The organism is Allobosea sp. NPDC055594, from assembly GCF_053618995.1.
The window spans coordinates 1-677,318 of record NZ_JBSHIO010000002.1 but is presented as its reverse complement, the minus strand read 5'-3'; the positions used below and the strand labels follow the sequence as shown (position 1 = coordinate 677,318).

Genomic DNA, 677,318 nt, shown 5'->3' with positions numbered 1-677,318 from the left:
GCCGTTAAACTCCTCAGCGCTGATGGTACTGTGTCTCAAGACCCGGGAGAGTAGGTCGTCGCCGGGCCTGTCAAGGATATCCCTCTAAACAATGACATTCTAAAAAAGCGCCGCCGCTGATCTCCATGGGATCAGCGGCGGCGCTTTTTGTTGTTTGGCTGCGACAGCCTTTCCGATCAGACCATGACCGTCATGACGGTTTCGAGGACCCGCGCCAGGTTCGGTGCGCGATCGCTCAACGGGAAGGAGTCCTCGGCATATTCGGTCTCGATCCCGAAGAGCACGGCGATCATCGCCAGCAGTGAGAGCAGCGGCCGGCCTGCGCGAATGTCTTTTGCCGCCGGCGCACCGGTTCGCGCCGCCTCTTGCCGTTCCGCCTGCCTGGCCGCGACCGGGAATGCAACTGCGGCAGCCGGTGCTGGACTGCGTGCCACGAGCCCGAAATCGAGCACGCGCTGCATCTTGATCAGATGACGATACCAGGCCACGGTCCGCGTCACGAGCCCGCGCTCGACCTGCCCGGCCTGCAAGGCCCTGCTGATCTCCCGCACGCCGAGCGAAACGTCCGCGCAGGCCGAAAAGCCCAGAAGCTTCCGCGCCTTGTCGAATTTCACGCTGTAGTCGCGCTTGTCCGCATCACCGGGCGCGAACTGCACCTTGACCGGCGTCGGCATCGCTCGCTCGACCTCCCGGCTCAGCTCGATCATCCGGAAATTGGCCAGGCCGATGTTGAAGACCTCGCCGCCGGTGATGGCGGGATCTGCCTCCAGCGCCTGCAGGAAGGCGCGCGCGACGTCCTGGACATGCACGATCGGCCGGCGCTGCGAGCCGCCGCCCGTCACCACGATCTCGCCGCGCTCGAAGGCACTCAGGGTCATCACGTTGACGACCAGATCGAAGCGCATGCGCGGCGACAGGCCGAACACGGTCGCATTGCGCAGGGCGACGGTGGTGAAGCCCGGCCGGTTCATCGCCCTGATCGCCGCTTCCGCCTTCGCCGCGGCCTGGGCATAGGCCGTCAGCGGGTTGAGTTCGCTGTCTTCGCCGAGTTCCTCGTCCCCGCCAGCGCCGTAGACCGAGCAGGACCCCGAGAAGACATAGCGTTCGACCCCCGCCTTCTGGGCGCTGCGGGCAAGCTCGATCCGGCCCTTCTCGTTGATCTCCCAGGTCAGACGCAGATCGACCTCGGCCGAGGGATCATTCGACAGGCCGGAGAGATCGATGACGCCCCAGCAGCCTTCCAGCTCGCGCGGGGTCAGGTCGCGGATGTCGATCGTCCTGGTCTCGAGCGCCGGGCGATCGGCATAGTGATCGAGCGTATTCGCGCCGAAATAGAAGCGGTCCAGCGCCCGAACCCGATAGCCCGCGTCGAGCAGGCGCCCGACCAGAACCGAGCCGATGTAGCCGCCGGCACCGGTTACGGCAATGATCTTGCTCATAGTGCAGCCACTCCTCTCTCTTCGATCATCCGGGAATCAAGGGACGGCAAAACCTCGTCGTGCAGGATGTTAAGGACGTGGTCCTGCTCGTCCTGGCGCAAGGTCGGGAACAGCGGCAGGCACAATGTGCCTTCGCCCCAGTCGAGCGAGACCGGGAAGCCGTTGCGCGGAACCGCGGGATCGTTGCGGTACAGGCTGAGCTCGGGCACGCTGCGGTAATTGACCGTCGCCCCGATGCCGTGATCGTTCAGCACCCGCATCACCCGGTCGCGCTGGCCGCCGGGGACATGGATCGGGAACAGGTGCCGGGCCGAGACGGCCTCGGCCTCGATCGCCGGAAAGCCGAGCGGCGTCCCCGCCAGGCTCTCCTCATAACGTCGGGCGAGACGCTCGCGCTGCGCGAGACGCGCATCGACACTGTCCAGCTGCGTCTCCAGCAACACGGCCAGAAGATCCGGAAGATTGGCTTTCGTCCCGAGCCGCGCCACATCCCAATGCTGGTAGCGCCCACCCGAGAAGCGTTGCGCCGCAGCGGCCGACATGCCGTGCAGCACCGCCTCCTTGAGGTTTGCGGCGAGCGCGCCATCCTGCGTGATCACGGCGCCGCCTTCGCCGCAGGTGACGTTCTTGGTCGCGTAGAACGAGAAGATCGCGGCGTCGCTGTCCTGGCCGGGGCGACGCCCTCCGCGCCGGCCTTCGAAGCAGTGGGCGGCATCCTCGATGATCCGGATTCCTGCGGGCAGCGCGGCGCGCAGGGCTGGGATGTCGACCATCTGGCCATAGAGATGGACCGGGATCACGGCCCTGGTCCGCGACGTGACTGCGGCCCTGACCGATGCGATGTCGATCAGCAGTGTCGAGGGCTCGACATCGACGAAGACCGGCGTCGCGCCGACCTGTTTGACGACATTCGCCGTCGCCACGAAGGTCATCGCCGGCACGATCACCTCATCGCCCGGCCCGATTCCGAGGGCGAGCAGGACGGCCACCGCGCCTTGCGTCCAGCTGCTGGTCAACTTGGCGTGGGAAACCCCGAAAATGGCGCCGAGCTTGTCCTCGACCCGGGAGCAATACTGTCCGCTTGTCAGAAATCCGCTTTCGATGACTTCCGCCACCAGTGTCGCACTGCTCGCCGGCAATGAATGACGGTAAAACGGCACCCGCATGCTCGCCTCCCGACCGAGATTTTTAATTTTGAAGAGCGATGATCGAAATTTTAATCTGAAAGGTGCATGCGAAATAGGGTCATGGAAAATTGTAGAGATCAATCAAATAGATTTGATTTCTAACAACTCACAAGGATTATCTCGTAAATACATTTATGAATGGGGGAGTAACTCCTTTTTCCCATATTGGTCGGTGTGCCCGGCACGCTCTGGCGCACGATCCGTCATCGGCAGGCCGCGATAGAGCTCGCGCAGCGAGGCGGCGATCCCGGTCCAGTCGCCTATGGCCAGGGCGACACGATAGGCGTTTTCCGACAGGCGGCGCCATTGCGCCGGATCGATCGTCTCCGCGGCGTGCATCGCCTCCGCGACAGATTCGGCGCTGAGGCCTGCGATCGCAAACCCGGCGCCGCCCGCCTCGACCTGGCCGAGGAGCCCGGTTCCTTCCGAGAGGATGAGCGGCAGGCCCATGAGCCCGGCTTCCATCAGCGCCAGCGGCATATGGTCGAAACGCGACGGCGCGACGTAGAAATCCCATCGGCTGGCCGCCTCGACCTTGTCCTGCCCGAAGCGTGGCCCCTCGATCGTGCAGACGTCGTCGATACCGAGCGCGGCGCACATCTCGGTCAGTTGTTGATGTGTCTGTCCGCTGCCGAACAGCGCGAGCCTGCCCTTGCCGCCGGTATGGCGATAGCGCGCGAACCCGGCGATCAGCAGGTCGAGACCCTTGTGCTCGATCGCCAGGCGGCCGAAGAAGCCGAAGGTCGGGAAGGTGGCGGACGGGCTGCGATGGCGCGGCGCCTGCGGGATCCCGTCCAGGCGGCTCGAATAGACCGCATTGGGCAGCAGCGCGACCTTGGCGCCGGGCACCAGCCAGCGCACGACGTCGGCCTCGTGCGGGGTCAGGGCATGGATGAAGCGCGCCGCGTTCAGCGCAAAACGCTCGAGAAGCTTGATGTAGAGGACCGCCCTGGGGCGCTCCAGCTTGCCGTCCAGGCTGTAGATGTGGCCGAAGCGGCTATGGGCGGTGATGCCGAAAGGTAGACCACGCCGGCGCATGGCGCGCGAGATCGGCAGGAGCAGCGGCTGCCTGACGCCGTGTATGTGATAGACGGTCGACGGGCCGCTATCGGCGAGGATCGCCTCCAGCACGTCGCGGTCCAGCCCGATATGGCGCCCCAGTACCTGCCGGCCCCGCAAGGGTAGAATCTGCGCCGGGATGCCTGACGGGATGTCCGGTGTCCGTCCCGGTGCGGTCAGGAAGATCAGACGCGAACGATCTCCGGCATGGATCTGCTCGAGCGCGAGCTGTCGCGCGACCTGATGCAGCCCGTTTGCTGCCGATGGATGATCGTCCGCTTCGTCGAAGATCAGATGTCGAATGTCGAGGGGGCGATCCTGCAGATCACGTTCCGAAAACCCGCCATCCGAGCTCATTGCCACACCTGTTCTTGTCTGATCCCACGAATGGCGCCGCAAACCGTTGGAAGGCCGCGCCGGTTGAAGTCAGCCGCAATCGTCGGTGTTCGCGAGGCGCGGAGATAGTGCGCGGAAGGGGTAGTCAGAGTGGCGAGTATGCGTGCTGCGGCATCGTTCGCCCTGGAGGTGGGAGCGCCTATCGGCTACCGGGCCGTCATGTCCAGGCGCGCGCCGATCCATCGTCCCGCCCGTTCCAGTGCCGCGAGGTCGACGCCGGTCGAGATACCTTTCGCTTCGAAATGCGCGACGAGGTGTTCGGTCGCCAGATTCCCGGCCGCGCCCGGTGCGTAGGGGCAGCCGCCGGAGCCGCCGACCGCGCCGTCGAAGATCTGCAGGCCGAGCCGCCAGGCCACCTCGACATTGGCGATCGCCTGGCCCGAAGTGTCGTGGAAATGCCCGGCGAGCATAGCCGCCGGAGCGCGCCTCAGCGTTGCCTCGACCATCGCCTGCGTCCGCTCCGGCGTGCCGCGCCCCAGCGTGTCGGAGAGTGCGATCTCGCTGCAGCCGAGCGCCAGAAGCTCGGCCGAGACGGTTGCGACCGCCTCTGGCGCGATCTCTCCCTCATAGGGGCAATCCAGCGCGCAGGAGACATAGCCGCGGACCGGCACTCCGGCGCGTTCCGCCAGCCTCATCACAGGCCGGAAGCGCGCAATGCTCTCGGCGATCGAGCAATTGGTGTTCTTCCGGCAGAAGCTTTCCGAGGCCGCCGTGAACACGGCGAGCGCCTGCGCGCCCGCGGCGAGCGCGGCCTCGGCTCCCTTCTCGTTCGGGACCAGGGCCGAATAGACGACGCCCGGCTGGCGGGTGATGCCACGCATCACCGCCTCATGGTCGGCCATTTGCGGCACCCAGCGCGGCGAGACGAAGGCCGTCGCCTCGATGCGGGAGAGGCCGGCCTCCGCCAGCCTGCCGATCAAGGCGAGCTTGTCGGCGGTCGTGATCGGTGTCGTCTCGTTCTGCAGGCCGTCGCGCGGACCGACTTCGACGATGACGACCTCGCGCCCCGCCATTTCAGGCTCCGAGATAGGCCGAGCGGACGCGCTCGTCGCGCAGCAGCTCGGCGCCGGTGCCCTCCAGCGTGATCGTGCCGGTCTCGATGACATAGGCCCGGTCGGAGACGGCGAGCGCCTGATTGGCCATCTGCTCGACCAGGAGGATGGTCATCCCTTCCTCGCGCAGCCGGCGGATCACGGAAAAGACCTCGCGCACGATCAGCGGCGCGAGACCGAGCGAGGGTTCGTCGAGCAGAAGCAGCTTCGGCCGCGCCATCAGCGCGCGCGCGATCGCCAGCATCTGCTGTTCGCCGCCCGACAGCGTGCCGGCGAGCTGGTCCTGCCGCTCGGCGAGGCGCGGGAAGATGCCGAAATAGCGTTCGATGTCCGCGGCGATGCCGTCCTCGTCGCGGCGCGCATAGGCGCCGAGCACGAGATTGTCGCGCACGTTCTGGTCACCGAAGACCATGCGTCCTTCCGGCGAATGGCCGATGCCGAGCCGGACGCATTCATGGCCCCTGATACCGGCGATGTCGCGCCCTTCGAAGCGGATCGCACCGCCTGCGACCTTCACCAGCCCGCCGATCGCCCGCATCAGCGTCGACTTGCCGGCGCCGTTGCCGCCGATCAGCGTCACGACCTCGCCTTGCCCGACGGAAAGCGAGATGCCCTTCAGCGCCTCGACCGCGCCATAGCGGACCTTCAGCCCCTCGATCGCGAGCATGCTCATGCGGCCTCGTCCTCTTCGGCGCCGAGATAGGCGGCGACGACCTTGGGATCCCGGCGGATCGCCTCTGGCCGCCCCTCGGCGATCAGCGCGCCATAGTCGAGAACCAGCACATGCTGCGAGATGCCCATGACGAGATCCATGTGGTGCTCGATCAGCAGCACGGTGACGCCGGCCTGCTGGATGCGGCGGATGACCTCGCCGAGCTCATGCGTCTCCTGCGGGTTGAGCCCGGCCGCCGGCTCGTCGAGCAGGAGGAGTTTTGGCTGCGAGGCGAGGGCGCGGGCGATCTCGAGCCGCCGCTGCAGGCCATAGGGCAGGCTCTTCGCCGGCTCATGGGCGCGCTCGCCGAGACCGAGATCGGTCAGCAGCGCCAGGGCATCGGCCCGCGCCTTGGCCTCCGTCCGGCGGCTCGAGGGCAAGCCGAGCAGCGAGGCGGCAAAGCCGGTCTCGATGTGCAGATGCGCGCCGAGCAGGACGTTGTCGAGCGCCGAGAGTTCGCCGAACAGCTTCAGGTTCTGGAAGGTCCGCGCGATGCCGAGCCCGGCGACGCGGTGCGCGGCGAAGCCGACCGTCTCGCGCCCCTCGAAGCGGATCGAGCCGCCATCGGGCGCGACATGCCCGGAAAGCAGGTTGAGCAGGGTCGTCTTGCCGGCCCCGTTCGGGCCGATCAGCGCATGGACCTTGCCGGCGCTGATCGCGAAGGAGACATTGCGGACCGGCACGATGCCGCCATAGGCCTTGTAGAGATCCTTCACGACGAGAATCTCGCCGCTTGCCGGTGCTGACGAGGCTGCCGCCAGCGCACTGTGTCCGGAGTCCTCGGGCCTGGTCTCGGCGGGCTTCCGCCACCGTGCCGCGAGCCCGGAGACGGCGCCCGCGATGCCGTTCGGCATCAGATAGAGCGAGAACAGCAGCAGCGCGCCATAGGTGAAGTGCTGGAGTGCCGGCCAGCGCGCCAGCCAGGCGTCGAGCAGGGTCAGGATCACCGCGCCGAAGATCGGTCCGTAGAGCGAGCCCGAGCCGCCGAAGATCACCACCACCAGGAGCAGGATCGACAGGTTGAAGGTGATGAAGTCGGAGTTGAAATACTGGTTCTGCTGGGCGACCACGGCGCCGGCGAGCGCGCAGGTCACAGCCGAGATCACGAAGGCCAGCGTCTTGGCCCGCACCACCGAGATGCCGACCGATTGCGCCGCCGGCTCCGCCATCTGTACCGCCAGGAAGGCCCGGCCATAGCGGCCGGCGAGCAGCGAGCGCAGCATCAGATGCGTCGCGATGCACAGCGCCCCGACGAACCAGACCCAGTGCAGATTGGTGAAGCTGACTCCGCCGAGCGAGGGCGGGCTGATGCCGTAGAAGCCGGCCTGGCCCTTGAAGATGTCGGTCCACTCAGTGACGATCTTCTCGACGACGATGCCGAAGCCGATCGTCACCATGGCGAGGCTCGGGCCCGAGACGCGTACCGAGGGCATCGCGATGACGAGGCCGAAGATCGCCCCGAAGACGCAGGCCAGCACCAGCGACAGCCAGGGATTCATGCCCCATTCGATATTGGCGATCGCCGCCGTATAGGCGCCGACCGCGAAGAGTCCGGCATGCCCGAGCGATTTCTGCCCGGCATCGCCGACGAGCACGTTGAGGCCCGCGGCAGCGAGATAGTTCACCCCGATCGTGAACAGGATCTGCAGGTAGAAATCGTTGAGTGAGAGATAGGGAACGAGCGCCAGCGCTGCCGCGAGCGCCGCCACCCCGATGGCGTGGCCGAGCGCCGGCATCAGATCTTCTCCACGCTGCGCGCGCCCATCAGCCCGCTCGGGCGGACGACCAGCACGATGATGATCAGCAGGAAGATGGTGATCTCGCGCATCTCGGCGCGCCAGAGCCCGACCAGTGCCTCGACCACGCCGAGCAGGAAGCCGCCGAGCATGCAGCCGCGCGGGCTGGTCAGCCCGCCGACGATCGCAGCCGAGAACGCCTTCAGCGCGACGCCGAGCCCGATGAAAACCGAGGCGGTGGTGATCGGCGCGATCAGGATGCCGGCGAGCCCGGCCAGCGCCGAGGAGATCACGAAGGCGAGGATGACGATCGTCTCGACATTGATGCCGACGATCGCGGCCGCCTGCGGATTGAAGGCGACGGCCCGCAATGCCTTGCCGAAGCGCGTCTTGCGCAGGACGATGTCGAGCCCGACCATGACCGCGACCGCGACGACCGCGATCAGCACCTCCTGCGGCCGGATGCCGGCGCCGGCGATGCGCCAGACATCGCTGCCGAGCGGCGAGGGCACCGCGATCGAGGCCGGGCCCCAGATCGCCAATGCTGTGTTCTGCATGATGACGCCGAAGCCGATCGTGCTCAGCACCCAGTTCAGGCCGCCGGCCCCGACGAAGGGCTTGATCGCGCAGTAATAGAGCGCGACGCCGATGGCGCCGACCACGACGACGCTGGCGATGGTCGCCAGCACATAGGCCGTCATCGTCATCTCGGCCTGGGTGAGGTTGCCGAAATGCGGCTTGCCTGCCGCCAGCAGCAGGAGCGAGACGCCGACCAGGCTGCCCGGCACTAGGAAGGCGCCCTGGCCGAAATTGAAGGTCTTGGTCGTGGCGTAGGTGATGTTGAAGCCGAGCGCGATCAATCCGTAGATCGCGCCCAGCGCCAGACCGCTGGCCAGAGCCTGAAGGAATGCCGTCATCGTCTCTCCGCCACGACTCAGGTCGTTTGCGCCATCATTTTGAGCGGCCAGCGCCTGGAGTCGCCACCAGCCAATCCGTTTCCACTCGCACGCCGTCATGCTCGCCCCTGTGGCGAGCATCCACGTCTTGAACACCGCATGTGATCAGTGAAGCGAAGACGTGGATGGTCGGGACAAGCCCGACCATGACGGAGGAGGCCTTCTGGAGCGGCTCAGCGCTTCAGATCAGCCGCCGTCAGCCCCTTGACCACCGGATCGTCGAGCTTGACGACACGGCCATCCTTCCACTGCGCGAGATGGAAGTCGGCGACGCCGAGCGCCTCGTGCTGCTCCTTGCTGAAGGGCTTCTCGTATTTCTTGATGATGCCCTGGACCGCGCCGAGGTTTTCGAGCGCCTGCTGGACCTTCGGCCCGTCGGTGCCGCCGGCCTGCTTGATCGCGGCGGCGATCAGCATCACCGCGTCATAGCCCTGCGCGGCCGAAACGAAGGCCGGCATGTTCGGGTGCTTGGCCATCAGGCGCTTGTGCAGTGCCGCGGCGCGGTCGCTGGCGTCCTCGGTGGTCGACGCCGCGAAGATCGTCTTCTCGGCGAGCTTGGGGCCGGCGATGTTGATCAGCGGCGTGTTGATCGAGCCCCAGGTCGAGAGCAGGCCAGGGTAGTAGTCCATCTTCTCCATGCTCTTCAGCACCTGCGCGGTCGCGTCGGCGAGCGAGCCGGTGATGATCATGTCCGCGCCGGCCGCCTTCAGCTTGGCGAGCTGCGAGGTCATGTCGGTGTCCTTCGGCCCGAACTTCTCGATGCCGACCGGCTTGATGCCATGCAGGGCGAGAATCTCCTGCAAGTCCTTGGTCGCCGCCTGGCCGTAGCCGGTGGTGTCGGCGATGATCGCGACGTTCTTGGTCTTAGAGGCCTTGACCGCATAGGCGGCGAGCAGAGCGAGCTGCTCGCGGTCGACCATCGAGACGCGGAAGATGTAGTTCTGCGGCTCCTTGGCGTAGCGGGCGGTGATGTCGGTCGCGGTCGCGACATGCGACACCACCGGCACTTTCTTCTGCTGCGGGATGTGCAGCCAAGCGAGCGCGTTGCCGGAGTTGGTCGGGCCGACCACGGCCGCGACCTTCTCGTTGTCGATCAGCTCGTTCATGTTCTGGATCGACTTCGGCGGCGCACCGGCATCGTCGCGGACGACGCCGACGACCTTGCGGCCGAGCACGCCGCCTTGGGCGTTCAGATCCTCGATCGCCGCCTGGAAGCCGTAGAGGCCGGAGAGTCCGAGCTCGGCGGCGCCGGAGGCCGACTGGTCGGCATTGTAGCCGATCTTGATCTCGTTCTGCGCGAAGGCCGGCAGCGACAGCGCCATGCCGGTCGAAACCAGCAGGGCGCCCAGCGCGCGGCGCGAAATCAGGGTGTTCATCAGCGTTCCTCCGGTTGTCGTCCGCTTTATGCGGTTCTGTGGTGAGAGTTGAAGGGAATAGGGCGCAGGATCAGCCGCCCTTGCGCCGCTCGGCGAGCAGCTCGCGTGCCCGGTCGACGCGGACGTCGTGGCTGCGGGCGAGTTCGGCTGCGATCGCCTCGATCTCGGCGCCCTCGGCTCCGGCGACGATCGCGATGTTGCGGGCGTGCAGTGCCATATGGCCGCGCTGGATGCCCTCGGTGGCCAGCGCCCGGAGCGCCGCCATGTTCTGGGCGAGGCCGACCGCGACGGTGACCTCCGCCAGTTCCTGTGCCGACTGGACGCCGAGCAGGCGCAGAGACCATTGCGCCAGCGGATGCGTCTTGGTGGCGCCGCCGACCAGGCCGAGCGCCATCGGCATCTCGATCGAGCCGACGAGATTGCCGTCCTTGTCTTCCTCCCAGGTGGTCAGCGAGGTGTAGCGGCCGCTGCGGGCGGCATAGGCATGGGCACCGGCCTCGATGGCGCGCCAGTCATTGCCGGTCGCGACAACCACGGGGTCGATGCCGTTCATGATGCCCTTGTTGTGGGTGGTGGCGCGGTAGGGGTCGATCGCGGCGAAGGTGTAGGCGTCGAGCATGCCGTCGATCATCCGCCGGCCGGAGAACTCCTTGGTCGCGAGCGCCGCCTCGGGAATGGTGACGGTGGCCCGCGCGAGCCGGAGATCGGCGAGGTTCGACAGGATGCGCAGGCGCACCGTGCCGCCGGTGATGCGCTCGACGATCGGCGCCACCGTCTCGGCCATGGTGTTGACGGTGTTGGCGCCCATCGCGTCGCGGACATCGACGAGCAGGTGCATCACCACGATCGGGCCGCGCGGCGTCTGGGGGAAGACATGGACCTCGATGCCCTGGCAGCCGCCGCCGAGCGAGACCAGCACCTTGTCCTTGGCGTTGGCGGCGGCGACGATCTCGGCCTGCGCCGCCAGCAGCTTGTGGCGCGCGCCTTCGGGATCGCCGATGCCGAGCAACTGGACCTGCGCCCGCATGATCGGCCGGTCGCTGGAGGTCCGGAAACCGCCAGAGCCGCGCGCGATCCGCGCCATATAGGAGGCGGCGGCGACGACGGAGGGTTCCTCCACCGCCATAGGGATCAGATAATCCTTGCCGTTGACGATGAAGTTGGTGGCGACGCCGAGCGGCAATTCGAAGGTGCCGACGACGTTCTCGATCATGCCATTGGCGAGATTGAGCGGCAGCCCGCCGGGCTGTGCCAGCAAGGCGCGGTCGGCATCGGCGAGGCCGGCGGCAGCGACGGCCTCGGACAGTCGCTCGGCGCAGCTCAGATTGCGGTAGTTCTCGATGCGCGAATTCACTGCGCGCGCGGCGTCGCCGCGTGCCTGGGCCGTCGTCATATCGTTTCCTCCCCAGCCGGGGTTTTTGCTGCGCCGCGTTGGAGATCGACGCTTCTTCGATTGACAAGCTCGGACAATCGCGGAAGAGCGGCAAGGCACAATTTGTGCAATGTCCCATTCTCTGTACCAGTCGATTTGCTGGTACAGGTGCGAGGTCCGATGGACGAGCAGGCCGAAGGCAACCGCACCGGCGCGATCGTCGCGCGCATCGGCCGGATGATCGACGAGGGGCTGCTCCAGCCCGGGCGGCGCATGGCCTCGCTGCGGAGCGCCGCGGGCGAATACGGCGTCTCGAAGAACACCATGGTCGAGGTTTATGACCGGCTCGTCGCCAGCGGCCGGCTCGAGGCGCGGCGCGGCGCCGGCTTCTACGTCCGCGCACCCGGTCACCGTCCCAGCGACGCGCCTCCGCCGCACATGACCGAGGCGATCGACATCGTCTCGCTGCTGCGCGAGCAACTCTGTCAGGTCCATCCCGTCCGTGTCGGCGACGGGCGCCCGCCATCCTCCTGGATGGAGGATTCCGAACTCGGCCGGCACTTGCGCCTGCGCGGCGGCAAGGACGATCTGCCGGTCAAGCACGGCTATGGCGATCCGGTCGGCTATGGTCCGCTGCGGGCCCAGATCGGGCTGATGCTGGCCGAGCGCTCGATCCAGGCCTCGCCGGCGCAGATCCTGATGACCTTCGGAGTTAACCACGCGCTCGATCTGATCATCCGCCATCTACTACAGCCCGGCGACACCGTGCTGGTCGACAGCCCCGGCTATTACCCGCTCTTCGGCAAGCTGAAGCTCGGGCGCATCGAGATCGCCGGCGTGCGGCGCCTTGCCGACGGGCCGGATCTCGACGATCTTTCAGCCCAGATCGCGCGGCACCGGCCGAAAATCTTCTTCACCCAGTCGCTGGCGCATAATCCGACCGGCGGCTCGATCGCGCTGCCGGTCGCCCATCGCCTGCTCCAGATCGCAGCTCATCACGACCTGATCATCGTCGAGGACGATCCCTTCGCGGATGTGATGCCAGCGAGCGCGCCGCGGCTCGCCGCGCTCGACCAGCTTGAGCGCGTCATCTATGTCGGCACCTTCTCCAAGACGCTCTCGGCCAGCCTGCGCATCGGCTACATCGCCGCGAGCCCGGCGCTCTCCCGCTCGCTCGGCGACATGAAGATGCTGACCGTGGTCAACTCGTCCGGCTATCTGGAGCGGCTGATCAGCGACCTGATCGCCAGCGGCCAGTACCGCCACCACCTCAAGCGCCTGGGCGAGCGGATCGGCAAGGCGACGCGCAGCGCTTTTGCCAGCCTCGACCGTCTCGGCCTGCCGATTTTCGCGCGCCAGGGTGGCGGCTATTATCTCTGGGTCGGCCTGCCCGCGCAGCTGGACGATCTCGCGCTGGCGCGCCGGGCCTCGGAGCAGGGCATCTTCATCGCGCCCGGCACGGTCTTCCTGCCCGACAGGCGGTCGGGCGAACTCGATGCCGGCCTGGGCGGCATGCGCGTCAATGTCGCCTATGCCGACGATCCCGCCTTCGTCGCCTTCCTCCAGAAGGAGCTGGGTGACTTTGCCGCGGCCGGTGTCGGCTTGGCTGAGCGGTCGTAAGGCGCACCAACTCTACAAGCCCGACGCGCTTTCCGTGCTCGGCGACAAGCTGCCGGCGTCGGCAGCGCGCGCCCCGGTCGAGCATGGCCGCAGAGCCGAGCATGCATGCGATTGCGGCCGGGCCATTCAAGCGGGCCCGGCCAGCGCTCTTCGTCTAGTCGACGAATGCGTAGCGGGCTTCGAGTTCCTTGTAGAAATCGTGCTGCACCATCGCTTGCCGCTCGCGGAACGAGGCGACCATATGCTCCAGCCCGGCGGCGCTGCCGCTTTCGTGGAGCGCGGTCAGGACGTCGCGCATCGCTTTGACGGCGGCCTGCAAGGGCGCATTCGCATAGATGATGCCGGCGAAGCCCATCTCCTGCAGGCGCTCGCGCGGCAGGATCGGGGTCTTGCCGCCGATCACGAGATTGCAGATCTGCGGGCCGGGACATTCCGCGCCGATCCGCGCGAGGTCGGCCTCCGCCTGCGGAGCCTCGACGAAGAGCATATCGGCGCCGGCCTCGTGGAACAGATGTGCCCGCTCGATCGCCGCTTCGATCCCGTCGGTCGCGATCGCATCGGTCCGGGCAAGGATCAGCGTGTCCTCTGATTTGCGGGCATCGACCGCCGCCTTGATCTTTCCGACCATCTCGCCGGCCGGGACCACCGCCTTGCCGTCGAAATGGCCGCAGCGTTTCGGGAAGACCTGGTCCTCCAGTTGGATCGCAGAGGCGCCCGCGCGCTCGAACATCTGCACCGTGCGGTAGACGTTGACCCCGTTGCCGAAGCCGGTGTCCGCATCGGCGATGAGCGCGATCTCCACGGCGTCGCGAATGGCCCAGACATGGTCGGCCATCTCCTTCACGCAGATCAGGCCGACATCCGGCTTGCCCAGATGGGTGTTCGTTACGCCGGCTCCCGTCACCAACAGAACCCGATAGCCGGTTTCCTCGATCACCCGCGCGGTCAACGCATTCGCGGCGCCGGGAATGAGCTCCGCCGCGGCGGGAACGAGAATCGACTTCAGGGGTGGGCGCATCGATCGCTCCTTTGGAAAGCAAGATATACCAGATCGCTCTTATTGCATACAATAAGGTTTAAACAAGGTGGATCCATAAGAGTTGACGGGTCTCAAATCTCAAAGTTACATACAATTCAAATGGGAGGAGACATGACGACGACGGCACCGCGATGGCCGTGCGGTCTGTCGGTCGAGGGTGAGAGAATGGGCCTGCACAGCAACCAGCTAGAAACGTTGAACAGCGTTGTCCGCACGCTCCGGGTTTCCGGGCGCGACTATCGCTATGTGTCGCTTGCAGCGCTTCAGGAGATCATGCCGACGGCACGCATCGCGCAATTGCCAGTGTCGCTGAAGGTGCTGCTGGAAAACCTCCTGCGCAATATGCCGCGCGGCAGCGTGTTGATCGAGGATGTTGCGGCAGTGGCTCGCGGCGAAGAGGCCGGGAAGCGCGAGATCTGTTTCCATCCCGTGCGTGTGCTGATGCCGGATTCCTCGGGCATTCCCCTTCTCGCCGATCTCACGGCGATGCGGGAGGCCATGGTGCGGGCGGGGCGCAGCGGAGCCGGCGTCAATCCGATGATCCCGGTCGACATCGTCGTCGATCACTCGGCGACTGCGGAATTCGCCCGCAGCAGCACCGCCTTCGCTCGCAATCTGGAGCTCGAATACCGGCTGAACGACGAGCGCTACAAGTTCCTGAAATGGGCGGCGACCGCCTATGAGAACTTCCGCGTCCTGCCTCCGGGCAGCGGCATCGTGCATCAGGTCAACCTGGAGTTCCTGGCGCGCCCGATCTGGAGCGAAGAGGCCGACGGCATTCTCTGGGCCTATCCCGACACGCTGGTCGGCATGGACAGTCATACCCCGATGATCAACGGCATCGGCGTGCTGGGCTGGGGCGTCGGCGGCATCGAGGCCGGCTCGGCGATGCTGGCAGAGCCGATCACCATGCAACTGCCGGAGGTCGTGGGCTGCCGTTTGACAGGTGCTCTGCGCGAGGGCGTCACCAGCACCGATCTGGTGCTGACCGTCACGGAGCGCCTGCGCAAGGTCGGGGTCGTCGGCCGCCTTGTCGAGTTCACCGGTCCCGGCCTGACCGCATTGTCCGTTCCGGACCGCGCGACGCTCGCAAACATGGCGCCGGAATACGGGGCGACGATGGGCTTCAGCCCGATCGACGCCGAGACCATTCGCTATCTGCGCGAAAGCGGCAGGGCCGAAGCCGACATCGCCCTGGCCGAAGCCTATGCCAAGGAGCAGGGGATGTGGGGGGGCGAGGATGCTCGCCGCGTCTACAGCCAGGTCATCGACATCGACCTCGCCGAGATCGAAACCTCGGTCTCCGGCCCCCGCCGTCCGCAGGATCGCCGGCGCCTTGCCGACGTTCCCGCGAGCTTCGGAGAGTTCTTCGATAGGCGGACGCGACCAGCCGCGCCCGCTCCCTCCGGCGGGGAAAAGCGGCCGCTCGCCGAAGGAGACGTGGTGATCGCCTCGATCACCTCCTGCACCAACACCTCGAATCCGTCCTTGCTGATTGCCGCCGGGCTTCTGGCGCGCAAGGCGAGGGCGCTCGGGCTCGAAGCCAAGCCCTGGGTCAAGACCTCACTCTCGCCCGGCTCCCGCATCGTCGCGGATTACCTCGCAGCTTCGGAGCTGCAGCTGGACCTCGATGCGATCGGTTTCAACATTGTCGGCTTCGGCTGCATGACCTGCGCCGGCGGGTCGGGCTCTCTGGCGCCCGAGATCGAAGCCGAGATCCGCGAGCGCAATCTCGTGGTCGCGGCCGTGCTTTCGGCCAACCGGAACTTCGAGGGGCGCACCCATCCGCTGGCACGCGCCGGCTATCTCTGCTCGCCGCCGCTCACCATCGCCTACGCGCTGGCCGGCAATGTCCTGGTCGACTTCGAGAAGGAGCCGCTGGGCCTCGGCACGGGCGGGCGCGAAATCTATCTGCGGGACATCTGGCCGGACGCACGGGAGGTCGCGGACATCGTGTCCCGCCATGTCACCCCCGATCTGTTCGCGGCCCGCAAGGCACGCCTGTTCGAGGGAGACGAATACTGGTCCCGGCTGGAGGCGCCGACGGAAGAGCTGTTCCGGTGGGCGTCCGGAAGCACCTATCTGCGCCGGCCGCCCTTTTTCGATCCGGAGTTCGTGGACCGTCCCCGTGGAACGCCTGACATCCCGGGAGCGCGAGCCCTTCTGGTCCTGGGCGACAGCATCACGACCGACCACATCTCGCCGGGTTCGGCGATCCCGGAGGACAGCGAGGCTGGACGCTATCTCAAATCCTGCGGCGTCGAGCCCCGGGACTTCAGCTCCTACATTGCGAGGCGCGTGAACCATGAAGTGATGATGCGCGGCACCTTCGCCAACCTGCGTCTCGTCAACGAGATGGCGCCGGGCCGCACCGGCGGGTTCACCCGCCTGCAGCCCAGCGGCGAGGAGATGTCCGTATTCGAAGCCTCGCGCCGCTATCGCGAAGCCGGCACGCCGCTGATCGTTGTCGCGGGCAGGGAATACGGCACCGGCTCCTCCCGCGACTGGGCCGCAAAGGGCACCCGGCTCCTGGGCGTGAACGCCGTTCTGGCCGAGAGCTTCGAACGCATTCATCGCTCCAACCTGGTGGGTATGGGCGTGCTGCCACTGGAATTCCGCTCTGGCGAAAGCCGCCATAGCTGGCAGCTGGACGGGACAGAAACCTACGACATGCGAGCCCTCGCAGAAGGGCTCAGGCCCAAGGCCGAGCTCCACATCACGGTTCACAGGACAGGTCGCCAGAGCGTCGAGGTGCCGGTGATCTGCCGCATCGATACCGACCGCGAGCTCGAATGGTACCGCAATGGTGGCGTGTTGCAGCACGTCTTCCGGACGATCCGCAACTGAGCCCGCGGCTGAAATCACCGCGAAAAATTCATTCGGGAGGAAACCAATGACAGAGAACGGGACCAAGCGGCCGCTGCAGCGCCGCAGCTTCATGATCGGTGCCGCCGCGACCGGCGCCAGCGTTGCCATGCCCTCGCTGGTCCGCGCCGCCCGTTGGCCGGAAAGACCTCTCACGATGATCGTGCCGTCGGATGCTGGCGGCAGCATCGACCGCGCGATCCGAGGCCTTTCCACGGTGATGCAGAAGCATATCGGCCAGCCGATCCAGGTCGAGAACCGCCCCGGTGGCTCCTTCATGCTCGGGGTGCGGTATTTTCTGCAGCAGCCTCAGGATGGAAACGTGATTCTGGCGCATGCCCTCTCGCCCTATATCGCCTCCTCGATCCTGTTCCATCAGGCGCCCTACAAGATCGAGGATTTCGCGTTCATGAACGCCTTCTGGTCGGATTGGGACGTCATCGCCGCCTACAAGGATGCTCCGTACCGGACGCTTCCCGATCTGCTGAAGGCGATCAAGGAAAACCCCAAAAAGGTGCGCGCGAGTGTCGTGACCGGCTCGAGCGGTCATCTTACGACGCTGCTGATGCTGCAGCGGGCGGGTATTCCGATTGGCAACTTGAACCTCGTCACGTTCCAGGGCGGCGGGCAAGCGCGGCAAGCCATTGCGGGCGGTCAGGTCGACTTCATCGTCATCGCGGGCAGCGGCAGCGAGGGCGTGCGCGAATTCGTCAAGCCGCTTGCCGTCGTTCGGGACACGCCACATCCCGACTGGGACGCGCCCGTCCTGGCCGAGGCGACTAAATCCATGGGTCTGTCATTGCCCGTGCTGCCCGGGTCGATGCGCGGACTGGCGATGTCGGCGCGGTTCCGCGCCGAGCATCCGGACCGCTGGGACATCATCCAGGCAGCCCACAAGGCCACCTTGCAGGATCCCGATTTCATCAAGTTCGCCGAAAGCAACGCGATGGGACACGACTGGTTGGGCCCTGAGAAAACCACCGAGAAGGTGAAGGCCGTCCACGACATCTTCGCCGAATTCAAACCTCTGCTCCAGCGCTGACGTCGCCACGTCATGAAGCGCTTCCTGGAAAAATCCGGCGACCTGCTCGTCGTCTCGGCCTGCGCGGCGGCAACGATCGCCTATGTCGTCGATGCGCAGGCCAAGTCGCGCTCGGTCGAAAACCTTGCCTTCATTGTCCCGCTCGCCATTGCGATTCTCGGGCTCTGCCTGCTGGTCGCCGTCACGCGGCGGCGGCCGGCCGGCGCTGCCGGGGAAGCGGAAGCTACGACGCGATCCGAAGGAGGCGCGGCCAATGCCGCGCTTCCCTTCTACTGTTTCGGGTTGCTCGTCGCCTATGTCCTGTCGATCCCGCATATCGGGTTCGACCTGGCCAATATGGTCTTCGTCGCCCTGTTCGTCTGGCTGCAGGCGGCACGTCAGCCGCTGCACGCCCTGCTGTTCGGAGCCTTGTTCGGCCTCGGAGCGGCATGGGCCTTCCAAATGATCCTTCCGTACCGACTTCCGATGACCCTGCTCTAGGAGCGCCCGCCATGTGGATCGACTTTTCGGCGCTCGATGGAGCCCTGTCCCTTCTCGGCGGTTCCTGGATGGCCTGGGCCGTCGTGCCCTTGGGCCTGATGATCGGCCTGATCTTCGGCGCCATTCCGGGCATGCAGACCTCGATGGCGATGGCCATCTTTCTGCCTGCGACGCTGTACATGGACTTCCTGTCGGCGATGCTGTTTCTGACCGCGATCTTCACGGGGGGAGGCTTCGGCGGCGGAATCTCGTCGATCCTGATCGGCATACCCGGCACGTCGACGGCGGTCGCCACCACATTCGACGGCTATCCCATGACCCGCAAGGGTCAGCACAACGAGGCGCTGGGCGCTGCCCTTTTCTCCTCCTGTGTCGGGATGCTCTTCTCCTACGTCATCCTGTTCCTGACGATCGGTTTCCTGGCGAGTTTCGTCCTCAATTTCGGCCCCCTCGAAATGCTGATGGTGGCCCTCTGGGGCGTGACATTGATCGGGATTCTGGGCGGCAAGAGCTTCTCGAAAGGGCTTCTCGCCGGGTTGTTCGGCCTGCTTTTGGGAACCATCGGCACCAGTCCCATCGGCGTGACGCGCGGCACCTTCGGGATTCCGGATCTGCTCGACGGCATACCGGTCGTCCCGGCGATGCTGGGCTTGTTCGCGGTCTCCGAGCTGATCAGCCTGACGCAGCGCGACTATATCGTCGGCTCCGAAGATTCCCGCCGCCTGAATTTCGGCCGCATCATCGCCGGTTTCGGCATGGCCATGCGATATCCCGGCACCTTGCTCCAGGGCAGCGTGATGGGCGCGCTGATCGGCGCCATACCCGGGGTCGGCTCATCCGTGTCGAATCTCGCCTCCTATGCCGAGGCGCGGCGTCGCGACCCGAATCCCGAGAGCTTCGGGCAGGGCAATCCGAAAGGTGTCGTTGCTGCCGAATCGGCGAATTCCAGCTCGGAAGGTGGCTCGATGGTGACACTGCTGGCGCTGGGCCTGCCGGGCGGCGGCGGTACGGCGGTCATGCTGGCGGCCTTCGCCGCCCATAACATCACCGGCGGCCCCAAATTCATTCGCGACCAGACCGACATTGTCTGCGCGATCATTCTGGGAAACATGGCGCAGGCCTTCCTCCTCCTGCTCCTTGGCCTGTTCACGATCCATTTCATCAGCGCACTGGTCAAAGTGCCGATCCGCTACCTGACGGCCGCCGTTCTGGTGATGTCGGTCACTGGAGCCTATGCCCTGACCGGCAACATGCTCGGCCCCTATGTGCTGATCGCATTCGGCGCGCTCGGTTGGCTGATGCGCCGCTTCAACTATTCCATTGCGGCGATGGTGGTCGGGCTGCTGATGGGGAGCCTTTGCGACACCAATCTGGTGTATGTTTATCAGATCAGCGGTGGAGACTGGCAGTACCTGTTCGAACGGCCTCTTGCATTGGCCTTGGCACTTCTGCTGGTAGTTTGCGTGGCGGTCGTTCCAATGCTGCGATGGTATAGGGGCCTCTCCGCCGCAACGGCACAAGCAGGGCGGAAACCGGCATGACGGCGAGGGTGGAGTCCGGTTCGCTCGTGGACCTCGTCGTCGAGCGGATCGAGAAGGCGATATTGCTGGGCGAGTATCCGGCGGGGATGAAGCTCTCGGAGCAGTCGCTCGCCACCGAGCTCGGGGTCAGCAGAAGCCCCATGCGCGAGGCTTTTCGTCGCCTCGAGGGCAAGAAGCTCGTCGTGCGCCGGCACAATGCCGGCGCAAGGGTGGCCGAGCATTCGGCGAAGGAATTGCGCGAGGTCCTCGAGATCCGCGAAGCGCTGGAAAGCTATGCCGCGCGCAAGGCGGCGGAGAACATGACGGCAGAGGAGAAGGAGGCGCTCCTGCAATTGGTGGAGCGGCAGAGGGAATATGAGCGTCAGGGCCTGACCGCCGACCGCAACCAGTCCCCCGAGCAGGATTTCCATCTCTTCGTGATCCGCGGCAGCAAGAACGACCGCCTGTCCGACATGCTCTACGGAGACCTCTACTACGCCCTGCGCGTTCTTCGCTATCGCTCGAGCTCCCATGCCGGGCGCAACCGGCTGGCGATCGAAGAGCACGCAGTCGTCGCGGCCGCGATCGCAGCAGGCCAGCCCGAGGTCGCCGAACAGGCCATGCGCGTTCACCTGCGCCGTTCGCACGAGAACATGCTGCACGCCGAGCGCGGCAAAGCCTGAGCATCGCGTTGCCCTGGCGCTCCGAGCCATCGTGGCCTTGCCGCAAGGCCGTCTCGGCCATGCCCGGGCAGTTGATCGGTCCCTGCTCCATGCCCTGCCCGAAGGCTTCTACCGTATCCGCCATTACGGCCGGCGCGCCGGAACCATCGCTCGTATCAGGCAGATCATTGCGGCGGCGATCCTGGCGGCTGCGCCCAAGGAACACGACGCAAGCGGCTGTGCTCAGACGGAGGCGCAGCGCGATGACCATCGCCCGCAAGGCCCGAACAGCGCGGCCGCATGATCCTCGTCGAGCGCTTCGCGCCGGCGCCACGCCGCGCGGCGAAATCTCCATAGCCCACAGCCCCGGGGCCGCGGCTTCCTCCTCTGGAGGCTTTCGGACGCCTGTCCTAAGCCCGGTCCGAACCCGCGAGCACGGGCCAGCATCCAAAACCCTTCACAGGAGCGGAAGTTGGCCTGCTGCCTGGAAGCGGTCGCTGATGCCAAGATAGGCGACGCGGGGCGGCGCTTCGGTGACGTCTATCATGGCGGGTCCCGTTACTCGCTGACCAGCCTGCGCGCCTTCAACAGGGCGAGCAGGCCCTCGTCGCGCCGCGCCTCGAGCTCGGCGATCGAGCGGCCGCCCGCTTCCTCCGCCACGCCTGCGATGATCTTCGTCTGGACATCGGTGTCGAGCGAGGGACTGCCGAGCGACTGCCAGCGCCGCACCTGGCTCGGTCCGAGATGGGCGAGGTAGCCGGCGATGCCGCCTTCGCCCCCGCCGAGGTGATAGGTCATGTGCGGTCCCATCAGGGCCCAGCGCAGGCCTGGGCCGTTGCAGAGTGCGGCATCGATATCGGCGACGCTGGCGACGCCCTGTTCGACCAGATGCACCGCCTCGCGATAAAGCGCCGAGGCGAGGCGGTTGGCGATATGGCCGGGCATTTCGCGGTTGAGGATGACCGGACGTCGTCCGAGCCCGCGATAGAATGCGGCCGCACGGGCGACGATCAGGGGATCGGCTCCGACGATCTCGACCAGCGGCACGAAATGCGGCGGGTTGAACGGATGCGCCACGATGATCCGCTCGGGCTGCGCACAATCGGCAACGATGGCGCTGCGGACCAGAGCCGATGTCGAACTGGCGATGACGACCTCGGACGGAAGCAGGTCGTCGATTTCGGCGAGCAGCCCGCGCTTGACCGCCTCGTTCTCCGGGCCGTTCTCCTGAACGAAACCGGCGCCTTCAAGCGAATCCGCAAGATTGCCCGAGAAGCTGACAGCGCCGGAGCCGGCCAATCCGAGTTCCGCCAATTGCGTCCGTGCCCGCTCGACATAGCTCAGGAAGCGCGCCTCGGCCTCGAGATTGGGGTCGTAGGCGGAGACGCTGATCCCATGGGCGCTGGCGAGGGCTGCCCAGCTGGCGCCGATCATGCCGGCCCCGACGATCGCGAGGCGCTTGACGGTTTCGCTCATCGGTTGCGCCCCGCGCGCGTCATTCGGGCTTGATGCCGCTTGCCTTGATGAGCTCGGCCCATTTCGTGCTCTCGCTTTCGATCAGCTTCGTCGCCTCGCTCGGCGTGCTCGGCTTCGGGTCGACGCCCTGCAGCGCGAGCGCTTCCTTCACCTTCGTGCTCTGCAGCGCCTTGTTCAACTCGGCGTTCAACTTGTCCAGAACCGGTTGCGGCGTGCCTGTCGGGGCGAGCAGGCCGAACCAGGACGAGACTTCGAAGCCGTCCAGCCCCTGCGAGATCGCGGTCGGCGTCTCCGGCATGAAGGGCGAAGCCTCCCGGCCGGTGGTCGCGATGGCGCGCAGCGAGCCCGCTTTCACATGCTGGAGGACGGCAGGGATGGTATCGAACATGATCTTGACCTGGCCGCCGACCATATCGGTCATCGCCGGCCCAGAGCCGCGATAGGGCACGACCGGCATCTTGGTGCCCGCCTTCAGGTTGAAGAGTTCGCCCGAAAGATGCTGAGGCGAACCCTGGCCCGAAGAGGCGTAGGAGAAATCGGACGGGTTGGCTTTGATGAGCGCGACCAGTTCGGGCACGGTCTTGGCCTGCACCGAAGGATGGACGACCAAAGCGAGCCCGACATTGCCGGCAAGTCCGACGGGCACGAAATCCTTCTTCAGGTCGAAGCCCGGCTTGGCCTGGAAACTCATATTGATCGAGTGGCTGGTCAGCGCACCGAGCATCAGGGTGTAGCCATCGGGCGTCGCACGCGCGGCGGCCTGTGCACCGACGCTGCCGCCCGCGCCTGCCCGGTTTTCCACGACGACGCGCTGGCCGAGGCCGTTCGACAGTTCCTCGGCGACGACGCGGCCGATGATGTCGGTGGCGCCGCCAGGCGCATAGGGCACGATCAGGGTGATCGGCTTCTGCGGGTAGGCCTGCGCGAAGGCCGTAACGGGAAGAGCCAGCGAAAGGCCGGCGAGCGCGCCGATCAGGTGGCGACGGTCGAGCATGGGGTTATCCTCCGGAAGTGATCGCGCGGGCCGGTTGGCTCCAGCCTCGTCGGGAACTTTTGGGCCGAGGCGGCCGATCAGCAGAAATCGAAATCGCAGCCCTCGTCGGCCTGCAGGACGGTCGTCAGATAGAGGTGACGATAGCCGCGCGTGGCCTCGGAGAGATGCGCCGGCGGCTGCCACTCGGCCTTGCGCCGCTCGAGTTCGGCATCCTCGACCAGGAGCGCGATCTCGCGAGCCTCGACGTCGAGGCGGATCATGTCGCCATCGCGGACGAGCCCAAGCGGGCCGCCGACGGCCGATTCCGGCGTGATATGCAGCACGATCGTGCCGAAGGCGGTGCCGCTCATCCGGGCATCGGAGATCCGGACCATGTCCTTGACGCCGGCCTGGGCCAGCTTCTTGGGGATCGGGATATAGCCCGCTTCCGGCATGCCGGGCGCGCCCTTCGGACCGGCATTGGTCAACACCAGGACGTCGTCGGCCTTCACGTCGAGGTCAGGATCGTCCATCCGCCGGACCATGTCTTCGACCGAGGCGAAGACGACCGCGCGCCCGGTGTGTTTCAGCAGCGCAGGAGAGGCTGCGGAGTGCTTGATCACCGCGCCGCCGGGCGCGAGATTGCCGCGGAGCACGGCCATGCCGCCGGTCGGCTTCACAGGGCTCGCGGCGGTGCGGATGATGCTCTGGTTCGGCACGTCCTCGGCTGCGTCGGCGACTTCGCCGATGGTGCGTCCGTCGATGGTGGGCGCGGAGCGGTCGAGATGCTCACCGAGTTCCTTCATCAGCTTCGGCACGCCGCCGGCCCAATGGAAGTGCTCCATATAGTGGTCGCCGGAGGGCTTGAGATCGATCAGCACCGGAACCTTGCGGCCGATCGCATCGAATTCCTCGAGGTCGATCGAGAGGCCCGCGCGCCGCGCGATCGCGGCCAGGTGCACGAGGCCGTTGGTCGAGCCGCCGATCGCCTGAAGCACGGTCAGCGCATTTCGGAAGGCGGTTTCGGTCAGGATATCGCTCGGCTTCGGCCCGCCCTTGGCAAGCCTGACCGCCTCGCGCCCGCTGGCTTCGGCGGCGCGGATACGGTCGGCATGGGTGGCAGGGATGGTGCCGGAGCCCGGCAGCGCGATACCAAGCGCCTCGACGAGGCAGCCCATGGTGCTGGCCGTGCCCATGACCATGCACGTGCCCTGCGTCGGCGCGAGCCGTCCGCTCAGCACTTCGATTTCGGCCTCGTCGATCTGGCCGGCCCGATGCTGGCCCCAGAGGCGGCGGCAATCGGTGCAGGCGCCGAGCACCTCGCCCTTGTGATGGCCAACGAGCATCGGGCCGGTGATCAGCTGGATCGCCGGGATGTCGGCGCTGACGGCGCCCATCAGCTGGGCCGGCACCGTCTTGTCGCAGCCACCGATCAGCACGACGGAGTCGCAGGGCTGCGCCCGGATCATCTCCTCGGTGTCGATGGCCATGAGGTTGCGCAGGAACATCGAGGTCGGGTTGGCGAAGGATTCGTGGATGGAGATCGTCGGGAACTCCATCGGCAGGCCACCCGCCAGCATCACGCCGCGCTTCACGGCCTCGATCAGCCGCGGCACGTTGCCATGACAGGGATTGAAGTCGCTGAAGGTGTTGGTGATCCCGATGATCGGCCGGTCGAGCGCATCGTCCGAGAAGCCCGCGGCCTTGATGAAGGCCTTGCGCAGGAACAGCGAGAAGCCGGGGTCGCCATAGGTCGCAAGATTGCGGCGCATGCCACGTGCCGCGGGCTTCGATGATCGGGTATCGTTCTCGGACGCGCTCATGGCGCCAGCAGAATGTTCGGCAACAGGATTGTCAACAATTATGTCGAGACGTTATAAACTGGCATGGCCGTGACCGCCCTGAAAGCCCAGACCGCCGAGCGCGTTCGCGGCGTTGCCGCGACGCTCGAGGAGGAAATCGTTCTCGGCTGGCTCTTGCCGCGCGAGCGCCTGATAGAGGAGGAACTGGCCGAACGGCTCGACGTAAAGCGGCATGTGGTCCGCGAGGCGTTGGCAGAGCTGGAGCGCGTAGGCCTCGTTGAACGCGTCCCGAACCGCGGCGCCTTCGTAAAACTGCTCGATCCGGTCGAGGTGCGGCAGATCTATCTGGTGCGCGAGGCACTCGAAACGCTCGCGGCCGAGCAGATACCCTTGTCGGCGCCGGATGGGCTGCTGTCGCAGCTGGAGAAAATCCAGGGCGTTCACAGTGCCGCCGTTGCGTCGGGCGATGCGCGTGCTGCCTTCCGCGCCAACATGATCTTCCACGAGGCCTTGTTCGCCGCTTGCGGCAATCCTCATCTCGTCGAACTGATCCAGACCATGGCTCAGAAGGTTCACGGCGCGCGTTCGATCACCGCTGCCAGCGCGGAGCACCTGGCGCTCGCGCGCGACGAGCACCTTGGAATGATCGAAGCGATCAAGGCTGGAGATAGGGTCCGTCTGGTTGCTCTTTGCCGCAAGCACCTCGGACCTTCACGAGATGCTTACATTGCAGCGGCCGAGGCGCGTGTGGCGCGCTCGAAGCCTATCACCCGATAACTGCCTCCAGGAATGGTCAGGCCCTCTATGGCCTCGACGATCGCAAGGGCCGCTTGGTCGCGTCGGGCAAACGCATCGCGATAGGCTTCGGCCTCATCGGCGACGGCATCGTCATGGTCGATTTCGTGAACGGCCTGCTTGCAGATCTCGCAGGCGAGGGCCCGCACATCGGCTCGGCCCAGGGGCGGCTGGCTCAGCGATTCGAAGCAGGTGCGAGAACGCTTAGCGCGAGCTTGAACCGCTCCTTGGCGACCTTCGCCTCTTTGGTCCTGAGCGAAAAGACGACATTGCGGCGGCTGACGACGGATCGATGTCCATCGATCGCGGGCGAACCGGCCCGATACCCTTGCTGTTCGGGTAAAGGCCAGTGCTCGCTTCGCATGCAAAAATAAAAACCCGTCTTGGTAGTGACGGGTCGTGGCATCTGAAGATCCATTCAACACGACCGCAAGACTAATGCGGCGTCGATCGGTTCTTCTCGATACGGAACTCTTTCTCTTGCTTGAAGAGAAGGAGTGGTGCCCAGGAGAGGACTCGAACCTCCACGCCCTTGCGAGCGCCAGCACCTGAAGCTGGTGCGTCTACCAATTCCGCCACCTGGGCAACGAGGGTCCGTTTAGGGGGGGCGGACGCGCCTGTCAACGGCCTAGCCGACGAAATTATCAGGCGGCTGTGCAGAGTACTCTGCAGCGGGCGGCGAGGCGTTGCGCCGCCTTCACAGTTGGGATGCGATGAACTAGGACAGGCGCGAGAGAAACCGCTTCCAGCGCTTCAAAATCGGAGCTCGCGTGACCATGGCGAACCTGCCTCCCGCTCAGCAACTCGTCACCGTCTTCGGCGGCTCGGGCTTCCTCGGGCGGCATGTCGTGCGGGCGCTCGCCCGGCGCGGCTATCGCGTCCGGGTCGCCGTGCGCCGGCCTGATCTCGCGAATTTCCTGCAGCCGCTCGGCATTGTCGGCCAGATCCATGCCGTGCAGGCCAATCTGCGCTACCCCGATTCGGTCGCTGCCGCGGTGCGGGGCTCGGATGCAGTGATCAATCTGGTCGGTATCCTCAGCGAGAGCGGCCGGCAGAATTTCTCCAACGTCCAGGCTCAGGGTGCGCGCACCGTCGCACATGCCTGTGCCAGCCTCGGCATCGAGCGTCTCGTCCAGATCTCGGCGCTCGGCGCCGACGCCGATTCGAAATCGCGCTATGCCAGTACCAAGGCGCAGGGCGAGGCGGCGGTGTTGGAACAGGTCGAGAGCGCGGTCGTGCTGCGCCCCTCGATCATGTTCGGGCCGGAGGATACCTTCTTCAATCGTTTCGCCTCGCTGGCCCGCATGCTGCCGGTTTTGCCGCTGGTCGGCGGCGGCGAGACGAAGTTCCAGCCGGTCTTCGTCGGCGATGTCGCCAGGGCGGTCGCGCTCGCGATCGAGGGCAAGGTCGCGGGCGGCAAGGTCTATGAGCTCGGCGGCCCGGAGGTGAAGAGCTTCCGCGAGCTGGTCGAATATGTCTGCGAGGTCACCGGCCGCCGGCGCTTCATCGCTTCGCTGCCGGTCCCGCTGGCACGCTTCCAGGCCCGGATCCTCGAGATCGTCAACACGCTCTCGCTCGGTCTGCTGCCGGACGAGTTCCTGCTGACCCGGGACCAGGTCACCCTGCTGCAGAGCGACAATGTCGTCTCCGAAGCCGCCCGCAAGGACGGCCGTACATTCGCCGGCATCGGCATCGCGCCGGTCTCCTTCGAGGCGGAGGTGCCGTCCTATCTCTGGCGCTTCCGCAAGGCTGGGCAGTTCGCCACCTCGCGCGGCGGCTGAAGGTTGGCTCCGGGGCAGGGCCCCCGGAGCGCGCAGCGTTCCCAGGGACCCGGCATGTCCGCGCGCGCTGTCGATCTGACTGCGCGCTCGACGGAGTGCTTCGTCGGAATGGATCCTTAAGCTTCTGGGCAGGCCTTCAGGCTGCGCTCAGAGCATGCTCGGCAGCACGCGATCCGGCGGCTTGTGCCCGTCCATGAAGGTCTTGATGTTAACGATGACCTTCTCGCCCATATCGGCGCGGCCCTCATGCGTGGCCGAGCCCATATGCGGCAGCACCACGACCCGGTGCTGGCGAGCGAGCTTGAGCAGGCGCGGATTGACCGCCGGCTCGTGCTCGAACACATCGAGCCCGGCACCGGCGAGTTCGCCGGCCTCGAGCATGCGGGCGAGCGCCGTCTCGTCGACGATCTCGCCGCGCGCCGTGTTCACCAGGATCGCATCCGGCTTCATCAGCTTCAGCCGGCGGGCCGAGAGCAGGTGATAGGTCGCCGGCGTATGCGGGCAGTTGACCGAGACGACGTCCATCCGCGCCAGCATCTGGTCGAGCGAATCCCAATAGGTGGCGTTGAGCGCCTCCTCGGCCCGCAGGTCGATGCGGCGGCGGTTGTGGTAGTGGATCGACAGGCCGAAGGCGGCGGCGCGGCGCGCCAGGGCCTGGCCGATGCGGCCCATGCCGACGATGCCGAGGCGCTTGCCGGTGATCCGGCGTCCGAGCATCCAGGTCGGCGACCAGCCGCCCCATTCGTCATCGGTGATGACGCGCGCGCCTTCGGCGATGCGCCTAGCGACGGCGAGGATCAGCGCCATCGTCATGTCGGCGGTGTCGTCGGTGAGCACGCCCGGCGTGTTGGTGACGGTGATGCCGCGCTGCACGGCGCTGGCGACGTCGATATTGTCGACGCCGTTGCCGAAATTGGCGATCAGCCGCAGCTGTTCGCCGGCCTGGGCGATCAGGCCGGCATCGAGCTTATCGGTCACGGTCGGGACCAACACGTCGGCGGTCTTCAGCGCCTCGACCAGCGCCGCCTGGCTCATCGGCGTATCGTCAAGATTAAGCCTTGCGTCGAACAACTCGCGCATCCGTGTCTCGACGACAGCGGGCAGCTTGCGCGTAACGACGACCAGAGGCTTCTTCTTCGACATAAGCGGCTCCTCCGGGGCGCTCGGCGCAGGCGCTGCGCCTGATCGCCGACTGCTCCCAACACACGGGCGCCGCCCGTCTCGTTTCCGCCTCAACCCGCCATTAACCGAGGCGCTTCAGGAATGGGGCGAGTGGCGTTTCGACGACCGGCAGCCGATCTGTTGTCTAGAGCAGGATGCGGCAAAGTGGAAACCGGATTTTCGTGCGAGATCGCCGCCGGGCTCGGTCGCCTGTCGAGGCGCACGGCCCGACGCCGCGCCGTGGCGGCGCCCGGCAGGCATGAAGGAGTTTGAAAGGATGGCGGCTAGCATGAGGGGTGCACTCGCCTGCCTGGCGCTGGCATTGATGGCGGGGCTTGCTCTGACATCGCCGCGTGCGGTCGCACAGGAGCTGGCCGTCGGCCAGGTCAGCGGCCTGCCGGTGCCGCGCTATGTCAGCCTGAAGTCGGACCGCGTCAATCTGCGCGAGGGGCCGTCGAAGGAGCATCGCACCAGCTGGGTCTTCCAGCGCGCCGGCCTGCCTGTCGAGATCACGGCCGAGTTCGAGACCTGGCGGCGCGTGCGCGATGCCGATGGCACCGAGGGCTGGGTGCTGCACAGCCTGTTGTCCGGGCGCCGCACGGTGCTGGTCGCGCCCTGGTCCAAGGTGAAGGGCGAGACGTTCGCCCTGCGCGACTCGGCCAGCGACAACGCCGCGATCCTCGCCAGCCTCGAGCCGGGCGTGATCGCCAATGTCCATTCCTGCCCCGGCGGCGGCTGGTGCAATGTCACGGTCAACAAGATCAACGGCTATCTGCGCCAGGACCGTCTCTGGGGCGTCTATCCCAACGAAAAGCTGAACTGAAACGCCGCCGCCCGCTGACGGGCGGCCGGTCACATCGCCGAGAAGGTCATCATCGGCCGGCCGCGTCCATCGAGCAGGACGAGCTTGCCGCGCGCCGGATCGGTGCGCCAGCGCCGGACCTCGCGCAATCCGGCGAAGAATTTCTGCTCCTGGTTCATCGCGGCGGGCGTGCAGGCCATCTGCGTGGCGGCGACCGGTCCGAAGCTGATTCGCGTGCCGGTGATCCTGGCCGAGCCGCTCATTCGGTTGCAGCCGCCGGAACCGCTTACCCTGCCATCGGGCGCGATTTCGAGCACGGTCTGCAGCCGGTCGATCACCCCCGCTCGCCGGATGTCCTCGAGCAGCCAGCGGCCGACGGGCGAGGCTTCGCGCTCCGGGGCAGGCGAAGGCGAGGCGGCGACACGCTCGACGCGGATATCCGTCTGCTCCGGCCCGCCATCGAAAATGCCGTGATGGCTGGTATTGATGAAGAGCAGCTGCCCGCGGTGCAGGATGCGGGCCTGCAGCGCATAGCGCCGGCGCGGCTGGATCTGCGCCCGGTCGAAGTGCAGCACATAGCGCGCGGGGTTGCGCGCGCCGCCGACCCTGGTCTCGGCGATGATGCGCGCCGGCGCATCGGCGAGCGAGACGTCCAGCAGCTTGACCTCGACGATGGCTCCAGGCGGCAACGCGATGCGCTCGCGATAGGAGACCGTCCCGCGCAGGGTCCTTGTGGTGGCGAAGGCTCCTCCTGCCGGCAGCAGCAGCCCGAGCGCCAGGGTGCCGACGAAAGCACGCCGCGATGCAGTCATGATCTGAAATCCTGTTCTTGTCGCAGCGTTCTGGCCCGTTCCGGGCGCGGAAATGCCTCAGCCGTCGATCTTGCGCAGGCGGACGACGACGTCGACGCGCGCGATCTCATAGCCTTCGGGCGGCGGCGGAAGCTCCGCGACATCGACCGCGGCGGCGGGGATGTCGATCACCTTGTCTTCGCCGTCGACGACGAAATGATGGTGGTCGCTGCTGTCGGTGTCGAAGAATGTCTTGGCGCCGTCGATCGCGAGTTCGCGCAGCAGGCCCGCCTGGGTGAACTGATGCAGCGTATTGTAGACAGTCGCGAGCGAAACCGGCACGCGCGCCTTCATCGCTTCTTCATACAGCATCTCGGCGCTGACATGCCGGTCGCCCTTGGCGAAGAGCAGCCAGCCGAGCGAGACGCGCTGCCGTGTCGGCCGCAGGCCGACGCGGCGCAGGCGCAGGCGCACGTCGTGGAACGGACATCCCTGGCGCGCGCTCGATCCGTAGCCCAGGTCTTGTGGCGTCAGATCGTTCATGCTGCGGGTCCGCCTCCAGAGTTTGCTGCCGGCAGGCGAAAGGCCTCCGGCTCCTCCTCGATTTAAGGCTTCGGTCCTCGGCCCGCAAGCGTCGCGGCACAGCGCCGCGCCTTGCATCTGCGGCGTGCCGGCTGCGGCGCGACGGCTCGGGCGCAGGCCGGGGCGCGGGGCCGGGTCATCCACGCCCTGGCGCGCTTGCGCCCTTTCGTTTCCCGGCGACACCGTGTTAGGCACGCGTCACGAGAAATGACCGCCTTGTCGGCGGCCGGAACGGAGCGGAACGGGAATGGCGCGGCAATCGTCTTTCAGCTACGAGGAGATCCTCGCTTGTGGTCGCGGGGAGCTGTTCGGGCCGGGCAATGCGCAGCTGCCGCTGCCGCCAATGCTGATGTTCGATCGCATCACCGAAATCAGCGAGGAAGGCGGCCCGCACGGCAAGGGCTTTGTCCGCGCTGAGTTCGACATCCGCCCGGATCTTTGGTTCTTCGACTGTCACTTCAAGGGCGACCCGGTGATGCCGGGCTGCCTCGGCCTCGATGCGCTCTGGCAGCTCACCGGCTTCTTCCTCGGCTGGCTCGGCCTGCCGGGCCGCGGCCGCGCGCTCGGTGTCGGCGAGGTCAAGTTCGCCGACCAGGTTCTGCCGAGCGTCAAGCAGGTGGTCTACGGCGTCGAGTTCAAGCGCGTCTTCAAGTCGAAGCTGGTGCTGGGGATCGCCGATGGCTGGCTCGAGGCCGACGGTAAGCGCATCTATACGGTCGCCGACATGCGAGTCGGTCTGTTCAAGCCGGAAGCGGCCTGAGCGGAAACAGCTCGGGCGGAGCAGGACGGGCCGGCTGCCGGCTCGTCGGACGAAACCGCTCTGAAACGCCGAAATCGATCACGTTTGTGATCTTGGACGAGAGTGATCCCGGATCATCGTGATCGAGGCGCCTTGCGTTCGCCGCCTGCGCGGTCCATTTGCGCAGGAGCTGACCTTTATGGGGTCCGGGGCTGGCTTCCCGGCCCGTCACCAAAGAGCCGGAGAAACAGCATGAGACGCGTTGTGGTCACCGGGATGGGCATCGTCTCGTCCATCGGCAACAATACGCAGGAAGTGCTGGCTTCGCTGCGCGAGGCCAAATCCGGCATCTCCTATATCCCGGATTTCGAGAAGCACGGCTTCCGCAGCCGTGTCGCCGGCGTGCCGACGCTCGTCGCCGCCGATGTCGTCGACCGCCGCGCCATGCGCTTCCATGGCGGCGGCACGGCCTGGAACCATGTCGCCATGGACCAGGCGATCCTCGATTCCGGGCTCGAGGCTGCGGAGATCAGCCATGAGCGCACCGGCATCGTCATGGGCTCCGGCGGTCCTTCCACCCGTGCCCTGATCGATGCCTATGATAAGGCGTGCGAGAGTGGCTCGTCCAAGAAGGTCGGCCCCTTCGCGGTGCCCAAGGGCATGTCCTCGACCGCGTCCGCGACGCTCGCGACCTGGTTCAAGATCAAGGGCGTGAACTATTCGATCTCCTCCGCCTGCGCGACCTCGAACCATTGCATCGGCAATGCCTACGAGCTGATCCAGTGGGGCAAGCAGGACGTCGTCTTCGCCGGCGGCTGCGAGGAGCTCGACTGGACGCTGTCGGTGCTGTTCGACGCCATGGGCGCGATGTCGTCCAATTTCAACGAGACCGCCGACCGGGCCTCGCGCGCCTATGACGTCAACCGCGACGGTTTCGTGATCGCCGGTGGTGCCGGTGTGCTGGTGCTCGAGGAACTCGAGCACGCCAAGGCCCGCGGCGCCAAGATCTATGGCGAGATCGTCGGCTATGGCGCGACCTCCGACGGCTACGACATGGTCGCCCCGTCCGGCGAGGGCGCGGTGCGCTGCATGCGCATGGCGCTGCAGGGCGTCAACGCCAAGGTCGACTACATCAACCCGCACGGCACCTCGACCCCGGTCGGCGACGGCAAGGAGATCGAGGCGATCCGCGAGGTTTTCGGCGCCGGCGAGAAGAGCCCGCCGATCTCCGCGACCAAGTCGCTGACCGGCCATTCGCTCGGCGCCACCGGCGTGCAGGAGGCGATCTACTCGCTGCTGATGCTGAACAACGACTTCATCTGCGAGAGCGCTCATATCGACGAACTCGACCCGGCCTTCGCCGACATGCCGATCGTGCGCAAGCGCATCGACAATGCCGGCCTCGGCTGCGTGCTCTCCAACTCCTTCGGCTTCGGCGGCACCAACGCCACCATCGTGATGAAGCGCCTGGAGGCCTGAGCCCGCCATGCTGTTCATGGTGATCGAGCATTTCGATCAGGGGCGCGTGAAGGATGTCTACGCTCGGTTCGCCGAGCGGGGCCGGATGGCGCCGGACGGGCTGCGCTACGCTGACAGCTGGGTCGCTGCCGATCTTTCACGTTGCTTCCAGGTCATGGAATGCGACGACATCACCTTGCTGCAGCAATGGGTGCTTGCCTGGGGCGATCTCGTCCGTTTCGAGATCGTGCCGCTCGCGACCTCGAAGGCGACCGCCGCAGCCCTGAGCGGGCAGACCTGAGCGGCGCCGCGAGGCGCCTGATCCGCTCCGGGCTTCCGGGGCGGTGAAAATGCCGCTATGAGCGGCAATTGATCGCAGCCAGACCGGAACCCCATGCTTCCCTTGATGCACAACAAGCGCGGCCTCGTCATGGGCGTCGCCAACCAGAATTCGATCGCCTGGGGCATCGCCCGCACCTTGCACGCCCATGGTGCCGAGATGGCCTTCACCTATCAGGGCGAGGCGCTGGGCAAGCGCGTCAAGCCGCTCGCCGAGAGCATCGGCTCCAAGCTGATCATTCCCTGCGATGTCGAGGACATCGCTTCGGTCGACGCGACCTTCGCGGCGCTGGACGAGGCCTGGGGCGGCGATCCCGAGCGCAACACGCTCGATTTCCTGATCCACGCCATCGGCTTCTCCGACAAGAACGAGCTCAAGGGCCTCTATGCCGACACCAGCCGCGAGAATTTCTCGCGCACCATGGTGATCTCCTGCTTCTCCTTCACGGAGGCAGCCAAGCGCGCCGCCGAGCGTATGCCGCTGGGCGGCAGCATGATCACGCTGACCTATGGCGGCTCGACCCGCGTAATGCCGAACTACAATGTCATGGGCGTCGCCAAGGCGGCGCTCGAGGCGAGCATGCGCTATCTCGCGGCCGATTACGGCCCGCGCGGCATCCGCGTCAACGCGCTCTCGCCCGGACCTGTACGCACGCTCGCCGGCGCCGGCATCTCCGACGCCCGTGCGATGTACTCCTGGCAGCGGGCCAATTCGCCCCTGCGCAAATCGGTGTCGCTCGAGGATATCGGCGGTGCCGCGCTGTATTATCTTTCCGATCTTTCGGGCGGCGTCACCGGCGACATCCATCATGTCGATGCCGGCTACAACATCACCTCGATGCCGGTGCTCGACGGGTTGCGCGCCGCCGATTCCGGCAATGGCGAATAGGTCGGGCGGCGGAGCGCGGCCCTTCCCTCGATCGGCCTGACGGCGTTATCCTCGCTCATGGTGGAACCCGACGCGGCCGCGGCGGTTCGACCTGTGAGCGATGGAGAATGCTCATGGTCATCGTCAAATACGAGGTCGTCCAGCACGATGGCGGCTGGGCCTATAAGGCAGGCGGGGCGCTCTCCGAGACGTACCGGACGCATGATGCTGCGCTGAAGGCGGCCGAGAAGGCGGCGGCGCGGCAGAAGCGGCCTGGCACCACCGACGGCATCGTCTACCAGGACGCCGATGGCCGATGGCATGAGGAACTCGCTGACGGACGCGACCGGCCGGGAACGCGCGTCGTCGACGAGCCCTGAGCCCTCTCAGTTCTGGGTGAAGAAGGTCAGCAGCACCTTGCCCTTCTCGCCGAGCAGGCAGAGGAAGCGGCGTGGCTTGTCGGAGCGATCGGTCTTCAGATAGGCCTCGCCCATGATGATGCGCGTGATCCGCGTATCCTCGACCTTGGTTTCCGAGGTCGCGATCGTCAGCCCGTCCTCATCGATCACGATGTCCTTGATCTCGGGCTCGCGCGCGGTGATCGCCACCATCGCCGTCGACTTGCAGGCCGCAAGTTCGGGCGATGCCGGCTTCTCGACCGGCGCGGGCGAGGCCGGCGAGGCGTTCTGCGCCAGGCCAGGGGCGGCGAGAGAAGCGAGCAGCGCGGTCGCGCAGGCGATGCGTCGGAGCATGTGAACCTCGGTTGCTGTCGAGGTTCAACGCGGATCGGCCTGCCAGGTTCAATTCTGCCGCGGTGCTCATCGTTCCAGGCGAGCGTCACTGCGGCCGGAATGACGGGCGCCGGCCCCGAATTCAGCCGCCCAGCGCCTGCTGGAGATCGGCGATCAGGTCGTCGGCGTGCTCGAGGCCGATCGAGAGGCGGATCAGCCCATCGCCGACCCCCATGCTGGCGCGCACTTCCGGCGTGAAGCGCTGATGCGTCGTCGTCGCCGGGTGGACGATCAGGCTCTTGGCGTCGCCGAGATTGTTGGAGATGCGGATCAGCCTGAGCCTGTTGAGGAAGCGGAAGGCGCCTTGCTTGCCGCCAGCGACCTCGAAGGCGATCAGCGTCGAGGGGCCGCTCATCTGCCGGGCGATGATCTCGGCTTGGGGATGCTCGGGGTCGCCGATGAAGGCGACATGTGGGAGTTCTTTGCGGCTCTTCAGCCATTTGGCGACCGCTGCCGCGTTCTGCGCCTGCTGGCGGATGCGCAGCGGCAGCGTCTCCAGCGCCTTCAGCATCACCCAGGCATTGAAGGGCGACAAGGCCGGGCCGGTCTGGCGCAGATAGGTCTGGATATCGCCCTCGATCAGCGCCTTCGCGCCGAGGATGAGCCCGCCCAGGCAGCGGCCCTGACCGTCGATGTGCTTGGTCGCGGAATAGACCACGAGATCCGCGCCGAGTTCGAGCGGGCGCTGGAAAAGCGGCGTGGCGAAGACATTGTCGACCACGAGGATGATGCCGGCCTCTTTAGCGATCGCGGCGACGGCGGCGATGTCGATCACCTCCAGCGTCGGATTGGCCGGGCTCTCCAGGAAGAACAGCTTGGTGTTGGGCTTGATCGCGGCACGCCAGGCGGAAGGGTCGGTGCCATCGACCAGGGTCGACTCGACGCCGTAGCGCGGCAGGTGATCCTCGATGACGTAGCGACAGGAGCCGAACAGCGCCCGCGCCGCAACGACATGGTCGCCGGCGCGCACCGGCGCCATCACGGCCGCAGTGACGGCGGCCATGCCGGTCGCGGTGGCGCGGCAGGTCTCGGCACCCTCGAAGGCGGCCATGCGCTGCTCCAGCATGGCGACGGTGGGATTGGAGAGGCGTCCGTACTGGAAGCCGGGATCGGTGTTGAGGAAGCGGCCCTCGCTCTGTTCGGCGCTGTCGTAGACATGGCCCTGCGTCAGGAACAGCGCCTCTGAGGTCTCGCCGAACTGCGAGCGCAGCGTGCCGGCATGGACCAGTCGGGTTTCAGGGTGCAGAGCTGATGTGTCCGCCGCTTCGATGCTCATGACCCGTCATCCGTTTCGTTCGTTATAACGGACGAAGCGAATATCACTGTCGATTGTGTTCGTAAAGGCGAACGTTTTTCCCTTCTAGGGACTGCCGCCGGCCGTGCTGTGTCAGGATTACGGGATGGGCTGTGCCCCGCCTCAGCGTCGCGGGCTGCTGGCGGGAACGACCAGTTCGCCATCCTCCTTGATGAACGGTCCGATCTGCGGGTTCGGCAAGATCTGCAGCACCTCTTCCGAAGGCCGGCAGAGCCTGGTTCCCTTCGGCGTCTCGACGATGGGACGGTTGATCAGGAACGGGTGCGCCAGCATGAAATCGACCAGTTCGTCATCCGTCCATTTCGCATTGCCGAGATCGAGCTCGGCATAGGGCGTGCCCTTTTCACGAAGCAGCCCCCGCGCGCCGATCCCCATGGCCTCGATCAGTTCGATGAGCCGGGCGCGATCTGGCGGTGTCTTGAGGTACTCGACGATGACGGGGTCTTCGCCGCTCTTTCGGATCATGGCGAGCGTGTTGCGGGAGGTGCCGCAAGCCGGGTTGTGGAAGATCGTGATGGTCATGGTCGTCCCTCGGCGGCTCGGATTTCGGTATTGTCTGTGCGCGCTGACAACAACCATGTCATCGCGGCCAATGCGCAGAGCGCGCCTGCCAATTCGGCCAGGATGAAGCCCGGCAGGTCGATGGCCCGGATTCCGGCGAATGTGTCGGTCAGCGATCGTGCGATCGCGACCGCCGGGTTGGCGAAGGAGGTCGAGGCGGTGAACCAGTAGGCCGCTGCGATATAGAGGCCGACCAGCCAGGGGACGGCGCTCCGTTCGAAGCGCAGCCCGGCGAGGATGGTCGCCGCGAGCCCAAAGGTTGCGAGCCCTTCTGAGAGCCATTGCTCGCCGCCGGTTCTGATCCTGGAAGAGGCGTGCAGCAACGGCAGCGCGAACATCGCATGCGCGACCAGGGTTCCGGCGATGCCGCCGACCGTCTGGACGAGCATGTAGAGCCCGGCATCCCGGCGCGGCAACTCGCCTCTGAGCGCAAGGATCAGGCTGATCGCCGGGTTGAAATGTGCGCCCGAGACCGGCCCGAGCACGGTGATGAGCACGACGAGCATCGCCCCGGTCGCCAGCGTGTTGGCGAGCAGGGTCAGCGCCGGGTCGCGGGCGAGCGTGTCCGCCATGATGCCGGAGCCGACGACGGTCGCGACCAGGAAGGCCGTGCCGATGGATTCGGCCGCGAGGCGCTGGGGCAGAGCGCTGCTCATGGCGATCCGGCCGCGCAGCAATCGGCCAGCGCGGCGACCGCTGGACCGCAGATCGCGGGATGACCCTGGCAGCAATCACGCATCAGGAAGGCGACGAGGTCCGACAGCGCCGGATAAGCCACGCTATAGATGATCGAACGCGCCTCGCGGCGCGACTGGACCAGGCCCGCCTGCTCGAGATGGCTGAGGTGGAAGGAAAGGCGCGACGAGGAGGCGCCGACCGTCTCGCCGATCGCGCCGGCGGCGAGCCCGTCTGGCCCCGCCGTAACCAGCAGTCGGATGATGCGCAGTCTGGTTTCCTGCGAGAGGGCCGAAAAGGCGGCGAGGGCTTGCGCTTCCGTCATTTTCATCTCAACATCTCAATAGAGATTGAAATGAAGGTAGCCGAAGATGCCGATCGAAGCCAGCCCCTCGCCGGTGGATTTTCAGGGCGATGCCTTGCTCGGGACGCTTCTCGATGCTCTCGAACCCTATGCGGCCCTGCCCCTGCTGTTCGACTATGCCGGGCGGACGATCCAGCCCGGCTATCACCTGACCGAGGTCAAGGCAGGGGCTTTCGTCACGCTCGACTGTGGCGGAAATCCCGACCGTTGGCAGGAGACGATCCTCCAGATCGAGGACCTGCCGGCGAGTGATGACGACGGCTGCATGCTGGTCGGAAAGTTCCGGTCGATCCTCGACCGGGTCGCGGCGCGAATCGCATTGGCGGCGGATGCCCGCCTGACTTTCGAAGTTGGCAGGCCGGACGAGCCGATGCGGATCTTCGATCTCGCTGCGCTCGCGCCGCAGCAGGGGCACGTCCTCCTGCGGCTCATGGCGCGATCGGCCATCTGCAAGCCGCGTCACCGCGCAGCGCGCCAAGTCACCAGACCGGCATGCTGTGCGCCCGCGTCACCGCAGGCGGGCTGCTGCTGATCGATTGCCCGGAGCCGGCGCCGCGGTTCTGTGCGGGGCGGGCTCAGATCGCCGCGCCGTCGCTCACCGTATCGGCTCCGAGGTCGACGCGCACCGCCCGCACGATCTCGGCTTCCGCCGCCGCGCCGCGCCGGCGCGGATGCGGCGCCGAAATCCGGTGCTCGGCGATGATCTGGCCGGGCGCGCCCGAGAGCACCACCACTCGGTCGGCGAGATAGGCGGCCTCGTCGATGTCATGGGTGACGAAGAGCACGGTCTTGCCGGTGCGCTGCCAGACGCGGATCAGCTCGTCCTGCAGCGTCTCGCGGGTCAGCGCGTCGAGCGCCGAGAAGGGCTCGTCCATCAGGAGGATTTCCGGCTCGACCGCGAGCGCCCGCGCCAGCGAGACGCGCTGGCGCTGGCCGCCGGAGAGCTGGTGCGGCCAGCGCTGGGCGAGTCCGCCGAGGCCGACGAGATCCAGCGTCTCCTGCGCCTTGGCGAGGCGCTCGCCCCGCGATGCCCGGCCTTCGAGACCGAAGCCGACATTCGAGATCACCTTGCGCCAGGGCAGCAGGCGCGAATCCTGGAAGACCAGGGCGACCGGCCGGCGCGAATTATCCTTCGCGTGGATCGTCACCTCGCCGCCGCTCGGCCTGGCGAGGCCGGCGATGACGCGTAGCAGCGTCGACTTGCCGACGCCGGAAGGGCCGACAATGGCGAGGAATTCGCCGCGCGCGACCTGAAGGTCGAGTTTGCGCAGCACCTCGGTCGCCTCGCCGTCGCGGGTGAAGGTCAGCGACAGGCCCTTGATGTCGATCACGCTTTCCAACGCAGCACCCATTTCTGGAAGGCGACGAAGGCCGTGTCGAGCAGCCCGTAAAGAGCAGCCATCGTCAGCATGTAGATCACCACGAGATCGGTCGCGAGCAGGCTCGAAGCCTGCATCATGCGCTGGCCGACCCCGGCGACGCCGAAGATCTCGGCCGCGACCACCGCCATCCAGGCCTGGCCGAGCGCGGTGCGCACGCCGACCAGGATGCCGGGCATCGCCGCCGGCAGCAGGATCTTGGCGAGCCGCTGCCACGCCGAGTGGAAGCCGAAGGCGTCGGCGACCTCGATCAGGTCGCGGTCGACGCCGCGGATCGCGCCCTGCGCCGCGAAGAACACGATCCAGAACACGCCGATCGCGATGATGAATACCGCCGCCTGCGGGTTGACGCCGAACCAGATGATCGCGAACGGGACCCAGGCGAGACCGGGGATCGGCCGCAGCAGGCGCACCACCCAGGAACTCAGCTCCTCGGCGATCTTCGACATGCCGGTCAGCACGCCGAGCGCGATGCCGAGGCCGGCGCCGGTGCCGAGCCCGATGAAATAGTGCCCGAGCGAGCCGGCGATCGCCGACAGCCAGGCCCCCGACTGGACCTCGCGCAGAAAGGCGGCCGGCAGCGCGCTCGGCCCGGGCAGGAAGGCCGGGTTGACGATGCCGAAAAAGGGGATCGCCTCCCACAGCAGCAGGAAGGCGACGAGGCCCGTCAGGGCTAGGGCCGGGGCCCGTAATGACTGCAAGATCGTTCCTATCGAGTGCTCAAGCCTCATCCTGAGGAGCCGCAAAGCGGCGTCTCGAAGGATGGTCCAGGAGGCTCGGGCGAGTTCTGGAAGATCCTTCGAGACGCGATCCGTTCGGATCGCTCCTCAGGATGAGGGCGATGCTTCAGCGCGGTAGTCTCGCAACCGCCGTCAGCCGGTCACCTTGAGGGCCCGCTCGTAGAACTGCGCCTCGAACAGGCCGTCGAAGGGCAGCTCCTTCTCCAGCGAGCCGAGCTTGACCTGATAGGCCTGCATGGCCCGCGCCGGTGCGATGATCTTGCGCGGGTCGATCTCGAACTTGCTCGCCGGGGAAACCAGCGCCTTCTGGATCAAGGCTGGGTCGACGATACCCTTGCCGAGCGCGGCGCCGACATGGGGGGCGGCCTTGTCCGGCGACTTGGCGAGCAGGTCGGCGGCGCGGACGAGGCCGTTGACCAGCTTCTGGACCGCGTCGGGGTTCTTGCTGACGAAATTGCCGGAGGCGGCGACGACCGTGCCGGGCTGACCTGGGAAGAGTTCCTCGCCGCCGGCGATCAGCTTGATGCCGGGATTGCGGGTCTGGACGATGGTTAGGGCCGGCTCGCGCACGATCGCGCCCTCGACGGCGCCGGCGAGCACCGCCTGCTGCGTCGCGTCGATACCCATCGGCACGATCTCGACATCGGCCTTGTCGGCCTTGGCGACCTCCCAGAGCCAGTATTGCAGCACGGTGTTCGGTACCGAGCCGGCCGGCTGCGTGGCGAGCCGCGCGGCCTTGCCGGTCGCGGCCTTGTGCGCCTTGAAGGCGGCCGCTGCGGCCGTGCCCGTCGTGAAGAATTTCGCCAGCGCGGGGGCCGCGACGAAGACGTTCTCACCGGTCGCGGTCGAGGCGACGACACGGATGTCGACGCCGCGCGAGCGGGCGACGGCAAGCGGCGCGACGCCGGCGACGTAGAGGTCGATCGTGCCCGAGGCGAGCGCCTGGATCATGTTCGGACCGGATTCGAACACGGTGAAGGCGGGCTCGATCCCGGCCTGTTTCAGCCAGCCCTCGCCATTGGCGACGAAGATCGGCGCGGTGCCGATGATCGGGATGTAGCCGATGCGGGCGGCAATTGGGGCCTGCGCGCGGACGCCGGTGAAAGGCGTGGCGGCGAGCAGCGAAGAGCCGGCGAGCAGGAACTGGCGGCGGTCCATGGCTTAATCCCTCGATCAGCGTGTGTATCTCAGCCTATTGACGTCTGATAAAAGGATTTTCTATCTAATGACAATAACTTGCCGGTAAAAAGAAATTCCTTCTAACGATGCCGGTTCAGAGAAATAATTCGTCTCGAAATCCAAGGATCTATGGAATGGACGCGATCGACCGGAAGATTCTCACCGTCCTGCAGGCGGACGCCAACATCTCGATCGCGGAGCTCGCCGACCGTGTCGGCCTGTCGCAGACACCGTGCTGGAAGCGCATTCAGCGCCTGGAGCAGTCCGGCGTCATCACGAAGCGCGTCGCGCTGGTGGCCCCGGAGCGGATCGGGCTCGGGCTGACCGTCTTTGTTCAGATCGAGACGGCCGACCATTCCGGCCCCTGGCTGGAGAAGTTCGCCCAGAGCGTCGCGGCGATGCCGGAGGTGATGGAGTTCTACCGCATGGCCGGCGACGTCGATTACATGCTGCGCGTCGTCGTCGCCGACATGGCAGCCTATGACGGCTTCTACAAGAAGCTGATCGAGACGATTCCGCTGAAGAACGTCACCTCGCGCTTCGCCATGGAGCGGATCAAGGCGACCACCGCCTATAAGGTGCCGGACCTGCCGAAGGCGTCGTGATCGACGCTTCGGCCCGACACTTACCCTCATCCTGAGGAGCGCTCCGCAGGAGCACGTCTCGAAGGATGTGCCAGAGAGGCTCCAGAACCAGCTGGAGCATCCTTCGAGACGCAAGCTCCGCTTGCTCCTCAGGATGAGGGCTGGGGAGAGGAGGCTTGCCGGGAATGCCGGCATTGCAGGCCGGTCCCGCCTGCGATGGGCCTTGCCGAAGCCGGCTTGCTCCCGCATGAACGCTCTGGATTTCTCGAACGAGGCGCGCCATGTCCAGCTATGTCATCGACCCGCCGAAGGTTGCCGCTGCCCCAGTCGCAGGCGGCGGGCTCTTCCCGGTGCGCCGCATCTTCTGCGTCGGGCGCAACTACGCCGAGCACACCCGCGAGATGGGCGGTGATCCCGATCGCGAGGAACCCTTCTTCTTCACCAAGCCGGCCGATGCGCTCCTGATCGCTGGCGCCGACATGCCCTATCCGACCAAGACCGCCGATCTGCACCACGAGATGGAGCTCGTCGTGGCGATCGGGAAGGGTGGCAAGGACATCGCCGAGGCCGATGCGCTCGGCCATGTCTATGGCTATGCCGCCGGCCTCGATATGACGCGTCGCGACCTGCAGGCCGCCGCCAAGAAGGCCGGCCGGCCCTGGGACATGGCCAAGGGCTTCGACCTCTCGGCGCCGATCGGCGAGATCGTGCCGGCGGCCAGGGCAGGCCATCCCGATGCCGGACTGATCGAGCTCAAGGTCAACGGCAAGGTCCGCCAGAGTTCCGATCTCGCCAAGCAGATCTGGAACGTGCCCGAGACCATCGCTTATCTCTCCGGTCTGATCGAGCTCGCGCCCGGCGATTTGATCCTGACCGGAACGCCGGAAGGCGTCGCCGCGGTGGTGAAGGGCGATCTGCTGGAAGGCTCCATCGCCGGCGTCGGCAGCGTCCGCACCCGCATCGTCTGAAGTTTCGGCCTCAGCCGGCCGCCCTTGCGGCCGCTCCGCGATTATCGTGAATAGGTAGGATCGAACATGCGTCTGACTCCCGAAGCCGGCGGCGTCTTCCCGATCGCCCCGACCCCGTTCATGCCCGACGGCACTGTCGACTGGAACTCGGCCGACAAGCTCTTCGAGTTCTATGCCGATATCGGCTCGGACGGCGTCACCGTGCTCGGCATCATGGGCGAGGCGCCCAAGCTCGAGCCGGAGGAATCGGTCGGCCTCGTCAAGCGTGCCGTCGCCAAGATGGGCGGCAAGCCGATCATCGTCGGCGTTTCGGCTCCGGGCTTCGCCGCGATGCGCTCGCTCGCCCGCCAGGTCATGGACCTCGGCGCCGGCGGCGTGATGATCGCGCCGCCGCCGAGCCTGCGCACCGATGACCAGATCACCGGCTATTACGCCCAGGCCGTCGAGGCGATCGGCGCCGACATCCCCTTCGTCATCCAGGACTATCCGCTGACGCTCTCGGTGGTGATGACGCCCGCCGTCATCCGCAAGATCATCCAGGACAACCCCTCCTGCGTGATGCTGAAGCACGAGGATTGGCCGGGGCTGGAGAAGATCTCGGCCCTGCGCAAATTCGAGGCCGAGGGCAGCCTGCGCCATGTCTCGATCGTCACCGGCAATGGCGGCATCTTTCTCGATTTCGAGATGGAGCGCGGTGTCGACGGTGCCAATACCGGCTATGCCTTCCCGGAGCTGCTGATCGACGTCGTCAGGCTGAGCAAGGCCGGCAAGCGCGACGAGGCGCATGACATCTTCGACGCGCATCTGCCGCTGATGCGCTACGAGCAGCAGCAGGGCGTCGGCCTTGCGGTGCGCAAATACACCATGATGAAGCGCGGCATCCTCGCCCATGACGCGCAGCGCAAGCCGGGTTCCGCCCTGTCCGCCGCGGCCAAGGCCGAGGTCGATTACCTGCTCGCCCGCCTCGCCAGGCACGATCCGCGCGCCGAGCTCTGAGCCTGTCCGGCAAGGCTTTCCGCGACGCAACATGGCGGCGCTCCGGTCGAAACGGGAGCACCGTTTTTGCTTGGCGCCAGCCGCGGCCGGGCGCGGATGTCTCAGTACTTGATCACGCCGAAGCGCCGGAAGGCGTCGTGGATGCGGTCGGCATAGGTGTTGAAGCTCGGGTAATCGCCGAGATGGGCCGGGCGCGGCCGCGGCAGCTCGATCTTGATCTCGTCGACGATCCGCCCCGGCGTCGGCGACATCACCAGCACCCGGTCGGAGAGGCCGATCGCCTCGTCGATCGAATGGGTGATGAAGACCACGGTCTTGGCTTGTTCCAGCCAGAGCATTTCGAGATCGTGCCGGATCTGGGTGCGGGTGATCGCGTCGAGCGCGCCGAAGGGCTCGTCCATCATCAGCACGGACGGGTCGTGGATCAGCGCCCGGGCGATCGAGACGCGCTGGCGCATCCCGCCCGAGAGCTGCTTCGGATAGCGATCGACGGCATGGCTGATGCCGAGCTTCTTGAAGAGTTCGAGCGCCCGCTCCTTCGCCGGCGCGAGCGGCAGGCCGCGGATCTCGGCCTGGAGCATGACGTTCTCCAGCGCCGTCCTGAATTCGAGCAGGAGATGATCCTGGAAGACGATGCCGATATCGGTCAGCGGCTCGCGCAGGGCCTTGCCGTTGACCAGGAGCTCGCCGCTGCTGGTCGGGATCAGCCCGGCCGCCATCAGCATGAAGGTGCTCTTGCCGCAGCCGGACGGGCCGATCAGGCTGACGAACTCGCCGCTCTTGATGTCGAGCGTCAGGCCGTCGACGGCGGTGAAGCCGCCGAAGCTCTTGACGATGCCGCGCCCCTCGATCGAGGCGGCGGCGGAAGCGGCTGTGGCGGTCATTTTTCGTTCCCAGTCGAGAACCGATCCGTCTTCCGGGCAAGCCGCGAAGCGGCGTAGACCCGGAATCCATCGAAAGGCGTCATGCTCTACGATGGATTCCGGCGCTCCGCTGCTCTGCGGCCGGAATGACGGCGCGGTTCCGGTGATGCTTCGTGCGGCCTAAGAGCAGGCCGGCGGCGAGGCCGGCAGCAGCTCGGTGGTGTAGTAGTCGGTGATCGGCTTGTCCTTGGGCAGGCCGAGATACTGGGTCAGCAGCTCGAAGCTGGTGTTCCAGTTCTTCTCCGGCACCTTGCCGAGCGCGGTCGCGCCGGGAGCGCAGAGCAGCTTGTTGACCACGTCGAACTGGGCCAGCACCTGCGCCTTCTTCACCGAGGGGAACTGGGCGACGACTGCGTCGGCGGCGGCATCGGGGTTCTTGCGGGCGGTGTCCCAGCCCTGCAGGCTCGCCTCGATGAACTTATTGTAGAGATCGCCATCGGCCTTGATCTTGTCGTCGCGCGCGATGATCGAGAGTCCGACCGTCGGCACGCCGACATCGCGGTAGAACATGTCGCGCACCTTGAAGCCGCGCTCGCGGATCTGGATCGAGTGGAAATCGGCGCCGCCCAGGATCGCGTCGACCTTCTTCTCGAGCAGCGCGCCGACGAAGGCGCCCGGATCGATGTTGATGATGTCGACCTTGCTCTTGTCGATCTGGTTCGAGGCGAGGATGGCGTCGAGCAGGATCGTCTGTGCCGTGCCGGGCTGGACCGCGAGTTTCTTGCCGACCAGGTCCTTGGGCGAGGCGATGCCGCTGTCTTCGAGCGAGATGATGGCGAAGCCATTGGTCTGCAGCACCGGGGCGACGATCTTCACCGGCGCGCCCTTGGTGCGCAGCTGCATCGCGGCTGGCGCATCGGCGAAGCCGACATCGCTCTGCCCGGTCGCGACCATCTGCGCCGTCGTGCCCGAGCCCTTGCCTTCCTCGATCGTCAGGTTGATCCCGGCCTTCTCATAGAGGCCCATCTGCTTGGCCATCATGAAGCCGGCATTCGGCGCAGCGGCGAGGAAGTTCAGCGTGATCTTCATCGGCTTGCCGCCGGCCTGGGCGAGCGCGCCTGACGAGCCGAGCGCCAGGACGGCGGCTGCGGTGAGTAAGGTCCTTCTGAGCATGATCCTGTCCTCCCTTATGGTTCCGGTTTGCCCGGCTTGATGGTCGTGTTCCTGGCCTTCAGCCCTTGCGCTGCCACGGCATCAGCAGCACTTCGAGCCCGTCGACGAGATAGCTGAACAGGATGCCGACGAAACTCAGCGCCACCAGGCAGGCGAAGATCAGCGGCATGTCGAGGAAGCTCGTCCCGCGCAGCAGGAGATAGCCGAGCCCGGCATTGGCGCCGACGAACTCGCCGACGATGGCGCCGGTCGCCGCGAACACCGCGGAGACCTTGAGGCCGGAGAAGATGTAGGTCAGCGCGGCTGGCACCCGGACATAGCGGAAGGTCTGCCAGGCCGAGGCGCCCATCGAGCGGGTCAGGTAGAGCACGCGCTCGTCCAGCGCTCTGAACCCCGTCATGCTGGCGACCAGCGTCGGGAAGAAGCAGAGCAGGAAGGTGAGCAGCACCTTCGGGAACAGGCCGAAGCCGAACCAGACCACGAAGAGCGGCGCGATCGCGATCTTCGGCACCAGCTGGAAGAAGACGATCACCGGATAGATCGCCTTCTCGAGCAGCTTCACCGAGACGATGACGTAGCCGAGCGGGATCGAGATCGCCGCCGCCATCAGGAAGCCGAGCACGATCTCGTTCGCCGTGACCAGCGTGTGCTGGAAGATCAGGGCGCGGTCGGTCCAGAGACGCTCGAAGAAGGCGCTTGGGACGGGGAGGATGTATTCCGGGATGCCGGCGGCCGGCACGAACCATTGCCAGGCGAGCAGCAGAACGGCGAAGCTCGCCAGCGGCCAGGCGATGGCGGAGGCCAGTGCGCCGGCTTTCGCGCCGCCGGTGGTGGCCGGTGCTGGGGCAGAAGTGGTGGCGGTGCTGTCCTGGCTCATGCGGCTGTTCCCGTTGCCGGTGCCGTAGCGCCCAGGCGCGGCGCCTGTGCGCCGGCCGGCGCGATCTGTCGGCGCCGCAACGGCCAGATTTCGGCCATGGCCTGGGCGGCGCGCTGCAGGGCGGCGGCGATTTCTTCGCGCCTGGCTTCGTGCATGCGCTGCAGTGGGCCGGCGACACTCAATGTCCCCGCGATGGCGACATCCGGCTCGGGGCCGGCGCGGAAGGTCACGGCCATGGCGACGGTGCCGATCTCGCCTTCCTCGACGGCGAGCGCGAAGCCGCGCCTGCGGGTCTCGTCGAGATGGGCGCGCAAGGCATCGACGTCGCCCAGCGCGTTAGGGCCGGTGCGTCCTTCCGCCTTGAAGCCGCGAGCGCAGACGATGCGCAGCGCCTCCGCCTCCGGCAGGCTGGTGAGCCAGGCTTTTCCGGTCGCGGTGGCGTGCAGCACGATGTCGGTGCCCATTGGCGGTTCATAGCGCAGGCCGGCCGTCGCGCCCTGCGCGCGGGCGATCCAGACGAGATCCTCGCCTTCGACGACGGCGAGGCGACAATATTCGCGGGTGGTGCGGGCGAGCTCGTCGAGCACCAGTTGGCCGGCGTCGGGCAGGCCGCGCAGGTCGAGATTGCGAAAGGCGAGCTGGGCCAGTTTCAGCGTCAGCCCATAGGCGCCGGAGCTGGCATCCTGCGCCACCAGGCCGCGCTCGGCGAGCGTCGCCAGCAGGCGATGCGTCGCGCTGACCGGCAGGCCAAGCCGTTCGGCGAGCAGGCTGAGATCGGCGCCCTCGGCCTCGTCGGCCAGGGCTTCCAGCATCTTCAATGCGCGCTCGACCGCAGCGATCGTCACCTGTTCCGTCCCGTTCGATGTTATAATTGGAAATGATTTCCAATTTGGATTTGATTTTCGTATACGGATGGAAGCGGGCCGAGTCAACGCGCCCGGCAGAGAGCCTGACGGAGGAAAGATGAGTCTGGCGGGTGAGGGGGCGGTCGCGATCTGGCACGACATCGCGCCGGAGGGCAGGGCGGATTTCTACGCCTGGCACGGGCAGGAGCACATGCCGGAGCGAGTCGGGATTCCCGGCTTCCTGCGCGGCCGGCGCTATGTCGCGATCGAGGCCGATCTCGAATTCTTCAACCTCTACGAGGCCCAGACCGTCGAGGTCCTGAAGGGCCAGGACTACACGGCTCGCGTCAATGCGCCCACGCCCTGGACTCTGTCGGCGGTAAAGCATTTCCGTTCGGTCGCCCGCTCGATCTGCCGTGTCGCCCACACGGCCGGGCCGGCTCAGGGCGGCCTGATCGCGACGCTGCGCTATGACGTGCCGGATGAGGCTGCCGAAAGCCACAAGGCCGCGCTGCTGCGCGGTCTCATTCCCGATCTGTTGGCCCGGCCGGGCGTCGCGGGTCTGCACCTGCTGACGGCCGATGCCCAGGCGAGCGGCGTCGCCACCGCCGAGCAGAAGGCGCGCGGCGTCGCCAATGCCGTGCCGCGCTGGGTGCTGCTGCTGGAAGGCTGGGGCGACGAGGCCGATTTCATCGCGCTGGCCAAGGCCGAGCTCGCCTCCGACCGGCTGGCGGCGCGCGGCGGTGAGGCGCCTTTCACGCTCGGCCTCTACCGCCACCAGATCACCCGCACCAAGACGCAGTGGAGTGCCGGCTGATGAGCGTGCGCTACGATCTTTCCGGCCGCTGCGCCATCGTTACCGGCGGCGCCGGTGGGCTGGGGCGAGGCATCGCCCGGGCGCTTCTCGCCGCCGGGGCGAGCGTCGAGCTCTGGGATCAGGATGCCAATGCGCTGACCGAGGCTGTCGTCGATCTCGGCCGCCGTGTGAGCCGGCGCCAGCTCGATATAAGGGTGGCCGGGGCGGTCGAGGAGGCGGCGCAAGCGGCCTTCGCCAGCCACGGCCGGATCGACATTCTCGTCAACAATGCCGGCGTGCTCGGCGAGGTGAAGCCGATCTGGGAGACGACGCCCGAGAATTTCCAGCGCGTGCTCCAGGTCAACCTGTTCGGCACCTATCTGGTGACCCGCTCGGTGGTCGGGCTGATGCGCCGTCAGGCGCCGCGCTCGCCCGATGCCGGCGGTCATCCCCTGCGCGGCCATGTTGTCAACATCGCCTCGATCCAGGGCAAGGAAGGCATGCCGATGGCCAGCGCCTATTCGGCCTCGAAGGCCGGGATGATCGCGCTGACCAAGAGCGTTGCCCGCGACACCGCGACGGACGGCATCATGGTCACGGCGGTGACGCCCTCGGCGGCCGAGACGGCGATGGCGAAGGAAATCTCCGCCGAGCGCCGGGCCGAGATCATGGCGCGCATTCCGATGGGCCGTTTCGTCGAGGTCGACGAGGTCGCCCGTATGGTGCTCTGGCTCTCCTCGGACGATTGCTCCTTCTCGACCGGCGGCATCTTCGATCTCTCGGGCGGGCGGGCGAGCTACTGAGCGCCCCGATCTGAGGCTCGCATGGCCTGGCGCATCGGCGCGGGGCCATGCGCCAGGCTGCTGCACGGCCGCGCTTTGCCGGCTACCGCAAGCCGACGGCTTCGTGCCAGCATGCCTGCGTCCGGCCCGATCCGGCGGCCGTCAAGCCATCCAGGAACCTGCCATGCTTTCGGTTCGCGATATTGCCCGCCGCGTCGCCAATGGCGAGATTTCGGCTCAGGCTGCCCTTGCCGAGAGCGAGCGCCGCATCGAGGCGCGTGATGGCGAATTGCGCGCCTTCGCCAGCCGCCCCCAGGTCTTGGTGCCGGGCGAAGGTCCGCTCGCCGGCATCGCCTGCGGCGTCAAGGACATCATCGACACCGCCGATCTGCCGACCGGAATGGGCTCGCCGATCTATGAAGGCTGGCAGCCGCGCGCCGACGCCGCGATCGTCATGGCGCTGAAGGCGGCCGGCGCGACCGTCGCCGGCAAGACCCAGACGACCGCCTTCGCCTTTCTCGATCCCGCTCCGACCCGCAATCCGCATGACCCGACGGCGAGCCCCGGCGGCTCTTCGGCCGGCTCGGCTGCGGCTGTCGCTGCCGGGCTGATCCCCCTGGCGATCGGTACCCAGACCGGCGGCTCGGTGATCCGCCCGGCCGCTTATTGCGGTGCCGCGGCAATCAAGCCCTCCTACGGCCTGCTGCCGACAGTCGGCGTGAAGCCCTATTCCTGGTCGCTCGACACACTCGGGCTGATGGCCGCCAGCGCCGACGATCTGGGCTTCGCCCTGGCGGCGCTGACCGACCGGCCGGAGCTCGACGCCGCCGAGGCTTCCTTGCAGGGCCTCCGGCTCGGCCTCAACCGCCAGGAATTCGCCGAGGCGCCGGAGCCGGCCTGCGAGCAGGCCCTGCAGCGCATCGCGGCGCTGGTGCGACAGGCCGGTGCGAGCGTCGTCGATCTGGCTGCACCGGCCGCGCTCGGCGACGCCTTCCGGGCGCATGGACCCTTGCAGGACTGGGAGGCGACCCAGGCTCTGGGCTGGGAATATGCCAATCACCGCGAGGCCTTGCCGCCCAAGCTGCGTGCCTATCTCGACGAGGCGCGCCGGACCACGCCGGGCCAGTACGACGAAGCGAGACGCGTCGCGCGGCGCGGGCGCCATCTCACCGAGGCCTGGCTTGGCGAAGTCGATGCTATGCTGACCTATGCCGCGCCGGGCGAGGCGCCGGCGACGCTGGCCTCGACCGGCGATTCCCGCTTCAACCGGCTCTGGACCCTGATGGGAACGCCATGCGTGACCGTGCCGCTGCTGCGCGGCCCGCGCGGCTTGCCGGTCTCCTTCCAGCTCATTGGTCGCTTCGGCGAGGATGCGCGGGTGATCGCCGTGGCCAAGGCACTCGAACGGCTGATCGTGGCGTCTGATTGACGGAAGGTTGGCGGGAAGGTCAGCCCGTTCCGTCTGGAACAATATTGCATCGCAATAATTTTGGCGAAATGGTGGTGTCGGCCGCGTTAGTAGAACTTGCGAATACTAATGTCCGTTGCCGAAATGGTCTTTATCTTGACTATATACAAAGCGAGATATTGCTTTAACGCTTGATTAAGGTCATTGCTCTCGGGCGGTTCGGTTTCTCGCGCCGTTTCCGCTTGCGGTGCTCCGTGATTCTGCTAGTTTCCATGTCAGGTCAGTGACAAAGGAGGGTTCTATGAGCCTCGCGCTAAGTCTCGACCGGTTGGCCATGGGAGCGGCGTTTTTGCTCGTTCTGGCGATCGTGGTCGGAGCGTTCTGACAGAAGTCAGTCTGAAGTCTGAAGACCATTGAGACGGTTAGAAAGCGTCGCCGGAAGGATCCGGCGGCGCTTTTCCTTTTTCGGCCCGCTCGCCGGCGGGAAACGCGTGCTCAGCTCTCGGGGCAGGGATTCTCGCTCACTTCCCAGGACATCATGTTGATGACCCGGCCGCACAGGGCGAGGCGACGCCCCTTGGTGGTGCGGATGCAGGCGGTCGCTCCTTCGGCGATCTTCTTGCCGTCGCTCCAGCAGAAGCAATAGGGCTCGGGCGCCTGGGCCAGCCTCGGCCGGTCGAGCGCCTCGGCGTATTCCTGCGCCCGCGCCGGCTGGAACTGCGCCTGGAGCGCCAAAAGCAGCAGCGATGTCGCGAGAGGCGCGGCGAGGCGTGACGCCGTCGCGCCGGTGCGGTGCAGCCTCCGAATGATCCGGATCATGGCCTGCTCCTTTCGTTCGCTGTCGAGGCGTAACGAAGCCGAAAGCATAGCACGGCGCGCTCGCGGCCCAAACCGGTCGCGGCGCGCGGAAACTGCGCTTTCGAGCGGGGCTCTCACCTTGCGAAAGTCGTACGACCCCTCCATATTTGCGCGAAGAGGGCCAATCCGGCCCCGGGAGGGACCATGTCTTTGATTTCGCTTGCCCGGCGTGGCCGGGCCGTCGCTCTTGTAGCTGGCGCGCTGATGCTCGTTCCGGTTCTGGCCGAGGCCCGCCCCGGTGGCGGCAAGGGCTTTGGCAGCCGCGGCTCGCGCACCACGCAGCAGGTAGCGCCGACCCAGACGGCGCCGACCGGCGCTGCGCCGATGCAGCGTACCGCGACCCCTGCGCCCAGCGCTTCGGCGGCCGCCCCCGGCGCTGCCGCCGCCCAGGCGGCGCGTCCGTCTTTCGCCCGCAACATGATGATGGGCATCGGCGCTGGTCTGCTCGGCGCCGGCCTGTTTGGCCTGCTCTCGGGCGCCGGCTTCGGCGGTCTTGCCGGCATGCTCGGCATGCTGTTCCAGGTGGCGCTGATCGGCGGCCTGATCTGGCTCGCGCTGCGCTTCTTCCGTCGTCGCGCGCAGCCCCAGCAGCAGTTCGCTGCGGCCGGCGCGCCGCTCGATCGCGCGCCCTATCAGCCCCAGCAGGAGCAGCCGCAGGCGGCCCAGCGCATGGGCGGCATGATGGGTGGCATGGGTGCGGCGACCGCTGCGGCCAAGCCCGTCGAGTTCGAGCTCGCGCCAGCCGACTACGGCAGCTTCGAGCGTCTGCTCAACGACGTCCAGATCGCCTATTCGAACGAGGATCTGGCCACGCTGCGCCAGCTCGCTACGCCTGAAATGGCCGGCTATTTCGCAGAGGACATCGCCGAGAATGCCAGCAAGGGCCTCGTCGACCGTGTCGCCGACGTCAAGCTGCTGCAGGGCGACCTCGCGGAGTCCTGGCGCGAGGCCGGCGTCGAATACGCCACCGTCGCCATGCGCTTCAGCTCGCTCAATGCGCTGGTCGAGCGCGAGGGTGGCCGCGTCGTCGAGGGCCACGCCACGATCCCGCGCGAGGTCACCGAGCTCTGGACCTTCCTGCGTCCGCGCGGCGGCCAGTGGCAGGTCTCGGCGATCCAGCCGGCCGAGTAAGGCCAGCTTCACCTCCAATCGGAGCGGCCGGGTTCGCCCGGCCGTTTTTCGTTTCGGCCGGCGCCGAAGCGGCTTATAGGCATTCGCGTCGCCCGTTCGGGCGCTGGCTTGGCTTTTCTGGAGCGTTTCATCATGAGCGATATGCGCCTCGTCGTCGTCGGCGCCGCCGGCCGGATGGGCCGCACGCTGATCAAGGCGGTCGCGGAGACGCAGGGCTGCGTGCTCAGCGCCGCGATCGAGCGTCCGGGCTCGCCTGCGATCGGTCAGGATGCAGCGGTTCTGGCCGGGCTGCCCGCCGGTGGCGTCCTCGTCACCGACGATGCCCTGCCGGCCTTCGTCGAGGCCGAGGGCGTGCTCGATTTCACCTCGCCAGAGGCCAGCGTCGCCTTTGCCGGCCTCGCCGCCCAGGCCCGCATCACCCATGTCGTCGGCACCACCGGGCTGGAGCCCGGCCATCTCGCCCGGCTCGAGGCGGCTGCCCGGCACGCCGCGATCATCCGCTCGGGGAATATGAGCCTCGGCGTCAATCTCCTGGCGGCGCTGGTGCGCAAGGTCGCCGCGACGCTCGGCACCGACTGGGACATCGAGATCGCCGAGATGCATCACCGGATGAAGGTCGATGCGCCCTCGGGCACGGCGGTGCTGCTCGGCGAGGCGGCGGCGGAAGGCCGCGGCGTCGACCTCGCCCAGGCCCGCGTCGCCGTGCGCGACGGTCAGGTCGGGGCGCGTCCGGCCGGCGCGATCGGTTTCGCCGCCTTGCGCGGCGGCACCGTGGTCGGCGACCACAAGGTGATCTTCGCCGGCGCCGGCGAGCGCCTCGAGCTCGCCCATGTCGCCGAGGATCGCAGCCTGTTCGCGCAGGGCGCGGTCAGGGCGGCGCTCTGGGGCCGCGGCCGCAAGCCCGGTCTCTATTCGATGGCCGACGTGCTCGGCCTCGACAAGTTCTGAGCCGGACGGTGCCGCTCGCGGTCGCCCCCGGCGTCACGCATTGGCCGGGGTATCTCGACGCAGGTGAGCAGGCGGCGTTGGTCGCCGAATTGCGCGAGGTTGCGCGGCAGGCGCCGTTCTTCACCCCGCGCATGCCGAAGACGGGCAAGCCCTTTTCGGTCAGGATGACGAATTGCGGCGTGCTCGGCTGGGTCTCGGACGAGGGCGGCTATCGCTACCAGCCCAACCATCCCGAAACCGGGGAGCCCTGGCCAGCCATGCCTTCGCGACTGCTGCAGGCCTGGGAGGAGCTCGCGGGCTACCCGCTTCCGCCACAGGCCTGTCTGATCAATTTCTACGAGCCGACGGCGAAGATGGGCCTGCACCAGGACCGCGACGAGGAGGATTTCGCCGCTCCGGTCCTGTCCCTGTCGCTCGGCGACACCGCGCTGTTCCGAATCGGCGGCACGGTGCGCGGCGGAAAGACCGTCTCGCTGAAGCTGGCCTCGGGCGATGCGCTCGCCTTCGGCGGCGCGGCGCGGCTGGCCTATCACGGCATCGACCGCATCCTCGCCGGTTCGTCGAGCCTTTTGCCGCAGGCCGGGCGGATCAATCTGACCCTGCGCCGGGTGACAAAGCCGCGGGTCTGATTCTCGACGGCTTGGCCAGTGGACCGATGCCGGCGAGGGCGGCGCTGTCGCTCGCCCTCGCGCCGTCGTTCAGTTGCCGGAGGCGGGCTTGTCCCCGGCTTCCGCCGCAGGGGTCTCGTTCACTGCAGGCTTCGCGCCGCCAGCGGAGACGCCGACCAGGGCCGGACGCAGCACGCGCTCGCCGATCTTGTAGCCGGTCTGCACCACCTTCGAGACCAGGCCCTTGGCGATGCTTTCGTCAGGCGCCTCGAACATCGCCTGGTGCAGGTTCGGGTCGAATTTTTCGCCCTGCGGCTCGATGCGGCGCACGCCATGGCGCTCCAGCGTCTTGAGCAGTTCGCGCTCGGTCAGTTCGACGCCTTCGACGACGGCCTTCAAGGCGGTGTCGGCGGCGGCCTCGGCCGTCGTCGGCACGCTCTCGATGGCGCGGCGGAGGTTGTCGGCCGAGCCCAGCATGTCGCGGGCGAAGCTGGTCACGGCATAGGCCTTGGCATCGGCGATCTCGCGCTCTGTGCGACGGCGCAGATTCTCCATCTCGGCGAGCGTGCGCAGCAGCTTGTCCTTGAGGTCGTCACGCTCGGCCAAGGCGGCGGCGAGCGCGTCGGGCGCCTGGCCCTCGGTCTCGACCTGGGCTTCCGTCTCGGGCTTGGGATCGTCCATCGCAGGGTTCTGCGTCATCGCGTCATCAAACTCCGGTCATGCAGACTCTCAGGAGCGGGGTTTCACCCGCCTCTGTTCGAGGCCGATATCGGATTTCGGTCGACCGAAATCAAGTTCGGGCCATCGCTTTGCTCTTCGTGGCCTTGTCATGGTCGAAGCTGAAGACAGCGAGCAGCGCCTGGCGGATGATCAGCTGGCGCGCGGTGGTGGTGATCTTCGCGCCCGTCAGATCGGTGACGTAGAAGACGTCGACGGCCTTCTCGCCGAAGGTGGCGATATGGGCCGAGGCGATGTTGAGGTTGAGCTTCGAGATCGCGGTGGTCAGGTCGTAGAGCAGGCCCGGGCGGTCGAGGCCCGAGACTTCGATCACCGTGTGGCGGGTCGAGAGCACGTTGTCGATGACGACTTCGGGCGCGACCTGGAAGGTCTGGCCGCGCGGCGGCGGGGCGCGGCGCTGCGCCACCAGATCGGCGATCTTGATCTCGCCCTTGAGCGCGCGCTCGATCGCCGCCGCGATGCGCTCGGCCCGGCGCAATTCGTCGTCGTCGCGCTCGAAGGCGCGCGAGACGAAGATCGTGTCGAGCACGAGACCGTCGCTGGTGGTGAAGATCTGGGCGTCGACGATGTTGCCGCCCGCCGCGGCGCAGGCGCCGGTGACGATGGCGAGCAGGCGCGGATGGTCAGGCGCCAGGATGGTGAGTTCGGTGACGCCACGGAAGCGATCGGTCTCGACCCGCGTCGCCGTGGTGCGGCCGGCCGCCTCGGCCGCGTGCAGAAAGCGGGCATGCTGCTCCTGCCGGTCGAGTTCGACCTTGAGCCAATAGGCCGGGTAGTGCCGGGCGAGATAGGCCTCGCGCGCCGCCGGCTCCCAGTCGGAGAGCCTTGCGGCGAGTGCGTCCTGCTTCAGCTCGACCCTGGCCTTGCGCTCGATCGCCGAATGGCCGCCGGCGAGCACCATCTCGGTCTCGTAATAGAGCGTGCGCAGGAGCTGGCCCTTCCAGCCGTTCCAGACGCCGGGGCCGACGGCCTTGATGTCGGCGACGGTGAGCACGAGCAGCAGCTTCAGCCGCTCCAGCGATTGCACGGTCGCTGCGAAGCTCTCGATCGTCTTGGGGTCGCCGAGGTCGCGGCTCTGGGCGACGGTCGACATCACCAGATGGTTCTCGATCAGCCAGACCACGGTCTCGGTCTGCGCTTCCGTCAGGCCGAAGCGCCGGCAGAGCTTGCGGGCGATGCGTGCACCGGCGATCGAATGGTCTTCGGGCCGCCCCTTGGCGATGTCGTGCAGGAACAGCGCGACATAGAGCGCGCGCCGGTTGGCGATGCTGGGGAAGATCGCATTGGCGAGCGGATGCTCGGCCTCAAGCGCTCCGGCGTCGATCTCGGCGAGGATGCCGATCGAGCGGATCAGGTGCTCGTCGACCGTGTAGTGATGATACATGTTGAACTGCATCATCGCGACGATGCGGCCGAAATCCGGGATGAAGCGGCCGAGCAGCCCGGATTCGTTCATCCGCCGCAGCACAGCCTCGGGCGAGCGCCGCGCGGTCAGTATCTCGACGAAGATGCGGTTGGCCTCGCGGTCATGGCGCAATTGCGCCGTGACCAGGCGGAGCGACTGCGTCACCAGCCGGCTGGTCGCCGGGTGGATGGCGAGGTCGTCGCGGCTGGCGATCTCGTAGAGTCGCAGCAGGTTGACCGGGTCGCGCTTGAAGGCGTCGTCGTCGACGACGCCGAGGCGCTGGCCCTTCAGGGTGAAATCCGGGTGGCCGAGCGCGCGCACGCGCTTGCGCTTGGTCAGCGAGCCGAGCAGATGCGTCAGGCTGGCGCGCGGCTTCTGCTGGCGCGCTTCGAGCGCGGCGCAGACGATGGCGGTGAGGTCGCCGACATCCTTGGCGGTGAGGAAATAGGCTTTCATGAAGCGCTCGACCGGCGCCAGTCCGCTCCGGCCGGCATAGCCGATCGCCGCCGCCACCTGGCGCTGCAGGTCGAAGGACAGGCGCTCTTCCGCCCGGCCGGTGATGAAGTGCATCCAGCAGCGCACCCGCCAGAGGAACTCCTCGGCGCGCTGGAAGATAGCGAGCTCGCGGGCGTCGAACAGGCCGGCCTCGACGAGATCAGCCGAATTATCGACGCGATAGGCGTATTTCGCGATCCAGAACAGGGTGTTGAGATCGCGCAGCCCGCCCTTGCCGTCCTTGACGTTGGGCTCGACCAGATAGCGCGAGGCGCCGGCCCGCATCACCCGCGTCTCGCGCTCGGCGAGCTTCGCCTCGGTGAAGGCGGGAGCCGTGCCCTCGACCACTTCCGCGCCGTAGCGCCGCAGCATGTCGGCGAACAGCGTCGCATCCCCGGCCACCAGCCGCGATTCCAGCAATGCCGTGCGGATCGTCATGTCGCCGCGCGCCTCGCGGATGCAGTCCTCAACCGAGCGGACGGAATGACCGATCTTCAGCTTCAGGTCCCAGAGCGGATAGAGCACTGCCTCGACCACGCTCTCGCCCCAGGCCGTCTGCTTGTCCGGGAACAGGAAGAGCAGGTCGACATCCGAGCCCGGCGCCAGCGTGCCGCGGCCATAGCCGCCAACGGCGACGACCGCCATGCGTTCGCCCGAGGACGGGTTCTGCACCGGGTAGAAATGCCGGGTCGCCGCGGCATGCAGGCTGCAGACCACGGCATCCATGCTGGCGGAGAGCCGCTTGGCGCAAGCGAGGCCGTTGCGGGTGCGGACGAGCAGTTCCTTGGCCGAGGCGCGGCCTTCCTCGAGCGTGTCGCGCAGCGCGGGGACGAGGACGGCGCGGAGCGCCTCGGGGCCGCCACGGGTCTGCCGCGCCAGCCTGGCGACGGCCGCGGCCGGGTCCTCGATCAACTCGGCCAGTTTCGGGGCAGGCTTGTCGTCGATGGGCGGCACGGTGGCGCTTTCGCGGCGGAGGATCGGGTGCGATCCCTAACACGTCGGCGCGCCATGGCGGAAATCGTTATTGAACGCATATTTTATGTGAATAATGGGTAAGCCGATTTTTGAAAGTATTGTTTGACAAAAAGAACATGTGAGCCTAAAAACCGGATACGCGCCGATTTGAGCCACCAGCTTGCGGGCGCGAAACAAGTGCAGCTAAAGCGTGGGGCGCGGGAGGCCCGGCAAGGCCTCCGATCCCTTCGCAGCCATGTGACGAAAGGGAAACGCCATGATCCGGACCTTGCTTCCGAACCGCCGCGCCGTGCTTGCCGGCCTTGCCGCTGTCACCATCACAGCCGGCGCCGCTTTGGCCCAGGCACCGAAGGAAATCCGCGTCGACTATGCGACCTACAATCCGGTCGGCCTCGTCCTGAAGGAGCGCGGCATCCTCGAGAAGGCGCTCGAGGCCGATGGCATCAAGGTCCGCTGGGTCTTCTCGGCCGGCTCCAACAAGGCGCTCGAATTCCTCAATGCCGGCTCGCTCGATTTCGGCTCGACCGCCGGCGCCGCCGCGCTGATCGGCAAGATCAACGGCAATCCGATCAAGTCGATCTATGTCTATTCGCGGCCGGAATGGACGGCGCTGGTCACCGGCGCCAAGAGTGAGATCACCAAGGTTTCCGATCTCAAGGGCAAGCGCGTCGCCGTCACCCGCGGTACCGATCCGCACATCTTCCTCGTTCGCTCGCTCGCCGATGCCGGTTTGACCGAAAAGGACGTCAAGCTCGTCCTGCTCCAGCATGCCGATGGCCGCCTCGCGCTGGAGCGCGGCGATGTCGAGGCCTGGGCGGGGCTCGACCCACTGATGGCGGCTGCCGAGATCGAGAGCGGCGCCAGGCTCTTCCACCGCAAGGCGGCCGACAACACCTGGGGCGTGCTCAATGTCCGCGAGGAATTCGCCGAAAAGAACCCGGAACTCGTCCGCAAGGTGCTGAAAGCCTATGAGGAGGCGCGCGCCATTGCTCTCGCCAACCCGGCCGAGGTCAGGAAGGCGCTGGTCGAGGCGACCAAGCTCTCCGATGCGGTGATCGAGCGCCAGCTCACCCGCACCGAGCTGACCCACAGCAATATCGGGCCGGCCCAGGCCGAAATCATCCTCGCCGCCGGCCTCGCTTTGCAGCAGGCCGGGGTGCTGCCCGCGAGCACGGATGTGAAGGCGGCGGTCGACGCGCTGCTCGACCGGCGCTTCGCCGCCACCAACTGAGCGGCGTGATCCTGCGACGATGAGCGCGATCGAGATCGGAACGGCGGCAGCGGCGCCCGAGGCCGTCCCGGCGAAGCGGGCGGGCCGGGCGCAACTGCGGCTCGCCGGGCTGGTGCTGCCGGTCGTGCTCGCCGTGATCTGGGAGGCGCTGGTCAGGGCCGGCCTGGCCAATGGCCGGCTGATGCCGCCGCCGAGCGTGGTCGGTGCGACGCTCTGGGAGCTGGCCGCCAGCGGCGAGCTCGCCACCCATGCCGCCGCGACGCTCTGGCGCGTCCTCGCCGGCTTCGGCCTCGGCGCCCTCGCCGGCACGGTGCTCGGCGCGCTGACCGGGGCGCTGCCCGTAGCGCGCGGACTGCTCGATCCGACCTTGCAGGCGCTGCGCGCCATTCCCTCGATCGCCTGGGTGCCGCTCTTCATCCTCTGGTTCGGCATTTTCGAGGCCTCGAAAGTGGCGCTGATCGCGGTCGGCGTCTTCTTCCCGATCTATCTCGGCGTCGCCGCCGCGATCCTCTCGATCGACCGCAAGATCGTCGAGGTTGGTCGCGTCTTCCGCCTCGGCAGGCTCGCCATGGTCCGGCGCGTGCTGCTGCCGGCGATCCTGCCGGACTGGTTCACGGCTTTGCGCGGTGGCCTCGGCCTCGGCTTCATGTTCGTCGTCGCCGCCGAGATCATGGGCGCGAGCGAAGGCCTCGGCTATCTCCTGGTCGATGGCCAGCAACTCGGCCGGCCCGCCACCATCATCGCTGCCATCATTTCCTTCGCCGTGCTCGGCAAGCTCGCCGACGGCGTGCTCGTCGCGCTCGCACGCCCCTTCCTGCGCTGGCAGGACACGGCCCGCGACAAGCTCTGAGGCTGTGGCGATGCTGACCTTCGACAACCTCTCCAAGACCTATGCCGACGGCACCAGGGCGCTCGCAGGCATCACCGCCGAGGTGGCGGCGGGCGAGATCCTCGCCCTCGTCGGTGGCTCCGGTTGCGGCAAGACCACCTTGCTGCGCCTCGTCGCCGGGCTCGACCGGCCGAGCGAGGGCCGGATCGTGCTGGACGGCAAGGCGATCTCCGAGCCGCGCGCCGATGTCGGCGTGATCTTTCAGGAGCCGCGACTCTTCCCCTGGCTCAGCGTCGCCGACAATGTCGGCTTCGGCCTGTCGGAGCTCGCATCCGCCGAGCGCCGGCACCGCGTTGACCATGCGCTCGAGCGCGTCGGTCTCGGCGGGTATGACAAGCGCTGGCCGCGCGAGCTCTCCGGCGGCCAGCAGCAGCGAGTCGCCATTGCACGCGCCCTGATAACCCGCCCCAAGCTCCTGCTGATGGACGAGCCCTTCTCGGCGCTCGACGCCACAACCCGTGCCAGCCTGCACGAGCATCTGCTGGCGCTCTGGCAGGAGAGCCGGCCGACCGTGGTGATGGTCACCCATGATGTCGAGGAGGCGGTGACGCTGGCCGACCGGATCATGGTGATGCAGCCGAGGCCGGGCCGTGTCTTCGACGAGCTCGAGAACCCACAGGCCCGGCCGCGTGACCACCTCTCGCCCGCCTTCGAGGCCGCCAAGCGCGAGATGCTGCGCACGCTCGACCGTTCGCTGCGCGACGATCAGCCCCGGCAGCAGAAGACGGCGGCCAATGCCGGGCTGTGGTGGTGACGTCAGGCTTGCGTGTTTGACAAAACGGACAGTGAGGCCGTAATAAAGGATACGCGCCGATTTGAGCCTCAGCTTGCGGGCGCGAAATAAATGCCGCTAAAGCGTGGGAGACGAGATGACGGCCGTGGCCGTCGCGCGCTTTCCCTCCGCCTTGCTTGGGAAGGAAACGCGCCATGTCCGCCAAATCCAATGAGTCAAAGCTCTTCGCCGCCGGTTTCGACGCGGCTGCGCTGCGCCCGGCGCCGGGGCAGGTCCTCGCCTTGCTCGGCGGGCAGGCTGAAGGCCGTAGCGCTCTGCTGCGCGCTCTGGCCGGCCTCGATGCCGAAGCCGATCCGGTGCCGACAGCCGAACTAGGGCTGCTCGCTGCCCGGCCCGGCTTCTTTCCCTGGCTGAACCTTGCCGAAAACCTCGCATTCGGCCTCGCCGGCACGACGCCCTTCGCCCGCGAGGGGCTGATCGCCAATGCCCTGGTCAGGGCCGGCCTCGGCGGGTTGGCGGATCGTCGTCCCGGCGCGCTCTCGCCGGCCGAATTGCAGGGGCTGGCGATCGCCCGGCTGTCGCTGCTGCGTCCGAAGCTGCTGCTGGTCGATGCGCCCTTCGCCGCGCTGGACGACGAGACGCAGGAGCGTCTCGCCGAGCCTCTCGCGGACCTTTGTCGGCAGGGCCGCCCGGCGGTCGCGATCGCCACGGGCTCCGTCGAGGAGGCCGTCCGTCTCGCCGATCGGGTTCTGGTCCTGCCGCAGGCGACTGGTCCGCTCGCCTTCCGGCTCGACAATCTCCTGCCGTATCCGCGCGATCCCCGTTCTGTCGGCTTCGTCGCCCTGCGGCGCGAATTGCGACACTCGCTCGAAAAGGAACGCGGTGCCGCGCTGCCGGAGCAGGCGGAAGCCGCCGCCTGACGCGGCAGCCAGAGACCCTGCCGAAAACCGCATCCACTTTCCTGCCCGATGCGGTAAATCCTGCCGGTATCCGTTTCGAACGAGGACAAGTCATCATGGACGTCACCGCGCTTCGCGCCCTCCAGGCCCCGCTCAAGGACAAGTATCGCGAAGCCCCCGAGGCGGCCGTGATCACCCTCAAGGCCAAGGGCGAGCTCGACGACCAGCATATCGCCTGCAAGGTCGAGACCGGCCGCGCCATCGCGCTCGCCGGCCTGCACCCGGCGACCGGCGGCACGGGCGCCGAGCTCTGCTCCGGCGACATGCTGCTGGAGGCGCTGGTCGCCTGTGCCGGCGTCACGCTGAAGGCGGTCGCGACCGCGCTCGAGATCGAGCTGAAGAAGGGCGTCGTCCGCGCCGAGGGCGATCTCGACTTCCGCGGTACCCTCGGCGTCGCCAGGGACGCCGCCGTGGGTTTCAAGGCGATCCGCCTGTTTTTCGACGTCGAGACCGACGCCCCGCAGGAGAAGCTCGACAGCCTGCTCAAGCTGACCGAGCGCTATTGCGTCGTCTTCCAGACGCTGAACGTCAAGCCGGAGCTGTCGGCGACATTGCAGACGGCCTGAGCCGCCGGCTCAGGCGGGTAGCGGACGCGGCGTTCCGTCTGCGTCCGTCGCTTCCGGCTCCTGCGAGATCGGCGCCGCCAGCGGGTCGATGATGGCGAAGGGCCGCTCCGCCATCTGCTCCGGCGGCGCGCGGTGCCTGATGCGCAGGCCGGCGACCGCGGCGAGCGCGACCGTCGCGGCAGCCATGAAATAGAGCAGTCCGTTGATGTCGAGCTGGCCCATCACCTGGGCGCCGAGGATCGGCCCCAGTGCCGAGCCGATGCCGCTGACCAGGATCAGCCGGCCGCTCACCGCCACGACCCGGTCCTGGGGCATGCGGTCGAGCGCGTGGGCGACGCTGACCGGGTAGAGCGTCGACATGAAGCCGCCGAGCAGGGCCGCGACCGGCAGCACGAAGGCGAGCCTCGGCGGCACGAGCTGGATCAGCAGGGCTGCGGCCGAAAAGCCGACCGCGAGCCCGGCGAGTACGACCCGCCGGTCGCCGCGGTCCGAAACCTTGCCGACCGGGACCTGGAAGGCGAAGCCGCCAAGCACCGCGACCAGCATGAACAGCGCGATTGTCTCCTGGGGAATTTCGTTGCGTGCCATCCAGGCGGGCACCAGCGCGTAGAAGGCGCTGGTGACGATCCCCGATACGACGCAGCCGAGTACCGAGACCGGCGCCTGCCGGGTCAGCTCGCCATAGGGCAGTGAAGCCTCCGCCGGGAGCGCAGGTGCCTCCGCACGCGTCGCGCTGACCATCATCAGCGCCAGCGCGAACAGCGCGATGATGATGAAGAACGGCGTCATGGAGGCGATCGGCAACGAGCCGATCAGCAATTGCCCGGCCGCCAGCGCCAGGAAGGTGCCGACCATGTAGATCGAGAAGATCCGGCCGCGCTGGTCCGGCGGAGCCTTGGCGTTGAGCCAGCTCTCCGTGGTGATGAACAGGCCGACGCAGCCGATGCCGATCGCCATTCGGCACAGGATCCAGCCGAGCGGCGAGACGAAGATCGCCATTCCGGCCGTGCCGACGACGACCATGCCGGCGAAGGCGGCATAGGCGCGGATATGTCCGATGCGCTGGATGATGCGGCCGCTGCCGACGGCGCCGACCGAGAAGCCGATGAAATAGGCGCTGAGCACGATGCCGGTGAGTGTCGGGCCGAAATTCTCGGTCGTCAGCCGCAGCGACAGGAAGGTGTTGAAGAAGCCATTGGCGAGTTGGACGACGCTGGTTGCGGCAATGAGGGTTCCGATCTGGACGAGCACGCCGGGCGATCTCCTGAGCAGCGGGGGCAGGCCGCGCAGGACTACGCGGGAATGTGATCTTCAGATGGCGGTGCGGGTTTATTCTGCGGCTTTGAGCCGGGTTTCCCGCGCGAAGGGCAGGCTCGGCTGACTGCCAGGGCCGTCGTCGAACTCCAACGCGCCGATTTTCTCGGCCCGGCCGGTGACCTTGCCGGCCGAGGTCTTGATCAGGCCGACATCCTCCTGCGCCTGACGGAAATGCGTATCGAGCTTGTCGACCCGCTCGCCGAGGCGACGGACATCGTCCAGCAGTTTGCCGACCTCGGACTGAATCACCTGCGCTTCTTCGCGCATGCGGGCGTCGCGGATGAGCGACTGCATCAGCTGGATCGCCAGCGCCAGCAGCGAGGGCGAGACGATCATCACCCTGGCCCGGTGCGCCTTCTGGATCAGATCGTCGAAATGCTCGTGCAGATCGGCATGGAGCGCTTCCGAGGGCACGAAGAGCAGCGCCATGTCCTGCGTCTCGCCGGGCAGGAAATAGCGCTCGGCAATGTCCTTGATGTGCTGGCCGACATCGCCGCGTACCCGCGCAGCCGCGGCCTTCTTCTCCTGCTCGCCGCGCGCCGCGCGCAGTTGCGTGAAGCTCTCCAGCGGGAATTTGGCGTCGATGACGAGGCCGCGCCCGTCTCCCGGCAGGGTCACCAGGCAGTCCGGCCGCCGGCCGTTGGACAGCGTCGGCTGGAACGAGAAGAACGCGGCTGGCAGCCCGTCGCGGATGATCGCTTCCATCCGGCCCTGGCCATAGGCGCCGCGCGTCTGCTTGTTCGCGAGCACCTCCTTCAGCGTCACCACCTCGCCGGTCAGCTCGGTCAGGTTCTTCTGGGCGCTGTCGATCACCGCGAGCCGCTCCTGCAGCTTGCCGAGATGCTCGGTGGTCTGGCGGACATTCTGTTCGAGCCCGCTGCCGACCTGCTGGCGCAGTCCGTCGATCCGATCGGCGACGAGTCGGGCGAGGTCGCCCTGCCGGGTCGAGAGGATCTCGGCCATGGTCTGCATGCGCCCGGTCAATTCGGCCTGCATCCGGTTCATCTCGGCGACCTTGTCGTCCATCTCGCGGGCGCGTTCGGCGGCTGCGCTGGCCTCCGCTGCGTGCCGCCTCCCGCTGCGCCAGGACGAGAGCAGCGCCAGCGACAGGAGCAGCAGGACGAGCCCGGCGAAGCCGAAAGCGGCCTCGCCCCAGCTGACGGGGTGTTCGAGCAGGAGGAAAGCGGTCTGGTTCATGCCGGCGATCCTATATCAATTCGAACAAAAGCGGAACAGTTTGACCGTTCCCGCACAAGTGCTTATGTCGCCAGAACCTTCATTATTCCTGCTCCAGAGCGCCCCATGGCCATTCGCCCCCTCGTCATCCTGCCCGACAGCCAGCTCAGGCTGGTCTCGGCACCTGTCGCTTCGGTCACGCCCGATATCCGCAAGCTCGCCGACGACATGCTCGAGACGATGTATGACGCGCCCGGAATCGGCCTTGCCGCCATCCAGATCGGCGAGCCGGTCCGCCTCGTCACCATCGACGTCTCGAAGAAGAGCGAGGAGGACGAGGAGACGCCGAAGGCGCCGATGGTCTTCATCAATCCCGAGGTCATCTGGAACTCGGAAGAGATGAACGTCTACGAGGAGGGTTGCCTGTCGATCCCCGAATATTACGAGGAGGTCGAGCGGCCGGCCCGCGTCAAGGTGCGCTACATGAATCTCGACGGCGCGACGCAGGAGATCGAGGCCGACGGCATCCTCGCTACCTGTCTCCAGCATGAGATCGACCACCTCAACGGCATTCTCTTCATCGACCATCTGTCGCGCCTGAAGCGCGAGCGCGTCACCAAGCGCTTCGCCAAGGCCGCCCGTCGCGAGAGCGCGGCCTAGGCCAGGGCGACGAAACACACCGTCATTCCGGACGAGCCGCGTGAGCGGCCCCGCTCCGGAATCCATCGTAGAATGCCGGAGACCTTCGATGGCTTCCGGGTCTTCGCTTCGCTACGCCCGGAATGCCGGGCGCGTTTGGGGTAAATTCCGCGTATGAGCTTGCGCGTCATCTTCATGGGCACGCCGGACTTCGCCGTGCCCACCCTGACCGAGATCATCGGCCAGGGCCACGAGGTCGTTTCCGTCTATACGCGCGCGCCGGCGCCGGCCGGGCGCGGCATGGAATTGAAGCCGTCGCCGGTGCAGCGCACCGCCGAGCGCTTCGGCATCCCGGTCTTCACGCCGAAGACGCTGCGGAATCCCGAGGCGGCCGAGATCATGGCCTCGCACCAGGCCGATGTCGCGGTCGTCGTCGCCTATGGCCTGATCCTGCCGAAGGCGATCCTCGAGGTTCCCGAGCTTGGCTGCCTCAACCTGCACGCCTCGCTGCTGCCGCGCTGGCGCGGCGCCGCCCCGATCCAGCGCGCGATCATGGCCGGTGACGCCGAGACCGGCGTCTGCGTGATGAAGATGGAGGAGGGGCTCGATACCGGCCCGGTCGGCATGGTCGAGCGCCTGGCCATCGACAGCGACGCTACCGCCGGTGACATGCATGACCGGCTTTCCGTGCTCGGCGCCGACCTGATGGTCAGGGCCCTGGCGGCGCTCGGCCGTGGGGGCTTGCGCTTCACGTCGCAGGCGCAGGAAGGCGTCACCTATGCCAGCAAGATCGGCAATGAGGAGGCGCGGCTGAGCTGGACCAGGCCGGCGCAGCAGGTGCACGATCTCGTGCGCGGTCTCTCGCCCTTTCCCGGCGCCTTCGTCGAGGTCGATCTCGGCAAGGGCCCGGAGAGGCTCAAGCTGCTGCGCACGGCACGCGCCGGCGGCGCCGCCGAGCCGGGCACCCTGCTCGATGACGAGGGCACTGTCGCTTGCAAGGTCGGGGCGGTGAAGTTGCTCCAGGTCCAGCGCGCCGGGCGCGCGCCGATGAGCGGCGGCGAGTTCCTGCGCGGCGCCCGGCTCAGCGCCGGTGCGAAGCTCTAGCGCGATGCCGCGTTACAAGCTCGTCATCGAATACGATGGCGGCCCGTTCTCGGGCTGGCAGCGCCAGCTCAACGGCCCCTCCGTGCAGCAGAGCGTCGAGGAGGCCGTCGAGGCCTTCTGCGGCCACCCCGTGCGGCTGCATTGCGCCGGGCGCACCGATGCCGGCGTCCATGCCACCCATCAGGTCGCCCATGTCGAACTCGAGCGCGAATGGCGCACGGATGTCGTGCGCGACGCCAGCAATGCCAGGCTGAAGCGCCTGCCGGTGGCGGTGCTGAGCGCCGAAGCGGTGCCGGACAGCTTCGACGCCCGTATCTCGGCGAAGCGCCGCTATTACATCTATCGTATCCTCGACCGCCGGGCGCAGCCCGCTCTCGATGCCGGCCGCGTCTGGCATGTTCCGGTCCGGCTCGATCACGAGGCGATGGACCGCGCCGCCAAGGCCCTGCTCGGCCATCACGACTTCACCACCTTCCGCGCCGCCGAATGCCAGGCCAACAGCCCGCTGCGCACGCTCGACCGGCTCGATTGCCGGCGCGAGGGCGCCGAGATCGTGGTCTACGCCCATGCCCGCTCCTTCCTGCACCATCAGGTCCGCTCCATGGTCGGCTGCCTGAAGATGGTCGGCATGGGGCGCTGGCCGGAGAACAAGGTCGGCAAGGTGCTGGCGGCGCGCGACCGTTCGCAATGCGCGGCGCTCGCCCCGCCCTGCGGGCTTTATCTCGACGGTGTCGACTACTGATCCGCGCTTCCGCGGCCCGAGGCTTGAGCCTCAGAACCCGGCGAGTCCGAAGGTCCTGATGATCGCGTAATCGGCGAGCAGGCTCGCGCAGGCGATCGCCCCGGCAATACGGGATTCCGCACCGAACGTGGCGCGCGCCACGCAATAGCGCAGCCGCAGGATGATCGTGCCGAAGGCGAGGGCCTGGATCACCGCGATGCCGCCATGCGACCAGCCGAGCGCGAAGACCGCGGCAGGTACCGCGATCAGCCCGGCTGACAGAATGCTCGCCCAGTTCCAGGCGATGATGAAGCCGGTGAAGCGCGGGGATTGCCGCAGCCCCGGCACGAGCAGCACGAGAAGAGCCGGCACGGTGATGACGGCCAGAAGCTGGGCTGCGATCACCGAGGCGAGCAGGAGAGGGGCGTCGAAGAGGCGGCCGGTGTTCGGCAGGCCGGCCAGCACCCGCTCGGCCGCCAGCACCGGGATGATCGCCGGAACCGTCAGGACCAGCGCCAGATAGGAGCGCCAGAATCCGTCGCGGGAAAGGTCGAGATCGGGCAGGGCCTTGGCGTCGGCCGAGAGCAGGCGCCATGAGGCCCGCAGCGAGCGCGTCACATCGTCGGCAGCAAGCCTCATGGCCAGACCCTCCGGGTTCGACGGCATTAGACTTTCGTCTAAAGCATGTCGAGCCGGGAAGGTTCCGTCAAGCCGTGGGTGCTGCGGCGAAATAGGCGCTCAGCAGGCGATGGGTGATCCGCTCCAGGGTCGCGAGATCGACGAGGGCGACGCGTTCGTCGATCTGGTGCATGGTCTGCCCGACGACGCCGTATTCGACGACCGGGCAGTAATTCTTGATGAAGCGCGCATCCGAGGTGCCGCCCGTCGTCGAGAGCGCCGGGCGCTTGCCGGTCTCGGCCTCGACCGCGTCGGCGACCATGGCGACGAACGGGCCGGGCTTGGTCAGGAAGGCGACCGCGTTGGTCGGCTCGAAGGTGATCTCGTAGCGCACCGTGTTGCCGGCTGCCTCGCGCAGCCGGCGCTCGATCTCGGCGGCGAGCGTCTCGGGCGTCCAGAGATCGTTGAAGCGGATGTTGAACACCGCCTTGGCTTGCGCCGGGATCACGTTCGATGCGGGATTGCCGACATCGAGCGTCGTTACCTCGAGATTGCTCGGGTCGAAATGCTCCGTGCCGGCGTCGAGCGGGCTCGCATCGAGCCCTGCGAGCAGGCGGACCATGCCGCGGATCGGGTTCTGCGCCAGATGCGGATAGCCGACATGGCCCTGCACGCCGGCGACCGTCAGCTTCCCGGTCAGCGAGCCGCGCCGGCCGATCTTGATCATGTCGCTCATGTTCGCCGGATTGGTCGGCTCGCCGAGCAGGCAATGGTCGAAGCGCTCGCCGCGCGCCTTCGCCCATTCCAGCAGCTTGACCGTGCCGTTGACGGCCGGGCCTTCCTCGTCGCCGGTGATGAGGAAGGCGACCGATCCGTGCGACTGCGGATTCTCGCGGCGATAGCGGATCGCCGCCGCCACCATCGCAGCGAGGCCACCCTTCATGTCGCAGGCGCCGCGGCCATAGAGGACGCCGTCGACGATCGTTGCCGCGAAAGGATCACGCGTCCAGGCGGCGAGGTCCCCGGGCGGCACGACGTCGGTATGTCCGGCGATGACGAGGACCGGTCCGTCAGCACCGATCCGGGCATAGAGATTCTCGACATCCGGCATGCCGGGCGCCGAGAACACCGGCCGGTCGACCGTGAAACCCTCCGCCGTCAGCACGGCGCCGAGCAAGGCGAGCGCGCCGCCTTCGGCAGGCGTCACCGAGGGGCAGCGTATCAGCGCCTGGGTCAGGGCTACGGGATCGGCGGCGTCGAAGGCGGGGGCGGTGCTGTTCTGGCTCATGACGCCGGTTTAGCAGCAGCCCTCTGTGCTGCAAGCTGCCGATCGGGCCTGGCGCCCGGCAGCAGGCCGAGATCGACCAGCGCGATCAGCCAGGCGATGGTCGAGATCGCATCGAGCGAGGGACGCCAAGCATAGCCGAGATGCGGCTGCAATTCGGCCGGCAGCACGATGGCGCAGACGAGAAAGATGCCGAATTGCGCCGAGCCGCCGCGGTCGATGGCGCGCTTGGCGGCCAGGGCCGCCCAGGGGAACAGCGCGAAAGCCTTGGTGAAGGCGATGATGCTCATCGCCATCGGCATCTCGACCAGGCGCGGCGCCGCCCATTGCACCAAGAGCAGGCAGAGCGCCAGCGCGATGCTGCCAAGCCAGAACTGGCGCAGGCCGATGCGGCCATCGAGATCGGTGAACAGGCGGATGACGGACATGAGTTGGGCTCCGATCACCAACCTTGGCACGTCTTGGCCGCGAAATGAAAGATATGGTGAATGAAGGGTTAATTTTCTCCGGACAGTTGCAGCGAGAAAAGGCTTGTCTGGCGCCGGTCGGCTCGCTAGCTGGCAAGGGCCGCCCGCCTGGACGGTGAGCGGCCAGTATTCGCAAGGGTTGATTCCACACCATGACCATTCGTCTGCATCGCGGCGATCTGCCGGCCGATTTCCAGCCCGGGCCGATCCTGGCGATCGACACCGAGACGCTCGGTCTCAACCCGCAGCGCGACCGGCTCTGCGTGGTGCAGCTCTCGCGCGGCGATGGTTCGGCGGATGTCGTGCAGATCCCGAAGGATGCACCGCCGCCGGCCAATCTCTGCCGCATCCTCGCCGATCCCGGCGTGCTCAAGCTCTTCCACTTCGCCCGCTTCGATATCGCCGCGCTGCAGAAGGCCTTCGGCGTCGTCACTGCGCCGGTCTACTGCACCAAGATCGCCTCGAAGCTGGTCCGCACCTATACCGATCGGCACGGGCTCAAGGATCTGGTCAGGGAGCTGCTCGGCATCGATCTGTCGAAGCAGCAGCAGTCATCCGACTGGGGCGCCGAGACACTCTCCGAATCGCAGCTGAGCTATGCTGCGGCCGACGTGCTGCATCTGCATGCATTGAAGGCTAGGCTGGATGTGATGCTCGAGCGAGAGCAGCGGGCTCATCTGGCCAGTGCCTGCTTCGACTTCCTGCCGGTCCGGGCGGAACTCGATCTCGCCGGCTGGCCTGAAACCGACATCTTCGCACATACGTAAAGTTGATGTATTCCAGCTAGGTCAATCGTCGAGCGGTCGGTCCGGTGGCCCGCGGCCTTGCAGCCGGACGGGTGGGTGCCGACATGAAAAAGCCGCCGGCGGCTGGCAATGGGCGGGGCATGACCTTGGCAATGACATCGCCTGACATGGCGTCAACACTGGCAAAGCAGGCACGGGCGCGGCAGGCGGCGTTCAAGGCGGCGCGCCGCCATTCCGGCCTGGTGCGGCTGCTGCGGCGCGCCATCCCCGTCGGTGCGGTCGTGGCCGTGCTCGGCCTGATCGTTGCTCCCTTCCTCAGCCCGCTGCGCGAGGTCGGCAATCTCTCGCTCGGCTCGATCGGGCTGTCCGGCGGCAAGGTCGTGATGGAGGCCCCCAAGCTTGCCGGCTATCGCAAGGATAACAGCCCCTACGTGGTCACGGCCGAGTCCGCCCTTCAGGACATCCGCAACCCCACCCAGATCGAGCTGGTGAAGATGACGGCGCGGGTCCAGATGAAATCCGAGGATGGCTGGGTCACGGTCAATGCGCGCAGCGGCCATTTCGACCAGCAGAAGGAGAAGCTGAAGCTGGTCGACGACGTCAAGATCCGGACGGAATCGGGCTATGACGTGCAGATGCGGACGGCGGATGTCGACTTCAAGGCCGGAACGGTGTTGTCGCGCGAGCCGGTCACGGTCAATCTCGGCACCACCACGGTCAATGCCGATACACTCGATGTTAAGGATAACGGGGGCCTGATCGTGTTCGAGGGGCGGGTGCGTGTCGTGATCGAGAACGCGCCGGCCAACAGCCTGGCCGGTCCGGAGCGCCAGGGCAGCACGCCCAATCCCGATCTGCTGCGGCCCGCCGCGGAGGCGGGGGCTGCGACCGCACCGGCGCCGCAGCGCTGAGAGGCGGGCCGAAAGTGAAGCTCAAGCGAATGACAGGTCGGCGATGAAACCTACAACCCTCCTCTTCGCAGCGATGTCCGCACTCTTCTGGCTGCCTTCGGCGGCGCAGGCTCAGCAGCAGGCCCCAGCCAGGTCCGGCGCGGCGCCGGCGCAGCCGGCCGCCAAGCCTGCGGCCGCCCCGGCCAAGGCGCGTGGCGGTGCTCCGGGCTCGCCCTTCGGCGGCATGGGCGGCGACAGCAAGGAGCCGATCAAGATCGACGCCGACAAGCTCGACGTGCTGGACAAGGACAACAAGGCGATCTTCTCCGGCAATGTCGTCGCCGTCCAGGGCGAGACCACGGTTCGCTGCTCGACCATGACGGTGTTCTATGAGGGGCGTGGCCAGAACGGCGCCGGCAAGCGCACCACGCCTGCGCCGGCCCCGGCGGCGGGCGCCGCGCCTTCCTCGAACGATGGCGCGATCAAGCGCATCGAATGCGCGGGGCCCGTGACCGTCGTGTCGAAGACTCAGGCCGCGACCTCGGACAACGCCGTCTTCGACCGTGCCAACAACAAGGTGATCATGACCGGCAATGTCGCGCTGAACGACGGCCCGAACATCACCCGCGGCGAGCGCCTCGTCTATGACACGCAGACCGGCATCGCCAATGTCGACACGAAGCCGGGCGGTCGCGTGCAGGGCTTCTTCGTGCCCAATTCGGCCGAGGCCGGCAAGGAGAAGCCGGGTGCGGCGGCCAAGCCCGCCACCCCGACGAACTGATCCCGCCGCACGGCATTTCGTGATGACGAGGGCGTTGCCAGTTTGGAACGCCTCGAATACCAGAGCACACGCCGTGCCGAAAACCAGCAGGTTACGCCCTTTCCCGTGACGATCTCCCCGCCATCGCCCGCCGAAACCGTCGCAAGCCCGCAGCGTTCGCAAGCTTCGGCCGCAGCCGTGGCGTCGCCCGGCGGCGGTGGTGTGTTCTCGCGCCTCGGTCGGCTCTTCGGCAGGAAGGGCGATGCCCGGGCGAGCGAGCCGTTCGCGGGGGCGGAGCCGGTCGCCTCCTCGATCGGCGGGCCTGGCATCCTCGCTGTCAGCGGGCTGCGCAAGAGCTATGGCGCCCGCAATGTCGTGAGCGAGGCGTCGCTCTATGTCCGCAATGGCGAGGCCGTCGGCCTGCTCGGGCCGAACGGCGCCGGAAAGACCACGATCTTCTACATGATCACCGGCCTGGTCGGGGCCGATATGGGCGTGATCTCGCTCGAAGGGAACGACATCACCAATCTGCCGATGTACCAGCGCGCCCGGCTCGGCATCGGTTATCTCCCGCAGGAAGCTTCGATCTTTCGCGGTCTCTCGGTCGAGGACAATATCCGGGCGGTGCTCGAGGTGGTCGAGCCCAACCGCAAGAAGCGCGAGCGCGAGCTCGACAAACTGCTCGACGAGTTCAATATCACCCGCCTGCGCAAGGCGCCTTCGATCGCGCTCTCCGGCGGCGAGCGCCGCCGTTGCGAGATCGCCCGCGCGCTGGCCGGCCGGCCCTCCTTCATCCTGCTCGACGAGCCTTTCGCCGGCATCGACCCGATCGCCGTCGGTGACATCCAGGAACTGGTCCGGCAGCTGACCGATCGCGGCATCGGCGTGTTGATCACCGACCACAATGTCCGCGAGACGCTGGGTCTGGTCGATCGCGCCTATATCATCCATTCCGGCCGCGTGCTGACCGAGGGCTCGCCGGCCGAGATTATCGCCAATGCGGACGTCCGCCGCGTCTATCTCGGCGAGGATTTCCGGCTCTGAAAGCCGTTTCCGGCCCGGATCGCCGGGCATCCTGTCGGATGCGGATTGGCGATCTGCCTCATCGTGAAGGCATCGGATGCGCCCGAAGAGTGGATTCCACCTCTCGGTGCGCTGCACTGGCGCCTCGCTTCAGGACGTCAGGCTGCGGCGGATCGGCCTTTGACCTCATCCGCCGAGGCGGTTAGGGTTTCGCTTCAAGCAAGAAGCGTGCCGGTGGATTGGCGTGCCGGCCGGGTCTTGCAGGAGTTGGAGTGAAGGCCGTCTATGGCGATGATGCCGCGCATGGAGTTGCGCCAGGGACAATCCCTGGTGATGACGCCGCAGCTTCTGCAGGCGATCAAGCTCCTCCAGCTTTCCCATCTCGAACTGCAGAGCTTCGTCGAGGGCGAGCTCGAGCGGAACCCGTTGCTCGAGCGCGGTGACGAAGCCGGCGAGCCGGCGCTGCCCGGTGCCGCCAACGAGGCTGTGCTGGCTGCCGACCAGGCGAGCTATGAGCGGGCCGAGAGCCTGAACACCCAGGAGGGCATCGAAGGCCGGCTCGGCACCGGGCTGGAGAACGTCTTCCAGAGCGAGCAGCCGCAGGTTGCGCGGCTCGACAGCCGTGGCGCCGACAGCCTGCCGATCACCGGCGGGGCCTATGGCGGCAATGGCGGCTCCTTCGAGGATGGCCCTGAGGGCTTCGAGTCGAGCCTGACCGCCGAGCTCTCGCTGCACGAGCATCTCGCCGCCCAGCTCGACCTTGCCGTCGCCTCGCCGGCCGAGCGCCTGATCGGGCGGCACATCATCGACGGGGTCGACGATGCCGGCTATCTCGCCGAGCCGCTGACGGAGATCGCGTCGCGGCTGGGCGTCGACGAGGCCAGGGTCGAGGCGGTGCTGCGCCTCGTCCAGGGTTTCGATCCGAGCGGTGTCGCGGCGCGCGACGTCGGCGAGTGCCTCGCCATCCAGCTGCGCGACCGCGATCGCTACGACCCCGCCATGCAGGCCCTGCTCGCCAATCTGCCGCTGCTCGCCAAACGCGATTATGCCGCGCTGAAGCGGGTCTGTGGCGTCGATGACGAGGACATCGCCGATATGGTCGCCGAGATCAGGCGCCTCGACCCGAAGCCGGGCCGGGCCTTCGGCGGTTCGGCGGCCGAGACGGTGGTGCCGGACGTCTTCATCCGTGCGGCGCCGGATGGCTCCTGGCTGATCGACCTCAATCCCGACACGCTGCCACGGGTGCTGGTCAACCAGACCTACCATGCCCGTGTCTCGCGCGCGGCGCGCAATGACGAGGACAAGGCCTTCATCGCCGAATGCCTGCAGACCGCGAACTGGCTGACCCGTTCGCTCGAGCAGCGCGCCCGCACCATCCTCAAGGTGGCCAGCGAGATCGTGCGGCAGCAGGACGGGTTCTTCGCCCATGGCGTCGAGCATTTGCGGCCGTTGAATCTCAAGACCGTCGCCGACGCGATCGGCATGCACGAATCGACGGTGTCGCGCGTGACCTCGAACAAGTATCTGGGCTGCCCGCGCGGCGTCTTCGAGATGAAGTATTTTTTCTCGGCTGCGATCGCCGCCACCGGTTATGGCGAGGCCCATTCCGCCGAGGCGGTGCGTTACCGGATCAAGCAGATGATCGACGAGGAGAGCGCGTCCGGGATCCTTTCGGATGACGCGATCGTCACCAGGCTGAAGGCGAGCGGCATCGACATCGCCCGGCGAACCGTCGCGAAATACCGCGAATCGCTGCGCATCCCATCCTCGATGGAGCGCCGTCGCGAGAAACTCGCCATGGCCGGAGGCGGGCGCTGAGAGCGGCCGCGGCCGGCCCGGAAGAGCTCTGCACGGGCGGCTGGCAGAGGCGGGAGCTTGTCCGGCCTCGGGTGCTTTCGGTGCCCTAGCGGCAGGTGTCAATTTCGGAGCAGTCCCTTCGAAGCACCCGCCTTCCGGCTCATTGACAAGCCGGCAACCCCGTCCTTACCTCCAGTAGATGGCCGACCACTGGCCATGGCGACAAGAAGGGGAAGCACTCCATGAGCTTGCGAATCTCCGGCAAGAATCTCGATGTCGGCGAGGCCCTGCGTGGCCAGGCCGAAGCGCGCGTGGCGGCAGCCCTGAGCAAGTATTACGAGGGCGGCTATCAGGGGCACGTCACCGTCGGCAAGGACGGAACGGCGTTCAAGACGGATGGTGTCCTGCATCTCTCCTCCGGCATCACGCTCGAAGCCTCGGCCGTCGCGCATGATCCCTATGCCAGCCTCGAAAAGATGGCCGAGCGGATCGAGAAGCGGCTGCGCCGCTACAAGCGCCGGTTGAAGGATCGTTCCGCGGCGATGAACGGGCGCGAGGCCGGGCTCGCCATCCCCAGCTATGTCATCGCGGCTCCCGACCAGGACGTCGAGGAACATGATGCGGATCTCGTCGGCGAAAACCCGGTGATCGTGGCCGAATCGACGAAATCCCTGCATCAGATGACGGTGGGTGATGCAGTGGCCGAGCTCGACATGACGGGCGCGCCGGTCGTCATCTTCCGCCACGCTGGCAATGGTCGCATGAACGTCGTATACCGCCGCCGCGACGGCAATATCGGCTGGATCGATCCGCCGGCTTCTCTTTCTTGAGGTTCCGCCGCCGATGAATCTGGGCGCCCTGCCGGGCTTGCCGGTAGGGACCGGACGCTAGGCACGGGACATGCATGGATTGGCCTATGACGCTGACCGATCTCCTTCGGCCCGAGGCGGTGATTTCGCCGCTGCGCGCCAACAGCAAGAAGCAGGCGCTTCAGGAACTGGCCCAGCACGCGGCTTTGCTCACCGGCCTGCCCGAGCGTGAACTCTTCGAGGCGCTGCTGCAGCGCGAGCGCCTCGGCTCGACCGGAATCGGCGATGGAATCGCCATTCCCCATGGCCGGATGCCCGGTATCGACAAGCTCGTCGGTCTGTTCGCGCGCGCCGAGAAAGCGCTCGATTTCGAGGCACTCGATGGCCAGCCCGTCGACATCATCTTCGTGCTGATCGCCCCGGAAGGGGCGGGGGCCGACCATCTCAAGGCGCTGGCGCGCGTCGCCCGCGTGCTGCGCAACCAGACTGTGCTGGAGCAGGTGCGCCATGCGCATGATCCGGCGGCGATCTATGCGATCCTGGCGGAGACCGCCGCCAAGGCGGCCTGAATTTCGCAAGGGGCTGCGAGCCCCTCGTCCGGAGGCGCCGCTGGGCGGCGGTCTCGAAGGATGCTCCGGAAGGCATCGGAATCATCTGGGGCGGCTTGCGAGACGCGAATTGCGATCGCGCCTCGGGACGAGGGTTCGTATCGCGTTTCGAGCGCCGCCACCCCCTCCCTGGAACCATCGCAATCTAGGCTTGGAGGCCTTGGCCCAAGGGGCTATGACGCGGCCGAAGCTGTGAGGTGTCGCACCAGGCGCCACCGAAATGCCGGAGTGTCGCCCGATGGCCTATACCCATGTCGATCTCTTCCCGCTCGGCGAGGACAAGACGCCCTATCGCTCGCTCGGCACGGAAGGTGTCACGGTCGAGAGGATCGGTGATCGCGAGCTCCTGACGGTTTCGCGCGAGGCGATCCGCCGGCTCTCCGAGCAGGCCTTCATCGACATCAACCATCTCCTGCGCCCGGGTCATCTCGCCCAGCTTCAGAAGATCCTCGACGATCCCGAGGCGACCTCGAACGACAAGTTCGTCGCCTATGATCTGCTCAAGAACGCCAATATCGCCGCGGGTGGCGTGCTGCCGATGTGCCAGGATACCGGCACGGCGATCATCATGGGCAAGCGCGGCCGCAAGGTCTGGACCGATGGCGACGATGAAGCCGCGCTCGGCGAAGGCGTCGCGGATGCCTATTTCAAGCGCAATCTGCGCTATTCGCAGCTCGCACCGCTCTCCATGTTCGAGGAGAAGAACACGGCGACCAATCTGCCGGCGCAGATCGACATCTATGCCGAGGGCGAGGACGCCTACAAATTCCTCTTCGTCTGCAAGGGCGGCGGCTCGGCCAACAAGACCTTCCTCTACCAGGCGACGCCCTCGCTCCTGACCAAGGACCGCATGACGGCGTTCCTGAAGGAGAAGATCCTGACGCTCGGCACAGCGGCCTGCCCGCCCTACCACCTCGCTATCGTCATCGGCGGCACCTCGGCCGAGCAGAATCTGAAGACCGTCAAGCTCGCCTCGACCCGTTATCTCGACGGCCTGCCGACCAAGGGCTCGCCCTCCGGTCACGCCTTCCGCGACATCGAGATGGAAGAGGAAATCCACAAGCTGACGCAGTCGCTCGGTGTCGGCGCGCAGTTCGGCGGCAAGTATTTCTGCCATGACGTGCGCGTCATCCGCCTGCCGCGCCACGGTGCCTCGCTGCCGATCGGGCTCGGCGTCTCCTGCTCGGCCGACCGTCAGGCCAAGGGCAAGATCACCCGCGACGGCATCTTCCTCGAGGCGCTGGAGACCAACCCGGCCAAATACCTGCCCGAGGTCGAGGACGCTTCGCTCGGCGGCGATGTCGTCAAGGTCGACCTCAACCAGCCGATGAGCGAGATTCTGGCCACCTTGACCAGGCACCCGGTCAAGACCCGCCTTTCGCTGACCGGCACGATCGTCGTCGCCCGCGACCTCGCCCATGCCAAGATTCGCGAGCGGCTCGAGAGCGGGCAGGGCATGCCCGACTATTTCAAGAACCACCCGGTTTACTACGCCGGCCCGGCCAAGACGCCGGAAGGCATGGCTTCCGGCTCCTTCGGCCCGACCACGGCCGGGCGCATGGATTCCTTCGTCGACCAGTTCCAGTCCTTTGGCGGCTCGATGGTCATGCTCGCCAAGGGCAACCGTTCCTCGGCGGTGCGCGAGGCCTGCGCCCGCCATGGCGGCTTCTATCTCGGCTCGATCGGCGGACCGGCGGCGCGGCTGGCGCAGGACTGCATCAAGAAGGTCGAGGTGCTCGAATATCCCGAGCTCGGCATGGAAGCGGTCTGGAAGGTCGAGGTCGAGGACTTCCCGGCCTTCATCGTCATCGACGACAAGGGCAACGACTTCTTCAAGGAGCTGAATCTCGGATGATTCGCCGTGCCATCCTTGGGGTGACGCTCGCGCTGCTGCCGACGCTGGCGGCGGCGCAGCCGCGCCCGGTTCCGGCGACCTGCTCGCGCGACCTGTTCCAGAATGAGGCGGCGATGCGCCAGCGGCAGTACAAGATGCAGCAGGTCGCCAATGCCGACCAGGCGACGCAATGCGCGGCCTGGCGTGAGCATGTCGCCTTCCTGCAGAAGGCCCGTTCGGTCTTCGCGACCTGCCAGAGCGGGCGCGAGCGCGAGCAGAACGTCGCCCAGATGGACGAGTCGCTCTCCGACTACCGGGTGCTGCTCGCCAATCGCTGCGGCAAGCGTTGACCGGCGCCGGCCCGACGCAGCCTAGCAAGCTCGGCCCATTTCACCGAAAGGCACCGCATGAACGACCAACCGCAGCCCCCGCTCAGCATCGCCGTCATTCCGGTGACGCCGTTTCAGCAGAACTGCTCGCTCGTCTGGTGCACCAAGACCATGGAGGCGGCGATCGTCGATCCCGGCGGCGATGTCGCCCGCATCCAGGCGGCGCTGAAGGAAACCGGCGTCAAGCCGGTGGCGATCTGGCTGACCCATGGCCATCTCGACCATGCCGGTGGCGCGACCGAGCTCGCCGAGGCGCTTTCCCTGCCGATCATCGGCCCGCACGAGGCCGACAGGCCGCTGCTCGATGCGCTGCCTGAACAGGGGCTGCGCTTCGAGATCCGCGACATGAAAGCGGTGAAGCCGACGCGCTGGCTCGCCGAGGGCGATAATGTCTCGGTCGGCGAGATCAGCTTCGCCGTCCAGCATGTGCCGGGGCATACGCCGGGCCATGTCACCTTCTTCCAGAGGGATTTGCGCTTCCTGCTCGCCGGCGACACGCTTTTTGCCGGCTCGGTCGGTCGCACCGACTTTCCCTATGGCAGTCATGAGGACCTGATTGCCGGCATCAAGGGCAAGCTCCTGCCGCTCGGCGACGACGTCCAGTTCCTGCCCGGCCACGGGCCGGCGAGCACGCTCGGCGAGGAGCGGCGCAACAATCCGTTCCTGCGCGACTGATGTGAAAAGACCCGCCGCGAGCGCTCGCGGCGGGTCTCTGATTGGCCAACGGCCATGTCCCGAACCTGTGCGCGTACATCCGGCGTCACCGGTCCAAATTCATGGCCGTCTTCAACGGCGCTGGAGGGCCGTGGAACGCCCTCGACATCGCCGTGAACCCGATATGGGTATACCCCGCCGTTGCGCAAGGGGTGAAGCGCTACGCCGGCGCGAGCGCCATTGCCGGGGCTGCCGGCCGTGCGATAGTCGGCGCCATGTGGGAGATTCTCTACGGCTACTGGCCGCATATCCTGGCCGCGCTGTCGCTTGCGATCACAGTGGTCGCCGCCAGCCACGCCGCGCTGACCAAGGACGAGGTCCGCGCCGCCATCGGCTGGGTTGGCGTCATCCTGCTCTCCCCTTTTCTGGGCGCACTGATCTATGCGGTCGCCGGCGTCAACCGCATGCGCCGGGCCTCGATCGTCTCGCAGCGAAGGCGGGAGTTCGGGGCCGGCGCGGCGGGCGAGCCCGCCGCGATCTCCGATGAAGTGGTGGCGCGCGCATTCGGCCGGCGCTTCGCCGCGCTGAAGACGCTCGGCGACAAGGTGGTACGCCGTCAGCTCAAGAGCGGCAACGCCATCGCGACCCTGCGAACCGGCGACGAGGCCTATGCCGCGATGGCGGAAGCGATCGCGAGCGCCCGCCGCGCGGTCATCCTCGAGACCTATATCTTCGACCGGGATCCGATCGGGCTGCGTCTCGCCGATGCGCTGATCGCGGCGCGCGGGCGCGGCGTCGCGGTGCGGGTTCTGATCGATGCGGTCGGCGCGCGCTATTCGGTGCCGAGCATCGTCGGCTATCTGCAGAAGGGCGGCGTGCAGGTCGACGTCTTCAACGGCAACATCATCATGGGACTGCGGCTGCCCTATGCGAACCTGCGCACGCACCGCAAGCTCCTGATCGTCGACGGGGAGATCGCCTTCGCCGGCGGCATGAACATCAGGCAGGGCTTCACCCGGGAATTCGCCGGGGACGCAACGGCGCGAGACACGCATTTCCGCATTGCCGGCCCGGTGGTCGAGGATCTGCTCGCGGTCGCCTCCGAGGACTGGCGTTTCGCCTCGGGCGAGGACCTCGCCGACGCTGCCTGGTCGGTTGCGCCGCAGCCTACCCCCGGCGAAGGCGGCGTGGTGATGCGCGCGGTCGCCTCGGGGCCGGATTCCAGCCTCGAGACCAATCACCGGCTGCTGATCGGCGCCTTTTCGGTGGCGCGCGACTCGATCCGGATCATGTCGCCCTATTTCCTGCCGGATCGCGAATTGATCAGCGCGCTCGTCACCGCCGCCCGCCGCGGGGTTACGATCGACATCGTCGTGCCCGAGGTCAACAATCTCGTCCTCGTCGACCGCGCCATGCAGGCGCAGTTCGACCAGGTGCTGAAGGATGGCTGCCGGGTCTGGCGCGCTACCGGCGCCTTCGACCATTCCAAGCTGCTCGCTATCGACGGAACCTGGGCCTATGTCGGCTCCTCCAATCTCGACCCGCGCTCGCTGCGGCTGAATTTCGAGATCGACCTCGAAGTGCTGGATGCGGATTTCGCTCGCAGCATCGAGGCGCGTATCGACGGGGTGATCGCCACGGCGCGCCCGGTCACCTTGGCGCAGTTGCGGGCCCGGCCCTTTCCGATCCGCCTGCTCGACCGCCTGCTCTGGCTCTGCTCGCCCTATCTGTGAGACGGGCCGCTGCATCCAGTGGCGTCACGGAGTGACGGAGACTCAGTCTCGTCGAAGTCCGGGCGAGCCGCTTGCCGTCATGGTCGGGCTTGTCCCGACCATCCACGTCTTCCCGTAGCGAGTGCGATGTTCAAGAGATGGATGCTCGCCCCAAGGGCGAGCATGACGACAGTCGTCCTGTCTCCGCGCTCGCGGTGGTGCGGCGCGGCTCAGGCGTCGAACACGCCCTTGAGGAAGTCCTGCTTGCCGATCGAGAAGCAGTTCTCGCGCAGGATCGCGTAGGCGGTGGTGGCGTGGAAATAGAAGTTCGGAACTGCGAAGCGCGTGAGATAATCCGCGCCCTTCATCGTCACGGTGGCGGACTGACCGCGCGGGAAGGTGACGTCCCGTTCCAGCCCGGCATCGAGCGCCGCCTTGTCGACGGATGCGAGGAAATCGAGCGTCCGGGCGATCCGCGCCTTGAGTTCCGGGAAGCTCTTCTCCTCGTCGGGGAAGCGCGGATTCTCGCCGCCGGCGAGGCGCGCCCCGGCGTTCTTGGCGAAATCCGACATCAGCTGGATCTGCCGGGTGAAGGGCAGCATGTCCGGCGCGAGGCGGCTCGACAGCAGCACTTCCGGCTGGATCTTGCGCGTCTCCGCTTCGGCCTGCGCCTTGTCGAGGATGGCGTCGAGTGCCTTCAGGGTCTGGATGAAGCCGGTGAAGGCGGCGGCATGGGCGGAAAGCGGCATGGTCTGGCTCCAGAAACGGAAACGGGCCCGGAAAGGGCCCGCTGCCTCATTCTATAGCGCATGCGCCGTCAGGCGGCGCGTCGAAGCGCGATCAATCCTTCGCGCGCTCGACATAGGAGCCGTCGGCGGTCATCACCACGATGCGGGTGCCGACGCCGATATGCGGCGGCACGGCCGAGCGCACGCCGTTCGAGAGGATCGCCGGCTTGTAGGAGGAGGAGGCCGTCTGGCCCTTGGTCACCGGCTCGGTCTCGACCACTTCGAGCGTGACGCGCTGCGGCAGCTCGATCGCCACCGCCCGGTCGTCGAACACCGAGAGGGTGACCTTCATGCCTTCCTGGAGATAGGCGGCGAGATCGCCGACCACATCGCCGTCGACCGGCAGCTGGTCATAGGTCTCGGGGTTCATGAAGACGTATTGCTCGCCGTCCTGGTAGAGATAGGTGAAGTCACGATCCTCGACATAGGCGCGCTCGACCTGCTCGGTCGTCTTGTAGCGCTGCGAGACCTTCACGCCGTCCGCGATGCGGCGCATGTCGATCTGTGTCGTCGGCGTGCCCTTGCCGGGGAAGAAGCTCTCGGCCGACAGCACCGAGCAGAGATGCCCGTCGACTTCGAGGACGTTGCCCTTGCGGACGGAGGAGGCGATGACCTTGACCACTTGAAATTCCTCGCTGGTGCGCTGCTGAGGGGCGCGCTATGCCGATTTCATCGCCGCGCAACTACCGCATTTACGCGCAAAACGAAAGCTGGCTGACGGTTTCGCCAGAGGATCCATGAACGAAAATGCCCCGCCCTTCTGGCGGCCGGACATCCATGCCGACCGGCGCCCCGCCTTGATGGCGCGCGGCCGTATCAAGGCGGCGCTGCGGCGCTGGTTCGAGGCGCGCGATTTTTTCGAGGTCGAGGCGGCACTGTTGCAGCGCTCGCCCGGCAACGAGACGCATCTGCACGGGTTCCGCACCGTCTTCGTCGACGATGGCGGCGCCGAGCACCCCTATTACCTGCATACCTCGCCGGAATTCGCCGCCAAGAAGCTGCTTGCGGCCGGCGAGCGGCGCATCTTCGATTTCGCCCGCGTCTTCCGCAACCGCGAGCGCACGGCGCTGCACCACCCCGAATTCACCATGCTGGAATGGTACCGGGTCGGCGAGCCCTATGAGGCGCTGATGGCCGATTGCGCCGAATTACTGGCGCAGGCTGCACGGGCAGCCGGTGCGGCGAGCCTGCGCTGGCGCGGCTCCGAGGTCGATCCTTTCGCCGAGCCCGAGCGACTCACCTTGCACGAAGCCTTCGCCCGCCATGCCGGCATCGACCTGATGGCGACGATCGCGGCCGATGGAGCGACCGATCGCGAGGCACTGGCCGGGCAGGCGCGGGCCGCCGGCATCAGGTTGGCCGAGGACGACAGCTGGTCCGACATCTTCAGCCGCGTCCTCGCCGAGAAGGTCGAGCCGCATCTCGGCCGCGGGCGCGCCACCATCCTGTGCGAATACCCGATCTCCGAGGCGGCGCTGGCCCGGCCGAAACCCGGCGATCCGCGCGTCGCCGAACGCTTCGAACTCTTCGCCTGCGGCGTCGAGCTGGCGAACGCCTTCGGCGAACTGACCGATCCGGCCGAGCAGCGCCGGCGTTTCGAGGCGGATATGGACGAGAAGGAGCGCATCTATGGCGAGCGCTATCCGATCGACGAGGATTTCCTCGCGGCGCTCGGCGCGATGCCCGAGGCCTCCGGCATCGCGCTCGGCTTCGACCGGCTGGTGATGCTCTGCACCGATGCGCGCCGCATCGAAGATGTGCTCTGGACGCCGGTCGCGCAACCGGACAGGGGAGGGCGATGACCAGCCATCAGCCGCCCGGCCAGCCGCTGAAGACGATCGACGCCCTCGTCGAGCGAGGCCTCGTCGCGCCCGCCCGGCGCGAGGCCTTGGGCGAGGTCGCAGCGCGCTACGCCGTTTCGGTGACCCCGGCGGTCGCGGCGCTGATCGACCCGGCCGAGGCGGCCGACCCGATCGCTCGCCAGTTCGTGCCGGATGCCGCCGAGCTCAGGACCCTGCCCGAGGAACTGGCGGATCCGATCGGCGACGAGGCGCATTCGCCGGTCGAGGGCGTGGTTCATCGCTATCCCGACCGCGCTCTGCTCAAGCTGGTCCATGCCTGCCCGGTCTATTGCCGCTTCTGCTTCCGCCGCGAGATGGTCGGCCCCGGCGGCGATGCGCTGACCGGCGAGAAGCTCGACGCGGCGCTCGCCTATCTCGCCTCTCGGCCTGAGATCTGGGAGGTGATCATGACCGGCGGCGACCCGCTGATCCTCTCCGCCCGGCGCCTGCGTGAGGTCGGCGAGCGGCTCGCCGCGATCCCGCATATCAAGGTGGCGCGCTGGCACAGCCGCGTGCCGATGGTCCAGCCGGAGCGCGTCACACAGGATTACGCCAGGGCGCTGCGTGTGCCCGGCAAGGCGAGCTATGTCGCGGTCCACGCCAATCATCCGCGCGAGTTCACGCCGGCGGCGCGCGCGGCGCTCGCCCGGCTCGCCGATGCCGGCCATGTCCTGGTCAGCCAGAGCGTGCTGCTCAAGGGCGTCAACGCCGATGTCGAGACGCTCTCGGCGCTGATGCGCGCCTTCGTCGAGAACCGGGTCAAGCCCTACTACCTGCACCATCCCGATCTCGCGCCGGGAACCTCGCATTTCCGGCTGTCGCTGGCGGAAGGGCAGGCGCTGGTCAAAAGCCTGCGCGGCAATCTTTCCGGCCTCTGCCAGCCGACCTATATCCTCGACATCCCCGGCGGCGCCGGCAAGATCCCCGTCGGCCCAGCTTTTCTCTCGGGCTGCGAGACGCCTGGCGCGCAGGGCCATGCGGAAGATCGCCATGGCGACCTCCATGCCTATCCGCCGATGTGACCGGTCTTTTGGCCGGGAGGTCGTGATGTTAAACTAAGCCCGGTGGACTAAGTTTGGATTTCTGATGAAGACGGTCAACATTCACGAGGCCAAGACCAATCTGTCCCGGCTGGTCGAGCGGGCGGCGCGAGGCGAGAGCATCGTCATCGCCCGGGCGGGCAAGCCGCTGGTCAAGCTCGTGCCGCTCGGTGAGGGCGAGCGCCTCGCGCCGCGGCGTCTCGGCTTCATGGCCGGCGAGATCAGCGTGCCCGATGATTTCGACAGCATGGGCGCCGACGGCATCGTCGAGATGTTCGAAGGCCGTTCGTGAGGCTTTTGCTTGATACCCACCTGCTGCTATGGGCAGCGGGCCGGCCGGATATGCTGTCTTTCGAGGCACGGGCGCTGATCGGGGATGCCGGAAACGAGCTCACCTTCAGTGTCGTCAGCCTGTGGGAGATCGCGATCAAGAACGGGCTGGGGCGTCGCGATTTCTCGGTGAAACTGCCGGCCCTGCGGCGTGGCCTGCTGGAGAACGGCTATCGCGAGTTGCCTGTGCTTGGCGAGCACACTCTCGCATTGGATGCCCTGCCACCCCATCATAAGGACCCGTTCGACCGTATGCTGGTCGCGCAGGCCCGTATCGAAGGCATTGCCCTTTTGACCTCGGACGCGACGCTCGCGCGCTATGGCGAGCCGGTCCGGAAAGTTTGAGCGGAGACCCCCATGCAAGACAAGCTGCCGATCGCGATCGTCTCCGATCTCGCCTGCCCCTGGTGCTTCATCGGCAAGGCGCGGCTCGAGACGGCGCTCGCCAATCACGGCCTGACCGAGCGTGTCGCCATCACCTGGCTGCCCTATGAACTCAATCCGGACATGCCGGAGGAGGGCATGGACCGTACCGCTTATCTCGATGCCAAGTTCGGGCCCGGCAAGCGCAGGGAGATCGAACTGCGCCTCTCCGAGGCGGCGCTCGAAAGCGGCGTCACCTTCAACTGGGCTGCGGTCAAGAAGAGCGTCAACACCCGCATGGCCCATATGCTCGTCGCCGCCGCCTCGACCGTACAGCGCGGCAGCGAGATGAAGGCGGCGCTGTTCAAGGCCTATTGGCAGGACGGTCGCGACATCGGCGATCTCGACACCCTGGTCGCGATCGCGGGCGAGCAGGGCTATGACGAGCGGGCGGCGCGCGACGAACTCGCCAATGACGAGTTGCGCGAGACGGTGATCGGCCTCGAGGCGCATGCGCAGCGGGTCGGCGTCACCGGCGTGCCCTTCTTCATCGTCGACGGCAAGCTCGCCGTCTCCGGCGCGCAGACGCCTGACGTCTGGGCCAAGGTCTTCGCGCAGGTGCTGAGCGGGGCGGCCTGAGGCGCCTCTTCGCCCGCGAGCAAGCAGGCAAAGGTTGCGCTCCCCGTCGAATCGTGCCCCATCGCCGCCGGGCAGCGAGGAGGACAGGGCCATGGCGCAGAAAATCAACGATCTCCGGGACCGCATGATCGTCGCGCTCGACGTTCCGACGATCTGGGACGCCTATCGCATCGTCGCGACGCTCGGCGACCAGGCGAGCTTCTACAAGATCGGCTACCGGCTCGCCTTCGCCGGCGGGCTCGACCTCGCCCGCCAGCTGATCGGCGAGGGCAAGAAGGTCTTCCTCGACCTCAAGCTGCACGATATCGGCAACACCGTCACCGAAGGGGTGGAATCGCTGACCAAACTCGGCGTCACCTTCCTCACCGTGCACGCCTATCCGCAGACCATGCGCGGCGCGGTCGAGGGGCGCGGCGATTCCGCCATGAAGCTGCTCGCCGTCACGGCGCTCACCTCCTATGACGATGGCGATCTCAAGGATGCCGGCTACGGGCTCGCCGTGCGCGATCTCGTGCGCATGCGCGCCCAGCAGGCCCGCATCGCCGGCGTCGATGGCATCGTCTGCTCCGCCGCCGAGACCGAGATCGTGCGCGGCGTCATCGGTCCGGACATGGTCATCGTCACCCCCGGCATCCGCCCGGCCGGCAGCGCCGCCGGCGACCAGAAGCGCACCTTGACGCCGGGCGAGGCCATCGCCGCCGGTGCCGACCATCTGGTGATCGGGCGTCCCGTCATCCGCGCGGCCGATCCGCGCGCGGCGGCTGCCGCGATCATGGACGAGATCGCCGGCGCCGCCTAAGCTTCGCCCCCCATCCAAACGGAAATGGAAGCCGAAATGCCCAAGGGATATGTGATCGCGCGCGCCAAGGTCTCCAACGCGACGCTGTGGGCGGCCTATGCCGCCAAGGCCTCGGAAGCGATCAAGCAGTATGGCGGCACGCCTTTGGTGCGTGGTGGCCAGATGACGGTCGGCGAGGGCGAGGGCAGGGCCCGCAACATCGTCATCGAGTTCAAGGATTTCGAAGCGGCCAAGGCCTATGTGAACTCGCCGGAATACGCCGCGGCGCGCAAGGAGCGCGAAGGCGCCGGCGAGATCGACATCGTCGTCGTCGAAGGCGTCTGATCATGGCGAAGGGCTACTGGATCGCCCGCCTCGACGTGCAGAACGAGGCTGAATACGCGACCTACCGTTCGCTCAACGCCATCGCTTTCGCGAAGTATGGCGGCAAGTTCATCGTCCGCGGCGGCGAGTACAAGCTCGCCCGCGGCGAGGGCCGCAAGCACAACGTCGTCATCGAGTTCAAGGACGAGGCGACGGCCCGTGCCTGCTATGAATCGCCGGAATATCAGGCGGCGGTGCAGCACCTCGCCAAGGTCGGCCCGGTCGATCTCGTGATCATCGGCGGCTATGACGGAGCCCAGCCGGGCGATTGAGCCCGCCTGGTGCGCAAGACTTATCTTTCCGGGGCGGCCGCAGGGCCGAGCCCGGAACCCATGAACACCACTTTTGCCGTCATGGTCGGGCTTGTCCCGACCATCCACGTCTTCCTGTTACGAGAGCGGTGTTCAAGACGTGGATGCTCGCCACAAGGGCGAGCATGACGAACTGGAACAACACCGATTATAGGGGGCTGGCTCTTCGCTCCGCGAAGTCCCCGAATGACGACGCGAACCTGGCTCAGCTTTCGAACAACTCCTTCAGCTGCCGCGGCTGGGAACGCAGATACTGCTTCGGCGCCTTGACGCTGGCGCCGAGATGGGCGGCCGCGTGCCAGGGCCAGCGCGGATCGTAGAGAATGCCGCGCGCCAGTCCGACCATGTCGGCATCGCCGCCGGCAACGATCGCCTCGGCATGCTCGTATTCGGTGATCAGCCCGACTGCGATGACCGGCAGCGCCGTCGCCGCCTTCACTGCCCGCGCCAGCGGAACCTGATAGCCCGGCCCGAGCGGGATCTTCTGCTCCGGCGAGAGGCCGCCGCTGGAGACATGGACGAAGCTGACCCCGCGTGCCTTCAGCGTCTGCGCGAAGGCGATGGTCTGCTCGATCTCCCAGCCGCCCTCGACCCAGTCCGTGCCGGAGACCCGCACGCCGACCGGGATTTCGGCCGGCACGGCGTCGCGCACCGCCTCATAGATCTCGAGCGGAAAGCGCAGCCGGTTTTCGAGCGCGCCGCCATAGGCGTCGTCGCGCCGGTTGGCGAGCGGCGAGAGGAACTGGTGTAGCAGATAGCCATGGGCGCAATGGATCTCGACCATCTGCAGGCCGAGCCGCGCCGCGCGCTTCGCCGAGGCGACGAAGGCCTCGCGCACGCGCTTCAGCCCGTCGGCATCGAGGGGCAGCGGCGGCCGATCGTTCGGGTTCATCGGCAGGGCCGAGGGCGCGAGGGTCTGCCAGCCGCGATCGTCGAGCGGCCGCTGGCGGCTGCCGTTCCAGGGTGAGTGGATCGAGGCCTTGCGTCCGGCATGGCCGAGCTGGATGCCGATCGGCATGTCGGAATGGCGCCGGACGGCGTCGAGCACGCGGCCGAGCGCGCGCTCGTTCTCATCGCTCCACAGGCCGAGATCGTCGGGGCTGATCCGGCCCTCGGGCTCGACCGCGGTCGCCTCGATGATCAGGAGGCCGGCGCCGGAGAGCGCGAGATTGCCGAGATGGATCAGGTGCCAGTCGGTGGCCGAGCCGTCTTCCGCCGAATATTGGCACATCGGCGCGATGACGATGCGGTTCGGAAGCTGGAGCCCATCGAGTGCGAGCGGGCGGAAGAGCTGGCTTGTCATGCGCTGTCCTCGAGATTGCTGGAGCAGTGGAAAGGCAGGAATTGCGACGGGCTGCGGTTCAGCCGGAGACCAGCCAGATCGCGATGGGGAAGGTCAGGGCTGCGGCGGTGGTCGAGATCACGATGGCGGCGGCCAGCGGCCGGCTGTCGGTCTCGAAGCGCTCCGAGATCACGAAGACATTGGCGGCGATCGGCAGCGCCGCATAGAGCACGCCGGCTTTGACCCAGAACGGGTCGAGTCTGAGTACGATGGCGAGCACGAACCAGGTCAGCAGCGGGTGCAGGACGAGCTTGCCGAGGACGAGCGGCAGCACGCCTTTCAGCGGCAGCCTGCCTTCCCGGCTCCACTGCCAGGCGGCGACGCCGAGCGCGAAGATGCCGACCGGGGCGGCCGAGCCGCCGAGGAAGACGAGGAAGCGGTCGATCGGCTCGGGGATGGAAAGGCCGCTGAGTGAGAGCGCGACGCCGCCCATGATCGAGAGCATGAAGGGATTGACGATGGTGCCGCGCACCAGCCTTGCCGCGATGCGCCAGGGCGAGCCCTTGCCCCGCCCGGCCTCGATCAGCCCGATCGCGAGGGGAACGACCAGTGCCGTGTCGCAGATCAGCCCGATCGCGATCGGCGCTGCCGCCCCGTCGCCGAGGAAGGCCAGCATCAGGGGAATGCCGAGGAAGGCGAAATTGCCGCCGACCAGGCTCTGGCCGCGCGAGACCGCATTGGGGAAGGGCATCCCGAAAAAGCGGCGCGCCACAAGGATGCCGAGGCCCATCCCCACGATGCCGAGCAGGGCCAGGGCGGCGAAGAACACCCCGTTCCAGAGCTCGGCGATCGGCTGGCGCGACATCACCCGGAGCACCATCGCCGGCGTCGCCACCATGAAGGCATAGGTGTTGAGCACCCGGACCGCATCGCTGCCGAACAGGCCGCGCCAGGCGGAGAGGGCACCGAGCCCGATCACGGCGAAGAAGGGCGTGCTGGTGGCGAGGAATTGCAGCATGACAGGTCCGGCGGTCCGTGCGTTGGACCTCGGGCGAGGAGCTAGCAGATTTGCGTGGGGATGACGGCCCCTGCCCATGCATGGCGCCCGGCATGTTTGCGGGGGGAGGCGGAATACCGGCGGCTGCGATGCGGATCAGGGCTGGCCGAGACGTGCGAGCGCGAGCTGGAGCGGCAGGTCGGAGACGCGGATGAAGCCGAGATAGGGGTGGTCCATGTCGATGATCAGCACCAGTGCTGCCGTCACCGACAAGGCCGAGCCTAACAGCGTCACCACGACCGTGGCATTTCCCGGGCTCAGCAGGCCGAAGGAGGCGAAGAGCAAAGCGAGCCAGAAGACGAGGATGATGATGAAGATGCCTGGGAAGCCGCCGGTCTCGGTTTCCGGCCGCTGCCACCTCATTTCCGAGATCTGTCCGCTGAGCTGGAGGGCTCGGGCCTGAAGCCAGCGCTGTCCGTCATTGGCCGGTACGAGATGCCTGAGCCCGATCTGGATGGGCTCGACGTCGAGGCCCTCATGCAGCAGCCCCTCGCGTTCATCTTTGAGCTCGTTCAGCCTCGTCTCGAGGCTCTGTCGCAGGGCGACGCGCAGCGGCTTCGTCTCCGGCCCGTATTGGGCCATCGTCCGGTCGAGGAGCACGACATGGGCCGCCGAGGTTCTGAGCTCGGTCCCGGCTTCGTCGAAGGAGCGTTTCGCCGAGGCGATCAGCAGGCCGAGCGCGATCGCGGACAGGGTTCCGATGATGGCAGTGGCGAGCTTGATCAACTCCCGGGAGTCGGGGGAGAGATGATGATCCTGCAGGCGCGCGCGCAGCAGCATTCCGCCGGCTGCTGCGCCGAACACGAAGATGAACGCGACGGCGCCGACCAGGAACGGAGTCATGCTCTTTCCCCGCATGTCTGTGGCGTGAGATTATTCGGCGAGCCAAGGGCACGGTAGTGGTCGTTTGGGTAGCGAAGTGCTGCCCGCCAGGGCTTCCGCCGGCTGGACTACTTCCTCGCCGCGGCGCCGGCGGTCTTCGCCGCCCTGCCGCGCCAGATCCTGAGGGCCGGCTCGACGACGAAATGCATGCCGACGAGGCAGAGCCCGCCGATCGCAAGCCCGAACACGGCCGAGGCGCCGGCAGTGGTCAGCCATTCCAGCAGGCCGGACGCCGCCGGGACGGCCTGCCCGACCGCCACCGCGACGCCGTGAATGGCGTGCTCGATCCCGTCGAGGCCGTAGCCGGCGAGGCCGTGGATGATGATGCCGCCGCCGACCCAGAGCATCGCGGCGGTGCCGACTGCGCTCAGCGCTTTCAGGAAATGCGGCATGCCGAGGACGAGGCCGCGGCCGATCGGCCGGATCAGCGGCTTGCCGGTGCGCGCCATCGCGGCGCCTGCATCGTCCGCCTTCACGATCAGGGCGACGGCGCCATAGACCAGCAGGGTCATGCCGAGGCCGACCACGGCAAGCACCAGGGCCTGCGTCCAGTAGGACGAGGCGGTGACGGTCGCGAGCGTGATCGCCATGATCTCGGCGGAGAGGATGAAATCGGTCTTGATCGCGCTTGAGATCTTCTGTGCCTCGAGCTGCGTGGCATCGAGGATTTCGGCCGTGGCTTCGCCCTGCACCGCCTCGTGCCCGGCATGCGGCATGACGAGCTCGTAGACCTTCGCGAAGCCCTCGAAGCAGAGATAGGCGCCGCCTGCCATCAGGAGCGGCGTGATCGCCCAGGGCGCGATGAAGCTCAGCACCAAAGCCGCCGGCAGCAGGAAGATGAGCTTGTTCTTGAGTGAGCCGAGGGCGATCTTGCCGATGATCGGCAGCTCGCGATCGGCCGAGAAGCCGACGGCATAGCGCGGCGTCACGGCCGCATCGTCGATGACGATGCCCGCAGCTTTGGCGCCCGCCTTGGTCGCCTGGCCCGCCGCATCGTCGAGCGCGGCGGCCGCGACCTTGGCGAGGCCGGCGATGTCGTCGAGAAGCGCGAACAGTCCTGAGCTCATCTCTGTCCCCGGGAAGGCGGCGGGCGTGCCTGCCTCGCAGCAAGCCGATCGGCATTTCCTTGATATGACAGAAAACCTGCGATTGGCGACAGTTCGGCCGGCTGGGAGGCGATTCCTGCCATGTCTCGCCTTTCTGGCAAGGAGCGGGCCGCATATCCGGGCTTGACTCCGGCAGAGTTTGGGAGTGGTTTTGTGTCGGAACAAATAGTGAACATTTTTCATGCCCGACATCCCTTCCTCCGCGTTGGCCAGTCTCCGGCAAAGCCTCGCTCTGGCGGGGCTGGCGCGCGAGCTCGCGCCGGTGGAGCGGGTCGGTTTCGGCATGGCGGGGCTGGATGAGCCGCTGGGCGGTGGCGTCGCCCGGGCCGCCCTGCACGAGGTCTATGCGTCCGGCGGGGCCGATCTGCCCGCCGCGACCGGCTTCGCCGCGGCGCTGGCCCTGCGGGCCGCGGGGGCGCGGCCGCTGCTCTGGGTTCGGCAGGATTTTCTGGCGGCCGAGGCCGGCCGGCTGCACCCGTCCGGCCTCGCCGAACTCGGCCTCGACCCCGCGCAGGTTCTGCTGGTGCGGGCCCGCGATGCCGAGGGCGTGTTGCGCGCCGGGGCCGAGGCGGCCCGCTGTTCGGCGCTCGGCGCGGCGCTGATCGAGCCCTGGGGCGAGCCGCGCCAGCTCGATCTGACCGCCAGCCGGCGCCTTGCTCTGGCAGCCGAGGCTTCCGGCGTCATGACCCTGCTCCTGCGGGTCTCTCCTGAGCCGGCGCCCAGCGCGGCGACGACCCGCTGGCTGGTGCGGGCCCTGCCGTCGCGGCCGCGCGAGGCCAATGCGCCGGGCGATCCGGCCTTCAGTTTGAGGCTGCTGCGCCATCGCGGCGGCCTCGGTGAGTGTGAGTGGCGTGTGGAGTGGAACCGTGAGCAACGATCTTTCCAGGAATGGAGCCGGGAGGATGGAGGCCGAAGCGATGCAGCGCCGCTATCTCGCCCTCTGGTTTCCCTTCCTGGCGAGCGACCGGCTGCATCGGCAGAGGGCGCTCCCGCCTGGCGCCGGGCTGGATGAGCGGCCGCTCGTCCTGGTCGAGAAGGAGGGCGGTGCGCTCAGGCTCGCCGATTGCGACCGGCGAGCCGTCGCGCTCGGCCTGACCCGCGGCCTGACCCTCGCCGATGCCCGCGCCCGCATTCCCGATCTCGCCATCGCCGAGGCCGATCCCGCCGCCGATGCGCGCTTTCTCGAACGCCTTGCCGGGCTTTGCGACCGTTTCACCCCGCTGGTTGCGCTCGATCCGCCGCATGGGCTGGTGCTCGACATCAGCGGCTGCGCCCATCTCTTCGGCGGCGAGGCAGCATTGCGCCAGGAGATCGGCATCCGGCTGCGCCGGCTCGGCCTCCAGCTTCGCGCCAGCATCGCCGGTACGCCCGAGGCGGCGCGCGCGCTCGCCCGCTTCGGCGATTGCGCCGTCTCCCCGCCGGGCGGCGATACGGAGCGCACCCGGCTCCTGCCGGTCGCCGCCCTGGAGGCGCCGCCCGAGGTTATTCTTGCTCTGTCACGGGCCGGGCTGAAGACGCTCGCCGATCTCACTGCCCGTCCTTCGGGCACGCTGTCCGCCCGCTTCGGCGAGGCCCTCGCCAGGCGCCTGCAACGCATCCTCGGCCATGAGGATATTCGCATCACGCCCTTGCGGCCGCCGCCCGATTGCATGGTCGAGCGGCATTTCCCCGAGCCGCTGCAGGATACCGATGGGCTGGAGGCGATCCTGCGGCATTTGCTCGACGAGGCCGCCCGCATTCTCGATCAGCGCGGCGAGGGCGGGCGCGCCTTCGAGATCAGCTTCTTCCGCAGCGACGGCGCCGTCCGGCGCATGTCCCTCGAGACCGGTCGTCCCTCGCGCGATCCCGCCGCCATATTGCGGCTCTACCGCGAACGCATCGACACGCTGGCGGACCCGCTCGATCCCGGTTTCGGCTTCGATGCGATCCGCCTCGCCGTGCCGGTTTGCGAGCCGCTCGGGACGCCGCAGGCGAGCCTTGACGGGCGCGCCGTCGAGGAGGAGGCGGTGGCCGATCTGGTCGACCGGCTCGGCGCCCGCTTCGGCCGTGACCGGGTGCTGCGCTTCGTCGCGCGCAACTCCCACCATCCCGAGCGGGAAGCGGGGATGGTCCCGGCCGTCGGCGCGCCATCCGAGATGCAGCCCTGGCCGGAGCCCGAAGCGGGCGAACCGCCGGCGCGGCCGCTCCAGCTCTTCGAGCCGCCGCAGCCGGTCGAGACGCTCGCCGAGGTGCCGGACGGCCCACCTCTGCGCTTTCGCTGGCGCCGGGTGCTGCACGAGATCGCCCGCGCCGAGGGGCCGGAGCGGATCGCGCCGGAATGGTGGCGCGACGGGCCGGACGAGCCGACGCGCGATTACTACCGCGTCGAGGATGCGCAGGGGCGCCGCTTCTGGCTGTTCCGCGCCGGGCTCTACGATCGCGAGAGCGTCCAGCCACGCTGGTTCCTGCACGGGCTGTTCGCATGACGACTTACGCCGAGCCCGTCGCCGCGACGAATTTCTCCTTCCTGCGCGGCGCCTCGCCCGGGCCGAACCTGGTCATGACCGCGCTGCTGCTCGGTCAGGCCGGCCTCGGCATCGCCGACCGGAACACCGTGGCCGGCGTGGTGCGGGCCTGGAGCGCGCTGCGCGATCTGCGCGAGACCGGCCTGCCCTCGGCGGAAAAGGTCCGTGAGGGCGGCAGCCCCGGCGAATATGTCTGGGTCGAGAATCCGGCCTTCGCCGACCTGCCCTTCACTGCGCAACAGCTGAGGGAAATGGCGCAGGCCTTCAAGCTCGTCACCGGTAGCCGGTTGGTCTTCGCCGACGGTACGCCCGATATCGTCGCCTATCCCGCCAATCGCGCGGGCTGGGGCCGGCTCTGCCGCCTGCTGACCGCTGGAAACCTGAAGACGGAAACGAAGGGCGAATGCATTCTCGTCCTCGACGATCTCCTGCGCGACGCCCGCGACCTCCTGCTGATCGTCATGCCGGAACGCCGGCTCGATGGCTTGCCAGAGCTGCTCGCCCGGCTCGATGCCGCCGCGCCCGGCGCGGTCTGGCTCGCTGCCGGCATGTCGCGCCGCGGCGATGATCGCCGCCGCCTCGCCCGGCTGAGAGGCGTCGCGGCTGCGACCCGCACCCCGCTGATCGCCACGAACGACGTGCTCTACGACGCGCCCGGACAACGCGATCTGCAGGACCTCGTGACCTGCATTCGCGAGGGCACGACGATCGCCAGGGCCGGGCGCCTGCTCGAGGCCAATGCCGAGCGCCATCTCAAGACCCCGCAGGAGATGGTCCGGCTGTTCAAGGAGGCGCCGGAGGCGATCGAGGAGACGCAGCATCTGCTCGGCCGCATCGATTTCGACCTCGATCAGCTCAGATATGAATATCCCGACGAACCGGTGCCGCCGGGCTGGACGCCGCAGGGCTGGCTGGAGGAGCTGGTGCGCCGGCGCCTGCCGATGCGCTATCCCGACGGCATCCCGCCCGCGGTCCAGAAGCAGGTCGACGACGAGCTCGTCCTGATCGGCAGGCTCGACTATGCCCGCTATTTCCTGACCATCCGCCAGATCGTCGAGTTCGCCGAAGGCGAGGGCATCCTCTGCCAGGGGCGAGGCTCGGCCGCTAATTCAGCCGTCTGCTACGCGCTCGGCATCACCGCGGTCGATCCGGCCGAGCACACCCTGCTCTTCGCGCGCTTCATCTCGGAGGAGCGGCGTGAGCCGCCCGATATCGACGTCGATTTCGAGCATGAGCGGCGTGAGGAGGTGATCCAGTGGATCTACCGGACCTATGGCCGCGAACGCGCCGGGATCGCCGCGACCGTGATCCATTACCGGCCGCGCAGCGCCATCCGCGAGGCCGGCAAGGCGCTGGGGCTGACCGAGGACGTCACCGCCCGGCTCGCCTCGACGCAATGGGGCAGCTGGGGCTCCGACATCACCCGCGAGCAGGTCCGCCAGGCCGGGCTCGATCCCGATAATCCGGTGATCGCGCAGGCCGTGCAGTTCGCCGTGCGCCTGCTCGGCTTCCCGCGTCATCTCTCGCAGCATGTCGGCGGCTTCGTGCTGATGCGCGGGCGCCTCGACGAGACCGTGCCGATAGGCAATGCCGCGATGGAGGATCGCACCTTCATCGAATGGGACAAGGACGATATCGACGCGCTGCGCCTGATGAAGGTCGACGTGCTGGCGCTGGGCATGCTGACCTGCATCCGCAAGGCATTTGATCTGCTGCGCGAGTGGGAAGGTAAGGATTACGGTCTCGCCGACATCCCGCAGGGGGATGGCAAGACCTACGCCATGCTGCAGCGGGGCGAGTCGCTCGGCGTCTTCCAGGTCGAGAGCCGGGCGCAGATGAACATGCTGCCACGGTTGAAGCCGAGAGAGTTCTACGATCTCGTCATCCAGGTCGCGATCGTCCGCCCCGGCCCGATTCAGGGCAACATGGTCCACCCTTATCTGAAGCGGCGCTCTGGCATCGAAAAAGTGGACTATCCCTCGCCCTCACCGGCTCATGGGAAGGAGGACGAACTCTATCATGTCCTGAATCGCACCCTGGGCGTGCCGCTTTTCCAGGAGCAGGCGATGCAGCTCGCCATGACGGCGGCGAAATTCACCGACCCGGAAGCCAACGGCCTGCGCCGTGCCATGGCGACCTTCCGCAATCTCGGCACCATCGGCCAATACGAGGCGCTGATGGTCGGGCGCATGGTCGAGCGCGGCTACGAGCCGGCCTTCGCCCAGCGCTGCTTCGAGCAGATCAAGGGCTTCGGCAGCTACGGTTTTCCGGAAAGCCATGCCGCCTCCTTCGCCAAGCTGGTCTATGTCTCCTCCTGGCTGAAATGCCACCATCCGGCGATCTTCGCCGCTGCGCTGCTGAACTCGCAACCCATGGGCTTCTACGCCCCGGCCCAGATCGTTCGGGAGGCGCAGGAGAATGGCGGCGTCGAGCCGCGCCCGATCGATGTGAATTCCAGCGCCTGGGACAATCTCTTGGAGCCGGCGGCGCCTGGCTGGAAAAGCCCCTGGGCCTTGCGCCTCGGCCTGTGCCAGCTCGACGGCTTCAAGAAGGAATGGGCGGAGCGCCTCATCGCGGCCCGCGGCGAGGGCTATCGCGATGTCGAGGGTCTTGCGCGCCGGGCGTGGCTCCCGGCGCGCGCCATGCGTCTGCTCGCCGATGCCGACGCCTTCCGCTCGCTTGGGCTGGACCGGCGCGAGGCGCTCTGGGCCGTGCGCCGCCTGCCGGATGACGAGGCACTGCCCTTGTTCGAGGTCGCAAAGGCCCGCGAGCTCGGGAAGGAGCCGGCTGCTGCTTTGCCAGTCATGCCGCTCGCCGAGCATGTCGTCGCCGACTACCAGACGGTGCGGCTTTCGCTGAAAGGTCATCCGATGGGCCTGCTGCGTCCACGTTTCGCCGGGGCGGGCGTCGTGACCTGTGCGGCGATCGCCGCCGGGCGCGACGGCGCCTGGGCGAATGTCGCCGGCGTCGTGCTGGTGCGTCAGCGCCCCGGCAAGGGCAATGCGGTCTTCATCACGCTCGAGGACGAGACCGGCATCGCCAACATCGTGCTCTGGGTCCGTGATTTCGTCCGCTTCCGCCGCGAGGTGATGGCGGCGCGGCTGTTGCTGGTCGAAGGCAGGGTGCAGAAGAGCCAGGAAGGCGTGGTGCATCTGATGGCGCGGCGCGTCTTCGACCGCTCGGCCGATCTGCTCAGCCTGTCCGACACTCACCGCGCCGAGATCGCGCTCAGCCGCGCCGACGAGTTCCTGCATCCGCAGCACCCGCGCGCCGGCCATCCGCGCAATGTCCGCATCCTGCCGAAGTCGCGCGATTTCCACTGAGCTTGCGCTGCTCAGAAAACGACATGATTTACGGGCAGATGAAGGCGGCCCCTGTCGGGCCTTGGTTGAAATAGGAACGGATGAACGACGGAGAACGGCTTCTTCGCCTGGCCTTCAAGCGCCTGGAACAGGAACTGCCCGAGAGGCTCGCCGCGGTGAGCCGTTGGCTCAGGCATCCCTCGTCGCGCCTCGTCCGCATTCCCGCGGCGCTTCTGCTGATCCTCGGTGGCATCTTCTCGATCCTGCCCTTTCTCGGCCTCTGGATGCTGCCACTGGGCCTGATGCTGATCGCTGCCGACATCCCCTTCCTGCGCAAGCCGATGGCGGCTTTCGCCATGCGCAGCGTCGGTCTGCTCGAGCGCTACCGTGCCTGGCGAGCGAAACGGTGAACCTCGCCGGTGTCTTGCGCTGGCCGCGGGGCGCGAGGTTCCGGCGGGAGGCGCAGCGATCCGCGCAGCCGTGAATGGGTCGGACATCGGGAAGGGCGCCGGCTCAATGAACGGCGGAGCCGGGTTCGGGCACGTAATACCCCTCCGCGACATAGGCTGCGATCTTGTTCCGCAGCGTCCTGATCGAAACGCCGAGGATATGGGCGGCATGCGTACGGTTGCCGCGCGTCTCACGCAATGTCGCGAGGATGAGGTCGCGCTCTACCTGTGCGACAGGCAGGCCGACGAGGTCATTGACCGCGGTCGCTTCTGGCCCGGCATCGCCCATGGCCTTATCCTTTTCCGGTTGCCCAGCCCCCGGTCGGATGTCTTCCAAGAGAGAGCCATAGGGTTAACAAAAGGTTGAGGCTGCGGCCGGCGCGCCTCGTGGCTGGTCGGGCAGGGCCCGAGCCGGCATGATGCTCCACGGATTCGCGGGGATGAGGTCATGGGCGAGCGCGTCGACTGGGATGCCGAGCAATATCTACGCTTCGAGGACGAGCGGACACGCCCTTCGCTCGATCTGCTCCTGCGCGTCCGCCCGGCCCAGCTGGAGCGCTGCATCGATCTCGGCTGCGGACCCGGCAACAGCACCGAGCTGGTCGCGGCGCGGTTTCCGGCAGCGCAGATCGAGGGCCTCGATTCCTCGCCCGACATGCTCGACAAGGCGCGCAGGCGGCTGCCGCAGGTCACCTTCCAACTGGCGCAGCTCGAGGAATGGTCGGCACAGAGCCGCTACGACCTGATCTTCGCGAATGCCGTTCTGCAATGGATTCCCGATCATGCCACCCTGTTCGCCCGGCTGGCGCGTGCCTTGAAGCCGGGCGGTGTGCTCGCGGTCCAGATGCCGAACAATCTGGCCGAGCCTTCGCATGTCGCGATGACAGAGGTGGCGGCCGATGGTCCTTGGGCGCAGCGACTGGCGAGCGCGCGCGAGGCGAGGGCACTGATCGGTTCGTTTTCCGACTATCGCCGCTGGCTCCAGGAGGCCGGCTGCGCCGTCGACATCTGGCAGACGACCTATGTGCATGCGCTGGCAGGGCCCGGCGCGATCGTGGAATGGTTCAAGAGCACGGGGCTCAAGCCCTTTGTCGATCTTTTGTCCGCCGAGGAGCGGACCGCCTTCCTGGACCAGTATCTGAAACGGATCGCTGCAGCCTATCCAGCCGAACCGGATGGCAAGGTGCTGCTTCGGTTCCCGCGCCTGTTCATCGTCGCGACGCGGCAGGGCGCCTAATGCATCGGCCCGAAAAGTGGGATCCACTTTTCGGGCCGATGCAATCGCAAAGAGCTGGATCGCCGATCCGCGTCCGGTCGGGACGCCCGATGACCCAGCGCATTTCCGCGGTTCGCTGAATCGCGGAAATGCTCCAAGTCTTTGTTTTATCGCATTTTCTTCACGCGAGCCGGTGCCCGATTCGCGCGAAAATGCTCTAGTTCAAGCCGCTTTCGGCCAGGAACTGGCGCGCAACCTCCTCGATCGGGGTCTTGTCGACATCGACCTTGGCGTTGAGGCCCTGCAGGACTTCGTCGGAAAGCTTGCCGGAGAGCGCATTGAGCGTCGCTTCGAGGGCCGGATTGGCCTTGAGGATCTCGGCGCGCACCACCGGGACGGCGGCATAGTTCGGGAAGAACTCCTTGTCGTCGGCGAGCACGCGGAACTTGAAGGCCTGGATGCGCCCATCGGTGGCGAAGACGAGCGCGACGTCGACCTGGGAGTCGCGGAGAGCCTGGTAGGTCAGGCCGGAATCCATCGATTTCAGATTGGCGCGCCCGGCCTTGAAGCCATAGGTCGTCTGGAGGCCCGGCAGGCCGTCGGGACGCCCGGAGAATTCGGCGTTGATGGCGATGCTCAGCGGCTTCTTGGCGTTGAAGGCGGCGGCGAGATCCGAGAGCGTCTTGACCGAAGCCGTCTTGGGATCATCGGAACGGACGGCGAGTGCATAGGTGTTGTTGGCGCTCGAAGGCTGAAGCCAGACCAGGCCGAGCTTGGCATCGAGTTCCTTGACGCGCTCATAGGTATCCTTGGCGCTCAGGCGGTCCTTGATCTTGTTGTAGGTGACGAGCGAGGTGCCGGTATACTCCCAGTAGACGTCGACCTGGCCGCTGATCTGGGCGTCGCGCAGGACTTGCGAGCCGATGCCGTCGCGCTTGTCGACCTCCAATCCCTTCTTCTTGAGCAGTTGCGTGGTGATCTCCGCGAGCAGCAATTGCTCGGTATAGTTCTTGCCACCGACGACGATGGGCTTGGCCTGCACGGGCATCGCCCAGAGGGCCGCGAGCGCGGCCATGGCGAACATGCGCGACGAAAGCTTCATGCCAGGTCTCCTTGAAGCTACTGCGGGAAAAGGCCGGAGGGTCAGCGCAGCGGGTTGACCCCTCGGGGGATGGTCCAGAACTGGAGCTGGGCCATGATGAAATCGATCAGCACCGCCAGCAGGGCGGTGGGGATAGCGCCGGCGAGCATGGTGCCGAACTCGTTGAGCGCGATGCCGGTGAAGATCAGTTCGCCGAGCCCGCCGCCGCCGATCAGGAAGGCCAGCGGCACGGTGCCGACATTGATCGCCAGCGCGGTGCGGATGCCGGTGTAGATCACGAACAGGCTGTTGGGCAGCTCGACCTGGAACAGCGTATGGCGCGCCGAAAGGCCCATGCCGCGCGCCGCCTCGAGCAGATGCGGCGGCACGGCGCGCAGGCCCGCCATCGTGTTGCTGACGATCGGCAGCAGGGAGGCGACGAACAGCGCGAAGATCGCCGAGCCGTTGCCGATGCCGAGCAGGCTCATCGCCAGGGCCAGGACGGCGAGCGTCGGAATCGTCGCCCCGACATTGAGAAGCTGAAGCGCCATGTCGCCGAGCCGGCGAAAGCGCGGCCGGGTGAGGAGAACGCCGAGCGGCACGCCGAACAGGATCGCGGCGCCGCCCGACATGGCGACCAGCTCGATATGCTGCCAGCCGAGAAAGGCGATGTCGTCCCACTTCTCGATGAGGCCCGGCAGAAGGCCGCCCGCCCAGGCCCATGCTCCGAGCAGGAAGACGGCGAGATGGACTCCATTGCGGCGCAGCCGGGTCAGCATGGGCAGCACCCCGTCAGCCATCCCGGTAAGTCTCCGAGAGCAGACGCGTCATGCCGCGCAGGGTGACATAGCCGACGAACATGCCGTCCTCGTCGACACAGGCGAGCCAGGAGACGTCATGGCGGAACATCGTCGAGACCGCGGTCCGCAGATCCTCATGCGGCCTGATCGTCGTCGGCAGGGTCTCATGGTTCTCGCCGACCATGCCGCTGGCGCCGCGCGCCGCCTGGAGCGAGACATAGCCGCGTGCCCGACCGCGCGGCCCGACCATCACGATCGCCTGGTGTCCGTGCCGCTCCATCGTCGAAGCCGCCTGGCTCAGATCGTCCGTGGCTTTGACGCGCGGCGGATCCGACAGCATGGCGTCGCGCACCGTCAGCAATTGCAGGCGCTTCAGCGTCCGGTCGCCGCCGACGAAATCGGAGACGAAGCTGCTCGCCGGATGGGCGAGGATGTTGTCCGGCGTATCGTACTGGACCAGCCTGCCATCCTTGAAGATCGCGATCCGGTCGGCCATCTTCACGGCCTCGTCGATATCGTGGCTGACGAACAGGATGGTCTTGCGGATCTGCGCCTGCATCTTCAGGAACTCGTCCTGGATGATCACGCGGTTGATCGGGTCGATGGCGCCGAAAGGCTCGTCCATCAGCAGGACCGGCGGATCGGCGGCGATGGCGCGCAGCACGCCGATGCGCTGCTGCTGGCCGCCCGAAAGCTCCCGCGGATAGCGGTGCAGGAAGGCGCCGGGCTCGAGCGCGACCATGTCGAGCAGTTCGGCCGCCCGCTCGCGCGATTTGCGTCGGTCCCAGCCGAGAATGTCGGGGACGATGCAGATATTGTCCTCGACGGTCTTGTTGGGGAACAGGCCGATCTGCTGGATGACGTAGCCGATGCTGCGCCGCAATTGCGTGACGTCGCAATCGGCCGTGCTCTTTCCGTCGATGAGGATGTCGCCGGAACTCGGCTCGATCAGCCGGTTGACCATCTTCATCGTCGTCGTCTTGCCGCAGCCCGAGGGGCCGAGCAGGACGCAGATCTCGCCCGCGGGAACCTCCAGCGAAACGCGGTCCACGGCCGGCATGGTGCTTCCGGCGAAGGTCTTGCTGACCTGGTGCAGTCTGATCATCTGGTCCTCAGTCCCGGAGAGGTGAGCTTCCGCTGCAGCCACAGCAGGGCGAGGTCGGCGACGATGGCGAGCAGGCTGACGGCGAGGGCTCCGGTGATGAGCTGGCGCGGATCGGTCTGGCTGATGCCCCGCGAAATGAAGGTTCCGAGTCCGCCGGCGCCGATATAGGCGGCGATCGCGGTCACGCCGATATTCATTACCACCGCGAGCCGCACCCCGGTCATGATCACTGGCAGTGCGAGCGGCAGCTCGACCTCCCGCAAGCGCTGGCCTCTGGTCAAGCCCATGCCTCGCGCAGCTTCTCGCAGGGCCGGATCAAGATTGCGGATCGCGGCGTATGTATTCCGGATAATCGGCAGCTGCGAGTAGAGTAATACCGCAATCACCGCCGGAAGGTAGCCGATCCCGTGGCCGACCAGCGACAGGACCGGGATCATCATCCCGAACAATGCGATCGACGGGATGGTGATCACCATCGACGCCACATAGAGCACGGCGTCCGCCACGCGTCGGTTCTGGCTGATCGCCACGCCGATCGGCACGCCGGTCAGAATGGCCAGCGCAACCGCGACCCCGACGATGGCAACGTGTTCGCCAGTCCGGGTGACGATGAGCCCCCAGTTCGAAATGATGTAATTGAGAATGTCCATTGCGTTGATGCGGCTTTTAGAGCAGGATATCCGGGCTTGGCAACCCATTTTTGAGAATTTTTTATGATAATATGACAGTTGTTCCTAATGATATCTATTCTCTGATTCTATTTAGTTTGAAATATTTATTTCTCTTATGACGAATGCATACTTTGTATATCTCAAATTAAATTTTAGAATTTAGCAAATTAACTCTTTACCGAAACCTTGTAGCTTTTCATGTGTGGCGCAATCTGGTGTCGAGCGTCGTGAAAAGCCGTGAATGAAGAGGATGTTTCATGTGTGGCTTCGTGTGCCTGTGGGAGATCGATGACCAGGACGGGACGCTGATCGAGGCAATGCTCTCGCGCCTTGGGCATCGCGGTCCCGATGCGACCGAGGTCGCCGAGCTGAGTGGGACGCCGGCCGTGATGGGCCATTGCCGGCTCTCGATCATCGGAGCCGAGAACGGCCGACAGCCCATTCGGGCCGGTGCGGAAATGCTGGTCGCCAACGGAGAAATCTATAATCATGAGGATCTGAGAGCGATCCTCGGCGCCGAGATCTTCGATACGGCAAGCGACAGCGAAACTATTCTTCACTTGTTCCGCACCGGTTCGCAGCGCTGGGTCAGCCGGCTCGACGGCATGTTCGCCTTCGTGCTGGCGACGCCGGACCGGATCATCGCGGCGCGCGATCCTCTCGGGATCAAGCCGCTCTACATGGCGCGCCGCGGCAAGGGCCTGGCGTTCGCCTCCGAACTCAAGGCCTTCGACGGCCTCGGTTTCGAGGAGATCAGCGCGCTGCCGCCCGGCGCGCTCTTCGACAGCCGCGGTGGCCTGAGGCAATGGTATCGCGTCCCGTCGGGAGCGGCAAAAGCCGAGCCGGAGCTCGACGTCGACGCGGTGGCGGGTGAATTGCGCCTAAGCCTGGAAGAGGCGGTGGCGAAATGGATGGTCGCCGATGTCGAGGTCGGCTCGTTCCTGTCCGGAGGGCTCGACAGCTCCATCATCGCGGCGCTCGCGCAGAAGGTCAGGGTCAATGCGGGGCAGGGGCCGCTCAAGACTTTCGCTGTCGGCACGGCCGGCTCCTCCGACCTGATCGCGGCGCGGCGCGTGGCGGAGCATATCGGCACGGAGCACCATGAGTTCACCTTCACGGCGCAGGACATCGCCGACAACCTGCCGCATGTGATCTATCATCTCGAAAGCGCCGATGCCGACCTCGTCCGCAGCGCCATCCCGACGCTGTTCGCGGCCAGGCTGGCGCGTGCCCATGTCAAGGCCGTGCTGACCGGCGAGGGAGCCGACGAGCTCTTCGCGGGCTACACCTACCACCATGACTATGTCGACCAGCCGCGCGCCCTCGCGGACGAGCTGACGCGCAGTCTTTGCGCCATGCACAACATCAACCTGCAGCGAGTCGATCGCATGACCATGGCGGAGTCGCTGGAAGCGCGGACCCCGTTCCTGGACCGCGAGCTGATCGCCTTCGCCCAATCCATCCCGGCACAGCTCAAGCTACGCCGGACCGATCCGGCGATTACGGAGGCGACCGGGCCGACGACCGAGAAATGGCTGCTGCGCAAGGCCTGCGCCGACCTGCTGCCGGTCGATCTCGTCTGGCGCAAGAAGGCGCAGTTCGACGAGGGCTCGGGGACCGTGGAGGCGCTGCAGCAGGCGCTGCGGATCCTGACGGGCGGCAGGGGCGAGATCGGGCGGCAGCGTGAGAGCGCATTGTATCGCGAGATCCTGCGCCGCCGCTTCAAGGATCCCGGCATGATCCTGAGCCAGGCCGGGCAATGGAACGCCAACCGCATCGCCGCCTGACCTTGGCGCCGGACGCAGGGCGGCCTTTCGAAGGCTGAGCAAGGCATCGGATCGAGCCGTTCAGCGGCAGGATCCGTGTCCGCCGCGGCACGCCGCGAAGGCGCGGCGCGGGTGGATGTTCCGCGTGGCGCCGTCGCGCGGACGACCCGGCGCAATCGCGCCATCGGGCTCCGAGATGGTTCGCCTGGCCGCTCGAGCATCGGACCGAAAAGTGGCCTCCACTTTTCGGAAAACTCCGATGCGATAGCACTGAGATAGATCACCGTGACCGCGTCCGAACGGACGCGCGGCGATCTCGAGCATTTTGGAGCGCAGCGGGTACCGGCCCACGTGAAGAAAGTGCGATGAAACAAGGAGATTGGGCATTCCCGCGATTCAGCGAACCCCGGAAATGCCCTGAGGTTTCGCGCATTGCTTGGTCTCTGCCAAAAAGCCTGAAAGATTGCATCGAATGCCGCCTGCAAAAAGGAGTTGCATTTCCTTGCAGTCCGGAAGAATGTGAGAGGGGTTGCAACTTAAGGTTGATATTCCGGCAGTAAACGCCTCTCTTGAAAAGCTTCGCCAATAATGAAGGAGCCTGCTCAAGGAACTTCGTCGCGAAGGAATGGGGTCATGGCGGCCCGGTTTGCGCGAGACGGCTCGAGACAATCAACGTTCGATCTGAAGCACTATACAGCCACCGCGTAACCGACGGCATGATCCGGGGAGATCACCGATGGAGACGAAGGATAAAGGGCGCCTCAAAGCAGCAACGGTACTTACGGATTCGGAATTCTCACGGCGCCTTTCCGCTGAAATCGGTCCGCTCGCCCCGAACCTGCTGCTGATCCCGCGCGACGGCGCGGATGTGACGAAGCTGCCGTTCGATTGGCCGAGCGCCAGAAAATACTATGCGGAATACTGTCCCCGCGGTGGCGGAAACGACTGCCCCGATCACGAATTTCCCTTGGATTGCACGCATTTCGTCGCTCACGGCCTGTCGAAGAGCAAAATCCTCGTCAACCTCCCGAGCACGACCTGCGCCAATGGTGTCTGCATACGCGTGACGGAACTTGCTGCCGCGTTCAAGAACGCCGCCGGCAAGTACTCGAACGTCAAGCCCATCACTGATCTCAGCAAAACGAAAGAAGGCGATTTCTGCTTCGTCGTCAGCTGGTTCGGCCTGTCGAAGGATCATGTGATGGTTCTGGCCGGCCCCGTCAGCGCCTCCGGCGGCAAGGTCTGGGGGCATACCAATCATCGCTGCGGAGAACCGGTCGACCTCAGCGACCAGAGCCTCGTGGTCTATCGGATCGAATAGCCGCTTCCGTGCCGAGGAAACCGGGCCGGTCCAATGCGAGGCCGCGCCACAGACATGACGTGTTGCGCCTGAGCTGAAGCAAGAGCGCCGATCCGAGCGGCGCCAGCAGAAGATGGGGGGGCTGCCTGCGATGGTTCTCGCGTTCAAACTCCATGGCGATTTCCATTGGCCGCCCACACCGGAGCCGGCGCTGCAGCCGACGACGAAACCCGGCACGATCGAGGTCCACTACGCGCAAAGGGGCGGAAACAACCTCCATGCGTTCCTGCGCTGGGTTCCGCGGGGCGTCCCGGATACGGCCGTCGAACTTCCGACGGAGAACATCTATCGCATTTCCGATGCGGCCCAATGGTTCGTCGACCACCAGGAGCAGGCCGCGTCGCTCTGGATCGATAACGAAGTATCGGCGAAGAATATCTTGAAGGTCGCGTTCCGCGGTGCCTTCCTGATCGACCAGTACGAAACAGACGCGGCAGGCAAGCCGAGGCTCGACCTGCGCTTGCCTTTGGTCACGGCCTGCGCCTATCGGAAGAACAAGACAGTCTATAGCGAACTCGTCGTCGCGCGTGTTTCGGGCAGCGCGATCTTTCGCTTCAATCTCCATCTGCCCCTGCCGGTGCGCCGCACCACTTTGCCGGCCGGCCGGAACCACAACCCCGCCTCGTTTCCCTTCTGCGTCGTCTATCCGACACGCCGGCCTGCGGAGAAAATCCTCGACTTCACCACCCTGGTCGGCGGCTGGATCGGCGCCGGCGACGGCCAAACCTCGTTCGTCTTCGATGGCAGCCATTTGCCGAAGCGGCGACGACTGGGCCAGTTCGGCTTCGCCGCCCTGGCGGCGGGCGTAGGCAAGGGCTTCGCGGCCTATGAAGGAAACCAGTATCTCGGCGGATCGAAAGTCGATCCTTTTCACTTCTGGCCGCAGCACAGCGAGGCGTTCGTTCACGACGTGCTGTCGCGCAGCGGGTTCGCCGTGCCGCCGAGCAAGGCTTGGCTCAAGGTGGCTCCCGCGAGCGCCACCGATCTCAGCCTGCGCTTTCGCGCCGAAGCCGGAGGCAAGGGCGAGCTGATCTACCGCATGCGCGTCGTCGCCGCGCCCGACCCGGACAAGCCGGAGAACGAAGACATCAGATCTTTCGGCGGGCTCGCGCTTCGCCTGGTCCCAGAGACCGGTGGCTGGCTGAGAACCGCTGACGCCGTCCATGTCGAATGCACCTTGTCCTGGGAGATTCCGGACGACGTGATCTTCAGGGACCGCGCGCGTGACTGGACGGCGTTTGCGACGGTCAAGCTACTCTGGGACGAAAGAATCGCGCCCGGCTTCGCAGCGCCGCCCCAGAAGGACGGCATTCTCTTCGCCGGCACGCTCGCACAGGCCGCGCACTCCCTCAGCGCGGCGCGCAAGGCTCTGCAGGCGACGGAGGGCGGACAGCCCCAGTCCTTCCTGCCTGACCTCGTCGCCAGGACGAGGCAGACCGTGCGGTTCGCGCTCTATGCGCCCCGCTTCACGGCGCGCTTCCTGAAGGACGGCAACTTCCTTGTCTGGGGAAGACCCGAACGGAGCGGAAAGACCCTGCCGGTCTTCCCGCGTCCGCGCATGTGGCTGAGCCTTGCGAGCGAGGCCGATCTCGTAATGGGTTACGAGACGCCAAAAAGCGTCGGACTGAAACTCGCGCTCAGCGCGGAGCAGCTGAGCTTCTTCACCGATACCGGCATGCGCTGCGACCTCATTCTGTCGCATGATGAGAGCTGGCGGCGGGAGACGGCGAAGGATGTCGCGGATGGCGATCCGTTCTTTGCCTCCTTCGCCCTCGACGTTGCCGGACAAAGGAAGTGGCAGGGGCGCCTGTCGTCGCTGCAATTCAGGCGCTCCCGGGCGGACGGGGAGGAAGGGGACGACGAGACGCCGGTGTCCTGGGTGGGCAAGGAGGCTCACTATCTTCGGGTCGCCGGTCCCGGGGCCCGGTACGGAATGGGCCATGGCGCCGCGCCGATCAGCCTGGCGGCGGGCTATGTCGCGGCCCTGCTGCGCATCATCGTTCCGCTGTCGCGAGTCGAGCCGGTCGCCGTCGACGTCGCCCGGACAGATCGCAGCGGGCGGCCGACTCCGCTTCTGATACCGCTGAACCAGAGCGCGGGCGGTGCAGGCATCGCGTTTCATCTGCAGGTGACCGAACAGATCTCACCGACGCAGGACCGCCTGCTCGAGGTCGACCTGCTGGAAGACGGGACCGATGGTGGCAGCGGCTCCTATGTGCTGCTGTCGCAGGAACCGTTCTCGTTGATGCGCTTCACCCAGCGGCCGCTCGGCGACCGTGGTGATCTCGGCAGCGCGTCGGTCGCCTTCTATTCGAGCGACACGCGCGTCTGGGAGTTCCGGCGCGTCAACGAGCTCTTTCATTACAGGATGGCCTCGCAGGTCGCCGCGGAGAGCGCCGACAAGCCGCGCCGGCTCGAGATCCACGATCTGCCCGACACTCCGCCCGGCACTCCACCCGAGATGCCGCCGCGGCCCTTCGTCAGCGATCTCGACGAAGGCACCGAAAAGCCTGCCCAGTTCCAGAGCGGGCTGAGACGCCGGGCGGTGGAGTTCCGGCTGACGCCGTCGGCCGAAATATGGATCCGTCCGAGCGATGTCGAGCGCGGCTACTTCATGCCGGAATCGTCGAGCCACGAGATCTTCCGGCAGCGCGGCGAATATGGGCTCGGCGCTCCGCTCGCCTTCATCCGGGCCGAATTCCTGTACGGGCTGTCGGTGGGTATCGACGTGGCGAAGGAACGCACCGTCGCGCGCTTCGCCAGAATCGCCGAGATCGAGGCGTTGACCGGCCGGATCGTCGGCAACGCGCGCGAAAGACATGCAGATGCTGCGCTGCGCGACCGTTGGAACGGCCTGTCGCAGGCGCTCGCGCGCCGTCCGGAACGCCTGGAAGTCTGGGCGCGCGATCCCGACGCGACCGTCGACTTCGCCCCGGCGCGCTTCTCGGACGGGGTCAACTTCGCCTTGCGCGCAACGGCGCTGCATCGCGCGCCGCTCAAGGCGCTCGAAGACGAAACGGATTATCCGGAGCTGCCCAAGGGCAGCCAGGGCAGGGCGCCGGCACCCGGCTCGCCGCGTTACCATCCGCAGGGCTTGGGCGGCGGCGCACTCTGGCCGGTCGAGTCGGTCAACCTGTTCAAAGTTCTGCTCGAGCGCCCGGAATCGCGCGGCGGCGCAATCGAGGCGCTCGCTTTCACACCGCTCGGCGGTGACGCGACGCAAAAGGCGGAGTTCCTCAACGGCATCGTCACGATATTGAGCGAGACCCGCAACGGATTCGTCGAACGGCAGAAGGTCGAGGTGCTCGGCCGCATCTGCGCGCTCTGGCACCGGGCCAAGCATGTCGTGGTCTATGAGCGCACGGTCAACGCTTCGGCACAGTTCGCGCCGAAGCGCGCGGAAGACCCGGACGGGACGAGGTCGCGCCGGCCGATCCTGCGCAAGGTCCGTGAGTATATCGAGCTGCTCGAGCCGGAGCGGGCCTATCCGGATTTCGACAATGCGGCTGCGCGCAGCGCCGGTTTCCTCGAACGGGTGCGCTTCAATTCGAGGATCATCAATGTCGACAGCGCCTGGAGCAGCGAGGTTGAGGACTATGGTTGGCAGATTCCGCTGTGGAACCGGCTGAGCGCGCGCGAACGGCCGCAGGTCTATCCGATGCCGGACATCGCTTTCGTCACGGTGGCGGAAGGCGAGGGCGAGAAGCCGGTGGCGGCACAGGAATGCCGCGATCCGGACTTCCTGTTCTTCTTCGCGGATTTCAAGGCGAACACCTCCGACACCGATGCCTGGTCTACCCGCATAGATCTCGATTTTGCCAATATCCCCGCCGCCCAGGCGATGATGAAAGCGCTCGCCCCCGCGCGCCCGCAGAACCCTGCCGATTCCGGCGGCGGCGACCCGCGGCAGGCATCCGTCAGCCGCTTCCTCCCCGGGCTGCGCCGCTTCACCTGGCGACTGGCGCCGGCGGCACAGAAGACTGCGATCAATGCCGGCCGGGCCAGCAAGCCGGTCTATGTCAGTCTCGATTCCGTCACCTTCATGCGCGCCTCGCATGTGGCGGCGAAAGAGAAACCTCTCCACGCGGATCTCGGCAAATTGCTCGCCGGCCTGGCCGAACTGACGCCGGACAAGGAGCCCCCGGCAATCAGGGAGCTGGCCTACTGGGATGCTGCGGGCAATGACAGCAGCGTGCCGGACGGCGCTGCGTTTTCGGGATTGGTCAAGGATCTGCGCGACGCGCTCGCGGCCGAGGACCCGGGCTGGACCGGCACGGCGCTGGCGGCGCTCAAGGCCGAATGGGCGCAACACCCCGGCAGCTATGCGCAGATCGTGGCGGACAATCTCAAGCCGCGCGCCAAGGATGCTCAGGGTTTTCTCGACGGGCTGAAAGGGGCGCTCGGCAGCTTCGCCGACCAGGAAAGCCCCTGCGAGAAGATGAAGTCCGATGCCGTCGGCATGATCCGGCGCAAGCAGATGCTGATTCGCAGTGCGCTCAGCGAGTGGGTGGACGATGCGCGAGCGGTGCTGCCGGACGACTTCGAGTTCACGACCAGGGCGACGCTGATCGAGTCACTGCTCGATCGCAGCACGGCCTATATCGAGCCGCACTTCCGCGAAGTGAGCCAGGATGTCGGCAAGGCCGGGGAAGGCGCCGAGAAGGCGCGCGCCATCATCAGTGATCTCGATTCCGAATTCGCGGCGATGGTCACGCGCGCCCGTCAGCGCGTCGCGGAGTTCGTCGCGGGCTATGATCGCGACAAGCCCTGGTCGGCAGGACGCATCAGGAGCCTTCACGCTGGGTTGCGCGCCTGCACCGGCAATGTCGCGGCCGACATCAGCGCGCTGATCGGCGAGGCACGGCAGCGTTTCGCCTCGGAGCTCGATGATGCGAGCCAGGCGATCGGCGGCTATTTGGCGAAGGCCCTGAGCGAAATCGCACAGCAGCGCGCAGGCGCATTGTCCGATCTCGGCTCGTTCGCCGACAAGCTTGAACTTCACACGGCGCGGGCCGCGCTGGACCGACTCGCGCCTGACGGAAACCCCGGCCAGATCGATACGGCGATCGTCAGGATCAATGACGCAATCGTCAGCGTCAACAATGAGGGCAGGATCGACGCAGCGCTGAAGGGCAAGGTCCTGGCGGCGTTGCAGGCGCTGCGGACCGCCGCGAGCGATGCCAGGACGACGGTATCGAACACGCGCCAGCAGCTCGACAAGATGGAAGCGCAGGGCGACGAGGCCCTGGACCGGGCGGCGGCCACGGTCGCCAGCCTGGCCGAGGCACTGTCATCCGTCGTCACGGCCCTGGCCGGGACGGCCGATGAGGTCATTGTCTTTGCAAAGGAGCTCTCCGATCTGGGCTTCGATGCGATCGCGAATTCGTTCAAGGCGATCTGGCCGGATGTCGAGAGCGAGATCGGCGAACTCGCCGGCTGGGTCGAGACGAGGCTTGCGCCACTCGCAAAGGAGCTGGCGGATCTCGGCAAGCTGCTCGACTTCCTGATCGCGTCGGCGCTCGCGCGCCTCGACGGCGTGCTCGAAGAGCTCCGCGGCGATGTCGACGAGGTCGAAGCCCGGATCACCGCAATCGTCGACGATGTGGCCGGTGCCCTCAAGGCGGCTCAGCTCGCGCTGGCGCCGCAGGGCCTGCTGGCGACCGTGGTGCGCGAAAAGGTGCTGCGTCCGGCGCTCGAAGAGCTGCTCAGATCGCTGACCGAAGCGGATCTCGGAAAGCCCGACGAGGCGCTCGCACGGATCCGCCAGCAGATGCGCGCCTTGGGCGAGGCGATTCAGGAGCCGATCGGCGAGCTCTCGGCCGCGACGCTCGGAGCGCTGGACGAGGTCTCGCTCGCCTGCGGGGCGGCCTTCGAAGGCGTGGACAAGGCCAGATCCTATCTCCAGGCCCTGGCGACCGATGCGGAGAAATATCTCGATACGAAGGCCGAGGAGCTGAAGGCCGCATTCGGTACGGTCACGAAGCGCATCGAGGATGCCATCGGCGGCAGTATCGAGGATTTTGGCAGGAAGGCGGACGCGCTGCTCGCCACGGTGAACGCGCTGGATCATTCGGTGCGCGGCCTGCAGAACGACCTTGCCCGCTCGACCGAAACAGCGCGCATGTATGGCGAGCGCGCCTTCGGCGCAGCGAGCCGGCTCACCACGGGCGGGCCGATGGCGGCCCCGTCCAATGTCCTGAAGCTCTATTCGGCGGTCACCTCGGCGCCCGAGCTCGCCGCCCTCAAGGCCGATATCGACCGTATCCGGTCAGGCTATGACGAGCTTTCGGACATCATCGACACCGCCGAGACGAAGGCGCTGTTCAACCGGCTCGGCGACGAGCTGAAAGCGCTCGGCCTGTCGTTGCCCTTCGACAGGATCGGCGACCGGCTGCTGCCCTCCGACCTGTCCGGGCTCGATATCGGCGCGGTGTTCCGCAATCTCGGCGGCGCCAAGCTCGACGGCCTGTTCAAGGGCTTCAAATTGCCCGCCGGCGTTCGCGAAGCGATCAAGGTCACGCACGACTTCGACAAGGCTCAGGCGCGCGCCTGGGTGCAGCTCGACATCAACGCGCCCATGCCGGGGCGCCGCAGCCTGTTCTCGGTCGGCCCGTTCAGCGCCGATTTCGTCGACATGGTGCTTACCGGCCGGGTGCGGCTGGAAGCCTCCAAGGACGAGGATCGGCCGACGGAAAGCGGCTTCGGCCGCATCGACACCAGCATCGACATCGTCGTCGGCGGCCAGTCGATGCTGCGCTTCGACAAGTTCGCGCTCGCCTTCACGCGCGAGAAGGGGCTCGAGATCGAGTTCGATCCGAAGAACATCCGGCTCAATCCGAGCTTCAAATTCATCCAGGACTTCCTCTCGACCCTCTTCCCGGATGAGATCGGTGGGCTGAAGCTCGTCAAGCGCGATGGCGTCCCGATCGGGATCGAGCACGAATTTGCGATCCCGCCGCTCGCTCTGAACTTCGGCACCAGCGGCATCTCGAACCTCTCGATCGAGAACCGCTTCAAGCTGCTCGCCTATCCGGACTTCATGCTCGCCGACCGTTTCAACCTGTCGACGGTGGAGCGGCCCTTCATCTTCTCGATCTTCATCATCGGCGGCACTGGCTACATCCAGGTCGAAGCCGAGTACCGGCCCTTCGACTCCGAGCTGATGGTCGCGGTCGAGGCCGGCGCGGGCGGGTCGGCCTCTCTCGCCTTCGCCGTCGGCCCGTTCTCCGGCCAGGTCTTCATCACGCTTTCCGGAGTGCTGAGCTACCGCAAGGTAATCGGCCGTCCCGGCGGCGGGCTCTCGATCGCCTTGGTGCTGGTGATCGCCGGCCACGTCAATGTCGCCGGCATCGCCACGGTCGGCATCGTGCTGATACTGCGGATGACCTATCGCGACTCCGGCCAGATCGACGCCGACGGCACGCTTTCCGTGACCATCCGCATTTCGAGGTTCTTCAAGATCACGGCGCGCGCCGGCGTCCGATACAAGCTGCGCGACGGCAAGGCCGAGACCGCCACGAGCCTGGAGGTCAGCGCCGCCGGGGCGGCCGCCGAACCGGGGTTCCTCAAGCAAGCCAGGAAATTGCAGGGAGCGAGGAGCTGAGCCATGGCCTTGCAAGACCCCGTCCTCCATTGCCTGCTGGATCGCGAGCCGGCCTCGTTCCACCCCGCCAGCGCCGAGAAGCCGATCGTCTTCGCGGTCAATCTCAGCCTTGAATACCCGTCTGATTCCGGAGCGGCCGCGCCGATCGATGAGGAGGAGGTCGTGGCGCGGGACCTCTTCGACAGATTTCTGCAGGCCGTGCAGCAGGTCCGGTTCCATGTCTGGAAATACGTCACCGGCCAGGGGCTGGCATGGGTCGGCAAGGTCGACGACCAGATTTCCGAGACCTCGCTCGGTGCGGCTGGGGAGCTCCTGGCATGGCTCGACAAGGAAGGGCGACCAGCCTCGACCTCCTCGTCGCGGTACTGGTCGACCAGCGCAGCCGCCAACACGCAAGAGCCGACGGAGATCACCATCCAGGCTGCCGGAGCCGCCGACCGGCTGCGGGCGGCGCAGTCGTGGAACGCGCCGATCGCCCACAAATTCGGGCTGACGCATCTGCTGCGCCCGGCGAGCAAGGGGCTCGGGCACTATCTGGTGCTGCCCTATTTCGCCGACCCGGGCGAGCATCCGGAGGTGCCGACGACCGCTGGCACCATCGCCGATCCAAACTGGGATGTCAGCTATGACCCGCTCGGCGGACTCGGCAGGGTCATTTGCAGGACCGAGCTGCTGAGCGAGGCGACCCTGCCGCTCGACCTGCCCGGGGACGTCGACGACATCATCGGCCCAGAGGGCTTTCTCAAGGTCGATTGCGACGCCGTCAATCTGTGGCGCGTCGTGCGCTGGTTCGAGGAACGGGCCGCCACGTTGCTGGCGGTCGGCCCTGCGCTGGCTTCGTCTGCCGGCGAGGTGGACAGGCCGTACGAAGCGTTGTTCGAGCCAAGTTCAGTTCCGGCCGAGCCAGGAACACCGTCGCCGATCGCCGTCTGGGCCGCCGCCGCCGGGCTCTGCGCCGCGCTCGACACCCTCCTCATCGGTCTCCTGAAACCTGCATCCGGCGGTGACAGCGAGGGGCCGATCCTCGCGCCATTGGTCACGGCGCTGCTCGAAGAGCTCGAACGGCCGGGGTTTCAAGACGCCCATAAGCTCACACCAGAGAATTTGCGCGCTCCGCTCGTGACCGGCGCGCTGCGCGATACGTTGCGGCACAGTCCGCTTGCGCAGCGCAATGCCGATCGCGCGCAGCTTGCCGCAGCCCTGCGCCATGTGCACGGCATCGGCAAGCCCGGATCCGATGCCTCGCCTGAAGCAGGCTATGTCGAGACCTTGCTGCGCATTTATGAGGGCGCGCCGGGACCGGTGCTCGACCCCGCCCGGCTCTCGGTCACCGAGGAGCAGGGGCTCGCGATGCTGATGCGGGGCCTCGCCGCTGCGGAACAGCGTCTGCAGGACGAAGCGGGGCTGGAAGCGGCGACATTGCGGCTGATCGAGACCAGTGCACCGGCGTTCAACGGACCGCCGGCGCGGCTGATCGCCGAAAACTATGCGGAGGCGATCGGGCGACCCGGCGACGAGGCACTCATCGGTGCTATCGAGAGCAATGTGGTCCCGTCGGCCTGGGCTGCCTTCCGAACCCTGCTCGACGGCGCTTTCAACGGTGCCGAGGCGGCCAGGCGTGCTGCCGGCAGCGAGTTCCTCAAACTGGTGCTGGAGCGGCTGGACGGCACGGAGCGAAGCAGATCGACGCAATTTCGCGAGCTCGCCAGGGACGCCGACTATTTCGGCAGGCGTCTGCTCGGCGAGGACGGCGTTGCGGCAGGGCTGGGATGTTTCGCCACGTTGATCGAGGCGCTGCCGACGCCGGCGTTTCCGGGAACGTCCGAGGACAGGCGGCTGGTCCACACGCATCTCGCGCGAGCCTATGCTGCGTCGATCGCGGGGCTCGACCGCCTCCTCGATCCGCTGGCGCATTTCATCCCTGAGAATGCGCCGCAGCCGCTGCCTATCCAGATTGCCGCCGATATGGACGGAGCCCGGGTCGACGTTTTCGCGCAGCATCTGAACGGCATCGGCGTCTGCCTGCGGCGCATCGACAGCCCCGATGACAGCAAGAACCCCTGGGCACATGCCAATCTGGCCGAGCTGACCTGGCCGCACGATCCTGACAAGCCCGCATCCGTCACGACCGTTGAAGCTGCGATCCATCCGATGCTGCCGGCGGTGAGCGACGGCCGGGCCCCGATGTTCATCGACTTTCAGGGCTTTCCCTTCGCCAGCAGCGAGCTCCTGGAAACGCGGCTTCCGAACGGTACCGCGGAAGGAGAACGCAGCTACACGCCGTTCTATCGCCACGGCTCCTCCACGGCGCCCGGTTTCGCCAGGGTCCCACGTCTCGCCTATGGGCGTTGGGTCGAGAGCCTGTCCTTCGTCACGACCAATGCCGGTACCTTGCCGCTCATTCTGCAGCACTCGGCCGCGCAGCCTTGGATGCCGAAGCACGAGCTGCAGGCGCCGGGCGAGACGACGCAGGGCGCGCTGATCGCACGAGTCCCTTACAGCCGTCGTACCGCGATCGGCCAGACGGCGGTGGAGGAGAGGCGCGAGAACGGAAAGCTCCTGCGCATCGGTGCTCCGCTCGCCGCGGTCGTGCCGCTCGCCGCCGACTATCCGCGCATCGGACTTTACGCCGAACAATCCGCCGATGGCGCGCGCGATCTGTTTCGCGAATCCGACGGACGCGGGGCCCTGGTGATCGGCAGCGCCATCGCCTCGCACATGACGAACAGCTGGCAGCTCGCCGATATCCGCTGGATCGGCGCGCCCTCCGCGCTCGAGTTGCGCTTCTTCGATGGCCCGGCCGCGCACCCGGACCATCCCGGCATCGCCAATGTCAGCTTCGAGCAGTTGGGCGCGGCCAATGAGGGCAAGTCGAACGCTGTCGATCTCGCAGCGGTGGACGCGATCGAGATCAGTTCCAGTGCGACGCGCAGCGACCCGTATGATGCCGCCAGCCCGCTCGACGTGGTGCTGACGGTGAGCTGCGGCGGTGTCAAGGAAAGGCGCACGTTCCAGAGCCGGTCCGACACGCTGCGGCTGCGCCTCGTGTTGAAAGCCGCCGGCGAGTCGGCCGCGATGAGCTTCACGGATACGGGGGCCCGCGCGCCGGACGGAGTGGATGCACCGCTGCTGCTTCTAGCCCCGGAAAAGGGTGGCTGGAATGGCGGGCTGAGCGACGAGGTCACCGTCACGCTGCATACGCCGCGGATCGGCTATCTCGATTTCGACCGTTGGCTCGGCAATGCCGATCTGCGCAAGCGGATCTTCAAGGATGACGCCATCGCCCGGTGCTTCGAGGGCGCGCTGCTCGCCGCCTATCTGATGCGTCACCAGGATGAGAGCCTCGCGGCCGCGCTCGACCGGCTGCCCGATCCGGCCGTGGAGCAGATGCGGATCGAGCTCGTCCTGCTCGATCAGCTCGCCGGTACGCCGGCGAAGCCCGGCAGCGTGACCTTCGACGTCTCGGCGGTGCTGGGCAGGATCGCCAAGGCGCTGAAGGACAACATGTTCTGGACGCCCGAGCGTCTGCGCTCCGAGATCTTCAACCCGATCGCGCAGGCATTCTGTTGCACGGTCACGCTCGGTCCGGGCTCTTCGCTGAGCCTTGCAGGCAAAGCCAGCGATTTCAGGGCGACCATCCCGGCCGGCCATGTCGCGCGCCTGTCTGTCGACGCGCTCGTCCCGGCCGAGCACTTCGCTGGGCAGGTCATTCATCCGCCCGTGTTCGACTCCGGCCTTCTGCAATTCACGACACGCGCCATCGCCGGCAAGTACCTCGCTTTCCCGGCCGCGGCGGTTCGGGTCGAGACGATGCTGGCCTTCACGCCCGCGCAGCAGGACAAGGAGGCTCGGAACCGGCTCGCCGCCGAGATGATCACGGTTCAGCCGATCCGCAGCTCCCGCCGCTATGAGATCGTCACCAGGGACCAACTGCCGAAAGGTCCATCGCACGCCGAGCGGACGCGCTTCTGGCGACTGATCGGCGAAATCGACGTGACGTCGCAGCGCTGGCGCCCGAGCGGGCGCCCGATCTATCATCACATCAACCCGAGAGATTTTCGCGAGGACTGCCAGAAGGTGGACGCCCCGCTCGACCCGGCCGTGGAGCTCCGGCTCGATCAGGCTGGTCGGCTGGCTCGTTTCGAGGGTGAGGCGTTTTTCGACCGCTCGAATCTCGACGCTCAGAGCGTCACCCAGAAGCTGCTGCCCTTGCCCTCGCGCACGGTGCTGCAACCGCATTTCTGGGACCAGCCTTCCGCCACCTATTTCCGTCATCGCTTCACCCTGCGCTCGCGCTATGCCGGCGCCTTGCGGGCTGGCCGCGAGCTCAGTTCCTGGTCGGCGGAGGAGGCGAGGCCGGAGACAGGCTGGACGATGCGCGTCGCAATGCTCGCCGACCAGTCGCGCATCATGCTGACCCGGCCGCAACTGCGCGCGCTGATCCCCCTGACGTCGGCGCCGGGCGGCGGGGCCGACAGGCATCCCGGGCCGCCGGTGATCGGCGTGCTGCAGGAGCCGCCTTTCGCCCGCGGCGGGCTCGCCGATCGGATCGCTTCGGAGATCAAGACCGGCTTCGGCTACGGCTTTGAAGCGCTCCCACAATCGGGCTCGGGCAAGCAGGTCGCAACCGTCGAGATCCTCGACGCGCGCAAGGAGATCGGACCGACCCCCTATCTGGACTACCGCCCCATGGACAAGACGCGGGCGCTCGGCATGACGCTGATGGCCGAAGGCCCGGTCGGCCTGACCTTCGACCATGCCAACGCCACGGCGCCGGCCTTCCCGAACAGCCTCGTCATGCTCTCGCCACGCGATATCGGCGATGCGGACTCCAACGCCGTTTCGCTCGAGGAGCACTTCCTCGGCGTTTCGCTACGCCGTCACCTCGATCCGGCATGGACGACGGAAGAGACCGTTGCGCCCATCGGCCTCGACGCCGAGCGCGGCTGGTGGATCGAGCTGGATCTGCAGAAAGGGATGCCCGAAAAGCTGCTGCGATACGGCGCCGACGGGGCCGAAGCGGATCTGCTGCTGAGCGCTGAAGCCGGTGGCGCCCTCGTCTTGCACACCCTCAAGCTCGCCGTCGACGGCCATGTCGCGGGAGCCAAGGACAAGCATGTCGACATCGCACGCTTGCCGTCGATCCAGAAGGGCTCGCCGGAGGAACGCGATTTCGCGAAGCTCGCCGTTCTGCACCAGCCGGTCTCCGCCGGACGCTATTCGCTTTCCGTATTCGCGGTTCCGACAGCGAACTGGGTCGACACAGCCGCCGGCCGCAGCAGTGCGCCGCTTATGCTGGCAAGCTTCGAATGGTCGTCGCCCGCCAAGGACAAGGGCAAGGGCAAGAAGGAGCAGCCGGTCGCCATCACTTTGACGGCAGTGGAAAGCGCTACTGCCCGTGCCGCGATGGCGAGCTTGCCGACCTTCCTGGCCTGGACACGGACCAGCCGCGATTTCGACTTCGTGCATGTCGCCGAGCAGAAGCTGCCGGGCGGTTCGGGCGATCAGAATGACTTTGCCGCGGAACCGGTGCCGACAACGGATCTCGTCGCCATGCTCACGGCGAACCACGAGAAGATCCAGCTGATGCGCAGCGGCAGCAATGGCCAGCCCGCCTGGCTGATCTCGTCAACCCTCCTCAGCCCGTTTCCGCTCCACGTCCATCGCCATCTTGCGGCGCTCACCACCCGCTATCTCGACGAGCCGGGGCGGCCGGTCGAGACTTTCTGCCGTTCGGCGCTGCTCGCTGGCGCGGCCAACGCGCTTGTCTTGCCGTCGGGCGCCATCAAATCCCCCTCTGCCGAAGACCGCGTGCGAGTCGTCGAGTTCGAGACGCCGGCCGCGATCCTGTGCGGGACCCCGTCGGGGGCGATCCCGCTGACATACCACAAGGCCTATTTCGACCTGACGGGAACCGGCCTCGACACCGACATCAACGGCATGCGGCTCCTGATACGCCTGGTTGGATCGCCAGCGCATCTGCGCCGGTTCACCAGCCTGGAGCTTGAGTTGGCCGATGCGAACAAGAATCTCCGCAAGATCGAGATCCAGCTCGACAACGGCGCGAAGAGCTTCACCAAGGCGCTCGAGCTGCGGGTGGAGGGAGAAAGGATCGTGTCCGTCCAGCAATTGCGATCCGACGGAGAGGCACGCTTGGTTCCGCATGACAACAGCGCCGGCAGCTTTGCAATGCCGACAAAGATCAGAGAGAATTCCGGCTTCTTCATCGGGGTTGAGGCGAAGGGCGGCGCAGGCGAATTCTGGGTCGACATATCGCTGCTGCATCTCCCAGAGGCGCTCTCGGGCGCTTTCGAATTCGACTGGCTGTTTGGCCGGGCGGGCGGGGATGAGCCGGCGGTCGAGGTGACGCCGCAAGCCCTGCGCCAGATGGTCGAGGCGCAGGCGCGTATCGTCGCGGTCTCGCCGCCGATCCCGATCATTTCGCATGATGGGGCGCTGAAGACATAGGCGCGGATCGCATAGGCCGACATCTCGATCGATCCGGCCATGGCGTTCGACGGGGATCGATGCCGTCAGTCCTGTCATGTGGCAGCGTAGGCTGCGGCCACGACAGCGGATGCTGATTTTTGACGAGATCGGGATCGAAAAATCGATCGAACAGTGCTTCAGGGTTTCTTCCGGCCCGCGGTGTTTCCTCGGCATCGCGGTCCTGCTGGCCGCCAAAAGACATGGCTCGGTAGGGACCAACTCAACGGAGCTCATCAGGGCGCAGTGCGAGGCCGAGAATGTCCGGCTCGCAGCAGCTCGGCTATGACGGCGCGAGATCGCCGCAAAGCGCCGCCGAACTGTACGGGTTCCTTGTCGGCGCCAAGGCATGGGCGCTCAATCCGATGCTGTTCCAGCTTGCTCATGCGGCAATCAAAGCGCGGAAGCGCACAACACTGATCAAGCGCATTGTGCATACCCCGGCAAGCAGCCTGGTATCCGCTCGGCTTTTGCTCCTGTTCCGTTCTCGTGAAGGAGGAATAGGTCATGTCGGCGAGGCTGGCCGAGATCGAAGACGATCGTGGCGCGATCGCGTGGGAACGATCGGGCCGGTTGAGAAATATGGAAGCGAGCGGCGGACGTTCCGGGGGCTGCTGCCAAAGCCGTCTCTCGCGGCTTTGTGCGTGGCGTGTTCTCAGGGGCATCGCGCGACACCGGGAGGGATCGGTGATGGCGGAGCAAGCAAAGAAAGAGCAGGCATTCAATAAAGCACCATCTGCGCCGCCTTCATGGCGATTTGAATTCAGATCGCCGCAATGACTCGCGCGTGGGCCGTTTCATTTCGCATGTTCGCGGTTTTACGGGGATTGGGGGAGGTGCGCAGAAATGAGTTCTGATGGCTATTGGGCTGGTGTGTTTATTGCAGCCATGATTCTTATTGCCAAAAATGGAATGTCAGGAATTGCATATTTACTGTTTTTAGCGCCCTTGTCGTGGTTCTACGTCATATGGGCCGTTATCGAAAGAGTGTTCCGTTAAGATGAAAATCTGGCCATATGTTCTCGCAGGCGTTTTCGGGGCGATCGTTGTTCCTTATGTTTTTAAATCAACGAGCAGCGCTTCGGCGATGCATTGCATCAATGTTTCCGATGATCGGAGCTGGAGTTTTCGGAGTTTTGAAAATAAGTGCGACCGGGCAATAACAGCCAGGTTCTGTGACAAGAGCGGTGTCGGCGAAGTCGCGCGAATATTTGGATTCCAGAATGTCGGAGATTGGCGCTGTAAGACCGGAACTTACTATCCGGGTGAGAATATCGCGACTATAAAATGGACAAATGAGCAAAGCTCAGTCGCGTCCATAGCGCTGGCATCCTCCGTATATACGATAATCGCCTGTTTCCAGACGCACAATCCGATACCGGCCGGCGAAGGAAAATTCCACTGCGAGCTATCCAAGTAAGTAAATATAGTCTTCAATAATTTCTGTTGCGGCAGAAGGATGTCGAGGCAGTTCGTCGTATTTTGCTTGGATAGAGTCCGCTGATCTTCACCGGCACGCCTCGTCTCGTCAATCGTCCTCGGCTTCAGGCGCTGTGCTGAGTTGCCGTCCGGGCCTCGATGCGAGGCTTGGCGATGGCCTTGTCGCGGGCTTCGTCATCGGTTTCGACGATCTGCGTCAGGGCTTCGACCAGGAGCGTGAAAGCGCCCGTTCTGGCTATAGGTGAGGTTCGCAAGAGAGGCATCGGAAGGTCTCTCTTGCCGTCAGCGACGATGTGACGGCAGGGCTTGGCGGTTGCGGCCGAGAATGTGCCGCCGCGGCTGCGTTCGGCCCGGCATTGTTCCGGCTGGTGCGTTGCTCGAAAAAGCTCTAGGCCTCGCGCGACATGTATTCTGGCGCCACGAAATCGTCCGGCGGCGAGGCTTGATAGCGCTCGATCACGACGTCGAAGGCCGAGCGAAGATGCTGCTCCAGCGCCTCCGCTGCGCCCGCCGCGTCCCCCGCCAGCAGCCGGCGGAACACCGCGACGTGTTCGCGCGCCATGCTGCGTATCTCTTCCACGCTGGTGCCCTTCTGGAAGGTGTAGTGCGTCGACAGCAGGGGCAGTTGCGAGCGGTAGATTGCCGAGCACATCTCGCTGTTGGGGCTCTTGAGCACCATGTCGAGATGGAGGTCCTGTTCGAGCTCGAGGATCGTCGTCGCGGCCGGGCGGGTTTCGGCATCGACATAGCGCTCGACCCTGCGCAGGGCACGCGTAACGGCGGGGCGGCCGAGGAGGGGGGCTGCGCGCATGAGGGCGGCGGGCTCGAGCAGCCAGCGCATCTCGTAGCGGTTGCGTAGATCGTCCATGGACAGCGGCCCGACATACCAGCGCGAGCCTTCGAGCCGCGCGATATCGAGCCGCTCCAATCGCACCAGGATCTCGTGCGCGATGGTCCGGCTGACGCCGTAGGCGCGCGCCAGCCCGCTCTCGTTGACGGTGAATTTGCCATAGGCGAGGCAGGCGGAAATTTCGCGCTCGACCTCCGGATAGAGCCGTGCGCGGTGGCTGCGCGAGCCGCCGGCGGTGTCGAACCCCTCCGGCAGGACGAGTCCGGCTTCGAGCAGATCGACCCGGTGCAGCTTGCCGGCTCCCTGCCCGACCTGGAAGCCGCGCCGCGCCAGACGGCTGACCAGCCCCGCTTCTTCAAGCTCCCGCAATGCCGCTGCCGCCGGCACGCGACTGGTGCCGAATGCCTTCGCGACGGAAGTCTCGTTCACCACGGTGCCGTCCGGCAGCGTGCCGTCGCGAATGTTGCTCTGGAGTGTGTCGGCGATGAGCCTGTACATCGGCAGGCCGACCAGGGGTTCGCCGACCTTGCCAGCCGGAGACGCCGAAGCTCTCGTCATGCTGCCTGCGCCTTTCAAAGCCGCTCACATCAGTCGATGCGTTCAGGCGGGCTGGGCGAACCGCCTGAACGCCTCTTCGCTTGGTGTCGAACTCGCGCCCGGCCGTTGTGGGCGCCGAAAGGCGCCGGCCTCGACCGCGGCGGGCTCTTCGAACCAGTCCTTGATCCAGGGGATATACTCCAGAATCGTCGAGGCGGGATGCCAGAAGGCGAGGTGGACGTGAACCTGGGACATGTCGCCGGCATGCGGGGCGACCGGCAGGCGCCGGGCATGGGCTGCATCCGCCACTTGAATGTACTCGGTGATGCCCCCGAGGCGGGTCACGTCCGGCTGGACATAATGGATCGCGCCGGCGTCGAGGAAGGCATTGAAGGCGTCGAGGGTGTAGAGCTGCTCGCCGAGCGCAACCGGGATCGTGGTCGCCCGGGCCAGTGCGCCGTGGGAGGCGACGTCGTCGTACCAGAGCGGCTCCTCGAACCAGAGCAAATCATAGGCCTCGGCCCGGGCGCAGAAGCGCATGCAGGTTGGGAGATCCCATTTCCCGTTGCCGTCCACCGCAATGGTAACGCTGTCGCCAACCGCCCTGCGCACCTTCTCGATGCGGGCGAGGTCGGTGTTCGGGTCGGCATGGCCGACCTTGAGCTTGATGCGCCGGAAACCGCCTTTTTCGACGGCGGCGACGCTGCCCGCGACCAATGCGTCGTCCGGAATCGAGAGCCAGCCGATGTCGGTGTTGTAGGCGTCGAGGACCGTACTGGTCGCGCCGCCGAGGACATGCCAGAGCGGCTGCTCCGCCGCCTTCGCCTTGAGATCCCAGAGCGCCACGTCGACCGCCGCAAGGGCGAGCTGGGTGATGCCGGCGCGGCCGATCCACTGCAGTGCCGGCGATCGGGCCAGACGGTGCCAGAGCCGCGTGATTTCGCCGGCGTCCTCGCCGAGCAGCAGCGGTGCATAGCAGTCGCGTATGCAGGCGGTGATCAGCCTGTCCGACGGCAGATGCGCATGAGTTCCGGTGAAACCGTAGCCGGAAAGGCCGGTCTCCGTCTCGATGCGGCAGCCGACCACGCCCCAATGCGAGATCGTATGGGTCGAATCGGAGATCTGCCCGCTCGTGACCGGGATATGCAGGATAAAGGGCTCGACCTTGATGATCTTCATGGTGTGCCTCAGGCGACGCGGAAGCGGAGTGCTTCGCCGGCGCGAAGCCTGCGGATATTCTCGCCGATCATCGCAGTGGTGCCGTCGAAGGCAATTTCTGTCACGCCGGCGATGTGCGGCGTCAGCACGATGCGCGGATGGCCGACGAGGCGGCTGCCTTCGGCCGGAGGCTCCTGGCGTACGGTGTCGAGACCGGCTGCGCGGATGCGCCCCTGATCGAGGGCGCCGATCAAGGCCTCTTCGTCGACGATCGCACCCCGGCCGACATTGATCAGGGAGGCGTTCGGCTTCATCCGGGCGAGGAAGGCGGCATCGACCAGAGCGTCCGACTGGGCGTTGTGGGGCGCCGTCACGACGATGAAGTCCGCTTCCGCGCAGAGGGCGTCGAGCCGGTCTAGCCCGCCGACCCAGGCGAAGCCGTCAGGCGTCGTCTCCGGCGCGGTCCGCTTGACGCCGACGAGCCTCATGTCGAAGGCGCGCAGCCGCTGCGCCACGGCCGAGCCGATGTTTCCGAGGCCGATCAGCCCGGCGCATTTGCCGGCCAGGCCGAGATTGAGGTGCTCGGTCCAGACCCAGCGCCGGGTCTCGATCTTCTCGGCCGACTCGGCAGGCAGGCGCGCGCAGGCCAGGACGAGCATCACTGCGTGCTCGGCCACGGAGGCGGCCATTCCCGAGAACTCCGAGGGCGCGTTGGCGACCTGCACGCCATGGCGCTTGGCGGCGGCGGTGTCGACCTTGTCGTAGCCGACGCCGAACTGGTGGACGAGCTTGATCGCGCTGCCGGCGAGCAACTCCTCGGTGACGGCCATGCCCAGCGGAATCAGCACCTCGCAAGCGCGCGCCGCGGTGTGATCGAGATGGGCGCGGTTCACGATCCGGCAGTCCGGCAGCAGCCGCTCAAGCCGATCGACCAGGGCGTCGGGCCAATCGCCGCACAGCGCGACCTTCACCTCTCGATTAGTCATTGCGCGCTCCTCCCAAAAACGCTTAATGCATACGAAGTTCATTATTCCAAGCCGGGACTCGGCGCAAGAAGTCAATGGGAGGCTGTTGCGGAATGGCTAAGATCGTCGGAGTGCAGGTGCTGCAGGCGGACCTGAAGCCCAAGGTGAAGCGGACCGATGCGGTCCAGAGCTTCGAGCTGCAGGAGACCCCGATCGTTCGTATCCGGGATGCCGACGGCGTGATCGGGACCGGCTACAGCTACACGATCGGCACCGGCGGCTCGTCGGTGATCCACATGCTGAATGACCACCTCGTCCCCGTGCTGCTCGGCCGCGAGGCCGACGACATCGAGGCGATCTGGCGCGACCTGATGTATCGCGTTCATGCAACCACCGTGGGGCCCGTGACCTCGCTCGCGCTTGCGGCAGTCGATACCGCGCTCTGGGACTTGCGCGGGCGCCGGACCGGGCTGCCATTGCACCGCCTGGCCGGCGGCGCCAAGGACCGGATCAAGCTCTACAACACCGAGAATGGCTGGCTGCATCTTGACCAGTCCGAATTGGTCGAGGAGGCGATCCGCGCCAAGGAGGACGGTTTCGGCGCTTCCAAGCTGAAGCTCGGGCGCCCGCACGCGGCCGAAGATGCGCGCCGCATCGCCGCGGTGCGCGAGGCGGTCGGAGCCGAATGGGACATCATGACCGATGCCAACCAAGGGTTCCATATGGACGAGGCGATCCGGCGGGCGAAGGCGTTTGAGCCCTTCGATATCGCTTGGTTCGAGGAGCCTATCCATGCCGATGACGTCGCCGCGCATCGCCGGCTCTGCCAGTCGACCTCGATCCCGATCGCGGTCGGCGAATCGATGTACAGCCTGTCGCAGTTCAAGGACTACATGCAGGCGGGTGCCTGTTCGATCGTGCAGACCGATGTCGCGCGTATCGGCGGCATCACGCCCTGGCTGAAGGTCGCGCATATGGCCGAGGGCTTCAACATCCCGGTTTGTCCGCACTTTCTGATGGAGATCCACCTCGGCCTGTGCTGCGCTGTGCCCAACAGCCGCTGGCTGGAGTTCATCCCGCAGCTCGATCTCGTGACCCATACCGGCATCCGTATCGAGAACGGGGTCGCCTTCCCGTCCGAGCAGCCAGGGCTGGGCATCGACTGGAACTGGGAAGCGCTTGACCGCACGGTGAGCGCAAGGCAGGCCCACGGTAACTGGTGACGATCGCGTCCTTGCGCGAACTGCAGACAATGAAGAAGGCCGGCATCATCGATGCCGGCCTTCTTCATTGGGATCCGGGATAGCCGGCGCGCCGAGCGCTCAGGCCGGCTGGCTGCGACTGCGCAGCCCGGCCACGATCGGCCACAGGATGACGGAGCCGGTCACCAGCGCGAGCGTGCCAGCGATCGGCCGGTCGACAAGGCCGACGAAGCTGCCGCCCGACATGATCATGGAGTTCACGAAGTTCTCCTCGATCATCGGCCCGAGGACGAGCCCGAGAATGGCCGGCGCGAGCGGGATGTCGTTCTCCTCCATGAAGAAGGCGAGCACGCCGAAGCCGAGCATCACCCAGATGTCGAACAGCGAGTTGTTGATCGCGTAGGCTCCCAGGATCGACAGAACCAGGATCACGGGCATGAGCAAATCGCGCGGCGCTTTGAGGATCTTCGCCGAGACCTTGATCAAGGCCCAGCCGAGCGGAAGCATGATCAGATTGGCGAGGATGAAGACGATGAACAGCGCATAGACGTTCTCCGGCGAATTGAGGAAGATCGTCGGGCCCGGATTCATATTCTTCATGAAGAGCACGCCAATGGCGATCGCGGTGATGGAGTCGCCGGGAATCCCGAAGACCAGTGCCGGGATCCAGGCGCCCGATACCGCGCTGTTGTTGGAGGCGCCGGCCTCGATCAGGCCTTCGGGATGGCCCGTGCCGAACTTCTCCGGCTCCTTCGAGAAGCGCTTGCTCATGGCATAGGACAGCCAGGCCGCCATGTCGGCTCCCGCGCCCGGCAGGATCCCGACCGCGGTGCCGAGCGTGCTGCCGCGAAGTATCTGCCAGGGATACTGCTTGGTGAGGAGCCACATGCTGGCGAAGATGCCACCGATCTTCTTCTGCACGATCTCGAGCGACCCCGAGGGGCTGATCATGTGGCGCAGCACCTCGGAGAGGGCGAACATGCCGACGATGACCGGGATCAACGAAATGCCGGCCATCAGGTCGGTGGAGCCGAAGGTCAGCCGCGGCACCGCGCCCGGATTGTTCATGCCCACCATCGCCACGATGAGGCCGAGCAAGAGCGACAGCACGCCCTTGCTCGGGCTGGACGAGCCGATGAATACGGCCGCGCTCAGGCCGAGCAGCGAAATCCAGAAGAACTCGACCGCTCCGAATTTGAGGGCGTAATCGGCGATCGCCGGCGCGGCCGCCATCAGCACGGCGCTCCCGAAGAGGCCGCCCATCACCGAGAAGACGAGGCTGATGCCGAGCGCCTTCTCCGGCTCGCCCTTCAGGCTCATCCGATAGGAATCCTCGACATAGGCCGCCGAGGCGGGCGTACCGGGGATGCGCAGCAGGCAGCCGGGTATATCGCCGGCGAAGATCGCCATCGAGGATGCGGTGACGATGGCGGCCACCGCCGGCACCGCCGGCATGAAGAACGTCAGCGGGACGAGAAGGGCGACCGCCATGGTCGCCGAGAGTCCGGGGATCGCTCCGACCAGGAGGCCATAGGCCGCCGAGGCGATGATGACGAGAAGGACGCTCGGGGCGAGCACCATCTCGAGTGCGGTGAGGTAAGCATCGAGCACGGGGTCACCAGCGGATCGGTTCGAGCAGGCCCCAGGGCAACTGCACCCTCAGGCCGAGATGGAACAGGCTGTGCATGAGCAGTGCGGCGCCGACGGCGACAGCGAGGGCCAGTTGCCAGCGCACCCCGAGCGAAAGGAACAGCGCCAGCAGCAGCAATGAGACTGTCGGCAGGAAGCCGAGCGTGCCGACGCAGAGCACATAGAAGGCCACGCCGGCCGGGATCGCGGCGAAGCGCAGCAGGAACACCGGATTGCGGGTCCAGGGCTGGAGGCTGATGAGCGGCGCCGCGCGCTGGCGGCCACCCTCGACGACCAGTGCGACTGCGGTCACGCCGAGCAGAACGGCCAGAAGCAGCGGAAAAAAGCCCGGGCCGTAGATCTGCTTGCTGGGATTGGGCAGTTGTATCCCGGCGATCCCCAGGCACAGCGCCGCAAATGCGGCGATGATTCCGAGGCCTAGATTATTCACCTTCATCGCACACTCCGCGCGGCGGCGGGCCGCGCCGGCGATCGGACCGGCGCGGCCGAGATCGGGTTCAATCGCGCTGTCGGATGCCGATCGCCTTCATGACGTCGCCGGTCTGCGTGAAGTCCTTATCGAGATAGGCGGCGAAATCGTCACCGGCGGCCCAGACCAGGCCGAAGCCGCGGCCCTTCATCGTCTTGGTGAAGTTCTCGGATTCATAGACTTTCTTCAGGCTGCTCGTCAGCCGCTCACGGACATCCGCAGGCAGCTTGGGAGGGGCGACGATGCCGCGCCAGGCGCCCGCGCTGTAATTGGCGCCGAGTGCCTCGTTCGCCGTCGGCACGTTCGGAAAGGCTGCGGTGCGCTCGTTGCCGATGGTCGCGAGCGCGCGCACTTTGCCGGCTTCGACCATCGAGGCACCCTCGGGCAGCGAGGAGGCAACGATATGGACGCCGCCGGCGGCCAGTTGCTGGAAGCCGGGCGCGGCGCCTTGCGTCGGGACGAGCGTCACCTTGTTGGGGTCGATGCCAATCGAGTGCAGCAGCCCGCCGAAGGCGAGATGGGCGGCGCCGCCGATCGGCACTCCCGACATCTTGTAGGTGCCGGGCTGGCCGGCGCGGATCGCCTCGACGACCTCCTTCGCCGCTTTCCATTGCGAGGTCGCATTCACGTGAATGGCGCTCGGGTCGAAGTTCACCAGCGCGATCGGCGTGAAATTCTTCCAGGTGATGTCGCCGGTGGCGCCCCAGTAATAGGTCGAGAGTTCGGTCGTCGCGAGACCGATGGTGTAGCCGTCCGGGGCCGCCTTCGCGATTTCGGCATGAGCGATGACGCCGCCCGCGCCGACGCGGTTGACGACGTTGACGGGCGTGCCGAGCTCCTGTTCCAGCCCTCCCGCGATCAGCCGCGCCACCGCATCGGTGCCGCCGCCCGCCGCCCAAGGCACGATCAGCGTGATCGGACGTTCCGGATATTTGGCCTGGACGGCGAGGACCGAGGCGGCGAGCGCGACGGCGGCCAGTGTCATTCGTTTGAGCATTTGTACCTCCCTGACGGCGTGATTGTTCGGGTCGGCGAGCCGCGCCCGGTTTCCGCGAAGCTACAAACGGCCCCTTGCAACGTCAATGCATATTGCATGGAGAATGCGATTAATGGCGTCGGCCGTGAGGGACTTCGCCTGGATGTCAGCTGCGGAAGCGGAGGCGCTCCGAGAGCTGGTGGCGGCCAATCGCAACGGCAAAAGGAAGCCGAGCTTGACGCTTCGATCGTGAAGCTGAGCATTGCGGCTTCAATCGAGGTTGCGATGTATGAGCGCAACCAGATCAGCGAGGTCCTGGTAGGCCACCCGGTTGAGCCATGCGCGCTTGCAGGACGATGTCATCCTGACCCTGATCAAGCCGCGCTGCGACCTCTTCGCCGCCACGAGAGCTACGGCCATCAGGCCGACTTCGGCATGGCGATAAAGCCGCTATGGCTCCAAGGGTTGGGAGGGCAGAAGTCCAGACTGCGACAGCGCTATCGCATTGCTCAGATTGTGGCTCGGCCTATGGTCGGCGAGAGACAGATCTATCTCTTGGGGCAATTGGGGGAAGCGATGACGGCGAGACAGATGCAGGGCTGGCGCGACAGGGCGGCGGTGAGTTTCACCGCGGAAAAGCAGCCGGCGCATGGCTCGCGCGGCATGGTCGTCACCAACCATCCGCTTGCCTCGGCGGCCGGTGCCGAAATGCTGGCGGCCGGCGGAAACGCCGTCGATGCGGCGATCGCGGCCCTGTTCACGCTTACGGTCGTCGAGCCGATGATGGTCGGTATTTTCGGCGGCGGTCTCTCCCATATCCGCCTGCATGACGGCACCCATGTCGTGCTTGACGGTCTGAGCGCGGCGCCGCGCGCCGCCACGCCTGATATGTATCGCCCGGTCTCGGACCGCATGCCCGCCTATATGGAAACGGTGGATCGCGAGAACACGATCGGCGCAAAGGCGGTTGCGACGCCCGGCACGCTGCGCGGTTGGTGCGACGCGAACCGGCGCTTCGGACGGCTCTCGCTTGCCGACGTCATGGAGCCGGCGATCCGCCATGCCCGGCGCGGCTTTGCCGTCACGCCCTATCTCGCCGCCTGCATCGCGGAGGCGGCCGCCGATCTGGCCGGAGACCCCGAAATTGCACGCCTGTACCTGCCAGGGGGCACGCCGCTCGCCGCCGGCCACCGCCTGGTGACGGGCGACTACGCGGACACGCTCGCCAGCATCGCTGCCGAGGGGCCGGACGCGCTCTATGGCGGCGCGCTCGGACGGCATATCAGCGATCACATGGCCAGGGCCGGCGGCCTGATTGGGCTCGACGATCTCATGGCCGTCAGGACGATCGATCGCCCTCCGGTTCACGGCAGTTATCGCGGCTTCGACATTTACGGGCCGCCGCCGCCTTCGGCCGGTGGCGTTCATGTCGCGCAGATGCTCAACATACTCGAGCACTACGACATGGCCGGTCTCGGCTTCGGGTCGGTCGAGAGCATGCATCTGCTCGGCGAGGCCCTGAAGATCGCCTTCGCCGATCGCGCCGCAGCCACTGCCGATCCCGCTTTCGTTCAGGTGCCGGTCGAGCAGCTCATGTCGAAAGCCTATGCCGGCGAGCGGCGTGGCCGCATCGACACCAAACGCACCGCCAGTTGGGCCCCCGGCGTGGTCTCATCGGAATCGGCCAATACCACGCATGTCACCGTGGCCGACGCCGAGGGTAACATCGTCGCCAGCACGCAGACGATCAACGGATTGTTCGGCGCCCGCTTCATCATTCCCGGCACCGGCATCGTGCCGAACAACTACATGGCGCTGTTCGATCCCCATCCCGGCCACGCGCTGTCGATCGCGCCGGGCAAGCGCGTCACCACCTCGATGGCGCCGACCATCGTCTTCCGCGACGGCCAACCCGCTTTCGCGCTCGGGCTGCCGGGGGGCTTGCGGATATTCGGCTCGGTGATGCAGGCCCTCGTCAACCTGATCGATCATGGCATGAGCCTGCAGGAAGCGGTCGAGGCGCCCAGACTGTGGACGCAAGGCGAGGCGCTGGAGGTGGAAGAGGCCGTCCCCGCTGCCCAGCGTGATGGGCTCGCCGTGCGCGGCTGGAACGTGCTGCCGGTCGCCCATGTCGGTGGTGGCATGACGGCCATCGCCTTCGGCCCGGGTGGCGCCACCACGGGCGCGGCCTGCTGGCGTGCGGACGGTTTGGCCATGGGCCTCGGCGGCGGCCTGGCGCGGGCCGGCACGCGCTTCTGGCCCGACGCGCCGAACGTCACGCTGGAGGCGGATTGACCTCAGGCGGCCAGTTTCAGCACCGCATTGAGCAGCACGTCCGCGCCATCCCGGCATTGCTCGGGCGTGCTGTATTCCGTCTCGTTGTGGCTGATGCCTGTATCGCTCGGGACGAAGAACAGCGCTGAAGGGCAATAATCCATCATCGGCACCGCGTCATGGCTGGCCACGGTAAGAATATCGCGCTGAGAAAAGCCCAACCCCTCGGCCGTGTCGCGGATCAGGGCGCTCATCGCCGGATCGCAATTGATCGGGCCGAACTCAAAATACTGCTCAAGATCGATCGATACGCCGCGCTCCTGCGCAATGCGGCGGCAGGCGTCGCGCAATTCCATTTCCATGGCGAGCGCCATGTCGGCATCCGGGTGGCGCACGTCGCAACTCAGCCTGACCTCTTGGGGAATGACGCCGCGTACATTGGGATAGACTTCGAGATAGGGCGCGTTCGAGCGCCCGTCACGCCCGCGCGACCGGCCGATCCGGTCGATCTCCAGCGTCAGCGCCGCCGCGCCAACCAGCGCATCATGGCGCTGCTCCATCAAAGTCGGCCCGACATGCGCCGCCTGACCCTTGATCGTCGCCACGAAATAGCGCGCCTTGAACGAGCCGGTCACCACGCCGATCTGTTCGCCGCCTTCCTTCAGCAGCGGCCCTTGCTCGACATGAACCTCGAGATAAGCCGTGAATGGCCGCCCCCCGACCGCCATGTTGCCGGCATATCCGATGCGCTTCAGCGCCTCGCCGACACTCAGGCCTGACGGATCCTGCCGCGACAGTGCGAAGTCGAGCGTCATGTCGCCGGTGAACACCGAGGAGCCCATGGTCATCGGCGAGAAGCGCGCGCCTTCCTCGTTGGTCCAGGCGATCACTTCGATCGGCAGGCGCGTCTGCAGATCCAGGTCGCGCAGCCGGCGCAGCACCTCGAGGCCAGCCATCACGCCATAGACGCCATCGAACTTTCCGCCCGTCGGCACGGTGTCGAGGTGACTGCCGATTGCCACCGGCGCGGCGGCGTGGTCCGTACCCTCGCGGCGGGCGAAGATGTTGCCGATGCCGTCCACCGTCACGGTACAGCCGGCCTCCTCCGCCCATTTGCGGAACAGGTCGCGGGCGCGCCCGTCTTCTTCCGACAATGCCAGACGGCGACATCCGCCTCCGGGCGTTCCGCCGATCTCGCCGATCTCCATCAATGCGGACCACAGCCGGTCGCCATTCACGCGCAGCATGCTCACGGCACAAACTCCCAAAGGCCTACAGGCGTTCGATTCCGCACCATTCCGCCAGGAACAGCGCCATGGTCTTGGTCACGGCCTTGACCGACTCGAGGTCGACCCGCTCATCAAAGCCATGCGGCCTTTCGCAGATCGGCCCGTAAACCAGGCCGGGCGTATTCTGGTAGAGGCCGAAGAAGCGGGCATCGGTCGCCGCCGAGGTGATCTCCTCCTGCAGGACCGCATTGAATACCGCCTGATGGGCGCGACCGAGCACGGCTTCCGGGCCCTCCGCATTCTCCAGCACATACCCTTCCGCCATATGGCCGTGATACTCGATGCGCGGCTGGTGGTTCGACAGATAGGGATCGGCCAGCGCCGCCTCGTGCACCCGCGCCTCGATCTCGCGCTGGATGTCGGAGAGCTTCACGCCTGGCAGCACGCCGACCCGGATGTTGAGCACGGCCTTGGACGGGACGCTCGAGGTCCACTCGCCGCCCGAGATCTCGCCGAGATTGACCCGGATCGGATGCGGGTGATCCTTGTAGAGCGGGTGGTGAACCTTGCGCGCGTTCCACTCATCCTCGAGCCGCTTGATCGGCGGCCACAGCAGGAGCGCCTTCTCGATGGCGTTGGAACCGACATTGTTGAAGCCCGCCGAAGCATGCTGCGGATCGCCCTCGACATGGACCCGGAACCAGATCAGGCCGACCTCGGCCCGCATCAGCTTTGGTTCCAGCGGCTCCGGCACGAAGGCGCAATCGGCGCGGTAGCCGCGTTGCAGGCAGGCAAGCGTGCCGTTGCCGGTGCATTCCTCTTCGACGACCGACTGGAAATGGATCGGCGCCGTCGGCGCAAAGCCCGCCGCGCGCACGGCATCGAACGCGAACAGCGTGCCCGCCAGGCCTGATTTCATGTCGCCGGCGCCGCGGCCATACATCCATTTGCCATCGATGCGCGGCTCGAAGGGCGGTGTCGTCCAGCGTTCCCAGGCGCCCGTCGGCACCACGTCGATATGGCCGTTGAAGATCAGCGAGCGGCCCTTGCGCTGTGCCGGACGATAGGTACCGACCACATTGTAGGCGTTCTCATAGCTTGCATCGACCACGGGCGCGAAGCCGGGCAGATCCTTGATGTCCTCGACCTTGACCTTCCAGTGGTCGACCGCCAGGCCGCGCTCGGCCATCGCGCTCGCCATCAGGTCCTGCACGGTATGCTCATGACCGCGCACCGACGGGCAGCGCACCATCTCCTGGGTGAAGCGGACCTGCTCGTCGAAACCACGATCGACTGCCGCCGTGATCGCGGCGACGATATCCTTATCCAGCATGATCGTTCCCTTTGACCTCAGGACGAGGAGCGCGACGCGAAGCGCCGCCTGAACACCGGACCGAGCGTGGTCAGTCCCTTGGGCAGGAACATCACGATGAGGATGATGATCGCGCCATAGACCAGCAGCCGGTACTGATCGAGATCGCGCAGCAGCTCGACGATGCCGGTCAGGATCAGCGCCCCGATCAGCGGGCCGCTGAAGGTGCTGAGCCCGCCGACCAGCGCCATCGCGATCACCAGGATTATCAGGTCGATGCCGACCGCCGCCGTCGGCGTGAGGATGCTGATGTAATGCGCGTAGAAGGCGCCGGAGATGCCGACCAGGAAGGCGCTGATCCCGAAGACCAGCAGCTTCTGGCGGGTGAGGTTGACGCCGAGGCTCTCCGCGGCATCCTCGGCATCGCGCATCGCGATGATCGAGAGCCCCGTCCGCGAGCGCATCAGCAGCATGATCACCGCGGTCGAGGCGATCAGCAGCAGCAGGATGAGATAGTAGTACGGTACCTTGTCGGCCGGTGAGAACACGACCTTGCCGAGCAGCGGCAGGGTGAAGCCTTCGAACGGCCGGATGCCCCACAGGCCGAGCTCGCCGCGCGTGATCGTCTGCAGGTTCGAGATCACGATGCGCACGATCTCGGCAAAGCCCAGCGTCACGATCGCGACATGCGCCATCGACCGGATCCGCAGGATCGGCAGCCCGATGAACAGGCCCGTTGCGGTCGCAGCCAGCGCGCCGAGCCAGATCGTCAGCCAGGGGCTCAGGCCCAGCTTGATGCTGAGCAGCGCCGAGACATAGGCCCCGATGCCGAAAAAGGCGTGATGGCCGAAGGTCTTCATCCCGCCAAATCCCGCCACCAGATTCCAGGCCGAGGCGAAGATGCCGAAGATCATCGACAGGATCAGCACATGCAGCAGGTAGGGATTGCGCGTGACCAGCGGCACCGCGACCATCGCCAGGATGGCGACTGCGATGATCAGCCATTGCGCCGGCTTTACCGGTTGGAACATGCGTCTCTCCAAACGGTCGGCGGGAGTGTTGGCATGGCGGTGCTGGCTCTCATGACGGCTTCTTGCCGAACAGGCCCCATGGCCGCCACCAGATCACGGCGATCATCATCGCGAAGCCGATGACGTCGCGCCATTCCGACGAGGTCAGCTGCACGCCGATCGCCTCGACGACACCGAGCAGCAGGCCGCCGGCGATCGCGCCCGGGAAACTGCCGAGCCCGCCGAGAATGACCACGACGAACCCCTTGAGTAGGATCGGCATGCCGCTCCACGGGTTGATCGCATAGATCGGCGCCAGCATGGCGGCCGCGACCGCGCCGAGCGCACCGGCGATGCCGAAGGTGATCAGGTAGATGTGCTGCGCCGGAATGCCGACGACGGCAGCCGCGTCGCGGTCCTGCGCAGTGGCGCGGATCGCCCAGCCCAGCCGCGTCTTCTTCAGGATGAAGGTCATCGCCCCGATCGTCACGATGGCGACCACGAGGATCAGCAGGCGCTGCAGCGGCAGGCGGACGCTGCCGATCTCGATCATGCCGTCGAGATAATAGGGCACGCTCTGGAACTGCTCGCCGAAGGTCAGCAATGCGGCGTTCTGCAGGAAGATCGACAGTCCCAATGTCGCTGCGATCGTCGAGAACATCCAGGCTTCCTTGCCCATCAGGTAATGGACCGTCAGGCGCTGGATCAGCATGCCGAGGATGAAGGTCGCGACGACCGCCACCGGAATGGCGAGATAGGACGGCACCCCATAGGTCACCGCCAGGAAGAACACGAAATAGCCGCCGAGCATGTAGAACTCGCCATGGGCGAGGTTCAGCACGCGCATCGTGCCGTAGACCAGCGCGATGCCGCTGCCGATCAGCGCGTACATCGAGCCGATGATCAGGCCGTTGATGATCTGTTCGAGGAAGATCGCGAAGGTCACAGGCTTCCCCTCAAACGCCGAGATAGACGCGGCGGATCACATCGGAATGGATCATCTCGTCTCCTGTCCCCGACAGCACGACGCGCCCGCCTTCGAGCAGGTAGCCATGGTTGGACAGGCCGAAGGAGAGCTGCACATTCTGCTCGTTGAAGATCACCGCGACGCCGTCCTGGTTGATGCGCTTGATGATCTCGCCGATCTGTTTGACGACCCGCGGCGAGAGGCCGAGATAAGGCTCGTCCATCAGCAGCAGACGCGGCTTCGACATCAGGCTGCGGGCGATCGCGACCATCTGCTGTTCGCCGCCGCTCATCTTGCCGGCGATCTGGTCGCGCCGCTCCGCCAGGATCGGAAACAGGCTCTCCACCCATTCGAGCCGGTTGCGCGCCTCCTTGCTGACGCTGCGGTGGTAGGCGCCCAGCAGCACGTTCTCGCGCACGGTCATCGCCGAAAACAGGCGGCGGCGCTCCAGCACCATCGCGATGCCGAGGCCCACCATCTCATGCGTCGGCACGCGGGTGATGTCCTGGCCCTCGAACATCACCTTGCCGGATTTGGCCGGCGCCAGGCCCATGATCGCCTTGAGCACGGTGCTTTTGCCCGAGCCGTTGGGGCCGAGCACGGCGACCACCTCGCTCTGGCCGACCTGCATGGAGACGTCCCAGAGGACCTGGTAGTCGCCATAAAGGACGTTGAGGCCCTCGACCGTCAGTATGGGGGTATCAGCCATGCCCGTCACCGTCGCCGAGATAGAGTTCGATGACCTCCGGATGACGCGCGATCTCGGCCGGCGTGCCCTCGGCCATGCGCACGCCGCGATTCATGAAGATCGCGCGGTCGGCAAGCTCGGTGATCACCTTCATGTTGTGCTCGATGATGATCAGCGTCAGCCCTTCGCCGCGCAGTCGCTTCACCAGTTCGATCAGCCCGGGCACGCTCGCCATGTCGACGCCGCCCGTCACCTCGTCGAGAAGCAGCAGCTTCGGTCGCGTCGCCATGGCGCGCGCCATTTCCAGCCGCTTGCGCTGGCCGGTACTCAGCCCCTTGGCGAGAATGTCGGCCCGTTCGCTCAAGCCAACCATGTCCACATAGCGCCGGGCCTCGACGCGCGCATCGGCCATGGAACGGTGATGGGCGATGGCGCCGACCATGACATTCTCGACGACGGTGAGTTCGTCGAAGGGCTGGGTGATCTGGAAGGTGCGCGCCAGGCCTGCTCGGCAGCGCCGATCGGGCCTGGTGTCCGTGATCTCGTGCCCATCGAAGGTGATCCTGCCCTTGGTCGGCGCGTGCACCCCGGCGATGACGTGGAAGGTCGTGGTCTTGCCGGCCCCGTTTGGCCCCATCAGCGCGAGGATCTCGCCAGGTTGCACGGAAAAGCTCAGATTATCGACAGCGACGATGCCGCCAAAAGCCATCGTGATGCCCTCGACCTTCAACAAGGGCGTCACGGGCGCCGGATTTTGCATAGAGTCGGACCCCGCCGCTGCCACGAAACGATCACGCAATGAAACGGCGCGCCGGGGTACCGTTGACTGGTCCCGACGCGCCTGCCGTGTCCTATTTGGCCGGCTTGAACGTGGACGTCGCAGCGGTCGAGGGCCAGATCGCGCGGCTGACGCCATCCTGGATCTGGGCGATCGGCACCGGGAAATAATCCGCGCCGGTCTTGGGCGTATGGATCTCGGTGTCATAGACCAGCCGGGCGATGACGCATTGCGAATCCGTCTTTGCGAAAGCTTCCGACAGCTTGGCGGGTTCGATCGAGCCGGCCTTCTTGATGTTGTCGAGGAGCATCGTCATCTGGCAATAGCCTTGGGCGTGGTCGCCATTGCCCTCGACCTTGGCCTCCGTCTTGAACATCTCCGCGAAGCCCTTGTGCTTCGGGTTGTTGACGGGGTCGAAGAACAGCGGCGTCCACAACAGCCCGTTGGCGGCGGCACCCGCGCCCTTCAGGAATTCCGGGCGGATCGGATAGTAGACCGCCAGGTGGAGCGATTTGAGACCCTGCTCCTTGATCTGCTTGACCAGCGCGATGCCGGAATTGACCGAGGTGAAGATCGAGATCAGCACGTCGGGCTCGTTGCCACGCAGCTTGGAGAGCTGAGGATAGAAATCGGCATAGCCGAGCGGCACGGTCTCGCTCGACGACACCGACCAGCCGTCCTTTTTGAACAGCGGCTCGGTATATTCGACGTTCGATTTGCCGTAGTCGGTGTCCTCGACGATGAAGGCGACCTTCTTCTTGTCGGCCTTGACGGCGCCCTGCTTGATCAGGTCCTGCACCGAGCTGAACAGCGCATCGGCATAGGCATCGCTGTTGAAGCTCGCCTTCCAGAAATTGCCGAACCGCGCCGGATCGCTCTTGATCTTCTTGGCGATTTCGATGGAGACGGGCTGTCCGCTCATCATGAACTTGCCGAAGCTTGGCGCGACTTCCATCAGCGCCAGCGTGACCGAGCTCGCGATCGTATCGCCGACCAGGATATCGACATTGTCGCGGGTCAGGAGCTTCTGCGCCGCGCTGACGCCGACCTCCGGACGCGAGGCACTGTCCTCGAAGATCAGCTTGATCTTGCTCTTCGCGCCGCCGATCTCGATGCCGCCGGCCTTGTTGACCTGCTCGGCCGCGACTTCATAGGCCTGCCGCATCGAAATGCCGGAATTCGCCGCCGGGCCGCTCAGGGGGCCGATCACGCCGATGGTGATGTCGCGCGCCGAAGCGCTCCCCGCCATGCCTGCGGTCGTGGCGCCGATGAGCGTTGCCGCAAACGAATAGCGGAGGATCTTGTCTGTGACTGCCATGATATTCCCCCTGTTCCTGGTTTGCTTATCGGGAGCCGCCACACGGCTGCGACGCTTCTAGGCCGGTTCGGCCAGCGGCTCGGTTCCGCACCACTCCGCGATGAACAGCGCCATGGCCTTGGTGATGCTTTTCACCGACGACAGGCTGACGCATTCGTCGAAGCCATGAATGTTTTTGGAAATCGGCCCGTAGCACAGTGACGGAATCTGATCGTACAGCGCGTAAACCCGCGTATCGAGATAGGCGGGCGTCATGAAGGTCTCGAGCGGGGCCGCGAAAACCGCTTCATGGGCCCGGCCGAGCACGGCCTCCGCATCCGAGCCCGGCTCCAGCACAGAGCCTTCGGTGTGGAAGCCGTTGAAGGTGATGCGCGGCGCGTTATTGGAGAAATACGCATCGCCTCGGGCGAAATTCTCGATCGTTTCGCGAATTTCTCTGGCGGCGTCGGCGGCGCGCACGCCAGGGTAAATCGCGATCCGGCAATCGAACACGCACCAGCAGGGCACCGAGGAGGCCCAGTCGCCGCCCTCGATCTTGCCGATGTTCAGGTTGATCGGGTGCGCCTCATTCTCGAAATGCGGATGCTGTGCCTTGCGCGTGTTCCACTCTGCTTCGAGTTGGCGCAACCGGCCGATCACCCGGTAGGCGGCGTCGATGGCATTGGCGCCCTGGCCCATCTCGCGCACATGCACCGGTACGCCGCGCACCTCGACCTGGAACCAGATCACGCCGGCATTGGCCCGGACCAGCTTGTTGTCCTCCGGCTCGGGGATCAGCACCGCATCGGCCTTGTAGCCGCGCAGATGCGTCATCAGGGCGCCGTTGCCGGTCGATTCCTCCTCGACGACCGACTGCACGTAAACCGTCGCCGCCGGCTGCAGGCCGAGACGACGCAGCGCATCGAGCGCGAAGACATTGGCGGCAGCGCCTGCCTTCATGTCGCCCGCGCCGCGGCCGAACATCCAGTCGCCCACGATTTCGCCGCCATACGGCTTGTGCTGCCACATCGCTTCGGGCCCAGGCGGCACCACGTCGAGATGCGACTGGAGGATCAGCGACCGTCCGGTTTCCTTGCGCGGATGATGGATCGCGACGACGATCGGCGCCTTCGAATGGTGTTCCGACCAGGGCGAGCCGCCGGGATGGGCTTCGATCGCCGTCCGGTCCATCGCGAAACGGTCCATGACGTAGCCGCGGCTGCTCAATTCGCGATAGGTGAAATCCTGCACGGCATGTTCTGCGCCACGCACCGAGGCAAACGAGACCAGCTTGCGAGTATAGGCGATCTGGTCGTCGAAACCCTTCTCGACCGACGCAATAATGGCGTTCTGCAGTTCGGGCGCCAGTGCCATCATCCCTCCTCGCCCTGGCAGGTTGCCCGCCTGAGCTTCCGGCGCGCTTCTTACGAGCGAGCTTCGGTTCGACGCTGCAATAGGAAAAGCACTTTGCGATGGTGTCAAGCTGTGTCACGAGGTATCATCAGGCGATACGTCGTCGTGAGCATTAGCAGGCTTGCCCGTTCGCGAAAGAGGCTGCGATGGAAGCAAGAGACGGACTGTCCAAAGTGCGTGCCGTCGAGCGGGCCATGGCGATTCTGCGCGCCTTCAGCCCTGCCGCGTCACGGCTGTCGCTTGCGGAGCTGACGCGACATACTGGCCTCGACAAGAGCACTACGCGACGGCTGCTGCAGACACTCGCCACGGCCGAGTTCATCGAGTTTGACGACAGCACCAAGACCTACGCCCTTGGGCCGGGCATTCTCCTGCTCGTTCCGGGCGTACGCTATGGCAGCGACCTGCGCGATATCGCGGCGCCGATTCTGGCCCGCCTCTCCGAACGGACCGGGGCGACCTCGTTCATCTGGACGTATTTTCGGGGCTTTGCCCTGTGCCTCGACCGTGTCAAAGGCCCCGATCTCCATATCGTCACGCCCTGGTCCGCCATCGGTACCCGCATCGCGATGAACTGCGCCGGCGGCCCACGCGTCCTGCTCGCCTTCCTGCCGCGCGAGGAGCGTGCGCATGTGTTGAGCGGGCCGCTACCGCGCCACACCGTGCATACCGTGACGGATCCGGCTGCGCTTGAGGCTGCCGCGGACGATATCAGGCAGCGCGGCTGGGAATTCGCCGTGGATGACTACACGCTCGGCCTGTCGGGCCTCGGCGCACCAGTCTTCGACCATGCAGGCGCACTCGCCGGCAGCATCAGCATCACCGCCTTGACCCCGCAATTCGCCATGCAGGATGGCAAGCCGCGCGATCTTCCGCTGGTACTGGAGGCCGCTGCCGAAATCAGCGCGCGGCTCGGGCGTTGATATTGCGTGGGTTGCCGTTTCGGGAAGGCTTGGAGCGGATCAAGGGACGATGCGGGCCGCCATAGCTGAGATGGCATGCGCGGACATTGGGCTCGGCTGCGCTGCCGAATCGCTCATTATGGTTGTCGGCTGGCTCGGCGGGCCCCGCATCCCCGGCGATCCTGAAGCGTCGGGGCTCGCGGCAGTGACGGCATGGAGTTGGCCCGCTTCCGTCGACTGTTACGGAAGCGGGCCAACTCCAATGCCATAGAGCATCGAAAAGAACGCGTACCAGACGATCGTCAGTTGCCGCGTGCAGACCCGGCCGATGCGGTCGGCGCGAGCCCCCGCGCCCCCGCCGCGGGGGAGGGGGGCGGTATCCGCTTCGCCCGTAAATGCTCTACGAATCGAGGGCTGAAAGATCCGGCGCGCAATTGTGCCATTCCGTCACCTGCTGGAAGACAGCGCCAAGGCGGGTAATGAACGCCTCCGAAGCGGGGGCCGAAAGCAGCTGGATCCCGACCGGCAGCCCGGAACCGGAAAAGCCGGCGGGAAGGGCAAGGCCCGTCGCATCGACGAAGTTTCCGGCGCGGGTGAAGACCGCGGGCGAGGAGAAGTCCTCGGCAACCTCCGATACAGGAATGGCAGGATCCGCCAGGCAGGGTGTCAGCAGTGCGTGATACTCCCTGCTCCAGCGCTGCCAGACCAGCTGCATCTCACGATGATAGCCCAGCGCGTCGAGATAGGCCGAGGCGGAGATCGTCTTGCCGCTGAGCACGCGGCTCCGGACGCCTGGCCCGAAGGGGAGCGCCTCATCCTCGATATGGTGGCGGTGATAGGCATAGGCCTCCGAGGCGATGATCACCCCGTTCGCCTGCATGAGGCGCATGAAATCGAAGGGGACGGTCGCCATCTCGATGGTGGCGCCCAGCTCGAGAAAGGTCGCGATCGCCGCTTCCGTTGCCGTTTGGACATCGTCGGCAACCGGCACGGGATAATGGCGCGGGTCCATGGTCGCGATGCGGATGCCTGCGAGCGGGCGTGCACGTTCAATCCCGGGCCAGCCGGCCTGATCTCTATGCCGGGGGGCGTCACCGACGGCCCGAGTCAGGAGAAGCGTATCTTCGGCGGTCCGGGCGAGAAACCCGATCGTGTCGAGCGTCGAGGACAACGGGACGGTGCCGGCCAGATCGATCCGGCCGCGCGAGGTCTTCAGGCCGGTCACGCCATTCGCCGCAGCCGGGATCCGCACGGACCCGCCGGTATCCGAGCCGAGCGCAGCAGGAACGAGGCCCGCGGCCACCGCGACGCCGGAGCCGCTCGACGAGCCACCTGGGATCCGCGGTTCGCTCAGATCCCACGGGTTGAGTGGCGTGCCGAGATGCGGATTAGTTCCCCAGCCGCCAAAGGCGAATTCGACCATCTGCGTCTTGCCGAGAACCACCATGCCGGCCTCGATCAGGCGCTGGACCACCGGGGCTGTCTCATCTGCGCGACGCTCGCTCCAGACACGCGAACCGGCTGTGGTGACACGTCCCTTGATGTCGCAGAGATCCTTGACCGCAATCGGCAGGCCATCCAGCGGGCCTAGCCCGTAGGCCGCGGCACGACGCCGGTCGGCTGCATCGGCCAGATCGAGCGCGGCGACTTCGTCGACCGAGGCGAAGGCGTTCAGCGCCCCATCGAACCGCCGGATGCGGTCGAGATAATATTCGGTCAGGGAGCGGCTTGAATAGGTTCCGGCTTCGAGGCCGGCGGCCAGCGTCGAAAGCGTGGCCGAGGTCAGGTCGGGCATGAATGACTCAAAAATTGGGGACCGGCTCCATCGCGGAGCCGGTCCCGTTCAGGATTAGCGCTTGTTCCAGGCCGGGATCGGGAAGACCGGCTTCACCGTGGCGACATCCTTCGGCCAGACGGTTTCGAGCCGCCCGTCGGTCTGCGCCTGGAGGACCGGGAAAGGCATCTTCAGCTGCTTGCCGGTCTCGTCGATCGCATAGGGGCCGGCGAGGACCGTCACCTTGTCGGAGAGATCGAGCGAGGCCTTCTTCAGGGCCGCCGCATCGGTGCTCCCAGCCTTCTTGATGATTTCCTCGGTCAGCACGCCCGCGCCATAGGCCAGGACGGTCTGATAGTCCGGCGCGAACTCGGCGTTCGGGAACTTAGCCTTGTAGGCGTCGGCAAATTGCTGGCGGTTGAGCCCGGCCGTGACCGGCCAGTTGATCGCCGGATGGTAGTTGGTGTGGCTGAAGATGTAGGCGCCGTCCTTGCCCACGGCAGCCGCGAATTGCGGTGTCGAGGCGTATTCCATGAACACGAACGGGAAATGGATGTTGAGCTGCTTCATCTGGCGCAGAATGCTGATCTGGTCGCCTTCATAGGCCGCCGGGAACAGCGCTTCGGCACCGCTGGCGCGGACCTTCTGCAGGATCGTGCTGAAGTCCTTCTGTCCCTTGGGGAATTTCTCGAGCAGGACGAGCTCCATGCCCGCCTCCTTGACGAGCTCACGCCCGCCTTCCGCCTCGCCAGCCGGATAGGGTTCGTCGGAGTGGATGATCGCGACCTTCTTGACGCCGAGATCCTTGGCCAGTTCCGTCGACGCCCGCAGGATGGCCGACACCGGCATCTGCGTGCCGGACACCATATATTTGAAGCCCTGGCGATAGAGATCATTGCTGGCGGCCGACCAGACCATCATGTATTTCCCGTGACGCTCGGTCACGGTTGCGGCCGCAGCGGTCAGCGTCGAGCCGAACGGCGCGAAGACGAGATCCACCTTCTCGTCGGAGATCAGGTTCTCGTAGACGCGCGTGACCATCTGCTTGTCGCTGCGGTCGTCCAGCTTGACGATCTCGACCGGGACCTTCTTCCCGCCGATCTCGATGCCGCCGCGCTTGTTGACGTCGTCCACCCAGATATCGATGCCGCGTGCGCCTGACTGCGAGGCGAGCGCGAAGCTGCCGGTCGACGAGACGGTCATGCCGACGCGGAGCTTTTCGGCGGCCTCGGCCGCGCCAGCCATGATGAGCGCGCCAAGTGCACCGACGCTCACCGTCCGAAACAGTGTTGACCTCATGAACATTCCTCCCTGCTATCGCGTGACGCCAGCGTCCGCCGGCGCGAGCCTTCATGGCTTGATCCGCAAGCTGATCCAATCCACCTATAACGTCAAGTAACAGGCGAGCGGACAATGAAGCTGAGCTTCAGGCAGACGGAAATCCTGTGGGCCATCGTCATGGCCGGGTCATCGAGCGGGGCTGCCCGGCTGCTGAATGTCAGTCAGCCCGCCGTCAGCAAGATGCTCTCGCAAATCGAGGCCCAACTCGGGGGCAGTCTGTTCGAGCGCGTGCGCGGCAAGCTGCAGCCGACCGAGCAGGTGCGGTTGCTTTTCGACGAGATCGCCAAGGCGCAGAAGATCATGCGTCGCGTCAACGATATCGCCGACAGCCTGACGAAAGAGGGTGGCGGGGCGCTGTCCCTGGCCTCGATTCCCAGCCTGGCCTACGCCATCGTTCCCGGCGCTATTGCGCGGTTCCGGCTGGAAAACCCCGATATCGTCGTGCGTTTGGAGACCGGCGCTGTGCCTGACCTCATCGAGAGTGTGCTGCAGGGCGAGGCGGAGCTCGGTCTCCTGGTCATGTTGACGGATCATCCGCTCCTGACCGTCCTGCCGCTGTTCGAGGGGCGCATGCTTGCGGCGCTTCCGCGAAGCCATGAGCTGGCTAGCAAGCCGTTGGTATCGCTCGCCGATCTCTCTCCTTATCCGCATGTTCTCGTCGGAAGCCGCATGCCGTTCGGCATGCTGACGAGCAGCGCCTTCGAGCAGGCTGGCTTGCCCTGCCGGGTCTGCGCCGACGTGCCGAATAGCCAGCAGGCCTGTGCTCTGGTCGATGCTGGCGTCGGGGTCGCGCTCGTCGACGAGTTCACGGCGCGGAACATGTCCTGGCCGAACGTCGTGACCCGGCCGCTCAAGGAAAAAATCTCGCTGCGGACCAGCATTGTCCACAGCCGGAACCGGACGCCGGGGCCGTTGGCGAAGCAGTTCATCGCCTTGCTCCGCCAGTGATTCGTCGGGCCTTTCGCGGGGCCGGCGGGTCCTCCTCGCCGGGCGTGAACGCAATTTTTGGCCGCGGCTCTGCGAAGAAAATGGACACAAGAAGTAACCTGTAGTTATGATGCCTCCGGATAAGGAGTCGGGCAGCTCGCGCCCGGCCATCAGGGAGGTGACATGCAGTCGGCGGATCACGCGGCGGCGGTCGAGGCCAGTCGCAGACAGGATGAGGGTGGCGAGCGGCTGCGCGCGCGCATGGCGGCGGCATTCTTCGCGGCGGTCATTGCGGCGCTTGCGCTCGTGCCGGTGCTGACCGGCAATACCTCCTTCGCCTTCTACCTCATGCTGTGGATCACGATGGCGAGCGCGCTCAACATCGTGGTCGGCTTCACCGGCTACCTGCCCTTTGGCTATGTCGTCTTCTACGGCGTTGGCGCCTATGCGGCCGGCATCTGCTACAAGGTTCTCGGCTGGCCGATCCCGCTGGCTCTCGTGGCATCCGGTGTCGCCGGCATCTGCCTGGCGCTTCTGCTCGCGCCGACGCTGAGGCTCAAGGGTGTCTATTTCGGCATCGTCAGCCTGGCGCTGGCCACGATCATGCGTCTGATCATCGCCAACCTGCCTTCCGACATCACCGGCGGCAGCATGGGGCTGATCCTGTCTTCCTCGAACAACCCCTTCGCCAGCTACTATGCCATGCTCCTCGTCATGGCGGCGACGCTGCTCAGCGTGCTCTGGTTGGCGCAGTCGGCGCTCGGCAAGGCGCTCAAGGCGATCCGTGACGACGATGGAGCGGCCGCCTGCATCGGCATCGACGTGCCGCGTACCCGCCTCGTGGCCTGGCTGCTTGCGGCGCTGTTCCCGGCGCTCGCCGGGGGCGTCGAGGCCTGGCACACCAATATCATCGATCCCGAATACGCCTTCCACGTGCTGATCACCGCGAAGAGCATCGTCTACGCGATGGCGGGCGGTTTCGGCACGATTATCGGCCCGGTGGTCGGCGCCGCAGTGCTGCTCGGGATCGACCATGTGATCTGGCAGAAATTCCCGCTGATCAACCTGCTCCTGCTCGGTCTCGTCATCATCGCGCTGATGCTCTTCCTGCCGCGCGGGATCGTCGGAACCGTGCTGAAGCGGCGGCCGCAGCTGCGGCGCTTCATCGCCTGAGGGGAAACATCGTGAGCGGACTTCTCCTACAAGGCATCATCAACGGCCTGATCATGGGCGTGATCTACGGTCTGATCGGTGCCGGCCTGAACATCGTGTTCGGCGTGCTGCGCGTCGTGAACTTTGCCCATGGCGAGTTCGTCATCCTGGGCGCCTATTTCGCCTGGTTCCTGTTGCAGGCGCTCGGCATCCAGCCCTTCCTGGCGATGCCTCTGACCTTCGCCGTGTTCTTCGGTGTCAGCTACCTGCTCTATTTCGTGCTGATCCCACCCTTGGCCAAGGCTGACGACCCCGAGATCTCGTCGCTTCTGCTGATGTTCGGTGTCTCGATTTCCATGGGCGCCCTGATGCTGCTCGTCTTCGACGCCGACGCCCGCTCGCTGTCCTTCGAAATGGAGCCGGTCTTCCTGACGTTCGGACCGGTCGTCGTTCCGACCGTAAGGCTGGTGGCGCTCGCCGCCGCGTTGATGATCGTCGCCGGGCTGGCCTACTTCCTGTACCGGACCCATACCGGCAAGGCTCTGCGAGCGATCATCATGAATCGCGACGCCGTGCGCATCGTCGGGATCAAGGTCGAACAGCTCTCGGCGATCGCCTTCGGCCTCGGCATCGGCCTCGCCGGCGTGACCGGTATCCTGACGGCGCTCGTCTTCCCGTCCTTCTCGCCTTTCGTCGGTGCGGACTACACGCTGATCGGCTTCGTCGTCATCGTGCTCGGCGGCCTTGGCCATCCGATCGGGGCGATGCTCGGCGCCATTCTCTTCGCCGTCACCGAGCAGGTCGCGTCGATCTATTTCAACCCGTCGATCGCGACGATCTGCGGCTTCGTGCTGATGGTCGCGACCATCTTCGTCCGCCCGACCGGCCTGCTCGGCCGGCAGGCGCTGCGCTGACCGGGGCATCGTCATGTTGAAGGTTGAAGGACTTCAGAAGCGGTTTGGCGGCGTCGCCGCGCTGCGCGGCGTCGGTTTCCATCTGCCGCGCCGCGCGATCCTGGGCGTGATCGGCATGAACGGCTCGGGCAAGACCACGATGCTGAACTGCATCAACGGCATCTACCAGCCCGATAGCGGCAGCATCCGGCTCGACGGCCAGGAGATCGGGGGCCTGCCGGTCCACACCATCGCCCGGCGAGGTATCGGGCGTACCTTCCAGGTGCCGCGCGTCTTCTCGCACCTGTCGCTGCTCGATAATCTCGATGTCGCGCAGGGCCAGATGGGCTTGAGTGCGGCGGAGCGCTACGAGGCATCCTCCTACTGGCTGAACAAGGTCCAGCTCTTCGGGCTGAGGCATAATTTCGCCGAGGAACTGTCGGGCGGACAGCAGAAATTGCTGGAGCTCGCCCGGATCATGGTCGCGAAGCCGAAGGTCATCCTGCTCGACGAGCCCTTCGCCGGCGTGAACCCCGGCCTCGCCCAGCTTCTGATCGCGATCATCGCCGAGCTGCCGCGCGAGCACGACTGCTCGGTGGTTCTGGTCTCCCACGACCTGACCTCGATCTACCAGCTTTCGGGCCATGTGATCGTACTCAACGAGGGGACCCTGCTCTGCGAGGGGGACGCCAACACGGTACGCAACGATCCTGCTGTGATCGAAGCCTATCTGGGAGCCTGACATGTCCAGCCCCACCATGGCCATCAAGGACGTCACCGTCGCCTATCACGGTGACATCACCATCCTGAACAAGGTCAGCATCGAAGCGCGGGCCGGGCAGGTCACCGGCATCATCGGCCCCAACGGCGCCGGCAAATCGACCGCGCTGAAGACCTTCTTCGGTCTGCTGCCCTTGCGCTCGGGCTCGGTCACCCTGCACGGGCGCGACATCAGCCGGCAGAAGCCGCATGACCGCGCCGGAGAAGGCGTCGCCTTCGTCCCGCAGCATCGCAGCCTGTTCGCCGATCTCTCGGTCGAGGACAATCTCGTGCTGGGCTGCTGGGTGTTCCGCCACGACAAGGCGCGCGTCCGGCGGCGTATCGATGCGATCTACGACCGTTTCCCGATCCTCAGGGACAAGCGCAACGACCCTGTTTCCAGCATGAGCGGCGGCCAGCAGCGTTTCGTCGAGTTTGGTCGCGCACTTCTGCTCGAGCCTTCCGTCATCTTACTCGACGAGCCGACGGCGATGCTGGCACCGAAGATCTCGCGTGAGTTCTACAACCTGATCCGTTCCTTTGCGGATGAGGGGATGACGGTCATCCTCGTCGACCAGAATGTGCGTCGCTGCGCCGAGATTTCCGACCACCTCTACATCCTCGAACTGGGGCGCAACAAGGCTGACGGAAGCCGCGAACAGTTCCAGGAAGGCTCCGCGCTGCGCGACATGGTCGCGGCCTGGATGGACTACAAGATCGACTGACCCGGGAGCGCGTGACAGGTGACCACCACGATCGGTTTTATCGGCCTCGGGATGATGGGACGCCCGATGGTCGAGAATCTGGCGAGCCGCGACGGGCTCGCCGTCATCGCCTTCGACCGCGCGCCCGCGGCGCTTGAGGCTCTGACAAGCCTGCCCTCATACGGCAACGCATTATCGACGAGCACCAGGCTGGAGGATCTCGCCGGCTGCGACGTCGTGATCACCATGTTGCCGAACAGCGCGATCACCTCGCGCGTGATCGAGGGCGCTGACGACGAACCCGGCCTGGTCCGGATCCTGCGGCGGGGCAGCACCATCATCGACATGGGCTCGTCCGACCCGACCGAGACCATCCGCCTGGCGCCGGTCCTGGCAGCGGCGGGCATCGGCTTCGTCGATGCCCCCGTCTCCGGCGCTGTCGCCAAGGCGCGTGCGGGAACGCTGGCGATCATGGCCGGCACCGACGAGGCGACTTTCGCGCGCATCGAGCCGATCCTGGCGCGGATGGGCGCGACATTGATCCGCACCGGCGCCATCGGCTCCGCCCATGCGATGAAAGCGCTCAACAACTATGTCTACGCCGCCGGGTTGCTCGCGGTTTCGGAAGCGCTGGCGATCGCCGAGCGCATGGAGCTCGATCCCGGCATCTTCGCGGATGTGCTGAACGCCTCGAGCGGCCGCAACGTCGCCAGCGAGACCAAGCTCAAGCAATTTATCATCCCGCGCGATTTCGCCGGTGGCTTCGCGCTCGCGCTGCAGGCCAAGGACATCGCGACCGCCGCCAAGCTGCAGGGCGTCACCGGCGTCGACGGGCGGCTGCTGCGACTGTGTGACAGCATCTGGAAAGAAGCGGTCGACGAGGCCGAGCCGGGCGCTGACAATACCAGCATCTACCGGCATGTCGCACGGCGAACCGCCGCGACCCGCTCCTGAAACGTACCGCACGACGCCAATCGGAGATAGACCATGTCGCTCATCGCCATTCGCAAGCGCAGCCTGATCGTCGAGACGATCTATCACGAGGGCGGGCCGGCCCCGGAGAAGCCGCTCAAGCTCGCCGCCGCGAGCGCGGTGATCGCCAACCCCTATGCCGGCCGCTATGAGCCGGATCTCATGCCCTTCATGGCCGAACTGCGCTCGCTCGGCACTTTGCTGGCGACCGAGCTCGTCGAGACGCTGGGCGGCAAGGAGAACATCGAGGTCTACAGCAAGGCCGCGATCGTCGGTATCGATGGCGAGATGGAGCATGGCGCGGTCTGGCACGAGGCCGGCGGCTGGGCGATGCGCACCGTCCTCGGCGAGCCCAAGGCGATGGTTCCGGCCGTCAAGGCCGTGGCCTCGGCCGGCTATCGCATGATGGTGCCGGTGCACTACATCCACGCTTCCTACGTGCGCAGCCACTTCAACAGCATCGAGATCGGCATCCAGGACGCGCCGAAGCCGCGCGAAATCCTGTTCTCTCTCGTCATGGGCACTGGTGGGCGCGTCCATTCGCGCCTTGGCGGCCTGCTCAAGGAGAAGGTCAGCGTCGGCGACGGCCAGCGCTGACACGCGCAGCGACCGGATTGCTCGGCAATCCGGTCGGGTCACGCGGCGGCTTCCGAAACCGCGTATTGGCCCGCCCTTGCCGCGGGGGCAGCGAGCTGGGCCTGCAGATCGATGCCAACCTCGCGACCGGCGCGAGCCGGTCACGGGGAGCTTGCGTGCCGCCGCGGCGCATGACTGCCGGCGCGACGCCAAATTCTCCGGCCCGTTCAAACGGCCTGCCCGTTGCCGCCTGGGCGCGGCCCGACCGCAACGCTGCTCTCGGCGGGCGCCGACCATTGCTTGGCCGGGGAAGGGGCCCCCGTGCCGGCAGCGCACATTGGCTCACCACCGAAGAACAGGCATTGGCCGCAGAAATGTATGGGGTCGCCTGAGGCACCAACGCCAATGCTCCAGGCGCCTATGCGCATGCAGGGCTCGCTATAGCCGTCCCGCCATGAAGTCGACAAAGGCTCTGATGCGCGCTGGCGTGGTGGCACCGCCGACGAACACGGCGTGGATCGCCTCCACATCGCCCGGATTGAAATCCTCCAGGATCGGGACCAGCCGCCCATCGGCGATCTCCTGCACGACGCTGAAAGCGCCCACGCGGGCGATGCCGACGCCGATCGCCGCGAGTTGGCCCAGTGTCTCGCCATTATTGGCTTCGATGCTGCCTTTCACTGTCAGGGCGAAGTCGCGGCCGGCACGAGAGAAGGGCCAGACCGGCTCGACGCGACGGAAGTTGAAGTTCAGGCAGTTGTGGTGGTGAAGGTCCTCCGGCACCTGCGGCGTGCCGAAGCGGGACAGATAATCGGGCGAGGCCACGATGACCCGCCGGGTCTCGCCCAGCTTGCGCGCCGTCAGCGCGCTGTCGGCGAGCGGTCCGAAGCGGATCGCGACATCGGCCTGGCCGGCGGCGATGTCCACCAGCGTGTCGGTCAGCGCGATGTCGACAAGGATATGCGGATAGAGCGCCGCAAACTCGCCGAGCAGCGGCACGACGCAGAGTCGCCCATGCGACAGTGCGGCGCTGACCCGCAGGCGGCCGCGCGGGGCGCCCTGATCGGCGATCTGCTGCTCGGCATCGTCGAGATCGGCGAGGATCCGCCGTGCCGCCTGCAGATAGGCCTGTCCCTCGGCGGTGATCGAGAGAGCTCGCGTCGAGCGCAGCAGGAGCCGCACGCCGAGCCGGACCTCGATGCGGTCGATTGTCCGACTCACCGCTGAAGGACTCAGGCCCAGTAGTCGCGCCGCCGCCGAAAAACTGCCCTGCTCGACCACGGCTACGAACATCGCCAACGAATGCGCCCGATCGGCGCTCGGTGGTGTCTTTGCGTCCATCGCAGATATCCTCGCCGGCCAACCCGGGTAATCCCGTGCCTGCCTCACCTCTATCTGTGCATCAACATAGCAACAGAAGAGAGAGCCATGGACTATCGTCAACTGGGTCGTCGGGGCTACGCGTTCCGGCCTTGACTTTCGGAACGGGCACGTTCGGCGGCAAAGGCCCGCTGTTCAGCGCCTGGGGACAGAGTGACATTCGCGAGGCGCGGCGGCTGATCGACATCTGCTTGGAGGCCGGCGTCACGCTGTTCGACACCGCGGACGTCTATTCAAACGGCGCCTCGGAGGAAATCCTCGGAGAGGCGGTGCGCGGCCGGCGCGGCGACGTCCTGATCTCGACCAAGACCGGACTGCCGATGGGCGACGGCCCCCAGGACTGGGGCGCGTCGCGGTCGCGGCTCGTCCGCGCGGTCGAGGCCTCGCTGAAGCGCCTCGGCACCGACCATATCGACCTGCTCCAGCTTCACGCCTTCGATTCGTCAACGCCGGTCGAGGAGCTGATGGGCACGCTCGACCGGCTGATCGTCGATGGCAAGCTGCGCTATGCCGGTGTCTCAAACTACCCCGGATGGCAGTTGATGAAGGCGCAGGCCGTCGCCGATCGCCATGGCTGGCCGCGCCTCGTCGCGCATCAGGTCTATTACTCGCTGATCGGGCGCGCCTATGAAACCGAGTTGATGCCGCTCGGCCTCGACCAGGGCATCGGAGCGCTGGTCTGGAGCCCGCTAGGGTGGGGACGCCTGACGGGCAGGATCGGGCGCGACCGGCCGGTGCCCGAAGGCAGTCGCCTGCACGAAACCGAGCAGTTCGCTCCACCCGTCGAGACCGAACTTCTCTATCGTGTCATCGACGCAATCGAGGCCGTCGCCGCCGAGACCGGCCGCACCGTGCCTCAGATCGCGCTGAACTGGCTTCTCCAGCGTCCGACCGTCGCGTCGGTGATCATCGGCGCGCGCAACGAAGAGCAATTGCGCCAGAATCTCGGCGCCATCGGCTGGTCGCTGACCGCCGATCAGGTCGCAGCGCTCGATGCCGCGAGCGAGGTACTCCCACCCTATCCTCACACGCCCTATCGGCAGCAGGAGGGCTTCGCCCGCCTGGCGCCGCGCGCTGTCTGAGGTGTCGCCATGAGCCTCAATCCCGGCTTGATCGCGCTGTCGGTAGGCGCCTTCGGCATCGGCGTCACCGAGTTCGCACCGATGGGGCTGCTCTCCGTCATCGCCAACGATCTGGGCGTTTCGATCCCCAGCGCGGGACTGCTGATCAGCGCCTATGCGCTGGGCGTGATGATCGGCGCCCCGCTGATGACCCTGACGACGGGCCGCGTGCCGCGTCGCACACTCCTGATCGGCCTTGCCGGCATCTTCACGGCCGGCAATTTGCTCGCAGCCGTCTCGGACAGCTACGGGATGCTGCTGGCCGCGCGCATCCTGACCTCCTTCAACCATGGCGCCTTCTTCGGCGTGGGCTCGATCGTCGCGGCCGGGCTTGTCCCGCCGCAGCGGCAGGCGGGCGCGGTAGCGGCAATGTTCATGGGCCTGACCATTGCCAATGTCGTCGGCGTGCCGCTAGCCAGCTGGGCCGGTGAGCATCTCGGCTGGCGTGCGGCATTCTGGGGTATCGCGGCACTGGGCGTGGCGACCATGGCGGCGCTACGGCTGACCCTGCCGCCGCTGCCGGCACCGAAGAACGCGAAGGCAATGGCGGAGTTGCGCGCGCTGACACGCGGTGCCGTGCTCGGCGCTCTGGCCCTGACGGTGATCGCGTCGAGCGCCATGTTCACCGTCTTCACCTATATCGCTCCGATCCTGCAGGAGGCGACGCAGGCCTCGTCCGCCTTCGTGACGGCGATGCTGTTCACCTATGGCGTGGGCCTCACCATCGGCAATTGGCTGGGCGGCCGCTTCGCCGACCGCTCGGTCGACCGGACGCTGATCGTGACGCTGGCGTCGCTATCGGCCGTTCTCGTCGGTTTCGCGATCCTGATGGGGCATGCGGCTGCGAGTGCCGTGCTGATCCTCCTTTGGGGCATCGCGAGCTTCGCGCTGGTCCCACCGCTGCAGGTGCGGGTGATGTCGGCGGCCTCCGACGCGCCGAACCTCGCATCGGCCGTGAACATCGGTGCCTTCAACCTCGGCAACGCATTTGGAGCTGCGCTTGGAGGCGGCGTGATTGCCGCCGGGCTTGGCTATCCGATGGTCGCGCTGGCCGGGGCCCTGACCTCGGCAGCCGGTCTGGTGGCGGTCATCATCAGCATGGGACACGCTGCGCGAAGCGATAGGCTGCGGCTCGGCACGCAAACTGGTCGGTAGGCGTCCAGGGCGCCGGGAGCAGCCGAGCTTCCGGCGCCCAACCCATCACGAATGATCGCTGTGCGCCAGGGCTGGTACTGGCTCCTTACCCGATCTCGGGCCATGCCTCAGACAAGGGCCTCCTCCTTCTTGCCGAGCAGCGTGAACAGCACGACCAGCGGCAGGAAGGTCAGCAGGATGAGCACCGTGCCCAGCGCCGATGCGACGCCGAAATTACCGTTCACGACCTCGTTGAAGATCTCGATCGCGACCGTCGTCGTCGTTCCCGACTGTAGGATCAGCGTCGCGCTGAGTTCGCGGATGGTATTCGACCAGGTCAGGAGCGCGCCCGAAAGGATCGCCGTCGCCAACAAGGGCACGGTGATCTTGGCGAAGGTCCGCCCCGGCCCCGCACCGAGATTGATCGAGGCATCCTCGGTATCGCGCGAGATCTGCTGCAGCATGCTGACCGAGGACCGGACCGAGAAGGGCAGCCGGCGGATGAAATAGGCCAGGATGATGATGGCCGCGGTGCCGGTCAGGGCGAAGGGCGGTTCATGATAGGTCACGACCAGACCGACGCCCAGCACGATCCCCGGAACCGCATAGGAGAACATCACCACGGTATCGAGCAGGCTCGAAACCGGCCCCGGCCGGCGTACGATGATGTAGGCGATCGCCGTCCCGATGATCGCGCAGAGTAGCGTCGCGACCGTGGTGTAGAACAGCGTGTTCCAGAGCGGCAGCGTGATCCGATCGAGGATGCGCGCGTAATTGTCGAGCGTGAAGCTCGCGACCAGGACCGGCCCGTTCGACTGCAGGAATGACGAGACGACGATGTTCACCAGCGGTAGGAGCGCGAAGCCGATCAGCAGGAAGACGAAGGCCGTCGCGGCGATGCGCTTGCCCAGCGGCTGTTCCTGGACCTGCAGCGGGCGGATCGCCGAGGTCGCGTAGGAAAACCGCGCCGAAAGCCAGCGTTGCAGCAGGAGCGCCCCTGTTGTGACCGACAGGAGCAGCACCGAGAGCGCGCTTGCAAGGACCGGGCGGCCACCGAACTCGTTGACGAATTCGCCATAGATCAGGACGGGCAGGACCCGGAAGCGTTCGCCGAGAATGATCGGCGTGCCGAGATCGGTGAAGGAGGCGATGAAGACCAGCAGGGCGCTCGTGGTGATCGAGGGCACCAGCAAGGGGGCGATCGCGGTACGGAAGGTGCGGAACTCGCTGGAGCCGAGATTGCGGGCGGCATCCTCGACGCTCTGGTCGATCGACTTCAGGCCCGAGGAGACGAGCAGGAAGACGAAGGGGAAGAATTGCAGCGTGAAGACGAAGATGATCCCCGAGGCCCCGTAGATCGAGGGCAGCGAGACGCCGATCGAATTGAAGAACTGGGTCAGAACGCCGCTGCGCCCGAACAGGACGACCCAGGAATAGGAACCGATGAAGGGTGGGGAGACGAAAGTCAGGACGACGGCGGCGCGCACGAAGCCGCGCCCCCAGATCTCGTAGCGATTGACGAAATAGGCGGCGGGAACGCCGAGGCAGACGGCGAAGATCATCGCCCAGATGCTGACCCAGAAGCTGTTGATCAGCGTCTGGTAGTAGAAGCGTTCGGAGAAGAAGTTGACGTAGTTCTCGAAGATGCTGCCGGTCTTGGCCCCTGCCGAGAGGCTGACGCCGACGATGTTCGCGACGGGCACCAGCAGGAGCCCGACGATGAGGACGAGGACGATGGCCGTGACCACCGGCCAGAAGCCGAAATGACGGGCGAGCCCGCCGCCGCGCCGCAGCGGGGTCTCCGTGCCGGGGACGGCGCTCATCAGGCAGCCTCGGGCGCGAACAGGGCGATGGCGGCTGGCGACACGCCGAGGCGGTGCCGGGTTCCGATCTCGGGGAGCATGACGCCGGTCCGGCTCGCCCCCGCGACCTGGACGAGATGGCCACCACCGAGATCGATGGCGTAGCGCACGGTCCCGCCGAGGAACTGAATGTCGGTCAGCGTCCCGACGAGCCCGTCACCATCGCCGTCGAGCGGGCGCAATTCGATGTCCTGCGGGCGGAAGGCGGCTTCGAGCGCGCCTTGCGGCAGCTCGCCGCGCAGCTTTGCCGTGAACTGGCCGCCCGGCAGCTCGATCCGGACGGAGCCGGCCTCGGCATTGCCGCGATGGACCGCCGGCAGGAAATTGTTCTCGCCGATGAAGCTCGCAACGAAGCGCGTGCTCGGCTTGTTGTAGATGTCGTGCGGGCTGGCGACCTGCTCCAGTCGGCCGCCGCGCATCACCGCGATCCGATCCGACATCAGCAGGGCCTCCTCCTGATCATGCGTGACATAGATCGTGGTCACGCCGATCTTGCGCTGCAGGGCGCGGATCTCGGTGCGCAGATGCATGCGCATCTCGGTGTCGAGATTGGAGAGCGGTTCGTCCATGAGCAGCACGTCGGGCTCGATCACCATGGCGCGTGCGAGCACGACGCGCTGCTGCTGTCCGCCGGAGAGTTCGCGGGGCTTGCGGTGGCCGAGATGGGAGAGACGGGTCAGCGCCAGATAGGTGTCGACCTTCTGCTTGATCTCAGCGGCCTTCAGGCCGCGGGCCCGTAAGCCGTAGGCGATGTTGTCGACGACGCTGAGATGCGGAAAGATCGCGTAGCTCTGGAACACCATGCCCGTATTGCGGTGCTGCGGCGCCAGATCGTCGATGCAGCTGTTGCCGAACAGGATGCGTCCGCTCGTCTGCTTCAGAAAGCCGGCGATAATGCGCAGCAGCGTCGTCTTCCCGCAGCCGGACGAGCCGAGCAGGGTGAAGAACTCGCCCTTGGCGATATCGAGGGAGACGCCGTCGACGGCGATGGAATCGCCATAGCGTTTCGTCACCTGATCGATATGGACGGAAGTGGAGGCCATCTGGAAATCCGGTCGGTCGCGCTTGTCACGGAGGGACGGGCGAGAGGTCGTGCTCTCGCCCGCGATCGGCTCGGCGGGAGCGCCTACTGCTGCGTCTTGACGATGATCTTCTGCATCCTGTCGAGCACTTCGGCCCGGCTGGTGGCGGCCCATTTCGCATCGTAGTCGATCAGCTTGAGCTCGCCTGCCGGCTTCATCTCTGGATGGGTCTGGACGCCCTGGCGGGTCGGCCGGCGGCCCGGGAACTTCGCGGTGAGTTCCTTCTGAGCCTCCTCGGAGAGCAGGAAGTCGGCGAACAGCTTCGAGGCCTGCGGGTTCGGCGCACCCTTGACGATGAACATGCCCTCCGGCTCCAGCAGCGTGCCGTCGGCCGGGTAGACGATGCCGGCGGTACCGGCGAGGACGTAGTTGATCGCAGCTTCCTCATAGGTGACGCCGATCGGGTATTCGCCGCGGCCGACCTGCTGGAACACCAGGCTCGATTTGAGGATGATGTTCATGTTCTTGGTCATGTTCTCGACCATCGTCCAGCCCTTGTCGTCGCGGCCGTAGATCAGCAGCCAGGTGTTGAGCGCGGCCAGCGCCGAGCTCGACTTCGACGGGTCGGCATGGACGATCTTGCCCTTCCATTCCGGCTTGGCGAGATCGGCCCAGGTTTTGGGCGCCTGGTCCGGCTTCACCTGGCTCTTATTGTACATCATCACCATGGTGCTGGCGGCGAACGGCGTGTTGTAGCCGTTGGCATCGAGCATTTTGGGCTCGACCTTGGCGAGCTCGGGCGAGCTGTACTTGTCGAAGAGATCGGGCGCCGAGGCGCCGGTATCGGAGAAGCCACCCCACATGACGTCGGCGGCCGGGCGGTTGCGCTCGGCGCGGATGCGGTTCAGCAGCTCGCCGGTGCCAGCCTTCACGGTCGTGACGCGAATGCCGTATTTGTCGCCGAACATCTTGGTGAAATGGTCGACCATTTCGGACGGGTGGGAGGCATAGACGACGAGCTTGCCCTCATGGGCCGGAGCCTGCGCGAAAGCCGCCGCTCCCAGGGCGAGCGAGGCCATGGCTCCGGTCATCAGTGATTTGAAGAGTGTCTTCATGGGTTCCCTCCGCTGCGTTCGTTCTGCGTTTTGCGCCTGCCGGCCGAACGATCCGGCGGCGCTTTCGGTCTTCGAGGCTCAGACGATGCCGCCACCGCTTCCCGTGCTGAGCGGGCGACGCGCGGCGACGCGCTTCCGGTAGCCGGACAGGCGATAGGCGCCGACCGGCTCGATCGCCCCCCCGGCCCGGCGCCGTGCCTCGGCGAGCAGCGGCGTCACATCGGTGCGGAAGGCGCGGCGCAGGGTCTCCGCGGCCATGGCGGCATCGTTGCGCGCCTGTAGCTCCGCGAGTTGCGCCCGGTCGACGAGCAGCGCCTGCGCATGGGCACGCCTGGCGGCATCTGCGCTGAGCATCAGGCTTTCGATCGGGTCGGTGAGATTATGCGACTGATCGAGCATCAACGCCGGAGCCTCGTCCCAGGCCTGGCGCTGCTCGGCATCGACCAGTTCGTTGAAGACCAGGAAGAGCCGGAACGGATCGACCGAGCCGGCATCGAGATCATCGTCGCCGAAGCGGGAATCGTTGAGATGGAAGCCGCCGAGCTTTCCGGCCGAGATCAGGCGCGCGACGATCAGCTCGATATTGGTCGAGGGGGCATGGTGGCCGAGATCGACGAGGCAACGCGCCCGGTGGCCGACGGCCTGAGCCGCCAGAAGGCAGGAGCCCCAGTCCTGCACCACCGTCGCATAGAAGGCGGGCTCGAAGTTCTTGTACTCGAGGAGCAGCCGCCAGCTTTCATCGGGCAAAGCCGCCTCGATCGCGGAGACGGATTCGACATAGCGCTCGAAGGCGCGCGCCAGATGGGACTGGCCGGCGAAGTTGCTGCCATCGGCCAGCCAGATCGTCAGCGCCCGTGCACCCAGCACCGCGCCCTTGCGGATGCAGTCGATATTATGCGCGATGGCCTGCGCCCGCACCTCGGCGTCGGCATGCGACAGGCTGCCGAACTTGTAGGAGAGCGCCTGGCCGGGCTGGTCCTGGAAGGTGTTGGAATTCACCGCATCGAAGCCGAGGCCGAGCTCCTGCCCACGCGCACTGACCGTCGCCATGTCGGCGACCTCGTCCCAGGGGAAATGCAGCGAGACGCGTGGCGTCGCCCGGCCAAGCTGCTGGATGACGGCACAATCCTCGAGCTTGTCGAAGATGTCAGCGGGCTCGCCCGGTCCCGGGAAGCGCGCGAAACGCGTGCCGCCGGTGCCGACGCCCCATGACGGGACCGCGATCTCCAGCGCCGAGACCTTGTGCAGCAGCGCTTCGCAATCGATGCCTCGTCGCGCCAGCGAGCGCGAAAGCGCCTCGTAATCCTGCGCGAGCCCGCCGGCCTCCTGCCGGTTATGCGCTTCGATGATGCCGGGATCGATCAGGAGCTCTGCCATGATCTATCTCGTGAAGGCGGGCGCGTGCCCGGCATCGACATTGAGAATGTTGCCGGTCGACTTCGCGGAGAGGTCCGAGGCGAAGAAATAGACGGCTTCGGCAATGTCCTCGGGGAAGACGTTGAGCTTCAGCATGCTGCGCTGGCGGTAGACCTCGTCCAGAGCATCGGGGGCGACATTGTAGGCCCCTGCGCGTTGCGCACGCCATTCGCCTTCCCAGATGCGCGAGCCGCGCAGCACGGCGTCGGGATTGACGACATTGGCGCGGATGCCATGCGGCGCGCCTTCCAGGGCGAGGCAGCGGGCCAGCTGGATCTCGGCAGCCTTCGCCGTGCAATAGGCCGAAGCGTTGGGCGAGGCGACCAGCGCGTTCTTCGAGGCGATGAAGACGATGGAGCCGCCACGCGCCTGCGCCTTCATCAGCCGGAAGCCTTCGCGCGAGACCAGGAAATAGCCGGTCGCGAGAATGTCGATATTGCGCTGCCAGAGTTCGAGGCTGGTTTCCTCGATCGGCGCGGCCGAGGCGATCCCGGCATTCGACACGAGGATGTCGAGCCCGCCGAAGGCGAGCGCCGCTTCGCCGAACAGGGCGACGACGGTCCGCTCGTCGGTCACGTCGACGGGGCATGCCGCAACGCGGTCACGGCCATGGCTCTTGACCAGCGCAGTCTCCGCCTCGCGCAGCGCCGCCCTGTCGATGTCGCAGATCACGACGCAGGCGCCTTCGCCGAGCAGTCTGCGGGCCGTGGCGAGGCCGATACCGCCGGCCCCGCCAGTGACCAGTGCGATCCGTCCCTCGAGCGGCTTGCCCTTCGGCAGCCGCTGCAGCTTGGCTTCCTCGAGCAGCCAGTATTCGATGTCGAAGGCTTCCTGCTCCGGCAGTCCGGCATAGGTCGAGGCCGCGCTGGCGCCCCGCATCACGTTGATGGCGTTGACGTAGAACTCGCCGGCGATCCGCGCCGTCGCCTTGTCGGCGGCGAAGGTGAACATGCCGATCCCGGGCACGAGGATGACGACAGGGTTGGTATCGCGCACAGGCGGCGAGTCCGGGCGCCTGCAGCGCTCGTAATAGCCGAGATAATCGGTGCGATAGGCCGCGATCGCCTGACGAAGCGTCGGCAGCAGCTCCTCGCCATCGAGGCGCGAGGCATCGATCTCCAGCACCAGCGGGCGGATCTTGGTGCGCAGGAAATGATCGGGACAGGAGGTTCCGAGCGGCGCCAATGCGGCGAGGTCCCGACTGCAGACGAAATCGAGCACCGCCGCCTGATCGTCGAAATGGCCGACCTTCGCGCGCCCTTCCGAGACGAGGCCGCGCAGGATCGGCATCAAGCGGGCCGCCGCCATGCGGCGCTGCTCGGGTGCCAACATGTCCACTGCCGCGCCGCCGAAAGCCGGCTTGCCAGCCTCTTGCCCGGCCAGCCAGGTGATCGCGCGATTGATCACCTCGACCGTGGTCTCATAACAGCCACGCTGGGTATCGCCCCAGGTAAAGAGCCCGTGGCTGCCGAGAATGACGCCGCGCGCGCCGGGATTGTCGCGCACGAAGCGCTCCAGCATCAGCCCGAGTTCGAAGCCCGGCCGCCGCCAGGGCAGCCAGCCGATCTCGTCGCCGTAGATCTCGCGCGCGATCGCCTCGCCATCGACCGAGGCGGCGATGGCGATGATCGCATCGGGGTGGACATGGTCGACATGCGGACGGTCAATCAGGCCGTGAAGCGGGGTGTCGATGCTGGCGGCGCGCGGGTTCAGGCCGAAGGTGCAGTGCGGATAGAGGGCGACGACATCGTCCTCCATTTCAGGACCGGTATAGGCCTGCCGGACGCTGCGAAAACGCGCCATGTCGAGCGTCGCGAAACCGTCGATCCGGATCGAGCCGAGATCGCCGCCCGAGCCCTTGACCCACATCACCTCGACCGGGGCGCCGGTCAGGGGATCGGGCATGTCGAGCTTGGAGGAGGTGTTGCCGCCGCCGAAATTTGTGATGCGCTTGTCGGCGCCGAGCAGGTTCGAGCGATAGACCAGCAGATCCTGTGGCGAGAGCGTCTCCGCCAGCCCTTCATCCCATGAGCTGGTGAGCAGACGCGACAAACCGCCCGCAATGGCGTGATCGGCCATGAGATCCTCGACTTCGGCGTTTCCGGCGAGCGGCGCGTATCGGCCGCCTTTTCATAAATTCATCGCGAACTCTCAATCATTGTCAAGTTCGATCAAGTTCTGTCATTTTCTTGCAAGCGGCATTGCGATGCGCCTGAAAAAATGAAGGATGCAGCCGGCAGCGACCGGCGCCGGGCCAAGGCGGGGAAACGGAAACAGATGCTCGAACGCGAACGGCACCGGCTGATCGTCAAGCTGACCAATGAGCGCTCGATCATCGCGCTCTCCGATCTCGTCGACATGCTGGATGCATCGGAGGCGACGATCCGGCGGGATATCGCGGCGCTCGACCGCAATGGCGAGCTGCGCCGGGTTCGCGGCGGGGCGGAGGCGCTGCGGCCGCGCCATCAGCACCAGCTCGCGGGCGTGCCCTTCGCCATGAGCCGCGACGTCAATGTCGCGCAAAAGCAGGCGATCGCGCGCGAGGCGGCCCGGCTGGTCGAGGACGGCATGAGCGTCATCCTCAATGCCGGCTCGACGACCTTCGAGCTGGCGCGCCTGCTACGCGGGCGCAACCTCGACGTCCTGACCAATTCATTCTCGATCGCAGGCGAACTGCTCTCGGTGCGCCCGGGCTGCCGCGTGACGATTCCGAGCGGGACGGTCTATCCCGAGCACAACATCATCCTGAGCTCCTTCGAGCATGACGGCACCGAGAGCTTCGCCGGCGAGGTGCTGTTCACGAGCTGCTACGGGCTTGGCCGCGCCGGAGCGACCGAGAGGGATCCGCTCATCGCCCGCGCGGCGCAGAAGCTGGCGCATCGGGCCGAGCGCGTCGTGGTGCTGGCGGATAGCGCGAAGCTCAAGGTCCGTTCTTCCATGATCGTCGCTCCGCTCGAGGAGATCGACATCATCATCACCGATAGCGGTGCCAGCGCGGCCGAGATCGAGCTGCTCCGCAGCCTTTGCCCCGATGTCCGTGTCATGGAAGCGGCGACTGCGACCAAGCCGCCGAGCCTGCGCTCAGCGTCCTGAATCCTGGGCTTCGGCGATCATCTCCCGCCAGGTGTTGCGATAGCCTTCCAGATCCAGGTCGAGCGCGGCGATCTCCTGCGCGGCGAGCGCGTAGTCCGGCAGCTGCCCGGCCTGCGACGGCCAATGCGCGAGCAGCGCCGCGCCGACGCCGGTTCCGTGCTGGTCCCGCGAGGCGAGGACGCGCACGTTCGGCAGAAGCGTGGCGAGCGCCCCGAGATAGAGCGGATTGGTGGCGAAGGGCCCGTCGACATAGAGCTTGGAAACGCGGCCGGTGAGGGCGAGGCTTTCGCAGGTCATCAAAGCGCAATAGAGCGCCGCCAGCGCCGCGTTCTGCGCTGGCCCGGATGGTGTTCCGCAAATGGCCCCGCTTCTTCCGCCGAACGGCCCGCCCGCTGCAAAGGAAGGCAGCGCGAAGATCTGCGCCGCCACGACCGCGCGCAGATCCTCGAGGTTCGCTTGCCCGCTGAACTCCGCTATTGCGGCATATTCCCGCCCGCCCATGAAACGAGCCGAGGCCACGGGGCGCCCGAGCACATCGATATTCGCCAGCGTATCGCGCTCGGCCGAAAGGCCGGGGACATTACCCTGGGTGTTGAAGCAGACGAACCAGGTGCCCGTGCTGACGAGCGCGAAGGGGTCCGGTGAGCCGGTGAGATAGCGCAGGAAGGCGGCGTTGCTGTCATGTGCGCCGGCCAGGACCCGGCATGCGGCGGGCAGGCCGAGCGCAGGCGCGGCCTTGCCGAGCACCGCCCAGGCGGGGGCGATCGGCGGCAACAGGCGGTCCCAGCCCATCGCGCTGGACAGCGAGGAGGGGCCGGCTTTCAAGGGCGCCCAGAGGTCGGTGTGGCAGCCGAGCGATGAGACTTCCGAGACCAACTCGCCGCTGAGCTTCCAGGCCCAGTACTGCGGATAGGCGATCAGCGCCCGAGCCTCGTCGAAGAGGCGCGGCATGGAACGATCGAGCGCGAAGAGCTGCCGTCCGGCATTGAGACCCAAAGGCAGATTCGGCGAAAAGCTCTCCGTGAAATCCGGCCGCAGAATGTCGTACTCGGCCGAAACGGTGTCAGGCACACGCTGTTCGTAGTCGACGATCCCATGGGCAAGCCCGCCTTCGCCCATGATGGCGAAGGCAGCTCCATGTGTGGTCGGCACGATGGCGGAAAGGTCGAAGCGCCTCGCGATCTGCTTCAGGCTGGCCAGAATGAACGTCCAGCAGCGCATCGTGTCGAGGCGCCGGCCATCACTGATGGACGCCATGCCATGAGTGGCGACGACGTTCAGATCGTGATCGACGGCGAGGATCTTGCTGTTGGTCTTGCCTATATCCAACACGGCGGTGACACCGGAAGTCATCGTCGTTCCCCCCGCGACATCGAGGCGAACATCGCACCATCCATGCTGCGAAGGCTATTCCCATAGCATCGGAGTTCTCCGAAAAGTGGATTCCGGTTTTCGGAAAACTCCGATGCGACAACAATGAGATAGATCATCGTGACCGCGTCCGAACGGGCGCGCCGCGATCTAGGGTTGAAACTTGTTAGCGAGTTTCGCCTTGGTGTCGATCGATCAGCTCGCCCGAAAACGGAGCATCCGACAGTCCGCAAAGTCGGAAACGGACGTTCATCGAAAGCGGATCTTGCCAGCCTCGATCTTGATCCGGGCCTCGAACGCCATGAAGCTCATGCCAGCAACTGCTCGCGCGAAAGACCGTTCCTTGTAAGTTCGGGCAGAATGTCGTTGTCCTGCGCTAGATCACGGCCATAGAGCCCCGAGAAGATGGCAAGCCCGGCCTCATGCAGCGGCATCGGCACGCCGGCCAGCCGTCCGAGCTCGGCGAGCGGCAAGAGCCCGAACGGGACGTCTTCCAGCGTGTAGCGTGTGTCGATGGTGGCCGGGCCGAGCGTTGTCGGCTGGGTCTCCGCCAGCATCCGCGAGGTCTCGCCGAGCGGTGCGTCCGGCACGCCATAGGTCAGCGAATAGTGCTCGCGCATCGTCCGCACCTTGAGGCCGAACGCGGCGGCCAGAGCCAGCCGCTCGGCGTCGATGGCTTCGAGCAACCGGCCGACCGCCATGGTCAGATTCTCGCTCTGCCCCCAGGCTTCGCCCTTCTCCATGCGGGTGAAGTTGGCAAGCGCCAGAGCCATGTGGCTTTGCGGGTTGACGTTGCTCAGGGAGACGGCGAGCAAGCCATCCACGGCACGGAAACGATCGCCGAACAACGTGCGGCAGAGATCTAGGCCCTGATCGGCGAGCCGTCGCGGCAAGGTGGCGATGTCGACCTTGCTGCGGATGGTTGCGATCTTGACCGTGTTCGGTCCGGTACGGCGCGAGCGCAGGATCGTCGTGCTGAGCGCGATGATCGGCACTTCCACGCCGCGCGCGGTGAGCAAACGCGACAGGTAGAAGGCACCGAGCGAGGCGTGCGAGGAGATGATGACCGGCTGCCCGGGCGACAGCAGCGGCGCCATCGCGTCCATGACATGCTTGTGCCCGTTCGCCGGTAGGGCGATCAAGACGGCGTCGGCACCAATCACAGCAGCCTCGCAGCTCGGCGCCACGTTGGGCCGGAACTCTCCTGCGATCTTGCCTTCACTGATAAGCGGGGCGCCGGCGGCAAGCGCCTCCGTGCTCTTGCCCGAGGGCGACCAGAGCACGGCCTCATGCCCGTTCTCGGCGAGAAATGCGGTGGCGGCGAAGGCGGCTGCGCCCGCGCCCATGATGGCGACACGCATCGGGGTATCCTCAGTTGAAGAAGCGGCTCGGGCGAAATTCGATAAGCTCGTCGCGCTCACGCCCATGGACGAGCTCGTCGGCGACGACCTCGCCGAGGAAGGCGCCGAGCGTGACACCGCTATGGCTGACCACGGCATAATAGCCGGACAGGCCGGGCACTGGGCCGACGGCGGAATAGGAGTCCTTCGGGATCGGCCGCGTCGCGATCCGGACTGCCTCGACCTCGACATGCTTCAGCGCGGGAACGGTCTTGATGGCGCGGCGCATCAGCTCCTGCGCCTGCGGGTGGGATGGCACGGCGCCTTCGTCGGAGGTCAGCAGGCGATCGAGCTCGTTCGAGCGCAACAGGAAGCGTCCGCCGCCATCGGGCCGCATGTTCACCAGGGGTGTGCGCAGCGCGCTCCTGAGCGGCGTGCCCGCCGGCGGGGTATAGGCGACGATGCCGAGTGTCGGTGCCAGTGGGATGCGATGCTGGGGCGTCTGGACGACGTCGTTGAGCCAGCGCCCGGCACAATTCACCACGACGTCTGCCTCGATCGTCCGGCCATCGGCCAGCACGATGCCGGTGCAGCGCTCGCCGGTCAGCACGAGGCGGTCGACGCGGGCCTCGATGACGGTTGCGTCATGCCGCTCCACGGCAGCAGCGATCAAAGCGCCGGAATAGGGAACAGGGTCGAGCCAGCCGTCCTGCGGATAGTGGATGACCGGCGCGTTCCCGATCGCGTCGGGATTGATCTCGGGTTCGAGCTTGCGGACGTCGTCGAGGCTGAGGACCTCGGCCGGATAGCCCCAGGCGATCAGCTGCTGCAGCTTGGCGAGCGGATCGGTGCCGTCGCGGCCGCCGGCTTCTGCTTCCGCGTCCTGCCATTGCAGCACGCCGGGCCGGTGGTACCAGTCCGCGCCCGGAAACTCGGCCAGGATGTCCTCATGCGCCTGGCGGCCGGCGAAGTTCAGCCGGAAATAGGCCTCCGAGGTCAGCTTCTCGCAGGCATTGACCCAGGCATAGGTCACGCTGGAGGTGCCGCCGCCCGGCCGCCTTTCCTCGACGATGGTGACCTCGGCCCCGGCCTGCGCCAGGCGATAGGCCACCGATGAGCCGACGACGCCGGCCCCCACAACGATTGCTTTCATTGTCCAATCCCCGAAAGGTCAGGATGTGCCGGCCGGGCGTTCAGCCCTTGCCGACCAGGATGCGGTCCAGCCCGTAGATGCGGTCCACGATGGCCATGAGCAGGAAGGTGAGGAGGATGACGATGGTCGAGACCGAGGCCACCAGCGGATCGATCGACTCCTCGATGTAGTGGTACATGCGTACCGGCAGCGTCATCGAGGATGGGGTCGCGACGAACACGGTCATCGTCACCTCGTCGAAGCTCTGGATGAAGGAGATGACCCAGCCGCCGGCGACGCCTGGGATCATCAGCGGGAAGAGCACGCGCCGGAACACAGTCCATTGCGAGGCTCCGAGCGAGATCGCTGCCCGCTCGATCGCCGGATCGCTCGTCGTCAGCGCCGCCAGCACCAGCCGTAGCCCATAGGGGAAGATCACCAGCACATGGGCGCCGAGCAGCCCGATGAAGGTCCCGGTCGTGCCGATCTGGGTGAAGAAGCGCAGGAACGCCACGCCGAGCACGACATGCGGGATGATCAGCGGCGACAGGAAGAGGGCGACGAAGCCGTCCCGCCCCGGGAAACGGTAGCGCGCCAAAGCGAGCGCTGCGGGCACGGCCAGTACCATCGCCAGGCTCGCCGAGAGGACGCCGAGCAGGATGCTGAACCAGAAGGCGTCGATGAACTGGCTGTGGCGCAGGATCGCCCAGAACCAGCGCAGCGAGAACGAGGTCGTCGGCAGCGACAAAAGGTTCGAGGGCGTCAGCGACATCCACATCACCACCACCAGCGGCGCCAGCATGAAGGCGACGAACAATGTGTGGAACGCGATCGCGAAGGTTCCATTCCGGCTCATTGTGCGAACCTCGCATAGCGCCGCTCGACGATACGGTTGTAGGTCAGCATGATCGCCGCGTTGACGATCAGCAGGACGATGGCGATGGCGGCGCCCAGCGGCCAGTTCAGCGTGCCCAGGAACTCGTCATAGGTCGCCGTCGCGACCACTTTGAGCTGGCGCCCGCCGATGATCGCTGGCGTCGCGAAAGCGCTGGCGGCGAGAGCGAAGACGATCAGCGAGCCCGAGAGGATGCCGGGGATGATCTGCGGCAGCACGATGCGGCGGAAGATCGTGAACTCGCTCGCTCCGAGTGAGCTCGCGGCGCGGATAACCTTGGGGTCGAGGCGCTGGAGCGCGGCCCAGACCGAGATCACCATGAACGGCACCGCGACATGGACCAGCGCGATGACGACGCCCTGGACCGTATAGAGCATCGGTATCGGGCCCGAGGCGAGGCCGAGCGCTGCCAGGACCTGGTTGATCACGCCGTTGCGGCCGAACAGCAGGGCCCAGCCCAGCGTGCGGACCACCACCGAGATCAGCAGCGGGCTCAAGGTGACGATCAGGAAGATCGAGCGCCATGGGGCGCGCATGCGCGACAGGAAATAGGCTTCCGGTGCGCCGATCAGGATGCAGATTGCCGTCGTCGCCAGCGCGATGCCGACCGTGCGCAGGAAGATCGTATGGTAGTAGGGATCGCCCAGGGTGTCGGCGTAATTGCCGAGTGTCAGGCCGCCGATCTGTCCAGTGTTCAGGTCGAAGGCCTGGAAGCTCAGACCTGCGATCATGGCGAGCGGCGTCACCAGCAGCGCTGCGAAGACGAGCAGCGCGGGCAGGCTCAACAGATAGGGAGCGCGGCGCTTGGGGCTAGCCACGGGGCGCCTCCGGAACCACGGCGGCATCCTCCGGCATCCAGGCGATCGAGACGGCGTCGCCTTCCCGGAAATGGGGTATGCCGCGATGCGGCTCGGAGACCAGCACGCTGCCGAGCTCCGTCTGGATCGAGAACAGCCAGGAACTGCCCTGAAAGACGCGCGATTGCAGACGGCCGTCGACCGCGCCCGTACCCGGAGCCCCGAGCTGAACCTTCTCCGGGCGCAGCGCGATCAGCACGGCCTGACCGACCGGCACGGGACGATGAAGCCGCCCGCCAACCTCGGCCGCGAGTCCGTCGATGCGCATGCGCGCGATCGAGCCGTCCACCGCAGTGACCGTGGCCGGCAATTGCGAGGAACGCCCGACGAAGGCCGCTGCAAACCGGCTCGCAGGGGCATCGTAAAGCGTCAGCGGGTCGGCGAGCTGCACGATGCGGCCGGCATCCATCACGGCGATCTTGTCGCAGGTCGCGAGCGCTTCCGCCTGGTCATGCGTGACCATGATCGTCGTGGTGCCGACGCGACGCTGGATCGCACGAATCTCGACCTGCATCTCCTCGCGCAGCTTGGCGTCGAGGTTCGACAAGGGTTCATCGAGCAGGAGCAGAGCGGGTTCTATGGCGAGCGCCCGCGCCAGCGCAACGCGCTGCTGCTGGCCGCCGGAGAGCTGGCGTGGATAGCGCTCGCTCATGGCCGATAGGTGCACGAGGTCCAGCGCCCGGCGGATCGTCTGATCCCGCTCGGCGCGGCCCATTCGGCGCATCTCCAGCCCAAAGGAGATGTTCTCCGCCACGGTCATGTGCGGGAAGAGCGCGTAGCTCTGGAAGACGATGCCCATGCCGCGCCGGTTCGCCGGCACACCCGCAAGGTCGCGGCCGTCGAGCAGGACGCGCCCGCCGCTCGGCTCCTCGAAGCCGGCAACGATGTTCAGAGTCGTGGTCTTGCCGCAGCCGGAGGGCCCGAGAAGCCCGACGAACTCGCCCGGCTCGATCGAAAGGTCGATGCCGGAGAGCGCCGTGAAGCTTGCGAAGCGCTTGGTCAGCGCCTCGAGCACGATTTTGGCCATTGATAGGAGAACTCGTTCGGGAGGTGTCCGGCCGGGCAAGGCCGGCCGGATCAGGATGGCTCAGCGTTCGACTTCGCGATTCCAGCGCTGCGTCCAGGCTGCACGGTTCTGGTTGACGGTCGGCCAGTCGATCCTGGCAAGCTTGCCCACAGCCTCGTCACCGACGGCGAGCCCTTCCTTCTCGGCTTCGCTCAGCTCGGTCTTTCGATTGACGGGACCATAGCCCGCCTGCGCGAAGATCTTCTGGATCTCGGGCGACAGCATGTGCTGGATGAATTTCTGCGCCTGTGCCGACACGTCGCTGTCGACGACCGGGCACATCGACACCATCAGCGCCGCCGCACCTTCCTTGGGCTCGACGGCCTGCAGCGGCAGCCCCTCCTTCTTCAGTGCGACGGCGCGCGAGCGCGCAACCACCGTCATCGCGATCTCGCCGCTCTGCAGGAGTTCCTCCAGCTTCGGTGCAGAGGGGGCGAAGGTCACGATGTTCGGGCGGATCTCGTCCTTGAAGGCCTTGAAGCCGGGGTCGATGCTGGCCTCTCCGCCGCCCTTGGCCCGCGCGACCATGATCAGTCCATGCAGACCGGTCGTGCTCGCGGCGCCCAGAAGAGCCAGCTGGCCCTTATAGGCGCTGTTGCCGAGGTCGCCCCAGGATGTCGGGACGGGCAGTCCCTTTTCCTTGAAAATCTTGGTGTTATAGACCGGCGCCGTGACACCGATGCCGAACGCCATCGCCTGATCGGCGAGTTTCGCGATCGGATAGATGTCATCCAGGACCGGCGCCTTCTGGATTGGTGCGCAGAAGCCGAACTGTACGGCCTGATACATCGGACCGTCATCGACGATCGCGACGTCGATCTCCTGCTTGCTGCGCTGAGCCTGCAACTTCGCGAGCGTCGCAGTCGACTGCCCGGCGACATATTCGATCTTGACGTTGTTGGCCTTCTCGAAAGGCGGGATCACGGAGTTCCGCATGAGGCGCTCGAACGATCCGCCATAGCCGGCGACATACATGGTGTCCTGCGCAAGGGCGCCGGGCGCCATCCAGCCCGTCGCCGACAGGGCCATGCCCAGTGCTATCGAGCAGATTCCATGATGTGGAGACTTCATGTCGGCAACCCCTCTCTTTTCCTGATTGCCGTCAGGGTTCCGATTGGAGGGGCTATCTGTCAATTGACGAAGTATGGATCGGTCGATCCGGATTTGATATGGGCGCAACTCTTCGTCCGGCGAACGTTGCCGTTCGCCGAGCGCCCTTCGATCGGACTATGAGGCGTTCCGTCCCGGAGTACTTTGATTTGTCGCAAATAGGCCACAAGCACTGGGAAGCCTTCAATGCCGTGCTGCATGTCGGCAGCTTCACGCAGGCGGCGCGGCTGCTGCGTACCTCGCAGCCCTCAATTTCCCGGCTGTTGAAGGAACTGCAGGAGCGCCTGGGCTTCGCTCTTTTCACGCGGGCCGATGGACGCAGCTGGCCGACGGCTGAAGCACTGGCCCTGCACGATGAGGTCGAGCGCAGCTTCGTCGGGCTGGAGCGCATCGCCGAGCGGGCCGCCCAGATCAAAGACCAGCGTGTTGAGCAGCTCAGGATCGTCAGCATGCCGGCGCTCGCCCACCAGTTCCTCCCGGCGGCGCTCGCTCGCTTCCTGAAGGAGCACCGCGGTGTCGCGGCCGCCCTTCAGGTCCAGCGCTCGGAGACGATCGCATCCTGGGTCTCGACCCGCCAATTCGACATCGGCTTCGCGATGCTGCCGATGGAGAAGCCGGGGGTCGAGATCGAGCTGTTCGATCCGGCGATCGGGGTTTGCGTGATGCTCCCCGACCATCCGCTTGCGGCACGCGAGGTCATCACTCCGCGAGACCTGCACGGGCTGGCCTTCGTCGGAAAGGGGCGGGACAGCTTTGCCCATCTGCCGCTGCAGCGCGCTCTGGATGATGCCGGCTCCATGCCGGACATTCGCGTCGACACTCCCATCGCCGCCGTAGCTTGCGAGTTGGTCGCCAATGGCGTCGGGGTGACGATCACCGATCGCTTCACCGCGGGTGCCTTTACTTCGCGAGGCCTCGTCTGGCGCCGTTTCGAGCCGGACGTGCCCTACAATTTCGGCGTGCTGTTTCCCTCCCACAGCCAACGGACCGAGCTCGTCGAGGGGTTCATGCACTTTCTGCGAAGCGAAAGCCTGAATTGGAGGCCCGCATAGCGCCAATAGCGGGAGCAAGGCTGCGGCCGAGAAGCAGTCACAGGCTCCCCGAGTTTGGCCCTGCGGAGTGCAAGCGCTCAGGTGCTGGTGCTGACCGACTAGCTCCCGCCAAGGGTGGCGGAGTTGCCTCTTGGGTTTTGCCGTTCGCCACGCAAACAGCGGCCATGGCGGCGCGCCATGTTGGTCGAGGCCCAGTTTCCGTCGATGAAGCCGATGAGTTCCGGATCGAGATCGGGCTGGCTCTCAAGCCAGCCCTGCCGGCGCTTCAGGATGTTGGGGCGATCCTGTTCTGGAAACTGTGCGACCTTCCTGATGAGGACATGGACAGCCTGAACTTGCGCGCTTTCGCTGCTGCGCTTGCCCGTCGGTCAGACATCACGTCCGATGATGCCTGGCCCTGCGACCTACTTCGCCCGACTGGGGTAGTGAGACGAGAGAGCGCTGGCCAGGACCACGACGGTTGGCCGGAGGGATTCCGCCTTGTCGGTCGACCAGCGCTGGGGCGTCACGACGATGTTGACGGCTGCAGTGACCTCGCCGGTTGCATCGAAGACCGGCGCCGCGACCGTGATGTCGCCGTCGAAGTTCTCGTTGACGACCAGCACTGAGCCCGAACTGCGGATCTGGTCGAGGCGGGCATGCAGAGCCTCGGCATCCATGATCGTGTTGCTGGCCCGGCGGACGAAATTCACCTGGCTGACGAGCGCTTGCCTCCGCTCATTCGGCAGATAGGCCACGATCGACTGCCCCAGACCGGATACGTGCCAGGGGAAGCTCGAGCCGAGGCCGACATTGGGACTGACCACTTCGCGGCTCGGTATGCGGGCGACGAGAATGACCTCGTCGTCGTCCAACACGCCGAGATTCACCGTCTCGCCGAGCTCCTTGTTGCAGTTCAGCATATAGGGCGTCGCGCGCTCGATCAGCGGGTTGCCGCGCAGGAAGCTCGAGCCCAGATGCAGCATCCGGGCGGTCAGGCTGTAGCGTCTGGTGACCGGATCCTTCAGCAGATAGCCCATGGCGACCAAGGTCGAGAGGAAGCGCTGGGCCGCGGTCTTCTCGATCCCGGTGCGCTCGACGAGCTGCGTCAGGCCGAGCGTCTGCTCGCCCTGATCGAACGCCGCCAGAATCAGCAAGCCTCTTTCCAGCGATGTACTGAAGAGTTTCGGACGCGTCTCAGTCATCGGCTCCTGCCTTCCGGTCTCGCACATCGCTGCTGACTGGAGCGCGGCATGCGCGTTTCTCTCGCAGGCCGCAGCCACCCTCTTCCAATGAAAAGCCCCGCCGCACGCCCCGGTGGATCTCGTCACAGGTTCGAAGCGGATTGACAACCATCATCGTCAGCGCAACAGTCTATCATCTTTCACACTTAAGTATCAATTATAGCAACATGAGCTGCAGCGCCAACCATCTTCGCGGCCCGGAAGGCGACCCGGCCCTCAACGCGATCGAGGGAGTCGTCGGTGCCGCCAACCTGCTGACTGCGCCGGAGGACATGGCGCGCTATCTCGTCGATGCTCGCGGCCGCTATCGGGGAGCGGCGCAGTGCGTGGTCCGCCCGGCCAATACGGCCGAGGTCGCTGCGACCGTCGCGATCTGCGCACGCGCCGGGATCGCGATCGTCCCGCAGGGCGGAAACACCGGCATGTGCGGTGGCGCGACGCCGGGCTCGCAGGGGCGCTCTATCGTGATCAGCCTCGAGCGGATGCGTGGCATCCGCGAGGTCGACCCGGCCAACAGCACGATGACAGTCGATGCCGGCTGCCCGCTGGCGGCGGTGCAGGAGGCGGCAAGCGCGATCGGCAAGCTCTTCCCGCTCTCGCTCGGCAGCGAAGGGACCTGCCAGATAGGCGGGAACATCGCGACCAATGCGGGCGGCACCGCCGTGCTGCGCTACGGGCCGATGCGCGATCTGGTCATGGGGATTGAGGCGGTCCTGCCGGACGGCCGGATCTGGAACGGGCTGCGCGGCTTGCGCAAGGACAATACCGGCTACGACCTGAAGCAGCTCCTCATCGGTTCGGAGGGAACGCTCGGCATCGTCACCGGCGCAGTGTTGAAGCTGTTCTCGCAACCGGCGGTGAGCGCGGTCGCCCTGGTTGCGCTACCCGATGTCCGCGCAGCGCTCTCCTTGCTGGAGCGGATTCGCCGCGACTTCGGCGAACGCGTCACCACCTTCGAAATCATGTCGGACAGCGAATACCAGCTCGTCCTGGCCTTGCGCACCGAGTTGCGCAGCCCGCTGGCCGGGCAGGCGCCCTGGTACGCGTTCATCGAGCTCACCGATGCGATCGAAACGCTCGACCTGCAGACGGCGCTGGCCGAAATACTTGGCGAGGTCATGGAAGCAGGCGGCATCACGGATGCGACGTTGGCCGAGAGTGGCGCCCAGGCGGAGAACATCTGGCACATCCGCCATTCGGTCACCGAGGCCAATCTGAAGGCCGGTGCGGCGGTGTCGCATGACACATCGGTTCCGGTTTCCCGTGTCCCGGAGTTCGTGGCCGGTGTCGAGGACGGTATCAGGACGCGGTTCCCCGATGCGAAGAGCTACTTCGTCGGCCATATCGGCGACGGCAACATCCACGCGATCGCGATCTTTCCGCGGGAGAAATTCTCAGATCCGCTGCGCTTTGCCGAGCTGGCGGGCGAGGTGAATGCGCTCGTCGATGAGGTCACCGTCTCGCTCGGCGGCAGCGTCAGCGCGGAGCACGGCATCGGTCGCAGCAACCGAGCGCGCCTGCAGCGCCACAAGGACCCGGTCGAGCTCGAATTCATGCGCCAGATCAAACGCGTCTTCGATCCCGCTGGCCTGATGAACCCTGGCGTCCTGCTCTAGCAGCGCGCCCGCGCCACCCTGCCAATTCACGACAAGGACGCCGATATGCGGCCCAACATCCTCCTGATCCATCCGACCATCCGCCCGGTCGGCGTCGACATTCTGAAAGCACGGGCTGAAATCACGCTCGCGCCGGATGGCGGCGAGGACACGCTGGTCGAGCAGCTCAACACTTCCGGCGCCGATGCGATCATCGTGCGCGTCGAAGCCGCGACGCGCCGCATGTTTGCCGAGGCGCCGGCGCTCAAGGTCGTCGGGATGCACGGCGTCGGCACGGATGCGATCGACCTGGACGCGGCGACCGAGCACGGGATCGTCGTGCTCAACACGCCCTTCGTCAATTTCAAGTCGACCTCGGAGCATGCCCTGGCGCTGCTGATGGCGGTGACCAAGAACATCATGTCGGGCGATCGCGCCGTGCGCGACGGGCGCTTCACGGAGTTCCGCAACAGCCAGTTGCCGATGGAGCTCGAGGGCCGCTCGCTCTTCGTCGTCGGCCTCGGGCGGATCGGCTCCGAGATGGCGCGCAAATGCCAGGCGGCGTTCGGCATGCGCATCATGAGTTATGATCCGGCCTATGACGAGGCCGCGATGGCGGCGCGCGGCATCGAGCGTGTCTCCTTCGAGCAGGGCCTGACCGAGGCCGATTTCGTCACCCTCCATGTGCCGCTCAAGGCCGATACGCGCGGCATGATGAACGCGGCCGCCTTCGCGCGGATGAAGCCGGGCAGCGTCTTCATCAATGCCTCGCGCGGACCCGTCGTGGTGCAGAGCGCTCTGATCGAAGCGCTGCGCTCGGGCCATCTGCTCGGGGCGGGCCTCGACGTGCTCGACCCCGAACCGGTGCCGGCGGACGACCCGATCAACACCACGCCGAACCTCGTTCTTTCACCGCACTATGCCGGCGACACGGTCGCGGCCCGGGCACGTTGCTCGGAGACGATCGCCGGCAGCGTGCTGGCGGCGCTGGCAGGCGGGGAATTGGCCGGAATCGTCAATCCGGAAGTCCTGACCCGGCCGAACTACCGGCTCGGCAAAGCCCTTTCGCAAGCCGGCTGACGGCCCGGTCAGGGCGCGAGCGACCACGGAAAATCAGCAGATGAAAAGCTACAAGAATCCTCTCCGCCGCAAGCTCGCCGAAGGCAGGACGACCTTCGGGCTCTGGGTGACGCTCGCTACGGCGACGATGACCGAGCTGGCGATCGAGGCGGGCCTCGACTGGGTGTGCATCGACATGGAGCACGGCGCGACCGACTACCGTGATGTCGTCGAGCACGCCCGGGCGGCCCGCGGCAGCGACCTCGCCGTGCTGGTGCGCGTGCCCTCGATCGCGATTGACTCGATCAAGCGCTGCCTCGACCTCGGGGCTGACGGGATCGTGGTGCCGCTCGTGCGCTCGGCGCGGGATGTCGAGGCTGCGCTGGACTTCGCCCGCTATCCCATGGCCGGCAAGCGCGGACTCGGCGGCGAGCGGGCGCAGCGCTGGGGCTTGCGCGTCGCGGACTACATCGCGACCGCCAATGAAGAGATCATGGTCATCCCGATGATCGAGACCGCCGAGGCGGCCGCAGCCATCGACGAGATCTGCGCCGTCTCCGGCCTCGAATTCGCCTTTGTCGGTCCGGGCGACCTGTCGGCCAGCCTCGGCCATATCGGAGCCTGGGAGGGACCGGGCGTCTCGGACAAGATCCGGCAGATCGTCGAAAGCGCCAGGATGGCGAACGTCACGCTCGGGACCTATGGCGTCGGGCCGGACGACGTCCGCTCGCGCAGCGAGCAGGGCTTCCGCTTCCTCGCCATCGGCTCGGACGCGGCGATGCTGGCCAACCGCATCGGCAACGAACTCGACGCCATCCACAACCTGATGCCGGCTCTCGGCCGGAAGATTGCCTGAGGTAGCGGCATGACGGACCTCACCCTGCAACAGACTGCCGGCACTCCCCCCAAGCTCGTCGTCTCGGGGCTGCGCAAGACCTATGGCACCACGGTGGCGCTGCATCCGACCGATCTGACGCTCCGCTCGGGTGAGTTCATGACGCTGCTCGGGCCTTCCGGCTCGGGCAAGACGACGCTCTTGATGATGGTCGCCGGCCTGTTGCAGGCCGATGGCGGTGAACTCGCGATCGATGGCCGCAAGGCGACCTACGCGCCGCCCTGGGAGCGCGACATCGGCATGGTCTTCCAGAACTACGCCCTGTTCCCGCATCTAACCGTGTTCGAGAACATCGCCTTCCCGCTGCGGATGCGGCGCCGGCCGGAGGCGGAGATCAAGCGCGAAGTCATGCGGGTGCTCGACATCGTGCAGCTGCCGCATACGGCGCAGCGCCTGCCCCGGGCGCTGTCGGGCGGGCAGCAGCAGCGCATCGCGCTCGCCCGCTGCTTCGTCTTCCAGCCGAGCCTGATCCTGATGGACGAGCCTCTCGGGGCGCTCGACAAGAAGCTGCGCGACCAGCTGCAGCTCGAGATCAAGCATCTGCACAAGTCGCTCGGCATCACGATCCTCTACGTCACGCACGACCAGGAGGAAGCGCTGACGATGTCGGACCGCATCTGCCTGATGAATGGCGGACGCATCGAGCAGCTCGGCACGCCCTCCGAGCTCTATTTCGAGCCGGCCACCGTCTTTGCCGCCGATTTCCTTGGCGAGTCGAACTTCCTGGACGGCACGGTCCGCTCCGCTTCGGCGGATGGACTGACGATCGATGCCGGCGGCGGCTCGATCCGCGGCGCTGGAGCCTTCGCGACGGGCACGGAGGTCAGGCTCATGGTCAGACCCGAGAGCATCAGGACCGCTCATGCCCCGAGCGAGGGCTGGAACGCCGTGCCAGGCACGGTGAGGGAGACGATCTTCGTGGGCGGTGTCACCCGCCACTATATCGACCTCGCCGCGGGGGGCAGCATCGTTGCGCTCGAGCTGACCGATCGGAAGACGCCGCCTCCCGCGCAGGGTCAGCAGGTCTTCGCGACCTGGCCGGTCCAGGCCACCGCGGTTCTCGCAGCCGGCGGAGGCAGTGCGCCATGAGCCTCGCCGTTTCCACACGGGACGCAGCCCGGCCAGGTTGGTTCCAGCGTTTCGCCGGGCGTTGGGGCAAGCTGACGCCAGCGCTCCTGTTCCTCCTGGTGCTGATCCTCTATCCCGTCGGCAAGCTGCTCTCGCTGAGCTTCCAGGGGCCAGGCGGCGTTTTCAGTCTGCAGGCCTATGAGCGCCTGTTCGCCTCATCCGTCTACGTCCAGGTCATGGTCGTGACGCTCAAGATCTCGTTCTGGACGACGCTCGCGACTGTGGCGATCAGCTATCCGGTGGCGCGCGCCATCGCGCGGCTGCCCGGTGCGACCCGCAACCGCCTGATGTTCTGGGTCCAGCTCTCGTTCTGGTGCAGCTTCCTGATCCGCACCTTTGGCTGGATGGTCCTGCTCAACCGCAACGGCTTCATCAGCCAGACCCTGCAGTATCTGCAGATCGTCGACGGGCCGATCGACCTTCTCTATTCCGCGCCCAGCGTCATCGTCGGCATGACCCATGCCATGGTGCCGCTCTGCATCCTGACCATGGTGCCGGTGATGGAGGGGATCGACGAGAACCTCTCCAAGGCCGGGATGACGCTCGGCGGCCGCCCGGGCAGCGTGTTCTGGCGCATCTATTTCCCGCTTTCGCTGCCCGGCGTGACGGCAGGAGCCTTGCTCGTCTTCATCACCTCGCTCGGCTTCTTCATCGTGCCGGCCTTCCTCGGCTCGCGCCATGAGACGATGATCACGCAGCTGATCATCGAGCAGGTGCAGGAATATCTAAACTGGGGGTTCGCCGGCGCGCTTTCGCTGCTGCTGCTCGTCGCAGCGCTGGTCATCTTCACGATCTATGACCGCTTGCTCGGCATCTCGACCCTGACCGGCAGTGTCGATCGCAGCGCGAAGGCGGGGGGCGGCCCCGGTTGGGTGGGCCTGCTCGGGCTCAAGATCTGCGCCGGGCTCGGCCATGTCTCGGATATGCTGTTCAGCGTCTTTAATCGTGTCCTGGGCAATCGCGGGACCGGGAAGCCGCTTCGCGGCGGGCGGGGGCTGGAATGGGCCGTCGTGCTCGCAATCCTGGCCTTCCTCATCCTGCCGGCGCTGATCATGGTGCCGGTCTCCTTCACCGCCGGCTCGCGGATCAACTGGCCGCCGGAGGGGTTCAGCCTGCGCTGGTACGAGAGCCTGCTGGCTTCGCCGGTCTGGCTCCAGGCCGCGACGCGCTCGGTGATCGTCGCGCTGGGCGCAGCCGCGCTGGCGATGCTGATCGGCACGCCGGCAGCTTTCGCGATCGCGCGCCAGAAGCTGCCGGGCCGTACCCTGATCCTGTCGCTGGTGCTTTCGCCGCTGATCATCCCGCGCATGGTGATCGCGGTGGCGCTGTTCTACTTCTACGCGCAGATCGGGCTGGTCGGCAGCTATGCGGGCCTGATCGTCGGCCATGCGGTGCTGGCGATCCCCTATGTCGTGATCACCGTCATGGCGGTGCTGAAGTCCTACGACACCCGCTATGACCAGGCCGCCTGGAATCTCGGGGCGCGGCCGACCCAGACGCTGCGCTTCGTCACGCTGCCGCTGATCAAGGGCGGGCTGATCTCGGCCTTCCTCTTCGCCCTGATCACCTCTTTCGACGAACTGACCATCGCACTGTTCGTGACCGGCGGGCTGACCACCACTCTGCCCAAGCAGATGTGGGACGACGCTATCAACGTTGCGACGCCGATCCTGGCGGCGGCCTCCACGCTGCTGCTCGTCTTCGTCGCGGTGATCACCCTGCTGATCCACCGCCTGCAGACCAAAGAGCAAAAATGAATCGAGGAACACTCGATCCCTGAAAGCGAACACCCACCAGAAGAACAGGACATTGGGGATATCACCATGAGCGATACGAGGAAGTCGGCCATCTCCCGCAGAACGCTGCTGATCGGCGCCAGCGCCGTCGCGGCTCCGAGCATCTGGACCAGTGCCCGCGCTCAGACCAAGCGGCTCATCGTTCGCACGCCGGGCGGCCCGACCGCCGAGGCGATGAAGAAGGCCTATTATGAGCCGTTCCAGGCCGCGACCGGCATCGAGATCGTGCCTGCGACCTCGAACAACGAGCCGGTCAGCCAGATCAAGGCCATCGTCGAGTCGAAGTCCAAGACCTGGGACATGGCGGCATCGCTGTCGCGCGCTGCCATTCGCCAGCTGCTCAAGGATGGCGACTTCCTGCTGAAGCACGGCCTCGAAAACGAGGCGGTGGTCAAGGAGATCCCGGCTTCGTTCCGCAACGAGTATGCGATCGGCCACGGCGTTTACGCGACGCCGCTGACCTATCGCAAGGACAAGTTCAAGGAACCGCCGAAGAACTGGAAGGACTTCTTCGACGTCAAGACCTTCCCGGGGCGCCGGGCGATGCGCAAGAACCCGGTCGACACCCTGGAGATCGCGCTCTTCGCCGACGGCGTCGCGCCCAAGGATCTCTATCCGCTCGATGTCGATCGCGCCTTCAAGTCCCTCGACCGGATCAAGCCGCATGTCGCCCATTGGTGGACGAGTCCGGTCCAGGCGATCCAGCTCATCACCAATGGCGAGGTCGACATGGTGCCGGTCTGGTCGAACTTCCCCACGGCCGCTGCCGAGCAGGGGGCGCCACTCGCGCTCGCCTGGCAGAATAACATCTGGGGGACGGACATGTTCACGATCCTCAAGGGCACCGACAATTTCGAAACCTGCCGGCAATTCATCCTGTTCTGTTTGCAAGGCGAGCGTCAGGCGGCAGTGGGCCGGCAGGTTGCGATCGCGCCGACCAATCCGAACGCCTTCAAGTTCATCAGCCCTGAGCGGGCCACCGTCCTCGCGACCAACCCGCCCTATCAAGCGACCGGAATCGAGATCAACGACGAGTTCTGGGCGGCCAATCGCGATGCGATCGCCGACCGCTTCAACAAGTGGTTGCTGAGCTGATGCTTCCCGCCCGCGGCGTGCTCGTGCCGCGGGCTTTTCCTGACCGGGACGATGGATATGGCTGAAGACGAGTCGATGGCGGCGATTGCGACGCCGGTGCTTTCAAACGCGGTAGAGCGCCTCGAAGGCCCCTGGTCGCCGGGTGCCCATGCCCTGCGCGGCATGTTGCCGCTACGGCGCGGCGATGCGGTACGGGGCCCGGCCTACACCATCAGGCTACGACGCGCCGCGAAGCCGGCCTCGACGAATGTCGAGGCATTGCTCAAGGCCTATGACGACGCACCCGCCGGTTCCGTCGTGGTGGTCGAGGTTGTCGACGAGGTCGGTGGCGCGGTCCTCGGCGACATCATCGCCCATCGCCTGAAGGCGATCGGCGTGGCCGGGGTCGTGGTTGCCGGACCGGTGCGGGACCTCATCGGCCTCGAGGAGTTCGGCCCGCCGATCTGGTACGCGCAGGCTACGATGCTCGGCCTCGAAATGGCGGAAACCGCCACCGAGGTGCAGATCGAGCTTTCGGTCGGCGGGACGCGCGTCGCGCCGGGCGATCTCGTCTTCGCCGATATCGATGGGGCCTTCGTCATACCGGAGGCGACGCTGGCCGCGCTTACGCCGATCGCCGCCAGCGTCGCGGCGCGTGAAGAGCAGTGGCATCGCAGCCTCGCCGAGGGCCGATCGCTCCTTGAGACCCTGCGCGCGCCCACGAACTGAACAGGCGGCTGCACCGAGCCGCTCCACATTCCCCCACAAACGAGACAGGATCCATGTCGAGCGAGAAGAATGCAGCTGCGGCGATGTCCGCGGAGATCGGCACCGCCGTGTTCTGGGATGCCGCCGAGAAGATTCACGGGCCGTGGACACTGGCCCATCGCACCGTCGAAAGCGTGCGCGCGCTGCGCCCGGACGATCATGCGATCGGCCCAGCCTATACGATCCGGCTGCGCCGGGCGAGCGACAGCTCGACCAGCAACCGCGAGGATTTCCTGCGGGCCTATGACGAGGCTCCGGAAGGCGCGGTCGTCGTGGTCGAGGTGCAGACCGACATCGGTGGCTGTGCCATGGGCGACCTGGTCGCCCATCGCCTGAGCCAGTGCAAGGTCGCCGGTGTCATCATCAACGGATCGATCCGCGACCTCGTCGGCTTGAAGCAGATCGCGCCGCCTACCTGGTATCGCGCGATCACCATGGCCGGTCCGATCTCGCGCGAGATCGCGGTCGAGATTGGGGTCGACGTCACCGTCGGTGGCGCCGTGATCCGCTCTGGCGATCTCGTCTGCGCGGATGTCGACGGCGTCTTCGTCACCCCCAAGGATGAGGCCGCGAAGATTCAAGAGAAGGCTCGCGAGATCGTCGCCAAGGAAGCGGTCATCAACGCCCGCCTCGCCGCCGGGGAGGATCTGCGGACGATCCTGCTCGGGCAAGCCGAACCGGCGCACTGACCGGGCCGCGACATGCGGTGGCGGGCCCAGGCGTCTGCGCCTCTGGGCCCGCCGAGCTTCCGGCAGAAGAGAGGACCTCCCGCCCGCCATGCCTTCCCGCATCCTGAACACCGATGAGATGCGCCTGGCGGCGCAGCGCGTCCTGCCACGCGGCATGTTCGAGTTCATTGATCGCGGCACGGAGGGGGAGCTCGCGCTGCCGGCCGCGCGGGCTGCGCTCGATGCGGTGAAGTTCAGCCCGAACGTGCTGGTCGACGTCAGCCGGCGCGACCAGAGCGTCGAACTGTTCGGCTCCAGGCTGCCCTTGCCGATTATCGCGGCACCGACGGGCCTTGCCGGGCTGATGTGGTATCGCGGCGAAATCGAACTGGCCCGGGCGGCGGCGCGGGCCGGCATCCCGTTCTGCGTCTCCACCCAGTCCATCACCTCGATCGGCGACATCGCTGCCGGCGCCGGCGGGAACCTCTGGTTCCAGCTCTACATCCTCAACGACAGGGCGATCACCGAGACCTTCGTCGACGCCGCGCGGGCGGCGGGATCCGATACGCTGATCCTGACCGTGGACACGAGCGTTTCGCCCAAGCGCGAATATAATACTCACAACGGCTTCGGCATCCCGATGGCGGCGAACTGGCGTGCTGCGCTCGATTTCGCCATGCATCCGCGCTGGTGCCTGAACGTTATGGGGCGCTATCTCGCCGGCCTCGGCATGCCGAGCTACGCACATTATCCGGACGCCTTTCGCCGCAAGATCACCCGTGCCCCGCTGGGCGACGCCCTGCGCCTGGCCGACGATGTCACCTGGACCGAGATCGCAGCGCTCCGGCGGCGCTGGCCCGGGCGGTTCATCATAAAGGGCATCCTGCGCTGCGATGATGCACAGCGGGCGCTGGATTGCGGAGCGGACGGCATCGTCGTCTCCAATCATGGCGGACGCAATCTGGATTCCGCCATCGCTCCGGCCCGCGCCCTACCGGAGATCGCTGAGCGCCTCGGCGATCGACTTGTCATCCTGGCGGATGGCAGCGTCCGGCGCGGCAGCGATGTCGTCAAGCTACTCGCCCTCGGCGCCCGGGCGGTGCTCGTCGGGCGCTCGCTTCTCTATGGCGTCGCCATGGGCGGCTGCGATGGCGCCGGCCGCGTCATCGAGATCCTGCGCGACGAGGTCGACCGCACGATGGCCTTCATGGGTTGTTCCTCGCTCGCCGCGCTGGACGGCGATGCGCTCGCAAGGGAGTCATAAGAGAGCCATAGCGTCCCCCGCCCGAAAGCAGACTTTGCAAAGATCAGCTATGGGCCATGTCCTGCCACAGCCGAGTTGCGAACCCGTCTCCGGTCCGCGGCCACTGGTATGGGCGGAAAACCCGAAACGGCGCGTCAGAGAGAAGTGCCAGGCTGGCCGAGAGTCTGGCGCGTGACCGCCGGCTGATGATCGCGTGCTATCGGAAGCAAGATTGGCAAGGGACACCGAAAGCGCGGATATTCCGCGCCATTGGAAAAAACGCTGATTATCCAAAAGATGGGCTGGTGCTGCGAGAGAGGATTGAACTCTCGACCTCTCCATTACCAATGGAGTGCTCTACCACTGAGCTACCGCAGCAGGATCGTGCCGTCTGCGCCCGGCCCTTGAAGGGCTTGCCGGCGCCGCGTCGTTCCGAAGCGGCGTCCTGATGCCACAAGCCCCGCCCCGACGCAACCTGTTCCGCGCATATCCCTGTGTCTGAATTTGAAGAGCTGTGGAATCTTGCCGGTGAGGAGGGGCTTTCTGTCCGCAGATCGCAGCGTGCCGCGCCGCCGCGCGCCTTCAATCGGGCAGCAGCAGGCGCTGGTCGATGCGGAAGAGGCGGCCATCGCCGAGGATATGGGCGCAAAGCCCGAGGCCGAACAGCGGCCGGAAGGCCGCGTCGCGGACGTTGAGGCCGCCGGCATAGGCGCCCATCGCCGGCATTACGCAGCGCGTTGCGGAGAGCACGAAGCAGCGCCGGCGCAGCGCCCGGCCGCGCATCCGGACCTTGGCGGCGGGATGCAGATGCCCGGCGATTTCCGGACGTGTCGCCGCGTGACTCGGCTCGTGCCGGAGCGCGACGCCGGAGATTTCGAGTTCGTCCAGCACCGTGCCGCCCATCGCGGCCGAGATCTGAGGATCGTGATTGCCGCTGATCCAGAGCCAGTCGCGGCCGGCCTGGAGGGCGCGCAGGCTCGCAAGGCAGCTGTCGTCGATCCGCGCTTCGGCGCCGCGATCATGGAAGCTGTCGCCGAGCGCGATCACGCGCGCCGGCTGGTAGCGCGCAATCGCCGCACCCAGCAAAGCGAGCGTCGCGGCCGAATCATAGGGCGGCAGCAGGACGCCGCGGGCGGCATAGGCCGAGCCCTTCTCCAGATGCAGGTCGGCGACGACGAGAGTGCGCTCATCCGGGAGGTAGAGCGCGCCGGAGAGATCGGGGACAAGCGCGAGCCGGCCGAGCATGGAGGCCTCGGCCGCGGCGCCCGTCATCTCTCTCGTCGCCAGGTTCACGCCATCGCCTCTTCGAGCATGCTTGCTTCCGCCTCGGCGAGGATCTCGTCGGCCGCCTCGCCACTGACCGCCTCGCGCCCGATCTCGAGCATGACCGAGACCGAGAGCGGCGAGACGTGATCGAGCGGCTGATGCACGATTCGCCCGCTGATCCGTGTCAGCATCTGACCGAGACGGCCGATATCGAGCAAGCCGGTCGCGGCGTCGGCACGCGCGGCGCGCAGCAGGACATGGTCGGGCTGGTGCCGGCGCAGCACATCATAGACCAGGTCGGTCGAGATCGTGACCTGCCGCCCGCTCTTCTCCTGGCCGGGAAAACGCCGCTCGATCAGGCCGCCGATCACGGCGCAGGAGCGGAAGGTGCGCTTCATCAGCGCCGATTCCGCCAGCCATTCCTCGAGATCGTCGCCGAGCATGTCCTGCGAAAAGAGCTCGTCCAGCGAAAGCGCTCCACGCGCGATCGCCGCCGCCATATCGCCGAGCGTCCAGACGGCGATGCCGTAGTCGTTGCAGACGAAGCCGAGCGGCCTCAGTCGCGCCCGTTCCAGCCGCCGCGTCAGCAGCATGCCGAGCGTCTGGTGGGCGAGACGGCCCTCGAAGGGATAGGCGACGAGGAAGAAGCGCCCGGCGCGCGGAAAGCTCTCGACCAGCAATTCGCCCGGCTTCGGCAGGCGCGATTTCAGGCGCTGCGCATGCAGCCAGGACGAAACCTCGTCCGGCAGCTTCGCCCACTCCTTTGGCGTGGCCAGGATGGTGCGCACGCGCGCGGCGAGGAAGGTCGAGAGCGGGAACTTGCCGCCGGCATAGGAGGGGATCTTCGGATCGGTGCCGGCGGCGGTGCGCGAGCAGACCACCTCGTTCTCGACGATCCCTTCGAAGCGCAGCACCTCGCCGGCGAAGATGAAGGTGTCGCCGGGCGTCATCGTCTCGGCGAAATACTCCTCGAGCTCGCCGAGAACGCGTCCGCCGCGGCTGAGGATCTGCTGGCCGCCGGGGCGTGCCGGGCGAGAGCGCCCGAGCCGGACCTTGAGCATGGTCGATTCGACGATGGTGCCGACATTCATCCGGTATTGCTGGATGGTCTGGGCGTTGCTCGCGCGGTAGAGCCCGTCCTTGCCGCGGCGTAGCTTGGCGAAGCGCTCATAGCTCTTCAGCGCATAGCCGCCGGTCGCGACGAAATCGACGACGGCGTCGAAATCGGCGCGGCTGAGATCTGCATAGGGCGAGGCCGTCAGGACCTCCCGATAGAGCGCGTCCGGCTCGAAGCCGTCGGAGCAGGCGACCCCGAGCACATGTTGGGCGAGCACGTCGAGCGCGCCGATGCGCGGCTCCGGCGTGTCCTGCGCCGCCTCCGCCACCGCATCGAGCGCGGCGCGGCATTCGAGCAGTTCGAAGCGGTTCGACGGCACGAGGAGCGCCTGCGAGGGCTCGTCCATGCGGTGGTTGGAGCGGCCGATACGCTGCATCAGCCGGCTCGCGCCCTTGGGCGCGCCGACATTGATGACGAGGTCGACATCGCCCCAGTCGATGCCGAGATCGAGCGTCGCCGTACAGACGACGGCTTTCAGCTTCCCGGCCGCCATCGCCGCCTCGACCTTGCGGCGCTGGCCGACATCGAGCGAGCCGTGATGCAGTGCGATCGGCAGCGTCTCCTCGTTCACGCGCCACAGCGCCTGGAACATGAATTCGGCCTGCATGCGGGTGTTGACGAAGACCAAAGTCAGCCTGTGCGCGCGGATCGCGGCATAGATGTCGTCGACGGCATGGGCGGTGATGTGGCCGGCGAGCGGTAGCCGGCGGCTGGTCGCCATGATGCCGATCTGCGCCTTCGCGCCGCCCTGGACGGTGACGAGGCCGGATGGCGTGCCCGAGCCGCCGAGATAGGCCTGGAGATCGGCGGGCTCGCGCACCGTCGCCGAGAGGCCGACCGCGCTCATCTTCGGCGCGAGGCCGCGCAGGCGGGCGAGGTCGAGCGAGAGCAGGTCGCCGCGCTTGGAGGTCACCAGCGCGTGCAGCTCGTCGAGCACGACCCGGCGTAAGGATGCGAAGAACGGTTTCGAATCGCGATGCGAGACTAGGAGCGCGAGTTGCTCCGGCGTCGTCAGCAGGATGTCGGGCGGGCGCTCGATCTGGCGGGCGCGCTTGGCGGGGGAGGTGTCGCCGGTGCGGGTCTCGACCTTGACCGCAAGCCCCATCTCGCGGATCGGCGTTTCGAGATTGCGGGCGATGTCGACGGCGAGCGCCTTCAGCGGCGAGACATAGAGCGTGTGCAGCCCCTCGCGCACGCCGCCGCGCTCGGTCAGCTCGACCAGCGAGGGCAGGAAGCCGGCGAGCGTCTTGCCGGCGCCGGTCGGTGCGACCAGCAAGGTCGAGCGCCCGGCCCGGGCCTCTTCCAGCAGCGCGATCTGATGTGGCCGCACGTTCCAGTCGCGGCTGGCGAACCAAGCCGAGAAGGCAGGGGGAAGGGGGGAGGCGACCGCGTCCATGCGCCGACAGAGATAGGCCTTGTCGAACGAAAAGGGAACGGTAGGCTCGCGTCATTCTGGGGCGACGCGCAGCGGCGGCCCGACAATCTCGCGATGACGCCGGCCTCAGCGCTCCGCGACGACGATCAGCCCCGGCACCGGTTCGTCGCGATCCATGCGGACGCTCTGCGGCTCGACCAGCATGGGTCTCAGCCGGGCCTGGCTGAGCGCTTCCCTGATCCAGCCTTCGGCATGGGCGAAACGACGATCCCGGCCGACAATGATGCCGGCGCCCTGATGACTCTGCACCGTGAAGGCAAGGAGGCCACTCGTTTTGAGCACGCGCGCGCTCTGATGGAAGCTCGGAGCAAGGTCTCCGAGATAGATGAAGACGTCGGTGGAGACGATGAGGTCGGCCGATGCGTCGGACCGACTCGCCAGGAAGGCGTTCAGGTCCGCAGTGGCGAGCTTGTCGTAGAGCGGGCTGCCATCGGCGCGCTTCTTGGCCTGCGCTTTGGCGATCATTCGGGGCGAGAGGTCGCAGCCGGCGAGGAACCCCGCCTCGGCGCGGATGGCCTCGCCCATCAGGCCGGTGCCGCAGCCGAGGTCGAGGGTGGTTCCGAACTGCAAGGGCTGGCTGGCCTGTGCGCAATGGCGCACCAGCGCCTGCTTCAGCAATGCCGGGCCCTGATATTGCAACTTGCCGACGAGGTGGCTGTCGAAGCGCTCGGCATAACCGTCGAACAGCGCGCCTGAAAAACACTCCGAGGTCGCCTGCTCGGCAGCGAGCGCGCCGATGCGAGCGAGGTCGAGCCTGGCGCCGAGACGGTCGCTCGGATCGAGGTCGAGATATTGCCGCCAGGCGGTCGCGGCCTCCTCATTGTGCCCGAGCGCCTCCTGGGCCAGGCCATAGAGATGCCAGGCAGCGGTGAAACCGTAGTTCTCGGCGAGCGTTTGATCGAGGATGTCGAGCGCCGCCTGCGGATCGCCGGCCTTCAAGGCCTTCTCGGCCCAGGCATAGCGGCGGTCGAGACGATCGTCGCCGGAACTGGCGGAGTACACGCTGCTGCCCTTTTCGATCATGCTGCGGGTTTAACGGAGGTGCATGACACAGGCCAGATGATGAAGCCTTCCGATCTGCTGATTCCGACACCGGCCGGGCTCTACTGCCCGCTGGCCGATATCCATATCGACCCCGTTCGTCCGGTGGCGCGGGCACTGATCACCCATGGCCATTCCGATCATGCGCGCGCCGGCCATGGCGCGGTCCTGGCGACATCAGAGACGTTGGCGATCATGGCGCTGCGCTATGGCGAGGCGTTCACCGGCTCGCGGCAGGTGGCGGCGCCCGGCGAAACCACTCGCATCGGGGAGGTCGATTTCCGCTTCGTCCCCGCCGGCCATGTTCTCGGCTCGGCCCAGATCGTCGTCGAGGCCAGGGGGCTGCGGATCGTCGTCTCCGGCGACTACAAGCGCGAGCGCGACCCGACCTGCGCGGCCTTCGAACCGGTCATCTGCGACATCTTCATCACCGAGGCGACCTTCGGCCTACCGGTCTTCCGCCATCCGTCGGCGAGCGCCGAGACCGCCAAGCTGCTCGATTCCGTCCGGCTCTTTCCCGAGCGCACCCATATCGTCGGGGCCTATTCGCTGGGGAAGGCGCAGCGGCTGATGGCGCTGATCCGCGAGGCCGGCTACGAGCGGCCGCTCTACATCCACGGCGCGGTCGAGAAGATCACCGAGCTCTACCAGGCCGAGGGCGTTCCGCTCGGCGAGATCCGCAAGGTCGAGCCGGGCGAACGCAAGGCCGAGGGGCGCAAGGCCGAGGGGCGCAAGGCATTGGCCGGCGAGATCGTCATCTGCCCGCCGGGTGCCATCCAGGATCTGTGGTCGCGCCGCTTCCTCGATCCGGTCACCGCCTTCGCCTCGGGCTGGATGCGGATCAGGGCCCGCGCCCGCCAGAAAGGCGTCGAGCTGCCGCTGATCATCTCCGACCATGCCGATTGGGACGATCTTCAGGCGACGATCCGGGAGGTCCAGGCCGGCGAGATCTGGATCACCCATGGCGAGGCCGAGGCGCTGGCGCATTGGTGCGGCACCGTCGGGTTCAAGGGCATGCCGCTGCATCTCGTCGGCTATGGCGACGAGGGCGAAGCCGAGGCTAGGCCGGCGGAGGCTGCTTCATGAACCGCTTCGCCTGGCTCCTCGACCGTCTCGCCTATGAGCCGCGCCGCAACGGCAAGCTCGCGCTGATCGCGGACTATCTGCGCACCACGCCCGATCCCGATCGCGGCTATGCGCTGGCGGCGATGACCGGCGGGCTGGTCTTCCAGAACGCCAAGCCCGGCCTGATCCGCGCGCTGATCGCCGAGCGCACCGATCCTGTCCTTTTCGCGCTCTCCTACGACTATGTCGGCGATCTCTCCGAGACGGTCGCGCTGATGTGGCCGGCTCGGCATGGCGCCAACGACGTGCCGCATCTGCCCGATGTCGTCGCCGGACTGCAAAAGTCCGGCAAGACCGAGATGCCGCGCCTGATCGCCTCCTGGCTCGATGCGCTCGACGAGACCGGGCGCTGGGCCCTGCTCAAGCTGATCACCGGCGCCCTGCGCATCGGCGTCTCGGCCCGCCTTGCCAAGACCGCCGCCGCGAGCCTCGGCGGCATTCCCGCCGACGAGGTCGAGCAGGTCTGGCATGGGCTGGAGCCGCCCTATACCGCGCTCTTCGCCTGGCTGGAGGGCAGGGACCCACGCCCGGAAGCGAGTGACCCCGCGCCATTCCGCCCGGTCATGCTCTCGCATGCGGTGGAGGATGGCGATTTCGACAAGCTCGATGCGGCCGAATTCGCCGCTGAATGGAAATGGGACGGCATCCGCGTCCAGGCCGTTGCCGGCACGAGACCCGATGGCGGCCGCACCGTTCGTCTCTATTCCCGCACCGGCGAGGATATCGGCGCAGCGTTCCCGGATCTCACCGAGGTGCTGACGCAGGACGGCGCGCTCGACGGCGAATTGCTAGTGATGCGCGATGGCGCCGTCCAGAGTTTCAACACCCTGCAGCAGCGGCTCAACCGCAAGCAGGTCACCGCGAAGATGCTCGCCGGGTTCCCGGCCCATATCCGCGTCTACGACCTTCTCGCCGAGGGCGATGAGGATCTGCGCGGCCTGCCCTATACGGAGCGGCGCGCCCGGCTCGAAGCCTTCCTCGGCAAGCTGGGTAGCGCGCGCTTCGATCTTTCGCCGCGCATTCCCTTCGCCAGCTGGGAAGAGCTGACGGTGGCCCGCGCCGATCCTGCTTCCGCCGGAGCTGGAGGCGATGCGGAGGCCGTCGAGGGCTGCATGCTCAAGCGGCTTGATTCGCCCTATCTGCCGGGCAGGCCGAAGGGCTACTGGTACAAGTGGAAGCGCGATGCCCGGCTAATCGACTGCGTGCTGATGTATGCCCAGCGCGGCCACGGCAAGCGCTCCTCCTTCTATTCCGACTATACTTTTGGCGTCTGGCGGGTCGGCGAGACAGGCGCGGACGAGCTCGTTCCTGTGGGAAAGGCCTATTTCGGCTTCACCGACGAGGAGCTGATCGAGATCGACCGCTATGTCCGCAAGAACACGGAGAATCGTTTCGGTCCGGTGCGCGAGGTGACCCACACCCCGTCGAGCGGCCTCGTCTTCGAAGTGGCCTTCGAAGGGCTGCAGCGCTCGACGCGGCACAAATCCGGCATCGCCATGCGCTTTCCCCGGATCAGCCGCATCCGCTGGGACAAGCCGCCGGGCGAGGCCGACCGGATCGAGACGCTGGAGGCGCTGCTGCCGGGCTAGATCGCCGCGCGTCCGTTCGAGCGCAGTCACGGTGATCTATCTCAGTGCTATCGCATCGGAGTTTTCCGAAAAGCGGAATCCACTTGTCGGTCCGATGCTATAAGTCGTCCGGAGCTTCTCCGGCGTTCCCGGGCGGCGCCAGATCGGGCCTGGAAGGCGACGAATCCGTCGAGTTTCGGGCTCCGGCCATCCTTGCTGACCATTGGCCATTGACAGCTTGGAGTTGCGGGCCTTGAACGTTCTGGGGGAATCGCGCCGGCATCTCGCCGGGCTTCGGCGCGTGGAGGGCATGATGAGCGGGCATCCGACACGGATCGTGATCGCGGACGACCACCCGCTGTTTCGCGGCGCCTTGCGCCAGGCGGTTTCGCATGCATTGGCGGGGGCCGAGGTCAGCGAGGTCGGCTCGCTCGAGGCGTTGGGCCAGGCATTGGCCGAGGCCGCCGATCTCGACCTGATCCTGCTCGACCTGACCATGCCCGGCGTGCAGGGCTTCTCCGGCCTGCTTTTCCTGCGCGCGGCTCATCCGGAGATTCCGGTCATCGTCGTCTCGGCCAATGACGATCCGGCGGTGATCCGCCGCTGCATCGAGTTCGGGGCGCTCGGCTTCCTGCCGAAGACCGCCGAGGTCGCGCAGATGGGCGAGGCGATCCGCGCCGTGCTCGATGGCGGGGTCTGGACCCCGCCGGGCGTCGATCTCTCCGCGCCGGTGGATCACGAGACCGCCGACATGGTCCGGCGCCTGGCGACGCTGACGCCGCAGCAGGTGCGCGTCCTGATGATGCTGTCCGAGGGGCTGCTCAACAAGCAGATCGCCTATGAGCTCGGGGTTTCCGAGGCAACGGTCAAGGCGCATGTCTCGGCGATCCTGACCAAGCTCGATGTCGACAGCCGCACCCAGGCGGTGATCGCGGCCGCGAAGATCGCCGGCGCCGGCTGGGCTGCCGCGGGGGCTTCGGCGACGAGCTGACGCCGCGCTTGCGGGGGACGCACGCTGTCGCTACCTGCACAGGCAGGAGAGGTGTCGTTCAGGCTTGGTTCAAGCGGTGAATGGCTGGTCTCGGCCTCACTTTTCAAGAGGATTTCGGCATGGCCAATGGCGGCATCGAGCGCTTTCTCGGCGGCTCCGTTCTCAGCGTCCTGGTGCGCCTGCTCTTCATCTCGCTCCTGGTCGGCGCGGCGATGGCCTTTCTCGGCCTGTCGCCGACCGGGCTCTATGAGAGTGCGCTGCGCTTCGTCCGCTCGCTCGGCAATCTCGGCTTCGGCGCGGTGCGCGAGGTCGGCGGCTGGGCTGTGGCCGGTGCGCTGATCGTCATACCGCTCTGGCTGATCAGCCGGCTCTTCGCCTCGCGGCGCTAGGCGAGGGTGACCGGAGGTTCTGCGGCCTCCGGTCGATCGTCGCAGGTCACGGCAGCACGGCGAGCTTTGCCGTCATGCCGGGGTGGAAGCGACAGATGATATCGACGGCGCCGGCCCTGGTGACCGTGCAGCGGCCTTCGGTACTGGCCGGAAGATCGACATCGAAGGACTTGTCGCGCGCCGTCGCTGTGTGCCGGACGGGGTCGCGATTGATCCAGGAGATGCTGTCGCCGACTCGGACCTCGCTCGGCATCGGCCCGAATTTCATCTTGTCGATCAGAACCGCGTGGCTGCGTGGCTCGGCCCGCGCCGGCCGTGCCAGTGCGATGATGGTACCGCCGATCGTCAGCAATGCGCTGCGCCGGGAAGGAAGGGGCGCCATCACTTCACCGTCTGCGCGAGATGCTCGGCATGCGTCTGATGCGCCGTGAACAGCGCCAATCCGCTTTCGAGCAGCGCCTTGAGCTCGCCATTATGCGCGCCCGGGATCAGCGCCGTTCTGAGGGCCTGGTTGACCGTGCGGTGATAGGCGATTTCGTTGGCGACATAGGCGCGATCGAAAGCCGCCCCCGAAAGCTTCCTGAGACGCTTTTCGGCCTGCGCCGCCTGCTTGGTCAGGCCCGCGCTGGTCCCATTCGCCTCCGGCTTCACATTGAGACGCTTGACTAGGGACAGGGCCTTCTCGTTGACCGCGGCATGGTCGCGGGCCATCAGCTCGGCGAAATCCCGGACTTCGGCATTTTTCGTCTTCGCCAGCGCGAGTTTGGCGGCGTCGACATCGATCTGCCCGGCCGTATAGGCGATATGGGCGATCTGGGGATCGCTGAGCTGCGAATCATGGGCGAAGGCCGCGCCGGTCGTCATCGCGAGGGCGGCGGCAAGAACGAGCAGTCTGGACATGGTGTGGCTCTCCGTGGCTTGCCGGGGCATCGATCGCCTCGGCAAGCCATTCGATGGCGCAGCGCAACCAAGGTTCCCGCAGGTGGCGCTCAGTGGTCGAGCGCCTCCAGCACCTCGCGCCGTGCCCCGGGGGCGGTGTAGAGGCCGCGGAAGGCACGGGTGACGAGCGCGCTGCCATGCTTGCGCACGCCGCGCGAGGACATGCAGGCATGGCTTGCCTGCAGCACGACGGCGACGCCTCGCGGCTCGAGTTCGGCCTCGATCGCGTCGGCGATCTCGGCCGTTAGCCGTTCCTGGATCTGCAGGCGATGCGCGAGGGCATCGACCAGCCGCGCGAGCTTGGAGATGCCGACGACGCGCTCGCGCGGCAGATAGGCGATATGCGCGACCCCGCTGGTCACCGCCATATGATGCTCGCAGACCGATTCAAGCGGGATGTCGCGCAGCAGGACCAGCTCGTCATAACCGCCGGTCTCGCCGAATGTCCGTCGTAGGATCGCGGCTGGATCCTGCGAATAGCCGGCGAACCACTCCTCATAGGCCCGCACCACGCGGGCGGGCGTTTCGAGCAGGCCTTCGCGCGCCGGATCGTCTCCGGCCCAGGAGATCAGGGTGCGTATCGCGGCTTCTGCTTCGGCGCGGGTCGCGCGCTGCGGCGAAAATCCCGGCGGCCGCGGGCAGGAGCACGCCTCCTCCGAAGCCGGAACAGGTGATAGAAGGGATCGAACGGTCACGCTTGGCTCCTCCGAATGTTTGCCGATCCCCGTTCGATGCGCCGGGGCGGAAGAAGTTCCCGGCCCGGAGCCTCGCGGGAACCTTTGCGCGCCATGCGCATCCAATCGCCGTTTGCAGGAGAACGGCTCATGCTGGAAGTTCCGAGGAGCAGGCCGTTCGCCTGCGAGGCGATGAGCGAGGCGGAACTCGTCGCCGGCGCTCGCCGGCGCGAGCGTGGCGCCTTCCGAGTCATCATGCAGCGGCACAATCAGGGCCTGTTCCGGGTTGCGCGCAGCATCGTCGCCGACGAGGCCGAGGCCGAGGATATCCTCCAGGAAAGCTATGTCCGGGCCTTCGCGGCGCTCGATGGCTTCCGCGGCGCGTCCAGCCTGCTGACCTGGCTGACGCGGATCGTCGTCAACGAGGCGCGCGGCAGGCTGCGCCGCCGCCGGCGCGCCACGGTCGAACTCGATCAGGTCGAAACAGCGCAGGCGGCGGGGGCCGCCGTCGTCGCCTTTCCCGGAGGACAAGCGATGGACGATCCGGAAGCCGCCATTGCCCGGGCTCAGATCCGCCTGCTGATCGAACGGGCGATCGACGCTCTGCCCGAGCCGTTCCGGCTCGTCTTCATCTTGCGCGAGGTGCAGGAATGCTCGGTCGAGGAGACGGCCGAGCTGACCGGAATTCGCCCCGAGACGGTCAAGACGCGACTCCATCGCGCACGCCGCCTATTGCGCCTCGCCTTGAACGAAACCCTGGCCTCGACCATGCACGAGACCTTTCCTTTTCTCGGCCGGCGCTGCGAGAGGATCACCGCCGCCGTCCTCGACAGGCTGGTGCCGCTTCAGGGCTGGGAGCCCGGGCCGGGCTGAACCCGGCCGCCTTTCAGAGCGTCTCGCCGCGTGCGATCTCGGCAGCGTCGCGCCCGACCAGCGCGCTGAGGCGCGGCAGTCCGGCCTTGCGCGCCTCCGTGGCGAGGCCCTGCTTGATCTCGCAGACCAGTCCCGGTCCCTTGAACACCATCGCCGAATAGAACTGCACCAGGCTCGCCCCGGCCCGGATCTTGGCGAAGGCGGTCCGGGCGGAATCGATGCCGCCGACGCCGATCAGCGGGAAGCGCCCCTCGACGCGCAGGAAGGTTTCGGCGAGGAGCCTTGTCGAGGGCGCATAGAGCGGCTTGCCCGAAAGCCCGCCGGTCTCGGCCTTCGCCGCGTTGCGCAGGCTGTCGGGGCGCGCCACCGTGGTGTTGGAGACGATCATGCCGTCGATGCGACGCTTCAGTGCGACGGATACCATGCCGTCGAGCTCGGGTAGGCTGAGATCGGGCGCGATCTTGAGCAGGATCGGCGTCGCCCGCCCTTGCGCACGGACTTCGTCGCGCGCCGCGAGCACGCGTGCGATCAGGTCGTCGAGCGCGCTTTCGGCCTGCAGGTCGCGCAGGCCGGGCGTGTTCGGCGAGGAGATGTTGACGGTCAGGAAATCCGCCAGCGGCGCCAGCCGGCGCGTCAGTACCGCATAGTCGGCGCTGCGGTCGGCCGAATCCTTGTTGGCGCCGAGATTGACCCCGACGATGCCGCCACGGCGCCGGCGCGCGGCCAGCCGCGCCGCCACCGCCTCCATGCCTTCGCTGTTGAGGCCGTAGCGGTTGATTACGGCCTCGTCCTCCGGCAGGCGGAAGACGCGTGGGCGGGCATTGCCCGGCTGAGGCAGCGGCGTCACGCCACCGACCTCGACGAAGCCGAAGCCGAGGCCGAGCGTGCCGTCGATCGCCTCCGCATGCTTGTCGAAGCCGGCCGCGAGTCCGACTGGGTTCGGGAAGCGCAGGCCGAAGGCATCGACCGCGAGTGCCGGATCGTCGGCGGCCGGGCGTAGCGCCGGCGCCTTGGCCAGAGCCGCTACGGCGAGCTTGTGCGCCGTCTCGGCATCGAGTTTGTGGATCAGCGGCCGCGCGAGGCCGAACAGCGTGCCGATCACCTGATATCCTCCGGAAAGAGATGGCCCGCTGCACCGAGCGGCAATGGCGCGATCCAGCGCGCCTGCTTCGGGTCGAGCATGGCATAGAGATGCGGGAACAGCGCCCCACCCCGCGAGGGCTCATAGCGCAGCCTGTCGCCGAGCCTGGCCGGGTCGACGGCGATCAGCAATAGCCCTGCCTGTCCGGCGAAATGCCTGGCGGCGGTTTCGCGCGCCTGAGCGCCGGTCGAGAAATGGATATAGCCATCGGCGAGGTCGATGGGGGCGCCAGCGAAGACACCGGCGCGTTCAGCCTCGCGCCAGAGTGCCTCGGGGCAGATCTTGTAGATCAGCGAAGGGGGGGAGAGCAGCATGCCCGAGGGCATATCCCCTGTGCTCACCCGGTAAAAGCCCAAACCGGGAGCGTCCGCAAAAACATCGCGGGTGAGTGCTGCCGGGTGGAAATCCCGATGCTCCGTCCATATCGGGCTTTGGTCGTTTCGCGACGGGCTGCGGTGCGAGGTGGCGATGAAAACGGCAAAAATCAGATTGCAGTCTTATGTGATAGGGGATATTTCCTATGATATTCCCATGCCGACCATGACGAGGCAGTTTCACCGACCCGGCCGTCGCGACCTCGTCGGATGCGGCGCCTGCCCGTCGATGCCGCCAGGAAAGTGACATTGGCCATGCTGTCCCATGACCAGATCTGGAGCGCGATCGATCAGCTCGCCCAGCGCTATGGCCTGACGCCATCGGGGCTCGCCCGCAAGGCCGGCCTCGACGCGACGACCTTCAACCGCTCCAAGCGCGTCGGTTCCGACGGGCGCGAGCGCTGGCCTTCGACCGAATCGATTGCCAAAATTCTCGCTGCGACCGGAGCGAGCTTCGATCAGTTCATGAACGCGGTCCGGCGCGGCGCGGCGCCCACCCACACCATCCCGCTGATCGGCTTCGCACAGGCCGGATCCGGCGGTTTCTTCGACGATGGCGGCTTCCCGGCCGGTACCGGATGGGACGAGGTCGCCTTTCCCGGTATCGCCGACGAGAAGGCCTATGCGCTGGAGATCGCCGGGGATTCGATGCTGCCGCTCTATCGCGACGGCGATACCATCATCGTCTCCCCGGCCGCGGCGGTCCGGCGCGGCGACCGGGTGGTGGTCAAGACCGTCGATGGCGAGGTCCTGGCCAAGCAGCTCAGGCGCCAGACGGCAAAGACGGTCGAGCTGGCCTCGCTGAACCCCGACCATCCCGACCGGGTGCTGGCGCTCTCCGAGATCGCCTTCATGGCGCGGGTTATCTGGGCGAGCCAATAGGCCGGGGCTCGGCCGGGGGCTGGCCCCGGGGGGATGTTCAGGGGCGGGCCTTGTGCCCGGGCAAGGACACCTTGAACACGGCGCCGAGCTCGGACGGCTCGAGATGGATCATGCCGCCATGCAGTCGCACGAGTTCGGCAGCGATGGCGAGGCCAAGCCCGGTGCCGCCCGGGGTGACCGAGCCGCGAAAGGCCTGGAACAGGTTCTGGCGCGCCCGTGCCGGCACGCCGGGGCCGTTATCGGCGACGCGCAGCACGAGTTCGTTGCCCTCGTAACCGCCGCTGATCACCAGCGACGGTGCCCGACCATCCTCGAACGTGCCGTCCTCCAATGCGCGGATCGCGTTGCGCATCAGGTTGGAGAGCACGCGCGCCATCTGGTCGGGGTCGACATTGGCGACGAGCTCTGCCGGCACCTGGTTGACGAACCCGATCTTGCCGTTCTCGCTCAGTCCGAGCAATTCGGCCTGTTCGGCGACGAGCTGGCGCAAGACCACCTCGCGCAACTGCGGGGTCGCCTCCGCCGCGCGGCCATAGGCCAGCGTCGCCTGGCAGAACTCGATCGCCCGGTCGAGCGTCGCGATCAGCCGAGGCGCGAAGCTGCGGATCTTGGTGTCGCGGGTTTCGGTCAGGCGGTCGGACATGAGCTGCGCCGCCGCCAGCATATTGCGCAGATCATGGTTGATCTTGCTGACCGCCAGCCCGAGCTCGGCGAGGTGCTTCTTGGCGCGCAGATCACTGGCCAGCGTCGCCTGCATGCGGGCCAGGGCCCGTTCGGCCTCGCCGACCTCGTCGACCCGGTTCGACGGGGTGATGATCCGATAGGGGTTCTCCGGATCGTTCTCGAACTCCATGACATTGGCGGCGAGATGCCGGATCGGCGTCACGATCAGCCAGTTCAGCGCGAAATAGATCACCCCGGCGCTCAGGGCCGAAATCAGCAGCGAGATCAGCAGCAGATTCCACGAGAATTTCAGCATCGCCCGGCGCAACGGCGCCTCGTCGATCACCAGCTCGACGAAATCGGCGGCGCCGACGGCCTGTCCGACCACGCGGATCGGCAGCTTATGGGCCGGCCGCAGCAGCATGGAGACCGCTTCCATGATCGAGCCCATTCGGCTCAGATTGCGCAGGTCGACAGTCTGCGCCACTTCGGGCGGCATCGCGTCGAGGCTGAGCAGGCGGCGTGCTCCGCCGACGCGCGCGGCGATCGCCCGTGCGCCGACGCCGGCGAGGAGCCGCTCCTCGCTGCCCTCCGGCAGGCCGTCATTCGGCGCGCCCTCGAGCACGAGCACGGCGATCTGCGCCGCGGCGAGCCGGTCATTCAGCCAGGAACGACGGAAGGTCGCGACGGAGGGCAGATAGATCAGCACCTCGGCCAGCATCACGAAGAGCGTCGTCAGGACCAGCAGCTTGGCCGACAGGCCGAGGCGCGTCAGTCCTCGCGGAAGGCTGATCGACAGGTTACGGTGATCGAACTCTCTCTCCGGCATATGGCGCAGTCTATCCGAAGCGCCGCAGGAAGCCGATCAGGCGGCGCAGGCCGGGCCGCGAGGCGAGGGGGGTGTGGACCGAGAGCGCGGCGCGCTTCGAGATCTCCGACAATGTCGGCGCGGGCAGGGCGAGATCGGCGACATCCCTGACGTTGAGGCGCTGGCGCACCGCCAGGCTCCAGAGACCGATCAGTTCGCCTGCCTGCGCGCCGACGATGGTCACGCCGAGAATGCGCCCCCTTCGGTCGGTCACGACCTTGATCAGCCCCTCGCTGCGGCCTTCGGCCCGCGCCCGCGCGTTCTCAGCATAGGGCCAGCGCAACACCCCGATCGTGCCCTGTCGGCGCGCCTCGGCTTCGGAAAGGCCAAGGCTCGCCAGTTCGGGCTGGCTGAGAGTCAGCCGCGGGAGAGCGGCGCGCGTGGCGTTGACCGGCAGGCGAAACAGCGCGTTGCGCACCACGAGGCCGGCATGGTGCTCGCCAGCATGCCCGCAAGGAGGTGCCCCGGCGATGCGGGCGCAGTCGCCGATGGCGAAGATGCGACGGTTGGCGGTGCGCAGGCCACGGTCGACCGGAATGCCGCTGTCGTCGGCGCGGATGCCGGCGAGGTCGAGATCGAGCCCGGCGAGCCGTGGCTTGCGGCCGCTCGCTACCAGCAGATGCGTCCCCTCCACCGCAGTTTCGGCGGCGTTCTCCTCCCGCGGCGCGAGAACGAGGCGAGGGCGGTGGCGGGCGCTCTCTGCCCGCAGCAGCCCGCGGCCCTCGTGCAGGACGACACCGTCGCGCAGCAAGGCGCGCCGGATGAGGTCACAGGCCTCCGGGTCTTCCTGCGGCAGCAGGCCCTCCGGCAGGATCAGCACGACTTCGCTGCCGAGCCGACGCATCGCCTGGGCGATCTCGACGCCCGCCGGCTCGCCGCCGAGGACGAGCAGCCTCTCCGGCCAGCGCGGCGCGGCCATGAGCGTCTCGAGGGTCAGTAAGGGCAGTTCGGCAAGGCCGGGCACGGAGGGCGCGGCCGGCTGCGCGCCGAGCGCGATGACGAAGCGCCGTGCCCTGATCCGGTGCTCGCCGGCCGCGAGGGTGTGGCGATTGAGGAAATGGGGTTCGTCCCGCAGCTGGACGATGCCAAGCGCAGCCAGGCGCTCGGCCGAGCCGTTCAGCGCTAGCGCGTCGGCGAGCCGCTCGGCATGTCCGCGCAATTGCGCCGCGTCGAGCTGCGGCTCACCGAGGGACAGGCCGAAGCGGCCGGCTTCGCGGAGCGCCGAAAGTCTCTGCGCGGCGGCCGCGAGCGCAACGCATGCGCTGGAGCCGGTGAGGGGTTGTTCGGCGCCGTCGGTCGCGGGCGGCGCCACCAGCACGACGGAGACGCCGAACAGCGCCGCGGTGGTCGCGACCGTGAGCGCCCCGGGACCGGTGCCGACGACGCAGATGTCTGGGGTCATTGGCCCGGGCCTGGCCAATGCGTGGGCGGTTTCGGTCAACGCCACCTCTCCGGGCTCGCTTTCCTGCTTCTGCTGATGCGTTGCCGGCCCAGCGGAATCAAGGCGCCACGCCGATCTCGGGCAGGAGAGGCCCGGTTGCGGCGGCGGTGGGGGCTATCTGGTCATCGCCGCGGACAACAGCAAGGGGTGCCGAGGGCAACTTGCCCTCGAGCACGGGGCCGGTCAGGTCAGGCCCGCTTGCGGGATTCACTCTTAACGAATTCCGAGACCGGCTCGGGACGGCCGAAGAGATAGCCCTGCGCCCGCTGGGCGCCGAGCAGTTGCACCGCCATGCGTTGCGCCTCGGTCTCGATGCCCTCGACCACGACGTTCATCGAAAGGCGGCGGGCCAGCTGGCAGACCGCTTCGATGATCGCCTTGGAGGCTTCGTCGGCGTTGACGTTGCGGCTGAAACTCTGGTCGATCTTCACCTGCGAGAACGGATAGGTGGAGAGATAGGCGAGCGAGGAATAGCCGGTGCCGAAATCGTCGAGCGCGAACTTGATGCCGATGGTGCGCAGTTCGTTGATCAGCTCGAGCGTCGCCTTGTTGTCCTCGATCAGCAGCGATTCTGTCACCTCCAGGGTCAACCGGCCCGGCGCGAGGCCGGCAGCGAGCAGGGCGTCCTTGACGGTCTGAACCAGGCGCACCGGCTCGCGAAACTGCAGCGGCGAGACATTGACCGAGACGCCCACGCCATCGGGCCATTTCGCCGCATCGAGGCAGGCCTGCGCGATCGCCCAGTCGCCCATCCCGGCGATCAGACCGGATTGCTCGGCTATCGGGATGAAGACGCCGGGTGGCACCATGCCGCGCGTCGGATGCGGCCAGCGCATCAGCGCCTCTCGCGTGACGACCTGCTGGGTGCGGAGGTCGATGATCGGCTGGTAGTAGAGCTGGAGCGCGCCTTCCGCGGTGGCCTGGCGCAGATCGACCTCGATCTCGTGGCGGTCGAGCATCTCCTCGGCCATGGCGGGGTCGAAGAAGGTCGCGGTGTTGCGGCCCGCCGACTTGGCTTTGTAGAGCGCGGTGTCGGCATGGCGCAGCAGGTCGGCCGGGTTCGCGCCGTCGGTCGGCGCGAGAGCGATGCCGATGCTCGCGGTGACATAGACGGTCTTGGTATCGAGTTCGAAGGCGCGCCCCATCGCCTCGATCATGCGCTGCGCGATGATGCGGACCGTGTCGACATCGGCGGCAGGCAAGATCAGCACGAATTCGTCGCCGCCGAAGCGCGCCAGCATGTCGCTCTGCCGGATTGCGGCCTTCAGCCTGGCGGCGGTCTGCACCAGCACCTTGTCGCCGATGTCGTGGCCGAGATTGTCGTTGACCTGCTTGAAGCCGTCGAGGTCGATATAGAGCAGTGCGAAGGCCTGGCCGGTCCGCTCCTGCTTCTTGAAGGCCTCGGCGAGCTGGCCATTGAACTCGAAACGATTGGCGAGGCCGGTCAGCTCGTCGAAGCGCGCCATCTGCTCGATCAGCGCCTCGGTCGCCTTCCGCTCGGTCGCATCCTCGGTCAGCATCAGCACGCCGCCTTCGGCGGCTGGCGCGATGGTGACGACCAGCATCCGGCCGTTGCGCGACTGGAACTCGTAGACAGCCGCCTGCTGCATCGCCTGGACCCGGTCCAGCGCGGCCTTGATGGCGCGGACCTGTTCGGCGCTGGCGATCTGCCGCTCGACGAGGAAACGCGCGACGGCGGTGATCGGGGTGCCCGGCAGGGTCAAGGTCTCCGGCATGCCGTAGAGGGCGGCATGCGGGGCGTTGGAGACGGCGAGCTCGAGCTTGCGATCGAACATCGCCAGCCCATGGATCATGGTGTTGAGCGCAGCGTCGAGGGTCAGGTTCTGCGAGTGCAGGGCCGTGGCCAGTGCCTTGGACTGCTTGGTCGCGTCGCTCAGTGCCAGCAGGTTGCGATGCAGCGAGTTGGTGATCGCGATGTTCGCCGCCACGTACAGGAAGGCGAAATAGCCGATATAGTGATAATAGGGATTATGCGCCTGGATCAGGCCCAGTGCCATCGGCACGCAAAAGGTCAGCAGCTGGACCGTGACGAATTTGGGGCGTCCGGCATTGCGCGCGACATAGCCGGAGGCCAGCGCGATCGTCGAGGCGACGGAGGTTATGTGCGCGGCCGGATCATCGGTGTTGGCCAGCGCCACATAGCAGCTGTAGCCGAGCACGGCGCTGAAGACGGTCGCGCCGGCGAAGTACTCGCGATCCCAGCGCCGCGTCTCCTCAAAGCTGTCCTCGGAATGGTCGAGCCTGCGGTAGCGGATCACCGTCAGGATGCGCAGCACGACAACCAGCGCGACCGACAGCGTCAGCGTCATGAAGATCTGCGCGCCGGTCGAGAGCCAGCAGAGATAGGGCGTCAGGATGCCGGCGATGCCGCCGGGAATGATCGAGCCCGGCGAGGAGAACAGTGAGGAGACCAGCAGTCTGTAGTCGGCGAGGTCGACCTCGCCGACGCCGCCATGTGCAATGGCAGGTAGCTCCGTCGTCTCGCTGCGCACTGCGATCGTGCGCTGCCGGTTCGGCGCTCCCGCCATATACTCCTGCCCTTCGACAGCCTCGGGAAGGCGGCAACAGCTCAGTCGTTCGCCCTGTATTTAAACCCGTTTAGACCGGAAAGGTAAAAGTTCCGTGAGATTTACGCGACCGAGTCGCGGGATCGGGCGGGGCCACCGTCTAGGAAGCGACCGGCCGGGCGGTCTCAGTGATGTCCGGGGCTGCGAGCCTCGGGCTCATCCTGGCGCTGATAGACCCGCGCGAGCATGCGATCCTGCGTCTGGGCGATGCGCTGCAGCTTGGAAATGGCGGCAGGGTGCAGACGCAGCATGCAGTCCGTCCAGATTTCACCGAGATGCTCGAGTTCCTCGCGCAAATCGCCGGCGCGACGGTTGAAGGCCGAGAACAGCGCCGTCTTGGCTGCATGCATCGGCAGGGAGTCGGCAGCGTATTTGCGGATCCAGTCCTCGCCGGTGCCCGTCGGCACCACCGCTTCCAGCCCGCCGGCGGCCATGAATTCCTCCGCGCTCAGCTCCTCGGCCGACAGCAGCATCCGCTCGGCGGCACGTGCGCCCATGCGGCGCGACAGGATCGCCACGGCGGTGATCGGGAAATGGTTGAACTTGATCTCGGGGTAGACGAACGAGGCCTGCTGCTCGGCGATCATGATATTGCATGAGCGCGGCGCGTCGATGCCGCCGCCGATCGCCTTGGCGTGGATCGTCGACAGCGTCACCACCAGGCCGTTGAGGCCGCTGGCGTTGCGCACGGCCCCTTCGATCGACAGCCGGGCATATTCGGCCAGCGCGGCCCGGTCGTTCTTGGCCAGGCAGTCCAGATAGAAATCGAGATCGCCGCCGAGCGTGAAGAACGGTCCGGTGCCGCGGAAGGCGAGGAAACGCACGGGCGCGGCGTGATAATCCTCCGGCGCGCCCCAGAGATCCATGATCGCCTGCTGCACCTTACCCAGGCTGTCGAGCAGTTGCAGCGTGAAGACCGGCTTCAGCTCCGGTTTGATCGTGACCCAGAGCGTCCGAATCTCCGCCTCGTAGGCCAGCTGCACCTCCGGCAGGAAGCCGGCGCGGTGCCGGATCGCCTCGATGACCTCCTTGCCTGTCAGTCCCCGAGCCGGCGCGCCGCCGATCGCCGCTGCATAGCTCTGGAACATCCCAACTCTCCTCGTCACTCAACCCGCCGAAAAGGTACGCGAAGTTAATAATGTGTAAACGCAAACTGGCAGAAATGGTTAATTTCATTAAGATTTGTGAACCCCCTAAGCAGTTCGGGCCGCCCGGCGCCGAGGCGCCGAGGAGGTCGATTGCGAATGGGTCGGAGGCTTTTCGTTCGTCGCGCCATGGTTGTGATGCCGCCGTGTTTGCTACGGCCGATTGCGCTCGGAACAGTGGGGAATGCCTTCGGTACGGCCTTCTCGGAAGGCGAGTTTTCCTGTCGCGAGGCCTGTTCGGAGAGGAAACCGCTCGGCGAAGGATTGGAGCTGCTGCCTCGCAAAGGCGGCTATTGGCTCGGCTCTCGGTGGGTTCGGCCGCAGTTGTGCCGCAATCGGTCGGCCATGACGGAGCGCGTTTGGTGCGCCGGCGGCTTGTCCGCCGTCGCCCGAGCGGCTAACCATTCACCCACCCGCCGCCTCGCCGTGACGGGGCACTTCCGACGAGCTGACGCCTTGAGCCGCCAGACCGAAGCCGACGAGCAGAAAAGGGCGCGCCTCGCCGCCGCCCTGCGCGAGAACCTGAAACGCCGCAAGGCGCAGGCGCGCGCGCGGCGGACGGCCGAGACGGAAGCGACAGACGAAACGCCGCCCGCCCAGGCCGAAACCTCACGGTCCTGACCAAATCCCTCCCGCCGGCACTCCCCTGCCGGCCGCGCCAGCAGGACGAGCCAGATGGACCGTATCCGCATCACCGGCGGTCAACGCCTCGACGGCGTCATCCCGATCTCAGGCGCCAAGAACGCGGCCCTGCCGCTGATGATCGCCAGCCTTTTGACCGACGAGACGTTGACGCTCGCCAATGTGCCGCGCCTCTCCGACGTCAGCGCGCTCTCGCGCATCCTCTCCAATCACGGTGTCGATCGCTCGATCGCCGGCAAGCGTGTCGGCCAGACCTCGGAAACCGGCCAGACCTTCGCGCTGACCGCACGCCAGATCGTCGACACCTGCGCGCCCTACGAGCTGGTCTCGACCATGCGCGCCAGCTTCTGGGTGATCGCACCGATCCTGGCGCGGATGGGCGAAGCCAAGGTCTCGCTGCCCGGCGGCTGTGCCATCGGCACGCGCCCGGTCGACCTCCTGCTGATGGCGCTTGAGCGCCTCGGCGCCAAGATCGACATCGAGAACGGCTATGCGCTGGCGCGGGCTCCGAAAGGTCTGAAGGGCGGCGACATCGTCTTTCCGAAGGTCACGGTCGGCGGCACCCACACCGCCCTGATGGCGGCCGTGCTCGCCGACGGCGTCACCACCATCGAGAACGCCGCGCGCGAGCCGGAAGTGGTCGATCTCGCCGACTGCCTCAACAAGATGGGCGCCAAGATCGAAGGCGCCGGCACCTCCACCATCACCATTCGCGGCGTCGGGCGGCTTGGCGGCACGCATCATGCCGTGCTGCCGGACCGGATCGAGACCGGGACCTACGCGATGGCGGTGGCGATGACCGGCGGCGACGTGCTGCTCGAAGGCGCCCGCGCCGACCTGCTCCAGGCCGCGCTCGACGTGATGGTCGAGGCCGGCGTCGAGGTCTCCACCAGCAATGAAGGCGTCCGCATTCGCCGCAACGGCGCGGCGCTGGAGCCGGTCGACGTCACCACCGACCCGTTCCCCGGCTTTCCGACCGACCTGCAGGCGCAGCTCATGGCGCTGATGACGCGCGCCAACGGCACCTCGCGCATTCGCGAGACGATCTTCGAGAACCGCTTCATGCACGTGCAGGAGCTCGCCCGGCTCGGCGCGAAGATCAGGCTCGACGGCGACGCAGCCTATGTCGACGGTGTCGAGAAGCTGACCGGCGCCCAGGTGATGGCGACGGATCTGCGGGCCTCGGTCTCGCTCGTGATCGGCGGGCTGGTCGCTGAGGGCGATACCATGATCAACCGCGTCTACCATCTTGATCGTGGCTTCGAGGCGCTGGAGGCCAAGCTCGGCCGCTGCGGCGCCCAGATCGAGCGCATCAGCGGTTGACGCCGGCTGGCGTCCCCGCCAGATAGGATGGATGTCCGATCCCGCCGCCGAGCCCCTGAAGTTGATCGCCCTCGACGCCGAGGATCTCGCGGTCGTCTCGGCGCATCTGCAGGATGCGGTGGTGCGCAAGGGCGACATCGCCTGGCTCCCGGCCGAGCAGCGTTTCGCGCTCGCCTTGCGCCGCTTCGACTGGGAAGGTGCTGAGCGTGGCCAGAAGCGCCGCCGCCTCGCGGCGCTGCATTTCGAGCGTGTCACCAGCGCGCGCAGCGTCAAGATCGAGCCCGGCGCCAAGGATGCCGTCTTCAGCCTGCTGGCGGTGACCTTCGCCGAGGCACAGAGCCCGGCGGGCGAGGTCACCCTGCATTTCTCTGACGGGGCCGCGATCCGGCTCGGCGTCGAATGCATTGAGGCCCAGATGAAGGATCTCGGGCCGATCTGGGAGGCCGCGGCCACCCCGGCCCATCCCGATCCGGGCTGAACTCCTCCTCCGTCCAGGACTTTCCATGCCGATCAGGCTTGATGCACGTGATGCCGGTTTCGAGCAGGGCTTTGCCGCCCTGCTGGCGACCAAGCGCGAGGTTTCCGAGGATGTCGACCAGGTCGCTGCGGCGATCATCGCCGAGGTGCGGACGCGCGGCGACGCGGCGCTGCTCGATTATACCGCACGCTTCGACAAGCTGGAGCTGACGCCGGCGACCCTGCGCGTCACCGAGGCCGAGATCGAGGCCGCTGTCGCCGCCTGCACGCCTGAGCAGCTTGCGGCGCTCGAGACGGCGCGCTCGCGCATCGAGACCTATCATCTGCGCCAGAAACCGGCCGATTCCTGGTCGCGCGACCCGCTCGGCGTCGAAAGCGGCTGGCGCTGGAGCGCGATCGAGGCCGTCGGCCTCTATGTGCCCGGCGGCACGGCGAGCTACCCGTCCTCGGTGCTGATGAATGCCGTGCCGGCCAAGGTCGCCGGTGTCGAGCGCCTGGTCATGGTCGCCCCGACCCCGCGCGGCGAGAGCAACCCGCTGGTGCTGGCTGCGGCGCGGCTCGCCGGCATTGACGAGATCTACCGCATCGGCGGGGCGCAGGCGGTGGCCGCGCTCGCCTATGGCACGCAGACCATCGCCCCCGTCGCCAAGATCGTCGGCCCCGGCAACGCCTATGTCGCGGCAGCCAAGCGCCGCGTCTTCGGTACCGTCGGCATCGACATGATCGCCGGCCCTTCCGAGGTTCTGGTCCTCGCCGATGCCAGCGCCAATCCCGACTGGATCGCGGCCGACCTGCTGGCCCAGGCGGAGCACGACACCGCCTCGCAATCGGTCCTGATCACCGACGACGCGGAACTCGCCACCGAGGTCGAGCGCGCGGTCGCAAGTCAGCTCAAGACGCTGCCGCGCGCCGAGATCGCGGCCGCGAGCTGGGCCGATTTCGGTGCCGTCATTCTGGTCGAGACATTGGAGGCGGCGATCCCGCTTGTCGACCGGCTGGCCCCGGAGCATCTCGAGATCGTCACCGACGATCCGGAGCGCCTCGCCGAACGCATCCGCAATGCCGGAGCCATCTTCCTCGGCGGTCACACGCCGGAGGCGATCGGCGACTATGTCGGCGGCTCCAACCACGTCCTGCCGACGGCGCGCTCGGCGCGCTTCTCCTCCGGGCTCGGCGTGCCGGATTTTATGAAGCGGACCTCGCTGCTGAAATGCGATGCCGGTGCCTTGCGGGCGCTCGCCGGCGCGGCGGTCGAACTCGCCGAGGCCGAGGGCTTGCAGGCCCATGGCCGTTCCGTGACGATCAGGCTGAACTGAGGCGCCGATCGCGATTGCGCAGATTCGGCGCCGGCAGGGGAGGGCACATGTCCGAAACCAACCGCCTGGTCGGCGTCACGCTCGATGAAGCTTCGCTCGGGCGTGGCGCGCCGGATCAGGAGCATGAACGCGCCATCGCGATCTACGACCTGATCGAGCGCAATAGCTTCGCCCTGCCGGAATTCGATGGCGGGCCCTATGCGGTGCATCTGGCGCTGGTCGAGCGCCGCCTCGCCTTCGAGGTGCGCAGTGCCGACGGGGCGGCGCTCGTCACCCACCATCTCTCGCTGACGCCGCTGAAGCGGCTGATCAAGGACTACGAGATGGTCTGCGAGAGCTATTATGCGGCGATACGGACTGCGACACCGGCGCAGATCGAGGCGATCGACATGGGCCGGCGCGGCCTGCATGACGAGGCCGCGGTCATCCTGGTCGAGCGTCTCGCCGGCAAGGTCGTGCTCGACCGTGAGACGGCGCGGCGCTTCTTCACCCTGATCTACGCGCTGCACTGGAAGGGCTGAACGCTTGGAGCCGGCCCCGCGCAAGCTCCAGAGCGTGCTCTTCATGTGCGCGCTGAACGCGGTCCGCTCGCCGATGGCGGAGGCGATGGCCAAGCATTTCTTCGGCAGGTCGATCTATGTCCAGTCGGCCGGAGCGAAGAAGGGCGAGACCGACCCGTTCGCGCTCGCCGTTCTCGACGAGATCGGCATCGATGCCCGCAAGCACCGGCCGAAATCGATCGAGGAGCTGGAAGAGTGGGAGGGGCTCAACTTCGACCTGATCGTCACATTGTCGCCGGAGGCCCACCACAAGGCGCTCGATCTGACCCGGACCACCGCTGCCGAAGTCGAGTACTGGCCGACGGCCGATCCCTCCGCCGTGCAGGGTTCGCGCGAGCAGGTGCTCGATGCCTATCGTGGGGTCCGCGACGGGTTGATGCGCAGGATCAAGGCGCGGTTGAAAAGCTGAAGCCGAATGCCGGCGCAGAAGCGCTGGCCATGCGGCCTGGCGGTGATCCACCGAGCGCCATGGCCGCAGCCGAGGACGGCGTCACGAATAGGTGTCCGGAACCGGGTACACGAGATTGCAGCTGGCATAAGCGCCTTCGCACGTCGCCGAATGGCTAAATGATGCAGGAGGAAATGGCGTCACAATCCATGATATTCTACAATAAGTTGTAATGTTGTGGAGTGCTAAAAACGTTTAATGATTAGTTAATGCATGAATATCATCTGCTTAATAAAAAATTAATGCAGCGCCTTCAAGTCATGCATTCGTATCTTATGCCTAGGCGCGCCGAAAGACTGCAACGATATGCGGCAGAACCCTATCCCCTCATGCACTCGATCCGAGGGGCGTGGACGACTGCGCGACGGTCTGGCGATCGCAGCCCTCATCATTTCCTCCGGCCTCATCGCCATGACCGGTCTGCCCGGACGGAGCGACACGCCTAGCCAGGAACTGGCGGCGGTGTTCCCGCCCTGGACCAGCAGCCGCGAGGCCGCGGCGCGCAGCCTCGCGGCGGGCATGCGGGTTCTGCGCAGCGGCGCCCTGCCTTTCGTGATGATCGTCGCAGCGAGCGAGCAAGAGGCCGTCAGACCGGACGGCGCCTTGCTGCTGCTGCGGCTCGAAGGGCTGGCAGGCTGTCTTTCCGGCGGAGACGCTTCATGATCCTGACCTTGCCCGGCCTGCGTGATCTGACGGCGCGCTGCCTGATCGGCCTTGCCTTCGTCCACGTGCCACTCCTGGCGGCCACGGCGATGATCCTGGGCAATCCCGCCTTCGCCCCTGGTGCCGGCGGCTTCGTGCTGGCGGCTGCCGCCCTGTTGGCCTATCGCACCCGTGGAGCCACGACGGCGACCCAGCTCGTCATTGCGACGGCGCTGATCGGGCAGGTCTCGATCTTCGTCGCGAGCTTCGCCGGCCATCCCTGGCAGCCCGACAGCCACATGTATTATTTCGCCGTGCTCGCGCTGCTGGCCGGCTTCTGCGACTGGCGACCCATCCTCATGGGCGCAGGGCTCACCGCAGCGCATCACCTGGTTCTGCAATATGTCCTGCCAGCCGCCGTGTTCTATCAGGGCGGCAGCCTGGGCCGCGTGCTGCTGCACGCCGTCATCGTCGTGGTCGAGACCACCTTCCTCACCGCCATTGCGGTGATCACCGCCCGCATCCTCGCCGAGAACGACGCCAATCTGCGCCGGGCGGAAGAACTCGTCATGCGCGAGCGCCGCGCCAGCGAGCTCGAGAAGAGGAATGCCGAAGAGATCGACGCACGCTCCCAGGCGATCCGCGAGATCGTCGGTGGCTTCCACCGCGAGATGGAGCATGCCATGGCCGTGCTCGACCGGGCAGCGGAGGCCATGCAGGTGAATGCCCGCGAGCTGACGGGCGCTTCCGAGCAGGCGCGCCAGCAGAGCAGCGTCGTCGCCCATTCCTCCGGCGAGACGACGCGCAGCATCGACCAGACCGCCACAGCAGCCCAGGAACTGGCGAGCTCGATCGCCGAGATCGGCCGCAGCGTCACGCATTCAGCCGATAGCTCGAAGGCGGCGGCGGCGCTCGCCCGCACCGCGAGCGCCGAGATCGAGGCCCTGGCCCAGACCAGCGAGAGCGTCGGGGCCGTCGTCGAGATCATCCGCGGCGTCGCGGCGCAGACCAGCATGCTCGCGCTGAATGCGACTATCGAAGCGGCTCGCGCCGGTGCGATGGGCAAGGGCTTCGCCGTCGTCGCCAGCGAGGTCAAGACCCTCTCGACTCAGACCGCCAACGCCACGGAGGAGGTGGCGCGCTCGATCGGCGCCATCCAGACCGCATCCCAGCGCTCGCTGAAGTCGATCCGCGCGATCGTCTCGGCGATCGGCGAGGTCGAGACCGTCTCGGTCTCTATTGCGCACGCGGTCGAGGAGCAGAACCGCGCCACGAACGAGATCGCCCATGAGGTGCAGATCTCCTCCGACGGGGCCAATCGCAGCGCCGAGGCGCTCGGCGGCTTCCGGACGGTGACGGCGCGCACCCATGACGCGGCCGCGGAGTTGCAGCAATCATCGGACGATCTGGCGCAGCAGGCTTCGAAGATCCGCCGCGAGGTCGCCGCGTTCTGCGAGAAGGTCGCGGCCGCCTGAGGCCGTCTGCCTACCAGCTCCGTCCAGGCCCGACGGCGCCGATGCCGAGCCAGGTGCCGAGTGTCGCGGCGATGTCGGCAAAGCTCTCACGCCGCCCGATCGGCCCGGCCGCGACGCCAGCTCCGAAGGCGAGCACAGGCACGTGCTCGCGGGTATGGTCGGTGCCCGGCCAGCTCGGATCATTGCCGTGATCGGCGGTGATCACGGCGAGGTCGTTGGGTCTCAGCTTCGCCTCGAGCCTCGGCAGGTCGCGATCGAAGGCTTCGAGCGCCGCCGCATAGCCGGGAATGTCGCGGCGGTGGCCATATTCGGTGTCGAAATCGACGAGATTGACGAAACAGAAGCCGCCATCCGGCAGCGTCTCGATCGCTTCGAGCGCGGCTGAGAACATCGCCGCATTGCCGAAGGGCTTGATCTCCAGCGCTGTGTTGCGATGAGCGAAGATGTCGCCGATCTTGCCGACGGTGACGATGGCGCGGCCCTGCTGCGCCAGCCGATCCAGAATCGTCTCGTCCGGCGGCGGTATGGCGAAGTCCTTGCGGTTTCCGGTGCGGGTGAAACCGGTCTCGGCCGTGCCGATGAAGGGGCGGGCGATGACGCGGCCGATCCTGAGCGGGTCGACCAGAACCCGGACCTTGCGGCAAAGCTCGTAGAGCCGCTCCAGCCCGAAATGCTCCTCATGCGCCGCGATCTGCAGGACGGAGTCAACCGAGGTGTAGCAGATCGGCTTGCCGGTCGAGATATGCTCCTGGGCCAGCTCGTCGATGATCGCCGTGCCCGAGGCGTGCTTGTTGCCGAGGATGCCGGGCAAGACTCCTTCGCGGATGATGGCGGCGACGAGGTCGGGCGGGAAGGAGTTCTCCAGCGCGGTGAAATAGCCCCATTCGAACGGTACGGGGCAGCCGGCGATTTCCCAGTGGCCAGACGGCGTGTCCTTGCCCTGGCTGACCTCGACGCCATAGCCGTATTGGCCCTGCGGTGCTTCCGGTCGCGCGACACCGGTCAGCGGCTTGCCGGTCGAGGCTTGGCAGGCATGGCTCAGCCCCAGTCGGGCGAGATTGGGAATAGCGAGCGGCCCGCTGCGTAGTCCTTCGCGGTCGCCGCGGCCCTCGGCACAAGCCTGGGCGATATGGCCGAGCGTGTCCGCACCGGTATCGCCATAGCGGGCCGCATCCTCCGCCCCGCCACAGCCGACGGAGTCGAGGACGATCAGGATGGCGCGCGTCATCGTCAGTCCCGCACCGCGGCCGTTTCGGCCGGTTCGAGGTTGAGGGCGGCGGCGAGCAGGGCCCTGGTATAGGGCTCGCGCGGCCGGGCGAAGACCTCCTCGGCCGGGCCGTCCTCGACGACCTTGCCGTTCTGCATGACCAGGACCCGGTGCGACAGCGCCCGCACGACCTTGAGGTCGTGGCTGATGAAGAGATAGCCGAGCTTGCGCCGTATCTGGAGTGCGCGCAGCAGCTCGACGATCTGGGCCTGCACCGACATGTCGAGCGCCGAGGTCGGCTCGTCGAGCACGACGAATTTCGGATCGAGGGCCATGGCGCGGGCGATCGCGATGCGCTGGCGCTGGCCGCCGGAGAATTCGTGCGGATAGCGGTCCATGGTCGCCGGATCGAGTCCGACATCGGCGAGCGCCTGCGCGACGATCTCGCGCTGGCGCTGATAGCTCAGCCCCTTCTGCTGAACGGTCAGCCCCTCCGCGACGATATCGGCGACCGACATGCGCGGCGAGAGCGAGCCATAGGGGTCCTGGAAGACGACCTGCAGGTCCTTGCGCTTCGGCCGGACGGCGGCGGCCTTGAGCCCGTCGATCCGGTCGCCGAGAAACAGGATCGGCCCTTCCGAGGAAATCAGCCTGAGTATGGCGAGCCCGAGCGTCGTCTTGCCCGAGCCGGACTCGCCGACGACGCCGAGCGTCTCGCCCTCGCGGACTTGCACAGAGATGCCGTCGACGGCCTTCACATGGGCGGTCGTGCGGCGCAGCAGGCCGGTCTTGATCGGGAACCAGACCTTGATCGGTCCGGCTTCGAGCAGCGTCACGGCGCCCTCCGCCACCGGCTCCGGCCGGCCCTTGGGCTCGGCTGCGAGCAGCCGCCGTGTATACTCATGCTGCGGCCGCTCGAAGATCTCCGAGACCGGGCCCTGCTCGACGATCTTGCCCTTCAGCATCACGCAGACCCGGTCTGCGATGCGCCGGACGATGCCGAGATCATGGGTGATGAACAGCACCGCCATGCCGAGCCGGGTCTGCAATTCCTTGAGCAGGGTCAGGATCTGGGCCTGCACGGTGACGTCGAGCGCCGTGGTTGGCTCGTCGGCGATCAAGAGGTCGGGCTCGTTGGCGAGCGCCATCGCGATCATCACGCGCTGGCGCTGGCCGCCGGAAAGCTGGTGCGGATAGGCGTCGAGCCGGCTTTCCGCATCGCGGATGCCGACGAGGCTGAGCAGTTCGAGCGTGCGGGCACGGGCCTTCTCGCCGCGCAGCCCCTTGTGCAGTTCGAGGATCTCGCCGATCTGCCGCGCAATGGTGTGCAGCGGGTTGAGCGAGGTCATCGGCTCCTGGAACACCATGGTGATGTCGTTGCCGCGCACCTTGCGCATCGCGTCCTCATCGGCCGCGATCAGATCCTGCCCGTTGAACAGCACCTTGCCGGAGGGGTGATGCGCTGCCGGATAGTTCAGCAGCTTCAGGATCGACAGCGCCGAGACCGATTTTCCCGAGCCGGATTCGCCGACCAGCGCCAGCGTCTCGCCCCTGGCGATCTCGAACGAGACCTTGTCGACGGCGAGCGTCTCCTGCCCGCCCTGACGGAAGGCGACGGAGAGGTCCTGGACTGAGAGGAGAGGGGCGGTCACGCGAAGGTCTTCCTGGGGTCGAAGGCATCGCGGACTGCCTCGCCGATGAAGATCAGCAGCGACAGCATCATGGCGATCACCACGAAGCCGGCGAGGCCGAGCCAGGGCGCCTGCAGGTTCGCCTTGCCCTGCGCGAGCAGTTCGCCGAGCGAGGGCGAGCCGGGCGGCAGGCCGAAGCCGAGGAAGTCGAGCGAGGTCAGGGTGGTGATCGAGCCGTTGAGGATGAAGGGCAGGAAGGTCAGGGTCGCGACCATGGCGTTCGGCAGGAGGTGCTTGACCATGATGGCACGGTCGGTGAGCCCGAGCGCCCGGGCGGCGCGGACATATTCGAAATTGCGGGCGCGCAGGAACTCGGCCCTGACCACGCCGACCAGCGCCACCCAGGAGAACAGCAGCAGGATGCCGAGCAGGACGAAGAAGCTCGGCGTGATGATCGCGGCGACGATGATCAGGAGGTAGAGCGCCGGGATCGAGGTCCAGATTTCGATGAAGCGTTGGAAGATCAGGTCGGTCCAGCCGCCGAAATAACCCTGAACCGCCCCGGCGGCGATGCCGATCACCGAGGAGACCGAGGCCAGGATCAGCCCGAACAGGATCGAGATGCGGAAGCCGTAGATCAGCCTCGCGACGACGTCGCGGCCCTGGTCGTCGGTGCCGAGCCAGTTCCATTCGAGGTCGCGGCAGGTCGCGCCGCCCGTGCGCTCGGCGATCGGGCGGCATTGCTCGTCCTTCAGCATCCAGGTTGGCGGGGCAGGGGCCGGCACCGGCAGGTCGAGATTATGCGTGCGGTAGGAATAGCGGATCGGCGGCCAGAGCGCCCAGCCATGCGCCGCGATCTCCTTGGCGATCACCGGGTCGCGGTAATCGGTGGTGGCGAGGAAGCCGCCGAACTTCTCCTCGGGATAGTTTACCGCGACCGGGAACAGCGTCTCGCCCTTGTAGCGGACGAGCAGCGGCCGGTCGTTGGCGATGAATTCGGCGAAGAGCGAAAGCACGAACAGCGTCAGGAAGATCCACAGCGACCACCAGCCGCGCTTGTTGGCCTTAAAGCTGTTGAGGCGGCGCCGGTTGATCGGCGAAAGCCTGAGCCAACCCTGGCGCGCCGCAATCGGCGCGCTTGCGGAGGGGGCGGCGCGCAGGGCCGGCGGCGGAACGTCGAGCAGGGTATCGCCCATCTCAGGCCTCCCGCGATTCGAAGTCGATGCGCGGGTCGACCCAGGCATAGGTCAGGTCGGTGATCAGGTGCACGACGAGGCCGATCAGCGAGAAGATGTAGAGATTGGCGAAGACCACCGGGTAGTCGCGATTGACGATCGCTTCGAAGGAGAGCAGCCCGAGCCCATCGAGCGAGAAGATCGTTTCGATCAGCAGGGAGCCGGCGAAGAGCGCGTGCACGAAGGCGCCGGGAAAGCCGGCGATGACGATCAGCATCGCATTGCGGAAGACATGGCCGTAGAGCACGCTGCGTTCGGACAGCCCCTTCATCCGGGCGGTCAGCACATATTGCTTCCTGATCTCGTCGAGAAAGGAGTTCTTGGTCAAAAGCGTCGAGGTCGCGAAGGCGCCGAGCGCCATCGCCGTCACCGGCAGCGCGATATGCCAGAGATAGTCGAGCACCTTGTCGAGCGGGCCGAGCTGCGACCAGTTCTCCGAGGTCAGGCCGCGCAAGGGGAAGATCTGCCAGAACGAGCCACCGGCGAAGAGCACGATCAGCAGGATCGCGAACAGGAAGCCGGGGATGGCGTAGCCGACGATGACGACCGCGCTCGTCCAGGTGTCGAAGCGCGAGCCGTCCTTGACCGCCTTGCGGATGCCGAGCGGGATCGAGATCGCATAGGAGAGCAGGGTCATCCACAGCCCGAGCGTGATCGAGACCGGCAATTTCTCCTTGATCAGTTGCAGTACAGGTGCGTCGCGGAAATAGCTGCGGCCGAAATCGAAGGTCGCATAGTCCTTCAGCATCTTCAGGAAGCGCTCATGCGCCGGCTTGTCGAAGCCGAACTGCTTCTCCAGCTCCTTGATGAAGGCCGGGTCGAGCCCTTGTGCGCCGCGATAGGCCGAGCCCGAATCCATGGACTGTGCCCCGGCATCGCCGCCTGCGCCCCCACCGACGCGGTCGGCCGCGCCACCGCTGTTCGGGTTCTGGAGCTGCGAGATCACGCGCTCGACCGGCCCGCCCGGCGCGAACTGCACGATGACGAAAGAGATCAGCAGGATACCGAATAGGGTCGGCACCATCAGCGCCAGGCGCCGGGCGATGTAGTTCAGCATCCCCGTTCAGGCCTTCCCGATCCGCTTCGCCTTTTCAGGATCGTACCACCAGATCGCCGGGGCACCGGAGGAGAATTTCGGCTTGGTCTGGGGCCGGTCGTACATGTCCCAGAAGGCCAGCCATTCGCTGGCGTTCCACCACATCGGGATCCAGTAGCGCCCGGCCCGCAGCAGCCGGTCGAGGCATTTGGCCGCGACGACGACCTTGGCGTAGCTGTCGGCCTGGCCGATCTTGTCGAGCATCGCGTCGATCGCCGGGCTCGAAATGCCGCCGACATTGCGCGAGCCGCGCGTCTTGGCCGCCTCCGAGCCGTAGACGACGCGCAGCGAGTCGCTGGGTATCGCGCTGCCGCTCATCGCGCGGCTGATGATGTCGAAGTCGAACTCGTCGAGCCGGCGCTGATATTGTGCGCCATCGACGATGCGCGAGGTCGCATTGATGCCGAGCCGCTTCAGATTGGCCTGGAAAGGCTGGGTATGTGGCTGCAGCGACGGCGTCGAATCGAGGAACTCGATCTCGAAAGGCTGGCCGTTCGGCAACTTCAGCACATTGCCGTCACGCTTGCAGCCGGCGGCGCGCAGCATCTCGTCGGCGCGGCGCAGCAAGGCGCGGTCGCTACCGGAGCCGTCCGAAACCGGCGGCAGGAAAGGCTCGCCGAAGACCTCGTCCGGAACCTTGCCGCGGAAGGGCTCGAGCAAGGCGAGCTCCTCCGGCGAGGGTATGCCCACCGCCTTCGAATCCGAATTCTCGAAATAGGAGGTCGCCCGCGAGAAGGACGAGAACATGATGTTCTTGTTGGTCCACTCGAAATCGAAGGCGAGGCCGAGCGCCTCGCGAATGCGCGGATCGGCGAATTTCTCGCGCCGGAGATTGTAGATCCAGCCCTGCGAGCCGATCGGTTCGGTCTTCGGCAGGGCTTCCTTCTTGACCTTGCCTTCCTTGATCGCCGGGAAATCATAGCCCGTCGCCCAGATCCGCGAGGTGAACTCCTCCTGGAAGGTGATTACGCCGCTCTTGAAGGCCTCGAAGGCGACCTGGCGGTCGCGGAAATACTCCCAGCGCACCCGGTCGAAATTGTTCGTGCCGATGTTCACCGGCAGATCCTTCGCCCAGTAATCGGGGACCCGGTCGAATTCGATGAAGCGGCCCTGCTCGAAGCGCCCGACCTTGTAGGCGCCGGAGCCGAGCGGCGGCTCCAGCGTCGAGGCCTCGAAATTGCGGGTCGACCAGTACTTCTCCGAGAACACCGGCAGGCCGGCGACGATCAGGTGCAGGTCGCGGCTGCGCTTTCGCGAGAGGTTGACGACGACGAAGCCGTTGCCCTCGGCGGTGGCCGATTCCATCTCGTTCAGGATCAGCCGGTAGCTCGGATGGCCCTTGGTCTTGAGGATGTTCAGGCTGAAGGCGACGTCGCTGGCGGTAACTTGCGAGCCATCGTGGAATCTCGCTTCGGGCCGCAGGCGGAAGCGGTAGGTCAGCTTGTCCTGGGAGACGGCGACGCTCTTCGCCAGCAGGCCGTAGAGCGAGCCGGGTTCGTCGCCCGAGCCGGCCATCAGGCTGTCGAAGCAGGCATCCATGCCGGCTGCGCCATCCCCCTGCAGCACATAGGTGTTGAGGGTGTTGAAGGTGTCGAAGCTCTGGTTGCCGCCAGCGCGCTTGATCTGGACGGTGATCGAGCCGCCCTTGGGCGCCTGCGGATTGACATAGGCGAAATGCGGGAAGTCGGGCGGCAGCGCCAGTTCACCGAAGGTGGAGAGGCCATGGACTTCGGCATCCTGCGCGAGGGCTAGCCCGCCCGGCAGGCCCGCGGCCCCGACCAGGGCGCCACCGGCCTCCAGCAGCCTGCGACGAGTGATCCGCACAGCCATTCCGTTCCCCTTGCGATTCGTGCCCTGAATATCCCGTCGGAGCGGGCCAAGGCCAGCACCATGCGCATAGGCCGGCATGGTGACGGCATTTGCATGGCGACCACAAGCAAAAGCCGGGCTTTTGGCCCGGCTCGTAAACTCACATCGGTGGGGCGGCGATTGCCGCGCTCACTCCTTCGGCAGTGGCTTCGGCGCGTCGGCGAGGGTGTTGAGATAGGCGATGACGTCGGCGCGCTGATCCGGCTTGCTCAGGCCGGCGAAGGCCATGATGGTGCCCGGAACGTAAGCCTTGGGGTTCTTCAGGAAGTGATCGAGCGCCTCGGCGTCCCACACCTTGTCGTTGCGCCCCTTCATCGCGGCCGAGTAGCCGAACCCTGCAACCGCGCCCTCGTTGCGGCCATAGACGTCGAACAGATGCGGGCCGACCTTGTTGGCGCCGCCCTTCTCGAAGGTGTGGCAGGCCTTGCAGGCGCCGACGGCCTTTTCGCCCTTGGCCGGATCGGCCTTGGCGAGGCGCACCGCGATCGGCTCCTCGGCCGCCGCGGCCGGGGCCGCTGCGCCGCCGGCCGCCGCCGGCTCCAGGCTCGGCAGGTCGAAGCCGGGGATGGCCGGCTTCTTCGGGGCGAAGACGATGCCGGCGCCCATGTTCAGGGCCATTACGACGAGCAGCGTCGAGAGGCCCGCGCCGGCGATCTTGTTCAGTTCGATATTCATCGTCTCGGGACTCCCGGCCTCGCCGCGCGCGAGGCAAGATAGCGCTCTGGCCGGAGGCTCGCGCACTCCGACACTCGCAGGCTGCTTAACCGCTTTGCGCGCTGCATTGCAACTCGTATAAGCACGCACCGCTTTGAGACCATTTGACGCTTCCGCCGAGCAAGCCCGCCACGATGCCAAATCCGCTGATCCTGATTCCCGCCCGCATGCAGGCGACGCGCCTTCCCGGCAAGCCGCTGGCCGACATATTGGGCGAGCCGATGATCGTCCGCGTCTGGCGCCGGGCGGTGGAATCGGGGGTTGGCGAGGTCGTGGTCGCGACCGACGAGGCCCGTATCGTCGCGGCGATCGAGCAGGCCGGCGGCCGGGCGGTGATGACCAGCCCCGCGCACCAGACCGGCTCCGATCGCATCAAGGAAGCGGCCGACATCGTCGATCCCGAGCGCCGGCACGACATCATCGTCAATGTCCAGGGCGACTTCCCGACCCTGGCGCCGACCGCCATCGCCGCGGCGGTCGAGCCGCTGGCCGATCCAGCCGTCGATATCGCGACGCTGGCCGGCGAGATCACCGATGAGGAAGAGAAGACGGCGCCGAGCGTCGTCAAGCTGATCGGCAGCGAAATCTCCCCCGGCCGCATGCGCGCGCTCTATTTCACCCGCGCGACGGCGCCCTATGGCGACGGGCCACTCTATCATCATGTCGGCCTCTACGCCTATCGCCGCGCCGCGCTCGACCGCTTCGTCAGCCTGCCGCAATCGCCGCTCGAATTGCGCGAGAAGCTCGAGCAGCTGCGGGCCCTCGAGGACGGCATGCGCATCGACGCCATGATCATCGATCACGTTCCGCGCGGCGTCGACACCCCCCCTGACCTGGATCGCGCCCGCGCGTTCCTGACCCCCCGCGCCGGAGCCTAAAGACCATGTCTGTCGTCGTATCCTACCAGGGCGAGCCCGGCGCCTTCTCGTCGCAGGCTGCCCTGCAGGCCTTCCCGGATTGCGAGCTCCTGCCGTGTCCGACCTTCGAGGACGCGCTCGCCGCCGTCTCCGAGGGCAAGGCGCGCTATGGCATGATCCCGATCGACAATTCGATCGCCGGCCGTGTCGCCGACATCCACCATCTCCTACCCCGCTCGGGGCTGCACATCATCGGCGAGCATTTCCTGCCGATCCGCTTCCACCTAATGGCGGTCGAGGGCGCGACGCTCGCGACCCTGAAGACGGTGCAGAGCCACATCCATGCGCTCGGCCAGTGCCGCAAGATCATCCGCAAGCTCGGCCTCAAGGCCGAGGTTGCAGCAGATACGGCAGGCTCGGCTAGGCAGGTCGCGGAAGCCGGTGATCTCACCCGCGCCGCGATCGCCCCGCACATCGCCGCCGATGTCTACGGCCTCAACATCCTGATGGAGGATATCGAGGACGAGAAGCACAACACCACCCGCTTCGTGATCCTCTCGAAATATCCCGAGTTCGCCCGTCACGGCTCCGGCAAGACGGTCACGACGCTGATCTTCCAGGTCCGCAACATCCCCGCAGCCCTCTACAAGGCGCTCGGCGGCTTCGCCACCAACGGCATCAACATGACCAAGCTGGAAAGCTACATGGTCGACGGCCATTTCTCGGCGACGATGTTCTACAGCGATGTCGAGGGCCATCCCGACGATCCCGAGCTGAAGCGCGCGCTCGACGAGCTCTCCTATTTCTCCAAGGAGATGAAGGTCCTCGGCGTCTACCCGGCGCATCCCTTCCGAGACACCTTCCCGGAGGCCGGAGAGTAACGCCGGCGCCCGCCCGGGCAGTCGGGACGGTGAATACGATATCCCAGCGGGTCGCGCTTGCGCCGGCCCCTGGGTCATAGCCTAGGACTTGCTGCAGGAGGCAAGTCATGGCGAAGAAGACGCAGGGCGCCGTCGAGCAGGAATGGCTCGCGGCACATGAATGTGCCAGCCGCATCGGCCTGACGGTACGGGCGCTGCGGCTCTACGAGCAGCGCGGGCTGATCCGACCGCGGCGCACGGACAAGGGCTGGCGGCTCTACGGAGCCGGGGAGATCGCCCGTCTCCACGAAATCCTGGCCCTCAAGCGGCTCGGCTTGAGTCTCAGCAGCATCGTGGCGCTGCTGCAGGGCAAGGCGATCGACCTCGAACGAATCCTGACACTGCAATCGCAGGCGCTGTCGCGGCAACGCGTCCAGGCTGAGCGCGGGCTCGCGCTCGTCGAGACCGCGCGGGCGACGCTCTCTGCCGGCCACACGCTCTCCATCGAGGATCTCATCACGCTCGCAAAGGAGACCAATATGACGGAGCTGACACCAGACAGCGTCGCGCGGCGACGCTATGAGCAGGCGAGGCCGCGCACGGCGGTCAGGCTCGATCCCGCGCTGTTCGAACGCTATGTCGGCCATTACCGGCATCCGTCGGGCGCGATCATCGCGGTCGAGAGATGCGGCGACAGCCTGTTCGGCCAGCTCACCGGCCAGCCGGCGCTCGAATTGTTCGCCGAGGCCGAGGACGCGTTCTTTCTGAAGGCCGTACCCGCTCAGATCGGCTTCGCGGCATCCCGCGGCGGGGCCGCGCCATCCCTCACTTTGAGCCAGGAGGGCTTCGACGTCGTCGCATTGCGGATCGACACCGATGAGGCCGCCGCCCAGGAGGCCGCAATCGCCGCCAGGGTCCGTAACAGGACGCCCCATCCGGGCAGCGAGGCAGCGCTGCGCGCCATCATCGTCGAGCAGCGGGAAGGGCGCACCGGCGAGGAGCGGATGAGCCGGGAACTCGCCATCGTCGTCGGCGAACAGTTCCCGTTCGTGCAGGCGGAGCTTGCCGCAAAGGGGGATCTGCGCCAGCTGGTCTTCAAGGGCGTCGAGCCGTCGGGGCCAGCCGACATCTACGAGGCGCAGTTCGCCAACGGCAAGCTGGAATGGGGCATCGGCCTGGCCGATGACGGCAAGGTCCATGCGCTCTGGCTGACGCCGTCGCGCTGACGGCGGCGCATATCGCCGTCAGGCGCTGGATGTCGGCATCTCGCCGTCGATGGCCCAGGCCTTGAGGATCGTGCTGGCGATCGCGATGTGCTGCGGGCAGCTCAGCCCGTCCGGATGCCGCCCGTCGATCATCAGCAGCGCCTCCTCACGGCTGAACCAGCGCCCGTCCTCGAGCTCGGTGCCGTCGAGCACGATGTCGTCGTTCAGCGCCTCGGCGATGCAGCCGATCATCAGCGAGCTCGGGAAGGGCCAGGGCTGCGAGGCGATGTAGCGCACCGCCCCAGTGCGCAGGCCCGCCTCTTCCCAGGTCTCGCGGCGCACCGCGTCCTCGAGCGTCTCGCCGGGCTCGAGGAAGCCGGCGATGCAGGAGTACATCTTCGGCGCGAAACGCGCCTGGCGGGCGAGCAGGCATTTGTCGCCGCGCACGGCCAGCATGATCACGACCGGGTCGGTGCGCGGAAAATGCAGCGCGCCGCATTGCGCGCATTCGCGCCGCCAGCCGCCGCTGACCATCAGCGCCGGGCCGCCGCAATTGGCGCAGAAGCGGTGCCGGGCATGCCAGTCGAGGATCGCCTTGGCTTCGCCGAGCGGCCCGACCTCCTCGGCCGGAACGAGGCGCTTCAGCGCGACGCTGCGCAGATCGCTGACCACCAGGTCCTCGCGCTCGCGCAGCGGGTCGGTGAGCTGGCGCTCGATCAGCCGCCCGAAGCAGGCCTGGCCTTCCGGATGGATGCCGAGAAAGACCTCGTCGAGCGCTTTGCCGACGCCGTCCGCCTGCGCCTCGTCGAACCAGATCGTCAGGTCTTCCGGTCCGATTCGCCGCAGGATCGGCGTCTCGCCCGCGACGATGGCATGGCGCGTGCCCGGGCTGGCGCGATAGCGCGCGACCGCATCGGGCTGGTCGCGCTGGTCGCCGCGTCGGTCGAGCGGATTGGTGGCGAAGCCGGTGAGGGCGGAGCGTTCGCGGGGGCGGAAGGCGTCGTTCATGACACCTGTCCTAGCGCGCTTTCGAATCTTCCGGAACGGCCGAAAGCGAAGAATTCGTATGCGCGCAAATGATCCCCCGGCGCGCCCTTACTTCCCCTCGCGGCCGCGCAGCAGATGGATGATGCCGGAGAAGTCGGTGCCGCCTTCGCCCCAGGCATTGTGGAGGGCGTAGAGCTGCGCCGCAGCAGCGCCCAGCGGCGTCGAGGCGCCCGCCGCCTGGGCCGCCTCCTGCGACAGCTTCAGGTCCTTCAGCATCAGCGCGGAGGCGAAGCCCGGCTTGTATTCGTTGTTGGCCGGCGAGGTCGGCACCGGGCCGGGCACCGGGCAATAGGTGGTCAGCGACCAGCACTGACCGGACGAGGTCGAGGCGACGTCGAACAGCGCCTGATGCGAGAGGCCGAGCTTCTCGGCCAGCACGAAGGCCTCCGAGACGCCGATCATCGAGATGCCGAGGATCATGTTGTTGCAGATCTTCGCCGCCTGGCCGTTGCCGGCATCGCCGCAATGCACGACGCGCCGACCCATGGCCGAGAGGATCGGCTCGCCCTTGGCGAAAGCCTCGTCGCTGCCGCCGACCATGAAGGTCAGGGTTGCGCCCTTGGCGCCGCCGACGCCGCCCGAGACCGGCGCGTCGAGCGAGAGGCAGCCGCGCTCGGCGGCGCGCGCATGCGCCTTGCGGGCGCTCTCGACGTCGATGGTCGAGGAATCGATCACCAGCGTCCCCGGTGCCACGGCGGTCAGGATGTCGGCCCAGACGCCGAGCACATGCCTGCCGGCGGGCAGCATGGTGACGACGACCTCCGCCCCTGCCACCGCATCCTTGGCAGAGGCGGCGATGCCGACTCCGAGCTCGGCGGCTGCGTCCTTGGAGGCCTGCGACAGGTCGAAAGCTTTGACCGTGTGCCCCGCCTTGACGAGGTTGCCGGCCATCGGGCCGCCCATATTGCCGAGGCCGATGAAGGCGATCGTGGTCATGGTCATTCTCTCCCTGCCTGTATTTCGGGTCGTCATCCCGGCCGCAGCGAAGCGGAGAGCCGAGATCCATGCCTGAGCCGTTCCGGAATGGATCTCGGGTCGGACTATGTCCGCCTGGGATGCCCCGGGTTTGCTAGTTCCCCTTGGCCCGTCCGACCAGCGAACGCGCCACGATCATCCGCATCACCTCATTGGTCCCCTCGAGAATCTGGTGGACCCTGAGGTCGCGCACGATCTTCTCGATGCCGTAATCGGCGAGATAGCCGTAGCCGCCATGGATCTGCAGCGCCTGGTTGGCGACCTCGAAGCCGGTATCGGTCGCGACGCGCTTGGCCATGGCGCAGAGCCTGGTCGCATCCGGCGCCTTATCGTCGAGCGCCGCGGCGGCCCGCCAGAGAAAGGTTCGGGCCGCCTCGAGCTCGGTCGCCATGTCGGCGAGCTTGAACTGCAGCGCCTGGAAGTCGGCGATGCGGGCGCCGAAGGCCTTGCGCTCCTGGGCATAGGCGAGCGCCCTGTCGAGCGCGCCCTGCGCCCCGCCGATCGAGCAGGCGCCGATATTGAGCCGCCCGCCATCGAGGCCGGCCATGGCGATCTTGAAGCCGATGCCTTCCGGACCGATCCGGTTGGCCACTGGCACGCGGCAGTTCTCGAAGATCACGGCGCGCGTCGGCTGGGCGTTCCAGCCCATCTTCTTCTCATTGGCGCCGAAGGAGAGGCCGGGCGTGTCCTTCTCGACGACGATCGTCGAGATGCCGGAGGCGCCGGCCTCACCGGTGCGCACCATCACGACATAGATGTCGGAGACGCCGGCGCCGGAGATGAACTGTTTCTGGCCGTCGAGGACGTAATGGTCGCCGTCGCGCACCGCCTTGGTCTTCAGCGCCGCGGCGTCCGAGCCGGCGCCGGGCTCGGTCAGGCAATAGCTCGCCAGATGCTCCATGCTGCAAAGCTTCGGCAGGTACTTCTGCCGCTGCTCGTCCGAGCCATAGCGGTCGATCATCCAGGCGCACATGTTGTGGATCGAGATATAGGCCGCGACCGTCGGGCAGCCCGTCGAGAGCGCCTCGAAGATCAGCGCCGCGTCGAGACGCGACAGGCCGGAGCCGCCGACATCGTCGCGAATATAGATGCCGCCCATGCCGAGCGCGGCAGCGGCACGCATCTCCTCGACCGGAAAATGCTTCTCCTCGTCCCAGCGCACGGCATGGGGGGCGAGCGTCTCGGCGGCGAAGGAGGCCGCCATGTCGCGGATCGCGATCTGGTCTTCGGTGAGGGAGAAGGCGGTCATGGCTCGTCATCCAAAATGATGACATAAGCGCCGGCGAAGTCCTCACGAGGGAGAGCTGCGCCGCGCGCGATTATGTCGAGGATGTAGTCGCTCACGCCTCTGCCCATGAGCTCGGCACGCCGGCGGAAATCCGCGATCAGCGCATCGTCGATATCAGGGATGAGGATATCGTTCGGGCCGAGCTCGATTTCGCTGAGTTTCGGCATGGCGACATCCCCTCCCTTTTGGGCGACCGTACTACCCCATGGTCGGGATGACGAAGCTGGCGCCGTCCTTGATGCCGGAAGGCCAGCGCGCCGTTACCGTCTTGGTCTTGGTGTAGAAGCGGATCGAGTCCGGGCCATGCTGGTTGAGGTCGCCGAAGGCGGAGCGCTTCCAGCCGCCGAAGGTGTAGTAGGCGAGCGGAACCGGGATCGGCACGTTGATGCCGACCATGCCGACCTGGACCTTCGAGGCGAAGTCGCGAGCGGCGTCGCCATCGCGGGTGTAGATCGCGGTGCCGTTGCCGTATTCGTGATCGTTAGTGAGCTTCAGCGCTTCGTCATAGCTCTCGGCGCGCAGCACGGAGAGGACGGGGCCGAAAATCTCCTCCTTGTAGATCCGCATGTCCTTGGTGACGCCATCGAACAGGCAGCCGCCGACATAGAAGCCGTTCTCGTAGCCCTGCATCTTGAAGTTGCGCCCGTCGACGAGGAGCTTGGCGCCTTCCTTCACGCCGATGTCGACATAGGACTTGATCTTCTCCATCGCAGCCTTGGTGACGACCGGGCCGTAATCGGCCGAGGTGTCGGTCGAGGGGCCGATCTTCAGGCTTTCCACGCGGGGGATCAGCCGCTTCACCAGCTCGTCGGCGGTCGCCTTGCCGACCGGGACGGCGACCGAGATCGCCATGCAGCGCTCGCCGGCCGAGCCGTAGCCGGCACCGATCAGCGCATCGACCGCCTGGTCCATGTCGGCGTCGGGCATGATGATCATGTGGTTCTTGGCGCCGCCGAAGCACTGCACGCGCTTACCATTGGCACAGCCACGCGAGTAGATGTACTCGGCGATCGGCGTCGAGCCGACGAAGCCGACGGCCTTGATGTCATGGTCGTCGAGGATGGCGTCGACCGCTTCCTTGTCGCCGTTGACGACGTTGAGGATGCCGGGAGGGCCGCCAGCCTCGACGAAGAGCTCGGCAAGGCGCATCGGCACGCCGGGATCGCGCTCGGACGGCTTCAGGATAAAGGCGTTGCCGCAGGCGATGGCGGGGCCGAGCTTCCAGAGCGGGATCATCGCCGGGAAGTTGAACGGGGTGATGCCGGCGACGACGCCCAGCGGCTGGCGCAGCGAATAGATGTCGATACCGGGGCCGGCGCCGTCGGTGAACTCGCCCTTCATCAGACCGGGAACGCCGAGCGAATATTCGACGACCTCGACGCCGCGCTGGATGTCGCCCTTGGCGTCGGGGATCGTCTTGCCGTGCTCGCGGGCGAGCAGCTCGGCGAGCTCGTCATTGTTCTGCGCGATCAGGTCGATGAACTTCATCAGCACGCGGGCGCGGCGCTGCGGGTTGACCGCCGCCCATTTCGGCTGCGCCTCCAGCGCGTTCTCGACCGCGGCGCGCAGCTCCTTCTGCGAGGCGAGGGCGACCTGGCCGATCACCGAGCCATCCATCGGCTGATAGATGTCGGCCGTGCGGCCAGAAGTTCCCGCGACATGCTTGCCGCCGATGAAGTGCCCGACCTGACGCATGGCGTCCTCCCGATTGTGCTGCGAAAATTCTGCTTGCGCTTACCCCTACCATTATCGTTTGCGCACGACTATAGGGAGATTAAGTCGCCTGTCGTGCACAAAAGCAGATATGGAGGGAGCGTCATGGAACGGTTCGACTGGGATGATCTGCGCTTCTTCCTCGCCGTCGCCCGCTCCGGCCGCCTGACGGCCGCCGCCCGACGGCTCGGTGCCGATCACGCCACCGTCTCGCGCCGCATCACCTCGCTGGAGGAAGCGCTCAAGGCCAAGCTGTTCGAGCGCCGGCCTCAGGGCTACGCGCTGACCGGCCATGGCGAGCAGTTGCTGGCCAAGGCCGAGAGCATGGAGACCGAGGCGCTCGCCATCCAGAGCGAGATCGGCGGTGCCGACATGGCGCTGTCCGGCACGGTCCGGATCGGCGCGCCCGACGGCTTCGGCGCCTCCTTCCTGGCGCCGCGCCTGTCGTCGCTGGCCAAGGCCTATCCGGGGCTGGAACTCCAGCTGATCGCCATGCCGCGGCTGCTCTCGCTGTCGAAGCGCGAAGCCGATGTCGCGATCACGCTGGCGCCGCCCAAGGAGGGCAAGGTCGTGGCGCGCAAGCTCTGCGACTACCGGCTCGGCCTCTACGCCTCCCGCGACTATCTCGACTCGATGCCGCCGATCACGGCGCCCGAGGATCTCTTCGCCCATCGCATCATCGGCTATATCGACGATCTGATCTTCACGCCCGAGCTCGACTATCTCGACGAGGTCGCCAAAGGCCTGCGGGCTCAGATCCAGAGCTCGAGCGTGCTCGCCCAGATGAACGCTGTCGCAGCGGGGGCGGGCATCGGCGTCATCCACCATTTCATGGTGCCGTCCGAGCCGCGCCTCGTGCCGGTTCTTCCCGAAACCGTCTCGATCACGCGCTCCTTCTGGCTGCTCGTCCATGCCGATCTGAAGGAGGTCGCCCGCGTCAGGGCGATCGTCGACTTCATCGTGCGGGAGGCGAAGGCCTCGCGCAGCCTGCTGATGGGGGAGGCGAAGCCGGAGCAGCAGCCGGCGGCGTAGTCGCCGGCTCGTCGGGGTGAGCTTCCGTCAGAACTGCATGGAGGCGCCGAGCGCCGGCCCGTGCTGCGTCACGTTCCACAGGAAGCCGCCTTCACGATAGTCCTGATACAGCGCCCGGTAGCCGGCGCGCAGCATGGTCGGCCGGCCGAACAGGGTGGTGCGGTAGCCGAGATAAGCCTGCGCGTTGTAGGTGATCCGCGAGCCGACGCCGAAGCCGCCGATATCGGCCTCGGCTGTCAGGTTCCAGCGCTCGTCGAGATCGAGTGTCGCGCGTGCGCCGACATAGGGATCGAGCCAGCTTTCGCTTTCCGACAGGCCGAAGCCGGCGACCCGGATGCTGCCGGTCAGACGCGTCCAGCGGACGCCGACGAGCGGATCGAGCGCGAACACCCGCGGTGCTCCGTGAAGCGTGCTGCCGCCCAGCGGGCTTTCGAGGATGCGGTAGAAGGCGCCTGCCGCCAATACGGTCATCCTCGAGCCGATGCCGATATCGAGCCGCCGAAAATTGTCCTGGCTCTCGATGTCGGCATATTGGCCGTTCACATAGAAGCCGAGCTTGCCGCGCTGGATCTCGACGGCTCCCATGAAGCCGAATTTGAGGTCCTTGACGGTGTCGCGGAAGGGTATGTCGACCGCGCGCTTGTGGCCGAGCACCGCGGCGTCGCCGTTGAGACTGGTCGCCCAGAGATAGGGCGAGACCGTGATCGTCCACTCCGGCGCGGCCGCCGCCGGCGCCGTTATCGTCGGTGAGGTCATGTCCGCAGCGCCGACCGCCGAGGCGGAGGGAAGCCAGGAGACGAGGCTGAGCGAGGCTGCTCCGAAGAGCCGTCCGAAGCGGCTGTGCAAGCGCGCTGATGCCATGATGTCGAGGCCCCCCGGCCAAAATAGCTTCTGGTGCGGCGGGCGGTCTGCACCGCTCCGCTGCAGGATTAAACGCCTGCCCCGTTCAGCGCTTCGGGAACGCCAGGGCGGGAGCGGCCATGCCCGGCTTGAGCTCGGCGCTGACGATGGCGTTGGCGTCGAGGTCGAAGCTCTTGAAGTCGATCGCGCGCAGGACCGGATCGGTGTAGGTCTTAACATAGAAGACGCGGTTGGTCAGATCCGCCACCGTTGACCATTGCGTGTATTCCAGCGGCTCCCCGCCTGCCTTGATCCAGCCCTTGGGGATGTCGAAATTGTTGACGATATGCTCGGCGAGTCGAACGCTCTCGATGCCGCTAGGCTTGCGTTCGACGGAGAGCGTGTAGCCGAGTGCGCGCAGGAAACGGGAAGGCGGGGTGGGGTCGCCGGGGATGCCGAGCATGCCCGAGCCCTCTCCGAGTGGCGAAAAGCTCTGCGAGCCGATCTTCAGGGGCGGCGCGTTGTGGGGCGAGAGCTTCACATAGTTGCGCAGATTGGTCAGGTGCCAGTCGAAGGGCGGCGAATTGGTCATCACGCCCAGCGGATTGTCATAGAGCTTGAGCTTCCCGTCGATCGGCTCGATCACCAGCGAGGCGCCCGAGGCATCGTGCAGCGTGTAGTGCACCGGTGGCACCATCTTCATCTGCTGCTGCTCGACGCCGATCACCGCCATGCCTTCCAGCGCGGCCTTGACCTCGGCGATGGTGGCGAAGTTCGTCAGCGCCCAGGTCAGCACATCCCAGGGCGCGAGCGACTTCGCCGGGTCGGACTTGCCCGCATCGGCATAGCCGGCAAAGCCTGGAAAGTAGAGGATTCCGCCGACGAGCCCCTTCTCGTTCATGCCGTCGACCAGCGCGGTGACGCCAAGCGCGTTCAGGCCGACGGCGGCATATTTGCTGGTCCAGCTGGCGGCCGGCTTGCCGTCAGCGCCGCTGCTGGCGAGCTTGTAATTTCGCGGGATCATCATGGCACGCGATTCGAGCTCGAAGCCGAACTCCATGGTCCGGCCATAGACGGCGCCATTATCCGAGGTCGGAATCAGGAAGCTCGTGCAGGCCGATGCGGCCTGGGAGGTGAGCATGCTGGCCGCGAGCAAGAGAGTGCCGAGGGAACGCAGCCGCTGTGCTGGTGACCGCGCCGATCTGACAGAATCTTCGATCATGGACAGCATCCCCCGAATCGTAAGCTGAGCGGAAGGTGGCATGCCGCCGCTTGCCCCGGAAGCGACGGGCGACGATGTCGGCATGCCGTCAGCGCAAGGCAGGCGCTTTCCCGGGGCTGTGGGATGAGCTTGCGAAGGGAAGGGCGGATGCTAGCCCCAGACCGGCCTGCTCCTGCCGCATGCCTCGACGGCGAGCCGCAGAAGCGAGGCGTCAGGCGGCCTGCACGCAGACCCGGTTGCGGCCTTCGCGCTTGGCGGCGTAGAGCGCGCGGTCGGCGGCAACAAGCGCCTGGTCGAAGCTGACATTCTCATCGATCTCGGCGACGCCGATCGAGGCGGTGAGGGCGACCTGATGCTCGCCGAGCGTCACCGTTTCATGGGAGACGTCGAGCCGGACATGGTCGGCCCGGCGCATCGCGGCCTTGGCGTCGAGGCCGGGAAACAGGATGGCGAATTCCTCGCCGCCAATCCGGGCGAGGAGGCTGTTGCTCCCCTCGATCGACTGCGAAAGACAGCGCGCCACGCCGGCCAGGGCGCGGTCGCCGAGGTCATGGCCGTGGCTGTCGTTCAGCTGCTTGAAGTCGTCGATGTCGAGGATGGCGACCGCACTTTTCTGCCAGCGCGCGCGCGCTTCGGCGATCAGGGCCGGCGCATGCTCGAAGAAATGGCGGCGGTTGAACAGGCCGGTCAGGGCGTCGCGTGAGGCGAGATTACGCAGTTGCTCGATCTGCTCCTGCGTCTCGGCATTGCTCGCGATCCGGCACTGCAGCTCTTCGGGCACGAAGGGCATCGAGATGAAGTCATGGGCACCGGCCTTCAGGAAGCCGACGGAGACCATGCGGTCGTTGGACGAGGAGACGCCGATCACGCGCAGGCCGCTGGCGGAGAAGCGGCGCCGGATATGGCGGGTCAACGCATACCCGTCCATGCCAGGCATGTTGTAGTCGGTGACGACGAGGCGGACATCGGGGTTGGCTTCCAGATACGCAAGCGCCTCGGCGCCGGAGCTGGCCTCGACGACGTCGTATTGCTGCACGGTCAGCATCCGGGCGAGCAGGCCGCGGGTCGCCTTGACGTCGTCGACGACCAGGATCCGGGTTCGCCGGTTGGCCAGTGCCCGCCTGACGGCGCGGACCACCGTCTCGAGGGCGAACTCGCTGTCCTTCGGGACATAGTCGATGACGTCGCGCTCCATGATGCGGTTGCGCGTCTCGAAATCGAAGCTGCCGGTGTGGACGATGGTCGGAATGCCGCGCTGGACCGTGAAGTCGATCGCCTCTCCGCGCGGTGCGTCCGGCAGGTTCAGGTCGACCACCGCCAGGGTGAAGGCGGTGCTGTTCTCGGTGACGACCTCGTGCAGCTCGTTCAGCGAGCGGCAGGCGATCAGCTCCAGCCCGATCTCGTCCCTGAGGCGGCGGCAGAGCGCCATCGAATAGGTCTTGGAATCCTCGACCACGAGAATCTTGCGATCTTCGGCGATGGGCTCCTGCGGGAGGCGGTCGGAGGCGCGGTAGGCCATTGGTCTCAAGCGTCCTTGATCGGTGCGGCCTGATGGCGCGGCGGGCCTCGATCTCTATCTTTTCTCAGGACACGCCAACTCCATCGCGGGCCAGCATCAGGTGGTTGCGTTAATTTCCGCTAAACTATCGGCCCCGCAACGCTGCCGGCAGCGGGGGAAGGCAGACCCAAAGTTCTACGCCTGGCGGCTACAGATCTGTTCGAGCATGGCTGCTCGGCTCGCGAAAAGGCAGGATGCGAATATTGCGCTGGCCCGCCGGGGCTCTCGATTGCGGGCGTTCTGCCGATCGGGCGCTGACCGGCGCGCCTATTTGACCGCGCCGGTCCGAAGGATCATGGCGAGTTCGTCTTCGACGGCTGGCGGAAACGCCAGCCTCTTGAGCTTCTCCACCGACTGCTCGACCGGGTATGCGAACGAGCGCAAGCTGAACTCGCCATCCTCCCAAACGGCGTAGCTGGCTTCCGGGGAGCCGGCCCGTGGCTGTCCGATACTACCGGGGTTCAGCACGGTCTTCGAGCCGAAGCGGCCGAGGAACGGCACATGGCTGTGGCCGACAAGCAGGACGTCGGCTTCCACGGCTTCCAGTTCTCGGGGCCAGTCCTCCGCAGCGCATTTGCCGTAGTGAGGATCGGACGGCGTTCCATGCGTCAGCTGGAAGCGCACCCCCTCCCGCTCGGCATGAGCATGGACCGGCAGATCGCGCAGATAGGCCTTTTGCTCTTCGGTGAGTGCGGCAGCCGTATGCCGACGGCTGATCTCGGACATCGTCCGATAGCGGGCGCTCCACCGACTGTCGTCGTCGTGCCCCACGGCGTGATCGTGGTTGCCCTGGACGATCAATGACGCCCGCGCGACGAGATCCTCGACAACCTCGCGCGGCTGCGGCCCGTAGTTCACGAGATCACCGAGCACCCATAGCTCGTCAAAGCTCTCGGGCAACGCGCGTAGAGCATCCAGGTTGCCGTGAATGTCGGAAATGATGACGAGCTTCATAAGACGGCCTTCGCATTCGGGATCTCACAGACCTGAATCGGTCGCCTGCCGCCCCAATCAGTAATTGCATTGCCTCACGCGAGCAGATTGAACAACGTCCCCGCCGTGATTCCGCGATCTGCCGGATACATCGAGTTCGATCGGCCCGGATCGCACAGACCCTGGTCCGGAAGGCGCGATTTCGGGTTTTCCTGAACAAGACGCCGGATCTGGCATCAGCCGGGCCGCGGCAATGCTGGAGCGTTGCTCAGATCCGCCAGGGTAGGACTTGCGACGGCAGGCGCCGTCCGGCGAGATCGAGCCCGAGCATCGCCAGGAGGATCACGGCCGAGGCGCTGATCGCAATGGCGGCGGCCTCACCGGCGAGACCCGCCTCCTTCAGGCTGAACAGCACGACGCCGAGTGTCTCCGTGCCGGACGACCAGAGCAGCGCCGAGACGGTGAGCTCGTTGAAGGCGACGAGGAAGACCATCAGCGCGCTCACCGTCGCGGCCGGTGCCAGGATCGGCGCGACGATGAAGCGCAGCATCTGCCAGGCGCTCACGCCGTCGAGTTTGGCCGCCTCCTCGTGATGGGCCTCGATCTGCGCCATCGCCGCGACCGGCGCCTTCAGCGCCAGCGGCAGGAAGCGGGCGAGATAGGCGAACAGGATGATGAAGGGCGTGGCGTAGAGGCTGAAGCCGACCAGGGGCAAAGGTCTCAGGAACAGCAGGATGCAGGCGATGGCGAGCACCACGCCGGGCAGCGCATAGGGCAGCTCGATCACCAGCTCGACGGCTCGCCTGAACCGACCGAGCCGCCGCTCGAGCGTATAGGCGAAGGCGATCGAGAGCAGCGCCAGCAGGAGCGCGGCCGTCCCGGCGAACAGGAAGGAGTTGCGGAAGGCGCGCACCGTCACATCCTGCCGCAGCAGCACCTCGGCGAATTTGTCGAAGGTCAGGCTCTGCCAGGATAGCGCGACACCGAGCGCCGGCGTCAGCGCCTCGCCGAGCAGGGCGAGCAGCGGCAGGCCGAGCTTGAGTGCGAGCAGCAGCCAGAGGCCGCCGGCGACGAAGGGGCGGGCACGGCCGAGCTGCCAGAAGGGCTGCAGCGGCCGCTCGATCTCGACCTTCCCGCCGCCCTGACGCATCGCCAGCATGCCGGCGAGGATGCCGAGCCCGGCGAGCAGCGCGACCAGGAGCGAGAGCGCTGCCGCATCCGGCAGGCCCTCCGGCCCGAAGCTAGACAGTCGGCGATAGATCAGTGTCGGCAGGGTGAGATAGTTGACCGGCAGGCCGAGCAGGGCCGGAATCCCGAAGTTCCCGATGCCGGCGACGAAGGCGAGCAGGGCGGCGGCGACGATCTGTGGCCGTAGGACCGGAATGAGGATCCGCGTCGCGATCACCCGCGAAGAGGCGCCTTCCATCTGGGCGGCCTCGACCAGCGAATGCGGCACGCTGCGCAGCCCGGTCCAGAGCGTGATCGCGACCAGCGGCGCATGGTGGAGCGCCATGACCAGGATGATGCCGCCGCGGCCGAGCAGCGGGTTCGGCGTGCCGGGCGAAGGCGACAGGCCGATGAGGGCCAGGAGCGGCGAATGCGGCGCGAGCAGGCTCAGGAAGGCGAGCGCCGCCACCTGCGGCGCGATCATCATCGAGAAGACCAGCCCGAAGGCGAGCGGGCGCTTGCCGCGCAGATCGGTGACGGCGAGCAGCAGGGCGAAGCCGCCGCCGACCAGCAGCGCGCCGAACGCCGAGAAGGCCGCCGTCTCGAGGCTGTGCAGGGTCGCATTGACCGCGGCGCGGCCGCCGATCACTTCCAGCACGGCGCCCGGCGCGAACTGGCCGCCGGGGGCGAAGGCCGCGAAGGCGAGGCGCAGGAAGGGCAGGGCGCCGAGCAGCATGGCGACCAGCGTGATCGCGGCGGGCAGGCCGAGCCCGGCCGGGAGTCGTAACCTCGGCCGGGTGAGACGCAAACGGCTCTGCCGCAGCCGGGGCCGCGGCAGAGCGGATGAAGGGGCGGCGAGCGTCATGCGCGCGCGCCCCGGCCCGTTACGCGGCAGGGCTTCACTCGAAGATCGCGCTGAACCGCTTGCGGGCGGCCGGCTCCTCGGCGAGCGCCTTGGCGGCGTCGAAGGGCATGAGCTTGATCGCATCGCGGGCGGGATAGCCGGCCGGGAGGGCAATCTGCGGATGGGCGGCGACATAGCCCTGCTTCAGTGCGAGTTCCTGCCCCTCCTTCGAGATCAGGAAGTCGACGAAGGCCTTGGCGGCGTCCGGGTTCTTGCTGGCCTTCAGGATCGCGACCGGCTCGCTCACCGCCGAGACGCCCTCCTTCGGGAAGACGAAGGCGACCGGGGCGCCCTTGGCCTTCTCGCGGATCGGCATGAAGTCGACGATCATGCCGTAGAGCTTCTCGCCGGTGGCGACCTGCCGCAGAATGTCGCCATTGGCGCCTGCCGCGAGCGCGCCGTTCTTCTGCAGGTTCTCGTAGAAGCCCCAGCCGCCGGGCAGGTTGCCGGTCAGGGTGATGGTGTGGATCATCGCCGCGCCCGAATTCAGCGGGCTCGGCATCGCCAGCAGGTTCTTCGCCTCCGGCTTGGCGAGATCGAGCCAGCTCTCCGGCTTCATCGTCGCCTTGGTGTTGTAGACGATGCCGGTGGTGATCAGCTTGGTGGCGAACCAGAACTTGGCGGGGTCGTGCATGCCGGCCGGATAGGCGGCGGTGTCGGCCTTGTCATGGGCGAGCAGCCGGCCCTCCTTCTTGAGGCCTTCCATCGTCACCGCATCGGCGATCAGCAGCAGGTCGGCCTGCGGCGCTCCGGCTTCGAACTCGGCCCGGAGCTTGGCCATGACCCGCGGCGTTCCGTCGCGCACGAAGCTGATCTCGACCTTGGGGTACTTGGCCTTGAAGGCGTCGATCGTCTGCTGCGCATCGGTGTTGGGCTGGCTGGTATAGAGCACGAGCTTGCCCTCGACGGCGCCTGCCTGCGTGGCGGGAAGGGCGAGGCCGAGCGCGAGCGCGGCGGCGAGTGCGAATGAGCGCATGGAAGTCTCCGTGGCCTTGGGAGGGAGGACCTGAGGGTGGAAGGCTTGCGTCCGCACTCCGCCTTGCGGTGTCCGAGCCTTCTTGGCCTGCCGGTTAAGCCGCTTAGACGACACATCTGTGACAATGCCGCGAGCGCCCGGGGAAGAACGGCGGGAAAGCGGCGCTGGCGAGCCGTCACGGCGGCTTCCACCTTGTCGGAAACGCGCGAATTTCACTCATCTGGACGGCTTGTTTATCGGGGGGCTTTTCGACTAGGCTCCGGCCGAAGGCGCTCATAATCGCCTAATCTAAACGTTTTAAATGGGAGGTTTCCGATGAGAACGATGCGTAATCTGGTGAGTGGAGCCGCTCTGGCCGCGCTCGCCGTCGGCTGGTCCGGAGCCGCCCTCTCGCAGGAGACGGTGACGGTCTGGTTCACCAAGGGTTTCTACAAGGGCGAGGACGACGCGCTGCTCGCCGTCGTCGACAAGTTCCAGAAGGCGACGGGCGTCAAGGTCGACCTCTCGCTCTACGCGACCGAGGATTGCGTGACCAAGTCGGTCGGCGCGGTCCAGGCCGGCACGCCGCCGGATGTCGGCTTCTGCACGACCTATGATTTCCGCACCACTGGCCAGTGGGCCTTCGAAGGCAAGCTCGAGGACGTCACCGACGTCATCGAGCCGATGAAGAAGGAATTCCAGCCGCAGGCGCTCGCCACCACCTTCCTGATGAACGGCAAGACCAACAAGAAGGCCTATTACGCCTTCCCGGTCGAGCAGCAGATGATGCACATCACCTATTGGAAGGACATGCTCGAGGAGTTCGGGTTCAAGGAAAGCGATATTCCGAAGACCTGGAACGGCTATTGGGACTTCTGGTGCGACAAGGTCCAGGGCGCGGCGCGTGCCAAGGGCAAGCGGATCTATGGCATCGGCCACCCGCTCGGCGTCGCCGCTTCCGACACCTTCTATTCCTTCCTGACCTTCGCCAACGCCTATGGCGCGCAGGTCGTCGACGAGAGCGGCAAGATCGTTCTGGACGAGCCGAAGAACCGGGCCGCGATGATCGAGGCGGTGAAGTCCTATGCCAACATCATGCAGCGCGGCTGCACGCCGCCCTCCTCGGTGAATTGGCTCGACCCGGACAACAACGTCGCCTTCCATAACCGCACGACGATCGCGACCCATAACGCGACGATCTCGATCGCCGGCAAGCATATGGACGACATGAACAATCCGGCGCTGACCCAGGAACAGCGCGACGCGGCCAAGAAGAACTATTACGACAATATCCGCACCGCCGAGTTCCCCAAGAAGCCCGACGGCAGCAACATGACCAACCTCGCGGCGGTCAAGACCGCGGTGGTCTTCGCCGATGGCAAGAACAAGAAGCGCGGCAAGGAGTTCATGGCCTTCCTGATGAAGGACGAGAATCTGCGTCCCTTCGTCGAGGGCTCGGCCGGGCGCTGGGTCTCGACCACGCTCGCCGGCATCGAGGCGCCGTTCTGGTCGGATGGCAAGGACCCGCATCGCGCGGTGGTCTACAAGCAGTACAAGGACGGCACCGTGCCGTTCCAGTTCGTCTACAACTACAAGTTCACGGCGGTGAATGCCGAGAACGTCTGGGCCAAGGCCGTCAACCGCGTGCTGGTCGACAAGGTCTCGCCCGAACAGGCCACCGACGAGATGATCGCGCGCATCAAGCAGATCGCCGGCTGAAGACTGGCCTCGCTGCCTGACAGACAAGGCATCCCGCGGCGATCAGGGCCGCGGGATGCCGACGCGTCTCAAACGGCCGGAGCGCAGAGGGAGACAAGAAGATGACCGCCGCAACGATGGCAACCTCCAGCCCGGCTTCGGCCGACGCGACCTCGGGACAGGCGCGCGACCGCGTCTTCTGGGGCGTGCTCATGCTCGCCCCCTATATCCTCGTCTTCGCCGTGATGGTGGCCTACCCGGTCGCCTACGGCCTGTGGATCGGCCTGAATTTCGAATCCTACAAGGCGCTGTTCGCCGATCCGATCTTCCTGCGGACGGTGGTCAACACCATCATCTTCCTGTTCGTGGCGGTGAACCTGAAGTTCCTGATCGCGCTGTTCCTGTCGGGCTTCTTCGTCCAGCAGCGCGCCTGGGTCCGCTTCATGCTGGTGCTCTTCATCCTGCCCTGGGCGGTGCCCTCGATTCCGACCATCCTGTCTTTCCGGGTGATGCTGAATCCCGAGAACGGCATGATCAACCAGCAGCTTTTCCAGTGGTTCGGCATCATGGAGGGGCCGGGCTGGCTGACCGATCCGACGCTAGCCTTCGCCTCGTCGATCCTCGTCCATATCTGGAAGTCGCTGCCGTTCTGGACGCTGATCCTGGTCACCGGCCGGCTCGCCATCGCGCAGGATCTCTACGAGGCCGCCAGTGTCGACGGCGCCAACAAATGGCAGCAGTTTCGCTTCATCACCTGGCCGTCGCTGGCGACGCTCTACGTCACCTCGACGCTGCTCTCGATGATCTGGACGCTGGGGGATTTCAACAGCGTCTACCTGCTCACCGGTGGCGGGCCCGGCGACCTCAACCACGTCCTGGCGACGCTCGGCATCCGCTATATGCGCAACAATAATCTCGACCTCGGCATCGCCTCGATCATCGTCGCCATGCCGCTGATCCTGCCCATGGTCTGGTTCATGGTGAAGCGTCTCTCGAAGGGAGCCGAATGATGAAAAGGCTCCTCGACGAGGGCAAGCTGATCCTGATCGCGATTCCCGTGCTGATCTGGACGCTGCTGCCGATCTACCATCTCTTCGTACTGTCGATCTCCAACCAGGAATCGATGCTGGCCGGCAAGCTCTGGCCCGACCAGCCGACGCTGCAGAACTTCCAGATCGTCTTCAAGCAGCAGCACTACTACCTGACCAATTTCTGGCTGCAGCTGTTCAACAGCTTCCTGATCGCGATCACGACCGGATTGCTCACGCTGTTCATCGCGACCTGCGCCGCCTTCGCGATCTCGCGGCTGAAGGCGCCGGGCGGCCGCTCGATCATGAATTTCGCGCTCGCGACCTATCTGATCCCGGCCGCCTTCCTCGCCATCCCGATGTACAAGGCGATGGGGACCTTCGGTCTGCTGAACACGCGCACGGCCCTGATCCTCGCCATGGTGGCGCTGGCTTCGCCCTATGCGATCTGGGTGCTGAAGCAGGCTTCCGACAAGCTGCCGAAGGAACTCGACGAAGCCGCGATCATGGACGGCGCGACCTCGCTCCAGCTCTTCCGCATGGTCTACCTGCCGCTGATGAAGCCCTCCATGGTGGTGATCGGCATCTATGCGCTGCTGCTCGCCTGGAACGAGTATCTCTACGCCTTCCTGCTGCTTTCCAGCGAGAAGGAGTTGCCGCTCGCCGTCGGCCTCGGCCTGTTCCTCTCGGCCGACGACGCGCCCTGGAATCTCCTGATGACGGCCGGCCTGATCTACGCCATCCCACCGGCGGTGATCTATTACGGCTTCCGCAACAACATGGTCTCTGGGTTGACCGCCGGGGCGGTGAAGAGCTGAGCCTTGTCCGCTCAGTGCGGGCCGACGAGACCTGCGGAGCGATCCAGCCGACCTGACGCAGGGCTGGATTGCTTCGCGTGTGCTCGCAATGACGCGCGGCAGGCGCCATATTGGCGGGGAAACCGGCCGCATATCCCGAGGTAGAGAGATGACCGCTTCCAAGCTCGAACAGCTCCGCGCCATGACCACCGTCGTCGCCGACACCGGCGACATCGAGGCCGTGCGGCGGCTGAAGCCGGTGGATTGCACCACCAATCCGACGCTGATCCTGAAGGCGGTCGAGACGCCGGCCTATGCCGGCCTCGTCGACGAGGCGATCGCCTGGGGCAAGCGGCAGGGCGGCGCCGGCGCGGTCGAGGCGGTCTGTGACCGGCTCGCCGTCACCTTCGGCGCCGAGCTGGCAAAGATCGTCCCCGGTCGCGTCTCGACCGAGGTCGACGCGGACCTCTCCTTCGACACCAAGGCGACGATCGAGAAGGCGCGCGCCATCATCGCCGCTTATCAGGAGCGCGGCGTCGGGCGCGAGCGCATCCTGATCAAGATCGCCTCGACCTGGGAAGGTATCCAGGCCGCCCGCGTGCTGCAGGCCGAGGGTATCGACTGCAACCTGACCCTGCTCTTCGCGCTGCCGCAGGCGGTCGCCTGCGCCGATGCCAAGGCCTTTCTGATCTCGCCCTTCGTCGGCCGGATCCTCGACTGGCACGTCAAGGCCGGCGGCGGCCCCTATACGGCCGAGATCGATCCGGGCGTCGTCTCCGTCCGCAGCATCTACAGCTACTACAAGGCCCACGGCATCGACACGGTGGTGATGGGCGCCTCCTTCCGCAACACCGGCGAGATCGAGGCGCTGGCTGGTTGCGATCGGCTGACCATCGGCCCCGGTCTGCTCGACGAGCTCCAGGCCGCGACCGGCGAATTGCCGCGCAAGCTCTCGCCCGAAGCCGTCGGCAAGGCGCCGGAGCGCCTCGTCCTCGACGAGAAGGCCTTCCGCTTCGCCCTGAACGAGGACGCGATGGCGACCGAGAAACTGGCCGAGGGCATTCGCGGCTTCGTCAAGGACCTGCGTGGCCTGCGTAAGCTCGTTGCGGCCAAGCTCGAACAGGCCAAGGCGGCGTGAGCGCAGAAGCTCTCGCCAAGGTCGCCGTCGTCACCGGCGGCGCCAAGGGCATCGGCCGCGCCGTCTGCGAGCGGCTCGCCGATGACGGCTTCCTGCCGGTCGTGTGGGATCTGGCGGAAGGCGAGGGCGGCCATGGCTTCGTCGCCTGCGACGTCGCCGACGAGGCGCAGGTCGCTGCCGCTCTGGCACGGACGGAAAGCGAGCATGGGCCGGTCGCCGTGCTCGTCAACAATGCCGGGCTGACCGGCCCGTCGACCACGGTGGCGCAGACGCCGCTGGCGCAATGGCAGCAGGTCCAGGCGGTCAACTTGACCGGCACCTTCCTATGTTCGCGGGCGGTTGCGGCCACGATGGCGCCGCGCGGTTACGGCCGCATCGTCAACATCGCCTCGCTCGCCGGCAAGGAGGGCACTCCGACGCTGTCCGCCTACAGCGCCGCCAAGGCCGGGGTGATCGCCCTGACCAAGGCGCAGGGCAAGGAGCTCGCCGGCAGTGGCGTGCTGGTCAATGCGGTCGCGCCGGCGGCGATCGAGACCGAGCTGCTGCAGCAGATGAGCGAAGAGACGGTCGCGACCATGATCGGCAAGAGCCCGCTCCGGCGGCTCGGCACGGTCGAGGAACTGGCCGAGCTCGTCGCCTGGCTTGCCAGCGAGAAATGCAGCTTCTCGACCGGTGCGGTCTTCGATCTGTCGGGCGGCCGCGCGACCTACTGAGCCTGCGAGATCGCGTTCTCGACATTGACCTTCTGCGCCAGCGCGGCGGGGCTGGCCGGGTCGTCATGGCGGAAATAGGCCCGCCCGCCGGCCGCTGCCGCCTGCAGCACCTGCTGCTGGGCCTTCGGCAGCCGCTTGGTGTCGCCAAGCGCCGTGAATGCTTCCGGCGAATGCTGCGATCCGCTGCGCCCGTCGAAGACGACGACGCCCGCACGCGTCACGATGATGTCGCCTTTGCGCAGCGTCGGGTCGTGCAGATACCAGTAGGGATCGGTCGCCGGATCGAGCTTGACCGCGGGTTCCGCCGGCTTGGTCGACGCCGCGGCCGCACGCGGCTTCTGCCGTTTCGGTTTCACCGTCATCTCGAAGGGATCGCCGCCGCCGATCATGGCCGGCGGCGTCGGGCGCGCCCCGAAGATGCGCGCCAGATCGTCGAAGAAGCCGGCAGCCTGTGCCTGGGGCACCATGGCAAGGCCCATGGCCCCCGCCATTCCCATCGCCAGTACCATCCGCCGTGACATTGTCGTTACTCCCTGCCTGCTCCTTGAAACGAAGTGCGAGCCGAAAGGTTCAATGGCACCGGCAGTCGCGTTTTCGCGGCGACGCTTCTGTCTGGAGATGCAGAAGCCAGATGGAGCGCCGCTGCTGCTCGCTGGCGGCCCGGTATCCGCCTGTCCGGCGGCTTGGCGATGCGGCCGATCTCCCGGAACTGTCGATTTCAACTCTTCGTGTGAGGTGGCGTCTGCCACCGCCACGCCATGTTTCGGGCAGTCCGTCGCGCAATGACCCGACTTGCTGTGTCCATGCTCGCGCTCTTGGCGGCCGGTGCGGTGGTCGCCCAGACCTCCCTGTCGCTACGGCCGGGAGCAAGCGAGGTCGGCTTCGTCGCGCGCCGTTTCGGCGTGCCGACCGCCTCGGGCCAGTTCGAGCATTATGACGGCGTCGTGGCGCTCGATTTCGCGCGGCCGGAGCGCAGCCGCATCCGCATCACCATCGAGACCGCGTCGCTGCACACCGGCACGGCCCTCGTCGACGATTTCATCAAGGGCGACAGCATGCTCGACGCCGCCCATCACCCGCTCGCCAGCTTCACCTCGGACAGCGTGACCCGGACAGGCGAGCGCAGCCTGACGATCCAGGGGCGGTTGACCATCCGCGCAGTCACCCATCCGGTCGCGGCGACCGCCGTCGCCGAGGACGATGTCGGGATGGCCGAGCGCAGCGGGCGCCTGCAGTTTCGGGCCAGCGCTGCCTTCTCGCGCTCGGCCTTCGGCATCGGCCGCGAGGTCAATGTCGTCGACGACCAGGTCGAGATCGCGATCAAGGGGCGGCTCGGGCAATGACCACGGCGGTCGCGAGGCCGCCTCGCTGGCATCCGGTTCTCGTTGTCCTGCACTGGCTAACGCTGGCGCTCATCGTGGCCCAGTATAGCCTCGCCCGCCTGATGGGCGATGAGAGCCGGGATTTGCTCGGCCGCTTCGTCCTGTATCAGTGGCATAAATCGATCGGGCTGACTGTCGCCCTGTTCGTCGTGATGCGGCTGAGCCTGCGGCTCGTCATCCCGGATCCGGAGCCGTTGCCGGCCAGCGCCTGGCTGCGCAGGGCGGCGCTGGCCGTGCATGCCGGACTCTATCTGTGCCTGTTGGTGCTGCCCGCGACCGGTCTGCTGATGGTCGCGGCTGCGCCGATCCAGATCCCGACCCTGTATTTCGGCTGGTTCGCTATCCCTCACCCCATCGGCCCGGACAAGGCGACCTATGAGCTGATGCGCAGCCTGCACGGGCTGGTTTTCGACAGCCTCGTCGTGCTGGGGCTGATCCATCTCGGCGCAGCGCTGGTCCACCAGTTCGCCTGGCGGGACCGGCTGCTGCGCCGGATGTGGTTCGGCCGGGCCGGCTCAGGCCTGCCCTGAGCCTTGCGCCGCGATCGCCTCGGCCCGGATAGTCGAGAGCGTCTTCGCCGGCGTGATCGCCTCGGGGTCGAGCAGGCAATGGATGATCGCCGGCTTGCCCGAGCTCACAGCCCGTTCGAAGGCCGGCGCGAACTGCTCGGTCGTCTCGACGCGCTCGCCATGGCCGCCGAAGGCCTTGGCATAGGCGGCGAAGTCCGGATTTTTCAGCGTCGTCGCCGAGATGCGGCCGGGATAGTGCTTTTCCTGGTGCATGCGGATCGTGCCGTACATGCCGTTGTCGACGACGATCACGATCACCGGCAGCTCGTATTGCACGGCGGTCGCGAAATCCTGGCCGTTCATCAGGAAGCAGCCATCGCCGGCGAAGGCGACGACGGTGCGCTCCGGAAAGAGCCGCTTGGCGCCGATCGCCGCCGGCACGCCATAGCCCATCGAGCCGGAGGTGGGGGCGAGCTGCGTCGCGAATTTGGTGAAGCGGTGGAAGCGGTGCACCCAGGTCGCGTAATTGCCGGCGCCATTGCACATGATCGCATCGGCCGGGAGGTTGCGGCGCAGCCAGGTCACCATCTCGCCGGGGTGGAACTTGCCCGGCACCGGCGCCGGCTGCTCGCTCCAGGCGAGATATGCTTCATGCGCTTCGGCGGCAGCACCGGCCCACGGAATCTCCTGCGGCGGGTGCACCGTCTCGAGCGCGGCGCAGAACGCGGTCGGCGTCGCATTGATCGCGAGCGACGGGCGGTAGACCCGGCCGAGCTCTTCCGGATCGGGATGGACATGGACCAGCGGCCGGCCCGGATTGGGGATGCCGAACAGGGTGTAGGACTGGCTCGGCATTTCCGAGAGGCGCCCGCCGACCAGCAGGACGAGATCGCTCTCCTGGATGCGCTTCAGCAGCTTCGGATTGGGACCGATACCGAGATCGCCGCCGAAATTCGGATGGTCGGCCGGGAACAGCATCTGCCGGCGGAAGGAGACGAAGACCGGTAGGTCGAAGCGCTCGGCGAAGCGCTGGAAGCGCTCGATCGCCTGCGGGTTCCAGCGCGAGCCGCCGAGGATCGCGACCGGCTTCTTCGCCGCCCAGAGCCGCTTCTGCAGGTCGATCGTCTGCAGCAGCGAGGGATGCGTCTCGGTGACCTGATAAGGCTCGGCATCGGCGACGTCGGCGAGGTCGGTCAGCACGTCCTCGGGCAGCGCGATCACCACCGGACCGGGCCGTCCGGAGGTCGCGACATGGAAGGCGCGGCTGATGATCTCGGGGATGCGCGCGGCATCGTCGATCTCGGTCGCCCATTTCGTCATCGTGCCGAAGACGGCGCGGTAATCGAGCTCCTGGAAGGCCTCGCGCTCGCGCATGCCGCGCTCGATCTGGCCGACGAACAGGATCATCGGCGTCGAGTCCTGGTCGGCGATATGGATGCCGGGCGAGGCATTGGTGGCGCCCGGCCCGCGCGTCACGAAGCAGATGCCGGGCTTGCCGGTCAGCTTGCCGGCGGCTTCCGCCATCATCGCCGCGCCGCCCTCGGCCCGGCAGATCGTGACCTTGAGATTGGCGTCGTGCAGCGCATCGAGCACGGCGAGATAGCTCTCGCCCGGCACGCAGAATGCGTCCGTCGCGCCATGAATCAGCAATTGATCGACGAGGATCTGCCCGCCGCTCCGTTCAGCCATGTCGTCCACTCCAGGTGGGGTCGTTGAGGATTTCGTCCTTGTGCTCGCCGAGCCGCGGGCTCGGCCGGCCGGCGACCTGTCGCACGCCGTCGATCACGATCGGCGAGGCGACGGTCGGGATCGCGCCGGCCTTGGCGGCGGCGCTCGGCAACTCGGCCTTGATGCCGCGTGCGATCACCTGCGGATCGGCGAAGACCTCGCCGATATCGTTGATCGGCCCGGCCGGGACGCCGGCGGCTTCCAGCGCCGTGAGCAGCTCGCCTTTCTGCCGCTGGGCGGTGAGCGAGGCCAGGAGCGGGATCAGCACGGCGCGGCCGGTGACGCGGCCCTTATTGTCGGCATAGGCGGGATCAGTGCCGAGATCGGCCTGCCCCAGAACCTCGCAGAGCCGGCGATATTGCCCGTCATTGCCGGTGGCGATGATGATGTGCCCATCCGCGACGGGGAAGACCTCGTAAGGCACGATATTCGGATGGGCGTTGCCGAGCCGGGCCGGCGGCTTGCCCGAGACCAGATAGTTCAGCGCCTGGTTGCCGAGCACCGCGACCTGCGTGTCCATCAGCGCAAGATCGATCGTCGCACCTTCGCCGTTCTGGTCGCGCCGGCGCAGCGCGGCGAGGATGCCGACCGTGGCGTAGAGCCCGGTGAAGATATCGGTCTTGGCGTAGCCGGCCTTTGTCGGCTGGCCATCGGGCTGGCCGGTGATCGACATCGAGCCGGCCATGCCCTGGATCAGGAAGTCGTAGCCGGCGCGCTCGGCATAGGGTCCGTCCTGGCCGAAGCCGGTGATCGAGCAATAGATCAGGCTGGGATGGAGCTTGCGCAGGCTTTCGGCATCGAGCCCGTATTTGGCGAGCCCGCCGACCTTGAAGTTCTCGATCACGATATCGGCGTGACCGGCGAGCTGGCGCACCAGGGCCCGGCCTTCCTCGCTGCGGAAATCCGCGGTGATCGAGCGCTTGCCGCGATTGCAGGAATGGAAATAGGCGGCCGAGAGATGCTCATCGCCGACGCCCTCGACGAAGGGCGGGCCCCAGCTGCGGGTGTCGTCGCCTTCCGGGCTCTCGACCTTGACGACGTCGGCGCCGAGATCGGCGAGCAGCTGGCCGATCCAGGGGCCGGCGAGGATGCGCGCGAGCTCGAGGACGCGCAGGCCGGCGAGGGGAGGGGTGTTGGACATCGCTGCCATCCTGAACGCCGTCATCCCGGGCGGCCGAAGATCGTCCCGGGATCCATCGAAGGGCGTTGCGCTCTACGATGGATCCCGGAGCTGCGCTTCGCTCCGTCCGGGATGACGGGGGAGCGTGTGGATCAGAAGAACGCCTGCAGACCGGTGACGGCCCGGCCGAGGATCAGCGCATGGACGTCATGCGTGCCCTCATAGGTGTTGACCGTCTCGAGGTTCGCCGCATGGCGCATGACATGGTACTCGATCGAGATGCCGTTGCCGCCGTGCATGTCGCGGGCCTGACGGGCGATGTCGAGCGCCTTGCCGCAATTATTGCGCTTCACCAGGGAGATCATCTCCGGCGCCATCTTGCCCTCGTCGAGCAGGCGGCCGACGCGCAAGCTGCCCTGCAGGCCGAGCGTGATCTCGGTCACCATGTCGGCGAGCTTCTTCTGGTAGAGCTGCGTCTGGGCGAGCGGCTTGTTGAACTGCTTGCGGTCGAGCCCGTATTGGCGGGCGCGCTGGAAGCAGTCTTCGGCGGCGCCCATCGCGCCCCAGGAGATGCCGTAGCGGGCGCGGTTGAGGCAGCCGAACGGCCCCTTCAGCCCCGAGACGTTCGGCAGCATGTTCTCTTCCGGCACGATCACGCCGTCCATGACGACTTCGCCGGTGATCGAGGCGCGCAAGGAAAGCTTGCCGCCGACCTTCGGGGCCGAAAGGCCCTTCATGCCCTTTTCGAGGATGAAGCCGCGGATCTGATTGTCATGCGCGGCCGACTTCGCCCAGATGACGAAGACATCGGCGATCGGCGAGTTCGAGATCCACATCTTGGAGCCCGTCAGCTTGTAGCCGTCGGGGACCTTCTCGGCCCGGGTCTTCATACCCGCCGGGTCGGAGCCGGCATCGGGCTCGGTCAGGCCGAAGCAGCCGACCCATTCGCCGGAGCCGAGCTTGGGCAGGTACTTCTTGCGCTGGTTCTCGTCGCCATAGGCGTAGATCGGGTACATCACCAGCGAGGACTGCACCGACATCATCGAGCGGTAGCCGGAGTCGACGCGCTCGACCTCGCGGGCGACGAGGCCATAGGAGACGTAGTTGGCGCCGGCGCAGCCATATTCCTCGGGAACGGTGACGCCGAGCAGGCCGAGCTCGCCCATCTCGTTGAAGATGCCGCGCTCCGTCTTCTCCTCGAGATAGGCCTCGGCGACGCGCGGCTGCAATTTCTCCTGCGCGTATTGGCGGGCCGTGTCGCGGATCAGGCGCTCATCCTCGCTGAGCTGCTCGTCGAGCAGGAAGGGGTCTTCCCAGCTGAATTGTGCGAGCTTGTGGCTTGCCATGTCTTTCTTCCTTCCCCGTCCTGTTCATACGATCGTCATGGCCGGGCTTGACCCGGCCATCTCGGACACCAGTTGGCTAGTCACGAGATTCCCGGGTCTGCGCTTGGCTTCGCCCGGAAATGACGCCTAGTCCTCACGCGTCCACGTCGAAGCTGACGCCCTGCGCCAGCGGCAAGGTGGTGCCGTAGTTCAGCGTGTTGGTGGCGCGGCGCATATAGGCCTTCCAGGCGTCCGAGCCGGCCTCGCGGCCACCGCCGGTCTCCTTCTCGCCACCGAAGGCGCCGCCGATCTCGGCGCCGGACGGGCCGATATTGACGTTGGCAATGCCGCAATCCGAGCCCTCATCGGAGACGAAGATCTCGGCCTCGCGCATGTTCAGCGTGAAGATCGAGGAGGACAGGCCGGCGCCGACCGCGTTCTGCATGGCGATCGCCTGGTCGAGGCTGCTGTACTTCATGACATAGAGGATCGGGGCGAAGGTCTCGCGCTCGACCGGGCCGGTCTGCATGGGCATCTCGACCAGCGCCGGACGGACATAGAAGCCGCCGGAGCCGACATCGACCTTGTCGCCGCCATGGACCTTGCCGCCGGCTGCCTTGGCCTCGGACAGCGCCTTCTGCATGCCCTGATAGGCAGCCTCGTCGACCAGCGGGCCGACCAGCACGCCGGCTTCGCGGGGATCGCCGATCTTCACGCTCGCGTAGACCTTGGCCAGCTTCGGGATCAGCGCGTCGTAGACGCTCTCATGCACGATCAGGCGGCGCAGCGTGGTGCAGCGCTGGCCGGCCGTGCCCATTGCCGCGAAGGCGATGCCGCGCAGCGCGATGTCGAGATCGGCCGAAGGGGCGACGATCGCGGCATTGTTGCCGCCGAGCTCGAGGATGGCACGGGCGAAGCGCGCCGCCAGCTTCTGGCCGACTTCCTTGCCCATGCGGGTCGAGCCCGTGGCGGAGACGACCGGCACGCGATGATCCTGGACCAGGATGTCGCCGATCTCGCGGCCGCCGATCAGCACCTCGGAGAGGCCGGCGGGAGCCTCGGGGCCGAAGCGCTTCATCGTCTTCTCGACGATCGCCTGCACGGCGAGCGCCGTCAGCGGGGTCTTCTCGGAGGGCTTCCAGACGACGCTGTCGCCGCAGACGAAAGCGAGCGCTGCATTCCAAGACCAGACCGCGACCGGGAAGTTGAAGGCCGAGATCACGCCGCAGACGCCGAGCGGGTGCCAAGTCTCCATCATGCGATGGTTCGGACGCTCGGTGGCGATGGTCAGGCCGTAGAGCTGGCGCGACAAGCCGACGGCGAAGTCGCAGATGTCGATCATCTCCTGGACCTCGCCGAGGCCTTCCGAGGTGACCTTGCCGGCTTCCAGCGTCACCAGCAGGCCGAGATCGGTCTTGGCAGCGCGCAGTTCCTCGCCGAGCAGGCGGACGAACTCGCCGCGTCGCGGCGCCGGCACCTTGCGCCAGGAAAGATAGGCGGCCTGGGCCCGGCCGATCGCGGCCTCGGCCTCGGCCGGAGAGGTCTCGCGCAGGGTCGCGACGGTCTCGCCGGTGATCGGCGAACGGGCCGAGAGGCCGGCGCCGGCATAGGCGGAATCGGGCACGCCGAGCCGCTGGAGGAGGGCGAGAGCGTCTTTGGGAAGGGAAGTGGTCATCTCGTACCTGTGCCTGGCGCTCCTGCCCGGCGCGGGGAGAAGCGCATGAAACGGACCGCCGTCCCGGTCCGCGTCGGCCGCGGCGGAAGGCGATCGTCGAAAAGCCTGTCGGTTCCGGCGGAGAATGCCCTCTTTCGGCGGGGCGGGGCAACCGATATGTTCTCATATCTTGATGAGGTTTTCTCATGACATCTGAGATCGTGCCCGGACGCCTTTCGGTGCCCTCCCTCTCGGCGCTCGCCGCCTTCGAGGCGGCGGCGCGTCATGGCAGCTTCACCCGTGCCGCCGAGGAGTTGAACCTGACGCAAGGGGCGGTCAGCCGTCAGGTCGCGCTGCTCGAGCAGAGCCTCGGCCTCAGTCTGTTCGAGCGTGTCAAACAGCGTGTCAGCCTGACGCCGGCCGGGGCGGCTTATGCGGCCGAGGTCCGCGACGGCCTGTCCCGGCTCGCCGCCGCGACCTTGTCGGCCATGGCCTTTCGCGGCGCGGCCGGCCTGCTGCATCTCGCCATTCTGCCGACTTTCGGCACGCGCTGGCTGATTCCGCGGCTGCCGCGCTTCACCGAGGCGCATCCCGGCGTGACCATCAATTTCTCGACGCGGATCGTGCCTTTCGACTTCGCCCATGACCCTGCCGATGCAGCGATCCATTTCGGCCATCCGGTCTGGCCGGGCGCGCGCCTGCACCGGCTGATGGGCGAGGAGGTCGTGCCGGTGGCGGCGCCGGCGCTGGTGGCGCGGGCTGGGCTGACCGAGGCGGCCGACCTGCTGCACCAGCCCTTGCTGCAGCAGTCGACGCGGCCGCGCGCCTGGGCGGATTGGCTGGAGACACAGGGCCTGCCGCCGGAGCGGGCGCTGATGGGGCCGCGCTTCGAGCAGTTCGCCATGGTCGCGCAGGCCGCTGTCGCCGGGCTCGGCATCGCCATCGTGCCGCGGCTTCTGGTCGAGGACGAGTTGCGCTCCGGTGTCCTCGTCATTCCCGTGGACCGGCCGGTGCGTGGTCCCGAGGGCTATTACCTCGTCTATCCCGAGGCCAAGGCGAGCCTGCCGACCGTGATCGCCTTCCGCGACTGGCTGCTCGGAGAATGCGAGGGGACGGGCTAGCGCCTCTCGACAAGCGCCGAGGGCCGAGCCAATCATGCGAAAAGGTCACGAACCTTTCCTCTTTCGTCGCAGGTCCTCGCATGCCCTCCGTTCCTGAAACCGCCGATGTCGTGATTGTCGGTGGCGCCGCCATCGGCTCCTCCGTCGCCTATCATCTCGCCGCCGATCCCGGCTTCAAGGGCAAGGTCGTGGTGATCGAGAAGGACCCGACCTATCGCTATTCGGCTTCGGCTCTGTCCGCAGCCTCGATCCGCCAGCAGTTCTCGAGCGCGGTCAACATCCGCATCTCGCTCTTCGGCATCGGCTTCCTGCGCGAGATCGGCATGCATCTTTCCGTCGATGGCGAGGTCCCCTCCATCGATCTGCACGAGGGCGGCTATCTCTATGTCGCCAGCGGCGAGGGCGCTCCGGTGCTCGAGGCCAATCAGCGGCTGCAGCAGGTCGAGGGCGCCGACATCGCCCTGCTTTCGGCCGAAGCGCTCGGCAGCAGGTTCGGCTGGCTCAATACCTCGGATCTCGCCTGCGGCACCTATGGCGTCAGCGGCGAGGGCTGGTTCGACGGCTGGGCCCTGCTCCAGGCCTTCCGCAGGAAGGCGCGCTCGCTCGGTGTCGAATACCGCCAGGGCGAGGTCGCCCGCTATGTCGTCGAGGGCGGGCGGATCACCGGCGTCGCGCTCGCCGATGGCAGCCACATCGCCTGCGGAGCGGTGGTCAACGCCGCCGGCTCGCATGGCGCGAGACTGGCGGAGACGGCCGGCGTCGCGATCCCGGTCGCGCCGAAGAAGCGCTATGTCTTCACCTTCACCTGCAAGGGCGAGGTCGACAATTGTCCGCTGCTGATCGACACCTCCGGTGCCTATTGCCGGCCGGAGGGCAAGCGCGGCGGCGAAGGGCAGATGTTCATCTGCGGTGCCTCGCCGGTGGACGGGCAGCATGATCCCGATTGGGACGAGAAGGCCGCCGATGTCGAGGATGTCGACTGGTCCTTCTTCGAAGAAACCGTCTGGCCGGCGCTGGCCCATCGCATCCCGGCCTTCGAGGCGATCCGGCCTGGCCGCGCCTGGGCCGGCCCCTATGACATGAACGGGCTCGACGGCAACGCCATCGTCGGACCTGCGGCCGGCCTGCCCAATCTCTACCTCGCCAACGGCTTTTCCGGTCACGGCCTGCAGCAATCGCCGGCGGTCGGGCGCGGCCTTGCCGAGCACATCGCGCATGGCCGCTATCTCAGCCTCGACCTTGCCGATCTCGGCCATGAGCGCATCGTCGCCGGCCGGCCCTTGCGCGAGGCCAACATCATCTGAGGAGTTCCGCGGTGATCGATACCGCCTATGCCGTCACCATGGCGCGCTACAACGCCTGGCAGAACGAGAATCTCTACGGCGCGGCGGCGACGCTGAGCGATGCGGCGCGCAGACAGGATCGCGGCGCCTTCTTCGGCTCGATCCACGGCACTTTCTGCCATCTGCTCTGGGGCGACCGGATGTGGCTCTCGCGTTTCGCCGGCACGCCGAAGCCGGCCGTCCCGGGCCGCGAATCCGCCCGCATGATCGCGGATTGGGACGAACTCGTTGCCGAGCGGCAGGCGAGCGATGTCCTGATCGGCGACTGGGCGGCCGGACTCTCTGCGGACTGGCTGGCCGGCGACCTGACCTGGGTGTCCGGTATCTCCGGCCGCGAGCTGACCCGGCCGAGATCCCAGCTCGTCGTCCACTTCTTCAACCACCAGACCCACCATCGCGGCCAGGTCCACGCCATGCTGACAGCTTCTGGCGCCAAGCCCGGCGATACCGACCTCGTGCTGGTCGACATGCGCGGTTGAGCAAGGGCGTTCGGCGGCAGCTGGGTGTCTGATCGTCATATCGGGCTTGCGTTCGGGTGATCTTGCGCGGGGCCGGGCGGTTTGCGCAGGATTTGCCATCCAATCCGGGGATACTTTCATGCCAGACATCTCGACCCTGCTGGCTTTCGCTTTGGTGGCGCTGGGCATGGTGCTGACGCCCGGCCCGAACATGATCTACCTGATCTCGCGCTCGATCGCGCAGGGGCCGATGGCGGGCATGGTCTCGCTCGGCGGCATCGCGCTCGGCTTCCTGTTCTATGTCTTCTGCGCCGCCTTCGGCATCACTGCGCTCGTCTTCGCGGTGCCCTATGCCTATGACGCGCTGCGGCTGCTGGGTGCCGCCTATTTGCTCTGGCTCGCCTGGCAGGCCGTCCGCCCGGGTGGACGCTCGCCCTTCCAGGTGCGCGAGCTGCCGCATGACGGGCCGCGCAAGCTCTTCATGATGGGTTTGCTGACCAGCCTGCTCAATCCGAAGATCGCGATGCTCTATCTCGCGCTGTTGCCGCAGTTCATCGATCCGGCCGCGGGCAGTGTGCTCGGCCAGTCGATCCTGCTCGGGCTGATCCAGATCGTGGTCAGCGTCAGCGTCAACACGCTGATCACCTTCGCAGCCGGCGGCATCGCCGTCTTCCTGCGCACGCGGCCGCTCTGGTCGCTGGCGCAGCGCTGGCTGATGGGCACGGTGCTGGCAGGCTTTGCCCTGCGGATGGCTTATGAAGCGAGGCGCTGAGGCGAGGTCAGCCGCAGCGCCTCATTCTCGATCGGCGGGCCGTTTTCGCGGGCCTCCGTCAGAGAGCGGCCGATCTCGGTGAGCATGCGTCCGAGCGCCTGGAAATCGCCCTTGCGCGCCGAGGTTCTGCGCCAGGCCAGGCCGATCGAGCGGCTCGGCCCGGGCGGCGCGAAGCGGTAGAGCCTGACCGGCATGTCCGGCCGGAACTCGATCGGCAGCGCCATGGCCGGTAGAAGCGTCGTGCCAAAACCGTTCGCCACCATCTGCATGATCGTCGACAGGCTGGAGGCGCCATATTGTCGGCGCGAGCCTGGTCTTGCCGGCCCGCAGAAGCTCAGTGCCTGGTCGCGCAGGCAGTGGCCCTCCTCCAGCAGCAGCAGATTCTCGCCGGCCAGCGCCGCTTCCGGCGTCAGCGCCAAGCCATCGCCGCCGGGGAGGGCGGGCAGCGCCAGAAGGAAGGCATCGTCGAACAGATGCAGGGTCTCCAGACCGGGCCGCTCGATCGGCAGAGAGAGCAGGGCGACGTCGAGCCGCCCGTCGACGAGGTCGTCGAGCAGGGTCGCGGTCTGGGTCTCGCGCAGGCCGATATCGAGCGCGGGATAGCTCTCCTGCAGGCGCGGCAGCGTCGCCGGCAGCAGATACGGCGCGATCGACGGGATGACGCCGAGTTCGAGGCGCCCGGTTAGCAGCTTCGGCCGGTGCCGGGCATGGTCGATCAGGTCGGTCGCCTCGATCAGGATGCGGTTGGCCCGCTCGGCGATGTCATGGCCGGCCTCGGTGAGGGCGATGGCGTTGCGGCGGCGCTCGATCAGCTGCGTGCCGAGGAAGCGTTCGAGCTCCTGGATCTGCAGGGAAAGCGCCGGCTGGCTGACATGGCATTCGGCCGCGGCCCGGCCGAAATGGCGATGGCGCGCCACCGCGGCGAAATAGCGAAGCTGTTTCAAGGTGAACATGACGATAGGATAAACCTATCGTGGCTTGCCGCAAACGGTATTGGACATCATCGTCGCAATGTCCTGTTAGTTCCTCCAATTCCAGCGTGCCCGCCCTTCCGGCCGGCCTGCTGGTTCTTGATGGCTGCAGGTGGAGGACAAGATGTCGAAGAACCCGATCATGCGCACGAGCGCCGGCGCGCCGATCCCGGATAACCAGAACTCGATCACGGCCGGTGAGCGCGGCCCGGTCCTGATGCAGGACTATCAGCTGATCGAGAAGCTCGCCCACCAGAACCGCGAGCGTATCCCCGAGCGCGCTGTCCACGCCAAGGGCTGGGGCGCCTACGGCACCCTCACCATCACCGGCGATATTTCCAAATACACCAAGGCCAAGGTCCTTCAGCCCGGCACCGTCACGCCGATGCTGGCGCGCTTCTCCACGGTCGCCGGTGAGCTCGGCGCCGCCGACGCCGAGCGCGATGTGCGCGGCTTCGCGTTGAAGTTCTACACCCAGGACGGCAACTGGGATCTCGTCGGCAACAACACGCCGGTCTTCTTCGTGCGCGACCCCGTGAAGTTCCCCGACTTCATCCACACCCAGAAGCGCCATCCGAAGACCAATATGCGCTCGCCGACCGCCATGTGGGATTTCTGGTCGCTTTCGCCGGAGAGTCTGCATCAGGTCACCATCCTGATGTCCGATCGCGGCCTGCCGACCGATGTGCGCCATATCAACGGCTATGGCTCGCATACCTATTCGTTCTGGAACGACAGCGGTGAGCGCTACTGGGTCAAGTTCCACTTCAAGACCATGCAGGGCCACAAGCACTGGACCAATGCAGAGGCGGAGACCGTCGTCGGCAAGACCCGCGAGTCGACGCAGGAGGACCTGTTCAACGCTCTCGAGCGTGGTGAGCATCCGCGCTGGAAGGTGCAGGTCCAGATCATGCCCGAGCTCGATGCCGAGAAGACCTCCTACAACCCGTTCGACCTGACCAAGGTCTGGCCGCATGCCGAATATCCGGTGATCGACATCGGCGTCATGGAGCTCAATCGCAATCCGGAGAACTATTTCGCGGAGATCGAGAACGCCGCCTTCTCGCCCTCGAACATCGTGCCCGGCATCGGCTTCTCGCCCGACAAGATGCTGCAGGCCCGCATCTTCTCCTATGCCGACGCCCATCGCCACCGGCTCGGGACGCATTACGAGAACATCCCGGTCAACCAGCCGAAGATCCCGGTGCACCACTATCACCGCGACGGCCAGATGAACACGTACGGTGGCATCAAGACCGGCAATCCCGACGCCTATTACGAGCCGAACTCCTTCGGCGGCCCGGTCGAGGAGCCGTCGGCCAAGGAGCCGCCGCTGCGCATCGACGGCAGTGCCGATCGCTACAACCACCGCATCGGCAATGACGACTATGTCCAGCCGCGCGCGCTGTTCAACCTGTTCGACCAGGGCCAGAAGGACCGGCTCTTCGCCAACATCGCCGCGGCGATGGGTGGCATTCCGCAGGCGATCGAGGAGCGCCAGCTGGCGCATTTCGACAAGATCCATCCGGACTACGGCAATGGTGTGCGCCGCGCGCTCGCCAAGGCCGATGGGCGCGAGCGCCCGGCGATCTCGGTGACCCCCGACACGCCGCAGCGCGCCGCCGAGTAAGGCCGGCAGGCTTCGAGGCGCCGTTAAGGCGCCTCGTCACATCCAGGGCCCGCCGGCTGTCCGGCGGGCCTTTTGTTTTCGCTTTCCGGCGCGGTGGGCTTCACAGGCTGGGCGCGATCGAAAAATCCGGGTCCGCATGGTCGGCGGCCGAGGCCTCGCGGCGCTCGATATCCGTGACCCTGGCGCCGCGCGGTCCCTTCCGCGCCTCGGCGACGAGCGCCTCCAGCGTGTCCGGCGCTCCGGCCAGCAAGGCCTCCACCGTGCCGTCGCTGCGGTTGCGCACCCAGCCGGCCACCCCGGCGAGGAGCGCCCGCTCGCGCAGCCATTGCCGGTAGCCGACCCCCTGGACCACGCCCGAAACGATGATGCGAAGCGCCGTCATCCCTGCATCCTTCGCTGTGGAATGCCGTTCTTGGCGCATGATCGGGAGCGAAGACGGCCATGAGAAGGCGAAGCGGACCGGCCGTCCTGCCAGAAAGGCGGGGCCTGTCCGGCGCGAATGCCGGTTCCCTGCGCTTGCGCCTATGCACTAGCTTCGGCTTCCCACGCATCCGGAACCACAGAGAGCCCCCGACCATGACCGACATGACGCCCGAGGAAACCAAGGTCGCTGCCTGGCTCGGCGAGCGCAAGCAGGCGATGATCGACCTGCTGCGCGAGATGGTCGACACCGATTCCGGCTCCTATGACAAGGCGGGCGTCGACCGGGCCGGCCAGGTTCTGGCCCGCTTCCACGAGAAGAACGGGCTTGCCGTCGAGGTCCTGCCCGATGCTCGCTATGGCGACGCGGTCAAGGCGCGCCTGGCCAATCCCGGCGCCAACGACCAGCGCCCGGTGCTGCTGCTCGGCCATCGCGACACCGTCTTCCCCGAGGGTGAGCCGACGCGCCGGCCCTTCACCATCCGTGACGGCCGCGCCTATGGACCGGGTGTCGCCGACATGAAGGCGGGGCTGGTCATCGAGGCCTTCGTCGCTGCCGCCTTTTCGGCCTGCGGTGGCCTGAAGGCGCCGCTGATGATGCTGACCACCAGCGACGAGGAGATCGCCTCGCCATCCTCGCGCCCGGTGATCGAGGCGGCGGCGCGCGAGTCGCGCTGCGTCTTCAATGCCGAGCCGAGCCGCCTGCCGGCCGGCACCGAGTTCGTCCGTGACCGCCGGCAGTCGGTCACCTCCGGCCGCAAGGGCGGCGTCTTCATGCGCGCCGATTTCCAGGGCAGGGCCGCCCATTCCGGCGCGAATTACGAGAAGGGCGTCTCGGCCATCGTCGATCTCGGCCACAAGATCCCGAAGATCCAGGGGCTGACCGATCTCGAAGCCGGCGTCACCGTCAATGTCGGGCTGATCGGCGGCGGCCAGACCGTCAACACCGTCGCCCCGCACGCCTGGTGCGAGATCGACCTGCGCTACCGCACCAAGGCGCAGCGCGACGCGCTGGTCGACGCGATCCGCGCCATCGTCGAGACGCCGGTGGTCGAGGGCTCCTCGGCGCAGCTCATCATCAAGGGCGAGTTCCTGCCGCTGGAGACGACGGCTGAGTCGGCCGAGCTCTACGAGGCCTATCGCGACGCGGCCGCCGGTTTCGGCATCGCCGTCACCGCCGAATACACCGGCGGCTGCGCCGATTCCGGCTTCACCGCCGCTCAGGGCTGCCCGACACTGTGCAGCGTCGGCCCGGTCGGCGGCATGGCGCACACGCCGGACGAGTTCTTGGAGGTCGAGAGCATCGTTCCGGCGGCGCAGACGCTGGCGCTCGCGGTGATGCGGACTGCGGCCAGGATGGAGTGAGGCCCGCCGCCAGTTCGGGGTGGTGACCCGGCGGCCATAGGCATGAGGCCCTTGCAGTCCGTCATGCTCGCCCTTGTGGCGAGCATCCACGTCTCGAACACCGCGCTGCCCGCAGGAAGACGTGGATGGTCGGGACGAGCCCGACCATGATGACAGTGACCAGAAAATAGGCCACGTCGCCCCGGCCGAGAGTGACGAAATGAAAAAGGGCGCCGCTTTCGCGGCGCCCTTTGTGTTGATGCGGCCGCAACTTAGTTCAGCGCAACCCCTGCCGGACGGGCTTCGCTCGCCGCGGGGAACTCGCCGAGCATCAGCCCGGCCGGCCCCACCGTCAGCGGCACGCTTTCGCCGTCGCGGACCGTGCCGGCGAGCAGCAGTTCGGCCAGTGGGTCCTGCACCGATTTCTGGATCACCCGCTTCAGCGGGCGCGCGCCATAGGCCGGGTCGTAGCCCTTGTCGGCCAGCCAGTCGCGCGCCTCGTCGGAGAGCTCGAGAGCGATCTTGCGATCGGTCAGGAGCTTGCCGAGGCGGCCCATCTGGATGTCGACGATCGCGCCCATATCCGACCGCCGCAGGCGGTGGAACAGGATGATGTCGTCGATCCGGTTCAGGAACTCCGGGCGGAAGGCATGGCGCACCACGCCCATCACCTCGTCGCGGACGGCGTCGCTGTCCTCGCCCTCGGGCTGGTTCACCAGGAACTCCGAACCGAGATTCGAGGTCATGATGATCAGGACGTTGCGGAAGTCGACCGTGCGGCCCTGGCCATCGGTCAGGCGTCCGTCGTCGAGCACCTGCAAGAGGACGTTGAACACGTCCGGATGCGCCTTCTCGACCTCGTCGAACAGCACGACCTGATAGGGCCGGCGTCTGACGGCCTCGGTCAGCGCGCCGCCTTCCTCATAGCCGACATAGCCCGGAGGGGCGCCGATCAGCCGGCTGACCGAGTGCTTCTCCATGTATTCCGACATGTCGATCCGGACCATCGCGGTCTCGTCGTCGAACAGGAAGGCGGCGAGTGCCTTGGTCAGCTCGGTCTTGCCGACGCCGGTGGGCCCCAGGAACATGAAAGAGCCGATCGGCCGGTTCGGGTCCTGCAGCCCGGCCCGGGCGCGCCTGACCGCCTTGGAGACGGCCTCGACCGCTTCCTCCTGGCCGACGACGCGTTTGGCGAGGCTCTCCTCCATGCGCAGCAGCTTGTCCTTCTCGCCTTCCAGCATCTTGTCGACGGGCACGCCGGTCCAGCGGCTGACCACCTGCGCGACATGGTCGGGCGTCACGGCTTCCTCGACCATACCGGACTGATCGCCATTCGCCTCGATCTCGGCGAGCGCCTTTTCGAGCTGCGGGATCTCGCCATAGGCGAGCTCGCCGGCGCGCTGGTACTCGCCCTTGCGCTGCGCCTGCGCCAGCTCGTTGCGGGCGTTGTCGAGCTTGGTCTTGATCTCGGCGGCCTGGCCGAGCTTGTCCTTCTCGGCCTTCCAGCGCGCGGTGATCGTGGCGGAGCGGGCCTCGAGCTCGGCGAGCTCGGCCTCGAGCCGCCGCAGCCGCTCCTGCGAGCCGGCATCGCTCTCCTTCTTCAGCGCCTCCTGCTCGATGCGCAGGCGGACGATCTCGCGATCGATCGAATCGAGCTCCTCGGGCTTGGAGTCGACTTGCATGCGCAGGCGCGCCGAAGCCTCGTCGACGAGGTCGATCGCCTTGTCGGGCAGGAAGCGGTCGGTGATGTAGCGGTTAGACAGCGTCGTCGCCGCGACCAGCGCCGAGTCGGTGATCCGGACGCGATGGTGCTGCTCGTACTTCTCCTTCAACCCGCGCAGGATCGAGATCGTGTCCTCGACCGTCGGCTCGTCGATGAAGACGGGCTGGAAGCGCCGCGCCAGCGCCGCATCCTTCTCGACATATTTGCGGTACTCGTCGAGCGTGGTCGCGCCGATGCAATGCAGCTCGCCGCGCGCCAGGGCGGGCTTCAGCAGGTTGGAGGCGTCCATCGCGCCGTCGGTCTTGCCGGCGCCGACGAGCGTGTGCATCTCGTCGATGAACAGGATGACGCCGCCCGCCGCGGCCGAGACCTCGGAGAGCACGGCCTTCAGCCGCTCCTCGAACTCGCCGCGATATTTCGCGCCGGCGATCAGCGCGCCCATGTCGAGAGCGAGCAGCTCCTTGTCCTTCAGGCTCTCGGGCACGTCGCCATTGACGATGCGCAGCGCCAGGCCCTCCGCGATCGCGGTCTTGCCGACGCCGGGCTCGCCGATCAGCACCGGATTGTTCTTGGTCCGGCGCGACAGCACCTGGATGGTGCGGCGGATCTCCTCGTCACGGCCGATGACCGGGTCGAGCTTGCCCTCGCGCGCTGCGGCCGTCAGGTCGCGCGCATATTTCTTCAGCGCGTCATAGCTCTGCTCGGCTGAAGCGGAATCGGCGGTGCGGCCCTTGCGGATCGCCTCGATCGCGGCATTCAGGCCCTGCGGCGTGACGCCGGCCTTGGCCAGCACCTTGCCGGCCTCGGTCTCCTTCTCGATCGCCAGCGCGAGCAGCAGCCGCTCGACCGTGACGAACGAGTCGCCGGCCTTGTCGGCGGCCGTCTCGGCCGTGCCGAAGACGCGTGCCAGGGCAGGCGTCAGCTGCGGCGCGCCGGCGCCGGAGCCGCTGACCTTGGGCAGCTTGGCCAGCGCCGCATCGACCATCTGCTTGGCCAGGCGCGACTGGCCGCCGCTGCGGTCGATCAGGCCGGCGGCCATGCCTTCGCCGTCGTCGAGCAGCGCCTTCAGCACATGCTCGGGCGTGAACTGGGGATGACCCTCGCGCATCGCGATGGTCTGCGCGGCCTGTAGGAAACCCTTCGCCCGATCCGTGTATTTCTCAATGTTCATCAATAAACCTCCGCCCGCCGGTCGCGCCCCGTGGCGGCGGAGCCGGCTGCCTTTCATCAGGATGGAGCCCCCTGTCGGGCGACCCCTCGTCCAGACATAGGTGTTGCATCGGGGCAACGTAAGGGGGGCGTGTCCGCTTTGGGATTGACGATCGACGCCGCCCCCGCCCAGCCTTGGGCCATGGTTGGAACCCGGCGGCAACAGGCGATTCGCAAGGCGCTCCGGGCGCTGGCGCCGGGTATCCCCTTGAGCGATGCCGAGGCGGTACTGGCGCTCGCCGGCCGCAATCAGATGAAGGCCCTGCCGCCGTCGACGGCGCTCTGGCTGGCGCTCGGCAGCCATGTCCGCCACAGCCACACCGATTACGACCGGTTGCTCGCCGAAGGCTATGAGCGCGATGCGGCCCGCTTCTTCGTCATCGAGCAGACCGACGACGTGCTCTCGGGCTGGGGCTGCCAGCGCTCCGTCGCCGATGGCGACGAGGATGGCGGTGAGGGCAACGCGTCCTGACCGGTCCGATCCGGGGATTTCATCGATCCCTGCCGGTCGCGTGCTGGATCGCTGGCCCCCGGCTATGCCAAGGTCCGGCCTCGCCGCACCACCGAGGACAAGATCATGCGCGTCGCATCGCTCTACCGCTATCCAGTCAAGGGGCTCTCGCCGGAGCCATTGACGAGCGCGGCGCTCTCGGCCGGCGGCTACTTCCCGGGCGACCGGCTCTTCGCCATCGAGAACGGGCCCTCGGGTTTCGATCCGGCCGAGCCGGTGCACCAGCCCAAGATCAAATATCTGATGCTGATGCGCAACGAGTCGCTGGCGCGGCTCAGGACACGCCATGACGATGCCGGCGGCGAACTCACGATCTCGCAGGAGGGCCGTGAGGTGCTGCGGATCTCGCCGCATAGCCCGGAGGGGCAGGACCGGCTCTCGGCCTTCTTCGAGGGCTTCATGCCGGAGGAGCTGCGTGGCCGACCGCGTCTGCTCGCGGCTCCCGAGGGCTATCGCTTCACCGATTCGCGCTCGGGCTTCGTCTCGATCATCAATCTGGCGAGTGTTGCCGATCTCGCGGCGCGGATGGGCGCGGTGATCGACCCGTTGCGCTTTCGCGGCAATGTCATGGTCGAGGACCTCCCGGCCTGGGCGGAGAATGATCTGGTCGGGTGCGAACTGGAGGGGCCGGGGGGCTTGCGCCTCTCAGTGATCAAGCGGATCGAGCGCTGCGCCGCCACCAATGTCGATCCGACGACCGGCGCCCGTGACCTGCAGATCCCGAAGGCGCTGCTACAGGGCTATGGCCATGTCGATTGCGGGATCTACTGCCGCGTGCTCGCAGGTGGCGTGATCGCGAAGGGCGCACGGCTCGAAATCGCTGCTGCGGCGCAGGTCACGCCGGCCGGCATTTCCTGACATGAAAAAGGGCCCTTCCGGGCCCTTTTTCTCAGCTTTCTGCGCGGACAGCCGCGGCTGTCCGGCTCATTCGGCGGCGCCGTCGCTCTCGGAGCCGAGCGCATCCATCACTTCCCGCGGCGAGCGGCGCCGGCGCGTGCGCTTGGGCTTCTCCTGCTCTGCGGTCTCGGCCGTTTCGGTGGAAACCGGCTCGGCGGCGGCCTCCGGGAGGGCGGCCTCGCCCTCGCTGGAGGTGATCGCGATCGGCAGGCGCGTCGGCGTCGTCAGGAAGGCCGGCAGGGCGGTTGCGACCTCCTGCTCCTCCGTCACGGCGGCGACTTCAGTCCGGCGCTGGCGCTCGCCACGCGGCTGACGCTCGGGGCGAGGCGGGCGCTCGGCCTGGATCGGTTCCGCGACATAGTCGGGCTGCTCGGCACCGGGCTGCGCTTCCGGTCGCGGTGCATGGGCCGCCGGCTGGCCGTCCTGGCGCTCGAAGCGGCGTTCACCGCGCTCCTGGCGATCATTGCGGTCGAAGCGGCGGCCGTTGCGCTCCGGGTTGCGGTCGAAATTGCGCTCGCCACGGTTCGGCCGGTCGAAGCGCTGGCCCTCGACTTGTTCGCCCTCCTGGCGCGGCGCAGCATGGCCGTTGACGCCGCCATTGCCGTTGTAGCTCTGGCGCTCGGCCGGCTGGCCACCGGGCTGGAAGCTGGCGTTCTCGTCCTCGCTCTCTTCCTCGGCCTCGTCCGGATCCTCGTTGAAGGCGCGGTTGGGCGGGAAGCTATGGCCGAATTGCTGCGCCATCTGCTCCTGGGCGGCGAGCAGGATGCGATAGTAGTGTTCGGCGTGCTGGAAATAGTTCTCTGCGGCAACCGGGTCGCCCGAAGACTGGGCGTCCCTGGCTAGCTGAAGATACTTTTCCGCGACATGCTGGGCGGTGCCCCTGACCTTGACGTCGGGACCGTTGGATTCGTAGCTCCGCTGCAACGGATTTGGAGCTTTGCGGTTGCCGCCATTGTTGTTGTTATTGTTGTTACGGCCGCGCATGCGCCGGTTCTGACCTGGTCTCATTCGCGTCAATCTCGCGTTCTGTTCATTCGAGGCAACCGTGCAAGGGCGTCACATACGAAGTGACGCGCGGCGGGTTGCGACGCCGCGCTGAGGCAATCCGACCTGGAAGGGCTCTGCGCCGATATGGATCTTCACGCGCTCTTTCCAACGGAGCTTCTTTGGCTCCAGACCGAGCGGCGCTCTCGCACGCTCGAAGTCTCGATCTCGCTGTGTCAGTTAGCGTCGGTCCTGGCAGTAATCCAAAAGCCAGACCGCTTCGCTGGTCCTCGCTAAAGGCTATGTGCTGACGACACCGTCTTCAAGACAACCCGTGCATAACCGGTTTCTGCCGCCCTTCCAAGCAAATTCGCTCGGGTGACTGTGAAAGTTCACAGTTCCGCTGTGAAGACCAGCGCGCGGACATGGCCGCCGAGATCGCGATGCGACTGCAGATGCCGCAGTCCCGCAGCCTGCATCAGCGCGCAGACATCGTCTTCCTGCCCGGCCCCGATTTCCAGGATCGCCCGGCCCTCGGGAGCCAGGCGCGCCGGCAGCAGCCCGGCGAGGGCGCGATAGGCGTCGAGCCCGTCTGCCCCGCCATCCAGTGCCAGATGTGGATCATGGTCGCGCACGGCAGGTTCGAGCAGGGCGATCTCGCGGCTGGAAATATAGGGCGGATTCGACAGGATCAGGTCGAATTTTCCGCACAGCCCCGCATCCCAGCGCGCCAGGCGGAACTCAGCCCGATCGGCGACCCCGTTGCTGACGGCGTTGCGGACGGCGGTCGCCAGCGCGTCCTCGGACAGGTCGACGCCAGTGCCGCGGGCCAACGGAAACTCGCTCAGTGCTGCGATCAGCAGGCAGCCCGTGCCGGTGCCGAGATCGAGAAAGGCGAGCGCCTCCCGGCGACGCTCGCCAAGATGCTGCAGGGCCGCCTCGATCAGCGTCTCGCTATCGGGCCGGGGTTCGAGCGTGCCGGGCGACAGGCAAAAGCTCAGCCCCCAGAATTCGCGGGCGCCGAGCACGCGCCAGAGCGGCTCGCCGGCGAGCCGTCGTGTCAGCGCCGCCTGAAGCCGGGTGGCCGAATCAATATCCAGCCGATCGCCTGCGCCGGCGAGATCCTCGATGAGGATGCGCGCTTCGAAGCTCCAGTCGGCGACCCCTGCCTGGCGCAGCGCTCTTGCGAGCACCTTGCGCGTCTCGGACACGGCTTCGCCCGCCGTGACGGGGACAGCGGGCTCAAAACCGTCGGCGGGATGGCCGGTGCGCGGCAAATCGATCCTTGGCGCCGGCCTTCGGGCCGGCTCAGTTGCCCTGCATCTGCTCCTGGACGCAGGCGTTCATCTTGGTGCGGAGCGCGGATTTGCTCTCCTTAGCGCCGCGGAACTGAAGCTGGCAATCCTGGCGTGCCTGCTTCTCGGTCTTGGCCTTCTGCAGATGCGCGGCATCGCCGCCGAACACCTTGCGTGCGGTCTGCGAACCGGTCTGGGCCTGGGCCAGGGCCGGCGTCAGGGCGATCGCTGCCGCAAGGACCATGCTGCTGAACAGGGTCTTCATCTCTATCCTCCCCTAACGACGTTACCGATAGCCAAGTAACGCACGTTCCGGCGGAAGGTTTCACGCTGCCCCTTGCTCTGCGAGCAGCTCGGCCTGGCGGGCAGCGGTGAGGGCGTCGATGATCTCGTCGAGCACCAGCCCCTGCATCATCTCGTCGAGCCTGTAGAGCGTCAGGTTGATGCGATGCTCGGTGACGCGGCCTTGCGGGAAGTTATAGGTCCGGATCCGCTCCGAGCGGTCGCCGGAGCCGATCTGAGAGCGCCGGTCGGCCGAGCGCTCCGCGTCGGCGCGGCTGCGCTCCATGTCGTAGAGCTTGGCGCGCATCAGTTCGAAGGCGCGCGCCTTGTTCTTGTGCTGCGAGCGCTCGTCCTGGACCACCACCACGATGCCGGACGGAAGATGCGTCAGGCGCACCGCCGATTCGGTCTTGTTGACGTGCTGGCCGCCCGCGCCGCCTGCGCGCATCGTGTCGATGCGCAGATCCTTTTCATCGAGCGACACGTCGACATCGCTGGCGAGCGGCAGGGTCGCGACGGTGGCGGCCGAGGTATGGATGCGCCCGCTCGCCTCGGTGTCGGGCACGCGCTGCACGCGGTGGACGCCGGATTCGAATTTCAGCCTCGCATAGACACCTTTGCCGGAGATCTCCGCGATGACCTCCTTGAAGCCGCCGACCGTGCCTTCGCTCTCGGAGAGAATGTCGAGGCTCCAGCCCTTCTGGGCGGCGTAGCGCTGATACATGCGCAGCAGGTCGCCGGCGAAAAGCGAGGCTTCGTCGCCGCCGGTTCCGGCCCGGATCTCGAGGATGACGCCGCGCTCGTCTGCGGCGTCCTTGGGGAGCAGCGCGATCAGGATCTCGCGGCTGCGTGTCTCGATCTCGGCGCGTGCAAGGTCGCGCTCCTCATAGGCGAGGTCGCGCATCTCGGCATCGGTCGCCGGATCGTCGATCATGGCGAGCGCCTCGTCGAGCCCGGCCTGCGCCTTGCGCCAGGCGGCGATGGCGGCGACCACCGGGTCGAGTTCGGCCAGCTCCTTGGCGAGCTCGACCACGCGGACCGGATCGCTCGCATGGTTGATCGCGTCGCTGGCCGCGGCATGGCGGGCGACGATGCCGTCGAGGCGGTCTTGCGGGAGGAGGAGGGACATGGCGCTGATGCGATCTTGCTGGACATAGGGGCCGGCGCGGCCGGCAAGCACGGTTAGCGGGCGTCGCTAGACCGGTACCTTCATCTCGGCGGCGAGCGCCGAAAGCAGCGGGCGCAGGCTGGCGGCGCCGTCCGACGCGGCGAGCCAGGCATCGAGACGTTGGCGCGCCTTGCCGGCATCGAGTGCCCGCAGCATCGCCTTGACCGGCCCGACCGAGGCCGCCGACATCGAGAACGAGCGGTAACCGAGCGCGATCAGCGCCAGTGCCTCGATCGGCTTGCCGCCCATCTCGCCGCAGACCGTGACCGGGCAGCTGGCCTTGTCGGCATGGTCGACGATTGCGCGCAGGGCCCGCAGCCCGGCGGCGCAGAGCGGATCGAAGCGTTCCGAGACGCGCCGGTTTTCGCGATCGGCCGCGAACAGAAACTGCATCAGGTCATTGGTACCGACCGAGAGGAAGTCCGCCTCCCGGGCGATCTCCGGCAATTCGAAGAGCAGGGAGGGCACCTCGACCATGACGCCGAGCTGGAGGCTGGACGGGGCCGGGCGGCCGTCGCGCTCCAATACGGCGAGCTCGCGGCGCACGATCAGCCGGGCCCGGAGGAACTCGTTCACGGTCGCGATCATGGGCAGCATGATCTTCATGTCGTAGCCCGCACCGGCGCGCAGCAGCGCCCGGACCTGGGCGCGCAGCAGCCGTGGCTTGTCGAGCCCGATGCGGATCGCCCGCCAGCCCAGTGCCGGGTTCTCCTCCTCGACGCGCTCCATATAGGGCAGCACCTTGTCGCCGCCGATATCGAGGGTCCGGAAGGTCACTGGCCGGCCATTGGCCGCGGCCAGCACCGCGCCGTAGAGCGTCTGCTGCTCGGCGGTGGTCGGCATGTGCTGCGCCACCATGAATTGCAGCTCGGTGCGGAACAGCCCGATGCCGCCGGCATTGGTCTCGTCCAGATTGGGCAGGTCGACGAGCAGTCCGGCATTGATCTGCAGGCTGATGCCGACACCGTCCTTGGTCACCGCCGGCTGCGTCTTGAGCTTGCGGAACTGCTCCTGCTTGCGGGCGCGCAGGCGCGCCTTGTCCTTGTAGGCGTTCTCGACATCGGGCTGTGGCCGGATCTGCACCTCGCCGGCCTGGCCGTCGACGATGACCGCGTCGCCCGCTTCGATCAGCGCCGTCGCATTGGCGATCTCGCCCACGGCCGGAATGCCGAGCGCGCGCGCCACGATCGCGATATGGCTGGTCGGACCGCCCTCCTCGAGCACGAGGCCGCGCAGATGAGCCCGGTCATAGTCGAGAAGGGCCGCCGGCCCCATCGAACGGGCGATGAGAATGGCGTTTTCCGGCAGTTGCTCGCGGGCGACGCCGTTCGGCTTGCCGACCAGCGTGCGCAGCAGCCGGTTGGCGAGGTCGTCGAGATCGTGCAGGCGCTCGCGCAGATAGGGGTCGGTCTGGCGCTGCATCTTGGCGCGCGTATCCGACTGCACGCGCTCGACCGCCGCCTCGGCGGTGAGGCCGGTCATCACCGCCTCGCGCATGCGCCGCAGCCAGCCCTGATCATGCGCGAACATGCGGAAGGTCTCGAGAACGTCGCGATGCTCGCCGGTATGGGCCACATCGCCGCGCTCGATAAGCTCGTCGATCGCCACGCGCATCTGCGCGATCGCCGCCTCCAGCCGCGAGACCTCGAAGGCAGGATCCTCGGCGATCAGGTCGGTGATCGCGACGCGAGGCTCGTGCAGCACGGCGTAGCCGAGGCCGACGCCGTCGGCCAGTGTGGTGCCAACGCCGTGGATCGGACGCTCGAGGCCGATCGCGGCGCCGGGCCGGGACAGGGCCTTCAGGCCGCCGGCCGCGATCATCTCGGCCATGATCATGGCCGTGGTCTGCAGCGATTCGGTCTCGTCCTCGCTGTAGATGCGCGAGGCGCGGTTCTGGATGACGAGCACGCCCATCACGGCGCCGCCGCGCAGGATCGGTACGCCCAGGAAGGAACGGTAGATTTCTTCGCCGGTTTCGGGGCGGTAGGAGAAGGCCGGGTGCGATTGCGCGTCCGAAAGCGCGATCGGCTCGGCCTCGCTGGCGATCAGGCCGACCAGGCCCTCGCCGGCGCGCATCGTGGTGTGGTGAACCGCCTCGCGGTTGAGGCCTTCGGTGGCATAGAGCTCGAGCGAGCCGTCTTCACGCAGGACATAGACCGAGCAGACCTCGGCCACGAGATTGCCGGCGATCAGGACGACGAGCCGGTCCAGCCGCTCTTGCGGACTGACCGGCGCTGCCATCACCTCGCGGAGACGGCGTAGCAGAACGCCCGATCCCCCGAGTGCGCCTCGCATCAAATGCCCTCCGCCCGCCTCCACAGCCTATCAGGCCGACATGTCGCTCCAGACCTGGCTCGTCCTGCCAGCGTGGCAAGAAGAAGCGATCCGTGCCTGCTTCTAGCGAGGTGAAGCGGTATTCGGCAAGAGCTTGGCGTCGTCCTCTTGCCTGAAACCGGCGCGCATTTCGCCCATTACTGCATCATTTGCTGCCGACACCGGCTTTTTGGCCGGTTTTGCCGTCGTTTTTTTTGTCGTCGGGCGGCTTGTCGCATTTGGCTCGGCTGCTGCCTGGCGGGTTCGACTCGTCCGCCGCGGCGGCTCCGGCGGCACGAGGCCGTCATCGCTGTCGGCGCCGGTCAGCGCGGCGAGATAGCGCGAGGTCCACCAGCCGATATCGCTCGCGGCGATCGTGCCGTAGAGCCGCTCGAAGCGCCGCACCCGCTCCGATTGCGGCATGGCGAGCGCGGTACGGATCGCTTCGGCGACCTCATGGGTGTCGTAGGGATTGACGATCAGCGCCTCGCGCATCTGATGTGCGGCGCCGGCGAAGCGCGACAGCACCAGCACGCCGGGATCCTCCGGATTCTGCGCCGCGATGTATTCCTTGGCGACGAGGTTCATGCCGTCGCGCATCGGCGTCACCAGCCCGACCTGGGCGCGCCGGTAGAAGCCGGCCAACGCGCTGCGTGAGTAGGCCTTCTTGACGACGCGAATCGGCGTCCAGTCGAATTCGCCGAGCGCGGCATTCAGACGTCCGGCGACCTCGTCCGATTGCCGGTCGAGCTCGGCATATTCGGGGACGTCGCTGCGCGAGGGCGGCGCGATCTGCAGCAGGCCGACATTGCCGCGATGTTCGGGATGGCTGCGCAGGAACTGGCCGAAGGCCTCGAGCCGCTGGACGATTCCCTTGGAATAGTCGAGCCGATCGACGCCGATCACCAGCTTGCGGCCGCCGAGCGGGCCGGTGGTCGCACGGATCGGTTGGGTCGCGGCGCGCACCGAGGCGACGGCGAGCTTGCGAAATGATTCGACGTCTATGCCGATCGGGAAAGCGCGGACGATGGTTTCGCGCGGCCCGGCCCTGACCCGCTCGCCGTCGCGCTGGGCGCCGCGCAGCGCGACCAGCCCGCCGATCAGATTGTCGGCGTCGGTTTGCGTCTGCATGCCGACGAGATCATAGGCCGTCATCGTGCTGATCAGGGTGGCGCTGAAGGGCAGCGCCCCGAAGACTTCGGCAGACGGCCAGGGAATGTGGTGGAAGTAGCCGATCCGGTTGGTGACGCCGCGCCGCCGCAGCTCCGCCGCCAGCGGGATCAAGTGATAGTCGTGGATCCAGATCACGTCGTCGGGCTGCAGCAGCGGCAGCAAAAGCCTGGCGAACCGGCGGTTGACCGCGAGATAGCCGGTATAGTCTGAGCGGTCGAACTCGGTGAGGCCGAGCCGGTAATGCATCAGCGGCCACAGCGCCCGGTTCGAGAAACCCAGATAGTAGCTCTGACGCTCGGCCTCGGTCAGATCGGCGATGGCATAGGAGACTTTGCCGACGCGGACCGGTTCTACGCGGGAGGACGGTTCGGCGCTCGTGCTCCCGCTCCAGCCGAACCAGAGCCCGCCATGCGCTTCCAGAGCGGAGCGGAGTGCCACCGCGAGCCCGCCGGCTGCCACTTTTTCGCCACGTTCTGGCATGGTGACGCGGTTGGAGACCACCACAAGACGCATAATGCCTCACTTTCGTTGACGAATGCCGCTTTGGCGCGGGAACAGAACGCGCCGGCAGACGTAATGTTTCGTGTGCACGCCGGCCTTCTTGGCCGGATCGCGTCGCCGCCGTGACCGGATCATGGCGACGGTGGGAAGCTGAACCCTGAATGTGGCGAGCCGACGGACGGTCGTCCTTTCGCCCGTTTCGTCCTCTAGCAAGGCCGCCATGTCGCAAACTCAGAGCCCAGAAGCTGCAGAGCTGCACGCGCCGCTCGCAGCACGTACCGCATCGATAGCATTGTTTCTTGATTTCGACGGAACCCTGGTCGAGATCGCGCCTTCGCCTGAGGACGTCCGCCTCGACCGGCGCGTGCCCGGTGCGCTGGATGCGCTGAGCCAACGCCTCGGTGGCGCGCTGGCATTGGTTTCCGGCCGTCCGGTGGCGTTTCTGGACAGGATGACGGCGCCTTTCCGCTTCGACGCCGCCGGCTTGCACGGCGCGCAGATTCGTCTCGGCGGCGAGGAGGCTCCGCTGGCGGCGCCCTCCGAGGCGCTCCGTGCCGCGACGCGGGCCATGGTGCGCTTCGCCAATGCGAATATCGGCGTCATCGTCGAGGACAAGCGCCAGTCCGTCGCGCTGCACTGGCGGCTGGCCCCGGCGCTGGCCGACGAGGCGATGGAGCTGATGGAACGCCTGGCAGCCGAGATCGGTCCCTCGATGCGGCTGCAGCACGGCAAGGCCGTCGCCGAGCTGGTTCCGGCCACAGCGAGCAAGGGCGGGGCCATTGCCTGGCTGATGCAGCAGCCCGCCTATCGCGGCCGCCTGCCCGTGTTCATCGGCGACGACATCACCGACGAGAACGGTTTCGCCACCGTCAACGATGCCGGAGGGCTATCGATTCGGATCGGGGAAGGGCAGACTTGCGCCCGACACCGGCTCGCTTCGCCGACTGCGTTGCACCGTATCCTGCTCGGCGCTGCAGATGGCGGCGAGCTCACGCTCGAAACCTTTCTCCAGAACTGAACCTTCCACCAAGACCAGCTGCATCAGGGATAGGCATGACTGTCACCACCGTCGCCCCGCCGGGCGTGGCTTCGCTCGATCTCGGCGTCATCGGCAACTGCTCCATCGCCGCGCTGATCGACCGCCAGGCCCGGATCGTCTGGGGCTGCTTCCCGCGCTTCGACCGCGATCCGGTGTTCTGCTCTCTGATCGACAACCGGATCGAGGATGGCGATGCGATGCCGGAAAAGGGCGTCTTCGCCATCGAGATGGTCGGCATGACGCGCTGCGAGCAGAGCTATCTCGACAACACCGCGATCCTCTCCTCGGTGCTCTCCGACGACCACGGCAATGCGTTGGAGATCCTCGATTTCGCGCCGCGCTTCGTCCGCTATGAGCGCTTCTTTCGGCCGCCTCAGCTCGTCCGCCGCGTCAGGCGGGTCTCCGGCCGTCCGCGCATCCGTGTCGTCGTCAAGCCGTGCCTCGGTCTCGGCGAGGTGCCAGACGAGATCACTCGCGGCTCCAACCATGTCCGCTTCGTCGGAGCCGACCAGACCATCCGCCTGACCACGGACGCGCCGATCTCCTATGTGCTGGAGAGCATACCTTTCGCTGTCGAGAAGCCGTTCTCATTCTTCATCGGCTCGGACGAGGCGCTGCGCGCCGAGATCGAGACGACCTCGCGCGAGTTCCTCGACAAGACCACCGATTACTGGCGCGACTGGGTCCGCTCGCTTTCCATCCCCTTCGAATGGCAGCGCGAGGTCATTCGCGCCGCGATCACGCTGAAGCTCTGCTCCTTCGAGGAGAGCGGGGCCATCGTCGCGGCACTGACCACCTCGATCCCCGAGGCGCCGGGCACGCAGCGCAACTGGGACTACCGCTTCTGCTGGCTGCGCGACGCCTATTTCGTCGTGCATGCGCTGAACCGCCTCGGCACGACGCGGACGATGGAGGATTATCTCGGCTTCATCACCAACATCGTCGACACTTTCTCGGAGAATGGTGCCGAGCATCTGCCGCCGCTCTATCCGATCACCCGCGGCGGCGAGCTCCGCGAATTCGAGGTGCCGAATCTCGCCGGTTATCGCGGTCACCAGCCGGTGCGTGTCGGCAATGGCGCGGCGACGCAGATCCAGAATGACGGCTATGGCGCGGTCGTGCTCGCCGCCACCCACTCCTTCTTCGACCGCCGGCTCATCCAGCCGGGCAAGGAAACGCTCTTCAGCCAGCTCGAGCGTATGGGCGACCGGGCGATCGAGCTCTTCGACAAGCCCGATGCCGGCCCCTGGGAGCTGCGCGAGAAGCAGGTCGTCCACTCCTTTTCCAGCGTGATGTGCTGGGCCGCCTGCGACCGGCTTGCCCGCATCGCCGGCACGCTCGGCCGGGCCGACCGCAAGGAGTACTGGCGCGGCGAGGCCAGGCGTCTGGAAGGCATCATTGCCGACCGGGTCTGGAACCAGGAGAAGGGTCATTTCGTCTCGACCTTCGACGGGACCGATCTCGACGCGACGCTGCTGCTTTTCGCCGAGCTCGGCTTCGTCAAGCCGGACGATCCCCGATATATCGCGACTGTCGAGGCGATCGGCCGCGAGCTCGGCCGCGGCGACCTGATCCTGCGCTACGGCACGCAGGACGATTTCGGCTTCATGCATACCGGCTTCCTGATCTGCGCCTTCTGGTATGTCGATGCGCTGCATGCGATCGGCCGCAAGGACGAAGCCAAGGAGCTGTTCGGGCGCATCCTGCAGCGCCGCAACAGCTTCGGCCTGCTCTCCGAGGACGCCGATCTCGAGACCGGCGAACTCTGGGGCAATTTCCCGCAGACCTATTCGATGGTCGGACTGATCAATTCGGCGATGCGGCTCAGCCGCAACTGGGAAGAGGCGTTCTAGCCAAGTCGTCATTCTCAGGTGGAGCGAAGCGGAAACTCGAGAATCTCCCGCGAGAGAGCGCTATCGGAACCTTCTTCGGCCTGCGATCCTCGGGGCAGGCCCGAGCATGACGCGCGGGCGCTATCCCCGCTTCAGCAGGAACACCGCCTGCGCGCCAAAGAGGTTCCAGAACCACCAGGGCGCGCTGACGCCGACCTTCCCGCCGGCGACGTCGAGCGCGACCGCCCGTTCCTTGACCGCGCCGATCGTGTCGCAGAGCACGACGAAGTCGCGGATCGTGCAGAAATGGATGTTCGGCGTGTCCCACCAGGAATAGGGCAGGGCCTCGGTCACCGGCATGCGGCCGAGGAAGAAGACCTGGCTGCGCATGCGCCAATGCCCGAAATTCGGGAAGGAGACGATGGCCCGCCGGCCGATGCGCAGCATCTGCTCCAGCACCAGCCGCGGATTGCGCGTCGCCTGGATGGTCTGCGAGAGAATGACGTAGTCGAAGGAATCGTCGGGATAGTCGGCAAGATCGGTGTCGGCGTCGCCTTGGATCACCGAGAGCCCGCGCGCCACGCAGCCGGCGACGCCTTCGCGCGACAATTCGATGCCGCGGGCGTCGACGCCGCGCGTCTCGGCGAGCAGTGCCAGCAATTCGCCGTCGCCGCAGCCGACATCGAGCACGCGCGAGCCGGGCGTCACCATCTCGGCGACGAGGCGCAGGTCGATGCGGTTGGTGTGATTGTCCGCCGCCGACATGCTCATAGCCCCCGCGCCCGTGCCGCCGCGCCGATGAAGCCGCGCGTCGTCGCGAACAGGTTCGGCTCCTCCAGCAGGAAGGCGTCGTGGCCCTTGTCGCTTTCGAGCTCGACGAAGGAGACCGAGGCGCCGGCCGCGTTCAGCGCATGCACGATGGCGCGCGAATCGCTGGTCGGGAACAGCCAGTCGGAGGTGAAGGACGCGACGCAGAAGCGTGTCTTCGTGCCGGCGAAAGCCTTGGCGAGCACGCCGTCATGGTCGGCGGCGAGGTCGAAATAGTCCATCGCCCGCGTCACGTAGAGATAGGAATTGGCGTCGAAGCGTTCGACGAAGCTGACGCCTTGATGGCGGAGGTAACTTTCAACCTGAAAATCGGCGTCGAAGGTGAAGGTCGGCGCGCTGCGCTCCTGCAGCCGGCGGCCGAATTTGCGGTGCAGTGCCGGCTCCGAGAGATAGGTGATGTGGGCGCCCATTCGCGCCACCGACAGTCCCTTGGCCGGGCGCGTATTCTCGTCGAGATAGCGCCCACCGCGCCAGTCGGGATCGGCCATCACCGCCTGGCGTCCGACCTCGTGGAAGGCGATGTTCTGGGCCGAATGCTTGGCTGCGGTCGCAAGCGGCACGGCCGAGAACACCCGCTGCGGGTAGCTCGCCGCCCATTGCAGCACCTGCATGCCGCCCATCGAGCCGCCGACGACGCTGAACAGGCTGTCGATGCCGAGCGAGTCGAGGAGATGCGCCTGTGCCCGCACCATGTCGCGGATCGTCACCATCGGGAAGGACAGGCCCCAGGGCTTGCCGGTTTCCGGATTGGTCGAGGCGGGGCCGGTGGTGCCCATGCAGCCGCCGAGCACATTGGCGCAGATCACGAAGAAGCGGTCGGTATCGACCGGCTTGCCGGGGCCGACCATCGCTGTCCACCAGCCGCCCTTGCCGGTGATCGGGTTGCGGCTGGCGACATGCTGGTCGCCGGTCAGCGCATGGCAGATCAGGACGGCATTGGAGCGGTCCGCATTCAGCTGCCCATAGGTCTGATAGGCGATCTGCCAATGCTCGAGCGCTGCGCCGGAATCGAGCTGGAGCGCCCGTTCGGGACCAAATTGCATGAGCAGGCTGGAAGGCCGGTTGGCTTCGGTCAGCGCATCGGCCAGAGCCTGGTCTTCCTGGATCGTCCGGTTTGGCATTCCGATTTGTCTTGTCGTCCGGCCTGTTCGAAATAGCGGACCTAACCGATGGCGTGCCGCTCGTGCCCTGTCAACGCGCGGATGCGCGCTGACGGCTTTGCCAAGGCGGACCGGCGCAGATATGAGACCAGTGAAACCTCAGCCCTCATCCTGAGGAGCGGATATTGGTCCGCGTCTCGAAGGCGGTTCCAGCGCGTTCTGGAGCATCCTTCGCGGCTCCTCGGGACGAGGGCTGGAGGCCGTTCCTTCTGGAGGTTGGTCGAACCCCATGGCCGAAGCCGCTCCGACGACCCTTGCCGATCTGCGCAGCGAGATCGATCGCATCGACGCTGCCATGCACGGCCTCCTGATGGAGCGCTCCTCCATCATCGAGACGCTGATCGCGATCAAGAAGACGCAGGTGTCCGGCTCCGCCTTCCGCCCCGGCCGCGAGGCCGACATGATGAAGCGCCTGGCGCTGCGCCATCAGGGACTGCTGCCGCTCGACACGGTCGAGAGCATCTGGCGCATCATCATCGCGACCTTCACCTTTGTGCAGGCGAATTACTCGGTCCATGCCGACATCTCCGGCGGCGACGCGCCGATGCGCGACAGCGCCCGCTTCCATTTCGGCTTCACCGTGCCTTACGTCCCGCATGAGGACGCCCGCGCCGTGATCCGGGCGGTGGCCGAATCGGCCGGCGATCTCGGCATCTTCCGCATGGATCTCGGCGCCAGCGCCGGCGTCTGGTGGCGCGATCTGATCGGCGAGGACAAGCCGAAGATCATCGCCCGCCTGCCCTTCATCGAGCGTCCGGACCATCCGGCGGGGACGCCGGTCTACTGCATAGCCAAGCCCCTGGCGGATGCCGCCATGCGCGAGATCGTGCTCTACGCCGCCCGCGTCGAGCGCTGGTCGGAGGCGCTGCGCACCGGCCTCGCCCAGCATCTCGCCGAGGTCTCGGCCAGCGCCGCCGACGGCTCGCATCTGGCGCTGCTCGTGGCGGCGTCCGGTGAGACCCCGGTCGGGGCGATCCGTGCCGCGCTCGAGCCGGCCGGTCTCAAGGAGCTTGCCGAGATCGGCAGCCATGCCGCCCGCTTCGCCTTCAAGTCCACGCGCTCCTGAAATGAACCCTCATCGCTGAACCCTCTTCGTCATCCCGGTCAAGCCGCATAGCGGCGCCGATCCGGGATCCATGCCTGAAGCGTCTCTGCATGGATCCCGGGTCTCCCTCCGGTCGCCCGGGATGACTTCGGTGGTTCGAACAAACGCCTGAAACCGAAAGCCCGCGCCATGACCACGCCCTCCCGTCCCGTTCCGCGTCCCGGCGTCCTCGACATCGAGGCCTATGTCCCCGGCAAGTCGTCCGCCCCGGCCGGCGTCAAGCTGCACAAGCTCTCCTCCAACGAGACCCCGCTCGGCCCGAGCCCGAAGGCGGTCGCCGCCTATGGCGCGCTCGCCGGCAAGCTCGAATTCTATCCCGACGGTTCGGCGACTAAGCTGCGCGAGGCGATCGCCGGCCGCTACGGGCTCGATCCGAACCGCCTCGTCTGCGGCACGGGATCGGACGAGCTGCTGCAGCTGATCACCAAGGTCTATCTCGGCGAGGGTGACGAGGGCGTCTTCACCGAGCACGGCTTCCTCGTCTACAAGATCGCCATCCTCGCCGCGGGCGGCAAGCCGGTCGTCGTGCCCGAGAAGGATCTGAGGACCGATGTCGATGCGATCCTGAAGGCGGTGACGCCGAAGACCAAGATCGTCTTCCTCGCCAACCCCAACAACCCGACCGGCACCTATCTGCCCTTCGACGAGGTCAAGCGCCTGCATGCGGGCCTGCCGCCGCATGTGCTGCTGGTGCTCGATGCTGCCTATTCCGAATATGTCCGCCGCAACGACTATGCCTCCGGCCTCGAACTCGTCGCCGAGAGCGAGAACGTCGTGATGACGCGCACCTTCTCGAAGATCTACGGCCTCGCCAATCTGCGCCTCGGCTGGCTCTACGGGCCGGCCGATGTCATCGATGCGCTCAACCGCACCCGCGGCCCGTTCAACGTCAACGGCGCCGCGATCGAGGCTGGCGTCGCGGCTATCGCCGACGAGGCGCATCTTGCTGCCGCGATCGCGCATAACGACAAATGGCTGGCCTGGGTCACGGCCGAGCTGGAGAAGCTCGGCCTCTCCGTCACGCCCTCGGTCGGCAATTTCATCCTGATCCATTTCCCGAAGCTCGCCGGCAAGACCGCCAAGGAGGCCGATGCCTTCCTGTCCGAACGCGGCCTGATCCTGCGCTCGGTTGCCTCCTATGGCCTGCCCGACGCGCTGCGCATGACGATCGGTAGCGAGGAGGCCAACCGCCTCGTCGTGGCGGCGCTCGCCGACTTCCTGGGCAGGGCCGCGTGAGCGCGCCCGAGAGCTTCGCGCCGCGCCGCGACGAGCCGCTCTTCGGGCGGCTCGCCATCATCGGCATCGGCCTGATCGGTTCCTCGATCGCGCATGCGGCAAAGGAGCTCAATCTCGCCCGCCACATCGTGCTGAGCGATCGTGACGCCGATGTGCGCCGGCGGGCCCGCGAGCTCGATCTCGGCCACGAGGTCGCCGAAACCGCCGTCGAGGCGGCGCGTGAGGCCGATCATGTCGTGCTCTGCGTGCCGGTCGGCGCCTGCGGCGCGGTGGCGGCGCAGATCGCCGGCGTGCTGAAGCCCGGCGCGATCCTGTCCGATGTCGGCTCCGTCAAGCATGCCGTCGTCGAGGCGGTCAGCCCTCATCTGCCCGAGGGCGTGCATTTCGTCCCGGCCCATCCGGTCGCCGGTACCGAGAATTCCGGCCCCGATGCCGGTTTCCCCAGCCTCTTCCTCAACCGCTGGTGCATCCTGACGCCGCCGCCCGGCACCGATGAAGGGGCGATCGCCCGCACCCGCCAGTTCTGGGAGGGCATGGCGGCGATCGTCGAGGTGATGGGCTCGCAGCATCACGACCTCGTCCTCGCCATCACCAGCCATCTGCCGCACCTGATCGCCTACAATATCGTCGGCACCGCCGAGGATCTGGCGGCGGTGACGCAGTCGGAGGTGATCAAGTTCTCGGCCGGCGGCTTCCGCGACTTCACCCGCATCGCGGCGTCGGACCCGACGATGTGGCGCGACGTCTTTCTCGCCAACAAGGAGGCGGTGCTGGAGATGCTCGGCCGCTTCAACGAGGACCTCGCGCTGCTCACCCGCGCCATCCGCTATGGCGACGGCGAGACGCTGCACAAGCACTTCACCCGCACGAGGGCAATCCGCCGCGGCATCGTCGCGCTCGGTCAGGAGAAGGCCGAGACGGAGAAGCTCAAAAAGGGCTGAGGATGCCCCGGGAAGGGGAGGTCAGAGCCGCTGGCGCAGACCGTTGTGCAGGCCCGGACGCCTGCCATAGTTCGGATCGGCCTGATCGTAGATCGTCGCCACCTGCTCATACATCGCCTGGAAGCTGTCGTCGAAAGTAACGTCCATGCCCGGCTTGCGGACGATTTTGCGCGTGAGCTGGGTGGCGTTGCCGTTCGGCTTGAACAGCGGCTTGCCGTAATGGTGCAGCACATAGATGTTCGAGGTCAGCGCGCAGACGGTTTCCTCCTGATAGGGCGAGATGCCCTGGACATAATCCATGTCGAGGATGGCGTGCAGGCACTCATGGATGATGGCGCCGCGGTGCCGCTGGGAGATGGCGGTCGATTTCAGCATGGATGAATGCAGGATCATGCTGTCCTTGCGCGGGTTGTAGGCTGCGTCGGCCTGGGACGAAGCCAGATAGGCATCGTCTATCTCGAAGCCGATCTCCTGCCTTCGGATGGCCGCCTTCAGCCGCGTGAAGCGCTCGGCGTAGACATCATAGCCCTCGATCCGAAAGCGGATGTTCGGAACCGCTGCGCTCGACAGGACGATCGAAACCAAGGCCCGCAACGTTGCTTCGGACATGACAGGCTCCCGGGGCTGGGCGGGCGTCTCCACGCGGCTATGGCAGCAAAGAGCTTACTCCGTTTCGCTTGCTCTGCTCAGTGCCGTTTTAGGCGGGAAGGCTTCACCCGCAGCTTGCCAAGAACCGGGTGGGCTGGTACAGCCCCGTCCGTCGCCGCAATAGCTCAGCTGGTAGAGCACCTCATTCGTAATGAGGGGGTCGGGGGTTCGAATCCCTCTTGCGGCACCATTCGCCGTCTCAGGCTGTTGATCACCTCCGTTCCACCTGTGGCTGAGCCGGCAGTTTTTGTCGGAAACCGGGGCTCCGCTGCCCTGGCGCGGCGACGACGCGCCTTTTCCCAAGCTCCCCCGGATGAGCTATATTGCGAGTGGGCAGTTTCCATCGCCAGGAGGCGGCGGAGAAATGCTCGGCCTTCCGGAAGGGGAGGACGCCATGGGACGCAAGTTCATAGATTGCCGTGCATTCCCGAGCGAGATGAAGTGCTCGATCGCGATCAGCGCCGACACGGAGAACGAGCTGTTGGAGGCCGCTGTCCAGCACGCCATTGCCGTGCATGGCCACAAGGACAGCCCCGAACTCAGAGGCCAGCTCAGGGGCGTCATCAAGGACGGCATGCCGCCTGCGGCGGCGCCGGGGCGCGCTGCCTGAGGTCCGGAGACCCTGCGAGCTTCCGTCCTTCGGGCTTGCAAGCATGACGCTGTGTAACGCGTCGCCGCCACCACCGGGCGAGAGCGTCTCGTCGCGCTGAGCTCTTGGCCCGAGGCCGTGGGCGCCGCCCAGCGTTTCCCCATGAAAGGCCGTGCGACGCGCTTGTGGTTGCCAGTGCGGGCGCGCCGCCGAATACTGCACCTCCCGGACAAGCATGGAGGCGCAAGCGATGACGCTGTCGATCAAGACCGAGAATTCCCTGCTCAAGCAGGACGAGATCGCCTTCGTCGCCGGGACGCATTACCCGGCCATCGTCGAGGCCGACGACAAGGCGCTCGCCGAGATGCGCAAGCGCATCCGCGACCTCCAGGAGAAGGAGCGGACCTTCGTCCGGCAGATGCGCCGCAGCATTCGCGGCAAGGCCGATGCGCGCGGCGGGAGCTTTCCGGGGGAGGTCGAGCGTCCGTCCCGCCGCAAGCAGGTCTGGGCCCAGGCCGCCAAGCGGCTCAACCGGGAGACGGCGCGTCGCCGGGCGATCGCAGCCCATGAGGAGATGAAGGATGCCGCCCGCCGGGCGCTCGCGCTCAAGGCCGGCAGCAAGGCCAAGGCTCAGCCGGTCGACCGCTCCGCCGACGGCGGCATGATCGCGATCGAGAGCCGCAAGCGCCGCTTCAGCGTCAACCGGGCCAAGGTCGGCAGCGTCTCGCAGGCCGGAAAGCGTGCCCAGGCCAGGCGGGACGCGAAGGGCGCCTAGATCGCCGCGCGTCCGTTCGGACGCGGTCACGGTGATCTATCTCAGTGTTATCGCATCGGAGTTTTCCGAAAACTGGAATCCACTTTTCGGTCCGATGCGATAGGCGCCATCAGGGTAGGACGGCGCCGGCTTTCGGCCGACCCCGTTCAGCTCCTCACTGGGCTGCGCTGACGGCGGCCGCGACGGCGAAGCCGCAGACGATCATCGCCGCCATCCGGTAGGAGTGCCGGCGCAGGCGTGCTGGCAGGCTCGCGCCGAGAACGGTCCAGCCGAGCCCGGCCAGGGCCGACAGCGCGACAAAGCTCAGCAGGCCGAGCGCCGGTACGTCCGGCAGCAGGGACGGGATTGAGATCGTCCCGACCAGCATCGCCTTCGGGTTCAGCAGGGTGGTGACCAGCACCCGCGCAAAGGCGCCGGAGCGTGCCGGGATCTCAGGGACGACGGGAAGAGACCAGAGCTTGCGGGCTGAAACCAGAAGCCAGATGGCGGCTATCGCCTTCATTGCCGGCAAGGCCTGCGGCGCGTCCCTGAGCAGGTTCGCGACCGAGAGGAAGAAGCCGATGGCGAGCGTATAGCCCAGCGCCTCAGCCAAAGGCAGCGCCCTGGCACCGCGCAGGCCCATCGCCGCCCCGGAGGCGGCGAGGATCGTGTTGGTCGGCCCCGGCGTCAGCAGGATCGCCGCGGAAGTCAGCAGGAAGGTTGTGATCTGCAAGGGCGGCCTCGGGATAGCGGTCGCAATCTGCTACCCCGCGGCCGCAACCGGTACTTTGACTTGCCGCAAGGCGGCTTGGCTTTCCCAGCGGAAGCTGCGGGAGCCCAGTCGTCGCGACGGGACGGCTGGGCCCGGACGGCTCAATCCTCTGCCGCCACCGCGACCTGCGCCGCCTTCGGCTCCGGCCCCGGCTTGGGCTCCTTGGGCACGAACAGCTTCATGATGAAGACGAAGAAGGCCGGCACGAAGAAGATCGCGAGCACCGTCGCCGAGATCATGCCGCCGAGCACGCCGGTGCCGATCGCGTTCTGGCTCGCGGCGCTGGCGCCCGTCGCGATGGCGAGCGGCACCACGCCGAGCGTGAAGGCGAGCGAGGTCATCAGGATCGGCCGGAAGCGCAGATGCGCCGCCTCGATCGTCGCTTCCATCAGCGGCTTGCCCTCGGCATGCAGGTCCTTGGCGAACTCGATGATCAGGATCGCGTTCTTGGCGGAGAGCCCGATGATCGCGATCAGCCCGACGAGGAAGTAGACGTCGTTGGGCATGCCGCGCAACGTCACCGCCGCGACCGAGCCGATCACGCCGAGCGGCACCACCATCATCACCGAGAGCGGGATCGACCAGCTCTCATAGAGCGCCGCCAGCAGCAGGAAGACCAGCAGGATGCTGAGTCCGATCAGCAACGGCGCCTGCGAGCCCGACTGGATCTCCTGCAGCGACTGTCCGGTCCATTCATAGCCGAAGCCCGGCGGCAGTTCGCGCGCCAGCCTTTCCATCTCGGCGATGGCCGCACCCGACGAATAGCCTGGCGCGGCCTGGCCGGCGATGCGCACCGCGGGATAGCCGTTATAGCCGACGACCTGCGAAGGGCCCTTCGACCATTCGATGCTGGCGAAGGAGGAGAACGGCACCATGCCGCCATGGGCATTGCGGACGTTCAGGCGCAAAAGGTCGGCGGTCTGCATGCGCTGGCCTTCATCGGCCTGGACCGTGACCCGCTGCATGCGCCCGGCATTCGGGAAGTCGTTGACATAGGACGAGCCGAGATTGGCCGAGATCGTGGCATTGATGTCGGCGAAGGCGACGCCGAAGGTGTTCGCCTTCTCGCGGTCGATGATCAGGTTGACCTGGGCGGCATCGGCGAGCCCCTCGACGCGAAGGCCGACGAGAACCGGGCTCTGCGCCGCCGCGGCGAGCAGTTGCGCGCGCGCCGCCGAAAGCGCCTCCTGGCCGAGGCCGGCACGGTCCTGCAGGCGGAAGGTGAAGCCGCTCGAATTGCCCAGCCCCTGGATCGGCGGCGGCGACAGTGCGAATGTCTGCGCATCCTTGATCTGGAACATCTTGCCGTTCATCCGGGCCGAGATGGCGGTAGCGGAATCGCTGGGGCCGCGCTCGCTCCAGTCCTTCAGCGTGATGAAGGCGAGCGCCGCATTCTCGCCGGCGCCGGCGAAGCTGTAGCCGGAGATGCCAACCATGCGCGAGACGGCGGGCTCGGCAAGCGCGATCTTCTCGATCTGCTTGAGCACGTCGAGCGTCCGGTTGGCACTCGCCTCCGGCGGGGCCTGCACGTCGACGATCAGATAGCCCTGGTCCTCGTTCGGCAGGAAGGCGGAGGGCAGCCGCATGAACGACCAGCCGAGCCCGGCGAGCAGGGCGAGGTAGATCAGCATGTAGCGGCCGGTGCGGCGCGTGATCCCCGAGACGATGCCGCTATAGCCATGCGACATCCGGTCGAAATTGCGGTTGAACCAGCCGAAGAAGCCCTTCTTCTCCTCGTGATGGCCCTTTGTGATCGGCTTCAGGAAGGTGGCGCAGAGCGCCGGGGTCAGGGTCAGCGCCAGGAAGCCCGAGAACAGGATCGAGACGACCATGGTCAGGCTGAACTGCTGGTAGATGATGCCGACCGCGCCGGGGAAGAAGGCCATCGGCACGAACACCGCCGTCAGCACCAGGGTGATGCCGATGATCGCGCCGGTGATCTGCGTCATCGCCTTGCGGGTCGCCTCCTTCGGCGAAAGCCCTTCCTCGGCCATGATGCGCTCGACATTCTCGACCACGACGATGGCGTCGTCGACCAGGATGCCGATCGCCAGCACCATCGCGAACATGGTCAGCACGTTGATCGAGAAGCCGGCGGCGAACATGATCGCACAGGTGCCGAGCAGCGCGACGGGCACGACCAGCGTCGGGATCACCGTGTAGCGGAAGTTCTGCAGGAACAGGAACATCACCACGAAGACCAGCGCCATGGCCTCGAGCAAGGTGTGAACCACCTTCTCGATCGAGACCTCGACGAAGGGCGAGGTGTCGTAGGGGATGTCGTATTTCAGGCCGGCCGGGAAGAAGCGCGCGAGTTCCTCCATCTTGGCCTGTACCGCCTGCGAGGTCGCGAGCGCATTGCCCGTCGGCGAGAGCTGCACGCCGATCGCGGCGCTCGGCTGGCCGTTCAGGCGCGTCGAGAAGTTGTAGGATTCGCCGCCGACCTCGATCCGGGCGACGTCGCGCAGCCGGACCGACGAGCCGTCGAGATTGGCGCGCAGCACGATCGAGCCGAACTGCTCGGGCGAGGTCAGCTGCCCCTTGACCAGCACGGTGGCGGAAAGCTGCTGGTTGATCGGGTTCGGCTGGGCGCCGATGCGGCCCGCCGCGACCTGGGCGTTTTGAGCCCGCACGGCGGCGATGACGTCGGCCGAGGTCAGCTTGAGCCCGAGCATCTTCTCCGAATCCATCCAGATCCGCATCGAGCGCTGGGTCGCGAAGAGCGTGGCGCTGCCGACGCCGGGAATGCGCCGAATCTCGCCGAGCACGTTGCGATTGAGATAGTCGCCGAGGCCGATCGCGTCGACCTTGCCGTCGGCGGAGGTCAGCGTCACCAGCATCAGGAAGCCGGTGCCGGCCTGCTCGACGCGCATGCCCTGCTGCACCACGGTCTGCGGTAGGCGCGGCTCGACCCGGCTGATCCGGTTCTGCACCTCGACCTGCGCCTCGCCGATCTTGGTCCCTGGCGCGAAGGTGACGGTCAGGTTGATCCGGCCGTTCGCCTCCGAGGTCGACTCGAAATAGAGCAGGCCCGGGACGCCGTTGAGCTCCTCCTCGATCGGCCGCGTGACGCTCTGGTAGATGTCCTCGGGCGAGGCGCCGGGATAGTTGGTGCTGATCGTGATCTGCGGAGGCGCGACATTCGGATACTGCGCGATCGGCAGCATCGGAATCGTGATGACGCCGGCGAGCATGATGAAGATCGCGACGACCCAGGCGAAGATCGGGCGGTCGATGAAGAAGCTCGGCATCGCGTTCAGCCCTGCTTTTCGGTGGCGGCGGCAGGGTCGGCGGCGGCCGGCTTCCACGGCATGCCGGTGAACTTGGCGCCGGGGCGGATCTTCTGGAAGCCTTCGACCACGACCTGATCGCCGGGCTTCAGCCCGTCCTCGATCACCTGGCGGTTGTCGAGCGTGCGCCCCGTTCTGACCGGAAGAAGCTCCAGCGTGCCGTCGGCCTTCAGGACATAGAGCTGCGCCTGGCCGCTGCCATCTCGCTGGATCGCCTGCAGCGGCACGGCGATGGCGTTGCTCTGCGCGCCCTGCTCGATGACGACGCGGACATACATGCCAGGCAGCAGATCGCCTTCAGGGTTGGGGAACTGGCCGCGTAGTGTCACCTGTCCGGTGGTGATATCCACCGTGGCCTCGGAGAACAGCAACTGGCCGCGATGCTTGTAGGTGGCGCCATTGTCGAACAGCAGCTGGACATTGGCGGCACCCGGATTGGGCCCGGTCAGCGCGCCGAGCTTGAGCGCTTGCCGCAGGGCGAGCAATTCACCGGCCGACTGGGTGAAGTCGGCATAAACCGGGTCGAGCTGCTGGATCGTCGCCAGGATATCGGCGGCGCCGGTGCCGACGAGGGCGCCTTCGGTGATCAGGGCACGCCCGATCCGGCCGCTGATCGGCGCCCGGACTTCCGAGTATTCAAGGTCGAGCTGCGCTGCGTCGAGACCGGCGCGGGCCGCGGCGACGTCGGCATCGGCCTGGGCCAGCTGCGCGACCGCCGTCTCCTGCTGCTGGGTGCTGGCGACTTTGCGTTCGAGCAGCTCGACGATCCGGTCCGAGTGCTGGCGGGCCTGAAGCTGGCTCGCCTCGGCCCGCTTCAGCGCCGCTTCGGCGCTGGCGACCCGCACACGGAACGGCGCCGGGTCGATCCGGTAGAGCACGTCGCCCTGCTTGACCATGCTGCCCTGCTGGAAGACGCGCTCGACGACGATGCCGGAGACGCGCGGGCGCACTTCGGCGATGCGCGTCGGCGCGATCCGGCCCGGCAGGTTGTTGGTCACCGGCAAGGTCTGCCGCTCGGCCGTGATGACGCCGATGGCGACCGGCGGACGCTGTGCCGCGGCGCCCTGGGCGGGCTTCTTTTCTTCGGAGCAGGCGGCAGTCAGCAGCAGCACGCCGAGCAGGAGGCCGCGGCCAAGATGCGAGATCGGGAGGGTCATGCGGGGATCCGGATGGGGGTACAAATGGAGAAGGACGGAGGTCTGGTCTGCTGCGGCCGATCCGCTGGCTAGGCCGCCGGTAAGGCCGGGGACTGGTCGACCAGCCAGCCGAGGTCCGCGACGATGCGCTCGCGCTCGTCCGCCGACCAGCTATGCAGCTCGAACCATTCCATCATCATCAGCCCCTGGGCGGCGAGGAAAGCGAGCATCGCGCCGCGCGGATGGGTGGACTGGCTGGCGATCTCGGCGATTTGGTCGCGGTTGATCGCCTGGATCGGCTCGCGCAACTCGGCATCCTGGGCCAGTGCGGCGCACAGGTTGAACGCCACGGCGCGTTCCAGGCCGGAGCGATGCCGGGCAGCGGAGGCGATCCGGCCGCGGATCAGCGCATCCGGCTCGCCTGCGAGCGCATCGACGAATGTCTGGATATAGGCGGTCTCGACGGCGACACGCCGCTCGATGACGGCCCGGATCAGGGCGCGCTTGGTCTTGTAGTCATAGAGCACGCTCGCCTTGCTGATCCCGGCTTCGGCCGCGACGGCTTCAAGCGTCAGGCGCGCTGCGCCGTCCCGGCTCACAACCTTTTCGGCTGCGTCGAGGACGGCTTCCCGATCGATGGTGCGATGGCGGCCCATGGCTCACTTTGATAATAACCGACCGGTTGGATATAAATTAGCTTTGCGCTATGTCAACCCGTGCAGCCCGGCGATGGGCCATCGTCTCCGATGGCCGAAAGCCAGGCCATGCGGCGAAATGCGAGCGGCAAGGAGCGGAATCCTGCGGTCAGGTTGCTTTCACGATGCTAAGAACGACATCCGCCTCGTCGAGGAAGCAGGGGTGCTGAGTGTCAGTCAGCACGGCCGCTCCTATCTCGCTTTGCGCTGGAAGCTGACCGAGGAGGTTGTGGCCGTGGTCCACACGGCGGTCCGCTTCGGCCTGACCAAGCTCTGGCAGGAAGGGCATCCAAGGGGGCGGCACAGCTCTCATATCAGCTTTTCGCGGACCCATGAGCCCGCTTCATGGGTGTTCGCCCTCGGCCTGGAGGCTTGTCCGCCGCGCTTGCAGAGGATCACCTTCAACAAGCGCTACCTGCCGATCTTCGAGGCCAGCCGGCTGGAATGGGCCTGCCAGAAGGGCGGCAGCCATATTTTTATCCCGCCGGGCAGCCTTGCCGAGGCGCTCGCCCTGCTCCGCGAGGGCCTGAAGCGTCCGGTGGTTCCAGGCTAGGGGGCCGCGTCCGGCGCGGCAGCTGCGACCCGGGGCGCAGTAGGGAAGGGCTCGAGACGGGGAGGCGTGCGGGCCGGCTGGTCGCTCGCATCCTGCGTCATGCCCGTTGCCTGTCACGGCTCTGCTATCGGCGCTGCCGGGGCTGCACGGTCCAAGACAAAGGCGCATGCGCAGCAAGGTCTTTTCGCACTGGCCACGCGTTGCCGCGGCGGCCGGCTCGCCCTATCCCTTGGGAAAGGGTGAGGACCAGGGCGGAAAGCGTATGGCGGGCGAAACCAGCATCGGCAGCTTCGACTATGTCATCATCGGCGCGGGCTCGGCCGGCTGCGTGCTGGCCAATCGGCTCTCCGCCGACCGCCGCAAGAATGTCCTGATCGTCGAAGCCGGCGGCAAGGACGACTGGGTCTGGTTTCACATCCCCGTCGGCTATCTCTACGCCATCGGCAATCCACGCGCCGACTGGCTGTTCCAGACCGAGCCGCAGCCCGGTCTTGGCGGCCGCTCGCTCGCCTATCCGCGCGGCCGCGTTGTCGGCGGCTGCTCGGCGATCAACGCGATGATCTACATGCGCGGCCAGGCGGCGGACTATGATGGCTGGCGCCAGCTCGGCCTCGAAGGTTGGGGTTGGGACGATGTCCTGCCGCTCTTCCTCAAGCACGAGGACCATGCCGCCCCCGATGGCCGCTTCCATCGTGCCGGCGGCGAATGGCGTGTCGAGCATCCGCGCGTGCGCTGGGACATTCTCGATGCCGTCCGCGACGCCTGCGAGGCCGCCGGCATCCGCCGCATCGACGATTTCAACACCGGCGACAATGAGGGCGTCTCCTATTTCCAGGTCAACCAGAAACGCGGCCGGCGCTGGAGTGCGGCGCGCGGCTTCCTCGAGCCGGCGCTGAACCGCGACAATCTCCGGGTCGAACTCGGCGTCACCGTCGAGCGCATCGTCGTCGAGAACGGGCGCACGACCGGCGTGGTCCTGCTGCGCGCCGGCGAGCGCTATCTCGCGGAAGTCTCGGGCGAGGTCATCCTCAGCGCCGGAGCGGTCGGCTCTCCCGCCATCCTCGAGCGCTCCGGCATCGGCGATGGCGCGCGTCTGCAGGAGCTCGGCATCGAGACCGTGCAGCATGCGCCCGGCGTCGGCGAGAACCTGCAGGATCACCTGCAGCTGCGGCCGATCTACAAGGTCGACGGCGTGCGCACCCTCAACACCGACTATGCCAAGCTCTGGCGCCGGCCGCTGATGGCGCTGGAATATGCGGCGCGCCGCACCGGGCCGCTGACCATGGCGCCATCCCAGATGGGCGCCTTCGCCAAGTCGGCGCCGCGCTACGCCACCGCCAATCTCGAATTCCACTTCCAGCCGCTCTCGCTCGACAAATGGGGCGACGGTCTGCACCCGTTCGGCGCCTTCACCGCCAGCGTTTGCAATTTGCGCCCGACCAGCCGCGGCAGCGTCCATCTCAAGAGCCCGGACCCCAACGCCGCGCCGGCAATCTCGCCGAATTACCTCGCGACCGAAGAAGACCGGCAGGTCGCGGTCGATGCGCTGAAGCTCGCCCGCCGGATCGTCGCGCAGGCACCGCTCGCCCGCTTCAATCCGCAGGAATACCTGCCCGGCCCCGGCCATGACTCGGAGGAGGCGCTGGCCGAGGCAGCCGCCCGCATCGGCACGACGATCTTCCATCCGGCGGGGACGGCCAAGATGGGCCGCGACGACGATCCGATGGCGGTGCTCGACCAGCGCCTGCGTGTGCGCGGCGTTGCGGGCCTGCGGGTGATCGACGCCTCGGTCATGCCGGCGATCACCTCCGGCAACACAGCCGCGCCGACCGTGATGATCGGCGAGAAGGGCGCGCAGATGATCCGGGAGGATGCGCGCTAGATCAGCGCGCGTCCGTTCGGACACGGTCACGGTGATCTATCTCAGTGTTACCGCATCGGAGTTTTCCGAAAAGTGGAATCCACTTTTCGGTCCGATGCAATAGGCCCACCCTTGGACCGGGGCGAGGCGCGATCGGAAGCGTTCTCAGTCTTGCGCCGGGCGGGCGCGGCACCGGCGCCGGCCGCTTGCCGCCGATCCAACCGTCACGGCGGGCCTCCGATCAGGCCGGAGTACCCATTCTTGCGAGCGAGGGCGCCTCGGCTACCCCATTCGCTCCACCGAAGAATAGAATGGCGGCTTAACAGATCTTCGGGGCCGGTTCGACCGGGAATATTTTGCGGTCCTTTGCCTGCGCGCCGTTGATGCCGTGGGCAGGAAATCTCGTCGTGCTCGCCCGCAGCTGATCGGAAGCTGCATATTTCGGCCCGATTACCTCCAATGAGGGGCTTTCGTCGAAAAATCAGGTCGTTATCGTAGATCATGGTCGAATATTCGGAGATTGTTTGGCTTTGATTTCACAAGACGGACAAGCTCGTGGCACCCCTTCCTCCTCCGCCTGGGTGCTATTCGCAACACTTGGCGAGCAAGTTCCTGCATGATCGCTTTTCGGATTGCGTCGAGACGGGAGGCTGTCGAAGAAATGGGTCCGAGGAGGAGCGCCATGGCCTTGGGTTACTCGGATTCCCGGCTACGTCGCACGTCGCTGCGGTTCCTGCTGCTGACGGGGACGGCGTTGAGCCTGGGGGCGGTGACCAGTGCCCAGGCGCAGGACGCGACCTGGCTCGCCGCGCCGGGCACGAACGAATTCTCGACCGGAACCAATTGGAGCACGAATACCGTTCCGAGCGGGACGGGCTTCTTCGACACTTCGACGGTTCTGGGTATCACCAATTCCGGCAATACCTCCCTGGGTGGCATCACTTTCAATGCCGGCGCCAGCAGCTACACCATCACAAATACGGCCACTTTCCCGAATGCGTTGACCTTCACCGGTGCCGGCATCGTCAACAATTCAGGCGTGACGCAGACCTTTATCAATCAGGGGCAGTTGGATTTCCGCGGTTCGAGCTCCGCTGGGAATGCGTTCATCACGAACACCAACAACGCCAATGTCGAGTTGGCATTCTACGATACGGCCACGGCCGGGAATGCGACGATCACGAACAACAGGGATCTCGTCTTCGTCGGTTCGAGCACGGCGGGCAATGCGACGATCACCAATAACGCCAATACCTATTTCTATTTCTCCAGCACGGCCGGCAACGCGCAGATCACCAATACCGCCACCGGGGTGATGCTGTTTCAGGACACCAGCAACGCCGGGACCGCGACCTTCACCAACGGCAACCGGCTGGAGTTCCTGGGCACGAGCTCGGCCGCCAACGCCACCATCACCAACAATCACTACCTCGCCTTCTTCACCGCCAGCACGGCGGGCAATGCGACCATTACCAATACCAATCTGGCCGAGTTCCGCGACAACAGCACGGCCGGCAACGCGGTCATCACCAACAACGCGACCCTGTCCTTCCTGCACAACAGCACGGGCGGCAACGCCACGCTGCTGACCAATGCCGGAGCGACCACCAGTTTTGCGGGCAGCACCGGGCCGAATGGCGACGGCAAGCTCAGTGCCGGCTCGATCGCCGGCGCCGGTGCCTATGTGCTCGGCGGCAACGAGCTGACGGTCGGCAGCAACAACGCTTCGACCGAGGTCAGCGGCGTGATCAGCGGGGCCGGCGGCTCCCTGGTCAAGACCGGCGCGGGAACGCTGACGCTCTCTGGCAGCAATACCTATTCTGGCGGCACCACGATTGCGGGCGGGACGGTGAGCGTCTCGGCCGAGGCCAATCTCGGCGATGTCTCGGGCGCGCTGACCCTGAATGGCGGCGTGCTCCAGGTGACCGGCACGATGCTCACGCAGCTGGCGCGCAGCCTAAATTTCGGGGCGAATGGCGGCGGTTTCGACATCGCCGCAGCCGGCAACACCTTCACGGTGGCGCAGTCCCTCACGGGCCCGGGCTCGCTGTCGAAGTTGGGAGCCGGCACGCTGCTGCTCACTGGGGCGAACAGCTATACTGGCGCGACGACGGTTGCCGGTGGGACCTTGCGGGCCGGCAGCGCCGGCGCCTTCTCCTCGGCCTCGACCTTCACGGTGCAGAGCGGCGCGACGCTCGACCTCGCCGGCTTGAACCAGACCATCGGCTCGCTCGCCGGCGCAGGCACGATCACGCTGGGCGCCGGAACCTTGACGACCGGGGCCAATGGCGGCTCGACCACCTTTTCCGGGACGATCGGCGGAACCGGAGGCCTGACCAAGACCGGAGGGGGGACCTTCACGCTCGCCGGGGTGAGCAGCTATTCCGGCGCGACGACGGTTGCCGAAGGCATGCTGCGGGCGGGCAACGCCGGCGCCTTCTCCTCGACTTCCGCCTTCACAATTGCTGGCGGCGCAATGCTCGGTCTCGGCGGGTTCAACCAGACCATCGGCTCGCTCGCCGGCGCAGGCGCGATCGATCTCGGCACGGGAACCTTGACGACCGGGGCGAACGGCGCCTCGACCAGCTTCTCCGGCTCGATCGGCGGGACCGGCAGTCTCGTCAAGAACGGCGCGGGTACCTTCACGCTGACCGGGGTCAACAGCTATACCGGCGCGACCACGGTCAATGCCGGCAAGCTTGTGGTCAACGGCGCGCTCGCGAGCACGGTGACGGTCAATGGCGGATCGCTCGGCGGTTCGGGCACCGTCGGCGGCATCGTCGCCAGCGCGGGTTCCACCATCGCGCCGGGCAACTCGATCGGCACGCTGACCGTCAACGGCAACATCTCCTTTGCCGCCGGCTCGATCTATCAGGTCGAGGTCAACGCGGCCGGTCAGGGCGACAGGATCGACGTGCTCGGCATGGCGACGCTCTCCGGCGGCACGGTCCAGGTCCTGGCCGAGAACGGTAACTACGCGGCGGCGACGCGCTATACGATCCTGACCGCCGGCGGCGGTGTCACCGGCCAGTTCTCCGGCGTCACCTCGAACCTCGCCTTCCTGACGCCGACGCTGAGCTATGGCGCGCAGAACGTCACCCTGACGCTGGTCCGCAACGAGCAGAGCTTCGGGCCGGAAGGCTCGGGCCGGCCCTATATCGCGGCGACGCGCAACCAGGGCTTCATTGCGAACGCGACAGAGCGTCTGGGAGTCGGCAATCCGATCTATGACAACCTGATCTCGGCGACCGCGGCCGAGGCACGGGCCGGCTTCGACCTGCTTTCGGGCGAGGCTCATGCCCAGGGCGTCTCGGTCGCGATCGGCGAGAGCCGGCTGGTGCGCGAGGCGGTGCTGGGGCGCCTGCGCGGCTCGCTGCTGACGCTGCCCGGCGAGTCGGTCTCGGCCGGGTTCTCCGCCGATCTGCCCACGGCCAAGGCCCCGGTGCTGATGCCGGCGCCGCGCTTCGACGACCGCTTCACCATCTGGGGCGAGGCGGTGGGCGCGCATGCCAATACGGATGCGGACGGCAATGCGGCGAGCCTGTCGCGCCGGACCGGCGGCGCCATTCTCGGTGCCGACATGAAGCTCTATGACAGCGGAGCGAGCTCGCTGCGGGTCGGCGTCGCCGGCGGCTACACCCGCTCGGATTTCGATGTCGACGCCAGGCTCTCCTCCGGCCGGCTCGAAAGCGGTCATGCCCTGATCTATGCCGGTGCGCGCTTCGGCGGCTGGCGGCTCGATGGCGGCCTCGGCTATTCCTTCGGCGAGACCAGCCTGACCCGTCAGGTCCGGATTCGCGGCTTCGGCGACACGCTGCGCTCGGAACGCGACACGGATCTGCTCCAGGCCTTCGCCGAGCTCGGCTATGCCTTCCGCTTCGAGCGTTTCGCCATCGAGCCCTTCGCACAATTGGCACTGCTGCGGGTCTCGAGCAGTTCGTCCTTTGAGCGGGGCGGACCGGCGGCGCTGCAGGTGCTCTCGGGCGAGCAGAATCTCGGCTTCACCACGCTTGGCCTGCGGGCCGAGGCGCAGCTCGGCGCGATGCCGCTCTTCGCCCGCGGCCTGCTTGGCTGGCGCTATGGCTTCGGCGAGCTCACGCCGCAGGCGACGACCGGCTTCGTCGCCGGCACCACGCCGGCCCGGGTGTTCGCGACCCAGATCGACCGCAATGCGCTGGTCGCCGAGGCCGGGCTCGACTGGCGCGTCAGCAAGGCGACGACTGTCGGTCTCGCCTATTCCGCGGCGATCGGCGAGCGTACCCGCGACCATGCGCTCAAGGGTCGTTTCGAGGTCAGGTTCTGAAAGGGCAGGGGGCGCGAACCGCGCCCCCTCTCATTCGGCTTCGAGCACCAGCTCCAGCGTCATCAGCACCGGGTTGTCGCCGCGCCTGAGCGATCCTTGCGCCATGCCGCCGGTATAGTCGACGAGCGCGATGGCGATCCCGGCTTCCGGCCTGCCATCTCGGCCCGGCGCGACGCTACCGGCGGTGATCGCGATCTCGGTGGCGAAGGGCTCGGTCGCGCCGCCGTCGATGAAGCGCGCGCCGATCGTCGAGCCGACGCCGCCATGGATCCTGGCGCGGGCGATGCCGCGTTCGGAGCAGAAGCCTTCCAGCGCCGCGAAGACATCCTGGTTCGGACACAGGCGCAAGACGAAGAAGCGGTCCTGCGGGGAGGGGACGAAGCCCGGCTGCGGCGCCGGCATGAACAGCTTGAAATTGGTCTCGGGGTCAGGCCGGGCGACGAAGCCCGCACCGTCGATCCCGACCGCCTCGACCGTGACCGGCTCGGCGAGAAAGCTCTGGTCGGGCAGGATGTGCCCGCCATTGCGGCGCCCGTCGGCCTCGCGCCAGAGCGCATGGCCGTGGAAGAAGGGCGCGCCGTCGCGCGTGCCGAAGGTCAGCGCTCCCGTCTCGATCCGCGCCACGCCTTCCGGCCGGAAGGTCTCGCTATAGAAGGCGGCGTGCTCGGATGTCTGCGACAGGGCCGGCATCACATAGGCGAAGGGTGAGAGTGCCAGCCTGGCCGGCAGACGCAGCACGCCGCTGTCGAAACCCTGCGCCGCGAAGGCCTCGCTGATCGCATCGAGCAGCAGCTGGCCGGGCTTTAGCTCAAGGGTCAGTCGCTGCCCGCGTGCCTGCGCCCATTGCACGCGCTCAGGATTAGCCGGTCCCGGCTGGGGGATCGTCCTCATGTGCCGGAGCCCGGCGCGCGCACGAAATCGAGCAGGCCGCGCTTCTCCAGCTCGTCGCGGACGAGGCGTTTCGGCACCTTGCCATAGCCGGATTTCGGCAGTTCCTCGAAGAAGAAGAAGCGCTTCGGCATCTTGTAGCGCGGGATCTTCTCGCCGAGATATTCGGCGAGCTCCGCCTCGCTCGGGCGCTCGCCGCGGGCAACGCAGACGGCGATGCCGATCTCGCCCCAGACCGCATCGGGCACGCCGAGCACGGCGGCTTCCGCGATCGCGGGGTGGGTCAGGATCTTCTCCTCGATCTCGCGCGGATAGATGTTCGAGCCGCCGGAGATATACATGTCCGAGGCCCGGCCGGTGATGTAGACGAAGCCCTCTTCGTCCATATGGCCGAGATCGCCGGTGCGGAACCAGCCGTCGCGGAACGACTTCGCATTGGCCTCGGGGTTCTCGTAATAGCCGGCGAAGACCGCCGGGCCGATCACGCAGATCTCGCCGGTCTCGAACGGCGAAAGCTCTTTGCCCTCGTCGTTCTGGATCTGGACCTGGATGCCGGTGCGCTCGACGCCGCAGCTGCCGATCCGGGCCTGCGGCCCGTCCTCGGCCTCGTGCAGATAGGGCGGCAGCACGGTGATATTGCCGGTGACCTCGCCGAGCCCGAAATACTGCACCAGTACCTTGCCGAGCTTCTTCAGCGCCGTCTTCTGGTCCTCGCGATACATCGGCGCGCCGGCATAGATGACATGGCGCAGCGAGGAGTGATCATGCTGGTCGACGGCCGGATGCTCGACCAGCATCTTCAGGATCGTCGGCACCGTGAAGATATTGGTCACCCGGTGCGTCGCGATCAGCCGGAAGGCCTCGTCGATATCGAAGCGCTCGGTCGGCAGCAGGATGCTCGGCGCGCCGCGTGCCGAGAGCACGAGCTGGTGCACGCCGGCGCCATGCGAGAGCGGCGCGACGACGAGCGAGGCGTCCGCCTCGGTCGAGCCCGGCACGAGGTCGGCGAGATGGTTGGTGATCACGAAGCCCATCTGGCCATGGGTCAGCACCGCCGCCTTGGAGCGCCCGGTGGTGCCGGAGGTGAAGAAGAACCAGCAGGGATCGTCGCGCCCGACCATGGCGTCGGCGACGTGCGCGCCCTCATGCCCCGCGATCGCCTCGCCGACCGTCGTCTCGCCGAAATCGCCGGCTCCGATCCGCCAGGTGAACTGCAGCGCCTTGCTTTCCTTGGCGACGGTCGCGGCATGCTCCGGGAAGTCGCCATGGCAGAGGAAGCCCTTGGCACCGGAGGAGGTCGCGAGATAGGCGACCTCGTCGGGCATCAGCCGGAAATTGGTCGGCACCCAGACCGCGCCGAGCCGGAAGGCCGCGAACATCGAGAAAAACATCTCGTCGCAGTTCTTCGAATGCACGAGGATGCGGTCGCCCTTGCCGATGCCGCGGGCGGATAGCGCCGCGCAGAGCGCATGCACGGCGGCGTCGATCCGGCCCCAGCTCCATTGCCGCTCACCCCAGATCAGGCCCGGCCTGTCGGCGAAGCGCTTGCCATTGCGCGTCAGGAAATGCGCGAGGTTCATCACCCGCGTCGAGACGGGCTTCAGCCCGCCGAGCGGGCCGGATGCCTCTCCGGAAGTCGTCATCAATTCGTCTCCGCTGGCTGTTTCGGGGCGCGTGCCGGCGCCTCTGGCGGCACGCGCAGGAATTGGTTCCGGCCCAGCATCGCAGCGAGGCGCTGCTCGACCTGCTTGGCCTCGTGCCGTAACTGCACGGCGAGCTCTTCCTGTCGCTGCGGCCGCATGCGCGCGTCGATCGCCGCGATGCTGAGCGCGCCGGCGACGCGCCGGTCCGGGAAGCGCACGGCGACGCCGATGCCCCAGGAGCTGGCGACGATGCGGCCGGGATTGAGAGAGAAGCCCTGCGCGCGGGCCTGCGCGACGTCGGTGCGGAGGCTCGCCGGCGTATAGCTTGGATAGCTCTCCGCCAGGATGGAGCGATTGGCCTCGATCGTCGCCTCGACCTCGTCGTCGCCAAGGGCCGCCAGCATGGCGAGCGAGCCGGCGCCGATGCCGAGCGGGTGCTGGTCGCCGGCCTGCAGCGCATGGGTGCGCACCGGCCAGGTGCCTTCCTCGCGGTGCAGGCAGACCGCGAAGCGGTCACGCCTGACCGAGAAGAAGCTGGTGTCCTGGGTCGTGTCGGAGAGCCGCCGTAGGCTCGCCATGGCGAGATCGAGCAGGCCGTGCCGGCTACCGGAGAGCAGGCCGAGCACGAAGGCTTCCTCGCCGAGATGATAGCGCCTGGTCGCATCCGCCTGCTCGACCAGCCCGGCGCGCATCAGCGCCAGCAGCAGGCGCCGCACCGTCGGCTTGCTCAGCCCGGTCTCGATGACGATCTCGCTCAATGGCAGGCCGGCTGCGCTCTCGCGACCGACGAGCGAGAGCAGGCGCAAGGCGCGGTCGACGCTTTGCGATCCCTGCAAATCTGGCGTCGGCATGGCTCCTGCTCGCATTTCCTCGCACTCACGGGTCCATTATACGGACCTTCGATTTACTCCTAAATCTGTAGTTCGACATGGTTGCGATTGCAACGACCCTCGATCTGTGTATGGTCCAGCCAGAAGCAGTGGTCCAAAAAGGCCACGATATGGACCTGAAGCCGGCGCTAGATTCGGCAGATCGGGCGGAATGGGGAGGGCGGCCTGATGGCCGATGCCAGCACGAGAGACGGCGCCGACGCCGTCCTGGACAGTCTCGATCACGAGCCGGCGCGCACCGGCTCGCCGCTGGTGCGGCCGCTCGAGATGGTCGCTGCGGCTCTGCTCGTCATCATCATCACCCTGCTGCTCGGTGGCGTCACCTCGCGCTATGTGCTGTCGATCCCGGTCGTCTGGATCGACGAGGCCGCCTCGATCTCCTTCCTCTGGCTCGCCATGCTCGGCGCCGCCATCGCCATCGACCGCAACGAGCACCTGCGCCTGACGCTGTTCGTCGGCATGCTGCCCGAGAAATGGCGCGGCCCGGTCCACGCCTTCGGCCTGCTCGTGGTCGCGACCTTCCTGCTGGTGATGACCTGGCCGGCGATCGACTATGTCATCGAGGAATCCTACGTCACCACCGCCGCGCTCAATATTCCGGCGAGCTGGCGCGTCTCGGCCATCGCCTTCGGCATCATCGCCATGCTGGCGCTGGTGCTGAGCTATGCCGTGCGGGTCTGCAGCTTCCGTGACCTCGTCATGGCGGGGCTGCTGATCGCCGCAGTCGCCGTCATCTGCTATCTGATGACGCCGGTCTTCAAGACGCTCGGCTATCTCAACATCCTGATCTTCCTGATCGGCGTCGTCGGCTTCTGCCTGGTCGCCGGCATCCCGATCGCCTTCTGCTTCGGCATGGGCGCGCTCTGCTTCCTCGCCTTCAGCACCTCCGTGCCGATCTTCGTGATGATCGGCCGGATGGACGAGGGCATGTCGAGCCTGATCCTGCTCTCGGTGCCGATCTTCGTGCTGCTCGGCTGCGTTCTCGACGCCACCGGCATGGGCAAGGCGATCGTCGATTTCCTCGCCTCGCTGCTCGGTCATATCCGCGCCGGCATGTCCTATGTGCTGCTCGGTTCGCTCTTTCTGGTCTCGGGCATTTCCGGCTCGAAGGTCTCGGACATGGCGACGGTCGCCCCGGCGCTGTTCCCGGAGATGAAGCGCCGTGGCTACCAGCCCAAGGAGCTGATCGCGCTGCTCTCGACCGGCGCCGCCATGGCCGAGACGGTGCCGCCCTCGATCGTGCTGATCGTGCTCGGCTCGGTCGCCGGCGTTTCGATCGCCGGCCTCTTCACCAACGGCCTCGTCGTCGCCACCGTGCTCCTGCTGGTGCTCGCCATCCTGGCGCGCTGGAAGGCGCGCGGCGAGGTGCTGCAAGGCGTGCGCCGGGCGCCGCTCGCCGTGATCGGCAAGACGGCGCTGATCGCGACACCCGCTCTGGTCCTGCCCTTCCTGATCCGTGGTGCGGTCGGCGGCGGCGTCGCCACCGCGACCGAGGTCTCGACCATCGCCGTTCTCTATGCGCTGATCGTCGGCGTCGTGCTCTATGGCGGCATCGGCTGGCGTAAATTCTACGGCATGCTGGTCGAGACCGCAGCGCTCTCCGGCGCGATCCTGATGATCCTCGGCACCGCATCGGCCATGGCCTGGGCTCTGACCCAGACCGGCTTCGCCCGCGATCTCGCGACGCTGATGACCGGACTGCCCGGCGGCTGGGTGACCTTCATGGCCGTCACCATCGTCGTCTTCATGATCCTCGGCTGCGTGCTCGAGGGCCTGCCGGCGATCGTCTTGATGGCGCCGCTGATGTTCCCGATCGCCAAGAATCTCGGCATCAACGACGTGCACTATTCGATGGTGGTGGTCACAGCGATGAATATCGGCCTGATGACCCCGCCGATCGGTATCGGTTTCTACATCGCCTGCAAGATCGGCAATGTGCAGCCGGACGAGGCGATGGGCGCGATCTGGCCCTATCTGCTGGCGCTGGTCGCCGGTCTGCTGATCATCGCCTATGTGCCGTCCTTCTCGACGATGTTCCTGTGATCTTGATGCTGCACGCTTCGTCATGTCGTCATTGCGAGGAAGCTCTGCCGACGAAGCAATCAGGAGGGATTGCGCGAGACCTCATGGATTGCTTGGCTTGTGTTCGCAATGATGACGAAACCTGACCGCCTACAACGACAAAAGCTTGGAGGAAACGCCAATGTCGATCTCACGCCGTACCATTCTGCAGGGCGCCACTGCCGCTGCGACGATCGGAACCTTCTCGATCGCGCGGGCGCAGACGCCCGAGTTCACCTATAAATACGCCAACAACCTGCCGCTCGCGCATCCGATGAACGTGCGCGCCAACGAGGCGATGGAGAAGATCAAGGCCGAGACCAATGGCCGCGTCGTCATCCAGATCTTCCCGAACAACCAGCTCGGTTCCGACACCGATATGCTGAACCAGGTTCGCGCCGGCGGCGTCGAGTTCTTCACGCTGTCGCCGCTGATCCTCTCGACCTTGGTGCCGAACGCCTCGGTCAGCGGCATCGGCTTCGCCTTCCCGAACTATGACGCGGTCTGGAAGGCGATGGACGGCGATCTCGGCGCCTATGTCCGCGGCCAGATCGCCAAGGCGAACCTGCATGTCATGGACAAGATCTGGGACAATGGCTTCCGCCAGATGACGTCCTCGAGGGGGCCGATCAATTCGCCGGCCGACCTCAAGGGCTTCAAGATCCGCGTGCCGGTCTCGCCGCTCTGGACCTCGATGTTCAAGGCCTTCGACTCCGCCCCGGCCAGCATCAACTTCGCCGAGGTCTACACCGCGCTGCAGACCAAGATCGTCGACGGCCAGGAGAACCCGCTCGCGATCATCGCGACCGCCAAGCTGTTCGAAGTCCAGAAATATCTCTCGCAGACCAACCATATGTGGGACGGCTTCTGGTTCCTGGCCAACCGCCGCGCCTGGGAGCGCCTGCCGCAGGATCTGCGCACGATCGTCGCCAAGCATATCGATGCCGCCGCCATGAACGAGCGTGCCGACGTCGCCAAGCTCAATGCCGGGCTGCAGGCCGAACTGACCTCGAAGGGCATGGTCATCAACGAAACCAAGCCCGACGAATTCCGTGCGGCGCTCCAGAAGGCTGGCTTCTACGCCGAATGGAAGGGCAAATACGGCGACGAGGCCTGGGCTATCCTCGAAAAGGCGGTCGGCGGCAAGCTCGCCTGAGCCTCCTGGCTCTTCCGCGGTTCCGGCTGGAGCGAAGCGGGACGCCGGAACTGCCCGGCTTCTCCACTTCTCCGGAATGGCGGTGCATCGACGTTCAGGGCGTGGCGCTTGGCGCCGCGCCCTTTTTGCTTGCGATCGCCTGCCCCTCTACTTGCTCTCCGCCCTATATCGCCCTACCGTCCGGTAGGTAGTTGAGAGCGCGATGACGGCGCCCGGGAGGATGGCGATGACGGCAGCGGAGAGCTTCGGGGCTGATGGCGCGGGGCAGCGCCGCTCGCCCTATTTCAGCGAGGAGCACGAGGCGTTGCGCGACCAGGTCCGCCGCTTCGTCGAAACCGAGGTCAAGCCGCACGGACTCGCCTGGGAAGAGGCCGGCATGGTGCCGCGCGCCGTGCTCGAACGCATGGGTGCGCTCGGCTTCTTCGGCATTCGCTACCCGGCCGAATATGGCGGGGCGGAGATGGACACGCTCGCGACCGTGATCCTCGCCGAGGAGCTCGGACGCTCGACCTTTTCCGGCTTCGCGATCACGGCGCTGGTCCATACCGACATGGCCTCGGTCCATCTCTTCAATGCCGGCAGCAAGGCGCAGCGCGACAAATGGATGCCGGATGTGGTCGCCGGCAAGGCGATCTGCGCGGTCGCCGTCACCGAGCCGGATGCCGGCTCCGATGTGAAGGGCATTCGCACCACGGCGCGGCGCGATGGCGACCACTACGTGCTGAACGGCGCCAAGATGTTCATCACCAATGGCGTCCATGGCGATCTCTATTGCGTCGCGGCCAAGACCGATGCCGCGGCGAAGCCCTCGCAATCGGTCTCGATGTTCCTCGTCGAGAAGGGCATGCCGGGCTTCCGCGTCGGCCGCGCGCTCGACAAGCATGGCTGGCGCTGTTCCGACACCGCCGAACTGATCTTCGAGGAGTGCCGCGTCCCGGCCGAAAACCTGCTCGGCGGCGAGGGGCGCGGCTTCTACGCGATCATGAGCAATTTCCAGAATGAGCGTACGGTGATCGGCGCCATGGCGATGGGGGAGGCGCAGGCCGCGATCGAATTGACGCTCGACCATGTCCGCACGCGAAAAGCCTTCGGTGCGCCGCTCTGGGAGAAGCAGGCGATCCGCCAGAAGCTCGCCATGCTGGCCGCCAAGGTCGAGGCCGGGCGCCAGCTCGTCTACCACGCCGCCTGGCTCGACGTGCAGGGCTTCGACGCGACGCGCGAGGTCTCGATGGTCAAGGCCTATTGCGGCGAGCTGGTCAACGAGGTCATGTATGCCTGCGTCCAGTTCCATGGCGGCATGGGCTTCATGCGCGAGAGCGCGATCGAGCGCATGGCGCGCGATGCCCGCGTCCAGGCGATCGGCGGCGGTGCCACCGAGGTGATGCTGGAAGAGGTGGCCAAGCGGTTGTGACGGCGCTAGCGATCCGAACAGGCCGGGCAGGGCCGGAGGGCGGCTCGCGCCGACTGATCCTCGACATGGCGGCGCGCCTGCTGCGTTCCGGCGGGTATCACCAGACGAGCTTGCGCGAGATCGCCGAGGCCGTCGGCATCCGCAAGGCGAGCCTCTATCACCACTTCGCGTCGAAGGAGGAACTCGTCGAAGCGGTGGTCAATGACGGCGTCCGCTTCGTCCATGAGGCGGTAGCCGCGGCGCTGGCAGCAGCGGCCTCGGCGGGGCCGCACCAGCGGCTCGAGGCGGCGATCGCGGCCCATCTCGCTGCGCTGCATGGCCATGGCGACTATACCAGCGCAGCGATCAAGGTCTTCACCTTCGGCAGCGGCCCGGTGCCGGAGAGCGTGCGCCTGTCGCGCCGGCTCTATGAGGATGTCTGGCGCGGCCTCCTCGCCGAATTGCGGGAGGCCGGAGCGATCGCGCCCGGCCGCTCGCCCGATGCGCTGCGCCTCTTCCTGCTCGGCGCCTTGAACGGATCGATCGACTGGTACCGGCCCGAGCGTTTCGATATCGGCGCGCTCTCTCGCGAATTCGCGGCATTGGTCGCGCCCAACGGCGTCGACACCGCGGAATAGCGTCGGTTCCTGCCATTTCCGACAGTTTTCGTTGAAGGCGTCGCCTCGCCTTAACCTTGCCTTGAGATTCGCCGACGACGATGCCGCATGGCGCGCGACAACCTGTTTCGATTCGGTGGCGAGTTTCTCGATTCCGCCCGCGAGGCGGTGTTTCGGCAGGCCCGCCTGGCGGAAACGCTGCGGCAAGGTCGTCTGATCTTTCTGGTTTCGGCGGTCCTCAACACGCTGTTCCTGGTCAGCGACTGGCGCTTCCACGGTACCTCGCATTTCTTCGTCGCGGTCCCGGCACGGCTCGTCGTGGTCGCCGCTTCGCTGCTTTGCTATGGGCTGGTGCGCAAGGCGACGCGCTTCGAGGAGGCGCAGAGGATCCTGATCGGCTGGGAGGTCGCGACCGCGCTGGCCGTGGCGCTGCTGGTCTCCTCGCGCAGCGATCTGGCGCTCTTTGTCGTGATGATGCTGCCCTCGATCTTCTATCTGGTCGCGCCAACCGCCTTTCGCTGGACGATGACGCTGGGGGTCGGCTGCAGTGCCCTGATGCTTGCCGGCTATCTCGGCCGGGGCCCGTTTCCGACGACCTTGCCGGGGCTGGTTCTCGTCCTGGTCATGCTGAATTTCGCGCTCGGGCTGGTGGTGATCCATGGCAACCGCCTGCGCCGGCTCGAATGGACGGCGACCCAGGCCGAGCGCGAGGCCAAGGATGCGCTCAGCGTCAGCCAGGCGATGATCGAGCGTCTGTTCATGGCGGTGCCGATCCCGCTGGTGGTCGCCTCCCGTGAGGACGGACGCTTCCTGCGCAGCAATGATGCGGCGAAGCGCTATTTCGGCCGTGAGCAGCTTGCCACGGCACGGGTCTCGGACATCCTGTTCGTGGAGCGCGACCGGCGCGAGATCCTGGACAGGCTGGAGCTGCAGGACCAGATCTCCGGCTACGAGGCGCAGATGCGGGACGGCGCGGGGGCCCGGCGCGATGTCCTGATCACCGCGACCGGCGTGCCGATCGATGGTGGGCTCGCCGTGGTCGCGGGCATCGTCGACATCACCGATCGCAAGGCGGCGGAGGCCCGCGCCAGGTGGCAGGCGACGCATGACGACCTGACAGGCCTGCCGAACCGCCTGCTCTTCCAGGAGCGTCTGCAGCAGGCGCTCGACATCATGGCCGAGACAGGCGGCACGGTCAGCCTGTTCCTGATCGATCTCGACGACTTCAAATCGGTCAACGATACGCTCGGCCATGATGCCGGCGACGAATTGCTCTTCCAGGCGGCGGCACGGCTCGCCGGCGCGCTCGGCCCGGCCGACATGGTCGCCCGCCTCGGTGGCGACGAATTCGTCGTACTCTCGCAGCAGACGCTTGATGTCGCCGGCGCGCACCTCAAGGCCGAGGCCCTGCTCGAGGCGCTGCGCGAGCCCTGCGAACATGCCGGGCAGATGATCAGCCCCCGCGCCAGCCTGGGCATAGCGCTCGCGCCGGAGCATGACCGCGATGGCGGGGAGCTGATGAAGGATGCCGATCTCGCACTTTATCGGGCCAAGGCCAATGGCCGCAATATCGCGGTTGTCTACGAGCCCGCGATGCGGGCTGCGATGACCCGGCGGGTCGCGATCTGCCGCGATCTGGCGCAGGCCCTCCGGGAAGACCGTATCTTGCCCTTCTACCAGCCGCAGGTAGGGCTCGCGGACGGCAAGGTCGCGGGCTTCGAGGCGCTGGCGCGCTGGCGCCACCCGCAGCGCGGCATCATCCCGGCCGCCGCCTTCCAGGAGGGCTTCCAGGATGTCGAAATCGCCGCCGGGATCGGCGATGCGATCGTCGCCGCGGTCCTGCGCGACCTGCGCGATTGGCTCGATGCCGGACTCGAGCCTGGCATCGTCTCGGTGAACCTCTCTGCCGGTATCTTCCGTGATCCGGGGCTACCGGAACGCCTGCTCGGCAAGCTCGCGGCCGCAGGCGTGCCTGCACGCTGCTTCGGCATCGAGGTCACGGAAAGCGTCTTGCTGGCCCGCAGCGCCGGCGAGGCCGAGCGCACCTTGCGAGCGCTGCGTGCCGCGGGGCTGCATGTCTCGCTCGACGATTTCGGCACCGGCTACGCCTCGCTCACCCATCTCAAGCGCTTTCCCGTCGATACGATCAAGCTCGACCGCAGCTTCGTCGGCCAGGTCGAGGAGGAGGGCGACGATGCGGCGATCGTCCGGGCGATGATCGCCCTTGCCACCGATCTCGGCCTCGGCATCGTCGCCGAAGGCGTCGAGACGGCGGGGCAGGAGGCCTTTCTGCGTCGCCATGGCTGCGCGCAGGCGCAGGGCTACCGCTATGCCCGGCCGGTCGCAGCGGCCCGGGTCCCTGCGCTCCTGCAGCAATCGAGCCTGCTTCCGAAGCTCTCCGCCATGCGTGACGACAGCGCCGCAGCCTGAGTCAGCGCGCTGGCGGCGTCGTGCTTTTCATGGCCGTATGGGGCTCGTCCGAGTTCCGAAGCGAGTCGAATCCGTATGCGCGCCTTCTATCATCCCGAGCAATCGCTCCACGATCCCCAGCAATATATGCGCTTCGGCCGTGTCGTCCCGCCGAAGGATCTGCCGGAGCGGACCGAAAAGCTGCTGGCAGCGCTGGCGCGCCACGGCGTCGCCCCGGAGACGCCGCAGCAGCACGGCACGGCACCGATCCTGGCCGTCCATGACGAAGGCTTCATCCAGTTCCTGGAGACGGCCTGGGCGCGCTGGCAGGAACTGCCGGCCGAACGCGGTCCGGAAGTCTGGCCGGCGACCTTCCCCTATTGGAGCGGCAAGCCGGACGAGGACAAGCGCCCGCCCTGCCGCCCGACCGGCTTCCTCGGCCAGCTCGGCTGGTATCTCGGCGATCTCTCGGTGCCGATCGGCGAGCATTGCTGGCTCTCGACCCTGCGCTCGACCGAGACCGCCGTGTCCGCCGCCGACGCGGTGCTCGCCGGTGAGCGTGCCGTCTATGCGCTGTGCCGCCCGTCCGGCCATCATGCCCGGGCCGACCGCTCCAGCGGCTTCTGCTACCTCAACAACTCGGCGATCGCCGCGCAGCGCCTACGCAGCCGCTTCGGCAAGGTCGCGATCCTCGATGTCGACGCCCATCATGGCGACGGCACCCAGCAGATCTTCTATCGCCGCGACGACGTGCTGACCGTCTCGATCCATGCCGACCCGTCGAACTACTACCCGTTCTTCACCGGCTATGACGATGAGCGCGGCAACGGGCCGGGCGAGGGCTTCAACCTCAACCTGCCTCTCGTCCATGGCGCCGCCGGGCCGGAAATGGAAGCTGCCATCGACCGGGCCGGGCGGGCGATCCGCGACTTCGGCGCCGAGGCGCTGGTCCTGGCACTCGGCTACGACGCCCATAAGGACGATCCGATCGGCGTGCTGAAGCTCGATGCCGCCGACTTCGGCGGCATCGGCCGCCAGGTCAAGGCGATGGGGCTGCCGACCCTGGTGGTGCAGGAGGGCGGCTATGCAATCGAGGCGATCGGCGATTGCCTTGATGCGTTTCTGGGCGGGTTCAAATAGCGGCTGCCTTCTCCCCCCTACGGGCGGAGAAGGTCCCGGCTGGGGATGAGGGCGCCCTGACCAGGTGAAACGAGAAAAGGGCCGCTTGTGCGACCCTTTTCTCATCCGTCAGCGCTAGACGCTGCCACCTTGTCCCGCCGCATGCCGGACGTTTCCGACATGCGCATCCAAAAGTGCCAATCTCGGGCGAACCCTAGATTGGTGGGGAGAAGGTCGATTTCGCTACTCCGCGGCCTCGCGGCGCGGCAGCACCCAGTCCGGCCGGACCCAGTGGCAGGTATAGCCAGCCGGGTAGCGTTCCAGATAGTCCTGATGCTCCGGCTCGGCCTCCCAGAAATCCCCTTCGGGCTTCACCTCTGTGACGACCTTGCCCGGCCAGCGGCCGGAGCTGTTGACCGCAGCGATCACCTCCTCGGCGATCTGCTTCTGCGTCTCGTCGACATAGTAGATCCCCGAGCGATAGCTGGTGCCGAGGTCGTTGCCCTGGCGGTTCAGCGTCGTCGGGTCGTGGATCTGGAAGAAGAACTCGACCAGCTGCCGGTAACCGATCCTGGCGGGGTCGAAGACGATCTCGATGCCCTCGGCATGGCTGCCGTGATTGCGATAGGTCGCATTCTTCACATCGCCGCCGGTGTAGCCGACACGGGTCGTCTCGACGCCGGGGAGCTTGCGGATCAGGTCCTGCATGCCCCAGAAGCAGCCGCCTGCGAGTACAGCACGTTCCGTCATGTCAAACCTCCTTGCTGCCGCCGAGATAAGCATCGGCAAGCGAATTCGCCATGGCGCGCGTCATGTCGCTGTCTTGGTTTTCCCATGGCAACCCTGATCGCTTGAAGAGGCCGTCGGGGGACGGCCTCTTGCATCGCGGTTGAGCCAAGGCTCTGCGGCGGCGAGGAGCCTGAGAGCTCAGATCACCGCCTCGATCAGGAACGGGCCTTTCCGCGACAATGCGCCCTTGAACAGCCTGGTGAACTCCTCGGCCGTGGTGGCGCGCCCGGCCTCGACGCCCATGCTCTTCGCCATCGCCACCCAGTCGAGCGCCGGCTGGTCGAGATTGAGCATTTGCGTGGCGTTCTTGCCGAAATCATTGACGCCGACGGCGCGCATCTCGCCATGCAGGATCGCATAGGTCCGGTTGGCGAAGATCACGGTGACGACGTCGAGATTCTCGCGGGCCTGCGTCCACAGGCCCTGGACCGTATACATCCCGGAGCCGTCGGCCTGCATGCCGATGACCTTGCGGTCCGGGCAGGCGACCGCCGCGCCGATCGCCAGCGGGATGCCTTCGCCGATGGCGCCGCCGGTGAGCTGGATATAGTCGTGCTGCGGCGCGTGATGGCACTGCGCATAGAACATCCGGCCCGACGAGATCGATTCGTCGCAGATGATGCTGTTCTCGGGCAGCAGGGTCGAGACGATGGTGCAGACCTTGTCGGCGTCGAGCGCGCCGGTCGGGAGCGCTCCGTTCGCGGCAGCCGGTTCGGCGATGAAGGCCGGCGCCACGGCGCGGGCTGATAATTCGTCAGCCAGCGCCTCGATCGCGCCGGGCAGGTCGTCGCCGGGCGCCGCCAGCGTCTCGACCGCGCAGCCGTCATGGATCAGCCGGCCCGGTTTGCCGGGATAGGCGAAGAAGCCGACCGGCACCTGCGCGCCGACCAGCACCAAAAGGTCGACGTTCTCAAGCTGCTTCAGCGCCATGTCGATCGGGTAGGGCACCTTCGGCAAAGCGACGCGGCCGGCGCCGCGCTCGATGCGCCCGTTCGACATCTGGCCGAAGACGCGCGCGCCGGTTGCGGCGCAGATCCGCGCGGCCATCTCCATCGGTCCCTCGCGCAGCGCGAGGCCGGTCATCATCAGCGCGGCGCGCGAGCCGTGCTTGCGCAGCAGCGCCGCGATCTCGCGCACCCGCGCCGGATCGGCGCTCTTCAGGGTGGGAACTTTGGTCGGCGCGAGCGTCGCCGGCTCGACGCTGCCCCAGGCGCAATCGGCCGGCAGGATCACCGTGGTGACGCCGGGCAGGGAGAGCGAGGCGGCATAGGCCTCGCCGATCGCCGGGCCGACATCCTCGGGACTCTCGATGCGCCGGACGAAATGCGACATCGGCCAGGCCAGCCCCTCTATGTCGCTGGTCAGCGGCGCGTCATGCTGGAGATGATAGGTCGCGTGGTCGCCGACGACGTTGATCATCGGGGTCCGGGCGCGCTTGGCGTTGTGCATGTTGGCGAGGGCATTCGCCATGCCCGGCCCGCAATGCAGCAGGGTCGCAGCCGGCTTGTCGGCCATGCGGGCATAGCCGTCGGCGGCGCCGGTCACCACGCCCTCGAACAGGCCGAGCACGCAGCGCATCTGCGGCTTGCGGTCGAGCGCCGCGACGAAGTGCATTTCGGAGGTGCCGGGATTGGCGAAGCAGACGTCGACGCCGTTGATGAGGAGAGTGTCGCAGAGGCGATCGGCGCCGTTCATTCGGGAAACCTCGTCCATTTGGCGCTGCGCGCCGGGGATGTGAGGGGATGAAATATCCCCCCTGCTGTCAAACAAGAGAAATTCATTGCCTCCCCCAGCGTCGTTGATGCCGGCTTGACTGATTTGCATAGGCATTTAACTTGCCTTGGAACAAAGCTTGCATCGTGCCACGACGAGGCTGTGTTCAGCTCCGCCGCGCGAGGCCGGCGCAGATAATCGGGGAAGGGTTTCGAATGACGGGTACGAAGCGTATCGGAGCGGTTGCGGGCCTCGGGCTCGCGGCGCTCCTGACGGCGGGCGGCGCCGAGGCGCAGACCAAGCTGACGATCGGCATGTCCGGCTGGACCGGTTTCGCGCCGCTGACGCTGGCCAAGGAAGCCGGCATCTTCGCGAAGAACGGCCTCGACGTGACGATCAAGAAGATCCCGCAGAAGGACCGTCACCTCGCCATCGCTTCGGGCGATATCCAGTGCGCCGCGACCACGGTCGAGACCTGGATCGTCTGGGACGCCGCCGGCATCAAGACCAAGCAGATCTTCCAGCTCGACAAGAGCTATGGCGCAGACGGCATGGCGGTGCGCTCGTCGACGGGCTCGATCAAGGATCTCAAGGGCAAGACGGTCGCCGCCTCGGCGCCGGGAACCTCGCCCTATTTCGCCCTTGCCTGGTTCCTCAAGGAGAACGGCATGTCGGTGAAGGACGTCAAGGTCGTCAACATGGAGCCGGGTCCGGCGGCCCAGGCCTTCATCGCCGGCCAGAACGACGCGGCGATGACCTATGAGCCCTATCTCTCAGCGGTACGCGAGAAGCCCGATTCCGGCAAGATCATCGCCACCACGCTCGACTACCCGATGGTGATGGACACTTTCGGCTGCACGCCGAAATTCCTGAGCGAGAACGACGCTGCCGCACAGGCGCTGACCAAGAGCTATTTCGAAGCGCTCGAGATGATCAAGGCCGAGAAGGACAAGGCTTATGGCATCATGGGCGCCGACGTGAAGCAGTCGGGTGAGCAGTTCGGCAAGTCGGCGGGCTTCCTGCGCTGGTCGGATGCCGAGGGCAACAAGAAGTTCTTCTCCGGCGACTGGCAGGCCTTCACCAACAAGGCGGCCGACCTCCTGCTCGAGATCGGCCTGATCAAGACGAAGCCCGACATCAACACGCTGGTCGAGACGAAATACGTCGCCGGCAAGTGAGCGATGAAGTCCTGCCGGATGTGCTGACTGCCGGCTTGCGTGTCGTGTTCTGCGGCACGCAGGCCGGGACGGCTTCCGCCCGGCGGGGCGCCTACTATGCCGGACCCGGCAACAAGTTCTGGAAAACCCTGTTCGAGACCGGGCTGATTCCTCAGCCGCTTGGCCCGGCGGATTTCCCGGATCTGCTGCGATACGGCATCGGCTTCACCGATGTCGTGAAGGAGACCTCCGGGCCCGACGCGGCATTGATGCGCCAGCATTTCGACATCGCCGGTTTCCTGGGCAAGCTTCGTCTGCACGCGCCGGCGGTCGTCGCTTTCAATGGCAAGCGTGCTGCTCAGGCTGCGCTGGGAGAGGAGAGGGGACTTAAGCTCGCCTATGGTCTCCAGCCATCCCTCCTTGTAGGAAGCCGCGTCTTCATTCTGCCTTCCACCTCCGGCGCTGCATCCGGCTTCTGGTCCATCGAGCCCTGGCACGAACTCGCGGCACTCGTGAAAGAAACGAACTCCTGACGATGAAACCCCTCCAGCCGGTCTCCGGCGGCGTCCGCATCGGCTACGGCGTCGCCTTCTTCGCGCTTTTCGTCGCCTTCTGGTCGGTCGCGACCTTCGGCGGCTTTGTCCAGAAGCTCTTCCTCGCCGATCCGCTGACCATGGTCGCGGAGGGCTGGAACCTGCTCACCGTCCACGGCTTCATGTTCGATATCGGCATGACGATCTGGCGCGTGCTCGGCGGCTTCGTCCTTGCCGTTCTGGTGGCGCTGCCGCTCGGCATCCTGATGGGCGCCTACAAGCCGGTCGAGGCCTTCCTCGAGCCCTTCGTTTCCTTTGCGCGCTATCTGCCGGCCTCGGCTTTCATTCCGCTGCTGATCCTCTGGGCCGGCATAGGCGAGACCCAGAAGCTGCTCGTGATCTTCATCGGCTCGGTCTTCCAGCTGATCCTGATGATTGCGGTCGCGGTCGGCGGGGTCCGGCGCGATCTGGTCGACGCCGCCTATACGCTGGGGGCCAGCGACGCCTCGGTGGTGCGCCGGGTGCTGCTGCCCAATGCCGCTCCCGAGATCGCCGAGATCTTCCGCCTCGTGCTCGGCTGGGCCTGGACCTATGTCATCGTCGCCGAGCTGATCGGCTCTTCCTCCGGCATCGGCCACATGATCGTCGACAGCCAGGCGCTGCTGAACACCGGGCAGATCATCTTCGGCATCATCGTCATCGGCCTGATCGGCCTGATCTCCGATTTCCTGTTCAAGGCGGTCAACCAGCGCCTGTTTCCGTGGGCGCAGGCATGAGCAAGCTTCTGATCGACCAGGTCGGCAAGGTCTTCCCGGCGCGCGGCAAGGGCCAGCCGACGCGCGCGCTGATGCCGACTTCGCTCACCGTCGCCGACAACGACTTCATCACCATTCTTGGCCCCTCCGGCTGCGGGAAGTCGACCCTGCTGCGTATCATCGGCGGGCTGGAGACGGCGAGCGAGGGCAAGATCCTGCTCGACGGTGCGCCGGTCACCGGGCCGGGAGCCGATCGCGGCTTCGTCTTCCAGAGCTACACGCTCTTTCCCTGGCTGACCGTGGTCGAGAACATCGCCTTCGGCCTGCGCGAGAAGGGCGTTTCCGAGCGCGAGCGCCTCGATCTGGCGCGCGGCTGGGCCGAGCGCGTCGGGCTCTCCGGCTTCGTGAACCATTTCCCGAAGCAGCTTTCCGGCGGCATGCAGCAGCGCACCGCGATCGCAAGGGCGCTGGCCAACGATCCAAAAATCCTGCTGCTCGACGAGCCCTTCGGCGCGCTCGACAACCAGACCCGCGCTTTGATGCAGGAAATGCTGCTCGGCATCTGGGAGCGCGAGCAGAAGACCGTGCTCTTCGTCACCCACGACATCGAGGAAGCGATCTTCGTCGGCTCGCGCGTGGTGGTGATGAGCGCGAGGCCCGGCCGGATCAAGGCCGACATCACCGTAGACCTGCCGCATCCGCGCCCCTACACCATCAAGACCACGCCGGACTTCGTCGCGCTCAAGGAGCGGCTGGTCGAGGAGATTCGCGTCGAGGCCGTGCTGGCTGCCGAGGGACATTGAGGCGGGCGCCGCGGCGGCACCGTCCTGCGCTTGCGGAGGCGGAGCGCCCGGCGGCTCTGGCGACAGGCGAAGTGCGCCCCCATCTTTCCTGCAAATGGGGCTGACCGCCGCGATATGCGGTCCGGGTAGAGCGGAATTGCATTGGCACATCTGCCGCAAGGCCGGGCGTCATTGCCATTCTAGGCTGCAAAGGGGCACTGCCATGAGGTGGGGCCATGCGCGCACTGATTGCAAGGATGCTGTCCCGGCTGGTCCGGGAGCCCAGGATTGACGTCGTCTTCGCCGATGGATCGCTGCATTCGGCCGGGTCGGGCCCGATCGCGGCCGTCAGGTTGCGGATCGCCGATCGCGAGACCGAATGGCGGCTCGCGCTCGATCCCGAGCTCGCCCTGGGCGAGGCGGTGATGGATGGCCGCGTCATCGTCGAGCGCGGTTCGGTCTATCAATTGCTCGAGGCTCTGGTCTGCGGGCTGTCGCGCCAGCCACCCTCGGCCTGGGCCCGGGCGCTGGGGCGGCTGCGGACCTCGGTCCGCCGCATCAAGCAGCACAACACGCCGGCCTGGGCGCGCAGCAACGTCCATCATCACTACGATCTCAAGCGCGCCTTCTTCGAGCTCTTCCTCGACGCCGATCAGCAATATTCCTGTGCCTTCTTCGAGTGGACCGATGCCACGCTGGAGGAAGCGCAAGAGGCCAAGAAGCGCCGGATCGCCGCCAAGCTCGCCTTGAAGCCCGGCCAGCGCGTCCTCGACATCGGCAGCGGCTGGGGCGGGCTTGGCCTCAGCATCGCTCGCCAGACCGGCGGCCACGTCACCGGCATCACCCTGTCGGAGGAGCAGTTCGCGCGTTCCAGTGAGCGAGCCGCCGAATCCGGCCTGCCGGTCGAGTTCCGCCTCCAGGACTATCGCGACGTGAAGGAGCGCTTCGACCGCGTCGTCTCGGTCGGCATGTTCGAGCATGTCGGTGTCGGCTACTATCGCGATTACTTCCGCAAGATTTCGGAACTGCTCGTCGATGATGGTGTCGCGCTGATCCATACGATCGGGCGCGCCACGCCGCCGGGTGCGACCAACCCCTTCATCGCCAAGCACATCTTCCCCGGCGGCTATATCCCGGCTCTGTCGGAGATATCGGCCGCCGTCGAGAAGGAAGGGCTGGTCATCACCGATGTCGAGGTGCTGCGCCTGCATTACGCCCAGACACTGAAGGCCTGGCGCGAGCGCTTTCTGGCGCGCCGCGGCGAGGCTGTCGCAATGTATGACGAGCGCTTCGCCCGGATGTGGGAGTTCTACCTCGCGGCCTCGGAGGCGAGCTTCCGCTATGACGGGCTGGTGGTCTTCCAGCTCCAGCTCGCCAAGCGCCTCGACACCCTGCCGATGACACGCGACTACATGGCGCCGGTCGCAGCGGCGGGAGCCGGGCCGACATAGCGGGCACGCGGCCGGATCAGTCTTCCGGTCTCGTTCTGCTCCAGTGCATGGGCGAGCCAGCCGGTGCAGCGGGCGGCGGCGAAGATCTGGAAGGGCGCATCCGGCCGTAGTTCGAACCGCGCGGCGAGCGCCGCCAGCGCGAAATCGATGTTCGGCTCCTCGCCCGTCAGCGCACCGATGGCGGCCTGCGCCTGCGCATAGCCCGGCGGTGCCTCGAAGGCTGCGAGCAGCGCCCGCGCTCTGGGATCGCCGTCGGAATAGAGCGGGTGGCCGAAGCCCGGCAGCCCCGCGCCGGTTTCCAGTCGCGCGGCCACGGTCGCCTCCAGCCCGTCGCGTTCAATGTCCCGCATCAGCGCCAGCACGCGCGGTGCGACGCCGCCATGCAGGGGGCCGGAGAGCGCGGCGAGACCGGCCATGGCGCAGGCGGCGAGCGAGGCGCCGGTCGAGGCGGTGACGCGGGCCGCAAAGGTCGAGGCGTTGAGCTCATGGTCGGCGAGCAGCACCAGCGCCCGCCGGATCGGCTCGGCGCCCTCCGCTTCGCAGCCCCAGGCGCGCGCCAGCCTCGCATGGATCGGCCCTGCGCCCGGCCCGCCGGCGATGGCGTCGACCAGCGCGTCGAGCACGGCGGCAGCTTCGAGATAGAGCGCCTTCTTGGCGCGGCCGGCCATCGGCCGGTCGCTCGCGGCTCGTGCGGCGATGACCGCGAAGACCCGCGCCAGCGGCTCGCCCGGCGGCACGAGCGTCGCCAAAGGGGGGAAGCGCTGCGTGCCGCAATCCCAGAGCAGGCGCGCGATATCCTCCAGCCTGGCGCTCTCGGCGAGGCGCACCGCATCCTGCCCGCGATACCAGAGCCCGCCGCGCTCGATCGTGGTGATGCCGGAGGCGAGTACCGGCTCGCCATAGGCGATCGTGTCCTCGGCGATCGCGGCCGGGCGGCGGCCGCGTGCCTTGCGGTGCTCCAGCCGGGCGATATCCTCCGCCCGGTAGAGGCTGCGGCGCGAATCTTCGCTGTCGTCGCGCGCTTCGATCAACCCGCGGCTGACATAGGCATAGAGCGTCTGTGGCTTCAGGCGCAGACGCGCCATCGCCTCCTGCGCTGTCAGCCAGTCCTGCATGCTCTGCCTCTCACCGATATATATTGATTATATTGTTCAAGATTGATTGCTGCAATGCGGGAGGCGATCTTCGCGGTTACTGTTCCCGAGGAGTTTCCGATATGTCCGATGGTCTCGATGACGTCGTCGCCGCTCATACCGTGCTCTCGGAAGTCGACGGTGCCGCCGGCCGCTTGGTGATCCGCGGCCACAGCCTCGCCGAGCTCGCCGGCCGAACCAGCTTCGAGGAAATGGCGGTGCTGATGTTCGACGGCCTGCTGCCCGGCCTGCCGCAGGGGCGCGCGCTGCCGGCGGCGCTTGGCCGTGCCCGTGTAGATCTCTTTGGCATCGTCGAGCGCACCGCGCTGTCGGAGGATCTCGGGCCGGTCGAGGCCATTCGCGCCTGGACGGCGCAGATTGCCGATGGCGAGGACGCCGAGACCGCACTGAAACTGCTCGCCGCGCCCGCCGTCTTCACCGCTGCTGCCGTGCGCAAGCAGCGTGGGCTTGCCTCGATCGCCCCTGATCCAACCTTGTCGCAGGCGGCCGACACGTTGCGCATGCTGCGCGGCGAGGTGCCGACGATGGCGCAGGCCGCGGCGCTCGACAGCTACCTCGTCACCGTCGCCGACCACGGCCTCAATGCCTCGACCTTCGCTGCGCGCGTCGTCGCCTCGACCCGGGCCGGGCTGGTCTCGGCGGTGCTGGCCGGGATCAGTGCCCTGAAGGGGCCGCTGCACGGCGGCGCGCCGGGGCCGGTGATCGAGATGCTCGACGCTATCGGCGAGCCCGCAAATGCCCGTCCCTGGCTGGAGGCAGCATTGGATCGTGGCGAGCGCCTGATGGGCTTCGGTCATCGCATCTATCGCGTCCGCGATCCGCGCGCCGATGCGCTGAAGCAGGCGATTGCCCGGCTCGGCGCCGATGCGGGACGCCTGCGCCATGCCGAGGCGGTCGAGCAGGCGGCGGTCGCCATCCTGCGCGAGCGCAAGCCGGGACGTTCGCTCGAGACCAATGTCGAGTTCTACACGGCGCTGCTGCTCGAGGCGCTCGGTTTCCCGCCGGAAGCCTTCACCTGCGTCTTCGCCCTCGGCCGCACCACAGGCTGGCTCGCCCATGCCCGCGAGCAGATCGAGACCGGCCGCCTGATCCGGCCGCAATCGGTCTATGTCGGTCCGCAGCCGAGGCAGGCGGCCTGAATGTCACGCGCGGGATCCCCTCTCCTGTAAGGAGAGGGGTAGGGGTGAGGTGTAGGCCGCCCGACCAGTTGCGTGAGCGTCGAACGCAGATAGGTTGAGGCTCGCGATATAGCTCCCGAACACCTCACCCTGCCCTCTCCTTTCAGGAGAGGGTTCCCCGCGCTTCCATCGTCAGCCAAACCGCATAAAGCTCAGCCTCGCAGCCGCTTACCGTAAGCTCGACCCGCCCCGGCGCATCCAGCACCACGCTGTCGCCAGCGGGCAGCGCCGCGCCGTTCACCTGCCAATCGCCCTTGCGCGCGATCAGCACGAGCAGGCCCTCGGCTGCGCTGAGCGAGCCTGCGCCGGACAAGCGTTCGACCCGGTGCTGCCAGCGGCCGTGCCGGCTCATCACGTTGAGATCGTCGATCGGCCCATCGACCAGCAGCCCCTCGACCGCCCGGTCGGCGGCGAAAGGGCAGGGCGCGCTGGCGCGATCGAGCCGGACACGCTCGCCATCGTCGAAGGCGAGCATGATGCCGGCCCCGGTCAGCACCGACAAGGTCCGGTCGATGCCGGGAAAGGACGAGAACGGCCCGTCCTGCCCGACATGGGCCATGCTGATACGCCAGTCGAAATCATCGAGCGAGGCGCCGTCCGGCGCCACCGCGATCTCGGTCGTCGTCCCGCCACCATTCTTCCACGGCATGACTAGGCAGTCGGCGGCGCGGATGATGCGCATGGAACGATCCTTCGAATTCAAGCGGCCACCCTTGTCATTCCGGGGCGCCCGAAGGGCGAACCCGGAACCCACGACGGGGTACGACGCCGTGTCTGGGCAACGCTCGCCGGGTCGTGGGTTCCGGGTTCTCCGCTTACGCGGAGCCCCGGAATGACAGGTGGGTTCAGCCCAGAATGCCGGGCAGCTTCAGGCCCTTCTCCCTGGCGCAGTCGAGCGCGATATCGTAGCCGGCATCGGCATGGCGCATCACGCCGGTTGCGGGGTCGTTCCAGAGCACGCGCTCCAGGCGCTTGGCCGCTTCCGGTGTGCCGTCGGCGACGATCACCACGCCCGAATGCTGCGAATAGCCCATGCCGACGCCGCCGCCATGGTGCAGCGAGACCCAGGTCGCGCCGCCGGCGGTGTTGAGCAGGGCGTTGAGCAGCGGCCAGTCGGAGACCGCGTCCGAGCCGTCCTTCATCGCCTCGGTCTCGCGGTTGGGCGAGGCGACCGAGCCGGAATCGAGATGGTCGCGGCCGATCACGACCGGGGCCTTGAGCTCGCCCTTGGCTACCATCTCGTTGAAGGCGAGACCGAGCCGGTGGCGGTCGCCGAGACCGACCCAGCAGATCCGCGCCGGCAGGCCCTGGAACTGGATGCGCTCGCGCGCCATGTCGAGCCAGTTGTGCAGGTGCTTGTCGTCCGGCAGCAGCTCCTTGACGCGCTGGTCGGTGCGGTAGATGTCCTCGGGATCGCCCGAGAGCGCGGCCCAGCGGAACGGGCCGATGCCGCGGCAGAACAGCGGGCGGATATAGGCCGGCACGAAGCCCGGGAAGTCGAAGGCGTTGTCGACGCCCATATCCTTGGCCATCTGGCGGATATTGTTGCCGTAGTCGAGCGTCGGCACGCCCATGCGCTGGAAGTCGAGCATCGCCCTGACATGCTCGGCCATCGATTTTTTCGCCGCTTCGATCGTGCCGGCCGGGTCGCGCTCCCGACGCTCTTCCCATTCTTCCAGGGTCCAGCCCGCCGGCAGATAGCCGTTGAGCGGGTCGTGGGCCGAGGTCTGGTCGGTGACGACGTCCGGGCGGATGCCGCGGCGGACCATGTCGGGGAAGATCTCGGCGGCATTGCCGAGCACGCCGACCGAGACGGCTTTGCCTTTGGCATGGGCGGCTTCGATGATCTTCAGGGCCTCGTCGACGCTGTCCGCCTTCTCGTCGAGATAGCGGGTGCGCAGGCGGAACTCGATCGAGGACGGCTTGCACTCGACGGCGATCATCGAGGCGCCGGCCATGGTCGCGGCGAGCGGCTGGGCCCCGCCCATGCCACCGAGACCGCCGGTCAGGATCCACTTGTCCTTGAGGCTGCCATTGTAGTGCTGGCGGCCGACCTCGACGAAGGTCTCGTAGGTGCCCTGAACGATGCCCTGCGTGCCGATATAGATCCAGGAGCCGGCCGTCATCTGGCCGTACATCATCAGCCCGGCCTTATCGAGATGGTGGAAATGCTCCCAGTTGGCATAGGCCGGGACGAGGTTCGAATTCGCGATCAGCACGCGCGGCGCGTCCGGATGCGTCCTGAAGATGCCGACCGGCTTGCCGGACTGGACCAGCAGGGTCTCGTCGGCCTCGAGCGAGCGCAGCGAGGCGCAGATCCGGTCGAAATCCTCCCAGGTGCGGGCGGCGCGGCCGATGCCGCCATAGACCACGAGCTCGCCCGGCTTCTCGGCGACATCCGGGTCGAGATTGTTCATCAGCATGCGCAGCGGCGCCTCGGTCAGCCAGCTCTTGGCTGAAAGCGTGCTGCCATGGGGCGAGCGGATGACGCGGCTGTTGTCGATGCGGGTCATGGCTTGGTCCGTTCGAGCTTGGTGGCGGCGGCGAGCGCCGCCTCGATCATGGCGGAGAGGGCGGATTGCAGGCTGGCGGCGCGGGCCGCATCGAAGGTCCAGGGCGGAGCTTCGTCGGCGAGGTAGGCGCTGAGCGCGATTTCCATCTGGAGCGCGTGCACATGGTCGGCCGGGTGGCCGTAATGGCGGGTGATCCAGCCGCCCTTGAAGCGGCCGTTGACGACCTGGGTGAAGGCGCTGCCGGCCATGGCCGTCACTGCGGCAGCTTCGACCGCGGCCGCGGCACTCTGGCCGGAATTGGTGCCGAGGTTCAGCGTCGGCAGCGCGCCCTCGAACAGACGCGGGATCACCGATTTGATCGAGTGGCAATCCCAGAGCAGGCAGAAGCCATATTGCGCCTTGGCGTGCTGGATCTCGGCCGCGAGCGCCGCGTGATAAGGGCGGAAATAGGCCTCGCGCCGGCGGGCGATCTCGGCCTCGTCGGGCGCGGTCGCCCAGATCGGCGCGCCGTCGAAGGTGGTGGTCGGCACGAGTTCGGTCGTCGCCTGGCCGGGATAGAGCGAGACGCCGGCCGGGTCGCGGTTGAGGTCGATGACGAAGCGCGACAGCCCGGCCTCGACGATCGTCGGCTGAAAGCGTTCGGCGAAGCCATAGAGCCGGCGCATGTGCCAGTCGGTGTCCTCGACGAGTTTTCCGCGCGCGTTGAGCTGCGCCGAGACCTCGGCCGGCAGGCCGGTGCCGGGATGCGGCATCGACAGGACGAGCGGCGACGAACCGCGTGTGACGGTGACGATGTCGGCGCTCATGCCGAGAACTCCGCAAAGCTGTCCACACCCGCGGCTTTGCCGAGCCCGCCCGAGAGCACGAGCTCCGTCGCGGCAGCAAGGTCGGGCGCGAGATAGCGGTCCTCGGTCAGAGGCGCGATCTTGGCCCGGATCAGCGCGAGCACCGGCTCAAGCCGCGGCGAGGTCTTCATCGGCCGGTGATGCTCGATCGCTTCGGCCGCGGCCATCAATTCGACCGCGACGATGCTCGCCGCGTTCTTCGCCATTTCGATCAGGCGGAAGGCGCCATGCGTCGCCATCGAGACATGGTCTTCCTGATTGGCCGAGGTGGGAATGGTGTCGACCGACGCGGGATAGGCCTTCTGCTTGTTCTCGGAGGCGAGCGCGGCGGCGGTCACCTGCGCGATCATGAAGCCGGAGTTGAGGCCGGCATCGCGGGCGAGGAAGGGCGGCAGGCCGCTCATCACCGGGTCGACGAGCAGCGCGATCCGGCGCTCGGCGAGGTTGCCGATCTCGCAGACGCCCATCGCCAGCATGTCGGCGGCGAAGGCGACCGGCTCGGCGTGGAAATTGCCGCCCGAGACAATCTCGCCGGGGCCGAGCACCAGCGGGTTGTCGGTGACGGCATTGGCCTCGATCGCGAGGGTCGCGGCGGTATTGCCGAGGAGGTCGCGCACCGCGCCCATCACCTGCGGCTGGCAGCGCAGCGAGTAGGGGTCCTGAACCTTCGAGTCGCCGAAGCGGTGGCTCTCGCGGATCTCGCTGCCGGCGACGAGGTCTAGCAGCAGGGCCGCGACCTTGATCTGGCCGGGCTGGCCGCGCAGTTGCTGGATGCGCGGGTCGAAGGGCGTGTCGGAGCCTTTGAGCGCATCGATCGAGAGCGCGCCGGCGATCAGCGCGGCATCGAAGACGCGGGCGATGCTGGCGAGCCCGGCCAGCGCCAGCGAGGCCGAGACCTGCGTGCCATTGATCAGCGCGAGGCCTTCCTTGGCGCCGAGCGCCAGCGGCGCCTGGCCGATGCGCTTCAGAGCCTCGGCGGCCGGCAGAACCTCGCCTTTCAGCCGGATTTCGCCGACACCCATCAAGGCCGCGGTGAGATGGGCGAGCGGGGCGAGGTCGCCGGAGGCGCCGACCGAGCCCTTGGCAGGCACCACCGGCAGCGCGCCGGCCTGGAGTGCGCCGACCAGCGCCTCGACCACGACGGGCCGCACGCCCGAGGCGCCGCGCGCCAGGCTCGCCGCCTTCATGGCGAGGATCAGGGCGACGACCTCGTCCGGCAAAGCGGGGCCGGTCCCGACCGCATGCGACAGGATCAGGTTGCGCTGCAAGGTCGCGAGATCGGCATCGGCGATGCGGACGCTGGCGAGCTTGCCGAAGCCGGTGTTGACGCCATAGGTCACGGTGCCCTTGGCGACGATCTCGTCGACGATCGCCTGGGCGCCGGTGATCGCGCCGGTCTCGGAAAGAGCGATGGCGGCGCCATCCAGGACATGGCGCCAGTCGGCGAGGCGAGCCGCGCCGGGAGTGAGCGAAAGCGTGGTCATTGGCCGTTCCGGATGCGGGTGTGAAGCGGGTTGAAGCCGATGCGGTAGGCGAGCTCGGCCGGGCGCTCGATCTCCCAGATCGCGAGATCGCAGGCCTTGCCGGTCTCCAGCGTACCGGTCTGGTCTTGAAGTCCTAGGGCGAGCGCCGCATTCCGGGTCATGCCGGCCAGCGCCTCCTCTGGCGTCAGCCGGAACAGGGTGCAGCCCATGTTCATGGTCATGAGCGGCGAGGTCAGCGGCGAGGTGCCGGGATTGGCGTCGGTGGCGAGCGCGATCGGTACGCCATGCTTCCTGAGCAGTTCGATCGGCGGCTTCACCGTCTCGCGCAGGAAATAGAAGGCTCCGGGCAGGATCACCGCGACGGTGCCGGTTTTCGCCATGGCGACGACTCCGGCCTCGTCGAGATGTTCGAGATGGTCGGCCGATAGCGCGCCCATGCCGGCGGCGAGCGCCGCCCCGCCGAGATTGGAGAGCTGCTCGGCATGGATCTTGATCGCCAGCCCCTTGGCCTTGGCCGCGGCGAAGACACGCGCGGTCTCGTCGGGCGAGAAGGCGATGCCCTCGCAGAACACGTCGACGGCATCGGCGAGGTCGCCGGCCGCGACGGCATCGAGCATCGGCCCGGCGACGAGGTCGATATAGTCGCCGGAACGGCCCTTGAACTCGGGCGGCACGGCATGTGCGCCGAGGAAGGTGGTGACGACCCGGACCGGGCGCTCGCGGCCGAGCCGACGGGCGACGGCGAGCACCTTCACCTCGCTTTCGGTGTCGAGCCCGTAGCCCGACTTGATCTCGACGGTGGTGACGCCCTCGGCGATCAGCGCGGCGAGGCGCTTGTCGGCACTGGCGAAGAGCTCGTCCTCGCTTGCCGCGCGCGTGGCCTTGACCGAGGAGACGATGCCGCCACCCGCGCGGGCGATCTCCTCATAGCTCGCGCCCTTGAGGCGCAATTCGAACTCATGGGCGCGGTCGCCACCATAGACGAGATGGGTGTGGCAATCGATCAGCCCGGGCGTGATCCAGCGGCCCTCGCAATCGATGGTCTCGGCCGCCGAAAAGGTCGGCGCCGTTGTGCGCGGGCCGACATGGACGATGCGCCCGTCCCGTGCTGCGATGAGCCCGTCCTCGATTGCGCCATAGGGGGCGGAGGCACCTTCGGCCATCGTCGCCACTCGCGCATTCAGCCAGAGCCGATCGCAGCTCAAAGACGTTTCCGCCACCATTGCCCGTCGCACCCTCTCGACTTCGCTTTCGTTCCGGGTAAGCTAGCCAATTGCATATGCAAAAGGCAAGCGCTTAATTGCATATGCAAATGAAGAGGTGAACGGCATGTCGACCAGGCAGGATCTGTATCTCGAAGAAGCATTGCTGCCGGAGGGGTTTGCACGCGGCGTCACGTTGCGCATCGAGGACGGTGTGATCGCCTCGGTGGCTCGTGACAGCGCGGCCCCGGCGGCAGCGACCCGTCTACCGGGCCTGACTTTGCCCGGACTGCCCAATCTGCACAGCCACACCTTCCAGCGCGGCATGGCCGGCCTGTCCGAACGGCGCGGAGCCTCGGAGGATTCGTTCTGGACCTGGCGCGAGGTGATGTATCGCTTCCTCGACCGGCTCGACCCTGAGGACGTGCAGGCCATTGCCGCCCAGGCCATGGTCGAGATGCTCGAGGGCGGCTTCACCGCGCTCGCCGAATTCCACTATCTGCATCACGACAAGGATGGTCGCGCCTACGCCGACATCGCCGCGATGGGCGAGGCGATCGCCGCGGCGGCGGGCGAGACCGGCATCGGACTGACCCTGCTGCCGGTGCTTTATCGCTACGGCAATTTCGGGGGGGCGCCGGCGGCGCCCGGCCAACGCCGCTTCCTCAACGACCGCGACGCCTATCTGCGGCTTCTCGAAGGCAGCGAGAAGGCGGTCGCATCCTTGCCGGATGCGCGCGTCGGCGTTGCGCCGCATTCGCTGCGGGCGGTGGCGCTCGACGATTTGCCCTGGATTGCGGGGCTCAGGCCCGAAACGCCGGTTCACATTCATGTCGCCGAGCAGATGCGTGAGGTCGAGGACAGCATCGCGATCACCGGCCGCCGCCCGGTCGAGCTCCTGCTGGAGAGCGTTGCGGTCGATGAGCGCTGGTGTCTGATCCATGCGACGCATCTGAGCGATGCCGAGCGCGGCGCCATGGCGCGCAGCGCTGCGGTGGCGGGCCTGTGCCCGATCACCGAGGCCAATCTCGGCGACGGCATCTTCGACGGCGTGCGTTATCGCGCCGCCGGCGGGCGCATCGGCGTCGGTAGCGACTCCAATATCGAGATCGGCTCAGGCGGCGAATTGCGGCTGCTGGAGTATTCGCAGCGCCTGCGCGACCGGCGCCGCGCGCTCTGGGCCGAAGCCGGCACCCCGGCCGGCGTCAGGCTCTGGCGGGATGCCTGTGCCGGTGGCGCTCAGGCTTGCGGCCGGGGCATTGGCTCGATTGCCGTCGGTCACCGCGCCGATCTCGTCACCCTCGACTCCGAACACCCCGCAGTCGTCGGCAAGACCGGCGATTTTGCGCTCGACAGCGCCGTCTTCGCTGCGCCCGCCCTGCCGGTCGAGAACGTGATCGTCGGTGGAAAGCCTGTGGTCAGAGACGGTCGGCACATTGACCGGGCCCGCATCGCCGCGCGCTATGGCGCAGTCGTCCGAAATCTGCTCGCCTGAGCCGGAAAAGAGTCCATGTCAGCAAGCCAGATCGACGCCGTAGCTCTCGATGGCGTCGGTCCGCTCTATGACCAGATCCGGCGCGCCATCCGCGATCTCATCCTGAACGGGGTCTGGCCGCCGGGCACCGCCGTGCCGCCCGAGCATGCCCTGATGGAGCGGCTCGGCGCTTCGCGGATGACCGTGCATCGCGCTCTGGTCCAACTCGCGCGTGAAGGGTTGATCACCCGTCGGCGCCGCTCCGGCACGATCGTCGCGAGCCCGCCGGCAAGCCACGCCATGCTCGACATCCTCTCGATTCCCGAAGAGGTGCGCGGTCTCGGCCATGCCTATGCGCTCACCGTCCTGCGGCGTCGCGACGGGCGGGCGCAGCGGCCTGTCGCGAGCCTTTTCGAGCTCGGGCGCGCGGTCGATGTCGTGCACCTCTCCGTGCTGCATTGGGCAGACGGCGTGCCGCATGTTCTGGAGGAGCGCGTCATTCACCTCGCGACTGTCCCGGCGGCCGCGCAGGAGGACTTTTCCACCATTCCGCCGGGCGACTGGCTGCTGCAGAACAGTCTCTGGTCGCAGGCCGAGCATGCGATCGGCGCCGTCGCCGCGACGGCCGAACAGGCCGAGCTTCTCGCCATCGCCGAAGGCGATCCCTGTCTGCTGGTCGAACGGCGGACCTGGAACCAGGGCGAGCCGGTCACCGCCGTCCGCCTGCTCTATCCGGGCGGCCGGCATCGCTTCGTCGGGCGTTTCGGCCCCTACGGCAAAGTCTAGCTCCTGCGGCGGCAGGCCCTTCGGAAGCGATCCGCTGGTTTCGCGCGCCTGAGCGGCTGCGGGCAGCGTTCAGGCCGCCCGCTGCGCCGCCTCTCGTTCCTTCGCTGTCCTTGCCTTCGCTGTCCTTGCCCTTGGCTCAGCAGGCGTAGCTTACGCGCCGTCCCCATTCGTCGCGGCCGACGCAAACCCGGTCGCGGGTGGTCGCATTGCCGATGATGGCACCGCCGACGCCGCCGATCGCAGCGCCCGCCGCCGCGCCTCCGGCGCGGCCGGTGGCAAGCCCGCCGATGACGGCGCCCGTGCCGGCACCGATCAGCGCGCCGGTCGCCGTGTTTTCCTCACGCGCCGTACAGGCGCCGAGGGATACAGCGGCCAAGGCGACGATGATGAGCTTTTTCATGGCTGTGGTCCTTGCTTTGAGCCGGAGGCTGGGAGGGCTGCCTCGCCTCCTCGGCTGGTGTCGTCTTTCGCCGGGGCATGCTCCGACCCGCTCCGGGCAGCCACCGCAGGAGGCGGCGACGGCCCATCACCTGCCGCATCAACGAGCCGCGCCGGCAAAGGTTCCAGGGCGCGCGGGCAGCGGCTCCCGAACTGCAATGCCGGCCTCTGAGCCTAACTGACCGTCCGGCTGGCCGATTCTTCGAATTTGTCTCTCCTGCCGTGGAACAGCGATCAGGTTGCGGCGTTGATTTGGCAGGCCGGTTCGTACGGGCCCATGAGTTCTATGGAGGGAAGAATGAGCGCAACGATGACCGCTGCGACCACCGCGAATCCGCTGATCGCCGGAGCGCGCGTCGCGGGTACGGATGTCTACAACACCGCAGGAGAGCATCTCGGCTCGATCTACGACGTCATGCTCGACAAGGCGACGGGCAAGGTCGCCTACGCGATCATGTCGTTCGGTGGCTTCCTCGGCCTCGGCGAGAAGTATCACCCGGTCCCGTGGAGCATGCTCGACTACGATGTCGATCGCGGCGGCTATGTCGTGCCGCTGACCCGCGAGAAGCTCGAGGCGGCGCCGATGTATGACAGCGACGGCGAGCCCGACTGGCACGACAAGGACTATGGCAAGCGCGTGCACGACTACTACGGCACCATGCCCTACTGGATGATGTGACGGCCGAGGTGGCCTTCGCTTCTCCAAGGCGCAGGTCGCGGCGATTGCTATCCCCCCAGCCGGATCGCCGCGACAGCGTGATGCGGGCCGAAAGGCCCGCATCTTTTTTAGGGCGATGGCCAGCGCTCGGGGCAGGCCCCCGTCGCGCTGGCCCAGCACGGCCGCAACGGCCGCCAACGGCAAAACTCAGAGCGATCGAGGAGACGGGAATGCAGATCCGCTACGGCTATCGCATCGAGATCGTCTGTGACCGGCCGACCGCGCTGGTGACCATGCTCGACATCCACCCCTCGCGGCGCCACGATCTGCTCGAGCCGGACGAGATGCGCGTGACCGCCCTGCTGGACAACGGCGCTTCATTGCCGGTCGAGCGGCATTTCGACTCGTTCGGCAATATCTGCCGCCGCATGGTCGTGCCGGCAGGCGGCGTTCGGCTCGAAGCGAACGGTTTGATCTATGATGGCGGCAGGCCAGACGTCACCGCGCCGGATGCGCGCCAGCTCTCGCCGGCCGAGATTCCCGCCGAACTGATGGGTTTCCTGCTCGGTAGCCGCTATTGCGAGACCGACAAGCTGATGGACACGGCCTGGTCCCTGTTCGGCCATCTCCAGCCGGGTTGGGGCAGGGTGCAGGCGATCGTCGATTTCGTCCACAACCACCTGACGTTCGGCTATGCCTTCGCCCGCAGCACGCGCACCGCCGCCGAGGCCTTCGAGGAGCGCATCGGCGTCTGCCGTGATTTCGCGCATCTCGCAGTTGCCTTCTGCCGCTGCCTCAACATCCCCGCGCGCTATTGCAACGGCTATCTCGGGGATATCGGCGTGCCGCCGAATCCGGCGCCGATGGATTTCAATGCCTGGTGCGAGGTCTGGCTCGGCGGGCGCTGGTACACGATCGATGCGCGGCACCACCAGCCGCGTATCGGCAGGGTGGTCATCGCCCGCGGCCGCGATGCCACCGACCTGCCGATGCTGAACTCCTTCGGCTCCCATGTCCTGCAGCGCTTCGAAGTCGTCACCGAGGAGGTCGGGGCAGGCGCTCGCCAGATCTCGGCTTCGTCGGCATCGCCCCGCCTTGTGCCCGGCGACAGGGGGGCCCATATCGCCGCCTGATCATGGAGAAACTGTCGGAACTACCGGTAGAGGCCGAAACCAAGGCGCAGCCACGCCGCTTTCGTGTCATCGGCAATGCGCGCGCCGGCTCCGTCCTGGAGGCGGGGTTGGGGAACTTCGCGCGCCGCATCGAGGCGGCTTTCGCCGCGGCGGGCTGCGATGCCGAGGTCGAGCTTTTGCCGCCGCGCGCGATCGAGGAGCGCCTGCGCGCCGCGGTCGGCGATCGAGCGGTCACGCCGGTGATCGCCGGCGGCGACGGCACCGTGAACGGCGCCTTGCCCGTGCTGCTGGAATGCCCGAGGCCGGTCGGCATCCTGCCACTCGGCACGGTCAATGTGCTCGGCCGCGATCTCGGCCTGCTCGGCACCATCGAGGAGCAGGTTTCGGCGCTGTGCCGGGGCAAGCCGGTCGCCATGGATCTCGGCAGCATCAACGGGCGCCCCTTCCATTCGATTTCCGGCATGGGCTTCTTCAGCCTGATGGCGCGCGAGCGCGAACAGGCCCGCCGGCGCTTCCCCTTCAGCCGCGCCATCGCCTTCGCCTTCGCGGCGGGGCGGTCGATCCTGTTCACCCGTCCGATCCGCATCGAGTTGGAGATCGGCGGCGTGCAGCGTCAGGTCGATGCCGACGCCGTGCTGGTCACGGTTAACCAGTTCGATGGTGCCGACTGGCGGCGCAACCGGCTCGATGGCGGCCAGCTGGAAGTCCATATCCTCGACACCGGCGGCCTGCTCTCGCGGACCAAGGCGGCGCTCTCGATGCTGACCGGTAGCTGGCGCACCTCGCATAATCTCGTCTCCCTGACCGCCGAGGCGGTGACGCTGACCCGCCGTGACAAGAGGCGTGGCCATGTCACCTTCGATGGCGAGGTCGAGCGTCGCGCCGGCTCGCTCGATTATCGGTTGCTGCCGGCCGCGTTGCAGGTCATCGCTGCGCGGCCGGCCGAAATCTGAACATGCTTTCGTCATAGGCAGCCGCCACTTCCGCCTGGATAGCTCTCGATGTTCCTCCTGCAGCCGCGTTTCCTCCTGCCGACCGCCGCGGCTTTCGGCTTCCTTGGTCTTGCGATCTTCGTCGTCGCCGGCCGCGATTTCGCCTTCGACAGCAGGCTGGTCATGCTGTTTCGCGACGCGGCCGATCCCTCGACGCCGCTTGGCCCGGCCTGGTTCCGCGAGATGATGCGCGACGTCACCGCGCTCGGTAGCTTCGTCGCGCTCGGCACCATGACGGTGGTGGCAGCCCTGACCTTGCGGCTATGCGGCCATTGGCGCCTGGCGCTCGGGCTCATCCTGACGGTGCTCTCGGCTGTCGCGGCCAGCACGCTGCTGAAGATCGGGATCGGCCGCGAGCGCCCCGACATCGTCGAGCACGCGGCCCTGACCTTCACGGCGAGCTTTCCGAGCGGGCACGCCTTCCTCTCGGCAGTGGTGCTGCTCGGCATCGCCGGCTTCGTCGGCATCGCATCGCGCCGGGCCGATATCTCGCGGCTCTGCCTCTGGATCGCCTGGACCCTGATCGTCGCGATCGGCGTCAGCCGGATCTATCTCGGCGTGCACTGGCCGAGCGACGTGCTCGGTGGCTGGTGTCTCGGTATTACCTGGTCCAGCGTCGCGGTGGCCTGGCTCGGCCGGCTCGCGGCCGGCGCCGAGGCGCGCGAGGCCGGAGCGGCCGGCATGGAGCGCGGCGTTTCCCCGGGAACCGTCGGCGAATAGGCGCGTTCCAGTCATGGCGCCGCGCGAGAGCGGCGCTTTCTCATGATTGGAGCCCTGTTTCATGACCATCTCGCGTAACCTGCTCTTCCTCCTCGTCGGCCTGCTCGTCGCCGGCCTCGCCGCGACGGGCTATGCGCTCTATCAGGAGAAGAAGCAGCCGGAAGGCGTCGAGATCTCGGTCGGCAAGAACGGGCTCTCGATCAGGGAGAAATAGCAAAAGCGGTGGGCCGCGCCAGGGAGCCCTTTCGGTCTGCTGCGGTTCAGGCCGCGACCGGCGCCGCCTCGATCACGCGATTGCGGCCTTCGCGCTTGGCGGCATAGAGAGCGTCGTCGGCCTGCTTCAGGAGACCCTGAAGCGAGGCCTGCATGGCCTTCCCACTGGCCAGGCCGATACTGGTGGTGACCTTGATCGTCCGGCCGTCGTCCAGCGTCAGCTCCAATTGATCGCAGGCTGCGCGCACCCGCTCGGCGACGCCTCTTGCATCCTCGGGAGAGATCTCCGGCAGCAGGATCGCGAACTCCTCGCCGCCCATCCGCCCGAACAGGTCCTGTGGCCGCAGCACGGCCGCGAGCTGGCGCGCGATCGCGACCAGCGCCGTATCGCCTGCCGCATGACCATGCTCGTCATTGATGCGCTTGAAGCGGTCGATGTCGAGCATCAGCAGCGAGGCCACACCGTCCCGGGCCGTGCTCTCGGCCAGAGCGGCCTCGCTGCGCTGGAGGAAGGCACGCCGCGACAGCGTCTTGGTCAGCGTGTCCTCATTGGCGGCGCGGTTCAGCTCGCGCAGCAGAACCCGGCGCCCGCTGTTGATGCTGGAGACCATGATCGGCCCGAGCGCCAGGAGCGCCAGGCTGAGGCGATGGGAGATCACGGTCGGCAGGAATTCGGCCGAGCTCGGCGGCAGGCTGGTCGCCAGCGCCGTGCTCTGCCACAGGCCGGTCGCGAAGGTGAGCAGCGCCGTCGGGAAGATGCCGTAGCTCAGCGCACACCAGAGCAGCGCCGGAACCGGGACCGACGCCGCGCCGGGGCCGCCGATCAAGGTGCCGATCCCGATCGAGGCAAGCAGGGTGGCCAGCGGCAGCAGGGCACGGGCCGAGCGCCAGATCGCGCCGACTCTCAGCCTCAGGGTCTGCAAGGGCGGAGCGGTCAGAGCCAGCGGCAGGATCATCAGATTGCTGGCGAGCTCGCTCGTCAAATAGAGCTCGATGGCGTGCCTCAGGCTGCCGCCGTAGAAGACGACGATGCTGCCGCTGCCGACGATGGCGGCTGCGACCGCCGCGGCGACACTGATCAGCAGCAGGAACAGCAGGGATTGCGGGCGCTGCAGCCGGCGGTCGACCGGACTGATGCGGCGAAAAAGCAGGAAGCCGGCAATGACGCCGGCGAGATTGGCGGCCGTCAGCCAGAGCGTCAGCAGGAAACCACCGCCCATTGAGAGATCGGCGGCGAGATAGCCACCTGCGATGGCAAGCCAGGCTGTCGGCGTGGCGAGGCGCGGATTGCGCACCAGGAGACCGATCAGGACTGCGTTGGCGATCCAGAACGAGGCGAGGAAGCCGGCCGGGCGGGTGAGATGCCCAAGGAGCGCCGAGCCGAAGGTCACCACCGCAACGAGGGCGAGCCGGCGCAAGGCGAGCAGGCGTGGCGAGGCGGTCTTGCCGGAGCCGGCGGCGTTCGCGCTGGGCGAGAGAGAAGAATCCCGGCTGGCGGTCATGGTGAGTGGGATCGTGCCCGCAAAAGGTTAAAGGCAAGCTGCCGCCTTGCGGCGAAAACTCGTCCTGACCTCGGCCGAGCATGCGCTGGCGGCGCGACCGCCGGGCATTTCGACAAGCGCTCCGGCATGGCCTTGGCCGGCCAAAGACGCTAAGACCAGCTCCTCTTCCGATCAGGCGCGAGGTTTCTCGATGAATGCTCCCTTCAAGAATTTGATCGCCGGCGAATGGGTCGGCGCGCAGAACGCCTCGCGCAACATCAACCCGTCCAACACCAATGACGTCGTCGGCGAGTACGCCCAGGCGACCGTCGAGGACGCCAACAATGCCGTCGCTGCCGCCAAGGCCGCCTTCCCGGCCTGGAGCCGCACCACGCCGCAGGAGCGCTACGAGATCCTGAAGAAGGCCTCCGACGAGATCCTCGCCCGCAAGGAAGAGCTCGGTCGCCTCTTGTCGCGCGAGGAAGGCAAGACCCTTGCCGAGGGCATCGGCGAAGCCGGCCGCGCCGGCCAGATCTTCGCCTTCTTCGCCGGTGAATGCCTGCGCCTCGGCGGCGAGAGCATCGCCTCGGTCCGTCCGGGCGTCGGCGTCGAGGTGACGCGCGAGCCGGTCGGCATCGTCGGCATGATCACGCCCTGGAATTTCCCGATCGCGATCCCCGCCTGGAAGATCGCGCCCGCCCTGGCCTATGGCAACTGCGTCGTGATCAAGCCGGCCGATCTCGTGCCCGGCTCGGCCTGGGCGCTGGTCGACATCATCCAGCGCGCCGGCCTGCCCAAGGGCGTGCTCAACCTGGTGATGGGCCGCGGCTCGGTCGTCGGCCAGGCTTTGCTCGAGCATAAGGATATCCACGCGATCAGCTTCACCGGCTCGGTCTCGACCGGCCGCAAGGTCGCTGCGGCCTGCATCGCCTCGAACCCGATGAAGAAGGTTCAGCTCGAGATGGGCGGGAAGAATCCGCTCGTCGTGCTCGACGACGCCGATCTCAAGACCGCGGTCGAGGCGGCCGTCCAGGGCGCCTTCTTCTCCACCGGCCAGCGCTGCACCGCCTCTTCGCGCCTGATCGTCCAGGCCGGCATCCATGACCGCTTCGTCGAGGCGGCGATCGAGCGTCTCAAGGGCGTGGTGGTCGACGACGCTCTCAAGGCCGGCACCCATATCGGCCCGGTCGTCGACCAGAGCCAGCTCGACCAGGATCTGAAATATATCCAGATCGCCCGCGACGAAGGCGCCAAGCTGGCCTGGGGCGGCGAATTGCTGAACCGGGAGAATCCCGGCTTCTATCTCCAGCCGGCCCTCTTCACCGAGACCACCAATGCCATGCGCATCTCGCGCGAGGAGGTCTTCGGTCCGGTCGCCAACATCATCCGCGTCAAGGATTATGACGAGGCGCTGGCGCTCGCCAACGACACCGATTTCGGTCTGTCCTCCGGCATCTGCACGACCTCGCTGAAGCATGCGACGCATTTCAAGCGCAATAGCGAGGCGGGCATGGTGATGGTCAACCTCGCCACGGCGGGCGTCGACTACCATGTGCCGTTCGGCGGCCGGAAGGGCTCGAGCTACGGCCCGCGCGAGCAGGGCGCCTATGCCCGCGAGTTCTACACCACGGTGAAGACCGGCTACACGCTCGCCTGAGCCGGGGCACCGAAAAAACAACAGGGCCGCGCCGCGAGGCGCGGCCCTTCTCATATCGAGTTGACTATCCCTTGAGGCCTGTTCTTGCGCTTGTGGACAAGCACGGGTCATCCCGGGTCTCCGCTGCGCTCCGTCCGGGATGACAGGCGATGGATCTCGAAACCTGACTTTCCCAGGTCGCGACTAATCGAACAGCGCCTGCTCCAGGTCGGCGATGCTGGGCAGGAGGAGATCGCTGAGCGGGCGTAATGTCTCGGCGCTGCCGGCCCCGGTCAGCACGGCGATGCGCAGGCCCGCCCCGGCGGCCGCCGCCATATGCATGTCATGGGCGGAATCGCCGATCACCGCGATCGCATGCGCCGGCAGCCTTGTCTTGCGGCAGAAGCCCTCGACCATGCCCGGCTCCGGCTTGGCGCCATGGCCGGAATCATAGCCGCAGAGGAAATCGAGCCGTCCCGCGATGCCGAAGCGCTCGGCCGTGGCGCAGACGGCGGCCTCGCTGTCGCTGGAGGCGATACCGAGCGCGAGACCGCGCCCCGATAAGCCGGCGAAGAGGGTGTCGAGATCACAGACCGGCACGACATCGGCGACGCCGGCCTGGAACAGGGCGTCCAGCCGGCTGGTCAGCTCGGCGACGGGGAACTGGCTGCCCGCCTCGTGCCAGGCCTGCGCGACCTCCCTTGTATTGCCGGCCGCGAGCAGGCCGTCCGAGGTCGAGAACCCGGTTGACGGGTCGACCCCGGCGAGGGCGAGAAGATGCACTTCCAGCGCCGCATCGCCCTGAGCCGCGAGCCGGCCGGCGCGCAGATTGATCGGCGCCCAGCTCGCCTGGTAATCGAGCAGCGTGCCGTCCTTGTCGAACAGGATGCCGCGTATCGCCGGGCGCGCGCTCATGAGACGGGGATCACGTCGACCTTGACGTCGAGCTTCTGGCTGCCCGGCCCGACCAGCACGCCGTCGAGCGGGGAGACATCGGCATAGTCGCGGCCGGTGGCGGTGATGATGTGGTCGTCGCCGACGATCAGGTCGTTGGTCGGGTCGAGGCCGATCCAGCCGGTCTCCGGCCCGCACCAGATCATCACCCAGGCATGAGTCGCGTCGGCGCCTTCGAGGCGGGGCTGGCCCGGCGGCGGGATGGTGCGCAGATAGCCGCTGACATAGGCCGCGGGCAGGCCGAGGCCGCGCAGCCCGGCGATCATGATGTGCGCGAAGTCCTGGCAGACGCCGTGGCGCTGGGCGAAGGCCTCGCGGATCGGTGTCGAGACCTCGGTTGCTTCGGGGTCGTAGCGGAAGTCCCGGCGGACCCGGCCCATCAGCTCGCAGGCCGCTTCGAACACCGGACGCCGGGCCGAAAAACTCCCCTGCGCATAGGTGGTGATCTCGGCCACGGTCGGCACCAGTCGGCTAGGATACAGGTATTGCGCCGGCGAATCCGGGGCGAGGCTCTGGGCCGTGAGCCCGAGCGCGGCGACCTCTTCCCAGGCGCGCGTCAGCGCCGGGAAGGGCGTCGCGGCACGGTTGACCTCGACGCGCGACATCGTCTCGATCCGCAATTCGCGATGCGGCTTGGCGATGGTCAGCGTGGTCGTACGGTTGCCGAAGAAGCAGATCCCGTCCTGGCGCTCGGCGGCGCGCGGCGTCACGCTGAGCTGGCTCACAACGACGTGCTGGCCGTCGCCCTCGCGCGGCAGCACGCGCAGGATACAGCGCGCAAAGGGCACCGGCCGTGCATAGGCATAGCTGGTGAGATGGCGGATTTCGTAGATCACCCGGCTGCCGTCACGCGAGCTGCGTCATCCGCGACCCTTCCGGATGCGCGTTCTGCAGAAAGTAGCGGTCGGCCACGGCGTTCGACAGGCCCATCAGCAATTGCTCGAACAGGAGGATGCTGGCGCGGTCGAGCCGGCTCGCCTCGGCCGTGCGGCACTCCGCGGCAAGCCTGAGCGCCAGCCGGCGCGGTTCCTCCAGCATGCCGTCGTCGCTGAGTGTCGGCAATGCCGCGATCTCCTGGTCGAGCCGCTCCACCTGGAAGGCGACCGAGCGCGGATTGTAGGGATCGAGCATGACGAGATCGAGAACCGGCTGGAGCGAGGCTCCGAGCAGATAGCGCGAGCGATAGGTGATCTGCGAATCCGTCAGGTCGAGCAGGGCATCGAGGCAGTTGCCGGGCGTGCCGCTCTCGGCGAAATGGCGGGCATAGCGGCAGGTGGTGACGCCGCGCTCGAGCCGCCGGCCGATGTCGAGGAAACGCCAGCCGGCACCGCGCACCATGTTCTCCTGCGACAGGCCGGAGAAGGCGGCAAGCGATTTCAGGGCGCTGTCGGCGACCTCGAAGGCCTCGCCCTCGCTCACCGGCTTGCGCGGCGCGGTGAGCTGGCGCTGCAGATCGCCGAACAGGCGCCAGGCATCGACCGAGAGCCGCTCGCGGATCACCGAGGCGGTCCGGCGGGCTTCGCGCACGGACGAAGCGGCGGAGCCATATTCGTCCAGCCCGTAAAGGGCGCTGGTCGCCTGGCTCGCGATCGCCCGGCCGCGACCGGCGGGCGCTGCGCCCCAGGCCACCAGAAGATTGACGAGGCGCTTGATCGTCTCGGCATGGCCGGGCGCCTGGTCGTCGGCATTGATCAGCCGGCCGAGCACGGCCCGCACCAGCCGGAGCGTCGCCTCGGTGCGCTCCAGATAGCGCCCGAGCCAGAACAGGTTGTCGGCGGCGCGGCTCGGCAGGATGCCGACGATCCGGCGAATCGCGATCTTGTCGGGGCTCGGCAGCAGCGTCATCGGCTCGACCGGTCGGTCGGAAGTCACCCAGACATCGCTGGAGCGCACGGCCGAGCGCATCGTCACGGCGCGCGCATCGGTCTCCTCGGAAATGCGGCAGAAGCCGCCCGGCATCACCTGCCAGCCATCGGGCGTCGCCGCCGCGAAGACGCGCAACGTCATCGGGCGCGGCTGCAGCCGGCCCTCGTGCAGGACCGGCATGGTCGAGAGCCGGACCACCTCCTGGCCGACATGGTCGAGGCCGCGCTGTTCGATCGCAGCGCGCAGCCGCTCGCGCTCGGTGCGGTCGAGATCGGCGACCAGCACGGGCTGGTCGTCGAGGTTGCCGCCATTGGCGCGGAAAGCCGGCGCGATGCTCATCTCGTCGAGCCGGTCGAGCACGATCTGGCGTTCGCGCGGCTGGCCGCACCACCAGGTCGCGATGTTCGGCAGGATCAGCTCCTCGCCGAGGATGTCGCGGGCCAAAGCCGGCATGAAGCCCATCAGGGCGCGGGCTTCGACCACGCCCGAGCCGAGCCCGTTGGCGACGACGACATTGTCCTGGCGGATCGCCTCGACGAGGCCGGGCACGCCGAGCGCCGAGGCGGCGTTGAGTTCGAGCGGGTCGGCGAAGTCGCCGTCGATGCGGCGCCAGATCACGTCGGCGCGCTTGAAGCCGCCGATGGTGCGCACATGCATCAGCCCGTCGCGCATCACGAGGTCGCCGCCCTCGACCAGGAGGAAGCCGAGATAGCGCGCGAGATAGGCCTGCTCGAAATAGCTTTCGTTGAGATGGCCCGGCGTCAGCAGGCAGATGCGCGGCTCGACGCGCTTGGCACGGGCGACGAGCCCGGCCCGGAAACCTTGGAAGAAGGCGGCGAGCCGCTCGACATTCATCGTCCGGAACAGATCCGGGAAGGCGCGGCCGAGCGCCAGCCGGTTTTCCAGTGCGTAACCTGCGCCCGATGGCGCCTGCGTCTTGTCGCCGAGCACCCACCAGCGGCCATCCGGCCCGCGGCCGAGATCGGCGGCGTACAGCTGCAACTGCCCGGCGCCGTTCGTTCCCTGCAGGGGGCGCAGATAATCGGGGCTGCCGGTGATCGCCGCAGCCGGCAGCGCGCCGTCGCGGACCAGCCGGCCGGGGCCGTAAATGTCGGCTAGCACGGCATCGAGCAGCTGCGCACGCTGGGCGACGCCGGCGGCGATGACCTGCCATTCGGCACCGGTGATGACCAGCGGGGCATGGTTGAGCGGCCAGGCCCGCTCGCCGGCGAGCGGGTCGTTGGCATCGACGTCGCCATGGACGCGGTAGGAGACGCCGGTGTCGCGGACATGGCGGTCGGCGAGGCCGAAGCGGCGCTGCAACTCGTCGGCGGAAAGCCCGGCCCATTCGGTCAGGAACGGTTCCCATTGCGGGCGCACGGTCCCGTCCGGAGCCATCAGCTCGTCATAGGCGCCGGGCAGCGGGCGATAGCCCGTCAGCAGCGCATTGCGCCGCTCACCCCGTGACCGCGCCGAGTTCAACCTGCCTTGCAGCGCCATGGCGGGCACTCAAATGCCGATCGGGCGACGCAAATCGAGGGTCATGGGGAACTCCGGATTGCGCGCTTCGGCGGGAATCGCCAAGGGACCGGGACTATGGCCGATCGCCTCGAAACGAGCGAGTCTTCTCGCCTCGGCCTCATAGGAATTCACCGGCGGCGTTTCGTAGTTGCGCCCGCCGGGATGGGCGACATGGTAGACGCAGCCCCCGAGCGAGCGGCCGGCCCAGCTATCGACGATGTCGAAGGTCAGCGGCGCGTGCACGGGAATCGTCGGGTGCAGGCCCGAGGCCGGCTGCCAGGCCTTGAAGCGCAGGCCGGCGATGCTGGTTCCGGCGGCGATCTCGCTCATCGGCAGCGCCCGCCCGTTGCAGGTGATGATATGCCGGCCCGGCACGAGGCCGCTTGCCTTGACCTGCAGGCGCTCGACCGAAGAGTCGACATAGCGCACCGTGCCGCCGATCGCGCCTTCCTCGCCCATGACGTGCCAGGGCTCAAGCGCCTGCCGCAGTTCGAGTTCGACGCCGCCCTGACTGACCTTGCCGAAGAACGGGAAGCGGAACTCATGCTGCGCGGCAAACCAGCCGGGATCGAAGGCGTAGCCGGCGCCGGCGAGGTCATCGAGCACCTCGCGGAAATCCTGCGCGACCATCTCCGGCAGCATGAACCGGTCGTGCAGCGCCGTGCCCCAGCGCACCAGCCTGCCGCGCTGCGGCACGCGCCAGAACCAGGAGACCAGTGCCCGGATCAGCAATTGCTGGGCGAGCGACATCCGCGCGTCCGGCGGCATTTCGAAGGAGCGGAACTCGATCAGCCCGAGCCGGCTGGTCGGCCCGTCCGGCGAATAGAGCTTGTCGATGCAGATCTCGGTGCGGTGGGTGTTGCCGGAGACGTCGACGAGCAGGTTGCGGTAGAGCCGGTCGACCAGCCAGAGCGGGATCGCCGGCTCGTTCGGTCCGGGCGTCTGCGCCAGCGCGATCTCGAGCTCGTAGAGCTGGTCGTGCCGGGCCTCGTCGATGCGCGGCGCCTGGCTCGTCGGGCCGATGAACAGGCCGGAGAACAGATAGGACAGTGACGGGTGCCGCTGCCAGTAGAGCACGATGCTCTTGAGCAGGTCCGGCCGGCGCAGGAAGGGGCTGTCGGCCGGGGTGACGCCGCCGAGCACGACATGGTTGCCGCCACCGGTGCCGGTATGGCGCCCGTCGACCATGAATTTTTCGGCGCAGAGCCGCGATTGCCTTGCCTCCTCATAGACGCCGCGGGTGATCGCGACCGCTTCCGCCCAGTTCCGCGCCGGATGGACGTTGACCTCGATCACACCGGGATCGGGTGTCACCTTGATCACATTGAGGCGTGGATCATGCGGCGGCGCATAGCCCTCGATATGCACCGGTTGGCTGCTGGCTTCGGCGACTTCCTCGATGCTGGCGATCAGGTCGAGATAATCCTCCAGCCGCTCGACCGGCGGCAGGAAGACGCAGAGCACCCCGTCGCGCACCTCTATGCTGAGCGCGGTCCGCACCGCGTCGGCTGTGAGGTCTTGCTCGACGATGTCCTGCCGGGTGGCTGCGCCTGCGCTTTCGACAGGGCGCGAGGGCTGGATCGGGCTCGCGGGAGGTGCGGCTGCGACGGCACTGATCCCTGCGGGCGGAGGCGGAGCAGCGGCCGGGGAGCCCGGCAGCGGGCCGCGCGGTTCCAGCGGGTCCTGCGGGTGGATATGCGGATAGTCGCTCTTCGGCAGATGCGGCAGCGAGCCGAGCGGCAGGCGATAGCCGACCGGAGAATCGCCTGGCACCAGGAAGAGCCTGCCGCGCCGGAGCTTCCATTTCTCCGAGCGCCAGCGCCGGTCGTCCGCCGCCGCCTGCCAGCGCTGCACCGGAATGACATAGCCGCTCGGCTTGTCGAGCCCGCGCTCGAAGACGCGGACCATGCGGGCGCGCTCCTCGGGGTCGGAGAGCTTCGGATCGAGTGGGTCGACATTGGCGGGGAGCTGTCCCTCCTTGATAAGCCAGTGCCCGGTATCCTCATAGGCCGGCAGCACATGGTCGGGGCCGATGCCGAGCCGCTCTGCGAGCCCTGCCGCGAGCGTCTCGACGGCGGCGGTCGTCGGCACGACCTCGTGCTCGCGGTCGCTGCCGGTGAGGGCGCCGGGCTCGCGGGCGATCAACGCCGCATTGCGCCAGATCGGTTCGCCGTCCTGGCGCCAGTAGAGCGCGAAGGCCCAGCGCGGCAGGCTCTCGCCCGGATACCATTTGCCCTGGCCGTAATGCAGCATGCCGCCGCGCGCGAAGCGCTCGCGCAGGCGCCGGATCAGCAGATCGGCGCGCTGGCGCTTGGTCGGCCCGACGGCGGCGGTGTTCCATTCCTCGCCCGACTGGTCGTCGATCGAGACGAAGGTCGGCTCGCCGCCCATGGTGAGGCGGGCGTCCTGGGCCTCGAGGTCGGCCTCGACCTGCTCGCCGAGCGCATCGAGCCGCGTCCAGGATTCGTCGGAGAAGGGCAGGGTGATGCGCGTCGCCTCATGGATGCGCGTCACCTCCATCTCGAAGCCGAACTGCGTCTCGGCATAGCTCGCCATGCCGCTGACCGGCGCGGCCGAGCGGTAATGCGGCGTCGCCGCCAGCGGCAGATGTCCCTCGCCGGTGAGCAGGCCCGAGGTCGGATCGAGCCCGATCCAGCCGGCGCCGGGGATATAGACCTCGGCCCAGGCGTGCAGGTCGGTGAAGTCCTTGTCCGTGCCGCGCGGTCCTTCCAGCGGGTCGATGTCCGCCTTCATCTGGATCAGGTAGCCGGAGACGAAGCGGGCAGCGAGGCCGAGCCGGCGCAGGATCTGGACGAGCAGCCAGGAGCTGTCGCGGCAGGAGCCCGCCTTCAGCGCCAGCGTCTCCTCCGGCTCCTGGACGCCGGGCTCCATGCGGATGCCATAGGCGATCAGCTGCTGAAGGCGCGCATTGAGATCGACGATGAAGTTGACGGTGTTCGTGCGTTCTCGCGGGATCGTCGCGACGAAGGCGCTCAGCAGTGGCCCGGCCGGCTCGGTGACGAGATAGGGTGCGAGCTCGTCATGCAGCTCCTCGGGATAGGCGAACGGGAAGCGTTCGGCCTCGCTGGCGACGAAGAAGTCGAACGGGTTGATGATCGAGAGCTCGGTGACGAGATCGACCTCGATGCGGAACTCGCTGACCGGCTCGGGGAAGACGTAACGCGCGAGCCAGTTGCCGTTCGGGTCCTGCTGCCAGTTCACGAAATGCTGCGCCGGCGTGACCTTGAGCGAATAGCTCTGCACCGCCGAGCGGCAATGCGGCGCTGGACGAAGCCGGATGATCTGCGGCCCGAGCGTGACCGGCCGGTCGTAGCGGTAATGGGTGACGTGATGCAGAGCAGCGATGATGGCCAAGGGCGGGCGCCTGCGTTCAGGGTTCGCCGGGCCGGGCGGCCTGACCTGTCCACGATAATCGGGGAGTGGACCGGAGCAAGCCTGCCGCTGCGCAAGAATGTGCCGGAAGCCCGATCAGTTTGCGCAAGTAGCGGGCAGTCGGGACAGGCCTATTTGATACATTGCGGGGCGCTGGACATCCGCCCCGCTCTGGCTCCACATTGCGCCCCAACGGGCGCCGGGGCGCCCGCAAAACCGCACAATGGGGATTTCCATGCGTCACGTCGCGAAACTGATGGCGGCTTCGGCCTTCGCCGTCCTGATGGCCTCGACCGCCCAGGCCCAGACGCCGAAGGACACCATCGTCATGGCCAAGCAGATCGACGACATCATCACGCTCGACCCGGCCGAGGCCTTCGAATTCTCCGGCGTCGAGGTGGTCACCAATCTCTACGACAAGCTGATCGGCGTCGACCTGAAGAACAACAATGCCCTTATCGGCGAACTCGCCCAGAGCTGGACGGTCAGCCCCGACAATCTGACCTACACCTTCAAGCTCCGCCCGGGCGTGAAGTTCCATTCCGGAAATCCGCTCACCGCCGCCGACGTGGTGTATTCCTTCCAGCGTGCGGTGACGCTCAACAAGTCGCCGGGCTTCATCCTCACCCAGTTCGGCCTGAACAAGGACACCGTGCTCGACAAGGTGAAGGCTGCCGACGACCACACCGTGGTCATCACCGTCTCCAAGCCCTTCGCGCCGAGCTTCTTTTTGAACTGCCTGACCTCGGGCGTCGCCTCGATCGTCGACGCCAAGCTGGTCAAGGCCAATGAGAAGGATGGCGACTGGGGCAATGGCTGGCTGAAGCTGGCCTCGGCCGGCTCCGGCGCCTACAAGGTCCGCGCCTATCGCCCCAACGAGCAATATGCGCTCGACGCCAATGGGGACTGGTACAAGGGCGCGCCCAAGACCAGGCGCGTCATCGTCCGCCATGTCGCCGAGCCGGCCTCGCAGCGCCTGCTGCTGGAGAAGGGCGACATCGACATCGCCCGCAATCTCTCCAAGGACCAGCTCGCCGCGGTCAAGGGCAACGCCAATGTCGAGATCGTCCAGGGCGACAAGGGCTACATCCTCTATCTCGGCCTGAACCAGAAGAACCCGAACCTCGCCAAGCCCGAGGTGCGCGAGGCGCTGAAATGGCTGGTCGACTACGACGCGATCGAGAAGAACATCGTCGAGGGCACCTATAAGGGCCACGAGGCCTTCCTGCCCAAGGGCTTCCTCGGCGCGATCGACGACAAGCCCTACAAGCTCGACGTCGCCAAGGCCAAGGAGCTGCTCGCCAAGGCCGGGCTGCCGAACGGCTTCACGGTCACGATCGACACCCGCTCGGTCAATCCGATCACCGACATCACCCAGGCGATCCAGTCGACCTGGGCCCAGGCCGGCATCAAGCTCGAGATCATTCCGGGCGACGGCAAGCAGACCCTGACCAAGTACCGTGCCCGCACCCATGACATCTATATCGGCCAGTGGGGGCCGGACTATCTCGATCCGCACACCAATGCCGAGACATTCGCGATCAACGAGAACAATGGCGAGGACGCGAAGTCGAAGACGCTGGCCTGGCGCAACGCCTGGGACATCCCGGAGATGACCAAGGTCACCCAGGCCAATGTGCTCGAGACCGATGCGGCCAAGCGCGCTGCCGTCTATGGCGATCTGCAGCGCGAACACCAGAAGGTCTCGCCCTTCGTGATCATGTTCCAGCAGGTCGAGGTCTCGGCGCAGCGCAAGAACGTCGACAACTGGGTGATCGGACCGAGCTCCGACACCAATTTCTACGCGCCGATCGCCAAGAACTGAGGCATCTGCCGCCGCCGGAACCCGCCGTAGCCCGAAACGAGGCTGCGGCGGGTTTTCTGCTTTGTCGCCGGCGGCGCCTGCGAAGCCCCAAGAACAACAAGAAGATACGGAGCCGCCAATGGCCTCGATCACCGCCTCGACCCCGTCCGCACCGCCGCGGGCCAAGAGCCGCGCCCTGCGCTGGGGCAGGATCCTCGGCCGCGAGCTGACCACGGTCGCGATCACCATTTTCGGTCTGCTGCTCGTCACCTTCCTGATCGCCCGCGTCATGCCGATCGACCCTGTCCTGGCCGTGGTCGGCGATCGGGCGCCCGCCGATGTCTACGACAAGGCGCGGCTCGAGCTCGGTCTCGACAAGCCGCTCTGGGAGCAGTTTGCGATCTATGTCGGCAAGGTCTTCCGCGGCGATCTCGGCACCTCCGTGCTGACCGCGCAGAAGGTCACGGACGACATCAAGACGGTGTTTCCGGCGACGCTGGAACTGGCGACGCTCGGCACGCTGATCGGCGTCGTGCTCGGCGTCCCGCTCGGCATCCTCGCCGCCGTCAACCAGGGCCGCTGGATCGACCAGGTCGCCCGTGTGATCGGCCTGGTCGGCTATTCGATCCCGGTCTTCTGGCTCGGCCTGATGGGACTCCTCTTGTTCTACGCCAAGCTCGGCTGGGTCGCAGGTCCTGGTCGTCTCTCGATCGCCTATCAGGATTTCGTTACGCCGGTGACCGGCCTCGTCATGCTCGATGCCGCCATGCAGGGCGAGTGGGAGGCCGTCGTCGACGCCTTCTGGCACCTCATCCTGCCGGCTTCCGTGCTCGGCCTGCTCTCGGTCGCCTATATCAGCCGCATGACCCGCAGCTTCATGATCACCGAGCTGCAGCAGCAATATGTCGTCGCGGCGCGGGTGAAGGGCCTCTCGGAATGGCGCGTGGTCTGCGGCCACGCGCTGCGCAACGCCTTTGTGCCGCTCGTCACGGTGATCGCGCTCTCCTACATGCATCTGCTCGAAGGCTCGGTGCTGACCGAGACGATCTTCGCCTGGCCGGGCCTCGGCCGCTATCTCACCAATGCGTTGCTCAACGCCGACATGAACGCGGTGCTTGGTGGCACGCTGGTGGTCGGCGCCGTCTTCATCGGCGTCAACCTGTTCTCCGACATCCTCGGCCGGCTGGCCGATCCGCGGGCACGCTGAGGAGGATGGCCATGACCGATCAGACCGCCACCTCCGCCGGCTGGCATTCCTGGCTGACCACGACCTCGCCGGAATCGCGCCGGCAGGCCCGGCTCGGCCAGCTCTACCGGCAATGGCTCGCCTTCAGGAAGAACCCGGCCGCCATGGTCGGCCTCCTGATCGTCCTCGCCTTGCTGCTCCTCGCGGCCTTCGCGCCGCTGGTCGCGCCACATGACCCGCTGGCGCAGGCGCTCGATCAGCGCCTGCTGGCGCCGTCGGCGAAGCACCTGTTCGGCACCGACGCGCTCGGCCGCGACATCTTCAGCCGCGTCGTCTACGGCACCCGCGTCACGCTGGTGATCGTCATGCTCGTCGTTATCACGGTCGGGCCGCTCGGCCTCCTGATCGGCTGCGCCGCCGGCTATTTCGGCGGCTGGGTCGACACCGTGCTGATGCGCATCACCGACGTCTTCCTCGCCTTCCCGCGCCTCGTCCTGGCGCTCGCCTTCGTCGCCGCGCTGGGGCCTGGTCTGGAGAATGCCGTCATCGCCATCGCCTTCACCGCCTGGCCGCCCTATGCTCGTGTTGCCCGGGCGGAGACGATGCTCATCCGCAATGCCGACTACATCTCGGCGATGCGCCTGCAGGGTGCGAGCCAGCTGCGGATCGTTCTGAAGCATGTCGTGCCGATGTGCGTGCCCTCGCTGATCGTGCGCACCACCTACGACATGGCCGGCATCATCATCATCGCAGCCGGCCTCGGCTTCCTCGGCCTCGGCGCCCAGCCGCCGATCCCGGAATGGGGCGCGATGATCTCGACCGGCCGCGAGCAGATCTTCGACCAGTGGTGGGTCGCGACCTTCCCGGGTCTCGCCATCTGCGTCGTGGCGCTCGGCTTCAACCTGCTCGGCGATGGCTTGCGCGACGTTCTGGATGCGAGGTGAGCGCCAAGATGAACGCAAGCTCTGATCAAATCCTGCTCGCGCTCGACGATCTGCGCGTCGACTTCCACACCCCGACCGGCATCGTCAATGCGGTGCGCGGGCTCTCCTTCACGCTCGGCCGCGAGCGGCTCGGCATCGTCGGCGAATCCGGTTCCGGCAAGTCGATGACCGGCCGTGCCATCCTCGATTTGATCCCGCATCCCGGCGTGGTCACGGCGAAGCGGATGGAATTCCGCGGCCAGGATCTGACGGCGATGGACAAGGCCAGCCGCCGCAAGCTGCGCGGCCGCCATATCTCCATGGTAATGCAGGACCCGAAGTTCTCGCTGAATCCGGTCAAGACCGTCGGCGACCAGATCGCCGAAGCCTATCGCGTCCATCACAAGGCGAGTGCGCGCGAAGCTAAGGAGCGCAGCCTCGCCATGCTCGAAGCCGTGCAGATCCGCGAGCCCGCCCGCGTCTACGGGCTCTATCCGCACGAGGTCTCGGGCGGCATGGGCCAGCGCGTGATGATCGCGATGATGCTGATCGCCGAGCCGGACATCCTGATCGCCGACGAGCCGACCTCGGCGCTCGACGTCACGGTCCAGCTCCAGATCCTCAAGATCCTCGACGATCTCGTCACCAGCCGCGGCATGGGGCTGATCTTCATCAGCCACGATCTGCATCTGGTGAAGTCGTTCTGCGACCGTGTCATCGTGATGTATGGCGGCAAGGCGATGGAGACCCTGCCGGCGAGCGAGCTCGAGCGGGCCCAGCACCCCTATACGCGCGGGCTGCTCGGCTGCCTGCCCGATCTCGACCATCCCCGCGACAAGCTCGCGACCCTCACCCGCGACCCGGCATGGCTGGCATGACCACACAACCCGCCATCACCGTCGAGAAGCTCAACGTCTCCTTCGGCGATTCCCATGTCGTGAAGGATCTCTCCTTCGCCGTCTCGCCGGGCGAGAGCTATGGCATCGTCGGCGAATCCGGCTCCGGCAAGTCGACCGTGCTGCGCGTGCTCGCCGGCCTCAACCGCGAGTGGAGCGGCGAGGTCGACATTCTCGGCAAGCGCCTGCCCAAGATCCGCGACAAGGCCTTCTACCGGGCCGTGCAGATGGTCTTCCAGGATCCTTACGGTTCGCTGCACCCGAAGAAGACCGTCGACGATACGCTGGCCGAGCCGCTCGCCATCCACGGCCTCCGCGATGCGGAGGCGAAGATCACCCGCGCCATGGCGGATGTCGGCCTGCCGGCCTCCTTCCGCTTCCGCTTCCCGCATCAGCTCTCGGGTGGACAGCGCCAGCGCGTCGCCATCGCCCGCGCTCTGGTGCTGGAACCGACGATCCTCCTGCTCGACGAGCCGACCTCGGCGCTCGACGTCTCGATCCAGGCCGAGGTGCTGAACCTGCTGCAGGCGCTGCGCCAGGAGCGCAAGCTCACCTATATCCTGGTCAGCCACGATCTCGCCGTCGTCGGCCATATGTGCGAGCGGCTGCTGGTCATGCAGTTCGGCCGCGGTGTCGAGGAGATGAGCGCCGAAATGCTCGCCGCGCGCACGCCGCAGACGGACTATGCCCGGCAATTGCTGATCGCGAGCGAGGGCTTTCGCCGGGCGGGGTAGCAGCGTCCTCCCCGTCTCCCCTTGCGGGAGAAGGGGCCCGAAGGACCGGATAGGGGGCGCTCCGACCTTTCCGCGTCATGGTCGGGCTTGTACCGACCATCCACGTCTTCGCTGGTCGCGTGTGCTGCCCAAGACGTGGATGCTCGCCAAAAGGGCGAGCATGACGGAGAGGTCGGGAGGCCCCTCGCCCTGCCCCTCTCCCGCAAGGGGAGAGGGGATAGGTCGCGGCACCCCGTCCCCCAAAGCGTTTGGCAAGCTGCGTGCTTGGTCGCATTGTCGTCGCAGGATTCGGCTCCACTGGGCCGCCCAGGAGTATGCCGTCATGGACGCCATCGCCGAACGCCTGCTGAAGCCGGAGGCTGCGCCAGAGCGCACGCCGGTGCCGCCCTTCGATCTCGTGATCTTTGGCGCCGGCGGCGACCTCGCCTTGCGCAAGCTCTTCCCGGCGCTGGCGCAGCGCAATGAGGAGGGCGTTCTGCCGGCCGAGAGCCGCATCCTCGGCATTGTCCGCAAGCAGGAGGATCTCGAAGGCATTCCGCGCGAGATCGCCGGCAAGCTTGCCGCGGCGGGCTTGTCGTCCGAGCGTATCGCCGCCTTCCAGCGTCGCCTGACCATGGTGCTGCTCGATGCGGTGAAGCCCGAGACCTATGGCGCGCTGAAGGAAGCGCTCGGTGAGTCCGAGCATGTCCGCTCCTTCTATCTCTCGACGCCGCCGGACCTGTTCATCCCGATCTGCGAGAACCTCGCGAGCTCCGGCATCCTGACGCCGACCTCGCGCGTCATCCTGGAGAAGCCGCTCGGGCGCGATCTTCACTCGGCGCGGGCCATTAACGACGCCGTCGCCCGTATCCTGCCGGAAAGCCGGACCTATCGGATCGACCATTATCTCGGCAAGGAGACGGTGCAGAACCTACTCGTCCTGCGCTTCGCCAACACGCTGTTCGAGCGCTCCTGGTCGAGCCGCGACATCGACAATGTCCAGATCACGGTGGCCGAGACGGTCGGGCTCGAATCCCGCGCCGGCTATTACGACAAGGCCGGGCATCTGCGCGATATGGTCCAGAACCATGTTCTGCAGCTGCTCTGCCTCTTCGCCATCGAGCCGCCCAACCTGCTCGAGGCCGATGCGGTGCGCGACGAGAAGGTGCGCGTGCTCAAGGCGCTCAGGCCGATCGTCGGCCCCGACGTCCAGCGCTGGACCGTGCGCGGCCAGTACGGGCCGGGCGTCATCGAGGGCCAGAGGGTCAAGGGCTACGCCGACGAGCTCGGCCATGCCAGCAACACCGAGACCTTCGTCTCGATCCGCTGCGAGCTCGACACCTGGCGCTGGGCCGGCGTGCCGATCTATCTGCGCACCGGCAAGCGCATGGCGCAGCGCTATTCCGAGATCGCCGTCACCTTCAAGCCGGTGCCGCACTCGATCTTCGGCAATCCCGGCGATTGCGGCCGCCTCGACGCCAACCGCCTCGTCATCCGCCTGCAGCCCAATGACGGCGTGCAGATGCAGTTGATGATGAAGGTGCCGGGCTCCGGCAAGCTCAAGATCGTGCCGCGCCAGCTCGATCTGCGTTACGAGACCGCCTTCGACGTGCGCACGCCCGACGCCTATGAGCGCCTGCTCACCGATGTGATCCGCGGCGACCAGACCCTGTTCATGCGCCGCGACGAGGTCGAACAGGCCTGGACCTGGATCGACCCGATCCTCGCCGGCTGGCAGGAATACTATCCCCAGCCGCATCGCTATGCCGCCGGTTCCTGGGGGCCGTCCCAGGCGATCGGGCTGATCGAGCGCGAGGGCCGTTCCTGGGCCGATCCGGAGTTCGGTGAATGAGCACTGCCGGCCCGCTGCTGCGCCACCGCTTCGAGACGCTGGCCGATGCCTCGGCGGCTTTGGCCGAGGCCGTCGCGGTCAGGCTACGCACCTGCGTCGACGAGCGGGGCAGGGCGCTTCTCGCCGTGCCCGGCGGCACGACCCCGGCGCGTTTCCTCGCCGCCCTCGCCGAGCACGAGCTGCCCTGGGAGAGTGTCACGGTTCTGCCGACCGACGAGCGCTTCGTCGCGCCGGATGACCTGGCCTCGAACGAGCGGATGATCCGCGCCGCCTTCGCTCCCTTGCGTGACGGGCGCGCCGGCTTCGTTTCCTTTCACAGTTGCGGCGACGATCTCGCCGCCGCGGCCGCGAGCCTCGACCGGCTGCTCGCCGGCCTGCCGGCGCTCGACATCGTGGTCAGCGGCATGGGGGCGGACGGCCATATCGCCTCGCTCTTTCCCGGTGACGCGCGCGGCTTGTCGGCCGGTCCGGGCGTGCACGCCGTCGCCGCGACCCCGCCCGACCTGCCGCCGCGGCTCTCGCTCTCGCCGGCGCGCTTGCGCGGCGCCGGCCATGCCTGCCTGCTGATCTCCGGCCAGGAGAAGGAGCGGGTTCTGGCTTCGGCGGTCGAACTGCCCGGCGCCTTCCCGGTCGGGCTCTTGCTCGGCCGCCCGCAGGGGCTCGACGTCTACTGGGCGAAGGCTTAAGCCGGGCTCCCAGAGAGGTTGTGAATATCCTCAGTCCCCATCCTGAGGAGCCGCGAAGCGGCGTCTCGAAGGATGAGGGCTGAGGGAGAGATCAGGAGAGATGTCGATGTCCACCGCCCCCGAGATCGCGCGCCTTGGCGCCTGCGGCGTCGTGCCGGTCGTCGTCATCGACGAGGCGGAGATCGCCGTGCCGCTCGCAGAAGCCCTGCTCGCCGGCGGCATCGACGTCATCGAGATCACCTTGCGCCGCCCGGCTGCCATGGCCGCTCTGGAGAAGGTCGCGCGCGAATTGCCGGAAATCCTGCCGGTCGCCGGTACGGTGGTGACGCCGGCCCAGGCGGCCGAGGTCAAGAATGCCGGCGCCCGCGCCGTGGTCAGCCCCGGTTTCACCGAGAGCGTCGACGAAGCCATGCGCAAGACCGGCCTGCCCTGGCTGCCCGGCGTCGCGACGGCCTCCGACTGCATGCGTGCCGTCTCGGCGGGGCGCCTGCACTGCAAGTTCTTCCCGGCCGAGCAGGCCGGCGGCGTGCCCGGCCTCAAGGCGCTCTCCGGCCCGTTCCCGCAAATGAAGTTCTGTCCGACCGGCGGCGTCTCGCTCGCTAATCTCGGCAATTACCTCGCCTTGCCGCAGGTGCTCTGCGTCGGTGGCTCCTGGCTCGTCCCGGCCGACGCCGTGAAGAACCGCGACTGGGCGCAGGTGGCGAAGCTTGCCCGCGAAGCGCGCGAGAAGGTCGCGGAGCTGCGTGGCTAGTCCGCTTCGCCGAGGCCGCTCCAGGCCAGTTCCTGCGCATAGGTCCTGATATCTGACGGCCAGCTCGCAGCCTGAGCCCTGAAGCCGGCCTCGTCACCGGCGAACAGGGCGCGCGATGCCTCCTCGAAGCCGGGCAGGTTGCCGGCCAGTGCCGACATGAAGCGATAGGCGGTTTCTCGGGCGATGCGGGCCTGCGTCTGCCCGCCATCGCCGCGTCGTGCCTCGTCGACGAGCCGGCGCAGCGCCTGCGAGGCTCCGCCCGGCTGGGCCGAAAGCCAGTCCCAATGCCGTGGCAGCAGGGTCACTTCCCGCGCCACCACGCCGAGCTTCGGCCGGCCGCGCCCGCGCGGCTCCGCGCCGCCGAGCCGCGCGACGATTTCCGCCTCGGAGCCGCGCAGATCGAGATCGACCACCCGTCCCGTCGCATCCTCGAAGGTCAGCACGCTCGCATCCGGACGCTCGGCCAGCCGGGCGCGCACGGCGAGCGCGACCGCGGCAAGTGGTCCGCGCGCCAGAAGAAACTCGCCATCGAAGGCGGTGCAGGGGCGCTCGGCAGTTTCAGTCATCATCGGGCTCCGTTGTTGCGAGCTAATTACCCGGATGAAACTCCTTGAGTCAATATTGCCCGGGTGATATTCGGTTTTCGGTCACGACAGGAGAGCTCGATGCTGAACGAGGACAAGAAGGCCGCGGTGGCGGCCTATAAGGAGCGTAAGGTCGTCGCCGGGGTCTATCTCGTGCGTTGCGGCGCGACGGGAGAGTGCTGGGCCGGGCAGGCTCCCGATCTCTCGACGATAAAGAATCGTGTCTGGTTCACGCTGCGCCATGGGAGCCACCGTCAGCGCAGCCTGCAGGCGGCCTGGAACGCGCATGGCGAGAGCGCCTTCGTTTTCGAGGAGCTTGAGCGGCTGGACGAAAAGGCGCTGGAAGCCGGCCGTGAGCGCGTCATGAAGGCGCGGCTGGCGCATTGGTGCGCGGAATTGGGTGCGCAGGGGTTGTGAGAGCCGCTCCGTCATGCTCGCCCTGGTGGCGAGCATCCACGTCTTGGACACCGCATTTGCCGAACGAAGACGTGGATGGTCGGGACAAGCCCGACCATGACGTGAACGGCGTCAGCTCGCCAGCCGCTCGACCACCATCTCGGCGATCGCCAGCGAACTCGTCAGTCCCGGGCTTTCGATGCCGAGCAGATTGACCAGCCCCGGCACGCCATGGATCGACGGTCCGTCGATGCGGAAATCCGGCATCGGCTCGCTCGGCCCGTGCAGCTTCGGCCTGATCCCGGCATAGTCGGCGACGAGCGCGCCATCGGGCAGGCCCGGCCAATAGGTCCGGATCGCCGCATAGAATTTCTCCGCTCGCGCGGGATCTACGACGAGGTCCTGGTCGTCGGCGACCCATTCGACATCGGGGCCGAACTTGACCCGGCCGGCCATGTCGATCGTCGCATGGATGCCGAGGCCGGCCGCTTCCGGAATCGGGTAGACCAGATGGCTGAAGGGCTGCTTGCCGAGCAGCGAGAAATAATTGCCCTTGGCGAAATACTGCGTCGGCACATGCTCCGCCGGGAAGCCTTCGAGCTTGCCGAGCAGGCGCGGCGCGCCATGGCCGGCCGCGTTGACCACGGTGTTCGCCGTGTATGTCGCCGGATCCTCGCCGCCGAAATCGACGCTGAAGCCATCGGCCTCGCGGCGCCAGGCCAGGATCGGCGTATTGAGCGCGAGCGAGCCGCCCGCCGCCTCGCATTCGCCGAGCAGCGAGAGCATCAGCGCATGGCTGTCGACGACGCCGGTTTCAGGCGAGAGCAGGGCGATTTCGCAGGTGACCTCGGGCTCCAGCGCCCTGGCCTCGGCGGCGTCGATCCAGCGCAGCGAGGCGACGCCGGAGGCTTCGGCGCGCGCCGCGATCGTCTCCAGCGCCGGGCGCTGGCCGGCATGGGTGCCGACGATCAGCTTGCCGCAGGCCTTGTGGGGCAGGCCGCGCTCGCGAAGGTAATCGTAGAGCAGCTTGCGGCCGTCGACGCAGACCTGCGCCTTCAGCGACCCCGGCGGGTAGTAGATCCCGGCATGGATGACCTCGCTGTTGCGGGCCGAGGTCTGGGTGCCGATGCCCTCGGCCGCCTCGGCGATCACGACCTCGCGGCCGGCGAGCGCAAGCGCGCGGGCCGTCGCGAGGCCGACGACGCCGGCCCCGATGACGAGACAGTCGATGTCGCTCATGCGATCCGTGCTCAGCCCGCCCGCTGCGGCATGGCGATCTCGACCAGGCTCGCCCAATAGGTCATGCCGACCGGCAGCGCCTTGTCGTTGAACTCATAGGCCGGGTGGTGCAGCCCGGCGGAGTCGCCATTGCCCATGAAGATATAGGCGCCGGGCCGCTCCTCGAGCATGAAGGAGAAATCCTCGGAGCCCATGGTCGGCGGCACCTCGGTGTCGATCGCCTCCTTGCCGAAGACGTTTTTCGTCGCGCTGGTGACGAAATCGGTCTGGCCGGCATGGTTGAAGGTCACCGGATAGCCGCGCTCATATTCGATCTCGAAGCTCAGGCCGAAAGCCTGGGCCGTGCCGGTGACGATCTCGCGGAAGCGCTTCTCGGCGAGGTCGCGCATCTCCGGCGAGAGCGAGCGCACCGTGCCCTTGATCACGACATGTTGCGGGATGACGTTGAAGGCCTCGCCGGCCTGCAGCGCCGTCACCGAGACGACCACGGAATCGAGCGGGTCGGCATTGCGCGAGGCGATGGTCTGCAGCGAGGAGACGAGCTGGCAGGCGCCGACCAGCGGGTCGACCGTCTCGTTCGGCTTGGCGGCATGGCCGCCGCGGCCCTCGAGCTTGAGCAGGAAGCGGTCGGCTGCGGCCATCATCGGCCCCTTGCGGATCGCGAACTGGCCGATCGGCAGGCCCGGCATGTTGTGCAGCCCGTAGACCTCCTGGACGCCGAAGCGCTCCATCAGCCCGTCCTTGCACATCTCCTTGCCGCCGCCGCCGCCTTCCTCGGCCGGCTGGAAGATCATGATGGCGGTGCCGTCGAAATCGCGGGTCTGCGCCAGGTATTTTGCGGCGCCGAGCAGCATGGCGGTATGGCCGTCATGGCCGCAGGCATGCATCTTGCCGGGCACGGTCGAGCGGTGCTCGAGATTGGTTTCCTCATGGATCGGCAGCGCATCCATGTCGGCGCGCAGGCCGATAACCTTGCCGGAGCCCTGGCCCTTGCCCTTGATCACGCCGACGACGCCGGTACGCCCGATGCCGGTGACGACCTCGTCGACCCCCCATTCCCGGAGCTTGTCGGCGACGATGCCGGCGGTGCGGTTCACATCGAAGAGCAGCTCGGGATGGCGATGGAAATCGCGACGGATCGCCGTGATCTCGGGCTCGATCGCCGCGATGAGTTCGGATTTGGGCATCGTATCCTCGGGCCGTTGGCGGCAACTTCACAGAAATCGGGTTGCCTGATGCGGCAAGCTAGCGCGAGCGGGCGCACCCTGTCCAAGCCGATTGCGGCATGAGGGGGAAGAAGCGCGCGAATGGCGCCACCACGCAATCCGCTTGATCCCGGCGGCCGTCGGTCCTTGGATGTCCGGCCTGTCGGGGCGCTCGCGAGAGGCGCCGCGAATTAGCGAGGACGTCATGGAAATCAAGCGAAGCGGATCGCAGCCCTCGGGCAAGGGGCCGGCGGAATACTTCACCGGCCAGGTCCGGATCGACCCGTTGTTCAATCCGCCGGATCCCGCGCGCATCGCCACCGCGCACGTCACCTTCGAGCCGGGCGCGCGCACGGCCTGGCACACGCACCCGCTCGGCCAGACCTTGATCGTCACCGCCGGCTGCGGCTGGGCTCAGCGCGAAGGCGGGCCGGTCGAGGAGATCAGGGCCGGCGATGTGGTCTGGTTCCCGCCCGGCGAAAGGCATTGGCACGGCGCCACTGCGGCGACCGCGATGAGCCATATCGCCCTGCAGGAGCGCCTCGACGGCGAGACCGTCAAATGGCTGGATCACGTTACGGAAGAGCAGTATCGTCGCTGAGTTCGGGGGGGCTTCCGAGCTTTCGGCAGGCGCTTTCGAGAGGATGGAACGTGCGTCGGTTTCGTGCGTTCCGGCTGAATAGCCATCGCTTTGAATGGGAGGCCGCCATGCGCCGCCTGATCGTTCTCGCCGCTTCTTTAGTGTTTTTTTCGAGCTTCATGGCCGATGACGCACCGGCACAGGCCCTGAGCGACAGGGCGGTCCATGGCGGCGGCGTGCGAGGCGGCGGTTTCGGCTATGGTGGCCGCGGCTTCGCCGGAGCGGGTTTCGGAGGTTATCGGGGGGCTGTCTATCGCGGTGGCGGCTTCTATCGGGGTGGGGTCGGCTGGGGCTATCGGCCGGCCCGCGGGTATGGCGGCGGCTATTATGGCCGGCCCGCCTATTGGCGCCGCGGCTACTACAACAATTACTGGGGCTGGGGCGCCGGGGCGCTGGCTGCCGGGGCGCTCATCGGCGCCGCCGCGACCTATCCCTATTATGGCTCGTCCTACTACTACGACACGCCCGGCTACTATGGCGGCGACTATTACGGCGGGCCCTATTATGCGCGGCCCTATTACGCTGCGCCGGTCTATGCAGCGCCGATCTCGTCAGGGATCGGCGGCTATTGCCGGACGCCGGTCCGGACCTGCCAGCTGATCAACCCAGCTGAACTCGGCGGCGGGTGCTCCTGCCGTGTCGCTGGCGGGCGGGCCCGCGGCGTCCTCGTTCCCTGACGATCGTGCAGGGAGCACGACGAGCGCCTGGGCTTTCGGCTTTCAGTCGTTTCACAGCCCGAACTGCTGGCGCCAGCTCTCGATGTCCTCCAGCGCGACATTGGAGCCGCACAGGACCAGCGCGACACGATCGCCCGGCTTGAAGCTGTCCTTGCGCGCCAGCGCCGCCGCAACCGTGCAGGAGGCGGCCGGCTCGAGCAGGACGCGGCCGTTCTGCAGCACCCAGAGCAATTCGCGCACGGCGTCGGCATCCGGCACCAGCACGATCTCCTCGAGGAAATCCCGGGCCGCGGCCATGGTCCGCTCGGTGGCGAAGGGAGCGCCGAGCGTGCGGGCGATCGAGGTCGGGCGGATCGGCACCGGCTTTCCGGCTGCGAGCGCCTGCGTCATCGTCGTCGCGCCCTCGGTTTCGACGCCGTGGATGCGCACCGCAGGGTCGAGCCCCTTCAGCGCCGCCCCGACACCGGCCGAGAAGCCGCCGCCGCCGATCGAGATGAAGACATGGTCGAGGCGGCCGCCGGCATCCGCCGCGAGTTCGAGGCCGACCGTGCCATGGCCCGCGATGATCGCAGGGTCGTCATAGGAATGGACATTGGTCATGCCCTTGGCTTCGTATTCCTCGGCCTTGGCGAAGGCGGCGATCGAATCCTCGCAGAGCTCGACCTCGCCGCCCGCTTCCTTGGTCAGGCGGATGTTCAGCGGCGCGACGTTCTTCGGCATCAGCACCAGCGCCTTGATGCCGAGCAGGCTCGACACCAGCGAGACGGCGATAGCGTGGTTGCCGCCGGAGACGGTGACGACGCCGCGGGCCTTTTCCGCCTCCGAGAGGCCGAGCAGCTTGTTGTAGCAGCCGCGCACCTTGAACGAGCCGGCGAGCTGCAGGCTCTCGACCTTGACCACGGTCTCGACGCCGAGCCGCTCGGACAGGCCGGCGCTGAGGAAGGTCGGCGTCCGCCTGACCTTGCCGGCGATGCGGCTGGCGGCGGCCTGGATGTCGGCGAGGGTGACGTCGAAGGACATGGCGGACTCACGAGAGGACGTTGCTCGGTCGGCACAACAGCGCGCCGGGCCCGGCCGGGTCAAGCGCGGAGCGCGCATGGCCATGGCATTTCGGGCGGTGCCGGAGGGCGGCCGTCATGCGTTCGCACGGGCGCCGGCGAGCCATTGCCGGCAATTGACCTTGCGCGGTGCCGGCGTAGCCTGCCTCTCAGCTCATGCCTGTCGGCCAGTCCCTGGAGAAATCTGCCCGTGCGTTACACCCCGAAGGAAATGCTGGCCAAGCTGGTCTCGTTCAACACCGAATCGCAGCGCAGCAATGTCGAACTGATCCATTTCTGCCGCGACTACCTTGCGGCCCATGGTGTCGAGAGCTCGATCGTGCCGAGCCCCGACGGCTTCAAGGCCAATCTCTACGCCACCATCGGCCCCAAGGCGGATGGCGGCGTCGTCCTTTCCGGTCATACCGATGTCGTCCCTGTCGAGGGGCAGGATTGGAGTTCGGACCCGTGGACGCTGACCGAGCGCGACGGCAAGCTCTATGGACGCGGCAGCTGCGATATGAAGGGCTTCGACGCCATCGCGCTCGCTCTGGTGCCGGAGATGCTGGCCGCCGGGCTGAAGCGGCCCGTCCATATCGCCCTGTCCTATGACGAGGAGGTCGGCTGCATCGGCGCCCGCTATCTGATCGACGCCATGGCGGCCGCCGGGGTCAAGCCTTCGGCGGTGATCGTCGGCGAGCCCTCGATGATGCAGGTCGTCACCGGCCACAAGGGTGGCACCCGGATGAAGACCACGGTGCGCGGCCATGCCGTGCATTCCAGCCGCGTCGATATCGGCGTGCCCGCCGTGATGGTCGCCGGCAAGCTGATCGCCTGGCATGACGAGGTCATGGAGGAGAACAAGGCCAAGGTGCAGCCGGGCGTTCCCTTCGAGCCGCCTTACTCGACGCTGCATGTCGGCGTCGTTGAGGGCGGCACGGCGGTCAACATCACCGCCGAGCATTGCGCCTTCAGCCACGAGGTCCGCGTCATGCCGGGCGACGACAGCGATTATGTCGCCCGCTATCGCGCGAGGATGGCCGAGCTCGAGGCGCCGATGAAGGCGATCGCGCCGGAGACCGGCATCGCCATGGAGATCACCTCCTACACGCCGCCGCTCGCGCCGGAGAAGGAGGGAGCCGCCGAAGGGCTGGCGCGTCGCCTCACCGGCGACAATGGCAGCCATGTCGTGGCCTATGGCACCGAGGGCGGGCTGTTCCAGGCGGCGGGCTGGTCGACCGTGGTCTGCGGCCCCGGCGACATCGCCCAGGCACACCAGCCGGACGAGTTCATTACCGTCGCCCAGCTCGACGCCGGAACCGCGTTCGTTCGTGCGCTGATCGCGGATCTGGCCCGCTGAGAACGCAAGGCGAGGCGCGTTTGTGCGGGAAAGTGATCGCGGGCTCGCACGAACGTGCGTTGCGAAGTTTCGTTTCGCAATAAAGTTCGATCCGGGACGAAGCGTGCGGCGCACACTGGACGCGGGCTTCGAAGCACCTCTAATCTGCCGTCTTCCTCGGATCGTCGCCAGTCTGTGCGGCGATCCGGGTCCCGCTCCTGGGGAGGAGCGGTAACAACAAATCGGGAGAACGCGCTTCATGTCCTTCAAGACCCATTGCCTGGCGGCCGTAGCGGCGCTGGCTCTGATGTGCGGTACGGCTCAGGCGCAGACGCTGCGCTATGCCAACCAGGGCGAGTTGAAGTCGCTCGACCCGTATACCGTCAACGAGACCACCACAAACGCCCATCTCGGTCACCCCTATGAAGGGCTGACGGCGCGCGGCAAGGATCTCAAGATCGAGCCCGCCCTTGCCGAAAAGTGGGAGATCTCCCCCGACGGCCTGAAGTGGCGCTTCTATCTGCGCAAGAACGTCAAGTTCCATGGCGGCGAGGATTTCACCGCCGATGACGTGATCTTCTCGGCCGAGCGCGTCCGCTCGCAGGGTTCCAACTTCACCACCCGCGTCCCGACCAGCGCCAAGTTCGTCAAGGTCGACGACCACACCGTCGACATCATCCTGACTGCGCCGAATCCGATCCTGAACGCGCAGTGGGATACCTGGTACATCATGTCGAAGAAGTGGGCGGAGGCGAACAACGCCGTCGCCCCGACGCCGGCCGCCGCGACCACGCCGAGCCATGCCTCGCTGAACGCCAACGGCACCGGCCCCTACAAGATCGAGAGCCACCAGCCGGGCGTGAAGACCGTCTTCAAGCTCAACGAGAACTACTGGAAGAAGATCGAGGGCAACATCAAGGAGATCGTCTTCACGCCGATCGCCTCGGATGCGACGCGCGTCGCGGCCCTGCTCTCCGGCGAGGTCGACGTGATCGAGCCGGTTCCGATCCAGGACATCCAGCGCGTCAACGCCTCGGGCAACGCCCAGGTCCTGACCGGGCCGGAGCTGCGCACCATCTTCCTCGGCATGGACCAGACCCGTGACGAGCTGCTGGAATCCAGCGTCAAGGGCAAGAATCCCTTCAAGGATGTCCGCGTCCGCCAGGCCTTCTTCCAGGCGATCGACATCGAGACGATCAAGAGCCGCGTCATGCGTGGTCTCTCGACGCCCTCGGCCCTGATGATCGCGCCGGAGCTGTTCCCGCATGCCGGCTTCACCCGCGCCAAGTTCGACACCGAAGCCTCGAAGAAGCTCTTGGCCGAAGCCGGCTATCCGAACGGCTTCGAGGTCGGCATGGACTGCCCGAACGACCGCTACGTCAATGACGGCCAGATCTGCCAGGCGGTAGTCGGCATGCTGGCGCGCGCCGGCATCAAGGTGAACCTGAATGCCCAGCCCAAGGGCCAGTACTTCGCCAAGGTGCTGAAGTCCGGCGGCTACAAGACCTCGTTCTACCTGCTCGGCTGGACGCCCGGCACCTTCGACAGCCACAACGTCCTGCACGACATCATCGGCTGCCGCGATGTCGCCGGCTCCTCGCGCGGCGAGTCGAATCTCGGCAATTACTGCAACAAGAAGGTCGACGAGCTGACCGACAAGATCCTTGTCGAGTCCGACACCGCCAAGCGCGATGCGATGATCAAGGAAGCCTACAAGATCTCGGTCGACGAGTTCGGCTACATCCCGCTGCACCAGCAGGCTTTGGCCTGGGGCGTGTCGAAGAAGGTGAAGCTCACCCAGCGCGCCGACAATTCGGTGCTGCTCTATTACGCCACCAAGGAGTGACGGCGCGCGGTGCGCGGCCTAGGCCGCGCACCGTTCTTCCCGTCGACTCACCCGCGCCGTCATCCGGACAAGCGGCGTAGCCGTGTAGCTCAGGGATCGATCGGGGGCGTTGCGCTCCACGATGGAGCCCGGATTGCGGCTTTGCTATTTCCGGGGTGACGACGCGTATCGGTGACGGAGAGCTATCCGGCTCGCCGGTACCGACGGGTTTCGCGTTTAAAGAACCAAGGCGATCATGCTCGCATTCATTCTGCGTCGGTTGTTCCAGTCGCTTCTCGTCATGCTGGCGGTGGCGCTGATCGCCTTCGCCATGTTCCGCTTCGTCGGCGACCCGGTGAACCAGCTCGTCTCGCTCGATACGCCCCAGGAGCAGGTCGCGCAGATCCGCAAATCGCTCGGGCTAGACGAGCCGGTCGTCGTCCAGTTCGCGCGCTATATCTACAATGCGGCGCGGCTCGAATTCGGTGTCTCCTACCAGTTCCGCCTGCCGGTGATCATGCTGCTCGGCGAGCGCGCCCCGGCGACGCTGGAGCTCGCCTTCATGTCGGCGCTGTTCTCGCTGCTCGTCGGCATACCCATGGGCGTCTACACGGCGCTGCGCCGCGACAGCTGGCTCGCCAAGCTGTTCCAGGCCGTCTCGCTCATCGGCATCAGCCTGCCGACCTTCCTGATCGGCATCCTTCTGATCTACCTGTTCTCGGTGACGCTCGGCTGGCTGCCCTCCTTCGGGCGCGGCGAGGTCGTCAAGATCGGCAACTGGTGGACCACCGGCCTGCTCACGGCCTCGGGCTGGAAGGCGCTGATCCTGCCTTCGATCACGCTCGGCCTGTTCCAGATGACGCTGATCATGCGCCTCGTCCGGGCCGAGATGCTGGAGGTGCTGCGCACCGACTACATCAAATTCGCCCGGGCGCGCGGCCTCAAGACCCGTGCCATCCATTTCGGTCACGCCCTGAAGAACACCTTGGTCCCGGTCATCACCATCGCCGGCCTTCAGCTCGGCTCGATCATCGCCTTCGCCATCATCACCGAGACGGTGTTCCAGTGGCCGGGCATGGGCTTGCTCTTCCTGAAGGCGGTTCAGCAGGTCGATATCCCGATCATGGCGGCCTACCTGATCCTGATCTCGTTCCTCTTCGTCACCATCAACCTGATCGTCGACCTGCTCTACGCCGCGGTCGACCCGCGCCTGCGCGCGACGGTCGGCGCGCATTGAAGGCGGGAGACAAAGCCATGGCCGCCCAGACTCCGTCCTCGACCCCCGCCGCCCCGTCGAGCGAGCCGCCCTCGCTCTGGGCCCGCATCCTCGACAGCGACATCCTCGCCAGCTTCCTGCGCTCCAAGGTGACGATGGTCGCCGCGGTGATCGTGCTCGTCATGTTCATCGGCGCCGCCTTCTCGCCCTGGATCGCGCCGACCAACCCCTTCGACCCGGCCACGGTCTTCCTGTCCGATGCCAATATCCCGCCGGCCTGGCAGGCCGGTGGCGATCCGAAGTTCATCTTCGGCACCGACGACCAGGGCCGGGATCTCTATTCGGCGATCCTCTACGGGCTGCGCGTCTCGCTGATCGTCGGAGGCCTCGGCGTGGCGCTGGCGGCGACGATCGGCATCACGCTCGGCCTGCTCGCCGGCTATTTCGGTGGCCGGGTCGACTCGCTGATCATGCGCATCGCCGACGTGCAGCTCACCTTCCCGGCGATCCTGATCGCCCTGTTGATCGACGGCGTCGTGCGCGGCACCTTTCAGGGCGCCAACCGCGAGGACACGGCGCTCTATGTGCTGGTGATCTCGATCGGCCTCAGCTTCTGGGTCCAGTACGCCCGGACGATCCGCGGCTCGACCCTGGTCGAACGCAACAAGGACTATGTCCAGGCGGCACGGCTGGTCGGGCTGCCGGCGCCGCTGATCATGCTGCGCCATGTCTTGCCGAACGTGATCGGCCCGGTGCTGGTCATCCTCACCATCAATCTCGCGCTTGCCGTGATCACCGAGGCCACCCTGTCCTTCCTCGGCGTCGGCCTGCCGCCGACCCAGCCCTCGCTGGGTACGCTGATCTCGATCGGCAACCGCTACCTGTTCTCGGGCGACTGGTGGATCGTCGCCTTTCCGGGCCTGACGCTGGCGATCCTGGTGCTCGCCGTGAACCTGCTCGGCGACTGGCTGCGCGATGCCCTCAATCCGAGGCTGCGATGAGGGGAAACCTCCTGCGCGCGGCAGCTGCGAGAGCAGAAAATGTCACGTTCCGCCATGTGCTACGCGCAGATTAGACCCGTGACAGACAAGGGGCTCAGCCCTAACATCTCGCCCTTCACCGGCCTTGGAGCAGGGCCGCGACCGGGAGGTTCTCTACGATGAAACCGCGTATGTTTGCCGTCGCTGCCGCACTGATCGGGGTCTCGGCGCTGGCGCTCGGTGCCGCCGAGGCGAGGCCGCTGAAATGGGCCTCGGCCGGCGATGCCCTGACCATCGATCCGCATGGCCAGAACGAGGGCCTGACCACCACGGTCAACCAGCAGATGTATGAAGGCCTGACCGAGCGCGACCATGCCGGCAAGCTGCATCCGTTGCTGGCCTCGTCCTGGAAGGTTCTGCCGGACGATCCGACGACCTGGGAGTTCAAGTTGCAGGAGGGCGTCAAGTTCCATGACGGCACGCCCTTCACCGCCGACGACGTGGTGTTCTCCTATGAGCGCGCCATGCAGCCGACCTCGGACTTCAAGGGCTACCTGACCTCAGTCGAGAAGGTCACGAAGGTCGACGACTTCACCGTCCGTATCAAGACCAAGGGGCCGAACCCGCTCCTGGTTAACAACACCTCCGCCATCCGCATCATGAGCAAGGCCTGGGCGGAGAAGAACAACGCCACCAAGGCGCAGGACTTCAAGAACAAGGAAGAGAATTACGCCGTCCGCAACGCCAACGGCACCGGCCCCTTCATCCTCGTCTCGCGTGAATCCGACGTGAAGACGGTGATGAAGCGCAACGATAATTACTGGGCCAAGGCGAAGGTGCCGCTCGAGATCACCGAGCTCACCTATGTCCCGATCAAGCAGGATGCGACGCGCATCGCGGCGCTGCTCTCGGGCGAGGTCGACCTCGTCCAGGACGTGCCGGTGCAGGACATCGCCCGGCTGAAGAGCCAGCCCAAGGTCCGCGTCACCACCGGACCCGAGAACCGCACCATCTTCTTCGGCATGGACGTCGCGTCGAAGGACCTGAAGGGCGACAATGTCGAGGGCAAGAACCCCTTCGCCGACAAGCGCGTCCGCCAGGCGATGAACATGGCGCTCAACCGCCAGGCCATCCAGCGCGTCGTGATGCGCGGTGAATCGATCCCGACCGGCATCATCCTGCCGCCCTTCGCCAATGGCTGGACCAAGGAGCTCGACGCTGCGCCGGCGACCGATGTCGCCAAGGCCAAGGCGCTGCTCGCCGAGGCCGGCTACCCCAATGGTTTCTCGGTGACGCTGCATTGCCCGAACGATCGCTACATCAATGATGAGGGCATCTGCCAGGCGGCCGTCGGCATGTTCGGCCAGATCGGCGTCAAGGTGAACCTGGTCTCGCAGTCAAAGTCGATCCACTTCAACCTGATCCAGAAGAACCCGCCGGAGACCGAGTTCTACCTCGTCGGCTGGGGCGTTCCGACCTTCGACAGCGACTATGTGTTCTCCTACATGTACCATAGCCGCACCGGCTCGCAGGGCAGCTGGAACGCGACCGGCTATTCCGACAAGGAGATCGATGCGCAGATCCAGTCGCTCTCCAAGGAGATCGACATCGCCAAGCGCGACGCCGCCATCGCCAAGATCTGGGCGAAGGTGAAGGACGAGACGATCTACCTGCCGATCCACCATCAGACGCTCAGCTACGGCATGAACTCGACGGTGGACGTGCCCGTCGACGTTCAGAACCAGCCCAAGCTGAAGATGGTCTCGTTCAAGGGCTCGTAGCGGTCTGGGAGGAGGATTTGTGAACCCTTGCCGTCGTCCCGGAGAAGCGGCGGAGCCGCGCAGCTCCGAGGTCCATCGTAGAACGGAACGCTCTATGGCGGATCTCGGCGCCTCGGCCGGGATGACGGCGCGAAACCTTGGTTTTCCTCCGGTGTTTGGAAAGTAAGGCGCTATGCTCGCCTATATCCTGCGCTCGCTGATGCAGGGGCTGGTGGTGATGGTTGCCGTCGCCTTCATCGCCTTCTCGATGTTCCGCTTCGTCGGCGACCCCGTGGTCAACATGCTCGGCCAGGAGGCGACGCTGCAGGACCGCGCCGAGCTGACGCAGCGCCTCGGCCTCAACGATCCCGTGCCCGTGCAGTTCGCCCGCTTCATCGCCGATGCGGCGCAGGGCGATTTCGGCATCTCCTATCGCCAGGGCCGCAAAGTCTCCTCGCTGATCGTCGAGCGCCTGCCGGCGACGGTCGAGCTCGCCGTGCTCTCGGCGATCTTCGCCTTCGTGGTCGGCATCGCCTTCGGCGTCTATGCCGCGATCCGCCGCGACGGCTGGATCGCCAACCTCGTCATGTCGATCTCGCTGATCGGTGTTTCCCTGCCGACCTTCCTGATCGGCATCGGCCTGATCTACATCTTCGCGGTCGAGCTGCGCTGGCTGCCCTCCTTCGGCCGTGGCGACACCGTGCAGATCGGCTGGTGGTCGACCGGGCTTCTGACCACGAGCGGCCTGAAGTCGCTGGTCATGCCGGTGCTGACGCTGGGCTTCCTGCAGCTCACCTTGATCATGCGGCTCGTCCGCTCCGAGATGCTCGAGGTGATGCGGGCGGATTTCATCCGCTTCGCCCGGGCCCGCGGCATTCCCGAACGCCGCATCGAGTTCCGCCACGCCCTGCGCAACACCATGATCCCGGTGATCACCATCGCCGGCCTCCAGCTCGGCGGGGTCATCGCCTTCGCCATCGTTACCGAGACGGTGTTCCAGTGGCCGGGGCTCGGCGCGCTCTTCGTCAACGCCGTGCAGTTCGTCGACGTGCCGGTGATGTCGGCCTATCTGCTCTTCGTCGCCTTCGTCTTCGTGGTGACTTCGCTCCTGGTCGATCTGGTCTATGTCGCCCTCGACCCGCGTCTGCGGTCGGGCTCCGCGGTTCCGTCGAAGTGAGGCGGCGATGAGCGACGAACATCTGCCAGTGATCCCGCCTAGCCGCCTCGCCCGGTTCTGGGATTCCGATCTGGCCTATTCCTTCCGCTCCTCGCCGGTCACGGTGGTGGCGAGCATCATGGCGCTCCTGCTCGTGCTGGCCGCGATCTTCGCGCCGCTGATCGCGCCTTATGATCCGTTCGATCCGGCCTCGCTCGACCTCTCCGACGGGTTCTCGCGGCCGATGCAGCCCAACGAGATCACCGGCAAGGTGTTCTGGCTCGGCTCGGACGGCCAGGGGCGCGACATCTTCTCGGCCATTCTCTATGGCTCGCGTGTTTCGCTGCTGGTCGGGGCGGCCTCGGTCGTCTTCTCGCTGATCATCGGAGTCGGCCTCGGCCTGGTCGCCGGCTATGTCGGCGGCCGCACCGAGGCGCTGATCATGCGCATCGCCGACATCCAGCTCTCCTTCCCGGCGATCCTGGTGGCATTGCTGGTCTTCGGTGTGGCACGTGGGCTGATCCCGCCGGCAGCGCAGGAACAAGCGACGCTGTTCGTCCTCGTCATCGCTATCGGTCTCGCCAACTGGGCGCAATATGCCCGCACAGTGCGCGGCTCGACTCTGGTCGAGAAGAACAAGGTCTATGTCGATGCGGCGCGCCTGATCGGGCTGAAGGCCTGGCCGGTGATGCTGAAGCACGTCCTGCCCAATGTCGCCGGCCCGGTGCTGGTCATCGCCACGATCAATCTCGCGCTCGCGGTGATCGAGGAGGCGACCCTGTCCTTCCTCGGCGTCGGCATGCCGCCGACCCAGCCCTCGCTCGGCACGCTGATCCGCTTCGGCCAGCAATTCCTGTTCTCGGGCGAGTGGTGGATCCTGCTGTTCCCCTCGCTCGTCCTGATCCTGCTCGCACTGTCGATCAACCTGTTCGGCGACTGGCTGCGCGACGCGCTCAATCCGAAGCTGAGGTAAGAGATGAACCGCCCCCCAATTCTGTCCAGGCCTTCGGAGCAGCGATGACCCAGCCCGTCATTTCGGTGAACGAACTGACCGTCGAGTTCGTGACGCGGCGCGGCACCCTGCGCGCCCTCGACAAGGTGTCGTTCGACGTCGCCCGCGGTGAGGTGCTCGGCGTGGTCGGCGAATCCGGTGCCGGCAAGTCGGTGACCGGATCGGCCATCATCGGTCTGATCGATCCGCCCGGCCGGATCGCCGGCGGACAGGTCCTGCTCTCGGGCGAGCGTGTCGACAATCTTCCGCCGGATGCTATGCGCAAGATCCGCGGCAAGCGCATCGGCATGATCTTCCAGGATCCGCTGACCAGCCTCAACCCGCTCTACCGGGTCGGCGAGCAATTGATCGAGACGATCCAGACCCATACCGATCTCAATGCCGCCGACGCCCGCAAACGCGCCATCGCCTTGCTCGACGAGGTCGGCATTCCCGCGCCCGACAAGCGCATCGACGGCTATCCGCACGAATTCTCGGGCGGCATGCGCCAGCGCGTCGTGATCGCGCTCGCCCTCTGCGCCGAACCCGAGTTCATCATCGCCGACGAGCCGACGACGGCGCTCGACGTCTCCGTCCAGGCCCAGATCATCGCCCTGATCAAGCGGCTCTGTCAGGAGCGCGGCACCTCGGTGATGCTCGTCACCCACGATATGGGCGTGATCGCCGAGACTGCCGACCGCGTGGCGGTGATGTATGCCGGCCGCGTCGCCGAGATCGGTCCGGTCCGCGACGTGGTCAAGCAGCCGCTCCACCCCTATGCCGTCGGGCTGATGGGCGCGATCCCCTCGATCGAGGGCGATGCCGAGCGGCTCGTCCAGATTCCCGGCTCGATGCCGCGCCTTTCCAACATCCCCAAGGGCTGCGCCTTCAACCCGCGCTGCTCGAAGGCCTTCGACCGCTGTTTCGTCGAGCGGCCGGAGCTGATCGATGTCGGCGGCCGTCAGGTCGCCTGCCACCTCTACGACCAGTCGAAGGCGCCGAACGGCCAGAACCCGACTGACAAAGCGGAGATCGCCGCGTGACCCAGGACGTCTCTTCGGCCCCTTATGTCCAGGTCCGTGACCTGAAGCGCGTCTTCGACGTTTCCAAACCCTGGCTCAACCGGGTGATCGAAAGCGCCCCGAAGCAATATCTCAAGGCGGTCGACGGCGTGTCCTTCGATATCCGCAAGGGCGAGACCTTCGCGCTCGTCGGCGAGTCCGGCTCGGGCAAGTCGACCGTGGCGCGCATGGTCGTCGGCCTGCTGCCGCCCTCCGGCGGCACCGTCTCGATCGACGGCGTCTCTATGACCGATCCTGCCGCCGCCCAGGAACGCCAGCGCCTGCGCCGCCGTATCCAGATGATCTTCCAGGATCCTTATGCCTCGCTGAACCCGCGCTGGCGTGTCGGCAGGATCATCGCGGAGCCGATCCGTGCCTTCGACCTGATCCAGGGGGATCGCGAGATCGAGGGCCGCGTCGGCGAGTTGCTCAGCCTGGTCGGTCTGCATCCGGACGACGGCAAGAAGTTCCCGCATGAATTCTCCGGCGGCCAGCGCCAGCGCATCGCGATCGCCCGCGCGCTCGCCTCCAATGCCGAATTCATCGTCTGCGACGAGCCGACCTCGGCACTCGACGTCTCCGTGCAGGCGCAGATCCTCAACCTGATGCGCGATCTGCAGCAGAAATTCGGGCTGACCTATCTCTTCATCTCGCACAATCTCGCCGTCGTGCGGCACATGGCGACGCGGATCGGCGTGATGTATCTCGGCCGCCTCGTCGAGGTCTCCGAGGGCAAGCAGCTCTTCACCGCACCGCGCCATCCCTACACGAAGATGCTGCTCGATGCGGTGCCGGATCTCGCCATGGTCGGCAAGCCGCGCGAAGGCGTGAAGGGCGAGATCCCGAACCCGATCAGCCCGCCTTCGGGCTGCACCTTCCACCCACGCTGCCCGCTGGTCTTCGACCGCTGCCGTATCGAGAATCCGCCGGCTATCGACGGCGTCGCCTGTCATGCGGTGAACCGGGGCCGGGAAGCGGCTTAAGGGCCTTCCGAAGACGCCGTCTTTCCGGGGCGCCGCGCAGCGGTCAGCCCGGAACCCATGAACACGCGGCTATTCGAGATGGCTCCGCGATCCCGGCGCGTTCTTCCGTGTTGCGGTGTTCCCGGGTTCCGGGCCCAGGCCTATCGGCCTGTCCCGAAATGGCGAGGCAGCTCCGGCGCTACTGCCCCGCAGGCAGTTTCGGCGCCTTCGGCCGCCGGCTGAGCGGCGCGACGGGGCGCTCGGTCCGGTACTGGCCGCGGGCGATCGCCGTGAAGAGCAGGGCGACGGCCGTCAGCGTCATCAGCCACCAGGTCTGGAACGAGGCGAAACCGAGCGCCGCCAGCGAGAAGGCGGTGGCATAGGCCGCGACGCCGCCCGCTGCGAGAGCGCCGGGCATGCGGCCCGCGGCGGTGATGGCGAAATACAGGGCGAGCGCGGCGGTGGCCGCGCCGACCAGTCCGAGCTCGTACCAGGTTTCGAACAGGATCGTGGTCGGCACTTCCAGCGGCAGCGCGCCGGTGACGCGGCCGCGCAGCACGGTGTCGAGCCCGTGCCCGGTGATCAGCTGGATCGGTCGGCTCGAGATAATATCGGCCCAGATATCGAGCCCGACGGCGACCGTGCTGAAGGCGTTCGGCGAAAGCCGCAGGATCGGCGCCAGCAGGAAGGGCAATAGAGGCGCGAGCAGCATCAGCCCCGCGACGACGCAGCCGACCAGCCTGGCTCCGACGCGCCGGTCGGCACTGACCGCGCCGAAGGCGATGGCGCCGAACAGCATGGCGGCCGCCTCGCCATCCTCGAAGCGCGTCAATGCCAGCAGGCCGACGACGAGAGCGAGGCCGAGCGCGGTCAGTCCGCGCTCACGCGACAAGAGCCAGGCCAGGGCGGGCCAGGACATGATCAGCACGACGCTGACGCCGCGCTCGACGCTGCCGGCCTCGTTGGCGGCACGCGAGCCCGCCGGGCTCAGCGCCTCGGTCAGCAGCAGGCCGAGCGCCAGCAGCGCCGCGAGCCCGGTGCCGAGGGCGGCGAGATTGAGGTTGGAGGCGCGCATCCGTTCGGGCAGGGCCGCCGCCCCCGCAAAGCCGAGCAGCACGGCAAGAAAGAGGTTGCCCGCCTTCTCGCTGGCCGAGCCCGTATAGGGGCTCCAGACCAGCGACAGCACCGCCCAGGCCACCAGCGCCAGCAATGTCAGCCCGGCGAGGCCGGATAGCGAACTCTTCAGATTGTTGCCGAATTCGGAGGGGTTCTCGATCAGCGCGGCGATGACCAGCAGAACGACCCCGATCGGCGCCAGCACCACTGCGGCGCGGCGCGAGACCAGCGATGCGAGCGGCAGGGCGAGCGCCAGCGTCGCGAAGCCGATACGGCGCAGCAGCAACGCCGCGGAGGCGGCGGGATCGAGCGGGATCTGGGCGTTCGGGCGGGTCATCGGCGGTACGCGTTCGAGCACGAGGCCGCGTCTCCGGAAGGTTCGCCGGCGCCAGCCCTTGCTACCTTAGCGTTTGTCGCCGCCGCCGACTGTAGGTGCGGTGCAACAGTGTCGCTGCATCTCGGCGGCGCAAATGCTGGCCGATGCCGCGAATGCGCACTGGCCGAAGGCCGGATTCCGTGAGATGAAAGGGCGACATGACCACTCCGCTTGCCGCGATCGTCTACGCTTCCGGCTTCCCCATCGACGAGTTGATGGCGGAGGTCGCCGCCTGCCTCAGGCAGGGCGAGGTTCGGCTCGGTGGCGTCGTCCAGCATAATCAGGACGATTGCAGCAGCGGCTGCGCCAGCATGGTGCTGGAGGATCTCGCCTCCGGCCGGATTTTCGCGATCAGCGAGGACCGCGGCGCCGGCGCGACCGGCTGCCGGCTCGATGCTGCCGGACTTGCCGCCGCCGGCGGGGCGGTCGCAAGCGCGATCGACGGCACCGTCGATCTGCTGATCATCAACAAGTTCGGCAAGCAGGAGGCGCTCGGCCAGGGCCTGAGGGCCGAGATCGCCGCCGGTTTCCTCAGCGGGCTACCGCTCCTGACCGCGGTGCGCGAGGACATGCTCGGCGCCTGGGGCGAGTTCGTCGGAGAGGCCTGGCAGCGTCTGCCGCCCGAGCGCGCCGCCATCGAAGGCTGGGCGCTGTCCTGCCTGCGCCAGCCTGCCTGACCGCCTGCGCGGAGCTTCGTGATACCTTGCCGACCGGTGGCGATTTCCTCGACGACTACCTCGTCCGCCCTGACCCCGCGGCGGCGCGACTCGGCGCCACCGTGCGCGGCATCGACCAGACCGGGGCTGCGGTCGAGACCCGGGTCGTCACCGAGCGGGCGCTGACGCTCTATCTCAACGCCCAGGAGATCGTCACCATGATGACGATCGGCGACCATCCCGACTATCTGGCGCTGGGCTATCTGCTCAACCAGAACATGCTGAAGCGTGGCGACCTCGTCGAGGCGGTCGACTATGACGAGGAGCTCGAGGTCGTGGTGGTGCGCACGCCCGAGCGCACCGATTTCGAGCAGAAGCTGAAGAAGAAGACGCTGACCTCGGGCTGCGCGCAGGGCACCGCCTTCGGCGACCTGATGGAGGCGATCGACGAGATCGAGCTGCCCGAGGCCGAGCTGCGCACCAGCTGGCTCTATGCGCTGACGCGCAAGATCAACACCACGCCCTCGCTCTATCTGGAAGCCGGCGCGATCCATGGCTGCGTGCTCTGCGAGCGCGACAAGCCCTTGGTCTATATGGAGGATGTCGGCCGCCACAATGCCGTCGACAAGGTCGCCGGCTGGCTGTTCCGCCATGATGTCGACCCCGGCAAGATGATCTTCTACACCACCGGCCGCCTGACCTCGGAAATGGTGATCAAGACGGTGCGCATGGGTATCCCGATCCTGGTCTCGCGCTCCGGCTTCACCGAATGGGGCGTCGAGCTCGCCCGCAAGGCCGGGCTGACCCTGATCGGCCGCGCACGCGGCAAGCGCTTCATCGCGCTCTCCGGCGAGGATCGCATCGTCTTCGACCAGGATCCCGAGACGGTCGAGGAGGAGGGCGGTAAGCATCGTCGCAAGGGCGCCGGCGGCGATGACTGAGCCGCACCCTCCGACGCTCGGACTCCTGCTGGCCGGCGGACTCGCCCGCCGCATGGGCGGCGGCGACAAGCCGCTGCGCACCATCGCCGGGCGCACCATCCTGGCGCATGTGATCGAGCGCTTCGGCTCGCAATGCGACGGGCTGCTGATCAACGCCAATGGCGACCCGGCGCGCTTCGCCGATTACGGCCTGCCGGTCGCCGGCGACAGCGTGCCGGATTTCGCCGGCCCGCTCGCCGGAATCCTCGCCGGTCTCGATTGGCTGGCGGAGAACCGTCCGGGCATCGACTGGATGGTCAGCGTCGCCGCCGACACGCCCTTCATCCCAAAGGACCTGGTCGCGCGGCTGCATGCGGCTCGCAGCGCCACCGGCGTACCGCTGGCCTGCGCCGCCTCGGGCGGCTGGACGCATCCGGTGATCGGGCTCTGGCCGGTTACGCTGCGCGAAGCGCTGCGCCATGCGCTGACCGTCGAGGGCGAGCGCAAGATCGACCGCTGGACCGCCCGCCACGGCGTCGCCAGCGCCGAATGGGCGAGCGAGCCGGTCGATCCCTTCTTCAATGCCAATCGCCCGGAAGACCTGGCCGAGGCGGAGCGACTCCATGCCCGGCTCGGCACTGCTTGATCGCCTTTGGCGGAGTGACTAGCTTCAACCGATAAGCTCTGCCTATTGGCATGCTCTTGTGGGGAAGCAGCATGAAGTCCTTTGTCTTCGCCGTCGTGTTCGCCGTTGCCGCCGCCTATGGCGCCAGCCTGGTGCTTGCTCACTTCCAGCGCCCGGTCGAGGTCGCCTTCGCGACGAGCGGCGTCCGGCTCTAACCCGCCAGCAAGGCCTTGAGCTTTGCGAGGTCGCGCGACACCCAGGCGGCGTCGCGCGCGAACTCGTCCTCGCTCATGCCGGGGCGCCGGTAGAGCGTGAAGACCAGCTCGCAGCCATCGCCATTTGCGAGCAGCCGCATCGGATTGTGCATCGGCTCGCCATCGTCCGGGATGACGCTGTGGTCGAGCACGCCATGATCATTGTGGGGGCTGAAGCGCAGCGTCATCGGCCCCATCGGCGTCCGGGCCCGCCAGTCGTGCCCACCGGCGGGCTCGAATCCATCGCCCAGCCCGGAAGCCCATTGCGGAAAATTGGCCGGCTCGGCCAGGAATTCATAGACTTCCGCGAAAGGGCGCTCGATTCCGATGCCGATATGGCGCGCCGGCTGCACTGCCATGGCGAGTCTCCTCCATTATCTAGAACATAGGGCGAACGGTAGTGCCTGCCGCCGGCCGGCGCCAGAGGGTGCGGGCGCTTGCAAGCCGGGCTGGAGCGTGGTCCGGTCGCTGCCGCTGGATTCGCCGCATGCGCATCGCTCGCGGGGAGCGCTGTCCTGGCCGGGATCGGCGGCATGGAAGGACAGTGGAATCTGGGTCGATGAGCGATACCGCCGAGCTTTCGAGAAAAATCGTTCGGATCACCGGCTATGGCACGGCGTTCGTCGCTGGCGTGCTGGCGGTTGCGGCCGTGACGCTCTGGCTGCTCGATCTGTTCTTTCCGGCGCCGCTGACGGCGCCGAAAGCACCGCCTGCCGCCGTGCTGCATCCGGCCGGGGAGGCGGCCCTTTCGTCTCAGCCTTCGATCGCGCGCGCCCCCGGCTCTGATCCGCGGCCGGATCAGTTGCCGCGGATCAGGGCCGAACTCGCTGCTGAGATCGCTAGCGGTGCCGTCACGGTCGATCCTTTCGGCGGCTATATCGCGATCCGTGTTGCCGCCTCCGGCAGTTTCGAGCCCGGCGGCGCCGCATTGCTGCCGGGCTTCACCGCCACCGGACGTCGGATCGCAGCGGTGGTCGAGCGGCAGCCGGGCGCGGTGCACGTCGTCGGCCACAGCGATGACCGGGCTCCGCCGAAGGGAGGCCGGTACAAGGACAATCAGGCGCTTTCGAGCGCCCGCGCGAGCGCCCTCGCCGAATTGCTGCGCGGCGGGCTCAGCGACGGATCGCGGCTGAGCGCCGAAGGGCGGGGCGGCCGCGAGCCGATCGCCGCCAATGCAACGTCCGACGGACGCAGCCGCAACCAGCGTGTCGAAGTGCTGCTGGTGCGGGCGCTGTAAGGGCTGACGCCTATTCGATGACGATACGCGGCGCCGCCCGCACCGGGCCGCTCAGCCCATCCCGGACCTGCCGTGCGATCGCGAGATAGGCTTTCGCATGGGCGCCGTCCGGGTCGCTCGCGACGATCGGTCGGCCGCCATCGGAGGTCTCGCGGATCGGCATCGCCAGCGGAATCTCGCCGAGGAAGGGCACGTCCTGCCGCTCCGCCTCGTGTCGCGCCCCGCCATGAGCGAAGATGTCGGAGCGGTGGCCGCATTCCGGGCAGACGAAATAGCTCATGTTCTCGACGATTCCGAGGATCGGCACCTCGACCTTCTTGAACATGGCGACACCGCGGCGGGCATCGAGCAAAGCGAGGTCTTGCGGCGTCGAGACGATCACGGCGCCGGCGAGCGGCGTCTGCTGGGCCATGGTGAGCTGGGCGTCGCCGGTGCCCGGCGGCATGTCGACGACCAGCACGTCGAGCTCGCCCCAGGCGACCTCGCGCAGCATCTGGGTGATCGCCGAGATCACCATCGGCCCGCGCCAGATCATCGGCGTTTCCTCGTCGATCAGGAAGCCGATCGACATGATCTTCAGCCCATAGGCCTCCATCGGCGCGAGCGTGCGACCGGAGACCAGCCGCGGCTTGCCGGAAATGCCGAAGATCTTCGGCACCGAGGGGCCGTAGATATCGGCGTCGAGCACGCCGACCTTGAGGCCGAGCGTCGCCAGCGCCACCGCGAGATTGGCGGTGGTCGTCGACTTGCCGACGCCGCCCTTGCCGCTGGCGACGGCGATGATCTGCTTGACGCCGGGCACGCCGGCGGCTTTGGGCACGGCGCCGCCCGGACCGGCCTGCGCCTGCCGACGGGCCTGGGTCGCGGCCGACGCTCCGGCGGAGGGCGCCTTGTCGGCGGTCAGCCCGACGAGCACCTGCCGTACGCCCGGCAGGCCGCTGACCGCGCTTTCGGCGGCCTTGCGCACCGGCTCCATCGCCGCCGCCTCGGTCGCGTCGATGCCGATGGCGAAGATGATCTTGCCGTCGTCGATCAGGATGTCGCCGATCCGGCCGGAGGCGGCGAGCGATTGCCCGCTCGCCGGCAGCTTCACCAGTTCGAGCGCGCGCAGAATGTCGTTTCGGGAGAGGGCCACGGTCGCGGGCTCCGGTTGCTGCAGGCTGGCGGCGTCAGGCCGCCGCTTTGCGGATATGGAAGACGAGCAGGCCGTCCTCGGCGCTGCTTTGCTCGATGCTGTCGCCGGTCTCGCGCATCAGGTTCGGGATGTCGATCGCCGCCATCGGATCGGTGCATTCGACCAGGAAGAGCGCGCCGGGCTCGGCCCCTTTCAGCGCCTTGCGGACGCGCAAGGCGGGGAGGGGGCATTTGAGGCCCCGCAGGTTGAGCGGGATCGAGGTCATCGGCGCAGCCTGTCGAAAACGATGCATCTCATATGACGGCTTTTCGTGCCGGGGCAACTGCGGCCCTTCAACGCTCCGCCATGGCGAAGTGCTGCGAGTGCCTTGCCAAGGCCGCAAGCTGCGACATGATCGCGGCATGAGAACGCTTTGGACCGCCCTTTTCGCGCTGCTCACCCTCCTGCCTGCCGCCACCTCCGCCCAGGAACTGCGCGGCCATGGCGGCCCGGTGCGGGCGGTCGCCGTCGCCCCCGATGGCAGGCGGGCGCTGACCGGCTCCTTCGACCAGTCGGCGATTCTCTGGAACCTTGCTGCCGGAAGCGCCGAGACGGTGCTGCGCTTCCATCAGGGCGCGATCAATGCCGCGGTTGCGATCAAGGGGATCGGCTTCGCCACTGGCGGCGAGGACGGCAAGATCGCGCTCTGGCAGGGCGCAGCCGCCGAGCCGGCAAAGGTCTTTGACGGGCATAAGGGGCAGGTCGCGGCGCTGGCGCTTTCGCCGGACGGCACGCGGCTCGCTTCCGCCTCCTGGGACGAGACGGTGCGGATCACCGCGCTCGCCGATGGCGCAGTGCGGGTGCTCGAAGGCCACAAGGGGCCGGTCAACGGCGTCGCCTTCCTGCCGGGGGGCGGGCTCGTCTCCTCGGGCTATGATGCGAGCTTGCGGATCTGGCCGGCCGAAGGCGGCGTGCCTGTCGTCGTCACCGTGCCGGCGCCGCTGAACGGTGTCGTCGTCGCGCCCGATGGCGAGATCGCGGTCGCCGCCGCCGATGGCTGCCTGCGCCTGTTCGGGCCGGATGGTTCGGCGCGGGCCGAGGTCTCAATCGGCGAGACGCCGCTGATCGCGCTCGCCATCTCCGCCGATGGTGCGACGATCGCTGTCGGCGGGCTGCGCGGCCAGGTCGCCCTGATCGAGCGCCGGACGCGGGCGATCCGCGCCACCCTGATCGGGCCGGGCCTGCCGGTCTGGTCGCTCGCCTTCCTGCCCGATGGGCGAGAGCTTCTCTCCGGCGGGGCCGACCGGCTGGTCAGGCGCTGGAATGCGGTGACCGGCGAGCATGTCGGCACGGTCGTGCCGCGGGCCGGGGAGGATGCGCTCGCGGCCCTCAAGGGCGAGCGCGGCGCCGAGGTCTTCCGCGCCTGCGCCGCCTGTCACACCCTGACGCCTGCCGATGGCAACCGCGCCGGGCCGACGCTGCACGGCATCTTCGGCCGCCGCATCGCCACCGCCCCGGGCTATGCCTTCTCGGCGGCGCTGAAGGGCATGGACATCGTCTGGAGCAAGGAGACGGTGTCCAGATTGTTCGAGCTCGGCCCCAATGCCTACACGCCCGGCACCAAGATGCCCGAGCAGACCATCGGCTCGGCGGCCGACCGGCAGGCGCTGGTCGATTGGCTTGAGAAGGTCACGCGCTGAGCAAAAGAAAAGGCGGCCCTCAGGCCGCCTTCTTGCCCGCATCGAACGGGATCTCGATGTCGACGGCGAGAGTCGAGACCTTGGCACCGCGCTCCATCTTGACGGTGACCTTCTCGTCGTCGATCTGCACATGCTTGGCGATGACGCGCAGGATCTCCTCGCGCAGCTTGGTGACGAGATCCGAACCGCCGACCGTGGCGCGTTCATGGGCGAGCAGCACCTGCAGCCGATCGCGCGCGGCAGGGGCCGACTGGGAGCGGGAAAACAGGCGACGGAAGTTCATGCCGCTTTCCTTCCGAAGATCTTGCCGAAGAAGCTGCGCTTCTCGCCGGGGACGGCGACCGGCAGGGTCTCGCCCTTGAGGCGACGGGCCGCCTCGAAATAGGCGATCGCCGGAGCGCTGCGATTGTCGGCCAGCGTGACGGGCGAGCCGACATTGGAGGCGCGCAGCACGTCCATGCTTTCCGGGATGATGCCGAGCAGCGGGATCGAGAGGATCTCGAGGACGTCGTCGACCTTCAGCATGTCGCCGCGCTCGGCCCGGACCGGGTCGTAGCGGGTGAGCAGCAGATGCTTCTCCATGCGCTCGCCGTTCTCGGCCTTCAGCGTCTTGGAATCGAGCAGGCCGATGATGCGGTCGGAATCGCGCACCGAGGAGACTTCCGGATTGGTCACGACGATGGCGACGTCGGCATGGCGCATGGCGAGCGTCGCGCCGCGCTCGATGCCGGCCGGGCTGTCGCAGATCACCCAGTCGAAGGCGGATTTCAGGGCTGCGATGACCTTCTCGACGCCTTCCTGCGTGAGATTGTCCTTGTCGCGGGTCTGGGAGGCCGCGAGCAGGTAGAGCGTCTCGACCCGCTTGTCGCGGATCAGCGCCTGCGCCAGCTTGGCTTCGCCCTGAATCACGTTGACGAGGTCGTAGACCACCCGCCGTTCGGCCCCCATGACGAGGTCGAGATTGCGCAGGCCGACGTCGAAATCGACGACCACGACCTTCTCGCCGTTTTGCGCGAGGGCGGCGCCGAGCGCGGCGGAGGAGGTCGTTTTGCCGACGCCGCCCTTGCCCGATGTGACTACGATGACCTTGCCCATGGACCTCTCCCGTTGATGTGGATGCGCCGTCATTTCAGGCGAGTGCTCCGACCTTGAACGTTTCGCCTTCCAGCCAGAACTGGACGGTCTTGCCGTGGAGGTCGGCCTCCAGGTCCTCGGCCGTCTTGTAGTAGCCGTCGATTGCGACGAGCTCGGCTTCGAGCTTGCGGCAGAAGATGCGCGCCGAGGCGTTGCCCATCGTGCCGGCCATCGCCCGTCCGCGGAGCGTGCCGTAGATATGGATCGAGCCGCCGGCGATGACCTCGGCCCCCGATGCGACCGAGCCGACAATGGTCACGTCGCCTTCGGTGAAGATGATCGACTGCCCCGAGCGCACCGGCTGGGTGATGACGATCGAAGGCGTCGCCTTCACGGGCTGCGGCTCGGCGGGAACCAACTCTTCTGCAGGCTCCGCGCTTTCGACGACCACGGCTTCCTTCGCCTCCTCGGCGGCCGGAGCCTCGAAATCCGCAGCCTCGCGCCCGCCGGACATGGCCGGCGGCAGATCCGGGCTGAGCCAGGACGGCCGCGCGCCCTCGATGCCCATGATCCGTACCTTGCGCGCCGAAAGCTGGGCGACCAGATCGCGCAGCTGCTGGCGGTCGATCTCGAGGCCTTCGACGTCGAGCACCACCGGTCGCCGCAGGAAGAAGCCGGCGGAGCGGGCGGCGAGATCGTCGAGCCGCGTCAGCCAATCCTCGAAGGGCAGCTCCGGGTTCAGCGTCAGCGCGAGATAGGATCGCCCCTTGAGGCGTATCGGCCGAGATTGGGTTAACACGTTGGTCATCTTGGTTAATTTTGCGTTTCCCGGATGTAGCCAGGGAATGGTTAACAAGCGGTAAAACATTCGCCGCTGCCCCATCGGAACAGGCGTGGCGGAAATTGCGTGGCGAGCGAAAAATACCTTTCCGATCATGGCGTTGGGAAATGTTTGCGCGCTGTTGAAAACCCGCTGTGGCGGGCAGATGCGGCCTGGCCGGCCAGCGGTCCGCAGAGGGCATCCCTGAGCGTGGCCGGCCGGGCGTCTGGCCGTCCGGAAGCCCGATTTCGCGGGCGTGGCGCGTCCTTGGAGGGGCACGATCGGGCGCGCTCGGAACGGCGGTCGAGTCGGGATCGCGCATCGGCCGATTCGCGTGCGTGGCAGGGTTGCAAGCCGCGTGGCGATCGACCGCCCCTGCAGGTGGCGGACAAGGACGTGCAGAGCGGCTATCTCCGCGGATCGATCGGAGAGAGCGATGTTTGCAGGATGCCCCACCCCGTCAGAGGCGCTCGCCGTGGCTCAGGCGGTGTTCGCCTCGCGTTATGCCGGCGCCGCATTCGCCTTCGCCGCGGGCTCGATCATGCGCGGCGAGGGCACACGCCTCTCCGATCTCGACCTCGTGGTCCTCTACGACCAGCTTGAGGCGGCTTGGCGCGAATCGTTCCTGGCCGAGGGCATCCCGGTCGAGGCTTTCGTCCATGACCACGAGACGCTGGGCTGGTTCATCGAGACCGATATCGCGCAGGGCAATCCCAGCCTGCTGCACATGATCGCCGAAGGGGTGGTCATCGGCGACGCTCGCGGCCGCGCAGCCGCTCTGCAGCGGGATGTCGCGCGACGGCTTGCCGAGGGGCCGCCGCGCCTGCCGCCCGCCAGGCTCAACGTCCTGCGCTATGAGATTACCGACGCCATCGACGATCTGCGTGGCGAAAGGAGTCCGGCCGAAATCCTGGCGATCGGCGCCATGCTGTATCCGCGCCTGGTCGAGCTCGCCCTGCGCCGGCGTGGGCGCTGGAACGGAGCCGGGAAATGGGGGCCGCGCCGGCTCGCCGAGGCGGATGCCGGCCTCGCCGGGCGCTGCGACGCCGCCTTTCGCGCCCTTTTCGCGGCTGGCGCCTGCGAAGAGGTCATCGCCCTGACCGAGGAGGAGCTGGCGCCTCATGGCGGACGCCTGTTCGATGGCGATTACCGCCGCGCTTCTCCGCTCTGCCGCGCCTAGATTTGGCTGTCCCGTGGGCCGGAGCGTGCTCTCAGGCTGGCCTATTGCAGTGGGTCCTCGCCGCGTTCGGCGCGCTCGCGCAGATAATCGTCGGTGGTGCGCACCGGCGGGCGCTGCGGCGCCAGATGCGGGTCGAAGCTCTCATTGACCACGACCTCGACCCGGCAATCCTCGCACATGCGCAGGATCGAGGCGCGCTTGGCGCCTTCGCCGGCGAACATCCAGTGCCGGTTTTCCAGTTTGGCGGCGATCTTCTCGATCGTGCTCTTGACCCCGAAAGCCTTGCCGCAGGCGATGCAGTGGAATGGCTCCTCCTGCTTCAGGACCCTGCGGCCGGCCTTCCAGGCGTCGAAATCGATCTGCGGCGCGAGCGTGATCACCTTTTCCGGGCAGGTCGCGGCGCAGAGCCCGCATTGCACGCAGAGATCTTCCTGGAAGCTCAGCGTCGGCCGTTCGGGATCGTCGCCGAGCGCGCCGACCGGGCAGGCCGAGACGCAGGCGAGGCAGAGCGTGCAGCCATCGGTGTCGAGATTGACCGTGCCGAAGGGCGCGCGGGCCGGCATCGCCACGCTGCCGGCCGGCTCGGGCGCCGCGGCGTGCAGTTCCTCGACGATCTGGCGCAGCAGCGGCCGACCGTCGCCCATCGGCCGGAACCGGGCCGGCTGCGGCGCAACCCGGCCGGGCAGGATGCTGGCGAGGGCTGCGCCGAGCGCCTCGGGATCGTCGGTCTCGATCAGGGCTGCGCGCGGCTCGCCGAAGCCGAGCGCGCCGGAGAGCGCATTGGCATAGTCGAGATTGCGCTGGAGGCCGGACAGGTCGTGCTTCGGCTTTGCCCGCGAGAGCACGCGTACCGCCGCGGCCCCGAAGGCGAGCGCGGCCGCGAAGCTCTCCATGCCGAGCTGGGTGATCTCGTTGACGCGCAGCGGCAGGACGCGCGCCGGCAGGCCGTCGCCATGGCGGGCGAGGGCGTCGATCAAGGGTTCGCCATGCTCGGCGTCGTGCAGCAACAGAATGGCGTCCTCGCCGCCGGCCTCGGCATAGGTGACGAGCAAAGTGCGCAGTTTGCGCAGCAGCGCGTCGGTCGGCGGCAGGGCGTAGGTCACCGCGCCGGTCGGGCAGACCGCGGCGCAGGCGCCGCAGCCGGCGCAGATCTCGGCCGAGATCGCGACATGGTCGCCGGCGGGGCTGATCGCGCCGGTCGGGCAGAGCTCGAGGCAGCGCGTGCAGCCGGTCCGGCTGGCGCGCGAATGGGCGCAGAGTCCCTCGTCCAGCGCGACATAGCGTGGCTTGTCGAATTCGCCGACGAGCTGGCTCGCGGCGAAAATCAGGCGCTCGACCGCGGCAGGATCGCGCGGGTCGGCACGCAGATAGCCGGCGCGCAGATCACCGGCGGGAAAGAGCGGGGTGCCGCCGCTGATGTCGATGACGACGTCGCAATGCGAGACCGCCCCGTTGCGCGGGGCCTCGAAGACCAGCCAGGCCCGCGAGGAGGGGGAGGGGGCGGCATAGTCGTCGACGCTAAGCTCGAAGGCGCCGAGCCAGCCGGTCGCGCGGCCGATCGTGCCCTTCAGCACCGGGAAATTGTCGAGCCGCGGCGGCGCGATCTCGCCCGGCCGCGTCAGCAGCACGGTGACGTCGAGATGCTCGGCGAGGCGCTGCGCCAGCGCGATCGCGCCGTCGTCGCGGCCATAGATCAGCGCCACGCCCTTGCTGGTGAGCGTGGTGAAGCCGGCCGGCGGCATCGGCTCGCTCGCCGCGGCGAGCAGCGCCGCCATTTTCGGGCCGGCGGATTTCGCCTCCCGCGACCAGCCGGCGGCCTCCCGGATATTGGCGAAGACGAGGTCGCCGGCGTAATCGAGATCGGCCGCCACCTCCTCGAACAACGGCGCCTCCTGGGTGCAGGCGACGGTGATCGCCTCGCTCTTGGCGAGCATGTCCTGGAAGCGTTCGATCTGGCTGCGGCAGAGATGACGGTGCTGGCTGATGCCGGCGCCCTTGCAGCCGCGCTGCAGGGCGGCGCCGTCGAGCGGCATCGTATCCTCGCACGAGCAGACCATCAGCGTGCGTGCGACTTCGGTCATCGGGGCCGTATTCCTCGAAAGCTGGCGAGCGCGTCTTTCGTCGCCCTTGCGATAATTCATGCTTATATGGAATTGGAACGACTCCAAAGAAGCAAGCCCGCTTCGAGCGGTCTCGGGGATGTGGGAGAGATGGCGGCAGGGTTGGCTAGACCGGACGATCTCAGGCGCGAACCGGTGCTGCCGCCGGGGTTTTCGCTGGTGACGCTGCGCGAATCCGGCGACGCCTTCGGCCATGCCCAGGCGATCGCCGATGAGGCCGGCGCCGCGACCTTGGTCTGGGTGCGACGTTTCGACATCGTCGAATTCGCGGTCGTGCTGGAGCCCGACGCGATTCTCGCCGAGGCCCGGCTCGCCCACTACCTTGCGATGAATGCGCTCGCTGACGCGCTCGCCATCCATTCTCCGCCGGAGCGGCCCGTGCTGTTCCGCTGGCCCGACGCCCTGACCTATGATCTCGGCCTGATCGGCGGCGGCCGGCTGGCCTGGCCGGCCGATTGCCCGGAGAAGCAGGTGCCGGACTGGCTCGTCTTCGGCGCCATGGTCCGCGCCACCACCATGTCGCCCTTCCAGCCCGGCCAGACCGGCGTCGGCATGGCGGAGGAGGGCTTCGAGGAGGTCGATGCGGTCGACCTGATCGAGGCCTTCGCCCGCCATCTCATGCTCGGCGTCAGCCGCTGGCAGGCGGAGGGCGCCAAGCCGACGGTCAGGCGCTGGCTCGACCGGCTGGAGAAGGTGACGGGTGTCCGCCACGGCATCGAGCCGAATGGCGATCTGGTCGCGACCTCCCAGCATGGGACAGAGCGCAAGGGCCTCGTCGAGGCGCTCGCCAGGGTCGACTGGCTCGATCGCGAGAGTGGCGGGCCGAAGCTGTGAGCGCCATCGTCATTGCGAGGAGCGTAGCGAGGAAGCAATCTAAGGGCCGTCGCTCGTCTTCTTCTGGATTGCTTCGCTGCGCCCGCACTGACGGCAGCTGCCGAGGCGTCACGCTATGACGTCCCTCAAGCTGCCGCGGGCGATCAGGCTCGATCCTTCCGACGGCTTCGTCTTTCGCCGGGCCGCCGAGCCCGGCGAATGGCTCGTCAGCGGTTCCTTCCTGTTCGATCCGCAGCGCGTCGCCGAGCTCGACGCCAAGGGGCGCTCCGCCTTCCGCTCCGGCTTCCTAGGCATCGACAGTTTTGGCTGGAGCACGCTCGCGGTCGTCACGGAAGCGACGCCGGAGGAATATGAGCAGGCCTTGGTGCTGCTCGCCGGACGCTTCGTCGAGAAGCTCGGCGCTCCCGGTCTTTCTGCTGCGCGGGACGCGGCCGCCGAGGAGCTCGCCTTCGCCGCCTCGCTCTGCGATCATCCCCCGCAGACCCTTCTCGCCTTGCGCCGGACGCTGGAGGAGGGCGAGATCCGCGAGCGCTTCCGCATACTGGTGCCGCGTGGCGACCGGCCGAAGGACGCTTTCCGTGCCTTCGAGTTCGTCGAGGTGGAGGGCGAGGAGGAGATCGTGGAGCGGGTCGATCTGATGAATCTCGGCAAGGGCGGCACGCCATGACGCATTTCTGGGCTAGTTCCGGCCATCTCCTACTCGATCGCGAGCCGGGCGGCGGCCTCCTCGTCACCGACGACTTTCTGAAGGCCTATCTGGCGCGTCCGGAAGTGCTGCCGCCGGACGAGGCCTGCGATGCCGAGCGGATGCTGCACACCAGGCTGATGGCGACGCCGCAGGCCGAGGTCGCGGCGAGCGAGATCGCGGCGCTGGCCGATGCCGATGCCCGTGAGAACTGGCGCTTCCTGCTCGGCTGGCGCGACCGGCTGCTTGCGGCGCCGACGCTGGAAGCCGCCTATGCCGGCATCATCCGGAAGGGCGTTTCCGGCGTGCCGCCGCTCTTCCTCGACCAGCTCGTGCACGTCACCCTGCGCGCCGCGCTCGACGAGGAGGATGATCCCTTCGTCGTCCGCGCCGCCGAATGCCTGTTCCGGCCGCAGCGCGTCACCGTCCACGAGAACACCATCCTCCTGGCCGATGCCGAGATGATCGAGGGCCATGAGGCCGACCGGCACGCCTCGCCTCTGCTCGCCATGCTGGGCGGGCCTGCTGCGACCGCGCTCGACCTCCTCAAGAGCACCAATTCGGCGCAGTATTGGCAGCGTTCGGATGCCTTCGACATGGTGCTCGATCTCGGCGGCAAGCCCTCGGGACGCGCCGCGCTTGGCCAGGCCTTGCGCCACTGGATCCGCCAGATCCACGGCTTCGACGTCGGGATCGAGGCGGTGGAGAGCGTCAAGGATGCCGATTGGCGCTGGTTCGTTGGTCTCGACGCGCAGGCGACGGCGGTCGGCAACGCGCTCTGGCGCGGCGAGAGCCTGGAGCCGGAGGCGGCCTCGCGGCTGATCGCGCTTTATAAGCTCGACCTGCCGGCCGAGGTGCCGGTCGTGCCGGCGGCGAAGGGGCGGCCGGTCTATCTGCTGGCGGCGATGGGGCAGGACAAGGTCCTGCGCATCAAGCCGCAGAACCTCGTCGTCGGCCTGCCCCTGGCCGAGCGCGAGATGGTGAATTGAGGAGGCGGCGATGACCCAGCTTTATCATGAGGTCGGCATCGTCGTGGAGCGCCGCGCCATCGACTCGCCCTGGGCCGACCATGCCTGGGCGCCGATCGCCGTGCTGCCCGAGCCGCCCGACCTCGCACCCTGGTCGAAGCTCACCGGCACGGCCGAGCGCCAGCAATTCTATCTCGGCCCGGCGACCTTGACGCTGCACTCGGTCGACACCGCGCATTTCCGCGAGAATTTCGAGAGTGGCCAGGCCAAGCTCTGGGTCGCGGTCCGGCCGACCGGGCTCGAGCCGGCGCTCGAAATGGTCGGCGTCACCGCCGACCCGTTCGAGGGCGAGGTCTTCTGCGAGAATGTCGACGATGTCGTCGAAGCCGTGCCGATGCCGGCGGCGGTCGCCCGTCTGGTGCTTGCCTTCTTCGAGGAGCACCATGTCGAGCGCGAATTCGTCAAGCGCAAGCGCTCCGAGCACGACCCGCGCAAGGGCGGTCCGCGGCCGCGCCCCGGCCTCGAACGCGGAGAGGGCTGATGTCCGCCCGCGGCGAGGATGACGGGGATGACGGCTTCCTCGGTCGCTGGTCGCGCCGCAAGCGCGCCGCCGCCGGGCAGGCAGCGCCACCGGCTGCGCCTGAGCCGCTGGCGGAGCCCGCGTCGGAACCCGCCTTGCCGCCCGAGCCTGAGCCCGAACCGGTCGAGCCGCCCTCGCTCGACCTGATCGACAAGGATTTCGATCTCGCCCACTGGCTGAAGCAGAACGTCCCCGAGAGCTGGAAGCGCGCCGCGCTGCGCCGGGCCTGGGAGAGCGATCCGGCGATCTCGGGCTATCTCGATCCGGCCCGCGACTACGCGCTCGACTGGAACACGCCGGGCGGCGCGCCAGGCTATGGCCCGCTCTCGCCTTCCGACAATGTCGAGGAGATGATCGCCAACATCTTCGGCAAGCAGCCCGAGCCACCCTCCGAATCGGCCGCAGCGGGTCCGGCCACGGTGCGTGATGATGCCGCAGATCATCGACTTTCGTCTAAGGAGGGTGAGGCTGCTGCTTTGGGTGCGCCGCAACCGGACGAAGCAGGGCCGCCGCAGGAGCTGCTGCCGGTTCGCCGTAGCGATGCGCCGGAAAGCGCGGGAACCGTCGAAAAAACCGACGAATTGCAGCCATTGCCGACTGCAGATGCTGCTGCAGTGCGGGATCAATCCTGGTCCCAGCCCCCTGCGGCCCGGCCGCGCAGGCGCGGTGGGGGCGCGACGCCGCTCTGACTTTCAGTTGAGAACAATTGAAATCTGCGGTGATAAGGGAGCATTATCACTGGCGCTTGAGCGCGCCTGAAGCGCTTAGGCAGGGGAGGTGGCATCGTCCATGCGGGACCAGGCTCTTGAACGGGCAATCGGAGCGGCTGGCGGCGTCAGGGCCCTGGCGCGTGCGCTCGGGGTTTCGCAGCCGGCGATCTCGAGCTGGAAGCGCGTGCCGGCCGACCGGGTGCTCTCGGTCGAGGCGAGCACCGGTGTCCCGCGCAGCGAGCTTCGGCCCGATCTTTACCCGCAGGAGCCGATCATCGTCCGGCAGGCCGTTCCGGAGCTCGACGAGCTCGACGCCGCCCGTGCCGAGGAATGCGAGCTGATCGGCGCCCTGCTCTGGCGCGCGCCGACGGCCGAGACGCTTGCGGCGCTGCAGGGCCTGCGCGGCGACGCTTCGCCGCTCGGCATGGCTCATTTCGCTCTGGCCGAGGCTGCGGCCGAGACGACGCCGGAGGCGGTCCGCGACGAATTCTTCGAGCTCTTCATCGGCGTCGGTCGCGGCGAGCTCCTGCCCTATGCCTCCTATTACATGACCGGCTTCCTGCACGAGCGCCCGCTGGCGCTGGTGCGTGAGGATATGGGCCGGCTCGGCCTTGCACGCGACGAGCGCGCCGGTGAGCCGGAGGACCATATCGCCGTTCTGATGGACATCCAGGCGCAATTGATCCGCGGCGAGGCCACCGGCGACGGCGTCGACGAGCGCTCTTTCTTCGAGCGTCACATCCAGCCCTGGGGCGAGCGCTTTTTCGCCGATCTCGAGGTTGCCAGGACGGCGCGCTTCTACCGCGCCGTCGGCCGGGTCGGCAGCCTCTATCTTTCGATCGAGACGCAGGCCGCGAGCCTGCCCGCATGATGATGCCCGGCGCGGAGGAGACGACGATGTCGCAGAAGAGCAAGGAAACGGGGCTCGACCGCCGCAACTTCTTCAAGGCGCTCGGTGCGGGCGCCACCGCGGCCGTCGCGCCCGTCGCCGTGTCGCCGGCCGCAGCGGTCGACCCCGGCAAGGAAGAGACGAAGTCCCGCTATCGCGAGACCGATCACATCAAGAATTACTACCGCACCAACCGGTATTGAGGAGGCTGGCGTCATGCTGATCAAGCGCAAATCCGCCGACGTCCAGCGCGGCCGTCTCCAGTCCGCCCTCGGCGGCCTTGCCGCCGGCGTGATGGATCGCCGCTCCTTCCTGCGCCGCTCCGGCCTGGTGGCGGGTGGCGTCGCGGCTGCCGGCGCCCTGCAGATCGGCGCCGTCCGCAAGGCCGAGGCCGCGAGTCCCGGCCCGGCGACCGGCACCAAGATCGTCAAGAACATCTGCACCCATTGCTCGGTCGGCTGCACCGTCAAGGCCGAGGTCGCCAATGGCGTCTGGGTCGGCCAGGAACCGGCCTGGGAGAGCCCGATCAACCGCGGCACGCACTGCGCCAAGGGCGCCTCGGTGCGCGAGCTCGTCCATGGCGACCGACGCATCAAATATCCGATGAAGCTGGTCGACGGGAAGTGGCAGCGCCTGTCCTGGGACCAGGCGGTCGGCGAGATCGGCGACAAGATGATGGAGATCCGGGCCAAGTCCGGCGCCGATTCCGTCTACCTGCTCGGCTCGGCCAAATTCTCGAATGAAGGCTCCTATCTGTTCCGCAAGTTCGCGGCCTTCTGGGGCACCAACAACGTCGATCACCAGGCGCGCATCTGCCACTCGACCACGGTCGCGGGCGTTGCGAACACCTGGGGCTACGGCGCCATGACCAACTCCTACAACGACATCCGCAATTCGAAGACCGTGCTGTTCATGGGCTCGAACGCCGCGGAGGCACATCCGGTCTCGATGCAGCACATCCTGGCCGGCAAGGAGACCCAGCGCGCCAACGTCATCGTCTTCGATCCGCGCTTCACCCGCACCGCGGCGCATGCGACGGATTATGTCCGCTTCCGCTCCGGCACCGACATCGCGGTGATCTGGGGCCTGCTCTGGCACATCTTCCAGAATGGCTGGGAGGACAAGGCCTTCATCGCCAGCCGCGTCCACGGCATGGACGACGTCCGCAAGGAGGTCGAGAAATACGATCCGAAGACCGTCGAGGACATCACCGGCGTCCCCGGCGAGCAGATGAAGCGGGCGGCCCAGACCTTCGCCACCGTCAAGCCCGCCACCTTCGTCTGGTGCATGGGCGTGACCCAGCATTCGGTCGGCACGGCGAACGTCCGGGCGATCTGCAACCTCTTGCTGGCGACCGGCAATGTCGGCGCCCGCGGCACCGGCGCCAACATCTTCCGCGGCCATTGCAATGTGCAGGGTGCGACCGATTTCGGCCTCGATGTCTCGAATCTGCCTTGCTATTACGGGCTGGTCGAAGGCGCCTGGCGCCATTGGGCCCGGGTCTGGAACGTCGATTACGACTATTTCGTCTCGCGCTTCGACGAGGTTCCGGCCAAGGGCGGCCGGCCGGCGCGCACCCGCAAGCAGAATATGGAGCTTTCGGGCCTCACCTCGACCCGCTGGTTCGACGCCACCAACCTGCCGGCCGAGCAGGTCGACCAGCAGGACAATCTCAAGGCCATGTTCGTCATGGGCCATGGCGGCAACTCCATCCCGCGCATGACCGATCTGGCCAAGGGGCTGGAGAAGCTCGATCTGCTGGTGGTCTGCGATCCGCACCCGACGAATTTCGTCTCGCTGGGTGGCCGGAAGAACGGCACCTATGTGCTGCCGGTCTGCACGCAGTTCGAGACTTCGGGCTCGCGCACCTGTTCGAACCGCTCGCTGCAATGGGGCGAGAAGATCGTCGAGCCGATCTTCGAATCCGCCAGCGACTACGCGGTCATCTACAAGCTTTCGCAGAAACTCGGCTTCGCCGAGGCGATGTTCAAGCCCTATGAGATGGTGCAGGGCAAGATCGGTCCCGAGCCGACCGCCGAGTCGATCCTCAAGGAAATCAACCGCGGGGGCTGGTCGACCGGCTATACCGGCCAGTCGCCGGAGCGGCTCAAGCTGCACATGGCCAACCAGGACAAGTTCGACCTGGTGACGCTGCGCGGCGCCAAGGGCTCTCCGGTCGAGAATGATTTCTACGGCCTGCCCTGGCCGTGCTGGGGGACGCCGGAGTTCAAGCATCCGGGCTCGCACATCCTCTACAACACCTCGCTCGAGGCCAGGGATGGCGGCGGCACCTTCCGCCCGCGCTTCGGCCTGACGCGCGAGCGCACTTTGCCGGATGGCAGCAAGGTCAACGACACCCTGCTGGCCGAAGGCGGCTCGTTCTCGCTCAACTCAGAGATCAAGGACGGCTATCCCGAGTTCACCATGGGCGTGCTGAAGAAGCTCGGCTGGGACAAGGACCTGACACCGGCCGAGCTCGAGGTGATCACCGGCATCGGCGGCAATAATATCGATGCGGTGAGCTGGTCGATCGACCTGTCCGGCGGCATCCAGCGCGTCGCGCTTGAGCATGGTTGCGTGCCCTATGGCAACGGCAAGGCCAGGGCCAACGCCTGGAACCTGCCCGATCCCGTGCCGACCCATCGCGAGCCGATCTATTCGCCGCGCGTCGACCTCGTCGCGAAATGGCCGGCCCGGCCCGACGAACGCACTTTGCGCATTCCGAACCTGCACACCTCGATGCAGAAGGCGGCGGTCGAGAAGGGCATCGCCAAGGCCTTCCCGATCGTCCTCACCTCCGGCCGCCTCGTCGAATACGAGGGCGGCGGCGAGGAGACGCGCTCGAACAAATGGCTGGCCGAGCTGCAGCAGGACATGTTCGTCGAGATCAACCCGGCGGATGCCAGCGAGCGCGGCATTCGTGACGGGGCCTTCGTCTGGGTCTCCGGTCCGGAGAACGGCGCCAAGGCCAGGGTCAAGGCCCTGGTCACCGACCGGGTCGGCAAGGGCGCGGCCTTCATGCCCTTCCATTTCGGCGGCTTCTTCCAGGGCGTCGACCAGCGCGGCAACTACCCGCCCGGGACCGACCCGATCGTGCTCGGCGAGTCCGTCAACACGGTCACCACCTATGGCTACGACCCGGTGACGGGCATGCACGAAGGCAAGGCCACGCTTTGCCAGATCGCTGCGGCGTGAGGAGGCACTGAACCATGGCCCGGATGAAATTCCTCTGCGACGCCGACCGCTGCATCGAATGCAACGCCTGCGTCACCGCCTGCAAGAACGAGAACGACGTGCCCTGGGGCATCAACCGCCGGCGCGTCGTCACCATCAATGACGGCAAGCCCGGCGAGCGCTCTGTCTCGATGGCCTGCATGCACTGCACCGACGCGCCCTGCGCGGCGGTCTGCCCGGTCGACTGCTTCTACACCACGGCGGATGCCGTGGTGCTGCACAACAAGGACCTCTGCATCGGCTGCGGCTATTGCTTCTACGCCTGCCCGTTCGGTGCGCCGCAATATCCGAAGCTCAGCAATTTCGGTTCGCGCGGCAAGATGGACAAGTGCACCTATTGCGCCGGTGGTCCGGAGGTCGATCTCTCGCCCGCCGAGTTCCAGAAATACGGCTCGAACCGCCTCGCCGAGGGCAAGCTGCCGCTCTGTGCCGAGATGTGCTCGACCAAGGCGCTGCTCGCCGGCGACGGTGAGATCATTGCGCAGATCTACAAGGAACGCGTGGTCAAGCGCGGCTACGGTTCCGGCGCCTGGGGGTGGCAGACCGCCTATCGGGAAACCATCGCCATCTGACTTCTGGGGGGAGGGGCGCGTCACGGCCGGAAAGGTCGGATGCGTTCCTCCCGCAGTCCCGCCATGCCTTCGCGAAAGGACGCCGCAATGCCGCTCGGTGCTCATCTCCGCTTCCTGTTCAGCGGGCTCCTGCTTGCGCTGGCGCTCGCCGTCGCGGCTCCTGCCGGCGCCCAGCAGGTCAACCCGACCGCCAATTCCGTTCGAGAGCAGCAATTCCTCGAGGTGCTGAAGGGCAACCCTTCCGCCGAGCTGCGCGGCAGGGTCTCCATTCCCGACACCAGGGCCGCCACGCTGGAGCGCCCGGCCGGGCGCGACTGGCGCAGCTTCCACCAGGGCACCATGACCCGCATCGGCGCCATCGCCGTGCTCGGCATGCTGGTCATACTGGTGGCCTTCTACCTGTTCCGCGGCAGGATCAAGATCGCCGCCGGTCCTTCCGGACAGACGATCACGCGCTTCAACGCCTTCGAGCGCTTCATGCACTGGCTCACCGCCGGCTGCTTCATCATCCTGGCGCTGTCGGGCCTGAACGTCACCTTCGGCAAGGCCTTGCTGCTGCCGCTGATCGGGCCACAGGCCTTCACCAATCTCTCGGTGGCGGCCAAATGGTCGCATAACTTCCTGGCCTGGCCGTTCATGCTCGGCGTGGCGCTGATGTTCCTGGTCTGGATCAAGGACAATATCCCGAACCTCGGCGATCTGCGCTGGCTTGCGGCGGGTGGCGGCCTGATCGGCAAGGGCCATGCGCCGCCGGCCCGGCGCTTCAATGGCGGCCAGAAGGTGATCTTCTGGGCCGTGGTGCTCGGCGGTGCCGCGCTCTCGGTCTCGGGCGTCTACCTGCTGTATCCGAGCTTCTCCGGCGGCGTGCTCGACATGCAGTTCTGGAACATGGTCCACGGCATCGTCGCCGTGCTGATGATCGCCGTCATGCTGGCGCACATTTATATCGGCTCGATCGGCATGGAAGGCGCCTTCGACGCGATGGGCTCGGGCGAGGTCGACCTCAACTGGGCGAAGGAGCACCACGCGCTCTGGGTCGCCGAGGAGGTCGAGAAGGGCCGGGCGCCCGGGGCGAGGCTGCAGCCGGCCGAGTGACGATCGGCGGGCTTGACCCGCACATGCGATCCGCAGGATGACAGCCGGGCGCTTTTTGCGCCCGGTTCTGTTTTGGAGATGTCATCCTCAATGCGCGTGATCGGGCTGGCGGGTTGGAGCGGAGCCGGCAAGACGACCCTTCTCACCCGGCTGATTCCGGAGTTTTCAGGCCGCGGCATCGCCGTTTCGACGATCAAGCACGCCCATCATGCCTTTGATCTCGACACGCCCGGCAAGGATTCCTGGGCACATCGCCAGGCGGGCGCCTCCGAAGTGCTGATTTCCTCGGCCAAGCGCTGGGCGCTGCTGCACGAAGCGCGCGACGAGCCGGAGGCGACGCTGCCGGCGCTGCTGGCGAAGCTCTCGCCGGTCGAACTTGTCATCGTCGAGGGCTTCAAGCGCGATCCGCACGCCAAGCTCGAGGTCTACCGCGCCGCCAATGGCAAGCCGCCACTGCACCCGCAGGATGCAAGCATTGTCGGCGTGGCGAGCGATACGCCCTTCCCGCAGGCTGGCCGCCCCGTGCTCGGGCTCGATGATGTCCCCGGGATCGCCGATCTTCTGTTCGCCCGCGCCCAGCCATTGGCGCAGGTTCTGGCGCTGGCGCGCGAGGAGGCCTGAAATGGCGCAGCTCAGTGAAGATGCGAAGGTCTTCGGCGGTCCGCTGATGACGATCGAGCAGGCGGCCGCACTGGCGGCGGAGCGCATCAGCGCCGTCGCCGAGATCGAGACCATGCCGCTCGCACTGGCCGATGGCCGTGTCCTGGCGGTCGACATTGCCGCGCCGCGCGACCTGCCGCCCTTCGCCAATTCGGCTGTCGATGGCTATGCCGTGCGCTTTTCCGATCTCGCCCCGTCCGGCGAGACCCGGCTGCCGCTCTCCGGCCGGGTCGCAGCGGGGGCGGACGCGGCCGGGATCGCGGTCGCCGGTTTTGCGATCCGCGTATTCACCGGCGCGCCGATGCCTGCCGGCGCCGACACCGTGTTCATGCAGGAGGACGTCGCGCTGGAGGAGGGCTTCGTGCGCCTCCCGGCCGGGCTGAAGCCGGGCGCCAATGCCAGACCGGCCGGCGAGGACGTGGCCATGGGTGCTCCGGTGCTGGCGGCCGGGCGTCGCCTGCGTCCGCAGGATCTCGGCCTGCTCGCCGCTCTCGGCCTCACCGAGGTCGCGGTGCGGCGCCGCGTCAGGATCGCGGTGTTCTCCACGGGTGATGAATTGAACGAGCCCGGCACGCCTTTGCCGCCGGCCGGGATCTACGACGCCAATCGCAGCGTGCTGCGGGCTCTGGTCGACCGCGCAGGTGCCGAGGTGGTGGATCTCGGCATCCTCCGTGACGAGCCGGCGAGCCTGGGCGAGCGTCTGCGCGCCGCGGCGCGCGATTGCGATCTGATCCTGACTTCGGGTGGCGTCTCGACCGGCGAGGAGGACCACGTCAAGACAGCGGTCACGCAAGTCGGCGAGCTCGCCTTCTGGCGCATCGGCATCAAGCCGGGACGCCCGGTCGCGATGGGGCTGATCGACGGAAAGCCCTTTCTCGGCCTGCCGGGTAACCCCGTAGCGGTCTTCGTCACCTTCGCCTTCGTCGCACGCGCGGTGATCGCCCTGCTTGCGGGCACGACGCCGGCCCGCCCGCAGGCGCTGCCGGTCAGGCTCGGTTTCCCCTATCGCAAGAAGGCCGGCCGGCGCGAATATGTCCGTGTCTCCCTGGTGCCGGGCGCCGATGGTATCGCCGTCGCCCGCAAGCATCCGCGCGACGGCGCCGGCATCCTGACCTCGCTGACCGAGACCGACGGGCTGGTCGAACTGGCCGAGGAGCTGACGGGCGTGGCGGAGGGCACGATCGCCCCCTTCTTCGCCTATGACCTGCTGACCGGCTGAGAGCCTTTTCGGAGTTCCGCAGAGCTCTCATCCTTCGTGACGCTGCTTGGCGGCATCGGGATGGGGGCTCGAGTTCCCAGTGGCTCCGAACGCGCAGCGACAGGTGCTGCGTCGCACTCAGTCGCGGCGGAAGATCGTCGTCGCCAGCCAGCCGAAGAACAGGGCGAGCGCCGCCGTGGCGAGGCCGTAGAGCAGCGGCCGGTCATGCGCGGCGGAGGCCAGACTCTGCTCCATCCCGGTCTTGATCACCTCGAAATTGGTGGTCTGCCGCGCCAGCGCAGCTCCCCCGGCATAGAGCACGATCTCGATCTCGTAGGAGCCCGTCGGCGCGGTCGCCGGAACCCGGATCGGAGCGCTGAACAAGGTCGGCGACAGGAAGGTGACGCCGCGCTCGTGCTCGGCGTAGAGCCCCTTCGCCTCCATGATGCGGATCAGCGCGTCGCGGTAGGGGCCGATCCCGAATTCGAATTCGCGCGTGCTCTGGATGCGTTGCGCGTTCGCCAGGCCGATGCGCTCGCGTCGCGCGGCGTCCTCCGTGAGGATCTCCTCGATCGGCCGGTTGCTCGAGACGGAGAGGAAGATCGGGCGCTCGGGGAAGCGGCGCTGCTGCCGGTTGACCCAGATCGGTCCGACGCGTTCCTTCTCGCGCACGATCAGCATGCGCGGCGGGCCGCGCACGGTGACGACGATGTCGTAGGGATCGGCCCGGGCCGCCGTGCGGCCCTCGCGCTCGACGAGGCCGAAGACGGTGAGCTGGTCGCCGGTATAGTTCGAGGTGATGGCGATCCGGTGCGTCGAGAGCGCCGCGATCAGCGTCTCGGCCTTGGCGGGCAGGCAGGCGGCAAGGCCGAGCGCCGCGGCGAGCAGCGTCTTGGAGAGCCGGCTCATCGCGCGCTCTCCGGCATCACCACCGAGAAGGGCTCGGCCGGGGGCAGGAAGAGCTCGATCGCGAAGCGCAGGCCGACCGAGAGGATCAGCAGGGCCAGCAGCAGCCGGAACGAGCCGACATTGAGATTGCGCGCCGCGCGTCCGCCGAACTGCGCGCCGACGACGCCGCCAACCAGCAGGAGGATGGCCAGCACGATGTCGACGGACTGGTTGGTGACGGCGTGCAACACCGTCGCGCCGGTCATGGTGACGAGGATCTGGAACAGCGAGGTGCCGACCACGACGGCGGGCGGAACCCGGAAGAAATACAGCAGTGCCGGTACGAGGATGAAGCCGCCGCCGACGCCGAGCACGGCGCCGATGAAGCCGATCACGATCGCCAGTGCCGCGATCGGCAGCACGCTGGCATAGAGCTGCGAACGGTAGAAGCGCATGCGCCAGGGCAGGCCCATCCATGCCGGGTGCATGCCCGCACGCCGGCGCAGGCGCGGCGGCTTGCCCTGGCGGTCGCGCAAGGCGGCGCGGATCGCGTCGAACAGCATCAGCCCGCCAATGCAGGTGAAGAGCGTGACATAGGCGATGGTGATGACGAGATCGAGCTGGCCGAGGCGGCGCATCGAGTTGAAGAACAGAACGCCGAGGATGGTGCCGAGGATACCACCGCCGACCAGTACGCTGCCCAACTTCAGATCGAGCGCGTTTCGTCGCCAATAGGTCAGCACGCCGGTCATCGACGATCCCGCGACCTGTGCCGCGACGGTCGCGACCGCCACCGCCGGCGGAATGTCGAGGAAGATCAGCAGCGGTGTCAGCAGGAAGCCGCCGCCGACGCCGAAAAGCCCGGAAATGAAGCCGACCGCGCCGCTCAGACCCAGGACCAGCAGGATACTGATCGGCAATTCGGCGATCGGAAGATAGATTTGCACCCTGCTAAACCCTGTCAGCCGCGCGACGCTTCCCACGCGAAGGCGTCGAAACGGTGACGCTAGAACGAATCCCTTTCAGATTGCTTTGCTCTGAGAGGGTTTCGCTCAGCCGCGGGTCGGCTTCGCCGGCTTTCTGGCGGCGGCCGGCACCTCGTCCCATCCCTTGGCCGGCGCTGCGACCTCGTTGGCGAGCGCCTCGGGAACCTTCGGCTTCCAGGCTTCGACGGCAGCCTTGGCGGTGGCGAGATCGGCGGCAGAAAGACGGCCTGCAACCTCGTCGCGCTTGCGGCCGGCATCCTCGTCGCCCTGCGCCGCGGCAATGGCGAACCAGCGATAGGAGTGGCCGAGATCGGCCGGCGAGCCGAGGCCGCGGCCGAGCAGCACCGCCAGATTGTACTGGCTGTCGCGGACGCCGAACTCGGCAGCGCGGCGGAACCATTCCGTTGCGGTCGCGTAGTCGGGCTTGCCGCTGGCGCCTTCCGCATAGAGCACGGCGAGATTGTGCATCGCCTTGGCATTGCCGCGTTCGGCGGCGCGCGCATACCAGAGCCGGGCGAGCGAGACGTCGCGGCCGGTGCCGATGCCCTTCTCGAACATGTTGCCGAGGCGGAACTGCGCGGGGGCCAGCCCGGCCACGGCGGCGCGCTCGAACAGGTGCAGCGCGAGCTTCGGATCGCGGCCGGCGCCTGGTGCGTCGGCGGCCCGGGTGGCGAGCTCGTAGACGGCGCGAGCATCGCCGCCCTGCGCGGCCTTGCGCATGCCGGCGGTGCCGAGCGTCGCTGGAATCTCGTTGAGGCCGGTGACGTTCGCCGGCGGCTCGGGCGTCGCGGCGGGCGGCAGTGCGGCGACCATTGGAGCGGTTTCGCCGACCTCGGCCGCCGCGGTGGGAGCCGTCGGCGCTGCTGCCAGCGCGGGCGTGGTGCCGAGCTGGATCGGCAGCACCGCGTTCTGGTCCTTGGCCGGCGTGGCCGAGGCGGTGGTCTCCGCGCCGTCCTTCTCCGCCGCCGCGCGCTGCGGCACGATCTGGGCCTCGCTGGCGACCTGCTTCTTGGCGTCTCCCGACGACGGCCCGGACAGGATATGGGCGGCGCCCATGGCGAGGACGACTGCGGCGAGGCCGAGCAGAAGCGGTCGCCGGCGCTTTTCCATGATCTCCTTGAGACGCCCACCGGCCGACGCCGGCTTGCCGGGCTTAGCGGGCTCCGGCGTCACCACGGGTGTGGCGGCCGCTGCCTCGGAAGCCGCCTTGGCAGAACGCCGCGCCGCCGCGATCAGGCTCTGGCGCACGGATTGCTGATCGCCCGCCACGGCAGCGGCCTCGACGCGCGGACGTCCGGAGCCCGGTTCCAGCGGCATGTCGAAAGCGGCGGGTCCGCGCGACGCCACGATCCGCTCGTCCGGTTTGGTGGCGAGCTGGTGTGCCGGCGGTATCGTGGCGGGCTCGGCCGCCGTTCTTGCGCGCGGCGGCAGGGGAGGCGCGCTGCGAGCGGTCTGGCCGCGCTCGCCGCCGAGTTCGGTTTCGAGGCTGGCGAGGCGGGCGATCACCGTCTCGAGGGTCTGATGGACGGCGCTGATAGCGTCCTGGGTCTGGCGTCCCGAGGAGGCATGGGTGTCGCGCAGGCCGGTGACGAGGTTGCTGAGCTCGGCGAAGCTGGCGCCGCGCGGCGGCGCCATGTCGGCCATCGCGGCGCGTGCGGCGCGCTCGGCCGCGGCGGCCGTGTCCTCGCGCATGGTCTGCAGATGGGCGACGAGGTCCTGCAGCGTCCGCTCGATGCCGGTCTCGGCCGTGCGGGTCGCGGCGGCCTCGTCGAGCCGATGCGCCAGTCCGGCGATCTGCTGTTCCAAGGCGTCGAAGGAATCGGAGCCGGCACCGGGGCGTCCGGCCTCGTCGATCTTGCCGGCGAGCGCCCGCAGCATGTCTTCGACCGGCCGCATGTCGACCTGGGCGACAGGGACGTGCGTGCCGTCCTCGACCAGGCGGGCAAGGTTGCCGGAGGCGGTGAGCGCTTCGATCCGGCCCGCCAGGGCCTCGATCTGCTTCTCGACATTGGACGGCCCCTGGCGGGCGATCGTCTCGAGCTGCTGCTGCAAGGCGTCGATGCGGCCATCGAGCGGCGTCGCGGAACGGTCCGCGAGGCTCTCCAGCCGGATCACCAGAGCCTCGATCCGCCCCGAAAGCTCGTCCGATGCCGGGCGGCCCATGGCGTGGAGCTCGTCGAGACGGGCCATGAGTTGATCGACCTGGCCGTCGATGACCGAGGCCTTCATCGAAGGCAGCGTCTCGATCTTGTGCGCGAGGGATTCGACCTGCCGCGAGAGGGCCGCCAGCGGCGCATTGTCGCCGGCGCGCTCGCGCGAGCGGTCGCTCAGCAGGGTGTCGCGCACGTCTTCGATGGCGAGCGAGAGATTGCGCAGTTCGCGCCCGTCCGGCTGCGCATCGCGCAGGCGCCCGATCTCCGAGGAAAGCGAGGAAAGCTGCTGCGACAGATCGTCTAGGCGCCGGCTGTCGGTGCCGGCGACCGTCAGTTCGCGCAGTTCGGCGATCTCGCGCAGCACCGGCGCGATCGCGGCACGATCGCCGCCGCGCGCGACGAGCGCATCGACCTTGGCGGCGAGATGCGCGATCTCGAGTTCGAAGCGACCCAGCCCGTCCTGAGAACGGTTGTCGGAGAGGCGCGCAATCTCGGCCTCGATCCGCGCCAGAGGCTTCAGGACGGGGTCGAGCCGGTCGCGGACGTCCAGGCGCTCCAGACGGGAGCCGAGTTCGCCGATGGCACGCTCCAGCGGCTGGAAGGCGGCGCGCTGTTCCTCGACGCGGGTGGCGGGCGAGACTGCCGGCTGAGCCGGGGCGATGCGGGCGCTGAGCTGGTGCAGGTCCTCGCGCAGCCCGGCCAGGGCCTGCGCTGGATTGCCGTTCTCGAAGCGAGCGGGTGCACTCGGCTCGCCGTCGAGCGCACGCTGGCGCGAACGGATATCGGAGACGGCGGCTGCCAGCCCGTCGCGGCTGAGGAAGGGGCGCGCGCTCGCAGACGGTGGCGGGGCGGCAGCCTTGCGGCCGGCCTCCGCCGTCTTGCGCTCGATCTCAGCGATGCGCTCGCCCATCGTCTTGATCGCATCGGCGATGACGTTGGTGGCGCGTTCCTGCCGCTCGGCCGTGGCACGCTCGCCCATGGAAAGACGATTTTCGGTCTTCTCGATCCATTTGGCGATCGAATCGAGGGCCCCGGCCGTCTTGGCCCCGTTGTCGCGGGAGAGGCGCTCGGCCATTGCGGCCTGGGTGATGAAGGCGTCGATCCGCTCGCGCGAAAGCTCGGGCGTCGCCTGGGGGCGAGGAGGGGCCGGGCTGGCGGTCTGCATCTCGCCCTGCGAGAGGCGCGCGAGGCGCTCCGAGAGCGCCGCGATGTCGAGCTGTTCCTGCTGCGTGGGCGGCGGCGGGGTATTGTCTTCGGCTTCGTCGCGGATCTTGTTGTCGAGCCATTCGCCGAGCGTCATGCCGGCGCGGCGCGCAGCGGCCTTCGCCGCGTCGCGGGTGCGCGGATCGACGCCCTTCACGCTCCAGGGCAGGCTAGTCGCCATTGTCACGCTCGCCTACGGGGCCGGTCTTCAATCCAGGATGCGCAGCCCCCTGTGCCGCCGCTTCCCTGCGCGAAACCATGAAACGTGAATCTCCGGTTGCCGCGGAGTTTCGTCATGGTCGCCATGCCGACTTTTCGCAGTCACGGTAAACGGACGGTTAAGAAACCGGCCTCAGAGGTTAATTTTCTGGAAACGGTGGCCTGACGGCCGCCGCCGACGCCCTGCATAACGGTAACTTACCCATGGAGAGGCAAAAATTACCTGACGTAAGGGAGTGTTGCGCCTTATGTCGCGCCGCAATACGGATCGATCCAGCCATCGCAGCCGCCCAGCGCCGTTGCCCTGAAAAACGTCCTTCGAGGATCAGATATGTCGCGCCAAAGCTCCGCTCTGGCGGCCGCTTCAGTTCATGACGGCCGCAACCCGCTTCCCGCTGCCGAGACGTCCAATGACGCTGCCGGCGGCTTCACCATCAGCGATCTCGCCCGCGATTTCGGCGTGACGCTGCGCACGCTACGCTTCTATGAATCGCGCGGCCTGCTTTCGCCGGCCCGTTCGGGCATGACCCGGATCTATTCCGGCCGCGATCGCGCCCGGCTCGCGTTGATTCTCAAGGGTAAGCAGCTCGGCTTCACCCTGGTGGAGATTCGCGCCATGCTCGCCAATGAGGAGAGCAAGGGCAGCGAAGGGCAGGAGACGTCGGCCTCGGTCGGCGGGCTGCAGCTCACCCGCTCCCAGATCGCCGAGCAGCTCGAGCTGCTGCGCACCCAGCGTACCGAGATCGAGACCGCGATCGCCGAGCTCGAGGGCACGCTGGCCACGCTCGGCGCCTGAGCTACCGATCGGCGGCGATCAGCCGCACGCTATCGTCGACGCCTCGAACCCCGCCGGGTTCGGGGCGTTTTTCGTTTGTCGGCAGCGCAAAGCTCGGTAGCCTGACCCGAGAGAGAGCCTGCGACCTAAAAATCCCGGGCTCCCCCTTGGCAACGGACGGCATAATAGTTTATATATGAACTATCTCGGGGCGCTGCCGCCAGCTTGAGCCGGCAGGCAGCCTCGCCAGAATGCGACGATCTTGGCAGGGAGGATGCGATGCCGGTCTACAAGGCCCCCGTTGAGGACACGCTGTTCCTCCTGAACGATGTCTTCCAGTTCGAGCGCTACAACAACCTGCCGGGCTTCGCCGATGCGACGCCTGATCTCGTCGAGGCCGTGCTCGGCGAGGGCGCCAAGCTCTGCGAGGAGGTGCTGCAGCCGCTCAACCATTCCGGCGACCAGGAAGGCTGCAAGCGTAACGCCGATGGTTCGGTGACGACGCCGAAGGGCTTCAAGGAAGCCTATCGCGCCTATTCCGAGGGCGGCTGGATCGGCCTCGCCATGGACCCGGATTATGGCGGGCAGGGCCTGCCCTACACGCTCGGCGCGGTGATGAACGAATACGCCTCGGCCGCCAACATGGCCTTCGCCATGTATCCGGGCCTGACCATGGGCGCGATCGCGGCGCTCTATGTCCATGGCTCCGACGAGGTGAAGCGCACCTACCTGCCGAAGATGATCGAGGGCGCCTGGTCGGGCACGATGAACCTGACCGAGCCGCATTGCGGCACCGATCTCGGCCTGATCAAGACCAGGGCCGTGCCGAATGGCGACGGCTCCTACGCCATCACCGGCACCAAGATCTTCATCTCGGCCGGCGAGCAGGACATCACCGAGAACATCATCCATCTCGTGCTCGCCCGCATCGAAGGCGCGCCGGCCGGCGTCAAGGGTATCTCGCTCTTCGTCGTGCCGCGCAATGCGATCGGGGCTGACGGCAAGGTCGGGGAGAACAACAAGGTCTCCTGCGGCTCGATCGAGCACAAGATGGGCATCCACGCCAATTCGACCTGCGTCATGAATTATGACGGCGCGCAGGGCTGGCTGATCGGCACCGAGAACAAGGGCCTCAACGCCATGTTCGTGATGATGAACGAGGCCCGCCTCGGCGTCGCGATCCAGGGCCTGGCCCAGTCCGAGGTCGCCTATCAGAACGCCGTCGCCTATGCGAAGGACCGCCTGCAGGGCCGCTCCCTGACCGGCGCCAAGAACCCCGACAAGGCTGCCGATCCGATCATCGTCCATCCGGACGTGCGCCGCACGCTGATGTCGATCAAGGCCTTCAACGAGGCGGCGCGCGCCTTCGTTATCTGGAATGCGATCAAGTCGGACGTCGCCCATCGCTCGGGCGATGCCGCCGAGCGCCAGGCCGCCGATGACCAGCTCGGCCTGATGACCCCGGTTCTGAAGGGCGTGCTCACCGATATCGGCTTCGACAACGCCGTGAAGGCCCAGCAAATGTATGGCGGGCACGGCTACATTGCCGAGCACGGCATGGAGCAGTTCGTCCGCGATGCCCGCATCGCCATGATCTATGAGGGCGCCAACGGCGTGCAGGCGATGGACCTGGTCGGCCGCAAGCTCGGCCGCGACGGCGGCCGCGCGATCATGGCCTTCTTCAACGAGGTCGGCACCTTCGTGAAGGAGAACGAGGGCGACGAGGCGTTGAAGCCCTTGCTCGCCCCGCTTGCCGCCTCGCTCGGCCATCTTCAGCAGGCGACGATGTGGTTCATGAACAACGCGCTCGCCAAGCCCGACAATGCCGGCGCCGGCGCGCATGACTACATGCATCTGCTCGGCCTGGTCTGCCTCGGCTATATGTGGGCGAAGATGGCCAAGGTCGCGCAGGACAAGCTCAAGGCCGGCGCCAATGGCGCGACCGAGCGCATGAACGCCAAGCTCGTCACCGCCCGCTTCTTCATGGAGCGCTCGCTGCCGGAGACCGCCGCCCATCTGGCGCGGATCACCTCCGGCTCCGACGCCACCATGGCGCTGAGCGCCGAGCAGTTCTGACGGATCGCCCAACCTGGCCCCGTCATCCCGGACAAGCCGCGAAGCGGCGCCGATCCGGGATCCATCATCGAGATCCGGCACCCTTCTATGGATCCCGGATCTCCGCTTCGCTCCGTCCGGGATGCCCCGGGATGACGGAGTGTTTCTTTCGATTACTCTTGGTTCGATCCGGCGCAGTCTGACGCCGAGGCGACGAGCCGAAAACGACCGGCCACTCCGGGAGGAGCACCATGGCAGACGCCTTTATCTACGACCACGTCCGGACACCGCGCGGCAAGGGCAAGGCCGACGGTTCGCTGCACGAAGTCACCGCGATCGAATTGGGCACGCAGACCTTGCGCGCCATCAAGGAGCGCAACACGCTCGATCCCAAGCTGGTCGAGGACGTCGTCTTCGGTTGCGTCGATCCGGTCGGCGAGGCCGGTGCCGACATCGCCCGCACGGTGGCGCTGAAGGCCGGCTACGGCAAGGAAGTGCCGGGCGTGCAGATCAACCGCTTCTGTGCTTCAGGCCTCGACGCGGTGAACCTCGCCGCGGCGCAGGTGATGTCCGGCCAGAAGGAGATGGCGATCGGCGGCGGCGTCGAGAGCATGTCCCGCATCGGCATGGGCGCCTCCGGCTTCGGCATCGCAGTCGACCCGTCAGTCGCGATCGACACCTATTTCATGCCTCAGGGCGTCTCGGCCGACCTGATCGCGACGAAATACGGCTTCTCGCGCGACGATGTCGACGCCTATGCCGTGCGCTCGCACAAGCGCGCCGCCAAGGCCTGGGAGGAGGGGCGCTTCAGGAATTCGGTGATCCCGGTCACCGACGTCAACGGCCTCGTCATCCTCGACCGCGACGAGACCATCCGCCCGGCGACCGACATGCAGGCGCTCGCCGCGTTGAAAGCCTCCTTCGTCCAGATGGGCGAGATGGGTGGCTTCGATGCGGTCGCGACTGCGGCGCATCCGGACGTCGAGTTCATCAACCACGTCCATCATGCCGGCAATTCCTCGGGCATCGTCGACGGTGCGGCGGCCGTGCTGGTCGGCTCGAAGCGGGCCGGCAAGTCCGCTGGCCTCAAGCCCCGCGCCCGCATCAAGGCCTTCGCCACCACCGGCTCCGACCTCGCGCTGATGCTGACCGGCCCGGTCGACGTCACCGAGCTCGTCCTGAAGAAGGCCGGTATGACGCCGAAGGACATCGACCTGTTCGAGCTGAACGAGGCCTTTTCCTCGGTCGTGCTGCGCTATCAGCAGGCCTTCGACATCGATGACGCCGTGCTCAACGTCAATGGTGGCGCCATCGCCATGGGCCACCCGCTCGGCGCCACTGGTGCGATGATCCTCGGCACGGTGCTCGACGAGCTCGAGCGCACCGACAAGCAGGTCGCGCTGGTGACGCTCTGCGTCGCCGTCGGCATGGGCGTCGCCACCATCATCGAGCGCGTTTGAGGAGAGCAGCGATGAACCTCGTCAATTTCCGCTTCGAGACCGACGCCGACGGCATCGCCACCCTGACCTGGGACATGCCCGAACGTTCGATGAACGTCATCACCCCGCAGGTGATGGAAGAACTCAACCAGGTCGTCGACAGGGTCGCTTCGGACGAGGCGATCAAGGGCTGCGTCATCGTCTCCGGCAAGGAGAGCTTCTCCGGCGGCGCCGATCTCACCATGCTGCAGGGCCTGCGCGACCTCTATGTCGGACTGGCGAAGGAGCAGGGCGAGCAGATTGCGATGCAGCGCTTCTTCGACGAGAGCCGCAAGCTCTCGCTGCTTTATCGCAAGCTCGAAACCTGCGGGAAGCCGTTCGCGGCGGCCGTGCACGGCGTCTGCCTCGGCGGTGCCTTCGAGCTCGCGCTCTCCTGTCAGCTCCGTGTCGTCTCGGATGATCCCTCGACCCGCGTCGGCCTGCCCGAGATCAAGGTCGGCCTGTTCCCCGGCGCTGGCGGCACCCAGCGCGTCGCACGCCTGATGCAGACAGGCGACGCGCTGCAGATGATGTTCAAGGGCGACCAGATCAAGGCGCTTCCGGCCCGCAATATGGGCCTCGTCCATGCCGTGCTGCCGCGTGACCAGATCGTCGCCGCCGCCAAGGAATGGCTGAAGGCCAATCCGCAGGCCAAGCAGCCCTGGGAAGACCCCAAGTTCAAGCTGCCTTCGAACAAGGTCCATTCGCCGGCCGGCATGCAGATCTGGCCGCCGGCCAATGCGATCTATCGCCGCGAGACCAATGACAACTACCCGGCGGCGCGCGCCATCCTGAGCGCGGTCTATGAGGGTCTGCAGCTGTCGATGGATCTCGCCCTCAAGGTCGAGAGCCGCTACTTCGCGAAGATCCTGCGGACGAAGGAGGCGGCCTCGATGATCCGCTCACTCTTCGTCTCGATGCAGGAGCTGAACAAGGGCGCCCGTCGTCCGGCCGAAGTCCCGCCGAGCAAACTGAAGAAGGTCGGCATCGTCGGCGCCGGCTTCATGGGCGCCGGCGTCGCCTATGTCACGGCGCTCGCCGGGCTCGATGTCGTGCTCGTCGACCGCGACATGGAAGCGGCCGAGAAGGGCAAGGCCTATTCGCACAAGCTGGTCTCCGACCAGATCATGAAGGGCCGCGCCAAGACCGCAGACCGCGACGCGCTGCTCGGGCGCATCAAGCCTTCGGCCGATTATGCCGACCTCAAGGGCTGCGACCTCGTCATCGAGGCGGTGTTCGAGGACCCGAAGGTCAAGGCCGAGGTGATCGCCAAGGTCGAGGCCGTGGTCGGTCCGAAGACCATCTTCGGCTCCAACACCTCGACCTTGCCCATTACGGGCCTGGCCTCCCATTCCCAGCGCCCGAAGAATTTCGTCGGCATCCACTTCTTCTCGCCGGTCGAGAAGATGCTGCTGGTCGAGATCATCAAGGCCAAGAAGACCGGCGACAAGGCGCTCGCCATGGCGCTCGACTATGTCCGGGCGATCAAGAAGACGCCGATCGTCGTCAACGATGTCAGAGGCTTCTACGCCAATCGCTGCGTCGGCAATTACATCCGCGAGGGTCACCTCATGCTGATGGAAGGCGTGCCGCCGGCGATGATCGAGGCGGCCGGCAAGCAGGCCGGCATGCCCGTCGGCCCGCTCTCGCTCAATGACGAGGTCGCGGTCGATCTCGCCTGGAAGGTGCTGAAGGCGACGAAGGCGCAGCTTGGTGAGGCTTCGGTCGATCTGGCCCAGGAGAAGCTGCTCTCCGACATGGTCGAGAAGCATGGCCGGCTCGGCCGCAAGAACAAGAAGGGCTTCTACGACTATCCGGAAGCCGGCCCGAAGCGGCTCTGGCCCGGCCTTGCCGAGCTGACCGCGAGCCGGCTCGAGCCCGAGCTCATCGACATGGCGGAGCTGAAGCACCGGCTCCTGGTCACCCAGGCGCTCGAAGCGGCCAAGACCTATGAGGAAGGCGTCGTCACCGATCCGCGCGAGGCCGATGTCGGCTCGATCATCGGTTTCGGCTTCGCGCCCTATAGCGGCGGTACGCTGAGCTATATCGACAATATGGGTGCGGCTGCCTTCGTGAAGCTCTGCGAGAGCCTCGCCAAGAAGCATGGCGAGCGTTTCAAGCCGAACCGGCTCCTGAAGCGCATGGCCAAGACCGGCGAGAGCTTCTACGGCTCGGCGGAGAAGAAAGCCGCGGCCTGATCAGGCGAAGAGCCGCTCCCTGAGGAGCGGCTCCAGCCATTCGATGAAGACGCGTAGGCGGCGCGAGAGATGCTGCCGGTGTGGATAGAGCAGGGCGACCGGCAGCGGCTCCGCCCTGTGCTCCGGCATCACCTCGACCAGTGCTCCGTCCGCAATCTCGGCCGCGACGTCATAGGCCGGGATCTGGATCAGACCGAGTCCGGCAAGGCAGCAGGCGATATAGGCCTCCGCGCTGTTGACGGTGACGCGTCCGGGCAGGGCGAGACTGTGCAGGTGCCCTCCATTCAGCCATTGCCAGTCCTCGACCGCGCCGGTTGAGGGCGAGGCATAGTTGACCGCGAAATGCCCGGTGAGGTCGCCCGGCGCCATCGGTGTGCCATGACGCGCGAGATAGGGCGGGCTCGCGACATTGATCAGCCGGAGACTGCCGAGATTGCGGGCGATCAGGCTGGAATCGCTGAGCGGTCCGACGCGGAGCACGCAGTCAACGCTGTCCTCGACCAGATTGACGGCCCGGTCGGTGACGCCGAGTTCTATCGCGATGTCAGGATAGCGCGCCAGGAAATCCGGCAGGGCGGGGGCGATGATCAGCCGGCCGATCCGGCCCGGCACGTCGATCCTGAGCTTGCCGGATGGCCCGTCGACGGCGCTGCGGAACAATGCCTCGGCCTCTTCGACCTCGGCGATCAGCCTTAGACAACGCTCATAGAAGGCGAGCCCGTCCTGTGTCGGCGCGACATGGCGGGTGGTACGGTGGAGCAGCCGCGTCCCCAGCCTGTCCTCGAGCAGGCGGATCGCCGCCGAGACCGAGGAGCGCGGCTGACCCAGCGTCGCGGCGGCCCGCGTGAAGCTCGCGCATTCGACGACGCGGGCGAAGGTGGCGAAGAGGTCGATCCGGTCCATCGTCGCAGCGTTAGATTGTTCGTCAGATCTGACAAGTCATGTCAGCTTATCCTGCTTTATCGCAACAATCTGCCGCGTACCCTGCCGACAGGGCGAGCAGTTCGCAAAGACGGCAGGAGATCAGGCCATGGCCGAGCACAGCATCAAGGGCAAGACCGTCATCATCGCTGGCGGCGCCAAGAATCTCGGCGGGCTCATTGCCCGCGACCTTGCCGCGCACGGCGCCGCCGCGGTCGCGATCCACTACAACAGCGCCGCCAGCCGGGCCGATGCCGAGGCGACCACCGCCGCCGTCAAGGCGGCAGGGGCGCAGGCCGTCGCCTTCCAGGCCGATCTGACCAGCGCAGGCGCGGTCGAGAAGCTCTTCGCCGATGCGACCGCAGCGCTCGGCAGGCCGGACATCGCGATCAACACCGTCGGCAAGGTGCTGAAGAAGCCGATCGCCGAGATCAGCGAGGCGGAATATGACGAGATGGCTGCGGTGAACGCAAAATCGGCCTTCTTCTTCCTCAAGGAGGCCGGCAAGGCGCTGAACGACAACGGCAAGGTCACGACCGTGGTGACCTCGCTGCTCGGCGCTTTCACGCCGTTCTACGCCGCCTATGCCGGCATGAAGGCACCGGTGGAGCATTTCACCCGCGCCGCCTCGAAGGAGTTCGGCGAGCGTGGCATCTCGGTCACCGCGATCGGCCCGGGTCCGATGGACACGCCGTTCTTCTACCCGGCCGAGGGGGCGGACGCAGTCGCCTATCACAAGACCGCGGCAGCCTTGTCGAAGTTTTCGCCGACCGGCCTGACCCATATCGAGGACATCGTCCCCTTCATCCGCTTCCTCGTCTCCGAGGGATGGTGGATGACCGGCCAGACCATTCTGGTGAATGGCGGCTACACGACGAAGTGAATGCGTCGGACTGCGCCGGCCTCTCGCCGGATCGCGACATCGTCATTGGGGAGATCGTGGCGTGACAGCGCCTGGCGCGTAGAGCGCGGCGATCCGGCTTGCTAGGCTACGTTCCCCCCAACGGCATCTCAGCCAGGAAACACCAAGAATACCGCGATGCCTGTCCGACCGATCCTGAATTTCCCTGATCCGCGTCTGCGCCTGACCGCGGCCCCTGTCCTGCGCTTCGACGCCGATCTGCGCGCCCTTGCCGACGATCTGCTCGAGACCATGCGGGCCGCGCCGGGCATCGGCATCACCGCGCCGCATATCGGCGTGCTCTCCCGGCTCGTGGTGCTCGAACTCTCGCCCGGCGAGGTCCGCACCTATGTCAATCCGGAGCTGGACCAGATCTCGCGCGAGACCACCCGCCACATCGAGGGCAGTGTCTCGATGCCGGGGGTGACCGACGAGCTCGAACGTCATGCGCGCATCCGCGTGCGCTATCAGGATCTGGACGGGAAGGAGCAGAGCGAGGAGGCGGATGGGCTTCTCTCGATCTGCCATCAGCACGAGATCGACCAGCTTGACGGGATCTTCTGGATCGACCGCCTGTCGCGCCTCAAGCGTGACAGGCTGATCGCCCGCTACAACAAGCTGCGGCGGGCTTAGGAACCGGCTGCGTCACTTCTTGACGAGCGGGCACTCGCCCTCGCTGAGCGGGCGGAAGGCCTGGTCGCCGGGAATGGTGCGGATCAGCTTGAGATAATCCCAGGGGTACTTCGATTCCTCGGGCTTCTTGACCTCGAGCACATAGAGGTCGTGTACCATCCGCCCGTCCTCGCGGATCACGCCGTTCCTGGCGAAGAAGTCGTTGACCGGCGTCGCCTTCATCTGTGCGGCGACCTTCGCGGTCTCGGCCGTGCCGGCGGCCTGCACCGCCTTGAGATAGTGCAGGATCGAGGAATAGGTGCCGGCCTGGCCCATGGTCGGCATCGCCTTGTGGCGTTCGAAGAAGCGCTTCGACCAGGCGCGCGTCTCCTCGTTCAAATCCCAGTAGAAGGCCTGGGTCAGGATCAGTCCCTGCGCATCCTGCAGCCCAATGGCGTGGATGTCGGTGATATGCAGATAGAGCCCGGCAAGCTTGGTCCCGCTCTGCGGCAGGCCGAACTCGGTCGCCTGCTTGATGGTGGCGATCTGGTCGGCGCCGGAGCTGGCGATGCCGACCATCTTGGCGCCGGAGCTTTGCGCCTGCAGGAGATAGGAGGAGAAGTCGGTGGTGCCCTGAGGATGCTTGACGCTGCCGATGATCTTGCCGCCGGCCTTCTTCACCGCCTCCGAGGTGTCGCGCTCGAGCGCATGGCCGAAGGCGTAGTCGGCGGTGATGAAATACCAGGGGCCGTCCTTGGCCAGCGGCAGACCCGTGCCGACAGCGAGCGCATAGGTGTCGTAGGTCCAATGGATCCCGGTGGGCGCGCAGAATTTTCCGGTGAAGTCGGAGGAGCCGCCGGTGGAGGCGAGGACGAGCTTGTTCTTGCGCCGGCCGATCTCCTGGATGCCGAGCAACACCGAGGACGTCGGGATGTCGGCGATGACCTCGACGCCTTCCTCGTCGATCCAGCGGTTGACCAGGGCAGAACCGATATCGGGCTTGTTCTGGTGGTCGCCGGCGAGGATCTCGATCGGTCGGCCGAGAACTGTGCCGCCGAAATCCTCGACCGCCATCTGGGCGGCGATCACCGAACCGGGCCCGGCCATGTCGGCATAGATGCCGGCCATGTCGTTGAGCACGCCGATCCGCAATGGCTTGGGTGTCTGGGCGAGAGCGGGGCCGAGCAGGAAGGGCGTGAGAAGGGCGGCCAGTCCAGCGGAAATGCTGCGAAGCGACATCGTTGGTCCCAAGAGAAACTGCGAGGATTTGCAGAGCCTTAGGTGTCGCTTTATCAGGTGGTCAATGCTGCGGTGCGCAAATAAGAACGAACGGCTGAACAACGGGATTCGAAGAGACGAGGCTGTTCGTCAGGGCAATCGTCGAGGGAGGTTTCTTCCCCGACGCCCGCGACCAGTTGCGGTCTGGCGATGACTTACCCGGGGCCGTAGGCCGCTTGCAGAACGGCGAGAAGTTGTCGCCCTGTGTTGCGGTCCAACTGGATCGTTTGGCTGAGCTTCCCGGGTATCTCTCGATCGGGCGAACCAAACGTATCAATCTGGACGATGGGACCATCGATCCCATCGCCAAAGGTCTTAACACGGGCGCGCACCCTGCTTGGATGCACGCTCCCTTCGCTAGGCCCGATCTCAAGCCTTTCGATACGAGCCATGAGAAACGCCGCTCAGTTCGCCACCGCCCGGATCGCCCGGCGCAGCTTGCCGATCAGCTCCTCGACCTGGTCTTCGGTGATGATCAGCGGCGGCGAGAAGGCGATCGTGTCGGCGGCAGTGCGGACCATCAGCCCTTCCTCGCGGAAGAGGCTGTCCATCGCCTCGAAGGCGCGCTTGCCGACTCCGTCGGCGCGCGGGGCGAGGTCGACGGCGCCGACCAGGCCGACCGTGCGGATGTCGACCACGTTCGGCTCGCCCTTCAGGCTCATCACCGCATCGGCCCACATCGGCTCCATGGCGCGGGCGCGTTCGAACAGGCCTTCCTCGCGATAGACGTCGAGCGTCGCCAGGCAGGCCGCTGCCGCCAGCGGATGGCCGGAATAGGTGTAGCCGTGGAACAGCTCGATGACGTTGTCCGGCCCGTTCATGAAGGCGTCGTAGATGTGCTTGCGCACGATCACGCCGCCCATCGGCACCGTGCCGGAGGTCACGCCCTTGGCGAAGGTGATCATGTCGGGGATCACGCCGTAGCGCTCGGCGGCGAAGGCGAAGCCGAGGCGCCCGAAGCCGGTGATCACCTCGTCGAAGATCAGGAGAATGCCGTGCTTGTCGCAGAGCTCGCGCAGGCGCTTGAGATAGCCCTTCGGCGCCGGCAACCCACCGGTCGAGCCGGCCATCGGCTCGACGATCACGGCGGCGATGGTCGAGGCGTCGTGCAGGGCGACGACGCGCTCGAGGTCGTCGGCGAAATGCGCGCCATATTCGGGCTCGCCCTTGCTGAAGGCCTGCTTCTCGCGGTCATAGGTATGCGAGATGTGGTCGGTGCCGGTCAAAAGTCCGCCGAAGAACTTGCGGTTGTTGACCATGCCGCCGACCGAGATGCCGCCGAAGCCGACGCCGTGATAACCGCGCTCGCGGCCGATCAGGCGGGTCTTCGAGCCCTTGCCGGAGACATTCCAGTAGGCGAGCGCGATCTTCAGCGCCGAATCCGCGGCTTCCGAACCCGAGCCGGCGAAGAAGACGTGATCGAGATCGCCCGGAGCGAGCGCCGCGATCCGCGCCGCGGCGGCGAAGACCTTGGGATGGCCGTATTGGAAGGAAGGGGCGTAATCGAGTTCGCGGGCCTGCGCCTGGATCGCCTGGATGATCGGCTCGCGCGCGTGGCCGGCATTGCAGCACCAGAGCCCGGCGGTGCCGTCCATCACCGGCTTGCCCTCCGGCGTATAGTAGAACATGCCCTCGGCGCGGGCGATCATGCGCGGATTCTGCTTGAACGAGCGGTTCGCCGTGAACGGCATCCAGAAGGCTTCGAGGTCGTTCGGCGTGGCGATCGCGCCCATCGCGGAGGTCATGATCCGATCCCTTTAGTTTTTAAAAACTTCCTCAGCCTAGCAGCGTGCAACGGGCTGTAAATCCACGGTCCGGCGGGGCATCCCTGCGCCGGGCGGGCGGCGGGGCACCTCTGTCGCAGATGACGCAACGTCGTTTCCGGCGTAGCTTGAAGGAGGGGACTCTGGATCGCGCCCCAATGGTCGTTCGCGCCACAGCTCTGGATGGGGAGAACGGGCTGGCGCCGGATGAGATCCGCGCCGAGCTCGAGCGTGTGCTCGCCTCCGACATCTTTCGTGCCGCGCCTCAGCTCACGGCCTTCCTGAGCTTCATCGTCGAGCAGACTTTGGCAGGGCGGGCGAACGAGCTGAAGGGCTATACGATCGCCGTCGAGGCCTTCGGCCGTTCGCCGGATTTCGACCCGCAGGCGGACCCGATCGTCCGCGTCGAGGCCGGGCGCCTGCGCAAGGCGTTGAACCTCTATTTCGCCGCCGACGGCGTCGCCGATCCCGTGCGCATCACCGTTCCCGTCGGCGCCTATGTCCCGTCCTTCGAGCGCGCCGCTCCGCCGGTGCCCCCCGAAGAGGAGATTTCCGAACAGGACGTGCTCGCGGCGCAAGAGGTGCATCAGGAGAGCTCGGTGCCGGTCGAGAGCGGTGCGGCTGCCGCCGGGCCTTCGCGCTACTGGCTCTATGTCGCGGGCCTCGGGCTCCTGCTCGGCCTAGCCGCGATCGGCTTCTGGTACTGGGGAGAGCACGGCACGAGCGGGACGGCAGCGCGCTTGCCTGACATCGCCTCGCAATTGCCGCCGCTACCAGCCGCGCCGCTTTCGGATCCACCGCCCACAGTCCGGGCCGTACCTCTGGTGAGGGCGCGCCTGCCCGTGGTCTCGGTCGAGGTTGCCGAGACGGTTACCGATGCTTCGCTGGATGATACCACCCGCAATTTCGTCCGCGAGGTCGCGGACACGATGGCGCGTTTCGACGATCTCGTGGTGGTCAAGCTGCCGGAGCCGCTGACGCGTGCGGGTGAAGGGAGCGATTACATCCTGTCGATCAGCGCCCGGCGCGCCGGCAATGCGATTGAAGGGTTCGCCCGGCTGAGCGCCGCCAGGGACGGGCGGGTCGTCTGGACCACTTCGGGGGAGGGCAGCGTCGACAGGTTCGGCGAGGGCCTGCCGATGCGCGAGGTGGCCCAGCGCCTGGCGATCCGGCTGGCGCAGCCTTTCGGCGTGCTCCACGCGGATGCGCGCCAGTCGCCTCCGACCCCGGCGGCTGCCTGTCTGTTCCTGGCCTTCAATCTGCGCCGGACCATGAAGGCCGAAGATCACCTCGCCGCGCGCGACTGCCTGGAAGAGATTGTCGCTCACAATCCGGAGTTCCATCCGGCCTGGTCGCAGCTCGCTTTGCTGGCGCTCGACGAATACGCCTCGGGCTTCAATGCCAGGCCGGGCTCGGCTCTAGACCGGGCGCTCGCCGCCGCGGTCACCGCGGTCCGGCTCGCTCCGGCCAGTGCTCGGGCGCATCAGGCCATGATGGACGCGCAGTTCTTCCGGGGGGCGACCGAGGACGCGCTGAAGGCAGGCCGCGAGGCGCAGACGCGCAATCCCTATGATCCCGACGTACTCGCCACCCTCGGCGCGCATTACATCCAACTCAACCGGCCGGCCGAGGGGCTGCCGCTGCTCGAGCAGGCCGTCGCGCTGTCGATCGGCCGGCCGCCCTGGTACGATTTCTATCTGTATCTCGCCGCCTATCTCACGGGCGCAACCAGGTTGGCGGAAGCGCATGCCGCTCTGATCAACGCTGAGGAGACCCCGTTCGGCCTGATCGGGCGCGCCATGGCTGCCGCTGCGAGCGGCGACGGATTCGCGCTTGAGCTCTCTCTGCGGACTTTGCGCCAGAAGGTCCCGCTCTTCGATCTCGATGCGGGACTCTATCTACGCCGGAGAGGATTTTCGCCCGAGGTCAGCGACCGGATCATCGCCGCGATCCATGCCCGGGGTGTGCCGCCGCGCTAGATCGCCGAACCGCCTATCGGACGCAAGCTGGCGAGCCAGCCCATCGTTCAGGCACCGGCTTGGTCCGAAAAACGGATGGCATTTTCTCGTCGGCTGCTCGGCAAGGGGCGCAGCACCCCCTTCCGAGGCAAGCGGATCGGCGCTGCCCCGGCCGGCTTGGCTGGTTTTCGCCTGTTTTTCGCCGTCGCGAGCCGGTCGCGGCCGTGCCCGCTCTCGCAGCCATCCGTCCGGGCGGCTATTCTGCGGCTGTCGCGGGTGATTCGTCGCTCCGGCATTCCTTCCACCTCTTTTTGCGTGATCCTGCCCTTGGCTCGCATCCGCCTCAGCGCACTCCCACCGGCCGCCAGCGGCGTCGCCGGTTTTTCGCTGGGTGCCGCCGCCATGCTGCTGCTTCCGGGCGGGCTCGCCAATGCCGTCGGTCTGTTGGCCGCCGGGCTCGGCCTTTCCGGCTCGTTCGCGCTGATGCGCCGCAACTGGGCTGGCGAGCGCGAGCAGATTCTGGCCGCGGTCGGCGAGGTCAAGGTTCGGTTGGCGACCAATGCCATCCGCCTGGATGGCATGGCGAAGCGCATCGACCAGCTGCCGATGAGCGAGGTCGAGGCCGCGCCGGCCCGGGCGATGCTCAACGAGCTGACTGCCGAGGTCGGCCTGCTCGGCGACCTGCTGCAGCAGGTCGCAACCACGCTTGGCGATCACGACGACCAGCTGCGACTGGTTCAGGACAAGCTTGCCGCGGCGGCGCAGCCACCTGCCCGGCAGGCGCCGGCGGCACTGGCGGAGCGCGGCGCTCCGCGCGAGGCCGAGCCGCTCGTCGCGGTCCGGCAATCGCCGGCCGAACTGGCGCAGATTCGGGCTGCCGAGCAGCGCGCCGCGGTGATCAGCGACGCCCTCGCCAATGGCCAGGTCGAGGTCCATCTCCAGCCGATCGTGCAGCTGCCGCAGCGCCGGACCCGCGGCTACGAGGCTATGGTGCGCCTGCGGCTGGACGAGAAGACGCTGCTCCTGCCGGCCGAGTTCATGGAGACGGTCGAGCAGCGCGGTTTCGGGCCGACGCTCGATGCGCTCGTCCTGACCCGGGCGCTGGCGATAGCCCGCCATCTCGGCAGCAAGGAGGGCGGACTCTTCGTCTCCTGCAATTTCAGCGGCGCGACCTGGGGCTCGTCGCGCGCGCTGGCCACGCTGGCGCGTATCCTCGAAAAATATCATGCCCATATCGGCAATCTCGTCATCGAGATGCCGCAGCGCGTCTTCCGCACGCTCGAGCCGACTGCCCTTGGTCTTCTGGGGGCGATGTCGGCGAACGGGGTGCGCTTCGCGCTCGATCACGTCACCGATCTGCGTCTCGATCCGGCCTCGCTGCATGATCGCGGCGTACGCTTCGTCAAGGCCCCGGCCTCGCTGCTGCTGGCCGAGGCAAAGGGCGGGCCGGCGACCGACATCGCCACCGGCGACCTTGCCGCGCATCTCGCGCGTGCGACGATCGAGCTCGTTGCAGACGAGGTCGAGGACGATCCCATGGTCGCCGACATGCTCGATCTCGGCGTCGGCTATGGCCAGGGCGCGGTCTTCTCCCCGCCGCGTCCGGTGCGGCCGGAGGTCTTCGCCGAGCCGGAGGCCGCGGCGCCTGCACCTGCGGCCCCTGCACCGCCTCCGCCGGCCGCCGCCGAAGTCGTCAGCTATCCCCCGCCGGCTCCCGCTGCGCCGCCCACGCCGACGCGGGTACCCTTCCGCGATGTCCTGCGACGCGCGACCGGCTGAATCGGCCTGCACGCCGGCGCGTTATGCTCTGATCAGGCTGGCCGGCCTGCCACTGACGGCGTATTGAGCCCCGATGCCGCGGCGCCAGCCGCCGCCCATTCCAAGCCGGAGCTTGCCCGTGCCGTCTTCAACCCGCCTGCTTTCCGGCGTTTCGCCGATCATCGGTCAGTATGAGCTTTGCCTCTGCGACATCTGGGGCGTCGTTCATAACGGCGTGGCGCCCTATGCCGAGGCCTGTGCGGCGCTGGCGAAGATGCGGGCCGGCGGCGTCACCGTCGTGCTCGTCTCGAACGCGCCGCGCCCGCGCTCCGAGATCGCGATCCAGCTCGGCCGTCTCGGCGTCCCGGGCGATGCCTTCGACGCGATCGTCACCTCCGGCGACGTTGCCCGCGACCTGATCGCCCATCGCGCCGGCGAGCCGCTCTATCATCTCGGTCCGGATCGCGATCTTCCGCTGCTCGCGGGGCTCGACGCGCCGCGCGTCCCGGCCGCCGAGGGACGCTATGTCGTTTGCACCGGCCTGTTCGACGACGAGACCGAGACGGCGGAAACCTATGCCGAGGCGCTTGCCGATTTCGCCCGTCGCGACCTCACCCTGATCTGCGCCAATCCCGATCTGGTGGTCGATCGCGGCGGTCGCATGGTGCCCTGCGCCGGCTCGATCGCACTCGCCTATGAGAAGCTCGGCGGCCGGGCGATCTATGCCGGCAAGCCACACGCCCCGATCTACGAGCTGGCGATCCGACAGGGTCAGGAGCTGCGCGGCGAGAATGTCGAGAGGTCGCGCATCCTCGCCATCGGCGATGCGATCCGCACCGATATCGCCGGCGCGGTGCATTACGGTCTGGGATCGCTGATGTGCCTCGCCGGCATCCATGCCGAGGAGACCGGAGAGCTCTCGCCAGCGGATTTGCAGGGCTGGTTCGCCCGCCAGAGCCACCGTCCCGACTACGCGATGCCGCAGCTGGCCTGGTGATGAAAGGCGAAGAGCGCCAGCCGTACCGACAGGCGGTCGCCATTCCTGCCGCAGCGCAATGAAGCGCCGGAATCCGTTATAGAGCGTAGCGCCTTACGATGGATTTCGGAGCGGTGCCGCTGGCGCGGCTTGTCCGGAATGATGGAGTTTTTGCGAGCGGAGACCGAGCCGCCGGCCCGCTCTCAGGCGGCACAGACCGATTCGATCTTGGATTTCAGCGTCTGCGCGTTGAACGGCTTGACGATGTAGTTGTTCACGCCGGCCTTCTTGGCGGCGATGACGTTCTCGGTCTTCGATTCCGCGGTCACCATGATGAAGGGCGTCGCGGCGATCTCTTCCTCGTTGCGGACCTGGCGCAGCAGCTCGAACCCGGTCATCGGCTCCATGTTCCAGTCGGAGATCACCAGCCCGTATTTCTTGTCGCGCATCTTGGCGATCGCGCTGCTGCCGTCCGAGGCATCGTCGACATTCTCGAAGCCGAGTTGCTTCAGCAGGTTGCGGATGATGCGCACCATGGTCTGGTAATCGTCCACCACCAGGATCGGCATCGACGGGTCAAGGGCCATGGTGGAACTCCGAACATGCAAGCGCGCACCGGGCAATACCGATGCGCTGGCCGCTCTCCCAGAGAGGCGACCATGGGTCAATCCTGATAGCCGAGCGGTGTTTCAAAGCCGTTAACCCGTTTGTCGACTGACCTAGCGTCATCATCCAAAAGGCGACCTCCTCAGGACACGAAAGTTCTATGGTGCAATGCAGCGAATTGTGAAACGCTGCCATACCCTGTCCCGTGCGGTAGCGGGCTTTTCACCGTTGCTGCGCATGCGAGACGACCGATGATGACCAGCGCGCTCTATCAGGTCCATGCCTTCGAGGACCTGGCCATCGGCCAGCGCGAGAGCCTGATGCGCACCGTGATGGAGCGCGACATCTCGCTCTTCGCCGACCTCTCCGGTGACGCCAATCCGATCCATCTTTGCGACCGCTACGCCGCCGGTACGAAGTTCGGCCAGCGCATCGCCCATGGCATGCTGACGGCCAGCCTCGTTTCGGCCCTGCTCGGCACCCGCCTGCCGGGGCCGGGCGCGGTCTATCTCTCGCAGACCCTGAACTTCCTCGCCCCGGTCAAGATCGGTGATGTCGTCACCGCGCGCGTCGAGGTGGTGGAGCTGGTCGTCGAGCGCCGCCGCGCCCGGCTGTTCTGCGAATGCCTGGTCGACGGCAAGGCGGTTCTCGAAGGCGAGGCCTGGGTGGCGCTGCCGAAGGCGGCAGCGAAAGCCTGAAGAGCAAGTCTTGACGCTTCCGCCGGCTTGAGGCCAAACACGGCCCGCCGGATGGTCCCGGCGCCCGGACGCTTGCGCTCCATGACCTCATCAGCCGAAGCGCCGCGAACCGACACGCCGGCCGCCTTCATCCTCGAGCCGGGAAAGCCCGTGCCGGACGCCCTGCGCGGGCGGGTGCTGGCGCTCGGCAATTTCGACGGCGTCCATCGCGGCCATGCCGAGCTCGCGCGGGTGGCGAACGAGATGGCGGCAGGGCAGGGCGGCAAGGCGGCGGCGCTGACCTTCGAGCCGCATCCGCGCTCGGTCTTTCGGCCGGAGCAGCCGGTGTTCCGGCTGACGCCGGCGGCGCTCAAGGTCGAATTGCTGGCCGGCGAGGGGCTCGCGCCGAGCTTTGTCCTGCCTTTCGACCGCGAGATTGCCGCGGTCGCGGCCGAGGCCTTCATCGACGAATTGCTGCTCGGCCGGCTCGGCGCCGCCGGGCTGGTCTGCGGCTATGATTTCCATTTCGGCGCCGGCCGCACCGGGTCCCCGGAGATGCTGCAGGCGCGTGCAGGCGCGGCGGGCGTGCCGGTGGCGGTGGTCGCGCCCTATTCCTGGCAGGGCGAGCCGGTTTCCTCGACCCTGATCCGGGCCGCTCTGGAGGAAGGGGATGTCGCCCGCGCCGCCGCCTTCCTCGGCCGGCCCTGGTTCGTGCGCGGCGTGGTCGCCCATGGCGACAAGCGCGGGCGCGAGCTCGGTTACCCCACCGCCAACATGCATCTGCCGCGCGACTGCCGTCTGCGCTACGGCATCTATGCGGTGCGCATGCGCGTCGACGGCATCTGGCGCGACGGCGTCGCCAGCTTTGGCAGCCGTCCGACCTTCGACGACGGCGCGCCGCGGCTGGAAAGCCATCTCTTCGATTTCGCAGGTGACCTCTACGGCAAGACCGTCGACGTCGCCCTCGTAGCCTGGCTGCGTGGCGAGGCGAAGTTCGAGGCGCTGCCGCCACTGATCGCGCAGATGGACGCCGACAGCCGGCAGGCGCGCGACATTCTCGGCCGGACGCCGCCCTTCCTTCCCTAGGCAACGCCTGCTAGAAGCCGCTCATGTCCGCTTTCCGCGCCACGATCATCGCACTGTCCCGGCGAATTACGAGCCCGGCTGCCGCCCTGCGCTGACGCGCGGGCGCCTGCGCAGTCCGGGATTTTGATCGCTTTCCCAGTTTTCGCGGACAAGAGCGCAGCGCCAGACCGATCTGGCCCGCCTGTCCGAACCGCCAGAGCCGGATCATGAACGACAAGACCGCCGAAAAGCCCGCCGCCCAGGACGCCAAAGCCCAGGAGGCCAAGGGGCAGGACTATTCGCAGACCCTGTTCCTGCCGCAGACCGAGTTTCCGATGCGGGCCGGCCTGCCGCAGCGCGAGCCGGAGCTGCTCGCCCGCTGGGCCAAGATGGATCTCTACCGCAAGCTCCGCGAGACCGCGAAGGGCCGCGACCGCTTCGTCCTGCATGACGGCCCGCCCTATGCGAACGGCAACATCCATATCGGCCATGCGCTGAACAAGGTGCTGAAAGACCTCGTCACGCGCTCGCAGCAGATGCTCGGCCATGATTCCAACTACGTGCCGGGCTGGGATTGCCATGGCCTGCCGATCGAGTGGAAGATCGAGGAACAGTACCGCGCCAAGGGCCTGAACAAGGACGATGTCCAGGTCGTGGAGTTCCGCCGGGAGTGCCGCGCCTTCGCCGAGCACTGGGTCGATGTGCAGCGCACCGAATTCAAGCGCCTCGGTGTCGAGGGCGATTGGGACGATCCCTATCTCACCATGGCCTATCCGGCCGAGGCGCAGATCGCCCGCGAGATCATGAAGTTTGCGCAGAACGGCATGCTTTATCGCGGCTCCAAGCCGGTGATGTGGTCGGTGGTCGAGAAGACCGCGCTCGCCGAGGCCGAGGTCGAATACGAGGAGCATGTCAGCGACACGGTGTTCGTGGCGTTCCCGGTGCTCGGCTCGGGGCCGCTTGCCGGGGCCTCGGTGGTGATCTGGACGACGACGCCCTGGACGATCCCTGGCAACCGCGCGATCTCCTTCCATCACAAGCTCGCCTACGGACTCTACCGCGTCACCGCGGCGCCGGAGAACAACTGGGCCAAGGTCGGCGCGACCTATGTGCTGGCGAAGAACCTGGCCGAAGGCGTCTTCAAAGCTGCCAAGGTCGAGGCCTTCGAGCTCGTGGCGGATGTGTCCGCCGAGCAGCTCGCCGGCCTGACGGCGGCCCATCCGCTGCGCGGCCAGGGCTACGAGTTCGACGTTCCCCTGCTCGATGGCGACCATGTCACCGACGATGCCGGTACCGGCTTCGTCCATACCGCGCCGGGTCATGGCCGCGAGGACTTCGACATCTGGATGGCGAGCGGGCGCATGCTCGCCGAGCGCGGCATCGAGACCAGGATCCCCTACACCGTCGATGCCGATGGCCGCTTCACCAAGGATGCGCCGGGCTTCGAGGGCGCGCAGGTCATCACCGACAAGGGCGAGAAGGGCAATGCCAACGACGTCGTGATCAAGGCGCTCGCCGCCTCCGGCAACCTGGTCGCCCGTGGCCGGCTCAAGCACCAGTACCCGCATTCATGGCGTTCGAAGAAGCCGGTGATCTTCCGGAACACGCCGCAATGGTTCATCGCCATGGACAAGCCCTATGGCGATGCGGGGGCACCCGATCCGGCGGCTCCCGCGCCGGTGGCGGGCGGCAATGCCGACACGCTGCGCAACCGGGCGTTGAAGGCGATCAAGGATACGCAATGGGTTCCCGCTGCCGGCGAGAACCGCATCAACGGCATGATCGCCAACCGGCCCGACTGGGTGGTCTCGCGCCAGCGCGCCTGGGGCGTGCCGATCACGGTCTTCGTCGCGAAGGAGACCAAGGAGGTCCTGGTCGATGCGAAGGTCAACGCCGCCATCGCCGAGGCCTTCGAGGCGGAAGGCGCCGATGCCTGGTTCAGCGACACCGACGGCGCCCGCTTCCTGAAGTCCTTCGGCTACGACCCGGCCCAGTATGAGCGCGTCACCGACGTGCTCGACGTCTGGTTCGATTCCGGCTCGACCCATGCCTTCACCTTGGAGAAGCGCGCCGATCTCAAGACGCATCGCGTCGTCGACGGCGGCAGGGACAAGGTGATGTATCTCGAAGGCTCGGACCAGCATCGCGGCTGGTTCCATTCGAGCCTGCTCGAAAGCTGTGGCACGCGCGGCCGGGCGCCCTATGACGTCGTCCTGACCCACGGCTTCTGCCTCGACGAGAAGGGCGAGAAGATGTCGAAGTCGAAGGGCAACGTCACCGCGCCGCAGGATGTGATCAAGGACAGTGGCGCCGACATCCTGCGCCTCTGGGTCGCGGCCGCCGACTATTCCGACGATCTGCGCATCGGCAAGGAGATCCTCAAGACCTTCGTCGAGACCTATCGCAAGCTGCGCAACACCATGCGCTGGATGCTCGGTACGCTCGCCCATTTCAGCGAGGAGATCCGCGTCACCGAGCCGGCCTCGATGCCGGAGCTGGAGCGGCTGATGCTGCATCGCCTCGCCGAGCTCGGCCCGCAGGTCGAGGAGGCCTATCGGACCTATGACTACAAGAAGGTCGTGAACCTGCTCTCGCAGTTCATGAACACCGAGCTCTCTGCCTTCTATTTCGACGTCCGCAAGGACGCGCTCTATTGCGACCCGCGTTCCAGCCATGTCCGCAAGAGCGCGCTCACCGTCGTCGATCAGCTGTTCCGCTGCCTGACGACCTGGCTCGCGCCGATCCTGGTCTTCACCGCCGAGGAGGCCTGGCTCGAGCGCTATCCCGATCAGAAGGCGGGGGAGGGCTCGGTCCATCTCGAGCTCTTCGCGCCCGTGCAGGAGAACTGGTTCGATCCCGAGCTCGCCGAGCGCTGGGCCAAGGTCCGGCGCGTGCGCCGCGTCGTCACCGGCGCGCTCGAGCTGGAGCGTGCGGCCAAGCGCATCGGCTCTTCGCTCGAGGCGGCGCCGGTCGTCCATATCACCGATGCCGATCTGCGCGCCGCCGTGAGCGGGCTCGATCTCGCCGAGATCTGCATCACCTCGGGTGCCAGGATTTCCGATGTCGAGGGACCTGAAGAGGCCTTCCGCCTCGCCGACGTGCCCGGCGTCTCGGTCGTGCCGGTGCGGGCCTCCGGGGTGAAATGCGCCCGTTCGTGGAAGTATTTCGACCCGGCGACGGCCGAGGCCGACTATCCCGACGTCACGCCGCGTGACGCCAGGGCGCTGCGCGAGCTTCGCCGCGCCGCATGAGCCCGCAGGAGCCGAACATGCTGGCGGCCGGTTCCGGCATGACGCCGCTGCGCCGCTTCGGCGTGGTCCTTGCCCTGGTCGTGCTGCTGCTCGACCAGGCGAGCAAGCTCTGGCTGCTGTTCGGTGCGCGCCTGGCCGAGGAGGGGCCGTTCCAGATCACCTCCTTCCTCGAATTCGTGCTCGCCTGGAACCGTGGCATCTCCTACGGCTTGTTCCAGCAATCGACTGATATCGGCCGCTGGGCGCTGGTGGCCGTCTCCTTCCTGGCGCCGATCTGGCTGGGGCGCTGGATGTGGCGCTCGCCGGACAGGCTGACGGTCGCGAGCCTTGCCCTGATCATCGGCGGCGCGATTGGCAACGGCATCGACAGGGCCGTGTTCGGCGCCGTGGTCGACTTCGTCCACGTCCATTTCGGCAGCTTCAGCTGGTACATCTTCAACATCGCCGATGCGGCCATCGTTGTCGGAGTGGCCGGGCTTCTGTATGAGTCCTTCCGGCCCGGCGGCGGCAAGCCGGCTGCGGAGTGAGTTTGCTCGCCATGGTTTTGCCGCGCCGATCGATCATGACGGGGTCTCGTACCCTGGGACGGAGAATGGACATGGCTTATCGGATCCGCGCCTCGCGCATGCTGCTCGCCGGCGGCTTGTTGCTGGCTGCGACCCCTGCCTTTGCCCAGGAAGGCGTGCTCTTCCAGAACCTGGTGAAAGGCATGGGGCTTTTCGGCAGCGACAAGGACGACATCGAATACAAGCAGCGCGCCCCGCTCGTCGTGCCGCCGTCCTCGGCGCTGCCCCGGCCGCAGGAGCCCGGCGCGACGCGCACCGCCGCCTGGCCGGATGACCCGGACGTCGCCCGCCGCAAGGCTGACCGCGAAGGCGCCCGCGCACCCTTCTCCAGCACCGAGGCGTTTCGCGGCAACAACAGGCCGGAGATGTCGCAGCAGGAGCTGCGCCGCGGCCGCGTCGCCGGGCGAGCCAATGGCCCGGAAGGGATCGTTCCGGACCACAACAATTACAACAACCAGATCGCGCCGATCCGCATCGGCCGCGAGATGGCGGCGCGCCAGGCCCAAACCGACACGTCCAATCTCGCCTATGGCGTCGAGCCGGAGCGCAAATATCTCTACGAGCCGCCGACCGGCTATCGCATGCCGGCCAGCACGGCGCCGCTCGGACCCGGCGCGCGCGGCCCGCAGGAAGACAAGCAGGCGGTCGGCCAGCGCGAATTCATCGCCGGCACCAAGCCGATGCAGTAGCGGCCGGGCCTGCCGGCCGGTACGCACGCGCCATGAGGCGATGCGGGCTGGTGTCCGGCGCGGCGCGGGCCTATCTTCCGGTTGAGCCAATTTTCGGCTCGGGGCTTCTTGCGCCCGGGCCGGCATCCGTCCGTTGCCCGAGGAGTCCGCCCAGCCCATGACGGTCCACACGCCGCCCAGCAGCGTCGCCAGCACGGTCGAATCCTTCCGGCTCGCCAATGGCCTCGAGATCGTCGTCGCCCCCGACCATCGGGCTCCGGTCGTGACCCATATGGTCTGGTATCGCAATGGTTCGGGCGACGATCCGGCCGGCAAGTCCGGCATTGCCCATTTCCTCGAGCACCTGATGTTCAAGGGCACGGCGAAATGGCCGGCCGGCGAATTCTCCAAGATCGTCGCCGGTTATGGCGGCCAGGAGAATGCCTTCACCTCTTTCGATTACACCGCCTATTTCCAGCGCGTGCCGAAGGAGCACTTACGCGCGATGATGGATTACGAGGCCGACCGGATGACCGGCCTCGCCTTCGACGAGAGCGTCGTCGGTCCGGAGCGCGACGTGGTGCTCGAGGAACGGCGCATGCGCGTCGACGCCGACCCCGCCGCCCAGCTCGGCGAGGAGTTCTCCAGCGCGCTCTATGTCCATCATCCCTATGGCACGCCGATCATCGGCTGGGAGCACGAGATCGAGGGGCTCTCCCGCGACGATGCCTTCGCCTATTATCAGCGCTTCTACACACCGGAGAACGCGATCCTCGTCGTCGCCGGCGATGTCGAGCCGGCCGAGGTGCTGCGCCTGGCGCAGGAGACCTATGGCACGATCCCGGCGCGCGGCGAGCCGCCGCGCCGCAATCGGCCGGCAGAGCCCGATCCGCGCGCCGCGCGCCGGGTCTCGCTGGCCGATCCGCGCGTGCAGCAGCCTTCGCTGCGCCGCGCCTGGCTGACCCCGACCTATCTCTCCGACAAGCGCGATCATGCCTTCGCCCTCGAGCTGGCATCGGAGATACTCGGCGGCGGCACGACCTCTCGGCTCTATCGCCGGCTCTGCGTCGAGCAGGAACTGGCGGCCGGCGCCGGCGCCTATTTCATGGGATCGATGGTCGACCGCTCCGCCTTCCAGGTCTCGGTGAGCCCGCGGCCCGGCGTCGCGATGGCGGCACTGGAGGCGGGCCTCGACGCGGCACTCGCAGCGTTCATCGCGGATGGGCCGACCGAACTCGAACTCGCTCGGGCCCGCACCCGCCTCGTCGCCGAGACGATCTTCGCCCGTGACAGCCAATCCTCGCTGGCACGCATCTTCGGCGCTTCGCTCGCCGTCGGCGAGACCGTCGAGGATGTGCTGCTCTGGCCCCAGCGCATCGAGGCCGTCACCCGCGAGCAGGTCGTCGAGGCGGTGCGCCTCTATCTCAGGCCCGATCGTTCGGTGACCGGGCTGCTTCTGCCCGCCGCTTGATCCGCCGGAGCAGACTACGAGAACGGAAGCCGGGTCTTTCGTGTCGAGCCTGTTCCGAACTCTGGACAGCAACCGGGCCTCAGCCGTCACGCCGTCAGGAAACGCCATGAACGCGCCGACCATCCCCGCCCTTGCCGCCCCCGGCCCCGCGCTCGACGTGCAGCGCGTCACCGCTTCCTGCGGCGTCGAGGCCTGGCTGGTCGAGGAGCACAGCCTGCCGCTGCTGGCGCTCGATTTCGCCTTCGACGGCGGTGCCAACCGCGACCCCGCCGATGCTGCCGGCAGCGTCAACCTGGTCTCCGGCCTGCTCGACGAGGGCGCCGGCGATCTCGACGCCGAGGCCTTCCAGGGGCGCATGGCCGACCATGCGATCAGCCTGTCCTTCGATGCGCGGCGCGACGATTTCCACGGTCAGGTCCAGACCCTGTCGCGCCATCGGGACACCGCCTTCGAACTGCTCGGGCTCGCGCTCAACGCGCCGCGCTTCGACGCCGATGCCGTCTCGCGGGTCAAGGCGCAGGTCATCGCCGGGCTGCAGCGCCAGGCCCAGAACCCCGATGCGCTCTGCCGCAACGCGCTCTTCGCCGCAGCCTTTCCCGGCCATGCCTATGGCCGCCCGGAGCGCGGCGAGATCGCCAGCGTCGGCGCCTTGCAGCCGGAGGCGCTGAAGAGGCTGACGCGTGATCTGCTGACGCGTGGCGGGCTCAGATTCGTCGCAGTCGGCGACATCACCGCCACCGAACTGGCGCAGCGTCTGGACGATCTTTTCGCCAGGCTCCCGGCCGGGCAGCCGCGGACCATGCCGGAGGCCGGCCTGCCGATCGCCGATCTCGGCAAGACCCATGTCGTCGATCTCGACGTGCCGCAGACCGTGCTGCGCTTCATCGGCCCCGGCCTGATGCGGCATGATCCCGATTTCTTCGCCGGCACCGTGCTGAACCACATCCTCGGCGGCTCGGCCTTCACCTCGCGCCTGTTCATGGAGGTCCGCGAGAAGCGCGGCCTCGCCTATGGCGTCTCCTCCAGCCTGATGCCGCTGCGCCAGAGCGGCTTCCTGATCGGCGGGACCTCGACCCGTAACGACCGCGTCGCCGAATCCATGACGGTGATCCGCGAGGAGATCGCCAAGCTCGCCGCAGAAGGGCCGAGCGAGCATGAGGTCGAGGAGGCCAAGCGCTACATCATCGGCTCCTACCCGCTGCGGTTCGACACCTCGCCCAAGATCGCCGCCGAATTGCTCGGCCTCGCGGTCTCCGGCTACGGCCCGGAATTCCTGGCCGAACGCAACCGGCGCTTCGCCGAGGTCACGCTCGCCGATGTCCGGCGTGTCGCATCGCGACTCTTCGGCGATGGGCGCCTCCTGGTGCAGGCCGTCGGCCGCCCGGTCGGGCTCGCCTAAGCGTTACCATCCTTCCTCCAGCCGTCCGGATCCGCTCCATGCTCCAGCAAAGCCTCGATCTCGCGCTCGTCTCCGGTGTCGGCGAAGGCGGCGTTCCCGATGCCGCCTTCGAGAAGGCGGTGGCCGATCTTGCTCCCGCTCTGGCGCGGCTGAATGGCGAGGCCAAGACCCTGCCGCTGCTCGGCCTGCCGGCCGAGACCGCCGACCTCGCTCCGGTGCGGGCCGCTGCCGAGCGTCTGCGCCAGGGGGCCAGCGACGTGCTCGTGCTCGGAACCGGCGGCTCCAGCCTCGGCGGCCAGACGCTGGCGCAGCTCACCGGCTACGGCACCGCCGGCCTCTCGGCCTTCCTGCCGGAACCGCGCGTCCATTTCATCGACAATCTCGACCCGCTGACCTTCGCGGCGCTGCTGAAGACATTGCCGCTGAAGACAACCAAGTTCGTCTCGATCTCGAAATCCGGCGGAACCGGCGAGACCCTGCTGCAGACCATCGCGGCGATCACCGCATTGCGCGGTGCCGGCATCGCCGACGACAAGATCGGCTGGCATTTCCAGGGCCTGTCCGAGCCGGCCAAACCCGGCAAGCTGCATGCGCTGCGGGCCCTGCTCGAGCCGTTCGGCGTGCCCTTCCTCGAGCATCATACCGGCGTCGGCGGGCGCTATTCGGTGCTGACCAATTGCGGCCTGCTGCCGGCGGCGGTGCTCGGCCTCGATATCGTCGCGCTGCGCCAGGGCGCCGCCAAGGCGCTCGCCCCGGTCCTCGCCGGCAAGGGTGTCAGGGAGACTCCGGCGGCGCTCGGCGCCGCCCTCAACCTCGCGGCGATGCGCAACGGCAAGAACATCGCCGTGCTGATGCCCTATGCTGACAAGCTCGCTTTGCTGACCCGCTGGTGGATGCAGCTCTGGGCCGAGAGCCTCGGCAAGGACGGGCAGGGCACCCAGCCGGTCGGCGCGCTCGGCCCGGTCGACCAGCATTCGCAGCAGCAGCTCTATCTCGCCGGTCCGAAGGACAAGCTCTTCACCGTGCTGACCGTCGCCAACAAGGGCAAGGGCCCGGCGATCGACGCGGCGCTGGCAAAGCAGATCGGCGAAGGCGATTTCGCCGGCAAGACGATCGGTGACCTCGTCGCGGCCCAGGGCCTCGCCATGATCGACACCTTCGCCAAGAACGGCCGTGCGGTGCGCAAGCTTCATGTCGACGTGGTCGACGAGGCGAGCCATGGCGAGATCCTGATGCATTTCATGCTCGAGACCATCCTTACCGGCTACGCCATGGGCGTCGACCCGTTCGACCAGCCGGCGGTCGAGGAGGCGAAAATCCTCGCCAAGCGTTATCTTGCCGAAGGGCGCGGCTGAACGATTCGGCCGGGCTTCCTTCGTCATGGTCGGGCTTGACCCGGCCATCTCGGAAACCAGAGCTGACTGGTGCTGAGATTCTCGGGTCTTCGCTGCGCTTCGCCCGAGGATGACGAGCCCCAGCCGGTTTTCGACAGGACCTTCATGACCGTCCGCCGCCTCGACCCAGTCCTCGTCGACCGCATCGCCGCCGGCGAGGTGATCGAGCGGCCGGCAGCCGCCGCCAAGGAACTGGTCGAGAACGCCCTCGATGCCGGCGCTCGTTCGATCGCGGTGACCATCGCCGCCGGCGGGCGCGAATTGATCCGCGTCGTCGACGACGGCGCCGGCATGACGCCGGAGGATCTCGCGCTCTCGGTCGAACGCCACGCCACCTCCAAGCTTCCCGATGGCGACCTCTTCGCCATCCGCTCGCTCGGCTTCCGCGGCGAGGCCTTGCCCTCGATCGGCTCGGTGGCGCGGCTCTCGATCACGACGCGCCGGCGCGACGCGGCGCAGGGCTCCGCACTGGTGGTCGAGGCCGGCGTCAAGGGGCCGGTGCGGCCGGCGGCGGCGGCTTATGGCACCCGCATCGAGGTCAGCGACCTCTTCATCTTCACCCCGGCGCGGCTGAAATTCCTGAAGAGCGACCGCGCCGAGGCGCAGGCCGTCTCCGACATGCTGCGCCGCCTCGCCATTGCCCATCCCGAGGTGCGTTTCGCGCTTGAGGGCGAGCATGTCAGCGCCTTCGACTGGCCGGCCGAGCCGATCGGCGAGGAGGGGCGGCTGCGCCGTCTCGGCCGGGCGCTCGGGCGCGACTTTCCCGAGAATGCGCTCCCCGTCGAGGCCGAGCGCGAGGGCGTCAGGCTCTCGGGCTTCGCCGGCCTGCCGACCTTTCATCGCGGCACCTCGGCCGGCGTCCACATGGCGGTGAACGGGCGCCCGGTACGCGACAAGCTGCTGCTCTCGGCGGTGCGCGGCGCCTATGCCGATGTCGTGCCCTCGGACCGGCACCCGGTGCTCTATCTCGACGTGCTCTGCGATCCGTCTCTGGTCGACGTCAACGTCCATCCGGCCAAGAGCGAGGTGCGCTTCCGCGATCCGGCGCTGGTGCGCGGCCTCGTGGTTTCCAGTCTCAAGGCGGCGCTGGCGAGCGCCGGCCATCGCGCCACCTCGACCGGCGGCGCCCGCACGCTCGAAGCCTTCCGCGCCGTCTTCTCGGGCGGCGGAGCAGGCGGCGGCGCAGGCGGGGTACAGCGGCCGAACTTCGGCAGCGTCGCCGACTGGCGCCTGCCCGAGCCGGCTGCCCGCGCAGAGCCGCTACAGGGCGGCTTTTCCGATTTCGCCATGCCCTCGGCCGATGCCCGCGCCCATCTCGCCGAGCCGGCGCAGGACGCGCTCGACCGGCCGCTCGGCGCTGCCCGCGCCCAGGTCCACGGCACCTATCTGATCGCCCAGACCCGCGACGGCATGGTCATCGTCGACCAGCACGCCGCCCATGAGCGGCTGGTCTATGAGCGCCTCAAGGCCGAGCGCGAGAGAAGCGGCATCGCCCGCCAGCCCTTGCTGCTGCCGGAGGTGGTCGAGCTCGATCCGGTCGACGCCGACCGGCTCAACGCGGCCGCCCCCGATCTCGCCTCGCTCGGCCTCGTCATCGAGAGCTTCGGCCCCGGTGCCGTGCTGGTGCGCGAGGCGCCGGCCGCGATCGCCGGCGGCAATCTCCAGGGCATCGTCCGCGATGTCGCCGACACGCTGGCCGAGCATGGCGATGCCGGCTCGCTGGAGCGCCGGCTCGACCATGTGCTGGCGACCATGGCCTGCCACAACTCGGTCAGGGCCGGGCGCCGCCTGCGCCCGGAGGAGATGGACGCGCTACTGCGCGAAATGGAAGCGACGCCGAATTCCGGCCAGTGCAATCACGGCCGGCCGACCTATGTCGAGCTCAAACTCGCCGATATCGAGAAGCTGTTCGGGAGACGGTGAAGGATTCGCGCTCCAGATCCCGAGGCGAAGCGGTCAGTTTGGAGAGGTTCTCAGCAAATTTTGTCAGAATTTTTGCTCCAAGACCAGTAATGATAACCGGTGTTGATCTTGTAGGGCGGTCATGCGTGTGTATAGGAAATGTGAATTAAATTGCCAGATTATCTAGTCTGGATGCTGTAAAAAAACCAATGGTGTCGCTTCGATGCCCTATTTTTTAGAAGCCGCCGTTCAAGAGATGCAAGCGAAGCTCGTTTGGGCCAGCGCACGTCAACAAGAATTGACAGCGGCGTTCGTGGAGCGGGAGTTTCAGACAGAGATTGGCCGAGAACATGCAGCGCATGGCGTGGCCAGGCGATTAGCACTTCTTTACTGCTGCCTGGAGCGAGTGTTTGCGCTCATCCCACCCGAATTGGAGCGGAGTCCAGAACGCGCTGCACGGCTGGAGGCAACTGTTTTTATTCAATCCTTTGTTTTTAATGCCTTTGGATTGTTAGACAATCTGGCGCACATTTGGGTCGCCGAACGTGATGTTAGAGGCGAGAATGGCAGGCCGTTACCCAGCCGTTGGATTGGATTGCGTAGTGAAAACCTTGCGGTAAGAGGCTCGTTATCCTGTGATGCGCGGGCTGAGTTGGCTAATTTTGACGTATGGTTCGATAACCTCACAGCGTTCCGTGATCACCTTGCGCATCGAATCCCGCTTTACATAATACCTTTTATTGTTTCTCCACCGGATGCTGCTGAGCATGCTCGGTTAAGCGCGGAGTTGTGGGAAGTGATCCGTGGCGGCGATCTTGCTCAAGTGGCGCAAATTAAGGAGCGTCGTCAGAGGCTAGAGCATTTCCGTCCTTGGATGCAGCACTCCATTAATGATGGGGCTCCACCTGTAGTGTTTCATCCGCAGATGCTGGCCGATTTTGTGACTGTTGAAAAGATCGCTTCATTGATACTGAGAGAGCTTGATCGTCCCTAGCCCGCCCGCAAGAACCGCAACTGCGTCTCGCCATAGTCGCGGCGATCCAGTTCCTCGAAGCCCTCGGGCAGGGCGATCTCCGTGCCGGCTGCTTCCTCGAACAGCACCAGCGCGTCCTTGGCGAGCCAGCCGCCGTCGCGAGCCGAGGCGAGCGCCCTTTCGCCGAGACCCTTGCGATAGGGCGGGTCGCAGAAGACGAGGTCGAAAGGCGCCATCGCGCTGATCGGCCCGAGCTTGGTCGCGTCGCGGCGGAAGATCCGGCTGACCCCGGCGAGGCCGAAATTCATCTGGTTCTCGCGGATCAGCCCGCGCGCCTCGGCCCCGTCATCGACCAGGAGGGCGAAGGCGGCGCCGCGCGACAAGGCCTCGAAGGCCATGGCGCCGGTGCCGGCGAACAGGTCGAGCACCCGCGCGCCGGCGACGGCATCGCCATAGCCATGCGCCAGCACGTTGAAGAGCGATTCCCGCAGCCGGTCCGAAGTCGGGCGGATCGCGCCGATCCCCGGCTTCGGACTGGCAAGGGGCCGCCCGCCGAAGCGGCCGCCGACGATCCGCATCAGATCGCCACGTGTCGGATGAGCATGATGTCATCCGAAAACCGGTTCCCACTTTTCGGCATCATGCCCGCCTCAGCCACGCCGGTCGCGCCCGCCGCCGCCTGAACGGGGCGGTCCACCCTTGCCGCCACCGGGACGCGGGCCCCGGCCGCCGGGCCTGTCACCGGACGGCTTTCCGCCGAAGGGCTTGCCGCCGAACGACTTGCCGCCGCCCGACCTCTCGCCGAACGGCTTTCCGCCGGAGGGTTTGCCACCGAAGGATCTACCGCCGCCCGGCCTGTCGCCCGAGGGCTTGCCGCGGAACGGGCGCTCGGAGCCTGTCTCGTCGCCACCGGCGCGCGGCGGGCGCTTGCCGCGCGGCGGCGCGTCGGCCCAGTCGCCGCTGCCCTTCCAGGGGGAATCGCCGCTGCGATCCGGGCCGTACGCCTCCTGTGGCGCGCGGGAGGGGCGCTCGCCACGTGGCGCACGCGGCTTCAGGCCGGTTTCGCGCGGCGGCTCGGCCGCCGCCGAAGTCCTGACGCGCTCGACCTTGACGCGGCGGCCGCTCGGATCCTCGATCGCCTTGTCGCGCACGCGTATCACGGCGCCGCTGGCTTCGCGGGCCTGGCGCTCCTCCCTCGGATCGGCGCCCCGGCGCGGCGCGGCGCGGCGCTCGCGCTGCGGCTGCGCCTCCTCGTCGCGCCAGACCGTGCGCTTCCACGGCTTGTCGCTGCGGTCGTCCTGCGAAGGCGTGCGCTGGACGAAAGGCAGCCCGTCGCGATCCTCGCGCGGGCGTCGGCGCGGCCGGTCGTCGCCAGCGGGCGCCCGGCCGCGTGCCGGTCGCTCTTCCTGCGGAAGCTCGTCGCGGCGCGGGGCCTCGAAATCGACGCCGGCCTTCGCCATCAGCTCGGTGCCGAGCTGGTCCTTCAGCACCTTGGAGCGGATTTCGTCGGCCTCGCCCTCGGGCAGGTCGCCGAGCTGGAACGGGCCGAAGGAGATCCGGATCAGCCGGTTCACCTGCAGGCCGATATGCTCGAGCAGGTTCTTGACCTCGCGGTTCTTGCCTTCGCGCAGATCGACGATCAGCCAGGTATTGGCGCCCTGTTCGCGCTCGAAACGGGCGTTGACCGGGCCGTAATTGACGCCGTCGATGGTGACGCCGTCCTTGAGCGTGTCGAGCCGCTCCTGCGTGACATGGCCGAAGGCGCGCACCCGGTAGCGCCGCAGCCAGCCGGTTTCCGGCAGTTCCAGCATGCGCGCGAGGCCGCCATCATTGGTCAGCAGCAGCAGGCCTTCGGTGTTGATGTCGAGCCGGCCGATCGAGAGCACGCGCGGCAGATCCTCCGGCAGTGCGTCGAACACGGTCGGCCGCCCTTCGGGGTCGTGATTGGTCGTCACGAGGCCGCGCGGCTTGTGATAGAGCCAGACCCGGGTGCGCTCGCGCGCCGGCAAAGGCTCGCCATCGATCAGCACGACATCGGCGGGACCGATATCGAGCGCCGGGCTGTCGATCACCTGGCCGTTCACCGTGACGCGGCCCTCGGCGATGATCGCCTCGCAATCGCGGCGCGAGGCGACGCCGGCGCGCGCCATCACCTTGGCGATGCGCTCGGGCTCCAGAAGCGACGGGAGAATGGTCGGGGTGACCGCCTCGGCGATCTCGGCGGCGCTGCGATGAGCGCGGTCGGGCCGGCCGCGGAACGGCTTGTCGCCGCGCGGGGCATCGAAGCGCTTGGCGCCGAAGCCCTTGGCGCCGAAGCCTTTGCCGGCAGGCCTCTCGCCGCGCGGTCGCTCGCCGCCTTCGCGCGGCGGCCGGCCGGCGAAGCGATCCTCGCTGTCACGCGCGCGGAATGGCCGCTCGCCGCCCTCGCGGGGCGGGCGCGAGCCGGCATCGCGGCCGGGCCGCTCGAAACGAGCGGGCCGTTCGCCGCGCGGCCTCTCGCCTTCGCGGGGCGGCCGGCTGGAGAAACGCTCCTCGCTGCCGCGCTCACGGAAGGGACGTTCGCCGCCCTCGCGGGCCGGCCGCTCGCCGCTCGGGCGCTCGCGGAAGGGCTTCTTCTCGAACGGCTTCTTCTCGAAGCGCTTGGCGGGGCGCTCGCCTTCGAAACGCCGCTCCGCGCCTTCGGCCGGGGCGCGTCGCGGGCGTTCGTCGCCTTCGCGCGAACGGAAGGGCGGCTTGCCGGCGCCGCGGCCTTGCGGCCTGCCGCCGCGCGGGCCGCCATCGCGTCCACCGCCGTGTCCACCGCTTCCGCCCTTGCGCGGGCCGCGGTTTTTCTGGTTGTTGTCGTCGCTCATAATGGCTCCAAGAGCAGTCTCGTCGTCGGCCGCGATGAGGGTCGCAGGGGCCGCGAGGCAAGCCGTCTCCAAATTGGGTCGTAGCCGGCGCTTGTAGCAGGGCCCGCGGCGCGCCGCGAGCGGCAATGATGAGGGTTCGATGACATCTGTCGACGCAGGGAGCATCGAGGCCATGTCCGAGACGCCCGACTCCCAGGCTCCTGCCTCGCCGATGGCGCTGGCCATGGCACAGGCGCGCGCCGCGGCCTTGCGCGGCGAGGTGCCGGTCGGTGCGGTGGTGGTGCGGGGCGGCAAGGTGCTCGCCAGCGCCGGCAACCGCACGCTGGAGCTCAAGGACCCGAGCGCCCATGCCGAGATGCTGGCGATCCGGAGCGCCTGCCAGGAGATCGGCTCCGAGCGGCTGATCGATTGCGATCTCTACGTCACCCTCGAACCCTGCCCGATGTGTGCGGCGGCGATCTCCTTCGCCAGGCTGCGCCGGCTCTATTTCGGTGCCTATGATCCCAAGGGCGGCGCGGTCGAGAGCGGTGTCAGGCTCTATGCCAGCCCGACCTGCCACCATCAGCCGGAGGTTTATGGCGGGCTGAGCGAGAGCGAGGCGGCCGCCTTGCTGCGCGATTTCTTCAAGGAGAGGCGCTGATGTCGCGGACTGGCGAGGCGGTCGATATCCGCGCAGCCGCGGCTGCGGACCACGATGCCGTCGCCGCGCTCAACCGTACGGCCTTCGGCGGCGAGGACGAGGTCGGCATCATTGAGCGGCTGCGCCGGGAGGATCTCGTCGCCGTCGAACTGGTCGCGGTTCAGGCCGAGACGATCATCGGCCATATCCTGTTGAGCTGGTTGCCGACTGTGGTGGATGGTCGGGCTGTGAAGGCCTTGGCGCTGGCGCCGATGGCCGTTCGGCCGGGGGCGCAGAAGCGGGGCATCGGCGGCAGGCTGGTGGTAGCGGCGCTCGACGGGGCGAGGGGCGCGGGAGCAGAGGCGGTGATCGTCCTCGGCCATCCCGGCTATTATCCACGCTTCGGCTTCTCGGCGGCGCTGGCGCGCAAGCTGGCCTCGCCTTTCTCAGGCGAGGCCTTCATGGCGCTCGAACTGGTGCCGGGTGCGCTGGCGGGGCAGGCGGGGGCGGTGACCTATCCGCCGGCCTTCGGACTGTGAAGCAGGCTGGGTGCCGACCGCGGAAAGCCTGTCCGTTTCAGAGCGTCCGCAGCACCAGATATCCCCCGAGAGCCAGCAGCCCGGCGAAGAAGCAGAGCTTGAAGGTCGTGGCCGAGATTCGCTGCCGGATCGCCTGGCCGGCGCCCATTCCGGCCAATGCCGGCAGCAGCGCCAGCAGCGAGCAGCCGGCGACGGTCCAGTCGAGCGCGCCGGCGCCGATGAGCCCGAAGGCGAGCGCCACCGTCGAGACGATGAAGGAGAGGCCCAGCGCCTGCACCAGCTCCTCCTTCTCGAAGCCGAGCGCCTGCAGATAAGGCACGGCGGGGAGCACGAAGACCCCGGTCGCGGCGGTCGAGATGCCGGTGAGCACGCCGACGACCGGCCCGAGCCAGCCTTCGTGAACGGCCGGTACGCGCAGCTTCGCCGCCTTCAGCCCGACCAGTGCATAGAGGACGAGGGCGATGCCGAGCCAGAGCGTCGCCGAGCCGTCCTTGGCCTTTTCCAGCAGGCCGGCGCCGGCCCAGGTGCCGAGGCAGGTTCCCGCCAGCATCGGCCAGAGCCGGAGCGCGATCGCCTTGAGTTTCGGGCCGGAGAGCTGCCAGCCATTGGTCACCAGATTGGGGATCACCAGCAGCGCCGCCGCCTGTGCCGGGGCCATCACCACGCCGAGGATGCCGACGGCGATGGTCGGCAGGCCGAGCCCGATCACGCCCTTGACGAAGCCGGCGACCACGAAGGTCGCGGCGATGAAGAAGAGGAGCGTCGTCTGGTCCATGGTTCGGCCGGCCCTGTCAGTCGGTGGTCGTAAACTGCTTGTGGCAGTCCTGCCGCCTGCTGTCGCGCCTCGACACTACGGTCGCGGCCGTAGTGTCGCCGCTTGCCTGTCGCGCGGTGCGGGTGATGATGGGCCGGCAAGGGGAGGGCTCAGCCATGGCCATGAACGGACCTTATCTCGCCGAAATCGCCCATCTGATCGGCGACCCCGCCCGCGCCAACATGCTGCATGCGCTGATGGATGGCCGCGCCCTGACCGCCAAGGAGCTCGCCTTCCTTGCCGGCGTCGCGCCGCAGACGGCGAGCGGCCATCTTGCCAAGCTGCTGCAGGGCGGGCTGCTCGGCGTCGCCGTGCAGGGGCGCCATCGCTATTACCGTCTCGCCGGGCCGGATGTCGCTGCGACCCTAGAGGGGCTGATGGTGCTGTCCGGCGGCCAGCCCACCAGCAGGCGCCTACCTTCGCGCGTCGGGGCCGATCTCGCCGAGGCGCGGACCTGCTATGACCATTTCGCCGGCCGGCTCGGTATCGCCATTCACGACGCGCTGGTCGCTGGTGGGCATCTCTCGGTTTCGGAAGGCGGCTATGGCCTGCCCCGTTCCGGCGTCGCGATCTTCGCCGGGCTCGGCATCGACCTTGCCGCCGCGCAGAAGAGCCGCCGTGCGCCCTTGCGTCCCTGCCTCGACTGGAGCGAGCGCCGCCCGCATCTCGCCGGCTCGCTCGCCGCCGCGCTGGCCTGTCGCTGCTTCGAAGCCGGCTGGGTCCGGAGGATCAAGGACAGCCGCGCCGTGCAGCTCACCGATACCGGGCGCGAGGCGCTCGAGGGAGGCCTGCCGGGGTTCCGCTGCGAGCGTGTCGATGAAACGCCCGGTCATTCCGGGGCGCCGCGCAGCGGCGAGCCCGGAACCCATGAACATGACAGGGCCGGATAGACAGGGCCGGAAGAGCTTGCTTGAAAGGCCTCGCGTACATGGGCTCTGGCCTTTGGCCCGCCCCGGAATGACGCCTCATGCCGATACTCGTTGCTCCAGCAACTGAGACAGCTTGCGCTTGACCTCGTCCTTTACCGGCGCGGCGGCATCGAGGATCGCCTGTGTCCTGAAGAAATCGAGCGGGCCGAAGCCGTCGCCACCGGCTCTAATCAGGATGTCGGGCGGCTGGCGTTCGACCATGCGTTGGACGAGGGCGCGCGTCAGGATCTGCGTGACGCCGACGAGAGCCTCCAGAGGCTCCGGCACCCGGCTGTCGCTGACCATGGCCGGGGCGCTGGTGTCGATGGCGAGCACGATGCGGTTCGGGGCGATCAGCCGGTCATAGGGCAGGGGATTGACCGCACCGCCGTCGATCAGCACCCGCCCGCCGATCGTCACCGGCCGGATCAGGCCGGGGATCGCCAGCGAGGCGGCGACCGCTGGTGTCAGCGGCCCGCTGCCGATCACCACCTCCTCGTGCAGATGGTAGTCAGTCGCCACCGCGAGGAAGGGGGTACCGAGCTCCTCGAAGCGATCCGGCACCTTTTCGGGCCAGAACAGGTCGAGCAGGCGCTCGCCGTCGAGCAGCACCGGATTGCCGAAGCCGCGCCAGAGATCGGCGAACTTGCCGACGCGCGCTTCGAGCAGCCGGGCGATCACCCTCGCGCGATCGCGGAAGGTCGTCTCGACATGCTCGCGCAAGTCGCGGCCGGAAAGCCCGGCGGCATAGGCGGCGCCGATGATCGCACCCATCGACGAGCCGGCGATCAGTACGGGCCTGATCCCGAGTTCGTCGAGCGCTTCGAGCACCAGGATATGGCTCAGCCCGCGCGCTCCACCGGAGCCGAGCGCGAGGACGAGTTCCGGCTGTGAGGTCGTTCGGCTGTTCGCCGGCAATATCGAGGTCATCAAGAGGGCGAGCCTGCTGCAGGGCAAAGTCGGGGGTGGTCTATCCATAGTCGTCCCGGGCGACCGAAGGGAGACCCGGGATCCATGCCTGGACCCCTTATATGATCCGTCCCGGCATGGATCCCGGCTCTGCGCTTCGCTCCGGCCGGGATGACAGGCGCCTTTATGGCATCGCTTGCGCGAGGAACGGCTTCAGCGCGGCAAGCGTCGCCTGCGGATTCTCCTCCGGCAGGAAATGGCCGCTCGCGATGGCCTGGCCTTCGGCCTGGGGAGCGAAGCTCTGCCGCCAGATCTCGAGCGGGCTTGCGCCCTTGGCCGGAATACCGCCATCGCCCCACAGCGCCAGCACCGGGCAGAGGATCTTTTTGCCGGCCGCGAGGTCGGCCTTGTCCTGGGCGAGATCGGTGGTGGCGCCGGCGCGGTAATCCTCGCAGGCGGCGTGAATGCGCGAGGGATCGTTGAAGGATTCCGTATAGGAGGCCAGCGCCAGCGGGTGGAAGGCTTTCAGCTCCTTGGCGCGTGTCCAGCTCGCGATCGTATGGTCGAGCCAGCCGGCGGGATCGCCCTTGATCAGGTTCTCGGGCACCGGCTCGGGCTGCGCCAGGAAGGTCCAGTGATAGACCTGCATGGCGCGCGCGGCGTTCATGCCTTCCCACATCGCGAGTGTCGGCAGGATGTCGAGCAAAGCGAGCCGCTCGACCCGGCCGGGATGATCCAGCGCCAGGCGATAGGCGACGCGGGCGCCGCGGTCATGGCCGATCACGGCGCAGCGGACATGGCCGAGCGCGTCCATCACCGCGACGATGTCCTCGCCCATGCCGCGCTTGCTGTAGGTCAGCTTGCCGCCATCGCCATGCGGGGCGGACGACCAGCCATAGCCGCGCAAATCCGGGCAGATCACGGTATGGCTCTTCGCCAGTTCGGGCGCGATCTCATGCCATTCGGCATGGGTCTGCGGGAAGCCGTGGATCAGCATCAGCGGCGGGCCTTCGCCGCCGACGCGGGCGAAGATCTTGCCGACCGGGCCGTTGATCCAGTGCGCGGTGAAGCCGGGGAAGAGCTGGTCGATATTGGTCATGGGCGTGCTCCAGCAGCCAGGGCCGAGACGATGTCGGTGCGGCTGAAATCCTCCCCCTTGTACAGCAGGGGGGCGTCGAGCGATTTGGCGAGCGCATAGGAGAAGCAGTCGCCGAGATTGAGCTTGGCGGGGTGGCGGCCCTTGCCGAAGCGCAGGAAGGCCTGGGCGGCGAGGACAGCCTGTTTCTGGTCCAGCGGTGCGGTCTCGATGCCGAGATCGTCGAGCAATCTGAGATGCAAGGCGACAGGTGCGTCGGCATTGCGGGTCGTCGAGACCATGAAGCTCTCGACAAATGTCACCATCGAACAGAGATTGGAGACGCCGGCATCGAGCACGGCCAGCAACCTATCTCGTTCAGGCTCGCCGCGAATGATGGCGATGATCGCCGAGCTGTCGACGACAACTGGCATAGTGGTCACGATGGAAGGCCGTTTTCATCGTAGCCAATGATCTCGTCATCGGTCAGGTGCTCGTTTATCCTTGGATAGGAACGGATTTCAGCAAGCGTCCGCGCCAGCTTTTCTCTGTCGATCCGGCCCTTGCGTGGCGGCAGCCCGGCAAGCTCGCGCTCCGCGGCTGTCTTGACCGCGTCCGTGATCGTCTTGCCCGTGCGCGCCGCGAGCTCGCGCACGATGCGGTCCGTTTCGGGATCCTTGATCAGGATGGCCATGGCATCCTCGTGCGTATATATCGATCGTGTCTCGATATATACAATGCCGCAGTCGCTTTGTCAGCCTTCGCGCTCGCGCTTCACGGCCTGCCAGCCGATGTCGCGGCGGCAGAAGCCGCCCGGCCAGTCGATCAGGTCGACCGCTGCATAGGCGCGTGCCTGCGCCTCGCTGACGCTCTTGCCGAGGGCGACGATATTGAGCACGCGTCCGCCATTGGCGACGAGCTTGCCTTCCTTCTCCTGCGTGCCGGCATGGAAGATCAGCACGCCGTCCTGCGCCACAGCCTGCTCGACGTCGGCGATGAGGCTGCCCTTCTCGGGCGTGCCGGGATAGCCCTTCGCCGCCAGAACCACGGTCAGCGCCGCCTCGTCAGACCAGCGCAGGTCGAAGGAGCCGAGCACGCCGTCGCAGGCGGCGAGCAGCGCCGGGACGATATCGCTCTTCAGGCGCGGCATCAGCACCTCGCATTCGGGATCGCCGAAGCGGACATTGTATTCGATCAGTTTCGGCCCTTCCGCCGTGATCATCAGCCCGGCGAAGAGCACGCCCTTGAAGGGCGAGCCGCGCCGCGCCATGCCGGCGAGCGTCGGCTGGATGATCTCCGCCATGACGCGCGCTTCCATCGCCTTCGTCATCACCGGGGCGGGCGAATAGGCGCCCATGCCGCCGGTGTTGGGCCCGGTGTCGCCGTCGCCGACGCGCTTGTGGTCCTGCGCCGAGGCGAGCGGCAGGGCATGCAGCCCGTCGCAGAGCGCAAAGAAGCTCGCCTCCTCGCCGATCATCCATTCCTCGATGACGATCTCCTCTCCCGCGGCGCCGAGCCCGCCGGAAAACATCATCGCGACCGCGTTATTGGCCTGCTCGACCGTCTCGGCCATCACCACGCCCTTGCCGGCGGCGAGCCCGTCCGCCTTGATCACCAGGGGCGCACCATGCTTCGCCACATAGGCTCTGGCGGCGTCGGGGTCGTCGAAGCGGGCGAAACTCGCGGTGGGGATGCCGAACTCGGCGCAGAGCTCCTTGGTGAAGGCCTTGGAGCCCTCGAGCTGGGCCGCTGCCTTCGACGGGCCGAAAGCCTTGATGCCGGCGGCTGCGAGATCGTCGACGATGCCCTCGACCAGCGGGCCTTCCGGCCCGACCACGACGAGGCCGACCCGCTGCAGCTTGCAGAAATTGGCGACCGCCTCATGGTCGGCGATGTCGATCACGACGTTCTCGCCGCATTGCGCCGTGCCGGGATTGCCGGGCGCGATGAAGAGCTTGTCGCAGAGCGGCGAGGCCGAGATCGCCCAGGCCAGGGCATGCTCGCGTCCGCCCGAGCCGATCAGAAGGATGTTCATTGCGCCGTCTCCGCTTGCTCAGGGCGCAATAACCCTCGCGGACCGACGGGGCAACGCTTCAGCTATCGCGCTCGCGCCGGTAAGGTCCACGCCATGGACAACGAATCGCCTCAGCCTGCCGGCAATGCCCCGGAATGGACGGTTTCCGACCTTTCCGGCGCGCTCAAGCGCACGCTGGAGGACGCTTTCGGCTTCGTGCGCGTGCGCGGCGAGATCTCGGGCTATCGTGGTCCCGTCGCCTCCGGTCATGTCTATTTTTCGCTGAAGGACGTCAACGCCAAGATCGATGCGGTGATCTGGAAGGGCGTCTTCGGCCGGCTGAAGACCAGGCCGCAGGAAGGGCTGGAGGTGATCGCCACCGGCAAGATCACCACCTTCGCCGGCAAGTCGAGCTACCAGATCGTCATCGATTCGCTGGAGCCGGCCGGGGTCGGCGCGCTGATGGCCCTGCTCGAGGAGCGCCGCAAGAAGCTCGCCGCCGAAGGCCTGTTCGACGAGGGCCGCAAGCAGCTCATCCCCTATCTGCCGGCGACGATCGGCGTCGTCACCTCGCCGACAGGCGCCGTCATTCGCGACATCCTGCACCGGCTGGAGGAGCGTTTTCCGCGCCGCGTGCTGGTCTGGCCGGTCCGGGTCCAGGGCGAGACCAGCGCGGCCGAGGTCGCCAACGCCATCGACGGTTTCAACGCCCTGCCGCAGGGCGGCCGCATCCCGCGCCCGGACGTGATCATCGTCGCGCGCGGCGGCGGTTCGCTCGAGGATCTGATGGGCTTCAACGAGGAGGCTGTGGTGCGTGCCGCCGCCGCCTCGCTGATCCCGCTGGTCTCCGCCGTCGGCCACGAGACCGACTGGACGCTGATCGACCACGCCGCCGATCTGCGCGCGCCGACGCCGACCGGCGCGGCCGAGAAGGTCGTGCCGGTGCGGGCCGAACTGATGGCGCAGGTCACCGATCTGTCGCGCCGGCATGTGGGCGCGACCTTGCGCCTGTTCGACAGGCGCCGCAGCGAATTGCGCGCCGCCGGCCGCGCCCTGCCGACGCCGGAGAACCTGCTCGCCGGGCCGCGCCAGCGGCTCGACCTCGCCGCGGCGAAGCTCGGTCCGGCTTTGGCGCGCAATGCCCGGGCCTATGAGCAGCGGCTCGCCCAGCTCGATCGCCGCCTGCACGTACAATCACCGGCGGCGCGACTGGCGACGCTGGCGGTGAAGCTCGACAGCCTGGGCGGACGGCTCGTCCTTGCCCGTGGCAATGTCGTGCTTCGGCAGCGCGAGCGCATCGCCCGTGCCCGCGACCGGCTGGAGGCCGTCGCGGCGCGGGCGGAAGCCGCCTTCGCGCGCCTCGTCCAGCGCCGCCGCGACCGGCTGGGTGGCCTCTGGTCGCTCGCCGCTTCGCTCGGCCCGCAGGCCGTGCTGGCACGCGGCTATGCGCTGGTGCGCGACGAGAACGGCGTGCTGCTGCGGCAGGCTGCAGCGGCGCGGCCGGGCATGACCCTGCAGGTCACGCTCGCGGATGGCAGCTTCGGCGCTGTCGTGCCGGGCAGTGCAACGCCGCGTCCGGCCACACGCAAGGGCGCGGCCTCCGGCGGGCAGGGGGATCTCTTCTGAGGCTGCCGCCACTGCGGCCACTGTTCAGCCAGCGTTCAGCAAGCGCCGGCTAACCGCAAGGCATCGACGGTTGGGGGTGCCTGATGCGGATTCGGATCCGGACGGCCTATGCCTGCGCCTTGGCGATGTTGTCGCTGCCGGGTCTTGCGCTCGTGCCGGCGCAGGCCACGGAGTTCGTCTGCAAGCCCAGCTCGATCATCTCTGCCGCTGCCGCCCCGGATTTCGCCCCGCTTTCGCGCCATGGCGAGGGGGCGCTGCGCCTGCTCGCGATCGGCTCCTCCTCGACCGAGGGCATCGGCGCCACCAGCAAGGAACGCAGCTACCCGGCGCGGCTCGCCGCCCTGCTGCGTCAGGGGCTTTCCGGCCGGGCTGTCGAGATCGTCAATGCCGGCATTGGCGGCGAGATCGCGCCGCAGACCCTGCAGCGCCTGAAGAAGGCGCTGGCCGAGACGCGCTATGATCTGGTGATCTGGCAGGTCGGCACCAATGACGCCGTCACCGGCGGCGATCTCCAGGCTTTCCGCGCCCTCGTCGCCGACGGCATCGCCGCTGCCCGCAAGGCCCAGACCGGGCTCGCCATCCTCGATCCGCAATTCTATCCCGGCATCAAGGAGACGCCGCGCTACCGCGCCTATGTCGACGCCATCGCCGAGATCGCCCGCGCCAATGGCGTGCCGGTGCTGTCGCGCTTCGCGGCGATGTCGGGCTGGTATCAGCGCGATGCCGAGGGTTTCATGGCGGCGCTCGCCAACGACCGTTTCCACATGAGCGACGCCGGCTATGCCTGCCTGGCGCAGGACATCGCTCGTTCCCTGCTCGAGCGGTCGCCCGGCGTGGCTCTGGCCTCGACCGCGCGCTGAGCGCGCCGGCCGCCTCATTTACCCGCGAGGAACTCCTTGACCCGGCGGATCGCGTCCTCGCGTGCCGCGGGATCGGTACCGACCGTCGCCTTGCCGTTCCCCGTCGCCGAATAGGCGATGTCGTCGCGCTGCTTCAACTCGAGCCGCGGATGATCGAAGTCATGCACTGCGCCCTCGTAAAGCACGAGGGTGACCGGCTCGCCGCGGGCGCGCGCGGCTTTGGTCAAGAAGTCGCAAGGGGCCGGAGGCGTCCAGTCGTCGGCAGCCCCCATCAGGATCAGCACGGGCAGGCGCACTTCGAAGCCGCGCGATTCCGACTGCGTGCGGCAACCGGGATAGAAGGCGATCGCGCGGGCGAAATCGGGCTGGCGGTCGGCCGGGCGCCGGTCCCTGCGCACGGCGGCGAGGATGGCGGAGCCGCCACCGGACCAGCCGAGCAGCGAGATCGCGTCCGGGCGGACATCGGAGCGGCTCTGCAGCCAGATCCGCGCCGCGACGGCGTCGATCACCCGCTCGCGACTGGCGCGTACGGTGAGGTCCTTGACGCCGCATTGCGAGCCAAGGCCGCGCGAGCCGTAGCTGTCGGGCATCAGCACCATGAAGCCGGCCGCGGCGAGCCGTTCGCCCCAGTCGCTATGCCGGGTGGAGAGCTTTTCCTTGTCGCGCCAGAGCCCGCCGCAGCCATGCAGCGCGACCACGGCCGGGAACGGCCCTGGCCCGGGCGGGCGATAAAGCACGGCATTGAGCTGGACGTCGTCGAGCGTGATGCGCACGCGCTCATAGCCTCCCGCCCCCGCGGCGGCGGCAAGGCAAGGCAGCAGCCCTGCCGCGAGGAGCAGGAGACGGACGAGACTGGACATCATCGGCCGGGACGCTATCACAAGAGCGCCATGATCAGGCAATTTATTCATACACTTGTCTCAGCAAGCCGCCGCGATGCCCGCGGTGCGGAAGGCTGCTTCACAACCCGGGTTCGTCATGAACATCAATGAGCGCCTGCCGACCGGCGGGTCCGAGGCATTGCTTGATTACGGCCATGGCGAGTTTCGGGTCGTTCGCCCCGGCGCCTTCGTGCGCTGCGCCGTCACCGGCGCGCCGATCCGGCTCGAGGATCTGCGTTACTGGTCCGTCGACTGGCAGGAAGCCTATGTCTCACCCGAGGCGGTGCAATTGCGGGTCCGCCGCGGCGGCCGTCCCTGAACCCGTCAGGGCCTGCTCCAGAAGCGCGCCGATCGCCGCCTCGTCCTCGAAGCGCAACTGCACCGGCACGGCGAGCAGGCGCTCGCGCTCGTCCGCCGGCCAGAGCGGCGCGAGCTTGACCATGTCCTTCTCTGTCACGGCGATGGTGGAGCCGGTCGCCTTGGACTCCGCGAGCAACGTCGCGACATCGCCTGCCGTATAGGGATGGTGGTCGCCATAGCGGCGCTCGCCGGCGAGCCGGGCGCCGGACTGGCGCAGGGTCGTCGCGAATTTTTCCGGTCGTCCGATCCCCGATGCGGCGATCACCGCAAGCCCGTCGAGACGGGCGAGAGCTTCCGGCAGGACGTCGAGCCCGACGCGCAGCACGGGCCGACCGGCGGCTTGCGCCAGCGCCGCGACCGCGTCTCCAGCGGCGCCCGGGCCGTTGACCACCACCGCATCGGTCTCTCCGAGCTGCCCTGCCATCGGCGCACGCAGCGGCCCTGCCGGAAAGCAGTAGCCATTGCCGGTTCCGGCGGCGCCCTCGACTACGGCGAGTCGCAGATCCTTGCGCAGGGAGGGGTTCTGCAGGCCGTCATCCATCAGCACCACGCTGGCACCGCGCGCGGCGGCGAGCGCCGCGCCGGCGGGCCGGTCGCGGGCGACCACCACCGGCAGATGATGGGCCATCAGCAGGGGCTCGTCGCCGATCTCGGCCGCGCCATGACGCGCAGGGTCGGCCAGCACGGGCCCGGCCTCGCGCCCGCCATAGCCGCGCGACAGCACGAAGGGCGTTTCGCCGCGGGCGGCGAGCAAATCTGCCAAAGCGAGGACGGTGGGTGTCTTGCCGGCACCGCCGACGATGAAATTGCCGACGCAGATCACCGGGACGTCGGCCCGGATGCCGGGGCGGCGCATGCGCGCCAGCGTCGCGGCGCCATAGATCGCGCCGAGCGGGTAGGTGAGCCGGGCCAGGGCTGAAGGTGGCGTTCGCCACCAGAAGCCCGGCGCGCGCATCATGGCGCCGTCTCGCGCTGGCCGAGCGCAACGCGCATCAGCAGAGGCTCGAGAGCCTGCACGGTTCGTTCCAGCGCCCCGCCGAGCTGGGCACTGGTCTGCGCGGCGGCGCGCGCCGCTTGCCTCGCCGCCGCGGGGTCGCTCAGCCAGCGATGCACGGCGCCGGCCAGTTCCTGCCGGTCGGCGACCTGGCGGGCGCCGCCGCCGGCGTCGAAGGCGGCGAAGAGATCGGCGGATTTGTGGACCAGCGGCCCGTGCAGCAGGGCGCAGCCGAGCTTGGCGGGCTCGATCGGGTTGTGACCGCCGATCGGGGCGAGCGAGCCGCCGATGAAAGCGACCGGGGCCAGCCGGTAGAACAGGCCGAGATCGCCGAGCGTGTCGGCGACATAGAACTCGACCTCGCGCTCCGGCAACTGGCCGAGCGAGCGGCGTGCGCTGACGGCGCCATTCGCCTGGGCGAGCGCCGCGACCTCGTCGCCGCGATCGGGATGGCGTGGTGCGACGATGGTCAAGAGCTTCGGCAGATGCGCCTTGACGCCGAGATGGGCGGCGAGCACGTCCTCTTCCTCGCCCGGATGGGTCGAGGCGGCGACCCAGACCGGGCGCCCCGCCATCAGCCCATCAAGCAAAGCAAGAGTGTTGGGATCGGCAGGCGGCGCCGGCACGTCGAATTTCAGATTGCCGGCGATGCTGACACGTGGCGCGCCGAGTTGGGCGAGGCGCTGTCCGTCCTCCTGCGACTGGGCGAGGCAGCGTTCGAAGCCCGAGAGCAGATAGCGCGAGGTCTTGGGGAATCTGTACCAGCGCTGGAAGGAGCGCTCGGACATGCGGGCATTGACCTGGACCAGCGGGATGCCGCGCTTGCCGGCCTCGATCATCAGGTTCGGCCAGATCTCGGATTCGCAGAGCAGGCCGAGATCGGGACGCCAATAGTCGAGGAAGCGGCGCATATAGCGCGGCACGTCGAGCGGCAGGTACTGGTGGATCGCTCCGGCCGGCAGGCGCTGCTCGAGCAGCCGCGCCGATGTCACCGTGCCGGAGGTGACGAGCACGGCGAGGCCGCGGCGCTGCAGGCGCTCGACCAGCGGCAGCAGAGTCACCGTCTCGCCGACGCTGGCGCCGTGCAGCCAGACCAGGGTTTTTTCGGGGCGGTCGACACCGGGATAGCCGCGACGCTCGGCGATCCGCGCCGGATCCTCCTTGCCGCGCCGCTGACGCCAGAGCAGGAGCCCGGCCGCAGCCGGCTCGAGCAGCGCGGTCAGGGTGCGATAGATGCTGATGATCAGGCTGCGGCCGATCATGGCGTTGCCGCTTTCGCTGCAGCCGTAGCGGCCTCCCTGGCGGCTGCGGCCTCGCGCAGGCCGGCGCCGGGGTCGCGTGCCCCGATCAGCGCATAGGCCCGCTCATGCGCGGCATCGAGTCCGGCCTGCACGGCGAGCCTTGCCGCCTCGCAGGTCGCCTCGTCGGCGTCGCGCGCCACGCTGACCGCCTCGCCGACGACGATGGCGCCGCGGCCGAAGGGCAGCCCGATCGACGCGCGGTCCCAGCTGTTGAAATCGATCCGCCGGCTGGTGACTACGGCGATCGGATGGATCGGCCGGCCCGAGGCACGCGCCAGCGCGACGATGCCGGCGCCGCAGACCCGGGCGCGCTTGGGGATGTCGGCGGTCAGCACCATCGTCTCGCCGGCCGCGAGCCGGCGCATCATGGCGAGGAAGGCCGGTGCGCCGCCCTTTTCGCGGACCTTCTTGCCCATGGCGCCGGAGCCGCGGATCGCACCGATGCCGAGCTCGCGTAGCGCCACCGCATTGAAGCCGCCATCGCCATGGCGCGAGACCAGTGAACAGGCCGGCATCCAGTCCGGCCGCGCGAACGGGATCATGATGTGCTGGCCGTGCCACATCGCGATGATCAGCGGCAGTTCCGGGCGGACGCGCTCATAGATGTCCGCCGGCTCGGTGACGAAACGGTTCGTCCGGCGCACCAGGCGCAGATACCAGGCCAGGCTGCGCCCGAGCGCCTCCTGTGCAAATCGCGTCTTGAGCAGCGAGAAACCCATCGAATATGCGCGAGACCGCCTCTGTTCAGCCTTGCGGCGCCGTCGACGGGTCGAGCAGCCGGTGCAGATGCACGACGAAATAGCGGGTCTGCGCCTGGTCGACCGTGGCCTGGGCCTTGGCCTTCCAGGCCGCATGCGCGGCAGCGTAATTCGGGTACACGCCGACGATGTCGAGCTTGGAGAGGTCCTTGAACTCGACGCCGTCGAGCGCGCTCAGTTCGCCGCCGATCACCAGATGCAGCAACTGCTTGTTTTCCCGGCTCGCGCTCATCGACTCCTCCGTTTCCGGCTGGCGGGCTCCCCAGCGAGAGAAAGCTGAAGGCGGTGCCCGAAACCGCTCCGGGCGACCTCGCGCCATCAGCGGCCGCGCGTTCAGTTACGCCATTCGCGCGCCGCGCGCGAGCGCCGATTTCGGGCATTTTCCGTTGTAATGACGCGCCAATGGTCGCATTGCGCCGCCGGCGGTGCTCAGCCGCGCTCCGGCATGGCTTCGCGCATGCGGCGCAGAGCCTGGTCGAGCGGTGGCAGGAGCTCGGCGCCGGACGCCACCAGCATGCCATGGACCGGATGCGCCTGATTATAGCGCACCGGTGCGCCTTCTGCGGTGGTCAGCTTTCCGCCGGCCTCGCTCAGCACGAGATCGGCGGCGGCGAGGTCCCAGTCGCGTGAATCCGGCGAGACGAGCCCGGCATCGATGCTGGCATCGGCGATCCGTGTCAGTCTGAGCGCGAGCGAGGGAATCTTGTCGACGGCGACGAAGCTTCCCTGCCGTGCGAGCGCGTCGAGCATCGGCTTGGGCCCGGCGATCCGCGCTGCTGCGAGTTCGCTGACGCCGCTGGTGCGGATCGGCGCGTCATTGCGCGAGGCGCCGCCGCCGCGCAGCGCCGCATAGCTGGCGCGGCTGGCGGGGGCGTGAACCACGCCGGCAATCGGGATGCCGTCCTCGAGCAGCGCGACGCAGACCGCCCAGTCCGGCGAGCCCGCCATATAGGCGCGGGTGCCGTCGATCGGGTCGACGACCCAGACGAAGCGTCGTGACAGGCGCAGCGCGTCATCGGCCGTCTCTTCGGAGAGCCAGCCGGCTGCCGGCAGAAGCTCGGCCAGTCTGATGTGCAGGAAGGTGTCGACGCCGATATCGGCTTCGGTCACCGGCGAGCCGCCGGCCTTCGACCAGGTGCGTGCCGCCGTCTTCTCGCCGGGGCGGAAGAGGTCGAGCGCGAGCTGTCCCGCCTCGAGGCAGGCAGAGCGGATGGCGGGCAGGAGATCGCGGGCGAGGGGAAGCGAATTTGGCTGCATCATGCTTCGTTATGGGCCTCGCGCGTGGCGGGACAAGGAAAAATGCGGCCTCCTCGCGAAAGATTTCGTCAAGCATCAGGGGGAAAAGCGGCCCGATCCGCTCCGAAAACCCCGCCGATACCTTTGTTTAACCGAAGCTCTTAAGCGCTCGGACAGGCTCCGGCCGCCAATCTCAGCCTGCACAGCACGAGAACCCCGCAATGACAGAGGGTTCCGGGCAGCAGGGAATTGAGAGAGGCGTTAAATCGATGGCAAGCGTCACGCCAGCCGCCGGGGAGATCGGCTTTCAGCCGGCCAGCCCTGGCGGCGTCACCAACTTCAATGGACAGCCCTTCAGGACGCAAGGGGCGCCCTCGCATCAGGCGGAGGCGCCGCGGATCGAGCGCCTTGGCCCGGTCCGCATCCTGCGCGGCGGGACGGGCTGGCGCGGCATCGCCTTGCGCCTGGCCGGCGCCGAGGGTGAGGAAGCGCGCTTCCAGCTCGCGCTGACCGCCGGCGATGGCCGCTCGGTCACGATCGCCGTACTCGATGAGGACGAGGCCGTGGCCACCTGGCGCAGCTTTGGCCGCTCCAGCGGGTTACCGCTGCTGCTGGAGACCAGTGACGGCGTCGTCACCGAGCCGTTTCCGCAGCTCGGCCGGGTCGCGCTCGGGCCGGTCCGCATCCGGCGCCGCTATGCGTTGCTGGCCGGCCGGCGACCGCGCTTCCTGACGCGCCGCAAGACCGGCTGCTTCGCGGAGCGGCCGGTGGTCATCCAGGGCGAAATCCTGTCGGGTTGACACCGACTGCGTCGGTCACAATGGACCAGATCGACAGGCCGGGGCTCGCATGGCGAGCCTCGGCCTGATCCATTTAGGATGTTGAGAGTGCTGTCACTCGCAGCCGCTCCGCTACGTCGGAGCGCGCTGCAAATTCGGACACGGGCCTATGGGACGTCGTGGCTGAGATGCGCATCGGTCGGCGAGGAGTTGCTGGTCCTAGAACGCTGCCTTGGCGGCTGCATCGAGCGCGAAGCCGGCGGCGAGGATAAGGCCGGCATTGCGATTGGATCGGAACAGCATCAGCGCGGTCGGTCCGTCGGCGCCGCCGATCAGGCGGACCTGCCAGGCGAGATGGGCCGCGAACAGGAAAAGCCCGGTGAAGGCGACGATGCCGCCGCCGGCCAGCCAGGTTGCGAGGCCCGCCAGCAGGGCGGCCGCCGCATAGCAGCCGCCGACCGCCTGCTGCGTGTAGCGGCCGAAATAGCGCGCGCTCGACTTGATGCCGGCGATGACGTCGTCCTCGATGTCCTGCATCGCGTAGACCGTGTCGTAGCCGATGGTCCAGAACACCGCGGCGAAATAGATCAGGTAGGCGGGCGCGTCGAGCCGGCCGAAGACGGCGCTCCAACCGACCAGCCCGCCCCAGGAGAAGGCGAGGCCGAGCACGAATTGCGGCAGGTTGGTGATGCGCTTCATGAACGGGTAGATCGCGACGATGCCGAGCGAGGCGATGCCGGCCGCGATCGTAAAGGCGTTGAACTGCAGCAGGACCAGCAGGCCCGCCAGCGACAGGCCGAGCATGAACAGGGCTGCGGCGCGCGCGCTGACTTGCCCCGAGGGCAGGGGACGGCCGCGGGTGCGTGCCACCTGGGCATCGAGCTTGCGGTCGACGATGTCGTTGAATGTCGAGCCGGCCGCCCGCATCACGATCGCGCCGATCAGGAAGAGCAGGACGTGCCAGAGGTTCGGGAAGGGCATGCCCGCGGCGATCGCGGCCAGTCCGGCCGCCCACCAGCACGGCAGCAACAGCAGCCACCAGCCGATCGGGCGCTCGATCCGGGCAAGCTTCAGATAGGGCCGCAACCGGCGCGGCGCGCGCGTATCGACCCAGTGGCCGCTCAGCGCGTCGGGCAGTGGCGCATCGGTGATTTCGGGCGAAGACGCCATGGCAAGCGGGCCTTCGGGTCAGAGCGCCCCTTGCGGCACCCGCATCGGGCCACCGGTCAGCGTGTCCGAGCCGCCGAACGGGTTGGCGCTCTGCTGCTGCGCCTGCTGCTGGGCCCGGCGCTGCATCGCGGCATGCTGTTTGACGGCATTGCAGGCCTGGTTGCGGATCGTCGCGGCCTTCTCGTTGTCCGCCTTCATCCCGTCGATGAAGCTCGGCGGAATCTGGCACCAGTCCTGGTTGGCGGTCGCAAATTTGAGCGTGGCGTTGCCGTTGTTGACGAGGCGGCCGAGCGTGCTGCAGGCCTGCTGGGGAGTAAGTTTGCGCTTCGATTTGCTGGAGGCGTTGAGCCCCTGCACGATCGACTGGCGCTCCTGCAGCAGCTTCTGCATGTTCTCGCAACCGGAGGGCGCCTGTGCCAGCACCGGCTGGGCCAGGCCAGCGCCCGCCAGCGCCACAGCCAGCTTCAGGGTTGCGTATCGCCGCATCATCCCGCTCCGAATTCTTCCACCCGCGCCGTCCCGGCGCCGTGGTCTCCATAACAGCCACGCCCGCGCACCGCAAAGTGCCGGCTCGCATTTGGTGACGACGCGCTTGCCGATAGCCGCCGATTGTGGCGACTTTCGCGTCCGGAGCTACAAAATCGACCTTGGCGGCAGCTTCGCTTTGTGATCGCCGATCGCCTGTCCTATCTGGTCAGGCGCGCCCGCCCGCACCGGCCGATCCCGGCTGGCGCACGGCGCGCCACCAGGACGGACCGACGACGGATGCGCGATTTTTCCAAGCACAGGCTTTTTTGCGAAGCGGCGCTCGTGCCGGGTGGGACCATCGAACTCGCTCGCGACCAGGCGAATTATCTGCTCAACGTCCTGCGCCTGCGCAGCGATGACGCGATCCTGGCCTTCAACGGGCGCGACGGCGAATGGCTCTGCGCGATCCGGGTGGAAGGCCGCAAGCAGGCCCGGCTGGAGGCGCAGCGCCAGGTCCGCGTCCAGCCGCCGGCCGCCGATCTGGTCTATATGTTCGCGCCGCTGAAGCATGCTCGGCTGGACTACATGGCGCAGAAGGCGGTCGAGATGGGGGCGGGCGTGCTCCAGCCGGTCCTGACCCGCCACACCCAGGTCTCGCGCCTCAATCTCGAGCGTCTCGCAGCCAATACCGTTGAGGCGGCGGAGCAGTGCGGCATTCTCTGCTTGCCGCAGATTCGTCCCGAACTGCCGCTGGCTGACGCGCTGGCAGGGCTCGAGCCCGAGCGCCTGCTGGTGTTCTGCGACGAGGCGTCCGCGCCCGAAGGGCCGGTCGCAGCGCTCCAGTCCGCCCCGCGTGGCAAGCTTGCGCTGCTGATCGGTCCGGAAGGTGGTTTCGACGAATCGGAGCGCGCTCTGGTGCTCGCTCGCGAGCGCACGCTGCGGCTCTCGCTCGGCCCGCGCATCCTGCGCGCCGACACGGCCGCGGTCGCCGCGCTGGCGCTCGTCCAGGCGACGCTCGGCGACTGGATAAGCCAATAGCGCCGGGCATTTGCGCGAAGCGGTCTGCGGCCCGAGCCGTGGAACGCGGCGCACGCGTTGTACGTTGAGCACAGGAACTGCGACCATGGTCGCAGTTCCGACTCAATGACGGGCAGTCTGGCGCACCCGAACGAATGGGGCACCGGGAAGGGGGAGCGGACCATGGCGACCAGCGCCTATCGTTTCGGCATCGAGGAAGAGTATTTTCTTTCCGAGGCCGAGAGCCGCGGCATCGCGCGCAAGATCTCGCCGCGTTTCATCGAGGCGGCCCAGGCCGCTTTTCCGAACGAATTGCAGAGCGAGATGCTGCAATCCCAGATCGAGGTCATGACGCCGGTCTGCGAGAACATGGCCCAGGCGCGGCTGTCGCTGTCGCGGCTGCGGGCCGGGCTCGCGGCGATCGCGCGCGACCACGACATGCTGCTGCTCGCCTGCGGAACGCACCCAACTGCCGCCTGGTCGCGCCAGCGTGCGACCGAGGCCAAACGCTATGACGGCATCATGCGCGATTTGCAGATGCTCGGCAGCCGCAATCAGCTCTGCGGCCTGCATGTCCATGTCGAAGTGCCGGACGAGGACCTGCGCATCGGTATCATGGTGCGGATGCTGCCCTTTCTGCCGCTGCTGCTGGCGCTGTCGACCTCCTCGCCCTTCTGGCAGGGGCGGCGTACCGGGCTGATGGGCTATCGCCTGTGCGCCTACGCAGAATTGCCGCGCACCGGCCTGCCGGAACTGTTCACCAGCGCAGCCGATTACCGCGCCTATATCGACACCATGGTCGCCTCCGGGACGATTCGCGATACGAGCTTCGTCTGGTGGTCGATCCGCCCCTCGGAAAAGCATCCGACGCTGGAGCTGCGCGTTGCCGACAGCTGCACCAGGCTCGACGATACCCTCGCCATTGCCGCGCTCTATCGCTGCCTGGTGCGCCATCTCGCCCGCAAGCCGGATCTCAATGGCAGGCTGACCGCGGCCTCGCGTGCCATCGCGGCCGAGAATATCTGGCGGGCGCAGCGCTATGGTCTGCATGGAGGCTTCGTCTGCGAAGCCCGGCGCGCCATGCGCCCGGTCGGCGAAGTCCTCGAGGAAGTGCTGGCGATGCTGGGCGAGGACGCCGCCGCGCTGGGTTGCGGCGCCGACCTTGCGGCTTGCCGCGGCATCGTCGCCGGCGGCACCAGCGCCGATATGCAGCTCGCCATTTTCGAGGAGGCGCGCGCCGGCAGTGGTGGCCAGGAGGCAGGGATGCGCGCCGTGGTCGATTGGCTCGCGGCGCAGACGCGCGCCGGCGGCAATGGCGATGCCGGGATCAGCATGCGCGGAGCCGCCTGATCGGCGATCATGCATTTTGGCAAGATTGTGACCCCGACCCCGCATCCGTGGTCGTTGTGGTTGCCGTGACGCTCGCCTATGTCTGGCGCTCCGAAGCCTTCCCTGCCGGAGTGCCTGATGGCCCGCGACGTCTCCGATTCCACTCCGATCAGCTCGAAGGCCGAACTGATCGGCTGGATCGCCGAAGGCGAGAAGCCCGCTTCCCGGTTCAGGCTGGGGACCGAGCATGAGAAATTCCCGTTCTATGCCGACGATCTGAGCCCGGTGCCCTATGAGGGCAAAGCCGGGCGCGGCGGAATCCGTGCCCTGCTCGACGGCATGCAGGAGCGGCTCGGCTGGGAGCCGATCCTCGATGACGGCCATGTCATCGGCCTCGCCGGCCCCGATGGCGGCGGCGCGATCTCGCTCGAGCCGGGTGGCCAGTTCGAGCTCTCGGGCGCGCCGGTCGACAGCATCCACGAAACTGCCGCGGAACTCGCGGCGCATCTCGCCGACCTCCATGCGGTCGCTGAGCCGCATGGCATCCGCTTCCTCGGCCTCGGGCATTCGCCGCTCTGGACCCGCGAGCAGACGCCGGTGATGCCGAAGCGGCGGTACAAGATCATGGCGAACTACATGCCGAAGGTCGGCACGCGCGGCCTCGACATGATGTTCCGCACCTCGACCGTGCAGGTGAATCTCGACTTCGCCAGTGAGGCCGACATGGTGGCGAAGCTGCGGGTCGGCCTGGCGCTGCAGCCGCTCGCGACCGCGCTCTTCGCTGCCTCGCCCTTCAGCGAGGGCAAGCTCAACGGCCTGCAGTCGATGCGTTCCGAGATCTGGCGCGACACCGACAATGCCCGCTCCGGCATGCTGCCCTTCGCCTTCGAGGAGGCGATGTCCTATGAGGCCTATGTCGACTGGGCGCTCGACGTTCCCATGTATTTCGTCAAGCGCGGCGACGTTTATCATGACGTCACCGGCGCTTCCTTCCGCGATCTGCTCGCGGGCCGCCTGGCGCAGCTCCCTGGCGAGCGCGCGACCATGTCGGACTGGGCCAACCATCTTTCGACCCTGTTCCCCGAGGCGCGGCTGAAGCGCTATATCGAGATGCGCGGCGCCGATGCCGGGCCGGTCGAGATGCTGAACGCGCTGCCGGCCTTCTGGGTCGGGCTGCTCTATGACGAGGCTTCGCTCGCCGCGGCCTGGGACCTCGTCCGGGGCTGGAACGCCGAGGAGCGCCAGCGCCTGCGCGACGATGTGCCCAAGGCCGGGCTCAATGCCAGGATCGGTGGCCGGCCGTTGCGTGAACTCGCGCGCGAGGTCGTCGAACTGGCGCGGGCCGGGCTGGCGCGGCGCGCCCGTCTCGATGCACAGGGGCGCGACGAGACCTCTTATCTCGAGCCGGTCATGGCCATTGCGGAGAGTGGCCGCAGCCTCGCCGAGCGGCTCGCCGTGCGCCAGCAGGGCGCCTGGGGCGGCCGGATCGATCCTGTCTTTTGCGAGCTGGTGCTGTGAGGCGGCGGGACAATGTAACGCCTGCCGCGTCGCGACTTCGGCGGAAAACTGCGCATACCTCCGAATTTTGCGCTTCCGATTAACGAATTCTCCGCAGCTTGCCGCTAGCAATGGCGGCATGAAGCCGATTTTCGCCCTTGCTCGCGACTTTCTGCACGACAACCGTGGCGCCACGGCGATCGAGTACTGCCTGATCGCCGGTATGATCTCGCTCGCCTGCATTGCCGGCGCGACGACGATCGGCACGACCCTTTCCCGATATTTCTTCGCGGCCGCGGCCGGTCTGGCGCCCTGAGGGCGACGAGCGGTGTGCCACACGACGCGTCCTCGTCGTGTGGCCGAAAGCGGCTGGCCGATTGGGCAGGAAATTACGCAACGCAGTTTCGCTAAACTTTACCATATTCAGGCTGCGGCGGCCGAATAGGCCCGCTTATGTGCCGATAGCCCCGGTTTTCACGAGCTCGCGCAAGATTTTGTCAATCCGCGCCCGCCTACGGTTTTTGCATCGTCGCGCTGTGTTTTCGGCGCTTTCCGCGAGGCTTTGGAATGATGCCCCTGTTTCGCAGCTTCCTGAAAGACACCCGCGGCTCGACCGCGCTGATCTTCGGGCTCGGCCTGCCGGCACTGATGCTCGCTGTCGGTGGCGGCATCGACCTGACCCGCGCCGCCGCCCAGCGGCAGCGCATCGCCAGCGCGGTCGAACTCGGCTGCCAGCAGTCGACGCACGAGATCAGGTACCGGCAGAGCCAGGCCAACGCCGATCCGAACGCGAACTACGTGCCGGTCGTGACCGATATTACGAACAGCAAGGTGACCGGCAGCGGGCTGTCCGGCGTGACGGTCAGCGCCAGTATCGCTAACAACATCATCACCGTCCGGGCGTCGGGCAACAGCGCCAACGTTTTCGGTGGGGTGCTCGGCTTCGAGAACGTGCCGCTCGGGGTCGTCCGCAATTGCGACATGCTGCCGGTGTCCACGACGACGCCGGGAACAGTGCTTCTCGTGGAGTCCTTCGAGACTAACCACAACGTCGCGTCGAACAGCTGGACGGTCCTGAACAACTGGAATGGATGGTCGACGCAGAGCGGCAAGGGCGGCATCGAGATCAACGGCATCCCGCAGCTCTCCGGCAACGAGATCCGTTTCGGCAATTTCTTCGCCGAGCTGGACTCGCATTGCTACACTTCGAACTGCCGGACCAATTCGTCAATGTGGCGGGAGATAACTCTCCCGGCCAATGGCGATTACGAGCTGCGCTACTGGTACATCTCGCGCGTTCGCAATCCAGCCTATGCCGGCAAGGTCTACTGCGCTTACAAGGACTCGTCGACTGCGGTCTGGAATGCGCTCAATAATGCGACCTGGGAGGGGCAGACCAACCGGATCGAGGTCTTCTTCGCGAAGTCGAGTGGCTTTTCCTCGGCAGCCTCGAACGCCGTCGACACCTGCGTCCACACTGACCAGTGGACCGAGCGGAAGATCATCTTCCGGAACCTCAAAGCCGGCGATAAGTACAGGCTGCAGTTCCAGGCAGCCGGGCGCGAGGATACCTATGGCGGGCTGATCGACTACATCCGCTTCTGCACCAAGACCTGTCCGTGACGGAGTGGCGACGGTGATGCGCTATCCCCGATCGATCACTCTGCCGGGCCTCATCTTGCGGCTGGCGAGCCGGTTGCGCGCCTTCGCGGGCGATGCGCGTGGTTCCGCAGCGGTCGAATTCGCCTTTGTCGGCGTGGTCTTCATCACCGGGCTGCTGGCGGTGCTGCAGTTCGCTCTGGTCTTCCTGACGCAGATGAATTTGCATGACGCGGTTTCCGATGCCGCCACCGGCAACAACGCCCAGACCCTGGCCGGAAACCGTAGCGCCGTCATCACCCAGATCTGCGGGCGGCTCGTGATCGCGGACAACTGCGTCGCGAACATCCGCCTCGAGACGCAGCCTCTCTCGGCTTATGGCGGAGTGGTCCAGGCGATCGGCTCCACCTTCTCCAGCGCGACCGCTGGTACGCCGATGCTGATCCGGGCGCGTGTTCCGGTCGTGACCTTCGTGCCCGGGCTACCCGATCTGAGCGTGTCGGGCTCCGCACTCTATGCGAGGCCGTCATGATGATCTCGGCAAGGTTCCGTTGGCGCAGCCCGCGCCGCATGCTGCGGGACGAGCAGGGCATGGCCGCCGTCGAGTTCGGTCTGATCGGCACTCTGTTGTTCATGATGCTGGCCGCGGCCGTCGACCTTTCGCAGGCCTTCACGATCCAGCGCGACATCACGCGCTTCACCGCGGAAGCGGCGCTGGTGCTGGCCTCGCAGACCGACGAGACGCTCGCCGCCGTGACCGGCCAGCAGATCAATGCCAAGATCGCCAACGTCCTGCCCGGCAAGACCGGAATCGAGGTGGGTTCGGCGGCGATCACGCGCAAGAACAACACGATCCTGGTCGGTGTCGGCACGATGACTTATCTGCCCGCTGAAGCGAATACCTCGGCATTGGCTACGCTCCAGAACGAAGACCATGGCGTCGTCGTCCGCGCGTCCTATCGCCACGAGCCGCTCATCCTCGGCTTTGCCGAGCAATTCGGGCTCCGCACCAAGACTTTCACTGCTGCCACAGTGGCGCTCAGGCTGCGTGAGGCGCGCTACTAGAGGATTGCGAGCGAAGCGGGCAGCCGCTCCGCTCAAAATGCTCGCGGTCGCCGAGGCGCTTGTCCGCGCGCGCCAAGCCTACTCGGCCGCGGTCTTGAAGCTCTGCAGATTGTCGAGGCTCTGAATGATGTGCTCGGCGAGCGCGTTCGAGAGGATCGACGGGTCGTGCCGGGTCCGGAGCAGGCCGATCTTGCAGGAGGGTAGGCTGGCATAGCCTTCCGAGGCGCCGAGGATGCGCATGCCAGGCCTGACGGCGCTCTCCGGCAGCACCGAGACGGCGAGCCCCGCGACCACCGCCGCGCCGACCGCGGTCGAGTTCCAGCTGGCATAGAGCACACGGAAGCGCCGTCCCTTGTTCTCCAACGCCTCGACCGCCGCCTGCCGCCAATTGCAGGTCGGACGCCCCAGCGCCAATGGCAGCGGGTCCTCCTCATGCACGCAATGGCGGGCCGAGGTCACCCAGAGCAGGGGCTCGATACGGATGATCTCGCCCTGGCCGCGTCCCTCGACATGGGTAATGATCGCAAGGTCGATGTCGCCGGTCGCGATGCGCTCGGCCAACATCGGCGTCGGCTCGCAGACCACGGTGACTTCGGTGCGCGGGTTCGAGCGGGCGAAGCGGGCCAGGATCTCCGGCAGGTAGCGGTCGGCATAATCGTCGGGCACGCCGAGCCTGATCCGGCCCTTGAGATCGGCCTCGGTGAAGCTGGCGACACATTCCAGATTCAGTCGGACGATCCGGCGGGCATAGTCGAGCAGGCGCTCGCCATCTTCGGTCAGCTTGGCATGGCGCCCGTCACGGCCGAAGAGCGGCCGTCCGACGCGTTCCTCGAGCCGCTTCATCTGCATCGAGACCGCCGATTGCGTCTTGAAGACGATCTCGGCCGCGCGGGTGAAGGAGCCAGTGTCGGCGATGGCGACGAAGGTCTTGAGCTGGTCGGCGTCGAGCACATGGGCCATGCCGGCATCCCCCCGGAGGAATATCAAAATTAATTGTGCCAAACATCATAATCATTCGTTTGGCTGATGGCCAGCGGGGACTTACCTTTGGGTCATTCTCCGGCTCCTGTCATGGCGCGTCCAGCCGGTCCGGATGATCCGATCCGCCGATCAACCCCAGGAGGCCGTCATGCTGATCATGACCTATGCCGCGAAGTCCCTGTCTGCCCTTGGCGGTAGCGTGACGCGTGCAGCCACCCGGACGGTCACCGGCGTCAAAGATCTGATCCGCGCCTGGGTCCACCGCCGCGAGGTCATGCAGCTCGGCGAACTCGACGAGCGCGGCCTCAAGGATATCGGTCTCGTTCGCTCCGATGTCGAAGGCGCGCTCGCGACCTCCTGGCTGCGCGATCCCTCCGCCGTTCTCTCCGCCCGCTCGGCGCAGCAGCAATCGGCCGCTGCGCGCCGGCGAGAAGTCGGGCTTCGACAGGCCGTAACCCAGCCGGCGCGGCCAGCGCGGGCCATCGAGATCGCGTGCAACGCCTGACCCCTTGGCGTGACGCGTTCCTGCGGGCGGTGGCTTCGGCTACCGCCCTTTTTTATGGGCGATGCCCGGAATGACGGAGCCGCGGCCGGTATCGACACGGCCGGCCTCTGCCAATGTCAGGCGCGGCGCTGCCCACCGCCCAGCATCGCATCGAAGATCGACTTCAGCGCATCCTGGTGGCTGTCCTGCACCTTGCGGCCATGCTCGAACATCTGGTTGAGCGCATCGAGGCCAATCGAGCCCGGTCCCGTCTCGCCGGAGGGCGCCGGCTGCTCGGGCTCCGGTTCCGGCTGGCGCCGCTGCGGTGCGGGCTTGACCCCCTCCTGCGACGGCTGGCCGCCGCCGAACATGCCGGTCAGGATCTGGCCGAAGATATTGCCCATATCGGCCGGGTTGCCCGGCATCGGCGCGCCGCCGAACGGGCCGCCTCCTTGCGCCTGCCCGGCCGCCGCCGTCTGACCGCCGAACAGACCGCCGAGAATCGCTTCGAGCGGGTTGCCGGGGCTGGCCTGCATGCCCGGCTTCGGCTGGCTCGGCGCCTGCCCGCGCATCATCTCGGCGAACTGGCCGAGAATGCCGCCGAGCCCCTGATTGCCGGCCGATCTGGACAGCCCGCCCATCACCATCGCGGCGATCACCGGCAGCATCTGCTTCAGAATCGCCTGGCCGACGCCGCTGGTGGCGGCCGCCTGGGCGGTGATGGCGTTGCTGACCTCCTTGGAGCCGAAGAGCTGGCTCAGCACGTCATTGCCCATCGGCGCCGCGGAATCGGGAATGCCGTCGCCATCGGTGTCGTACATCTGGCCGAAGGGCGTCGCCGTCATCATCTGCGCGAGATTGCCGAAGGCGTAGGGGTTCTGCGTCTGGCGCTGCAACCCCATCGAGAAGGCCGGCAGCAAGGCGTCGAGCGCGGCCTGGGTCTGTTGCTGGGAGAGGCCGTATTGCCGCGCCAGGTTCTGCATCGCCTGGCCGTTCTGAGCCGACTGCATCATCTCGAACAGGTTCATCATGGCATGCTCCCTTGCGGGTTCGGTCCCGCCACCGGCGCGCTTTCCGTTCGACCGGGATCGGTCGAACCGTCGGAGTTCGCGCCAGCCATCGCCCGGACGATATCAGCCGGGTGGCATCAGGCAAGCGAGGCGGCTTGCGCCGCCGCCCGCCGCTCCAGCTTGCCGATCGCGCGATAGGCGAAGACCAGCGCCAGCACGCCGAACAGCACCGCACCGAGCGCGACCCCGGCGAGCGCGCCCTTCGGCCCGGCATAGTGTGCGCCGATGAACGCCATCGGCACGGTGCCGAGCGTCGCACGGCCCCAGCTGAACACTGTCGAATAGAGCGGCATGCCGAGATTGTTGAAGGCGGCGTTGGCGACGAAGAGCGCGCCGACGAAGAGCCACATCGGGCCGGAGATCAGGCAGAAGAACACGACGATCTCCGCCGTCTCGCCGCTCGCATCGAACAGGGTGGTGAGCGGATGGCGCAGCAGCACCAGCATCAGCCAGGCGAGGGCGACGCAGCCGGCGGCGAAGCAGACCGAGTCGGTCAGTGCCCGGCGCATCCGGTCGAAGCGCAGCGCCCCCCAGTTCTGGCCGAGGATCGGCCCGATCGCCCCGGACAGGGCGAACAAGGCACCGAACGCCACCGGCACGAGCCGGTCGATGATCGCGGTGGCGGCGATCGCCTGGTCGCCGAAGCGGGCGATGATGCTGGCGAAGAAGGCGTTGGCGATCGGGGCCGAGAGATTGGTCAGGATCGCCGGCGCGGCGATCGAGAGGGAGCGGCCGATATCGGCGCGCACCGTGGCAAGCGTCGGGCGCGCCACGATGCCGTGGACCTTGACCGCGCCATGATAGCCGACCGCGACCAGGACCAGCCGCGAGATCACCGTCGCCATGGCGGCGCCGTCCGGCCCGAGCCCGAGACCGAAGATCAGCAGCGGGTCGAGTCCGGCGATGACGATGCCGCCGGAAAGCGTGACATACATCGCCCGCCTGGCGTCGCCGACGGCACGCAATATGCCGGAAAAGCCCATGCCGAGCGCCATCAGCACGTTCGCCGGCAAGGTGATCCACAGGAAGGAGTGGGCGACAGCATAGGCCTCACCCTGCGCGCCGAGCCGTGTCAGCAGCCAGGGCAGCAGCGGCAGGATCAGGCCGCTCAGCGCGAAAGCCGCGGCGCCCATCAGGGCGAGCGATGACGCCGCCAGCCGGCGTGCGCCGGCGCGGTCCCCGGCGCCGAGCGCGCGCGCCGTCAGGGCGGTCACCGCGATCATCAGCCCGACATTGAAGGAGACGACGAGGTAGAGGACGATGGTGGCGTAGCCGACACCGGCCGTTGCCGCCGGCCGGCCCAGCCGCGAGACATAGAGCAGCGACAACAGGTCGACGATGAACACCGCCATCAGGCCGACGGAGGCGGTCGCGGTCATCACCGCGACATGGCGCAGGGTCGAGCCGGTGACGAAGACGGCCGGGCTTTTGCTGGGGGCGTTCACGTGGCCGGTTCTCCGACACCGCCGACCGCCACCTGGGCGCCGCCATCCTCGATGACCTCGCGGGTCTCCTCTGACAGGGCTTTCGGCTTGGCCTTGGGTCTGACCAGCGGCTCGGGCGAGACGCGCGGCACCTTGTGCAGCCCGGCGGCGATGCCTTCGTTGAACTGGATTTCCATGCGCTGGGCGTCGCGCTCGCGCACATTCTCGATCACTACGCTGGCCTCCTCATAGTCGAGCCCGAGGCCCTCCAGGGTCACGCGGCTGAAGCCGAGCGCCGATTCGAAGGTCTCACGCATCAGATAGTCGACATCGGCGCGCATCAGGTCGATGGCGTGGACACGGTCGAAGGCGCGGGCATGCAGGCGTACCGTCGGGAATTCCGCCTTGGCCATCTCGACGATCCGCAGCGCCGCCTCGCGGTCGTCGATGCAGACGCAGACGATCTTGGCCTTGCCTGCTCCGGCGGCGCGCAGCACGTCGAGCCGCGTGCCGTCGCCGTAATAGATCTTGAAGCCGAACTTGGCGGCGGAGCGGATGCGCTCGACATCGGCATCGATGACGGTGACGTCGATGTGCTGCAGCAGCAGCGCCTGCGTCACCACCTGGCCGAAGCGGCCGAAGCCGATCACCAGCACGGAAGGCGCGGTGCCGCTGAAATCCTCCTCGATCTCTTCCGGCGGTGCCGCGCGCGCCAGCAGCCAGGCGTCGATCAGCTTGGCGAGGATCGGGCCGATCAGCATGCTGAGCGCGGCGAGCGCGGTCGCGATTGCGCCGTGATGCGGGTTCAGCAGGCCGAGCGAGGCGGCCATCGGCAGCAGCACGAAGGCGAATTCGCCGGCCGGTGACAACAGGGCGCCGGCCCGGATCGCCTCGCTCCACGTCGAGCAGGAGGCGCGCAGGATCGCGGCGGCGGCGGCGATCTTGAACAGCACCAGCGCCGGCGCGGCGAACGCCAGCAGTAGCGCATTGTCGAGCACCAGCTTGAGGTCGATCGACATGCCGACCGCCATGAAGAACAGGCCGAGCAGCACGCCGCGGAACGGTTCGATATCGGCTTCCAGCTCATGGCGGAAATGCGAATCCGCCAGCAGCACGCCGGCGAGGAAGGCGCCCATCGCCATCGACAGGCCGACATTCTCCATCACCAGTGCCGCGCCGAGCACGACGAGCAGGGCGGCTGCGGTCATCACCTCGCGGGCGCCGGACTTGGCCAGCAGCCGAAAGAACGGGTTCAGCGCATAGCGGCCGGCGAACACCAGGGCTGCGACCGCGAGCAACGCCAGGCCGAGCCCGGCCAGTGCCTGCATCGCGCTCTGGTCATTGGTCGCGCCGGTCGTCGCCAGCAGCGGCAGCATGGCGAGGATCGGCGCGATCGCGATGTCCTGAAAGAGCAGGACGGAGAAACAGCGCCGGCCATAGGACTCGGCGCCGTCGCCACGCTCCTCGAGCAGTTGCAGGGCGATCGAGGTGGCGGAGAGGGCGAGCGCCAGACCGACCGCGACCGCGCCGCCGAGGCTGAGCCCGAGCCACCAGGCGATGGCGCCGATCACGCCCGCGCTGAGGACCATCTGGGCGAGGCCGGTGCCTAAGATGTCTCGCCGCATCGAATAGAGCCGCGCCGGCTGCAATTCGAGCCCGACCAGGAAAAGCAGCAAGACGACGCCGATCTCGGCGGTGCTGCGGATCGCATTCGCGTCCTTGATCACGGCCAGCAGCGAGGGGCCGATGGCGATGCCGGCGGCGAGATAGCCGAGCACGGCCGAAAGCCCGAAGCGCCGGAACAGCGGCACGGCGACCACCGCCCCGGCGCAGAAGGTCAGGATCGGCGGCAGATAGCTGACATGCGAGGCATCGGCCATGAGGAATCCGTGCTGACGGGAGCGGCCTGGCGCGAGCGCGGGGTCGATCGGGGTTATCTAGGCGTTCTCTGGCGCGCCGGGGAGGGCGGCTGGTGCGGGGGGCTCCTGCGGCCTGCGGCGAGCCGCTTCCTTGACATCATTCGCGTGAGACCGAAAGAAGGCGCAGCCCTTACCGGAGCCTTCGAGACCTCGTGACCGCCGCGCCAAAACCGCCGCTCGATATCCTGCTCTGCGCCCCGCGCGGCTTCTGCGCCGGCGTGGTCAGGGCGATCGACGCCGTCGAGAAGGCGCTCACGCTGCATGGCGCGCCGGTCTATGTCCGCCACGAGATCGTGCACAACAAATACGTGGTCGAGTCGCTGAAGCGGAAGGGCGCGGTTTTCGTCGCCGAATTGTCCGAAGTCCCCGATGCCAGCCGGCCGGTGATCTTCTCGGCCCATGGCGTGCCGAAATCCGTGCCGGCGGAGGCCCAGGCTCGCAATTTCTTCGCCATCGACGCGACCTGCCCGCTGGTCACCAAGGTACATCGCGAGGCCGAGGTCCACCACAAGCGCGGGCGGCACATCCTGCTCGTCGGCCATGCCGGCCATCCCGAGGTCATCGGCACCATGGGGCAATTGCCGCCGGGCGCCATCACGCTGATCGAGACGCTCGAGGATGTTGCGACCCTGACCCCACCCGAGGGCAGGCCGCTGGCCTATGTCACGCAGACGACGCTCTCGGTTGACGATACCCGCGGCATCGTCGAGGCGCTGCAGACGCGTTTTCCCGCGCTGATCGCGCCGCACAAGGAAGACATCTGCTACGCCACCACCAACCGGCAGGAGGCGGTCAAGCGCGTCGCCCCGCTGGTCGATGGGCTGATCGTCGTCGGCTCGCCCAATTCCTCGAATTCGCAGCGCTTACGCGAGGTCGCCGAGCGGGCCGGCTGCCCGGTTTCGCGCCTGGTGCTGCGCACCGACGAGATCGACTGGTCGCTGTTCGGCGATATCCGCCGGCTCGGGCTGACGGCCGGCGCCAGCGCGCCGGAAGTGCTGGTCGAGGAGATCATCGACGCCTTCGCCGAGCGCTACGAGGTCACTGTCGAGACCGTCTCGACCGCCGATGAGAGCGTTTTCTTCCCCCTGCCGCGCGAATTGCGCGGTGAGCCGGCTGCGTCCCCGGCCGAGTGAGCCCAGGAATTCTCAAGCGTGGCCGTCTATACCGAAGTACCCGATAACGAAATGGCCGCCTTCGTGGCGCGCTATGGCATTGGCGACCTGTTGTCCGCCAAGGGCATCGCCGAAGGCGTCTCGAATTCCAACTTCCTGCTGCATACCACGCAGGGCTTCTACATCCTGACGCTCTACGAGGAGCGGGTCTGTGCCGACGATCTGCCCTTCTTCATCGGGCTGATGGAGCATCTGGCGCAGCGCGGCCTGATCTGTCCGCAGCCGCTACGGACCGGCGACGGCGCCGCCGTCGGCCGGCTCGCCGGGCGCCCGGCCGCGATCGTCACCTTCCTCGACGGGCTCTCGGTCCGCCGGCCCACGGTCGCGCATTGCGGCGAGGTCGGGCGCGGGCTCGCCTTGCTGCACGAGGCCGGCCGGGATTTTCGCATGCAGCGCGCCAATGTCCTGTCCGTGCCCGGCTGGCGCCCGCTCGCCGAGCAGGCGGGGGCGGAAGCCGACACGGTGCTGCCCGGGCTGTCGCGACGCATCTTCGCCGAGATCGAGGCGCATGAACGGCATTGGCCGCAGGGGCTGCCGAGCGGCATCATCCATGCCGATCTCTTCCCCAACAATGTCTTCTTCATCAAGGACCAGCTCTCGGGGCTGATCGACTTCTATTTCGCCTGCACCGACGCCTTTGCCTACGACCTCGCGATCTGCCTGAATTCCTGGTGCTTCGAGGCCGACGCCTCGTTCAACCTGACCAAGGGCCAGGCTCTGCTCGCCGGCTATGAGAGCGTGCGGCCGCTCGAGACGGCCGAGGTCGAGGCCCTGCCGGTGCTCTGCCGCGGCTCGGCTCTGCGCTTCCTTCTGACCCGTCTGGTCGACTGGCTGAACGTGCCCGAAGGCGCTTTCGTCAAGCCCCTCGACCCGCTCGAATACGATCGCAAGCTCGCCTTCCACCAGCGCGTCACCGATGCGCGCGAATACGGGCTGCGGCGATGAGCGAGGTTGTCGAAGTCTGGACCGACGGCGCCTGCTCGGGCAATCCGGGGCCCGGCGGCTGGGGCGCGATCCTCAGCTACAAGGGCAAGGAGCGCGAGCTTTCCGGCGGCGAGCCGCTGACCACCAACAACCGCATGGAGCTGATGGGCGCGATCTCGGCATTGGAGACGCTGACCCGGCCCTGCACCGTCGCGCTCCACACCGACAGCCAGTATCTGCGCCAGGGCATCACCGCCTGGATTCATGGCTGGAAGAGGAACGGCTGGAAGACCGCCGACAAGAAGCCGGTCAAGAACGAGGAGCTCTGGAAGCGCCTCGACGCTGCCCTCAAGCAGCACAAGATCGAATGGAAATGGGTCAAGGGTCACGCCGGAGACGAGATGAACGAGCGCGCCGACGCGCTCGCCCGGGCAGGGATGGCGCCGTTCAAGCCGGGGCGGTAGGCGAGGGCGGAACGCCGAGCCTCGTCACACGCGACGCGACACCAAGATTCCGAGAAGGCCTCGCACCTGCCGACGCCGCATGCGCCCCAGCCGGATGCAGGCTTTCACGCATGTGGTCGCGAGGTTGAGCAGGGTTGATGCCGCCGCTCAGGGCGCCGCCTGCGCCTGCCGGGTCGCGCGCAGGACCTCGCGCGGCAGCACGCCGGTCTGACGCTCGACCATGCGGTGCACGACCGGCGGCTCAGGCCCTATATGCAGGCTCCTGACCCGGTCGCCGATCTCGGCATCGGCCTGGGTGGCGCGCTGGGCCTGGCGGAGATATTCGACCCAGGTCGGGCTGTCATAGCGCTCGATCCAGAGCTCGGCATCGGTCAGGTCGCGCAGCAGCGACCAATGGCGGGCACCATCGCGGCGGCGGATGCGCCGACGCTCCTCCATCGCCTTCAGGAACTCGACCACGTCCTCCTGCCGGATCCGCCATTCGATGGTGACGAAGACCGGGCCGCTGCGCGGTTCGATATCGACCGCGACCGTCGGCTCTCGCCAGCGGCTGAGCGGATCGAGATTGAGCGCCTCGAGCGGGGGAAGCTGGTAGCGCAGCCCGGCTGCCGCGCCGAGGATGAGTGCGACCGCCGCTGCGGTGAGGCCGCCGGCCGGGCCGGAATGGAGGGTGACCCAGCCCCAGGCCCAGCTGCCCGCGGCCATCCCGCCGAAGGCCGCCATCTGGTAGAGCGAAAGCGCGCGCCCCGCCACCCAGCGCGGCGCCGAGAACTGCACCGTCGAGTTGAAGGTCGAGAGTGCCAGCACCCAGCAGGCGCCGCCGACTGCGAGCGCCGGCATGGTGAGCCACATGGTCTGGCTCGCGGCCACGACCAGGGCCGCGGCCGCATAGGCCAGAAAGGTCAGACGCGCCAGGGTCTCGGTGCTGAACCGCCGGCGCAGACGGGCACTGACGAAGGCTCCGCCGACCGCGCCGGCGCCGAAGGCTCCCAGCAGGATGCCGAATGTCAGCGGACCGCCGCGCACGAGATCCCGTGCGATCAGCGGCATCAGGGCGAGGCCGACGACGCCGCCGAAGCCGAAGAGGAAGGCGCGCAGGATGACGGCGCGGATATTGGGCGACATCGCGACATAGCGGAGGCCGGCGCTCATCGCGAGCCAGAGCGTCTCGCGCGGCAGCAGGCGCTCGACGCGCGGCGGCTGCCAGCGGGCCAGCACGACGAGCAGCCCGATATAGCTGAAGGCATTGACGATGAAGGCCGCGACCGCGCCGAAGGCGGCGACGATCGCGCCGCCGATCGCCGGGCCGACGCTGCGCGCGATGTTGAAGGCGACGCTGTTCAATGTCACCGCCGCCGGCACCTCGGGTCGCGGCACCATGTCGCCGACCGAGGACTGCCAGGCAGGATTGTTGAGCGCGTTGCCGCAACCGAGCAGGAAGGTGAAGGCGAGCAGCAGCCAGGGTGAGAGCAGCCCGAACCAGGCGAAGACCGCCAGCATGATCGAAACCGCGAGCATGAAGCTCTGCGCCGTCAGCAAGATGCGGCGGCGATCGTAATTGTCCGCGATCGCGCCGGCGGCGAGCGAGAAGATCATGACCGGCAGCGTCGTCGAAGCCTGGACGAGCGCGACCATGTCCGGCGAATCGGAGAGCGAAGTCATCAGCCAGGCGGCGCCGACCATCTGGACGAGGCCGCCGAAGTTCGAGGCGAGGCTTGCGATCCAGACCGCACGAAAGATCGGCTGGCGCAATGGCGCAAAGGCCGAATAGCGCCCGTCATGGGGCTTCAGGCCTGCGGCCTTGAGGTCGGCTTCGGCGGTCTCGGCCGTGGTCTGCGTGGCGGGCTCTTGCGGCATACCACAGTTAGAGCATGCCGGTGGACGATGTGAAGCCGGGCTTCGTCATTGTCCGTCGTCAGATGATTTGAGAGCGCTTTCGGTTTTCAGCAGGTTTGGAGGCGCCTCGCGCCGATGGCGCCCCCTGTGTTCCAGGCTGGGCGCTATGGGCGGTCGAGCTTCGGCCAGTAGGCGCAAGGTCCACCGGCATGACGCGCTGCGTGCCGTTGAAGTCGCGAGCCAGAGGCGACACGCCCTGGCCCCGCCCCCGTCAACGCCAGCCCAGCCCCGGCGCGACATGCTTCAGGATCGCCTCGATGACATGGGCGTTGTAGTCGACGCCGAGCTGGTTCGGCACCGTCAGCAGGAGCGTGTCGGCCTCGGCGATCGCCTCGTCCTTCTTCAGCTCCTCGATCAGCCTGTCCGGCTCGGCCGCGTAGCCGCGGCCGAAAATGGCGCGCGTGCTGTCGTCGATATAGCCGATCGAGTCGCTGCCCTGCCCATCGCGGCCGAAATAGGCGCGGTCGCGATCGTCGACCAGGGCGAAGATGCTGCGGCTGACCGAGACGCGGGGCTCGCGCTGATGGCCGGCCTCCTTCCAGGCCTGCCGGTAGCCGCGGATCTGCTTCGCCTGCTGGATGTGGAAGGGTTCGCCGCTCTCATCGGTCTTCAGCGTCGAGCTCTGCAGGTGCATGCCGGCCTGTGCCGCCCAGACGGCGGTGGCATCCGAGGCCGCGCCCCACCAGATGCGCTCGCGCAGACCCTCGGAATGCGGCTCGAGCCGCAGCAGGCCGGGTGGGTTGGGGAACATCGGGCGCGGATTGGGGTGCGCGAAGCCTTCGCCGCGCAAGACGTCGAGGAAGACCTCGGCATGCCGGCGCGCCATGTCGGCATCGCTCTGCCCCTCGGCCGGCTGGTAGCCGAAATGGCGCCAGCCATCGATGACCTGTTCGGGCGAGCCGCGGCTGATGCCGAGCTGCAGGCGGCCGCCTGAGATCAGATCGGCGGCGCCCGCGTCCTCCACCATGTAGAGCGGGTTCTCATAGCGCATGTCGATGACGGCCGTGCCGATCTCGATGCGGCTGGTCCTGGCGCCGATCGCAGCCAGCAACGGGAAGGGCGAGGCGAGCTGGCGGGCGAAGTGATGCACCCTGAAATAGGCCCCGTCGGCGCCCAGTTCCTCGGCCGCGACGGCGAGTTCGATCGACTGCAGCAGCGTGTCGCCGGCCGAGCGGGTCTGCGATTGCGACGAGGGGGACCAGTGCCCGAAGGAAAGGAAGCCGATCTTCTTCATGGTGCAGCGCCTGTGAATGACCGCGAGCGCGGAGCCGTTCCGCGAAAAGGAAAACGCCCGGCCGGCCGGCGCCGTCGGGCGTGCTTGTCCCTCATATAGGCGCGATCCACGGCCTCGCTTTGGCGTTCACGCATTGACGCCAATGTACCGGTGCAATCTCGGCGGTACCGGCGCAGCGGGCCACCAGCCGGGATTCGTTTCTCGGGGCAACCCGGTGCTTGCGCCAGGAGATGGGGTCTTGCCCCGCGCTGCCGGGCGCACGGGTCTCGCAAGCAGGTTCGTGCTCAGGCGCGCTCCTGGGCATCATTCTCGTGTTCGAGCTTGTCGCGCAGCGCTGCCATGACGCGGTGCGCGGCTTCTAGGTCGGCTTCCGAAAGATCCTGCGCCAGCCTGTCCGCCTTCGGATTGTAACTTTCCACGGCAGCGTCGTAGGCCTGCTGCCCCTGCTCCGTGAGCAGGACGAGCTGGGCGCGCCGGTGATGCGGGTTCGGCGCGAAGGCGACCAGCCCTTCGCCGTGCAGGTCGTTGACGATGCGCTGGACGTTCTGGCGGTTGGCGCCGAGGTCGCGGGCGAGCCACGATACCGGCTGCGGCCGCTCCGCGGCGACGATCGCGCCGAGGATCTGCCAGCGTGCGCTGGTCAGGCCGAACGGCGCCACGAGCTTGTCGCCCCAGCTCAGCGTCAGGTTGTTCACCCGGAACAGGAGCAGGATGAGGCCGGTCAAGGTGTCTCGGGCCGGCGGGTTCGATGTCTCGCTCATAAGGCATCTTAAAAACGATTTGACATCATCATGTCAAATGACATAGGCATCTCAAGGTCAAATTGACAACATAATGTCATTTACAGGTGATGATGTCATGATCAAAGCCGTTCATCCCGTCGCAGGCGTGGTCGCGCTGCTCACGATCGCGAGCTTCTGGCTCTCGACGGCGCTGGCCGAGCTGTTCGCTTCCGAAGCAACCGTGGTCGCGATCAAGAGCACGATCCCATGGGGTTTCCTGCTCCTCGTGCCGATGCTGGCTGCGGCCGGTGGAACGGGTTTCGCATTGGCAAAAGGCCGGCGCACCGGGCTGGTCGGAGCCAAGGCCAGGCGCATGCCGATCATCGCGGCGAACGGCATCCTGGTCCTCATTCCGGCGGCGCTGTTCCTTGCGGACAAGGCTGGTCATGCCGAGTTCGACAGCGTCTTCTATGGCGTTCAGGCGCTGGAACTGGTTGCCGGTGCGGTCAATATCACGCTGCTCGGGCTGAACATGCGCGATGGTCTGAAGATGAGGGGCCGGCTGAGACGCCGCCCCGCCTGATCGTCGTGCTTCCCTTCAGGAAGAACTGCGCCGGGCCGATCGCGGAGCCATCGGCCGGAACGCCCAGCGCCCGGCTCAGCCCAGCGGCTGCCGGTAGACGACGAAGCCCGATTTCTGCGCGACCTTGTCGTAGAGTTCCTGCGCCTGCAGGTTGCTCTCATGCGTCTGCCAGTAGACGCGGAAACAGCCCTTGTCCTCGGCCATCTGCCTGACAGCCTCGATCAGCTTGCGACCGACGCCGCCGCCGCGCGCCTCCTCGCTGGTGAACAGGTCCTGCAGATAGCAGATTTCCTTCGGGCTCCAGGTGGTGCGGTGCAGCACATAATTGACGATGCCGACCGCCCGGCCGTCGCGTTCGGCGATGAAGCCGCCCATCGGCTCGGCTCCTCCGGTCAGGCGAGCGAAGGTGGTGTCTGATGTCTCCGGGGCGAGCGAAGCCTTGTAGAAGGTCAGGTAGCCCTGCCAGAGCGGCTCCCAGGCGGTGCGGTCGCCTGCTGCGAGCGGGCGGATGGTGATCTCGGACAAGGGCTCCTCCATGAATGGGCGGGAGGCTAGCGCGAGCCGGGCGCGTCTGTCTCATGACAAGCGCAGATCGGACCGATCGGATTCCCTGCTGAAATATCGCAGGCGTCATGCTCGGGCTTGATCCGGGCATCCCAGGCTGGAGAAGGCGCCAGCAGGCGCCTTCTCGTCACGAGGTTCTCGGATCGACGCTACGCGTCGCCCGAGCAATGATGGCCTCGCCTCAGAGCTGGGCGAGCAGGGTCTCGGCGCCGGAGGCTTCGGCCTTGCCGGGGGCGTCCTCGACATTGAGCGCCGTGACCACGCCGTCCTCGACGACCATCGAATAGCGCTGCGAACGCGTGCCGAGGCCGAAGCCCGAGCCGTCCATCGACAGGCCGATCGCCTTGGCGAAATCGGCGTTGCCGTCGGAGAGGAAGCCGATCACGCCGGTGCCGCCGGTGGCCTTCGACCAGGCGTCCATCACGAAGACGTCGTTGACGCCGGTGACGAAGATTTCCTCGATGCCCTTGGCCTTGATCTCGTCGGCCTTGGCGAGGAAGCCGGGCAGATGGTTCTTGTGGCAGGTCGGCGTGAAGGCGCCGGGCACGGCGAACAGCACGACCTTGCGGCCCTTGAACAGCTCTTCTGTCGTCTTCGCGGCCGGGCCTTCGGCCGTCATCACCCGAAACGTCGCCTGCGGAAGCTTGTCACCGACCTTGATCGCCATCGTGCCGTTCTCCATCCTCGCGCTCTCCGTTCGGCCGGGCATGGCCGAACGACCAGAATTCGCGCTAGCTCACTATTGGTGGAGCATGTCCGCATCACGAAAGTGGCGCCCACTCTCGCGGAACATGCTCGCGGCCGATGGCCGCCCCGCTGGCAGGGTTACGGCTTGCCGGCGCCGATGTCGAGTTCCAGCCGCGTCTCGACGGCGGCCGGCTTGCCGCTCAGCGTCACGATGAAGGGGGTGAGGCCGCTGGCGCCCTTCGGGCGGTCGACGATCTTGAGTTTCGCAGCGATGCTGCCGTCGGGCAGGGGCGTGAACTGCGGTCGGCCGAAGGACCATTGTCCGGCCCCCTCGACGAAGACGTCCTCGATCACGCCGCCTTCCGGTGCCTTGAGGATGAGCTTGAGCGCAGGCTCGCTTTCCTTCTCCCCGCGCGTGACTTCGAGGATCGAGAGGCGGTCGCGTGCGGGTCCGAGCTTGACCGGCTGCGGAATGCGCGCCTCGAATTCCTCGAGCCTCGGCGACGTCACCGAGGTGACGCCGGGTTCGAGCCAGAGCCGCGCCTCGCCTTTGGCGGGCACGCAGATCTTGTCGCAGACGGCATAGTCGAGCTTCAGCGCCACGGTCACCGGCCGTGTCGGGTCGATCGGCTGGACCGAAACCGGCACGACGATCTCGCTGACATAGCCAATGCCGGAGCCGTTCGCTTCCTCGAAACGTTCGGGGGCCGGCCAGCGCACGTCGAGACCGCCGACATTCGCCGAGCCGCTCCAGTCGAAGACCGGCGGAACGCCGGAGTCGCCGGGGCTGCGCCAATAGGTCTTGTAGCCGGGCATCATCACGATCTCGACGCCGACACGCTGCTTGCCCGAAGCGGCGGTCGCGCCGGCGATCAGGCGCATCGAGGAATGGGTGCTTTTCGACCAGGGCGAGACAGCCGCCTCCTGCGCCCAGGCCGCGGTGCCGAGCGTCAGAAGGGGCAGGGTGAGGGCGGCAAGGCGTTTCACCACGGCAGATTTAGGCGATCCCGAAGAGAATGGCGAGAAACACGCGGTCGCGACCTCAAACATTTGCGTTACGATCCTCGCAGGCGAATGCGGCACAACCGGGTCGCGACGATTTGGTTGCGCGACCCCGTTCCCACCCGGCTCGCAAAGGCTTAGCATGGCGCCATGAAGATCGGTTCAAACCAGCGCGTCAGCGGTCGCAGCTATCTCGACGGGCAGTGCCTGATCGCGATGCCGGGCATGAACGATGCGCGCTTCGCCCGCACCGTCGTCTATCTCTGTGCTCATTCCGAGGACGGGGCGATGGGCATCATCGTCAACAAGCGGGCTGCCGATACGCGTTTCCCCGAACTGCTGGTCCAGCTCGACGTGATTCCGCCCGACCAGGCGATCCTCTTGCCGAGCCAGGTCGAGCGCGTTCAGGTGCTGCGCGGCGGCCCGGTCGAGACCAAGCGCGGATTCGTGCTGCACAGCGCCGACTTCTTCCTGGAATCGGCGACCTTGCCGATCGATGACGGCATCTGCCTCACCGCGACGCTCGACATCCTGCGCGCCATGGCGCTCGGCAGCGGCCCGGAAAACGCGGTGCTGGCGCTCGGCTATGCCGGCTGGGGCGCCGGCCAGCTCGAGGCCGAGATCCAGTCCAATGGCTGGTTGCATTGCGAGGCCGATTTCGACCTGCTCTTCGACGACGGGCTCGACACCAAATACGAGCGGGCGCTGAGTAAGCTCGGCATCGATCCGGCCTTCCTCTCGAACCAGGCTGGCCACGCCTGAGAGGGCGCCTTCACATTTCACGTCATTCCGGCTGAAGCGAAGCGGAACGCCGGAATCCATCGCAGAACGCGCCGCCTACCGATGGATTCCGGAGCGGCGCCGCTCCGCAGCTTGTCCGTAATGACGGTGCAGGCGGACGGCAGGTGGCGCGGTACCGATCAGGCCGCTTCCGTCGAGGCGCTTGAGGCGCCTACCAGCCGCCGCGCTTCCGCCGCCGTCATCGGCTGCCCGAAAGTGTAGCCCTGCGCGTACTGGCAGCCGAGTTGGTAGAGCTCGATCGCATCCGACTCGGTCTCGGCGCCTTCCGCCACGACGTCCATGCGCAGATCGGCGGCGAGCTGGACGATCGAGCGCAGGATCACCGGCGGGCGGCCATTGCCCATCTGGCGCACGAAGCTCTGGTCGATCTTGATCGTGTCGAAGGGGAAGCGCTGCAGATAGGACAGCGAGGAATAGCCGGTGCCGAAATCGTCGAGCGAGAGGCCGGCGCCGAGATCGCGGATGCGCGACAGCATCTGCGCCGCATATTCCGGGTTCTCCATCACCAGGCTCTCGGTGATCTCGAGCTTCAGCGTGCCCGGCAGCACGCGCCGGCGGGCCAGCACCGATTTGACGTCGCGCAGCAGATCGTGGCGCAGCAGCTGGCGGCTGGAGACGTTGACGCTGGCGAAGATCGGCGGCTCGACTTCGAGCGCCGCCTGCCAGGCGGCGAGTTCGCGCGCGGTGCGGTCCATCACATAGACGCCGAGATCGACGATCAGGCCGGTTTCCTCGGCGATGGAGAGGAAGTCCTGCGGCAGCAGGCGGCCCTCGCGCGGATGGTCCCAGCGCATCAGCGCCTCGAAGCCGGCGATGGTCCGGTCCTCCAGCCGCACGATCGGCTGGTACATCACCTGGATCTCGCCGCGCTCGATGGCCCGGCGCAGATCGCTTTCCAGCGCCAGCCGGTCGTTGCGGTCGTTGCGCATCGCCGGCACGAAGACCTCGACGAGATTGCCGCCCTGGTTCTTGGCATGGGCCATGGCGAGCTCGGCGTTCTTCAGCGCGTCGTCCTTGCGGGCGGTCGGTGTGCCGTCGAACAGCGCGAGCCCGATCGAGGGCGTCAGCACGATCTCGCGCTCGGCGAAGGTGACGGGCGTCGAGACGGCGCGGCGCACCAGCTCGGCAAGGGCGAGGATGCGCTCGGGCTCGCGCTCGGAGACGAGGATCATCGCGAAGATGTCGCCGCCGATGCGCGCCAGCGTGTCCTGTGCCCGCAGCAGCCGGCCGAGGCGACGCGCCAGCGTCAGCAGGATCGAATCGCCGGCCGAGAAGCCGACGGATTCGTTGACCTGCTTGAAGCGGTCGATGTCGATGACGATGACGGTCGGTCGGATACTCTCATCGGCGCGGCAGAAGCCGAACACGGCGGCGAGCCGGTCCTGGAAGAGCTCGCGATTGGGCAGTCCGGTCAGGTTGTCGTGCACGGCGTCGTGCAGCATGCGATCCTGCGCTGTGCGCTGCTCGGTGACGTCGGCGAGCGTGCCGATGACACGGATGACCTCGCCATCGGAGCCGATCACCGGCCGCGCCTTCAGGCTGAACCAGTGATAGGCGCCATTGCCGGCGCGCAGACGGAAGTCGAGCTGGAGCTTGCCGCGACGCTGCTCGAGCACGGCGTCGAGAGTGACGCGGTAGCGGTCGCGGTCGGCGACATGCATGTATTCGAGCCAGCGCGCGGCCGAGCCCTCGAGCGCCCCCTTGGGCAGGCCGAGCAGGATCTCGGTCTGCGGCGAGACGAAGATCTTGTCGGCGCTCACGTCCCAGTCGAAGACGAGATCGCCGGAGCCCGAGAGTGCGAGCGCCCGTCGCTCAGTGTCGGAAACCAGGCCCTGGGCCAAGGCGCCGCCGGCGAAGGCGTGCTGCACCACGGTGAAGCCGATCAGCAATACGATCAGCACGAGCCCGCCGATCAGCGCCGGCGGCACGAGGTCGCGCACCAGCTGGCCGGTCACGGTGAACCCGGCGGCCGTGACCCAGACCGCGAGCAGGAACCAGGTCGGGATCAGCATCACCGCCCGCTCATAGCCATGGGTGGCAAGGTGCAGGATCAGCACGAAGCCGACTGCCGCGACCGCCGCGATCGAGATGCGTGCGACGCCGGAAGCCATTGGCGCATCGACCACGGCGAGGCCGACGAGACAGGCCAGGCCGAGCATCCAGACCAGCGTGATGTGACTGTAGCGCACATGCCAGCGCGACAGGTTGAGATAGGCGAACAGGAAGACCAGCAATGTCGCCGCCAGCACCACCTCGGCGCCGGCGCGATATATTCGCTCGATTGCCGGCGTCAGCGGGAAGATGCGCTGGAAGAAACCGAAATCGAGCCCGGCATAGGCGAGGACCGCCCAGGCCAGCGCTGCTGCCGCCGGGAAGATCACCGCGCCCTTGACCACGAAGATGATGGTCAGGAACAGCGCGAGCAGGCCGGCGATGCCGATGATGATGCCCTTGTACAGCGTCAGCCCGTTGGTCTTCTGGCGATAGGCCTCCGGCTCGTAGAGATAGAGCTGCGGCAGGTTCGGCGATTTCAGCTCGGCGACGAAGGTCACGGTGGTGCCGGGGTCGAGCGTGATCTGAAAGACGTCGGCGTCCGGTGAATCCTCGCGCTCCGGCCGCAGACCTTGACTGGCCGTGATCGCCTCGATGCGGCGGTCGCCGAGATCGGGCCAGATCACGCCGGAGCCGATCAGCCGGTGGAAGGGGGCGACCAGCAGCCGGTCGATCTGCTCGTCGGAATCATTGGTCAGCGCGAAGACGATCCAGTCCGGGCGCGCTCCGGATTCGCGTGCCCGGACCGCGATGCGCCGGACGATGCCGTCCGGCCCAGGCGCGGTCGAGATCTGGATGACGTCGCCATCGGATTTGTTGCGCTCGACGACGTCGGTGAGGTCGAGCACGGGCACGTCGACCGGCACGCGCTGCGCCTCGATCGCCAGCGCCGGGCGCAGCGCCGAGAACAGGGTCAGCACCAGGAGGCCAGAAATGGCGATGCCGAGCCGGAGGAAACGGTGCGTCGATGACAAGGTGGGCTCGGTCTTTCGGGCGGGTCTGAATGTTTAAAATTTGTCGGGTCAGTCGTATCGGCCGGGCGTGGCGAGGGCAAGGCGGCCTTCCCACTCTTCCTCACCCCTTGCGGAGGTCGGCGGCGAGCATCCCATAGAGCAGGTGGTCGGCCCAGACGCCGTTGATCCGCAGATAGCCGCGCGCCTCGCCTTCGGGCTGGAAGCCGACACGCTCGAGCAGCCGGCGCGACGGTGTATTGTGCGGCAGGCAGGCCGCCTCGACCCGGTGCAGCGCGAGTTCCGAGAAGGCGAAGGCGAGCGCGCCGCGGACCGCCTCCGTCATATGGCCCTTGCCCGCATGCCGCTCGCCCATCCAGTAACCGAGCGTGCAGGCCTGCGCGACGCCGCGTCTGACCAGGCCGAGCGTCAGCCCACCGAGCAGCGTTTCCGTGCGAGCATCGAGGACGAACAGGCAATAGGCCTCGTCGGAGGCGACTTCGCGGGCGGCCCGCTTCACCCGCAGCCGGAAGGCGTTGCGGGTGAGGTCGTCCTCGCTCCAGACCGGCTCCCACGGCGTCAGGAAATCGCGGCTCTCCCGCCGTAACGCCGCCCAGGCGGCGAAGTCATTGGCGTGCGGAGGGCGCAATACGAGATTTTGTGTCCGGATCAGCGGCCGCGTCGGCGGGTCGGTCGCGAAACGGAACAGGGCCATGGCAGTCAGGCCGGGCGTGCGAGCGCGGCGCGCAGGGCTTCCGCCGGCGCCAGATCGTCGAGCGGGCCGATGGCGGCGACGGTGGCGTGGCCCTCGAGCAGGCTGCGGCCGGCGGCGCGCACATCATCGAGGCTGACCGCATCGAGCCGGCGCGCCAGCTCCTCGCGCGGGATGGCGCGGCCGAAGACCAGCACCTGCCGCGCCATCTGCTCGAGCTTGCCGCCGGGGCTCTCGAGCGAGGCCAGCAGGCCGACCTTCATCTGCGCCCGCGCCCGCGCCATTTCGACTTCGCTGACATCCTGCACGGCCTGTCGGAGGCAGTCGAAGGCGACATCGACGAGCTCGCCGACATCCTCAGGCGCCGTGCCGGCGCTGATGCCGAAAACGCCGCAATCGGAGAAGGGCCAGTGGAAGGAGTCGACCGCATAAGCGAGGCCGCGCCGCTCGCGCACCTCCTGGAAGAGCCGCGACGACAGGCCGCCGCCGAGCACGGCAGAGAAAATCTGAAGCGGATAGTGCGCGCCATCCTCGAACGGCTTGCCGGGGAAGCCGAGCACGACATGAACCTGCTCCTCGTCGCCGTCGATGCGGGCTTCGCCGCCACGATAGATTGCGAGGTCGCGTGCCGGCGGCGGGACTGACGGTCGCAGAGGTAGCGGGGCCAGGGCCTTTTCGGCAAGGGCGACCAGCTCCGCATGGTCGACGGCGCCGGCCGCGGCCAGCACCATGTTGCCGGCATGGTAATTCCGCGAGAGATAGGCGCGGATCGCTTCTGGGGTGAAGCTGTTCACGGTCTGCGCTGTGCCGAGGATCGGTCGGCCGAGCGGCTGGTCGGGGAAGGCCGCCTGCAGGAAACGGTCGTAGACGAGATCGTCCGGCGTATCCTGGACGGCGCCGATCTCCTGCAGGATGACGCCCTTCTCGCGCGCCAGCTCTTCCTCGGTCAGGGCCGGGGCGGTCAGGATATCGGCGAGGATGTCGACGGCCAGCGCCAGGTCCTGGCCGAGGACGCGCGCCGTGTAGCAGGTGTACTCGACGGATGTCGCCGCATTGAGGTCGCCGCCGACGCTCTCGATCTCCTCGGCGATCTGCCGGGCCGAGCGTCGTGCCGTGCCCTTGAACGCCATGTGCTCGAGCAGATGGGCGAGGCCGTGCTCATGCGGCAGCTCGTCGCGCGAGCCGGCGCCGATCCAGATGCCGAGCGACACCGTCGCGGCATGCGCCATGTGTTCGGAGACGATACGCAGTCCGGAGGGCAGGGTCGTCAGGCTGACCGCGAGATCGTGCGCGAGCGCTTGTTCCTCGCGCTTGGCGGGCTTGGGCTTGCCGGCCCTGGCGTTGAGTTTGCTCATGCGGCGGCACTCCGCACGGCCCGTGCCCGCTCGGCGATGAAGCGTTCCAGCTTGCCCTGGTCGTTGGGCAGCAGGCTCGAGCGTTCCTTGCGCTCCATCAGGTCGGCGAGATGGGCCGGCAGTGCTGGCCGCACGCCGCAGGCCGCCTCGACGGCGGCGGGGAACTTGGCCGGGTGGGCGGTGCCGAGCGCGACCACCGGCGTCGCCGGGTCGGCCTTCAGCGCTGCGCGTGCGGCGCGCACGCCGATCGCGCTGTGCGGGTCGAGCAGATAGCCGGCATCGCGCCAGGTCGCGCCGATCTCGGCCGCGACGGCCGCCTCGTCGACCGCGATGGCGTCGAAATCGGCGCGGATGCGGGCGAGCGGGGCAGCTGCGATCTCGAAGCGCCCGGATTGCTGGAGGGACTGCATCAGCCGGCGCACGGCGGCGCTGTCCCGGTCATGCGCCTCGAACAGCAGCCGCTCGAAATTCGAGGAGATCTGGATGTCCATCGAGGGCGAGGTCGTGGCGGCGACGCCACGCATCTCGTAGACGCCGGTTTCGAGCGTGCGCGCCAGGATGTCGTTGCTGTTGGTGCCGATCGCCAGCCGCCCGATCGGCAGGCCCATGCGCTTGGCGATCCAGCCGGCGAGGATGTCGCCGAAATTACCGGTCGGCACTGCGAAGGAGACCGGCCGGTGCGGGCTGCCGAGCGCGCTCGCCGCCGTGAAATAGTAGACCACCTGCGCGGCTATCCGGGCCCAGTTGATCGAGTTGACGCCGGAGAGGCGCAGCTCGTCGCGGAAACGGTGATGGTTGAACAGCGCCTTCACCAGGTTCTGGCAGTCGTCGAAGGTGCCCTCGACCGCGATGGCGTGGACGTTTCCGGCCTCGACAGTGGTCATCTGCCGGCGCTGCACGTCCGAGACGCGGCCCTCGGGGTAGAGAATGAAGATGTCGACCCGTTCCAGCCCCTTGAAGGCGTCGATCGCGGCGCCGCCGGTGTCGCCGGAGGTGGCGCCGACAATGGTAGCGCGCTCGCCGCGCTGGGCGAGGACATGGTCCATTAGCCGCCCGAGCAACTGCATCGCCACGTCCTTGAAGGCGAGGGTCGGGCCATGGAAGAGCTCGAGCGAGAACAGGTTGTCGCCGAGCTGGACCAGCGGGCAGACGGCCGGGTGCCGGAAGCTGGCATAGGCCTCGCCGATCATCGTCTTCAGCGCGCCGCCCTCGATGTCGCCATCGGCGAGCGCACCGACGATCTGCTCGGCTACCGCCGCATAGGGTTTGCCGGCGAGGCCGGCAATCTCGGTCGTCGCGAGCTGCGGCAGGGCTTGCGGCAGGTACAGGCCACCATCGCGGGCGAGCCCGGCGAGCAGCGCGTCGGCGAAGGAGAGCGAGGGCGCATCGCCCCGGGTAGAGATATGCAGCACGGCGGTTCCGTTTCGAGTTTGTCCTGATCCTATAGGCCCGTTGGCGGGGGAGGGCAAAACCAAAGGACAGGTCCGGCTGGGTTCACGCGTCGGTGCGCATCCGCCTCGCCTGGAGGGCATAGGCGCCGAACACGCCGATCAGGGTCAGCGCCAGCCCGAACCAGGTGAGCGCATATTGCAGGTGGTTGTCGGGTATGCGGGCAATCAGCTCCCTGACGTCGACGCCGGCGGGCGGGGTCATGCCGTCTCCGCTGCGTTCCGCCTCGAGATAGAACGGTGCGCCCGGTAGGCCGAGCGAGGCGGCGATCGCCTCGGGATCGCGGGTGTAGAACTCGCGCTTGCCGGGCAGATCCGCGGGTGTGAAGCTGTTGCGGGCCTCCGGTGCGCGCAGGAAGCCGGAGACGGTCGCAGGGCCGCTGGCCGGCTTCATGGCGCCGTAGAGCGCCTCGGGCACGAAACCGCGATTGACCAGGATGGTCGCTCCGTCCTCGAGGCGAAAACCCTGGAACACCCAGCGGCCGAAACCGGAGAGCTGGCGCGTGCCCGGCGGGCCGGCTGCGATGGTGGTGCGCACGCCGGCGATGCCGTCTTCCAGATAGGTACCCCTGGCCTCGACGCGTTGCAGGTCGAGCTGCGCCGGGTCGAGGCTCGCCCACTTGCTTGAGGGCGGCAGGGCGGAGGCAGGGCCCTTCGCCTGGGTCTCGAGCCGTTCGATGAAGCCGTGCTTCTCGGTCATGCGCTGGAGCTGCCAGGTGCCGAGCGTGCAGAGCACCCCGACACCGATGACGGTCAGCAAGGCCGGCAGGAGGAGTTTCGGGCGGGCTGGAGTGGAAGGGGGCGTGGCGTTCACTTCCTTATCCTGCCTTCCTGTGCCCGGTTCACATATTGCAGTGCGACCGCCAGCCCCTTCATCGGCCGCAGCAGGCCGAGACAGGTGATGAGCGCCAGTGGCAGCCAGAGCGTGAGATGCAGCCAGATCGGCGGCTCGTAGGCGATCTCGACATAGAGCGCGAGGCCGAGCACGAAGAAGCCGGCGACCAGCATGATGAATACGGCCGGCCCGTCGGCTGAATCGGCGAAGGCGTAATCGAGGCCGCAGGCGGCGCAGCGCGGGCGCAGCTTCAGATAGCCGTCGAAGAGCTTGCCTTCGCCGCAGCGCGGGCAACGGCCGCCGAGGCCGGTCGAATAGGGCGAGGGCAGGCTGGCTGGCGGCGTTGTCATGCGCTTCTCCTCAAATGCAAAGGGGCGGCCTGGCGGCCGCCCCTCGATTCTGCGACCGCGATCGGTCCCGCTTCAGTGGGCGGCCGGTGCGCCGGCGCCCCAGACATAGATCGCGGCGAACAGGAACAGCCAGACCACGTCGACGAAGTGCCAGTACCAGGCGGCGAACTCGAAGCCGAGATGCTGGTTCGGCTTGAAGTGGCCGAGATAGACCCGGTAGAGGCAGATCGCCAGGAAGATCGTGCCGATCAGCACATGGAAGCCGTGGAAGCCGGTCGCCATGTAGAAGGTCGCGCCATAGATGTGGCCGCTGAACGCGAAGGTGGCGTGCGAGTACTCATAGGCCTGGACGATCGTGAACATGCCGCCGAGGATCAGGGTCAGCCACAGCGCCTGCTTCAGCCCGGCGCGGTCATTCTTGATCAACGCATAATGCGCCCAGGTCACGGTGGTGCCCGAGGTCAAGAGGATCAGCGTGTTGAGCAGCGGCAGATGCCAGGGATCGAAGGTCTCGATGCCCTTCGGCGGCCAGTGGCCGCCGGTGAACTCGGCGCGGGCGTATTGGATGGTCTCGCCGGTGAACAGGCTGGCGTCGAAGAAGGCCCAGAACCAGGCGACGAAGAACATCACCTCGGAGGCGATGAACATCAGCATGCCGTAGCGGTGATGGATCTGGACGACGCGGGTATGGTGGCCCTCATGCTCGGCCTCGCGGACCACATCCATCCACCAGGCGAGCATGGTGTAGAGCACGCCCAGAACACCGGCGCCGAAGACCAGCGGGCCGAGCTGCATGCCGGCGACCGGCATGTGCTTCATCCACATCACGGCGCCGATCGCCATGATCGTGGCGGAGGTGGCGCCGACCAGCGGCCACGGGCTCGGATCGACGAGGTGGTAGTCGTGGTTCTTGGTATGGGCCTCGGCCATCGTGGTCGTCTCCGCGTCCGATAGAAGTGCAGCGCGCTGGCTTGCTGCTTATAGGCTTGATTTGGCTGCGTCACCCTTGCTTTCCGCGACCGGTTGTCCGGATTTCGACGGGAAGTAGGTGTACGACAGGGTGATTGATTTCAGGCTCGCGAGCTCGCGGTTCCCCTCGATTTCAGGGTCGATGTAGAACACGACCGGCGCCTCGATGCTCTCGCCGGGCTGCAGCGTGTTCTCCGTGAAGCAGAAGCACTGGATCTTGACGAAATGCGCCGCAGCCTGGGAAGGCTGGACATTATAGGTCGCGATCCCGGTGACGGGCCGCGAGGAGGTGTTGGTGATCTTGTAGAACACCGTCTGCGTCTCGCCGATGCGGGCAGTGATCTCGGTCCGCTCGGCCTCGAAGCGCCAGCCCAGAGCCGGCGAGACATTGGCGTCGAAGCGCACCGCGATCGTGCGGTCGATGACGCGGCTGGCGCCGGTCGTGCCGACCAGGGGCGTGCCGCCGAAGCCCGTCGCTCGGCAGAACATGTCGTAGAGCGGCACGGCGGCGAAGGACAGCCCGGTCATGCCGAGCGCGACGGTGCTGCAGATCAGCACGATGCGGCGATTCTTGGTGGATGCGGCGGTCATCGCGTCACAGTGGACGGTTGAGGATCGCCGGCCCGGTCTTGGCCAGCGTCACCACGAAGAAGAACAGGACCAGACCCGCCAGGACCAGGGCGAGCGCGATCGAGCGGCGCCTGCGCCGGGCCATGTCCTCCGGCGAGAAGGCAGCCGGCGGTGCGGGCTGGGGCGGTGCGTCCTGGCGCTGCGGGTTCTCGCTCATCCCAGCACCTTGGGCAGGGCCCACATCAGGCCGAGTCCGTTCTCGGCGAGAATGACGGCGAAGAGCAGGAAGAGATAGAGGATCGAGAAGCCGAAGAGCTGGTAGGCCGCCTTATAGGCCGCCTCGCCCTCGGTGACCTTCAGCACGCGCAGCGACAGCGCGATCATCATCAGTCCAGTCACGACCGAGACCAGGAGATAGATCGCACCACCAAAGCCCATCAGCGCCGGCAGCACGGCGACCGGGGCCAGCACGAAGGTGTAGGCGACGATCTGGCGCCGCGTCGCGGCCGGGCCGGCGACATTGGGCAGCATCGGGATGCCGGCGCGGGCATAATCGCCGGACTTGACCAGCGCCAGGGCCCAGAAATGCGGCGGCGTCCACAGGAAGATGATCGCGAAGAGCACGATCGAGGTCAGGCCGAAATCGCCGGTCACCACGGCTTCGCCGATCATCGGCGGGAAGGCGCCGGCAGCACCGCCGATAACGATGTTCTGCGGCGTCGCCCGCTTCAGCCACATCGAATAGACGACGGCGTAGAAGAAGATCGTGAAGGCGAGCATCGCCGCCGAGAGCAGGTTGGCGACGAGGCCGAGCACCAGCACCGAGCCGATCGACAGCACGAGGCCGAAGGCGAGCGCTTCCTTGGCCTGGATCCGCCCGGCCGGAATCGGTCGCTGCGCGGTGCGCGTCATCACCGCGTCGATATCGGCGTCCCACCACATGTTGAGTGCGCCGGAAGCGCCGGCCCCGACCGAGATCGCGAGCAGGGCGGCAAAGCCGATGACCGGGTTGATCGCGCCGGGAGCGGCCACCATGCCGCCGAGCGCGGTCACGATGACGAGGAACATCACGCGCGGCTTCAGCAGCGCGAAATAGTCGCCGGCCTCCCCGGTGGAGGTCGGAACGGCGCCGTCACGGTGCGGGGCGATCTGATCGAACGCAGCAGACATCGGTACTTGGTCTTCGTCTCGTCTCAAAGGGCCCGAAGCGGGCCGTGATTTGCAAGGAACTCCGGTGGCTGGGCGCCGCCCGCCTCCGGAAAGCCCGCTTCCAGGCTCTCGGGAGATGGGCGGCGGCGGGGCTGGCCCCGCCGCCGCTTCATTCTCAGTGGTCGGAGCCGGCGATGCGCGGCAGGGTCTCGAACTGGTGGAACGGAGGCGGCGAGGACAGGGTCCACTCCAGCGTCGTTGCACCTTCGCCCCACGGATTGTCGCCGGCCAGTTCCTTCCTGGTGAAGGCGACGATCACACCGTAGATCCAGACCAGCAGGCCGGCGGCGAAGATGTAGGAGCCGATCGACGACCAGAAATGCCAGCCGGCGAAGGCGTCGGGATAGTCGACATAATGGCGCGGCATGCCGGCGATCCCGAGGAAGTGCTGCGGGAAGAACAGCAGGTTCGCACCGATGAAGGCGATCCAGAAGTGCAGCCGGCCGATCCAGTCGGGGATCACATAGCCGCTCATCTTCGGGAACCAGTAGTAGAAGCCCGCGAAGATGCCGAACACGGCGCCGAGGGACAGCACGTAGTGGAAGTGCGCGACGACGTAGTAGGTGGCGTGCAGCGAGCGATCGAGGCCGGCATTGGCCAGCACGACGCCGGTGACGCCGCCGACCGTGAACAGGAAGATGAAGCCGATCGCCCAGATCATCGGGGCGGTGAAGCGGATCGATCCGCCCCACATCGTCGCGATCCAGGAGAAGATCTTCACGCCCGTCGGCACCGCGATGACCATCGTCGCGAAGACGAAGTAGCGCTGCGTGTTGAGCGACAGGCCGACCGTGTACATGTGGTGGGCCCAGACGATGAAGCCGACGACGCCGATCGCGACCATGGCGTAGGCCATGCCGAGATAGCCGAAGATCGGCTTCTTCGAGAAGGTGGAGATGATGTGGCTGATGATGCCGAAGGCCGGCAGGATCATGATGTAGACTTCGGGATGGCCGAAGAACCAGAACAGGTGCTGGTAGAGCACCGGGTCGCCGCCGCCGGCCGGGTCATAGAACGTCGTGCCGAAATTGCGGTCGGTCAGCAGCATGGTGATCGCGCCGGCGAGGACCGGGAGCGACAGCAGCAGCAGGAAGGCGGTGACCAGCACGCCCCAGGCGAACAGCGGCATCTTGTGCATGGTCATGCCGGGCGCGCGCATGTTCAGGATCGTGGTGATGAAGTTGATCGCGCCGAGGATCGAGGCCGCGCCGGCGAGGTGGAGCGCCAGGATCGCGAAGTCGACGGCGGGGCCCGGATGGCCGGCCGAGGAGAAGGGCGGATAGACCGTCCAGCCCGTGCCGGGGCCGTGGGCACCGGGGGCGCCTTCGGTGAACAGCGAGATCAGCAGCAGCACCAGGCCGGAGACGGTGAGCCAGAACGAGATGTTGTTCATCCGCGGGAAGGCCATGTCCGGCGCGCCGATCATCAGCGGCACGAACCAGTTGCCGAAGCCGCCGATGACCGCGGGCATGACCATGAAGAAGATCATGATCAGGCCGTGGCCCGTGACGAAGACGTTGTAGCTCTGGCCGTTGGCGAAGATCTGCAGCCCCGGCTCCTGCAACTCGATGCGCATCATGATCGACAGGAAGCCGCCGATCAGGCCCGCGATCACCGAGAAGATCAGGTAGAGCGTGCCGATGTCCTTGTGGTTGGTCGAGAGCAGCCAGCGCCGCCATCCGGTCGGATGGGCGTGTGCGTGGGCGTCGTCGTGCCCGTAACCCTGGGCGTGGGGAGCCGAGGTGGCCATGAGGTTCGTCTCCTCCTGCGAAGTCGGTTCGCGTGAGTTCAAGTCAATCGGGTTCAACGGGTCGCTTCAGCGACCTTGCCGGCGGCATCGGCCGCATTGGCGAATTTCTGCTTCGATTCCGCGAGCCACGCGGCATAGCGCTCGGCGCTGACGACCCGGAAGGCGATCGGCATATAGGCGTGGTTCTGCCCGCAGATGAACGAGCACTGGCCGTAGAAGATGCCTTCGCGATCGGCCCGGAACCAGGTTTCGTTGAGGCGGCCCGGAATGGCGTCGATCTTCACGCCGAAAGCGGGAACCGTGAACTTGTGGATGACGTCGGCGGCGGTGACCTGCACGCGCACGATCTTGCCGACCGGAACCACCGCCTCGTTGTCGACGGCGAGCAGGCGCGGAGCCTCGGCCTCGGCGATCTTCTTCGAGCTGATCGCCTCGGCGCGCTGCTTCTCGTCGAGCATCAGCGAATCGAAGCCGAAGGCGCCGCCTTCCTGCGGGTACTCATAGGACCAGTACCACTGCTTGCCGGTCACCTTCACGGTGATGTCGGCCTTCGGCACTTCGAGCTGCAGCTTGAGCAGGCGGAAGGAGGGAATCGCGACGACGACCAGGATCAGGACGGGGATGATCGTCCAGGCGACCTCGAGCAGGGCGTGGTGCGTGGTCTTCGCCGGCACCGGGTTGCGGCGCTCGTTGAAGCGGTAGGCGACATAGATGATGAGCGCCAGGACGAAGACCGAAATGGCGACGATCAGGATGTTAATCCAGTCGTGGAACCAGTGGATGAAGGTCGCGACCTCGGTCGCGGCAGGCTGCAGATTCATCTGCCAGGGCTGCGGCATGCCGTTCTGGGCCGATGCGGCGGCCGGGAAGAACGCGATCAACGTCGCGGCGGCAGCCGCGGCGGCGTCCCTGAGGGTCGAGGTCACAAATCGCATCGGTCCGACATAGCTCCTGTGATGCCGCGCCGGCCCCCGGTTCCGCCTGGGTCGGCTTGCACGCGTCCAGCCAGCCCTCGCAGGCTGACTTTCGTTCTTCGGCATTGCGATAAATCAAAGATCACGCTTGCGCCAGTGGGGCAATGATAGGCTGGCGCAAGGGCCGTGCGGCATAAGCACGCGAGGCGGTGCGGCATGAGCCGCACCTGGCCGATGGTTGCCCATGCGGCAGGTCGGCCGCGGGCATGCTTCGTCTTGACAGAAAAGGGGCCACATGGTCCCAACGCAGGTCTCGACTGGAGAGAACTCCCGGCCCCCGCCGCCGCTCGCGCGCGGCGCCCGACAGAGAGGAATGACAGGGATGCGCCATCTTTTTGGCCCCGCCGCAGCAGCCCTGGCGGTCGCCGGCTGGCTCTGCGCCGCGGCGCAGCCGGCCCAGGCGCAGGGCGCGGTGCGCTCCACGCATGGCGATTGGCAGATGCGTTGCGAGGTGCCCCCCGGCGCCAAGACCGAGCAATGCGCGCTGGTTCAGAACGTCGCCGCCGAGGACAGGCCGAATCTGACCTTGCTGGCGATCGTGCTCAAGACGGCCGATCAGAAGAGCCGTCTGCTGCGCGTCGTGGCGCCGCTCGGCGTGCTGCTGCCCTCCGGCCTCGGCCTCAAGATCGATGACAAGGATATCGGCCGCGCCGGCTTCGTGCGGTGCCTGACTACCGGCTGCGTCGCCGAGGTGGTGATGGACGATACGCTGCTCGGCCAGCTCAAGGGCGGCAAGAGCGCGACATTCATCGTGTTCCAGACGCCGGAGGAAGGGGTCGGCATTCCGGTTTCGCTGAATGGATTCGGCCCCGGCGTGGAGGCCTTGCCGTGATTGATATGCTTACCGGCCGCAAGGCCTGGCTCATTATGCCTGTGCTCGCCGGCGCGCTCGCCGGTTGCGGCTCGTCGAGTTCCACCGGCGGGCCGAGCGCCATGCAGAAATTCGGCAACATCATCGTTTTCCAGTCGACGACGCCGCCGCCCGTCGACCAGTTGCCCAAGGATCCCGAGGAAGAGCTGATCTGCCCGAGCGTGATCATCGCCGAAGGCGGGGCGGCGATCCGGGCCCAGTCGGGACCAGACAGCGGAAGCCTGCGCCATCAGATCTCGATCCAGACGGTCGCTCGCGAATGCAAGGCCACCGGGCCGGGTGGCGGCTTCACCCTCAAGGTCGGGGTCGAGGGGCGTGTGCTGGCCGGGCCGGCCGGCGGTTCGGGCAGCCACAGCGCCACCTTGACGACGCAGGTGATCCGCAATGGCCAGGTCCTGGCGCGGCGTGCCTCGCGTGTCGGTGCGACGCTCTCGTCCAGCCAGACCGGCGCCGACTTCACGCATGTCGAGGACAATATCGTCGTGCCGGCGGGCTCCGGCGAAACTGAGATCGTCGTTTCACTCGGCACGGGCGGGGCCGATCCCGCGCGTCGCCGTCGGCGCTAGATCGCCGCGCGTCCGGCTGGGCGCGAAATCGCGATTCTCTTAGTTTTCAAGCATCGGGCCGGAGGTGGAAAGCCACTTCCGGCCCGATTCGTTGGTGGTCGTCGCAGCGCGTCCGAAGCCAGCCGTGGACAGGGCGGCATCGGAGCGCCGGCTCGATTGACTTAAGACCGCTCTCAGCTATTGCTGCTCCTGCCGCATCATCCCCGCGGGAGAGACCGGGAACGGAGCAGTCCGTTTCCGGCGCCGAAGGCGCAACCGCCCCGGAAACGCTCAGGCAAACGGACCGCGTGGGAATTGGCGCTCTGGAAAGCGGCGAGCCGTAAAGGCTCGCCCACCGACGGGGGTAACCTTCCGGCCCGAGGCCGGTGGGGAAATCTCTCAGGTCCCGAGACAGAGGGGGCGCGCTCCGGACGATTCCGTTCGGGGCTCGCGCTCGATTCTGGAAGGGACGCCATGGCTGCCGAAGCCCGAGAGGCCGACGGAAACTCCGCAAGCGCCGAGGCGCTGCTCAAGACGCCGCTCCATGCCCGCCATGTCACGCTCGGTGCCCGGATGGTGCCTTTCGCGGGCTACGACATGCCGGTGCAGTATCCCAGCGGCATCCTGACCGAGCATGTCTGGACGCGCGAGAATGCCGGGCTGTTCGACGTCTCGCATATGGGCCAGGCCTTCCTGATCGGGCCCGATCACGAGACCACTGCGCGCGCTCTCGAGGCGCTGGTCCCCGCCGATATCGTCAATCTCCAGCCCGGCAAGCAGCGCTATACGCAGCTCCTGAACGAGGATGGCGGCATCATCGACGATCTGATGGTGACGCGCTCGGCCGATCCCGACGAAGACGGCGCGCTGCTTCTCGTCGTCAACGCCGCCTGCAAGCTCACCGATTATCCTCATATCGAAGCCCGCCTGCCGGCCAATGTGAAGCTGGTCCGGGCCGAGCATCGCGGTCTGATCGCGCTGCAGGGGCCGAAGGCGCAGGAGGCGCTGGCGGCGCTCAACCCTGAAGTCGCCGAGATGGGCTTCATGACGATGCGCACGCTCAAGCTCGGCGGCGTCAAGGCGAACGTCACCCGCTGCGGCTATACCGGCGAGGACGGCTACGAGATTTCTGCTGCCGCCGAGCGGATCGGCGAGATCTGGGATGCGCTTCTGCTGGATGGCCGGGTCAAGCCGGTCGGTCTCGGGGCCCGCGATTCCCTGCGGCTCGAGGCTGGCTTGTGCCTCTATGGCCATGACATCGACACAGCGACCTCGCCGGTCGAGGCCGGGCTGAACTGGTCGATCCAGAAGCGCCGGCGCGAGGAGGGGGGCTTCCCGGGGGCGGCCCGCATCCAGCGCGAATTTGCCGAGGGCACGGCGCGCGTCCGTGTCGGCCTGCTGCCGGAAGGGCGTGCCCCGGCCCGCGAGGGCGCCGAGATCGCGCTCGCCGACGGCACCATCGTCGGCAAGGTCACCTCGGGCGGTTTCGGCCCGACCCTGAACGGCCCCTGTGCCATGGGCTATGTCGCCAGGGAGCATGCGGCTCCCGGTACGAAGCTCGACCTGATCGTGCGCGGCAAGCCGCTGCCGGCGACGATCGCCGCCATGCCTTTCGTTCCCAACAACTACAAGCGCTGAGCTTCACCCTATTTCGCCGGAGGAAACCATGGCCGAGACCCGCTACACCAAGGACCACGAATACATCCGCATCGAGGGCGATACCGGCACGGTCGGCATCTCTGATTTCGCCCAGGGCCAGCTCGGCGACGTCGTCTTCGTCGAGCTGCCGGCGGTCGGCAAGGCGCTGGCGAAGGGCGCCGAGGCGGCGGTCGTCGAAAGCGTCAAGGCGGCGTCGGAGGTCTATGCCCCGGTGTCCGGTGAGATCGTCGCCGTCAACGGCGAGCTCGAGGCCGCTCCCGGCACCGTCAACGAGGACCCGGCCGGCAAAGGCTGGTTCGTCAAGATCAAGCTCAAGGATCCGGCCGAACTCGAAGGCCTGCTCAGCGAGGCCGAGTACCAGGACTACGTCAAGACGCTCTGACCCTCTGTTGTTCGTCATTCCGGACAAGCCGCGAAACGGCGCAGCTCCGGAATCCATCGAAGCGCGTCGCACTCTACGATGGATTCCGGCACTCCGCTTCGCTCCGGCCGGAATGACGGCGCTCTGGAACTGAAAGAACCTCCATGCGCTATCTGCCCCTGACCGATACCGACCGTGAGGACATGCTGGCGCGCATCGGCGTGCCCGATGTCGATGCGCTCTTCTCCGATGTGCCGAACGGCAAGCTGCTCAAGGACCCGCTCGACCTGCCGCGCGCCAAGGGCGAGCTCGAGGTCGAGCGCATCCTCGGCAAGATGTCGGCCAGGAACACGGCGGCCGGCGCAGTGCCGTTCTTCGTCGGGGCAGGGGCCTACAAGCATCATGTTCCCGCGACGGTGGACCATCTGATCCAGCGCTCGGAATTCCTGACCAGCTACACGCCCTACCAGCCCGAGATCGCCCAGGGCACGCTGCAATATCTCTTCGAGTTCCAGACCCAGATCGCGGCGCTGACCGGCATGGAGGTCGCCAACGCCTCGATGTATGACGGCTCGACCGGCACGGCCGAGGCCGTGCTGATGGCGCATCGCGTCACCAGGCGGCGCAAGGCGGTGCTCTCCGGCGGCCTGCACCCGCACTACACTCAGGTCGTCGAGACCCTCTCCGAAATGGCCAATGACGAGGTCGTTGCGCTCAAGGCCGACGTCCGCGCCACCGAGGACCTTCTCAGTCAGATCGACGACAGCGTCTCCTGCGTCGTCGTGCAGTCGCCCGACGTCTTCGGCAATCTGCGTGACCTCAGGCCGATCGCCGAGAAGGCGCATGCCCATGGCGCGCTGCTGATCGCGGTCTTCACCGAGGTCGTCTCGCTCGGCGCGGTGGTGCCGCCAGGCGCCCAGGATGCCGACATCGTCGTCGGCGAGGGCCAGTCGATCGGCAACGCCCTGAATTTCGGCGGCCCCTATGTCGGCCTCTTCGCCGCCAAGTCGAAATACATCCGCCAGATGCCGGGCCGGCTTTGCGGCGAGACCGTCGACGCCGATGGCCGCCGCGGCTTCGTGCTCACGCTCTCGACCCGCGAGCAGCATATCCGCCGTGACAAGGCGACCTCGAACATCTGCACCAATTCCGGCCTCTGCGTGCTGGCCTTCACCATCCACATGACGCTGCTGGGCCAGGCCGGCCTCTCCCGCCTCGCCGAGGTCAACCACGCCAATGCTGTGAAGCTCGCCGACGCGCTTTCCGGCGTGAAGGGCGCTGAGGTGCTGAACGAGAGCTTCTTCAACGAGTTCACCGTGAAGCTCGCCAAGCCGGCCGCCGAGGTGGTCGAGGCGATGGCTGCGAAGGGCGTGCTCGCCGGCGTGCCGGTCTCGCGCCTGCTGCCCGGCGCCGGGCTCGACGATCTCCTGATCGTCGCCAATACGGAAGTGAATACGGATGAGGACCGGGCGGCCTTCGTGGCGGCGCTCGCGGAGGTGCTGTGATGCTGAACCGTCAGGGACGCCCGACTGCCGCCGGCGAGGCCGAGAGCCGCAGCCATGAGACCTTCACCGGCAACCGCGCGCTGCAGCAGATCGAGCCGCTGATCTTCGAGATCGGCCATCGCGAATCGACCGGCGTCGACATCGAGAAGCCGGCGCCGTTCAAGAGCCGTCTCGGCAAGCACACCCGTCAGGGCGAGATCGGCCTGCCCGGTCTCTCGGAGCCCGAGGCGATGCGCCATTATGTGCGCCTCAGCCAGAAGAATTACGGCATCGACACCGGGCTCTTCCCGCTCGGTTCCTGCACGATGAAGCACAATGCCCGCCTCAACGAGAAGGTGGCGCGTCTGCCAGGTTTCTCGGACGTGCATCCGCTGCAGCCGACTTCGACCGTGCCCGGCGCGCTCGAGCTGATGCTTGAGCTCGCCCGCTATCTGATGACGCTGACAGGTATGCCGGCGGTGGCGCTCTCGCCCAAGGCCGGCGCCCATGGCGAAGCCTGCGGCATGATGGCGATCAAGGCCGCGATCGCCGCCAAGGGCGAGGGCGCGACCCGCAATGTCGTGCTCGTGCCGGAATCGGCGCATGGCACCAATCCGGCGACGGCGGCCCTGATCGGCTTCTCGGTCAAGGCGGTCCCGGCCCGTCCCGACGGCACGGTCGCGGTCGAGGACGTCAAGGCGCTGCTCGGGCCCGAGGTCGCGGCGATCATGCTGACCAACCCGAACACCTGCGGCATCTTCGAGCCTGAGATCGTCGAGATCGCCGCGGCGATGCACGAGGCAGGCGCCTATTTCTACTGCGACGGCGCCAATTTCAACGCGATCGTCGGCAAGGCGCGGCCGGGCGATCTCGGCGTCGACGCCATGCACATCAACCTGCACAAGACCTTCTCGACCCCGCATGGCGGTGGCGGCCCGGGCGCCGGCCCGGTCGTGCTGTCGGAGCGGCTGGCGCCTTTCGCGCCTGTGCCCTTCATCCATGTCGAGGGCGGCAAGTCGCGTCTCGTCGAGCACAAGGGCGATGCCCCCGAGGGCAACGATCCGTTCGGACGGATGACCGCCTTCCACGGCCAGATGGGCATGTATGTCCGGGCGCTCGCCTATATGCTGAGCCATGGCGCCGACGGCATGAAGCAGGCCTCGGAAGATGCGGTGCTGAACGCCAACTATATCCGCGCCAGCCTGTCCGACCTGATGTCGCTGCCCTTCCCGGACCACCCCTCGATGCATGAGGTGCTGTTCGACGATGAGTGGCTGAAGGGCTCCGGCGTCTCGACGCTCGATTTCGCCAAGGCGATGATCGACGAGGGCTACCATCCGATGACGGTCTATTTCCCGCTCGTCGTCCACGGCGCCATGCTGATCGAGCCGACCGAGTCGGAGTCGAAGGCGGCGCTCGATCTCTTCGTCGCGACCCTGCGCGATCTCGCCATCGCGACCAAGGGCAACGACAAGAGCCGCTTCACCGCCGCCCCGCATCACGCCCCGATCCGTCGTCTCGACGAGACCAGAGCCGCGCGCCAGCCGGTGCTGAAATGGGAAAAGCCCGCGCCTGTGAAGGAAGCGGCGGAATAGATTTCGCTGGCGGCGGGAGCAAAGAGCGCCCGCCGCTGCCCTTTCGTAACCTTCTTGGGCCTGCCTTAAGGCTTCCTTGACCATGTGCGAGGAATGCTTGGTTCCGTGCGTATTCTCGCACGCTGGAATCGGCTCATGCAGTGCGTTCGCCTTCGCCATTCTTTCGCCGCCGCCGTCGCCTTCGCGGCGATGCTGACGGCTTCGCGGGCCGAGGAGCCGGGCTATGGCCCGAAGACTTATGACCGGACGCTGGATGCGCTGGTGGCGCATGAGGACATCGCCAATCGCGGCGGCTGGCCCAAGGTGCCCGTGGGCGCGACCGCGCTGAAGCCGGGAGTGCAAGGGCCGGATGTCGCGTTGCTCAAGCAGCGCCTGATGCTGAGTGGCGACTTGCCGCCGGCTTCGCTGCCGGGCGACATCTATGACGAGGCGGTGGTCACGGCGGTTAAGCGCTTCCAGAAGCGGCATGGCCTCTCGGAGCTCGGCACGGTCGGACGCCTGACCCTGAAGGCGCTCAACGTCCCGGTCGAGGTTCGCCTCAACCAGCTTACCGCGACGCTGGAGCGGTTGAAGGGCAACGGCTTCAATTTCACCGAGCGCTATGTCGTGGTGAACATTCCCGGCGCCAGCGCCGAGGCGGTCGAGAACGGTCTCGTCCAGCGCCGTCATCTCGCCATCGTCGGCCGGCCGGACCGGCCTTCGCCGGTCCTCCAGACCAGCATCACCTCGGTCAACCTCAACCCGTACTGGACGGTGCCGATGTCGATTGTGAAGGCCGACATCATCCCGCACATGCGCAAGGATCCGAACTTCATCGCCAAGTCGAACATGAAGTTGCTCGGCGCCGAGAACCGCGAGATCGATCCGGCGAGCGTTAACTGGGCGAGCCTGACCAACCCCTACTTCTACGTCCGCCAGGAGCCTGGCCCGACCAACTCGCTTGGCCAGATGAAGATCGACATGCCGAATGGCGAGGCGGTCTACATGCACGACACGCCGAAGAAGACTCTGTTCCGCAACGATGTCCGCTTCAACTCCTCGGGCTGCGCGCGCATCGAGGGCGTGCGCGATCTCGCGAGCTGGCTGCTCGAGGGCACGGAGTGGAACCTGCCTGCGATCGAGGCGGAGATCGCCAAGGGCGAGCGTAAGAACATCGTGCTGAAGAAGCCGGTTCCGGTCGCCTGGGTCTACATGACCGGCTGGCAGGACGCTGCGGGGCTTGTGCAGTTCCGCGACGATATTTACGGGCTCGATACGCCGCAGGGAATCGTCACCTCGACGATCCAGCCGCGCCGGCCGAAGCCCAAGCCGGCGGCGGTGCCGGCTGCCGGGGCAAGACCGGTCGCCGCCCGGCCGGCGGCGATGCCGATCCCGGCGGCGCGGCCGATCCTGCCGACGGCCTTGGCGGTTCAGTAAGGAGCGAGAAGGGGGCTGGCGCGAAGCGAAGGCTTCCCAGGGGGCCTGGCCAAGCACTTCGTCATTCCGGCTGGAGCGAAGCGGAATGCCGGAATCCATCGTAAGGCTCCGCTGCCCTTGGATGGATTTCAGAGCTGCGCCGCTTTGCGGTTTGTCCGGAACGACGGCTCGGTCCGAACTAAGCTCCGTCTCCAGCGCGGCGGCAAAACAGGCGGGGTCGGGCGTTCGCTGAAGATTTGCAGTGGTTCGCGCGCTCGCTGGCGGATGACGAGCGAGGTCCTGATCAGTAGAAGCGGTTGCCCCAAACGAAAACGCCGCGGTCGTTTGGACCGCGGCGTCTTCATTCGTTTCAGTCGCTTGCGCGTGGCGGCTCAGTTGAGCTTGGCCTTGACGTCCTTGAGGCCGGCGGCGACCAGATCGGCGCCGGCCTTGCCGGCGACCTGGCCGCGCAGGATGACTTCGGCAGCCAGGGTCGCGGCCTCGGCGGCGGCGGCGCGGACTTCCGCGGTCGCCTGGCTTTCGGCCTGGGCGATCTTGTCCTCGGCCGATTTGGTCCGCCGGGTCACGAACTCCGCCAGCTTCGCCTCGGCGTCCTGGGCGAGGCGCTCGGCCTCTTCCTTGGCGTTGGCGACGATGGTCTCGGCCTCTGCCTCGGCGGCCTTGCGCTTGGCCTCGTACTCGGCGAGCAGCTGCTCCGCCTCGTGCCGCAGCCGGCGCGCCTCGGCCAGTTCCTTGGCGACCAGTTCACCGCGCGCATCGAGCCCGGCAAGGATCTTCTTATGGCCGCCGACATAGACGACGATGCCGACGAAGACGAAGAACGCGATGCCTACCCAGAAAGTATCCATCTGTTCCTCCTCAGCGCGCCAGAGCGCTGTCGATGGCCTTGGCGGCCTCGGCGGCACTCGGTGCCTTGCCGGTCAGCTTCTCGACGATCGCGGCCGCCGTCTCGGCACCGAGATCGCGAACGCTTTCCATCGCCTTCGCCTTGGCGGCGGCGATCGAAGCTTCCGCCTGGCTGGCCTTGGCCGAGAGCTCGGCTTCGACCGTCTTGCGGCGCTCGTCCGACTGCTTGGCGCTGGTCTCCCGGGCGGTCTGGGCGATGCCCTGCGCACGCGATTGGGCCTGCGCCAGAGCCTGTTCATAGGCCTTCGCGCTGGCTTCCGCCTTCGCCTGGGCGTCGGCGGCCTCGTCGAGATCGCGCGACAATGCCGCGGCACGGTCGGCGAGAATCCCGCCGATGCGCGGCAGCGCCACCCTGGACATCAGCCAGTAGAGCGCGCCGAAGGAAACCGCGAGCCAGAAGAGCTGGCCGGGATAGGTCTTGCTGTCGAAGGGCGGGAAGGCGCCCTTGGCAGCACCGGTATCGCTCGCCGCGAGCGCCACCTCCGGCAGGATGAAGACCGCAGCGACCAGGGCGGTCGCGGCTGTCGTCCGGACGAGGTTCGTGGCAATGCCGATTTGCATCACGACGCCTTTCAGGCTCATCGGATTAGACACGCTCCCGCCGGGCGCGAGAGCCCTGCGGGAGCGGATGAAGTCGTCGTCCTCAGACCACGAAGAGCAGGATCAGCGCCACCACAAAGGCGAAGATGCCCAGACCTTCGGCGAGCGCGGCGCCGATGAAGGCGCGGCCGAACTGGCCGTCAGCGGCCGACGGGTTGCGCAGGGCGCCCGACAGGAACTGGCCGAAGATGTTGCCGACGCCGATGGCGGCGAGGCCCATGCCGAGACAGGCGATACCGGCAGCGAGGTACTTGGCCGCAGTGAAATCCATGGTCTTTCTCCGAGTGAACTTAGGGCGGTAGGGGTGTTTAACTCTCGCGACGTCTGCGGGCCTCAGTGGCCCGGGTGCAGCGCATCGTTGAGATAGACGCAGGTCAGGATCGTGAAGACATAGGCCTGCAGGAACGCGACGAGGAACTCGAATGCGGTGAGCGCGATCGCCAGCAGCATGGGCAGCGGCGCGAGCACGATGCCGACGCCGATCGTGCCGGTCAGCATCACTACGAAGCCGCCGAACACCTTGAGCGCGACGTGGCCGGCCAGCATGTTGCCGAACAGGCGCAGGCTCAGCGAGATCGGGCGGGAAACGAAGGAAACGGCCTCGATCAGCACCATGAAGGGCAGCAGCCAGCCCGGCGCGCCCTTCGGCACGAACAGGCCAAAGAAGTGGCTGCCATGCTTGACGATGCCATAGACCAGCACCACGCCGATCACCAGGAAGGCGAAGGCGGCGGTGACGACGATATGGCTGGTGACGGTGAACGAGCCGGGGATCATGCCGAGCAGGTTCGCGGTCAGCACGAACATGAAGAGCGAGAAGACGAAGGGGAAGAAGCGCATCCCTTCCTTGCCCATCACGCCCGTGAGCGTCGAGGCGACGAATTCATAGGACAACTCGGCGAGCGATTGCAGCCGGCCGGGCACCGTGGCGCGCTGGCGCGAGCCGAAGAGCGTGATCAGCGCGATGACCGCGACCGTCAGCACCATGAACAGCGCCGAATTGGTGAAGGAAAGATCGAGTCCGAAGAGCTTCAGGCCGACGATCGGCTTGATCTCGAATTGGTGGATCGGATCGATACCGCCGCCGGCCGCCATTCTCTCAACCCTCTCAATGCGGCGCTGGGCCGCGAAAAACTCAATCCTTGGGAGCGTTCTGCGCCCGTCCGGAGGTCGGCCGCGCTCCCAGTCGATAGACTGACCGGAAACCGGCGATGGTGCCGATCACCAGGAAGGCAATCAGCAGGAACGGCGAGGTTCCCAGCCACCGGTCGCCCAGATAGCCGATCAGGCCACCTGCGATGACGCCGCCAATGAGATCCGTCGCCGCACGAAAGCCGGAGGACATCGCGCCCGCAAGCACCTTGTCCCTGTTCTCCGCCTCGACCTTGGCCTCTTCGGCCTTTTCGGTCTGCCGCAAGGCGGCGGAGAGCGATTCCAGTCTCGTGCGCAACTCCGGATCACCAGGTGTCTTGTCCGGTTCGGACATGCCGGGCCTCTTCGTTTGACCGTGAGATTGGCACGGTCACGCCAAAAACCTTCGCACACCCATCCCGGCCCGTTCACCGAGCCGTCGTCAGCACGGCCTCCTTTATTGGCCGCCCATAAAGCTGTCAAGGCAGGGGTTTGGCATTCAACTAATTGAAGTAATTATATATTTTGCCGGGGTGCGGCATTTTTGCTGCATTGTCGCGCCGATTCTGCCCGATTCAGACGGCCTCGCGGATGCGCTCGGCGGTGTCGAGGTCGACCGAGACCATCTGGCTGACGCCGCGTTCAGCCATTGTGACGCCGAACAAACGGTCCATCCGCGCCATGGTGATCGGGTTGTGGGTGATCAGAATGAAGCGCGTCGCAGTATTGCGCGCCATCTCGTCGAGCAGGTCGCAATAGCGCTCGACATTGGCGTCGTCGAGCGGCGCATCGACCTCGTCGAGCACGCAGATCGGCGAGGGATTCGTCAGGAATACCGCAAAGATCAGGGCGGTCGCGGTCAGCGCCTGCTCGCCGCCGGAGAGCAGGGTCATGACCTGCGGCTTCTTGCCCGGCGGCCGGGCGATGATCTCGAGCCCGGCTTCGAGCGGATCCTCCGAATCGACCAGGGAAAGCTCGGCCGTGCCGCCGCCGAACAGCACGCCGAAAAGCTGCTGGAAATGGCCGTTGACCACCTCGAATGCGGCAAGAAGCCGCTCCCTGCCTTCGCGGTTCAGCGCGCCGATCGCCTGGCGCAGGCGCCTGATCGCCTCGGTCAGGTCGTCCCGTTCGCTCGCCAGGCCCGAGCGCTTGCCCTGGACCTCCGAGAGCTCGTCCTCGGCCCGCAGATTGACGGCGCCGAGTCGCTCGCGCTCGGCTTTCAGCGCGGAAAGCCGCCGCTCGGTGGCCTCGGACTCGGGTAGTGCCGCTCCCGGCGCGAGGCCGGCGAGGCCCCGGAGGCCGGCGATGTCGGTATCGAGGCCCTCGACGATCTGGCGCACAAGGCCGGCGAGGCGTTGCCTGGCCGCTTCCAGTCTGGCCTCGGCGCTGGCCCGGCCCTCGCGCGCGCCGGCGAGGCTTTCCAGCGCCGCGCGTGCCTGCTTGTCGGCCTCGGCCAGTGCCGATTCGCCGCTGGCGAGCGCGTCGGCCTCCGCTTTGCGCGCCTGCTCCGCCGATTCGATCCCGGCGAGCAGGCGCCGGCGCTCGACCAGGAAGGTGTCGGGCGCATCGAGCAGGGTCTGGCGTTCGGCCGTCGTCGTCTCGATCCGACTCCTGGTCTCGGCGGCCGTCTGCTCGCTGGTGCCGGCCCGCTCGCGCCAGGCGCGGATGTCCTGCGCGATCGCTTCGCGCCGACGCGAGCGCAGCTCCGCCTCGCGGCCTTGCGTCTGCACAAGGGCTCGCGCCTCGGTGGCCGCGCCGCGGCGCTCGGCGAGCTCGGCCCGGGCTGTCAGCAGGGCGTTTTCCAGCTCCACGGCCGGGGCCAGGGCGGCAAGGTCCTTTGCGGCGGCTTCAGCCTGGGCGCCGACATCGCCGATGTTCTGGCCGAGCCGGTCGATGGCTTCGGTCAAGGCCGAGCGACGCGAAGCCGTCTCGCCCGCCTTGCGCTCCGCCGCGGCGGCGCGCTCGCGCGACTGGTCGAGCCGGCGCCTGGCTTCGCGCACCGATTCGAGCGCCTTCGTTTCCGCCTGGCTGGCTGTGCGAGCCCGTTCCGTCGCCCTGTCGAGTCCGGAGCGGGCCTGCTCGACCGCTTCACGGGCGCGCTGCGCCGCGATCTCGAGATCGCCGAGCCGGTTCTTCTCGCTGAGCCGGCGCGCCGCCGGGGAGGGGGCTTCGGCCGCGCTGGTCAGCCCGTCCCAGCGCCAGACATCGCCTTCGCGCGACACCAGGCGCTGGCCGGGCAGCAGCGACGCACGCAGCCGGGCGCCGTCACCACGGCTGACGAGCCCGATCTGGCGCAGCCGGCGCAGCAGGGCGGCGGGACCGCGCACATGTCGGCCCAGACTTTCTGTCCCTTCGGGCAAGGGCGGATCGGAAGCGCCGGCGCCGGTATCGTCCCAATGTGCCGGTGCGGCAGGGTCGGCCGAGGCGTCGAGGTCGTCGCCCAGCGCGGCGGCGAGGGCTGCCTCGTAGCCCTTGGCCACGGTGATCACGTCGAGGATTGCCGGCCATCGGCCGCCGCTCGCCGGTGCGAGCAGCTTCTGGAGGGTCCGGGTTTCGGTATCGAGCCGTTGTGCCGCGCGGTCGGCCTCGGCCAGCGGCGTGCGCAGCCGGGTTTCCTCGTCGCGCGCGGCTGCCAAAGCGGCCCGGGCGGTGGAGGCGGCGCGATCGGCAGCCCGCATCGCGGTCTCGGCGGCGGCGACCTCGCGGCGTAGCCCTTCCAGAGTTACGGCGGTGCCGTCCTGATCGAGCGCCGCCTGGTCGCGCAGCAGCCGGTCGCGTTCGGCGGCATGGCGGGCCTCGCGCTCGCGGGCCTCGCGGATCGTCCGTTCGAGGGCGCCGCGCCGGGCCGTCAGTTCCGACAGGCGCTGCTGGACCGCCGCATGCTCGGCCTCGGCCGCGTTGAGCCGCATCTCGGCCGCAGCCAAACCGGATGCTGCCGACGGACCGGCCGTGGCCGCGGCTTCCGTCTCGCGCCGCAGCGCCTCGTCCTCTTCGCTCAGCCGGGCGAGCGACTGGCTCGCATCCCGACCGAGATTCTCCTGGCGGGCGAGATCGGCCTGCAATTCCGTAAGGCGCCTGCCGAGTTCCTCGCTGCGTTGCCTGGCCCGCCGGTTCTCGGCCTCGAGCTCGTCGAGCCCGCGTTTCAGCCGGACCAGCGCAGCGGCCGCCGCCGCCTCGTTCTCGCGCAGTTGCGGCAGGGCATGGGCGGCGATCGCCTGAAGGCGCGAGGCTTCGGCCTGGGCGCCGGTGCGCATGGCGACCTCGCGGATGGCGGATTCCAGCGCGCGTTCGGCGAGCGTATCCTGCTCGCGCGCTTCGCCATGGGCGATCAGCGCCAGCACGGCCTCGGCCCTGCGGATGTCGGCGGCGAGGCTGCGATAGCGCGAGGCCTGTCGCGCCTGCCTCTGCAGCGCATCGACCTGGCCGTCGATCGCGGCGAGCACGTCCTCCAGCCGGGTGAGATTGTCCTCGGCGCCGCGCAGGCGCAGCTCAGCCTCGTGCCGACGGCTGTGCAGGCCGGCGATGCCGGCGGCATCCTCCAGGATGCGCCGGCGCGATTGCGGCTTGGCGGCGATGATCTCGCTGATCTGGCCCTGGCGCACCAGCGCCGGCGAGCGCGCGCCGGTGGCGGCGTCGGCGAAGAGCAGCTGGACGTCGCGGGCCCGGACCTCCTTGCCGTTGACGCGATAGGTCGAGCCTTCCTCGCGCTCGATCCGGCGCGTCACCTCCAGCACCTCGGCGTCGTTGAAGGCAGCCGGGGCCTTGCGGTCACTGTTGTCGAGGGTGAGGGCGACCTCGGCCATGTTCCGCGCCGGCCGCTCCGAGGAGCCGGCGAAGATCACGTCGTCCATGCCCGAGCCGCGCATGTTCTTGAACGAGCTTTCGCCCATCACCCAGCGCAGGGCTTCGACGAGATTGGACTTGCCGCAACCATTGGGCCCGACGATCCCGGTCAGCCCGGGCTCGATCAGGAATTCCGTCGGCTCGACGAAGGTCTTGAAGCCGGCGAGCTTGAGGCGCGTCAGATGCATCGGCGCGCCTCAGGCATTGCTGCGCGATCAGCTGCCGAGCAGCGGCTCGATGATCTTCTCGAATTCAGCGATGCTGAGTGCACCGGAACGCTTCTGCCCGTTGATGAAGAAGGTCGGCGTGGAGTCGACGCCGGCCTTGGCGCCGCCATCCTTCACCTGATTGATGGCTTCGTAAATGTCCTGGCGCTTCAGGCAGGCCTCGAACGATTCCTGGGTGAAGCCGGCCTGCTTGACCATGCTCGACAGCGCGTCGACCGGCTTGTCGGTGAAGGCCCAGTTGCGCTGCTGGGCGAACAGCAGATCGGTCATCGGGTAATATTTGTCGTTGCCGTTGCAGCGCGCCAGCATGAAGCCGGCGGTGGCGAGCGGATCGAGCGGGAATTCGCGCAGGACGAAGCGCACCTTGCCGGTGTCGATATATTTGGACTTCAGGGCCGGCCAGGTGTCGCGATGGAAGGTGGCGCAATGGCCGCAGGTCAGCGAGGCGTATTCGATGATCGTGACCTTGGCGTCGGGCTTGCCGAGCCAGACATCGCCGAGGGGGCCAGCGACACCGATGTCCTGCGCCTGCGCGCTATTGACGGGCAGAAGGGGAGAAAGAGCCAAGGCGGCGGTGCCGAGCATCACTTGGCGGCGGCTGGTCATGGGCAGTTCCTTGATGGCGATGACAGGTTGCGGACCATAATGGCCGCGAGGATTGTGGCAAGATCGGTTCGGGTCACTGCTGCGCCGCTCACGAAGCCGTGTCGTCGCGGGCGTCCCGGCGCCGCTGGGCGATGCCCTGTCCCAGCCGGGCCAGAGCCTCGCGCAGGCCGGCATCCTCGACCTGGGCTACCTGGGCCGCGATCCGGGCGAGTGTGGCCGCGTCCGGCGGGGCCGGAGGCAGGGGGCGGGGCGGCGGCGCGACCGGGCCCTGCTTGAGCACGAGCTTGCCGACGGCGCGCCAGCCGAGATGGGTGTTGACCCGCTCCAGCACCAGCGGCCCGAGTTGCTGCATCTCCAGCGCGAAGGCGCTCTCGACGCGCACCACCAGCGTCGCCGGATCGGCGGTCTCGCCGGGCGCGTTGCGCCGGCGCGGCCAGTCGATCTTGAGCGGCCGCGTCCGCTCGGCCAGACGCTCGCCGACTATCTCCGGCCAGTAGGTCACGACCGAACGCCCGGCGAAGCCCTGCGCGGCTAGCGCCGGGGCGAGGCAGTCATCGATCAGTTCGGCGAGAGGTTTTGCAGCCATCCGCCATTTTGCGCGAGCAGCCGGGGGCATGGCAAGCCGATCCGGTCGATCACCCGCAAGCATCGGGCAGGTCGGGACGGTAGTGTCGGGGGCAGGGGGTATGCCGGCAGATGCGTCGACGGCCGCCGCCCGGAAGCGGGTAGGCGCGGGCTGGGAGAGGGCCGCGGCCCCGGCGCGTCTGCCATTAAAGTTGGATTTACCGACCCTTCGTTTTTTTCTCCGTGCTTTCGGACGCCTTCGGGCATTCGTCCGGTGCCATTCACCGTTGTTGCAGATGTTGCCCTTAGGAAATGGCCGTGCATCAAACACGGAGAAAAATCGTATGCGCCTATGGGTTCGAGGCCTCGCCAAGCGGGCCACCGCGGTGGTCCTGGCAGGCTGGGCGGCCGGCGTCATGCCGGCTCAGGCCTGCACCAATATCCTGCTGATGGCGGCCGACGGAACGCCGGTCTACGGCCGCACGCTGGAATACGCGCTCGAAACCCAGTCCGACGTCGTCGTCGTGCCGCGCAACCACCAGTTCGTCGGAACCCGTCCGAACAACGCACCGGGTGCCAAATGGACCTCGCGCTACGCTTTCGTCGGCGTCATGAGCTTCGGTCAGCCCTTCGTCTCGGACGGCATGAACGAGAAGGGGCTCGCGGGCGGCGCGCTCTATTTCCCCGATTTCGCCAGCTATACGCCGCCGGCCAAGGCCGACCCGAACACCGCGCTCGCGCCATGGGAGTTCCTGAGCTGGGTCCTGTCGAATTTCGCGACCGTCGCAGAGGTCAAGGCTGCGCTCGACAAGGCGGTGATCGTCGACCTGCCGGCGCCGATGGTGAACTTCACACTGCCCTTCCATTTCCCGATCCATGATGCGACCGGCGCCTCGATCGTGATCGAGCCGATCGACGGGAAGCTGAAGGTCTATGACAATCCGATGGGTGTCCTGACCAACTCCCCGCCCTTCGACTGGCACCTCAACAACATCCGCAACTATGTGAAGATATCGCCGGTCGCGGCGGATCCGCTGAAGATCGGTGGGCAGGCCTTCCAGCCGTTCGGCCAGGGCTCGGGCCTGCTCGGCATCCCCGGCGATCCGACGCCGCCTTCGCGCTTCATTCGCGCGCTCGGCTATGCCGTTTCCGCCAGGCAGCAGCCCGATGGCCCGCAGACAGTGCGTCTCGTCGAGCACATCATGAACAATTTCGACATCCCGATCGGCTTCATCGATTCGGCCGCGAAGGGTGGCGAGCTCGAATACACGCAGTGGACTTCGGTCGCCGACCTGCGCGCCAGGAAGTACTACATCAAGGGCTACCGGGATCAGGTCCTGCGGATGGTCGATCTCAGCAGCTTCGATCTCGATGCCAAGGGGCTGCGCGTCGCGCCGTTCAAGGTTAATCTGACGCCGCCGCCGCTGGAGTTCGCCAAGCCGTAACGGGAGGCATGGGCGCCGGAGCCACGGTATCATCCGTCGGCTTCGAAGGCGCAGCGATCTGCATGCCGAAGCTTTGAGTGGCCGCGCTGGCAAGCCAGTGCGGCCATTGGTCAATCGCTCATCGCGCCGCCGACAGGGGGAGCGAGACCGTGAGCAGCCCCACGGTTCCGCGCGCCCGGTTCTCGACGCTGAATTCGCGCAGCACCTTGATACGGGTGGAGATCGGCGTCTCGCCGAGCTGGAAATTATAGGCGACCGTTCCGCCCAGGGCGGTCGTGCGCCCCTTATAGGGGCCGAGCTGCGCACCGGCGCCGCTGTCGCCCGTGACCTGCTGGTAGTGATAGCCGATCAGGCCGGCGGAGAGTGCGCTGGTCAGGGCCTTGGAGGTCGCCCATTCGACATGGAACTCGGTTCCTGTCCGGTCGTCTGTCGCGCGGTTCGTGCCGTTGAAGGTCACGCCGACCGCGGTGGAAAGGTCGATGCCCGTCTCGGGATCGAACCAGGTCAGGGCGCCGGAAAGATCACTCGCCCAGCGGTGGAAGGCGAGGTTGGCGAGCTGCCCGTCGCGATAGTCGCCGGCCGGGACATTGACCAGCGCGGTCGTGCTCCAATGGAACTTGCCGGAATGCCAGCCCAGAGTGGCGGACAGGACGGGATCGCCGACGATCGTCGCCTTGTCGCGTAACGCCCGCCCGATGATGGTGTTGGTACGCGGCGAGTCGAGCTCGACGCCGGCCGAGACCGCGACACGCCCGACAGGCAGGACGGCGCCGACCGCGAAATTGCCGCCGAAAACCTCCCAGGGCGTCACCCAGGTCCCGTTCAGAAAGTCGGCGCGGGCCTGGCTGCGCACGTTCGCGATCACCCGGCCGCCCGCTGGAAGCGACTTCCGGGCGTCGAGCTTGGCGTCGTAGGAATAGGTGTTGCTCTCGAAGCGCCTGCGCCATCCGCAACCCGGACGGTTGCCGCCGGGCTCCTCTTCGCCGAATCATCCCCGCAGCCCCTGAACGCGACGTCGCCGTTGCCTCGGCGAATCGTTGTCGCGACGCTACTGGCTGAAACTTGGAGAAACCAGCGCTCGCCAGGCGTCGCACACCTGTTTCCGCAAGGTCGGGCGCTGCCTTAGGGAGCGATGCCGCGGCAGGCCCATGCGGTGGCTGCGAACGAGCGCGGGCCGTCCGGTTTTCCGGCTTCATAGGCGGCCCTGACGGCCCGGTTGAGGGTCGTCCGGCGTGTCTCATCGAGCCCCGCGACATATTTGCCGATCGGTCCCTCGCCGGCCGAGATCGGCTCCCAGTAATCGGCGAAATTCTCGTAGTTCATCCGGATCGTCAGTGCGCTTTCCGTCACGTCGCGCAGGCCCTGGGCGACGAAGCTCCGGCGCATCTCGCCGGGCCCGGTCATCGGCTGGAAGCAGTAGCGGCTGCGCGGTGCTTGCGCCTCCTCGTCGAGGGCTGCCGCGGTGTCCCAGAGCATGCGCATGACGGACATGCCGCCGAGATGGTCCCAGACCGCTGCGGCGACGACGCCGCCGGAGCGTACGACCCGGCGCATCTCGGCCACCGCCTTGTCGGCCTCGGGCACGAAATGCAGCACCAGCAGCGAGAGCGCCCGGTCGAAGCGCCCATCCTCGAAGGGAATGGCCGTGGCGTCGCCTTGCCGGATCGTGATGCGCGCGTCGCGATTGCGCCGCTGCGCCTCCTCGACGAAGACCGGCGAGAAGTCGACCGCCGCAATCTCGCCGATCGCGGCCGCCTGCGGCAGCGCGAAGGTCAGGCTGCCGGTGCCGCAGCCGACATCGATGACCCGCTCGCCATCCTCTAGACCGGCGAAACGGATGAAGGGCTCTGCAAGCAAGCGACTCCAGCGGCCCATGAGGCGTTCGTAGCCGGCGGCGCTGCGGACATTGAAGCTCGACGACATCGTGCTGCTCCCTGCTCGCCCGGAAGCCCCGCTGCCGGTTCCGTGCCGCGGCGCGCAGCCGGCGGCGGGCATCGGCGCACCCTTCGGAACCGGAGCGGGAGATTTTACCAGTCCGGGCGCCGGCGCAATGCGTCTTCGCTGGCAATTCAGGCTGAGGCGGATCGGTGCGCGCTCTTGCGGCCCGCCCGCTGCGCGTTAAACCGGGGCCATGGACGCCATCGTTCGCCAGCCCGACGCCGCCGACCTTCTCGCCTGGTATGATCGGCATCGCCGGGTGCTGCCCTGGCGCGCCTTGCCGGGCGAGCAGGCCGATCCCTACCGGGTCTGGGCCTCTGAGATCATGCTGCAGCAGACCACCATCACGGCGGTGAAGCCCTATTTCGAGCGCTTCATGGCGCGTTTTCCGACCGTCGAGGCGCTGGCGCAGGCGCCGTCGGACAGCGTGATGCAGGCCTGGGCTGGGCTCGGCTACTATTCGCGCGCCCGCAATCTCCATGCCTGCGCCAAGGTCGTGGCCAGCCAACATGGCGGCCGTTTCCCCGATACCGAGGAAGGCCTGCGCGAATTGCCCGGCATCGGCGCCTACACGGCCGGCGCCGTGGCCGCGATCGCCTTCGACCGGCCGGCAGCGGCCGTCGACGGCAATGTCGAGCGGGTGATGACCCGACTCTTCGCGATCGAGGAGGAGATGCCGGGCGCGAAGCCGCTGGTCCGTGGGCGCGTGCTGGCGCTGATGCCTGATCGTCCCGGCGATTTCGCGCAAGCCCTGATGGATCTCGGCGCGACGATCTGCACGCCGCGCTCACCAGCCTGCGGGCTCTGTCCCTGGCGCGAGCCTTGCCGGGCCCGCACCGCCGGCACGCAGGAGACCTACCCGCGCAAGGTGGCGAAGAAAACCGGCAAGACCCGCTTGGGCGCCGCCTTCGTCGCGATGCGCGAGGATGGCGCCGTGCTGGTGCGCACCCGTCCGGCCAAGGGGTTGCTCGGCGGCATGGTCGAGGTTCCCGGGGGCGAGTGGCGGGACGACTATCCGCTCGGCGAGGCACTGCGCGATGCGCCCCTGGCCGCGCAATGGCGCCGGCTGATGGTGCCGGTGCGGCACGTCTTCACGCATTTCCCGCTGGAGCTGACGATCTTCGTCGCCGCGCTGCCATTGGACGCGCAGGCGCCCGAGGGCATGCGCTTCACCCCCTTCGCGCGGCTAAGGGAGGAAGCCTTTCCGAGCGTCTTCCTCAAGGCGCTCGAAGCCGGGCTGGAGGCGCTGCAGCGACGTTGACGGCATGGAAGGCCGGTGGCCTGTCCCGTCACCACATGTTCTAATCCCGGTGTCGGCATTGCTGCCGCAGGACGAAGCGCGCCATCTGGCTGGCCGCGCGAATTGCCGGAGGCCGCGATGACCGAAGCCGAGCAGCCGATCGCAGAGCCCGAGCTTCACAGCGAGATCACCTGCCCGGAGTGCGGACACCGCAAACGCGAGGCGATGCCAGAAGCCGCCTGCCAGTTCTTCTATGAATGCGCGGGGTGCGGCGTCGTGCTGCGGCCGAAACCGGGCGATTGCTGCGTGTTCTGCTCTTACGGCTCGGTGCCCTGTCCGCCGATCCAGCGCGATGGGCGGTCATCCGGTGCAGGCAGTTGCTGCGCCGGATGATAATTCAGTCCGTCAGGCAGCGGCCATCTGTGCCCGGATCTCGCCGCGCAGCGCGTCGAGTAGCACGGGTTCGCCCTCGCGCTCGACATGCCAGAAGGTCCAGCCATTGCAGGCCGGCAGTCCCTGCGCCAGCGCGCCGACCTTGTGGATCGAGCCGACGACGGGATCGAGCAGCAGCGTGCCGTCGGCGCGGATCAGCGCCTCGTGACGCCGCTTCACGTCGAACACCCGCTCGCCTGCCTTGACCAGCCCGGCCTCGACCAGGCTGAGGAACGGCACGCGCGGCTCGCTGCGCTTCGACGGCGCCGTGGCGAAGGCGGCCGGCGGCAGCGGCTCGACCGCGTCGATGCGGGCACGCGCCGCACGGGCATAGGCCTGCTCGCGCTCGATGCCGATGAAATGCCGGCCGAGCGCCTTGGCGACGGCCCCGGTCGTCCCGGTGCCGAAGAACGGGTCGAGCACGACATCGCCGGGATTGCTGGCCGAGAGCATCACCCGGGCGAGCAGGGCCTCGGGCTTCTGCGTCGGGTGGACCTTGGCACCGTCCTTGTCCTTGAGGCGCTCATCCCCGGTACACAACGGCAGGTACCAGTCCGAGCGCATCTGCAGGTCGTCATTGCCGCCCTTCAGCGCCTCGTAATGGAAGGTGTATTTCGACTGCTCGCCGCGGGCCGCCCAGATCAGCGTCTCATGCGCGTTGGTGAAGCGCCGGCCACGGAAGTTCGGCATCGGATTGGCCTTGCGCCAGACGATGTCGTTCAGCATCCAGAAGCCGAGATCCTGCAGGATCGAGCCGACGCGGAAGATGTTGTGATAGGAGCCGATCACCCAGAGTGCGCCATCGGGCTTGAGCACCCGGCGGCAGGCGGTGAGCCAGGCCCGCGTGAACGCGTCATATTCGGCGAAGGACGAAAACTTGTCCCAGTCGTCGTCGACGGCGTCGACGAGGCTATCGTCGGGCCGGCGCAGATCGCCGCCGAGTTGGAGATTATAGGGCGGGTCGGCAAAGACCATGTCGACGCTGGCCGCAGGCAGCGAGTCGATCGCCGCGACGCAGTCGCCGACGATGACCTGGTCGAGAGGCAGTGCCGGAAAAAGGCCCGTTTTGGATGGAAGGCTCTTGGCCTTCATCCGGGCCCCCAATGCGGGCCGTCCGGTACGCGAGACTTGAATCCGGACGGCGGCATTGGCGGTCCCGGTACGCGAGATACTCATGACGCCCAGACCGTTACGCAACTTCAACGGTCCCGATCTTGGGCCGGTCAGGGTAAAGGCCGGGTTTCCGGCTTGAAAAAAATGCGTCCCATTCTGGGGCTGCAAGATTTGCCTAGTCCGTTGAATATGTTGATTAATTAGTAACGGAAGTTAAGGAACGGTAAGCGGCTGCTGCCTGCCGTTGCGGCAGTTTGGAAAGCCGCTTCGCGTGCCGATCGAGAGATCGGGTTTCGCCTGGACGCAGGCCTCAACGCGTCCAGACGCCCTTCACCGGCGCGAAGGAGTAGCGATGCGCCGGGCAGGGGCCGTGCTCCTTGATCGCGGCGCGGTGCTTTGCGGTGCCGTAGCCGGCATGACCGGCGAAGCCGTAAGCCGGATAGTGCTGGCCGAGCCGTGCCATCATGCGGTCGCGCGTCACCTTGGCGATGATCGAGGCGGCGGCGATCGAGCAGACCAGGGCATCACCGCCGATGATCGCTTCGCAGGGGAAGGGCAGTGCCGGCGGGTCATTGCCGTCGACGAGGACGAGGCCGGGCGCGAGCGGCAGGGCCGCTACCGAGCGTCCCATCGCCAGCAGCGTCGCCTGCCGGATGTTCAGCCGATCGATCTCGATTGCCGAGGCACTGCCAACGCCGACGGCGAGCGCCTGCTGGAGGATGGTGTCGAACAGCGCCTCGCGCCGCGGGGCGCTGAGCAGCTTCGAATCGGCGAGCCCGTCCGGGATCGCCTGCGGATCGAGAATGACCGCTGCCGCCACGACCGGGCCGGCGAGCGGACCGCGGCCGACCTCGTCGACGCCGGCGACGAGCTGGCATCCCTGCGCGATGGCGCGCGCCTCATGGTTGAAATCGGCGAACATGGCGGCAGCCTATGCCAGATCGCGCCGCTGCGGTCTGCCCCGACGAGGCCGGCTTCCACAGTGCAGCACCGGCCGGTTTCGTCAGAACAGGCTGAGCTGCGCCTTCTCCTTCTCAGGCTTGACGAAGAGGTCGCTGCGCAGCCGCAGCCGCGCCGTGTTGAAGCCGAGGCGTTCGGCCGCCATCTCGAAACGCCGGCCGATCATCCAGGCATAGGGGCCGGAGCCGACCTGGCGTTGGCCCCAGGCCGCATCGTAATCCTTGCCGCCGCGCGTCGAGCGGATCAGCGAGACGACATGGCGCATCTTGTCGGGATGGTGGGTGACGAGCCAGTCCTGCACCAGGTCCTTGACCTCGAGCGGCAGGCGCAGAAGCACATAGCCGGCTTCGCGTGCCCCGGCCGCCTTGGCGGCGTCGAGGATGCGTTCGATCTCGTGCTCGTTCACCGCCGGAATGATCGGCGCCACCAGCACGCTCACCGGAATGCCGGCCTCCGACAGCTTGCGGATCGTTTCCAGCCGCTTCGACGGTGCCGCCGCCCGCGGCTCCATGCCGCGCGAGAGCTTGGCGTCGAGTGTCGTCACCGAGAGCGCGACCTTGACCAGGCCCTTCTCGGCCATCGGCGCGAGGATATCGATATCGCGCTGCACCAACGCCGATTTGGTGACGATCCCGACCGGGTGGTTGAACTTGGCCAGGACCTCCAGGATCTGGCGCATGATCCGCAGCTTCTTCTCGATCGGCTGATAGGGATCGGTATTGGTCCCGATCGCGATCGTGCGCGGCTGGTAGCTTGGCGCGGACAGCTCCCTTTCGAGCAGCGCCGCCGCATCCGGCTTGGCCGTCAGCTTGGTCTCGAAGTCGAGGCCCGGAGACAGGCCGAGATAGGCATGGCTCGGCCGGGCGAAGCAGTAGACGCAGCCATGCTCGCAGCCGCGATAGGGATTGATCGAGCGGTCGAACGAAATATCCGGGGAGTCGTTGCGTGTAATGATGGTTCGCGGCTTCTCGACCGAGATCTCGGTCTTGAACGGCGGCAATTCGCCGAGCGAGCCCCAGCCATCATCCTCGTCGAAGCGCTGCTCGGCCTCGTATCGGCCGCCCGGATTGAGCGTCGCGCCGCGCCCGTGCCGCCGCTCCGGATCGATGCGGTGGCCGGCAAAGGCCAGCGGATCGACCGGCGCGATCCGAGCGGAGATCGCGGCCGGCTCGGCATCGCGGCGCTTCAGCGCCTGCGTCGTCGGCGGTCTCGCGGAGGGGCGAGCTTGGGCCATGGGATCTCTCCTCGCCGGAATCGCCGGCTTCACGGTGAATGAATGTGAACAAAAAGAGAACATATGGCAAGTGGCGGGATTGCGACATGTTGCGCTGCGGCATAGGCTCGGGCTCATGCTCTCAGCTGTCATTCGCGCCAATGGCCGTACCGAAGCGCTGGCCGCGACCCTGTCGGTCCTGATTCCAGCGGTGGCGGGCGGCACGATCGGCCATGCCGTGGTGATCGGCACGGGCGACGACAGTGAAACCGAGCGGCTCGCCGATGTGACGGGGGCGAGCTATGTCGCAGCCCGCAACGGCGCCAGCTGGGCGTCCGGCGTCGAGCGGGCGCGGGGCGACTGGGTGCTCCTGCTCGAGGCTGGCGACCTGCCCGAGCCACATTGGACCGAGGCCGTGGAGCGGCATCTGATGACGGCTGCGGCCACGCCGGCCCTGATGCCATTGCGCGGCATCGCCGCGCTACGCGAATGGGGGGCGGTTTCGCTGCGCTCGCGCGGTGTCCGGGCCGGGCTGATCGCGTCGAAGAAGCAGCTTCTCTCCGGCCGCCTGCCTGCCTCGCCGCGCCGGCTCGCCGTGCGCCGCGGTCGGGCGCAGGCGTAAGACCCGCGAGCCCGGTTTCGTCAGAGCCGGTCGGTCTGGAAGGTGTTGCAGGCCTGCATCGAGCCTGAATTGAAGCCGGCGTTGAACCAGCGCATGCGCTGCGCCGACGAGCCGTGGGTGAAGGAATCCGGCACTACGGCGCCACGCCCGGCCTGCTGCTGCAGCTTGTCGTCGCCGATCGCGGCAGCGGTGCGCATCGCCTCCTCAATGTCGCCGGGCTCGATACGGTCCATCGCCTTGATATTGTAGGCCCAGACGCCAGCGAAGCAGTCGGCCTGCAATTCGACGCGCACCGAAAGCTGGTTCGACTCGCGCTCGGAGAGCCGTTCGCGCATCTGGTTCACCTTGGGCAGGATGCCGAGCAGATTCTGGATGTGGTGGCCGACCTCGTGGCCGATCACATAGGCATAGGCGAAGTCGCCGCCACCGCCGAGCTTGCGCTGCATCTCCTGGAAGAAGGAGGTGTCGAGATAAACGCGCTGGTCGTTCGGGCAATAGAACGGCCCCATTGCCGATTGGGCGGTGCCGCAGCCCGAGCGCGTCACGCCGTCGAAGACGACGAGGCGCGGCGGCTGGTATTTCCGGTTGGCCTGCTGCGGCAGAACCTTCGACCAGATGTCCTCGTTCTGCGCCAGCACCGCCGAGATGAAGCGGCCCATCTCGTCCTTCGGCGGGCCGGCGGATTTGCGCTGCTCCTGCGTCGGCGCGCTGCGCCCGCCGATGCCGCCGATCATCTCGGCGCCGCCGATCAGGATGCGCGGATCGATGCCCAGCGCCCAACCGACCAGCCCGAGCACCACCATGGTGCCGATGCCGATGCCGCCGCGGCCGCCCGGCAGGCCGGCGAACTCGCCGCCGCCGCCACGCCTGTCCTCGAGGTTTTCGGACTGGCGGTAATCTTCCCAACGCATCGTGAGGCCCTTGCTGAAGCCGTGCCAATCTCCGGCAGGCGCGGCCGGAACTCAAGCCTTCATTCGGCTTCGTCCCGCTTGGGCCGATGCGTCGAGGCGCTCAGTGATAGCCGCTATCGGCTTTCACCTTGCCGCGGAAGGTCCAGTACACGAAGGCGGTGTAGAACAGGATCATCGGCAGCAGGAAGCTCACCCCGATCAGCACGAAGATGTGCGAGCTCGGCGCTGCTGCAGTGTCCCAGATCGTCAGGCCGGGCGGCACGAGATATGGGAAGTTCGAGATCGCCAAGCCGAGGAAGCAGAGCACGAAGATCGCGATCGTGAAGGCGAAGGGCGTGAACTCGTGGTTCCCGCGCAGCCGCTTCCAGACCATGTAGCCGCAGAAGGCGGTCAGCACCGGGAAGGGCCAGAGCAGCATGAGGTTCGAGGGCGTGAACCAGCGCTCGGCGATCCGCGGATGGGCATAGGGCGTCCACAGCGAGACCAGCGCCGCGAAGGCGAGCAGGCCGAGCAGCAGGACCTTGGCCTGCCCACGGGCCCGGTCGGCGACCGGACCTTCGGTCTTGAAGACGAGCCAGGTCGCGCCGAGCAGGGCATAGCCGACGACGACGCCCGCCCCGCACATCAGCGTGAAGGGCGTCAGCCAGTCGAAGGGGCCGCCGGCGAACTGGTTGTCGACGACCTTGATGCCCTGGATCAGCCCGCCGAGGATGACGCCCTGGGCGAAGGCGGCGCTGGTCGAGCCGAGCCAGAAGGCGAGATCCCAGATCCTGTGCTTCGGCTTCGCCACCCAGCGGAACTCGAAGGCGACGCCGCGGAAGATCAGCGAGAGCAGCATCAGCGTCACCGGCAGATAGAGGGCCGGCATGATCACTGCGTAGGCCAGCGGGAAAGCCACCCAGAGTCCGGCGCCGCCGAGCACCAGCCAGGTCTCGTTGCCGTCCCAGAACGGCGCGACCGAGTTCATCATCTGGTCGCGCTCGCCTTCGTCCCCGGTCGTCGGGAACAGGATGGCGATGCCGAGGTCGAAACCGTCCAGCACCACATAGAGCATCACGGCGGTGCCGATCAGCCCGGCCCAGATCACGGGGAGATACCATTCCATCTGGGTTCTCCTCAGAGCGCCGGCTGGATCTTGTCGTCGCCGGGCTTGCCGTCGCCGAACAAATGGGAGGCAGGCCCCTGGGCCGCCTTCAATGTCCGCTTCGAGGGCTGCTCGGGCGGATCCTCGGGGCTGATCTCGTCGGGTCCCTTGGCGATCAGGCGGTTGATCAGGAGGATGCCGGCGGTGAACACCACGCAATAGACGAAGACGAACAGCGCCAGCGAGATCGCGACCTCGGCGGTGGTGATCGGCGAGACCGCATCCTTGGAACGCAGGATGCCGGTCGCGATCCAGGGCTGGCGCCCGACCTCGGTGACGAACCAGCCGGCGAGGATGGCGACGAAGCCAGCCGGCCAGGTGTACTGGGCGATCCAGAGCCAGCGTCGCGATTCGAAGATCCGGCCGCGCCACCAGAACCAGGCGCCGACCCAGCCGAACAGGATCATCAGCGTGCCGAGCCCGACCATCAATCGGAAGCCGAAGAAGGGGATCAGCACCGGCGGCCTGTCCTCGACCTTGAAGTCCTTCAGGCTCGGGAACAGCGCGTCCATGCTGCCATGGGTGAGCAGGCTGGCGACGCCGGGGATCGAGATCTCGAAGCGGTTCAGCTCGGCCTTCTCGTCGGGCCAGGCGAAGAGCACGAGCGCGCCGGGCTTCGAGGAATCCCAGTGCGCCTCGATCGCGGCGAGCTTGGCGGGCTGGTAGATCGCGGTCTGCTTGCCGTGGAAGTCACCGATCAGGGCCTGTAGCGGTGCGGTCAGCGCGATCATCAGGATCGCCATCCGCACCATCGTCTTGGCCGATTCGGTGCGATGGCCGGCGAGCAGATGGCGCGCCCCGGTCGCCAGCACCACGAAGGCGGTGGTGAGATAGGCCGCCGTCATCATGTGCGCATAGCGCAGCGGGAAGGTCGGGCTGAAGACGATCTTCATCCAGTCGACGGGATAGGCGATGCCGTCGCGGACCTCGTGGCCGACCGGGTACTGCATCCAGCTATTGGCCGAGAGGATCCAGAAGCCCGACAGCGCCGTGCCGCCGGCGACGATCACCGCCGAGAGGAAATGCAGCCAGGGCGGCACCCGCTTCCAGCCGAAGAGCAGCACGCCGAGGAAGGAGGCTTCCAGGAAGAAGGCGCTCAGCACCTCGTAGCCGATCAGCGGGCCCAGCACATTGCCGGTGACAGCCGAGAACCGGCTCCAGTTCGTGCCGAACTGATAGGAGAGCACGATGCCGGAAACCACGCCCATGGCGAAGGAGACGGCGAAGATCTTGGTCCAGAACCGGGCGAGCAGGTGGAATTTCTGGTCGCCGGTCTTCAGCCAGAGGCCGAGCAGCGTCGCGATATAGGCGGAGAGGCCGATCGTGAAGGCCGGGAAGACGATATGGAATGAGATCGTGAAGGCGAATTGAATGCGGGATAACAGAAAGGCGTCGATTTCCATCGCGTCGCTCCGGTAATCCGGCCAGATACATCAGGCCGCGAGACCCTGCGGGCCACAGGGTCTACTTAGAAACCTGATTAATCAAGGCGAGACGCGCGGGCAGCGCCCGACGATGCCGCAGCGTCGCGATGTCGCGATGCGTCACAATGCGTCGATCGCCGCCTTCAGGGTCCGCAGATCGCGCCAGGCCAGGCGCTTGTCGAGCGGGCTGCGCAAGAGATAGGCCGGGTGCAGGATCGGCAGGGCAGGGATGGTGCGCGTGCCATTGTCGTATGCCAGCCAGCGCCCGCGCGCGGCCATGATGCTCTTGACGTCGAGCAGCGCCATCGAGGAGGGCCGGCCGACACAGACCAGGATGGCCGGATCGACGAGCTCGATCTGGCGCTGGATGAAGGGCAGGCAGATCGCCACCTCCTGCGGCGTCGGCGTCCGGTTCCCCGGCGGTCGCCAGGCCAGGAGATTGGCGATGTAGACCTGCTCGGTCCGCGTCAGCCCGATCGCTGCCAGCATCCGGTCCAGCAATTGCCCGGAGCGGCCGACGAAGGGCAGGCCGGCGCGGTCCTCGTCGGCGCCGGGCGCTTCGCCGACCAGCATCACCCGGGCCGCCGGATTGCCATCGGCGAAGACCAGGTTCTTGGCCGTGGCCTTCAGCGCGCAGCCTTCGAAACCGGCCATGGCGGCCTTGAGTTCGTCGAGCGTCCGCGCCTCGCGCGCCAGAGCCCGCGCCGAAACAGCCGCCTCGTCCGGTGCGGTCGCGGCGGCAGCATGGCGCAGCGGCGCCGCCGGTACCGGGGCGAGAACCGGGCGGGGCGCTGGCCGGGGCGCGGCGAAATGGTTGTGCGGCGTCTCGTCGAGCGCCTCGGATACGCCCATTTCGGCATACCAGGCGATGATTTCGGCGGGATGCGGCGTGGCTGGCGACATGGCGTCGTGAGCTAGCACGGATCGTAGTAGTGAGGCGACCCGTCCGCCGCCCTTGCTCGCATCGATGCTGCCGGAGGCCGGCGGATCAGGCAGTCTGCACCTCTCACGGCCACCTCGTCGTCATGCCTTTCGCAGTTGCAAATTGCCTCTTACGCCCGGATAGAAGATTTCCAATCTCGATACCGCCCGATCTTGCGCGGGCGTTCATGATCGTTCACATATAAACTATCCTGCGGATCGGGACAGGTCGGGCCGTTGGCGGAGGGCAGAATGACACTCGAGGAAGCGCAGAGCACCCCGCGCGAAAGCATGGAATACGACGTCGTCATCGTCGGCGCCGGCCCCGCGGGGCTCGCTGCTGCCATCCGCCTGAAGCAGCTCGACGAGAATATTTCGGTCGTCGTGGTCGAGAAGGGGTCCGAGGTCGGCGCCCATATCCTCTCCGGCGCGGTGATCGATCCGATCGGCCTCGACAAGCTCCTGCCCGATTGGCGTGAGGATGAGGCCCGCCCGCTGCACACCCAGGTCACCGAGGACGTCTTCTATTTCCTCGGCCCGGCCGGCGGCGCTCGCCTGCCGAATTTCGCCATGCCGAAGCTGATGAACAATCACGGCAATTTCGTCGGTTCGCTCGGCCTGGTCGCGCGCTATCTCGCCGCCCGCGCCGAGGCGCTCGGGGTCGAGATCTATCCGGGCTTCGCCGCCGCCGAGCTCCTGTTCAACGAGGATGGTTCGGTCGCCGGCATCGCCACCGGCGACATGGGCATCGCCAAGGACGGCAGCGTCTCGGACCGCTTCACCCGTGGCATGGAGCTGCGCGGCCGCTATACGCTGCTCGGCGAGGGTGCCCGCGGCTCGCTCTCCAAGATCGCGATCAAGCGCTTCGCCCTCGACGAGGGCCGCGAGCCGCAGAAATTCGGCATCGGCCTCAAGGAGATCTGGCAGGTCAAGCCGGAGAAGTTCAGGAAGGGGCTGGTGCAGCACTCCTTCGGCTGGCCGCTCGACATGTCGACCGGCGGCGGCTCCTTCCTCTATCATTTCGACGACAATCTGGTCTCGGTCGGCTTCGTCGTCCATCTCAACTATACCAACCCGACTCTTTCGCCCTTCGACGAATTCCAGCGCTTCAAGACGCATCCGATGATTCGCGACGTCTTCGAGGGCGCCAAGCGGCTCTCCTACGGCTCGCGCGCGATCACCGAGGGCGGGTTCCAGTCCGTGCCGAAGCTGACCTTCCCGGGCGGGGCGCTGCTCGGCTGCGCCGCCGGTTTCGTCAACGTGCCGCGCATCAAGGGCAGCCACAACGCCATCCTGTCCGGCATGCTGGCGGCGGAGCATCTCGTGCCGGCGCTGGCTGCCGGCCGCGCCCATGACGAGGTCGCGGAGATCGAGGCGAGCTGGCGCGGTTCCGAGATCGGGCGCGACCTCAAGCCGGTGCGCAACGTCAAGCCGCTCTGGTCGAAGCTCGGCACCTTCGGCGGCGTCGCGCTCGGCGGCGTCGACATGTGGCTGAACCAGCTCTTCGGCTGGTCGCCCTTCGGCACGATGGCGCATGGCAAGCCCGATTACGCCACGCTGAAGCCGATCACCGAGGTCACGCCGATCGTCTACCCGAAGCCCGACGGCAAGATCTCCTTCGACAAGCTCTCCTCGGTCTTCCTCTCGGCGACGAATCACGAGGAGGACCAGCCGGCCCATCTGAAGCTGACCGATCCTAATGTGCCGGTGCTGCAGAACCTGCCGCTCTATGGCGAGCCGGCGCGGCTCTACTGCCCGGCCGGCGTCTATGAGGTCGTCTATGCCGATCCCGAGGCCAAGACCGAGCCGCGCTTCGTGATCAACGCGCAGAACTGCGTGCACTGCAAGACCTGCGACATCAAGGACCCCGCCCAGAACATCACCTGGACGGTGCCGGAAGGGGCGGGCGGCCCGAACTATTCCAATATGTAGAGATTGCGATTCCCGGAGCGCTTGACGCTTCCGGTGGGTGGAATCCTGCAGTTTTCCATCCATCACAAGAAAAGCCGCGCCGGCTGGACCGGCGCGGCCTTGAAGCAGCGGCGGGCCCGCGAATCAGCCCTTGCGAATGACCGGAGCGGTTTTTTCGGGCGCAGGCGTCGCGCAGCCGCCAGCGAGGCTGGCGAGAGCGAGGACGGCCGCGAGCGCAAGCGAGACCTTCTTCATTCGAACTGTCCCAAGCGAATCGTCGCGAAAGGCCGCGACAGCTCGGAAGACTACGCCCGATTTCTTCATGAAATCTGTCGGGAATGCCGATAGTTTCTCGCGGCCGGCCCTTTCACGTCAGCGTGACGCGTCTTCTGCAATGCAGCGGCAGGCTTGTCGGGCCGCCCGGAAACAGCCATGTTGCGCGCTTAACCGATCAGGTCACGGTCCAGTCCACGGACATGCTCCCGGCGGCGGGCGAGGGGCGGACCGAGGGAGAATGGTAAACGTGACGTTCAAGTGCGACGGCCGCGGCCGCAGCGCCGTGTTGGCGCTGGCTTTCCTGGCGCTTCTGCAGAGCGGCGTGCCATTTTCGGCGCAGGCTCAGGCGCGCCCCGTCGAGAAGTTCGAAGCGGCGGAAAGCCTCGAAGGTAATTATCTCGCGGCGGTGGTCGCAGGTGCGGGGCGCGACCTTGCCGCCGCATCGGCTTATCTGCGCGAGGCGATCAAGGATGATCCGCAGAACAGCGATTTGCTCGAGCGGGGCTTCGTGGCTTTCCTCGCCGACGGAGCCATGGGCGACACCTTCCGCGCCGCCGAAAAATTGGTGCAGCGCGATCCCTCGAACGGCCTGGCGCAACTGGCGCTCGGCGTGCGGGCTCTGAAGCAGAAATCCTACGCGACAGCCCGCAATCAGCTGCAGCGCGGCGGGCGCGGCCGCTCGGCCGACATCACCGCGACATTGCTGGCGGCCTGGGCCTATGCCGGCTCGGGCGACACCAAGCGTGCGCTGGATACCCTGGAGCGGCTGCGCGGCGAATCGACCTTCGACCGCTTCCGTGACTTTCATGCCGGGCTGATCCTCGACATTGCCGGGCGCAAGAGCGAATCGACCCGCCGGCTCAAGGCGGCCTATGAGGCCGAACGGACCAATCTGCGCCTGGTCGATATTTGGGCGCGCCATCAGGCGCGGGCCGGCGATCGCGAGGCCGCTCTGGCGACGCTCAACGAATTCGAGCAGCGCGTCCGTCCCAACCATCCCGTGGTGCGCGATGCGCTTGCCAAGGTCGGTGCCAAGGAGCCGCTGCCGCGCATCGTCGCCAGCACCCAGCAGGGCGCGGCCGAGGTGCTCTATGGCCTGGCCAGCGCCGGAATCCTGCAGGGTGACGAAGCCACGGCCCTGCTCTACCTCAGGCTCGCGGTCTATCTCGACCCCAGCCATGATCTCGCCGTGCTGACGCTCGGCGACATCCTCGAACGTGCCAAGCAGAGCGAGGACGCGGTCGATGTCTATCGGCGCATGCCGGAGAATTCGGCCTTGCGCCCGGTCGCCGACATCCAGATCGGACTCGGCCTCGAGACGCTGGGCAAGACCGAGGAGGCGGTGAAGCATATGGAGGCGCTGATCGCGGCGCGTCCGGACGATGTCGAGGCGATTTCCGCCCTCGGCAACATCTACCGCTCGCGCAAGCGCTTCGAGGAGGCGGCCGACGCCTACAACAAGGCGATCGGCAAGCTGGCCTCGCCCGGCCGCTCGAATTGGGATCTCTTCTATTCGCGCGGCATCTCCTATGAGCGCACCAAGCGCTGGCCGGAGGCGGAAGCCGATCTGCGCAAGGCGCTGGAGCTGATGCCGGAGGCTCTCGGCCGCGAGCGGGCGCTGGTCCTCAACTATCTCGGCTATTCATTGGTGGACCGGAACCTCAAGCTCGATGAGGCGCTCGGCATGCTGCGCCGCGCCGTCGATTTGCGGCCCCGCGACGGCTACATCATCGATTCGCTGGGTTGGGCGCATTACCGGCTTGGCCGCTACGACGAGGCCGTGGTCGAGCTCGAGCGCGCCATGGAGCTGCGCCCCTCCGATCCGGTGATCAACGACCATCTCGGCGACGTCTACTGGCGCACCGGCCGCCCGCTCGAGGCGAGGTTCCAGTGGAACCATGCCCGCGATCTCGGCCCGGAAGCGGAGGATCTGGAGAAGATCCTGCGCAAGATCGAGAAGGGGCTCGACGAGGCACCGCCCTCGGCGAGCGCCGCCGAGCCGAAGAAGGATGGCGGCTGAGCCTTGCAGGCTCGTCTCACCACCCGCGCCCCGGCCAAGGTCAACCTCAGCCTGCGCATCCTCGGCCGGCGTGCCGACGGCTACCACGAGCTCGACAGCCTCGTCGCCTTCGCCGGTGTCGGCGACGCGCTGACGCTGCTGCCGGGCGCGGAGAGCGGGATCGCGATCTCCGGCCCCTTCGCTGCAGGGCTTTCGGTGGCAGCCGACAATCTGGTGCTGAAGGCGGAAACCGCCCTGCGCGATCAGGTGCCGGGGCTGCGGTCCGGCCGTTTCCTGCTCGTGAAGCGCCTGCCGGTCGCATCCGGCATCGGCGGCGGCTCGGCCGATGCCGCGGCCGCGCTACGCCTGCTCGCGCGGCTGAACGGCCTGCCGGCCGATGCTCCCTTGCTCTATGCCGCCGCGGCGCGCGTCGGCGCCGATGTCCCGATCTGCCTCGCGGCGAAGACGCGCATCATGCAGGGCATCGGCGAGCGGCTCGGCCCACCGCTGCGACTGCCGCGGCTGTTCGCGCTGCTGGTCAATCCGGGCGTCGCGGTGGAAACAGCCGCGGTGTTCCGCGATCTCGGTCTCCAGCCGGGGCAGGATCATGCGGCAGGGGCGAGCGCCTTCGCGCTGAATGGCCCGCATGCGGCTTCGCAGGAGGCCTTCGCCACTGCGCTGGCTGTGTCGGGCAATGATCTGGAGGCGCCTGCCAGGGCGGCCGCGCCGGTCATCGGCGAAGTCCTGGCGCTGCTCGCGGCCTTGCCCGGATGCCGGTTGGCACGCATGTCGGGCTCGGGCGCGACCTGCTTTGCCCTGTTCGATGATTGTCGGGCGAGCGCGGCAGCGGCCAGGGCACTCGCGCGCCGGCAGCCGGGCTGGTGGATCAAGCCGACGGTGCTTGGGTAAGGTGCTCGTCCTTCAGCGGCAGGTAGGGCGATCTAGCGGCCGGTCGCCCCGAAGCCCGGCACCAGGCCCTTGAGCGTCAAGAGCCCGATTGCGGCGACAGTGGTCGCGTCCCTGATGGCGCCGTTCTCGATCATCGCCCTGACCTCGGAAGCGGAGAAGCGCCGCGTGACCAGGCCCTGCTCCTCATGGTCCAGTTGGCGCGGCACCGCAGTGAGCTGCCGCGCCAGGAAGATGCGGCAGCCCTGGTTCGAGTAGCCATAGCATTCGTAGAGATAGCCGGCCTGGATCATCTCGCCGGCCTCGAGCCCGCATTCCTCGCGCAACTCGCCGCGGGCGACGGTGAGCGGGTCGGCCTCCGGCAGGTTCTCCCAGGAGCCCTGTGGGATTTCCCAGAAACGGCCTCCGACCGGATAGCGATACTGCTCGACGAGATGCAGGTCGCCATTCGCCTCGATGGCGACGATGGCGACGAAATCCGTCTTCTCGACGACGCCGTAGATGCCTCTGGAGCCGTCCTGCCGGAGGATCTCGTCCTCCCGCACGCGCATCCAACGATTCTCGTAGACGAGGCGGGATGACAGCGTGGCGATCTCCGCCGGCTGCTCCTGCATCTTGCCGGAGGCCGTTCCGGGAGCGTCGTTCAATGGGCCCGCGCCACGCAGAAATCGACGGCGTCGTTGAGCGCCTGCTTCATCGGCGATTGCGGGAACAGGCCGAGCGCGTCCTTGGCCATCTTGGCATAGTGGCGGGCGCGCTCGACCGTGTCCTCGATCGCCCGGTGCTTGCGCATCAGCGCCTGCGCTTCTGCCAGATCGCCTTCGCCGATCTGGCCTTCCTGCAGGGTGCGGCGCCAGAAGCCGCGCTCGCTCTCATCGCCGCGCCGGAAGGAAAGCACCACCGGCAAGGTGATCTTGCCCTCGCGGAAATCGTCGCCGGTGTTCTTGCCGAGCGCGCCGGACGAGCCGCCATAATCGAGTGCGTCGTCGATCAGCTGGAAGGCGATGCCGAGATTGAGTCCGTAGCTGCGGCAGGCCGCGGCATCGGCCTTGGGCGAGCCGGCGATTACCGGCCCGACCTCGCAGGCGGCGGCAAAGAGCTCGGCGGTCTTGCCGCGGATCACGGCGAGATATTCGTCCTCGGTCGTCTCGGTGTTCTTGGCAGCGGCGAGCTGCATCACCTCGCCCTCGGCGATGACGGCCGCGGCGGTCGAGAGGATGTCGAGCGCGCGCAGCGAGCCGACCTCGACCATCATCTTGAAGGCCTGGCCGAGCAGGAAGTCACCGACCAGCACGCTTGCCTCATTGCCCCAGAGCATGCGGGCGGCAGCCTTGCCGCGGCGCATGTCGCTCTCGTCGACGACGTCGTCGTGCAGCAGCGTCGCGGTGTGCATGAACTCGACCGAGGCCGCGAGCTTGACGTGCCCCTCGCCGGCGTAGCCGCAGAGCGCGGCCGTCGCGAGCGTCAGCATCGGGCGCAGACGCTTGCCGCCGGAGGAGATCAGATGGTTGGCGACCTCCGGGATCATCGTCACCTGGGAGCCCGTCCGCGACAGGATCATCGCGTTGACGCGTTCCATATCGGCGCGGGTCAGGCCGACCAGGGCCTCGATCCCGGCCTTGCCGGCTTCCTTGTCCTCGAAGGCTACGACGACGCCCACGCTCAAACTCCGACTTTTCCGGCGCGGGTGATGCGCCCTGTCTTTGCTGCAATGCCCTTTGCCACGAGCGTCGCATGCGTGACCAGCCCCGGCAATCACCGTCGCGCCGCACTATCTGGTGCGTTGGTGTCGCAGCGCGGCGATTTTGCGCTTGCGCGGCTTATCGGCCACGGGCTCCATGGCGCCATGCACGAACTGGTCCGCTCCAATGATCTCGTCCTGCTAGGCGCCATCGAGGCGCTGCTGACCTCGGCCAATCTGGATTGCCTGATCGCCGATCAGCACATCAGCGCGCTCGAAGGCATGATCGGCGCCTTTCCGCGCCGGCTGCTGGTGCGCGAGGCCGATCGCAAGCGCGCCCGGGCCCTGCTGGTCGAGGCAGGCTTCGGTGGCGAATTGCGACCGGAATGACATGCCATGACCGGTGAGAGCATGACCTGTGAGATCCTGCCGGGCCTCGGCGCGATCGGCGAAGATCGCCTGCTGGGCGGTCAGCTTCGCCTGCTGCAACCGAAAAAGGGGCACCGCGCGGGTTCGGATGCGATTCTGCTGGCAGCCGCGCTGCCGGCGCTGGCGGAAGGGCCGCTTGTCGATTTTGGTGCGGGGGTCGGTACGGCCGGCCTCGCCGCCGCGACATGCCAGCCTGAACTCTCGGTCGTGCTGGTCGAGCGCGATCCGGAGCTCGCGGCGCTTGCGGCGCGCAATGCCGGCCTGAACGGTCTCGATCAGCGCGTCCGGGTTGTCCTCGCGGCGATCGGCGAGCGCGGGGACGACGCCTTGCTGGCAGGGCTGCCGGACGGATCGGCCGCCTGGGTCGCGATGAATCCGCCGTTCTTCGAAGCGGGTGCGACCCGGGCCTCACCGGTGCCGAACCGGCGCGCCGCCCATGTCGCCGACACGCCGCTGACCCTCTGGCTGAAGGCGGCAAGGCGGGCTCTACGACCGCGAGGCGGGGTGACGATCATCCACCGTGCCGAAGCGCTGGGCGAGATCCTCGCCGCGCTGGCCACGGGGTTCGGCGAGGTCGCGATTCGGCCGGTGCAGGCGCTGGCCGAGCGCCCGGCGATCCGCGTCATCGTCTCGGCCCGGCTCGGCAGCAGAAAGCCGGCAGTCTTGCTGCCGGCTTTGATTCTGAATGGGCCCGATGGCCGTTTCACCCCGCAGAGTGAGGCGGTCCATCGCGGCGAGGCCTATCTCGCCTGATCAGCGGCAGATGCGCCGCTCGCGCACGACCCAGCCCCAGCCATCCCAATAGCGGACCGGGCGGTAGAAGCAGCGCGGCTCGTAATAGGGGCGGCCATAGCCGTAGCCGGGACGGCCATAGCCGTAAGAGGGCCGGTCATAGCCGCCACCCCAGCGTGGCCCCGCATAGTAGCCGTCGCTGAAGGGCTGGGCCATGGCGGGGGTCGGCATGGTCGAGGCGAGGGCGGCGACGCCGAGGGCAGCCGCAGCCGAAACGCCGAGAAGCAGTTTGCGCAGCACGTTCTGGTCCTCCTTCGCGATGTCGATGGCGTCTGCCGGAGCAATCGCGTGTTGCTGTGGGAGGCAATCTGCGGCCTGCCGGCTGAACGGCGGCGGAGCGAGCCGTTCAGCCGGCCTTCATTTTCCGGACGGGTTATCGGCAGACGCGCACCGGCCGGATCACCCAGCGATAGCCGTTCCAGACGCGCCGATCAGTATAGAAGCAGCGCGGCCGATAGACCGGGCGGCCATAATAGCCCGGCCTCGGGCGGTAATGCGGCCGGCCGTAATGCCAGACCTGCTGGAGCAACCCGCCATCGGCGCTGGCGCTGGCGGCGGGCGCACTACCTGCGCCGACCGGCGCTGCCGAGGCGGGAGCGGCGATCAGCGCCGCGGAAAGGAGGGCGCCGGCGCCGAGCATGGCGGCGGCAAGACGGTTGGACAGCATCGCAAATCTCCTGCTGCTGGACGCTGGTCCGGCTCAAGCGTTCGCCCCGAACGCCGCGGACCGCGATGGCTCGCATATTAGGTACGCCTTAATGAACGCAGACCTTTCGTCGAGGTTCAGCTGCGGTTCATGCGTCCGCGCTTGACCTGCCGCGCCGCCAGACCCTAAGCACACCGCCTGTTTCCTGAAATTTCGAAGGCTTGAGCCCTTGGCCGCGTCGCCCTCCGCTTCGATGAATCCGACCCGCTCCTTCCAGGGGCTGCTGCTGACCTTGCAGCGCTTCTGGGCCGAACGCGGCTGCGTCATCCTCCAGCCCTACGACATGGAAGTCGGGGCGGGCACCTTCCATCCGGCGACGACCTTGCGCGCGCTGGGTCCCAAGCCGTGGAACGCGGCCTATGTCCAGCCTTCGCGCCGCCCGAAGGACGGGCGCTATGGCGAGAACCCCAACCGGCTGCAGCATTACTACCAGTTCCAGGTCATCCTGAAGCCGTCGCCGCCGGATCTGCAGCAGCTCTATCTCGACTCGCTCAAGGCGATCGGTGTCGACCTTGCCCTGCACGATGTCCGCTTCGTCGAGGACGACTGGGAAAGCCCGACGCTCGGCGCCTGGGGGCTCGGCTGGGAGTGCTGGTGCGACGGCATGGAAGTCAGCCAGTTCACCTATTTCCAGCAGGTCGCCGGCGTCGAATGCGCGCCGGTTGCGGGCGAACTGACTTACGGCCTCGAGCGCTTGGCGATGTATGTCCAGGGCGTCGAGAACGTCTACGACCTCAACTTCAACGGCCTCGAGGGCGAGGATCGCGTCAGCTATGGCGACGTCTTCCTGCAGGCCGAGCAGGAGTTCTCGCGGCATAATTTCGAGCATGCCAACACCGAGATGCTCTTCCGCCACTTCGCTGACGCGGAGGCCGAGTGCAAGGCGCTGCTCGCTGCCGGCGAGGCCGATGGCGGCGCCAGGCACCAGCTTGCTCTGCCCGCCTATGACCAGTGCATCAAGGCGAGCCATGTCTTCAACCTGCTCGATGCGCGCGGCGTGATCTCGGTCACCGAGCGCCAGAGCTATATCCTGCGCGTGCGCGAGCTCGCCAAGGCCTGCGGCGCCGCCTGGCTGAAGACCGCCGGCGGGGGAGCGAACTGATGCCTGATCTCCTGCTCGAACTCTTTTCGGAAGAGATCCCCGCCCGCATGCAGCGCAAGGCGGCGGAGGATCTGAAGAAGCTCGTCACCGATGCGCTGGTCGAGCGCGGCCTGGTCTATGAGGGCGCGAAAGCCTTCGCCACGCCGCGCCGGCTGGCGCTCACCGTCGCTGGCCTCCCCGTGCGCGGGCGCGATGTCCGCGAGGAGCGCAAGGGGCCGCGCGTCGGCGCGCCGGACGCCGCGGTGCAGGGCTTCCTCAAGGCGGCCGGTCTCGCCTCGCTCGATCAGGCGACCATCGTCAGTGACCCCAAGAAGGGCGACTCTTACGTCGCCATCATCGAGAAGCCGGGCCAGGAGACGATTGCGGCCATCGCCGAGATCGTGCCGGCGGTGATCCGTGCCTTCCCCTGGCCGAAGTCGATGCGCTGGGGCAAGGCCTCCGCCGCCGGCGCCAGCCTGCGCTGGGTGCGTCCACTGCACTCGATCCTCTGCACCTTCGGCGCCGAGACCGAGGATCCGGAAGTCGTCGCCTTCGAGGTCGACGGCATCAGCTCCGGCAACACCACCTATGGCCACCGCTTCCACGCGCTGGGCCCGATCACGGTCCGCCGCTTCGACGACTATGTCGCGAGCCTGGAGCGGGCGAAGGTCGTGCTCGACGCCGATCGTCGCAAGGAGATCATCGCCACCGACGCCAGGAACCTCGCCTTTGCGGCCGGGCTCGAGCTGGTCGAGGATGAGGGGCTGCTGGAGGAGGTCGCCGGGCTGGTCGAATGGCCGGTCGTGCTGATGGGCTCCTTCGAGGAGCGCTTCCTCGACATTCCCGGCGAGGCGATCCGGGCCACCATCCGCGCCAACCAGAAATGCTTCGTGCTGCGCGATCCCGCGACCGGCGAGCTGGCGAACCGCTTCATCCCGGTCTCGAACCTCGTCGCCAGCGATGGCGGCCTGGCGATCACCGCCGGCAATGGCCGCGTCGTGCGCGCCCGCCTCTCGGACGCCGCCTATTTCTGGGCAACCGATCGCGGCCCGCTGCCCGATCTCGACACGCTGAAGGAGAGCGCCGAGACGCTCGGGCTCGATTTGTCGAAGCCGCTCGACCAGCGCATGGCCAAGCTCGACAAGCTCGGCGTCGTCTTCCACGCCAAGCTCGGCACGCAAGGGCAGCGCGTCCGGCGCATCGCCGCGCTGGCGAAGGAGTTGGCACCGATCGTCGGCGCCGATCCGGTTCTGGCCGAGCGCGCCGCGAAGCTCGCCAAGGCTGACCTGCCGACCGAGATGGTCGGCGAGTTCCCGGAATTGCAGGGGCTGATGGGCCGCAAATATGCGGAACTGCAGGGCGAGAATCCCTCGGTCGCGGCTGCCATCGAGGAGCATTACAAGCCGCTCGGCCCCTCCGACCGCGTCCCGGCCGATCCGGTTTCGGTCGCGGTGGCGCTCGCCGACAAGCTCGACACCCTCGTCGGCTTCTGGGCGATCGACGAGAAGCCGACCGGCAGCAAGGACCCCTATGCGCTGCGAAGGGCGGCTTTGGGTATCAGCCGGATTTGTGACGAGCACAATCTCAATAGGCTCCAGCTGGAGCAATTGCTGATTTCATTGTTCGATCGCTGGTGGCCGGACGTCGATGCGCCTGTGGCTGCTTATGATCTGATCGGCTTTGTCATCGATCGTATCAAAGTCATGCTACGCGACAGAGGCATCGCCCACGATATTGTGGATGCTATCGCAAGCCAGGGAATTCGTCGTGGGACGATGATGCCTGGAATGGCGAACGTCCGAGTAATCTCGATTATCGTGAGAACAGCGGAGGCGCTCGGTCGCTTCCTCGAAACGGAGGACGGCAAGAGCCTGCTCGCCGGCTACAAGCGCGCCGCCAACATCCTCAAAGCCGAGGAGAAGAAGGATGGCGAAGGCGCTTTCGCTGCTGCCGCCGATCTCCAGCTGATCGCCGCTGCCGGGCTGATCGAGGAGAAGGCGCTCGCCGTCGCGCTGGCGCAGGCGACGCCGAAGGCCGAAGCCGCCATCGCAGCCGAGGATTATGAGGGCGCCATGGCGGCGCTCGCCGAGCTGCGCCCGGCGGTCGATGCCTTCTTCGACAAGGTCACGGTCAACGATCCCGATCCCGCCCTGCGTGCCAACCGCCTCAAGCTGCTGAACCAGCTCCGCGAGGCGACACGCGCCGTGGCCGATTTCGGGCGGATCGCGGGCTGAAGTATGCGGGGAACCGCGACAGAAACCCCTCTCCCGGATGGGAGAGGGGCAGGGGTGAGGGGCCGCCGTTTATCGTTAGAACGAGGCGACGCCGCCGCGGCTTCTGCGGCTAGGGCAGGCCCTCATCCGGCGCTCCGCGCCACCTTCTCCCGTCCGGGAGAAGGAGTCCCCGCGCTCTTTATCGGGTGACCGCGTCAACCCCCCAGCCAGCTCCCCTTCCGGAACTTTTTCCCAGGGCTCCACGTTCTGTTGCTCGAGTGCTATGCTTGCGAATGCCTCGCAGTCAGGGCCTCGGGGGGCCGGCTTTCGGCCGCGATAAGAGGATTTGAGCCATGGGTCTTTTGATTTCGCTTTTCATCACGATTCTGGTCATCGGCCTGGTGCTTTATCTCGTGCGGATGCTGCCGCTCGACGGCAATATCAAGAACATCCTCCAGATCATCGTCATCATCATCGGCATCATCTCGCTGCTGCGCTATCTCGCCGTCTTCTAGTAAGGGGCCGTCGTCACTCCCGCCTTCGCGGTGGGTGTCCACGACCAAGCGTCGAACAGACAGCAACGTGGCGCGGCGTGGATGGCCGAAGAATGCCCGCCGTGACGGCGAGCGGCGCAGGAGTCTGCCGGAACCCGCCGATTGACGGTTGCATCGCGCTGATCCACTCTTTCGAATGGTCCAAAAGGGCCCCGGGCGCTGCGCGTCACGGGGCCCTTGTCCATTCGAGAAGCGAAGCTGCCGATGACGTCGCAGAACCGCACGAGCCATATCCGACTGACCTCCCATCCCGAGCCCGGCGGTGCCGCGGCCCGTTTCCCGATCCATTGGGGCGCGGCGACGCCACAGGAGCGCGGCCCGGTCATCGCCTCGACCACCAACCCCGCCGACCGCAATGTCATCGGCGCCCATGGCGGCTCCTATTCGGTCTATCGGGCGCTCGCGATCTCGGCCCGCGCCATGAACCCGGCGCAGCGGCCGGACCTTACCAACACCCACCCGACCGCCGAGATCCTGCCGCAGCCGCAATGGTTCGAGCCCGGGAAAATCGTCTCGCTCGACCCGTTCGGCCATCGCGTCGCCCAGGATTTCGGCCAGTGGATCGGCGAGGGCGTCGACATCCGCCCGACCATCGCCGTCACCAAGGCGAGGCTCAACCTGCCGGAAATCCTCGCCGCCATGGCCGGGCACCGGCTCGCCGCCGACGGCCATATCCTGCACGGCTCCGGCGACATCAGCGTCACCAAGATCGCGGTCGACCCGGTCTGGCATCTGCCGGGCATCGCCGAGCGCTTCGGCACCAGCGAGAACCTGCTGCGCCGCACCCTGTTCGAGCAGACCGGTGGCATGTATCCGGAATTGGTGACGCGGCCCGACCTCAAGGTCTTCCTGCCGCCGATCGGCTCGATCACCGCCTATGTCATCGGCGAGGTCGCGGCGATCGCCGATCCTGGGCGCAAGCTCGCCTGCCGCGTCCATGACGAGTGCAACGGCTCCGATGTCTTCGGCTCCGACATCTGCACCTGCCGGCCTTATCTCGTGCATGGCATCGAGGAGGCGGTGAAGGAGGCGCAGGGCGGCGGCGTCGGCCTGATCGTCTACAACCGCAAGGAGGGCAGGGCGCTCGGCGAGGTCACCAAGTTTCTCGTCTACAACGCTCGCAAGCGCCAGGAGGGCGGCGATTCCGCCGCGACCTATTTCGAGCGCACCGAATGCGTCGCCGGCGTGCAGGATGCCCGCTTCCAGCAATTGATGCCGGATGTGCTGCACTGGCTCGGCGTCAGGAAGATCGACCGGCTGATGTCGATGTCGAACATGAAATACGACGCCATGGTCGAGAGCGGCATCGAGATCGGCGAGCGCGTCGCGATCCCGCCCGAGCTGATCCCTCCCGACGCCTCAGTCGAGATCGAGGCCAAGAAGGCGGCGGGCTATTATTCGCCGGACGGCGCGCCCGGCGACAACGCGCTGAAATCCACGGTCGGCCGCGACCTCGAGAAGTTCTGAGTGCCATGCCTGACTCCAATCCCGAAGCCGTCCGCCAGTTGCTGAAGCCAGCCGTCATCCGCGAGCGGGCGCAGGAGATGCTGCAGCTCGGCCTCGACGGGCGGCTCTCGCATTTCAGCGTGCACCCCGACCGGCTCGATGCCTGCACGGATTATGTCCTGGCGACGATCCGCCGGAACTATCCGACGCTCGACATTCCCTTCCATGCGCGCTGGCGGCATTTTGTCGTCGCCGGCGTCGACCGTTGGCGCAGCCTCGACGAGGCCGCCGGGTTCGCCGATGCCGGTGCGCGCGGCCGCGCCGCCTATGACCTCGCCATCGTCAGCGTGCTGCTCGATGCCGGCGCCGGCCCGGCCTGGCGCTATCGCGACGGGCTGACCGGCATGCTCATAGGCCGTTCGGAAGGGCTGGCACTGGCTTCGCTCGACATGTTCGCTGCCGGCTTGTTCTCCGGCGATCCCGCCGACCCGCTACGCGTCGACAGTGTCGTGCTGAAGCGGCTCGATGCGGCGAGTTTGGCCGAAGGTTTCCAGGCCGGCGAGGCCAATCCGCTGGTCAGCCTCGAAGGCCGCGCCGCCCTGCTCAACCGGCTCGGAGAGGAGCTCGAAAAGCATGGGCTCGACCGGCCCGGCGGTCTGTTCGACCGGCTGTTCGCGGCGGCCGAGGGTGGCACGCTCCGCGCCAGCTATATCCTGTCGCAGGTGCTGGAGGTGCTCGGCGGCATCTGGCCCTCGCGCCTGAGCTATGCCGGCATCCCGCTCGGCGACAGCTGGAAGCACCCGCTGATCGCGCAGGGCAGCGTCACCGCCGGCATCATGCCCTTCCACAAGCTTTCGCAATGGCTGAGCTATTCGCTGATCGAGCCGCTGCAGTGGGCCGGCATCGAGGTCGTCGACATCGACGAGCTCACGGGCCTGCCCGAATATCGCAATGGCGGCCTGTTCCTCGATCTCGGCGTGATCGCGCTGAAGCAGGAGGGGGATCGCTCCGGCGCCCATGCGGTCGGCTCCGAGATCGTGGTCGAATGGCGGGCGCTGACCGTCGCCCTGCTCGACCGGATCGGAGCGCTGGTGCGCGAGCGCCTTGGTCTGACCCGCGAGCAATTGCCGCTCGCCAAGGTGCTCGAAGGCGGTACCTGGTCGGCCGGGCGCCGCATCGCTGCCGAGAAACGCGAAGGCGGCGGGCCGCCCTTGACCATCGTCAGCGACGGCACGGTATTCTAAACCTCGATGAGGTAAAGGCTCGGAAATCTGCCGTCATCCCGGACGGCCGCAGGCCGCTCCGGGAGCCATCGAAGGGCGGAGAACTCTATGATGGATCCCGGCGCTCCGCTTCGCTGCGGCCGGCACGGCAGCTTTGCTTCAGGGAACCTATCCCATCGCCGCTACAAGGGGGCATAACGAATGACCACGCATTCCGACGGCGTTACCGTCGTCGACCATCCGCTGGTGCAGCACAAGCTGACGCTGATGCGCGAAAAGGAGCGCTCGACCAAGAGCTTTCGTCAGTTGCTGAACGAGATCGGCATGCTGCTCTGCTACGAGGTGACGCGCGACCTGCCGACCGAGATGATCGAGGTCGAGACGCCGCTGCAGAAGACGATGCAGCCGGTGATTTCCGGCAAGAAGTTGGTCTTCGCGCCGATCCTGCGCGCCGGCGTCGGCTTCCTCGACGGGATGCTCGAACTGGTGCCGGCCGCCCGCGTCGCCCATATCGGCCTCTACCGCGATCCCGAGACGCTGCAGGCGGTGGAATATTATTTCAAGGCGCCCTCCGACATCGCCGACCGCATGATCGTGGTGATGGACCCGATGCTGGCGACGGCCAACTCGGCCGTCGCCGCCGTCGACCGGCTGAAGGAGCGCGGCGCCCATGATCTGCGCTTCGTCTGCCTGCTCGCGGCGCCCGAGGGCATCGCCCGCATGCGCGACGCCCATCCCGATGTCCGGATCTGGACGGCGGCGATCGATGAGCGTCTCAACGATCACGGCTATATCGTTCCCGGCCTCGGCGATGCCGGCGACCGCATGTTCGGGACGCGCTGAGCGCCTGTCCTTGTCGTTCTGGCGATATGCCCCTATTTTGTAGGCATATTGCCAGGGAGACGGTGGTGACGACGATCCGTGCAGCGGACGTGGTGGGTGGCCCGGAGGTGATCGGTGCTCCGCTCGACAGTGCGAGCGCGATCATCGCGGCGGTCCGGCGCGGCTTTCCGGTGGCGGCGGTGGAACATGTCATCGCCAGCGGCCGCATGACGCTGGCCGAGATCGACGAGGTCGTGCTGCCGCGCAAGACGCTCAGCCACCGCCGCAAGATCGGCACCTTGACCAGCGAGCAGTCCGACCGGCTGGTCCGGGCCGCCCGGGTCATCGCAGAAGCGGAGGAGACCTTCGGCTCGCAGGAAAAGGCCGGCAGATGGCTGCGCCGGCCGACCGAGGCACTGGGCGGCGAAAAGCCGATCGCGCTGCTCGACACCAGCGCGGGCGCGGCCGAGGTCGAGACGCTGCTCGGCCGGATCGCGCACGGCATCGCCGCCTGATGCGGGTCTGGCGCGTCTGCCGCGCCGCCTTCGCCGATCTCGGCGGGGAGGGGGCAAGGCTCCATGGCGGGGGCTGGAATTCACCGGGGCGGCCGGTCGTCTACACCGCCGAGAACCCGGCCCTCGCCATACTGGAGGTCCGCGTCCGTCTCGATCTCGAGCCGGGCCTGATCCCCGACGATTACGTCCTGATCGAGATCGACCTCGCCGGGGTCGCTTGCGAGGAGGTGGCGGCCTTGCCGGAGGATCCGAAGCAGGTTGGCGACGCCTGGCTGGCGGAGGGCCGCACGCCGGTGCTGAAGGTTCCCTCTTTCGCCGCGCCGCGCAGCGCCAACTTTCTGATCAATCCTGCCCATGCCGGCCGGAGTTCCGTCGCGCTGATCGGGCAACAGAAGTTCAGCTTCGACCGTCGCCTCTGGCTGCCGCTGTCCGTCGCGATCTTGTAAGTGCGGCGCGCCTGTCATGCGAAAGGCCCGCCCATTTCTGGACGGGCCCCCGCTGCCGGCTTTCACTCAGGCCGCGATGGCGCGAGCTCAGCCGGAGCTCCGAAACCGGCCGCTTATTCGATGACCTGGACGATGCGGCGGGACTGCGGATCGACCAGGACCGTGCGATCGTTGACGACGGTGTAGCGGTAATTGGTCTCGCCGAACTCGCGCGGCACCTCATAGTAACGGACGCCCTCGCGCGGCAGCGTCGCGCCGACGACCACCGGCTCGGCATAAGTATAGGACGGGACGCGCTGCTCGACTACATAGGTCTTGAAGCGTGGGGTGTTGTCGCCGATGATCGCGCCGACCACGGCACCGCCGACGCCGCCGACGACGGCTCCAACCGGGCCGCCCACCACCGCGCCGCCGACGGCACCGGCCGTGGCCCCGCCCAGAGCGCCGCCCTGGGCGCCCTGTGGATTCTGCTGGGCGAAGGCCGCGGCCGGGGCGATGGCGAGGGCGGCAACGAGCGCAAGCTTCTTGATCATGTCCGTTCTCCTTCTGAGGGAAACCTCGGCAGCAAGAACGGCAAAAGCGAGCGCGGGGTTCCGCTAAGACGCGTTCACGAGCTGTGACGATTCGTGAACGCGCCTGAGGTTTTTCCCGTCTTGTCAGGAGCTTGTGTCGATCACGACGTCAATGCCCGCCGCCGCGAGATCATGGACCTGAGTCCGTTGCGGCGGCTTGCCGGCATTGGCGAAGAGCTCGTCGACGGTGGCCTCCTCGGAGAGGAACAGGAAATCGGCATAGGCCCCGACCTCCGGATAGGCGTCGATGGCGTGCCAGGTGCCGCGGTGGAACATCACGCCGGCGCGGTCGAGGCGGAAGGCGCGCAGCGCCTCGGGCGCAGGCGGCGTCTCGGAAGGCTCTGCGACCACGATGATCGCCGGGGGGCCGCCGAGCGGCAGGCGCGCCTCGGTGACGTGCAGATGGCGTTCGATCACGCCGACGATGAATGGCCGGGCATGATAGCGCACGATCTGCAGGCGTGGCCGGGTTTCGGCTGCGAAGGGCTGGAGCCAGATGTCGTAGCCGTCGCGGCCGGCATGGCGCGGGCCGTCCGGCCACAGCAACCGGCCATAGGGCGCGAAGGCCTCCGGCGTCAGCGGCGCGACGGGAATGCGGGTCGTCCGGTTCATCATGTCCCCTCCGGAAGCGCATGAGCCCCGCTAGATCGCCGCGCGTCCGTTCGGCGCGGTTATGGTGATCTATTTCATTGTTATCGCATCGGAATTTTCCAAAAAGTGGATTCCGCGTTTCTGTCCGATGCTATAGGGCCCGAAAGCAAACGGCGGACCTTGCGGCCCGCCGTGACGATGCTGTGCCGGTTCGGCGCCGGAGCTTATTTCGACGCGGCGGAGAGCACCGGCGCGAGCTTGTCGGCGTCGCGCTTGATCAGCGCGGCAAAGCCGGCGGGGGTGCGCTCTTCCTTGGTCGGGATCACCGTGCCGAGATCGAGCAGGCGCTTCTTGACGTTCTCGTCGTTCAGCGCCTTGTCGAGCGCGTCGACGAGCTTGTCGACGACCTCCTTCGGCGTGCCCTTCGGCGCGGCGAGGCCGTTCCAGGCCTCGATCTGGTACTCGGGCAGTCCGGCTTCCTTGGTGGTCGGGATGTTCGGCAGGGCCGGCGAGCGCTCGGCCGAGGCGATGGCATAGGCCTTGATCGTGCCGGCCTTGACCTGCTCGGAGACGCTGACGATCTGATCGCACATGAAGTCGATCTGGCCCGAGACCAGGTCGTTCAGTGCCGGGCCGGTGCCGCGATAGGCGACGGAGTTGAGCTTCGGCACGCCGAGCTGGCCCTTGAGCAGGGTGCAGGTCGTCCAGGAGACCGAGCCGACGCCGGCATGCGCTTCGTTGAGCTTGTCCGGGCTCGCCTTCACGAGCGCGACGAACTCCTTCAGGTCCTTCGGCGCGAGATCCTTCTTGGCGACGATCAGGATCGGCGTGCCGCCGGCGAGGCCGATCGCCTGCATGCCGTTGATCGGGTCGTATTTCAGCCCGGGATAGGTCGCAGGCGCTGCCGAGAAGGTACCGAGATGGCCCATGGCGATGGTGTAGCCGTCCGGTGCCGCGGTCAGCGCGCGGGTGATGCCGGTGGTGCCACCGGCCCCGGCCACGTTTTCGACCACGACCTGCTGGCCGAGCGTCTTCGACATGCTCTCGCCGACGATGCGGGCGATGATGTCGGTCGGGCCACCGGCCGCGAAAGGCACGATCATGGTGATCGGCCGCTCCGGATATTTGGTCTGCGCCTGGGCCGGGGCGGCGAGCGCCAGTGCGGCGACGACGCCGAGGGCGAGCTTCTTCATGCGTATTCCTCCCATTGAACGGTTGTCCAGAGATTTGCGGCGCAGGGCCGCCGAGGCAACCCCGTCATTCGGTGAAGACCTCGTCGCGCTTCTTCGCCATCGAGGGCAGCAGCGCGATGACCAGGATCACGACGGCCACCAGCAGCAGCCCGGCCGAGATCGGCCGCTCGATGAAGGTCATGAACGAGCCGCGCGAGATGATCAGCGCCTGGCGCAGCTTCTCTTCCATCAGCTTGCCGAGCACGAAGCCGAGCAGCATCGGCGCCGGCTCGAAACCGAGCTTGATCAAGAGGTAGCCGAACAGGCCGAACAGCGCGGTGAAGGCGACGTCGACCGGCTGGTTGTTCACCGAATAGATGCCGATCGAGCAGAAGATCAGGATCGCCGGGAACATCAGGCGATAGGGCACCTGCAGCAGCTTCACCCAGACGCCGACCAGCGGCAGGTTGATGATCAGCAGCATCAGATTGCCGATCCACATCGAGGCGATCATGCCCCAGAACAGCTCCGGGTTCTTGGTCATCACCTGCGGGCCGGGGATGATGCCGTGGATGGTCATCGCGCCGACCATCAGCGCCATCACCGCATTCGGCGGGATGCCGAGGGTGAGTAGCGGGATGAAGGCGGTCTGGGCGCCGGCGTTGTTGGCCGATTCCGGACCGGCGACGCCCTCGATCGCGCCCTTGCCGAAGCGCGAGGGATCCTTGGCGATCTTCTTCTCCAGCGTATAGCTGGCGAAGGGGCCGAGCACGGCGCCATTGCCGGGCAGGATGCCGAGTACGCCGCCGATGAAGGTGCCGCGCAGGCATGGCGCCGTCGATTGCTTGATGTCTTCCCAGCTCGGCAGAAGCCGGCCGATCTTGGCCTTGACGACGTCGCGCGCCTCGGGATTTTCGAGGTTGCGCAGCACTTCGGCGAAGCCGAACACGCCCATCGCCAGCACGGCGAAGTCGATGCCGTCGGCGAGCGGCGGGAAGCCGAAGGTCATGCGCTCCTGGCCGGTCTCGAGGTCGGTGCCGACGGTCGAGAGCAGCAGGCCGAGCATGATCATGCAGAAGGCCTTGAGGATCGAGCCGCGCGCCAGCACGACCGCGAAGCACAGGCCCATCACCATCAGCGAGAAATACTCTGCCGGGCCGAACAGCAAGGCGAGCTTGGTCAGCGGCGCGCCGAGCGCGGCAATGATCAGCGTCGCGAAGCAGCCGGCGACGAAGGAGCCGATCGCGGCCGTGCCGAGCGCCACGCCGGCCCGGCCCTGCTTGGCCATCTGGTGGCCGTCGAGCGTGGTGACGACGGCGGTCGCCTCGCCGGGGATGTTGACCAGGATGGCGGTGGTCGAGCCGCCATACTGCGCGCCGTAATAGATGCCGGCGAGCATGATCAGGGCGCCGACCGGATCGAGCCCGAAGGTGATAGGCAGGAGCATGGCGATGGTGGCGACCGGGCCGACGCCCGGCAGCACGCCGATCAGCGTGCCGACGAGGCAGCCGACGAAGGCGAGGGCGATGTTCTGCAGGCCGAGCGCGACCGAGAAGCCGAGCCCGAGATTGGCGATCATGTCATGCATCGTGTCAGATCCCGAAGAGCCAGGGCGCCAGCGGGATCGGCAGGCTCAGCGCATATTTGAATAGGAGGGCACAGGCGATCGTCATCGCGATCGCGAAAATCGTCAGTTCCTTGAGCTTGACGTCCTCGGCGGCGAGTCCGGAGACGAAGACCACGATCGGTCCGGAAACCAGCATGCCGAGCGCGGGAACCTTGAGCGGGCCGATCTCGAAGCCGCGGATCGTCAGGCCGAACAGGCAGGCGGCGCCGAGCACGAACAGCACGCCGCGCCAGGACCAGCCTGCCAGCTTCTCGCCCTTGTAACGCAGCGAGTTGATGCTCAGCAGCAGGCCGAGGGCGGCGCAGATCACCGCGAAGGATTTCGGCAGCATGCCCGGGCCGAGCTGGCGCAGCGTGCCGGTCGCCAGATCGCGTGAAAGGAACAGCGCGAGCCCGGCCAGGACGATCATGAACAATCCCGCCGCGAAATCCTGGGTCGAGCGGATACGCAATCCCTGCGCCGACTCGATCTTGTTCAAACTCATCAATAACCTCCGGCTTGGGTCGCGACGGCGCGCATCGCGGGCTTTCGGGCGTGCACCGGCACGGTGAAGGGTAGCGTGATACGCTCGTCGATCAGCGTGACGCTCTCTCGCAGGATGGCGAGAAAATCGTCGCGCGCGGACAGCTTCTGCTGCGGCCGCCAGGCGACGCCGACGAGCGCACCGGGCGGCGGCGGGTCGAGCAGCGCGCCGCGCAGGCGGCGCATGGTGACGCCGGGAAAGCTCAGCCGTGACACCCAGTCCGGCGCCAGCGACATGCCGAGCCCGGCGGCCACCGCTGACATCATCGCCGGCTTCTCGGTCGCCTCGATGATGACGTTGGGGACGGCGCCGACGCTCTCGAAATAGGCCATGACGAGGTCATAGGCGAAGGGCCGTATCCGCTTGGACGGCACCACGAAGGGCTCGCCGACCAGATCCTGCATCGTCAGGTCGTCACGCGCGGCGAGCGGGTGCGCTTCGTTCAGAACGACGATCGGGCGTTCGACCCGCAGCACCTCGAAGGCGCAGTCAGTCGGCTTGCGCGGCGGGCGCAGCAGCGCGAGGTCGAGTTTGCCGGCCTCCAGCATCTGCACCAGCGGCACCGTCATCGCCTCGACGAACTTGATCTCGATGCCGGGATGGCGGGCGCGGAACGTGACCAGCGCTTCCGGCACGAAGCTCGACGAGGCGGCATCGATCGCGCCGACGCGCAGGACCTTGCTCGAGGCCAGCGAGGCTTCGCGCACAGAGCGCGAGGCGCGCTCCATCCTGACCAGGATCGCCTTGGCTTCCTCGAGCATGATCAGGCCGGCGCGGGTGAGGGCGACCTGGCGCGTGGTCCGCGTCAGCAGGGTGACGCCGAGTCCGTCCTCAAGCGCGCTGATCTGGCGCGACAATGCCGGTGGCGCGAGACCGAGCCGCTCGGCCGCCCGGCCGAAATGCAACTCCTCCGCCACCGCGATGAAACATCGCAGTTGCCTCAGATCCATGGTCGTTGCCGCTCCCCGCTGACGTATCGCTTTTTGTGATATCGTTCAGCTAATTCCGTGATGCCCTTTAGCCTCAATCAGTCATGATGTAACCCTAGAGCAATTCATAATTTATTGGCAATAAAGCTCACTGCCACGCAGGCGGCATCCACAGCGTGAACATCGCCCCCCGGCCGGGTGATGCGGTTATGGCTTGCTCTTGGAAGGGCCGTGCTCGGCCGAGGCTGGTCAAGCGGTCGGGGCACCCGCTCGTCCGGCTCGCCACGAGGTGGCGAGGCGGCCGTCGATCAGCGCGAGCCCGAGGAAGATCGCGGCCATCCCGGCGAAATGGCGCGGCAAGAGCTCTTCGCCGAGCAGGCCGGAGCCGAGCAGGATGGCGCTGACCGGGATCAGGAAGGTCACGAGCATGACGTTGCTCGGCCCGGCGGTGCGCATGATCCGGAAGAAGATGACATAGGCGAGCGCGGTCGACACCAGCGCCAGGCCGGCCAGCGCCAGGACGACCTGCAGGGAGGGCAGCGGCAGGGTCCAGGGCGGGTTGGCGAGGAGGACGATCGGAAGCGTCATCAGCGTCGAGGCGCTGAGCTGGCCGGCGGCGGTGACCAGCGGCGGCAATTCGCGGAAGCGGCGGCCATACAGGCCCGAAAAGGCGTAGGAGACCGTCGCGGTGACACAGGCCAGTTGCGCGATGAGGTTGAGCCCGAGGCCACCGAGCGCGTCCGGGCCCATCAGGATGGCGACACCCGCAAGGCCTGCCAGCACGCCGGCGATTTTCGGTCCGGTCGCCCGTTCATTCCCGAAAATCTGCATCACGATCACGCTGAAGATCGGCGTCATCGCGTTCAGGATCGAGGCGAGGCCGCTGGCGATCTGCTGCTGCCCCCAGAGGAACAGGCTGAACGGGATCAGATTGTTGAGGATGCCCATGCCGAAGAAGGCGAGCCAGATCGGCCGGCCGACGGCCATGGAAAGCCCGGACAACCGCACGGCCAGTTGCAAAGCGAGCGCCGCCAGACCGACCCGGGTCAGCAGCACGGCGAGGGGCGGCCATTCGGCCAGGGCGAGCTTGTTGAAGAAGAAGGACCCGCCCCAGAGCACCGAGAGGATCGCAAGCAGGAGCCACTCGATCGGGCCCATGCGCAGGGAACTGGTGGAGGGCGGTGTTGTCATGGCGCAGTCTGTCTTCGCAGGGCGGGTCAGTCTGCGTCAGTAGGCAGTCGGGCTGGGCCCGGCCACCCGTATTCTGAAGAGTTTCAGGCGGTGTCGAGAGCTGCGCCTGGGAGCGGTCGAGCCTCCCCGTCATTCCGGGGCGGAGCGCCTCGGAATGACGGTGGAATGTCCGTCGCCTACGCCGCTTCTGCGTCGCGCGCCGCCCACATCGCCTTGAAGGCCGGGCGGGCATGGCAGGCATCGAGCCAGGCCTTGACGTTCGGGGCTGCGTCGAAGAGCTGCGTCGCCGGCTTGGCGTAGCGGATGACCTCGGCGACGTTGATGTCGGCGACGGTGAAGCGCCCGCCCATGACGTAGCCGCCGCCTTCCGCCAGAGCCTTGTCGAGGACGGCGAAGGGGGCCGGCAGGGCGGCGAGCGCGGCGGCGACGATGGCCGGGTCGCGCTTCTCCGGCGGGTAGGCGGCGAGGTGATAGGTCAGGTTGAGCGCATGCGTCTCGCATTCGGTCGCGGCCCAGAGCGACCACATCGCTGCGAGCCCTTCCTCCTGCACGTCCTTGGGCGCCAGCGGCCCGCCATGCTTGCGGGCGAGATAGAGGTTGATCGCCAGCGATTCGTGCAGGACGAAGCCGTCATCCTCGATCGACGGAATATGTCCGTTCGGATTGACCTTCAGGAATTCGGGGCTGCGGGTGTGGAGCGGCGCGCCGGGGGCGTCTGGATCGGCGAGGCGATAGGCCTGGATCACCGGCACCTGCTTGAACGCGATGCCGAGCTCGTTGGCGAGCCAGACATTGCGCGTCGCGCGCGAGCGATGGCAGCCATAGATGGTCAGGGTCATGGGCGTTTCCGTTTGGTTGAGGCTGACTATTCTCGGTCGTTCCGGACCTGCGCTTTGCTTGCCGGGAACGACGAAGGCGGATTTCAGCCGAGCTGGCGCAAGGTCTCGCGGGCGATGATCAGGCGCTGGATCTCGGAGGTTCCTTCATAGATCCGGGTGATCCGGGCGTCGCGCGCATAGCGCTCGACCGGGAAGTCGCGGCAATAGCCGGCGCCGCCATGGATTTGGATCGCCGCATCGGTGCAGCGATGCGCAGCCTCCGAGGCGAAGAGCTTGGCCATCGAGGCTTCCTTGGAGAACGGTTCGCCGCGGTCCTTCTTCGCGGCAGCGTCGAGGATCAGCAGGCGCGAGGCGTGCAGGTCGAGCTCGCGATCGGCGATCAGCCATTGCAGTCCCTGGAATTCGGTCAGCGCCTGGCCGAACTGCTTGCGCTCGCGGGCATAGGATTTGGCGGCGTCCATCGCCGCCCGGGCGATGCCGAGCGAGACCGAGGCGACGCCGATGCGCCCGCCGGCGAGTTCGCCGACCGCGACGCGGAAGCCGTCATTCTCCTTGCCCATCAGCGCGTCGGCGGGGATGCGGGCGCCTTCGAATCTGATCGTGTTGGTGGCCGAACCGGTCTGGCCCATCTTCTTCTCGGCCTTGCCGACGCTGACGCCGGGCGTATCGGCGGGCACGAGGAATACCGAGATGCCCTTGCCCTTCGGCACGTCCGGATCGGTCACCCCCCAGACGACGAAGAGCCCGGCATATTCGCCCGAGGTGATGAAGATCTTCTCGCCGTCGAGGACATAGGCGTCGCCCTCGCGCCGCGCGCGCAGTTTCATCCCGGCCGGGTCGGAGCCGGCGCCGGCCTCGGTCAGGCAGAAGGCGCCGGCCGGATAGGTGCCGTCGGCGAGCTTCGGCAGATGCTCGGCCTGCTGCCGCGAGCTGCCGACGGCCTGGATCACCTCGCCGACCATGTTGGTTACCGAGGTCGTTACCGCCGTCGAGGCGCAGGCGGCCGCCAGCTCCTCCAGCGCGAGGGCGAAGGCGACGGTGCCGGCCTCCGAGCCACCGAAGCCGGCCTGGATGTTGAGGGCCATGAAGCCGTTCTCGGCGAGCAGCTTCAGATTACCGAGGAATTCGGCCCGGCCTTCGCCGCAGTCGAGCGTCTCGGCGAGCGGCGCCAGCCGGTCGGCCGCGAGCTTGCGGGCGCTGTCGCGGATCAGCTCTTCCTCTTCGCTGAGGGCAAAATGCATGCGCGTTCGCTCGCTCGCCGTGACAGGTCGCGCTGAGCTTAGAACGCCGGGCCGCCCGCGCCAACGCGTGGCGGCGCCCGGCCGCCTTGCAGTTTCTCCCGCTCGCCGGTCCGGCCGGGAGGGGGCTTGACGCCGGCTGCCAACCGGCCCATGTCGGCTGCACCCGCCAGCCTGCATCCCGATGCTGGCCGGCGGCTCCACAGGAACCTTTGAACCCCATGCCAAGCGACAGTCCCAGTCGACAGTCCTTGCCGTCTCCGGCCCGCCCGGGCGCCTGACCCATGAGGGAGGCTCGCCCGCGTTCGGCCGCTTGACGGCCGAACGAAGGGAAGCGAGCCATGAACGCCGCAGTCACCGAAATCCTGCCCGCCGAAGCCGTCTCCGCTCCGGTGCTGGCCGCGGATCTAGCCCGGCGCCATGTCGCCGACATCGTCGTCAGCCTGAACGAATACGAGGCGGCCTTCGTCGCCACCGTGCTGCTCGAACTGCCGAGGGCGCTCGCGGCCGACGTCCTCGACCAGCCGGAGCTCTCCCGGATGGCGGCGATCCTCAAGGCGATGCCACTCGATCGCGCCGTCGGGCTGATCGAGGAGATGTCGGCCGACCGCGCTGCCGACCTGTTCCGCTATGATCTCTCCGAGCCGGAGCGCCATCGTTTCGTGGCGAAGCTCGATGCCGCGACCAAGGCCGAGTTGGTCTGCCTGCTCGCCTATCCCGAGCACAGCGCCGGCGCGATCATGACCACCGAATTCGTCAGCGTGCCCGACGATTGGACGGTCGCGCGCACGCTGGAGCATGTCCGCACCGTCGAACGCAGCCGCGAGACGGTCTATGCGATCTATGTCGTCGACCCCGAGATCGGCACGCTTCGGCAGGCGGTTTCGCTGCGCCGGCTGATCGCTGCCGAGCCCGGCGCTCCGGTCGGCTCCGCCGCGGCCCGGCGCGAGCCCGTCTCGGTCTCTCCCTTGACCGATCGCGAGGAGGTGGCGCGGCTGATCGCCAAATACAATCTGCTCGCCGTGCCGGTGGTCGACGAAAAGCAATGCGTGCTCGGCATCGTCACGGTCGACGACGTCATAGATGCGATGATCGCCGAGACCACCGAGGACGTGCACAAGCTCGGTGGCATGGAGGCGCTCGGCCTGCCCTATCGCGAGATCGGCTTCTTCAGCATGATCCACAAGCGCGCCGGCTGGCTCAGCGTGCTGCTGCTCGGCGAGATGCTGACGGCCTCGGTGCTGCAGCACTATGAGGGCGCGCTCGAGAAGGCGATCGTGCTGACCCTGTTCATTCCGCTGATCATGAGCTCGGGCGGCAATTCCGGCTCGCAGGCGACCTCGCTGATCATCCGGGCGCTGGCCTTGCGCGAGCTTGCGCCGGGCGACTGGTGGCGCGTCGCGCTGCGCGAACTGCCGACCGGGGTCACCCTCGGCGCCATCCTCGGGGCGATCGGCTTCGTCCGCGTCGTGCTCTGGCAGAAGCTCGGCTTCTACGACTATGGCGAACACTGGCTGCTGGTGGCGGCGACGGTGGGGGCGGCCCTGCTCGGCATCGTCACCTTCGGCTCGCTGACCGGCTCGATGCTGCCCTTCGTGATGACGCGGCTCGGCTTCGATCCGGCCAGTGCCTCGGCGCCCTTCGTCGCGACCCTGGTCGATGTCTCCGGGCTGGCGATCTATTTCAGTATCGCCTCGCTGATCCTGAGCGGGACGCTGCTCTAGCTGTCCGACCGGCTGGCGCGGCGCTTGGTTTTCAGGCGGCCGTGCCGACGGCCACCTGGTTACGACCAGCGCCTTTTGCCCGGTAGAGCGCCTGGTCGGCGGCCTGCACGAGTTCCCGCCAATCGCCGCCGGAGCCGGCCATTGAGGCGACCCCGAAGCTCGCGGTCAGGTTCAACACGGTTCCGGCACTCAGCTCGAAAGGCTGCGATTGCAGCGCATGGCGCAGCCGCTCCGCAACCAGGAGGGCGGAGGTCGAAGTCGGTTCGAGCAGCAGGATGGCGAATTCCTCGCCGCCGAAGCGGGCGATGACGTCCGCCGGCCTGAGTGTCGCTCTCAGCCGTCGGGCGGTCTCCTTGAGCGCCTCGTCGCCAGCGCTGTGACCATGGCGGTCGTTTATGCGTTTGAAGTGATCGATGTCGAGCAGGATCAGCCGCAGATTCTCGGGTGCTGAGCCTGAGGTCAGCAGGCGCGCCGCGAGCCGTTCCAGCGCTCCCCGGTTGAGCACCCCGGTCAGCCCGTCGGTGTCCGCCTGCTGACGTAAATATGCGGTCAGCTTCTGTTTCTCCTGGTCGAGGGCGTCTCGCTCGATCAGCTTGTCACGCAGGCTGTCGAGCGCCCTGAAAAGGCTTCCCATCTCGCCACGTGCTTCACGAGGCTCGGGGGTGAGGGCGGCTCGGCCCTGCGCCAGGGCCATGATCGCCTCGCGCGCCGAAAGCAGCGGGCGAAACAGCAGCTTCTGGCTGGCAAAGACAAGCGCGAGCTCGAGGAGCAGCGCGGTAAGCGTGATGGCGCAGATAATGGTCAGAAGCCGGCGCGCATGTGCCTCATCCGCCTTGACGCTCGCCAGCGCCGCATCGAGATAGAGGTCGCGCAGTTTCTCCAGCGAAGCGAATTTCGGCACGATCCGGTTCGTGAAGGTTGTCGTATCGAAGCCATAGTCGCCGGTATGGCCGGCCGCCAGAATACCGCGATAGATCGCCATGCCATCGCCGAAGAAGTCCCTGGCCGCGGCGCTCTGCATAGCAACGATGCGCGGATTCGCGCTCACACGGGTCTGCGCGCTGACGAGGTCCCAGAAGCCGAGAACGCGGCCATAGGCGATATCGTGCGCTGTCCGCTGTTCGGAGCTGATCGGGGCACGCGCTGCGATCGAGGCGACGAAATTGGAGCCCATCCGGCCGACCTGCTCGCGGATGTCGCTCAGCATCCGGGCTACCAGTGCGGCACCGATCAAATGGTCCGATCCGGCAAGGTCGAAATCGCCGATCGCGGCATCGACGAGCATCTGCGCGGTGTCGACGACGCCGAACATGGCAAGGACCACGTCGTGGAAATCCGACGGGCTCCGCGCCGCCAGTGGCAGCTCGCCGAGGCTGTCGGCCTGCTGGCGGGCCTTGGCGAGGGCCTGCACGGTTGCAGCCCTTGCCGTGGAAAAACGCGCGATCGAAGCCAGCCTGTCCAGGGCGGCGTCGGTGTTGGCACGGAAGGTGGTCAGACGGCGTCGAGACAGGCTGTCGGCGGCGGGCTCTTCGCCCAGCACGCTGTTGAGGGGGCCGCGTTCCGCCGAGAGGTGGTTCAGAGCGCGCATGACCAGCTGGAAGCGCTCGAGCTTCGCTTCGCTCAGCTCCGTCCGTCTCAATTCCCGGTAGTAGGTCGAGATCAGGAGCGCGCCGAGAATGACCGAGCAGCCGAGAACGACGGCGATGGCTGCCCAGAACTGGTAACTGAGGCTCTTGTGCCCTGACATGCGCACGTTACCGGGTCGACGTTCGGCGCCCGTCATGGAACGGGCGCCTGCGGAGCGAGGCCGCGGGCAACCGCGCAACGGCCTCAACCGGCCGACATGGCCACTCTTGGCACGGCGCCATGATGTGCCGTGCTAACCTTAAGAAGTCATTTCCGGCGGAACTCTCGCGGGCGACCGCATGTGATCGGTCGCGCTTCGCCTCAGCCGGCCAGGACCCGTTGCGGCGGGAAGGTGACCTCGACCAGCGTGCCTTCCTTCTTGACGCTGGTGATGGTCAGCGCCGCCCGGTTCGCTTCGACCAGCGCCTTGGTCAGCGGCAGGCCGAGTCCGGTGCCGCCGGCCTTGCGCGTCGTCTGCACGCGGCGGAAGGGTTCGAGCGCCAGCGCGATCTCCTCGTCGTCCATGCCGATGCCGGTGTCGCGCACCCGCAGGATCGCCTCGCCCTGATCGCCGAGCGCGGTCGAGACGATCACCTGGCCGCCGGCATCGGTGAACTTCACCGCATTGGAGAGCAGGTTGAGCACGATCTGGCGCAGCGAGCGCTCGTCGGCGACGACGGGCGGCAGCTTCGGCGCCAGCCCCGAGCGCAGCACGACGCGTCCGCGCTGGGCTTCCGGCTGGAGCAGGTTCACCGCCGACAAGGCGATGTCGTTCAGGCTGACGCTGACGAAGTCGAGATCGAGCTTGCCGGCCTCGATCTTGGCGAGGTCGAGCAGGTCGTTGACCAGGCTGATGACATAGCCGCCCGACTGGTGGATGTCGCGCAGATACTCCTTGTAGCGCTCGTTCTCGATCGGCCCGAAGCGCTCCTCTGCCATTACCTCGGCGAAACCGATGATCGCGTTGAGCGGCGTGCGGATCTCGTGGCTGATCTTGGCGAGCACGTCCGATTTCTGGGCGCTGGCCTTTTCGGCGGCCTTGCGGGCCTCGACCAGCTCGCCCTCGGTCTTCTTCCAGGCGGTGATGTCGCGCAGCACGGCGCAGAACTTGCTGTCCGGGCCCTCGGCGATCCGCCCCATGGTCATGAACAGCGGGATGCGGCCGCCCTGGCGGACGCGGCCGACGACCTCGCGGCCATCGTTCATCAGCGAGGCGACGCCGCCGCCGATCAGCCCGTCGAGATAGTCGAGCGCCGGCGAATGGCTTTCCGGCGCGAAGAGCAGGGTGAAGAGCTCCCCCGCGACTTCGCGCTGATCATAGCCGAACAGCGCCTCGGCGCTCTTGTTGAGCGAGAGGATGCGGCCGCGCCCGTCGACCGTGACGACGCCGTCGGTCGCCGTGTCGAGCACGGCACTGAGCTCGGCGACGCGCGATTCATTGGCCGAGCCTTCGAGCTTCAGCGAGGCGACGCGCGCCGCGACCTCTTCCTCTTCGGCCTCGAATTCGGCCGCGAGCTCCTGCTGCTCCGCCTCTTCCTCGGTCAGCAGCTTGAGGTCACCGCCCGGCACGCTGTTGCGGAAAGCCATCAAGGTCGCCGGCTCGCCCTGCCAGCCGATGCTGGAAAGCCTGCCGTCGACGCTGACCAGCCCGCCCTTGCGGTCGACCAGGATCATGGCGCCGCCGGCGCTGCGGTTGGCACCCTTGATCAGCTGGCTGACGCCGCCCGCCGCCGCCAGATCGTCGAGATCGGCATAGTCGAGCAGGTCGAGCAGGGTGCGATTGGCGTAGAGCGCCGTTTCGTCGCGGTTGACCAGCACAGCGATCGGCAAACGGTCGAGGATCTCGGCATGGGCATTGGCAAGGCGCGGCCGGCCTTCGGAGACGGCAGGCACGGCATCGCTGACAGCAGCCGCGCGCTGCGTCGGCGCAGCCGTCTCGGATGAAGCCGATTTTTCGTCCCGGGCGACCTTGAGCGGCGTCGCCGCCGGCAGGCGTGGTTCGCCTTCGTCATCGCCGGCGATCCGGGCGCCGAGAGCCTTGGCGATCTCGCGGAAGGCGTTGCGCTCGGCCGACGACAAATGGGCTTTCGACGGTTCGAGCACCGGACGAACCGCGGCGAGCTGGCCATTGCGCAATGGCACGACATTGCCGGGCGCCGGCTCGGCATCCGAATCCTCGGAGCCGGCAGCGGCCTCGCCGGCGGGTTCGGAAGGCTCGGCCTCGGCGGCTTCGGCGTCAACGGCCTCTGCCTCTGTTTCTGCCTCTGTCTCCGGCGTCTCGTCGATGGCGGCTGGCTGTTCGGTCACTGGCGAAGCGGCCGTCACTGCGCCGCCGGCTTCGGCGTTGTCCACAGCTTCGGCAACGTCGGGGATACCGCTGTCGGTGCTCGCGACATCGGCCTCGCTGGCAGGCCGGTCCTCGCCGGTTGCAACAATCGAGGCTTCGTCCGTGGCGCTCTCGGCGCCGCTTGCCGGCTCGGCTTCCTCGGCGGGGGAGGTCGTCTGCGCCTGCTGGGTGTCCTCGGCGGCCGGCGCGGCCGCTGTCGTCTCGGCCTCGCGCTCGGGGAAGCCTTCGTTTTCAGCGTGCCGGACCAGGCCAAAGCCGCGGAAACCGGCCGGCGCGCGCGCCTGGTCGAAGAGCGGGAAGCCGGACAATTCGACTCGCGCGCCTTCGCCCGTCGTGACGCGCCAGAGGACGGCGTGTCCGCTCCAGGTGGCGGCGCTTGCCAGGCGCTGCGCAAGGTCGCCGTCGAGATCGAGGATGTCCCGGTCGAGGAGTTCGCTCCAGCGACGGCCGGGCAGGGCGGCTGCCGCATCCGGCCCGGCGAGTTCGGCAAACTCAGGTGAGGCGGCGGCGAAGCGACCTTGTGCATCGCTTGCCCAGAGGAAGCGCAGATTGGCGCGGCGCTGGCCTGTGGCCGGGCTGGTCGGCTCCGCTGCTGCAGCTTCGCCCGCGATAACCGCCTGTTCCGCGGGCCGGAAGGTGTCCGGCGCGGCATTCAGCGCTGCGATGTCGATGCCAATGCGGCGCAATTCCGAACCGGCGATGCCGAGTGCCAGCGCCTTTCCGGGCGCCCCCTCGACCAGCAGGCAGGCGCAGGTGACGAGGCCGGAAAGTCCCGAGCCGAAGCGCAGGCGCTCGAGCCGCACCGCCTGGCGTGCGGCGAGGCCGCTGCCGAGTAGGCGCAGCCGGTCTTGCAAGCCAGCCGGCAACATGGCAGGGCCTTGGGCGAGCAAGGCCTTGCCCGCCGGATTGGCGTGCAGCAGTTTCTGGCCATCGACGGACCAGAGCAGCAAAGCGCCCCCCGCTGCGAACGGCGCAAGCGCGCCGTCCAGCGCCAGCGCGCTGCCCAAGGTCGTCCAATCCTGTTCGGATCCGCTCATTCCGTCCCGTTCTTCCGGCGACTCTGCAATCCGGCGTGATTATGCCTAACAAAACTTTAATAGCGACCAAATCCTTGTGAAGCCATGCGGGAACCCGCGCTCTCCCCTGACGTTTCCAAACAGCGTTAATGTGCCGGCTGCCGCCCGGTCCGTGCGGCGTTGTCATCGCAGTGCAAAAATGATATTGCAGTGCACAATAGAGCTTGCCGGTCTGTGCGGCAGGCCCGGCCACAACCCAGCAGGAGGATCGATCATGGACGGCAAGACCCCTTACGAGGTGCCTACCGAGATGCGCGAATTCGCCGAGAAGAGCGTCGACCAGGCGCGCAAGGCTTTCGACGGCTTCATCAACGCCGCTCACAAGGCCGTCGACAGCGCCCATGGCTCCGCCGAATCGGCCCGCGTCAGCGCCCAGGACGCCACCCGCAAGGCGATCGGCTATGCCGAGGCCAATGTCGCGGCCGCTTTCGAACTCGCCCAGAAGCTGGTGCGTTCGCGCGACGTCAACGAGGTGCTGCAGCACCAGTCCGAGTTTCTGAAGTCGCAGATGGCTTCGTTCCAGACGCAGCTCAAGGAACTGGGCTCGGTGGTCCAGGAAGCCGCTGCCAAGACGGCCGAGACGGCGGCCAAGGCCACGAAGGCCAAGTGAGGCCGGCTGGCAAGTGAAGCCGGCCGACTGATACCGCCTGCTGCCAGGGCGGCATGGATCTCGCGGGGCGTAGCCGGGCATTTGTCTGGCCGCCGTTTGAGCAGGTCCGCCTTGCCCGAAACATGAAGGAGAACGGTGATGGCGAAGCAGACTATGCCTGGCAAACCTCCGATCAGCCTCGCTCCGGTCAAGGCGATGAGCGAATCGCAGCCCATTCCGGCCAACATGGTTGCACGGGCGAGCCCGCCGGCTCCCGCGCCGGTCATTCAGGCTCCCGCCAAGGTCGAGCCGGCTCCGGTCGCTCCCAAGCCCGCCGAGAAACCCGCCGTGACCGCTCCGCTCAAGCCGGCGCCAGCGGCCACCGCCAGCGTCGTGGCCGGTCCTGTCGTGGCGAAGACCGCGCCGGCCAGCCCACCCTTGATCGCTGCGAAGCCGGCCATTGCCGATGCCGTCGCCGCCGTTGTTGCCCGGGCCCCCGTTCCCGTTGCGCCGACAACACGCACCGAAGCGCCGCCGGCCATCGCGCCTGCGCCGAAGGTCGTGGCCGAGAGCGCCGGCAAGATCGTTGCCGAGAAGACCGCCGCGGACTCCCCCCGCAAGGCCGCTGCGAAGTCGCCGCGCGCAAAGGCCGCGCCGGACCGTAAGATCGCCGCCAGCGGCGTCGCCAAGGTCGCGGCCCCGCGCAGCAAAGTCGACGCGCCGAAGCCGGCCAAGCTGGCTCTGGCCAAGCCAGTCCCGACAAGACCTGCTGCGGCCACTCCTGCGGCCACTCCTGCTGTCACGCCTGTTGCGCAGCCCGCCGTTGTGGTGAAGCCCGGCGAGGCCGCCGTTCCGCCACGCCCGGCCACGCCGCCGAAGCCCTTCATCGCTGCGATCGAGGTCGTGGCCGAGCCGGTTGCCCCCTGGCTGAGCCAGACACTGGCGCTGACCCGCGCCTTCGGCGCGATCCAGGCCAAGGTGCTCGACCATGCCTGCGCCGAACTGAAGGCGACGCTGGGTGAGATCGAGACGCTGGCGCACACCCGCAGTGCAGCCGATGCGGTCGCTCTCCAGGCCAAGGCCTTCCGCCGCGGCTACGAATCGCTGTCGAGCCATCTCGGCGATCTCGCCGCGACCGCCCGCAAGGAGCTTCCGCGCCCCTGATTCTGCGGCCGGCACAGCTTCTGTGCGCCGGCCTCAATTTCCCCGTTGCATTCGGCGCGGCACGGCACTAGGTTCCGCGCCGTCGCTGGATCGGGATCGAGCCGGCGCCCGCCGGCCATGCCGGCAGGGATATGCATCGCGAGTTTCGCGAAGCCGTGCAGCCATAGCTCAGTTGGTTAGAGCGCTAGATTGTGGATCTAGAGGTCCCCCGTTCAAGCCGGGGTGGCTGTACCATCCCCTCCACCGAGGCAGACATCCTTCGATTGCAGCGCGCCGCTCCGGCGGCTTAGGCTGCCGTATCGCTCCGTAGCCCACGGGCATGCGCTGCGCTTCGAAACTCGGGGTCTGTCCATGCCGATGAAGATCGACCGCATCAATCCAGCCGCGCTCGCGCCGCCGGGGCGTTACTGCCATGTCGCAGTCGTCACCGCCGGCAGACAGGTCCATATTTCCGGCCAGATCGCGCTCGACGCGATGGGGCAGGTGGTCGGCGAGGGCGATCTTTCGGCCCAGGCCGAACAGGTCTTCGCCAATCTCGCCGCCGGGCTCGCCGCAGCCGGTGCCGATTTCTCGAAGGTTTTCAAGACGGTCAGCTATGTCGTCGGCCTGACGCCGGAGAAGGCGGCGGCGATCCACAAGGTGCGGGTGAAATATCTCGGCGAGGGGCCTTATCCTGCCAGCACCATGGTCGGCGTCACCGCGCTGGTCGATCCGCGCCTGCTGCTTGAGATCGAGCTGATCGCGGCCCTCGATTGATCCGGGCTCGGCAGCGGGCTTGAAGCTGGGGCGGCCGCTCGCCATATCGTCAGCACGCAGTGGGGTTCGCCCGCTGCCGGCAGGGTGCTGCGCCAGCGGGCCCTGCGATCTCCCAGAGGCGCCTTTCAAAGGGCTTCGTGATGACGCGTCCGCCTAGCCTGTCGCATCCTTTCCTGCTCGGCTTCGATGATATCGAGCGAGCGCTCGACCGGGTCGCCAAAGGCGCCGGAGAGGGGTATCCGCCCTACAATATCGAGCGCCTGCCGCGCACGGAGGATGAGCCCGACAAGCTCAGGATCACGCTCGCGGTGGCGGGTTTCTCGCGCGAACAGCTCGAGATCACGCTGGAAGAGAACCAGCTCACCATCCGCGGCCGCCAGATCGACGACAAGACGCGCCAGTTCCTGCATCGCGGCATCGCCGCGCGGCAGTTTCAGCGGTCCTTCCTGCTCGCCGACGGCATGCAGGTGCTCGGCGCCGATCTTTCGAACGGGCTGCTGGCGATCGACCTTGCCCGTCCGGAACCGGAACGGCTCGTCCGGCGTATCGATATCATGAGCCGCGACTGAAGGAGGTCGGTTCGGTGAAAGGCATGCGGTTTGCCTTCCGTTCATGATCACGAGTGCACAATCAAACCGCCTCGCACTGCTCTGAAGGAGGGCGCGATGACTGAGACCAGAAACACCCCCCTGACCACCGCGGAATTCGCCGCTCTCGGCGCCGGACAGGTCGCCTATCTCAAGCCGATGACCTCGGACGAACTGGCGCGGATTTTCCCGCAGGCGCCGCATATCGAGCCCGGCTTGCAGCTCTTCGCGCTGCTCTCGGCCGATGGCGCGCCGATCCTGGTGACCGATTCGCGCGAAGCCGCGACGGCCAATGCCTGGGAGCACGACCTGAAGATGGTCAGCCTGCACTAGATCACGCTGCATTTGGACGGAAACATCCAAATACAGATAACGTGATCGATTTTATGAATTAGAGCATGCTTGGCGCGAAAAACCGGGGCCACTTTTTCGCAGCATGCTCTAGGCGCCCACGCCGCTCGGCCTTTCGGCCGGGCGGAAAGGGCGCCAGGGCCTCAGACGGCTGCCGGGGCGATGCCCTCGACGGCCGCGACGAGGCGCCCGATGTCCTCCGGCGTCGACAGGCGGTGGTCGCCATCCTTGATCAGGGTCAGCACCACCGGATCGTGCGGCAGATGCTCGACCAGCTTGAGCGCCTGACCATAGGGCACGTCGGGATCCCTCATCCCTTGCAGGATATGCACCGGGCAGCCGGTCTCGATCGGCTGACCGAACATCAGGTGATTGCGGCCGTCCTCGACCAGCGCCCGCGTGATCGGGGTCGGCTCGGGAGAATATTCAGACGGGCGCAGCCAGACGCCGTCATCGAGGATCGTCCGGCGAATCGCCTCGGGCATCTGTGCCCACATCAGCTCTTCCGAGAAGTCGACCGCCGGCGCGATCAGCACCAGCCCGGCCGGTGCGCGTTCGGGGGCGATCTCGCGCAGCCGCCGCGTCGCCAGCAGCGCGAGCCAGCCGCCCATCGACGAGCCGACGAGCACGGCCGGCCCGTCGACGCGAGCAACGAGCACGGCGAGCACGTCGTCGAGCCAGTCCGACAAGGTCCATTCTGCGAAGTCGCCGCCTGATTCGCCGTGGCCGGCATAGTCGAAGCGGATGAAATGGCGCCCCTTCGCCTGGGCCCAGCCGGCGAGCGCCTCGGCCTTGGTCGCGCGCATGTCGGACCGGAAACCGCCGAGCCAGACCACCGCCGGACCCTTGCCGGGCTGGGCCAGGACGGCGATGCTCCGGCTGCGCTCGCCTTCGCCGACGCTCAGAAATTGCGGTTGAACCATATTCACCCTATCTCTCCTGTGACGAGCCGCGGGAATCTGCGCCGGGCCGCTGTGCTTCGCGCAAGCGCTATGCCCATCATGGCGCAGATGGCAAACCCGCTGTCTGCAAGAAGGCCCTTTCGAACGGTGACGACCAGTCTGCGCTCCGGCGCGCCCCTTTCGCTACCCTCCACCGAAACCCACCCGCTGAGTGGGCGCACGGTGCTGCAGATCATCCCCGAGCTTGAAGCGGGCGGGGCCGAGCGCACCGCCGTCGACATCGCGGAGGGGCTGACCGAGGTCGGCGCCCGCGCCTTGGTCGCGACCGAGGGCGGACGGCTCGTCGCCGAATTGCAGGCCAAGGGCGGGATCTGGCTGCCGTTTCCAGCGGCTTCCAAGAACCCGCTCGCCATGGCGCTGAACGTGCGCAAGCTCGCAAGGCTCTGCCGGCAGGAGCGGGTGGACCTCGTCCATGCCCGTTCGCGCGCCCCGGCCTGGGTCGCGCTGGCGACGACGCGGGCCTTGAGACTGCCCTTCGTCACCACCTATCACGGCTCCTACAACAGCCGCTCGGTGGTGAAGAACCACTATAATTCTGTGATGGCGCGCGGCGACGTCGTGATCGCCAACTCCGCCTATACCGCCGATCTCATCCTGGCGCGGCACGGCTTCGCGCGCGATCGCATCCGCATCGTCAACCGCGGTACCGATTTCTCGGCCTTCGCGCCGGCGGCCGTCGGCCCCGAGCGGGTCAGTGCATTGCGCCGCGTCTGGGGCGTCGAGCCGCATCAGCGCATCGTCCTCCTGCCCGGAAGGCTCACCGGCTGGAAGGGGCAGAAGGTGATGATCGAGGCGGCGCGGCTGATGCGCGATGCCTGTGACGAGGATACCGCCTTCATCCTCGCCGGCGACGCCCAGGGCCGCGACGGCTATGTCCGCGAGCTCGATGAGCAGATCGCGAGGGCCGGGCTGGAGAAGCGCGTGCGCCGGGTCGGCCATTGCACCGACATGCCCGCCGCGATGCTCGCGGCCGCGATCGTCGCCGTGCCTTCGACCGAGCCGGAGGCCTTCGGCCGAGTCGCCGTTGAGGCGCAGGCGATGGGCGTCCCGGTCGTCGTCTCCGATCTCGGTGCGGTGCCGGAGACGGTGCTGGCGCCGCCGCAGGTCGCGCCTTCCGAACGTACCGGCTGGCGCATTCCGCCCGGCGACGCGCCCGCATTGGCGGCTGCGCTGCAGGAGGCGCTGGCCCTGCGGCCATCCGCGAGGGACGCGCTGGCGCGACGGGCGCGCCTGCATGTCGAACGCCATTTCTCGCTGGCCTCGATGGTCAACGAGACGCTCGATGTCTATTGCGCCCTGCTCGGGCGTTGAGGCGCTGAACGGATGATCCGGCTTTGCCGCTCCGCGCCGGCGGTGGAGCCTGGAATCCTTCGTTTTCGCTCACCATTTGACTTTGCCGTCCATTGACAACGCTACGCGTTGTGCAATGTGTCTGTTCAACGGCGCCCGAGGCGCCAGTCACAGGAGAATACAGCCATTCGTCGTCCGTTCCGTGCAGCACCCACCCCGACCAAGGACGGTCCCCGTTCCAACCGCGACATTCGTGGCGTGCGCGATGTTCAGCTCATCGATGATGTGGGCGTCAATCGCGGCGTCGTCTCGTTTTTCGAGGCGTTGAAGATCGCCGAGGATGCCGGTCTCGATCTGGTCGAGATCGCCCCGAACTCGGAGCCGCCCGTCTGCAAGATCCTCGATTATGGCCGCTTCCGCTTCCTCGAGCAGAAGAAGGCTTCGGAGGCGCGCAAGAAGCAGCGCACCATCGAGATCAAGGAGATCAAGCTGCGCCCCGGCATCGACAAGCATGACTACGACGTCAAGATGAAGGCGATGCACGGCTTCTTCGAGGAAGGCGACAAGGTCAAGGTGACCCTGCGCTTCCGCGGTCGCGAGATGGCTCACCAGGATCTGGGCGTGAAGGTGCTCGAGCGCGTCAAGGCCGATCTGGTCGATATCGCCAAGGTCGAGAGCGACTGGCAGCTCGAAGGCCGCCAGATGGTGATGGTGCTGGCGCCGAAGTGAGCTGCCGCTCCGTCATGCGAATCCCGACAGGCCCGGCCCGCGCGCCGGGCCTTGTCATGTTTGGGGTCACGATGCTTGGCTTTCGGCTCCCGAGCCAGCGCGAGGCCTTACGCCATGACCGTTCCGACCGTGACCGAACAGCGCCGCGATCTTGCCGCCGCCTTGCGCCTCGCCGCCAGATTCGAGCTCAATGAGGGCATCTGCAATCATTTTTCGGTGGCGCTGCCGGATGGCCCGGACGGGCGCCCGCGCTATCTGATCAACCCCTATGGCGTGCATTGGTCGGAGATGCGCCCCTCCGACCTGCTGCTGATCGACGAGCACGGCCAGGTGCTGGAAGGCGAGGGCGAGGTCGAGGCCACCGCCCGCAACATCCATGTCGCTGCCCACAAGGCCAATCCGCGCCATGTCGCCGTCCTGCATGTCCATATGCCCTATGCCACAGCGTTGACCATGGTCGAGGGCGGCCGGCTGGAAATGGCGCACCAGACCGCCTGCCGCTTCCATGGTCGCACCCTCCACCAGGACCATTTCGGCGGGCTCGCGCTCGATGAGGGCGAGGGCGAGGCGATCGTCGCGGCCAATCGCGAGCACGGCCATGTCGACATCACCTTCCTCGCCCATCACGGGGTCACCATCGGCGGGCCTTCGGTCGCGGTCGCCTTCGACGACCTCTATTTCCTCGAGCGTGCCTGCCGTCAGCAGGTGCTGGCCATGTCGACCGGCCGCCCGCTGAAGCTGATCCCGGACGCGGAGATCGAAGCGACGGCCCGCGAATGGCGTCAGGTGCTGGTCTATCAGGCGACCAAGCATTTCGAGGCGCTGCGCCGGATGGAAGGGCTCTGAGCGGCGCTCAGCCCAGCAGCCGCCTCAGCTTCCTGACCGCGCTCTCCGGCGTCGTCAGCACCGGCTTTCCGGTCGCTGTCGCGACCGCAGGCGCAGCCCGTGCCAGGCTGAACTGGGCGAGCGCGATCACGTCGCAATCCGCCAGCGCACCGGCCGCCTGTGCCGCCAGTCGGTCATGCTCCGGCCCGTCGCCGCGGTCGAGAGCCGCCAGCGCGCCCTCGGCCAGCTTGGGCGTGACGGTCAGCGAGGTCGGGAATTCGGGCGGCATCGACTGGAGCGTCGGCGCGAAGCTGGCGAGCAGGCCGATCCGGCCACCGATCGCCTCCGCTTCTTCGATCATCGCCTCGTTCGGCTTCAGCACCGGCATTGGCGAAAGCTCGCGCTGCACCGCCTCGATGCAGGGGCCGAAGGCCGAGCAGGTGAAGAGGATGCCGTCGGCGCCCGTGGCCTTCGCATAGCGCGCGAGGTTGAGGAACCGTCCGGTCATCGCCTCGGTGATCCCGCCATCGCGGGCGAGATCGGCCGAGAGGCTGTCGTCGAGCAGGTTCATCAGCCTGGCTTCAGGCCACAGCTGCGCGAACGCCGCCTCGATCGGGGGCGGAGAATGACGCAGCGCATGGATCAGTGCGATTCGCATGGTCGGAAGGCGGTCCTTCGGCTTTGCTGGTGAAAACTGACGTAAGCCGGGCCGGCGCTAGATCACCGCGCGTCCGTTCGGACGCGGTCACGGTGATCTATCTCAGTGTTATCGCATCGGACCGAAAAGTGGATTCCACTTTCCGGTCCGATGCTATAGCGGCCGGCGCGGTGTGTTTCGCGGAAGCCGCCGCTTCAGCGGATCGGGTGCGGGTATTGCAGCCCGCCCTTCGAGGCGAGATCGTTCAGCCCGCGCTTCAATTGCAGCTTCGAGCCCATGCCGACATTGCGCTCGAAGCTCTCGCCGTAATTGCCGACATGCTTGATGATCCGGTAGGCCCAGTCGTTGCTCAGGCCGAGGCCTTCGCCGAACTTGCCCTCGACGCCCAGCAGGCGCTTGATCTCGGGATTGGTCGATTTCAGCATCTCGTCGACATTGGCCTTGGTCACGTCAAGCTCTTCGGCGTTCAGCATGGCGTAGTGCGTCCACTTCACCAGATTGAACCAGCTCTCATCGCCGCGCTTTACGGCCGGGCCGAGCGGCTCGCGCGAGATCAGGGTCGGCAGGATCATGAAGTCGTCGGGCTTGGCGAATTTCAGCCGCTCGGCGGCAAGCCCGGAGGAATCCGTGGTGAAGGCGTCGCAGCGTCCCGCCTCCAGCGCCTTGACCCCTTCCTCATTGGTGGCGAAGCCGATGATCTCGTATTTCAGATTATTGGCGCGAAAGAAGTCGGCGAGATTGAGCTCGGTGGTCGTGCCCTGCGTCACGCAGATCGAGGCGCCGCTCAGCCCCTTGGCCTCGCTGACACCGAGGGACTTGCGCACCATGAAGCCCTGGCCGTCGAAATAATTGATGATCGGCCAGGACATGCCGGCCGAGGTGTCGCGCGACATGGTGTAGGTGGCGTTGCGGGCGAGCATGTCGACCTCGCCCGATTGCACCACCAGGAAGCGCATTTGCGGCGTCGTCGGAATGAACTTGATCTTGTTCGGGTCGTTGAAGATCGCCGAGGAGACGGCCCGGCAAAGGTCGATGTCGAGCCCGTCCCAGCGTCCGTCCGGACCCTGCAGGCCGAAGCCGGGCAGGGCGATATGGTTGCCGCAGATCAGCTCGCCGCGCGCCTTGACGCGGTCGAGCGTTCCCGACTGCGCCGCGGCCGGCGTCGAAAGCCCGATGGCTGCGAGGCCGATTGCGGCGAGGCCCGCCTGTTTCAGTCGTTTCACGCTCAGTTGTTTCATGGCAGTTCCCCTTGGTTGAGGCGGGCTCTTTGGCGGCCCGCCTGGTGGTCTTCTCAGGCCGGCTGCACCGCCCCCAGCGCCGCGTCGACCGCGTCGCCCAGCCGCTCGACGATGGTGTCGACGGTCGCGGCATCGATAATGAAGGGCGGGGCGAGCAGGACATGGTCGCCCGCCGTGCCGTCGACCGTGCCGCCCATCGGATAGATCATCAGGCCGCGCTCCATCGCCGCTTCCTTGATCCGGGAATTCAGCTTGAGTGCGGGGTCGAACGGCGTCTTGCTCGCGCGGTCGGCGACGATCTCGACGCCCCAGAAATGGCCGCGCCCGCGAATGTCGCCGACATGGTGGTGGTTGCCGAAGCGCTCGCGCAGGCGCTGCTCCAGCCTGGCGCCCTGGCGCCGGACATTGGCGAGGAGGTCGTCGCGCTCGATCACCTTCTGGACGGCGAGCGCTGTGGCGCAGGCGAGCGGATGGCCGACATAGGTCTGGCTGTGCGGGAAGATGCCCGAGCCGTGCCGGACGGCTTCCGCGATCCGCTTCGAGACCAGCATGGCGCCGATCGGCGCATAGCCGCCGCCCAGCCCCTTGGCGATCGCCATTAGGTCCGGCGCCACACCCTCTTGCTCACAGGCGTGCAGCGTGCCGGTGCGGCCCATGCCGCACATCACCTCGTCGAGGATCAGGAGCACGCCATGGCGATCGCAGATCTCGCGGATGCGCTTGAAATAGCCCGGCGCTGCGGTCGCCGCGCCCAGCGTCGCGCCGACCACGGTCTCGGCGACGAAGGCGCAGACCGTCTCGGGGCCGAGCTCCAGGATTTTCGCCTCGAGTTCGTCCGCGACACGCGAGCCGTATTGCTCGGCGGTCTCGTCGGGGCGGCGGCCGCGATACTCGAAGCAGGGCGAGATGTGATGGCCCGGCATCAGCATGTCGGCGAAGGCGGCGCGGTCCTTCATCCGGCCGCCGACCCCGAGCGCGCCCAGCGTGATGCCGTGATAGCTCTGCCGCCGCGAGATGAAGTTGACGCGTTTCAGCTCGCCCTTCTCGATGAAGTAGTGCCGCGCCAGCTTCAGGCAGGCCTCGATCGCCTCCGAGCCCGAGCTGCAGAAATAGACCGAGCCCATGCCGGCGGGCGCCCGCGCGATCAGGTGGTCGGCGAGTTCCTCGGCGGCGTCGCTGGTGAAGAAGCTGGTATGGGCATAGGCGAGCTTGTCGATCTGCGCATGCATCGCGGCGAGCACGTCGGGATGGCCATGGCCGATGCAGGAGACCGCGGCGCCCCCCGAGGCGTCGATGTGCTCGCGGCCGTCGCGGTCGCGCAGCAGGGCGCCGGTGCCGGAGGCGGCGACGGGATAGGTCTTGCCGAGGACCCGGTGCAGGATATGGCTCATTTGCGGCCTCGCTTGGCGGCTCTGGGTTGGTGGAAGGTGCCGGTGGCGTGAAGCTCCGCCTCGTGGCGGGCGATGGCGGCGAGCGCGGCAGTGCCCTTATGCGCTGTCATCAGCGCCGCCAGGCATTCGACCGCGGCGAAGGCCGGCGTCATCGTGTGGAAGAAGGACGGCGTCTCGGTCCGCACCAGCACGGTCGCATCGGCGAGCGCGGCGAGCGGCGAGAGGGGGCTGTCGGTCAGCGCGACGAGCTTCGCGCCCTTGGCTTTGGCCAGTTCGGCGGCTTGCAGGGTCAGGCGTGTGTAGGGCGAGACCGAGACGGCGAAGAAGGCGTCGCCCGGGCCGATCCGCCGCAGCGCATCGATGCCGCGTCCGCCCGTGCCGTCCGCAAGCACCGAGCCGGCGCCGATCAGGTCGCGGATATAGTCGAGCATATAGGCGGCCGGGAAGGCCGAGCGCAGCCCGAAGCAGAACACCGTCCGGGCCTCGGCCAGCAGGATGGCGGCCCGTTCGAGCCGAGCCTGTGCGTCCGGTTCGCGCAAGGCCCTGAGATGCTCGGCGAGCGCTGCGAACATGTCCTGTGCGATCGCGCCGGCGCCCTCGTCGCCATGGCGCTGCATCAGTTCGCCGGCGCGGCCGGCAAAGCCTTCCGGGCGCTGCCGCAGGGCGGCGGCATGGATCGCCCGCAACTCGTCATAGCCGGAAAGGCCGAAGCGCTGAGCGAGACGCGTCAGGGTCGCCGGCGAAAGGCTCGCCCGCTTCGCCTGCTCGCGCGTCGTCAGCAGCGCCACATCGGCGGGATGATCGAGCACCCAGCGCGCCGCCGCCTGCAATTGCTGCGGCAATTGCGCGAAACCTTCGGAGAGGGCGGCGGTCAGATGCGACTGGTCCACGCGCCGACGCTAGCAGGTCGGATCCTGATATGAAACATCCAATTCAGAAGCTAGAAATGCACGCGTTTGTTTCGTTTCCGCGAGGCGTCAGGGCCGGGCCAGCAATCCTTCGAGCAGGGCGTCGAAGGCGGCGATCGCCTTCTCGGACGCGGCGCGGCCATCGGCTGCATGGGCGATCCACTGTGCCGCATGCAGCGTCGCGCCCGCGATCAGCCGGGCGGCCGCTTCGGGGTCGATGGGAAGGATGACGCCGGCATCGCGCAGCTTGCCGAGGCTGTCGGTCATCGAGCTGATGCAGGCGCTCTGCGTCGGCCAGGTCCAGGGGTCGCCGAGCACTGCCGGTCCGTCGCGCAGGACGATGCGCTGGATCTCGGGCTCGAGCGCCATCTCGACATAGGCGGCGCATTCGTCGCGGAAGCCGGTCCAGGGGTCAGCGGCACGTGCGGAGACGGCGTTCAGCCGCTCGTTCATCTCGGCGTCGATCTCGGCGATCACCGCGGCGAGCAGTCCCTTCTTGTCGCCGAAATGATGGTAGAGCGCGCCGCGCGTCAGCCCTGCCGAGGCCGTGAGATCGTCCATCGAGGTCTCGGCATAGCCCACCGTGCCGAAGGCGGCGCGCGCCGCCTCGATCAGCTTGGTGCGGGTCTCGGCGATCATCAGCTGGCGCGGCTTGCGGCCCATTCACGTCTCCTTTCGCATACGCCTCGTATGTTAATTGACATACGAGGCGTATGCAATTAGGCGTTCACATACGCACCGTATGAGAATATCGCTGCGTCGCGACGGAGAATCTCAGTCAATGCCTAATCCTTACCGCGAGATCTTCCGGGCGCCCGGCGCGATCGGCTTCTCGGCTGCCGGCTTCGTCGCCCGCCTGCCCTTGTCGATGGTGACGATCGGTATCGTCACCATGCTTTCGCAGGCGCGCGGCGAGTACTGGCTGGCCGGTAGCGTCGCCGCGACCTTCGCGCTCGCCAATGCCCTGATCGCGCCGCAGATCTCGCGCCTGGTCGACCGTCATGGCCAGAGCCGCGTGCTGATCCCGGCGACGCTCGCGACCCTGGTCGCGCTCGCGGGGCTGATGCTGGCGACGCGCTTCGAGGCGCCCAGCTGGGTGCTCTTCCTGTTCGCCGCGCTTGCCGGTCTGGAGCCGAGCATGGCGGCGATGGTGCGAGCGCGCTGGACCGAGATCTATCGCGGCACGCGGCATTTGCGCACTGCCTTCGCCTTCGAATCGGTGGTCGACGAGATGGTCTTCATGATCGGCCCGGTGCTGGCGATCGGCCTCAGCGTCGCCTGGTTCCCGGAAGCCGGCCCGCTTGCCGCCACCATCCTGCTCGCCGTCGGCATGGCGCTTTTCGTCTGTCAGCGCGCGACCGAGCCACCCGTGCATCCCCAGGCGGCCAGCGCCGAGGGCTCGGCGATCCGACTCGGAGCCGTGCGCGTCATCGCCCTGGTGATGGTCGCCGTCGGGGCGATCTTCGGCACGTCCGAGGTCACGACCGTCGCCTTTGCCGAGGCACAGGGCGACAAGGCGGCCGCCAGCCTGGTGCTCGCCGCCTATGCCGCCGGCTCGCTGATCGCCGGCCTCATCTTCGGCGCCCTGCATCTGCGCCTCTCGCTGGCGCGGCAATTCGCCCTCGCCATCGCCTTTTCGGCGGCGACGACCCTGCCGCTGCTCGCCGTCGGCGCGCTCTGGTCGCTGGCTGCGGTGCTGTTCGTCGCCGGGGCCTCGATCTCGCCGACCGTCATTGTCGCCATGGCGCTGGTCGAGCGCCACGTGCCGCCCTCCAAGCTGACGGAGGGGATCACCTGGGTCATGACCGGTGTCGGCGTCGGACTGGCCCTGGGTTCGGCGGCGTCGGGCTGGCTGATCGACAATTACGGCGCAGCAGCCGGTTTCAGGGTGTCGGTCGCCGGCGGCTTCTCCGCGCTCGCCATCCTGCTGTTCGGCCTGCGCAGGCTGTCGGGCGACGCCTCGGACAGGGCGCGTCCGGTGCTGGTCTGAGCAGGCGGAACGGCTACGCTTGCAACAAGGCGGCCTTTCTGTCATATGCCCAGCCTTCGATCGCCCGGCTGATAAGGGCTGCCGTGGCGATCGTTATTTGCTTCCCGAAGCAAAATTCAAGCGGCGCCATTCGCGCGCTCGCGACCTATGAGGAGCTGAAATGCCCAAGATGAAGACCAAAGCGGCCGCCAAGAAGCGGTTCAAGATCACCGGAACCGGCAAGGTGCTCGCAGCCCAGGCCGGCAAGCGTCACGGGATGATCAAGCGGACCAACAAGCAGATCCGCAACCAGCGTGGCACGACGACCCTGTTCGAGGGCGATGCTGCCAACGTGAAGAAGTTCTTCCTCCCCAACGGCTGACGCCTGACAACCTTTCCGGAGATCAAACATGGCTCGCGTGAAACGGGGCGTTACGTCCCACGCCAAGCACAAGAAGACACTGAAGGCAGCCAAGGGCTTTTATGGCCGCCGCAAGAATACGATCCGCGCCGCCAAGGCGGCCGTCGATCGGTCTATGCAGTATGCCTATCGGGACCGCAAGAACCGGAAGCGCACCTTCCGCGCCCTCTGGATCCAGCGCCTGAACGCTGCGGTGCGTGAGCACGGCCTGACCTATTCGGTCTTCATCGGCGGCCTGACCAAGGCCGGCCTCGAGCTCGACCGCAAGACCCTGTCGGCCCTCGCGATCGACGATGCCGCTGCCTTCGCCGCGGTCGTCGAGACGGTCAAGGGCGCGCTCGGCGCCGAGGCCCAGGCCGCCTGAGCGGTCTGACCTGATTGGATTGCGAAAGGCCGGCGGGAACGCCGGCCTTTTTCTTTGGGCGGTTCGCAAGCTCGGCCCTCATCCTGAGGAGCGGACGAAGTCCGCGTCTCGAAGGATGAAGGCTGTGAGAGCAGGCAGTCGCTATGTCTGCACGTTGTCGGCTGCGGCCGGGATCCAGTCGTCGCCGGCGCCCTCGACGATCCTTGCATAGGCCTCCTCCGGCGAGTCGGCGTAGCAGAACAGTGCGAGGTCTTCCTTGCGGATCAGCCCGGCTTCGGCCAGCCGCTCGAGATTGAACAGGCCCTTCCAGAAGCTGCTGTCATAGAGAATGACCGGAACGGGCGACATCTTGCCGGTCTGGGTCAAGGTCAGGATCTCGAACAATTCGTCGAGCGTGCCGAAGCCACCGGGGAAGGCGACCAGCGCCGCAGCCCGCATGGCGAGGTGCATCTTGCGCATCGCGAAATAGTGGAAACGGAAGGTCAGGTCGGGCGTCGAGAAGGCGTTCGGATCCTGCTCGTGTGGCAGGGTGATGTTGAAGCCGATCGAGACCGCGCCCGCGTCTCCGGCGCCGCGATTGGCGGCTTCCATGATCCCGGGGCCGCCGCCTGTGGCAATGACGTGATGGCGGCCGCCGGGCCCCTCGTCGAGCGCGCCGCCGCGCTCCGAGGCGATCCGGGCAAAGGCGCGCGCCGCCTCGTACCAGGGCTCGCCCTCGCGCACCCGGGCCGAGCCGAAGACGACGATGGTCGAGAGAATGCCGCGCGCCCTGAGATGGTCCTCCGCCTTCTGGTATTCGAGCATGAAGCGCGCCCCGCGGGTGGAATCGCCGAGGATGAAGTCCTGGTCGAGGGCGGCGAGGCGATAGGAAGGCGAGTTCTTCTGGGCGTGGTTCTCGGTCATGTCGGCATCTCCATACTGTCCTCCTGCATAGCCGGGCAGGGGGGCGGCTGTCGCCCCTGCCGCCCGCATGCGGGGGCAGACTGCGACGGTCTTGTCATGAAGGGCCGGCGAGCAGGGACGAATGCGCGAAAACATCGCGATCGACACGCTTTGCCAGCGCAATTCGGGCTGGCATCCGCATGGCCGAAGCCATAGAAGATGCCACGCCGGCATGCGCTCCGGCATTCTTATGGTGGTGCGAACTCCCTTCGGCCGGTGGTTCCGGCCGGGCGGCGTGCGCGCTAGCGGAACAGATCAGGCATGAACGAGATCGATACCCTTCGCGATTCCCTTGTCGGTGAGATCGCCGCGGCGCAGGACGAGGCGGCGCTGGAGCAGTTGCGCATCGCGGCGCTCGGCAAGTCCGGCTCGGTTTCCGCCTTGCTGAAGACGCTCGGCGCGATGACGCCGGACGAGCGCAAGGAGAAGGGGCCGCTGATCAACGGCCTGCGCGACGGCGTCCAGCAGGCGCTCGCCGCCCGCAAGGAGGCGCTGGGCGAGGCGGCGCTGGAGGCTAGGCTGGCCGCAGAGAGACTCGATATCTCGCTGCCGGTGCGCGAAGGGCCGGAGGCGCGCGGGCGCATCCATCCGATCAGCCAGGTCATTGACGAGATCACCGCGATCTTCGGCGATATGGGCTTCGCCGTCGCAGAGGGGCCGGATGTCGAGACCGACGACCTCAACTTCACCAAGCTGAACTTCCCGGTCGGGCATCCCGCCCGCGAGATGCACGACACCTTCTTCTTCGCGCCCGACGCCAATGGCGAGCGCAAGCTCCTGCGCACCCATACCTCGCCGGTCCAGGTCCGCACCATGCTGGCGCAGGAGCCGCCGATCCGCGTGATCTGCCCGGGGCGGACCTACCGCATGGATTCCGACCAGACCCACACCCCGATGTTCCATCAGGTCGAGGGCCTCGTCATCGACAAGAAGACCCATTTCGGCCACATGAAATGGGTGCTGGAGGAGTTCTGCAAGTCGTTCTTCGAGGTCGAGAGCGTCAAGATGCGGTTTCGTCCCTCCTTCTTCCCGTTCACCGAGCCCTCCGCCGAGGTCGACATCCAGTGCTCGCGCAAGGGCGGCGAGATCCGCTTCGGCGAGGGCGACGACTGGCTCGAGATCCTCGGCTGCGGCATGGTCCACCCGAACGTGCTCCGGAATTGCGGGCTCGATCCGGACGTCTATCAGGGCTTCGCCTGGGGCATGGGCATCGACCGCATCGCCATGCTGAAATACGGCATGCCGGATCTGCGGCCCTTCTTCGAGGCCGATATCCGCTGGCTCTCGCATTACGGCTTCCGCCCGCTCGACCTGCCGACGCTGACCGGCGGCCTGTCGTCGTGACCAAGGCGGGCTAGGAGAGGAAAGGGCGGATGAGCGCGGCGCATTGGGCCGGCCTGATCGCGGCACTGCTGGTGGCGGCCAATCTCCTGTGCCTGGCCATCGCCTTCCTGCGCCTGCGTCGCAAGCCGGCCGAATCCAGCCTGCTGCGCCAGCGCCCGCCGGTGACGATCGTGCGGCCGGTCTGCGGCCTGGAGAGCTTCAGCCGGGAAACCCTGACCTCCGGCCTCGTCCTCGACTATCCCGATTACGAGACGATCTTCTGCGTCGCCGACGGGCAGGACCCGATCGTGCCGCTGGTCGAGGAGCTGATCGCCAGCCATGGTCCGGAGCGCGTGCGCCTGATCGTCGGCGACGTCGCGGTCAGCGCCAATCCCAAGCTCAACAACTGCGTCAGGGGCTGGGAGGCGGCGCGGCATGACTGGGTCATCCTCGCCGATTCCAACGTGCTGATGCCGAAGGACTACATCCAGCGGATGATGGCGGCCTGGCGCGACGATAGCGGCCTGGTCTGCTCGACGCCGGCCGGCTCGCGCCCGCTCTGCTTCGGCGCCGAGGTCGAGTGCGCCTTCCTCAATACCTTCCAGGCGCGCTGGCAATATGCCGGCGAGGCGCTCGGCTTCGGCTTCGCCCAGGGCAAGTCGATGCTCTGGAACAAGCCCTTCCTCGACGCCAATGGCGGCATCGCGGCGCTCGCCGCCGAGATCGCCGAGGATGCGGCGGCGACCAAGCTGGTGCGTGCCGCCGGCAAGCATGTCCATCTCGTCGACCAGCCCTTCGAGCAGCCGCTCGGCCGCCGGCATCTGCGCCATGTCGTGCAGCGCCAGTTCCGCTGGGCGCGTCTGCGCCGCGTCACCTTCCTGCCCTTCTTCGCGCCGGAGATCCTGGTCGGTCCGCTGGCACCGACGGTGCTCGCCGCTGTCGCCGCTCCGGCCTATGGCCTTGCGGGCTGGCAGGCCGTGCTGCTGGTGCTGGCGATCTGGTATGGCGCCGAGATGGCGCTGGCGAAGGGCGTCGGCTGGTTCCTGAGCTGGCGCACGCCTTTGGCCTATCTGACCCGCGATCTCGTCTTCCCCGGCATCTGGGCCTATGCCTTCCTCGCCGGCGAGGTCAGCTGGCGCGGCAACGCCATGAAGATCAGGGCGGATGGCGACGACCGGCTGAACGACAATGCTCCCACGCTGTCGACGATGACCGCACGGCGGGATGGGACGGCGTGACCTTGGACATGCACACCATCCCCGAACGCTATCGCGACTGCCCGAGCTTCTCCTTCGGCGATGGTCCCGAGCTCGCGACGGAATTGGCGGCGCTCGTCGTCAGTGGTCGCAAGACCGCGACGGTGAACACGCCGGACGCGCCCGACTGTCCGAAGCTCGGCGAGCTCTGGGTCGTGCTCGACGGCGAGAAACGCCCGGTCTGCGTGATCGAGACGGTCGAGCTGGTCCCCCGTCGCTTCGACGAGGTCGACGCGCAATTCGCCTTCGAGGAAGGCGAGGGCGACCGCAGCCTCTCCTATTGGCGCGAAGCCCACGAAACCTATTTCCGGCGCCTCGGCGTCTTCAGCCCCGACATGACCCTGCTTTGCGAGCGCTTCCGCCTGGTGGAAGTGCTCGCTCCGATGGACGTAAACGCATGAAATTCACGCTCTCCTGGCTCAAAGACCATCTCGACACCACCGAGACGCTCGACACCATCTCCGAGACCCTGACCCGCGTCGGGCTCGAGGTCGAGGCGGTCGAGGACAAGGCCAAGGCGCTCTCGGCCTTCACCATCGCCTATGTCATCGCGGCCAAGCAGCATCCGAACGCCGACCGCCTGCGCGTCTGCATGGTCGACACCGGCTCCGGCGAGCCGGTGCAGGTCGTCTGCGGCGCGCCCAATGCCCGCACCGGCATGAAGAGCGTGTTCTCGCCGCCCGGTACCTACATTCCCGGCAAGGACATCACCCTCGGCAAGGGCGTGATCCGCGGCGTCGAGTCGAACGGGATGCTCTGCTCCGCCGCCGAGCTGCAGCTCTCCGAGGATCATGACGGCATCATCGATCTGCCGGCGGATGCGCCGGTCGGCCAGTCCTACGCCGCCTATGCCGGCTTCGACGACGCGATGATCGAGATCGCGGTGACGCCGAACCGGGCCGATGCGCTCGGTGTCTCCGGCGTCGCCCGCGACCTTGCCGCCGCCGGTCTCGGCACGCTGAAGACGCCCTCGGTCGCAGCCGTGCGCGGCAGCTTCCCATGCCCGGTCGACGTGAAGCTCGACTTCGCCGCCGGCGACGAGAAGCTCTGCCCTGCCTTCGCCCTGCGCCTGGTGCGCGGCGTCAAGAACGGACCCTCGCCGGAATGGCTGCAGGCGCGCCTGCGCGCCATCGGCCTGCGGCCGATCAATGCGCTGGTCGATATCACCAATTTCATGACCTATGACCGCAGCCGGCCGCTGCACGTCTTCGACGCCGCCAAGGTCCATGGCGACCTGACGGTGCGCCGCGCCAGGGCCGGCGAGCAGATCCTGGCGCTCGACGGCAAGACCTACACGCTGACCGATGAGCAGGTCGTGATCGCCGATGCAGAGGGCGTCGAGTCGCTCGCCGGCATCATGGGCGGCGAGGCTTCGGGCTGCGACGAGAACACCGTCGACGTTCTGGTCGAGAGCGCGCTCTGGGACCCGCTCAACGTCGCCCGCTCCGGCCGTGCGCTGGGCATCACCTCCGATGCGCGCTACCGTTTCGAGCGCGGCGTCGACCCCGATTTCACCCGTCCCGGTCTCGATCTCGCGACGCAGATGATCATCGAGCTCTGCGGCGGCGAAGCCTCCGAGATGGTCTTCGCCGGCGAATTGCCGGAAAGCGGCGGCGCCATCGATTTCCCCTGGTCTGAAGTCAAGCGCCTGACCGGCCTCGATCTGCCTCAGGTCGAGATGAAGCTGGCTCTGACCTCGCTCGGCTTCCATGTTTCGGGCGCCGGCGAACGGGTCAAGGTCGCCGCTCCCTCCTGGCGCGGCGATGTCGAGGGCAAGGCCGATCTGGTCGAGGAGATCCTGCGCATTGCCGGGCTCGACCGCGTCGAGCCGGCGCCGCTGCCGCGGATCAAGGGCGAGGTCGTCAAGCCGGTGCTGACCGTGCTGCAGAAGCGCACGCGTCAGTCCAAGCGCCTGCTCGCCAGCCGCGGCCTGGTCGAGGCCGTGACCTGGTCCTTCATCTCGCACGACGCCGCCAAGCTCTTCGGCGGCGGCTCGCGCAAGCTCGTCCTCGCCAATCCGATCGCCGCCGATCTCTCCGACATGCGGCCTTCGCTGCTGCCGGGCCTGATCCGCTCGGCCCAGGCCAATGCCGATCGCGGCTTCGGCGACGTCGCCCTGTTCGAGGTCGGTCAGGTCTTCCAGAGCGACGAGCCCGAAGGCCAGCTGATCGCCGCCGCCGGCCTGCGCCGCGGCACTGCCAGGCTGGAAGGTGCTGGCCGTCACTGGGACGGCGCGGCGAAACCGGTTGATGCCTTCGACGCCAAGGCCGACGTCATGGCGCTGCTCGCCGGGCTCGGCGTGCCGGTCGGCGGCTTGCAGATCGTTGCGGGCGGTCCGTCCTGGGCACATCCCGGGCGGTCCGGCACGCTGCAGTTCGGGCCGAAGGGCGTCATCGGCGCCTTCGGCGAGCTGCATCCGCGCGTGCTCAAGGCGCTCGACGTCAAGGGCCCTCTGGTCGCCTTCGAGATCCATCTCGATGCGCTGCCGCTGCCGAAGTACAAGCCGACCAAGGTCAAGCCGAAGCTGGCGCTTTCCGATTTCCAGCCGCTGACGCGCGATTTCGCCTTCATCGTCGACAAGACGGTGGCGGCCGGCGACATGGCGAAGACCGCCCAGAACGCCGACCGCAACCTGATCGCCGAGACCAGCGTCTTCGACATCTATGAAGGCGCCGGCGTCGAGCCCGGCAAGAAGTCGGTCGCGCTGGCGGTGACGCTGCAGCCGGTCGAGAAGACCCTGACCGAGGCCGAGATCGAGGCCGTTGCGGCCAAGATCGTCGCCGAGATGGCCAAGCGCTACAAGGCGGCGCTGCGCGGCTGACAATGCGTCATGATCGGCTTGGAGCCGATCATCTCAGGACAGAAAAGGCGCCTTCGGGCGCCTTTTTTGTTGCGGGGAGCCGAGTCCTGGGCTTCGCTTCGTTTGTGAGTGATCACCGGCCAAGCGTCGCCGCCATCTCGTTATTGATCATAATTATGAAATAATCGACGCACGCAATCGTTTGAAAATGCGGGTATCGGCTCCGATTGTTGCAATCAGAGAGGCTGAATGTCGCTCATCGAACTCCCCGTCGAAGATCGCTTCTTCCCCGGCTTCAGGCTGCTCGACGTCGCGACCTCCGGCGCGCGCATTCGCGTCCGGATCGGCGGGGAGGGGCCGCCGCTGCTCCTGCTCCACGGTTATCCGCAGACCCATATCATGTGGCGGCGTATCGCCCCGGCGCTGGCGCGGCGCTTCACGCTCGTCTGCCCGGATCTGCGCGGCTACGGCGATTCGCAGAAGCCGGCGACCGCCGCCGATCATTCTCCCTATGCGAAGCGCGCCATGGCCCAGGACATGGCCGAGGTGATGAGCGCGCTCGGTCACGAGCGCTTCTGCGTCGGCTCGCATGATCGCGGCGCCCGCGTCGGGCACCGGCTGGCGCTGGACCATGCCAAGCGGGTGCTGAAGCTCGCGACCCTCGACATCGCACCGACACGCGAGATGTATCGCGATACGAGCGACGCTTTCGCGCGCGCCTATTGGCACTGGTTCTTCCTGATCCAGCCGGCTCCGATGCCGGAGAACATGATCGGCGCCGATCCGGAATTCTACTGGTCGAGCCGCCGCGCCTCCGACATGCGGCTGTTCGAGCCTGAAGCGCTCGCCGAATATCTCCGCTGCTTTCGCGACCCTGCGATGATCCATGCCAGTTGCGAGGATTACCGCGCCGCGGCGACGATCGACATCGCCCATGACGACGCCGATGGCGGCCGGAAGGTCGAGTGCCCCATGCTGGCCCTGTGGGGCGAGCGGGGAGCCGTCGGAAAATGCTTCGACGTGCTCGGGCTCTGGCGTGAGCGGGCTGTGGATGTGCGTGGGAAGGCATTGCCGGGCGGGCACTATCTGGCCGAAGAGATCCCCGATCTCGTCGCCGCAGAATTTGCTGCCTTTTTTGGAGAAGTCGCATGAGCCGGACCAATCGCGTCTATCGCATCGCCGTGATCGCCGGAGACGGCATCGGCAAGGAGGTGATGCCCGAGGGGCTGCGCGTGCTCGAGGCGGCCTCGAAGAAATACGGCTTCGAACTGCGGCTCGACGAATTCGATTTCTCCTCCTGCGACTACTACGCCAAGCACGGCAAGATGCTGCCTGACGACTGGAAGGAGAAGATCGGCGGCCATGACGCGATCTATTTCGGCGCCGTCGGCATGCCGGCTCAGGTGCCGGACCATGTCTCGCTCTGGGGCTCGCTGCTGCTCTTCCGGCGCGAATTCGACCAATACGTTAATCTGCGCCCCGTCCGCCTGATGCCGGGCGTGCCCGGCCCGCTCGTCGGCCGCAAGCCGGGCGATATCGACTTCTTCGTCGTCCGCGAAAACACCGAGGGCGAATACTCCTCGGTCGGCGGGCGCATGTTCGCCGGCACCGAGCGTGAGATCGTCATGCAGGAGACGGTGATGAGCCGCGTCGGCGTCGACCGCGTGCTGAAATATGCCTTCGAGCTGGCGCAGCGCCGGCCGCGCAAGAAGCTGACCTCGGCGACCAAGTCGAACGGCATCTCGATCACCATGCCCTACTGGGACGAGCGGGTGAAGGAGATGGCGAGGAATTATCCGGGCGTTGCCGTCGAGCAGTACCATATCGACATCCTGACCGCGCATTTCGTGCTCAATCCGGACCGTTTCGACGTGGTTGTCGCCTCCAACCTGTTCGGCGACATCCTCTCCGATCTCGGCCCGGCCTGCACCGGCACGATCGGCATTGCCCCGTCGGGCAACATCAATCCGACCGGCGACCATCCCTCGCTGTTCGAACCGGTCCACGGCTCGGCGCCGGACATTTATGGCCAGGGCATCGCCAACCCGGTCGGCATGATCTGGTCGGGCGCGATGATGCTCGACCATCTCGGTGAGACCGAGGCCGCCAAGGGCATCGAGGCTGCGATCGAGCGTGCGCTCGGCGACGAGCGCACCCGCACCCGCGACCTCGGCGGCAAGCTCGGCACCGAGGCCGCCGGCAAGGCGATCGAGCAGGCGCTGGGTTGACGGCGACGCGCCAGCGTGCCCACAAGCTCGGTTCCGGCAGGAACAAGACCAGAGAGGGAGTGAAAATGCCCGATCCGTCGACTTTCTTGCTGTCCGGCCGGGTCAGGCCCGGGCAGCGCCGGGCCGCTGGCTCCTGATGTTTTCGGCGCGGCGGGAGCATTCCGCATGTCTCGCCGCGTTTTCTTTCGACCAATGCCGATCCGGCCCACTAGCACGGGACTGACAGAATAATGGACCTCCTATCCTCGACCTTCTGGGCCTCGCTGCTCCAGATCATCTGGATCGACCTGCTGCTCTCCGGCGATAACGCGGTCGTCATCGCGCTTGCGGTCCGCTCGCTTCCCGAGAAGCAGCGCAAGCTCGGCATTCTGCTCGGCGCCGGCGCCGCTGTCGGCCTGCGCATTCTTTTCGCGATCGTCGTCTCCTACCTCCTCAACATCCCCTTCCTGAAGGTGGTCGGCGCGCTGCTGCTGTTCTGGATCGCGATCAAGCTCGCCAAGGGCGAGGATGAGGAACATGGCGACATCGCCGCCAGCGACAATCTCTGGAAGGCGGTGCGGACGATCGCCATCGCCGACGCGGTGATGAGCCTCGACAACGTGCTCGCGATCGCCGCGGCGGCGCGCGGCCATTTCGAGCTCTTCATCTTCGGCCTGCTGCTCACCATTCCGCTGATCATCTTCGGCGCGCGGATGCTGTCGACGATCCTCGAGCGCTATCCGATCCTGATCTGGCTCGGTGCGGCCCTGCTCGGCTGGATTGCCGGCGAGATGCTGCTCTCCGACATCGCCGTGCTGCAGTGGCTGCAGACCAGCATTCCGAGCTGGGTGATGAGCGTGCCGGTCTCCGAGACCAATCCGGCCGGCCTCGCCCCCGCCAAGCTGCCCTTCTATTCGGCGGCGGTCGTCGGTGCGGCCTTCGTCGTCGCGGTCGGCTATCTCCTGAAGAAGAAGCCGGTCGATCAGCCCGGCTGAAACAGGCTCAAATGAGCTGAATGAAGGCGGCGGCCATGGTTTCATGGCCGCCGTTTCTTATGGTTCGGCTGAAGCCGCAGGCGCTCCCCGGCCGCTGCGGATCCTCGACCGTAAAGCCATCCGGCTCCTCGATCCGCACCAGGAAACTCTCGGGTGGCCGCAGGAAGCCTGTGCCGAGGGCTTTCACATAGGCTTCCTTGGCGCTCCACAATCGCGCGAAGGCGAGCGGCCGGTCCGGTGGCGGCAGGGCCCGAAGCATGGCCTGCTCGCAGGGATGCAGCGCCGCGAAGGGTGGTTGCCGATCAGGCTCGACCTGCTCGACATCGACGCCGACCCTGGCGTGGGCGAGGGCCAGTGCCACCAGGCCGGCACGCGTCGCCAGCGAGATATGCAAGCCGTCGCCGCCGGGCGCCGCGATCAGCGGCCGTCCGCCGGGCTCGTGGTCGATCCTGACGATCTCGGGCTCCAGGCCGAGCTGCTTGGCGAGGATGATGCGCGCCAGCCCGCGCCGCAGCGCCGAGCGTTCCGTTAGCGTAGCGGGGCGGTGATCGGTCGCGACCAGCCAGACGGCCGGCAGGGCCGCGGCGCGTTGGTCGGGGGAGGAGAGCCAGAACATGCGCCGTTCTAGACGCGATCCGCCGCCCTGTCGTGGCGGCAGCGCCGTTTGCGGCCCGCCTTGCGCTGCATTCATGCGCCGGCCGCGCCGCCACCATTGACGGCGGCCCGCCGACCCGCTTCGAGAGGCCCATGTCCCATCCGGAAACCTCCTCCACTTCCGCCGGCCCGGCACAGCTGACGCTCGCCGGCCTGGCGCTCGGCCTGCGCCGGGTTTCCGTGCTGCTGCCCGGCATCGTCGTCTTCGCAGTCGCTTTCGGCGCAGCAGCCGCTGCCAAGGGGCTGAGCCTGTTCGAGGCGATCCTGATGAGCGCGCTGGTCTATGCAGGCGTCGCCCAGCTTGTTGCCATGGAAATCTGGCGCCCCGAATGGAGCTGGGGTGCGATCGCCGGACTCGCCTTCGTCACCGCGACGGTCAATGCCCGCTCGATCCTGCAGGGGGCGTCGCTGCAACCCTGGTTCGCCCGCTATCCGCGCCGGGTCAACGCCTTCCAGCTCTTCGTCTTCACCGATGCGAACTGGCTGATCGGCACGCGCTACCGCGCCGAGGGTGGGACTGATCTCGGGGTGGTGCTTGGCGCCGGCCTCTGCCTGTGGGCCGTCTGGGTTCTCGCCACCATTCCGGGCTATCTGCTCGGCTCGCTCGTCGCCGATCCCCGCCAATACGGCATCGACCTCGTCATGCCGATCTTCTTCGCGGCGATGATCGTGCCGCTCTGGCGTGGCCGCCGGGCGGCCTTGCCCTGGGTGATCGCCGGCGTGGTTGCGCTCGTCGCTTCCAAGCTGATCGACGGCTACGCCTTCATCATCATCGGTGCGCTTTCGGGCGCCCTTGCCGGGGCCTTGCTCGATGACGCTGCCTGATCCCGGCGCCTGGGGGCCCTATCTCGCCATCCTGGCGATGGCGCTGGCGACCTATCTTTGCCGCATCTCCGGCGTGGTGTTGATGGGCTTCGTGCCGCTGACGCCGCGCGTCCGGCGCGGGCTCGCGGCACTTCCAGGATCGATCGTCTTCGCCACCGTGCTGCCGCTGGTCGAGCGCCTTGGCCTGGCCGCGGGGCTCGCCCTGGTCGCCGCGATCCTCAGCATGGTGCTGCGGCGTAGCGAGCTGCTGGCGCTCCTCGTCGGCATGGCCACGGTCTCGCTGGCACGCGCTTTCGGGCTCTGAATGCCGGCCGCTCGGAGATCGTGCCGAGCGGGCTGCGCGGATTTTCACCTCACATCGCGACCCATCACCGGTTACGATCGGAGCCATCACATCATTCGTTTGCCGCTCCCCGGGCCGCGTGTTGACGGGGCGGGGGCAGGGGCAGACGGTGCGGGTCGACAAGACTGACAGATCGGAGCGCCTTATGGCCTGGTATTCGCAAACCTGGAGCTGGTTCGAAGGAAAGTGGCACGAAGGCAACCCCGGCATCATGGGGCCGCGCTCCCATGCGAGCTGGCTGTCTTCGACCGTCTTCGACGGCGCCCGCCATTTCGACGGCGTCACCCCCGACATGGACAAACACGCCGCCCGCGTGAACCGCTCCGCCGAGACGCTCGGCCTGAAGGCGACGGTCTCGCCCGAGGAGATCATCGCGCGCACCGCCGAGGGCGTGAAGAAGTTCGCCCCAGGCACCGCGATCTACGTCAAACCGATGTACTGGGCCGAGGCCGACGGCCTCTCGACCATCATGGGCGACCCGGATTCGACCAGGTTCTGCCTGTGCCTGTTCGAGGCGGCGATGGGCGATCCCGGCAAGGGTTTCTCGGTGACCAAGGGCGCCTATCGCCGCCCGACCATGGAAACCATGCCGACCGACTCCAAGGCCGGATGCCTCTACCCCAACAATGCCCGCATCCTGCGCGAGGCCAAGGGCCGCGGCTTCGACAATGCGCTGGTGCTCGACATGCTCGGCAATGTCGCCGAGACCGGCACCTCCAACATCTTCCTCGCCAAGGACGGTGTGGTGAAGACGCCGGTCTCGAACGGCACCTTCCTCAACGGCATCACCCGCCAGCGCGTCATCTCGTTGCTGCGCGGCGCCGGCGTGCCGGTCGAGGAGACCAGCCTGAGCTATGCCGATTTCGAGCAGGCCGACGAGATCTTCTCCTCCGGCAACTACTCCAAGGTGATGCCGATCTACCGGATCGACGACCGGCAGATCCAGCCAGGCCCGATGTTCCGCAAGGCGCGCGAGCTCTACATGGACTTCGCCCACTCGAAGTAACCGGAGTTCCTCGCATGGCCCGCCTTGCCACCCGCCTGACCGAGCGCTTCGGTATCGAGCACCCGATCCTTTCGGCGCCGATGGCTCTCGCCGCCGGCGGGGCGCTGGCGGCGGCGGTGACGCGGGCCGGGGGGCTTGGCCTGATCGGCGGCGGCTATGGCGATGGCGACTGGCTGAGGACGCAATACGCCGCGGCCGGCAACATCCGCACCGGCTGCGGCTTCATCACCTGGTCGCTGGGCAAGCAGCCGCATCTGCTCGGCGAGGTGCTGGCCCATCGCCCGGCGGCGCTGATGCTCTCCTTCGGCGACCCCGCGCCCTTCGCCGCCGAGATCGCGTCAGCAGGCGTGCCGCTGATCTGCCAGTGCCAGAGCATCGCCCATGTCAGGGCGGCGCTGGCGGCCGGCGCCTCCGTCATCGTCGCGCAAGGCACGGAGGCCGGGGGGCACGGCCATGCCCGTGCGACGCTGCCCTTCGTTCCCGAGGTCGCCGATCTGCTCGCCAGAGAGAGCCCCGATACGCTGCTGCTGGCGGCCGGCGGCATCGCAGATGGCCGTGGGCTTGCCGCGGCGCTGATGCTCGGAGCCCATGGCGTCCTCGTTGGCACCCGCTTCTGGGCGAGCCGCGAGGCGCTCGTCCATCAGAACCACCAGGCCGCCGCCATCGCCGCCACCGGCGATCAGACGGTGCGCTCCTCGCTGCCCGATATCGCCCGCCGGCTCGACTGGCCAAAGCCCTTCGACATCCGCGTCGGCGACAATGCCTTCATCGCCAAATGGCGCGGCCGCGATGCCGAATTGCTGGCGGCCGCCGAGAGCGAGGGGCCGGCCTATCGCGAGGCTTTCATGGCCGGCGATCCTGACAAGGCGGCTGCGATCTATGGCGAGGCGGCCGGGCTGATTGCGGATGTGCCGCCGGCCGGCGAGATCGTCGTGCGGATGGTGACGGAAGCGGCCGAGCAGTTGCGCCGCGGAGCCGGCATCGCCGTCCAGGATTGAGCAGCATCAGCGCAGCAGCCGCAGCAATCCCGTCAGCTTCAGCCCGCCGAGGGCGAGCACGGCATAGAGTGCCGCTGCGAGCAGGCTGAGGGCGCCGAGCGCCAGCAGCTTCGGCTCGAAGGCGAAGCCGGCAAGCGCCGCCTGAGCCGGTGGCGCCAGCAGGCGTGCAGCGAGCCCGGCGCAGGCGGCGGCGGCGACGACGATCAGGATCAGGCCCGGCAGCTTGCGCTCCGGCCGGGTCCAGCCGCGGCGCAGGGCTAGCACGAACAGCGCCCCGACATTGATCCAGGCGCCGGCCGCAGTCGCTAGCGCGAGGCCGGGTGCACCGAGATCGCGCCAGAGCAAGAGTTTCAGCCCGACATTGGCGACGATGGCGGACAGCGAGACGATCATCGGCGTCGTCGTGTCGCCACGCGCCTGGAAGCTCGAGACCTGCGAGCGGATCAGCACGATCGCCGGCAGGCCGACCGCATAGGCGAAGAGCACGGCGCCTGCCGCCTGGCTCGCGGCGGCGTCGAAGCGGCCGCGCTCGAACAGGGCCGCGACGATCAACTCGGGAATGGCGAGGAAGGCGGCAGCGAAAGGGGCCGCGGCGAAGATCGTCAGCGCCACCGCCCGGTTCTGGGCCTTGTCGGCCCGGGCCTCGTCGCCGGCGGCGATGGCACGGCTCATCGTCGGCAGCAGCACCGTGCCGACGCCGATGGCGATCACGCCGATCGGCAGCTGGTAGAGCCGTTCGGCATAGTAGAGCGCCGCATAGGCGCCGGCGGGCAGCAGCGAGGCGATGATCGTGTCGGCGAAGATCGCGATCTGCACGCCGGCCGAGCCGATCACCGCCGGCCCGAGCGCCTTGAGGAAGCGCTTGACCTCAGCGTCGAGCCGCGGCCGCGTCAGCGCAGCCGAAACGCCTTCCCGTCGGGCGGCGACCCAGAGCAGGAGCCATTCCAGCACGCCGGCGGCGGCGACGCCCCAGGCGGCGGCATGAGCCGCGCTCGGGAACAGGAAGGCGACGGCGAGCGCGCCGATCAGGCTGATATTGAGCAGGATCGGCGCAGCGGCGGCCGCGGCGAAACGGTCGACCGCGTTGAGATTGGCCGAAAGCAGCGTCACCAGGGTGATGAAGAGGAGATAGGGGAAGGTGATCCGGGTCAGCGCCACCGCGAGGTCGAAGCGCTGGGGATCGTCGACGAAACCGGGGGCGAGCAGGCGCACCAGCTCCGGCATGAACGGCAGAGCGAGCGCGAGGATCACCAGCTGGACGACGAGGTTCAGCGTGAACACCCTGTCCGAGAATTGCTGGGACGCCGCTGCGCCCGATTTCTCCCGGATGCGGGCGAAGGCCGGGATATAGGCCTGGTTGAAGGCGCCTTCGCCGAAGATGGCGCGGAAATGATTGGGCAGGCGCAGCGCCACCGAGAACGCATCCATCAGCGGCCCGGCACCGAGCGTGGCGGCGAGCACGATGTCGCGGGCGAAGCCGCTGACACGCGAGAGCAGCGTGAAGCCGCTGACCGAAAGGATTTTTCTCAGCATCGAATGGCGGCTCGTCTCTCCCGCCTCGTCATCCCGGCGCGCCCGCTGAAATGACGTCGACGATCATGCGGCAAGCGATGCCGTCGCTGGCGGCGATTGTCCAGTCCGGGACTAGCGGATCAGCGGCGGCAGGGCGTCGCCGCGCGGGTGGACGCTATCGAGTTTCTCGAAGCCGATGCGCTCGCCGACGAGGTAGAGCGGCCGGCGCTTCACCTCGGCGAAGATGCGCCCGACATACTCGCCGATCAGGCCGAGCGAGATCAGCTGGATGCCCGAGAAGAACATGATCGAGACGATCAGCGAGGGGAAGCCGGGCAGGTCGGTGCCGAAGAGCAGGGTGCGTACCGCGAAGAACAATGCTGTCCCGGCGGCGATGATGGCGATGAGGACGCCGAGCCAGGTCGCGATCTTGAGCGGCACGGTCGAGAACGAGGACAGCCCGTCGAAGGCGAAGCTGAACAGCTTGCGGAAGCGGAACTTGGTCTGGCCATGGGCGCGCTCGGCGACTTCGAAGGGCACGCCGGTGGCGGGGAAACCGACCCAGGCATAGAGCCCCTTGGAGAAGCGGGCCCGCTCGGGCAGCGCCCGCAGCGCCTCGACCACCCTGCGGTCGAGCAGGCGGAAATCACCGGCGCCCTCGGGCAGCTCGGTCTCGCCGAAGCTGGCGAAGAGCTTGTAGAAGGCCTTGGCGAAGCCGCGCTTCAGCCGGCCTTCGCCTTCGCGGTCGGTGCGCTGGCCATAGACATTGAGGAAGCCCTCGCGCCATTTCGCCAGGAAGACGGGAATGGTCTCCGGCGGATGCTGCAGATCGGCGTCCATGATCACCACGGCATCGCCGCTGGCATGGTCGAGCCCGGCGGCGATGGCGATCTCCTTGCCGAAATTCCGGCTGAAGGAAATGGCATTGATGCGCGGGTCGGCTTCGTGCAGCAGGCGCAGCACCGAAAGTGTGCCGTCCCGGCTGCCATCATCGACGCAGACGATCTCCCAGGAGGCGACGCAGCCACCGAGCACGCCCTTCAGCCGCTCGACCAGGAGAGGCAGGTTGTTGGCCTCGTCATGGACGGGGACGACGACGGAAAGCTCGGGCCGCCTTGGCTGGGCGGCGGGGTTGGCCGGGGCGGCGAGGGGCGGCGTGGCAGACAAGGCTTTGACGACCTCAGCGCGTGGGATAGGGGTGGATTCGTGATGGCGCGGGCCGGGACGCGCACCGGCTTCGCCGGCGGCTACTTACAGCACGCTCGATGAACGAGGGACAACAGACCGTCATGACCCGCGGTTTCGTGCTCTGCGCCGATGATTTCGCCATGACCCGGGGCGTCAGCCGTTCGATTCTCGAACTGCTCGCGCAGGGCAAGCTCTCCGCCACCGGCGCGATGACGAACCGGCCGCATTGGCGCGGGTTGGCACCGGAGCTCGCCGCCTTCTCCGGCAAGGCCGATCTCGGCCTGCATTTCAATCTGACCAGCGGCGCGCCGCTCGCGGCGATGCCGAGCCTCGCTCCTGGCGGACGCCTGCCGAAACTGGGTGGACTTTCACGGCTGGCGCTGGGGTCGGCCGTGGCGCGTCGCGAGATCGCCGCCGAGCTCGACCGGCAGCTCGATGCCTTCGAGGAGGCGCTCGGGCGAGCGCCCGATTTCGTCGACGGCCATCAGCATGTCCATGTCCTTCCAGGCGTCCGTCGCGCGGTTCTGGACGCGGTGGCGCGGCGCTATCCGCTGGGCTCGGTCTATCTGCGCGACCCAGCCGATTCTGTGTCCGCGATCCGGGCGCGTGGCGTCGCAGTTGGCAAGGCGCTGGTCATTGCCGGTCTCGCCGCCGGCCTGCGCCCGGCCGCGGCACGGCGCGGCATCCCGCTCAATCACGGCTTCTCCGGCGTGTCGCCCTTCGATCCGACACGGGACTTCGCCGCCGATCTGCCGCGCTTCCTGAAACGGCCGGGGCGGGCTCATCTGGTGATGTGCCATCCCGGCTTCATCGACGACGAATTGCGCGCGCTTGACCCGGTCATCGGATCCCGGCCGGTCGAGCATGCCGCGCTCCTGGCCTTCGTGCCGCCGCCCGGCCTGCGCCTCGCCCGGTTTCGCGATCTCGGTTGAGGCACGGGCTCCTGCACGTGTTGAGTGCGTAGCCCCGCGCGAACGTCGCAAGCGAAAATTTACCCTGCCCCGTCATGCTGGCCACGGGTGTTGCAGGCATCCTCAGGCCGGTCGCGCCATCCATGCCTTTGAAGGATTTTTGCGCGATGACCCGGTTCCAGATTCGGGCAAAGAAATCCCCGGATGCACCTTCCGGAAAGGCACAACTCACGGCAGGCCAGCCCGAGGAGCGCGCGGGCTCGCTCAGCACCCAGATCGCCGGTGCTGCTGTCGCTATCGTCGCGCTCGCCATCGTCTTCGTCGTCCTCGCGGTCGCCCGCTACAATGATGGCAAGACGCGCGCCGATCTCGACCAGAAGATGAATTCGCTGACGACGATGGTGGTCAACGCCGCGCCGGCGCTGATCCTGTCGCGTGATACGACGACGTTGAGCTACATCTTGGAATCGTTGAAGCGGGATCCCGATTTTTCCGCCGGTATCGTCGCCGACGAGGTTGTCGCCCTCGCCACCGCCGGGCGCGACGAGGAGGCGCGTCTCCTGCTGACGCCGAACAACCTCGCCTTGGCGCTCGGGCGCGAGCCCTGGGATGCGCTCGCCAGCGAAAGTCCGCTCCAGCTCGAGGACGGTGCCTACATCACCAAGCTCCTTGTGGTGCGCGTCGGCGGCCATCAGAAGCAGATCGGCTATGTCGCGCTGCGTTTCGACAAGCGGCGCCTCGTCGCCCGGGCGGCGCGCGAGCATTTCGTGACCATCGCGCTGGGCCTCGGCCTGCTGCTCGTGCTCGGGCCATTGCTCTGGATTTCGCTGTCGCGGACGATGAAGCCGCTGAAGGGCATGACCCAGGCGATCGTCAGCATCTCCGACGGCAAGCTCGACACCCCGATCGACGCGACCGAGCGCCGCGACGAGATCGGCGCCATCGCTCGCGCTCTCGGTGTCCTCAAGCTGCGCCTCGGCGAGCGTGCGAGCTTGCAGGAACAGCAATTCGCGAGCGAGACGGAGCGCCGCGACCGCCAGCAGCGCATCGACGAGGCGATAGCCATGTTCCGCGGCGAGGTCGGCGTCGCGCTCGAAGCCTTCAAGAGCAATGCCGATCGGATGGGCGATGCTTCGAGCGGCCTTGCCCAGGTCGCCGCCGAGTCTTCCGAGCGTGCCGCGCGCGCCGCCCATAACTCCCATGGCGCCTCCGGTAATGTCGAGAGCGCTGCCCAGGCCGCCGAGGAAATGGGCGCAGCGATCCGCGAGGTCGAGTTCCAGGTGCGGCGCGTCCGCACCGAGATCGTCGAGGCCGCGTCCGCCTCGCGCGACACGGCCGAATCGGTCGACGCCCTCGATGCGACGGCCCGCGCCATCGGCGAGGTGGTCAATCTCATCCGCGACATCGCTGCTCAGACCAATCTGCTCGCCCTCAATGCCACGATCGAGGCGGCGCGTGCAGGGGAGGCGGGCCGCGGCTTCGCCGTCGTCGCAGCAGAGGTCAAGAATCTCGCTTCGCAGACGGCCGATGCGACCGACCGTATCGTGGCGCAGGTCAATGCCATTCAGGGCGCGACCGGTGAAGTCGTCGGCGCCATCCAGAACATCGCCAATCGCATGGGTGCGATCGAGAATTTCGCAAACTCGGTCGCCGTCTCGATCGAGCAGCAGGCAATCGCCACCGGCGAGATCGCCAGCGGCGTCGCGATGGCGAGCTCGTCGGCGCTCTCGGTGTCGAGCGATCTGAGCGTGCTTGCCGACAGCGTCGAGGAGACGGGGCGTTCGGCCGAGCAGGTGCGCCAGGCGGCAGGAGAGGTCTCGACCCAGGCGATGCGCCTCGATTCGACCGTCGACCAGTTCCTCAAGCGCGTCGCCGTCTGAGCGCGGGCACAAAAAAACGGGGCCGCATGGGCCCCGTTCCTGTCAATCCGTGCCGGCCGGCTCAGGCCTTGGCGCCGTCATAGAGCTCGGCGACATAGTCCCAGTTCACCAGGCTCTCGAGGAAAGCCTTGAGATAGTCGGGACGGCGGTTGCGGTAGTCGATGTAGTAGGAGTGCTCCCAGACGTCGACGCCGAGGATCGGGGTCGCGCCATGGACCAGCGGGCTCTCGCCGTTCGGAGTCTTGCTGACCGCGAGCTTGCCACCCTTGACCTCAAGCCAGGCCCAGCCCGAGCCGAACTGGCCGACGCCGGCGGCGATGAAATCTTCCTTGAATTTGTCGACCGAACCGAAGGAGTCGACGATCGCCTTCTCGAGCGCGCCCGGCAGCTTACCGCCGCCATTCGGCTTCATCCACTTCCAGAAGTGGAGGTGGTTGTAGTGCTGGCCGGCATTGTTGAACACGGCCGGGTTCTTGCCATAGGAGGCCTTGACGATCTCCTCGAGCGACTTGCCCTCGAACTCGGTGCCCTTGATGGCGTTGTTGCCGTTGTTCACATAGGCCAGATGATGCTTGTCATGATGGTATTCGAGCGTCTCCTTCGACATGAAGGGCTGCAGAGCATCATGAGCATAGGGCAGATCGGGCAGGGTAAAGGACATAGGGCCTCTCCTTGGGGCTGTCGAAATCGCGACGTGAGAATGGCTGCAATGATGAAACGCATGGGCCGGCGGCCCGGCGGAACGTCCCGCCATTCCCCCGTTAGTTAAGCCGCGAATGCGGCAGCGGCAACCGCCAAGCGGAGGGAGCCCTGTGCGTCCCGAGAACTCGCCGTCCCGAGTTTCCCCCGCCTTGTCATGGGCGTTCTGTTGGCAAGATGCGGGCGTATCGATAGTTTAACCATGGGGCGGCAAGCTGTCGCAGGACTCTGCCGTCTCGAAGGAGCGAGCGTTTGGTCAAGTTATTCCTGGTTCTTGGGCTCGCCCTGCTGGCCGGCGGTGCCTATGCCATCGTCGATGGCTGGCCCTATCGCGTCCTCGAGAGGGGCTTTACCGAGGTGATCCTCGGCGCGCTCTCTTTCGCGGCGGGCTTGCTGATGTTCGCCTCCGCGGCGATCCTGAGCGAGATTCAGCGCCTGAAGACGCTGGTCGCTGGCGCCATGGCTACGGCGACACTGGCGTCCGTTCGCCATGACGAGCCGGCAGCGCAGCCGCTGCCGCGGCGCGAGGAGGCCATATTGCCGGAGCCGCAGTCTCCGATGCAGGAGCGGCTCGCCGGGCAGGCTCCCGGCAGTGCCGCAGTGCTCGCGGGTGCCGGCGCGCTCGCGCTCGGTGGGGCATTGGCGGCTTCGTCGCGGACCGAGGAACCTGGCGCGGACAGCGCAGAGACAACGGAGGCTGCCGAGCCCACGGTTTCCGCCGAGGAGCCTGCCGGGCTTGTCGACGAGCCGGACATCCCGGAGCTTCCTGCGCGCATTCACGATGACTGGCTGCGCCCGCCCGGACTGTCGGCGGAAACGGCGCAGACCGGGCTGGATCCGGTAGCGAAGACCGAGCTCGATTTCTTCGAGGCCGCACTGCTGCCGACCCGGGCGCCGCAGGTCGCGGTGGAGGCTCCGGAAAGTCCGGCGGAAGACCTCGACGAGCCCGCGCCGGCGATGGAGGACGCAGGCGAGAAGCCGATCGAGGTCGCTCTCGAGCCCGAGCGCGACATCGCCGTGATCGAGCCCGAGCCTGAAGCCGAGTCCGAGGCGAAGCGCGAGCCGGAGCAGCTCTGGTGGCCGCAGCTCGACCTCGGCGCCGAGGGAAAGAGCCAGCCCGCCAAGGTCGATACCGATTACGATGATTTCAGCGCACTGCGCGAACAGTTGAACGACGCGCTGGCGATGCCGGCCGACGTTCCCGAGGTCGAGCCGCCGCAGCGCTCGCTCGAAGCGGTCAGCGACTGGATGGCGCCGCGCCCCTGGCCGCCAGTGACCCAGCCGCGCAGCGGCGATGCGCTGGCGGCGCTCGAAGAGCCCATCGCTGCCGAAGAGGTCCCTCCGCTCCCCGAGGACCAAGCCGTCACGCCGCCCGAGCCGGTCCCGGACGAGGTGGAGCCGCTGCCGCCGGTCGCAGTCTCGCCGCTGAGCGCGGCGGAGCCGCAAGCAGCAGAGCCGATCACAACGGACATCCTGCCCGAGACCGCGCCGGCCGCGCCCGAAGCGCCGGCCGCATCCGAGACGGCGGCAGCGCCTGTTGTGGAAGCGGTCGCGCCCGAACCCGCCGCGCCTCCGGCTTCCGACGAAGGCATCGTCGGTGCCTATCAGGTCGGCGAGACGCATTTCACCATCTATGCCGATGGCTCGATCCAGGCGCGCACTCCCGATGGCGATTACGTCTTCGCCTCTATGGACGAGCTCAAGGCCTATCTCGCCAGCGAGAAGAGTCGGCTCGAGGCCGGGCCGGGCTGAACCGGTCCGGGAACAGGGGTGGCAGGGCCGCGATGCGTTTCAGACCTGCCGGCCCCAGCCGCCATGCGCCGCGGTGATCGCAAAGGCGTAGGCCAGGGCCGTTTCCTTCAGCGAGTCGAAGCGGCCGGCCGAGCCGGCATGCCCGGCCTCCATATTGGTGTGCAGCAGCACCGGGCCGCCGCCGGTCATGGTCGCGCGCAGGCGCGCCACCCATTTCGCCGGTTCCCAATAGGTGACACGCGGGTCGGTCAGCCCGCCCATGGCGAGGATCGGCGGATAGGCCTGGGCCCGGACATTGTCATAGGGCGAATAGGCTCGGATCCAGTGGAAGGCCGCCTCATCGCGGATCGGATCGCCCCATTCCGGCCATTCCATCGGCGTCAGCGGCAGGCTTTCGTCCAGAATGGTGTTGAGCACATCGACGAAGGGCACCTCGGCGATGATCCCCGCGAACAGCTCCGGCGCGAGGTTGGCGACCGCGCCCATCAGCATGCCGCCGGCGCTGCCGCCCTGGGCCACGATCCTGCCGCGCGAGGTATAGCCCTCGGCTGCGAGCATCTCGCCGGCGGCGATGAAGTCGGTGAAGCTGTTCGGCTTCTTTTCGCGCTTGCCGTCGAGATACCAGCGCCAGCCCTTGTCGGTGCCGCCGCGAATATGGGCGATGGCATAGACGAAGCCGCGGTCGACCAGGCTGAGCGGACGGGTGCGGAACGAGGCTGACATCGCCGAACCATAGGAGCCGTAGCCATAGAGCAGGCAGGGGGCCGAGCCGTCGAGCACGAGGCCGCGCTTGTGCAGCAGCGAGACCGGCACCTTGGCGCCGTCCTTGGCGGTCGCGAAGATCCGGCGCACGACATAGGCCTCCGGATCATGGCCGGACGGCACCTCCTGCCGCTTCAGCAAGGTGCGCTCGCCAGTGCGCATGTCGTAGTCGAAGGTCTCGGTCGGGCGCGCCATCGAGGCGTAGAGAAAGCGGATATGGTCGGTATCGAATTCATAGCCGCCATCCATGCCGAGCCCATAGGCCTCCTCCGCGAAGGCGATCGTGCTTTCCGCCCCGCTGGCGAGTTCGCGGATCACCAGCCGCGGCAGGCCGTCCTCCCGCTCCAGGCGCAGCAGCCGCCCGCGCAGGCAAAGATGGCTGAGGATCAGGCGGCCCGGCCTGTGCGGTACGAGATCGGTCCAGCGCGCCGGTGAAGGATCGTCCAGCGGCACGCGGACGATCTTGAAGTCCTCGGCGCCGTCGGCATTGGTGAGAATCAGCAGTTCGTCGCCATGATGCTCGATCGAGTATTGCCGCCCGCTCTGGCGCGCGGCGACGAGGCGCGGCTGGCCGTCGGCCGCCGACAGGTCGACGATGCGCACCTCCGAGGTCTCGTGGTCGCCGCTGGCGATCAGCAGGAAGCGATGCGATTGCGTCTCGTCGATGTCGACGAACAGGCCGGGATCGCTTTCCTCATAGAGCAGGGCATCCTCGCTCTGCGACGTGCCAAGACGGTGGCGCAGCACGCGCGAAGGGCGGTGCTCGGCATCGAGCCCGACATAGACGAAGGCGCTGGCGTCCTGCGTCCAGATCATCTCGCCGCTGGTGTCGCGGATCTCGTCGGGCAGATCCTTGCCGGTCGCGAGGTCGCGCACGCGGATCAGATAGAGTTCCGAGCCGGCTTCGTCGGCACTCCAGGCCAGCAAGCGATGATCGGGGCTGTGCGCGGCATCGCCGAGGTCGAAGAACTCCTTGCCTTCGGCGAGCGCGTCGGCGTCGAGCATGATCTGCTCGCGGCCGGGCTTGCCGGCGCTCTTGCCCTGGCGTGGCTTGCGGCAGATCAGCGGATGCTCGCCGCCGCGCCGGTAGCGCTGATAATAGAGGAAGGGGCCGTCGGGCTGCGGCAATTCGCTGTCGTCTTCCTTGATGCGGCCGCGCATCTCCTTGACGAGCTCGCGCTGCAACGACCTGGTCGGCTTCATCAGGCGTTCGCACCAGGCGTTTTCCGCCTCGATGTAGCTACAAATATCGGCCGGAAGTGCCGTAGGGTCACGCAGTACGTCGCGCCAGTTCTCCGCCTTCAGCCAGGCATAGTCGTCGTTGAGTACGACGCCGTGCACGGTGCGGTGTTGCGCGCGCGCTTCGGCGCGAGGCGGCGCGATGGGGGCTTTCTCAGGCATGGCGGGTCTCGGAGCGCGAAGTTGCGGTCATTCGCCGCGGCATTGCGGGTTGTCGTGGCGTTGCTGCAGATTTGCGACTCGTAGAGGCGTGGAAAAAGGCTGGCAAGACAACCATTCCGCGTAGCCATCCGAGCTGCTGCACATTCTGGTTACCATGCCGATCGCAAGATGCGCCAATATTGGACACCGATAAACGTATTCGGAGCGATAACTGCCGCTTGCGAAGTCATCTTTCATGGATTAGACGATTGTACGACTGATCCGTTTTGTAAGATTCTATATCCGGCAGAATTCGACCTGATGCCGGTGCAGCTTCTGGCAGGCCTTCGCGCCGCGTAAACAGAGCGGGCACAGTCGCCGAACGCCCGGTCCAAAAAAACAACGGAGCAACGCCGCCATGGCTGATCACGACGGTTCGGACTTTATCGAGCTTACAGCAGATATCGTCTCCGCCTACGTCTCGAACAATTCGGTTCCAGCCTCGGAATTGCCGGCGCTGATCAACGATGTCCATGCCGCCCTGAGCCGCGTCGTCGGTGGCGCCGCGCCGGTGGTTCCGATGGAAGCGCCCAAGCCCGCCATCGCGGTCAAGAAGTCGATCACCGCCGATTTCCTGATCTGCCTGGAAGACGGCAAGAAGTTCAAGTCGCTGAAGCGCCATCTGCGGACGCAGTACAATATGTCCCCGGAGCAGTATCGCGAGAAGTGGGGCCTGCCGCCCGATTATCCGATGGTCGCGCCGAACTATGCGGAGGCGCGCTCGCAGCTCGCCAAGAAGATGGGCCTCGGTCAGCAGCGCCGCAAGCGCCGCTGAGAGGACCTGACGCGAAACATCGCGCCGAAGCGAATTCCTTCGAGGGATTCGTCTCGAGCCGCCGGCCCCGCCGGCGGCTTCGTCGTTTCGAGTGGTGCTGCCAGGGCGTGGCAGGAGGATATCCCCGCCTATGCTCGCGCTCTTGAAACACTCGAAATAGGAATATAATCATATGTTCGCTATCCCCGATCGCGCCATGCGATCGTAGTGCGGAGTGAACATACCATGAACAATGACATCGCCAACGGGGCTGACCCCTTGTCCCGCAGCGCGAGGGCGCGGCTCGCCGAGGCGGCCGTCTGCGCGGCGCTACGCCTGCCGCCGGCCAGATTGCGGCAAGGACGGCGCGGCGTGAGTCCCGTCGCCTTCGGCCGGCAGGTCGCGATGTATCTCACCCATGTCGGCTTCGGGCTTAACCTCAGCCAGGTTGGTCTCGCATTCGGGCGCGACCGGACGACGGTGCGCCATGCCTGCGCGCTGGTCGAGGACAGGCGCAGCGAGCCCGGTTTCGAACTGGCGCTTGCTGCGCTGGAAGCGGCGCTGACGCTGAGGTTGCGGGCGTTCGCGCCGGAGGCAGGGCGATGAACGCGCCCGGGACGGCCGGCGTTGTCGTCGGGCGCCTGCTGCGGCATTTGCGGCAGGCCGGTGCGTTCGCGGCCGAATCCCCCTTCGGCTGCGGTCGCATCGCGCTCTATCGGACCGTGGACGGGGCGAGCCTCGGGGCAGGCTATGCACCAGCCGAGGAGGCGTTGGCATTGGTCGAGGCCGGTCTCGCGGTCTGGCTAGGCAGCGGCAAGGCACGTCGTCTGCAGCTCACCGAGACCCGTCTTGTCGCCGTGACGGCTATGGCGGTTGAGGGGGAGGTGCAGAAAGTTGCCCTGAACGAGCGTGAAAGTCCGCTGCTCTGGCTGCATCGCCGGCCGGGCAAGGATGGCAGGCCGCAGATCCCGGCGGCGGAATTCGCGGCTGGTGAGCGTTTCCGGGCGGAGCTGACGCTGGCGCAGATGCTGCCGCGCGTGACCGTGAACTGGGATGCCGGGCTTGCAGCCGGCACGCATGCCGCGTCGCATGGTCCCGCCAGCGCCTCCGATTCCAGTCTGGCGGCCCGCCAGCGGGTCAGACAGGCCTGCAAGCGCCTCGGTCCCGAGCTCTCGGGGCTCGCCATCGATGTCTGCGGCTTCCTGAAGGGGCTCGATGAGGTCGAGCGCGAGCGTGGCTGGCCGGCGCGTTCGGCCAAGGTCGTGCTGCGGCTGGCGCTGGCGGCACTGGCCGAGCATTACGGGTTGGCGGCCCGGGCCACGCCCAACAGGACGCCGCGCGTCTGGCAGGCGGTGGATGCCCGCCCGGTGATCGCGCCGCCGGGCTGAGCCGGTTCAGGCGATGGCGGCGCGCGCGTCGTTCTTGATACGCTCGATCATCGAGCGCACGCCGTTGGAGCGCTGCGGCGTGAGATGGGCGGCGAGGCCGAGCCGCTCATAGATGGCGAAGGCGTCGGTCGCCAGAATCTCGGCGGCGCTGTGGCCGGAATGGATCGCCAGCGCCAGTGCGACCAGCCCGCGCACGATATGCGCGTCGCTGTCGCCGCGGAAATGCAGTCGCGTCGTTTGCCCGGGGCCGCCTTCCTGCTTGGTCTCGAGCCAGACCTGGCTGGCGCAGCCGCGGACCTTGTTGGCGTCGCTATAGGCTTCCTGCGGCAGCGGCGCGAGCGTGCGCCCGAGCTCGATCAGGTAGCGATAGCGGTCGTCCCATTCATCCAGGACCTCGAAATTGGCAATGATGTCGTCGAGGGTTTCGCTCATCGGCCGTCGCTCATCTTGCAGGCCGCCGGCGGGGGAGGCGGTCTGGCAGGCTGTCTTCGGCGCGCGGCCCGGCGAGGTCAAGCGTCAGCGCTGCGACGTTTGTGCTTCGCCGGAGCGGCTCGTCGCGGCAGCTGCCGCCAGTGCCAGGACGCGAGCCCGAGTCTCGGGCTCCAGCCCGGCCAGAACCTCGGCCGCTTCGCGCAGGCTGGTAGCGCCCTGCATCACCGCCTTGGGATCGATCTGTCCGAGAACCGCTATGGCGGCCTTGGCGTCGAAGACGGGTGCTTCCGGCGCGGACTTGCCGCCATGGACCGGCGAGTTCAGGGCGATCACCCCGATCAGGGCCATGCTGCGCAATAGATAGGCCATTCTTGTCCCCGTCGCTAGCGCGGGGCGTCCCGTCCCCGGCTCCTGAACCCTAGCGCGGAGGCTGAAACATCGCGTGTCCCCGATAGTCGCAATTTGAATCAAAGCCCGGTTTTGTTCTTCAGTTTCCATTCACCTTGCTGGCAACAAGCGCAATCGCGGGAATTTCAGGCGATTTCAGCTTAAGTATCTGAAAATAATAGAATTTTATGGTCTCGAAAGAGGCTGCGGGAGCATCGGTGCGAGGTCGCCTTAAGTCCCGCTTAAATGGCCCGCGCCAGGATCGGCCTCAACAAGGCAAGGCTTTTCGCCGAAGGCCGACAGAGGTTGTGCGTTTGCGGTTCTCCAGCATGATGACGGCGGTCAGGGCGCAGGTTGCGGCGATGGTCCATCCATCGGCGCTGCCGGACTCGCTCGAACGCATGCGGCATGAGCGCTTCATGCTGGCCCGGCTCGCGATCGGCGCGGGCGGGCTCAGCCTGGTGCCGGCCTATATCGCCTGGCGCGGCCGGCTCGATCTGTTCGAGACGCTGGTTCTGATCGCGCTCGGCCTGCCGCTGCTGGCCGTGGTTCTGCTCTCGCGCACCGGTCGTCTCGACCTCGCGCACTGCGTCTCCGGCGCCGCGCTCACGCTCTTCATCATTGCGCTCGCCTGCATGACCGGCGGCACCGGCTCGCCGCTGCTGCTTTGGCTCGCGGCGGTGCCGGTCGAAGCGATGTTCTTCGGCTCGCGAGCCTATGTGGCGCGCGGCAGTGCGCTTGCCGTGGTCGGCCTCGGCGCGGTCGTGGCCTTGCAGGGTGCCGGCGCCGTGGGCGAGCCCGCGGACTGGGCCGTCGCGGCGATGCCGGTTCTCGTCGCCAGTGCGATCCTTTGCGCCATGCTGCTCGCCGTCTCCTTCCTGCGCCGGCATGAGGACGAATTGCGTGAGCACCGGGCCTCGGATGCCCGCGCCCGCCTGATGCTCGAGCATGTCGGCGATCTCGTGACCTGGCACGATCCCTCCGGCGCCGTCGTCTTCGCCAACGAGGCAGCCTGCCTGCTGACCGGCGCGCAGTCCACACAGCTGCATGGCAAGGGCCTGTTCGAGCGCGTTCATATCGCCGATCGCCCGCTTTTTCTGAAAGCGCTCAGCGATGCCGCCCATGGCGCCGGTCATGCCAGCGCCTGCTTCCGCGTGCTGTTCCTGGCCGATTCCGCCGGTGTTCCGACTGTGCGCTGGCTCGAACTCAACGCCCGGCGGATCGATCAGGCCGGCGCGCGCAATGGCGCGGCCGTGGTCTGTGTGGCCCGCGACGTCACCGATCGCCATGCCCGTGACGAGGAGCGCGAGCGCAACCATGCCGCGGCGGTCAAGGCGAGCGATCTCAAGGGCCATTTCCTGGCGACCGTCAGCCATGAGCTGCGCACGCCGCTGAACGCCATCATCGGCTTCTCGGAGATGCTCAGCGGCGACCTCGCGGCCGGCCTCGATGCCGATCGCCGCAAGGAATACGCCGCGATCATCCACGATTCCGGGCATCATCTGCTCGATGTCGTCAATACGCTGCTCGACGTCTCGAAGATCGAGAGCGGTGCGATGACGATCGAGCAGGCGCCGCTCGACATCGCCCGGCTGGCCGAGGATTGCTGTGCCGTCGTCGCCCTCAAGGCGCAGTCCGGCAAGGTCGCGCTCGAGCGCGTCGTCGGGCAGGATCTGCCGCAGCTGGTCGGCGATCGGCGGGCCCTGAAGCAGGTCATGCTCAACCTGCTTTCCAATGCGATCAAGTTCACGCCGCCCGGCGGCCGTGTCACCCTCGCTCTGGTGCGCGATGGCGGCATGATCGACCTTTCGATCTCCGACACCGGCATCGGCATCGCCGCCGCCGACCTGCCGCGGCTGGGCGACCCCTTCTTCCAGGCCAAGTCCTCCTATGACCGTGCCCATGACGGCACCGGGCTCGGGCTTTCGGTGGTACGCGGGCTGGTCGGGCTGCATGGTGGCACCCTCAGCATCGAGAGCGCGCCCGGGATCGGCACGCGCGTCGCGGTGCGGCTGCCGGTGGCCGGTATCGCCGCCACCTGCGAGCCGGTGCGCATCGCCACCCATGCCCGCGCCCCGCGCCGTGGCTTTGAGACCAAGCAACCTTATCGCCTGACAGCCTGACCGAGAGTCGAGAAGATGTCCGCAACGCTCGCCGCCCGCGCCCGCTCCGATGCGACGCTGTCCATGCCGCCGCGCCGCGCCAGCCCCGGCCGGCGCCAGCCTTCGGCCTCGGGCCGGCTGATGCGCTGGCTTGGCCGTCGTCCCGGCAGAGCCCTCGTCATCCTGCTGTTCACTGCGGTCGCGGCGGCGATCACGCTCAACGCATTGCTGTTCCAGAAGGTCCGCCATCCCGCGCCGATGCTGTCGGCGCCCTCGGCCAGCCCGGCGCCAGCGCGGGCGGTCGAGCGCCGTGCCGATCTTCCGCCGGTCCAGTCCGAGGCTCAGCCCACGCCGCAGCCGGTGCCGACCCAGCAGGAGATCCTGCCTCCGGCCCGCCCCGGCAGTCTCTCTCAGGCCCAGCGCGAGGCGGCCCCGCGTCCGCCCGCCGCCGTCGCGCCAGCGCCCCGCACCGCTCCCCAGCCGGCGACCGCGGCCCGTCCGGCGTCCGTGCGCGATCCGATCGCCGACCTGATCAACGGCGGCGATCTGCGCCCGCCGGCCGAGGTCCGGGCGCCGGCGCCGCGCCGTGTCGTGAACTGAGGCGGTGACGACCGGGGGGCAAAGCGGAGCGAGCCCTTGGCACGGCTGACCAGCGATTTCTGGGTTTCGGCCTATCTCCGTCAGGCGGCGCATGATGGGCTCTTCGCGGTGCTGCGCCGGCGCGGTGCCGGCGAGGCCGGGGCCATCTTCGTCAAGCTCGACCGGCTCGACGGCACCGCCGTGCTCTATGGCCCGGCGCCGCAGGCATTGGTCGAAGACGACGGCGGGCGTCGTTTCCAGCGCCTGCTCGACGCCGATCCGCTGGCGGTGGAGGACCGCGTCGCGCGTGAGATTCGCTTCGATGGCGATCTCTGGCTCGTCGAGATCGAGAACCGCGCCGGCGATCCGCGGCTGCTGCTGGTCGAGTAGGCTGTTTCCGGACGAGGCGGACACCGCTTCGTCTGACAAAATGCACTCGATCGCCGCGCGTCCGTTCGGATGCGGTTATGGTGAGCTATCTCATTGTTATCGCATCGGAGTTTTCCGAAAAGTGGAGTCCACTTTTCGGTCCGATGCTATAGCCCGCTTCGCCGCTCCTCCCTTTCGATGTTCAGCCGGTCTTGCCGCCGAGCCTGCGCAGCATGTCCTGCATGCCGCCGCGGCTGGACGGTCGTTCCAGCCCGGCGCGGGCAGGGGTGCCGCTCGGATCCATCGCCGGCTGCAGGGCCGGGCGGGCACCGCCCTGTTCGGAAAGCCCCCCGATCTGCAGGACCAGCCGGCGTGCCGTCGCCGGCGTGAGCAGGCGCATCAGATCGGCCAGTGCGAAGATGCGCTGGACCGAGAAGGCCGTGTCGTCGCCGAGCCCGATCAGGAAGCGGGTGGCCTCCTCGGGGCTGGCGCCGCAGCCGACCAGCGTGAGCGCGGCAAGCTGGCGTGAATGATCGGCGGCAAGGGCCGCGGCGAGCTCGGCATCGGCGCCGAACAGGTCGGCCAGCGCCGCAAAGGCGCCTTCGCGGTCGACGAGCGCCGTCGCGACCAGCCCGGAGAACTGCTCGCCGCTGATCGATGGACGGCGCGGCGAGGGCGCGAGCGCCTCATGCGCCGAGACGGCTTCGATCATGGCGAGCCGCTTGTCGAGGCTGGCCTGGAGGAACAGCGGCGCGAGTTCGGCGACCGGCAGATCGTCGCGTGCGAGCAGGCATTGGGCGAGCGCCGGCGCGGCGGTGGCCCGCGCCACGAGCAGGACCAGCGCCGCACGCGGCAGTGTCGCCATGGGATTGGCTGCGAGGGCGAGGTCGATGGCGGGGTCTGCCCGCCCGGCCAGCAGGCTGCTGGCGGCGGCCGTGAGGTCTCGGCGAGCCGCCAGGGCGAGCGTGACGGCGGGGTCGGCCCCCGCCGCGATGTCCTCGATCTCGGCCGGGCTCAGCGGCGTTCCCTTGCGGACCAGCGCCGCCAGGACCTCGCCGCCGCGCGCCCGCAGCGCCGCCAGAACCTCCGGCGGGGTATGTCGCCAGCCGGCGAGCTTGCGCGCCAGGATCAGCGCGGTCGGCTCGTCGATGACCGGGATCAGGGCCGCCGCCATGTCGCGGAAGGCCTCCATGTCCTCGGCCGGCGGGTTGGCGGTCGACAGCAGGAGGTCGGCCTTCACGCGCAGGGCGACCTGCCGCAAATCCAGCCCGCCATCGCTGGCAAGGCGCGCGAGCTGCGCGAGATCGGCGGCAATTCGGGAGGGCATTGGCGGGCTCGTGACGAAAATAGTTCGATTCCCGGAAATTTATCCCCGATGCGTTAGCACTGCGTTAACCATGAACAGGCCTGATGTCGGTGACGATGGCGTGCCGATCTCGCGTAGACCGCGCGGCGCGCCTGGGAACGGACAGCGGGCCGGCAGGTGCCGGCCCTGACATGAATACCGCTTCGAGCTTTCTGGTGAGAGACCGACTGGGTTCGCGATTTCCACGCAGGCGCCAACAAGGGAGGCGCATCATGGCCGACGTCATTCCTTTCGCGCCGCGCAGGCGCTTCGTCAGGTCCGCGGTCGCCGCCGATGCGGCGCCGGCGCAGATCCTGTTCTTCACCGGTGTCCGCTATGAGCGTCAGCCGGAACCTCCCGCTACCAAGCCGCGGCGCAGCGCGCGGACGGCGGAGGCGCGGGAACGCGAAGCCCGGCGCAGGCGGCCGGGGTGAAGCGCCTTGCTGCCCCGGCGATCCTGACCTGCCTCGTCCTCGCCGCTTGTACGACCGGCGATCTCGGCCGGCCCCGCCCGAGCCTCTTCAACGATCAGATCGTCCCGGCGATGGGCGAATGGGCGGCGCGGTTGCGTGGCGAGGCCGCCTCGCATTTCCACCTGACTGATGACGAGCAGCAGTTGCGGGCCCGTGCCTGGCGGCTCGTCATGCCCGCCCATGAGCGCAGCGCCTTCGAAACCCAGCTCGCGAGCCTGGTTCCGGCCCGGATGCTGCCGACCGCTGTCCAATCGGGGTCAGTCTCCGATTACCAGCGCGCGCTGACCTCCGGCTCCTTCGCCTCGCAGGCCTCGCGCTATAATCGCCTCGCCGAGGACGCCAATGCCGACCGGGCCCTGCTCGCCCCGTTCCGCGCCAATGCGATCCGTGTCGTCAATGCCGACCGCGCCCGGCTGCGCACGCTCGAGGCCTCGCCGCGCGTGCCGGCCGAGAGCCAGGAGCCGGCTCAGGCGCGCGTCATCGAGAACGAGGCTCTGGTCCTCTGGGTCTGCGAGCGGCTGCGTTTCCGGCTGGCGAGCTATCGCTACGCCCTCGACAATCTCGTGGTCGAGATGCCCTCGCGCGAGGCGGTCAGGGCCGAGCGCGCGATCATGGGATTGGAGGCGGAAACCGATCTGGTCTGCAAGTTGCCGCTGATCGGCGTGTTCGGCGGCGAAGGCGCGGCACCATCCGATCGCCCGGTCGTCTACAAGGGCTGAGCCGTCCTGCCTAATGGCCCGCCCGGAGCCTGCCGGGTTCACCTGGAAGCGCCGGGCGTCCCGGATGATGCGGCGGTATTGCGAAAGATCGGTGTGCCTCAGTCGGCGCTGCCGCAGGCGACGCTCGTCGCGAGAGCCTCCGCATCGGCGCGGTCGGCCGGGCGGCGCAGCATGACGCGTGCCAGGATCAGCCCCTGCGGCGATGGCGAGACGACGCGCAGCTCGCGCGCCGTCTCGCCATCCTCGTCCTGCGCCAGGCGCTCGTCGAGCTGTTCCTGCGTCATCACCACGAATTCGAGCACGCCGCGGATCGCCGCCCGGTCGGTGATCGCGTAGGCGACGCCGCCGCCATGGCGGTGCAAGGTCAGCCCGAGCGGCAGTGCGCCGGTCTGGGCGACGACGCGTACCGGGCCGCCGGTCAGATCGAAGCCACAGACGGCGCTGACGCTGTTCGGATCGGGCTCGGCCAGTGCCGGCAGGCCGTCCGGGGCAGGCGTGATCAGTTCGGCGTGTCCGCCGCTGCCGAGTGCGGCATAGACCGAGCTGGCGTCGCGCTCGGCCATGATCGGGATCAGCAGCACCGTGAGGATGTGCACGATGCCGGCGAGGACGAGCCCCATCAGAGTGAGCAGGATGATGCGCCGCAGGCTGCGCCCGAGCCGGTCGCGCCAGCCGAACGCCGGGATCCGGGTCCGCTCCGCCGTGGGGGCGAGCAGGGGAGCCTGATCGAGCGTGCTCATCGGCAATCCACCCGGCTGATCCGCGGCAGCGCTTCCGGCCGCAATTCGCCGGCATGGCTGGAGATCGGCGTGTCGTAGAGCCGCAGGAGGAACAGGAAGCGACCGGAAGGCGGCAGCGGCAGCCAGTTGCCGGCTTCGGGTGTCGCGGCAGCGATGATCCGCAGGCCGCCGCGCTCGTCGCGAACGATCTCGGCGTGGCTGAAACTCTCCCGTGCGACGGCGAGCTGGAGCGGGCGACGTGCCGGGTCGGCGACGGTCAAAGACCAGCCGCGAGCCGGCGGAACGACCCCGCTGACGCCATAGCGGCAGCGGCCGTCGAGCGGCTGCCCGGCATCGTCGCGCTCCGCGATCAGCAGGAGCCCTTCGCCGGCGCCGAGCGGCAGATGGACGCCGCGCGCCAGATAGGCCCGCATATAGGGATCGCTGTCGCGCGCGCCGCTTTTCGGCCAGGTCGTCCAGGCGCCGATCTGCGCCCGGCCGACGACCGGCCGCTCGGCCACGGCGTAATGTGCCGAGGCCAGCCCCAGCCCGGCGCCGAGCGCGATCACATAGGCGAGTTCGAGGACGCGCATGATGCGGGGGGCTGGCTCCCTTCGACGACCCGGGGCGACGCGGAGAGTCTAGAGCACTTCCGCGCTTCGTTGAAACGCGGAAGTGCTCGAGAGCGCCGGCCGGCGCGGAAGAAGCGCAATCTGCCGAGGCTCGCCGTCACGGCTCAGCGGAAGCGCGTCAGGCTCGGCCCGGCCGGCAATTCGCCGATGCCGGCCTGGATCGAGGTCCGGGCCGCGCGCGGCGCCTCGACCGCCTTGAACATCGCCCCGACCGATGACAGCACTTCGAAGGATTTGCGCGGCATGTGCCCGGCATTGGCACCGGTGCCGGGCTGGGTCGGGCCGGCATTCTTCGCCACGGTGGCCTTGTCGGCGCCCAGTGGCGCGACGCCCGGGATCGGCTTGATCTCGATGCCCTGATGGGCGAAGGCCATGATCTCCTTCCAGACCATCGCCGGCAGCGAGCCGCCGGTCATGTTGTTGGTCTCGGAGGAATCGTCGTTGCCGAACCAGACCGCACCGACGAGATTGCCGGTGTAGCCGACATACCAGGCGTCCTTGTAACCATTGGTCGTGCCGGTCTTGCCGGCGCTGATCACGCCGTCGAGTGCCGCGCGCCGGCCCGTTCCCGCCGTCGGCACGGTCGAGAGCATCTGGTTCATCTCCTGCGCCACCTGCGCGCTCAGCACCTGGGCCGGTGCCGGCTCGTCGCGATCATGGCGGTAGATTTCCTCGCCGAGCGAATTGCGGATCTCGAAGGCGGCATAGGGCTTGGCCCGCTTGCCGCCATTGGCGAAGACCGAGAAGGCGGCGGCCTGGTCGATCACGGTGACCTCGGCGGCGCCGATCGGCAGAGAGACCGTGTCGGTTAGCGGCGTCGTCAGCCCCATGGCGCGGGCGGTCTCGACGATCTTGTTGCGGCCGATGCGTGCCGCGCGCGCCTCATGCGTCTCGCCGGTCGCCCGGCCGATCGCGATCGACATCTGCACCGGGATCGTGTTGATCGACTTGGCGAGCGCCACCGTCAGCGGCATCGAGCCGGAATAGGAGCGCCCGTAATTGTTCGGGCACCAGTTGCCGATGCAGACCGGCCGGTCGGTGACGATGGTGGTCGGCTTGTAGAGCCCGGCGCTCATCGCCGCCGCATAGACATAGGGTTTGAACGAGGAGCCGGGCTGGCGCAGGCTCGAGGTCGCGCGGTTGAACTGGCTTGCGCCATAGTCGCGCCCGCCGACGATCGCCCGCACGGCGCCGTCAGGGTCCATGATCACCGTCGCGGCCTGCCGGGCCCGGTAGGCCTGGCCGTGCTGGCGCAGGATGCTCTCGACCGCCTCGTCGGCACGCTTCTGGATCGCCGGGTCGTGCGGGGTCTTCACGGTGAGCACGCGCTCGGGGCCGATTTTGCCGTCTTCGGCGAGCTTGCGGACCTCGTCGAAGGCCCAGTCGAGATAGTAGTCCGGGCTGGCGTCGCGGCGCCGGTCGATCGGCTTGGCCGGGTTGCGGCGGGCGGAATCGATCTGTCCCGCGGTCATGAAGCCGGCATCGACCATCGCGCCGAGCACGTCGTTGGCGCGGGCGCGCGCCGCCGGCAGGTTGACATGCGGGGCGAATTTGGTCGGCGCCTTGAACAGGCCGGCGAGCATAGCGGCCTCGGCGACCGTGACGTCCTTGGCGGATTTGCCGAAATAATACTCCGCAGCCGCCGCGACGCCGAAGGTGCCGCCGCCCATATAGGCGCGGTCGAGATAGAGTTTCAGGATCTCGTTCTTGGTCAGGCGGTATTCGAGCCAGATCGAGAGGAAGGCTTCCTTGATCTTGCGGTCGAGCGAGCGCTCATTGCTGAGGAAGAGGTTCTTGGCGAGCTGCTGGGTGATCGACGAGCCGCCCTGCACGACGCCGGAGGCGCGGGCATTGACGGTCAGCGCCCGGAAGGTGCCGAAGATGTCGATGCCGAAATGGTCGTAGAAGCGCCGGTCTTCGGTGGCGAGCACCGCCTTGATCAGATGGTCCGGCAGCTCCTCGAGCTTCAGCGAATCGTCGTGCCTTGCGCCGCGATGGCCGATCTCGGAGCCATAGCGGTCGAGGAAGGTGACGGCGAAGACCTGGTTCTTCAGCGCGTCCTCGCGGCCTTCGCGGAAGGCCGGGATCGCCAGCAGCAGCATGACGATCGAGCCGGCGATGCCGACATTGAGGCCCTCGCTGACGAGTTCGGTGGCGAGGCGCTTCGGGCCGGAGACGGTGAGCCGGTCGGTCCAGCTGCGGATGCGCTCATAGGCCTCGCCGGCCCTCCGGCCGGCCGCGTAGAGCGAATCGTCGAGCCATGAGTCGGCGGCGAGCGCGGAGCGCTTCAGGCGGGTCGTCCAGCGCGCCTTCCTGAACTCGATCACGGACCGGGCCACCTTCAGAATGCCGCGGGTCAGGCCCGCCGCGTCCCTGGATCGAGGGCGGACGCCCGATCCAGTCTAACGAGATAAGCCTTGCAAGCTCCTGGCGGAAGAGCCTTGCGCGGCCCGCGGCCCCCAGCAGGTTTCAGGCCAGCGCGATCGTCTCGTTTCGGCACAGGATTGGCCCGCGCGTCGTACGATTGCCGGCGTTTCAGGCTTTCGTCGCCACCAGGGCGAAGCGCGTCGAGGAAACCAGCCGCAGCGCATCGTGCAGGGCGGCGCTGCGCTGCTGCGCCCGCACCACCTGCCGGTAGTCTGCCGGCTCGATCCGGGCGAAGCCGGCCTCGCGCAGCATGGCGCCGAGGCGCTCATAGCTCAGCCCGTCGCGGAAGAAGAAGCGCCGGGTGATCGAGTCGAAGGCCTCCTTGTCGGTCGTATGCACGGTGCCGCCGCTGCGCTCGCGCAGCCAGATGGCGCCGCGGTTGATCAGGTTCTGGATCCAGGAGCGGTTGATCCAGTCGCCGTCGATCACCAGGAGCCTGCCGCCGGGCTTCAGCACGCGGAACCATTCGGCGAAGGCGGCTTCGGGATCGGTCAGCGTCCAGACCAGATGCCGCGTCACCAGAGCGTCATAGCTCTCGTCCTCGTCGAGCAGGCGCTCGGCGTCGCCGGAGAGGATCCTCGCCTTGTCGCCATGCTTGGCGCGGGCACGGGCGAGCATGGCGTCGGAAAAGTCGATCGCCGTGACCTTGTGGCCGAGCGAAAGCAAAGCGCGGGTGATCTCGCCGGTGCCGCAGGCAAGGTCGAGCACCTCTAGCGGCTCCGTACCGAAGGCCTGACGCAGCAGGCTCTGGAAGGCGGCGAGCTCGGCCTCGGACTTGATCGCATGGCCGACCTGCTGGTCGAAGCTTGCGGCGCGGCTCGACCAGTAGGCGCGGATCTCCTCCTTCAGCGAGTAGTTGGCGCCGGGGCTGGAAGCGTTGGTGTCTTGCATCGGCTTACGTCGCTTGGAAGGATTGGCGGAGGTGTGAGCAGCGGCCTCAGAGGGTGGCGAGTTCCGGCCTGGCCCGCTGGCTTGCCTTGCGCGCCGAGCCCTGGACCACGACGAAGGGCGCTTCGCCATCGCCGGTCTCGACCCGGGCGACGACACCATAGACCTCTTCCAGCAGCGCTGGGGTGATGATCTCGCGCGGCGGGCCGAGCGCGACGAGGCGCCCCTTCGCCAGCACCATCACCTTGTCGGCGATGCGCAGCGCCTGATTGAGGTCGTGGATCGCGATCAGCACGCAGATCTTCTTCTCGCGGGCGAGGCGGGCGACGAGACTCAGCACCTCGAACTGGCGGTGCAGGTCGAGCGCGCTGGTCGGCTCGTCGAGCAGCATGATCTCGGGCTGGCGCACCAGAGTCTGGGCGATCGAGACGAGCTGGCGCTGGCCGCCGGAGAGCTCGCCGAGGCCGCGAAAGGCGAGCTCGGCGATGTCGAGATCGTGAAGCGCCTGGTCGATCGCGGCAAGCTCGTCATCTCCGACGCCCCAGGAGCCGCCCTGCTTGCGGGCGAGCAGGATCGACTCGTAGACGGTCAGCACCGCGTTCACCGCGGTGTCCTGCGGCAGATAGCACGGCGCCTTGCCGCTGGGGCTGGCGATTTCGACCGTGCCGGTGCCTGAAGCCATGCCGGCGATGCGGCGGAACAGGCTCGACTTGCCGGCGGCGTTCGGGCCGATCACCGCCACGACCTCGCCGCCGAGCAGATCGGGCGTGGTCACATCGGTGAGGATCTGGCGCCTGCCATAGGCGACACCGACTTCGCTGAGGGCGAGGCGCTTCACCATGAACGCCTCCGACTGGTCAGGATCAGGCTGAAGAAGAACGGCACGCCGACCAGGGCGGTGACGACGCTGATCGGGAAGATCAGCCCGGGGATCAGCGACTTGCTGACTACCGAGGAGGCCGAGAGCAGGGCGGCGCCCGCCAGTGCCGAGGCCGGCAGGAAGAAGCGTTGATCCTCGCCGATCAGCATCCTTGCGATATGCGGGCCGACCAGGCCGATGAAGCCGATCGTGCCGACGAAGGCGACCGGGACCGAGGCGAGCAGGGCGACGAGCAGCATGGTCTCCAGCCGCAGCCGCTTGACGTCGATGCCGAAGCTCGCGGCCTTCTCGTCGCCGAGGCGCAAAGTCGTCAGCGCCCAGGCGCGGCGGGCGAAGAGTGGCAGGCAGAACAGCAGAACGGCGGAGGTGATGGCGAGCTTGTGCCAGCTCGCCTTGGTCAGCGAGCCCATCATCCAGAACACCACCGCGCCCAGCGCCTGCTCGGAGGCGAAGAACTGCAGCAGCGCCAGCAGGGCGTTGAAGGTGAAGACCAGCGCGATCCCGAGCAGCACCACCGTCTCGGTGGTGACGTCGCGGCGCTGGCTCAGCATATGGATCAGCAGCGAGGCGCCCATCGCCATGATGAAGGCATTGAGCGGAACAACATAATCGATGGCGAAGGGCACGATCGCGACGCCGAAGACCAGCGCCAGCGCCGCTCCGAAGCTCGCCGCCCCGGAGATGCCGAGCGTGAACGGGCTCGCCAGCGGGTTGTTGAGTACGGTCTGCATCTGTGCGCCGGCGATGGCGAGCGCCGCGCCCGTGACCACGGCCATCAGCGCGACCGGCAGCCGGATGTCCCAGATCACCACCCTGACCGCGGCCGGCGCGGTCGACGGCGAGAGCAGCGCATCGACGACCTCGCCCATGCTGTAGCGAGCCGGGCCCAGCATCAGGTCGACGAGGAAGCAGAGCAGCAGGGCGGCGGCAAAGCCGGCCAGCAGCAGCTTGCGGCGGAAGGCGAGGGCCCGATAGGCCTCGCGCCCTTCCGCCACCGGCAATTCGGTCGCCGTCTTCTCGGCCAGGATGGGCGCCAGGCTCATTTGACCGCCTCGAGCGAGACCCACAGGCCGGGCTCGTAGGGCAGGGGCAGGAAGCGCTCGTGCAGCGCCTTCATGGTCGCGTCCGGGTCGATGTCCTTGAACAGCTCCGGATGCAGCCATTTCGCGATCTGCTGGATCGCCACGAACTGATAGGGGCTGTTGTAGAACTGGTGCCAGATGCCGTAGACCCGGCCGTTCTTCACCGCCGCCGACTGGACGAAGGCCGGGCGCTTCATCAGATTGGCGAGCTTGCGGCGGGCTTCGGTCATGTCGGCGCCGGCGCCGAGGCCGACCCAGTTGCCCCCGGGGACGTAGCCGTCCCAGCTGCTGCCGGTCACGATCACGATGTCGGGATTGTCGGCGACGATGCGCTCCGGGTTGATCGTGCCGAAGGTGCCGGGGATCAGCGGCGTCGCGAGGTTACGGCCGCCGGCGAACTCGACCATCTTGCCGAAATTCTCGTTGCCGAAGGACATGCAGCAATCGTCGGAATAGCCGCCGGCCCGCTCGACCATGACGAGCGGGCGCTTGAGATCGCCCGCCTTGGCGAGCCGGTCGGTGACCAGCGCGATCTGCTCGGCGCGGTATTTGATGAAGTCCTCGGCGACCTGCTCCTTGCCGAAGAGCTTGCCGATCAGCCGCATCGACGGCTCGGTGTGCTCGAACGGCTTTTCGCGGAAGTCGACATAGACCACGGGGATGCCGACGGAAGCCAGCTTCTCGACCAGCTTGGCCTCGTCGCTGGCGACCTTGGCCTCGATGTTGAGGAAGAGCACGTCAGGCTTCAGCGCGATCGCCTGCTCGACGTCGAAGGCGCCTTCCTTCATGCCGCCGAAGGTCGGCAGCTTGGCGATCTGCGGATAGCGCGTGAGATAAGCCTTGTAGTTCTCGGGGTCGGCCTTGCCGAGATCGTCGCGCCAGCCGACGACGCGCTTGAACGGCTCGTCCTTGTCGAGCGCAGCGACGAAATACATCTGCCGGCCTTCGCCGAGGATGATCTTGCGCACCGGCGCCTCGACCTCGACCTTGCGCCCGATGATGTCGGTCACGACGATCTTTTCGGCGGCAGCCGGCAGGGCGGCGACCAGAAGCATGCCGGCAGCGGCGAAAGCGCGCAGGACAGTCCGTTTCGTCAGCATCGGGGATCTCTGGTGCGAGGAATTCTTCGGGTCAAATAGAAGGGCATTAGTATTCGGTCAATAACTGTAGATTTTAATCATTCTAAATATAGATTAGAATGTATCGAATATAGATCTCGCTGTTGTCGTGTCTGGTGGGCCTTGCGCGCCTCCTGCGCCGCTTTCCTCGGCGTCCGCGAAGGGGCATAAGCGGCCATGGCTGCAGATCCGAACGCGAGCCCGCCTTTCTGGCGGACCAAGACCCTCGAGGAGATGAGCGAAGCGGAGTGGGAATCGCTCTGCGACGGCTGCGGACGCTGCTGCCTGGTCAAGCTCGAGGACGAGGATACCGGCCGCATCCTGGCGACCGATATCGGCTGCCGTCTGTTCGATGCCGGAACCTGCCGCTGCCGCGACTACGAGAATCGCTCGCAGACCGTGCCGGATTGCGTGACGCTGACGCCGGATGAGGTGCGTACCCTCTCCTGGCTGCCGCCGACCTGCGCCTATCGTCTGGTCGGGGAGGGCAAGGATCTGCCCTGGTGGCACCCGCTCGTCTCGGGCGATCCGCAGACGGTGGTCGAGGCCGGCGTCTCGGTTCGGGGCAAGGTCTTCGCGAACGAGGACGAAATCGCCGAGGAGGAACTGGTCGAGCGGCTGGTGAACTGGCCGCTGCGCTGGCCGAAGGGCGCGCGCGGGCGTCGGGCCTGATGGCCGCAGGGGCGGCTGCGCGCCGGCGCGCGATCTGCGATGATGGACGGGGCGGGTTGCCGGTCGCGCTCATTGATTGTTCATCCGCTTTTGGGCATGACCACGCCGCGCGGGTGCACTGCACAAGCAGACCTCGCGATCGCGAAACCATGCGGACGCGTCGGCGTTGATGGCGGCGGCGAATTTGGAAGAGGCGGGGCTTATGGCAGGGCAGAAGTGGGTCTACACTTTCGGCGACGGCAAGGCCGAGGGTGAGGCAGGAATGAAGAACCTGCTCGGCGGCAAGGGCGCGAACCTTGCCGAGATGAGCAATCTGGCCCTGCCGGTCCCGCCTGGCTTCACCATCACCACCGAAGTCTGCACCTGGTATTACGACAATGGCAGGAGCTTTCCGGCCGAGCTCGACGGCCAGGTCAAGGCGGCGCTCGCCGGCATGGCCGGGCTGACCGGCAAGACCTTCGGCGATCCCGCCAATCCGCTGCTCGTCTCGGTCCGTTCGGGCGCGCGCGCCTCGATGCCGGGCATGATGGACACGGTGCTCAATCTCGGCCTGAATGACGTCACCGTCGAGGCGGTGGCGCAGGCCTCGGGCGATGCCCGCTTCGCCTGGGACAGCTATCGCCGCTTCATCACCATGTATTCGAACGTGGTGCTCGACGTCGATCACGGCCATTTCGAGGAAGCGCTCGAAGATTACAAGGAACGCAAGGGCTACCAGCTCGACACCGAGCTCTCGGCCGATGACTGGAAGGTACTGGTCGGCAAGTACAAGGAAATCGTCAGGAAAGAACTCGGCGCCGAGTTCCCGCAGGAGCCCGAGAAGCAGCTCTGGGGCGCGGTCGGTGCGGTCTTTTCGTCCTGGATGAACAACCGCGCCATCAAGTATCGCGAGCTCAACGACATTCCCGCCGCCTGGGGGACTGCGGTCAACGTCCAGTCCATGGTCTTCGGCAATATGGGCGAGACCTCGGCCACCGGCGTCGCCTTCACCCGTAATCCCTCGACCGGCGAGAACGAACTCTATGGCGAGTTCCTGATCAACGCCCAGGGCGAGGACGTCGTCGCCGGCATCCGCACGCCGCAGGACATCACCGAGGCCGCCAGGATCGCTGCCGGCTCCGACAAGCCTTCGATGGAGAAGGCGATGCCGGAAGCCTATGCCGAGCTCTGCCGAATCTACGGCATTCTCGAAAAGCACTATCGCGACATGCAGGACATGGAGTTCACCATCCAGGAGGGCAAGCTCTGGATGCTGCAGACCCGTTCCGGCAAGCGCACCGCGAAGGCGGCGCTGCGCATCGCGGTCGACCTCGCCCGCGAGGGGCTGATCTCCGAGGACCAGGCGGTCGGTCGTGTCGAGCCCGGCGCGCTCGACCAGCTTCTGCACCCGACCATCGACAGCAAGGCCGAGCGCCGCGTCCTGACGACGGGCCTGCCGGCCTCGCCCGGCGCTGCCGCCGGTGAGATCGTCTTCACCTCCGAAGCCGCCGAGGCGGCGAAGAAGGCGGGGCATAAATGCATTCTGGTACGCGTCGAGACCTCGCCTGAGGACATTCACGGCATGCATGCCGCCGAGGGCATCCTGACCACGCGCGGCGGCATGACCTCGCATGCGGCGGTGGTCGCGCGCGGCATGGGCAAGCCCTGCGTCTCCGGCGCCGGCCAGATTCGCGTCGACTATGCCAAGGCGACGATGAGCGTCGGCGCAACCACGCTGAAGGCGGGCGATTTCGTCACCATCGACGGCTCGACCGGGCAGGTCCTGCTCGGCGAGGTCAAGATGCAGCAGCCCGAGTTCTCGGAGGAGTTCAAGACACTGATGGGCTGGGCCGACCGGCTCCGCCGCCTGAAGGTCCGCGCCAATGCCGAGACCCCGCGCGACGCCAGGACGGCCCGCGAATTCGGTGCCGAGGGCATCGGCCTCTGCCGCACCGAGCACATGTTCTTCGATGCCGACCGCATCCTCGCCATGCGTGAGATGATCCTGTCCGAGGACGAGGCGGGGCGGCGCGCCGCGCTGGCCAAGCTGCTGCCGATGCAGCGCCAGGACTTCGTCGAGCTGTTCTCGATCATGCACGGGCTGCCGGTGACGATCCGCCTGCTCGATCCGCCGCTGCACGAGTTCCTGCCGCAGACCGAGGAGGAGATCGCCGAGGTGGCTGCGGCGATGGGGACCAGCGTCGACAGGTTGCGGCGCCGCGCCGCCGAACTGCACGAGTTCAACCCGATGCTCGGCTTCCGGGGCGTGCGCCTCGCTGTCGCCTATCCCGAGATCGCCGAGATGCAGGCGCGCGCCATCTTCGAGGCGGCGGTGCTGGCGGCGAAGGAGACCGGCAAGCCGGTGATGCCGGAGGTGATGGTGCCGTTGGTCATGGGCTCGCCCGAGCTCGATCTGGTCAAGGCCCGCATCGACGCCATGGCGGCGGCGGTACGCAGCGAGACCGGAGCGGTGCTGACCTACCAGGTCGGCACCATGATCGAGTTGCCGCGTGCCGCGCTGCGGGCGCAGGAGATCGCGGCGAGCGCCGAGTTCTTCTCCTTCGGCACCAACGACCTGACCCAGACCACGCTCGGCATCAGCCGTGACGACGCCTCGACCTTCCTCGGCGCCTACACCGCCAGGGGCCTGCTGCCCAACGATCCTTTCGTGACGCTGGACCAGGATGGCGTCGGAGAGCTGGTCCGTCTCGCCGTCGAGCGCGGACGCAAGACGCGGCCGGACATCAAGCTCGGTATCTGCGGCGAGCATGGCGGCGATCCCGCCTCGATCGGCTTCTGCGAAAGCGCGGGGCTCGACTATGTGTCGTGCTCGCCCTTCCGCGTGCCGATCGCCCGGCTCGCCGCCGCGCAGGCGGCTCTGGGCGCGATCAAGGCGAAGGACGCCTGACGCGCTCCTCGTCATTGCGAGGAGCATGGCGACGAAGCAATCTAGGGGCCGTCGAGCGCGCCGCTGGATTGCTTCGCCTTGCTCGCAATGACGGAACGCCATGCCCGCGAAACTCACCACCATCGGCTTCGATGCCGATGATACGCTCTGGCAGAACGAGCAGTTCTACCGGCTGACCGAGGAGCGCTTCGTCAGCTTGCTCGGTGCGCATGGCGAGGCCGCCGAGATTTCCGGCCGGCTGCTCGAGGCCGAGAAGCGCAATCTCGGCTTCTATGGTTTCGGCATCAAGGGCTTCAGCCTCTCGATGATCGAGACCGCGATCGAGGTCACGCGCGGCGAGGTCTCTCCGGCGGTGATCGCCGAGATCCTCGCCGCCGGGCGCGAAATGGCAGCACACCCGGTCGAGACCCTGCCGCACGCCGCCGAGACGTTGGCGGCGCTAGCCGGCGATTATCGTCTCGTGCTGATCACCAAGGGCGATCTCTTCGATCAGGAGCGCAAGCTCGCTCAGTCCGGACTCGGCGACTATTTCGATGCGGTCGAGATCGTCAGCGACAAGACGGTCGCGACCTATCGCCGTCTGTTCGCGCGCCATGGCGAAGGGCCCGAGCGGGCGATGATGGTCGGTAATTCGCTGAAATCCGATATCGTGCCGGCGCTCGTCGCCGGCGGCTGGGCGACCTTCGTCCCGCATGAACTGACCTGGGTGCTCGAGCATGCCGAGGAGCCGGTCGGCGAGGCCCGCTTTCGAAAGCTCGTCGATCTCGGCGGCTTGGTCGGGCTCGTCCGCGAGATCGGCTGATCCGGCTTCGAGCCCCTGGCGCAGCCTGGTCCAGCCGGCCGCCCAGGGTCGGATTGGCCCCGAATCCGGCCGGGCCGGCGCAAACCGGGCATCTCTGGACCCGACTTGCAAATTCTGCTAGACGCTCCGATGTAAGACGAGATGCGGCCGGGTTCTGGCCAATCCTCCGCGCGGGTAAACCGGTCGGCGGGCACGATTCAGATCCACCACACATCGCTACAAGACCATGATGAGGCGTCCGCGCGCCGAACCATGGGTCGCAACGATACGCGGATCTGAAACGTAAGGACTAATGCCATGAACAAGGGCACCGTGAAGTGGTTCAACGCCACCAAGGGCTACGGCTTCATCACCCCTGAGAACGGCGGCCAGGACATCTTCGTCCACATCTCCGCCGTCGAGCGGGCCGGCCTGCGCGAGCTGCGCGAAGGCCAGGTCGTCTCCTACGAGCTGATCGCCGATCGCAAGACCGGCAAGTCCTCGGCCGGCAACCTCGCCGTCGCCTGAGTGACCGATATCGCGGGCGGGTCCTTGGGACCCGCCCGCTCCCATAGGCGGGCACGGCCCGCATGACACGATATCCTCCGGCGCAGTGGCTAGCGGTTCGCCGGGCGGAAAGAACTTCATACGTAGACCGAGTATCGCAGGACGCGGCGCTTCCGTTCTCCACGTGCGCCCCTTGCTTGCCGGTCCAGGAAAGACCTGTTTTGACAAAATTCACCGACCTCGGCCTGGCCGAGCCCCTTCTCAAGGCGCTCGCGGCCGAAGGTTATGAGACGCCTACGCCGATCCAGGCGCAGGCGATCCCTGCGATTCGCGACGGCCGTGACCTGCTTGGCGCCGCCCAGACCGGAACCGGCAAGACGGCGGCCTTCTCGCTGCCGATGCTGCACCGGCTGCTCGGCCAGCCGCGGCGCGTGCAGCCGCGCTCGGTGCGCGCGCTGATCCTCTCGCCGACGCGCGAGCTCGCGGCCCAGATCGAGGCCAACATCCGCGGCTACGCCCAGTTCACCAGCATCAAGTCGACCGTGATCTTCGGCGGTGTCCCCGTCGGCAAGCAGATTCGGGCGCTCGCCCAGCAGGTCGACATCCTCGTCGCCACGCCCGGCCGCCTGCTCGACCTGGTCGACCAGCGCGCCGTCTCGCTGCGCGAGATCGAGTTCCTCGTCCTCGACGAGGCCGACCAGATGCTCGATCTCGGCTTCATCCATGCGCTCCGCCGCATCGCGACGCTGATCCCGCAGAAGCGCCAGACGCTGCTGTTCTCGGCCACCATGCCGAAGGCGATCCGCGAGATCGCCTCCGCCTATCTGACCGACCCGGTCGAGGTCGCGGTCACGCCGGTTGCGACCACCGCCGAGAAGATCGACCAGCGCGTCATCTTCACGGAAGCTGGCCAGAAGCCGGCTCTGCTGGCGAAGACCTTGAGCGTTCCCGAGATGGAGCGCGCCATCGTCTTCACCCGCACCAAGCACGGCGCCGACAAGGTCGTGCGCCAGCTCGAGCAGTCCAACATCAAGGCGGCTGCGATCCATGGCAACAAGAGCCAGGGCCAGCGCGAGCGGGCTCTCGGCGCCTTCCGCGACGGCGAGCTGCGCATCCTGGTCGCGACCGACATCGCGGCGCGCGGCATCGATGTCGACGGCATCAGCCATGTCGTCAATTTCGACCTGCCGAACGTGCCGGAGACCTATGTCCACCGTATCGGCCGCACGGCGCGCGCCGGCGCCTCGGGCGTCGCCATCGCCTTCTGCACGCCGGAAGAGCGCGGTGATCTCGCCGGGATCGAGAAGCTGACCAAGGTCGCGCTCACCCCGATCGGCGAGGTGCCGTACTGGGATGGCCGCACGCCGAAGAAGCCGCCGCAGAACCAGGGCCGTGGCGGCCGTGGCCAGCAGGGCGGCGGAGGCCGTGACAATGGCCGGGGCGAGGGACAGCGCCAGCATCAGGGCCAGCGCCAGGGCGCCAAGCCCGGCAATGGCGGCGGTCATAACGGCTCCGGCCGCAATGGTGGCGGCCAGCGCAGTGATGCGCCGCGCCCGAACCAGGCGCGTGGCGAGCGCCCGGCACAGCGCAATGATGCGCCGGCAGTGCGAAAAGAAGCGGCTTCGGCCAATGAAGGGCTTGGCGGCGTCGCGTTCTTGCAGCAAAGAACGGAGCAACGACGCACCAATGGCGCAAGGCGGCGCGCGAACTGACGCGCTGAGCGCCCGACGGATCGGATCGCGGCACGCGGCCGCGCCGGTCCCTGCGCCGAAGAGAAGACGAAGGATCAGGGAATGGCGAAGGAAGAACTTCTCGAATTCGACGGCACCGTGGTCGAGGTGCTCCCGGACGGGAACTACCGGGTCAAGCTCGACAACGACCACATCATCCTGGCCTATGCGGCCGGCAAGATGAAGAAGAACCGCATCCGTACCATCGCCGGCGACCGCGTGGTGGTCGAGATGTCGCCCTACGATCTCGATCGGGGCCGCATCAACTTCCGCCAGAAGACCGCGAGCCCCGGCCCGATGCCGCCGCGGCCGCAGAATTTCCGCCGGCGCTGAGCCGTCGATGCGCTTCACCAAGCCCGAGCAGTTCTTCATCGCTGCAGGCGTCGGGCTTGGCGCTGCGGCCTCACTCGCTGCCAATACCGGCTGGATCGCGAAGGGGGGAACCTTCCCGCCCTTCGTCTATGTGCTGCTCGCCCTCGGCCTGGTCGAGGTCGTGGTCAGCCTGGTTCTGCGCCAGCCGCCGGGCTCGCTCTTCACCTTCCCGGCCCGCGTCCTCGCCTTCGCGCTCGGCGTCGGCGTGCTGATGCTGCTGACCGGTGGACTCGCCTGAGCGGCGACGGCCTCGGACACATCCTATCCGTCATTCCGGACAAGCGGCGAAGCCGCGCGGCTCCGGAATCCGTCGTAGAGCGCAGGAGCCCTATGATGGATTCCGGCGCGCCGCTGCGCCGCGGCCGGTATGACGCGGGGAGGGGCGGCCCCACCCATCCGTCCAGGCCACAAAAAAGCCCCGGCCGAGGCCGGGGCGTAAGTGGCATTTTCCGCGATGAACAGGACTACGTAGAAAGTTCGGTGAAACTCAGTAGCGGGCCGGGGCCCAGCGCTGCGAGCCGGGGCTGACCAGGACCTGGCGCTGGCGGGTGGCGTATTCGGCCGGCACCGTCTCGTGCACCACCTGCGTGGCGCGAACCATGACGCGGCGGCTGCGCTGGCCGTAGACCGCCGGCACGACATCATAGGCGACCGAGGCCGGAGAGACCTCGACGGTGCGCTGCTGGTAGCCGTATTGCGCGGGGACATCGACCCAGCAGCCGGTGGTCTGGCCATAGGCGTCGCGGCTGACCTCCCAGCGGCGCGTCGCCGGCGCGATCAGCACCTTCTCGGAGACAGTTTGGTACTGGGCCGGGATACGGCGCGCGATACGGCGCTCGGGCTGGACCATCACCTTTTCGACGACCGTCTCGTATTCGGCCGGAACGACCCGGGAGAAGGTGCGGGCAGGGCGGGTGACGAAGCTCTCCTCGACCGTGCCGTAGACCGGTGGCGTCGTCACCAGCTTGTAGCAGGAGGAGCCGTAGCAGCCGCCACCAGCGGCGGCCGGCGCGGCGAAGCCGAGCGCCCCGACGAGGGCGGTGGCGGCGATGCCGCCAAGCGAAAGAACCCTGGATGCCATGTCTGACCTCTGCCCCGTTGCGCGGCACTGCGGCCGTGTTGTTGGGGAGAGAAAAGCCGGACCGAACTGATGAACGCAAGGTAAACGCTAAAACAAGGTAAAATTAACCATGGTCGGCGCTGGCCGGAAGGTTCAGCTCCGTTGTAATCTTCTTGCCGGAATTGCAGGCATTCGACCGGTCCGGGAAACCGATCATCAGGACTGGAGGAGGGGAGGTGTCGTAGACCTCCCCGCGACCGTCACTGCGAAAACTGCGCTCTTCAGCGGGCCTAAGGCATGTTCCGTCGGTTTGCACCGTCATTCCGAATGGAGCGAAGCGGAACGCCGCAACCCATCGCAAGACTCCGGTGCTCTGCGATGGATTCCGGCTCTGCACGCCTTCGGCGCTTGTCCGGAATGCCGACGGCCTTGGCACGAAATCCGCCCTGGCAGAGATGGAGAGGGAGCGGCGCTCCCTCCCACAGGACCGCCCCCTCTCCGCAGGCATCTGGCCTGCGCTCGCCCCGGCTCCCGAGTGCCGTGTGCCGCCCGGCCCATTCCGAAAGGCCGAAAGGCGAACAGCAAGTTCGTACAGGGGGCAGGGCATCGGGCGCGTTACGTCCGGATTAAGTCGGCGTTACCTTGGGGGAGGGGCGCGCGAGTCCATTCGGATGCTGCGACGAAATGGCGGAGCGAGCCGAGGTTCCGCGGAGCCGCGGCACTATCCCGGCGCTGCGCTTCGCCCCGGCCGGGATGAAATCCGCCTCAGGTCTGCCCCGGCCTGAGCTTGTAGAAGACGTGCCGGCCGATCGTGTCCATCTTCTTCAGCTTGCGCGCCCAATAGGGCCGGACATAGTCGGCATGATAATGGGTCGAGGCACCGACATCGGCGAGATAGGTCGTGCCCTCATAGACCTCGCGGGCGATGCGGGTCGCGTCGCGCCAGGGGCCGGGCTCGGTGATGCGCAAGGCCTTGCCTTCGCAGGCGAAGGTGAACTGGCAGGCGAGATGGCGGTTGCGGTTCTGGTAGACCGTGCCGCAGACGCTGTCGGGATAGAGCCCGCTCTTGACCCGGTTGAGCACGACCTGAGCCACCGCGGCGCGGCCCTGCTCGCTTTCCGAGCGCGCCTCGAAATAGATCGCCTCGGCGAGGCAGCGCTGTTCCTTCGCCATGTTCTCGGCTGCGATCAGGCCGGTATAGATCTGCCTGCCCTCGTTCGCGCCTTCGCCGGCCTGAGGCCCGCGGCCGGGCGTCGCCTTGGCGATGCGGCTCTGGGCCGCCGATGCGCCGGCTGGCGGGGAGACGGGTGGCGGCGTCGCCGAGGCGAGCCTTGCGTCCGGCGTCGTCACGGGGGTCGAGGAGGACTGCGCCAGGCTGCCGGCGACCGAAGGCGTCGAGCCGTCGATGCTATCCAGATGCAGCTCGGCATGCCGTGGTGAGGTGATGACCTTGGGGATCGCGACCGGCGAGGCATCCGACAGGGCGGGATCGGTGACGCCCTCGTCATGGGCCGGGGGTTCGAAGCCGATCTGCGGCCCGTCATAACCGTCGAGCGCCTCGATCGAGAAGCCGCCGGAGATCAGGCCGGGAGTCTCGCCGAAGACGATCTGCTCGAGCTCTCCAGGCTGGCCGCTGTGCGTCAGCGTCGGCCGCAGGGGGACCAGAAGATCCCCCTTGGCGCTGCGGTCGACCTGCGGGAAGGCGGCCGCCGCGCGTTTCATCTCCTCGCGCGGCAGGCGCGGATCGGAGACGAAGACATTTTCCGGCATGTCGAAGGAAAGCCGCGCGGTCTGGACCACGCGCTCGAAGGCACGCTCCGGCATGCGAAAGGCGCTCACCGCCACCAGCATCGAGGGTCCTTCGGCGAGGCTTGAATTCGGGTTCGGCGCGGCGCGCGCGATCAGCGAGGAGGGCGAGGCGTAGGAATCGTGGTTCTGCCCGGCCGAGGCGGTGAAGGAGACCAGCAGTCCCGCGGACAGCGCCCAGGGCGCGACCGTCGCCAGCGCCCATCTCAGGCGGGCACTGCGGTTTCGCTTCGATCGCCGGCGCGGACGCAACTGACTCAAGGCGCTCAACCCGAGAGGAATGGAACGGCATGCGCGAGCTGCGATGATGCAAATCCGCGACATCGCGATAATCAGGCGTCAGGGTTGAGGGGCGGTTAATGGACCGGGCCGGAAGGGGGCGAACGACGCATGGCCGGGCCCGGCGCTGGCCGTCGAACCGGGCGCGAATACCGTCTGAATCCGCCCGGTCGCAGCGAACGCGTCGATTTTCTATGCATCGCCGTGATGTGCGATGTAACGGAAACGCGTTGGAAACATCCTGGCGCCGCCGCTATCGTGCAGACACACGATCCCGTTCCCCGGAGCCTTCCATGAATTCCGCCGCCAAGCGCAGCCATGCGCCGGAGATCATTGTCGTCGCCGGCTGCCTGATCGCGCTGATCAGCTTCGGGCCGCGCGCCAGCGCCGGCCTCTTCCAGATCCCGATGACGCTGCAATTCGGCTGGGGCCGCGACACCTTCGGCCTGGCGCTTGCGATCCAGAACCTGCTCTGGGGGCTGGGCGCACCCTTCGCCGGCGCCATCGCCGACCGTTTCGGCCTGGTCCGGGTACTCTGCGTCGGCGCGCTGCTCTATGCCGCCGGCCTCGTCATGATGGCCTATGCCTCGACGCCGCTCGAGCTGCATTTCGGCGCTGGCGTGCTGATCGGCTTCGGCCTCTCGGCCTGTTCCTTCAACCTGATCCTCGCCGCCTTCGGCAAGCTCCTGCCGGAGAGCTGGCGCCCGCTCGCCTTCGGCGCCGGCACCGCTGCCGGCTCCTTCGGCCAGTTCCTCTTCCCGCCGATCGGCAACATCCTGATCGAGACGCTGGGCTGGCAGCAGGCGCTGGTCGTCTTCGCCTTCACCCTGCTTCCGGTCATTCCGCTGGCGACCATGCTCGCCATGCGCAAGACCGGGGCGGCCGTCGGACAGGCAGCCGCCGCCAATCTGCCGAACCAGACCATCCGCCAGGCGCTGGGCGAGGCCTTCAAGCATCGTTCCTATGTGCTGCTGGTCCTCGGCTTCTTCACCTGCGGCTTCCAGCTCGCCTTCATCACCGTGCACATGCCGGCCTATCTCAAGGATGCCGGCCTGCCGGCCTGGGTCGGCGGCTGGACGCTCGCCGCCATCGGCCTCGCCAATGCCGCAGGCTCGCTCGGCTCGGGCTGGCTCTCCTCGCGCATGCCCAAGCGCCATCTGCTGGCCTGGATCTATTTCGGCCGGGCGGTGGCGATCGCCGCCTTTATCCTGATCCCGGCGAGCCCCGCGACGGCGATCATCTTCGGCATCACCATCGGGCTGTTCTGGCTCTCGACCGTGCCGCCAACCTCGTCGCTGGTGATGCTGATGTTCGGCACGAAGTACATGGCGATGCTCTACGGCTTCGCCTTCTTCTCGCATCAGGTCGGCGGTTTCCTCGGCGTGCTGCTCGGCGGCATCCTCTATGAGCGCTTCGGCTCCTACGACATCGTCTGGTGGCTCTCGGTGGCGCTCGGCGTCGCCTCGGCCCTGATCAACCTGCCGATCGTCGAGAAGCCGGTGGCGCGCCCGCAAGCGCAGCCGGCCTGATCAAAGATGCACGGGCGCGCCGCTTGCAGGCGGCGGCCCGGCGCGGTCAACTCATCCCGCTGATCTGCATCATGCTCAGCCCTCATCCTGAGGAGCGGACGTTGGTCCGCGTCTCGAAGGATGCTCCAGAGCGTGCTGGAACATCCTTCGAGACGCCGCTACGCGGCTCCTCAGGATGAGGGCTGAACCAGAAGCTTCCGGAGTGTTTCCATGACCACCTTCAAGGCCCTGATCGCCAGCAAGGGCGATGCCGGCACCAGTCTTTCCTTCGGCGATTTCGCCGAGGCCGACCTGATGGAAGGCGACGTCACCGTCCGCGTCACCCATTCGACCGTCAACTACAAGGACGGGCTTGCGCTCACCGGCAGGGCTCCGGTGGTGCGGCGCTGGCCGATGATCCCCGGCATCGACTTCGCCGGCCGGGTCGAGGCCTCCGACAATCCCGCCTTCAAGCCCAGCGATCTCGTCATCCTCAATGGCTGGGGCACGGGCGAGACGCATCTTGGCGCCTATGCCCAGAAGAGCCGGGTCAAGGCCGACTGGCTGGTGCCGCTGCCGGAAGGCATGAATCCGGGCGAGGCCATGGCGATCGGTACTGCCGGCTACACCGCCATGCTCTGCGTGCTGGCGCTGGAGAAGCACGGGCTGAAGCCGGCGGACGGGCCGGTCGTCGTCACCGGTGCCGCCGGCGGCGTCGGCTCGGTCGCGATCGCGCTCCTGGCCAAGGCCGGCTGGCACGTCATCGCCTCGACCGGCCGGGCCGAGGAAGCCGATTATCTCAAGGGTCTCGGCGCCGCCGAGATCATCGATCGCAACGAGCTCTCTGGGCCGGGCCGGCCGCTCGGCAAGGAGCGCTGGATCGCCGGCGTCGACGCCGTCGGATCGCACACCCTCGCCAACCTGCTTTCGATGACGAAATATGGCGGCGCGATCGCCGCCTGCGGCCTCGCCCAGGGCATGGACCTGCCGGCTTCGGTCGCGCCCTTCATCCTGCGTGGCGTCGCCCTGCTCGGCGTCGATTCCGTGATGTGCCCGAAGCCGCGCCGGCTCGAGGCGTGGGCCCGCCTTGCGAGCGATCTCGACCGCGACAGGCTCGCGGCGATGACGACGACGATCCCGCTCGAGGATGTGGTCGAGACCGGCCGCGCCATCCTCGACGGCAAGGTGCGCGGCCGCGTCGTGGTCGAGGTGGGGTAGAGCCTGCTGGCTTCAGGCGGAACGTCATCGTCATCCCGGACAAGCGGCGAAGCCGCGCCGCTCCGGGATCCATCGCAGAGCTCCGGAGCCCGGCGATGGATCCCGGGACTTCGCTGCGCGAAGCCCAGGATGACGGTGTATCCCCTCTAAGATCAGTACGCTGTAGCGGGAGAGTAGGCCGAGCTCTCACGCTGCCGCGCGGCCTCCTCGCCGCTCAATCCAGCTTGATATTCGCCTTCTCGATCACCGGCGCCCATTTCTTCAGTTCGCCGTCGAGGAAGGCCTTGAAGTCCTGCGGCGTCATGCCGAGCGCGATGATCTTCGCGGCGGCGAGCTTCTCGCGCACCTCCGGCGTCGCCAGGATCTCGCGGACGTCGCGGGAGATCTTCTCGACGATGGCCGGGGGGGTCTTGGCCGGGGCGGCAAGGCCGTGCCAGGCGGTGACGTCGAAGCCCGGCAGGAATTCGCTCAGCGCCGGCAGGTCGGGCGCGAAATCGGCGCGCTTCGGGATCGAGATGGCGAGCGCCCTGAGCTTGCCGGCCTCGACATAGGGCCAGGCCACGGCGGCGCCGTCGAGCGCGACCTCGATCTGGCCCGAAAGCAGGTCGACCATCATCGGCCCGGAGCCGCGATAGGGGACATGGGCGAGCTTCGTTCCGGTCTCCTGCTGGAACAGCTCCATGCCCACATGCAGCGAGGTGCCGATGCCCGAGGAGCCGAAATTGAACTTGTTCGGATTCTGCTTCAGTAGCGCGATGAACTCCGGCACGGTCTTGGCCGGGACCTTGTCCGGGTTGACGACGAGCACGTTCGGCGTGATCGCGAGCTGCGAGATCGGCGCGAAGTCACGCTCGGGATCGAAGGGCAGCCGTTCCTTGTAGAGGGCCTTGTTGAGGCCATGGCTGCTCGCATTGATCAGGCCGATCGTGTAGCCGTCCGGCGTCGCGCGGGCGAGTGCGGCGACGCCGATATTGCTGCCGCCGCCGCCCATGTTCTCGATGACGACGCCCTGGCCCCAGCGCGCCTGCAGCCGTTCAGCGACGAGCCTTGCGATCATGTCCGAGGCGCCGCCGGCGGCGAAGGGCACGATCACCCGCACCGGCCGTGTCGGATAGGGCTCCTGCGCGGTGGCTGCTAGCGTCGAGACGAGGACGAGCGCGGCGGCCAGTCCCGATTTGAATGACCACATGGTTCTCTCCCTGCTTGGCGCTGCCCCTCGTCGGGGATGCGGGTTGGATCAGCGATGTGCGCGCCAGAGGGCCGAAAGCCGGGCGATCTTCTCGTCCGACAGATAGCCGTAGCGGTTCAGTTGCAGATGGCGGCACGGGCTTTCGAGCACGGCGCGGAAGCGGCGCTCGACATCCTCGGTCGGCCCATAGCCATGCACGATCGTCGAGAAGCGCGACTGGCGCAGCTCTCCCGCCGCGATCACGATCGCGCGCCGCAGGCCGGCATCGTCGGCCGGATGCGTCTCCTCGGGTTCGGGATAGCGCAGCGCCGCGCGCGTCGGCGCATTGCCGTTGAGGCCGAGCCAGCGATGCACCAGCGCGAAGACCTCGTCGGGATCGGCGCCCGTGGCCTGCGCCAGCCGCTCGACATAGCCCCGCTCGATCATTGGCCAGTGCATCGTGTAGTGCTTGACCGAGACCTCGTCGACGGCGCCGTCGATTCCGGCGAAATCGAAGCCGGAAAGCCGGTTCAGCGGCGGCGGGAAGGCCTGCATCACGACGCCGATGCGGCCGTCCGATACTTCCCGGACGATGGCCGCGAGGTCCCTGACATAGTCGCCGACGAGCGCGGCGCGATAGGCCAGCAGCGCCGCGCCCCAGCTGCCGGCAGCCGCCAGCCGCTCAGGATCGATCGTCTCCGGTGCCGTCGCGAGGCGCGGGCCGAGCTCGCGCAGTCCCTCCAGCGCCCGCGCCCGGACCGCTTCGACATCATGGCCGAGCTCCTGGCCGCGCTTCACCGCGGCGGGGCTGAAGTCGAACAGCAGGCTCTCGAGTGCATACGGCGGATATTCTGGCCAGTCGAAGCGCAGCGCATCGATCTCCGGGTAATTCCCCAGCAGGTCGGCGACGAGCGCGCGCATATAGCGGCGCAGCCCCTGGCTCGCGAGGCTGAGATTGGCGTCGACGCGGCCGGGAACCGGTCGGCCATGGATGGTCAGCGGCTGCTCGTCGGCGGCGTTGTCACGGCACTGGACGCGCAGGCCGGGGGGCGCGGCGGCCATGACCTGGAGCTGCACCTGCATGCCGGCGCGCTTCGCCCCGGCGAGCAGGGCGGCGACGGTGCCGCCTTCGCGGTCGGTCAGATCATCCGGCAGCGGCGGCGGGTAGGGGCTCTCGCGATAGAGCGCCGGGTCCGGCCGGAAACTGGTCGCGGTCTGCATCCACAGCGCCCTGTCGCCCCAGAGCGGGCGGTCGAGCGTGCGTCCGAGGCCGGCGCCGGCGTCGGAAGGCGGTTCGCGCACGCCCGTGCCTTCCGGGCAGCGCTGCGCCACCGAGGGTGTGGTGCAGAGCACGGTGCAGCCGAGGCGCTGGGTAATGTTCTCCAGAACGGCGTCGACACCCTCGGACTGGGCGTATTCGGGCATGATGGTGATGCCCAGGGATGGGTGTTCGTTTGTCATGTGGCGCGGATGTAGGGGTGCTTGAGGCCGGCTACGCGGCTGAGAAAGCGGCCATGCGCCTCGATATGGGCGGCCATGGCTGCCCTGGCCGCCTCCGGCGAGCCCGACTCGATGGCGGCGAGGACGAGGCGGTGCTGCTCCAGCGCGTCGCCGAGCGCCCCGCGTTCCGAGATCCGGAGATGGTGGACGCGCTGCAGATGCGTCCGGGCCCGGCTGACGCTCTGCCACATCTGGCTGAGCTTCTGCGTGGCGAAGAGGGTGTGGTGGAAAGCTTCGTCACAGGCATAGGCGCCGGCCGCATCGCCGCGGGAAACGGCCTGCTCATGCCGGGCGACGGCCTCCGACATCTCGCGCAGCAGCGCCGGCTCGGCATTGGCCGCGGCGCTCGCCGCAGCCTCGCCCTCGAGCAGGCGGCGGATGGTGACCGCCTCCGCGACCGCCTGCGGATCGATCAGCGAAACGAAGGTGCCGAGATTGGGGAAGACATCGAGCAATTGCTCTTCGCTGAGCCGGGCGAAGGCCTCGCGCACCGGTGTGCGGCTGATCGAGCAGGCTTCTGCCACATCGCCCTCGGAGAGGGCGGTGCCGGGTGCGATGGCGAGCGTGACGATGGCCTCGCGCAAGCCGCGATAGACCTGCTCCGGCGCCCGCAGCGTGCGGTCGATCGTGAGCACCGGAAGCTGAGGCGGGCGGGCCGCGCGCGACGGTCGGGGCATTTCGCGTTCCTAAAAACTGGAGTACCGGTATACCGGTTATTGATCGAAGGCAATACGGCTGGCTTGCGGGGCCGCTGACGGCTTTGGAGCGTGCCTTCTCCTCGCTTCCGGAGGCGCTTGATGAGCCGCACCTGCCGGCTTCTCGAGCCGCGGGGGGCCGAGCCGGTTCGGTCGCTACGAGATCCGCGAGGTTCGGCTCGAGGGCTTATTGATGCCTGAGCGTGCGCTTGCTTATAGATGCAATCTATGGTTGTATTTTCTGGGGAAAGCAAGATATCCGGGGCATGCCATGTCTGCCACAGAACTGCTGGTCACGATTTTTCTCTCTGGAATGATGGGGTTGGTCGGTCAGGGGGCAAGGGCCGTCATCGGACTCAAGAAGCTTAATGATGCCAATGCAGGAAAGGATCCGGGTCAGGCTGACCTGTTCCTGGCGAGTCGCCTCCTGATCAGCCTCATGATCGGTTTCATTGCCGGTGTTCTTGCGGCTTTCGCGCTCGGGCTCGGGAAGCTGATAGGAACTGGCAATATAACCCCGGAAATTCTGCTCGGCATCGCTGCCGCCGGTTATGTCGGGTCCGATTTCATCGAAGGCTTTATTGCCAAGACGCCTGCTATCACCGCAGGAGCGGGGCCGGGCGGATCAGCCTTCAACAGTGGCGCAGGATCGGCGAGTGGCTCAGCCAGTGGTGGTCCCGCCGCAGGTTCGGCGACGCAATCCATCCTGGCGAGCCAGATCAATGCCGAGGCCGCCGGGCTGCGCGCCGAAGTTGCGTCGATCAGGTCGCTCTTGGCGGGCAACATGACCGAGGCCGGCTGGTCGCTGCTGTCAGGCGCGAGCGGGGCGACGCCGCTGACGCCCGAACTCGTGGCCCGACTCTTCGTGCCCGAGACGCCGCTCGGCAACATCAGGAGGCATCTGCCGCATGTGCGGGCGGGTCTGCGCGCCTATGGCCTGATCGACCGCGACATGCTGCTCATGGCGCTCGCGACGATCCGTGCGGAAACCGAAGGCTTCGTGCCGATCGACGAGTTCCAGAGCCAGTACAACACCGAGAAGGTGCCGTTTGATCTCTATGAGCCGGACACGCCGATAGGCAAGAAGCTCGGCAATACGGAAGTGGGGGACGGTGCTCGCTTCAAGGGGCGCGGCTTCGTGCAGTTGACCGGCCGTTGGAATTACACGGAGCTCGGAAAACAGATCAACGTCGATCTCGTCGCTCACCCGGAACTCGCAAACGATCCGAAAATCGCTGGCCAGTTGCTCGCTTGTTTCCTGGCGAACAAGGAAGACGCGATCCGAACCGCCCTCGCTGCCGGGGATCTCAAGACTGCCCGGAAATTGGTGAACGGGGGCAGTCACGGCTTCGACCGCTTCAAGGATGCCTATGACAAGGGCATCAAGTTCATTCCGGATGGCGTCGAGGTCTGAGGGGGCGTCCTCGTCCTTCACGCACCTTCGAGCAGCGCTTTGCGCCGCGCGAGTTCGCCGCCACAAAAATCCATGAAGGCGCGCACGCGTGGTGCATGGCGGATATCGGGATGAGTCAGGATCCACAGCCCGGTTGAGAACTCGGGCCGCGGCGGCAGCAGCCGCACCAGCCCGGGCCGCTGGTCGGCGATGAAGCAGGGCAGAGGCCCGATGCCGATGCCCTGTTCGACCGCTTCCGTCAGGCCGAGCACGGCGGAGGAGCGCAGCGCGATCCGCTCGGGGTCGACACGGTCGCGGACATAGCGGGCGGCCTTCACATAGCCGAGATGGTCGCCGAGCGTGACCCAGGTCCGCTTGTACAGCGCGCTGGGGTCGGCTCTTTCCTCGGCGGTCGCCGGCGCATCGGCGCGCGCATAGACGGCCCAGTTGAGATCGGCGAGCCGGCGCCCGATCAGGGTCTCGCCCGGCGAGTCGCTGGCGCGGATGGCGACGTCGGCATCGCGGCGCGACAGGTTGAGGGTCTGGCTGGCGATGACGACGTCGAGCCGGATCAGCGGATGCGCGAGCCGGAAGGCCGCGAAGATCGGCAAAAGCATGTGCAGATAGAGCGTGTCGGTCGTCGTCACCCGGACTTCGCCGGAGGGGGTGAGGTCGCGCCCGGCCAGCCGCCGGCCGAAAGCGGTGACGTCCTCGTCGATCCGCGAGGCCAGCGCCGCCATCTCCTCACCGGCCGAGGTCGGTACATAACCGGTCTTGCGGCGCTCGAAGAGCGCGTGGCCGAGCTGGTCCTCGATCTGGCCCAGCCGTCGGAACACCGTCGAATGGTTGACTTCGAGGGAGGCTGCGGCCCCGGTCAGGCCGCCGGCATCGGCGATCGCCTTGATCAGGCGGAAATCGTCCCAGGCTAGCTTCGGCATCGCAATCGGCTGGGCTCCCGGAACGCTCCGGGCAGCATCGCTAAATCTTGCGCGATTGCAAGCTGCTCCCGGCGAGGGCGACAGATCGCCCGGTGCCCGGTGTCAGCGCGGCGCGGCGGCCCGGCCGAGACGGTTGTTGATCGCCTCGCCCAGCCCCCGCATCGGCACGGGAGCGACGGCGATGGTGGTCGCGCCGGCTTCGTCGAGCTGGCGCAGGGCGGCGAAGAGATTGGCCGCGGCTTCGGCGAGATCGCCTTTCGGGCTGAGATTGAGCGAGAGCGGTGGCAGGGCATGTCCCTCCGGCTCCGGCCCGAAGCCGAGCCAGGCCTCGCCGGGCAGCGGCGCCGCCGCCTCGAGCCTGACGGCCGCCTCCGGCGCGTAATGCGAGGCGAGCAGCCCCGGCGAGATCGGCGCGGCTCCCTGCGCCGCATCGGCGACGACGAGCTCGCGCCCGATCGCCGCTTCCAGCGCCGCGCGCGGCACGCCGCCGGGGCGCAGCAGCTTCGGCGCTCCGCCGAGGCAGGCGACGATGCTCGATTCGAGCCCGATCTCGGTCGGGCCGGCTTCGAGCACGGCGTCGATCCGCCCGTCGAGATCGACAAGGACATGTTCGGGCAGGGTCGGGCTGACCCGTCCCGAGCGATTGGCGGAAGGGGCGGCGATTGGCCGGCCGGCCGCGGCGAGCACGGCATGTGCGACCGGGTGCGAGGGCACCCTGAGCGCCACGCTGGCGAGCCCCGCGCGGGCGAGGTCGCTGACCGTGCAGCCCGGCGAGACCGGTACGATCAGCGTCAGCGGTCCCGGCCAGAACGCTTTTGCCAGCGCGAGCGCGGCAGCATCGAACAGGCCCTCGCGCCGCGCGGCCGCGGTGTCGGGCAGATGCGAGATCAGTGGGTTGAAGCTCGGCCGTTCCTTGGCTGCATAGATCGAGGCGACGGCGCGGCCGTCGGTCGCATCGGCGGCGAGGCCGTAGACCGTCTCGGTCGGCAGGGCGACCAGTTTTCCGGCGCGAAGCAGTCTTGCCGCTTCGGCGATGCCGGCCTCGTCGGCCCGAAGGCGCTGCGTCTGGCGGGGTTCGGTCACGATCGCTCTTGAATGTTTATATATGAACTATAACAATGCCGGGCGGTCTGCGCAGGCGCGCACCGGCTTGCGCGTTGGCGGAGGGCATAGTTCGCCGCTAACATCGCCGTCAAACGCAACGCTGCAAAATGACCCGCCGCGGATTCGGCGGCGTCCAGGGAGAGGCTCATGTCGTATCGTGCTCCGGTCGAGGATATCCTGGCCACCATGCGCCATGTCGCCGGGCTCGATGCCCTGCAGGCGGACGGCCTCGTGCCCGAGCTGGAGGACGGCCTCACCGAGGCGGTTCTCGAAGAGGCCGCGAAATTCGCCGGCGATGTCCTGGCCCCGCTGAACACGGTCGGTGACCGGCACGGCTCGACCCTGAAGGACGGTGTCGTCACCACCCCGCCGGGCTGGAAGGAAGCCTATCACGCCTGGGCTGAAGGAGGCTGGAACGCTTTGCCTGGGCCGGAGGCCTATGGCGGCCAGGGCCTGCCGACCCTGGTGCAGTCGGCCTGTACCGAAATGTGGAATTCGGCCGCCTTCGCCTTCGCGCTGGGCCCGTTGCTGACGGTCGGCGCGATCGAGGCAGTGCATGCCCATGGCTCCGACCATCTCAAGGAAACCTATCTCGCCAAGCTCGTCTCCGGCGAGTGGATGGGCACGATGAACCTGACCGAGCCGCAGGCCGGCTCCGATCTCAACGCCCTGCGCTGCAAGGCCGAGCGCGTCGGCGACGGCACCTACCGCATCACCGGCCAGAAGATCTTCATCACCTATGGCGAGCACGAGATGACGGACAACATCGTCCATCTCGTCCTCGCCCGCCTGCCTGACGCGCCGGCCGGGACGCGCGGCATCTCGCTCTTCCTCGTGCCGAAATATCTGGTCAATGCCGATGGCTCGCTCGGCGCGCGCAACGATGTCCGCTGCACCGGCGTCGAGCACAAGCTCGGCATCCACGCCTCGCCGACCTGCGCGATGAGCTATGGCGACAATGGCGGCGCGATCGGCTGGCTGATCGGCGAGGAGAATCGCGGTCTCGCCTGCATGTTCACGATGATGAACAATGCCCGCCTCAACGTCGCCGTGCAGGGCGTCGCCATCGCCGAGCGGGCCTATCAGCAGGCGCTCGCCTTCGCCCATGAGCGCAAGCAGGGCACGGCGCTCGACGCCCCCAAGGGCGCGCCGATGAGCCCGATCATCGTCCACCCTGACATCCGCCGCATGCTGATGGAAATGCGCGCCAAGACGCAGGCGGCGCGCACGCTCTCGCTGCTGCTGGCCGCGACGCTCGATCGCTCGCACCGCGAGCCCGACGAGGCCAAGCGCAAGGCCGCGGCCGAGCGTGCCGCGATCATCACGCCCGTCGCCAAGGCCTATGCCACCGATATCGGCGTCGAGGTCGCCTCGACCGGCGTGCAGATCCATGGCGGCATGGGCTATGTCGAGGAGACCGGCGCCGCCCAGCATCTGCGCGATGCCCGCATCGCCACGATCTACGAGGGCACCAACGGCATCCAGGCGATCGACCTCGTGCTGCGCAAGCTGCCGCTCTCCAATGGCGAGGCGGTCAAGGCGATGATCGAGGAGATGCGCGGCGTCGTTGAGCAGGTGCGCGAGGCCAATACGCCGGGCTTCGGCCACACGGCGGCGCGGCTCGGCGCTGCCGTCGACTCGCTCGAGCGCGCGACGCAGTGGATGCTCCGGACGATGGGCAACGACCAGGCGAGCGCGCTCGCCGGCGCGACGCCCTATCTCAAGCTCTTCGCGCTGGCGCAGGGCGGAACCGGCCTCGCCAGGAAGGCGCTCGGGCTGCGCGGTGAGGATGCCGGGGCGGCTGCGCTGGCGACGGCCCGCTTCTTCGCCGAGCACAACGCCGCCGAGGCGCCGGGGCTGGAGCTCGCGGTGACCGAGGGCGCCGGGGCCGTGGCGGATTCGGCGGCGGTCTTCGCGGCGTGACGCAGGTGCGCGCCCCGCTAGATGGCCGGGGCCGCCTTGCGGACGCGCATGTGCAGGAACAGTGGTGCGACGAGCGTGTCGTCGAGATAGGGCAGGGCGCGGGCCGTCTCGGGATCGATCGAGGGCTCGTGCATCATCTCGATGGCAAGGCCCGTCGCGACGATCAGGTTCACCCAGTCGCTCAGCGTGCGGTGAAAGCGCGGCACTCTGAACGGCGCGACACTGGCCTTCTCGTGCTCCGGCGCGGCGCCGAAGCGCCAGCTCTCGATCTCGCCATCGGTGCTGCGGAAATAATCGCGGACCTCGATGGCGAGGACCTTGCGGTTCTCGTCGCGGACGACCTTGCGATGCGGCGTCGCGAAGCAGGGATGCAGGATCGAGAATTGCAGGAAGCCGCCGGGCTTCAGCACGCGCAGCGCCTCGGCCAGCACCCTGTCCTGATGCGGCATGTCCATCAACGACATGAAGGCGGTGGCGAAGTCGAAGCTGCCATCGGCGAAGGGCAGGGCCATGCCGTCCGCGACGCGATAGGCGATGCCGAGCGGGGCCTCGGCCTCCGCTTCCGTTGCGTGCCGGATGAAGGTCGGCGCGATGTCGATTCCGCTCATCCGTGCGCCGGCCTCAGCCAGCTTGCGCGTGTTCGAGCCTTCGCCGCAGCCGATGTCGAGCCCGTCGAGGCCGGCGATAGCGGGCAGGTTGGCGAGGAAGGCCGGGGTGTTCTGGGCGTCCCGGTAGAGGTCGTAGCCGGCCCGCGCATGGCGGGTCCAGGTTTCGGCATTGGCTTCCCAGCAGGCGGCGACTTCGCTCGCATCCATGGCTCGCCTCCTCCTTCGCGGGAGGAGGCTTCTAGGGCATTTCCGTTCGGCGCGAAACAACGCCGTCTTTCCGGCGCGCCGCGCAGCGGCGCCCGTCATGCTCGCCCTTGTGGCGAGCATCCACGTCTTGAACACCGCATGCGACAAGCGAAGGCGTGGATGGTCGGGACAAGCCCGACCATGACGGGTTGGGCGGTGCTCATGGCTTCCGGGCCCGCGCCTGCTGCCTGCGCCGGAATGATGGAGCGGGCTCGATGACCGCGGCTCCCCTGGCAAGCAAGATCTGCCTCGTCGCCGGCGCCTCGCGCGGGCTCGGGCGCGGCATTGCAAAAGCGCTCGGCCAGGCTGGCGCGACGGTGATCTGCACCGGGCGTTCGAGCGAGGCCGGGCCGCGGACCGACCAGCGGATCGAGACCTTCGAGGATACGGCTCGCGAGGTCGAGGCGGCCGGCGGCAAGGGGCAGCCCTATCGCTGCGACCACACCAATGAGCGCGAGGTCGACCAGCTCGTCGCCTGGTGCTTGCGCCGCTTCGGCCGGCTCGACTGCGTCGTCGATGCGGTCTGGGGCGGCAATGAAGGCTATGATGGCGAGCGCTATCCCGACGGCTCGGCCTTCGGCGCTCCGTTCTGGCGTCGCCCCGTCGCGAGGCTGGGCGAAAGCTTCGAGAGTGGCATCTATGCGCAATTGCTGCTGGCCCGCGCCGTCGCGCCGGCGATGGTGCAGATGCGCCAGGGCTTGATCGTCACGGTCAGCTTCGACACCGCCGACGGCTATCTCGGCGACGTCTTCTACGACCTCGCCAAGACGGCGATGAACCGGCTGAGCTTCGCCATGGCGCAGGAGCTCAAGCCCTTCGGCGTCACCGCGCTCGCCCTGTCGCCAGGCCATGTCCTGACCGAGCGGGTGCGCGACGCCGGCATGGCGGAGGAGACGACCGAGACGCCGCTCTATGCCGGCCGGGCGGTCGCGGCGCTGGCCGCCGATCCCGAGGTCGCGCGCCATGCCGGCAAGGTGCTGCATGTCGCCGATCTCGCGCGGACCTACGGCTTCACCGACGCGGACGGCAACCAGCCGGAACGCTTCACTCTGCAATTATAAGGCTGGAGGAAACCACCATGTCGCTCAAGGGCAAGACGCTTTTCATCACCGGCGGATCACGCGGCATCGGCCTCGCCATCGCCTTGCGGGCGGCGCGCGACGGCGCCAACGTCACCATCGCCGCCAAGACGGCCGAGCCGCATCCCAAGCTCGAAGGCACGATCTATACGGCTGCCGCCGAGATCGAGGCGGCCGGTGGCAAATGCCTGCCGCTGATGGTCGACATCCGCGAGGAGGAGGCGGTGGTCGCGGCTATCGCCAAGACGGCCGAGACCTTCGGCGGCATCGACATCCTCGTGAACAACGCCAGCGCGATCTCGCTGACCAATACGCAGATGACCGAGATGAAGCGCTTCGATCTGATGCACCAGATCAATACGCGCGGCACCTTCATGGTCTCGAAATACGCGATTCCCTTTCTGGAGAAGGCGGAGAACCCGCATATCCTGATGCTGTCGCCGCCGCTCGACATGAGCATGCGCTGGTTCGCCCCGCATCTCGCCTACAGCATGGCGAAATACGGGATGAGCCTGTGCGTGCTCGGGCTCGCCGGCGAACTCGCACCGAAGGGCATCGCCGTCAACGCGCTCTGGCCGCGCAGCACGGTCGCGACCGCGGCGGTCAGGAACCTGCTCGGCGGCGACAAGATGGTGCAGGCGAGCCGCACGCCCGACATGCTGGGCGAGGCCGCCTGGATGGTCTTCAACAAGCCGTCGCGCGAATTCTCCGGCAATTTCCTGATCGACGACAGCTTCATGGCCGGCGAGGGCGTTACCGATTTCACGCCCTATCGCGTCGACCCGTCTGTGCCGCTGATGCCCGACTTCTTCGTGCCGGCCGACAGCAAGCCGCCGCAGGGCGTCAAAGGCGGCATGTGACACGCCCGTCATCGGTTTGACACCGTCGGAGGTTTGGAGTTGGTGCCGCCCAGATCGGCGCTCCGGCGCCCATGCTTCCGGAAAGATCGCCGATGCTCCTGATCCATGGAATCTGCCCGGTGCGGGGCGATCGTCTCGTTCATCAGGAACTCGGACCGGAGGAGCCGATCCCCGCCGGGACGATCTGGATCGACCTGCTCAACCCGTCGACGCCGGAGGACGGCAAGGTCGAGCAGCATCTCGGCATCTCGATCCCGACACGGGAGGAAATGCATGATCTCGAGCCTTCCGAGATCATCTACGCCGAGAACGGCGCGCATTACATGACCATGCGGGTGATCTGCCAGTCGGACACCAATGTCCCGCGGCTCGCCGATGTCACCTTCATCCTGACCGAGCAGGCGCTCGTCACGGTGCGCTACGACCAGCCGGGCGCCTTCAATATCTTCCTCAACCGCGTCGGCAAGCCGGGCGGCTGCAGTCTCGAGCCCGCCGGGGTCATAGAGGGGCTGATCGACGCGATCACCGATCGCGCCGCCGAGGTGCTGCGCGGCGTCGGCGACCGGATCGACATGCGCTCGCGCCAGATCTTCGACGGCAACAGCGCCAATGTCGAGCAGGGGCGCGCCTATCAGGCCGTGGTGCGCCGCATCGGCCAGTACGAGCACATCATCTCGAATGTCCGCGAAAGCATGGTCTCGGTCGAGCGCGTGCTGCTCTACCTCTCGGCCAATTTCAAGCGCGCCAAGAAGGCGACCAGCGGCTTCGCGCCGGAATGGCGCTCCTCGATCCGCGATGTCCAGGCCATCGAAGAGCACGCGACCTTCCTTTCCAGCAAGCTGCAATTCATGCTGGGGGCGACGCTCGGTCTTGTTAGCATCGAGCAGAACAAGATCATCAAGCTGTTCTCGGTCGTCTCGGTGGTGCTGATGCCGCCGACCCTCGTCGCCTCGATCTACGGCATGAACTTCAAGCTCATGCCGGAGCTCGACTGGCAGCTCGGCTATCCGATGGCGCTGGTGATGATGGTGGTCTTCGCCGTGCTGCCCTATCTGTTCTTCCGCTGGAAGAAATGGCTCTGACCCGCTGACGGCGGCGCGCGCTTCGCTTTTTCGGCTTCGCATCGGCCGCCCGCGCCCGGTAAGAAGGCGCGGATGACCCTGCCGCAGATTCTCTCCTGCTCGCTCGTCGCCGCGATGATGGCCGCCTTCGTCTGGGGGCGGCTGCGCTATGACGTGGTCGCGCTGCTGGCGCTGCTCGCGGGCGTTGCGCTCGGCGTCATCCAGCCCAAGGACGCCTTCAAGGGCTTTTCCGACGACATCGTCATCATCGTCGCCAGCGCCCTGATCGTCAGCGCCGCTGTGGCGCGCTCGGGGCTCGTCGAGAGCGCGCTGTCGCGTATCGCGCCTGCCTTGCGCACCACCCAGACCCAGGTCATGGCGCTCGTCTTCACGGTCGCCGTGATGTCGGCGATCATCAAGAACATCGGCGCGCTCGCGATGATGCTGCCGATCGCCTATCAACTCGCGCGCAAGGACGGCAAATCCCCTTCCGTCTTCCTGATGCCGATGGCCTTTGCCTCGCTGCTCGGCGGCATCGTCACCCTGGTCGGCACCTCGCCCAACGTCATCGTCTCGCGGGTTCGCGAGGAGCTCGGCGGCGAGCCCTTCGCCATGTTCGACTTCACGCCGGTCGGTCTCGGCGTCGCCTTCTTCGGCTGTCTCTTCCTTGGCTTCGGCTACCGATTGCTGCCGAAGAACCGGCAGGGCTCGGCCTCGCTCGACCAGGCGCTCGACATCAAGGACTACGTCACCGAAGCCAGGATCCCGGCGAATGCGCCGCTGAGCGACCGGACGATCGCCGATCTCAGGAAGCCTGCCGATGGCGAGGTCGAAGTCGTCGCCATCCTGCGAGGCGGCAAGCGCCGGCAGGCGCCACTGCCTGATGCCAGCCTGAAGGCCGGCGACATCGTGCTGCTGCGCGGCGAGGCCAAGGCGCTGGAGCGCGTCGTCGCCGAAGGCAAGCTCGAGCTCGTCGGGCAGGACCGGCCGACGAAGACCGAAGGCTCGCTCGATCCTGCCCGGACCGGCGAGGCAGTGGTGACGCAGGGCTCGGTCCTGGCCGGCGCGACCGCCGCCGAGCTCGATCTTCACGCCCGCTTCCATGTCAACCTGCTCGGCATCAGCCGCGCCGGCGAGCGCTTCACCGAGCGGCTGCGCGATATTCGTCTCGATGCCGGCGACGTCGTGCTGCTCCAGGGCGACGAGAAACTGCTGCCGGAGCGGCTGCGCGAACTCGGCCTGTTGCCGCTGGCGGCCCGCAGCCTGTCGCTGGGCAGCGCCCGCCGAAGGCTGATCACCGGCTCGGTGGTCCTGGGAACGGTCGCTGTCGTGGCTTTCGGCCTGGTGCCCGTCGCGGTCGCCTTCTTCTCGGCGGCCGTGCTGCTGCTGGCGCTGCGGGCGCTCTCGCTGCGCGACGCCTATGCCTCGGTCGAGGCGCCGATCCTCGTCATGCTCGCGGCGCTGATCCCGGTCAGCGACAGTCTGCGGACCACCGGCACCACCGATGTCCTCGCCGGCTGGCTGGCGCAGGCCGGCTCCGGCCTGCCCGGCTGGGGCGCCGTCGGGCTCATCCTGATTGCCGCCATGGCGGTGACGCCCTTCCTCAACAATGCCGCGACGGTGCTGGTGATGGCGCCGATCGGCGCCGGCTTCGCCAAGACGCTCGGCTACAATCCCGACGCCTTCCTGATGGCGGTGGCGATCGGCGCAGCTTGCGACTTCCTCACCCCGATCGGCCATCAGTGCAACACGCTGGTGATGGGGCCGGGCGGCTATCGTTTCAGCGACTATGCCAGGCTCGGCGCACCGCTCTCGCTGCTGGTCATCCTTTTGACTGTGCCGCTGATCCTCTGGGTCTGGCCGCTGCGCTGAGCGCCGTTTCGAGATTGCTCGGCCCTCATCCTGAGGAGCAGCCAAAGGCTGCGTCTCGAAGGAAGCGTCAGGAGGCGCGGGAACCAACTGCAGCATCCTTCGACACGCTGCTGCGCAACTCCTCAGGATGAGGGCTCGAATTCTCGAACAGGCGGGAAGCGTTCAGGACTGGAAGGTCGACAAAAAAAGGGGAGCGCCAGGCTCCCCCTTCAGACCTTACCGGGCGCGCCGGATCAGGTTGGCGATGTTGATGTCGTATGGCAGCTCGCTGACCTGCCACCACAGCGAGGTCGCATCGCGATAGGCCATCACCTCGCCGAGAATCTTCTTGAACGTCGGGTTTGACGCGTTGATCTCGTCATAGGTTTGCTGGGTCGCCTTGAAGCTGGCTTCCATGATCGCCGGCGAGAACGGGCGCAGGATCGCGCCGGCGGCGACCACGCGCTTCAGCGCGATGGGGTTCTCGTGATCGTATTTCGCCTGCATCCACTGGTTGGTAGCGGCGCAGGCATCGCTCAGCACGGCCTTGTAGCGGGCCGGCAGCTCGTCCCATTTCGCGCGGTTGATCATCATCGAGATGACCGTGCCCTGGTCCCACCAGCCGGGGTAGTAATAGTACTTCGCCACCCGGTAGAGGCCGAGCTTCTCGTCGTCATAAGGACCGGTCCATTCGGCCGCGTCGATGGTGCCGCGCTCCAGCGAGGAGTAGAGGCCGCCGCCGCCGATCTGCTGCGGCACGACGCCGAGCTTGAGCAGGACATTGCCGGCGAGCCCGCCGACGCGGAACTTGATGCCCTTCAGGTCCTCGACCGTGTTGATCTCCTTGCGGAACCAGCCGCCCATCTGCACGCCGGTATTGCCGGCCGGCAGCGCGTAGAGATTGTGCTTGGCGTAGAACTCGTTGAGCACATCGTTGCCGCCGCCGACCGTCAGCCAGGCATTGGTCTGGCGGGCATTGGGGCCGAACGGGACGCAGGTGCCGAAGGCGAAGGTAGGGTCGATGCCGATGCCGTAATAGCTGCAGGTATGGCAGCATTCGATAGTGTTCTTGGACGTCGCGTCGATCACCGCCGCGCCGCCGGGGACGATCTCGCCGGCCGCAAAGGGCTGGATCTGGAACTGCCCGTCCGTGGCCTCGCTGACCCGACGCGCCAGTTCGAGCGAGCCGCCATAGAGCGTGTCGAGAGACTTCGGGAAGGCCGAGACCAACCGCCAGCGGACGGAGGGCGCCGATTGCGCGATAGCGGGGCTCGCGATCGGGGCGGCGACCGCCGCAGTCGCGCCAGCTGCGAGGAATTGGCGTCTCTTCATCGATGTTCTCTCCAGGCGTTGACCGCAGCTTTTGTCCGGCGTGCCGGTGCGGCTCATTGAAAGCGCCGGCTGGTTAGCAGCGCTGTCCTGCGGGCGGCAGGCCCGGCGGCGCACGCCTGCCCCGCGTTCTCCTGCCGATGAAGGGATGAAACTCGCCCGGAATCGAGATGGCGCAGAATGATCCTGTCGCTGGCTGCGCACAAAACAGAAATCTGCTCCTTCGCCTTATCCGCTGCGGCGCATTATATCCTGACGCATAAATAGAGCCGCACGGCGGCGATTGACGAGTTCCTGCCATGACAACGATGACGTCCCCAGCCGGCGTGAAGAGCGCCGGCACAAAGCCGTTCTATTCCAGCTTCGGTTTCCAGGTCCTGCTCGCCATGCTGGTCGGGCTCCTGCTCGGCTGGATCGCGCGCAATATCGGCCCGGATGCGGCCGGGCAGCCGAACGGGCTGACCGTCGCGCTCCAGACCACCGGCTCGATCTTCGTGCAATTGCTGCAGGCGTTGGTGCCGCCGCTGATCTTCACCGCGATCGTCGCCTCGATCAGCAATCTCCGGCAGCTTTCCAATGCTGCTGCCCTGGTCTGGCAGACGCTGCTCTGGTTCGCCGTCACCGCCTTCATCGCGGTGCTGATCGGCATCGCGCTCGGTTTGATCATCCAGCCCGGCCTCAATTCCGGCGTCGCTGCGGCCAGCGCCAAGGCCCCCGCGACGGTCGGCTCCTGGCTCGATTTCCTGAAGGGCCTCGTGCCCGCCAACATGCTCGGCCTGCAGGCGACGACCCGTGTCGACGGCGGCGCGGCGACCACCCGCCTCGGCTTCAACGTTCTGCAATTGCTGGTGATCTCGATCGTCGTCGGCGTCGCGGCGCTGAAGGTCGGCGAGCGCGCCAACAGCTTCCTGTCCTTCAACGAGTCGCTGCTGGCCATCGTCCGCAAAATCCTGTGGTGGGTGATCCGGCTGACCCCGATCGGCACCATCGGCCTGCTCGGCAATGCCGTGGCGCAATATGGCTGGCAGACCCTGCAGCAGCTCTCCTGGTATGCCTTCGCGATCTATCTCGGCCTCGCCATCGTGCTGCTGATCGTCTACCCGGCGCTGCTTCTGCTGCACGGCCTCTCGCCGGCGCGCTTCTTCGCGGGCGCCTGGCCGGCGATCCAGCTCGCCTTCGTCTCGCGCTCCTCGGTCGGCACCTTGCCGGTAACCGAGGCGGTGACCGAGAAGAGCCTCGGCGTGCCCCGTGAATACGCAGCCTTCGCCGTGCCGCTCGGCGCGACCACCAAGATGGATGGCTGCGCCGCAATCTATCCGGCGATCTCGGCGATCTTCGTCGCGCAGTTCTACGGCCTGCCGCTCGGCCTGCAGGAATATGTGCTGATCGTCTTCGTCTCGGTGATCGGCTCGGCGGCGACCGCAGGGCTCACCGGCGCGACGGTGATGCTTACGTTGACGCTCTCGACGCTCGGCCTGCCGCTTGCCGGTGTCGGTCTGCTGCTCGCGATCGACCCGATCCTCGACATGGGCCGCACGGCCGTGAACGTCGCCGGCCAGGCTCTGGTGCCGACCATCGTCGCCAAGCGCCAGGGCATGCTCGATCAGGCGCAATATGACCGCGCCGGCGACATCGACGCGCTCGAGGCTGAGGCGCAGACGGCCTGAGGAGGCACTGCACCGGCTGTCCTTTTCTCAGCGCGGCGGGAGCTTCGAAAGCAGCGCCTCGCCGCGCGGCGACAGTCGGTAGCCCACCTCGAGGCTCTCGGTCAGGCCGAGCGCCTTGAGCTTGCGCACATCCTGCTTAAAGGCGAGCGTCTCGCGACCGAGCAGGGCGGCGAGTTCCGGCGCACGGCGGCCGGGATGAGCGGCGATCAGGGCGAGCGTGGCGCCTGTCCAGGGGCGGCGGGCATCGAGCCGGCCAAGGCGTGCTGCGAGCACGCCGACCTCTTCATCACCGAGCTCGGAGGCTTCGCGCAGGGCAAGCCGCGGATCGGGACCCGCAAGGTGCAGGCGGATCCGGTAGAGGTCGCCCTCGCGGCCGGCGAGGCTCGCGAGCGCTGCCTCGCGCGAGGCGAAGCCGGCCGCTTTCGCCGCTGCGTCGTCGATCTCGGCTTCGCCGATCGGCTCGACCGCCTCGATCGCCAGGACGTCCGCGGCCGTCATCAGGCTGCCGCCGCTGCGGACGCTCGGTCGGCGCCAGCGCCGCAGCACCCGGGTGATGCTGCCCTCGGCGATGCCTGCGAGCGTCCGCCGGTCGAGCAGCATGGGCTCAGGCCATCACCCGGGCCATCACGTCCTTCAGCCCGCCATTGCGTTCGAGCCAGCCGGGGACCGGCAGGTTCTTCGAGCGCAGGAATTCCGGATTGAACAGTTTCGACTGATAGCGCGTGCCGTAGTCGCAGAGGATGGTCACGATGGTGTGGCCGGGGCCGAGCTCTTTCGCCAGCCGGATCGCGCCGGCGACATTGATGCCTGAGGAGCCGCCGAGGCAGAGGCCCTCTTCCTCCAGAAGCTGGAAGACCAGTGGGACCGCCTCTTCGTCCGGGATCTGGAAGGCGGTGTCGATCGGAGCGCCCTCGATGTTCTTGGTGATCCGGCCCTGGCCGATGCCTTCGGTGATCGAGGACCCCTCGGCCTTCAACTCGCCGGTCTTGAACCAGGAATAGAGCGCCGCGCCCATCGGGTCGGCGAGGCCGATCCTGACCTTCGGGTTGAAGCCCTTCAGCGCGATCGCGGTGCCGGCGAGTGTGCCGCCGGTTCCGACGGCGCAGATGAAGCCGTCGACCTTGCCGTCGGTCTGTTGCCAGATCTCCGGGCCGGTCGTCTCGATATGGCCCTGGCGGTTGGCGACATTGTCGAACTGGTTGGCCCAGATCGCGCCATTGGGTTCGGTCTTGGCCAGTTCCTCGGCGAGGCGGCCGGAGACCTTCACATAGTTGTTGGGATTGACGTAGCCGACGGCCGGGACCTCGAGCAGCGTCGCGCCGGCGAGCCGCAGCATGTCCTTTTTCTCCTGGCTCTGCGTCTCGGGAATGACGATCACCGAGCGGTAGCCGAGCGCATTGCCGACCAGCGCGAGGCCGATGCCGGTATTGCCGGCGGTGCCCTCGACGATGACACCGCCGGGGCGGAGCACGCCGCGCTTTTCGGCATCCCGGATGATGGCGAGCGCCGCGCGATCCTTGACCGACTGGCCGGGATTCATGAACTCGGCCTTGCCGAGGATTTCGCAGCCGGTTTCCCGCGAGGCGCGCTTCAGCCGGATCAGGGGCGTGTTGCCGATCGCCTCGACGACGCCGTTGCGGATAGTCATGACCACTTCCTCTCTGGCTGGCGCCGGCCCGATAGCGGCCGGGCGCAGCAGGTCGCCACCATAGTCGGTTCGCCCGTTACTTCACGGGATAGTTCTTCCAAATCTCCGCGAAAAAAGATGATGATTTCCCTCGCGACGCAGGAACTGATAGGCCACGCCTCTTCCTCAACCCTGCCCGGATCCGCATGTCTGCCCTTGCCATGAACGAAACCCTGGTGATCGCGCGGCTCGGCCAGCGCGGCGACGGCGTGGCCGAGACGGCGGACGGTCCGGTCTTCGTACCTTTCGCATTGCCTGGCGAAAGCGTCCGTGCCGTGCGGGACGGCGAACGGGCGCAGGTTGTCGAAATCCTGGCACCATCCGCGTCGCGCATCGCCGCGATCTGCCCGCTCTTCACCCGCTGTGGCGGCTGCGTCGCCCAGCACATGGGCGAGGAACTCTACGCCGAATGGAAGCGCCAGCAGGTCGTCTCGGCGCTCGGGCGGGTCGGCTCGGGAGTGACCGTCGAGCCGCCGCGCGACGCCCATGGCACCGGGCGCCGGCGCGTCACCTTCCATGCCCGTCGCGAGGAAGACGGCATGCGCATCGGCTTCATGGCGGCGCGCAGCCATGACCTGATCGCCGTCGATGCCTGCCCGGTTCTGGCGCCTGGCCTGGCGCGCGCCCCTTCCGTCGCCCAGCACCTCGCCAACCGGCTCGGCGGCTCGAACAAGCCGCTCGATCTGCAGATCACCGCCTCCGAGGCCGGGCTCGACGTCGATATCCGTGGCCATGGCCCGGCTGGCAACGCGCTTCGTCGCACGCTGACCGAGGCGGCTGAGCGGCTCGATCTGGCGCGGCTTGCCATGCATGGCGACGTCATCGTCGAAAGGCGCACTCCCTTCCATCTCATGGGCAAGGCCACGGTCACGCCGGGGCCGGGCGGCTTCCTTCAGGCGACGGCGCGTGGCGAGGAGGTCTTGGCCGAACTCGTGCTCGCGGCCCTGCCCAAGGCGAAGCGCGTCGCCGATCTCTTCGCCGGGTGTGGACCGTTCAGCTTCCGCCTGGCCGAGCGCTGCCACGTCACCGGCTTCGAGAGCGACAAGACGGCGGTGCAGGCGCTGCAGCGCGGCGCCAGCAAGGCGCAGGGGCTGAAGCCGATCGTGGCCGAGGCCCGCGATCTTTTCCGCCGGCCGCTGCTGGAGCACGAGCTCGCCGCCTTCGACGCCGTGGTGCTCGATCCGCCGCGCGCCGGAGCTGAGGCGCAAGTTCGGCGGCTCGCCGCCTCGAAAGTGCCTGTCGTCGCCTATGTCTCCTGCGATGTCGGCAGCTTCGCGCGCGACGCGGCGCTTTTGGTCGCAGGCGGCTATGCGCTGGAACGCGTGACGCCGGTCGATCAGTTCCGTTATTCCGCTCACATCGAACTCGTCGGCGTCTTCCGCAAGGCTGCCGGCCGCAAGTGATCATGTCTCCGGAGGCAGGATGAGCGCGTCCGTTACCGAAGCTCTGGCCGGCATCGTCGGCGCCAAACACGTCATCACCGACGCCGATGCGATGGTGCCCTATCTCAAGGAGCCGCGCGGCCTGTTCAAGGGCAAGGCGCAGGCGGTGGTGCGGCCGGGCTCGGTCGCCGAGGTCTCGGCCCTGATGAAATGGGCAAGCGAGACGGGTGCGACGATCGTCCCGCAGGGCGGCAATACCGGCATGGTCGGTGGCCAGGTCCCGGTCGCCGAGGGCCGGGAGATCGTCCTGTCGCTGCAGCGGCTCGACAAGGTCCGCGCGGTCGATGCTGCCGGCGACACCATGACCGTCGAGGCCGGCGTCATCCTGCAGAAGGCGCAGGAGGCGGCCGAGGCCGCCGGCCGGCTCTTCCCGCTCTCGCTCGCTTCGGAAGGCTCCTGCACGGTCGGCGGCAATCTCTCCGCCAATGCCGGCGGCACTGCGGTGATCGCCTATGGCAATGCCCGCGAGCTCTGTCTCGGGCTCGAGGTCGTGCTGCCCGATGGCCGCGTCTGGAACGGCCTGCGCCAGCTCCGCAAGGACAATACCGGTTACGACCTGAAGAACCTCTTCATCGGCTCGGAAGGCACGCTCGGCATCATCACCGCCGCGGTGCTGAAGCTCTTCCCGCTGCCGGCGGCACGCGCCACCGCCTTCCTCGCCGTACCCGATCCGGACGCTGCACTGGCGCTGCTGAACAAGGCCAAGGCCAGCGCCGGCGGCACGCTCACAACTTTCGAGCTGATGCCGCGCATCGGGCTCGACTTCGTCGTGCGCCATGCCGATGGCGCTCGCGATCCGCTTTCGGAACCCTCGCCTTGGTATGTGCTGATGGAGGTCTGCGCCCAGGCCGAGACTGGCCTCTCCGAAGCCGTCGAGAACTTCCTTGGCGAGGCGATGGAAGAGGGGCTGGTCACCGATGCGGTGCTCGCCGGCTCGCTCGGCCAGCGTGCCGAGCTCTGGAAGCTGCGCGAGATGCTCTCGGAGGTGCAGACCCATGAGGGCGGCTCGATCAAGCACGATGTCTCGGTGCCGCTGCACGCGGCCCCGGAATTCCTGAGGCGCGCCATCGCCAAGGTCGAGGAGCTGGTGCCGGGCTGCCGGCCGGTGCCTTTCGGCCATCTCGGCGACGGCAACATCCATTTCAACGTCAGCCAGCCGGTCGGTGCCGACAAGGCCGCCTATCTCGCCGGCTGGGACGCGATGAACGCGGCTGTCCATGCCATCGTCACCGAACTCAAGGGCTCGATCTCGGCCGAGCACGGCATCGGCCGCCTGAAGCGCGCGCTGCTGCCCGGCGTCAAGGACCCGGTCGAGCTCGATCTGATGCGTACGGTCAAGGCGGCGATTGATCCCAAGGGCGTGCTCAACCCCGGCGCGGTGCTGTAGCGGTCGCGAGCGGCGCGGGTAGTTGAAGGACTGGACGCCTTTCTCACACTCTGTGCCGTCATCCCGGCTGGAGCGCAGCGTAACGCCGGGATCCATCGTAGAGCGCGACGCCCTTCGATGGATTCCGGAGCTACGCCGCTGCGCGGCTTGTCCAGAATGACGATCTATCTGGATCTCGACCTGCTCTATGCATCCTCGCGGACCCGGCAGATCTCGGCCAGCGCCAGCACCAGATGATAGAGCACCCGGACCGGGACCCGGTCGGCGATCGGCTGCCTGCCGGAGTCGATCTGGTTGACCCAGAGCCCGCTCTCGCGGTCGACGAAGTGCTGGAACATCAGCGCGACATGGCGGTCGAGACGGGCTGCGGCATCCGCATCGCCTTCGAACTCGACCCGCGCGACGAGGGCTTTCAGATATTCGGTCTGCGGCCAGAGCAGAGCGGCGCCGTTGAGCACATCGCCCGCGGGATCGACCTCGTTCACCACAAGCCGTGAGGCGTTGGCCGGCGCATCGACTTGGCTCTGTCCGAAGGCGTGGAGGCTGCGCGCCGTCGCGCGGGCCTCGGCCGAACCGGTCAGCCGCTCATGGTGATAGAGCAGCCAGGTCCATTCGAAATGATGGCCGGGTTCCCGGATCAGCCCGCGCGGACCGGGAAAGGCAGCCCAGTCCTCGCCGAAGAACTCGCCGAGCGTGCCATTGCTGTCCAGCATGCGCCCCCGCATCAGGCGTACGAGCATGTCTGCCGTCTCCAGCCAGCGCGGATCGGGCGAGACCGCCGCGAGCGCGTGGCAGGCTTCGAGCAGGTGCATATGCGGGTTCTGGCGCCGCGGCTGCGTGCCGAGCGTATCCTCGCTGAAGCCGCCGGCCGGGTGCGCCAGCTCCCGCTCCAGAAAATCCATGACCTCCCCGGCCAGCGCCAGCGCGCTCTGGTCGCCGCTCGCCTTTGCGTACCAGCCGAGGGCGAACAGAACGAAGGCGAGATCGTAGAAATCGGACCTGCCATCGACGGGCTCACCCTGCGCGGTGCAGGAATGGCTGTAGCGTCCATCGGCACGGCGGCAGGCGGCGGTCAGGAAGGCGATGCCGTGCCGCGCCGCAGCCAGCGCGCCGGGAACGCCGAGCAGATGGGCATGGCTGAAGACATAGGTCAGGCGCGCCGTGACCAGCGTCGTGCGGATCTCGCCGAGCTCGGGCTTTCCATCCGGTGTGAGATATTCGACGAAACCCGGCCGTGTCGGGTCATAGGCGCGCGCGATCCAGCCCGGCAGCAGGCTGTCCGTCAGCCAGGAGCGAAGATCGTTCCGCGCAGGCGCCGACATGCTTTCACTCCTCGAAGACACCGCTGTCATGGCGTGCGGTCATGGCCGCTGCTCTGCCACCTCGGCGTCGGCGAAGCCAGAGGGCAGACGCATGGACCGCCGCCATTCAGTCGAGCACGGATTTTTCCTACTCGCGCCCGCTCAGGGCGTCGCGACATAGCCGTCGCGGCGCGGATCGCAGGCGCCGGTCAGCTTGCCGTTTGCCGGATCGCGCGCGACCGCCTGCATGCCGCCGACCCGCATCGTCCATCCGGTATCGAAGGGGGTGATCTCGTGGCCGCGCTGCCGCAGGGCGGCGATGGTCTGCGCCACGATGCGATCCTCGACCTCGATGGCACGGCCATCCCAGAGCCGGGCGCGCGGCGCCTCGATCGCCTCCTGCAGCGGCAGGCCGAAATCGACATGCTGGACCATGGCCTGCGCCTGCGTCTGCAGGATGCCGTAGCTGCCGGGCGTGCCCAATGCCAGCACCGGCTCGCCATTCCGGGTCGACAGGCTCGGCGACATGCACATCGGCAGTTCCGAGCCCGGCTGCGAGCGGTTCGGGCTGCCGGGCTGGACATCGGCCCAGTACAGGAAATTGTTGAGGCAGAGCCCGGTGCCCGGCACGACCACGCCGCTGCCGAACGGGCTGCCGATGCTCTGCGTCACGCAGATCAGGTTGCCTTCGCGGTCGGCGATCGAGAAGGAGGTGGTGTGCGCCGGATCCTCGCCGGCGGGTGCCTCCGCCATCCATTGCTCGGTCGGGCCGGTGATCGGTTGCCCGTCACGCAGGCGGGCACGCAGTTTTTCGACCGCGGCGTCGGACAGCAGTTCTGCGAGCTTTTCCGGCTTCGGATTGTTGTTGGCGATGCGCTGACCGGCAGCGAGGCGGATGGCGCGGTAGACGATGTCGAGATGCTCAGCGCCGTTGCGCTCCAGCCCGGCGAGCTCGAAGCCGTCGAGAATGCGCAGCGTCAGGAGGAACTGGAAACCTTCGCAGGCCGGTGGCGGCACATGCACGAGCCGGTCGCGATAGGCGGCGGCGATCGGCTCGCGCCAGCGCGGCGCGACCTTGCCGAGATCCGCCACGGTCAGCGTGCCGCCCTTGGCCTTGAGATGCGTGATCACGGTCTCGCCGAGCGCGCCGCGGTAGAGGTGCTCCGGGCCCTTGGCCGCGATCTCGGAGAGCGTCCGGGCGAGATCGGGCTGGCGCAGGATCTGGCCGAGTTCGACCGTATCGCCGCCATCCGGCAGGTAGTTCCTTGCCCAGTCGGCATGAAGTTCCGAGCGCTCGCGCAGCAGCGGCGCCTGTTCGTTGAACTCGGCGACGCCGAACTCGGCGAGCGGAAACCCGTCGGCGGCGAGCGCGATCGCCGGTGCGAAGATCTGCGGCAGGGACAGGCGGCCATAGGTGCGGTTGAGCTCGCACCAGCCGGCGAGGTTGCCGGGCGGGGCGACGGCGAGCGCGCCGCGCTCCAGATCCGAGCGCTGGCTGAAGCGCTCGAGCGGGAAGCTGCCCGGCACGGGCGGCACGAAATCGAGGACGCGCACGCGGCGTTCGGCAGCCACCCACATCGTCGCCGAGCCCATGCCGGCGAGGCTCGACATGAACGGCTCGACCACGTTGAGCGCCGCGGCGACAGCGCCGACCGCATCGAAGGCATTGCCGCCCTGGCTGAGGATGCGGGCACCGGCCTGGGCCGCCAGCGGGTGGCCGGCGGCGACCATGCCGTGCAGGGAACTCATCGTCGGGCGGCGGCCATGCATGTCGGGCGTTCCTCAAATCGCTTTTGTCGTTGCCCGAGAGTAAGCGCGCGCTCGCCTCCTGCGCTAGAACAGGCTGCCCTGCGCATCGTCCTTGCCGCCCCGCCGCGAACGCATGGCGGGCTTGGGTTCGGACGGCTCCGGCGCCGATGCGGGATCGAAGGGCAACTGCAGTTCCGGCCCGTCATTGGCGACCTTGTTCACGGCGTCGCCGAGCCGGACCATCTCCAGGAGATCGTCGGGGGGAGGGCGCAGCAGCCCCCGCAGGGTCGCCGGCTCGGCCGCCGGATCGAGCCAGGCGTCGAAAGCCTCGGGCGGCACGATGACGGGCGAGCGATGATGGATCGCCGCCATCTGCCCGTTGGCGGGACCGGTCATCATCGCGACCGTGTCGATCTCCGAGCCGTCCGGGCTGTGCCAGGTCTCCCAGAGTGCCGCGAAGGCTAAGAGGCCGCGATCCGGCCGGCGGAAGAGATAGGGCCGGTTTTCCTGCCGGCGCCCCTCGCCGAGGCGGTGCCATTCATAGAAGCCGTCGGCAGGCATCAGGCAGCGCCTTCGGGCGAGGGCGGCGCGGAAGGACGGCTTCTCGGCGGCGCTCTCGCTGCGGATGTTGATGACCAGCGGAAAGTCCTTGGGGTCCTTGACCCAGCCGGGAATGAAGCCCCAGCGCATCAGCACGAACTGGCGCGTGCCCTGTTCGAGCCTGACCACCGGCACCGGCTGCGTCGGCGCGATGTTGTAGCGCGGCGGAAAGTTCGGCTGCTCGCGATAGGCGAAGGCCTGGCGCATCGCTTCCGGCGGCAAGGTTACGGCGTAGCGGCCACACATGTCCTGTTCAGTCGACGTTCCGTTATGTCCGATCAATACTTTATTTGGGTTTGGGCACGCATATTCCCAGCGATTTCGAGGCCGCCCGGATGCCTGCTCCCGCAAGATCAGATGCGCCGAACGCGGCGGCCGGCTCTGGAGCTGCGCCCTCGCCGATGCGCCTGTCGACGGACTATCTGAACCGCCACAGCGAGGCGCTGATGCTGCTCGAGATGGTGCCGATGGACCGCACCGTCCTGGTCGAGCTGCAGGCGTGGCGGGCGGTCAGCTATTCCGAGCATTTTAAGGCCTCGTCGCTGCGCTGCGCCGCGGAAGCGCACGAGGCCTACCGGCGGCTCGGGCCAGGCGAGGTCGCAGGCTTCGACGCGCTCTGCGCCGCCATGGACCGTCTCGTCCTCACCGCGACGGCGCTGCTCGACGAGATGCCGGACAGCGAAGACCCGGCCTTGATCGTCGATGTCGCCTGCCTGTCCCTGCGTCGCCTGATCGCGCGGGCTGCAGCCTTCATCAATGCCAATGGCCAGGGCGATGCCGCAAATATCGATCCCGGTACGATACAGGCCGAGGTCGATGCGCTGATCGCCGGCTGAGACTCAGCGCGCCCCGCCGATCAGGAATTCGCGGTTGCCGTCGCCACCCTCGATCGGGGAGAGGATCGGACCCGAGACCCGGAAGCCGAGTGCGGCGGTGAGCTCGGCGATCTCGGCGCAGATCTCTGCCTGCAGAGCCTCGTCGCGCAGCACGCCCTTCTTCAGCGTCGAGCGCTTCGTTTCGAATTGCGGCTTCACCAGTGCGACGAGCTGCGCCCGGGGGGCCAGCAGCTTCGTCACTGCCGGCAGCACCAGCTTCAGCGAGATGAAGCTGACATCGATGACGGCGAGCCCCGGCGGCTCCCCGAGCAGGGCGGTATCGAGGGTGCGGATATCCTGGCTCTCCAGGCTGGTCAGCCTGGCATGGCCGTGCAGGCTCTCATGCAACTGCGACCGGCCGACATCGACGGCATGGACATGGGCCGCGCCGCGCCGGAGCAGGACGTCGCTGAAGCCGCCTGTCGAAGCGCCGACATCGAGGCAGGCGAGCCCGGCCGGATCGAAGCCGAAGGCGTCGAGCGCCGCCGCGAGCTTCACCCCGCCGCGCGAGACATAAGGATGGGGCGCCTGCGCCTCGATCGTCGCCGTGACCGCGACCGTCTCCGACGCCTTGCGCAGGAAGACGCCATCGGCGCTGACCAGCCCGGCGGCGATCGCCGCCTGGGCGCGGGCCCGGCTCTCGAACAGACCGCGCTCGACCAGCCAGAGATCAGCGCGAACGCGGCGCGGCAGGCCGGCGGTCATGGGTTCAGGCGCGCTTGATGGCGCTGGCGGGGCCAAGCGCGGCCTCGACCGCACGCACGATGCCGGCGGCGTCGAGCCCGGCATCTGCATACATCTTCTCGGGCTTGTCATGGTCCTGGAAGCTGTCCGGCAGGGTTAGGCTGCGGATCTTCAACCCGCTGTCGAGCAGGCCCTTCTGCGCCAGCAATTGCAGGACATGGCTGCCGAAGCCGCCGACCGAGCCTTCCTCGACCGTGATCAGCACCTCGTGCTCGCGGGCGAGGCGCGCGATCAGCGCCTCGTCGAGCGGCTTGGCGAAACGGGCATCGGCGACCGTCGTCGAGAGGCCGCGCTGGCCGAGCAGTTCGGCGGCCGAAAGGCATTCGGCGAGGCGTGTGCCGAGCGAGAGCAGGGCGATCTGCGTGCCTTCCCTGACGATCCGGCCCTTGCCGATCTCGAGCGGCACGCCGTGCTGCGGCAGCTCGACGCCGACGCCCTCTCCGCGCGGATAGCGGAAGGCGATGGGGCCGGCATCATGGGCGGCCGCCGTCGCGACCATATGGGTCAGCTCGGCCTCGTCGGCCGCCGCCATCACCACCATTCCGGGCAGGCAGGCGAGATAGGCGATGTCGAAGGAGCCGGCATGGGTCGCGCCATCGGCGCCGACCAGCCCGGCCCGGTCGAGCGCGAAACGCACCGGCAGGTTCTGGAGCGCGACGTCGTGGACGATCTGGTCGTAGGCGCGCTGCATGAAGGTCGAATAGATCGCGCAGAACGGCTTGAAGCCCTCGCTGGCGAGACCGGCGGCGAAGGTCACCGCATGCTGCTCGGCAATGCCGACATCGAAGGTCCGGCCGGGGAATTCCTTGCCGAAGGCGTCGAGCCCGGTGCCGGACGGCATGGCGGCAGTCACGGCGACGATCTTCTCGTCCTCGCGCGCCGCCTTGATCAGGGCATTGGCGAAGACATTGGTGTAGCTCGGCGCATTGGCCGGCGCCTTGGCCTGCTGGCCGGTGACGGGGTCGAATTTGACGACGCCGTGATATTTGTCGGCGCTGGCCTCGGCCGGGGCGTAGCCCTTGCCTTTCTGCGTGACGACATGGACCAGGATCGGCCCGCTCTCGGCGTCGCGGACATTGCGCAGCACCGGCAGGAGATGGTCGAGATTATGCCCGTCGATCGGGCCGACATAGTAGAAGCCGAGCTCCTCGAACAGCGTGCCGCCGGTCCAGAAGCCGCGGGCATATTCCTCGGTGCGCTTCGCCTTCTCGTGGAAGAAGCGCGGCAGCTTCTCGGCGAGGTATTTCGCGATCTCGCGTAGCGAGCGATAGGTCCGGCCGGAGACCAGCCGCGCCAGATAGGCCGACATCGCACCGACTGGCGGGGCGATCGACATGTCGTTGTCGTTGAGGATGACGATCAGCCGCGAGCCGAGCGCGCCGGCATTGTTCATCGCCTCATAGGCCATGCCGGCCGACATCGCGCCGTCGCCGATGACCGCGATGACATTGTTGGCGCCGCCGGCAAGATCGCGGCCGACCGCCATGCCGAGCCCGGCCGAGATCGAGGTCGAGGAATGGGCCGCGCCGAACGGGTCGTATTCGCTCTCCGAGCGCTTGGTGAAGCCGGAAAGGCCGCCGGGCTGGCGCAGGGTGCGGATGCCGGCGCGGCGGCCGGTCAGGATCTTGTGCGGATAGGCCTGGTGGCCGACATCCCAGATCACCCGGTCGCGCGGCGTGTCGAAGACATGGTGCAGCGCGACTGTGAGCTCGACCACCCCGAGCCCGGCGCCGAGATGGCCACCGGTCACCGAGACCGCGTCGATCGTCTCGGCCCGGAGCTCGTCGGCGAGCTGGCGCAGCTGCGCATCGTCGAGCTGGCGCAAGGCCTGCGGATCGGGAACCTGGTCGAGAAGGGGGGTCTTGGGACGGGTCAAGGGCTGGCCGCTGCTGGCTTGATCGTCACTCCCGAATAGTCGCTCGGGGCGGCGCTGGCAAACCTCTGATGGTCGCAGCCAGGGCAGGAAACGGGTGGGAGCGGGGCATCGGCGCGTGGGACATCCGCGTGCCCCGCCCGCGAAATCGGAAACTTGCCATGCGCTCGGCCTTGAGCTCGCCGCTCTTTCTCGTCCTGCTCCTGACCGGCGTCGCGGCGCAGTTCGCCGACAAGCTGGCGCTCGACACGATCACGCTGGCGGCGACCGAAGCGGGAGCGAGCGCGCGCTTCGTCGGGCTGCTCGTCGCCGCCCAGTCCGCCGCCTGGCTGCTGATCTCCTTGCCGGCGGGCGTATTGGCCGACCGGGTCGCCCCGCGCAGCCTGATCCTGCTCGGCGGCCTGCTGATGGCTGTCGGCTCGGGCTTCGGCGCGGCCCTGCTTGCGGCGGGAATGATCGGCCCGGCGCTGGCGCTCTCGACCTTCGTCGCGGCGGCCGGGCCGGTTGTGATCGCGCTCTCGGTCTTCGTGCTGATGCCGCGCGCGGTCACGCTCGCCTTGCTGCCGCGAGCGAACAGCCGCCTCGAACTCGGCCGGGCGAGCTTCAACCTGATCGCGCCGCTGATCGCCGGCTGGGCAGTGGCGCGCGGTAGCGGCTGGCTCGGACTGGCGCTCTGCGCGGTGGCGGGCCTCGTCGTTATGGCCACAGCCATGCGCCTGCCGGCTGAGACCGCGCCGGCCCCGCCGCGGCAGAAGCTGCATCGCGCCATCGCCGAGGGCGGCGCCTTCGTCGCCCGTCACCCTTATCTGCGGCCGATCGCGCTCTGCGCCATCGCCTGGAATCTCGCCTTCTTCGCCTTCATGGCGCTGGTCGCGCCCTATGCGCTGCGGGTGCTGGCGCTCGATCCGAAGGCTGTCGGCCTGGCTTCATCCATCTACGGCGCCGGGGCGGTCGCAGCGGCCCTCTCCGGCGCCTGGCTTATCGCGCGCCTGCCGACCGGGATGCTCCTGGTCTTCGGACCGGCGATCTCTTTGCTCGGGGCAGCCTTGCTCGCATCGGCCCCACCCGCCTGGGGCTGGCCGGCGCTGGCGCTCGCCTTCTTCCTGTTCGGCTTCGGCCCGATCCTCTGGTTCATCACCCAGACGACCTTGCGCCAGGCCGTGACGCCGCAGCCTCTGCTCGGTCGTGTCAGCGCCACCATCACCACTGCGATGTACGGCATGCGCCCGCTCGGCGCGCTCGCCGGCGGGCTGGCGGGCGAACGCTTCGGTCTGGAGACCGCGATCTGGCTGCCGGTCGTCCTGTTCGGCTTGTCGACGCTGGCGATCCTCGCCTCGCAGATGCCGCGGCTGAAGGTGATGCCGGCGGGGGAACTGAACCCGGGCTGAGCGGTGGATGGCTCGCCTCAGCGTGCCTTGTTCCCCGCAGGCCTCGCGGCGAGCAGGACCCCGCCGACGATCAGGGCGATCGATATTCCCTCCGCCATGTCGGGGATCTCGCCGAGAAAGACGATCGCGAGCAGCGAGGCGGCGACCGGCACGAGCGCGATCATCGCCGCGCCGGCCGAGGCACCGAGCAGCGTCACGCCGCGATTGAAGCTGATCAGCGCGACGGTGCTCATCAGCACGCCCTGATAGAAGCTCTGGATCGCGATCTCGGCCGCCGGCGCCTGCCCGAGATGGCTGAGACCGAGCGTGATGTAGGTCGGCACGAAGATCACCGCCGACCAGAAGCAGATCAGTGCGGCCGACTGGATCGGCGTCAGGCCGCTGCGCCTCAGGATCAGCGTGTAGCTCGCCCACATGACGGCAGCGAGGACGAGCAGGCCCAGGCCGAGCAGGCTCGGCGCTCCCTGCGCACCGCCGGCGGTCAGGACGAGGCCGCAAAGCCCGGCGGCGATGGCGCCATAGCCGGCGAGCCTGATCCGGCCCGGCCGCTCGTGCAGCAGGAGCCAGCCGAGCAGGCCGGCGAAGACCGGCATCAGCGTCGGCGTTACCGAGGCGGCGCGGCCGGCCGAGGTCATCTGCACGCCGAAGGCGACGAGGATCGCGAAGGGCGCGCCCCAGAGCGCCGCGAAGACGAAGCCGTTGCGCCAGGCCCTGGGCGGCAGCCGGCGCAGCAGCACCGGCGCGAGCAGGATCGCGCCGATGCCGTAGCGCAGCGCGGTCAGGTCCCAGACATTGAGGGTACGGGTGACACTGAAGCGCGTGACCACGAACCAGCCGGCGAAGATCGAGACGGCGAGCCCGGCCCAGAGAAATCCGCGTAGCCGCGTCGAGCCCGATTCGGGCGCAGGCAATTCCCGTTGCGATGGCATGGCGGCTTTCGAAAGGCGTTTCGTGCTGGCGGCAACCCGGGCCGCTCTATCCTTCCGGCAGCGGAATGAATTCCTCGGAATCGCCGGGCACGGTGTCGAAGCGGCCAGTCTTCCATTCCGCCTTGGCCTGGTCGATGCGCTCCTTCGAGGAGGAAACGAAATTCCACCAGATATGGCGCGGCCCGTCCATCGGCTCGCCTCCGATCAGCATCAGCCGGCTCTGGTCGACGGCGAGGATCGAGATCCGGTCGCCCGGCTTGAAGATCAGGAGCTGGCCGGCGCCGAATTCATCGCCGGCGATGTCGATCTTGCCGGAGACGATGTAGACGGCGCGCTCGTCATAATCGGGATCGAGCGGCAGGATCGCGCCCGGCGCCATCACCGCCTCGGCATAGAGCGTGTCCCAGGGGAATTTCACCGGCGACGTCCGGCCATAGGCCGAGCCCATAATCAGGCTGATGCGCTTGCCTTCGCCGACGATGCGCGGCAGCTCGGGCGCGGCGTGGTGGATGAAGCCCGGCGCGATCTCCTCATGCGTCTTCGGCAGAGCGAGCCATGTCTGGATGCCGTAGAGCTTCGGTGCCTTCAGTCGTTCCTCCGGGGCGGTGCGCTCGGAATGAACGATGCCGCGCCCGGCGGTCATCAGGTTCACCGCGCCCGGGCGGATCGGCAGCGCCGTCCCCAACGAATCGCGATGCATGATCTCGCCGTCGAACAGATAGGTCACGGTCGAGAGCCCGATATGCGGGTGCGGGCGGACATCGATGCCCTCGCCGAGCAGGAACTCGGCCGGGCCCATCTGGTCGAAGAAGATGAAGGGGCCGACCATCTTGCGGCCGATCGAGGGCAGGGCCCGCCGGACCGAGAAGCCGCCGAGATCATGCGCACGCGGCACGATCACCTGCTCGAGCGCTTCGCAGGAGCGTGTATCGCCGGGGACCGGGTCGTTGTCTGGAAGCTGGGACATGGCGGCTTCTCCCATGAGCGCTGAACCGGCGTTGAGTCTGCGCGTGCGAGCTCGCTTGGGCAAGGTGCCGGGTGAGAAGGTTGCAATTCGGCTCGACGCCGACCTTCGGAAAAATTATCGATAATCCATGCCTAAGGAAAAGACAGAGACGCTTTCGGTCCGGATCAGCCGCACTTTGGCCGAGCGGATCATTTCCGGCCAGCTCGAGCCCGGCAGCCGCCTGCGGCAGGACCATGTCGCGGCCGAATTCGGCGCCAGCCATGTGCCGGTGCGCGAGGCTTTCCAGCGCCTCGAGGCGCAGGGATTGGCGGTCAGCGAGCCACGCCGCGGCGTACGCGTCGCCGCCTTCGACCTGCGTGAAGTGCGTGAGGTCGCACAGATGCGCGCCGCGCTCGAGGTGCTGGCGCTGCGCCATGCCGCACCGCATCTGACGCGCGCGATCCTCGACGAGGCCGAGGAGGCCACCAGAGCCGGCGACCGTTCCCGCGACGTCCGCTCCTGGGAGGCGGCGAATCGCCGGTTCCATCGGCTGATCCTGACGCCCTGCGCCATGCCGCGGCTGCTGGCCGCCATCGATGACCTGCATGCCGCCAGCGCGCGTTTCCTGTTTTCCGCCTGGCGCTCGGAATGGGATGGTCGCACCGACCATGATCATGGCGTGATCCTGGCGGCGCTGCGGGCCGGGCGACTGGACGAGGCCGAGGCGGTGCTTGCCCGGCATGTGCAGTGGGTCGGCAGCAAGCCCGTGCGCATGGCCTCGGGGGCGACACGCGATGCCTTCGCCATTGTCGGCTGACGGGCGAGGCTTGCAAATCGGCGCCGGCTGTGGCGTCAGTAATAGATCGTGAATGTAAATTATCTATAATTATACACCAGCAAGGAGATGCCGATGAATCCTCTGTCCCAGGCCGCGCCCCGGCCCGGTCTCGCCCCGCTCGCCCTCGGCGCGCGGCCCCTGACCGTCCAGATCGCCGCCGTCCTGCTCGGGACCCTCATCCTCGCGATCTCCTCGCAGATCAGCGTGCCGATGATTCCGGTGCCGGTGACCATGCAGACCCTGGCGGTGACGCTGATCGGCGCGCTCTATGGCTGGCGCCTCGGCGCGATCACCATCACCGCCTGGCTGTTCGAGGCGGCGCTCGGCTTGCCGGTCCTCGCCAACGGCAATGGCAGCCTGCTGTCCTTCGTCGGTCCGACGGCCGGCTATCTCTTCGCCTTCCCGATCGTCGGCGCGCTGGTCGGCTGGCTGGTCGAGCGCGGCTGGAACGGCAGCCGCCCGAGCCTCGCCTTCGTCGCCATGCTCATCGGCAACGCACTCTGCCTGGTGTTCGGCGCGCTCTGGCTCTCGACCCTGATCGGCGTCGAGAAGGCGATCCTCGCCGGCGTCCTGCCCTTCCTGATCGGTGGCGTGCTGAAATCGGCGCTCGGCGCGGCGATCCTCGTCGCCTTCGAGCGGGGCCGGAAGCGCGCGGCCTGACGCGCAGGGGTAAAGCCGTCGCCTCAGGCGGCGGCTTTACCCATCTTTTCGCGGTTCGCCAGCCGGGCGAGCCGCGTCGCATCATCCGAGGCCTAGATCACCACGCGTCCGTTCAGACGCGGTCACGGTGATCTATCTCATTGTTGTTGCATCAGAGTTTTCCGAAAAGTGGATTCCACTTTTCGGTCCGCTGCCGTAGCGCCTGAAGCCGCCTATTTCTCGACGTCGAGCGGGGCGGTTCCCGTCGGCTTGCCGTCGGCGCCGAGGGTGATTTTCTCGATGCGCGCTTCGGCCTGCTTCAGCAGCGCGTCGCAGCGCGCCTTCAGCGCCTCGCCGCGGGTGTAGATGTCGATCGATTCCTCCAGCGCGACGTCGCCGCGCTCCAGCCGGGCGACGATCGCCTCGAGCTGCTTCAGCGCCTCCTCGAAGGGCAGGGTGGCGATATCGGCGTTGGGCTTGGCTTCGGTCACTGAGGCGAATCCTGTTGGGCGCCCGTTATCGGCCTTGAGGCCGGGCCCCGCAACCCCGCCCAGGCTCAGACCGGCAGCGCCGAGCTCTTCTTGATGGTGCGCAGCGTCAGCGTCGACTGCACCCGCGTCACGCCGGGAAGCTGGGTTATGATGTCGGTGTGGATGCGCTCGAAATCGGCGGAATCGCGATAGATCACCCGCATCAGATAGTCGTGCGCACCGGCGAGCAGATGGCATTCGAGGATTTCGGGCAGCCCCTGCACGGCCTGCTCGAAGCCTTCGAGCGAGGCGCGGCCCTGCTGATCGAGCGTGACGAAGACGAAGGCGGTGCCCGGGAAGCCGGCGATCTTCTCGTCGAGCAGCATGGCGTAGCTGCGGATCAGCCCGCTCTCCTCGAGCTGCCGGACCCGGCGCAGGCAGGCCGAGGGCGAGAGATGCACCTTCTCGGCGAGGTCCGAATTGGTGATGCGCCCGTCATTCTGCAGGATGCGCAGGATCGTCCTGTCACGGGAATCGAGTTCGATCGACATTGTTGCGCAGCATCCTCGGGCGGCGGCGCTTATCTGTGCGCCTGCTTTCGAGGCGGGATGTTTCTGCGAAAAAATGGCCACTGGCAAGCAGGTCCTTGCGTGCACTGCGCCATTTTCTGCGCAGTGCGGCGAACGGACCCGGCCCGCCGCATGATTCTGCGCGAAGGCTGAAGTCAGTCGAGGTCGAAACGGAAGGGCTTGCCCTCGAATGCATCGGCGCCGCGGCCGATCCGCTCGATCGCCGCGCGCATCCGCCCGCCGCGGCCCAGGATCTCGTCGGCGAGCGCGACCAGCCGGGCATTGGGCGTCGCCGAGGGGGAGAGGGCGCGCAGGCGCTCGGCGATCTCGCCCTCGTCCCGCTCCGGTCGAAGCGCGCAGACCGCGATATAGGCGCCGGCCGTCGAACGGCTGATCCCGGCCCAGCAATGCACGACGATCGGGTTCTGCCGGTCCCAGTCGTGCACGAAGCCGAGCAGGCGCTCGACATGCTCGCTGGCGGGGATGACGTGCCCGGCCATTTCGGCGGTGATGTCGGACATGGCCAGCGTCAGATGCCGTTCCGCGGCGATGCCGGGCGGGGTCTCGACCGCCGTCGCGGCGTTGATCAGGGTGACGACATGGCTCGCGCCGACCGCCGCGACGGTCTCGTTCAGCTTCGACAGGGAGGAGACGTGGAGTGTCGGCATGAGCGGGCTTTCGGGAGCTGACGGAGGCGAATCTCTGGAGCCTGTCGATGACGAGCTTATGGCGCGGCGCCGGTTTCCGGCTACAAGCTCGGGAGCTTCATCCACGCCGAAGGTTGCCGGCATGAATCTCTGGTTGCGCCTGCTCTGGCTGCTGCTCTCCCGGCCCTTCCAGTCGCGGCTGAGGCCGCCCTTCGAGGCCTCGATCCTGCCCTTCCGGGTCTGGTTCCACGATCTCGACACCAGCTTGCACATGAACAATGCGCGCTATTGGGGGCTGATGGATCTCGGCCGGACCGACCTGATGCTGCGCAGCGGCCTCTGGCGCGCCATTTTGCGCCATGGCTGGGTGCCGGTGGTGAATTGCGGCACGATCCGCTTTCGCCGCGAACTCAGGCTGTTCCGCGCTATCCGCCTCGAAACCCGCATGCTCTGCTGGGCCGAGGGCTGGGTGGTGATGCAGCATCGCATTCTCGCCGACGCTCGCGACGGCAGCGAGATCGTCGCGGCGGTGGCGCTGGTGCGCGCCGCGCTCTACGACCGGAAAGGCAAGGCCTTCGTTCCGGTCGCCCGTCTGCTCGCCGAGCTCGGCGTCGAAGCAGAGAGCCCGCCGCCGAGCCCGGAGGTCGAGGCCTTCCTGCGCGCCGAGGAGGCGATGCGTCAGGCCGGCGCGACGGGGCGGGGGCTGACGGAGGCCTTGCCGGAATAGGCGGCCTGGACGAGGTCCCTCACGGCGCGCTGAATCGTCGCCCCGGCGTTCCGCTGCGCTCCAGCCGGAATGACGGGGGTAGGGCGGGAGCGCTGTTCACTCACTCCGCCGCGAGCCGCGTCGCCCGCCATTGCGCGAGCAGCGCGCGCAGAGCGCCGGGCTTCAGCGGCTTGTTGAGCACGTGCACGTCGAGCGCGGCGGCGGCTTCGCGCATCTCCGGCGAGCGATCGGCCGTCAGCAGGATTGCCGGCAGGCCGGCACCGGCGCGCCTGCGCAGGCTGGCGATTGAGGCGAGGCCGTCGCCCTCGTCGAGATGGTAATCGGCGATGACCACGTCAGGGCTCAGGCCGGCATCCATCAGCGACAGGGCCTCGTCGAGGCCGCTCGCGGTGGCGACGGTGCAGCCCCAGCCGCCGAGCAGCAGCCGCATCCCGTCGAGGATCGAGGGCTCGTTGTCGATCGCCAGGATCTTCAGTCCCGAGAGCTGTCCCCCGGAAGGCAGGCGCCGGGGAGCGGAGGCCGTGGCCGCGGGCATCTGCGCCGCCGTCGGCACCAGCAGCGAGAAGCGGGTGCCGCGGCCCGGCGTCGAGGACAGGGTCAGCGTGTGGCCCAGCGTGCGTGCGATCCGCTCGACGATCGAGAGTCCGAGGCCGAGCCCGCGCGCCACCTTGGCGCCGGGGTCGAGGCGGAGGAACTCGCGGAAGACGATCTTCTGCTTGCTGGCGTGGATACCGAGGCCGGTGTCGAGCACCTGGATCGCAACCTGTTCGCCGCGGCGACGGCAGCCGACCAGAACCTTGCCGTTCGGCGTGTATTTGATCGCGTTCGAGACCAGGTTCTGCAGCAGGCGCCGCAGCAGGCGCCGGTCGGAGCGGATCGTCGCCGAAGTCGGCGAGAACACCAGCGTCAGGCTTTTCTCCTGCGCGCTCGGCTCGAATTCGCGCTGCAGCTGCCGCATCAGCTCGTCGAGCCGGAAGGTCGAGATCTCCGGCTTGAGCGCCCCGCCATCCAGCCGCGAGATTTCGAGCAGCGCGGTCAGGATCTCCTCGACGGCGTCGAGCGAGGCGTCGATGTTCTCGGCGAGGTCGGGTCGGTTCGCCGCCCGGTCGCGCTCGACCAGAGCCGAGGCATAGAGCCGGGCGGCGTTCAAGGGCTGCAAAATATCGTGGCTGGCGGCTGCGAGGAAGCGGGTCTTCGAGGCGTTGGCGTCGTCCGCCTCGGCCTTGGCGCGCTGCAGCTCGGTGTTGACGCGCTGCAGTTCTTCGGTGCGCTCGGCGACGCGCCCCTCCAGCGTCTCGTTGGTGCGCTCCAGCTCCTCCTCCGCGACCACGGAATCGGTGATGTCGGTATAGGTCGTGACGAGGCCTCCATCCGGCAGCGGGTTGGAGCGGATCTCGATCACCTTCTTCGAGGGGTAGAGCTTCAGCCGGACCGGCTCGCGGTCGTTCACCAGGCTTTCCAGCCTCGCTGCCATCAGCTCGTCCTGCGCTCCCTCGCCATAGGCGCCGCGCGCCGCATTGTAGCGCACGACCTCGTCGATCCCGGTGCCGAAGCGCACGAGCGAGGGCGGCAAGCCATAGAGCTGGATGAAGGCCTTGTTCCAGGCGAGCAGGCGCAGGTCGCGGTCGAGCACGGTGATGCCTTGCCCGGCATGGTCGAGGCCGTTCTGAAGAATATCGCGATTGTATTGCAGTGCCGCCGAGGCGTCGTCGAGCAGCTTGAAGGCGGCTTCGGTCGAGAGGTTGCGCCGGCGCAGCAGCAGCGAGAGCACGAGTCGCGAGGAGGCGGCGCCGATCGCCGAGGAGAGCAGATGCTCGCCGAAGCGCAGCATGTGGATGTCGGCCTCGCGCGCGCCGTTGAGTTCCTCGCCGCGCGATTGCGCGAAGCCCTCGAAGGCACGCTGCGTGCGCTCCAGCCCGAGATAGCGGCCGATGGTCGATTGCAACTCGGCCGCGGTGACGCTGGAGCGCCAGAGCGAGAAGGACTGGGCCATGGTGGCGCGGTCGGAATCGATGAAGGCATTGGCCTGGAGCCGCTCCATCGCGCTCGCCGGACGCATGAGCGAGAAGCCGACATAGCAGGCGAGATTGACCGAAAGGCTCCACAGCACGCCATGCGGCAGGCTGGGCAGGGTGACGCCGAACAGCGCTTCCGGCCGTAGCAGGCCGATGCCGAGCGGGCCGTTCTGGACGATATCGCTCCAGAAGCCGCCGGGCTGGGCGATGCTCGGCATCAGCAGCGTGTAGAGCCAGGTCAGCAGTCCGGCACCCAGCCCGACCACGGCGCCCAGAGCGGTGCCGCGCCGCCAGATCAGGCCGCCGAAGAAGGCCGGCGCGATCTGCGCCGTGGCGGCGAAGGAGAGCAGGCCGATCGAGACCAGAGCCGCTTCGCCGGATGCCCGATAATAGGCGTAGCCGAGCAGGATCACGGCGATGATCGCGCCGCGCCGGATATGGACGACCTGTGAGCCGAGATCGCCGCCGGTCGAGCCGTTCGCGCTCCTTCCGCGCGCCCAGGCCGCGGTGGCGCGATCTGGGTCCGGCGCGACGCCGCGCCCGCGCAGCAGCAGCGGCATGACGATGTGGTTCGAGATCATGATCGCGAGCGCGACCGAGACGACGATCACCATGGCGGTCGCGGCCGAGAGCCCGCCGATGAAGACGAGCAGGGCGACGAGGCTCGCCCGCTCCTGCAACGGCAGCAGGAGCACCGTCATGTCGCGATCGATGTTCGATCCGGTCAGCATCACCTCGCCCGCCGCTGCGAGCGGCAGGACGAAGAGATTGATCAGGATCAGATAGAGCGGGAACATCCAGGCCGCGCGGCGCACGTCCTGCACGTCGCGGTTCTCGACGATCGCCATGTGGAACTGCCGCGCCAGCAAGAGCGCTGCGAAGGACGACAGCACGGTCAGCGTCAGGAAGGTCGGCCAGTTCGAGGTCCGCTGCCAGATCGGCGGCGCATCCACGGCCGCGCGGGTCGCCTGTGCCAAGAGGTCGGCGCCGCCGTCGAACAGCCCGTAGACCACGAAGAGGCCGAGCGCGAGGAAGGCGATCAGCTTGATCAGGGATTCGACCGCGATCGCCAGGACGAGCCCGTCCTGATGTTCGGTGGCGTCGATATGGCGGGTGCCGAAGGCGCAGGCGAAGCCGGCGAGGACGAGCGCGACGAGGAAGGCGAGGTCGCCCAGAACCGGGAGATCGGCGAGCGGCGCCGGGCCGCCGGTCGCGGCGAGGAAGACCGAGAGCGAGTTCGCCACCGCCTTCAGCTGCAGCGAGATATAGGGCAGCGCGCCGATCACCGCGACGAGGCAGACCATGGCGGCGACACGCTCGCTCTTGCCGTAGCGCGCCCCGACGAAGTCGGCGATCGAGGTGATGTTCTGCGATTTCGCGATCGTCACGATGCGCGCGACGAAGCGGTGGCCGAGGCCGATGACGAGGATCGGCCCGACATAGATGCCGAGGAAGTCGAAGCCGTTGCGATGCGCGAAGCCGACCGAGCCGTAGAAGGTCCAGGAGGTGCAGTAGACCCCGAGCGCCAGCGCATAGATCGTCGTGCGCGCCCGCCCGCTCATCAGGCGCCGGCCCGAGGTGTCGGCGAGATGGGCGATCGCGAACAGCGCGCAGAGATAGGCGAGCGCCGTCAGCACGACAGACCAGGCCGGAATCATCGGGCTCCCTCGCAGCCACTGTTCTTGAAGTCAGCCTACCGCCGCGGGACGCCGGCCGCCATCAGCCATTAGACCGGCGCGGGCGATCCGTCAGCGTTTGCCTGGCCGCTTATGATCCCCATGGGCCTTTCGCAGTGTTCTTCGTCGCCTGATCTTCGCAAACTGGCCAATCGAGGCCTGGAAGCTGCTTTTCTCATGAGGAAGGCCGAGGAAAACGGCCGGAAGACTGTTTCCTCGGCCGGCGCGGCTGGTTTAGCGTGCTGGCGGGGGCGGCATTGCGCAGCGCGGTGCCGAAAACTGGCCAAGCATTCGGAAAGGCGCTCCATGTTAAATGAATTCAAGGAATTCGCGCTGAAGGGCAATGTCGTCGATCTCGCCATCGGCGTGATCATCGGCGCGGCCTTCGGCAGGATCGTCGAATCGCTCGTCGGCGACATCATCATGCCGTTGATCGGCGCGATCGGCAGCGTCGACTTCTCCAACTACTTCTTCGGGCTGAACAGCGGCGTCACGTCGCCGGTCCTCGCCGATGCCAAGAAGCAGGGCGCCGTCCTCGCCTATGGCAATTTCCTGACCGTCGCGGTCAACTTCGTGATCATCGCCTTCGTGCTGTTTCTCGTCGTCAAGGGCATCAACACGCTCCGGCGCAAGCAGGCGGCCAAGCCGGCCGAGCCGGTGGCTCCGCCGCAGGACATCGCCCTGCTCAGCGAGATCCGCGACCTGCTGAAGCAGAAGCAGGCCTGACTGCCTTCGCGGGGCGAGCCGGGTCTTCGGATGCGCCCCGCGAACCATCACTGCGAGCGATCGGGTCGATCTCGCGATTTCATGCCGCCGCGCCCGGCGATGGGCTAGATTGGCCGGCATGTTTCCCGCGAAGGATCGACCATGAACATGCATGCCCCGGCCGGCACCAGCCTGATCGCCGACCTGCGACCCGAGGCCCGCAGCGCGCCCGAAAGCGGGATCGTCGAGGTCGTCAACCATGGCCGGCTGAAGCCCGGCCTGATCCCGCTTTGGGTCGGTGAGGGCGATCTGCCGACGCCGGAATTCATCATCCGCGCCGCCAACAAATCGCTGGCCGATGGCGAGACCTTCTACACTTGGCAGCGCGGTATCCCCGAGCTGCGCGAGGCTCTGGCCCGCTACCATGCCGCGCTCTATGGCCGGCCCTTCTCGGCCGATAGCTTCTTCGTCACCGGCTCGGGCATGCAGTCGGTCCAGATCGCGGTGCGGATGATCGCCGGAGCCGGCGACGAGATCGTCATCCCGACCCCGGCCTGGCCCAATGTCGCCGCCGCCCTCGGCGTCGCGGGAGCCGCGACCGTCTCCGTGGCGATGGATTTCCACCAGGGACGCTTCACCCTCGATCTCGCCAAGCTCGAAGCGGCGATCACGCCGCGCACGCGTGCCCTCGTCATCAATTCTCCGGCGAACCCGACCGGCTGGACCGCGACCCGCGACGAGCTCGCCGCGATCCTGGCGCTTGCCCGCAGGCACGGCATCTGGATCATCGCCGACGAGATCTATGCGCGCTTCGTCTATGACGGCTCGGCCCGCGCCGCCTCCTTCCATGACGTGATGGAGCAGGAGGACCGGATTCTCTTCGTCCAGACCTTCTCGAAGAACTGGGCGATGACCGGCTGGCGCATCGGCTGGATCGAGGCCCCGCCGGCCCTCGGCCAGATCATCGAGAACCTGATCCAGTACTCGACCTCGGGCTCGCCGGTCTTCGTCCAGCGCGCGGCCGTCGCGGCGCTCGACGAGGGCGAACCCTTCGTCGCCGAGCAGATCGCCCGGGCCAAGGAAGGCCGCCGTATCATCGCCGAGGGCTTGAAGGCGACCAACCGCGTCTCGCTGCAGGCGCCCGACGGCGCCTTCTACCAGTTCTTCGCCGTCGATGGCCGCACCGATTCGCGGGCGCTGGCGATCGAACTGGTCGACAAGGCCAATGTCGGGCTGGCGCCCGGTGCCGCCTTCGGAGCGGGCGGTGAGACCGGCTTGCGCCTATGTTTCGCCCGCAAGGCCTCTGACCTGACCGAGGCCGTGGCGCGGCTGCAGCAGGCGCTCGCCGGGTGATGCGCCGCGCATGGCCGCTGCGCCCCCAGGGTGTTTGACCGGGGCGGCCCGGCGCTTCATTGATGCCGCCATGCGCGCTTTCGGCGCATGGCCTGAGCGATGTCCCCTCCGACTCTGATTCCCTACCGCTTCCGAGTTCTTTCGCGCGAAGCTGCGCTGGTCGCCTGCGCCGCGATCGGCGGCGCCCTGTTCGCCCTGCTCGAGATTCCGGCCGCCTGGCTGTCTGGCTCGATGCTTCTGGTCTCGGTGATCGGGGTCGCACGCCCCCTGCCGGACCTGCGCAAGCCCTGGTTCGACTCGACCATGGTGATGTCGGGCGCGCTGATCGGTTCTGCCGCCACGCCCGAAGCGCTGGCGGCGACGGCACGCTATCCCGGTTCGCTCTTCATCCTCGTCGTCGGGCTCGTGGCGATCATGCTGACGACCGGCGCCTATCTGCGCTTCGTCGCGCGCTGGTCCTGGATCGATTCGCTGCTGGCCGCGGCGCCGGGCGCGCTCTCGACGGTGATCGCGGTGGCCGAGTCGAAAGGCGCCAATCTCGGCCGCATCGCGGCGATCCAGCTCTTCCGCATCCTGGTCCTGATCGCCGTGCTGCCCAGCATCATGAAGCTGACCGGAGGCGGGGATGCCGGGGCGGGCGCCGCGCCGCCGGTGGCGCAGATCATCGGCCTCGGCGACATGGTGTTGCTCCTGGGCTGCGCGCTGGCGACCGGCATCGTCTTCGAGCGCTTGCGCGTCACGGCGCCCTATATCCTCGGCGCCACGCTGGCGAGCACCGTGCTGCATGGATCGGGCACGGTGCACGGCACCTTTCCGCCGGAGATCGCCATGGCGGTGATGGTCATGCTCGGCGCCGCGATGGGAGGACGCGTCTCCAAGCTGCAGCGCAACGAGATCGCCGCGCTGTTCCCGCTCGCCATCGGCGGCTTTCTGGTCTCGATGCTCGTCGCTTTCGCCTTCGCCTGGCCGGCGGCCTGGCTCGCCGGCGTGCCCTATGCCAGCGCCATGGCCGCCTTCGCGCCCGGCGGACTCGAGGCGATGGCGATGCTCGCCTTCGCCATGGGGCTCGATCCGCTCTATGTCGGCGCGCACCATCTGGTGCGTTTCATGCTGGTCGGCCTCTCCATGCCTTTCGTGATCGGCTGGCTGAAGCCGGAGAAGCCGCCGCCGGAGAGCTGAGCGTCAGCCGCGCCCGGTTGGTGGCAGAGTTTCCACAGCCCTCGTCCTGAGGAGCCGCAAGGCGGCGTCTCGAAGGATGCTCCAGAAGCCTCCGGAAGCCGCTGAATCATCCTTCGAGAGGCGGGCTCCGCCCGCTCCTCAGGATGAGGGCTGCGGGAGGCTGCCGGTTTTACGCGGCGCCGTTGGTGTGGGTCATCAGCGCGTAGAGCGAGGTCGTGCCGCAGATGAACAGCCGGTTCCGCTTCGGTCCGCCGAAGCAGAGATTGGCGACGATTTCCGGCACCAGAACCTTGCCGATCAGCGTGCCGTCGGGGTGATAGACGTGGATCCCGTCGGCGGCGCTGGTCCAGAGCCGCCCGCTTGCGTCGAAGCGGAAGCCGTCGAACAGCCCGGCCGTGCTTTCGGCGAAGACGGAGGAGGCGCCGAGCGTCGTGCCGTCGCCGGTGACTGCGAATTTGCGGATATGGCGCGGGCCGTTCTGCGGGTCGTGGCTGGCGCCGGTATCGGAAATGTAGAGCTCGCTTTCGTCGGGCGAGAAGGCGAGCCCGTTCGGCTTGACGAAATCGTCGGCGACGACGGTCAGTGCGCCCGAATGCGGGTCGATGCGGTAGACATGGCAACGGCCGATCTCGCTCTCGGCCTTGTCGCCCTCATAATCGCTGAGGATGCCGTAATCGGGATCGGTGAACCAGATCGAGCCGTCCGACTTGACCACGACGTCGTTCGGCGAGTTCAGCCGCTTGCCCTGATGATGGCTGGCGAGCACGGTGATCGAGCCGTCATGCTCGGTGCGCGTCACCTGGCGTCCGCCATGCTCGCAGGTGACGAGCCGTCCCTGGCGGTCGACCGTGTTGCCGTTCGAATTGCGCGCCGGCTGTCGGAAGATACCGACATGACCCGAGAGCGCGTCGTAGCGCATCATCCTGTCGTTCGGGATGTCGGACCAGACCACCGTGTTGTGCGCCGGGAACCAGGCAGGCCCTTCTGTCCAGCGTGCGCCGGTCCAGAGCCGCTCCATTCGGGCCGAGGCGGGCACGATCCGGTTGAAGCGCAAATCGTAGACCTCGACGCTGAAGCCTTCGATGAAGCCGAACATGTCTTGTCTCCGGTGGTCCTGATGGATCGACTTGATCAACCCGCCTTGCGGGATGTGTTTTCTCGTCAGCGACGCCTGCTACAGGCTGCGAGAAATTTCGGGATTGCAATGTTGGCGCCGCGGATGTCGACGGGCTGGCTGCCGCCGGGCGTCCTGATGACGAAACGGCTTTGGCGCGCGATCTCCGACAATACGTCCCGCAGCGGCTCAAGTTCGATGGTCGCCTCGATTTGCATCGCTGCGTCCATTTCGGAGTAGATCGCCTTGCCGGTGATCGCGACCATGTCCTCGCCGGCGGTGATCCTGAAGGTCTGCCGCGAGCCGCGTCGATACTTGCCTTGCGGGTCGTCGGCCAGCACTGTCGTGCGGCCGGAGCCCTGTACGCAGTCGAGCATCAGCGTCGCGAAATGATTGCCGTCGGCGATGCCGAGCTTGGCCTTGCGGCCATAGGTCGAGAAATCCCACAGGGCTTCGTCCTCGCCAGCCTGCTTCGTTTGGGCTTGCTGTTGCGGAGCCGGCTGCGGTGTCGGTACCGGTCGTTGTGGGGCGGGTCGTGGCGGGGTGGCGGAGGCCGATTCCTCGACGCGGGGCCCATCCGGCGCCCGCAGCACGCTGTCGTCGCCGTCATCGCTCTTCACGCCGCCGTCGCCGCCCGCTGCCACCGTGGACCGAGGTTCCGGCGAGGGCGCCGGCGCTGTTCTGCGCGGCGGCGTGTCGTCAAGCAGCGTCGCCGACGTCAGCTTGACGATCCTGCCCGCCGCCCCGCATGCTACCGAGGTGATCTTGAGCCGTGCGCCCTTGCGGAAAAGATCGTCGAATGCGGCCTGAAGGCGGCGATAGGCGGCGCGGTCCTTGATGTCGTAGGCCGCCGGCAGATTGATGTAGCCGTCGTCATAGGGCGGTTCGTTGAAGGTGAAGCCCTGCAACTCGCCTTTCTCCACGACGCGATCGACGACCCGGCCGATGGAGGTTCCCCGAACGCAGCCGGATGAGCCCGGCAGGCCGACGATCGCGACGGTTCGCCCGGTCTGGTCCCTGTCGATCCTGATCTGGGCGGTCGCCGGTGTTGTCGTTGCTGCGAGCAGTAGAGATCCCAGTGCGGCGGCAGCGAGGCGCTGGCAAGCAAGTTCAGTCATCGACAGAAGTCCGACGCAGTAGGAGGAGCGCAGCGGCGGTGCTGCCGCCGATCTTCGCGGCGATCATGCAGGGCGGTGGCGGTTCGGCGCAAGCGGCTTCTACAGTTCGAGGCCTTCGTCCCAATACGGCGTCGCGCCGTAGAGTTCAGCCAGGAAGTCGACGAAGGCCCTGACCTTCTGCTCCATGTGGCGGCGGCTCGGATAGACCGCGTAGACGGCGACGCGCTTGCCGACCGAATAGGCCGGCAGAACCCTGGTCAACGCGCCTGATTTCAGCTCCGGCCCGACATCCCAGGTCGAGCGCAGGGCGATGCCGACGCCGGCGAGCAGCGCCTCGCGCACGACCTCGCTGGAATTGGTGCGCAACTGCCCGGTGACGCGCACCGTGACCGGCCCCTCCGGCCCGTCGAGCCGCCATTGATCGGCATTATGGGCAATCAGCGTATGGCTCTGGAGGTCCTCGATCGTCGCCGGGCGACCATGGGCGGAGAGATAGGCTGGTGTCGCGCAGAGGATTCGGTGGTTCGGCGCAAGCCGCTTCGCGACCAGGCTGGAATCGCCGAGATCGGCGATCCGCACCGCGAGGTCGAAACCCTCGCCGATGATGTCGACGAAGGCGTCGGTCAGGATCAGGTCGACATTGACCATCGGGTTGGCGTCGAGGAAGGGCTTGAGATGCGGCGCGACATGCAGCCGCCCGAACGAGGTCGGCGCCGAGACGCGCAATGTGCCGCGCGCCTGGCCGACACCGCTCGCCACCCAGGCTTCCGCCTCCTCGATGGAGCCGAGAATCGCGACGACCCGCTCATAGAAGCCCTGGCCGGCCTCGGTCAGCGAGAGTTGCCGCGTGGTCCGCTGCAGCAGGCGCACGCCGAGCCGCTCCTCGAGCCGGCGGATGCGCTTCGAGATCACCGCCGGCGACAGGCTGAGCTCGCGCCCGGCCGCTGACATGCTCTTGGCAGTGACGACGTGGGCGAAAACGTCGAGGTCGCCGAACCGATCCACGCAGCCTCCATTTTTTCCATTTCGGAAATAATCATGCACGTTACTCTCGCTGCAACAACCCGAGAATTGTTCTAGAGTCGCAAGGTCGGCTCAGCCCGCACCCTTCGAGACGCCGATTTGCGGCGCCTCGAGATGGAGTTGGAGAGGACGAAGAAGGATCGACCATGAGTGCCATCGCTTTTCCGGCGCCGGATGCCGATATCCTCGCTCGCCGCGAGCAGATTCTCGCGGGCCTCGCCCGGCTCGTCGCGCCCGAGGCCCTCATCACCACCGAGGATGAGCGCCGGCCCTATGAAACCGATGCGCTGACCGCCTATCGCCGCATGCCGCTCGCGGTCGTGCTGCCCTCGACCACCCAGGAGGTTGCCGCCGTGCTGCGCTATTGCGGTGAGCAGGGCGTGCCGGTCGTGCCGCGCGGCGCCGGAACCTCGCTCGCCGGCGGCGCCATCCCGCAGGAGGACGCGGTGGTGATCGGCGTCTCCAAGATGAACCGCATCCTCGAGATCGACTATGCCAACCGCGTCGCCAAGGTGCAGGCCGGCGTCACCAATCTCGCCGTCACCGGCGCGGTTTCGGCCGATGGCTTCTTCTATGCGCCCGACCCGTCCTCGCAGCTCGCCTGCTCGATCGGCGGCAATATCGGCATGAATTCCGGCGGGGCGCATTGCCTGAAATACGGCGTCACCACCAACAACGTGCTCGGCGTCACATTGGTGATGCTGGATGGCAGCATCGTCGAAATCGGCGGCGCCCATCTCGATGCGCCGGGGCTCGACCTGCTCGGCCTGATCGTCGGCTCCGAGGGGCAGCTCGGCATCGTCACCGAGGCGACGGTGCGCATCCTGCGCTCGGCCGAGGGCGCCCGCCCGGTGCTGTTCGGCTTCCCGAGCAGTGAGGAGGCGGGGGCGGCGGTCGCCGCCATCATCGGCGCCGGCATCATCCCGGTCGCGATGGAATTCATGGACAAGCCGGCGATCGAGATCTGCGAGGCCTTCGCCAAGGCCGGCTATCCGATGGATGTCGAGGCGCTGCTGATCATCGAGGTCGAGGGCTCGGAGGCCGAGATGGACGCCCAGCTCGCCCGCATCGTCGCCATCGCCAGGGAGCACGGCGTCAAGACAGTCAAGGAAAGCAAGTCGGCGATGGAGACGGCGGCGATCTGGAAGGGCCGCAAATCGGCCTTCGGCGCCACCGGGCGGATCGCCGATTATATCTGCATGGACGGCACCATCCCGACCGGGCAATTGCCCTTCGTGTTGCGCCGCATGGACGAGATCATCAAGGGCTATGGCCTGCGCGTCGCCAACGTCTTCCATGCCGGCGACGGCAATCTCCACCCGCTGATCCTCTACAACTGCAACGATCCGGTCGAGGCACAGAAGGCCGAGGATGCCGGCAACGACATCCTCAAACTCTGCGTCGAGGTCGGCGGCTGCCTGACCGGCGAGCATGGCGTCGGCATCGAGAAGCGCGACCTGATGACCGTCCAGTTCAATGAGGCAGACCTGCATCAGCAGCAGCGGGTGAGGGCGGTGTTCGACCCGCGCTGGCTGCTCAACCCGGCCAAGGTTTTCCCGCTCGAAGGTCGGATCGCTGCCTGAGCTTTGTCATTCCGGGGCTCGCATAGCGAGAACCCGGAACCCACGACCGGGTGCGCGGGATGGCGTATTTCGTCTACCTCATGGCCAGCAAGCGAAGCGGTACGCTCTACCTGGGCATCACCAACGATCTGGCGAGACGTGCCTATGAGCACAAAGTGAAACGGAACATTGGATTCACGAGCCGCTACGGGGTCGACAGGCTGGTCTGGTACGAGCAGTTCGAGGACGTCAGGGATGCGATCGACCGGGAGAAGGTCCTGAAGAAATGGCGCAGAGCCTGGAAGATCAAGCTTATCGAAGACATGAATCCGGAATGGAAGGATTTCTATGAAGGGCTGTCCTGACCGGCGATACCCAGTCGTGGGTTCCGGGTTCTTCGCGATGCGAAGCCCCGGAATGACAGTGGTGGGCGCGTGATGCTCCACACTCCCACCACAGAGGCACAGGCCTGCGCCGTCGTCGCCTCGATCGTCGAGGCGCGCATCCCACTCGCCATCCGCGGTGGCGGCACGCGCTCCGGCCTGGGGCGGCCGGACAACGCCGTCAGCACGCTTTCCAGCGCCGGGCTCTCCGGCATCACCCTCTATGAACCCGCCGAAATGGTGATCGGGGCCAAATCCGGCACGCCGCTGAAGCTGATCGAGCAGACGCTGGCAGAGCGCGGCCAGATGCTGCCTTTCGAGCCGATGGACCATCGCGCCTTGCTGGGCAGCGAGGGAGAGCCGACGATCGGCGCGATCGCGGCCGGCAACATCTCCGGCCCCCGCCGGATCAATGCCGGCGCCGCGCGCGACTCCCTGATCGGCATCAGGCTGATCAACGGCCGCGGCGAGCTGGTGAAGTCCGGTGGGCGGGTGATGAAGAACGTCACCGGTCTCGATCTGGTGAAGCTCGTCGCCGGCAGCTTCGGCACGCTCGGCTTCCTGACCGAGGTGACCTTCCGCGTCCTGCCGCGGCCGGAGCGCGTCGTCACGCTGATCTGGGAGGGCCTTTCCGACGCGGCGGCGGTTGCGCTGCTCTCCGCGGCGCTCGGCTCGCCCTTCGAGCCGATGGCCGCGGCGCATCTGCCGGCCGGGATCGGCGCCGAGGACGCCCGCACCCTGATCAGGCTGGAGAATTTCTCCGCCTCGATCGGCTATCGCGCCGCCGAGCTCGCGCGCCTGCTCAAGGCCCATGGCCGGCCCGAGCTGATCGAAGGGCGCGGCTCGGACGCGCTCTGGCGCGAGGTCCGCGACGCCGCCTTCTTCGCCGGTAGCGACGAGGCCGTCTGGCGGCTCTCGCTGGCTCCGAGCAATGGCCCAAGGGCGACCGCCGCCATCGCCCGCGCCATTCCACAGGCGCGCTGGTTCTACGATTGGGGCGGCGGGTTGGTCTGGCTCGCGGTTCCGGCGGCGGGCGATGCCGGCGCCGCCGCGATCCGCGCCGCGACGAAGCCGCTCGGCGGCCATGCGACGCTGGTGCGGGCGCCCGATGCGGTGCGCGCCGTCGTGCCGGTCTTCGAGCCGCTCTCCGAACCGCTGATGCGGGTGACGGCGGGCATCAAGAAGAGCTTCGATCCGGAGGGCGTGTTCGAGCCCGGCCGGATGTATGCGGGGATTTGACCGTCGTTTCCGTCATGTTCGGCCTTGTGCCGAGCATCCACGTCTTGCGGCGCGGATTGAGGAAAAGACGTGGATGGTCGGGACAGGCCCGACCATGACGTACAGGGCGACACGGACGAGATCATGCAGACCAACTTTACCCCCGAGCATCTCGCTTCCGATCCGCGCCTGCAGGCCTCGGAGAAGATTCTGCGCAGCTGTGTGCATTGCGGTTTCTGCACCGCGACCTGCCCGACCTACCTCCTGCTCGGCGACGAGCTCGATTCGCCGCGCGGGCGCATCTACCAGATCAAGGACATGCTCGAGAACGAGCGGCCGGCGACGGCGGAGGTGGTCAAGCATATCGACCGCTGCCTTTCCTGCCTGTCCTGCATGACGACCTGCCCCTCGGGCGTGCACTACATGCATCTCGTCGACCATGCCCGCGCCCATATCGAGGAGACCTATCAGCGCCCCTGGCATGACCGGGCGCTCAGGCGCCTCCTCGCCGCGATCCTGCCCTATCCCGGCCGCTTCCGCTTCGCCATGCTGGCCGCCCGGCTCGGCAAGCCCCTCGCCGGGGCGCTCGGCGCGCTGCCGCATCTCGGCACCTCGCTGAAGGCGATGCTGGCGCTGGCGCCCTGGAGCCTGCCGAACCGCTCGGCGATGGAAGGCCCGCAAAGCTTCCCGGCCAGCGGCGAGCGCAAGCGGCGCGTCGCCATCCTCTCCGGCTGTGCCCAGCCGGTGCTCGATCCCGGCATCAACGAGGCGACGATCCGGCTTTTGACCCGCCATGGCGTCGAGGTCGTGCTGCCGAAGGGCGAGGGCTGCTGTGGAGCGCTTGTCCACCATATGGGCCGCGAGCATGACGCGCTCGCCTTCGCCCGCGCCAATATCGACGCCTGGATGGCCGAGATCGACGGCGAGGGGCTCGACGCCATCCTGATCACGGCCTCGGGCTGCGGCACGACGATCAAGGATTACGGCTTCATGTTCCGGAACGAACCAGCCTATGCCGAGAAGGCGGCCAAGGTTTCGGCGCTGGCCAAGGACGTCACCGAATTCGTCGAGACGCTGGAGATCGCGCCGGTGCGCGGCTTCGATCTCACCGTCGCCTATCACTCCGCCTGCTCGATGCAGCACGGCCAGCAGCTCAAGGACGGGCCGAAGCGCCTGCTGTCGCGCGCCGGCTTCCGGGTCAAGGAAGTGCCGGAGGGCCATATCTGCTGCGGCTCGGCCGGCGTCTACAACATCCTCCAGCCGGAGATCGCCGGGCAACTGCGCGAGCGCAAGATCGGCAATATCGGCCGCACCCGGCCCGATCTCGTCGCCACCGGAAATATCGGCTGCATGACCCAGCTGGCCAAGGGCTTCGCCGACAAGGGCGCGACGACGCCGGTCGTGCACACCGCCGAGCTGCTCGACTGGGCGACCGGCGGGCCGGTCCCGGCGAAGCTGGCGCAGGCCGGGATCGGGGAGGCTCCGGCGGCGGAGGTTCTGGTCGCGGCGGGGTGACGGCCTCCTCCGTCGTGCTCGCCCTGGTGGCGAGCATCCACGTCTTGAACATCGCGCTAGGTGAAGGAAGACGTGGATGGCCGGGACAAGCCCGACCATGACGGCGTTTCCCGTACCGCGCCGGGAAGACTTGCCCCCGGGGGCCTCAGGGTCTAACCCGCTCGGGCATCAATAAGCATTTACTTATCGAGTTCCGCAGCCATGTCCGCCGACAAGACCGCCTCCAGCAAGCTGAAAGCCCGCCAGCCGCGTGGTTTCGTCGACCGTGGCCCGGCCGATGTCGCCGCCACCGAGCGCATGCTGTCCGTCATCCGTGAGAGCTTCTCGCTCTATGGCTTCGATCCTGTCGAAACGCCCTTCGTCGAATATACCGATGCGCTCGGCAAGTTCCTGCCGGATCAGGACCGGCCGAACGAGGGCGTCTTCTCCTTCCAGGACGATGACGAGCAGTGGCTCTCGCTGCGCTATGATTTGACGGCGCCGCTCGCCCGCTATGTCGCCGAGAATTTCGACGCGCTGCCAAAACCTTATCGCAGCTATCGCGCCGGCTATGTCTTCCGCAACGAGAAGCCGGGGCCGGGGCGCTTCCGCCAGTTCATGCAGTTCGACGCCGATATCGTCGGCTCGGGCACGGTCGCGGCCGATGCCGAGATCTGCATGCTCGCCGCCGACACGATGGAGAAGCTCGGCATCAGGCGCGGCGACTATGTCGTCAAGGTCAACAACCGCAAGGTGCTCGACGGGGTGATGGACGCCGCTGGTATCGATCAGGCGGCGCGGCTCGCCGTGCTGCGGGCGATCGACAAGGCCGACAAGTTCCCGCTGGCCGAAGTCGGCAAGCTGCTCGGCGAGGGCCGCAAGGACGAGAGCGGCGACTTCACCAAGGGCGCCGGGCTGACGGGCGCGCAGGCCGAGACGATCCTGCGCTATCTCGAGCTGGGCCAGAAGCTCGCCGAGCTCGGCAAATCGACCGCCGCCGACAGTGCCCGGGCGGCTGAATTGTCGGCCGAGGCCGTCAGCGAGCTCGGGAAGCTGGTCGAGAGCGCCGAGAACGGCCGCGCCGGCATCGAGGAACTGGAGCAGATCCGAGAACTCGTCACCGCCGCCGGCTATCTTGGCCGCATCATCATCGACCCCTCGGTCGTGCGCGGCCTCGAATACTATACCGGCCCGGTCTACGAGGTGGAGCTGACCTTCCCGGTGACCAATGAGGACGGTCAGGTCGTACGCTTCGGCTCGGTCGCGGGTGGTGGGCGCTATGACGGTCTCGTCGGCCGCTTCCGGCCCGAGCCCGTGCCGGCGACCGGCTTCTCGATCGGCGTCTCCCGGCTCTATTCGGCGCTGAAGGCGGTGAAGTCGCCGATCGTCGACCAGAGGAACGAGTTGCCGCTGGTCGTCGTCACCGCCATGGACAACAAGTCGCCGGAGTTCATGCCAGCCTATCAGGCGATGGTCTCGGCCCTGCGGCAGGCGAAGGATGCGGACGGCAAGCCGCTGCTGCGCGCGGACCTCTATCTCGGCGCTTCCGGCTTCAACGCCCAGATGAAATATGCCGACAGGCGCGGCGCCGTCTGCGCGGTGATCCAGGGTTCTTCGGAGCGCGAGGCCGGCACGGTCGTCATCAAGGACCTGATCCTCGGCGCCGAGCTCGCCGCCGCCGGGCGCGAGGTCAAGGATTCCGCCGAGCACAAGGCGAGGCAGGCGGAAGCACAGTTCTCCGTCCCGGTGGCGGAGCTGGTCGAGGGCGTGAAGAAGGTGCTCTTCCGTCATGCCCGGCCTTGACCCGAGAGCGAGCCTCTCCGTCATGGTCGGGCTTGTTCCGACCATCCACGTCTTCCTTGAGCGAGGACGGTGTTCAGGACGTGGATGCTCGCCACAAGGGCGAGCATGACGGCGACGGGTAGCAGGCGAAGGGATTCCCGCTAACCCAATTCCCTAAAAACCGTCGAAAATCCGGTTCGTCCCTGCTAGGACGGCGCCGCAACAGGACCAATGCCGTGACCGCGACCCGTGCCAGCATCGACACCGTGATCGCGCTGTTCGAGCGCGAGGGCTATGCCCGCGCCGAACCCGCGATCCTGCAGCCTGCCGAGCCCTTCCTCGACCTGTCCGGCGAGGACATCCGCCGCCGCATCTTCCTGACGCAGGATCTCGACGGTCGCGAATGGTGCCTGCGGCCGGAATATACGATCCCCGTCGCGCTCGCCCATATCGCCGCCCGGTCCACCGAGCCGGCCTCCTACGCCTATGCCGGCCCGGTCTTCCGCATGCGCTCCAACGAGCCCGGCGAGTTCGCCCAGGCCGGGATCGAATCCTTCGGCCGCGGGGACGTCGCTGCCGCCGATGCCGAGATCATGGCGCTCGCCGTTGAAGCCGTCGCGGCGCTCGGGCTCGCCCAGCCGCGCCTGTTGATGGGTGATGTCGCTTTGCTCGCCGCTCTGCTCGACGGGCTTGGCGTGCCGCAGGCGGCTCGCCGCCGCCTGATGCGCGCCGTTGCTCAGGGCAAGGGTGCCGATGCTGTCTCGGCGCTCGATGCGCCGGCAGCCGCGACCGAAGCGACCCATGCCGGGCTGCTCAAGGCACTGGAAGGGCAGGACCCCAAGGCTGCCCGGGCTTTCGTCGAGGACGTGCTCTCGATCGCCGGCATCTCGACCGTCGGCGGCCGCTCGGCGGGTGACATCGCCGAGCGTTTTCTGGCCCGTGCCGCCGAGCGCGACAACCCGGTCAGCGACGAGGCGAGGGCGCTGCTCGGCCGCGCGCTGGCGATCAGCGGCGATCCCGACAGCGCCTCGGCCGCCTGGCGCAAGCTGGCGAGCGAGGCGGGGCTCGATCTCGCCGCGCCGCTAGACGTCTTCGACGAACGCACCGGTTTCCTGGCGGCGCGCGGCGTCGATGTCGGCAATATCGGCTTCTCGGCCGCCTTTGCCCGCAATCTCGACTATTATACCGGCTTCATCTTCGAGCTGCATGATCCGGCAAGGCCCGAGCTGAAGCCGATCGCCGGCGGCGGCCGCTATGACGGCGTGCTGCAGCGCCTCGGCGCGCCGGAGCCCGTCGCGGCGGTCGGCGCCTCGATCTGGCTCGACCGGCTGGCAGGAGCGACGGCATGAGCGCGGCGGAAAACAACATGAATGATGCCCCGCTCGTCCTGGCCGTGCCGTCCAAGGGCCGGCTGCAGGAGAACGCCACGGCCTTCTTCGGCCGGGCCGGACTGTCCTTCGTGCAGGCGCGCGGCTCGCGCGAGTATCGCGGCGCCATCGCCGGGCTGGAAGGGGCCGAGGTCGCCTTCCTCTCGGCTTCCGAGATCGTATCGCAGCTCGCCTCGGGCGCGGTCCATCTCGGTATCACCGGCGAGGACCTGATCCGTGAGCAGGTCTCCGATGCCGATGCGGCGATCGAACTGCTGACCCCGCTCGGCTTCGGCAATGCCAATGTAGTCGTCGCCGTGCCGCAGGCCTGGATCGATGTCCGTACCATGGCCGATCTCGACGATGTCGCCGCGACCATGCGGGCCCGCACCGGCAACAAGCTCCGCGTCGCTACCAAATACGTCAACCTGACGCGGCGCTTCTTCGCCAGTCACGGCCTTGCCGATTACCGCATCGTCGAGAGCCTCGGCGCGACGGAGGGCGCGCCGGCCGCCGGTACGGCCGAGATCGTCGTCGACATCACCACGACCGGCTCGACACTCGTCGCCAACGCGCTGAAGGTGCTCGACGACGGCGTCATGCTGGCGTCGGAGGCCAATCTCGTCGCCTCGGTCCGGGCGCCCTGGGGCGAGCGGGCTCGCAATGCCGCGGCCGCCATTCTCGGTCGGATCGCCGCCGAGGAGGAAGCGCGCTCGCTGCGCGAGGTCCGCGCCGTTCTGCATGCGGTCTCGCCGCAGCGCCTCGGCGAGATCGCCCAGCGCCTCGGCGCCCGCCTGCCTTTCGGCGCCGGCGGCGAAGACGGCGTCGTGACCCTGCATTGTCCGAAGAAGGCTGTGTTCCCGCTGGTCGAGGAACTGACCCGCGCCGGTGCCGACGACATTACCGTGCGCGCGCTCGACTACGTTTTCCGCCGCACCAATCCGCTGATCGAGCGGCTCCAGGCGCGGATTTGACCGGAAGAAACGGCCGCTTGTCGCTGTGAGGTGGCCTCGGCACATGCCGCTGTTTGGGCTGGAGTTCCGTGCGGGTGCCGGATTCCCGTCGCATTCTCGGGCTACGCGGCTGTGGTGCCAGCGGCTGTATCGATGGCGCCGAGGTTGCCGTGGTGCCGGTTTTTGCCGCGGCTGACCTTGTTCAGGGAGCGATCGAGGCTTGCATTCGCCCGCTTTCTCGGTGCAGTGGTGACATTTGGAACTAACCTTTGCCCGTCGCGCTATTTCCAATCCGGGGTTTGGACCAGTTGAGCATGCAGTCGCGCCTCGGCCTTGCGGCCGCCATCGCCTTTTCCCTGTTGCCGGCTCTGGCCGGTGACGCCCTCGCGCAGGGCCGTCAGCGCCCCTCGCAGATTCCGGACCAGGGACAGCCGGCGCCGGCGCCCAAGCAGGAGAAGAACTTCCCGCTCGATGCGTCCTGGACGGCGGTCCAGTTCAACGGCAAGCCGCTGAACGACCGGCGGATCACGCTGAAGGTCGACGCCAATCTGCGCGGCACCGGCTTCTCCGGCTGCAACACCTATTCGGCCTCGGCCTATCCGTTGCGCCAGCAGGGCTTTGCCGTCGGGCCGGTCGCGGTGACCAAGCGCGCCTGCGACAAGGCGGTGATGGATTTCGAACGTAGCTTCCTGCTGGCGCTGCGTGGCGCCCGGCAATGGGACCTGGTCGAGGGGCGGCTCGTCCTGAAGACCGCTTCCGGCGAAATCCGCTTCGATCGCGGTATCTGAGGCCCGCCGGTCTTTCGGCGCCTAGATCGCCGCGCGTCCGGACGCGGTCGCGGTGATCTATCGCATTGTTATCGCATCGGAGTTTTCCGAAAGGCTGAGTCCACTTTTCGGTCCGATGCTATAGGCCGTTCGGCCCGCGGGCGGAAAGCCGCTTCGTTTCCGCGCGAGACCGACAGTTTCCGGGTCGCCGCGCTTCCGTTGGGAGGCGCGGCGATTTTTTTGCGAAGTACCGGGTTGGTTGGACAGGCGGATTCGATGTCCTGGCCAGGCGCACCCGGAGCAATCTCGCGCTGATCGAAACGTCATTCCGGCTGGAGCCCCCGGGGCCGGCCGGAATGACGGTGAAAGCGGATCGGAACATCGGCTAGGCAGCCGGCTCCATCGCTCTGACGCGCGGGCTGTGCGTGCCGTCGGGGTTGCGTTCCATCGCGATCAGCTCCTCGTGCATCTCGCGCAAGGTCGAGCGATGGCCGATAGAGACCACGCTGGTCTGCGGCAGTTCGCGCCGGATCATCGCGTAGATCTCGCCTTCGAGCTTCTCGTCGAGCGAGGCGGTGGCCTCGTCGAGGAAGAGCCAGTCCGGCTTGGCGAGCAGCGCGCGTGCCACCGCCAGGCGCTGCTGCTCGCCGCCCGAGAGGCGCTGGCTCCAGAGGTCGACCTCGTCGAGGCGCTCGGTGAGATGACCGAGCTTCACCTTCTCCATCGCGGCGCGAAGTTCGGCATCGCTGAAGGCATCCGGCTCGGCCGGATAGGCGATGACGGCGCGCAGCGTGCCCTGCGGCAGATAGGGCCGCTGCGGCAGGAGCAGCATGCGGGTGTTGGCGGGAGTCTCGACCTGGCCCTTGCCGAACGGCCAGATGCCCGAGAGCGCCCGGAACAGCGTCGACTTGCCGGAGCCGGAGGGGCCGATCACCAGCGTCGAGCGGCCGGAAGGCAGCGTGAGCTCGGGGACCGTCACGATCGGCGAGCCGTTCGGCAGGTTCAGGGTCAGGTCCCTGACCCTGGCATCGGGACCCGGCTGCTCGTCGATCTCGATATTGGCGCCGGCCGCGCCGGCCGCCTGTGCCTCGGCCTGCGCGATCGCGGTCTCGAAGGTGGTGAGGCGGTTGATAGAGGCGAGATAGGAGGCGATCGACTGATAGCTGTTGATGAAGAACGACATCGCCGTCTCGACCCGGCCGAAGGCCGACGAGACCTGGGTCAGCACGCCGAAGGCGATCGCGCCGGCGAAGTAATACGGCGCCAGCAGCAGGAAGGGGATGACGACGTTCGCCTGGTTGTAGGACAGGGTGAAGGTCGTCAGCTTCAGCCTGCGCCAGAGCAGGTTGTAGAAATTGGTGACGATGCCGCCGAAGGTCTCGCCGAGATGGCGACGCTCGGCGGTCTCTCCGCGCATCAGCGCGATCTGCTCGGAATATTCGCGCAGGCGGGCGAGAGAGAAGCGGAAATTCGCCTCGCGCCGCTCTTGCTCGAATTCGAGCCCGATCAGCGGCTTGCCGATCAGATGCGTGATCCAGGTCGCGACCGCCGCATAGATCAGCGTCGCCCAGAAGATGAAGCCGGGGATGACGATGTCCGTGCCCGGCACCGTGATCGCGACCGGGATCGACCACAGGATGATCGAGAACGAGACCAGTGTGGAGACCTGGGTGATCAGGGTCAGTGAGAAGGCGTAGGTCTGGTTGAGGAAGGAGCGGGTATCTTCCGAGATGCGCTGGTCCGGGTTGTCGGCGGTACCGGCGAGCGAGATGCGGTAGTGATTGCCGTTCTGCAGCCAGCGCCGGTTGTATTCGGCCGCCATCCATTCGCGCCAGCGGATCAGCAGCACCGAATTGGCCACGGTCTCGATCAGCACGCTGATCACCGAAATCGCGGCCCAGACGCCGAAGACGTTGATGAGCTGGTCCCAGAAGACCGGCGCGTTCTTCTCCTGCAGCGCGTTGTAGAAGTCGCGATAGAAGAAGTTGATCCGCAGCGAGATGCCGACCTGCGCCTGGTTGAGCACGATCAGGAAGACGACCGCCGCCACGGCGAAATGGCCGAGCTTCATCGGATAGCGGCCGAGCGGCCCCAAATTCATGCTGCTCGGGTCCTGCGCCAGGAAATAGGGCGAGGCGAGGTCGGCGATGCGCCGCACCACCGGCACGAAGGAGATCGCGTAGATCAGGATGCCGAACACCGCGACGGTGGTGCCCAGGCTCGTCGGCGGGGCTGCGGCGGCCCAGGCCTGCGGCCACCAGCCGATCTGGGCGAGCACCGCGCCGGCGCCGAAGATCACATATTCGGTGCCGAAGATGCCGGAGAAGATCTTGAGGAAATAGCTGATTCCGGCCGAGCGCCAGGTCGCTGCGGTCAGCAATACGCCGACCACGCCCATTCCGAGCATACCGGGGCTGCCGCTTTGCTGTCCGACGATCAGCGCGATCAGGGCGAGGCCGGCGACAGCGAAACTCAACAAGCGCATGAATGGGTCCTTGTCGGGAATCGGCGCGATGACGCGCCAGTCTGAATGGCTGTTGTAGAGCAGCCGTGCCGACAAAAAAGGCCGGACTCAAGGCCGAGCCCGGATTTTTCCGGGATCGTGATCCGGCTCCGTGCCTTCGGGCCGGCGGTGGTGATGCGGGCGCAAGCAGCGTCGCGGGCGCGCGGGCCTCGCGCGCCCGGCTCAGCCGGGCGGCCTCCGGTTCAGTCCCTGTCGACCGAATAGGCGCCGGCGCCGGCCGCGACGAGCAGGAGGAAGCCGCCGGCGATGCCGAGGTTCTTCATGAACAGCAATTGTTGCATCGGCGCGGCCCAGTTCATGTGGAAGAGCACCGTAGCGGCGATGGTGAAGCCGAAAAGCGCGAGCGCCACCAGCCGCGTCTTGAAACCGATGACGATCATCAACCCGCCGATCAGCTCGACGATGATCACCAGCGGCAGCAGTATGCCGGGGACTCCCGCTGAAGCCATGTATGCTTGCGTCCCGGCGTAGCCGGAGATCTTGGACCAGCCGCCCAGGACGAACATCAGGGCAAGCAGGATACGGCCGACGAGCTTGGCGGTGTCTGAAAGTGCTGGGTTGTTCAGCATGGCTTGGCCTCAGCGGGGATCAGGGCGCGGCAGGATGCCGCACCTATGCCGACTAAGACCTACAACCAAAGTCGACGCAAGTCCGGTCGCGCTTGCGCTGGTGCAAGGGCGGGAGGGTGCTGACCGAGCGCCATCATTCCGGCCGCGGCGCAGCAGAGCGCCGGAATGACGGGGAGCCGAAGACGAAAAGGCCCGGCTTGCGCCGGGCCTTCTGTCATTATCGAGCTTGAGGGCTCGGACTTCCTCAGAAGTCCATGCCGCCACCGAAACCGGGCTTGCCCGGTTTCGGCACTCAAGGTCTTCGGGCGCATGGACTTCCTCAGAAGTCCATGCCGCCCATGCCGCCGCCGCCCATCGGGGGCATCGGGGCTTCCTTCTTCGGAAGCTCGGCGATCATCGCCTCGGTGGTGATCAGCAGGCCGGCGATCGAAGCCGCGTCCTGGATCGCCGTGCGCACGACCTTGGTCGGGTCGATGATGCCGGCCTTGACCATGTCGCCGAACTCGCCGGTCTGGGCGTTGTAGCCGTAGGCGTAGTCCTTCGACTCCAGCAGCTTGCCGACCACGACCGCGCCGTCATCGCCGGCGTTGTCGACGATCTGCTTGGCCGGAGCGGTGATCGCCTTGCGGACGATCTCGACGCCGGTCTTCTGGTCGTCGTTCTGGGTCTTGAGCGACTTGACCGAAGCGAGCGCACGCAGCAGGGCGACGCCGCCGCCCGGCAGGATGCCCTCTTCCACGGCCGCGCGGGTCGCGTTCAGGGCGTCGTCGACGCGGTCCTTCTTCTCCTTGACCTCGACCTCGGTCGCGCCGCCGACGCGGATCACCGCGACGCCGCCGGCGAGCTTGGCCAGGCGCTCCTGGAGCTTCTCGCGGTCGTAGTCCGAGGAGGTCTCCTCGATCTGGGCCTTGATCTGGGCGACGCGGGCCTCGATGTCCTTCTTCTTGCCGGCGCCGTCGATGATCGTGGTGTTCTCCTTCTCGATGCGCACCTTCTTGGCGCGGCCGAGCATGTTGAGCGTCACGGTCTCGAGCTTGATGCCGAGATCTTCCGAGATCATCTGGCCGGCGGTCAGGATCGAGATGTCCTCGAGCATGGCCTTGCGGCGGTCGCCGAAGCCCGGAGCCTTGACAGCCGCGACCTTCAGGCCGCCACGGAGCTTGTTGACGACGAGGGTGGCGAGAGCCTCACCTTCCACGTCCTCGGCGATGATCAGGAGCGGCTTGCCGGTCTGAACGACGGCCTCGAGGATCGGCAGCATCGCCTGGAGCGACGACAGCTTCTTCTCGAACACGAGGATGTAGGGGTCCTCGAGCTCGGCGACCATCTTCTCGGCATTGGTGATGAAGTAGGGCGAGAGATAGCCACGGTCGAACTGCATGCCCTCGACGACGTCGAGCTCGGTCTCGGCGGTCTTGGCTTCCTCGACGGTGATGACACCCTCGTTGCCGACCTTCTGCATGGCGGTCGAGATCATCTTGCCGACCGACTCGTCGCCGTTCGCCGAGATCGTGCCGACCTGCGCGACTTCCGCGTTCGAGGTGACCTTCTTCGAGTTCTTCTTCAGGTCCGAGACGATGGCGTCGACGGCGAGGTCGATGCCGCGCTTCAGGTCCATCGGGTTCATGCCGGCGGCAACCGCCTTGGTGCCCTCGCGGACGATGGCGGCGGCCAGAACGGTCGCGGTGGTGGTGCCGTCACCGGCGGCGTCGTTCTGCTTCGAGGCCACTTCGCGCACCATCTGGGCGCCCATGTTCTCGAACTTGTCGGCGAGCTCGACTTCCTTGGCGACGGTGACGCCGTCCTTGGTGATGCGCGGAGCGCCGAACGACTTGTCGATCACGACGTTGCGGCCCTTCGGGCCGAGCGTCACCTTGACGGCGTTGGCGAGGATTTCAACGCCGCGCAGCATGCGGTCGCGGGCATCCGTGGAGAATTTGACTTCCTTGGCAGCCATGAGACTACTCCTGATTGAACTTTACGGAAGGGCGGTCTTCAGGCTGATCAGCCGACGATACCCATGATGTCGGATTCCTTCATGATCAGAAGGTCCTGGCCGTCGATCTTGACCTCGGTGCCGCTCCACTTGCCGAAGAGGACGCGATCGCCCTTCTTGACATCGAGGGCAACGAGCTTGCCGGCCTCGTCACGAGCGCCCGGGCCGACGGCGACGATCTCGCCCTCCTGGGGCTTTTCCTTGGCGGTGTCGGGGATGATGATGCCGCCCTTGGTCTTCTCTTCGCTATCAAGGCGACGGACCACAACGCGGTCATGCAGCGGACGGAACTTCATGGTTCTGTCTTCCTCTCGATCAAAATCTGGGCGGGCGCACGCTGGGCTGGCCCGTGGGGGGGCCTGTTAGCAGTCTCCTAACGTGAGTGCTAACAGGCAGGGCGGAGATAGGCGCGCCCCTTTCCCGAGTCAAGGAAGCCTCCGCGCAAAAGGTGAATGCGCCGCTCATGCCTGCCGGCTCGCGCGCTCGTGCCGCATGCCGGAGCGGCAGGCCGGGCACGGAAAACGTGATCGTTTCTATGAGTTTAGAGTTGCCGCGCCTACCAAAATCCGGTTCCCACTTTTCCGCGCAATGAACTATCCTGCCGCAATGACCACGCCCAAGCCCGACCCGCGCCTCGACGAGATCGCACGCTCCTGCGTCGTGCTGCATATCCGCATGACGGCTCGCGCGGTCACGCGTGCCTATGACGAGGCGATGCGGCCGAGCGGGTTGAAGATCACTCAGTTCGTGCTGCTCTCGGCGCTCTCGACCGGTGCCTGGCGTTCGGTGACCGAGCTTGCCGATCGCTTTGCGCTGGAGCGGACCTCGCTCACCCGCAATCTGCAATTGCTGGCGGCCGAGCAGCTGATCGAGCCTGTCGATCGCAAGGGGCGGGCGCTGGTCTATGCGGTCACCGACAAGGGGCGTACGGCGATCGAGGCGGCGATCCCGTATTGGCGCGCGGCGCAGGACCGCATCGAGGGCGGGCTCGGGCACGAGCGCTGGGTCGAGACCCGCGATGCGCTGAAGGCCGTCCGCCGCGCCGCCCGCCAGGCGACCTGAGCCGGAGGGAAGGCCATGCGCGCTCGCGGCAGCGCTTGACCGGGCTGCGCCTTCCTTCATAACGTGTATCTACACGAAATTGATCGAGGCCTTGCCCATGTCCCGCACAGTCGGTGTCGTCAGTCGTGATGTCCTGCTCGCGGAGGATGGCGCCTGTTTCCTGCGCGGCATGATGGAGGGCAGGCATCCGGGGGCGCCGTTCGCCGACGCCATGGATTTCGAGCTCGCCGAGGTCGATGAGGGCAGGGTGGTCTTCGTCGGAAAGCCCTCGCCGCGCTTCTTCAACCCGCTCGGGACGATCCATGGCGGCTGGACCGCGACGATCCTCGATTCCGCCATGGCCTGCGCCGCCCATTCGACGCTGAAGGTCGGCGAGGGCTACACCACGCTCGAGATGAAGCTCAACTATGTCCGCCCGGTGATGCCGGAGAGTGGCGAGGTCCGCTGTGAAGGCCGGCTGATCCATCGCGGCGGCACGATCGCGACCACCGAGGGACGGCTGCTCGACGCGCGCGGAAAACTGCTGGCCCATGGCACCGAGACCTGCCTGATTTTCGCTGCGCAGGGCGCCGCCGGCGGCCGAGGCGTCGCCTGACCGTGTCCGGTCGGGCGCGCGGCGATCAGCGCCTGCTGATAGCGAAGGCGCCGGCGACGATGAGCAGCGCACCGGCATAGGTCGTGAGCGGCGGCACCTCTGCGAAAACGATCCAGCCGAGCAGGCTCGCCCAGACCAGTGCCGTGTACTCGATCGGCGCCAGCCGTGATGCCGGTGCCCGGGCGAAGGCCGAAGTGAGCAGGAGATGGCCGCCGACGCCGAGCGCCCCGGCGAGGAGATAGGCCGCCAGATCCCCACCGCTCATCGGGACGAAATGGAACGCGGCCGGGATGACGAGGCAGAGCGCCGGCCCGGCGTTCTGGAACAGCACGATGATCGCCGGATGCTCCTTCAGCGCGATCCGGCGCAGCAGGATCAGGTTGAAGGCGTAGGACACGGCCGAGAACAGTGCTGCGGCGACGCCGAGCTCCGCCCCGGTGATGCCACCCTGCAGGCGCGGCCAGACCATCACCAGCATGCCGGCGAGGCCGAAGCCCAGCGCCTGCAGGATGCGCGCATCCAGCCGCTCCTTGAGGATCAGCGCGCCGAGCAGCGCGACGAAGACCGGCGCCAGGAAGGACAGCGTCAGCGCTTCCGCCAGGGGCAGCGTCGCGATCGAGTAGAAGAAGCTCCCGGCGGTCAGGACCACGACCGGGACGCGCAGGCTGTTGCCGATCACGCTCGCCCGAGTCGGAGCGGGCGGACGCAGCAACGCGACGACGGTGAGCGCGCAGATTCCGCCCATGGCGAAACGCATGAACAGCGCCACGATGAACGGGTGCTGCTGCATCTGCGCCTTGATCACCACATCCATCAGCGTCAGCAGGGCAATGCCGAGGATGGCGCGCAGCGCAGTGCCGGGGGTCATGGCTGGATGTCGGCCAGCGGCTTGCGGAAATGGTATTCCCAGGTCGCCGAGATGTCGGCGAGGTAGCGCTCGCCGGGCCAGCGCACGAAGCCGAGCTTCTCGTAGAAGCGGTGGCCGCGGGCGAAGCGGGTATCGGACCAGAGCATCATCTCGGCGCAGCCCCTGTCCCTGGCGAAGGCGAGCGCGCGGGCGAACAGCGCCTGCGCGAGGCCGGCGCCGCGATAATCCGGATCGACATAGACTTTGGTCAGCTCGGCCGCGTTTTGCTCCGGCACGGGGGCGACGCCGATCGAGCCGACGATGCGGCCGTCACTCCCCTCGGCGACCCAGAGCCGCCCGCCCTTGCCGGCGAAATGGCGGGCGGGATGGCGCAGCTCCGGAAATTCCGGCCAGTGGAACAGGCAACCGGGATATTCGGCGAAGCTCGCGGCGACCAGCGCGGCGAGGCGTTCGGAATCGGCGTCGATGGCGTCGCGAAGCGGCGGAAGGCTCATGCTCCAAGCGCTTAGGGCCAATCGGGTCGGCTGCAAAGATGGTGCTCTCGCTCGCCTGCCATGCTCCTATCGCAGCAGCGCCAGGGCGGCGTCTGCCGTCAGCTTCAGCGCCGCGGCGGCGAGCAGCAGATAGCAGGCGAAGAACAGCCTTTTCTGGTCGAGCCGATCATGCAGCCAGCGCCCGAGCCAGACGCCGAGAGGTGCCGCCGGTGCGAGGGCGAGCGCCGCCCAGAGCAGCCCGGGCTGCTTCAGCGCCAGCGAAAGGTAGGGCGGCAGCTTGAGCAGGTTGCCGAGCATGAAGAGCGCGATGGTGGTGCCGACGAAGCTGGTCTTCGAGAGGCCGCGCGCCAGCAGGTACATTGCCACCGGCGGCCCGCCGGCATGGGCGACGAAGGTGGTGAAGCCGGAGGTGGTGCTGGCGGCGAGGGCCAGCACCGGGGAGACCGGCAGGCTTCCGGGAGGCGCGAGGCGTCCGCGCAGAAACCAGTGCGCGGTGAAACTCAGCGTGGTCAGGCCGATGACCAGGGTGACGATCCGGGCGTCGACCATCAGGAAGACGGCGTAGCCGATGCCGATTCCGAGGGCGAGCCCGGGTACGAGCCAGGCGAGGTCGGGCTTGGACCAGGTTGCGACGCCGAAGGCGCGGAACGCGAACAAATCCATCCCGGCGACCAGCAAGGCTACGATGATCGCGCCCTGCAGCGGCTCGACGACGAGGGCGAGCAGCGGCACGCCGAGAATGGCGAGCCCGCCGCCGAAGGCCCCCTTGCCGATCGCGATCAGTAGCGTCGTCACCCAGCCGACGAGGTAGAACAGCGGGTCGCTCGGCACCGGGCTTCGTCGTCCTCATTGCGGCCGGCGTGGCCCGCGGATTCAATTTCGCGTCGGAAAGCACGTCAAATCAATGTCTTGAGCCTGTGCCGGCCGCAAAAGGGGTTTCCACTTTGGCGGAACATGCTCTAGGCGGGAAGGGCGCGCCGCTGCGCACCCGATGTTGAGTCGACTCAGCCCTTCGCAATGGCGCCATGACCGTCCTTCTGCCCTTCGTGATCAATTCCGGGCTGAACTTCGCTCTCGGCCTGCTGATCGCCTATTTCCTCGGGCCGGCCGAGTTCGGACGCTACGCCATCGGCGCAGCGCTGATCGTGCTGCTCAACACGGCGCTGCTCGACTGGATCCGGCTTTCGGCCGTCCGCTTCTATTCCCTGAAGACCCGCGAGACGCAGCCCGAGATCCGCGCGACGCTCGACGTTCTCGCCGCCGGAATGACGATCGCGCTGGCCGGCCTGCTGATCGCGGCCTTTGTCGTCGGCATCGATTTCAAGCTCCCGGCGATGCTGGTCGCGGCCTCGGTCGCAGGCGGCATCTGCGCCGGACTGTTCGACTATCACGGTGCGATCGCGCGCGCCCGTTTCCTCGATGCCGCCTATGCCCGGCTGATCATCGTCAAGAACGTGCTGGCGCTGCTGCTGATGGTCGGCGGTGCCTGGTGGATGCGCGACGCCACCGTCGTGATGTTCGGTGGCGTGATCAGCGTCATGGCGGCGCTGCTGGCGGTGCGCCGGCAGCTCGCCGACCGGCCGCTCGCCTGGTCGGCGGCGCGGCGCGACCTCGCCTGGAACTTCGCCGTCTATGCGCTGCCGCTGGTCGGGGCGAACGCGATCTACTCGCTGATCCCGCTGATCAATCGCACGCTGCTCGCCGACGCCCATGGCTTTGCCGAAGCCGGCTATTTCTCGCTCGCCGCCGATATGGGCTTGCGCCTGTTCGGCACGCTGGGTGCGACGCTGGAGATCGTCCTGCTGCGCGAGGTCCTGCGCCTCGACGAGACCAAGGGCCGGCGCGCCGCGCAGAAGCGTATCGCCGCCAATCTGGTCATCGTGCTGATGGTGGCGCTGCCGGTCGCGCTCGGGCTGTTCCTGGTGCTGCCGGCCTTCGAGAAGCTGCTCGTCCCCGCGAATTTCCACGGCCATTTCTCGGCCTATATGGTGCAGCTGCTGCCGGGTTTCCTGGCGTTGACGATCTTCGTCGCCGGGCTCTATCCGGTCTTCCTGCTCGGCAAGCGCACCGGCATGGCGACGCTCGCGGCCGGCTTCGGGCTGGCGGTCAATCTCGTCCTCGTCTTCGGGGCAGGGGAGTTGCTCGGACCGGAGCGTTTCGCGCTCGGCCAGACGGCCGGCTTCGTCGTGGTGCTCGCCATTACCGGCTGGGCGGCATTGCGGGCGCTGCCGGTCTGGCCTTCAGGACGCGATATCGGGCTGATCCTCGTCGCGCTTGCCGCGATGGCGGCCTGTGTCGCGCCGCTGTCCGGCCGGTTCCCTCCGGTATTCGAGCTTCTCCTGCAAGGGACGATCGGCGCACTGGTCTATTGCGGGCTGGTGCTGGCCTTCGACATCGCCCGCTGCCGCACATTGCTGAAGCTCTGGTTCCTCGCGCGCAAGATGCGCCGCGGCGCGGCCGTCGGGACCGACGGGCCGTGACGACTTTCCCCCGGACTCCGGTGTCTGAACGCACGAGTTGACGAACACGGCCGTCCCCGCGATCCTGCCGCGGTTTGGGGGAGGCTGCCGATGGCCAAGCCGAGCTTTCTCAACCTCTGGGCGAGCTATCCGGATCCCGAGGTCAGGCATTGTTCTGACGGGCTCGCCAACGAATGCGCCATCAGAATGAGCCTGACGCTGAACGCGGAGAAGACGCTCACCGTGAGCAAGGGCTCCTATTCCGAGCCGAAATGCTCGCACGGGCATGCACGGGGCGCCGAGTCGCTGGCGAACTGGTTGTACCGGAAGATCGGTCCGCCGAAGGTCTACAATGACCCGGCAAAGGCCAAACTGCTCCTGGCGGAGAAGAAGGGGATCATTTTCTTCAAGGATTGCTTCGTGCGGGCCGGAGAGACGCGGCAGGTCGGCGACCATATCGATCTCTGGCATACCGGCTTCACCAAATCCTACAGCGACCCGCAGAACAAGGCGAAGCAGATCTGGTTCTGGGAACTGAAATGAACACTGCGGGTCTCGTCCTGGCTTTCTCGTTGCTGACCGGTGGAGCCCTGGCCCAGGCCGCGGGGGCGCTGCCCGTCATGCCCCCGGCCGAGAGCGCCGAACTCGCAGCAAGGGGGGATCGCTGCGTTTTGACCTGGGCCGGCAAGAATGGCCGCGAGGAACTCGCGGTCGGCATTCCCTTCCCTTGCGCCTTTCACAGGGAGCCCGGCGGCGCGGTCCGCTATCATCTGATGGGGAGCCGCCGTCTCGCCCTGATCGAGCATTCGACGCCCGACCCGGCCCGAGGCGGCTGCCTCACGACCATTCGCGGGGTGGCGTTCGACGGGGAGGCCGTGGCGCTGTCGCCGGGGCTGGAGAAGGTCGCCGCCTGTCCGCCGTTCCGCTGGGACGAGAAGATGTTCATCGGGCTTTTCTGATGCGCCGAATCAAGGATTGGTTCACCGCGTTCCCTTGCCGAATGCTAAGGTTAATACGCGGAACTGCCTGCTTTCAACGCCGTTCCGGCCTGTTGGAGTCAACGATTCATCATTCGTTGCAAGGCCTTGTCCAGGCTCCCTCGCAGATTGTGTCGAGAGAGTTGCGTCATGCGTCCGATCCGTCTCGTTTCCCTCGCCTTGCTCGGAGGGTTGGTCCATAGCGCCGGCCAGGCGCAGGCTCAGACCTATTGGCGGCCGGCCGATCCGACGGTGGCGGCTCCCCGCAGCAGCGGCCAATATGGCGGCGGCTTCATCGAGATGATGATGACCGGGCGCGACCCCACCGATTATGGCAGGGGCGGCGCGGTCTATAACCGTCCGCCCCGTAGCGCCTATGGCCAGCAGCCGACCCGCCGGCTTTCCGACTATGAACCGGCGGTGCCCGTCTATGGCGATCCGCTCGAGCCGCGCCGGGAGCGCCGCAGTGCAGCCCTCGGCCAGCCCATGCCGGCCGAGCGGCCGATCGAGCGCGTCGTCGATCCGCGCTTCCAGAAGCAGGAAGTCGCCTATGACGGCCCGCACAAGCCCGGCACCATCATCATCGACACGCCGCGCCGTTTCCTTTTCCTGGTCCAGCCCGGCGGCCGGGCTCTGCGCTATGGCATCGGTGTCGGCCGCCCCGGCTTCTCCTGGGCGGGCATGAAGACGGTCAGCCGCAAGGCGGAATGGCCGAGCTGGACCCCGCCGGCCGAGATGCTGAAGCGCCGTCCCGACCTGCCGCGCTTCATGAACGGCGGGCCGGACAACCCGATGGGCGCCCGCGCGCTCTATCTCGGCTCTTCGCTCTATCGGATCCACGGCACCAACGAGCCGAACACCATCGGCCAGGCGGTCTCCTCCGGCTGTATCCGGATGACCAATGACGATGTGGTCGATCTCTATGGCCGGGTCCGTGTCGGCGCCAAGGTGCTGGTGATCTGAGGCCGGCCTCTCTCGAAAGCCGTGCCTGCTGATCGCGGGCACGCTTGGACGGGAGCACCAAGAGACAATAGACGGCGCACTTCGCCGGAGATTAGCCTGAGCAGGCAGCGTGTTCCCTCGGCGGGGCTGCGTAACGCCGCAATTGCGATCGAGCCGATGCCGGAAATGGGACAGATCACGCGCAGGCGACGCTGGTGGATCGTCCTGGTGGGTGCGCTCGCCGGCTACCTGCTGCTGGCCTATCTGCTATTGCCGCTCCTGTGGCGACATTACGAGCGCGAACCCGGTCTCGCCGCCCTGCCCATGGTGACGCGCACCGCGAGCGGCATTCCGGGTGATGCGCTCAATGTCGGCTTCGTCGGCAGCAAGGACGACGCTCTGCGCGCCATGCATGCCGCAGGCTGGTATCCGGCCGACCCGATCACCTTGCGGACCAGCATCGAGATCGTCGGCAGCGTGGTGCTCGACCGGCCCTATCGCGATGCACCGGTCAGCCCGCTCTACTATGAGGGCAAGAAGGAGCAGCTCGCCTTCGAAAAGCCCGAGGGCACCAGCGCGGATCGCCGGCACCATGTGCGCTTCTGGGTGGTCCTCGAAAAGGGGAATGATGGCCGCCCGGTCTGGCTTGGCTCGGTCACCTTCGACCGGGGCGTCGGCTTCAGCCACGATACCGGCCAGGTGACGCACCACATCGCGCCCGACATCGACGTCGAGCGAGACCTGCTGATGCAGGACCTCGGCAAGGCCGGCATGGTCCGGAACTTCTTCCAGATCTCCGGGGTGGGGCCGACCCTGTTCGGCCGCAATGGCGAAGGCGATCCCTATTACACCGATGGCGAGATCCACATCGCCACTTTGGTGGCCGACGGCGTGAGGCGCACCGAACCGCCCGCGACCATTCCCGCGCCGCCGCTGATCGCGCTGAAGGACCAGATCTGGCATGGGGTCGGCGACGCCCTCGCCAAGTGATCCCGGTTCGCGGATCGAACGCTGATCTCTGTCGCCGGCGTGCGTCCGGCTCCAAGATCTGAAGCAGCAGCGTTCCCAGCCTGCCGACCCGCGCGATTGAATTTGCGTGCCCGCGCTCCCAAGTGAGCCCGGCTGTCCCGCCACGAGAACTGTGCAGATGAAGCAGGCTGATCGCAAACGCGCTTTGGTTCTACGCAATCCGAAGGCGCGGCGCGGGCAGGAATCCCTCGACGGTCCCTTCAGGCAATTGGCGCTCGCCGGGATCGACGTCACGATCGAGACATTCGAGGCCCTGCCGGAGATCGCGCGCGACATCGTGCGTCTGCGCAGCATCGCCGACCTGATCGTCATCTGCGGCGGGGACGGCTCGATCTCCTCAGGCGCGATGGCGGTGATGGAAAGCGGCCTGCCGCTTGGCATCATGCCCATGGGAACGGCGAACGACCTGGCCCGGACCCTCGCGATCCCGATGGATCTGATCGCCGCGGCTCGGGTGATCGCCGCCGGGCAGACGCGCCGCATCGACATGGGGACGGTCAATGGCCACGCCTTCTTCAACGTCGCCAGCATCGGCCTGAGCAGCGAGCTCGCGCAAGGGCTCGATCCGACGCTGAAGAAGCGCTTCGGGCGTCTCGGCTATGCTCTGGCGGCTACCAAGGTGCTGACGAAGGCCTCGCGTTTCCATGCCACGATCACTGAGAAGGGCCGGACGACCGAGGTCGACACCTTCCAGATCGCGATCGGCAACGGCAGGCACTATGGCGGCGGAAACGTCGTCCGGGACGACGCAGAGATCGATGACGGCCATCTCGATCTCTACAGCCTCGAACTCAGTAACCTCTGGAAACTGGCGCTGATGCTGCGCTCGTTCAGATCGGGCACGCACGGAGCCTGGCAGGAAGTGCGCACCGCGCGCTGCGTCGAATTCGACATCCTGACCAAGCGGCCGATGCCGGTGAACACCGATGGCGAGATCGTCACGGCGACGCCGGCCCATTTCAAGGTTCACCCCGGAGCCGTCGCCATTTTTGCGCCCGAGGCCGATCCTCGCGCGGAGCCGATGCGCATGCCCATGTTCCACAGATAGCCCCGGAAAAGGCGAAATGGCCGCGAGAGGCGCGGTCGGCTGCGTCTCTCCGCCGCTCTCCCAATGCGCCGCATCGGGCGCCCGGGCGCGTCCGCCCAACGAAAAGACCCGCCCGTTGCCGGGCGGGTCTGCTGATTTCATCCAGGGACTACGAAGCGGCCGCTCAGGCCCATTCGTCGTCGCCGAAGCCGCTCGAGCCGTCGTCATAGCCCTCGTTGCTGGCGTTCTGGTAGCTCGGCTCCTGGTAGCTGTGACCGGGATCCTCATAGGACTGGTTCGACGCCGGCTGGGCATTCTCGGCCGTGGCGGTGTCGTTCTGCTGTGCCGTGCTGGCCTCGGCCGGCTTTGCTTCCGATGACGCGCTCTTGCCGCCGCCGAAGGCGTTCATCAGCAGATTGCCGGCGACCATGCCGCCGGCGACGCCGGCCGCGGTGGTCAAGGCGCTCGCCATGAAGCCGCCGCGCGCCGGGGCTTGCGCCTGCTGGCTCTGCCAGGGGCCGGGAGCGGGCGCTGCCGCCATGCCCTGCTGGCCCGGCTGGGCGCCCCAAGGCGGCGAGGCCGGCTGCGCTGCGGCAGGCTGGGGCGCGGCGCGCTGCGGGAAGGATGGCACGGAGCCGCTGCGGGCCGGCTGGCTCGCGCCGCCGCCGAAGATCCCGGACAGGAAGCCGCCCGACTGTGCCGGCGCGGGGGCTGCGGCCGGCTGGCGGCGCAACGCCTCGACCTCGGCCTGAAGCTGCTGGGCCTGGGCCTGCAGATTGGCGAGGGCCTGTTCCTGGACATAGATCGACTGCGCCATCGCATAGGCGGCATAGGGCTGTTCGCGCAGCCGCTCGGCGATGAAGTTCTCAGCCTCGGGGTCGCGGGGCTGGTTGGCCGCCTGGCGCAGGCGGTCGAAAATCCCGGCGATCACGTCGCGTTCCTGCGGCGTCATCGTCATCTCCTCTCATGTTGGGCCGGGCGGCTGCCCGGCCATGCGAGAGGTGGGGGAGGCCTATGACGTTATCAAGGCGACCCCCGGGAATTTTCGGCTCACGCGTTTCCGATATTGAGGTATTCGAAGCCGCGCTGGCGCATTTCGCTCGAGCGGTAGATGTTGCGCAGGTCGACGACGACGGGTCGCTTCAGCGC

At 67.2% G+C, this 677,318-nt stretch carries 612 protein-coding genes, 4 tRNA genes, 5 pseudogenes and 2 riboswitches; of the genes and pseudogenes, 328 read left to right on the top strand and 293 right to left on the bottom strand.

The window, feature by feature from the left end; translation table 11 throughout:
- Positions 1–176 precede the first annotated feature (176 nt).
- The 9 genes from ACWGRX_RS07115 to ACWGRX_RS07075 all read right to left on the bottom strand — a co-directional run bounded on the left by ACWGRX_RS07115 (position 177) and on the right by ACWGRX_RS07075 (position 11,306).
- The gene (locus tag ACWGRX_RS07115) at positions 177–1,439 is read right to left on the bottom strand and encodes an NAD-dependent epimerase/dehydratase family protein (RefSeq protein WP_452116943.1); all 1,263 of its coding nucleotides are present in this window, start codon (positions 1,437–1,439) and stop codon (positions 177–179) included.
- On the bottom strand, positions 1,436–2,605 hold the full coding sequence (locus tag ACWGRX_RS07110; protein ID WP_452116942.1) for a DegT/DnrJ/EryC1/StrS family aminotransferase: 1,170 nt from the start codon (positions 2,603–2,605) through the stop codon (positions 1,436–1,438). The genes ACWGRX_RS07115 and ACWGRX_RS07110 overlap by 4 nt, the downstream gene beginning before the upstream one ends.
- A gap of 153 nt (positions 2,606–2,758) precedes the next feature.
- On the bottom strand, positions 2,759–4,084 hold the full coding sequence (locus tag ACWGRX_RS07105) for a glycosyltransferase (RefSeq protein WP_452116941.1): 1,326 nt from the start codon (positions 4,082–4,084) through the stop codon (positions 2,759–2,761).
- A gap of 143 nt (positions 4,085–4,227) precedes the next feature.
- Positions 4,228–5,094 carry a hydroxymethylglutaryl-CoA lyase gene (locus ACWGRX_RS07100; protein ID WP_452116940.1) on the bottom strand — a complete coding sequence of 289 codons (867 nt, stop codon included), beginning with the start codon at positions 5,092–5,094 and terminating at the stop codon, positions 4,228–4,230.
- Between the two features lies 1 nt (position 5,095).
- The gene (locus tag ACWGRX_RS07095) at positions 5,096–5,800 is read right to left on the bottom strand and encodes an ABC transporter ATP-binding protein (protein ID WP_452116966.1); all 705 of its coding nucleotides are present in this window, start codon (positions 5,798–5,800) and stop codon (positions 5,096–5,098) included.
- A gap of 2 nt (positions 5,801–5,802) precedes the next feature.
- Positions 5,803–7,581 (bottom strand): branched-chain amino acid ABC transporter ATP-binding protein/permease, encoded by a 1,779-nt coding sequence (locus ACWGRX_RS07090; protein ID WP_452116939.1) that lies wholly within the window; start codon positions 7,579–7,581, stop codon positions 5,803–5,805.
- The gene (locus ACWGRX_RS07085) at positions 7,581–8,498 is read right to left on the bottom strand and encodes a branched-chain amino acid ABC transporter permease (RefSeq protein ID WP_452116938.1); all 918 of its coding nucleotides are present in this window, start codon (positions 8,496–8,498) and stop codon (positions 7,581–7,583) included. Before ACWGRX_RS07085 ends, ACWGRX_RS07090 begins: the two co-directional genes overlap by 1 nt.
- Positions 8,499–8,710: 212 nt before the next feature.
- Positions 8,711–9,913, bottom strand: a complete 1,203-nt coding sequence (locus ACWGRX_RS07080; protein ID WP_452116937.1) for an ABC transporter substrate-binding protein — start codon at positions 9,911–9,913, stop codon at positions 8,711–8,713.
- 70 nt (positions 9,914–9,983) lie between these two features.
- Entirely contained in the window at positions 9,984–11,306 is a 1,323-nt protein-coding gene (locus ACWGRX_RS07075) for a hydroxymethylglutaryl-CoA reductase, degradative (protein ID WP_452116936.1), read from the bottom strand.
- A gap of 159 nt (positions 11,307–11,465) precedes the next feature.
- Here ACWGRX_RS07075 and ACWGRX_RS07070 point away from each other — a divergent pair, with 159 nt between their 5' ends.
- Positions 11,466–12,905, top strand: a complete 1,440-nt coding sequence (locus tag ACWGRX_RS07070; RefSeq protein WP_452116935.1) for an aminotransferase-like domain-containing protein — start codon at positions 11,466–11,468, stop codon at positions 12,903–12,905.
- A gap of 154 nt (positions 12,906–13,059) precedes the next feature.
- Here ACWGRX_RS07070 and ACWGRX_RS07065 read toward each other — a convergent pair whose 3' ends face one another.
- Positions 13,060–13,923, bottom strand: a complete 864-nt coding sequence (locus ACWGRX_RS07065) for an isocitrate lyase/PEP mutase family protein (RefSeq protein WP_452116934.1) — start codon at positions 13,921–13,923, stop codon at positions 13,060–13,062.
- Positions 13,924–14,109: 186 nt separating this feature from the next.
- Here ACWGRX_RS07065 and acnA point away from each other — a divergent pair, with 186 nt between their 5' ends.
- The 5 genes from acnA to ACWGRX_RS07040 are packed head-to-tail and all read left to right on the top strand — an operon-like array spanning position 14,110 to position 20,534.
- Positions 14,110–16,791 (top strand): aconitate hydratase AcnA, encoded by a 2,682-nt coding sequence (gene acnA, locus ACWGRX_RS07060; protein ID WP_452116933.1) that lies wholly within the window; start codon positions 14,110–14,112, stop codon positions 16,789–16,791.
- Between the two features lie 46 nt (positions 16,792–16,837).
- Complete coding sequence (locus ACWGRX_RS07055) at positions 16,838–17,851, top strand: Bug family tripartite tricarboxylate transporter substrate binding protein (RefSeq protein ID WP_452116932.1); 1,014 nt, start codon at positions 16,838–16,840, stop codon at positions 17,849–17,851.
- Positions 17,852–17,863: 12 nt separating this feature from the next.
- Positions 17,864–18,331, top strand: coding sequence for a tripartite tricarboxylate transporter TctB family protein (locus tag ACWGRX_RS07050; RefSeq protein WP_452116931.1), 468 nt, complete (start codon positions 17,864–17,866; stop codon positions 18,329–18,331).
- Positions 18,332–18,342: 11 nt separating this feature from the next.
- Positions 18,343–19,872 (top strand): tripartite tricarboxylate transporter permease, encoded by a 1,530-nt coding sequence (locus tag ACWGRX_RS07045; protein WP_452116930.1) that lies wholly within the window; start codon positions 18,343–18,345, stop codon positions 19,870–19,872.
- Positions 19,869–20,534, top strand: a complete 666-nt coding sequence (locus tag ACWGRX_RS07040) for a GntR family transcriptional regulator (RefSeq protein WP_452116929.1) — start codon at positions 19,869–19,871, stop codon at positions 20,532–20,534. Before ACWGRX_RS07045 ends, ACWGRX_RS07040 begins: the two co-directional genes overlap by 4 nt.
- 537 nt (positions 20,535–21,071) lie before the next feature.
- Here the strand turns inward: ACWGRX_RS07040 and ACWGRX_RS07035 are convergent.
- The 3 genes from ACWGRX_RS07035 to ACWGRX_RS07025 form a co-directional block, all read right to left on the bottom strand.
- Positions 21,072–21,989, bottom strand: coding sequence for a 3-hydroxyacyl-CoA dehydrogenase NAD-binding domain-containing protein (locus ACWGRX_RS07035; RefSeq protein WP_452116928.1), 918 nt, complete (start codon positions 21,987–21,989; stop codon positions 21,072–21,074).
- 19 nt (positions 21,990–22,008) lie between these two features.
- Positions 22,009–22,983 (bottom strand): Bug family tripartite tricarboxylate transporter substrate binding protein, encoded by a 975-nt coding sequence (locus tag ACWGRX_RS07030; protein WP_452116927.1) that lies wholly within the window; start codon positions 22,981–22,983, stop codon positions 22,009–22,011.
- A 77-nt stretch (positions 22,984–23,060) separates the two neighbouring features.
- Positions 23,061–24,734 (bottom strand): IlvD/Edd family dehydratase, encoded by a 1,674-nt coding sequence (locus ACWGRX_RS07025; RefSeq protein WP_452116926.1) that lies wholly within the window; start codon positions 24,732–24,734, stop codon positions 23,061–23,063.
- 114 nt (positions 24,735–24,848) lie between these two features.
- Here ACWGRX_RS07025 and ACWGRX_RS07020 point away from each other — a divergent pair, with 114 nt between their 5' ends.
- Both ACWGRX_RS07020 and ACWGRX_RS07015 read left to right on the top strand, forming a co-directional pair.
- Complete coding sequence (locus ACWGRX_RS07020) at positions 24,849–25,541, top strand: GntR family transcriptional regulator (protein WP_452116925.1); 693 nt, start codon at positions 24,849–24,851, stop codon at positions 25,539–25,541.
- A gap of 53 nt (positions 25,542–25,594) precedes the next feature.
- A complete protein-coding gene (locus ACWGRX_RS07015) occupies positions 25,595–25,933 on the top strand; it encodes a hypothetical protein (RefSeq protein WP_452116924.1) in 339 nt (112 codons plus the stop codon).
- A 124-nt stretch (positions 25,934–26,057) separates the two neighbouring features.
- On the opposite strand, the gene ACWGRX_RS07010 is transcribed toward ACWGRX_RS07015, so the two are convergent.
- A tRNA-Leu gene (locus ACWGRX_RS07010) sits at positions 26,058–26,144 on the bottom strand.
- Between the two features lie 191 nt (positions 26,145–26,335).
- Between ACWGRX_RS07010 and ACWGRX_RS07005 the strand changes: the two genes are divergently transcribed.
- Entirely contained in the window at positions 26,336–27,340 is a 1,005-nt protein-coding gene (locus tag ACWGRX_RS07005) for a complex I NDUFA9 subunit family protein (protein ID WP_452116965.1), read from the top strand.
- Positions 27,341–27,487: 147 nt separating this feature from the next.
- Here ACWGRX_RS07005 and ACWGRX_RS07000 read toward each other — a convergent pair whose 3' ends face one another.
- Positions 27,488–28,483: a 2-hydroxyacid dehydrogenase gene (locus ACWGRX_RS07000; RefSeq protein ID WP_291646589.1), complete on the bottom strand. Its 996-nt coding sequence runs from the start codon at positions 28,481–28,483 to the stop codon at positions 27,488–27,490.
- A gap of 307 nt (positions 28,484–28,790) precedes the next feature.
- Between ACWGRX_RS07000 and ACWGRX_RS06995 the strand changes: the two genes are divergently transcribed.
- A complete protein-coding gene (locus ACWGRX_RS06995) occupies positions 28,791–29,324 on the top strand; it encodes an SH3 domain-containing protein (protein ID WP_291639989.1) in 534 nt (177 codons plus the stop codon).
- A 29-nt stretch (positions 29,325–29,353) separates the two neighbouring features.
- Here ACWGRX_RS06995 and ACWGRX_RS06990 read toward each other — a convergent pair whose 3' ends face one another.
- Together ACWGRX_RS06990 and irr are read right to left on the bottom strand one after the other, a co-directional pair.
- Positions 29,354–30,115 carry a YbaY family lipoprotein gene (locus tag ACWGRX_RS06990; protein WP_452116923.1) on the bottom strand — a complete coding sequence of 254 codons (762 nt, stop codon included), beginning with the start codon at positions 30,113–30,115 and terminating at the stop codon, positions 29,354–29,356.
- A 57-nt stretch (positions 30,116–30,172) separates the two neighbouring features.
- Positions 30,173–30,637 (bottom strand): Fur family transcriptional regulator Irr, encoded by a 465-nt coding sequence (irr, locus tag ACWGRX_RS06985; RefSeq protein ID WP_452116964.1) that lies wholly within the window; start codon positions 30,635–30,637, stop codon positions 30,173–30,175.
- A gap of 286 nt (positions 30,638–30,923) precedes the next feature.
- Between irr and fabA the strand changes: the two genes are divergently transcribed.
- The 5 genes from fabA (at position 30,924) to ACWGRX_RS06960 (ending at position 34,460) form a co-directional block, all read left to right on the top strand.
- Entirely contained in the window at positions 30,924–31,436 is a 513-nt protein-coding gene (fabA, locus tag ACWGRX_RS06980; protein ID WP_291646586.1) for a 3-hydroxyacyl-[acyl-carrier-protein] dehydratase FabA, read from the top strand.
- Between the two features lie 231 nt (positions 31,437–31,667).
- Entirely contained in the window at positions 31,668–32,894 is a 1,227-nt protein-coding gene (gene fabB / locus ACWGRX_RS06975; protein WP_452116922.1) for a beta-ketoacyl-ACP synthase I, read from the top strand.
- Positions 32,895–32,901: 7 nt separating this feature from the next.
- Positions 32,902–33,174 carry a DUF3303 domain-containing protein gene (locus ACWGRX_RS06970; protein ID WP_452116921.1) on the top strand — a complete coding sequence of 91 codons (273 nt, stop codon included), beginning with the start codon at positions 32,902–32,904 and terminating at the stop codon, positions 33,172–33,174.
- A gap of 93 nt (positions 33,175–33,267) precedes the next feature.
- On the top strand, positions 33,268–34,101 hold the full coding sequence (gene fabI / locus ACWGRX_RS06965; RefSeq protein ID WP_291639977.1) for an enoyl-ACP reductase FabI: 834 nt from the start codon (positions 33,268–33,270) through the stop codon (positions 34,099–34,101).
- Positions 34,102–34,214: 113 nt separating this feature from the next.
- Positions 34,215–34,460, top strand: coding sequence for a DUF2188 domain-containing protein (locus ACWGRX_RS06960; protein ID WP_291639975.1), 246 nt, complete (start codon positions 34,215–34,217; stop codon positions 34,458–34,460).
- A gap of 6 nt (positions 34,461–34,466) precedes the next feature.
- On the opposite strand, the gene ACWGRX_RS06955 is transcribed toward ACWGRX_RS06960, so the two are convergent.
- The 5 genes from ACWGRX_RS06955 to ACWGRX_RS06935 form a co-directional block, all read right to left on the bottom strand.
- Entirely contained in the window at positions 34,467–34,832 is a 366-nt protein-coding gene (locus ACWGRX_RS06955) for a hypothetical protein (protein WP_452116920.1), read from the bottom strand.
- A gap of 121 nt (positions 34,833–34,953) precedes the next feature.
- Positions 34,954–36,147 carry an O-succinylhomoserine sulfhydrylase gene (gene metZ / locus ACWGRX_RS06950; RefSeq protein ID WP_452116919.1) on the bottom strand — a complete coding sequence of 398 codons (1,194 nt, stop codon included), beginning with the start codon at positions 36,145–36,147 and terminating at the stop codon, positions 34,954–34,956.
- A 141-nt stretch (positions 36,148–36,288) separates the two neighbouring features.
- Positions 36,289–36,708, bottom strand: a complete 420-nt coding sequence (arsC, locus tag ACWGRX_RS06945; RefSeq protein WP_452116918.1) for an arsenate reductase (glutaredoxin) — start codon at positions 36,706–36,708, stop codon at positions 36,289–36,291.
- A complete protein-coding gene (locus tag ACWGRX_RS06940; RefSeq protein WP_452116917.1) occupies positions 36,705–37,403 on the bottom strand; it encodes an aquaporin in 699 nt (232 codons plus the stop codon). The genes arsC and ACWGRX_RS06940 overlap by 4 nt, the downstream gene beginning before the upstream one ends.
- A complete protein-coding gene (locus tag ACWGRX_RS06935; RefSeq protein ID WP_452116916.1) occupies positions 37,400–37,747 on the bottom strand; it encodes an ArsR/SmtB family transcription factor in 348 nt (115 codons plus the stop codon). The genes ACWGRX_RS06940 and ACWGRX_RS06935 overlap by 4 nt, the downstream gene beginning before the upstream one ends.
- Before the next feature lie 46 nt (positions 37,748–37,793).
- Between ACWGRX_RS06935 and ACWGRX_RS06930 the strand changes: the two genes are divergently transcribed.
- A complete protein-coding gene (locus ACWGRX_RS06930; protein ID WP_452116915.1) occupies positions 37,794–38,318 on the top strand; it encodes a DUF6428 family protein in 525 nt (174 codons plus the stop codon).
- Positions 38,319–38,361: 43 nt separating this feature from the next.
- Here the strand turns inward: ACWGRX_RS06930 and ACWGRX_RS06925 are convergent, their stop codons facing one another.
- The 3 genes from ACWGRX_RS06925 to ACWGRX_RS06915 form a co-directional block, all read right to left on the bottom strand.
- On the bottom strand, positions 38,362–39,138 hold the full coding sequence (locus ACWGRX_RS06925; RefSeq protein ID WP_452116914.1) for an ABC transporter ATP-binding protein: 777 nt from the start codon (positions 39,136–39,138) through the stop codon (positions 38,362–38,364).
- Entirely contained in the window at positions 39,114–39,896 is a 783-nt protein-coding gene (locus tag ACWGRX_RS06920; protein ID WP_452116913.1) for an ABC transporter permease, read from the bottom strand. Before ACWGRX_RS06920 ends, ACWGRX_RS06925 begins: the two co-directional genes overlap by 25 nt.
- Before the next feature lie 141 nt (positions 39,897–40,037).
- Positions 40,038–41,063 carry an ABC transporter substrate-binding protein gene (locus tag ACWGRX_RS06915; protein ID WP_452116912.1) on the bottom strand — a complete coding sequence of 342 codons (1,026 nt, stop codon included), beginning with the start codon at positions 41,061–41,063 and terminating at the stop codon, positions 40,038–40,040.
- A gap of 155 nt (positions 41,064–41,218) precedes the next feature.
- On the opposite strand from ACWGRX_RS06915, the gene ACWGRX_RS06910 reads away from it, so the two are divergent.
- The 3 genes from ACWGRX_RS06910 to ACWGRX_RS06900 all read left to right on the top strand — a co-directional run bounded on the left by ACWGRX_RS06910 (position 41,219) and on the right by ACWGRX_RS06900 (position 43,632).
- A complete protein-coding gene (locus tag ACWGRX_RS06910) occupies positions 41,219–41,689 on the top strand; it encodes an Lrp/AsnC family transcriptional regulator (protein WP_066478449.1) in 471 nt (156 codons plus the stop codon).
- 260 nt (positions 41,690–41,949) lie between these two features.
- Entirely contained in the window at positions 41,950–42,636 is a 687-nt protein-coding gene (locus ACWGRX_RS06905) for a fumarylacetoacetate hydrolase family protein (RefSeq protein WP_291639954.1), read from the top strand.
- A gap of 66 nt (positions 42,637–42,702) precedes the next feature.
- Entirely contained in the window at positions 42,703–43,632 is a 930-nt protein-coding gene (locus ACWGRX_RS06900; protein WP_452116911.1) for a dihydrodipicolinate synthase family protein, read from the top strand.
- A 101-nt stretch (positions 43,633–43,733) separates the two neighbouring features.
- Here ACWGRX_RS06900 and ACWGRX_RS06895 read toward each other — a convergent pair whose 3' ends face one another.
- From ACWGRX_RS06895 to ACWGRX_RS06880, 4 genes are all read right to left on the bottom strand, one after another.
- On the bottom strand, positions 43,734–44,516 hold the full coding sequence (locus ACWGRX_RS06895; protein ID WP_452116910.1) for an ABC transporter ATP-binding protein: 783 nt from the start codon (positions 44,514–44,516) through the stop codon (positions 43,734–43,736).
- Between the two features lie 159 nt (positions 44,517–44,675).
- Positions 44,676–45,668: an ABC transporter substrate-binding protein gene (locus ACWGRX_RS06890; protein ID WP_452116909.1), complete on the bottom strand. Its 993-nt coding sequence runs from the start codon at positions 45,666–45,668 to the stop codon at positions 44,676–44,678.
- Positions 45,669–45,726: 58 nt separating this feature from the next.
- Complete coding sequence (locus ACWGRX_RS06885) at positions 45,727–46,545, bottom strand: ABC transporter permease (protein ID WP_452116908.1); 819 nt, start codon at positions 46,543–46,545, stop codon at positions 45,727–45,729.
- Positions 46,542–47,390 carry an IclR family transcriptional regulator gene (locus ACWGRX_RS06880; RefSeq protein WP_452116907.1) on the bottom strand — a complete coding sequence of 283 codons (849 nt, stop codon included), beginning with the start codon at positions 47,388–47,390 and terminating at the stop codon, positions 46,542–46,544. Before ACWGRX_RS06880 ends, ACWGRX_RS06885 begins: the two co-directional genes overlap by 4 nt.
- Before the next feature lie 118 nt (positions 47,391–47,508).
- Between ACWGRX_RS06880 and ACWGRX_RS06875 the strand changes: the two genes are divergently transcribed.
- The 3 genes from ACWGRX_RS06875 (at position 47,509) to ACWGRX_RS06865 (ending at position 50,397) form a co-directional block, all read left to right on the top strand.
- On the top strand, positions 47,509–48,207 hold the full coding sequence (locus tag ACWGRX_RS06875; protein ID WP_452116906.1) for a hypothetical protein: 699 nt from the start codon (positions 47,509–47,511) through the stop codon (positions 48,205–48,207).
- The gene (locus ACWGRX_RS06870; protein ID WP_291641289.1) at positions 48,207–48,989 is read left to right on the top strand and encodes an SDR family NAD(P)-dependent oxidoreductase; all 783 of its coding nucleotides are present in this window, start codon (positions 48,207–48,209) and stop codon (positions 48,987–48,989) included. Before ACWGRX_RS06875 ends, ACWGRX_RS06870 begins: the two co-directional genes overlap by 1 nt.
- A 163-nt stretch (positions 48,990–49,152) precedes the next feature.
- Entirely contained in the window at positions 49,153–50,397 is a 1,245-nt protein-coding gene (locus tag ACWGRX_RS06865) for an amidase (protein WP_452116905.1), read from the top strand.
- 474 nt (positions 50,398–50,871) lie between these two features.
- On the opposite strand, the gene ACWGRX_RS06860 is transcribed toward ACWGRX_RS06865, so the two are convergent.
- The gene (locus ACWGRX_RS06860; protein ID WP_452116904.1) at positions 50,872–51,195 is read right to left on the bottom strand and encodes a hypothetical protein; all 324 of its coding nucleotides are present in this window, start codon (positions 51,193–51,195) and stop codon (positions 50,872–50,874) included.
- A 183-nt stretch (positions 51,196–51,378) separates the two neighbouring features.
- Here ACWGRX_RS06860 and ACWGRX_RS06855 point away from each other — a divergent pair, with 183 nt between their 5' ends.
- From ACWGRX_RS06855 to ACWGRX_RS06845, 3 genes are all read left to right on the top strand, one after another.
- Entirely contained in the window at positions 51,379–52,365 is a 987-nt protein-coding gene (locus ACWGRX_RS06855) for a TIM44-like domain-containing protein (RefSeq protein WP_452116903.1), read from the top strand.
- Positions 52,366–52,506: 141 nt separating this feature from the next.
- Complete coding sequence (gene dapB, locus ACWGRX_RS06850) at positions 52,507–53,313, top strand: 4-hydroxy-tetrahydrodipicolinate reductase (RefSeq protein WP_452116963.1); 807 nt, start codon at positions 52,507–52,509, stop codon at positions 53,311–53,313.
- Positions 53,314–53,321: 8 nt separating this feature from the next.
- Entirely contained in the window at positions 53,322–53,942 is a 621-nt protein-coding gene (locus ACWGRX_RS06845) for an alpha-ketoglutarate-dependent dioxygenase AlkB family protein (protein ID WP_452116902.1), read from the top strand.
- Between the two features lie 69 nt (positions 53,943–54,011).
- Here ACWGRX_RS06845 and grpE read toward each other — a convergent pair whose 3' ends face one another.
- Positions 54,012–54,620, bottom strand: a complete 609-nt coding sequence (gene grpE, locus ACWGRX_RS06840; protein ID WP_452116901.1) for a nucleotide exchange factor GrpE — start codon at positions 54,618–54,620, stop codon at positions 54,012–54,014.
- A 91-nt stretch (positions 54,621–54,711) separates the two neighbouring features.
- Complete coding sequence (locus ACWGRX_RS06835) at positions 54,712–57,468, bottom strand: [protein-PII] uridylyltransferase (protein WP_452116962.1); 2,757 nt, start codon at positions 57,466–57,468, stop codon at positions 54,712–54,714.
- Positions 57,469–57,790: 322 nt separating this feature from the next.
- Here ACWGRX_RS06835 and ACWGRX_RS06830 point away from each other — a divergent pair, with 322 nt between their 5' ends.
- The 5 genes from ACWGRX_RS06830 to ACWGRX_RS06810 all read left to right on the top strand — a co-directional run bounded on the left by ACWGRX_RS06830 (position 57,791) and on the right by ACWGRX_RS06810 (position 61,912).
- The gene (locus tag ACWGRX_RS06830) at positions 57,791–58,765 is read left to right on the top strand and encodes an aliphatic sulfonate ABC transporter substrate-binding protein (RefSeq protein WP_452116900.1); all 975 of its coding nucleotides are present in this window, start codon (positions 57,791–57,793) and stop codon (positions 58,763–58,765) included.
- 19 nt (positions 58,766–58,784) lie between these two features.
- Positions 58,785–59,615: an ABC transporter permease gene (locus ACWGRX_RS06825; protein ID WP_291641275.1), complete on the top strand. Its 831-nt coding sequence runs from the start codon at positions 58,785–58,787 to the stop codon at positions 59,613–59,615.
- A gap of 10 nt (positions 59,616–59,625) precedes the next feature.
- Positions 59,626–60,408: an ABC transporter ATP-binding protein gene (locus tag ACWGRX_RS06820; RefSeq protein ID WP_452116899.1), complete on the top strand. Its 783-nt coding sequence runs from the start codon at positions 59,626–59,628 to the stop codon at positions 60,406–60,408.
- 173 nt (positions 60,409–60,581) lie between these two features.
- Complete coding sequence (locus ACWGRX_RS06815) at positions 60,582–61,307, top strand: ATP-binding cassette domain-containing protein (protein WP_452116898.1); 726 nt, start codon at positions 60,582–60,584, stop codon at positions 61,305–61,307.
- Between the two features lie 95 nt (positions 61,308–61,402).
- Complete coding sequence (locus tag ACWGRX_RS06810; protein WP_452116897.1) at positions 61,403–61,912, top strand: OsmC family protein; 510 nt, start codon at positions 61,403–61,405, stop codon at positions 61,910–61,912.
- 9 nt (positions 61,913–61,921) lie between these two features.
- Here ACWGRX_RS06810 and ACWGRX_RS06805 read toward each other — a convergent pair whose 3' ends face one another.
- Positions 61,922–63,163 (bottom strand): MFS transporter, encoded by a 1,242-nt coding sequence (locus ACWGRX_RS06805; protein ID WP_291641267.1) that lies wholly within the window; start codon positions 63,161–63,163, stop codon positions 61,922–61,924.
- A gap of 78 nt (positions 63,164–63,241) precedes the next feature.
- Entirely contained in the window at positions 63,242–64,426 is a 1,185-nt protein-coding gene (locus tag ACWGRX_RS06800) for a DNA recombination protein RmuC (RefSeq protein ID WP_452116896.1), read from the bottom strand.
- Between the two features lie 105 nt (positions 64,427–64,531).
- Here ACWGRX_RS06800 and def point away from each other — a divergent pair, with 105 nt between their 5' ends.
- The 3 genes from def to truA all read left to right on the top strand — a co-directional run bounded on the left by def (position 64,532) and on the right by truA (position 66,890).
- Positions 64,532–65,065 (top strand): peptide deformylase, encoded by a 534-nt coding sequence (def, locus tag ACWGRX_RS06795; protein ID WP_291641263.1) that lies wholly within the window; start codon positions 64,532–64,534, stop codon positions 65,063–65,065.
- Positions 65,066–65,218: 153 nt separating this feature from the next.
- Positions 65,219–66,148 (top strand): methionyl-tRNA formyltransferase, encoded by a 930-nt coding sequence (gene fmt, locus ACWGRX_RS06790; protein WP_452116895.1) that lies wholly within the window; start codon positions 65,219–65,221, stop codon positions 66,146–66,148.
- A 4-nt stretch (positions 66,149–66,152) separates the two neighbouring features.
- Positions 66,153–66,890 (top strand): tRNA pseudouridine(38-40) synthase TruA, encoded by a 738-nt coding sequence (gene truA, locus ACWGRX_RS06785; protein ID WP_291641259.1) that lies wholly within the window; start codon positions 66,153–66,155, stop codon positions 66,888–66,890.
- A gap of 30 nt (positions 66,891–66,920) precedes the next feature.
- Here the strand turns inward: truA and ACWGRX_RS06780 are convergent, their stop codons facing one another.
- The 3 genes from ACWGRX_RS06780 to ACWGRX_RS06770 form a co-directional block, all read right to left on the bottom strand.
- Positions 66,921–67,508 (bottom strand): hypothetical protein, encoded by a 588-nt coding sequence (locus ACWGRX_RS06780; RefSeq protein WP_291646541.1) that lies wholly within the window; start codon positions 67,506–67,508, stop codon positions 66,921–66,923.
- 67 nt (positions 67,509–67,575) lie between these two features.
- The gene (dapE, locus tag ACWGRX_RS06775; protein WP_452116894.1) at positions 67,576–68,775 is read right to left on the bottom strand and encodes a succinyl-diaminopimelate desuccinylase; all 1,200 of its coding nucleotides are present in this window, start codon (positions 68,773–68,775) and stop codon (positions 67,576–67,578) included.
- Entirely contained in the window at positions 68,772–69,200 is a 429-nt protein-coding gene (locus ACWGRX_RS06770) for a DUF805 domain-containing protein (protein ID WP_452116893.1), read from the bottom strand. The genes dapE and ACWGRX_RS06770 overlap by 4 nt, the downstream gene beginning before the upstream one ends.
- 191 nt (positions 69,201–69,391) lie before the next feature.
- Between ACWGRX_RS06770 and ACWGRX_RS06765 the strand changes: the two genes are divergently transcribed.
- The 11 genes from ACWGRX_RS06765 (at position 69,392) to ACWGRX_RS06715 (ending at position 80,482) form a co-directional block, all read left to right on the top strand.
- Complete coding sequence (locus ACWGRX_RS06765) at positions 69,392–70,006, top strand: ribonuclease D (protein ID WP_291639799.1); 615 nt, start codon at positions 69,392–69,394, stop codon at positions 70,004–70,006.
- Positions 70,007–70,152: 146 nt separating this feature from the next.
- On the top strand, positions 70,153–70,896 hold the full coding sequence (lptC, locus tag ACWGRX_RS06760) for an LPS export ABC transporter periplasmic protein LptC (protein WP_452116892.1): 744 nt from the start codon (positions 70,153–70,155) through the stop codon (positions 70,894–70,896).
- A 43-nt stretch (positions 70,897–70,939) separates the two neighbouring features.
- Positions 70,940–71,656, top strand: a complete 717-nt coding sequence (locus ACWGRX_RS06755; RefSeq protein WP_452116891.1) for an LptA/OstA family protein — start codon at positions 70,940–70,942, stop codon at positions 71,654–71,656.
- A 177-nt stretch (positions 71,657–71,833) separates the two neighbouring features.
- Positions 71,834–72,679, top strand: a complete 846-nt coding sequence (lptB, locus tag ACWGRX_RS06750; RefSeq protein WP_452116890.1) for an LPS export ABC transporter ATP-binding protein — start codon at positions 71,834–71,836, stop codon at positions 72,677–72,679.
- 264 nt (positions 72,680–72,943) lie between these two features.
- Positions 72,944–74,476, top strand: a complete 1,533-nt coding sequence (gene rpoN, locus ACWGRX_RS06745; RefSeq protein WP_452116889.1) for an RNA polymerase factor sigma-54 — start codon at positions 72,944–72,946, stop codon at positions 74,474–74,476.
- Positions 74,477–74,697: 221 nt separating this feature from the next.
- The gene (gene hpf, locus ACWGRX_RS06740; RefSeq protein ID WP_452116888.1) at positions 74,698–75,285 is read left to right on the top strand and encodes a ribosome hibernation-promoting factor, HPF/YfiA family; all 588 of its coding nucleotides are present in this window, start codon (positions 74,698–74,700) and stop codon (positions 75,283–75,285) included.
- 86 nt (positions 75,286–75,371) lie between these two features.
- Positions 75,372–75,833, top strand: coding sequence for a PTS IIA-like nitrogen regulatory protein PtsN (gene ptsN, locus ACWGRX_RS06735; RefSeq protein WP_291639812.1), 462 nt, complete (start codon positions 75,372–75,374; stop codon positions 75,831–75,833).
- 277 nt (positions 75,834–76,110) lie between these two features.
- A complete protein-coding gene (locus ACWGRX_RS06730) occupies positions 76,111–77,727 on the top strand; it encodes a fumarate hydratase (protein ID WP_452116887.1) in 1,617 nt (538 codons plus the stop codon).
- Positions 77,724–78,056, top strand: a complete 333-nt coding sequence (locus ACWGRX_RS06725) for a hypothetical protein (RefSeq protein ID WP_291646527.1) — start codon at positions 77,724–77,726, stop codon at positions 78,054–78,056. Before ACWGRX_RS06730 ends, ACWGRX_RS06725 begins: the two co-directional genes overlap by 4 nt.
- A 57-nt stretch (positions 78,057–78,113) precedes the next feature.
- Positions 78,114–78,770 carry an MBL fold metallo-hydrolase gene (locus ACWGRX_RS06720; protein WP_452116886.1) on the top strand — a complete coding sequence of 219 codons (657 nt, stop codon included), beginning with the start codon at positions 78,114–78,116 and terminating at the stop codon, positions 78,768–78,770.
- Between the two features lie 254 nt (positions 78,771–79,024).
- Positions 79,025–80,482, top strand: a complete 1,458-nt coding sequence (locus tag ACWGRX_RS06715) for a phospholipase D-like domain-containing protein (protein ID WP_452116961.1) — start codon at positions 79,025–79,027, stop codon at positions 80,480–80,482.
- Positions 80,483–80,691: 209 nt separating this feature from the next.
- On the opposite strand, the gene ACWGRX_RS06710 is transcribed toward ACWGRX_RS06715, so the two are convergent.
- A complete protein-coding gene (locus ACWGRX_RS06710) occupies positions 80,692–81,210 on the bottom strand; it encodes a DUF1993 domain-containing protein (protein WP_452116885.1) in 519 nt (172 codons plus the stop codon).
- Between the two features lie 91 nt (positions 81,211–81,301).
- Positions 81,302–81,871, bottom strand: coding sequence for an elongation factor P (gene efp / locus ACWGRX_RS06705; RefSeq protein ID WP_291639821.1), 570 nt, complete (start codon positions 81,869–81,871; stop codon positions 81,302–81,304).
- A 115-nt stretch (positions 81,872–81,986) separates the two neighbouring features.
- Between efp and epmA the strand changes: the two genes are divergently transcribed.
- From epmA to ACWGRX_RS06665, 8 genes are all read left to right on the top strand, one after another.
- Positions 81,987–83,051, top strand: coding sequence for an EF-P lysine aminoacylase EpmA (epmA, locus tag ACWGRX_RS06700; RefSeq protein ID WP_452116884.1), 1,065 nt, complete (start codon positions 81,987–81,989; stop codon positions 83,049–83,051).
- Positions 83,048–84,112, top strand: a complete 1,065-nt coding sequence (locus tag ACWGRX_RS06695) for a lysine-2,3-aminomutase-like protein (protein WP_452116883.1) — start codon at positions 83,048–83,050, stop codon at positions 84,110–84,112. Before epmA ends, ACWGRX_RS06695 begins: the two co-directional genes overlap by 4 nt.
- Positions 84,113–84,176: 64 nt before the next feature.
- Entirely contained in the window at positions 84,177–84,422 is a 246-nt protein-coding gene (locus ACWGRX_RS06690) for a type II toxin-antitoxin system Phd/YefM family antitoxin (RefSeq protein WP_452116882.1), read from the top strand.
- Positions 84,419–84,805: a type II toxin-antitoxin system VapC family toxin gene (locus tag ACWGRX_RS06685; RefSeq protein WP_452116881.1), complete on the top strand. Its 387-nt coding sequence runs from the start codon at positions 84,419–84,421 to the stop codon at positions 84,803–84,805. Before ACWGRX_RS06690 ends, ACWGRX_RS06685 begins: the two co-directional genes overlap by 4 nt.
- 12 nt (positions 84,806–84,817) lie before the next feature.
- Complete coding sequence (locus ACWGRX_RS06680; RefSeq protein WP_452116880.1) at positions 84,818–85,462, top strand: DsbA family oxidoreductase; 645 nt, start codon at positions 84,818–84,820, stop codon at positions 85,460–85,462.
- A gap of 91 nt (positions 85,463–85,553) precedes the next feature.
- Positions 85,554–86,261 carry an orotidine-5'-phosphate decarboxylase gene (gene pyrF / locus ACWGRX_RS06675; protein WP_291639829.1) on the top strand — a complete coding sequence of 236 codons (708 nt, stop codon included), beginning with the start codon at positions 85,554–85,556 and terminating at the stop codon, positions 86,259–86,261.
- A gap of 36 nt (positions 86,262–86,297) precedes the next feature.
- A complete protein-coding gene (locus tag ACWGRX_RS06670) occupies positions 86,298–86,585 on the top strand; it encodes a DUF1330 domain-containing protein (RefSeq protein ID WP_291639831.1) in 288 nt (95 codons plus the stop codon).
- A 2-nt stretch (positions 86,586–86,587) separates the two neighbouring features.
- Entirely contained in the window at positions 86,588–86,896 is a 309-nt protein-coding gene (locus ACWGRX_RS06665; RefSeq protein WP_066478322.1) for a DUF1330 domain-containing protein, read from the top strand.
- Positions 86,897–87,140: 244 nt separating this feature from the next.
- On the opposite strand, the gene ACWGRX_RS06660 is transcribed toward ACWGRX_RS06665, so the two are convergent.
- From ACWGRX_RS06660 to ACWGRX_RS06645, 4 genes are all read right to left on the bottom strand, one after another.
- Positions 87,141–88,238: an NADH:flavin oxidoreductase/NADH oxidase gene (locus ACWGRX_RS06660; protein WP_452116879.1), complete on the bottom strand. Its 1,098-nt coding sequence runs from the start codon at positions 88,236–88,238 to the stop codon at positions 87,141–87,143.
- 58 nt (positions 88,239–88,296) lie between these two features.
- On the bottom strand, positions 88,297–89,235 hold the full coding sequence (locus ACWGRX_RS06655; RefSeq protein ID WP_291646517.1) for an AEC family transporter: 939 nt from the start codon (positions 89,233–89,235) through the stop codon (positions 88,297–88,299).
- 135 nt (positions 89,236–89,370) lie between these two features.
- A complete protein-coding gene (locus ACWGRX_RS06650) occupies positions 89,371–90,117 on the bottom strand; it encodes a bestrophin-like domain (protein WP_452116878.1) in 747 nt (248 codons plus the stop codon).
- A 107-nt stretch (positions 90,118–90,224) separates the two neighbouring features.
- Positions 90,225–91,223 carry a DUF808 domain-containing protein gene (locus ACWGRX_RS06645; protein ID WP_452116877.1) on the bottom strand — a complete coding sequence of 333 codons (999 nt, stop codon included), beginning with the start codon at positions 91,221–91,223 and terminating at the stop codon, positions 90,225–90,227.
- A gap of 220 nt (positions 91,224–91,443) precedes the next feature.
- Here ACWGRX_RS06645 and ACWGRX_RS06640 point away from each other — a divergent pair, with 220 nt between their 5' ends.
- The 4 genes from ACWGRX_RS06640 to ACWGRX_RS06625 all read left to right on the top strand — a co-directional run bounded on the left by ACWGRX_RS06640 (position 91,444) and on the right by ACWGRX_RS06625 (position 97,478).
- Positions 91,444–92,274, top strand: a complete 831-nt coding sequence (locus ACWGRX_RS06640; protein WP_452116876.1) for an ImuA family protein — start codon at positions 91,444–91,446, stop codon at positions 92,272–92,274.
- Positions 92,180–93,727 (top strand): Y-family DNA polymerase, encoded by a 1,548-nt coding sequence (locus tag ACWGRX_RS06635; protein ID WP_452116875.1) that lies wholly within the window; start codon positions 92,180–92,182, stop codon positions 93,725–93,727. Before ACWGRX_RS06640 ends, ACWGRX_RS06635 begins: the two co-directional genes overlap by 95 nt.
- Positions 93,724–97,089 carry an error-prone DNA polymerase gene (locus tag ACWGRX_RS06630; protein ID WP_452116874.1) on the top strand — a complete coding sequence of 1,122 codons (3,366 nt, stop codon included), beginning with the start codon at positions 93,724–93,726 and terminating at the stop codon, positions 97,087–97,089. Before ACWGRX_RS06635 ends, ACWGRX_RS06630 begins: the two co-directional genes overlap by 4 nt.
- 80 nt (positions 97,090–97,169) lie before the next feature.
- Positions 97,170–97,478: a hypothetical protein gene (locus ACWGRX_RS06625; protein ID WP_291639849.1), complete on the top strand. Its 309-nt coding sequence runs from the start codon at positions 97,170–97,172 to the stop codon at positions 97,476–97,478.
- A gap of 103 nt (positions 97,479–97,581) precedes the next feature.
- Here ACWGRX_RS06625 and ACWGRX_RS06620 read toward each other — a convergent pair whose 3' ends face one another.
- On the bottom strand, positions 97,582–97,806 hold the full coding sequence (locus ACWGRX_RS06620; RefSeq protein WP_291646508.1) for a helix-turn-helix domain-containing protein: 225 nt from the start codon (positions 97,804–97,806) through the stop codon (positions 97,582–97,584).
- 159 nt (positions 97,807–97,965) lie between these two features.
- On the opposite strand from ACWGRX_RS06620, the gene tam reads away from it, so the two are divergent.
- Positions 97,966–98,754 (top strand): trans-aconitate 2-methyltransferase, encoded by a 789-nt coding sequence (gene tam, locus ACWGRX_RS06615; protein WP_452116873.1) that lies wholly within the window; start codon positions 97,966–97,968, stop codon positions 98,752–98,754.
- A gap of 196 nt (positions 98,755–98,950) precedes the next feature.
- Here the strand turns inward: tam and ACWGRX_RS06610 are convergent, their stop codons facing one another.
- From ACWGRX_RS06610 to ACWGRX_RS06595, 4 genes are read right to left on the bottom strand one after another with little or no spacing between them, the layout of a single operon-like run.
- A complete protein-coding gene (locus ACWGRX_RS06610; protein WP_291646506.1) occupies positions 98,951–99,835 on the bottom strand; it encodes a glycine betaine ABC transporter substrate-binding protein in 885 nt (294 codons plus the stop codon).
- A 41-nt stretch (positions 99,836–99,876) separates the two neighbouring features.
- Positions 99,877–100,614, bottom strand: a complete 738-nt coding sequence (locus ACWGRX_RS06605) for an ABC transporter permease (RefSeq protein WP_452116872.1) — start codon at positions 100,612–100,614, stop codon at positions 99,877–99,879.
- Positions 100,607–101,719, bottom strand: a complete 1,113-nt coding sequence (locus tag ACWGRX_RS06600; protein ID WP_291639857.1) for an ABC transporter ATP-binding protein — start codon at positions 101,717–101,719, stop codon at positions 100,607–100,609. Before ACWGRX_RS06600 ends, ACWGRX_RS06605 begins: the two co-directional genes overlap by 8 nt.
- Positions 101,716–102,369 (bottom strand): ABC transporter permease, encoded by a 654-nt coding sequence (locus tag ACWGRX_RS06595; protein WP_291639859.1) that lies wholly within the window; start codon positions 102,367–102,369, stop codon positions 101,716–101,718. The genes ACWGRX_RS06600 and ACWGRX_RS06595 overlap by 4 nt, the downstream gene beginning before the upstream one ends.
- Before the next feature lie 278 nt (positions 102,370–102,647).
- Here ACWGRX_RS06595 and asnB point away from each other — a divergent pair, with 278 nt between their 5' ends.
- The 5 genes from asnB to ACWGRX_RS06570 all read left to right on the top strand — a co-directional run bounded on the left by asnB (position 102,648) and on the right by ACWGRX_RS06570 (position 120,333).
- Positions 102,648–104,177 (top strand): asparagine synthase (glutamine-hydrolyzing), encoded by a 1,530-nt coding sequence (gene asnB / locus ACWGRX_RS06590; protein ID WP_452116871.1) that lies wholly within the window; start codon positions 102,648–102,650, stop codon positions 104,175–104,177.
- A gap of 715 nt (positions 104,178–104,892) precedes the next feature.
- Positions 104,893–105,477, top strand: a complete 585-nt coding sequence (locus ACWGRX_RS06585; RefSeq protein ID WP_452116870.1) for a hypothetical protein — start codon at positions 104,893–104,895, stop codon at positions 105,475–105,477.
- Between the two features lie 130 nt (positions 105,478–105,607).
- Complete coding sequence (locus ACWGRX_RS06580; RefSeq protein WP_452116869.1) at positions 105,608–113,119, top strand: hypothetical protein; 7,512 nt, start codon at positions 105,608–105,610, stop codon at positions 113,117–113,119.
- Between the two features lie 3 nt (positions 113,120–113,122).
- Positions 113,123–119,587 carry a hypothetical protein gene (locus ACWGRX_RS06575; RefSeq protein WP_452116868.1) on the top strand — a complete coding sequence of 2,155 codons (6,465 nt, stop codon included), beginning with the start codon at positions 113,123–113,125 and terminating at the stop codon, positions 119,585–119,587.
- A gap of 278 nt (positions 119,588–119,865) precedes the next feature.
- Positions 119,866–120,333: a hypothetical protein gene (locus tag ACWGRX_RS06570; RefSeq protein WP_452116867.1), complete on the top strand. Its 468-nt coding sequence runs from the start codon at positions 119,866–119,868 to the stop codon at positions 120,331–120,333.
- 1,100 nt (positions 120,334–121,433) lie between these two features.
- Here ACWGRX_RS06570 and ACWGRX_RS06565 read toward each other — a convergent pair.
- The 3 genes from ACWGRX_RS06565 to ACWGRX_RS06555 are packed head-to-tail and all read right to left on the bottom strand — an operon-like array spanning position 121,434 to position 124,576.
- Complete coding sequence (locus tag ACWGRX_RS06565; RefSeq protein ID WP_452116866.1) at positions 121,434–122,453, bottom strand: GntR family transcriptional regulator; 1,020 nt, start codon at positions 122,451–122,453, stop codon at positions 121,434–121,436.
- 42 nt (positions 122,454–122,495) lie between these two features.
- Positions 122,496–123,611: a mandelate racemase/muconate lactonizing enzyme family protein gene (locus ACWGRX_RS06560; RefSeq protein ID WP_452116865.1), complete on the bottom strand. Its 1,116-nt coding sequence runs from the start codon at positions 123,609–123,611 to the stop codon at positions 122,496–122,498.
- A gap of 8 nt (positions 123,612–123,619) precedes the next feature.
- Positions 123,620–124,576, bottom strand: a complete 957-nt coding sequence (locus ACWGRX_RS06555) for an NAD(P)-dependent oxidoreductase (RefSeq protein ID WP_452116864.1) — start codon at positions 124,574–124,576, stop codon at positions 123,620–123,622.
- A gap of 92 nt (positions 124,577–124,668) precedes the next feature.
- Here ACWGRX_RS06555 and ACWGRX_RS06550 point away from each other — a divergent pair, with 92 nt between their 5' ends.
- Entirely contained in the window at positions 124,669–125,778 is a 1,110-nt protein-coding gene (locus tag ACWGRX_RS06550) for a mandelate racemase/muconate lactonizing enzyme family protein (protein ID WP_291640459.1), read from the top strand.
- Positions 125,779–125,877: 99 nt separating this feature from the next.
- Here ACWGRX_RS06550 and ACWGRX_RS06545 read toward each other — a convergent pair whose 3' ends face one another.
- From ACWGRX_RS06545 to ACWGRX_RS06535, 3 genes are all read right to left on the bottom strand, one after another.
- A complete protein-coding gene (locus ACWGRX_RS06545; RefSeq protein WP_452116863.1) occupies positions 125,878–127,368 on the bottom strand; it encodes a tripartite tricarboxylate transporter permease in 1,491 nt (496 codons plus the stop codon).
- 4 nt (positions 127,369–127,372) lie between these two features.
- Positions 127,373–127,843 (bottom strand): tripartite tricarboxylate transporter TctB family protein, encoded by a 471-nt coding sequence (locus tag ACWGRX_RS06540; RefSeq protein ID WP_452116862.1) that lies wholly within the window; start codon positions 127,841–127,843, stop codon positions 127,373–127,375.
- Between the two features lie 61 nt (positions 127,844–127,904).
- Positions 127,905–128,747 carry a tripartite tricarboxylate transporter substrate binding protein gene (locus tag ACWGRX_RS06535; RefSeq protein ID WP_452116861.1) on the bottom strand — a complete coding sequence of 281 codons (843 nt, stop codon included), beginning with the start codon at positions 128,745–128,747 and terminating at the stop codon, positions 127,905–127,907.
- A gap of 696 nt (positions 128,748–129,443) precedes the next feature.
- Here ACWGRX_RS06535 and ggt point away from each other — a divergent pair.
- A complete protein-coding gene (gene ggt / locus ACWGRX_RS06530; RefSeq protein ID WP_452116960.1) occupies positions 129,444–131,147 on the top strand; it encodes a gamma-glutamyltransferase in 1,704 nt (567 codons plus the stop codon).
- Positions 131,148–131,149: 2 nt separating this feature from the next.
- Here the strand turns inward: ggt and ACWGRX_RS06525 are convergent, their stop codons facing one another.
- The 8 genes from ACWGRX_RS06525 to ACWGRX_RS06490 form a co-directional block, all read right to left on the bottom strand.
- The gene (locus tag ACWGRX_RS06525; RefSeq protein ID WP_452116959.1) at positions 131,150–132,373 is read right to left on the bottom strand and encodes a Zn-dependent hydrolase; all 1,224 of its coding nucleotides are present in this window, start codon (positions 132,371–132,373) and stop codon (positions 131,150–131,152) included.
- Positions 132,374–132,398: 25 nt separating this feature from the next.
- On the bottom strand, positions 132,399–133,688 hold the full coding sequence (locus ACWGRX_RS06520) for an ArgE/DapE family deacylase (RefSeq protein WP_452116860.1): 1,290 nt from the start codon (positions 133,686–133,688) through the stop codon (positions 132,399–132,401).
- Between the two features lie 17 nt (positions 133,689–133,705).
- On the bottom strand, positions 133,706–134,698 hold the full coding sequence (locus ACWGRX_RS06515; protein WP_452116859.1) for a branched-chain amino acid ABC transporter permease: 993 nt from the start codon (positions 134,696–134,698) through the stop codon (positions 133,706–133,708).
- Positions 134,699–134,747: 49 nt separating this feature from the next.
- Positions 134,748–135,623: a branched-chain amino acid ABC transporter permease gene (locus ACWGRX_RS06510; protein ID WP_291640449.1), complete on the bottom strand. Its 876-nt coding sequence runs from the start codon at positions 135,621–135,623 to the stop codon at positions 134,748–134,750.
- Between the two features lie 10 nt (positions 135,624–135,633).
- On the bottom strand, positions 135,634–136,353 hold the full coding sequence (locus tag ACWGRX_RS06505) for an ABC transporter ATP-binding protein (protein WP_291646493.1): 720 nt from the start codon (positions 136,351–136,353) through the stop codon (positions 135,634–135,636).
- Positions 136,346–137,074 carry an ABC transporter ATP-binding protein gene (locus ACWGRX_RS06500; protein ID WP_291640446.1) on the bottom strand — a complete coding sequence of 243 codons (729 nt, stop codon included), beginning with the start codon at positions 137,072–137,074 and terminating at the stop codon, positions 136,346–136,348. The genes ACWGRX_RS06505 and ACWGRX_RS06500 overlap by 8 nt, the downstream gene beginning before the upstream one ends.
- A gap of 109 nt (positions 137,075–137,183) precedes the next feature.
- The gene (locus ACWGRX_RS06495; protein WP_452116858.1) at positions 137,184–138,428 is read right to left on the bottom strand and encodes an ABC transporter substrate-binding protein; all 1,245 of its coding nucleotides are present in this window, start codon (positions 138,426–138,428) and stop codon (positions 137,184–137,186) included.
- 57 nt (positions 138,429–138,485) lie between these two features.
- Positions 138,486–139,781, bottom strand: a complete 1,296-nt coding sequence (locus ACWGRX_RS06490; protein WP_452116857.1) for an ArgE/DapE family deacylase — start codon at positions 139,779–139,781, stop codon at positions 138,486–138,488.
- 185 nt (positions 139,782–139,966) lie between these two features.
- On the opposite strand from ACWGRX_RS06490, the gene ACWGRX_RS06485 reads away from it, so the two are divergent.
- Entirely contained in the window at positions 139,967–140,743 is a 777-nt protein-coding gene (locus ACWGRX_RS06485; protein ID WP_452116856.1) for an IclR family transcriptional regulator, read from the top strand.
- A 379-nt stretch (positions 140,744–141,122) separates the two neighbouring features.
- Here the strand turns inward: ACWGRX_RS06485 and ACWGRX_RS06480 are convergent, their stop codons facing one another.
- On the bottom strand, positions 141,123–142,517 hold the full coding sequence (locus tag ACWGRX_RS06480; RefSeq protein WP_452116855.1) for an amidase: 1,395 nt from the start codon (positions 142,515–142,517) through the stop codon (positions 141,123–141,125).
- Between the two features lie 54 nt (positions 142,518–142,571).
- Complete coding sequence (locus ACWGRX_RS06475) at positions 142,572–143,795, bottom strand: amino acid ABC transporter substrate-binding protein (RefSeq protein ID WP_452116854.1); 1,224 nt, start codon at positions 143,793–143,795, stop codon at positions 142,572–142,574.
- 114 nt (positions 143,796–143,909) lie between these two features.
- Here ACWGRX_RS06475 and ACWGRX_RS06470 point away from each other — a divergent pair, with 114 nt between their 5' ends.
- The 7 genes from ACWGRX_RS06470 to ACWGRX_RS06440 all read left to right on the top strand — a co-directional run bounded on the left by ACWGRX_RS06470 (position 143,910) and on the right by ACWGRX_RS06440 (position 149,841).
- Complete coding sequence (locus ACWGRX_RS06470) at positions 143,910–144,785, top strand: LysR family transcriptional regulator (RefSeq protein WP_452116853.1); 876 nt, start codon at positions 143,910–143,912, stop codon at positions 144,783–144,785.
- A 162-nt stretch (positions 144,786–144,947) separates the two neighbouring features.
- Complete coding sequence (locus ACWGRX_RS06465) at positions 144,948–145,937, top strand: branched-chain amino acid ABC transporter permease (RefSeq protein WP_291640433.1); 990 nt, start codon at positions 144,948–144,950, stop codon at positions 145,935–145,937.
- Positions 145,938–145,948: 11 nt separating this feature from the next.
- Complete coding sequence (locus ACWGRX_RS06460; protein WP_291646487.1) at positions 145,949–146,830, top strand: branched-chain amino acid ABC transporter permease; 882 nt, start codon at positions 145,949–145,951, stop codon at positions 146,828–146,830.
- Between the two features lie 13 nt (positions 146,831–146,843).
- Positions 146,844–147,551 carry an ABC transporter ATP-binding protein gene (locus ACWGRX_RS06455; protein ID WP_452116852.1) on the top strand — a complete coding sequence of 236 codons (708 nt, stop codon included), beginning with the start codon at positions 146,844–146,846 and terminating at the stop codon, positions 147,549–147,551.
- A 1-nt stretch (position 147,552) separates the two neighbouring features.
- Positions 147,553–148,293, top strand: coding sequence for a branched-chain amino acid ABC transporter ATP-binding protein (locus ACWGRX_RS06450; protein ID WP_452116851.1), 741 nt, complete (start codon positions 147,553–147,555; stop codon positions 148,291–148,293).
- Between the two features lie 18 nt (positions 148,294–148,311).
- Positions 148,312–149,226 (top strand): NAD(P)-dependent oxidoreductase, encoded by a 915-nt coding sequence (locus ACWGRX_RS06445; RefSeq protein ID WP_452116850.1) that lies wholly within the window; start codon positions 148,312–148,314, stop codon positions 149,224–149,226.
- A gap of 33 nt (positions 149,227–149,259) precedes the next feature.
- Positions 149,260–149,841: an amino acid synthesis family protein gene (locus ACWGRX_RS06440; protein WP_291636778.1), complete on the top strand. Its 582-nt coding sequence runs from the start codon at positions 149,260–149,262 to the stop codon at positions 149,839–149,841.
- Positions 149,842–150,258: 417 nt separating this feature from the next.
- Here ACWGRX_RS06440 and ACWGRX_RS06435 read toward each other — a convergent pair whose 3' ends face one another.
- Positions 150,259–151,161, bottom strand: coding sequence for a LysR family transcriptional regulator (locus tag ACWGRX_RS06435; RefSeq protein ID WP_452116849.1), 903 nt, complete (start codon positions 151,159–151,161; stop codon positions 150,259–150,261).
- A gap of 87 nt (positions 151,162–151,248) precedes the next feature.
- Here ACWGRX_RS06435 and ACWGRX_RS06430 point away from each other — a divergent pair.
- A pseudogene (locus tag ACWGRX_RS06430) lies at positions 151,249–152,282 on the top strand (aldo/keto reductase).
- A 9-nt stretch (positions 152,283–152,291) separates the two neighbouring features.
- Positions 152,292–153,476: an MFS transporter gene (locus ACWGRX_RS06425; RefSeq protein WP_452116848.1), complete on the top strand. Its 1,185-nt coding sequence runs from the start codon at positions 152,292–152,294 to the stop codon at positions 153,474–153,476.
- A 107-nt stretch (positions 153,477–153,583) separates the two neighbouring features.
- On the opposite strand, the gene ACWGRX_RS06420 is transcribed toward ACWGRX_RS06425, so the two are convergent.
- From ACWGRX_RS06420 to ACWGRX_RS06400, 5 genes are all read right to left on the bottom strand, one after another.
- Positions 153,584–155,278, bottom strand: a complete 1,695-nt coding sequence (locus tag ACWGRX_RS06420) for an ABC transporter permease (RefSeq protein WP_452116847.1) — start codon at positions 155,276–155,278, stop codon at positions 153,584–153,586.
- Positions 155,278–156,360, bottom strand: coding sequence for an ABC transporter ATP-binding protein (locus ACWGRX_RS06415; RefSeq protein ID WP_452116846.1), 1,083 nt, complete (start codon positions 156,358–156,360; stop codon positions 155,278–155,280). Before ACWGRX_RS06415 ends, ACWGRX_RS06420 begins: the two co-directional genes overlap by 1 nt.
- A gap of 83 nt (positions 156,361–156,443) precedes the next feature.
- On the bottom strand, positions 156,444–157,454 hold the full coding sequence (locus tag ACWGRX_RS06410; RefSeq protein WP_291636767.1) for an extracellular solute-binding protein: 1,011 nt from the start codon (positions 157,452–157,454) through the stop codon (positions 156,444–156,446).
- Positions 157,455–157,532: 78 nt separating this feature from the next.
- Positions 157,533–158,831, bottom strand: coding sequence for an L-rhamnose catabolism isomerase (gene rhaI, locus ACWGRX_RS06405; RefSeq protein ID WP_452116845.1), 1,299 nt, complete (start codon positions 158,829–158,831; stop codon positions 157,533–157,535).
- Between the two features lie 3 nt (positions 158,832–158,834).
- Complete coding sequence (locus ACWGRX_RS06400) at positions 158,835–160,949, bottom strand: bifunctional rhamnulose-1-phosphate aldolase/short-chain dehydrogenase (RefSeq protein WP_452116844.1); 2,115 nt, start codon at positions 160,947–160,949, stop codon at positions 158,835–158,837.
- 198 nt (positions 160,950–161,147) lie between these two features.
- Here ACWGRX_RS06400 and ACWGRX_RS06395 point away from each other — a divergent pair, with 198 nt between their 5' ends.
- Entirely contained in the window at positions 161,148–161,963 is an 816-nt protein-coding gene (locus ACWGRX_RS06395; protein ID WP_452116843.1) for a DeoR/GlpR family DNA-binding transcription regulator, read from the top strand.
- On the opposite strand, the gene ACWGRX_RS06390 is transcribed toward ACWGRX_RS06395, so the two are convergent.
- From ACWGRX_RS06390 to ACWGRX_RS06360, 7 genes are all read right to left on the bottom strand, one after another.
- A complete protein-coding gene (locus tag ACWGRX_RS06390; RefSeq protein ID WP_452116842.1) occupies positions 161,952–163,316 on the bottom strand; it encodes an FGGY-family carbohydrate kinase in 1,365 nt (454 codons plus the stop codon). The genes ACWGRX_RS06395 and ACWGRX_RS06390 overlap by 12 nt on opposite strands.
- 326 nt (positions 163,317–163,642) lie before the next feature.
- Positions 163,643–164,695: an NAD/NADP octopine/nopaline dehydrogenase family protein gene (locus ACWGRX_RS06385; protein WP_452116958.1), complete on the bottom strand. Its 1,053-nt coding sequence runs from the start codon at positions 164,693–164,695 to the stop codon at positions 163,643–163,645.
- Positions 164,696–164,705: 10 nt separating this feature from the next.
- The gene (locus ACWGRX_RS06380; protein ID WP_452116841.1) at positions 164,706–165,827 is read right to left on the bottom strand and encodes an NAD(P)/FAD-dependent oxidoreductase; all 1,122 of its coding nucleotides are present in this window, start codon (positions 165,825–165,827) and stop codon (positions 164,706–164,708) included.
- Positions 165,828–165,867: 40 nt separating this feature from the next.
- Entirely contained in the window at positions 165,868–166,662 is a 795-nt protein-coding gene (locus ACWGRX_RS06375) for an ABC transporter permease (RefSeq protein ID WP_452116840.1), read from the bottom strand.
- A complete protein-coding gene (locus tag ACWGRX_RS06370) occupies positions 166,659–167,546 on the bottom strand; it encodes an ABC transporter permease (RefSeq protein ID WP_452116839.1) in 888 nt (295 codons plus the stop codon). The genes ACWGRX_RS06375 and ACWGRX_RS06370 overlap by 4 nt, the downstream gene beginning before the upstream one ends.
- A complete protein-coding gene (locus tag ACWGRX_RS06365; protein WP_452116838.1) occupies positions 167,512–168,585 on the bottom strand; it encodes an ABC transporter ATP-binding protein in 1,074 nt (357 codons plus the stop codon). Before ACWGRX_RS06365 ends, ACWGRX_RS06370 begins: the two co-directional genes overlap by 35 nt.
- A 60-nt stretch (positions 168,586–168,645) precedes the next feature.
- The gene (locus tag ACWGRX_RS06360; RefSeq protein WP_452116837.1) at positions 168,646–169,695 is read right to left on the bottom strand and encodes an ABC transporter substrate-binding protein; all 1,050 of its coding nucleotides are present in this window, start codon (positions 169,693–169,695) and stop codon (positions 168,646–168,648) included.
- A gap of 98 nt (positions 169,696–169,793) precedes the next feature.
- Here ACWGRX_RS06360 and ACWGRX_RS06355 point away from each other — a divergent pair, with 98 nt between their 5' ends.
- A complete protein-coding gene (locus tag ACWGRX_RS06355) occupies positions 169,794–170,786 on the top strand; it encodes a LysR substrate-binding domain-containing protein (protein ID WP_452116957.1) in 993 nt (330 codons plus the stop codon).
- Between the two features lie 140 nt (positions 170,787–170,926).
- Here ACWGRX_RS06355 and ACWGRX_RS06350 read toward each other — a convergent pair.
- Both ACWGRX_RS06350 and ACWGRX_RS06345 read right to left on the bottom strand, forming a co-directional pair.
- A pseudogene (locus ACWGRX_RS06350) lies at positions 170,927–171,076 on the bottom strand (IS630 family transposase); the annotation flags it as partial.
- 114 nt (positions 171,077–171,190) lie between these two features.
- On the bottom strand, positions 171,191–171,970 hold the full coding sequence (locus ACWGRX_RS06345; protein ID WP_452116836.1) for an IclR family transcriptional regulator: 780 nt from the start codon (positions 171,968–171,970) through the stop codon (positions 171,191–171,193).
- Between the two features lie 206 nt (positions 171,971–172,176).
- Between ACWGRX_RS06345 and ACWGRX_RS06340 the strand changes: the two genes are divergently transcribed.
- From ACWGRX_RS06340 to ACWGRX_RS06300, 9 genes are all read left to right on the top strand, one after another.
- Entirely contained in the window at positions 172,177–173,625 is a 1,449-nt protein-coding gene (locus ACWGRX_RS06340; RefSeq protein WP_452116835.1) for an FAD-binding oxidoreductase, read from the top strand.
- Positions 173,626–173,670: 45 nt separating this feature from the next.
- Complete coding sequence (locus tag ACWGRX_RS06335) at positions 173,671–174,684, top strand: hydroxyacid dehydrogenase (RefSeq protein WP_452116834.1); 1,014 nt, start codon at positions 173,671–173,673, stop codon at positions 174,682–174,684.
- Positions 174,685–174,724: 40 nt separating this feature from the next.
- A complete protein-coding gene (locus ACWGRX_RS06330) occupies positions 174,725–175,519 on the top strand; it encodes an HpcH/HpaI aldolase family protein (RefSeq protein WP_452116833.1) in 795 nt (264 codons plus the stop codon).
- 9 nt (positions 175,520–175,528) lie between these two features.
- Complete coding sequence (locus tag ACWGRX_RS06325) at positions 175,529–176,647, top strand: ABC transporter ATP-binding protein (protein WP_452116832.1); 1,119 nt, start codon at positions 175,529–175,531, stop codon at positions 176,645–176,647.
- Positions 176,644–178,443, top strand: a complete 1,800-nt coding sequence (locus ACWGRX_RS06320) for an ABC transporter permease subunit (protein WP_452116831.1) — start codon at positions 176,644–176,646, stop codon at positions 178,441–178,443. The genes ACWGRX_RS06325 and ACWGRX_RS06320 overlap by 4 nt, the downstream gene beginning before the upstream one ends.
- 66 nt (positions 178,444–178,509) lie before the next feature.
- Positions 178,510–179,577, top strand: coding sequence for an ABC transporter substrate-binding protein (locus tag ACWGRX_RS06315; RefSeq protein ID WP_291636733.1), 1,068 nt, complete (start codon positions 178,510–178,512; stop codon positions 179,575–179,577).
- A 57-nt stretch (positions 179,578–179,634) separates the two neighbouring features.
- On the top strand, positions 179,635–180,285 hold the full coding sequence (locus ACWGRX_RS06310) for an RraA family protein (protein WP_452116830.1): 651 nt from the start codon (positions 179,635–179,637) through the stop codon (positions 180,283–180,285).
- A gap of 53 nt (positions 180,286–180,338) precedes the next feature.
- Positions 180,339–181,013, top strand: coding sequence for an RraA family protein (locus ACWGRX_RS06305; RefSeq protein WP_452116829.1), 675 nt, complete (start codon positions 180,339–180,341; stop codon positions 181,011–181,013).
- Between the two features lie 88 nt (positions 181,014–181,101).
- Positions 181,102–182,256 carry an alpha-hydroxy acid oxidase gene (locus ACWGRX_RS06300; RefSeq protein ID WP_452116828.1) on the top strand — a complete coding sequence of 385 codons (1,155 nt, stop codon included), beginning with the start codon at positions 181,102–181,104 and terminating at the stop codon, positions 182,254–182,256.
- Positions 182,257–182,538: 282 nt separating this feature from the next.
- Here the strand turns inward: ACWGRX_RS06300 and ACWGRX_RS06295 are convergent.
- From ACWGRX_RS06295 to ACWGRX_RS06280, 4 genes are all read right to left on the bottom strand, one after another.
- A tRNA-Thr gene (locus ACWGRX_RS06295) sits at positions 182,539–182,613 on the bottom strand.
- 204 nt (positions 182,614–182,817) lie between these two features.
- On the bottom strand, positions 182,818–183,507 hold the full coding sequence (gene pdeM, locus ACWGRX_RS06290; protein ID WP_291636727.1) for a ligase-associated DNA damage response endonuclease PdeM: 690 nt from the start codon (positions 183,505–183,507) through the stop codon (positions 182,818–182,820).
- 17 nt (positions 183,508–183,524) lie between these two features.
- Positions 183,525–186,014, bottom strand: coding sequence for a ligase-associated DNA damage response DEXH box helicase (locus ACWGRX_RS06285; protein WP_452116827.1), 2,490 nt, complete (start codon positions 186,012–186,014; stop codon positions 183,525–183,527).
- A 105-nt stretch (positions 186,015–186,119) separates the two neighbouring features.
- Positions 186,120–187,055: a class I SAM-dependent DNA methyltransferase gene (locus ACWGRX_RS06280; protein ID WP_452116826.1), complete on the bottom strand. Its 936-nt coding sequence runs from the start codon at positions 187,053–187,055 to the stop codon at positions 186,120–186,122.
- Positions 187,056–187,112: 57 nt separating this feature from the next.
- Here ACWGRX_RS06280 and ACWGRX_RS06275 point away from each other — a divergent pair, with 57 nt between their 5' ends.
- The 4 genes from ACWGRX_RS06275 (at position 187,113) to ACWGRX_RS06260 (ending at position 191,167) form a co-directional block, all read left to right on the top strand.
- A complete protein-coding gene (locus ACWGRX_RS06275; RefSeq protein WP_452116825.1) occupies positions 187,113–188,180 on the top strand; it encodes a ligase-associated DNA damage response exonuclease in 1,068 nt (355 codons plus the stop codon).
- Complete coding sequence (locus ACWGRX_RS06270) at positions 188,177–189,808, top strand: cisplatin damage response ATP-dependent DNA ligase (protein ID WP_452116824.1); 1,632 nt, start codon at positions 188,177–188,179, stop codon at positions 189,806–189,808. Before ACWGRX_RS06275 ends, ACWGRX_RS06270 begins: the two co-directional genes overlap by 4 nt.
- A gap of 292 nt (positions 189,809–190,100) precedes the next feature.
- Positions 190,101–190,778, top strand: coding sequence for a response regulator (locus ACWGRX_RS06265; RefSeq protein WP_291636719.1), 678 nt, complete (start codon positions 190,101–190,103; stop codon positions 190,776–190,778).
- Positions 190,779–190,858: 80 nt separating this feature from the next.
- On the top strand, positions 190,859–191,167 hold the full coding sequence (locus tag ACWGRX_RS06260; RefSeq protein WP_291636717.1) for a DUF6460 domain-containing protein: 309 nt from the start codon (positions 190,859–190,861) through the stop codon (positions 191,165–191,167).
- A 46-nt stretch (positions 191,168–191,213) separates the two neighbouring features.
- Here ACWGRX_RS06260 and ACWGRX_RS06255 read toward each other — a convergent pair whose 3' ends face one another.
- From ACWGRX_RS06255 to folE, 3 genes are all read right to left on the bottom strand, one after another.
- On the bottom strand, positions 191,214–191,549 hold the full coding sequence (locus ACWGRX_RS06255; protein ID WP_452116823.1) for a cupredoxin domain-containing protein: 336 nt from the start codon (positions 191,547–191,549) through the stop codon (positions 191,214–191,216).
- On the bottom strand, positions 191,549–192,067 hold the full coding sequence (locus tag ACWGRX_RS06250) for a DUF4142 domain-containing protein (RefSeq protein ID WP_452116822.1): 519 nt from the start codon (positions 192,065–192,067) through the stop codon (positions 191,549–191,551). Before ACWGRX_RS06250 ends, ACWGRX_RS06255 begins: the two co-directional genes overlap by 1 nt.
- 89 nt (positions 192,068–192,156) lie before the next feature.
- On the bottom strand, positions 192,157–192,801 hold the full coding sequence (gene folE / locus ACWGRX_RS06245; protein ID WP_452116821.1) for a GTP cyclohydrolase I FolE: 645 nt from the start codon (positions 192,799–192,801) through the stop codon (positions 192,157–192,159).
- A 129-nt stretch (positions 192,802–192,930) separates the two neighbouring features.
- Between folE and ACWGRX_RS06240 the strand changes: the two genes are divergently transcribed.
- On the top strand, positions 192,931–193,653 hold the full coding sequence (locus tag ACWGRX_RS06240) for an RNA polymerase sigma factor (RefSeq protein WP_452116820.1): 723 nt from the start codon (positions 192,931–192,933) through the stop codon (positions 193,651–193,653).
- Positions 193,654–193,666: 13 nt separating this feature from the next.
- Here ACWGRX_RS06240 and ACWGRX_RS06235 read toward each other — a convergent pair whose 3' ends face one another.
- Positions 193,667–194,755 carry a quinone-dependent dihydroorotate dehydrogenase gene (locus tag ACWGRX_RS06235; protein WP_452116819.1) on the bottom strand — a complete coding sequence of 363 codons (1,089 nt, stop codon included), beginning with the start codon at positions 194,753–194,755 and terminating at the stop codon, positions 193,667–193,669.
- Positions 194,752–195,108 carry a DUF952 domain-containing protein gene (locus tag ACWGRX_RS06230; protein WP_452116818.1) on the bottom strand — a complete coding sequence of 119 codons (357 nt, stop codon included), beginning with the start codon at positions 195,106–195,108 and terminating at the stop codon, positions 194,752–194,754. The genes ACWGRX_RS06235 and ACWGRX_RS06230 overlap by 4 nt, the downstream gene beginning before the upstream one ends.
- A gap of 315 nt (positions 195,109–195,423) precedes the next feature.
- Here ACWGRX_RS06230 and ACWGRX_RS06225 point away from each other — a divergent pair, with 315 nt between their 5' ends.
- Positions 195,424–196,050: a S24 family peptidase gene (locus ACWGRX_RS06225; RefSeq protein ID WP_291645250.1), complete on the top strand. Its 627-nt coding sequence runs from the start codon at positions 195,424–195,426 to the stop codon at positions 196,048–196,050.
- A gap of 37 nt (positions 196,051–196,087) precedes the next feature.
- On the opposite strand, the gene ACWGRX_RS06220 is transcribed toward ACWGRX_RS06225, so the two are convergent.
- From ACWGRX_RS06220 to ACWGRX_RS06205, 4 genes are all read right to left on the bottom strand, one after another.
- The gene (locus ACWGRX_RS06220; RefSeq protein WP_291636703.1) at positions 196,088–197,542 is read right to left on the bottom strand and encodes a sensor histidine kinase; all 1,455 of its coding nucleotides are present in this window, start codon (positions 197,540–197,542) and stop codon (positions 196,088–196,090) included.
- Positions 197,543–197,552: 10 nt separating this feature from the next.
- Entirely contained in the window at positions 197,553–198,983 is a 1,431-nt protein-coding gene (locus ACWGRX_RS06215; protein ID WP_452116817.1) for a dihydrolipoyl dehydrogenase family protein, read from the bottom strand.
- Positions 198,984–199,210: 227 nt separating this feature from the next.
- Entirely contained in the window at positions 199,211–201,571 is a 2,361-nt protein-coding gene (locus tag ACWGRX_RS06210) for a putative bifunctional diguanylate cyclase/phosphodiesterase (protein ID WP_452116816.1), read from the bottom strand.
- 164 nt (positions 201,572–201,735) lie between these two features.
- Positions 201,736–202,698, bottom strand: a complete 963-nt coding sequence (locus ACWGRX_RS06205) for an enoyl-CoA hydratase-related protein (RefSeq protein WP_291644578.1) — start codon at positions 202,696–202,698, stop codon at positions 201,736–201,738.
- A gap of 513 nt (positions 202,699–203,211) precedes the next feature.
- On the opposite strand from ACWGRX_RS06205, the gene ACWGRX_RS06200 reads away from it, so the two are divergent.
- The 8 genes from ACWGRX_RS06200 to ACWGRX_RS06165 all read left to right on the top strand — a co-directional run bounded on the left by ACWGRX_RS06200 (position 203,212) and on the right by ACWGRX_RS06165 (position 209,638).
- Positions 203,212–203,376, top strand: a complete 165-nt coding sequence (locus ACWGRX_RS06200) for a hypothetical protein (RefSeq protein ID WP_291636695.1) — start codon at positions 203,212–203,214, stop codon at positions 203,374–203,376.
- Positions 203,377–203,430: 54 nt separating this feature from the next.
- Positions 203,431–204,720, top strand: a complete 1,290-nt coding sequence (gene murA / locus ACWGRX_RS06195) for a UDP-N-acetylglucosamine 1-carboxyvinyltransferase (RefSeq protein ID WP_452116815.1) — start codon at positions 203,431–203,433, stop codon at positions 204,718–204,720.
- 31 nt (positions 204,721–204,751) lie between these two features.
- On the top strand, positions 204,752–205,198 hold the full coding sequence (locus ACWGRX_RS06190) for a DUF2948 family protein (protein ID WP_291644582.1): 447 nt from the start codon (positions 204,752–204,754) through the stop codon (positions 205,196–205,198).
- 25 nt (positions 205,199–205,223) lie between these two features.
- Entirely contained in the window at positions 205,224–206,513 is a 1,290-nt protein-coding gene (gene hisD, locus ACWGRX_RS06185; protein WP_452116814.1) for a histidinol dehydrogenase, read from the top strand.
- 47 nt (positions 206,514–206,560) lie between these two features.
- A complete protein-coding gene (locus ACWGRX_RS06180; RefSeq protein WP_291636689.1) occupies positions 206,561–207,034 on the top strand; it encodes a UPF0262 family protein in 474 nt (157 codons plus the stop codon).
- Between the two features lie 43 nt (positions 207,035–207,077).
- Positions 207,078–207,482 carry an arsenate reductase ArsC gene (locus tag ACWGRX_RS06175; RefSeq protein ID WP_452116956.1) on the top strand — a complete coding sequence of 135 codons (405 nt, stop codon included), beginning with the start codon at positions 207,078–207,080 and terminating at the stop codon, positions 207,480–207,482.
- A gap of 450 nt (positions 207,483–207,932) precedes the next feature.
- Complete coding sequence (locus ACWGRX_RS06170; protein WP_291636685.1) at positions 207,933–208,184, top strand: hypothetical protein; 252 nt, start codon at positions 207,933–207,935, stop codon at positions 208,182–208,184.
- Positions 208,181–209,638, top strand: coding sequence for a methyl-accepting chemotaxis protein (locus tag ACWGRX_RS06165; RefSeq protein WP_452116813.1), 1,458 nt, complete (start codon positions 208,181–208,183; stop codon positions 209,636–209,638). The genes ACWGRX_RS06170 and ACWGRX_RS06165 overlap by 4 nt, the downstream gene beginning before the upstream one ends.
- 10 nt (positions 209,639–209,648) lie before the next feature.
- Here ACWGRX_RS06165 and ACWGRX_RS06160 read toward each other — a convergent pair whose 3' ends face one another.
- From ACWGRX_RS06160 to ACWGRX_RS06135, 6 genes are all read right to left on the bottom strand, one after another.
- Positions 209,649–210,866 (bottom strand): phosphopentomutase, encoded by a 1,218-nt coding sequence (locus ACWGRX_RS06160; protein ID WP_452116812.1) that lies wholly within the window; start codon positions 210,864–210,866, stop codon positions 209,649–209,651.
- A gap of 2 nt (positions 210,867–210,868) precedes the next feature.
- Complete coding sequence (locus ACWGRX_RS06155; RefSeq protein WP_452116811.1) at positions 210,869–212,497, bottom strand: ABC transporter ATP-binding protein; 1,629 nt, start codon at positions 212,495–212,497, stop codon at positions 210,869–210,871.
- Positions 212,494–213,672, bottom strand: coding sequence for an ABC transporter permease (locus ACWGRX_RS06150; RefSeq protein ID WP_452116810.1), 1,179 nt, complete (start codon positions 213,670–213,672; stop codon positions 212,494–212,496). Before ACWGRX_RS06150 ends, ACWGRX_RS06155 begins: the two co-directional genes overlap by 4 nt.
- 1 nt (position 213,673) lies before the next feature.
- On the bottom strand, positions 213,674–214,768 hold the full coding sequence (locus ACWGRX_RS06145) for a microcin C ABC transporter permease YejB (protein ID WP_452116809.1): 1,095 nt from the start codon (positions 214,766–214,768) through the stop codon (positions 213,674–213,676).
- A 6-nt stretch (positions 214,769–214,774) separates the two neighbouring features.
- The gene (locus tag ACWGRX_RS06140) at positions 214,775–216,637 is read right to left on the bottom strand and encodes an extracellular solute-binding protein (RefSeq protein WP_452116808.1); all 1,863 of its coding nucleotides are present in this window, start codon (positions 216,635–216,637) and stop codon (positions 214,775–214,777) included.
- A 168-nt stretch (positions 216,638–216,805) separates the two neighbouring features.
- Positions 216,806–217,351, bottom strand: a complete 546-nt coding sequence (locus ACWGRX_RS06135) for a c-type cytochrome (RefSeq protein WP_452116807.1) — start codon at positions 217,349–217,351, stop codon at positions 216,806–216,808.
- A gap of 173 nt (positions 217,352–217,524) precedes the next feature.
- Here ACWGRX_RS06135 and ACWGRX_RS06130 point away from each other — a divergent pair, with 173 nt between their 5' ends.
- The 3 genes from ACWGRX_RS06130 to ACWGRX_RS06120 all read left to right on the top strand — a co-directional run bounded on the left by ACWGRX_RS06130 (position 217,525) and on the right by ACWGRX_RS06120 (position 220,333).
- Positions 217,525–218,268: a 3-deoxy-manno-octulosonate cytidylyltransferase gene (locus tag ACWGRX_RS06130; RefSeq protein ID WP_452116806.1), complete on the top strand. Its 744-nt coding sequence runs from the start codon at positions 217,525–217,527 to the stop codon at positions 218,266–218,268.
- Between the two features lie 5 nt (positions 218,269–218,273).
- A complete protein-coding gene (locus ACWGRX_RS06125) occupies positions 218,274–219,128 on the top strand; it encodes a prephenate dehydratase (protein ID WP_291636665.1) in 855 nt (284 codons plus the stop codon).
- Positions 219,129–219,235: 107 nt separating this feature from the next.
- Positions 219,236–220,333: a MerR family transcriptional regulator gene (locus ACWGRX_RS06120; protein ID WP_452116805.1), complete on the top strand. Its 1,098-nt coding sequence runs from the start codon at positions 219,236–219,238 to the stop codon at positions 220,331–220,333.
- A gap of 18 nt (positions 220,334–220,351) precedes the next feature.
- Here ACWGRX_RS06120 and nudC read toward each other — a convergent pair whose 3' ends face one another.
- The 5 genes from nudC to ACWGRX_RS06095 form a co-directional block, all read right to left on the bottom strand.
- The gene (gene nudC / locus ACWGRX_RS06115) at positions 220,352–221,320 is read right to left on the bottom strand and encodes an NAD(+) diphosphatase (protein ID WP_291644610.1); all 969 of its coding nucleotides are present in this window, start codon (positions 221,318–221,320) and stop codon (positions 220,352–220,354) included.
- 87 nt (positions 221,321–221,407) lie between these two features.
- Positions 221,408–222,295, bottom strand: a complete 888-nt coding sequence (gene mmsB, locus ACWGRX_RS06110) for a 3-hydroxyisobutyrate dehydrogenase (protein ID WP_452116804.1) — start codon at positions 222,293–222,295, stop codon at positions 221,408–221,410.
- 133 nt (positions 222,296–222,428) lie between these two features.
- The gene (locus tag ACWGRX_RS06105) at positions 222,429–223,583 is read right to left on the bottom strand and encodes an isobutyryl-CoA dehydrogenase (RefSeq protein ID WP_452116803.1); all 1,155 of its coding nucleotides are present in this window, start codon (positions 223,581–223,583) and stop codon (positions 222,429–222,431) included.
- Complete coding sequence (locus tag ACWGRX_RS06100; RefSeq protein WP_452116802.1) at positions 223,580–223,789, bottom strand: hypothetical protein; 210 nt, start codon at positions 223,787–223,789, stop codon at positions 223,580–223,582. Before ACWGRX_RS06100 ends, ACWGRX_RS06105 begins: the two co-directional genes overlap by 4 nt.
- Positions 223,790–223,820: 31 nt before the next feature.
- Positions 223,821–225,317, bottom strand: coding sequence for a CoA-acylating methylmalonate-semialdehyde dehydrogenase (locus ACWGRX_RS06095; RefSeq protein WP_452116801.1), 1,497 nt, complete (start codon positions 225,315–225,317; stop codon positions 223,821–223,823).
- 123 nt (positions 225,318–225,440) lie between these two features.
- On the opposite strand from ACWGRX_RS06095, the gene ACWGRX_RS06090 reads away from it, so the two are divergent.
- Positions 225,441–226,367: a LysR family transcriptional regulator gene (locus ACWGRX_RS06090; RefSeq protein WP_452116800.1), complete on the top strand. Its 927-nt coding sequence runs from the start codon at positions 225,441–225,443 to the stop codon at positions 226,365–226,367.
- 27 nt (positions 226,368–226,394) lie between these two features.
- Here the strand turns inward: ACWGRX_RS06090 and ACWGRX_RS06085 are convergent, their stop codons facing one another.
- The 6 genes from ACWGRX_RS06085 to ACWGRX_RS06060 all read right to left on the bottom strand — a co-directional run bounded on the left by ACWGRX_RS06085 (position 226,395) and on the right by ACWGRX_RS06060 (position 233,967).
- Positions 226,395–227,123, bottom strand: a complete 729-nt coding sequence (locus ACWGRX_RS06085; protein ID WP_452116799.1) for a hypothetical protein — start codon at positions 227,121–227,123, stop codon at positions 226,395–226,397.
- 190 nt (positions 227,124–227,313) lie between these two features.
- Complete coding sequence (locus tag ACWGRX_RS06080; RefSeq protein ID WP_452116798.1) at positions 227,314–228,429, bottom strand: linear amide C-N hydrolase; 1,116 nt, start codon at positions 228,427–228,429, stop codon at positions 227,314–227,316.
- Between the two features lie 211 nt (positions 228,430–228,640).
- Positions 228,641–229,948 carry a GGDEF domain-containing response regulator gene (locus ACWGRX_RS06075; protein ID WP_291635228.1) on the bottom strand — a complete coding sequence of 436 codons (1,308 nt, stop codon included), beginning with the start codon at positions 229,946–229,948 and terminating at the stop codon, positions 228,641–228,643.
- A 306-nt stretch (positions 229,949–230,254) separates the two neighbouring features.
- Complete coding sequence (locus tag ACWGRX_RS06070) at positions 230,255–230,941, bottom strand: metallophosphoesterase family protein (RefSeq protein ID WP_291635230.1); 687 nt, start codon at positions 230,939–230,941, stop codon at positions 230,255–230,257.
- Between the two features lie 247 nt (positions 230,942–231,188).
- The gene (locus ACWGRX_RS06065; protein ID WP_452116797.1) at positions 231,189–232,895 is read right to left on the bottom strand and encodes an ABC transporter permease; all 1,707 of its coding nucleotides are present in this window, start codon (positions 232,893–232,895) and stop codon (positions 231,189–231,191) included.
- A 91-nt stretch (positions 232,896–232,986) separates the two neighbouring features.
- A complete protein-coding gene (locus ACWGRX_RS06060; RefSeq protein WP_291644628.1) occupies positions 232,987–233,967 on the bottom strand; it encodes an ABC transporter substrate-binding protein in 981 nt (326 codons plus the stop codon).
- A gap of 324 nt (positions 233,968–234,291) precedes the next feature.
- Between ACWGRX_RS06060 and ACWGRX_RS06055 the strand changes: the two genes are divergently transcribed.
- From ACWGRX_RS06055 to ACWGRX_RS06035, 5 genes are all read left to right on the top strand, one after another.
- The gene (locus ACWGRX_RS06055) at positions 234,292–235,665 is read left to right on the top strand and encodes an ABC transporter substrate-binding protein (protein WP_291645252.1); all 1,374 of its coding nucleotides are present in this window, start codon (positions 234,292–234,294) and stop codon (positions 235,663–235,665) included.
- A gap of 101 nt (positions 235,666–235,766) precedes the next feature.
- On the top strand, positions 235,767–236,654 hold the full coding sequence (locus tag ACWGRX_RS06050; protein ID WP_291635238.1) for a carbohydrate ABC transporter permease: 888 nt from the start codon (positions 235,767–235,769) through the stop codon (positions 236,652–236,654).
- On the top strand, positions 236,654–237,490 hold the full coding sequence (locus tag ACWGRX_RS06045) for a carbohydrate ABC transporter permease (protein WP_291635240.1): 837 nt from the start codon (positions 236,654–236,656) through the stop codon (positions 237,488–237,490). The genes ACWGRX_RS06050 and ACWGRX_RS06045 overlap by 1 nt, the downstream gene beginning before the upstream one ends.
- A gap of 148 nt (positions 237,491–237,638) precedes the next feature.
- A complete protein-coding gene (tal, locus tag ACWGRX_RS06040) occupies positions 237,639–238,607 on the top strand; it encodes a transaldolase (RefSeq protein WP_452116796.1) in 969 nt (322 codons plus the stop codon).
- Positions 238,604–239,320: an SDR family NAD(P)-dependent oxidoreductase gene (locus ACWGRX_RS06035; protein WP_452116795.1), complete on the top strand. Its 717-nt coding sequence runs from the start codon at positions 238,604–238,606 to the stop codon at positions 239,318–239,320. Before tal ends, ACWGRX_RS06035 begins: the two co-directional genes overlap by 4 nt.
- On the opposite strand, the gene ACWGRX_RS06030 is transcribed toward ACWGRX_RS06035, so the two are convergent.
- Complete coding sequence (locus ACWGRX_RS06030) at positions 239,314–239,841, bottom strand: hypothetical protein (protein ID WP_452116794.1); 528 nt, start codon at positions 239,839–239,841, stop codon at positions 239,314–239,316. The genes ACWGRX_RS06035 and ACWGRX_RS06030 overlap by 7 nt on opposite strands.
- Before the next feature lie 282 nt (positions 239,842–240,123).
- Here ACWGRX_RS06030 and ACWGRX_RS06025 point away from each other — a divergent pair, with 282 nt between their 5' ends.
- Entirely contained in the window at positions 240,124–240,663 is a 540-nt protein-coding gene (locus ACWGRX_RS06025) for a YceI family protein (RefSeq protein WP_291635248.1), read from the top strand.
- Positions 240,660–241,232 (top strand): cytochrome b, encoded by a 573-nt coding sequence (locus tag ACWGRX_RS06020; protein ID WP_452116793.1) that lies wholly within the window; start codon positions 240,660–240,662, stop codon positions 241,230–241,232. The genes ACWGRX_RS06025 and ACWGRX_RS06020 overlap by 4 nt, the downstream gene beginning before the upstream one ends.
- Here the strand turns inward: ACWGRX_RS06020 and ACWGRX_RS06015 are convergent.
- The 4 genes from ACWGRX_RS06015 to amaB form a co-directional block, all read right to left on the bottom strand.
- A complete protein-coding gene (locus ACWGRX_RS06015) occupies positions 241,218–242,900 on the bottom strand; it encodes a thiamine pyrophosphate-binding protein (protein WP_452116792.1) in 1,683 nt (560 codons plus the stop codon). The two genes, ACWGRX_RS06020 and ACWGRX_RS06015, sit on opposite strands and share 15 nt — an antisense overlap.
- Positions 242,893–244,080 carry a CaiB/BaiF CoA transferase family protein gene (locus ACWGRX_RS06010; protein ID WP_452116791.1) on the bottom strand — a complete coding sequence of 396 codons (1,188 nt, stop codon included), beginning with the start codon at positions 244,078–244,080 and terminating at the stop codon, positions 242,893–242,895. Before ACWGRX_RS06010 ends, ACWGRX_RS06015 begins: the two co-directional genes overlap by 8 nt.
- Positions 244,081–244,211: 131 nt before the next feature.
- Positions 244,212–245,405: an acyl-CoA dehydrogenase gene (locus ACWGRX_RS06005; RefSeq protein WP_452116790.1), complete on the bottom strand. Its 1,194-nt coding sequence runs from the start codon at positions 245,403–245,405 to the stop codon at positions 244,212–244,214.
- 133 nt (positions 245,406–245,538) lie between these two features.
- Complete coding sequence (gene amaB, locus ACWGRX_RS06000; protein WP_452116789.1) at positions 245,539–247,059, bottom strand: L-piperidine-6-carboxylate dehydrogenase; 1,521 nt, start codon at positions 247,057–247,059, stop codon at positions 245,539–245,541.
- 185 nt (positions 247,060–247,244) lie between these two features.
- Here amaB and ACWGRX_RS05995 point away from each other — a divergent pair, with 185 nt between their 5' ends.
- From ACWGRX_RS05995 to ACWGRX_RS05980, 4 genes are all read left to right on the top strand, one after another.
- The gene (locus ACWGRX_RS05995) at positions 247,245–248,159 is read left to right on the top strand and encodes a LysR family transcriptional regulator (protein ID WP_452116788.1); all 915 of its coding nucleotides are present in this window, start codon (positions 247,245–247,247) and stop codon (positions 248,157–248,159) included.
- 80 nt (positions 248,160–248,239) lie between these two features.
- Complete coding sequence (locus tag ACWGRX_RS05990; RefSeq protein ID WP_452116787.1) at positions 248,240–249,463, top strand: NAD(P)/FAD-dependent oxidoreductase; 1,224 nt, start codon at positions 248,240–248,242, stop codon at positions 249,461–249,463.
- A gap of 11 nt (positions 249,464–249,474) precedes the next feature.
- Positions 249,475–249,981, top strand: coding sequence for a DinB family protein (locus tag ACWGRX_RS05985; RefSeq protein ID WP_452116786.1), 507 nt, complete (start codon positions 249,475–249,477; stop codon positions 249,979–249,981).
- 118 nt (positions 249,982–250,099) lie between these two features.
- Entirely contained in the window at positions 250,100–250,732 is a 633-nt protein-coding gene (locus ACWGRX_RS05980) for a LysE family translocator (protein WP_291635266.1), read from the top strand.
- Here the strand turns inward: ACWGRX_RS05980 and ACWGRX_RS05975 are convergent.
- On the bottom strand, positions 250,714–251,685 hold the full coding sequence (locus ACWGRX_RS05975) for a hydrogen peroxide-inducible genes activator (protein ID WP_452116785.1): 972 nt from the start codon (positions 251,683–251,685) through the stop codon (positions 250,714–250,716). The genes ACWGRX_RS05980 and ACWGRX_RS05975 overlap by 19 nt on opposite strands.
- Before the next feature lie 142 nt (positions 251,686–251,827).
- Here ACWGRX_RS05975 and ACWGRX_RS05970 point away from each other — a divergent pair, with 142 nt between their 5' ends.
- Positions 251,828–253,333 carry a catalase gene (locus tag ACWGRX_RS05970; RefSeq protein ID WP_452116784.1) on the top strand — a complete coding sequence of 502 codons (1,506 nt, stop codon included), beginning with the start codon at positions 251,828–251,830 and terminating at the stop codon, positions 253,331–253,333.
- A gap of 100 nt (positions 253,334–253,433) precedes the next feature.
- Here ACWGRX_RS05970 and ACWGRX_RS05965 read toward each other — a convergent pair whose 3' ends face one another.
- A complete protein-coding gene (locus ACWGRX_RS05965) occupies positions 253,434–253,715 on the bottom strand; it encodes an acylphosphatase (protein ID WP_452116783.1) in 282 nt (93 codons plus the stop codon).
- A 203-nt stretch (positions 253,716–253,918) separates the two neighbouring features.
- Between ACWGRX_RS05965 and ACWGRX_RS05960 the strand changes: the two genes are divergently transcribed.
- On the top strand, positions 253,919–255,118 hold the full coding sequence (locus ACWGRX_RS05960; RefSeq protein WP_291645254.1) for a M20 family metallopeptidase: 1,200 nt from the start codon (positions 253,919–253,921) through the stop codon (positions 255,116–255,118).
- A gap of 251 nt (positions 255,119–255,369) precedes the next feature.
- Here the strand turns inward: ACWGRX_RS05960 and clpB are convergent, their stop codons facing one another.
- Complete coding sequence (gene clpB, locus ACWGRX_RS05955) at positions 255,370–257,991, bottom strand: ATP-dependent chaperone ClpB (protein WP_452116782.1); 2,622 nt, start codon at positions 257,989–257,991, stop codon at positions 255,370–255,372.
- A gap of 180 nt (positions 257,992–258,171) precedes the next feature.
- Here clpB and ACWGRX_RS05950 point away from each other — a divergent pair, with 180 nt between their 5' ends.
- Both ACWGRX_RS05950 and ACWGRX_RS05945 read left to right on the top strand, forming a co-directional pair.
- Entirely contained in the window at positions 258,172–258,501 is a 330-nt protein-coding gene (locus tag ACWGRX_RS05950) for a DUF2293 domain-containing protein (RefSeq protein WP_452116955.1), read from the top strand.
- Between the two features lie 105 nt (positions 258,502–258,606).
- Positions 258,607–259,398 carry an MOSC domain-containing protein gene (locus ACWGRX_RS05945; protein ID WP_452116781.1) on the top strand — a complete coding sequence of 264 codons (792 nt, stop codon included), beginning with the start codon at positions 258,607–258,609 and terminating at the stop codon, positions 259,396–259,398.
- Between the two features lie 66 nt (positions 259,399–259,464).
- On the opposite strand, the gene ACWGRX_RS05940 is transcribed toward ACWGRX_RS05945, so the two are convergent.
- The 6 genes from ACWGRX_RS05940 to ACWGRX_RS05915 form a co-directional block, all read right to left on the bottom strand.
- Complete coding sequence (locus ACWGRX_RS05940; RefSeq protein ID WP_452116780.1) at positions 259,465–260,421, bottom strand: DUF4167 domain-containing protein; 957 nt, start codon at positions 260,419–260,421, stop codon at positions 259,465–259,467.
- Between the two features lie 392 nt (positions 260,422–260,813).
- The gene (gene prmC / locus ACWGRX_RS05935) at positions 260,814–261,632 is read right to left on the bottom strand and encodes a peptide chain release factor N(5)-glutamine methyltransferase (protein WP_452116779.1); all 819 of its coding nucleotides are present in this window, start codon (positions 261,630–261,632) and stop codon (positions 260,814–260,816) included.
- 97 nt (positions 261,633–261,729) lie between these two features.
- Positions 261,730–261,981, bottom strand: coding sequence for a hypothetical protein (locus tag ACWGRX_RS05930; RefSeq protein WP_291635284.1), 252 nt, complete (start codon positions 261,979–261,981; stop codon positions 261,730–261,732).
- 60 nt (positions 261,982–262,041) lie between these two features.
- Positions 262,042–263,127, bottom strand: coding sequence for a peptide chain release factor 1 (prfA, locus tag ACWGRX_RS05925; RefSeq protein ID WP_452116778.1), 1,086 nt, complete (start codon positions 263,125–263,127; stop codon positions 262,042–262,044).
- Positions 263,128–263,193: 66 nt separating this feature from the next.
- On the bottom strand, positions 263,194–265,461 hold the full coding sequence (gene ptsP / locus ACWGRX_RS05920; RefSeq protein ID WP_452116777.1) for a phosphoenolpyruvate--protein phosphotransferase: 2,268 nt from the start codon (positions 265,459–265,461) through the stop codon (positions 263,194–263,196).
- A gap of 102 nt (positions 265,462–265,563) precedes the next feature.
- Positions 265,564–267,168, bottom strand: a complete 1,605-nt coding sequence (locus ACWGRX_RS05915; RefSeq protein ID WP_452116954.1) for an alpha,alpha-trehalose-phosphate synthase (UDP-forming) — start codon at positions 267,166–267,168, stop codon at positions 265,564–265,566.
- A 277-nt stretch (positions 267,169–267,445) separates the two neighbouring features.
- On the opposite strand from ACWGRX_RS05915, the gene otsB reads away from it, so the two are divergent.
- Entirely contained in the window at positions 267,446–268,171 is a 726-nt protein-coding gene (otsB, locus tag ACWGRX_RS05910; protein WP_452116776.1) for a trehalose-phosphatase, read from the top strand.
- A gap of 35 nt (positions 268,172–268,206) precedes the next feature.
- On the top strand, positions 268,207–270,045 hold the full coding sequence (locus tag ACWGRX_RS05905) for a glycoside hydrolase family 15 protein (RefSeq protein ID WP_452116775.1): 1,839 nt from the start codon (positions 268,207–268,209) through the stop codon (positions 270,043–270,045).
- 120 nt (positions 270,046–270,165) lie between these two features.
- On the opposite strand, the gene metW is transcribed toward ACWGRX_RS05905, so the two are convergent.
- Positions 270,166–270,795 carry a methionine biosynthesis protein MetW gene (gene metW, locus ACWGRX_RS05900; RefSeq protein ID WP_452116774.1) on the bottom strand — a complete coding sequence of 210 codons (630 nt, stop codon included), beginning with the start codon at positions 270,793–270,795 and terminating at the stop codon, positions 270,166–270,168.
- Positions 270,792–271,973 (bottom strand): homoserine O-acetyltransferase MetX, encoded by a 1,182-nt coding sequence (gene metX / locus ACWGRX_RS05895; protein WP_452116773.1) that lies wholly within the window; start codon positions 271,971–271,973, stop codon positions 270,792–270,794. The genes metW and metX overlap by 4 nt, the downstream gene beginning before the upstream one ends.
- Before the next feature lie 268 nt (positions 271,974–272,241).
- Here metX and ACWGRX_RS05890 point away from each other — a divergent pair, with 268 nt between their 5' ends.
- The 3 genes from ACWGRX_RS05890 to ACWGRX_RS05880 all read left to right on the top strand — a co-directional run bounded on the left by ACWGRX_RS05890 (position 272,242) and on the right by ACWGRX_RS05880 (position 275,294).
- Entirely contained in the window at positions 272,242–273,078 is an 837-nt protein-coding gene (locus tag ACWGRX_RS05890; protein ID WP_291635299.1) for a chorismate mutase, read from the top strand.
- 168 nt (positions 273,079–273,246) lie between these two features.
- The gene (locus ACWGRX_RS05885; protein ID WP_452116772.1) at positions 273,247–274,353 is read left to right on the top strand and encodes a pyridoxal phosphate-dependent aminotransferase; all 1,107 of its coding nucleotides are present in this window, start codon (positions 273,247–273,249) and stop codon (positions 274,351–274,353) included.
- Positions 274,350–275,294, top strand: a complete 945-nt coding sequence (locus ACWGRX_RS05880; protein ID WP_452116771.1) for a prephenate/arogenate dehydrogenase family protein — start codon at positions 274,350–274,352, stop codon at positions 275,292–275,294. The genes ACWGRX_RS05885 and ACWGRX_RS05880 overlap by 4 nt, the downstream gene beginning before the upstream one ends.
- 21 nt (positions 275,295–275,315) lie before the next feature.
- On the opposite strand, the gene ACWGRX_RS05875 is transcribed toward ACWGRX_RS05880, so the two are convergent.
- Positions 275,316–275,903 carry a hypothetical protein gene (locus ACWGRX_RS05875; protein ID WP_452116770.1) on the bottom strand — a complete coding sequence of 196 codons (588 nt, stop codon included), beginning with the start codon at positions 275,901–275,903 and terminating at the stop codon, positions 275,316–275,318.
- Between the two features lie 153 nt (positions 275,904–276,056).
- Here ACWGRX_RS05875 and ACWGRX_RS05870 point away from each other — a divergent pair.
- The 3 genes from ACWGRX_RS05870 to ACWGRX_RS05860 all read left to right on the top strand — a co-directional run bounded on the left by ACWGRX_RS05870 (position 276,057) and on the right by ACWGRX_RS05860 (position 277,306).
- A tRNA-Thr gene (locus ACWGRX_RS05870) sits at positions 276,057–276,132 on the top strand.
- 174 nt (positions 276,133–276,306) lie between these two features.
- The gene (locus ACWGRX_RS05865) at positions 276,307–276,552 is read left to right on the top strand and encodes a DUF1059 domain-containing protein (RefSeq protein ID WP_452116769.1); all 246 of its coding nucleotides are present in this window, start codon (positions 276,307–276,309) and stop codon (positions 276,550–276,552) included.
- 229 nt (positions 276,553–276,781) lie between these two features.
- Positions 276,782–277,306 carry a hypothetical protein gene (locus ACWGRX_RS05860; RefSeq protein ID WP_452116768.1) on the top strand — a complete coding sequence of 175 codons (525 nt, stop codon included), beginning with the start codon at positions 276,782–276,784 and terminating at the stop codon, positions 277,304–277,306.
- 154 nt (positions 277,307–277,460) lie between these two features.
- Here ACWGRX_RS05860 and ACWGRX_RS05855 read toward each other — a convergent pair whose 3' ends face one another.
- The 4 genes from ACWGRX_RS05855 to ACWGRX_RS05840 form a co-directional block, all read right to left on the bottom strand.
- A complete protein-coding gene (locus ACWGRX_RS05855) occupies positions 277,461–278,018 on the bottom strand; it encodes a LysE family translocator (RefSeq protein WP_452116767.1) in 558 nt (185 codons plus the stop codon).
- Positions 278,019–278,158: 140 nt separating this feature from the next.
- Positions 278,159–281,308, bottom strand: a complete 3,150-nt coding sequence (locus ACWGRX_RS05850; protein ID WP_452116766.1) for a multidrug efflux RND transporter permease subunit — start codon at positions 281,306–281,308, stop codon at positions 278,159–278,161.
- Positions 281,309–281,313: 5 nt separating this feature from the next.
- On the bottom strand, positions 281,314–282,504 hold the full coding sequence (locus tag ACWGRX_RS05845) for an efflux RND transporter periplasmic adaptor subunit (RefSeq protein WP_452116765.1): 1,191 nt from the start codon (positions 282,502–282,504) through the stop codon (positions 281,314–281,316).
- A 68-nt stretch (positions 282,505–282,572) separates the two neighbouring features.
- Positions 282,573–283,139 carry a TetR/AcrR family transcriptional regulator gene (locus ACWGRX_RS05840; RefSeq protein ID WP_452116764.1) on the bottom strand — a complete coding sequence of 189 codons (567 nt, stop codon included), beginning with the start codon at positions 283,137–283,139 and terminating at the stop codon, positions 282,573–282,575.
- A gap of 202 nt (positions 283,140–283,341) precedes the next feature.
- Here ACWGRX_RS05840 and ACWGRX_RS05835 point away from each other — a divergent pair, with 202 nt between their 5' ends.
- The 3 genes from ACWGRX_RS05835 (at position 283,342) to ACWGRX_RS05825 (ending at position 289,895) form a co-directional block, all read left to right on the top strand.
- Positions 283,342–283,731: a hypothetical protein gene (locus ACWGRX_RS05835; RefSeq protein ID WP_452116763.1), complete on the top strand. Its 390-nt coding sequence runs from the start codon at positions 283,342–283,344 to the stop codon at positions 283,729–283,731.
- Positions 283,732–283,993: 262 nt separating this feature from the next.
- Positions 283,994–285,613, top strand: a complete 1,620-nt coding sequence (locus ACWGRX_RS05830) for a GMC family oxidoreductase (protein ID WP_452116953.1) — start codon at positions 283,994–283,996, stop codon at positions 285,611–285,613.
- A 661-nt stretch (positions 285,614–286,274) separates the two neighbouring features.
- On the top strand, positions 286,275–289,895 hold the full coding sequence (locus tag ACWGRX_RS05825) for an autotransporter domain-containing protein (protein WP_452116762.1): 3,621 nt from the start codon (positions 286,275–286,277) through the stop codon (positions 289,893–289,895).
- Between the two features lie 30 nt (positions 289,896–289,925).
- Here ACWGRX_RS05825 and ACWGRX_RS05820 read toward each other — a convergent pair whose 3' ends face one another.
- The 3 genes from ACWGRX_RS05820 to ACWGRX_RS05810 are packed head-to-tail and all read right to left on the bottom strand — an operon-like array spanning position 289,926 to position 293,277.
- Positions 289,926–290,786, bottom strand: coding sequence for a PCC domain-containing protein (locus tag ACWGRX_RS05820; protein ID WP_452116761.1), 861 nt, complete (start codon positions 290,784–290,786; stop codon positions 289,926–289,928).
- Positions 290,783–292,426, bottom strand: coding sequence for an acyl-CoA synthetase (locus tag ACWGRX_RS05815; protein ID WP_452116760.1), 1,644 nt, complete (start codon positions 292,424–292,426; stop codon positions 290,783–290,785). Before ACWGRX_RS05815 ends, ACWGRX_RS05820 begins: the two co-directional genes overlap by 4 nt.
- Positions 292,426–293,277: an IclR family transcriptional regulator gene (locus tag ACWGRX_RS05810; protein WP_452116759.1), complete on the bottom strand. Its 852-nt coding sequence runs from the start codon at positions 293,275–293,277 to the stop codon at positions 292,426–292,428. The genes ACWGRX_RS05815 and ACWGRX_RS05810 overlap by 1 nt, the downstream gene beginning before the upstream one ends.
- Positions 293,278–293,484: 207 nt before the next feature.
- Here ACWGRX_RS05810 and ACWGRX_RS05805 point away from each other — a divergent pair, with 207 nt between their 5' ends.
- The 6 genes from ACWGRX_RS05805 (at position 293,485) to ACWGRX_RS05780 (ending at position 302,089) form a co-directional block, all read left to right on the top strand.
- On the top strand, positions 293,485–295,359 hold the full coding sequence (locus ACWGRX_RS05805) for a TRAP transporter large permease (protein WP_291635331.1): 1,875 nt from the start codon (positions 293,485–293,487) through the stop codon (positions 295,357–295,359).
- Positions 295,360–295,519: 160 nt separating this feature from the next.
- Entirely contained in the window at positions 295,520–296,533 is a 1,014-nt protein-coding gene (locus ACWGRX_RS05800) for a TRAP transporter substrate-binding protein (RefSeq protein WP_291635333.1), read from the top strand.
- A 226-nt stretch (positions 296,534–296,759) separates the two neighbouring features.
- A complete protein-coding gene (locus ACWGRX_RS05795; protein WP_452116758.1) occupies positions 296,760–297,944 on the top strand; it encodes an acyl-CoA dehydrogenase family protein in 1,185 nt (394 codons plus the stop codon).
- 65 nt (positions 297,945–298,009) lie between these two features.
- Positions 298,010–298,561 (top strand): TetR/AcrR family transcriptional regulator, encoded by a 552-nt coding sequence (locus ACWGRX_RS05790; protein ID WP_452116757.1) that lies wholly within the window; start codon positions 298,010–298,012, stop codon positions 298,559–298,561.
- Positions 298,562–298,648: 87 nt separating this feature from the next.
- The gene (locus tag ACWGRX_RS05785; protein WP_452116756.1) at positions 298,649–300,970 is read left to right on the top strand and encodes a putative bifunctional diguanylate cyclase/phosphodiesterase; all 2,322 of its coding nucleotides are present in this window, start codon (positions 298,649–298,651) and stop codon (positions 300,968–300,970) included.
- Positions 300,971–301,045: 75 nt separating this feature from the next.
- Positions 301,046–302,089, top strand: coding sequence for a histone deacetylase family protein (locus tag ACWGRX_RS05780; protein WP_452116755.1), 1,044 nt, complete (start codon positions 301,046–301,048; stop codon positions 302,087–302,089).
- 222 nt (positions 302,090–302,311) lie between these two features.
- Here the strand turns inward: ACWGRX_RS05780 and msrA are convergent, their stop codons facing one another.
- Positions 302,312–302,818: a peptide-methionine (S)-S-oxide reductase MsrA gene (msrA, locus tag ACWGRX_RS05775; RefSeq protein ID WP_452116754.1), complete on the bottom strand. Its 507-nt coding sequence runs from the start codon at positions 302,816–302,818 to the stop codon at positions 302,312–302,314.
- A gap of 177 nt (positions 302,819–302,995) precedes the next feature.
- Positions 302,996–304,552 carry an acetolactate synthase large subunit gene (locus tag ACWGRX_RS05770; RefSeq protein WP_452116753.1) on the bottom strand — a complete coding sequence of 519 codons (1,557 nt, stop codon included), beginning with the start codon at positions 304,550–304,552 and terminating at the stop codon, positions 302,996–302,998.
- 233 nt (positions 304,553–304,785) lie between these two features.
- Here ACWGRX_RS05770 and ACWGRX_RS05765 point away from each other — a divergent pair, with 233 nt between their 5' ends.
- The 5 genes from ACWGRX_RS05765 (at position 304,786) to ACWGRX_RS05745 (ending at position 309,248) form a co-directional block, all read left to right on the top strand.
- Positions 304,786–305,748, top strand: a complete 963-nt coding sequence (locus tag ACWGRX_RS05765) for an ABC transporter substrate-binding protein (RefSeq protein ID WP_452116752.1) — start codon at positions 304,786–304,788, stop codon at positions 305,746–305,748.
- Positions 305,745–306,260: a mismatch-specific DNA-glycosylase gene (locus tag ACWGRX_RS05760; protein ID WP_452116751.1), complete on the top strand. Its 516-nt coding sequence runs from the start codon at positions 305,745–305,747 to the stop codon at positions 306,258–306,260. Before ACWGRX_RS05765 ends, ACWGRX_RS05760 begins: the two co-directional genes overlap by 4 nt.
- Positions 306,261–306,262: 2 nt before the next feature.
- Positions 306,263–307,036 (top strand): ABC transporter permease, encoded by a 774-nt coding sequence (locus ACWGRX_RS05755; RefSeq protein ID WP_452116750.1) that lies wholly within the window; start codon positions 306,263–306,265, stop codon positions 307,034–307,036.
- Positions 307,033–307,818 (top strand): ABC transporter ATP-binding protein, encoded by a 786-nt coding sequence (locus tag ACWGRX_RS05750; protein WP_452116749.1) that lies wholly within the window; start codon positions 307,033–307,035, stop codon positions 307,816–307,818. The genes ACWGRX_RS05755 and ACWGRX_RS05750 overlap by 4 nt, the downstream gene beginning before the upstream one ends.
- Positions 307,819–308,033: 215 nt before the next feature.
- Entirely contained in the window at positions 308,034–309,248 is a 1,215-nt protein-coding gene (locus tag ACWGRX_RS05745) for a class I SAM-dependent methyltransferase (RefSeq protein WP_452116748.1), read from the top strand.
- Here ACWGRX_RS05745 and ACWGRX_RS05740 read toward each other — a convergent pair.
- Positions 309,206–310,363 carry a citrate synthase family protein gene (locus ACWGRX_RS05740; protein WP_452116747.1) on the bottom strand — a complete coding sequence of 386 codons (1,158 nt, stop codon included), beginning with the start codon at positions 310,361–310,363 and terminating at the stop codon, positions 309,206–309,208. The genes ACWGRX_RS05745 and ACWGRX_RS05740 overlap by 43 nt on opposite strands.
- Positions 310,364–310,464: 101 nt before the next feature.
- Between ACWGRX_RS05740 and ACWGRX_RS05735 the strand changes: the two genes are divergently transcribed.
- Positions 310,465–311,541, top strand: coding sequence for a citrate synthase/methylcitrate synthase (locus ACWGRX_RS05735; RefSeq protein WP_452116746.1), 1,077 nt, complete (start codon positions 310,465–310,467; stop codon positions 311,539–311,541).
- A gap of 142 nt (positions 311,542–311,683) precedes the next feature.
- Here the strand turns inward: ACWGRX_RS05735 and ACWGRX_RS05730 are convergent, their stop codons facing one another.
- From ACWGRX_RS05730 to hutI, 5 genes are all read right to left on the bottom strand, one after another.
- Entirely contained in the window at positions 311,684–312,262 is a 579-nt protein-coding gene (locus ACWGRX_RS05730) for a HutD/Ves family protein (protein ID WP_452116745.1), read from the bottom strand.
- Positions 312,263–312,425: 163 nt separating this feature from the next.
- Positions 312,426–314,093: a urocanate hydratase gene (hutU, locus tag ACWGRX_RS05725; RefSeq protein WP_452116744.1), complete on the bottom strand. Its 1,668-nt coding sequence runs from the start codon at positions 314,091–314,093 to the stop codon at positions 312,426–312,428.
- A complete protein-coding gene (gene hutG / locus ACWGRX_RS05720; protein ID WP_452116743.1) occupies positions 314,090–314,899 on the bottom strand; it encodes an N-formylglutamate deformylase in 810 nt (269 codons plus the stop codon). Before hutG ends, hutU begins: the two co-directional genes overlap by 4 nt.
- On the bottom strand, positions 314,896–316,422 hold the full coding sequence (gene hutH, locus ACWGRX_RS05715; protein WP_452116742.1) for a histidine ammonia-lyase: 1,527 nt from the start codon (positions 316,420–316,422) through the stop codon (positions 314,896–314,898). Before hutH ends, hutG begins: the two co-directional genes overlap by 4 nt.
- On the bottom strand, positions 316,419–317,585 hold the full coding sequence (gene hutI / locus ACWGRX_RS05710) for an imidazolonepropionase (RefSeq protein ID WP_452116741.1): 1,167 nt from the start codon (positions 317,583–317,585) through the stop codon (positions 316,419–316,421). Before hutI ends, hutH begins: the two co-directional genes overlap by 4 nt.
- A gap of 166 nt (positions 317,586–317,751) precedes the next feature.
- Between hutI and ACWGRX_RS05705 the strand changes: the two genes are divergently transcribed.
- Positions 317,752–319,119, top strand: a complete 1,368-nt coding sequence (locus ACWGRX_RS05705) for a formimidoylglutamate deiminase (protein ID WP_452116740.1) — start codon at positions 317,752–317,754, stop codon at positions 319,117–319,119.
- Positions 319,120–319,134: 15 nt separating this feature from the next.
- A complete protein-coding gene (gene hutC / locus ACWGRX_RS05700) occupies positions 319,135–319,884 on the top strand; it encodes a histidine utilization repressor (RefSeq protein ID WP_452116739.1) in 750 nt (249 codons plus the stop codon).
- Positions 319,885–320,020: 136 nt separating this feature from the next.
- Here the strand turns inward: hutC and ACWGRX_RS05695 are convergent, their stop codons facing one another.
- Positions 320,021–320,284 carry a glycine zipper domain-containing protein gene (locus ACWGRX_RS05695; RefSeq protein ID WP_291644728.1) on the bottom strand — a complete coding sequence of 88 codons (264 nt, stop codon included), beginning with the start codon at positions 320,282–320,284 and terminating at the stop codon, positions 320,021–320,023.
- 336 nt (positions 320,285–320,620) lie between these two features.
- On the opposite strand from ACWGRX_RS05695, the gene ACWGRX_RS05690 reads away from it, so the two are divergent.
- From ACWGRX_RS05690 to ACWGRX_RS05670, 5 genes are all read left to right on the top strand, one after another.
- A complete protein-coding gene (locus ACWGRX_RS05690) occupies positions 320,621–321,001 on the top strand; it encodes a PRC-barrel domain-containing protein (RefSeq protein ID WP_291641101.1) in 381 nt (126 codons plus the stop codon).
- Positions 321,002–321,210: 209 nt separating this feature from the next.
- Complete coding sequence (locus ACWGRX_RS05685) at positions 321,211–322,113, top strand: transglutaminase-like domain-containing protein (RefSeq protein WP_452116738.1); 903 nt, start codon at positions 321,211–321,213, stop codon at positions 322,111–322,113.
- 2 nt (positions 322,114–322,115) lie between these two features.
- Positions 322,116–323,066, top strand: a complete 951-nt coding sequence (locus ACWGRX_RS05680) for a diacylglycerol/lipid kinase family protein (RefSeq protein WP_452116737.1) — start codon at positions 322,116–322,118, stop codon at positions 323,064–323,066.
- A 48-nt stretch (positions 323,067–323,114) separates the two neighbouring features.
- Positions 323,115–323,825, top strand: a complete 711-nt coding sequence (locus ACWGRX_RS05675) for a phosphatase PAP2 family protein (protein ID WP_452116736.1) — start codon at positions 323,115–323,117, stop codon at positions 323,823–323,825.
- A gap of 61 nt (positions 323,826–323,886) precedes the next feature.
- Positions 323,887–324,039 (top strand): hypothetical protein, encoded by a 153-nt coding sequence (locus tag ACWGRX_RS05670; protein ID WP_291641109.1) that lies wholly within the window; start codon positions 323,887–323,889, stop codon positions 324,037–324,039.
- Between the two features lie 46 nt (positions 324,040–324,085).
- Here the strand turns inward: ACWGRX_RS05670 and ACWGRX_RS05665 are convergent, their stop codons facing one another.
- A complete protein-coding gene (locus ACWGRX_RS05665; RefSeq protein ID WP_452116735.1) occupies positions 324,086–325,540 on the bottom strand; it encodes a GGDEF domain-containing protein in 1,455 nt (484 codons plus the stop codon).
- A 190-nt stretch (positions 325,541–325,730) separates the two neighbouring features.
- On the opposite strand from ACWGRX_RS05665, the gene ACWGRX_RS05660 reads away from it, so the two are divergent.
- Positions 325,731–327,176, top strand: coding sequence for an aldehyde dehydrogenase family protein (locus ACWGRX_RS05660; protein WP_291641113.1), 1,446 nt, complete (start codon positions 325,731–325,733; stop codon positions 327,174–327,176).
- A 183-nt stretch (positions 327,177–327,359) separates the two neighbouring features.
- Here ACWGRX_RS05660 and ACWGRX_RS05655 read toward each other — a convergent pair whose 3' ends face one another.
- Genes ACWGRX_RS05655 through ACWGRX_RS05640 form a run of 4 tightly spaced genes read right to left on the bottom strand, consistent with a single transcriptional unit; the run spans position 327,360 to position 334,871 of the window.
- Positions 327,360–328,070, bottom strand: a complete 711-nt coding sequence (locus ACWGRX_RS05655) for an HAD family hydrolase (RefSeq protein WP_452116734.1) — start codon at positions 328,068–328,070, stop codon at positions 327,360–327,362.
- A complete protein-coding gene (locus tag ACWGRX_RS05650; protein WP_452116733.1) occupies positions 328,067–328,945 on the bottom strand; it encodes a transglutaminase family protein in 879 nt (292 codons plus the stop codon). The genes ACWGRX_RS05655 and ACWGRX_RS05650 overlap by 4 nt, the downstream gene beginning before the upstream one ends.
- A gap of 10 nt (positions 328,946–328,955) precedes the next feature.
- Positions 328,956–331,475 (bottom strand): circularly permuted type 2 ATP-grasp protein, encoded by a 2,520-nt coding sequence (locus tag ACWGRX_RS05645; protein WP_452116732.1) that lies wholly within the window; start codon positions 331,473–331,475, stop codon positions 328,956–328,958.
- Between the two features lie 9 nt (positions 331,476–331,484).
- Entirely contained in the window at positions 331,485–334,871 is a 3,387-nt protein-coding gene (locus ACWGRX_RS05640) for a transglutaminase family protein (protein WP_452116731.1), read from the bottom strand.
- 253 nt (positions 334,872–335,124) lie between these two features.
- On the opposite strand from ACWGRX_RS05640, the gene ACWGRX_RS05635 reads away from it, so the two are divergent.
- From ACWGRX_RS05635 to eda, 8 genes are all read left to right on the top strand, one after another.
- Entirely contained in the window at positions 335,125–336,714 is a 1,590-nt protein-coding gene (locus tag ACWGRX_RS05635) for an ABC transporter substrate-binding protein (RefSeq protein WP_452116730.1), read from the top strand.
- A 118-nt stretch (positions 336,715–336,832) separates the two neighbouring features.
- On the top strand, positions 336,833–337,900 hold the full coding sequence (locus tag ACWGRX_RS05630) for an ABC transporter permease (protein WP_452116729.1): 1,068 nt from the start codon (positions 336,833–336,835) through the stop codon (positions 337,898–337,900).
- Between the two features lie 11 nt (positions 337,901–337,911).
- On the top strand, positions 337,912–338,823 hold the full coding sequence (nikC, locus tag ACWGRX_RS05625; protein ID WP_452116728.1) for a nickel transporter permease: 912 nt from the start codon (positions 337,912–337,914) through the stop codon (positions 338,821–338,823).
- An 8-nt stretch (positions 338,824–338,831) separates the two neighbouring features.
- The gene (locus ACWGRX_RS05620) at positions 338,832–339,680 is read left to right on the top strand and encodes an ABC transporter ATP-binding protein (RefSeq protein ID WP_452116727.1); all 849 of its coding nucleotides are present in this window, start codon (positions 338,832–338,834) and stop codon (positions 339,678–339,680) included.
- The gene (locus ACWGRX_RS05615; RefSeq protein ID WP_452116726.1) at positions 339,677–340,432 is read left to right on the top strand and encodes an ABC transporter ATP-binding protein; all 756 of its coding nucleotides are present in this window, start codon (positions 339,677–339,679) and stop codon (positions 340,430–340,432) included. The genes ACWGRX_RS05620 and ACWGRX_RS05615 overlap by 4 nt, the downstream gene beginning before the upstream one ends.
- Positions 340,433–340,754: 322 nt before the next feature.
- Positions 340,755–342,263: a glucose-6-phosphate dehydrogenase gene (zwf, locus tag ACWGRX_RS05610; RefSeq protein WP_291644754.1), complete on the top strand. Its 1,509-nt coding sequence runs from the start codon at positions 340,755–340,757 to the stop codon at positions 342,261–342,263.
- A complete protein-coding gene (gene pgl, locus ACWGRX_RS05605) occupies positions 342,260–342,949 on the top strand; it encodes a 6-phosphogluconolactonase (protein WP_452116725.1) in 690 nt (229 codons plus the stop codon). The genes zwf and pgl overlap by 4 nt, the downstream gene beginning before the upstream one ends.
- Before the next feature lie 100 nt (positions 342,950–343,049).
- Positions 343,050–343,700, top strand: a complete 651-nt coding sequence (gene eda / locus ACWGRX_RS05600; RefSeq protein ID WP_452116724.1) for a bifunctional 4-hydroxy-2-oxoglutarate aldolase/2-dehydro-3-deoxy-phosphogluconate aldolase — start codon at positions 343,050–343,052, stop codon at positions 343,698–343,700.
- Here the strand turns inward: eda and ACWGRX_RS05595 are convergent.
- A complete protein-coding gene (locus ACWGRX_RS05595) occupies positions 343,697–344,266 on the bottom strand; it encodes a DUF2239 family protein (RefSeq protein WP_452116723.1) in 570 nt (189 codons plus the stop codon). The genes eda and ACWGRX_RS05595 overlap by 4 nt on opposite strands.
- A 99-nt stretch (positions 344,267–344,365) precedes the next feature.
- On the opposite strand from ACWGRX_RS05595, the gene ACWGRX_RS05590 reads away from it, so the two are divergent.
- Positions 344,366–344,701: a GIY-YIG nuclease family protein gene (locus ACWGRX_RS05590; protein WP_452116722.1), complete on the top strand. Its 336-nt coding sequence runs from the start codon at positions 344,366–344,368 to the stop codon at positions 344,699–344,701.
- 111 nt (positions 344,702–344,812) lie between these two features.
- Here the strand turns inward: ACWGRX_RS05590 and ACWGRX_RS05585 are convergent, their stop codons facing one another.
- Together ACWGRX_RS05585 and ACWGRX_RS05580 are read right to left on the bottom strand one after the other, a co-directional pair.
- Entirely contained in the window at positions 344,813–345,919 is a 1,107-nt protein-coding gene (locus tag ACWGRX_RS05585; RefSeq protein WP_452116721.1) for an NAD(P)/FAD-dependent oxidoreductase, read from the bottom strand.
- Between the two features lie 11 nt (positions 345,920–345,930).
- Positions 345,931–347,106, bottom strand: a complete 1,176-nt coding sequence (locus tag ACWGRX_RS05580; RefSeq protein ID WP_291644787.1) for a M20 aminoacylase family protein — start codon at positions 347,104–347,106, stop codon at positions 345,931–345,933.
- A 223-nt stretch (positions 347,107–347,329) separates the two neighbouring features.
- Here ACWGRX_RS05580 and ACWGRX_RS05575 point away from each other — a divergent pair, with 223 nt between their 5' ends.
- Entirely contained in the window at positions 347,330–347,725 is a 396-nt protein-coding gene (locus ACWGRX_RS05575; protein WP_291637302.1) for a (R)-mandelonitrile lyase, read from the top strand.
- A gap of 107 nt (positions 347,726–347,832) precedes the next feature.
- On the top strand, positions 347,833–348,441 hold the full coding sequence (locus ACWGRX_RS05570) for a hypothetical protein (RefSeq protein ID WP_452116720.1): 609 nt from the start codon (positions 347,833–347,835) through the stop codon (positions 348,439–348,441).
- A 51-nt stretch (positions 348,442–348,492) separates the two neighbouring features.
- Here the strand turns inward: ACWGRX_RS05570 and ACWGRX_RS05565 are convergent, their stop codons facing one another.
- A complete protein-coding gene (locus ACWGRX_RS05565; protein ID WP_452116719.1) occupies positions 348,493–349,461 on the bottom strand; it encodes a threonine ammonia-lyase in 969 nt (322 codons plus the stop codon).
- Positions 349,462–349,689: 228 nt separating this feature from the next.
- On the opposite strand from ACWGRX_RS05565, the gene argE reads away from it, so the two are divergent.
- The 9 genes from argE (at position 349,690) to ACWGRX_RS05520 (ending at position 360,789) form a co-directional block, all read left to right on the top strand.
- The gene (gene argE / locus ACWGRX_RS05560) at positions 349,690–350,838 is read left to right on the top strand and encodes an acetylornithine deacetylase (RefSeq protein WP_452116718.1); all 1,149 of its coding nucleotides are present in this window, start codon (positions 349,690–349,692) and stop codon (positions 350,836–350,838) included.
- 238 nt (positions 350,839–351,076) lie between these two features.
- A complete protein-coding gene (locus ACWGRX_RS05555; RefSeq protein ID WP_452116717.1) occupies positions 351,077–352,663 on the top strand; it encodes an ABC transporter substrate-binding protein in 1,587 nt (528 codons plus the stop codon).
- Positions 352,664–352,898: 235 nt separating this feature from the next.
- Positions 352,899–353,879: an ABC transporter permease gene (locus tag ACWGRX_RS05550; protein WP_291637297.1), complete on the top strand. Its 981-nt coding sequence runs from the start codon at positions 352,899–352,901 to the stop codon at positions 353,877–353,879.
- Positions 353,880–353,896: 17 nt separating this feature from the next.
- Positions 353,897–354,859: an ABC transporter permease gene (locus ACWGRX_RS05545; RefSeq protein ID WP_452116716.1), complete on the top strand. Its 963-nt coding sequence runs from the start codon at positions 353,897–353,899 to the stop codon at positions 354,857–354,859.
- A 158-nt stretch (positions 354,860–355,017) separates the two neighbouring features.
- Positions 355,018–356,619, top strand: a complete 1,602-nt coding sequence (locus ACWGRX_RS05540) for an ABC transporter substrate-binding protein (protein ID WP_452116715.1) — start codon at positions 355,018–355,020, stop codon at positions 356,617–356,619.
- Between the two features lie 172 nt (positions 356,620–356,791).
- Complete coding sequence (locus ACWGRX_RS05535; RefSeq protein ID WP_452116714.1) at positions 356,792–357,775, top strand: ABC transporter permease; 984 nt, start codon at positions 356,792–356,794, stop codon at positions 357,773–357,775.
- 7 nt (positions 357,776–357,782) lie between these two features.
- Positions 357,783–358,727, top strand: coding sequence for an ABC transporter permease (locus ACWGRX_RS05530; protein WP_291637288.1), 945 nt, complete (start codon positions 357,783–357,785; stop codon positions 358,725–358,727).
- 44 nt (positions 358,728–358,771) lie between these two features.
- Positions 358,772–359,788, top strand: a complete 1,017-nt coding sequence (locus tag ACWGRX_RS05525; protein WP_291637286.1) for an ABC transporter ATP-binding protein — start codon at positions 358,772–358,774, stop codon at positions 359,786–359,788.
- On the top strand, positions 359,785–360,789 hold the full coding sequence (locus ACWGRX_RS05520; RefSeq protein WP_452116713.1) for an ABC transporter ATP-binding protein: 1,005 nt from the start codon (positions 359,785–359,787) through the stop codon (positions 360,787–360,789). Before ACWGRX_RS05525 ends, ACWGRX_RS05520 begins: the two co-directional genes overlap by 4 nt.
- Positions 360,790–360,967: 178 nt before the next feature.
- Here the strand turns inward: ACWGRX_RS05520 and ACWGRX_RS05515 are convergent, their stop codons facing one another.
- On the bottom strand, positions 360,968–362,242 hold the full coding sequence (locus ACWGRX_RS05515) for a peptide ABC transporter permease (RefSeq protein ID WP_291644804.1): 1,275 nt from the start codon (positions 362,240–362,242) through the stop codon (positions 360,968–360,970).
- Between the two features lie 176 nt (positions 362,243–362,418).
- On the opposite strand from ACWGRX_RS05515, the gene ACWGRX_RS05510 reads away from it, so the two are divergent.
- From ACWGRX_RS05510 to ACWGRX_RS05495, 4 genes are all read left to right on the top strand, one after another.
- Positions 362,419–362,937, top strand: coding sequence for a DUF2478 domain-containing protein (locus ACWGRX_RS05510; RefSeq protein ID WP_291637280.1), 519 nt, complete (start codon positions 362,419–362,421; stop codon positions 362,935–362,937).
- 26 nt (positions 362,938–362,963) lie between these two features.
- The gene (locus tag ACWGRX_RS05505) at positions 362,964–363,857 is read left to right on the top strand and encodes a formate dehydrogenase accessory sulfurtransferase FdhD (protein ID WP_452116712.1); all 894 of its coding nucleotides are present in this window, start codon (positions 362,964–362,966) and stop codon (positions 363,855–363,857) included.
- Positions 363,850–364,482, top strand: coding sequence for a molybdenum cofactor guanylyltransferase MobA (gene mobA / locus ACWGRX_RS05500; protein ID WP_452116711.1), 633 nt, complete (start codon positions 363,850–363,852; stop codon positions 364,480–364,482). The genes ACWGRX_RS05505 and mobA overlap by 8 nt, the downstream gene beginning before the upstream one ends.
- 71 nt (positions 364,483–364,553) lie before the next feature.
- Positions 364,554–364,676, top strand: coding sequence for a hypothetical protein (locus tag ACWGRX_RS05495; RefSeq protein ID WP_291637273.1), 123 nt, complete (start codon positions 364,554–364,556; stop codon positions 364,674–364,676).
- Here the strand turns inward: ACWGRX_RS05495 and ACWGRX_RS05490 are convergent.
- Positions 364,673–365,074 (bottom strand): SRPBCC family protein, encoded by a 402-nt coding sequence (locus ACWGRX_RS05490; protein WP_452116710.1) that lies wholly within the window; start codon positions 365,072–365,074, stop codon positions 364,673–364,675. The genes ACWGRX_RS05495 and ACWGRX_RS05490 overlap by 4 nt on opposite strands.
- A 200-nt stretch (positions 365,075–365,274) precedes the next feature.
- On the opposite strand from ACWGRX_RS05490, the gene ACWGRX_RS05485 reads away from it, so the two are divergent.
- Positions 365,275–365,952, top strand: coding sequence for an OmpA family protein (locus tag ACWGRX_RS05485; RefSeq protein WP_452116709.1), 678 nt, complete (start codon positions 365,275–365,277; stop codon positions 365,950–365,952).
- Positions 365,953–365,962: 10 nt separating this feature from the next.
- Here ACWGRX_RS05485 and ACWGRX_RS05480 read toward each other — a convergent pair whose 3' ends face one another.
- Positions 365,963–367,087: an Mrp/NBP35 family ATP-binding protein gene (locus ACWGRX_RS05480; protein WP_452116708.1), complete on the bottom strand. Its 1,125-nt coding sequence runs from the start codon at positions 367,085–367,087 to the stop codon at positions 365,963–365,965.
- 34 nt (positions 367,088–367,121) lie between these two features.
- A complete protein-coding gene (locus ACWGRX_RS05475) occupies positions 367,122–367,352 on the bottom strand; it encodes a sulfurtransferase TusA family protein (protein ID WP_291644816.1) in 231 nt (76 codons plus the stop codon).
- A 136-nt stretch (positions 367,353–367,488) separates the two neighbouring features.
- On the opposite strand from ACWGRX_RS05475, the gene ACWGRX_RS05470 reads away from it, so the two are divergent.
- On the top strand, positions 367,489–368,766 hold the full coding sequence (locus ACWGRX_RS05470) for a c-type cytochrome (RefSeq protein ID WP_452116707.1): 1,278 nt from the start codon (positions 367,489–367,491) through the stop codon (positions 368,764–368,766).
- A gap of 19 nt (positions 368,767–368,785) precedes the next feature.
- Here the strand turns inward: ACWGRX_RS05470 and minE are convergent, their stop codons facing one another.
- Genes minE through minC form a run of 3 tightly spaced genes read right to left on the bottom strand, consistent with a single transcriptional unit; the run spans position 368,786 to position 370,648 of the window.
- Complete coding sequence (gene minE, locus ACWGRX_RS05465) at positions 368,786–369,049, bottom strand: cell division topological specificity factor MinE (protein WP_066467971.1); 264 nt, start codon at positions 369,047–369,049, stop codon at positions 368,786–368,788.
- Positions 369,046–369,861, bottom strand: coding sequence for a septum site-determining protein MinD (gene minD, locus ACWGRX_RS05460; protein ID WP_452116706.1), 816 nt, complete (start codon positions 369,859–369,861; stop codon positions 369,046–369,048). The genes minE and minD overlap by 4 nt, the downstream gene beginning before the upstream one ends.
- A 34-nt stretch (positions 369,862–369,895) precedes the next feature.
- A complete protein-coding gene (gene minC, locus ACWGRX_RS05455; protein ID WP_452116952.1) occupies positions 369,896–370,648 on the bottom strand; it encodes a septum site-determining protein MinC in 753 nt (250 codons plus the stop codon).
- A 448-nt stretch (positions 370,649–371,096) separates the two neighbouring features.
- On the opposite strand from minC, the gene ACWGRX_RS05450 reads away from it, so the two are divergent.
- Positions 371,097–371,840, top strand: coding sequence for a nucleotidyltransferase domain-containing protein (locus ACWGRX_RS05450; RefSeq protein ID WP_452116705.1), 744 nt, complete (start codon positions 371,097–371,099; stop codon positions 371,838–371,840).
- 41 nt (positions 371,841–371,881) lie between these two features.
- Here ACWGRX_RS05450 and ACWGRX_RS05445 read toward each other — a convergent pair whose 3' ends face one another.
- Positions 371,882–373,921 carry a 4Fe-4S binding protein gene (locus tag ACWGRX_RS05445; protein WP_452116704.1) on the bottom strand — a complete coding sequence of 680 codons (2,040 nt, stop codon included), beginning with the start codon at positions 373,919–373,921 and terminating at the stop codon, positions 371,882–371,884.
- A 141-nt stretch (positions 373,922–374,062) separates the two neighbouring features.
- On the opposite strand from ACWGRX_RS05445, the gene ACWGRX_RS05440 reads away from it, so the two are divergent.
- The 12 genes from ACWGRX_RS05440 (at position 374,063) to ACWGRX_RS05385 (ending at position 385,406) form a co-directional block, all read left to right on the top strand.
- The gene (locus ACWGRX_RS05440) at positions 374,063–374,794 is read left to right on the top strand and encodes a biotin/lipoate--protein ligase family protein (RefSeq protein ID WP_452116703.1); all 732 of its coding nucleotides are present in this window, start codon (positions 374,063–374,065) and stop codon (positions 374,792–374,794) included.
- A gap of 115 nt (positions 374,795–374,909) precedes the next feature.
- Entirely contained in the window at positions 374,910–375,461 is a 552-nt protein-coding gene (locus ACWGRX_RS05435) for a DUF6505 family protein (RefSeq protein WP_452116702.1), read from the top strand.
- Positions 375,458–376,468 (top strand): DUF6352 family protein, encoded by a 1,011-nt coding sequence (locus ACWGRX_RS05430; RefSeq protein ID WP_452116701.1) that lies wholly within the window; start codon positions 375,458–375,460, stop codon positions 376,466–376,468. The genes ACWGRX_RS05435 and ACWGRX_RS05430 overlap by 4 nt, the downstream gene beginning before the upstream one ends.
- Before the next feature lie 10 nt (positions 376,469–376,478).
- Entirely contained in the window at positions 376,479–376,988 is a 510-nt protein-coding gene (locus ACWGRX_RS05425) for a DUF3305 domain-containing protein (protein WP_291637246.1), read from the top strand.
- Positions 376,988–377,716, top strand: coding sequence for a DUF3306 domain-containing protein (locus tag ACWGRX_RS05420; RefSeq protein ID WP_452116700.1), 729 nt, complete (start codon positions 376,988–376,990; stop codon positions 377,714–377,716). The genes ACWGRX_RS05425 and ACWGRX_RS05420 overlap by 1 nt, the downstream gene beginning before the upstream one ends.
- Positions 377,717–377,816: 100 nt before the next feature.
- Positions 377,817–378,608 (top strand): Cro/CI family transcriptional regulator, encoded by a 792-nt coding sequence (locus ACWGRX_RS05415; protein WP_452116699.1) that lies wholly within the window; start codon positions 377,817–377,819, stop codon positions 378,606–378,608.
- A 26-nt stretch (positions 378,609–378,634) separates the two neighbouring features.
- Positions 378,635–378,829: a formate dehydrogenase gene (locus ACWGRX_RS05410; protein ID WP_291637240.1), complete on the top strand. Its 195-nt coding sequence runs from the start codon at positions 378,635–378,637 to the stop codon at positions 378,827–378,829.
- Positions 378,830–378,842: 13 nt separating this feature from the next.
- On the top strand, positions 378,843–381,821 hold the full coding sequence (locus ACWGRX_RS05405; RefSeq protein WP_452116698.1) for a formate dehydrogenase subunit alpha: 2,979 nt from the start codon (positions 378,843–378,845) through the stop codon (positions 381,819–381,821).
- Positions 381,822–381,835: 14 nt separating this feature from the next.
- Positions 381,836–382,432 carry a formate dehydrogenase FDH3 subunit beta gene (fdh3B, locus tag ACWGRX_RS05400; protein WP_291637236.1) on the top strand — a complete coding sequence of 199 codons (597 nt, stop codon included), beginning with the start codon at positions 381,836–381,838 and terminating at the stop codon, positions 382,430–382,432.
- An 87-nt stretch (positions 382,433–382,519) separates the two neighbouring features.
- Positions 382,520–383,527 carry a formate dehydrogenase subunit gamma gene (locus tag ACWGRX_RS05395; protein WP_452116697.1) on the top strand — a complete coding sequence of 336 codons (1,008 nt, stop codon included), beginning with the start codon at positions 382,520–382,522 and terminating at the stop codon, positions 383,525–383,527.
- Between the two features lie 90 nt (positions 383,528–383,617).
- Positions 383,618–384,148: a molybdopterin-guanine dinucleotide biosynthesis protein B gene (gene mobB, locus ACWGRX_RS05390; protein WP_452116696.1), complete on the top strand. Its 531-nt coding sequence runs from the start codon at positions 383,618–383,620 to the stop codon at positions 384,146–384,148.
- A gap of 1 nt (position 384,149) precedes the next feature.
- A complete protein-coding gene (locus tag ACWGRX_RS05385) occupies positions 384,150–385,406 on the top strand; it encodes a molybdopterin molybdotransferase MoeA (protein WP_452116695.1) in 1,257 nt (418 codons plus the stop codon).
- 117 nt (positions 385,407–385,523) lie between these two features.
- On the opposite strand, the gene ACWGRX_RS05380 is transcribed toward ACWGRX_RS05385, so the two are convergent.
- The 3 genes from ACWGRX_RS05380 to ACWGRX_RS05370 form a co-directional block, all read right to left on the bottom strand.
- Complete coding sequence (locus ACWGRX_RS05380; RefSeq protein WP_452116694.1) at positions 385,524–386,294, bottom strand: TIGR02186 family protein; 771 nt, start codon at positions 386,292–386,294, stop codon at positions 385,524–385,526.
- Positions 386,291–387,220 (bottom strand): sulfite exporter TauE/SafE family protein, encoded by a 930-nt coding sequence (locus ACWGRX_RS05375; RefSeq protein WP_291637227.1) that lies wholly within the window; start codon positions 387,218–387,220, stop codon positions 386,291–386,293. Before ACWGRX_RS05375 ends, ACWGRX_RS05380 begins: the two co-directional genes overlap by 4 nt.
- A 105-nt stretch (positions 387,221–387,325) precedes the next feature.
- Complete coding sequence (locus ACWGRX_RS05370) at positions 387,326–390,796, bottom strand: hypothetical protein (RefSeq protein ID WP_452116693.1); 3,471 nt, start codon at positions 390,794–390,796, stop codon at positions 387,326–387,328.
- 369 nt (positions 390,797–391,165) lie between these two features.
- On the opposite strand from ACWGRX_RS05370, the gene ACWGRX_RS05365 reads away from it, so the two are divergent.
- The 4 genes from ACWGRX_RS05365 (at position 391,166) to ACWGRX_RS05350 (ending at position 397,340) form a co-directional block, all read left to right on the top strand.
- A complete protein-coding gene (locus tag ACWGRX_RS05365) occupies positions 391,166–391,630 on the top strand; it encodes a MerR family transcriptional regulator (protein ID WP_291637222.1) in 465 nt (154 codons plus the stop codon).
- A gap of 258 nt (positions 391,631–391,888) precedes the next feature.
- Positions 391,889–393,685 carry an acyl-CoA dehydrogenase C-terminal domain-containing protein gene (locus ACWGRX_RS05360; RefSeq protein WP_452116692.1) on the top strand — a complete coding sequence of 599 codons (1,797 nt, stop codon included), beginning with the start codon at positions 391,889–391,891 and terminating at the stop codon, positions 393,683–393,685.
- Between the two features lie 230 nt (positions 393,686–393,915).
- Positions 393,916–395,124, top strand: coding sequence for an acetyl-CoA C-acetyltransferase (locus ACWGRX_RS05355; RefSeq protein WP_291637218.1), 1,209 nt, complete (start codon positions 393,916–393,918; stop codon positions 395,122–395,124).
- 11 nt (positions 395,125–395,135) lie between these two features.
- Positions 395,136–397,340 carry a 3-hydroxyacyl-CoA dehydrogenase NAD-binding domain-containing protein gene (locus tag ACWGRX_RS05350; protein WP_452116691.1) on the top strand — a complete coding sequence of 735 codons (2,205 nt, stop codon included), beginning with the start codon at positions 395,136–395,138 and terminating at the stop codon, positions 397,338–397,340.
- On the opposite strand, the gene ACWGRX_RS05345 is transcribed toward ACWGRX_RS05350, so the two are convergent.
- Positions 397,341–398,243, bottom strand: coding sequence for a LysR family transcriptional regulator (locus ACWGRX_RS05345; RefSeq protein ID WP_291637214.1), 903 nt, complete (start codon positions 398,241–398,243; stop codon positions 397,341–397,343).
- Between the two features lie 127 nt (positions 398,244–398,370).
- On the opposite strand from ACWGRX_RS05345, the gene ACWGRX_RS05340 reads away from it, so the two are divergent.
- Together ACWGRX_RS05340 and ACWGRX_RS05335 are read left to right on the top strand one after the other, a co-directional pair.
- Complete coding sequence (locus ACWGRX_RS05340; protein WP_291637212.1) at positions 398,371–399,144, top strand: SDR family oxidoreductase; 774 nt, start codon at positions 398,371–398,373, stop codon at positions 399,142–399,144.
- Positions 399,145–399,300: 156 nt separating this feature from the next.
- Entirely contained in the window at positions 399,301–399,795 is a 495-nt protein-coding gene (locus ACWGRX_RS05335) for a peptide deformylase (protein WP_452116690.1), read from the top strand.
- A 12-nt stretch (positions 399,796–399,807) separates the two neighbouring features.
- Here ACWGRX_RS05335 and ACWGRX_RS05330 read toward each other — a convergent pair whose 3' ends face one another.
- Positions 399,808–401,013, bottom strand: a complete 1,206-nt coding sequence (locus ACWGRX_RS05330) for an ABC transporter substrate-binding protein (protein WP_452116689.1) — start codon at positions 401,011–401,013, stop codon at positions 399,808–399,810.
- 443 nt (positions 401,014–401,456) lie between these two features.
- Positions 401,457–402,797, bottom strand: coding sequence for an omega-aminotransferase AptA (gene aptA, locus ACWGRX_RS05325; protein WP_452116688.1), 1,341 nt, complete (start codon positions 402,795–402,797; stop codon positions 401,457–401,459).
- Positions 402,798–402,973: 176 nt separating this feature from the next.
- Between aptA and ACWGRX_RS05320 the strand changes: the two genes are divergently transcribed.
- Positions 402,974–404,794 (top strand): hypothetical protein, encoded by a 1,821-nt coding sequence (locus tag ACWGRX_RS05320; RefSeq protein ID WP_452116687.1) that lies wholly within the window; start codon positions 402,974–402,976, stop codon positions 404,792–404,794.
- Between the two features lie 47 nt (positions 404,795–404,841).
- On the opposite strand, the gene ACWGRX_RS05315 is transcribed toward ACWGRX_RS05320, so the two are convergent.
- Positions 404,842–405,177 (bottom strand): hypothetical protein, encoded by a 336-nt coding sequence (locus tag ACWGRX_RS05315; RefSeq protein WP_452116686.1) that lies wholly within the window; start codon positions 405,175–405,177, stop codon positions 404,842–404,844.
- On the opposite strand from ACWGRX_RS05315, the gene ACWGRX_RS05310 reads away from it, so the two are divergent.
- Together ACWGRX_RS05310 and ACWGRX_RS05305 are read left to right on the top strand one after the other, a co-directional pair.
- On the top strand, positions 405,176–406,552 hold the full coding sequence (locus ACWGRX_RS05310) for an EAL domain-containing protein (protein WP_452116685.1): 1,377 nt from the start codon (positions 405,176–405,178) through the stop codon (positions 406,550–406,552). The genes ACWGRX_RS05315 and ACWGRX_RS05310 overlap by 2 nt on opposite strands.
- Before the next feature lie 118 nt (positions 406,553–406,670).
- On the top strand, positions 406,671–407,528 hold the full coding sequence (locus ACWGRX_RS05305; RefSeq protein WP_287495630.1) for a TIGR01459 family HAD-type hydrolase: 858 nt from the start codon (positions 406,671–406,673) through the stop codon (positions 407,526–407,528).
- Positions 407,529–407,710: 182 nt separating this feature from the next.
- On the opposite strand, the gene ACWGRX_RS05300 is transcribed toward ACWGRX_RS05305, so the two are convergent.
- Positions 407,711–408,094 (bottom strand): response regulator, encoded by a 384-nt coding sequence (locus tag ACWGRX_RS05300; RefSeq protein ID WP_066468028.1) that lies wholly within the window; start codon positions 408,092–408,094, stop codon positions 407,711–407,713.
- 270 nt (positions 408,095–408,364) lie between these two features.
- Here ACWGRX_RS05300 and ACWGRX_RS05295 point away from each other — a divergent pair, with 270 nt between their 5' ends.
- From ACWGRX_RS05295 to ACWGRX_RS05250, 10 genes are all read left to right on the top strand, one after another.
- Positions 408,365–408,811: a MaoC family dehydratase gene (locus tag ACWGRX_RS05295; RefSeq protein WP_452116684.1), complete on the top strand. Its 447-nt coding sequence runs from the start codon at positions 408,365–408,367 to the stop codon at positions 408,809–408,811.
- Between the two features lie 81 nt (positions 408,812–408,892).
- A complete protein-coding gene (locus ACWGRX_RS05290; protein ID WP_452116683.1) occupies positions 408,893–409,876 on the top strand; it encodes a bifunctional riboflavin kinase/FAD synthetase in 984 nt (327 codons plus the stop codon).
- 206 nt (positions 409,877–410,082) lie between these two features.
- A complete protein-coding gene (gene ileS, locus ACWGRX_RS05285) occupies positions 410,083–413,106 on the top strand; it encodes an isoleucine--tRNA ligase (protein WP_452116682.1) in 3,024 nt (1,007 codons plus the stop codon).
- A 38-nt stretch (positions 413,107–413,144) separates the two neighbouring features.
- Complete coding sequence (gene lspA, locus ACWGRX_RS05280; protein WP_291637308.1) at positions 413,145–413,633, top strand: signal peptidase II; 489 nt, start codon at positions 413,145–413,147, stop codon at positions 413,631–413,633.
- 71 nt (positions 413,634–413,704) lie between these two features.
- On the top strand, positions 413,705–414,361 hold the full coding sequence (locus ACWGRX_RS05275) for a hypothetical protein (RefSeq protein ID WP_291637191.1): 657 nt from the start codon (positions 413,705–413,707) through the stop codon (positions 414,359–414,361).
- Positions 414,362–414,518: 157 nt separating this feature from the next.
- Positions 414,519–415,811 carry a M16 family metallopeptidase gene (locus tag ACWGRX_RS05270; RefSeq protein ID WP_452116681.1) on the top strand — a complete coding sequence of 431 codons (1,293 nt, stop codon included), beginning with the start codon at positions 414,519–414,521 and terminating at the stop codon, positions 415,809–415,811.
- A 106-nt stretch (positions 415,812–415,917) separates the two neighbouring features.
- The gene (locus ACWGRX_RS05265) at positions 415,918–417,210 is read left to right on the top strand and encodes a M16 family metallopeptidase (RefSeq protein WP_452116680.1); all 1,293 of its coding nucleotides are present in this window, start codon (positions 415,918–415,920) and stop codon (positions 417,208–417,210) included.
- Between the two features lie 38 nt (positions 417,211–417,248).
- Positions 417,249–418,565, top strand: a complete 1,317-nt coding sequence (locus ACWGRX_RS05260; protein WP_452116679.1) for a glucose-6-phosphate isomerase — start codon at positions 417,249–417,251, stop codon at positions 418,563–418,565.
- A 144-nt stretch (positions 418,566–418,709) separates the two neighbouring features.
- Positions 418,710–420,527, top strand: a complete 1,818-nt coding sequence (gene mutL, locus ACWGRX_RS05255; protein ID WP_452116678.1) for a DNA mismatch repair endonuclease MutL — start codon at positions 418,710–418,712, stop codon at positions 420,525–420,527.
- A 202-nt stretch (positions 420,528–420,729) separates the two neighbouring features.
- Positions 420,730–421,500, top strand: coding sequence for a hypothetical protein (locus tag ACWGRX_RS05250; RefSeq protein ID WP_452116677.1), 771 nt, complete (start codon positions 420,730–420,732; stop codon positions 421,498–421,500).
- Here the strand turns inward: ACWGRX_RS05250 and rsmD are convergent.
- Positions 421,497–422,057, bottom strand: coding sequence for a 16S rRNA (guanine(966)-N(2))-methyltransferase RsmD (rsmD, locus tag ACWGRX_RS05245; RefSeq protein ID WP_452116676.1), 561 nt, complete (start codon positions 422,055–422,057; stop codon positions 421,497–421,499). The two genes, ACWGRX_RS05250 and rsmD, sit on opposite strands and share 4 nt — an antisense overlap.
- A 72-nt stretch (positions 422,058–422,129) precedes the next feature.
- Positions 422,130–424,331 carry a pseudouridine synthase gene (locus tag ACWGRX_RS05240; protein WP_291641661.1) on the bottom strand — a complete coding sequence of 734 codons (2,202 nt, stop codon included), beginning with the start codon at positions 424,329–424,331 and terminating at the stop codon, positions 422,130–422,132.
- Positions 424,332–424,503: 172 nt separating this feature from the next.
- Between ACWGRX_RS05240 and ACWGRX_RS05235 the strand changes: the two genes are divergently transcribed.
- Together ACWGRX_RS05235 and ACWGRX_RS05230 are read left to right on the top strand one after the other, a co-directional pair.
- Positions 424,504–424,971, top strand: a complete 468-nt coding sequence (locus tag ACWGRX_RS05235; RefSeq protein WP_452116675.1) for a nucleoside deaminase — start codon at positions 424,504–424,506, stop codon at positions 424,969–424,971.
- Positions 424,971–425,489, top strand: coding sequence for a GNAT family N-acetyltransferase (locus ACWGRX_RS05230; protein ID WP_452116674.1), 519 nt, complete (start codon positions 424,971–424,973; stop codon positions 425,487–425,489). Before ACWGRX_RS05235 ends, ACWGRX_RS05230 begins: the two co-directional genes overlap by 1 nt.
- 37 nt (positions 425,490–425,526) lie before the next feature.
- Here the strand turns inward: ACWGRX_RS05230 and ACWGRX_RS05225 are convergent, their stop codons facing one another.
- On the bottom strand, positions 425,527–426,264 hold the full coding sequence (locus ACWGRX_RS05225) for a sulfite exporter TauE/SafE family protein (RefSeq protein ID WP_452116673.1): 738 nt from the start codon (positions 426,262–426,264) through the stop codon (positions 425,527–425,529).
- 155 nt (positions 426,265–426,419) lie between these two features.
- On the opposite strand from ACWGRX_RS05225, the gene ACWGRX_RS05220 reads away from it, so the two are divergent.
- Complete coding sequence (locus tag ACWGRX_RS05220) at positions 426,420–427,193, top strand: ArsR/SmtB family transcription factor (protein WP_452116672.1); 774 nt, start codon at positions 426,420–426,422, stop codon at positions 427,191–427,193.
- Between the two features lie 75 nt (positions 427,194–427,268).
- On the opposite strand, the gene ACWGRX_RS05215 is transcribed toward ACWGRX_RS05220, so the two are convergent.
- From ACWGRX_RS05215 to purD, 5 genes are all read right to left on the bottom strand, one after another.
- The gene (locus tag ACWGRX_RS05215) at positions 427,269–428,141 is read right to left on the bottom strand and encodes a patatin-like phospholipase family protein (RefSeq protein ID WP_452116671.1); all 873 of its coding nucleotides are present in this window, start codon (positions 428,139–428,141) and stop codon (positions 427,269–427,271) included.
- Between the two features lie 163 nt (positions 428,142–428,304).
- Positions 428,305–429,219 (bottom strand): alpha/beta fold hydrolase, encoded by a 915-nt coding sequence (locus ACWGRX_RS05210; protein WP_452116670.1) that lies wholly within the window; start codon positions 429,217–429,219, stop codon positions 428,305–428,307.
- Entirely contained in the window at positions 429,216–429,629 is a 414-nt protein-coding gene (locus ACWGRX_RS05205) for a type II toxin-antitoxin system VapC family toxin (protein ID WP_452116951.1), read from the bottom strand. The genes ACWGRX_RS05210 and ACWGRX_RS05205 overlap by 4 nt, the downstream gene beginning before the upstream one ends.
- Positions 429,630–429,634: 5 nt before the next feature.
- Entirely contained in the window at positions 429,635–429,889 is a 255-nt protein-coding gene (locus tag ACWGRX_RS05200; protein ID WP_291641649.1) for a type II toxin-antitoxin system VapB family antitoxin, read from the bottom strand.
- A 60-nt stretch (positions 429,890–429,949) separates the two neighbouring features.
- Complete coding sequence (gene purD / locus ACWGRX_RS05195; RefSeq protein WP_452116669.1) at positions 429,950–431,230, bottom strand: phosphoribosylamine--glycine ligase; 1,281 nt, start codon at positions 431,228–431,230, stop codon at positions 429,950–429,952.
- A gap of 93 nt (positions 431,231–431,323) precedes the next feature.
- Here purD and xseA point away from each other — a divergent pair, with 93 nt between their 5' ends.
- Both xseA and ACWGRX_RS05185 read left to right on the top strand, forming a co-directional pair.
- Positions 431,324–432,835, top strand: coding sequence for an exodeoxyribonuclease VII large subunit (xseA, locus tag ACWGRX_RS05190; RefSeq protein ID WP_291644898.1), 1,512 nt, complete (start codon positions 431,324–431,326; stop codon positions 432,833–432,835).
- Between the two features lie 83 nt (positions 432,836–432,918).
- Entirely contained in the window at positions 432,919–433,695 is a 777-nt protein-coding gene (locus ACWGRX_RS05185; protein WP_452116668.1) for an SGNH/GDSL hydrolase family protein, read from the top strand.
- Positions 433,696–433,709: 14 nt separating this feature from the next.
- On the opposite strand, the gene ACWGRX_RS05180 is transcribed toward ACWGRX_RS05185, so the two are convergent.
- Entirely contained in the window at positions 433,710–434,555 is an 846-nt protein-coding gene (locus ACWGRX_RS05180; RefSeq protein WP_291644900.1) for a dienelactone hydrolase family protein, read from the bottom strand.
- A gap of 118 nt (positions 434,556–434,673) precedes the next feature.
- Between ACWGRX_RS05180 and ACWGRX_RS05175 the strand changes: the two genes are divergently transcribed.
- A complete protein-coding gene (locus ACWGRX_RS05175; RefSeq protein ID WP_291641637.1) occupies positions 434,674–434,895 on the top strand; it encodes a DUF2093 domain-containing protein in 222 nt (73 codons plus the stop codon).
- On the opposite strand, the gene lpxK is transcribed toward ACWGRX_RS05175, so the two are convergent.
- From lpxK to ACWGRX_RS05150, 5 genes are all read right to left on the bottom strand, one after another.
- On the bottom strand, positions 434,848–435,891 hold the full coding sequence (gene lpxK, locus ACWGRX_RS05170; RefSeq protein ID WP_452116950.1) for a tetraacyldisaccharide 4'-kinase: 1,044 nt from the start codon (positions 435,889–435,891) through the stop codon (positions 434,848–434,850). The two genes, ACWGRX_RS05175 and lpxK, sit on opposite strands and share 48 nt — an antisense overlap.
- Entirely contained in the window at positions 435,891–437,192 is a 1,302-nt protein-coding gene (locus ACWGRX_RS05165) for a 3-deoxy-D-manno-octulosonic acid transferase (protein WP_291641635.1), read from the bottom strand. Before ACWGRX_RS05165 ends, lpxK begins: the two co-directional genes overlap by 1 nt.
- On the bottom strand, positions 437,189–437,950 hold the full coding sequence (locus tag ACWGRX_RS05160) for a lysophospholipid acyltransferase family protein (RefSeq protein ID WP_452116667.1): 762 nt from the start codon (positions 437,948–437,950) through the stop codon (positions 437,189–437,191). The genes ACWGRX_RS05165 and ACWGRX_RS05160 overlap by 4 nt, the downstream gene beginning before the upstream one ends.
- Before the next feature lie 25 nt (positions 437,951–437,975).
- Entirely contained in the window at positions 437,976–438,221 is a 246-nt protein-coding gene (locus ACWGRX_RS05155; RefSeq protein WP_291644904.1) for a DUF4170 domain-containing protein, read from the bottom strand.
- A gap of 197 nt (positions 438,222–438,418) precedes the next feature.
- A complete protein-coding gene (locus ACWGRX_RS05150; protein WP_452116666.1) occupies positions 438,419–439,249 on the bottom strand; it encodes a 3'(2'),5'-bisphosphate nucleotidase CysQ in 831 nt (276 codons plus the stop codon).
- A gap of 245 nt (positions 439,250–439,494) precedes the next feature.
- Between ACWGRX_RS05150 and ACWGRX_RS05145 the strand changes: the two genes are divergently transcribed.
- Positions 439,495–440,025 carry a DUF6101 family protein gene (locus ACWGRX_RS05145; RefSeq protein WP_452116665.1) on the top strand — a complete coding sequence of 177 codons (531 nt, stop codon included), beginning with the start codon at positions 439,495–439,497 and terminating at the stop codon, positions 440,023–440,025.
- Positions 440,026–440,223: 198 nt separating this feature from the next.
- On the opposite strand, the gene ubiA is transcribed toward ACWGRX_RS05145, so the two are convergent.
- Both ubiA and ACWGRX_RS05135 read right to left on the bottom strand, forming a co-directional pair.
- Complete coding sequence (ubiA, locus tag ACWGRX_RS05140) at positions 440,224–441,174, bottom strand: 4-hydroxybenzoate octaprenyltransferase (protein ID WP_452116664.1); 951 nt, start codon at positions 441,172–441,174, stop codon at positions 440,224–440,226.
- Between the two features lie 18 nt (positions 441,175–441,192).
- Positions 441,193–441,660: a hypothetical protein gene (locus tag ACWGRX_RS05135; protein ID WP_291641204.1), complete on the bottom strand. Its 468-nt coding sequence runs from the start codon at positions 441,658–441,660 to the stop codon at positions 441,193–441,195.
- Positions 441,661–441,939: 279 nt separating this feature from the next.
- On the opposite strand from ACWGRX_RS05135, the gene ACWGRX_RS05130 reads away from it, so the two are divergent.
- From ACWGRX_RS05130 to ACWGRX_RS05100, 7 genes are all read left to right on the top strand, one after another.
- Entirely contained in the window at positions 441,940–442,680 is a 741-nt protein-coding gene (locus ACWGRX_RS05130; protein ID WP_291641206.1) for a 16S rRNA (uracil(1498)-N(3))-methyltransferase, read from the top strand.
- Positions 442,681–442,842: 162 nt separating this feature from the next.
- Entirely contained in the window at positions 442,843–444,009 is a 1,167-nt protein-coding gene (locus tag ACWGRX_RS05125) for a carboxylate-amine ligase (RefSeq protein ID WP_452116663.1), read from the top strand.
- 117 nt (positions 444,010–444,126) lie between these two features.
- Positions 444,127–445,506: a glutamate--cysteine ligase gene (locus ACWGRX_RS05120; protein WP_452116662.1), complete on the top strand. Its 1,380-nt coding sequence runs from the start codon at positions 444,127–444,129 to the stop codon at positions 445,504–445,506.
- A 118-nt stretch (positions 445,507–445,624) separates the two neighbouring features.
- A complete protein-coding gene (locus tag ACWGRX_RS05115; protein ID WP_452116661.1) occupies positions 445,625–445,801 on the top strand; it encodes a Flp family type IVb pilin in 177 nt (58 codons plus the stop codon).
- Between the two features lie 251 nt (positions 445,802–446,052).
- Complete coding sequence (locus ACWGRX_RS05110) at positions 446,053–447,108, top strand: TadE/TadG family type IV pilus assembly protein (RefSeq protein WP_452116660.1); 1,056 nt, start codon at positions 446,053–446,055, stop codon at positions 447,106–447,108.
- Between the two features lie 16 nt (positions 447,109–447,124).
- A complete protein-coding gene (locus ACWGRX_RS05105; protein WP_452116659.1) occupies positions 447,125–447,616 on the top strand; it encodes a TadE/TadG family type IV pilus assembly protein in 492 nt (163 codons plus the stop codon).
- A gap of 59 nt (positions 447,617–447,675) precedes the next feature.
- Entirely contained in the window at positions 447,676–448,149 is a 474-nt protein-coding gene (locus ACWGRX_RS05100) for a TadE/TadG family type IV pilus assembly protein (protein WP_452116658.1), read from the top strand.
- Between the two features lie 78 nt (positions 448,150–448,227).
- Here the strand turns inward: ACWGRX_RS05100 and ACWGRX_RS05095 are convergent, their stop codons facing one another.
- Positions 448,228–449,109: a LysR substrate-binding domain-containing protein gene (locus ACWGRX_RS05095; protein WP_066468091.1), complete on the bottom strand. Its 882-nt coding sequence runs from the start codon at positions 449,107–449,109 to the stop codon at positions 448,228–448,230.
- A gap of 169 nt (positions 449,110–449,278) precedes the next feature.
- On the opposite strand from ACWGRX_RS05095, the gene ACWGRX_RS05090 reads away from it, so the two are divergent.
- Positions 449,279–449,635, top strand: coding sequence for a YjiS-like domain-containing protein (locus ACWGRX_RS05090; protein WP_452116657.1), 357 nt, complete (start codon positions 449,279–449,281; stop codon positions 449,633–449,635).
- Between the two features lie 116 nt (positions 449,636–449,751).
- Here ACWGRX_RS05090 and ACWGRX_RS05085 read toward each other — a convergent pair whose 3' ends face one another.
- The 3 genes from ACWGRX_RS05085 to ACWGRX_RS05075 form a co-directional block, all read right to left on the bottom strand.
- Positions 449,752–450,645, bottom strand: coding sequence for a DUF937 domain-containing protein (locus ACWGRX_RS05085; protein ID WP_452116656.1), 894 nt, complete (start codon positions 450,643–450,645; stop codon positions 449,752–449,754).
- Between the two features lie 116 nt (positions 450,646–450,761).
- Complete coding sequence (locus tag ACWGRX_RS05080; protein ID WP_452116655.1) at positions 450,762–452,129, bottom strand: MATE family efflux transporter; 1,368 nt, start codon at positions 452,127–452,129, stop codon at positions 450,762–450,764.
- Positions 452,126–453,988, bottom strand: coding sequence for a monovalent cation:proton antiporter-2 (CPA2) family protein (locus ACWGRX_RS05075; RefSeq protein WP_452116654.1), 1,863 nt, complete (start codon positions 453,986–453,988; stop codon positions 452,126–452,128). The genes ACWGRX_RS05080 and ACWGRX_RS05075 overlap by 4 nt, the downstream gene beginning before the upstream one ends.
- 191 nt (positions 453,989–454,179) lie before the next feature.
- Between ACWGRX_RS05075 and ispH the strand changes: the two genes are divergently transcribed.
- The 3 genes from ispH to rnhA are packed head-to-tail and all read left to right on the top strand — an operon-like array spanning position 454,180 to position 456,587.
- Positions 454,180–455,160 (top strand): 4-hydroxy-3-methylbut-2-enyl diphosphate reductase, encoded by a 981-nt coding sequence (gene ispH, locus ACWGRX_RS05070; protein WP_452116653.1) that lies wholly within the window; start codon positions 454,180–454,182, stop codon positions 455,158–455,160.
- Positions 455,161–455,178: 18 nt separating this feature from the next.
- The gene (locus ACWGRX_RS05065; RefSeq protein WP_452116652.1) at positions 455,179–456,144 is read left to right on the top strand and encodes a homoserine kinase; all 966 of its coding nucleotides are present in this window, start codon (positions 455,179–455,181) and stop codon (positions 456,142–456,144) included.
- Complete coding sequence (gene rnhA / locus ACWGRX_RS05060; RefSeq protein ID WP_452116651.1) at positions 456,141–456,587, top strand: ribonuclease HI; 447 nt, start codon at positions 456,141–456,143, stop codon at positions 456,585–456,587. Before ACWGRX_RS05065 ends, rnhA begins: the two co-directional genes overlap by 4 nt.
- A 147-nt stretch (positions 456,588–456,734) precedes the next feature.
- Here rnhA and ACWGRX_RS05055 read toward each other — a convergent pair whose 3' ends face one another.
- The 3 genes from ACWGRX_RS05055 to ACWGRX_RS05045 form a co-directional block, all read right to left on the bottom strand.
- The gene (locus tag ACWGRX_RS05055; RefSeq protein ID WP_452116650.1) at positions 456,735–458,444 is read right to left on the bottom strand and encodes an MFS transporter; all 1,710 of its coding nucleotides are present in this window, start codon (positions 458,442–458,444) and stop codon (positions 456,735–456,737) included.
- 250 nt (positions 458,445–458,694) lie between these two features.
- Positions 458,695–459,717 (bottom strand): LLM class flavin-dependent oxidoreductase, encoded by a 1,023-nt coding sequence (locus ACWGRX_RS05050; RefSeq protein WP_452116649.1) that lies wholly within the window; start codon positions 459,715–459,717, stop codon positions 458,695–458,697.
- 284 nt (positions 459,718–460,001) lie between these two features.
- Positions 460,002–460,478, bottom strand: a complete 477-nt coding sequence (locus tag ACWGRX_RS05045; protein WP_452116648.1) for a MarR family winged helix-turn-helix transcriptional regulator — start codon at positions 460,476–460,478, stop codon at positions 460,002–460,004.
- A gap of 97 nt (positions 460,479–460,575) precedes the next feature.
- Here ACWGRX_RS05045 and ACWGRX_RS05040 point away from each other — a divergent pair, with 97 nt between their 5' ends.
- Positions 460,576–461,022, top strand: coding sequence for a hypothetical protein (locus ACWGRX_RS05040; RefSeq protein WP_452116647.1), 447 nt, complete (start codon positions 460,576–460,578; stop codon positions 461,020–461,022).
- Between the two features lie 75 nt (positions 461,023–461,097).
- Here ACWGRX_RS05040 and ACWGRX_RS05035 read toward each other — a convergent pair whose 3' ends face one another.
- The 3 genes from ACWGRX_RS05035 to ACWGRX_RS05025 all read right to left on the bottom strand — a co-directional run bounded on the left by ACWGRX_RS05035 (position 461,098) and on the right by ACWGRX_RS05025 (position 463,263).
- Positions 461,098–461,547, bottom strand: coding sequence for a GNAT family N-acetyltransferase (locus ACWGRX_RS05035; RefSeq protein WP_291641244.1), 450 nt, complete (start codon positions 461,545–461,547; stop codon positions 461,098–461,100).
- Between the two features lie 220 nt (positions 461,548–461,767).
- On the bottom strand, positions 461,768–462,253 hold the full coding sequence (locus ACWGRX_RS05030; RefSeq protein WP_452116646.1) for a peroxiredoxin: 486 nt from the start codon (positions 462,251–462,253) through the stop codon (positions 461,768–461,770).
- A 158-nt stretch (positions 462,254–462,411) separates the two neighbouring features.
- Positions 462,412–463,263, bottom strand: a complete 852-nt coding sequence (locus ACWGRX_RS05025; RefSeq protein WP_452116645.1) for a protein-disulfide reductase DsbD domain-containing protein — start codon at positions 463,261–463,263, stop codon at positions 462,412–462,414.
- A gap of 162 nt (positions 463,264–463,425) precedes the next feature.
- Between ACWGRX_RS05025 and ACWGRX_RS05020 the strand changes: the two genes are divergently transcribed.
- Positions 463,426–464,037 (top strand): YqgE/AlgH family protein, encoded by a 612-nt coding sequence (locus ACWGRX_RS05020; protein ID WP_291641248.1) that lies wholly within the window; start codon positions 463,426–463,428, stop codon positions 464,035–464,037.
- A 158-nt stretch (positions 464,038–464,195) separates the two neighbouring features.
- On the opposite strand, the gene ACWGRX_RS05015 is transcribed toward ACWGRX_RS05020, so the two are convergent.
- From ACWGRX_RS05015 to coxB, 12 genes are all read right to left on the bottom strand, one after another.
- Positions 464,196–467,102 (bottom strand): EAL domain-containing protein, encoded by a 2,907-nt coding sequence (locus ACWGRX_RS05015; protein ID WP_452116644.1) that lies wholly within the window; start codon positions 467,100–467,102, stop codon positions 464,196–464,198.
- Positions 467,103–467,202: 100 nt separating this feature from the next.
- Positions 467,203–467,793 carry a GNAT family N-acetyltransferase gene (locus ACWGRX_RS05010; RefSeq protein ID WP_291638344.1) on the bottom strand — a complete coding sequence of 197 codons (591 nt, stop codon included), beginning with the start codon at positions 467,791–467,793 and terminating at the stop codon, positions 467,203–467,205.
- A gap of 5 nt (positions 467,794–467,798) precedes the next feature.
- A complete protein-coding gene (locus ACWGRX_RS05005) occupies positions 467,799–469,145 on the bottom strand; it encodes a M16 family metallopeptidase (protein ID WP_452116643.1) in 1,347 nt (448 codons plus the stop codon).
- Entirely contained in the window at positions 469,142–470,557 is a 1,416-nt protein-coding gene (gene thrC / locus ACWGRX_RS05000) for a threonine synthase (protein ID WP_452116642.1), read from the bottom strand. Before thrC ends, ACWGRX_RS05005 begins: the two co-directional genes overlap by 4 nt.
- A gap of 82 nt (positions 470,558–470,639) precedes the next feature.
- Entirely contained in the window at positions 470,640–471,407 is a 768-nt protein-coding gene (locus ACWGRX_RS04995; protein WP_452116641.1) for an SURF1 family protein, read from the bottom strand.
- Complete coding sequence (locus ACWGRX_RS04990) at positions 471,404–471,778, bottom strand: DUF983 domain-containing protein (RefSeq protein WP_291638340.1); 375 nt, start codon at positions 471,776–471,778, stop codon at positions 471,404–471,406. The genes ACWGRX_RS04995 and ACWGRX_RS04990 overlap by 4 nt, the downstream gene beginning before the upstream one ends.
- Before the next feature lie 72 nt (positions 471,779–471,850).
- A complete protein-coding gene (locus ACWGRX_RS04985) occupies positions 471,851–472,708 on the bottom strand; it encodes a cytochrome c oxidase subunit 3 (protein WP_291638339.1) in 858 nt (285 codons plus the stop codon).
- A gap of 48 nt (positions 472,709–472,756) precedes the next feature.
- A complete protein-coding gene (locus tag ACWGRX_RS04980; RefSeq protein ID WP_452116640.1) occupies positions 472,757–473,338 on the bottom strand; it encodes a cytochrome c oxidase assembly protein in 582 nt (193 codons plus the stop codon).
- A 4-nt stretch (positions 473,339–473,342) separates the two neighbouring features.
- Positions 473,343–473,534: a hypothetical protein gene (locus ACWGRX_RS04975; protein ID WP_291638337.1), complete on the bottom strand. Its 192-nt coding sequence runs from the start codon at positions 473,532–473,534 to the stop codon at positions 473,343–473,345.
- Positions 473,531–474,487 (bottom strand): heme o synthase, encoded by a 957-nt coding sequence (locus tag ACWGRX_RS04970; protein WP_452116639.1) that lies wholly within the window; start codon positions 474,485–474,487, stop codon positions 473,531–473,533. Before ACWGRX_RS04970 ends, ACWGRX_RS04975 begins: the two co-directional genes overlap by 4 nt.
- A 154-nt stretch (positions 474,488–474,641) precedes the next feature.
- Positions 474,642–476,276, bottom strand: coding sequence for a cytochrome c oxidase subunit I (gene ctaD / locus ACWGRX_RS04965; protein WP_452116638.1), 1,635 nt, complete (start codon positions 476,274–476,276; stop codon positions 474,642–474,644).
- 53 nt (positions 476,277–476,329) lie between these two features.
- Entirely contained in the window at positions 476,330–477,211 is an 882-nt protein-coding gene (gene coxB / locus ACWGRX_RS04960; protein WP_452116637.1) for a cytochrome c oxidase subunit II, read from the bottom strand.
- Positions 477,212–477,572: 361 nt separating this feature from the next.
- On the opposite strand from coxB, the gene ACWGRX_RS04955 reads away from it, so the two are divergent.
- The 7 genes from ACWGRX_RS04955 to ACWGRX_RS04925 all read left to right on the top strand — a co-directional run bounded on the left by ACWGRX_RS04955 (position 477,573) and on the right by ACWGRX_RS04925 (position 485,181).
- Positions 477,573–478,082 carry an invasion associated locus B family protein gene (locus ACWGRX_RS04955; protein WP_365877702.1) on the top strand — a complete coding sequence of 170 codons (510 nt, stop codon included), beginning with the start codon at positions 477,573–477,575 and terminating at the stop codon, positions 478,080–478,082.
- Positions 478,079–478,687 carry a hypothetical protein gene (locus tag ACWGRX_RS04950; RefSeq protein ID WP_291638333.1) on the top strand — a complete coding sequence of 203 codons (609 nt, stop codon included), beginning with the start codon at positions 478,079–478,081 and terminating at the stop codon, positions 478,685–478,687. The genes ACWGRX_RS04955 and ACWGRX_RS04950 overlap by 4 nt, the downstream gene beginning before the upstream one ends.
- 196 nt (positions 478,688–478,883) lie before the next feature.
- A riboswitch (glycine riboswitch) is annotated at positions 478,884–478,983 on the top strand.
- A gap of 4 nt (positions 478,984–478,987) precedes the next feature.
- A riboswitch (glycine riboswitch) is annotated at positions 478,988–479,083 on the top strand.
- Between the two features lie 57 nt (positions 479,084–479,140).
- Positions 479,141–480,304, top strand: coding sequence for a glycine cleavage system aminomethyltransferase GcvT (gcvT, locus tag ACWGRX_RS04945; RefSeq protein ID WP_291638332.1), 1,164 nt, complete (start codon positions 479,141–479,143; stop codon positions 480,302–480,304).
- Positions 480,305–480,332: 28 nt separating this feature from the next.
- A complete protein-coding gene (gcvH, locus tag ACWGRX_RS04940; RefSeq protein ID WP_452116636.1) occupies positions 480,333–480,707 on the top strand; it encodes a glycine cleavage system protein GcvH in 375 nt (124 codons plus the stop codon).
- Between the two features lie 143 nt (positions 480,708–480,850).
- Positions 480,851–482,191 carry an aminomethyl-transferring glycine dehydrogenase subunit GcvPA gene (gcvPA, locus tag ACWGRX_RS04935; RefSeq protein WP_452116635.1) on the top strand — a complete coding sequence of 447 codons (1,341 nt, stop codon included), beginning with the start codon at positions 480,851–480,853 and terminating at the stop codon, positions 482,189–482,191.
- On the top strand, positions 482,191–483,765 hold the full coding sequence (gcvPB, locus tag ACWGRX_RS04930) for an aminomethyl-transferring glycine dehydrogenase subunit GcvPB (protein ID WP_452116634.1): 1,575 nt from the start codon (positions 482,191–482,193) through the stop codon (positions 483,763–483,765). Before gcvPA ends, gcvPB begins: the two co-directional genes overlap by 1 nt.
- 135 nt (positions 483,766–483,900) lie before the next feature.
- Entirely contained in the window at positions 483,901–485,181 is a 1,281-nt protein-coding gene (locus tag ACWGRX_RS04925; protein WP_452116633.1) for a L,D-transpeptidase family protein, read from the top strand.
- Positions 485,182–485,552: 371 nt separating this feature from the next.
- On the opposite strand, the gene ACWGRX_RS04920 is transcribed toward ACWGRX_RS04925, so the two are convergent.
- The 8 genes from ACWGRX_RS04920 to ACWGRX_RS04885 form a co-directional block, all read right to left on the bottom strand.
- Positions 485,553–486,029: a F0F1 ATP synthase subunit B family protein gene (locus ACWGRX_RS04920; RefSeq protein WP_291638325.1), complete on the bottom strand. Its 477-nt coding sequence runs from the start codon at positions 486,027–486,029 to the stop codon at positions 485,553–485,555.
- 10 nt (positions 486,030–486,039) lie between these two features.
- Positions 486,040–486,669, bottom strand: coding sequence for a F0F1 ATP synthase subunit B family protein (locus ACWGRX_RS04915; RefSeq protein WP_452116632.1), 630 nt, complete (start codon positions 486,667–486,669; stop codon positions 486,040–486,042).
- Between the two features lie 61 nt (positions 486,670–486,730).
- Positions 486,731–486,958: a F0F1 ATP synthase subunit C gene (locus ACWGRX_RS04910; protein ID WP_066468155.1), complete on the bottom strand. Its 228-nt coding sequence runs from the start codon at positions 486,956–486,958 to the stop codon at positions 486,731–486,733.
- 62 nt (positions 486,959–487,020) lie between these two features.
- Positions 487,021–487,782 (bottom strand): F0F1 ATP synthase subunit A, encoded by a 762-nt coding sequence (locus tag ACWGRX_RS04905; protein WP_291644977.1) that lies wholly within the window; start codon positions 487,780–487,782, stop codon positions 487,021–487,023.
- A gap of 40 nt (positions 487,783–487,822) precedes the next feature.
- Entirely contained in the window at positions 487,823–488,173 is a 351-nt protein-coding gene (locus tag ACWGRX_RS04900; protein ID WP_291638322.1) for an AtpZ/AtpI family protein, read from the bottom strand.
- 220 nt (positions 488,174–488,393) lie between these two features.
- Positions 488,394–491,849: a chromosome segregation SMC family protein gene (locus tag ACWGRX_RS04895; RefSeq protein WP_452116631.1), complete on the bottom strand. Its 3,456-nt coding sequence runs from the start codon at positions 491,847–491,849 to the stop codon at positions 488,394–488,396.
- A 27-nt stretch (positions 491,850–491,876) separates the two neighbouring features.
- Positions 491,877–492,494: a DsbA family protein gene (locus tag ACWGRX_RS04890; protein ID WP_452116630.1), complete on the bottom strand. Its 618-nt coding sequence runs from the start codon at positions 492,492–492,494 to the stop codon at positions 491,877–491,879.
- A gap of 88 nt (positions 492,495–492,582) precedes the next feature.
- Positions 492,583–493,080: a DUF721 domain-containing protein gene (locus ACWGRX_RS04885; protein ID WP_452116629.1), complete on the bottom strand. Its 498-nt coding sequence runs from the start codon at positions 493,078–493,080 to the stop codon at positions 492,583–492,585.
- A gap of 322 nt (positions 493,081–493,402) precedes the next feature.
- Between ACWGRX_RS04885 and ACWGRX_RS04880 the strand changes: the two genes are divergently transcribed.
- Complete coding sequence (locus tag ACWGRX_RS04880; protein ID WP_452116628.1) at positions 493,403–494,503, top strand: linear amide C-N hydrolase; 1,101 nt, start codon at positions 493,403–493,405, stop codon at positions 494,501–494,503.
- A 118-nt stretch (positions 494,504–494,621) separates the two neighbouring features.
- Here ACWGRX_RS04880 and ACWGRX_RS04875 read toward each other — a convergent pair.
- Together ACWGRX_RS04875 and ACWGRX_RS04870 are read right to left on the bottom strand one after the other, a co-directional pair.
- A pseudogene (locus ACWGRX_RS04875) lies at positions 494,622–495,371 on the bottom strand (SphA family protein); the annotation flags it as partial.
- A gap of 254 nt (positions 495,372–495,625) precedes the next feature.
- Positions 495,626–496,426: a class I SAM-dependent methyltransferase gene (locus tag ACWGRX_RS04870; protein WP_452116627.1), complete on the bottom strand. Its 801-nt coding sequence runs from the start codon at positions 496,424–496,426 to the stop codon at positions 495,626–495,628.
- 208 nt (positions 496,427–496,634) lie between these two features.
- On the opposite strand from ACWGRX_RS04870, the gene mutY reads away from it, so the two are divergent.
- Entirely contained in the window at positions 496,635–497,702 is a 1,068-nt protein-coding gene (gene mutY, locus ACWGRX_RS04865; RefSeq protein WP_452116626.1) for an A/G-specific adenine glycosylase, read from the top strand.
- A gap of 117 nt (positions 497,703–497,819) precedes the next feature.
- Positions 497,820–498,074 carry a GDCCVxC domain-containing (seleno)protein gene (locus ACWGRX_RS04860; RefSeq protein ID WP_452116625.1) on the top strand — a complete coding sequence of 85 codons (255 nt, stop codon included), beginning with the start codon at positions 497,820–497,822 and terminating at the stop codon, positions 498,072–498,074.
- A gap of 12 nt (positions 498,075–498,086) precedes the next feature.
- Here the strand turns inward: ACWGRX_RS04860 and ACWGRX_RS04855 are convergent, their stop codons facing one another.
- From ACWGRX_RS04855 to ACWGRX_RS04845, 3 genes and pseudogenes are all read right to left on the bottom strand, one after another.
- On the bottom strand, positions 498,087–499,289 hold the full coding sequence (locus ACWGRX_RS04855; RefSeq protein WP_452116624.1) for a site-specific DNA-methyltransferase: 1,203 nt from the start codon (positions 499,287–499,289) through the stop codon (positions 498,087–498,089).
- Positions 499,290–499,536: 247 nt separating this feature from the next.
- Positions 499,537–500,148 carry a ribonuclease HII gene (locus ACWGRX_RS04850; RefSeq protein WP_452116623.1) on the bottom strand — a complete coding sequence of 204 codons (612 nt, stop codon included), beginning with the start codon at positions 500,146–500,148 and terminating at the stop codon, positions 499,537–499,539.
- A gap of 81 nt (positions 500,149–500,229) precedes the next feature.
- Positions 500,230–501,306, bottom strand: a pseudogene (locus ACWGRX_RS04845) (PA0069 family radical SAM protein); the annotation flags it as partial.
- Between the two features lie 229 nt (positions 501,307–501,535).
- Here ACWGRX_RS04845 and ACWGRX_RS04840 point away from each other — a divergent pair.
- Positions 501,536–502,021 carry a glycosyltransferase family A protein gene (locus ACWGRX_RS04840; protein ID WP_452116622.1) on the top strand — a complete coding sequence of 162 codons (486 nt, stop codon included), beginning with the start codon at positions 501,536–501,538 and terminating at the stop codon, positions 502,019–502,021.
- Positions 502,022–502,041: 20 nt separating this feature from the next.
- On the opposite strand, the gene ypfJ is transcribed toward ACWGRX_RS04840, so the two are convergent.
- From ypfJ to ACWGRX_RS04820, 4 genes are all read right to left on the bottom strand, one after another.
- On the bottom strand, positions 502,042–502,932 hold the full coding sequence (ypfJ, locus tag ACWGRX_RS04835) for a KPN_02809 family neutral zinc metallopeptidase (RefSeq protein ID WP_291645000.1): 891 nt from the start codon (positions 502,930–502,932) through the stop codon (positions 502,042–502,044).
- A gap of 100 nt (positions 502,933–503,032) precedes the next feature.
- Entirely contained in the window at positions 503,033–504,037 is a 1,005-nt protein-coding gene (cydB, locus tag ACWGRX_RS04830; RefSeq protein WP_452116621.1) for a cytochrome d ubiquinol oxidase subunit II, read from the bottom strand.
- Between the two features lie 11 nt (positions 504,038–504,048).
- Positions 504,049–505,479, bottom strand: coding sequence for a cytochrome ubiquinol oxidase subunit I (locus tag ACWGRX_RS04825; RefSeq protein WP_291645004.1), 1,431 nt, complete (start codon positions 505,477–505,479; stop codon positions 504,049–504,051).
- A 141-nt stretch (positions 505,480–505,620) separates the two neighbouring features.
- Positions 505,621–506,403: a uracil-DNA glycosylase gene (locus ACWGRX_RS04820; protein ID WP_452116620.1), complete on the bottom strand. Its 783-nt coding sequence runs from the start codon at positions 506,401–506,403 to the stop codon at positions 505,621–505,623.
- A 270-nt stretch (positions 506,404–506,673) separates the two neighbouring features.
- Between ACWGRX_RS04820 and ACWGRX_RS04815 the strand changes: the two genes are divergently transcribed.
- Positions 506,674–508,353: an electron transfer flavoprotein-ubiquinone oxidoreductase gene (locus tag ACWGRX_RS04815; RefSeq protein WP_452116619.1), complete on the top strand. Its 1,680-nt coding sequence runs from the start codon at positions 506,674–506,676 to the stop codon at positions 508,351–508,353.
- Between the two features lie 123 nt (positions 508,354–508,476).
- Here ACWGRX_RS04815 and ACWGRX_RS04810 read toward each other — a convergent pair whose 3' ends face one another.
- On the bottom strand, positions 508,477–508,656 hold the full coding sequence (locus ACWGRX_RS04810; RefSeq protein WP_291638305.1) for a hypothetical protein: 180 nt from the start codon (positions 508,654–508,656) through the stop codon (positions 508,477–508,479).
- Between the two features lie 199 nt (positions 508,657–508,855).
- On the opposite strand from ACWGRX_RS04810, the gene ACWGRX_RS04805 reads away from it, so the two are divergent.
- Both ACWGRX_RS04805 and ACWGRX_RS04800 read left to right on the top strand, forming a co-directional pair.
- Positions 508,856–510,628: a tetratricopeptide repeat protein gene (locus ACWGRX_RS04805; protein ID WP_452116618.1), complete on the top strand. Its 1,773-nt coding sequence runs from the start codon at positions 508,856–508,858 to the stop codon at positions 510,626–510,628.
- 3 nt (positions 510,629–510,631) lie between these two features.
- Entirely contained in the window at positions 510,632–511,516 is an 885-nt protein-coding gene (locus tag ACWGRX_RS04800; RefSeq protein ID WP_452116617.1) for a 4-(cytidine 5'-diphospho)-2-C-methyl-D-erythritol kinase, read from the top strand.
- A gap of 32 nt (positions 511,517–511,548) precedes the next feature.
- On the opposite strand, the gene ACWGRX_RS04795 is transcribed toward ACWGRX_RS04800, so the two are convergent.
- Complete coding sequence (locus ACWGRX_RS04795) at positions 511,549–512,160, bottom strand: NUDIX hydrolase (RefSeq protein ID WP_452116616.1); 612 nt, start codon at positions 512,158–512,160, stop codon at positions 511,549–511,551.
- Entirely contained in the window at positions 512,157–513,173 is a 1,017-nt protein-coding gene (locus ACWGRX_RS04790) for a polyprenyl synthetase family protein (RefSeq protein WP_291645014.1), read from the bottom strand. Before ACWGRX_RS04790 ends, ACWGRX_RS04795 begins: the two co-directional genes overlap by 4 nt.
- A 78-nt stretch (positions 513,174–513,251) precedes the next feature.
- Here ACWGRX_RS04790 and ACWGRX_RS04785 point away from each other — a divergent pair, with 78 nt between their 5' ends.
- Both ACWGRX_RS04785 and ACWGRX_RS04780 read left to right on the top strand, forming a co-directional pair.
- Positions 513,252–513,584: a putative signal transducing protein gene (locus tag ACWGRX_RS04785; protein ID WP_452116615.1), complete on the top strand. Its 333-nt coding sequence runs from the start codon at positions 513,252–513,254 to the stop codon at positions 513,582–513,584.
- A 6-nt stretch (positions 513,585–513,590) separates the two neighbouring features.
- On the top strand, positions 513,591–514,376 hold the full coding sequence (locus ACWGRX_RS04780) for a tRNA1(Val) (adenine(37)-N6)-methyltransferase (protein WP_452116614.1): 786 nt from the start codon (positions 513,591–513,593) through the stop codon (positions 514,374–514,376).
- Here ACWGRX_RS04780 and ACWGRX_RS04775 read toward each other — a convergent pair whose 3' ends face one another.
- Together ACWGRX_RS04775 and ACWGRX_RS04770 are read right to left on the bottom strand one after the other, a co-directional pair.
- Positions 514,377–514,655 carry a hypothetical protein gene (locus ACWGRX_RS04775; RefSeq protein ID WP_452116613.1) on the bottom strand — a complete coding sequence of 93 codons (279 nt, stop codon included), beginning with the start codon at positions 514,653–514,655 and terminating at the stop codon, positions 514,377–514,379. It lies immediately after the preceding gene.
- Positions 514,656–514,788: 133 nt separating this feature from the next.
- Positions 514,789–515,082 carry a hypothetical protein gene (locus tag ACWGRX_RS04770; RefSeq protein ID WP_291638299.1) on the bottom strand — a complete coding sequence of 98 codons (294 nt, stop codon included), beginning with the start codon at positions 515,080–515,082 and terminating at the stop codon, positions 514,789–514,791.
- A gap of 232 nt (positions 515,083–515,314) precedes the next feature.
- Between ACWGRX_RS04770 and ACWGRX_RS04765 the strand changes: the two genes are divergently transcribed.
- The 8 genes and pseudogenes from ACWGRX_RS04765 (at position 515,315) to ACWGRX_RS04730 (ending at position 523,421) form a co-directional block, all read left to right on the top strand.
- Positions 515,315–516,223, top strand: a complete 909-nt coding sequence (locus tag ACWGRX_RS04765; RefSeq protein WP_452116949.1) for a glycine--tRNA ligase subunit alpha — start codon at positions 515,315–515,317, stop codon at positions 516,221–516,223.
- Positions 516,223–518,382, top strand: a pseudogene (gene glyS / locus ACWGRX_RS04760) (glycine--tRNA ligase subunit beta); the annotation flags it as partial. The gene ACWGRX_RS04765 and the pseudogene glyS, both read left to right, overlap by 1 nt.
- 386 nt (positions 518,383–518,768) lie before the next feature.
- On the top strand, positions 518,769–518,930 hold the full coding sequence (locus ACWGRX_RS04755) for a Thivi_2564 family membrane protein (RefSeq protein ID WP_184231595.1): 162 nt from the start codon (positions 518,769–518,771) through the stop codon (positions 518,928–518,930).
- Between the two features lie 243 nt (positions 518,931–519,173).
- Entirely contained in the window at positions 519,174–520,436 is a 1,263-nt protein-coding gene (locus tag ACWGRX_RS04750; RefSeq protein ID WP_452116612.1) for a GTP cyclohydrolase II, read from the top strand.
- Positions 520,437–520,441: 5 nt separating this feature from the next.
- A complete protein-coding gene (locus ACWGRX_RS04745; RefSeq protein ID WP_452116611.1) occupies positions 520,442–521,659 on the top strand; it encodes a URC4/urg3 family protein in 1,218 nt (405 codons plus the stop codon).
- A 180-nt stretch (positions 521,660–521,839) separates the two neighbouring features.
- Positions 521,840–522,481 (top strand): uracil phosphoribosyltransferase, encoded by a 642-nt coding sequence (gene upp, locus ACWGRX_RS04740; protein ID WP_291645026.1) that lies wholly within the window; start codon positions 521,840–521,842, stop codon positions 522,479–522,481.
- A gap of 65 nt (positions 522,482–522,546) precedes the next feature.
- Positions 522,547–522,975, top strand: a complete 429-nt coding sequence (gene parS / locus ACWGRX_RS04735) for a type II RES/Xre toxin-antitoxin system antitoxin (RefSeq protein ID WP_452116610.1) — start codon at positions 522,547–522,549, stop codon at positions 522,973–522,975.
- Complete coding sequence (locus ACWGRX_RS04730; protein ID WP_452116609.1) at positions 522,975–523,421, top strand: RES family NAD+ phosphorylase; 447 nt, start codon at positions 522,975–522,977, stop codon at positions 523,419–523,421. Before parS ends, ACWGRX_RS04730 begins: the two co-directional genes overlap by 1 nt.
- A 113-nt stretch (positions 523,422–523,534) precedes the next feature.
- Here the strand turns inward: ACWGRX_RS04730 and ACWGRX_RS04725 are convergent, their stop codons facing one another.
- The 9 genes from ACWGRX_RS04725 to ACWGRX_RS04685 form a co-directional block, all read right to left on the bottom strand.
- Entirely contained in the window at positions 523,535–523,954 is a 420-nt protein-coding gene (locus ACWGRX_RS04725) for a DUF1236 domain-containing protein (RefSeq protein WP_452116608.1), read from the bottom strand.
- 123 nt (positions 523,955–524,077) lie between these two features.
- Entirely contained in the window at positions 524,078–524,605 is a 528-nt protein-coding gene (locus ACWGRX_RS04720; protein ID WP_452116607.1) for an ureidoglycolate lyase, read from the bottom strand.
- A gap of 203 nt (positions 524,606–524,808) precedes the next feature.
- Positions 524,809–525,777: a tripartite tricarboxylate transporter substrate-binding protein gene (locus ACWGRX_RS04715; RefSeq protein ID WP_291640682.1), complete on the bottom strand. Its 969-nt coding sequence runs from the start codon at positions 525,775–525,777 to the stop codon at positions 524,809–524,811.
- Between the two features lie 64 nt (positions 525,778–525,841).
- Positions 525,842–527,344 (bottom strand): tripartite tricarboxylate transporter permease, encoded by a 1,503-nt coding sequence (locus tag ACWGRX_RS04710; protein WP_452116606.1) that lies wholly within the window; start codon positions 527,342–527,344, stop codon positions 525,842–525,844.
- Positions 527,345–527,348: 4 nt separating this feature from the next.
- The gene (locus ACWGRX_RS04705; protein WP_291640686.1) at positions 527,349–527,867 is read right to left on the bottom strand and encodes a tripartite tricarboxylate transporter TctB family protein; all 519 of its coding nucleotides are present in this window, start codon (positions 527,865–527,867) and stop codon (positions 527,349–527,351) included.
- The gene (locus ACWGRX_RS04700; protein ID WP_452116605.1) at positions 527,867–528,856 is read right to left on the bottom strand and encodes a LysR family transcriptional regulator; all 990 of its coding nucleotides are present in this window, start codon (positions 528,854–528,856) and stop codon (positions 527,867–527,869) included. The genes ACWGRX_RS04705 and ACWGRX_RS04700 overlap by 1 nt, the downstream gene beginning before the upstream one ends.
- Before the next feature lie 228 nt (positions 528,857–529,084).
- Positions 529,085–530,026 (bottom strand): DMT family transporter, encoded by a 942-nt coding sequence (locus tag ACWGRX_RS04695; RefSeq protein WP_452116604.1) that lies wholly within the window; start codon positions 530,024–530,026, stop codon positions 529,085–529,087.
- A 176-nt stretch (positions 530,027–530,202) separates the two neighbouring features.
- The gene (locus ACWGRX_RS04690; protein WP_291640693.1) at positions 530,203–530,865 is read right to left on the bottom strand and encodes a glutathione S-transferase family protein; all 663 of its coding nucleotides are present in this window, start codon (positions 530,863–530,865) and stop codon (positions 530,203–530,205) included.
- Positions 530,866–530,948: 83 nt separating this feature from the next.
- The gene (locus tag ACWGRX_RS04685; protein ID WP_452116603.1) at positions 530,949–532,106 is read right to left on the bottom strand and encodes an acyl-CoA dehydrogenase family protein; all 1,158 of its coding nucleotides are present in this window, start codon (positions 532,104–532,106) and stop codon (positions 530,949–530,951) included.
- A 338-nt stretch (positions 532,107–532,444) separates the two neighbouring features.
- Here ACWGRX_RS04685 and mgtE point away from each other — a divergent pair, with 338 nt between their 5' ends.
- Entirely contained in the window at positions 532,445–533,827 is a 1,383-nt protein-coding gene (gene mgtE / locus ACWGRX_RS04680) for a magnesium transporter (RefSeq protein WP_452116602.1), read from the top strand.
- A gap of 31 nt (positions 533,828–533,858) precedes the next feature.
- Here the strand turns inward: mgtE and ACWGRX_RS04675 are convergent, their stop codons facing one another.
- Positions 533,859–535,610 (bottom strand): diguanylate cyclase, encoded by a 1,752-nt coding sequence (locus ACWGRX_RS04675; protein WP_452116601.1) that lies wholly within the window; start codon positions 535,608–535,610, stop codon positions 533,859–533,861.
- Between the two features lie 164 nt (positions 535,611–535,774).
- Entirely contained in the window at positions 535,775–538,837 is a 3,063-nt protein-coding gene (locus ACWGRX_RS04670; RefSeq protein WP_452116600.1) for a PAS domain-containing sensor histidine kinase, read from the bottom strand.
- A 253-nt stretch (positions 538,838–539,090) separates the two neighbouring features.
- Between ACWGRX_RS04670 and ACWGRX_RS04665 the strand changes: the two genes are divergently transcribed.
- From ACWGRX_RS04665 to ACWGRX_RS04640, 6 genes are all read left to right on the top strand, one after another.
- Positions 539,091–539,486, top strand: coding sequence for a phasin (locus tag ACWGRX_RS04665; protein WP_291640701.1), 396 nt, complete (start codon positions 539,091–539,093; stop codon positions 539,484–539,486).
- 138 nt (positions 539,487–539,624) lie between these two features.
- Positions 539,625–540,629, top strand: a complete 1,005-nt coding sequence (locus ACWGRX_RS04660; protein WP_452116599.1) for a hypothetical protein — start codon at positions 539,625–539,627, stop codon at positions 540,627–540,629.
- Positions 540,630–540,786: 157 nt separating this feature from the next.
- Positions 540,787–540,863, top strand: a tRNA-His gene (locus ACWGRX_RS04655).
- Positions 540,864–540,980: 117 nt separating this feature from the next.
- A complete protein-coding gene (locus tag ACWGRX_RS04650; RefSeq protein ID WP_291640705.1) occupies positions 540,981–541,385 on the top strand; it encodes a RidA family protein in 405 nt (134 codons plus the stop codon).
- A 140-nt stretch (positions 541,386–541,525) separates the two neighbouring features.
- The gene (locus ACWGRX_RS04645; RefSeq protein WP_452116598.1) at positions 541,526–541,954 is read left to right on the top strand and encodes an Hsp20 family protein; all 429 of its coding nucleotides are present in this window, start codon (positions 541,526–541,528) and stop codon (positions 541,952–541,954) included.
- A gap of 96 nt (positions 541,955–542,050) precedes the next feature.
- The gene (locus ACWGRX_RS04640; RefSeq protein WP_066468264.1) at positions 542,051–542,305 is read left to right on the top strand and encodes a BQ00720 family protein; all 255 of its coding nucleotides are present in this window, start codon (positions 542,051–542,053) and stop codon (positions 542,303–542,305) included.
- A 161-nt stretch (positions 542,306–542,466) separates the two neighbouring features.
- Here the strand turns inward: ACWGRX_RS04640 and ACWGRX_RS04635 are convergent, their stop codons facing one another.
- Complete coding sequence (locus ACWGRX_RS04635) at positions 542,467–543,246, bottom strand: alpha/beta hydrolase (protein WP_452116948.1); 780 nt, start codon at positions 543,244–543,246, stop codon at positions 542,467–542,469.
- Between the two features lie 87 nt (positions 543,247–543,333).
- On the opposite strand from ACWGRX_RS04635, the gene ACWGRX_RS04630 reads away from it, so the two are divergent.
- The 3 genes from ACWGRX_RS04630 (at position 543,334) to ACWGRX_RS04620 (ending at position 546,150) form a co-directional block, all read left to right on the top strand.
- On the top strand, positions 543,334–544,596 hold the full coding sequence (locus ACWGRX_RS04630; protein ID WP_452116947.1) for a glycosyltransferase family 4 protein: 1,263 nt from the start codon (positions 543,334–543,336) through the stop codon (positions 544,594–544,596).
- Positions 544,597–544,761: 165 nt separating this feature from the next.
- The gene (gene infC, locus ACWGRX_RS04625; RefSeq protein ID WP_291640733.1) at positions 544,762–545,304 is read left to right on the top strand and encodes a translation initiation factor IF-3; all 543 of its coding nucleotides are present in this window, start codon (positions 544,762–544,764) and stop codon (positions 545,302–545,304) included.
- Positions 545,305–545,418: 114 nt separating this feature from the next.
- The gene (locus ACWGRX_RS04620) at positions 545,419–546,150 is read left to right on the top strand and encodes an aldolase (protein ID WP_452116597.1); all 732 of its coding nucleotides are present in this window, start codon (positions 545,419–545,421) and stop codon (positions 546,148–546,150) included.
- Between the two features lie 7 nt (positions 546,151–546,157).
- On the opposite strand, the gene ACWGRX_RS04615 is transcribed toward ACWGRX_RS04620, so the two are convergent.
- The 5 genes from ACWGRX_RS04615 to ACWGRX_RS04595 all read right to left on the bottom strand — a co-directional run bounded on the left by ACWGRX_RS04615 (position 546,158) and on the right by ACWGRX_RS04595 (position 550,987).
- Positions 546,158–546,787, bottom strand: coding sequence for an aspartate/glutamate racemase family protein (locus tag ACWGRX_RS04615; RefSeq protein WP_452116596.1), 630 nt, complete (start codon positions 546,785–546,787; stop codon positions 546,158–546,160).
- A gap of 194 nt (positions 546,788–546,981) precedes the next feature.
- Entirely contained in the window at positions 546,982–548,025 is a 1,044-nt protein-coding gene (locus ACWGRX_RS04610; RefSeq protein ID WP_452116595.1) for an amino acid ABC transporter substrate-binding protein, read from the bottom strand.
- Positions 548,026–548,078: 53 nt separating this feature from the next.
- Positions 548,079–549,416, bottom strand: coding sequence for an aspartate aminotransferase family protein (locus tag ACWGRX_RS04605; protein WP_452116594.1), 1,338 nt, complete (start codon positions 549,414–549,416; stop codon positions 548,079–548,081).
- Complete coding sequence (locus ACWGRX_RS04600) at positions 549,413–550,306, bottom strand: MurR/RpiR family transcriptional regulator (RefSeq protein ID WP_452116593.1); 894 nt, start codon at positions 550,304–550,306, stop codon at positions 549,413–549,415. Before ACWGRX_RS04600 ends, ACWGRX_RS04605 begins: the two co-directional genes overlap by 4 nt.
- A gap of 87 nt (positions 550,307–550,393) precedes the next feature.
- Positions 550,394–550,987 (bottom strand): TetR/AcrR family transcriptional regulator, encoded by a 594-nt coding sequence (locus ACWGRX_RS04595; RefSeq protein ID WP_452116592.1) that lies wholly within the window; start codon positions 550,985–550,987, stop codon positions 550,394–550,396.
- 118 nt (positions 550,988–551,105) lie between these two features.
- Between ACWGRX_RS04595 and ACWGRX_RS04590 the strand changes: the two genes are divergently transcribed.
- From ACWGRX_RS04590 to rplT, 3 genes are all read left to right on the top strand, one after another.
- A complete protein-coding gene (locus ACWGRX_RS04590) occupies positions 551,106–552,314 on the top strand; it encodes an MFS transporter (RefSeq protein WP_452116591.1) in 1,209 nt (402 codons plus the stop codon).
- A 160-nt stretch (positions 552,315–552,474) separates the two neighbouring features.
- A complete protein-coding gene (rpmI, locus tag ACWGRX_RS04585) occupies positions 552,475–552,675 on the top strand; it encodes a 50S ribosomal protein L35 (RefSeq protein ID WP_066468280.1) in 201 nt (66 codons plus the stop codon).
- A gap of 28 nt (positions 552,676–552,703) precedes the next feature.
- Positions 552,704–553,078: a 50S ribosomal protein L20 gene (gene rplT / locus ACWGRX_RS04580; RefSeq protein WP_291645067.1), complete on the top strand. Its 375-nt coding sequence runs from the start codon at positions 552,704–552,706 to the stop codon at positions 553,076–553,078.
- A 141-nt stretch (positions 553,079–553,219) separates the two neighbouring features.
- Here the strand turns inward: rplT and ACWGRX_RS04575 are convergent, their stop codons facing one another.
- Entirely contained in the window at positions 553,220–553,981 is a 762-nt protein-coding gene (locus ACWGRX_RS04575) for an LOG family protein (RefSeq protein ID WP_452116590.1), read from the bottom strand.
- A 300-nt stretch (positions 553,982–554,281) separates the two neighbouring features.
- Here ACWGRX_RS04575 and pheS point away from each other — a divergent pair, with 300 nt between their 5' ends.
- The 7 genes from pheS to ACWGRX_RS04540 all read left to right on the top strand — a co-directional run bounded on the left by pheS (position 554,282) and on the right by ACWGRX_RS04540 (position 562,601).
- Positions 554,282–555,364, top strand: coding sequence for a phenylalanine--tRNA ligase subunit alpha (gene pheS, locus ACWGRX_RS04570; protein WP_291639199.1), 1,083 nt, complete (start codon positions 554,282–554,284; stop codon positions 555,362–555,364).
- Positions 555,365–555,393: 29 nt separating this feature from the next.
- A complete protein-coding gene (locus ACWGRX_RS04565; RefSeq protein WP_452116589.1) occupies positions 555,394–556,581 on the top strand; it encodes a glycosyltransferase in 1,188 nt (395 codons plus the stop codon).
- The gene (locus tag ACWGRX_RS04560; RefSeq protein WP_452116588.1) at positions 556,578–557,000 is read left to right on the top strand and encodes an ASCH domain-containing protein; all 423 of its coding nucleotides are present in this window, start codon (positions 556,578–556,580) and stop codon (positions 556,998–557,000) included. The genes ACWGRX_RS04565 and ACWGRX_RS04560 overlap by 4 nt, the downstream gene beginning before the upstream one ends.
- The gene (gene pheT, locus ACWGRX_RS04555; RefSeq protein WP_452116587.1) at positions 556,997–559,420 is read left to right on the top strand and encodes a phenylalanine--tRNA ligase subunit beta; all 2,424 of its coding nucleotides are present in this window, start codon (positions 556,997–556,999) and stop codon (positions 559,418–559,420) included. Before ACWGRX_RS04560 ends, pheT begins: the two co-directional genes overlap by 4 nt.
- A gap of 228 nt (positions 559,421–559,648) precedes the next feature.
- Positions 559,649–560,551 (top strand): alpha/beta fold hydrolase, encoded by a 903-nt coding sequence (locus ACWGRX_RS04550; protein WP_452116586.1) that lies wholly within the window; start codon positions 559,649–559,651, stop codon positions 560,549–560,551.
- Positions 560,548–561,627, top strand: coding sequence for a tartrate dehydrogenase (locus ACWGRX_RS04545; RefSeq protein ID WP_452116585.1), 1,080 nt, complete (start codon positions 560,548–560,550; stop codon positions 561,625–561,627). Before ACWGRX_RS04550 ends, ACWGRX_RS04545 begins: the two co-directional genes overlap by 4 nt.
- A gap of 230 nt (positions 561,628–561,857) precedes the next feature.
- Positions 561,858–562,601 carry a TerC family protein gene (locus tag ACWGRX_RS04540; protein ID WP_452116584.1) on the top strand — a complete coding sequence of 248 codons (744 nt, stop codon included), beginning with the start codon at positions 561,858–561,860 and terminating at the stop codon, positions 562,599–562,601.
- Between the two features lie 7 nt (positions 562,602–562,608).
- Here ACWGRX_RS04540 and ACWGRX_RS04535 read toward each other — a convergent pair whose 3' ends face one another.
- Positions 562,609–563,217 (bottom strand): 4'-phosphopantetheinyl transferase family protein, encoded by a 609-nt coding sequence (locus ACWGRX_RS04535; RefSeq protein ID WP_452116583.1) that lies wholly within the window; start codon positions 563,215–563,217, stop codon positions 562,609–562,611.
- 131 nt (positions 563,218–563,348) lie between these two features.
- Here ACWGRX_RS04535 and ACWGRX_RS04530 point away from each other — a divergent pair, with 131 nt between their 5' ends.
- The 4 genes from ACWGRX_RS04530 to ACWGRX_RS04515 all read left to right on the top strand — a co-directional run bounded on the left by ACWGRX_RS04530 (position 563,349) and on the right by ACWGRX_RS04515 (position 566,427).
- Positions 563,349–564,080, top strand: a complete 732-nt coding sequence (locus ACWGRX_RS04530; protein ID WP_452116582.1) for an AzlC family ABC transporter permease — start codon at positions 563,349–563,351, stop codon at positions 564,078–564,080.
- Positions 564,067–564,384: an AzlD family protein gene (locus ACWGRX_RS04525; RefSeq protein ID WP_291639214.1), complete on the top strand. Its 318-nt coding sequence runs from the start codon at positions 564,067–564,069 to the stop codon at positions 564,382–564,384. Before ACWGRX_RS04530 ends, ACWGRX_RS04525 begins: the two co-directional genes overlap by 14 nt.
- A gap of 184 nt (positions 564,385–564,568) precedes the next feature.
- A complete protein-coding gene (locus tag ACWGRX_RS04520) occupies positions 564,569–565,429 on the top strand; it encodes a branched-chain amino acid aminotransferase (protein WP_452116581.1) in 861 nt (286 codons plus the stop codon).
- 14 nt (positions 565,430–565,443) lie between these two features.
- Entirely contained in the window at positions 565,444–566,427 is a 984-nt protein-coding gene (locus ACWGRX_RS04515) for an NAD(P)H-dependent flavin oxidoreductase (protein WP_452116580.1), read from the top strand.
- Positions 566,428–566,433: 6 nt separating this feature from the next.
- Here ACWGRX_RS04515 and murJ read toward each other — a convergent pair whose 3' ends face one another.
- Together murJ and ACWGRX_RS04505 are read right to left on the bottom strand one after the other, a co-directional pair.
- Positions 566,434–567,960: a murein biosynthesis integral membrane protein MurJ gene (murJ, locus tag ACWGRX_RS04510; protein ID WP_452116579.1), complete on the bottom strand. Its 1,527-nt coding sequence runs from the start codon at positions 567,958–567,960 to the stop codon at positions 566,434–566,436.
- A gap of 111 nt (positions 567,961–568,071) precedes the next feature.
- Positions 568,072–569,106 carry a glycosyltransferase family 2 protein gene (locus tag ACWGRX_RS04505; protein ID WP_452116578.1) on the bottom strand — a complete coding sequence of 345 codons (1,035 nt, stop codon included), beginning with the start codon at positions 569,104–569,106 and terminating at the stop codon, positions 568,072–568,074.
- A gap of 122 nt (positions 569,107–569,228) precedes the next feature.
- Between ACWGRX_RS04505 and ACWGRX_RS04500 the strand changes: the two genes are divergently transcribed.
- Complete coding sequence (locus tag ACWGRX_RS04500; protein WP_452116577.1) at positions 569,229–570,059, top strand: ChbG/HpnK family deacetylase; 831 nt, start codon at positions 569,229–569,231, stop codon at positions 570,057–570,059.
- Between the two features lie 146 nt (positions 570,060–570,205).
- Positions 570,206–571,918 carry a methyl-accepting chemotaxis protein gene (locus tag ACWGRX_RS04495; RefSeq protein ID WP_452116576.1) on the top strand — a complete coding sequence of 571 codons (1,713 nt, stop codon included), beginning with the start codon at positions 570,206–570,208 and terminating at the stop codon, positions 571,916–571,918.
- A gap of 61 nt (positions 571,919–571,979) precedes the next feature.
- Here ACWGRX_RS04495 and ACWGRX_RS04490 read toward each other — a convergent pair whose 3' ends face one another.
- Positions 571,980–572,579: a superoxide dismutase gene (locus ACWGRX_RS04490; RefSeq protein ID WP_291639227.1), complete on the bottom strand. Its 600-nt coding sequence runs from the start codon at positions 572,577–572,579 to the stop codon at positions 571,980–571,982.
- Positions 572,580–572,869: 290 nt separating this feature from the next.
- On the opposite strand from ACWGRX_RS04490, the gene ACWGRX_RS04485 reads away from it, so the two are divergent.
- Positions 572,870–574,369, top strand: coding sequence for a hypothetical protein (locus ACWGRX_RS04485; RefSeq protein ID WP_452116575.1), 1,500 nt, complete (start codon positions 572,870–572,872; stop codon positions 574,367–574,369).
- Positions 574,370–574,408: 39 nt separating this feature from the next.
- Here the strand turns inward: ACWGRX_RS04485 and ACWGRX_RS04480 are convergent, their stop codons facing one another.
- Positions 574,409–576,532, bottom strand: a complete 2,124-nt coding sequence (locus tag ACWGRX_RS04480) for a S9 family peptidase (RefSeq protein WP_452116574.1) — start codon at positions 576,530–576,532, stop codon at positions 574,409–574,411.
- 397 nt (positions 576,533–576,929) lie between these two features.
- Here ACWGRX_RS04480 and ACWGRX_RS04475 point away from each other — a divergent pair, with 397 nt between their 5' ends.
- The 3 genes from ACWGRX_RS04475 to ACWGRX_RS04465 all read left to right on the top strand — a co-directional run bounded on the left by ACWGRX_RS04475 (position 576,930) and on the right by ACWGRX_RS04465 (position 578,713).
- Positions 576,930–577,346 carry a Ros/MucR family transcriptional regulator gene (locus tag ACWGRX_RS04475; protein WP_291639233.1) on the top strand — a complete coding sequence of 139 codons (417 nt, stop codon included), beginning with the start codon at positions 576,930–576,932 and terminating at the stop codon, positions 577,344–577,346.
- A 225-nt stretch (positions 577,347–577,571) separates the two neighbouring features.
- Entirely contained in the window at positions 577,572–577,931 is a 360-nt protein-coding gene (locus ACWGRX_RS04470) for a helix-turn-helix domain-containing protein (RefSeq protein WP_452116573.1), read from the top strand.
- Positions 577,928–578,713 carry a DUF6456 domain-containing protein gene (locus tag ACWGRX_RS04465; RefSeq protein ID WP_452116572.1) on the top strand — a complete coding sequence of 262 codons (786 nt, stop codon included), beginning with the start codon at positions 577,928–577,930 and terminating at the stop codon, positions 578,711–578,713. Before ACWGRX_RS04470 ends, ACWGRX_RS04465 begins: the two co-directional genes overlap by 4 nt.
- Before the next feature lie 6 nt (positions 578,714–578,719).
- On the opposite strand, the gene ACWGRX_RS04460 is transcribed toward ACWGRX_RS04465, so the two are convergent.
- A complete protein-coding gene (locus ACWGRX_RS04460; RefSeq protein WP_291639238.1) occupies positions 578,720–579,145 on the bottom strand; it encodes a SufE family protein in 426 nt (141 codons plus the stop codon).
- 84 nt (positions 579,146–579,229) lie between these two features.
- Entirely contained in the window at positions 579,230–579,514 is a 285-nt protein-coding gene (locus ACWGRX_RS04455) for a hypothetical protein (protein ID WP_291639241.1), read from the bottom strand.
- 347 nt (positions 579,515–579,861) lie between these two features.
- Between ACWGRX_RS04455 and ACWGRX_RS04450 the strand changes: the two genes are divergently transcribed.
- Genes ACWGRX_RS04450 through ACWGRX_RS04440 form a run of 3 tightly spaced genes read left to right on the top strand, consistent with a single transcriptional unit; the run spans position 579,862 to position 582,603 of the window.
- Positions 579,862–581,655, top strand: coding sequence for a PAS domain-containing sensor histidine kinase (locus tag ACWGRX_RS04450; protein WP_452116571.1), 1,794 nt, complete (start codon positions 579,862–579,864; stop codon positions 581,653–581,655).
- A 15-nt stretch (positions 581,656–581,670) separates the two neighbouring features.
- Positions 581,671–582,234 carry a hypothetical protein gene (locus tag ACWGRX_RS04445; RefSeq protein WP_452116570.1) on the top strand — a complete coding sequence of 188 codons (564 nt, stop codon included), beginning with the start codon at positions 581,671–581,673 and terminating at the stop codon, positions 582,232–582,234.
- Between the two features lie 36 nt (positions 582,235–582,270).
- Positions 582,271–582,603 (top strand): DUF1491 family protein, encoded by a 333-nt coding sequence (locus ACWGRX_RS04440; RefSeq protein WP_291645105.1) that lies wholly within the window; start codon positions 582,271–582,273, stop codon positions 582,601–582,603.
- A gap of 181 nt (positions 582,604–582,784) precedes the next feature.
- Here ACWGRX_RS04440 and ACWGRX_RS04435 read toward each other — a convergent pair whose 3' ends face one another.
- The gene (locus ACWGRX_RS04435) at positions 582,785–583,909 is read right to left on the bottom strand and encodes a DUF2336 domain-containing protein (protein ID WP_452116569.1); all 1,125 of its coding nucleotides are present in this window, start codon (positions 583,907–583,909) and stop codon (positions 582,785–582,787) included.
- A gap of 251 nt (positions 583,910–584,160) precedes the next feature.
- Between ACWGRX_RS04435 and ACWGRX_RS04430 the strand changes: the two genes are divergently transcribed.
- Both ACWGRX_RS04430 and ACWGRX_RS04425 read left to right on the top strand, forming a co-directional pair.
- On the top strand, positions 584,161–584,361 hold the full coding sequence (locus ACWGRX_RS04430) for a hypothetical protein (protein ID WP_291639252.1): 201 nt from the start codon (positions 584,161–584,163) through the stop codon (positions 584,359–584,361).
- Positions 584,358–585,119 carry a hypothetical protein gene (locus ACWGRX_RS04425; RefSeq protein WP_452116568.1) on the top strand — a complete coding sequence of 254 codons (762 nt, stop codon included), beginning with the start codon at positions 584,358–584,360 and terminating at the stop codon, positions 585,117–585,119. Before ACWGRX_RS04430 ends, ACWGRX_RS04425 begins: the two co-directional genes overlap by 4 nt.
- A gap of 98 nt (positions 585,120–585,217) precedes the next feature.
- Here the strand turns inward: ACWGRX_RS04425 and ACWGRX_RS04420 are convergent, their stop codons facing one another.
- The 7 genes from ACWGRX_RS04420 to ACWGRX_RS04390 all read right to left on the bottom strand — a co-directional run bounded on the left by ACWGRX_RS04420 (position 585,218) and on the right by ACWGRX_RS04390 (position 592,847).
- Positions 585,218–585,859 carry a DUF1254 domain-containing protein gene (locus tag ACWGRX_RS04420; protein ID WP_452116567.1) on the bottom strand — a complete coding sequence of 214 codons (642 nt, stop codon included), beginning with the start codon at positions 585,857–585,859 and terminating at the stop codon, positions 585,218–585,220.
- Positions 585,856–586,431, bottom strand: a complete 576-nt coding sequence (locus tag ACWGRX_RS04415; protein WP_452116566.1) for a DUF1214 domain-containing protein — start codon at positions 586,429–586,431, stop codon at positions 585,856–585,858. Before ACWGRX_RS04415 ends, ACWGRX_RS04420 begins: the two co-directional genes overlap by 4 nt.
- A 143-nt stretch (positions 586,432–586,574) precedes the next feature.
- Positions 586,575–588,797, bottom strand: a complete 2,223-nt coding sequence (locus tag ACWGRX_RS04410; RefSeq protein WP_452116565.1) for a transglycosylase domain-containing protein — start codon at positions 588,795–588,797, stop codon at positions 586,575–586,577.
- Between the two features lie 208 nt (positions 588,798–589,005).
- Complete coding sequence (locus ACWGRX_RS04405) at positions 589,006–589,788, bottom strand: class I SAM-dependent methyltransferase (protein WP_452116564.1); 783 nt, start codon at positions 589,786–589,788, stop codon at positions 589,006–589,008.
- Between the two features lie 46 nt (positions 589,789–589,834).
- On the bottom strand, positions 589,835–590,623 hold the full coding sequence (locus ACWGRX_RS04400) for an ABC transporter ATP-binding protein (RefSeq protein WP_452116946.1): 789 nt from the start codon (positions 590,621–590,623) through the stop codon (positions 589,835–589,837).
- Positions 590,620–591,690, bottom strand: a complete 1,071-nt coding sequence (locus tag ACWGRX_RS04395) for a FecCD family ABC transporter permease (RefSeq protein ID WP_452116945.1) — start codon at positions 591,688–591,690, stop codon at positions 590,620–590,622. The genes ACWGRX_RS04400 and ACWGRX_RS04395 overlap by 4 nt, the downstream gene beginning before the upstream one ends.
- Positions 591,691–591,704: 14 nt before the next feature.
- Positions 591,705–592,847 (bottom strand): ABC transporter substrate-binding protein, encoded by a 1,143-nt coding sequence (locus ACWGRX_RS04390; RefSeq protein WP_452116563.1) that lies wholly within the window; start codon positions 592,845–592,847, stop codon positions 591,705–591,707.
- A 195-nt stretch (positions 592,848–593,042) separates the two neighbouring features.
- Between ACWGRX_RS04390 and ACWGRX_RS04385 the strand changes: the two genes are divergently transcribed.
- The 7 genes from ACWGRX_RS04385 to ACWGRX_RS04355 all read left to right on the top strand — a co-directional run bounded on the left by ACWGRX_RS04385 (position 593,043) and on the right by ACWGRX_RS04355 (position 600,052).
- Entirely contained in the window at positions 593,043–593,537 is a 495-nt protein-coding gene (locus tag ACWGRX_RS04385) for a YcgN family cysteine cluster protein (RefSeq protein WP_291639269.1), read from the top strand.
- A gap of 202 nt (positions 593,538–593,739) precedes the next feature.
- On the top strand, positions 593,740–596,424 hold the full coding sequence (ppdK, locus tag ACWGRX_RS04380; protein ID WP_452116562.1) for a pyruvate, phosphate dikinase: 2,685 nt from the start codon (positions 593,740–593,742) through the stop codon (positions 596,422–596,424).
- Between the two features lie 100 nt (positions 596,425–596,524).
- Positions 596,525–597,226, top strand: a complete 702-nt coding sequence (locus ACWGRX_RS04375) for an HAD family hydrolase (RefSeq protein ID WP_452116561.1) — start codon at positions 596,525–596,527, stop codon at positions 597,224–597,226.
- A 297-nt stretch (positions 597,227–597,523) separates the two neighbouring features.
- The gene (locus tag ACWGRX_RS04370; RefSeq protein ID WP_110488019.1) at positions 597,524–597,733 is read left to right on the top strand and encodes a cold-shock protein; all 210 of its coding nucleotides are present in this window, start codon (positions 597,524–597,526) and stop codon (positions 597,731–597,733) included.
- A gap of 200 nt (positions 597,734–597,933) precedes the next feature.
- The gene (locus ACWGRX_RS04365; protein ID WP_452116560.1) at positions 597,934–599,424 is read left to right on the top strand and encodes a DEAD/DEAH box helicase; all 1,491 of its coding nucleotides are present in this window, start codon (positions 597,934–597,936) and stop codon (positions 599,422–599,424) included.
- 81 nt (positions 599,425–599,505) lie between these two features.
- Complete coding sequence (gene infA / locus ACWGRX_RS04360) at positions 599,506–599,775, top strand: translation initiation factor IF-1 (RefSeq protein WP_291639077.1); 270 nt, start codon at positions 599,506–599,508, stop codon at positions 599,773–599,775.
- A 7-nt stretch (positions 599,776–599,782) separates the two neighbouring features.
- Positions 599,783–600,052, top strand: coding sequence for a hypothetical protein (locus ACWGRX_RS04355; protein WP_291639078.1), 270 nt, complete (start codon positions 599,783–599,785; stop codon positions 600,050–600,052).
- Between the two features lie 249 nt (positions 600,053–600,301).
- On the opposite strand, the gene ACWGRX_RS04350 is transcribed toward ACWGRX_RS04355, so the two are convergent.
- Both ACWGRX_RS04350 and ACWGRX_RS04345 read right to left on the bottom strand, forming a co-directional pair.
- Entirely contained in the window at positions 600,302–600,895 is a 594-nt protein-coding gene (locus tag ACWGRX_RS04350; protein ID WP_452116559.1) for a hypothetical protein, read from the bottom strand.
- A gap of 744 nt (positions 600,896–601,639) precedes the next feature.
- On the bottom strand, positions 601,640–602,941 hold the full coding sequence (locus tag ACWGRX_RS04345) for a cell wall hydrolase (protein ID WP_452116558.1): 1,302 nt from the start codon (positions 602,939–602,941) through the stop codon (positions 601,640–601,642).
- 311 nt (positions 602,942–603,252) lie between these two features.
- Between ACWGRX_RS04345 and ACWGRX_RS04340 the strand changes: the two genes are divergently transcribed.
- On the top strand, positions 603,253–604,488 hold the full coding sequence (locus ACWGRX_RS04340) for an MFS transporter (protein WP_291638918.1): 1,236 nt from the start codon (positions 603,253–603,255) through the stop codon (positions 604,486–604,488).
- 210 nt (positions 604,489–604,698) lie between these two features.
- A complete protein-coding gene (gene acuI / locus ACWGRX_RS04335) occupies positions 604,699–605,685 on the top strand; it encodes an acrylyl-CoA reductase (NADPH) (RefSeq protein WP_452116557.1) in 987 nt (328 codons plus the stop codon).
- Between the two features lie 214 nt (positions 605,686–605,899).
- Here acuI and ACWGRX_RS04330 read toward each other — a convergent pair whose 3' ends face one another.
- Genes ACWGRX_RS04330 through ACWGRX_RS04320 form a run of 3 tightly spaced genes read right to left on the bottom strand, consistent with a single transcriptional unit; the run spans position 605,900 to position 609,030 of the window.
- Positions 605,900–606,874 (bottom strand): Bug family tripartite tricarboxylate transporter substrate binding protein, encoded by a 975-nt coding sequence (locus ACWGRX_RS04330; protein ID WP_452116556.1) that lies wholly within the window; start codon positions 606,872–606,874, stop codon positions 605,900–605,902.
- A 48-nt stretch (positions 606,875–606,922) separates the two neighbouring features.
- Positions 606,923–608,314 carry a hypothetical protein gene (locus ACWGRX_RS04325; RefSeq protein WP_452116555.1) on the bottom strand — a complete coding sequence of 464 codons (1,392 nt, stop codon included), beginning with the start codon at positions 608,312–608,314 and terminating at the stop codon, positions 606,923–606,925.
- The gene (locus ACWGRX_RS04320) at positions 608,311–609,030 is read right to left on the bottom strand and encodes a GntR family transcriptional regulator (RefSeq protein ID WP_452116554.1); all 720 of its coding nucleotides are present in this window, start codon (positions 609,028–609,030) and stop codon (positions 608,311–608,313) included. The genes ACWGRX_RS04325 and ACWGRX_RS04320 overlap by 4 nt, the downstream gene beginning before the upstream one ends.
- A gap of 289 nt (positions 609,031–609,319) precedes the next feature.
- On the opposite strand from ACWGRX_RS04320, the gene ACWGRX_RS04315 reads away from it, so the two are divergent.
- Entirely contained in the window at positions 609,320–610,462 is a 1,143-nt protein-coding gene (locus ACWGRX_RS04315) for a glycoside hydrolase family 19 protein (protein WP_452116553.1), read from the top strand.
- 17 nt (positions 610,463–610,479) lie between these two features.
- Here the strand turns inward: ACWGRX_RS04315 and ACWGRX_RS04310 are convergent, their stop codons facing one another.
- Together ACWGRX_RS04310 and ACWGRX_RS04305 are read right to left on the bottom strand one after the other, a co-directional pair.
- Positions 610,480–611,379, bottom strand: a complete 900-nt coding sequence (locus ACWGRX_RS04310) for a LysR family transcriptional regulator (protein ID WP_452116552.1) — start codon at positions 611,377–611,379, stop codon at positions 610,480–610,482.
- A 102-nt stretch (positions 611,380–611,481) separates the two neighbouring features.
- A complete protein-coding gene (locus ACWGRX_RS04305) occupies positions 611,482–612,462 on the bottom strand; it encodes an L-threonylcarbamoyladenylate synthase (RefSeq protein ID WP_452116551.1) in 981 nt (326 codons plus the stop codon).
- Between the two features lie 168 nt (positions 612,463–612,630).
- On the opposite strand from ACWGRX_RS04305, the gene ACWGRX_RS04300 reads away from it, so the two are divergent.
- Positions 612,631–614,406 carry an acyl-CoA dehydrogenase gene (locus ACWGRX_RS04300; protein ID WP_452116550.1) on the top strand — a complete coding sequence of 592 codons (1,776 nt, stop codon included), beginning with the start codon at positions 612,631–612,633 and terminating at the stop codon, positions 614,404–614,406.
- Between the two features lie 17 nt (positions 614,407–614,423).
- On the opposite strand, the gene ACWGRX_RS04295 is transcribed toward ACWGRX_RS04300, so the two are convergent.
- A complete protein-coding gene (locus tag ACWGRX_RS04295) occupies positions 614,424–615,221 on the bottom strand; it encodes a class I SAM-dependent methyltransferase (RefSeq protein WP_452116549.1) in 798 nt (265 codons plus the stop codon).
- 254 nt (positions 615,222–615,475) lie between these two features.
- Here ACWGRX_RS04295 and ACWGRX_RS04290 point away from each other — a divergent pair, with 254 nt between their 5' ends.
- The 4 genes from ACWGRX_RS04290 (at position 615,476) to ACWGRX_RS04275 (ending at position 620,132) form a co-directional block, all read left to right on the top strand.
- Positions 615,476–616,321: an SDR family NAD(P)-dependent oxidoreductase gene (locus ACWGRX_RS04290; RefSeq protein ID WP_452116548.1), complete on the top strand. Its 846-nt coding sequence runs from the start codon at positions 615,476–615,478 to the stop codon at positions 616,319–616,321.
- Between the two features lie 17 nt (positions 616,322–616,338).
- Entirely contained in the window at positions 616,339–617,199 is an 861-nt protein-coding gene (locus ACWGRX_RS04285) for an SDR family oxidoreductase (protein WP_452116547.1), read from the top strand.
- 92 nt (positions 617,200–617,291) lie between these two features.
- A complete protein-coding gene (locus tag ACWGRX_RS04280) occupies positions 617,292–618,281 on the top strand; it encodes a magnesium transporter CorA family protein (RefSeq protein WP_291645155.1) in 990 nt (329 codons plus the stop codon).
- 72 nt (positions 618,282–618,353) lie between these two features.
- On the top strand, positions 618,354–620,132 hold the full coding sequence (locus ACWGRX_RS04275) for an SLC13 family permease (RefSeq protein WP_452116546.1): 1,779 nt from the start codon (positions 618,354–618,356) through the stop codon (positions 620,130–620,132).
- Positions 620,133–620,348: 216 nt separating this feature from the next.
- Here the strand turns inward: ACWGRX_RS04275 and ACWGRX_RS04270 are convergent, their stop codons facing one another.
- Positions 620,349–621,443 carry a TRAP transporter substrate-binding protein gene (locus tag ACWGRX_RS04270; protein WP_452116545.1) on the bottom strand — a complete coding sequence of 365 codons (1,095 nt, stop codon included), beginning with the start codon at positions 621,441–621,443 and terminating at the stop codon, positions 620,349–620,351.
- Between the two features lie 296 nt (positions 621,444–621,739).
- Between ACWGRX_RS04270 and ACWGRX_RS04265 the strand changes: the two genes are divergently transcribed.
- Positions 621,740–623,107 carry a dicarboxylate/amino acid:cation symporter gene (locus ACWGRX_RS04265; RefSeq protein WP_452116544.1) on the top strand — a complete coding sequence of 456 codons (1,368 nt, stop codon included), beginning with the start codon at positions 621,740–621,742 and terminating at the stop codon, positions 623,105–623,107.
- Between the two features lie 27 nt (positions 623,108–623,134).
- Here the strand turns inward: ACWGRX_RS04265 and ACWGRX_RS04260 are convergent, their stop codons facing one another.
- Entirely contained in the window at positions 623,135–623,707 is a 573-nt protein-coding gene (locus ACWGRX_RS04260) for a hypothetical protein (protein ID WP_452116543.1), read from the bottom strand.
- 4 nt (positions 623,708–623,711) lie between these two features.
- Complete coding sequence (locus tag ACWGRX_RS04255; RefSeq protein ID WP_452116542.1) at positions 623,712–624,755, bottom strand: cysteine synthase A; 1,044 nt, start codon at positions 624,753–624,755, stop codon at positions 623,712–623,714.
- Positions 624,756–624,940: 185 nt separating this feature from the next.
- Between ACWGRX_RS04255 and ACWGRX_RS04250 the strand changes: the two genes are divergently transcribed.
- Both ACWGRX_RS04250 and ACWGRX_RS04245 read left to right on the top strand, forming a co-directional pair.
- Positions 624,941–626,197 (top strand): class I SAM-dependent RNA methyltransferase, encoded by a 1,257-nt coding sequence (locus ACWGRX_RS04250; RefSeq protein ID WP_452116541.1) that lies wholly within the window; start codon positions 624,941–624,943, stop codon positions 626,195–626,197.
- Positions 626,198–626,216: 19 nt separating this feature from the next.
- Complete coding sequence (locus ACWGRX_RS04245; protein ID WP_452116540.1) at positions 626,217–627,623, top strand: FAD-binding oxidoreductase; 1,407 nt, start codon at positions 626,217–626,219, stop codon at positions 627,621–627,623.
- A gap of 185 nt (positions 627,624–627,808) precedes the next feature.
- Here ACWGRX_RS04245 and ACWGRX_RS04240 read toward each other — a convergent pair whose 3' ends face one another.
- The 3 genes from ACWGRX_RS04240 to ACWGRX_RS04230 form a co-directional block, all read right to left on the bottom strand.
- Positions 627,809–628,945 carry an AGE family epimerase/isomerase gene (locus ACWGRX_RS04240; protein WP_452116539.1) on the bottom strand — a complete coding sequence of 379 codons (1,137 nt, stop codon included), beginning with the start codon at positions 628,943–628,945 and terminating at the stop codon, positions 627,809–627,811.
- A gap of 141 nt (positions 628,946–629,086) precedes the next feature.
- Complete coding sequence (locus ACWGRX_RS04235) at positions 629,087–630,694, bottom strand: gamma-glutamyltransferase family protein (protein ID WP_452116538.1); 1,608 nt, start codon at positions 630,692–630,694, stop codon at positions 629,087–629,089.
- 63 nt (positions 630,695–630,757) lie between these two features.
- On the bottom strand, positions 630,758–631,519 hold the full coding sequence (locus tag ACWGRX_RS04230) for an SOS response-associated peptidase (protein ID WP_452116537.1): 762 nt from the start codon (positions 631,517–631,519) through the stop codon (positions 630,758–630,760).
- Positions 631,520–631,674: 155 nt separating this feature from the next.
- Between ACWGRX_RS04230 and ACWGRX_RS04225 the strand changes: the two genes are divergently transcribed.
- On the top strand, positions 631,675–632,109 hold the full coding sequence (locus ACWGRX_RS04225) for a hypothetical protein (protein ID WP_452116536.1): 435 nt from the start codon (positions 631,675–631,677) through the stop codon (positions 632,107–632,109).
- A gap of 3 nt (positions 632,110–632,112) precedes the next feature.
- On the opposite strand, the gene ACWGRX_RS04220 is transcribed toward ACWGRX_RS04225, so the two are convergent.
- Positions 632,113–632,853 carry a TlyA family RNA methyltransferase gene (locus ACWGRX_RS04220; protein WP_452116535.1) on the bottom strand — a complete coding sequence of 247 codons (741 nt, stop codon included), beginning with the start codon at positions 632,851–632,853 and terminating at the stop codon, positions 632,113–632,115.
- 4 nt (positions 632,854–632,857) lie between these two features.
- A complete protein-coding gene (dxs, locus tag ACWGRX_RS04215) occupies positions 632,858–634,768 on the bottom strand; it encodes a 1-deoxy-D-xylulose-5-phosphate synthase (protein ID WP_452116534.1) in 1,911 nt (636 codons plus the stop codon).
- Between the two features lie 158 nt (positions 634,769–634,926).
- On the opposite strand from dxs, the gene ACWGRX_RS04210 reads away from it, so the two are divergent.
- Positions 634,927–636,153, top strand: a complete 1,227-nt coding sequence (locus ACWGRX_RS04210; protein WP_452116533.1) for an MFS transporter — start codon at positions 634,927–634,929, stop codon at positions 636,151–636,153.
- 17 nt (positions 636,154–636,170) lie between these two features.
- On the opposite strand, the gene ACWGRX_RS04205 is transcribed toward ACWGRX_RS04210, so the two are convergent.
- Positions 636,171–637,082 (bottom strand): DMT family transporter, encoded by a 912-nt coding sequence (locus ACWGRX_RS04205; RefSeq protein ID WP_452116532.1) that lies wholly within the window; start codon positions 637,080–637,082, stop codon positions 636,171–636,173.
- Between the two features lie 46 nt (positions 637,083–637,128).
- The gene (locus ACWGRX_RS04200) at positions 637,129–638,049 is read right to left on the bottom strand and encodes a pirin family protein (protein WP_452116531.1); all 921 of its coding nucleotides are present in this window, start codon (positions 638,047–638,049) and stop codon (positions 637,129–637,131) included.
- Between the two features lie 127 nt (positions 638,050–638,176).
- Here ACWGRX_RS04200 and ACWGRX_RS04195 point away from each other — a divergent pair, with 127 nt between their 5' ends.
- Together ACWGRX_RS04195 and ACWGRX_RS04190 are read left to right on the top strand one after the other, a co-directional pair.
- Entirely contained in the window at positions 638,177–638,845 is a 669-nt protein-coding gene (locus ACWGRX_RS04195; RefSeq protein ID WP_291638891.1) for a GntR family transcriptional regulator, read from the top strand.
- A gap of 93 nt (positions 638,846–638,938) precedes the next feature.
- Positions 638,939–639,526 (top strand): biotin transporter BioY, encoded by a 588-nt coding sequence (locus tag ACWGRX_RS04190; protein ID WP_291638890.1) that lies wholly within the window; start codon positions 638,939–638,941, stop codon positions 639,524–639,526.
- Between the two features lie 212 nt (positions 639,527–639,738).
- On the opposite strand, the gene ACWGRX_RS04185 is transcribed toward ACWGRX_RS04190, so the two are convergent.
- The 3 genes from ACWGRX_RS04185 to ACWGRX_RS04175 all read right to left on the bottom strand — a co-directional run bounded on the left by ACWGRX_RS04185 (position 639,739) and on the right by ACWGRX_RS04175 (position 641,212).
- A complete protein-coding gene (locus ACWGRX_RS04185; protein ID WP_291638889.1) occupies positions 639,739–639,996 on the bottom strand; it encodes an exodeoxyribonuclease VII small subunit in 258 nt (85 codons plus the stop codon).
- Between the two features lie 65 nt (positions 639,997–640,061).
- On the bottom strand, positions 640,062–640,526 hold the full coding sequence (locus ACWGRX_RS04180; RefSeq protein WP_291638888.1) for an Lrp/AsnC family transcriptional regulator: 465 nt from the start codon (positions 640,524–640,526) through the stop codon (positions 640,062–640,064).
- Between the two features lie 173 nt (positions 640,527–640,699).
- A complete protein-coding gene (locus tag ACWGRX_RS04175) occupies positions 640,700–641,212 on the bottom strand; it encodes a tyrosine phosphatase family protein (RefSeq protein ID WP_452116530.1) in 513 nt (170 codons plus the stop codon).
- 121 nt (positions 641,213–641,333) lie between these two features.
- Between ACWGRX_RS04175 and ACWGRX_RS04170 the strand changes: the two genes are divergently transcribed.
- Complete coding sequence (locus tag ACWGRX_RS04170; RefSeq protein WP_452116529.1) at positions 641,334–641,918, top strand: thioesterase family protein; 585 nt, start codon at positions 641,334–641,336, stop codon at positions 641,916–641,918.
- A 100-nt stretch (positions 641,919–642,018) separates the two neighbouring features.
- Here ACWGRX_RS04170 and ACWGRX_RS04165 read toward each other — a convergent pair whose 3' ends face one another.
- Positions 642,019–645,591 carry a PAS domain-containing hybrid sensor histidine kinase/response regulator gene (locus tag ACWGRX_RS04165; RefSeq protein ID WP_452116528.1) on the bottom strand — a complete coding sequence of 1,191 codons (3,573 nt, stop codon included), beginning with the start codon at positions 645,589–645,591 and terminating at the stop codon, positions 642,019–642,021.
- A 324-nt stretch (positions 645,592–645,915) separates the two neighbouring features.
- Here ACWGRX_RS04165 and mscL point away from each other — a divergent pair, with 324 nt between their 5' ends.
- The 3 genes from mscL (at position 645,916) to ACWGRX_RS04150 (ending at position 648,846) form a co-directional block, all read left to right on the top strand.
- Positions 645,916–646,335: a large conductance mechanosensitive channel protein MscL gene (gene mscL, locus ACWGRX_RS04160; RefSeq protein ID WP_291645199.1), complete on the top strand. Its 420-nt coding sequence runs from the start codon at positions 645,916–645,918 to the stop codon at positions 646,333–646,335.
- A gap of 141 nt (positions 646,336–646,476) precedes the next feature.
- The gene (locus tag ACWGRX_RS04155) at positions 646,477–647,667 is read left to right on the top strand and encodes a pyridoxal phosphate-dependent aminotransferase (protein WP_452116527.1); all 1,191 of its coding nucleotides are present in this window, start codon (positions 646,477–646,479) and stop codon (positions 647,665–647,667) included.
- Between the two features lie 99 nt (positions 647,668–647,766).
- The gene (locus ACWGRX_RS04150; RefSeq protein ID WP_452116526.1) at positions 647,767–648,846 is read left to right on the top strand and encodes an AbrB family transcriptional regulator; all 1,080 of its coding nucleotides are present in this window, start codon (positions 647,767–647,769) and stop codon (positions 648,844–648,846) included.
- Positions 648,847–649,015: 169 nt separating this feature from the next.
- Here the strand turns inward: ACWGRX_RS04150 and ACWGRX_RS04145 are convergent, their stop codons facing one another.
- The 3 genes from ACWGRX_RS04145 to ACWGRX_RS04135 form a co-directional block, all read right to left on the bottom strand.
- A complete protein-coding gene (locus ACWGRX_RS04145; protein ID WP_452116525.1) occupies positions 649,016–649,942 on the bottom strand; it encodes an SMP-30/gluconolactonase/LRE family protein in 927 nt (308 codons plus the stop codon).
- Between the two features lie 65 nt (positions 649,943–650,007).
- The gene (locus ACWGRX_RS04140; RefSeq protein WP_452116524.1) at positions 650,008–650,868 is read right to left on the bottom strand and encodes a hypothetical protein; all 861 of its coding nucleotides are present in this window, start codon (positions 650,866–650,868) and stop codon (positions 650,008–650,010) included.
- Between the two features lie 309 nt (positions 650,869–651,177).
- Positions 651,178–652,083 (bottom strand): LysR family transcriptional regulator, encoded by a 906-nt coding sequence (locus ACWGRX_RS04135; RefSeq protein ID WP_291642723.1) that lies wholly within the window; start codon positions 652,081–652,083, stop codon positions 651,178–651,180.
- Between the two features lie 164 nt (positions 652,084–652,247).
- Here ACWGRX_RS04135 and ACWGRX_RS04130 point away from each other — a divergent pair, with 164 nt between their 5' ends.
- The 8 genes from ACWGRX_RS04130 (at position 652,248) to ACWGRX_RS04095 (ending at position 661,648) form a co-directional block, all read left to right on the top strand.
- Complete coding sequence (locus ACWGRX_RS04130) at positions 652,248–653,684, top strand: FAD-linked oxidase C-terminal domain-containing protein (protein ID WP_291642725.1); 1,437 nt, start codon at positions 652,248–652,250, stop codon at positions 653,682–653,684.
- 59 nt (positions 653,685–653,743) lie between these two features.
- Positions 653,744–654,028 (top strand): GIY-YIG nuclease family protein, encoded by a 285-nt coding sequence (locus ACWGRX_RS04125; RefSeq protein ID WP_452116523.1) that lies wholly within the window; start codon positions 653,744–653,746, stop codon positions 654,026–654,028.
- A 69-nt stretch (positions 654,029–654,097) separates the two neighbouring features.
- Entirely contained in the window at positions 654,098–655,285 is a 1,188-nt protein-coding gene (locus tag ACWGRX_RS04120; protein WP_452116522.1) for an FAD-binding protein, read from the top strand.
- 123 nt (positions 655,286–655,408) lie between these two features.
- Positions 655,409–656,779 (top strand): glycolate oxidase subunit GlcF, encoded by a 1,371-nt coding sequence (glcF, locus tag ACWGRX_RS04115; RefSeq protein ID WP_452116944.1) that lies wholly within the window; start codon positions 655,409–655,411, stop codon positions 656,777–656,779.
- A gap of 201 nt (positions 656,780–656,980) precedes the next feature.
- Positions 656,981–658,561 (top strand): histidine--tRNA ligase, encoded by a 1,581-nt coding sequence (gene hisS, locus ACWGRX_RS04110; protein ID WP_452116521.1) that lies wholly within the window; start codon positions 656,981–656,983, stop codon positions 658,559–658,561.
- A gap of 215 nt (positions 658,562–658,776) precedes the next feature.
- Positions 658,777–659,889, top strand: a complete 1,113-nt coding sequence (locus ACWGRX_RS04105) for an ATP phosphoribosyltransferase regulatory subunit (RefSeq protein WP_452116520.1) — start codon at positions 658,777–658,779, stop codon at positions 659,887–659,889.
- A gap of 17 nt (positions 659,890–659,906) precedes the next feature.
- On the top strand, positions 659,907–660,881 hold the full coding sequence (gene hisG / locus ACWGRX_RS04100; protein ID WP_291642479.1) for an ATP phosphoribosyltransferase: 975 nt from the start codon (positions 659,907–659,909) through the stop codon (positions 660,879–660,881).
- Between the two features lie 293 nt (positions 660,882–661,174).
- The gene (locus tag ACWGRX_RS04095) at positions 661,175–661,648 is read left to right on the top strand and encodes an META domain-containing protein (protein WP_452116519.1); all 474 of its coding nucleotides are present in this window, start codon (positions 661,175–661,177) and stop codon (positions 661,646–661,648) included.
- Positions 661,649–662,012: 364 nt separating this feature from the next.
- On the opposite strand, the gene ACWGRX_RS04090 is transcribed toward ACWGRX_RS04095, so the two are convergent.
- From ACWGRX_RS04090 to groES, 4 genes are all read right to left on the bottom strand, one after another.
- Positions 662,013–664,112, bottom strand: a complete 2,100-nt coding sequence (locus tag ACWGRX_RS04090; protein WP_452116518.1) for an ABC transporter ATP-binding protein/permease — start codon at positions 664,110–664,112, stop codon at positions 662,013–662,015.
- 221 nt (positions 664,113–664,333) lie between these two features.
- Positions 664,334–664,720: a DoxX family protein gene (locus ACWGRX_RS04085; protein ID WP_452116517.1), complete on the bottom strand. Its 387-nt coding sequence runs from the start codon at positions 664,718–664,720 to the stop codon at positions 664,334–664,336.
- A gap of 319 nt (positions 664,721–665,039) precedes the next feature.
- Positions 665,040–666,677 (bottom strand): chaperonin GroEL, encoded by a 1,638-nt coding sequence (groL, locus tag ACWGRX_RS04080; protein WP_452116516.1) that lies wholly within the window; start codon positions 666,675–666,677, stop codon positions 665,040–665,042.
- Positions 666,678–666,724: 47 nt separating this feature from the next.
- Positions 666,725–667,012 carry a co-chaperone GroES gene (gene groES, locus ACWGRX_RS04075; RefSeq protein WP_291634008.1) on the bottom strand — a complete coding sequence of 96 codons (288 nt, stop codon included), beginning with the start codon at positions 667,010–667,012 and terminating at the stop codon, positions 666,725–666,727.
- Between the two features lie 310 nt (positions 667,013–667,322).
- Between groES and ACWGRX_RS04070 the strand changes: the two genes are divergently transcribed.
- Positions 667,323–667,778, top strand: a complete 456-nt coding sequence (locus ACWGRX_RS04070) for a MarR family winged helix-turn-helix transcriptional regulator (protein ID WP_291634010.1) — start codon at positions 667,323–667,325, stop codon at positions 667,776–667,778.
- A 97-nt stretch (positions 667,779–667,875) separates the two neighbouring features.
- Positions 667,876–668,373, top strand: a complete 498-nt coding sequence (locus tag ACWGRX_RS04065) for a PaaI family thioesterase (RefSeq protein ID WP_452116515.1) — start codon at positions 667,876–667,878, stop codon at positions 668,371–668,373.
- A 25-nt stretch (positions 668,374–668,398) separates the two neighbouring features.
- Here the strand turns inward: ACWGRX_RS04065 and ACWGRX_RS04060 are convergent, their stop codons facing one another.
- The 3 genes from ACWGRX_RS04060 to ACWGRX_RS04050 all read right to left on the bottom strand — a co-directional run bounded on the left by ACWGRX_RS04060 (position 668,399) and on the right by ACWGRX_RS04050 (position 670,566).
- Entirely contained in the window at positions 668,399–669,241 is an 843-nt protein-coding gene (locus tag ACWGRX_RS04060; protein ID WP_452116514.1) for a DMT family transporter, read from the bottom strand.
- Positions 669,238–669,735, bottom strand: coding sequence for a GNAT family N-acetyltransferase (locus tag ACWGRX_RS04055; protein ID WP_291645230.1), 498 nt, complete (start codon positions 669,733–669,735; stop codon positions 669,238–669,240). The genes ACWGRX_RS04060 and ACWGRX_RS04055 overlap by 4 nt, the downstream gene beginning before the upstream one ends.
- A 66-nt stretch (positions 669,736–669,801) precedes the next feature.
- Positions 669,802–670,566, bottom strand: coding sequence for a sulfite exporter TauE/SafE family protein (locus tag ACWGRX_RS04050; RefSeq protein WP_452116513.1), 765 nt, complete (start codon positions 670,564–670,566; stop codon positions 669,802–669,804).
- Between the two features lie 194 nt (positions 670,567–670,760).
- On the opposite strand from ACWGRX_RS04050, the gene ACWGRX_RS04045 reads away from it, so the two are divergent.
- The 6 genes from ACWGRX_RS04045 to ACWGRX_RS04020 all read left to right on the top strand — a co-directional run bounded on the left by ACWGRX_RS04045 (position 670,761) and on the right by ACWGRX_RS04020 (position 676,190).
- Positions 670,761–672,215 carry a lipopolysaccharide biosynthesis protein gene (locus ACWGRX_RS04045; protein ID WP_452116512.1) on the top strand — a complete coding sequence of 485 codons (1,455 nt, stop codon included), beginning with the start codon at positions 670,761–670,763 and terminating at the stop codon, positions 672,213–672,215.
- A gap of 90 nt (positions 672,216–672,305) precedes the next feature.
- The gene (locus ACWGRX_RS04040) at positions 672,306–672,737 is read left to right on the top strand and encodes a T6SS effector amidase Tae4 family protein (RefSeq protein ID WP_291634022.1); all 432 of its coding nucleotides are present in this window, start codon (positions 672,306–672,308) and stop codon (positions 672,735–672,737) included.
- Complete coding sequence (locus ACWGRX_RS04035) at positions 672,734–673,153, top strand: hypothetical protein (protein ID WP_291634024.1); 420 nt, start codon at positions 672,734–672,736, stop codon at positions 673,151–673,153. The genes ACWGRX_RS04040 and ACWGRX_RS04035 overlap by 4 nt, the downstream gene beginning before the upstream one ends.
- A 168-nt stretch (positions 673,154–673,321) precedes the next feature.
- Complete coding sequence (locus ACWGRX_RS04030) at positions 673,322–674,134, top strand: L,D-transpeptidase (protein WP_291645238.1); 813 nt, start codon at positions 673,322–673,324, stop codon at positions 674,132–674,134.
- A 156-nt stretch (positions 674,135–674,290) separates the two neighbouring features.
- The gene (locus ACWGRX_RS04025; protein WP_452116511.1) at positions 674,291–675,103 is read left to right on the top strand and encodes an LssY C-terminal domain-containing protein; all 813 of its coding nucleotides are present in this window, start codon (positions 674,291–674,293) and stop codon (positions 675,101–675,103) included.
- A 157-nt stretch (positions 675,104–675,260) separates the two neighbouring features.
- Entirely contained in the window at positions 675,261–676,190 is a 930-nt protein-coding gene (locus ACWGRX_RS04020; protein ID WP_452116510.1) for a lipid kinase, read from the top strand.
- A 163-nt stretch (positions 676,191–676,353) separates the two neighbouring features.
- Here the strand turns inward: ACWGRX_RS04020 and ACWGRX_RS04015 are convergent, their stop codons facing one another.
- Complete coding sequence (locus ACWGRX_RS04015) at positions 676,354–677,121, bottom strand: DUF2076 domain-containing protein (protein ID WP_452116509.1); 768 nt, start codon at positions 677,119–677,121, stop codon at positions 676,354–676,356.
- Between the last annotated feature and the right edge of the window lie 197 nt (positions 677,122–677,318).

What these genes read in the sequence shown, in the direction of transcription:
- ACWGRX_RS07115 (WP_452116943.1), bottom strand. Translation starts at nt 1,439, where the DNA reads ATGAGCAAGATCATTGCCGTAACCGGTGCCGGCGGCTACATCGGCTCG.
- ACWGRX_RS07110 (WP_452116942.1), bottom strand. Translation starts at nt 2,605, where the DNA reads ATGCGGGTGCCGTTTTACCGTCATTCATTGCCGGCGAGCAGTGCGACA.
- ACWGRX_RS07100 (WP_452116940.1), bottom strand. Translation starts at nt 5,094, where the DNA reads ATGGCGGGGCGCGAGGTCGTCATCGTCGAAGTCGGTCCGCGCGACGGC.
- ACWGRX_RS07095 (WP_452116966.1), bottom strand. Translation starts at nt 5,800, where the DNA reads ATGCTCGCGATCGAGGGGCTGAAGGTCCGCTATGGCGCGGTCGAGGCG.
- ACWGRX_RS07090 (WP_452116939.1), bottom strand. Translation starts at nt 7,581, where the DNA reads ATGCCGGCGCTCGGCCACGCCATCGGGGTGGCGGCGCTCGCGGCAGCG.
- ACWGRX_RS07085 (WP_452116938.1), bottom strand. Translation starts at nt 8,498, where the DNA reads ATGACGGCATTCCTTCAGGCTCTGGCCAGCGGTCTGGCGCTGGGCGCG.
- ACWGRX_RS07080 (WP_452116937.1), bottom strand. Translation starts at nt 9,913, where the DNA reads ATGAACACCCTGATTTCGCGCCGCGCGCTGGGCGCCCTGCTGGTTTCG.
- ACWGRX_RS07075 (WP_452116936.1), bottom strand. Translation starts at nt 11,306, where the DNA reads ATGACGACGGCCCAGGCACGCGGCGACGCCGCGCGCGCAGTGAATTCG.
- ACWGRX_RS07070 (WP_452116935.1), top strand. Translation starts at nt 11,466, where the DNA reads ATGGACGAGCAGGCCGAAGGCAACCGCACCGGCGCGATCGTCGCGCGC.
- ACWGRX_RS07065 (WP_452116934.1), bottom strand. Translation starts at nt 13,923, where the DNA reads ATGCGCCCACCCCTGAAGTCGATTCTCGTTCCCGCCGCGGCGGAGCTC.
- acnA (WP_452116933.1), top strand. Translation starts at nt 14,110, where the DNA reads ATGGGCCTGCACAGCAACCAGCTAGAAACGTTGAACAGCGTTGTCCGC.
- ACWGRX_RS07055 (WP_452116932.1), top strand. Translation starts at nt 16,838, where the DNA reads ATGACAGAGAACGGGACCAAGCGGCCGCTGCAGCGCCGCAGCTTCATG.
- ACWGRX_RS07050 (WP_452116931.1), top strand. Translation starts at nt 17,864, where the DNA reads ATGAAGCGCTTCCTGGAAAAATCCGGCGACCTGCTCGTCGTCTCGGCC.
- ACWGRX_RS07045 (WP_452116930.1), top strand. Translation starts at nt 18,343, where the DNA reads ATGTGGATCGACTTTTCGGCGCTCGATGGAGCCCTGTCCCTTCTCGGC.
- ACWGRX_RS07040 (WP_452116929.1), top strand. Translation starts at nt 19,869, where the DNA reads ATGACGGCGAGGGTGGAGTCCGGTTCGCTCGTGGACCTCGTCGTCGAG.
- ACWGRX_RS07035 (WP_452116928.1), bottom strand. Translation starts at nt 21,989, where the DNA reads ATGAGCGAAACCGTCAAGCGCCTCGCGATCGTCGGGGCCGGCATGATC.
- ACWGRX_RS07030 (WP_452116927.1), bottom strand. Translation starts at nt 22,983, where the DNA reads ATGCTCGACCGTCGCCACCTGATCGGCGCGCTCGCCGGCCTTTCGCTG.
- ACWGRX_RS07025 (WP_452116926.1), bottom strand. Translation starts at nt 24,734, where the DNA reads ATGCGCCGCAATCTTGCGACCTATGGCGACCCCGGCTTCTCGCTGTTC.
- ACWGRX_RS07020 (WP_452116925.1), top strand. Translation starts at nt 24,849, where the DNA reads ATGGCCGTGACCGCCCTGAAAGCCCAGACCGCCGAGCGCGTTCGCGGC.
- ACWGRX_RS07005 (WP_452116965.1), top strand. Translation starts at nt 26,336, where the DNA reads ATGGCGAACCTGCCTCCCGCTCAGCAACTCGTCACCGTCTTCGGCGGC.
- ACWGRX_RS07000 (WP_291646589.1), bottom strand. Translation starts at nt 28,483, where the DNA reads ATGTCGAAGAAGAAGCCTCTGGTCGTCGTTACGCGCAAGCTGCCCGCT.
- ACWGRX_RS06995 (WP_291639989.1), top strand. Translation starts at nt 28,791, where the DNA reads ATGAGGGGTGCACTCGCCTGCCTGGCGCTGGCATTGATGGCGGGGCTT.
- ACWGRX_RS06990 (WP_452116923.1), bottom strand. Translation starts at nt 30,115, where the DNA reads ATGACTGCATCGCGGCGTGCTTTCGTCGGCACCCTGGCGCTCGGGCTG.
- irr (WP_452116964.1), bottom strand. Translation starts at nt 30,637, where the DNA reads ATGAACGATCTGACGCCACAAGACCTGGGCTACGGATCGAGCGCGCGC.
- fabA (WP_291646586.1), top strand. Translation starts at nt 30,924, where the DNA reads ATGGCGCGGCAATCGTCTTTCAGCTACGAGGAGATCCTCGCTTGTGGT.
- fabB (WP_452116922.1), top strand. Translation starts at nt 31,668, where the DNA reads ATGAGACGCGTTGTGGTCACCGGGATGGGCATCGTCTCGTCCATCGGC.
- ACWGRX_RS06970 (WP_452116921.1), top strand. Translation starts at nt 32,902, where the DNA reads ATGCTGTTCATGGTGATCGAGCATTTCGATCAGGGGCGCGTGAAGGAT.
- fabI (WP_291639977.1), top strand. Translation starts at nt 33,268, where the DNA reads ATGCTTCCCTTGATGCACAACAAGCGCGGCCTCGTCATGGGCGTCGCC.
- ACWGRX_RS06960 (WP_291639975.1), top strand. Translation starts at nt 34,215, where the DNA reads ATGGTCATCGTCAAATACGAGGTCGTCCAGCACGATGGCGGCTGGGCC.
- ACWGRX_RS06955 (WP_452116920.1), bottom strand. Translation starts at nt 34,832, where the DNA reads ATGCTCCGACGCATCGCCTGCGCGACCGCGCTGCTCGCTTCTCTCGCC.
- metZ (WP_452116919.1), bottom strand. Translation starts at nt 36,147, where the DNA reads ATGAGCATCGAAGCGGCGGACACATCAGCTCTGCACCCTGAAACCCGA.
- arsC (WP_452116918.1), bottom strand. Translation starts at nt 36,708, where the DNA reads ATGACCATCACGATCTTCCACAACCCGGCTTGCGGCACCTCCCGCAAC.
- ACWGRX_RS06940 (WP_452116917.1), bottom strand. Translation starts at nt 37,403, where the DNA reads ATGAGCAGCGCTCTGCCCCAGCGCCTCGCGGCCGAATCCATCGGCACG.
- ACWGRX_RS06935 (WP_452116916.1), bottom strand. Translation starts at nt 37,747, where the DNA reads ATGACGGAAGCGCAAGCCCTCGCCGCCTTTTCGGCCCTCTCGCAGGAA.
- ACWGRX_RS06930 (WP_452116915.1), top strand. Translation starts at nt 37,794, where the DNA reads ATGCCGATCGAAGCCAGCCCCTCGCCGGTGGATTTTCAGGGCGATGCC.
- ACWGRX_RS06925 (WP_452116914.1), bottom strand. Translation starts at nt 39,138, where the DNA reads ATGGGTGCTGCGTTGGAAAGCGTGATCGACATCAAGGGCCTGTCGCTG.
- ACWGRX_RS06920 (WP_452116913.1), bottom strand. Translation starts at nt 39,896, where the DNA reads ATGAGGCTTGAGCACTCGATAGGAACGATCTTGCAGTCATTACGGGCC.
- ACWGRX_RS06915 (WP_452116912.1), bottom strand. Translation starts at nt 41,063, where the DNA reads ATGGACCGCCGCCAGTTCCTGCTCGCCGGCTCTTCGCTGCTCGCCGCC.
- ACWGRX_RS06910 (WP_066478449.1), top strand. Translation starts at nt 41,219, where the DNA reads ATGGACGCGATCGACCGGAAGATTCTCACCGTCCTGCAGGCGGACGCC.
- ACWGRX_RS06905 (WP_291639954.1), top strand. Translation starts at nt 41,950, where the DNA reads ATGTCCAGCTATGTCATCGACCCGCCGAAGGTTGCCGCTGCCCCAGTC.
- ACWGRX_RS06900 (WP_452116911.1), top strand. Translation starts at nt 42,703, where the DNA reads ATGCGTCTGACTCCCGAAGCCGGCGGCGTCTTCCCGATCGCCCCGACC.
- ACWGRX_RS06895 (WP_452116910.1), bottom strand. Translation starts at nt 44,516, where the DNA reads ATGACCGCCACAGCCGCTTCCGCCGCCGCCTCGATCGAGGGGCGCGGC.
- ACWGRX_RS06890 (WP_452116909.1), bottom strand. Translation starts at nt 45,668, where the DNA reads ATGCTCAGAAGGACCTTACTCACCGCAGCCGCCGTCCTGGCGCTCGGC.
- ACWGRX_RS06885 (WP_452116908.1), bottom strand. Translation starts at nt 46,545, where the DNA reads ATGAGCCAGGACAGCACCGCCACCACTTCTGCCCCAGCACCGGCCACC.
- ACWGRX_RS06875 (WP_452116906.1), top strand. Translation starts at nt 47,509, where the DNA reads ATGAGTCTGGCGGGTGAGGGGGCGGTCGCGATCTGGCACGACATCGCG.
- ACWGRX_RS06870 (WP_291641289.1), top strand. Translation starts at nt 48,207, where the DNA reads ATGAGCGTGCGCTACGATCTTTCCGGCCGCTGCGCCATCGTTACCGGC.
- ACWGRX_RS06865 (WP_452116905.1), top strand. Translation starts at nt 49,153, where the DNA reads ATGCTTTCGGTTCGCGATATTGCCCGCCGCGTCGCCAATGGCGAGATT.
- ACWGRX_RS06860 (WP_452116904.1), bottom strand. Translation starts at nt 51,195, where the DNA reads ATGATCCGGATCATTCGGAGGCTGCACCGCACCGGCGCGACGGCGTCA.
- ACWGRX_RS06855 (WP_452116903.1), top strand. Translation starts at nt 51,379, where the DNA reads ATGTCTTTGATTTCGCTTGCCCGGCGTGGCCGGGCCGTCGCTCTTGTA.
- dapB (WP_452116963.1), top strand. Translation starts at nt 52,507, where the DNA reads ATGCGCCTCGTCGTCGTCGGCGCCGCCGGCCGGATGGGCCGCACGCTG.
- grpE (WP_452116901.1), bottom strand. Translation starts at nt 54,620, where the DNA reads ATGACGCAGAACCCTGCGATGGACGATCCCAAGCCCGAGACGGAAGCC.
- ACWGRX_RS06830 (WP_452116900.1), top strand. Translation starts at nt 57,791, where the DNA reads ATGATCCGGACCTTGCTTCCGAACCGCCGCGCCGTGCTTGCCGGCCTT.
- ACWGRX_RS06825 (WP_291641275.1), top strand. Translation starts at nt 58,785, where the DNA reads ATGAGCGCGATCGAGATCGGAACGGCGGCAGCGGCGCCCGAGGCCGTC.
- ACWGRX_RS06820 (WP_452116899.1), top strand. Translation starts at nt 59,626, where the DNA reads ATGCTGACCTTCGACAACCTCTCCAAGACCTATGCCGACGGCACCAGG.
- ACWGRX_RS06815 (WP_452116898.1), top strand. Translation starts at nt 60,582, where the DNA reads ATGTCCGCCAAATCCAATGAGTCAAAGCTCTTCGCCGCCGGTTTCGAC.
- ACWGRX_RS06810 (WP_452116897.1), top strand. Translation starts at nt 61,403, where the DNA reads ATGGACGTCACCGCGCTTCGCGCCCTCCAGGCCCCGCTCAAGGACAAG.
- ACWGRX_RS06800 (WP_452116896.1), bottom strand. Translation starts at nt 64,426, where the DNA reads ATGAACCAGACCGCTTTCCTCCTGCTCGAACACCCCGTCAGCTGGGGC.
- def (WP_291641263.1), top strand. Translation starts at nt 64,532, where the DNA reads ATGGCCATTCGCCCCCTCGTCATCCTGCCCGACAGCCAGCTCAGGCTG.
- fmt (WP_452116895.1), top strand. Translation starts at nt 65,219, where the DNA reads ATGAGCTTGCGCGTCATCTTCATGGGCACGCCGGACTTCGCCGTGCCC.
- truA (WP_291641259.1), top strand. Translation starts at nt 66,153, where the DNA reads ATGCCGCGTTACAAGCTCGTCATCGAATACGATGGCGGCCCGTTCTCG.
- ACWGRX_RS06780 (WP_291646541.1), bottom strand. Translation starts at nt 67,508, where the DNA reads ATGAGGCTTGCTGCCGACGATGTGACGCGCTCGCTGCGGGCCTCATGG.
- dapE (WP_452116894.1), bottom strand. Translation starts at nt 68,775, where the DNA reads ATGAGCCAGAACAGCACCGCCCCCGCCTTCGACGCCGCCGATCCCGTA.
- ACWGRX_RS06770 (WP_452116893.1), bottom strand. Translation starts at nt 69,200, where the DNA reads ATGTCCGTCATCCGCCTGTTCACCGATCTCGATGGCCGCATCGGCCTG.
- ACWGRX_RS06765 (WP_291639799.1), top strand. Translation starts at nt 69,392, where the DNA reads ATGACCATTCGTCTGCATCGCGGCGATCTGCCGGCCGATTTCCAGCCC.
- lptC (WP_452116892.1), top strand. Translation starts at nt 70,153, where the DNA reads ATGGCGTCAACACTGGCAAAGCAGGCACGGGCGCGGCAGGCGGCGTTC.
- ACWGRX_RS06755 (WP_452116891.1), top strand. Translation starts at nt 70,940, where the DNA reads ATGAAACCTACAACCCTCCTCTTCGCAGCGATGTCCGCACTCTTCTGG.
- rpoN (WP_452116889.1), top strand. Translation starts at nt 72,944, where the DNA reads ATGGCGATGATGCCGCGCATGGAGTTGCGCCAGGGACAATCCCTGGTG.
- hpf (WP_452116888.1), top strand. Translation starts at nt 74,698, where the DNA reads ATGAGCTTGCGAATCTCCGGCAAGAATCTCGATGTCGGCGAGGCCCTG.
- ptsN (WP_291639812.1), top strand. Translation starts at nt 75,372, where the DNA reads ATGACGCTGACCGATCTCCTTCGGCCCGAGGCGGTGATTTCGCCGCTG.
- ACWGRX_RS06730 (WP_452116887.1), top strand. Translation starts at nt 76,111, where the DNA reads ATGGCCTATACCCATGTCGATCTCTTCCCGCTCGGCGAGGACAAGACG.
- ACWGRX_RS06725 (WP_291646527.1), top strand. Translation starts at nt 77,724, where the DNA reads ATGATTCGCCGTGCCATCCTTGGGGTGACGCTCGCGCTGCTGCCGACG.
- ACWGRX_RS06720 (WP_452116886.1), top strand. Translation starts at nt 78,114, where the DNA reads ATGAACGACCAACCGCAGCCCCCGCTCAGCATCGCCGTCATTCCGGTG.
- ACWGRX_RS06715 (WP_452116961.1), top strand. Translation starts at nt 79,025, where the DNA reads ATGTGGGAGATTCTCTACGGCTACTGGCCGCATATCCTGGCCGCGCTG.
- ACWGRX_RS06710 (WP_452116885.1), bottom strand. Translation starts at nt 81,210, where the DNA reads ATGCCGCTTTCCGCCCATGCCGCCGCCTTCACCGGCTTCATCCAGACC.
- epmA (WP_452116884.1), top strand. Translation starts at nt 81,987, where the DNA reads ATGAACGAAAATGCCCCGCCCTTCTGGCGGCCGGACATCCATGCCGAC.
- ACWGRX_RS06695 (WP_452116883.1), top strand. Translation starts at nt 83,048, where the DNA reads ATGACCAGCCATCAGCCGCCCGGCCAGCCGCTGAAGACGATCGACGCC.
- ACWGRX_RS06690 (WP_452116882.1), top strand. Translation starts at nt 84,177, where the DNA reads ATGAAGACGGTCAACATTCACGAGGCCAAGACCAATCTGTCCCGGCTG.
- ACWGRX_RS06680 (WP_452116880.1), top strand. Translation starts at nt 84,818, where the DNA reads ATGCAAGACAAGCTGCCGATCGCGATCGTCTCCGATCTCGCCTGCCCC.
- pyrF (WP_291639829.1), top strand. Translation starts at nt 85,554, where the DNA reads ATGGCGCAGAAAATCAACGATCTCCGGGACCGCATGATCGTCGCGCTC.
- ACWGRX_RS06670 (WP_291639831.1), top strand. Translation starts at nt 86,298, where the DNA reads ATGCCCAAGGGATATGTGATCGCGCGCGCCAAGGTCTCCAACGCGACG.
- ACWGRX_RS06665 (WP_066478322.1), top strand. Translation starts at nt 86,588, where the DNA reads ATGGCGAAGGGCTACTGGATCGCCCGCCTCGACGTGCAGAACGAGGCT.
- ACWGRX_RS06660 (WP_452116879.1), bottom strand. Translation starts at nt 88,238, where the DNA reads ATGACAAGCCAGCTCTTCCGCCCGCTCGCACTCGATGGGCTCCAGCTT.
- ACWGRX_RS06655 (WP_291646517.1), bottom strand. Translation starts at nt 89,235, where the DNA reads ATGCTGCAATTCCTCGCCACCAGCACGCCCTTCTTCGCCGTGATCGGG.
- ACWGRX_RS06650 (WP_452116878.1), bottom strand. Translation starts at nt 90,117, where the DNA reads ATGACTCCGTTCCTGGTCGGCGCCGTCGCGTTCATCTTCGTGTTCGGC.
- ACWGRX_RS06645 (WP_452116877.1), bottom strand. Translation starts at nt 91,223, where the DNA reads ATGAGCTCAGGACTGTTCGCGCTTCTCGACGACATCGCCGGCCTCGCC.
- ACWGRX_RS06640 (WP_452116876.1), top strand. Translation starts at nt 91,444, where the DNA reads ATGCCCGACATCCCTTCCTCCGCGTTGGCCAGTCTCCGGCAAAGCCTC.
- ACWGRX_RS06635 (WP_452116875.1), top strand. Translation starts at nt 92,180, where the DNA reads ATGCAGCGCCGCTATCTCGCCCTCTGGTTTCCCTTCCTGGCGAGCGAC.
- ACWGRX_RS06630 (WP_452116874.1), top strand. Translation starts at nt 93,724, where the DNA reads ATGACGACTTACGCCGAGCCCGTCGCCGCGACGAATTTCTCCTTCCTG.
- ACWGRX_RS06625 (WP_291639849.1), top strand. Translation starts at nt 97,170, where the DNA reads ATGAACGACGGAGAACGGCTTCTTCGCCTGGCCTTCAAGCGCCTGGAA.
- ACWGRX_RS06620 (WP_291646508.1), bottom strand. Translation starts at nt 97,806, where the DNA reads ATGGGCGATGCCGGGCCAGAAGCGACCGCGGTCAATGACCTCGTCGGC.
- tam (WP_452116873.1), top strand. Translation starts at nt 97,966, where the DNA reads ATGGGCGAGCGCGTCGACTGGGATGCCGAGCAATATCTACGCTTCGAG.
- ACWGRX_RS06610 (WP_291646506.1), bottom strand. Translation starts at nt 99,835, where the DNA reads ATGAAGCTTTCGTCGCGCATGTTCGCCATGGCCGCGCTCGCGGCCCTC.
- ACWGRX_RS06605 (WP_452116872.1), bottom strand. Translation starts at nt 100,614, where the DNA reads ATGGCTGACGGGGTGCTGCCCATGCTGACCCGGCTGCGCCGCAATGGA.
- ACWGRX_RS06600 (WP_291639857.1), bottom strand. Translation starts at nt 101,719, where the DNA reads ATGATCAGACTGCACCAGGTCAGCAAGACCTTCGCCGGAAGCACCATG.
- ACWGRX_RS06595 (WP_291639859.1), bottom strand. Translation starts at nt 102,369, where the DNA reads ATGGACATTCTCAATTACATCATTTCGAACTGGGGGCTCATCGTCACC.
- asnB (WP_452116871.1), top strand. Translation starts at nt 102,648, where the DNA reads ATGTGTGGCTTCGTGTGCCTGTGGGAGATCGATGACCAGGACGGGACG.
- ACWGRX_RS06585 (WP_452116870.1), top strand. Translation starts at nt 104,893, where the DNA reads ATGGAGACGAAGGATAAAGGGCGCCTCAAAGCAGCAACGGTACTTACG.
- ACWGRX_RS06580 (WP_452116869.1), top strand. Translation starts at nt 105,608, where the DNA reads ATGGTTCTCGCGTTCAAACTCCATGGCGATTTCCATTGGCCGCCCACA.
- ACWGRX_RS06575 (WP_452116868.1), top strand. Translation starts at nt 113,123, where the DNA reads ATGGCCTTGCAAGACCCCGTCCTCCATTGCCTGCTGGATCGCGAGCCG.
- ACWGRX_RS06570 (WP_452116867.1), top strand. Translation starts at nt 119,866, where the DNA reads ATGTCCGGCTCGCAGCAGCTCGGCTATGACGGCGCGAGATCGCCGCAA.
- ACWGRX_RS06565 (WP_452116866.1), bottom strand. Translation starts at nt 122,453, where the DNA reads ATGACGAGAGCTTCGGCGTCTCCGGCTGGCAAGGTCGGCGAACCCCTG.
- ACWGRX_RS06560 (WP_452116865.1), bottom strand. Translation starts at nt 123,611, where the DNA reads ATGAAGATCATCAAGGTCGAGCCCTTTATCCTGCATATCCCGGTCACG.
- ACWGRX_RS06555 (WP_452116864.1), bottom strand. Translation starts at nt 124,576, where the DNA reads ATGACTAATCGAGAGGTGAAGGTCGCGCTGTGCGGCGATTGGCCCGAC.
- ACWGRX_RS06550 (WP_291640459.1), top strand. Translation starts at nt 124,669, where the DNA reads ATGGCTAAGATCGTCGGAGTGCAGGTGCTGCAGGCGGACCTGAAGCCC.
- ACWGRX_RS06540 (WP_452116862.1), bottom strand. Translation starts at nt 127,843, where the DNA reads ATGAAGGTGAATAATCTAGGCCTCGGAATCATCGCCGCATTTGCGGCG.
- ggt (WP_452116960.1), top strand. Translation starts at nt 129,444, where the DNA reads ATGCAGGGCTGGCGCGACAGGGCGGCGGTGAGTTTCACCGCGGAAAAG.
- ACWGRX_RS06525 (WP_452116959.1), bottom strand. Translation starts at nt 132,373, where the DNA reads ATGCTGCGCGTGAATGGCGACCGGCTGTGGTCCGCATTGATGGAGATC.
- ACWGRX_RS06520 (WP_452116860.1), bottom strand. Translation starts at nt 133,688, where the DNA reads ATGCTGGATAAGGATATCGTCGCCGCGATCACGGCGGCAGTCGATCGT.
- ACWGRX_RS06515 (WP_452116859.1), bottom strand. Translation starts at nt 134,698, where the DNA reads ATGTTCCAACCGGTAAAGCCGGCGCAATGGCTGATCATCGCAGTCGCC.
- ACWGRX_RS06505 (WP_291646493.1), bottom strand. Translation starts at nt 136,353, where the DNA reads ATGGCTGATACCCCCATACTGACGGTCGAGGGCCTCAACGTCCTTTAT.
- ACWGRX_RS06495 (WP_452116858.1), bottom strand. Translation starts at nt 138,428, where the DNA reads ATGGCAGTCACAGACAAGATCCTCCGCTATTCGTTTGCGGCAACGCTC.
- ACWGRX_RS06490 (WP_452116857.1), bottom strand. Translation starts at nt 139,781, where the DNA reads ATGGCACTGGCGCCCGAACTGCAGAACGCCATTATTGCGTCGGTCGAG.
- ACWGRX_RS06485 (WP_452116856.1), top strand. Translation starts at nt 139,967, where the DNA reads ATGGAAGCAAGAGACGGACTGTCCAAAGTGCGTGCCGTCGAGCGGGCC.
- ACWGRX_RS06480 (WP_452116855.1), bottom strand. Translation starts at nt 142,517, where the DNA reads ATGCCCGACCTGACCTCGGCCACGCTTTCGACGCTGGCCGCCGGCCTC.
- ACWGRX_RS06475 (WP_452116854.1), bottom strand. Translation starts at nt 143,795, where the DNA reads ATGAGGTCAACACTGTTTCGGACGGTGAGCGTCGGTGCACTTGGCGCG.
- ACWGRX_RS06470 (WP_452116853.1), top strand. Translation starts at nt 143,910, where the DNA reads ATGAAGCTGAGCTTCAGGCAGACGGAAATCCTGTGGGCCATCGTCATG.
- ACWGRX_RS06465 (WP_291640433.1), top strand. Translation starts at nt 144,948, where the DNA reads ATGCAGTCGGCGGATCACGCGGCGGCGGTCGAGGCCAGTCGCAGACAG.
- ACWGRX_RS06455 (WP_452116852.1), top strand. Translation starts at nt 146,844, where the DNA reads ATGTTGAAGGTTGAAGGACTTCAGAAGCGGTTTGGCGGCGTCGCCGCG.
- ACWGRX_RS06450 (WP_452116851.1), top strand. Translation starts at nt 147,553, where the DNA reads ATGTCCAGCCCCACCATGGCCATCAAGGACGTCACCGTCGCCTATCAC.
- ACWGRX_RS06440 (WP_291636778.1), top strand. Translation starts at nt 149,260, where the DNA reads ATGTCGCTCATCGCCATTCGCAAGCGCAGCCTGATCGTCGAGACGATC.
- ACWGRX_RS06435 (WP_452116849.1), bottom strand. Translation starts at nt 151,161, where the DNA reads ATGGACGCAAAGACACCACCGAGCGCCGATCGGGCGCATTCGTTGGCG.
- ACWGRX_RS06425 (WP_452116848.1), top strand. Translation starts at nt 152,292, where the DNA reads ATGAGCCTCAATCCCGGCTTGATCGCGCTGTCGGTAGGCGCCTTCGGC.
- ACWGRX_RS06420 (WP_452116847.1), bottom strand. Translation starts at nt 155,278, where the DNA reads ATGAGCGCCGTCCCCGGCACGGAGACCCCGCTGCGGCGCGGCGGCGGG.
- ACWGRX_RS06415 (WP_452116846.1), bottom strand. Translation starts at nt 156,360, where the DNA reads ATGGCCTCCACTTCCGTCCATATCGATCAGGTGACGAAACGCTATGGC.
- ACWGRX_RS06410 (WP_291636767.1), bottom strand. Translation starts at nt 157,454, where the DNA reads ATGAAGACACTCTTCAAATCACTGATGACCGGAGCCATGGCCTCGCTC.
- rhaI (WP_452116845.1), bottom strand. Translation starts at nt 158,831, where the DNA reads ATGGCAGAGCTCCTGATCGATCCCGGCATCATCGAAGCGCATAACCGG.
- ACWGRX_RS06400 (WP_452116844.1), bottom strand. Translation starts at nt 160,949, where the DNA reads ATGGCCGATCACGCCATTGCGGGCGGTTTGTCGCGTCTGCTCACCAGC.
- ACWGRX_RS06395 (WP_452116843.1), top strand. Translation starts at nt 161,148, where the DNA reads ATGCTCGAACGCGAACGGCACCGGCTGATCGTCAAGCTGACCAATGAG.
- ACWGRX_RS06390 (WP_452116842.1), bottom strand. Translation starts at nt 163,316, where the DNA reads ATGACTTCCGGTGTCACCGCCGTGTTGGATATAGGCAAGACCAACAGC.
- ACWGRX_RS06385 (WP_452116958.1), bottom strand. Translation starts at nt 164,695, where the DNA reads ATGCGTGTCGCCATCATGGGCGCGGGCGCAGCCGCCTTCGCCGCCACC.
- ACWGRX_RS06380 (WP_452116841.1), bottom strand. Translation starts at nt 165,827, where the DNA reads ATGAAAGCAATCGTTGTGGGGGCCGGCGTCGTCGGCTCATCGGTGGCC.
- ACWGRX_RS06375 (WP_452116840.1), bottom strand. Translation starts at nt 166,662, where the DNA reads ATGAGCCGGAATGGAACCTTCGCGATCGCGTTCCACACATTGTTCGTC.
- ACWGRX_RS06370 (WP_452116839.1), bottom strand. Translation starts at nt 167,546, where the DNA reads ATGCCGCCGTGGTTCCGGAGGCGCCCCGTGGCTAGCCCCAAGCGCCGC.
- ACWGRX_RS06365 (WP_452116838.1), bottom strand. Translation starts at nt 168,585, where the DNA reads ATGGCCAAAATCGTGCTCGAGGCGCTGACCAAGCGCTTCGCAAGCTTC.
- ACWGRX_RS06360 (WP_452116837.1), bottom strand. Translation starts at nt 169,695, where the DNA reads ATGAAGTCTCCACATCATGGAATCTGCTCGATAGCACTGGGCATGGCC.
- ACWGRX_RS06355 (WP_452116957.1), top strand. Translation starts at nt 169,794, where the DNA reads ATGGGCGCAACTCTTCGTCCGGCGAACGTTGCCGTTCGCCGAGCGCCC.
- ACWGRX_RS06345 (WP_452116836.1), bottom strand. Translation starts at nt 171,970, where the DNA reads ATGACTGAGACGCGTCCGAAACTCTTCAGTACATCGCTGGAAAGAGGC.
- ACWGRX_RS06340 (WP_452116835.1), top strand. Translation starts at nt 172,177, where the DNA reads ATGAGCTGCAGCGCCAACCATCTTCGCGGCCCGGAAGGCGACCCGGCC.
- ACWGRX_RS06335 (WP_452116834.1), top strand. Translation starts at nt 173,671, where the DNA reads ATGCGGCCCAACATCCTCCTGATCCATCCGACCATCCGCCCGGTCGGC.
- ACWGRX_RS06330 (WP_452116833.1), top strand. Translation starts at nt 174,725, where the DNA reads ATGAAAAGCTACAAGAATCCTCTCCGCCGCAAGCTCGCCGAAGGCAGG.
- ACWGRX_RS06325 (WP_452116832.1), top strand. Translation starts at nt 175,529, where the DNA reads ATGACGGACCTCACCCTGCAACAGACTGCCGGCACTCCCCCCAAGCTC.
- ACWGRX_RS06320 (WP_452116831.1), top strand. Translation starts at nt 176,644, where the DNA reads ATGAGCCTCGCCGTTTCCACACGGGACGCAGCCCGGCCAGGTTGGTTC.
- ACWGRX_RS06315 (WP_291636733.1), top strand. Translation starts at nt 178,510, where the DNA reads ATGAGCGATACGAGGAAGTCGGCCATCTCCCGCAGAACGCTGCTGATC.
- ACWGRX_RS06310 (WP_452116830.1), top strand. Translation starts at nt 179,635, where the DNA reads ATGGCTGAAGACGAGTCGATGGCGGCGATTGCGACGCCGGTGCTTTCA.
- ACWGRX_RS06305 (WP_452116829.1), top strand. Translation starts at nt 180,339, where the DNA reads ATGTCGAGCGAGAAGAATGCAGCTGCGGCGATGTCCGCGGAGATCGGC.
- ACWGRX_RS06300 (WP_452116828.1), top strand. Translation starts at nt 181,102, where the DNA reads ATGCCTTCCCGCATCCTGAACACCGATGAGATGCGCCTGGCGGCGCAG.
- pdeM (WP_291636727.1), bottom strand. Translation starts at nt 183,507, where the DNA reads ATGACGGGCGCCGCGGCCGAGGCCTCCATGCTCGGCCGGCTCGCGCTT.
- ACWGRX_RS06285 (WP_452116827.1), bottom strand. Translation starts at nt 186,014, where the DNA reads ATGGACGCGGTCGCCTCCCCCCTTCCCCCTGCCTTCTCGGCTTGGTTC.
- ACWGRX_RS06275 (WP_452116825.1), top strand. Translation starts at nt 187,113, where the DNA reads ATGATGAAGCCTTCCGATCTGCTGATTCCGACACCGGCCGGGCTCTAC.
- ACWGRX_RS06270 (WP_452116824.1), top strand. Translation starts at nt 188,177, where the DNA reads ATGAACCGCTTCGCCTGGCTCCTCGACCGTCTCGCCTATGAGCCGCGC.
- ACWGRX_RS06265 (WP_291636719.1), top strand. Translation starts at nt 190,101, where the DNA reads ATGAGCGGGCATCCGACACGGATCGTGATCGCGGACGACCACCCGCTG.
- ACWGRX_RS06260 (WP_291636717.1), top strand. Translation starts at nt 190,859, where the DNA reads ATGGCTGGTCTCGGCCTCACTTTTCAAGAGGATTTCGGCATGGCCAAT.
- ACWGRX_RS06255 (WP_452116823.1), bottom strand. Translation starts at nt 191,549, where the DNA reads ATGGCGCCCCTTCCTTCCCGGCGCAGCGCATTGCTGACGATCGGCGGT.
- ACWGRX_RS06250 (WP_452116822.1), bottom strand. Translation starts at nt 192,067, where the DNA reads ATGTCCAGACTGCTCGTTCTTGCCGCCGCCCTCGCGATGACGACCGGC.
- ACWGRX_RS06240 (WP_452116820.1), top strand. Translation starts at nt 192,931, where the DNA reads ATGCTGGAAGTTCCGAGGAGCAGGCCGTTCGCCTGCGAGGCGATGAGC.
- ACWGRX_RS06230 (WP_452116818.1), bottom strand. Translation starts at nt 195,108, where the DNA reads ATGCTGCTCTCCCCCCCTTCGCTGATCTACAAGATCTGCCCCGAGGCA.
- ACWGRX_RS06225 (WP_291645250.1), top strand. Translation starts at nt 195,424, where the DNA reads ATGCTGTCCCATGACCAGATCTGGAGCGCGATCGATCAGCTCGCCCAG.
- ACWGRX_RS06220 (WP_291636703.1), bottom strand. Translation starts at nt 197,542, where the DNA reads ATGCCGGAGAGAGAGTTCGATCACCGTAACCTGTCGATCAGCCTTCCG.
- ACWGRX_RS06215 (WP_452116817.1), bottom strand. Translation starts at nt 198,983, where the DNA reads ATGACCCCAGACATCTGCGTCGTCGGCACCGGTCCCGGGGCGCTCACG.
- ACWGRX_RS06210 (WP_452116816.1), bottom strand. Translation starts at nt 201,571, where the DNA reads ATGGCGGGAGCGCCGAACCGGCAGCGCACGATCGCAGTGCGCAGCGAG.
- ACWGRX_RS06205 (WP_291644578.1), bottom strand. Translation starts at nt 202,698, where the DNA reads ATGTTCCAGAGCTATGCAGCGGCGATCGGCGGCGCGCCGGCTCGGGGA.
- murA (WP_452116815.1), top strand. Translation starts at nt 203,431, where the DNA reads ATGGACCGTATCCGCATCACCGGCGGTCAACGCCTCGACGGCGTCATC.
- ACWGRX_RS06190 (WP_291644582.1), top strand. Translation starts at nt 204,752, where the DNA reads ATGTCCGATCCCGCCGCCGAGCCCCTGAAGTTGATCGCCCTCGACGCC.
- hisD (WP_452116814.1), top strand. Translation starts at nt 205,224, where the DNA reads ATGCCGATCAGGCTTGATGCACGTGATGCCGGTTTCGAGCAGGGCTTT.
- ACWGRX_RS06180 (WP_291636689.1), top strand. Translation starts at nt 206,561, where the DNA reads ATGTCCGAAACCAACCGCCTGGTCGGCGTCACGCTCGATGAAGCTTCG.
- ACWGRX_RS06175 (WP_452116956.1), top strand. Translation starts at nt 207,078, where the DNA reads ATGTGCGCGCTGAACGCGGTCCGCTCGCCGATGGCGGAGGCGATGGCC.
- ACWGRX_RS06170 (WP_291636685.1), top strand. Translation starts at nt 207,933, where the DNA reads ATGACCGGTCTGCCCGGACGGAGCGACACGCCTAGCCAGGAACTGGCG.
- ACWGRX_RS06165 (WP_452116813.1), top strand. Translation starts at nt 208,181, where the DNA reads ATGATCCTGACCTTGCCCGGCCTGCGTGATCTGACGGCGCGCTGCCTG.
- ACWGRX_RS06160 (WP_452116812.1), bottom strand. Translation starts at nt 210,866, where the DNA reads ATGACGCGCGCCATCCTGATCGTCCTCGACTCCGTCGGCTGTGGCGGG.
- ACWGRX_RS06150 (WP_452116810.1), bottom strand. Translation starts at nt 213,672, where the DNA reads ATGGGCGATACCCTGCTCGACGTTCCGCCGCCGGCCCTGCGCGCCGCC.
- ACWGRX_RS06145 (WP_452116809.1), bottom strand. Translation starts at nt 214,768, where the DNA reads ATGCTGAACTACATCGCCCGGCGCCTGGCGCTGATGGTGCCGACCCTA.
- ACWGRX_RS06140 (WP_452116808.1), bottom strand. Translation starts at nt 216,637, where the DNA reads ATGGCTGTGCGGATCACTCGTCGCAGGCTGCTGGAGGCCGGTGGCGCC.
- ACWGRX_RS06135 (WP_452116807.1), bottom strand. Translation starts at nt 217,351, where the DNA reads ATGAATATCGAACTGAACAAGATCGCCGGCGCGGGCCTCTCGACGCTG.
- ACWGRX_RS06130 (WP_452116806.1), top strand. Translation starts at nt 217,525, where the DNA reads ATGCCAAATCCGCTGATCCTGATTCCCGCCCGCATGCAGGCGACGCGC.
- ACWGRX_RS06125 (WP_291636665.1), top strand. Translation starts at nt 218,274, where the DNA reads ATGTCTGTCGTCGTATCCTACCAGGGCGAGCCCGGCGCCTTCTCGTCG.
- ACWGRX_RS06120 (WP_452116805.1), top strand. Translation starts at nt 219,236, where the DNA reads ATGGCGAAGAAGACGCAGGGCGCCGTCGAGCAGGAATGGCTCGCGGCA.
- nudC (WP_291644610.1), bottom strand. Translation starts at nt 221,320, where the DNA reads ATGAACGACGCCTTCCGCCCCCGCGAACGCTCCGCCCTCACCGGCTTC.
- mmsB (WP_452116804.1), bottom strand. Translation starts at nt 222,295, where the DNA reads ATGACCACGATCGCCTTCATCGGCCTCGGCAATATGGGCGGCCCGATG.
- ACWGRX_RS06105 (WP_452116803.1), bottom strand. Translation starts at nt 223,583, where the DNA reads ATGACCGCCTTCTCCCTCACCGAAGACCAGATCGCGATCCGCGACATG.
- ACWGRX_RS06100 (WP_452116802.1), bottom strand. Translation starts at nt 223,789, where the DNA reads ATGCCGAAACTCAGCGAAATCGAGCTCGGCCCGAACGATATCCTCATC.
- ACWGRX_RS06095 (WP_452116801.1), bottom strand. Translation starts at nt 225,317, where the DNA reads ATGCGTCAGGTCGGGCACTTCATCGGCGGCAAGCATGTCGCGGGAACT.
- ACWGRX_RS06090 (WP_452116800.1), top strand. Translation starts at nt 225,441, where the DNA reads ATGGAACGGTTCGACTGGGATGATCTGCGCTTCTTCCTCGCCGTCGCC.
- ACWGRX_RS06085 (WP_452116799.1), bottom strand. Translation starts at nt 227,123, where the DNA reads ATGACCTCACCGACGATAACGGCGCCGGCGGCGGCCGCGCCGGAGTGG.
- ACWGRX_RS06080 (WP_452116798.1), bottom strand. Translation starts at nt 228,429, where the DNA reads ATGATCGAAGATTCTGTCAGATCGGCGCGGTCACCAGCACAGCGGCTG.
- ACWGRX_RS06075 (WP_291635228.1), bottom strand. Translation starts at nt 229,948, where the DNA reads ATGGCCTACCGCGCCTCCGACCGCCTCCCGCAGGAGCCCATCGCCGAA.
- ACWGRX_RS06070 (WP_291635230.1), bottom strand. Translation starts at nt 230,941, where the DNA reads ATGAAGCTCGTCATCATTTCCGACATTCACGGCAACCTGGATGCTCTA.
- ACWGRX_RS06060 (WP_291644628.1), bottom strand. Translation starts at nt 233,967, where the DNA reads ATGCGCTCATTCGCACTCGCCGCCGCGCTCGCGCTCGGCCTCGCCCTT.
- ACWGRX_RS06055 (WP_291645252.1), top strand. Translation starts at nt 234,292, where the DNA reads ATGCGTAATCTGGTGAGTGGAGCCGCTCTGGCCGCGCTCGCCGTCGGC.
- ACWGRX_RS06050 (WP_291635238.1), top strand. Translation starts at nt 235,767, where the DNA reads ATGACCGCCGCAACGATGGCAACCTCCAGCCCGGCTTCGGCCGACGCG.
- ACWGRX_RS06045 (WP_291635240.1), top strand. Translation starts at nt 236,654, where the DNA reads ATGAAAAGGCTCCTCGACGAGGGCAAGCTGATCCTGATCGCGATTCCC.
- tal (WP_452116796.1), top strand. Translation starts at nt 237,639, where the DNA reads ATGACCGCTTCCAAGCTCGAACAGCTCCGCGCCATGACCACCGTCGTC.
- ACWGRX_RS06030 (WP_452116794.1), bottom strand. Translation starts at nt 239,841, where the DNA reads ATGTCACGGCGGATGGTACTGGCGATGGGAATGGCGGGGGCCATGGGC.
- ACWGRX_RS06025 (WP_291635248.1), top strand. Translation starts at nt 240,124, where the DNA reads ATGCTCGCGCTCTTGGCGGCCGGTGCGGTGGTCGCCCAGACCTCCCTG.
- ACWGRX_RS06020 (WP_452116793.1), top strand. Translation starts at nt 240,660, where the DNA reads ATGACCACGGCGGTCGCGAGGCCGCCTCGCTGGCATCCGGTTCTCGTT.
- ACWGRX_RS06015 (WP_452116792.1), bottom strand. Translation starts at nt 242,900, where the DNA reads ATGGCTGAACGGAGCGGCGGGCAGATCCTCGTCGATCAATTGCTGATT.
- ACWGRX_RS06010 (WP_452116791.1), bottom strand. Translation starts at nt 244,080, where the DNA reads ATGTCCAACACCCCTCCCCTCGCCGGCCTGCGCGTCCTCGAGCTCGCG.
- ACWGRX_RS06005 (WP_452116790.1), bottom strand. Translation starts at nt 245,405, where the DNA reads ATGGCAAGCCACAAGCTCGCACAATTCAGCTGGGAAGACCCCTTCCTG.
- amaB (WP_452116789.1), bottom strand. Translation starts at nt 247,059, where the DNA reads ATGACCACTTCCCTTCCCAAAGACGCTCTCGCCCTCCTCCAGCGGCTC.
- ACWGRX_RS05995 (WP_452116788.1), top strand. Translation starts at nt 247,245, where the DNA reads ATGACATCTGAGATCGTGCCCGGACGCCTTTCGGTGCCCTCCCTCTCG.
- ACWGRX_RS05990 (WP_452116787.1), top strand. Translation starts at nt 248,240, where the DNA reads ATGCCCTCCGTTCCTGAAACCGCCGATGTCGTGATTGTCGGTGGCGCC.
- ACWGRX_RS05980 (WP_291635266.1), top strand. Translation starts at nt 250,100, where the DNA reads ATGCCAGACATCTCGACCCTGCTGGCTTTCGCTTTGGTGGCGCTGGGC.
- ACWGRX_RS05975 (WP_452116785.1), bottom strand. Translation starts at nt 251,685, where the DNA reads ATGTTCACCTTGAAACAGCTTCGCTATTTCGCCGCGGTGGCGCGCCAT.
- ACWGRX_RS05970 (WP_452116784.1), top strand. Translation starts at nt 251,828, where the DNA reads ATGTCGAAGAACCCGATCATGCGCACGAGCGCCGGCGCGCCGATCCCG.
- ACWGRX_RS05965 (WP_452116783.1), bottom strand. Translation starts at nt 253,715, where the DNA reads ATGACGGCGCTTCGCATCATCGTTTCGGGCGTGGTCCAGGGGGTCGGC.
- ACWGRX_RS05960 (WP_291645254.1), top strand. Translation starts at nt 253,919, where the DNA reads ATGACGCCCGAGGAAACCAAGGTCGCTGCCTGGCTCGGCGAGCGCAAG.
- clpB (WP_452116782.1), bottom strand. Translation starts at nt 257,991, where the DNA reads ATGAACATTGAGAAATACACGGATCGGGCGAAGGGTTTCCTACAGGCC.
- ACWGRX_RS05950 (WP_452116955.1), top strand. Translation starts at nt 258,172, where the DNA reads ATGGTTGGAACCCGGCGGCAACAGGCGATTCGCAAGGCGCTCCGGGCG.
- ACWGRX_RS05945 (WP_452116781.1), top strand. Translation starts at nt 258,607, where the DNA reads ATGCGCGTCGCATCGCTCTACCGCTATCCAGTCAAGGGGCTCTCGCCG.
- ACWGRX_RS05940 (WP_452116780.1), bottom strand. Translation starts at nt 260,421, where the DNA reads ATGCGCGGCCGTAACAACAATAACAACAACAATGGCGGCAACCGCAAA.
- ACWGRX_RS05930 (WP_291635284.1), bottom strand. Translation starts at nt 261,981, where the DNA reads ATGAAGACCCTGTTCAGCAGCATGGTCCTTGCGGCAGCGATCGCCCTG.
- prfA (WP_452116778.1), bottom strand. Translation starts at nt 263,127, where the DNA reads ATGTCCCTCCTCCTCCCGCAAGACCGCCTCGACGGCATCGTCGCCCGC.
- ptsP (WP_452116777.1), bottom strand. Translation starts at nt 265,461, where the DNA reads ATGCGAGGCGCACTCGGGGGATCGGGCGTTCTGCTACGCCGTCTCCGC.
- ACWGRX_RS05905 (WP_452116775.1), top strand. Translation starts at nt 268,207, where the DNA reads ATGACTGTCACCACCGTCGCCCCGCCGGGCGTGGCTTCGCTCGATCTC.
- metW (WP_452116774.1), bottom strand. Translation starts at nt 270,795, where the DNA reads ATGAGCATGTCGGCGGCGGACAATCACACCAACCGCATCGACCTGCGC.
- metX (WP_452116773.1), bottom strand. Translation starts at nt 271,973, where the DNA reads ATGCCAAACCGGACGATCCAGGAAGACCAGGCTCTGGCCGATGCGCTG.
- ACWGRX_RS05890 (WP_291635299.1), top strand. Translation starts at nt 272,242, where the DNA reads ATGGCCGAAGCCGCTCCGACGACCCTTGCCGATCTGCGCAGCGAGATC.
- ACWGRX_RS05885 (WP_452116772.1), top strand. Translation starts at nt 273,247, where the DNA reads ATGACCACGCCCTCCCGTCCCGTTCCGCGTCCCGGCGTCCTCGACATC.
- ACWGRX_RS05875 (WP_452116770.1), bottom strand. Translation starts at nt 275,903, where the DNA reads ATGTCCGAAGCAACGTTGCGGGCCTTGGTTTCGATCGTCCTGTCGAGC.
- ACWGRX_RS05865 (WP_452116769.1), top strand. Translation starts at nt 276,307, where the DNA reads ATGCTCGGCCTTCCGGAAGGGGAGGACGCCATGGGACGCAAGTTCATA.
- ACWGRX_RS05860 (WP_452116768.1), top strand. Translation starts at nt 276,782, where the DNA reads ATGACGCTGTCGATCAAGACCGAGAATTCCCTGCTCAAGCAGGACGAG.
- ACWGRX_RS05850 (WP_452116766.1), bottom strand. Translation starts at nt 281,308, where the DNA reads ATGCCGAGCTTCTTCATCGACCGCCCGATCTTCGCCTGGGTCGTCGCG.
- ACWGRX_RS05845 (WP_452116765.1), bottom strand. Translation starts at nt 282,504, where the DNA reads ATGACCCTCCCGATCTCGCATCTTGGCCGCGGCCTCCTGCTCGGCGTG.
- ACWGRX_RS05840 (WP_452116764.1), bottom strand. Translation starts at nt 283,139, where the DNA reads ATGGGCCGCCATCGCACCATCGATCGGGAAGCCGTCCTCGACGCAGCC.
- ACWGRX_RS05830 (WP_452116953.1), top strand. Translation starts at nt 283,994, where the DNA reads ATGGCGGGCGAAACCAGCATCGGCAGCTTCGACTATGTCATCATCGGC.
- ACWGRX_RS05825 (WP_452116762.1), top strand. Translation starts at nt 286,275, where the DNA reads ATGGCCTTGGGTTACTCGGATTCCCGGCTACGTCGCACGTCGCTGCGG.
- ACWGRX_RS05820 (WP_452116761.1), bottom strand. Translation starts at nt 290,786, where the DNA reads ATGAGGACGATCCCCCAGCCGGGACCGGCTAATCCTGAGCGCGTGCAA.
- ACWGRX_RS05815 (WP_452116760.1), bottom strand. Translation starts at nt 292,426, where the DNA reads ATGACGACTTCCGGAGAGGCATCCGGCCCGCTCGGCGGGCTGAAGCCC.
- ACWGRX_RS05810 (WP_452116759.1), bottom strand. Translation starts at nt 293,277, where the DNA reads ATGCCGACGCCAGATTTGCAGGGATCGCAAAGCGTCGACCGCGCCTTG.
- ACWGRX_RS05805 (WP_291635331.1), top strand. Translation starts at nt 293,485, where the DNA reads ATGGCCGATGCCAGCACGAGAGACGGCGCCGACGCCGTCCTGGACAGT.
- ACWGRX_RS05800 (WP_291635333.1), top strand. Translation starts at nt 295,520, where the DNA reads ATGTCGATCTCACGCCGTACCATTCTGCAGGGCGCCACTGCCGCTGCG.
- ACWGRX_RS05795 (WP_452116758.1), top strand. Translation starts at nt 296,760, where the DNA reads ATGACGGCAGCGGAGAGCTTCGGGGCTGATGGCGCGGGGCAGCGCCGC.
- ACWGRX_RS05790 (WP_452116757.1), top strand. Translation starts at nt 298,010, where the DNA reads ATGGCGGCGCGCCTGCTGCGTTCCGGCGGGTATCACCAGACGAGCTTG.
- ACWGRX_RS05785 (WP_452116756.1), top strand. Translation starts at nt 298,649, where the DNA reads ATGGCGCGCGACAACCTGTTTCGATTCGGTGGCGAGTTTCTCGATTCC.
- ACWGRX_RS05780 (WP_452116755.1), top strand. Translation starts at nt 301,046, where the DNA reads ATGCGCGCCTTCTATCATCCCGAGCAATCGCTCCACGATCCCCAGCAA.
- msrA (WP_452116754.1), bottom strand. Translation starts at nt 302,818, where the DNA reads ATGACGGAACGTGCTGTACTCGCAGGCGGCTGCTTCTGGGGCATGCAG.
- ACWGRX_RS05770 (WP_452116753.1), bottom strand. Translation starts at nt 304,552, where the DNA reads ATGAACGGCGCCGATCGCCTCTGCGACACTCTCCTCATCAACGGCGTC.
- ACWGRX_RS05765 (WP_452116752.1), top strand. Translation starts at nt 304,786, where the DNA reads ATGACGGGTACGAAGCGTATCGGAGCGGTTGCGGGCCTCGGGCTCGCG.
- ACWGRX_RS05755 (WP_452116750.1), top strand. Translation starts at nt 306,263, where the DNA reads ATGAAACCCCTCCAGCCGGTCTCCGGCGGCGTCCGCATCGGCTACGGC.
- ACWGRX_RS05750 (WP_452116749.1), top strand. Translation starts at nt 307,033, where the DNA reads ATGAGCAAGCTTCTGATCGACCAGGTCGGCAAGGTCTTCCCGGCGCGC.
- ACWGRX_RS05745 (WP_452116748.1), top strand. Translation starts at nt 308,034, where the DNA reads ATGCGCGCACTGATTGCAAGGATGCTGTCCCGGCTGGTCCGGGAGCCC.
- ACWGRX_RS05740 (WP_452116747.1), bottom strand. Translation starts at nt 310,363, where the DNA reads ATGCAGGACTGGCTGACAGCGCAGGAGGCGATGGCGCGTCTGCGCCTG.
- ACWGRX_RS05735 (WP_452116746.1), top strand. Translation starts at nt 310,465, where the DNA reads ATGTCCGATGGTCTCGATGACGTCGTCGCCGCTCATACCGTGCTCTCG.
- ACWGRX_RS05730 (WP_452116745.1), bottom strand. Translation starts at nt 312,262, where the DNA reads ATGCGCATCATCCGCGCCGCCGACTGCCTAGTCATGCCGTGGAAGAAT.
- hutU (WP_452116744.1), bottom strand. Translation starts at nt 314,093, where the DNA reads ATGACCCGCATCGACAACAGCCGCGTCATCCGCTCGCCCCATGGCAGC.
- hutG (WP_452116743.1), bottom strand. Translation starts at nt 314,899, where the DNA reads ATGAGCGCCGACATCGTCACCGTCACACGCGGTTCGTCGCCGCTCGTC.
- hutH (WP_452116742.1), bottom strand. Translation starts at nt 316,422, where the DNA reads ATGACCACGCTTTCGCTCACTCCCGGCGCGGCTCGCCTCGCCGACTGG.
- hutI (WP_452116741.1), bottom strand. Translation starts at nt 317,585, where the DNA reads ATGGCCGAAGGTGCCTCCGCCCCCTATGGCGCAATCGAGGACGGGCTC.
- ACWGRX_RS05705 (WP_452116740.1), top strand. Translation starts at nt 317,752, where the DNA reads ATGTCGACCAGGCAGGATCTGTATCTCGAAGAAGCATTGCTGCCGGAG.
- hutC (WP_452116739.1), top strand. Translation starts at nt 319,135, where the DNA reads ATGTCAGCAAGCCAGATCGACGCCGTAGCTCTCGATGGCGTCGGTCCG.
- ACWGRX_RS05695 (WP_291644728.1), bottom strand. Translation starts at nt 320,284, where the DNA reads ATGAAAAAGCTCATCATCGTCGCCTTGGCCGCTGTATCCCTCGGCGCC.
- ACWGRX_RS05690 (WP_291641101.1), top strand. Translation starts at nt 320,621, where the DNA reads ATGAGCGCAACGATGACCGCTGCGACCACCGCGAATCCGCTGATCGCC.
- ACWGRX_RS05685 (WP_452116738.1), top strand. Translation starts at nt 321,211, where the DNA reads ATGCAGATCCGCTACGGCTATCGCATCGAGATCGTCTGTGACCGGCCG.
- ACWGRX_RS05680 (WP_452116737.1), top strand. Translation starts at nt 322,116, where the DNA reads ATGGAGAAACTGTCGGAACTACCGGTAGAGGCCGAAACCAAGGCGCAG.
- ACWGRX_RS05675 (WP_452116736.1), top strand. Translation starts at nt 323,115, where the DNA reads ATGTTCCTCCTGCAGCCGCGTTTCCTCCTGCCGACCGCCGCGGCTTTC.
- ACWGRX_RS05670 (WP_291641109.1), top strand. Translation starts at nt 323,887, where the DNA reads ATGACCATCTCGCGTAACCTGCTCTTCCTCCTCGTCGGCCTGCTCGTC.
- ACWGRX_RS05665 (WP_452116735.1), bottom strand. Translation starts at nt 325,540, where the DNA reads ATGACCGCCAGCCGGGATTCTTCTCTCTCGCCCAGCGCGAACGCCGCC.
- ACWGRX_RS05660 (WP_291641113.1), top strand. Translation starts at nt 325,731, where the DNA reads ATGAATGCTCCCTTCAAGAATTTGATCGCCGGCGAATGGGTCGGCGCG.
- ACWGRX_RS05655 (WP_452116734.1), bottom strand. Translation starts at nt 328,070, where the DNA reads ATGAGCGCGCGCCCGGCGATACGCGGCATCCTGTTCGACAAGGACGGC.
- ACWGRX_RS05645 (WP_452116732.1), bottom strand. Translation starts at nt 331,475, where the DNA reads ATGGCGCTGCAAGGCAGGTTGAACTCGGCGCGGTCACGGGGTGAGCGG.
- ACWGRX_RS05635 (WP_452116730.1), top strand. Translation starts at nt 335,125, where the DNA reads ATGCGTCACGTCGCGAAACTGATGGCGGCTTCGGCCTTCGCCGTCCTG.
- ACWGRX_RS05630 (WP_452116729.1), top strand. Translation starts at nt 336,833, where the DNA reads ATGGCCTCGATCACCGCCTCGACCCCGTCCGCACCGCCGCGGGCCAAG.
- nikC (WP_452116728.1), top strand. Translation starts at nt 337,912, where the DNA reads ATGACCGATCAGACCGCCACCTCCGCCGGCTGGCATTCCTGGCTGACC.
- ACWGRX_RS05620 (WP_452116727.1), top strand. Translation starts at nt 338,832, where the DNA reads ATGAACGCAAGCTCTGATCAAATCCTGCTCGCGCTCGACGATCTGCGC.
- ACWGRX_RS05615 (WP_452116726.1), top strand. Translation starts at nt 339,677, where the DNA reads ATGACCACACAACCCGCCATCACCGTCGAGAAGCTCAACGTCTCCTTC.
- zwf (WP_291644754.1), top strand. Translation starts at nt 340,755, where the DNA reads ATGGACGCCATCGCCGAACGCCTGCTGAAGCCGGAGGCTGCGCCAGAG.
- pgl (WP_452116725.1), top strand. Translation starts at nt 342,260, where the DNA reads ATGAGCACTGCCGGCCCGCTGCTGCGCCACCGCTTCGAGACGCTGGCC.
- eda (WP_452116724.1), top strand. Translation starts at nt 343,050, where the DNA reads ATGTCGATGTCCACCGCCCCCGAGATCGCGCGCCTTGGCGCCTGCGGC.
- ACWGRX_RS05595 (WP_452116723.1), bottom strand. Translation starts at nt 344,266, where the DNA reads ATGACTGAAACTGCCGAGCGCCCCTGCACCGCCTTCGATGGCGAGTTT.
- ACWGRX_RS05590 (WP_452116722.1), top strand. Translation starts at nt 344,366, where the DNA reads ATGCTGAACGAGGACAAGAAGGCCGCGGTGGCGGCCTATAAGGAGCGT.
- ACWGRX_RS05585 (WP_452116721.1), bottom strand. Translation starts at nt 345,919, where the DNA reads ATGAGCGACATCGACTGTCTCGTCATCGGGGCCGGCGTCGTCGGCCTC.
- ACWGRX_RS05580 (WP_291644787.1), bottom strand. Translation starts at nt 347,106, where the DNA reads ATGCCCAAATCCGAACTCATCGCGGCGATCGAGCCCGAGATCACGGCG.
- ACWGRX_RS05575 (WP_291637302.1), top strand. Translation starts at nt 347,330, where the DNA reads ATGGAAATCAAGCGAAGCGGATCGCAGCCCTCGGGCAAGGGGCCGGCG.
- ACWGRX_RS05570 (WP_452116720.1), top strand. Translation starts at nt 347,833, where the DNA reads ATGCGCCGCCTGATCGTTCTCGCCGCTTCTTTAGTGTTTTTTTCGAGC.
- ACWGRX_RS05565 (WP_452116719.1), bottom strand. Translation starts at nt 349,461, where the DNA reads ATGTCCTTCGACGTCACCCTCGCCGACATCCAGGCCGCCGCCAGCCGC.
- ACWGRX_RS05555 (WP_452116717.1), top strand. Translation starts at nt 351,077, where the DNA reads ATGTCCTTCAAGACCCATTGCCTGGCGGCCGTAGCGGCGCTGGCTCTG.
- ACWGRX_RS05550 (WP_291637297.1), top strand. Translation starts at nt 352,899, where the DNA reads ATGCTCGCATTCATTCTGCGTCGGTTGTTCCAGTCGCTTCTCGTCATG.
- ACWGRX_RS05545 (WP_452116716.1), top strand. Translation starts at nt 353,897, where the DNA reads ATGGCCGCCCAGACTCCGTCCTCGACCCCCGCCGCCCCGTCGAGCGAG.
- ACWGRX_RS05540 (WP_452116715.1), top strand. Translation starts at nt 355,018, where the DNA reads ATGAAACCGCGTATGTTTGCCGTCGCTGCCGCACTGATCGGGGTCTCG.
- ACWGRX_RS05535 (WP_452116714.1), top strand. Translation starts at nt 356,792, where the DNA reads ATGCTCGCCTATATCCTGCGCTCGCTGATGCAGGGGCTGGTGGTGATG.
- ACWGRX_RS05530 (WP_291637288.1), top strand. Translation starts at nt 357,783, where the DNA reads ATGAGCGACGAACATCTGCCAGTGATCCCGCCTAGCCGCCTCGCCCGG.
- ACWGRX_RS05525 (WP_291637286.1), top strand. Translation starts at nt 358,772, where the DNA reads ATGACCCAGCCCGTCATTTCGGTGAACGAACTGACCGTCGAGTTCGTG.
- ACWGRX_RS05510 (WP_291637280.1), top strand. Translation starts at nt 362,419, where the DNA reads ATGACCACTCCGCTTGCCGCGATCGTCTACGCTTCCGGCTTCCCCATC.
- mobA (WP_452116711.1), top strand. Translation starts at nt 363,850, where the DNA reads ATGACTGAGCCGCACCCTCCGACGCTCGGACTCCTGCTGGCCGGCGGA.
- ACWGRX_RS05495 (WP_291637273.1), top strand. Translation starts at nt 364,554, where the DNA reads ATGAAGTCCTTTGTCTTCGCCGTCGTGTTCGCCGTTGCCGCCGCCTAT.
- ACWGRX_RS05490 (WP_452116710.1), bottom strand. Translation starts at nt 365,074, where the DNA reads ATGGCAGTGCAGCCGGCGCGCCATATCGGCATCGGAATCGAGCGCCCT.
- ACWGRX_RS05485 (WP_452116709.1), top strand. Translation starts at nt 365,275, where the DNA reads ATGAGCGATACCGCCGAGCTTTCGAGAAAAATCGTTCGGATCACCGGC.
- ACWGRX_RS05475 (WP_291644816.1), bottom strand. Translation starts at nt 367,352, where the DNA reads ATGACCTCGATCCCGCTCAACCTGCGGGGCCTCAAATGCCCCCTCCCC.
- ACWGRX_RS05470 (WP_452116707.1), top strand. Translation starts at nt 367,489, where the DNA reads ATGAGAACGCTTTGGACCGCCCTTTTCGCGCTGCTCACCCTCCTGCCT.
- minE (WP_066467971.1), bottom strand. Translation starts at nt 369,049, where the DNA reads ATGAACTTCCGTCGCCTGTTTTCCCGCTCCCAGTCGGCCCCTGCCGCG.
- minD (WP_452116706.1), bottom strand. Translation starts at nt 369,861, where the DNA reads ATGGGCAAGGTCATCGTAGTCACATCGGGCAAGGGCGGCGTCGGCAAA.
- minC (WP_452116952.1), bottom strand. Translation starts at nt 370,648, where the DNA reads ATGACCAACGTGTTAACCCAATCTCGGCCGATACGCCTCAAGGGGCGA.
- ACWGRX_RS05450 (WP_452116705.1), top strand. Translation starts at nt 371,097, where the DNA reads ATGTTTGCAGGATGCCCCACCCCGTCAGAGGCGCTCGCCGTGGCTCAG.
- ACWGRX_RS05445 (WP_452116704.1), bottom strand. Translation starts at nt 373,921, where the DNA reads ATGACCGAAGTCGCACGCACGCTGATGGTCTGCTCGTGCGAGGATACG.
- ACWGRX_RS05435 (WP_452116702.1), top strand. Translation starts at nt 374,910, where the DNA reads ATGACGTCCCTCAAGCTGCCGCGGGCGATCAGGCTCGATCCTTCCGAC.
- ACWGRX_RS05430 (WP_452116701.1), top strand. Translation starts at nt 375,458, where the DNA reads ATGACGCATTTCTGGGCTAGTTCCGGCCATCTCCTACTCGATCGCGAG.
- ACWGRX_RS05425 (WP_291637246.1), top strand. Translation starts at nt 376,479, where the DNA reads ATGACCCAGCTTTATCATGAGGTCGGCATCGTCGTGGAGCGCCGCGCC.
- ACWGRX_RS05420 (WP_452116700.1), top strand. Translation starts at nt 376,988, where the DNA reads ATGTCCGCCCGCGGCGAGGATGACGGGGATGACGGCTTCCTCGGTCGC.
- ACWGRX_RS05415 (WP_452116699.1), top strand. Translation starts at nt 377,817, where the DNA reads ATGCGGGACCAGGCTCTTGAACGGGCAATCGGAGCGGCTGGCGGCGTC.
- ACWGRX_RS05410 (WP_291637240.1), top strand. Translation starts at nt 378,635, where the DNA reads ATGTCGCAGAAGAGCAAGGAAACGGGGCTCGACCGCCGCAACTTCTTC.
- ACWGRX_RS05405 (WP_452116698.1), top strand. Translation starts at nt 378,843, where the DNA reads ATGCTGATCAAGCGCAAATCCGCCGACGTCCAGCGCGGCCGTCTCCAG.
- fdh3B (WP_291637236.1), top strand. Translation starts at nt 381,836, where the DNA reads ATGGCCCGGATGAAATTCCTCTGCGACGCCGACCGCTGCATCGAATGC.
- ACWGRX_RS05395 (WP_452116697.1), top strand. Translation starts at nt 382,520, where the DNA reads ATGCCGCTCGGTGCTCATCTCCGCTTCCTGTTCAGCGGGCTCCTGCTT.
- mobB (WP_452116696.1), top strand. Translation starts at nt 383,618, where the DNA reads ATGCGCGTGATCGGGCTGGCGGGTTGGAGCGGAGCCGGCAAGACGACC.
- ACWGRX_RS05385 (WP_452116695.1), top strand. Translation starts at nt 384,150, where the DNA reads ATGGCGCAGCTCAGTGAAGATGCGAAGGTCTTCGGCGGTCCGCTGATG.
- ACWGRX_RS05380 (WP_452116694.1), bottom strand. Translation starts at nt 386,294, where the DNA reads ATGAGCCGGCTCTCCAAGACGCTGCTCGCCGCGGCGCTCGGCCTTGCC.
- ACWGRX_RS05370 (WP_452116693.1), bottom strand. Translation starts at nt 390,796, where the DNA reads ATGGCGACTAGCCTGCCCTGGAGCGTGAAGGGCGTCGATCCGCGCACC.
- ACWGRX_RS05365 (WP_291637222.1), top strand. Translation starts at nt 391,166, where the DNA reads ATGTCGCGCCAAAGCTCCGCTCTGGCGGCCGCTTCAGTTCATGACGGC.
- ACWGRX_RS05360 (WP_452116692.1), top strand. Translation starts at nt 391,889, where the DNA reads ATGCCGGTCTACAAGGCCCCCGTTGAGGACACGCTGTTCCTCCTGAAC.
- ACWGRX_RS05355 (WP_291637218.1), top strand. Translation starts at nt 393,916, where the DNA reads ATGGCAGACGCCTTTATCTACGACCACGTCCGGACACCGCGCGGCAAG.
- ACWGRX_RS05350 (WP_452116691.1), top strand. Translation starts at nt 395,136, where the DNA reads ATGAACCTCGTCAATTTCCGCTTCGAGACCGACGCCGACGGCATCGCC.
- ACWGRX_RS05345 (WP_291637214.1), bottom strand. Translation starts at nt 398,243, where the DNA reads ATGGACCGGATCGACCTCTTCGCCACCTTCGCCCGCGTCGTCGAATGC.
- ACWGRX_RS05340 (WP_291637212.1), top strand. Translation starts at nt 398,371, where the DNA reads ATGGCCGAGCACAGCATCAAGGGCAAGACCGTCATCATCGCTGGCGGC.
- ACWGRX_RS05335 (WP_452116690.1), top strand. Translation starts at nt 399,301, where the DNA reads ATGCCTGTCCGACCGATCCTGAATTTCCCTGATCCGCGTCTGCGCCTG.
- ACWGRX_RS05330 (WP_452116689.1), bottom strand. Translation starts at nt 401,013, where the DNA reads ATGTCGCTTCGCAGCATTTCCGCTGGACTGGCCGCCCTTCTCACGCCC.
- aptA (WP_452116688.1), bottom strand. Translation starts at nt 402,797, where the DNA reads ATGACCTCCGCGATGGGCGCGATCGCCACGCCGAACGACCTCGAAGCC.
- ACWGRX_RS05320 (WP_452116687.1), top strand. Translation starts at nt 402,974, where the DNA reads ATGGTCGTTCGCGCCACAGCTCTGGATGGGGAGAACGGGCTGGCGCCG.
- ACWGRX_RS05310 (WP_452116685.1), top strand. Translation starts at nt 405,176, where the DNA reads ATGCTGCTGCTTCCGGGCGGGCTCGCCAATGCCGTCGGTCTGTTGGCC.
- ACWGRX_RS05315 (WP_452116686.1), bottom strand. Translation starts at nt 405,177, where the DNA reads ATGGCGGCGGCACCCAGCGAAAAACCGGCGACGCCGCTGGCGGCCGGT.
- ACWGRX_RS05300 (WP_066468028.1), bottom strand. Translation starts at nt 408,094, where the DNA reads ATGGCCCTTGACCCGTCGATGCCGATCCTGGTGGTGGACGATTACCAG.
- ACWGRX_RS05295 (WP_452116684.1), top strand. Translation starts at nt 408,365, where the DNA reads ATGATGACCAGCGCGCTCTATCAGGTCCATGCCTTCGAGGACCTGGCC.
- ACWGRX_RS05290 (WP_452116683.1), top strand. Translation starts at nt 408,893, where the DNA reads ATGACCTCATCAGCCGAAGCGCCGCGAACCGACACGCCGGCCGCCTTC.
- ileS (WP_452116682.1), top strand. Translation starts at nt 410,083, where the DNA reads ATGAACGACAAGACCGCCGAAAAGCCCGCCGCCCAGGACGCCAAAGCC.
- lspA (WP_291637308.1), top strand. Translation starts at nt 413,145, where the DNA reads ATGACGCCGCTGCGCCGCTTCGGCGTGGTCCTTGCCCTGGTCGTGCTG.
- ACWGRX_RS05275 (WP_291637191.1), top strand. Translation starts at nt 413,705, where the DNA reads ATGGCTTATCGGATCCGCGCCTCGCGCATGCTGCTCGCCGGCGGCTTG.
- ACWGRX_RS05270 (WP_452116681.1), top strand. Translation starts at nt 414,519, where the DNA reads ATGACGGTCCACACGCCGCCCAGCAGCGTCGCCAGCACGGTCGAATCC.
- ACWGRX_RS05265 (WP_452116680.1), top strand. Translation starts at nt 415,918, where the DNA reads ATGAACGCGCCGACCATCCCCGCCCTTGCCGCCCCCGGCCCCGCGCTC.
- ACWGRX_RS05260 (WP_452116679.1), top strand. Translation starts at nt 417,249, where the DNA reads ATGCTCCAGCAAAGCCTCGATCTCGCGCTCGTCTCCGGTGTCGGCGAA.
- mutL (WP_452116678.1), top strand. Translation starts at nt 418,710, where the DNA reads ATGACCGTCCGCCGCCTCGACCCAGTCCTCGTCGACCGCATCGCCGCC.
- ACWGRX_RS05250 (WP_452116677.1), top strand. Translation starts at nt 420,730, where the DNA reads ATGCCCTATTTTTTAGAAGCCGCCGTTCAAGAGATGCAAGCGAAGCTC.
- rsmD (WP_452116676.1), bottom strand. Translation starts at nt 422,057, where the DNA reads ATGCGGATCGTCGGCGGCCGCTTCGGCGGGCGGCCCCTTGCCAGTCCG.
- ACWGRX_RS05240 (WP_291641661.1), bottom strand. Translation starts at nt 424,331, where the DNA reads ATGAGCGACGACAACAACCAGAAAAACCGCGGCCCGCGCAAGGGCGGA.
- ACWGRX_RS05235 (WP_452116675.1), top strand. Translation starts at nt 424,504, where the DNA reads ATGTCCGAGACGCCCGACTCCCAGGCTCCTGCCTCGCCGATGGCGCTG.
- ACWGRX_RS05230 (WP_452116674.1), top strand. Translation starts at nt 424,971, where the DNA reads ATGTCGCGGACTGGCGAGGCGGTCGATATCCGCGCAGCCGCGGCTGCG.
- ACWGRX_RS05225 (WP_452116673.1), bottom strand. Translation starts at nt 426,264, where the DNA reads ATGGACCAGACGACGCTCCTCTTCTTCATCGCCGCGACCTTCGTGGTC.
- ACWGRX_RS05220 (WP_452116672.1), top strand. Translation starts at nt 426,420, where the DNA reads ATGGCCATGAACGGACCTTATCTCGCCGAAATCGCCCATCTGATCGGC.
- ACWGRX_RS05215 (WP_452116671.1), bottom strand. Translation starts at nt 428,141, where the DNA reads ATGACCTCGATATTGCCGGCGAACAGCCGAACGACCTCACAGCCGGAA.
- ACWGRX_RS05210 (WP_452116670.1), bottom strand. Translation starts at nt 429,219, where the DNA reads ATGACCAATATCGACCAGCTCTTCCCCGGCTTCACCGCGCACTGGATC.
- ACWGRX_RS05205 (WP_452116951.1), bottom strand. Translation starts at nt 429,629, where the DNA reads ATGCCAGTTGTCGTCGACAGCTCGGCGATCATCGCCATCATTCGCGGC.
- ACWGRX_RS05200 (WP_291641649.1), bottom strand. Translation starts at nt 429,889, where the DNA reads ATGGCCATCCTGATCAAGGATCCCGAAACGGACCGCATCGTGCGCGAG.
- purD (WP_452116669.1), bottom strand. Translation starts at nt 431,230, where the DNA reads ATGAACATCCTTCTGATCGGCTCGGGCGGACGCGAGCATGCCCTGGCC.
- xseA (WP_291644898.1), top strand. Translation starts at nt 431,324, where the DNA reads ATGGACAACGAATCGCCTCAGCCTGCCGGCAATGCCCCGGAATGGACG.
- ACWGRX_RS05185 (WP_452116668.1), top strand. Translation starts at nt 432,919, where the DNA reads ATGCGGATTCGGATCCGGACGGCCTATGCCTGCGCCTTGGCGATGTTG.
- ACWGRX_RS05180 (WP_291644900.1), bottom strand. Translation starts at nt 434,555, where the DNA reads ATGTCCAGTCTCGTCCGTCTCCTGCTCCTCGCGGCAGGGCTGCTGCCT.
- ACWGRX_RS05175 (WP_291641637.1), top strand. Translation starts at nt 434,674, where the DNA reads ATGAACATCAATGAGCGCCTGCCGACCGGCGGGTCCGAGGCATTGCTT.
- lpxK (WP_452116950.1), bottom strand. Translation starts at nt 435,891, where the DNA reads ATGCGCGCGCCGGGCTTCTGGTGGCGAACGCCACCTTCAGCCCTGGCC.
- ACWGRX_RS05165 (WP_291641635.1), bottom strand. Translation starts at nt 437,192, where the DNA reads ATGATCGGCCGCAGCCTGATCATCAGCATCTATCGCACCCTGACCGCG.
- ACWGRX_RS05160 (WP_452116667.1), bottom strand. Translation starts at nt 437,950, where the DNA reads ATGGGTTTCTCGCTGCTCAAGACGCGATTTGCACAGGAGGCGCTCGGG.
- ACWGRX_RS05155 (WP_291644904.1), bottom strand. Translation starts at nt 438,221, where the DNA reads ATGAGCGCGAGCCGGGAAAACAAGCAGTTGCTGCATCTGGTGATCGGC.
- ACWGRX_RS05150 (WP_452116666.1), bottom strand. Translation starts at nt 439,249, where the DNA reads ATGATGCAGCCAAATTCGCTTCCCCTCGCCCGCGATCTCCTGCCCGCC.
- ACWGRX_RS05145 (WP_452116665.1), top strand. Translation starts at nt 439,495, where the DNA reads ATGGCAAGCGTCACGCCAGCCGCCGGGGAGATCGGCTTTCAGCCGGCC.
- ubiA (WP_452116664.1), bottom strand. Translation starts at nt 441,174, where the DNA reads ATGGCGTCTTCGCCCGAAATCACCGATGCGCCACTGCCCGACGCGCTG.
- ACWGRX_RS05135 (WP_291641204.1), bottom strand. Translation starts at nt 441,660, where the DNA reads ATGCGGCGATACGCAACCCTGAAGCTGGCTGTGGCGCTGGCGGGCGCT.
- ACWGRX_RS05130 (WP_291641206.1), top strand. Translation starts at nt 441,940, where the DNA reads ATGCGCGATTTTTCCAAGCACAGGCTTTTTTGCGAAGCGGCGCTCGTG.
- ACWGRX_RS05125 (WP_452116663.1), top strand. Translation starts at nt 442,843, where the DNA reads ATGGCGACCAGCGCCTATCGTTTCGGCATCGAGGAAGAGTATTTTCTT.
- ACWGRX_RS05120 (WP_452116662.1), top strand. Translation starts at nt 444,127, where the DNA reads ATGGCCCGCGACGTCTCCGATTCCACTCCGATCAGCTCGAAGGCCGAA.
- ACWGRX_RS05115 (WP_452116661.1), top strand. Translation starts at nt 445,625, where the DNA reads ATGAAGCCGATTTTCGCCCTTGCTCGCGACTTTCTGCACGACAACCGT.
- ACWGRX_RS05110 (WP_452116660.1), top strand. Translation starts at nt 446,053, where the DNA reads ATGATGCCCCTGTTTCGCAGCTTCCTGAAAGACACCCGCGGCTCGACC.
- ACWGRX_RS05105 (WP_452116659.1), top strand. Translation starts at nt 447,125, where the DNA reads ATGCGCTATCCCCGATCGATCACTCTGCCGGGCCTCATCTTGCGGCTG.
- ACWGRX_RS05100 (WP_452116658.1), top strand. Translation starts at nt 447,676, where the DNA reads ATGGCCGCCGTCGAGTTCGGTCTGATCGGCACTCTGTTGTTCATGATG.
- ACWGRX_RS05095 (WP_066468091.1), bottom strand. Translation starts at nt 449,109, where the DNA reads ATGGCCCATGTGCTCGACGCCGACCAGCTCAAGACCTTCGTCGCCATC.
- ACWGRX_RS05090 (WP_452116657.1), top strand. Translation starts at nt 449,279, where the DNA reads ATGCTGATCATGACCTATGCCGCGAAGTCCCTGTCTGCCCTTGGCGGT.
- ACWGRX_RS05085 (WP_452116656.1), bottom strand. Translation starts at nt 450,645, where the DNA reads ATGATGAACCTGTTCGAGATGATGCAGTCGGCTCAGAACGGCCAGGCG.
- ACWGRX_RS05075 (WP_452116654.1), bottom strand. Translation starts at nt 453,988, where the DNA reads ATGGCCGATGCCTCGCATGTCAGCTATCTGCCGCCGATCCTGACCTTC.
- rnhA (WP_452116651.1), top strand. Translation starts at nt 456,141, where the DNA reads ATGAGCGAGGTTGTCGAAGTCTGGACCGACGGCGCCTGCTCGGGCAAT.
- ACWGRX_RS05055 (WP_452116650.1), bottom strand. Translation starts at nt 458,444, where the DNA reads ATGCCGCAAGAGCCCGCCACGCAGACCACGGCCGAGACCGCCGAAGCC.
- ACWGRX_RS05050 (WP_452116649.1), bottom strand. Translation starts at nt 459,717, where the DNA reads ATGAAGAAGATCGGCTTCCTTTCCTTCGGGCACTGGTCCCCCTCGTCG.
- ACWGRX_RS05045 (WP_452116648.1), bottom strand. Translation starts at nt 460,478, where the DNA reads ATGAGCGAGACATCGAACCCGCCGGCCCGAGACACCTTGACCGGCCTC.
- ACWGRX_RS05040 (WP_452116647.1), top strand. Translation starts at nt 460,576, where the DNA reads ATGATCAAAGCCGTTCATCCCGTCGCAGGCGTGGTCGCGCTGCTCACG.
- ACWGRX_RS05030 (WP_452116646.1), bottom strand. Translation starts at nt 462,253, where the DNA reads ATGGCGATCAAGGTCGGTGACAAGCTTCCGCAGGCGACGTTTCGGGTG.
- ACWGRX_RS05020 (WP_291641248.1), top strand. Translation starts at nt 463,426, where the DNA reads ATGAAGATCGGTTCAAACCAGCGCGTCAGCGGTCGCAGCTATCTCGAC.
- ACWGRX_RS05010 (WP_291638344.1), bottom strand. Translation starts at nt 467,793, where the DNA reads ATGGCCCTGTTCCGTTTCGCGACCGACCCGCCGACGCGGCCGCTGATC.
- ACWGRX_RS05005 (WP_452116643.1), bottom strand. Translation starts at nt 469,145, where the DNA reads ATGAGCAAACTCAACGCCAGGGCCGGCAAGCCCAAGCCCGCCAAGCGC.
- ACWGRX_RS04990 (WP_291638340.1), bottom strand. Translation starts at nt 471,778, where the DNA reads ATGACAACGCCGCCAGCCAGCCTGCCCTCGCCCTATTCGACCGGCCTC.
- ACWGRX_RS04985 (WP_291638339.1), bottom strand. Translation starts at nt 472,708, where the DNA reads ATGGCCGAGGCCCATACCAAGAACCACGACTACCACCTCGTCGATCCG.
- ACWGRX_RS04980 (WP_452116640.1), bottom strand. Translation starts at nt 473,338, where the DNA reads ATGACCGCCGCATCCACCAAGAATCGCCGCATCGTGCTGATCTGCAGC.
- ACWGRX_RS04975 (WP_291638337.1), bottom strand. Translation starts at nt 473,534, where the DNA reads ATGAGCGAGAACCCGCAGCGCCAGGACGCACCGCCCCAGCCCGCACCG.
- ACWGRX_RS04970 (WP_452116639.1), bottom strand. Translation starts at nt 474,487, where the DNA reads ATGTCTGCTGCGTTCGATCAGATCGCCCCGCACCGTGACGGCGCCGTT.
- ctaD (WP_452116638.1), bottom strand. Translation starts at nt 476,276, where the DNA reads ATGGCCACCTCGGCTCCCCACGCCCAGGGTTACGGGCACGACGACGCC.
- coxB (WP_452116637.1), bottom strand. Translation starts at nt 477,211, where the DNA reads ATGCGATTTGTGACCTCGACCCTCAGGGACGCCGCCGCGGCTGCCGCC.
- ACWGRX_RS04955 (WP_365877702.1), top strand. Translation starts at nt 477,573, where the DNA reads ATGCGCCATCTTTTTGGCCCCGCCGCAGCAGCCCTGGCGGTCGCCGGC.
- gcvT (WP_291638332.1), top strand. Translation starts at nt 479,141, where the DNA reads ATGGCTGCCGAAGCCCGAGAGGCCGACGGAAACTCCGCAAGCGCCGAG.
- gcvH (WP_452116636.1), top strand. Translation starts at nt 480,333, where the DNA reads ATGGCCGAGACCCGCTACACCAAGGACCACGAATACATCCGCATCGAG.
- gcvPA (WP_452116635.1), top strand. Translation starts at nt 480,851, where the DNA reads ATGCGCTATCTGCCCCTGACCGATACCGACCGTGAGGACATGCTGGCG.
- gcvPB (WP_452116634.1), top strand. Translation starts at nt 482,191, where the DNA reads ATGCTGAACCGTCAGGGACGCCCGACTGCCGCCGGCGAGGCCGAGAGC.
- ACWGRX_RS04925 (WP_452116633.1), top strand. Translation starts at nt 483,901, where the DNA reads ATGCAGTGCGTTCGCCTTCGCCATTCTTTCGCCGCCGCCGTCGCCTTC.
- ACWGRX_RS04920 (WP_291638325.1), bottom strand. Translation starts at nt 486,029, where the DNA reads ATGGATACTTTCTGGGTAGGCATCGCGTTCTTCGTCTTCGTCGGCATC.
- ACWGRX_RS04915 (WP_452116632.1), bottom strand. Translation starts at nt 486,669, where the DNA reads ATGAGCCTGAAAGGCGTCGTGATGCAAATCGGCATTGCCACGAACCTC.
- ACWGRX_RS04910 (WP_066468155.1), bottom strand. Translation starts at nt 486,958, where the DNA reads ATGGATTTCACTGCGGCCAAGTACCTCGCTGCCGGTATCGCCTGTCTC.
- ACWGRX_RS04905 (WP_291644977.1), bottom strand. Translation starts at nt 487,782, where the DNA reads ATGGCGGCCGGCGGCGGTATCGATCCGATCCACCAATTCGAGATCAAG.
- ACWGRX_RS04900 (WP_291638322.1), bottom strand. Translation starts at nt 488,173, where the DNA reads ATGTCCGAACCGGACAAGACACCTGGTGATCCGGAGTTGCGCACGAGA.
- ACWGRX_RS04895 (WP_452116631.1), bottom strand. Translation starts at nt 491,849, where the DNA reads ATGCATCTGACGCGCCTCAAGCTCGCCGGCTTCAAGACCTTCGTCGAG.
- ACWGRX_RS04890 (WP_452116630.1), bottom strand. Translation starts at nt 492,494, where the DNA reads ATGACCAGCCGCCGCCAAGTGATGCTCGGCACCGCCGCCTTGGCTCTT.
- ACWGRX_RS04885 (WP_452116629.1), bottom strand. Translation starts at nt 493,080, where the DNA reads ATGGCTGCAAAACCTCTCGCCGAACTGATCGATGACTGCCTCGCCCCG.
- ACWGRX_RS04880 (WP_452116628.1), top strand. Translation starts at nt 493,403, where the DNA reads ATGCGCCTATGGGTTCGAGGCCTCGCCAAGCGGGCCACCGCGGTGGTC.
- ACWGRX_RS04870 (WP_452116627.1), bottom strand. Translation starts at nt 496,426, where the DNA reads ATGTCGTCGAGCTTCAATGTCCGCAGCGCCGCCGGCTACGAACGCCTC.
- mutY (WP_452116626.1), top strand. Translation starts at nt 496,635, where the DNA reads ATGGACGCCATCGTTCGCCAGCCCGACGCCGCCGACCTTCTCGCCTGG.
- ACWGRX_RS04860 (WP_452116625.1), top strand. Translation starts at nt 497,820, where the DNA reads ATGACCGAAGCCGAGCAGCCGATCGCAGAGCCCGAGCTTCACAGCGAG.
- ACWGRX_RS04855 (WP_452116624.1), bottom strand. Translation starts at nt 499,289, where the DNA reads ATGAGTATCTCGCGTACCGGGACCGCCAATGCCGCCGTCCGGATTCAA.
- ACWGRX_RS04850 (WP_452116623.1), bottom strand. Translation starts at nt 500,148, where the DNA reads ATGTTCGCCGATTTCAACCATGAGGCGCGCGCCATCGCGCAGGGATGC.
- ACWGRX_RS04840 (WP_452116622.1), top strand. Translation starts at nt 501,536, where the DNA reads ATGCTCTCAGCTGTCATTCGCGCCAATGGCCGTACCGAAGCGCTGGCC.
- ypfJ (WP_291645000.1), bottom strand. Translation starts at nt 502,932, where the DNA reads ATGCGTTGGGAAGATTACCGCCAGTCCGAAAACCTCGAGGACAGGCGT.
- cydB (WP_452116621.1), bottom strand. Translation starts at nt 504,037, where the DNA reads ATGGAATGGTATCTCCCCGTGATCTGGGCCGGGCTGATCGGCACCGCC.
- ACWGRX_RS04825 (WP_291645004.1), bottom strand. Translation starts at nt 505,479, where the DNA reads ATGGAAATCGACGCCTTTCTGTTATCCCGCATTCAATTCGCCTTCACG.
- ACWGRX_RS04820 (WP_452116620.1), bottom strand. Translation starts at nt 506,403, where the DNA reads ATGTCGCCAGCCACGCCGCATCCCGCCGAAATCATCGCCTGGTATGCC.
- ACWGRX_RS04815 (WP_452116619.1), top strand. Translation starts at nt 506,674, where the DNA reads ATGACACTCGAGGAAGCGCAGAGCACCCCGCGCGAAAGCATGGAATAC.
- ACWGRX_RS04810 (WP_291638305.1), bottom strand. Translation starts at nt 508,656, where the DNA reads ATGAAGAAATCGGGCGTAGTCTTCCGAGCTGTCGCGGCCTTTCGCGAC.
- ACWGRX_RS04780 (WP_452116614.1), top strand. Translation starts at nt 513,591, where the DNA reads ATGACCGGTGAGAGCATGACCTGTGAGATCCTGCCGGGCCTCGGCGCG.
- ACWGRX_RS04770 (WP_291638299.1), bottom strand. Translation starts at nt 515,082, where the DNA reads ATGCTGTCCAACCGTCTTGCCGCCGCCATGCTCGGCGCCGGCGCCCTC.
- ACWGRX_RS04765 (WP_452116949.1), top strand. Translation starts at nt 515,315, where the DNA reads ATGAATCCGACCCGCTCCTTCCAGGGGCTGCTGCTGACCTTGCAGCGC.
- ACWGRX_RS04755 (WP_184231595.1), top strand. Translation starts at nt 518,769, where the DNA reads ATGGGTCTTTTGATTTCGCTTTTCATCACGATTCTGGTCATCGGCCTG.
- ACWGRX_RS04750 (WP_452116612.1), top strand. Translation starts at nt 519,174, where the DNA reads ATGACGTCGCAGAACCGCACGAGCCATATCCGACTGACCTCCCATCCC.
- ACWGRX_RS04745 (WP_452116611.1), top strand. Translation starts at nt 520,442, where the DNA reads ATGCCTGACTCCAATCCCGAAGCCGTCCGCCAGTTGCTGAAGCCAGCC.
- upp (WP_291645026.1), top strand. Translation starts at nt 521,840, where the DNA reads ATGACCACGCATTCCGACGGCGTTACCGTCGTCGACCATCCGCTGGTG.
- ACWGRX_RS04730 (WP_452116609.1), top strand. Translation starts at nt 522,975, where the DNA reads ATGCGGGTCTGGCGCGTCTGCCGCGCCGCCTTCGCCGATCTCGGCGGG.
- ACWGRX_RS04725 (WP_452116608.1), bottom strand. Translation starts at nt 523,954, where the DNA reads ATGATCAAGAAGCTTGCGCTCGTTGCCGCCCTCGCCATCGCCCCGGCC.
- ACWGRX_RS04720 (WP_452116607.1), bottom strand. Translation starts at nt 524,605, where the DNA reads ATGAACCGGACGACCCGCATTCCCGTCGCGCCGCTGACGCCGGAGGCC.
- ACWGRX_RS04715 (WP_291640682.1), bottom strand. Translation starts at nt 525,777, where the DNA reads ATGAAGAAGCTCGCCCTCGGCGTCGTCGCCGCACTGGCGCTCGCCGCC.
- ACWGRX_RS04710 (WP_452116606.1), bottom strand. Translation starts at nt 527,344, where the DNA reads ATGCATGACATGATCGCCAATCTCGGGCTCGGCTTCTCGGTCGCGCTC.
- ACWGRX_RS04705 (WP_291640686.1), bottom strand. Translation starts at nt 527,867, where the DNA reads ATGAGTTTGAACAAGATCGAGTCGGCGCAGGGATTGCGTATCCGCTCG.
- ACWGRX_RS04700 (WP_452116605.1), bottom strand. Translation starts at nt 528,856, where the DNA reads ATGGATCTGAGGCAACTGCGATGTTTCATCGCGGTGGCGGAGGAGTTG.
- ACWGRX_RS04695 (WP_452116604.1), bottom strand. Translation starts at nt 530,026, where the DNA reads ATGACAACACCGCCCTCCACCAGTTCCCTGCGCATGGGCCCGATCGAG.
- ACWGRX_RS04690 (WP_291640693.1), bottom strand. Translation starts at nt 530,865, where the DNA reads ATGACCCTGACCATCTATGGCTGCCATCGCTCGCGCGCGACGCGCAAT.
- ACWGRX_RS04685 (WP_452116603.1), bottom strand. Translation starts at nt 532,106, where the DNA reads ATGCATTTTGCCCTCAGCGAAGAGGAAGAGCTGATCCGCGACAGCGCC.
- mgtE (WP_452116602.1), top strand. Translation starts at nt 532,445, where the DNA reads ATGAACGCCGCAGTCACCGAAATCCTGCCCGCCGAAGCCGTCTCCGCT.
- ACWGRX_RS04675 (WP_452116601.1), bottom strand. Translation starts at nt 535,610, where the DNA reads ATGACGGGCGCCGAACGTCGACCCGGTAACGTGCGCATGTCAGGGCAC.
- ACWGRX_RS04670 (WP_452116600.1), bottom strand. Translation starts at nt 538,837, where the DNA reads ATGAGCGGATCCGAACAGGATTGGACGACCTTGGGCAGCGCGCTGGCG.
- ACWGRX_RS04665 (WP_291640701.1), top strand. Translation starts at nt 539,091, where the DNA reads ATGGACGGCAAGACCCCTTACGAGGTGCCTACCGAGATGCGCGAATTC.
- ACWGRX_RS04660 (WP_452116599.1), top strand. Translation starts at nt 539,625, where the DNA reads ATGGCGAAGCAGACTATGCCTGGCAAACCTCCGATCAGCCTCGCTCCG.
- ACWGRX_RS04650 (WP_291640705.1), top strand. Translation starts at nt 540,981, where the DNA reads ATGCCGATGAAGATCGACCGCATCAATCCAGCCGCGCTCGCGCCGCCG.
- ACWGRX_RS04645 (WP_452116598.1), top strand. Translation starts at nt 541,526, where the DNA reads ATGACGCGTCCGCCTAGCCTGTCGCATCCTTTCCTGCTCGGCTTCGAT.
- ACWGRX_RS04640 (WP_066468264.1), top strand. Translation starts at nt 542,051, where the DNA reads ATGACTGAGACCAGAAACACCCCCCTGACCACCGCGGAATTCGCCGCT.
- ACWGRX_RS04635 (WP_452116948.1), bottom strand. Translation starts at nt 543,246, where the DNA reads ATGGTTCAACCGCAATTTCTGAGCGTCGGCGAAGGCGAGCGCAGCCGG.
- ACWGRX_RS04630 (WP_452116947.1), top strand. Translation starts at nt 543,334, where the DNA reads ATGGCAAACCCGCTGTCTGCAAGAAGGCCCTTTCGAACGGTGACGACC.
- ACWGRX_RS04620 (WP_452116597.1), top strand. Translation starts at nt 545,419, where the DNA reads ATGACCGTTCCGACCGTGACCGAACAGCGCCGCGATCTTGCCGCCGCC.
- ACWGRX_RS04615 (WP_452116596.1), bottom strand. Translation starts at nt 546,787, where the DNA reads ATGCGAATCGCACTGATCCATGCGCTGCGTCATTCTCCGCCCCCGATC.
- ACWGRX_RS04610 (WP_452116595.1), bottom strand. Translation starts at nt 548,025, where the DNA reads ATGAAACAACTGAGCGTGAAACGACTGAAACAGGCGGGCCTCGCCGCA.
- ACWGRX_RS04605 (WP_452116594.1), bottom strand. Translation starts at nt 549,416, where the DNA reads ATGAGCCATATCCTGCACCGGGTCCTCGGCAAGACCTATCCCGTCGCC.
- ACWGRX_RS04595 (WP_452116592.1), bottom strand. Translation starts at nt 550,987, where the DNA reads ATGGGCCGCAAGCCGCGCCAGCTGATGATCGCCGAGACCCGCACCAAG.
- ACWGRX_RS04590 (WP_452116591.1), top strand. Translation starts at nt 551,106, where the DNA reads ATGCCTAATCCTTACCGCGAGATCTTCCGGGCGCCCGGCGCGATCGGC.
- rpmI (WP_066468280.1), top strand. Translation starts at nt 552,475, where the DNA reads ATGCCCAAGATGAAGACCAAAGCGGCCGCCAAGAAGCGGTTCAAGATC.
- rplT (WP_291645067.1), top strand. Translation starts at nt 552,704, where the DNA reads ATGGCTCGCGTGAAACGGGGCGTTACGTCCCACGCCAAGCACAAGAAG.
- ACWGRX_RS04575 (WP_452116590.1), bottom strand. Translation starts at nt 553,981, where the DNA reads ATGACCGAGAACCACGCCCAGAAGAACTCGCCTTCCTATCGCCTCGCC.
- pheS (WP_291639199.1), top strand. Translation starts at nt 554,282, where the DNA reads ATGAACGAGATCGATACCCTTCGCGATTCCCTTGTCGGTGAGATCGCC.
- ACWGRX_RS04565 (WP_452116589.1), top strand. Translation starts at nt 555,394, where the DNA reads ATGAGCGCGGCGCATTGGGCCGGCCTGATCGCGGCACTGCTGGTGGCG.
- pheT (WP_452116587.1), top strand. Translation starts at nt 556,997, where the DNA reads ATGAAATTCACGCTCTCCTGGCTCAAAGACCATCTCGACACCACCGAG.
- ACWGRX_RS04550 (WP_452116586.1), top strand. Translation starts at nt 559,649, where the DNA reads ATGTCGCTCATCGAACTCCCCGTCGAAGATCGCTTCTTCCCCGGCTTC.
- ACWGRX_RS04545 (WP_452116585.1), top strand. Translation starts at nt 560,548, where the DNA reads ATGAGCCGGACCAATCGCGTCTATCGCATCGCCGTGATCGCCGGAGAC.
- ACWGRX_RS04540 (WP_452116584.1), top strand. Translation starts at nt 561,858, where the DNA reads ATGGACCTCCTATCCTCGACCTTCTGGGCCTCGCTGCTCCAGATCATC.
- ACWGRX_RS04535 (WP_452116583.1), bottom strand. Translation starts at nt 563,217, where the DNA reads ATGTTCTGGCTCTCCTCCCCCGACCAACGCGCCGCGGCCCTGCCGGCC.
- ACWGRX_RS04530 (WP_452116582.1), top strand. Translation starts at nt 563,349, where the DNA reads ATGTCCCATCCGGAAACCTCCTCCACTTCCGCCGGCCCGGCACAGCTG.
- ACWGRX_RS04525 (WP_291639214.1), top strand. Translation starts at nt 564,067, where the DNA reads ATGACGCTGCCTGATCCCGGCGCCTGGGGGCCCTATCTCGCCATCCTG.
- ACWGRX_RS04520 (WP_452116581.1), top strand. Translation starts at nt 564,569, where the DNA reads ATGGCCTGGTATTCGCAAACCTGGAGCTGGTTCGAAGGAAAGTGGCAC.
- ACWGRX_RS04515 (WP_452116580.1), top strand. Translation starts at nt 565,444, where the DNA reads ATGGCCCGCCTTGCCACCCGCCTGACCGAGCGCTTCGGTATCGAGCAC.
- murJ (WP_452116579.1), bottom strand. Translation starts at nt 567,960, where the DNA reads ATGCTGAGAAAAATCCTTTCGGTCAGCGGCTTCACGCTGCTCTCGCGT.
- ACWGRX_RS04500 (WP_452116577.1), top strand. Translation starts at nt 569,229, where the DNA reads ATGACCCGCGGTTTCGTGCTCTGCGCCGATGATTTCGCCATGACCCGG.
- ACWGRX_RS04495 (WP_452116576.1), top strand. Translation starts at nt 570,206, where the DNA reads ATGACCCGGTTCCAGATTCGGGCAAAGAAATCCCCGGATGCACCTTCC.
- ACWGRX_RS04490 (WP_291639227.1), bottom strand. Translation starts at nt 572,579, where the DNA reads ATGTCCTTTACCCTGCCCGATCTGCCCTATGCTCATGATGCTCTGCAG.
- ACWGRX_RS04480 (WP_452116574.1), bottom strand. Translation starts at nt 576,532, where the DNA reads ATGCCTGAGAAAGCCCCCATCGCGCCGCCTCGCGCCGAAGCGCGCGCG.
- ACWGRX_RS04475 (WP_291639233.1), top strand. Translation starts at nt 576,930, where the DNA reads ATGGCTGATCACGACGGTTCGGACTTTATCGAGCTTACAGCAGATATC.
- ACWGRX_RS04470 (WP_452116573.1), top strand. Translation starts at nt 577,572, where the DNA reads ATGAACAATGACATCGCCAACGGGGCTGACCCCTTGTCCCGCAGCGCG.
- ACWGRX_RS04465 (WP_452116572.1), top strand. Translation starts at nt 577,928, where the DNA reads ATGAACGCGCCCGGGACGGCCGGCGTTGTCGTCGGGCGCCTGCTGCGG.
- ACWGRX_RS04460 (WP_291639238.1), bottom strand. Translation starts at nt 579,145, where the DNA reads ATGAGCGAAACCCTCGACGACATCATTGCCAATTTCGAGGTCCTGGAT.
- ACWGRX_RS04455 (WP_291639241.1), bottom strand. Translation starts at nt 579,514, where the DNA reads ATGGCCTATCTATTGCGCAGCATGGCCCTGATCGGGGTGATCGCCCTG.
- ACWGRX_RS04450 (WP_452116571.1), top strand. Translation starts at nt 579,862, where the DNA reads ATGATGACGGCGGTCAGGGCGCAGGTTGCGGCGATGGTCCATCCATCG.
- ACWGRX_RS04445 (WP_452116570.1), top strand. Translation starts at nt 581,671, where the DNA reads ATGTCCGCAACGCTCGCCGCCCGCGCCCGCTCCGATGCGACGCTGTCC.
- ACWGRX_RS04435 (WP_452116569.1), bottom strand. Translation starts at nt 583,909, where the DNA reads ATGCCCTCCCGAATTGCCGCCGATCTCGCGCAGCTCGCGCGCCTTGCC.
- ACWGRX_RS04430 (WP_291639252.1), top strand. Translation starts at nt 584,161, where the DNA reads ATGGCCGACGTCATTCCTTTCGCGCCGCGCAGGCGCTTCGTCAGGTCC.
- ACWGRX_RS04420 (WP_452116567.1), bottom strand. Translation starts at nt 585,859, where the DNA reads ATGAGCACGCTCGATCAGGCTCCCCTGCTCGCCCCCACGGCGGAGCGG.
- ACWGRX_RS04415 (WP_452116566.1), bottom strand. Translation starts at nt 586,431, where the DNA reads ATGCGCGTCCTCGAACTCGCCTATGTGATCGCGCTCGGCGCCGGGCTG.
- ACWGRX_RS04405 (WP_452116564.1), bottom strand. Translation starts at nt 589,788, where the DNA reads ATGCAAGACACCAACGCTTCCAGCCCCGGCGCCAACTACTCGCTGAAG.
- ACWGRX_RS04390 (WP_452116563.1), bottom strand. Translation starts at nt 592,847, where the DNA reads ATGCTGACGAAACGGACTGTCCTGCGCGCTTTCGCCGCTGCCGGCATG.
- ACWGRX_RS04385 (WP_291639269.1), top strand. Translation starts at nt 593,043, where the DNA reads ATGGCTGCAGATCCGAACGCGAGCCCGCCTTTCTGGCGGACCAAGACC.
- ppdK (WP_452116562.1), top strand. Translation starts at nt 593,740, where the DNA reads ATGGCAGGGCAGAAGTGGGTCTACACTTTCGGCGACGGCAAGGCCGAG.
- ACWGRX_RS04375 (WP_452116561.1), top strand. Translation starts at nt 596,525, where the DNA reads ATGCCCGCGAAACTCACCACCATCGGCTTCGATGCCGATGATACGCTC.
- ACWGRX_RS04370 (WP_110488019.1), top strand. Translation starts at nt 597,524, where the DNA reads ATGAACAAGGGCACCGTGAAGTGGTTCAACGCCACCAAGGGCTACGGC.
- infA (WP_291639077.1), top strand. Translation starts at nt 599,506, where the DNA reads ATGGCGAAGGAAGAACTTCTCGAATTCGACGGCACCGTGGTCGAGGTG.
- ACWGRX_RS04355 (WP_291639078.1), top strand. Translation starts at nt 599,783, where the DNA reads ATGCGCTTCACCAAGCCCGAGCAGTTCTTCATCGCTGCAGGCGTCGGG.
- ACWGRX_RS04350 (WP_452116559.1), bottom strand. Translation starts at nt 600,895, where the DNA reads ATGGCATCCAGGGTTCTTTCGCTTGGCGGCATCGCCGCCACCGCCCTC.
- ACWGRX_RS04340 (WP_291638918.1), top strand. Translation starts at nt 603,253, where the DNA reads ATGAATTCCGCCGCCAAGCGCAGCCATGCGCCGGAGATCATTGTCGTC.
- acuI (WP_452116557.1), top strand. Translation starts at nt 604,699, where the DNA reads ATGACCACCTTCAAGGCCCTGATCGCCAGCAAGGGCGATGCCGGCACC.
- ACWGRX_RS04330 (WP_452116556.1), bottom strand. Translation starts at nt 606,874, where the DNA reads ATGTGGTCATTCAAATCGGGACTGGCCGCCGCGCTCGTCCTCGTCTCG.
- ACWGRX_RS04325 (WP_452116555.1), bottom strand. Translation starts at nt 608,314, where the DNA reads ATGACAAACGAACACCCATCCCTGGGCATCACCATCATGCCCGAATAC.
- ACWGRX_RS04320 (WP_452116554.1), bottom strand. Translation starts at nt 609,030, where the DNA reads ATGCCCCGACCGTCGCGCGCGGCCCGCCCGCCTCAGCTTCCGGTGCTC.
- ACWGRX_RS04315 (WP_452116553.1), top strand. Translation starts at nt 609,320, where the DNA reads ATGTCTGCCACAGAACTGCTGGTCACGATTTTTCTCTCTGGAATGATG.
- ACWGRX_RS04310 (WP_452116552.1), bottom strand. Translation starts at nt 611,379, where the DNA reads ATGCCGAAGCTAGCCTGGGACGATTTCCGCCTGATCAAGGCGATCGCC.
- ACWGRX_RS04300 (WP_452116550.1), top strand. Translation starts at nt 612,631, where the DNA reads ATGTCGTATCGTGCTCCGGTCGAGGATATCCTGGCCACCATGCGCCAT.
- ACWGRX_RS04295 (WP_452116549.1), bottom strand. Translation starts at nt 615,221, where the DNA reads ATGGATGCGAGCGAAGTCGCCGCCTGCTGGGAAGCCAATGCCGAAACC.
- ACWGRX_RS04290 (WP_452116548.1), top strand. Translation starts at nt 615,476, where the DNA reads ATGACCGCGGCTCCCCTGGCAAGCAAGATCTGCCTCGTCGCCGGCGCC.
- ACWGRX_RS04285 (WP_452116547.1), top strand. Translation starts at nt 616,339, where the DNA reads ATGTCGCTCAAGGGCAAGACGCTTTTCATCACCGGCGGATCACGCGGC.
- ACWGRX_RS04280 (WP_291645155.1), top strand. Translation starts at nt 617,292, where the DNA reads ATGCTCCTGATCCATGGAATCTGCCCGGTGCGGGGCGATCGTCTCGTT.
- ACWGRX_RS04275 (WP_452116546.1), top strand. Translation starts at nt 618,354, where the DNA reads ATGACCCTGCCGCAGATTCTCTCCTGCTCGCTCGTCGCCGCGATGATG.
- ACWGRX_RS04270 (WP_452116545.1), bottom strand. Translation starts at nt 621,443, where the DNA reads ATGAAGAGACGCCAATTCCTCGCAGCTGGCGCGACTGCGGCGGTCGCC.
- ACWGRX_RS04265 (WP_452116544.1), top strand. Translation starts at nt 621,740, where the DNA reads ATGACAACGATGACGTCCCCAGCCGGCGTGAAGAGCGCCGGCACAAAG.
- ACWGRX_RS04260 (WP_452116543.1), bottom strand. Translation starts at nt 623,707, where the DNA reads ATGCTGCTCGACCGGCGGACGCTCGCAGGCATCGCCGAGGGCAGCATC.
- ACWGRX_RS04255 (WP_452116542.1), bottom strand. Translation starts at nt 624,755, where the DNA reads ATGACTATCCGCAACGGCGTCGTCGAGGCGATCGGCAACACGCCCCTG.
- ACWGRX_RS04250 (WP_452116541.1), top strand. Translation starts at nt 624,941, where the DNA reads ATGTCTGCCCTTGCCATGAACGAAACCCTGGTGATCGCGCGGCTCGGC.
- ACWGRX_RS04245 (WP_452116540.1), top strand. Translation starts at nt 626,217, where the DNA reads ATGAGCGCGTCCGTTACCGAAGCTCTGGCCGGCATCGTCGGCGCCAAA.
- ACWGRX_RS04240 (WP_452116539.1), bottom strand. Translation starts at nt 628,945, where the DNA reads ATGTCGGCGCCTGCGCGGAACGATCTTCGCTCCTGGCTGACGGACAGC.
- ACWGRX_RS04235 (WP_452116538.1), bottom strand. Translation starts at nt 630,694, where the DNA reads ATGCATGGCCGCCGCCCGACGATGAGTTCCCTGCACGGCATGGTCGCC.
- ACWGRX_RS04230 (WP_452116537.1), bottom strand. Translation starts at nt 631,519, where the DNA reads ATGTGTGGCCGCTACGCCGTAACCTTGCCGCCGGAAGCGATGCGCCAG.
- ACWGRX_RS04225 (WP_452116536.1), top strand. Translation starts at nt 631,675, where the DNA reads ATGCGCCTGTCGACGGACTATCTGAACCGCCACAGCGAGGCGCTGATG.
- ACWGRX_RS04220 (WP_452116535.1), bottom strand. Translation starts at nt 632,853, where the DNA reads ATGACCGCCGGCCTGCCGCGCCGCGTTCGCGCTGATCTCTGGCTGGTC.
- ACWGRX_RS04210 (WP_452116533.1), top strand. Translation starts at nt 634,927, where the DNA reads ATGCGCTCGGCCTTGAGCTCGCCGCTCTTTCTCGTCCTGCTCCTGACC.
- ACWGRX_RS04205 (WP_452116532.1), bottom strand. Translation starts at nt 637,082, where the DNA reads ATGCCATCGCAACGGGAATTGCCTGCGCCCGAATCGGGCTCGACGCGG.
- ACWGRX_RS04200 (WP_452116531.1), bottom strand. Translation starts at nt 638,049, where the DNA reads ATGTCCCAGCTTCCAGACAACGACCCGGTCCCCGGCGATACACGCTCC.
- ACWGRX_RS04195 (WP_291638891.1), top strand. Translation starts at nt 638,177, where the DNA reads ATGCCTAAGGAAAAGACAGAGACGCTTTCGGTCCGGATCAGCCGCACT.
- ACWGRX_RS04190 (WP_291638890.1), top strand. Translation starts at nt 638,939, where the DNA reads ATGAATCCTCTGTCCCAGGCCGCGCCCCGGCCCGGTCTCGCCCCGCTC.
- ACWGRX_RS04180 (WP_291638888.1), bottom strand. Translation starts at nt 640,526, where the DNA reads ATGTCGATCGAACTCGATTCCCGTGACAGGACGATCCTGCGCATCCTG.
- ACWGRX_RS04175 (WP_452116530.1), bottom strand. Translation starts at nt 641,212, where the DNA reads ATGCCGACACTCCACGTCTCCTCCCTGTCGAAGCTGAACGAGACCGTC.
- ACWGRX_RS04170 (WP_452116529.1), top strand. Translation starts at nt 641,334, where the DNA reads ATGAATCTCTGGTTGCGCCTGCTCTGGCTGCTGCTCTCCCGGCCCTTC.
- ACWGRX_RS04165 (WP_452116528.1), bottom strand. Translation starts at nt 645,591, where the DNA reads ATGATTCCGGCCTGGTCTGTCGTGCTGACGGCGCTCGCCTATCTCTGC.
- mscL (WP_291645199.1), top strand. Translation starts at nt 645,916, where the DNA reads ATGTTAAATGAATTCAAGGAATTCGCGCTGAAGGGCAATGTCGTCGAT.
- ACWGRX_RS04155 (WP_452116527.1), top strand. Translation starts at nt 646,477, where the DNA reads ATGAACATGCATGCCCCGGCCGGCACCAGCCTGATCGCCGACCTGCGA.
- ACWGRX_RS04150 (WP_452116526.1), top strand. Translation starts at nt 647,767, where the DNA reads ATGTCCCCTCCGACTCTGATTCCCTACCGCTTCCGAGTTCTTTCGCGC.
- ACWGRX_RS04145 (WP_452116525.1), bottom strand. Translation starts at nt 649,942, where the DNA reads ATGTTCGGCTTCATCGAAGGCTTCAGCGTCGAGGTCTACGATTTGCGC.
- ACWGRX_RS04130 (WP_291642725.1), top strand. Translation starts at nt 652,248, where the DNA reads ATGAGTGCCATCGCTTTTCCGGCGCCGGATGCCGATATCCTCGCTCGC.
- ACWGRX_RS04125 (WP_452116523.1), top strand. Translation starts at nt 653,744, where the DNA reads ATGGCGTATTTCGTCTACCTCATGGCCAGCAAGCGAAGCGGTACGCTC.
- glcF (WP_452116944.1), top strand. Translation starts at nt 655,409, where the DNA reads ATGCAGACCAACTTTACCCCCGAGCATCTCGCTTCCGATCCGCGCCTG.
- hisS (WP_452116521.1), top strand. Translation starts at nt 656,981, where the DNA reads ATGTCCGCCGACAAGACCGCCTCCAGCAAGCTGAAAGCCCGCCAGCCG.
- hisG (WP_291642479.1), top strand. Translation starts at nt 659,907, where the DNA reads ATGAATGATGCCCCGCTCGTCCTGGCCGTGCCGTCCAAGGGCCGGCTG.
- ACWGRX_RS04095 (WP_452116519.1), top strand. Translation starts at nt 661,175, where the DNA reads ATGCAGTCGCGCCTCGGCCTTGCGGCCGCCATCGCCTTTTCCCTGTTG.
- ACWGRX_RS04090 (WP_452116518.1), bottom strand. Translation starts at nt 664,112, where the DNA reads ATGCGCTTGTTGAGTTTCGCTGTCGCCGGCCTCGCCCTGATCGCGCTG.
- ACWGRX_RS04085 (WP_452116517.1), bottom strand. Translation starts at nt 664,720, where the DNA reads ATGCTGAACAACCCAGCACTTTCAGACACCGCCAAGCTCGTCGGCCGT.
- groL (WP_452116516.1), bottom strand. Translation starts at nt 666,677, where the DNA reads ATGGCTGCCAAGGAAGTCAAATTCTCCACGGATGCCCGCGACCGCATG.
- groES (WP_291634008.1), bottom strand. Translation starts at nt 667,012, where the DNA reads ATGAAGTTCCGTCCGCTGCATGACCGCGTTGTGGTCCGTCGCCTTGAT.
- ACWGRX_RS04070 (WP_291634010.1), top strand. Translation starts at nt 667,323, where the DNA reads ATGACCACGCCCAAGCCCGACCCGCGCCTCGACGAGATCGCACGCTCC.
- ACWGRX_RS04065 (WP_452116515.1), top strand. Translation starts at nt 667,876, where the DNA reads ATGTCCCGCACAGTCGGTGTCGTCAGTCGTGATGTCCTGCTCGCGGAG.
- ACWGRX_RS04060 (WP_452116514.1), bottom strand. Translation starts at nt 669,241, where the DNA reads ATGACCCCCGGCACTGCGCTGCGCGCCATCCTCGGCATTGCCCTGCTG.
- ACWGRX_RS04055 (WP_291645230.1), bottom strand. Translation starts at nt 669,735, where the DNA reads ATGAGCCTTCCGCCGCTTCGCGACGCCATCGACGCCGATTCCGAACGC.
- ACWGRX_RS04045 (WP_452116512.1), top strand. Translation starts at nt 670,761, where the DNA reads ATGACCGTCCTTCTGCCCTTCGTGATCAATTCCGGGCTGAACTTCGCT.
- ACWGRX_RS04040 (WP_291634022.1), top strand. Translation starts at nt 672,306, where the DNA reads ATGGCCAAGCCGAGCTTTCTCAACCTCTGGGCGAGCTATCCGGATCCC.
- ACWGRX_RS04035 (WP_291634024.1), top strand. Translation starts at nt 672,734, where the DNA reads ATGAACACTGCGGGTCTCGTCCTGGCTTTCTCGTTGCTGACCGGTGGA.
- ACWGRX_RS04030 (WP_291645238.1), top strand. Translation starts at nt 673,322, where the DNA reads ATGCGTCCGATCCGTCTCGTTTCCCTCGCCTTGCTCGGAGGGTTGGTC.
- ACWGRX_RS04025 (WP_452116511.1), top strand. Translation starts at nt 674,291, where the DNA reads ATGCCGGAAATGGGACAGATCACGCGCAGGCGACGCTGGTGGATCGTC.
- ACWGRX_RS04020 (WP_452116510.1), top strand. Translation starts at nt 675,261, where the DNA reads ATGAAGCAGGCTGATCGCAAACGCGCTTTGGTTCTACGCAATCCGAAG.
- ACWGRX_RS04015 (WP_452116509.1), bottom strand. Translation starts at nt 677,121, where the DNA reads ATGACGCCGCAGGAACGCGACGTGATCGCCGGGATTTTCGACCGCCTG.